Source organism: Bacillus mycoides (genome assembly GCF_018742245.1).
Taxonomy (GTDB): domain Bacteria; phylum Bacillota; class Bacilli; order Bacillales; family Bacillaceae_G; genus Bacillus_A; species Bacillus_A cereus_U.
In genome coordinates, this window is sequence record NZ_CP036132.1 from 1,458,040 (window position 1) to 2,380,785 (window position 922,746).

Sequence of the window (922,746 nt, forward strand, 5' to 3'; positions counted from 1 at the left end):
TGAAGCACTTTGGTTACGTGACGGTGAAACGAAAGAAATACCAGGAACAGATGGTCAATACTATTTGAAAAACGAAAAGTTTATCAAGGAAGTTTATGATAAGAGTAAGGATAAAGAAGTTTTTGATGAAGCAATTGATCGTGTTGGTGATAAAATGATTGCGAAAAACTTCCAAACAAATGCTGTATTATATAAAGCGGTAGGAGAAAATATAGCAGGTCAAAAACCAAAATTAGAAAAGGTAAAAGAAGCTGAAATTCGAGTGAATGAGCCACTGAAATTTGATCAATTTGCTGTTTATCAAGTGGATTACAAAGAAAGTGAATTTAAAAGCATGTCTTTCCATTTGCAAAACAAAGAAAATAATCAAAAGTGGGGACCGATTAAAGTAGATTTAGCGAATCCTACAGAAAAATATGATTTAGGAAATGGGTATTCTCTAGAACTATTAAGCTATTTTCCTGATTTTTATTTTGATGAGAATGGAAGGCCGAATACGAAAACGAAATTACCGAATAATCCTGCATTCGTCTTTAAAATGTTTACCCCGGAAACACCAGATGGTGAAGTTAGTTTCGTCGGTATTCAGCAAAACATAGAGCCTGACGGGAATAATAAATATAAAATGTCATTTGCAGGTGTGGAAATGCAAAATGCAACAGCTCTTACAGTAAGAAAAGATTTGACGCTTTGGATTCTCGGTATTGGAGGATTTATATTTATGGTTGGTGTGATTCAAGGTATGTATTGGAACCATCGCCGTATTTGGATACAACGTGTTAATGATGAATGGTGGGTTGCAGGCCATACGAATAAAAATTGGTTCGGCTTAAAGAAAGATATTGAAAGAGTACTAGAAGGAACAGCGATTCCACAACCACACGATAAAATAAATGATAAAAAAACTAGTTAAGGTGGGGAAACGATATGGTACAAATAAGCAGTAATTTTCTGTTCGCCGCGTTTATCTTATATTTAATTGCAACTTTATTTTTTGGAGGAGCAATTAAAGAAAAAGGTCATAAGTGGGCAAATATAGGTATAACTATAGCAATTTTAGGATTTATTGCGCAAATAGTATATTTTGTTACAAGATGGATTGCATCAGGACATGCACCAGTTAGTAACTTTTTTGAATTTGGTACATTTTTCGGCATGATGCTTGTGGGAGCTTTTATCATTATGTACTTTGTATACCGTGTAAGTATTATTGGTTTATTTGCTTTACCGGTAGCTCTTTTATTAATTGCTTATGCAAGTATGTTCCCGAGAGAAATTTCACCGCTTATCCCATCTTTAAAGAGTAATTGGCTACATATTCATGTAACGACAGCGGCAGCGGGACAAGCAATATTAGCAATTAGTTTTATTACAGGCGTAATGTATTTACTGAAAAATGTAGATCAATCAACAAGAAGTAAGCGTACATTTTGGTTAGAGACGGTGGTTTTCACACTTGTTTGTACAGTTGGATTTATTGGAGTAACAACTGTCTTTTCTAGTTTGAAATACGAATCGAAGTTTCAATGGATTGATAAAAATGAACAACAAGTTGAGATGAAGTATAATCTCCCTGCTTTAGTTGGACCGCATGAAGGGAAGTTAATGACAGAAAATAAATTAGAACCGGCGGTTGAAGTCCCAGCGATTGTAAATGCAAAAAAATTAAATACTGTTATTTGGTCAGTGTTAGTCGGAACACTACTTTATATTGTATTAAGACTTATTTTACGTAAGCGAGTGTCAGCGGCACTTCAGCCGTTAGTAAAGAATACGAATAGTGATTTATTAGATGAAATAGGATATCGTTCTATTGCGATAGGATTCCCAGTGTTTACATTAGGAGCGTTAATCTTTGCTATGATCTGGGCCCAAATTGCTTGGACGCGCTTTTGGGGCTGGGATCCAAAAGAAGTTTGGGCGCTTATTACTTGGCTCTTTTATGCTGCGGTATTACATTTACGCTTATCTAAAGGATGGCATGGAGAAAAATCCGCCTGGCTTGCAGTAATTGGTTTTGCAATCATTATGTTTAACTTTATTGTAGTAAACTTAATTATCGCGGGTTTACATTCATATGCATAGAGAAATAAAATAGGAGAGTGTATGTCACTTTCCTATTTTATTTTTGTCAAATTTTCTTCTTTTTTTAGAAAAACATGACAAAGTAGCGGTTGATTCTGTAAAATGATGTCGAGGACCAAATATACTGTTCAAAAAAAATACATAGTTTTGGAAAAAAAATGAACAAACTTTATTATTCTTGTGAAGCATAATATGGGAAGTGGAACGTTAAAAAATGCTTAATTAAACGAGGATAGGTGCAACATTATATTGTAGAAGGGTAGGTGTAAACCGTTGTGGTAAAAGTACGCAGCGGGTAGAAATGGAAAATGAATCAAGAATTTTAATTGTAGACGATGAGGATCGTATTCGTCGTTTATTAAAGATGTATTTAGAAAGAGAGCAATACACAATTGAAGAAGCGGATAATGGTGATACAGCTTTAGAAATGGCGTTACAAAATGATTATGATTTAATCCTATTGGATATTATGATGCCTGGTAAAGATGGTATCGAAGTGTGTAAAGGGATTCGTGAGAAGAAAGCGACGCCAATTATTATGCTGACAGCAAAAGGTGAGGAAGTAAATAGGGTACAAGGGTTTGAAGTTGGAACTGATGATTATATCGTAAAGCCGTTTAGCCCGCGTGAAGTAGTACTTCGTGTGAAAGCGGTATTACGCCGCGCTGTACCAACGACATTCTTTACACAAGATACAACGACGAAAGATGTTACTGTGTTCCCTCATTTAACAATTGATAATGATGCGCACCGTGTTACAGCGGATGGCAATGAAGTAAACTTAACACCGAAAGAATATGAATTACTATTATTCTTAGCGAAAGCTCCGGATAAAGTTTTTGACCGTGAGCAATTGTTAAAAGAAGTATGGCAATATGAGTTCTTCGGAGATTTACGTACAGTTGATACGCATGTAAAGCGTTTACGTGAAAAGTTAAGTAAACAATCACCAGATGCAGCGAAGATGATTGTTACCGTTTGGGGCGTTGGTTACAAGTTTGAGGTTGTGAACGACTGATGCTTTGGAGAAGTGTAGTAGGGAAGTTATGGATGACCATATTACTTCTCGTTTCGTTTGTTCTTGGATTTGTTGCAATTTTACTTTCGCAGTTTTTTAGAACGTATTATGTTGATATGAGTCAAGCTAGGCTTCAGAAAGTTGCAACAAGTGTCACGGAATTAATTGAAGAAGGTGCCGATGTAAAAACGATTGAGGATATTGCTTACAAATTTTCCGATCCACTTTCAAGGATTATCATTGTAGAAGATGGTAAGGAAATTTCTTCTTCGCCGAAACAAGAAGGATTAGTTACGCTTACAATGGATGATCTGAAAAATGATAAAGAATTAGCAGCTGTTTTTACAGATAAAAAGGAAATTAAGAATAATATTAGAAAAGCCTCTAATAGTAGAAAAAATAAAAACACTGAAAATGATATTATGATCGTCGGGAAACCAGTGCAGTCAAAAAATCAAAGTGCTGTGTTTGTATATGAATCTTTACAAGTTCCGATACAAGGTATGGAGAGAACGACTGATTTTATTTTCTTATCAGCCGGGATTGCGATTATTTTAACAACGTTCTTTGCATTTTTCTTATCTACTCGAATTACGGCACCACTTCGTAAAATGCGCGAGGTTGCATTTGAGGTGGCACGCGGGAAATTTGATACGAAAGCCCCTATGGTGTCGCAAGACGAAATTGGTGAGCTTGCAACTGCTTTAAATCAAATGGGGAAACAGTTGAAGTTTAATATGAATGCCCTGCAGCAAGAAAAAGAGCAGTTAGCTAGCATTTTGAGTAGTATGGCAGATGGTGTTATTACGTTAAATCAAGAAGGTGAAGTTGTTGTTATCAACCCACCGGCAGAACACTTCTTACAAGTTTGGCAAGAAGAAAAAGAAGTAGAGTTAAGTAAAAAATTGCCTTCTGAACTTGTTGAACTATTCCATCTCGTTGTAGAAAGTGAGCAACAACAAGTTGTTGAAATTAATTTGCAAAAAGGTAACTACGTAGTTCTTATGACACCGCTTTACAATCAAACAAAAATTCGCGGAGCTGTAGCAGTATTGAGAGATATGACGGAGGAGCGTCGTCTTGAGAAAATGCGTCAAGACTTTATTGCGAATGTATCACATGAACTTCGTACACCGATGGTAATGCTTCAAGGATATAGTGAAGCAATTTTAGATGATATTGTGCAAACGAAAGAAGAAATTAATGAGTTTGTTCAAATTATTTATGATGAATCTGTTCGTTTAGGTAAACTTGTAAATGAGCTATTAGATTTAGCTCGTATGGAAAGTGGGCATGTAGAGTTACATATAGGTGAAGTAGATATTCATCCATTTGTCGAAAAAATTGGCCGTAAATTCCAGGGGATTGCAAAGGATAAAGAAGTCCAATTAACAGTGGATTTCCAAAGTCCAATTGAACGATATCCGTTTGATGCAGACCGTATGGAACAGGTATTGACGAATTTAATTGATAATGCAATCCGCCATACAAATGCAGGTGGCCATGTTACACTTGTAATTAATACGAAAAATAGTGGCCTTACTTTCGAAGTGCAAGATTCAGGTGCTGGTATTCCAGAAGAAGATATTCCGTTCTTGTTCGATCGATTCTATAAAGCTGATAAAGCGAGAACGCGCGGGAAAAAAGTTGGTACAGGACTTGGGCTTGCGATTGCTAAAAATATTGTTCAAGGTCATGACGGGAAGATTTCTGTATCAAGTGTCGTTGGAGAAGGAACTATATTCTCTGTATATTTACCAAATCGTATAATTTAGATATATATGTTTTTTTAGGTAATCATGAATAAAAGCTCTACTGTTTTTTATTTTTTTGTAAGTGCAATTAAATAAAGAATGGTAGAGTTTTTTTCTTTAATAATCAGAATGAAAATAAAAAGAGAGGTGCCATAATGAAATGAAACTTTATACAAAAACAGGTGATAAAGGGGAAACGAGTGTCATAGGTGGCCGAGTGGATAAAGATCATATACGTGTAGAAGCTTATGGCACAATTGATGAGGCGAATTCTCATATTGGATATGCCATGTCTAAATTGCAAGAGGAATGTTTTCGTAACATTTATAACGAACTTGAAAATATTCAACATGAACTATTTGATTGTGGAGGGGATTTAGCAATAGTAGAGAAGAAAATCCCTTATAAAGTAACGATAGAGATGGTCGAGTATTTAGAGAGACGAATTGATTCGTATACAGAAGAAGCGCCGCCGTTAGAGCGTTTTATTTTACCAGGCGGTAGCGAGGTATCGGCTGCACTACACATTGCACGTACAGTTATAAGAAGAGCAGAACGTTGTATAGTGTCCTTGCAAAAAGAAGGAGAAACCAATGAAATTGTTCTAAAGTATGTAAATAGGTTATCTGATTATTTATTTGCGCTTGCTAGAGTAATAAATGCACGTTTACAAGTGAAAGATGTGGAATATAACCGCAGTGCACTTGTTTTTCGTAATAAAGAAGAGAAGGAAGTGGAGTAATTCACTTTCTTTTTTTGTATACTTTTTTCTGTAATATCCCACAATAGAGAAGGTATGACGGTTATTAGAAAACGGAGGATGTATATGAAAGCGTTAAAATGTGGCGTGGTGATATTGAGTATATTATTTTTATCTCAATTACATGTTTACGCGGAAGAGAATCAGTGGATATGGCCTGTTGATGGGCAGCTAAGTGATTATTTTGGGACAAGACATGGGAAACACTATGGTATTGATATAGCTGCGCCTATTGGAACGCCTGTTGCAGCTATTCAAAATGGTAAGGTGACAAAGTCTTATTTTTCAAGTAGTTATGGAAATGTTGTGTTTATTAAACATGGAGAATATGAGGCTGTTTATGCGCATTTAAATAAGAGATATGTAGTTCAAGGGGATAACATTTCAAAAGGAGAGCTAATTGGAGAGGTAGGGAATACAGGAGAATCGCGAGGAGCGCATTTACATTTAGAAGTGCATCAAGGGAGATGGACGATGGAGAAAAGGAATGCGATGAATCCGTTGCTTGTTTTAAATGAACAAAAAAATCAAGTCGTGTCATCATCACTATATGTTGTACAAAAAGGTGATACTTTAGTTGGCATTGCTCGGAAATTTAGTATGACAGTTGAAGAAATTAAAGTGAGGAATGGATTGCGACAAGAGCAAATCTATCCGAATCAACAACTATACGTTAAGTAAAGGAAACGTCCCAAAAGCATAACTTTTGAATAGCTTTATTTTCTTCTTTGTTAAGATTGCGATAGTAAATGAAATTATATCAACTTAATAACAAAATGCGGCAATAAGAGCAACCTATTCCTAACGAAAAACCGTCCCAAAAGATCTTTTGGGACGGCTTCTTTTACCAAAAAATAAAGACACATATAAATCCAGAAATAGCTAAGTAGCTATATAAGTAAAAGACTTTTGTTCTTGTTTTTTCTTTTGTCCGAAATAGTACGATAGTTGGTTCGATTAGACCAATTGTAAGACAAAGTAAACCAAGAAGCATAAAGCCAATTGAAAGAGAATACAGGGCGATTTGTGGTGCTTGAAATGGAATCATCCATTTTAATAAAAATGCAATAAGTGCAGTGTAACAAATGCTACCGATGTATTTATTCAATGGTGTATCAGAACGGAAACCAGGAAGTTTCTTGGAAAAAGGACGGGAAACAACTTCCGTTTGTAAAGATGTATGTTCTTCAATTATTTTTTGAGCTTCTTTTCCTTTTTGGAAAAGGGATAAAATCCAGTTTCGCTCACCTTGGAAAATAAATTGAGAAGTTGTTAAATAGTGATCAACTTTTACCTTATGCCAACTCTTCCATGGATGACGCTCACACAATTTTAATTTACTTTCTGTTTTTTTATCATACTGATAAATACTTATGCCATCTTGGTCAAAAGTAGCGTAGTATGTCTCTCTTGAGAATGTGCCTAGATCAATTGGACAGTAGAAAAGTAATTCTTTTTTCAAATAAAAGTATTCTTTTCTTAAGTTCTTTTTCATTGCTTCTCGAATAGAGTGTCTTTTATCTTTCTTCATGACATTTCCTCCATAACTCAGAAAATGTTCTTATCTTAACAATTCAACATCTTATCACTTTTAACGATATATGACTAGGGGATTCATAAGAGAAATACCGAATTATAAAAAATATGGGTTGTATTGTAAAATATAGTGATTGCTTCTTTAATAATATAAAATAAATAACTTATTTTTAATAAGTTACACTTTTTTTGTTCACAATACGATCATGTTGTTGTATAATGAAGTGGAAAATAGAATATCGGTCTATCTTCGGGGCAGGGTGAAAATCCCGACCGGCGGTGATGAACAGTTAATAATTTCGTTCTAAGCCCGCGAGCCGTTAAGGCAGGATTTGGTGTGATTCCAAAGCCGACAGTACAGTCTGGATGGGAGAAGATGGAGGTTCAAGCGTTCAAAAAAGATAAGTATTTGAACGTCTGTTTGATGTGCCTTAAAATTCTCCCTTTGTGTAAATCACAAAGGGTTTTTTCGTTCTATGAAAAAATAGGCATAGCAGAACCTTTCCACTTTCCATGAGAAGATCGATGGAAAAGGAGAGAGAAAGATGAAACAAAAAAACAGTGTAGTGCAGATGGTGAGTGTAGCGATGCTAAGTAGTATTGCGTATTTACTAATGATGTTGGATTTTCCATTCCCAGGGCTTCCGCCATTTTTAAAAATTGATTTTAGTGATGTGCCAGCTTTAATTGCGGCGATAATTTTTAGTCCAATTGCAGGTGTAATTGTAGAAGCGATAAAAAATATTTTGCATTACGGGATTCAAGGAAGTTTAACGGGAGTACCAGTAGGAGAAGTAGCAAACTTTATAGCGGGATGTTTATTTATTGGTCCAGCAGCATTCTTATTCCGAAAGTATCGCACAGTAAAAAGTTTAACGACAGGATTAATGCTAGGTACAATTACTATGACAGTTATTATGAGTGTGTTAAACTACTTTATTATTTTACCAGCGTACACTTGGTTTTTAAATTCACCAGCTATGTCTAGTGATATTATGCGACAAACTATTGTAACGGCGATATTACCGTTTAATGTAATTAAAGGAATTGTTGTAACAATTGTATTTGTAGCACTATTTTCACGCTTGAAAGTATGGGTATTTGCAAAAATGAAAAATGCTTAAAAATATTAAACCATTGGCAGCGTAACTGCTAATGGTTTTTTTGTTAGTGAGAATGAAAAAGAGTGCAAAAAATCCCCCTCATAAGTATGAGGGGGATTTTTTGAAGTTAATAAAAGACTATTCGAATTTTAAAGAGTCGCCATCAAATGATTCGTCAGCAACTTTAATTGAGTCAGTTGGACAACCTTCGAATGCATCCATCATATCTTCAATTAATACATCTGGAATTTCAACGATACCTTGGTTATCGTCTAATGTTACAAATGCAATGCCTTCATCATCATAGTCATAAATGTCTGGTGCAGCAGCACCACAAGCACCGCATGCAATACAAGTATCTTTGTCAACGATTGTATATTTTGCCATATTTTTTCCCTCCTGATAATATGTATGTGAAAAGTTCGCCAAAAAATTATAATCTTATTGTAAAACGGTTTTAAAAACTTTTCAACATAAAATTATAATGATAATGCTTATCAATTAGAGTGTCAACTTATTTTTGAATTATTTCATAAGATTTTCAAAATACTTAAATGTTATTTCGTTTGATACAATAGAATATATACAAGCATGTAGTGTGAATATGATAAGTTAAATGAATAGCAGTTAATGTGCAATTGTATTGAAAAAGGAATGAAGTTAGACAGAGAGGTGGAAGCGGTAATGCAGCTACAATATACTTTATTGTATTGTTTAAAACAATTGAATGGTGAAAGAACCGTTTCTTCGATTTATTATTTATTAAAAGGAAAGAGATCGTCGCAAACATTACAAGATGGGAATATGTTTCAAATTTCTTTTTTGTTTGGGATTTATAAGTCATTAAATAGAGCTGATTATGATCAAGAAGTTGCACGGTTGTTACGAACGGATTTAGTTCAAGGTATACATGATAATACATATGTGTTAACGACTGCTGGTAACATGCAATTAAACAAATGGGAAGGTGACTTTGCCTTTCCGACGTATTTAAATGGTTTACACTATGGTGAAATAGGTGAAACGTTTTGGAGGAGATTATCATTGATCGTTCAAACCATTTCGAATTTACAACAGGCGAATACGAAATTTATTCCAATTCAACAGGATACAGAAATAATGATGTGGGTGAAACGCTTCCTCACTGGAATACCATATATGAGAAGTGAATTGGCTAAAAGATTATGGAAGGAAATGCATACTCTTTTACAAAAAAATAATCCAGTAGAGGCGACAATCGTAACATATCGGTTAACTGGGTATGAACGTATTGGGTGTACTTTACAACAATTAGCGGAAATTACGAAACAAGATATATTTCGAGTTTATTTTTTATTTTGGGGTACAATTCATTTCCTTATTCAAGAAGTTCGCAATAAAGAAAATGAGTTTCCATTATTAGCTGAAATTATATCTTATCCAAATGAGAAAGCTGATTTATTTAGCTTATCAACGAAAAAAACATATAATCTTTGGAAACAAGGACGCTCTTTAGAAGAAATAGCAACAATTCGGAATTTGAAGGTTGCCACGATAGAAGACCATTTTGTAGAAATTGCTTTACGAGAAAAAGAATTTTCTATTGAGATGTTTATGGAAAAAGAAAAAATAGAAAAAGTAACAAAAGTAATTGAAGTATTACAAACACGTAAATTGCGTGTGTTGAAGCAAGCGGTTGGAGAGGAAATCTCTTATTTTGAAGTCCGTCTTGTATTGGCGCGGATGGAGGGTATAAATGAAGCTTGAGGAATATTTATATAAGTGGTTTGGATATTCTGAATTTCGTCCGGGGCAAAAAGGAGTTATTACGGATTTATTGGAAGGGAAAGATGTTGTAGCAATGCTTCCGACTGGAAGGGGAAAGTCAATGTGTTATCAACTTCCGGGGCTTCTGCAAGAGGGTACGGTGCTTGTTGTATCACCATTATTATCTTTAATGGAAGACCAAGTTACGCAATTAAAGTATGTCGTGAAAAATCGAGTTATTGCATTGAATAGTTTCCGGACGCTAAGTGAAAAAAGAGAAGCAATGAAAAAGCTATCTTTTTATAAATTTGTTTTCGTATCACCAGAGATGTTACAGTCGGAACTTCTAATAAGAGAATTGAAAAAAATTCATATTTCATTATTTGTCGTAGATGAAGCGCATTGTATTTCACAATGGGGCTATGATTTTCGGCCAGATTATAAAAAATTAGATAAAGTAATTGAGAGTATCGGATCTCCGAAAGTACTAGCATTAACAGCAACTGCGACAAAGGATGTACTGCGAGATATAGCGGAAAGTTTAAATCTGAAAAATATCGCTGAGCATGTGTACTCAATTGATCGTCCAAATATTGCGATGGAAGTGCAATTTGTGGAAACAATAGAAGAAAAAAAAGAGGCGCTTTTTGAGCATGTAATGTATTTGCAAGGGCCTGGTATTGTTTATTGTTCAAGTAGGGCCTGGACAGAGCGTTTAACCGAGTATTTAAGAGGAAAAGGAATTACAGGTGTAGCTTTTTATCATGGTGGTATGGAACATGAAGAGCGTATGTTAATTCAACAACAGTTTATGAATGACCAGTTGCAAATTGTAATATGTACAAGTGCTTTTGGGATGGGGGTAAATAAGGCGAATACAAGATATATTATTCATTTTCAATATCCGACAAATGTAGCTTCCTATTTACAAGAAATTGGAAGAGGGGGAAGAGATGGAGAATTGAGTATAGCCATTTTATTATGTAGTCCATTGGATCACGATTTGCCAATTTCAATCATTGAAGATGAATTACCAAGTAAATCGCAAATACAATTTTTATTTTCGTTACTACAAGAAAGAATGTTTCAAACGAAAGTATTACCATTAGAAGATGTAGAAGAAATTTGTTATAATGCAGCAAGATTTAATGAACAGTATTGGCGTTTTACACGTTATCATCTCGAACATCTTGGAATCATACAACAGCGAAATCTCATGCTAGAGAGCTTGTCAGATGAAATAATGCACAGATTAATAGCGGAAGTGGAAGTGAGACTGCGTAATAAATATAGTGAGCTAGAAAATATGAAGTCATGGATACAAGTTCAAGGATGTAGACGTGAATATTTATTACAACAATTCGGTTATAGAAAAGAAAAAGAGATAGAAAACTGTTGTGATTACTGTGGTATTACAAAAGCGGATTATAAAAAAAGACGAGCGCAACAGTTAGTTTTCGACTATAATTGGGAAACAGAGTTACAAAAGCTTTTCGGCCTAGGGAAGATGGAGGAATGATGAACATTCAAAGGCATAATGTTGAAGATATGAGTCCGAGAGAAATAAGACTGAATCTCTACATAACACAACTAATCATTCTTGGTATCGGTTGTTTACTAGCATATATATTATTTCAAGATAAAAGAGAAGTTTATAGTTTGTGGAAATGGGAACCGGTTTCTATACTTGTAATAGGTAGCTTGTTAGCGATCTGTATTGTGTTATTAGATTATGTTGCAATGCGAGTGTTTCCAGAATCTTGGTTTGATGATGGTGGCATTAACGATAGAATGTTTCAAGGAATTTCTGTCATGCATTTACTCTTTATCACGTTTATTATTGGCTTTGCGGAAGAGTTTTTATTTAGAGGTGTAGTGCAGACTCATTTCGGAATTGTAATAGCGAGTTTAATTTTTGCTGTGTTACATATTCGGTATATAACGAAGCCTTTTTTGTTTTGTTTCGTCTGCTTTATTAGTTTTGTTTTTGGTTATGTATTCGAGTGGACAGGAAATTTGTTTATAACAATCTTTGCACACTTTCTTGTTGATTTTATAATGGGGCTCCAATTAAGAAAATAAATGGAAGGTGGTGGTGAACAACATGAGAAAACGAATTCCTGATTTTGAAGAGGAGTTAGAAGTTGAGCAAGTGGAAGAAGATGAAGGTTTACCGCCGCGTAGTGAAATTCATAGAAATAAAGAGAAAAAACCAAAGTTTAAAATGAACCACATTTTCGTCCGAGTGTTAACATTTTTGTTCATATTGTTACCTATTAGTATCTTATGGTATACGGATAAGTATATACAGGTGAAAAGTGATAGTAATAATGCTGAGAAAAGTGCGTTTGAAGTGATTTTCTTTGATTCAGCTCAGACTGAATCAAAGAAGCAGTCTGAGAAAGTAGCAACTCATGTTGTGAAAGATGGAGAAACTTTAGAAAGTATAGCGAAGCAATATTTCTCAGATGAAAATGGGATAGAGATAATAAAAAAGTATAATGATTTACAAGAAGATGAAGTGAAAGTAGGACAAGAATTGAAAATTCCTATAAAAGATAAGTCCACGAAGTATGAGAGCTAGCTAAATGAGTGATATAGCTTCACATAAAATTAAGGACTATACTTTACGAGGAGGGAGAGTAAAAAATATATGTCATGGATTATATTATTATGTACTCTCATATGCATTGGTTTTGTATGTCTTCTTGGAATGTATAAAGAAGCGATGCGTAATACAGTGTTGGAACATACTTTAGTATTCGAAGAATTTCCGGAAAGTTTTCAAAAAGTTAAAGTTTTTTTTATTTCGGATATTCATAGAAGGATCGTTTCTAGCTCGCTAATTGAACGAGTGAAAGGAAAAGTAGATATCGTAATTATTGGCGGCGATTTAGCTGAAAAAGGAGTACCGTTATCGCAAATCTCTTTAAATATTCAAAAGTTAAGAGAAATAGCCCCTGTATATTTTGTATGGGGAAATAATGATTATGAAATTGAATATCACGAATTAGATGCTTTATTAATAGAAAATAATGTGAAGGTATTAGATAATACAAGAGTGGTATTTGAGTCTGAATTAGGAGAGAAAATTTGCTTACTCGGTATCGATGATGTTGGATTAGAACGAGATCGTTTAGATTTAGCGTTGTCTGATTGTAAAGAAGAAGGTTTTCGCATTTTAATTAGTCACAACCCCGATATAATAAAGAAAATGTCTGGTAAAGAACAAATTTCGCTCGTATTAAGTGGACATACACATGGAGGTCAGATTCGGTTGTTTCCATCTGAAAAGCATTTAAAGGGTGGTGTATATAAGCATTCTAATACGACTCTCTTTATTAGTAATGGGTATGGAACAACATTACTCCCTCTTCGTTTTCGGGCACCTTCCCAAACACATATCATTACGTTATGCGGAGGGAAATAATGCCGACTTTAAATGGGACATATAATATAAAAGCTGTTTCGAATATACTCGGAATTCAACCGAGTACACTTCGCGCATGGGAAAGACGCTATCATATTATTGCCCCAAAGAGAAATCGTGCGGGGCATCGTTTATATACAGAAGAGCATATTCATATTTTGAAATGGTTAATGAATAAAGTTTCTGAGGGGATGATGATTGGACAAGCAGTTCAGTTATTAGAAGGGAATCGGTTGCAGAACAACATTCAAAAAGAAAAAATTACAGATACAGAAGTTGTTTTAGTGGACGATATACTACAAGCTTTGTTAAAATTTGATGAAATTACAACTTCTGCATTATTAAACGAGGTTTTTAGTATATATTCAACAGAAAAGGTTGTTACAAGCATCATCCTTCAAGTGGCAAACAAGTTGTTATCTTTAAAAAATAATAATGAGATTACAATGTCACAATTCAAATATGTTGTATCATTCTTACAAACACGTCTAGGAATGATATATCATAATGCGTCAGTGTATTCTTCCGTTAACAAAGTTTTCGTTTTAGAAAATAATATATTAAAAGGATTTATTTTCGCGACGTATTTACGACTAAAAGGATATCAAGCAATGTATATGGGGACAAGTTTAGATGAAGAAGGTATTTTACTAGCTATTGAACAATTACAACCTAAATATTTGTTTATATCTTTTGATGATGAACGAGAACTTGAAGAGGCAGTAGAATTTATTGACTTATTGCAAGAAAAAAATGAAAACCTCTCGGGTGGTTTTATAGGAAGAAAAGGCACTGGAGATCAATTAAATCTTCAAAATATCCTAATTGGTAACACGAAAGAAGAATGGGATGGATGGTTAAAAATGTCAGAATAGTCGTTCGAAAAGAACCATCTATTTTCTATTTCATATAATAAAAATTAGATGCAATGGTTACGTAGGGAGGGTATGAGATGAGACTGGAACGTTTAAATTATAATAAGATTAAAATTTTCCTAACATTTGATGATTTATCTGAACGAGGATTAACGAAAGAAGATTTGTGGAGAAATGCACCGAAAGTACAGCAACTATTCCGTGATATGATGCAAGAAGCGAATAAAGAATTAGGGTTTGAAGCGGATGGACCGATTGCTGTTGAAGTATTTTCTCTACAAGCTCAAGGTATGGTTGTAATTGTAACAAAAGAAAATCACGAAGTAGATACAGAAGATGAGTTCCGTGACGAGTTTATTGAAATGCAAGTGACTCTTGATGAAAGTGAACATATACTTTACGAGTTTGCTACATTAGATGATGTAATCAATTTGTCAAATCGCTTATATAACCTTGGTGTAACTGATGGGAAGTTGTATACGTGGGATGATCGTTTCTATCTTTGGATAGAAGAAGAAGATCAATTTCAATTATTGAAGGCGGATTTTATAGCTATTTTAGCGGAATACGGTAATCCGTCAACAGCAACAATTTACCGCATAATGGAATATGGTAAAGAATTAATGGATTCTCAAGCAATTGAACAAATATACAATTACTTTGTAAAAAAACAAAACCTCAGCTAATGTAACGTAGCTTGAGGTTTTATTTTTATTCAGCTGAAGATTGGAAAATCTAAAATCTATAAAGTGAAGTGTAGGAAACAAGACTAGCCGATCTATATTTAAAAATATAACCAGTATTTTTTGATGAAATAATTGTTTTATCGAACGTATTTTGATGGAAATAAAAAATATTTAAATATTTAAGTATTTTACTTTTCTAAAAGCAATAAAAGGACTATAATAATAGTGAAAACGCTTGCAATGCAAAATAGTTTGTATATATTTGTTAGCGTTTTCTATTGCATTCCAAATTTAACGGTGTATACTAGGCAATGAAGGTTTACTAAACAAGTGAAATTACAGGGGGTTTACTTACTATGGTAGCCGAAAAGGGAACTCAAACGAAAACACAACAACAAGGGGAACAACATTTTGAATTGTTAAATTCAACACAAATTGTAATTAATGAAGCATTAGAAAAATTGGGTTATCCAAACGAAGTATATGAATTATTGAAAGAACCAATTCGTATGATGACAGTGAAAATTCCAGTTCGTATGGATGACGGGACTGTTAAAATATTTACAGGATATCGTGCGCAACATAATGATGCTGTTGGTCCAACGAAAGGTGGAATTCGCTTCCATCCAAACGTAACAGAAAATGAAGTGAAAGCACTTTCTATTTGGATGAGTTTAAAATGTGGTATTGTTGATTTACCATATGGTGGAGGTAAAGGTGGAATCATTTGTGACCCACGTGAGATGTCTTTCCGTGAATTAGAAAGATTAAGCCGCGGTTATGTACGAGCAATTAGCCAAATTGTTGGTCCGACAAAAGATATTCCAGCTCCAGATGTATTTACAAACTCACAAATTATGGCATGGATGATGGATGAGTATAGCCGTATCGATGAATATAATTCACCAGGATTTATTACAGGTAAACCACTTGTATTAGGTGGATCACACGGACGTGAAACAGCGACTGCAAAAGGTGTAACAATTTGTATTCGTGAAGCTGCGAAAAAACGTGACATTGATATTAAAGGTGCACGCGTTGTTGTTCAAGGATTTGGGAATGCGGGTAGCTTCTTAGCTAAATTTATGCATGATGCAGGCGCGAAAGTAATTGCAATTTCGGATGCGTACGGTGCACTACATGATCCGAATGGATTAGATATTGACTACTTACTAGATCGTCGCGATAGCTTCGGTACTGTAACAAAACTATTTAATAATACAATTTCAAACACAGAATTGTTAGAACTTGATTGCGATATTTTAGTTCCAGCTGCAATTGAGAACCAAATTACAGAAGAAAATGCTGATAAGATTAAAGCGAAAATTGTAGTTGAAGCTGCAAATGGTCCAACTACATTAGAAGCAACAAAAATCTTAACAGATCGTGGTATCTTACTTGTTCCAGACGTATTAGCAAGTGCTGGTGGCGTTACGGTATCTTACTTTGAGTGGGTACAAAATAACCAAGGTTACTACTGGACTGAGGAAGAAGTAGAACAACGTTTAGAAAAAGTAATGGTAAAATCATTCGATTCAATCTATGAAACATCACAAGTTCGTAAAGTAAACATGCGCTTAGCTGCATACATGATTGGTGTTCGTAAAATGGCTGAGGCTAGTCGCTTCAGAGGTTGGGTATAATATATAATGTTTTGAGAAAACGTGATTTCCTTTTGAGGGAATCGCGTTTTTTGTTGAAGTTACTAGTTAGAGGTGTTGGATATGAATAATGAAATGATGAATCGAGTAGATTGATTAGAAGAAAGGGTAAACCAACTAGAAAGTAAAATAGCAAGGATTAAAAATACTCAGAAAACAAGTATTTTTAGAATGTTTGGAGAGGGTTTATTGCATCTGGTTGTTGGGGGCTGATTATCGCAGTAGTAATTGGAATTATTACGTAGCTTGGTGAAAAATAAAATAAAAACAAAAAGAACGCTTGTTCTACACGAACAAACGTGCTATACTTTCCTTAGATAAGCAAAACGGAAACGATTTTAAGGAGAGATAAATGATGAAAATGACAGTAGACCAAAGATTTATGATGCCAGCAGATGTTGTGGAACGAGTGGAAGTTTTACGAAATAATCATAGTAAGCGTGGATCATTATTACAATCAGTAAATAAGTTTTTCGGTTTAGATACGAAAGAAGATTGTGTTTGGTTTTACGGTTTTTACGGAGTGGCTGTAAGTATTGTATTATTTATGGTATTCACATCAAATATTTTCGATTTTCTCTTCGCATAAGAAATAATGCCATAAGGACATTGCCACCGAATACATATATAAGGAAGTAAGGTAATTTTTTAGAGCGGGAGTTGGTAGTAATGGCGATGTTCCCTATTGAGCGTAATTATATTGGGCATGGAAATTCACGACCAGGAATTCCTCTTTCAAAAGTAAGATTTATTGTAAGTCATGACACGGGGAACCCTGGTAGCAATGCGATAGGAAATCGGGATTACTTTAATGAAATACAACCGAAAGCTTCAGCGCATACATTTATTGATGATAAAACAATATTAGAAATTGTCCCTATAAATGAAGTTGCGTACCATGTTCGATACAATGTGCCAACGGATAATGATTTATTCGGTTATGATGCGAATAAGGCTGCAATTGGGGTTGAACTTTGCTATGGTGGCGACGTAAACTTTTGGGAGGCGTATACTCGTTTTACGTGGTATCACGCTTATTTATGTCAAAATTTCGGTTTAAATCCTAAAAAGGCTATTGTGTCACACAAAACGTTGGATCCTACTCGGAAAATCGATCCTGAAAATGTATTAGGGCAACAAGGAATTAAATTTCAGCAGTTTTTAGCAGATGTCTATCGGATGTATGTTTCGTTTAGATGACAAATATATGAAAAATGAATACAATAAAGATAGGTGCCTACTGCTGTAAGTAGGTTTTTTCTTGTTTATATAAATAAAGCAGAGGTAGAAGACTAGGAGTGAACCGAGTATGCAAAAAGAAACAGTTATTATTATCGGAGGCGGTCCATGCGGATTAGCAGCGGGGATTTCGTTGCAAAAAGTGGGGTTAAATCCGTTAGTGATCGAAAAAGGGAATATTGTAAATGCGATTTATAATTATCCAACTCATCAAACATTTTTCTCCTCTAGTGAAAAATTAGAAATTGGTGAAGTTGCTTTTATTACAGAAAATCGTAAGCCATTTCGTAATCAAGCGCTCGCGTATTATCGTGAAGTAGTAAAGCGTAAATCTATACGTGTAAACGCATTTGAACGAGTAGAACAAGTTCAAAAAGATGGTGATGTTTTTAAAGTTGAAACGACGAAGCGTGACGGAAACAAAGAAATATATGTGGCGAAATACATTGTTGTTGCAACTGGATATTATGATAATCCGAATTATATGAATGTACCTGGTGAGAAACTTGAGAAAGTAGCTCATTATTTCAAAGAAGGACATCCTTATTTTGATCGAGATGTCGTTGTAATAGGTGGTAAAAATTCAAGTATAGATGCGGCGTTAGAGCTTGTTAAATCGGGTGCACGTGTAACAGTTCTATACCGTGGTGGGGAATACTCGCCAAGTATTAAGCCGTGGATTTTGCCGGAATTTGAGGCGTTAGTACGAAATGGGACAGTTCAAATGCATTTCGGGGCTCATGTGAAAGAAATTACTGAACATACATTAACATATACGGTTGATGGTGAATCATTTACAATCAAAAATGATTTTGTATTTGCGATGACTGGTTACCATCCTGATCATAGCTTCTTAACGAAGATGGGTGTTCGGATTGATGAAGAAACAGGGCGTCCGATTTATACAGAGGATAGAATGGAAACAAACGCTGAAAATATTTTCATTGCAGGTGTAATTGCTGCTGGGAATAACGCAAATGAAATATTTATCGAGAACGGTAGATTCCATGGAGATGCGATTGCGCAAACCATTGCATCAAGAGAAGAATAAAAAGAAGCTGTCGAAATTCGACAGCTTCTTTTTTAATCGTGCATATACATATTTTGGATTGCTTCATGAGAATTTGTATTCTCTAATGCGACTAATAATTTAATACGCGCCTTTTGAGCATTTAAACCGTATGTGAATATAACGCCCATATCTTTTAATTGCTTGCCGCCACCTTCATACGAATATACATCTTGAACGATACCGTTGAAACAGCGAGACACTAATACGACAGGAATTCCTTTGCCTATTAATCGTTCTAGACTTGGAAGTGTTCTTGGAGGTAGATTACCTTGTCCAAGTGCTTCGATAACAATTCCGTCTACTGGTAGTGTTTCGATTGCTGATAATAATGTATCATCCATACCTGCGTATGCTTTTAGAACGACAACGTTTTTAGAAATCTGTCGTACTGTGCATGTTTCGTGATGCACTAAAGCATGATGGAAAACAACACCACGTTTTGTTACCATGCCAATTGGTCCGTACTGTGGACTTTGGAATGTCGCGACATTACTTGTGTGCGTTTTTGTTACATTTGTAGCACAATGTATTTCGTCGTTTAATACGACTAGGACGCCTTTTTCAGCAGCTTCATTACTACTAGCAACTTTTACAGCTGATAAGAAATTATATAGACCATCAGCACCTAATTCATTACTAGAACGCATTGCTCCTGTCACAACGATTGGGATCGTTGCTTGAACTGTTAAATCAAGAAAATAAGCTGTCTCTTCTAATGTATCGGTACCATGCGTAATGACTACGCCGTGAATATCGTCTTGTTTTACTCTTTCGTCAATGATGACTTGTAATTGTAGCATTTCGCTAGGAGTCATGTGAGGAGATGGAAGATGGAACACATCTTCGACAATTAAATCAACATCGCCTTCTAAATCAGGAATAAATTTTAAAAGAGGATTCTTTTCACCTGGTTGTACGACCCCAGTTTCTTTATCTTCCTCCATTGCAATTGTTCCACCTGTGTGTAAAACTAGGATTCTTTTCAATGCTTATACCCCTTTCAAGTTGAAAAATACATTTAGAACATAACATGTTTTGAGTAAATTCGACAATGAAAATGTATAAAAGTATGGTTAGAAAATGACAATAAAATAAATTACTTTAAGTGTGCTTCGGTAAGTGGTTATTAGGTTAGGTTTTGTTTATGGAAATTTATGAGAGGAGATGTGTAAGTGTAGAGAGGGAAGGAGTGAGTTTTTTGAAAAAAGTGGAGAAAATTATAATTCGTATATTACTGATTCAATTTATTTGTCTTTCTTTCGTCCAACTGCTTTTTATACATAAATCTTCAGTGAAATATTTATCGAAAATTGTTTATTACGAAGGTGTCGTCACGCAAAATAAGGCGGAAATCTTACAGGTGAATAAGTAGTTTTCATTTTCTTCTATGATGGATTATGCTACAATAATTGAGGATTTAATGACGTGAGGCAAATGAGAAGAAGCAGGGGGAGAATACCTGCTTTTCGTTTTGTTTTTATAAGTGAAAAATGAGGTGTTACAATGGATAAACGAATTTCGATTGCTATAGATGGTCCAGCGGCTGCTGGGAAAAGTACAGTTGCAAAAGTTGTTGCGAAAAAACTTTCATATGTTTACATTGATACAGGCGCAATGTACCGTGCTATTACATATGCAGCCCTTGAACAAAAAGTGGATATTGAAAATGAAGAAAAGTTAATGGAAGTTGTAAAAAATGTAAATATTGAATTTCAGCAAGGGGAAAATACACAACTTGTATTTTTAAATGGACAAGATGTTTCCGAAGTGATTCGTACGCCAGATGTGACGAATCGCGTATCTATTGTAGCAAAGCATCGCCTTGTTCGTGAAGAAATGGTACGTCGTCAACAAGAATTAGCTGAAAAAGGCGGCGTAGTAATGGATGGCCGTGATATTGGTACACATGTACTACCAGATGCTGAAGTGAAAATCTTTATGCTTGCTTCTGTAGAAGAAAGAGCAGAAAGAAGATATTTAGAAAATATGAATAAAGGTTTCGATTCTAATTTAGAGCAGTTAAAAGAAGACATTGCTAGGCGTGATAAATTAGATTCAGAGCGCGAAGTTTCTCCTTTGAAAAAAGCTGATGATGCATTGGAATTAGATACAACTTCTTTATCAATTGAAGAAGTTGTCCAAAAAATTATGGGTATTGTTTCAGGAGTATTTGCGAAATAAAGAAAGAGGACTATCCTCTTTCTTTTTTTTTTTTTTTTTTTGAAATGTAAAGGATAAGTGAATTATAAGTCTCTTTTCTTGACAAATGGGCTAATTTGTAAGAAGTTAGTTACAGAGGGGAAAAACTGTCAGAATATATTCGCTATTATATTTCAAATCATACTTTCTTCAAGATGATTTTGCTGTATACTATTTATATAGGTTTAATATAGTTTCTTGTGAACTGTATTGAACCAGAATATGTGATGATAAATTCTTAAACATGCAAATGAAAACATTTTTTTTCATTTCGTATATACATAAAAATGCTTTGTCAATTCTGTAGGGAGGTATTTCCATGGTAGAGAAAATGAATGAAGAAGTTATGAATTCAAAAGAATTACAAGTTGGTGACGTTGTTACAGGTTCTGTAACGAAAGTTGAAGAGAAACAAGTGCTTGTAAATGTTGGATACAAAACAGATGGCGTAATTCCGATTAGTGAGTTAGCTAACGTTCATATTGAAAAAGCAAGCGATGTTGTAGAATTAGATCAAACACTTGAATTGAAAATTATTAAATTAGAAGAAGATGATCTTGTTTTATCTAAGAGAGCTGTTGACGCAGAAAAAGCGTGGGTAGAATTACAAGAGAAATTTAATTCTGGTCATGTATTTGATGTTACTGTAAAAGATATCGTGAATGGTGGGTTAGTTGTGGACCTTGGTGTTCGTGGTTTTATCCCAGCTTCACTTGTAGAGGTACATTATGTAGAAGATTTTGCTGACTATAAAGGAAAAACATTAGCAGTGAAAATTGTTGAATTAGACCGTGAAAAAAATCGTGTTATTCTTTCACATAAAGCGGTAGTAGAACTAGAACTAGATTCTAAGAAAAAAGAAGCAATCTCTTCGTTAAAAGAAGGGGATATTGTTGAAGGAACAGTACAACGATTAACGGATTTTGGTGCTTTCGTTAACGTTGGTGGTGTGGACGGTTTAGTTCACATTTCACAAATTTCACACGAGCGTGTAGAGCAACCTTCTGAGGTATTAGAGCAAGGTCAAAAGGTAAAGGTAAAAGTGTTATCTGTTGATGCTGATACGCAACGTATTTCTTTATCAATTAAAGCAGCTCAGCCGGGACCTTGGGAAAATGTTGCTGGCGAAATAAAGGCTGGAGATATTCGTGAGGGCGTAGTAAAACGCCTTGTTACATTCGGTGCATTTGTTGAAATTTTACCTGGTGTTGAAGGGCTTGTGCATGTATCTCAAATTGCAAATCGTCACGTGAAAAATCCAAATGAAGTATTGGAAATGGGACAAGAAGTAAAAGTGAAAGTACTTGAAGTCCATGTAGCGGAAAAACGTATTTCTTTAAGCATAAAAGAAACGCTTGAAGAAAATAATGTAACAGAAGATTATAGCCAATATGAGCCGAATGCTGATTCTGCTACTTTCCAGTTAAGTGATATTATTGGTGAACAACTGAAAAAATTAAAGAAATAAAGAGGGGTACAAGTGGTAAGGGCAAAACGTAAATTAGATCATATTGAATATGCTCTTTCTACTGGTCAGTCTCGTACGCATGGCTTTCATGATATTGATTTTGTGCATCAAAGCTTGCCAAATTCAAGTTATGATACTGTAACATGTGAAACAAAAATCGGCGAACTTTCACTAAGTTCGCCGATTTTTATCAATGCGATGACTGGTGGTGGAGGAGAGCAAACATTACATATTAATGAGCAATTAGCATATGTAGCGAAACATCATAACCTTGCTATGGCTGTAGGATCGCAAATGGCAGCTTTAAAAAATGAAGGCGAGGCGGCTTCTTATAAGATCGTCAGAAAGGTAAACCCAAATGGTATTTTCTTTGCTAATTTGGGGAGTGAGGCAACTGTCGAACAGGCAGAGCGTGCCGTTGATATGATTGAAGCGAATGCACTGCAAATTCATTTAAATGTCATACAAGAGTTAACGATGCCAGAAGGAGACCGTGATTTTACTGGTGTACTTCGGCGAATTGAACAAATTGTTTTAAACAGTAAAGTTCCTGTCATTGTAAAAGAAGTGGGATTTGGAATGAGTAAGGAAACAGTACAACAGTTAGCGAGTATAGGTATAACAGCAATTGATATTGGCGGCCAAGGTGGTACGAATTTTGCTGCTGTTGAAAATGAAAGAAGACAGCGAATGCTTTCTTATTTTAATAACTGGGGCATACAAACAGCTACCTCGATTATTGAAGCAACCTCTACAAATAATAACCTCTCTTTTATTGCATCTGGGGGTATACAAACAGCAATTGACGTGGCGAAGGCAATCGCATTAGGGGCGAATACAACTGCGTTTGCTGGATACTTTTTACGTATTTTAATGCAAGATGGTGTTGAGAAATTAGTGGATGAAATCGATCTTTTACATACAGATTTAAAATTTATTATGACAGCTCTTGGGGTGAAGACGATAGAAGAGTTACAATCTGTACCTCTTGTTGTAAAAGGCGAAACGTATCATTGGTTAGCGCAGCGAGGGATTGATACTGCACATTATAGTAGGCGATAAAAAATCAAACGTCCGGTTGATTTTTTTCAGAGTGTCGAGAAACCCTTTAGGGTTTCCAACACTCTGATATCTTTTAAATTTTATTAAATGAAAACAATAATAAATGATAGAAACTAAGAAAATAGCCCTTCACCTGACCCTTTTGGGTCAGGTGAAGGGCTATTTTTTCATGTTGACACAGAACGGAAAAAGAGGTTAAGACACAGTCTGTAAAAAATCAACGGTCCGGGTGGGAAGTTATCATTATATATAATTCTATAAATGGAAAAAAAGAGGGAGTTTATATTACGATATATATAGGGATATTATACGAAAAAGCTATGATTGAAAAAGTGGTTATAAAAATGAAGAAATGAAGAAAATGTGCTGCTGAATTATTGGAGGGTTCTTACTTTTGCCATGTTTGTGGAGAGAAACATGGCAAAAGTAAGAAAGTATGCCTCTCTATATAGCTGGTTAGCGATAAAACAAGATAAGAGATTGTTATTTAAGAATCAAAATAGACAAGAAAAAATTCACGATAATTTAGGGGATGAGGATGTTAATAAAAAAGGAGATAATGTATCTTAAAATAGTAAAAATCCGATAGGACGCATTACATATAATAGTGAAGATGTTAATATCCATGCACGAAATATAAGAGAAGATACAGCGATTTCTGGATATAATAAAAAGATTGAAATTTCATTAACTTCAAATGTAAGAGAAGGGGGTTCTAGTTCAACAACAGTACAATCAACAATTAAAACGGCGAATATTGCAATCGCGGTCGGGAAAAAATTGTATAGGAATCCAATGGTGAATGCAGGAAGTGGAATAGAAGCACTAATTTTGCCAAGGGAATTAGGAGAAGACAAAAATCCATCGGAAGATTCGTATGTGAATTACTATTTTAATATATCAAATGAAGTGGGTTTAAGTAATGCTGAAGTAGTATTGCTTTCTGATCAAGGAAATACCATTGTGAGTAGGGAAATTAAAGAGGAAAAAGAAGATATTGTAGGCGTGAAAAAAGAGGTTGAACGAAAGTTAAATGAAATAGGAGAGACGGATTATGTACGTGTTGAGGTAAAGAGTAAAAATCCTTCTCTTCATACGTCTTATGTTATTACATATTCTAAAAAACCAACAGGCATAGTTACGATTGATGCCTCATCAAGTGATAGGGTTTATAGTGCGAAAACCAAAGAATTATATTACGAGTAGAAATAAAATAATTGTGTAAAAAGACGGTTTCGTACATTATCGAAACCGTCTTTTTGTATTGCCCGTAAAAGCCCGATTGGTGTGAGCTAATAATGAGTGGGATGGATTCTACTCACTGAAGTTTCACTTTATTTAATGCTGATTCTGTTTTCGAGCTTGCTCCGGTGTATCAAGACTTGTTGCACCGGGATATTGAAGTGATTGGTCGCGATCAGATTCAACGCGGCGTGATTCTCTTAGTTTTCGTTCTTGGCGATCTTTACCCATTGTGAGTTACACCTCCTTATTAAAAGTTTTGCTGTTATGAGAAAAACTATGCACAAAGAAAAGGGGGATTAACTTTCATAAAAAGTTCCCATAATGGAAAACATAGGAGGTGAAGTGATGGATGGGAGTACTTTTTATTTTGTTGCTTGGATAGGGTGGATTGTCGTGACCTTTTTTATGAAAAAAGAATCTATTCGTTGGAAGATAAGTACTTGTATATTAATTTTTATTATTTGTTCTCCGTTAAATGTGACGATTGCGTCTTTCACGATATCGGTAAATGCCCTTTTTCTTTGTATTATTTCTTTTGTAGGCATCACGTTATATTCTATTTGGAAAAAATTATATACCTTACTTTCGGCACTTATTATTGCAATGTTATATACAAGCTTTCATTTGTTAGAAGTATATGATCCAATTTGGATTGTGGTTGATAGGTTGTTGCTGTTAAGTGGTGCACTTGTGTATGCATCGGTTTTATTGCACGGGGATCGCATATTACGATTATGCTCCTTATATATAGGGATGTTACAAGGTGAATTGTTGGTGACGCTTATTTTTCGTAAATTACATTTTCCTTATGAATACGGCAGTTTAGCTTTTTTAGATGTTGCTGCTGTTTCCACTTTATTTATGGCGATTTTACTTTGGATTACGAAAGCATCAGTATATATGGAACAATTTAAGAGGAAAACACGTAAAAGAAAGGCGAGGGTAATGCATGACTGAATATACACCGGCTATTTTATGTGGCGTAATTGCAGGTACAATAACTAGGGTGTTAATGCTTCGTACTGATACGAGGCAATATCCGACGAGGCTCCACGGAAAAATTATTCATATCGCGATGGGATTAATTGCGGCTGCCTTAGGAGCAATTGCGATTCCGTCTGTTTTGAAAAAAGATTTCTCTGCAATTACATTTCTTACGTTAGCAGCGACGCAATTTCGTGATGTGCGCAATATGGAAAGAAATACGCTTCAACAATTAGATGGATATGAGCTCGTACCACGTGGTAATACATACATTGAAGGAATTGCATTAGTATTTGAAAGTCGTAACTACTTGGCGATGTTAACGTCGTTTGTAACAACGTTTGCGTATATAGGATTCCATTCATGGATTGCCGGGGTAATTACTGGTACAGTAAGTTTTTTCATTGCGAAAAAATTAATGTCAGGTAAAAGACTTCATGACCTTGTAGAAATAGAACACGTTCCACTTCATTTTGAAGGAGCGGGACTTTATATTGATAATATTTACATTATGAATATTGGATTGCCAGCAAGGCAAGAAGAAATTATGAAATATGGAATGGGATTTATTTTAAAACCGAAATCGATAGATGCGATGGTTACAATCTCAAACTTAGGACAACGTCAAGCTATTTTACATGATGTTTCGGTTGCTTTAGGAATATATAGAGATTCTGGAACGCCGGCACTTGTACCGTTAGCGAAGCGTGATTTAGAGGATGGGAGAGTTGGGATTTTTGTTCTGCCGCAAGATCAAGATGCAGAAAAAGCGATAGGGGTAATTGGAAATGTACCAACATTAGAGAGTGCTGTTCATATGTCATCAGAAGCTCCGAAAGGAAGGGGAGATAAGAGATGATGTTAGAAAGTGTTATTCTCGCAGTCATTACAACAACGCCAGAGAAATTTGCAGGTGGTGCCCCTTTATTTATTTGCGAGTCGACAGAGGAACTGGAATTTGTTGCAAATAATTTAGAGGCTATTTTAGATGGGATTGCACATCGCTTACAAGATAATGTATATATTATTGTGAAACATTAGTAACGTGTGGTATAATGTGAGGTGTTTTGATACGTTGAGAAATATTCTGGAATGCAAATCCCTTCTTGCACAAAGAAGGGTTTTTTACATAATAAACAGAAGCAAGTTGAAAGGATGAAAGTATATGCCGAAACCAGTAATAGCAATAGTAGGCCGCCCGAACGTAGGAAAATCTACTATTTTCAATAGAATTGTTGGAGAAAGAGTTTCAATCGTAGAAGATATACCAGGTATAACGCGAGACCGTATTTATAGTGCGGGAGAATGGTTAAATCATGAGTTTAACATTATTGATACAGGTGGAATTGATATTGGAGACGAGCCGTTCTTGACACAAATTCGTCAACAGGCGGAAGTAGCGATTGATGAAGCAGATGTTATCATTTTTATGACGAATGGTCGCGATGGTGTAACTGCAGCAGATGAAGAAGTTGCTAAAATTTTATACCGTTCTAAAAAACCAATTGTACTTGCGGTAAATAAGGTTGATAATCCAGACATGCGTAGTGATATTTATGATTTTTATGCATTAGGATTTGGCGAGCCATTCCCGATTTCAGGTACACACGGTTTAGGACTTGGTGATTTGTTAGATGAAGCTGCAAATCATTTTCCAAAGATTGAAGAAGAAGCGTATGACGATGAAACAATCCGTTTCTCTTTAATTGGACGTCCAAACGTAGGGAAATCATCACTTGTAAATGCACTTCTTGGTCAAGAACGTGTAATTGTAAGTAATATAGCGGGAACGACACGTGATGCTGTTGATACACCATATAGTAAAGATGATCAAGATTATGTAATCATCGATACAGCTGGTATGCGTAAAAAAGGGAAAGTATACGAAAGTACAGAAAAGTATAGTGTACTTCGTGCACTTAGAGCGATTGAACGTTCTGACGTTGTTTTAGTCGTTTTAGACGGAGAAGAAGGAATTATTGAGCAAGATAAAAAAATCGCTGGATATGCTCATGATTCAGGACGAGCTGTTATTATCGTTGTAAACAAATGGGATGCAGTGAAAAAAGATGAAAAAACAATGAAAGCATTTGAAGAAAACATCCGTGCTCATTTCCAATTTTTAGAGTATGCACCGATTGTATTCTTATCTGCGAAAACGAAAAAGCGTACACAAACGTTATTACCGGTTATTAATGAGGTAAATGAAAGCCATAGCATTCGTGTACAAACGAATGTATTAAATGATGTAATTATGGATGCGGTAGCGATGAATCCAACGCCGACACATAATGGTAGCCGTCTGAAAATCTTCTATGCGACACAGGTTGCGGTAAAACCACCAACATTTGTTATATTTGTAAACGATACAGAATTAATGCACTTTTCATATGAGCGCTTCTTAAAGAATCGTTTACGTGAAGCATTCGGTTTTGTAGGAACGCCGATTCACATTATCGCTAGAGCAAGAGACTAATGGAGAGGATGTGATTTTATGACAAAAATCACAGTAATAGGAGCAGGTAGCTGGGGAACAGCGTTAGCGATGGTATTAGCTGACAATGGGCATGATGTACGTATTTGGGGAAATCGTTCTGAACTTATGGATGAGATTAATACGAAGCGTGAGAACAGTAGATATCTTCCAGGGATTACATTGCCAAGCACAATCGTAGCCTACTCTTCTTTAGAAGAAGCATTAGTAGATGTAAATACAGTACTGCTAGTAGTACCGACGAAAGCGTACCGAGACGTATTGCAAGAGATGAAAGAAATTGTTACAGAGCCAATTACTTGGATTCATGCAAGTAAAGGAATAGAACCAGGTACGTCAAAACGTATTTCGGAAGTGATTGAGGAAGAAATTCCAGAGAGCTTGATTAAGGATGTTGTTGTACTATCTGGGCCGAGTCATGCTGAAGAAGTAGGTTTGCGCCAAGCGACGACTGTTACGTCTGCAGCAAAACGTATGGAAGCGGCTGAGGAAGTACAGGATCTGTTTATGAATAGCTATTTCCGTGTATATACAAACCCAGATATCGTTGGAGTTGAACTAGGTGGTGCTTTAAAAAATATTATTGCACTAGCTGCGGGAATAACTGACGGACTTGGATTAGGTGATAATGCGAAAGCCGCATTAATGACACGTGGTTTAACGGAAATTGCTCGTTTAGGAAGAAAGATGGGCGGAAATCCACTGACATTTGCTGGTCTAACTGGTATGGGGGACTTAATTGTAACTTGTACAAGTGTGCATAGTCGAAATTGGCGTGCGGGAAATATGCTTGGAAAAGGACATTCTTTAGAAGAAGTATTAGAAAGTATGGGTATGGTTGTTGAAGGTGTACGAACAACGAAAGCTGCTCATGAATTGGCAGAGAAAATGGAAGTTGAGATGCCGATTACAGCCGCTTTATATGACGTGTTGTTCAATGGGAAAAATGTAAAAGATACAGTAGGCTCATTGATGGGGCGTGTTCGAAAACATGAAGTTGAAACGATACCTGATTTATTATAAAAAAGCGGTAGAAGTACATTTTGTGCTTCTACCGTTTTTTTGTTTTCTGGGTCTTTTCACCAATTTTTCATTTGTGCATAGGATGAAGAGTAACTTGAGGAGAGGGTGAAAAGAATGGATAACAACATTTTTAGTAACATTGAAAAGGAAGCGAAAGTGAATAAAGAAGATATTTTTAAATTAGCATCATCTGTTCAAAATGCGAACTTACGTGATGAGAAAGTGCTTCGCCAATTGATTCATCAAGTTGCTTTAATGGCAGGACGTGAAGTGCCGAAAGAGCAAGAGGATCAAATTGTAAAAGCGATTATTAACAATAATATGCCGGCGGATTTTGGTTCGTTAAGTAAAATGTTTAAAAAATAAATTATGAGAAACAAAGAGTTTAGAGAATGCATATGATAGTTATGAAAGAATGGGAATAGAGCTGTTAAGGGCATATTTGGTCAACCGAAGCGCATCATTTCGTGCTTCGGTTTTATTATTTTAAATAAAAATCATCAATTCACGGAAAAATGATGATTTTTATTTGTTTAAAGATTTTAATTTGTTAAAATAGTATAAAAATAGATTGAAAGTAAAGGGGTGTATATATGTCGGAAGGGCTTATGAAAATGTGGTTTGCTTTAGGGGCAATTGGATTTATGTTTCTTGCAGTAAGTTTTATTTTATTAAGTAGGCATAAAATGAAGAATAAATTTTTGAAAGGGATTACAGCTTTAGTAGCGTACACCCTCATGATTGTATCGGGAATTGTTATTTTCCTTGTTGTATTTAGTGGCCCTATTGAGCAATAAAGGATGTGTAGTCGGTAAATGTTACAAAGGGAACAGTCCATATTAGCATGAAAAGGTGATTGTCAGTGAAAAAAATCCATATTATTTTAATATTTTGTTGCATGAGCATTTTAACAGGGTGTATGTATCCAAGAGAAAATATGAAACAAAGTGCTATTCCTTATGAAGACCAGTTGCAAGTTGTACAAAAAGCCATTAATACATATAAGGAGCAAACGGATGGTTTATTACCAATTAAGACGCGTGATATGAGTACGCCGATTTATCAGAAGTATCCAATTGATTTTCAAAAAATTGCTCCAAGGTACATACAAGAGGCACCAGGGAATGCGTATGAAAGTGGTGGAGTATATCAATATGTATTAATAGATGTTGAAAAAAATCCGACAGTAAAGTTAATTGATGTGAGAATGGCGGAACAAATTCAAGAAGTGGCATTGAAGCTAAGGATGTATCGGGATGAACATCAATATCCACCTTTTAAAAAAGTGATTACAGATGGTGTTTATGAATTAGACTTCAAAAAACTAGGATATAAAGATGTACCACAAGTGACAAGTCCGTACTCAGGAAAAGGTCTCCCTCTTGTAATCAATGAAAAAGGAGAATTGTTTGTTGATTATAGAATCGACTTATATGAAGCGTTGAAAAAAAATGAAGGGCAATTTAAAGAAGGGGAAGATATCCGGGGGATATTATCGGAGGATTCCCCGTTTGTTCCTGCATATTCTTTGCCGTACACAGTAAAAAATGGAGAACCAATTTTTTTAAAATCATAAGTCATGAACCTTTCTTTTAGTGAATAAGTTCTAGAAGAAAGGTTTTTTATGTTATACAACTTGCGATGCAAACAAAAGGTATTTTTAAATAGTCATATGAAATTGGACAAAATTATATGATATATTGTCCGAACTTCTAGAATACCATTATATTATATCAGATATTATAGGCAACGTTAGAGAAGGTATTAGTTGACTATAAACGTGGAATTATTCCCAAAAATATTGAGGGAGGGAATCACTTGGAAAAGGTAGATATTTTTAAAGATATTGCGGAACGCACAGGCGGTGATATTTATTTTGGAGTTGTAGGAGCTGTTCGAACAGGGAAATCAACATTTATTAAAAAATTTATGGAACTTGTTGTTATTCCCAATATTGAAAATGAGTCAGACCGTCAAAGAGCGCAGGATGAACTGCCTCAAAGTGCTGCTGGTCGTACAATAATGACGACGGAACCGAAGTTTGTTCCAAACCAAGCGGTTTCTATCGAAGTAGATGAAGGTCTTGAAGTGAATATTCGATTAGTAGATTGTGTTGGATATACGGTTCCAGGAGCAAAAGGCTATGAAGATGAGAATGGTCCGCGCATGATTAATACTCCTTGGTATGAAGAGCCTATTCCATTCCATGAAGCTGCAGAAATCGGAACACGTAAAGTAATTCAAGAGCATTCAACAATAGGTGTCGTTATTACAACAGATGGAACAATTGGTGAAATTCCAAGAAGAGATTATATAGAGGCAGAAGAACGCGTTGTAAATGAGTTAAAAGAAGTAGGAAAGCCTTTCATTATGATTATCAATACTGTACAGCCATATCATCCAGATACGGAGCAGTTACGTCAAAGTTTATCAGAAGAATATGATATCCCAGTAATTGCGATGAGTGTAGAGAGTTTAAGAGAAACAGATGTGTATAACGTACTTCGAGAAGCGTTATTCGAGTTCCCGGTTTTAGAAGTGAATGTAAACCTTCCGAGCTGGGTAATGGTGCTAAATGAAGGACATTGGTTACGCCAAAGTTATCAGGAAGCGGTTCAAGAGACTGTAAAGGATATAAAACGTCTTCGTGATGTGGACCGTGTCGTTTGGCAGTTTAGTCAATATGAATTTATTGATCGAGCAAGTCTAGCTGGCATTGATATGGGGCAAGGTGTGGCAGAGATTGATTTATATGCGCCAGATGAATTGTATGATCAAATTTTAAAAGAAGTAGTAGGAGTAGAGATTCGAGGGAAAGATCATTTATTGAAGCTTATGCTCGATTTATCTCATGCGAAAACAGAGTATGACCAAGTGGCGGATGCCCTGCGGATGGTAAAACAAACCGGATATGGAGTAGCAGCGCCTGCATTAGCTGATATGAGCTTAGATGAACCGGAAATTATTCGTCACGGTTCAAGGTTCGGTGTTAAATTAAAAGCGGTTGCGCCGTCTATTCATATGATTAAAGTGGATGTAGAATCAACATTTGAACCGATTATCGGTACTGAAAAACAAAGTGAAGAACTAGTTCGTTACTTGATGCAAGATTTTGAAGATGACCCGCTATCAATTTGGAATTCTGATATATTTGGGCGCTCTCTTAGCTCTATTGTTAGAGAAGGAATTCAAGCGAAGTTATCACTAATGCCAGAAAACGCTCGTTATAAGTTAAAAGAAACGCTAGAAAGAATTATTAATGAAGGATCTGGCGGATTAATTGCGATTATATTATAAGAAAAAAATCCCTCTAATTGCAGAGGGATTTTTTTCTTTTTGAGTTCGTAATAGAAAAATAAACAGTCATTATCTAATATTTTGTTGTAAATTGTCAAGTTTCATCAGAAATTCACATTTTAAGAGTAACAATTTCCTTAAAAATATTGAATTATAAAGGAGAATCGTATAATATAGGCGTTGATAATGATTTATCTACATCTTTGTAGTATAGAATTTGCAAAAATTGCCTACAAATGAAAGTAAGACTCATTTTATGATCATTATACAGTCTTATCTTTGGGAGGAGGTGAATGGCATGAACAAGACAGATTTAATCAATGCTGTTGCAGAAGCAAGTTCCCTTTCTAAAAAGGACGCAACAAAAGCAGTGGACGCTGTTTTTGATTCTATCTTAGAAGCTTTAAAACAAGGTGATAAAGTACAACTAATCGGATTCGGTAACTTCGAAGTTCGTGAGCGTGCGGCTCGTAAAGGTCGTAACCCACAAACAGGTGAGGAGATTGAAATCGCTGCAAGTAAAGTACCTGCATTCAAACCTGGTAAAGCGTTAAAAGATGCGGTTAAATAATCCTTACATATTAACAGGGAAGAAGAGTTTCCTTTTTGGAAACTCTTCTTTTTGCTTTTAAAAACATAAATATGCTAGAATGTGTTCGTATCACTTTTAGGTTTTTCGGGAGGGCTAGCGGATGGCAAAAGTTAATTTAGAACAAATTGAACATGCAGTACGTCTTATTTTAGAGGCAATCGGAGATGACCCAAATCGCGAGGGAGTACTTGATACACCGAAACGTGTTGCGAAAATGTACGCAGAAGTATTCTCAGGGATGCATGAGGATCCGAAAGAGCATTTACACAAAGTATTTGGAGAAGACCACGAAGAGCTTGTATTAGTAAAAGATATACCATTCTATTCGATGTGTGAGCATCATCTTGTTCCGTTTTATGGAGTTGCTCACGTTGCATATATTCCGCAAGGTGGAAAAGTAACAGGGCTAAGTAAATTAGCCCGTACTGTAGACACAATTGCGCGTCGTCCGCAACTACAGGAACGAATTACATCAACAGTAGCTAACTCTATTATGGAAGTACTAGAGCCGCATGGTGTAATGGTAGTAGTAGAAGCAGAGCATATGTGTATGACGATGCGTGGTGTGAAAAAGCCTGGTGCGAAAACAATAACGACTGCGGTGCGCGGCGTGTTAGAAAATGATGCAGCAGCACGTAGTGAAATTTTATCGTTTATTAAGACGAAGTAAAGAAAAGCGGGAAACTGCTTTTCTTTTTTTTATATACAAAAAAATGATATAGTTTTAGTGTTAAAGAGCAAGAATATAAAGGGTGAAAATTACTTCTGCCTTTTGTGGAAATGAATGTTTGTAGTTGTTAGAGACGAAGATAACTCGTATGAATGAAAGGTGAGGCTTTATTCGGGGGCAGTTTGGCAGAAGTAGCCAAGTTTTGATTATAGAAAATAGAATGTATGTGTTATAATAAATTTTATGAATTAGAAAACAAGGGTGATTTTTTGTGTGTGACATCTACGGAGGGTATGCGGGTATTAAAGAGAAATTGATGGAGAAATTACGCCATCCTTATTTTATAAACTATATTGAAGAACCATTTATTGATGAAGAAAAAATAGCGCTGTTATACGGTGCATTAAAAAGTGCAAATATACATAAAGAACAAATTGATCATTATGTAGTAACGATTATGCTTGTACAAATTGCTCTTGATACACATGAAAAAGTATCAAATAAAGCAAACGAAGAGACGAGTGGATTCCATAAGCGTCGTCAATTGACAGTTCTTGCAGGGGATTATTATAGTGGTCTATACTATTACTTATTGTCAATGAATTGTGATATTATCTTAATTCGTGCACTTGCTGAAGGAATTAAGGAGATTAATGAACATAAAATTATGCTATATCAAAAAGCACATGTGGCGATTCAAGACATAATGGAAAGTGTAGTAATAATTGAATCTGCGCTTTTGCAAAAAACATGTGATCATTTTCATTTATCTAATTGGAAACCATATATAACTTATGTGTTAGGAAAAAATCGTCTTCAAAAAGAGTGTCAATTGTATGCGGATAAACAAAATTCACCTGTTTTTCAAGCGGTCCAAAAAATCTCATTGGATGACGATAAAAATCTAGAAACAGTTATTAATGAATGGCTTATGGAAATGAGAAAGCAGGAAGAAAATTTTTTAGAGAATCATACAGAAGTTAATGAGATAATTTCTATGTTAAGAGATAAATCAAGGACATAAGCAACTTTACATTGGAAGAAGGTACGAGCATGCAACAATCAAAAGAAGAAAGAGTACATGACGTATTTGAGAAAATTTCTGATAAATACGATGTGATGAATTCTGTAATTAGTTTTCAAAGGCATAAGGCATGGCGTAAAGAAACGATGCGAATTATGGATGTGAAACCTGGGAGTAAGGCACTTGATGTATGCTGCGGGACGGCAGATTGGACAATTGCACTAGCGGGAGCTGTAGGGGAAGATGGGAAGGTTTACGGTTTAGACTTTAGCGAAAATATGCTAGCTGTCGGTAAACAAAAGGTAGAAGCTTTAGAATTAAAGCAAGTAGAACTTATGCATGGAAATGCAATGGAACTTCCTTATGAAGATAATACATTTGATTATGTAACGATTGGTTTTGGGTTACGTAACGTTCCGGATTACATGCAAGTATTAAAAGAAATGACGCGTGTAGTAAAGCCTGGTGGAAAAGTAATTTGCCTGGAAACATCCCAACCAACGATGATAGGTTTTCGTCAAGGATATGTCTTATACTTTAAATATATCATGCCGTTATTTGGAAAGATGTTTGCGAAAAGTTATAAAGAATATTCATGGCTTCAGGAATCTGCTAGTACATTCCCAGGGATGAAAGAGTTAGCAAATATGTTTGAAGAAGCTGGGCTTAAGAATGTGCAAGTGAAACCATTTACTTTTGGTGTAGCAGCTATGCATTTAGGTATTAAACCAGAATCAAAATAGAAAAAAGAAAAAAGACGTTTTAGGTTAAGGTGAACAATATGAAGTTACAACTTATGTACTCTTTTTTACGATCGGATATTAATGTTATAGAAAAAGAATTGAAGAAGACAGTTGCTTCTGAGCAGCCGTTAGTAGAAGAAGCGGCATTACAGCTTATTGAAGCAGGTGGGAAGCGGATTCGCCCTGTTTTTGTTTTGCTTGCAGGGAAATTTGGGGATTATAAGTTAGATGCAATTAAGCATGTTGCGGTTGCATTAGAACTTATTCATATGGCTTCGCTTGTTCACGATGATGTCATTGATGCTGCGTTTTTACGACGCGGTAGCGCAACAGTGAATGCGAAATGGGGAGATCGTATTGCAATGTATACAGGAGACTACTTGTTTGCGAAGTCTCTTGAATGTATAACAAATATAGAAATTCCAGATGCGCATCAAGCGTTGTCTCATACAATTTTAGAAGTTTGTAAAGGTGAAATCGAACAAATTAAAGATAAGTATAACTATGATCAAAATTTAAGAACGTATTTAAGAAGGATAAAACGAAAAACAGCATTGTTAATCGCCGCGAGTTGTCAGTTGGGAGCGATTGCTGCTGGTGCTAATCGTGATACTGTAAATCGTCTATTTTGGTATGGATATTTTGTTGGTATGTCTTATCAAATTATTGATGATATTTTAGATTTCGTATCGACAGAAGAGAAGCTTGGAAAGCCTGCTGGTGGTGATTTATTACAAGGTAACATTACATTACCTGTTTTGTATGCCATGGAAGATCCAGTTCTTCGTCAGAAAATTACATCTGTGCATGAAAATACAACAGCAAGTGAAATGAAAGAAATTATTGATGATATTAAAGTGAGCGAAGCTATTGATAAAGCATTTTCGTTTAGTGAACGTTATTTACATAAAGCATTAGAAATAATAAAACCACTCCCTCGTGGACAGGCGAAGTATGCGTTGCAAAATGTTGCAAAGTATATTGGAAAACGAAAATTTTAGTGATTTTTCTAAAAAATAAAATAATCTCTCTATTTCAAAACTATTGCACAATTGTGATAAGGGTGTTACTATGTGTGTGGGGATATACAATTACATACATAATTCAGAAGTGGAGAGATTTTTTATGGAAAAAACATTTCTAATGGTAAAACCAGACGGTGTACAACGTGCCTTCATTGGGGAAATCGTAGCTCGTTTTGAGAAAAAGGGCTTTCAATTAGTTGGTGCAAAATTAATGCAAGTTACTCCGGAAATTGCTGAACAACACTACGGTGAGCATAAAGAAAGACCTTTCTTTGGTGAATTAGTAGACTTTATTACATCTGGCCCTGTATTCGCAATGGTATGGCAAGGTGAAAATGTAGTAGATACAGCACGCAATATGATGGGTAAAACACGCCCGCATGAAGCTGATATGGGAACAATTCGCGGAGATTTCGGTGTAACTGTTGCGAAAAACATTATCCACGGTTCGGATTCTTTAGAAAGTGCAGAGCGCGAGATTGCTATTTTCTTTAAGGAAGAAGAATTAGTAGACTACTCAAAATTAATGAATCAATGGATTTACTAATTATTTTGAAATAATTTGTAAACGCTTTAATAACTGTGATAATAGTAAAAAGTGCAAGAAGAATAGGGGTATTCTTCTTGCACTTTTTTTATTTCGATCAGTTACGAAGTTAGGACTGTTATGATATATTGGTATGTAAAGTAAAAGGTCTATTATTATGAAAATAATAGAATAATTACAAGTAGGGAAAGCAAATACTCGATTTACTATATAATTTCTTTGTATTTTAAAGAGTGATGGAAGATAATATAGTTACTTTATGTAGCGGGATAAATACATATGCGAAAAGAGGAATAACTTATGCGATATATTACAGCTGGTGAATCCCACGGTCCGCAACTTACGACAATTTTAGAAGGTGTTCCGGCAGGATTATCTTTAGTAGCGAATGATATAAATGAAGAATTAGCTAGAAGACAAAAAGGATATGGACGCGGTAGACGCATGCAAATTGAGAAAGACCAAGTGCAAATTGTAAGTGGTGTTAGGCATGGGAAGACGATGGGGTCCCCGATTGCACTTGTTGTTGAAAATCGTGATTTTACACATTGGACAAAGGTTATGGGTGCAGAGCCGTTAACTGAGCAGGAAGAGAAAGAAATGAAAAGGCAAGTTACGAAACCTAGACCTGGACACGCAGATTTAAATGGTGCGATTAAATATGGTCATAGAGATATGAGGAATGTATTAGAGCGTTCTTCCGCACGTGAAACGACAGTTCGTGTTGCAGCTGGTGCAGTTGCAAAAAAAATATTAGCGGAATTAGGTATACAAGTAGCGGGACATGTTGTCGAGATTGGTGGTGTCCAGGTAGAAAATATTAAATATAACTCTATTGCGGAATTACAAAGTACTACAGAAGCATCTCCTGTACGTTGTTTAGATGAAAAGGCCGGTAAAAAGATGATGCAAGCAATTGATGATGCGAAGGCAAATGGTGATTCTATCGGCGGTATTGTTGAAGTAGTTGTAGAAGGAATGCCAATCGGAGTAGGTAGCTATGTACATTATGATAGAAAATTAGATGCAAAATTAGCAGCGGCAATTATGAGTATTAACGCTTTTAAAGGTGTTGAAATTGGAATTGGTTTTGAAGCAGCACATAGACCCGGAAGTGAAGTACATGATGAAATCCTTTGGGATGAAGTGCAAGGGTATAGAAGAAAAACGAACAATGCAGGTGGATTAGAAGGTGGCATGACAACTGGTATGCCGGTTGTTGTGCGCGGTGTTATGAAACCGATACCGACATTGTATAAACCGCTTCAAAGTATTGATATTGGTACGAAAGAACCTTTTACAGCGAGTATTGAACGTTCAGATAGTTGTGCAGTACCGGCAGCTAGCGTTGTGGCTGAAGCTGTTGTCGCTTGGGAGCTCGCGACAGTTTTAATTGAACAATTTGGATTGGATCGTATCGATCTTATACGTGAAAATATTGAGAAACATAATGAATATGCGAGGGGATTTTAATGGAGAACATACATATTCAAACGAAATCAAAAGAATATGATGTACATGTTGGAAGGGAGGCGTTGTTACATTTAACAACGCTTATTCAAAAAATGAATCCTGCTGTATCTAACATAATGATTATTTCTGATGAAGCTGTTGCATCACTGCATTTACAGACAGTTGTTGATGCATTGCAAGTAGAGCAAAAAGTATTTTCGTTTGTTGTACCGAGTGGCGAAAAAGAGAAGTCTTTTGAAAATTTCTATGAGGCTCACACTTCGGCTCTTGAAAATAAATTAGATAGAAATTCTTTAATCATCGCACTTGGAGGCGGAATGATTGGAGATTTGGCTGGATTTGTTGCGGCGTCGTTTATGCGTGGTATTCGCTTTGTCCAAGTTCCAACGACTTTATTAGCTCACGATAGCGCAGTAGGCGGGAAAGTAGCAATTAACCATCCACTAGGAAAAAATATGATTGGAGCGTTTCATCAGCCAGAAGCTGTTGTATATCATACGCCATTTTTACATTCACTTCCTGAAAAAGAGTGGCGATCAGGTTATGCAGAAGTGATAAAGCATGCTCTTATTGGTGATGTAGAGCTATATCATTGGTTAAAAGAAGAAGTGCAAACGTTAACGGATCTTCGTGATGAAAAGTTAATTCATATATTAACGAAGGCGATTCCTGTGAAAGCGAATATTGTGTCGCAAGACGAAACAGAAAAAGGTGTACGTGCCCATTTAAATTTTGGGCATACGTTAGGACATGCTCTTGAAAAAGAGTTAGGATATGGAAATATTACTCACGGTGATGGAGTAGCGGTTGGTATGCTATTTGCCATGTTTTTAAGTGAGCAAGTGTACAAAATTGATCTTTCTTATGAAGAAATGAAGCAGTGGTTCTTGAAATACGGTTATCCAAAAATGCCAAGTGACTTGAATGTAGAACGTCTCGTTCAGTTGATGAAACAAGATAAAAAAGCAAATGCTGGAACAATTCATATGGTGCTTATGCAGGAATATGGGGGAGTGAATGTCGTATCTATTTCAGATGAGACTGTTCATATTGCGTTAGAAGCATTTCAAAAGGATATGGTCTAAAAAAGTTGGTAGAACAGGTATGAAATGCATATTTAAAGGTATTCTCGTAATGGTGACGGTTATGATGAAAGATGACAGTAAGGAATTATAAATCATATCAATGACTGGGGGAATAAAAGTGAGAGTAAAAGAGCAATTGTTAACTTTGAGAGCATATGTACCTGGGAAAAATATTGAAGAAGTAAAAAGAGAATATGGATTGTCAAAAATTGTGAAGTTAGCATCGAATGAAAATCCGTTTGGCTGCTCTGCGCGCGTGACAGAAGCATTAACTTCGTTAGCCAATCAATATGCACTCTACCCGGACGGGGCGGCTTTTGAGCTTCGTGAGAAAGTAGCAGAGCATTTAAGTGTAAAAGCGGAACAACTTTTATTTGGTAGCGGGTTAGATGAAGTCATTCAAATGATTAGTCGCGCTTTGCTACATAACGGAACAAATGTTGTAATGGCGAATCCTACGTTCTCACAATATTATCATCATGCTGTTATTGAAGGAGCGGAAGTTCGGGAAGTACCACTTGAAAATGGTATTCACAATTTAGATGCAATGTTACAGCAAGTAGATGAGAAAACGAAGATTGTATGGATTTGTAATCCAAATAATCCGACAGGTACATATGTAGAAAAACAAAAATTACTTTCATTTTTAGAATCAGTTCCAAAGTCAGCGCTCGTTATTATGGACGAAGCATATTATGAATATGCTGGGGCAGAAGATTATCCGCAAACATTACCCCTTCTTGAAAAGTACGAAAATCTTATGGTGCTACGCACATTCTCAAAAGCATATGGATTAGCTGCTTTTCGTATTGGATATGCGATTGGGGATGCAAAGCTTATTGGGCAGCTAGAGGTAGCAAGACTACCATTTAACACATCAACTATCGCCCAAGCGGTAGCATTAGCGGCAATAGAGGATCAACAGTTTTTACAAGAGTGTGTGAAGAAAAATGCCGAAGGATTAAATCAATATTATGCATTTTGTAAGGAATATAACGTATTCTACTATCCATCTCAAACGAATTTCATTTTCTTGAAACTCGGTATACCTGGTAATGAAGCTTTCGAACGATTAATGAAAAAAGGATATATCGTTCGTTCTGGTGCAGCATTTGGTATGCATGATGGTATTCGTATTACTGTTGGATTAAAAGAAGAAAATGATGAGATTATTGAATTACTTACGGAACTTGTAAAAGAACAAGTGAAGAAAGAAGAAACGTATTCTTAAGAAATGGTGAAGGCTCCTGTAACAGGAGCCTTTTTCATTTGAACTGCAATAAGGGGAGTTGTTTGCACGTTCAAGAAAGAAAACGTTACAATAGAAGTAGACGTATAAGAAGAACTATTGTACATATAAACTATTTAAAATGTGAGGAGGATACAGTTTGAAACTAGTAGGACGAAAAAATAGTTTGAATGGGAAAATTGTTGTTCCAGGAGATAAATCTATTTCACATCGCTCTGTTATGTTTGGAGCGATAGCGGAAGGGACGACGAAAGTATCAAATTTTTTATTAGGAGAAGATTGTTTAAGTACAATTGCATGTTTTCAAAAACTAGGTGTCCAGATTGAACAGAGTGGGAACGATGTCACGATTTATGGTAAAGGATTAGCAAATTTGCAAGAACCGAAAGAAGTATTGGATGTGGGAAATTCAGGGACGACTATTCGTCTGATGCTTGGAATTTTAGCAAATACGCCGTTCCATAGTACGATAATTGGGGATGCATCAATTGGAAAACGTCCTATGAAACGTGTTACAGACCCGCTTAGTAAGATGAATGCTCAAATTGATGGTAGAGAAAACGGACAATATACACCTTTATCTATTCGCGGTGGTAAGGTAAAAGGTATGCATTATCATTCACCAGTAGCGAGTGCACAAGTGAAGTCAGCAGTTTTACTTGCGGGTTTGCAAGGGGAAGGCGTAACTACAGTAACAGAGCCTATGCAATCTCGTGATCATACGGAAAGAATGTTACGTGCATTTGGTTGTACCGTAGATGTTAATGGACGTACCGTTTCATTACAAGGCGGACAACAACTTAAAGGTGCAGACATAGAAGTTCCAGGAGATGTTTCTTCGGCCGCATTTTTCTTAGTAGCTGGTGCAATTGTCCAAAATAGTAAGCTTGTATTGGAAAACGTTGGTTTAAATCCGACGAGAACAGGGATTTTAGATGTATTAACAAAGATGGGTGCACTTATTTCTATCAATCATATTAGAAATGAAGAGTTTGAGCCGTGCGGAGATATTACGATTGAAACATCTAAACTAAAAGGAATAGAAATTGGTGGAACTCTTATTCCAAGATTAATTGATGAAATTCCTGTAATTGCTTTATTGGCAACGCAGGCAGAAGGAATTACTGTTATTAAAAACGCTGAGGAGTTAAAAGTAAAAGAAACAAACCGTATCGATACGGTTGTAGATGAATTAGGCAAATTAGGCGCGAAGATTGAATCTACACCAGATGGTATGATTATATATGGTAAACAAAGTTTAAAAGGAAATACTGTTAATAGTCACGGCGATCATCGTATTGGGATGATGCTTGCAATCGCATCGTGTATTATAGATGGAGAAGTGAAAATAGAGAATAGTGATGCGGTCGCTGTATCGTATCCGAAATTTTTCGAACAATTAGCTGCGCTATAAGAGCAAATATAGGAAGAGGTAGTTCACTCAAAAGGTTGCGTTCTTACACCTAGTTGCTTATGATAAATGAACAGAAGAGAATATTTTTTGAATTAAAGGAGACGTTTATGCAAAAGTTTGAACAAGCTGTTTCTTATATTGAAAACGGTGAAGCAGAAAAAGGATTACAATTATTAAAAGAACAACTACGAGTTGCTAATGATGAAGAGAAGTATGATATCGCTCGTTACTATCATACACTTGGGTTTATGGATGAGGCGTTAGCAATTATTGATGATTTACGCTTGTTATATCCAGAAGAAAGTGAATTTACATTATTTTTAGCAGAATTATATATTGATTTAGATAAAGAAGATGAAGCGATTGAAGTGCTTCATGATATTCCAGAAAATGATGATCTATATGTTCAATCGCTATTACTTGTTGCAGATTTATTCCAAATGCAAGGTTTTGATGATGTAGCAGAACAAAAACTATTAAAGGCAAAAGAAATGATGCCAGACGAACCTGTTATTACGTTTGGATTAGCAGAATTATATAGTAGTAAAGGTGAAGAGAAAAAGGCGATCACTTATTATGAATCGTTACTAGCAGAACATAAAGTTATGGGCGGTGTTGTCATTGCGCTTCGTCTAGCAGAAACTTTAAGTGCTATTGGAAACTGGGAAGAGGCAATCTCTTACTATGAGGCGGGGTTAGAAGAGCAAAAAGATATTCACTCACTATTTGGATATGCCTTCACATTATACCAAGGGGAAGAATATCAAAGAGCAATTGGTGCTTGGCAAGAATTAAAAGAATTAGATCCTGAGTACGCATCGTTATACATGTATTTAGCGAAAAGCTATGAAAAAGAAGGCATGCTTCAAGAAAGCTATGAAACACTTCAAGAAGGAATTAAAGTAGATGAGCTTTCTGTTCCTTTCTATGTAGAATTAGCGAATATTGCGGCGAAATTAGGTAAAATAGCGGAGGCAGAAGAAGTGCTTCAAAAAGCGCTGGAGCTAGATCCGGGACATTTAGGTGCGACATTAAAATATGCGTATATCTTAAAAGAACAAGAGAAATACGAAGAGCTAATTGCAGTTGTAGAGCGTACAATTGACAGTGGAGAACCAGATACACAACTACTTTGGGATCTTGCATTTGCAAAAAAACAATTAGAAATGTATTCGGATGCATTAAAACACTATGAAAGTGCATATACTTCTTTTAAGAATCATCCAGATTTCTTGGAAGAGTACGGTTATTTCTTATTAGAAGAAGGAATGCGAAAAGAGGCGAAAGAAGTATTTACGCAGTTAATACAACTAGACCCGACACAAATTCATATTGAAGAATTGTTATATAATTTAGAGGATTTTTCGTAAGTTGGAAGGAAACTGAATGCCGCTTCTTGAATCTAAAAAGAAAAGAGCAAGACAGAGGAGGGACTTAATCGCTATGAATACCCCTGTTTCTGTAAACGAGAAGAAGGATTTTGTAAAATGGTTTTTGAATAATTACCAACTGAAACAGCGTGAATGTGTATGGATTTTGAATTATTTAATGAGTCACGATCAATTAATGCATAAAGTCCACTTCGTAGAACATGCAAAATATTGTCCGCGTGGCTTAGTAATGTCAGCGAATTGTGTGAAAGACACACCGTTTCACTTTTTTAAACAAAATGTAATGACAACAGATGCAGAAAAGTCGTTTCATGATATTCGTTTGAATCGAGATGAGGATATTTATATTCAGCTTAATTTTAAATCATCGTTCCAAAATGCAAACTATGTAGCTGTATTAGAAGAAAATCCATATTTGCCAAAGCATATTGAAGTGAATGAAAAAGATCGATTGCTTGCAGAACGATTTTTAGAAGAAAGTGTATTCTCATTTAGAAGAGAGCGTCTTTTGAAACAAATTGATGAAGCTTTGGATAAGCAAGATAAGGAAGCATTTCATAGGTTAACAGCAGAGTTGAAAATTTTATAGAATTCATTTTGATTATGTAATCTTTACGAATTTCAGACTTTTTAAGAAAAACTACTTAATAATAGGTAGTTTTTCTTTTTTTACCTCTTTTAGTATGGTTTAATATATATAAAGTGAAAGTTCTGTCATTTATGGTGAAGGAGGGGAGAAAAGGTGAAATGGATTGTAAAAGATGTGGAACAGTTTGAGCAAGCGAGGGAGTATGTAGATACAGGGATTATCCCCCTTTTGTCTATTTCGGCAGCAAAAGAAATGAAAATGGTTGTAGAGCAAGGTGAATTTATTGAGGCTTTGAGTATGGAGTTGGAAAGGGAGTATAAAGGAAGAGTGCTTTTACTGCCCGCATTTACGTATTTGGTAGAGAGCCAAAAGAATGAAAAAGACCGTTTGCAAGAATGGACAGATCATTTGCAAAGGCAAGGTTTTAAGCATATTGCCTATGTGACAAGTGATTTTTCATGGAAAGAAGATATGCAAGAGTTGCAGGGTGATTTATTTTGGTTTCCATCGTTATCATTAGAGCAATTTAGTGATCAAGCGAAAAGGGAAGTTATTCGTGCTCACATAAAAAATATTATGGTAATGTTGGAAGAAAGATGGATAAGGTAATAATAAACAGAAAGTTCTTATTATTATGAGTAGTATGATATTGACCTATACAAGAGGGTATTATATCATGATAGTGTCCTAGTATTTATTTTTTATATAATTTTTTCACGAGGGGACAATTTCTGATAGAGGGGGGAAATTTTCGTGAGCGAGAAAGAACATCGTGTGTCAAGAAGACAGTTTTTAAATTACACACTTACAGGGGTAGGAGGCTTTATGGCGGCGGGTATTTTAATGCCGATGACGCGGTTTGCGCTTGATCCGGTGTTAAGAAAAGAAGCGGGAACAGATATGGTTGCTGTTGGACAAGTAAAGGATATTACAACAGAGCCGAAGCGCTTCGATTTTAAGGTGAAGCAGGTTGACGGATGGTACAAGTCTGAAGAGCCAAAATCTGCTTGGGTGCATAAAGATGAAAGCGGAGACATTGTTGCGTTTTCTCCAGTGTGTAAACATTTAGGTTGTACAGTGAACTGGAATTCGGACAAAGCACATCCTAATCAATTCTTTTGCCCGTGTCACGGGGGACGTTACACAAAAGATGGGATGAACATTAAAGGCACACCGCCTCTTGCTCCACTTGACGTATACGAATCCAAAGTAAAAGATGGAACACTTTATTTAGGAAAAGCGAAGCCAAAAGGGGGTGCAAAGTAGATGCTAAATAAAATTTATGATTGGGTGGACGAACGTTTAGATATTACACCGATATGGCGTGATATCGCTGATCATGAAGTACCTGAGCATGTTAACCCGGCGCATCACTTTTCTGCATTCGTCTACTGCTTCGGAGGACTTACCTTTTTCGTTACTGTAATTCAAATTTTGTCTGGAATGTTTTTAACGATGTATTATGTGCCTGATATTAAAAATGCTTGGGAGTCGGTTTACTATTTACAAAATGAAGTTGCGTATGGACAAATTGTTCGTGGTATGCACCACTGGGGTGCCAGTCTCGTAATTGTAATGATGTTTTTACATACACTCAGAGTTTTCTTCCAGGGTGCGTATAAAAAGCCTCGTGAGTTAAACTGGATTGTTGGTGTTCTTATTTTCTTTGTTATGTTAGGTCTTGGTTTTACCGGATATTTATTACCGTGGGATATGAAAGCTTTATTTGCTACGAAAGTAGGGATTCAAATCGCAGAGCAAACGCCGCTCATTGGTCCTTATATTAAAACATTACTCGCTGGTCATTCCGAAATTGTTGGCGCTCAAACATTAACTCGCTTCTTTGCTATTCACGTCTTCTTCTTACCAGCAGCACTTCTAGGTTTAATGGCCTTCCACTTCATCATGATTCGCAAACAAGGTATTTCCGGTCCGCTATAAGAGATTGCTAAATTAAAGGGGAAAGAACAAAAGGAGGGAGATTATGCATCGCGGCAAAGGGATGAAGTTTGTAGGAGATTCTCGGGTACCAGTAGCCCGGAAACCAAATATTCCAAAAGATTATTCTGAATATCCAGGGAAAACAGAAGCGTTTTGGCCGAATTTCTTGTTAAAAGAATGGATGGTTGGTGCAGTTTTTTTAATCGGTTATTTATGTTTAACAGTGGCGCATCCGTCACCGCTTGAGAGAATGGCGGATCCTACAGATGCAGGATATATACCACTTCCAGATTGGTATTTCTTATTCTTGTATCAGTTATTAAAGTATTCGTATGCTTCAGGCTCATTTACTGTAATTGGTGCGTTTATTATGCCGGGGATTGCGTTTGGAGCGTTACTATTAGCTCCATTTCTTGATCGAGGCCCAGAAAGACGCCCGCTGAAGCGGCCTGTGGCAACTGGATTTATGCTTTTAGCAATTGCATCGATTATCTTTTTAACTTGGGAATCTGTAGCACACCACGACTGGGAAGCTGCAAAAAAACAGGGAGCAATTGTAAAAACAGCACCAGTTGATAAAAATGATGATGGATACAAGTTAATGCAAAAAAATACTTGTTTAACATGTCATGGTGACAATTTACAGGGCGGTGCGGCAGCACCCGCTTTACAAAACTTAACTTTAAAACCAGAAGAAATCGCTAAAATTGCGAAAGATGGAAAAGGTTCAATGCCTAAAGGGGTATTTAAAGGTACAGATGAGGAACTGAAAAAGCTTTCGGAATTCGTTGCAAAGTATAATAAAAAATAATAGAAAAGCTGACTACAAAATTGAAGTGACCCCCGAAAGTTAGACAGGTCGTTTCATTAGGCAGCTTCTAGGGTATGAGCCCGGTATTGTACCGGGCTCATACCCTTTAATTTTGCCTTAATTCTTTTATGATTATAGTATTCTATATACTTTGCTAATTCTTGTTTGAAATGTGTTATACTTTCAAATTCTTTTCGATACAGAAATTCTGATTTCATGATACCAAAGAAATTTTCAATAACGGCATTGTCATAACAGTTTCCTTTGCGAGACATACTTTGAGTAATGCCACAGTTCTTAAGAGAATGACGGTATTGTTTCATTTGATAGTGCCAACCTTGATCAGAATGAATGAGGAGTTTATCCTGATCTGTTATACGTTCAAAAGCTTGATCTAACATCGTTGAAACAAGGGAATAGGTCGGTCTTGAACCAATTGTATAGGTAATAATTTCACTATTAAACAAATCCAACATTGGTGATAAGTATAACTTCTCCCCAAATAACTTAAACTCCGTAATATCTGTAACCCACTTTTCATTTGGTTTTACAGCTTGGAAGTTGCGATTTAAAATATTTGGCGCAATTTTCCCAACTGTCCCTTTGTAAGAGCGATATTTTTTCATACGAACAAGACATTTTAACCCTAATTCTTTCATAAGGCGATACACTTTTTTATGATTTACTTTGTGTCCACGATTCATAAGTTCATCACGAATACGACGATACCCATAACACCCATCGTGTTCATTATAAATAGCTTGAATCAGTTCTTTTACTTCTGCATTTGGATCAGGACGATTGAACTGTTTCATCCAGTAATAGTACGTACTACGTGGAATGTTTGCGAGTTGAAGTAACTCCTTGACAGGAAATTCATGCCTTAACTCATAGATTACTTGCGCTTTGTCTTGTTTGGTGATTTTTCCTTGTTTTGAACTAAGGCATTCAACTTTTTTAAATATGCATTTTCCATCCGTAAACGCTCATTTTCGGCTTGTAGTGCTTCTATTGAACCTTCTACTACTGGTTTTATTTTTTTATCTTTCATGGTTGGACGCCCCTTTTTCTTTGATTGTAGGGCATCCAATCCTCCTGTTTCATAGGCTATTTTCCATTTCCGAAGTGTTTCATAAGACGGAATATTGAAAAGCGCCGCTGTTTCTCTGATAGATGTCCCGTGTTCATTCATATAATAAAGTACATCTAGTTTATACTGAGCTGAGTATAATGTATAGCACTTGTCAAAGGCCCTTTCACCTGAAGATTCATATCGTCTAATCCACTCACGAATTAAAACAGGAGTAACTCCTATAGATTTAGCAATTGTTTTTCCACTCTCTGAACCATCTAAATATCGTTTCACCGCTTGGATTTTTTCTTTTGAAGAAAATTTAGCCATAAAAAATGCACCTCCAATTGTTAGACCGTGTCTAACAATTGGGGTGCACTTCAAATCTGTAGTCAGCTTTTTATTTTGATGACGGAAAGTTTGCTATATAATAGAGTAGAGTTCGATGAAAGAATTACTTTGTTTGAAAGGTGTTGGACATACAGCTTGGTTTACTTGTATGCAATGTTAAGGCAACGTTCGGTACTATTATTTTTATTGGTTGTTAACATATTAGGTACAATTTACGGATTCATATGGTATGGAAATCAATTAAAAGAAACCTCACCTATATTTTGGCCGTTTGTACCAGATAGCCCTATGGCAAGTCTCTTTTTTGTCTTTGTTTTAATTGCTTTTTTGATGAAGAAGAACTGGGGGTTAATAGAAGCGTTAGCGATAGTTACTTTAATAAAATATGGTATTTGGGCTGTTGTTGTAAATGGGGTTATGATTTATGTAAAAGGTCCTATTGGCCTTATGGGATATATGTTAATGTTATCTCATTTTGCGATGGCAGTGCAGGGGATGTTATATGCTCCGTTTTATCGGATAAAAAAATGGCACTTCACTGTAGCTGGCATATGGACATTACATAATGATGCAATTGATTATTTATTTTGGCAAATGCCGAGATACGGGATTATGCATTTGTTTGTAGAGAAAATTGGTTATTTTACGTTTTGGTTAAGTATTGTTGTACTGTGTATTACATATTATTATTGCTTACGTGAGAACCGAAAACAGTTTTCTTTATGATGATGAGGACATTTAGGGGGAGAAAATGAAGAAAAATAAGAGTGGTATAAACATATTGGATCGATTGATCACTTTAGTAGTTTCCTATAGCATAGCATTTTCTGTTTTCGCTCTCGCGGCAACGATAGTTGTATATGGAAAATGGTTGTATTATTTAGAAATTGATTTTTTAAATATTCCAGATTTAGCGGATATGACGAAAGATGAAATTAAGAGAAACTATGACGTGCTTATTACATATTTATCGCCGTTTTATGAAGGTGCATTACAATTGCCGACATTAGATATGTCCACAAATGGCCGCATTCATTTTGTGGATGTTAAAAATATTTTGGTAAAGATTCAATATATAATGTATGGAACGATTGTAATTGCTGTATTAGGAGGAGCGTATTTAATAAAAAAGAAAAAAGAAAAGTTTTTACTTCACGGAGCGATTCTTACAATTATTTTTCCAATAGCTCTTACGTTACCAATTGCTATTAATTTTGAAAAGAGTTTCGTATTATTTCACAAGCTTTTATTTAGCAATGATTATTGGATGTTTGATATTGAAACAGATCCGGTTATTTTAATGTTACCGGAAGAATTCTTTATGCATGCTGCATGTGTTATTTTATTATTGATTTTAGGCGGTAGCATACTTTGTTACGGTGTGTATAAATATTTAGTGAAAAAGAAAAGGATTTCAAAGAAAAAATTCTCTGTTTAAAGAGAATTTTTTTGTTTTCATAGAGATAATATATTTTTTGATTTTGTTCTGTTCTATTCTTGTCCAATTCCACATATTTTGTACTAGTAGTTATAGGGGGGACCGGGATGAAGAGAACATTAATTGGACTGATAGCATTTCTAATTATAATGTTTCCAGTACGTATATACGCTGAAGAGTGGAGTGAACTAACTGGATTGCTAGATGACTCTTTGCAGTTAGTGAAGAAAAAAGAAGATGATAAGGCAATACAAGTACTGCACCATTTCTCAGAGCAGTTTCTATCAAAGGAAAATGAAAATAATTCAAAAGTAACTCCGGGACAAATTAGAGTCGTTTCTTTAGCATACGATAAGGCGAAACAATCTCTCGCGGAAGATTTAGATAGGCAAGTTAAAGTTGATAATATGTTAGCGTTACAACTTGCTGTTGATGCACAAGTATCTAAATATCAGCCACTTTGGATGGAAAGAGAAAGAAAGATAATGAATGCTTTTTCTCAAGTAGAAAAAGCGATGGAAAAAGACGATGATGGACAGTTCCAACAGACGCTAAATACACTTTTAAATGAATTTAATATTATTTATCCTAGTTTAATGATTGCCCTGCCAGAAAACGAAGCACAGCGTGTAAATGCACATTTATCTTATTTGGATGAATTTCGTAACGTTATGTTAAAAACGAAAGGTGGACAAATGCAACTAGGGATTATTAAAGGTGATTTGCAAAAAATATTTCATACAGTAAAAAAAGATGAGATTGCTCCCTCTCTCATTTGGTTTATGACAATTACTGGAGGACTTATTTTGTTCACTTTAACGTATGTTGGATGGAGAAAGTATAAAGGGGAGAGAGAGAAGCGGAGAAGTAACTTGCATTCTAAAGATAGATAATGCGTATAAATAAAGATACGGATTGTAAGGTTTATTTATTGACAACGGTGGAAGAAAAAAATAGAATGAGAAGTACTATAATTAAAACTTCAATGGAGGTTTATGATGTTTTATTTAATTTACTTCGCGATCATTTTGATCATACCGTTGTATGCACAGTCCAAAGTACGTAGTGCCTATAGCAAGTATTCACAAGTTTATTCAACATCAGGTATGACAGGAGCGGAAGTGGCTCGGAAAATTTTAGATGAAAATGGATTGTACAATGTAGCTGTAGAAGAAACGCCAGGTCATTTGTCAGATCATTATGACCCGCGTGTAAAGACGGTTAGATTATCGACAGATAACTACTATGGTCATTCAGTTGCTGGTACAGCTGTAGCAGCACATGAAGTAGGACACGCAATTCAAGATGCGAAAGATTATAACTTCATGCGTGTACGCCATTCGTTAGTGCCAGTTGCTAATTTTGGTTCAAACATGTCATGGGTTTTTGTCCTAATTGGTGTATTTGCACAAATGTCTGGTTTGTTGTTACTAGGAATTATTTTAATGGCAGCAGGTGTTGTTTTCCAACTTGTTACATTACCAGTTGAGTTTGATGCATCAAAACGTGCAATGCAACAAATTGAAGCACTTGGTATCGTATCGACAGATGAGTACGGTCAAGCTCGTAAAGTATTAAATGCGGCAGCATTAACATATGTAGCAGCAGCTGCTGTAGCAGTATTTGAATTATTACGTCTCGTATTAATTTATACTGGTATGCAGCGTAGCGACGATTAAAGACTATCAATTATGATAGTCTTTTTTTGTTTTGTGGATTGAATCTTATAATATGTTACAAATGGAAATAATAGAGAGAATATGGGGTATAGAACTAATTAAAATAAAGATAAGTATGGAATGATGAAAGAAGGTGACAGACATAGAATATCCAGATCATTTAGTTAAACAAGTGAGGGAGCGAAGTGCTACATACCAATTAGAAGGTTTTTTAAGTGGACAGGGCCCTAGAAATCCGAAATTAATGCTTGTTGGAGAAGCACCTGGTGAAACAGAAATTCATAATGGGATTCCGTTTAGCGGGAGAGCAGGAAAGCATTTAATGGAGTTTTTAGAACGTATTCACGTTACAAGGGAAGAAGTATATATTACGAGTGCGGTGCGGAGTAGACCTTATAAATGGAGAGAGAAAAGGGAACGAAATGGCGAAATAATACAGAAAAGGTATAATAGAACGCCAAATCAAGGAGAAATACTTGCCCATGCACCTTTGTTAGATTATGAGTTGGAACTTATACAGCCGCCTGTTATTGTTACACTTGGTAATATTGCATTACAGCGTTTAGTTGGTAAAAATAATAAAATTACGGATGTTCATGGCGAATTGTTAAAGCAACCTGTGCAGCAATTGAAAGATAGTAGCGGTACAGAATTTATATGGACTGAAAAAGAATATGATATATTTCCAACTTTTCATCCAGCTTCAATTTTTTATAATCGTAGTTTATTGGAGCTCATTTATGAGGATTTGGAGAAACTGAAAAGATATGTAATAAAAAACTAGAAAAGCTAAAGAGCTTTTCTAGTTGAATTTAATTATGTAACGGATTTTTATTTTCATCTAATGTAAATCCTTCGCCAACAACATCGTGTACATCACTTACAGCGACAAAGGCGTGAGGGTCTACAGAAGTAATGATATTTTTTAATTTCACGATTTCGTTTTTTGCAACAACACAATATAGTACATTTCGTTCAACTTTTGTATAGGATCCAACTGCTTTTAAAAAGGTTGCTCCGCGCTCCATTTCTGATAAAATTTTTGAAGCAATTTCATCATTTTTATCAGAAATAATAGTTGCTCCTTTTGCTGAATAAGCTCCTTCTTGCATAAAATCAATAACCTTAGCCCCGATAAATACAGCAACTAACGTATACATGCCTTCACGATATGATAAATATGTAAGAATAGAGACAATGATAACGATGGCATCAAACATAAACATCGTTTTTCCCATACTCCAGCCAACATATTTGTGAGCTAGTCTTGCGATAATATCAACACCGCCAGTAGTCCCGCCGTATTTAAATATAATTCCAAGTCCTATACCGATAAATGCCCCAGCGAATAAAGCAGCCAGTGTCATATCATTTTGCAAGTTTAAATGTAAGTTGAGTACTTCGTAGCGTTGGAAAATCCATAGGAATAAAGAGACGCTAAATGTACCGATTAATGTATATAAAAATGTTGTTCGGCCGAGTAACTTCCAGCCAATAAAAAATATAGGGATATTTAAAATTAAGTTTGTATAGGAAGGGTCAAGCGAAAATAGAAAATATAATAATAGCGTAATACCGGTAAACCCACCCTCTGCAAGATGGTTTTCAATATTGATATTTACAATGCCGAAAGAAAAAATAGCGGAACCGATTAAAATGAAAATGATATTTCGAATCTTCAAGTTTGCTTTCATATAGAAATCCCCCTAGTTATGTAATGATTGGAATTGCTCCGCTTAAACGGTAAGACATAATAATAAGTTATTTCTAGTTGCTAGTAAAAATAGAGAATAGTATAAGGTCCTAATTAGTTCAGGCTGACCTTTTGCAAAAATCACGCAAAAGAAGTTTCACTTTACCCCGCTCAAACGGCTGGTAGGAGATAAAGCAGAGAAGACAGAGCAAACTAGCCGTAAGAGCCCGATTGGTTCAGGCTAATCTTTTGCAGAAAAACATTGCAAAAGAAGTTTCACTTTACCCCGTCCCAACGGCTGGTAGAGGGAAAAGCAAAGAAGAAAAGGGCGAACCAGCCGTAGGGACCCGATTGGTTCAACTAATCTTTTGCAGAAAAACATTGCAAAAGAAAGTTTCACTTTACCCCGTCCCAACGGCTGGTAGAGGGAAAAGCAAAGAAGAAAAGGGCGAACCAGCCGTAGGGACCCGATTGGTTCAACTAATCTTTTGCAGAAAAACATTGCAAAAGAAGTTTCACTTTACCCCGTCCCAACGGCTGGTAGAGGGAAAAGCAAAGAAGAAAAGGGCGAACCAGCCGTAGGGACCCGATTGGTTCAACTAATCTTTTGCAGAAAAACATTGCAAAAGAAGTTTCACTTTACCCCGTCCCAACGGCTGGTAGAGGGAAAAGCAAAGAAGAAAAGGGCGAACCAGCCGTAGGGACCCGATTGGTTCAACTAATCTTTTGCAGAAAAACATTGCAAAAGAAAGTTTCACTTTATTATAGTCTATCCAAAAAAGAGTCGTAAATAGGGATATGAGAGAATAATATTTGTCAAATCGCGATGAATTGGCTAACATGAAAGAGGAAGGAATAGAGGTGACAAGTATGGAAGCAAAAACGATGAAAGATATGCAGAAAGAAGTAGATGCATATATCGGTCAATTTAAAGAAGGTTATTTTAGTCCGCTTGCAATGATGGCCCGTTTAACTGAAGAAATGGGAGAGCTTGCAAGAGAGGTTAACCATTATTATGGTGAGAAGCCGAAGAAAACGACTGAGATAGAACGAAGTATTGAGGAAGAGCTTGGAGATGTGTTATTTGTTATGATTTGTATGGCAAATAGTTTAAATATTGATTTAGAAACAGCGCATAACATTGTAATGAATAAATTTAATACACGTGATAAAGATCGCTGGACACGTATTGATGAGGGAGAGAAAGAAGCATGAAAGAAATTAAAGTAATCATCGCTGGACCAAGAGGACGTATGGGACAGGAAGCAGTCCTTTTAATGGAAAGAACAGAACATTTCAATTTAGTAGCAGCAATTGATTATAAGCATGGCGGAGAGAAAATCGCTGATTTACCTGGAATGCCAGCGCTAGATGCACCTATTTATGCGGATTTACATACTTGTTTAGATGAAGTAGAAGCAGATGTATTGTTAGATTTAACAACACCAGAAGTTGGAAAGAAACATGTGACACTTGCAGTTGAACGTGGACTTCGATCTGTTATTGGTACAACTGGATTTACTGAAGAAGAACTAAAACAATTAACAGAAAATGCAAAAGAAAAAGAAGTAGGAACAATTATCGCTCCAAACTTTGCAATTGGTGCAGTTCTTATGATGAAATTTTCACAAATGGCAGCAAAGTACTTCCAAGATGTTGAAGTAATTGAATTACACCATGATCAAAAATTAGACGCACCATCTGGTACAGCTGTAAAAACAGTAGAATTAATCCGTCAAAATCGTGTACCAAAAGAGCAAGGACACCCTAATGAAACGGAACAATTAGAAGGGGCACGTGGTGCAAATGTGGATGGTATTCACATTCATAGCGTACGTCTACCAGGGCTTATTGCACACCAAGAAGTAATGTTCGGCGGAGATGGACAAATGTTAACAGTTCGTCATGATTCATTCAACCGTGCATCATTTATGTCAGGTGTAAAACTATCAATTGAAACAGTAATGAACCTTGATCATCTTGTGTATGGTTTAGAAAACATTATCGACTAAAGGGGAGACAACGGATGAAAATTGCCTTAATCGCACATGACAAAAAGAAAGATGATATGGTTTCGTTCGCGTACGCATATAAACCAATCTTTGAAAAACATGAACTTTTTGCAACAGGAACGACAGGACTTCGTATTATGGAGGCAACTGGTTTAGTTGTAACAAGATATCAATCTGGTCCTCTTGGTGGCGATCAAGAAATTGGTGCAATGATTGCAAAAAATGAGATGGATATGGTGATTTTTTTCCGGGATCCACTAACAGCGCAGCCGCATGAACCTGATGTCAATGCGTTACTTCGTTTATGTGATGTATACGCCATCCCACTAGCAACGAATATGGCAAGTGCTGAAATGCTAATGCATGCATTAGAGCGGGGAGATTTAGATTACCGAAAGTTAAGAAAATGAGGGGAACAATTATGAGTGGATTACATATATTAGCGTTTGGTGCTCATGCCGATGATGTGGAAATTGGCATGGCAGGTACCATTGCAAAGTATACGAAACAAGGATATGAAGTAGGCATTTGCGATTTAACAGAAGCTGATCTTTCTTCAAATGGAACGGTAGAACTGAGAAAAGAAGAAGCAAAGGCTGCAGCTCGTATTATGGGAGTAAAAACGAGAATTAATTTAGCGATGCCAGACCGTGGTTTGTATATGAAAGAAGAGTATATACGTGAAATTGTAAAGATTATTCGTACATATAAACCAACACTAATTTTCGCACCATATTACGAAGATCGTCATCCAGACCATGCTAATTGCGCGAAACTTGTGGAAGAAGCTATCTTTTCAGCGGGAATTCGTAAATATATGCCTGAACTTCCGCCGCACCGTGTAGAGTCTTTTTATAATTATATAATTAATGGTTTTCATAAACCGAATTTTTGTATAGATATTAGTGAATACCTTTCTAAAAAGGTGGAAGCGTTGGAAGCGTATGAAAGTCAGTTTTCAACAGGGAGTGATGGTGTTAAGACGCCATTAACCGAAGGATACGTTGAAACTGTAATCGCTCGGGAGAAGATGTTTGGGAAAGAAGTTGGAGTGCTGTATGCCGAAGGATTTATGAGTAAGAAGCCGGTTTTATTACATGCTGATTTAATAGGGGGATGTAAATGAAATTGAAAATAGGTATTACATGTTATCCTTCTGTAGGTGGTTCTGGGGTTGTTGGGACAGAGTTAGGAAAGCAATTGGCGGAACGCGGACATGAAATTCATTTTATTACATCGGGTGTACCATTTCGGTTGAATAAAGTGTACCCGAACATTTATTTTCACGAAGTAACAGTAAATCAATATTCTGTTTTTCAATATCCACCTTACGATTTAGCATTAGCGAGTAAAATGGCAGAGGTTGCTCAAAGAGAAAACCTTGATATTTTACATGTGCATTATGCAATCCCTCATGCTATTTGTGCATATTTAGCAAAACAAATGATTGGGGAGCGTATTAAAATTGTTACAACCTTACATGGAACGGATATTACTGTGTTAGGTTCCGACCCTTCGTTAAATAATTTAATTCGCTTTGGTATTGAACAATCTGATGTTGTTACAGCTGTGTCACATTCGTTAATTGAAGAAACGAATGAACTTGTAAAACCAGATAAAGAAATTGAGACGGTATACAATTTTGTAGACGAACGTGTTTATTTCAAGCGTGATATGTCTCAATTAAAAAAAGAATATGGTATACGAGAAAATGAAAAAGTGTTGATTCATATTTCAAATTTCCGAAAGGTTAAGCGTGTACAAGATGTTGTGCAGTCATTTGCCAAAATTGTAAAGGAAGTAGATGCGAAATTGCTTCTTGTTGGTGATGGACCAGAGTTCTGTACTATTTTACAATTGGTGAAAAGTTTACATATTGAGGAACGTGTCTTATTCCTAGGAAAGCAAGATAATGTTGCAGAGCTTCTTGCGATGAGTGATTTAATGCTACTTTTATCAGAAAAGGAAAGTTTTGGTCTCGTTATATTAGAAGCGATGGCGTGTGGTGTGCCTAGTATCGGAACGAGGGTTGGGGGCATTCCAGAGGTCATTCAACATGGTGAGACAGGATATATATGTGAAGTTGGAGATACAGATGGAATAGCTAAGCAAGCAATTCAACTACTAGAAAATGAAGAACTTCACCGTAATATGGGAGAGCGAGCGATGAAATCTGTATATGAGCAGTTTCGTTCGGAAAAAATCGTTTCACAGTATGAGGCGATTTATTATGACATACTAAGGGATGACAAGAATGGAAAGATTTAAAAAAGCTAGTTCAATTATTGAGATATTAAAACAGCACGGACATGAGGCTTACTTCGTTGGTGGAAGTGTACGCGATCTTATTATCGATAGACCGATTGGAGATATCGATATCGCAACATCTGCTTTACCAGAAGAAGTAATGGCTATTTTCCCAAGACATGTTCCGGTTGGTCTTGAGCATGGAACTGTAATTGTTGTAGAAAATGGTGAACCGTATGAGGTAACTACTTTTCGAACTGAAAGCGAATATGAAGATTTTCGGAGACCTAGTAGTGTTCAATTTGTCCGTTCATTAGAAGAGGATTTAAAACGACGTGATTTCACGATGAATGCAATTGCGATGACAGAGGAAGGCGAAATGGTTGATTTATTTGCTGGAAAAGAAGCGATTCGTCTGAAGGAAATTACAACGGTTGGAGATGCTGCAGACCGTTTTCAAGAAGATGCACTGCGAATGATGCGTGGTATTCGGTTCGTAAGTACGTTAGGTTTCTCTTTGGAAATAAAGACGAAACAAGCAATTGAAACGTATGGGCATTTGCTCGAACATATAGCGATTGAAAGAATTACAGTTGAATTTGAAAAATTGTTGACCGGTACATATTGTGTGAATGGTCTTCAAGAGTTAGTAGAAACGAAGCTATTTTCTCATCTGCCATATTTGCAAATGTCAGAAGAAAGACTCTTGAAAGCTACGCAGTATAAATGGGATTCTCTCGAAACAGACGTTGAGGCGTGGGCATTTTTCTTATATTGTATAGGAGAAGAGCATCCATCTGTCTTTTTACGTCAATGGAAGTTTTCGAATAAAAAGATTAAAGATATCGTAGCGGTTTTATTAGCAATTCGTTCTAGAAAGGAGAGGGAGTGGGATACAATCCTTCTTTATAAAACTGGAATTCGCATCGCTGAGATGGCGGAAAGAGTATATGAAGCGATAATAGAAAGTTATAATAGTGCGTCTGTTAAGCAAGTACAATCATTATTTCATGCATTGCCGATAAAAAATCGTCAAGAAATGAATGTGACTGGTAATGATTTATTAAGCTGGGCAGATAAAAAGCCAGGTCCGTGGGTTGCCGAAATGCTTCAAAATATTGAAGAAGCAATCGTACAAGGAGATTTAGTTAATAAGAAAGAGAATATAAGGGAGTGGCTACAAAGATGCAATCTACTATAAGAAAGCAGTTATTACAAGTTTTTTCTGAAGCAGATGGTGCATTTGTATCTGGTCAAACACTTAGTGACAAACTTGGCTGTTCGAGAACCGCTGTATGGAAGCATATGGAGGACCTTCGTAATGAAGGGTATGAACTAGAAGCTGTACGCCGCTTAGGGTATCGAATTGCTAGTAAACCAGATAAAGTAACTGCTAATGAGATTCAATTAGGATTACAAACAGAGCGTATCGGTAGAACGGTTTATTTTGAAGAATCGGTTGAATCTACTCAGCATATTGCAGCGAGACTTGCTTATGAAGGCGCAGAAGAGGGAACAATTGTCGTTGCTGAAGAACAAACAGCAGGTAGAGGACGTTTAAGTAGAAAATGGTATTCTCCAAAAGGAACAGGAATTTGGATGAGTATTATTTTGCGTCCATCTATTCCAGTTCATCATGCACCACAGCTTACTTTATTAGCAGCTGTTAGCGTAGCGCAAGCAATTGAAAAATGTACCGGTGTAAACGTAGGGATTAAATGGCCAAATGATATTTTAATTCAAGGTAAAAAAGCTGTCGGTATATTAACAGAGATGCAAGCTGATCCAGATAAAATTAATGCTGTTATTATGGGGATTGGCATTAATGCAAATCAGAAACAAGAACATTTTGATGAGGAAATTCAGCAAATTGCAACTTCATTAGCAATTGAATCGGATAAGCCGATTGTTCGTGCGGAACTTATGCAACAAATTTTCTTGCAACTAGAGAAATTGTATGAAGAGTATTTAAAAAATGGCTTCTCTGTTATTAAAATTCTTTGGGAAAGTTACGCAGTAAGTATCGGAAAAGAAATTACAGCTCGAACGATGAAGGAAACTATTAATGGGCTAGCAAAAGGGATTACGGAGGATGGTGTATTGTTACTTGAGGATCATCAAGGACAAGTGCACCACATTCATTCTGCTGATATAGAAATTAAGTAAAAGAAGTTCCTATTTTGGAGCTTCTTTTTGTTATTTAGATACTAATAAATTTCACATACCGTAATAGGGATAGAAAATTATTTTTTCGAAAAAATGTAGCAATTCCTTTTCAGAGTTTGCTATAATTAGTTCGAATATGGGCAGTATCAAAGTGAACTGCACCATTATTTTACGCAGTATGAAAAAATAATAATTTGGATTCTGCCTTGATCCAATAACGGACTGGGACAGAGGGATGAATAATGCCGACTAACACACAACCCTTCTGCCCTTTTATGGCCAGAGGGGTTTTTTATATGATTTCGGCCATCTCCTCTCTCCTGCATAAAGGAGGAGTAGTTTTTGAAAACAAAAACAGATTTTTTGAAAATGAAAGAGCAAGGTGAGCCGATTACAATGCTAACGGCGTATGATTATCCATCTGCTAAATTAGCAGAAGAAGCTAAAGTCGATATGATTTTAGTGGGTGATTCTCTAGGAATGGTTGTACTTGGGTATGATTCAACAGTTCCAGTAACTGTAGAGGATATGATTCATCATACGAAAGCTGTACGCCGCGGAGCGAAAGAGACGTTTATTGTAACTGATATGCCATTTATGTCTTATCATGTCTCATTGCAAGATACGATGGTTAATGCACGTCGCATTGTTCAAGAGAGCGGGGCACATGCATTAAAGGTAGAAGGTGCTGGAGAAGTTATATCAACTATTCACTACTTAACGAATGCGGGAATTCCCGTTGTGGCGCATTTAGGTTTAACTCCTCAATCTGTAGGAGTGCTAGGTGGGTATAAAGTACAAGGGAAAGATGCTGAAAGTGCAAAAAAATTAATAGAAGATGCAAAGAAATGTGAGGAAGCTGGTGCGATAGCACTTGTGTTAGAGTGTGTGCCAATGCAATTAGCAGAACTTATTTCAGAGCAGTTAACAATTCCGATAATCGGAATTGGAGCAGGACAAAAAGTAGATGGGCAAGTTCTTGTATATCATGATCTTATCTCGTACGGCGTAAATCGTGTTCCGAAATTTGTGAAGCAATATACGTCTGTTCAAGAGGAGATTGTGCGAGGGATTTCGCAATACGTTACTGAAGTAAAGACAGGGCAATTTCCTGAAGAAAAACATTCATTCACAATGAAAGAGGAAGAGTACTTAGCGTTATACGGAGGAAAACAATAATGAAAATCATAACTACAGTGCAAGAGATGCAGCAAATTACAAACGACCTTCGTACAAGTGGAAAAAGTATCGGTTTTGTTCCAACGATGGGGTATTTACACGAAGGCCATGCTACGTTACTACGTAAGGCAAGGGAAGAAAATGAAATTGTAGTGTTAAGTGTATTTGTAAATCCACTACAATTTGGACCAAATGAAGATTTAGATCGATACCCACGTGATATTGATAGAGATGAAAATGTAGCAAAAGAAAATGGTATTGATTATTTATTTTATCCGAGTGTAGAAGAGATGTATCCAGCAGAACAAACGACAACAGTAGAAGTTGTGAAGCGTACCGACGTATTATGTGGTAAACAAAGACCTGGTCATTTCGCTGGTGTTGCGACTGTACTAATGAAACTATTTAATATTACATTGCCAACGCGTGCTTATTTCGGTATGAAAGATGCACAGCAAGTAGCTGTAATTGAAGGATTCGTAACTGATTTTAATATTCCCGTTACGATCGTACCAGTTGATATTGTAAGGGAAGAAGATGGATTAGCGAAAAGTTCTCGTAATGTGTATTTATCACTAGAAGAACGCGAAGAGGCTCCTCATTTATACCGCAGTCTATGTATAGCGAAAGAACGAATTGAGGCAGGCGAACGTAATCCAGAAATCATTATGAATCTTGTGAAAGAGCATATTGAGAAGTATACGAAAGGCACTGTAGATTATGCTGATTTATATGCATATCCTTCATTAAAAGCAATAGATAAAATTGAAGGAAGAATCATTTTAGCGATTGCAGTTAAGTTTGAACATGTACGATTAATTGACAATATAACATTAATGGGGAAATAAGGGGGAGCATCTATGTTTCGCACAATGATGAGAGCGAAGTTACATCGCGCAACTGTAACAGAAGCAAATTTAAATTATGTAGGTAGTATTACAATTGATGAAGATTTAATGGATGCGGTAAATATTGTAGAAAATGAAAAAGTACAAATTGTAAATAACAACAATGGAGCTCGCTTAGAGACATATGTTATTAAAGGAGAGCGCGGTAGCGGTGTTGTGTGTTTAAATGGTGCAGCTGCAAGACTTGTACAACCGGGTGATAAAATTATTATTATTTGCTATGGTTTAGTGGCAGAAGAAAATATTCATAAACAAGAGCCGAAAATTGCAGTATTAGACGATGATAATCAAATTATTGAAATGTTAGGTGCTGAAAAAGCTGGCACGATATTATAAGTAGGAAGGCTATCTCTAATTAAGGAGATAGCTTTTTTGTGCATCTTTTCATTAAGATGAGGTAAAACGTGGTATAGTAACATTATATAATTTTTGTGTTTGATAGGTAAGAAATTGAGGTGTTACATATATGAGTAAGCGTTATGTCGTTGTTGATTTAGAGACGACAGGGAACTCCTGGAAGGATGGGAAGGATAAAATCACCCAAATTGCAGCTGTTGTAGTGGAAGATGGAGAGATATTAGAGATTTTTTCATCTTTTATTAATCCGAAGAGAGAGATTCCCCTATTTATTACAGAATTAACTGGGATTGATGAAGATCTTGTAAAGCAAGCCCCGTTATTTCGAGATGTAGCCCCGATGATTGTTGAGCTATTACAAGGTGCGGCTTTTGTTGCACATAACGTTCACTTTGATTGGAATTTTTTAAATGAAGAATTAAGGCAGGCTGGATATACAGAAGTACATTGTCCTAAAATTGATACAGTTGAATTGGCGCAAATTCTTTTGCCGACAGCTGATAGTTATAAATTACGTGATTTAGCTAAGCAGCATGAGCTAGAGCACGATCAACCACATCGTGCGGATAGTGATGCTCTTGCAACAGCGGAGTTGTTTTTACAATTTTTAAGTGAAATTGAAAAGTTACCACTTGTCACATTACAATCGCTTTATGAATTAAGTGATGTTTTCCAAAGTGATATAGCGGATGTACTTTCTGAAAATATTTTAAAGAAAATGATGCATGGTAAAGAAAGGGCAGAGGAGTATGAAGTGTATCGAAATATTGCGATTCGAAAGCGGAATTATTCTTTAGGCCTCAGTGAAACATGCGCATCTAAATTTGATGCTTTCTTACATAAGGCAATGGATAAACTTGAATTGAATATGCCAAAGTTTGAAAAAAGAGAAAGCCAACAAATTATGATGAAGGAAATATATACAGCGCTAAGAGATTCTAGGTTTTCACTGATTGAAGCAGGAACAGGTACGGGGAAGACGCTTGCGTATTTACTTCCAAGTATTTATTTCGCAAAGAAAAAAGAAGAACCTGTCATTATAAGTACACAAACTGTACAATTGCAACAACAAATACTAGAAAAAGAAATTCCGTTATTACAGAAAATAATGCCATTTTCATTTGAAGTAGCTCTTCTGAAAGGAAGAAAGCATTATCTTTGTCTACATAAATTTGAATATGCTTTGCAAGAGGAAGAAAAAAATTATGATATGGCGCTCACAAAGGCAAAAATTTTAGTATGGTTATTGCAAACGGAAACCGGCGATCGTGATGAATTAAATATTCCTGAGGGCGGAAAGTTACTTTGGAACCGTATTTGTAGTGATGCATATAGTCCGGGTGGGATGCAAAGTAACTGGTTTAGTCGTTGTTTTTATCAACGAGCGAAGAATAAAGCATTGTTTGCAGATATTGTTATTACAAATCATGCGTTATTATTTCAAGATTTTTCAAGTGAAGAACCACTGTTTGCTTCATGTGAACATATTATTTTTGATGAAGCTCATCATATCGAGGAAGCGGCGAGTAGAACATTCGGTGAACAGTTCTCATGTATGTATTTTCAATTAGCTTTATCTCGTCTTGGTACGCTAGAAACAGATGATGTGCTTTCCAAAGTATATAAAATGATGAAAAAATCAGAGCAAGCTTCTCGTTCGACTTTCCGTATGGTGAGTCATAGTTTGAAGGAACTTAAATTTGATGCAGATGAACTATTCCAAATGTTACGTGCTTTCATATTTAAACAAACAAAGCAGGAACAAGGGATGAGCAATATGCCGCTCATTTATCGATATAACACGGAAGTAGAGACAGGTAAGTTATGGGATAGCATTACCGAGTTAACAAATCGTTTTGTATATGATGTAAGAAAATTAGTGACTACACTTGAGAAGCAAGTTGATATATTGCAAAGTAAATTAGAATGGGAGATGCATGTTGTTACAGGTGAATTTATGCACTTAATTGAGTTGTTGAGAAAGATGGTACAATCTTTACAATTACTCATTTTAGAAAAAAATTCATACGTGACATGGATGGAGACTGAAACGAAGGGAACGATTCATTCAACAGTTTTATATGCGCAGCCTGTTCATATTAGTGAAAGATTTGCTGATGAATTTTTAACAGAAAAAAAGAGTGTTATTTTCACATCAGCAACGTTAACAGTTAGTGATTCATTCGACTATATAAAAGAGGAGCTAGGTTTGCATGATTTTGCGCCCAATACATTAAAGGTTCCATCACCATTTCGTTTTGAAGAACAAATGAAATTAATGGTTTCAACTGATGTGCCTTTTATTAAGCAAGCAAGTAATGAGGAATATATTGAATCTGTATCGGCACATATTGCGAAAATAGCGAAAGCTACAAAAGGTAGAATGCTTGTTTTATTTACTTCGTATGAAATGTTGAAAGAAGCGTATACGAATTTGAAAAGTGATGATTCATTAGAAGGATATTTATTATTAACACAAAGTGTGAATAATAAGAGCCGAAGTCGCCTCATTCGTAAATTTCAAGAGTTCGACAAATCGATTTTGTTAGGAACAAGTAGTTTTTGGGAAGGGATAGATATACCTGGAGATGCTCTGAGTTGCCTTGTCATTGTCCGTCTGCCCTTTACGCCTCCTAATCAGCCGATGATGGAAGCAAAAGGAGAGTGGCTAAAAAATCAAGGAGAAGACGTATTCGTTAAGTTAGCGCTCCCGCAAGCGATATTACGTTTCAAACAAGGATTTGGTCGTCTTATTAGAACAAATACAGATACGGGAACGGTATTTGTACTAGATCGCCGTTTGACAAGTTCTTCCTATGGAAAACGTTTTTTACAATCAATCCCAACCGTCCCGCTCTATGAAGGACCTTTAGAAGAATTGTTAGAGCAATTAAAGGAACGACCAAATAAATAAAATTGGAAGAAAAATACGCCTGAAGTACACTTAAACTTCAGGCGTAAAAAATGTGGGTAGGAGGAATTTTATTTTTCTTACTTCTTGTATACAAAATATATTGCTTTTCGATTTGAAACCTTTTTTTGCTGTACATGTCCTGCTATAATAGATGGGTGATGAAGCAGGGGTTGTAAAGAATGTACTCTTATTGTAACCGCATTGCGTTCTTCTATAATTAGAAATTTTTGTGTAACGGAGGAGTTTTTTCATGGATAAGAAAATCGAAGTCCTATCAACGACGCGTATTAAATATTCGTCTGACTTGTATAAAATTGTTGATAGCTTGAATCGTACGTTAAAAGAGCAGGACCTCATGTTCGGATTAGCATTAGACGAAAAAGATAAAGAAATAGCTGTATTTACGATTTACAGAACGTAGTGATACAATGAAAAAGTGGATCTTTGCAATCATTATCGTTATCGTTGCTAGCGGAATATATGGGGCGTATGTTTATAATAAAGCGATGGAAAAGAAAATTCCAAAAGAGTCAAAGTCTGTAGAAATTGCGAAAGAAAAGGCAAAGCTTACAAAGGTAAATGCTGTTGATTATTATAACGGAAAATCTTCATATACAGTCGTGCAAGGTGCAGATGAAAAAGGAGAACAAATTATTGTTTGGGTGCCTGATAAAAAAGGAAATGTCCTTGTGAAGAAAAAGAGTGAAGGTATTTCTGAAAAAGAAGCTTTGCAAAAATTGGCTGAACAGGCGACTGGAGAAGGTGCTGAACCTAAGCCGAAGCCAAAACAAATTGTAAAAGTAAAATTAGGTGCTGAAAACGATATTCCGTTGTGGGAAATTACATATATTGATCAGGAAGATCGTTATACGTATTATTATTTAGAAGTTCAAAATGGTGCATATGCTGGACACTACAGCATTGAAAAATAGATGTAGGGGGAACTACAAATGAAATTAGCAAAGCGAGTAGCTGCTTTAACACCGTCTTCAACTTTAGAAATTACAGCAAAGGCACAAGCATTAAAAGCAGAAGGTCATGATGTAATTGCGTTAGGGGCAGGGGAACCTGACTTTAATACACCAGAACATATTATGGATGCCGCGCATAAAGCGATGTTAGAAGGACATACGAAGTATACACCAACAGGTGGATTACAAGCGTTAAAACAAGAAATTGTGAAGAAATTTACTCGCGATCAAGGAATTGCGTATGATCCATCTGAAATTATTGTATGTAATGGTGCCAAGCATGCATTATATACATTATTCCAAGTGTTACTTGATGAAGGAGATGAAGTTATCATCCCAACTCCTTACTGGGTAAGTTATCCTGAACAAGTAAAACTCGCTGGTGGTAACCCAGTTTATGTAGAAGGTCTAGAAGGTAATGAGTACAAAATTACAGCAAAGCAGCTGCGTGGGGCAATTACAGAGAAAACGAAAGCAGTTATTATTAATTCACCGAGCAATCCAACAGGAATGATTTACAGCAAAGAAGAATTACAACAGCTTGGAGAAGTGTGTTTAGAACATAATATCTTAATCGTTTCAGATGAAATTTATGAAAAATTAATTTATGGTGCTGCAGAATATACTTCAATTGCCCAGCTTTCTAATGCATTAAAAGAACAAACACTTATTATTAATGGTGTATCTAAATCACATTCTATGACAGGATGGCGCATTGGATATGCAGCAGGAAATAAGCAGCTTATTAAAGCGATGACGAACTTAGCGAGTCATAGTACGTCAAACCCTACTTCAATTGCTCAATACGGTGCAATTGCTGCGTATGCAGGCTCACAAGAACCTGTAGAAACAATGCGTCAAGCGTTTGAAGAAAGATTGAACATTATTTATGATAAATTAATTCAAATCCCTGGTTTCACTTGTATCAAACCACAAGGTGCTTTTTACTTATTCCCAAATGTAAAAGAAGCCGTAGCGTTAGCTGGGTATGATACAGTTGATGAGTGGGCAAAAGCATTATTAGAAGAGGAAAAAGTAGCTCTTGTTCCTGGTACAGGATTTGGTGCACCAAATAACGTTCGATTATCGTATGCGACATCTCTTGAGCAAGTAGAGAAAGCATTAGAACGAATTCATACGTTCATGAAAAGCAAAGTACAGGCGTAATCTTCTGTCTTTTGTAGTAAATGGCAAGTAACCTCCCTATATATAGGGAGGTTTTTTTGACGAATTGTGGCAAAAAGAAATGGCTGAAGGTGTGTTATACTAGAGAACGAGGTGTTTGGTGATGAAAAAGAAAATGATGTTACAATGGTTTGAACAGGGAAGCATAGCAATTCCTAAATTGCTTATGATGCATTATAAAAAGCTAGGCTTAAATGAAACGGAATTTATGGTGGTACTTCATGTACACACATTTTTAGAATCAGGTAATTCGTTCCCGACTCCTTCAGAGATTTCAGAGCGGATGACGATAACAGAAATGAAATGTATGGAAGTGATTCAGACATTAATCCAAAAAGGTTTTTTAGCGCTAGAAGGTGGACAAAGATCTGAAGCGATGATGTGTGAAAGTTATTCTTTACAACCACTGTGGGAAAAAATATTGCACTTTTTAATGAATGAATCTATAGAGGAAGAGCAAAAAGAACAAAAACAAATTCAAGTAAATTTATATACAGTATTTGAAAAAGAATTCGGAAGACCACTTTCGCCATTTGAATGTGAAACATTAGGGATGTGGGAAGATCAAGATCAACACCATCCGAATTTAATTCAAGCGGCTCTTCGTGAAGCTGTTATGAGTGGTAAACTTAATTTCCGGTATATTGATCGTATTTTGTTTGAGTGGAAAAAGAACGGAATTAAAACGGTAGATCAAGCGCAAAATCAAGGCCAGAAATTTAGAGCGAATCAACAACGCACACAACAAACGACAAAACAAGAGACGAAATTTACTGGGAAAGTGCCTTTTTATAATTGGTTGGAGCAGTAGTGTAGGAGGAAAGATATGTTGAACAAAACGCAAATTCGTTATTGTTTAGATACAATGGCGGATATGTATCCAGAAGCGCATTGTGAATTAATTCATGATAATCCATTTGAACTGGTAATCGCAGTGGCATTATCTGCACAATGCACAGATGTGCTTGTGAATAAAGTGACGAAAAACTTATTTCAAAAATATAAAACACCAGAAGATTATTTAAGTGTGTCTTTAGAAGAATTACAACAAGATATACGTTCCATTGGATTGTTTAGAAATAAGGCGAAAAATATTCAAAAATTGTGCCAGATGTTGCTAGATGATTACAACGGGAAAGTTCCAGAAGACCGTGACGAGTTAACGAAATTACCAGGAGTAGGGAGAAAGACAGCGAATGTAGTTGTTTCGGTAGCATTTGGAATTCCAGCGATTGCTGTTGATACGCATGTAGAGAGAGTAAGTAAACGGTTAGCAATTTGTAGATGGAAAGATTCTGTGTTAGAAGTGGAAAAGACATTGATGAAGAAAATTCCAATGGATGAGTGGGGAGTTACACACCACCGTATGATTTTCTTTGGACGTTATTACTGTAAGGCGCAGCGACCACAATGTGAAGAGTGCCGATTACTAGAAATATGTCGCGAAGGAAAGAAACGAATGAAGGGGAAATAAAGGGTGGAGCGAGTTATAGAAATACCGAAAGAGTTTCGGTGCGTACCATTTTTTAAAGAGAGTGCAAATTCGATTACGTATCGCACAGACCAATCTTTTGAAGAAATAATACAAAATACTTACTTTATATTTGATATTGAAAGACAATATGAGCCATGGAATGAAATTGAAACAAGTATTCCAGCGGTGTTAAATATATGGAAAAGCAAGCATGAAGAAATTGCTACACTATTTCGAAACAGAAAAAAACAAGAAGTTGAGAGTCCAATGACTCTTTTTGCAGCTCATATGTTATCAGTCGTATATTGGTTAAATGAACAACCTGTGCCTAGTTTGCATGAGATACAAAAACATATAGATAAATTAGAAATGAAACCTGTTAATTTTATGGAACGATATTCATTTGTTATAAAGAAACCAGGACATTATCATTCTTATATTCAATTAGCACAGTTATACATCGAAGTAGAAAAGCTATATGCGAAGAAAATCATAACAAAAAAGAAGTCCATTTCTCATTAGGAGAAATGGACTTCTTTTTATTATGATTCTGTTGTAACAACATTTCCATCTGCGTGCGGAGTAGTATCTCCGCCGTGATTCTGTTGTTCTTGTTGGTGATTCTGTTGTTCCTGTTGTTTACGCTCTTCTTCAGCTTTCTTTTTAGCTTCTTCTTCAGCTTTCTTTTTAGCTTCTTCTTCAGCTTTTTTTCTAGCCTCTTCTTCAGCTTTTTTCTGAGCCTCTTCTTGCTGCTTACGCTGTTCTTCTGCAGCTTTCTTTTTAGCTTCGTCTTGTTTTAATTTATCTTCTGCAGCCTTTTTCTGAGCTTCGTCTTGTTTTAATTTATCTTCTTCAGCTTTTTTCTGAGCTTCGTCTTGTTTTAATTTATCTTCTGCAGCCTTTTTCTGAGCTTCGTCTTCAGCTTTCTTCTTAGCCTCTTCCTCAGCTTTTTTCGCGTCTGGAGTTCCTCCAGGAGCGGTAAAGGATGCACCGACTGCTGGACTTGTTCCAGTACCTTTTTTCGCTACTACAGAGAAGCTGTAAGTAACACCTGGTTTAATACCTCCAAGAGTAGCTGTCGTACCGCTTACTGATAAGCTACCACTACTACCGTCAGTAGCTTTATAGCTTGCAGCATACGCATCAACCTCTGATGGTCCAGACCAATTTAGTGTAACTGTGCTAGCGCCATCGAAAGCGACATTAAGGCCGCTTGGCGAATCTACTTTAATTTCTTTAACTGCATCTTTTTTCGCGCCTTTAATGTACAGTTCTCCATTTAATTCTTGTACAGAAGAAGGGCGCTCGAAACGAGATTTATCCGTAGCAAATTTGCTCATCATTGTTTGGAACATTTGCTGAGCAATTCTAGTAGAACGATCTCCAATGTAATTTTCTGGGCTATCTTTTTCATAACCGGTCCATACAGCCATTGTATATTGTGGTGTATATCCTGCGAACCAACTATCTCTGTTGGCATCTGCTGGAATACCGTATTTTTTAATAACAGATTCATCAAAGTTTTGTGTTCCTGTTTTACCTGCTACGTCTACTCCTGGAACATACGCTGTCGGACCTGTACCGCCAGAGCCAGGTTTTACTACGTCGCGAAGAACATCAGTAATCATGTAGGCCGTATGGTCATGCATCGCACGTTGTTCTTTCGGCTTAAAGTTTTTCTTTTTCCCATCCGGGAAGATAACTTCTTTTACGAAGTGAGGTTTATTATAAACACCGTCATTTCCGAATGCTGCATATGCACCAGCTACTTCTAATGGAGAGCTGTCATTACTACCAATTGCAGTAGATTCATATACCTTGCCCTCTTTAAATGTCATTCCTAAGCCTTGAGCAAATTCTTGTGACTTATTGAGGCCAACTGCTTGAGCTGTCTTTAAAGCAGGAATATTTAATGATTTTTTCAATGCTTCACGAAGTGAAACGTCACCTTTATAACTATTTGTTGCATTTCGTATTTTTTTACCGTTGGAATACGTATACTCTGAGTCGTTTAATTGATGATACGTAGACCATTGTAGGTTTTCTATTGCTGGACCATAGTCGAAAATTGGCTTCATTGTTGAACCTACTTGGCGTTTTAAATCGATTGCCATATTATGACCTTTGAAAGTAGATTTACTTTCTTTACGACCAGCGCCGATTGCTCGAACTTCTCCAGACTGAGTATCCATAAATACGAATGATCCTTGGAATTGATCGTTTGGATACTTGATGAGATTCCCATCCATTATTTTATCAGCATAGTCTTGAGCATCAAGATCAAGCGTCGTTTGGATTGTTAAACCGTCCGAACCGATATTTACATCAGGAATTTCTTTTTCAACTTCTTTTACAACTGCATCTAAAAATGCTTGGTATTTCATTTCAGTTACTTCTGAAGATGGAAGAAGTCCTTGTGTTACAGGGATTTTTATTGCTTCATCCATTTGTTGTTTTGTAATAAAATCATGGCGCTCCATAAATCCTAGTACAAGATTGCGACGCTTTGTTGCCCGCTCGACATTTTCTGGTTTAGTTGGATCATAAATGTTAGGACCTTGGGGTAAAGCAGCGAGCATTGCAGCTTCATGTAATTGTATGTCTTTTAAATCTTTGCCGTAATATTTTGTTGCTGCTGTTGCAATACCGTAAGAGCGATTACCTAGATTAATTTTATTTAAGTACATTTCTAAAATTTCATGTTTAGAGTACTGTTGCTCTAATTTATAAGATAAGTACCACTCTTGCACTTTTCTCTTTGCGGTTTTGTCCATTGTTAGAAAATAGTTTTTAACTACTTGCTGTGTAATCGTACTACCACCTTGTGATCCGAAACCACCAGTGACATTTTCCATAACTGCTTTTCCAGTACGTATAAAATCAATTCCATTATGATCGTAGAAGCGAGCATCCTCAGTCGCAAGGAATGCACTTTCCACTACTTTTGGAATTTGATCGTATGTAACATGGGTTCGTTTTTCAGCACCATATTCATAGAAGAAATTTCCGTTTTTATCAAGAAATTTTGTTGATAAAGGATTGACAAGTTTTGATTTGTCTAATTTCGGAGCGTCCTTTACCATAACAAAGAAAGTTGAAACGCCAGCTACGAGACCGACGATACCAAGAAGTAGACAACCTATAAGAAATCTTTTGAAAAAGGAACCTTTTTTCTTTGGTTTTTCTTCTTTATTTGTTTCTTTCGTTTGATTTTTTACATGATTTCGTTCTGTACGAGAACGATAATTATCTGACATTATACTTTCTCCTACCTTTCATTCTCTCCCCCAAAAGTCGAAAAAAGAGCCTTAGTGATGACTCTATCACGAAAAATAAACCGTGTCTAGTACGCGGATATAATCAATTCGAGGGTGATAACCGCATGATAATAAAGACCCATGCTCTTCTATTTCTTGTTTTGTAATCGATTTACGTCCACCAGTATTTTGACGATTCCAAAATGCAATAATATGTTTTGCATCTAATAAATAAAATTCATCAAAAAGTGTAAATTTAATAATAACAAATGCAATTCCATTATGAGCGACTACTTGCTTCATATGTTCAATTTGATGAAGGTGGAAGTTTTGAAGTGGAAAACTGGTTTTATTTTTAGTTTCTTTCGCTTCAAAATCGATATATTTCCCTTTGTATACACCGTTGTAATCTGTTGTAGATGGTTGTTTGAAATACGCTTCTTTTACCACTGCAGCACTTCGAGCGGGGTAATCTACTTTTACAATTTGAAGAGGTGTAGGTTTTTTATGTACGCATGCAATATTATGGGTTAAGTAATATTGATTGGTTTCATTCAATTCCTCTTCAAGGGACATACCTCTATTACTGTAAGTATGTTTTTTTATTGGTGTTTTATGAGGTTGTGAAGCTTGATCGTACCTTTTTCCATTTGGGTAACGAATGGTCATATTTTGTCCACTCCCAACTTGATAAGATTTACTTACAAAGGTGATTATATCAAAAAATGAAAAAAGATGTGACCTTTTTCAAGAAAGGTATGGTGACTTACTCATGTTTCGATGGAATGATTACGAAAAAATTAAACAGAGTCGTAATGATATTTTTTGTACAGAGGAGGAAAAAGCTATAGTTCTTAATATTAAGGAGAGAACGGATGTAGCTAACGTAGATAATATTTCACGTACACAATCTTACCAAGAATATTATTTGAGAAATAGAGAAATTAGATGGTCTTTTTTAGCAAGCATGGTTTCAAGGAATGGGGGATGGAACATGACAGACTTAGAAGGAGAATATTATTCTAATCTTTTATCTCAAACAGTTAAGAGACGATTATTTCATTTGTATGAGAAAGCCAATTGGCTCATTTTCTTAGATGCATTTCCTCAACTATTACTGTATGAGGAAAGTAAAAAGAGATGTGCGCCGCTCTTTCATTTGTTACAATTTTTCAACATATCAATTTTTATGGAAAAAGAATGGATCACGTTTTGGGGGAAAAAAGATATAAATAGGCTTATGACGGCACTTATTATTAATGAACAAAATAAAATTCAAAAACCAGTAATTGAGAATGCATATTTTCAAAAACATGTATTTGATACTGCACTATTCAAATTTCAAGAAATATTTCACGTTAGTGCAGTTATTTTTCCAATGGTGGAAGGGGGAATGTATGGATTTTCAGTTTATCAATTTGAAACGTTGCAAAAACGTATAGAACTGGGGAAGCAATTAGCTTGGTTATTATTTCATTCAAAGTATAAGGCTTCTTTTTATAAATTTGCAGTGCAAACTAGGCATACAGGATCAAGGATGGATTATGAATGTAATATAAAGGGGATTAGAAAATCATGTACGCCCGCTCTTAGGGATGTGTATTCTATTGTCATTCATGAAAAATTAATAGAAAAAGATTGGTTTAGTGAAGGATTGGAAATAGATTCTTTATTTTTACTTGAAAAACCTAAGGGGGAAATTAATATAACAGAATGGTATAGAAAGAAGAGGGAGCAAATACATACTCTTTCTATATTAAGTAGTTTTGTTAAAAGAATAGATGAGTTCATGATATAATAAAGAAGTCCCGCCTTCCTAAATGAAGGCGGGGCTTCTTTATTAAAAGTAATATGCTCTACAACAAATTACTTTCTAGTCCGCTATTTGCTTGCAGTACGACTTTAGCTTCAACACTTATCGAAAGCGAAGAGGTAAAGTTAGACTAGAAAATAGCGGGCAGTAAAACTCCCACCTCAAAATTCAGCTGGAGCAAAGAAGTTAGGTGGAAGCCCCGCTGCCCGTAAACGCCCGATTGGTGCGGGCTGATAATCAGTGGGGGATGAACAAAACCCCCGCTGATTAAAGTTTCACTTTATGTAGCGGGGAAATTTGGACCATCAAGCTTTGGATTACCAGTCTCAGGTTTGTTTTGTTGTTTGTTTTGCTTTTTCTTTTTTTCATTTTTATTTTTTGCCATCGTAATACACCTCCTTTTTGTATTGTTACCATTTCTAAAAATGGCATACTAAATGATTTCTTTGACGAATATCAACTAGTTTTGTCAGGTGAGAAGGAGTAATCAATCAATCGGCGAAATTACATGACAAAGGAAAGGCAAAGAAGGGGGCGTTTTAAATATGGCGATGGTTCAGAAGGAAGATGTTATGAAAAAAATGGATCAAATGTTAAGTTCTCTCGATTTGCTGGAAATGAATATTGGGATTAGAATGAATCATGCATTAAAGGGTAAAGGTGAAAAAATATGTAATAAGATAGAAATAACAGAAATGCATATAGAACATATGGAAAATAAATTAGTGCATCACGAAGAAAAAGGGAGCTGGGTAAAGACATTTCAAAACGTCGTAGTGAGTGCATAATAAGGTGGGAACAAAATGGGATATGAAGCATTAATCCAGTCCTCGGAGAAGTTAATGCAGTATAATGATGAAGCGAATGTGAAAAAAAGAGAAATGGCTGAATATGATTTTTATAAGGATATGAAGCCATTTGTTGATATTGTAGATGCGGAGTTAGAGATGTGGAAAGAATTAGCTTATAGGTGGATAAAGGAAGAACGACCTAAGTATATACATGTACAACAAATTGATCAAGTGTATGATAATTTACAAACTAATGTGCTACAATGTTTTGTTAATAAGGGAAAAGGTAAACGTTTCTTTGAAACTCATCAAGCTATTTCGTATACTTTGCAAAATATCGTAGATCAATGTAAGTAACAAGAGGGAAAACCCTCTTGTTTTTTTATGCCTCTGTCACTGTTGTAGGTTTTGTTGCACCGTTTATTTCTAATTCTCGTATTAATGTTCGGTAATCTGATATGCATACTTTTCCTTCAAGATAACAATGTCTCGCAAAGTCTAACAGTTCATTCGAATTTTCTGTGTAATACCCCTTTTTTTGAGAAAACGCTTGTTTTAAATCCCCTAATACCATGTTGATTCCTCCCCAATGAGAATCTTCTTCCTTATTATCATAGCATGGAAGGGTTTACTTTCTAATTTTTTTAAAAATTTAAACTTCCGACAAAAACAGACAGATACTCCGTCACACATTTTATTTTATAGGTACATATTCTATATGTAGAAACTTATGCGAAGGAGGAGAGAATGCATGTTTCAACAACCTAATGTATATCAGCAAACAAATCCATATGCACAGCAAAATATGTACCAATATAATGAGGATACATATTTACGATATAATATGTATCCTTTCGAGCCTCATTATGGAAACCAAAATTATTATCAACCATTTGAAGTGTCGTTTGGGAATCAGCAGCAAGCACATATGAATCAACCACAGCAAGCGCATATGAATCAACCACAGCAAGCGCATATGAATCAACCACAGCAAGCACATATGAATCAACCACAGCAAGCGCATATGAATCAACCACAGCAAGCACATATGAATCAATCACAGCAAGCACATATGAATCAATCGCAGCAAGCATATATGAATCAAGCACAACAAGCGCATATGAATCAATCGCAGCAAGCATATATGAATCAACCACAACAAGCGCATATGAGTCAGCCACAGCAAATGTATACGAATCAACCACAGGAAGCGTATATGAATTCACAAAACTACATGTCACCAGCTCAATATGTAAATCAACAAGCTATGTTTTATCCACCAAAACAACCATATCCAACGATGAATAAACAAAAGCAACAGCAACAGCAACCAAGTCAGTTTTCTAGTTTTGTTTCACAATTTAAATCATCAGATGGTAACTACGATGTAAATAAAATGATGAACACAGCTGGACAAATGATGAACGCGATGAATCAAGTAACAGGGATTGTTAAGCAAGTTGGGGGCTTTTTTGGTAAATAATAGTAGGGGGTTGTCTATAATAGGTATTACGTATGAAATTGGATACTAGACAAATTTCCATGAAATAAATGGGTATATATAACAAGCGGCTTTACCCCCTCGCTCATATTGTAAAGTGTAGTCAGATTTTTTTAATGAGAGAGGAGAGAAAAAACTATGCATCATTGTCATCCTTGCTTTGGAGGGCATAAGCCTGTAGGACCTATTTGTACAACTGCTCCTGTCATTCATCCGGCAAAACAGTGCGTAACACATTCTTTTTCAACAACGGTGGTGCCACACATTTTCCCAACGCATACAACACACGTACATCATCAACAAATTAAAAATCAAGGCTTCTTCCCACAAACAAACTCGAACGTAAACGTTGTAGATCCTGGTGATCCAGGATTTGTTGGTGGATTTGGCGGCGGATGTGGACCGTGTGGTCATGGTCATCATGGTCATCATGGTCATCAAATATCACCATTTGGTCCAGGACCAAATGTATCACCATTTGGACCAGGACCGAACGTATCACCATTTGGACCAAATATCGGACCAAACGTTGGTGGAATGTTTAAAAAGTAAATGATATGTTAGAACTAGCGAAATGCTAGTTCTTTTTTTGTAATTGGAGTGTTGATATGAAAGTTGTTGCTGTAACAGGATATAAGCCGTTTGAGCTTGGAATATTTAAAAATGATCATCCAGGAGTAGAATGTATAAAAAAGGCGCTGCGTCGTAAATTAACTGCTTTTGTAGAAGATGGTTTGGAATGGGTTATTATAAGCGGTCAGTTAGGAGTAGAGCTATGGGCCGCTGAAGTTGTTTTTGAAATTCAAGTAGAATATCCAGATTTAAAATTAGCGGTATTTACTCCTTTTTTAGAACAAGAAGAAAATTGGAAGGAAGATAACCGTGAATATTACGAATTTATTCTTTCGCAAGCAGATCACATTGATAGTATTACGAAACGGAAGTACGAAAGCCCAGAGCAATTTAAATTAAAGAATCAATTTTTTATTGAAAAAAGCGATGCACTTTTAGCTGTATATGATGAAGAAAAGTCTGGGAGCCCTAAATATATTGTAGAAGCAGCTAAGAAAAAAGGAGAAATAGAAAATTATCACAGTTATTTCATTCTTTTTTCTGATTTACAAGATATAATGGAAGAGGAACAGTGGAATAATGCAGAGTAATATGTAATATAGTACTTGGATATTTGATTGACAAAAGGCATTGTTTCTGAAAAAATTTAGTTAATGAAAGCTTTGGCAAAAATTTGAGGTGAAGAAAATGATTTCGGATAAAATTAAATTAACAGCGAAAGATATTTTAGAAAAAGAGTTTAAAACAGGTATGAGAGGTTATCAACAAGAAGAAGTAGACAAGTTTCTTGATACGATTATTAAAGATTATGAAGCGTTTCATAAGGAATTTGATCAATTAAAACAACAAAATGCTCGTTTGAAACGTGAATTAGAAGAGCAGAAAGTAGCGGCAACACAAGTTCCGCAACAACCGTTACAAACACCAGTTGCACAACCAGTATATAACAATACGAATACGGATATTTTAAAACGTCTATCTAATTTAGAAAAAGCTGTATTTGGAAGTAAGTTATACGAATAAATTAAGGTAACAAAAAGGTTAAAGTATTGTACATAGAAAAAAACATTGCAAAATCTTTTTGTTTCCACTATACTAATGTTTGTCATAACGTTTGGGTAATCGCTGCAACGCCAACGTTGTAGAGGAAAGTCCATGCTCGCACAGCCTGAGATGGTTGTAGTGTTCGTGCCTAGCCAAGTCATAAGCTAGGGTATTCTGGCTGTGAGGCTGGTTTAACGGCAGGGAAAAAACCTAAGTCCTTTCGGATATGGTTTGACTACCTTTAAAGTGCCACAGTGACGAAGTCCTTGAAGAAATGATAGGAGTGGAACGAGGTAAACCCCACGAGCGAGAAACCCAAATAATGGTAGGGGAATCTTTTCCAAGGAAATGAACGACGGAAAAGGACAGGTTTTCGTAACCTGTAGATAGATGATTACCACCGGAGTACGAGGCGTGGGCCGTTTGCAGTACAAAGGAACAGAACATGGCTTACAGAACGTTATGAACCAACTATGAAATAACTCAGCTCTCCTTTGTTAGAGGAGGGCTTTTTATTTGTATGAAGTTATAAGTTGTGAGTTAAAATGGTAAGTGAGAATATTCTTCGTAATATGTGATAATTAATAGGACAACATGTTATTAATTATTGTTTGATTATACATAAGAGGTGAATGAAAATGGGAAAAGTTACTTTAATTGCAACAGCGGCAATGGGTATTGAAGCGTTAGTTGCCCGAGAAGTTCGCGATCTTGGTTATGAATGTGAAGTGGAAAACGGAAAGGTAACGTTTGAAGCGGATGAAAAAGCGATTTGTCGTACGAATTTATGGTTACGTACTGCAGACCGTGTGAAAATTAAAGTCGGCGAATTTAAAGCAACAACATTCGATGAGTTATTTGAAAAAACAAAAGCGTTAAACTGGGGAGATTATATTCCAGAGAACGGTGAATTCCCTGTTATTGGGAAATCTTTGAAATCAACATTATTTAGCGTTTCAGACTGCCAACGTATTGTTAAAAAGGCTGTTGTTGAGAAATTAAAAACAACGTATAGACGCACAACTTGGTTTGAAGAAGATGGTCCGTTATTCCGTATTGAAATTGCAATGCTCAAGGATATTGCAACGTTAACAATCGATGCGAGTGGTGTAGGTCTTCATAAACGTGGATACCGTCTTGAGCAAGGTGAAGCGCCTTTAAAAGAAACATTAGCTGCGTCTTTAATTAAGTTAACAAACTGGAAGCCGGATCGTCCTTTCGTTGATCCTTTCTGTGGATCTGGTACAATTCCAATTGAAGCTGCATTAATTGGACAAAATATCGCACCAGGATTTAACCGAGGCTTTGCATCGGATGAATGGGGCTGGGTTGGTAAACAAAATTGGCGTGAAGCTCGTCAAGAAGCTGAAGATTTAGCAAATTATAATCAACCATTGCAAATCATTGGATCAGATATCGATCACCGTATGATAAGAGTTGCCCAAGATAACGCAGATGAAGTTGGATTAGGGGATCTTATATCATTTAAACAAATGCAAGTAAAAGATTTCACGACAAAAGAGGAATATGGCTATGTTGTAACGAATCCTCCATATGGAGAACGTTTAAGTGAAAGAGCGCTTGTTGAAAAATTATATAAAGAAACGGGAGAGGTATTCCGCCCATTAGATACGTGGTCAATGTATTTATTAACAAGTTATGAAGCATTTGAGAAGTGTTACGGAAAAGATGCATCGAAAAAGCGTAAACTGTTTAACGGATTTATCCGTACAGATTACTATCAATACTTCGGAAAACGTCCACCGCGTAATTCATAGTATAAAACTCCTCCAGCGCGCATATACTGGCTATTATGTAATGCGTAAAGGAGGAAGTGATATGGATAGTTTCCAATTATCAATGATTCAAAAAGCTATTCACCGTACGTATGATGAGCTCGGAAAAGAAGTGGATAGTCAAGGTGCGATTGTAGATGAAATACAAAAAGCGCAGGAAGAATATTTGTCAGCTCTTTCACATGAAACAGCGATTGATAAACGGTATTTAAAGTCATTAATATAGAAAAAAATTTTCCTTTTTCGAAAGGAAAATTTTTTTTCGTGTATTTCTATGTATTGCAACAGGGGAAAGTGGCTGCACACATGTGAGTAGCAGTTGCTATATCTTTTTATAGAAAAACTGTTTGGTTGGAGGCTAAGGATGTTTACTGAGAATAGGTTACCATTTGAAGTAGGGAAACAAGATAATTTTTATGATAAGTTGAATGAGTGGATTGGAGATGTGTTTTACGACATTCTTCCGGAAAAAGGCTTTGAAGAGCGTGATGAACAGATTTTTATGGCGTTTCAGTTAGAACGCGCTTTCCAAGAGAAGAAAGTTATGTTTGCAGAAGCAGGTGTAGGAACAGGGAAAACAATTGTATATCTTCTATATGCAATTTGTTATGCACGTTATACAGGGAAGCCAGCTATTATCGCTTGTGCAGATGAAACGTTAATTGAGCAGCTTGTGAAAGAAGAAGGAGACATTGCTAAGTTATCTGAAGCATTAGGGCTATCTGTTGATGTTAGACTTGCGAAATCAATGGATAATTATTTATGTTTGCGTAAACTTGAAGATGTTATGAGTGGACGAGCTCCAGAAGTAATTGAAGATGTATATTACGAATTACCTCAGTTCGTATTCGATCATGGTACGATGCAGAACTTTACTCACTATGGTGATCGAAAAGAATTTCCACTGTTAAATGACGAGGAATGGTCAAAGGTAAACTGGGATTACTTCCAAGATTGCTTCACTTGTGATTCTCGTCATCGTTGTGGTCAAACACTTTCTCGTGAACATTATCGTAAAGCTGCAGATTTAATTATTTGTTCTCAAGACTTCTATATGGATCATATTTGGACATATGATGCACGTAAACGTGAAGGGCAAATTCCGTTATTACCAGAAAGTAGCTGCGTTGTATTCGATGAAGGACATCTTGTAGAGTATGCAGCTCAAAAAGCTTTAACGTACCGTTTAAAACAAACGATGATGGAGCAACTTTTAACGAGATTATTACAAAACGATATTCGTGAAGAGTTCGCACATTTAGTAGAAGAAACAATTTGGCAAACTGAACAATTCTTTGGGGTACTACAAGAGAATAAAAAGGAAATTGAAGGTTCTGATCGTTTAGAAATTACTGTGACAGAAAAGGTAACTGCAGAAGCGAAAAGACTTTATGCGAAAATCGGTGAAGTCGGTGATGCATTAGTATTTGAAAGTGAAATGCATACAGTAAACACATACGATTTAAATATTGTTGATGAGCATTTAGATGTGTTAGAGCATTCACTTCGTCTTTTCATGCACGAGAAAAATGTAATTACGTGGGGTGAAGAAAGTGATGGTGCCTTCACATTAGTTATTATGCCACGTGCAGTTGAAGAAGTGTTACAAGAAAAAGTATTCTCGAAGAAAATTCCGTACATTTTCTCATCTGCAACATTATCGGATAACGATTCGTTCGCATTTACAGCAAATAGTCTAGGGGTAAAAGATTATTTATCATTCTCAGTTGCCTCACCGTTTGATTATGAAGAGCAAATGGCAGTAAACTTACTATCGCATACGAAAGAAAATGAATGGGAAAGAAAGTGTCAATATACACTTGAAAATATCCAGAAAACAAATGGACGTACGCTTGTATTATTCCGTACAATGCAAGAACTTGCAGCATTTAAAGAATATGTAAGTAAAGAGCAAATGTCAGTTCCGTTCCTATATGAAGGAGATCAAGAAATTAGTCAGCTCGTTTCTCGTTTCCAAAATGAAGAAGAGACTGTACTTTGTGCCGTTCATTTATGGGAAGGTTTAGACATTCCAGGTTCATCATTATCACATGTTATTATTTGGTCATTACCATTCCCTCCAAACGATCCTGTGTTTGAGGCGAAGCGTAAACATGTGAATGATCCATTCTGGGAAGTAGATGTGCCTTATATGATTTTACGTCTTCGCCAAGGAATTGGACGTTTAATTCGTACAAGTGAAGATAAAGGTGCTATATCATTATTCTTATCAGATAATGAAGATGAAAAAGTGATAGAAGCAGTGAAGAAAGTGCTTCCGGTAGAAGGAAAAGTACTTTAAGCGAAAAAATGTTGTAGGGAAAAGTTTGGCACTTGCCAAGCTTTTTTTTCTATTAGAAAAGGAATTTATGTTTTAATGTCGAAATAAGGTTGAGGTAGAAAAAGGAGGTTTTTTTATACTATGACAGTTGCTACATATGAAGTAGAAAAACAATTTTTAACATATGTGAAGAAGATAGAGAATTATGGAGAAGCATTAAGCTTAATGTTTTGGGATTTAAGAACAGGTGCACCAAAGCAAGGCGTAGACCAGCGTTCAGAAGTAATTGGAATGCTTTCATCCGAAGTGTTTGTGATGTCGACTTCAGATGAGATGGGGAACTATTTAACTGAACTAGAATCTTTAATTGTTGAAAATAAACTTTCTGAAACGACAAAGAAAATGGTTGAAGAGTGTCGGAAAGAATATGATAGAAATAAGAAAATTCCACAAGCGGAATATGAAGCGTATGTGAAATTAGAAGCGAAAGCGGAAAGTGTATGGGAAGAAGCTCGCGAAAAATCTGACTTCGAAATGTTCCGTCCGTATTTAGAAAAAATTGTTGAATTCAAAAAGAAGTTTATTACATATTGGGGTTACGAAACGTACAAATATAACACGCTATTAGATATGTATGAGCCGGGAATCACAGTAGAAGTGTTAGATCATGTATTTGGTCAACTGCGTGAACGTATCGTTCCGCTTGTGAAAGAAATTTCTGAGTCTAAAAAAGAATTAAAAACAAATGCTTTAGCTGAACATTTTTCAAAAGAAAAACAAAAGAATTTTACTTTAGAGTTATTAAAACAATTGAACTATAACTTTGAAGCGGGTCGTCTTGATGAAACGGTACATCCTTTTGAAATTACATTAAATAGAGGGGATGTTCGTATTACGACTCGTTACGATGAGAAAGACTTCCGTATGGCTGTTTTCGGCACGATTCATGAATGTGGTCATGCTGTATATGAGCAAAATGTTGCAGAGGAACTAGAAGGAACACCGCTTTGCAGTGGAACATCAATGGGAATTCACGAGTCACAATCGTTATTCTTTGAAAACTTCATTGGCCGTAATAAGTCGTTCTGGAAGAAAAACTATGATTTGTTAAAGCGATATAGTGACGGTCAATTTGACGGCGTATCAGTAGACGAGTTTTATGATGCGATTAATGAGTCAAAACCATCCTTTATCCGTATAGAAGCAGATGAACTTACATATCCGCTTCATGTTATGGTTCGCTATGAGCTGGAGAAAGAATTATTTGATGGCACACTGCAAGTAAAAGACTTACCAGCGGCATGGAATGATAAGATGGAAACTTATTTAGGTATTCGTCCAGAGAATGACGCACAAGGTGTATTACAAGACGTTCACTGGGCTGGCGGTTCGTTTGGATATTTCCCATCTTATGCGCTTGGTTATATGTATGCAGCGCAATTTAAACAAAGGATGCTAAAGGATATTCCAAACTTTGATGCATTATTAGAAGAAGGAAACGTGACGCCAATTCGTGAATGGTTAACAGAGAATATTCATCAATACGGCAAAACGAAAAAACCACTTGAAATTTTAAAAGATGTGACAGGTGAAGGTTTAAATGCAAACTACTTAGCTGATTATTTAGAAGCTAAATATAAAGAGATTTATGAGTTATAAAACAGGAGCTGCTTAATTGCAGCTCTTTTTTATGAGGGAGTGAGAGAAATGGGCTATATGTTTACGGTAATGTCGCAAACGGAAGCGGAAGAAATTGCATACAACTGGCATTATGAAGGGGAGTATTCTTTTTATGATATAGAGGCAGATCAAGAAGATTTAGTGGAGTTTTTAAATGCTCATATGAGAGGAAATACTACATTTGTCGTGAAAGAAAACGATAGTATAATCGGCTTCTTTAGTTTTGGTAAAATAAATAATCAAACGATTGATATAGGACTTGGAATGAGACCTGATATAACAGGAAATGGATTAGGTTTACAGTTCGTAAAAGCTGGATTAGATTTTAGTAAAGAAAAATATAAATGTGACTATATAACATTATCAGTAGCGGCATTTAATGAAAGGGCAATCAAAGTATATAAAAAAGCAGGGTTCGAAGCAGTTGGGACGTTTATTCAAAAAACGAATGGCAGTTGTTTTGAGTTTTTGAAAATGAACTATATATGTAAAAATGATTAAGAAACAGAAGGGGGCTTCTGTTTCTTTTTATTTTGATGCAGAAATAAATGATGTTTGTTTTTGTACTTGTTGTAATTAGAAGTTTTGAAATTTTGGAAGAGGATGTGTATGATTGAAGTTTAGTAGCAAATAGCAAGTTTAGTAAGGAGAGGTAGAGGTAGTATGATTACAATTAAAACGAAAAATGAAATAGATTTGATGCATGAATCGGGGAAGTTACTAGCTTCTTGTCATAGAGAAATTGCAAAAATGATGAAACCAGGTATCACTACACAAGAAATTGATACGTTTGTTGAAGCATATTTAGAAGAGCATGGTGCCAGGTCCGAACAGAAAGGGTATAACGATTATCCATACGCAATATGTGCATCTGTGAACAATGAAATGTGTCATGGGTTTCCAACAGATGTTCCTTTAAGTGAAGGAGATATTGTGACAATTGACATGGTAGTAAACTTAAATGGTGCGCTCTCAGATTCTGCATGGACGTATATAGTTGGAGATATTTCTGATGAAGCAAAAAGGTTATTGTTAGTAGCAGAGAGTGCTTTATATAAAGGGATTGAGCAAGCGATAAGTGGTAACCATGTTGGAGATATTGGATACGCAATTGAAAGTTATGTAGCTTCTGAAGGGTTTTCTGTTGCAAGAGATTTTACGGGACACGGAATTGGCAAAGAAATTCATGAGGAACCAGCAATTTTTCATTTTGGTAAGTCAGGGCAAGGACCAGAATTACAAGAAGGAATGGTAATTACAATTGAACCTATTGTAAATGCCGGTATGCGATATTCTAAAGTAGATTTAAACGGATGGACTGCACGGACGATGGATGGGAAATTATCTGCACAATATGAGCATACAATTGCGATTACGAAGGATGGTCCTATCATATTAACAACGTTGTAATATGAAATGTAAGAATTTAAAAAACTCGAACGAAAATAGTGTTTTCATAAAATTTGTACGTGTTTTTACGATAAATGCTTTTCAAAGTGAAAAAAGTGCGTTATAATCCTTCTATAAATAAATAAGTTAGCTACACTCATATAATCGCGGGGATATGGCCTGCAAGTTTCTACCGAAGTACCGTAAATACTTTGACTATGAGTGAGGACGAATATATTTGCTTGTTTAGCATTCTTTTTTGCGAAACTCCAAAAGCACGTCTCTCACTTGTAACGAGTGGTGGCGGCTTTTGGAGTTTTTTATTTGCATAAGAGGAGGAACTAACATGAAAGTATTACACGAAAAGATTTTGAACGAAGGAAAGGTTTTATCTGGTGATGTATTAAAGGTAGATGCATTTTTAAATCATCAAATTGATCCAGTACTTATGCAAGAAATCGGAAAAGAATTTGCTAAGCGTTTTAAAGAAGAGAACATTACAAAAATCGTGACGATTGAATCTTCAGGCATTGCACCAGCGGTTATGGCTGCTTTAGAGCTTGGTGTAAAAGTAGTTTTTGCAAGAAAGCGTAAATCGTTAACGTTACAAGATAATATGTATGTTGCGGAAGTATACTCATTTACAAAACAAGAAACGAATGAGATTTCATTATCTCGAAATCATATTGATGAAAATGATCATGTACTAATTATTGATGACTTCTTAGCAAATGGTCAGGCTGCTTTAGGTTTAATGAATTTAGTAGAGCAAGCCGGGGCAAGTATTGCGGGAATTGGCATTGTTATTGAAAAAGCATTTCAAGATGGAGGAAAGAAGCTGCGTGAACAGGGTGTTCGTGTTGAATCACTAGCAGAAATTGCATCACTTGATAACGGCACAGTTACATTTGTACAGCAAGAAACTGCGGAGGTGAACTAACGATGAAGCAGCACCCATTTAAAATTGCATCGCTTGGCATTCAGCACATGCTTGCCATGTACGCTGGCGCAATTATTGTTCCGCTTATTGTTGGCGGGGGACTTGGTTTAAATCAACAAGAATTAACGTATTTAGTATCGATCGACTTATTGATGTGCGGCGTAGCAACGATTTTACAAGCATTATCAAATCGCTTTTTCGGTATTGGGCTTCCGGTTGTACTTGGTTGTACATTCACAGCGGTTGGACCGATGATTGCAATTGGTAAACAATATGGCGTGTCCTCTATATATGGAGCAATTATTGCTGCGGGATTATTTGTTGTTATTTTCGCGAAATTATTTGGGAAACTTGTAAAACTGTTTCCTCCTGTTGTAACAGGATCTGTCGTTACAGTCATTGGGGTTACACTTGTTCCAGCAGCTATTAATGATATGGCTGGAGGAGTTGGAAGCAAAGATTTCGGAAGTCTAGAAAATTTAGCTTTAGCATTTGGTGTTCTATTATTTATCATTATTATGTATCGTTTCTTTGACGGATTTATCCGTTCAATCTCTATATTACTTGGTCTTTTGTTCGGTACAATCGTTGCAGCATTTATGGGGAAAGTAAGCTTGCAAGCGGTTGGAGAGGCAGATTGGTTCCACGGTATTCAGCCGTTTTACTTCGGTACACCAACATTTGAATTAACGCCAATTATTACGATGATTCTCGTTGCTTGCGTAGGGATTGTGGAAGCAACAGGTGTATATTTTGCATTATCTGATATTTGTAATAAAAAGATTGGTGAAAAAGAATTAACAAAAGGTTATCGCGCAGAAGGATTAGCAATGGTTCTAGGTGGTATTTTTAACGCATTTCCATACACAACATATTCTCAAAACGTAGGCCTTGTTCAATTAACTGGAGTAAGAAATCGCGTTATTATCTATACTTGTGGTGGCATGTTAATTGCTCTTGGGTTTATTCCTAAAATCGCAGCCATTACAACAATTATTCCGAAATCAGTACTTGGCGGTGCGATGTTAGCAATGTTCGGCATGGTAATGGCGTATGGTATTAAAATGTTAAGCAGTGTTGATTTTGGAAAACAAGAGAATTTATTAATCGTTGCATGTTCTGTCGGAATCGGACTTGGTGTTACAGTCGTTCCGACGTTATTCTCACAGCTTCCGGAAAATATTCGTATTTTAACTGATAACGGAATTGTACTTGGAAGTGCATCAGCAGTACTTTTAAATATTGTATTTAATATGGTGCCGCAGCGTAAAGTGAAAGTAAAAGAAGAGCCAGTTTCGATGCAAAGTGCAGTAAGAGAAGCATAGAAAAGCAAGGTCTCATTAGGAGACCTTGCTTTTCTTTTTAAGTGGCATCATCTTACCGTACGTACCAAGGCGCCATATATATTCAAGTGGTCCGTATTGATAACGAGAAAGCCACCAGCGGCTAATGAAAATTTGTAACGTGTAGAAACCGATGCAAAATAGTGGTCCGACCCATAATGGAGTGGGATAATAATTTTTGAAAAATAGACCGAATACAAGTAACGTAACAATTGTATGCGTGATGTAATTTGTTAACGCCATTCGTCCGACATATTGGAATGGTCGTAATAATTTTTGCCATCTTTCTTTTTGTAATAAGCGCATGAGTGTAAAAATGTAGAAGATGAATAATGTTTTTCCACTAAACATTGTAAAGGCGCTCATATAAATCGGATCATAAGGTTGTTTTGACAAGAAATAACGAACCATAAAGAACCACATTGGTAATGTTAAAACGAACATAATAATTTGCCATTTTTTTAGTTTTGGATCTAATTCTTTTGAGCGGCGGAAAATATCTTTTTTGCCAGCATATAAACCAAGCAAAAATAATCCAACTGTTTCTGGAAGCATGAATGCACTTAGCCCAATTGCTTCAGAATAAAACGCATGGAAACGATTTTGTATTTGTAACATCCAGTCTTCTAATGGGATGATTGGTAAGGAGAGTCCTAGCTCATCTCTTGGCATTAAGGCAATTCCAATGCTAGTAATTAGCATTAAAAATTGAAAAATGCTTAGTAAAACTAATGCCCAAATCAAAATAGTACGAGGTTCTCTCTTATAAAATAACAATAAGAAAAATCCAGCGATTGCATAACTATGTAAGATGTCCCCGTCCCATAAAAGAACGTAATGCAAGAACCCAAATAATAATAAAATGAGCAAGCGGCGAACAAATAAAGTCTTCGGACGATCTGTTTTCGCCTCAGCACGATTCATAAAGATATAAAAACCTAATCCGAATAAAAACGAAAAAATAGTATAAAATTTCGTTTGAATAAACATATCGTAAAATAGGCGGATGTAGCTGTCTACTCCTTCGTAAATTCCTGAAATTTCACTTGAGTCAACTCCGGCAATAACTGGCCAGTTAACAAGAAAAATACCTAGTACAGCTATTCCTCTAATGATATCAATTGAGTGTATCCTCTCGCCTTGTGGAATATTTCGTGTCATTATTTTCCTCCTTATTAAGTAAATCCCTTTTATTATACAAAATGTAAGGTGAAGGGTATAGAGGAGATTTCCAATTTTTAAAACTGTTAAGATGTGCATTATGAGATATAATAAGAGTGCACAGCAAGTTTTAAACTTCTTTAAAACAGGCAGTAAAGCTCCTTTTCCCGAAGGAGCTTTCTTTTTTAGAAAATTGTTGATAATGATTCTCTTTAATGGTAAAATGTATTTAAAATTGATAATCATTATCAAAAAAGGTTGGTGTGTTAATATGGTGTATGCACTTGTTGCAGGAACGATTGCTATATATGTTGGTGTTACAAAGTATGTATTAAATGGAGTAGGAACAACAAAATGAATAATATTACATAAAATCCCTTTCATTTGTAAAAAGAATGAAAGGGATTTTTTATTTTTGATGTGAATATGCTGAAAATTTAGTATGATAATAAAGTGAAACTTTAATCAGCGGGGAGGTCTATCCCTTACTGATTATTATCCCGCACGAAACGGGCTTTTACTGCCCACAAATAGCGGGATAAAGTATATACATCTTGGATAAAGGGGAACAAGGGGATGACAAACATAGTACAGACAAACGGTATGAAAAAACTTGTTTGTTTTTATGAAGAGTGGCAAAAAAACGGTGATGCAGAGAATAGTTTGAAGTTGTTTGAAGTGATTCAAAAATATAAACAAGAGCAGCTTATGCTAGCTTTTTGTGGTCATTTTTCTGCGGGGAAATCGACAATGATGAATCACCTATATAAAGCACAATTATTACCGACAAGTCCGATTCCAACGAGTGCTAACGTTGTTAAAATTGAAAGAGGATCTAATCGCGTTGTTGTAACGATTAAGTCTGGAGAACAGTATGAATATGACGGCGCATATTCAGCAGAAGAGTTAAAACAAATATGTAAAGACGGTGATGAAGTAATTGGTGTTCATATTTATCGAAATGATGCGCCAATTCCTGAAGGGGTTATGTTAGTTGATACGCCCGGAATTGATTCTACGGATGATGCCCACCAATTAGCGACAGAATCAACGCTGCATCTAGCAGATGTTATTTTCTATATGATGGATTATAACCATGTTCAATCAGAGGTTAACTTACAATTTGTTAAAGAATTGAAACAACGTAATAAAACGGTTTATCTCGTTGTAAACCAAATAGATAAACATAAAGCAAATGAGTTATCGTTTGAAGAGTATAGAGATAGTGTAAAACAGTCTTTTTCTAACTGGGATATTGAAGTAGATGGTATTTTTTATACATCATTGCGAATGATGAATCATCCATACAATGAAATTCAAAGTTTAGAAGCATTAATTTTTTCTATCATGAAAGAAAAAGAGCAGTATGTAAGAAAGGGAATGGAGCGAGAGACAGAATATTTACTGCAAGAACATTGTTCGTTTATTCTTTCTGAAAATGAAAAACATCTCATGAAATATGAAGAAGAATTAGCATCACCACTGTCACTTTCAGAGATAGTTGAAAAAAAGGAAGAGTTAACTGAAAATAAAAATCGCGCGGCTAGTAAAGAATCTGATGTGAGAAATGAATTTATAAAAGGTTTACAAGCCATATTAGATAACGCGTATTTAATGCCATTTGAAATGAGAGAATTGGCAAATGAATATTTAGAAACGAAATTAACGAAGTTTAAAGTTGGTTTGTTATTTGCGAAAGGAAAGACGGAGCAAGAAAAACAGAGACGTGTAGATGCTTTTTATTCTGCTCTTCAAAAGACTGTTGAAACGCAACTTGATTTTCATGTGAAAGAATTTATTGTAGCCTTCTTAAAAGAAGAAGGGTTATTTACAGAAGAAATAGGGAAAGACATATATGCGTTAGAGATTGCTTTCGGACCGGAAGTGTTGGCTGAAACAATTAAACAAGGGGCTGGATTTACCGGTGATTACTTACTTCTTTATACTGCTGACGTTGCAAATGAGTTAAAGAAAAGATACTTTATGAAATCTCAGCAAATTTTCGGGAAAAGTACGGGTATATTGCAGAAGAAAATGAAGATAGAGATTGCTCGTATTGAAGAAGAAATTGAAAAACACACGATGTTACAAACAGCAAAAGAAACGAAATTACAATACATTAAGAAGTATGAGGAATATGAGATCTATTTAGGAGATATTTGGAATGAACATGTTTCTATACCAGATGGATTGCAAATAGACGAAATATTACAAAGTAAAAAACAAGTTGTTAGTGAGAAGTTTACACTACAAGAGCAAGACATTGTAAATGACAACGTAGCGGCTAGTGAAGAAGAGATTAAAGGAACGAAAGCTTTAAATATTCAGCGTATATTAGAAAAAGTGAAGAAAGCTGAAACGATATTAGATCCATTGCCTACACTGAAACATTTACAGCAAGAAGTAGTTGGAAAAAGACAGCGTGTAGAAACGAAGCAATTTACAGTAGCATTATTTGGAGCTTTTAGTGCTGGGAAATCATCATTTGCTAACGCATTGCTCGGTGAAAAGGTACTTCCTGTATCGCCAAACCCAACGACAGCAACAATAAATCAAATTTTGCCAGTTACAGAAGAGAAACCACATGGAACGGTAATTGTTCAGTTTAAGTCAGAGCAAGCGCTGTTAGAAGATATGAAAGCTGTTTATAAAATGTTTCACTATGAAATTGCTACATTGGAAGAAGCATTAATGCAAATTGATAAAATTATGAAATATCCTTCACCAAGCGGGAAGCAAAAAACAACATTTAGCTTTTTACGAGCAGTACAAAAAGGATATGAGGCAGTTGCTAATCACTTTGGGGAACAAGTACAAGTTACGTTAGAGGAGTTCTCTGATTATGTAGCTAATGAAGAAAAATCATGCTTTGTTGAGCATATGGAGCTTTATTATGATTGTGCTTTAACAAGGCAAGGAGTAGCTCTTGTAGATACACCAGGGGCGGATTCTATTAACGCTCGCCATACGGATGTTGCATTCCAGTATATTAAAAACGCAGATGCTATTTTATTCGTAACATACTATAATCATGTTTTCTCTCGCGCAGATCGTGAGTTTTTAATTCAGCTCGGTCGTGTAAAGGATACATTTGCACTTGATAAAATGTTCTTCTTAATAAATGCTGCCGATTTAGCACAATCTGAAGAAGAACTTGAAATGGTAAAAGGTTATATTGCGGATCAGCTCTTACAATACGGTATTAGAAATCCACGTTTATTTGCAATTTCAAGTTTATGTGCACTTGAAGAAAAGCAAGGGAAAAGTATTGATAAAGAAAAGTATGGTATTTTACAAAACTCTGGGATTGCTAAGTTTGAAGAATCATTTACGTCCTTTATGATGAGGGATTTAATGCTTGTATCTGTGCACGCTTTATATAGTGCATTGCAAGGAGCAAATCAGCTTCTTGTAAATATGATAAATGGCGCGAAGCAGGGAAATGATGAGAAAGAGAAGCAAACAAAAAAATATGAAGCAGAGCGTGATCAGCTACTTCATATTATTTCATCATATAGTGTACTTGCTGAAGAGCAAGCAATGCAAAATGAAGTGAAAGAATTGCTTTATTATGTACACCAACGTCTATTTTTACGCTATAACGATGTGTTTACTGAATTTATTAATCCGGCGTCGTTACGAACAGACGGGAATGTGAAAATGCAGTTGCAACAATGTGTAATGGAATTAGTTTCATTTATTCAACATGATTTATTACAAGAAATGCGTGCGACATCATTACGTCTTGAAAAATGGATAGATGAAGCGATGAAGCGTGCAAAGGATGAAATTGTTGTGAATTGCAAAGTGGAAAATGAATCGATTTCTATGGGTGGAACAGTGGATTATGAATATAAAGTTATTACACATAAAGAGCCGTTTCCTTCAATAGAAATAAAAGATTTTAAAAAGGCACTGGCACATTTTAAAAATGAGAAAAGCTTTTTTGAAAAAAATGATAAAGCTTTTATGCAAGAAGACGCTAAAGGAGTGTTAGAACCTTTCGTATCAAACTATGTAGCTGATGAAGAAGATTTATTCGTTCATCATTATAAGCAAGAGTGGGATGCAAAATGGAACCTATTCCAAAAAGTGATGCAGCAAGATGTTGAGAATTATTATGAAAGTATATTATTCGCTTTAGCTGAAACAATTGATGTATCACTATATGAACAAAGTAAAGAAGAGCTACAAAAGCAGTTAGTAGAAATTGAAAAAGAAATTTATATTAAATAGCCGTTATGAAAAAAAGATTCGTTCAATTTTCTTTTGTAGTACAGTATCTAAAGATTTTACAAACCCTGCAAACTCATCAGTAGAAATCATATGGGTAAGAACTAAGCGTCTGCCGTCTGGTGTTTCACCGCATAAGACGAATGAAGAAAACTCATACGTTTTGTTTTCTACTACTAATTTTGGATAGGAATATGTGTCGCTCTTCTTTTTCTTTCCATCAATAGAGATGACGTTGCATTTTTTCTCATTGTTGTCCATGGTGAATCCCTCCTTTCTATTATCTATGGTAGACAAGGGGGGTTTAGAACAATAGGGAAGGGGGAATTTTTATGTCTGTTGTAATAGAGCGTATTTCGAAAGAAGCTATACCGAAATCTTTATTGCTCCTTGCTGATCCAAGTGAACGCCAAATTGATGCATATGTACAGAGAGGGTTTACGTATATAGCTAAACAAGAAGAAAGCATTATCGGTGTATATGTGCTTTTGGAAACAAGACCAAAGACAATGGAAATTATGAATATTGCGGTTGTAGAACATATGCAAGGAAAAGGTATTGGTAAGGGGTTATTGTTGCATGCAATAGAAAAAGCTAAAGAATATAATATGTACAAACTTGAAGTTGGTACAGGTAATTCTAGCATTTCACAACTTGCGTTATATCAAAAATGTGGATTTCGTATTTTTTCTATTGATTTTGATTACTTTTCAAAGCATTATGAAGAAGAGATTATTGAAAATGGAATTGTATGTCGTGATATGATTCGGCTTGCAATGAAATTAAACAAATAAGTATAAATTATTAGGGGGAAGAGAAGATGGAAGTACATAAAGCAATTACAGCACATTCTCGTAAACAAAATGAGATTGTAAAAATATTTTTACAATTAGATGCGCAACGCGAAGCAGCGATTGAGGCTGCGATTGCACTTGCATCAAATGGAAAACATTTCTCAGTTGATGCAATTAATATGGTAACAAAGCAAATTAATGACCTTGCAAAACACGGCGTTGCGCCGCAGCGTAAACTTGTTACAACAGATATGGTTATGGAGTATGTAGGTCGCGTGAACGAGAAAGAAGGGCGTTAAGGATGATTGTTACAGTCGAATGGTTGCGTGAGCATTTAGAAGATGAACATGTCCGTATAGTCGATTGTCGTTTTGATTTAGCGAATCCAAATTGGGGTAAAGAGAAGTATGAGGAAGAACATATTCCCCATGCGTTATATTTTGATTTAAATTTAGATTTATCAAGTTCTGTAATAGAGCATGGTGGTCGCCATCCATTACCAAATATAGAGCAGTTTGCAGACAAGCTTTCACAGGCTGGGATTGATGAACATACGACAGTAATTGCGTATGATAGTCAAGCTGGTGCAATGGCTTCTCGTTTATGGTGGTTATTAAACTATGTAGGACATGAGAAAGTGTATATATTAGACGGTGGATTTCCAGCTTGGAAAGAGAATGGATTACACACAACGCCGAATATCCCAGTTATTGCACGAAAACCTTTTATACCGGAAATACAAGAAAATATGCTTGTAACGATGGAAACGGTCAGAGAGAATATTCATGCAGGTATAGATATTACGTTAATTGATTCTAGAGAGCCGAAACGTTATGCAGGTGCGGAAGAGCTCGTTGATCCGAAGGCAGGGCATATTCCGACGGCAGTAAACTATTTTTGGAAAGATGGAATTTTAGAATCGGGACACTTTAAAAACGAAGAGGAACAGCAAGGGCGTTTCCAAAATCTTGATAAAGAGAAGGAAACAATCGTATATTGTGGTTCTGGTGTTACAGCGTGTCCGAACATAGTTGCATTAAAATTAGCTGGTTTTCAAAATGTTAAATTGTATACAGGTAGCTGGAGTGATTGGATTTCTTATCCAGAAAATCAAATTGCAAAAGAAGAAGATTAATCACTTGCATGCAAAAATAATTTGTATTAAAATAAGGTCACAAGCAAGAGATTGCTTCAAAAATATTATATTTTACACATTGGAAACAATGTGATAATATAACGACAAGTAAATAATACATCCTGCGGTGTGCGTAACTTATTTATGTCTAAAACCGATGTTAGTTTTACGGAAGCTCAATATTTAGTGACCATCATCAAGCCTTCCTTGTGGAGGAAGATGTACGGTAACTGTGAGGGCATCCACCTGCGAGTAGCGGGTTTTTGGACATTTACGAGGAACGGCACTTGCGGGGGTCTTATTTCAACTAACATTATATAAAATTCCTACGGTGTACGTAGCTTGTGTATGTCTTAAACCAATAAGTATAATATGGAAGTTCAATATTTAAATGTAGATAGCAGGCCATCTTTTTAAGAAGGAAGTTACAAACATTTGTGAGAACATCCACCTGTGAGAGCAGGTTTATGGACATCTATAGATAACGGCATATGTGGGACTATATAAAAAACCTTACGTTTTATACGTAAGGTTTTTTTGTTGAATAAATATGCTCATGTTATCTCGATTTACCTGTAAAGTTTCCATAATAAATATAGCACTTGCGGTCTTCATCAATTTCTCTTGAATCTAGGGTGAATTCCAAATGTATTCCATCCCGTTGAATATATATAATATCTGAATGGAGAGAGGGTAAGATGTCCTCGTAATTCCACACATCTTTACTTTCTATTATAATTGAGCTTGCTTCCTTTAGTTCTCGAATTTCAAAACCTATGTGCGAGTATGTAGGATCTGAAGGGTCGTTGAAAAAAACTTCTTTTTGTATATATAACACTGCTGTCCCGTCTGGATCTACTGAAGTTGCAGTAACGACATATGTATTTCCATCTTTTGTAAAATATTCACAAGTCATGCGCGCGACAATTTCAGAATTAGAAATATTTGCGTAGTTCCATAAAGCCGGATACCCGTTAGTTTCATCATTGAGCCGATATTCCAATCGCATTTTATCCCTCTTCTTCCTTTTTCTTCTACTTTATCATGACATCTTATATAATAGAAATATAATTTAAAAAGGGGAGTGCAAAGGTGACAAAAACGAAATGGCTAGTAGGTGGTGTTCTGACATCTTTAATGACGGGCACTTTATTTGGCTGTGCGCAAGATATTCCCCCCGAACCGAATGATAATAGTTGTTCTGATTGGGATTGGGATGATGAGCTTGGTGTTTGGCAGTGTGATGATAGTAGTTCAGGTTATCGTGGACATTACTTTTATGGTGGTAAATACTATCAAAATAAATCCACCTTCAAAAATTCATCAGCGTTTAAAACTTATCAATCTTCGGCCGAATTTAAAGGTGGAATTGGAAGCGGTTCAAAAGGTGGATTTGGAGGTTAAAATATGTCGCAATACATAAAGAAACGAAAAGGATTTTATTCGAATTATCCGCATTTCTGGTCGGATTTATATGAATGTGAGTATAGTTTGTTTCATGTTTTTCCAATAACAGAGCAAACGATGAAACAATTACAATTAGCAACTGAACGAATGGGGAAAATATTTTTTAAGACTGCTAGACTTCTTCGGGATTTATCTAATGAACAGCTTCTTGAACTTGGTTTTCCAGATGCAAGCTTGCCTTTTATTAGACTGAAAGGAATGTATCCTGAATCTGTTATTTCACGATTTGATTTTGCTTTAACAGATGATAATCGTATTAAAATGCTTGAGTTTAATAGTGACACTCCAACTTTTATTGTGGAATGTTTTCAAATGAATGGAAAAGTTTGTGAAAAATTAGGCTATGATGATCCAAATGCAAATCAAGAGCGCTTACTTTCTTCCGGTATTACAAAAGCCGTAATGGAGTTTACAAAAGGAATGGAAGATCCAAATGTTGTTTTCACAGCTCATCATGAACATATAGAAGATTGGAATACGACTATGTATTTGAGTGGGCTATGTCATGTTGAAAATAAAGTGATGCCAATGACAGAACTTAGAATTACAGATGATGCTTTAGTAGATAGAGATGGTGTACCAATTGATGTTTTGTATCGCCAAACATATCCAATTGAAGACTTAATTGAAGATCAAGATCCCGAAACGGGGGATTTGGTGGGAGTAGAACTTTTGCAACTTGTAAAAGAAGGAAAGCTTTTTATTATAAATCCTTTGTCGGCCTTTTTAATTCAGCCGAAATCAATTCAATGTCTTATTTGGGGATTAGCAGAAGAAGGTGCTTTTTACACAAGTGAGGAACAAAAGTGGATTAAAGAATATATGCTTCCTACATATTTTGAGCCAGATTTATTTTTGGGGAAAAGTCCTTTCGTTCAAAAACCTTCGTTCGGTAGGGAAGGTGACACGATTACGATTCGTGATAAGGATACAAATATTATGATTCGAAATGCACATGAAACGTATAAATCGTCACTTCCTATATTTCAGAAATATACAGAGCTTCCAGTTGTATTTTTGGAAACTGAAAAAGGAATTGAGAAGCTGTCGTACGTGTTTGGGGCTTTTTTAATTGCTGGAAAAGCGAGCAGCATCGGTATACGTGCCGGAGAAAAAATTACGGGAAATGAATCGTATTATTTACCGGTAGGTATTAAGAAGGAGGAAAATAAATGATTAATTTTTTACTATATTTAGCAGTATCACTTGCACTTTTATGTATCGGTCTTTTTCTTATGGAAGTGACAACGAAAGTTAAGGAATTTAAGTTAATGGCTCAAGGGAATAAAGCGGTAAGCTATGTACTTGGAGGAAGATTACTTGGTCTTGCTATCGTTTTATATTCAACGGCTGCTAATTCTATTTCAATTCTTGATATGGTTTCATGGGGAGCTGTTGGGATATTAGCTCAAATTATTGTCTTTTATTTAGCAGAATGGCTTACACCACGTTTTAATATTAATAAAAGCCTTGAAGAAGATAATCAAGCAGTTGGTCTTTTCCTTATGTTTTTATCACTTTCCATCGGAATTGTAATTGCTGGTTGTGTAACATATTAAAACCCTTACATTTTAACGTAAGGGTTTTATTTTTCATGTGCTAATTTTTTGCAATATGTGCTTAATTAATTTATCCCGCTATTTGAGGGCAGTAAAACTTCCACCTCAAAATTCAGCTGGAGCAAAGCAGTTAGTTGGGAGATTAACTGCCCGTAAAAGCCCGATTGGTGAAGGCTAATAATCAGTGGGGGATGAACAAAACCCCCACTGATTAAAGTTTCACTTTATGTAGCCGAACGCTGAGAAGGATGCGTATTAGTGTACTGAACTCGAGATAGTTGTTGTAATAAGGAAAAGTTTCCATACAAAGTGTTGACATCTATTTTAAATAGGAGTAACATTTTCTATGTAATTAAAATAAGTCTCTGTTAGGTGAGGCTCCTGTATAGAGAAATGCTACTGCCCAAAAATGTCGAGAGACGCCAATGGGTCAACAGGAATGATCGAATTAAGGTTTTTCTTAACGTAGCTGGTAATGAACCTATGCTATACAGTGCTAAAACTCGGCGAGGGAGAGGTCCGTAGATTTCTAATTATATTGGGAATCGCTTATTTGTGTATGCAATGACCTTTGCTCTCTTATGAGTAAGGGTCTTTTTTGTTACCAAGCTATGAGTAATTTCATAGTATAGATTATAACTAAAAAATTAAAGAGGAGGTGAGGAGCATGTCAAATTCTGACTCGGTTCCGTTACCCATATACTTCAAATCAAAAATATATGATGTAGGCAGGAAACGACTTGTTCCTCCCTTTATATTTATCATAATGTAGCGTTTATTCGAGTATTTAAGCGCTAGACACTTTCACGGTGAAGTGGATAAATTGAGAAACAAAGCGTTTCTTCCTATGTTGTAAAGGAGGAGACGATAATATGTTATATGTAAATAAAAGTGTGGGTAACACTCCGTATAAATTAAGTAAAAAAGCAATGAAAGAACAAACAATGCTTCAAAAAAATAAAGATTTATTAATTGAAATCGCAACAAGAGATGTAAAATCTGTATTTGCGTATTTTAAAACAACAAGAGACGGACTATCTATGAAAGAGGCACAAAAGCGTATTCAAGTATACGGTCGAAATGAATTAACTTCAAAAAGAGCGCGTATTGCAGAAGTAATGATGAAGCTAAGTGGAATAATCCCGGGTCTTTCAAAACAAAATATGCGTGATGAATTACAATGTGAAACAGTTACTGTTTCTAGAGTAGCTGGCTGTAGCGTAACAGGACTAAACAGTGAACTAAAAATGATAAAATTACCAGTACAAGAGCTTGTACCTGGAGATATGATTTTTCTTGCAGAGGGCGATACAGTGCCAGCAGATGTACGTATTATTTATGCAAATGATTTATTAGTAAATGAATCTATGCTGACAGGAAACGATGCTAGTATTGAGAAATTTGAAAGTTGCTATCATCTTGAACGTAAACGATTTATTCCATTAAAACGGATGAAAGACTATAATCCACTTGAACTTGAAAATGTATGTTTCAAAGGTACGTATATTGTTGACGGAAATGCAAAGGCTGTAGTTGTTTTGACAGGTAAAAATACGTATTCAGGAATACTTCATACTTGTTGCGGTAGAATGTCTTAATGTGTTAATGATGCTAAATATACAAAAACAATGTATAATAGACAAAGTTGAACAAAAACGTAGAATGGTAATCTATATATAACCTTACGTGATAACGTGAGGTTATTATTTTTTGTTAGTAGGAGAGGAATTATGAAAAAAGTATTATTAGTTGATGGTATGGCACTATTATTTCGTGCTTTTTACGCAACAAGTGTATATGGACAATTTATGAAACGACAAGACGGTACCCCAACGAATGGGATTCATGGTTATATGAAGCATTTATTAACAGCAACACAAGCAATCGAACCAACGCACATTGTAACGTGCTGGGATATGGGAAGTACGACATTTAGAACGGAATCTTTCTCGAATTATAAAGCAAACCGTGCAGCACCGCCGGAAGAATTAATTCCGCAATTTGATTTAGTACAAGAAATGACCGCGAAATTATCTATGCCTGTAATCGGTATGAAAGGTTATGAAGCGGATGATTGCATCGGTACGCTTGCAAAACAATATTGCAATGAAGCGGAAGTTTATATTTTGACAGGTGATACAGATTTACTTCAACTTGTTGATACGAATGTTACAGTTATGCTTCTTCGTAAAGGAATTGGAAATTACGAGTATTACACACCGGAAAAAATCATGGAAGAGAAAGGTGTAGAACCTTGGCAAATCGTGCATGCGAAAGCTTTCATGGGAGATACAAGTGATAATTATCCAGGTGTAAAAGGTATTGGTGAAAAAACAGCGTATAAGCTTATTCAAGAATACGGCACAGTATCGGCAGTACTAGAAAATATAGCATCATTAACGAAAGCGCAGCGCACAAAAATTGAAAGTGATTTAGAGAATTTAAATATCTCTTTACAATTAGCGCAAATTCATTGTGAAGTTCCAATTTCATGTTCGTTAGAAGAAGGGTTACACACAATGAACGAAGAAAAACTACGATTCGTTTGCGGCGAAATGAATTGGGGAAGACCTGAAATATTGATTAATATGCTTTAAAGGGTATGGAAAGGTAGATCAAACATAATTTTGATCTACCTTTCTTTTTTTGTTCACAAAGTTGTCAGAATATAAACTTAGTTTTCATATGAAGTTCAAATGGATTTCACAACAATCAATTATTATAAGTCTACACAGATAATTACTTATCTTTTAAATAAACCATCCTTTGATAAGTTATTTGTAATCGTTAAGGAGGAAACTAACAATGAGAAAAAAAGTGAGAAAATCTTTCAAACAATTATTAATAGAAAATAAACAATCACTATTAAGTAATAAAGAAAATATGAAAGAAATTGAAGAACGGATTGAGAAACGACATGTAGCATATAATGGTGCTAATAATTAAATAAAGTAAAAAAAGTTTAACTTTTTTTAAATTGAAAATTTTCAAATCACAATATATTTGAAAGTAGAATGTGTAGATGATATTAATGCAACTTGTTGGATTAATGTAAATGTATTTCAATCTATTTTTATTGATGGTTGCTAGTATGGAATAGAAATCGATGGAAATAGGGATTTACCAAATGAAAGTTCAGGAAATACATTTCATGATATTCAAGTGCAATGTAGACAACAAACGAAAAAAGCGTAGCCTATGGCATGAAAAAGAGATTGTAGTTTGGTTTAAATCAAACTACAATCTCTTTTATTTATTTGAATTAATTCCACCAAATCCAAGGCCCGAAATATTTTCGTATGTTCCGAGGAGTAATTCGTATAAAGCGTTCACCGTCAAAGAAGCAACTTAAGTTTGGTAAAACACGCTCTATATTTGGTGGGAGGAAAGAGACGATGTTTTCGTTACTTACAATTGTTATTGTTATAGGTGGTTCGGCAGGAGATGTTTGAAGTTGTAAGGAAATATTAGCGATGTTTATAAATTTATTGTTTACTGGCTGATCCATTACTTGTACTGTGAATGACACAATAATTACTTCATTTGGTTCAAAGTTAGTTGCAACTAGGAATCCGAAATTTGGATCAGCTAAAGGAAGTGATATGCCGTCAACTATAACGGATCTGCCAATAAATCGTAAACCTGCAGGAATGGTGTCTTGTAAAGAAATGTTTGTAATTGAAAATTCCGAGGTATTCGTAATATGCACCGTATAATCAAAATATTGGTTTAAATAAGCTGAGCTAACGGAAGCGTTTTTAAGCACAGTTGCAGTTATAAATTGAACTGGTATGCGAACAATGTTCGAATTAACGATGAAAGTAATAATCGGATCCTGTGGCGTCAGTTGGAAAGCAGCTGTAACTGTTGCAGAATTGATAATTGTACTGTTTGAAGGGATAGAAGTTACGAGAACTTTAAATGTTATAGTTGCTACTCCATCTGCAGGTAAAGCTCCGATATTAATACCAGTGTCTGGACGGATATTTGAGATTTGGGTACCGTTAATGGTTACACTATTTTCTATAAATGTTGTACCAGCTGGAATCATATCTAAAACGGAAGTATTTACTGTAGGAATTGGGGAATGATTAAATATCTCTAATGTGAATGTAATAATATCTCCTATAACGACAATAGATTTGTCAGCGTTTTTCTCAATGCGCACCATTGGATCGATGAGTGTTGTTGTAACGGTATTTGTTTGCTTTGTAATTGTAATAGGTGGTTCATTCGGATCAATGGTAACAGTATAGGAAACAGAAGCATCGTTATTGATTGCAGATTGAAGAGTCGAAGAAGATATTGTTATTTGGAACGTAATGATAACAGATTCATTAGGAGCAAGATTTCCTAATGTAATACCATTTTCGGGATTTGCATTAGGCTGATTGATTCCGTTAATTGTAACACTGCTAGTAACGAAGGTTGTATCTACTGGTACGGTGTCTATGGCAAGAAGATCTTCAATCGTCACATTACCGCTATTAGAAATTGTAATTGTATACGTTAAAGTTTGACTAGGTAATGCATTCGTGGCATTAACAGATTTTATGGCAACAACATTATCATTTTGGACAGTTGTTGTGACAGTATTTGTTGTAGTCGTATTTGTAACAGGTAAGTTATTTGGGTTGACTATATATTTAAAAGTAGTAATTGCTTGGTTGTTGAGTTCATTTGGTGTTGGAATAGAAGTCACAGTTACTTGGAATGAAGCGATAGCACTTTCGCCTACAATTATAGTACCAATTGGTATGCCGCTTATTGGATTAACTCCCGGAAGAGTTTCTCCGTTTACAATGATGCTATTTTCTATAAACGTAGTACCTTGAGGAATAATATCTTGAATGATTACATCATTTGCTGAAACATTACCAGTTTGATTTAGTGTAATCGTATACGTTAACGTATCACCGACCGTTGCAAATGCAAGGTCAACAGTTTTGTTACTAGTCAAATTTGCGTGATTAATTTCTGTTACGGCAGCTGCTGAAATAATAGTTTCGGTAATAGGCGGTCGATTCGGTAACGTGTATTCATATTCAATTGTACTCGTGTTAGAGATTGGATTTATTTGCGGAATCGAAGTAACCCGTACTTGGAATAGAATAGTTGCTGTCGTATTAGGCGGAATGTTATCAATTTGTATACCGCTAAGTGGGTTGTCATTTGGACGAGCGTTGCCATTCACAATAACACTATTCTCTATAAAGCTCGTATTTGCTGGAATGATATCTGTAACAATAATGTTTTCCACTTGTATATTTCCGTTATTTATGATGGAAATTGTATAAGGGATGATAGTTTGTAGGTCAGCGTATTGGATTGGCGTTGTTTTTGTCGCAATTACATTAGCAGAAATAACTTCAGTGAAGGTAATATTACTAGTCGATATTTTTTCTTCACCATTTATTGTATAACGAGAAGTTGATTGGTTTTGAATGTGACCGCTAGCTGGAAGAGCTACCACGGTAACAGAAAATGTGACTGGGATAGAAATGTCAGGAGCAATCGTTCCTACAAGTATACCGGCACTTGGATTGGCGTTAAGCTGAGGAATATTATTTACTAAAACGCTACCGTCTATAAAGGTTGTTCCATCAGGAATATTGTCTGTAAATACAACAGCAGTAGCATCTGTATTCCCTGTATTTGTTAAAGTTGTTGTATAAGTTAAAATGTCACCAATTGTTACAGAAGTCAAATCAACAGTTTTAAGTGAAACGATATCAGCATCATTAATTTGAACGAAAGTAGTATTGGAAGTAGTAGATTTTTGAATTGGTGCAAAGTCAGGGTTGAAAATAAAGTCGTAGACGATGTTTGCAGTATTAGGTGTTGGATTTACAGTTGGCAAATTCGTAACGGAAACTTGGAATGTTATTGTAGTCGATTGCCCTGACGCGATGTTAGGAATGGAAAAGCCGATATTTGGATCTGCTGCAGGAAGTACCGTATTGTTAACTATTACACTTCCTGGAATAAATATTGTTCCATCCTCTATAGTATCTGTAAAAAAGATGGAGTTAGTTGTAGTGGATCCGTTATTTTGAATTAATACTGTATATTCAATAGTTTCATCAATATTAGCTAATACTTTATTAGCGGATTTTGTAGCGATAAGAATAGCATCAATAAATTGTATATTTGTACTATTGGAAGAAATCGTTTCTGAAATTGGTGGTGCGCTTGGTTCCGGTTGATATTCATAGTGAATGACAGCGATATTATTAATATTATTTTGTGAAGGTATAGAGACTACATTTACTTGGAACGTAACAATAATCGTATTATTTGGAAGAATTATATCAAGGGCGATTCCGGTAATTGGATTTTCGTCAGGTCTTGGTATGCCATCCACAAGGATGCTATTTGGAACGAATGTGGTCCCAGCTGCAATTGCGTCAATTAGGAGAGTATTTGTAATAGGTACTGTACCAGAGTTTGTAACTGCGACTGTATATGTGATGATTTGACCGATGCGTGTAATGGATCTATTGGCGGATTTAATTGCACTAATATTTGCCGTCCGCACTTCAGTGTTTACTGCATTTGATAACGATCTACGCTGAATAATTGGAGAACTAGGGTCAATTTGGTATTCATACGAAGTGTCTGAAATATTAATGACTGTATTGCCGGACGGTATACTTGTAAGTTGTACTTGGAATGAAATAGTGACTGTTTCATTTGGTTGTATCGTGGCGAGAGTTACTCCGTTTTCAGGATTCGCGCCAGGCTGAATCACATTATTTATTGATAAGCTATCTTCAATGAATATAGTACCTTCTGGAATGTTATCAATGAACACAGTATTGTTAGCTGGAACGGTTCCTATATTTTGTAGTGTATTTGTATAGGTAATATTTTGCCCGATTGATATGAAAGTTACATCAGCACTTTTAACAGAAATAATATTTGCGTTTTGAAGCGATGTTGTAACAACGTTAGAATTTGCAGAGCGATTCACTGGTGGGGCTGTAGAGATACTTACATATTGGTAATTTGCAGATGATTGATTTACAATTTCGGTTTCAGTAGGTGGATTATTTGTTTGCACTTGAAATAGTATCGTTTTGGAACTGTTTGATGGAATCGTTCCAATCGGTATTCCGTTTTCTGGATTGACACCTGGCTGAAGGACACCGTTAATTGTGACACTATCGGGAACGAATGTAGTCCCAGCTGGAATAGAATCTGTGAAAATAATATTTATTGCGTCAACATTGCCGATATTTTTCACTTCAGAAATATAAAGTATAGTTCCACCAATATCTACAGTTATTGGATTGGATGTTTTTGTAATTGTCAATTGTGCTTGCACGAAATTTGTAATGACGATATTACTTGTAGATGTTTCAGTAATAGGCGGTTGCCCTGGGTCTGGTTGAATTGTATATGTTGTATTGGATTGATTTGTAATCGATTCTTGCGAGAATGGATCGTTAATAAGAATTTGGAACGAAACAAGGTGAGTAGCGTTTGCTGCTAGGTTAGGCAAAGTAACACCTACATTTGGATTGGCACCAGGTATAGCTGTTCCGTTAAGTGTAAAACTATTTTCTACGAATGTAGTACCATCTGGAGTAGAATCTAAAAATGAGAGATTAGTTGCTGAGATATTTCCGTTATTTTCTAATGTGATCGTGTAGGTCAAAATATCGCCCGTTGTTGCTTGTTGTACATTGACTGCTTTTAAAGAAAGGATAGTCGCATCTGAAATTTGTGTGAAAGCTGGATTAGACATAATTGTTCGAGAGATGATTGGAGTAGTTGGATCGGCGATAAAAGTATAGTCAATACGGGCTGTATTAGAAATTGGATTCACACTTGGAATGAATTGAACGATAACTTGGAATGTGACGGTGACGATTTCTGACGGCGCGATGGCGTTTAATGGTATCCCTACGTTTGGATCGGCACCTGGAACGGAAACGCTATTAATGGTCACGCTATTAGGAATAAATGCAGTTCCTTCTGGGACCAAATCTGTTAAAATAACTGTATTTGTAGTTGTATTTCCGTTATTTCGAACGACTACTGTGTAAGTGATTGTACCGTTTGTAGATTGTACGAGAGAATCTGTATTTTTAGTTGCGGATAATGATGCATCAACGACAGCTGTATTAACGGTATTAGAGGATGATGTTGCTGTAACTGGGGGTTGACTTGGATCGACAATATACGTGTAATTTGTAATGGCTTGATTTATAATCGTTCCTTGCGGTGGAATAGAACTAGCAAGAAATTGGAACGTAATAGAAGCAGAATCACCTGGTGCGATAATACCAACTGGAATACCGAGAGTTGGACTTGCATCTGGAAGCGGAATTCCATTTAACGTAACACTATTTGGAACGAATACTGCACCTACAGGAACTCCATTAATGAGTAATACAGAATTTGCAGGGAAGTTTCCAGTATTCGTTAATGTTGCTGTATACGTAATTACATCTCCGATAGATACAATTGTTCGATTTGCTTCTAAAACAGTTGTAACAGTAGCGTTATTAATTTGTGTTGAAGCGCTATTAGAACTTATTGTGCCTGTAACAGGAGGAGCAGTCGGATTAACAATAAATGCGTATTGAATAGATGCAACGTTTGAAATTGGATTTGAAGGTGGAGTAGATGTGACTATGACTTGGAAAGTAACAGTTAAGGAACTATTCGTACTAACGGTTCCGATATTAACTCCGTTATTTGGATTTGCCCCTGGAATGGTACTTCCATTTACAGAAAAACTATTTTCAACAAAGGTCGTTCCAGCTGGAATAAGATCTGAGAAATTTAGATTCGCAGCGTTTGTATTGCCGCTGTTTTGAATCAAAACTGTATAAGTGATTGTGTCTCCGATATTCGCAAAGGCTGTATTAGCAGTTTTTACAGCTGAAAGTATCGCTGAATTAATAGAAGTAACGAAGACGTTCGTTTCCACATTACCAGGCTGGGCTTGTAATGAATTGCCTACGTTATATTGGAAGTTAACAAATCCTAAGTTTTGGAGTTCAGGTGTGAAAGTTGTTGGGTTGCTTACAATTTGAACTTGGAATACGATTGTTACGATTTGATTTGGAGTTATTGTATTTATGCCAACACCGTCAATAATAGAAGCGGATGGTAATGGAGTACCATCAACAATAACTGATCCTGCAACAAATTGTGTCCATGTCGGTAAAGGGTCTGAGAAAATAACGTTGTTAGCAGGAATATTTCCTGTATTCGTAATAGTCGTTGTATACGTAATTGTATCACCAATAGTTGTAAATGCTTTATCTCCTATTTTAATAGTGTTTAAAATAGCACTTTCAATTTTTGTTGAAACGCTATTAGAAGTAATGTTTTTTGAAACTGGAGGATTAGCTGGATTAACGATATGTTGAAAACTAACGCTAGCTTGATTGGTAATTGGATTTATAGGTGGAATTCCATTTGCATTAATATGAAATGCTACGATGACAGATTGGTTTGGCGCGATATCACCAATTGGAACACCTGTAATTATGTTTGCATTTGGGATGCTAGTTCCGTTAAGTGTAAAACTATTCGGTTCAAAGGAAGTTCCGTCTGGAATAAGGTCGGTAAAAATAACGTTAGTTGCACTAACATTTCCGCTATTTGTAATTGTAACGGTGTAGACAATATCCTGCCCGATATCTACCGTTGACACATTTGAATTTTTTTGTGCAGTAAGGATGGCGCTATTAATTTGTGTTGTCGTTGTATTAGATTGATTGGAAGTTGTAATAGGTGGCTGGTTAGGATCAACGACATAATGATATGTGATAGAAGCAGAATTAGAAATTGGGTTAAGTGTTGGAAGTGTAGTAACAGTTGCTTGGAATGTAACGATTGCCGCATTACCACCACTAATTGAACCAATATTTACACCAGTAGATAAATTAGTGTTTGGAATGGTTTGCCCATTAACTGTGAAACTATTTGGAACGAAAGTTAAATTGCTATCAAGAATATCGATAACAGTTACATCCGTTGCAGTTGTATTTCCTGTATTAGGAAGGTTAAGGGTAAATGTTATTATATTACCAACGTCCGCGAAAGTAAGATTTGCTGTTTTTGTACTTATAATAGCTGCGTTGTTTATTTGAAGAAGCGTAGTGTTAGAATTAGCTGTACTTGAAACAGGAGGATTATTTGGATCAACAGTAAACTCATAATTTGTGGATGCTGTATTTGGTGCTGGATTAATAGGTGGGATGCTGTTAACCGTAACTTGAAAGACGATACTATATATTTCATTTGGCGGAAGTGCTGCAAGTAATACACCTGTATTCGGATTCGCATCAGGTTGTAAAATGCCATCGACAGTTAATGTGCTCGGGATAAATGTAAGCCCAGATGGTAATACATCTGTGAATACAATGTTAGTAGCATCGGTATTACCCAAATTCGCAATAGAAGTAGTGTAAAAAGCAGTTTGCCCGATATCTGCATAGGATACACTTTCATTTTTCGTCATAGATAATATTGCTTCTTTAATTTGAGTTGAAACAGGATTACTAATTGAAATTTCCGCATCAGGTGGTGAGACTAATTGGTACGATGTCGATGAGAAGTTTACAATTGGGTTTTCAGTTGGTAATGAGGTTATGGTCACTTGGAATGAAACAGTTACTGTAGTCCCAGCTGTTATAAGTCCGATATCTACACCATTCGCAGGATTTGCTCCCATTTGAGGAACACCGTTAATAGAAAATGTATTTGCAATAAAAGTAGTTCCATTTGGTGGAGTGTCTGTGAATATAACATTTTGTGCAGATGAATTTCCGTTATTTGTTAAATTTACAGTGTAAGTGAGTGTGTCTCCGATGCGGCTAAAGGATTTATCGACTTGTTTCGATGAAAGAATGGTAGCTGTATTAATTGTAGTAAACACTGTGTTTGAAGTAACATTTCTTGAAACAATAGGTGCATTTGGATCAGCGATAAATGTGTAAGAAGCAGTAGCAGAGTTAGCAATAGGATTTTGAACTGGTGTAGAGGTAGCGGTAACTTGGAATGATATAGATATAGAACTGTTAGGAGCGATAGTTCCAATTGTTACGCCTGTATTTGGAGTGAGACCAAGTTGTGTGATGCCATTTATTATGACACTATCAGGAACGAACGTTGTGCCGTTTGGTATTAGGTCAGTAAAGGTGATATTTGTCGCGTTTGTATTACCCTTATTCGTTAAAATTGTCGTATAGGTAATTGTATCACCTAGTGTTACGAGCGTTTGATCAACTGATTTTACCATCGTAATCATAGCGTCAAGTACAGGGTTTGTAACGATATTAGTTGAAGTAGAAGTTGTAACAGGAGTTCCGTTTGGATCAACAGTATAAGAATATAAAATTGTGTCATTACCCATAATCGAATTTGAAGGAGGAACAGAAATAACATTTACTTGAAAAGTAACAGTTACTGTTTCGCCAGGTGCGATATTTGGTATATTTACTCCAAGTGCTGGTTGTGCGCCGGGTTGCTGGATACCATTTATTGTGAACGAATTGGGTATAAATGTAGTGCTAGCCGGAATAGCGCTTGTAAATGTTACATTTGTAGCTGGTGTATTTCCTGTATTCGTAATAGTAGTTGTATACGTAACTGTATCACCAACAGAAATAATAGATTTATCAACACTTTTTGTTGTAGTTAATATTGCGCTATTTATTGTCGTAGTAACGGTATTAGATGAAGCTGTTTGTGTTATAGCGGGTTGACTTGGATCGACAATATGCTGAAATTGTATAGAACTAGAATTAGAGATTGGATTTATACTTGGAATGTTTGTCACAAGTACGTTTATCGTAATAGTAACCGTACCACCTGGATTTATATTTCCAATCTGAATCCCGCTCGCTGGGTTGCCTATTTGCTGTGTACCAGAATCACTTGTAAGAGTTCCGGATATAAATGTCGTTCCGTCAGGTAAAGTATCCGTGAAAATTATATTTTGTGAAGTGACATTTCCTGGATTACTTAATGTAATTGTATAGGAAAGTGTATCGCCGATCGTTGCAAAATTTTCATTTACAGATTTAACTGTTACAATTTCCCCAGAATTTATTTGTGTCGAAACAGAATTGGATGTTGTACTTCGTGAAACAAGTGGTAAATTAGGTCCTGTCATAAATTGATAATTAATAGAAGCACCGTTTACAACCGGTGAGTTTGGTCCCCCAGGCCCGATTGTGAAAATTGGATTTGGAATGCTAACTACTTGCACGCGGAATGTGACGTTTATAAAATCTCCTGCAATAATATCCCCAATTGGTATTCCATTCGCTGGATTTACCCCAGGTAATAAAACTCCACCTACTCGAACACTATCTTCTATAAATACTGTATTATTTGGAATCGGATCTGTAAAAATGATATTAGTAGCAGTCGTGTTCCCTATATTGTCTAATAAAACTGTATACGTTAAAAATGAATTTCCAGGTGCTACGTCAGAAAATAGACGATCCACACTTTTTGTTGCTTGAATAATTGCTTCGTTAATTTGAACTAAGACCGGATTACTAGTAGCCGTTTCTGTAATAGGTGGCTCGGTAGGGTCAACGATGATAGAGTATGCTGTGCTTGATTGGTTCAATGTAGGGTTTGAAGATGGTATTGAACCGACAATAGCTTGGAAGCTAATGGTTGTCAATCCTCCAACTGGAATTGGGTCTAAAGGAACCCCGCTATCTGGTCTAAATCCAAATTGTGGGATGGTGTTAATTTGTACGCTATCAGGAACGAATGAAAGTTCAGGTGGTAATATATCTATAAAAACAGGTGTATTTGCAGTTGTATTTCCGCTATTGGTAAGGGTGGTTGTATACGTAATTGTATCTCCAACAGCAGCAAATGCACTGCTCGCAGTTTTTGTTGCGATAACGGAAGCAGTATTTACTTGTGTAAAAGTTTTATTGGATTGAACTGTTCGTGAAACAGGTGGTTCATTTATATCTACAATAAAACTATATTGAAGCGATGATTTGTTAGGAATTGGATTAGGGTTTGGAATCGTTGTAATGTTTACTTGAAAACTGAGTGTAACCGATGCATTTGAATTCATGTTACCAATATTGATACCGTTTTGTGGATTTGCATTCGGGACGGTTACACCATTTATCTTAAAGCTATTTGGGACAAAGGCAGTACCATTTGGAATCGAATCTGTAAAAACAATGTTGTTCGCAGTTGTATTTCCTGTGTTTGTAACAGATGAGGTGAATGTAATCGTATCACCAATCGTAGCGAAAGTTGTACTCGCATTTTTATTTAAAACTAAAGTAGCATCAACAATCGGAGTAGCGGTCGTGTTTGTTACAGTGCTACCAACAGCAGGTGACTGGTTTGGATTAACTGTATACTCATAATTTACAAGGGCATTATTCGTTAAAGCACCACTAGGGGGAATTGCGAGTATTTTTACTTGGAATGTAATGAATATAGTATTTGCTGGTGGAATATCGTTTAACGGAATTCCTAGTGAAGGATCTAACCCAGGTTGTGAAACGTTATTTATTGTAACGGAATCCGGGATGAAGGATGCCCCTGGTCCAAGTCCATCTGTTAAAACGGTAGCGCTAGCAGGGATATTTCCTGTATTTGTAACTGCAATCGTATAGGTGACGATATCTCCAATTGCAGCTGTCGGTGTATTCACTGACTTAGTAGCGATGATCGTAGCATTGTTAATTTGCGTTGTTATTAAGTTGCTTAACGCATTGGCGGATGCTGGAGGTAAGTTAGGATTTACGATATATTGGTACGTTGTATTACTTTGGTTCGGAATTGGATTTGGATTAGGGATGGAATTCACTTTTATTTGAAACGAGATTATAGTATTTGCATTCGGATTGATTGGATCAATTGCAATTCCGTTTGCTGGATTTACATTAGGGAGTGTATTCCCATTTACTGTTACACTATTAGGAATAAACGATGTCCCGTTTGGAATTACATCTGTAAATATTACAGTTGATGCAAGTGTGTTCCCACTATTCGTTAAGGTAGTCGTGTACGTAATAATATCATTTACGTTAGCAAACTGTTTATCTGCAGATTTTGTAGCGGAAATTGAGGCGTTATTAATAGTTGTCTGTACCGTGTTAGAAGTCACCATCTGCATTACAGCTGGTTTGGATGGATCGTACGTGTATTGGAATGTAGTGCCTGATTGATTAGTAATGGGATTAATGGATGGAATAGCTGGTACATTCACTTGAAAGGAAACAGTACGTGAGGAGTTTGCTCCAATTGTACCGATGGAGATGCCGTTTGCGGGATTAACATTAGCTACAGGCACATTATCAATTGCTACACTATCTGGAATGAAAAGTGTACCACTTGGAATGACATCCGTAAAAATAACATTAGTAGCCGGAATATTTCCGTTATTTGTTAGTACAGTTGTATACGTAATGCTATCACCGACATCAGCAAAGTTTGTACTTGTTAATTTATTCGCTATGATAGTAGCAGTATTAATTTGTGTAGTTACTATATTGCTAGTAGCGTTTCTAACAAGAGCAGGTAAACTTGGATCAGCGATAAAGCTATATTGAAGTGAAGCGTTATTTTGAATTGGATTTGGTGAAGGTATCCCATTTGCACTAATTTGGAAGACAATTGTTGTAATTCCGCCTGCTGGAATTGTACCAACTTGAAGACCGGCACTTGGATCTGCTCCTAGCTGTAAAGCACCACCTATAAAAATACTATTTGGTACGAGAGTAGTTCCAGGAGGCAGTATGTCGGTAACAACAACAGTATTTGCTGTAGTATTGCCAAGATTAGCTAAGGAAATTGTATATGTGATTGGTTGCCCGACATCGGCGATAGTTAAATCTACCTCTTTGACAATAACTACATTTGCTAAGTTAATTTGTGTACTTACAGTGTTACTTAAAGATGTTTCTATAGTTGGTGGATCGCCCGGATTTAGAATAAAGCTATACTGTGTACTAGATGAATTTATTGTTGGGTTTTGTGTTGGTAAAGAGGTGACAGTTACTTGATAAGAGACGGTAAGTGAGCCGTTAGCAGGAATGGAAGGTAACGGAACACCGATATTTGGATCTGCGTTATTTTGGAGTACACTATTAATAAGGAAAGTGTTTGGGATAAAGATAGTGCCATCGGGATTTGTATCTACGAAAGTTGGACTATCAGCAGAAACACTTCCTGCATTCGTTAAAATAACGGTATAAGTTAATATATCCCCAACGGTAGCGAACGCTCGATCCACTGTTTTTGCCGAAATGACATTTGCATCATTTACTTGAGTAAATGTAGTGGTTGAAGTTGTGTTTGCACTTACAGGGGAAGCGTTTGGATCAACGATAAAGTTATAGGAAATGGAAGCGCTATTTGAAATAGGGTTAGGATTTGGAATACTAGTTATTAATACTTGGAATGAAGCTGTAATGGTAGTGCCAGCGTTGATACTGCCAATATTGATGCTAGCTGGTGTAACGCCTGGCTGAGTAACACTGTTAATCGTAACACTGTTTGGCACAAAGGAAGTACCATTCGCAATGGAATCCGATAGTAATACATTGTTCGCTGCAACGTTTCCGTCGTTTGTAACAGCAAAGGTGTAAGTTAATACATCTCCAACTTCCGCAAATGTTTTATCTACAGATTTAATAGCATGAAGATTTGCTAGTCTAATTGTTGATGTAACAGAATTAGAATTTGTTGTTTTTGAAGTTGGTGGCAGGCTTGGATTTACAGTGTAAATATAAGAGGCGAAAGCGTTATTAATGATAGGGTTTTGTGCAGTAATGTTAATGACTGTTACTTGGAAGGATAAGGTGAAAGTAGCTCCGCCAGGAATTGTACCGATAGGTAAGGCAACGAGAGAATCTACATTTTGCAAGACACCGTTTAGCGTTACAGTACCTAGAGTCAATATCGTTCCGTTTGGAAGTGGATCTGTTAGTTGAACGTTATTAGCCGCCGTATTTCCGCTGTTTGTAATAAGGATTGTATAACTTATAGTTTCGCCAATTGTGGCAAATTGTTTGTTTGTAGATTTTGTTAATGTTAAATTCGCATTGTTAATTTGAGTGGAAACGAGATTGGAAGAAATGTTTTTTGTAACGGGTGATTGGCTAGGGTTGACGGTGTATTGATAAGAAGCGCTTGATCCGTTAGATACGACATTTGACGCGGGTATTGTGTTAACCACTACTTGAAATGAAACGTTTTTCGTCGTGCCAGTTGGGATGGATCCTATGTTAACGCCATTAGCAGGATTTGCTCCAACTTGTGTCGTGCCATCTATTGTTAAACTGTTTAAGACAAAAGTAGTGCCAGTGGGAATGATATCCGTAAAAATAACATTGTTAGCAGTCGTATTACCTGTACCTACAAAGGAAACTGTATAGGTCAGTGTATCGCCAATATCAGCAAAGTTTTTATCCACTGCTTTCGCCATAGTTACAGTAGCATTATTGACTTGAGTAGATACGGTATTGGTCGTATCAGATCCATTTACTACTGGTTGGTTTGGGATAGGAACGTATTGGTAAGTTGTCGTACCACTATTTAATATTGGGTTTGTTTGAGGAATAGTCGGGACAGTTACTTGAAATGCAATAGTAGCGGTAGAATTTGCAGCGATGGTTCCAACTGATATGCCGTTTGCGGGATTCACTCCAGCTTGAGTAACGCCGTTAACAGTGACACTCCCTGGAATAAAAGTAGTCCCGCTTGGAATCGGATCCGTATATATAACGTTCGTTGCCGCAATATTTCCTACATTAGCTAGGGAAATACTGTAAGTTAACGTTTCGCCAATATCGGTAAAGAGTTTGTTAACTGATTTTGTTCCATTAATATCTGCGAGGTTAATTTGTGTTCCGGCAGAGTTGCTTGTTGCAATACCGTTAAAAGTCGTTCCCCCAGCAATTGGTGTATATTGAAATGTAATAGTAGCGGTGTTAGAGATAGGGTTTTGGCTTGGAAGAGAAACGACAGTCGCTTGGAAAGTTATTGTACGAGAAGAGCTATTATTAATTGTCCCAAGAGATATACCGGCGGACGGATTTGCATTTGTTTGTGGTACGTTATCTATCGTTACGCTGCCAGGTATAAAGGAAGTGCCATTAGGAAGAATGTCTGTAAAAGTAACGTTATTTGCAGGAAGCAGACCGGTGTTAGGAACAGTAACTGTATAAGTGAGAATATCTCCAATTGCAGCAACACTTTTATTCACGCTTTTCGTTGCTTGTATATTAGGTGAATTTATATTAATTTGTAAGCCAACTGTATTCAACATATATGCATCGCCGTTAGTTGTTAAACGGATTGCAGCGGAGACTTGGGAATTTGTTAAATAAGGAGAGATATCAATAGAAGTAATGTCCCAGCCTTGTCTACCAGCGGAGATGTTTGTACTTGTAGAAGCACTTTGATTTCGTGTTCCAAATGTACCTGTTGTATCTAAGTTTCCTGCAGCATTATTAATTTGAGAACCAAAGAAATTATTTACAGCGTTATTTGGCCCGGATAAAGCATTTAATGAACTGAAATTTGGTCCAAATAATGCTTGATCCCCAGTTAAATCAGCATCCCCTTCAGTAGAACTTATAAATAATCTCCCGCTTACAGGTCCCCCGGCAGGTGTTAAAAACCCTGAGACAGATACATCTGCACTACCAGTTTCTACAGAAACACGGTTACCAGCTACGTAAATTGTTAAATTTCTTGCGGGTAAGGAACCGTTTTGATAAGCGACAATGAGCGTCCATCCAGAAGAATTGATAGCCCCGTTAGAAGCATCTAAAGGATCAACAAGTCCAGGGACAGAACCTGTTGTATAAGATCCAGATCCAGCAGCTTGAACGAGTGAGGTTACATCTGCTGATCGTGTATAAAATCCAAATGTGACAGATCCAGAAACGAAAGTTTGATTTGAAGCTGTAACAGCTGAAGGGGTAATCGAGTATGTTGACACAGGTGTTGTAAAAGAAACTGGGTTTCCTAATACACTCGTAATGTTTTGATCACGAGATAAATAGTTCCCACCCCAAACGAGTTCGGCGTAAAGAATAGTGCTCCCAGCAGGGATATTTAAAATAGCAGTAGAACTATTTTGTGTATAGTTTAACGTTGTACCTGCAGGAAAAGTAGTTACTTGTAAAGCAGTATTCGTAGTTACGAATGCACCAATTGCCCCGATTGTACCAGCACGGTTTTGATTACTAATTTTACTTAAGCCGAGTGTGTTTCCTGTAATAGCGAGTGCGCCGTTAGTGGTGGTAGAAAATCGATTCGTAATGGGCATGTTGTCACCTCATTTATATTATAGTCTTGGTCAAAATAGGATATGTGTGTGACAGATAAAGGGAAACATGTACAAGTTGATTTGGTAATAATGATTTAAATGTCTAGATAAGGAGAGGGAGAATGATTGAATTGGAAATTAGGGTGGAGCGTCTTAGGAAAGAAAAAATAGAGGATATTGTTGCATTATCTTCTTATATTGGATGGGATTATAACAGGGAAGAAATTGAGACGATTTTGAATACGGGTATAGTATATGGTGTGGTAAATGCGAAGGAAGAGCTTATTGCTAGCGCGGCAATTATATTATACGGGGAGACATTAGCGTCTATCGGAATGGTAATTGTACATCCAGATTATAAAGGGAGAGGGATTGGAAAGATAATAACGGATTCATGCGTTAAAAGCGTATCAACTCAAACTCCAATTATGCTTATTGCTACGGATGAGGGGAAGTCCTTATATGAAAAACTAGGGTTCAGAGCTGTTAGTTATGTTTCTAAATACATATGTAACTCGTACAATGCGAATTATCATTGTGTAGGAAATGAAGAGCATATTGTGAATTATGAAGAATGTGATTTAGAAGAAATAATACAAATAGACGAAGATGCATTTGGAACAAATAGAGAAGAGTTTTTAAAGTATCGAATTATACAAAGTGAACAATGTGTCGTTATAAAGGATACAAAACAAAATGTATTAGGATATGGTATAAGTATACAAACGCCAGAAAATAAAATAATAGGACCAGTTGTTGGTAAAAATGATGCGATGGCAATGAGAATGGTACATTATTTAGCAAAAGGGCATAATGGTAAATTAAGAATGGATGTACCAGAGGGAAAGAAAGATTTCGTGAAAGAATTAGAGATTAATGGTTTTCAAAAGGTTAATAAACCACCAATTATGATGAAAAATAGTGATCTATTATTAATAAGGAATAGTGAACTATATAGCATTGCAGCACAAATTTTTGGATAAAAAAGAATCCCTTCGTGAAAAGGATTCTTTTTTATCATTAATTTAGTCGCGATATTGGTCATGAATTGGTTGAAAGATATCTTCCTCGACATCTCTAACAACGGAAAAATGATCAACATTATAATGACCGTGTAAAGTTTTATTATGATGTTCGATAATTTGCTGTGCAGTTAATACGTTAGAATCAGTTGTGGAATGACCATTTTTAATTAATGTAACGTCAAAGCCTTGTACAGTTGCTGTTCTAACGGCAGTGTCAATACAATGTTCTGTTTTACATCCACCTATAACGAGATGATTTATTTTTTCTTCTTTTAAAAGTTCAAGTAAAGAAGTGCCATAGAATGAATTCGTTGCCGCTTTATTAATAAGGATTGCAGACTGAGGTACTTGAATTTGATTATGTACCTCAAAGCCCACGCCGCTACCAGAAGCAACATCAGTATCTCTTACGAAAACAATAAGGGCTTTTGAATCTATTGCTTGCTGTACAGCTGTATTTAGTGTAGCTAATAGCTCAGTTTTACGAAAAACTTCATTTTCTTGTTCATTTCCATCAATAAGTTCTTGCTGAGCATCGATAATTAATAGTGCTTGTTTCATCGTGTCTCCCCTTTAATATAAAATAAGTGCCACTGTACATATTCCTTCATGTTGTAAGGAAATCCTCCATTGTTAACGAAGTAGACGATTGCTTTACAAAGTTGTCAAAGAAATTTCATTCTCATAGAGTATAAAAACATGTATGATAGGAAGTGGAGAATTTTTGAGTAGGTGGGAATATCATGCAAACAGTAGAAGATTATCTTTCATTCTTACATACGAAAGGATTTAAATTATCAGAGGAAGCACAAGGATTTATTATGTTTGGACAAGGATATACTGGTGCATCTGATGGGATTGTGAACGTAGCAATAGAAGCGACGATTAAACATCAGTTACAGTTTGATGGTAGTTATTTTGTTGCGTTATTAGAACGATTGAAAGAAGAAGAGATTACAGATAAAAAAAGCGCTAAGGCTTTTATGCGGAAGTTACAAGCGTAACTTCACGCAGCCCGCGCTTCTTTTTTTGTTTTTGAAGGTAATTCAACAAAAATCATACCTAGGAAAATACATAGACACCCAATAATAGCAGAAATAGAAAGCTGTTCATTTACTACTAGAACGCCTGTTAATGCTGCAAAAACAGGCTCCATTGCGAAAATAATGGCTACTCTCGTTGGAGAAGTGTGTTTTTGTGCAGATGTTTGAATGAAAAAGGCAATTGATGTCGCAAACAGGGAAGTTAGAAATAGAGCGAATAAAAAGGAATGATTTGTCCATAGTGATACTGAAAATAATTTTTCCCAATCTTCAAATAAAAAAGCGCAAATAGAAGAAAATATACCGACAGCTAATACTTGAGAAGTGCTTAGTAATAAAGGTGATATTTTCTTAGAAAAGAAACCGTTAACAAGAATATGGGCAGCGAAAGCGACTGCGCAACCGAGAACGAGTATATCTCCAATGTTTAATTGAAAAGAATCACCAGCGGTTAATAAATATAAACCTGCTGTTGCTACAGCAATACCAAGTACGATGAAAATTGTAGCCCGCTGTTTTAAAAAGATAAAAGACAAGATTGGGACCATAATGATACTAAGTCCTGTTAAGAAACCGGCTTTTGAAGAGGTTGTATAGAGTAAACCGAATGTCTGTAATAAATACCCAACACATAAGAAAAAACCAACAATTAGCCCAGCAAGACTGCTATGTTTTATATCTTGTTTTGAAGTTTTTTGAGAGAAAATAATTTGAACGAATAATAAAATAATTCCAGCGAATAAAAAGCGAATAGCATTAAAAGTAAATGGTCCAACAAAAGACATAGCATTTTGAACGACAACAAACGTAGCTCCCCAAATAAAAGAGACAAATAATAATGCGAGAGGAGCAATCCAACCTTTTTTCACACTCATACCCCCGTTAATTTTGTGAAATAGCTTTTCTAGCTAATTCATCAGCGACTTTATTTTGACTACTTGGAATCCATTTAATAAAAAAGAGATCGAAATTTTTTATGTACTGTAGTGCTTCTTCTAGAAGCGGTGCAAACATTTTATTTTTTGCGTATTCTTTTTCAACAGCCCGCTCAACAAGTTGGGAATCTGTACGAAAAGATACAATGCTATAATTATGCGCTGCGCAATACTTTAATGCTGCAAGTAAAGCGTGGTATTCTGCTTCATGGTTTGACATTGTCCCAAGTGGTAATGACAATTGTACAGGTGGCTGTACCCCTTTAATAAAAACCCCGGCACCAGAAGGTCCAGGATTTCCTTTTGATGCACCATCGATATATACTTCAATCAAAATGAGAAACCTCCAGTTATAAGGTTATCCCCTACTTGAAAATTTTTTTAGAAGTAGGGGATAGAGTACTTACTGCCCGTAAACGCCCAATTGGTGTGGGCTAATAATCAGTGGGGGATGAACACCCCCCACTGATTAAAGTTTCACTTTATCCAATTGTAATGCTATAACGACATGTAAATGTTTCATTCGCTTGTAACGATTGAATTCCTTTTTTTTCTTTAAAATCTTTTACTTGTTTTACTTCATCAGCAATTCCGTACCAAGGTTCAATACATAAGAAAGGTGCGTTATCTCCTGGTGTCCATACGCCGACAAATGGGAACCCATCAAATGCTACTTTTACAAATTTATTATGTTTATGTGAGCGAATAGAAATTTCATTCGTATTCATATTTTCAAAAATAAGCGCGTCATTTTTGAATAAATCATATGTAAGTGGCAATTTTTTCGTATTTTCAGCGATTAGTTGCTTTTTATTTGAAAGAAAAGGACCTTCTAATATGCTAGTTTCTAAACGTTCAGATCCGTTAAATGATAGATGATAATCTGCAAATGATTCGCCGTCTAATAAAGGACAGTTGAATCCAGGGTGTGCTCCGATTGAGAAGAACATCTCCTTTGAAGAAGGATTGTTTACTTCATATGTAACATGTATATTTTGTTCGTCTACTTCATAAGAAATGAGTAATTCAAATTTATATGGATATTTTTGTAATGTTTCTTCATTACTAGTAACGACATAAGTGATTTTTGTGTCGCTTTGTTCTTTAACAGAGAACGAAAGGTCACGAGCAAAACCATGCTGTGTTAATGAATAAGGTTTACCTTCTACGTAGTATGTATTATCTACTAATCGACCGACGATTGGAAACAAGATTGGTGCACGACGTCCCCAATAAGTAGAATCACCTTGCCATAAATATTCTGTGTTGTCTTCTTTTAAGCGAACGCTTTGTAATTCTGCACCTTTGTCAGAGATGGAAACGATCACTTTTTCATTTTGAATTGTTGCTGTCATGAAGTGAAACCTCCTAAATCTTTCATATGTTTTATTATACGTTGTCCGAAAGAAAAAAGGTAGTAAATGATAGGAATCTATTGACGAAAGAGTACCTATTGCGTAGAATATAATCTTGTTGCTTAAAAACGAATAACGTGGTTCGAAACCATCCCACGTAAAAAAACTAAGGAGATTTTGTCATGAATATAAGAACATTAGTCGGTAATGGTATTTTAGCGGCATTATATATTGCTGTTTCTATGCTTATTCAGCCATTTGGCTTTACGAATGTACAGTTTCGTATTTCAGAGATGTTTAATCATCTCGTTGTATTCAATAAGAAAGCAATTTACGGGATTGTATTAGGTGTATTTTTAACGAATCTCTTTTTCTCACCTATGATCGCTTATGATTTAGTATTTGGAGTAGGGCAATCAATTCTTGCACTACTTGCAACTATTATTTCTATGCGCTTCATTAAAGGTGTTTGGGCTCGTATGATTTTTAATACAGTTATCTTTACAATTACAATGTTTATGATAGCAATTGAACTTCATCTTGCATTTGATCTGCCATTTTTATTGACATGGCTAACTTGTGCAGTTGGTGAATTTGTTGTAATGGCGATCGGTATGCCTGTAATGTACTGGATTAATAAGCGAGTGCAATTTGAAAGATTTATGCAATAGAAGAAAGAGCTGTCCTTATATAGGATGGCTCTTTTTGTATGTGATTATATTGAATATAATACTGTGACTCTTGATAAAATATAATAAAATAAATATAAGAAGTCTTATAAAAGGGGAATCTAGTATGAAATATAAAATACATTGGTTGTATAAAACGAAGCGTGGTTTACAAACTGAATTAACAACAGATTATATGAACATAGAAGAAGTGCTTCAATTTGCGGAGGATTTTGAGAAAACAGGAAGGGCGAAAGAACTGCTATTTTTCGATGAAATGGACACGGAATGGTCATTAAAAGAAATGAAAAAACTGAGTAAGCAAGTGGAGGAAGAGCCTCAAGAAATTCAAGTTTATTTTGATGGTGGTTATGATGTACAGACGAAAGAAGCTGGGGTTGGTATATGTGTATACTATAAAAAAGGAAATACAAATTACCGAATTCGTCGCAATGCATACATAGAAGGCATATATGATAATAACGAAGCGGAGTATGCAGCATTATTATACGGGATGAATACACTCGAGGAATTAGGAATTAAATATGAAGCCGTTACACTTCGTGGAGATTCTCAAGTTGTACTGCAGCAATTAGCTGGTGAATGGCCTTGCTATGATGAACATTTAAATCATTACTTAGATCAAATAGAACAAAAAGCGAAGCAAATGAAATTAAAGCTTGTTTGTGAACCGATATCTAGAAAACAAAATAAAGAGGCACATCAATTAGCAGCGCAAGCATTAGAAGGGACAGCAATTGACAGTCATAAAGAAATAACCGAATAGAGAGGTGCAAAGGTGAATAAAAAGCAACTCATTACAGAGGTAAATGACTTATTAGAGACGTATTGCGAAGGATGTTTCTTACAGAATCATAATCGGAAAAATCATAGTAAATACTATGCTCATTCTTTTTGTATAAGGCAATGTACGGTTGGAGAGAAGTTGAAAAAGTATGGGGAGCAATTGTCATAAAAAAACATCCAGAGAATTTTCTCTGGATGTTTTTTTAGTGCTTCGCTTCGTGTAATTGATGCTCGCATTTGCTTAATTTTTTTTCTTCATTCATTAGAAATGGCTCATCTAAATCCGTCGCAACGGATTTCATGATTTCAAGCTGAGAACGAGCCGATTCTACTGCAGTAGTGGCATGCTCTAATGTGTCTGGATCCATTGAAATTGTTGCAGAACCTACCATTTTTTGTGCAGTTTCTACACGGAATTTTACTTCTTCAAAATCATTTACATGTGACCCCATTGTTATTGCCTCCTTTGTATTTTGCGCATTTCACATAGTTTTTGCTCTGTAAAACGGAAATATACAAAGGAATAACAAAGGAGGTTACCAAGTAAGGTAACCTCCTGTCATATGTGGGATTAAAGTTTTGCTACGTTAGCAGCTTGAGGTCCACGGTTTCCTTCAGTAATGTCGAAAGATACTTCTTGACCTTCCTCTAAAGCTTTGTAGCCGTCGCTTTGAATAGCAGAGAAATGTACGAATACATCTTCAGAGCCTTCCATTTCGATAAATCCAAAACCTTTTTCATTGTTAAACCATTTTACTTTTCCTTGCATGTCACAATTCCTCCTAAAAACGATTCCTTTTTTCATTTAGTGAAATTCATTTTAAAAAATAATATAAATAAAAAATGCTATTTTCTCGAATATTCTGCTAAATGATTAATTTAAATATACACGAATTGGTAGAATTTAGTCAAGTAAGCGCTTTTAAGTTTTTGTATTTTTCAATAATTTTTCTCGAATTTTTAAAAAGGTATAGGACAAGCCGAGTATGTAATATTCTTAAGTGAATGCTGTACATAATGAGGTGAAAGAATGGATGAGTCTTATTTATTAGATAATGAAGGAATGGAAAATAGAGTCGACATACCGAAGTGGGTTGCAAAAGAATTTCATAATTTTTCGAGTGTCGTGTTAGAACCAACTTTTCCGTGTTATTTCGGTTTAACAGCTTTGAAAAAGAATGAACTTCGTTATTCATTTCTCTCTCATAATGATTGGGGGCATTTACCCAATACAATGTTATCTTTTTTAGATTTAATGAGAGAGCGGCCGATTGTAAGAAGAGGATTTTTTCTTTTTGTGGAACCGGAATGTGAAGAAAAATCAATCGAATATTATCGAGAGTATTTTTGGAAAGTACTACAGTATTTGCATGAACAAGATAATCAATTATGGCCAAAGCAAATCCCGAAAAATCCAGAGCATTATTTATGGGAATTTTCATTTGGTGGTGAACCAATATTTGCATTTGGGAATGCGCCAGCTTATAAACAGCGAAAGACTAGGCATTTAGGAAATTCTCTCGTTATTGGATTCCAGCCACGAACTATTTTCGATGGATTAGAAGGAGATCGTCCTAAAGGATCGTATTCAAGACAAATGGTCCGTGAACGAGTTGAAAAGTGGGATCAGTTGCCGAAGCACCCTAACATTAGTCACTACGGCGATCCTAATCATCGTGAATGGAAACAATATTTCATAGGGGATGATATTGAGCCGATTAAAGGTAAATGTCCTTTTCAACATAGAGTAGAGAAATAAGAGCCATCAACAGGATGGCTCTTTTGTATATTTTGGATAAAAAAGGGTATTGTATTAGTGAATAATTTTTATGAAAGCTAGTCTATTTTCTATATTTACATCATTACTTAATAGTAAAAGAAGTAGAAAGGATAGAGCGATGTTTGGAGCAATTATACAACAAATAGTATTAGGTATTTCATTAGCTGCGCCTGTAGGTCCGATTAATATTGAAATGTTAAAAAGGGGAATTGAACGTGGATTTTGGCATGCTTGGATTGTTGGAATCGGAGGAATGACTGCTGACATTTTGTTTATGCTTCTTATTTATTTCGGTTTATCTTCTGTGTTTATGTATACATATGTACAAGCTTTTATGTATTGCGCTGGGTTTTTCTTGTTGTTTTATTTAGGGTTTCAAAGTGTAAAACAAGGAATTTCTCACTCTAATATGGAATATAAACAAGAAGAGATAGGTGGACTTAAACAATCTTTTATGGCAGGATTTTTTATCGCGATATCCAATCCATTAAATCTCGTTTTTTGGTTTGGTATATACGGAAGTACACTTAGCTCTTTGCTTACAAAGGTAACGAAACAAGAAGCTTTTTTGTACAGTCTTTGCATTATTGTTGGTATTATTTTGTGGAACTTAAATATTGCTTTTTCTGTACATTTCGGAAGAACTTTATTAAAGCAAAAAGCACTGGGCTATATTACAGCCGGAGCAGGTATTATTTTAGTAGGATATTCTATCCATTTTGCATACAAAGCTTTACAGTTGTTCATATAAGATTGAAGGGGAGATTTTTATGTATCGAACCACTATTGACGGAAAAGAAATTATCATCACTTTAGCACCAAAAATCCGAAAAGAAATTACTGATAGGAATCCACTATATGAAGCGGTATTTAAAAATGCAGCAAGGTTGCTGCAAACGAAACAACCAACGTTTGCGGTAAACCATGAAGTATTTGGGCTTATTATTGGAGAAGTACAAAGGGGTGAAGTAACAGTGTTTGCAGTAGAACACATTATCCCAAAGCAAAATATATTTGGTCCGAACACCTTTTTCTCGACAATAGAACAGCAGGCAAATTTGTAAAGTGAATAGAATAAGAATAAAATAGAAAAGAAATAGTCGTAACGATATGTTGCGGCTGTTTTTGTGGAGAAGGGGGAAGAAAGATGAAGAGAGTGGTAAAGGAGTTCTTTTTGCAACATGATATTGTTATTATGTATAGTGTTCTATTAATTTTTATCCTTATTTTAAAAATGCAATTTTTTACATGGATCGGTATGTTAGCGTGTGTGTTGGGGATTGTTTTTTATACGCTTAACGAATATATGACACATCGTTTTTTATTCCATTTAAAGCCGCCTAAAAACGCACTTTTATTAAAAATGTTAAGAAGATTACATTATGATCATCACGTCTATCCAGATGATTTGAAACTTTTATTTTTGCCTATATGGTTTAGTATACCTAGCTTTACTATATATTTACTTATATCATATGGTATTACAAAAAGTGTTACTGTTACACTTTCATTTGGAGTCGGAATGATTATCATGCTCCTCGTTTATGAATGGAAACATTATATTGCACATAAGCCGATTCGTCCCTTCACTAAGTTTGGAAGATGGCTAAAAAAACAGCATATATTACACCATTATAAAAATGAAAAGTTTTGGTTTGGTGTTTCAAATCCAGTATTCGATTTTATATTTGGAACGCTTAAAGATGGAAAAGACGTTGAATTAAGCGAAACAGCTCGTAATTTAGAAAAGGAGACAAAGACAGAAGTAGTGCGATAAGCACTACTTTTTTTATCCCGCTATTTGCGAGCAGTAAGACTCCCATCCCAAAATTCGGCGAATACGAAGAAGTTAGGTGGGAGTCGTGCTGCCCGTAACCCCCCACGCTGATTAAAGTTTCACTTTATTCTGTTTTAACGGGAATAAGAGTTTAATCGAATCAATCAAATTTTATGTTGAAAAAGTATATTGAAATTTTAGGAGAAAATGACGAAAAATGTCTATCGAAAAATCTTTGCAGGAATGTACGGATTGTCTAAAATGAAAATAAGTTTCTGAATATTTATAAAATTTAGTCTTTAGGTATGCAAGGAGAAATTGTATTTTAAGTTAAGAGAGGGGACCAGAGAATGAAACGAGATGATACGTCAGCACGTAAGTTACAAAATGAGGTGAATTATACAGAAGTTGTTCAGTCGGAAGAGTTTCAATTGTTATTAAATACGAAAAAGAAGTTTATCATTCCGATGAGTATTTTCTTTTTAAGTTTTTTTATTACATTACCTATTTTAACATCGTATTCAAAGGTGCTTAATACACCGGTGTTTGGTGATGTTACATGGGCGTGGGTATTTGCTTTTGCGCAATTTATAATGACATGGGCATTATGTATGATTTATAGCAAAAAAGCAGAATCCTTTGATGAAATCTCGCGAAAAATTCTGCAAGATATGCAACAAGGGAGGGGCTGACTTTGAATACAACCGCCTTTGCGCTATTTTTAATTATCGTCCTTGGTACACTTGTTATAACTTATTTCGCATCGAAAAAAACGAAAAATGCGAGTGAATTTTATACGGCTGGAGGGGGATTAACTGGTTGGCAAAATGGCCTGGCGATTGCCGGGGATTACATGTCTGCTGCGTCATTTCTTGGCATCGCCGGAGCGATAGCTTTAACAGGATTTGATGGGTTCTTTTATAGTATAGGTTTCTTAGTTGCTTACTTAGTTGTATTATACCTAGTTGCAGAACCGCTTAGAAATTTAGGGAAGTATACGTTAGCGGATATGATTGCGGCGCGTTTTGATGCGAAAAAGGTTCGTGGTATTGCAGCACTTAATACGATGACGATTTCGATTTTTTATATGATTGCACAATTAGTTGGTGCGGGTGCACTTATTAAATTATTATTAGGAATTGAATATACGACATCTGTTTTAATCGTTGGTACACTAATGACAGTTTACGTTATTTTTGGAGGTATGACTGCTACAAGTTGGGTACAAATTGTAAAGGCTGTACTACTTATGGCAGGTACATTTATTATTTCTGTTATCGTTTTCTCCAAATTTAATTTCAGTGTGACAGAAATGTTCGCTCAAATGAAAACAGCTACTCCATTGAAGGAATCGTTTTTAAATCCAGGAGTAAAGTATAAAGATGGTCTGGATACACTTTCTTTAAATTTAGGACTAGTTCTTGGTACGGCAGGATTACCGCATATTCTTGTCCGCTTTTTCACAGTACGTGATGCAAAAACTGCACGTCAATCAGTTGTGTACGCTACGTGGTTAATTGGTGCATTTTATATTATGACGATTTTCTTAGGATTTGGTGCGGCGGCGTTTGTAGGGAATGAGGCAATTATTCAAGCAAATCCAGCCGGTAATATGGCAGCACCTTTATTAGCTAAAGCATTAGGTGGAGATTTCTTATTCGCATTCGTATCGGCGATTGCTTTTGCAACAATTTTAGCTGTAGTAGCAGGTCTTGTATTAACAGCGGCTTCCGCATTTGCTCATGATTTTTATAACGAGATTATTCGCAAAGGAAAATCAACGGAAAAAGAGCAAGTTTCAATGGCTCGTTATGCGTCTATTGGAGTAGCGATAGTATCTATTATACTTGCTTTATTTGCGCAAACATTAAACGTAGCATTTTTAGTATCACTAGCATTTGCAGTTGCAGCGAGTGCAAATTTACCAGTTATATTATTTACAATATATTGGAAGCGTTTTAATACAACGGGTGCAATTTGTGGTATGATTGTTGGTCTTGTATCAGCAATTGTTCTTGTTGGGTTAAGTCCAAACGTTTGGAATCCTGTGGTAGGGAAAGCTATATTTGTTGGAGAGGCGATATTCCCATATACGACACCTGGAATTGTTTCTATTCCGCTTGGATTCCTTGCAGCATATTTAGGAACTGTTTTCTCTAGTAAGAAAGAAGATGCAGCAAAGTTTGATGAAATTCTTGTGAAATCTAATACTGGTCATGGTATTAGTGATGCTTCTTCACATTAAAAAAAGAGGAGCTTTTCGAAATATAAGAAAAGCTTCTCTTTCTTTTGGCATTTTCTTATAAAGTGAAACTTTAATCAGTGTGGGAGATTGTTCATCCCCCACACTGATTATTAGCCCTCACCAATCGGGCGTTTATGGGCAGTTAATCTCCCACCTAACTTCTTTGCTCCAGCTGAATTTTGGGGTGGGAGTTTTACTGCCCACAAATAGCGAGATAAATATTACTTTATTTTTGGTAGGATTTGTCTTGTGTTTGTGGAATGAAAATAGGCAGGGAGAAATTTAACTCATCATGGCACCAGCGCAGCTTTGTGAAAAATAAGTTGTTATGGAAGGTGGAAGAAATGATGAAGACAAAACAAACCGATGAATTATTAGCAAAAGATGAGCAATATGTTTGGCACGGAATGCGTCCTTTTAGCCCAAGTAGTACAATGGTAGGGGCAAAAGCAGAAGGGTGCTGGGTTGAAGATATACAAGGAAAAAGATACTTAGACGGTATGAGTGGTCTTTGGTGTGTGAATAGTGGATACGGAAGAAAAGAGCTCGCAGAGGCAGCTTATAAGCAATTGCAAACATTATCATACTTTCCGATGTCACAATCACATGAGCCAGCAATTAAGCTCGCTGAAAAGTTAAACGAGTGGCTTGGTGGAGAGTATGTTATATTCTTCTCTAATAGTGGATCAGAAGCGAATGAAACAGCTTTTAAAATAGCAAGACAATATTATGCTCAAAAAGGTGAACCGCATCGTTATAAATTTATGTCACGTTATCGTGGTTATCACGGAAACACAATGGCAACGATGGCAGCGACTGGACAAGCACAGCGTAGATACCAATATGAGCCATTTGCGTCAGGGTTTTTACATGTAACGCCTCCAGATTGTTACCGCATGCCAGAAATGGAATCGCAAAATATTTATGATGTAGAATGCGTAAAAGAAGTAGATCGTGTTATGACATGGGAATTAAGCGAAACAATAGCGGGATTTATTATGGAGCCAATTATTACAGGCGGAGGTATTTTAATGCCGCCACAAGACTATATGAAAGCTGTTCATGAAACGTGTCAAAAACACGGTTCGTTACTTATTAGCGATGAAGTTATTTGTGGTTTCGGGCGTACAGGAAAAGCATTTGGATTTATGAATTATGACGTTAAGCCTGATATCGTTACGATGGCAAAAGGTATTACGAGCGCATACTTACCATTATCAGCAACAGCTGTGAAAAAAGAAATTTATGAGGCATTTAAAGGAACAGGGGAATATGAATTCTTCCGTCATATTAATACATTTGGTGGAAATCCAGCGGCTTGTGCATTAGCGCTTAAAAACTTAGAGATTATGGAAAATGAAAATTTAATTGAGCGCTCTGCCCAAATGGGTTCACTTTTATTAAATCAATTAAAAGAAGAAATTGGGGAACATCCGCTTGTTGGTAATATTAGAGGGAAAGGGTTATTAGTTGGAATCGAACTAGTAAATGATAAAGCGACGAAAGAACCAATTGATAACGACAAAATTGCAAGTGTTGTAAATGCTTGTAAAGAAAAAGGACTTATTATTGGGCGTAACGGTATGACAACAGCGGGGTATAATAACGTTTTAACATTAGCACCGCCACTTGTTATTTCAAGTGAAGAAATTGCTTTTGTTGTTGGAACGTTGAAGACAGCGATGGAACGTATTTAATAAATAGGAGAGGAGCGAGCTGTAATATAAGGCTCACTTTTGTTTACTAGGAGGAGCTTTTAATGGAGAAATATGATCCTAACAAACATTATCACATCGGATATTATGAAGACGGATATGATTTAGAAGTGACAGCGTACAAAAGAATAAATGAGCCAGTTTGGGATGCTTATATTCCAAAATATGAGGCAGACGATTTTTATAAAAAGGTGGAGGAAATGAAACTTGGGGAATATATAGATGACTATGGCATAAAAGTATATTCATTTCGTGATGATATCGATGATGAAGAAGCACGAACTATTTTTGAAAAATGGTTAAAGACGAATGAGATTGTTTAAAGGTGAAACGAAAAAGGAGATTGCTATCTTATAAGATAGCAATCTCCTTTTATTATAGTAAACTTATTTACTTGCTTTCATTGCTTTATCTTTTGCACCAAAAGTGTATTTTAACATTGGTGGTGTAATCATCGTAGTTAAAATAACGACGATAACGATTGCTGTAAAGTAATCTTGTGCTAATAGGCCAGAAGAAAGTCCTGTTCCTGCGATGATAAGTGCAACTTCACCACGAGAAACCATACCAGCACCGATAATTGCAGAAGACTTTGCATCAAATCCAGTCATTCGTGCACCGAATCCACAACCGATTAGTTTTGTGAATACAGCGATTACTGTTAATGCTAAAATGAACCAAATTTGATCACCAATACCGTCAAATGTAATATTCATACCGATGCTAACGAAGAATACTGGTACGAACATAGCATAAGCGATTGGTTCTACTTTCTTTTCTACTTCATGTTTGTAGTTCGTTTGAGAAATAGCGATACCAGCTGCGAAAGCACCGATAATACCAGCAATTCCTAATAGTTCGCCGAAATATGCGAATGAGAAACAGATGATAAGTGCTGCGCTAACGATAGACTCAGATACGCGTAGTGGTGATAACCAACGCATAATCGCTGGAACACCTTTCCATCCGATTAAAATAATAGAAGCAAAGAATACTACTTTCTTCAAGATAACCATTGTTAAATTCACATCATCTGTACCTAAGAAGCTCATTGCGAATGCTAATAAAATAACAACAAGAATGTCATCAAATACAGCTGCTCCAAGCATTGTTGTACTTTCACGTGTTTTCATCTTACCTAAATCGCGAAGTGTTTGAACGGAAATACTAACACTTGTCGCACATAGAAGTAATCCTAAAAAGACAGCGTTCCCTTGTTCCATGCCCATAACAAGACCGGCAACGTAACCACCTACAAATGGAAGAACGATACCTCCAATTGCGACTGCTAAAGAAGAATTACGGTTTTCATTTAATTCTTTTAAGTCTGTTTCAAGTCCAGCCATAAACATTAAAAGAATAACCCCGACATTACTTAATTGCGTTAGAAGTTCTGAATTCTCAATCCAACCTAATAAAGCTGGACCGATAACGATACCGACAATTAATTTACCCAGTACAGAAGGTTGACCTAATCTAACACTAAGGTCACCAGCGAGCTTTGTACTTAATAAAATAAGTGCAATTTGAAAGAAAAATTCGAATTCCATCTGATCCTCTCCTCATCATTTTTAGTTTTATCATACGATTTCTCGGAATTTGCCTAATGAAAATATGTAAAAAACCATTAAACAAAGGGTCTGATTACAAGTTCTTTTGAACTCGTAATTTGAACCTGTAATTAATATATAATAAAATTTACTAAAAATCAATGAAAAAATAGCAGATTTTCATGATAGGATTCGATTTAGGTATGGAGGGAATCACTATATAATAAGAAGAAATAAGGCTACATTTTTAATGAATTGGAGAAGGGCATATGTTATTAAATAAACGTTTTACAATTGGGGAAATGGCAAAAATGCATAATATAGCGGAATCTACATTACGCTACTATGATGAAAAAGGAATTTTTCATCCGTCCATTGTGGACCCGCAAACGAATTATCGCTATTACACAATTGATCAGTTTTCACTATTAGACACGATTAAATTTTTACGCCAATTGAATATCCCGTTAAAGGAAATAAAGAAGTATATTGATGAACGAAATCCGTCTTATGCACTGAATTTACTTGAAAAACAACAAGAAATGATGCTGAAAAAGCAAAGAGAAATCGAGTATGCTTTGGCAAAAATGGAACATAAAATCCATTTAATGAAGAAAGCGACGGAATCAGAAGCGAATCAAATTATTTATAAAACTATACCGAAGCGAAAAATAACAGCGATTGCAGTTGCACCTAATACAACAGATGATATGTTTGAATATTATATCCATTCGCTACAAAAAAATATGAAGCAAATTGATAATAGTTTATTTTCAGGAGATATCGGTGTAACAGTTTCAAAAAAAGCATTACTTCAAAATGAGTTTCAAGCATATAACAGTGTGTTTATTTTATTGGATTACATGCCTTTTCAATTGCATACTTCAGATGAAATAAAAGAAGGGATATTTGCTTGTTCTTATCACCATGGACCATATGAAGAAACAGATGCAACGTATACGAAATTATTAAATCACATTGATAACGAAGGATACGAAGTATGCGGAGATGCGCTTGAGCTTGCGTTAATTGATTGGTCTGTAACAGAAAATCCGAAGGAGCAAGTAACGGAAATTCAAATACCTGTTGTTAAAAAATAGGCGTATATATTTTTCGATTCTCTATTGACCTTCAAGTAACTTGAAGGTTTAAACTGTGAACAGAGCATTGAAAAAGGAGCATTTATATGATGGAAACAACAGAAAAATTAAGAGAAAAACCTATTAAAAGTTTATTTATCACTTATTTAATACCAGCTGTTCTTGGGATGGTGTTAATGTCGGTTAATATTGTGATTGATGCGGTCATGATTAGTAGAGGAGTTGGAGCGAACGGTTTGGCTGGAGTAAACGTAGCTATTCCAGCGTTTTCAATTTTCTTTTCTATTTCATTATGGATTGGAATGGGCGGAGCAACGTTATATTCCATTGCACTAGGGGAAAATAAACTGGAAAGAGCAAGGTCTATTTTTACTCAATCTATGACAGTGGCAGTTATTATCGTAGGTGTTTTAGCGGCTATTTGCTTATGGAGAATAGAAGATATAGCATATCTATTCGGTGCAAATGAAGTGATTTTGCCATATGCGTTAGACTATTTACAAGTGTTATTAACATTTGGAATGATATACGTTTTAGAAAATATTTTAAGCACATTTATACGTAACGATGGAAATCCTAATTTAGCAATGGCAGGCCTTGTCGTAACGGCTGTATTGAACATAGTGTTTGACTATATCTTTATTTTCATCTTTGGATGGGGCGTAACAGGTGCTGCCTCAGCAACTATTCTTTCGGCGGCAATTGGTTTCCTTGTATTATTAACTCACTTCTTTAGAAAAAGTAGTGTTTTAAAGTGGACGAAATTCCATTTTGAATGGGATACGGTTAAACAAATTATGGTGATTGGTTTCCCAAGTTTTACAACTGAGATTACAGTAGCGATTGTAACGGTTGGTTTTAATATCGCTTTTGTTCAATATGCAGGAGAAGTAGGTGTCGCTTCTTATGCGATGGTCAATAGTATTCATGCAATGACATTATTATTGTTCTTCGGTGTTGGAGCCGCATTACAACCTATTGCTAGTTTCCACTATGGTGCAAATTTACCAGAAAGACTGCGTGAAGGATTACGGTTAGCTGTAAAAACTGCAGTTGTACTCGGAGGCGTAGCAATTGTTGTCGGTTTATTCTTCGGGAAATATATAATTGGTTTGTTTGATGTTCAATCCCCAGAACTATTGGAGTTAACGTTAACAGGTATTAGTTTATTCTTTATACAATATGTATTTTTAGGCTATAACATTGTGTATGGAGAGTATTTCCAATCAGTGCGACAAACGACAAAATCAGTTCTTATTATTTTGAGCCGTGGTTTACTATTTATTATTCCATTGTTATGGATTATGCCAAAAGTATTTGGTATAACCGGAATTTGGCTCGTTATGCCAGTAGCGGAAGTATTGACAGCAATTATCGTATTTACGATGAATCGTATGAAACATCCTGTTCCGTTAAACATGGCGAGAGAGAAAGAAGCAATATAGTGAAGAAAATCCCCTTGAACAAGTAAGGGGATTTTTTCATTCTTTTAAACTAATCGCAAAAGATCCATCTGTCTCCTGCACAGAAGCGAAAGCAACGTTTTTAATATTTGTAACGCCTTTCTCTTTTAACTCTGCATGTAACCACTTTTCGTTTTTATGGATTAACTTTAAGTTATCGTATTGAATTTGTGAATCAACGATAAGAGCAATTGGTAACCCTGCATACTTAACATCTATATTCATATCTTTTGGAGTCAATGGTACAAGTTCTCGCTTTGGTAAAATGCTAATGGCTCCATTCGCTTCTAAAATAGCGTATTCAATTTCATGAACACTTGGATATCCGGCGACGCGAAGATTAGAAAGCAATTCAGGGATCGGATATCTACTTTTTTGTAAGTTCTCAAAAATAATATCACCATGTTTAATTAAAATAATGGGGTGTCCGAGAATGAAACGATTTAGTTTATTGAGTAAGCTTAATTTGGTAAGAAGTAAATGCAAACATGTAATAACGACCATACCGAGAAATGCTTGTAAAGCACCAGCGACTGGTATGGCTTGAAAAGCTAAATAAGATAAAAAAATAATAGCCCCAAAATCATGAGGGGTTAGTTGTGCTAATGCAGATTTACCAAGTAGCTTAAGTGATAGTAAAAATAAGATGAAAAAGAATGATACATTAAATAAAAAGAGAAGCAAGAGGGACACTCCTTCGTGTGAAGTTGTACTTACTATTCCCGAAAGTAATATAAATATTACCTTTTATAGGATGAATTAGGGTGAATTGGAATTTGGCTGTATACAAACAAATAAATGGATATTATGATGAAGGAAGTAAAGGGAATAGGAGTATATGGATATGAGAAAGAAGAAAATAATTAAGTACATTTTAGTTGTTATAATGATCTTCGCCGTGTATGCGGGGTTTTTACAATATAACATCTATAAGCATGGGCATATGAATGCAATTGACGATGCGGATTATATAATTGTACTAGGATCGAAAGTAAATGGAACAAAACCTTCTTATTCATTGCAATATCGTATTGATAAAGCAGCTGAGTATTTAAAATCACATGATAAAACAATTGCTATCGTATCTGGAGGCCAAGGAAAAGGTGAAGATATTACAGAAGCATTAGCGATGAAACAAGGATTAATGGAACAAAATATTGCAGAAGACCGCATTATAATGGAAGACCGTTCGACGAGCACAGATGAAAATATTAAATTTTCAAAACCTCTTATCCCGGAACATATGAAAAAAGGGATGATTGTAACGAACGATTTCCATATGTTCCGAGCAAAAAAGATTGCAGAAAAACAAGGGTTGACATTAGAAGGTCTTCCGGCGAAAACACCGAAGCCAATTATTATTCAATCGAATGTACGAGAATATTTAGCGATTACGCAATATTGGTTTATGAATCGAATATAGTGAAACTCAAACTAAAATCCACCTGGAATCAGGTGGGTTTTAGTTTGAGAAAAATCTTACAAAGATGTCATGTTCATGAAAGGTAAAGCGATAGTTTCTAAAGTGGTTTCCTGACATAATGAAGGTAACAAAAAACTTTAGAGGTGAATCGGATGAAAGGAAATAATATTTTATCTTCGCTATGTTACTTTAGTATCTTTTTTGCACCATTTTTACTGCCAATTATCGTGTACTTCGTTGCGGAAGATGAAGTGAAATATCACGCAAAAAAAGCATTTTGGTCACATATTTTCCCGTACGCAATCTTATTTGGCGGATTAGCTTTATCAGGGGTATACGGTTTAAGTTTCAATCAATCTGAGAGCGTTGGAATTGGAATGGTTATAACGTATGCAGTGTTTATTCTTGTAGGAATTTATTACTTCATTTGGAATATTGTTAAAGGAATTAAAGTTTTGAAAGCAGCTTAAAAACAATTGCATAATAGCATATAAATCTTTCGTTATTTGTTGATAAGTCGATATCCTTTGTCGAAACGACCGATATAATTTCATATACCGTATTAATAGACATTAAAAAAGAGTAATTCGAAAAGAATTGCTCTTTTTGTGCTTATAAGTTGTGAATAATGAAAAAGATATGTTAATTTTTCATTATGAAGAGAAAGAAGGAGTGATTTTCATGAATGAGATGATACATAAAATGGAGCAACACGTTTCAGTTCGTAAATATAAAGAAGAACCAATTTCAAAAGAGATAGTAGAAAGAATGGTGCAAGCAGCACAACATGCGGCTTCCTCACATTTTGTACAGGCGTATTCTCTTATATATGTAACAGATCAGGAACTAAAGGCTAAACTAGCTGAATTATCCGGGAATCGTCACGTGAAAGACTGCGCAGCATTCTTTGTATGCTGTGCGGATTTAAAACGTTTAGAAACTGCATGTGAGAAACATGGAACAGAAATTAAACATGAGGGAGTAGAGGACTTTATTGTAGCAACAGTAGATGCCTCATTATTTGCACAAAACTTTGCACTTGCAGCTGAATCATTAGGATACGGCATTTGTTATATTGGTGGAATTCGTAATAACCCGAAAGAAGTGAGTGAATTGCTTCATTTACCGGATAAAGTATATCCGGTATTCGGAATGACAGTCGGCGTACCAGATGAAGATCATGGAGTAAAACCACGATTACCAGTAGCAGCAATTCTTCATGAAAATGGATACGATGAAAAGAAATATGATGAATTATTAAACGAATATGATGAAACGATGAGTGCGTATTACAAAGAAAGATCGTCAAATCAAAAAAACGTAACATGGACGGAATCAATGAGCACATTTATGTCAAAAGAGAAGAGAATGCATATGAAAGAGTTTTTGGGTGAGAAAGGATTAAATAAAAAATGAGTAAAAGACAAACCTGAGATGCGGGTTTGTCTTTTTTTGAGGAGAAATGTATTTTGTTTGCTATCATATATATAGAAATAAAAATTAATAAATTTTTACAAAAGTGATAGAAAATGAGAAATCATTGCCAAATGGTGAAATTATCACATATACAATTGCTTCAAGACCAGCATACTCTCTTGTTTCAACGATGTTAGATCAATCTTTTGAACGTTTAACAGATAAAAATACATTTCTGATTCATTCCGATCAAGGATGGCACTATCAAATGAAACAATACCGCCATTCTCTTATTAAGCATGATGTTACACAAAGTATGTCCCGCAAAGGAAACTGTTACGATAACGCAGTGATTGAAAATTTCTTTGGGATCATGAAGTCTGAATTTCTATACCGAAAAGAATTTGAGAATATAGAACATTTTAAGCAAGAACTAGCAAAGTACATAGCTTACTATAATCATAAAAGAATTAAGGCAAAACTAAAAGGCATGAGCCCGGTACAATACCGGATCCATGCCCAAGAAGCTGCCTAATGAAATAACGTGTCTAACTTTCTGGGTTCACTTCAGAATAGTCGGCTTTTCTTAATTTCCACACTGTTTTTTGCTTATCTTAACCCAAAAGTTTTACGATTCTTTTTAAATTAACGGTGAATATGGCCATTGCTCCTTGTAATTCCATACCAATTAGATCCGAGGATGAAGCCACATCGTACCCGTGTTACCCTCAAAACTCATTATTTTTATCAACTCCTTTGATGGCACTCGCTACCCCAATAGCAATGAGATTAATGCAATTACAGTTGAAGAGGCTGAATGTTTCTTCAGTAAATTTTTATTTTAGTTTACTGAATTAATTGATTTATTCACTGGGCTTTTTTCGTTCTTTATATCGTAATGGAAAATGAGTGAATGTTAATAGTTATTAAAATCTTCGGATCCTTGAATCTCAATATGGGTGAATAGTGGTGAAAAATTAAATTGAAAATTATGAAAATTAATATTGTGCTCGCTTTCCGCCTCTGATATATTATATTTAAGTGAAAATTCACTAAATTATTACTTTTATTTACTAAAAATAGAAAAAGAGGTAATCATATTGGTAACATTAAATGAAATTGCCAAAAAGGCACAGATATCAAAAACGACTGTATCAAGAGTGTTAAATGAGGATCAAACTTTATCCGTTACAGAAGAGACTCGGAAAAAAATCCTTAAGGCTGCAGAAGAGCTAGATTACATACCTAAAAAACAACGAAATATAGAAAAAAAAATTACCAATCCTAAGCAGTACGGAAAAATTGGGCTTTTGATGTATCTTTCTCAGGAATCGGAATTTGATGATCCATATTTTTTGGCCATTCGTAATGGAATTGAAAAGAGGATGATTGAATTGGGAATTGAACTATCGAAAATGTTGAGACCTCCTTTCAATAAAAAGGATCTAGAAGGATTGGATGGATTAATAGTAGTAGGAGTCATAGGTCAAGAAGAGGTGGAAAATCAAGTAAAGCAAGTACAACATTTAGTGTTTGTCGATGTATCTCCTGACGAACAACTATATGATTCAGTGGTGATAGATTCTGAAAAAGCTACTGAAAAGGTTATTCAATACTTATTGGATTTAGGACACAAAAAAATAGGCTATATTGGTGGTCAATCATATACCATTGGTGGATTATCTGGAAAATTAGAGATTCATGATGTACGAAAAAGAACATATGAAAAAATGCTAACGGAACAGGGATTATATAACCCGGAATATACTTATATTGGAAAATGGACAACGAAAGATGGCTTAACGCTAATGGAGGAAGCGGTCCATTCAGGGAATCTCCCTACCGCCTTTTTCATTGGAAGTGACCCTATGGCCATTGGTGCTTTGAAAGCTTTAACGGATTCAGGATTAAAAGTTCCTGATGATATCGCAATCTTTGGATTTGATGGGATTGAATTATGCGAATTTGTTACTCCTCCATTATCCACTGTAAAAGTTCATACCGAGGAGATGGGGAAAGTAGCAGTAAATCTTCTAGTTGAACGCATTGGTGGGAGAACACTGCCATTAAAAGTGGTGGTTCCGACTAGTTTGATTATTAGAAAAAGTTGTGGAGGTGAGGGAATTTAAAAAAATTTTAAGAAGAATGAAAGCGCATTCTTAAAGTTAGGTCTAAAGATTGTTTTACAAAAGACAAAATTGATCTTCAAAAAATGATAGGGGGATTTATGTTGAAAAAAAGAATATCGTTATTATTAATTTTAGCTATTTCTTTTGCAATGCTGCTTTCTGCTTGCGGGAACAGTGAGAAATCTTCTAGTCAAGGTAAAAGTGGGGAGAAGGTATTACGGTTTGCTACATGGGATACTGGAGAGAGTCTCAAATACCAACAAGATATTGCGAAAAAGTTTGAAAAGGCGAATCCAGGAGTGAAAGTGCAAGTTGAAGCATATGCTGACGGGTTTGAGGATAAGCTGGCTGCTTCTTTCGGAGCAAAAAATCCCCCTGATGTCATGTATATGTGGAATTATCCAGATTACTATAAATCTCTGGAGCCACTTGATGACTACGTAAATAAAGACAGTAGTTTTAAAACAACTTTTGATGATTTTTATACGAATATTCTAAACTATCATAAATTTAAAAATACTACCTATGGATTTCCAATTGGTTTTACTACTCGCGTCATTTATTACAATAAAAAACTTTTCCAAGAAGCAGGGGTACCTCTTCCGACTTCTGGTTGGACTTGGGAGCAGTTCAGTGATGCAGCGAAAAAGTTATCCAATCCTGAAAAGAAACAATATGGGTTTGTTCTCTCTTCCAAAAAAAATTCATATGCATTCCAAGAATATGTATGGAGTAATGGGAGTAGTTTCATTAGTCCTGATGGCAAAAAGGTAGATGGATATATGAATAGTTCAAAAACACAAGAAATCCTTAATGGCTTTCAACATATGATTGATGAAAATAGTGCTATTGTGTCTGATAAAGTCACTGAAAGTTTCAAATCAGGGAAAATCGCTATGATCGAGAACGGCATTTGGCCTTTAGAAGATTTTAAAAAGGCTGGCATGGATTTTGGAACTGCAGAAATTCCATCCTTTCATGGACAACCTTCAAAGGGTGTTATCCATTCTGCAGGAATTGCAATGGCCAAAGACTCTAAAGAAAAAGATCTAGCCTGGAAATTTATCAAATACTTTGTATCAGCAGAAGCAGCAAAAATGAGAAAGACTGATATGCCAGTACTTAAGAGTGTGGTTTCCGAACAAAGTCATAAAAATGATCAGTTATTAAGTACATTCTATACTATGCTTGAAAGATCATCAGATACTCCGGGCTTTTTACTTACAAACAAATGGACAGAAGTTGACAAAAAACTAGATTATGCAATTAGCAGTGTATTATTAGGGCAAAATTCAGCAGATAAAGCCTTGAATGAAGCGGTTAAATTAACAGAGCCTGCACTAAAAAAATAGTTTAAGAGAAAGAAGGGGATCATTTCATGATTATAAAAACTGAAAATAAAATAACTCAAACGGTTCCCGAACGACCCATATCCATTCTATCAAAGATTAGATGGGGAGACCTTACTCCCTATCTATTCATTTCTCCTTGGATCATTGGTTTCATCTGTTTTACGTTCGGACCCTTGATTTTTTCTCTTATCATAAGCTTTTTTGATTGGCCTACTGTTGGAACCCCAACGTTTATTGGTTTCAAAAATTATGTTGATATGTTTACAAATGATCCAGTGTTTTGGCAATCTTTAGGAGTTACCTTTAAGTTTGCTGCTATTTTAGTACCGTTAAACATCGGTATTGCTCTCTTGCTAGCTATATTATTAAATCAAAAAGTAAAATGGCTTTCAGGCTATAGAACGATATTCTATCTTCCTACGGTTGTTTCGGGAGTAGCCCTTTCAATGATTTGGTCATGGATGTACGACGGAGAATACGGTTTACTAAACTATCTACTATCATTAATAGGCATTAATGGACCAAACTGGCTAAATGATCCAACCTGGTCACTTTTTGCCATCGTGTTTGCAGGTATTTGGGGGCAAGGGACTATGATGCTGATATTCTTAGCCGGTTTAAAAAATATACCGAAAGACCTATATGAAGCTGCAGATATAGATGGTGCAAGTAAATGGCACAAGTTCAGTAAAATAACACTTCCGATGCTGAGTCCAACCATTCTGTTTAATGTCATTACTGCTATCATTTCAGCATTTCAACAGTTAACACTCGCGCTTGTTCTAACAGGTGGAGGGCCTTTAAGAAAGACGTATTTCTATGCGATGTATGTTTATGAAAATGCTTTCAAGTATTTTAAAATGGGTTATGCATCCGCAAATGCTTGGTTTATGTTCTTAATTATTTTGGCTCTGACATTACTGGTTTTCAAATCGTCTAATACTTTGGTTTACTATGAAAATGAGATGAAAAAGAAACAAAAATAGGAAAGGAGGAATATGATGATTACGAGAAGTATAACAACGAAGGTTATTGTACATACAATACTGATTATTTTTTGTTTATTTTTTATCGCACCATTTCTTTGGATGTTCATTACAGCTGTAAAAACCCCTGCTGAGACATTTGTTTTTCCTCCGAAACTAATTCCGTCTCAGTTTGAATTTAGTAATTTTTATAAAGCCTGGACTGTTTTACCTTTTACAACATTTCTGAAAAATTCTTTGATTGTTACAGGATTAGGCATCATTGGACAACTATTATCATCTTCTTTAGTAGCTTATGGATTTGCCAGATTCAATTTTAAAGGAAGGGACATTCTTTTTCTAATTTTACTAGCAGGAATGATGATTCCCTGGGATGTAACTGCAATTCCCTTATATATGGAATTTAATCAGTTGGGCTGGATTAATACTTTAAAACCACTGATTGTTCCTAACTTTTTTGGATCACCCTATTTCATTTTTTTACTTCGCCAATTTTTATTAGGAGTTCCGAAAGAAATGGAAGAAGCAGCGCTCATAGACGGGGCGAACCATTTTCAAATTTTTTATCGGATATTCATTCCGTTAATGGCTCCAGTATTGGTGGTTGTCGGTGTGTTTCAAATGTTAGGCTCATGGAATGATTATTTAGGACCATTAATTTTTCTGAACGATCAAAGTAAATACACCTTAACGTTGGGACTCATGCAATTCAAAGGGATGTTTGGAGTTGATATGACTTCTATCATGGCTTCGACTCTATTAATTTGTATTCCTCCCATTATAGTATTTTTTATAGCACAGCGCTTTATCCTGGATGGCGTTCAAAATACAGGTATCAAATAATGTTTATTTCCTACCTGATCAAGGAAGACAGAAAGGAGGAAGTGGGCCGTGATCGCAAGGATTTATCATTTATTAGAATGGATTATGAAATTGTTATGTCTTAATTTGTTGTGGATTGGATTTACATTGATTGGTTTTGGGGTGTTTGGATTATTCCCATCGACTGTTGCTATGTTCCAATTAATAATGGATTTGATCAATAAAAAGGATACAAAAATGGTAACAACTTTTTGGAATTCCTATCAATCTAATTTTAAAAAATCGAACAAAATGGGTTTTGTCATCGTTTTAATAGGATCGATACTTATGACGGATCTTTATTTTTTTCAAATGTATGACACCTTGGTAAGTAGGGTTCTTTCCCTTATGAGTTTGTCAATGCTTTTATTTTATGTAGTGAATTTACTCTATATTATTCAGACATTTAATCATTTTGAAGTAAAAACATTTCATTATTTTAAATATGCCACATTAATAGGTATAGCAAATCCGATAAAAACGATCATGATCATCATCACTCTCATTCTGATGTCACTTCTTTTTTTAATATATCCAGGTCTATTATTCATGTTTGGTGGTAGTGGTATTGCACTAGTCATCGTATTGTTTACAAAAAATATTTTTGCTCGCTTAAAAGGTGTAGCTCTATAATTCAATATTCTAAAAAAGAAAAAGAGGAGGAGAGGCTATGATCACACAAAAGGTAAACATTGAGGCCATTCATGAAGAGAGTGTCAAAGTCAAAATTGACCAAAGAGAAGAAAATGGAGTTTTATTTGTTCATATTCATATAGGGTCAGAACAACCCATTCAATTCCCAAAAGTTAATTTAGTTTGGCATCACCCAATTGTTGATATTCAATCATATTGGCATCCAGGATCCTCCCGTAGTAAAAGTTTCGGTGTGGATTGGGATGGAGGTTTTTCTTCTAAAGCAACAGTATTAGCCCCGGTTGGCTGTTTCTATAATCAAGAAGGACAAAACAGGCTGGCTGTAGCATATTCCAATGCGATGGATACTGTTAATTTTAATTTGGGCGTCCACGAAGAAACTGGAACGATGAAAGCGCAAATCACATTATTTACAGAGCCATCCAAAGTTCAATCATCCTATGATGGAGTGATTCGAGTCGATATGAGGGATATTCCTTATTATCAAGCAATCCAAGATATTTCCGTGTGGTATGAGGAAATGGATGGATATGGGCCATCCTTTGTTCCAGAAACTGCGAAGCTTCCTATGTATTCGACATGGTATAGCTTCCATCAGGACATATCTGATGATGAAATCGAGAAACAATGTGAGATTGCGAAACAGTTAGGTTGTGGGGCTGTTATCGTTGACGATGGCTGGCAGACAGAAGATGATCATCGTGGTTATGCTTATTGTGGAGATTGGGAAGTGTCTCCTAAAAGAATTGTGGGCATGAGGGAACATGTTGAGAGGGTACATGATTTGGGGATGAAATATTTATTGTGGTATAGTGTACCATTTGTGGGAATCTATTCAAAGACATGGGAGCGATTCCGAAGTAAAATTTTATATTTCAGTGATAATCTCCAAGCAGGAGTTTTGGATCCACGTTACCCAGAAGTCAGGGAATATTTGATATCCACTTACGAAAAAGCTCTGAAAGAGTGGAATCTAGACGGATTTAAATTTGATTTTATTGATTTATTTGATTTAAATCGAGCGAAGGGACAAGCAATTCAATTTGATCCAGAACGGGATTATGAATCCGTACAGGAAGCGGTGGATCGTCTATTTACTGATATTATGGAAAGTTTAAAATTAATTAAGCCATCCATTATGGTTGAATTCAGACAAAGATATATCGGACCTTATATGAGGAAATATGGAAATATTTTCAGGGTAGGAGATTGCCCGAATGATGCAATTACAAACCGTGTTGGTATTATGGATCTACGCTTGCTATCAGGAAACACTGCTGTTCATTCCGATATGATTATGTGGAGTCCAGAAGATACGACTGAAAATGCGGCACTGCAATTAATCAATGTTATTTTTGGTGTACCGCAATTTTCCATGCGTTTTGAAAAATTAAATAAAGATCATTTTGAAATGGCAAAGTTTTGGCTAAGGTTTTCGAAAAAATACCAAGACGTATTATTAAATGGTGATTTAAAGCCTACTGCACCAGAATTACTTTATCCGATAGTAGAAACTGTGAATGACTCAACCAGACTAATCGCCATTTACGCAGATGTTTGTATTAAGACTGGTACCAATATTCCCGAGGAATTTATTATTGTAAATGGCACTTTAAACGAGGAGTTCATCCTAGATTTAGAAACAGATCTTTTCAATATAACAATTGAGACATACAGCTGCACTGGCAAATTAATCCGAAAACATAAAACCGATCTATCCAAAGGGTTACATAGGATGGAGACAGAGAAATCTGGAGTTCTAATTTTTAGAAAAGCCTAAATCGGATTATGGCTTCATGTTAATGAATGCTGGTATTCAACTAGAACAAACTGTTTTTAGGAACACTGCAATGGGACGATTTTTTCCACGAATTTTTATTCTAAAAAGCCGATCCTAGTTGCTATAGATAATAAATAAAAATGGTTCATAAGGAGGATAAAAATGTCAAAGATTACTTTTATAGGTGCAGGTAGCACGGTATTTGCGAAAAATGTTCTTGGTGATTGTATGCTTGTTCCAGCGTTAGAGGGATTTGAATTCGCACTATATGACATTGATTTGCAAAGGTTAAAAGATTCCGAGAATATGTTGACCAACTTGAAAGAAAGCTTGAATAAAAATATTCAAATTAAAGCCTATTTAGATCGAAAGGAAGCGCTTAAGGACGCAAAATACGTCATTAATGCCATTCAAGTGGGTGGTTATAAGCCAAGCACAGTGATTGATTTTGAAATTCCTAAGAAATATGGTTTACGGCAGACGATTGCTGACACGGTAGGGATAGGCGGTATCTTTCGTAATCTCCGAACCATTCCTGTGCTGCTAGATTTTGCAAAGGACATGGAAGAGGTTTGTCCTAATGCCCTCTTTCTAAATTACACCAATCCTATGGCGGTATTAACAGGCGTGATGAATCGTTTTACATCAATTAAAACAGTGGGTCTATGTCACAGCGTTCAAAGTTGTACAAGCGAACTATTCAAATCATTGGGCATGGATTCTGAAGGTGTTCAAGAAAAGATTGCAGGAATTAACCATATGGCATGGCTATTGGAAGTAACAAGAAATGGTGAGAATCTCTATCCAGAAATTAAAAGAAGGGCAAGAGAAAAGCAAAAAATAAAACATCATGACATGGTGAGATTTGAATTGATGGATAAGTTTGGATATTATGTGACCGAATCATCTGAGCATAACGCCGAGTATCATCCGTACTTTATCAAATCTAGATATCCGGAGTTAATCGAAAAATACAATATTCCCCTTGATGAATATCCACGCCGTTGTGAACAGCAAATCAAGAGGTGGGAAACCATGCGGGAGGAATTAGTCAATAATAAGGCATTAGACCATGTACGCTCAAAAGAATATGGTTCAGGTATCATTGAAGCCATTGAAACGAATATCCCATTTAAATTTAATGGAAATATACTAAATACCGGAAGATTGATTAGCAACTTACCTGAAAAAGCCTGTGTGGAAGTTACGTGTATAGCAGATCGAAGTGGCATAACTCCAACGTATGTTGGAGATCTCCCTGAGCAGCTTGCTGCATTAAACCGTACCAATATTAATACGCAGCTGCTAACCATTGAAGCCGCCATTACACGTAAACGAGAATATATTTACCAGGCGGCGATGCTAGATCCCCACACGGCCGCAGAATTGTCATTGGATGATATTGTTTCCCTTTGTGATGATTTAATAGAGGCACATGGAGAGTGGCTTCCAGAATTTAAGAAAAAAGAGGAGATTGCCTTCAACTTGTAGGATTTTATTTTAATCAAGTAAAACAACGTACAAAGCTATATCAATCATAAATGATTTTTCCTGCTATCAGCAGTTACGATCTCGAAACTACTAAAAGTAGTTTCTATTTTGGTGAATCACTAAGTCTTATGCATTTATGCCGCGAAAGTCCCTTGACGATGAGGGTGTAGAGGCTCGTGGTCAAGGGAACCGTGGAATAAAAAGCGTAGGACAGATTCTAGCATAGGACAAAAAGAAAATTAGAGATTCTGTAACTCAATTCGATCTAATTCTTTTTGTCTATTTCTTTTAAAACGTTCTCTGTCTGAATTCCATATACTTAAAAGCCCGCATAAACCGGCTATTATCATTAGCCATGTAGAGAAATAATCACCATTAGCTATTAGTTTATTAAAAAAGAAGCTAATAAAACCTATGTATGCTACAGGAAGAATTCCACCTAAATAAGGGGTTTTTCGAGGTGATAAAAAGCTTTGAGTAACTATAATAATAATAACAACTATTATTCCAACTACAGGACTCATAATTAAACATTCCTTTCTTTTTTATATTTTTCTATGATGATTTTAGCGACGTCTAGACTAATTCGTTCATCAATAACAAAGCCCTTAATCATATTTACAAACTCTACATCATCTTCCTTACTATCTACTTCAATCTTTTGTATTAACCTATCTAATTTGGTACGTACTGTTGGATAAGAAACATCATACAGGTTAGACATGTTTTTTTAAAGAGCCATAATTCAATATAAACTTTCGAATAAATTTTAAGGATTCCTTAAAGGACTATAAAAAAGAGAAAACTTCCGTATCGTAATTGTTGCCGAGACAAGCTACGAGAGGAGTTTTCGAAGGTTATCAAAATGATTACGGACTTGGGTTAATTCGTTCTTTCACGGCTTCGTTTCGCTTTGAAATTGCACGTCGTTGTCACGGTCGTGCCTTGCCAGATGTGGTACGAGAATACGACATTCCTTATACCACGTTAGAAACATGTATAGAAAAAATTAGATACTGCTATTAGAAGTTACTTAAAATACGATATTGTGTCTAGAAATAATGATGAACTATTACAAGTGAGCCTGTGAATACTGAGCTGATTTTCTTATTTAAAATGAATGCAAGAGAGAGGTTTATACTTATGGAAAAGAAACGTGAACTAGCTTTAAAATTTGCTGAGGTATTTGGACCTCAAGAAACAACTCAATATTTTTCTCCAGGACGTATCAACTTAATCGGAGAACATACAGACTATAATGGTGGCTATGTATTCCCCGCTTCGATTACTTATGGAACATACGGAGTAGCTAGACGTCGTGAGGATGATAGAGTATTAGTTTACTCAACGAATTTTAAAGAAATTGGAGTAATTAGCTTCACGTTGAATGAACTGGATTACGATAAAAATGCGAATTGGGCAAATTATGTAAAAGGAGTTATCTTAACACTGAAAGAATCAGGTCATAAAATAGACTGTGGTTTTGAGTTGTTAGTTGAAGGGACGATTCCAAACGGAGCGGGACTTTCAAGTAGTGCTTCACTTGAATTACTTGTAGGGGTAGTATTAGAAGACTTGTACAACTTAGACGTAACGCGACTTGAATTAGTGAAAATGGGTAAAAAAGTTGAAAATGAATTCATTGGTGTAAATTCTGGTATCATGGATCAATTTTCCATTGGATTTGGCGAGAAAGACAAAGCGATTCTCCTTGATACCAATACGTTAGAGTATGAAATGGTTCCAGTGGTTTTGGACGACTATGCTATTGTGATTATGAATACTAATAAACGTCGTGAACTAGCAGATTCAAAATATAATGAGCGACGTGCTGAATGTGAAGAAGCACTCGCACGTCTCCAAACGAAGTTAGAGATTCATGCACTTGGAGAACTAAGCGAAGCAGAATTTGATGGAAATCAAAATCTTATTGGAGATGAAGTCCTAATTAAACGCGCGAAGCATGCAGTTTACGAAAATGAACGCACAAAAAAAGCCAAAGCAGCTCTTACTGCAGGTGATTTAGAAGAATTTGGAAAGCTATTGAATGCTTCTCATACATCTTTAAGAGATGATTATGAAGTAACCGGGATTGAATTAGATACATTGGTGGCCACTGCGCAAAAACAAGAGGGTGTGCTTGGAGCCCGTATGACTGGAGCAGGATTTGGGGGATGCGCCATCGCATTAGTAAAAGAAAGTGAAACCCACACTTTTAAAAACAATGTTTATGATGAATATATCAAAGTTGTAGGATATGCGCCTGTCTTTTATGTGGCACACATTGGTAGTGGAACTAAAGTGATTGGATGATGAATGGGGTGGAAACGATGAACACATGTCAAGCAATTTATGATTTTATTACAATTGCAATTGAAAATGGAACCATTGAAGAAAATGACCGAATTTATATGCACAATCAACTATTACGTTTGCTTGGTGAATCGGAAATGGAGGAGATTACTAGTGTAGTCGAAACGGACCCACATGTGCTGTTAGATACGCTTTTGGATAAAGCGAGGGAAAATCTTACTATTTCTAAAAACCAGGCCAATCGTGATATGTTCGAAGCACTTTTAATGAGTGTGATTACACCACTTCCATCCAAGGTCAATGCGAATTTTCAGGAGAGATATCGCAAAAGTCCTGAACAAGCAACGGATTATTTCTTTGAACTAAGTAAACGCAATGATTATATAAAGACCCGTGCGATTGCAAAAAATATTCATTATTTAGCAGAATCAAAATATGGTGAACTTGAGATTACTATTAATTTATCCAAACCAGAGAAAAATCCAAAAGAGATCTTAGCTGCAAGAAATACACCGAAGGGTAATTATCCAAAATGTTTACTTTGTATTGAAAATGAAGGGTATTTCGGTCGCTGGAACCATCCAGGTAGAAGCAGTCACCGAATCATTAACATCGAGCTAGATGGAGAAGAATGGGGTTTTCAATATTCACCATATGCATACTTTAATGAACACTCCATCGTATTATCTAAGAAGCATCGACCAATGAAAATTTCTCGTGAGGCATTCTCCCGTTTATTTAGTTTTGTAGAAATCATGCCACATTATTTCATTGGTTCAAATGCGGATTTACCGATTGTAGGAGGATCTATCTTAAGTCATGATCACTATCAAGCTGGGCGCCATAACTTTCCAATGGCAAAGGCTAAGGTTCTTAAAACATTTAAACTATCTGACTACTCAAATATTTCTTGCGGTATTGTCAACTGGCCAATGAGTGTGATTCGCCTCTCTTCTTTAAATAAAGAAGAACTAATTAATGCCAGCACCTACATCCATGAAAGTTGGAAGAACTATTCAGATGAATTCTTACAAATTCGTGCGCAATCAAAAGATGGTACAAAACATCACACGATCACACCAATTGTGCGGCGTTCCGAAGGAAAGTATGAAATTGATCTTGTACTGCGTGATAATAATGTGAGTGAAGAATACCCTGATGGAATTTTCCACTCACATCCAGATGTACAGCATATTAAGAAAGAAAATATCGGGCTTATTGAAGTCATGGGCCTTGCAATTCTCCCTCCACGTTTGATTGAGGAACTTCATGAAGTTGAGCTGCACTTGTTAGATAAGGAAGCCAATGTTCCTGAAATCCATCAAAAATGGGCAGATGAATTAAAAGCCCAGGGTGGCTATACGGAAGAGACCATTCAAAGCTTTCTTCAAACTGAAGTTGCAAAAAAATTTGAACGCGTCTTAGAAGATGCTGGTGTTTATAAGATGAATAAAGATGGTAGAACAGGGTTTGATCGCTTTATCAAAGAATTACAAAGCGCAAATCGAGAGGTGATGACGAAATGACAGTTTTAGTTTTAGGTGGTGCAGGCTATATCGGTTCACATGCCGTCAATCAATTAATCACAAATGGCTATGATGTAGCGGTAATCGATAATCTATTGACCGGGCATATCGAGTCGTTGCATGAAAAAACGCGCTTTTACAAGGGAGATATACGTGATAAGAAATTCATGTGCGAAGTCTTCTCTCAAGAAAAGAATATTGAAGGTGTGATGCATTTTGCAGCATTTTCACTTGTTGGTGAATCAATGGGAGAGCCGTTGAAATATTTCAATAACAATGTTTACGGCACGCAGATTACCTTAGAAGTTATGAGAGAATTCAGCGTGAAATACATTGTCTTTTCTTCAACTGCTGCAACGTTCGGAATTCCAGAAGAGATGCCAATTAAGGAGACAACTCCAACAAAGCCAATCAACCCATACGGTCAAAGTAAGTTGATGATGGAACAAATGATGAAATGGCAAAGTGAGGCAAGCGACATGAATTATGTGGCGCTTCGTTATTTTAATGTTGCAGGTGCAAAAGAAGATGGCTCAATTGGAGAAGCCCATAATCATGAAACACATTTAATTCCGACTATTTTACAGGTAGCACTTGGTCAGCGTGATGAGCTCATGATTTATGGGGACGACTATAATACGCCAGATGGAACGAACATCCGTGACTATATCCATGTAGTCGATTTAATAGATGCGCATATCAAAGCGCTAGAATATTTAAAATCTGGCGGGAAATCGGACGTATTTAATCTTGGCTCAGCAGAAGGCTATTCAAATAAAGAAATACTTAAAGCTGCTCGTGAGATCACAGAACATCCAATTCCAGCAAAAATCGGGCCGCGTCGCCCAGGTGATCCAGATGTGTTAATTGCATCAAGTGTGAAAGCGAAGGAAGTTCTTAGTTGGGAACCAAAATATACTTCTATTAAGGATATTATCGCTACAGCATGGAAATGGCATCAAAGTCATCCAGAAGGGTATTAAAACATTTGAAAAAGAACTGCACTAAAGGAGGTGAAACTTCTAGTGCAGTTTTATCTTTTATAAATAATACTCAAATATTTTTGCAACTTTTTCCTTCATTTTTTCTTTTATAGATAATTGATTGACGTCAAAGGATGTTACTCGCTTTGAATTTTGTAAGTCTGCATTAATGACAGGCTTTATTTTTGAAATATAGACCGGGTCATGGATATAACAGTTTATTTCTTCATTTGACATTAATACAAACACAAACTACAATGCTGACGCCGAAGCAGTTGTTGGAAAATACGGTATGCTAGAGATTGCGAAGTTTCTTGGTAGTGAATTAGAGAAAATATAATAGATAGGGAGAAAGCTGCTGATGAAGCAGCTTTTTTTGTAAGTTCAATTTGAGTAAAAATTGTTAATTTTGTATTTAAAACCAAATAAAGGAAGTGTCATGCATGCCCATCAACTTAAGACGTGGATATGAAATAAATTCACGATGTTTATAAGAAAGATGCGATGCTATATCTTTTCAATTAAAGAATTCTAAATGTGTTTTAATCAAACTTTTTTATAAAAATTCAACATCCAGTCACAAAGACAGACTCTATTTTGATCAATCTTTTTTCAAAATGGAGTCTTTTTGTGTAACACAGAATGTGGATTTGTAAGAGGTTTTTAATCAAACTTTATAAACAGTATGTTTTTTATCTTAAATCAATTATATCCATAAATTTAAGAAAAATTCTGTTATAAGATGCATCAGTACAAGTTATTAAATTTTTTATCGGATTTATGTCAGTTACAGTCATATATCTAGTAAGCAAATGATCATCTCTATAATAAGTAATCAATTTCTTCTCTTCAGAAAGAAATGAACATAATAACATGTTTTCAATACGTTCTTGTTCGTCTTGGGTTAATGTAGGGCGCTCCACTTTTGTCTGCTTTTTAACAATCTTACCAATACGTTTAAATCTAAAGCACCTTTTATGTTGAAAAACTTATTTATAACAAATTCAAACTTTCAATAAGGAGATAAATACCTGTGCAACTCAAAAGGATATATGTAAATATTTTAAAAATCCGTTGATTAAGCCATTTAAAAATAATTTGGCCTATAAACAAACCTAGAAATATGATTGGAATTGCATAAAAACTTGATTCCCAAATTGTTCTGTTCGTTCCAGTAAAGAGTATTTGAGTTATGAGACTAATGAAATATATAAACAGATAAAAAGCCAAAGTAGTTGCTCTTAACTTCCCTTTTTCAGTATCAGTTCCTGTAAAGTATAGTAACAATGGAGGTCCTGGCATGCCGATACTTGTCGTTAAAAGGCCTGATAAGCCACCAACTACGAAATCCCTAGATTGCGTTGATTTAATCTTAAAGTTACATATCAGCATCAATGTTAAGATTAAGAGCAGGATGCTGATTGCTAATTTAAAAGCGTTTATGTTAATAGAAGTGAAGATTAAAATACCAAAAGGTACACCAACTATACTTCCAAAAGTTAATCTTTTCAGTAGAATAAAGTCAATGTCCATTCTTATTTTCCAAATGAGTGATATTGAAATAATTAATGATAAAATAATGTTTATTTGTATAGCTTCTTGTGGTAAGAATAACATTAGTAAGAAAGGTGTTGCCATTATGGAAAAGCCAAAACCTGTACTTGTTTGCAAAACAGAAGCCACTAATATAATACATATGAAAATTAATGTAGTCTCCAAAATAACCCCCTATTTAATCAAATTTAATAAATATTTTTTCACTATGAAAATCGAATTTAACTGATTCGAGCCTATAGATTAAGTGTAATACTTCACAATCTCACTTTTATTTTAACATAAATATTTAGTTTCTTCTCAAATGGTAGCACTTACATTTTTAAACAATTTTATTGTTACTCAGCACTAATGAATGGTATCAACTAAAAATTAGCAATGCTTGTACTTGTTTTTTCCATTCGCTTAAATACATTTTTTCTGCCTTGAGTAGTTCAACAGGTAATTTTGCAATAAATTCTAAACTGTTTCCATCAGGATCATTAAAATATATAGAGGCGTGTGCTAGCTCGGGAAAAACGATTGGCTCAATTGGCTCCATTCCAAAGTCTTTTCGCACTGGAATTCCTTTCTGTTTGAGCCAGTGTATCGCGTTTTCTAAATCGTGTAAGCTTACTTGGAAAGCGATATGTCGTAAGGATGGATGATAATTAACTTTGTATTCTTTTCCTTCCCAAAGACCAATCCAACTTTCATTTTCTACAATCCAAAAGAAGGCGATATCTTTGTCTCTTTTATATAATTTGAGCCCCAGTGATTCATAAAAAGGTATCGAAATTTCTAAATTACAGACAGGTAAATGTGCTTCATAAAGACCTTTAATCATTATAATCCTCCTTAGTAAAAATGTTTCTTATTTTATATTAAACGATGCTTTGTTTATTGAAATCACTTAAAAGAAGGGTATTAATTCATACGAAAGTATGAAAAAACAGCTCAAGTATGAAAAAACAGCTCGAGTATGAGCTGTTTTCGTATAGTTTTTAGTTAACATATTTTATTCATTTAGGGTTTAGCGAAAAGGATACGTATTATATTTAAAACCCTCCGCCGCCACCCCAACAGCTACATCCGATAATGATTAGAAGGATGAATAGCACGATGAGTAAAGCAAATCCACCGCCGAAACCAGCGCAACTACCACCAAAGCTCATGTTTTTTCCTCCTTTTTTATTAAATTAATCTATATAACCAATGGATTACTTTATAAGATATGTTTTTATTTGGAAAAGGAGCAAGTCTTACTTTTAATTAGACAAGAGCCTGGGAGCTAATTTAGATATGATATTTACTTAGTTTCATAGCGCTTTTTTGAAAATGGTAAAACAATATGGAAGTGTATACTAGGTGAATGTATTGTAAATGAAAGGGGTATGTAACTTACAATCACATTAAAATTTCTTTTCATAAATATAAAATTTGTAAAAAAAACCATTTTTTATTTTTTTATGAGTAAAAATGTACTATAATTTTACAAGTAATATTATGGGAAAAGGGAGTTTTTGTATAGAGATGGAGATGGGACAATTACACAATAAAATAGAACACAAAAAGAAAGAGTTAATTCAACTTGTTGCTAGGCATGGATTAGATCATGATAAAGTTTTGTTATTTAGTCGAGATTTAGATATACTAATTAACAAGTTTATGAATGTAAAAGAAATAGTATATAAGTGATTAATTTTTAATTTTTTATATTAGGATTATTTATTTGTAAAGGAGAGAAAAGTTATGGAACACTTACAAGAAGAGTTGTATAAACAAATAAAAGAAGAAAAAGGTGCAGTTACTATATTCTTAAAGAGCGGAGTAAGAATAGTAGGGGAAGTAGTTGGAGTAGATAGATTTACAGTATTAATATTAGTAGATGGAAAACAACAACTTATTTATAAGCAGGCAATATCAACAATTATGAAATAAGACACTCAAAATGAGTGTCTTATTTCATAATTAAATGGTTACTGTTTGCATGCTTCAACATCAATGCCGGCAGCGATTAATTTTTTTTCTCCGTCTTGTTCAATGATTTTTTGTAATTTAGACAAGAAAGAGTCAAAATCTGTATGTTTACCAACTTGGAAAGTCATTTTATGCTCAATTGGTAGCCAAGTATCAATATCAGCTTCGTTATGTTGAATTTTCACTTCAAGTTTATCGAGCGCGTTAGCAACTTTTGCTTCATACGTTTCTTTCGCTTCGAACTCCATCCATAAATCGTATAATTCTTCGCCAAGAGAACCTTCTAGTGTATGTTTAATATTTAAAATAGCCTTTTGCTCATTTTTTTGTTTTTGTAATTGTAATTCATGGCTATTCATTGTATCAAAGGCAGGAATATCACCAGCTTCTGCTTCAACAAGATCGTGAATTATGACCATTTTAAGTAATTTTTCTATGTTTACTTTTTGATCCAAATAAGGCTCAACTAAGATAGCCATTAAGGACATACGCCAAGTATGTTCAGCAACACTTTCTTGACGTCCGTTAGAAAGCCAACTATGTCGCATTTCATATTTTAGTTTTTCTGCTAATGCAATGACTTGCAAAATGTTATGTTCCATCGTGATCCTCCTCATATTTCCATACTATAATTCTAATATGGAAATGAAATGTGTCAATTTTATGAGTATATTGCGATAAATAGATGATAAGCGTATAATGAATGTTATATGTGAAAACGCATTATTAAAATAAAAAAATGTTTTATAAAAATGAAAAGGAAGGGCAGGAATATGGGAGACGAAAATCAAGTATTAGTTAGGCCACAAAGGAAAAAGAGAAAGTTTGATATTTCTAGCCCATTTGGCATTGTAATAGGTTTCGTCATTGTAATTGCGGCGATCATGCTTGGCGGTGGTGGAATAAAAGCTTTTAAAAATTTCTTAGATGTTCCATCTATTTTAATTGTTATAGGGGGAACAACAGCGACAATTATTGTGGCATATAGATTTGGAGAAATAAAAAAATATACGAAAAGTATTTTTACTGTTTTACATAGAAGAGAGGAAAATCTAGAACAGTTAACGGATTTGTTCGTTGATTTTTCAAAGAAGTCTAAAAAACATGGTTTACTCTCGTTAGAAGTTGATGGAGAGCAAGTAGACAACCCTTTTATTCAAAAGGGAATTCGTTTAATGTTAAGCGGCTATGATGAAGCGGAATTAAAAGAAGTGTTAATGAAAGATGTTGAAACAGAAGTGTATGAGTTAAGAAAAGGAGCGACATTATTAGATAAGATTGGTGATTTCGCTCCAGCGTGGGGCATGATAGGAACGTTAATCGGTCTTATTATTATGTTACAAAACCTACAAGATACTTCACAAATTGGTACAGGGATGGCTGTTGCGATGTTGACGACATTGTATGGATCTGTGATTGCAAATATGATTGCAATACCGTTATCTGAAAAAGTGTATCGCGGTATTGAAGATTTGTATACAGAGAAGAAGTTTGTAATTGAAGCAATTTCAGAGCTGTACCGAGGACAAATCCCTTCTAAGTTAAAGTTGAAACTTAGTACATACGTATATGAAACGAAGATAAAAAAAGAAAAACGAGCAGCCTAGTAGTTTGAGGAGTGGTATGATGAGCAAGCGACCGCAAAGAGGATCGCCTCGTTGGATGACGACTTTTACTGATTTAACGATGTTATTGCTAACTTTCTTTGTATTACTAGTTGCGACTTCAAAGCAAGATACAGTAAAATTATCAAAGATGCTTGAAAAGTTCAGTGACGCGGAGCAAGTAGGTGCAAAAGTAACGGAAAATACAATACCAGATATTTCACATGAAAAAAATGATGAAAAAGCAGTTTCAAAAAAGCGCATGGATGAATTGTATAAAAAGTTAAAAGCATATGTGGATAATAATGGTGTTAGTCAAGTGAATGTATATCGAGAAGATACAGGTGTTAGCATCGTTATAGTAGACAATTTAATATTCGATACAGGTGATGCGAATGTTAAGCCGGAAGCGAAAGAAGTAATTAGTCAATTAGTAGGATTCTTCCAATCAGTACCAAATCCAATTGTTGTAGAAGGACATACAGATAGCAGACCGATTCATAATGAGAAATTTCCTTCCAATTGGGAATTATCTTCAGCGCGTGCAGCTAATATGATTCATCATTTAATTGAAGTGTATAATGTGGATGATAAAAGGTTAGCAGCGGTAGGATATGCAGACACAAAACCAGTAGCACCAAATGATTCACCACAAAATTGGGAGAAGAACCGTCGCGTTGTAATATATATTAAGGAATAATATATTTCTATTTTAGTAATAAAATAATAAAAATACAGAAATTCTTTTAAAAAAATATTAAATTTTATCGTTTTATTTTGTATAATGAGTGAGAATGATAAGGTGAAATATTAAGATATTTTTATACATAGTAAGGAGAGAACCGAAAAGAATGGCACATAAAATTTTAGTTGTAGATGATGCGATGTTCATGCGAACAATGATTAAAAACTTGTTAAAAAGTAATTCTGAATTTGAAGTTATCGGTGAAGCAGAGAATGGGGTAGAAGCGATTCAAAAGTATAAAGAGCTTCAACCTGATATTGTAACACTAGATATTACGATGCCTGAAATGGACGGACTTGAAGCATTAAAAGAAATTATGAAAATTGATTCGAGTGCAAAGGTTGTCATTTGTTCCGCAATGGGACAACAAGGTATGGTGTTAGATGCAATTAAAGGCGGGGCAAAAGACTTTATTGTAAAGCCATTCCAAGCGGATCGTGTTATTGAAGCTTTAACAAAAGTAGCAAACAGCTAATATAAGGGGTGCCACAAGGAATCAAAACAATGATAGTAGATAGATATGTGGCCCCCTTTTTTCTTGTTTTAAAACACTAAATTGTTATACATAAATGAAAGGTTTGTTAGACAGGTAGGGGATTAAAATGCAAACAGATCTATTAAATATATTTTTTGAAGAAGCAGAAGAACATTTACAGTCGCTAAATGAAAATGTGCTAAATTTAGAACGGAATCCTGCCGATATGGGTGTTGTAGGAGAAATATTCCGCTCAGCTCATACATTTAAAGGTATGTCTGCGAGTATGGAATTTACAGAAATGGCGGATTTAACGCATAAGATGGAAAGTGTTTTAGACGAAATCCGTCATGGAAATATGATGGTGAATGCTAATATTATTGATGTTATTTTTGAATGCATTGATAATTTAGAAAAGATGGTTGCAGATGTGCAGCAAGGCGGAATGGGTAATATAGATGTTGTATCAACGAAATTTAAATTAGAAGCATTATTGAACGGCAATGTAGAAGCTTCTATGGAAAATGCAGAGCAAAGTAATATAAATAATGATGATACAGTTTCGCATGAAGTATATATAACTGTTGAACAACAAGCTATTTTAAAAGCAGTACGTGCCATTATGTGTATTGAAGCATTACAAAATTTAGGTAATATACAAAAAACGGTTCCAAGCATTGAAGAAATTGAAGCGGATGCTTTTGGATTTGAGTTTACAGTATATATGAATACCGATCATAGTGTTGAAGAATTGAAACGAGTAGTGCTTCATATTTCTGAAATTGAGAAAGTAGAAGTGAAGCAAGGTAGTCATAAAGTACAAGAAGGCGTACAGGTGGAAGAAACGATTCAACAGGTTGAAACGAGACAGTTGGAGTCATCTTTAGAACTGCCAATTCAACCGGTGAGCAATACGTCAACTAAACGTACTACAAAAACGAAAAATGCTAAAGTGGAGAATCGTTCTATTCGTGTTCAGTTAGAAAAAATCGAAACATTAATGAATATGTTTGAAGAAAGTGTAATTGAGCGTGGACGAATTGATGAATTAGCAGAAACGATTCAAAATAAGGAGTTAATCGAGCATTTAAATCGATTAGGGGATATTTCAAAAGATATTCAAAATGTACTATTAAATATGCGTATGGTACCAATTGAAACAGTTTTCAATCGTTTCCCGCGTATGGTACGCATGTTAGCGAAAGATTTAGGGAAAAAAATCGATTTACAAATTACAGGTGAAGATACTGAAGTTGATAAAATAGTTATTGATGAAATTGGTGATCCACTCGTTCATTTAATTCGTAATGCAATTGATCATGGGATTGAGACTGTTGAAAAACGCCGTGATGCCGGCAAAAATGAAACAGGTACTATTAAATTAGAAGCGTTCCATAGCGGAAATCATGTCGTAATTCAAATTACTGATGATGGAAACGGTATTTATAAAGAGAAAGTATTAGAAAAAGCGATTAAAAATGGTGTTATAACAGAAACAGAGGCAAATAAATTAACGGATCGTGAAGTGTATGATCTTATTTTCCAACCAGGATTTAGTACAGCTGAAGTTGTGTCTGACCTTTCTGGACGTGGTGTTGGATTAGATGTTGTTAAACATACGATTCATAGTTTAGGTGGGCATTTAATTATTGATTCTGGGGAAGGAAAAGGAAGTACATTCAGAATTGAACTTCCGTTAACATTGTCTATTATTCAATCAATGCTTGTTCAAACAAACGATACGCGTTATGCGTTGCCTCTCGGTAATATAGTCGAAGCGATTCGAATTCAAAAGGAAGATATTCAATCGTTACAAGGAAAAGACGTTTTAAATTATCGCAATCAAATTATTGAAGTAAAACATTTAAACACTGTATTTGGTGAAAAAACAGTAGATGATGCGTTTGAATCATATGATAGTCAAATGGTTCCTGTATTAATTGTTCGTAATTCACATCGTAGCTATGGACTTATTGTCAACACAATTATCGGTCAAAGAGAAATAGTCTTAAAGTCATTAGGCGACTTCTTTGCAGAGAGCTCTAACTATTTCTCTGGTGCGACAATTCTCGGTGATGGACGAGTGGTCCTCATTTTAAACCCAGAAGGTTTATAATAGGAATGAAGGAAGCTCCCCACTTGTATACAATTGGGGAGCTTTTTGGTTAGAACTATTCATTGAGTGTGTAACAATAGTCGTTTACAAATATTGTGGGAATAATACGTTTGATAAATATAACGAGTGTAATAGAAAGTTTATATCGTTGAAAGAAAAACAGAAATGAGGAGGCAGGGAAAATGCCTGAGCAACACACAAAAGGGGATACGAGCACGATTGTGCTAGAAAAAGAAAATGAGCATTTAACGCCTCAAGAATGCGATATTCTTGGCGAGATTGCAAATATATCATTTGGTTCAGCCTCGACTGTATTATCAACAATCTTAAATAGGCAAGTAAGTATTACTGCTCCTCATATTGAATTGGTGGATTTATATGATACAAGTGATGTTGAAATTCCGCATGTTGTATTAAATATCCATTTCACAAAAGGATTAGATATGGAAAATCTACTTGTCTTAAAGCAAGACGTCGCTTTATCTATTGCGGATTTAATGATGATGGGAACAGGGGTAGTTGAAGAAGGAAAAGAGCTCAGTGAATTGGAGCTAAGTGCAGTACAAGAAGCGATGAATCAAATGATGGGTTTCGCAGCAACGTCTATGTCGGAATTCTTCCAGGATACGGTGGATATGTCCCCACCTACAATTAAAATTGTGAAACTTAAGGAAGAGATGGAGAAAATCTCTAGTATTAATGGAAGTAATGTAATTGTTAAAGTATCGTTTGAATTAAAAATAGATAATCTTATAGACTCTAAACTTGTACAAATTGTTTCAGTTGAACATGCGAAACAAATGATAAATAAATTATTACAATTATCTGGTGGTGTGGAAGAAGGAATAGAAGAGCAGACGGAAGTGGTGGAAACTGAGGTTGTAGAAGAACACGTTGAGACAGAGCAGTTAACACAAGAAGAGAAAGATGTACTTGGTGAAATTGCGAATATTTCAATTGGTTCGGCTTCAACCGTACTATCGATGCTTTTAAATCAACCTGTTTCTATTAGTACACCAAATGTAGAGGCAATTAATGTTCGTCATTATGACGGAGTGCCAGTCCCATTTGTTATATTAAATGTCGATTTTGTTGAAGGATTAAAGAATGAGAACGTATTCGTATTTACGAAAGATGTTGCTTTAACAATGGTAGATTTAATGATGATGGGAACGGGTGAGATCGATCCGGATAAAGAACTAAGTGAATTAGAGTTAAGCGGTATTAAAGAAATCATGAACCAAATGATGGGGCATGCTGCAACAGCAATGTCAGAAATATTTAAAGAAAAAATGGATATGACACCACCAGATGTTAAATTTGTTTCGTTAAAAGAAGAAATGGAATATTTGGGAGAAGCGATGGACGTGGACGAGCTCGTTCAAATTACGTTTAACATTGAAATTGGTGACCTTCTTCAGTCAAAGATGTATCAAATACTACCAATATCAGAAGCAAAAGAAATGGTTAGACGACTTCTTTATCCGATGATGGAAGGGCAAGAAGTAATAGTTGAAGAAGTTATTGAAGAGGAAGAAATTCCTGCACCAGTCATACAGCCGATTGAATATCAAGAAGTTAAACAGGTAGAGCCAGTGTATATGGATGCATCTATTCTACAAAATGTAGAAATGAATGTTAAATTTGTATTTGGAAGTACAGTGAGGACAATTCAAGATATTTTAAGTTTACAAGAAAATGAAGCGGTCGTACTGGATGAAGATATTGATGAACCAATTCAAATTTATGTGAACGATGTATTGGTTGCTTATGGAGAGCTTGTAAATGTAGATGGATTTTTCGGAGTAAAAGTGACGAAATCGCTATAGGAGTTTGAACAAATAGATGAAAAACGTAAAGTTTTTTCTAGTGAGTTTGCTATTTTTACATATATGTACTTTCTTCCCGTTGCAGGGGCAAGCGGAAGAAATAAGTGTACAAGAGCAAAATGTAAGTGAAGTGAATGAGCAAGAAGAGCAAAAAGAGCAAAATATAAAAGATCGGGAACAGTCGGAACGAACGGAAATACCCCCGGTTGAAGATGAAAAAAAAGTAGTAGAGAATGAGCAGGAGAAAGAACAACGAGAAGAAAGAAAGATAGAAACAGACCGAGGAATTATTACAGTTAATAAGCAGGAATTACAGGTTGGCGAAGAATTGCGAATTGCTGTAGAGCCAAATGAAAAAAATACTCAAAGTGTAAAAGGTGTATTGCAATTACAAAAAAATGGTGAGCAGTACAGACAGGAAAGAGTATTATCTTTCGAGTTTGAAGAAGAAACGAAACGATGGGTCGCTAATTACACAGTCGGAATATATGATTTGCAAGGTGATTGGAACCTTCAGCTCGTTGAAAGCTATAAAGAAGATGAGAAGGAAGAAGTAGTAGAGAATGAATTAAATATTCCGCTCATTCGAATTAATAACAAAATACCCACTATAGATAAAGAATTGCCGAAGTTAGAGAAGGTTACTATTGATGAGGCGAAAGAGAACTTTATTGAACGGAAAAAGGGAGAATTTGTTTATATACGAGTAAAAGCGGTAGATATAGAATCAGTTGTTAATGAAGTGCGAGTTATATTAAAAGGAAAAGAAGAAGATAACGATATTACTTTTTTATTAGATTATAATAAACACGACCTGGATTGGCAGAAACAAATTGAAATAACAGAAACGTTACCTGTTGGTCCGCACCAACTTATTGTGGAAGTAACAGATGCGGCAGGTAACAAGCTTGTGACAGAGAGTGAATATATCATTTCTATTATCGAACAAAAAGTGAAAGATGATGAAAAGATAGAAGAACATGGGAATCAAAATAAACTAGAAGATAAGAAAGAAGCTGAGAAGCAGAAAGATTCGAAAATGGAGACTCCGCTTCCGGAAGAAAAACTTCCAGTTGTTCAAATCCCAAAGCAAGACGAGAAAGTAAACTATTTTGTAAAAGAGCCGTTGAAAGAGAAAGAGGAAATCAACTACGTTATAAAAGAGCCATCGACAGACAATAAGGAAGTAAATAATGTGAAGGCTCCTAAAGAGAAAAAAAGTAAAAATGATGATCAAGTTGTTTCTAAAAAGAAAGAAAAAATAGAAGAACAACAAGAGAAGAAAGAAGAAAAAAGTGAACAGGGAGTACAAGCCTCTAATGTGTTTGCTATTATGTCAGGATTATTTGTACTGTTTTTAGTTTTAAAGAGTAATAAAGAGTGGGGCTAATAATTTGATAGTAGTGGAGGCGCTTAAGTGGAAATTAAACGTACGACAATTGAAAATAAGACGCTACACCCATTAAAACAGCCTGCAGCTATTTTAGAACATGAAATCCAGAAAGAACGAAAACGGAGTAATCTTGTGTTTACGGGGCAGTCCCAAATCATTTCGAAAAATAATGAAATAGGGATTTTACTTGCGAGTTTAGGTGATGGAAAGATTGTAAAAGAAATGCTTTCTAAGGAAATGGATACAGTGTTGCAGTTGTTTTCAAAGCTACATATGTTGTCCGAGGAAGGAAAGCAATCGGAAAAAATATATGAACAAATTGTTAGAAGTTTGCAGGGGCTTATTAAACAAGCGCATATAAAGGGAGTTCCGTTATTAGACGGAACGTATGATTTTGCTGAAGTGCAGCTTTCGTTTGGAAGAAAAGTGCATATTCCGTTACTTGATGTAAGTGCGCTCATTTCTAGAGTGGAACAAGATACATCAGAAGGAAATACGAATTTAATGATCACAGTTATTACAGCTTACATGACAAAATTGTCTAACGAAACAATTTTAATTAGTGGTACGGATCGTATTTCTAAAGAACGTGATGCAAGTGTGTGGAGAGCACTTGCAGAAATGAATATGGCTCAATTATCGCATGCGTTGAAACATACGATTCAAGAGCATAAATGGTCTGTTACAGCTCTATTTCTCTTTATATGGGTTATAGGTATTATATTGATTCGTATTATATAATAAAAAAAGGTCGTCATTTCAATTATGACGACCTTTTTCTATATTTTTTCGTAGAAGAATGTATCAAAACGCTGAAGGTTGTAGCGTTCGGGTGTTAAAATTTGTTCTGTGCTACCAACGAATAGTACGCCGCCTTTTCGTAAAGAACGACTAAATTTTTCATAGAGCTTTATTCTTGCTTCTTCTGTAAAGTAAATCATTACATTTCGACAAATGATTAAATCGTAGTTCGTATCAAATGTCTGCATTAATAAATCATGTTGTTTGAATGTAACTTGCTGTTTAATATTTTGATGCAATATATATGTATCATCTTCTTTTGTAAAATGACGTTGTTTTAAATCATTAGGTAATTCTTTCAAAGAGCGTTCTGTATATTGACCACGCTTCGCAGTTTCTAAAACATGAAAATCAAGATCTGTTGCTTGAATATCATAACGAAATGGAGCTAGATGCTTCGATAAGATTAAAGAAAGTGTATATGGTTCTTCACCGGCAGCGCAAGCAGCACTCCAAATTTTTAATTTACCGTTATTTTGTTCAAGTAGCTTTGGTAGAGCTTTTGTCTCTAACGTTTGCCAGCGTTCTTTATTTCTGAAAAACTCTGAAACGTTAATCGTAATGTAGTCAATAAAACTTAAAAATAATGTTTGATCGGTGCGTAAACTGTTTAAAAAGTTTGTATAATTGTCAAAACCTTTTCTTGAAATGAAAGCATCGATTCTTCTGCGCATTCTATCTTGCTTATAGGAAGCGATATCCATATTAAATAGCTGTTTAAAACTCGTAATAAAATGATCATAATCTTGTTCAGTTTTCATATTTACAATAGGCACAATAACGATATTGTGCCTCCCCCTTTACATCATACGAATTTTTTGTTCAAAGCTTTTTTTCATCTGCTTTTCATGTAAGCCTGGTAAATCATAAATAACGGCGTCAACTCCTGCTTCTTTTGCAATGTCAATAGGAATGACAGACGTATGTTTATCCCCATTATAAAAACAGAGAACTAAATCAGTATCTTCGACAATTTGCTTTACAAAAAACATATAATCTGATCGATAAATGGAGTCGGAAGGATGATCAAAAGCAATATATTCAGCCCCGTGTTTTTTTAAATAATCAACGACTTCTTGAAATTCGTCTGTTAATACATGTAACGGTTGTAGCGTATAAAGGCATAAATTTTGAGCGAGTCTTTCGTTTTCAATGAAAAAACGAAGAACTTCATTTTCAATAGCTTTATAGCATAATATGTAAATTTTATGTTTGTGAGCATAGTCAATTAAAAATTTTTTTATTTCTTCTTGATCTAATGCTGTTAATTGATTTGAACCACAAAGAAAAATATTCATAGATTTGTGCCACCTCATGCTAAATTGTAACATATCTTCTATAAAAAATAACTGCAAAATATGAGTGTTCAGAGTATAATTATAAATAACTGGATTTTACGATTAAGTTTTGAAAGAAATAAAAAAATAAATAGGTGATATATATGCTACGTTCTATCTCGCATAATCCAATTTTATCGCATATACCGCCTGCTACTCAAATGCCGAAAGAAGCAAATGTCAGGACAGGACTTGCATTTTCGGATAATTTGCATGCAGATCCGAAAAAAGATAAATTGTTAGAACAAATGGAAGCGCTAGTTGATAACATTGGGGAAATTAAAGAGAAAATTGAATTAGAGTTAACGCTTGATAATGTTATGGAATACAAAAATACTGTGAAATCATTTTTGAATTTTTACGTTGATAACTTACTGCAATATAAAGACGTTATGTCTCGTCATCCGCGTTATGGATATTCGCAGAAAATGACAATTGTAAAACAAGCTGAAGTGGGATTAAATGAAATGGAAGATGTTATGAATTTAATTAATACGAAAACAGGGCATTTAGAAATGTTAAATCAAATTGGAGAAATTCATGGTTTAATTGTAAATTTAGTCTTGTAAAAGGGAAGGAAGCTATATGTACATACAATTATATGAAAAGCTTGTTATCATTCAAAAAGCATATGAAAATATTCAAACGCTTGGAGAACAAATATATGAGAATTTAAAACATAAAAATGTAAATGCAGTTCAAAAGCTGCAAGTGGAACAATTACAGTACATAGAAGGTGTAAAAGGATTATCTCGCTCTTTTGAGGAGATGGTTGTTCAGTTTTGTGAAGAAAAGAAAGTCGAACCATTGCGTATGCGTTCGCTATTTTCGTATTTTTCACCGGAAGAAATTGAAAAAATGGAAGAATTACAAAAAAGTTTAAATAAATTAGAAGAAAATGTAAAAATGATTCTTTTGAAAAATCAATATTACTTAAACGTACTATTAAAAACTACAGAGAGTATTGTAGATTCCGTTTCTGAATACAATTTGGAGAAAAACAATAATTCGCAAATCTTTATGAATGAACTATTGTAAAGGAGAAGTGAAGCATTATGAGGTTATCTGATTATAATACACCGCTATCTGGTATGCTAGCGGCCCAAATGGGATTACAAACGACGAAACAAAACTTATCTAACATTCATACACCTGGCTATGTACGTCAAGCCGTGAATTTAGGGTCTGTAGGAGCAAGTAACGGTCATACGCCAGAACAGAGAATTGGTTCAGGTGTACAAACATTAGGTGTTGACCGAATTACTGATGAAGTGAAAACGAAGCAATTTAATGATCAGTTGTCACAGTTCTCTTACTACGCATATATGAATTCTACTTTATCACGAGTAGAGTCTATGGTAGGAACTACAGGAAAGAATTCATTATCTAGTTTAATGGATGGTTTTTTTAATGCTTTTCGTGAAGTTGCAAAAAATCCGGAACAATCGAACTACTACGATACATTAGTTGCTGAAACTGGAAAGTTCACAAGTCAAATAAATCGTCTTGCGAAAAACTTAGATACAGCGGAAGTACAGACGACAGAAGATATTGAAGCGCATGTCAATGAATTTAATCGTCTTGGTGCTAGTTTAGCAGAAGCGAATAAAAAAATTGGACAAGCAGGGACACAAGTACCTAATCAACTATTAGATGAACGTGATCGCATTATTACAGAGATGTCTAAATATGCCAATATAGAAGTGTCTTATGAATCTATGAATCCTAATATCACAAGTGTTAGAATGAATGGCGTTTTAACAGTAAATGGACAAGACACATATCCACTTCAATTAAATAAGGGGAACGAACCGATGACTGTTGCGATTTATGGATCGGATATTCCTTTAACAGGTGGAGCCATTCAATCAGCAATAGATACGAAAGGGAAGATTGCTAGTTATAAGAAAAATATTGAAGACTTAATGAGTTCTGTGAAAAATAAAGTGAATACAGTGATGGGAAAAGATTTCTTCGTTGGAGATCATGCGAAAGATATTCAGTTAAATCCTGAATTCGCAAAAGATGTTTCAAAAATGAAAATTTCTGCTGAAACAGCAAATAAACTGGCAGGAATTACAGATGGAGATTATAAAGAAGGTCTTTCTTATAAACAAGCGTTAGACCAATTTATAGTTGGTGTAGCTTCTGATAAAAGTGCAGTGAATGCTTATCAAAATATTCATAAAGACTTATTAGAAGGTATTCAGCAAGAAAAGATGAGTATAGAAGGCGTCAATATGGAAGAGGAAATGGTTAATTTAATGGCCTTTCAGAAATACTTCGTGGCAAACTCTAAGGCCATTACAACGATGAATGAAGTATTTGACAGTCTGTTTTCGATTATTAGATAACGCGAGGTAGAAACGAAGCCCCTTTTTTTATGTGTAGAGAGAGGGTCCTGCATAGGGTGGAAGCGGATAGAGCCTTTTAGTGGACCAAGCCGTGTAAGATCAGAGATATGAAATGATTGGATGGTAGGGAAGAAAATAGCCGTACAGTTGTGGTTGCTTCCCCGCGCCAAGTCAAATATAGATAAAGGAGAAGATGATGGATGAGAGTATCTACATTTCAAAATGCAAACTGGGCAAAGAATCAGATGATGGACTTGAATGTGCAGCAGCAATACCACCGAAATCAAGTAACTTCAGGGAAGAAAAACCTTCTTATGAGTGAAGATCCACTTGCGGCAAGCAAATCATTTGCGATTCAGCATTCTTTAGCAAATATTGAACAAATGCAAAAAGATTTAGCGGATTCGAAAAATGTATTAACACAAACTGAAAATACTTTACAAGGTGTTTTTAAATCTTTAACAAGAGCGGATCAATTAACAGTGCAAGCGTTAAATGGAACGAATAGCGAAAAAGAATTGAAGGCAATCGGTGCAGAGATTGATCAAATTTTAAAACAAGTTGTATATTTAGCGAATACGAAAGAGCAAGGCCGTTATATTTTCGGTGGTGATAGTGCTGAGCAAGTTCCATTCACAGAAGATGGTACGTATCAAGGTGGAAAAAATGATGTAAACTGGCAACTAAATGATGGCTATGAATTAAAAGCATTTCGTAACGGAGAAGAACTATTATCACCGGTTATAAAAACGTTAAAACAGATGAGTGAAGCGCTGAATAACGGTGATCAAAAAGCTTTGCAACCACTATTAGGAGAAAATAAGAAAAACTTAGATAGCATCATTAACCGTACAACTGAAGTTGGTTCAACTATGAATACAATGGAGACTTTTAAAACGATTTTAAGCGAGCAAAATTTAGCACTTCAAGAAAACCGTAAAGAAATTGAAGATGTCGATTTGGCGGTAGCAATTTCTGACCTAGCATATATCAATGCAACGTATGAAGCGACGCTTAAAGCGGTTAGTACGATGAGTAAAACGAGTATTTTGGACTACATGTAAACAATAAGGAGTGAGACAACATGGCAGGAACATTAACAGGTATTGGCGGTAGACAACAGATCTGGAACCTCGGAAATAATATGATCGATACATCTAACTTTGTAGAATTAGAAATGCAAGCGTTAGATATGAGAAAAACACCGTATGCTAATGAAAAGAACCAACTTTCACAAGATAAACTATTATACACAAGTTTAAAATCAGAATTTAGTTCTTTCACACAAACATTTAAAAACTTAGCGGCTTTTAAAGGGAATGAGAAAAAAGTTACAACAACACAAGATGGTTATATTAATGTAAAAGCTGATGGTGGAGCGATTGCAGGAACTTTTAATATGACGATTACACAGCTCGCACAGCGTCATCAAATAGCTTCTAATTCTATTGATAATATAAATGAGAAGCTTCCAAGAAATGAAACAATAAAACTAGGCGATAAAGAACTAAAAGTAACAACTGATATGACATATAAAGATTTAATTAATAAAATTAATGATGGGGATTATGGGGTATCAGCATATACACTTGGTAATAAAATTTTTATGTCCTCTACGAAAGAAGGAGAGGCAAACGCTATTAAATTAGCAAGTACACCACCTAACGTACTTACTGAACTATTTTATTCAGAGGTGAAAATTAAAGGGACAGGCACAAATCAAGACAGTGAAACTAAGACGGAAATGAAATTAAATACTATTAATGAAGCGAAAAATGCTATATATAGTATTAACGGTATCGAGGACAAAAGTCCTACGAATACAATTGAAGCTCTTCCTGGCGTGAAAATTGAATTGTTAAAAGTAACGGAGCCAAAAGTAGACGAAAAACCAGGTGAAGAAAAACCAGATGCAGGTACAACAACAGATTCAAAAGTAAAAGGTATTGATCTGAAGTTTACAGTAAGTGATTCAAATGTAACAGACGCATCAAATATTATTAAAAAAATGGTAGCTGATTATAATAAAGCTGTTTCTACAATAGATATTTTTGCTGGAAAAGGTGGAGCCTTCCAAGGTCAAGCCATTATGCAAAGTGTACGTCAAGCGATGAATAACATCGTAACATTTTCTCAAGACGGTAATTATTTGTTTTCATTTGGAATTCAATTAAAGCAAGACGGGACGATGGAAGTTAATGATGAAAAATTAACACAAGCGTTAAAAGACAAGCCGGATGCAGCGAAGCAATTTTTCTTTGGTTCTAACGGTTTAGGGAAGATGATGGAAGAACCACTTGATAAACTATTTGGTGATAAAGGTGTAGTCGGAGAGCGTGTAAAAAACATCGATTCACGTGTAAGTGATTTAGATAAAAAGATTAAAGATATTGAAACACAAAATCTGCAAAAACAAGATGAGATTGTGAAGAAGTATCAAAAGCTAGAAAGTACATTAGCGGCGCTAGATAGCCAACTAAAAACAATTAAAGCAATGACAAAACAAAAAAGTGATGATTAATGAAAGTTGAGGAAGTGATCGTATGCAAGCATGGCAACGTTATATGCAAAATGATATTATGACGAGTAATCCAATTAAAAATACAATTTTTATTTATGAAAGATGTATCGTTGAGTTTCGTAATTTAGAAGAGCTTTTAAATACTTTTAAACTACAAGAAGGAGATGCACTTCTTGAAAAATTAGAACGTATTTTTGAAGAGTTAAAGCTTCAATTAAATCCTGAGATTACTAAAGATTTATATGATAGCCTATTCGGTTTATACGATTGGATTAGCATTCAAATTCAGACGATGAAAGTAACACGTGAAGCAAAAGACATGGATGCGATTGTGCAAGTGTTACAAGATTTAATAGACGGTTACCGCGGAGCACTTGAAAATGAACAATGATATTTATCGAGCGTTTGTCGGCTGTTTTAATGAAATCGGTGAATTGCAAGTGTCAGATGAAGAATTTGCTGAGAAAAGTGCTATGTTAAATCGCTGGATGATGACTTTGGATGAAAAGACGCGAGCAGATGTTGCAGCGGAAGTGAGTCCATTAATAATAAAGGCAGCTCAACATATTCGAGATAAGCAAAAGATTTTGGAAGAAATGATTATGACAAATGATGGACGAATGAAAGCTAATTCGTTTTACGGTAAATATTAATTGTAAAGTATGGAAACGGATTTCTCCTTATTATAAGGGGAATCCATTCCGTTGTTTGAATAAAAGCGTTCCGCTGATTGAGGTTTCACTTTATGACTGTAATGAAAGAACAGAAATAATCTAAAAAATAAAAAAATGAACTTTATTTTATTGTTCTTATATCGAAATGTTATATAGATTACTAAGTGAATGCAGTTTTTTATATTCTTTTATATATTTTTGTATTTTTCTAAAGACAACAATGGGAAAATGGAATAAAATATGAAAGGGTATGTAATAGATAATATTTTAATAAATAAATACATATAAGGAAATGAATAATAAAGTGAAACTTCCATCAGTGGATGATCATGCCGTAAGCGAGCATGATGGAAAAAAGAAGGGTGTGGAATATGCCGGACTTAGTTAGTGATGTTAGTCATTATATGAATTATTTAGTAACGAAGCGAAATACTGTTTCTAGTAATATTGCAAATGCGAATACACCGGGGTTTAAAGCACAAGATGTAACATTTGCTGAACAAATGAATATGAATAATCCACTATTCAAAAAAAATGCTGCGGATTTAAAGAGTAATTCAGACTTATATCAAACGAATGAAATGCACTTACCGACAGCAAATGCGAAAAATACATATGCAAAGATTCAAACGAAATCAATGCAAACGAATAAAGATGGAAATAGTGTGGATGTAACGACAGAAATGCTAGATTTAATGAAAACAAACCAATTATATGGTATCTCAATTAATGCGATTAATACGCAATACGCAATTAACCAAGCAGCGCGTGGACGTTAAGAGTAGAAGGAGAGACAACGATGTTCCAAGCAATTAATGCAAGTGGCTCAGGACTAACTACAGCGAGAAAATGGATGGAAGTTACTTCTAACAATATCGTAAATGCGAATACGACGGGAGCGCCAGACGCAGAGCCGTATCACCGCCGAAGTGTGGTGCTAGAATCAAATAATAATTTTGCAAATATGCTAGAGGGAGCTCCTGCTAACGGAGTGAAAATAAAAAGTATTGAAACAGACCGAAACGAAAATCTAGTATATGATCCAACGCATCCACATGCAAATGAAGAAGGATATGTACGTTATCCGAACATCGATGTGACAGCTGAGATGACGAATGTAATGGTTGCTCAAAAAATGTATGAAGCAAATACAAGTGTATTAAATGCGAACAAAAAAATGCTCGATAAAGATTTAGAAATCGGCCGAGGATAAGAGGGAAGAGGGGAAATATGAAAATCCAACCAATGTTAAATACCCAGCCATTTGAAGCGATTCAACCAATTGGTGCACCGAAAACTTCACAAACATCTGTAGTTGAAGGTAAAAAGTTTATTGATTTATTGGAAGATATGAATCAAACACAAAATAATGCACAAACTGCGGTATATGATTTATTGACAAAAGGGGTAGGAGAAACACATGACGTTTTAATTCAGCAGAAGAAAGCTGAATCACAAATGAAAACGGCTGCTCTTGTACGAGATAATCTTATTGAGAATTATAAGTCACTAATTAATATGCAAATTTAGGAAAATGGACGGGTGTGTTTAAATGGAAAAGATAAAAAATGTTTTCCAATCGTTGAAAACGTGGCATAAGTTAGTAATTGGTGCTGCGCTCTTAGCGATTGTAACAGGAGCACTTTTATACTTCACCTTGCCAGATAAATATGTTGTTGTATATCAAAATTTAAACGATACAGATAAGCAAGAGATTACAGCAGAATTATCGAAGCTAGGTGTTGATTACCAATTAGCAGCCGATGGTTCGATTCGAGTGCAAAAGAACGATGCTCCATGGGTTCGAAAAGAAATGAATGGAATGGGCTTACCGTTTAATTCAAAAAGCGGTGAGGAAATTTTATTAGAAAGCTCGCTCGGTTCAAGTGAGCAAGATAAGAAAATGAAGCAGATTGTCGGTACGAAAAAGCAATTGGAGCAAGATATTGTACGAAACTTTGCGACAATTGAAACGGCAAATGTGCAAATTACATTACCTGAAAAAGAAACCATTTTTGATGAAGAAAAGGCAAAGGGAACAGCAGCAATTACTATTGGTGTGAAACGTGGACAACTATTAACAGCTGATCAAGTTGCGGGTATACAGCAAATGATTAGTGCAGCCGTTCCAGGTGTGAAAGCAGAAGAAGTAAGTGTTATTGATAGCAAAAAAGGTGTTATCTCAAAAGGAGCAGATGCAGCGCAATCTACTAGTTCCTCTTCTTATGAAAAAGAAGTTGAGATGCAACAACAAATTGAAGGTAAATTAAAGCAAGATATTGATGCGACGTTAATGACGATGTTTAAGCCAAATGAATATAAAGTGAATACGAAAGTGTCTGTAAATTATGATGAAGTTACACGCCAGTCAGAAAAATATGGTGATAAAGGTGTACTTCGCAGTAAACAAGAGCAAGAGGAAAGCTCTACTGCGCAAGAAGGAGCGGATGCGAAGCCAAGTGCTGGTATTACAGCGAATGGTGAAGTGCCAAACTACGGTACGAACAATAATCAAAATGGTAAAATCGTCTACGATAATAAAAATGGTAACAAAATTGAAAACTATGAAATAGATAAAACAGTTGAAACGATTAAGAAACATCCAGAATTAACGAAAACAAATGTTGTTGTATGGGTAGATAATGATACGTTAGTAAAACGAAGAATTGATATGACAACGTTTAAAGAAGCAATTGGTACAGCAGCTGGACTTCAAGCTGATCCGAACGGAAACTTTATAAATGGTCAAGTTAACGTTGTAACTGTTCAGTTTGATCAACCGAAAGTAGAGAAAGAGAAAGAACCAGAAAAAATCGGCATTAACTGGTGGTTATTCGGTGGAATTACAGGTGGATTGTTAGCGCTTGGTGGCCTATTATGGTTCTTCTTAGCAAGACGTAAGAAAAAGAAAGAAGAAGAGGAATATGATGAATACTTAGCAGAAGAGGAAGTTGCTGCTAGTAGTGAAAGCATTATGGAAATTCCTGAAGAGAAAATAGTACCAGAGCCAAGACAAGAACCAGTAGAACCGACAGAACCTACATTAGATGACCAAGTGCAGGAAGCTACGAGAGAGCATGTAGAAGGTACTGCAAAAGTTATTAAAAAATGGCTAAACGGATAGTAAGGGAGGAAAAACAATGTTAGATGAAATCTCCTCCAAAGAAAAAGCTGCCATCCTCATTCGTACATTAGACGAAGAGGTGGCAGCAAAAGTCATTGAATATATGACGGCTGAGGAAAAAGAAGTGTTACTTCGTGAAATTGCGAAGTTTCGTATATATAAACCAGAAACGTTAGAAAATGTACTAGGGGAGTTTCTGTATGAACTAAATGTAAAAGAATTGAATTTAGTGACTCCAGATAAAGAATACATTCGTCGTATATTTAAAAATATGCCAGAAGACGAATTGGAAAAATTATTGGAAGACCTTTGGTACAACAAAGATAATCCATTTGAATTCTTAAATTCACTTACAGATTTAGAACCACTTCTTACAGTGCTTAATGATGAATCGCCACAAACGATAGCAATTATTGCTTCTTATATTAAGCCACAACTTGCTTCTCAATTAATTGAGAGATTACCAGATCATAAACGTGTAGAAACGGTAATGGGCATTGCGAAGCTAGAGCAAGTAGACGGTGAATTAATTAATCAAATTGGTGAGTTGTTAAAAGCAAAATTAAATAATATGGCATTTAGTGCTATTAATAAAACAGATGGTTTAAAAACGATTGTGAACATTTTAAATAACGTTTCACGAGGCGTTGAAAAAACAGTCTTTCAAAAGCTCGATGAAGTCGATTATGAGTTATCTGAGAAAATTAAAGAAAATATGTTTGTCTTTGAAGACTTACTCGGTCTTGAAGATCTTGCGCTTCGCCGCGTATTAGAGGAAATTACAGATAACGGTGTTATTGCAAAAGCAATTAAAATTGCAAAAGAAGAAATTAAAGAGAAATTATTTACATGTATGTCTTCAAACCGTAAAGAGATGATTCTAGAAGAGTTAGATGGCTTAGGACCGCTTAAGATGACGGATGCTGAAAAAGCGCAGCAAACGATTACAGGTACAGTGAAAAAGCTAGAGAAAGAAGGAAGAATTATCATTCAAAGAGGTGAAGATGATGTCCTTATTTAAAAACAGAATTCCGAAGAATTCTGTTTCTTTTTCTGAAGAAACGTATGAATTACAGTTTCCAAAACCAATACCAGTTCACGCTGAAGGAAAAATACAAGTAGATCATGCAGAACTTCTTGCGCAGCAAGATGCATTACATATGGAAATGAATCAGCTAAGGCAGCATCAGCAAACGTTAGAACGAGAGCATCAGCAGTTGTTGCAGGCTAAAGAAGAGTTTCAAATGCATATTCATGAACAAATGGAGCAGGTGGAAGCAGCGCGTATACTGTTTCAAAAGGAGCAACAAGAAACGGCATACGAATGGACTGAGTTATTATGGAATCAATCTTTTCAATTAGCAGAAAAAATTGTGAATCAAGCGGTAGATTCACGATTATTAGATGTTCTGCCAATATTAACAGGTATCGTCCAAACATTGCCTACTTCATTTGAAAAGTTAATTATAACGGTTCATCCAGAAACATTTGAGCGTATACAAGAAGAGAAAGAAAATACGAAAGAGTATTGGTTACTACAATTAGTAGAATGGAAGTATGATTTTTCTTTACAGTTTGGCGAATTTGTTTTGGAAGAAGAGAAAGAGTTCTTTGAATTTAAATTTGCACCTATATTTGCGAAACTTCGTCATAAATGGGAAGAAGAAAAGTTGTTTGAGGAGCAAAACGTATGAACAACAAGCTCATGAACGAACATAATAAATGGAATACGTTTATTGAAACGCCGTTTTATACGAAAGTTGGCAAAGTTCATAGTGTACAAGAGCAGTTTTTTGTAGCGAAAGGTCCGAAAGCGAAGATTGGAGATGTTTGTCTCGTTGGAGAACATAGCGTCTTATGTGAAGTTATTGCAATTGAAAAAGAAAATAATATGTTACTCCCATTTGAACAGACAGAAAAAGTGTGTTACGGAGATTCAGTTACATTAATTGTAGAAGATGTCGTTGTGCCCCGTGGTAATCATTTGCTTGGCAAAGTGTTAAGTGCAAATGGCAAAGTATTAAACGAAGAGGCTGAAAATATTCCAGTGCAAAAAATAAAATTAGATGCACCGCCGATTCATGCATTTGAGCGTGAAGAAATTACAGATGTATTTGAAACGGGAATTAAATCGATTGATTCTATGTTAACGATTGGAATCGGTCAAAAGATTGGTATTTTCGCTGGATCGGGTGTTGGGAAATCTACATTACTTGGAATGATTGCGAAAAATGCAAAAGCTGATATTAACGTTATTAGTTTAGTAGGTGAGCGTGGCCGGGAAGTAAAAGACTTTATTCGAAAAGAATTAGGTGAAGAAGGTATGAAAAAAAGCGTCGTTGTTGTAGCGACGTCAGATGAAAGTCACCTTATGCAACTTCGTGCGGCAAAGCTTGCAACGTCTATTGCTGAATTTTTCCGTGATCAAGGAAATAATGTATTACTTATGATGGATTCAGTTACTCGTTTTGCCGACGCTCGCCGAAGTGTTGACATTGCAGTCAAAGAATTACCAATCGGTGGTAAAACACTCTTAATGGAAAGTTATATGAAAAAGTTATTAGAGCGATCCGGAAAAACACAAAAAGGGGCAATAACAGGTATTTATACAGTGCTAGTTGATGGTGACGATTTAAATGGTCCTGTACCAGATTTGGCTCGTGGTATTTTAGATGGACATATTGTATTAAAACGTGAGCTCGCAACTCTTAGTCATTACCCTGCCATTTCTGTACTAGATTCGGTAAGTAGGATTATGGAAGAAATCGTATCGCCGAATCATTGGCAACTTGCAAATGAAATGAGAAAAATTTTATCTATTTATAAAGAAAATGAATTGTATTTTAAACTAGGAACAATTCAAGAAAATGAAGAAAATGCTTATATTTTTGAATGTAAAAATAAAGTAGAAGCTATAAATATGTTTTTAAAACAAGGTCGAACGGATAGTTTTCATTTTGAAGATGTTGTCCAAGCGATGCACCATATTGTATAAGATCTCGCCCTTTGAGGTCTTATTTTTTTGTTTTTAATATTTCACAGATTTTTTTGTAAAAAAACTATATAATAGAAAAAGGGAACGTTATAATAGGAAGGGGCTATGAAAACGGGTGGATAAGCAGCAGTACGACACGATAAAATTGCAGATTAATCAAGAGAAAGAACAAATCTTGAAAGAAGTGTACGAACTAACAGCTGAAAAAAGAAAAATAGAACAAAAAAAAGAATATGATCTGTATGTTGTGAAATCACGTAGTAAAGTCGTACAAACTGGGCAACGTATTATGGCTGGTATGCTGTCTTCACATACATTTTCACCTGAAAGAATAGAAGAATGGAATCGAAAAATTAAAAAAACAGAAGGTTTTATTCAAAAAAATGAAAGCCTTTTAGAGAAAATAAAAGAAAAAGAACGTGTCATTGATGAAATGTATCAAGAAGATTGTAAGAAGCTTGCGAAAGTAAAAGAAAAGTTAGAAGAAAAAATGCTTCTTGATTTAAAAATGTGTATGAACGGATGAGGTGGATGTAGTGATACAATTTGTATTACCGGTGCAACAGAGTTTACCTCCGCAAAAAGAAAAAGGGCTAGAAATACAATCGAAAAATGAAAATTCTTCATTTGATAATACAATGAGAATTGAAAATAAAAAACAGCCGAAAACGGAGAAACCGAAACGAGAAGAAGCACCAGAAGAAGAGAAGAAAGAATATCTTCTCGCAAAAAAAACGGTAACGAAAGACGAACCGAGTGTAAAGAAAGAAGAAAAAAAAGAGACAGAACAATTATTACTAGCTGTATCTGAGCAAATGATTGCAATTGAGCAATTACGTGTGCAGCCAGAATTGTTATATCAATACATACAAAAAATACAAGAATTATATAAAGAATACGGAAATATTAAACTGAACGAATTACCTGCAGCTGAATTACAGCAATTACAAGAATTGCTTTCAAACATGAACATTAAGAATGCCATATGTTTAGAAGATACAATGCAAATGGCGTTAGACAAGATGACAATGCCAGAGCAGACGTTGCAAGTATTAAAAGTCGTAGAATCAGAAACTTGTAATATTGCAAAGAAACAAGAGGAGTCTAAGGAAGTAGAACTCCCGAAAGCAGAGAGCGATGATGTGAAGGTAGAGTTACCAAAAGTCGATCAGTTAAATGACTCAAGTTCGGCCGGAGCGGAGTTATTAAATAAAGCAACGGGTACTGACCAAATAGGAAAACAAAATAGTGGAGCTGAGAAGGTTACATTACCTGACTTAGGCAAGAAGATGGAAGCACAAGTAGAAGCTCTGCAAAAATTTGTAGTGAAACAAGAACGTGTTTTATTCCAGCTAAATCCAGAGAAACTTGGTACATTAACGGTATTTATGAAAAAGCATGGAGATCAAATTGATGTCCATGTAGAAATGGAAAAACACGATGCGAAAAAACGTGTTGAAATGATTTTTGACGAATTGAAGCTAAAGTTAAAAGAAAAAGAAATTAATATTCAAATTAGTTATTCAGAAAAAGATGAACATCGTAAAGAACAGCGAGAGCAAGAGCAAAGGCAAAAACAAAAATTAGCAAATACGAAACATGAGAAACAACAATCAAAAGAATTTGCGGGATTATTGGAGGAATAAAGCGTGCCAACAGTTGGATTAAATACAACGAGTACAAATCATATTCCGTTACAAGCAGGAGCGCAAAAAAGTAATGTACCTGTTAACGGTGTACAATCGCCAGTTCAACAAACAAATGGAGTTTCAGCAGGAGAGCAAAAAACTCCTGGGGTAATGGGAAAAGATGATTTCCTAAAATTGTTTTTATCGAGTTTCCAACATCAAGATCCATTCAATGCGATGGATATGAATCAAATGATGAACCAAACAGCGCAGTTATCTCTTATGGAACAAGTACAAAATATGACAAAAGCAGTTGACTCTTTAAGAACGACGATGCATTCGACAGCGCTTGATGGTGGAATGAAGTTTTTAGGAAAGTATGTAAGAGGTATTGACGGTGAAGGGAACAAAGTAACTGGTCAAGTAGAAACAGTTCGCCTTGCAGAAAATAACGAAGTACAGCTCGTTATTGATAATAAAGTAGTGTCTCTTCGTTTCGTGGAAAGAGTGTCTGATAAACCAATTGGAGAAACGAATCCAGAAGATGCAAAGAAAGACGATCAAAAAGTAGCTGAAGAAGTAAAAACAACAAATTCATAAGGGAGTGTCCATACGTTATGATTAAAGCGTTATATACAAGTATTACAGGAATGAATGCAACACAAAATGCATTAAGTGTAACTTCAAATAATATTGCCAACGCACAAACAGTAGGTTATAAAAAACAAAAAGCAATGTTTGATGATTTACTATATAACAATTCAATTGGTTCAAAAGGCGACGATAAATACGCAGGGACGAACCCTAAAAGTATCGGTAACGGTGTGAAAATGAGCGGAACAGTTACGGATTATAGCGATGGTACAATTACGCTAACGGGTGGTAAAACACAAGCAGCGATGGAAGGTAATGGTTTCTTCGTAGTGGGTGATTCAAAAGGCGGTAACATGGAATTTACGCGTAAAGGTACGTTCGGAATATCTTCAGATTACTATATTACGAATACAGAAGGACAATACGTGTTTGCATATCCTGCAAATGAAGCGACTGGTGAAGTTGATTTATCTGGTATTCCAGGACCGTTGCAAATCCCAATGGGAACGGCAATTGGAGGTATTCGAACATCGAAAGGTACAATTAAAGGGAATATTCCAACTGATGCAACAAAAATCACGCAAGATTTGCCTGTATACGATGATGCCGGTAATACATGGACAATGCGTGTAGAGTTTACACGAACGAGCGAACATAATTATTCATATAGAGTACAGATGCGTAACGATTCGAAAAAAGCAACAACGTTTGAAGATGTTCCAAATGCAAATGGTCAAATGACGTTTGATGCAGTAGGAAATCCAAACCAGACAAACCCTGGAGCAGCTATTCCGTTTAATGGCGGAACAATAAATTTAGATTTTAGTAAACTAACAAATCATCCGACAGATAAAACATTATCAGTAACAGAAGTAGATGGTAGAGCAGCGGCAACGGTTAAAGATTGCTTTATTGCTGACGGTGGATATGTGATGGTAAAATATTCAGATGGAAGTATGAAATCTGCTGGTCAGTTAGCTGTTGCAATGTTCCCAAATGAGGGCGGTTTAATGAAAAACGGAAATGGTAACTATACAGCGACGAATACAACTGGTATTTTAGCACTGGGCGCATCTGGTCAAAACGGTGCAGGAAAAGTACGTGGTGGCGCACAAGAAGGTGCAAACGTAGATTTATCTGTAGAATTTGTTGATTTAATGTTATACCAACGCGGATTCCAAGGAAATGCGAAAGTAATTAAAATTTCAGATGAAGTATTAAATGAAGTTGTGAACTTAATTCGATAATATATTGTAAAGAAAAATTGTAACGTAGTAGAAAGGGTTTTATATTCGTATGACAAGACAAGAACGAATTTTACAATTGCCTTTTTTCGAAAATAAACGTGAGCTTGCTGAGCAAGTGTTAAAAATAGAACGAGAAGAGCATGTATATTTACCAGACCAATTTGAAATCAAACAAGTGCCTCCATATTCGTTTGGTGAAAAACAAGCAATCATTGGCCGTATACACGAGTTTTATTTCGTAAGTATTGGTAGTAATGGTGTTTGGCAGTATCAATTGTTTAAAGATGAGATGAAGTGCCGTGAGTTTTTCGTTATGTTGCCGGATATTACGGATCAGCAGCTTGCTTTTTGGTTCAATAACATTGAGCTGTTGAAAGGGGCTTAAAAGCTTTCTTTTTAGGTTTTGAGAGAGGACCCAGCGATGAGTAGTAGCGGTGTCAGTGCCTATGTGTGGTTCGTGCATTGTGAGACCAGAGATATGGAGTGGCTGGAAGCCAAGAGTATTTAGGTGATGCCTCTTTACTTTTGGGAGAGAGGATTTCTCTGATTCTAGGAGCAGTGATTTGAAATAGATTTAGATTAATTTAAGATAGCTGTGTTATATTGTACAATTAGACTAAGTTTATATAAAAGGAGAGGTGAGGAGGATGGCGCAGAATAAGTATCGCGTTACATTCATTTCGCCAAGTGAGGTTGAGCAACGTACTGTAATGACGGCGAGTAGTTTGCCTAATTTAATACGTCAAGTAGAGAGTATTATTGCAGATCCGAACGGTTATTTTGTAAATGATAAAAAGAATAATTGCTATTTTAAAGTGATTAAAGAAAATGTTACGTTTATTCAATATGAGTTACTATTTTCGGATAAGGAAATTCACATTGAAAAGTTAAAACATATAGCACCGGCGGTATTGAAACAAGTATTTAAAAAAATAAACGATCCGGAATTATATGCACTTGCACTCCTTGATGTTGATATAGCTACAAAGGAATATGTGCTAGGAGAAATGAATCCAGAGCTTAGAGTGAGAGTGGAAACAGAGCTTTCGAAAAAATGGGAAGCGATGCCGACAGAAATTGTAGGAGCGCAAGAAGTGTTACTAGAAGCACTTGCTTCCTTTATACAAGATTAAGCTTTACCACTGTTTTTATTATTTTAAAACTGTAAGGCTCAGTCAACTATCTATATTTTTCATATAGGTAGTTGACTTTTGAATGTTATTAAAGCTTAATAATTAGATATACGGAATTAATGGAAGGGGAGCGACACCTTTATGTCACAAGCACAAAGTATTTTATTAGAAAGTGGAACAAACGAATTAGAAATCGTAACTTATACTGTTGGTGAAAATTTATTTAGCATCAATGTAATGAAAGTGCGTGAAATTATTAATCCATTCCCTGTTACAACTGTGCCGGAATCTCATCATGCAGTTGAAGGTGTTGTTCAAGTACGCGGTGAAATCTTACCTGTTATTAACTTAGCGACAGCTCTTAATTTAAAATCTATAAAGCCACTTGATCAAACGAAATTTATCATCTCGGAATTAAACCAAATGAAAGTTATTTTCCGTGTTGATGAAGTGCATCGTATTCAACGCATTTCTTGGGAACAAATTGATGAGCCAGCTTCATTATCTATGGGACTAGAAGAAACGACGTCTGGAATTGTAAAACTAGATGGGAAAATTATCTTATTGTTAGATTATGAAAAAATTGTTTGCGAAATTAGTAACACTGGTTATGACAATAAAACACTTTCAGGATTAGAGCAAAAAACAGATCGAGCTGAAAAAGTTATTTATATTGCGGAAGATTCAGCGATGCTTCGCCAAATACTAGAAGAAACATTATCAACAGCTGGATATACGAAAATGAATTTCTTCAGCAATGGTGCAGAAGCGTTAGCACAAATTGAAAAACTAGCAAAAGAGCAAGATGAAAAAATGTTTGAACATATTCATCTACTTATTACAGATATTGAAATGCCAAAAATGGATGGACACCATTTAACGAAAGTAATTAAAGATAGTGAAGTAATGAAGCAATTACCAGTTATTATTTTCTCTTCTTTAATTACGAATGAGTTGTTCCATAAAGGTGAGGCAGTTGGAGCGAATGCTCAAGTGAGTAAGCCTGATATTCAAGAGTTAATTGGTTTAGTTGATAAGTTAGTGCTTTAAAAGCTTCTTTTTAGTTGGAAGAGAGGAACTAGCCATGTATAGTACTGGTTAGTTCCTTTTTAGTATTCTGCAGGCAGAGAAATCAAACGTTCCTGGAGTGTTTATGACTGTATGTATTAATAGTCTCTTTCGTGAATTTAGCTGTTTGTATTTAGGGGTTATTGATTGGTTTAATTAATAAGTAATAGGTTTTTTTCATTTGAAAATATAAGAGAATATATCTCTGGATTGTGTTAGTAATATTTCGTGATAGCGCAAAATTTTTCGGTGAAATTACATTAAGAATACCATATAATATAATTAAACACATTTTATTGGTATAGCATCGTGTTAGATTTTTTTTATTATTTTCTTAAAAAATCTTTTCTATTATTTACATACTTTTTATACTTTTTTATATGTTAATTATTTGACAGATAATTTCGAAATGTTATAATATGGATATGTGGAAATTTCTATTTTCTTAAAAGACATGGGAGTCAGATGAGAATTGTGAAAGGATGAGGGGGAGTGACACATATTATGTATCACCACACAGCAATCAATGTATTAAGTCTTTTACAAAACATGTCAAATAATAAAACGAACGATATGAAATTAGAGGCGGAATTTAAAAAAATAGAGAAACAATTCCGAATAAAGTATGAAGAGCTTATCGATTTATATAATAGAATGGTATTATTTCAAATAGATATAGAAAAAAATGGCGGTATGCGAGTATATGAAAAATCAGAGATTACATGGTTGAAGTCTGAACTAGAACTATTGTATGAAGTATATCAATTTTGTCAGCGTCAAGGCTTAAACATCGCAAACATTTCAAAATATGTTAGTAAAAATGAACTGAATTTATTTCCGAAAACAGAAAGTCAATTACAGAACACGTATTATAAATTAAAAAAACAAGAAATCCCGTTTGAAAATATCGAAAAACAAAAACCGGGGCGAAAACGTAAATATGCACCTGTAAAAGAGACAATTGCTGAGATAAAACAAGAAAGCAAGCAGGAAGTAAATGAAGACGTTCGAAATGAAGAAGATGAAAAAAGCCTCGTAACAGTTATATCTGGCATCGTGGATAACTTTGAAACAATTAGTCAATGTAGTGAAAAGAAAGAACACGAATTGCATCAGTTCATGGCGGGGATTTATAAGCTTTCTAGCATGGCTGCAGGGCGCTCGAAAGAAGAGAAGAACGCTCGGGGTCTTGAAGGTGAAGTGCATTCATTACGTGCTGAAAATGAAAGGTTAAAACGAGAGAAGGAAGACCTTGTACATGATATTAAAGAAATAACGCATCATTTAATTCATTTCATTACGAGCTCTGATATCGATCAAATTCGTACGTTGCCTTTCTTCGTAAAAGAGTGTAAACAAGATTTACATAAGCTGGGATTATATAACGCTCAAGACGGAAAAATGAAAATTCTGGTTGATAGTAGTGGTCAGGTTATGACTGTATCATAATAAAACTGGGTACAAAATAAAAGGGAAATACATATACACTATGTATTTCCCTTTTATTTTGTATGAAAATGTTCAAAAAAAGAAATATGTATTTTGTAAAAACATTGGTAGTGAAACTGAAATTAATAATGTGTGATTAACGATAAATCAAATGTCGATGTGGCTTGGAAAAAGAGGCCATGTCATTCGTTTACGGTTTTGATACGGATGAAAAGCACAATCTAAACCTGTTTTTTTGTAGAAATTCTAAAAAATAGAGGACAGAAAATTGACTGTCTAAATGTTTTAGTCGTAAGTTTTAGCATTTAATTTGGCTTAATAGGAAATTCTATTGATAGCAAAGTCTTTACCTCATTTTTGTTTTAGAAAGGAGAGAAGTGGATGGATTCAATATGGCTAGAGTATGCTTGGGCATTATTAATTTTAATTGGATTAGAAGGATTGTTATCGGCGGACAATGCCCTTGTATTAGCAGTTATAGCCAAACATTTACCCGAAGAACAGAAGAAAAAAGCTATAAATTACGGAATCATTATGGCCTTTGTTTTTCGATTTGCAGCCCTGTTTGCGATTTCATTTATTGCAAATGTTTGGCAAATACAAGCAATAGGAGCAGCCTATCTTCTTTATTTAGGACTGAAACATGTCATTCAGGCGCAATTCGGAAAAGACAATCAAAATATTCATGAGGACGATGAAAAGGAAGCGGCAGGTAAAAGCTACTGGTTCACAGTAGGTAAGATTGCATTAGCTGACCTTGCTTTCGCGATTGATTCAATATTAGCCGCAGTTGCTCTTGCTCTGGGGCTTCCGGATTCACCGCTTGATGATTTCGGAGGTATGGATGGAGGACAGTTCATTGTTGTACTTCTTGGAGGAATTGCTGGACTTATTTTAATTAAATTTGCGGCAACTTGGTTTGTTGGGCTTCTTGAGAAACGTCCAGCATTGGAAACAACGGCATATGCGATTGTTGCTTGGGTTGGTGTCAAATTAGCTGTAATTACACTGGCTCATGAGGATATTGGTATTTTAGACCATGATTTTCCGCACAGTACAACTTGGACTTTGATCTTCTATGGAGTATTAGTTGCGATCGCACTAATTGGTTGGTTTGCACCGGGAAATAAGTCAGCCAAAAATAATCCCGAAAGGTAATAAAAGGGTCAGAGCATTATGTGCTTTGTCCTTTTTAATGATAATTATATTGTGTATTTTTCGATTTAACGCTATAATTATAGTGTTAAAGATGGAATCGTGATATGACCTGTTATGAATCTATCATTTTATTTATGAATAAATGGATTGGTATTTTAGCAAGATGTGCTAATAAACTACTCCACCATGATGATAACGTGCCAAAAATGTGGTGCGTATATTTTCGTGGTGGAGTTTTTTTATTCTCAAAAAGGGGGAGTAACCATGAACGACAGCATGGTTCATATTACAATTGACGGCAAAGAATATAGTGCTGAGCCTGGTTCAACGGTACTAGGCATCATTAATGAGAACGGAATTGAACATCCACAAATTTGTTACGTGCCGGAAGTGGATCCTATTCAAACGTGTGATACTTGTATTGTAGAAGTTAACGGAAAGCTTGTGCGATCCTGTTCTACAGTAGTGACGAGCGGTATGAATATTGAGTTGTCCTCTACTAGTGCGAAGGCAGCACAACATGAGGCGATGGACCGCTTACTAGAAAATCATTTACTTTACTGTACGGTTTGTGACAACAATAACGGGAATTGTAAACTGCATAATACGGCAGAATTAATGGAAATTGAGCATCAAAAATATCCTTATGAGCCAAAAGTTGATGTAAGTGAAGTTGATATGTCTCATCCATTTTATCGCTATGATCCGAATCAATGTATCGCGTGCGGTCAATGTGTAGAGGTATGTCAAAACTTGCAAGTAAATGAAACGTTATCTATTGATTGGGAGGCAGAGCGCCCACGTGTTATTTGGGACGAAGGAGTAGATATTAACGATTCTTCATGTGTAAGCTGCGGTCAATGTGTAACAATTTGTCCTTGTAATGCATTAATGGAGAAATCGATGCTCGGTGAAGCTGGATTTATGACAGGGTTAAAACCTGATATTATGGGGCCAATGGTTGATCTTATTAAAGAGGTTGAACCTGGATATAGCGGTATTTTTGCTGTGTCAGAAGTAGAAGCTGCGATGCGCGACACTCGTACGAAGAAGACGAAAACAGTTTGTACGTTTTGTGGTGTAGGTTGTTCGTTTGAAGTATGGACGAAAGGGCGCAAAATTTTAAAGGTGCAACCAACTTCTGAGGCACCAGTTAATGCAATTTCTACTTGTGTAAAAGGAAAATTCGGTTGGGATTTCGTTAATTCTGAAAAACGACTTACGAAACCTTTAATTCGTAAAAATGGAGTGTTCGTTGAATCAACTTGGGAAGAAGCGCTTCATGTAGTGGCGAATAAATTGGGCTCTATTAAAGAAGAGTACGGTAAAGATTCTATCGGCTTTATTTCTTCTTCTAAAATTACGAATGAAGATAATTATGTTATTCAAAAATTAGCGCGTCAAGTGTTCGAAACGAATAACGTTGATAACTGCTCACGTTATTGTCAATCACCAGCGACAGATGGATTGTTCCGTACCATTGGTATGGGCGGAGATGCAGGGACGATTAAAGATATCGCACAATCGGGTCTTGTTATTATCGTCGGTTGTAATCCAACAGAAGGTCACCCGGTATTAGCGACTCGTGTGAAACGTGCGCATAAACTTCACGGTCAAAAACTAATTGTTGCAGATCTTCGTAAAACTGAAATGGCAGAGCGTTCAGATATCTTTATTAGTCCAAAGCAAGGAACAGACCAAGTATGGTTAATGGCCATTACGAAATATATGATTGATCAAGGTTGGCACGATCAGCAGTTCATCGATGAGAATGTAAACTTCTTTGATGATTTCAAAGATAGTCTCGCGGAATATACGCTTGAATACGCAGAAGAGATTACAGGCATTTCAAAAGAAACGCTCGTTCAAATGGCAGAAATGATTCGCGATGCAGATGGTACGTGTATTCTTTGGGGAATGGGTGTAACGCAAAATACTGGTGGTTCAGATACTTCCGCTGCGATTTCAAACTTACTTCTTGCAACAGGAAATTATCGTCGTCCAGCTGCTGGTGCATATCCGCTTCGAGGTCATAATAACGTACAAGGTGCTTGTGATATGGGAACACTTCCAGGCTGGCTTCCAGGATATCAGCACGTTACTGACGATGTAGAACGTGCGAAATTTGAAATAGCTTACGGAGTGAAAATTGATAACAAACCAGGTCTTAATAACATTGAAATGCTTCACGCAATTGATGAAGGGAAAATGAAAGCTATGTATCTTGTTGGAGAAGATATGGCCCTTGTAGACTCTAACGCAAATCATGTACATGAAGTGTTATCAAGTCTTGAGTTCTTTGTCGTTCAAGATGTGTTCCTTTCTAAAACAGCTCAATACGCTGATGTAGTATTACCAGCAGCGCCATCTCTTGAGAAAGAAGGTACTTTTACAAATACAGAACGTCGTGTACAAAGATTATATCAAGTGCTTCCGGCGCTAGAAGATGCGAAACCAGACTGGTGGATTGTACAGGCAATTGCTAATAAGTTAGGTGCAAACTGGAACTATAATCATCCAAGTGAAATCTTTGCTGAAATGGCGAGTTTATCACCACTATTCGCACACGCAAACTATGAAGTGCTTGAAGGGTGGAACAGTTTCCACTGGGGAAGTTTTGATGGAACGAATACGCCGCTTCTATTCAAAGATGGATTTAACTTCCCGGACAAAAAGGCTCGTTTTGCGATAGCTGATTGGGTACGTCCTGCTGAATTCCCAGCAGAATACGATCTTCACATTAATAACGGTCGTATGCTTGAACATTTCCATGAAGGGAACATGACAAATAAATCAAATGGTATTCAATCGAAAGTACCAGGTGTTTTCGTCGAAGTTTCTCCAGAATTGGCAAGGGAACGTGGAGTGAAAACTGGTTCGTTAGTACGCCTTGTTTCCCCATTTGGAGCACTTAAATTACGTGCACTTGTAACGGATCGTGTAAAAGCGAATGAACTGTATTTACCGATGAACTCGACGGATAAAGATTCGGCAATTAATTTCTTAACAGGTCCTGCTGTTGACTTACGTACAAACACGCCTGCATATAAACAAACGAAAGTACGTATGGAAGTGTTAGAAGTTGATGGCGAAAATCCGATGCCAAAAACGAACCCACGTAATAAAAAGCGTCATCCTCAAAATGGTATTGAGGTAAATCGTAAGTGGGCTCGCCCAGGATACGTACACTTAACGGATAAATAGAGAGGAGAAAAGAATATGGCAGCACCGATTCAAGCAATCCAGAAGCAGGAGCTAACTGAGGAAGAACTCAAACAACAAAAACTCGAAGATTTAAAAGAACTGCTAGCTAATAATGAAGATGCTTTAAATCAAATGTTTAATATAGTAGGTGAACTAAATGACATCGGGATGCTGGAAGCTGCAAATTCTATGCTGAAAGCGAAAGAACCAATCACAAAAATTGTTCTAGGCCAAGTCACTCGTGAACCAGTTACAAATTTAATTAATAATATGATGGGCGTTGCAGGAGCTTTAACAGAACTTAATCCGGAACTTACGAAAAAGCTTGTAGGTAGTTTATTGACAGGTATGGATGAAGGAAATCAGCATTTGCAAAGCAATAAAAAAGTAGGAATATTAGACCTTATGAAAGTACTGAAGGATCCAGATATTAATCGTGCTATCGGATTTGGTCTTCATTTCTTAAAAGGTATGGGTAAAGGGTTAAAAGAAGAATAGATAAGCAACAATAATAGTATTTCATATGTTGTTTGAGTACTTGAGATAATTGTAAAAGATGATCCATTTCGTCTCATTATTAAATAGTTTAGACGAAATGGTCATTTTGTTAAAATAGTTGTGATGGAATAATATTTGAGAAGATAGTAAGGAATAGCTGGGAAGGAATGAGAGTATGTCAAAAATGGTACATGAATTTAATGATATGATCCGAAAGCTTCGAAAAGAGTTGTTCGGGAAAGGGCCGGAACGAATTCATACTGTATTTACCGAAAATATGGCGATTGCTACATTATATGGAAATTTGACACCTACAGAGAAATTCATTTCGGGAACTACGGATGGGTCAGAAATGGTTCATATGGCTCGAACGAAAATGATTCAAGAAGTGTATGTGGCTAATCCTCATGAACATTTAGAAGAACTGGTTGGTGCGAAGTTAGTTCATCTGTTTTCTGATATGAAAGTAGATGAGGATATTGCAGTTTCAGTGTTTGTCTTTGATAAAAATATAACGTGAGAGAAGGATGCTCATCGTGAAATCGATTCAGGTGGAACGGAAAATTTTCAAATATGAGCAAGGGGAATTTAAACATATAGAGGACAGCATTGTAACAGAGTTTCCTGTTACGGTTAAAATTAACGGCCAGGAATTTGTTACAATGGTTAGTACTCCAGAGTATATTGAAGATATGGTAATCGGCTTTTTAGCCTCGGAGGGTATTATCCGAAAGTATGAAGATATTGATGAAATATGGGTGCAAGAAAAAGAAGGCTATGTACATGTAAAAACGACGAAAATCAATCCTTATTATCGTGACATGCAAAACAAACGCTATATTACTTCGTGTTGTGGAATGAGTAGACAAGGATTTGTTTTTGCAAACGATGCGCTGACCGCGAAAGAAATGAATGATATTCGCGTAAAGATCTCTGCTGAGGATTGTTTTCGGTTAATGAATGATATGCAGGAATCTGCGTCTACGTTTCAACATACAGGCGGCGTTCATAATGCAGCTTTATGTGATGTGAGTGGAATTGTTTTAAGCCGCATGGATATAGGAAGACATAACGCTTTAGATAAAATTTACGGCTATTGCTTAAAAAATAACATTTCGATTGGTGATAAAATTATTGTTTTCAGCGGACGTATCTCTTCTGAAATTCTATTAAAAGTTGCGAAAATTGGCTGTGAAGTAATATTGTCAAAATCAGCTCCAACTGAGTTAGCATTAGAGCTAGCGGAGCAGTTAGGGATTACTACAATAGGCTTCATTCGTAATGAATCTTTAAATGTATATACGCATCCAGAGCGGATTATAAATATAAAATAAGTAGAAACGAGGCAATAATCATGAAATCTGTTACATTAGACAAATTAGATCGTCCTTTAAAGGATTTACGTATTTCTGTTACTGATCGCTGTAATTTTCGCTGTCGATATTGTATGCCAGAAGAAATATTTGGTCGTGATTATTCTTTTTTGTCTAATGATAAAATTTTATCTTTTGATGAAATTGAAAGGATTACACGTATTTTCGTTTCTTTAGGTGTAAGAAAGTTACGCATTACTGGGGGAGAGCCTTTACTTCGAAAAGAGCTACCTGAACTCATACAGCGGTTAAACGAAATTGACGGGGTAGAGGATATTGGTTTAACGACAAATGGATCATTACTTAAAAAGTTTGCTCCTGATTTATATAAGGCGGGTTTATCTCGTGTGACAGTTAGTTTAGATTCTTTAAATGAAGAGCGATTCTCTTATTTAAATGGGAATAGAAGTAAAGTAAAAACGGTTCTTGCAGGAATACAGGCTGCAGCGGAAGCCGGAATGAAAATTAAAATGAACATGGTTGTCCAAAAAGGGAAAAATGAACAAGACATCGTTCAGATGGCAGAGTACTTTAAAGAGAATAAGCATATCCTTCGGTTCATTGAATATATGGATGTCGGAAATTTTAATGGCTGGGAATTAGGCGAAGTAGTTTCTAAGCAAGAAATAGTAGAGATGATTCATAAAGTTATGCCACTTGAACGTATTGAAGCGAACTATCCGGGTGAAGTTGCGACACGTTATCGGTATATCGGTAGTGATGAGGAAATAGGAATTATTTCATCTGTAACAGATTCGTTCTGTTCATCATGTACAAGAGCGCGTATTTCAGCAGAAGGAAAATTGTATACATGTTTGTTTGCTTCTAAAGGAAACGATTTAAAAGAATTACTTCGTTCTGGGTGTACGGATGAGGAGATTATTAATGTTATTCGTGATATTTGGAATAATCGTTCAGACCGTTATTCAGATGAACGACTAAGCGATATAAATAAAAAAACAATGCCGAAAATTGAAATGTCGCATATCGGCGGCTGAGAAACTATTATGAATGTAGAATCTCTTTGTTAACGTAAATAGTGGGAAATGTGCAAGTTTTGTACACTTTCTATAAGTATAGTAAAAATGATGATTGATATTTCTGTAAGAGATAAGCAGAGAGATTAAGCAGCATTCAAAAATCCTTACGATGTTAAGGGTTTTTGGTGCTGCTTTTTTTAGATGAGAAAAATGGAGGAATCGATTATGGCATTTCATAAACCGGAACAAATTGCTGCGCTTGTGATTGAATCCGGTGTTCAAAAGGTAAGGCAACCGCTATCCGCGATGCTTATCCTTGGTTTTTTAGGAGGAGCATTCATTTCGTTAGGATTTTTACTTAATATTCGTGTGCTAGGTAATGTACCGGAGCAATGGGGGAGTTTAGTCAATTTTATAGGAGGAGCGGTTTTTCCTATCGGACTGATGCTCGTTGTGTTAGCGGGAGGAGAATTAATTACGGGAAATATGATGTCGATGTCCATGGCACTTTATGCACGTAAAATCTCATTGAAACATGTGTTAAACAATTGGGCTTGGATTACTTTAACTAATTTCGTAGGTGCGCTTTTCGTCGCGTATTGTTTCGGGCATCTTGGCGGGCTTACAGAGGGAGCGTATTTAAATAAGACGATAGCGATAGCTCAAGATAAGTTACATGAATCTTTCGGAAGAACGTTAATTTTAGCAATTGGTTGTAACTGGCTCGTTTGCCTAGCAATTTGGTTAGCATACGGAACGAACGATTTAATTGGGAAGATTGTTGGAATTTGGATTCCAATTATGGCGTTTGTCGTAATTGGATTTCAGCAAGTAGTAGCAAATATGTTTGTCATTTCAGCAGTTATTTTTGCGGGGCACCTTACGTGGATGGATCTTGCTAAAAACTTTGTTCCTGTCTTTATCGGAAATGTAATTGGCGGAGCTGGATTTGTTGGATTCGCTTATTTTTCTTGTTACCAGAAACAAAGTGCTACCGAAGAAGATGTATTGAAAAAATAACAGTATATGAAGCTGATTTTTACATGAAAGGAAGGCTATCTCATGATAGAGCGATATTCACGTCAACAGCTGTTCAACCCTATTGGGAGTGAAGGACAAGAAAAAATTAGAAATAAGCATGTGTTGATAGTCGGGACAGGTGCATTAGGAAGTGCAAGTGCTGAAAGCTTCGTACGCGCAGGTATCGGAAAATTAACGATTATTGATCGTGATTACGTAGAATGGAGTAATTTACAGCGGCAACAACTTTATGCTGAACAAGATGCGATAGAAAAGTTACCAAAAGTAATAGCGGCACAGAATCGTCTCAAACAAATTAATTCAGACGTGCAAATTCAAGCTCTTGTAATGGATGCAAGAGTAGATAATATGGAAGCTTTATTGGACGGTGTCGATGTCATTATTGATGCAACAGATAATTTTGATATTCGCTTTGTAATCAATGACTTAGCACAAAAATATAATATTCCTTGGATTTACGGTTCTTGTGTCGGATCGTATGGCATGAGCTATACAATTATTCCAAAGAAAACGCCGTGCTTACATTGTGTGTTGAAAAGTGTTCCTGTTACAGGAGCGACGTGTGACACAGTTGGAATTATTAGTCCTGCCGTTCAAATCGTCGCAGCGTATCAAGTGGCGGAAGCTTTCAAAATTTTAGTAGGAGATTACGAAGCAATTAGAAAAACTTTTTTAATGTTCGATATATGGAGTAATCAACATCACTCAATCAAACTAGGAAAAATAAAAATGGAAAACTGTCCTTCGTGCGGAACAAATAGAACTTATCCTTATTTATCTTACGAAAACCAAACGAAGACAGCTGTGTTATGCGGAAGAAATACAGTTCAAATTAGACCAGCGCATAATAGTCATTACAACTTTGATGAGTTAGAAAAAGTATTAAAAAACCACGGGAAAGTAGATCGGAATCCGTATTTGCTCTCTTGCCAATTAGAAGATTATCGCATCGTCATTTTTCAAGATGGGCGTGTATTTATTCATGGAACGAATGAAATTCAAAAAGCGAAACAACTATACTATCGGTTATTAGGCTAATAGAAAGGGATTGGTAATGATGGAAAGAAGAGTGCCGATTACAGTTGAAGAGGCTGTCCGTAAAGTAATGGGATTTACTAATTGTGGTGTAAAAGAACTAGTACCACTGGAATTAGCATACGGACGTACGTTAGCAGACAATTTAGTAGCGGATCACGATGTGCCTTCTTTCGACCGCTCACCATATGATGGATTTGCTATTAGGGCAGAAGATACGTCGCGGGCAAGTCGTGAAAATCCAATTGTATTTGAAGTAATTGGTGAAATTGGAGCAGGTTCCGTATTCCATAAAGAAGTCGGAGCGTTTCAAGCAGTTCGAATTATGACAGGGGCACAAATTCCGAAAGGATGTAACGCGGTCGTCATGCTAGAACTGACTCGTCATCGTCAATATGAGAATATCGGAAAAAGCTATATGGAAGTGAGGCGCTCATTTAAAGAAGGGGACAACATATCCTTTCAAGGTGAAGATGCACGTAAAGGAACCGTTCTCGCAAAAAGAGGTTGTTACATTAATCCAGGTATTTCAGCTCTTCTTGCTACATTTGGTTATAGTGAAGTGCCAGTAGCGAAAAAGCCAGTCATTGGACTAATAGCGACTGGGAGTGAGCTTCTCGATGTCAATGAAGAACTACAACCTGGGAAAATTCGAAATAGTAATACGTATATGATATCTTCTCAAATTCGAAGAGCTGGTGGAAGAGTAAAACACTTTGGGAAGTTTAGTGACGATTTTAATACGTGCTACGAAGCAGTGAAAAAAGCGTTAAGTGAAGTTGATATGTTAATTACAACTGGTGGTGTTTCAGTAGGCGACTATGACTATTTGCCAGCTATATACGAAAAATTAGGCGCGTCAGTCCTTTTTAATAAAGTAGCCATGCGGCCGGGAAGTGTCACGACTGTAGCACAATTAAATGGAAAATTACTATTCGGATTATCAGGAAATCCTTCTGCTTGTTACGTAGGCTTTGAATTATTCGTGAAACCTAGCATTCGTACGTATATGTTTAGCGAAAAACCACATGTAAAACGAGAAAAAGCAATGCTCGGAGAAGATTTTCTAAAACCGAACCCATTTACAAGATTTGTACGAGGTAAGCTGAAGTATAACGAAGGACAACTAATCGCTTATCCATCAGGATTTGATAAATCTAGTTCCGTTTCTTCATTAGCTGAATCAAACATTTTTATCGTACTACCAGGCGGAACGAGAGGATATAAGAAAGGGATGTTTGTAGACATTCTCTTATTAGAAGATAACGAAGGTAGTGAATGGCCTTGGACATTCCGTAAAGTAGGGAGAGAGTCTGATGGGACAAGCACCATTTGAAATTGTAGATAGTCCGATTGTAGTTGAAGAAGTAACGAATAAAGTAGCAAGAAGAGAAGCAGGAGCCATTACAACTTTTATTGGAACGGTTAGAGAATTAACGAAAGGAAAACGAACGTTACATCTTGAGTATGAAGCATATAAACCGATGGCAGTAAAAAAGCTTACTGAAATTGGAGAAGAAATTAAGAAACAGTGGCCGGATGCAAAAATAGCAATCACACACCGAGTAGGACGATTAGAAATAATGGATATTGCCGTTGTTATTGCAGTATCGTCTCCGCATCGTAAAGTGGCGTATGAAGCGAATGAATACGCAATTGAACGTATAAAGAGAATCGTCCCAATTTGGAAAAAAGAATTTTGGGAAGATGGAACGGAGTGGATTGGAGATCAACTCGAAAATACTCCATATCCAGAAGGAAAACCAAAGAAAGAAGAATGAGAGAATGATTACAATTTTACTGTTCGCAAATTTACGAGAAGAAGTCGGTTCAGAGAGATTAGCAATAATAGAAAAACGAGAGATGAATGTTCATCAATTGAAAAAATGGCTGAAAGATCACTATCAATTACAGACGCTAGATAAAGTTATGGTGGCGATTAATGAAGAATTTGTAACGGACGAAGGTATTGTAAAACCCGGAGATATCGTCGCGTTTATCCCGCCTGTAAGTGGGGGTTAATTCTTTTTATTTGAATACCGCATCTTTTATACATTAAGGAGGATCATTATGAGTGAATTTTCGCACTGGAATGAAGAGGGAAGAGCTAAAATGGTTGATATCTCTCAAAAGGATAGTTCAACACGCACAGCTGTTGCGGAAAGTACAATTTCTTTATCAAATGAACTATTTGAAGCAATTCAAAGTGGTGGGTTGAAAAAAGGAGACCCGCTTCAAGTAGCACAAGTTGCTGGCATAATGGGTGCTAAAAAAACAGCGGATATAATCCCGATGTGTCACCCGATATTAATCCAAGGAACAGACTTTACGTTCCATTATGAAAAGAAAACCGATGGCTATGAATTAATCATACGAGCGACAGTAAAATGTAGTGGGAAAACAGGGGTAGAAATGGAAGCATTAACTGCCGTATCAATCGCCGCCCTTACCTTTTACGATATGTGTAAAGCAGTTGATAAAACGATGGTCATGAAAGAAACATATTTAGTTCAAAAAACGGGTGGGAAAAGCGGAGACTTTTTTCATCAAGTAAAATAATTACAATGGAAGGAATGTGTATGATGATTACTCACGAACAGATTATGAACGCTTTAAGCCATGTAGAAGATCCAGAGTTACACAAAAGTATTGTGGAATTAAACATGGTAAGAAATATACAAATTGATGGTACGGAAGTTGGGCTAGCAGTAGTTTTAACAATTCAAGGTTGTCCGTTGAAAGCAAAAATTCAACAAGATATTGAAGAATCTCTTCGAAACATTGGGGCATCAAAAGTTTCTTTAACATTCGGATCGATGACACCGGAAGAAAGAGCAGCATTAACAGCGTCTTTAAAGAAAGAAGCTAGAACAGAAACGGGAATGCCTAGTATGCTTCGACCTGATTCAGGAGTACGTTTTATTACTGTAACGAGCGGAAAAGGAGGAGTTGGTAAATCAACTGTGACGATTAACCTTGCTACTGCGTTAGCACGTATGGGCAAAAAGGTTGGAATTTTAGATGCAGATATATACGGGTTCAGTATCCCTGCAATGATGGAAACGAATGAAAAGCCAACGATGATCGATCAAACAGCAATTCCGGTCGTTAGTCATGGTGTTAAAATTATGTCGATGGGATTCTTCACAGAAGGGAATAATCCCGTTATGTGGCGCGGACCGATGTTAAACAAATGGATTCAAAACTTCCTTGCGAACACGCACTGGGGAGAATTAGACTATCTTCTTCTAGATTTACCACCTGGAACAGGAGACGTTGCGATAGATGTTGCAGCAATGATCCCACAAGCGAAGGAAATTATCGTTACGACGCCTCATAACGTAGCTTCATTTGTCGCGTCTAGAGTAGGAGTAATGGCAAAACATACGAAACACGATATTTTAGGTATCGTTGAAAACATGGCATATTACGAAGAACAAGATGGCTCAAGAAACTATCTCTTCGGAAAAGGTGGCGGTGAAATGTTAGCAGAACAACTGCAAACAGAAGTAATCGCTCAAATACCGTTTGCGAAGCGTGAAGAGAATAAAGGGTCGTGTGTATATGACGAAGACTCGCTTGTTGGGGAGATTTTTACTTCTTTAGCTGAGGATCTTATTTATAACGAATAGGTTGGTATAAAAGGGAGATACATAGCGTATATGTATCTCCCTTTTATTTTTATATGGAGTTCTTTCAATAGTTTTAAAGGTTATATTTAAAACTGCAATAACTGCGAAACCATTTGTGGAATTTGATTTGTTTGAAACCATAGTAAGTGCAACATGCATACGTCTTTCGTGCGCCTCGATGCTTAAAACATTCGTGCCAATACGCATAATAGACACTTCATATAGATTTATATAGTCGGTGTTCTAGAGCTAATAAACGGCTATGAAGAGAAAAAAGGTCCTATGCTCACTTTATCTTTTTGTTTTAATAAATGGGACGAGGAAAAAATAAGCCCTGACCGCTTCTAAGTATGGCCAGAGCTTCTCTTTAAGCTAAAAAGAAAGCTTTTAATCTATCTATACAGAAAAAACAAACCTCTCCGCAAGCAGAGAGGTTTGTTCATGAAGCTAACTCAAATGGCTTATTGTAATAATTTAGAAACCATTTGTGGAGTTTGGTTTGCTTGAGAAAGCATGCTGATACCAGCTTCGTTCAAGATCTTGAACTTAGTCATTTCAGACATTTCTTTCGCCATGTCAGCGTCTTCGATTTGAGAAGCAGCTGAAGCCATACTTGATGCTTGGCTCTTAAGGTTGTTTACGTTAAAGTCTAGACGGTTTAATGTAGCACCTAGAGTTGCACGGTTAGATGCAATTGTTTCAAGAGCGGAGTCAATTGATTTAATTGCAGCTGAAGCGTTTGGACCTGTTTTTTGAATGTCACCAGCTGCAATCATAGTAGTAGGATTAAGTTCTTTGCCAATGTTTTGGGCTGTATCAAGGTCCTTAGCACTATTGTATGCTGTGAATTTTGCCTCGATTTTTCCGATGTTTTCATCGCTCATTAAGCCTTTAACTTTATCGAAAGCTTGCTTGAAGTTATCAACAGCTGCTTGAATGTCTTCATCTTTAGCTTTAGGAATAACAGTAGTACCGTCTGCTTCTTTCCCAGTACCATCAGGTAATTCAGCTAATTTTTTTTGAGCAGCTTTTAAAGCTTTAATATCTTCAGCGGCATTTGTTAGGTCTGCATCTGTAATTTTAATAGTTTGTGTTCCAGTACCACTAATTGATAATTTATCAAGTTTTAATGTTTCAGTAGATACATTTGATAAATTAATATTAATTTGTTTGCTAGTATCAGCATTGTCTAAAGTTTGAATTGCGATAGAATCTTTAGAGCCATCTAGTAATTTTTGATCGTTGAATTCAGTGTTTTTAGAGATGTAATCAATTTGATCTTTTAATGCACCAAACTCTTTGTTTAGTGCATCTTGGTTTTCTTTTGTATTTGTACCATTCGCAGATTGGTTGGAAATGTCACGCATACGAAGTAAAATATTAGATACTGAGTTCATTGCTGAGTCAGCTGTACGGATTAAAGACATACCGTCTTGTGTGTTGTTAGCTGCTACTCCTAAACCGTTTTCACGAGCACGCATACGAGTTGCGATTGCAAGACCTGCTGCATCGTCAGAAGCGTTGTTGATACGTTTACCGCTTGATAAACGGTCCATAGCGTTACTCATTTTAGCTTGGTTTTGACGCATGTATTCTTGCGTACGCATGCTATTAATGTTTGTATTAATTCTCATAATAAGAACCCCCATTTTTTTATATTGACTTTTCTGTTAATTACAAAACGGTAATATACAAAAAAAACAATTTCGAATTTATTGTAATCCTTGCTATAACGGGTGTCAACTTAAAATTTGAATTAATAAATATAAAAAAATAACAGTTTAACAATGTAGTCATTTTTTTATTGCAAAGGATTATTGCAAACTTTTTTAAAAAACTCTAATATTAGATTATCTTTGTTTATCGAAAAGGTGATATTATGGTAGTTGGAAATATAGTAAAAGAAATTCTTGCATATAAAAAAGGACAAATTCAGCAAAAGTTAAGTAGTCCGCAGGCGTTCGTTAGTAGTCGTTTTCAAGATCAATTGCAGAGTGAACCTGCGAAGGAGACGAAGGTTACTCCGCAAACGGCAAAAGTAGAAGATATGAGTCAGCCGGTACAATCTACGAAAATAGAAACGGTTGTTAATAAACTGGTAGAGCCTATAAAAGTAGAGGAAACGAGTAAGCTTGAGGAGACGGAGAAAGCTGAAACGAAGAAAGTGGATGAAGTGCAAGTCGCGCAAAAAGAGTTTGAGCGACGTTTCCCAGAAACGAAAAATGAGACTGCTGATACGTGGGGATTAACGAATAAGTATAATATTCAGAAAATACGTTCTTCAAATGAAGGTAAGTATGAGGATATTATTGATCGCGCTAGTCGTACATATGGAATTCCGAAAACGTTAATTCAAAAAATGATTGAAGTAGAGTCTAATTTTAATCCGAAAACGGTGTCACATGCAGGGGCGATGGGGCTTATGCAGCTTATGCCAGCGAATGTGAAAGAGATGGGTGTAAAAAATCCATTTTCACCAGCTGAAAGTATTGAGGGTGGTGTGAAAGAGTTAAGCGGTTATTTAAAGAAAAATAACGGTGATCTCGTATTAGCGCTTGCTTCTTATAATGCTGGTCCTGGTAATGTAAGAAAGTACGGAGGCGTACCACCATTTAAAGAAACGCAAGGATATATTAAAAAAATATTAAATATCGACGTTTCGAAATAAGAAATTTCATTTATATATAAAGAGAATATGGAATTTTCGTGAACATGATATGGGAGTTGGCTAGATTGAAATTACAAGATGATATTCCGTTAACAATTTATTTTGAAATCGGAAATACAAAAAAGAAAATTGAAGATCTGCTTCATATTACGAAAGGTACATTGTATCGTCTTGAAAATTCAACGAAAAATACGGTGCGTCTTATGCTTGAGAATGAAGAGATTGGAACCGGAAAGATTTTGACGAAGAATGGGAAAATGTACGTTGAAATCGTTGAATTGAAAGGGTAGGGAAGGGGATTTTCATGAGTGGCGATAAATTAAGCCAAGAGCAAATTGATGCCCTGCTGAAGGCGGTAAATGAAGGCGAGGAAATGCCAGCTTTCGCACAAGAAGCAGGGAAGCAAGATAAATTTCAAGAGTATGATTTTAATAGACCAGAGAAGTTCGGTGTTGAGCATTTACGTAGTTTGCAAGCGATTGCGTCGACTTTTGGAAAACAAACGTCACAGGCGTTGTCAGCGCGTATGCGTATTCCGATTGAACTAGAGCCTTCGACCGTTGAGCAAGTTCCGTTTACGAGTGAGTATGTGGAGAAAATGCCGAAAGATTACTATTTATATTGCGTTATTGATCTGGGCCTTCCAGAGCTTGGAGAAATCGTAATTGAAATTGATTTAGCGTTCGTTATTTATATTCATGAATGCTGGCTTGGCGGAGATAGTAAGCGTAACTTTATGATGCGTAGACCGCTAACGGCGTTTGAGTTTTTAACGCTTGATAATATATTTGCTCTTCTTTGTAAAAATTTACAACAATCATTTGAAAGCGTTATTGCGATTGAACCGAAATTTGTAACGACGGAGACAGATCCGAATGCGCTGAAGATTACGACAGCGAGCGATATTATTTCACTATTAAACGTAAATATGAAAACAGATTTTTGGAATACGACAGTTCGTATCGGTATTCCGTTCTTATCTGTTGAAGAAATTATGGATAAGTTGACGTCTGAAAATATTGTCGAACATTCTTCAGATAAGCGTAAAAAGTATACGTCTGAAGTAGAAGTGAAAGTAAATCAAGTGTACAAGCCTGTTCACGTTGCGATTGGTGAGCAAAAAATGACAATGGGCGAGATTGAGCAAATTGAAGTAGGCGATATTATTCCGCTTCATACGAAAGTAACAGACCAACTACGTGGTTATGTAGATGGAAAACATAAATTTAATTGTTTTATCGGGAAAGATGGAACGCGTAAGGCGCTCCTATTTAAAAGTTTTATAGAGTAGGAGGATCCATATGAAGCATGAAGTATCTCCTGTGTCATTAATGGGATTAGAAGAATTTGCCGGGAAGCGAAATGAAGCGGGGAAGGCACATATTGATACCGTTTCAGATATTTCAATTGAACTTGGAGTAAAGCTTGGGAAGTCATCTATTATGCTTGGTGATGTGAAGCAATTAAAAGTTGGCGACGTTCTTGAAGTAGAGAAAAATTTAGGACATAAAGTAGATGTATATTTAAGTGATATGAAAGTCGGTATTGGTGAAGCGATAGTAATGGATGAGAAGTTCGGTATTATTATTTCTGAAATTGAAGCTGATAAGAAACATACAGCGCTTATGAAGGCACAAAATCAAATGCAGGATAAAGAGTAGAGGAGGAGTCATATGTCGTATATGACGACCTTATTTCAAGTCGTTTTACTGTTTGGTGCGCTCGGCTATGGTGCATATTATATGACGAAAAAGACGCGCAAACAGCAGTTTTTTAAGCAAGGTGAAAACGGACACATTCAAGTGAAAGACGGCGTGTATTTAAATCATCAAACGAGCGCCTTTTTGTTTGAAGTGGACGGAAAGCAAGTGTTCACTGTTATTAGTAATAACGGTGTACAATCTGTGCAGTTAACAGGGACAGGAAATCAGTTTCAACAAGCGCTAGAAGACGCGGTGAAGAGTGAAACGAAAAAAGTAGAGGATCCATCATGAGAATAAAGAAACAGTTATCGTTATTTGCCGTTATTTTCGCATTTTCTATTATTTTTTCATTTGTTTTTGTAAATCCAGCGTATGCAGCCCCGAACGGCTTTATTAATTTCGAAAATGGAAAAGAGTTTACGAGTAATTCAAGTGTACAACTATTCGCACTCGTTACCCTGCTATCATTATCTTCTTCTATCGTTCTTTTATTTACGCATTTTACGTATTTCATGATTGTTCTTGGGATTACTCGTCAAGGACTTGGGGTTATGAATTTACCACCAAACCAAGTGCTTGTTGGACTCGCATTATTTTTATCGCTGTTTACAATGCAGCCAGTGCTTGGTCAATTAAAGAGTGATGTGTGGGACCCGATGACGAAAGAAAAAATAACAGTAAGTCAAGCTGCGGAGACGACAGCTCCGATTATGAAAGATTATATGTCGAAGCATACGTATAAGCATGATTTGAAAATGATGCTGAAAGTGCGCGGAGAAGAGTTGCCGAAAGATTTAAAGGATCTTTCATTGTTTACGCTTGTGCCATCCTTTACGTTAACGCAAATTCAAAAAGGTTTACTTACAGGGATGTTCATTTATTTAGCGTTTGTCTTTATTGATTTAATTATTAGTACACTTTTAATGTACCTTGGGATGATGATGGTACCGCCGATGATTTTAAGTTTACCATTTAAAATACTCGTTTTCGTATATTTAGGTGGATATACAAAAATCGTCGATATTATGTTTAAGACGGTCGCCTGAAGCGTTTGATGCTATGTGATAGGAGTCATATAAATGAATACATCACCAATTATAGATATTTTCCAAACCTTTTTTTATAAAGGGGTTATGATTTTAATGCCGATTGCCGTTGTAAGTATGATTGTCGTTATTATTATCGCGGTTATTATGGCGATGATGCAAATTCAAGAGCAAACGCTGACGTTTTTACCGAAAATGGCGAGTATTGTGCTCGTTATTATCATTTTAGGTCCGTGGATGTTTCAAGAGTTAACGATGCTTATTTTAGATTTATTTGATAAAATCCCATCGCTATTGCGTTCGTACTAAGATAGGTGAACTGAAATGAATATGGAATTATGGGCGGCGACGTTTTTTGCGTTTTGTCGCATTACTTCATTTTTATATTTTCTACCGTTTTTCTCAGGCCGATCAATTCCGGCGATGGCAAAGGTTACATTTGGACTCGCTCTTTCGATTACAGTGGCAGATCAAGTGGATGTCTCTCACATAAAGACAGTTTGGGATGTAGCAGCTTATGCAGGAACGCAAATTGTAATTGGATTATCACTTTCAAAAATTGTAGAGATGCTGTGGAACATTCCGAAAATGGCAGGGCATATTTTAGACTTTGATATCGGTTTATCACAGGCGAGTTTATTTGATGTAAATGCAGGGTCACAGTCCACTTTGCTATCAACAATTTTTGATATATTTTTTCTTATTATTTTTATTTCACTGGGCGGCATTAACTATTTCGTTGCCACGATTTTAAAGTCGTTTCAATATACAGAGGCGATTTCAAAATTGTTGACGACTAGTTTTTTAGATAGTCTACTTGCAACGTTATTATTTGCGATTACATCAGCGGTCGAAATTGCGTTGCCGCTTATGGGCAGTTTATTCATCATTAACTTCGTTCTTATTTTAATCGCAAAAAACGCACCGCAATTAAACGTTTTTATGAATGCGTACGTGATTAAAATTACGTGTGGTATTTTGTTTATCGCGATGAGCGTACCGATGCTCGGTTATGTGTTTAAAAATATGACAGACGTATTACTAGAAGAGTATACGAAACTATTTAACTTTTTCTTAACGAAGTAGGGGGACGCGCATGGCAAAGGATAATAAAACAGAAAAGGCCACCCCGCAGAAGCGTAAAAAATCGCGTGAAGAAGGGAATATCGCCCGGAGTAAAGATTTAAATAATTTATTTTCCATTCTCGTATTAGCAGTTGTCGTTTACTTTTTCGGAGATTGGCTCGGCTATGAGATTGCACATTCCGTAGCGGTGCTGTTTGATCAAATTGGAAAAAATACAGATTCGACCGAGTATTTTTATTTAATGGGGATATTACTTCTGAAAGTATCGGCTCCTATATTAATACTCGTATACGCTTTTCATTTGTTCAATTATATGATTCAAGTCGGTTTCTTATTTTCTTCTAAAGTAATTAAGCCGAAAGCGTCACGTATTAATCCGAAAAATTATTTTACGAGATTGTTTAGCCGTAAAAGTTTAGTAGATATTTTGAAATCACTGTTTTATATGGGATTAATCGGTTATGTTTCGTACGTTCTCTTTAAAAAGAATTTAGAGAAGATTGTTAGTATGATTGGATTTAACTGGACAGCGTCACTTACTGAAATTATTAGCCAAATTAAATTTATCTTTCTAGCCATTTTAATTATTTTAATCGTTCTTTCTATTATTGATTTCATTTATCAAAAATGGGAGTACGAACAAGATATTAAAATGAAAAAAGAAGAAGTGAAACAAGAGCATAAAGATAATGAAGGGGACCCGCAAGTAAAGGGGAAACGAAAAAACTTTATGCATGCCATCTTGCAAGGGACAATTGCGAAGAAGATGGATGGTGCAACGTTTATTGTGAACAACCCGACGCATATTTCAGTGGTACTTCGTTACAATAAACAAGTTGATGCGGCGCCTATTGTCGTTGCAAAAGGGGAAGATGAGCTCGCATTATATATACGAACGCTTGCCCGTGAACAAGAAATACCAATGGTGGAAAACCGTCCGCTTGCTCGTTCTTTATATTACCAAGTTGAGGAAGACGAGACGATTCCAGAAGATTTATACGTAGCTGTAATTGAAGTTATGCGCTATTTAATTCAAACGAACGAACTTGAAGTATAATAGCGCGTTTGGAGGGTATCTCTTTGTTTAAGATGGATTCTGCAAGAACCTATTTTTCTATCTTTTTAGCAGCGTCATTCGTTGTGGCGCTCTTAATTCCACTTCCACCATTTATACTTGATATCGTTATCGTTTTTCTACTAAGTATGTCAGTGCTTATTTATATGCGAGCTACAAGTATTAACGAGTGGGATGAATTAAAGTCATTTCCGACGATGTTGTTATTAATCGGGATTTTCCGCGTATCGATTAACGTTTCGACGACGCGAGCGATTTTAACAGACGGAAATGCGGGTCATGTTATTGAAGAGTTCGGTCAGTTCGTAATTGGCGGGAACTTATTAATTGGTATCGTTATTTTTATAGTTTTAATCATATTCCAGTTTATCGTTGCAAACGGTGCGTCTCGTACAGCTGAAGTAGCAGCTCGTTTTACACTTGATTCTTTACCAGGGAAACAAATGTCTATCGATGCTGACTTGAATCAGCGTCTTATTACAGAAAAAGATGCACAGGTAAAACGAAAAAAATTAAATATGGAGACAGAGTTTTACGGAGCGATGGATGGTGCCGGAAAGTTCATTAAAGGGGACGTTATTTTCGGGATTGTCATTTTATTTGTAAACATTATTTTCGGTTTAATTGTTGGTATGATGCAGCAAGGAATGAGCTTTGCAGATGCGGCTATTCACTATACACAGTTAACTGTCGGTGACGGAATTGTAAACCAAATCGGTTCGTTAATGCTTGCGATTTCAACAGGTATTATCGTAACGCGAGTATTTGACGGTTCATCTGATACAGTAACTGAAGGAATCTTTAAAGAGTTATTAGCGCATGAAGTTGTTGTATATGCGCTTGGTGGTTTATTTATCGCAATGGGTGTTTTTACACCGTTACCATTTCTACCATTTGCTCTCGTTGGAGGCACGATTGTTTTCTTAGGAGTTCGTAATAAAAAGCGAATAAAGAAAGAAAAAGAAGACGAGCTTCAAAAAGAATTAGAAATGATTCAAGGCGATGAAGAGCAACTGCAACAAGTGGAAGATTCATTCGGCGTCTTTACAGATAAATATCCAATTATTGTAGAGCTCGGTTTAGATTTAGCGGCACTTGTAAAGCAGAAGATAAACGGGGAAACAGCCCGTGATAAAGTTGTTCTTATGAGGAAGTCGATTATTACCGACCTTGGTATTAACGTTCCTGGAATTAACTTTAAAGATAATACGAGCTTTAGACCACGCGGACGTTACATTATTCGTATTAAAGGTGCGAAGGCGGCTGAAGGTGTTTTAAAATCAGGTTATTTATTAGCACTGAAAACACCGAACGTAATGGCTGATTTAGATGCAGAGCCAGCGAAAGATCCAATTTTCGGCGAAGATGGATATTGGATTTTGGAGCATATGGTACAAGATGCACAAATGAAAGGCTATCAAGTGTTAGAGCCGCTTAGCATATTAATTACACATTTAGATGTTGTCGTTAGACGTAACCTTCATGAGTTAATTCAGCGTCAACATGTGAAAGATTTAATTCAATCGCTGGAAACTGATAATGGCGTTTTATTAGAAGAAATTAAGAAGAAAGAAATCGATTTATCACTTGTTCAAAATGTTATTAAACAACTGCTGAAAGAAGGAATTTCAATCCGTGATTTACCAACGATTATTGAAGGTATTATTGACGGGAAAGAAATTTATCAAAACCATGTTGATGGTGTAACGGCGTTTGTTCGTGAATGTATTTCAAAAGTTATTTGTGAGAGTGCGAAAAATCCGGATGGAAAAATTTATGCAGCGCTTTTCGCTGATTCAATCGAGTTAGATGCGGATGTTGTTAATAATTCATACCAAGGTTATTTATTAAACTGGGATTTAGATTTAGAAACGCGAGTAGTAGAGCAAGTACAGCGCGTTTTTAAACAAGCTCGTTTAATGGGAAGAGAGCCAGTATTATTAACACGCAGAAAAGATTTCAGATTTGCGATTGTGAGACTTCTTGAACGTTATCAAATAGAAGCTAAAGTATTATGTATTAGTGAATTAGCACCAGAAATTGTTGTAGATCAAATTGCTTATATTGAATAGTAGGGGGTGAAGTAATGGAAAGTACAGAAAAAAAAGAAGCGTTAATGCGAATAAAAGCAGCTTCGAAAAATGAATTGTATCGAAAGTTATTTGACCAATATGGTACAGATTATTACTACGTTGTCGATGAAAGTGTAAAACGAAACATCCCGTTTTTCTGGAAGAAGAATTATGAAATGTTAGTCGCTTTTCCTGAAGATAAACAGGAAGAAAGTAACGAAGGCATAGCTCAGTTTCATGACCAATTAATGGATGTTGTAAATGAACCTTCAGAAGAAATTGTGAAGGCAAATGGAATTCAATCGGTATTGCACAATTTAGAAAACGTAACGACTTCTATGCCGTACGCAGCGATGCAAACAGGAAATAGTGAAGAATGGGCAAGAAAAAAAGAGAAACTATTACAACTGTTTGAAAAAGGGATTGTCGTTGTGAAACGTACGGAAGAGGCGAAAGCAACGAAAAAACGGCCTGCTGTGAAACCAGCTATTCCTGTCAAGAAAGAAGAGGTAGTTGTTAAAAAAGAAAAGCAGGAATCTGTGCCCTTTATTATTCAAAAAGTAATTCGGATGTTAGAACAAAACGATGTGGAACAATATTTCATTCATGCATATGCTGAAAAGTTAAAAGTGAAGTTTGAGAATGCAACGATGATTACAGAAGAGGAAGTCATCGGATACATATTGGAAGATATGAGATCTCATTTCAATACTGAAAACGTATTTGAAAAAGAAGTACAAACGATTGCATTAATCGGTCCAATTGGCGTTGGAAAAACGACGACACTTGCGAAAATGGCATGGCAGTTTCACGCTAAGAGAAAAACAGTTGGTTTTATTACGACAGACCACTCTCGCATTGGAACAGTGCAGCAATTACAAGATTACGTAAAAACAATTGGGTCAGAAGTAATCGCTGTGCGAGATGAAGCAGCAATGACAAGGGCGCTCACTTATTTTAAAGAAGAAGCACGCGTCGATTATATATTAATAGATACAGCCGGGAAGAATTATCGTACGTCAGAAACGGTTGAAGAAATGATTGAAACGATGGGACAAGTAGAGCCAGATTATATTTGCTTAACATTATCAGCTTCTATGAAAAGTAAAGACATGATTGAAATCATTACGAACTTTAAAGATATTCATATTGATGGTATCGTGTTTACGAAATTTGATGAAACAGCGAGCAGTGGTGAATTGTTGAAAATTCCAGCTGTATCATCAGCTCCAATTGTATTAATGACAGATGGACAAGACGTGAAGCAACATATACATATCGCTACAGCTGAACATTTAGCAAAACAAATGTTACAAACATCGTAAGAAGAGAGGTGAAGAATAAGGCGCCTGCCTTATTCAAACGAGTATGAATGGTCTTTATATAGGTTCTATGGGTATGATGAATTACATGCAGCGTTTAAATGTACACTCTAATAACGTCGCAAATGCCCAAACGACAGGATTTAAAGCAGAAAACATGACTTCTAAAGTATTTGATGTGCAAGACGCATATCGCCGCGGAGATGGATTGGCGACAAATATCGGTTCGGCCGATTACGCTGTCGTACCAGCTGCGACACATGTGAATTTAGCGCAAGGAAATGTACAAATTACAAATAGTGCTACAGATTTCTTTTTAGACGACGGTGTGGCTGGCATATCATCATTTTTCGTTACATCTAAAAATGATGAAACACTTTTAACGAGAGACGGTAGTTTCACAGTAAATAGTGATCGTTATTTACAAACATCTTCAGGTGCTTTTGTATTGGGTGAGAATAATGAACGTATTCGTATTCCAGAAGGAGCAAAGGTGGCTGTACAAGCAGATGGTACATTGTACGATGAAGTAACACAAAATAATATTGCCCGCTTGCAAACGAAAACAGTAGACGCAGAAGCAAACGCTCGCCTCGTGCAACGTGAAAATAAAAGTTTTACACTAGCAGAAGGAAACGTTGCCGATTTACCGAACGGAACAGGGGCAGTACGTAATCATACGCTAGAAAATTCAAATGTGGATATGACGAAAGAAATGGCTGATCTTATGACGAATCAAAAAATGATTCAAGCATCGCAGCGCATCATGACTTCGTTTGATAAAATTTATGAAAAAGAAGCGAATGAAATATTGAGATAAAGGACTTCCCATTAATGGGAGTCTTTTTTTGTTGCTTTTCTTTCAGTTACACCATAAAATGATAATGATTATCAATATCGATGTGATTTAAAAAGAATGGAAGTTGGATTGTATCAGTATTTGCTTAACTAGGTGAATTAAAGATAAGGGGAAGGTGTGTACATATGTCTACCAAAAAACAGCTTTGCATTGGGTTATGTTTGATTTCTAGAAAGAAAGAAGAAGAGAATAAGTTTGATTCAGGAATCGGTGAACAAGTAGAGTTAGCACAACTGGCAGAGAAGGCTAAGTTAGATTTTGTTTTTAAAGCGGATTATTTAGTGGCACATCCAGATTTAATTGCACGTAATAAGGGGAATGTAATTTTAGATCCAACATTACTTTTTACTGCTATTGCGTATGCGACAGAAAAAATTGGAGTCGTTACGACCGCTTCAACATCATTTTATCCACCATATATACTAGCGAGGCAACTACAATCTTTAAATTGGATTAGTAACGGCCGAGTAGGATGGAACATTGTCACATCAATTGATGGTGCTGAAAACTTTGGTGAGGCAGGGATGCCACCATCTGAGGAACGATACGCGAAAGCGGCAGAATGTACAGAGTTAGTCAGAAAACTTTGGAGGAGTCATCCTTATGAAGTTTTGAAAGAAGACAACGCAGATGTAATTAGAGAGATGGTACAGCCAATTGAGCATCGTGGTGAGCATTTTGAGGTGAAAGGTCCACTTAATATCCCTCAGCATATTTCTGGGGAAATGCCTTTATTTCAAGCGGGTGCTTCAGAGCCTGGCCGGAATTTCGCTGCTTCTGTTGCGGATGCGATTTTTGCCGCAATGCCAGATGTAGAATCAGGAATCGAACTTCGTCAAGATTTAAGAAGAAGAGCAGAAAAGCATGGCCGAAAGCAAGATGATATACGTGTATTGCCTGGTTTATATTTCTTTATTGGTGATTCATATGAAGAAGCACTAGAAATGCACAAGCAAGCTCATCAACATCTTACAAAAGAGAAGAGGTACGCTTTACTCGAAATGGTTCTCGGATTAGATGTTAGAGGGATGCCATTAGAAAGTAAGGTTACTGAACATATGCTACCAAGTAGGAATCAAACTGTACGTAGTAAAACACATGCCGAATTATTACGGAATTTCATCATTAAAAATGAACCAACTGTTGAGCAAATACTAGAACGACCAGAAGTTGTTGGATCTGCTCATTGGGTCGCTATTGGCACACCACAAGACGTTTTCAAGCAAATTATGGAAAGATTTGAAGCAGGGGCACTAGATGGATTCATTGCAATTCCAGGCGGACCTCCTAAATCATTGGATTTATTCTTTAGTGAAGTGATTCCTTTATTCGTGAAAGCAGGTGTATTTAGAGAAGAGTATACAGGTTCAACTTTACGTGAGCATTTGGAGGGTAATATATCAAATTGTTTGCAGTTAAAATAATAGGAACATTATGTACAAAAAGCCTTTTAAAAGAAGGCTTTTTCATTTGTGTTTTAAAATTCAGAATCATCAGTTGACTATGAGAGACTTCTTTTCTATATTAGTAGGTATAACAATAACTACTATCAGAAAATGGAATTAGAGCGATATAGATTGTGAGGGATTACTGATGGATGAAATAATAAAGAAATTGGGTTCTCCCAGTATGAATGTAAAGCTTATATAGGTTTATTAAAACATTACCCAGCAACTGGTTATGAAGTGAGTAATCAAACAGGCGGACCTCGTTCCATGATTTACGAGGTGCTCGGCAAGTTGATGGATAAAGGTGCAGTGCATTTAGTTCCTTCTGAACCAGTGAAATATGGACCTGTAGCAGCAACTGAATTAATGGATCGAATGCGAAAAGATTTTGAAAGGTCCTTTGAATTGTTAGACCGAAAATTAAATTATTTAGAACAGGAGCGACAAATGGATGTAATTATAAATCTAGTTCATGTCCTAACAGGAAAACGTAGTATGGAAGAAATGGAGGGAGAGAAAGGTGAATAAAGCTCAGGCACATATGACATTGCAGAGCGAGGATACATTTCAACAAGGTGTAAAGGATTGTTTACCAACTGTATTTGGATATTTGAGCATTGGTATAGCGGCTGGTGTAATTGCGAAAACAGCTGGTTTCTCCATCATTGAAATTGCTTTTATGTCCACTTTAATTTATGCAGGTTCTGCTCAATTTATATTAGCAGGTATGTATGCTGCCGGTGCTCCTGCCTCGGCAATTATTTTTACCGTATTTTTTGTTAATCTACGGCACCTTTTAATGAGCGCTGCGCTTGCGCCCTACTTCACGAAAATTCCTCTATTTAAAAACTTAATAATTGGTTCGCAAATTACAGATGAAACTTTCGGCGTTGCAGTGCAGCAAGCAGCGCAAAAAGGTTATTTAGGTGAAAAGTGGATGCTAGGATTAAACGTAACAGCATATTTAAATTGGATTATCGCTACAATTATTGGCGGACTCTTTGGTGAATGGATACCAGATCCTCATACGTACGGGATGGATTATGCCTTGCCAGCAATGTTTATTGGATTATTTGTTCTCCAGCTTATAAGTAGTAAACCGAAACTAGCAATTCATCTTACTGTTGCGGTTGTAGCTATTGTTATTGCATACGTTTCACACATTTTTATGCCAGATAGCATAGCAGTTATTATCGCAACGCTGTTAGCTGCGACGATTGGAGTGGTGATTGAGAAATGGAAATGAGATTAGACGTATTATTACTTTTATTAGCAGCAGGAGCAGTTACACTTGTGCCTCGTATATTACCTCTTCTCGTATTTAGCAAACTGCAAATCCCAGATTGGGGCTTAAGATGGTTAAATTACATACCGATTGCGATATTAGCAGCACTTTTAGCGCAAGTATTATTTATGCACGAGACAGTGCAGTGGGATTATCTTATCGCAGCAATCCCAACATTTCTTGTCGCAATATATACGCGTAGTTTATTAGGAACAGTATTAACTGGAGTGATTGTGATTATTTTGTTACGTTTATTTTTCTAAAAAGGATTCAGCTCATATAATAGCGAAAGGTGTAATAACATGAAATATATAGGGGTGGTGTTATGATACTTTTAACGATAGGCGCTATTTTATTAACGGTATTCATTTTCTTTATTATCGTTTTTATTACGTTTATGATGGTTGTTGATAAGGCGACACCTCAAATTTACTATACACCTTGTGAATCAGTAACAGTGAAATCTAAAGGTAAACATAGAAGGAAGAAAAGTTGAGTGTTGGCTTTTCTTCTTTCTGTTTTTACATCCCCGAAAGAACTAACAACAATAATCCAAATAGAAAACTAATAAAAGAAAGGAAACCGATAGATATGGAAAAAATACGATTGTTCTTCCATTCGCGTGCGAAAACGATAAAGCCTAAAACGCAAAGGAAAAACCAAATAGGTAGAAATATAAATCGACTAACTTTCTCAGGTAGTAATGAATAAAAATTTGTTAAATATAATATCCAATTCGCAAAAAATAGAGCACATACGATGAATGATTGTAAGTATGGTCGGTTTAGAAAAGTTCCTTTTTTAACCGTCATAAAAATGAGAGCTAACGCTGAAATGAAGGGAATTATTATGAATATGAGTAAAAGTAATGTAAGTGACATGTAAAACTCCTTTATCATATTGTTTGCGTAAGAAACGAATCTATTAGGTTGTATGCTTGCTTTGTAGAGTGCTCGTTATATTTTTCAGTGTACGGATTTAAAAATCCATGTTCACCGTGTAGTTGATTTATTTCTAATAAAGGGTTATTTTGTTGCTGCAATGTTTGCATTAAGGAGGATACTGAAAAACTAGCTTCTTGTTCAGGGAAAATAAGTAAGGTAGCACATGTAGGTTTAATATGAACATAGTCACGTATACGGGAACCGTAACACCCAATAATAAAATCTATTTTTGAATTGTTACTACAGAGCCAAGCGATTGTTGCCCCAACGCTAAAACCGAGAAGTCCTATATGTGTATAACTACTAGAAAGGCTAGTAATGAGTTCTTCAATTTGCTCTTTTCCATCATCAAATCCAATGTGATTCATAAAATGCTGATATGCTTTTTCTTCATCACTATAATGAAATGCATGTTGTGATTGTAGAAGGTTAGGACAAAATACATTTATATGAGATGAAGTGAAGCGGTCTATAACGTGCTGCATATGATCGTTTACACCGTATATTTCATGAATAGCAACGAGAGCTAATTTTTTCTTCATGGTTACAATGTACCTCTATGAAACTTATATTCTTTTTCAACAAGGCAGATACGCAGATGGAAGTTTTCATACCATTGCTCACGGCCTCTTTTTTTCGCTTCTTTATGTAAGGCGTTCCTTTTCCAATTTTCAATTGCTTCAAGTGACTCCCAATAAGAAATGGTAATTCCGAGTCCCGAATTACCACGTGCGCTTTCGACACCTAAAAATCCAGGTTGCTGTTTCGCAAGGTCCTCCATTTTTCCGGCAACGGTACTATAGTCTGTTGTATCATTGGATAGATTTGAAGTGAATATAACTGCATAATAATGATTCGTTTTTTGTGGAGCATTTTCCATATGAATTCCCCCTTTAATAAGTATTTTAGCATGTAATAAAAAGAAAAGAAGCATGGGCTTCTTTTCTTTTTAGGTTGTAAATTTTAATCCAACACACTTGTGCTTCCTTCTGTTGATTATTACATTCACTCATTGTTATTTGTATATTTTTGTCAACTGGTTCTTCTTGCGGAAGAATCAGTATAAGGATTGGATAATGTTATCAATGTGTAAACGGTATATGTTGAGTAAATAGCCTTTGCTAGATTATACAGAGTGGATAAATGAAGGAAAGGTATAATGACAGAATAAAAAATGAATGAATTATCTGAAAAACAAAAATAACAAGACGACTATAAAAATCTCCCAATTATGTTAATATAGTATATGAATAGAGTGTTTTTAAAATTGAGTGTAAGGAGGTGGAGGCGTTGAGTCACAATAGGGTAAAAAATAAAAAAATAATAAAATTAATTGTAGTATGGATGAGTATATTTTTAATACTATCGCCATTGCATTTTTTTAGTACACCAGAGAATGTAAAAGCAGAGATTACTGAAGATGAAGGCTTTAATGAGCCAACCTATCAATCTATACATAAAGGTGATATGTATTCTACCGGTAATGTGAATTTAGGTATTAAAGCCACTGAAGCTCAGAAGAAAACGGCATTGTATTCGGATATAACTTATACTTCGGGTACAGCACCTAATGGCTATACACGTGAACTAATTGATGTAGATGACGATCCAACGACTACAAATTCATCTAAAGCATATATCCCTGTTCCAGAGGGGGCTGAAGTTGAATGGGCAGGATTATATTGGAGTTCGACGCGTTATGAATTAACGCTCCCGCAATATATAGAACCAGTTAAGTTTACTACTCCGTCAGGAATAAGTTTTCCAGTATCACTAAGTTATACGTATTACGGAAGTGGTTTACTTTATGGCTTCGGTATTAATGGCACGTATTATTCTAACTATGCAGATGTTACTGAGCTTTTGAAGTCTTCTAATTCAAAAGGAGGAAGCTATACTGTAGCAAATATTCCTTACCCGAATACTAATCTTGCATATAGTTCTGGATATTATTCTTTTGCTGGATGGTACATGTTAGTAATCACGAAAGATAAATCAAAAACAAGAAAAGCATTTACTGTTTATGATGGTGGATTGAAAAGAGCTACTGGATCTGGTGAAAAAGAGTTTACCGTGAAAAACTTTATTGCATCAAAAGCTGGAGATTTAGATCCGAAAGTTTCTATTTTTGCTGTACAAGGAGATAGATATTGGCAGGGTGATAAACTTTCTGTATATGTTGATAAAGCATGGAAAGAAATTACTGATAAATTGAACCCGGTTGGTAATATATTCAATTCGACTATTTCTGAATATGAGGAACATATGCGAGATAAGTATCCAGGTACTTTTGCTCCGGATTATAAAAATAATTTAGGAATTGATGCAGATTTAATTAAGCTACCAGCAGGATATATTAAACCAGAACAAAAAGAAATACGATTAAAGGCTGCTACATCAGGAGATGATTACGTATTAAATACACTGGCTTTCGCAGTAAACGCCACGGCACCTGAGCTTGTCATTAATAAGGAAGTATTAAATCCGAAAGAAAAGTACGAACCGGATGATGAGGTCATATATCGCTTACGTGTGAAAAATGTTGAGCCAAATTCAACTTCAGTTGATACAAAAATTGAAGATGTTTTAGACCGTCGTTTACAGTTTATACCTGGATCAGTGAAGGTTATTTCTGGCCCGAACGCGGGGGATCAAACAGATTTAGCGATGGATGATCAAGTTGATTATGATGTAAAGACAAGAAAATTAACAATAAGAATTGGTGAAGGTGCTAATGCCACGAAAGGCGGAATTTATACTGATAAAACACCTGAAACAATTGTTGAATTTAAGGCGAAATTAAAAGGAAGAAAGATAGAAAGTGAAATTCCTAATACCGCTGTTGTTCAAGGGATTGATGAGCTAACAGGGAGTCGTATTGAAGCGAATGATTCTAATAAAGTAGTCGTGAAGGTCAAACCAGAACGAAAACCTGATATAGAACAAAAAGGCAAATTGGAAGTAGAAAAATTAGCTAGAGATATAAATGGTGGAACTCTTAAAGTAGGAGAGAAACTAGAGTATACTGTTAAAGCTAAAAACAATGTGCAAAATTCTATCTTAAAATCTGTGAAAATTACAGATAAACTTCCTGAAGGTGTAGAATATGTTCCGAATACGATAAAGATAGACGGAAAGGAACAAACGGATGTAGAAGATGATGATCAGGCACATATAAAAGATGGAACGATAGTTGCTCATTTCGGTGACCTTAAAGGTGAAGAAGAGAAGGCTATTACGTTTGAAGTAGTTATAAAACAGGAAATGGCAAATAAGAAAATAAAAAATATAGCAGTAGTAGAGTCTATTAGTGTACCAGATTCAGAGAAACCAGAAGTAGAAACGTCAGTTGATCCGTTGTATGGACAACTAGATTCGAAGAAAGAAGTAACTGGTGGAGTAGATGGAAAAGTACACGTAGATGATGAGCTTGAGTATAAAATTAAACTTCAAAATAAAGTTGAAAATGGACTCATAAAAGATGTTCGCATTGTTGATAAGCTTCCTAGCGGAGTGGAGTATATAGCAGGTAGTTTGAAAATGAACGGTAATTCATTGACTGATGATGTGGATGAAGATGCAGGATCATATGAGGACAATACAGTTAAAGTAAACTTTGGTGATGTACTTGATACAGAAGAAAGAATTGTAACTTTCAAGGTGAAAGTTACAAAGGAATCGCTAAAAACAAAAGAAATAGAAAATATAGCGATTGTGGAAGGGAAAACACCAGATGGTGAAGATTTCCCCCCAGAAAAGCCGAATGTAAAAACGAAAGTGGAAGCGAAGGAACCAAAGGTTATAAAGACAGTTTCTGATGCAGATGAAACAGAGGTAGAAAAGGCAACATTGCAAAGTGAGAATGAAGAGTTTACATGGCATGTAAACTATAATTTTGGAAATGACGTAGCAAATGTTGAAAAAATAGTATTACAAGATGATTTAGAAGATATTTTAAATGTGGTACAAGTAAGACTTGTAAATGCAAATGGTGAAGAGATACAAGTTATACCAGAAATCGATGAGCAGTCGAAAAAGGTGAAAATTGAATTGCCAAAGCGAGAAGGTAGTTACGAGTATCTAGTTGATCAAGCATATACGATGCACATTAAATCAAAGTTGGATGTAAGTAAAGGTGTGGAAGCTTTAGAAGCTTATACTGCAAAGGGTGGTATACGAAATAAAGCGGAGTTACTATTTGATCAAAAGAAAATTGTATCGAATGAAGCGTTTATCATACCACCATCTTTTGGGAAAGTTGAGATTGAGAAAGTAGATGCGAAGGATGAAAATCTCAAATTAGAAGGTGCAGTATTTCAAATGATTGATAAAGATGGAAAAGTAGTTTCTGAATTAACAACAGATAAAAATGGCGTAGCGATTTCTAATCCGTTGTTAGTAGGGAAATATACGCTGAAAGAAGTACAAGCACCAAACGGGTACATGCTTTTGAAAGAGCCAATTGAAATTAATGTGACCAACGATGTATCTACACAAAAGATAAGAATAGAAAATAATAAAAATGAGTGGATTATCCCGGAAACGGGTGGCATAGGAACAATTGTCTTTTATGTAATTGGTGGAATATTGATGTTCATTACATCTTTCTTCTTCTTTAGAAAAAGAAAGATTATGAAATAGATTAGTAGTTTGCAAAAAAAGGTAGACACAATAGGGGAGTGGAATTTGATGAAAAAGATTTTTAGCACATTTTTAATATGTATTTTAGCTTTTTCAACATTATTTAATATGACGGTTAGTGCAGAATCAAAAAGTACAGGTACTTTAGCGATTCATAAATATGAGCAAGGTAAAGATGGGAAAAAAGGTGAAGTTGGAAATGGTAAAGACGGACAAAGCGTGCCGGAAGGGGTAAAACCTTTAGCTGGTGTAACGTTTGAAATTAAACGTATCGCATCATTTGAACAAACTTCTGATGGAAAAGTGATAAAAGAAAATATTAGTAAAGTAACGGATAGTACTATTACAAAAGTAACAGACGCAAATGGAATGGCAGTCTTTAATAATCTTCCATTAGGACGTTATGAAGTAAAAGCTGTTAAAGGTCCAGACCATATTGAATTGGATACGAGTACTTTTATTGTTGATATTCCAATGACAAGTGCAGACGGTAAAGATTTAAACTACGATGTTCATATTTATCCAAAGAATGAAACGAAACATGGTTCAGTAGAATTAATAAAAAAAGGTGAAGAGGACAGGGTGTTACCAGATGCGGAATTCCATTTATTCAAAAAAAATGAAGATGGCACAAACACACAAGTAAAAACACCACATCCACTAGTGACAGGATTAGATGGTAAAATTCGTGTAGATTCTTTAGAGTATGGAAACTATTATTTTATAGAGGAAAAGGCTCCAAAAGGTTATTTAACAAGTAAAGAAGAATATCCTTTTTCTATTAAAGAAACTGGTAAACTAGTTAAGTTAGAAAAAGATGTAAAGAACTATAAAGAGCCTACAATTGAAAAAACGATTAACGACAGTTCAAAGAACGCGGGAATAAATCTTGAAACAGAGTATACGTATGACATTAAAACATTGCTTCCTGAGGATATTCAAATGTATAAAAATTATGTTGTTACCGATGTTTTAGATGACCGTTTAGAGGTTGTTGGGACACCGATTGTAAAGATTGATGGTAAAAAGATTGATGAGAGTATTGTAAACGTAATTGTAGCTGGACAAAAGGTTATTGCTTCAATAGAAGATTTTTCGAAAGTAACAGGTAAAGAATTACATTTGCAAATTACTGCAAAGATTAAAGGCGATGTTCAATCTGGAGTGAAAATTCCGAACAAAGCAGTACTTGATTTTGTAAACAAAGACGATGTTTCATCAGAAAAAGATGGAAAACCATCTAATGAAGTAGTGGTTACACCAACAATGGGGAATATTAAAATTGAAAAAGTCGATGGTAAGGATAACAACCTGAAGTTAAAAGGTGCAAGGTTTGAATTACGAGATAGTAAAGGTAAAGTTGTAACAGTAAAAGAGAAAAAAATGGATGATAAGACTGATGCAGATGGTATTATTACATGGAATGAAATTCCGTACGGTGAATATCAAATTGTTGAAACAGAAGCACCGAAGTATATAGATGAAGACGGTGCAGTAGAACAATATCAAAAGTTAAGAGATCCGATTGATATTAAAATTGATAAAGATCATAAAGTAATTGAGCTAAAAGTTGAGAACAATAAGAGCGGATGGATTATTCCAGCAACAGGCGGTATAGGAACAATTTTCTTCACAGTAGTTGGTCTGTTATTAATGGTGACAGCAGCGTTTATTTTCTTTAGAAAGAAACCTGTGAAGAATTCCTAATTTGATATTTTTATAATAATTGAGTTTTGAAAAGAGGAAAGGCATATTGCTTTCCTCTTTTCCACATTTTATCCGTAGTGAAAGAGGATGTTATGAGACGAAATATTATTTTTGGCAGTATATTTTTGTTAGGCTTAAGTATATTTTTATATCCGATGGTAAGTAATTGGTTTGCAACGAGAACGCACTATTCGGAAGTAAGCACGTACGATGCAGCAGTAAGCAATTTACAAAAAGAAGAAATTGAACGTAAGGAAAAAGAAGCGCGGGAATATAATGAAAAAGTTCAAAGTAAGATGCAAACATTTTCGGACCCATTTCGTGAAAATAGCGATGAGAACAAGAGTTCTTATGTAGATATGTTAAATATCGGTGATGTTATGGGATATGTAGAAATCCCTAAAATTGATGTGAATCTTCCAATTTATCAAGGAACGACTGAAGATGTGCTGAGCCGCGGGATTGGACAACTGAACGAATCTTCATTACCAGTAGGGGGAAAAAATACGCATACAGTTTTAACGGGGCATCGTGGCTTACCGTCAGCACTAATGTTTACTCATTTAGATAAAGTTGAAAAGAACGATATATTTTATATTCATTCATTAGATAAAGTACTTGCCTATAAGGTAGATCAAATAAAAGTTGTATTACCAAATGAAACAGAAGATTTATTAGTTGTACAAGGTCAAGATTATGCAACATTAATTACATGTACCCCTTATGGAGTGAACACGCACAGGTTACTAGTGAGAGGACACCGGGTTCCATATGATGCTGGAGAAAAAGAAATGATTACAAAACCTTTCATTTTAGAAGATTGGATGATTGTTTTTCCTATTGTTATCATTTGTATCGTCCTTCTAATGATTTATTTGAAAAAACGAAAATAGTATGTATTGAGTGGTGAGTATGTGAGAAGGGGATTTATAAGTTTAGTATTGTTCCTTGCAGGTTTATCTCTATTTCTATATCCATTGGTGGCTAATTATATAAATAATTATGTATATAAAACAGGAGTAATACGTTATGAAAAAATGGTTGATGATTTAAAAGTAGAAGATGTGAATGAGAAGTTTCGGAAGATGGAAACATATAATAATTCGTTAGGAAAAACTACTTTCAAAATGAGTGACCCATTTGTTAGGGATGCTGAAGTAAATAAGGAACCGTTAAATTTCATAAACAAAGATGAGATATTTGGCACGATTTCTATTCCAAAAATAAATGAGGAGTTGCCAATTTACTTAGGTGCAAGTCAAGAAAACTTAAGTAGAGGGGTAGGACAAATTGAAGGGATTTCTTTACCAATTGGTGGGAAAGATACACATACTGTATTGGCAGGACATCGTGGGTATCACGGAGCGACGATGTTTCGCCACCTTGATCGATTAAGTGATGGTGACATATTTTACGTAAATGTGCTTGGAAAGCAGCAAGTGTATAAAGTAATTGGCCGTGAGATTATTAATCCAAATCAAGTAGATAAATTAAATGTAATAAAAGGAAAAGACAAAGTTACATTGCTTACATGTGAACCATATACATCAAGTAAATATCGTTTGTTAATATATGGAGAGCGAGTAGAAACGGAGCGAAATGTAATTGAACGACAAAATAAAAGTATAGGAGACGTTAGACGTCATGAAACAAGAGAATTATTCAAAAAACTGGCATTTGTCGCAGTGGGTCTCATTGTAATTTTCATTGGTTTGTATGGCTTATTAAAAAGGGGAAACTAGATATAAAAAAAGAAAAATGCCACTTCAGAAGGTTGAAGTGGCATTGCTTATATTTCCTCTAAGCTATTAACTGGAACTGTTAATTCGCGTCTTGGATTTGTTACTTCATATATGCGGGCGGTTTCGTTGTTTTCGTCAACGTGTTGAATCATAACAGGCATGCCTTGAAAACTGACATTGGCTTCTTCTGATGACTCTGAAAGCTCTTTTGCGCGTTGTATATTCATTTATATTCCTCCCATTATTATTATCTTTGCTAAAAAGGAGGAATAATATACCATTTCGAGACATTCTTAAAGTTTTTGTATTATTTGTAATGTTTCTTTAATAAAAGAAGAAAAGATGGAATCCGGATAAGGTTGTATCTTTTGAGCTGCTTCTGTTGCTTCTTCAAGAGCTCTTTGCTTATCGTTAAGTTTTACATAACAAAGGGCACGATATGCACCTGCCGTTGTAAGCCATGCTTGATCAAGTGGATGCATCATATAATCTGGTATTTTAGCATGTTGAAAAGCTTTCAGAGCTTCCTCGTATTTTTTTAATCCGTACAAAGCTTTTCCGGTTTCAAGGTAATACAATCCATCCTCTTGGAAAATCGGTTCGTCTTTTAGTTTTTCTCGAAATTGTTCTACATGTTCTAATGCAATTGTATATTCTTTAGTAATCGTGTTGTAGTAATACGCTTTTAATATATCTACGATCGCAACGGATAAAGTGTCTTCAGTAAAAATGGCGAATTGCTCAGATTTCTTAATGTAATGTAAATACTGTTCTTTATCAGCCGTCATGACTTTTTGATAAGATAATATGCGATAAAATTCATCTGTTTTATAATACACTTGATGTTTTTTTGAAAATGCTAATGCTTCTAATATGATTTTTTCACATTCCTCATATTTGCCACATGCGAGTAAAATAATGGCTTCTTTTAAGCACAATCTGATATGTATAATAAGATCCATTTCTAAATGGTTCGCTTCATAATCATCTCGAATACGAGCAATAAGTTGCAAACATTCCTCATACTTTTTACGTGAGAATAACGTATAAGAGAATGTTAATTTTGTTTCAGTGCTGTCTCTGTATAAAGTATATTTTTCAAAAATAGAAGTTGCTTTTTCAACGAAAGATTCAATGTTGCAATCTTTCATTATAGCTGCTCCAGTAATAAATTGTTTATATAATCGGGCAGTATTTAAAGTGAGAGGGAGTTCCTTTTGAACGATAGGAAGTAAAGTTTCATACACCTTATCACATTTATTAGCTTTTATAAGTTGCTCCATTTTTTGAATGAGTTCTACAATTTCTCCATCATCTTCTTCTAATAAAAAACTCGTTTCACATTCAAGTTTTTCGGCAATATATTGTAATGTTTTCATAGAAGGTGTAGCTTTTCCATTTTCAATTTGACTAAGCATACTTTTTGTCAGTTCCGAACCTGCTAGTTCGGTTTGCGTAAGCTTTTTTTCTTTTCGTAACGCCTTAATTTTTTCGCCGAGAGTTGCCATAACATTGCTCCTTTATAATTGAAAAGTTAAATATAATTTAACTTTTTGTTGTAAAAATTGGAAAGTTGATTATATAATAAGTTTAACACAATTTAACTTTTAAGGGGAGAGTGTCATAATGGAAGATGTAAGTATAGGTCAAAATGATTGGAAAATGAAGATTGCAACGAGGAATATTATTTTAATGATGATTGGAAAGATGACGTCCTTGCTAGGAGCAGGTATTTATACGTTCGCAATGGGGTTATACGTATTAAAGACAACTGGTTCAGGAATGGGGTTTGCAACTACGCTTATTTGCGGATCACTTCCAAGGATGATCTGTGGCCCGATTGCAGGTGCTGTAGCTGACCGTGTTAATCGAAAATGGCTTGTCATTGGCACTGATTTATTAAGTAGCTTAACGATGCTTATTATGTTTATTCTTACAATAATGCTTGGACCATCACTTCTTTTTATTTATGTATCAGCAGCATTATTATCAATTTGCGCAAGTTTTTATTCTGTTGCGTTTACTTCATCTATTCCTAATTTAGTTGATGAAGGGCGTATTCAAAAAGCGAGTGCTTTGAACCAGACGGCAGCTTCTTTATCAAATATTTTAGCGCCGATTATTGGCGGAGTTGTATTTGGTTTCTTTTCAATTAAGTCGTTCTTTCTGTTAAATAGCATTACATTCTTTTTAGCAGTTATTGTGCAATTATTTATCGTATTTGATTTATATAAAAAAGAAGTGGCTGAGAGTAAAGAGCATTTCTTGACGAGTATAAAAGAAGGTTTTTCATATATAAAACGACAGCATGAAATATATGGTTTAATGAAAATTGCGCTATGGGTAAACTTTTTTGCGTGTGGGCTAACCGTTGCACTTCCATACATTATCGTCCAAACATTGCATTTATCTTCAAAGCAACTCGGTACTGTAGAGGGAATGCTAGCAGTCGGGATGTTAATTGGTGCGATTGCTTTATCAGTGCGTAAAGAAGTGAATAATCCGTTTCGTTCTATTTATATTGGGCTGTTTTTATTTGCGGGTTTGAGTTTATGTACAGTCTTCCCGTTGTTAGTTACCATTCCGAAAGTAGCAAGTTTTATTTACTATATGGTTTTTATGATGTTAACTGGTATGTCAATGATGATCGTAAATATCCCGATGCAAGTACATATGCAAAAGACGACAGATCCAAGCTATTTAGGGCGTGTATTCGGCCTACTTGAAACTATTGCTACTGCAATCGCGCCGCTCGGTATGATTGTATATGGATTATTATTAGATATGTTGCCGACTAGCATTGTTATGATGACATTAGGTGGAGGATTATTGTTAGTTGTATTAGTTGGAGTAAAGCAGCATATGGCGAAAAAACAAGTGGATGTATTGGCTTAAAAGAAAATTTTAACAATATAAAAATGACCAAATTAGTATTTTAGTTTTTGAAACTCCTTTTCATGTATGTTACAGTAAAGTGAGCAGGCAAAGAAAAGGAGAAAACATCATGAAAAAATTAAGTTTTGTTATGCTTTTTCTGTTAGTCGTAATGACTGGATGTAGTAATTATGACACGTATATTGAAACAGGTATGCAATCATTGAAAAATGAAAAATATAGTGATGCGATTATGTGGTTTGAAAAAGCGGAAAAAGAAAAATCAGGAAATGAAGCGAAGGCATATAAAGAAGTCGCTCAGTTACTAGATCACGGTGCGACAGCATTAAAAGACGGTAAGTATTCAGAAACGAAAGATATTGCAAATGAAGTGTTACAAAAGAAAAAAGATGATGCACTTGAAAAGGCTGTGAAATCAAATGCAGAAAATATGCTTCAAAAAGCAAAAGACGTTGAAGAGAAAGTAAATGAAAGAGTAGCGAAACGAAAAAAAGTAAATGAAGAAGGAATCGATAAACTAATTAAAGCTGTCGATAGTATAGATGAAGTAAAAGAAAAAGAGAAAAAAGTGTCAGAAGCATTAGATAAGGCTGAAGAGGCACAAGTGAAAATTGAGGAAAAGAAAAATAAATAGAGATATAGTTTAAAAGGCTGTCGTGTATAACGACAGCCTTTTAATTTTTTGCTGCAAAAGAAGTGATACTTTGTAGTAAAAAGGAAATTATTTTTGAATTCCACCTGTCCTCATGATGAATGGTATAAATATTACGCTGAAATTCAAATCCTGGGATCGGTATACAGCATAGCTCATTTCGTTGTACTTCTTGATCAATAGCAAGTTTAGAAATAAAGGCAACCCCATTACCATACTTTAAAATTTGTTTCATCGTTTCTAATGAATCTAGTTCAATTTCAGATTGGAAAGTAATGTTATGTGATAACATCCATTGTGTAAGTAAATCTCTCGTTGTAGATGGATTACGATGCAATAATATACGTTCTTTTTCGATATCTTGTAAGGATACACTTTCTTTTTTTGAAAAATGATGTTCTTTGGAAAAAGCAAGAACAAGTGTATCAGGTATTATTTTTGTTTGTTTTAAAAGTGGTTCATCAAACGGCGCCGCAGAAATTACCCCGAGATCAATTTCATGATTTTGTAGCATCGTTCGAATTTCAGGCGCAGTTTTTACCATGAGTGTTATTTTTATATTTGGAAATTCGCACTGAAATTGGTGAACAACTTCTGGTAAAAGGTAAGTTGCTGGTACATAACTAGCGCCAATTGTTATAGCTCCTTTATTAAAATCTTTAAATTCTTGTGTCACCCGTCTAGCTTCTTTCATAAGTGCATCTATTTTGCAAGCATAATGATGCAACGCCTCGCCAGCCTCTGTTAAGAAATATCTTCCGGAACGTAATTCAAATAAAGACACACCGAGTTCCTCTTCTAAGCTTTTTATATGAAATGTAATAGTAGGTTGTTTAACACCAAGTTTTTCTGCAACAATCGTAAGCTTTTTGTATTTCTTAATAAGCACTACAATTTCTAATTTTAAGAGATTCATTATGAGTTACCCTCCTTTTTTATTTTAACTATAGAAAAAATCTATAGAAATAAATAGTTTATTAGAAGTTTTTTAATTTAATCTTTACAGTACATTAACATTCAGTATAAATCTTCCATATAGAATGAAAGCAGGTTAAGAATGAGGGGAGAGAGGTGAAACGATGGATATTAAAATTCATGGATTAGAAAAGACATTTGGAGAAATGCAGGCGTTAAAACCGTTACAAATTGTAATGAAAAAAGGAGAGTTTACCACACTTTTAGGACCTTCGGGATGCGGGAAAACGACTTTGCTTAGAATGATTGCAGGACTTGAAGAACCGGATAAAGGAGAAATATATTTTGGAGATAAGTGTATGTATTCGTCTACAAAAAAGGTAAAAACATCTCCTCATGAACGGAATATCGGTATGGTATTTCAAGATTTTGCTTTATGGCCGCATATGACTGTTTTTGAAAATGTTGCATTTGGTTTAAGGGCTACAAAGCAAACGAATCATTTACGCGAAAAGGTAGAAGATGCGATAAAGCGAGTTCGCTTGCAAGGTATGGAGAAAAGATATCCACACGAACTTTCTGGCGGACAGCAGCAACGTGTCGCATTTGCTAGAGCAATCGTAACAAAGCCTCATTTTATTTTGTTTGATGAACCGTTAAGTGCACTCGATGCAATTTTACGAGAAGAAATGCGCTTAGAGCTTATGGATATCGTTCATTCCATTGGTTTAACGGCATTGTATGTAACACACGATCAAACAGAAGCTATGTCAATGTCAGACCAAATTATTGTAATGAAACAAGGGGAAGTATTACAAAAAGGAACACCAGAAAATATTTATGTGAAACCGTCTCATGAATTTGTTGCAAAGTTTGTTGGTAAAGCAAATTGGCTTGTAGAGAATAAACAAATGATTCGCCCAGAGCACGTGAGCTGGACAAAAAATGACGTGTGCGACATGTATACAGGTGAAATTCAGCACGTTACATATGTAGGAGAACGTTATGAAGTGAAAGTAAATATGGGGACACTCGGTGTATGGACAGCTTATAACAATAGTAAGCTAAGCATCGGTAAACCGGTATCGTTATATGTACCAAAAAAATGTATTCATCATATAGGGGGAGAATCGTATGAAGAAATTCAGTTCGCTTAAGTCTTTATTTGTATGTACTTTACTATTTTCTGCTGTAGTAACAGGTTGTAGCTCAAAGACAGGTAATGTAGATGCAAAAAATAAAAATTCTAATGAAAAGAAAATTGTTGTATATAGTGCAGGACCAAAAGGATTAGCAGAAAAAATTCAAAAGGACTTTGAAAAGAAAACCGGTATAAAAGTGGAAATGTTTCAAGGAACAACAGGTAAGATTTTAGCGAGAATGGAAGCTGAAAAGAAAAATCCAGTCGTTGACGTTGTCGTACTCGCTTCTTTACCAGCTATGGAAGGATTAAAGAAAGATGGTCAAACGTTAGCTTATGAAGAAGCGAAACAAGCTGATAAGCTTCGTTCTGAATGGTCGGATGATAAAGGACATTATTTTGGATATAGTGCTTCAGCATTAGGAATTGTGTACAACACAAAAAATGTGAAGACAGCGCCTGAAGACTGGAGCGATATAACAAAAGGAGAATGGAAAGGGAAAGTGAATCTTCCGGATCCAGCGCTTTCAGGTTCGGCTTTAGACTTTGTAACAGGATACGTGAAAAAGAATGGACAAGATGGATGGAAGTTATTTGAACAGCTTAAGAAAAATGAAGTTACAGTAGCGGGGGCAAACCAAGAAGCGTTAGATCCAGTTGTAACAGGTGCGAAAGATATGGTAATTGCTGGTGTTGATTATATGACGTACAGTGCAAAAGCAAAGGGTGAACCAGTTGATATCGTATATCCAAAAAGCGGAACAGTCATTAGTCCACGGGCAGCAGGCATTATGAAGGATAGTAAAAATGTAGAAGGTGCAAAAGAGTTTATTGATTATTTATTATCAGATGATGTGCAAAAACAAATTTCTAAAGCGTATTTATTGCCTGGTAGAAAAGATATAAAAGCTGAAAATAGACCAAATGTAGAAGAGATCCCAGTATTAAATATTGATTGGAAAACAGTTGAGAAAGAACAAGATGAAATAGGAAAACAATTTAAGAAAGTATTTCAATAAGATGGTGATTACATGGTAAATCGATTCGTATCAGTAAGACAAGTTGGAATGACAGTAGCATTGTTACTTGTGGTGATGTTAATCGTCATTCCGCTTTTTCTCATTTTATTTTCTAGTGTATATGAAAATAGCAGTTGGAATTTTTTAAAGCCTTTTGAAGTCATGCAGAGTGGTGGATTAGCTGGGATTTTTCTGAATTCAATGTTGCTAGGTGTACTCGTTGTACTAGGAGCTACAATATTAGCATTTCCATTAGCGTTCATTATGAGCAAAACAGATGTTGGAAAGCATAGTAAATTGGACATTGTTTTTATGATCCCATTTATGACGCCGCCGTATATTGGATCGATGGGCTGGATTTTGTTTATGCAACCTAACGGCTATTTTGAACAATTTTTTCCGATGCTAAAGACGATTTCATCTTCGTTTTTTAGTTTAGGAGGTATGGTTCTAATTATGAGTCTGCATTTATTCCCATTCCTTTATTTCATGTTAAAGAACACGTTACTTCAGATTGGGAGTAGTAAAGAAGAAGCCGCAGCAGTTCATGGTGGTGGATTCTTCTATCGTTTAAGAAAGATAATATTACCGTTATTATTATCAAGTTATGTAATGGGTGCTTTACTTATTTTCGTAAAGACGATTGCAGAATTTGGAACACCAGCTACATTTGGACGTAGAATTGGTTTCCATGTGTTAACATCTGAGATTCATAAATTTATTTCGAGTTGGCCGATTGATTTTAGTAGTGCAACAGCATTATCTTCTTTATTACTTAGTGCGTGTATGCTCATTTGGTATATGCAAAATGTATTGAATCGAAAGTACTCATATGCAATGGTTAGTGGAAAAGGTGTGAAATCTAAAAGGTATACTTTGTCTACACTTACACGTTTTATAGCATGGGTTTATGTAATTGCTTTACTAATAGTAGCAATTGGAATCCCATACTTTTCTATACTTATTGCTTCTTTGTCAAAATTAAGAGGCGGTGGCTTACATTTAAATAACTTTACAACAAGCCATTATGAAGCATTGTTTACAATAGGTTCTCCAGGATTAGAAGCTTTATGGAACAGTTTTATGTTTTCACTCGTAACAGCGATTGTTGCTGTAATTGTTGGGGTCTTTTTGGCACTTATGATTCGAAAGGGGAAAAAGTCCTCTGAAAAATGGCTTGATATGTGCGGTATATTACCGAATATGGTACCAGGAATAGTGATGGTTGTAGGGCTTATTTTATTTTGGAATTCACCATATATGCCTATATCAATTTACAATACGCCTGTCATGGTTATAGTAACGTATGTTGTTCTTTTTTTACCTTATACGGTGCAGTATGTAAAAGCATCGCTCGGACAAATTGATGATTCTCTTGTACAGGCAGGGAGTATTTTTTCTGGAAATTATATTTATATTTTTAGAAAAATAATATTGCCTCTTATTATCCCAGGCATTCTTGCTGGATGGGCGATGACATTTACGATTTCGATAAGAGAGTTAGTAGCATCGCTTCTCGTACTACCTCCATCAGTAGAAACGTCAGCAACGTTTATTTTTGCTCAATTTGAACAAGGGGAAGTATCTATAGGAATGGCGATGGCCGTTGTTTCTGTTGGGCTTACAACAATGTGCTTATTATTTCTGCAACATATGGAGCAAAAACGAAAAGGGGTAGCATGATGAGGATGGAAGTATGGGGAGGAGCGGGAGAATACGGTCGTTCCTGCTATTTTGTAAAAAATAAAGAGATGAAAATAGTATTTGATTGTGGTATTAATCGATCCTATGAGGAGAGTTATCCAAAAATAGAAAGAGAAATAGTTACATTTTTGGATGCGGTATTTTTATCACATATTCATGAAGATCATACGATGGGATTACCTTTATTGACGAAGTATGGATATAAGAAAAAAATTTGGACGACTCGTTATACGAAGGAGCAACTGCCAGCTTATTTTGAAAAATGGAGAAACTACAATCTTTCAAAAGGGTGGGATTTACCTTATAACGACCAAAATATTAAAGATTTAAATTATGTATGTATTGATGAGATTAGTAATCCAAATGAATGGATACAGATTACACCAACGTTGCGGTTTCAATGGGGGTATAGTGGGCATGTATTAGGAGCTGTTTGGTTTTTAGTGGATATGTGTAATACATACGTATTTTATTCTGGTGATTATTCAGCAGAATCTAATATACTACGAGCTAATTTACCTAAAAATTTGCGAAGCGATATAAAAATTGCAATTGTAGATGCCGCTTACCACACTGATGATGTTTCGCAAAATGAAAGATTAGACGATCTATGTACAGAAATTGAACGAGTTATGCAAAATAAAGGAATAGCATTACTACCGCTGCCGCAACTTGGTAGGGCGCAAGATATAGTATTGTATTTATATGAACGATATAAAGAATTTCCGCTTATAGTAGATAAAGAAATTTTGGCTGGATTTGAAGAGATGTTCATATATAAAGATTGGATAAAAAATAATGAAGAACTTCAATGGATTATGGAGAGTTTGAAAAGAAACATAATAGTTATGGATAATGACATTAGTATGCAAAATAGTTACGGAATAGTTGTAATGAGTGATGCGAATATGCAAACGAAAAGAGCACAGTTATACTATGAACAACTTCGGCATGAAGAACGGAATTCCATTATTTTTACAGGACATATTGCTAAAGGGAGTTTTGCAGAAAAAGTTATGAAAGAGCATGTAAGGAATACATGTAAGGTGAATCGAGTTCCGTATAAAGTTCATCAAAGTATAAGTGATGTTAAGGAAATGTTAAATACATTATTACCAGAACATACGGTGTTAGTGCACGCTCTTAAAGAGGATACGGATCGATTACAACAAAAGCTAAGTACAGCAGGATATGAAAATATATATTCACTTGCAATGGAACGTATAGAAGTAATTTAAAATGTAAAGGGGATAGGTATATGAAAAAAGTATTTGTATTCGTAAGCATTTTCTTTTGTTGTTTCCTTTATAACGTTAAGGAAGGGTTTGCTGCTAGTCCAATGAAACCTAGTTTTGAAGTGAAGTTATTATTAAAGCCAGAACAAGTATTAGGTTATAACAAAGAGATGAAGCAAGAGGTACTAGAACATTTCCAGGCTGGTACAAATTATGAAAGAATACAAGTGCAATTTTTAGATACGGTGAATAAAAGTTTAAGTAACGAAGGGTGGTTTGCGAGAATTCGAAAGAAAGAATTTAGTAAAGATTTTGAGCTAACATATAAAAAAAGATATCCTATTCAAAATGGTGTAATTCAAGATGCACTAGAAGTAGCTAAAAAAGATGGATTTGATAGTAAAACTGATAGTTATGAGGCGGAAATAGATTGGGGATTTGGGAAGAAAACGTTAAGTATTTCAAATAAGAAAAGTTACAGTGCTAAAGGATATGGGGTACTTGATTTACCAAATGAACAAGCTGCTCAAAATATGTTAATAGAAAAGTTACCAGGGAAAATGAACAAATGGTTGTATACGAATTGGGGAGAAGAGATGCTCAAGGATTCTCACATTTACGGTCCTGTATTAATGAAACGGTATACAGGTGAATTTGAAAATATAAAAACGAATATTGAAATTTGGCCATTAAGTAATACCGGGAAGATAGAAGATGACTTCGTAATAGAAGTGTCGTTTAAAACAAATGAGGAAAGTATCGCGACAAAACAAAGAGAATTATTAATGGCGAGTATAGAGAAAAAAGGATGGTTGTTACCGAAAGATAGTTTGAAGACAGAGCTTATTTTTCAGTAAATAGGAAAGAAGGAATCCATATGTCATGGATTCCTTCTTCTCATATATGAGCATTAAGCTAAATCAGCTGACACGAACATATCACTATTTTGTAGGTTTTTAGAGCGTAAACTATAAGCAACTACTTTCTTTTTATGTTGTTTTACAACATCAACATGTTCTTCATGACTATAAATATAAAATGTAAAATCCTTTTTACCACGTTTTGCATTGATAATTAAAGGAGTTCCCTCATTTTGTGGTGGTGCATAATAACGATCTAAAAATAGACCTTCGTTAAAATCAGTAATAATTTGAGATTTCTTATCGCCTTCTAAGCTATTTCCATTGATCGTTACAGTAACATTCTCTTCATCAAGTTGCGGATGTGTTTCATATCGGCTAATAATTGATTCAATAACGGAGTTTGGAAGACTAGAAACGATAATTTTAAATGCCCCAAATACAACTAACAGTACAATAAACCAAGTCGTCATATTGTATCATCCCCTTTACACTATTAAATAATATAACCCATATGGTAATAGTACATATGGTGAAGTTTTGTATATTTTGTGAAAAATTTTCCTTTTTCGAACGTTTTTTAACAAATGGAGATGTTTAAAGAATATAAGGTGATATTTGGTATGATAAAAATATAAAGTTTTTTTATTTATTTGTTAGAAAAATCAATTTTGTTACAAAAAGTTGAAATCGAAGTATTTTAAAAGAAAAAGGTTTATAATAAAAACATAACTAATTACAAGGAAGTGTAACTATGAGTACTGTAGCTATCGTGTATGGTATTATTCTTTCCACAATTATTATTTTATTTTTCGTTGGGGTTTCACGTTATATTCATAAATGGAAAGAAGGCGTTGCGAAATTAAATCACATTGAAGAAGAACTCAGTGATTTAATGTTACATCATGGTAAGTAAAAAGTTTATTTTTTAACTAAATAATGTGAAAAAAATCACAAAACATGCTCTCATAATGAAAGCATGTTTTTTTGTTGTTTAAGAAAAGAAACGTTTTTGTATAAATACTCTAATTCTTACTTAAAAAGGGAAATTTATTTAGTATAATATATAATATGTTTATTTTAGGGGGAGTATTATGAGAGGGTTAAAAGTTGTTGGAATTATAGCTGGAATTACTATAGTAGGTTGTATAGCTTTCTTTTCAGTGAAGGAATATGTCAATTCAAAAGAAGATCCTAGTTATGTGCTAAATTATATAAAAGAACATAAGGATGATAAAACAGCTTCTTTAATCGTTAAAAGAAATGGTGAGATATTAACATCACTAAATGAAAATGAAAAATTACCACTAGCAAGTATGTCGAAAATCGTTATAGCAATTGAATATGCTAAGCAAGTGGCCGAAGGAAAGGTAAGAAAAGACGAGCAGATTTCATTGAAAGAATTAGAAAAATACTACGTGAAGAATACTGATGGTGGTGCACACCCTGTATGGCTAGATGATGTAAAAGCTAGAGGGTTAGTGAACAATGGGCAAACTTCTTTAGAGGAAGTAGTTAAAGGAATGATTCAATATAGTTCGAATGCGAACGCATCATATTTATTGGACAAGCTTGGAACAGCACGTGTGAATGAAAGTTTGAAAGAGTTAGGCTTAAATAGTCACGAGGAATTTTATCCGGCGTATACAGCGGCATTGTATATGAGGGGGTATGTTGAAAAAGAAATGCATATTCCTCAAAATAAAGCATTGGACAAGCTACGTAATATGTCTAATGATGAATATGTTAAGCATGTATGGCAAATACATGAATGGATGAAAGACGAGAAAGAATGGGGAAAACGGGAGATATCGTTAAAAGCCGATATGGACTCCCAACGTATTTGGTCAGATCGATTAGTGAGTGCAAATGCTAAAGATTATATGAGTTTAATGGAGAAGATAAATAGTAGGGGATATTTCCCAAAGTCAATGCAAGATGAAATTGATAATGTTTTTAAAGGAACAGTTGAAAATAATAAGTTGGAATATGCTGGTCAAAAAGGTGGTTCTACCGCATTCGTATTGACAAAAAGCTTGTATAGTACGGATAAGAAGGGAAATAAGGTTGAGGTTGTAATAATGTTTAATGATATAGATAATCAAATTACATACCAAAAGCTTAGAAATAATATAGATTACTTCATTCAAGAGGTTATAACAGATGAAGAATCCAAAATAAAGTTATAATGAAATAATTTTATTATGTAAACAAAGGGCGCTTATTAGAAAGCGTCCTTTTCTTTTAATGATACAGGATTTCCTAATTACTTCATTGAATATAGATTGAAAATAAGAAAGGAAGTTGAATAATGACTACAATATATTTCGTTCGCCATGCCCACTCTACATATACAAAAGAAGAACGGGAACGCCCCTTATCTGAGAAGGGTTGGTTAGATGCACAAAACATAACAAGCTTGTTAAAAGATGAGAAGATTGATGTTGTTATTTCTAGTCCATACGAAAGAGCGATTCAGACCGTTGAAGGAATTGCGAATGCAAATAAACTATCAATACAATTGGAAGAAGATTTACGGGAAAGGTTATTAAGTAAAGAACCAGTACAGGATTTTAATGATGCTATTCAGAATGTGTGGGAAGATTGGACTTTTGCATACGAAGGCGGAGAATCGAATGATGTAGCGCAAAGACGTGCTGTATTATGTATGCAAAATATATTAAAAAAATATAAGGGGAAGAATATTGTAATAGGTACTCATGGGAATATTATGGTTTTACTTATGAATTATTTTGATTCGAAATATGATTTTCAGTTTTGGAAAACACTTCATATGCCCGATGTGTACAAATTAACTTTTAACAGTGATAGGCTAGTTTCTGCTGAAAGAATAGAGAATATTGGTCATCAGATAAATAATTTGTAAAAGTTTATCAAAAAAAGAGGAAAGAGAGAAGGTATTGTAGAAGTATGACTTTGTAACATAAAAAATATTGGTTAAAGGAGGCTGTTTACATGTTTGAGAGAGAGAAAGAAGGGCTTATTGAAGTTCACAACGTATATGAAATCGCACCAGCAGATGGAGCAATTATAGGTATGGCAACGGAAGAAGAAATGGAGATTGCTGCTGAACTAGAGTTACAGTACTATGCCCATTCTCGTTTATTAGAAGCAAATATTCAGTTAGACGGTTCCTCCTATAAAGAGTTACTTCAGGAGTTCCAGGAGTACGAAAGAAAATCAATGAATTTTTGGAGAGCAATACATAAACGTTTAGCTGTGCCATGGGCATGGGTACTACGTATTGATGTTGCGAATGGTCCTATATATGTAAGCAATGGGAGTTCGTATTATGAAGAAGTTGATGATGACGAAGAAGACTATGAATAGATAAGTAAGGAAGCAGCTTTAGTTGCTTCCTTTTTTTGTGTGTAAAGATTGAATGACTTGAATGATAATATCTGGTCGATCATTTTCTATTCCGTGACCAGCATGTTCGGCAAGAATATATTTGCTGTTTATTGAGAGGTGTAATTGTTCACGAATAAGTTCTTGCCACATATCTTCAAGTTGTGTAGCTTCTTCTTTTGGCATACCGCCCTCAATCAATTGAGCAATAGAATATTGAGGATCTCTACCGATAACGATTAATGGTATTTCTAATGTTTTATGTTGTTTTTTTATTGAGCGAGCACAATATTTCCACTCGGACAGTTCAGAAGCTGTCGCTTTATATAATGAAGGAGATGTAGAAAATTTGATATGCTGTTTTGTTGTATTGACGAGCATAGGTTTTAGTTCAGTATAAAGCGCGTCTGCATCGATGTTGGAGTAAGTATGATATTTTTGTAGCCAAGTATCGTCAGAATCAGTTTGATCAGAAATCGGTAAATGAAGCTCATCTAATCGGTGTAAGTTCATGGAAGTAGAATCAACTAAAATAAGTGCTTTAATTTGATCCTCATGTAATATCGCAAAATGTTGTGCGCATAAACCTCCATAGGAATGACCAATTAAAATGATTGGCTCGTAAATAGCTAGTTCATGTAGCAGCATATGTAGTTCCTTTGCAGCTTGTATTGTTGTACGTGGATTAGTTCCTAGCTCACTTTCTCCGTAACCTGGGCGATGATATGAAATGACTGTAAAGTTTTGTGAAAGCTTTTCTATAATAGGAAGCCAATCATAAAATGAGCATCCCATTCCTGTTTGAATGACTACAGTTTGTTTACTACTACCTCTCATATATACTTCTACATTTTGTCCAAATATCTTTACTGATCTATTAATAGTAATTCCCCCTAAGCTTGAAATACTTTTTGGCAAGTAAAGACGATACACCAGGCACATATGCCAAAGAGTATAGATGTACTAAGTGAAAAGGAGTTCTTTAAACCGATATAAACAATAAATAATAGTAGTGCAGATGCAGGAAATCCATATAATACGCCTAAAGCGAATTGACTTAACTCTTGTTTACTCCCACCTTCGAAAGAAATCCAAAATAAACTAAGTAAACTAATAAGAGGAAGAGCTGCGATAAAGCCACCAAGTGTACTATAGTATTTAGCAAATTCGGTTACACCCCCAATAATGAGGGCGGAGACGATGACCTTAACGAGGAAATGCATATTTTGCCTCCTTAGCTAATAACGAAAAGGCTTTTTCTATTAGTTGTTGCTCTTCTTTTGATAACTGTGATTCTAATATTTGTATCTTTTCTTTATCTAGCAAAGTATGCTTTTCTAATGCTTCAATTCCTTCTGCCGTTAATGTAAGGTTCACAACTCTTTCATCTTGTTTATTTCTTTCTTTAATGATAAATCCTTTTTGAATAAGGCGTTTCACGTGTTCAGACGCTGTGTTATGAGATAAACCGAGTTCAGAAGCAACTTTTCCAATTGTTATGTCATTCTCACGAGAAATGATTTGTAAAATGCGAATTGCTTGGTGAGAAAGATTGTCTTCATACTCATATCGTAAGTGGTAGTAAATTGTCTCCCAATGTGGATTAATATCTTTCATATTATAAATCCCCCTAACTTTTATATCGTATTATAAGATATATTCGCTTGGTAAGAATTAAAATCCTGTTATTTTCATAATAAATGTTGAAAAAGTTTATTTTTATTGAAATATAAGGTAATCTATGTGTAAAGGTATACATTTAGCAAGAGAGAGGATGATAGCTGTGAATACATTTAAATGGATTAGTCATGAAAAGATGTATGTAGATCAAATACATGTTGAAAAATGTGGTCCTCTTTCAGTCGGCGTATATGGAGGAAATCAAGAGAGTGATGCATATGAAAGAGGAGATGCAGTGCTAGCTTGGTGGGATCCGAAATTAGAATTTGAATTTGTTATGATTTTTGATACACATCATAAAACGAAAAATATACATTATATAATAGAAGCGATTTCAGAAAGAGAAGGACAACTAAAAGAATTATTTTCATATCCAATCCATTTAGCTTTTCATCATACCCATATGTATTTATTAGCGTTATTTACAGATGAGCTATTTATCGAGAAATGTGACCAAGATGATGAGGAACTTGCATGTTTAATTTGTTTACGAAAAGGCGAGTTCTTATATTGGCTATCAGTTGGTGATTGCTTCGCGTATTTATTCCATTCAGAGCAAACGGAAAATGGAAAAGGTAGGCTAAATAAGCGTAAGAACTATGAATATATAGGAAGAAAAAATGTTTTTGCAGCGAATACCCCTTGTTTTACATCAGGGATAAGGGGATTAGAAAAAGGTCAGAATCACATTGTAATGGCAACAGATGGTATTTTAGAATGTGATAAACGAAAGTTTGATGATGATCAATCTTTAGTAGAAATATTACACGACGGAACTTGTTTACAGATTGAGCCTGTATTAACAAATGTACTTCAGTGGAAAGGTAGAGATTGTGCCACTATTATTGGATGGTCCATCGATACTGAAGATAGACAATGTGCCAATTAATAAATGAAAGGGAGTTCAAGGGTTTTTGTCCTTGAACTCTTTTTTGTTAAGCGATATGAATATGATACGTTTTTAACCATTCATTTACTTGTAGCATATACTCCATAGCACTTCTTGCTTCAAAATTGTTAACCACTTTATTACTTTGATCAGCAATTGCAAGTAATATGGAATGGTTAATAAGTGAGAAAACAGGATTGTTTTTATTGCTGCACATATCAAGTGTTAAATTACGGATTGTTTGTAAATAATGTGGATCTTGTGAAGTAGGATAAGCGCTTTTTCTTCTATTTCGCACATCATCAGGTAAAGCAGGTTTCAGTGCTCTACGTAAAATACCTTTTTCAATATTATCAATACTTTTTATGTTGAAAGGAACGTTCCATAAATATTCAACTAATCTAAAATCGCAAAATGGTACACGAACTTCAAACCCTACAGCCATACTCATACGGTCTTTACGGTCAAGTAAGAACGGGAGAAATCTCGTTAAAAATAAATAAAACATTTGGCGTTGTTTCGCGGATTTTTTACTTTCTCCTTCAAGAGTAGGTACTTCAAGAACAGCTTCATGGAATCGTTTATTAATATAATGCTCAGGATTACATTGAGTTGTTACGTCGCTTAATAATAGAGAAGATGTGTTTTTCCAGTTTGTTAACCACGGAAACTTATCTACATATAATAGTTCTTCTTGATGAAACCAAGGATATCCCCCGAATACTTCATCAGCAGATTCTCCAGATAAAGCTACGGTTGCATCTTTTTTCATTTCGCAAAATAGTAAATATAGTGAAGTTTCCATTTCGCCAGCACTTGGTAAATCTTTTGCACGGAGGGGAACGAATAAGTGATTTGCTAATTCTTCAGCATTCACAATAATATCATGATGCGATGTCCCTACATGTTCAGAAACACGTTTTACCCAAGGAGCGTCTAAACCAGTGCGAGCAAATGTCAGCTCGAAATCTTTTGCGCTATTTACAAAGTCAACGGAATACGTATGAAGAGTTTTATTTTCCGTTGCAAATTCTTTCCCCGCTAGTGCAGTAATACCGCTAGAATCTAATCCGCCTGATAACATACACACAAGAGGAACATCGGCAATTAATTGTCTTTTTACTGTATCTTGTAAGATAGATAAAATATGTGAAGATGTGTCTCTGGTAGATTCTTTATGGACCTTACTTTCTAAATTCCAATACTTCTTAACTACCTTTTTATCACGTGTAAAAGATATAAAATGTCCAGCACGTACTTCTTGAATATGTTTAAAGACGCCACATCCTGGAGTTCGAAATAATCCTAATCCAAATATTTCATTTATGCCATCCGCATCAATTTCAGCAGGAACAGATGGGTGAGCTAATAATGCTTTTATTTCAGAGCCGAAAATAATACTGTCATTTCTTTCTGTATAAAAAAGTGGTTTTACCCCTAAATGATCTCGTGCTAAAAACAATTGTTGCTTCTGATCATCCCATATTGCGAAAGCGAAAATTCCATTTAAACGTTGCACGCAGTCTTCTTTCCATTCTAAATAAGCGTGTAGTAACACTTCTGTATCCGAGTGAGTTTCAAAGGCATGCCCACATTTTTGAAGTTGTTCTCTCAGTTCACGAAAATTATAAATTTCTCCATTATAAGTAAGAGCATACGTGTAATCTCCGGCACGAAATGTTTTTGGCTGCGTTCCGCCTTCTGGGTCAATAACAATTAAACGTCGGTGTGCAAAGGCCGCACGAGGAGAAAACCAAAATCCTTCAGCATCAGGACCACGATGCTGAATACTATTTGCCATCTTTTCTAAAATAACATGTTGATTTGAAAGATCTTTCTTCCAATCTATCCAGCCTGTAATTCCACACATACAAATCTCATCTCCTAATTTTAAATAGTAGATTAACAAAATAAAATGTACACCAAGTTAAAGAATGGTTATGTAAATAGTGTACTACGTTAATTAAATTGTAGACTTGAGAAAATTTTCTTCAAATTCAAAGTTATATGAGACAACAGGTAAGGAAAAGTATTCCATTACATACAAAAAATAATAAAAAAGATGAGAGAAAACTTTTTTCTGGACGTTATATAGAGTGTAAAAGCTTTTACAAAAAATAAGGGGAATCACTATATGAAATCAAATGAGAAAAATTTTATAAAAAGATTACAGCGACAAAAAGAAGATGCGCTAGAATTTGTTGTTGATACATACTTACCACTCATAAAGGGGATTACGCATAAAGTTCTTCTTCCAGTTCAAAATGATGGACTCATAGAGGAATGTGTAAATGATATATTTCTTTCCATTTGGAATAACGCAAATAAGTTTCATGGAGAGCCGAGTGATTTTAAAAAATGGATTGCAGCGATTGCAAAGTTTAAAGCAATTGATTATTACCGGAAAGCAACTAAAAAAGTAGAAATCATTTCAGATGAGTTTCATATAAGTACGGAAAAATCGGCAGAAGACGAATTAATCGTTATGGAAGATAGGGAAGAATTATTGAAGCTTATTAATCAATTAGAACCGTTAGATCAAAAAGTGTTCATTATGAAATATCTACTCGGTATGAAGACAGAAGAAATAGGTGACAAGTTAGGACTAACTCGAGCGGCGATAGATAATCGTGTGTATCGCGGGAAAAAGAAGCTACAACAAAATGCTACGAATATTAGTTTTGGAGGTAGTGTAATATGAAAGATATTTATGAACTATTAAATGATATTGATATAGATGAAAAAGAACTTGAGGAAATTGAGGCTTCTGAAATTGAAAAAGAAAAAGTGAAGCGTAATTTAAAACAATCTATACGTACGAAGAAAAAGGTGAAAACTTGGAAAAAAGGTGTCGCTGCTGCATCTATTTTAGTAGGATTATCAGTTGCAACGCTCGGTATCGGATTTCCTACATATGCTGGGGGATTGCCAATTGTAGGTGACATATTCCGCTTTTTAGATAACGGTAGAACAGGATTATATGAAAATTATAAAGAGTTTTCGACTGAATTGAATATGACGAGAGAGAGTAATGGGGTTAAGGTTACAATTAATGATGCTGTTTTTGATGGGAGAACAATTACAATCACATATTCTATTGAGAGTGAAAAAGATTTAGGAGAGAAACCGTTCCTATTTGGAAGTCCGCAAGTTATGGGCTTTAATGGCGGGGGAGGTAGTTCGAACGTTACAAAAGTTGGAGAGGGAAAATATGTAGGTATGACCACTATGAGTGGTATCGATAATGATAATGAAAGGCTAGATGTTGCAAATGTTTGGTGGGATATAGAAGCAGTTGAGTTGGATTATGAAGGTAATGTAATAAAGGGGAACTGGAATTTCGCACTTAGTTTAAAAGCAATGGATAGTAAGGAAGCAAAGGTTAATGGGGTTTCTGAAAATGAATTAATAAAAGTAAATATAGACAAAATGGAAGTAACCCCGATGTCCTTTATCGTTTTTTACAATCAAGAAGAATCTAAGGCATTAAGAAGTATATGGGATAGCGCTGATGTGGAATTAGAAATAAAAGATGATATAGGAAATAAATATGCAGGTAAAGGAAATGGTGGAAGCAGTAAAGTAGCAGAACCGCATAAAAGTAGTTGGAGTGCTACATTCCAAAAATTAAACGAAAATGCTACAAAGCTTATTGTCACACCTCACGTGAACTTGCGAGTTCATACACCTGAAAATCATGGTGGAGTAGAGTTTGTTGATGGGAAAGAGAAGAAAATTGAAGTGCCGAAAAAAGAGGCGAAAAAGAAAGATATTGTGTTAGATGATATTGTGATTGATTTAAAGAAATAACAAAGAGAGACTGCCTGAAATGAATACATAGGCAGTCTCTTTTTTGTTAAGAATTAGTAACGAGTAACGCATGAGGATGCTGAGTTTTATATTCCTCTTTCCATGGAATGTTTAATTGTTCCCAAGTTTCTCCGCTGTTAACGGATTGAAACAAGCCATTATTATTTAAAGTGTAAAATGTATGCGGTTCTGCTGGGTTTGTAGCAAACATTGAAATGACTGTACCGATTGCAGAAGGTAGTCCTTGCTGTACTTGCTCGAAAGGAGTATCTTTCGTTTTTCGATAAATATAAGATTCATAAGGAATACGGTGATGAGCGAGATCAGCACTCGGTGCGGCAGAAACGAGAATTGTATTACAATCAGCTGGATCGATAGCCATGCTGTATAAATAATGATGTTCAAGTCCTTCACTACATGAAATCCAGCTGTTTCCACTGTTATAACTTTCAAGATAGGCACGATCAGGTCCGCCCATAAACCCATCACCACATGATGCATAAAGGCGATTTGGGGCTTCAGGGTGCATGAGTAATTGATGAGCATCGATAGGGGCACCGAATTTTTTATCAATCCATGTATGCCCTTTATCGTTACTTTGAATAACAGCACCAGCTTCGATTGAAACGTGGATTGCACGTTGATCGTTTGGATCAATTGTAATCCAGCGTACGTGATGGGTAAAAGGTCTAGGCGGGAAAGCCCACGTATAAGAAGATAATAATGATTTCATATTTTTAAGTTCAGTCCACGTTACACCGCCATTTTCTGAACGAAATAAAGCACTAGGTTCTGTACCTACATAAACGACTCCATATCCGTTAACTTGTTCATTAGGGCTTATCGTAATGGAAGTGATTGAAGAATGTAAAATACCGTCTTCTTTCGGAAAGTCAAAGTAACGATAAGAATCTCCAATTGGTCTCCATGAATCCCCACCATCATCGCTTAACCATAGACCTCGTCCAAATGTTCCACAATATACACGATTCTTTTGAAATGGATCAACTGCAATACAAGTAGGCTGCATATTTTGTAAGTGGTAAGTCGTTTCGTAGTTACCATCTTGTTCTTTTATTACAACAAGTTCACGCTCCATACAGAGAAATAAACGTTTCATTTAAGTAACCTCCTTAAAAATTCTTTCATTAGTAAACAATATGAAAATAAAAAAGAAGTAGTCTTGTTTTTATTTGAGAAAAAGGACTTGTTTGAAAAGTAGCGAAGTGTGTATACAGAAGGAATCGGGATAAAGTGAAACTTTAATCAGTGGGGGTTTTGTTCATCCCCACTGATTATTAGCCTTCACCAATCGGACGTTAATGCGGGATAAAGGGAGTGAGTTTGTTTCATACTAACATACAGATATTGCACTTAAAGGAGCATTTGTATGGGAAACTCACATGATCACGGTCATTCAAAAAATAAAAAGGCGTTACTAATTGCCTTCCTATTAACGACCAGCTTTATGATTGCTGAAGTTATTGGTGGGTTTGTAACGAATAGTTTAGCACTATTATCTGACGCGGGGCATATGTTAAGTGATGCAGTATCTCTCGCTTTAAGCTTACTTGCCTTCAAGCTTGGAGAGAAGACAGCAACGACTGCAAAAACATACGGGTATAAGCGTGTCGAAATGTTAGCGGCATTATGTAACGGTGTCGTTCTTATTGTCATTTCAGTATATATTTTTATTGAAGCAATTCGTCGTTTTAAAGAGCCAGTGGAGATTGCTAGTAATGGAATGCTCATTATTGCTGTACTTGGTTTGCTTATTAATATTTTATCAGCTTGGATATTAATGAGAGCCGGAGATGTGAAAGGGAATTTGAATTTAAGAAGTGCTTTCTTACACGTACTAGGCGATTTATTAGGTTCAGTCGGAGCAATTATTGCTGCGTTGCTTATTAAATTTTTTGATTGGAATGCCGCAGATGCGGTTGCTAGTATTCTTGTGTCAATTTTAGTTATTATAAGTGGATGGCGTGTAACACGTGATACAGTTCATATATTAATGGAAGGCGCACCACAGCACATAGATGCTGAAGAGGTGAAAAATACATTATTAAATATTACTATTGTAAAAGAAGTTCATGATTTACATATATGGTCCGTAACATCAGATTTTCAAGTACTAACTTGCCATCTTATTATTAAAGGTAATGAAACGCAAAGTGTATTGAAAGAAGCAACGGATGTATTAAAGGAAAAATTTCATGTAGAACATGTCACCATTCAAGTTGAAATTGAGGGTGAATTTAACCATAGTGAGACAACTTGCAAAGTATGAAAGAAAAAGGATATGAAAAAGTGTCATAACATTTTTCGCGTGGCATACATATATATAATGTGGCCACAAATACTTTGTAAGGTAAATATTTCATAAGATTACTTTACTTATTAAGAATCATCTTTTATAATCAAAAGTGGTAATTGATAAAGATTATCATTTTCAATGATCGTGGAAAGGAGTTTTTTAAAAGATGAGTAGTCAACTCCGTTTTGCTGTTGAAAATCGTAAGAGGCATTTAATTGATGAGTTAATTGGAGCAGGTGTGTTTAAGATTCGCGAACGACAATTATACGAGCTGTCTTTAGAGGAATTGGAAAAAGAGTACGAGTATATTGAAGAATTTGCAGACATTCAGGCATAGCCATATAGAGTAGTAAAGAAAGAGCATGTTACATAAAAGTGTAACATGCTCTTTTTTGATTATGGAAAAATATTGTAGATCGGTTGGTGTTAAAATGCTAGCAAGATTTTTGATTTGATTTTTTTCAGCTGCAGGTAATGCCGCAATCCATCCACCAGCCCCTTGTATTGTAATAAATGATGTGTGTTCTTTTGGGTAAGGGGAAATATAGTAGTACATATGAACTGAGAACAGCAGTGGAAATCTTTGTTGTGGCAAATATTAAAAAAGTTATTATTAGATAGTTTTTTCGAAAGAAATAAAAATACAACATTTTTTATATTTTTCATTGCGAAAAGCGCAATCTACTTTTACAATAGAAAGGGTTGTGAATATATTATACTGAAAAAATAAATCGAAATAATATGAAAATTTTGTTTTGTCTTCGCTAATTGTATACTACATACACGTAAGACGACATACATCATGTTATCGACTTGTAAGGAGAGAAAAAAATGAAAAGTGTAAGATTACCCTCGATGCTAGAAATCATCATTCTTTTATTCCTATTTCTTGCTGTCGTCTTTTCCTTCCAAACGATTTTTGATCTCCCAATTCAATTAGCGCTATTTATTTCATGGTTTTTAGTTATTGCGCTTGGATTAAGGTTAGGATTTCGTTATCAAGAATTGCAAGATGCAATTACGAAAGGGATTTCTAATGGATTAGAAGCAATTCTTATTTTAGTTGCAGTTGGATCTTTAATTGGAACATGGATTGCTGGTGGGGTTGTACCTACATTAATTTATTATGGATTAGAATTCATTCACCCTAGCATATTCTTATTGGCAACTTTAATTATTTGTTCAATAACTTCTATCGCGACAGGAACATCATGGGGAACAGTTGGAACAGCTGGTATTGCTATGATGGCGATTGGGGAAGGGCTTGGATTACCACTTCCGCTTGTTGCAGGTGCAGTTCTTTCAGGAGCTTATTTTGGAGACAAATTATCACCACTTTCTGATAGCACAGTTCTTGCAGCTTCTATGGCAAAAGTAGATGTTATTGCTCACGTTCGAGCTATGCTCGTATTAGACGTTCCAGCTTTTATTATTACCAGCATTATGTTTACTGTTGCTGGATGGATGTATGGCGGGGATAATGTAGATTTAAATAGAGTAGAGTTTTTAAAAGAAGCTTTATTAAAGCAATTTGATATTAAAATATGGATGCTTGTTCCGGCTGTAATCGTTATTGTGCTATTGGCGCTGAAGAAACCTTCTATGCCAACAATTGCTATGGGAGCTTTAATTGGTGCAATTTGGGCAACTCTTTTCCAAGGGATGCACTTTGGAGAGGCAATTGGAACAGCATATAACGGATTCTCAATTCAATCTGGTGTCGAATTTGTCGATAAGTTATTAAACCGTGGTGGAATTAACGGTATGCTTAGTTCAGTAGCCGTTATTATTTTCGGCTTAGGTTTTGGTGGACTACTTGAAAAGCTAGGTGTTTTAAAAGTAATCGTATCAAAATTTGAGAAGAAATTAAATTCTGCAGGTAATGTAACATTGTCTACATTAATCGTGGCATTCTTAGCTAATATATTTGGTTGTGCGATGTATGTATCACTTATTTTAACACCGAAAATTATGGAAGATAGCTATGATAAATTAAAAATAGATCGCCGTGTATTAGCACGTAACTCAGAAGTAGGTGGAACGTTAACTTCTGGTATGGTTCCGTGGTCGGATAATGGTATTTTTATGGCTGGTATTTTAGGTGTGGCAACGTTCTCATACGTTCCGTTTATGTGGTTAAGCTTCGTTTCATTAATTTTGGCAGTTATTTACGGATATACAGGAAAATTCATTTGGTATGTAGATGACGCTGAAAAAGGAAAACAAGCATCATAAAAAAATACCTTCTGCGGTGGCAGAAGGTATTTTTTTTATACATACGAGTGAGAATTCTTATCATTTGAATGAAAGTCTGTTAAAATGAGAAATGTAGGTATTTTATTTTCAAGGGGATGAAAAAATGGAGTACAGAATTGAAAGAGATACATTAGGAGAAATGAAAGTTCCAGCTGATAAATTATGGGCAGCACAAACACAGCGTAGTAAGGAAAATTTTCCGATTGGAACAGAGCATATGCCGCTTGAAATTGTAAAAGCATTTGCGATTTTAAAGAAGAGTGCAGCGATTAGCAATCAAAAATTAGGGAAGTTATCAGAAGAAAAAGCACAAGCAATTGTGGAAGCTGCTGATGAAGTTATCGCAGAAAAATGGAATGAACATTTTCCACTTGTCGTATGGCAAACAGGTAGTGGTACACAATCGAATATGAATGTAAATGAAGTAATTGCAAACCGCGGTAATCAAATTTTGAAAGAAAAGGGATCTGACGTACATATTCATCCGAATGATGACGTGAACATGTCTCAAAGTTCAAATGATACGTTCCCAACAGCACTTCATGTAGCGTGTGTAATTGCGGTAGAAAATCATGTATTGCCAGCTATTACGAAATTAAAAGAAACATTAGCAGAAAAAGTAACTGCATTTGAACATATTATTAAAATCGGTCGTACACATTTACAAGATGCAACACCGTTAACGTTAGGACAAGAAATTAGCGGATGGCACCGTATGCTTGAAAAAACAGAGCGTATGATTGCAGATAGCAATACATATATGAAAGAATTAGCAATTGGTGGTACTGCGGTTGGAACTGGAATTAATGCGCACCCTAAATTTGGTGAGATGGTAGCAGAAGAAATTAGTCTGTTTACAGGTAAACAATTTGTTTCTGCACCAAATAAATTCCATGCGTTAACGAGCCATGATGAAGTTGTATTTGCACACGGAGCATTAAAAGCATTAGCTGCGGATTTAATGAAGATAGCTAACGATGTGCGCTGGCTTGCAAGTGGTCCGCGTAGTGGTCTTGGAGAAATTATTATTCCTGCAAATGAACCAGGAAGCTCTATTATGCCAGGGAAAGTAAATCCAACGCAAAGCGAAGCACTAACAATGGTTGTAGCACAAGTTATGGGGAATGACACAACAATCGGATTTGCTGCGAGCCAAGGTAATTTTGAGCTAAACGTATTCAAACCAGTTATTGCTTACAACTTCCTGCAATCTGCTCACTTATTAGCTGATGCAACCGTTTCATTTAATGATAAATGTGCAGTTGGTATTGAAGCAGATGAAGAAGTAATTAATGAAAATGTAAATCGTTCATTAATGCTTGTAACAGCGCTAAACCCACATATCGGGTATGAAAATGCCGCGAAAATTGCGAAGCATGCCCATAAAGAAGGGTTAACTTTAAAAGAAGCAGCATTGCAATCGGGATTACTAACAGAAGAGCAATTTGATGAAATTGTAGACCCGAAAAAAATGATTGCTCCGAAAGAATAATAGAAGAGGCCAAGGTTCTTACTTTAGAATCTTGGCTTTTTTATTGCATATTAATTTTTAATTCCTTGTGGAAAAGTAAATACGCATAAAGGGTCATATTTTTTACTAATTTTTCTTAATTTGTTCGCGTGTGTTCCGTAATAAGCGTTCATATAATCTTTCAAATCGCTGTATGGGAAATTGACGAATGAGCCTTCTGTTATGGATTCTATATAGTCAAATCGTTGTTCTAACCATTGGGAGTTATCCTTTTTAAAGATTGGATCTTCCCATATAGATTGAATGCCGATAATATAATGTGCATCACGGTAATAAAAAGCGGTCGCATCTTTATCTACATCCTGAACTTTTCCTCCAAGTGGATAGAGGCTTAAAGCTGCAAAAATACTGCCGGAAGCTCTATCTTCAATAAGACTAATAATTTTTTCGACTTCTTCCTCGTTATATTGTTTATGAACGAATCGACCTGTAGATTTAAATTGTTCATACGGTGGATATGAAGATTGTACAATGTCCATTGCTTCAAGAAAGCTGAGATATTGTAAATTCACCTTCACCCCGTTTATATTGACTAAATCTTGTAAAATGAATGCTGCATCTTCAGGGGTACCATAATATAAACCTCGTCCATATATTGCAAGTCCTTCCGCAGCAGAGTTGTATATGCTCGCACCAATTGTCATTTTACTATTTAAATTTACTAGCCAGCTTTGCCATGTGTGAAGAAATTCCTTTTGGATGTCTACTGAAGCGTTAGGCCAATATAGTTCAACGAAAGTAACTTTATCAACTATTGGAGGGAGCTTAAAAGTTAACGAAACAACGATGCCAAAATTTCCGCCACCTGCCCCGCGACAAGCCCAAAATAAGTCTTTATGGTAAGTTTCATTAGCTGTAATTACTTTACCTTTATAGTCGATTAATTCTAACTCTATTAAATTGTCACAACCAAGGCCGAAATACCTACTAGAATAGCCCCAACCTCCGCCTAAAGTGTATCCACTTACTCCAACAGTTGGACAAGTTCCGCCTGGAAATGGATAACCTTTTGAAGAGATAAAGTCATAGATTTGTTTATTTTGAACACCACCTTGAATGACTAATGTATTTTTATGTTCATTAAGCTGCATACAGTTCATTTTACTTATATCAATTACGAGGACGTTGTTTCCGGCAGAATACCCTTCATAATGGTGTCCACCAGAACGAATGCGAATAGAAATTTCATTTTTTCTCGCCCAAATAATCGCATTACTAACATCCCATTTCGTAAAACAATAAATGATAGCTAAAGGAAACTTTTGAATAGCTCGATTCCATTCTTGTCTAGCTTCTTCATACTCACAATCATATCTTGTAATAATTTCACCTGTTAACCCTTCATAACTTAACTCATGCATAATAAGCACCTTTCATTCATTTTGTGTAGAAGTTTACTTTTTTAGAAATAGTGTATGTTCGTATCGTTTGTTTGTGATGGAGGGGTAGTATCTTTATGTAATAAAAAATAGACTAACTATTGGGTAGTTAGCCTGAGGGGAGAATAAATATGTAAACGGCGGTTTTGCTTGGGGAGGATATTCAATTCTTATATAGTTATCCTAAAAGCATAGAACTGTCTCAAACAAAACTATTCATTTGAGGTGCTATTGATTATTTTCACATTTGGCCAGTTTTCTTTTAAGAGTGAAATGAATTTCTCCTCTTTTTGTGGTACGAAAGATGTTACTGAGTCGAATAAATTATAATGAATTTCTATTTGCTGTCTTGTCCAATTTTCTGAACGAAGCTTTTTACCAGAGTATTTAATGTGGCGTATATCTTCAAATGGAATTTCAGTACGGAGTATGAAACCATGTTTAACAACAAGGGCAGATTCCGTTATTTTGTAATGAGAAAAATAGAAAGAAGAGAGATTCACGATATTTAAGAGCATCATGAGAGTGAAAAAAATAGAATTATCATTTTGAAAGAATAGGGAAATGAAAAAAACAACTAAAAACAATGAGATTAAAATGATATGAAATGGATTTTTTTTCGCTTTAAATTTCAAGTGAATCACCTCGGTATACCAGTTATTAAAATAATTAAATCACAATATTGTAATGAAACGTAAAAATATGCAACATTACATATTTTTACGTTTCATTATTCGTGTAAACTTTTTTTGATGGGGTAAATTTAAATGAAGTTTTACAAAAGTGGAGTTGCATACAATGATTTGCAGAAAAAGCATTAAAGTAATAGTCATAATTTGTTGTATGATGATGATTAGTGGTTGTTCAAATAGATTCGTTGAGGATGGAAATCGAAAACATGTATTTGTACAAGCAAGTAAAGTTTTAGTAGAGGTTGTTTATAAAATATATAAAAGGTAAAAGGTGTTTCCATATACGGAAACACCTTTTTGGTAGTTAAAATTGAATGCTGGAAGGGTCTTGAATAGTAGTCATGTTTTGTTTCACATCCCATAATAATTAGTTTGTTAAAATACATTCGTTTTTCGGTGTGATAAGTCCTATTTATCATAGTTAGATAAACATTTTTATAAAAGTTTGTAAAATAGGTAAACGAAACATTGAAATGTTTACTTTTTATATGTTAAGATGATGAAGTGATAATAAACGTTATTGTAATTTGTTTGTTTTTAAATAAACATTTTGAAGGAGTGTTTAGTATGAGTGATATATCAGAGAAGTTTTGGGATGCGTCGGTAGAGGAATTGAAGAAAGGGTATGTATTTGACGAGGTAGCAGAGGAGTATATTTGTTTAGCTTGTGGAGAAACGTTTATTAAAGGGGTTATTTATCAAGAAAATCAAGTTTTGTATGAAGCAGAGAAGTTTGTACAGTTGCATATTCAAAATGAGCATACGTCTATGTTTGAATATTTATTAAATCTTGATAAGAAGTTTACAGGTTTAACTGATTTGCAAAAGAAAATGGTTCAGTTTTTCCATATGGGACTTAACGATAAAGAGATTGTAAAAGAAATGGACGGCGGGAGCACGTCGACGATTCGCAATCATCGATTTACATTGCGAGAGAAAATGAAGCAAGCGAAAGTATTTTTAGCGTTAATGGAATTGTCAGAAGAAAAATCAAAAGTTCAAACTAAATTTGTACCGATTCATAGAACAGCTACGATGGTGGATGATCGATACAATATTACAGAGGAAGAAAATGCTGAAGTTTTAACAACGCATTTTACAGAAGGTTTGGATGGACCGCTTTCTAAATTTCCGAAAAAGCAAAAGCGTAAATTAATTATATTACGTCATTTAGCGAAGAAATTCGATAGTAATAAAAAGTATACTGAAAAAGAAGTAAATACAGTTTTAGAAAATATATATCCGGATTTTGTAACTTTGAGAAGATATTTAATTGAATATGGTTTTTTAGATAGAACAGCTGATGGAAGCCAATATTGGGTGAAGTTATAAGAATGAAGAGAAGAAAATGAATAGAAGCACATCATAAAAACAACTATACAAAGAGATAGAGGATTACAGATACGAAAAATATGTTAAAGTTCTATGATGAATTTGAAAATAGTGAGTGGAAGAAGAATTTACTTTAACGAGCAAACAGTATAGAAATGGTTGGAGTAATTACAACTATTTGAGCACGGATATAACCGTGCAGAAATTAATAAAAGGAGAAATGAAATTTGAAACCACCTACAGATAACAATAAAGAAGGTGTAGAGTCACAGCAGTCAGAAACGGAACATAAGCCGATATGGAAATCGATGTCCATGTTTTTAGTACCGTTACTTTTAAGTAATGTATTACAGTCAGTTGGACAGTTATTTGGAATGGTAGTAGTAGGAAGATGGCTTGGCGTAAATGATCTAGCAGCTATATCGGCATTCTTCCCGTTATTTTTCCTGCTCGTTTCATTTGTAATTGGAATTGGTTCTGGTAGTTCAATTTTAATTGGTCAGGCATTTGGTGCTAAAAATGAAGAACGTTTAAAAGCTATCGTTGGTACGACGCTTACGTTTACTTTTATTATCGGAGTCGTGTTGGCGATAATAGGTAGTATTTTTGCGATGGATATTATGCGCCTTATGGGAACACCAGAAAATATTATTGGAATAAGTGTGCATTACGCAAGAATTTTATTTATATCTATGCCAGTATTATTTTTATATTTTGCATACACAACATTTATGAGAGGTACAGGAGATTCTAAAACGCCATTTTACTTTTTAATCGTTAGTACAGCGCTAAATATGATCTTATTACCAATTCTTATTTTTGGCTGGTTAGGAGCTCCGAAATTAGATGTTTACGGAGCAGCCTATGCTTCAGTTATATCTACAGTTATTACGTTTATTGTCATGCTATTGTATTTAAAGAAGAAAAATCATCCACTACAATTAGACGGGACAGTAAGAAAATATCTTCGTATGGACTGGGAGTTATTAAAGTTATTGTTACGACTTGGTATTCCAGCGAGTATTAATATGATATTAGTTTCATTATCAGAAATTGCAGTAATTGCATTTGTGAATCGCTATGGATCAGATGCAACAGCGGCGTATGGTGTTGTGAACCAAGTTGCAAGTTATGTACAAATGCCGGCAGTTAGTCTCGGCATTACCGTATCAATTTTTGCGGCGCAATCAATTGGTGCGAACCAATTTGATCGATTACAGAAAGTTGTTAAGGCCGGAATCATCATGAATTATATTATTGGTGGTGTATTAATATCTCTTATTTACTTGTTCTCAAGAGATATTTTAGCACTATTTTTGACAAGTCAAAATACAATTGACATTGCTCATAGTCTAATCATGATTACATTATGGAGCTACTTAATTTTCGGTCATGCACAAATTATTAGTGCGACAATGCGAGCAAGTGGTACTGTACTATGGCCAACTGTAATCAGTGTTGTATCAATTTGGCTTGTTGAAGTACCTGTAGCGTATTATCTTTCTTACCATACGAGTCTTGGTATAGAAGGAATTTGGATTGGATACCCAGCGGCATTCATCGTCAGTTTAATATTACAGTATGCATATTATAAGCTTTCATGGCAGAAGAAACGAATTACACGATTAGTGAGTTAAAAGATGAAAATGTCCCTAAGTCATTATACTTAGGGACATTTTTCGTTAATGAATGCTTATAAATAACTTTTTAAAGTTATATCAAAATGTTGTCTAATGAGTTTTCCATTATTCATATAAAACTCCCAAGCTGTATCTGGCTCACCGATAATTTCAAATGAACCTTCGGTAATATATAAAGCGCAATTATCTTCTAATGCAATGCCCTCTATATTACCTTGGTGAGTTTGTAAAAACGTATGGAAGGCATTCATTCTATTTAATTGATTGTAATGGGGGCAAAATCTTTTATTAACAATACTCCAGCCACTACTTTCTATATAACCGGAACCTTCATAATCTGAACGAATGCTAGATGTGAACCAGCACATCGCACCGGCACTATATCCTGCAATAAGTGTTCCGCGTTTTAAAGCAAATAGTAACTTTTCATCTAGTTTATGTTCTTTCCATTGTTCAAGCATATGAACGTAATTCCCACCGCCAAGATAAATTAAATCGGCAGAATGAATCATCTCATCTATTTCATATTTAGTAGGTGTTTCGGTTATAAATCGTAAAATTTGAACCTCACAATGTAATCGCTTTTCAAACGTTTCTAAAAATAACTTTATATATCCTTCATCATCACGACTAGCTGTTGGAATGAATAATACTTTTGGGTATTGTTTATTTGTTAATTCTATAAGTCGTTCATTAATATGCAAGTGATTTGGATCGTGTAAATCACCGCCACCAATGACAGCTAATTTCATAGTAAAGCACCACCTAATAATATTTGTTATGTAAAAATTCGATAGCGGGGAGTTACATTCCTTCTGTGATTTAATGAATAAGGGGAAATAAAGTGAACAATATATTGAAATAGCATAAGGAGTTGATAGCTGTGGATAGAAAGGAATTAGAAGTAGTTTATCCCGCTATTTGCGGGCAGTAAGACTCCTGCTTCAAAATTCGGCTGGAGCAAAGCAGTTAGGTGGAAGCCCTGCTGCCCGTAAACGCCCGATTGGTGTGGGCTAATAATCAGTGGGGGATGAACAAAACCCCCACTGATTAAAGTTTCACTTTATTGATATATAATACTGGATAATATTGTTTCAAAGTATGGAAACAATATGTTTAAATGAATATAACGACGTACTAATTAATATTGAAAGAGTGTTTATATTTAAAAAGTACGGGGAATACCAGAGGTTTTACAAAAGTGGTTTTTACTTTTTATAGGGAATTACTTCATAATATGGTAAAATTATATTAATATATTTATTAGCGTAGAATGAAAAGAGGGAGCGTGAAAGAGTGGATTTTCGATTTGAGTTTGCAGCGAAGGTGAAAGAATATTTAGATGATGAAAAAGATGAAAAAATAATAAAAGATGGACACAGAGATATAATTTTTAAATATTTATATCCGTTAGAGAGTGAAATTGGCATTTTTAAAAATCCTAACTTTACTTTTTTTGCATCAGGAAGACGTTCACATATAGTATTAGAAAATATTGAATTTAAAACAGAAGTAAACGTAGAAAGTAATATAATTGAAATTACAAAAATAGTGGATAATGTGGTAATTCCATTAGATACTATCGTAGCAAAAGATCGGGAATTATTTGCACTCGGGCGTAATGAGAAATTTAGTGCGCAAATATTAGAATATTATCTCTATGATACATTTGGAGAGAAGTTAGGTTTACAATGAATCGAACGCGGTACAGATAACTAATTAGTGGAGATTAGGATCCATTTAAGTATCAGTTAATATCATTCATGTTTGACCTTCTATATATTTTATACTACAATCTGTAGTGTGAAAGGGGCCATACGATGTTTACTCAAAACTACAAGTTAAATGAGCAAGGGTTAAATCACTTTTTCGGACCGCTTGAAGCGAAAATAATGGAAATTGTTTGGGCTACTGAGGGTATTACCATTAAAGATGTGCAACAGAAATTAAGTGAAGAATCCCCGGTGAATTTTAATACTGTAATGACAGTTATGAACAGATTAGTAGAGAAAGCACATTTAGAAAAGCATATCGTGAAAAGAAGTGGTATGTATCGTACTACACAAACGAAAGAAGAATTTTTATCTAATCAAACGAAGAAAATGACACAAGAATTAATGGGTGAATTTGGAAATCTTGTTGTGAACCATATGATAGATGAATTAGAACAAGCTGATCCATCTTTAATAAAAAAATTAGAAGAGAAATTAAGTCAGCTAAAAAAAGAGGACAGATAAAATGAAGTGGCAAATGCGTAAAATCGTTTTGTTAGCAGTGACTACTAGTGTTCTTTTTTTTAGTATGTTAATGTACTACGTTACATACCCATTTCTTTTTCAAAATAAAGCATTTTTCCTTTCACAATTTTGTTTATTTGAATTACAAAAGCATATGAGGGAACTATCAATACTTCGTATAATGATAGCCGGATTACTGTTATTTACTGTAATCATTATAAGTAAAAGAATTTGGAAGCAGTTTTTTTATAGTAAAAAATTGAAAAAAAGTCTCGTGTCTATTACTAGAAAAGGAAAGCAAGTGTACGTATTATCAACGTTACAGATTACGGCATTTACAATTGGGTTATTTCGACCGAAAATTGTTATTTCAGAAGGAATGTTTCAGGCGTTTTCAGAGGAAGAAATTGATGCGATTGTATTACATGAGGAATATCATCAAAAAAATCGAGATCCATTAAAGTTATTTTTCTTTACATTGTTAGCTGAAGGAATGATGTACATTCCTATATTAAAAGGAATGCTGCAGCGTTATCATGTCTATCAGGAGCTATCAGCTGATAAATATGCGATGCAAAAAATGAAATCTTCATTTGAGCTAGGTAGTGCATTATTAAAGTTAATTAAAATAAAGACGATGGAAAATCAATGTATTACAGCTTCGTTTGCGAAAACTGCAATTAATTTACGAATTGAGCAAGTGTTGAATGAGAAAGTTATTAAGTTGAATATACCATTACATACGAATTCAGTATATGTAACGTTAGGGCTATTTTGTATGTCGATTGTACTTATTGTCGGAGAGTGCATATAGCCTCTTTTTTTTAACAGTTAACACTACGTTTCGTAGTGTATTTAGGGGGAATAAAATGAATGCGGCGGATTTAACAATTTGGCTAGTAGTAGGGGCTGGGGTGCTTTCATTTATATCACCATGTTCTTTACCGCTATATCCATCTTATTTATCATATATTACAGGTGTTTCTATTCAAGATTTAAAAGAAAATCGTGGAATTATGCAAAAGTCAGCGATTATACATACAGTATTTTTTATGATCGGTTTCTCGGTTATTTTTTATGCATTAGGTTTATCAGTAAGCTGGATTGGGATCACTTTTTCATCTAATCAAAAGCTGATTCAGCAAATTGGTGGAATATTTATTATTTTGATGGGGCTATTTATGACTGGAGTGATTCAGCCTAAGTGGCTTATGGCAGAGAAAAAAGTACAATATAGAAGTAAATCGACAGGATATATTCGCTCGATTTTGGTGGGTATGACATATGCAGCAGGATGGACACCGTGTGTTGGGCCAATATTTTCTGCGGTACTTATGCTCGGTGCGACCAATCCTGAAAGTGCGCTTCTGTATATTACAGCGTACACCCTTGGATTTGCAGTTCCGTTTTTCGTGATGGCATTTTTTATCGGAAAGGTAAAATGGATTGTTACATATGCCAATGTCATGATGAAAATTGGCGGTGGAATGATGATACTAACAGGGGTTTTATTATATACAAATCAAATGACGAAAATTACAGCATTCTTTATTCGTATATTTGGTGGATTTACAGGATTTTAGAAATGAGGAGGAAGAAAAGTGAAGAAACTAATTGCTATTATACTGGCCGGGGCACTAATTTGGGCAGGGGTTAATTTTTATAATACAAAGAAAGAAGAAAAAGAAAGAAAAGCGAAACAAGCGGAGTTACAAGAAAAAGAAGTATTGCCACAAGTGGGATTTAAAGCACCAAACATAACATTAAAAGGATTGGACGGGAAGCTGTATTCGTTAAATGATGCAAAGGGAAAACCATATGTTATTAATTTTTGGGCATCGTGGTGTGGCCCATGTGAAATGGAGGCTCCTGACTTAGTTCGTTTGTATGATAAGTATAAAAAGGATGTTGAAATCTTTGCGGTAAATGCAACAATCGGGGATCCAGTACAAGAAGCGAGCGCATTCGCAGATCGCCACGGATTTAAATTTCCAGTTCTATTAGATATGGACGGAGTAGCTGGATTAGATTATAAAGTATTCTCTTTACCAACGACATTTTTTGTTAATAAAGATGGAATTATTGTAGATCAGGCACGAGGTGTATTACCTCCAGATCAATTAGAAGAGAAGTTTAAGAAAATAATTGAGAATTAAGAGGGGATTTCATAGTGATGGAGTGGATGGTGAGGTTACAACCCGTTTCTCTTATAATAGGAAGTCTATTTGGATTTACTCTGATGAAACTAAGGATGAAAAAGCAAAATATTCAATATGAAAAAATGATGGATGCAGTAACGAATGGTCTTCTCATCATTGTATTAGTATGGAAATTCGCACCGGCAATTTTAAATCCAGTATGGGCCATTGGGGCGCCGGTGCAAGCATTATTAGCTGTAGGAAGTATTCAACATATTATAGTAGGTTTTATTATGGCTAGTATATACATTGTTTGGAAAAGTAAAAAAGAGCAATTTTCTCTTCGAATTTTACTTGATACATTGCCCTTCGGATTGTGTGTGAGTATTATCTTTTATTTTCTATTCCATCAAGAAGTAGGTATACAAACGACACTCCCATGGGGGATGAAAATATATGAATCAAAATTTTTGTATCATCCTATTTTCATGTATGAGATTATACTCGCACTCGGTATAATTGGCTCGTTATGGATTAAAAATGAAAGAGTAGGGAATGGAAAGAATATAAGCTTTTTTCTAATTTGCGAGGGAATTGCTCATATCATTATTTCGCTTATTAGTGAACAAAATTCAGTTCTATTTGGTCTTTCAATACAGCAAATACTCAGTTTTTTTGTTATTAGTTTAGGGATTTTATTAGTACCAAAAAAATAAAAATAGCCATGTACGGAGAGCATCCATGCATGGCTATTTTTTTATCATCACATGAATTAAAAAATCGGCGGAGTAACAGAGAATAAAACAATCGCATTTTTCTCGAATTGATTTACCCATTTATGTTTTAAATAAGCTGGTATTTTTACGCTATCACCAGTTTCTAATGTGTATTCTTCTTCATTTAAGTGCAATGTGATTTTCCCATCTAATACAAATGCTAATTCTTCTCCTTTATGTTCTAGAACATTTTCTGATGAAGCAGTATTCGGTGGGATAGTCATAATTGCTGTTGCTAAATTTCCTGTGAAATCAGGTGATAACAATTCATATGATAAATTATCGATAATCATTTTTTTTCTTTTATTAGAACGTACGATTAAATCGTCTGTATTAGTTTCTTCAAGTAAAAAACTAAATGTTGGAACATCAAGAGCTTTTGCGAGTACCTTTAATGTTTGAATGGAAGGGTTAGCAGAACCATGTTCAATTTGACTAAGCATTGATGGTGTGATTTCGGCCATCTTTGCTAGTTCTTTACTAGTTAATCCTTTTTCTTTTCTTTGTTTTTCAATTTTTTTACCGATATCTATATTTTCCATAATAAATGCTCCTTAATAATTATTAAATTATATTTAAATAAATTAAATTAAAATTAACTGAAACTGAATTTTATGTTAAACTATATTAAAATTAATTTAATTATAATTTATTATATGGCTAGCTACAAGAATATGAGGAGGAAGAGAAATGAAGGGGATAGAGGCATTAAAAGAGCGATACCCACTATTAAACAACCTTATTGCAACGGAAGAAGTATTTTGGATGAATCCGAATACAGAAAAGTATGAAACGGCAATAAAAGGTTCGCCGCTTAATGAAGAAAATGTAAAAGATGCGGAAGAGAGATTAAAGCGCTTCGCACCATATATTGCGAAAGTTTTTCCTGAAACGAAAGAAACGAGCGGAATTATAGAATCTCCTTTAGTAAAAATACCTTCTATGAAACAATCTTTAGAGAAAAATTACGAGCAACCTATATGGGGAGAATTATTATTAAAGTGTGATAGTCATCTTCCGATATCAGGATCAATAAAGGCAAGAGGCGGAATATACGAAGTGTTGAAACATGCAGAGCAATTAGCATGGCAGCATGGAATGTTAACAGAGAAAGATGATTATTCAATTTTAGATAGTGATAGATTTAGAGGTTTTTTCGCGAAGTATTCAATTGCAGTAGGTTCGACAGGAAACTTAGGACTGAGCATTGGGATTATGAGTGCAAAGCTAGGATTTAATGTAACTGTTCATATGTCAGCAGATGCGAAACAATGGAAAAAAGATTTATTAAGAAGTAAAGGTGTAAATGTTATTGAATATGAAGCGGATTATAGTAAAGCAGTAGAAGAAGGAAGACTGCAAGCAGATGCAGATCCTAGCTGCTATTTTGTTGATGATGAAAACTCACATGATTTATTTTTAGGATACGCAGTAGCAGCGTCGCGTTTACAAAAACAATTAGAAGAGTTAGAGATTGCAGTAGATGAAGAACACCCTTTATTCGTTTATCTTCCGTGCGGAGTGGGCGGGGGACCTGGCGGAGTAGCATTCGGCTTAAAGTTATTGTATAAAGACAATGTGCATTGTTTTTTTGCTGAGCCTACGCACTCTCCGTGTATGCTACTCGGCTTAATGACTGGACTTCATGATAAAATTGCCGTTCAAGATATCGGGATTGATAATGTAACAGATGCGGATGGACTTGCGGTAGGAAGGCCCTCCGGATTTGTCGGTAAAACGATGGAACCATTTTTGAGTGGAAATTACACAGTAAGTGATGAAGAGTTATATAGATTATTAAAAGAACTGGCTGATACTGAAAATGTTTATTTAGAGCCTTCTGCGTTAGCAGGTATGGTAGGGCCATTGAATGTATGTAAAGCTGAAAATGAGTATTTACAAAAATATAGGTTAACAGAAAAGGTGAAGAATGGTACTCATATTGTGTGGGGAACTGGCGGTAGTATGGTTCCAGAAGACGTGATGAGTGGTTATTATAAAAAAGGTTCGGAATTAACGAAAGCAGAGTAAGGAAGAATGAGGCGATTTAAAGCCTCATTTTTTCATGTACATAAAAATCTTTGTTATTTTCACATTAGTTCTTTATAGTATAGTTATAAAGGATTATTCATATCGATTAAATATAATAAAAAAGCGTTATTTTACATAATAAGAGGATGTGTGTATACGATGTCATTACAGACAAAATATATAGCGAGTATTTCGCTTGGGGTTATGGGCGTAGGTTTTGCGGCTTCGATCCCTTTTCAAGGAACGGTAGCTGGGGAGATTATTCAAGGGGGATTTGAAGCGGGGTTAGTTGGTGGACTTGCGGATTGGTTTGCGGTTACAGCTTTATTCCGTCATCCGTTGGGAATCCCAATTCCGCATACAGCATTATTACCTAAAAATCGTAAGCGGGTAACAAAGGGGCTCGTTTCTACGTTAGAAAATGAATGGCTGACGAAAGAAAGTATTACAAGTAAAGTAAAAGAAATGCAGCTAGCACAAATGGTACTGGAAATTGCTGAAAAAGAGTTACAGTCTGACGCTGTGAAAAAAGGAATTGTAACAATTGCTGAGAAAGCGATTCTTCAAATAGATACGGAAAAATTAGCAGTTATTATTGAAAAAGAATTAAAAACGTATTTGCATACAATTAACACAAGCAACATATTACAAGTTCTCGTGGATCAATTAGTTGTGCAAGAATATGATGAAAAAACACTTGATTACATATTAGTAAAAGTGAAAGATTGGACAGCTCAAGATGAAGCACGTTATCAGCTAGGAAGCTTAGGTATGAAGGCGATGGAAAACATAAAAGTAGATGGATTTTTACAGTTTACTTTGAAATCATTTATGAATATTGTAGATGAAGATAAAATTGGAGGCATTTTGCAAAAGTTTATTATTAGCAATATTAACAGCTTGCAAGATGCTGATAATAGCACAAGACAACTTATATTAGCGAAGATTCGTCAAGAAATTATAAATGTAAAAGAAAATGAATCTTTATTACAGGAATTAGAGAATTGGAAAGAAAAATGGATTACCAATTGGGATGCTACTGACAAAATAAAAGAGATGCTTGAGCAAGTACAACAAAGGGCAGTTACCTTTGTGAAGAATGAAGAATTTGCCGATAAATATGTTGTTCCATTCTTACAAACACAAATGAATAAAATAAAAGAAGATGAACTGACTGTTCAAAAAATAGAAGATTGGTTACAAAAACAAGTTGTTACTATTGTTGAAAAAAATCATTCGAAAATTGGAAAGCTTGTGCAAGAAAACCTTGATAAGTTAGATGATAAAACATTAATCGAAATGATTGAAAATAATGTCGGGAAAGATTTGCAGTGGATTCGTGTGAACGGGGCTGTTTGTGGCTTTATGATTGGATTAGTTTTAGAAGGAATAAAAGCGATTATATGAGAGAAACCTTCCACAATTGTGGAAGGTTTCTTATTTTTCGATAATACTCATATTTATATTATAAGCTTTCTCGATATTTAATTTGTACGTCCCATTTCCTGTTTTTATCGAGTTTTTATACCAATGTTCTTGCGCATTTAACTCTGGATTTTCTTCTGAAGAATTATTTTCTTTTTTCGTTAAATCTTCTACTTGTTCCCAAGGTGTGTTTCCGTGAGTTTCTTTTTTGTTTGTTATGGCGATTAAAGATACATCACTTTCTTTTGCTAAATGAACAGATACATTTGAACTTTCTTGTACAAACCAATTATTTTGTAATTGACCTGGATAAAGTGATAGTTCGTTATTTGAAGCGCGAATCTCTACATTTTTATTTTGCGGAAGAACGAGTGTTTGTTTCACCTGTGGTGCTGAGTTAAATAACGTATGCTGAACAGGTAATGATTTTAAAGTTATATACATCGTTTCTCCAGCTGTTTGAACTGAAAGGAAATCCTCTCGTTTTAAATTGAGTTTTTCATTTGCTTTCGTCGTCATTTCATATGTCCCAAGAAGATGAATTTGATTTGTATTATTTCCCTCTATCGTTAGAGGGTGATGCCCCGCATCCACTACGATTTTTTTGATAGATTCAGGTATATCAAGTTGTCCATCCGGAATATTACTCGTTTGCCTAGTTGTGTTAATAGAATGACGAACTTCTTCTAGTAATCCAGTTGATAATAAACAGTAAAAAGCAATTCCAACGCTTCCTAAAACTCCGATAAAGAAAATACTAAAAATATCATATTTAATAAATGAATGTTCCTTCTTAGAAAATAGAAGGTATAGTAAAATTTCAGCGCCAAGTATGATAAGTAAAACAGGCCACCAGGCTGTTAATGTATCTAATGCTTGAACTCCTTTTACGACTGAAAATAGTAAAAAGCAACCTAATAAAATAATGGAAATCCCCATTGAGATGGTTCCAACACGCCATGTTCTCATCCTTTTGTACCACCTTTTCTTTCTTTATTTCCAAGTAACAATTTAAAGCCGCCGCCAATTAAAAGGAGGGCAACGATAGATGTTTGGAAATAGCGATAATATAACTCTGTAAGATGAATATTAAATATAGTAGAAACATACCTGTCTAAAATAGGGAGGAGTGTTTGATCTAATAAATAATAACCACCGAGTGTAATTAACCCAATGCCGATCCATCTTTGATGATTTATGAAATAATCGATGATAGGTTCGTCATTTACGCGTTCTTTTCCGTATTTTGCAGTTTGTTGTAACGTATCAAAAAAGCTATAAAACCAAATGATTGGTACTAAAAATAAAAACGCAGAAAGTCTTAATAAATCAAGTAAATAAATAGATAGTAAAAAGGCTGCCATAAGCTGAAGACCGCGGCGTTGTAAGCCTAAATACATATGTCCTGCTCCAGGGAACATTGCTAAAATAGAAGCGAATGTTTTACTTTTCTTTCCTTGTTCACGGTGCTCTTCAAATTCTTCAAAAATAGTACGATCAACTAGTTGCTCACCACGTTCTTTCTTTTGGAGTTGTTGAACAACATCGAAAAAATTATAAATCCATAAAACAGGTAACGTAACGAGAAAGATAAGAAAACTTCCTTGAGATGTTAAGAGTGCAACGAATATAATCATGCTTCCTATCCCTGTACAAGCTACTAAAAATGTAAGGCCTCGCTGCATAAGTCCTAATTGGAAATGTCCAAGTCCAGGAATGATTGATAAGAGAATGATATAAAATCGTTCGCTCTCTTTAGAGGACTCTGTAAATTGTCCAGTTGATTGTTTTTTTGATTGATTAATAATAGTGATAACTAAATCTAATAAATTGATCACCCATAACACGACTAGTAAAAATAGAGAAAGAAAAGCAATGTCACGCGCTCCTAATGCTATTGTACAAAATGCTGCAAAGGTAAATAGAAATAAAGCCCCTCCGCTATATAAAATAAACCGTCCTATCTTTTTTAAATATAGATGTCCAAGCCCAGGGATTAGCCCTAATACAAGTGCTAAAAAGGGGTTTTTATTCATGCTTTAAACCTCCGTCCTTTTTCGATGTGTCTACTGCTTTGTTTACAAGTTGCTGTGAGATAGAAGTCTCATTATGTTTCGAAGATTTTTCGAAATTAGATGTCGCTGTGAAAATATATTGGAATAAACCACTTACCATAAAAATGATTGTAGCCGCAGTTGCAATTATGTAGTGAATAATCGTGCGCTTTAGTGAGTTTGTTTTTATATTTTCATTAGATTGTAGTGTTTCAAAATTAATTTGCGTCATAACTTCGTTCGTAAATGAATCATCATTTATCATTGGAAGGTTTTCATGTTGTTCATCAATACTTTCCATATAAAGTGCTAAACAATGATCACATTCATAAAGGTGTTCTTCCATAGATTCACGTTCATTGCTTGCTATAAAATCTAAAGTATAATTGCGCCAATCTTCTTTTGAATAATGCATCATAGAAACTCTTCCTCCTTCCAATGTTTTTTAATCCATTTTCTTGCCCGATACAGTTTCATTTCGACTGTTTTCACTTCGATATTTTCCTGAAAAGCAATTTCTTGATAACTTTTTTCCTCTAAATAATGTGCGAGAACGACGTCACGGTAATTTTCGGGTAGTTCTCTTAGCTTTTGAGCAATGAGTAATTTTTGCTCTTTCGTCAATAATAAAGCCTCAATATTATGAGAGGATTTTATATTTTCTTCAGTTTCTTTACATAAGGAGAGTTCTTCGTTTTCTCTAGCTTTTTTCCTCTTATAATCAATAGCGTGATTGGTAGCAATACGTGCCATCCACGTTTTTAATCCGCGAAATTGATAATTAGGGAGAGAGGTGTGAATTTTTACGAATACTTCTTGTGTAACATCTTTAGCATCTTCTTCATGTCTTAAAATAGAAAAGATAACTTGGAAAATATAATGACGATATGTTTGTACAAGGATACGAAAAGCATGTTCACTTCCTTGTTGTGCTTTTTCAATTAATTGTTTTTCCTCAATCGCTTTCTCCCTCCTTTTTGACGCATTCTATTATATAGACGTAAGAAACGATAAGTCACCCTACACATGTTGTAAAAAAAGAATAATATATTTTTTGCAGGAGGGCTATATGAAAAAGGTGTGAAAAAATGGTAAAGAGAAGTATATAATGAGCAAGAAGGAAATGTTACACAGAGAAAGGATGTGAATGTTAGTAGGGGAAGGGCCATACTAACAAACATGAAAATTAAAATATTAATAGCCGATGATAATTCTTTTATTAGAGAAGGCATGAAAATTATTTTAAATACATACGAAGAATTCGAAGTGTTAGATACTGTAAATGATGGAAAAGAGGCTGTAGCGTATTGTAAAAAGCATGAAGTTGATATTGCCCTTTTAGATGTTCGTATGCCAAACATGAACGGGGTAGAGGCGACGAAGTTAATTTGTGAAGAGACGAAAACGAAACCGCTTATTTTAACGACATTTGATGATGATGAATATATTTTGGACGCAGTAAAAAACGGAGCGAAAGGTTATTTATTAAAAAATAATGATCCGGAGCGTATTCGTGATGCAATAAAAGGCGTATATAACGGCCAAACTGTCATGCAAGATGTAGTGCTTGATAAAATTAAGTCTAATTTAATGGAAAGTAAAGAGGAAGAATCTAAAATTGATAAGAGTCTTTTTACAGAAAGAGAGCTTAGTATTATCGCATTAATTGCGAAAGGTTTCTCAAATAAAGAAATTTCGAAGCAACTTTTCATATCTGAAGGAACGATTGCAAATTATATTACATCAGTTTTAGGGAAAACTGGACTAGAACATCGCACGCAAATTGCGATTTATTACTTAACAGGGAAAGTAGATTAATGTTATGGAATTTTGGTTAACTGTAAGTAAATTAATTGTATTTATATATATTGTGTTTAGTTACATTCACTCAAATGTTGCAAACTTACCATGGTTTATATTTACGCTACTTATATATCTTTCTGTAAACGTAATGATCTCTATATTAAAAAACGATACGTATAAAAGGGTTTTAATTTGCGTGTCAATTGGCGTAATTATGTTATTTACATGGAAGGTTCATCCGTTTTTTATTTTGTTTTTACCGTTGAACTTATACGAAATTACATCAAATTATATCGAGAGGAAATGGCAGCTCTTTTTCATTATGATGCTTCCTATTATTTTTACAAATGAAAGTATTCAAATGACATATGGATTAATTGTTGCATTTTCTTTTCTCATTTTAACTATGGCAGATCGCTACATCGCTCGTGTATTAAAGCTTGAATCACAAAATGATAAGATGCGAAAAGATATGCAGCGACTGACGAAAAGCTTACATGAAAATAAAGAGTACATAAGGCAATCGGAGTACACATTTAAGTTAGAAGAGAGAAATCGGTTATCACAAGAAATTCATGATAAAATTGGTCACTCGATGACGGGTGCACTTATTCAAATGGAAGCAGCGAAGAGACTGATGGAAATAGATAAAGTAAAATCTGCGGAGTTATTACAAAATGCAATTCATATTTCGAAAGATGGAATTGAAAGCATTCGGATTACATTAAAAAATATGAAGCCACCAACAGAGCAAATTGGCATTCACCGCATGAAATTATTCATAGAGGAATTTGCCGGTAAGCATGATGTGAACATTCCTTTCGTATATAAAGGTAACTTAGATATGATCTCTCCAATTCAGTGGAAGATTATCGGTGAAAATGTTACGGAGGCACTAACAAATACGATGAAATACGCTGATGCGACAGTCATTTCAATAGATATTCATGTACTTAATAAGATGATCAAAGTACAAGTGAAGGATAATGGAAAAGGTGCAGCTCTTGTTAAAAAAGGCCTCGGCATTATGGGGATGGAGGAGAGAACAGCGTCTGTAAACGGGAAAATTATTGTAAATGGTACAAGTGGTTTTTCAGTAACAATGTTGTTGCCGATATAGTAAGGCATGATGAGGATGAATCATCTCATATGAAAAAAGTGAATATTCTCATGTGAAAAGAATGAACTTCTGCACTGAGCAGGTTCATTCTTTTTGTTTATAATAAAGTGAAACTTCAATCAGTGGGGGTTTTGTTTTTCCACGCTGATTGTTAGTTGAACCAATCGGGCATTTACGGGCAGCCCGACTCCCGCCTAACTTCTTTGCACCAGCTGAATTTTGAGGTGGGAGTCTTACTGACCGCAAATAGCGGGATAACAGCAGAGAAACCGAAATAGGGGTGAAATGATGAATACATTGGAAATTAAAAATTTAACGAAAAAATTTGGTGACTTCATCGCGGTAGATAATATGTCTTTATCTATTAAAGAAGGAGAAATATTTGGCTTTTTAGGGTCAAATGGTGCTGGTAAGAGTACAACGATAAATATGATTGCTGGGTTATTAAGAAGTAATGAAGGCGAAATCAGCATATTAGGAAAAAATATAAAGAAACATAATCGATTTGCGAAGATGAACATCGGTATTGTTCCGCAAGATATTGCGATTTATGAAGAGTTAACTGCCTATGAAAATGTGAAATTCTTTGCCGGATTGTACGGATTAAGAGGTGCTGAACTAAAAGCGAGAGTAGAGGAAGCACTTCAATTTGTGGGGCTTAGTGATAAACATAAAAGTTACCCGAAAAACTTTTCTGGCGGTATGAAAAGAAGGCTGAATATCGCTTGTGCAATTGCACATAGACCGAAGTTAATTATTATGGATGAACCGACAGTTGGAATTGATCCGCAGTCAAGGAACTACATTCTTCAGTCTGTCCGAAAATTAAATGAAATGGGAAGTACGATTATTTATACAAGTCACTACATGGAAGAAGTAGAAGAGATTTGTACGAAAATAGCAATTGTAGATCACGGTAAAGTAATTGCAGAAGGAACGAAAGAACAGTTAAAAGCGATTATTACTGACACGAAAGATATTTGGATCGAAGTGAAGTCCGTAGAAAATTTAGACGTAGAAAAATTAAAAGAGATAAGCGGTGTGAAAGCTGTTCAAATTGAAGAGAACGTAATTAAAGTAAACTCTGATGCAGGATTAAACAATTTAAATAAAATTATTCAACACTTTATTAATCACGACATTGAAATTCGCTCGTTAGAAGAGCAGGCTCCGAATTTAGAAACTGTATTCCTTACGTTGACTGGAAGAAACTTACGAGATAAATAAAAGGTAAATGAAGAAAAGGTAAAGGGAGGTTCATCAATTGAACATCTTTAATATTGCAGTGATGCACATTAAAAGAGATTTCAGGGACGTAAGAACTTTAGTTTTTATGTTAGCATTTCCGATTGTGCTTATGCTTGTATTAGGAACAGCGTTAAGTAACGCATTTAATAGCGATAGTCATTCGATTAAAGATATACAAGTGCTATACAAAGATGAAGCGGGAAGCACGTTTTCTCAATCATTTGAAGCATTTACGAAAGAGGTCGATAAATCGGGTATCCATTTTAAAAAAGCTTCCGAAGGTATAGATGGGAAAGAAGAAGTGAAGCAAAATAAATATGCTGCATATGTAGAATTGAATAAAGATGGTGCGAAATTTTATGGAAGCGACAGAAGTAGTATTGAAGGAAGTATTGTTGAAGGAATGCTTACGACATTTGTTGATAAGTACAATGTAGCGGCAGAAGTTGCAAAAGTAGATCCAAGTAAGGTTAGCACAGTTATTTTAAATGGAAATCATAATGATTATATTAAAGAAACATCTTTACAAGCTGCTAAAAAACCAGGTTCTATGGATTACTATGCGGTTGTAATGACAACGATGATAGCACTGTATGCTGCAATGGGGGCGAGTTTTTTAATTCGAGGAGAACGAATACGTAAAACAGGAGATCGTCTCATTGCGGCACCTATAAGTAAAGCTGAAATTTTCATTGGGAAAGTGCTCGGAAGTCTTGTAGCGAATGCACTTTGTCTATTACTAGTCGTTTTATTTAGTAAATTTGTTTTTCAAGCAAATTGGGGCGACCATCTTGGAATCATATTTATTATTTTACTAACAGAAGTCTTTCTAGCAATTAGCTTCGGTTTAGGAATCGGATATATTACAAAAACAGGTGAGGCATCTAGAGCAATTATTATGGTTGTTGTGCAATTAGCTTCTATTTTTGGCGGTGCTTATTTCGTGGTGGAAGAAAATGTCGTTACGAATTTATCGCCATTAACGTGGGCCAATACAGCCATTATGAAAATTATTTATGCAAATGACATAGGAGCAGCACTGCCGGTTATTTCTTTAAATCTTGGAATTTCAGCAATCTTTTTATTAATTGCGATTATCGCATTACGTAGACGGGAGGGGCTGTAATATGAAAGATATTTTATGGCTCATACGAAAAACATTAGCTGCGCTTTTAAAAAATAAAAAAGGATTATTACTTATTGTAAGTTTGCCGATAATAGGAACACTCATTTCTTTTTCAATATATGGGAATGTAGGGCAAGGAACGTTAAATATTGGGGTTATAAATAAAGAAAATCAGCCTATCGCAAATGATACAGTGAAATTTTTAGAAGGACTCAATCATGTAAATGTTAGTAAAATTAAGGAATCTGAAGTAGAAGATAAACTCACTTCAAAAAAACTTGATGGTGTTGTTACATTACAGTCTGGTTTTTCCGAAAGTGTTCGAGCAGGGAAACCGAGTCATATTGAAGTTTCATCGATTAAAGGTGATCAAGTAACAGTATTTATAAAATCATATTTATATAACTATGTTGATAATATCACTGCGATTAGTAAAGTGGCAGGGGCGGATCAAAGTACGTTTGATAGTATGTACGCTGGTTATCAAAAAGGTTCATTTAAAGTAAAAGCAGAGACACTTGAAGATACTTCGAAAAATAAGGATATGACAAATCAAACGATTGGTTATCTTATCATGTTTATGCTATTTTCGGCAGCGAATTTATCTGGAATTATTTTAAAAGAAAAAGAGAACAGAACGTATTTTAGATTATTATCGACACCGATAGATGGAAAGAAATTTATATTATCTAATGTCGCGGTGAATATGATTATACTAACAGTGCAAATTGTAATTGCCGTATTATTTATGAAGTATGTTTTTCATACAAATATAAATATGCCTTTCACAGTGATGATTGGTGTACTCATGATATTTGCTTTAATCGCAATTGGTTTGTCTTTAGTAATTGTGTCTTTTGCGAAAAATTCAACTGCTTCAAATGCGATGCAAAATGTCGTCATTGTACCGACATGTTTATTAGCGGGATGCTATTTCCCATATGATATCATGCCGAAAACGGTACAAAAAATAGCTAATTTTTTACCGCAACGCTGGCTAATGGACACGATTACGAAATTACAGCAAGGAATTCCGTTTGCAGATTTGTATTTAAATATTTTAATCTTATTCGCCTTTGCGATAGCATTCTTCTTAATTGCTATTTATAAGTTTGGAAGAAATAATGATGCGAGGAATTTTGTTTAATGAAAAAAGGTGTGGCGTAATGCCACACCTTTTTTTGTACTCGCAATTTAAAGTATCCTTTGTAATATAGGTAAACTTTTGTATAAAACCTCATTATGTGAAGCACACACAACATATTTATTGCCAACTAAAAGAAAAACGCTATGCACAACAGCGTTACCATCACCATGTTTTGTTAGTATATCACCGACGACGTTTCCATCTGCCCATTCCAGTTTTGAATGTGAAGGGACGACTTGTAAATATTGAATTGTTTCCACTCCATCTCCTGCAATGAGTGTAGTTTCAATATTTCTTTTCTCTATAACAAATCTATTTTCATTTAATGTATCGAGGAAGGGGTTTTTCGTTTGCATCTTACTATAAGGAAGAAATGTAATAGAAGAGCCGGATCTTATAAATAAATAATTTCCGTAATCTTTACAAGGAATAACATCTTGTAATCCTGGAAAGTAAAGGTGGATCGCTTCGACTGGATTCATTTTATACAAGGTACTTAAGTAGTGTACGTACTGTTCCATATAGGAATGAACGATATTTATTTTAGAAGAGGCATGGACAGGGAGACTACCTCCAGTCCAATAACTATAATTGGGAGGAGATCCAGCGCTTGGTGTACAGAGTATAATAAGCTGCTCCACATCATTTTCATATTCTTCACTTTGAACGTAAGAACGTGCAAGAAGTCCGCCCAAACTATGACAAACTAAATTTAGTTTATCGCAACCTGTAAATTCTTTAACATAAGCAATCGTTTTTAATAAGTATTTTTGAGTAGAAAAAACAATACGCTGACGCCAGTCATAAAAACAGATAAACAAGTTTTGATTTCGTTTATATCCCATACTTTCTAACATCATGATGAATGGCTCATAAACAAACGCAGAAAGCCCAAAGTTCCAATTACCGGTACCAGGAATAATAATATTACTCATTGAACCGAAAAGACCTGGGATAAAAATAATAGGAGTTTTTCCTCTTTTCATATGCTTCTCTCCTTTAACTTTTTAACAGCTCATAAAAAGTAAGAAAGACATTTCGTATGAAAAAAAAAATTAATGAAACACTACGAAATAGTAAGTAATATGAGCGGAAGGAAATCAAAATGATTAAAAAAATATTGCGAGTTACTTCTATTATTATTGCTATTTTCGTTTTTATTTTAATTTGGATGCATATCGATGTTACCCTCGGCAGGAAAATGGAAGTTGGGAAAAATATGCCGACAGAGTATGCGCCTCATTATAGTGACTTTCAATTATATGTAGAAGGGAAGTCGTTTTATAAACAGTTATTTACTGATATAAGAGAAGCGAAGCAATTTATTTACACTTATTTTTATATTTTATCGGATGATAAAAGTAGCCATACTTTTTTAAACTTATTAAAAGAGAAGGCGAAAGAAGGAGTAAACGTATACTTATCGGTGGATTTAATTAATGATTTATCTTTTGAAAGAAAGATGAAAAATGAATTGCGGGAAAGTGGTGTACATTTTACATATAGTAGAAAACCTGAATTACCATTCGGATTTTATTCTCTTCATCATCGGAATCATCGCCGTATTACAACGATTGATGGGGGAATTGGTTATACGGGTGGATTTAATATGGGAGATGAATATTTAGGGAAAGATAAACGATTTGGATATTGGCGTGATTACCATGTACGGATAAGAGGAGAAGGAGCGAAAGATTTAGAAGAGCAGTTTGCTTTAGATTGGAAACGAGATACGAAAGAAGATATAAAAAGGAGTACGAATAAGGCTAGCAAAGGAAATACGCTACATACTATGACAAGTTATAACGGGCATTATGTTGCTCAAAAATATATAGCGTTAATAAAACAAGCGAAGCATTCGGTTGTCATTACAACGCCTTATTTTATAGCGAAAAATAAAGCATTAATGAATGCTTTAATTGGAGCGCAAAAGCGTGGTGTTACAGTAAAAATACTTTGGTCATATAAACCGGATATTCCTCTTATTAAAGAGGCAGCATATCCTTATATACGTGAAGCTGTTAAAAACGGGATTACTGTGTATGGCTATAAAAAAGGGATGTTTCATGGAAAGTTAATGCTGATTGATAATGAATTAACTGTTATCGGTACAACGAACATAACTGCTCGTAGCTTCTACATAAATGATGAGATGAATTTGTATATTCATGGTGGATCTATCGTATCGGAAGTGAATGAGGCGTTAACACAAGATTTTCATGATTCGAAAGAAATGACGAAAGAGTTTTTTGAGAAGTTATCTTTTTGGGAGCGTTGTAAGGAGAAAGTGGCGGGATTGGTTGATTTTTATTTGTGATAACTTAACTGAAATACCTGAAATTTAAAATATAGTGTGTGCAAAGAAGCACGTGAATATAGTAAATAGGAAGCTGTATTGTTTATTTAACAAGTAGAGAAGTAAGAAAGAACCTTCAAAAAACAGAAGGTTCTTTTTTGTTTTATAATTCATTATTGGTAGTTAAAAAATAATCTGGTCTAGCGGGTGCTCCTCCGCCTTCACCTATATTCACAGCTTGATTTTTAAATGAATCATTAACGCCAAGTGCTAAGATACTAATAAGTGACATACCAATAACAGCTAGATAAAATTTCTTCATTATTTTAACGCTCCTTTTTCAGATTCTTTTTGTTGAGCTGTATTACTAATATAAAAATATTGACTTGCTTTAACGTGATTTTTCTCTGCGTAAAATTTTAAAGCTAAAATATCAGCGTATTCTTTAACGCATTCCCATAATTTTTCTTTTTCAAAGTATGTAATTCCTTCAGATATGAATTTTTCTAAAGTTAGTGCAGGAACTTTAGCATTTAGTGCTTTTAGTATCATAAATCGATGTTGAAATTCTTTGTTTTTTATCTCATCACTTACTTTTAGGCCCTTTTCAATTAATTGAGCTGCATAGTTATTATTATCTAATTTATAGTATTCGAGTGCTTCCAAATAAAATGCTTTGTAGTGTGAAGGGTGATTTCTTGTTATTTCAGATATATGTCGGATTGCAAGTTTTGATAAATTTTGATTTGAATACAACCAAGCTAAGTTATGTCTTACCATAAGAATAGATTTTATATGATTATGCTTTTGGAATGTGTTTAGCGCATTATTTAAACTTTCTTCAGCTAATTCATAATGTTTCAAGTCAATACAACATAACCCTATAAAATTATCACATAATGCTATGTTTACCTCATAACCTTCATGCTTCGAAAATTCTTCTTTCGCAGCTTTAATATAATCTAAGGCTAAAACTTGTTTGTAGCTTTGATAATAAAAATACCCCATTCTATAATTAAACTCAGCGTGTTCCGCTGGCTCTGGGATATACTTTAGGAGTTCTTTTGCTTTTTCAAAGTGTTCAAATGCGTCAGTATAATTTGCGGTTAAAGTAAAATGAAAACCTTTGAAGAAATGGTAATAATAAGCTAAGAAGTCATCTGCAGGGGTTGTGAATGCGTTCATTTTATCAAAGCTATTCTGATTAATGCTTACCCAATCCATAAGAGCTTCGTATCGAAATTCTAGTAGGGAGTAGTATAAAGATAAATTTTGATCATCTTCTACATTTTTCATTTTACTATCTATTTGCATTTTTAATTCTTTTGCTTTATGCAGTTGTTGCTTTAACATGGTTTGGTACCAGTCATTTAATAATTCCATTATTTGATCATTCTCTAATTGAACATCCATAAAATCCTCCCCATCTTATATATATAGCGATTGATAATATTCATTCTACAGCTAAGGAGTTTGAAAGAATGGATAATGAACTACAAAAGACATTTAGCTAATGTGACAACCTACGGTAAAGGGAGAAGATGTACATTTAAAAGATGTCAAAGTTGAGGATATTACTTATTCTAAGAGAACTAGAGAAGAAGCTGCACAACTTCGGAGGGAATTTGATAGAAGCGTGAGAAAAGAGTTTCTTAAAACCTTAGTTAATGACCCTGATAAGATTATTGAACTCAAGAATGCTGGTATAGCAGATGCAGATATCGAATTAATGAAAAGAGGAAAACCTCCAATAGGATGGCAAGTGCATCATGATCTTCCCTTAGATGATGGTGGAACAAATACATTTGAAAATTTAACTTTGATACAAAATCATCCATATCATAAGGTTATAACTAATACACAACGTACGCTAACCAAAGGATTACAACCAGGTGACAGTGTAGACATAAGTTGGCCTATCCCAAAACACAACATCTATCCTAAAGGGGAATAAATAAATTTAGAAAGAGGTTTTTATATGTGGAAAGATCTAATTTTAGAAATCAAAGATATACTGGAAAGTGTTAATTATAAGCTGAATACACCTGCAACGGATACTGAAGTTCAGAGATTAAGAGAACATGCAAAAGAAAAATTAAATGTTGATTTACCAAGTGAATACGTGGAGTTTCTTAAAACTGTAAATAGTTTGGATTTTGATGGATTGGTCCTTTACGGAGTTGATTCTTTTTTACTAGAAACAGAAAAGGGTGAACAAATTTGTGGATTCATAGAAACGAATGAGATTTGGTATGAAAATGAATTTCAAAAAGAGTATCTTTTCTTTGGAGATTCAAATATTGCATGGTTCTGTAAAAATTTATCTGAAGGTACTTATCATGAACTGGATAAACCGTCTGGTACAGTGATGAACACGTATGATGATTTTAAAACAATGCTTGAGGAAGCATTAAAAATAACACTTCTCTAATACATGGATGAAAATTAACATAAGGAATTTATGTAGTATTCACTCATCTGAAAAGTACCTATGTAAAATGAACGATTATGTGACTACTGAAACGCTAAATATAGGTAAGCATAGTCCAGAGTATGTTATAGAAGTATACAGAGTGTTAAGTGGAGTTAAACGCTTTGGTGGGTACTTAAGCAGATTCAGTTGCTGCCTTGCCTAATATAAGAGAAAAGTTATTGGACGGAAATTAACTTAAATAATCTTAGATGCTTACTAGTTAAATTCTAAAGGAGTAAAAAGGCATGAAAATTTGGCAATTAAAAAGCTCGACTGATGATTATGAAACCTTTCAATTATTGAACTATGAAGAGGATAAAAAATATTTTAAAACTAGTTTTCATTCTACGGTGAGTTTTTCAGATTCATGGACGCCTAAGTTTATTGAGGTAACAGATGAAGGAAAGTCTGGTGTACAAATAATTAGTGAAAAATCCAAGAATGTTTTAGAATCTATAGTAGGAGATAATGTTGAATTTTTACCATTAATTCATAAACAAACAAACAAACAAACAAACAAACAAACAAACAAACAAACAAACAATACTATGCTATGCATGTTTTAAGGGTGTTGGAAGCACTTGATACTAATAAAACAATCTTTGATAAGTTAAGTTCAGGTTTAATAATAGGATGTAAAAAATTTGTATTTATTCCTTATGTTGTCCAGGACGAACCAATTTTTAAATTGAATATAAATGGAAAGGTACATCCTAACTATCTTTTAGTATCAGATCAATTCAAAAATGTAATTTTAGAGAGTGAATTAAAAGGTTTTCAATTTACTGAAGTGTGGGATTCAGAAGAGGGTGCGTAAAGAAATCTAATTTAATTAGATTATTAATGGGAATCCATATCTAAGAGAGTAAAAAATAAAAAGCTTATGCACTTGTATAAGCTTTTTATTATGAATAAGTATAGAAAGGGATGGTAATTCATATTCAAGATATATTTTAGAATCACAAAGTAAATAGTAGTAAACGATTTTTTGTTACGTAACATTCTAGTTTACTTTAGAAGATAAAAGAATAGTTAAGGGGAATAAGCATGAAAATATGGGTATTAAAGAGCGTGTTAGATAACTTTGAATCTTTCCAGTTGTTAAATTTTGAGGGGGACCATAAAAAATATATTGATGGAAAAATAAATTCAATAACTCATTTAGCAAATTCATGGGGCAATATATTGATAGAGTGTGTAGAAGGAGGTAATTATAGTGATTTCCCTAAATTTTGGGGAGGAATTGGTGCACCAATGATTAGTGAAAAAGCCAAGAGAGTACTTGAACCTTTAATAGGTGAAAATGTTGAATTCTTACCACTTTTACGCAATTCAACTAGTGAGGTATATTATTTGGTCCACGTGTTGAATGTACTAGATGCAATTGATGGAGATAAAGCAATCTTTAAAAAAATGATTACAGGCCTTATAGTAGGTTGTGAAAAGTTCGCATTTGATTTTAATATAGTTCAAAATGAAGTGATTTTTAAGGTTTATATAAATGGGAAAATTCATCCTACGGCTGTATTTATTTCGGATGAGTTGAAGATTCTTATTGAACAAAGTGATTTAAAAGGTTTTGAATTTATTGAAGTGTGGGATTCAGAAGAGCTCTCATAAAGAAATTCTAAAATTATAAATGGCCCTGATAAGTTTACGATAAAAACTTAAGTCCCCTTGTTATACAAAGTAGGGGACTATTTATCCTGCATTAACGAGCGGTAAGATTCCCACCTCAAAATTCGGCTAAAGTAAAGAAGTTAGGTGGCAAATGCTCGTAAAAGCCCGATTGGAGAAGGCTAATAATCAGTGGGGATGGACAAAACCTCCACTGATTAAAGTTTCACTTTGTTTAAGTTTGTTCTATCAACATTATGGTCACTTAAAGCACTTCACTAAAGAAGATGATCTGTAAAAGCTCCCTTTGTGTTGAAAATAATTATTATTCATGCACAAGCATCGAAACATCATCATTAATCAACGTTCCCACATGTTCTCCTAAACATATTTTCTTCATCACTCCAGGCTCATCAAAGTTAAATACATGTGCCGGCAAATTGTAGTCCCGAGCAAGTAATAAAGCCGCTTGGTCCATTACTTGTATGTTTTGCCTAACAATATCGTTATAGTTCAGTTTTTTATACATTTTCGCTGATTTATTATGTTTTGGATCACTTGTAAAGACACCGTCTACCCCTTGTTTTGCGACTAAAATGGCGTCACTATTCATTTCAATTGCTCTCTGTACACTTGGATAATCTGTGGTAACGAATGGTTGCCCGTTACCACCACCGAATATGACAACATAACCGTTATCTAAATGATGTACTGCTCTGAGGCGAATATAAGGTTCGGCTACTGCATTAAACGGGATGGATGTCATAACGCGTACTTCTTTATTTGTTTTACTTGTTAAAACGCCGCGTAGCATTAAGCTGTTAATTATTGTACCTAAAGTACCAATATTATCAGCTTCTACACGGTCAATTCCCCATTCCTCAGCTAGATGGCCTCTAAAAATGTTACCGCCGCCAATGACGATGGAGACCTCGATACCTAAATCAACAATCGATAAAATTTCATTTGCAATATGTTCTAATCGTTTGGAGTTAAAGCTATTTCCCGATTGATCGGCAAGTGCTCCGCCGCTTAATTTAATTAACACACGTTTATATGGCTTCATAACAATTCCCCCTATATAGATTGCAATAAAAAAGGAACAAAGGCGAATGCCTTTGTTCCTTCGTAAGAAAATGAAATAGAAAAGAAATAGATATGATGAACTTCTTCACGTGATTTTTCATAACATCCACTCCTTTTCATCTCCATTTATTTTGAATACGTATATCTTTTAGATTATACGAAATAATCTGATGTTTTATCAAGGTTATTTTATTTCTTTTTTATAAAAAGTGTCAATGAATATTATAAGAAAAAAATTCGAATTTTTTGTGACAAACTTGTAGGTTTTTGTATGATTTTGTAGGTTCGCCTATATGATGTGTGAGTAAGCTTTTATAAATACGAAATGAAAGCGTTCGCATAAAGGGGATGAACATAAATGAAAAAATTCGGATTGGCAACACAAATTTTTGTCGCACTTGTTTTAGGGATTGTAGTAGGGGCAATCTTTTATGGCAATAAAACGGCGATTTCTTATATCACACCAGTTGGGGATATATTTATTCACTTAATTAAGATGATTGTAGTACCTATTGTTATTTCAGCATTAATTGTTGCGGTAGCTGGTGTAGGAGATATGAAAAAGCTTGGGAAACTGGGCGGTAAGACAATTCTTTATTTCGAGATCATTACGACGATTGCTATTTTAATGGGATTACTTGCAGCGAATATATTCCAACCAGGTACTGGCGTTGATATGAATAATTTACAGCAAAGTGATATTTCTTCTTATAAACAAACAGCAGATGCTACAGAGAAGAAAGGTTTTGCTGAAACGATTGTTCATATTGTACCGAAAAATATATTTGAGTCTATTACACAAGGTGACTTATTACCGATTATATTCTTCTCAGTACTATTCGGTTTAGGAGTTGCGGCAATTGGAGAAAAAGGAAAGCCTGTTTTTAACTTTTTTGAAGGTGTACTCGAAGCGATGTTTTGGGTTACAAATCAAGTTATGAAATTTGCACCATTTGGTGTATTCGCATTAATTGCTGTTACGGTTGCAAAATTTGGTGTGTCCACACTACTTCCTTTAGGAAAACTAGTGCTAGCTGTATACGTAACTGTTATACTATTCGTTGTGATTGTATTAGGTATTAATGCACGAATGGTTGGAGTAAACATTTTTACATTAATGAAAATTTTAAAAGAAGAACTTATTCTTTCATTTACGACAGCAAGTTCAGAAGCTGTTTTACCTAATATAATGAGAAAGATGGAAGAGTTCGGTTGTCCAAAGGCAGTTGCCTCTTTCGTAATTCCGACAGGTTATACATTTAACTTGACTGGGTCAGCTATTTATCAAGCGTTAGCGGCATTGTTTGTTGCACAAATGTACGGTATACACATGTCACTGACAGAGCAAATAACGTTATTATTCGTTCTCATGTTAACATCCAAAGGTATGGCGGGAGTTCCGGGGGCATCATTCGTTGTTGTATTAGCGACGTTAGGATCAATGGGCTTACCGCTAGAAGGTATCGCATTAATTGCGGGAATTGACCGTATTTTAGATATGATTCGCTCAGCTGTCAATGTATTAGGAAATGCATTAGCTGCCATTGTTATGTCGAAGTGGGAAGGCGAATTCGATGATGAGAAAGCAAAACAATATGTAGAAACAGTCAAACAAACAAAAGCAGCATAAGAAATCGTTAAGGAGTGAAAAGTCATGGCAACATTAACTGAAGTTAAAAATGGAGTGCGAATTGAAAAAGATTTTTTAGGTGAAAAAGAAGTGCCAAATTATGCGTACTACGGTGTACAAACAATGCGTGCAGTAGAGAATTTCCCAATTACAGGATACAAAGTCCATGAAGGTTTAATTAAAGCGTTAGCAATTGTAAAAAAAGCGGCAGCACTTGCTAATGCAGATGTAGGAAGATTGGAATTGAAAAAGGGTGGTGCTATCGCAGAAGCATCACAAGAAATCCTTGAGGGGAAATGGCATGATCATTTCATCGTTGATCCAATTCAAGGCGGTGCAGGAACTTCAATGAATATGAACGCAAATGAAGTCATTGCCAATCGTGCCCTTGAATTATTAGGAATGGAAAAGGGAGACTATGATTATATTAGTCCGAACAGTCATGTAAATATGGCACAATCAACAAACGATGCATTCCCAACAGCGATTCATATTGCAACATTAAATGCATTAGAAGGCTTATTACAAACGATGGGTTATATGCATGATGTATTTGAATTAAAAGCAGAACAGTTCGATCATGTTATTAAAATGGGTCGTACACATTTACAAGATGCTGTGCCAATTCGTCTTGGACAAGAATTTAAAGCATACTCTCGCGTACTTGAACGTGATATGAAACGTATCAAGCAATCACGCCAACATCTATATGAAGTAAATATGGGAGCAACTGCAGTTGGTACAGGCTTAAATGCGGATCCAGAATATATTGAAGCAGTTGTAAAACATTTAGCTACAATTAGCGAACTACCACTTGTTGGTGCAGAAGATTTAGTAGATGCAACTCAAAATACGGATGCGTACACTGAAGTATCTGCAGCACTTAAAGTATGTATGATGAACATGTCTAAAATTGCGAACGACCTTCGTCTAATGGCATCAGGTCCACGCGTTGGATTAGCGGAAATTATGCTACCAGCTCGTCAACCAGGTTCATCTATTATGCCAGGGAAAGTAAACCCTGTTATGCCAGAAGTAATTAATCAAATTGCGTTCCAAGTAATTGGTAACGACCATACAATTTGCCTTGCTTCAGAAGCAGGACAATTAGAATTAAATGTTATGGAACCAGTACTTGTTTTCAACTTACTTCAATCTATTAGCATTATGAATAACGGTTTCCGTGCCTTTACAGATAATTGCTTAAAAGGAATTGAAGCGAATGAAGATCGCTTAAAAGAGTACGTTGAGAAGAGTGTAGGAATTATTACAGCCGTGAACCCTCATATCGGTTATGAAGCAGCAGCTCGCGTTGCGAAAGAAGCAATTGCGACAGGGCAATCCGTTCGAGAACTATGTGTAAAAAATGGTGTATTGTCACAAGCAGAATTAGAGTTAATTCTAGATCCATTCGAAATGACACACCCAGGGATTGCAGGAGCAACTCTTTTAAAGAAAAATTAAAAGAAGAGGGGGACAATCCCCTCTTTTTTGTTTACAATATAGAAATGTTATATATGAATAGAGGTAGGGATGTTATGAGTAAGTTTACAGTGGCTTCTAATGGTTCGTTAGAAACGACATTAAGAGGAGTAGAAGTATTATCAACACCACTTTTAAATAAAGGGGTAGCTTTCACGCAAGAAGAAAGAGAAGAATTAGGTTTAAAAGGGTTATTACCACCAGCAGTTTTAACGCTAGATGAACAAGCGCGTAGAGCGTATGAGCAATTTTGTTCTCAGCCGGATGATTTATTAAAGAATGTATACTTAACAGCGTTACATGATCGAAATGAAGTATTATTTTATCGTATTTTAACAGAGCATTTACGTGAAATGTTACCAATCGTATATACACCTACTGTTGGTGTAGCAATTCAAAGATATAGCCATGAATATCGTAAACCACGCGGTATTTATTTATCAGTTAACGATCCTTCGGGTATTGAAGAAGCGTTCTCAAATATCGGTGCAACAGCTGAAAATATTGACTTAGTCGTTGTAACAGATGGAGAAGGCATATTAGGAATTGGTGACTGGGGTGTTGGTGGTATTAACATTGCGATTGGAAAGCTAGCTGTTTATACGGCTGCAGTTGGAATCGATCCTAGTCGCGTGTTACCTGTAATTTTAGATGTAGGTACAAACCGTGAGGATCTATTAAACAATCCGTTTTATATTGGAAATCGCCATCCACGTGTAACTGGTGAAGCTTATGATGAATTTATTGATACATTTGTACAAGCTGTAGGCAATAAGTTCCCGAAAGCACTTTTACATTGGGAGGATTTCAGTTCTCGTAATGCACGAAAAATTTTAGACAAATACCGTCATGATGTATGTACGTTTAATGATGACATTCAAGGTACAGGTGCAGTTTCACTTGCTGCAGTATTATCGGCAGTGAAAGCTTCTGGTGTACCTTTAAATGAACACCGAGTAGTTGTGTTTGGTGCGGGTACAGCTGGAATCGGTATCGCAGATCAAGTGAGAGATGCGCTGGTTCGCGTAGGATTATCAGAGCAAGAAGCACATGAGCGTTTCTGGTGTATTGACCGTAACGGGTTAATTACAGATAATATGGAAGATCTTCTTGATTTCCAAGCTCCATATGCAAGAAAAGAAGCTGAAGTGAAGGATTGGAAACAAAGTGATGCTATCGGACTTGCTGAAGTTGTGAAATATGTAAAACCGACAATTTTAATCGGTACATCAACTGTTGCTGGTGCATTCAAAGAAGAGATTATTAAAGAAATGGCTTCTCATGTAGAAAGACCAATTATTTTACCAATGTCGAATCCAACGCCACTTGCTGAAGCGAAACCAGTAGATTTAATCGAGTGGACAGAAGGAAGAGCGTTAGTTGCAACAGGAAGTCCATTTGATCCAGTTACATACAATGGTGTAACGTATGTTATAGGGCAATCAAATAACGCACTTATTTTCCCAGGGTTAGGTCTTGGTACAATTGTTGTGCGTGCAAGCGTAATGACAGACGGTATGTTTGCGGCGGCAGCAGAAGCGGTTGCAAGTATGGTAGATACAAGTCAGCCGGGTGCACCAATCTTACCAGAAGTGGAAGAGTTACGTAATATCTCTGAAATGGTTGCAATTGAAGTAGCGAAAGTTGCAGTTGCAGAAGGTGTTGCTAGAGAGAACTTAAGTGATAACGATATCAAAATTGCAGTGAAAGAATCAATATGGAAGCCTGAGTACCGTCAAATAAAAGCGGTAGAAAAGGTTAGAATATAGAAAAAAAGCCCGTTTATTATAATAAGCGGGCTTTCCGTTTACATTTTTGAAAAAATACATAGGAAGTGGCATCTTTGAATTGGAATCAATTATGGAAGAAAGATATATCTCTTTTAATTATTTTAATGATTGTTGTCCCAATTGCTGGAGAGCTAAATTTTCATCCTTTCAACGATACGTTTCGCGTTAGCTTTGGGACACCGCTTTTCTTCTTTTTATTACTATTTTTAAGAAGAATACCAGCGGCGGTTGCAGGTATTCTTGTTGGTATATCTGTAGTCTTATTCCGTGTATGTCTTGACTGGGTGTTGCAAGGGTCTTTTTATATGACAGAATCATTTTATTTGCGCTATCCTGTGTTCTTTTATTATTTTATTTATGGAAGTCTTTTTTCGCTTTGTAGGGTGAATAAGTTCCATCAGAAGCCAATTATAATTGGCTACCTTGGGATTACAATTGAAATTATTGCAAGTATGTCAGAACTTGCAATTTATCATATGGTAGTACTTGGTACCACGATAACAATTTCTGAAGTGAATAAGCTAATCATTATTGCTATTTTCCGTAGTTTCTTTGCGCTTGGTTTTTTAAATATGATGAATTTATATGAAACGAAATTAAAAGAATCACAAGTTCGAAAAGAAAATGAAAATATGTTGATGCATCTTTCTAACTTATATGTGGAATCTGTTCATTTGAAAAAAACGTTACAAAATGCGGAGTTAATTACACAAGAAGCGTATCAATTATATCGGAATTTACAAGCGAACGATGATTCAAGTAGTAAAACAGCATTGAAAATAGCGGGAGAAGTGCACGAAATAAAAAAGGATAATCAAAGGATTTTTGCGGGATTATCTAAACTGTTATTAGATAAAAATGTAGCTGAGTATGTAGAAGGACATGAGCTTGCGGAAATGATTGTGAGAATAAATGAGAAGTACGCTGAAATGTTGGAAAAAGAAATACGTTTTTCTAAACATATTGAAGGTGAGCATGCAGAATATCATGTGTATACGGTCTTATCAATTTTTAATAATTTAGTTGCAAATGCCGTTGAAGCAATTGAGGGTAGTGGTGCTATCATTATTAAGTTATATAAACTTGATAAACGTATATTGTTTGAAGTAATTGACGATGGGCCTGGTATTGCGCAAAAATATAAAAAACTAGTATTTAAGCCAGGATTTACTTCAAAGTATGATCAAACGGGAACACCATCAACAGGAATTGGACTTTCTTACATAAACGAAATGGTAACAGAGCTCGGAGGAGAAGTAAGATTGGAAGACCTGGAAACTGGTGAAGGGTGTAAGTTTGTCGTTTGTTTACCGGAGTGCAGTTTAAAGCAGGAAGGGGAATGAAGTTGTTTTATTATATCGTAGATGATGATGAAGTTTTCCGATCCATGCTTTCACAAATCATTGAAGATGGCGATCTTGGGGAAGTAATTGGAGAATCGGAAGACGGAGCTTTTATTGAAGCAGATCAACTAAATTTTAAAAAAGTAGATATTTTATTTATTGATTTATTAATGCCCATGCGAGATGGGATTGAAACAGTTCGCCATATTGCATCCTCTTTTTCAGGGAAAATCATTATGATCTCTCAAGTGGAATCGAAACAGCTTATTGGTGAGGCGTATACACTTGGTGTTGAATATTATATTACAAAACCATTGAATAAAATTGAGGTTATATCTGTTGTACGTAAAGTAATGGAACGTATTCGTTTAGAGCGCTCTATACATGATATTCAAAAATCATTGAATAACGTTTTTAAGTGGGAACAGCCGCAAGTTCGAAATGAGCCAATGCAAGAAGGAAAAAGAATAGCAGATTCAGGACGCTATTTATTATCAGAACTCGGTATTGCGGGAGAGAATGGAAGTAAAGATTTACTTAGTATGCTGGAATATTTATATGGACAAGAAAAAGCACAAACATTTGAATTTGGATTTCCTGCTTTAAAAGATATCTTTCACCATATAACTATAAGGAAATTAGAGAATATAGCTTCAGATACACATATAGATAAGGAGAGAAAAGCATCTGAACAAAGAGTACGTAGAGCGATTTATCAATCGTTAAATCACTTAGCTTCCCTTGGATTAACAGACTTTTCAAATCCGAAATTTGAAAGTTATGCTCCGAAATTTTTTGATTTCACTGTAGTTAGAAAACGAATGACAGAAATGACAAAGGAAGAAGTAGCAACTTCTGGACATACGCGAATTAATACGAAAAAATTTATTCAAGTGTTGTATTTTGAGGCGAAACGGTTGATGGAGATAGAGTGAGAAAAGGTGCTTATAAATGAGCATCTTTTTTTATTAAATCTACATTTTATATTTTCTCGTAGAGCATGTAAAATGTTAGTTAAGAGAAACTGGTTTTAAATTAAGGAAGTGTCAAAACAATGGGTTTTACATTAAACAAATCGATTATTAAAGAAGTATGCGGAGAGACCTCATATAAAAGAGGCGAAGCTTATTATAAATCAAATAAAGTAATAATAAATCATTATGATGAAAATAAAGAAATTTGCGAGGCGACGGTAAAAGGGAACGAAGATTTTCATGTTACAGTAGAAAAAGCTAAAAAAGGTGATGTTGTTGCGAAATGTAGTTGTCCTTCATTAGCGTCTTTTCAAACTTACTGTCAACATGTTGCCGCAGTATTGATACAAATAAATTATAATCAGCAAACCGGTGGAATGCTGCCTATTAGTAGCGGAAACATGAGCGGAAATGAACAATTAACAAGCGGGATGTTTCAGTTGTTTGCAGAACAACCACTGAGGCCAAAAAGTAAACAACACCGTTTTGATACACGTGAAATACTTGATATTGAGTTTAATTGTACACCAGTAGTTACGAAAAATGGTGGGGCACTTCTTGGGGTTCAGTTGAAAATCGCCAAAACGTATTTCGTAAATCATATTAGAGAATTTCTTTCTAAAGTGGAGAAAAGAGAGGCTTTTAATTGTTCCAATGAATTTACATACACACCAGATGTACATAGCTTCAAGCAAGAAACGGATGCGATTATTCAGCAACTTATTAAAATGTATCATAATGAAAAAATGTATGAAGATACACTAGAAGTACACGCAAAACAAGATGATAGCATGATTTTAATACCGCCAGCTTCGTGGATGGATATGCTTTCTTTACTTTCTAAAACTGAGTGTGTGAGGCTTAATCAAGATGGACAATCTTTTCACGGTTTACAAATTTCAAAAGGACTACTGCCTTTACATTTTGAGTTTAATAAAGGGAGTAACGGTGGGTTTACACTTTATATTGACGGCTTACAACAAGTAGAAGTAATGGATACGTATAGTTATGCTCTATTTGGAGGGAAACTGCATCAGTTGAATGCTGAGGATTGTAAGCGGCTTATCGAATTACAAAAAATGATGAATCGTTCTAGTAGTAACCAGTTGTATATTCCAGCAGATAAGATGGAACACTTTGTAGCAAAAGTTGTACCAGGATTAATGAAGCTTGGTACTGTGCGAATTGATGAAGTAATATCAAATCGTGTTGAAACGCCTTCGCTAAAAGCAAAATTATATTTAGATCGAGTGAAAAATCGCTTGTTAGCAGGTCTCGAATTTCATTATGGAAACGTCGTGATTAATCCGTTAGAAGAGGATGGACAGCCATCTGTTTTTAATCGTGATGAGAAAAAGGAAAAAGAGATTTTAGACATTATGAGTGAAAGTGCCTTTGCAAAGACAGAAGGCGGTTATTTTATGCATAATGAAGAAGCTGAGTATAACTTTTTATATTACGTTGTTCCAACGTTAAAAGGTTTAGTTGATATTTATGCGACGACAGCAATCAAATTACGAATTCATAAAGGAGACACAGCTCCTCTTATACGAGTTAGAAGGAAAGAGAGAATTGATTGGTTATCATTCCGCTTTGATATAAAAGGTATTCCAGAGGCAGAAATTAAAGGGGTATTAGTCGCTCTTGAGGAGAAGCGCAAATATTATCGTTTAGCAAGTGGTGCTTTACTATCACTTGAGAGTAAAGAGTTTAATGACATTAATCAGTTTATAAAAGAATCTAGTATTCGAAAAGAATTTTTAAAGGGCGAAGAAATAGATGTCCCTCTTATTCGTAGTGTGAAATGGATGAATTCATTGCAAGAAGGAAACGTATTAAGTTTAGATGAGTCTGTTCAAGAATTGGTAGAGAACATTCAAAACCCTAAAAAGCTGAAGTTTACGGTGCCAAGTGGCTTAGATGCGATAATGAGAGAGTATCAAATATACGGATTCCAGTGGATGAAAACACTTGCCTATTATCGTTTTGGTGGCATTTTAGCTGATGATATGGGACTTGGGAAAACGTTGCAAAGTATTGCTTTTATAGACTCTGTTTTGCCGGAAATTCGAGAGAAGAAACTGCCTATATTAGTTGTTTCTCCGTCTTCCCTTGTTTACAACTGGCTTAGCGAGTTAAAAAAATTCGCTCCACATATTAGAGCTGTTATTGCAGATGGAAATCAAGAAGAGCGCCGAAAAGTTTTAAAAGATGTAACGAAATTTGATGTAGTAATTACGTCCTATCCTTTACTAAGAAGAGATATAAGATTATATGCAATGCCATTTCATACGCTATTTCTTGATGAAGCACAAGCATTTAAAAATCATACGACGCAAACTGCAAGAGCAGTAAAAACAGTTCAGGCGGAGTACCGTTTTGGACTAACAGGAACGCCTGTAGAAAATTCATTAGAAGAGCTATGGTCTATCCTCCACGTCGTCTTCCCAGAATTATTACCAGGAAGAAAAGAGTTCGGTGATTTAAGACGTGAAGATATTGCGAAGCGGGTAAAACCTTTCGTGTTAAGAAGGTTAAAGGAAGATGTATTACAGGAGCTACCAGAAAAAATTGAGCACTTACAATCATCAGAACTTTTACCAGATCAAAAGAGGCTTTACGCAGCTTATTTAGCAAAGTTAAGAGAAGAAACGTTAAAACATTTGGATAAAGATACGTTACGTAAAAATAAAATTCGGGTTTTAGCTGGTTTAACGAGACTACGGCAAATTTGTTGTCATCCTGCTTTGTTTGTTGATGATTATAAAGGCAGTTCAGCCAAATTTGAACAACTTTTAGAGATTTTAGAGGAATGTAGAAGTACAGGGAAGCGAATTTTAATTTTTTCTCAATTTACGAAGATGCTTTCAATAATCGGACGAGAATTAAACCGTCAAGCAGTTCCATACTTTTATTTAGACGGGAGTACACCAGCGCAAGAACGTGTAGAGCTATGCAATCGTTTTAACGAAGGTGAAGGGGATTTATTTCTTATCTCGTTAAAAGCTGGTGGTACCGGTTTGAATTTAACAGGTGCAGATACGGTTATATTGTATGATTTATGGTGGAATCCAGCTGTTGAACAACAAGCAGCGGATAGAGCGTATCGAATGGGACAAAAAAATACAGTGCAAGTGATTAAGTTAGTAGCACATGGAACAATTGAAGAAAAAATGCACGAGTTACAAGAGAGTAAGAAAAATTTAATCGCTGAAATTATCGAGCCAGGAGAAGAGAAGTTATCTTCTATTACGGAGGAAGAAATCCGTGATATTCTTATGATTTAATATGGAAAAAGCTATGCTTTCACAGAGATGAAAGCATAGCTTTTTTGTTGTAATAATTATATTTTGTTTTGTACAAAGTAAAGAGATAAAGTGAAACTTTAAATAGTGGGAGTTGTTCATCTCCCACTATTTATTTTATTTCTTTGTACCTTTACTTTTGTATGGTTTTGCAGCTTTCTTTTTCGCACTTGATTGCCAACGGTTCCATCCTTTACTTCCTGTACCTTGTCCTACACCTTTTTTCGGTTTTGCTTTCGTTTTACTCATATGATCACTCCGTTATATAAAAAATCTTATTTGATAATAGCCAATGTTTTAGAAAAATACTATCGATAAATGACTATGCTTGCTTTAAGTAAAAACAAACTGCTTGAATGCTATAGTATATCATGAAATTGCGAGTAAACTGAAAGGAATTACAAATAAAATGAAAATAATAAGAAATACTGCGGATTCTATTTTTCGAACGATCACATTACTGGTTGTGTATATGTTAGTTTCAATTAGTGAAATGTTTTTTGGATTGAAGAGACAAAGGAAATAAAAATGTTATATTAAGAACAGTCGGTAAAGGCATAAAATAAAGAATTGAAAAATATTTTAAAACTTTTTGTTGACTTTATCTATTTTTTGTATAGAATAATCATTAATAAAATGTTTCAGAGATGTGACAACAAAACGACTATGAAAGGACGAGTAGTAGTAGGATGTAGTTTAAGCGAGTCAGGGACGGTGTGAGCCTGGTACGAAGCCTATTATGAAGAACCTCCTGGAGTCGCTAACCGAAATCCTTTATAGGAAAGTAGACTTAGCCGGGAACTTCGCCGTTACAAGAAGAACAGTATCGAGATTTTTTCATCTCCGTACTGTATAAGTGAGCAACCTCTGTTGCTAATTTGGGTGGTACCGCGGAACCAAAGTCTTTCGTCCCAGTTTTTTGGGAAAGAAGGGCTTTTTTTGTTGGCTTTTTTCCACAACATCCAAACATTTTAGGAGGAAACCATCATGTATCAATCATTAATGACAGTAAGAGAGACTCAAATCGCAATTAAGGAAGTTAAAACATTTTTCGAGGATCAATTAGCAAAACGCCTTGAACTATTCCGCGTATCTGCACCATTATTCGTAACGAAAAAATCAGGATTAAATGATCACTTAAACGGTGTAGAACGTCCAATTGAGTTTGATATGTTACATTCAGGAGAAGAATTAGAAATTGTGCATTCACTAGCGAAGTGGAAAAGATTCGCATTACATGAATACGGATATGAAGCTGGTGAAGGTTTATATACAAACATGAACGCGATTCGTCGTGATGAAGAACTTGATGCAACACATTCCATTTATGTTGACCAATGGGATTGGGAAAAAATCGTTCAAAAAGAATGGCGTACTGTCGATTACTTACAAAAAACAGTACAAACAATTTATGGAATATTCAAAGAACTAGAAGATCACTTATTTGAAAAATATCCGTTCCTTGGAAAGTATTTACCAGAAGAAATGGTTTTCATTACTTCTCAAGAACTGGAAGATAAATATCCAGAATTAACACCGAAAGATCGTGAACACGCAATTGCGAAAGAACACGGTGCAGTCTTTATTATGGGAATTGGTGATGCACTCCGTTCAGGTGAAAAGCACGATGGACGCGCATCCGATTATGATGATTGGAAATTAAACGGTGACATTTTATTCTGGCACCCAGTACTACAAGCTTCATTCGAATTATCATCAATGGGAATTCGTGTTGATAGTAAAGCACTTGATGAGCAATTAACGAAAACTGGTGAAGACTTCAAACGTGAGTATGATTTCCATAAAGGTATTTTAGAAGACGTACTACCATTAACAATTGGTGGTGGTATCGGCCAATCAAGAATGTGTATGTACTTCTTACGTAAAGCACATATCGGTGAAGTTCAATCTTCTGTATGGCCTGACGATTTACGTGAAGCTTGCAAAAAAGAAAACATTCATTTGTTTTAATATAAGTGAGAGGGAGAGTAGCTGTGGAATAAGAGCTACTCTCCCTTTTTTACTTTGACGTGAAAAAAGTTATTTTGAATGAATATAGATCGTTTTTTCAAGGGAAAGAGCGAAAGGGTATATGTGATAAGAAATAAGAAGAGTCATTTATATTTCCTAGGAAAGGGTATAAAGAATAATCTAATTGTTTTATAATGATCTTCGGATATCGATAACAAGATAAAAAGCTGTCTGCATAGATTTTTAAAATTCTATGTGGACAGCTTTCTATTTATATAGGAAGGAAATAGATTAATGTAATTTGTTGTAAGTTTTACTGGCGGAAATTAAATCATTTGCACTAAAGGCTCAATTTTCGCCATAAATGATTGATGGAGTGCTTCAACACCATCTACTAAGTGAATACGGTCAATGACAACTGATACTTTAATTTCAGATGTACTTACCATTTTAATATGAATACCGCCTTCTTTTAAAGTAGTGAACATATTCGCAGCAACTCCCGGGTTAGATACCATACCAGATCCTACAATTGATACTTTCGCTAAATGATTTTCATGTTCTACAGATTCATAGTGAAGTGCCTCTTGATTTTGTTCTAACACTTCTAATGTTTCTCTTAAATCATTAGAATGAATCGAGAAGGAGAGGTGAACAGTTCCTTCATTTGTAATACTTTGAATAATAATATCTACATTAATATGTGCCGCTGCTAATGTAGAGAAAACTGTTGAAAGTGCACCTTGTTCTAATCCTTTAATTGTGACGCGTGTAATATTATCCTCAAATGCGATACCTTTAACGATTGATTGTTGTTCCATGTTACATTCTCCCCTTACAATTGTTCCGTTTTCTTGTTCCATGCTTGATCTTACTTCTAAAACGACATTATGATTTTTAGCAAATTCAACAGCGCGTGGGTGTAATACGCCAGCACCGAGATTTGCAAGCTCTAACATTTCGTCATAAGAAATTTCATCTAATTTATAAGCACCTTGTACAACTCGTGGATCAGTCGTATATACGCCTGACACATCCGTATAAATATCACATTTTTTTGCTTTTAGTGCCGCAGCTAATGCGACAGCAGTCGTATCGGAGCCACCGCGGCCAAGTGTGGTAATTTCATGTTCTTCACTTACTCCTTGGAAACCAGCTACTATAACAATCGTGCCATCAGCAAGATAGGATTGAATACGACCAGTATTAATGTCAGTAATCCGTGCACTGCTATGTACAGATTCTGTTGTAATACCAGCCTGCCATCCTGTTAATGAAATTGCGTTATAACCTTTTGTTTGTAGTGCCATTGTTAATAATGAAATGGTTACTTGTTCTCCTGTAGATAGGAGCATATCCATTTCACGTTTACTTGGATTTTCAGTAATAGCGTTAGCAAGTGCTACAAGTTTATCCGTACTTTTTCCCATCGCTGAAACGACAGAGACAATACTATGTCCTCGTTCATATTCTTCAATAATTAAATTTGCTACATGTTGAATGCGTTCGACGCTTCCGACAGAAGTACCGCCAAATTTTTGTACAATCGTTTCCATTACGAATTCCTTCTTTCGTCCATTTTTAAGAATAGGTTAGGACATATACAAATCCCAATATTCCTGTAGTTACCAGAGAGAAAAACAAAAAACACCATCTCAAATAAGTGAGGATGGTGCTGTTACAGGAAAAGGGAAACAGAAAACGGAGCTAATAAAAAAAACCGCCAAAAAAGGAATATCATAAAAATGATATCTCTTTTTTGTAGATAGCTCTTCATACGTACACGTCTGTACATATGACAGTTCTGTTTCTATTCGAAAACAGCCCCAATTGATAAATGCAGAGAAATTTATCAATTTCGGCAACACTTCCTTTCCTCTAAGATCATAGACATCTCTGTGTCTCCTTTAGAATACTTATAAGCGTTGCAACCTCTATCTCACGTTTTAGGCGAGAGTGTATGATTTATGAAGTTGTTGGTAACATTTGTTTTATAATAATTTAAATTTTTCAGGGAATCAAGTGTTTTTTGTATTTTTTTGAAATTCTATCTTTTTATTAAATTAGTTTGTGAAAAACGTAGCAAAATAAATTCGTTGCATGTACATTAAAAATATAGAGCATGGGAGGTGGAAGGATGGGGAAGAAAAAGCCTATTTATGTAGCGACAGAAATGAACACAACAATGGAGAAACTATGGGCATATACACAAGAGCCTGATATACATACAGAGTGGGATGCCCGTTTTACGGAAATTTCGTATTTAGAGAAAAAAGAAGGGGAGCCACAAAAGTTTTTATATAAAACAAAGATCGGATTCGGGCTTGAAATAGCCGGAGAAGGGGAATCGATAGGTGAAATAAGAAAAGAAACTGGAGAGCGCATTTCCTCTTTGAAATTTTGGACAGACAATAAGCTATCACTTATACAAATAGGACGAGGTTATTGGAAGTATACCCCGAATGGAGAACATATTCATTTTGAAACGCAATATGATTATGATACAAGGTTTGGTCGTATAGGGAATGTGATAGATTCATATATTTTTCGTCCGCTATTAGGTTGGGCAACTGCATGGAGTTTTGATGCTTTAAAATTATGGTTAGAAAAGGGACTTCATCCTAAGTTGCTAATTAGAAGAACGATGACGTATTGGCTCGTTTGCTTTTTAGTTGCTTTCGTATGGTTATATCAAGGGATTGTACCGAAATTGATGTTTACTCATTCAGAAGAAGTAAAGATGCTTTCTGCGCTAATCGGATCGAATGATAGTAGTATTTTTATACTTAAAATAGTTGGATTTTTAGAAATAATATGGGGTGTTATGTGGCTATTGCCCTTTCAAAAACGAAAGTTGTTTATATTGCATATTGTTATGTTAATAGGCTTAACTATAGTGGCAGGAGTTACGAATATCACAAGTTTTACAGAGCCGTTTAATCCGATTACATTAAATTTTCTTCTAATAGGGTTATCGATTGTCGGTTATATGAATAGCACTAATTTGCCGAGTGCAAAAAATTGTAAGAGGACGAGAAAGGGATAAGTATATGGTTAATATTTATGAAAGATTATTAGGGGATTCTTATAAAAGGCTTCATCCAAAATTGCAGGAACGATATGCGATAACAAAGGGAAAAAGCTTTATTGGGGAAGGGGAAATGGATGAAATTTATGGAGGATCTTTTTTCGTTAAATTAATATTAAAAATTACATCGAAGTTCCGTATGTTTTTCTCTGAGCGAGGGCAAAAAGTTCCGTTTGTGATACATAATACCGCTGAGCGAGATGGACAGGGGAAAGAATTTGTACGGTGGAATCGTACTTTTTATTTTCATAATAAGAAAAGATATTTTAACGCTGTTATGAAGTTGGATGAAGAGAATAATGAAATTGTAGATTATTTTGGCGAACCGCATATACTCGTTTCTACGTTGAATTTTTATATTGATGAAAAAGGCGGGATGCATATTTCTTCAAAGAAACAATGGTTTTTTATGTTTGGAAGAAAAATACCGTTACCTAGATTTTTATACGGAGAGGCAAAAATTGTAGAAAGTTATGATGAGACACTACAATGTTTTCGAATTCATGTACAAGTACGAAATCCGTTAATTGGTTCGTTATTTTCATATAAGGGAACATTTGTGGAAAGGGAATAAACGATATGAAAAATATACTATTTGGGCTTGTTTGTTATATTATATTTCTAATATACGAGTGGTCGAATATAAATCCTGTTGAAGCAATTATATTGTTATCTATCTTATTATTTATACCGATGTCATTTTGTATTATTGACAAAGAAACAAGAAATGGAACGTATTTATTATTTTATAAATTTGTATCGTTTTTATATCCAATTGCAGCAATCAGTGCAATGCTAGCTTTCGTAACAAATCACTATTTCTTTGCGCTACTTTGGTTTGCATATACAGGAATCGTTGCATTATTTGGTATAAGTAGATTGCTAGAAAGAGGATGGAAGCCCTTAGAGGAAGCAGCTATAGATAGTGCTTTTATTTATTTGTTTTTAGGTGGTTTTTGGTTTTTTGCTTCTGTAGCAAAATTCCCCATTATGCATTTTAGTTCTGACATAGTTTTACTCACAGCTGCACACTTTCATTATTCGGCATTTCTATTGCCGTTATCAGCTGGTTTACTTGGAAGGAAAAGAGAACAGGGAAGTAAGTTATATGACGCTATTATGTTTATCATCGTCATTTCTCCAATGACAGTTGCGATAGGAATTACGTATTCGAGGGTGTTTGAATTTTTTGCAGTGTTCATATATTTATGTGCCATATACGGATATGGAGTTTACGTGTGGAGAACGAAATTTAATGCTATAAGTGCAAAGATTCTCCTTACTCTTTCATCCAGTACACTTATGGTAACGATAATGTTTTCACTCATATATTCATACGGGAATTTCAAACAAGCAATGACGATTACAATTGCACAAATGGTTTGGATCCATGGTGTTGTCAATGGAATTGGAGTGGCGTTACCAGCATTTGTCGGCTGGATGATTGAAAAGAGTGCTCCGAAGTATAAGTATTATGGGAAAATAATGAGCAGGTTAAGAGGAAATGCGACAGTTGGTGAAGCATTTTTACATAACAGAAATTTAATAGATAACAAGGAATACAAAGGTTTAGTTGATAAAATGAATGATTTTCATAGTGAGGTATTTGACATGGCGAAGATTCCTTTAAGTATTATTCGTTTTTATGAAAATACAAAAGAGTATGAGTTACAATCGCATATTAAATGGACTCGTTGGTTTCGCCCGCTTGCATTTTGTTATGAGAAAATGAGTAAGCGTGTAGGACAAATACATTTAGGAATGGGCGGCAAGTGGGAAACTATGCATGGCTCTATCATTGGGGTAATAGATGAGAAGGATGGAAGAGAGAATGTAAGGGCTTGGCTAAGAAAAAATGAAGCAGGAGAATCTATTTTTGTAGCTCTTTACTCAAAACATACCCATGAGGATGAGAAATACATGAATATCGGATTACCTTTACCATATTCGAATATGACGGGGATTTTGAAATTATGTAATAAGAATAAAGATTTAATCATTACTAGTAAGTTGAGAAGAAATGGTAAGGGAGATGAGGGGATTTATTTACATACTCGTTTCTTTACAATACGTTTACCATTAGCAGAGACTTTTATTATTAAAGAGAGCACGGATCAAATATTAGAAGCTAATCATAGAATGTGGATATTTGGAGTTAAGTTTTTAGAAATTGATTATGAGATTAAGAAAATAGAGGAGAAGTAAGAAAAGCTTGGAGAGATTCCAAGCTTTTTTACGTATGCGTAATTGTCATCGCAACTTGTTTATCCAAGTCTCGGTCCCAAACACGTTGAATTTCAAACGTACCTTTTTCAAAAAATAATGGGAATCTCTCTTTAAACCAATCTTGCATAGGAAGATTTAGTGCTTCATCAATTGGTACCCATAATAATTCGCCTTCAGGAGGATTCAAAAGGAGTTCACCTTCAAATGAATCTGTCCAATAGTTAAATACCATATATCGAACATTTTCCTTAGGATTTACATATTCGTCTAACCCCTTGAAAATTAAATTAGAAACGTGGAGTCCGGTCTCCTCTTTCGATTCTCGTATAGCAGCTTGTAATATGCTTTCTGGGAAATCTACTTTTCCACCAGGAGCTATGTAGCCAGGAAAACCTCGATGGTCGGGGCGTTTTATAAGTAAAGCGTCATTATTTCGCTGGATTATACACATTGTATAGATGCGGTGCTCGATGTTATGAGAATTTTGAGGCATAATAATGTATTCTCCTTTATCTTTTCTTGATAATTTTACCATAACATAATAGTTTCTTATATAATTAAAAATAGAATATTATTAATTTTCGGTTATTAATTATAAAGTCTATAATCATTTGAAAAGAGGAGAGAGATATGCAAGGAGAAATACCAACAGAGAAAAATTTAAGTTATGTCGGTAAATTGTTATTGCCAGTTAAAGTGTCACTACACTTTAAGTTTTTATGGATTGGGCAACTACTTTCAACTTTAGGTAGTTCGATCACGATGGTCATTCTCCCAGTCGTTGTGTATTCATTAACTGGTTCAACAGTTGTAATGGGAATGACTATGGCAATGTACATGCTTCCTAATATTCTTGCGTTACCGTTTGCTGGATTGGTCGTGGATCGAATTAACCGGGTGAAATTGATGTTATTTACAGATATAATCCGCTGCATATTAATGCTATTACTTGCAACACTTATATTTATGGACGTTTTAACGATTCCACTTTTATATGTACTTGTTGCATTATATGGACTTATGGAAGGTATATTTCAGCCGGCATATTCAGCTGTAAGAGCGAAGGTATTTGTACCGGAAATTCGAAATGCAGCTAACGCATTAACGCAAATGAGTAATCAGGGTATACGATTAATTGGACCGGCTCTTGGAGGGTTGATTGTTTCAGTTACATCCGCCGGAATTGGGTTTGGATTGGATGCAGTAACGTACTTGCTATCATTTGTATGTTTATTATTTTTAAAAGAAATAAAGTTTAATAAAGTACAGAAATTTGAAAGAAATAAAGTTAATTATAAACAAGATTTTATGGAAGGGATTCTTGTTCTAAAAAGCCATCCGTGGTTGTGGATTACTATTCTAGTCTTTTCTTTCGTTAATATTTGTTATGCAGGTATTATCGTTGTATTAATTCCATGGTTGTTTAATGTTCATCATCATTTTGAAGCTTACGTATATGGATTGGGTATGGCTGCTTCTGGTGCTGGAGCTGTAATTGCAGCGCTAATTTTTGGTGGGAGGCAGCAGTGGCATAAGAGAGGATTACTTGCATATGGCGGTGTGTTAATAAGTGGAATGGCACTGTTAATTATGCCTTTCGTTTCTTGGGCACCTGCCTTAATTGGATTAATGGCAATTGAAGGATTCGGTATTATGATATTTGGGCTCATTTGGGAAACAAGTTTACAAGAGCTTGTACCAGAAGAAGCATTTGGAAGAGTGGCAAGCCTTGATATGTTAGGTTCATTTGCTTTATTGCCATTAGGATATGTGGTTGTAGGCTGGTTAGCTACTGTAATAGGTGGAGAGATAACAATTATAACGCTAGCTATTTTAGTACTCATAACAATTGGAATGGCATTGTCTGTACCAAGTATTCGGCGGTTCGATTGATCATGTAGGCTAAAAGGGGGATATGGTATATGACTATAGAAAACCTAAACGATTTAGTAGTAGCAGAGTTGGGATGTAAATACGTTTTGGAAGAAAAGGTATTTGAAGCAAAGAATTTTACGGTGTATATTGCGACTTCTATAGAAAATAAAATGACATATAATCGATTCATCTTAATTAAGCATTTGTCTAATGAAGTGCCTTCCGTACATGTTTGGGACAAAAAAATTTGTGTAGACGATACAAAAATAGATATTGCAACAGAAGTGACAGAAGCAATTCAATCTGGTTTTGTAAATAAAGAGTAAGCCCTAATCAAATTAGGACTTACTCTTCATTAAACACAAATGTTTGTTTCATTTTTTTACTCTCATGTACTGGATGGCCGTTGTAAGAGAAATTCTTTTCTTCCCAAGTAATGACGATTTTAAAATTATGGCTATTAAAGTCTAATGGGAATACCATGTAGTCAAAGCTTGTATGACTTTTTGAAACGTTGTTATTTGATGTAGTAGGATTAAAGGTAGTTTTAGATGTAGGTGTGTTATCAAGTATTTCTACGGATACATTTGATACATCATTACCAATATTTTTTAAGAGTAAACTATATGTATCATATACACCTTGTTTTGGCTGCACCGCTTGCTTGTTTGAGTTATGAGATTTGTCAATTTCGATATACCACTGTTTAGACTTTGACGCAATTGGTAGTGATTGAAATGTGTATGCACTAGCTTGTGTTGGTAGTGCTAAGCATATAAGGACGAAAAGAGATATTATTTTTCGTTTCATTTTGAAAAACCCCCATTCTTTAACAAAGTTATTTGTTATTATTCGCTCTGCTTGAGAAAATATACCATATAATGTAAGGGGGCAGGGGTATGAGTCTCGGCTTAGGAATCATTATAGTATTCGCTACGGTTATACTTGGCACGTTTGCTTAATAGCTGGTATATACGCGATCCATATGCTGGCTGCTACACACCAAATCCAGTCAGAGTGAATTGTAAGGGAGAACATTATATTGAAAGTACTAGTAAGCACGGGGAGTAGTATTTTTCTACAATTTTTATTTTTCTATATATTTATTTCGGGTATTTTACTGGAAGTTAACCTTTGGTATGCGGTAGTTTTATATACAAGCATTGTGATGCTAAGTCTATTTCTTGCGATATTTTCAATTATTAGCTCTATAAGGAAGAGTTCGACTGCTATCTTTCTTACAATACTGGTTGGAGTTGAAACGTCGTTATTTGCAATATTAATTATCGGCTTTACAGTGTTTGCTTATTTTTTACCGGAAGCAGGTATTCCACCGGTAATTAGTTTGTAGTATAAGTGGATGTGTCAAAAGATAAATGCCATTAAAGTGATATATTAAGGGGAATTAGATAAGGAAGCTGTGTAGAGATTTTTCTACACAGCATTTTTTGTGTCTAGCGTTCAATTACATATGTTTGTTGGTATGTAATTGAACGCCTTTGTATCAATTTATTAAACTGAAGATGGAGAGTCCCACGTATGAATCAAAAGAATGTTAATATGAAAAAATTACCAATAAATATGTTAAAATAACATTGTCATATAACAAGGGGGATTCGTTTGATGGAAAAAGAGCATCTTGCTAAAGTAGATTTAACGAAAAGAATTGATTCGAAATCTAAGTACAATAAGAAACTTGAAAAATATCAAATGCGCTTATTGGCACTACAGCAAATTTTAAAAGAAGAAAAAATAGCTGTTATGCTTGTTATGGAAGGTTGGGATGCAGCAGGTAAAGGCGGAGCGATTAAGCGAGTGACTGAACATCTTGATCCGCGTGGATTCCAAGTAAATCCAATTGGTGCGCCTGCTCCTCATGAAAAACGGTATCATTATTTGCAACGTTTTTGGCGGAAACTTCCTCAATATGGGCAAATTACTATATTCGACCGTTCATGGTATGGGCGTGTATTAGTTGAACGTGTTGAAGGGTTCGCCACAAAGGAAGAGTGGACGAGGGCGTATGGTGAAATTAATGATTTCGAGAAGCTATTAACAGATGATCATTACATAATAGGAAAGTTTTTCTATCATATTAGTAAAGACGAACAGTTAAAGAGATTTACAGAAAGAGAGAACAACCCTCTTAAAAGGTGGAAGATTACAGACGAAGACTGGCGTAATCGTGAAAAATGGGATGAGTATGTCGAAGCAATGGAAGACATGTTTGAAAACACAAATAAGCCGAATGCGAAATGGCATATTATTGCGAGTAATGATAAATTATACGCTCGTTTGAAAACATTGAAAGTAATTATTTCATTAATTGAGGATTATTTCTTAGAACATAATATAGAATTACCTTCGTATTATTATGAAATAAAAGAAGGTAAGAAAAAGGAAACTGAATCTATGCAAGATGTAGGAGTTAAATAGTAAAAAGTTTTGTATAGGAAATATGAAGAGAAGCTGTCCTGTAATTTGGTTTTTCCAAATTACAGGACAGCTTTTTTAGTTAGAAACATTTTACAATTTACAGAATAAGATATATAATCAATAATCATATTAACATTGTTAATATGATTATTGATTATATAATATGTGGGGGTCTTATTTTGAAGGGAAGAGATGTTGTTTTAGGTTTATTAATGGAAAAAGAATTGTCTGGTTATGATATTAAAATTTTGTTTGAAGATGTATTTACTCATTTTTTTGATGGAAGCTTTGGAATGATTTACCCAACTTTAAGACAATTAGAAAAAGAGGGGAAAATAAAAAAAGAGGTTGTTATGCAAGAAGGGAAACCGAATAAGAAAATGTACTTTATTACAGATGAAGGGCGTGAAGAGTTTTATCAATACATGCAAACGGATGTAGAGAAAGACGTTTTACGTTCAGATTTTTTAATGAGGATGTATTTTGGCAATTATAGTGATGATAAGGCGATAAAAAAATGGATTGAAGACGAAATTGAAAGGAAAGAAGCGTACATTGCAGATCTTCGTTTGAAATATGAACAATGGAGAGAAGGTATTACTTTCGTTGAAGAAATTTCGCTCGATGTAGGTATTGCATCATATAGTGCACAAGTAGAGACGTTGAAGAGGAAGTTAGAGCAGTTAGAAGCGAAAGAAAATAATAAAACAGAAGAATGAAAAATGTGTTCAAAATAAATAAAGGGGTAGATGAACATGGAGCAATCAAAGGGACTGAAAATTGTCTTTTTAATGTGCTTAGGTATTTTTCTTTGTATGATTGATACAACGATTATGAATATAGCTTTACCAGCTATACAAACAAGTGTGAATACTTCATTAGAAAAGATGTCATGGGTATTAAATGTATATACAATGACTATTGCGGTACTCGCAATTCCGCTAGGACGGATAGCTGATATTTTTGGAAAAGCAAAGATGTATATTCTTGGTTTGGTGATTTTCGGTGGTGGGTCAGTACTTTGTGCTTTTGCTAATACAGGTGACTTCCTCATTTTTTCTCGTTTTATACAAAGTGTTGGAGCAGCAATTTTATTTCCGACAAGTATGGTAATTGGTGTATCAGCTATGCCGTTAGCAAAGAGGCATGTTGCACTTGCTATTTTAGGAGTAACGCAAGGATTGTCAGCTGCACTTGGTCCAGTAATAGGCGGAATTATTACGCAAAATGTAGGATGGAGATGGGTGTTCTTCGTCAATGTTCCGATTTGTATTCTGGGAATCATTTTATGCTGTATTATGTTACAAGTAAAAAATGAAGAACGTATTATTTCAAAAATTGATTGGATTGGACTTATATTAAGTAGTTTAGCGATTTTTTCTTTTACTCTCGTATTAGTGAAAGGCAATACGTGGGGATGGCAAAGTAATATCGCTTGGTCTTGTTATGCCATTAGCACTATTTCTCTTATTCTATTTGTTTTAGTGGAACGAAAGATTCATAATCCGATGGTGAATTTAAAATTATTTAAAGATCGAATGTTTGTAGGAGCGTCTATCGTTGTTGTATTAAGTAATTTATTTTTAATCGGAGTAACTGTGTTGCTTCCAACTTTCCTGACAAAAATACAACACCGAACGGAAATTGAAGCTGCTTTTTTAGTGACACCTATTTCAGCTATGATATTTTTCATCTCACCTGTTGCAGCAACTTTAATTAAAAAACTTGGAAAAGTAACTATTATTTTGTCAGGGTTTCTTGTTATGGGCCTATCCTACTATTGGTTGCAAATGATTGACGTTAACTCAACAAATATAGAAATTATTATTCCATGTATGATATTAGGTGTTGGATATGGTTTAGTAGTGGGGCCAATTACAGTTTTAAGTGCATCTTCGTTTGAAGGGGAATTATTAACTGCTTCTCAAACTGTCGTATCGATGTTACGTCAAGTAGGTATTGTATTAGCAGTAGCGATATTTGTATCTAACTTAACACACAACTTATCTGTAAATAAAGAGAATGTATATCGTTATGCAGAAGAAAAAGTGCGTAATATTCATGTGGATAGTGCTCAGCAAACTGAAATATTAAAAGTAACAAAAGAAAAGATAGAGAAACAAAGTATAGAAACAAATGTAGAAAAGAAACAAAACGGAACATTTGTAGGGCTAAATAAAGAGAAAAAAGAAGAATTAATTCACAAAAAGGTGGATGAAGTATTAAGCGGAGTTCCAGTAGAATATAGAGAGATAAAAAGAGAAGAAGTTACGAATCGAGTAACAAAAGAAGTTGAAAAACAAGAAGAGAATATAAAGAAAGAAATACTCGTATTTTCAAATGACGTGAATCATTATGCTCAAAATCAGATGGCTACGAGTTTTACAGATTTATATAAAGCGAGTGTTCCAATTATTTTAGTTTGTGCTTTAGTAAGTTTGTTATTTTGGGAAGGCAAGGCTTTGAGTAAAAAGAGAAGGGAAAGAGTGGTAGAGGAAGTGTAAAGAAAAACAGGCTAATAGCAGCCTGTTTTTCTTTACGCTAGTATGAAAAATCTGGGTTTAATTCGTTAAACTTATGACTGTAATGCCTCTTATTATTAAAACCAACAAAATCTATGCCGATGCAAGGTTCTAAATTATCATCTACAACTTTAGAATCCACGAAGCTTAAATGTTTTAACTTTGGTAGCTCTTTAATGAATTGTAGATTTTGTATGTTACCACAATTTGATAAGATGAGCGTTTCTAACTCTGTTAAATAACGAAAATAGTCGTGATTTTTAATTTTACTGCAATGATCGAATTCGACGTATTTTAAAGTTGAAGCATTGTTTTCAATTTCATCAATATGTTCTAAATTTCTTAAATAATTGAGTTCTAAATGTTTTAATTTAGGAAATGCTCTACATCCTTCTAATGAGTTAATGTTCCCTTGTGTAATTCTTAGTTTTTCAAGGTTTTGTAAAGACATTAATTCTTCAAGATTTTTTTGTTTCGGTTTGTATTTCCAAATGTATAGTTCTTTTAAGTTAGGACAAGATTCGAACCCTGTAATGTTTTTATTCCACTGTATGTAAAGTTCCTCTATATTTTTAAAGCTTTCTAGTGCTGTTAAGTTTAGAGCGACTTTTGGTTCTTCTAGTGATAAAGATTTTAAGTTTTTTAATTTATATAAAGCTGAATAATCGGTAATGTATGTACTATTAATTTGTAACGCTTCTATTTTGGGACAGCGTTCTAGAAAATTAATTTGGTCGATACTATACCTAAGGTCATTAATGTAAACATTTGTATAGTTGTTTGTATTAATGAAGTCTACGTATTCATCCAGTCTATTTTCATGAATTTGTACTACGTCATCTATAACTAAAAACTCTTTCGGTTTCTTCTTAATAGATATTTGTAAAGGGTTCATATATTGAAATATTTCCGTTTTGTTTTCTAAAATAGTTTCAACACTTTTTTTGACATTAGAAACACTGTCTTTTTCTTTGTAAGCTATTAAAATAGGTTCTATTTCTGATGGATCTGTTAATAAAACTTTGGGATTCATTTCATGTATTAGATCTTCATTTGAAGGTATACAGCTAACCATTGCTTCCAGTGCTATTAAACTTAATGGTTGTCCTTTTGTTAGCCAAGATTTAATCCGTTTCCAAGTTAGTTGTGATACTGCAGCTAATCGTCCCCAATCGTTATGAAATGATACTGCATTTTCCTCTATCCAATCTAACATTGCTGAGGATTGAAAAGAATGTAAACAAATGAAGGAAGTGATCGGAAGCTCACATTCTAATACTGATTTTAGCTTTTCTATTACTAAAGGAAATGCTTCTTCAAATGATAAACAGTGAGCGGCAGCGTGTGAAAGAGGTGCAATTAAATCTTCATCAAATTCCTTCCACAGTTTTCTTATCCAATCTGAGGCATTTTCTCCTAATACACATATAACAACCTCGAGTAATCGAGTTTTAATTACACTATTTATCGTGTTAGAAAAGCGGTTCATAACAGCATCCAATACTTCGCTTTTATCGTACATATTAAGAGCTTCAATTTCTTCTTCTTGAAGAAACCATCGAGTCATTGTGTAATCAAGTAAGTTTTTAAAGTTTGAGCGAACTTCTTCTAAAGTAGGCGCGGGTGTAAGTTTGTGCTCATCCATCTCTAATTCTGGTTGCGTCGCTTCACCATCTCCTTCATAAAAATCGTCGTGCAAATAATACTTATAAGGTGAATGAACGATTGCAAGATTGTACCATTCATTTGGATGTAGAGATAACGAGATAAGACGTTCATGACATTGGCTACATAATTTATAAGGTTGATTTGCTTCATCAGATTCTTCTATTTGCTGTACTGGATTATGTTTGCAAGCTTCGCATAATTCTAGTGTTTTTTTCATTGTTTTCTCCTTGTATATTGTGAATAGTAGTATTTTTAATATAGCATGAGATAAGTAAAGTATAGTTAGAGATTTTTTAATAATTAAAGCGACGGATGAAAAATGACATTGAATATGTAACGTTAAACATAGTACATTAACAAGAGTAATGAATTTTATTAAGTGGGTGAGAAAATGCTAGATAAGGCGGATGCTTCAATAAGTAATCATATGTATACAGAAGAAGAGCAACAAAAATTATACAAACGAACGTTAATAATCGTAAGTATTTCACAAATGTTTGGCGGGGCGGGATTAGCTGCTGGAATTACAGTAGGTGCACTTCTTGCACAGCAAATGCTTGGAACAGATGCATATGCAGGATTACCGGCTGCTATGTTTACAATGGGATCCGCTGTAGCGGCTTTCTTTGTTGGGAAGTTATCGCAAAAATATGGTCGCCGAATAGGACTTGCAACAGGGTTTATAGTAGGGGGACTAGGGGCTATTGGAGTTGTATTGGCTGCTTTAACAAATAATATTATTCTATTACTAGTCTCTTTACTCATATATGGTTCAGGTACAGCTACAAATTTACAAGCTCGTTATGCTGGTACCGATTTAGCGGATAAGAAGCAGCGAGCAACCGCTATTAGTATTACTATGGTAATGACGACTTTTGGTGCGGTTGCAGGACCGAATTTAGTAGGCGTAATGGGAGAGTTTGCGCATTCAATTGGAATTCCTAACCTTGCGGGTCCGTTTATATTATCAGCAGCGGCATTTATACTTGCGGGTCTTGTCCTTTTCGTTATGCTTCGTCCAGATCCGTTAATTATTGCTAACATAATAGAAAGATATAAACAGGAACATACATATAAAGGACAATCGGTAACTAATGAAACGTTAGAAAATAAAAGGGGCATTACCGTCGGAGCAATCGTTATGATACTTACTCAAATAGTGATGGTTGCGATTATGACGATGACTCCAGTTCATATGGGACACCACGGTCATGGTTTAAGTGCAGTAGGCCTTGTGATCGGTTTTCATGTAGGTGCAATGTATCTTCCATCTCTCGTTACGGGAATGTTAATTGATAAAATTGGCCGAACTACGATGAGTATAGCTGGTGGGGTGATTTTACTTGCAGCGGGTGTAATAGCTGCGATAGCACCAAGTGATTCTTTACTATTATTAATTGTTGCTCTTTCTTTACTTGGATTAGGGTGGAATCTCGGATTGATTAGTGGTACAGCACAAATTGTTGATTCCACAACTCCTTCTACACGTGCTAAAACACAAGGGAAAATAGATGTTTTTATTGCGTTAGCCGGAGCTTCAGGTGGAGCAATGTCAGGAATGGTAGTAGCTAATTCAAGTTATGCGGCATTATCATTAGCAGGAGGGGCTGTAGCCTTACTGCTTGTTCCAGTTGTGATATGGTCTCGGACAGGTAAATAAAATTTAGATAAAAGAAGCGGCGTTCAAAGGGAGGTAACCAATCTTTGAATGCCGCTTTTTTGTGATTAACTAATAGTTTAACTGGAATCGTTGATATATTATGAGTTGTGATAGATATATTCGAAAAAACATTAATATGATTTCATTTACCGTAATGTTAGTTGTATAAAAGGAAATTTTAGTTTAAATCCCACTCCACGATAAGCCCTAAATGCGTAAGTCCACCGCCAAAACCGTACAGTAAAAGTGTATCTCCATTATTTAAATTTCCTTCTTTTCTAAATCGTTATTAGACAATATTTAATCTGGAATATAAGTACCAATTGGCAATACGAGATTTAGAATTCATAGGAACATCTCCTAACTTATTTTTATAACCTGATATTGATATCAGGTTATAAAAATGTCGATAAAGACTTTTATTGTATTGAAACGATAATGTTTAATTCACTATGGAGGAATTTGGCGAATGACGTAAAAATAATATACGAAAAGTTTCTAAAATTGATAATGTGAAGGGGTCTGAGATTCTTGAAAAGAATCGTTTATTTATTGCCTTTTGTCTTAATTTGTAGCTTTACTTTTTTTATTTCGTCAGAGAAATCTTATGCTTGTGATTGTACTAAAGCATCACCAGAAGAGAGGTTACAAAAAAATGATGTAGTGTTTGAAGGTAAGGTATTAGAAGTTCAAGAGAAAGATGGAGAAATGAAAACATTATTTGAAGTGAAGAAAATTTGGAAAGGGACAAGTTCTTCGCAAATTATCATTTATACAAGTTTTGGTAGCTGTACATTTCGTTTTGCAGAGGGGGGAGAGTATCTAGTCTTTTCTTCTTATACAGGGGAGAAAAAGTTAGGGACATCTATCTGCAGTGGAACGAAGCGATTAGATGATGCAAAGATGGAGAAACAGACTTTAAGTCATATTGCAAAAGAGTCAACTCCAACGAAGAAAGTGGATTTAAAAGGTGAGATAGTGAGCGGTTTAAGTTGGTGGCAAGTTGCTATCATTTCTATAAGTGTGTTACTGATAATTGCTGTTGTTATTTTTATTGTGAGAAGAACTCGCAAAAAATGACGATTAAAGTAAGAATATAAAGATTTTCTTTAGAGTGATATAGTCTGTTAAATCTTGTGAAAGCGAATTACTTATGCTACACTTTATATAACTTGAAATGAACGGAGGGGCTTCCTTTGATCTTAATCAGATTACGTCTCAACACTTTGTGCCAATAATTGAATAGCGCTCAAAGGCTCTGTCTGTGTACAGAGTGAACGGGATTGGTCTGCCTATTTTAAAGGAACCCTTTATTAAGCTTATATGTGAAAAAGAGGGAGGGACGAATACGCCCTCTTTTTGTTTTGCCTTTAAAAATAGAATGGGATAGTATAGGTGAACACTTGGTGTGAATACGTATATTATCTTAGGACTTTTTGACCATGTTATAGGACGAAAGCACTGCTTTCTTCTATTTCTTTGGTGAACCCTTATCCGTTTACGAAAGCACAGGCAGTGACCTGTGCTTTTTATTTACGTAATCGAAATGGAGGAATAAATATATGGAAGAATTATTACAAAGAGCAATATTAGTTGGAGTAAATTTAGGTAAGGAAGCTGATTTTGCATATTCGATGGAAGAGTTAGCGAATCTTACGGAAGCTTGTGATGTGGAAGTAATCGGTCAAGTGACGCAAAATTTACAACGAGTAAATCCGTCGCATTATATTGGAAAAGGGAAGATTGAAGAAGTAGCAGCGTATGTGAAAGAAGTAGATGCAAATATGGTCATCTTTAATGACGAATTATCTCCTTCACAAATTCGAAATTTAGAAGAGGATTTAGATTGTAAAGTAATTGATCGTACCATTTTAATTTTAGATATCTTTGCGCAACGTGCGAAAACGAAAGAAGCGCAGTTGCAAGTAGAAGTGGCCCATCTTCAGTACATGATGCCTCGTTTAATTGGTCTTCGTGAATCTTTAGGAAGACAAAGCGGGGGAGTTGGCACGAAAAATAAAGGTGTCGGTGAGAAGAAGTTGGAATTAGATCGTCGTAAAATTGAAGAACAAATTGCAGCTCTAAATAAAGAATTAGAAGCACTTGTTGCACAGCGCCAAACGCAGCGTAAACAACGTAAGAAAAATGAAATTCCAGTTGTGTCATTAGTAGGATATACGAATGCAGGTAAATCAACGATAATGAATACGATGCTTGAAATTTTTAATGGTACTGTAGAGAAACAAGTATTTGAAAAAGATATGTTATTTGCGACGTTAGAGACATCTGTACGAAATATTGATTTACCAGATAATAAATCATTTTTATTAACAGATACAGTTGGATTTGTAAGTAAATTACCGCATCATCTTGTCAAAGCATTCCGTTCAACGCTAGAGGAAGTGGCGGAAGCAGATTTACTCATTCACGTCGTAGATTACTCAAATCCCAATTATGAGCAATTGATTGATATTACAAATGAAACGTTAAAGAAAATTGGCGTGGAAAATATCCCGACGATTTATGCATACAACAAATCAGATTTGGTAGATGTTGAAATTCCGAAAGTGCAAGAAGATCGCGTTTATCTATCTGCGAAGAAACATGTTGGAATTGAAGAGCTTGTAGAAGTGGTTCGTTCACACATTTATAAAGAGTATACGAAGTGTGAAATGTTAATTCCATATGATCAAGGACAGGTAGTTTCGTATTTCAACAATCATGCACACGTTTTATCTACGAGTTATGAAAACGAAGGTACGAAAATGGCACTAGAATGTAAGACAAGTGATTATGAGAAGTATAAGCGTTTTGCTATTTAATAGAAAAGGCGATCCTAATATGTTTTAGGGTCGTCTTTTTCTTCATAGTTGCAAGCCTTCCTTTCGTCCTGTTCCAGTATAAAAGAAAACACAGAGAGTTCATATAAATAAATCCGACAAAGCATATAGAAAAAATATATTTTTTTAGAAGTTGAATTTCTGGAAATAGAAACGAAACCAGTATAGAATAGAAATGTTTCAAAACTCAGAATTTATTACACTTACTGTAATAAATATATATTTTGTACAGGAAGGAGAGATTCGTATATGCAGGCAGTTTCACAAAAAAGTGCAGTGGAAACACCGACGATATATCGAATATTATTTGCGATTAGTTTCGGACATTTTTTAAATGATTCGATGCAAGCAGTTGTGCCAGCGTTGTTTCCTATTTTGGAAAAAACGATGAATTTATCCTACATGCAAGTAGGGTGGATAGCGTTCGCGTTAAATATGACGTCATCGATTATGCAGCCGGTTTTTGGTATGTATTCAGATAAGAAGCCGTCACCATTTTTATTACCACTCGGTATGTTTTCGAGCATGCTTGGAATGATTGGGCTCGCGTTTGCCCCGAATTTTATTATTGTTATTATTTCTGTTTTATTTATTGGATTAGGTTCCGCAGTCTTTCATCCAGAAGGTGCCCGGGTTGCTTATATGGCAGCAGGTGCCAAACGTGGTTTAGCACAAGCGATTTATCAAGTGGGAGGAAATACAGGGAATTCGCTAGCACCTATTTTTACAGCGCTCATTTTCGTTCCACTAGGTCAAATTGGTTCTCTAGGTTTTACTGCTTTCGCAGCGGTAGGGATTGTGTTGTTACTTTTTGTTTCAAATTGGTATAAAAATGAATTAGCGACTGGTGCTGTAAGAAGGAAAAAGAGGGCTGCACTTGAGGCTGAAAATGCGATTGTAAGTACGCACATTAAATTTGTTATTATACTTCTTGTTTTTCTAACATTCGTGCGTTCTTGGTACGGTGCTGGTATCGGGAATTTCTATCAATTTTATTTAATAGAGCATTACGGTTTATCGATAAAAAATGCACAGTATTTCGTCTTTGCTTTTATGATTGCTGGTGTATTAGGTACTTTCTTTGGTGGTCCGCTAGCGGATCGATTCGGTAAGAAAAAGATCATTGTCTTTTCGATGCTCGGTTCAGCACCGCTTGCACTATTGTTACCGCACGTTTCTCTTATGTGGGTTGTACCGTTGTTTTTATGCATCGGATTTATTAGTTCTAGTAGTTTTAGTGTAATCGTTGTATATGCACAAGAACTTGTTCCAGGTAAAGTTGGAATGGTATCTGGATTAATTGTCGGCCTTGCGTTTGGCCTTGGAGCATTAGGTGCTGTAGTTCTTGGGAAATTGGCTGATATGTATAGTCTTCAGTTTATTATGCTATTATGTAGTTGTTTACCATTAATTGGACTAACTTCATGGTTACTGCCAAATGATAAGAAAACGATAGAATAGGAGATGCGCTATGAAAGTATGTGAAAACGTTACAGAATTAATAGGAGATACACCTGTCGTTCGATTATCTAAATTTATTCCAGAAGACGCGGCGGATGTGTATGTAAAACTGGAAATGTTTAATCCGTCACGCAGTGTGAAAGATCGTGCTGCTTTTAATTTAATTCATATTGCGGAGGAACACGGTCTCATTAAGCCAGGTGATACAATTATTGAACCGACAAGTGGAAATACAGGAATTGGTTTAGCGATGAATGCAGCAGCCAAAGGATATAAAGCAATTTTAATTATGCCAGACAATATGTCCAAAGAGCGTATTAATTTATTGAAGGCATACGGCGCAGAAGTAGTTTTAACACCGGCAGAACAAAGAATGCCAGGAGCAATTGCGAAGGCGGTAGAGTTACAAAAAGAAATTCCAAATAGTTTTATTCCGCAGCAATTTGAAAACCCAGCAAATCCGGATGTTCATCGTTATACGACTGCACTTGAAATTTATGAACAAATGGATGGAGAGCTTGATGCATTTGTAGCAACCGCAGGAACAGGTGGAACAATTACAGGGACCGGTGAAACATTAAAAGAGAAACTACCAAACTTATATATTGCAGTAGTAGAACCGAAAGGATCACCAGTGTTATCTGGTGGTGTTCCAGGCCCTCATAAACTAGTCGGAACAAGTCCTGGTTTTATTCCAAAAAACTTAAATACAGAAGTGTATAACGAAATTATTCAAATTGCAGATGAAGAGGCATTAACTACAATGAGGAACTTAGCAGGACAAGAAGGATTACTAGTAGGGCCATCTTCAGGAGCTTCTGTTTACGCCGCAATTATGATAGCGAAGCGTCTAGGTGCTGGTAAAAAGGTTTTATGTATTGCACCTGATACAGGGGAACGTTATTTAAGTATGGGGCTATTTGAATAAAAATGATGAAAACACCTTAATAGTAAGGATGAAAATCCTCTATTAAGGTGTTTCTTTTAGAAAAATAGAGAATGGATGAGTGGGGAGAATGACAATGAAACTATTAAAACTGACATACGAATATCGCGAACAAATTATGGAGTATAGGCAGGCATTTTTAAATTCAGGAGAACAACCACACGGTAGTAGTTCTTTACAAAATTTTGCTTCTCTTGATGAATGGTTTGAAAAAGTGAGTATACAAGAAGTAGGAGAAAACTTACCATCTAATCGAGTACCATCTAGTCAATTTTTAAGTTTTGAAAAAGGAGAACTTATAGGTTTTGTGAATATTAGACATCGATTAAATCCAGAATTATTGCTGGAAAGCGGTCATATCGGTTATAGTGTGCATCCTAATAAACGTCGCCAAGGATATGCTACTAAACAACTTCAACTTTCATTGGCTGAAGCGCAAAAATTAGGATTGAAGAAAGTGTTAATAACTTGTGATAAATCTAATATTGGTTCTGCTAAAACGATTCAAAAGGTTGGCGGTGTGTTAGAAAATGAAGTAGTTTCTACTCATACTGGCGAAATTGTTCAGCGTTATTGGGTAGAAATATAATTTAGTAGGAATTTGAAAAGGTAATGTAATGCGGAATATTGAAATAGATAAATGAAAAGTAAGGGGAGTACTGCAGTTTTAGGGGGAAATGAAATGGGATTAAAAGAGAAAGCGATAAAAATGTCGGAGATTTATAGGCAAAACCCGAAAGTCGAAGCTATTATTTTAGCAGGATCTGTAGCTAGAAAGTTAGAAGATGAACATTCAGATATTGAATTACATATTTTATGGTCAGCACCGCCAGAGGATGAGGATCGTCAAGGACCTATTAACAATATTGGTGGAACGATTTTGTCATATCATCCTTACGAGGAAGAAGAATGGTCGGAAACATATTTGACGAAAGAAGGAATTAAACTAGAGATTAGTAATTTTTTAACAGTGACAGTAGAAAAGGTTATTTCAGAAGTTATAGAGCAGCATGATATAAATTATGAGAAACAATGTATTGTATCATCGGTTCATGATGGTGTGAGTTTGTATGGAGAAGTGAAAGTACATGCTCTAAAAGATAGAGTTGAAGCATATCCAGAAGAACTGGCGAAAAGGATGATTTCAGAAAACCTTTGGTTAAGCAATCGTTGGCATAATCGAGAGGCTCTTTTGAAACGAAAAGATTGGCTTATGCTTTATGATGTTATTTGTGAAGTACAAAGAAATATATTTGGGGTCTTGTTTGGAATGAACCGAATGTACGTGCATCATCCTGCATTTAAATGGATGCCAGATAATGTGGAACGAATGAGTATTAAACCTGAAAATCTATATGAGCGTATGGCAAATACGCTGATAGGGGAACCGGAGTATAGTGTACAGGAGTTAGAAGTGTTAATCGAAGAGGTATTACATTTAGTAGAACAATATGCTCCAAAATTAAATATTGCTGAACAACAAAAGCATATTCAATATGCGAAGTAAAAAGAAGAGATGTAACAACAAGTTACATCTCTTCTTTTTTATTTAACTAATTTCCCTAGTACAGGTAAACGTTGAATACGATCACCGAGAATATGCGAAGCAAGTCCACTTGTTAATACGAATAAAAGATAAACAAGTCCTCCTGCTGATGCGCATATAAACACAATAATCAGTGATTCTATATAAGATTGGCCAGGAATAATCCAGCCTATAAATGCTCTTAATGCGATTACAACAGCAGACATTGCCGCGGAGTAAATCGTAATAAGAAATACTGTTTTTGCTGTTTCGCCAATTTTAAATTTCGCAAACTTAACGATGCAGTACAACATAATAATATTTGAAACGAGATATCCAAGAATTGTTCCAAGTACAGCACCATGTCCACCGAATAAGTGTAAAAGTGGTGTGTTCAGCACAATTTTAACGAGAATACCGACTGAAAATGCAATCATTGTTTTTCTTTGATAATCAATTCCTTGTAATATGGCTGCTGAAACTGTGAAAATCGCACTTAATATAGCAGACGGTGCAAATGAAATTAAATATTGTGATCCACCAAGTGCAATTTCAGGATTTACATAAACCATGCGGAATGCATCGTAAGCGATACTAGCTAAACCGAATGCTGCTGGGATAGTGAAGAATAGCAATACTTGAAATATCTTTGAAATTTGTCCTTGTAATTCATCTAGCTTCCCGCTTGTATAAGATTTCGTAATAGCTGGAATTATCGTTAATGAGAATCCAGTTGCAAGTGAAGCCGGAATCATAATTAACTTTTGTGCATAGTTCGTTATATAAGCGAAAACGGCATTCGCGGTTTCTAAAGGCTCTCCCATCGCTCTAAGGACATCAGCAACGGTATATTGATCTACTAACGTATAGAGTGGAATTGCAATACCAACAAATACAATTGGGATTGCATATCGAAGTAATTCCATATAAATATTTTTTAATGGAATATCGGATGCCCTTGACTTCAATTCACCTTCAGGAGGCTTTAATCCGTTATACTTTTTCCAGTACAGCATTAAAATAGAGACGCTGGCAAGTGCCCCGATAACAGCGCCAAACGTAGCAACTGCAACAGAAGAAGCTACTGAACCTCCTAATATTTTGGAGACGATGAAGCTACCAACTAAAATGAAAACAACGCGCGCAATTTGTTCCACAACTTGAGAAACAGCACTTGGTTTCATATGTTGAAAGCCTTGGAAATAACCACGTGTAACACTCATAGCTGGTACGATAATAAGCGCGAAACTTAATGCTCGCATTGTAAGTGTTACGTCGGCGATAAATTGTGGATCTGGTGTTTTCGAGCGAATAATAAATTGTGATATGTACGGTGCTCCAATAAATAAAGTTAAAAATCCTAAAAAGCCCATAAACAACATCAATTTTACGCTCGAGTTATACAATTTTTTACTTGTACTATAATCACCAAGCGCATTATGTTTTGCAACAAATTTTGAGACGGCAATTGGAATACCAGCTGTTGAAAAGCTTAATAAAATACCGTACCAAGAGTATGCATATCCGTATAAAGCGACCCCTTGCGTTCCAACTAATAATTGAAAGGGGAAAAAGTATATAAAACCTAAAATTCGTGAAATCATTGTTGCACCGCTTAATAAAGCAGTACCCTTTAAAACTTTTGAAGTAGACAAAATTCTTTCCTCCTACTCGTGCTGCCTTGCATTTATCGTATACTACTATAAACCTGTTAGAGAAGTTAATACAGTATAAACCATAAATGTTCTAATACTATTCATTTAAAAGTCATATTTTGAATTTTAAAATAGAATGTAATGCATAAAATTTCAAAATATAAGTTGACACTATTTTTAATGTATGATAAAAATGATAGTAATCAATTCGGAAAATAATATTTGAGCAATGAAAGGGTATAGTAGTGAAAATCTCCCTATTTCAGAGAGCTGATGGTTGGTGTGAATCAGTATATAGATTATTCATGAAGTTCGTCCTGGAGCATCTTTCATAAATCTCACATTGTGAGGAAATGAAAGACGGTAGTGCATACCGTTATCAAATAAAGTGGTGAAGATTTTTTTCACAACTAGGGTGGTACCGCGATATATATCGTCCCTACGTATTTACGTAGGGACGTTTTTTATTTAGGTCTTAACTTTGTTGTGTCTTCATAACTAGGGTGGTACCGCGATATTTTATCGTCCCTACGTATTTGCGTAGGGGCGTTTTTATTTAGGGCTTACTTTTGTTGTATCTTCATAACTAGGGTGGTACCGCGATATTTTTTGTCGTCCCTACGTATTTACGTAGGGGCGTTTTTTATTAGGGAGGAAGTGAGTGTATTAGAAAAGAGTATTGATAGAACAATATAAATACTGAATTGTAAAATAAAAATAGAAAAAGAGAGGAGATAAAAAGATGAATTCACAGCAATGGACATCGAAATTAGGTTTCGTATTAGCTGCAGCAGGTTCAGCAATTGGTCTTGGGGCGATTTGGAAATTCCCGTATATGGCCGGAATCGGAGGAGGCGGAGCGTTCTTCCTTATTTTCATCGGTTTCACATTATTAATTGGTTTACCGCTATTATTAGCTGAATTCGTTATTGGAAGAAGTACACAAAAAGAGGCTGTTGATGCGTATAGAGAGATTGCTCCTAAAACGTTATGGCCGTGGTTAGGTAAATTAGGGATTGTAACATGTTTCATATTACTTTCTTTCTACAGTGTTGTAGGGGGCTGGATTTTATTATACTTATGGAATGCAATTACAGGTAGACTATGGGAAGGGAATGGAGCATACGAAGCTACGTTTGGTGAAATCATTTCCAATCCGTATTTAGCAGTTGGATCACAGCTATTATTCATCCTTATTACTATTTTTATCGTAAGTAAAGGTGTACAAAATGGTGTTGAAAAAGTAAATAAATATTTCATGCCAGCGCTATTCGTTTTATTCTTTATATTAATTGTTCGTGCACTTACGTTAGACGGTGCTGGAGAAGGAGTTCGATTCTTCTTACAACCTGATTTCTCAAACGTAACATCAGAAATCATTTTATATGCAATGGGGCAATCGTTCTTCTCGCTATCTGTCGGTGTAGCCGTTATGGTAACGTATAGCTCATACTTACCGAAAGAAGAAAGTTTACCGCGTTCAGCATTTTCTATCGTAGCTTTAACACTTGTTATTACATTACTTGCAGGACTTGCAATTTTCCCAGTTGTGTTCGCATTTGGAATGGAACCATCTCAAGGACCAGGACTATTATTTATCGTATTGCCAGCTATTTTCAGTAAAATGGCGTTTGGAAAATTATTCTTCATCGTTTTCTTATTACTATTCTTCTTTGCTACTATTACATCAGCAATTTCGATGTTAGAAATTAGCGTTGCATCTTTAACAACAAAAGGTAAAAGCAAAGGAAAACGTGAAAAAATGGCTTTAATTGTTGGGTTGTTAATCTTTGTTGTTGGGGTACCATCAGCATTATCATTCGGTTTGTTAAGTGATGTGAAACCATTTGGGAAAACAATTTTTGATTTAGCAGACTATGCGGTTAGTAACATACTAATGCCACTTGGTGTTTTATTAGTTTCCATCTTTGTTCCGTTGAAAATGAAGAAAGATGTATTAATGAAAGAGCTTGGTGTAAGTAAAAATAAAGGCTATAAACTATTCGTATTATGGTTATTCTTACTTCGCTATATTGCACCAATTGCGATTATTATCGTATTCCTAAATGTACTTGGAATTATATAAAAAGAAAGGTAGCGTATCTTGGTATGATACGCTACCTTTTTATTTTTCTCTTTTTTGCAGTTCATTTACTGTTACGAATTGATACCCCTTTTTAGATAAAGAGTCTAAAATACCTTCAATGGTCTGCAGATTTTCATTAGATTTATCGTACATAGAGTGCAATAAAATGATAGAACCAGGTTTTATATTCTTGTTGACGTAGTCAATTTTGTCAGTTGCAGATTTATAAAAAGTATCAGGTTCAAGATTCCATGTGATAGTTTCAATATTATTTTTGTTTAAATAGTATGGTAGTCCTATTAGTTTCTTACCGTTGGGTGGCCTAAAATCAATTTCGTCGGTAAATCCTGTTTGGCGAATTAATGAATTTGTGTTTTCTATTTCTTCTTTAATGAAAGAAGGTGATTTAAAAACCATTCTGTTATGAGAATATGTATGATTTCCAAGTTGGTGTCCAGATTGAACAATCGCTTTACCTAATGGTAAATTGTTTTCTAATTCGTTTCCGATAACAAAGAAAGTAGCTTTAGCATTGTACTTATCTAGCAGTGGTAGTATTTGTTTTACATTGTTAGTAGGGCCATCATCAAAAGTTAAAGCAATCACTTTTTCATTCGTTTTAATGCGATTTGTTAAGTCTCCAAATAATTGAAAGCTTCTTGCGTTCATTAATTTGTATGTTCCGAATAAAGCTGTAGTAATAATGAATATTGTAACTATTGTAATGATTATTCTCTTCTTCATAACGCAACCTCACTATACTTTTTGATTCGATTAAAAAGTATTATATCAAACTGTGTAACTTGTTGCTTCAAAAATTGTGAAGATGCAAGGAGAGGGAATTTATCATATAATAAAATGCAAAAGGTATATTAGGAGGTGCTTATATGGCGATTACAATTCAATTGCCAGACACTGCAGCGTCTCATGCAAAGCCAAGTATGGAAATGGCGATACTTTGCGTGAGGTAGACAAGTAATATACAATCAATCGCCAAAATGAGCTCGTATCATTTTTTATATTTGGCTTTGCACCTTATTGAAATGAACCATAAAAAATAAGGGGCGAGCAGAAATGAAATACGTAAAGGCTAAGGCCGTTTTACCGGAAAGTTTAATTGCTGAAATTCAAAAGTATATACAAGGTGAAACAATTTACATTCCAAAACAAGAAACAAAACATTATAAATGGGGTACACGATCTGGCGGAAGAAAACAACTGGATGAAAGAAATAAAGCAATTAAAGACGCTTTTAAAAGTGGAATTGCAATTCATCAATTAGCAGAAGAATATTTTCTTTCCGGAGAAACGATTAAAAAGATTGTGTATTCTAAATAAACAAAAGTAAAAGAGTCTGATTCGAATATTATTTTGAATCAGACTCTTTTTACTTTGTATGTATTGAATATGGATGGGCATGATAATATCAAAAATGCAACGTCTATGTATTAAACAGAATACATAGAGTGCGGGTTAAAGCAGAAAGGTGAATAACTATGAATCATCTTGGACAAATAACGATAGAGCTTTTAGTTGGTTTTTTTGTTCTATTAATTGCTACAAAAATATTAGGGAAAACACAAATATCTCAGCTAACGCCTTTTGATTTTATTTCTGCTATCGTTCTTGGTGAGCTTGTTGGAAATTCAATATATGATCCTAAAATTAAAGTGTGGTCTATTTTATATTCAGTATTTGTTTGGGTCATATTAATTTACACAATAGAAGTGATAACGCAAAAAATAAGAGGAACAAGAAGGTTTTTTGAAGGATACCCTTCTATTATCATTCGTAATGGGCATATTGACCGAGAGCAATTAAGTGCAAATCATTTGGACATCAACCAATTACAGCAAATGCTAAGACAACAAAAAGATATTTTTTCAATCCGAGAAGTTGAATATATGATATTGGAACCTAACGGAAACATAAGCGTTCTGAAAAAAAGTAAATATGAAACTCCCAATATAAATGATTTAAGTTTAAAACATAAGCCAGTATACTTACCCATTTCATTAATTAGTGACGGAAAAGTAGTTAAGGATAATTTGAGGGAAGCAGGTTTTGATGAGGGATGGCTTTATAAGCAAATTAAGCAAAAAGGGATTACTAAATTTGAGGATGTATTATATGCGGAATGGAAAACAGATGATGGATTTTTTTGTCAGGAGATGAAAAGATTAAAATAGTAATAAAAAAACAATTTCTAGAGGCATGTCTATGCAATGTTCATTTCTAAATTATCTTTTACATATCAAAAAACTGAATCATTGTATACAATAAAACTAGATCAACAATTTGTATGGAGTGATAAAGATGGAAGCTTTTATTAGAAGTGATCAATATAATTTTATAAAGTCACAAGCTTATATTTTAGCAAATGGACATGCGACGGCAAATGATAGAGGAGTAATTCAAGCGTTAAAATCACTTGCAATTGAAAAGATAATACATGTATTTGAGAATTTAACGGATGAACAGAAAGAGTTAATTGATACGGTATTAACAGTTGAAAATAGAGAAGATGCAGAATCGTTTTTACTGAAAATAAATCCGTATGTAATACCATTTCAGGAAGTTACAGCACAAACGTTAAAAAAATTATTTCCTAAGGCGAAAAAATTAAAACTTCCTGATATGGAAGAAATTAATATGAAAGAAACGTCTTATTTAAGCTGGATTGATAAAGGAACAAGCAGGAAATTTATAATTGCAAAAAACAATAATAAGTTCGTTGGTCTACAAGGAACGTTCCAAAGCATAAATAAAAAAAGTATTTGTTCATTATGTCATGGGCATGAAGAAGTAGGGATGTTTTTAGTTGAAATAAAAGGAAAAATCCCAGGAACGTTTGTTAAAAAGGGCAATTATATTTGCAAAGATGGTGTTGCTTGTAACCATAACATGAAATCGCTTGATAAATTACAGGATTTTATTGAGAGATTGAAGAAATAAATAGAAGACCTCTAGTACTTAAACTGGAGGTTTTTATTTTTTGAAGAAGTAGTAATAGATTTCCTTTGTAGATGTAGATTAAAAATAAAGTTTGATAAAAATATCTATTTCAATACAGTTGCTTATTTTGAAGGAGGTAAAACATGGATTACATTTCACCGAAAGATGAGGTGTTAAAGGTGAAACGGTGGCCTAAAGATACGATAGCGGCCGGTCGTGGTCATACCGTTGCTCTTAAATCGGATGGCACGGCGGTAGCAGTGGGGCGAAATAAAGAAGGTGAATGCAATGTAAGCGGCTGGCGTGATATTGAAGCGGTCGTGGTGGGGAATGTTCATATGGCGACGAACACAGGTAATACTCATACAATCGGTCTTACAACTGACAGTACTGTGGTAGCAGTGGGGTGGAATAAGCATAACCAATGCGATGTAAACGACTGGAATAATATTGTAACAGTGGCGGCGGGTTGGCGGCTTACCATTGGTCTTAAATCGGATGGTACGGTGGTAGCAGTGGGGCGAAATAAAGAAGGTGAATGCAATGTAAGCGGCTGGCGTGATATTGTGGTGGTCGCAGCAGGCGACTGGCATACTATCGGCCTTAAATTGGACGGTACGGTGACGGCTATGGGTAATAATCGGTATGACCAATGCAATGTCAGTGGCTGGAGGGATATTGTGGCGATAGCGGCAGGCTATCTTCATACCGTTGGTCTTAAATCAGACGGTATGGTGACGGCTGTGGGTAATAATAAACATGGTCAACGTGATGTAAGTGATTGGCACGATATTGTGGCGATAGCGGCAGGGAGTAATCATACAATTGGTCTTACATCTGACGGCATAGTGACGGCTGTGGGTAATAATAAACATGGTCAATGTGATGTAAGTGATTGGCGCGATATTGTAGCGATAGCGGCGGGTTGTGCCCATACAGTCGGTCTTAAATCAGACGGCACGGTGGTAGTAGTGGGTGATAACGAATATGGCCAATGCGATGTAGACAGCTGGCACGGTATCCGACTGCCCAGCAATTAGTTTTTAATAACAACAAGCCAGAGAATCACTGAACGAGTTAATGGGTATTGTTCTAGAAATAAGTTTATTCAATTAAGTGGTGCTTGTACCGCTTTGTCCATTTATCTGAACATCAATCTATTAATTACAAGATTTTTTCAGGATGGCGGCATTAGTTTAGAGTCATTTGAAAAATTAATACGTTCCGAACGTGCAATGAGAAGTGAATGGACGATACAACCATTTTGTCAGTCTAAATATTTGTTGATGAGGAATAACAATATTTACTTTACAACAAATCACCAGTAATATTATTCTATTTCAGGAGTAATTATGGAATAAGATATGTAGAAAATAATCAAGCTTAAATCTACTGAATAAGAATCCTTTTTCAAAAGGGGTTCTTATTTTTTTCATAAAATGAGAGTTCACATGGTATTTTTGAACAAACTTTATTCAAAGCTACAGTAGAAGATATAATTTACAAATAAAGCATAGGAGAGGTGAAGAAATGTTTAAAAAGTTTTTACTTTCTTTACCAGATTTTTCACTTGTATGTATCGTTCTCTACATAACGTACACAACTTCTCTTAGTTTTGGAACGATGTTATTAATCGCGATTGCAATCGGAATAATTGGTGGTCTTGCTATAAGAATATGTACGGATTTATTCACATTCATCAAGTGGACAATCAAACAAAGGAAACCTTGAATATGTTTAATAGCTATAAGGAGGGAATGAAATGACGAAGAAAAAGAATAGAGTGAAAAACGAGATAGTACTTTGGACATTAACAGCGATTGGTCTTTTAATTGTATGGTACTTTTCTCAAAGATAAAAACGCATCGTACTTTTAAAAGAAAGCACGATGCGTTTTTATTATTTTTTTTGCCAATTTTCTTTTATGAAATCTTCACGACCAGATTCTTTACGCTCGGTAGCATATTTCTCTGGATTCTTTTTATAGAAATGTTGGTGGTATTCCTCTGCTTCATAAAAAGGTGCAGCTGAGCGAATTTCAGTCACAATAGGATTTTTAAACATACCGCTTTCTGCTAGAGTTTGCTTCGATTTTTCTGCAAGTTCTTTTTGTGTTTCATTATGATAAAAAATTGCTGTGCGGTAAGAGGGACCACGATCGAAAAATTGTCCGCCGTCATCAGTTGGATCAATTTGTGGCCAATATAAATCTAGTAATTTTTGATACGGGAAAATAGAGGGATCAAATGTAATTTGAACGACTTCTAAATGTCCCGATGTCCCTGATTTTACTTGTTCGTATGTTGGGTTTTCTATATGACCACCCGCATAACCAGAAATGATTTTTTGAATGCCAGGAAGCTCGTCAAATGGCTTTACCATGCACCAAAAACAACCGCCTGCGAAGGTTGCGAGTTCGTATGTTTTTTCGGACATTGCTGTAATCCTCCTAAATGTATATGTTTTATACAGTATTATATAAATTGTTTTATTGCGCAATAAAAAAGATTTGAAAATATATGTTTTTTATAAACAAGATCCTCCGCTCACATCGATCAATTGTCCAGTAACCCAGCGGCTATCAGGAGAAGCGAGAAATGCAGCGGTATCGGCAATGTCTTCTACTTCACCTAATCGATTGAAAGCTGAAATGTTAGTAGCGTACTGTTTCATCATTGGATCGATCAAGAGTTCCGCATTCATATCTGTTTTAATGAAGCCTGGAAGTATTGCATTTACAGTAATACCTCGTGCGCCAAGTTGTTTTGCTAGAGTGAAAGTCATTGTGTTAATTGCACCTTTCGTCATACTATATGCAACGAAATCAGGTAAAGAAATGCGAGTTGCGGCTGATGAGATATTAACAATCCGGCTATTGTCACGTAAACGCGGTAGAGCTTGTTGGATGATGAAGAATGGTGCTTTTGCATTTACTGAAACGATTCTATCAAAAAAATGTTCAGTCGTTTCTTCAATAAAAGCACCAGGTCCAATTCCAGCGTTGTTTATTAAAATATCAAATTCCGTTCCACCAGTTCGATTTTGCAATTCAGTATCTAAAGAGTTATATAGATTTTCTACACCGTGTAAAGATTCAAGATTTGCACCGATAGAAAAAGCTGATCCGCCATTTGATTGAATTTCATGAACAGTTTCTTCAGCATCTTCTTTTCGGTTACCATAATGAACAGCAACTAATGCACCGTCGTTTGCTAAACGCTTTGCGATAGCACGTCCAATTCCTCGGCTTGCTCCAGTAACTAATGCTATTTTACCTTTTAACATAGTTCTCTCATCTCCTCATAAATTTTTTATATGTTTTTAAGTTGTTTTTCTTTATGTAGAAAAGCAAACATACTTAAGTAATATATGAGTACGTGTAAGGAGGTCATTCCAATTTTGTTTTGAGAAAAAATAAATAACTTTTTAGTATATGAATTGAGATTGAAAAATAAATTTTCAAAAAATATATTGACAATGAAAAGAAGAAAGTCCTATAATACGTTTAATAAATAAAAGTTAATTGAGAATTTTCTGACTTTATATCTTGTATATGCAAAGAAGAGGAAAGTAGATGATTATGATCGTTTCAGAGAGCTACTCCAAGGCTGCGAGAGTAGTAACCATCGAATCATTGAATATCACCTCGGAGCATCGCTTGCGAAAGGGAAACTGAGTAGAGGGCGGCGGCATCGTCTCCGGTAAAAGGACGGGGGTCTGATTGGACCTACAGAGCTTATATTTCGTGAGAAGTGTAAGGAAGCTGAGTGGTAACGCGAAACTCTCGCCTCAGCAATCAAAGCTACTATTAAGTAGTAGTTGATTGCTGAGGTGAGAGTTTTTATTTTAAAAAATAGATTAAGTAAGAGAAAAAATGTGTAAGAAGGGATTTGACAAGATGAGAAGTGACATGATTAAAAAAGGTTTTGATAAAGCTCCGCATCGTAGTTTATTAAAAGCAACTGGTTTAAAAGATGAAGATTTTGATAAACCGTTTATAGCAATTTGTAATTCTTTTATTGAAATTATTCCAGGTCATAAGCACTTAAATGAGTTTGGGAAACTTGTTAAAGAAGCAGTGCGTGCAGCAGGCATGGTTCCATTTGAATTTAATACAATTGGAGTAGATGATGGGATTGCGATGGGCCATATCGGTATGCGTTATTCGCTTCCGAGTCGTGAAATTATTGCAGATTCAGTAGAAACGGTTGTAAATGCACACTGGTTTGACGGAATGATTTGTATTCCGAACTGTGACAAAATTACACCAGGTATGATGATGGCTGCACTTCGCATAAACATTCCAACTGTTTTTGTTTCAGGTGGACCGATGGCAGCTGGGAAAACATCTAAAGGGGAAGTTGTCGATTTAAGTTCTGTTTTTGAAGGGGTAGGAGCCTACCAATCTGGGAAAATTTCAGAAGAAGAATTAAAGGATATTGAAGATCATGGCTGTCCATCTTGTGGTTCTTGTTCCGGTATGTTTACAGCGAACTCTATGAACTGTTTATGTGAAGTGTTAGGCTTAGCTCTTCCTGGTAACGGGAGTATTTTAGCAATTGATCCAAGACGTGAGGAGTTAATTAAACAAGCAGCAGAAAAATTGAAAATTTTAATTGAAAGAGATATTAAACCACGCGACATTGTAACAGAAGAAGCAATTGATGATGCGTTTGCACTTGATATGGCGATGGGTGGATCAACGAATACAGTATTACACACGTTAGCACTCGCGCAAGAGGCGGGGTTAGATTACGATATGAACCGCATTGATGCAGTTTCAAGGCGTGTACCGCATTTATGTAAAGTAAGTCCAGCTTCTAATTGGCATATGGAAGATATCGATCGAGCAGGCGGGATTAGTGCAATTTTGAAAGAGATGAGCCGAAAAGAAGGGGTACTTCACCTTGATCGTATAACTGCTACTGGGCAAACGTTACGAGAAAATATCGCTCATGCAGAGATTCAAGATAAGGAAGTGATTCATTCTCTCGAAAATCCTCATAGTGAAGAAGGGGGATTACGTATATTAAAAGGAAACCTTGCGAAAGATGGAGCGGTTATTAAAAGCGGAGCAACCGAAGTAAAACGATTTGAAGGACCTTGCGTTATTTTTAATTCACAAGATGAGGCGCTTGCCGGCATTATGCTTGGGAAAGTTAAGAAAGGAGACGTAGTTGTCATTCGCTATGAGGGGCCAAGAGGCGGACCTGGTATGCCGGAAATGTTAGCACCAACATCAGCAATTGCTGGTATGGGATTAGGAGCTGATGTTGCACTTTTAACTGATGGTCGCTTCTCTGGTGCTTCACGTGGTATTTCAGTAGGGCACATTTCACCAGAAGCAGCTGCGGGAGGAACGATTGCACTTCTTGAAAAAGGAGATATTGTATGTATTGATGTTGAGGAACGCTTGTTAGAAGTAAGAGTTAGTGATGAAGAATTAGATAAACGTAAAAAAGAATGGAAACGACCGGAACCAAAAGTGAAAACTGGCTGGCTTGGACGTTATGCGCAGATGGTAACATCGGCGAATACAGGTGCAGTTCTAAAAATCCCAAATTTTGATTGAGCCAATTTAAAAGAGATAAGGATGATACGGAATGGTGCAAAAGGTAAAGGAGAGAGTGAAAATTGAAGATATCTTAATGGCTCATAATTGCATGAAAGATATCGTTATTAAAACACCGTTACAACGAGATTCAGTTTTATCTGAGAAATATGAATGTGATGTATACGTTAAGCGAGAAGATTTACAAGTTATTCGTTCTTTCAAAATTCGTGGTGCGTATAATTTAATTCAAAGTTTACCGAAAGAAAAGTTACAAAATGGTGTTGTTTGTGCAAGTGCTGGTAATCATGCACAAGGAGTGGCTTATACATGTAATTTATTGAAGATTTCGTCAAAGATTTTCATGCCGACAACGACACCTAAGCAAAAAGTATCACAAGTTGAATTTTTCGGTGGTGATTTCGCAGAAATTGTATTAGTTGGTGATACATTTGATAGTGCTTTCCAAGAGGCGCAGCGCTATTGTGTGGAAAATAGGATGACATTTGTTCATCCGTTCGATGATCCGTATGTCGTTGCTGGTCAAGGAACAGTCGCTGTTGAAATTATGCATGATATGGAGAAACCAGTTGATTATATATTTACAGCAATTGGCGGTGGTGGATTAGCATCTGGTATTGGTACATATGTAAAGGGGGTTAGTCCTACTACAAAGGTAATCGGTGTAGAACCGATGGGAGCTGCATCTATGAAAGAAGCTTTTCTTCAAAATGAAAATGTTGCATTAGAAAAGATTGATAGTTTTGTTGATGGAGCAGCAGTTAAGAAAGTAGGAAAGTTAACTTTTGAAACTTGTAAAGATGTAATTGATGACATTGTTTTAGTACCAGAGGGAAAGGTTTGTACAACGATTTTAGAATTGTATAAGAAAAATGCGATTGTAGCTGAACCGGCTGGTGCGCTTTCTATTGCAGCACTTGATCTATACAGAGATGAAATAAAGGGGAAAACAGTTGTATGTACGTTAAGTGGTGGGAATAATGATATTGATAGAATGCAAGAAATGAAAGAACGATCCCTTATTCATGAAGGATTAAAGCACTATTTCATCATTGAATTTCCTCAACGTTCAGGAGCACTGCGAGAGTTTCTTGATAAAGGATTAGGACCGGAAGATGATATTACTCGCTTTGAGTATATTAAGAAACATAATAAAGAAAATGGTCCAGCTTTAGTGGGGGTAGAATTAAAACATAGGGAAGACTATGAAGCTTTAATTACTCGTTTTCAAAAAAATAACATTCAATTTGTGGAGCTTAATAAAAATCCTGTGCTGTTTGATTTACTTATTTAATAAAAGAAAAGAGTTAACATACAATTATACTTGAAATAAAAAAGATAGATACAAGCGGCGGGAAATATTGCTTGTTCTATCTTTTTTATTCTTTGAAAGTTAAACGAAATACGTTCCATATTTAAGAAGGATAAAGCTAGTTAACCAAAAAAGTATTGCAATACGAATGATTATGTACATTGTAAATTCAAAGGGAGAAAGTTTTCTCTCTCGCTTTATTTTTCTTAGAAGTCTAACCGAAAAAACGGAACATAAAAGCAGGATCGCTATAGATAGTTCATACACTTTTTCTAGCAGACTTATATTTTCTAACAAGTTTTTCAGCATATACATCACCTTTTTGTAATGTATATCACAGAGAAATGGATCTCATGCTGTTTAGTTGCGTTTGTTTATTATTTTCCCAGTATCATCAATTTCTACATCAGTTGAAACCGTTTGTAAATATTGTAGAGCTTTTTTCTTTTCTTCTTCATTTACAGGGGAAACTTGGTTGTTGCGAATGATGTAAGGATTGAATGACATTTGGACATCTTTTCCTTTAAAGGTTAAAGTTAATACGCCAGTTTCGGCGCTTTTTCCATTCACATAACTTGGGAATAAAAAGTTTCCTAATGAGTAAGCGATAGGCACTTTATTATAATACTCAAACCCTTGTAACCAATGCGGGTGACTTCCAACAATCGCATCAGCACCCGCCTCTACCATTTTCGGAACATATTGTTTCTGGTATTCTATCGGGCGATTTGATTTTTCGACGCCCCAATGCATATAGACGATTACATAATCAGCATCTTTCTTTTGCTCGTGAATTGTTTTTGTTACAAGATCTAGATCATATCCGTTTGCAACGCCGGGTTTATTGTCACCAGCTACCCAATTAAAGTTAGGCATAAAGCGTACAAAGGAAAGAAATTTAAACTTTTTTCCTTTTACAGTTAGTTCACGAGCTGTATAGGCATCTTCAACATTTTTTCCGGCTCCAGTGTAAGGTAGTTTTAACTTTTCGACGTGAGAAATGGTGTCTAGTAGTCCATCTTGTCCATAATCAAGCGTATGGTTATTGCCAATGTTTACGATGTCATATCCGGTGTTTTTAATGGCTTGTAGTGTGGATGGATCACTTTTAATCCAAAATTGTTGCCCAGGTACTTTTTTTTCTCTCGTTGTAAATGCTGACTCTAAATTAACAAAAGAAATATCAGCTTTCGTTATTTCTTCTTTTACATGTTGAAACGGATAATCAGCCCCATTTTTTTCAATTACGGGACGTAATTGCCAATCGAACATTGTATCACCAGAGAAGGTGAGCGTGATTTCTGGGTCTTCTATTTTCTTTTCACTTTTTGAGGCCGTTTTACTAGAATTGTTTTGCATATCGGGTTTGTCTTTCGCTTTTGAAATAAAAGTGTAATTGATTAATAAAACAATTGGTGTAATGAAAAAGGCTATTAAAATAAGTCGTTTTAATAAAGTTTTCATAGCTACCGTCCCTTTTGGTTTTGTCCCGCTTTGTTCAACTGATAAAAATCTATCACTGACTAAAGGTTCCCTGTATACCGTAATCGTGAACTTCCATAATGAGTGTAGTGGAAATAACGTATAGATAGATTCATAGATGCTAAAAAAGCGGGTTGTTAGTAATGGAAATCACTTGTTAATATTCTCAATATTAAGTTAACATATAGGTAACCTTTAAAGCAATGTGTAATCCAGAATATAGTAATAAAGAATGCAGAGGATGGAGAATGTAATATGGTTATATTAGGAGCAGTTGTAAATGGAGTCTGCATTATAATTGGAACTTTGTTTGGTAAATTATTTAGTAATATTCCAGAAAGTATGAGAGGGACGATTATGCATGCAATTGGTTTAACGGTTGCTGCACTTGGACTTCAAATGGCATTGAAGAGTGAAAATTTTCTCGTTGTGATTTTAAGTTTAGTTATTGGGGCGGTAATTGGAGAATGGCTACAATTAGAAGAAAGATTAACACATTTAGGAGAATGGCTAGAAAATAAAGTTGGATCGAAAGGTAAAGGAAGTATATCAGAAGGTTTTGTAACAGCTACGCTTATTTTTGCAATCGGCGCAATGGGGGTACTTGGAGCATTAGACAGTGGGATTCGCGGAAATCATGATATTTTATTCACAAAGGCGATTATAGATGGATTCATTTCTATTATATTAACGACAACTCTAGGAATTGGCGTAGTATTTTCAGCGATTCCAGTGATTTTATATGAGGGAGGTATTGCAGTTTTTGCAACGCAAATTAATAGTTTTGTTCCAAAAGAATTAATGAATCAATTTATAGTGGAAATGACGGCTACGGGCGGTATTATGATATTCGCCATCGGATTAAATTTACTTGGATTTATTAAAATTAAAGTGGCAAATTTACTTCCAGGCATATTAATGGTTGGAGTGATTGTTTCTATTATATATGGTTATGGTTTGATAATAAGTCATTAGGGGAAGGGATATAGATGGTGGAATTCCAATTTACAAAACGTGCATATAAAATATTGGAGATTGCAGCAGGGGAGGCTGAGTGTAATAAAGGAATTATTCATCCAGTTCATCTATTTATAGGAGCTTGTAAGGAAGGTACTGGAGTTTGTGCGGAGTTACATATGTATTTATTTCACACGGTGGGTATGGATTTTTTAGCAAAAATATCGTTACTCCAACAATATTATGCAAATGAAATAGAATACATAAATGTTGGGGAGTTTAAAGTTTCAAATAAGACGATAGAAGTTTTAAGAATAGCGAAGAAACGGAAGGAACGTTTTCAGCAAGTATTAATAAATGAAGGACATGTTTTATATGCGATTTTTCAAGGGGATACAGTTATTGAAAAGGTTTTAAGTAAAAATGTGCAAAAAGATGTATTGCAAATTACATCTGAGCCAAGAGACTTAACCGTTGCTTTAAAAAGATTTAATCCTATTTATAATAATTTAAGCTGTAATATTAGAAGAGCGATCTTTTCTGATTTTGAAAAGTTAGCACGTTTTGTTAAGGATGAATTTGGTGAGCGTTGGTTAAAATCTTTAGATTATGGATTTCGGACATATAAAGAAGAGTTACCTATTTTTATTGCGGAGGAAGGAGGAGAAATTATTGGTTTCGCTTGTTACGATGTTGTGAGAGGAAAGAAAGGGTTGTTTGGCCCTATGGGTACAGCGAAACATAATCGTGTGAACGGTGTTGGGAAGGAATTGTTACATCATTGTTTATATAGTATGAAGCAAGATAGATATGAATATGCAATTATTGGACAAGCAGGTCCGATTGAGTTTTACGAGAGAAGTTGTAATGCGAGTTTAATACAGATAGAGAATAATTAACCAACTTCATATAGGGGAGTTGGTTTTATTATGAAAACGTTGTAGGAATGTAGTGATTCTTACTAGAAAATAGCGGGTTTTATAGTAAATCTTACATGTAAAGCAAATTACTAAACTTTTTCTAGAAAACGGTGTAGAATGGGGAGCGAAAGAAAGAAGGTGTGAAAATGGCCAGCTGGAAACGAAATTTAATGATTTGTTGGCTAGGTTGTTTTACCACTGCAGCCGGTATGAGTTTAGTAATTCCTTTTTTATCTTTTTATATTGAGGAATTAGGGGTGACCGGCACTTCTAGTATTGCACAGTGGTCGGGACTTGCATTTGGTGTAACATTTTTAATGGGTGCGATTGTATCACCGATATGGGGAAAACTCGGTGATATACATGGACGGAAATTGATGCTTATACGTGCTAGCCTTGGTATGGCGATAATTATGACGCTTATGGGGTTTGTGACGGACGTGTATCAACTAGTCGCACTTCGGTTTTTAATGGGAGCGGTATCTGGTTTCCTTTCTACAGCGATGACATTTATTGCTGCAGAAACTCCGCAAGAACATTCAGGTTGGGCAATTTCTACAATCTCAACTGGAGGCGTGAGCGGTTCATTACTTGGGCCGATACTCGGAGGTTATTTGTCAGAGTTAATCGGAATGCGCCATGTTTTTCTAGTTACAGGAGCTTTCTTATTCCTTTCCTTTCTTATCGTCTTTTTCTTCTTACATGAAGAGAAACATTCTGCTAAAGCAAAAAAGGCACAGCCGAAAAAAGTATGGACGATGGTCCCTGCAAAACATTTAATAATAAGTTTATTTGTAGCAACGTTTATTATTCAGCTTGCAAATATGTCGATTCAACCTATTATTACGTTGTACGTAAAGCATTTGGCAGGACCAGGAACAGATCATATTGAAATGATTGCAGGTGCAGTCATGTCTGCGACAGGATTAGCAGTTATTTTAGCAGCTCCTAAGCTAGGAAGATTATCAGATCATATTGGACCTCAAAAAACGTTAGTTGTAGCGTTGTTTGCTGCAGGAATTATTTTTATCCCGCAAGCATTTGTAACCTCAGCTTGGCAACTATTAATTCTTCGCTTTTTATTAGGTATTGCACAAGCAGGACTATTACCTTCCGTACAAACTCTACTAAAACAACATACGCCAACCCATGTAACGGGACGAATATTTGGATATAATCAATCGTTTCAGTTTTTAGGAAATATGATTGGACCAGTACTTGGCGGACAAATTGCAGCTCATGCGGGATTCCAATATGTTTTCTTCTCTACATCATCATTATTATTTATTGCATGTATTTGGGTTTATTTTCATAGTAAGAACGCAGAGGTATCAGAGAAACAACATTTGGAAGTTAGTTAATTAGGTGAATAAACAGTAAAAAGGATGAAGCAATATTTGCTCCATCCTTTTTCATTAAAACTGAAGACAAAGATAACTTAGCGTACCAAGCTCGTAGCTACGGTGAATGACTTTACCGTCGTTCTCACCACTACCCATCGCGATAAATAGAGGAACAAAATGCTCTGCTCTTGGTACTGCTAATTGTGCATGAGGCGCATTTTTCTCCCAATTAAACAATGTATTTTTATCATTAGTCTGCATATGGTTAATAATCCAATCATCAAATTCAATTGCCCATTTTTCAGGTGTGGTTTGATTCCATTTCAATACCCGTAAATTATGAACAGTAACACCGCTACCGATTACTAAAATATCTTCTTGTCCAAGTCCTTTTAGTGCCTCTCCAATTTCAAATTGTTCTTTTGCAGGAAGGAATGGATTTACTGATATTTGTACGACAGGAATATTTGCTTCTGGATACATGCGATGCAGGAGTGTCCATGAACCATGATCTAAACCTCTCGTCATATTATGATGGACTGGAATGCCTTTGTTTTTAAATTTTGTTTCTAGCATAGACGCAATGCTAGAAGAGCCTTTCGCACGATATTTAATTTCGTATAACTCAGGAGGAAAACCTCCAAAGTCATAAATTGTTTCATATTCTTCATCTGAAGAGGAAATCGTTAATACTTCACTTTCCCAGTGAGCGGTAAAAATAACAATAGCTTTCGGTTTATATGTTTTCCCAAGTGTCTTTAAAAAGCGTGTATAGTCTGTATCTTGAATAGCAAGCATAGGTGATCCGTGTGCTAAAAATAATGATGGCATCATAATTGAAACCTCCTAAAAATATTATAATTACTTTATGTAAGTAACTATACAATTTTATTTATTGTTCGTCAACATAATAGTTTGAGAGCTAATCGGAAAAGTGCGGCATTTGTCATAATGAAAGCAATTGCATATAATACATAATAAGAATAATGAATGCATATTCATTATTTTAGAGATACATAATAGATTTGGAGGCTGTCGGAATGAGCATACAGGAAAATTTCGTTACGGCATTGGATAAATCGGAAATTTACTTGCGTAAATGGTTACCAGAAGGAAATCCGCGGGGGATTGTTCAAATTGCACATGGTATGACAGAACATGCAGGTGTTTATACAGAATGCATTGATGCTTTATTAGAAGCAGGATATGGTGTTTATGCTCATGATCATAAAGGGCATGGGAAAACAGTAAAAAGAGAAGAGGACTATGGTCATTTCGAGCCGGATATAGGCTGGAATCAGGCTGTGTCTGATGTTATCTTTGTTTCGGAAATGATAAAAGAAGAGCAGGCATGTCCATTATTTTTACTTGGGCATAGTATGGGCTCTTTTTTATCAAGACGAGCTGTGCAACTTCGAGGTGAATTATATGATGGATTTCTTATTTCAGGAACTGGGGGAAATCCAGGGGTTTTAGGCAGCATTGGCCATAAAGTAGCAACAATCGAAATGAAACTACGCGGAGCGAAAACGAAAAGTCCGATGTTAAACTTTTTATCTTTTGGTAATTTCAACTCAAAGTTTAAGCCGAATCGTACAAAATTTGATTGGTTATCTTCAGATAACAGCCAAGTAGATAAATATATTAAAGACCCGTTATGTGGCTTTATTTGCACAACAAGTTTTTATCGAGAATTATTTCATGGTGTATTAGAAGTAAATAAATTAGAAGAATACAAGAAAACGCCAAAAAGTCTTCCTATACATATATTCTCTGGAAATCGTGATCCTGTTGGGGATATGGGGAAAGGTGTAAAAGAAGTATACGAAAACTATAAAAAATGTGGTGTGAAAGATGTAACACTTCGTTTATATGAAAATGGTAGACATGAAATGTTCCATGAAGTGAATAGAGATGAAGTGTTTAAAGATTTGATTTCTTGGTTAGATGGACATATTGTATGAGAAGAAACCTCACTTTTTCTGAAGTGAGGTTTCTTTGAGGAAATGGAGGAATGGTTATGAGTGGATTTGTAAATAAAGAATATATAGAAATAGATTTTAAATATGATTTGATTAAAGAAGAGGAATTGAAAAATTGTACCTTCATAAAATGCCGTTTTAGAGGGATAGATGCATCAGAAGTTTTTACTAAAAACTGTAATTTCATAGAATGTGATTTTACTGGTGCTCTTTTTAATGCTTCTATCCATCAAGGAACTACATTTGCTAATTGTAAGTTTTTTGGTGCGAATTTATTTGTATCCAAATTTGAAGAATGTAAAATGACTGGTTCTGATTTTGAAGAGGCGAATTTAGACGGAATAACAATTATTTCCGGCGATTGGTCATATACGAATCTAAGGTTTGCGAATTTAAGTAAACAAATGTTAAAGGGGATTCGTTTAATTGAAGCTGACTTATATGAATGTAATTTAGAAAAAGCAGATTTACGTGAAGCAGATTTAACAGGTGCACAATTAGGTAAGGCAAAACTTAGCGGTGCAGATTTAAAAGGAGCTGTAGTTGATAGAATCGACTTTAAAAGTTTTGATTTGAAAAATGTGAAATTGGATATAGCGCAGGCAGTTGCAGTTGCGAGATGTTATGGTGCGAAGGTGAATTAAATCAGTTGTAACACGGTTCAATATATTGAACCGTGTTACAACTATTAATAATTTTAATAGTTATTCTCTATATAAGAAGCTATGTCATTAGCAAGAGTCGATGTTAATAGTGTAGATACATTACTTAAAATGATGATTGTAGCCTCTTTGTCAATCAACCGTAAATAAGAGGATGTAAAGCCGTTAATGCCGCCGTGATGGAATACAAGTTTACTATTTTCGCCTGCCATAGCGATGTTCCAGCCGTAACCATTTCCATAAGATCCTGCAGTAAACATGCGAGACGTCATACTATTTGAAAGCAAACGATTTTCTTTTATCGCTTGATCAAATATATATAAATCTTCGGCTGTAGAAAATAATCCACCAGCTGAATACGAGTTTGACATATGAATAAATGATGTGTTCTGTAAATCATGAATTGGATGTAACTCATACCCAGTTGCTTTATGTTTTTGAATGGTGTGATTCAGATCAACATCTGTGTTCATCATAGAGAGTGGATGTAAAATCTTCATTTTAAGAAATTCTTCATAAGAAATCCCACTTATAACTTCAATGATGTGACCTAATATAATATAACCTGAATTCGAATAATTGAATTTTTCACCAGGGTTAGATTCAAAGGGACATGTAATAATCCATTGTATTAATTCATCCGGTGTTCGAGGCTGGTAAGACTGTATTAAAAAGTTGTGTTGAGCAGTAATATTCCCAACACCAGCAGTATGACTTAATAGATGCTCAATCATAATTTGATTTCCTTTTGGGAAAGTTGGAATGAATTGATCCAATGTATCATGTAGCTGTAATTTTTTCTCTTCCACAAGCATTAAAATAGCCACTGCAGTGAAGATTTTAGTTATTGATCCGATACGAAACTTCGTTGTAGCTGTATTAGGTATGTCCCAATCGTAATTAGCTTTTCCAAATGACTGTTTATAAAGAGTTTGTTCTTTATGGGCTACTAAAATTGTACCATTGAATTTTTCGGTATTTTTATATAAGAATGAATTGATATATGAGTTTAGCAAATTTCAGGCACTCCTTCAAATTTTGGAATATTAGTTACCTGAAATGTAATCCAACGGCATAAGCAATTCCCCCTAAATGAAATATTTTTTGGAATACTTTTCTATATTATAATGCAAGTTATAAAAGAAGCAAGTGGATTTCTAATCTATGAAAATTAAAGATTTTTTGAATTACTTTCCGAATCGCTTTAGTAGTTTACATATCGAAGGTGAGGAGAAAGAATCATGAAGGTAAGAGAAGCAGTAGTAAGTGAAGCGAATGAACTAAGTCAACTGGCACTACATTCAAAAGCTACTTGGGGTTATAGTGAAGAATTTATTTTAGCTTGTAAGGAAGAATTAACGATCTCAGAGGATTACATAAAAAATAACTTTTGTATATGTTTTAGAAAATGATGATGCGAAGATTGGATTTTTCTCATTTTTACATAATGAAAATGCTCTCGATTTCCTATACATTTATCCTAGTTATAAAGGAAAAGGATACGGGAAAATACTTTGGAGGTTTGTAGTAGAGCAAGCAAATGAACTAGGATTGAAAAGTTTTACGATTGATAGTGATCCAAATGCGAAAGGATTTTACGTGAAAATGGGGGCAAAACTAATCGGTGAGACACCATCAACGGTTTTTAAAAATCGCCTTTTACCTCTTTTACAATATGATGTGTAAAACTACCAATGTCAGGGGAAGCTGAGAATGGATAATAAAAAGACAAAACCAATATATGAAGCGTTAATAAAATCTTGGTCAATAGAAACGAGTTCTAAGTGGACGAGCGAAAACCCGGCAAAGGGACAATGTGGTGTAACGGCCCTTATTATTCAAGAATTATGCGGGGGAGAGATAAAAAAGACGAAAGTAGGAGAAGTGTGGCATTTTTACAATACAGTGGATGGGAAAAGGCATGATTTTGCTTGGACTCAATTTCATGAAAAATTAAACTATATGGACGTGAAGTCGAGCCGTGAAGAAGCATTTGCAGATACAAATGACAAACAATATGACATTTTGAAGGAAAAGATAATGAAAGAATTAAAATTATCTTTTGACTCTTAATCTTTAATAAGTTACTATAATGGTGGTAACTTATTAAAGGGAACTTCATAGAGTTGAAAGGGGAAATACTTTTGAAAACAACTTATGTAAACGCTACAATTGTAACGATGAATGAACAAAATGAAGTGATAGAAAATGGATATATCATTGTAGAAAATGATCAAATTATAGATGTAAATAGCGGAGAATTCGCTAACGATTTTGAAGTGGATGAAGTAATTGACATGAAAGGAAAGTGGCTTTTACCTGGGCTTGTAAATACACATACACATGTTGTAATGAGTCTTTTGAGAGGTATTGGCGATGATATGTTATTACAGCCGTGGCTTGAGACGAGAATTTGGCCACTTGAAAGCCAGTTTACTCCAGAGCTTGCGGTTGCTAGTACGGAATTAGGATTACTTGAAATGGTGAAAAGTGGTACAACATCATTCTCTGATATGTTTAATCCAATTGGAGTAGATCAAGATGCAATTATGGAAACGGTGTCAAAAAGCGGAATGCGAGCTGCTGTTTCAAGAACTTTATTTAGCTTCGGAACGAAAGAAGATGAAAAGAAAGCAATTGAAGAAGCGGAGAAATATGTAAAGCGATATTATAAGGAAAGTGGTATGTTAACTACGATGGTTGCACCGCATAGTCCATACACATGTTCCACAGAACTGTTAGAAGAGTGCGCACGTATTGCCGTAGAAAATCAAACTATGGTTCATATCCACCTTTCTGAAACAGATCGTGAAGTACGTGATATTGAAGCACAGTACGGAAAACGTCCAGTAGAATATGCGGCAAGTTGCGGATTGTTTAAACGTCCAACAGTTATTGCACATGGTGTGGTATTAAATGAAAATGAGCGTGCTTTCTTGGCAGAACATGATGTTCGGGTAGCTCATAATCCGAATAGTAATTTAAAACTAGGTTCTGGTATAGCGAATGTAAAAGCGATGCTAGAAGCAGGAATGAAAGTAGGGATTGCAACAGATAGTGTTGCGTCTAACAATAATTTAGATATGTTTGAAGAAATGCGTATTGCAACTTTATTACAAAAAGGTATTCATCAAGATGCAACAGCATTACCGGTTGAAACGGCCCTTTCTCTTGCGACAAAAGGAGCTGCAGAAGTAATTGGCATGAAACAAACGGGATCGCTTGAGGTTGGAAAGTGTGCTGATTTTATTACAATTGATCCGTCTAATAAACCACATTTACAACCAGCAGATGAAGTGTTATCACATCTTGTGTATGCTGCTAGTGGGAAAGATATAAGCGATGTAATTATTAACGGCAAACGTGTTGTTTGGAATGGTGAATGTAAAACGTTAGATGAAGAGCGTATTATATTCGAAGCAAGTCGTTATAAACGAGGTTTACAAAGATAGGTATTTATATACCAGTTGAGAAAGCTATCCTTTCTAGGAAATAGAATAGGGTAGCTTTTTTTATTGAACGAATAAATATTCAAAAGAATGTCGCATCTTTCTATTGGTATTTCTGCTGCAATATTTGCTGTATTAGGAGATAGTATGACATCACTAAATTATGCAGACACTCCTTATTGGAAAGTGATTAGTAATGCTAATAATATAATTCCTTACAACTATGTTATTTCGGGGTCTCGTATAGCAGTGTGGGAAGGACACGACCAGTCAATGTGTACAAGATATGTAAACATGACCGATGCCGCAGATATCATTACTGTTTTCGGAGGTACAAATGATTACGGGAATACGGTTACACTTGGAACAATAAACAGTGTAGATACAGGTACTTTTTACGGAGCATTGAACGTCCTGTGTGCAGGTTAAAAAGTAAAGTTGGCTTCAAAGGCATCGCCAAAAAGGTGGTGCTTTTTCTTTTGATTGGAGTGGCAACCCAATTAGATACAGCACTTGGAAGTAATAGTGCTATTCGTGAAGAGACAATTTTTTTATCGGAAATGAGTTGCTTTCAATTTTAGAAAACGCTGGTTGTATGGGAATTCCACTACCTTCAGAACTAACGAATGCAGTTGAAATTTTAGGTGGCAAGAGCAATAAGACAAGTTCTGAATATGATAATAAGAAAGGAGATGTTGAATAATGACACGTTATAGTTTACACGGAGGGCACAACAGTATTGTACAAGGGGCTAATTCCGGAAATCGAAAAGAGCATATTATGGATCGTCAGGTGAAAGATGCGGTGGCAGCTAAGTTAAGAGCTTTAGGACACACAGTCTATGATGATACAGACGAAGTAGGAAGTACTCAAGCGCAAAATTTAAATAATATCGTTCGTAATAGCAATTCCCATAATGTGGATTTGGTTGTTTCTTTTCATCTTAATGCAAGTGATGGGAATGGACAGGGTGTGGAAGTTCTGTATTATGATCAGAAAGACCTGGCGGCTAAAATTTCAGCTCAACTAGCAAAAGATATTGGATGGCGTGATCGTGGCGCGAAACAACGTACAGATTTAGCTGTATTGAATGGAACTAAAGCACCAGCTATTCTTATCGAATTAGGATTCATCGATAACGAATCCGACATGGCTAAATGGAATGTTGATAAAATCGCAAATTCTATTGTATATGCTCTAACGGGACAAACTGTTGGGGATGGTGGAGGAAACGGCGGTTCTAATGGTGGATATCAATATGTTAAGTCTGGTGAATTCGGTATAAACTATCTAAATGAAGCGATTCAAGCTATGGTTGAACGAGGAACAAAGGGAAAAGTTGTTGTTAATCCATTAACAGGTCTTGCTTATATCCAAACTGAAGTATTGCCTAATTCAGAACTAGATAAAATCACTTGGTGGATGGATACTCGACCAGGTGGTAAGTGGTGGTATGAATATATTAAAGTGAATTAATAATTGTGTAACAAAAGAATAGTTTGGTGACAAAAAATAAAAGCCGTTAATTACGGCTTTTATTTATATTTTTGAGGATGAGCTATCTCCATTCTCTTTTATTCTTTTTTCGTGTTCTTTCTTTATTTCATCTGGAATGATGATTTCAATGTTACCCTGTATTTTTTTATATTCCTGATGTGAAATTTCGTGACGAAGAAGGGATACTTCATGCAGTCGAAGTAGATTGGTCACAGAAAATGAAAGTAAATGAAGAGAAGGTAAAAAAGTATGAAGAGTTCACTCAAATATATAAGCAGAAATATAACAGGAAGATACCAGTCATTCATTTCTTTACAGTCACCAAATACAGAGGAAAAAAACTGGAAGGGTTAGCAGCTAGGTATGATGTGTTTGTGAAAGTGTATGTAATAGAAGAAATATAAAAAGTGCAAACAAGTTTGCAAACTAACTTGCTAACATCTATACGAAAGAGACATAAAATATCGCTGATATGTCGCTTGATAAAACGATAATAATTAAACACTTATAATGAATAATGGTTTATTATAAATGAAGTCACAAAATATAACGTTTTATAATATTTTATATTTAAGGAGCGCAATTCATGAAGCGAAAAAAGAGCCGTTTAATGGTAATGGCACTTGTTACATCTTTATTTTTAACAGCTTGTAATAATAAAGCTAATAAAGGTGATGCAGAAGCTAAAAAACAAGTGTTAAATGTAACAGTATCAGAAGAAATTCCTTCTCTTGATACTACGAAAACGATGGATGGTACATCAGCACACGTAATGCAAAACATATTTGAAGGATTGTATGTGCTAGATGAACAGGATCATCCTATTCCAGCAGTAGCAAAGTCGTTTGAAAGAAGTGAAGATGGTAAAAAATATACATTTGATTTGCGTAAAGATGCAAAGTGGTCAAATGGAGACTCAGTAACAGCAAATGATTTTATGTTTGCGTGGAGACGGGCGGTAAGTCATGAAACAGCGTTTCAATATGCATACATGCTGTTTTATATAAAAAATGCGAAAGAAATAAACAAGGGAACAATTCCTCTCAATGAACTTGGCGTAAAAGTAATAGATGATTATAAGCTAGAAGTTGAACTAGAGCAGCCAATTCCGTATTTTTTACAGTTGTTAGCACTACCTATATACTTACCACAGCACGAATCATTTTTAAAAGAACAAGGAAAGAATTATGGATTGGAACCTAGTAATCTCATATATAACGGCCCATTTGTATTAGAAAAATGGAAGCATGAACAAGAGTTTCAATTAAAGAAGAATGCTACATATTGGGATCAAAAGAAAGTGAAATTAGACGAAATAAACTTTCATATCGTAAAGGATACAATGACGGCTGTAAATTTATATGAGGCTGACGATTTGGATCGAGTACCTATTAATTCTCAAGTTGTAGACAAGTATAAAGGGAATAAGGAATTACATATGTCAAGTGATCCTGGGATCGCTATGCTACGTTTTAATGAGAAAAATAACGCGTTAGCAAATAAGAAAGTACGTCAATCTATCTCATTGGCATTAAATAAAGATGATTTCGTCGCTCACTTTATAAATAACGGGGCAAAACCTGCAAGTGGACTTGTACCAGCTGGTCATATAACTGAAGAGACTGGCAAAGATTTTAGAAAAGAAAACGGAGATCTTTCTCCATATAATTTACAAAATGCGAAAAAGGTTTGGGAAGAAGCGAAAAAAGAACTTGGAGTAGCACAAGTAAAACTCGAGTTTTTAACGTTTGAACAAGATAACGCAAAACGTATGGCGGAATATATAAAAGGTGATTTAGAAAAGCATTTGCAAGGATTAACGATACAAATTAAACAACAGCCATTTAAGCAAAAATTACAATTAGAACAAACAGGTGATTACGATATATCTATGGCAAATTGGGGACCTGACTATAAAGACCCAATTAGTTATTTAGAGTTATTTACGACGGGTAATCCGAATAATAAAATGAATTATTCTAACCTTCACTACGATGAACTAATAAAAAAAGCTAAAAGCGACCTAGTACTAGATCAGAAGAAAAGGTGGGAAACTCTGCAAGAGGCGGAGCGTATTCTATTAGAGGACGCTGCGGTAGCACCGCTTTACCATATTGGTTCAGCTTATGTACAAAAGGATTATGTAAAAGGAATTGAAAAGCATCAATTTGGTGGCGTTTATACTTATAAGAATGCTTATATTGATAATAAGTAAAATTATTTATATAAAAAAAGAAACCTTACTTTTAAGAGTGAGGTTTCTTTTTTATATAATTTTTATTAAACCGATTTTAATAAAGAATAAAAATTCGTATCATATGGAATATCATCTTGATACATATAATTTTTCAGAACACCTTCTTTTTCAAATCCTAATTTTAATAGCACTTTATTTGAAGCTTCGTTTTCAAGAAATACAATTGCCCCGATACGTTTTAAATGAAGCGTATGGAAGCCATAAGATATAATTTCAGAAACTGCCTCAGTAGCATATCCATTTCCCCAGTGTTCAGGGAAAAAGGCATAACTTATATTTGCTCGTTTATGTTCAGAAGACCAATCATGAAAACCAATTGTTCCAATGAGCCCTTTCTTGTCTTTTAATTCGATTCCCCATTTAATGCCGCTTCTTGCGTTGTAACCCAACTTAAAATTATTAAGGATTTGTTTTACTTGATCCAAATTTTGCAATGGCTTTTGGCCATAATGGCGCAGGACATCGGTATTAGAAAAGCAATGTAATATACTCGGTGCATCTTCTTCGGTAAGTTCTCTTAATACAAGTCGCTCAGTTTTTAATATAGGAAACATGTCTTCACTCCTGTTCATATGAAACTAGAATGTATTTGTTATTATATAATTTAATCTGAAAATAAAGATTATTCAAGGGGTAATAAGGGTAAGTTTGATTTATGTTAAAATTGAATGTGGAATATATTTCAAAAAAGAGGTTTAGAAATGGAGAAAAACTCAATTTTAATCGTAGACGATGATCAAGATATTATTCAATTTATTAACGTGAATTTAATACAAGAAGGTTTTATTGTTTTTAGTGCTGATAACGGAGAAGAGGCATTAGAGATAATAAATCATAACAGTATTCAACTTGCTATCCTTGATATTATGATGCCTCAAATGGATGGTATAGAACTGTGTAGAAGGATTAGAGAGAAACATAGTTTACCAATTATGTTTTTAAGCGCGAAATCATCGGATGTAGATAAAGTAATTGGATTTAGTACTGGGGCGGATGATTATATTGTGAAGCCGTTTAGTACAATTGAATTTATTGCAAGAGTGAAAGCTCAATTAAGAAGATATACATATTTCAATCAAAATGTTGTCCAAGTAATTGAAAAGAAAATAAACATTAGAGGTTTAGAAATAGATGAAATTTCAAGAACAGTAATGCTGTATGGACAAACAATTAATCTTACAAAAACCGAATATGATATTTTGCACCTACTGGCAGCTGCAATGAACCGAATTTTCACTATTGAAGAAATATATGAAAGTGTTTGGAATGAAAGAGCTCATGAGAGTAACAATACGGTAATGGTTCATATTGCGAGATTAAGAAATAAAATAGAGGGAAATCCAAAAGAGCCGAAGTTTATACAAAATGTTTGGGGAGTCGGATATAAAATTGAAGATTAAATCTTTACAAGGCATTAGAGCGAAGTTTTTTCTAGCATTCATATGTAGCATTTTGTTAGCAACCGTAAGTATAATAGCGTTTCAAATTTTGATTGGAAATATATATATTCATGCTAGTGCGTTAGAAGAAAAGTATTCATTTTTATATTTTATAGTTTTTTTGATTTTTACTACAATATATTTTGCATTCATGACAAAAACAACAATGAAGAGATTGGATAAAATTAACGAGAGTGTAAAGGAAATAAGCAATGGTAATTTGGAAATACATATACCTATCTCTAAAAGCGATGAAATTGGGGAATTAGCGAAGAATATTAATAGAATGGTTAAAAGTTTAAATGAGTCCATTGAGAATGAAAGAACATCACAAGAAATGAAAAATGAAATGATTAGTAATATTTCTCATGATTTGAGAACACCAATCACATCGTTAATAGGCTATGCAGACTTATTAAGTAATAATCTGCATTTAAATGTAGAAGAATGTGACCAATATGTAAATGTACTAAAGCGAAAAAGTTATGAATTAAAAAGCCAGATAGATGATTTACTAGATTATTGTCAAATAACATATAAAGAGATTGACTTACATAAAAATGTAATAGATATGAAAGCCTTAATTGAACAAATAATGATTGATTTTGTACCGCAATTAGATGGTGCAAATATGAATTTTCAAATTCTAGGTGAACAGAAGCTGCATGTAGAAGTTGATATAGAACTTATAGTAAGATTACTGGAAAATATAATTAATAATAGCATTACGTACGGGAGCGCAGGCAAGGAAATTTTTAATTTCTATTTCAAAAAGAAAAAGTAATGTTGAAATAGAAATTAAAAATTTTGGACACCACATTCCAAAAGAGAATTTGCCTTACGTTTTTGAAAAGTTTTATCGCGGGGAAAAATCACGAAGTGCTTATACTGGTGGAAAAGGTATGGGACTTGCAATTGCGAGAAGTATAGCACAGCTCCATAAAGGAGATATCACTGTGCATAGTAACGATAAAGAAACAGTTTTCACTGTAATTTTACCGCAGTATTAATAAACGTAAGAAAGTCGTAAGTATTTCTTCCATATGTCGTAATTTTTATTTTGTATCATGGGAAACAAAGATATGTGAGTAGGGATACAGCATGTGGAAGAAATGTTTGTTAGTAATTTTAGTTGCTTTTTTAATTACAAGTTGGAGTGTAGTTTATTTAGCTAATGGTGTTATATCAGTCATTGTTTGGTGGAGTATACAAGCTTTTAGCTTAGTTTCAATTGTTATTTTGATAGGATCAGTATTACTATTTATTTGGAAAGGCATTTTTAGAAAGCAGATAGATAGAACGCTACTCTTAATAGTTCTTTTCTCAATAATTGGAGCGTGGCCCGTAGGATGGTTCGCTAACGTGGGTGGACTTGCGTACCCAGCAGATGTACAGTCTATGAGTCCTAAAATAATCGTTCGTTTCCCCTTGAATGAACGAGCGCTAGTTGGTTGGGGTGGTGATCGATTAGAAACGAACTATCATGTTATAAAACCAAATGAAAGATGGGCGTATGATATTCTTATTCCACCCGCTGAAGTGAAAAGTAGTAAGTTAGAGGATTATGGAATATATGGAGCGAAAGTAATGGCACCAGCTTCTGGAACAGTTGTATCAGTTAATAATGATGAAAAAGATTTAGTTCCGGGATCAGATGATTTTCAGTCAATGGCCGGGAATCATATTTATTTACGGTTAGATGAAACAGGAACATTTTTATTTCTCGCCCACTTAAAGAAAGGGTCAATTAAAGTTAAAGAAGGACAACACGTAAATGAAGGGGAGGCTCTTGCTCAAGTCGGTAACTCAGGAAGTTCCAGTGAACCACATTTACACATCCATCATCAGAGACAGGATCCATCCAATACGAGTATGTTTCTTACGGAAGGATTGCCACTTTACTTTCGAACGGAAGAAGATGTGATGATGCCGGAAAGAGGTACATACATAAGTGGTAATTAGAAGAAATTTATTTCGCTGAAAAAGGGTATTCCAAATTAAAATTGGAATACCCTTTTTCATTAACCAACAAATGTTTGATACAGTAAGAAAATATTTAAAACGATAACGAGTGCAGCGATTAACCATGCGATGAATGTTGTTATACGGTGGTTAACGAGTGCGCCCATAATCTTTTTATTACTTGTAAACATAATAAGTGGTACTAATGCAAACGCAATACCGAATGATAATACAACTTGGCTCATTACAAGAGCGTAAGTTGGGTTTACGCCCAAAGCGATAATAACGAGAGGCGGAATCATCGTTATAAATCGGCGTAAATATAACGGAATATGCATGCGAATGAATCCTTGCATAATAATATCACCGGACATTGTACCGACAGAAGAGCTAGATAATCCGGCTGATAAGAGTCCAATTCCAAATAAAGCAGCGGATACAGGACCGACTAAATTACTAAATTGATTGAAAGCAACATCAAGATCTTCAACATGTAGACCATTTTTAAAGAATAGTGCAGCAGCAACAATTAGCATACTTGCGTTAATAGCTCCAGCGATAACCATCGCAATAATAATGTCAATGAATTCGAAGCGGAAAATCTTTTTCTTTTGTTCATCATTTGTTCCGACTACGCGGCGCTGCGTTAAGGCCGAATGTAAATAAATTGCGTGCGGCATTACTGTCGCGCCTAAAATTCCAGCTGCTAAAAGAATACTATCCACACCTTGAAATTTTGGAGTAAATAGTCCTGAAAGAAGAGGGCTTAATTCCGGTTTTGCGTAAAAGACTTGGATACCAAAAGCGATAACAACGATAAAAATCATCCCTGTAATAATAGCTTCTAATGGACGAAAGCCTCTGCGTTGAAATTCAAGAATAATAAATGATCCAACCGCTGTAATTAAAGCAGCTGGTAACATCGGAATTCCAAATAGTAAGTATAAGCCGAGTGCTGCCCCGATAAATTCAGCTAAATCTGTAGCCATAATAACGAGTTCCCCTTGTATCCATAAACCGATGGAAACTGGTTTGGGGAAGTTTTCGCGAGCTACTTCAGGAAGGTTTCTTCCAGTAGCGATTCCTAATTTAGCTGATAAAGTTTGGATTAATACAGCCATTAAATTAGAAGCGAGTATTACCCAAAGTAATAAATACCCATATTGGGATCCAGCAGCAATATTCGTTGCGAAATTCCCAGGGTCAATATAAGCAACTGATGCGATAAAAGCAGGGCCTAAGAATGGTAACAGTCTTTTAAATCCTTTTGTTTGTCCACTTAACGCTAAATGAGCTGATTGAACTGTTGTACTTTGAGAAGGGACTTGTTCATCTTTTGATATATTTTTATTCATAGTAGTGTTCACCTTATTCTTACTCATTATTTCAATACATTCAGATGTATTATGTGACAATTTCATTTGAACATAAAAGTTTCCTTAATGCAAATTATATGACTGTGTACAATGAATGGTGTGACGATGAGAAAATGTTTTGGGAGTTTATGGTTGCTGAATAAGGGGGAAGATAATAAATTATAGGGCTGTTTTTGAAATTTTTGTGAACATACAGCCTATAATACAGCATATTAATTGATGGAAATGAAATTGTATGATATATAATATATTGGGATTACAACCTAACCGTAGTGTTTTGTTCTGTAATCTTGTTTTTATTTTTGTTAACTTTTAGAAAAAATTGTAAATAGAAGAAAATAGGCTAAGTACAATTTTGTATATATTTTCTTATTATATATGTTTTGATATGAACGTTAACTTATACATGATTTTAAAATTTAGATAGGTGGTAGAACTACATTGGCAACTACAAAACCATATAGAGTATTACTATATTACATGTACACAACAATTGAAAATCCAGAAGAATTTGCTGAACAGCATTTAGAATTTTGTAATTCACTTGAGTTAAAAGGAAGAATTCTTGTAGCAACAGAAGGAATTAACGGAACTTGTTCTGGAACTGTTGAGCAAACAGAGAAATACGTGGAAGCAATGAATAATGATCCACGTTTTGCTGGAATCGTTTTTAAAATTGATGAGGCAGATGAACATGCATTTAAGAAAATGCACGTACGCCCTCGTCCAGAGTTAGTTACACTTCGTCTAGAAGATGACATTAACCCGAAAGAAATAACTGGTAAATATTTAGAACCAAAAGAGTTCTATGCGGCAATGAAACAAGAAGATACAGTTATTATTGATGCACGAAATGATTATGAGTTTGATTTAGGACATTTCAAAGGTGCGATCAAACCAAATATTGAATCGTTCCGTGAATTACCAGATTGGATTAGAGAAAATAAAGAAACACTTGAAGGCAAAAAGATTTTAACGTACTGTACAGGTGGAATTCGTTGTGAGAAGTTTTCTGGTTGGTTAGTTCGTGAAGGTTATGAAGATGTAGGTCAGCTTCATGGCGGAATTGTAACGTACGGAAAAGACCCAGAAGTACAAGGTGAACTTTGGGATGGTCAATGTTACGTATTCGATGAGCGTATCGCTGTACCAGTAAACCAAAAAGAACATGTTATCGTTGGTAAAGATCATTTTACAGGTGAACCTTGTGAGCGCTATGTAAACTGTGCAAATCCAGAATGTAACAAGAAAATTTTATGTTCTGAAGAAAGTGAAGCGAAACATTTACGTGCATGTTCTCATGAATGTCGTGTACACCCACGTAATCGTTATATCGTGCAACATGAATTAACAGAAGAGCAAGTAGCTGCTACATTAGAAAAAATCGAAGCAGGTAAGTAAGCAGAATTAGCTTAATAAAAAAACAGATGGTAGCATCGTGCTGCCATCTGTTTTTTATTTACTTTGTATCTTTTTTCTCTTTAACAGCAGATAATACAGTTTGTTTTACCCATGCTTTTCTTTTTTTATGCTGTATAGCCCATTGGTATAAACCTTGTGCACCTAAAATGAGGGAAATGACTATACCGCTAATCGCTATTAAAAGAGCAAAATATTCAAGGGGTGAAGATATGTGATTTGAATCAGTATTTTTTAAAAGGTCAATCATAGTAAACCCTAACATTTGGCCTACTACAGAGTAGAGCGTTAAAATTAATAATAAAAGGCTATCTTTTTTAGAAGCAACATTTTCTTGATATTTAAACAAACTATCAAGATTTTGTTTCGCGTTCGTATATAGTATTTCAATGTTGAAAAGTTTTCTTAAGCGAAAGAAAATATCTTCACTTTGTGATTGAGATACTAATTCTAAAGAAAAATAATTAGCTGTAAACGAATTGATAGAGTAGATTAGCTTCTCTATTTCATTTGTATCTTGTTCAATATTTAGTTCAGCATAAGCGTTTGCCATTTTTAATAAAACAATTTTATGAAATAGGTTTAATAATAAAGCGTAATAAAACTCCCCATACATTTGACTAGCGAGTTTAGCTACTTTACCGTCATCTTCGTTCGTAATACATGTGAAAATATGTTCTTCCATTATGAAATAACGATTAGGAGCCCACCTTTGATAAGAATGTTTTGTTAAATAATCGTGAATATAAGGAACATTATTTGCGCTAATATACGGCTTACCATCGTCTGTTAATCCGGAAAGACTGGAAGCTCGATATACATCAACTACATGAAGGTCTGACTCTTTGTTTATGGATAATAAAGTTTGTACATACATTCGTTGATCTTCAAAGAATGGAAATGTTTGAAAGTAAGAACTCCGCAATCTCTTTTTCTCAAAGAAGTCTGTTAAGCCATGAAATAAATCGCCGAATATAAGTTTTTCTACTTGTGAATATTTTTTTTCATCACATTCAATACAAATAGTCTCAGTTGTATCATTTCTAGTTTCAAGTACACGGAATCGAGAAGCGAATTCGATTGCTTCTGATAATGTCATGTTTGGAGCGGTTTTGACTTCTGTTCGAATTGTTAAGAAGCCAAGCTCATAAGGACAAAGTGTTACATCAATAGAATGTATCTTGAATGGAACGGAAATAAGATTTGTTGTTAAATGTCCATTTAAATTAAGGTCTTTAGAATAGCGCTGTAATCCTTTTTGATGTTCTGAATGAGGAAAGAGAATTTTATTTGTAAATGAAAGATAATATGCTTCCATATTTCGATGTGAAACTTGAAACTTCCCGTAATATGTATTTTCATCTTCAAGGTGATCGAGTCGAAAAGGACGGAAATTATTTTTTTGTAAGAAAGGGAACATATTTTGTTCATATTCAGTTTTAAACGAAAACGGGAATATAAATTGAAATATAGCTGTTGTTATATCTTTTTCTTCGATTGTTTGTATTGCCTCCATCTACATTGTTTCCTTTCCATATAAGCTATAGAAACAACATGCCCAATTTTCCTATTAAATAACCTCTCGTTTTCACTAGTTTAAGAATGAAAATTCAGCTTATTTAATAGGAGACATGTATAATATTATGTATACTAAAACTAGTGTGATTGTTTTATGAAAAGGGGGATGTAGTATGCGCATTTTAGTATTAGGAGCTGGTGGCGTCGGCGGATTTTTTGGTGGCCGATTAGTAGAAAAGGGAGAAGATGTTACATTTCTCGTTCGCAGCAAAAGAAAACAGCAATTAGAGGAAAAAGGACTTGTTATTCGTAGTGTTAATGGAGATTTTTCATTTCAACCGAAATTGATAACGAAAGAAGATAGAACTTCTCCATTTGATGTGATTTTATTTTCAACAAAGGCGTATCATTTAAATGAGGCGATCATAGATTTGAAGCCTTTCGTAGGAGAAAATACTGTAATAATCCCGCTGTTAAATGGTATCTCTCATTTATCACTATTACAAAAGGAATTCGGCGTGGAAAAAGTAATGGGTGGTTTATGCTTTATTGAGACGACGTTAAACGATCAAGGAGAAATTGTACAAACTAGTGCTGCAAACAGACTTGTATTTGGGGAAATTAAACCTCAAGATTCAGAGAGAATAAAGCGTATTTCTAAAGCATTTGCAGATACGAAAGCTAGTTTTGTTTTAAGTGAAAATATTACGCAAGATATGTGGCATAAATATTTATTTATTACTGTAATGTCAGGTGTGACAACATTAATGCGTGCACCGATAGGACCGATTCGTGAAAGTGATGGAGGACGAGAATTTATCCGGAATTTATTTGCAGAATCTGTGCAAATCATGAAAGCCATGGAGGCTCCAGTTAAGGATAATATTATCGAGGAACATATGAAAACGATTGATAAAATTTCGTATGACATGAAGTCATCGATGCAGCGTGATATGGAAAAAGGTTCATTTATTGAAGGGAAGCACTTACAAGGATACTTACTGAATTTAGCAGAGCAATTTTTAATAGAAGCACCATTACTAGGAGCGGTATATCAAAATTTGAAGGTGTATGAAGAAATGACATTTAACAAATCCGTAATAGAATTAGATGTATGAAATAATAAAAAAGATAGCAATATATAAGTGTATTGCTATCTTTTTTATTTGAGTATGACAAATTATTTGTTTCTTTTAATTCTTTCTGTCAAATTTATTTCCTGTTCACGTTTACCATATAGCTGATTAATTTCATTTGCTACTGCATCTAAATATGAGTCGGAAAAAAGTGGCTGCTTCTTTTTAGACATACGGGTCTCCTTTAAGGGGTTTTTTAGTATTCATTATGTATATTTATCGGCGGATTATGCGCAATCATTTTGAATTTTTTATTTTTAAAAATTTTTGTTTACATTTTGAAAATAAAGGAGTATTATAATCCACAGTTTCAATTTTCTAAATCGCTTAAACCGCATGGTGCGGGGGACCCGTTTTAATGAATTAGTGCATAATTCAATGGGGTGAATCCTTGAAAAAGGTAGGGCTACTCATAGGCCCGAATCCGACAGCTAACCTCGTAAGCGTTATATTGAGAAGGAAGGTGGAGCTTGTGCGACAAAAAATATAATGTCTACAAGTCTATTTCTTGACGGCTTGTAGACATTTTTTGTTTTCTAAAAAAGTTTATGGGCTGAAACAAGCAGAAAAGTTCGTACAAAATTATTGGAGAGTGGACAGCAGTGGTTTCATCTATTAAAAGATTTTTAATTGGAAGACCGTTAAAATCAACTGAGTTAGGCGAACAAAAGCTCAATAAAACGAAGGCACTAGCAATTTTATCTTCTGACGCATTGTCATCGGTTGCATATGGTCCAGAACAAATATTAATTGCTTTAGCAGGACTTGGAGCAATAGCTTATTGGTATTCCATTCCGATAGCTGTTGGGGTATTAGTATTATTGACAGCTCTTATTTTATCTTATCGTCAAATTATTTTTGCTTACCCTCATGGTGGGGGCGCATATGTTGTATCAAAAGAAAACTTAGGGATGAATCCAGGCTTAATAGCTGGTGGATCTTTATTAGTCGATTATATTTTAACTGTTGCAGTAAGTGTATCTGCAGGTACAGATGCGCTCACATCTGCTTTTCCTAGCTTACATGCACATAATGTAATCATTGCGATTATATTTGTCATATTGATTACTATCTTAAATTTAAGGGGCGTAACGGAATCAGCTTCCGTTTTAGCATATCCGGTTTATTTATTCGTTTTAGCATTATTTATATTAATTGGTGTAGGAATATATAATATTTTAACTGGGCACGTTTCACCTACTTTACATGCGCCAATTGGAACACCAGTTGCGGGAATTAGTTTGTTTTTACTGTTAAGAGCATTCGCATCAGGTAGTTCTGCATTAACAGGTGTTGAAGCAATTTCTAATGCAATTCCAAACTTTAAAGATCCTGCCCCAAACAATGCAGCAAAAACATTGCTTGCGATGGGTGCGTTACTTGCGGTTTTATTCACAGGAATTGTCTTTTTAGCATATTATTACGGAGTTACACCGAGTAAGGAAGTAACAGTCGTATCTCAAATAGCTGAACAAACATTTGGACGTAATTTCATGTACTATTTCATACAAGGTACAACAGCTTTAATATTAATTCTTGCTGCTAACACAGGTTATTCTGCATTTCCATTATTAGCAGTTAATCTTGCAAAAGATAAGTTTATACCGAGAATGTTTACAATTAGAGGAGACCGTCTAGGTTATTCAAACGGTATTATTATACTTGGGATTTCTTCGATTATTTTAATTGTAGCTTTTCAGGGGAAAACAGAACACTTGATTCCGCTATATGCAGTAGGCGTATTTATTCCGTTTACACTTTCTCAAACTGGAATGGTACTAAAATGGCTTCGTGAAAAGCCTGAAGGATGGATTTTACGTTTAACGATTAATTTAATTGGTGCAGTTATTAGTTTTATCGTAATGAGTATGTTCTTTTTAACTAAATTTGCACAAGTTTGGTCGATCCTTATTTTCTTACCTGCTATTATCTTCTTGTTCCATCGAATTAAGAAACATTATGATGCAGTGGGCGATCAATTAAGTTTAAAAACTTGTGAACGGATTGTTCCGATAGAGGGGAATGTAATTGTCGTTCCTGTAGCTGGTATGACTCATGTAGTAGAAAATTCATTGAACTATGCTAAAGCTCTTTCAGCAGATCAAGTTATCGCTGTATATGTTGCTTTTGACAGAGAAGAGGAAAAGAAATTTGAAGAGAAATGGGAGAAGTGGCAACCTGAAGTAAGGCTTGTTACATTACATTCTCATTATAGAAGTATTATTCAGCCGCTAACAAAGTTTATTGATACAGTGCAATATAAAGCGAGTGAATCAAATTACCGAGTTACGGTCGTTATACCACAGTTTATTCCGAAAAAAGGTTGGCATAACATTCTTCATAATCAGTCTAGTTTACTCATTCGTGCGTATTTACTCTATAAAAGAAATGTTGTTATTACGACAGTACCGTATCATTTGAAAAAGTAAGGAAATTTTTTAAGGATAACTTCACGAAAGTGAAGTTATCCTTTTTTGTGCATATACTATGCATAATTGCATACGGGTTAAAAAGATATATCAATATAACATTATCGGTTATGAGTAAGCAGTGTTTTTTGTTGTGATATATGGATATTTTAATTGAGAAAGTTAATCGGATTTTATTTTGGAATAAAGACAGGAGTTCTTGAAAATAAAGGGAATGAAAATACTTCTTTACGATGGATTAATAGCTGTGTTTAAATGACCTTACAGTACAAAACTTACATGAAAACAAAACGAAATTTCATACTTTCGTACGTTAATTAGTTTAAAATGAATAATATTTTTATGTAATATATTCACTGTATGAATGTGGAAATTGCGATAAAATAGAACGCTTATACAATATTATTCATACTAAGCACATATGAAAAGTTATGGAATGTTTTATAACAATAAGTAAGTACTGTAGCAATAAAAGTTGGGAGAGATGGTTCGTACATGAACCAGGGTGAGAATGTTCTCTATTCTAACCATCTCAAATCATTTGCAAGAAAATAGAATACTAAAATGCGATAGTAATAGTTGCTAATACATAGGAGGAGTTAAAGTGAAAAAGACTTTAATTACAGGGTTATTGGTTACAGCAGTATCTACGAGTTGCTTCGTTCCTGTAAGCGCTTACGCTAAGGAGGGGCAAACAGAAGTGAAAACAGTATATGCGCAAAATGTAATTGCTCCAAATACATTATCTAATTCAATTAGAATGTTAGGATCACAGTCACCGCTTATACAAGCATACGGATTAGTTATTTTGCAACAGCCAGACATTAAGGTAAATGCGATGAGTAGTTTGACGAATCATCAAAAATTTGCAAAGGCGAATGTACGAGAGTGGATTGATGAGTATAATCCGAAGCTAATCGACTTAAATCAAGAGATGATGAGATATAGTACTAGATTTAATAGCTATTATAGTAAGCTCTATGAACTTGCAGGAAAAGTAAATGAAGATGAACAGGCAAAAGCAGATTTTACAAGCGCATATGGAAAATTACAATTGCAAGTACAAAGCATCCAAGAGAGTATGGAGCAAGATTTGTTAGAACTAAATCGATTTAAAACGGTATTAGATAAAGATAGTAACAATTTATCTATTAAAGCTGATGAGGCAATAAAAACACTTCAAGGATCAAGTGGAGATATTGTGAAATTAAGAGAAGATATTAAAAGAATTCAAGGGGAAATTCAAGCTGAACTAACTATTATTTTGAATAGACCTCAAGAAATTATTAAAGGTTCTATTAATATCGGTAAACAAGTATTTACAATCACAAATCAAACTGCACAAACGAAAACAATCGATTTTGTTTCTATTGGTACTTTAAGTAATGAAATTGTAAATGCTGCAGATAGTCAAACGAGGGAAGCAGCTCTTCGTATTCAGCAAAAGCAAAAAGAGCTACTACCACTTATTCAAAAGTTATCACAAACTGAATCAGAGGCGACTCAAATCACATTCGTTGAAGATCAAGTAAGTAGTTTTACAGAACTAATTGACCGCCAAATTACAACTTTAGAAACGTTATTAACAGATTGGAAAGTTTTAAACAATAATATGATCCAAATTCAAACAAATATTGAATCTGGCACGTATACAGACAGTAGTTTACTTCAAAAACATTTCAATCAGCTCAAAAAAATAAGTGATGAAATGAATAAGCAAACGAATCAATTTGAAGATTACGTTACAAACGTTGAAGTACATTAAAAAGAAAATCATTAATAATTCATGATATAGGGAGAGAAGAAAAATGACAAAAAAACCTTATAAAGTAATGGCTCTATCAGCACTTATGGCAGTATTTGTAGCAGGGAATATTATGCCGGCCCATACTTATGCAGCTGAAAGTACAGTGAAACAAGCTCCAGTTCATGCGGTAGCAAAAGCTTATAATGACTATGAAGAATATTCATTAGGACCAGAAGGCCTGAAAGATGCAATGGAAAGAACAGGTTCAAACGCTTTAGTAATGGATCTGTACGCTTTAACAATTATTAAACAAGGTAATGTTAACTTTGGTAATGTATCGTCAGTTGATGCAGCTTTAAAAGGAAAAGTGATTCAGCATCAAGATACAGCTAGAGGAAATGCGAAACAATGGTTAGATGTAATGAAGCCACAGCTTATTTCAACGAATCAAAATATCATTAACTACAATACGAAGTTCCAAAACTATTATGATACTTTAGTTGCTGCGGTAGATACAAAGGATAAAGCAACTCTTACGAAAGGTCTAACTAGATTATCAAGTAGTATTAATGAAAATAAAGCGCAAGTAGATCAGTTAGTAGAAGACTTGAAGAAATTCCGAAATAAAATGACTACAGATACCCAAAATTTCAAGGGAGATGCAAATCAAATTACATCTATCTTAGCTAGTCAAGATGCTGGAATTCCGCTGCTGCAAAATCAAATTACAACGTATAATGAAGCAATTAGTAAATATAATGCAATTATTATCGGCTCATCTGTTGCGACAGCTTTAGGACCAATTGCAATTATAGGTGGTGCAGTTGTTATTGCTACGGGAGCAGGAACGCCGCTAGGAATCGCACTAATTGCAGGTGGTGCAGCAGCTGTAGGTGGTGGAACAGCTGGAATCGTATTAGCGAAGAAAGAGCTTGATAATGCACAAGCTGAAATTCAAAAAATAACTGGACAAGTCACAACTGCCCAATTAGAAGTGGCGGGGTTAACAAATATTAAAACACAAACTGAGTATTTAACAAATACAATTGATACAGCAATTACAGCGTTGCAAAACATTTCAAATCAATGGTATACAATGGGATCAAAATACAATTCTTTACTTCAAAATGTAGATTCTATTAGTCCAAACGATCTTGTTTTCATTAAAGAAGATTTAAACATTGCGAAAGATAGCTGGAAAAACATTAAAGACTATGCAGAAAAGATTTATGCTGAGGATATTAAAGTAGTAGATACGAAAAAAGCATAATAACAATTAAACTGTTATAGCATTACGTATAGATAAAATATTTATTAAATAATAGAGAGCTCCTGTTCAGTAGTGAGCAGGAGCTTTTTTTACCTCTAACGTTTCATATCCTCATAAAAAGAATAGGTGATAAGTATGCGTAATAATTTCTATAAAAAATGTCTTTTAACGATAATGATTGCTGGAGTCGCAACGAGTAATGCGTTTCCTTTACATCCTCTTGCAGCAGAACAAAACGTAAAAACATTACAAGAAAATGCAAAAAATTATTCTCTCGGACCAGCAGGGTTCCAAGATGTAATGGCGCAAACGACATCGAGCATATTCGCAATGGATTCATATGCAAAATTAATTCAAAATCAGCAAGAGACTGATTTGAGTAAAATAAGTTCAATTAATGGTGAGTTTAAAGGGAATATGGTTCAGCATCAAAGAGATGCAAAAATTAACGCGGCTTATTGGTTAAATAATATGAAACCTCAAATTATGAAAACGGATCAAAATATTATTGATTATAATAATACTTTTCAAACGTACTATAATGACATGCTAGTAGCGATTGATCAAAAGGATAGCGGTAAACTAAAAGCGGATTTAGAAAAGTTGTATGCGGATATTTTAAAGAATCAAAATGAGGTAGATGTATTATTAGGAGATTTAAAAGCTTTTCGCGATAGAATGGCGAAAGATACAAATAGTTTTAAAGAGGATACAAATCAATTAACCTCGATTTTGGCGAGTACGAATGCTGGTATTCCAGCTCTAGAGCAACAAATAAATACATATAATGATTCAATCAAAAAGAGTAATGATATGGTCATTGCTGGTGGTGTACTTTGCGTAGCGCTAATAACATGTCTTGCTGGCGGGCCGATGATTGCGATTGCGAAAAAAGATATTGCAAATGCCGAAAGAGAAATAGCCAATTTAAAGGATAGAATTTCAGGAGCGCAAGCAGAAGTGGCAATTTTAACAGATGTGAAAAATAAAACAACAAATATGACAGAGACGATTGATGCAGCAATTACTGCACTGCAAAATATATCAAATCAATGGTATACGGTAGGTGCGAAATATAATAATTTACTACAAAACGTAAAAGGAATCAGTCCAGAAGAATTTACGTTTATAAAAGAAGATTTAAATACAGCGAAAGATAGCTGGAAGGGTGTAAAAGATTATACAGAAAAATTACATGAAGGTGTGACGAAATAAACAGTGGACTAGTTCTGCTGTTTATTTTTTCATCCCGTTTTTTGTGGAGAGCCGAGCTTGTAATTTTACCCATAAGTTTGCCGTGTGTTTTATCAATGTAGCTTTGGGATAATGTTTGGTCAAATTGATACTAATAACCTCGATAAACTCCTGATCACGCTTTTTATATTTAATGTTTTAAGGGAAAAAGCTATACTATAAGCAAAACTAAAAATTGGAAAGGAACTACTAAAACATGGAAAATTATTTATTATTTATCCTTACAGCAATCCTAATCATAATAATGCCTGGTCCCGGTTTTGCCTTAGTTACAAAAAACACTATCTCGCATGGTAGAAATGGTGGGATAAGGACCGTCTTAGGAACGGTATCTGGAATGATGATTCATACAATAATGGCTACACTAGGACTCTCTGCTATCCTAATGAAATTTGCTATGCTATTTACATTAATAAAATATGCCGGGGCTTTTTATTTAATTTACTTAGCTGTAAAGTCAATTAAAAGTGCCTTTTCTAAAAAAGAAGATATGTCAGGTTCAGTGGAAATGAACTCTAAGGATATTGGAACGATTAAAAGTTTTAGACAAGGATTTACCACGGCAATCTTAAACCCAAAAACTGCTGTGTTTTTCCTAAGTTTTCTACCACAATTTATTGTGAGCAATCAAAGTCATCTCTTCCAATTTCTTTTATTAGGACTCACATTTACGACTTTGACAGCAACATGGTATTTACTTTATATCTCACTAATACGTCAATTAAGAACTTTTTTAAGAAAAGAAAAAGTGAACCGTACAATAGAGGGTATTACTGGCACAGTATTATTAGTATTTGGAGTTAGGTTATTTTTCCAAAAATAAATATGTATATGAAAAGAGAAATAATCAATGGTGGTTATTTCTCTTATTCACTTATTCTAAAACTACCATTATAGATTTCTAGAGGTGAGATGATTTTTTGTTGGGTATTTATGTTACTATCACTGTAAAAATTGTGAAGAAATGTACTTAAACTAACGGGGCAGGATAGTTGAATAAGAATAAAAATATTTTTATAAGTTAAATTTATTGAATATCATAAAATATTTATAATTAAACTTTTTTCTAAATCAACACTCGATGGCGATGTGGTGTTACCTCAAATATAATTATTTTATTTGAAGGTCTCATTTTAATTTTTCAAATCTTTTCATAGGTTGATATACAAAGACGTGTAGTGATAAGCCTATAACTGCAGTAATGTTTAAAATAATACTTATAATCATTAAAGACCATTCTATAACTGGAGAAAAGTATCCGTCCGTACTTAATGTAGAAGAACTTACAGCCATTCCGAACGAGAAAGCCCATCGCCTTTAGGCATGGGATAGCACACCATGCCTATGAACTTAAGAACAGAAACTTACGCTTGAACATAATATCAAATTTAGATGAGCAAAGCTATTTCAAGTGAATAGAATCCACTCTTTAAGAATACATAAAATATATACATACAAGCTTAGTCTGATCACTACATCATTAGTGAAAGTAGGATTCTATAGATTTTGGAGGAAGAGATATGAAAAAAAAGGTTCTCCTGTTTACAGATTTGGGGATTGATGATGCGTTTGCTATACTGTACACCTTTTTTCGTAAAGACATTCAACTTGTAGGAATTGTAGCCGATTATGGAAATGTATCCAGAGAAAATGCAATAAGAAATATTAACTATTTGAAGTACATTGCGGGAAGAGAAGAGATACCCGTATTCCTTGGTGCTTCTGTACCGTTGACAGGTATATTGATTCAGTATTTCCCTGAGGTACATGGAAAAGTCGGATTAGGACCTATCATTCCCCCTGAAATTTCATATCCAGTTTATCCTTTAAATGATATTTATCAAATTATAGAATCAAATTTAGAAGATCTTACAATTATCAATTTAGGAAGACTTTCTTCGCTAGCTACGACTTTTGTGTTGAATTTAGAAACAATGCGAAACGTAAGAGAATGCATTTGCATGGGGGGAGCTTTTTTCTATCCAGGTAACGTAACTGCTGTGGCTGAAGCTAACTTTTACTCAGACCCTTATGCAGCAAACTTAATTCTGCAGCATGCAAAGAACTTGACAATTATTCCTTTAAATGTGACTCAACATGCGATTGTTACACCCGAAATGGTCCAGCAAATTGATGCATTTCATCGGAATACACAGGACCTTGCAGGACTCATCATCAAACCTATGTTAGACTATTATTATAAATTCTACTCCAAGTCTAATCCTGGTATAAGTGGAAGCCCTATGCATGATTTTGTAACAGTGTGGTATTTGCTGAATCAAGAGGCTGTTGGCCTTTCAAGAGTACCCATTAAAGTAATTCCTGATCAAGGAGAAGGATTTGGTCAAAGTATTGCAGACTTTCGTTTTGCTACTAATCCAGGCTATAAAGCGCATAATGTAGCTTTTCAGCTTGATTATGAAAGATTCAAGAAGGATATTATGGAAACGTTTTTAAAGAAGAGAGTGTAACAGACTTTATTAACTTCAGATAATAGGGATTATTTGAATGAAATGCCACTTCACTTAACGTACAGGAATTCGACTTTTTTAGGTTGAAATTCGCTTAGCATATAAAACTTCCAAAATGTTGGCTGTATCCCATCACCATCAAGCTAACAAAACAAAATCCCCCTAAAATGAAAAAATCCGCTGACTTCTCAAAGTAATTAACTATAGTGAAAGAAAATTTTTATTTTGGGGTACATTAAAACTTTAGCTTGATGGCCATGGGGTCTCGCCATCAAAACGTGAATTTCGCACGCTAAGGAATTTCTATGTTAAAAAACTTGGTTTTACCGTACGTTAAGGAAGTTCCATAAATAATATTCAATGTTTGTTATTGAAGGGTTTTGTTATCGTTACTACAGAAAGAACAAAAAGAATGAATTGAATATGAATCGATTTATCCCGTAAAAGCCCGATTGGTGAGGGCTAATAATCAGTGGGGGATGGACAACCCCCCACTGATTAAAGTTTCACTTTATCTGCTTCAAGATCATCTGTATTGAGTTTATGAAGCTACACAATAAAGTTTCATTGTATATACATAAGTGGAATAGAAGTTTAGGTGGATAAAATTCGGTAGTCGAAATTTCTTGCATAAAGCTGTATAATGCTTGTAACGAAAGGGAAATACAGGAAAGGGTTTGTAATAAGTTACTATGGAAAAAGATAAACAACAGTTAAGCGTTGAAGTTGCAAGATTATATTATCAATCAGATTATAGTCAGCAAGAAATTGCTAACAAATTAAATATTTCAAGACCGACGATCTCTAGATTATTAAAGTACGCAAAAGAAAAAGGATTTGTTCAAATTAGCATAGCCGATCCGTTTGCTGATTTAGATAACGTTGGGAATTTACTTAAAGAAAAGTACAACCTGTTAGAAGCGCATGTCGTATTTTCTCCAGTACCAGAATATGCAACGATTACGGAGTATATTAGTAAGTATGCTGCTGAGTATATGGAAAAGACAGTGAAAACTGGTGATATCGTTGGTGTAAGCTGGGGAATGACGATGTATGAAATCGCTAGAAAAATCGTGCCGCAACATGTGAAAGGTGTAGAGGTTGTCCAATTAAAAGGTGGCATTAGTCACTCAAGTGTAAATACATATGCGAATGAGACGATTGCTTTATTTGCAGATGCTTTTCAAACGACGCCAAGAAATCTACCCCTTCCAGTTATATTTGATAATGCAGTGACAAAAGAATTAGTGGAGCAAGATAGACATATTCATCACATTATCGAAATGGGAAAACAAGCGAATATTGCAGTTTTCACTGTTGGAACAGTGCGAGACGAAGCGCTATTATTCCGATTAGGATATTTCGATAAGGATGAAACGAACATTTTGAAAAAACAATCGGTCGGTGACATTTGTTCACGTTTCTTTGATGGAGACGGAAATATTAGTAGCGAAGAAATTAATAAGCGTACAATTGGAATTGAGTTAGAGGAACTTAAATTAAAGAAACGTTCTATTTTAGTTGCAGGTGGTAATAGAAAAGTAAAAGCAATTGATGGTGCGTTACGTGGCGGGTATGCAAATGTATTAATTATCGATCAGCATACGGCGAAGGAATTGTTACATTATCAAAAAGGTTAGAAATAAAAGGCTTTCTCAAAATATTAATTTTGAGAAAGCCTTTTATTTTGTTATGTATAAATGATAGGAGTCCTTCTTGGAACACAAACTTCCTTTTTAAAAATAATTATGGATATTGAGATACATACTACCAGTGTTAACATAAAAGTTTTGATTTCAACTTGTGATGTATATGAATTGTTTCTCAGCTAGAATGCACCGTATCTACTACAAGAAATTCCCTTTTGCAAAAGAGTGAACAAAATTTCAAAAGTGTATTTACATTTGTTCAACTAAGAGTTAGAATGAAGTTGTTAAAAGATATGAGGAGTGAAGATAATGAACATTGCAAAGTTAATTGACCATACAATTTTAAAACCAAATTCTACTAAAGAAGATGTTATGAAAGTAATCGAAGAGGCAAAGCAATACAAATTTGCTTCAGTTTGTATTAATCCTACATGGGTAAAGCTAGCTGCTGAAGAATTAGCTGGACATGATGTAGACGTTTGTACTGTAATCGGTTTCCCATTAGGAGCAAGCACTACTGAAACAAAAGCATTCGAAACAAAAGATGCTATCGCAAAAGGTGCAACTGAAGTTGATATGGTAATCAACGTAGGTGCTTTAAAAGATGGCGACAATGAGTTCGTTGAGAAAGACATTTATGAAGTAGTACAAGCAGCAAAAGGAAAAGCTCTTGTAAAAGTAATCATTGAAACTTGCCTTCTAACAGATGAAGAAAAAGTTCGTGCTTGTGAATTATCAGTAAAAGCTGGTGCTGATTTCGTAAAAACTTCAACTGGATTCTCAACTGGCGGAGCAACTGCAGAAGATATCGCATTAATGCGTAAAACAGTTGGACCAAACGTTGGTGTAAAAGCATCTGGCGGCGTTCGTACACGTGAAGATGCAGACAAAATGGTAGAGGCTGGAGCTTCTCGCGTTGGAGCAAGTGCTAGTGTTGCAATCGTATTAAATGATGCAAAAGGTGCTACAGATAACTACTAATCAATAATGAAGTAAAGGGCAATAGATACACATTTAAAGTAAAGTGTATCTATTGCTTTAACAATTGAAAAAGATGTAAGCGGATACGAATGGGAGGAGACGGCTTATGAAATACTTAATCGGTGTTTTAGGCCTCGTATTGATTTTAGGTATCGCTTGGCTTGCTAGTAATGATAGAAAGAAAGTCAAATATCGCCCAATCATAACGATGGTTATATTACAATTCATTTTGGGGTTTTTATTATTAAATACAAGTGTAGGGAATATATTAATTAGCGGAATAGCAGATGGTTTTGGAGAATTATTAAAATATGCCGCTGATGGTGTGAATTTCGTATTTGGTGGATTAGTAAATCAAAAAGAGTTTTCGTTCTTTTTAAGTGTATTAATGCCAATCGTATTTATATCAGCTTTAATAGGTATTTTGCAACACATTAAAGTATTACCTATTATTGTGAAATCTATCGGTCTAGTATTAAGTAAAGTAAATGGAATGGGGAAATTAGAATCATATAACGCTGTTGCTTCTGCGATTTTAGGGCAATCTGAGGTGTTTATTTCAGTTAAGAAACAACTAGGATTATTGCCAGAAAAGAGAATGTATACATTATGTGCATCTGCAATGTCTACCGTTTCTATGTCTATCGTTGGATCGTACATGGTGTTATTAAAACCACAATATGTTGTAACCGCTTTAGTACTTAACTTATTTGGTGGTTTTATTATCGCTTCTATTATTAATCCGTATGAGGTTACTGAAGAAGAAGATATGTTAGAAGTACAAGAAGAAGAGAAAAAGACCTTTTTTGAAGTATTAGGGGAATATATTATAGATGGATTTAAAGTTGCGATTACAGTAGCAGCTATGTTAATCGGTTTCGTTGCTCTTATCGCCTTTATTAATGCAGTATTTAAAGGTGTAATCGGTATCTCATTCCAAGAAATTCTTGGATATGTATTTGCACCATTTGCATTTATTATGGGTGTTCCATGGCATGAAGCAGTTAACGCAGGTAATATTATGGCGACAAAACTTGTATCAAATGAATTTGTTGCGATGACAGATTTAGCACAAGGAAACTTTAATTTCTCAGATAGAACGACAGCGATTATATCTGTCTTCTTAGTTTCATTTGCAAACTTCTCTTCAATTGGAATTATCGCTGGGGCAGTTAAGAGCTTAAATGAAAAACAAGGGAATGTAGTCGCAAGATTTGGTTTGAAATTACTTTTCGGTGCAACGTTAGTAAGTTTCTTATCAGCAACAATCGTTGGCTTATTATTTTAACAGATTCATATAATATAAAAAGGAATGGTGATTACAATGAGAATGGTAGATATTATTGCGAAAAAACGTGATGGAAAAGAATTAACGACTGAAGAAATTAACTTCTTTATTAAAGGGTATACAGATGGAAGTATTCCTGATTATCAAGCGAGTGCACTTGCAATGGCAATCTTCTTTAAAGATATGACAGATCGTGAACGTGCAGACTTAACAATGGCAATGGTTGAATCTGGAGAGACAATCGACTTATCAGCAATTGAGGGCATTAAAGTAGATAAACATTCAACTGGTGGTGTTGGTGATACAACAACATTAGTATTAGGACCATTAGTTGCTGCTTTAGATGTACCAGTAGCAAAAATGTCTGGTCGTGGTTTAGGACATACGGGCGGGACAATTGATAAATTAGAAGCAGTGGAAGGATTCCACGTTGAAATTACGAAAGAGCAATTCATTGATATTGTAAACCGTGATAAAGTGGCTGTTATCGGACAAACAGGAAACTTAACACCTGCTGATAAAAAAATCTATGCACTTCGTGATGTAACAGGAACAGTAAACTCGATTCCTCTAATTGCAAGTTCAATTATGAGTAAAAAAATTGCAGCTGGTGCTGATGCGATCGTACTTGATGTAAAAACAGGTGCTGGTGCATTTATGAAAACAGAAGAAGATGCAAAAGAATTAGCTCATGCAATGGTACGTATCGGAAATAATGTTGGACGTCAAACGATGGCAGTAATTTCAGATATGTCACAACCTCTTGGTTTTGCAATTGGTAACGCTCTAGAAGTGAAGGAAGCAATTGATACTTTAAAAGGTGAAGGTCCAGAAGATTTAACAGAATTAGTACTTGTATTAGGTAGCCAAATGGTTGTACTTGCGAAAAAAGCAAATACATTAGAAGAAGCTCGTGAAATGCTAATTGAAGTTATGAAAAACGGAAAAGCAACTGAGAAATTTAAAGAGTTCTTAAGCAATCAAGGCGGAGACAGCTCGATTGTAGACAATCCAGAAAAAATGCCACAAGCGAAGTATGTAATTGATGTACCAGCTAAAACTTCAGGTGTTATTTCTAACATTGTTGCGGATGAAATTGGTATCGCTGCCATGCTACTAGGTGCAGGTCGTGCAACGAAGGAAGATGAAATTGATTTAGCTGTAGGTTTAATGTTACGTAAAAAAGTCGGCGATGCAGTAAAAGAAGGCGAGCCATTCGTAACGATTTACGCAAATCGTGAAAATGTAGAAGATGTAAAAGCAAAAATTTATGAAAATATTTCTATCTCTGAAACAGCAGTGGCTCCTAAATTGGTTCATACAGTTATTACTGACTAATCATAATTACATTTACTTTGAGGAGGAAATAATATGGATAAGAAAAAATATATTGAAGAAGCAAATAAGATGTTATCAAAAGCGTATATTCCGTATTCAAAATTTCCTGTTGGTGCAGCGTTAGTTACAAAAGAAGGTAAAATCTATACTGGTTGTAATATAGAAAATGCTTCTTACGGTTTATGTAACTGTGCAGAAAGAACGGCAATCTTTAAAGCAGTATCAGAAGGTGAGCGTGACTTTAGTTACTTAGTCATTACAGGCGAAACGGACGGGCCGATTTCACCATGTGGTGCATGTAGACAAGTTATTGCTGAATTTTGTAATCCGAAAATGCCAGTTTTACTAACGAATGTAAAAGGCGATGAAAAAGAAGTGACTGTAGAGCAGTTATTGCCTGGTGCCTTCTCAATTGAAGATTTAAAATAAGTTAGAAGGCCATTCCACAATTAATAGTTGTGGAATGGCCTTGTTATTTTCAAGAAATAAAAAACCAAACTAACAATGTAATACTCTGTTCATATTCCGTTCATAAACTTTGCGTAAAATGATTGCAGTGAATATGGAAAGTGACGATATTAATTGTCGTTCTACAGCAGGAGGAATATAATGAAGAAATTATATAATGCAGCATTCATTTACTTAATTATTGGTTTATTATCAGGTGTATTTGCTAGAGAGTATACAAAAGCGCAAGGAATTAAAGGATCCACTATGTTGCAATTAGTGCATACACACGTATTAGTGCTCGGCTTCGTATTCTTTTTGGTCGCTTTGGCTCTATTTAAAGTATTTAATGTCCGTGAAACAAAAAGTTTTCGTGCATGGTTTGTTGTGTATAACATAGGATTAATTTTTACAATCGCTACAATGGTATTTAGAGGTATTTTACAAGTAAACGGAACAGACTTTAACGGTTTAAGCCATATGGCTGGATTAGCTCATGTCATTATAAGTGTCGGGCTTGTTTGGTTTATGATTTTGCTCAAAAAGTCTTTTAAATAGATAGGGGTGGAGAGTATGAGTTTAGCACTTTTATCAAGTATCGTAGCAGTTTGTATGGCCGTTGGAGTAATGTTTCTTCGATTTAAGTCAGCGAAAAAACCGGTAACGAAAAAGAAAATTATATTACCGCCAATCTTTATGAGTACTGGCGCATCGATGTACTTCTTACCAGAGTTTCGGTTAACATCGTTAGAAATAGTAGAGGCAATTAGTATAGGACTTATTTTCTCTATATTTCTTATTAAAACATCTAAGTTCGAAATAAAAGGTGAAGACATATATATGAAACCGTCAAAAGCGTTCATATTTATTTTAGTTGGATTATTAGCTGTACGAGTAGGACTTAAATCATATTTAAGTCAATCGATTGATTTAGCACAATTAAGCGGGATGTTTTTCTTACTTGCCTTTGCGATGATCGTATCGTGGAGAATTGCTATGTATCGCTCGTATACTAAATTAGAAAAGACAATAAAAAGAGCTGGAATTTCTATATAGGAAATCCAGCTTTTTTTATGTTTTTTGAAATGTGGTCTTATGCGCGGAACTCATTTACTAAATTTCAAACGTTCTTTAGCATCTTGTAATGCAACTGGTGTAACATTGATACCATTTGGATCAACAATTTTTGTGTTTAATAAAATGGAATCTAGGCTTCCGCGAAATGTTTTTGTATAATTTTGACGCAACATTTGTTGCTCTTGTTTTTCATCAACTGTTAATCCAGATGTTCTTTCTTTTTTTGCTAATTCGTTAATGCGGAATAAAATGTTTTGCATTTGTTTTCACCTCTATTTAATTTTAATTAGTTACTTACTAATTTATAGTTATTTTAACGCGTAATTTTTATTATGTCAACATCATCTAAAAAGGTTAATAATTGACGAAAAATTATAACAATAATAAAATGAATAACAGAGGATAATTAGTTTGAAAAACATACATAGAACGCTAGGGGGATTATTATGAAGTCAACATTTTTTGCTCAAAATAGAGAAAGATTAGTGAAAACATTACCAGATGAATCAATTGCTATTTTATTTGCTGGACAGGCACCTCATATGTCAGCTGATGCACATTATAAATTTGTGCCGAATCGTAATTTTTACTACTTAACGGGAATCGATGAGCCGAATGTTATTTTCATGTTAAAAAAGTTTGGAAATAGTGTAGAAGAGACTCTTTTCATTGAAAAATCAGATCCAGTACTTGAAAAGTGGGTTGGAAAAACAGTTTCTAAAGAAGAAGCAGAGAAATTATCAGGTATAAAGAAAGTGGTGTATTTAGATAGCTTTGAAAAGACGATGACGAATACACTTTTCGCAGAAAATGTGAAACACGTGAATTTAGACTTGGAACTTCGTGAGTGGAACGGTACTGAGACGAAAACATTAGCGTTTGCTAAACATGTAAGAGAACAGTACCCGCACATAACAATTGGGAATGTATACCCAAACATTTGTGAATTACGAGTGTTTAAAACAGAGGAAGAAATTGAAATCATTAAAGAAGCGATAGCTGTTACTAAAGAGGGCATTTATAACGTGCTGAAGCATGCAAAAGCAGATGTGATGGAATATGAATTAGAAGCTCATTTTGATTTTACGCTTAAATCATCTGGAATTAAACATCATGCGTTTAATACAATTTTGGCGAGCGGTAAAAATGCTACAGTCCTTCATTATGAAGATAATGATGCACAAATTCAAAATGGTGATTTAGTACTGCTCGATTTAGGTGCTCAAAAAGATTACTACAACGCTGATATTAGTTACACATTCCCAGCTAGTGGAACATTCTCTAGTCGCCAAAAACAAATATATAATATCGTGTTAAAAGCATTGAAAGAAACAACTGAACTTATTAAGCCAGGATTAAAGTTTGCTGCATTAAATGAGCATACAAAAAAAGTACTGGCAGAAGAGTGTAAAGCTATTGGTTTAATTCAAGAAGATGAGGAACTATCTAAATATTATTATCACGGCGTGAGTCATTTCCTAGGTTTAGATACTCACGATGTAGGAACATACAAAGAGAGAGTATTAGAAGAAGGTATGGTTATTACGATTGAACCAGGTTTATATATTGAAGAAGAATCAATTGGGATTCGTATTGAAGATGATATTCTTGTAACAAAAGATGGGTTTGAAAACTTGTCAAAAGATATCGTTAGATCAGTTGAAGAGATTGAAGAGTTTATGAGTGAAAATAATGTAAATGTAAAAGAAGATGAAGTTGTTACGAAATAATAATTAGAAGAGGCGCTCAATTTTGGGCGCCTTTTTATTTTGCTCATTTTATATCTCCATATTTTCTTGAAAATTGTCTTCTATAATAATCTTGAAAAAGAAAAAGGAGGGATTTACCATGAAGAGATTTGTATTAACAGCAGTTACAGTCTCCGTAATATCTTTAATTGCTGCATGTTCTGCGACCACAAATACAACAAATGATCATAAAAATATGAACGACAAAACAACAACACAGACTGAAACGGCTACAAAACCATTGAAAGTTGTAAAAGGGCCAGCAGTTACTTTAGTAGCGAAAGAAGAAAAACAAAAGCTAAGTAGCGGTGTTATTGTTCCAGTCTGGACATTTAATGGTTCATCTCCTGGTCCAGAAATCAGGGTGAAAAAAGGTGAAAAGGTTAAAGTGACATTAAAAAATGAATTATCTGCACCAGTATCTATTCATTGGCATGGATATCCTGTCCCAAATAACATGGATGGAATTCCGGGTGTGACACAAGATGCGGTTGAATCTGGAAAAAGTTTCACCTATGAATTTGAAGCGAACGTACCAGGAACGTATTGGTATCATTCACATCAAGATTCTGTAAATCAACTAGATAGAGGTTTGTATGGTGCTCTTATTGTAGAGGATACAAATGAAAAGTATGATAAAGATTACACATTAATGTTAGATGAATGGGTAACAGATAAAGAAGAAATTAATAAGCAGTTAAAAGAAATGACAAAAGGGCAAACAGAAAAAGTAGATGGTAATAAATCTAAGGATAATGAAAATACGAAAAAGAATGATGATATGAAAGGCATGGATCATGGAAATATGAAGATGGAAGGTCATGATATGAGTATGTATGACTTATTCACAATCAATGGTAAAAGCGGAGATTTAGTAGAGACATTAAAAGTGGATAAGGGCGATAAAGTTCGTCTTCGATTCGTTAATGCTGGTTATCTATCACATGATATACACGTTCACGGTCATGATATAAAAGTAATTGCGACAGATGGCCAACCAATAAATGATCCAAAAGTTATAAAGGATAAAGTAATTTCAATAGCACCGGGTGAACGGTATGATATTGAATTTACTGCTAATAATCCTGGGAAATGGTATGTTGAAGACCATTCAGAAAATAAAGGTGCAAAAGGAATGAAAGCTGTTATTGAATATGATGGTAGCAAAGAGATGAAAGATAAAGCAGATGAAAAAGAAAATTTACCGAAATTAGATATGACGAAATATGGTGCTAAAAAATTAGGTAGTTTCACGTCAAATCAACAGTATACTGCCACATATAATATGGACTTGAATACGCAAATGAATGGAAATGAAATGGTATATACAATTAACGGAAAGGTATTCCCAGATATTGACCCAATTCCAGTGAAAAAGGGTGACTTAGTAAAAGTAAAATTAGTAAATCGCTCTAAAGCGGACGATCATCCGATGCATTTACACGGCCATTTCTTCCAAGTGTTAAGTAAAGATGGAAAACCGATAGAAGGTTCTCCAATTGTTAAAGACACTTTGAACTTAAAACCAGGAGAAGAATATGAAGTAGCCTTTGTAGCAGACAATCCGGGTGAATGGATGTTCCACTGTCATGATTTACACCATGCTTCAGCAGGAATGGTAACAGAAGTGAAATATACAGATTACAAATCTGATTATGTTCCAAACCCTAACATTCCTAATCAGCCAGAATAATATGAAGCAGTTATCCTATGGATAGCTGCTTATTCATTTTCGTTGCAAGTGTTAATGCATATGTTGATCGTGCCCGGATGAAGATGGGGGAGTATGATCTGGAAATGTCACGAATACAGTAAGAACAATTACTACGCTAATGGAAAGTACTAATAAAAACCGGCGGTGGATATAAGTAGAAAAGGTTTCTGATAAAAGCTGAATCATACATGACATAGTTATCGTTATAGTAAGTAAAAGACTAATAAACAGAATACTATGTGCTTGTTGAGCGTTTAACATTTCTGTAATCATAGCTCCCATCATACTTGCCATTAAACTAGAGAACATTCCTTCTAAGGCAGTGTACAGGTGAAAACGTAGACCGACTAAAAAACCGATACAACCACTAATCAAAATAGCAAGCAAAGTAGAATATAGTAATTCTCCTTTAAAGAGAATACCTAAATAAAAACCGATACTTAAACCGATACTCATACTAAAAGACATAATAAATACCATATACTCCATTAGGGTACCCTTACGTTTAGAAATATATGATGTGATAATAATCGAGATACAACAAAGTGTTAAGGCAGTTAACGTATAAGCAAACATCATGATACCTCCCTGTCCTATCATTCACTTCATCATATGTTCAAATGGAGAGTACTTATGCTAATATATATCTGCAAATTATCTGCACAATTTAAAAAAGGTAAGTTCAATATAATTTTTAAATAATGATGGTTATCTTAGTAGACGATGCTTCATAAGGAATTGTTGTATTTTAAATTTTATAGAATATATGAAAGCAAATAGTGGTGAATGGAAAGGACGCTCGATGTTGGGGTGTTTTTTTTTGTTTGTGAGCATGGGAAAGAAAGTGTTATATAATGAGTTTCTATTGTGAACACATAAAGAATAAGCGTATAATATTATAGGTCTCCCATTTGTGAGACAAACCGCGAATGATAAATAAGATTGTTGTATTATCATCGCTTCTAAACATATAGACAATGAAAGTAACACTGGAATACAGATAGGGAGTTATAAAATGAAATTAATTATTGCCGAGAAACCAGATCAAGGTTTGGCTCTTGTTTCACAGTTTAAATATCGCCGGAAAGATGGGTATTTAGAAGTAGAAGCAAATGAGTTATTTCCAAATGGAGCGTACTGTACATGGGCAATTGGTCATTTGACGCAGTTATGTAATCCAGAACATTATCACGCAGAGTGGAAAAAATGGTCATTAAATACATTACCGATGATTCCAGAGCGTTTTCAGTTTGAGGTAACAAAGTCAAAGTATAAGCAATTTAACGTTGTGAAACAGCTGTTACATAATCCTCAGGTAACAGAAATTATTCACGCGGGCGATGCTGGGCGTGAAGGGGAACTGATCGTACGAAACATTATTAATCTTTGCAACGTGCAAAAGCCAATGAAGCGTCTTTGGATTTCATCTTTGACGAAACAAGCTATTTATCAAGGATTTAAAAACTTACTAGATGAAGCAGATACGATTAATACGTATTACGAAGCATATACAAGATCTTGCGCTGACTGGGTCGTTGGTATGAATGCATCGCGTGTCTTTAGCATTTTGCTAAAGAAAAAGGGAATGAACGATGTATTTTCCGCTGGTCGTGTACAAACGCCAACATTAGCACTCATTGTAAAGCGTGAAAAAGAAATAGAGAACTTTAAGTCAGAGCCGTTTTGGGAAGTGTTCGCAACCTTTAATATAGAAGGAAAGAAGTATGAGGGGAAATGGGAGAAAGATAATGAGTCCCGCTTAAATGATCCTGATTTGGCAAATAAAATTGCAGCGTTTTGTCAAAACAAACCGGCTGTAGTAAAAGAAATGAAAACGGAGCGTAAAGAGTTTCAGCCGCCGTTTTTATTTAATTTATCAGCGCTGCAAGCGACAGCGAATAAAGCCTTTAAATTTTCACCAAAAAAGACACTTGATATAACACAAGCACTATATCAAAAAGGGATTGTCTCTTACCCTCGTTCGGATTCTAACTATGTTACACAAGGAGAGGCAGCGACGTTCCCTGATATTTTACAGAAATTAAGTCAGTTTGATGAATATAAAGGTTTATTACCAGCACCAATTGAATCGATTATGAACAATAAGCGTTATGTGAATGAAAAGAAAGTTACAGATCACTATGCAATTATACCGACAGAGCAAGTTACAAATCCAAGCAAACTATCAGGTGATGAGAAGAAAATTTACGATATGATCGTAAGAAGACTTATTGCGGCGCATTATGAAGTAGCAATCTTTGATTACACAACGATTACAACTCTTGTAGACGAACGTGCTGAGTTCATTTCGAAAGGAAAACAGCAAATTCAAGAAGGTTGGCGTAAAGTTATTTTCCAAGACGATAAAGATGACGAAACGATTCTTCCAATTGTAGCTGAAGGTGAACAAGGAAAAGTTGTAAAGGTGAAAGTGAAAGAAGGAAAAACACAGCCACCGAAGCGTTATACAGAAGGACAACTTATTACGTTAATGAAAACGGCCGGTAAGTATTTAGAGAATGAAGAGCTTGAGAAAGTATTGAAGAAAACAGAAGGTTTAGGCACAGAGGCAACTCGTGCTGGTATTATTACAATGCTGAAAGACCGTAAATATATAGATGTACAGAAAAACCAAGTGTATGCGACCGATAAGGGAAAAGTATTAATTACAGCAATCGGCGACAAAATACTAGCTTCACCGGAAATGACTGCAAAATGGGAGCAGCGTCTTGCAGAAATCGGAGAAGGTACAGCTTCACCAGCTACATTTATGGAACAAACGAAAAAGCTATCAGCTAAAATTATTGAAGATGCAGTGGAAATGTCGGAGAAATGGGATTTCACTGGATTACATGTTGAATCGATTGAGCGAAAAGGATCGAAATTTACAACAGGTAAAAAGGTCGGGAACTGTAAAAAATGCGATGGCGATGTTATTGATAAGTCGACGTTTTACGGTTGTTCTAACTACAATACAACACAATGTGACTTTACCATCTCGAAGAAGATTTTAAGCAAAGCTATTTCGCAAAAAAACATGACGAAACTATTAAAAGGTGAAAAGACCGATTTAATTAAAGGCTTTAAAAAAGGCGAGAAAACGTTTGATGCGAAGTTAGAGTGGAAAGATAATAAGATTAATTTTGTGTTTGAGAATTAAGTGGTTTTAACATATAAAAAAGCTCTTTCACGAGTAAAAGTTTCTGTAACAGGTTAGGTTTGAAAAAATTATTGATAGAAAAGAAAAAGCATGACAATTTTAAGTCATGCTTTTTTTATTTTATAATTACAGAGTTTTGTATACTAGCACTAAAATTTATTTAAATTAATTGTTTGAAAAGATGGTATGAAATAGGGTTAAGTAGCAATAAAGTTATTTAATTTACAATAAAGTCTTTTAAAATATAAAAAAGGTGTTTAAAGATCCTGCTTTAACTAAACGGCAGGTTAGTTTTAATACAATGTTTGTTTTATCATTTAACCAAAGTGATAGAAGGTCAAAGAAAAGGCAGTAATAAAGAAATGCCATTCCTAATGTGGACTGGCACTTGGTAAGATGCAAAATTCATTATTTGATTTCGGCTGAGGAATTTGATTCATCTATTTTTCCTGTACTTTATTATGATTCCTTAGGCAGCCTTCTCTGTTTTAAATACCCATTGTTGGAGAGTTGGTTGATAATACGGTATCATCCACCCTAAAATTTTGCCGATAAAATAGGCGGCAATTAGTGTGCCGATTCCGATTGAGCCTAATGATTGAATGAAAACTATACAGATTGCACCAGCCACACAAATGTTTATTAAATCGCTCAAAATTTTTGCTTTACCGAATTTTAAATTGAATTTTTCACTAATTGCATAAGTTAACGCATCATACGGCATTAATGGCAGTTTCGCTGTTGTATAGCCCATTAAACCGACCGCTATAACAAATAAACTAACAATCAAATATACACTTCGAGCAAGGAGAGTTTCAGGTGCAGGGAAAAGTTGTACAAGGAAGAGTGTTGCATCCATGAAAAACCCAAATAAAAACGAAATAATGAATTGACTCACAAATTCATTTAACTCCATGCGTTTACTTAATATCACTTGAATAATAATGTATAAAACATTTGCAAGCGCCATTGTCACACCAACCGATAAACCAATCGTTAGCGTACTTGCATATGCTAATGATGACACAGGCGATACACCAAATCCTGCTTGAATCGACATGCTAATGCCAATCGACATAAAAAATAACCCGAGCACGTATAAGATGATGCGCTTCAAGGTTCTGTTCCAATGATTCATAGTATCTCTCACTTTCTAGTTAATATTATCAATATAAAGACTATAGCTATAGAATTAAATATAACGTCAAATTCGACATATGAAAAATATATATATGATAAACTAATCATATCAAAAAACATATGACGGAGAGATACAATGGATTTCAGGCAATTATATTACTTTAAAGAAATTGTGAAACAAGGAAGCATTTCTAAAGCAGCAGAAGTGCTCCATATCGCGCAGCCCCCACTTAGCCAATTATTAAAAAAGCTTGAAACTGATCTTGGCACAACTTTAATTCATCGATATCGTCAAAAATGGGAGCTTACAGCAACAGGTGAAATACTATACCAATATGCCAATCAAATGTTAATACAAATTCAAGATGTAAAGCAGCAAATTCAAGAAATTGAACAAGGTATAGGAGGAACAGTAAGTATCGGTGTATCATCTGCATGTTCGAATATGCTCATTGACTATGTTAGTACGTTTAGAACACAATACCCTAATGTTAAAATAAACATAGTAACGGGAAATTCAGAAGAATTATTAAAAAGACTAGAACAAAGAGAAATTGATGTTGCCTTACTTTTAAGATTGGGCAATAGTGAACAATATGAGATGAAAATATTAAAAAAACAACCAACCGCTGTGATTATTCCATCAAGTTGGGCAACATCGTTTTCATCACAGCATGTGACGATTGAACAGATTGCCCAGTTCCCATTCATTATGCTAGGAGCAATGGAAGGACTCTCCTTCAATGAAGACCTTTTCAAAGTGTTTGATGAACATCAAGTCAAGCCAAATATCATTATCGAGTGTAAAGATATAAGGATGGTTGTAGCACTTGTTAGTAGAGGACTAGGATTATCCGTTATTCCAAGAATGGATTACACATCATCATTTTTAGAACATACAACGCTTTTTGAATTGAAACAATTTGATTTTCATTTAGAGCCTGTAATAGTAAAGTTAAAAGACCAAAGAATTTCCAAAGTAGCATCTCAATTTTGGGAAATGGTTGATTAGGAGATATGAACAAAGCAAAAATAGCCTTCAATCAAGTAATATAGACATCTTACGAAAAATTGAGCCGGGATAAAAAAATTCTTTACTTGAGGAAATTTCAAAACTGACTGTAGCTATATAAATAAAAGATAAAAAAGTTCTTTACTAATTTGAAAAACGCAGTAATTATACTACTTATTAGTAAAGAACTTTTTATACAAGGACATAAGTGGTTTCAACATATAAAAAAGCTCTTTCCCGAGTGAAATGTTCTGTATTAGGTTTGAAAATATAGATAGAAAAAAGCATGACAATTTTAAGTCATGCTTTTTTATTTTATAATTACAGAGTTTTGTATACTGGCACTAAAATTTATTTGAAATAATTGTTTGAAAAGATGCTATTAAATTGGACGTTTATATCATTTTGATCATTTCTTTTATATAAAGGAAAAATAAGAAATTAGAAAATGGAAACAAGCAATGAAGAGAACAACTGAAAGTAGCTTACACAGATGTTTATAAAAAGTTATAGAGCATTTCTTTGAATGAGGAATGCTTTTTGTTTTTGCTTGGAACGAAAATATACAACAAAAATATTATCTAAAATAATAATAATTTATTGCAAAACGATAAAATTTATATTAAAATCAAAATCAGAATAAATAAGTGTGGTTCTTTTTATGGAAAAGGTAACAACGTTATTTTTAAAATTAGAGGAGGTATAAATATGGACATTAACAATTTGATTATTGAAAATATGGATAACCCTCATGAGTTGGAGAGAATGTATAGAAAAGACCCGAAAGCTTTTAAAAAGTCATTCTCACAAGCATGGGCCCAAAACCCTGATTCCCAGGTGCTAGATGCTTGGTATGAAAGGTTGCATTTCAAGGAGACGGCAAATACAGAAAAACCTTCATTGTTTCAAAAAGGTTTCTTATTCATGGGCATTTTAGCTATTCTGGCAGGGCTAAGCACCAGGATAATCTTCCATTTTGTCGAACAGGAAGCAATTGCTCCGATTAACTTGGCTTTTGGTGTAACTCCCTTTATTGCTGCTTATTTTATTTACAATAATACTCCGAAAAAAAGTATTATTTATTTCCTTGCAGCGTTGTTCCTAATTTCCGGGTTTTATCTTAATACGCTGCCATTAAATTATAAAGACAGTATTATCCTTGCTTATTTACACTTTCCCATATTCTTATGGGTATTGGTAGGGCTTGCATTTACAGGGAATGAATATTCAAAAGGCAGTACAAGATTAGCCTATATTAAATTTAATTTGGAGTATTGTATTCTCTACGCCAGCATGGCAGTTAGCGGAATGGTACTAGCAGCATTAACCATGCAGTTATTTAGGTTTGTTGACTTGAATATAGAAGACTTCTATTTTAGTAATGTTGTTTTATTTGGTGCTGCCGCTCTTGCTATTGTGGCTGCATACCTGGTATCAATGAATCTGAAACTTGCTAAGAATATTACACCATATATAGCTAAAATTTTTAGTCCTCTTGTCCTGATCACATTGTTGCTCTATCTAATAACGGTTATATGGGTCGGGAAAAATCCATTCTTGGACCGCAATTTCCTGATAGTCTTCAACGGAATACTCCTTGGTGTATTGGCCGTTACCATATTTTCCATTATCGAGAGCGACTCAGACGAGAAAAAGAACATTTCAGATTATATAAATTTTGCCTTAATTGTTCTTGCACTTATCATTGACAGTGTGGCTTTGTCAGCAATCGTGTTCAGACTTTCTTCTTATGGGATTACGCCTAATAGACTTGCTGCTTTAGGAGTAAACATACTTATCTGGGCAAATCTAATTTGGATTATGCTCTCCTATATGCGTTTTCTACAAAACAAGTCCGGACCTTCAACTATCCAAGATGCCGTTACGAAGTATTTGCCAATCTATGGATTTTGGGCAGCTTTCGTTATATTTGCTTTTCCTATAATGTTTAATTAGAAAGGCTCTTTTAATGTAACGAAAAGTTAATCTTCTATTATATCATTTTTATTAATGAGTAAGAGACGATAATTATTGTTAATTCTATAATTTCTCGACAATAAAAAAACGTCCCGCAGTGGGACGTTTTTTATTATGTGTATTGCTGTTTTTTCTTAATCAGCAGCAACACTTGCGAAATGCTAGCAAGCACAGGTAATTCAATTAACGGCCCAATGACCAAGGCAAGTGCAATAAGAGGTTCGTCTGGAAAAGCAGTCACAGCAATTGCGAGTGCAACAGGCGAATTTCTCGCTAATGTTGTTAAGCTTAGGCTTACAGTGTCTTCATAGGATAAATGCATGATACGTCCTACAAACTGTCCTAGTATAAAGTTAATCATGAAGAACAGTAATACTGGTATAAGTAACAATAAAACAACATTCATATTTTGTAATAAATACTTACCTTGTGAGGCAAACATCGCTAATATTGCTAAACTTAAAAATACAATTTGAGCAGAGCTGAAAAACGGAATGAGTTTATTCTCAAGTGTTTCAGCTTTTTTCATTTTATGCATAATGAATTTTGTAGCGTGTGCAAGTAAAAATGGTAAAACAAGTACAATAACAATACTTTCTACTAAAATAGAAATTTCTACTGCTTTCATTACACCAGCAAATAAAAACAAATAAATTGGTAGCAATAATACTTGTAAAATTAAATTTACCGGTAGAATTGATGTAGATAATGCGACGTTACCTTTTGCGATCTCTGTGAAAATTAAATACCAATCTGTACACGGAGTAACCATTAACATAATAAAGCCAACCCAAAGTGCTGGGTGATCTGAAAGAAATAACGCGCCTAATCCCCAAGCGAGAAAAGGTGTCCATATAAAATTAATACCTAGGCTTGTTCCAGCGAATTTTAAGTTGCGGAATCCATTTTTTATATCCTTTAAGGGGATGCTGAGGAATAATCCATAAAGCATTAAAAATAAGAAGGGGACAATAAATTTTTCTGAATACATATGTATCATCTTAAATTGTCCTAATATAACCCCAAATATAACAGCTGCAAGAATGATAAAGGTTTGAATCTTTTCTAAAGTACTCATTAATAAATCCTCTCTATAGATGAATTTCCCTTTCTAGTTGTATTATACAAGGTATTTATGTGTTTTTGAATTTATCACTTTGACTGAGGAAATATCTTTATTTAATATTTTTAACCCGAGATATTTTTATTTTTTAAAAGTTACTTGACTAAAGTAAGTGAGTGTACTATACTCACTTACATAAGGTAATTAAATAAATAAAAGTTAAAACTTCGGTTTAGATAATGTATTTAAATGAGATAGTTTCAGCAGGACATGATGAAACCTTTTCTTAGAATAAGATTTTTAATGCTGATGAATAATGAATATGATAAGAAAGTTTAGGTGAAGAGAATGGGATTATTTAGCTCATTATTTGGTAAAAAAGAAGAAAATACAAAAGTAGAGGAGAATAAAACTATGTCAAAAGTATTATTTGTAAAAGCGAACGATCGTCCAGCGGAGCAAGCAATTAGTTCAAAAATGTATGAAACATTTGTAAGTGCTTATAAGGAAGCAAATCCGAATACAGAAATTACGGAGTTAGATTTATTTGCATTAGATCTTCCGTATTACGGAAATATCGCTATTTCGGGTGGATATAAACGTAGTCAAGGAATGGAGATAACAGCTGAAGAAGAGAAGGCAGTTGCTACAGTAGATAAATATTTAAATCAATTTTTAGAGGCTGAAAAGGTTGTATTTGCGTTCCCATTATGGAACTTTACAGTACCAGCACCATTAATTACGTATATTTCATATCTTTCTCAAGCTGGAAAAACGTTTAAATATACAGCGAACGGTCCAGAAGGTTTAGCTGGTGATAAGAAAGTAGTTGTTTTAGGCGCTCGTGGTTCAGATTACTCTTCTGAACAAATGGCTCCTATGGAAATGGCTGTTAATTACGTTACAAACGTACTTGGGTTCTGGGGAATTACCAATCCAGAGACAGTTGTAATTGAAGGACACAATCAATATCCAGATCGCTCACAGCAAATTGTTGAAGAAGGTTTAGAGAACGTTAAGAAAGTAGCGGTGAAATTTTAAATAATGATAGTAAATGTAAAAACCAATATGGATGACCATATTGGTTTTTTAGTCTATTCCCTATGTTAAAAAATGTATATTTATAAAATAAAAGAAAAGTTTGAAAATAGTATTGCAAAATATTATATATCAAACTATAATGAGTTCAAGAATAGTTGATACTTAAATTAAATATTCAGAAAATTCAATTAGTTAAAATTGGAAAATGAGATAAGGAAATTTGAATGGGGGTTATATTATGGCGAATAAAGTACCATTTTCGTTTATAGTAGTTATCGGATTAATGTTATTTGCACTATTTTTTGGAGCGGGAAATTTAATATTCCCAGCGATGCTTGGTCAATCGGCAGGTGAGAATGTATGGATTGCTAACGCTGGATTTTTAGTAACAGGAGTAGGTTTACCATTACTAGGTGTATTAGCATTTGGTTTTTCAGGTAAAGATGATTTACAGTCATTAGCAAGTCGTGCTCACCCAGTGTTTGGGATTGTGTTTACAACAGTTTTATACTTAGCAATCGGTCCGTTATTTGCAATACCAAGAACAGGAAATGTTTCTTATGAAATTGGTCTTAAGCCGTTTATGCCAGAGGGATTAGGTTCTACACCGTTAATTCTTTTCACAATTATATTCTTTAGCATCACTTGTTTTTTTTCGCTAAATCCTGCGAAAATTGTCGATATTGTTGGGAAAATATTAACGCCAATTAAATTGACATTCATCGGTATTTTAGTAATCGTTGCTTTTATTCATCCGATTGGAGAAATGCAAGCACCAGTTGAAGGGTATACATCACATGCATTTTTCAAAGGATTCCAAGAAGGATACTTAACGATGGACACGCTTGCATCATTCGTATTCGGAATCATCATCATTAATGCAATTAAAGAAAAAGGTGCGAAAACGAAAACACAAATTATGGTTGTTTGTGCAAAAGCAACACTGATCGCTGCATCTATTTTAGCAATTATTTATACAGCTCTTTCTTATATGGGAGCTTCAAGCGTTGCGAAGCTTGGACATTTAGAAAACGGCGGAGAAGTATTAGCAAAAGTTTCTAACTACTATTTCGGATCATATGGCGGAGTATTATTAGGGTTAATGATTACAGTTGCTTGTTTAACAACAAGTGTGGGACTTGTATCAGCATGCTCTTCATTCTTCCATAAGTTATTTCCAAATGTTCCTTACAAAGCAATTGCAATTACGTTATGTGTGTTTAGTGCTATTGTTGCAAATGTTGGATTAACGCAATTAATCGCAGTTTCTGTTCCAGTATTAACAGCAATTTATCCACTAGCAATCGTGTTGATTTTCTTAACATTCTTCCACTCATTATTCAAAGGAAGAGCTGAAGTTTATCAAGTGAGTTTAATCGTAACGTTTATCATCAGCTTATTTGATGGATTAAGTGCAGCTGGAGTTAACATTGAAGTAGTAAGCCGTGTGTTCACTAAATTCCTTCCGATGCAGGAAGTAGGATTAGGCTGGATCTTCCCAGCGATTATCGGTGGATTTATCGGCTATGGTATTAGCGTTGTAAAAACGAAAAATGGAGTGCAACCAGCAGCTGATGCAAATAAGAAAATAAGTTAAACAAAAAAAGTTATAGAATTTGATTCTATAACTTTTTTTGTTACTATTGATAAGAATAGAAAAAATAAAGTAGTAGGGGAAATAAAATGAAAAAAACAATTGACCATATCGGGATCGCAGTTCGTGATATAGATAGTACGATACAGTTTTATGAAAAGGTTTTATCAGGGACTTTAATAGATCGATACGTAAGTGAAGCACCCGGTGTTGAAAGCGAAGTAGCCATTCTTGAAGTTGATGGTGATAGAATCGAATTACTTGCGCCGACGAATAACACAACTTCTCCAATAGCACGATTTATAAAGCAAAAAGGGAAAGGTGTCCATCATGTTGCGTATCGTGTAGATGATTTAGATGTAGCTTTAGAAGAATTAAAGGAACAAGGCATTCGAACGTTAGAGCATACCCTTCGAATTAATAAACATGGTAGACGATTAATTTATCTTAACCCAGCGGATACAGAGGGAACAATCATTGAGTATTGTGATTATCCGGAAGAGAAGTAAAGGAAGTTTATCCTTGAGAAAAGGTGTTACGTAATAACGTAACACCTTTTTAATTTGTGTATTTCTCTTTATATGGGAGTTTATTTCACATTTTTTTCACAAATGATTCACGATAACTTTTCTTCTTTAGAAACTTACATAAATATATTTTATGCTATAATGATAATCAACTTTAAAAATATTAGTAATATCTATGAAGGTAGCTACTATTATATTGGAAGTATAGAGGTGAGGAATAAATAGAGAGTGATACTAAATAGATCCTTATACTTAATCAGGTTAATATTTTATCAAGAAATAAAACTTGGGAAGTAAAAAGTAATGAAAGTGTAGTGACGAAAAAGAAAGAAGTGAAATGATTGTGAAAGTAATGCGAAGGTTAGGGGCATGGCTATTAATAGCGTGCGTGTTTATCATATTGATACCAAAAAGCACATCTGCTCATGCGTATGTTGTGAAATCAAACCCTACTGAAAATGAAACGTTGAAGAAAGCACCATCTATTGTGAAAATTGAATTCGATGAGGACATACAAGTTTCAAGTTTTAATACATTGTTCGTAAGAGATACCTCAGGTAAAAGAGTAGATTTAAAAGATGCTCGTATTGATAAGAAAAACAAAAAATTATTAGAAGCTGGGTTAAAAGAGAATCTCAAAAATGGTCTTTACTCTATTCAGTGGAAAGCCATTTCAGCTGACGGGCATCCGATTCAAGGAGTTATTCCATTCCGGATTGGATTAGCAGAAGCGGGAACAGACGATATACAAGTAGAAGAGATGGGCTATGTTCCGCAAATCGATATGATCATGGAACGTGGGGTTCTATATACAAGTTTCTCACTATTTTTAGGAGTTCTATTCTTTAATCTTATTATGTATAAAGGGAATGCAACCCCAGTTCAATCAAGGAGTAAGAGAATAATATGGATATCATTATTTGGGATATTTATTAGTTTACTATTCAATCTACCATTGCAGGCGAAAATAAATGCTGATGTTTCATGGTTAGAAGCATTCGATCCTATATTATTAAAAGAAACATTACAGCTATCTGTTTTTGGTTATGTATGGATAACTCAAATGGCTCTTATTAGTACGCTTATGATTGTTACATATTTTGCGGTGAAGCGTGAGAAGCTTTCGTCGTTTAAAGTATGGAGCATTCCAATTGTATTATTTATTGGGTTACTTGTTATGAAAGCCTTCAATAGTCATGCATATGGACTAAAGTTTAAAGAAATTGCTGTCGTTATGGACTTTCTACATTTATTCGCAGCTTCGTTATGGATTGGGGGGCTATCATCGATTGTTCTTCTTTTACGTAAAGCGGATGACAAGTGGACTATGTATTGGGATGCGATTAAGCGTTTTTCACCGTGGGCAACAGGTGCTGTCATAGTGATTTTATTAACGGGTCTTTTTAACAGTACATTTTTTACTCCCACGATCCATTCCCTATTTGATACGAAGTATGGATTGGCCTTATTAGCAAAGATACTTTTATTCGTGTGTATGGGGATATTGGGAATTATTCATTATGTGAAAGGGAGAATGCGAGCGCAGCAAAGGTTAGGAGCTACGGTGAAAGTAGAGTTTATCATTGGAATTATCGTTTTTGTAATCGTAGCGTTTATGACAAATGTACAAACGCCGCCGATGCCTCCTACGGGACCTTTTACAGAGAGTAAACAATTAGATAATGGATATGAACTTACTTTACATGTAAGTCCTAATAAGGTAGGACAGAATGCATTTCATATTACTTTGAAGGATGAGAATGGACAGCCTGTTACTGATATGGAACAAATTGTATTGACGACTCAATCTTTAGATATGAATATGGGCAAAGGTTCATTTAAAGTTTCGGCAGTGTCACCGGGAGAATATGAAGCGGAAGGAATGTATATTAACATGACAGGAAACTGGAATATACATGTTCATGGGTTAACAAAATTCCTTGATAGTTTCGATATAGATTATAAATTTATTGTAGGTGGCAGATAAAGAAAAGTTACAGAGGAAAAGGAGTTATAAGAAAATGAAACGTATAAAAAAATTAGGAACAACAATGATAGTGACAATAATTGCAATGGGAATTTTTTCGTTACCTGTAAGTGCTCATGTGACTGTAAAACCAGCAACGTCTGACGTTAGCTCTTGGGAGACGTATACAATAAAGGTACCTGTTGAAAAGAATATGGCAACAACAAAAGTCACACTAAAAATACCATCTGGAGTTGAGTTTCAACAGTACGAGCCAGTGCCAGGGTGGAAAGTGGAAGAACAAAAAGATGCAGCTGGAAAAGTTAAAACTGTAATATGGGAAGCAACAGGAGAAGGGATTTTACCTGGCCAGTTCCAACGATTTACTTTCGTTGCTAAAAATCCAGATAAAGAGCAACAAATAGCTTGGAATGCATATCAACAATATAAAGATGGAGAAATTGTTGAATGGACAGGCGATGAGAAAGCTGAGAAGCCGCATTCACTTACTACGATTGCAAAAGGTACATCATTAACAGGAGAACATGGTGAAGTATCTAGTGTGGAAAAAAATGAAGGTACAAGTAATATGCAAACAATAGCAATTGTCTTATCTATTTTGGCGATTGTATCGTCGGTATGTACGTGTATTTTTGTAGTCCGTCGTAAAAAGTAAAGGAAAAGAAAGAGCCTACAAACGGTAGGCTCTTTCTCATATTTATTTCACTTCAACTTGCTGCCCTACAGCAAGTGCTTTCGGCTTTATATTTACAAAACAAATGCTTACGATAATAAATAAAAGTCCGATGAATAAGCTAATTGTAATGGCCTCATGTAAGAAAATAGAGCTTACAATAATAGCGATAAGAGGGATAAGGAACGTATAAGTCCCCACTTTACTTGCCTCACCAGCTCCTACAAGTGTAAAGTAAGCGAGCCATCCCATTGCAATAACAAAGACTGAGATGAATAGTAGTACACTTACAAATGGTATACTCCAAGCGATGTTAGACCAGCTTTCAAATTCTGAACCAAATCCGATTAAGCAAAGTCCGCCAATAATAAGCTGAAGTGTTACCATCCAAATGGCATTAACGCGGTGTCCAGTTTTCTTAATAAATACTGTGCCGAGTGCCCAGCCGATAGCACAGCCTAAAGCAAGTAGAACACCGATAATAGAAATATGTCCAGTTAAACTACTAGAACTAATAACCCCTACACCAATAAATCCAAGAATAAGTCCGAAAATTTTCAAGCCATACATTGCCTCTTCAAGCCAAATCCATGAGAAAATGCCAAGTAAGACGGGTTGGAGAAATACGATTGCGGAGAATAGTCCGGCGGGCATGTATTGAAGTCCGACAGTTTGTAATCCGTAAAATAAAATAATATTGAGTAAAGATGAAATAAAGTATAGATGCCAAGTTTCCTTTAAATTTAACTGTCTGTATTTCGGTAATGCGAAAATAAGTAGGATAAATCCTCCTATTAATGTTCTAATCCCTGCAAAAAGTACGGGTGGTGTGTAATGCAAAGCGAATTTTGATAACGGCCAATTAATTCCCCACATAATAACGAGAAAGGTAAGAATTATTGTCGCTTTAGTTCGAGAAAGCTGTGTCACTGCAAGACCTCCTTGTTGTTATTCATTTCACTATGATATGATATCGACTATGATAAATAAAATGAATCTTTTTTATAAGGAGTATAAGTGATTAGTTATGACCATTACACAACTGCAAATATTAATAAAAACTGTTGAGTTAGGTAGTTTTACGAAGGCTGCTAGGGTGTTAAATATGACACAGCCAGCTGTAAGTCATGCGATTTCAAGTATTGAGTCAGAGTTAGGAGTTACCATTCTTATACGCGATAAACGAAAAGGGCTAATTGTTACGGATGTTGGAAATAGAATTCTTGTACATATTAGAGAAATCTTAAACGGCGTTGAGAAGATTGAACAAGAAGTGGCGATGGAGAAAGGGCATGAAGTTGGAACAATTCGAATCGGGAGTTTTCCGAGTGCCTCGGCATATTTTTTACCCAAAATGATTAATATCTTTCGTGAAAAGTATCCGAATTTAGAATTAGTTCTTTGCGAGGGTACACTTAAAGAAGTAGAAGATTGGCTAGTATCACGAGTAATTGATATCGGAATTGTTATTTTACCTAATAAAGATATGGAAATCGTGCCCTTAACGAAGGGGAAAATGGTTGTTGTCTTAAGAGAGGATCACCCTCTTTGTAAGAAAGATTCTATTACAATAGATGATTTAGAGAATGAACCAATCATATTATGTAAGGGTGGGTACGAACCACCCATTATCGATATGTTTAAACAAGCGAACGTACCACTTCGGGCCGAATATATAATTTCAACAGTTACAACAGCTTTAAATATGATTCAAGAAGGATTAGGACTCGCAATTTTGGCTGAGTTATCTTTGACGAGTTTACCAAAGAATATACAAACGAGAGAATTGGAACCGCAAGTATGGAGAGAAATCGCTTTAGCTGTTCCTTCATTAAAGGATTCTTCACTTGCTGTACAGCTATTTATTGAAGAATTCCAAGAGTTGTTTGCAGAATAAGAAGGGATGTCTCATATAATGTAATGAGACACCTTTTTTATTTGCTTTAAAAAATCTGTAAAAAAGATTGACTTATCTTTTTGTTGTAACTATAATAATTACAACGAGGTGGTGATCACGATGAAAATTAGTAGCCGCTTTTCTATAGCTGTTCATATGTTATCTATTTTAAAAAACAATCCATCTTCACTTTGCACTTCAGACTATATGGCCGAAAGTGTAAATACAAATCCGGTAGTAATTCGTAAAATAATGTCTTACTTGAAACAAGCTGGATTTGTTTACGTAAATCGTGGGCCAGGTGGTGCGGGATTATTAAAGGATTTACATGAAATCACATTGTTAGATGTGTATCATGCAGTGAATGTAGTAGAAGAAGACAAACTATTTAACATTCATGAACAACCAAATCCAGATTGTCCAATTGGAGCAAATATTCAAGCTGTGTTAGAAGTTATTTTAATTCAAGCTCAATCTGCGATGGAAGAAGTTTTGAGAAATATTACGATGGGGCAGTTATTTGAATCTTTGCAAGAGAAAATGAATGTGTAAAATAATATCTATATTTTTTTGTTATTAATGTAACTATTTTGATTACAACTATAAAGGTAAGGTGTAAAAGTATGACTGTAAAAATGAAAGTATACTCAGATTTTATATGTCCGTTTTGTTTTTTAGCAAAAGGCCCATTAGATGAAGTAGCGAAAGAGAAAGATGTGGAAATCGAATGGATGCCATTTGAATTGCGTCCAAGTCCATATTCTAAAATAGATCCTTGGAACGAACCGGATAAGTTAGGTTCATGGGATGCTTTCATTCTTCCTACTGCAAAAAAATTAGGAATTGAAATGCGCTTACCACGTGTTTCACCGCATCCATACACACATTTAGCTTTCGAAGGATGTCAATTTGCGAAAGAACATGGACTTGGAAATGAGTATCATCACAGAGTATTTACAGCGTTTTTCCAAGAAGAACAAAACATTGAGGATATTGATGTTTTAACAAAACTGGCGGTAGAAGTAGGACTTCCTGAAGCTGAATTTAAAGATGCTTTAGTAACTCGTAAATATAAAGAAAAGCATCAAGAAGCAATTCAGCATGCATATGATGAAGCGAATATTATGGCGGTACCAACTGTCATGATTGGTGATGAAGTCATTCAAGGGCTTGCTAGTAAAGAAACGTTACAAAGAGTAATTGATAAGGAAATTGAAAAAGATAAAACAAACTCATTTGAGGGAATGAAATGTAATACGGATGGATATTGTTAATTCGTCTTGCATGAAAGAATCATATTGATTTGTTTAAATAAAAAAAACATACATTTGGAGGAATTACTATGTCAGCAACTACAACAAACTTAAAAGAAGCAATTGTGAACCGTCGTTCAATTCGTAAAGTAACAAAGAGCGATGCAATTACGAAAGAAAGAATTGAAGAAGTTTTAAAAACAGCTTTACATGCACCGACTTCTTTCAATATGCAAAGTGGCCGTATGGTTGTATTAATGGATGGAGAGCATGAAAAGTTTTGGGATATCGTAAAAGAAACACTTAGATCACGCGTGCCAGCAGAAAACTTTGAAGCGACTGTAGAAAGACTAAAAGGCTTCCATGCAGGTGTAGGAACAGTACTATTCTTTGAAGATCAAGCAACGGTAGAAAAAATGCAAGAAAATGCACCATTATATAAAGATCAGTTCCCATTCTGGTCTCATCAAGGAAATGCAATGTTACAACATACTGTATGGATGCTATTATCTGCTGAAGGAATTGGAGCGTCATTACAACATTACAATCCAATCGTAGATGCTGAAGTGAAAGCAACTTGGAACATACCAGCAGAGTGGAGCTTAGTAGGACAAATGCCATTTGGTGAGCCAAATGAACAACCAGGGGAAAGAACATTCTTACCTACTGAAGATGTAGTGAAATTTTATTAAGAAATACAATTCAAGATCAAAATTAAAAAAAGTTAGATAAATTAAAGGACAGTATATATACTATGTACTGTCCTTTCTTATTTAATATTCACACCCAATCGTGGAAGATCTTATTTAAGATAAGCATCCTTTTAGCTTAATAATAAAAGGATTACTGCGAGAACAATTTCTTTAATATTGATGACGTATAATTAAAAATCTATTATGTTTATTTTTTTGAAATGACAGTAAACATTCCCGTCATGTTTGGTGAGTAATCTTTAAAATCATATTTTTCATAGAAAGATTCTTTACCTTGTGATGCAAACAAACCGACAAACGCCTTATCAGGGCATTCTGATTTAAGTATTCAACCAAGATATGCATTATTTTTTTCCAAATACCATTTTTCTGATAATCTGGATGAACCACTATATCTTGAATATAGAAATAGATAGCCCCATCACCAACAATTCTCCCCATGCCCACAATTTGTTCATTATCCTTGACTGTGATGCAGTGGATAGAATTCTTTAGTGATGTTTCCACCACTTCAAAATTCATATAATTAGTCCATCCAACAGACTCGCACAAATATTTGTACTCTTCCAATGTTGGAATGTTATTTTTAAACTCATATTTCTTCAAAATGTATCCTCCAAGTCCTTAATTTCAACAAATAAATAAATTCGACATTTTTTTATCTATTCCTCTTATGCAACTAAACGCCCTTTAGCTATTTAATTTAGTACAGCTTATTTGTGTTAATTTATAAGAGTTTAGGGAAGAAATATAAGAAATGATCTGGTGAAAAAGGAAGTGGAAATATGAGTGATGAGAAAAAATATACAGTGGTAGGTACTGATGTCGAGGAAGTAAAGCGTTTAAACAAAAATTCAGGTTTAACGTATAACCAAGTGAAGGAATTGTTAGCGAAGCAAATGCAAAAAAGAAATGATTAGATTGAAATAATTAAGCTTTTCATTTAGCATTTTTCTAGAGAGAGTTAAGTAATAGATAACTCTCTTTTTTCAATATGAAAAATCTACTAAGGAGCAACAGTCTAAAAATAGACGTTCTCCTAAAATATAGAGTTGAAAAATAGTTTTTAGAAAAGTATTAGATGAAAAATCCGACATTAGAAAAGAAAAAAGGATTCTTCCTAATTAGTAAGAAAGATTGTCTATAGAAGTTCATAAAATGTAATATATTCAATTTCCATCCATTGAAGGGGGAGGTTAATTTTTAATGAATGAAGTGAAAAATTTCTTTCGAAGTAGAGGGTTTCAACGGTTTCTCGTTTTAATAATATTAGTGCTTGTATTGTATGGATTAAAAAGTATGATTAATTTAATATTAATTACGTTTATTCTCACGTTTTTGATGGATCGATTTCAAAAGTTTATTTCAAAAAAATTGAAAGTAAATAGGAAAGTGGTTATTGCTGGTTTATATATTGTATTAGTGACGTTTATTATAACTACACTATATAAATATTTGCCTGTACTAACGATACAAATTTCACAATTAATTTATCAATTTAAATTGTTTTTTCAGAACCCACCTGATAACGAAATAATTAAATATGCACTTTCGACAATTAATGGAATGGAAGTATCGAAATATATCGAACAAGGTGTAGATGTCATATATCAATCGATAGCAAACATAGGAAAGGTCAGTTTACAAATACTACTTTCTCTTATTTTAAGCTTATTTTTCTTATTAGAAAAAGAACGTATTATAGCATTTACTTCGAAATTTAAAGATAGTAAGCTGAAAATTTTTTATGAGGAGATTGCATATTTCGGTGAAAGATTTGCAAGATCGTTCGGAAAAGTAATTGAAGCACAGTTTTTAATTGCGGTTGTCAATTGTGTGCTCACTGTAATTGCACTTGTCATTTTAGGATTTCCGCAGCTTCTTGTATTGGCTGTCATGGTCTTTCTACTCGGTTTGATTCCAGTTGCTGGTGTTATCATTTCATTGTTTCCACTTTGTATCATTGCCTATAACGTCGGCGGGGTTATGTATGTTGTTTACATACTAGTGTTCATTACAGTAATCCACGCTCTTGAAAGTTATTTATTAAATCCAAAATTTATGTCTGCAAAAACGAATTTACCTGTTTTTTATACATTTATGATTCTTATTTTCTCCGAACATTTCCTTGGAATATGGGGGCTTATTATTGGGATTCCAATCTTTATCTTTTTATTAGATGTACTTGATGTAAATAATGATGAACCGATTAATGATACTAAGTGATAGAAAATGACCGATGTTTTCTCTTGATGAAAACATCGGTCATTTGTTATTTTTTCTTTGGAGGAGGTAGTTTAACGAAGGTATTTGCAATTAAAGCTATAATAACAGCAGCAAAAATAAAGACTGCGATTACACCAACTCCCATACCTGCCCATCCTCCTATAAGGAAGATACTTATCGGTATTGCTAACAAGCTTAAAATAAGCAGAATCAATCCGAGATTCTTATCATATTTTTTAGTTGGAAATAGCGTTCTGATGATTAAGAAGAGAAAAAGTATTAAGGATGCTACAGCTAGCAAGAGGATTACAATCGTCCAAGAATCATTCATGAAATCACTCCTTTTTATAGATAATATTACCGTTTAAATTGAGGGGGAACTATAAAAATATAAAAAAGCAATCCAATATAAATCGGATTGCTTTTTTGATTGAAAAATATGATTAAAGAACAGGAGCCATTGTTTCTTTCAATACTTGAACAGAGTGATCGAATTTTAATTCTTCCTCTTCACTTAGTTCAACTTCTAAAATTTCACGAACACCGCCGCGGTTTAAAACAGCAGGTACGCCGATATAAACATCTTGTTGGCCGTATTGACCTTCAAGATATGCTGATACAGTTAATACGCTGTTTTCATTGCTTAAGATTGCTTTCGTAACACGTAAAAGTGACATGCCGATGCCGTAGTATGTAGCACCTTTTCGTTCAATAATGTGATAAGCTGCATCACGAACGTTTACGAAAATATCATCTAAATCTTTTTGGTTATATGTGTTGTCTTTTTCAAGAAGCGTTTGTAGTTTTTGAATACCAATTGATACGTGACTCCACACCGGAAGTTCTGTATCACCGTGCTCTCCGATAATATAAGCGTGAATGTTATGAGGTCCAATATTGAAGTACTCACCTAACATATAGCGGAAACGAGCAGAATCAAGAGTTGTACCAGAACCGATTACGCGTTCTTTCGGTAATCCAGATTCTTTCCAAGTTACGTAAGTCAAAATATCTACAGGGTTTGTTGCAATTAAGAAGATACCGTCAAAGCCGCTATCCATAATGCTCCGAACAATTTGCTTGAAAATTTTAGCGTTTTTCTCAACTAAATCTAAGCGTGTTTCACCTGGCTTTTGTGGTAATCCAGCTGTAATTACAACAAGATCTGCGTCTTTACAATCTTCATAACTACCTTTCCAAACCTTTGTTGGAGCTGGTGCGAAAGGAACGGCATGGCTTAAGTCCATTGCTTCTCCTTCAGCTTTTGCTTCATTTACATCAACTAAAACAAATTCTTCAGCTACAGCTTGGTTAATCATACAGTAAGCATAACTACATCCAACTGCTCCTGTTCCTACTAATACAACACGGTTAATACCTTTTTTCATTTCAAAATTCCTCGCTATTTCATAAATTTTATTATGTAAGATAATACGTCTTACTTCTATAGTTTCATATCTATTTTATTACATTTTATAAAAGATATTCAAGTGATTGAAAATGTATCCACTCAATTACTTGAATGAAACATAGGAATCCTGTTAAACGAATATAATTCAGTAAAATCCTTCGTAAAAGGGGAATTGGCATGGGGAATCCATTATCGATGGAACAAATGCTTCAAATTGTTCATGAAGGGCTTGCCAAAACGAATAACCCCAAACGGATTACAGTTGCCGGTGCAGGGATATCTGGATTAGTTGCAGCATCTTTATTAAAAGAGGCTGGGCATGAGGTAACGATTATAGAAGCAAATAACAGAATAGGTGGCAGGGTGTATACGATTCGTGAACCATTTAGTGCAGGATTATATTTTAACGCAGGTCCTATGCGTATTCCAGATACTCATGATTTAACTTTAGCCTACATTCGTAAATTTAAACTACCGTTAAACCTTTTTATTAATAAAACTTCTTCAGATATAATTTATACGAATAACAAAAGAACGAGATTGGATGTGTTTGAAAAGGATCCAAGTGTACTTGGATATCCAGTTTTAGATAAAGAAAGAGGGAAAACGGCAGAAGGGTTAATGTTAGAGGTATTGGAACCGATACTTAATTATATTAAGAAAGATCCTGATAAAAACTGGATTATTGTTGAAAAAAAGTATAAAACATATTCGCTCGCTTCATTTTTAACTGAGTATTATTCAGATGGAGCAATAGATATGATCGGAGTACTTCTTGATATGGAAGCATACATGGGAATGTCATTAATTGAAGTATTACGCGAAATGATCTTTTTCACTTCAACGACGAAATATTATGAGATAACGGGCGGGATGGATAAATTACCAAATTCATTTTTACCAGAACTAAAGGATAATATTTTTATGTCGTATAAAGTAGACAAAATTATACAGGAAGATAATAAAGTAATGCTGCAAGTAACCCATGAACAAACGTTAAATTCATTTATAGTAACTGGTGACATCGCTATTGTCACAATTCCATTTTCAGCTTTGCGATTTGTAGAAGTCCAGCCATATCATTTATTCTCTTATCATAAAAGGCGGGCAATTCGTGAATTAAATTATATTGCTTCAACTAAAATTGCGATAGAGTTTAAAAGTAGGTTTTGGGAAAGAGCAGGACAATATGGTGGTAAGTCCATTACAGATTTACCTATCCGCTTTACATATTATCCGAGCTACGGCATTCATGCATCAGGATCAGCGATTATTTTAGCCAGTTATACCTGGGCAGATGAGGCATTAACATGGGATAGTCTCTCGCATAGAGAACGTATTCGTTATGCGTTGAAAAATTTAGCGCAAATATATGGAAACGTGGTTTATAGTGAGTATGTTGCAGGAGAATCTTTTAGCTGGAGTCAAAATCCGTATTCTTGCGGAGCATTTACAGCTTTTGAACCAGGGCAAGAGCTTGAAGTATTTCCATATATTACGCCGCCAGCTGGCAGGGTGCACTTTGCAGGAGAACATACGACGTTAACACATGGATGGATGCAAGGAGCGATTGAGTCTGGAATTAGAGTTGCTCATGAAGTGAATGAAAATGAAACGATAATATAGCAGTTTTGTTTACAAATAGTTTTTCTTTTAATAAAATGATAAATATAAATCGTAATTATTACGCTTTGAATACGTTTAGAATAAAGAAATGGATGGTCGATCGAATGAATAAAGTAGAAATTCATATATTAGGTGGCTTTTTAGGTAGTGGAAAATCAACATTATTACAAAATTTATTGTTAGCAGAGAAAAAGAAGAATAGAAAAGTTGCAGTATTAATGAATGAAATTGGTGAATACTCGGTAGATACAGATATTATTGGAAAAGAGAATGTTTTAAGAGAACTTCTTAAAGGATGTATTTGTTGTACGTTAAAAGAAGAGCTTGAAATACAATTGCATTCATTATATCAGCAAGAAAGACCAGATGTAATTTATATAGAAACGACAGGTGTTGCGCATCCAATTGAAGTGTTAGATGCATGTGTATCACCAATTTTAGCACCTTTCCTTGAAGTGAAGTCCATAGTAGTCGTATTAGATGCAGTAAGATGGTTAAACCGAAGTATATTAAGTGCAAATGTACAACAGCTATTACATGAGCAAATGAAATATGGAAGTCATATTCTTATTAATAAATCAGATTTACTAACAGATTCGGATAAAAATAAAGTATTTGAAGATGTAAAAGCAATAAATAATCATGCGAAATTGTTTGAAACAAAGTATTGTAATATATCTTTAAATGATATAGAAGAAGCTGAATTTGTGAGTGATGGAGAACGCGAGACACTTCATGTTAAACAACATTTACATATACAAACAATGACGTATCAATTTACGAAATCGATTGATCAAGAGAAATTGTATGAATGGCTTTCGAATTTACCAGATAGTATTTATCGTGTGAAAGGTTTTGTGAAATTCCATGGAGATAAATACCCTCACTTATTCCAATATTCGTTTGGGGTACCAACTTTACTGGAACAAGACTTCGGTTTCCCGACAAACTTGGTGGTAATAGGGGAAGGGTTAGATAAGAGACAATTGGCTGAAGGGTTAGAGAAAGTGGAACTTAGCTCTAATTAAGATTAAAAGACTAACTTAAAGATAAGTTAGTCTTTTTTGTATGTAGAAAAATACTTGGCGGATTTTGTCTAATGAAAATAATTGTAAAATTCAAAAATAAATTTATAATCAAATCTAAGAGGTGATTCAGGTGTCAGAAAAAATAATAATGGATGTAAAAAATCTAACAACAAAAGGACTGGAAACGAGAGAGAAATTATTGTGTGCTGCAGAAGAGGTGTTTGGTAGTAAAGGATATTATGAGGCTTCTATCGTGAATATTACGCAAGCAGCAAAGGTAGCGCACGGAACTTTCTATAATTACTTTCCAGCTAAAAAAGATATATTTGATGAATTGATTCGTAGATTGAACCGTGAGTTACGCTTAATTATTAAAGAAGAAATGAAGGGGATATCAAGTTATGAAGAGGCGCAAAGAAGAGGTTTTCAGGCATTTTTTCGATGGGTAAAAGATCGTCCTAATCTATATAACATTGTACAACAGGCGGTAGTTGTTGATGATGATTTATATAGATGGTACTATGCAAAGCTCGCAAATGGATTTTTAAAAAGTTTGTCGGCTGGTATGGAAGCGGGAGAGTTTAAAAAACTTGATAAAGAAACAATTGCGTATTGTCTTATGTCAATTGGTCAATTTCTAGGAATGCGCTGGGGGTATTGGGAAGAGAAGGATGTTCCGGAGAAGGTATTTGAGGCAGCGATGTCATTAATATTTGAAGGGTTGAGAAAAAGATAAGGGAGTGGTAAATATGGAAGGCATTGCTTATTGGATTGAAAAACGAGCATATTTACATCCAGATCGCATTGCCGTTATTACGGAAGAAGAGGAAATAACATATAAACAGTTACATGAGTATGTGAGTAAAGTAGCAGCATATTTAATTTGCGATTTAAATATGAAAAAAGGAGAAAGGGTAGCTATTTTATCACAAAACAGCTTGGAATATATTGTCCTTTTATTTGCTATAGCGAAAGTAGAATGCATTGCTGTTCCACTGAATATAAGGTTAACAGAAAATGAACTTATATTTCAGTTGAAAGATAGTGGAACCACAGTTTTATTTGTAGAGGAAACATTTCAAAATATAGCACTTTCAATGGAGAAGGAATCATATGTACAAAGAGTTCTTTCGATAAAAAATTTAAAGCGAATAGAAAATAGAAGCAACCACTATTTTGAGGATATAAATGAAAACGCATCCTTTATTATATGTTACACTTCGGGAACAACAGGAACACCGAAAGGAGCTGTACTTACACAAAAAAATATGTTTTGGAATGCGCTCAATAATACATTTGCGATTGACCTAACTATTCATGATCGCTCCATTGTATTATTGCCTTTATTTCATATTGGTGGGATTGGTTTATTCGCATTCCCAACTTTATTTGCAGGTGGAATAATCATTATTCCAAGAAAATTTGAGCCAATCACAGCGCTTTCCATGATAGAAAAACATAAAGTGACTGTAGTGATGGGAGTGCCTACAATTCATCAAGCATTAATTAATTGTTCAAAGTTTGAAAGTACGAATTTACAATCAGTACGTTGGTTTTATAATGGCGGTGCTCCGTGTCCAGAAGAGTTGATAAGAGAATTTATAGATAGAGGATTTTTATTCGGTCAAGGTTTTGGTATGACTGAAACATCACCAACAGTATTCATGCTTTCAGAAGAAGATGCAAGACGTAAAGTAGGCTCAATTGGAAAACCTGTTCTATTTTGTGATTATGTACTTATCGATGGAAATAAAAATAAAGTTGAAGTTGGTGAAGTTGGAGAGTTAATTATAAGAGGGCCAAATGTAATGAAAGAGTATTGGAATCGGCCAGATGCAACAGAAGAAACTATTCAAGGTGGTTGGTTACATACTGGTGATTTAGCTAAAGTTGATGAAGATGGTTTTGTATACATTGTCGGTAGAAAAAAAGAAATGATAATTTCAGGTGGTGAAAATATTTATCCACTTGAAGTAGAACAAGTCATTAATAGGCTTTCGGATGTATGTGAGGTAGCGGTCGTTGGTACACAACATTTACAGTGGGGAGAGATACCAATCGCTTTTGTTGTGAAAAAGAGTAGCAGTGTATTAACTGAAAAAGAAGTAATTGAACATTGTCTTCTATTTCTAGCAAAATATAAAATTCCAAAAGAAATTGTATTTCTAGAGGAATTACCTAAAAATGCAACTGGTAAAATTCAAAAAGTACAGTTAGCTAATCAATTGAAAAGTAGGTGAAGGGATGACCAAATATAGCGCTGGGCAACAAGCATCTTGTAGTAAAACAATAACAGAAACAGATTTTGTACTATTTGCAGGTTTAAGTGGGGATTTTAACCCAATCCATATTGATCATGAGTATGCGAAACAAACTAGATTTAATCAAAGAATAGCACATGGCTTATTAACTTCTAGTCTATTATCACAATTGTTAGGAGTACATTTGCCAGGAAAGGGTTCTGTTTATATGGAACAAACTATTAAATTTACAACACCAGTTTTTATAGGAGATACGATTACAGCTACGGCTACAGTACAAGAGTTTATTATCGAAAAGAGAGTAATAAAATTGTTAACAGAGTGTCACAATCAAAAAGGAGATTTAGTTTTAACAGGTGTAGCTACTATGATGGTGCCAAAAGAAGGAGGAGTAGTCTAATGAATATCGGGATTGAAACGACAGGAGTATTCTTCCCAAAAGGCGTAGAGACAGCTGCAGACCTATCTAAAAAAACAGGTATCCCTGAGAATATTATTATAGAAAAATTTGGGCTATATGAAAAGCATGTCGCAGACGAAACGATGCATGCATCAGATTTAGCTATTGCTGCTGCAAAGCCAATATTACTACAAGTTAATCCTCAATCTATTGATGTAGTCATTTATTTTGGCAGTCCACATAAAGATTACCACGTATGGTCTAGTGCCCCAAAAATTCAGCATGAACTTGGATTGAAGAATGCTTATGCTTTTGAAATTATGAACGTTAGTTCTTGCTTTCCAATTGCTCTCAAAGTCGCAAAAGATATGCTCTACTCTGATAAATCAATTGAAAACATATTATTAGTAGGTGGATGTAAAGAATCTCAAATTGTAGATTATGATAATCCACGCTCACGTTTCATGTTTAATTTCGCTGATGGCGGAAGTGCAGCCTTAGTAAAAAAAGGCGCTAGCAACGGTGAAATATTAGGAAGTGCTATTATAACGGATGGTTCATTTCATGAAGATGTACGTATTCCAGCAGGTGGATCGAAACAAATTGCTAGCTATGATACGGTTGAGAATCGACAACATTATATCGATGTAATAGATCCTATTAGTATGAAAGAACGTTTAGATCTGGTTTCAATTCCTAATTTTGAAAAGGTTATTCGGGAGGCGTTAAGAAAAAGTGGATTAACTCCCAAAGATATTAAAGTATTATTACCACTGCATACAAAACGTTCTATGTTAATAGAATTGTTACAAGGATTGGGATTAGTAGAAGAACAAGTTGTATATTTAGATCATCATGGGCATATGTCAGCGCTTGATCCGTGTATCGGTCTTCACATTGCAAATGAACAAGGGAAATTACAGCCTGGAGATATTGCAGTAGCGGTTAGTGCAGGTACTGGGTATACTTGGGCAGCTACTGTGATTAGGTGGTAGTAAGCATGGATTTTATAAAAAAAATTATATGTTGTTTTTTCATTGTTACTGTGAGTCTAGGAATGTTTACTTCTGTAGGAAGTGCCTCAGCTGTAAAATATGTGAATTCATGGGGGAGTGAGCTAGATACTTCTAAGTTATTAAGGACGCCTGTGGCAATGGCAAGGGATGCAAAAGGATTCTTGTATGTTGTTGATATGGGAAATAATAGGGTTGTGAAAATAGATAAGAATGGAGAAGTTGTTGACGCTATAGGAACTTTAGGTGAAGGTCCGGGGCAGTTTAATATGCCATTTGGTATTGCTGTTGATAAAGAAGGTAATATTTTAGTTGCGGATACAGCGAATTATCGTATTCAAAAATTTAATGAGCAGTTTCAATTTATTAAAAGTTGGGGCACGAAAGGTCAAGGAAATGAGCAGTTCTCGTTTCCTAGGGAAATTGCAGTAGATAGCGATAACAATTACTATATTACGGATGAATACAATCATCGTATTCAAAAATATAGCCCGGATGGGCAGTATATTCAAACAATCGGGAATTATGGAAAGGCGAATGGAGAATTGGCTTTACCACAAGGAATCGCGATAAATAAACAAGATGAGATTTATATTGCAGACACATATAACAATCGTATTCAAGTGTTTGATAAAAACGGGGAGTTTCAGCGAGTAATCGGAAATGGAATTGCAGGTTTAGGCCCATATCAATTCTATCATCCAAGAGGAATAAATTTCGATTCAATATCTGGATCGCTATATGTAGCAGATACATATAACAATCGGATAATGAAATTTACAAATAAAGATCAATTTTTATATACAGTAGGTAACTTTTTTCAGTTTGTTTATCCCAATCAAGTTCTTCCGGATGGTCAAGGAAATATCTATATTACGGATACGGGAAATAATCGTGTACTTTTATATAATGAGGTAGGTTTAACAGCGATAATGAAGAAAATCATAGGTAATGAAAGGAGTGGAACTACACAATATTCAGGACCTTATGATGTTGAAAGAGACACGAATGGGAATGTTTTTGTATCTGATTCCTTTAATCATCGAATTTTAAAATATGATATATCTGGGAAGATTGTTGGGAAGTGGGGAAGTTTATTTGGTGCTGGTGGACCACTTGGATTCGGAAGTCTTCCAGGACAGTTTTTTGTTCCAAGACAAATTGCAATGGATCGTTACAATAATGTGTATGTATCTGATTCTGTAAATCATCGTATCCAAAAGTTTACTAATTCAGGGATAGTGCTTGCTTCATATGGTTCATTTGGAGTATTACCAGGATTTTTTCAATTTCCATCTGGAATAGCTATTGATAGTAAAGGAAACATATTTATAGCTGATTCAGAAAATAATCGGATTCAAAAATTTAATCCATTCTTTGTATATATGAAAGAATGGGGGAGAAAGGGAAGTGGAGAGGGAGAGTTTTCTCAACCTATGCAATTAGCAATTGATTCAAAAGATAATGTTTATGTTGTTGATCGGATCAATAATAGGATTCAAAAATTTGATAACGATGGTAAATTTCTTACTAAATGGGGTACAAATCATGGGGCAGGAAGCTTAGATCCACTAGAAAATTGGAGAGAGGGTCCAGGAGATCTCTTTTTGCCAATAGGAATTGAAATTGATATAAATAATACGGTTTATGTCACAGATACTTCTAATAATCGTGTGAATATTTATAATGAAAATGGAATCTTTTTAGAGTCTTTTGGAAGTTTTAATGGTATGTCAGGGCAGTTTTTCTCACCACAAGGAATAGATGTAGATAGCCAAGGAAATATAATAATTACAGATGGTTTACTCCAAAGAATTCAATTTTTTAAGAAAGCAAATTAATACTGGAGACTCAAAATACTTGTTAGAAAGGATAGAAGTTTAATAGTGTGGGAATGCTTGTATATATAGGAATTAAATATTTATATCAAATTGTAAAGGTATTGAATGGAAATCGGAGAAAATACATTAATATTAACAACCTGGTTTATTTTTGTTTAAAGAAAAAGTCATAATTACAGATGGGGTACTTTGGCGTGTTTGATTCTATCAGAAAGTAAAGTATGGGGAGGATCACAATGTCGATGAAAAAACGTAAATGGCTAAGAACGGTGGTTACTGGTTGTGTTTTAGGGTCGTTATTAGTAACAGCAGCTTGTTCAGGAAAGAAGACAAGTACAGAAGATGAAAAAACGATTAAGGTAGGGGTTCTTGCTTCGTTAACAGGTCCACTAGAATCGTATGGAAAACAAACGGTAAATGGATTTGAATTAGGGTTAGACTATGCAACTGGTGGAACAGGAAAAGTAGAAGGAAAGAAGATTAAGTTTGTTGTAGAAGATACGGAAACAAAAGCAGATGTAGCGGTTAAGAAGGCTACGAAATTATTAGAAGAAGAGAAAGTTGACTTTTTAGTCGGATCATCTAGTTCAAGTGATACATTAGCAGTTTTACCACTAGCTGAAGAGTATAAAAAGATTATGGTTGTAGAACCGGCAGTTGCTGATAGTATTACCGGGAAGAACTGGAATAAATATATTTTTAGGACTGGTAGAAATTCATCTCAAGATGCAATCGCTGGTGCTGCGGCAATTGCTAAAAAAGATGTGAAAATAGCAACGCTAGCACAAGATAATGCTTACGGTCGTGAGGGGATTGCTGCATTTAAAGCTGGAGCGAAGAAAATAGGTGCAAATATTGTAAACGAGCAATACGCGGATACGAATGCAACTGATTTCACTGCGAATATTCAAAATATTATTAGCTCAAAACCAGATTATCTATTTATCGTTTGGGCAGGTGCGAATTCACCATGGAAACAGTTGAAAGATATGAATGTAGAAGCGCAAGGTATTAAAATTTCTACTGGTGCACCTGATATACCAGCATTAAAAACGATGGATGCGCTAATAGGGATGCAAGGGTTTTCCGTTTATTATCACTCACTTCCAAAGAATAAGGTGAACGATTGGCTAGTAGAAGAACATAAAAAACGTTTTAATGGTGCTGTTCCAGATCTGTTTACAGCAGGAGGAATGTCAGCAGCAATTTCTATCGTCGAAGCTGTAAAGAAAACGAAGGGCGATACAGATGTAGATACACTTATTAAGAAAATGGAAGGGATGGAATTTGAGACACCGAAAGGAAAGATGAAATTTAGAGAGAAGGATCATCAAGCATTACAAACTCTTTATTCTATAACGCTGAAAAAGCAAGAGGGTGTTGATTACCCAGTACCAGTGTTAGAACGAGAATTAACAATGAAAGAAACAGAACCGTCTGTTCAAAATAAATAGACTGAATTTTCTGTTGTTTCTGTATAAAGAGGGGATACCCTCTTTATACTTATTTCTTTCATAACATGGCTTTCAGTGGGAGGGATTTCATGACACATTTGTTAGAGACGAAAAATCTTTGTGTATCTTTTGGGGATCATCATGTTATTAAGGATGTTAATTTAACGGTACAAAAAGGAAAGCTCATTTCAATTATTGGACCGAATGGTGCTGGAAAGACAACACTATTCAATTTACTAAGTGGGCAAATTTCTCCGACGAAAGGTGAAGTTTATTTTAAAGGACAGGATATTACAAAATTATCAATTTCAGATCGAACGCGCTTGGGCATTGGTCGTTCTTTTCAGTTGACAAATATTTTTCCAGAGCTAACAGTACTTGAAAATGTGCGTCTAAGTGTTCAATCGTTTGTTCAGGATTATTACAGTTTCTTTCCGAATGCAGCCAAGTTAAAGCAGCAAACTGGAGAGGCGAGACGCCTTTTAAAAACAGTACTACTTCACGAGAAAGAGGGTGTATTAGCAAAAGATTTAGCTCACGGAGAAAAAAGAAAGTTAGAGCTTGCTATGTTGTTAGCATTAAAGACAGATGTATTACTACTAGATGAGCCGACAGCAGGTATTTCAGTTGAGGAAGTTCCGGCTATATTACAAGTAATCGAAAATATTAAAAAGAATCCAGAGAGCACAATTGTACTTATTGAACACAAAATGGATATGGTACTCGATTTATCAGATCATCTTATCGTTTTATTTCATGGCGAGTTATTGGCTGAAGGATTGCCGGAAGAAATGATGAAAGACGAGCGAGTACAAAGTGCTTATTTAGGGGGATTATATAGTGGCACTACTACAAGTGAATAATATAGAGACGTATTTAGATCAGTTTCATATTTTACAAGGAGTGTCCCTTTCGGTTGAGAAGGGAACGATTACAGTATTGTTTGGAAGAAATGGTGCTGGAAAAACAACAACATTGCGCTCAGTTATGGGATTTCACCGGATAGCAAATGGAGAAGTTTATTATGATAACACAAAAGTAAATGGATTATCTACACATTTAATTTCAAGAAAAGGTATAGGTTATGTACCAGAAAATCAAGGTATTTTTCATGATTTAACAGTAGAAGAGACATTCGCACTTGCTAGGGGGAAAAATGGGGAAGAAGCTGAAGAGAAGATAGAATGGATGCTCGAACTATTTCCAGATTTAAAGCAATTTTGGTATAAAAAAAGTGGGCTATTAAGTGGGGGACAAAAACAAATGCTGGCAATTTCAAGAGCATTTATTAATAGTGATGGACTATTGCTTATTGATGAGCCGAGTAAAGGGCTGTCTCCAATTATGATAGAAAAATTAATGGTAGCTATTTTGAAAATGAAGGAAAAAACGACTGTTTTACTTGTTGAACAAAATTTTATGATGGCTAGTCAAATCGGTGATTATTTTTACATTATGGATAATGGGCGTATTGTGCATAACGGTTTTATGGAGGAACTGCGAGAGGATAAGGAAACATGTCATAAATATTTAGGCATTTCTTAACATTGATACGGGGGGATAGAACGTGGATGTGCTAATTAACTTATTTGTAAACGGCGTTTCGACAGGGATGCTTATTTTTTTATTAGCGTCGGGTCTATCACTTATTTTCGGTTTAATGAGCGTACTAAATTTTGCGCATGGCGGTTTATTTGCATGGGGAGCATTTACAGGCGTTTGGTTATTTAATATGACAGATAGTTATTTATTAGCGCTAATTGGCGCAGTCGCTATGGGTATGTTTCTCGGTTTCATTTTAGAAAGATTTCTTATTAGACCAGTGTATGGAAACCATGTTCGGCAGCTTCTCGTTACACTCGGAGGAATGCTCGTTCTTAGCGAGTGCATCAAAATATTTTGGGGTCCTAATCCAATTGCTGCAAAATTACCGTTATGGCTTCAAGGAAGTTTTACATTTGGAGGAGTTATCTTAATAAAATATCGCCTATTCGTTATTTTAGTTGGGATACTAATTTACATCGCTTTACTATTGCTGCTGAAAAAAACAAAGGTAGGACTTATGATTCGCGCTGGTGTAATGGATAAAGAGATGGTTCAAGCTCTCGGAATTAATGTAAAAGCGATATTCTCGTTTGTTTTTTTATTAGGAGCAGGGATGGCGGCGTTAGGTGGTTTTCTACTAGCACCATATTCAGGAGTTATTTTCGCTGAGATGGGCATGCAGTATGCAATTTTAGCTTTTATAGTAGTGATTATTGGCGGATTAGGTAGTGTACAAGGTTCAGCGCTAGCATCTTTAATTGTCGGATTAGCCGGTGCTTTTACAGCGTATTATATGCCAGATTTATCGCTTGCAATCAATATGTTAATGTTACTATTTTTCTTAATAGTGAAGCCAACGGGACTCGTTGGTGAAAAGGGGTGACATGGTGAACAGCATATCGGGTCGAATTAAAGTATACTTCGGAGTTTTTATGATCATTTGTTTAAGTGTATTTCCATTCGTAAATGATTCACGGAGCTTGTTAATTTTGTTCACTCAAATCTTCATCTTTGCTATTTTCGCTATGAGTTTTGATGTTCTCCTTGGATATACGGGTATTGTTTCATTCGGTCATTGTATGTTCTTTGGAATAGGGGCGTATGGTGTGGCACTCTTATTTGATCGGCAAGGGGTGTCTATAATGAACTTTTTTATAGGAATAGCAGCCGCTGTTATTATATCAGCTATCGTTAGTTATATAATCGGTATGCTTTCATTACGCTTGAAAAGTCATTTTTATGCAATGTTAACGCTCGCTATTTCTCAGCTGTTTTTTGTACTTGCTGAAAAATGGCGTTCGCTGACTCACGGAGGAGATGGATTTACATTTCGTGTACCAGATATATTCCGTGATCGTTTTACGTATTATTACGTAACACTTATATGTTTAATCAGCATCTTCATTTTGTTACGTCTTTTCACAAAGTCTTCTATTGGAAAAGTATTAAATGCAATTTCACAAAATGAACAACGTGTTGAAGCGCTTGGATATAAAGTTCTCCATTATAAAATTATCGCAAGTGTAGTGGCAGGAGTAGTAGCGGCAATTAGCGGTGGTTTATTCGTTATCACATTGCGTTTTGTAAATACGACGGTATTTTCAATTGAAATGACGCTAAACGCATTATTGATGACAATGATTGGAGGAGTTGGAACGTTAATCGGAGCTATTGCTGGAGCTGGGATTATTGAATCACTAAAATATTATTTATCAGAACTAGCGACAGAGTATCCGATTTTTGAAAGATGGACGATTATTCTTGGTTTATTATACATTATCGTGCTACTAGTTTTTCCAAAAGGATTAGTTGGAACGATTAAGAAGTTGAAGAATTTTAAAAGGGGTAAGAAGGAGAAGAGTACAGGGGTGGAGCAGAACGTGTGAAATGTATGAATCATGAGGGAAGTCTTCAAGATGAAAAGGGATGTTCTAGTAGTTGAACATTTTAACTAGGTAACATCCCTTTTTATTTTATTAAGCTAAGCTGTACGATAGTATATGAAGTTATATTAGCGATTCGAAAAGGGCTATCTATTTATCAGTAAAATACGACAAGTGTAGCCTCTTTATTAATTAAATAGTTCACCTGGAATCGCTTTTTCCAAGTCTCGAGTTGTAAAGAAGTTAATTGATAGTTTTTCTATTGGCACACCTTCAATCGGTGCTAATTTATCATTTTTCATTGGTAAAAAAGCTATTCCATTTCCGTCACTAATAAACTCTTCGATAAGCGAATAAGAATCTAACTGTTGAAGTTGATGCTGAGATAGATTGTTTTCTTTTAGAAATTGTATTGTCATATTTCTAAAAGGGCACTTTTTGTCGTTACTAACAAAGAAAAGTTCTTTTGAAAAGTCAATGGTACACTGTTCCTTCGTTTTTAATAAGCCTACAGAAATTGAAGTGGTGAATACTTTTTTAAACGCTGCGTCAGGATAATCCTCATAAGTTATGACCATATCAACTTTTTGCTTTTGTAGCAGTTTTTGCAAATGACTACTACTTTCTATGTATATTTGATAATTCCTGAAATTTTCTTTAATACGCGTACTCAAATAATTAGTTAAAATAGATTGTGACGTCGCTATTCGATAAGATGTACAACTCATTTTAATTTCATTTTTTGCTTCTTCTAATAAAGTTAATATTTTGCTAGTGTAATCTAATAAAATTTCACCTGAAGGTAACAGTGAAACCCCTTTGTTATCTCTATGTAGTAAAGCTGTTTCTAATTCTTGTTCTAATTTTTTGATTCGCTCAGTTACATTTGGTTGAACATAACCTAACTCTTTAGCAGCTTTACTAATAGAGCCCTCATTCGCTACAGTTTTAAATATGATAAGATCATTTATTTCCATTCATTTCAGCCCCTTATACGGTATCATTATAAATGATAGCAAGCATAATTTATACCTATTTTACACCGATCCAACATCGATTTATCATTATGTATATAATATCGAAAGTGAGTGATAAACATGATTGGAATGCAATATAAGGTCATATTGCCAAAGGATTATGACATGGAGATTATTAGGCAAAGGGTAAAGGCTAATGGGTATAAAACAGATGGTTTTCAAGAACTGAATTTTAAAGCCTATTTAATTGCTGAGGCGGGTAAGAATGGGAATTCCTATAATTGTTATGCACCTTTATATATTTGGAATAGTCATGAAGGGATGAATAAATTTATCTTTGAAGGATATTACGATAATATTTTACAATCATTTGGATGGCAACAAATAAATATAGGTGTTCCTTTAGTTGTTAATCTAAGTGATGATTTTAAGAAAAGTAGATATGTTGTTGAATGTGAAGGAAGTATCTCTCAAAGTAAATCATTGATTGGTACTCAATTAAATACAATGAACGAAAATGTACAAAATACAGAAAAGTGTTTAGGTAATGTAATAGTTTATAATCCAGATAAATGGGGTTATAGTCAATTCAATTTTTATAATGAGAAGCCTGAAATAGATGTAATGGACAATGTTACAATATATGAGATTTTACACATTTCACAATAAAATCTTCTTGAATGCCAAAATAAGAAAAAGGAATGAGAATATATGCCTTTTGTAAACGTTTATTATCCTGAAAATATATTAAATAAAGAAACGTTGAAAAAGATAAGTGAATGTATTCATCTGTCATTAATTGATCATTTTAACATCCCTGAAAATGATTATTTTCAAATGTTTTTACCTTATCGACTAAACGAATTTTTTTATAATCCATATTATTTGTTAGAGCAAGAAGAAAAGAGAACAGAGAACATAATGCATGTTTCTATTACATGTGGACCAGGAAGAACGATAAAGCAGAAAAGAGAGTTATATCAATCGATATCACATAAAGTATCTGAATATTCAATTATCGGTAGCGCTGATATTTTTATTACACTAAATGAGACAGCTGCTGAAAACTGGTCATTTGGTCAAGGGGTGGCACAACTAGTGAAGAGGAAGGGGGAGTAAAATGATGAATGAACCAATTGAATTTTATATTCAAAAGAAAATGAGAGAAATGGCACCTGCATTTGCTCATTATAGTGAAGAGATATTGTTTGAAGAAGTGTGGCGGGATGCCACTTTAACATTAAGAGAAAGAAGCTTATGTACATTGTCGGCACTAATCAGTCTTGGTAATACAGAACAATTACCATTTCATCTGAAGCTAGCTAAACAAAATGGGATGATGGAGAATGAATTAGTTGCATTAATAACACATATGGCTTTTTACGTTGGTTGGCCAAAAGCTGTGGCAGCTTTAAATATAGCAATGAATGAAATGGAAAGTTAAGAATAATGATTTTGGGAGGTATTTTCAACATATTTCTACTTGCATTACTATCACTTGAGTGGTAAAGTGATAGTGAGATCAACGCTAGGAAGTGATGAAACATGCGTGAAAATACGATAGGATCGTTAATATGGTTACGCCTAATACGATTTACGAACCAAAGTAATCAGATGTCAAATGAGTTTTTGAAACGTTTTGATTTGACGACAGCTCAATTTGATGTACTTATGCAAATACGGATTTATCAGCCCCTTACACAAATGGAGTTAGCCGAAAAAGTTACTGTGACGCAAGGTGGTATTTCTAGAATGTTAACACGCCTTGAAAAAGAAGAGTATATAGTACGTAAACAAGATTGGAAAACGAAAATGATTAGCCTTACTGAAAAGGGTCAAGCAGTGTTAGAAAGAGCATTGCCAGAGCAACTTGCATTTCAATCATCTTTTTTTGATGATGTATTAGATGAGGAAGAACAGAAAATACTATACGCGTTAATGACAAAAGTTCATAAGTATAGTGAAAAAAAAGAATTACCAGCTGAGTAATTTTTTTTACACCATCAATTGACTAATCAAGTGATAATTAGAGGAGGAAATATTATGTATACAATTCCAGGGCATCACCACATTTCTATGGTGACAAAAAATGCGAAAACAAATAATGATTTTTATCAAAAAGTATTAGGATTACGCCGAGTGAAAAAGACAGTCAATCAAGATAATCCATTTATGTATCATTTGTTTTATGGCGATTTAACAGGGAGTGCTGGAACTGAATTATCATTTTTTGAAATGCCGAATGTAGGAAGAACAATCCGTGGTACAAATGCAATAACACAAATAGGCTTGCTCGTACCTTCAATAGAAAGTCTTACATTTTGGAAGAGACGTTTTGAGTCGCTCCAGGTGGCGCATGGGGAAATTACAACTTACGCCGGAAGAGACGCACTGCACTTTGAAGATCCAGATGGCCTACGGTTAGTGCTGTTAAATAATAACGGTGAAGAGGTGCCTGAATATTGGACTGCATGGGATGAATCTTCTGTAGAGCAGAATCATCGTATTTTAGGTATGGGAACAGTTGAAATGACAGTGCGCAGTTTAAATAAATTATCAAAAACATTAACAGGCTTGTTTAGTTATAAAGAAGTATCTCGTTTAGACGATGAGGGGATTTATCAATCTATTGCTGGTCAATCTTTTGGAGAAATTTTGGTGAAACAGCAAGAAGGAGAGAGTGAACGACCTGGAAAAGGAAGTATTCATCATTTAGCTATTCGTGTGAAAAATGATGAAGAACTGAGTTATTGGAATGAAGCGGTGAAAGATAAAGGGTTCCAATCAACAGGCATTATCGATCGCTTTTATTTTAAAAGTTTATATTTCCGTGAATCAAATGGCATTTTATTTGAGATTGCGACGGATGGACCAGGATTTACAGTGGATTCAGCAATTGAAAAATTAGGAAAAGAGCTGGATTTACCACCATTTTTAGAAGAGAGAAGAAAAGAGATTGAAGAGAAATTAATACCACTTGATTAAAAGGGAGAGAGCAACTATGGAAAAATACCGTATTGATACAAGTAAAGGAATTGAATTTGGATTATATTCAATTGGAGATCATATTTTAAATCCACATAATGGTTCGAAAATAAGTGCAGAAAAAAGAATTCATGAACTAATTGAAACAGCTAAGTTAGCAGATGAAGCTGGAATTGATGTGTTTGCTGTTGGTGAAAGTCATCAAGCGCATTTTACAACGCAAGCTCATACAGTTATTTTAGGAGCTATTGCACAAGCTACGAAAAATATTAAAATCGCGAGTTCTGCAACAGTATTAAGCACGTCAGATCCGGTTCGTGTATACGAGGACTTTGCCACAATCGATTTAATTTCTAATGGTCGTGCTGAAATCGTTGCTGGTCGTGGATCTCGTATTGGGGGATATAGTTTACTTGGTTACGATGTAAATTATTATGAAGAACTATTTGAAGAGAAGATGGATCTTTTATTAAAAATAAATAAAGAAGAAAGTGTAACATGGAAAGGGCAGTTTAGAACACCACTTGAACATGCGGCAATTATACCGAGAGCTAAAAATAACAATATGCCAATTTGGCGTGCTGTTGGAGGGCCACCTGCTAGTGCGATTAAGGCAGGACACGCAGGTGTACCAATGATGCTTACGACACTTGGTGGCCCAGCTGTTAATTTTAAAGTTTCGGTTGATGCATATCGTGAAGCTGCTGAGCAAAGTGGTTTTGATCCAGCAACATTACCAATTGCGACAACAAGTTTATTTTATACAGCAGAAAATTCACAAGATGCACTTAGTGAATATTATCCTCATATTAATGCTGGTATGCTTGCGCTACGCGGTGGTGGGTATCCAAAACAACAATTTACTAACGCAGTAGATCACCGTGATGCGTTAATGATTGGTAGCCCGCAACAAATTATTGAAAAAATGCTTTACCAATATGAATTATTTGGACAGCAACGTTTTATGGCACAAATTGATTTTGGTGGTGTACCATTTGATAAGATTGAGAAAAACATTGAATTAATTGCTACTGAAATTATGCCGGCTGTTAGAAAATATACAACGAAATAAATAAAAAAGTACCGGGAATATAATCTATTCTCGGTACTTTTTTATTTAGTCAGTTTAGAAAAATGACGAAAAAATGAATTTTTAGTCTAAAAAAAGGAAAGGATTTTTCTATTTGTGAATAACAATATTGTTGATTTGAATTTTGGAAATACATTTTTCTCTTGACAAAAATCTAGCATATTTTCAGATTTGATTTGAGGACATTTTTTAAGGGGAAAGTCAAGCGTATGAAGAGAAAAACATAATAACAATTGATATAAGAGTGTGTTGTATGTTTGAAAAGTACGTTTTTAAAATGTGAGAAATCTAATTCAAAAAAATTACAAAAGACATATTTCAGACAAAATCCTGTCAATAATACGTCAAAAATCACCTGAATTTATTATGTAAGTATATTATACAATTCGATTAGCGAATAAAACACTACTGAAATAGTGAAAAGGTAAATCGTATGAAGAAAGTTCTTTTGTAATTATCTAAAAAACTGACAATCTATATTTTCAGAAAGTACATAAACGAATTTATCTTTTTGTATTTCCAAATGATTGAATTGTTCGTTATGAAGTGAATTCATACAATTCAATCGATATTACGATATGAAAAATTATGAAGGAAGTGACTTTAGCATGGAAACGCTCGAATTGGCACGAATACAATTTGCATCTACAACGATTTTTCATTACTTTTTCGTTCCGCTATCTATTGGTTTAGCTTTTATCATTGCGTTAATGCAAACGTTGTATGTGGTAAAGGGACAAGAAGTTTATAAGAAAATGACAAAGTTTTGGACACAAATATTCCTTGTTAACTTTGCAGTAGGTGTTGTAACAGGTATTTTACAAGAATTTCAGTTTGGTATGAACTGGTCAACATATTCACGTTTTGTTGGTGATGTTTTCGGACCGTCACTGGCAATTGAAGGTTTATTAGCATTTTTCATTGAGTCTACATTCCTAGGTTTATGGGTATTCGGTGAGGATAAACTTCCGAAGCGAGTTCACCTTTTATGTATTTGGCTCCTCTCAATAGGAACAATGTTATCAGCATTTTGGATTCTAACTGCAAGTGCATTTATGCAATCCCCAGTAGGATATGAAATGGCTGCAGATGGACGTGCACAGATGAATGATTTCTTGGCGATTATTCAAAATCCACAACTATGGGTGCAATTCCCACATACAATTACAGCGGCACTTGCAACAGGCGCATTCTTTATTGCTGGTGTTAGTGCATGGAAAATCGCAAAACAACAAGAGACAGAGGTGTTTAAGAAGTCTTTCCGAGTTTCTATCGTTGTTGGAACAATTTCAACAGCATTGGTATTATTTTTCGGTCATGCACAAGCGCAAAATTTAATTAAGACACATCCGATGAAAATGGCAGCAGCTGAAGCATTATGGAATACGAGTGAGGATCCAGCGCCATTTACAGTATTTGCAAAAATTGATACAGAGAAGAAAGAAAATTCGTTTGAAATTCAAATCCCTTATATGCTAAGTCTATTGTCATACGATAAATTTAGCGGTCAAGTAGAAGGAATGAATCAAATTCAAAAACAATATGAAGAAAAATATGGACCTGGAGATTATATTCCGCCAGTACATACTATGTTCTGGAGTTTTAGAGCGATGGTAATGAGTGGAACATTCATGCTTCTTCTAGGAGTGTACGGCTGGTTCTTATCAAGAAAAGATCGTTTAGCTGAAAAAACTTGGTATTTAAAATTAATGGTATATGCAATTGCACTACCGTTTATCGGAAATACAGTAGGTTGGATTATGACTGAAATGGGACGTCAGCCTTGGGTTGTCTTCGGTGTTATGAAAACAGAAGATGCAGTATCTCCAAATGTTTCATTTGGAGAAGTATTATTCTCTCTTGTTTCATTCACATCACTATATATAATTATTGGAGGCATTACTGTTTACTTATTCGTTCGTATCATTAAAGGACATGCGAATAAGAAAACGAAAAAGGATTATCAGAGCCATGATCCATTTGATAAGGAGGAAGAGTATGTTATCTCTTAATGAGTTGTGGTTTCTAATTATCTCAACCTTATTCGTTGGCTTCTTTGTACTTGAAGGTTTCGATTTTGGTGTAGGAATCGTTTCAAGGTTTTTAGGAAAGAATGATTTGGAAAAGCGTATATATTTAAATACAATTGGACCGTTTTGGCACGCTAATGAAGTATGGCTTGTTTGTGCTGGTGGCGCTATGTTTGCGGCATTTCCGCATTGGTATGCAACTTTATTTAGTGGGTTCTATATTCCGTTTGTGTTTATGCTTCTTGCATTAATTATAAGAGGTGTTTCCTTTAAATTCCGTGCGAAAATAGAAAACCATAAGTGGAAAAGTTTCTGGGATTGGGGCATGTTTATTGGAAGCATGCTACCTCCTATACTTTGGGGAGTTGCAATTGCAAACTTTATGACAGGTGTACCAATCGATGAAAGTAAAAATATGGTAGGCGGATTTATGAAATTACTTCACCCATTTGCATTACTTGGAGGAGTTATGTTTCTTCTTCTATGTATTGTTCATGGTTTGCAATTTCTTACTATACGTACAACAGGAAAATTACGAGAACGGGCACGTATTGCCGCAACAAAGATTGCACCTTTTGCATTAATAACACTTCTTGTTTTTGCAGCTGTAGGGTTATGGAAAACAGATATTTTCACTGCACATGGTTCAGAGTGGCTAATGGTTCCGATTGGAGCTTTTGTAGCACTATTTGTTTCTACTTTATTAAATAAAAGAAGAAGAGATGGTTGGGCCTTCTTTATGACGAGCTTAACAATCATTTTGCTCAGTGCAAGTGTGTTCATCGGTATGTTCCCGCGTGTCATGATTAGCTCATTAGGAGCGGTAAATGATTTGACAATTTATAATGCGGCATCAGGACCTTATGCATTAAAACTGATGAGCTATTTTTCTCTTGCTATTTTACCATTTGTTATCGGTAGTCAAATATGGAGTTTCTATGTATTTAGACAACCTGTTAAGTCAGACAAAGATTTGGAGTACTAATGAAAAGAAAAAGAGGACTTCCGTCGTATCCTGGTAGCCGAGTTTTATATGTAACTTTAAGTCTTATTAGCATTTTAGAGGCGTGTAGTATTATTGCACAGACAGTGTTTTTAGCACGAGCAATCACATTTTTATTTCATGGAGAAACAGTGCAAGCTGTGCTAAATGAAACTGTTTATTTTGGGATTACGTTTGCAGCACGCCAAATGTTGGTGCGAACATCGCAAATATTGGTTGAGCGTTTCGCTGAAAAAACAGGATTTGCATTACGTAAACAGTTAATAGAAGCATATTTTACGTTAGGGCCGAGATTTGTCCAAACAAATGGGACTGGTCATCTGGTTACTTTATCGATAGAAGGTATTGAGAAATTTAAAACGTATATTGAATTGACAATTCCTAAAATGATTAGAAGTAGTATCGTACCAGGAATAATCGTTCTATATGTTTTTACACTGGACATTGAGTCGGGAATCATTTTAGTTGTAACAATTCCAATTGTGATCATATTTATGATCCTTCTAGGATTAGCAGCGCAGAAAATGGCGGATAGCCAATATGAGACATATCGTGTACTTTCTAATCATTTTGTAGATACGTTAAAAGGATTAGAAACATTAAAGTATTTAGGGAAAAGTAAACAGCACGAAGGAAAGATTGAAAAAGTAAGTAAACGATATAGAAAAGCAACGATGCGTACTTTGCGAGTTGCTTTTCTTTCTTCTTTTGCATTAGATTTCTTTACGAGTTTATCAATTGCATTTGTAGCAGTCGGATTAGGGATACGGTTAATAGATGGAACGATAATACTATTGCCAGCTCTTACGATTTTAATTTTAGCGCCGGAATATTTTCTGCCGATAAAACAAGTTGGAGCGAATTATCATGCTACATTAGATGGACAACTTGCAATAGAGCAAATAGAAGAAATTTTACAGAAACAAAAAGAAATAGAAAAGAAAGATTCAAATGTAGATATAGTATGGAATTCTTCTAGTAGTTTGAAATTACAAGATGTAAAAGTAAATAATGATGAATCTGAAAAGGCTATATTAGAGGGAATTGATTTTACTTGGCAAGGTAACGGTGCTATAGGCATTATTGGTGAAAGTGGGGCAGGGAAATCAACGTTAATCGATGTGTTAGCAGGATTTCTACCTCCTTCGGGTGGGAAGATGTTAGTAAATGGTGTGGAAATTGGTGAATCTACTCGAGAAGATTGGCAAAAAAATATTGCTTATATTCCGCAGCAACCTTATATTTTTCCACTTTCATTAAAAGATAATATTTGTTTCTATGAAACGAATACAACTGATGAAGAAGTTGAGAGAGTTATTAATGAAGTTGGTCTTCGTTCGCTCGTTGCATTATTACCACATGGGATGTACGAAAGAATTGGAGAAGGTGGACGTATGCTTAGTGGCGGACAAGAACAACGTGTCGCTATGGCACGTGCACTTTTAAGTAAAAAGCCAATCATTTTATTAGATGAACCTACAGCACATCTTGATATTGAAACTGAATTTGAAATAAAGCAATCGATGTTACGTCTGTTTGAAGGTAAGCTAGTATTTCTTGCAACGCATCGTCTCCATTGGATGAAGCAAATGGATCATATTCTTATTTTAAATAAAGGGGAAATTAAAGAAAGTGGAACATATGAAGAGCTTTTAAAGAATGAGATATTACATTTTCATAGGGAAGAGAGGGGAGAGCGATGAGTAACTGGATTAAACCTCATATACAGCAAAATAAAGGTAGAATGACGTTGACTATTTTCCTCGGGCTTCTTGGAGTTAGTTCAGGTGCGATGTTACTTTTTATTTCAGGTTATTTAATTTCTAAATCTGCTCTCAGACCAGAAAATGTAATGGTTGTATATGTTCCTATAGTTGCAACACGTGCGTTTAGTATAGGGCAAGCTGTCTTTCATTATTTAGAGCGTTTAGTAGGGCATGACGTCGTTCTACGAATTTTAGAAAAAATGAGGACAAAACTATATAGAATTGTAGAACCACAGGCGTTATTTTTGCGCTCAAGATTTCAAACTGGTGATGTACTAGGTGTATTGTCTGATGATATAGAACATTTACAGAATCTATATTTACGTACAATATTCCCTAGTATATTAGCATTAGTTGTATATAGCATTTTCGTACTTGTTATCGGTGCATTTGACTTAGTATTTGCACTTATCGCAGCTTGTATGTTAGCTGTTATTGTTTTTCTTCTTCCATTCGTATCACTACTTTTGATGAAACGACATCATATTGCTTTGAAGCGAGGAAGAAATCGTTTGTATCAACAATTGACAGATGCTGTATTTGGGTTATCTGATTGGCAGGCGAGTGGTAGAAAAGATGAATTTATTAATGCGTATGTAGAACAAAATGTCCAGCTGTTAAAGACAGAAAAGAGAGTGAAACGCTGGTACCATATTCGGGATAGTATCATTCATTTAATAGTAGGTATTGTAGTTATTTCGATGATTTTGTGGACTGGCAATCAAGCGGCAAGTGAACAAATTGCACCTACAGTTATCGCAGCATTCGTATTAATGACATTATCTGTGACGAATGTGCTTATTCCTGTATCAGATGCTATTGATCGAATTCCATCTTATGTAGAATCTGTTCATCGGCTTAATGGCGTAGAAAGTGATAGCTCTTTAGATGATGGTAAGGAGTTACCTGGAGATAAAGAATACGTTGTACCAAAACATGTAGATGTTGAACTGAGTAATGTGTCGTATAATTACCCGAATAGTAATGAATCCGTATTAAAAGATGTATCATTGCAAATAAAGGCAGGAAAGAAAATTGCTATTTTAGGTAGAAGTGGAACAGGAAAATCTACTTTACTAAAATTGTTAACTGGGGCACTATGTCCGGTGAATGGCCAAGTTATATTGAATGGTGAACAAGCTCATACGGATTTTTTGTCAAAATATATTTCTGTATTAAACCAAAAACCACATTTATTCGATACGACAATTGGAAATAATGTGCGAATTGGTAAACCAGAGGCTAATGATGAAGAGATATGGAAGGCTTTAGAGAAAGCACAGCTAGCACCGCACATTGCTTCTCTTCCAGATGGATTACAAACGAAAATGCATGAAATGGGAAAGAGGTTTTCTGGCGGAGAAAGGCAAAGGGTAGCATTTGCAAGAACTCTTATGCAAGAAGCACCGGTCATTGTACTTGATGAACCGACTATCGGTTTAGACCCTAAAACAGAATTAGCCTTAATAGAAACAATGTTTTCTGCAACAGAAGAAAAGACTGTTATTTGGATTACACATCATCTTGTAGGGATTGAACATGTAGATGAAGTGATTTTCCTTGATAGTGGTCAAATCGCTATGCAAGGTAGTCACGAACAGCTACTGAAAGAAAATGAGAAATATCGTAGATTATACGAGCTTGATAAAGGTATATAAGAATGAAATGCAAAAAAACACAAATTCTTGGTAGTTCAAGGTTTGTGTTTTTTGTATTTGTGGTGAAATCATATAAGCCGTATAAGCTATTTGATCATGAAATGGTGATATATTGTTAGAAAGGGTGTTTAAAACCTATCCTTTCAAGGCAATACTTGAGCCATAGTGAATGGATTGTTGGAAGGCGTGATTATATGTTTGAAGAGGATGGCATTGTTTTAATTCTGGAACCTGCTGATGAACGGGATATGAGGAAATTTATTTTTACAATACCGAAGTCAGTTTATGAAAAAAAAGAGATTGTATTACATTACGGAACAGCTTTAGGTCAAGGATATACGGACATTATAGAAGATATTATTAGTGTACATATAGACATAGATATTATAACGGTAATAGGGCACGTAAGAGGATAGAGTGAAGCTTTAATTAGTGGGAATCATACTGACCTTGAAAACAGACGTACTGAAAGTAAGTATGTCTGTTTTTATATTTAAATGAAGATAGTTTCGAGGTACATGTTGAACAGGATAATAATGATTTCTCTAGAATGTATAAGAGGAAGATTAAAAAGTAAGATATGATGTGATAAGGTATATAAGAAGAAAACAAAGTGTTTATAAATGAATAAAAGTATGACAATTATTTAGGAGGTCAAAATGAAGTTTACAAAAACAATGTTACTTTCAATTGTAGTTTCAATTGGTTTGATGGGATGTTCGCTAGTGGAGGAAGGGAAGAACTCCATAGATTACGCTCAAAAAGCGACAGACTATGTAAATGAAATAAGTGCATTTGCAAATGAAGCGCCAGCATTAGCTGAAAAGGCTGTTAATGATGGAGAAGCTCGAAAAGAACTAGAAACGAAACTTACTGAAATTAAACAAGATATACCAGCTTTTAATGAATTAACACCACCGGATGTAGCGAAGGATCTTCACCAGCAAATCGTCGGATATAATGAAAAGTTAAATACATTAATTGATACATCTATGACAAAGATAGAGGAAGGAAAAATGAATGTAGAGCAGTTTAAAAACTCTGAGCTTATGCAGACGATAGAACAAGTTCGTGATTTGAAAGATAAGGTTCAAAACTTAGGGCAATAGTAAAAAGATCCGTTTATCATAAACGGATCTTTTTATTATTGTATACAATAGACGATCACACCAATGACAATAATAATGTTGCCAATGATTTTTCGTTTCGTTATTTTTTCACCTAGGAAGTACCAACTGAAAATTAATATAATAATATAACTTAATGATTCTAATGCAGATGCTTGCTTTAATGCCAAGCCTTTTAAGGCAATCACATTTAATCCGGCATTAATTACAAATAAAAAGTAGCCGATGATAACATAAGGATTTACATATTCTTTTATTCTAGAATCGTATTGTTGTAAAGTAGCCTTTTTTAATAATATTTGTGAGTAATTGGCTAAAATTATCCCGAAAATCAATAATAACATATAACTATTCATCTTTTGTCACCACCACAATTCCGACGATAATAATAGCTGCGCCAAGTATGTGATTCCACTGTATCGTATCTCCAAATAGGAATACTGACCAAAGCATTGACCATAGTATTATAATCCCACGGTGTGAATATGCTCTAGAAATTTCAAAATTCTTAATGACTTGTTGCCATAGAATTGCATATCCGAATAAAAGTACAACAAGTCCGAAGTAAGCAATAAAAAATGAAATTGATGCAATAGGGAATTGAGATGCCCATTTCATGTAAACCATAATGATAGAATATATCAAGAAGGCCACATGTAAAAATACATAGTTTTTAATAGTTGGTTTCATATATTCACTCTCTTTTACATTTATATACATGTATGTAAACTCGATGTATATAATCAATAGCTTCTTATTATATATAAAAGGCATATTGAAATGATTTTTGTTTATTCCTTCACATTCCAAAATATATAGTATCATGTCTTCTAATGTAAAACAATAGAAGGCCCTACGTAGCTATAGAGTTGAAATAGGGGTAGTAGAGTTAGATTTTCCACTGTTCTATAATTTGTATTGTTTTATTTGTTGCATCCATCGCTACTTGAATACCTATTGGCAAAGTAATCATTGGATGAGTATGACAACAATCAAAATCGGCTAGAAAAGGAAGTTTTTGATTTTGTAATACTTCTAATAGTATTTCGTAAGGTTTTCGATTTGTACCACAATCATCAAATTGCTCATGTTTTCCAAGGATGATACCTGAAACTTTATCAAAAACGCCGTTAATTTTAAGTAATGAAAAACTTCTTTCGAGAGTAGCTGCATTTTTTGAGCTATCTTCAATAAAGAGAATGTCACCTTCTTGAATATGTGGCATATAGAGGCTACCCCAAATACCTTGTATAGTGTTTAAATTCCCACCAATAATACGTCCAGCAGCTTTTCCACCAATTACTGAAATCCAATTGTTCGGTAGAAGATCTTTTTCTTTTGTTTTTTCTTCCCAATTAATAAATTCATCTGACCAAAATAACGGCTGGTTTATGTTGTAAGGAAGGTGTTGATCAGTTAATAAAGTATCCGCAAAATATTTGTACGTGCAATCTACGAAAGGTTCAAATTCACCAAAAGAAGGAACGAGTGCTGGACCATAAAATGTAGGAATTCCTGTTTTTGCATAAATTCCTAGTAATAACGCTGTTGCGTCGGAATAGCCAATCATTATTTTAGGTTTTTTTTGAAAAGAAGCATAATCAATATAAGGTAATAATGAATTTGAATTCATTCCCCCAATTGTCGACATGATACAAGAAACGTTAGGGTTTCTAATCAAGTCATTTAGTTCCTCAGCACGATCTTTAATGCTCCCTGAACGATAATAATCATATTGACCTGTTAGTGAACCTTCTAATATATGAAATCCTTTCTTTTGTAGGTATAATTTTGCTCGCTCAAATCTTTTTGGAGAAGTATAGGTTACTGGTGAAGAGGGAGAGTAGATGCCAATTGTATCGCCATATTTTAATGCTTTTGGAAGTGCCATTTGTATAAATCCTTTCTATTATATAGTGTTTTTCTATTTGGGTTTTATTGAATATTATTATATTTCGTTGTTTTTAGTGTAACATACATGAAAAGAGAAAGAGGTTGAAATTATAATTGTTGTAGATGAATAAATATGCTTTTTACCTTGACGATATAAAGTAATTGTTGTTATGGTTAAACATGAGTGTATAAAAGGTTTGCTAAAGGAGTTTTAGAATGAAGTGGTTAAAATGGGGAAGATTAACAATCCTATTAGTAGTGATTCTGGGTATATGTTGGTTCTTTTTCCAAGGAGTTCAAAAGAGTGAAACAAATGTAGATACTCAGCCTTTACAAGTGGCAGAGCTACCTAAAACAGGGCTATCTGAAAAAGTAGTTCCACAAAAATATATACCACCAGAAATTGATGCAAAAGCAGCTATTATTATCGATGCGAGTAATGGAGATGTTATTTATCAAAATAATGAAAATGAAGCTGTTGCCCCTGCTAGTATGTCAAAAATGATGACAGCATATCTCGTTTTAGAGAGTATACATAATGGGAAAGTCCGCTGGGAAGATCCAGTGAAAATAAGTGCGAAATCGGCACAAACAGAGGGTGCAAAAATCCCAATGCAAGTAAATGATACATTAACTGTTAAAGACTTATATCATGCGTTAATGATTGAATCGGCTAATAATTCGGCTGTCGCTTTAGCAGAACATGTAGCTAAGACAGAAAAAAACTTTGTTCAACTTATGAATGAAAAAGCCCAGCAGTTAGAAATGTCAGATAAAGCTAAATTCGCGAATGCTTCCGGATTACAGGAGCCCGACGGAAGTGAAACAAAAATGACAGCAGCTGACGTAGCAAAGTTAGCGTATCATCTTATAAAAGACTACCCAGAGATATTAGAAGTGACTCACTTACGTCAAAGTCAGTTAGCATTTAATAATATTAATGTTACAAACACAAATGAGATGTTAAACAAAAATAATAAAGCTTTATATATAGAAGGAATAGACGGATTAAAAACAGGATTTACAGATAGCGCAGGGTATTGTTTTACAGGTACTGCAAAACAAGGCGATAATCGAATTATTACAGTTGTTATGGGGACAAAAAGTAAAACAAAACGTTTTACAGAAACAAATAAATTAATGTCCTATGCATTTCAATTGCTTAATTAGGTGAAGAAGTAAGTTAATTGCTATAAAAAAAGACAGACAGTTTATTTGAACCTTGATGTTGGTGCTAATAAGCTGTTTTTAAATTTTTGAGAGTATGGGGAGTAAAAACTCAAGTGATATCATTTGAGTTTGTTTTTGTTTGTTGATATTATAAAGTTAAGAACTTATTATTAATAAGTTTAAGAGGCGTTATATGCTTCGTACATATGATATTGCCTCAAATGAAAAATTGGAGGGAATTGTGATGGCAAAAGATTTTTACTCAGCAATTGAAGACAGAAGATCTATTTACGCGATTAGTAAAGAGCAAGTAGTTTCTGATGAAAGAATTCAAGAAGTGATTTATCATGCTGTGAAACATACACCTTCGGCTTTTAATTCTCAAAGTGCAAGAGTTGTTGTATTACTAGGTGAACAACACGACAAATTATGGAATGTTACGAAAGAAACGTTACGAAAAATTGTACCTGAAAATAATTTTGCACCTACTGAAGAGAAAATGAATGCATTTAAAAGTGGCTATGGAACAGTTTTGTATTTCGAAGATAGTAAAGTAGTAGAAAGTTTGCAAGAGAACTTTGCACTATACAAAGATAATTTTCCTACATGGTCTCAGCAATCTTCTGGAATGTTGCAATTTGCGATTTGGACAGCATTAGAGATTGAAGGTTTTGGTGCTACACTACAGCATTATAATCCGTTGATTGATGAAGAAGTAAGGAAAGAATGGGATGTACCTGGAAACTGGAAGTTAACTGCGCAAATGCCATTTGGTAAACCAGTAGTTTCTGCAGGAGATAAAGAATATCAGCCATTAGAAACTCGTGTGAAAATTTACAAATAAAATAAAAAATAAAAGGTGAACAGAGATATAATCTGTTCACCTTTTATAAGTAGTAAGGATTTTTTTTGTAGGAATTTTTCATCTGATTTTTTAATTTGTTTTTACGTGTTTCAATAGTTGATACTTTTTGTAATGTTATAATTGAAACGAATTGAAAAAAAGCATAGTACAGTTCTATATTTTTATGTATAGGATCATCTATTATGTTTTTCATAAATATATCTCCTTTTTTTATCTCACTATTTGCGGGCAGTAAGGCTTCCATATCAAAATTCAATGATACGTATAGAATACCGACCTGTAAAAGTTCGATTGGTTTCAGTGTGGGGTGAATAAAATTTGTATGGATTAAAATCCTACTTTATATATGATAATATAAATATCCTGAAAATTCCATAGATAGTGAAAAATAGATAGTGGAATGTGCATTTTCGTCAAATTAGAACAGGATTTTTGGAGTTAAATCTTACAAATCGTCAAACCTTTTAAAAACGATGGATAATATCAAAAATAGTTTTCTAAAAATATTATACTATTGATAAAAAAAGCATTTTTTGTCATGAGAAGAGTATGCTTCATGGAAGGGACTTTACTAGAAAATACATTCTTTGCATTGTATTAGATTAATAGAGTTTTTTAAAGTGGATAGCAAAAGAAAAATATATATTAAGATAATGAATGAAATGTCGAATTTTCAATGAAATACATAAGAAATTTGAAAAAAGCATTGCAAAAACACACTGTTTAATGATAAAGTTCACATGAAGTTCACACTAAATTCACTTCAATCGTTTAAAATAAACGATGTGTGAAAAATAAAACTCTTGCTAAAAAATGGAACTGGATGAATATTTTACTTTGATAATATTGTAAAGTACTAAGTTTATAGTTTTCTCAAGAGGATAGTAGGGAAAGGAAGTAAAGACAACTTATGAAAAAAGTAATCGCAGGTTTAGCAGCAGCATCTGTAGTAGGTGTAGCAGTTCCTGGAATGGATTCTGCTCATGCACAAGTTTCAAATGATGCGCTAAAAGAAATTAATGGACAAACTCAAACTCAAACTCAAACGACTGTAACTGAAACAAAAACGGTAGAAACAACTTCTGAATTAAAATACACAGTAACAGCTGATGTATTAAATGTACGTTCAGGTGCTGGTACAGGACATAACGTTATTTCTAAAGTGAAATCAGGTCAAGTACTTCAAGTAATTGGACAAGAAAACGGTTGGTTCAAAGTTAGTGTAAATGGTCAAACAGGTTATGTAAGTGGGGACTTCGTAACAACTGGTGGCAATAAAGGAACTACTACTACTGTTCAGCAAGGAACAGGTACTTACACAGTAAACGTTTCTTCATTAAACGTACGTACAGGCCCAAGTGCATCTCATACTGTTTTAGGTTCTGTAAATAAAGGAAAAACAGTTCAAGTTGTAGGTGAAGTTCAAGATTGGTTTAAAATTAACTTCAATGGTGGAACTGGATACGTAAGCAAAGACTTCGTAACAAAAGGTGGTTCAGCTGTATCTAACGAAACTCAGCAACCAACTACAAACAACAACAACAACAATACTACTACAGTTCAAACTGGTGGATCATATGTTGTTAACACAGGTGCTTTAAAAGTACGTACAGGTCCAGCTACATATAACCCTGTAATTGGTGGGGTAACAAACGGTACAGTATTAAACGTTACTGGCGCTGAAAATGGTTGGTATAAAATTAACCATAATGGCCGCACTGGTTACGTAAGTGCAGACTTTGTTAAGTTTGTAAAAGGCGGAGTGAACAATGTAGTTACTGGTGGTAACCAAGGTACGAACCAAGTACAAAAACCAACAGCACCAACAGGTGGAGATACATCTTCAATCGCTGGATTCGCTAGATCTTTAAATGGTTCACCATACAGAACTGCTGGTACAACACCTGCTGGTTTTGACTGCAGTGGATTCATTCACTACGTATTAAATCAAACTGGTCATAACGGCGCTCGTCAAACAGTTGCTGGATACTGGAGCTCTAAAACAAAAACTAGCAATCCACAACCAGGTGATTTAGTATACTTCCAAAATACTTATAAATCAGGTCCTTCTCACATGGGCGTTTACTTAGGTAATGGACAGTTCATCAGTGCAGAAACTGACACAACTGGTGTACGCATTAGCTCTGTAAGCAACTCTTACTGGAGTAAGCACCTATTAGGTTACACAAAAGCATACTAAGAAAAAGTATTTTATATACTTTTCGTATAGAGAAAAGGCTTTCCAGGGAAACTTGGGAAGCCTTTTTCATAGTTGGATAAACTGTCAGTATAGTAGTATTTATCCCGTTATTTGCGGGATAATAATCAGCGGGGGAGGAACAACCTCCGCTGATTAAAGTTTCACTTTATGTCAATTTCCCATGCAAAAACTTAGCATATAAATCATGAAAATAGTTTGGACGGAATAAGTTTGCTGCATGACCTGCTAATGGAATTTCTTTATATAAAACGTTCGGAAGAATGGACTTCAAATCAAAGAGACAAGATTTATAGAGATGATCATGTTCTCCCATCACCCATAATATAGGATGGGGAAGTGCTTTTAATTTAGATTTCAAGTCGAATTCTAAGCGATGTCGTAATGACTCAGCAATAATGGACGAGTGTAATTGTAATCCGAAACGGTAATAAATATTTCGTGAAATAACAGCGAACGGATTTGCCCTTAGTATTCCACTTGGAAAAATAGTACTAGCATACTGAGAAAGCCAAGATGAATATTCATCACCACGTTTTTCCCAAAATTTCTGAAAAACATTATATAAACGGGAAGGGTTATTATAATGTCCACCAATATGACAAATGCTCAATACTTTTTCTGGATGCATTTGTGCAAATGTCGTAGAGATATAACAGCCATAGCTTAGAGCACAAATATGAGCCTTTTTAATTCCCTCTTTTTCATACAAGTTCAATAATTGATCTACGAGGCGCTGTATTGAAAAGTCGATAGCTTCTCCTTTATCGTCGCCGTGACCTAATAAATCATAAGTTATAATGTTGTAGGATGCAGAAAATCGTTTATGCTCTTTTTTGAAGGCGCGGCGATTTCCAACTAATCCATGAATAAAAATGATTGTTTCCTTTTCGGAATGTGTATTTGTTTGCAAAAAGGATACTCCTTTCAATAACTGGAGATTTATATAGTATTTTAAATTAGTTATCTATAATTCACATAGAATAATAATAAGTACCAGGTAATAATATCAGATGTTTACACTTGTTGTAAAGATGAGTTTATATGTATATTTTGTAAAAATAGAAAAAGTGTGTTTACATTCAGTTTACATTTATAGCGTATTCTAGTTTTAGAGATAATAGTTTTGTTTATAACGAGGAGATGAACGACAATGGAAGTTAGGAATATAGAAAAGAAAAAAGGGAATTGGAGGCAGTTTTTACGTCTCATTAAAGATACAAATCCACCGAAAGGCATTCTTATTTTTGCATTACTAATGAGCTTACTTTCTACTGGAGCGAGTTTGTTTATTCCAATGCTAACAAAAGGTTTAGTTGATAATTTTTCGCTTTCCTCAATTAGTACGGGACAAATTGTTGGATTAATTGCATTCTTTATTATTCAAACAATTGCTGCAGGATTGTCTATTTATTTACTGAATTATATTGGACAAAAAATTGTGGCTGGACTTAGGGAACGATTGTGGAAAAAGGTACTTATTTTACCAGTGTCTTATTATGATCAAAACAGAACGGGAGATACAATTAGTCGTATGACAAATGATACAGGTGTTGTTAAAACATTAATTTCTGAGCATTTGTCAAACTTATTAACAGGCGGTATCTCAATTATTGGATCATTAATTGTATTATTTGTTTTAGACTGGAAAATGACAATTTTACTTTTAACGGTTATTCCGTTATCGGTACTAATTTTAGTTCCACTTGGACGAAAAATGTATAAGATTTCAAAAGCACTTCAAGATGAAACGGCTTCGTTTACAAGTGTGTTAACACAAGTGTTATCAGAGGTTCGTTTAGTGAAATCTTCAAATACGGAAAAAAAAGAATATGAGACAGGTAATGCAGGTATCCAAAAATTATTGCAATTTGGTTTGAAAGAAGGAAAAGTGCAAGCATTAATTTCACCAGTTATGTCGTTTGTTTTAATGGCATTGCTTGTTATTATCGTAGGGTATGGTGGAATGCGAGTTTCTAGCGGTGCATTAACAACAGGTGAACTTGTAGCATTTATTTTGTATTTAGTTCAAATTATTATGCCAATGAGTCAGTTATCAATGTTCTTTACTCAGTTCCAAAAAGCAATTGGTGCAACCGAAAGAATTAATACGATTTTAGAATATGAAGTAGAAGATCATGAAACAGGTATGAATGTTACAAATGCGAAGCAGCCGATCGTTATTGAAAATGTACATTTTGAGTATAACGAAGAAGAGAAAATCTTGAAAAATATCGACTTCACGATTGAATCTGGAAAAGTAACGGCGATTGTAGGACCAAGTGGTAGCGGAAAAACAACTTTATTCTCGCTGTTAGAACGTTTTTATGAGCCAACTAGTGGTTTCATAAAATTAGGGAAAGAACCAATTACAGCATATTCATTACAATCATGGCGACGTCAAATTGGTTACGTTTCACAAGATAGTCCGTTAATTGATGGAACGATTCGCGATAATATTTGCTACGGTGTTGAGGGCGAAGTGACTGACGAAGAAATTGAAAAAGTAGCAGCGATGGCGTATGTTGATGCGTTTATTCATGATTTACCAAGTGGATATGCAACAGAAGTTGGAGAGCGTGGTGTGAAGCTTTCTGGAGGGCAAAGACAGCGAATTGCGATTGCTCGAGCGTTACTACGAAATCCGCAAATCTTGATGTTAGATGAAGCGACTTCAAGTCTTGATAGTAAATCGGAATCAGTTGTTCAGAAGGCGTTAAATAACTTAATGAAAGGTAGAACAACTTTAGTTATTGCGCATAGACTTTCTACTGTTGTCGATGCAGATAAAATTATCTTTATTGAAAAAGGGAATCTTACAGGAAGTGGCTCACATGATGAGTTATTACGGACACATGACATGTACCGTGAATTTGCAATGCAGCAGTTGAAAATTAAAGAAGGAGCATTATAGAATGAAAACAATCAGTGAGGGGGCACTTCACTGATTGTTGATTTTAGAGTGCTAAAAAGTATGTTAAGCAGAAAGGATATGATTCCTTGATACCTAAAATATTAATTGTAGATGATGATCCGCACATTAGAGAACTTGTTTCTGTATTTTTGGAACGAGAAGGTTTTCAAACATATGAGGCCGTTGATGGATTAGATGCTCTTCGAAAAATAGAAGAAGTGAAAGTCGATATGGCGATTCTTGATATTATGATGCCAAATATGGATGGGTTTGATTTGTGTTTTGAATTAAGAAAATACTATGATATTCCGATTTTGATGCTAACTGCTAAAGGAGAAACATCTCAAAAGATAAAAGGGTTTCACCTCGGAACAGATGATTATCTTGTGAAACCATTTGATCCTCTAGAATTAGTTGTGAGAGTGAAGGCATTATTGAAACGTTACCAAATTACAGTATCGCAATCTATTCAAGTTGGGAATGTACTGTTAAATCGTAAAACATTTGAAGTTAACGCCGGAGAACAAACGGTCACGTTGCCGCTAAAAGAATTTGAGTTACTCTTTACATTAGGATCTAAAGCGGGAAGAACTTGTTCAAGAGAGCAATTAATTGAAGACGTATGGGGATATGATTTTGAAGGGAATGAACGCACACTAGACGTTCATATTAATCGGTTGCGTGAAAGGTTTCAAGAAGAGCAATCGAAGTTTAGTATAAAGACGATAAGGGGTTTAGGGTATCGCTTAGAGGTAAGTAAATGAGACAAAGAAAACGAATGAGTAAGATGAAGATGTTAAAAGTAATGGGGGCGATAATAGCGCTCTTTACTTTTCTTACTATAATTTGGTCTATAGCCTTTTTTGTATCGTCTAGTGTAATGAAAGCTCTGGAAATAAACGTATCGCCTTTTGTTACGTTTCTCATTAGTGATATGGTCGGTTTTGTATTTATTGTTCTTATTTGGGTATTGATCGGAATATTAATGAGACCGAAGCGAGAGGCGATGATTTGGACGATCATTGAACCGATACAAAAAATTGCAAAAGGGGACTTCTCTGTAAAAATACGGAATGAAGAAAAGTATGATGGCGAAATTGGTGTACTCGTAAAGAGTATAAATGATATGACAGATGAACTGAATGCGATGGAGAAACTGCGCCAGGAATTTGTATCGAATGTTTCTCATGAAATACAGTCACCATTAACTTCTATAAAAGGATTTGCTAGAGCGCTACAAGATAATAATCTTTCTGAGGAAAAAAGAAAGCATTACCTTACTATTATTGAAACTGAAACGACGAGATTATCTAAACTGAGCCAAAATTTACTGAAGCTCACCCTTTTAGAGTCGGAAGAGTATACACCAGAAAAAGTGAACTATCGATTAGATCAACAATTAAAGCAAATTGTGCTAAATAGTGAACCGCTTTGGGATGAAAAAGAAATTGAATTAGACCTTGATTTAGAAAAAGTGCATATAATTGCCGATCAAGAAAGTATGAATCAAGTGTGGATTAATTTAATTCATAATAGTATTAAATTTACTCCAAGTGGTGGCACGATTACAATCCAGTTAAAAGAAAACGAGACATTAGTGGAAGTACGTATTCGTGATTCGGGAATTGGTATATCCGAAGAACAGAAACAACATATTTTTGAACGTTTTTATAAAGCGGATTCTTCACGAAATCGTACTTATGGGGGAAGTGGCTTAGGTTTGGCCATCGTAAAAAAAGTACTCGACCTTCATCAAGGAGAAATAAAAGTCGAGAGTGAGGAAGGGAATGGTGCAGAATTTATTGTGCGTATTCCGAATCATGAAGAAAAATAGTGTTAGAAGGTTTCCCTCCTAACACTATTTTTCTTTAAAAATGCATTTACCATTACTGCAATTATATTGATAAGCTTTTCCTTCGCTATTCATACGATATGAGTAATCTGATTCTTTATCTTTCTTAAAGTCAACATATGCTTCTGCACCATTTCTATCACTATCTATATCAATAAAATGAACGTGTCGTATAGAATAATCCTTCTTTTCACTTAAACCTCTTTCTTGCAAGTTTTTATGAATACCATCTACTAACTGGTCAAACAAAGACCAGTTTAAATTAAGATTTTCAAATAATTCAGTATGTCTTCCTAAAATACCGTTGTCTTGTATTATTTTATTATTATTATTATTATTATTATTATCGTATGTATAAGAGTATGTAAAATAGGGTTCGTCTTTATATACTACCTCTGCATAATAGCCGATATTATAAATGGGAGTATATTTTCCGGTTATGCTTTGTATTTCTTCTTGCTTATAGTTTTTTATAGTATGGAGATAATTTCTAGTATCTTTTTCTATTACTTTATAATTTAGTGGATTACCAAATATAAAGTACATCGCAAAAAATATGATACATAGTCCGACTGCAGTTAGTGACAAGAACCATTTTTTTCTTTTCATACACATACACTCCCCTATGCTGGATTTATTTTTATTTTACATGAATTATGGCAAAAACATGAGACTTATAAAGTGAAACTTTAATCAGTGGGGGTTTTGTTCATCCCCCCACTGATTATTAGTTGAACCAATCGGGCTTTTACGGGCAGTTGATCCCCCACCTAACTTCTTTGCTTCCACTGAATTTTGAGGTGGGGTTCTTACTGCTCGTTAATGCGGGATAAATAAAAACTTTCTATAGTTACCTACAAGTAACCTACGCACATGAAAGTGCATCATTGCCTTTTTACATAAACATAGATACACTTTTAATATAATAAACAACTGAGATGATTAAGGAGTGTTATACTTGGCAGAATTATTACAAGGTAAAAATGCTTTAATTACAGGAGCAGGTAGAGGGATTGGTCGTGCTGTAGCGATCGCATTAGCGAAAGAGGGCGTAAATGTAGGTCTTTTAGCTCGTTCAGAAGAAAACTTAAAAGCTGTAGCGAAAGAAGTAGAAGCAGAAGGCGTAAAAGCTGTTATCGCGACTGCTGACGTATCTTCATATGAAGAGGTGACTACTGCAATTGAAACGTTAAAAAATGGTTTAGGATCTATCGATATTTTAATTAATAACGCTGGCATTTCTAAGTTCGGTAAGTTTTTAGAACTAGAAGTTGCTGATTGGGAAAAAATCATTCAAGTAAACTTAATGGGTGTATACTATGCAACCCGCGCCGCTTTACCAAGCATGATTGAACAACAATCTGGTGATATTATTAATATTTCATCTACAGCAGGACAAAAAGGTGCACCTGTAACAAGTGCATATAGTGCTTCTAAATTTGGTGTTCTTGGTTTAACAGAATCGTTAGCAATGGAAGTTCGTAAACATAACATTCGTGTAACAGCGTTAACTCCAAGTACAGTAGCAACTGACATGGCTGTAGATTTAGGATTAACTGATGGAAATCCAGATAAAGTAATGCAAGCAGAAGATATTGCAGAATTTATCGTAGCACAGCTGAAATTAAATAAACGTACATTTATTAAATCAGCAGGACTTTGGTCTACTAATCCGTAAGGGCTACATTTATCAACAAAGAAGGGACATCTATTCTGTAATGGAGTGGGTGTTCCTTTTTTATTTTTTTGTTTAAAACAGAATTTTCGGTATAATTAAATGCACATGGTAGAAAAGTATTAAAAAGGGATAGGCCGTTTCTATGAATTAATAGCTATTGATTCACGTGTGTAAGTGCTATAGCATTTCAGTACGATGTTTTTTTGTAATGGTAGTCGTAAAAGAGCGATGTAAGGAGGTAAAAGGGATGAAAAAGAAGTTTCAAAAATTATAATATGTAACGCATTTAGCTCGTGGACCTCCAATATACATAGCGCTATATTATATATTAAAAATTGGAGGATATAAGTAGATGAGAACTGAAAAAGAGATGCTAGACTTAATTATAAATACAGCAAAAGAGGATGAAAGAATTCGAGCTGTCATCATGAATGGATCACGTGTGAATCCGAATGTGAAAAAAGATTGTTTTCAAGACTATGATATTATTTATGTTGTAAAAGAAGTACAACCTTTTACATCTAATCATAATTGGATTCATAGATTTGGAGAAATAATGATTGTTCAAATGCCGGAAGAAATGTCGTTAGTTCCAGCAGATGAAGACGGGAAATTTCCGTATTTAATGCAGTTTATGGATGGAAACCGGATGGATTTAATGCTAGTTCCAGTGGATTTAATAAATAAATTTATTGGACAGGATAGTTTAAGTAAATTACTACTGGATAAAGACAATTGTATTGGAGAATTTCCGCCAGCAAGTGATAAAGATTACGTTATAAAAAAGCCTACAGAAAAAGAGTTTTTCGATTGCTGTAATGAATTTTGGTGGTGCAGCACAAATGTAGGGAAAGGGTTATGGCGCGAGGAACTTTCTTATGCGAAAGGAATGCTTGAAGGCCCAATGCGAGATATGTTAATCGTAATGATAGAATGGCATATTGGCATGAAAACAAATTTTACAGTGAATACCGGAAAGTTTGGTAAGCATTTCGAGCAATATGTTGAAAAAGATACGTGGGAGCAATTTAGAAAGACATTTTCAAATGCAGAATATGAAAATATATGGGAGTCATTCTTTGTAATGGGTGATTTATTTAGGGAAGTTGCGAACGAAATTGCTAACACATATGGATATCAATATCCGCAAGATGATGATGACAAAGTGACGAGTTATTTAAAACATGTGAAAGCTTTGCCGAAAGATAGTACATCGATTTATTAATAATATAAAGAAGTAAGACTGTCCTAATTATGGACAGTCTTATTTTTGTTCATGAATAAGAATTTCTCTAACAAAGTGCAGCTGAATCACATATGAAATTTTAGGGAGGTTTTTATCATGTATTATTTTTATTCACCAGAGATGTTCGTTCCATTTCAATGGGGATTAGAGCGAAATGTTTCGTATGCTTATATGCCATATAACTCATTTTATTATGGAGACTATATAAGTTCATTGCCATACGCTTTACATGTTCCTCAAAATTATGAAGTTCAAATAAAAGAAGATCGTGGATCATGGACACCATTTTCGTGGGTCGAAAAATATGCGTATGCATTTTCAGGACCATACAATAAAGCGGAAGTAGCTCTTACATTTGATGATGGACCAGATTTAGTATTTACGCCAAAAATTTTAGATAGGTTAAAACAACATAATGTGAAAGCTACTTTCTTCCTGCTTGGTGAAAATGCTGAAAAGTATCCGAACGTAGTAAAGCGTATTGCGAATGAAGGGCATGTAATTGGTAATCATACGTATAGTCATCCGAATTTAGCGAAAGTAAATGAGACAGAGTACCGGAATCAAATAATAAAAACAGAAGAAATATTAAAGCGTTTAGCTGGCTATGCTCCTAAATTTATACGTCCGCCTTATGGTGAAATACTTGAAAATCAATTGAATTGGGCGACTGAGCAAAATTTTATGATTGTACAGTGGAGTGTTGATACAGTTGATTGGAAAGGTGTAAGTGCTGATACGATTACAAATAATGTGTTAGGGAATTCATTTCCTGGTAGTGTCATACTGCAACATTCAACTCCAGGTGGGCATTTACAAGGATCTGTAGATGCACTAGACAAAATCATTCCGCAGTTAAAAACGAAAGGAGCACGTTTTGTAACACTTCCAAGTATGTTTCAGACATCTAAAGAGAGAAAATAAAAATGTTAATAATTGGGATGTTTAAAGTTGTATAGTATAATGAAAGTGTAAGTTAGGAGGTGGATATAATTGATAGATGTACTAGTAAACATAGGAATGAGCATATTAATTGGTGTTATATTTATACTTGCTGCACTTATTCTTCAAAAAAATCCACCAACGGATATTAACGCAGCATATGGTTACCGTACGAAACGATCTATGAAAAATAAAGAATTATGGGATGCGGGTAACAGGTATAGTGCAGAAGTGATGAAACAAAATGGATTCATTATGATGTTAATTGGAAGTGTTATTAGTATACTGTTTAGATATACACATACAATGATAGCGATTATGATTGTTATGCTATTGTTAATCATACGTTTATTTATACGAGTAGAGAAAAGGTTAAAGATACTTGAGAAATAATGAAAAAATATGACTCCCGAGTAATTTAAGTTGGGAGTCATATATTATTTACAAACTATTATTTTTTAGCAATTCTTTTCCTTGTTCTACAACAAATTCATAGTATTCAAGGTCATATGGATAAATATCTTCAAATGTTATCGTTATCGGTTTACTGTTTAGAGCAGAAATAGTCGTTAAAGATGAAATATCTCTTTTTAATAGTTGTAGAAAAGATGTTGCATGTACTTTCATCACATCGTCTACTTCTTCACCTGGTGCAAATGAAAGTGGTTTTATTACATTGTGAAAATACATATGACAAAACTCACGATCAATAAGGTTTGAAATTTCATAATCTATTTTAAAGATTCCTTTGTATGCTAAATCAGTAGTTTGAAAGGAAAGCCCCAATTCTTCTTCAATTTCACGTAGGCCACCAATTTGTACATCTTCATCATGCATAATATGTCCAGCTGAAGTAATATCCCATATACCCGGAGCTTCTTTTTTATTTTTAGAGCGCAATTGGAAATATAAGAACATATCTTCATCATCTTTTTCTATAAACCAGCAATGAAATGTTTCGTGCCAATCGCCATCGCGATGCACTTCATCACGTAATTTTTTTCCAAGTGTATTTCCTTCAGTATCAAATATCGTTAACCACTCTGTCATTTTAATTCCCCTTTCTGCAAATTTTATTATACAATATTCGTATTGAATTTTGGGGAAATAAAGAAAAAGGAGCGGGTATAAGTGGGGATAGAAAGTAAGGAAATAAAATCAATTATTTCAACAGAGGAAGAATTACGACAAATATTGGGGCAACCAAGTGAACGGGCTTTGAAAAAAGTTATTTCATCACTTGATCATCATTGTGTAGATTTTCTGTCTAAATCTCCTTTTTTAGTGTTATCTACTGCAAATAAATTAGGAGAGTGTGATGCTTCGCCGAGAGGAGATGCACCTGGATTTGTATATGTATTAAATCAAAATAAAATTATCATCCCTGAAAGACCGGGTAATCGTCGCATAGACTCTATTTTAAATATTATTTCGAATCCGCACGTAGGATTAATCTTTTTTATTCCTGGTCTTGGGGAAACACTCCGAATAAACGGTAAAGCATATATTACAAACGATGAAGAAATTTTGAAAGAAATGCAGGCTAATGGACGTAATCCGTTACTTGGAATCGTTGTTGAAATAGAAGAATGCTATATTCATTGCGCAAAAGCTTTTATTCGCTCTAAGATGTGGGATCCAGAATCTTGGTTAAATAAAAGAGAGTTACCTTCAGCAGCAAAAATGTTAATGGAACATGCGAAAGTGAATGCGTCAGAAGAGGAAGTTGCACGTTCTTTAGAAGAAAGTTATACGAAAAGATTGTATTGAAAATATTTTATAAATATAGTTTTAGGGAGTGGGAGGCTTCTCGTTTTAGAACAATTTATTTATATGTAAATGGCTGATTTATAGGTTGAAAATTTACAATATAGGTAATAAGAGGAACATTTGTATAATGTTATTGTGAAATATAATAAAAAATTACCTTGAAAATAGTTAATAAAAATAGGCTTGCTTTTTAAAAAGTTGATAACTATAATAAGTTAACAAATAGACATGAACGAAAAAGTAATGACAAGGACACGAAATCATTTTTACGGTTTACAGAGAAGGAAGCCAAGGCTGTGAGCTTCCTAACACGAAAAGTGATTTTACCACCTTTGAACTTCAATAGTGAACGAGTAATCTAGTAATTATTGACGGTATCAGCCGTTATCTGAGCTTGAGCAATCTAGAAGAAAATAAGTCTAGATTGGAACAAGGGTGGAACCACGAAAACACATTCGTCCCTTTCCTAGGGATGAGTGTGTTTTTTTATAGTTTTTAGATTGAAAATTAAAAATAATTAAAAAATAGTATTGATTTTGTTTTTTATGCGAGTATAATGAGTTAACAAATAAACATGAACGAAAAAGTAACGATAAGGACATGAAATCATTTTTACGGTTTACAGAGAGGGAGGCCAAGGCTGTGAGCTTCCTAACACGAGAAATGATCTTACCACCTTTGAACTTCAATAGTGAACGAGTAATCTAGTAATTATTGACGGTATCAGCCGTTATCTGAACTTGAGCAATCTAGAAGAAAATAAGTCTAGGTTGGAACAAGGGTGGAACCACGAAAACACATTCGTCCCTTTCCTAGGGATGAGTGTGTTTTTTTATTACTTTGAAAGGAGGTGCGGTAATATGAAACGATTAGTACGTACGGAAATAACCACCACCTGCATGGAAAAATGGCAGAGCAAGGTGATTGATAGAGATAAACAATAAAATTTTAGGAGGAGATTAGAAGATGAATAATGTTATTAATGTTGGGGTATTAGGGTTAGGTACTGTCGGAAGTGGTGTTGTCCATATTTTGAAAGAACATTATCAAAAGATTGCTCTTGATACAGGATATGCAGTAAAGGTAAAGGCAGTCGTTGTACGTGATTTGGAAAAAGAACGTGATGTTTGCATTGATGGAATCGTAGTAACAAGTAATGTCGATGAAGTTCTAAATGATTCAAATATTGATATTGTAGTAGAGGTAATGGGCGGAATTGAAGAAGCGAAACAACATATTATGAAGGCTTTGCAAAGTAAGAAACATGTCGTAACAGCAAATAAAGATTTAATGGCCGTATACGGTGCGGAGCTTTTGCAATTGGCAAATAAAAATGAATGTGATTTATGTTATGAAGCAAGTGTAGCGGGTGGGATTCCAATATTAAGAGGATTAACAGACGGGTTAGCGTCGGATCAAATTGAAAAAATAATGGGAATTGTAAATGGAACAACAAATTACATGTTAACAAAGATGAGTCAAAATGGATGGTCGTATGAAGAGGCTTTACAGGAAGCACAAAAATTAGGATTCGCAGAATCAGATCCGACAGCAGATGTAGATGGACTAGATGCGGCGAGAAAAGTAGCAATCCTTGCGAACTTAGGGTTTTCGATGAATGTTTCTTTAGATGATGTGCAAGTAAGAGGGATTCGAAAGATCGAAAAAGAAGATTTACAAATGGCTGAAAAGTTAGGGTTTACTATGAAATTAATTGGTAAGGCGGAGAAACACGGATCAGCCATTCATTTAAGTGTGGAACCGACTTTATTACCAAGTCATCATCCGTTATCGAATGTAAATAATGAGTTCAATGCGGTGTATGTTCATGGCCAAGCAGTAGGAGAAGTGATGTTTTACGGGCCTGGAGCAGGGAAGTTACCGACTGGCTCTGCTGTAGTAAGTGATATTATTTCAATCGTTAAAAATATGAATCAAGTTCCGAAAAATAAAAGTGCGTTAAAAGAACCAGTGCCTTACGAATTACAAGGAGATGAAGAAGTTGTTTCGAAATATTTCTTACGTATTTCATTACGAGATGAGCCAGGGATGTTGCAACAAGTAACAGAATGTTTCGTTAATTATTCTGTAAGTTTAAAAGAAGTTATTCAATTACCTTTAAATAGGGAACTTGCAGAAGTCGTTGTTGTGACACATCAAACTTCAAAGTATCAATTTGAACGAGTTTTAGGAGCGATAGAAGCTGTCGCAAGTGAAATAAACAGTTACTATATTATTGAGGAGGAAAAACAATATGTATAAAGGATTATTAAAACAATATGCTTCTTATTTACCAGTGAATGAAAACACACCTGACGTAAGCTTAATGGAAGGGAATACACCCCTTATTCCATTATTAAATATATCAAAACAATTAGGGATTCAGTTATACGGGAAGTATGAAGGAGCGAATCCGACAGGCTCGTTTAAAGATCGTGGTATGGTAATGGCAGTTGCTAAGGCGAAAGAAGAAGGTTCGGAGGCAATCATTTGTGCATCAACAGGTAATACGTCAGCATCAGCTGCAGCATACGCGGCCCGCCTCGGAATGAAATGTATTATCGTAATCCCGGAAGGAAAGATTGCGCATGGGAAATTAGCACAAGCGGTCGCTTATGGAGCGGAAATTATTTCAATAGAAGGGAACTTCGATGATGCACTTAAGGCTGTAAGAAATATTGCTGCAGAGGAGCAAATTACATTAGTTAACTCGGTAAATCCTTACCGAATTGAAGGGCAAAAAACAGCAGCATTTGAAATTTGTGACCAGTTGAAAAATGCACCAGATGTTTTAGCTATCCCAGTTGGGAATGCGGGTAATATTACAGCATACTGGAAAGGTTTCTGTGAATATGAGAAAGAAAAAGGCTATAAGAAGCCAAGAATTCACGGTTTTGAAGCGGAAGGAGCAGCAGCAATTGTAAAAGGACATGTCATTGAGGCACCTGAAACAATCGCAACAGCGATTCGCATCGGTAATCCGGCAAGTTGGTCGTATGCAGTAGAGGCTGCCGAACAGTCTAATGGTGAAATAGATATGGTGTCAGATGAAGAAATATTACATGCGTATAGATTGTTAGCAAAAACGGAAGGGGTTTTTGCAGAGCCAGGATCGAATGCTTCATTAGCGGGCGTAATTAAACATGTTCAATCTGGGAAAATCAAAAAAGGCGAAACAGTTGTTGCAGTTTTAACTGGAAATGGTTTAAAAGATCCTGATATCGCAATTTCTTCTAATAAATTTGATATTGCAAGTGTGTCAAATGATATAGAACAAATTAAAGATCATATTAAAGGGGTGATTATGTCGTGATACCACTAAGAGTTCGTGTTCCTGCTAGTACAGCGAATGTTGGACCAGGATTTGATTCTGTTGGAATAGCTTTGTCATTATATTTAGAAGTAAGTGTAAAGGGAGAAGCTGATAAGTGGCAAGTGATACATTCTTTTGACGATTCAATTCCAAAAGACGATAAAAATTTAATTGTTAGCACGGCATGTAAAGTATGTCCTTCTTTATCACCCCATATAATAGAAGTTACTAGTAATATTCCGCTGACAAGAGGGCTAGGAAGTAGCGCATCAGCGATTGTAGCAGGAATAGAGCTTGCGAATCAACTTGGAAATTTACACTTAACAACTGATCAAAAAGTTCAAATTGCTACAAATTTTGAAGGGCATCCAGATAATGTTGCTGCTTCTATATTAGGTGGAACTGTAATCGGAGCACTTGATGGAAAGAATGTTTCGGTTGTAAGAATTGAAAGTAAGGAATTAGGCGTAATTTCTCTTATTCCAAATGAAGAGCTAAATACAGATGAAAGCCGATCTGTATTACCAGAAATGTTTCCGTTTCATGAAGCAGTTAAAGCTAGTGCGATAAGCAACGTATTAGTAGCTGCGTTTTGTCAAAAGAAGTGGGAAGTTGTAGGTGAAATGATGGAAAGAGATCATTTTCACGAGCCGTATCGATTAGAACTCGTACCGCTATTACCATCTATTCGTAAATGTGCAAAAGAATTTGGTGCATATGGAACGGCGCTTAGCGGTGCGGGGCCATCCATTTTCATATTAACGCCGTATGAGAAGCGTCAAGAAATCGCTGAGCAATTAGCGAAAGTATTTACAGCTATGAAAGTATGTGAGCTTGAGATCGATCATAAGGGGATTACTGTAAATAAGGAAGAACATATTGGATTATAAAAAGAGCTAGCATCGCTAGCTTTTTTATGTTGTAAATATATTTTAAATCAGCATATAAAATGAAAATGAGTATTGTATAATTCAGTAAAGAGCGTATTAATTTTGGAGGTGATTATATGAGTTCAAAAGAGTCACCAGAAGAAAAAAGAGAACACATAAGACAAAGTGAGTTAAAAAATAACCCTACCGGTTCTTTGAATGATGGGCTCAATAGAGCGGAATCAGGTAGCCCTGTTGATATAACAGGGGGCATGAATTGGAAAGGTACAGGGATATTAATTTTAGTGCTAGTTTTAGGATATATTATATACACTTACTTTTTCAGTTAAGGAAAGCCTAGTGAAACTTTAATTTGTTTAATCACATTATTTGTGAGAGTAAAAAACAAGGATTAAAGTCCCGCTGTATTACATATTAAAAAATAAATTATAGTTATTTGAGAATTTTTTATACTCATAATAGAGCTAGCGTTATGCTAGCTCTATTATTTTTTGCCACATTCCTGTAACAAAGCACCTGTATATTCAGTGGTGGAGGTGCAGAAGATGAAAAAAATGATAGCGATATGTCTTCTTACAACTATATCATTTTCGACTTTAGTCGGGTGTGATGTAAAAGGTAATAATGCTGTACAAGAGTCTAAAATAAAGAAAGCGACGTATAAAGATTTTACTTACGATGTAAATCCAGAGACTTTTACGTTAACTGTAGAACATGATGGTGTAAAGGAACAGGCATCACAACCGTTACCAAAAATGAAGGTATCGAATTTAAAAAAAGACAAGGATCATACATCGTGGGAATATCCAGATCAAAAAGTAAAAGTAAACTTAGAAAAGAAAAAAGATCACTTAAATATCGAAGTGGAATCGACTGGTGCAGAAAGCTTTACATGGCCGAAAGTACAAGCTGAAAATTATACACTTCCATTATGGGAAGGTAAGCAAATTCCAAGTAATGATGAGAATTGGAAGAAGTTTTTAAAGGATGATTCGTATTCATTTGCTGAATCATTTTCTATGAAGTTTTTTGCATTAAATGGTTCTAAATATTCGATCGTATATATTGCGAATAATATGTTTAATAATGAATTGAAATTTCATTCAGATCCGAAAATAGGGTTTGATTTTACACATGAATTCCCGAGTATAAATAAAAATAAAACATATGGCTTTCAATTATATGTGACAAATAATGATGCAGTAAGTATCGCAAAACTATACAAGGACAATATTATTGAAAAAGGTGAATTTAAAACATTACAAGAAAAGGCAAGAAAAAATAAAGAAATTGAAAAACTTTACGGTGCAGGTCATTTTTATTTTTGGAATCAAAATGGTTTATCAGAAAGTAATGTAAATTGGCCAAAGCTAAGGGAGCAAATAAATAGTCCGCTGTTTAGCCATATAAAAGAGCTTATTCAAAAGAATAGTTCAGAGCCTGGGGAACTGAATGTATTTGAACAAGTAAGTAAACAAGATTTCATTGATAAGTATCAAAAAAATGTTATTTTGCGTTATGTAAACGAAGCATTATCAATGAAGGAATTGTATAAAGAGGATATTTTCCCGAAAGTTGATCAGGAAGCTAGTGTGTTATTAAAGAAAGGTGTAGATCACTTATCGAAGACAGAGCTGTATAGCTTAAATAAACATTTACTAAAGTCAGTACTCGGTGATGCGGTTGAAGAAGTAAGTAAATGGGGTAATGCAGATGGAACGGATATACTAAAGGAAATGAAAGAGGCCGGGATAGAAAAGGCATGGATTGGTCTACCGAACTGGGAACAAGGATATATGCAACCTAATTTTGTTACAGAAGCTAAGAAAATGGGATATTTAGTTGGTCCGTATGATTCTTATCATTCCATTCATGAAAAAGGTGATAAAAATTGGAACACAGCTTCCTTTAATGATCCATCGTTATATGAAGAAGCAACTGTAACGAAGAAAAATGGAGAGAAAGTGCAAGGGTTTTTAGGGAGAGGCCGAAAATTAAATCCGACATTATCACTTCCTAGTGTAAAAGAACGAATGAACGATATATTACAAAATGGCCCTAAATATAATTCATGGTTTATTGATTGTGACGCGACGGGCGAAATTTATGATGATTATTCAACAAAACATTTAACGACACAAGAACAAGATTTAAAAGCACGATTAAAACGAATGGATTATATTGCACAAGAAAAAGGTATGGTAGTTGGCTCAGAGGGCGGAAATGATTTTGCGAGTAGTACGATTGCATTTGCTCATGGAATTGAAACGCCAGTTATTAAATGGGACGATGAAGATATGAGAAAAAACAAAACAAGCCCGTATTATGTAGGTGGATATTGGTCACCAAATCAAAATGTTCCCGAAAAATATGCAAAACAAGTACCGTTGAAAGAAGAATATAAGCAAGTATATTTAAATCCAGTATATTCGGTACCATTATATAAATTAGTATACAACGATTCCGTTATTACAACGCACCATTGGGAATGGGGAAGTTTGAAGGTGAAAGATGAAGTTGGAAATCGTATGTTATATGAGTTATTGTATAATGTTCCTCCGTTGTACCATTTAGATGAAGTAGAGTGGAATAAGCATAAAAAAGAAATTACACAGCATCTGAAAGTTTGGAATGAAGTTCATGAAAAAGCAGTAAAAGAAGAAATGACGAACTTTGCATATCTGTCAGAAGATAAGCTAGTACAATCTGCTTCATATGGAAAAGATATTAAAATTATTGTGAATTTCTCAAATAAAGATGTAGAAATAGAAAAAACGAAAGTACAAGCAAAATCAGCTTTAATTAATAATAATGGGAAGCAAATGATATACACACCAAATGAGAAATAATAAAGTGAAACTTTAATCAGAGGGGGTGTTCATCTCCCACTGATTATTAGCCTTCACCAATCAAAATTTCACGGCACAAACTTGACTCTTTATTCCTGCTAAATTGTGAGGTGAAAATCTTACTACCTGCAAATAACAGAATGATAAATCTGCAAATTAGAATGTTTAGAAGTGTTAAATTTTTGAAGTTGATAAACAGTGACTTGCCAAAAATGAGTACGAGAGTATAATGTGAAATGGAATACATATTGGATTCATGATGTAACCTTACAAAAATGTAAGGTGATTGAAAGGAAATTCAATATGAAGATTACTAGACATACATTATACTAGGAAAAGAGAAAGAGAGGAGAATGAACATGAGCTCTGAATTAGAACAAAACACGAGAAGCAATAAAAAACGTTCTAAAAGAAAATCAATAAAATGGTTCATTTTAATTCCATTTTTCCTACTTGTTTTTGGAGGAGTAGGATATGGATCGTTTATATATAACAAAGCAAAAGCTGTTGTAAGTGATGCATATGCAAAAATTGATAAGTCATCAAAAAGGGACAAAGAAGTGGAACCCTTAAAGGATAATATTTCGATTTTAATCATGGGTGTCGACGGAAGCGAAATGAGAAAAAGCCAATATGGCGAAGCAGTTCGAACAGATGCACTTTTATTAGCGACAATTAATAAAGATGATAAATCCGTTAAATTAGTAAGTATTCCTCGTGATTCACGTGTTTATATTCCATCTAGAAAGAAATTAGATAAAATTACACACGCACACGTATTTGGCGGTGTTGAAAGTACAAGAGATACAGTGGAACGATTTTTAAATGTTCCAGTTGATTATTATGTGAAGTTTAACTTTGAGTCATTTGTACAAATTGTAGATTCAATTGGTGGTATTGATATTGATGTACCGGTTACTTTCACAGAACAAGATAGTAAAGACCAAGCAGGTATGATCCATTTAGAAAAAGGTTACCAACATTTAAATGGTGAACAAGCCCTTGCACTTGCTAGAACGCGTAAAATTGACAGTGATGCAATGCGTGGTCAAAGACAACAACTTGTAATTGAAGCAATTGCGAAAAAAGCAATGTCTGTTCAATCTATTAGTAAAATGGGCTCTCTACTTGATGCAGTTGATAAAAATATGAAAACAAACTTAACGTTTGATGATATGCTTGCTATTACGAAAAATATGGCTGGATCTGACCTGCAAATGGAAAAAATGCAAATAGAAGGAACGGATAAACGTATTGGTGGTATTTATTATTACATTCCAAACGAAAAAAATGTGAAAGATATTTCGAATAAGTTAAATGAGCATTTAGGTGTTACACCAAAACCAACTCGAAATGAATAAGTATAAAAAAAGGTTGGCCTCAGCCAATCTTTTTTTATGGAAATGGATTGCTTTATTTGTTTTTTTAGTAGAAAAGCTACTAGGTTTTTCAAGTCTACATTCAAATCATTTAAATTTATATAAACAAAAGGTGTAATTGTACGATATACTAGAGGAGAATAATTGGTAATTAACTCCTAAAGTAGAGAAAATAGATTCATCTCATTACAAATTGAAAGCGAATTGAATTGATGGAAGATCAAACAGGTTAAAACAAATCTTCTTGAAAGTTGTACATAGTGCAATCAAGAATTGGTATGAAAAGAATAAAGAGTTTGTTGAGGCAGGAACAATAATTTTGATAAAACTCCCACTATAATTCATATATTGTTTGTTTATATAGTGTAATAAAATAAATAGATGTATAATTATATTGGGTGATTTATATATAAGATTAATAGGGAGAGGGAATCGATAGAATGGAAAAAGCTTTTAATATTAAACGAGTAGTAGTCGTTTTAATAGCGATTGCAGCAGTAGCTATTGGGTATTTCATGTTTCAATCTATTACTTCACCAGCAAAAGCTGTTGCGAAACAAGAAAATGTAATACAGCTTGCAAGTGAACAACCGAAAGTTGAAATGAATAAAACGGCACCAAGTCGTTTTAATGGACAGGAAAGAAAAGTTGCTTACCTTACATTTGATGATGGGCCAGGAAAATATACGGCTGAATTATTGAATATGTTAAAACAGCATGATGCGAAGGCGACATTCTTTTTAATTGGTGCGAATGTGAAACAGTTTCCTGATTTAGTAAAACGTGAAAATGCAGAAGGACATTATGTTGGAATGCATAGTATGACACACAATTTTGCGAAGTTATATAAAAATGGCGAGTATGTTAATGAAATGAAAGAAGATCAAGGCTTAATCGCAAATATTATTGGGAAAGCCCCTAAATTAACACGTCCTCCATACGGATCGATGCCTGGTTTAAATGAAGGTCTCCGAAATAAAGTAGTTGAGGATGGTTTAAAAGTGTGGGACTGGACAATTGACTCTTTAGACTGGAAATACAATAAAGTACCAGTGGATGCAGCGGCAGCGCAAATCGCTCAAAATGTATTAGCTGGTGCAACAAAACCGCAAGAAGTCATTTTAATGCACGACATTCACCCGCAATCAGTTGCTGCTGTGCCAGCAATTTTAAAGGGTCTAAAAGAAAAAGGTTATGAATTTGAGGCATACCATGAAGAGAATCACTTCCCAGTGAATTTCTGGCACGATAACCGTATGTAATTGGAGGAATTGAAGTTGAAGTATGGAAAAGTAGCAGTAGTTGGAGCATTAGCAGTAGGATTATTATCAGGTTGTTTCGGTGAAAAACCAGAAGAAAATTTATATACGGCTTTTGAAACAGCAGCGACACAAGAAAAATCGTTAGCTGATGATACGAAAAAGTTAGAGCAATTAGAAAAGCAAGGGCAAGAACTATATTCTCAAATTTTACAAGAAGGTAAAGAACATAATGAAGCAGTCACGAAGAAGATAGAGGAAGCTACTGCAAATGTAAATGAGCGTGAGAAAGTATTGAAAAACGAGAAAGAACTGTTAGAGAAAGCTCAGAAGGAGACGAAATCAGTTCAAAGCAATATAGAGAAGCTTGAAGATAAGAAATTACAAAAACAAGCTAAAGCAGTAGAAGAGTCGTATAAAAACCGTTATGATGCATTCCAAAAAATGAATGAGGATTACACGAAGGCGTTAGCGAATGAAAAAGAGCTGTATGAAAAATTAAAAGTAAAAGAAACGAAGTTAAAAGAAATTGGTGAAAAAGTTAAAACTGTTAATGAGTTAAATGTGGAAGCTCAAAAGGCGAAAGAACAATTTAATAAACACACAAAAGAGTATAATGACAGTAAATTAGCATTTTACAAAGATGCACAGATTAAGACTAAAGAACAAAAATAAAGAATGATCTTAATCCTAATAAAAAAGCTATAGAAAAAGCCGGAGAAACATTGCAAAAAGTGTTTTTTCGGCTTTTGTCGTTAAATGAATAGAAAAGACTGGAATTGATATCATAAAAGAGTTATAGTGTATTATTCGAAGGAAAACATTGTAAAGTAAGGAGAATGAAATATGTCATATGAATTTTTATTCAAATTAGGTTTAGCACTCTTTTTAGGATTATTCATCGGGATAGATAGGCAGCTAAAGAATAAACCGCTTGGTGTGAAAACAAGTATGGTTATTTCTGTAGCAAGTTGTTTAATTACAATGGTTTCAATTGAATCTGTAAATGTATATTCTGTACCGGGTCATACGAATATGGATCCAATGCGATTAGCTGCCCAAATTGTTAGTGGTATTGGTTTTCTTGGAGCGGGGGTAATTTTACGAAGAAGTAATGACGTTATTTCTGGATTAACGACAGCTTCAATGGTATGGGCTGCTTCAGCTTTAGGTATTGCGATTGGAGCAGGATTTTATATACAAGCGACGGTTGCTATGGTTTTAATTATATTAGCAATCAATGTACTTCCTCACCTTGTGAAAATTGCAGGCCCATATTCATTGAGACAAAAGGACTTGTCTATCAAAATTACTGTAAATGAGCATCGAGAGTTAGACGGGATTTTTAAGCAAATTAAAAATTTAAATATGCAAGTGAAGCGAGTGAAAATTAAAGATATTGATAATGGAGCATCTCAGCAATTAGAAATGGTAATTTTAGCTCCAGAAGATTTATATACAACTGAGTTATATAGTTCTCTAAAAGAAATCGATCATGTCGTATCTGTTGAAGTTGAAAGTAGATAAAAAAGATTGAAAAGGGTGATGAAAATTCACTCTTTTTTTAATGAAAAAAACATTTTGCTATAATTAATTACAAAGGGGGATACAAGTGATGGAGATACATGTTCGAAGGGCAACGAAAAATGATATTGCAAGTATAGCAAAAGTGCATGTGGAGAGCTGGAAAACCACATATAAAGGGATATTCGCTAACGAAATTTTAGAAAATGTAACATTCGAACAAAGAAAAAAGCAATGGGAAAACATTTTTCAAAAAGAAGACAATCTAGAATATAGATTTATAGCAGAGACGTTAACTGGAGAAATTATTGGATTTATCGATGGTGGAACTGAAAGAATGGGTACATATAATTGTGATATGGAATTATATGCGATTTACATTTTACAAGAGTATCAAGGGTTGAAAGTAGGGAAAATATTATTTCAAGCTTTACTGTCAGAATGTATAAATAATAATATGGAATCTCTTTTAGTTTGGGTAGTTTCTAATAATCCTTCTAAAAAGTTTTATGAAAAATATAATCCGGAAAAAATTGACACGAAACTTTTAGAAAGACTAAATGTAGAAGAAATAGCATATGCTTGGCGAGATATGGATTGTTTATACAAATCACTATCAATTTAGAAGAAGATAATATTATTATGTAAACTTAATTTACAAGAATGAAAAAATACATCAATTATTATATTGGTGTATTTTTTGTTGATGGATTAAACGTTTTGAAAAGGTGAAAAGTTTAGTTAGATAAAAAAATTCTGAAATATACCTTGAAATGATTATCATTATCAATTAGAATCATAGTTGATAATAAAATTCAACTGTCGGAAGTTTTACAAAAAAATGATAGTGTTCGTCTAAAAGAGGAGGAGCAGTATGCAGCATGCGAAACAAATCGCGGAACATGCAACAATACAAAGCTTTTTAAATTGTTATTTAAGAGAAACAGGAAGTGGAGAATGGATTACGGAGGATAAAAGGATAGAGGATATTTTCTGCCATTCATTTCAAAGAGATACTATCCCCACTTATTTATGCTGCCCTTTATCGGCACAAAACGTTACTTTGTATGGGGAAGTTATATATAAATCATCAACGGACCGTCATCTATTTGGAGAACAATTTTATTACCAAATTGGCGAAAATAAAAATGTTATTAAAGCAGATTATATTACGGTTATTATGTTTTTAATAAAGGAAATGTCTATTAACTATGGAGAAGGTACGAATCCTGATGAACTTATGCTTCGAGTTATTCGTAGTTGTCAAAATATTGAGAAGTTTATACAAAGAAGGGAGCAGGATACAGCTGAATTATATGGTTTCCATACGACTTTTATAGAGGCGGAGCAATCTTTATTATTTGGACATTTAACTCATCCTACACCAAAGAGTAGACAAGGTATATTGGATTGGAAAAGTTCAATGTATTCTCCTGAATTAAAAGGGGAGTGTCAACTTCACTATTTTCGGGCACATAAAAGTATAGTAAATGAAAAGTCATTGTTACAAGATTCCACAACGGCGATGATAAAAAAGGAATTAAAGTACGATGAAAAGGTTAATCAAGAATTTATTGAAAAGTACTGTCAAGAAGATGAATATTCATTAATTCCAATCCATCCGCTACAAGCAGAATGGCTATTACATCAATCTTATGTGCAAAATTGGATGAATCAAGGCGATCTTGAATATATCGGTCCAGTAGGTAAGTGTTATATGGCGACATCATCACTTAGGACGTTATATCATCCTCATTCCAAGTACATGCTTAAATTTTCATTCCCTGTAAAGGTGACGAATTCAATGCGTATTAATAAATTGAAGGAACTTGAGAGTGGTCCTGAAGGGAAGGAAATGTTAAATACTAAAATTGGTGAAGTGTTAGAAAAGTTTCCGGGGTTTGATTTTATATGTGATCCCGCCTTCATTACAATAAATTATGGTATGCAAGAGTCCGGATTTGAAGTAATTATTCGGGAGAATCCTTTTTATAGTGAAAATGCGAATGACGCAACGCTTATCGCTGGATTAGTACAAGATGCAATTCCGGGTGAAAGAACTCGTTTAGCAAATATTATCCATCGCTTAGCGGATTTAGAAGGTAGAAGCTGTGAAGAGGTAAGTTTAGAGTGGTTTAGACGATATATGAATATCTCTTTAAAGCCAATGGTATGGATGTATTTACGTTATGGCGTGGCATTAGAAGCGCATCAACAAAATAGTGTTGTTCAATTGAAAGATGGTTATCCAGTTAAGTTTTACTTCCGTGATAATCAAGGTTTTTATTTCTGCAATTCAATGAAGTCAGTGCTAGATAATGAACTAGCCGGTATTGGCGAACGTACTGGAAATTTATATGACGATTATATTGTAGATGAAAGGTTTCGTTACTATTTAATTTTTAATCATATGTTTGGACTTATTAACGGTTTTGGTACAGCAGGATTAATTAAGGAGGAAATTCTTCTCTCTGAATTAAGGTCTGTACTTGAATCATTCCTTCCATATAACCGTGAACCTTCTACATTTTTAAGAGAATTGTTGGAAGAGGATAAGTTGGCATGCAAAGCAAACTTGCTAACGAGATTTTTCGATGTTGATGAACTGACAAATCCTTTAGAGCAAGCAATTTATGTACAAGTAGATAATCCACTCGTTAGAGAAGTGGCTGTTCGTTCATAAGTAGTGCTAAAATTTCACGTAATACAAATAATGGAATTCAATATTCCGTATTATAGCGGAGGGATTTATGAAAGAAGAAGTTTATCACATAAAAATATTGAAGGCACTCCAATCAAAAGAGTACATTTCAGTAAGAAGAAGAGTATTCCGGCAATTAGTAGAATCGTTAATTTATGAAGAAATCATTACGCCGATTCGTATACAAAAGGGAGAGCAAATCCTTTTTATTATACAAGGTCTTGATGAAAAGGATCAAAATGTAATGTACCAATGCTATGGACAAGAACGTATGACATTTGGGCGTATTTGTTTGCATGACTCATTAATAATGAGAGTTCAAGATGAGGAAGAAGAAATACAATCAGTTTCACAATTTTTACAGGAGATTTTTCGAATTGTTCAAGTGGATCGAACGAAATTGGATTCTTTTATTCAAGAATTAGAACAAACAATCTTTAAAGATACGATTGCACAATATGAGAGAAGTTGTGAAGAAGACTATCTTGCGAAATCGTATGATGAGCTTGAAAGTCATTTAATAGATGGACACCCGTATCATCCTAGTTATAAAGCACGCATTGGATTTCAATATCGTGACAATTTTCAATATGGATTTGAATTTATGCAACCAATGAAAATTATATGGATTGCAGTTCATGAGAAATATACGACTGTAGGATATGAAAGTGAAGAGAGTTATAACTGTACCTTTAAAGAAGAAATTGGTGAAAAGAAAATCGAAGAGTATATGGATCGTATTCGAAAAATGGACTGTGATTCGAAGAAGTATATGTTTATACCTGTTCATCCTTGGCAGTGGGAGAACTTTATTATTCCGAATTATACTGATCATATACAGGATAAATATATTATTTATTTAGGGAAATCAGAAGATGATTATTGCGCGCAGCAGTCGATGCGGACATTAAGAAATGTTACGAATCCAAAGAAACCATATGTAAAGTTATCAATGAATTTACTCAATACTTCAACTATCCGTACATTAAAACCACATTCGGTTGTGAGTGCACCTGCTATATCGAATTGGTTAAAAGATATAGTAGATCATGATCCTTATTTAAGGGATGAATCGTGTTTAATTTTGTTAAATGAATTTTCGAGTGTTACGTACGATGCGAATAAAAAAGCTACATATGGCTCATTGGGATGTATTTGGCGCGAAAGCGTTCACAAATATTTAAATAAGAAAGAAGAGGCAATCCCATTTAACGGTTTATATGCTAAGGGAAAAGATGGGACACCAATTATTGATTTGTGGTTAAAGAGATATGGAGTAGAAAGCTGGCTACAATTGCTTATTCGAAAGGCAATTATCCCAGTTGTACACCTCGTTGTAGAGCATGGAATCGCATTAGAATCACATGGACAAAACATGATTTTAGTTCATGAAGAAGGAATACCAGTCCGTATTGCACTAAAAGATTTTCATGAAGGACTGGAGTTTTATCGTCCATTTTTGAAAGAAATCGAAAAATGTCCTGACTTTACTAAAATGCATAAAACATATGCGAATGGTCAAATGAATGATTTCTTTGAAATGGACCGTATTGGATGTTTGCAAGAAATGGTTTTAGATGCGCTTTTCCTATTCAATCTAGGTGAACTGGCTTTCGTGCTGGCAGATGAGTATCAGTTGAAAGAGGAACAATTTTGGATCATTCTTGTTGGAGAAGTAGAAGATCATTTTGAAAGATTTTCACATTTGAAAGAACGTTTTGAAGCATTACAATTATATGCACCTACATTTCATGCAGAGCAATTAACGAAGCGGCGTTTATATATGGATGTGGAATCGCTTGTTCATGAAGTTCCAAATCCATTGTATAGAGCAAGGCAACTTACAATACAAAAATCAGTTGTTACAGGGGGAAATCATGCTAATCGTTAATAAACAAGAATTTAGCAAAAATGATTTTGAATTGAGATTACAAGGTTACGAGGGAATGGAACAATTTCAAGAAGCAGAAGGAAATAGATTTGCACTTTGTCTGAAAGATCCATTCGATATTATTACGCTTGTGTTTTTCCTAAAAGAAAAAAGAGCATCTGTACTACTTATTCATGAAGATACGCCAAAGGATACAGCTATTGAAATGGCAAAGCGTGCAAAGTGTACTGCACTTTTATACGGAGAAAGTAACGACTTTACAAAATTAGAAGTTCCAAATCTATTACAAGAAGAACCGTCTTTATTACAATATAGTTCAGGCACAACAGGAGAGCCAAAACTGATTCGTAGAGCATGGACGGAAATTGAAACAGAAATTGCTGCTTATAATGAAGCTTTAAAATGTGAAGAAGACGAAGTACCAATTGTAATGGCTCCAGTTTCACATTCATACGGATTAATTTGTGGCACGTTATCTGCAATTACGAGGGGTAGCAAGCCTATAATCATTACGAATAAAAACCCTAAATTCGCATTAAATATAGTTCGTAATACAGAAAAATATATCATATATACAGTACCACTTATGCTACATATTATGGGGAGTTTTCCACAAGGGACTTTTCAGTTTCATAAAATTATGACATCAGGATCACCATTGCCAGAACCGCTATTTTATAAGTTAAAAGGCATGACGAAATATATGATGCAGCAGTACGGCTGTTCTGAAGCTGGCTGCATTAGTATATGTCATGATATGAAGACACATTTAGACTTAGGGAAGCCACTTTCTCATGTAAGTATTAACATAGGTTCAAATGAAGATGAACCTGAAGAAATCGTAGTGAAAATTGCTGGAAAGGATATTTATACGAAAGATTTAGGGTATAAATCTGAGCAAGGCCTTCATTTCATGGGGCGAATAGATGATGTTATTAATGTGTCCGGTCTAAAGGTCTTTCCTATAGAAGTGGAAGAAACGATGCTTCGATTAGAAGGTATTCAGGAGGCGATTGTATACCGTGGTAAGCATCCTGTGATGGGGGAAATTGTAAAAGCGAAAGTAGTCTCTCGTATTGAACCAGTACAAATAAGAGAATGGTGCATACAGCATTTACCGTTTTATAAAGTACCGCATGAAATTGAAAATGTAGCAGAAATTCCGAAAAATAAAACAGGGAAAGTAAGTCGTAAGTTATTAGAGATGGGAGAGATAACAACATGAGGCGTGAAATGTTAAAAGAAGCAGTTTTAAGCATTATGAGAGAAAAAATGGAACTGAAAAATGTAACGCATTTAGAAGAAACGATGCGTTTAAATCAAGATTTATATATAGATTCGGTAATGCTGTTACAGCTCATAGTATACATAGAAATGGATTTAAAGCTATGCGTTCCAGAGGATGAGATAGACCCAAAGGCGTTTCTTACTGTAGGATCTTTGCTTGACTTTATGGAAGAGTTGCAGCCGTTACACGAAGTAAATGTGAATAACTAACCTTTTAGGAAAGTGGATGAGAGTATGACTTCAATTAAAGTTCACTGTTTAGTGAGTTGTTTTTGTGAAATTATAAAAAGGCGTAGCGATATAGATTTCCGTCCATTTTATTTCGGATTATGGGATGGAGATTTTGATATAACAGAAGGCGGGGTTATTTCTTATCATTCCGAAAACATTAACCATGATAACTACTTACTCTGGTATGAAAAATTGTATGGTATTAAAGTGAACGAATGGTACGATCATTCAAAAGATAAAAGTAGCAATCTAGAAACATTTTTAGAATTAGTAGAAAATAAGCCTGAAAATCGTTACGTAATTGTAATGGTTGACATGTCTTTATTGCCTGAGAGAGAAAATAAGTTTCATCAAAAACCGTTTCCGCATTACTTAATGATATCGAAGACAGAGAAAGAAGAGGAATGGTTCATGCTTGATCCTGATTTTCGCTGGGAAGGGAATATGGAAAGAGAAAAAGTGCTCCATTCTGTTAAAGACAATCCATTTGGTGGAGGTTATTTCATTGATATAGAAGGAATTCAGGAGCCAACACAAGAGATGGTAGAAAGTTATTTCATGGAAACATTCAAAAAAGATGATAATGAATTAACAATGAAATTAAAAGAATTAATAATAAAAATGGTAAATGAAGAGGATGGGTATTCACTTTCCGGGCTCGTAACGGCAGTAAAGCAAATACCCGTATTGGCAATACGTAAATATAGCTATGAACATGCCTTTGCATACTTCCGTGAAACTCTACAATATTCGGAGCGAGAATTTGATTATTGGTGTGATCGAGTGGAAGACATTGTACAAGGATTTACAAATGTACAGTACCGCGCAATCAAAATGGTAATGACAAACGATAAAGATATGTTAATCCCAATTGTTGAGAAGCTTAATGAAATGAATACAATTGAACTGCAGATTAAGGATGAATTAGAGAAACAGTTTCTGTCATGGAAAGACATGATAACAAGTCAGTCTGTCTTAACTAATACAAGTTCATTGAATTTAAGATAAGGGAGTTCAAACCAATGAAATATTCGCTATGTACAATTTCATTTCGCCATCAACTAATTTCATTTACTGATATTGTTCAATTTGCATACGAAAACGATTTTGAAGGAATTGAGTTGTGGGGGACCCATGCACAAAATTTATATATACAAGAGCGTGAAACAACAGAACGAGAAATAGATTATTTAAAGGATAAAAATTTAGAAGTTACGATGATAAGTGATTACTTGGACATATCATTATTAGCAGATTTTCAAAAAACGATGGAAAAATGTGAACAGCTGGTAACACTAGCTAATTGGTTTAATACAAATAAAATTCGTACGTTTGCCGGGCAAAAAGGTAGTGAGGATTTCTTGGAACAAGAGAGAAAAGAGTATGTGAAGCGAATTCGCATGATTTGTGATTTATTTGCTCAGCACAATATGTATATACTATTAGAAACACATCCAAATACGTTAACGGATACTTTACCGTCTACTTTGAAATTGTTAGAAGAAGTAAATCATCCATATTTAAAAATAAACCTTGATTTTCTTCATATATGGGAGTCTGGTGCAGACCCGATAGATAGTTTCCAGCGACTAAAGCCGTGGATACAACATTACCATTTTAAGAATATATCATCAGCGGAGTATTTACACGTGTTTGAACCAAATAATGTATATGCTGCTGCTGGAAGTCGTATAGGAATGGTCCCATTATTTGAAGGTATAGTAAATTATGATGAAATCATCCGGGAAGTGAGAGATACTAATCATTTTGCTTCGCTTGAATGGTTTGGGCATAATGCGAAAGATATATTGAAAGAAGAAATGAGAGCATTAACAAATAGAAAATTAGAAGTAGTAACCTCATAAGATGAAATGATGTAAGAGTCTCGTTTAAGAGGCTCCTTTTTTTTACAGAATAAATAACCAAAAATTACCATGTATTTAATTTCGGATTTGATACAATTTAATATATATAAGGAGGTGATCGGTAATGGCTAGAAATCGTAACGCTAATCAATTAGCATCACATGGAGCACAAGCAGCTCTAGATCAAATGAAATATGAAATTGCACAAGAGTTTGGTGTACAGCTTGGAGCTGATACTTCTTCACGTGCAAACGGTTCTGTAGGCGGTGAAATTACAAAACGCCTTGTAGCGATGGCAGAACAACAGCTTGGTGGCGGATATACTCGCTAAATGTAGAAGGTTATAGGAGAAAGGAAGGATTCTTCCTTTCTTTTTTATTTTCAATTAATTGGTATGGATATATTGTGAACAGGATTCAAAGAATAGGAGTAATGCTATATTTTACCCAATTTCTTTTGTTGTAAATGGAAAGTAGTAAAGATGAAATAGCCCTGGTGGAATGTGAGAATAATTTCCAACAGGGCTATTATATGGTAAGAAATATATGATGAAAGGTTCCGAAATCAACATGTTAAAAAAAGAAAACTGTTGTTTAATTGCACTTGCATCAGTTCCACTTGTTATGACGCTAGGTAATTCAATGCTTATTCCAATCCTGCCAACCATTGAAAAGAAATTACATATTTCATCTTTCCAAGTATCCATGATTATTACAATTTATTCTATCATTGCAATTATACTTATACCGATTGCTGGTTATTTATCAGATAGATGGGGACGAAAGATGGTAATGGTTCCAAGTTTATTAATTGCAGCTATTGGAGGAGCGATAACGGGCTGGGTATCATGGAAAGTTGATAACCCTTATGTTTGGATTCTTATCGGAAGAGCAATTCAAGGGATAGGTGCTGCTGGTGCTATGCCAGTTGTCATACCATGTGTAGGTGATTTATACAAAGATGAAAAACAGGTTAGTGCAGGTTTAGGAATCATTGAGACGTCAAATACATTTGGAAAAGTATTGAGTCCCATATTAGGATCAGCTCTTGCAGCTATTGTATGGTTCTTACCATTTTGGGCGATTCCAGTTTTATGTGTAATATCGATTGTTTTACTACTGGTGCTAGTAAAGGCGAAAAAACAAGAAGAAGAAGAAGTCCCACCACTTAAAGAATTTATTCAATCTATTATCTCTACGTTTCGAGAAAAGGGAAGATGGTTAATTGCCATTTTTATACTAGGTGCAATTATTATGCTTATTTTATTCGGAATACTTTTTTATCTGTCAACTATATTGGAGTCGAAGTACGATATTCATGGTATATGGAAAGGGTGTGTACTCGCTATTCCTTTACTTGTACTATCACTTAGCTCATATATGGCTGGTAAAAAAATTGGAGATAAACAAGATATTATGAAAAAGTGTATCTATATTGGATTTTTACTGGCTGCTGCATCTGTCTGCTTACCTTTATTTCTAAAAGGAATCTATTTGCTACTTCTTTGTCTCGTTATTATGGGGGGAGGAATTGGTATGGCGTTACCGTGTCTAGATGCTCTTATTACACAAGGGATTGAAAAAGAGCAGAGGGGGACAGTTACGTCATTTTATAGTTCAATGCGATTTATCGGTGTAGCAGCTGGACCACCCCTGTATTCTTTTTTTATGAAAGGGGCGGACCATGAAGTATTTTATTTAACAAGCATCTTCGCTGCTATTGGTGCGGTCATAGCAATTATTTGGATTAAACCAGCAAAAGATACAATGATGGTAAAACAGAAGCCGGAACCAACGTCATAATCCGAAAGAGAATTGCATGTTAATTACACAACATGCAATTCTCTTTAATTAGTTAGGAAAAATAACTTGTTTTAACATATAAAGTGCGACTCCCCATATGATTAGCCCTGAAAATTTATTTAATACTGTAATCGTTTTTCCTGTCGAGTCTAATCCTTTTAGAAATTTTCCAGCAAAAGCTAAACTAATAAACCAAATCCAAGAAACTATAATTGTTGCAAAAGTGAAAGCCCATTTCTCACTTCCTATGTACTGTATAGAGTTTGTTCCGATTACACCAATCGTATCTAAAATTGCGTGTGGATTTAGTAATGAAACCGATGCGGCGAAAATAATTTGATTTTTTAAAGGCATGCTTTTTTCTTGCTTTACATCATTTGAAGGATCGCTTCTCCAAATAACCCAGCCCATATACATAAGAAAGAAAAATCCAATCATATACAGAGTAGTTGTTAACCAAGAAAAAGTAAGGAGTACAAGGGATACACCTTGTACAGCAATTAATATTAATAATGTATCACATATAGATGCAGTCAAGACTACAGGAGCAGCTCGCCAAATATTTGATTGACTAGCGCCTTGATTAAAAACGAAAACATTTTGGACACCTAATGGAATGATAAGACCAAATGCAAGGATGATACCGTGAATAATTGCTTCACTCATCATATTACCTCCTACTTAATGTGATTAGTTATGATAGTGTATATTGTATAGAAGAAATGAAAATTTGTATCCATCCATATGGTTGGATAGGTTACCAACCATAAAGTATGTGAGGTGATATAGTGGAAAGGCTCGTTTGGAAACCTAATATGTCTTCGTCTATTCCTTTATATAAACAAATAGAATCTTATATAAAAGAAAGAATTGTTAATGGGGAATGGACAGTTGGAACTAAATTACCTTCACAAAGAAGTTTGGCGCATACGTTTGAAGTGAATCGAAGTACAATTGTAATGGCTTTCGATGAATTAGTAGCAAAAGGGTATATTGAGGGGAATGGCCGGAAGGGAACAATTGTTATAAATAATAGTGAGAGTACTTCTACATATGCCCCGCCTCCAAACTGGCAGTCTTATGTAGAAACAGGACTTCATTATCCGAATCTTCCTGCTGTACAAGAGATTAATCAAGCTGAATTTACTCCCAATGTAATTCGATTAGGAACAGGTGAACTTTCACCGAGTCTCTTGCCTGAGAAAAAGATGAAGGGTATTATTAGCGAAATTTTACAATCAAATGTTGCACTTGGGTATGAGGAACCGAAAGGAAATCTCCATTTAAGAAAAAAAATTGCGGAATATTTAAAAGGGCATGGGGTATATGTATCTCCTGACTCTATTTTAATTGTTTCGGGGGCAATTCAAGCACTGCAACTTATTTCTATGGGTCTTCTTCCGAAAGGAGCGTCAATTTTATTAGAAAAACCATCATATTTATATTCGCTTAATGTATTTCAATCAGCAGGAATGCGCTTGATTGGAATACCAATGAATGAGAATGGTATAAATACTTCATATATTACAAAATATAAGAAACAATTTAACGCATCTATTTTATATACAATCCCATCTTTTCATAATCCGACCAATTTTAGTATGAACGCTAAGAAGAGGGAAGAAGTGATGGAGATCTGTAATGAAATTGGATTGCCTATTATTGAGGACGCGGCATATCAAGATTTATGGTTCGATGCACCAGTTTCAAAGCCTTTAAAGGCATATGATAAACATGGTATCGTGCTACATATTGGAAGTATGTCCAAAGTCATTAGTCCTGGTTTAAGAATTGGATGGGTTGTTGGATCAGAATCCGTTATTCAAAGATTAGCAGATATAAAAATGCAAACTGATTATGGTTCAAGTTCTATATCCCAGCAGATTGCAGCGGAGTGGTTTGAAAATGGATTGTATGATGAACATTTACAGTTTGTAAGAAGTGAATTGAAAAAACGTAGAGATTTTATGATAAGTATGTTAGAAAAGTATTGTAGTGGCATTGCAACTTGGCATGAGCCAGCAGGAAGCTTTTACATTTGGCTACATATAAATCTACCAATTTCGAATCGTAGTTTATTTGACAAAGCTTTGCAAGAAAAGGTGTTATTAAACCCAGGCACTTTGTATGATAGAAGTGCTAACCAATTTTTACGTCTTTCTTATTCCTATGCAACTATAGAAGAAATTGAAGTTGGAATAAAAAAGATCGCGCAATTAATTAAAGGGTAAAAGGAGAAAACCATGAAACAATATGTGATTTGCCAAATGATTGATGGAGATAAATATTTAGCTGCTTATGCGGAAACAAAACAGGATGCAATTGAAAAAGCAGAATTATTAGGGTTAAGAACTGGAAATCGTTACATAGTAATTACCGCAGAAGAAGCAGAAGGGCTAACTTATCCTTAAGCAATGTGTGCGGTACGTAGGAGATAAATAAGCCTAGTAATATATGAAATTACTAGGCTTATTTACTATTAAAGTGTGATAGGGAAAATAATATAATTATGAGTCAAGTTGACGGAAATACCGATTTGTTTTTCGATCCTGATTTCCGTCTCTATATTCATCAACATATTGCCTGAAGTTCCAAGATTGTAAAAACTTATTAGCGGCATTATAACCAGAGTTATAGAGCCATTCTTTCTCTTCTTTAGTTAATTGGAAATTAGTACTTGTAATCGTCCCTGTAGGAATTGTAATTGTTCTTGCTTTTGATTCTTTATCTAAATGCCGTAAATCATGAGCTTGCATCATTGTTTTAAATAGTCCTTTGAACATGGAAATAGGTTCTTTATAATGGGCAGGATCAGCTTGGATTTCATCTTTTACAAAATGAAATCCAAAAGTCGGCCAGCGAGGAGAGGTAGGGGAGTCGAAAATCCAAATGGGATAATTGCTTAAAATCCCGCCATCAACCATATAACAAGGCTGCTTCCATTTTGGTGTTCTCCATTTTACTGGCTCAAAGAAGAAAGGGATTGTACTACTCATTCTTACTGCTTTAGCGATTGAGAAGCGATAATTTAAAAATCCGTAGCTTGGTAAGTCATCGGGGAAGACAACCATTTTACCGTTGCTTATATCAGAAGCGATAATTTTGAGTTTGTTTAAATCAGGTAAATCTGTAAATAAGTGAACGCCCTTTTTTCGCAGTAATTCTTCAAGCCATTCTTCTATAAATACATTGGAATAAATACCTAGAGTAGACCATGCACTTATTCCTTTACCAATAAAGGGGATTCTATCAAGACAAGTTTTCTTCATAAATTTATTATAATCAATGTCGGTTATTATTGTTTTTAATTCGGAACAAGAATATCCAGCTGCTAAAAGCGCTGCGGTAATTGAACCAGCTGATGTTCCAGCTACGCGCTCCCATTCATATCCTTTTTCGGCTAACGCGCAAATTGCCCCCACATGCGCAATTCCGCGTACACCGCCTCCTTCAAAAACACCATCAATTTTCATTGAACATACTTCCTTTCTAAAAAATGAAAATGGAAAAAAAGCACGTATTGTACGTGCTTTTTTACAATAGTTTTTAAGTTTACTAGCAGCCTACAAAGCCGCCCCAACAGCTAGCGCCGATGATGATTAGAAGGATAAATAAAACGATTAATAAAGCGAAACCTCCATAACCACATCCACCACAACTACCGCCGTAACCGTAACCGCCGCCGTAACCACCGCCGTAACCACCGCAACTATATCCGTAACCCATGTGGAATTCCTCCTTAAATTAAAAATAAAAATGAACGAGGGGAAAATGTACTGGAAGAAATAAAGAACTATCGTGTTTGTAGGAACAATGTATACTATGCTTTTTTAAACTTGTTCGCGTACGAGGGATAAGCCCGTTTTTTTGGAAGGCTTGTCGATTTTACAATGAATGGAGTATAATCTTTGTGCTATGATACAAATAAGTATGTAAATGTAAGGAGAATTTATGAGACAGCAAATTGAAGTGTTAATTGATAAATATGGACTGACACATTTAAAAGAGGAACTTGTTAATACTATATTCCCTTGTGTAAAAGTTGTGCCCGAGCAGCAAGAAACGGTTGCGATAGGTAGTTCGAAAATGGGGGGAGTTCCTGATTTACCGGATACATTTGAATATCCAACATACAAAGAGAATCCGTTACGTTTTATCGCACAGTTTAATTTAAGTGATTTACAAAACGTTGGTATGGATCACAATCTTCCTAAGACAGGGATGTTATATTTCTTTAGTATTGAAAATTACTTTGAAGAAGATGTAAATCCAAACGAAGCGGGACGTGTACTTTATTATGATATCCCTGTAGAGCAATTACGTAGAGCAGATGAAGTTCAGAGGGAATTTAATCAATGTGCAATTTCATTTGAACTGACGTATAAATTACCTGAGCTTTTCATTGAAGATGAGGCGGATTCAGATCGTTTCTTGCAATTACTTGAAGAGCTAATCCCAGACAACTATGATAATCATCAAATGTTTGGAGAACCATTCTCTGTACAAGATGAGGTATTGTATGAGACTGGACAATATATGGGAATAGATCCACAGCATATGACGCTCTTATTCCAAATTGATTCAGATACTAAAAATTGTAATATGATGTGGGGAGATTTAGGAATGCTTTATTTCTGTATTGGAAATGAAGACTTGAAAAATCGCCATTTTGAAAATGCATGCTGTGTGTTACAAACTTGCTAATGAAGAAGGTTGTTCTTGTAAAAAGAACAACCTTTTTACAATGTTAAATATGCATAATCTCATATGACCTATTTTGAAAAGTATTGTATACTCTGAAACTATACGATACTTTTTCGTATAGTTATAGAATGTAAGGAGTGACAAGATGAGAAAGCCAAATAAGTATGTGACAGTTGCCCTGCTTTGTTCAACAATTGTAATGGGTGGCTTACACGCGTCGTCTGTATCTTACGCAGCTACGAAATCGACTGTAGTTACTACACAATCAGATGCTAAATTATTAAATGATTTTCGAAAAGAATTAAAAAAACATATTGATAATCGAGATGAAAATATTACAATCGCATATAAAACAAAAGATAGAAATGCTAGAGATGTTATGGACCAATTATACAAAGAATATAATAAAATTGTAGATGCTGATGAGTATGTAAAATATAATGTAGCGTCTACTAAATATTCTATAAAAGGGATGACTGGGAATTATACATTTACATTACAAGTGAAGTATCGTGAATCAAAAGAGCAAACACAGTATGTAAAGTCTCAGGCGAAAGCAATTGTAAATTCTATCATTAAACAAGGCATGGATGAACATGAAAAAGTGAAAGCTATTCATGATTATGTTGTGAAACAAGTATCATATGATACGTCTTATCAAGCATATACAGCGTATGAAGCGTTAGCGAATCGTTCTGCCGTTTGCCAAGGATATACATTGTTAACATATCAATTACTAAAAGAAGCGGGTATTCAAAATCATGTTGTAACAGGTACAGGGAATGGACAGGCTCATGCATGGAATTTAGTGAACATTGATAACAAGTGGTACCACCTTGATACTACATTCGATGATCCGGTGCCAGATAAAGCTGGGCGCGTAACATATTCATATTTTAATATGTCTGATGACCAATTAAGCAAAGACCATGAATGGGATCGTAGTAAATATCCAGCGGCAACTACAAGTTACTTTGGTGAATTAACAAGCAAAATAAAAGCCGGTAGTTCAAAAACTGCTGTATATGAACAAATGTTAAAAGAAACAAATTTAAAGTATTTATCTGCACAATATGGAGCGGAAAATTACAATGAGTTTAAGAAAAAATTGCAGCAACAATTTGCTTCCAAGCCAGAAAAAGTAGAAGTACGATATAAGCAGTCAATGGATGGAACAATGCAAGATATAAAGAAAGTATTAAATGAAATAACTTGGCCAAAAGGTGCAAAGCGTGTATCTTATCAAGTTGCGCCATATAGTGCAATGACAGGTTATTCGTTAGCGACAATTACATTTACGTATTAATGAAAAAGAGCATCTTTAAAAGGTGCTCTTTTTGCGTTTTATAATCATTGTATTGACTGTTTTGAATTGTGTGATAAAATAATTGAAAATAGAGGATGTGAAAGCTGAATGAATTTGTTCGAAAATAATATATTCACATTGATATATACTTGTTTAGTAATCGGGCTTATCGTTTTGTTTTTTGTATCATTTACTCTGTTCATTAAAAGATTATTGCAAAACAACACTATGAAAAAACAACACGTGATCAATATGAATCAGAAGTTAGATCGGATTATTGAATTGCTTGAAAAAGATAAAAAAGAATGATGGAAGATGGATAAAAAGGAGAAGCAGATGGCGAATTATATAAAGGAATTACGTGAAAAAATAGGGCATGATTATGTTATTTTGAATTTTGCAGGTGGTTGTGTATTTAATGAATTTGGTGAAGTGCTTCTGCAAAAAAGAGGAGACTTTAATGCTTGGGGATTTCCGGGCGGTGCAATGGAAATTGGGGAGTCTGCTGCAGAAACTGCGATCCGAGAAATTAAAGAAGAAACAGGATATGATGTGGAAATTGATGAGCTCATTGGTGTGTATACGAAATATTTTCAAACATATCCGAATGGAGATCAGGCACAGGCAATTGTAATATTCTTTAGGTTTTCAATCGTTGGAGGGAACAAAAAAATAGACGGTGATGAAACATTAGATCTGAAGTTTTTCCCGTTAGACAAAATGCCGCCATTGTTTAATAAACAACATGAAGATTGTTTGCAGGATTTATTAGAGAAAAGAGTAGGGGTATTTCGTTAATATATAGAAAAAGAAGCTAATTTCCATTTAGCTTCTTTTTCTATATAATTTACTTCCACCAATCATCAAACATAGATGCTGGGACTTGCCTTTTATGTTCACTCACTTTGTAACGCTTCTCGATCTTTTCAGCAACGTCAGCTGGAACGGATTTACCTTCTAAATAGTCATCTAATTGATCGTAAGTAATACCTAATTCTGTTTCATCAGCTTGACCTGGTTTTTCATCTAATAAATCAGCTGTTGGCATTTTTAAGTAAAGTCGCTCGTCTGCACCTAACTCTTGTAATAAAGCACGTCCTTGGCGCTTCGTTAAACCTGTTAATGGTAATAAATCTGCACCGCCATCTCCGAATTTTGTAAAGAACCCTGTTACAGCTTCAGCCGCGTGATCAGTTCCGATAACAAGTAATCCTTGTTGTCCGCCGATTGCATATTGTGTAACCATGCGAATACGTGCTTTTACGTTTCCTTTATTGAAATCTGTTAATGATTCACCTAATAAGTTTTCATATTGATTTGAGAAGGAATCAACAGTTGAAGCGATATCAAAAGCAACAGATTGATCAGCTTGAATAAATTGTAATGCTAATTGTGCATCATCTTCATCTTTTTGTACTTTGTACGGAAGACGTACGGAGATAAATGTTGCGTTACCACCTTCATTACGAACTTCTTCGACTGCAAGCTGCGCTAAACGTCCTGCAAGTGTAGAGTCTTGTCCGCCGCTAATTCCAAGTACAAATCCTTTAGCACCTGTTTTTCTTACATAATCCTTTAAGAAATCAATTCGTTTACGAATTTCTACTTTCGGATCAATTACAGGTTGAACATGTAATGCTTTCATAATTTGTTCTTGTAATGTCATTATGTTTTCCTCCTATTCATATTAAAGCGGTAAATAAGTTTATATGTATATTGGAACATACTTCTATCCTTTATTATTTCGCAAAACTAACGAATATACAATAGAATGCGTGTATGAATATGAATGAAGTTATTATAAATAAATTGTTTTGTATAAGCAATTTTTTTAAACCTTTCAATAATGTAAGGTTTTTGTCATTTGAATCGATGGAAGGTATTTCCGTACTTTACTAATATAAGAGTATAGTTAGTAGAAGGGCGGAGAAGTAGTATGAACATTAGAGAACTCGCATTTCGAAATGTAACGCGAAATAGACGAACATACTCAGCTTATTTTTTGAGTAGTGCATTTGCCATTATGGCCTTTTTTGTGTATTCATTTTTTGCGTTCCATCCGGCATTAAGTGCGGGAGAATTAGGACAGTACGTATTCGTAAGTATGTCTTTTGCACAGTCTATTATTTACTTATTTACATTCTTCTTTATTTTATATTCAATGGGAATGTTTTTAAAAACGAGAAAGCGTGAACTAGGAATTTTAATGATGCTAGGTATGACGAAATATCAATTAAAGCGTCTTATCTTCTTTGAAAATATTATGATTGGAATAGGGGCAATAATTTTTGGGATTCTTTCAGGTATGTTATTTTCAGGAATATTAATATTTGTAGCCCCGATGATTTTAAAATTAGATATTTCTTTATCCTATTACATACCGATGAAAGCGATTGTTGTAACGAGTATTATGTTTTTCGTATTATTTATGATTATTTCATTGTTCAGTGCAGGAATGGTTCGTAAAAATAAAATTATGAAATTGTTTAGAGGATCAGCAGAGGCGAAGCCAGAACCGAAAGCATCAATTATTTCTTCTATATTAGCAGTAGTATTGCTTAGTGCTGGTTATGCAGGCGCTCTTATGTCACATGGTGCAATGGTATTTATTATGATGATTCCTGTTACAACGGTAGTCACTATCGGTACGTATTTGCTGTACAAGCAGTTGAGCGTCTTTATTATTCGATTATGTAAAAAAAGTAAACGTTTCTATTGGACACAGACAAATATTATTACTTTGTCAGATTTAGCATACCGTATGAGAGATAATGCAAGGATGTTCTTTATTGTAACAATTATTTCAACAGTAGCATTTTCAGCAATAGGTACATTGGTTGGGTTTGCTTCGATGACGAAAGAAATTATGGACAGACCAATTGCGTTTCACTATCATTCTAAGCAAGGTAATAGCAATGAGTCACAGCATCTGAAGATTATTGACGAAGGATTAAAGAAACATAATATAGCAGCTTCAAAAATAAATATTTCATCGAAGACAACGGAGGAGCAGTCGTTAAGAAACGCCAGTTTTATAAAAGAATCAGATTATAAGGAGTATGCGAAGTTAACGGGGGAACCGTTCAATACTTTATCAGACAAAGAAGCCTTATTTCTATCAGTAGAAATACCAGGGCCACCGATAAAGGAAAGAAAAGAAATTTCTTTCCAAAATGCCAATGAGCCCTTAAATGTGAAAAAAGTTAATGATTCTTCACTAAGTAAAATACTTATGGGTAATGTGTATGTAATCTCTAAAAATCAATATGATTCATTACAAGATGGATTTAAAGAAGAAAAAGATTATATGTATAAAACAAAAGGAACGAAAGATGAAATTGAGGTTGGTAAAGAGCTTACGAATCAGATTAAGCCTTATCAAGAACATGCAACGTTTAGTGCAGAAGAGTACGATCAAAATCAAAGTTTACAAATCGCAGGACCCATTTTATTTGTAGGTTTCTTTATTGGTATTGTATTTTTCGTTTGTGCAGGAAGCTTCCTTTACTTCCGCTTATTTTCTGATTTGGAGGACGATACTCGTTTATTTGAAATGATTCGAAAAGTTGGATTGACGAGAGGCGAATTATCGAAAGTAGTCACAATCCGCTTAGCGCTTTTATTCTTCGTTCCAGTTGGAGTTGCAACATTACACGGGGCAGTAGCATTAACTGCGTTAGGACAGATGTTTGAGTACTCACTGTTTAAAGAAAATACAATTGTATTAAGTATTTTTGTAAGTATTCAAGTTGTATACTTCTTAATTATACGATCTCGTTATTTAAAACAATTGAAAGAAAGATTGAATATTCGTTAAATGTGTTTTTTTAACTTTTGTACTATATTTTCTAAAAAGAGTAAGCCATTACCAAATATATAGTGATAAAATGAAAATAGCGAGGTGAAAAAAATTAATAGAGAGTAAGGGGGGAGTAACATGAAAGCAACAGGAATTATTCGAAAAGTAGATGAATTGGGACGGATAGTTATTCCTAAAGAATTACGAGATGTATTAGGAATACAAATTAAATCACCACTTGAAATTTTTGTAGAAGAAGACAAAGTCATTTTACAAAAATATCAACCTTACAATGCTTGTCAAATAACAGGTGATGTTTCAGACCAAAATATTTCATTAGCAAATGGAAGCATTACTGTTAGTATAGAAGGCGCAAAACATGTAATAAAAGAAATTGAGCAGTTTTTGAACAAGAGTGAGATTTAGTCTTAATTTATTATTCTTTTGAAAAACTGAAAAAGAAAAGGACCATAATCGGTCCTTTTCTTTTGTTTATTGAGAAATATTTGAGAGGAAGGGAAATGGAACGAATAAAACGAATGTTAAATCTAAACGTATTCAATAGTGGTCTGAAATGAAAATAATACATTTTCAGGAGGGATTACGATGAATAGTAGTACAGCGAATAAACAAAAAGGCATTAAATTAATTCCGTTTACTGTAAATAAAGTGGTTGAGCAAGTAAATGAAATTCCACCAGGTGTACAACTGATTCATGCTCCGCAAGTATGGGAAAAGAGTGCGAAAGGGAAAGATATTGTCGTTGCCGTTTTAGATACAGGTTGTGATATAAATCATGTAGATTTAAAAGATCGTATTATTGGTGGGAGAAATTTCACGAAAGATTATGAAGGTGATTCGAAAATTTATCTTGATAATAATGGCCATGGTACTCATGTAGCAGGGACAATCGCAGCAACCGAAAACGGAGTGGGTGTATTAGGTGTAGCACCACTTGCTAAAATGTTAGTTTTAAAAGTATTAGCTGGAGATGGTTCTGGAAGCTATGAGCAAATTATCGAGGCCATTCATTATGCTGTAAATTGGAGAGGACCGAATAAAGAGAAAGTGAGAATTATTTCAATGTCACTTGGTGGCCCGCAAGATGTACCAGAGTTACATGAAGCTATTCAAAATGCGGTAAAACAAGACGTACTTGTCGTATGCGCTGCTGGAAATGATGGAGATTGTAACGATGATACTTCAGAATTAGATTTTCCAGGTGCTTATTCTGAAGTAATTGAAGTAGGTGCTGTTAATTTAGAGCGGAAAATTTCATGCTTTAGTAATTCAAATCAAGAAATTGATTTAGTAGCGCCGGGTGATGAAATACTGTCTACGTATCCAGAGGGGAAATATGCAGTATTAAGTGGTACTTCAATGGCGACGCCGCATGTCGCTGGGGCGCTAGCACTTCTCATAAAGCAGTGTGAGAGAGAGTACGGTAGAAAATTATCAGAGCCGGAAATATACGCGCAACTTATAAAAAGGACTGTACCTTTAGGGTATGAACGTACATCTGAAGGGAATGGATTAATAGATTTATTAAAAGAATAGTAATACTAAAAACCATCTCATATTTATATGAGATGGTTTTTAGTATGGCTCAGTTGCGTTTAGTAGCCAGGGGTCTTCTTCACGAAATGTTTTGACACAGATACTTCTATTCTTTCTGAAGTAAAAGCTATGCATAGGATTAAAAAAGAAGAGATTGATTTACGGGACCAGTCTGTCCAAAATTAGAAAGAATTCATCCATCAATTATTACGTATACGTTGTTCAGTAGCGATATCGAAAAAGTGCGCTTTAGTTAAACTAAAAGCTAATGGAAGTTTATCAGTAGCTTTAATTTCGGAACGAGCGTTGATTCGCGCAACAAAGTTTTGACTCGAAAGTTTTCCATGAATCATCGTTTCAGCACCTAATAATTCAGCAACTTCTACTGTAATTTCGACGGTGGATTCAGGAGAAGATTGAAGAACGATTGGTTCATCATGAATGTCTTCGGGACGAATGCCGAGTATGATTTCTTGTCCGTTATACCCTTTTTTCTTTAATGTTTTTAGTTGGCCATCTGGTACTTTGAAGCGAATATTCTCTATATAGAAATAGTTATCTTGTAATGTTCCGGTAAAGAAATTCATAGCTGGAGAACCAATGAATCCGCCAACAAAAATGTTTTCAGGAGTATCATATACTTCTTTTGGAGTACCCACTTGCTGTATGAGCCCATCCTTCATAACAACAAGGCGTGATGCCATTGTCATTGCTTCTGTTTGATCGTGTGTCACATATATAGTGGTCGTATTTAAACGGCGATGAAGTTTAGAGATTTCTGAACGCATACTTACACGTAATTTTGCGTCTAAATTGGATAGGGGCTCGTCCATTAAAAATACTTTTGCGTCACGGACGATAGCTCTTCCTAGTGCAACCCGTTGGCGTTGTCCACCTGATAATGCCTTTGGTTTTCGTTTTAAATAATCTTCAAGCCCTAAGGTTTTCGCCGCCTCTGTTACTCGGCGATTAATTTCATCTTTTGGAAGTTTGCGTAGTTTCAAGCCAAACGCGATATTATCATAAACAGACATATGTGGGTATAGTGCGTAATTTTGAAATACCATCGCAATGTTGCGATCTTTTGGAGCGACATCATTCATACGCTCTCCATCAATATAAAATGAACCATTGGAAATATCTTCTAGACCCGCAATCATACGTAGAGTTGTTGATTTTCCACATCCAGAAGGACCGACAAATACGATAAACTCTTTATCTTCAATATGTAAATTAAAATCAGAAACAGCAGTCGTTTTATTATCATAAACTTTAAAAATATGATCTAATACAAGTTCTGCCATGATTACTCACTCCTTTTCGTTAATTGATTGAATTATAAGTTTATTTCGGGCGTAGGTAAATTGGCAGAGTGCACAAAAGAATGAGAGGTTTTTATGCAAGTTTACAAATTTACGATACGAGAAAGCACCTGTAGGACTTAAGTCCACCTTTAGGTATGGAATGAAAGTATCACTTTTGCGTAGAAAAACATGTTAAAAGGGATTCAAAGTCATGCAAAAGACTCTAAAACAATGGTGTTCTCAGAAAAATGAATATTGTATGAGGTTGCATGGATCAATTTCATTTCTTACGTAAAACAATATATATCGTCAAGTACAAGAACCTAAAACATAATGAAAATCCAACACTCTATAAGGTAATAGTACCGTAGCTTATGAACCTATATGGCCTTTCATGGGAGTGTCAAGAGATATCTAGAGAAAGAAAGGCCATATAAACTGCTACTGCACCTTCAAAAGTTTTTATATTAATTCCCGTTTTTTCAATGAATTTATCAATTCGATACTGCAAAGTATTACGATGTAAATATAATTGTTTAGCTGCAAGAGATACATTTAAGTTACATTGGAAAAATACTTTAACACTATCTATTAGTTCTTTGTCATTTGAAATATGTGCCAATAATTGATTCGTGTACTTTTTTCTTTCTTCTTTTGGTAATGAGATCATTAATTGATAAGGGAGCAGTTGTTCAATGTTTGTAATTTTTTGAGATAAATAGGGAGAAAGAATAGAAAATAATTTTCGCTCCCATTGATACAGGCGAGCAATTTCAGTTGTTTGCGTATAGTGTCTTCCAATAAAGAAGGATAGAGATATAAAAAAATCTGTTTCTAGTGTATCCAAGGCTGTTTGCAATACAGATTTCGGTATATTTTCTTCTAAGATGAGGACACCTGCTTGCGAAGTTTCCCATATTACTGTAGTGGTAAAAGGAAACATAGATTGTAAAGCATCTTGAAATTCTTCTCTCTCTACTATAGGTCGTGTTGTGAAGAAGTGTAAAAAACGAACCGACATTATAGGGATATTATTATTTTTATATAATGCTTCATGCCACGATTTTGCTTTTTCTGTTTCATAAAATGTATCAGTATGAATGGGCGTTAAGATGGATGAAAGCAATAGATGTTCCCTTTTATGTAATCGAATTTTTCGAATTCCGACTTTGTTTCCTTCAACTAAAAACCAGCTATAATCTTCAGACAACACGGCTTCATTAATTTTTATATCTGTACCATAATATGTTTTTAATTGTTGAATCATAAGAACACTCCTCTTTCTAGAATAATAGTAAAAACATATCCAAGAATTATAAATTCATTGCAATTATTCTTAAGTTTTTGCACCAGAATCTGGTTTGTTTTTGTTAGAGTTTATAGCGTTTCTGTATTGTGAAGGAGGTAGATTCGTTTCTCGTTTAAATGATTGTGCAAAGAATGATTGGGAAGAAAAACCGGTAATGGTTGAAATATTGGAAATCGAATAGTTGGTAGTTTCCAACAATATTTTACTTTCTCTAATACGGATTTGAATTAAGTATTCAATAGGTGAAACACCGACAAATTTCCTAAAGGAATGTGATAGATAATATTTATTGATATGACTGACTTTTGCTAAGGTATCCAGGCTGATATTTTCGCGAAAATGCTGCTTAATATAATTTTTAACAAATTCAATATCTTTATTGACTTTTTGAGTAGAGGTTTTCTCCACATTAAAAGCTTTTTTTCTCATCATTTTAAGCAACAAAATTTCTAAAATGTCTTGCATAATCAACTCATAATCTTCCTGCTGATTTTCCGCTTCTTCAAGCAATTGCTGAAGGTAAAAGAGACAGGTATTTTTCTCCTGTTTATAATTGTAAATAGTGATCTGACCCGGATTTTCTGTAGATGAAAAGGAGAGACCTTGAATACCAAGCGCAATATATTCGAGTGGGTGATTGGTATCAGACTTTTCCGTGTGCTCGACATTCGGGTTGATGATAATCAAATCATGCTCTTTGACGGGGATTTCTTCTTTGTAAAAGATAAAAGTTCCTTTGCCCTTGGTAATATACAATAGCTCTGTAAAGTGATGAGCATGATTGGTGCTATGCCAGTATTTATTGTATTTTGATTTTGTTACATAAAGAAGTTTCACTGGAAGATGGTTTCGTTGAAATTGTGGAATCTCATACACTTCATTGGACAAATGAATCTCTCCTTCGTAGACTTTTTATCTATATTATAAAGATTTTAGTGGGATATTCAGTAAAAAGCAAGATATCTAAAAAACAGAACAAGATGTTTATTGTGAAAGCGTTATCTATTTTGTATTCTTTAATTATGAAAGGAAGATTAGGAGATGGGGGTAAGATAAAGATGAAAAAAAAGTTTTTGTTATCTGGAATAACAGCTTTGTTATCTCTTAGTTTAATAGCATGCCAGAGTAATACTACAAAAGTTGATAACCCTAAGGGGGGGAAAGGCTCCAGTGAAAAACAAACCCTTCATGTGGCAACACTTGAATCGGCTTATGGTAAAGAAATGTGGACCAAAGTGATTGACGCATATGAAGCTGCTAATCCAAAAGTTGATGTTAAATTGACGGTGGACAAAAATCTCGAGGATGTCATAGGCTCGAATATGAAAGCAGGAAACTATCCGGATGTTGTGTTGTTGGCAACCGGGAGAAAACAGGCACTGACAGAAACATTGATTAAAGATAAAGCTTTAGAAGACATTACCGATGTTTTTGATAGGAATGTTTATGGCGAAGATGTTAAAGTCAAAGATAAGTTAGTACAAGGGCTTACTGGTACATCTGCGACTAATCCTTATAATGATGGCAAAATTTATATGGCACCGATGTTCTATAGTCCAACTGGATTATTCTATAATGCTAGCTTATTCAAGGAAAAAGGTTGGGAAGTGCCGAAGACTTGGGACGAGATGTGGGCTTTGGGAGATAAAGCGAAAACAGAAGGGATTTCTTTATTTACTTATCCTACCACTGGCTACTTTGATACATTCTTCTACTCTTTACTATTAGGGGTGGGTGGGCCTGAGTTATACAATAAAGCTATGAAATATGGAGATGGTGTATGGGAAACTTCTGAAGCAACAAAATCCTTTGAAATTATCGGAAAATTAGGAAAATATACAGAATCAACAACTGTTGCTAATGCAAATGATAAAGACTACAAGAAAAATCAACAATTGATTCTCGATAACAAAGCATTGTTTATGCCAAATGGTACGTGGGTAGTTGGTGAAATGAAAGAAGCCCCTCGATCTAAAGGGTTTGAATGGGGCATGATGGCTTTACCAACAATTGATGCTAGTAGCGACCGTTATGCATTTACTTTCTTTGAACAAATGTGGATTCCTTCGGCAGCTAAAAATAAACAACTTGCTAAAGATTTCATGACGTTTGTTTATTCGGATAAGGCAGCTGAAATTTTTGCGGAATCAAGTGCGATTCAGCCTATCAAAGGCCTTTCTAATAAACTGACAGGTGAAAATAAATCATTCTATAGTATCTATGATAATGGAGTGAAAGTGGGGATAGGTGGATTTGCTGCAACGAAAGCCGTTGAAGGTGTAAGTATGCCAGATACATTATTTAGAACAATTGACAGTGTTATTTCTGGTGATAAAAAGGTGAAAGATTGGCAAAGTTCTGTTGAAAAAGTGAGTGACCAATTACGGTCTGCATTAAAATAAATTAGTTTTTTAGTTTTCACTACGTACAATGGTGAGTCGCTAGTCTCACCGTTGTACTTATTAACTGAGGTGATGGCATGAATAAGACAACAGAAAAAAGAATTTTTATTTTTGTTTGTACTGCACCCGCACTAATTCTGTTAGCTATTTTTATGATTGTTCCTACGATTGAGGTATTCAGGATGTCCTTATATAAGTGGGGAGGATTTTCTAATAATAAGGTATTTGTTGGGCTCGATAACTTCAAGATTTTATGGAATGATATGAACTTCTTTCGATCTCTCCAAAACAGTATTGTATTAATTGTTATCGTCACACTTATCACGATGGTGCTGGCAATCTTGTTTGCCACTTTGTTAACAAGAGAAAAAATAAAGGGTAAAAGCTTCTTTCGAATTATTTTTTATATCCCTAATATCTTATCCGTTGTAGTTATCGCGGGAATATTTTCTGCAGTTTATGACCCAACTACAGGGTTGTTAAATAATATACTTGCTTTATTTAACCTTGAAAACCTTCAAAAGATGTGGCTCGGTAATCAAAAGATTGCTATTTACAGCATTGGCGGGGCACTCATTTGGCAAGCAATTGGTTACTATATGGTCATGTATATGGCGGCAATGGCAAGTATCCCAGAAAGTTTTTACGAAGCATCTGCTTTGGAAGGTGCTGGACGGGTCAGACAATTTTTCAGTATTACTTTACCGTTAATTTGGAATAACATTCGGACGACGTTAACTTTCTTCGTTATTAGTACGATTAATTTAAGTTTTCTTCTCGTTCAAGCAATGACTGGCGGCGGACCTGACGGATCGACGGAAGTGTTTTTAAGCTATATGTATAAGCAGGCTTACACCAATTCTTCTTACGGTTACGGTATGGCTATTGGGGTGGTCATTTTCCTATTCTCATTCGCATTATCTGCAATTATTAGTGGTGTCACTAAAAGGGAAGTGTTGGAGTATTAAGGAGGTCCAAAAACGATGGAAACACAAAAAAGAATGACTACAGAAACAGCTTATCAAGATCCAAAAACGATGGAAACCGAAAAAGAAATGATTGTAGAAACAGCTTATCAAGCCCCAAAAACAGTGAAGACCCAAAAAGGAATGACTACAGAAGCAATATATCGCTGTTTTATATATGTAGCACTGATTACGTTAGCAATTTCTATTATTATTCCTGTTGCATGGGTTTTCTTAGCCTCAGTGAAGAAAAACTCGGAGTTTTATGGAAGTCCTTGGACCATGCCGAAAAGTTTCTATTTTCAAAATTTTATCGATGCTTTCCAAAAGGCAAACATGGGTACCTATATGTTGAATTCAGTCATGGTAACTGCGTTGGCTCTGCTTATTTTATTGATTGTGGCCTTACCAGCAGCCTATGTGTTGGCAAGATATACCTTTAGAGGAAGCAAATTAATAAATACTTTTTTTAAAGCTGGATTATTCATCAATGTGAACTACATTGTTGTTCCAATTTTCTTGATGTTATTGGACGGAGATACCTTTTTACGAGGCCAACTGGGTGATGGATTGCTACTAGACAATTTATTTGTTTTAGCAGTCGTTTATGCGGCGACAGCGCTACCATTTACCATTTACTTGCTGTCTAGTTTTTTTCAATCACTTCCATCCACGTATGAGGAAGCGGCGTTGGTCGATGGTGCCGGATATTTCAAAACAATGATTTCAGTCATGATTCCTATAGCTCGTCCAAGTATTATTGCCGTCATTTTATTTAATTTTCTTGCCTTTTGGAACGAATACATTATTGCCTTAACATTAATTCCAGGACCGAATAAAACGTTACCTGTTGGATTAATGAGCTTAATGGCAGCTCAAAAATCTGCTGCGAACTATGGCCAAATGTATGCAGGAATGGTTCTTGTCATGCTGCCAACTTTGATTTTATACATCATTGTTCAAAAAAAATTAACACAAGGAATGACCCTTGGTGGTTTAAAGGATTAGAGGAGGATTTACATGAAAAAGAAAAAAGGCCGTGTTACTTTACCGAGTGAAGAAAATTTTCTCAAGGAAACAAAAGAATTGATGGAACGATGGGGTGCAGATGCGATTCGCGATAGTGATGGAACGAAACTAGATGATGATATTAAACAATTGGATGCGAAAATTTATACGACTTATTTTGTTGCTCGAGCTCACAATGAGTTCGCAGAGAAGCATATGGATGAATGCCAGCAACTTTATTTAATGAGCTTGTTCAATACTGCGCTTACTGACACCCTTGAAATTGATTTTATGAAAGGATACTTTGAGGAACAATTAAAGCCGGATTACGTTCACAGTCCTAAAAAATACTGGGAGGTTATTGATCGGACAACAGGAGAAGTTGTTGACGTTAATGAGTGGGAAGTAAACGAAGAGCAAAATCGTGTCTTGATTACGAAGGCGATTCCTTGGCATGAATATACGGTTTCATTCCTAGTCTATGCGATTTGGGATCCAACCCAAATGTATAATCATATTACTAATAATTGGGGAGATAAGCCACATGATATTCCTTTTGATGTCAGACAGCCACATTCCAATGAATTTATGAAAACCTATTTAAAACAATGGCTGACAGAAAATCCGGATACAGATGTGGTCAGGTTTACAACGTTTTTCTATCATTTTACCCTTGTGTTCAATAACCTTGGGAAAGAGAAATTTGTCGATTGGTTCGGATATGGTGCTAGTGTTTCAGTTGCTGCTTTGGATGCCTTTCAAAAAGAAAAGGGCTATCGCTTAAGACCAGAGGACATTGTTGATCAAGGTTATTACAATACTTCGTTTCGAATTCCAACTCCTGCTTTTTTAGATTATATAGATTTTGTTCATAAGTTCGTTGCTGAAGAAGCAAAGAAACTTGTAGATATTGTCCATGAAAGTGGAAAAGAAGTAATGATGTTCCTTGGTGATAATTGGATTGGTACAGAACCATATGGGAAATACTTTGAAAATATAGGATTGGACGCAGTAGTAGGCAGTGTGGGCGGCGGAGCCACACTACGTATGATTGCAGATATACCACATGTACGTTACACAGAAGGACGATTCTTACCTTATTTCTTCCCAGATACTTTTTACGAAGGTAACAACCCGACGATTGAAGCGAATGAAAACTGGTTAACGGCGCGCAGAGCTTTACTGCGGAATCCTGTTGATCGTATCGGTTATGGCGGTTATTTAAGTCTAGCCTATCAATTTCCGGAATTTATCTCCTATATTGAAAAAGTTACTGAGGAATTTCGTGAAATTCATGACACGATCAAAGGTGTGAAACCATACAGCGGTCTTAAAGTTGCAATTTTGAATTCTTGGGGCAAGTTGAGAACTTGGCAAACACATATGGTTGCTCATGCACTATGGTATAAACAAATTTATTCTTATTTAGGTGTTTTAGAATCCTTGAGCGGAGCTGCCGTGGAAGTTACGTTCATTAGTTTTGATGATGTCATTAACGATGGGATACCTGAGGATATTGACGTCATTATTAATGCCGGCGATGTGGGCACAGCTTTTTCAGGCGGGACTAATTGGATTAATGAAAAGTTAGTCACAACAATTAGGGCCTGGATGTATAATGGCGGAGGTTTCATAGGCATTGGCGAACCTACAGCCTATCAGCATGAAGGACATTATTTTCAATTGGCAAACGTCTTAGGTGTTGACAAAGAACTAGGGTTCAGCTTATCAACAGATAAATATTTTATTAATCCTGTTGAAAATCATTTTATTTCTGATGACAGCGCCCAATTTGATTTTGGTGAAGGAATGAAAAACATTTATGCGTTATCAGAGGAAACCGAAATAATTGAATATTCGAACGGAGAAATTCGTCTTTCTAGTCATCAGTTTGGAGAAGGGAGATCCGTCTATATAGCAGGGCTGCCATACAGCGAAGAAAATACACGTCTGCTGATGCGTGCGTTATACTATGCTGCCCATAAAGAAGAAGAATTTCACAAGTATCATGCGAGCAACATTTATTGTGAAGTTCATGCATATCCATCTATTCAAAAAATGGCAATTGTTAACAACTCGATGGTCGAACAAATGACGGGTGTCTACGACGGAAAAGGAAACAGGAAAGAAGTGACGTTGGCACCTAGTGAAATCAGGTGGGAGGATTTTTCAAATGAAGGCTAATATTTTATTCATTATTAAAATTGTTGTGTTTATCGCATGCCTGTCTTTGATTATCATCTATCAAAAGACAGCTGGTAAATTCGAACTGGGTATGATGTTGATTGGATTAGCTGGTCTCTTAGGGCTACTTTATAACTACAATCGGAAATACGTATAAACCAACCAGGGCAAGTGGATTGTTCAAGGAATCGCAGATATATGTTTAACGATAACAATTATAAAAAATTACTCAATACTTCAAATACAAACCTAGGGGTGCGGACAAATGAAAAAGGCAGTCGGCATTGATATTGGGGGAACGAAAATTGCAGCGGGAGTCATTTCGGATACAGGCGAACTGCTTGAACGTGCGGAAGTAAAAAGTGATCCTTCAGACCGGGAAAAAATGTTTGGTAGAGTCGTAGAAGCTGTGGAACAAGTTCTCAGAAAATCATCGATTTCAATCGCTGATATCGAGGGTATTGGCGTTGGGGTACCGGGAAAAGTGAATTGCGAGAAGGGAATTGCTGTTTTTCAAAACAATTTACCTTGGAGACAGTTTCCTATTTCGGTCCGTTTGCAGGAGCAATTTGGTATCCAGCGAATCACGATTGACAATGATGTCTATATGGCGGCTTATGCCGAATGGAGAGCAGCGCATGTAAAAAGAAATGAAACCTTTGTCTACGTGACTATAAGTACGGGAATATCCTGTTCTATCATTCATAAAGGTTCATTTTTTAGGGGGGCAGGATTTGCCGGAGAACTTGGTTTGATTCCTGTCCACTCGAAGGGGGTCAATGAACGATTAGAAAAAATCGCTGCTGGGCCAGGGATCCAGAGGATAGCCGAAAAAGAATTACAGGTAGATACTATTTCAACGAAGGATGTTTTTGCTCGTTATATAAATGGGGTACCGGAATATCAGTCCATCATCAATGAGGTAACTGATTATTTAGCTCAAGGTCTTTATACAATTTCCTGTTTATTGGATCCGCACAAAATGGTTTTTGGTGGCAGTGTCATTGTGAAAAATCCATTTCTACTGGAGTTGATTAAAGAGAAGCTGAAAATGTATCAACTGCCTGAGCAACAACATCTTTTGGAGCAGATGAGCATCAGTACGTTGGCACAAAATAATGGAGTTGCTGGTGCAGGATTACGAGTATTTGAAGGTATGTAATGAGGCGGCGCCGATCTTCTTTTATGGAGAGAATGATGGCAAATAGGTAGAGGAGTGGACGAATATGTTTACATTAAGTCAAGAAAACTTAGTTTCGTTAGGTGCATCGATAACAACAGCGGAAATAAAACGGCAGCCTGATTTATGGGCCGAAACCTTTGCTTTGTATATGGAAAAAAGCGAGGGAATTGAAGAGTTTTTGCAAAAATTATTAATGAAACACAGCCGGGTTCGAGTTATTTTTACAGGCGCAGGAACGTCTGCATATGTCGGGGATACAGTCACCCCTTATTTAATAGAAAAAGTCGATGAAAAACAGTGGGAAGTACTAAGTATTCCGACAACCACGTTAGTTTCAAATCCTTATCAATTCTTCAAAAAGGATTTTCCAACCTTACTCGTTTCATTTGCTAGAAGTGGGAACAGCCCGGAAAGTGTTGCTGCCGTACAATTAGCGGAGCAAATAGTAACCGATTTGTATCAAATAACGATTACTTGTGCTAAAGATGGTAAATTAGCCAAACGGGCCCTGAATAATGAAAAAAATTTATTGCTATTGATGCCTGAAAAATCAAATGATCAAGGATTTGCAATGACAGGAAGTTATACTTGCATGGCGTTAATGTCATTACTCGTTTTTGATTCTATATCGACTGAAGAAAAATCGAAGATAGTGAAAAAAATTCATCAAATGGGTGAAAGTGTCATTCAAAGGGAAAACGTCATCCAAGAGATAGTAGATTTTGATTTTGACCGAATTATTTACTTAGGTTCTGGTAGTTTAGAAGGCTTAGCGAAAGAATCACAATTAAAAATATTAGAGCTGACAGCTGGAAAAATTGTCACCGCATTTGATTCACCACTCGGATTCCGACACGGTCCAAAATCATTTGTAAACGAAAGATCATTAGTTTTTGTGTTTGTTTCTAACCATCCGTATACACGTCAATATGATTTAGATATGTTAAAAGAAATGCAGCAGGACAATATTGCCAGTTATATCTGTGCCATCGAGGTTGATGGAGAAACTAATTATGCTGGGAACAGGTTTGTATTCGGCAGCGAGACTCAGTCTGTACCAGATGCTTACTTAGCATTACCTTTTGTCATGATTGGGCAAACAGTCTCACTGTTAGCTTCCGTGAAAGTAGGCAATACACCGGATACACCTTCACTGACAGGAACAGTGAACCGTGTCGTTAAAGGTGTTACCATCTACGAATATGAGTAACTAGGATAGGGGAAAATACATGTCTATTTTTATCTTTGCAGATAAGTTTTTTCTAGAGGAGATGGCCGTAGGGCCTGGATTTTTGGAAATAAAAGATGGGAAATTCGGTGGGTTTTCAGAAAACAGGCCAGAGGAAATGGCCGAAATTATTGAGTGTACAGGACATTGGATTGCTCCTGGTCTAGTAGACACACATATTCATGGATTTAGAAATCATGACATTATGGATAATGATTTTGGAGGACTGAACCAAATTTCGGTAGGACTCCTTTCTTGCGGAGTTACATCTTTTTTACCGACAACTTTAACCTCTTCGGTAGAATTATTGAATAACGTCGTTGAAATGATTGGTGCCAATTACACGAGAGTGCAAGGCGCCAAAATTAAAGGAATCTTTTTAGAAGGGCCGTTTTTTACTGAAAAGCATAAAGGAGCACAAAACACAAAATATTTTTGTGACCCATCGGTTGATATGTTGAAAGCTTGGCAGAAATTATCAAATGATTCTATTAAAAAAATTGCGATTGCGCCTGAAAGGAAAGGGGCAGTGGAATTTATTGAATATGCTGTGGGAGAAGAGATTGCAGTGGCGTTGGCCCACAGTGACGCAACTTATGAAGAAGCAAAGCAAGCGATTGAAAAAGGGGCTTCCATTTTTGTTCATACTTTCAATGGAATGAGTCCGCTGCACCACCGTGAGCCGGGGATGGTCGGAGCGGCCATGAATCTAAAAGATGTTTTTGCCGAAATCATATGTGATGGACATCATGTTCATCCCGTTGCCACAAATATTTTAATGAATGTCCGTGGCAGAGAAAAGATTGTTATGGTGTCCGATTGTATGATGGCTGGAGGTATGCCTGAAGGAACTTATCAACTGGGAGAATTTCCTGTGGAAGTAAAAGATGGAATGGCTCGTTTGGAAAGTGGAAGTTTAGCAGGTAGCATTTTGCAATTAAAAGATGCTGTCAAAAATGTCGTCGAGTGGGGAATTGCCACACCTGAGGAAGCGATTTACATGGCGAGTACTGCACCAGCAAAAAGTATTCAGCTCGATGGCGAATGCGGGAAGATTGCCGAGGGATATGATGCTGACTTTATTGTGATGACGCCAACGATGGATGTAACTGCTACTTATCTTGATGGTATATGTCGTTTTCAAGCTTAAACAATTTTCTGAAAGAGGGATTACTAATGATTTTATCTGTCACCATGAATCCATCGGTCGATATTTCCTATTCGATTCATGAATTAAAGTTAGATGTTGTTAACCGTGTGGAAACGGTTCATAAAAATGCTGGTGGAAAAGGCTTGAATGTTGCGCGAGTGATCGCTCAAATGGATGAATTTGTCCTAGCGACAGGTGTGCTTGGTGGTACGATTGGGGAATACATTATTCAAGAATTAAATAAAGTCAATATTCCAAATGACTTTTTGAAAATCAAAAAAGAATCAAGAAATTGTATTGCCATTCTTCATGAAGGGATGCAAACAGAGATTTTAGAATCTGGTCCAACATTATCCAAAGAAGAAGGGATTAGTTTTTTAGAGAAATTCGAATTTTTACTTACAACAGTTTCACTTGTGACAATTTCAGGCAGTTTGCCGAAAGGGTTACCGACTAACTTTTATTATCAAATGCTAGAAATCTGTCATAAAAATGAAATTCCAGTAATTATGGATTCGTCAGGAGAATCTTTGAAAAACGCTTTGGTGAATAAAGAAAAACCATTTGCCATCAAACCAAATACAGCGGAATTATCTCAGCTGCTGGGCATTAACATGGAAGCGGGAATCATTGATCTGAAGCAAGCATTAAACCATGAACTATTTACTGGGATTGAGTGGGTTATCGTGTCAATGGGGAGTGAAGGTGCATTTGTTAGGCACGGAGAGAACTATTACAGAGTTACGATTCCAAAAATAGAAGTGGTCAATCCTGTAGGGTCTGGTGATGCGACAGTTGCAGGGTTAGCTGTGGCATTACATCAACATCAAATGGTCGAGACTGTTCTTAAAATGGCGATGACTACAGGAATGTTAAATACGATGGAAGCTGGAACTGGTTATATTAATGTGAATAAGTTTAAACAATACTTTGATCTCGTTAAAGTTGAAAAAATAGATTGATAGAGGAGAATGTTGATGTTAGAACTAACCAAAAATAAATTGGAAGCTCTAAAACGGTTATCTGCTGAAAATGGCATAATTGGAGCATTGGCTATTGATCAACGTGGTTCATTGAAAAAAATGATTGCGTCTGGCGGTGCAAGTCATGTTGGAGATGAGGGCATTATCCGTTTCAAAGAATTAGTTTCTGAGGAACTAACACCATTTGCTACAGCGATTCTTTTGGACCCGGAATATGGTCTGCCAGCGGCTAAGGTCCGCGATAAAGAATCAGGATTAATCGTAGCGTATGAAAAAACTGGATACGATGCGTCAGAAGTAGGACGGTTGCCGGATTTATTATCAGAATGGTCAGTGAAACGATTAAAGGAAGCAGGTGCCGATGCTATTAAATTCTTACTCTACTATGATGTCAATGAAGATGAAAAAATTAATAACTATAAACATGTCTATATGGAACGTATCGGATCCGAATGTGTAGCTGAAGACATACCATTTTTCTTGGAGATTGTTACTTATGATGCTGAAAGTGATGATGTGAAAAGTAAAGCATATGCAAAAATAAAACCGTATAAAGTGATTGAGGCCATGAAGGAGTTCTCGAAACCACAATATAAAGTAGATGTATTAAAAGTAGAAGTTCCAGTAGATATGAACTTTGTGGAAGGATATACAGAAGGTGAATTTGTTTACAGTAAAGAAAAAGCAGCTTCCTATTTCAAAGAACAAAGTGAAGCAACCGAGCTTCCGTTTATTTTCCTGAGTGCAGGAGTAAGCGCAAAATTATTTCAAGAAACATTAAAATTTGCTAAAGACTCCGGTTCTACCTTTAACGGAGTGTTATGTGGTCGGGCAACTTGGAAAGACGGTGTCATACCGTTTGCTATAGGCGGTGAAGAAGCAGGTCGTGATTGGTTAAAAAATATTGGTAAACGGAATACTGAAGAACTGAATATCGTATTGAAAGAGACAGCTAACTCATGGTTTGCTAAAGTAAAAGTAACAGCTGAGCTTCAAAGTTAGTACAATATCTTTTCTTCCATATGTCCTTCATTTCTTGAAAAAAGATTTGTACCAGAACCGCTTTTTAAATGGAATGAAGAAAAATGAGCAGACATTCGGCTGCTCATTTTTTAGTGCGTCCAGCATAGTCGCAAACCCTAGGTTGAAAGTCCAGAACAGTTAGGGGAGTAGTAACCATGACTAATGCTAGGTGGTATGAAATTTATATATAAATAAAACAATAATTGTTAATTGACGTGTAAAATCAAAACGATTGAATTTTGTAAGATTCAACAAAAAACATACCTGAAAAGGTAACAACATCCTTATTTTGTAAGCGCTTTAAAAAGACAATATATCTAAAAAAAGAAACAATATCTTTATTGAGTGGGCACTTAAAAAAAACTATTCTAAACTTAAGTGAAAGCGGTACCTTTCAGATTTTGATATATTTTAAAAATTAATGTGCAGGTATTGTTTTTAACTAAAATTAAAAATTCAAAGGAGGAGAAAATTTGGAGAGTAAGCATTTCAAGAGAGCTTTTAATACCCTTCTTGCACTTGTGCTGATTGTGCCAACATTTTTAGTGAGTATGATTGTGCCATTACATGTAGGAGCAAATGTGTCTAATCCATGGGTTACAATTTCATCTGGAGGAAACGAAATCAATGCAATAATAGAACAAAATGGGAAGTCCTATGCAAGGCTTGGAACAGGTGCCGGAAATGATAATGGGGCTAAAGCTGCAATTTTTCAAGAACAAAATAAAGTCGCTAAAGAATCGGGAACGATGGAGTATACCTTTACTCCAGAAACCAGTGGTGAAGATACTAGATTTGGTTTCTATCCTCACTATATTGACAATAATAACTTCGTTTTTGTAGGCTACGACTCACTTGGATGGTTCTATGAATACAAATATCAAGGAAAAGGTGATTGGTTAAAAACGAGACCGAATGTTCCACTTCCAGAGGCTGGGACCTCACATTCCATAAAAATTGATTATAACGCAACCACTTTGAATATTACATTAGATGGAAAAGATTTATTTGGACCAGTTAATTTACCTAATGATGTAAATAACCTCCTTACAGGTAAGGAAGCGGTTAAACTCGGTGCTTTTGGAGATAAAAAAAGTCAAGTACTCATTGAATTAGGAAATGTACCTGGGGATGGAGGCACGGATCCAGGAGATGAAAAACTTGTCGACATTACGGATAATAAATTAGAAGAAGGCGACTTTAAAATTATCTCAGGAGACGGAAAAGTTACTTATAATGAAGATGGTTCAGCAACTTTCGGTGTTACATCTACCCAAAAGAATCGAATTGTCTATAACCAAATGAAAGCGATTAAAAATGGTGTTTTTGAAGCGGATGTTACTACTAATACTGATAAGATGAATCGCTTTGGATTAATCTATCGTGTTCAAAATGCATCTACATACACATATGTAGGAACAGGGGATACGAACGATCAGTATTTTGGTGAAACATTTGGACCTATAAACAATTGGACTTCGATGACTTCAAACGTGCCGTTAAAAGCAAAACAAACATACCATTTACGTTTAGTATTCATGGACGATGTTGCGACGTTATACATTGATGGTAAAAAGGTAGATTCTTGGACTTTAACAGGTGGTGTAGATCAAGCGGGGGGACTTGGGTTTGAAAAAAGCCGAGGAGCTGCCGATATTACGATTTCTAATATCAAAATCAAGGAATATAGTGCGCCAAAACCTCCAGATACCACGCCAGTAGAAGATACATTAAAGTCAAAGTATATGGATGTCATTATTGACCAAGTATTCCCGCGGGTTGTGAAATACAAAGTTGGCGATAAAGTAATGAATGGACAAGAATCACCTGTTTACGGATTGAAAGTAAATGGTGGACTATACTATCCTAAAGTAAGCTTTGAAAAGTTAAGCGATAGTGAAGTGCTATATACATTAAAAGTTGTGGATGAAATTAAAAATCTTGATGCTGTATTTAAAGTATCTTTGAAAGTAAATGATAATAAAGTTATTTATAGTTTCGATGAAATTAAAAATAATGGTAGTGCAAAAATTGAAACAGTTGAGTTTGCTGATATGAACGTTATCTCAGTAAATTCGGAGCAAAAAGGTGCAAAAGCTAAATTAACGAATATTAGTACTGATGTTAGGAAATCAGGAGATGTGGATGTAAGCGTAGATTCTTCTATGGAGGAAATAGGTACATCTACTAAAAATTATACTGCATTTTTGTCAAATGACGAATTGAGTGCGGGTGTATGGTCCAGTTCAGAAGTGGATGGCTATAAAAACTTAGTTGCTAATCGATATGTAAATAAAAATGGTGCGAAAGCAATGGGAATAGGTTCTAGTGCACTCTATTACCAAAGAGATTTTATGTCAGAACCACAAAAAAATAAACCAACTATAAAAATAGCTATCGCTAAAGATTTGAATACTGATAATAAGACAGATTGGCAAGATGCGGCGATTGCATATCGTGATATTATGCAAGACATTAAAGGATATCAAGATGTAAACAATAATGTTGGAATGCGTATTGCAATGAATTTCGGATCACAAGTACAACAACCATTCTTAAAAACAGCAGATAATGTTAAAAAGGTTGCTCTTGCTACAGATGAATTGGGGCAAGCTGTAATATTAAAAGGATATGCAAACGAAGGGCATGACAGTGGTCATCCAGATTATGGTGATGTGGGTGAACGTATGGGCGGTGCTAAAGATTTAAATACGCTTATTAAAGAGGGACGTAAGTATAATACCCAATTTGGTGTCCATATCAATGCGCAAGAAACTTATCCTGAAGCGAAAGCTTTCAATAATGATTTTATTGATCGTTCAAGTTCTTTAGGATGGGGATGGTTAGATCAATCTTATACAATTAATAAATTAAAAGATTTATATTCTGGAGCGCGTGCGAAAAGACTAGATGAATTGAAAACTGCTGTCCCTGATCTTGACTTTATCTATTTGGATGTATGGTATCAAAATCAATGGGAATCAAATAGAATAGCAGATCAATTTAAAGATAGGGGCTGGAGACTAACAACGGAATTTGGTGGTTCTATGGCCAATTATTCAACGTGGCAACACTGGGCTACCGATAAAAACTACGGTGGACCGGAAAGCAAAGGTATCAACTCAGAAGTACTACGCTTTATTAGCAATCACCAAAGAGATTCTTGGGTTTTGAATTGGCCTGAAGTAGGCGGAACTGCTGATCATCCATTGCTTGGTGGATTTGAATTAGCTGGTTTCGAAGGGTGGCAATCTGATAAGAATTTTGATAATTTTATTCGCATGACATTTGATACGAATCTACCTACTAAATTCTTACAAAAATATTATGTAACGAATTGGACAGCTGTAGAAGGGGATAAAAGCAAGACAAACTTAGAAAAGGAAATAAAATTGAAAGACCCAAGTAATGGGGATGTTGTCGATGTAACTAGAAAAGACAATTCTAGGGAACGTGTTATTACACTAAATGGAAACGTTGTACTTGATGGACACACTTATTTAATTCCTTGGGTGAAACAAGACTTTAAAAACCCAACTTCTAATTCTGAAAAACTATATCACTGGAATTTGGAAGGTGGTACAACTACTTGGACACTTCCAGATGAATATAAAGATGCATCTAGTGTTTATGTATACAAACTGACAGATCGCGGTAGAGCAGATATGAAAGAAGTCAAGGTCGTAAATAATAAGGTAACTTTGACAGCTAGTGCGGCAACTCCTTATGTTGTTGTACCAAAAAGAGATAAAGGTTTGGAAATCCTTGACTATGATTGGAGCAAGGGTGCTCATATATATGACGCAGGATTCAATACAGGAAAAGTAAGTGCATATACAACTATTCAAGGTGATAACAAAGCTGTAAGCGCCGTTAGAACGAATCAAACTGGAAGCAACCGTAATGTAAGTAGTGGAGATTACTACTTGAATATTGATAGTCCGTCAAAAGATACAACTGTTTCACGTGTCCTTACTGGTTTGGAACCAGGTAAAGATTATGTAGCAGAGGTATATGTTGAAAATAATAGTGATGTAAAGGCCGGAATTACAGTAACAGGTGGGAAAGAAGACGTAAACAATTACACACTTCGCAGCCTGCAAAAGAACTATGTTAAGGCAGATTCACATGCCTCAAATGATGGATACAATAGCAAAATGCAAATCATGCAAGTAAGCTTTACAGCTGTAACTAATAAAGCTAAATTAACTCTCAGCCGTGATTCCGGAAAAGGAAACACAAAATTTGATGATATTCGGATCGTTCAAAAGTCCTTGAAAAATCATGTCTCACCAATGGAATTTAAACAAGATTTTGAAACGGTAGTACAAGGTATTTACCCATTCGTTATTGGTAACACAGAAGGGGTAGAAGATAACAGAATTCATCTGTCTGAACTGCATGCCCCATATACGCAAAAAGGCTGGGCAGGTAAAAAATTAGTCGATGATGTATTAGGTGGGAATTGGTCCGTAAAAGTGAACACTGGAAATAAAGGTTTGCTGTACCGTACTATTCCTCAAAATTATCGTTTTGAACCTGGTGTAACTTATAAAGTATCATTTGACTATCAAACAACAGCAAATGCATTCCGCTTTATTTCAGGGGATCAAGAAATTGATGTTCGAGACATTGCGAGTGCAAAGGGATTGAGTGTGAATAACACTCTTACTGCATCTACTGACACAAAAACAGCAGAGTTTACTGTGACAGGTTCTGAGAACGGTCAAACTTATGTTGGAATTTTCAGTGATGGAACGAATTTAAACGGGGATACTGGAGCAGGTACGTTTATTTTAGATAATTTACGTATTGAAAAGGTGACTTCAGGGGGAGAGACACAGAGATAAAAACCTCGAATTAAGATAAAGGTAGTTTTATAGTTCGTGTAATATCGGAAATTAGAGGCCTATCTCAGAGGAGATAGGCCTCATTGTGTTCATTGAATCATGGGAAACTGATTTTTAAAAAATGTTCCTTTGTATGTTTTTAGTGAGTTGTTAAAAGTGAAAAGCAAGATGTCTAAAAAATACGACAAGATGTTGATTGTAGAAGTGTTTTTACATACGTATAATGTAACAAAATAGCATACTAAACGGGCGATTCAAGTATGCTAATAGCTTCTTCGGAGAAAGCAAAACGTATATTAGAATGGTGGTTATCCCATACGTCTGTTCATAAAATTATAAAAGGTACATAGAACTTGCATCGTAACAACGAAAACCGCTATAAGGTTAGAGGAGGTATATACTGATGATATATCAAGCTATCCAGCAGTTAATTGATTGTGCTATTGAAGTTCAATTGATTGAAAAAGAAGATGAAATATATACAAGGAATCAAATCCTTTCCTTACTTCGTTTAGATGACTTTGTAGTGGAAGCGTCAGCGCCCGCAAAGAAAGCAATTTCGGAGTTATTGGAAGAGTTAATTGAATATGCTTGTATGCATAAAGTCATTGAGGCAGTAATGAACGAGAAGGAGATTTTAGCAAGTGCAATTATGGATGTTTTTATGTCCAAACCGTCCGTTATCAATTCTCTATTTTATGAAAAATACGAACAAAATCCGAAGGCTGCGACAAATTACTTCTATGAGTTAAGTAAAAACAGCAACTATATCCAAATGAAGCAAATTTCCAAAAATATAAATTATAAAGTAAATACGGAATATGGACCCATTGATATAACGATTAATTTATCAAAACCGGAAAAAGACCCGAAACAAATTGCTAGAGAGAGAGTATTGGAAAGTACAAATTATCCAAAATGTTTACTCTGTATTGAGAATGAAGGATATAGAGGGAGAATTGGACATCCAGCACGCTCGAATCATCGTATGATTCGTATGAATCTTACAGATGAAAGCTGGTTTCTACAGTATTCTCCGTATATATATTTCAATGAACACTGTATTGTATTGTCTTCAGAACACCGTGATATGAAAATTGACCGTCAAACATTTTTACGTTTGTTAAAATTTGTAGAAAAATTCCCACATTATTTCCTTGGTTCTAATGCAGATTTGCCAATTGTAGGAGGATCTATTCTAACACATGACCACTATCAAGGTGGAAGTTATGAATTTGCTATGGCTAATGCATCAAACGACCTAATTTTTGAAATAACCAACTTTCCAGAAATGCAATGTTCTATTATTAAATGGCCTATGTCAGTTATTCGCTTAAGAAGTAACGATATAGAACAAGTAGTAAATGCAGGGGAGTACATATTAGAGAGGTGGAAGGGATATAGTGACCCTTCTGTTAATATATTGGCATTTACGAATGAAATTCCACATAATACGATTACGCCGATTGCACGCCACCGGGATGGTATGTACGAATTGGATCTTGTTTTGCGAAACAATTGCACAAGTGAAGAACATCCGCTGGGTATTTTCCACCCTCATGGGGAAGTACAGCATATTAAAAAGGAAAATATCGGCCTGATTGAAGTAATGGGGTTAGCTGTACTTCCTGCTCGTTTAAAAACAGAGCTTCAGGAAGTGGAAAAATTCTTACTTGATATTCCAAGTGATATTCCATCGTATCATATACGGTGGGCAGAACAATTAAAAACCAAATATAGCAATCAGATAAATGAACAAAATGTACAGGATATTGTAAGAGAAGAAGTGGGACGGAAATTTGTACAGGCGCTTGAAGATGCTGGTGTTTTTAAAAGAGACGAAGCAGGGATATCGGCGTTTAAACGTTTTATTCAGACTTTAAATTAGGAATGGCCAGAGGGAAATAGAGAATGGTAAAAGGAAATATTTGAAGCAGAAAAGGAAGGGACCTGGTAGTTTTACGGTGATTACAAAATTATCTATTTATATGATAAGGGAGGTAATAATGTGGGGAAGTGTGAGCATAAGCAACTACAGGAATTGAAACAGGTGGGTGGCCCTATATTAATGATGTGTATAAAATGTAATCAAATCCTTAAAGTGTCAAAAGGGTCCAGTACAAAAATAAAGTAAAAAAGAATTAAGCGCATGTATTCCTGATTGGTGAAACAGCAATTGGCGGGATCATAAATCTTTTTGTGTAAATGGTTTTGCTAATTTATAGCACCCGGCTGTATATAGTAAAGTAAGATTGCAGGAAATAGATGATTTAGCAGTGGAGCAATTGGATTTAATAATGCCGAGTGGTGAGAATTCAATTAGTGCTTTACTAAAGCATTTAGCGTTAGCATGGTTATTAAATAAAGAAGGAATTGATACTGTTATTCCTGGCGGGAAGCGAGCAGCGCAAATAAGAGAAAGTGTAAGAGCGGTGGATGTTTTATTGAATGAACAAGATATGAAACAAATTGAATCTATATTAGAAGATTAGAAGGGAAGAGGTGAGTGTTTTAACGCTGAGCTTCTTTTCTACAACAAAATAAAAAATCCCTACAGAGATAGGGATTTATATATCGGCATATAGTTCCTTGGAAAAGGATATACTTAGCTTACCATACTGGAGTACGTATATTTGTGAAATAGATGTGAAAGTAATGTGAAAATGCCGTAATAAAAAGCACTGTTTTAGCTAAAACAGTGCTTTTCTCTTTGATTGCACAGTTGCTGCATTTTCATCATGTATGCCTGCTTCTTCAGTAATTCGTTTTTTTACTTTATTTAATAGATGGTCTACTGCTTCACCAAAAAAGTTAGCTTCGCTTTTTGTGCGGGCTTCTCGTAAACATTTATAGTTTTCTAGCAGTTCCTCTTTTTCGGAGTTTGTTAAGAAATCTTCTATTTTCTTTTTTGTCATACGAAACACCCTTTCTTCTGACAAACGACGCAATAGAAAATATTTATTTTTCATTATAACAATAATTTTTAAAGAAAGTATAGATTAACGTCGTAATAATTTGTCAATTTCTTGAATTTTCTCATCAGCTTTCCCGATTTGCGTATTTTTAGCCTGTTCACCACCTAAAGCTTGATGAAGTAAAAATGTTTGACCTGAAATGGCAGTTACAATTGATACTTTTATAATTTCTTTTACTGTGGTGACATCGAATAAAACGAGTCCAAGAAGTGCAGCTAGGCTACCGGTAAATATATCGGTTAAAAAACCAAAGTGGAAAAACGTTTTTAAACGGCGTGGAAGCAATAACTTACCTTGGTTATTGATCAGATGGGAAACGAAGCCAGTAACGCCACCAACAAGAACAGCAGTTAGCCATTGATACATTTCCATCGAATCCACTCCTTTTAGTGAATAAGATTCGTTTATTAAATATATATTCCTTTTTTAATTTTATATCAGCATATTGAGAAAATTTGTTCTGGCTATTTGCTTGTTTAATTTAATTATAACAGAAAAATCTGATATATTTCAGTCTATTATATGAAGCATTTTTTCACTAATATGAATTCAGAAAGGGGTGCGTGAAATGTATATAGATTATCGAATAAGAAGTGTAGATGGTTATACAAAAAATATAGGTGAACTTGTAAGTATGATGGAGCATACCCGGGCAGTAACATTACAGGAAATAGATGATTTAGCAGTGGAGCAATTGGATTTAATAATGCCGAGTGGTGAGAATTCAATTGGTGCTTTACTGAAGCATATAGCGGCTATAGAAAAAGTCCATCAGCTTATTTCTTTTCAAAATCGTGATTTTACAAAAGAAGAATTAGAAGTATGGGAAGATGCACTGTATTTAGGGGAAGCGGGGAGATCTATCCGTGGTTATGAAATACAGTATTATGTACAACTTTTACAGAAAGTTCGAGAAGAAACATTAGAGTATTTGAGACAACGGGATGATGAATGGCTAATGTCAGAAAGAAAGTGGCCTAATGGTGTAGCATATAATCAGCACTACCTTTGGTTTCACGTGCTAGAAGATGAAATTAGTCATCGCGGACAAATTAAAATGCTGAAAAATAAGTTATTTGAAAATTACGTTAAATAAAGTAGCTTTTTAACGGGATATTCCATATAATGAGAGTAATTAAAATTAGAACGGGGTGATGTATTATGGCGAAATTAACTTATATGAATAATAAACCAAATACAAAGGTGGATGGAAAGGGCGATACTATATAAGTGAGCGCACTATCCTTCCACTTAGATTATAAACTAGGGAGGATATCAATTTGAATCAAAATATTTTAGAATCGTTCGGCTGGGATTCTTTTTTTGAAGAACAAGCTGTTGAGAACTATGAAGTAGGACGTATTTTACTTGAACATAAGCATATATATCGCATTATTTGTAATGATGGTGAATATATGGCAGAACTGTCTGGGAAGTTTCGGCATGAAGCGGTAACGAAAGGAGATTACCCAGCGGTTGGTGATTGGGTGTATATAAAGAAAATAGAAAATGAGCAAAAGGCAATCATTCATCGTATTTTTTCGAGAAGAAGTTCTTTTTCAAGACAAGAAGCTGGTAATAGAACTGAAGAACAAATTATTGCAGCAAATGTAGATTATTTATTTTTAGTGAATGCACTTAACCATGATTTTAACGTAAGAAGGCTGGAGCGTTATTTACTATTAGCGTATGAAAGTGGTGCAATGCCTGTTATTGTTTTAACAAAAAGTAGTTTATGTGAAGATGTGGAACAAAAAATCGTAGAAACGGAAGCTGTTGCAATTGGTGTTCCGATCTTCGTCGTCGATAGTTTAGAGCATACAGGTATTGACTCGTTACAACAATTTGTTGCTTCAGGAAAAACAATTGCTTTAGTCGGCTCATCGGGGGTTGGAAAATCTACTTTGTTAAATGCACTCGTAGGAATTGAGATAGCGAAAACGGGAGATATACGTGAGGAAGATAGTAAAGGGCGGCATACGACAACTCATCGTGAGCTGTTCCAACTACCGAGTGGGGGCTTAGTCATTGATACTCCTGGCATGAGGGAGTTGCAGCTTTGGGAAGGAAGCAATGCAATTCAAACAACATTTTCTGATATTGAAGAACTTGCAAAAACATGCCGCTTCCGAGATTGTAAACATGAGAATGAACCAGGATGCGCAGTGCATAAAGCAATTGATAACGGGCTAATGACGATAAATCGTTTGCAAAGTTATAAAAAATTGCAAAGAGAATTGGCGTATTTTATGAGAAAACAAGATGCTATTCTCGCAAGAGCTGAGCGTGATAAGTGGAAGAAGATTTCTAAGCAACATAAAAAAATGTAAAAAACCAAAGGACTATTCCTTTGGTTTTTTGTATTTGTAAATTTTATAATAATATTATTCATATATATAGACAAAGGGGAAATATTTGTTTAAACTTTACAAGGTGTTTATCAAAAACGAATTGTAAAAATAGAGGATAGGGAATGGGATATATTCATAATTGGTTATTTATCTTTAAAACTTAATATTTAAATGTAGGAGGTTTATAATGAGTAAACTGTTAAGGTGGTTTCGAGATATAAAAGTAGCAAAAAAGCTATTAATTTCATTTTTGATAATTTTAATTGCAGCTGTCTCTATTATTGGAGGCATGTCTTATCAAACGGCTAAAAAGAATTTTGAATCACAAATTACGAGTAGTGCTCACGATAATATAAAAATATTAGATAATTTAATCAATCAAATGATTGAGGCGAAATTTAACGAAGTAAATAACTTTGCACGAGTGATTCATAGTGATATGTATCAAGGAGATAATCAAGATGAATTAAGAAAGCTGTTATCTCAATATATTAATTTGAATAAAGATATTGAACAAGTATATGTTGCCGGCAATGATAAGAAGTTTGTGCAAGAACCAAATATACAAATGGCAGCAGATTATGATCCAACAACCCGCTCTTGGTATAAAGATGCAGTGAGTAAACAAGGTGGAATCGTGGTCACTGAACCGTATAAGGCGAAAGGAAATGGACATATTGTCGTAACGATTGCGAAACAAACAGAAGATAAAAATGGTGTTGTTGCGGTAGATTTAAGTTTAGAGAATTTATTGAAAACAACAAAGTTAATCAATATTGGTAAAAAAGGCTATGCTTTCATTTTAGATGGAAAACAAAAAATAATTGCTCACCCTCAAGAAAAATCAGGTGACAAGGCAGCTGATTCTTGGGCAAAGAAAATTTACGAAGATAATCAGGGCACTTTTTCATACACGTATGACGGTAGTGAAAAGAAAATGGTATTTGCTACAAACTTAAAAACAGGATGGAAAATCGGTGGAACGATGTACTCAAATGAAGTAATTGAAGCTGCTCAGCCTGTATTTTATAATATGTTAATTGTAATGTTTATTTCATTAGTTGTAGGCGGAGCGCTTATTTATTTCGTGACACTTTCTATTACCAAACCTTTAAAACAATTAGTTGTCACTTCTAAAGAAATAAGCGAAGGGGATTTAACGCAAACAATTGAAATTCATTCAAACGATGAAATTGGTCAACTTGCAAAAGGTTTTAATGAGATGACAGATTCACTACGAACGTTAATTGGAAGAATTAATGATTCAGCCGGGCATGTTGCAGCGGCATCAGAAGAGCTAACTGCGAGTGTAAGACAAGCGAGTGAAGCAACGGAACAAATTACAATGGCAATGGATGAAATATCAAGTGGGGCAACGACGCAAACAACAAGTGTAGAAAATGGTGCGATGTTACTGTTTGATGTAACAGAAGGAATTCAGCATGTAGCAAATAGTTCATCATCTATTAATACGGCTTCTACTCATACTCGTGAAAAAGCAGAAGATGGTGGAAAGCTAGTAGGGAAAACAGTAAATCAAATGCAGTCTATTGCAGAATCTGTTTCACAATCTGATGCAGTTATACAGTTATTAAATAATAAATCAAAGCAAATTGGTGACATATTAGAAGTAATCCAAAATATTGCAGATCAAACAAATCTTCTTGCTTTAAATGCTGCAATTGAAGCTGCAAGAGCTGGTGAGCACGGAAGAGGATTTGCGATCGTTGCAGATGAAGTACGTAAATTGGCAGAGCAATCTAGCGTATCTTCCAGTGAAATTAGTAAATTAATATGTGAAATACAAGATGATATGAGTAAGACAGTAAAATCTATGGGTCATGTAAATGAAGAAGTTCAATCTGGACTAGTTATTGCAAATGAAACGAAGCAAAACTTTGCTGAGATTTTACAATCTACAAATGAAATTGCTAATCAAATTAAAACGATGGTTGAAACGGCTAATGGGATGTCAAAAGGTGCCAATGAAGTATCTATTTCAGTAGGGCAAATTGCAATGACAGCACAAAATAATGCGACGAGTACACAAAGTGTCGCGGCGTCTGCTGAAGAACAATTAGCTTCGATGGAGGAAATTGGTTCCGCAGCTGGTACATTATCTCAAATGGCTGAAGAGTTACAAGGATTAATTGAAAGATTTAAAGTATAAAAAGGGGAGGCTGTCTCAAAATAGCATTAGTGCTATTAGAGACAGTCTTTTTAGCTGATAAACGGATTAGAGGTTCAATGTATTTAATATTTGTCGAAAAATAGAGGAATTTGTTAAGTGGGTGTATAATGAATATAGTATAGATTACATATAAAGGAGATCAGTATGGGAGTGTATTGGGGAACGAAAAGAAATTCTTGGCTTAGCTATGTCTCGTTTTGGTTAAGTATTTTATTCTTTGTTGTTTTTTTAATTGAAGTGTTTGTATTTAAAACACTTTCAAATAGTTCATTACAAATTGTTAAATATCTTTATTTGATATTTGTCCCATTAAATATCATTCTTAGTTTAAGGTTATTATCTAAGAAGAATGAAAAGAAAATATTACCGATTTTTAGTTTAATTGTATCACTATTATTTGCCAGTTTAATTATAGTGTTAGCATTAGTAGCTACAGGAAAAGTCTTATGAGGAGAGTGATATAAATTACTCTTCTTTTTTGTGTTTTTTTAAGATGTATAAGTAGTGTGTAGGAAATAAGGAAAGTGATAAGTTATCAGTAAGAGGACGTACTAGTGAATAGTGAGTGAACTGAAAATACTATATGTTTTGTATGTGTATATAAAGCAAATGAGTGCGGTAAGATTCGTGATATATGGTACAATAAACATGGATAGTGATAGAGATAAAGGGTATATAAAATACTCATCGTTTTTTAGTAAGAGAGGGGTTATCTTATGCTATACGAGGATTTGATGACATTATTCCAAGCAGCTCCGATAGAATTGGATAGAGGCGGCTGGAAATATATAATCCAGGAACAAAATGATAATTATGAAATTGTTGATGAAATGTTAAAAAAGCAAATGAATGTTGAATTGTATTTTAATGAGTATGATGAGGTGAAAATCACTTTATATAAAGATGGAAGCCCTATTACTACTATGCAAAGAATTGCTATTTCAAAAGTTGAGTTGGATGAAGAGGAAGACGGCATTCAATTCGTATTAGAACGCATGCCAAGTCGAATGATTCGTTTGCAATTAAAGCCATACCTTGCAGTAGAAATGGGGCCGTACTGGGAAGTATGTGAAGACTGTGAATGAACATGAAAAAACATCCGTATACACGGATGTTTTTTCATGTTTTTTGAAGTTGTTTAAAGGCAATAATCGGTAGTAAGATGATGCTCACCCAACCGATAATAGGGTATAGAATATGAAGTAATTCACTATATCCGATGAAACTAAAGCAATAACTAATTAGTAATATGAAGTAAATAATGTTATTACTTTTCCATCCGGTAATGGATTGCATTTGTTTTGTCATTCCGAATATATTCCCAACTAATGTTGTGAATACTTCACCAAAAATGATAAGAACAAAGAAAAAATGGAAAGTTGCATTAAACCTTCTTACAACTTCAGCCATTGGGATGTTATATTGATAAAATTGATCAACTGATAATATTGCTAAATGGCTACATAATAAAATAAAGCAAAGTCCCGCGCCTCCTAAAATACCACCCCATAAAATAGCTTTTCGATCTTTTACTTCACTGGCCAATGGGACAAGAACACTTTGGGCGAGAGAAAGATTTAATGCGACATATGTAATAGGGCTAGTAATCCATTTCATATTCCAACTTTCTGTAGGAACGGTGTCAATAATAGGAGTTGTACCATGAATAAAGGTTGTAATAGCAAGTCCGATAATAAAAATCATCATAATAGGTACGACAAGTGTATTCACTTCAAAAACACCTTGTAATCCCCGGCTCCCAATAATGAGGCAGGCGATGACTGTGATGAAAATACCAAGTTGCCTCGGGAGACGGAGTTGTTCTTCAAATACTGCCCCGGCTCCTGATAACATAACGCTAGTTACGCCAAATAATACGAGTAATAATAAAGTATTTACAACATTTCCAAATACATCCCCAAATAAATATTTGTTAAATTCTTGCGCTGAAAATGCCCCGATCTGTGATGAAAGTAACATCATCTTTGTACCGAGCCAAATAAAAAAAAATCCACTTATACATATGCCAATGGTCCCGTACAATCCGTTAACTGTAAAAAATTCAACAATTTCTCGTCCAGTAGCAAATCCAGCTCCAACGACAGTTCCGATATAAGTAGCAGCGACTTTCTTTGCTACTTGCCATTGTTGATTGTCCATGTTATCCCTCTTTCTTCTATGATGAGCTTGACTTACTATTATGCATATGTGTGAGCTTGGACAATTAGACATATGAAGTAGTTGAAAGAATACATGAATTATATGAGAGTAGGGAAATATTAAAGGTGTTAAAACTTTGTTACATGTAAGCTGTTTATTCGGAAAAATAGGGAATGTATGGTAAAATGACGTTAGGTTATTAAAAGATAGTAACATGATAAGAGGAGTGGATTGTATGAGTACGAAAACAAATGTTGTTGAAGTATTAAACAAGCAGGTAGCAAACTGGAATGTATTATATGTGAAACTGCATAATTATCATTGGTATGTGACAGGACCACACTTCTTTACATTACATGAGAAATTTGAAGAGTTTTATAATGAAGCAGGAACGTACATTGATGAGTTAGCAGAGCGTATTTTAGCGTTAGAAGGAAAACCGTTAGCGACAATGAAAGAGTACTTAGCAACTTCAACTGTAATCGAAGGGACAAGCAAAGAGTCTGCAGAAGAAATGGTACAAACTTTAGTAAACGATTTTTCTGCACTTATTCAAGAATTAAAAGAAGGTATGGAAGTAGCTGGTGAAGCTGGTGATGAAACGTCAGCTGATATGCTATTAGCAATTCATACGACATTAGAACAACATGTATGGATGTTAAGTGCATTCTTAAAATAAACATAAATTGATTACAGAAAAACTCTATCGAAAAATTCTTTCAATAGAGTTTTTTATAATTTTTCAGTTTTCTTTTATGCTATAATATAGTAAAAAGGAGGCGATACGATGTTTCGCTTTTTCAGAACTGGAAAAGAAGATAGGGAAATTACGAAAGATGAATTAGAACAAGCGATGGCTAAGTTTCTAGAAACGAATGCTAATATCGTTTATACAGTCTTAGTAAATGATGATTACACAGTAAATTATGATTTGTTAAAGCCTTATTTACCTGCATTTCCAACAAATTTTTTTCTGATAACGAAGGAAACGCTTGAAGTATTTGAACATACAGAAGAAAATTTAAACCTAGTTAAAGAAATTGATATCGTACAAAAGGCCGTAGATCAATATGTAACAGAAAAAGAAATGTTCCCAATTGTTGAAGATAGCGAAGATCGCCTCATATGCGGAGTGAAATTAGGACCATATTTAAATCGTATATTAAAAAGAAACTTATATATTTCAGAAAAGCATTATTTAGTTTCAAGTAAACCAGATAAGAAAAAAAGAATAGTGGGTAAGATGTTATGAGAACAACAATAATATATTGTTGTCTTTTTTTTTTGAAATATTGATTTTTCAGTTTATTTAGTTTTATACTACAACTAGTGGATAGGAAGGAGTGGTGTATTATGCGTATACATACATTAATTATTAAATATCATTCTGAGAAGCAGGTATTGTTAAGTTGAATTGTAGAATTCACCTACTTATACCGTGACCCTAGAATGATAGGAAGATTGGAGAAACAATTATTATAAAAAGTTACGGGGGAATTTCTATATGAAAAATAGTATGACTTATATTAAGTTATTAAATGAAACGTTAGATTGTTATGCAAATAAAGGAAGTTTTGAGGCGTATTCTTACATAATGAAAAACGCTAAAGATGTAATGGGTAATGAAGCACAAATATATAATTTTAAATATGCGTTAGCAAGTGCTGCAGGACTTGAAGAAGAAGCGATGTATTTAATGAAGGAAGCCATTATAGAGAATGGATTTTGGTACGGAAGTGAGTATTTAATTTCCGATGATGATTTAAAACCACTACATAAATTTGAAGAGTTTCATAGAATGGTTCAATTATGTAAAGAAAGAGAAGAATTAGCAAAGAAATCGGAACAAGCAGACCTGAAATATAAATACAGCAAACAAAATGAAAATCTACTAATAACACTGCATGGGGATCAAGAAAATATACAAATAATAGAACCATATTGGAACTCTGTAATGGAACAAGGTTTTATGCTGGCATTGCCTCAATCTTCCCAAATTCAATTTTCAGATGGATATGTTTGGGATAATATCGAAAGAGGAAGAGAAGAGTTAAAAGGACATTACAATAAGATTAAAGTGAATAAAACATTTGGAAATATTATTATTGGTGGCTTTTCTGCTGGGGCAAGAGTAGCGTTACATTCCATGTTGCAAGGTGAAATAGAAGTGAACGGTTTTATTTTTGTGGCACCGTGGCTCCCGGAAATGGAAGAATGGGAAGAAATGATTGGAATATTACATGATAAAAGCATAAAAGGATATATAATATGTGGGGATCAAGATGAAGATTGTTTCGAATGTACACAGCAATTTGTAAAGTTATTAAAGGATAAAGATATAGAACATAAGTATAAAGTTGTGCCTAACTTAAAACATGATTATCCTCATAATTTTGATGAGTTATTAAAAGAGGCTATTGAATATATAGGAAGCAAAAACAATTGATTGGTAGTAAGAAAGGGAGATGCATCATATGTGATGTATCTCCCTTTCGCTATTATAAATTAAAAGCGTCTGCCAATAGGCGATAAGAGTTTAATTTATCTTCAAATTGATGAGTGATTGTGACAATCATAAACTCTTCAGTATTGTAGGCTTTGCTTAAGTTTAATATTTTTTCTTTCACAGAAGACGGATCACCGACAATCATACGTTGGCGATTTTCCTTAATGCGGAATAAATCATAAGCACTATACGAATAGTTTCGAGCGGTTTCGATAGATGGAGTACCAGTAGTCCGTTTGCCTTGCTCTAATAGTAAAATCGATAAATCAAGGCTTGATGCTATCTTCTCCGCTTCTTCGTTTGTTTCTCCGCAAATAACAAAAATAGATACGATTGATTTTGGTTTATCGCCTAAATAGGAAGATTGGAATTGTTCTTGATAAGCTCTCATTACTTCAGGGCCACCGTATCCGTTAATGAATTGTGCAAATGCAAAAGAAGCGCCTTGCTTTGCAGCAATCATTGCACTTTCCCCGCTAGAACCGAGCATCCACATTTCAGGAGATGTTGGGATAACTGGAGTAGCTTTTAAATTTGCATAATGATGGTTTTCTGGTACTTGATCATGTAAGTACATAGCAACATCTGCAATTTGTTCTGGATATTGATCAAGTGAGACCATTTTACCTTCTTGAAGTGCGCGAGTTGCTATCGGCATACCACCAGGTGCTCTCCCGACACCAAGGTCGATACGGTTTGGATAAAGTGCTTCTAGAACGCGGAAATTCTCGGCAACTTTATATGGACTATAATGTGGCAGCATAACGCCACCAGAACCAACTCTAATACAATCAGTTTTCGCTGCAATATGTGAAATAAGTATTTCTGGACTTGAACCAGCTAAGCTAACTGAATTATGGTGCTCGGATACCCAAAAACGTGTAAATCCTAGTTTTTCAACTTCTTGCGCAAGTGTTACTGTATGTGAAAAAGCTTCAGCTGCTGTGCTGCCATCAGAAATAGGTGATTGGTCTAATACACTTAATTTGATCATAGAATATACCTCTCAATCTTAATGTACATTCTATTATATATTTACTTACGAAAAATGCGTAGTGAAATGCTCACACAAAAAAGAGGGTGATATTATCTCCGCTTTTAACGAGAAAATCCTCGTTCATAATGATTCATTTCGACTAAGTTTAATATATATTCGTAGTTATCAATTTCAAGTTTTATTTGTTCACGTTCTTCTTTAGATAAGTTCATATTACTAAGTTTTTTGCATAGGTGTTGTTTCTTTAATTCCAAATGCTTTTTTGTAGCGTGGTAATCATAAGTATGTTTCATTTTCAACCACTCCTTCTTTGTAGTTGCTATATTATATGAAGCATGAAGAGATGTGAGAGCTTCACCTTATGTATTTTTAGTGAATATTCCAATTGTCTATGGTGTTATGTTTGGGGGGATTAATGAATAAAATGCACTAAACCACTAATGTCCATTTTATGAAGTAAGGGGTGGAATTGTGCAGAAAGATATAATGTATAACACTGAGATGGATGAAACGTTAAAAGTTATAAATAAGGGATTGAAGAAGACGACACGTCCGAAACAAATCATTGTAGTAGGGGCTGGTATGGCCGGATTAGTTTCGGCATCTTTATTAAAAGCAGCAGGGCATGAAGTGAAGATTTTTGAAGCGAACAACCGTGTAGGTGGCCGCATAGAGACGGTTAGGATGGAAGATACCGGATTATATTTAGATGTTGGAGCGATGAGAATTCCGTATTCGCACAAATTAACGATGGCATATATAAGAAAGTTTGGGCTACAGGTGAGCCCTTTTATTAATAGGAATGAGACTGATATTATATACGTAAATGGTCGGAAAACAACGTTGAAACAATATGAAAAGGACCCAAGTATTTTAAAGTATCCGGTGGAAATGAACGAAGAGGGGAAAACGTCGGAGGACCTATTATTATTAGCGGTACAGCCAATTATAAATTTTATTAAAAAAAATCCAGAAAAAAATTGGGATATTGTAGTAAAGGATTTTGGGAGATACTCTACAGGTCAATTTTTAAAGTATCATCCTTATCAATATAATACGTATTTTTCACCGGTAACGATCGAGATGATTGGTGTTCTATTAGATTTAGAAGGTTTTTTGGAAAGGTCATTCGTTGAGACGTTACGATTTTTATACATTATGCAAGAGGAAAGTGGATTTTGCGAAATAATAGGTGGGAATGATAGATTACCAAAGTCTTTTTTACCACAATTAGAAGAAAATATTATATATAATCAAAAATTAATGAAGCTTCATCAACAAGCCAATAGTGTAACAGCCTATTACCGAAATGAGGAAACTTTTGAGTATAGTAGTATAACTGGCGATTTAGTTATTGTTACAATTCCTTTTTCAACAATGCGCTTTGTAGAAGTAGATCCATTTGATTCGATATCTCATGCGAAATGGAAAACAATTCGCGAATTGCATTATATGCCAGCTACAAAAATAGGAATTCAATTTAAAAGTCGTTTTTGGGAGGAACAAGGGCAATTAGGTGGGAGAATTATAACAGATCTTCCTATACGTTATGCTTATTATCCAAGCCATGGAATCGGTTCAAAGGGACCAGCTATTATGCTTGGGAGTTATACGTGGTCGTATGATGCGTTACTATGGGATGGTTTATCAAAAGGGGATCGTATCTATTACACACTACAAAATTTAGCAACAATATTAGGTGGTCAAGTATATGATGAGTTCATGTCTGGAATATCAAAAAGTTGGACATTAGATCCATATGCACTTGGAGGATTTGCTCTTTTTCAAGCAGGTCAAGAATCTGAATTACAGCCAGTCATTGTGAAACCTGAGGGGAGAATATACTTTGCTGGAGATCATACAACGCTGTATCACGGATGGATTCAAGGTGCGATTGAATCCGGAGTTCGTGTGGCAGTAGAGGTGAATGAGTAAAAAGTGTAAAATTCAGAAAAAACTTTACTATATATCTTGAGATGGATATTATTAAATATAAAAGAATTATGGGGAGTGTTTACTTTGAATCCATTGTTATTCGATTTTCCTTCTGAATTTTATACTGAAAGGCTTTTAATTAGAATGCCAAAACCAGGTGATGGTAAGGTTGTATATGAAGCGATTCAAGCTTCAATGAAAGAATTAAAGCCTTGGATGGTCTTTGCGCAAAAAGAGCAAACAGAGGAAGAAATAGAAGAGAGTATAAGAAAATCGCATATTCAATTTTTGCAGCGAGAAGATTTGAGGTTACTAGTGTTTTCGAAAGAAACCGGCGAATTTATTGCATCTGCCGGATTACATCGTATTAATTGGGATATACCTCAATTTGAAATCGGGTATTGGATTGATTCAAGGTGGAGTGGAAAGGGCTATATGGTAGAGGCGGCAAAAGGTATAACGGAGTATGCTTTCACTGAACTGAAAGCAAACCGGGTAGAAATTCGTTGTGATTCTCTAAATAAGAAGAGTAGAGCGATACCTGAGAAATTAGGTTTTAAATTAGAGGGGATTTTAGAAAGTGCGAGTGTTGCGGTAGATGAAAATGGATTAAGAGATATGTGTGTATTTGCAATGACGAGAAATACATATGAAAAAGAAGAGCTGTAAAGTAACGGCTCTTCTTTTTGTACATTATGGGACAGGATGTCCGTTAGAGCTTTCGAAAATTGTAAACCATTGTTGACGGTCTAAGTTAACTTTTGTTGCCATTGCAGCCGTTTTTACTCGATCTAATTTGCCAGAGCCAACGATTGGCATCATTTTAGCTGGATGAGCAAGTAACCATGCATACATAACAGTATCAATGCTATCAACGCCTAGCTCAGTAGCGATTTTTTGTAAAGTTTCACGTAAACGTACAGCACGTTCAGTTTGGCCAGTAAAGATTTCTCCACCAGCAAGAGGTGACCAAATCATTGGATTGATTCGTTTTTCTTGGCATAAATCAATCGTACCTTTTTCAAAATGCTCAAGCTGCATCGCAGATACTTCAATTTGATTTGTAATGAGCGGGAAATCTAAATATGAACTTAACATATTAAATTGAGAAGGTAAAAAGTTAGAAACACCGAAGTGACGAACTTTTCCTTCTTGCTTTAAGCGTGAGAACGCTTCTGCCACTTCATTTGGGTCCGTGAATGGATCAGGGCGATGAATGAGCAATACATCAATATAATCTGTATGTAAGTTTTGTAATGAATCCTCCGCGCTCTTTATGATATGTTCAGCACTCGTATTGTAGTGAGCAACATATCGCTCTGGAAATTTCGGTGATGGGGGAGCGATTCCACATTTTGTGATAATTTGCATGTTTTCGCGTAAGGAAGGCTTTAATTGTAACGCTTCTCCAAACAATCCTTCACATGTATATCCGCCATAAATGTCAGCGTGATCAAAAGTAGTAACTCCCATATCCATACAAGATTCAATAAAAGAAAGTAATTCTTGTTTCGTCATATTCCATTCTGCTAAACGCCAAAACCCTTGAATAATACGAGAAAATTCTAGTGTTTCGGCCATTTGAACTCGTTCCATTATAAGTACCCCCTTGATGAATGATAATGTTTTTGAAAAGGCTTTCTTGCTACATATTATTATATAGTTACAGGGTCGTACATACAATAAATATGTTTTGCTACAAAAACGATTTTTTCTATATGCTATAATGTAGAAACATAGAGCTATAAGGAGAGGTAAGAAATGATTCCAGTAACAATATTAACGGGTTTTCTTGGATCAGGGAAAACGACATTATTAAATCGAATTTTATCAGAGGATCACGGTAAGAAATTAGCGGTGATTGTAAATGAAATAGGGCAAATTGGTATCGATAATCAATTAATTATGAACGTTGAAGAAGAAATTATGGAAATGACAAACGGTTGTCTATGCTGTACTGTGCGTGAAGATTTACTCGTTGCTTTAAAACAATTACTGGACGTAAAAGCAGAAGGGAAAATGGACTTTGATGGTTTAGTAATTGAAACAACGGGTCTTGCAAACCCAGGTCCGATTATTCAAACTTTCTTTTTAGATCCAGTTATTCAATCAGCGTACCAAATAAACGGTGTTGTAACAGTTGTAGATAGCTACCATATACATAAACATTTTGAAAAGGGACTAGAAGCAAAAGAACAAATTGCATTTGCTGATGTTGTGTTAGTTAATAAATTAGATTTAATTGAAGAAAATGAGAAAGAAAATCTCTTGCATGAACTTCAAGGAATTAACCCGACTGCAAAGTTAATCGAGGCGACTAACTGTGAGGTAGATATTCCATCATTACTACAAATTCAAACGTTTAAAACGAAAGATACGTTACAAATTTACCCTCATACAGAACATAACCATCTAGAAGGTGTAAAATCGTTTGTACTACGTGAAGAACGTCCGTTAGATTTACAAAAATTGAATGAATGGATGTCAGCTGTCGTGCAAGAGCTAGGGGAGTATTTATATCGTTACAAAGGGATATTATCTATTGACGGAGTAGATAAAAGAATTGTTTTCCAAGGTGTACATACACTGTTTGCTGCTTCGTACGATAGAGAGTGGCAAGAGGGCGAAGAGCGAGTGAGTGAAGTAGTTTTCATCGGAAAAGATATTAATAAAGAATGGTTCCAAGAACATTTTGAAGAATGTGTGAAATAAGTCTGCGTAAATCGCAGGCTTATTTTTTATGAGCATTTCAATGAGATAATACTAGATTGCAAAAATGAAGTATATAAGGGGAAGAAACTAAAAATAGAAAATATAACATTGATAAACGTATAAATACAAGCCTGTTTTCACAGGCTTGTATTTTCATCTATTAGTAATTCCATTACAACACCTACAACTGGGCCCTCATCATCAATATCCCCATTTAAGCGGAATCCAAATGACTCATATAGTCCCATTGCGTGTTTGTTGTCTGGATGTAAACTTAAATAAATTATTTTACATTCAAATTTTTGTTGTAAATATTGGATTAGTAAACGAAGGAAACGTTTTGCATATCCTTTTCCTTGAAAATGCTGATCAATCATAAAACGATCTAACCATACGCTTTCATGCTTTTGGGAATACCAACCGTACATTGCATATCCAACAAGTGTTTCTTCATCATATAAGCCTACTGACGTTCCGTTTTCTTCATATAATGATTCTGCTAAAGAAAACGCATTACTTTCAATAAATTGCTGCTGTTCTTTTGTTACGTTTAAAGCAGCTACTGAACGCCAATTATTTGCTGTTACTTCACAAATGTGAAGATTCATAGTTCCAACTCACCTTCTAAATTATTATAGCCTAAAAGCTAATATGGATAATTTTACTTGTTATTTCGGTCAAGTCAAGGGTGAATACATAAAAAGGCAGCTGAATGACATATTCAGCTGCCTAGAAAATATAGTTGATTAGCTTGTTGCTTCTTTTAAAGTGTTTACGTTTTCTTCCATTAATGTGAAATAATCTTTATTTTTCTTAGCATCATCCTCAGAAATAGTAGCAAGGTGATTTAAGCGTAAAATTTTTGTACCTGTTTCTTTTTGAATAACTGATGCTACTTTTGGAGTAGAGAATGTTTCAAATAAAATATATTTTAGACCGTGCTCTTTTACTGTGTTTGTAATGTCAGCAAGCTGTTTTTGGGATGGTTCATCAGATGCTGAAATTCCAGCGATTGGAATTTGTTTTAAACCGTATCGTTGTTCCCAGTAGCCATAAGCTGCATGTGAAACTAATATTTCTTTCGTTTTTGCATTTGCAACAACAGCTTTAAATTGATCATCTAAATCAGTAAATTTTGTTTGTAGTGCTGCAAAGTTTTTTTCGAACTCTTTTTTATGTTCAGGCTGTAATTCTACAAGTGCATTTTTAATTTTTTCTGCTTGTTTCATCGCAAGAGTAGGATCTATCCAAACGTGTGGGTCTTTATCGTGATGATGTTCATCTTCTTTATGACCGTCTCCATGATCGTGCTGCTCTTCTTCAGATGAAGCACGAAGTTCGATATCTTTAGATGCATTTACAATTTTTACGTTTTCTTTTTTTAATGATTTTTCCATTTTTTCGGCAAATGGTTCTAATTCTGCGCCGTTATAAACAAATAAATCGGCTTTCGCAACTTGTACAGTCTGCTTTTGACTTGGTTCAAATGTATGAGAATCCGCACCAGGTGGGTAAATTGTTTCTACATTTACATAATCACCACCGATTTTTTTTGCAAAGTCAGCGAGTGGGAAAATGGTTGTATAAACAGAAAGTTTCCCATCTTTTTTCGCTGCACCATCTTTGTTGTTAGAACATCCAGCAAAGATGAGTGTGAAAATAAGTATAAATGAAAATAGAGCTAATTTTTTAGGCATATAATTCTCCTCTTTTCTTTTTTACAATTATATTTTCTCCAAATATAAGAAGAAAATATCGTCTTAATACAAAACGGAATAATTACGTTTTAGTTTGCGAACCTAGTATAATACATCTTTATGAAAGTTGCAATAAATAATAATCATTACGATTTGTTTTTGTTATAAATTTGTCAAAAAGAACGGTATTAATTTGTATGATTGGTGCATATGTGACAATGTTACTTTCATATATTGGGAGGGAGCGGAAAAAAAGGGGATGAGTGCTTGGGTTACTTTATGGAGGCTATCTTATTAATACTTGCCGTAGTATTGCCATTATCTTTTGTTTTAATTTTTTTAAGGAGATTAATAAGTAATTTAGGAGATGCTACAACAATTACGAAATTGCCAGCGGAAGAAAAAGAAAAGAAAAAAGAGTAAGTAAAGCACTATGCATACGCATAGTGCTTTACTTATGGTAAAATGGGGGAACGGAAACTCCTGTTAGCGACGATTAGCTATAGGAGAGAAAAGTAAATAAAGAGGTATGCATATATATGAATGAACGAACAGCGTTAGTACTTGGTGCAAGTGGATTAGTTGGACAAGAAATAACGCGTCTATTACTTGACTCAGATTACTACGATTCGGTTACTATTTTTGTAAGAGAACCATTACAATTACAGCATGAGAAATTGCAGCAGAAACAGGTGGATTTTTCAGTATTAGAGGAATATAAAGAATTTTTTGCAGTAGATGATGTTTTTAGTTGTTTAGGAACAACGATAAAAAAAGCGAAGTCGAAGGCGAATTTTAAAAAAGTAGATTATGAATATACATTGCGAGCTGCCTGCTTAGCTGAAAAACAAGGCGTGCAAAATTTTCTTGTTATTTCATCAATGGGAGCAAATCCTAAATCACTTTTCTTTTACTCGCAAGTGAAGGGGAAAATGGAAGAGGAGCTGAAAAAGCTAGTTATTGGAGGCATACATATTTTCAGGCCGTCATTATTAGTAGGAAATCGACAAGAATATCGTTTTGGGGAAAGAATGGCCGAGAAATTATCTCGTATTCTTCCGTTTATATTTAAAGGGGCTTTTAAAAAGTATAAACCAATTTCAGCTAAAGATGTGGCGAAAGGAATGTATATAACAGCGCTGCGTGAAGAATCTGGTATTCATATTTATAGTTCAAACGATATTATAGAGATAAAATAAATAGAACCGAGAAGAATAACTTCTCGGTTTTATTTATTAGTTTTAATGTGTCGGTACTGATATGGTTCTTTTGATTCAAAGCCAAGTTCATTGGCTGCTATTCTTGGGAAGTAACTCGCGTCCGATAAAAATTTGCTCTGCTTGTGATCCGGTTGTAATTAATCCTACCGTACCCATTGCGATGTTAACATGCTCATTGATTGAATTTTCTTGCATTGTATCATTCTCTTTTTTGTTTCTCTAATAAAACGCTTATACGAAAAATTTCGTCTATTCGTGTTACAATAAATAATATGTAATGAATTGGAGGATGACATATGTACCAGGCTTATTATGATAGTGAATTAGGTTTGTTAGAAATTACAGCGAACGAAGAAGGAATTACGTCTGTTATATTTGTTGATGAACGACAAGAAGAAAATAAAAATGGAATGATAGATCAATGTATAAATGAGCTGGATGAATATTTTAAAGGAAAAAGAAAAGAGTTTACTGTACCACTGTCTGCTGAAGGAACGCCATTCCAAAAGAATGTATGGGATGCACTTTACACCGTACCATATGGCGTAAGTGCTTCATATTTAGATATTGCAGATAAGGTTGGGAATACGAAAGCTGTACGAGCGATAGGAGGGGCAAATAGCCGGAATCCAATTTCAATTATTGTTCCATGTCATCGTGTAATAGGAAAGAGTGGAAAACTTGTTGGGTATGCAGGTGGTTTATGGAGGAAAGAGTGGTTATTGAAGCATGAAGGCATATTAAAATGAAGTATGGATGGAAAGAGGGATTGTTTTGAAATGTATAAATTGTGGGCGACCTTGTATTAATGATCAGTTGAATTGTGCAAATTGTCAACGGAACTTGCATAATGAACAAGGTGAAGAAAGCTCGCTAATAGACAAAGAATTAGAAGTATATGTAGGGAGACAATATCCATATTACAAAAGAAAATGGGAGCTTGAGAATAAGCGAATTGCTAGGTGGAGCTGGAATGGTCTGGCTTCTATTTTCAATGTAGGTTGGCTTGGATATCGTAAGTATTATTTACCTGCTGCTTTATTTATACTGTTATTAGTAGCATGTGATGCATTTTCTTATTATATGGGGTTCAACGTAGCGTTGCCAATCATTAATATGGTGCCTCTTACGTTTTTATTACTCATTTTCATTCTATTTGGGATGGGGATTTTTGCAAATGGATTATATTATCAATTTGCAGAAAGGCGTATATATCGAATAAAAGCACGGGGAATTAAAGATGAATCGGTTGAAAATTATCTGATCCGTGATAGTGGTGGAACGAGTAAAATGGGAGCAACAATCGTTACTATTTTAGCAGTTGCTAGTATTTTTTTCAGTCATTTCTTTTTTCCGACTGATCGAGATATTATACAAAAAGTACGTACAAGTTCGCTTTATGAATATCCGTTCTTTTCGATTGGTGAATCGTTTGAAAGCTATTTTCAAAATTCAGGGTGGATATATTATCGTGGTTCGGAAGGTATGGAATTAGTAGAATTTCAAGGATACAGCCCAGGGATGCCAAGACAAAAAGTTACAATTCAATTTATTGTTGATTATAAATTGAGTGAAATTGAGCCATATTCCCTTACGATTAATGGTGAATCTAAAAATGAAGAAGAGTTTTTGAAGATGATGGAAGAAATATTCAAGGTTCAAAATCCGTTTGAAATAGAGGATGGATTGCAAGTAAATGCTATTCAACAAAGCGGAGGGAAAGCAATTTCTGACCGCTTTTTTTCTTTTTATGAAAATAAATATTTAAAATAATCAGAATTTTTTGTATAATAAAATATATTATACAAGTTTTAACTTATACATATAGATTGGGGGAAGGAAGAATGAAGAGAAAGACAACAACAATTGCTGCACTTGCGTTATCGACTAGTGTACTGGTTGCGGGATGTGGGAATGGGGAGAAGGCTTCGACAACGAAGAAAGAATCAAGTAAGGGAATGGCAGATAAACAAGTTTTAAATTTGCTAGAAACAGCTGAAATTCCTTCAATGGATACATCTAAATCAACAGATTCTGTATCTTTCCGTGTATTTGTAAATGCAATGGAGGGATTATATCGTCTAGATAAAGATAATAAACCAACTCCAGGTATGGCCAAAGACGTGAAGATTAGTGAAGATAAAAAGACATATACATTTGAATTACGTGATGCAAAATGGTCAAATGGTGATCCAGTTCGAGCACAAGATTTTGTATATGCATGGCAACGTACATTAGATAAAGCAATAGCAGCAGAATATGCATTTATTTTATTTGATGTGAAAAATGCACAGAAAGTAAATAAAGGAGAAGTACCGTCGGATCAATTAGGTGTTAAAGCGAAGGATGATAAAACGTTAGTAGTAGAATTAGAACAACCAGCACCTTATTTCCTTGAGCTTACTTCGTTCCCTACATTCTTCCCATTAAATGAAAAGTATGTAAAAGAACAAGGGGATAAATACGGATTAGAAGCAAATAAATTATTGTACAATGGACCATTTACAATGAGTGAATGGAAGCATGAACAAAGTTACCAGTTAAAGAAAAACCCAAATTATTGGGATAAAGATGCTGTAAAATTAAAAGAAATTAATGTGGGTATAGTAAAAGAGACAAGTACTGGGGTAAATTTATATGATAGTGATCAAGCAGACCGTGTCATTTTAAGTTCTGAGTTTGTAGACAAATATAAAAAGAATAAACCAGATGAATTTAAAACGAAGCTAGACCCACGTATGTATTTCCTACGTTTTAATCAAAAAAATGCAACGTTTAAAAATCAAAAGGTTCGTGAGGCGATTGATTTAGCGTACGATAAAAAAGGAATTGCGGATGTAATTTTGAATGATGGATCATTGCCAGCTTATTTCTTAGTACCTGAAAAGTTTACGACAGGACCAGATGGAAAAGACTTCCGTACTGTAAATAAAAATTTCCGTGACAGTAAAGATAATGCTGCGAAAGCAAAAAAACTGTGGGAAGAAGCGAAGAAAGAACTTGGCCAAGATACAATTACAGTAGAATTACTAAATGATGATAACGGTAGTCGTAAAAAAGTGGGCGACTTTATTAAAGAAGAATTAGAGAAAAACTTACCTGGCATTAAAGTGAATTTGAAGCAACAACCATATAAGCAGAAGTTAGATTTAGAAAAGAAATTTGAATATGAATTCTCATTATCTGCATGGAGTCCAGATTATCCAGACCCAATGACATATATTGATATGTTCGTTACTGGAAGCTCATTTAATGAAATGGATTATTCAAATCCGAAGTACGATGATTTAGTAGCAAAATCAAAAGGAGAACTACTAAAAGATGACGCAGCACGCTGGAAAGCACTTGCAGAAGCTGAAAAAATCTTAATTGGTCAAGATGCTGCAATCTCTCCTACGTACCAACAAAGTACAGCTTACTTAGAGAAGACGTATGTAAATGGTATTGCTAACCATACGTTCGGTGGCGACTTTAGTTATAAATGGGCATATATTACAAAGAAATAGTATAATAAAAGATGAGCGAATTTTCGCTCATCTTTTATTTGTTTAGGGAGGAACGTGGAGTGTTGAAAGGAATCAATCATCTTTGTTTTTCAGTATCAAATTTAGAAAACGCTATTATGTTTTATGAAAGAGTGCTAGAAGGAGAACTATTAGTTAAAGGGAGAAAACTTGCATATTTCAATATATGTGGAGTATGGATAGCACTGAACGAAGAGGCACATATTCCAAGAAAGGAGATTCATCAATCTTATACGCACCTCGCATTTTCTGTTGAACAAGAAGACTTTGAACGCTTACTGCAGCGATTAGAAGAAAATAAAGTTCATATTTTACAAGGAAGAGAACGAGATATGAGAGATTGTGAATCTATATATTTTCAAGATCCAGATGGTCATAAATTTGAGTTTCATTCAGGGACATTGCAAGATCGTCTAAATTATTATAGGGAAGAGAAACCTCATATGACATTTTACTAAGGAGGACGAGTATTTGCATGTACTTGTAATTGGTGGAACAGGGATGTTAAAGAAAGTGTCTATGTGGCTTTGTGAGCAAGGGTTTCACGTTTCTATTATTGGACGAGATAGTGCGAAATTGGAAAATGTTAAGCAAGGGAGTTCTGTACCGGGAAATATTACGTGCCTTTCTGTAGATTATCAAAATGACGATGATGTAAAGCAATCTATTAAAAGTACAATTGAACAAAATGGTCCAATTACATTAGTTGTCGCATGGGTACATTCGAGTGCTAAGCATGCATTACGACTCATTTGTAATGAGGTAGAATTGTCGTCGGAAAAGTACAGTTTATTTCATATATTAGGTAGTAGTGCATCACGTACGAAGTCACAAAAAATAGGCGGGGCATTATGTAGTTATTATAGAATTATATTAGGGTTTATTTTAGAAGATACATATGCAAGGTGGCTTACTCATGAAGAGATAGCTGACGGAGTTATAAAAGGAATAGAAAGTAAATGCACAGAATGGATTGTAGGGAGAGTACAGCCATGGGAATTGCGGCCAAAATGGTAAGGGGGAATGATAAATGAAGACAACGGTATATGTAACAAGGCACGGTGAGACAGAATGGAATGTAGCAAAGCGGATGCAAGGGCGAAAAAATTCAGCATTAACTGAGAATGGTATGATACAAGCGAAACAATTAGGGGAGCGTATGAAGGATTTACCGCTCCATGCCATATATAGTAGTCCAAGTGAAAGAACGCTTCATACTGCTGAATTGATTAAAGGAGAACGCAATATTCCAATTATAGCAGATGAACGTTTCTATGAAATAAATATGGGTACATGGGAAGGGCAAACAATTGCTGATTTGGAAATGCAATATCCAGAAGAAGTACATTTATTTTGGAATGAACCACATCTTTTTCAATCAACATCAGGGGAAAACTTTGCGGCCGTTCATAAAAGAGTAATTGAAGGGATACACTTTCTTTTAGAAAAGCATAAAGGTGAAAGTATTTTAATTGTCTCTCATGCTGCAGCAGCGAAATTACTTGTAGGGCATTTTGCAGGTGTTGAAATTGAACATGTATGGGGAGAGCCATTTATGCATAGTGCGAGTCTTAGTGTGATTGAATTTGATGAAAATTTTGGTAAAGTAAAACAATTTGCAGATACAAGTCATTTTCAGGAAAAGTAAAAAAAGGCCGCAAAACGGCCTTTTTTTGTGGGAATAAAAAACTAGCAATTACGTTTTTTATACCAGAAGTGATCGAATTTCTTGTTTTTGCAAGAAGAGGACTTATGTCTGCAATCTTTGCAATCGTCCCATTTGTGCCCGTCATCGTGACAGTCCTTACCATGATCCCACGAATCATCACAAGAACCATGATGGCTATGAGGGAAAAATACACATTTTTTACAGAAACATCGTTTTGTCCAGAAACATTTCTTTTCAAAGCGAACGCATTTTGTAACGAAAGTACATTTTTTCACGCGAGTACGTTTTGTAACTATAACGCATTCTTTTCTACGAGTAACCTTCGTAACGAATGTCCATTTTTGAACGCGTACACGAGTACATTTTGTAACAAATGTCCATTTTTTTACATGAGTACATTTTGTAACGAAAGTACAATGTTTTACGCGAGTACATCTTGTTCTTGGACATTTACGCCCTGTTGTACATTTACGTCCTGTTGTACATTTACGTCCTGTTGTACATTTACACCCTGTTGTACATCTATGATGAGAGAATTTATCATCATCGCACTCAAAAGTACTTGGATCTTGGTGTAAGAAATCCTCCATCCCTGCACTTTTGATTTCTTCAACAGCTTTTCTGATATCACGTTTCATAGAAATCCTCCTTATCGTGTATTAAATTGAAAAGGTATTCTTTTTCCTTAACATGATATGAGATACGGTTTCTTTCTGAACAGGACAAGAGTGTAATTTTATATAAATGGATGATAGCGGATGTATGGACAAGGCGTGGTGCATACATTGAATGAAGAGAACTGAGAAGGGATGAGAAAACATGCTACCTTCATATGAATTTTTTATTCATCCAATGTACTTAGTGGAATTGAAAAAAGATATTTGGTCAGATAGTCCAGTGCCAGCAAAGTTAACATATGGAAAAAAGAAGTATGATATTGATATTGTTTATCGAGGTGCTCATATTCGGGAGTTTGAGAAAAAGTCTTATCACGTTAAGTTTTATAAGCCGAAAAAATTTCAAGGGGTAAAGGAGTTTCATTTAAACTCTGAATTTATGGATCCATCTCTTATTCGAAATAAATTATCGCTCGATTTTTTCAATGATATCGGGGTACTTTCACCGAAGTCACAGCATGTATTTATAAAGATTAATGGTCAAATTCAAGGCGTATATTTACAGTTAGAATCGGTTGATGAAAACTTTTTAAAAAGTAGAGGGTTGCCGAGTGGTTCTATTTATTATGCGATAGATGATGACGCGAATTTTTCTTTAATGAGCGAGAGAGATAAAGATGTTAAAAATGAGCTTTTTGCAGGGTATGAATTTAAATGTTCGAATAAAAATAGTGAAGAGCAACTGAGTGAATTCGTTTTTCAAGCAAATACACTATCGAGGGATGATTATGAAAAAGAAATTGGGAAATACCTTCATGTTGATAAATATTTACGCTGGTTAGCTGGCGTTATTTTGACTCAAAACTTTGATGGTTTTGTTCATAACTATGCACTGTATCATAACGATGAAACAAATTTATTTGAGGTCATCCCGTGGGATTACGATGCGACTTGGGGGCGTGATGTACAAGGGAGACCGCTTAATCATGAGTACATTCGCATTAAAGGATATAATACGTTAAGTGCAAGATTGTTAGATATACCTGTTTTTAGAAAGCAATATCGAAATATATTAGAAGAAATTTTAGAATTACAATTTACAGAATCCTTTATAAAACCAAAAGTAGAAGGCATGTGCGAATCCATTCATCCATATTTACTTCAGGATCCATATATGAAAGAAAAAATAGAAGTTTTTAATCAAGAGGCTGAGATGATTTTTCAATATATAAATAAAAGAAGCAACTATATACAAGAACATCTTCATGAATTGGGATGATTTTGAAGGAGATTGAAACATTATCAATCTCTTTTTTTGTATACTAAAGATGGAGAAATAAAAAAGCGAAATAATATTTAGTAGAATGAAGTTGATTAAGAATGGAGTTGTGTAGATATGACGGTTAAATGGATTGATTGGGTAAAACAAATACAATCAATAGCACAAGCAGGTTTAACGTACTCCAAAGATGTGTATGATCTAGAGCGTTTCCAACAATTACGAGACATTTCAATTGCGATGATGTCACATTACACAAAAACAGATTGGGAAGTAGTAGAGAATTTATTTGCAAGTGAGACAGGCTATCAAACACCTAAAGTTGATATACGGGCAGTTATTTTTCAGAATGAAAAATTATTATTTGTGAAAGAAAAAAGTGATGGAAAATGGGCATTGCCAGGTGGATGGGCCGATATTGGTTATACGCCAACAGAAGTCGCAGTAAAAGAAGTGTTAGAAGAGACAGGTTATAAAGTAGATCATTTTAGGCTACTAGCAATATTCGATAAAGAAAAACATCAACCATCTCCATCAGCAACCCATATATATAAGGTTTTTATAGGTTGCGAGATTGTTGGTGGAGAAAAGAAACTAAGTATTGAAACAGAGGATATAGATTTTTTTAGTGAAAATGAAATACCTGATTTATCAATCGCTAGAAATACAGAATGGCAGATTAAAGAAATGTTTGCGTTTATGAAGGATCGAAATAAGGAAAAGATACTTGATTAATTAAATGAATCAAGTATCTTTTTAGGGTATATTGATGAAGGGTTGTACATGTTCTTGTAACAAAAAAGAGTATAGTGTAGTCCTCTTTAAAGTCTATGAGTTAGGTGAAGAGATTCACATGATTATATTGGCAGATGGCAATCTTTATGTGATAATGGAATGGTATGTGAAGAAAAAAGGAGATAGAAAAGAATATGTTAGCGAATATAATAGATCAGTTATTACAATTCTTTGCAAGTCTAGGATACTTCGGAGTAGCGCTAGGTTTAATGATTGAAATTATCCCAAGTGAGATTGTACTTTCGTATGCTGGATTTTTAGTGGAAGAAGGAAAAATTAGTTTTGTCGGAGCTGTTATTGCCGGAACAATCGGTGGTACTTTAGCGCAAATCTTTTTATACTGGCTTGGATACTACGGAGGGCGTCCGGTTGTTGAAAAATACGGGAAATATCTGCTTATTAATAAGCATCATCTAGATATTGCAGAAAATTGGTTTAAAAGATACGGGGCGGGTGTAATATTCTCTGCACGCTTTATTCCTGTTGTACGTCATGCTATCTCTATTCCTGCAGGACTAGCTAAGATGCCGTTAAAGCTCTTTACACTGTATACAGTAGTAGCGATTATTCCATGGTCAATTCTTTTTATATACTTAGGAGAAAAGCTTGGTGGAAATTGGCGACATATTAAAGAGTATGCATCTGATTACACACATTACATAATTATAGGTGCGGTTTTCTTTATTGCTCTTTACTTCGGTTTAAAGCTTTTGAAAAAGAGAAAAACAACGCATTAAAGTCAATGATTTTTCATTGGCTTTTTTTAATTGTTTTGGTTCTAAAAAAAAGGAGTTGTCCATAATGTGTAATAATAAAGCGTAGCGGGGGAATGTGATGAAAGGATCACCGTTTTTACGTGGAACGATATTTTTAACGATGGCAACGATGATATCTAAAATGTTAGGGTTCATATATGTTATACCATTTACAGCAATGGTAGGTACGAGTGGGTACGTATTATATACGTATGCATACCGTCCTTATACAATTATGCTTAGTATTGCAACGATGGGATTGCCACTTGCCGTTTCGAAAATGGTATCAAAATATGATCAACTCAATGATTATCATACGGTTAAAAGAGTATTAAAGAGTGGTATCGTTTTTATGTTTATAATGGGAGTTATTTCATGTTTTACACTATATATATTAGCTCCACATTTAGCTAAACTTGTAATTGATGGAAATGATCAAACCGGGAATAGTATAACGGAGGTCACTAATAACATTCGAATTGTAAGTTTTGCGCTAATACTTGTACCAGTAATGAGTTTATTAAGGGGCTTCTTTCAAGGATTTCAATCGATGGGACCTTCTGCACTAAGTGTAGTTGTGGAGCAATTTTTTCGGGTCTTAACCATTTTAATAGGAAGTTTTGTCGTTTTATATGTTTTAAAAGAGTCTATTTCGCTAGCGGTCGGTATTTCAACGTTTGGTGCATTTATGGGAGCTATAGGTGGATTAACGGTTTTAAGTGCGTATTATGTAAAGAGGAGAAGGCACTTAAAGAAAAAAGAGATGGCAAGTATACCACAAACAACGAAATCTTTTTTCTCGTTATATAAGGAGCTCTTTACATATTCAATACCGTTTGTTGTGGTTGGTTTAGCAATTCCGTTGTATCAGACAATTGATACATTTACAATTAATAAACTACTTATACAAATAGGATATATGCAAGGAGAAGCTGAAAAGATTAATGCGATAATTGGTCTTGTTCAGATGGTTGTACTTATCCCGGTTTCTGTTGCAACGGCTTTTAGTATGTCCCTTGTACCTGAAATGACGAAAGCTTATACAGCGGGAAATGAGAAGCTACTGTATAAACACTTTACAAGGACAAATTTATTAGTGGTAGGAATTACCGTACCGGCGGCGATTGGAATGATGGTTTTAGCAAAACCAGTGTATACTCTTTTATTTGGTGCGGGAAATGATCCAGAGATGGGCAGTATTATTTTGCAGTATTATGCTCCTGCTTGTATACTATTCTCACTATTTACAGTAACCGCTGCCATGTTACAAGGAATTAATCAACAACAGAAAACAGTGCTAGGATTAGTAATCGGAATAACTGTGAAGATAGTTTTAAATATTGTATTGCTACCGTATTTTGATTATGTAAGTTTTATCATTTCAACATACGCTGGCTATACGATTTCAGTCGGCTTTAACTTGTGGATGCTTTCTAAATATGTTATAAAGGCAACATAAGCTTTTTTAAAGGCAGAGAACACTCTGTCTTTTTCTATGTTTACAAGATTTTTCTTAAAAAAACGTTTTCAAAATAATTTTTCTATTGAAATTTAATCGTTTGTTTCATATGCTGAAAATAGCGGTTCAAAAACTGTTGTTTAAGTGAGGTAGATTCCCACATGTAAAAAGAATCGGGGTGATAGTATGTTAAATATTTATTTAACAGACCGAAACGGAAAACTACAAGAGATTGAGGAAATGCAAAAGGGCTGCTGGATTAATGTACTTCATCCAACAGAAGAAGAAATTCAGTATCTAGTACAAACTTTAAATGTAGACTTAGATTTCATTAAAGACCCTTTGGATGATGAAGAACGCTCTCGTATTGAAAAGGAAGACAATAATACTTTAATTATCGTGGATATTCCGACAGTCAGACATGATGAAGAAGGAAATTCAATTTATGACACGATTCCAATAGGTATGATTGTAATGCCAGATTGTTTTGTTACTATTTGCTTAGAAGAAAATCCAATTTTTGAACGCTTTATTAATCAACGTATTAAAGAATTTTATACGTTTAAAAAGACGCGCTTCGCACTTCAGCTCTTATATACAATTTCTACTTATTATTTAAGGTACTTAAAGCAAATTAATCGAAAAACAATCGATTTAGAGCACCAATTAAATAAGTCGATGAAAAATAAAGAAATTTTCACATTGCTCGGCCTTGAAAAAAGTTTAGTTTATTTTACAACATCATTAAAGGCAAATAAAATTGTAATTCAAAAATTAATGCGAAACAGTACATTTTTGAAAATGTATGAAGACGATCAAGATTTACTAGAAGATGTATTAATTGAGAATAAGCAGGCTATTGAAATGGCGGAAATATATAGTCACATCTTAAGTGGAATGATGAATACATTTAGTTCGGTTATTTCTAACAATTTAAATAGTGTTATGAAACTGTTGACTTCTATTACAATCATTTTATCATTACCAACGATGGTTTCTAGTTTCTTTGGAATGAATGTAAAGGTTCCATTTGAAGGGGAAGCATATGGTTTTGTAATTGTACTTATAATATGTGTAACATTATCTTTCACTTTAGCATTTGTTTTTTGGAAGAAACGTTACTTTTAATGATAAGAAAGCTGCTCTAGCATAGTTATAAAACTGCGCTAGAGCAGCTTTTTTTGCTATAAAATCTCAATTTTGGAACAGAATATAACTTGTGAAATGTAATTTGTATGAAGGTTATGAATTCCATATAACTCTTGTTCAAATAATAAAATGGAGTTAAAATTACATATTGTTAATGAAAAGTTGGAGGAAATACATCATGGAATTGTTTCAATTACCGAAAGCATTCCTGCAAATGAATACAATCTTTATCTCAATATTAATCGAAGCACTTCCTTTTGTGCTAATTGGTGTATTTATTTCTGGATTCATTCAAATGTTTGTGACAGAAGATATGGTGGCAAAATGGATGCCTAAAAACCGATTTCTGTCTGTTTTATTAGCTACTTTTTTAGGTATGATGTTTCCTGGGTGTGAATGTGGAATTGTTCCGATTGTAAGACGATTAATCGGAAAAGGGGTTCCACCCTATGCAGGAATTGCATTTATGTTAACTGGACCGATTATTAATCCAGTTGTATTATTTGCAACATATGTTGCTTTTGGAAGTAGTATGCACATGGTATGGTATCGTTCTATTGTGGCGATTATCGTAGCAATTATCGTTGGAATTATATTATCATTTATGTTTAAAGAACATCAATTAAGAGATGATCACTTCCCAGAAGTGAATCATAAGCGTCCGTTACGTAAAAAAATGTGGGATGTATGTACACATGCTGTTGAGGAATTCTTCTCAATGGGAAAATACTTAGTGTTAGGAGCGTTAATTGCTGCTGCAGTTCAAACGTTTGTACAAACTTCAACATTGCTTGCTATTGGACAAGGTCCGTTTTCTTCATCAGCTGTAATGATGGGACTTGCTTTTATTTTATCACTTTGTTCAGAGGCAGATGCATTTATTGCTTCTTCGTTCCAAAGTACATTTTCAACAGCGTCACTAGTCGCGTTCCTCGTATATGGACCGATGGTGGATATTAAAAATATGTTTATGATGCTTGCGACATTTAAAACAAAATTTGTAATTGTTGTGACGGTTACAGTTACACTTGTTGTTTATGCAAGCTCACTACTCATTTATGCGATGGGGTGGTAGGTTATGTTTCGAGCATATATATTACTAGGTTTCACAATTTTAATTGGTCAGCTTCATATTTCCGGTAACATTACGAAGTATATAAATATGAAGTATGCCTATTTATCAAAAACTGCAGCTATTATTTTAGGTTTCTTAACGATTATACAAATTATTATCGTTTTCCAGAAAGAGCATCAAAAGGAAAAAGAGAAACATGATTGCAGTTGTGATCATAGCCATTGTGGGCATGATCATTCGAAAGATGAAAATACATGGTGGAAACGAACGTTTTCTTATACTCTGTTCTGTTTTCCGATTATTTCAGGATTATTTTTCCCAATTGCAACATTAGATTCGGACATTGTTAAGGCGAAGGGGTTTCACTTTCCTGTTGCACAAGCGGAAAGTAAAGATCCATTTATGACAAGACAATTCTTAAGACCGGATACGAGTATTTATTACGGGAAAGAAGGATATCGTGGTGTAATGGAAAAAGGGAAGAAAGAGTTTGTTACGAAAGACAATATCACTTTAAAAGATGAAGATTTCTTAAAGGGTATGGAGACAATTTATAATTATCCTGGTGAATTTACTGGTAAAACCCTGTCTTATAAAGGATTTGTTTTCCGAGATGATTCTTCTAAAAAGGAACAATATTTCTTATTCCGTTTCGGTATTATACATTGTGTTGCGGATTCGGGTGTATATGGTATGTTAGTTAAAAAACCAGAAGGTGTAGAGTGGAAAAATGATGATTGGATTCAGGTGGAAGGAGAAATTTCAACTGAATTTTATCAGCCATTCCATGCAAATATTCCAGTGTTAGAAGTAACGAAATGGAATAAAGTTGAACAGCCGAAAGAACAATATGTATTTAGAGGAGCCGATTGATAAAATCGGTTCTTTTTTGTGGACTAAAAGTTCTAAAAATTGTTAATATTAAACGTGTAGTTCATGAGATGTAGTAAATGTTTGGATATTAGAGATATATAATTAAAGGGGTGATAACAATGACTGAAGTAAAGGGTAAAACAGCTAATGAATCAAGAGTTTTTAAAACAAGTCGAGTATTTCCAACGGATTTAAATGATCATAACACGCTATTTGGTGGAAAGATATTGGCGGAGATGGATATGGTTGCTTCAATTTCAGCAACGAGACACTCGAGAATGGAATGTGTCACAGCGTCTATGGATTGGGTAGATTTCTTATACCCAGTACGTTCTTCAGATTGTGTTAGTTATGAATCTTTCGTAATTTGGACGGGAAGAACTTCTATGGAGATATTTGTGAAAGTAGTAGCAGAAGATTTAATTTCAGGTGAAAAACGTGTAGCAGCAACTTCATTCGTTACTTTTGTTGCGCTTAGCAAGGAGAATAATCCAGTCCCTGTACCTCGTGTTATCCCTGAGACAGAAGAGGAGAAAGAATTGCATCGAATTGCTGTGTTACGTGCAGAACAGCGTCATATTCGTAAGGCGGAGAGTAAGAAGGTAGCTACACTGCTAACTTTTTGATGTAAAGTACTTTCCTAGTGGTACTATTTTTGTAATGGGCTAGGGGATTTTATGAAATGAAAAGCGGACACCTAAAAATAGGTGTCCGCTTTTATAGTTTTTTCATCCCCATATCGTATTACAATAACTGCTTAGCAGAAGCAAGCAGCACCGACGATAATTAAGAGGATAAATAATACGACTAGTAGCGCAAATCCATTACCATGTGCGAAGCCCATTGTTATTTCCTCCTTTTATTTTAAGATACAACATACAATATGCAGATGAGCTCTTGTTTGATATGGACGTATATCATGCAATGACATATTTTTTTGTATGATAATGTTTAAAAAAAGGAAAGATATAGGAATAACAGTAGTTAGAGAAAGGAACGTATCCATGAAGCACTTTTTAATTGTAATAATTTGTTTTATAGGTGTATTCATATGGATGAACGTTGATGTGGAAATGGGGAAGAAAATGGCTAGTGGATATGAATTAGAAAAAATTCGATCAGGGGATTTTCAATTATATACGAACGGTGATGAGTTATATAGAAGTTTATTTGAGAATATAAATCGTGCAGAAAAGAATGTGTATATTCATTTTTATATTGTAGGTAAAGATGAGGTAAGTAAAGAATTCTTACAATTATTAGAGAAAAAAGCATCTAGCGGAGTAGATGTAAAATTGTCAGTAGACCGCATTGGCGGATATAAGCTTAAGAAAAAGATAATTAATCAATTAAAAGAAAAAGGCGTGAAGTTTACATTTAGTAAAAAACTTAAATTAAAAAACTTATTTTATTCTTTGCATCAACGTAATCATAGACGCATTGTTACTATAGATGGGAAAGTTTCGTACATTGGTGGCTTCAATATCGGAAAGGAATATCTTGGGCAGGATCCTAAATTTGGTCCGTGGCGTGATTATCATGTACGCATCGAAGGGAATGGAGCTACTGATATGGAACGGAAATTTGCGGAAGATTGGCAGGAAGATACGGGAGAAAAGGTCCCTATACGTCAAGAGTTACCTGTACAAGGAAATATAAAATATCAATATGTATTTTCGAATGGGAAAGGTTTATGGCAGGAGTATGGAGCGCTTTTAAAGAAGGCAAAACATTCCTTAATTATCGCTACACCATATTTTGTACCGAGTAAAGAGATGGTAAAAGGACTGAAAGATGCATTAAATCGTGGTGTTCATGTGAAAATACTCGTTCCATTTAAAAGTGATGCCGTATTGTTAAAACAGGCTGCCTATCCTTATTTGAAAGACATGTTAGATGCTGGAGCGGAGATTTATCAATATCGAAATGGATTTTTTCATGGGAAAGTAACAATCATTGATGAGGACATCGTTGATATCGGTACAGCGAATTTTGATAATAGAAGCTTTTATTTAAATAACGAATCTAACTGTTTCATATATGACAAGAAAGTCGTTGCTGACGTATGGAGTCGATTAAAAGAAGACTTTCATAAATCAAAACGATTTTCTGAAGAAGATTTTGAGAAAATTAGTAGCTGGGATTGGTTTCTAGCAAGAATAGCGAATGGTATCGCATCATATTTATAGTATATAGATGAAAAATAGGAAGGGAGGAGCTTTAATGGATTGTATGAAAGAATTGATGACATATAGTTACACACTTATATATAAAGTTGGAGAGTACACGGGCAAGGTTAGAGATGAAGAATTAAAGGATATTTTACAGCATCATTTGCCGTATATGTTACAAGCATATAATGAACAAGTGAATTTTCAAGAAGGAGAAAATGTACAGCATATAACTTGTAAACAAATGTGGCCGGAATTTACAGAAATGGATAGGGAAACAGATAATGAATATACAGGGGATATGGGGATTGCTATTTGTTATATTACACATTTGAAACGATTGGCATTAAAGTTTGCTCAAGTGGCAGTAGAAGTTGCGAACCCGGAGTTTCGTTCTTTTCTGGAAAATTGTTTTGTGAAAATGAATCGTTACGCATATAATGTTTGGCAATATGTTGTGAAGAAGGAATATAAGATTAAACATGTATATGAAAATGAAAAATTCGCGTGAAAAGCTAAGGTGGAATGAAAGGCGCCTTAGTTTTTTTATGTCTAATTAGAGGGGGGATTAAAGATTGGTTATGTTATCCGAAAATTTACAAAAGTTTACTGTATCTTTACTGTTTTTAAATCTTTCCTTTAAAAATAAAGAGTAATATGGGATTGTACATATTCTATCAAAGGGAGGAAACGCAAATGAACAAATGGGTTAAGTCATTAACTGCTATGGCACTTGCAAGTTCTTTATTAATGGTAGGTTGTAGTAAAGATGAGGATAAAAAGAAAGAGGATGACACAACAACAAAGCAAGATGAAAAGAAAGATAAAGAAACAAGCGGAACAGATAAGTCTTCAGATTCGAAAGAAAAGAAATAAATGGATAATAGAGCTTCCTCACATATATGAGGGAGCTTTTTTGTTGCGTATTTGTAAGTTTTGCGGAAAAATAGAGAGAAAGAATTGAAAAGGAGAAAGTAAATGAAAGTATGTATATTAGGAGCGACAGGTAGAGTAGGGTCACACATTATGAAATTGACATTACATGATTCATATGAAGTGACGGTATTAGTTCGTGATTTGAGTAAAGTAGAAATAGAGCATGAAAGGTTACATATTATAGAGGGAAATGTGTTAAACGGAAATGATATAAAGGAAGTGATTAAAGGATGTGATATTGTAATTAGTGCTCTTGGAACTGATCGGAATGGGACGTTAGAGAAGAGTTTACCGATTATTATAAAGCAAATGGAAGAAGAGGGCATAAAGAAAATTGTTACAATAGGAACTGCTGGTATTTTACAAGCGCGAACAAATCCAAATATATATCGTTTCCAATCAAAGGAATCGAAAAGAAAAACAACAACAGCTGCGGAAGATCACTTAGCTGCTTATAAAGCACTACATAACAGTAATTTATGTTGGACTGTTGTTTGTCCGACGCATTTAATAGATGGTGATGTAACAGGTGTATATCGAACTGAAAAAGATATGTTGCCAACAGATGGATCGAAAATCACAGTTGGTGATACAGCTCATTTTGCATGGAGTTTACGTAATAAAAGCTTATACGAGAAAAGCCGAGTAGGTATTTCATATTAAAAAACCATCCCAAAATAGGGATGGCTAAAAAATGATATAGCATACAAAGATGATAATCATAATGATTTGGAGAATGGCTTTGGCTACTGTACTACTTAAAAAACCGACTACAGTTGCAATTCCGACTAAAAGGGCGTCTTTTGGCGCCTTTTTATGCATTAGTTCCGTAATAAATACAGATAAGAACGGTATGATAATAAGCCCGAATGGTGGGAAGAAGAACGATCCGACAATGATAGAAACCATACCAACACGTTCGCCCGATTTTGTACTTCCGTATTTTTTTAGGAAGTATCCATTTGCAATAAAGTCAGCAACGAAAATGAAGAGTGTAAAAATGACTTGAATAATCCAAAAAGATGTCGTTAACTCTCCGCCATTTATTCCAAAATGATAAATGAAATAGCCAGCCCATACGGCAAGGATGCCAGGAATAATGGGGTAAATAAAGGCAAGAAATGAAACAATGAAACAAGCAATGATACAAATTGTTAGTAAAACAGTCACTTTATAACTCCTTTGTAGTATCTAATTTATGTACAGCGATCTTTTTAATTTGATGCCCATCAAGTTCTAATGCTTTAAATTGAAAACCATCATATTCAACTGAATAGCCAGCCTCAATATTTAAATCAATTGATTGAGAGAGAAGCCAACCACCAATTGTATCTAAATCACTTTCATCGATATGTAGGCCAAACATATCATTTACTTCAGAAATGAGTACTTTCCCATCTAAAACAGTAAGCTTAGGAGTACGCTTTTCAATCATTGGTGATTCGTCTGCGTCAAATTCATCTTGAATTTCTCCGATAATTTCTTCAAGAATATCCTCCATCGTTAAAAGGCCAGCAGTTCCACCGTATTCATCCATAACAATCGCCATTTGTACGCGGTTCTTTTGGAGGTGTATTAACGTTTTACGAATGGGAACTGTTTCAAATACAGTTAAAACAGGATGTATGTAAGCATCAAGTGGTTTGTAAATGCCTTTTGTTTGATTATGAAAAATCTCTTTCGTATTTATCATTCCGATAATATCATCTTTATCCTTTTCAATAATAGGATAACGTGTATACTTTTCAGTTGCAACGATTTTCATATTTTCTTCTAACGTATTTTCAGTAGATAAACAAACCATTTCAGTTCTAGGTACCATAATTTCTTTAGCAACACGATCATCAAATTCAAAAATATTATTTACATATTTATATTCGGTTTGATTAATTTCGCCGCTTTTATAGCTTTCACCTAAAATGAGTCGTAGTTCTTCTTCGGAATGAGCAAGTTCATTTTCTTTTGCAGGTTCTAAACCTAATAATTTAGTGAAAAATACAGCTGAACTATTCAGTAACCAAATGAATGGATACATAATTTTATCAAACAAAATAAGCGGTTTTGCAAATTTTAATGTGATTGCTTCAGCTTTTTGGATTGCGAAAGACTTAGGAACTAACTCGCCTAATACAACATGGAAAAAAGTAATCACACTAAAAGCAATAATAAAGGATAGCGTGTTAGCCATTGTTCCAGTAATATTGATTCTTTCAAATAGTGGTCGTAATAAATGCTCTACAGTTGGTTCACCAAGCCAACCAAGTCCTAAAGAAGTGATAGTAATACCGAGCTGACAAGCAGATAAATAAACATCTAAATTAGATAAGACGCTTCTTGCAGCTAATGCTTGTTTATTACCTTCATTAGCAAGCTGGTCAATTCGACTTTTTCGTACTTTTACGACAGCGAATTCTGAAGCAACGAAAAAACCAGAAATAAGGATAAGTATAAAGATGAGAAAAATATTTAATATGTCCAAGTGTGTTCTTTATTCCTACTTTGGAATAAAGATGTCACCTCCTGCAATTATGTTATACTTTTATAATAAATCCAAATGAAAAGATTAGTCAAAGAAAATGGGTAAATAATGGTAGGTTTTAATAGTAGTTTTTTAATTTGCTGTTATTTTGTCCTCTATATAATAGGAATAACCGTCTACTTTTAATTTAGGTAGACGGTTATTCTATGTTATGGTTTCGAAATACTTCTAGTTAAAGTATACGTGTTCTGTTTAGCGTAGTTTGTTGTCCATAAAGCTTGGAGAAACGATAAGATGCTATATGGAATATAAAGTAGTAATAAACCAATTGTGACAACTATAGGTGCATTTTTGCCAAATTGGACGATAAATTGTAATAGTCCATTTGTATGAAAAATACATTCCATAAAAACGAATGAAAGAATAATGGAACTCAAAATAGATTTATGATTGGAAGTAAGCGCAATAAATAACGTATCAACAAGGAAAGATGAATTTTTTATTTCGTATTCATTAGTAGTATTTAAGAACGGTAGCCATTTTTTAATTGCTTGCATAACGATTATCATAGAAGTGCTACATATGATGATAAAAGAGGAGAAGAAAGGAAACTTTATGAATTTCGCGATGTAGAGAAGTGATAATAGGACTAAACATTGTAATATCACAGTGCCAAAAGAATACGGTATCCAGCGAAATAAAGAACTACACTTTTTTAATGAGTTTGGTGCTTTTAAAAATAGATGGCCAATCCCTAGACTTATAAAGAAACCGATTACAAGAGTGAATGTGAAACGAACGATTGATAAAAAATATATTTCCCATATGTAGGGGAACAGTGGTGACGAATGGTTAGAGGTATGTAGTATATTTTGTGTATGTATAAGCTGATTTGCTGAGAAAAGGATAGGTTCATGCATCCAATCAATTGTTGGAATTGAAATGGAAGAAGACTGCATTAGATTATGGAAAATACTTACAAATCCAGTTAAGTAGGAATAATTATGTGTAATGAATAATGCTGGAAGAGGACTTATGACAAAAATAATCAAAACACCGGCTATAAATTTACATATATGTGAGCGCAATAAGGACATTCAATCACCTACTCTTTGAATATTCAGAAAATTCTTGTTCTTATTTTAGCTTTTTTCGGATAAAGTTACAACACATTTTTCTCGAAGTAAGTTAGAGAGAATATACTATACTGAGATTATCCCACTTTAACGAGCAGTAGACTCCACCTCAAAATTCGGCGAATGCGTAGAAGTTAGGTGGGGAGATCAACTGCCTATAAAAGCCCGATTGGTGAAGGCTAATAATAAATGGGGTGGAAAAATCCCCACTTATTAAAGTTTCACTTTAAACAAGTGTAGGATTAATGAATAAATTATGACGGAAAAATGAATAATTTTCAGAAAAATAAAATAATATATTTATTTTTTTCTGAAAATATAATATAGTTATGGCACAGAAAGTATTTTAGCATAAGGAGGCTTTTTTATGAGGATTAAAGGGAATTATGTGCCAAAGAGGGAAGTTTTGTTTTGCTCAAGTTCAATTACGATAGGGGAAACGCTGGAGCATTTAAATAAAACGGGGTATCGTTGTGTACCAGTTTTAGATGAAAAAAAAGAGAAGTTTTTAGGGAATGTATACAAAGTAGATATTTTAGAATATAAAGGTTCACTTGAAGATAATGTATTACAATTATTGAACGATAAAAATGGGTACGTGAGAGAAGACTCTTCCTTCTTTAAAGTATTTTTTACAATTAAAAAACTACCGTATTTATCAGTAGTTGATGAAAAAGGGGTCTTCCTTGGTATTTTAACTCATAAAAAAGTTTTTGAACTATTAGAAGATGCATGGGGAGTCCATTCTAGTAAATATTCTGTCATGATTGGAACACAAGATTATAATGGGGCCATTCAAAAATTATCGACAGTGCTAAAGAAATACACTGGTATTCAAAGCTTAATGACTTTTGATAATGATGCTTTATTAGTACGTAGAATTATGTTTACATTGGGAGAAGAGTTTGAAGATAGTGAATTAGAAACATTGCTGAAGGATTTAGAAGATCATGGATTTAGAGTTGTGTATGTTGAAGAGATGAAGAATCCACGTGAAGTTGAAACGATAGAGTAACAAGTAAAAGCCATCTTATTTTTTGATGGCTTTCACTTTCTTTCACATAAAAATATTCAAATATAATAAAATATAAAAATCGTAAATCTCTAAAAAAATTTGTGTAATAGAATAAATAAAGGAGGTATGTGTGGATAATTTTGATTTTCGAAAAATTCTATTTAAAAATATGTTTTTATTTTTCAGCCAAATATGTTACTATATGTGTGATAAAAACAAAGAGGTCTGACAACTGAACTCCACGTTATAACACTCTAATGACTTAAATATTCAAAAAAATCAAAATCTATAATTTGGAGTAATTAAAAGGGGAATGGAGAAATTATGGAGAAAGACATTGCTTTGTAAGGGGCATATTTTATGATTATGAACAGAGAGGAGGATGCATAGCATATTGTGAGAATAGAGAAAAACAATGAAAAAGTGCTATGCAAATGAAAGAATGAAGGGACGATTAAGGCCAGGTGATACGCTAGCAATCGGTTTAATGTTATTTGCATTATTTTTAGGAGCAGGAAATTTAATTTTTCCACCAGTTTTAGGTCAACAAGCAGGAGAAAATGTTTGGATTGCTACAATTGGATTCCTTGTAACGGGAGTCGGACTTCCCCTATTAGCTGTCACAGCTGTCGCGTTTGTAGAGGGGGACTTGAAAGCGCTATCTTCTAGAGTTCACCCTATATTTGCGTTTGTTTTTCCACTGGTTAGTTATTTAGCAATTGGACCATTCTTTGCGATCCCGCGTACTGGAGCTGTTTCATTTGAAATGGGAATGAAGCCGTTTTTATCAGAAGCAATGGTTTCAGAATGGTACATGCTATTCCTTTACACTATAGTTTTCTTCGGAATAACGTGGTATTTATCATTAAATCCATCTAAATTAGTTGATTGGTTTGGAAAGTTTCTCACACCGTTGTTAGTATTAATTGTTGCTGTTATTGTCGGAAAGGCAATTATTGATCCGATTGGAACACCTGCTGCACCACTCGCTGCTTATAAAGAAAATGCTTTCTTTGGTGGGTTTATTCAAGGGTATTTAACGATGGATGCAATTAGTGCTCTTGTATTTGGAATTGTTGTTGTACAAGTTATTCGCTCAAAAGGAATAAAAGAGAGCGGACAAATCGCAAAAATAACAGTCGTATCAGGAGTAATTGCTGTAATAGGTTTAACGTTAATATATTTATCACTTGCTTATCTAGGTTCAACGAGTACATCACTTGGTGTTTCAGAGAACGGTGGTCTTATTTTAACGAATGTTGTAAATGAGTTGTATGGAACGAGTGGGAAAATTTTATTAGGACTTGTTATTACACTTGCTTGTTTAACGACTTCGGTTGGATTAGCATCTGCCTGTGCAGGGTTCTTTTCAAACTTATTCCCGAAATTTTCACATAAAACGATTGTAACAATAGTATGTGTATTTAGTTTAATTGTATCTAACTTAGGATTGACACAATTAATCGCAGTAACTTTACCAGTGTTAATGATCATTTATCCAGTTGCAATTGTATTAATTGTACTTTCGTATTTCCATAAATGGATTGGAAAGCGTAATACAATTTATATTGGTGCAATATTAGGTGCATTGTCGATTAGTTTATTTAATGGCTTAGAAAGTGCGAACATAAAAATTGACGCAATTTCAAATGTACTACAAATGTTACCATTATATAAAGAAGGAATAGGATGGTTAATCCCAGCATGTATTGGCGGGGTTCTCGGTTTCTTCTTCTATAAATCAAATGAATCAAGTGAGTTACAAAAGAAAGGTGCCTAGGCGCCTTTCTTTTTTTGAAGGGGATTTTTATGTTTTGTCTAAGTAATAATTGGGAGGATTGATAAAATGGCTAGTTTTGAAGATTTTTTAACTTTGGATTTGCGTATTGGGACGGTAAGAAAGGCGGAGGAATTTAAAGAAGCAAGGATTCCTGCAATTAAGTTAGAGATTGATTTTGGAGAGTTAGGGGTTAAGCAATCAAGTGCTCAAATTACGAAAAGATACAATCCAGAAGATTTAATCGGTCAACAAGTCGTTGCTATAGTGAATTTCCCGCCAAAGCGTGTGGCAGGATTTAAATCGGAAGTACTTGTACTTGGCGGAGTTCCTGAAGCTGACGATGTTGTTTTACTTCAGCCTAATATGGAACTACCGAATGGAACGAAAATTAGTTAGTGTGAAGGTAGGTGTTAATTTGGATATCGGACGAGAATATTTAAAATGTGCAATTTCGAATTTTAAAGCAACACAAAACCAAGGAGAACGAGTACTTTCTCAATTATCTTATGAACAGATAATGTGGTCTTCTCATGAGGAGGCAAATAGTATTGCGATTATTATTAAGCATTTACATGGTAATATGCGTTCAAGATGGACAGATTTTTTAACGTCTGATGGTGAAAAAATAAATCGTAACCGAGATGGTGAATTTGAAGGCGGCTACAATTCAAAACAAGAAGCTCTTGCTGCGTGGCAAGAAGGGTGGGATTATGTTTTTCGAGCTTTGGATAATGTAACGCCAGAGAAGGTTTTGCAGAAAGTATACATTCGCGGAGAAGAGCACACTGTAATGCAAGCGATCGAAAGGCAAATTTCTCATTATGCTTTACATATTGGACAGATCATTTACATTGGTAAAATGTTAAAAGAAAATGATTGGGAATGTTTAAGTATTCCTAGAAGTCAGTCTACTAGTTATTTACAGAAAAAACGTTCAACGTAATAATATGAAAGAAACCGATATAAAATAGGAAGCAAAAAAATAAGCCAAACGATAGATGGCTCGGTGAACATTAGAATGCTACCCGCAATAAGCCCATATATAATAAGAAAGAAACCAAAGAGTGTATTTATAGGAATAAAACGTGAGACAAATAATTGCTGATTTTTGAAACAAGTGTTGTGAAATAAATAAAAGCGGAAATGCCATGTAGAGGTAATAAGATCTTTCTTTCTCGCTATTCTTTTTTTACATTTATGACAGATAAATGGTGGCTGCATTTCGTTACACTCCATTTTTGGAATTCATTAGTTTCATAACAATTTGAGACAAAATTAAGTACAAAGTGTATACCCCTATATACGCTCCTGCAAGTAGAAAAAATGGATTTAGTAAAATTCCATGAATGCTTGTCATGAAAACTAAATTTTGTATTAAAACATCATATATATTAATAGAAATAATTGTCCCGAGTACATACAGTGCTAAGTATGCGAAAATATGTAGCGTAATACGAATTTTAGGATGTAAAGCAAACAAATAAAAAATAAATGATAAGACGATTGGTAATGTTCCTATTAGTAGCTTCAATTCATTTCACCTCATTAACAATATAGCCGGAATTTAAGCGGTCTATTCTCTAGAGCTTGTACATAACTTGAAATAGAGAGGGTGATAGTATGAATCGAGGCTTTTTTTACGTGAAATTAACAAGTGTACGCAAGTTAATTATATTTGTTATTACTACGGTATTAGCGACTTTCTTTCTTATTAGTATAATGGTAACTTCCATGAAAGAGACAAAGTCAACGTATTTATATAATTGGTTAAATGAGTTATCAATGAATGGTTACATGTACGTTATTGGGAAAGAGAATCATTATTTTACACAGGAGTACCGGAATTTGAATCAAGACTTTTCTATTTCTTCATTCCTCTTTTCGATGGCTACGAATATTCGTTTTGATGATGTACGTAGTTTTGTCGGAAAGGAGCTTCCGGGATTTGGAAAGTATGATACAGAAATCGTTATAGCAGGTGAAGGAACAAATTACTCCAACTTACCGATAGAGTCGAGTGTCCCTCTTGAAGAAGTAGTGAAGGAACGGACTGGAGAAGCTGGACAAGTTCCTAAGCCTGATCCGAATAAAGAGAAGAAACAACCATCTCAAACGACGGGAAAAAGGCAAGTTGCATTTATTTATCATTCACATAGCTGGGAATCTTATTTGCCGCTACTCAACTTAACGAATGATCCAAATCCAAATAAAGCAACGAGTTCTGTCACGAATATTTCAATAGTTGGCGATCGATTGCGTGAACAGTTAGAAAGTGAAGGGATCGGTGCTACTAACGATAAAACGGATGTTGGTCAAAAATTAATAAGTAAAGGATTAAACAGTAATAGTTCTTATAAACTATCACGAGAAATTGTACAAGAAGCGATGGCTGGTAATAAAGAACTCCAATATTTTTTCGATTTGCACCGTGATAGTGCACGGAAAAATGTCACGACAAAAACAATTGGAGATAAATCATATGCAAAGCTTGCTTTTGTAATTGGGAAAGGAAATAAAAATTATGAAAAGAACTTACAATTAGCAACAGCTCTTCATGAGGAAATTAATAAGAAATATCCAGGAGTGAGCCGTGGTGTAATTCAAAAAGGGTTTCAAACAGGAAATGGAGTCTATAATCAAGACTTATCGGGACAAGCGATTTTAATTGAAGTTGGTGGTGTAGATAATACAGATGAAGAATTAAATAGATCGATTGATGTTCTTGCTAAAGCATTTGGAGGGTATTTTTGGCAAGCGGAAAAAGTGAATGGATAAAGTGGGAATTTAATTAGCTCTCATCAATCGGGATACCTGTTAATACGGGAAACACGTAAGCGAGAAGCTTACGTGTTTTTTATTCATAATCTATAGGTAGAAAGACATGTCACAGTATAGACATAATTACCTATTATTATAGTAATATCGAAATTTGTCTATTTATAGTAAGAAATTTAGAAAGGAATTTTCAGAATAGTGGAGAAAATGTTTTTACAAGGAAAATTTTAAACTAACAGAATGGATAGGGGATCAAGATGATACGAGAGATTAGAGTAGAAGATGCAGCATCATTTTTACAATTAAGTAAGCAATTAGACGAAGAAACGAAATTTATGTTATACGAACCAGGAGAACGAAAAACTACAGTAGAGCAACAAGAAAAGATGGTCCACCGTTTTATAGAAAATGAATATGCGACAATATTTGTAGCAGTTGAAGATGATAGAGTAATTGGATTTATTTTAGCTAATGGTAATGATGTTCAAAGAAAGAGACATGTGGCAGGCATTGTAATTGGTATTTTGCAAGAGTATAGTGGCCGAGGTATTGGAACGAGTTTGTTTAAAGAAGTAGAGAAGTGGGCAAGATTACATGATGTATGGCGTTTAGAATTAACGGTAATGGCCCACAATACAAGAGCTCAGGCACTATATAGCAAAATCGGATTTGCACAAGAAGGTGTCAAAAAATCTGCTCTTATCATCGATGGAAAAGGTATCGATGAGTATGAAATGGCCAAATTATTAAAATAAGAGGTCGTTATATGAAAAAAAGATGGGCACTACTTGGTACCGTAGCAATGATACTGATCATTGGAGTAGCAGGAATAAATTATAAGATGTACAAGGAGCAAGAGGCGCGGGAAGTAAATGTAAACAATATATTTCCGAAAGCTAAAGAAACGATTGCTAATATGGATGGGGATATCGCAGTCATTAGTAATCCAAATTCGATGCTTGTACTTGTGAATAAAAATAGGCGTTTACCAGATGGATATAGACCGCCAGATTTAGTTGTTCCGAAAGTACGTTATTCTAGTGAAGGTGATCAGGAGAAGAAAAAGATGAGGAAAGAGGCAGCGGTGGCACTTGAGGAAATGATTCAGCAAGCCGATAATGAGCGGATTTTCCTTTTTGCAGTCTCTGGATTTAGATCTTTTGATCGACAAAAAGCATTAAATACAATGTATAAAAAACAAGATGGAGAAGCAAAGACAGCGATGTCTAGTGCAGTCCCTGGTACGAGTGAACATCAAACAGGACTAGCTATGGATATTACATCTCAATCTGCTAAATTTCAGTTAGAAACTGTTTTTGGGGAGACGAAAGAAGGAAAGTGGCTTTCTGAAAATGCCCATAAGTTTGGTTTTGTTATTCGATATACGAAAGAGAAAGAAGGGATTACCGGCTATCGTTATGAACCGTGGCATGTACGGTATGTTGGGAATCCGCAAGCTACATATTTATATGAAAACCAACTGACGCTTGAAGAAGTAACGCAGTAATGAATTGAGGGGAGAGGGCTAAGATGACAATGTTATATAAGAAAAAGGTACATGCATATATTACGAGAGAAAAAGAAGGGGTTATGCAACTACTCGTTTTTAAACATCGTGATATACGAGAGGCTGGTATCCAAGTGCCAGGTGGGACAGTAGATGAAGGGGAAACGTTAGAGGCAGCAATTTTACGTGAAGTGCAAGAAGAGTCAGGACTACGCCATTTTTGTATCGAGCGCTTCCTATCTGATTACATTATTTATATGAAAGAAAAAAAAGAATATCAAAAACGTCATTTTTTCCACATTTCATTATTAACAGATGTGAAAGATACGTGGGAACATATAGTAAGTGCTGGTGAGGAAGACAAAGGTTTGGTATTTTGTTATGAGTGGATTGATATTAACAAATGCCCTGAATTAGCAGGTAAACAAGGAGAGTTTTTATATTTGCTAGAAGAGGTATATGTAAAATAATAAAAAGGGTTTGAGGCGATATTGAATTCGTGTCAGACTCTTTTTATTTCTCTGGAAATTAAAGGTTTGTAAATAGGTGAGTTGAATTCCTGTATAGGGATAGTAGTTGTTAATGCGAGGAGCGGAAAAAATGAAAAAGTAATAGATATACGTCATATATATAAGGGCTTATAAAAGGAGAATGAAAATGGAAATTCAGTTCAATACATTATTGCAAAAAGAATTAACAATTCATGATATACAAACTGCAATGGAAGAAGGAAAATTAACGTCGAAAGAATTAGTCATGTATTATCTTCATAGAATCGCAAAATATGACCAAGATGGTCCGAAACTCAATTCTATTTTAGAAATCAACCCAGATGCTATCTTTATTGCAGAAGCGCTAGAACATGAAAGAAAGACAAAAGGTATAAGAGGTCCATTGCACGGTATCCCTGTATTACTGAAGGACAATATTGAAACAAGTGATTCTATGCATACAAGTGCAGGGACAATTGCTCTTGAGCATAATGTTAGTAATCAAGATGCATTTCTTGTTAAAAAACTGCGTGCAGCAGGAGCAGTGATAATAGGAAAAGCAAATATGACAGAGTTAGCAAATGGAATGTCTTTTGAAATGTGGGCTGGATATAGTGCTAGAGGCGGTCAAACGATAAATCCTTACGGCACAGGAAAGGATGATATGTTTGTTGGTGGATCGAGTACAGGGTCTGCCGTTGCAGTTGCTGCTAACTTTACAGTATTATCCGTTGGTACAGAAACAGATGCTTCTATTTTAAGCCCAGCTGTTCAAAACTCTGTTGTAGGTATTAAACCGACTGTTGGTTTAATTAGCCGTAGAGGCATTATTCCGTTCACATATTCGCAAGATACAGCCGGTCCGTTTGCTAGAACGGTAACAGATGCTGCTATTTTACTAGGGAGTTTAACTGGAGTGGATGAAAAAGATGTAGCTACTTATAAAAGTGAAGGCATGGCATATCAAGATTATACATCTTATCTTGATGCTAATGGTTTAAAGGGAGCGAAGATCGGTGTTTATAGCAATGCTTCAAAAGATTATTACGAAAATGGTGAGTACGATGAAAAATTGTTTGAGGAAACGATCCAAGTATTACGTAGTGAGGGAGCGACAGTAGTAGAAGATATTGATATTCCGTCTTTTCATAGGGAATGGAGTTGGGGAGTTCCACTTTATGAGCTGAAGCACAGCTTGGATAACTATCTTTCTAAATTACCTTCTACTATTCCAGTGCATTCTATTTCGGAGTTAATGGAGTTTAATAAAAACATAGCAGAAAGAGCTTTGAAATATGGACAAACTAAGTTAGAAAGAAGAAAAGATTTTCCTAATACGTTAAGAAATCCAGAATATTTAAACGCAAGATTAGAAGATATATATTTTTCGCAAAAACAAGGTATTGATTTTGCGTTGGAAAAATATAATCTTGATGCGATACTGTTCCCTTTCTATATAGGCTCTACTATATGTGCGAAAGCAGGTTATCCATCTATAGCAATACCAGCAGGATATATGAAAAACGGAAGACCTTTTGGGATTACACTTGCAAGTACTGCTTTTAGTGAAGGGACATTAATTAAACTAGCATACGCTTTTGAACAAGCGACAAAACATAGAAAAATACCAAACTTATCGTAAATAGAAACGAGAGAAGGTTGCCTGAAATGGATTTATGGAGGCCAGCCTTCTCTTATTAATAGCTAAAAGTATTGTCGATTTCTGTTGATGAATCGATATCTCATATCGAATCGTTGATATATTGTAAGTTGTGATAGATATAATTGAAAAATCGTTGATATAAATTCATTGGACTATGTAGTTGGAAGTCTTATATAAGAAATAAATCACTTAGATACAATATGTTAAATAGCAATCTCTTTCTTTTGCAATCTCTGATGCTTTAATAAACGAAAAGACAAACAAGCAGAACATAAAATAAGAAAAGAAGCGATGATATAAATAGTACGAACACCGAAAATATCGGTAATTGTAGCTGATCTAGTTGTGATATAGATGTGAGTTGTAATAATTATTATGTATACAATGTCAGCGAGGGTAATACACATTTTGGAGCCTAAATAGTAAGCTAGTGAACGTTTCGGCAATAAGAATTTCACCTTCAAATCAATAATATTTTTAAAATTATAATCTGAAAAAAATATTTTTGAAACAATTAAATTTTTTGTCATTTTTTGAAAGGAATTTTCATGTATAATGAAGAATATATTAATATAGTATTTTATTAATGCTTGTTGTAACAGCGAATATATATAATAGCTTGTAGCAAACGCCCCTCTATGAGAAAGGGCGGATAAACCATTCTTTTCTTCATATACATATAGAAAATGAGAAAGAAAGTGAGGGTTGCATATGGCTGGATGGGTGATTTGGTTTATAATAGCGGGTATTTTATTTATTGCAGAAATGTTGTCGATTACTTTTTACATGCTTTGGCTTGGAATTGGAGCTGTTGTCGGAGGTCTTATTGCTTTGTTTGCTCCTGATGCACTATTCTTACAAGTTGTTGTTGGGGCGATTGTAAGTTTAACATTGACTTTCTTTACGAAAAGAATTTCAAAAAACTTTCGAGAAGCAAAAGGTTTTACTGATACAGTAGATAAACTGGTTGGTAAAAATGGAATTGTTATGCAAGCGATTACAAGTGAAGTGAACGGTATTGTGAAAGTGGATGGAGATACTTGGACAGCTATTTCGGATACTCCTATTGATGCTGGAGAAAAAGTCGTTGTTATAAAGAGGCATAGTACTATTTTACAAGTGAAAAAGGAGAGTGAATAAATATGGCAGTAGCATTAACGTTAACGATTATTTTCGCATTGATTGTCGTTGTATTTATTGCATTGACGATTAAAATTATTTCGCAGCAAAAAGTTGGGGTTGTTGAAAGGTTTGGTAAATTTCAACGGATTATGCACCCAGGATTAAATATTTTAATCCCAATTGTAGATCGTGTTCGTGTATATCATGATTTGCGTATTCAACAAACGAATGTACCACCACAAAAGGTAATTACGAAAGATAATGTACAAGTAGAAATTGATACAATTATTTTCTATCAAATTGTTGAACCAGAGCTTGCGACATATGGTATTTCAAACTATGAATATGGTGTTCGTAATATTACATCTGCAACAATGCGACAAATTATTGGTAAAATGGAGCTTGATGAAACATTATCAGGTCGTGAAAAAATTTCAACAGAAATTCGTTTAGCACTTGATGAAGCGACAGAAAAATGGGGCGTTCGTATTGAGCGTGTCGAAATAGTCGATATTAACCCACCAAAAGATGTGCAAGTATCAATGGAAAAACAAATGAAAGCAGAACGTAATAAACGTGCGATCATTTTAGAAGCTGAAGCAGCAAAACAAGACAAAGTCCTTCGTGCTGAAGGAGAAAAACAAAGTAAAATTTTAATGGCTGAAGGGGATAAAGAAGCGCGTATTCGTGAAGCGGAAGGTATACGAGAAGCGAAAGAATTAGAAGCGCAAGGGGAAGCAAGAGCGATTGAGGAAATTGCAAAAGCAGAACAAAATCGAATTGAATTACTTCGCGCAGCAGATTTAGATGAGCGCGTACTTGCTTATAAATCATTTGAATCATTGATTGAGGTTGCAAAAGGACCAGCAAATAAAGTCTTTATTCCGTCTAATGCAATTGAAACACTTGGTACTCTTGGTGCTATTGGGGAAATTTTTAAAGAGAAACAAGCGAAGAAATTACCTTCGTCAGATACAGAAAAATAACTATAAGAGTGAGGAAGAGAAATGGGATGCCATTTCTCTTTTTTGTGCGTATATTACGAAAGGCTTGTACATATCCATGTATAAAGAAGGTGATACAGTGAAAAAGTATGCAACTCGTATACATGGGAAAAAACTAGTTTCGTTACTCTTTTTATATGCACTAATAGTAATTATTATTGCGTCGATTTTGACGTCACTTTTACATACAATGAAATCGAATTATGCGAATCAATGGTTTGGAAAAGTATCTATGCAAGGTTTTATTCAAATGATAGAAAGTGAGAATCGCTATTATGGATTTGATTATTTTAAGCAAAATAAACGAGAATCAGTTGGGAATTTAATGTTCTCTATTGCGACAGATTTGAAAATAAAAGATTTAAGAACATTTGTCGGGAAAGAAGTACCTGGTATGTCAAAGTATTACTCGAATATTATCGTAGCTGGGGAAGGGACAAACTTTACGAATATTCCAAATGAATCTAGTGTACCGATTGAAGAAGTAACGAAAGAGCGAGAAGTAGCAAAAGATAAAGTTACAGAAGCAGAAAAGAAAAATCCAGTGCAGAAAAAGAACGGAACGAAAAAAGGAGAAAGCGCAGTATACATTTATCATACACATAGCTGGGAATCCTTCTTTCCGTTATTACCAGGGGCTACCGATCCATCAAGTCCGGATGTAAATGTGTCCTTACTAGGGAAACGTATGAAAGAACAACTTGAAGGACAAGGAATTCCGGTAATTCATGATAAAACGAATATGGGGGATTTATTAGCGAGTAAAAAATGGAAATGGCCGCAATCATATAAAGCGTCTCATGGATATGTAAAAGAAACATTAGCACAAAATAATAAAATTGCGTTTCCGATTGATATACACCGTGATGATCAGCGGAAGAAGGTAACAACAAAAGTAATTAACGGGAAATCGTATGCAAGATTATATTTTATAATTGGGATGGAAAATGAAGGGCGTGCTGAAAATGAAAAAATTGCAAGGGCAATCAATAGTTATTTAGATGAAAACTATTACGGATTAAGTAGAGGGATTTTTCCGAAGTATAAAAAAGATGGAAATGGCGTTTATAATCAAGACTTATCTAAAAACGCAATGTTAATTGAAGTTGGTGGTGTTGATAATACGTTAGATGAATTATATAACACAATTGATGTGTTAACGGAAGCGTTTAGTAAGTATTATTGGAATGATGCAGAGAAAGTGAATGGGTGAGGAACGGGGAACCGTTCCTTTTTTATTTTTGAAATCCTAAAATATGATATAATAGAATTTTGTGAACATTAAACGAGGAGTGGGATAAACATGCAAATACTACTAATACGCCACGGTGAATCAGAAGCTGATATTTTAAATGTACATGAAGGTCGAGCTGACTTTGAATTAACAGAAAAGGGAAGACAGCAAGTACAAAGACTTGTACAGAAAGTGAAAGCGGACTTTCCACCAGATTTCATTTGGGCAAGCACATTAAAACGTGCCCGAGAAACGGCTGAAACATTAGCTGAAGCGATTCAGTGCCCAATTCAATTAGAAGAGGAATTAATGGAGTTTAATAATGGAGTGCAAGCAGGTTTATCATTTGAGGAAGCAAAAAAATATCCAGAGCCAAAGTTTCTTCATGACCGGTTTGAAAACGGGGAATCATTTATTGAATTTAGAATGAGAATAGAAGGAATCTTTTCTAAAATCGTGACAGAAAATACATATGATCGGATTGCAATTGTTGCACACGGTGGTGTAATAAATAGTATTTTACGAGCATTTTTCCAAATGCCAATTAGTATGGACTATTATTTTAAACTGGGAGATACGGGTATTAGTTTGATTGAACTTACGGATAAACAGAAAACTGTGCATTTTATAAATGATACAAATCATTTGGATGGATTGTAAGAGGATATGTACAAAGTTGTATTTTTCGATGTTGACGGTACTCTTTTAAGTGAGATTGATAGAAGTATGCACGAAAGTACAAAAGAAGCGATACAAAGGTTAATAGATAAAGGAATTCACGTCGTTGTTACAACTGGGAGACCATATAGTTTATGCTCACAATTTAAAGAACTGGGCATAAATACGTTTATTTCTGCAAATGGTGCACATATAAAATGTGCTGATGAAGTTATACATAAATCGGTACTTTCAATTGAAATTGTTCATGATATTTCAAATTTCGCTGAATTACATGGTCACAGTGTTTCTTATTTTACAGAAGAATTTGTAATGAATGGTATTGCCTCAAAAGACGAACGTGTAATACGAGCATTAAATGAAACGTTAAATTTAGAGCGGTATCCTGACAAAGTTAGAAACTTGTCAGAAGAGATTTATTGTGTATGTCTGTATGCTGATGAAACAGAAGCTCAAAAATTCTTTGAAAGATATCCAGCACTTACGTTTGAACGTTTTCATGGTTACGTTATGAATGTGTTGGAAGATAATAAAGTATCGAAGCTAACTGCAATTCAAAAGGTATTGGAACATCTGGGAATTTGTAAATCAGAAGCAATTGCTTTTGGTGACGGTGGAAATGATGTTGAGATGTTACAGTATGTAGGACTGGGAATTGCGATGGGGAATGGCGGAGAAGAGTTAAAAACAAGAGCAGATTTCGTTACAAAGAAATCAAGTGAAGGTGGTATTTCTTTTGCTTTAAAAGAGTTTGGGATTATTTAAAAAGATATCTTTATTCGAATAAAGATATCTTAGGATCTTTAATATGCTCAACTAATAAAATATGAATTTGCCCGCGATGATGATAAAAATGTGCAACGATTTCAAGCAACCATTCGAATCGAGAGTAAGAAATACCCCAATAAGTAGTCATAATTTCAGCTAATTCTTCATTGGAATAGGATAAAAAAGTTTTAGAAAGTAAATCGTACCCTTGTATCATCGTTTGTTGCATTTGAGTAATTGTTTCTGGTGTTTGTTCTATATAAAAGGTATGTAATTCTTTTTCCGTAATACCATTTAATATGAGTAAATCAGCATGGCAAATAAGGGAAAGATGTGTACACATTTCAAATAATGACCGCTTTGATTCAATCGGTTTTATTTTTAAATCATTTTCAGTATATTGGTTCAGTATTTGAATGGAAGTATCGATAGCAATTTTAACTTGATTCAATGCAGATGGAACAAACATTGTAATTATTCTCGCCTCCGTATATAATAATTTCTTAAGGGTATTATATCATACTCAAAATTCCGAAAATTCTAGTAGTTTGACTAGCATAGTGAAAAGTATTATATTGTAAAAGGTCATATGAAACATGAAATAGAATGGAATGTAATTATTGAGTTAGGAGTTAGACCAATGAGCTTGAAATATGGAAGAGATACAATTGTTGAAGTTGACTTAAATGCTGTAAAACATAATGTAAAAGAATTTAAAAAACGTGTGAATGATGAAAATATTGCAATGATGGCTGCTGTAAAAGCAAATGGGTATGGTCATGGGGCAGTTGAAGTTGCGAAATCGGCTATTGAAGCAGGAATAAACCAACTTGCAGTTGCATTTGTAGACGAAGCAATTGAATTAAGAGAAGCTGGAATCACTGTACCTATTTTAATTTTAGGATATACACCAGTAGCAGCTGTAGAAGATGTAATTCAATATGACGTTATGATGACTGTTTATAGAGTAGAAGATTTACATGGTATAGATGAAGTTGCAAACCATCTTCAAAAGAAAGTGCGAATTCATGTGAAAATTGATACAGGAATGAGCCGTATTGGTTTACAGGAAGAAGAAGTTAAACCGTTTTTTGAAGAGTTAAAACGTATGCGATATGTAGAAGTAGTAGGGATGTTTACACATTACTCTACCGCTGATGAAATAGATAAAACTTATACAAATATGCAAACAAGTTTGTTTGAGAAAGCTGTAAATACAGCGGAAGAATTAGGAATTCATTTTCCATATATTCATAGTTCAAACAGTGCAGGATCAATGGAACTTAGTAACACATTTCAAAATATGGTTCGTGTCGGTATTGGAATTTACGGTATGTATCCTTCAAGAGAAGTGGATCATACAGTTGCTTCCTTACAGCCAGCGTTGTCTTTAAAATCAAAAGTAGCACATGTTAAACATGCGAAGAAAAATCGTGGTGTTAGCTATGGGAATACGTATGTAACAACGGGTGAAGAATGGATTGCAACTGTACCAATTGGTTATGCTGATGGTTATAATCGTCAGTTATCTAATAAAGGGCATGCATTAATTAATGGAGTTAGAGTACCTGTTATTGGTCGTGTTTGTATGGATCAGCTTATGCTAGATGTTACAAATGCAATGCCAGTACAAGTAGGAGACGAAGTTGTATTCTACGGCAAACAAGGTGAAGAAGAGATTGCGGTGGAAGAAATAGCAGATATGTTAGGTACAATTAACTATGAAGTTACATGTATGTTGGACAGAAGAATTCCACGTGTCTATAAAGAAAATGATGAAACGACTGCGGTTGTAAATATATTAAGAAAAAATAAAAAAGCTGAATCGTTATGATTCAGCTTTTTTGCTTTTGGCAAATGAAAAATGTTCTATTTGCACCGTGTAGTTGTATATTGTTAAATCCTACAGATTTTAAAGAGGCAATAATTTCGTCTCTAAAATAACATGATTCCTCGATAGAAAAATCACTCCTATTCCAACAATCCATAATAATCATACTTTGTCATAATTTCAAAACCACATTGCGTATATAGTTTTAAAGCATTGTTATTTTTCGTTTCGACGTCTAGTTCAATTGTTGAAACTCCTTCTGTAATAAGTGTATGTACCATATATCTAAGAATATTTTTACCATATCCTTTACCTTGATAAGAAGGATGAACTGCGAATCCTGATAGTGTAGTAGATTGCTCTTGCTCAGTAACAGTAATGGTTCCAATTACTTTTTCATTAATAAGAGCAATGTAAACTTGATGAGAAGGTGAAGTCATCATCTTTTGTAGCCATGTAGACGTATTTGCTGCCGAATCTTCAAAAGCTTCACTAGCGATTTCTATAAGATCAGGAAGTAATTCAGAAGATGCAACGGTAAGATTAATATTATTTTTCATTGTTTTTTGTACTTCGTTTGTTTTGAACTCCATACCGTACTCGCTATATAAATAAGGCAAGTTCATTTGTTTTGCAAATGATTTCCCTGAAATAGAGTCACCATTAATTATAAGAAGGGCTTCATCTGCTTCTCTTTTTTGTATTTCTTTGATGGCAGTTTGTAAAAGAGTAGTGCCTATATGTTGCTTCCTGTAGTTCGGATGAACAAACCCTATTAACTCGAGCTTAGTCGGTCTTTCAAAGTCATACATACTTAATGCACCGATTAATTGAGTATCATCATAAAATAGAAAATCATTTACCCCTTCTTTATTACGAGCAGTTAAAAAGTTTACATGTAAATCTGACGAGTAATCAATTTGATCGTGTTGCCCGCAAACATGAGCTAAGTCTTTCATCTGTTGTATTTCATTTTCAACTAAAAAGTTCTTTTTCTGAATATCCATTTCATAATCCCTCTCAATCATATTTAAAAATAGGATGGGTGACATAACCACTTTTCTAATTCCACACTACCTTGAACAGATAATAAGCGATATAAATATCGGTAGGGTTGTCTACATTCTTCAAGACAAGGAATGGGCATAATGGTCTCATAACCTTGTTTAAAAGCACGAGCCTCTTTTTCTGTAAGTACATATTCTAATCCAATAAAATCGAACTCTCGTGGAGCAATTGCATAAGCTTCTGTATCTACTAAACCAGTAATAGATTGACCATCTGATAAAAACTGAGTAGGATCCATATCAATTAAAATGAGTGTAGATTCCTTCGGTGATGGCAAGGAAGAGAGTTGTGATTCAAAAGTATGAAATGCGTTATGTATGCTCGCATTATCGGAATAAAACATATTTACAAGATTCTTGCTTACTTTTAAAATATGAGACTTAAATTCTTCTAGTGGAACTTGGAAAGCACCAGAAGGGTTTCCTATGATATTAGCTTTAAATGAATGAATCTCTGCTAGTCCTTTTCCAAGGCTGAATAAAATAGAATCAGGTTGACCGATAAATGATTGCAGTGTACTTCCGGTTAGTTTTTCGACGATAATATACTCTCGTCCATTTAAAACATGTTTTTGCAAAATAGTCGGGATGGGTAAGGTAGTATGCTTTTTCAATAATGCATGTATTGTTTCTAAATGATGTACATTTCTTGGATCAATTCCAAAAAGGTTTTTGCATCCCCACCAAAAATCATTGCTTGGCTCTTCAGTCATTTTTGAGGAACGAACAATAACTTTTTCAGCTTCTGTTTTAACAAGAAACACGTCGCTTGCATGGTCTTCATAGCCCGGATGTAGTGCTTGAACAGATAGGATAGGCGAAGTGAAGAGTTGTTGTAGCATGAAAGGGCTCCTTTTTCTGTAAATTCTATAAATTGATTATATACCATAATTTAATTAAGAGGTAAAAATTAGGAGGGTTATTATTTCTATATATAGTGTATTAAAGTTTGAAATTCTACATAAGAATTAACAAAAAGGTGAAGGATGTGTGTATATAAAGCAATTTCTTTGTATTTGCGAAAAAAATTAGTTATGATAATACTAAGAAAATATATATGTTTTGGGGGTAATGAATGAAAAAATTATTCGAATACGTATTATTAACAATTGGATCTATTATTGTAGCTGGTTCACTAGAGCTTATTTTAGCGCCTAATGGATTAGTAGATGGCGGAGTAACTGCGATTGCTATTATGGCAAATAAGGTTGCAGGGCTACCACTTTACGGAGTATTTTTAGGACTTAATATTCCTATTTTATTATTTACTGCAAAAGTAATGGGGAAGAAATTTTTCATCCGTACATCCTATGCAAATGTTGTGACAACACTCGGATTGATTTATTTAAAACCATTTCCAGCAATTACGACTTCGGAATTATTAATTGTACTTTACGGAGGGGTTCTATTTGGTGTTGGTGTTGGGATTGTTGTAAAAATGGGCGGAGCAATTGACGGATCAGAAATGTTAGCTGTTTGGATGAATAAGCATTTTAAAGTACCAATTAGTACATTTTTACTTGCTGTAAATGCAGTGATCTTTGTATTTGTTGCTATTTTATTTTCAATTGAGCAAGCGATGTTCTCATTAGCAATTTTCTATATTGTTACGAAGATGATTGATTTCATATTAGACGGTATTAATCAAGGAAAGAGCGTCATGATTATTTCGAATAAAAATAAAGAAATTGGCGAACTGCTTATGAAAGAATTACAACTGTCTGTTACGTATCTACATGGAGAAGGTGGTTTTTTAGGAGAGCACCAGAGAATTATTTATTGTATTACAAATCGTTTCATTTATCCAAAAATGAAAGATCTCGTTCTCTCTGTAGATCCAAGTGCTATAATTGAAGCTTCTTATTCAACAGAAACAACTGGTGTAAAGCGTCCAGGAAGGACAGCGAGATCAGGGCAAGTATCAAAAAATAGTGAATGAAAATAACTCCACGTAAGTATAACTTGCGTGGAGTTATTTTCAGTTAGGGAACCAGACTCTTTTCAGTAATTTGACAACAGTTTCGATACAATCTTCTGGAATACTACCAAAACCGAGTAATACAAACGACGCCTCTCTTAAATTATGAACAGAATCGTATGTTGAGAGAGGGTACAACTTAATGCGTTGTTTCGCAGCGGCATGAATAAGTTCTTGTTCGTTCATCCCATTATGAACGTGAAGTACGATATGAAGTCCTGATTGTTCACCGAGTATATGAACGTGAGCTCCCATTTCGTCCGTGACAGATTTAACTAATGAAATGTGCTTTCTTTTATATAACGTACGAATTCGATTTATATGACGTTCCCAATCACCTTTTTGAATAAAGGTGGCAAAAGCGAGTTGCTGCAGGGTAGAAACCGTTTGTTTAAACATGCCACCAAGTTCTTTATAGGCTCTTAAAAGATGAGGTGGTAAGACGATATATCCCATTCGCAAAGAAGGTAAAAAGGATTTCGAGAAAGTTCCCATATAAATAACACGTTCCTTTGAATCCAGTCCTTGTAAAGAAGGAATAGGTTTGCCTACATAACGGAATTCCCCATCGTAATCATCTTCAATAATATATCCCCCGCAATCATTCGCCCATTTTAATAGTTCGAGTCTTCTAGATAAAGGCATAATTATTCCAAGAGGAAATTGGTGTGATGGAGTGACGTATGCTACATTAGCACCTGATTCACGTAAAGCTGAAATATGAATCCCTTTATCATCTAAAGGGATAGGATGAATAGGAAAATCAGCACTTTGAATCATAGCAGTTATACGGTGAAATCCAGGGTTTTCGATTCCGTATTCTTTTCTTGAACCAAGCAGTTGAAGTAGCAGCCAAAGAAGAGGCTGCGTACCGGCTCCGATAATAATTTGATCAGGTGAAGAATGTACCCCGCGGGCATGATATAAATATTTTGAAATATGCTCTCGTAGAACAAACTCACCTTGAGGATCTTCTTTAGCAAATAATTCATTTTCATACTGGAATAAAGTTTCGTTTAATGCTCTTTTCCAGTTTGTAATTGGAAAAGCTTTTTGATCAATCAGCCCTTGGCTACAATCATAGTCATATTGTTCTTTTTTTATATTGTTAGCGCTGTTTGACACAACTTGTTGTTTAGTTTGAATGACATCAATATCAACTTCTGCAACAAAAATCCCACGTTTCGGTTTACTTTCTACATAACCTTCAGCTAGTAATTGTTGATAAGCAGATTCAACAGTAATACGGCTAACATTAAGTTGTACCGCTAAACTTCTGTGAGAAGGAAGGCGTGTACCAGCAGGTAGTAATCCCTGAGAGATTTCTCGTTTCATATATTCGTAAATTTGTAAGTAAATTGGTGTTTTACTTTCTAATTGCAATGGGATAGTAAGATCCATTTTATGAATTCTCCTTTAAAAACTGGCCATATAAAAAATAATCGAACTGTCACTTAAGTTAGGGGCAGTTACTTTTTATAATAATGATATAACATTTAGAAAATTTTATAAATAGTAAGGAGAGAATCATAATGAATATTAGAGAAGTAGTAACAGAAGCTGATTTACATGATGTATTCCCCGTATTACAGCAATTACGAACGAAACTTTCAAGAGAAGAAGCAAGTTCTTTATTTCAAAAAATGAAAGAAGAAAATTACAAACTACTCTTGTTACAGAATGAAGATGATGAAGTTGTTTGTCTCGCTGGTGTAGCGATTTGTACGAACTTTTATAATGAGAAACATGTTTTTGTATATGATCTTGTAACTGCGAAAGCTCACAGATCAAAAGGGTATGGTAAGGTTCTGCTGTCATATGTAGAAAAATGGGGGGGAGAAAAAGGGTGCAGTTCTATCGTTCTTACATCAGCGTTTCCAAGAGTTGATGCCCATCGTTTTTATGAAAGAGAAGGCTATGATAAGGTAAGTTATTCTTTTTATAAAGAGTTATAATATTAAGTAGGTTCTATGTGAGGTAACATATAGAACCTACTTTTATTTAGAAGTATAAGATGAAGAGGGTTAATTGCTTATTTTGTCGAATAGTTTCTTTATAATTGAGACGATAATATTGAATGTAAAGAAAGTTAGGGGAGTTTATACTTGGAAAAAATTCAGAAACTATTAATCCCAAAAGGTGTAAGAGTTATCGTAATATCTGATATTCATGGGGAATTAAATCTTTTAAAAGAATTATTACATAAAGTTAATTTTAAAGATGATGATTATTTAATTATAAATGGCGACCTTTGTGAGAAGGGGAGCGATAGCATTGGCGTCGTAGACTATGTGATGGATCTAGTAATTAGCAAGTCAAATGTTTATGTTGTTGAAGGGAATTGTGAAGTTGTAGTTGAAGCGCTTGTAAATGAAAATCCTGCGCTAATAAATTATTTATGTACGCGAAAAAATACAATTTTTAATGAATGGCTAAAGCAATTAAACGTTACCGTTCATGAAGAGAGTGATATTCGTGAACTGAAAAACATATTAATGAGCCATTTTTCAGAAGAAATAAAGTGGCTAATAGAATTGCCAACTGCTATTGAAACTGAGGAGTATATCTTTGTACATGCTGGCCTTGAAGATAGAGAGGATTGGAAACAAACAGATAGGAAAAATGCAATTGTAATGCCAGAGTTTTTTAATAAGTCACACCGAGCGGATAAGTACGTAATTGTTGGACATTGGCCTGTTGTGAACTATTCTGAAGAAGCGCCGTCTAATAATCCAGTTATTGATAAGGAGAAAAAAATTATTGCGATTGATGGTGGTAATGCGATTAAAGAAGCAGGGCAATTAAATGCATTTATTATTCATCGAGATATTTTAAATGATACATTTTCCTATACATATGTAGATCATTTTCCGCAGTATGAAGTATTGGCCGATTTTAATGCGAATTCAGTAATGCAGGGCGGGGTTACATATCCGCATTATTACATAGAGCCTGTGGAGAGAATGAAAGATTTTACTGTATGTAAACAAATAGGAACAAATGAACTACTTTATGTGAAAAACGAGTATATAAAGCAACTTGAATCAGGTGAGTATACAGTGAAAACGGATATTTCTTGTGCGCAAATAGGCGTTAGAAAAGGGGATATCGTTTCTCTCATTGATGGTAGCTGCATGGGATATGATTTAATTAAAAAAGATGGAGTAGAAGGCTGGATAGAGAAAGGGATTCTACTTGAGATAGAAAAGAAGGGAAATAAAATATTTAGCTAAAATAGGAGGGATATAACCTCCTATTTTTTGTGAAATATGTTATGAGTTCGTACCTCATCTAATTTTTTCTGAAGTTCCGTTTCTAAATTAAACTCGAAAAAATTAGCGAACTTACATAAATAATTCGTATCTTATAACAAAATTATACAATATAGCGTAGAGTTTTGTTTTGATTTTTCAGAAAAAACATTATAATTATATATGAAATAAAGAGAGATGTAGGAGGAAATTATGCAAAACGTTATATTAAAGGGGAACAAAGTTACAATTCGTACAATTGAGGAATCAGATATAAAAACATTATGGAGTATTGTATATAAAGAAGAAAATCCAGAGTGGAAAAAATGGAATGCCCCGTACTTCCCGTTCTCAATGCAAGGATACTCATCCTATAAAGAAAAGATGCAAACTTGTTTAAAAGAAGAACCGTTATCAAATCTTATTGTGGAAAATAATGGTCAAATTATTGGGACAGTAAGTTTTTATTGGGAACATAAACCGACGCGTTGGTTAGAGATGGGAATCGTTATTTATGACCCAGCATACTGGAATGGTGGCTACGGTACAGAAGCATTAACACTATATAGAGATTTACTATTTGAAAATATGGAGATTGGTAGAGTAGGGCTCACAACTTGGTCTGGAAATGAACGAATGATGAAAGTAGCGGAAAAAATAGGAATGCGATTAGAAGGTAGAATGCGAAATTGTCGATATTATAACGGGACATACTATGATTCTATTCGAATGGGAATGATTCGTGAAGAATGGGAAGAGCTTTGTGTAACGAAGGGGTGAGGAAGCGTGTACGCTATTATTGCTACATTTGATAGAGTGTTTACTTATAAAATTAGAGAATTGCAAAGTGAATTAACGAATATAATCGGAACAAACCAACTAGCTGAAGTAGAACCCCATATTACATTGGCTGATTATAATGAGTTAGATGTTAATTTATATACGGAGAAATTAAAGGAGTTTGTAGCTTTTCAAGAGAACATTGCTGCTGTAACTTTTCCTTCTGTTGGAACTTTTCCTACTAACGGAACGATCTTTCTAGCACCGACCATTACCAATGAATTATTAAGATTTCATCATTCTTATCATGATTATTTCAAAACTTTTCATGATAATCCAAACTCATATTACGTACCAGAAAAATGGGTTCCGCATTGCACGATTGCTAATGGGTTAAATTCAAATCAGTTTTTAAGTGTAATGGAGTATATATATGAAAAATTTGATGTTACAACAGCTTCGATTGAGAAGTTGAAATTAATTAAAGTAAATTATGAAAATGGTTCTGCCGTTTCTTCTAGTATTTTAGCAGAGTGTAATTTAAAGAGAATGGAGACATCGAGATGACATATGTAATTAGAGAAATGAAGCAAGAAGATATTCATGCTGTACAAAACGTAGCGAAAATAGCTTGGCATGATACTTACGAAGGAATTATTCCGAGAGCGATTCAAGACAACTTTTTAAATGAAGCGTATTCCGATGAAAAAATGAAATATCGCCTTGAAAATACACATTTATTTGTTGCGGAAGAAGAGGGAGAAGTAATTGGATTTGCGAATTTTTCACCAATTAGACTGCAAAATGAAGCAGAATTAGGTGCGATTTATTTGTTGCCAGATCAGCAAGGGAAAGGGATAGGGACAGCTTTGTTACAAAAAGGGATCACGACGTTAAAAGGGATTCGAAAAATGTACATTCATGTAGAAGCGGAAAATGAAAAAGGAAAACGATTTTATGAAGCAAAAGGTTTTGCGGCTTTAGAGCAATTTGAAGAAGATTTCGAAGGGCATATGCTGCAAACAGTGAGAATGGTTTTATACATATAAGGAGGATCAGGAATGAAAATTTTTGATTTCAGTGAAAAAGTGGGAAAGCATATATCAGCATTTCAATCTAACTTTATAATGTCAAAAATATTAAAACATCAAGGGAATGTACATATCGGTTCTATGCATCTACAACCGAATGGAGTTATTGGATATCATGAAGCAGTTGTATCTCAACTGCTTCTAATTGTACAAGGAGAAGGATTTGTTTGCGGATCAGATAAAGAAAAAGTGAAGATAGGAGCTGGACAAGCTGCATTTTGGGCGAAGGGCGAGTTACATGAAACGAGTACGGAAAAAGGATTGATGGCAATTGTCATTGAGTCAGACGGTCTTGAAAATGGTATTTCAATGATGATTAGAGGGCAGGAGGGAGAAAGGAATGATTACAAAAGCGAATGAGGAAGAAACGAAACAAATATTAAATTATGCAGCTCAATCTCTTTTCGAAGGAACAAAGGGGAATTGTCAGGTAAGTACAGAAAAAGCGATTGAAATTACAAAACCTTTAGTAGAAAAAGGGGCGTATTATATAGTTACAAAGGAAGAAAATAAAGTAGTAGGATGGATACTAATAGGAGGAAATGTGGACTATTTCTCTCGTGAAAAACTTGGTTTTATTTATGAATTGTATGTTTTTTCAGAGTATCGCGGGAGAGGATTATCACGAAAACTAATGAAAGCTGGGATCAAGGAACTACAAGAAAAGTATTCAGAAATTCGCTTGAATGTATTTGCAGGGAACTTTGCAAAAGAAATGTACGAAGATTTTGGCTTCGTTGAAAGACAAGTAATCATGACTTTGAAGTGAGAAAACGATTTTAAGTGGGCGAAGAAACAAGAAAAAGAAAATGAGTATGTAATTTGTAAAGGTTATATTCTGAATTTTGGGTAAAAAAAGGTTTTCTTTTTATTATTAAATAGAGGTAGAAACGCTTAGCAGTCCTTTAAAAAAAACAATAAATTTATATTATATAATATAATGTTATTATAGTAAAAGAGAAATTTTGGGAAAATATCATTTTTTTATTTAGAAATTTTTAAATTATTGATATAATCAATTTGTAGAATTGATTTTGGGTTAATTTTACTATTTTTAAATTTTAAGGGGGATTTAATAATGGCAGGACAAATTCGTATGTCACCAGAGGAGCTTAAATCGAAAGCGACTCGATATGGACAAGGTGCAAATCAAATTGAGGACATTTTACGTCAGTTACAAAACTTACAAAATGAATTAAGAGGAGAATGGGAAGGTCGTGCTTTCGAAGGTTTTGATCAACAGTTCAATCAATTAAAACCAAAAGTACAAAACTTCGCAGAGCTATTACAAGAAATTAATATGCAGCTTAATAAAACTGCAGAGGCTGTTGCTAGACACGACGAAGATCTTTCTCGTAATTTCGGTCTACAATAAAAACGGGTAAAAAGAAACATGTAATTTAGCCATGCAACTTTCGTTGTATGGCTAAATTACTTTAAAACTAGAGTAAGATAAGGAGTCCTTAACTTAATAGACTCGCAGCCGCAGGAGTGATAAGTAGTGAAAAAGTTTAAGTGGAGCATCTTGTTGTTTATTATTTTAGCTCTTGTGCTATCAACAGGAGTTTCCTATTTAGCATTAAATCAAAATGTTAAGAAAGCTAATGAGAATAGCACGCCAAAAATGACAGTTGCATTAGTAAATGAAGATCAAGGAACTGTATTTGAAGGGAATAAAATAGCGTTTGGAGATCAATTTGTTAAAAATGTAAATAAAAATACGAAACAAGAATGGTACGTAGTTAGTCGCGGAGTAGCAGAAAATGGTTTGAAAAATAATAATTACAATATGATGATTGTTATACCAAATGATTTTTCTAGGAAAGCAGTTGCGATTGATTCAGAACTACCAGAGAAATTAACTTTAAACTACAAAGTAAATGCAACTGGGAATAAAGATTTGAAAGCTGAGGCTGAAAATACGGCGTCTACAATTTTAGAGGATTTCAATAAGCAAATCATCGACGTTTATTTTGCAAGTATTATCGGTAAGTTGCAAGGTGCACAAGATAATATAGGTAAAATAATTGAAAAAGGAAACGTTCAAACAACTATGTACAAAAAAGATGTACACAGTCCTTTGGCAAATTACACAAATCAATTTAAAATAGTGCAAGATTATACTGGGGTTTCTGTTAATAGTTTTAAAGGATTTCAGGATGTATTAAAAGGGTTTGGTCAAACTTTAGATGAAGGAAATAAATCTAATAATACTTATTTGGAAGGTTTTAATAACTTTCAAAAAATGCAATCTGATAATAATTTGTTAGCTAATAATTTTTCGAGTCAATTTAATCAATCTATGAGTGAGATGGGTGCAGGTGATGCTTTAAAGCAGTTAAGCTCACTGGAATCGGCAAATAAAATTATTGCAAATCAATTTACGCTTTCAGAGAAAGAACCAAATATTTTAGCTGATGCTTCAGCAATTCAAAAATATTTAACAGATGTAAAAAAACAAGTGTCAGAATATGATACAGAACTTGCAGGAAAGTTAGAAAGTGATATTCAAGAGACGATAATTAAAAAGTTAAAGCAATCTATGTCGAACGATGGAAAGCAAGAAATCTTTATAAATACATTAATGAAACAACCAGATGTTCGAATAAAGAAACAAATCGAAAATTTAATTGCAAAATTACCTAGTTTAAACATGGAAGAAATCGTTCAAAGTGATTTGCCAGATGCAACGAAATTACAACTGCAAAATGTAATTCAATTTACAAATAAATATAATAAAGAAAATAATTTTTATTATGACCCTGTAAATAAAATATCTTTAGGAAACGCCATTAAAGAAGTAAAGGATAGACTTTATAAAGAGGGAATTACATTTAGTGATACAGCGAAAGTAATTAAAATGGAATCTTCACAAACTTTGAAGATAAATATTCCAGAAGAGTTTGAACTATATGGAAGTACCGAAGCTTTGTATATTGATGATGTGGATTACACAAGTATGTTTCTGGAGAAAAACGGAGAAATCATTATACCACCTCGTAATGAAGGGGATATAAAGATTAACCTGCATGTGAAGTTAAAAGATCCAAACATCAATATAGATGTTTTCTCTCCTGTAATGTGGGACTGGAGATTAAATGGAAATGACGAAAAAGAAACTAGTTCTGGAAAAGAAGAACCTAAAAAAGAGAATGAAGGAACACAATCCGAAAATAGCAAGGTGGAAAATGTAGTTAATAAAACGCGATATGGAATAATGCCACTAGCACATACTACTAAAAAACCTATCATTCAAAAAACAGAACAAGGTAACAATGATAATGGAGGAACCTCTGAAGGCGGAACGGGAACAGATCCAGGAGGAAACCCAGGAGGCGGAACGGGAACAGATCCAGGAGGAAACCCAGGAGGCGGAACGGGAACAGATCCAGGAGGAAACCCAGGAGGCGGAACGGGAACAGATCCAGGAGGAAACCCAGGAGGCGGAACGGGAACAGATCCAGGAGGAAACCCAGGAGGCGGAACAGGAACAGATCCAACAGGGAACAGATCCAGGAGGAGGCGGAACGGGAACAGATCCAGGAACGGAACAGGAACAGATCCAGGAGGAAATCCAGGAGGAAACCCAGGAGGCGGAACGGGAACAGATCCAGGAGGAAATCCAGGAGGCGGAACAGGAACAGATCCAGGAGGTGGAACAGGAACAGATAACGGTGGAAAATCAAAAGTTATTGAACGAACGACGAATCAAGTTGTACATCAAAAATCAGAAGAATTAACAAAAAATATATCTAGTGTATTAATAAAAGAAGCAGTAGATACAGTTGAAAGTTATCAAAGTTTAATTAGTCTGTACGAAATGTATTATGGGATTGATTTAAGAACGAAAGATGTAGGTCCTAAGCTAGAAGAGGGAAGTTTAGATGCAATTGCAACTGAACAATCTTTGTACTACGTATTAAATAAACAAAGCTTAATTGATTTAATTTCAAACCTTGTTTCATCTAGTATTACGACAGAAGTTAAGCAAGATATGACAGGTTTAAAACAAAAAATAGACTCTTATCAACAATTCATTACTAGTGCGGATCAAAATTCAATGCTACTAGCGGAGAAATTAAATGTAACGACGCAGCAGGCAACTAGTATGAATGAAAATTTAGGAGAATATTTAAAAGGTTTAGCGAAATGGCGTGAAAGTAGCTTAAAGCTAGTTGAAGAACAGCAAGTGCTAACAACAAATAATACTGGTGAGCAAACAGCTGTTTTATCGTTAGATTCTGGTATTAAATCATTAATGATGCAAAGTCAGTCATTGGTCGAGAGTTCGAAGCATAGTTTAACAACATCAGACGATGTATATAAAACATTTGATCAAATTAATGGACAAGCAAAAGAAATTCAAGACAGCGGAACGACAATTGTTTCAAAGGCTGATTCATTATTAAATGACTTTACAAAGAAAATGGAAGATGATAAATCATTCTCCAAAAACTTTACTGAAATTTTGGCTAATAGCCGAATTGGTGATCGCCAAAATGAAATGTTATACCAATTTTTATCTAGTCCAGTACAGAAACAAAATGATGGAGTAATTGTAGCTGGTAATGCTTTTACACCATATTTAATCGTATTAACTTGTTTTATTGTTGCATTATTTACAGCATACGCAATTGCGAATCAAGAAAAGAAACGAACGCAATCAGATCATTTTGAAGAGAAGTTCTCATTAATTGATATGAATGTACCAACTACAGTAGTGGCATTCGGTATATCAATTGTGGAAGGAATTAGTATAGGTATCATTTCTGGACGTCTTTTACAGTTCGGTCAAGATCAAAGTTTACTATGGATTGCGTTTATCACAATCATTATGATGGCGTTTGTATTGGTCTCAACATACTTATTACGACAAATAAAAATGGTAGGGATGTTTATACTATTAGTATTTTTAAGTATGTACCTATTTTTAACTGAAGCAGTTGGAAGTAAAGTAGATCAAATGTCGTCTGTTGGAAAGGTACGTCAATTCTCACCGCTTCAGTATATAGAAAGTTTTCTAAATGATTTTATTAGCGGTAAAGATACTGGAAAAGTTATTTTCATCGTGTTGTTTGTAATTGCCATTATAGGATTAGTTAGTAATCTGTTTGTATGGCATAAGAAATGGGAGGAAAAAGAAGTAAATGATCAAACAATGGAGCATAGTGGCTAAGTTATCATTTCTCTCTATCCTTTTACTGTTTGTCGCGCTACCGATAAGGAGCGCGGCTGACAGTTATCTTGGTGATGATGGGAAGATTAAGTTTAAAGTGGATCGACTTGAAGAAAGCGACCAAGAAAAAAATAAAAAGGAACATAAGGAAACGGAATTAGATAAAGCATCAATTGAGTTATTTAACAAAGAAGTAGAAGAAGAAATTCAGAAAAAGAAAAAGAAAGAACAAAAAGATATGGAAGCTTTACGAGATTCTCTTTTTATAAAACAAAAAGAAATAAATAGTGTTAAAGATACGAAAAATAGTTTGTTTAGCAGTGAATACGTTGTGAGAAAAAGTGCAGATGAAGTAGCGAGTAATGAAACAATGAATGAAAAGCCAATTAGTACAACAATAATAATATTATTTGGCGGTGGCATTGTACTTATTTGCATCGGTATTTATACAGTTCTTCGCAAAAGTTGGAGGTAAAGTAATGGCAATACAAACACATATTAATGTAACGGTAGATTTTAGTAAATGGAATGGAAATACATATGATTTGCGTATTCCAAATCATCAATCTATTAAATATTTATTGAAAAATTTATTAGATACGCTAAAGATTGATAATCATGAAGGTTCACATTTTGTAATTAAAGTGAAAAATAAGTCAATTGTTTTAACGGATAATGATCGTTTAATTGATCACCAAATAACAGATGGAGATATTTTACAAGTTTTATAAAGAATATTTTTTACTTTTAGTTATTTGAAAATAAGTTATTACGGGTTATAAAGAAAAGGAGAAGAGGATAAAAATGACGGAAAAAACAATTCAAATTGATGCAATGAACTATCAATTTCAAATAGAAAAAGAAAATTGGAAATTGGAGATGACCAAATCTCAAACACGTATAAAAGACTTCCGTCAATTCGATATAATTACGGGCGCATCATCTGAGTTTGTACCATTAACGATAGAAGAAACGGATGATATGTTTACTTTTATATTTCAAGTGGATAAAAAATTATATAAGTGGGACGATCTTAGCCGTTTTGGAAGAAATGAGAAATTAAGACTGCTTCGAAATGTTGCGCAGTTTCGTAAATATTTAAATAAACGAATCACGTTCTTTTTACATCCGGACAATATAGTTTTTAATGCTAATTTAATACCAAGTATTATACATAGAGGAATTAGAGATATTGTTCCACCAACCCCGTTGTTAGAAGAGCAATTTTTAACACAATATAAGTGTCTAATTATTGCTTTATTCTCCCAAAAGCACAATTTTGATGATTTGTATGCTGGGTTACTAAAAGATGCAAAAGAAACAACATTTGAACAAACCGTTGCTCAAATGGAAAGTTTAGATGCATTACTGCAGTTTCTGGATGACAGCTTTGAGAAGGAACAAACAAAAACAGAAAAAAATATGCAGTTAGTACATAAAAAGAGCTACAAATCATTTAAATATTTAGCTTTTTCCTTCATAGCGGCGACAGTTGTTTTAGTTGCTCCTTTAATATATTTCACTTTTATAAAATTTCCTTATCAAAATAAATTATTAGAAGCAAATGCGAATTTCATAGCAACTGATTATGACAAAGTAATTACTCAATTAAATGAAGAGGAATTTGAATCATTACCGGTTGCGTCTAAATATGAGTTAGCATTTGCATACATTACAGCTGAAAAACTAGGTGAAAATCAAAAGAAAGCAATTATGAAAAATATTAGTTTGAAAAGTGATGAAAAGTATTTACTTTATTGGATGTATAACGGAAAAGGTGATTTTGATAAATCATTAGATTTAGCTAAAACACTTGATGATCCGCAGCTTATTATGTACGGCCTTGTTAAACAAATTGAATCGCTGAAAAATAATCCGGACTTGTCAGGAGAAGAGCGTGATCAAAAGTTAAAAACATATGAACAACAATTAGATGAGTATAAAAAGAAATATGGCAATTCATCAAGCGATAAAGACTTGTCGGACACAGAGAAAAAAGAGTAAGCAAGCACTTGATGAGACAGTTGAAAAGGAGCAGTGAACACGGATGGAGCAACTATTAGTATTGACTTATGGAGACAAAATATATAAGTGCACATTACATCCAAATGAGCAATCAATAGTGTCGATTGGAAAAGAGTGGACAAATGATATTACGAATCCAAGTTTAGAACAAGAAGTAGAATTAAAGTGGAATAATGAAGTGAACGCTTGGATGGTAGAAGATCAATTAATAGAATTCAATAAGGAATTTGAGATTGGAAAAACGAAAGACGTGAGCTTGAAAATCTTTATATCTATTATTGGCACAACTAAAGTGTTTGATATAGGAACGAAACATTCTCTTACAATTAGTCAAAATAGTTATGATGATATCGCTATTACAGGAAGTAGCGTAGATTTAATGTTATCTCGTGAAACGTTGTACGATTCATTTAAAGTGAACGTATATGACGGGGATGTATTTCATAATTATACGAAGCTACAAGATAGCGTTATGTTAGAAGCAGGAGACCAATTATATTTTGATGGTGTCTTAGTGGAGATTGGCAGTGAAGATATTCAAGTATTGTCTTCAGAAGATAATGTGAAATCTGCATTACCTATTTTAGTAGAATCAGAAACCTTTTATCAAAGTGGTTATCCAGACTATCATCGTTCACCACGTATTATTTATCGTGAACCAGAAGAGAAAATGACAGTTGCGAAACCATCAAGTAAGCCGGCAAAACCAACTGAGCATTTAGCAAGAATAATCGCACCTTCTCTTGTCATGATTGTTGTAACAGTATTACTTGCTATTTTTATGAAATATGGTCTATTTATATTAGCATCAGTTGCAATGACTGTAGTAACGATAGTTGTTTCTGTCACATCATATATAAAAAATTTAAAGCAATATAAAATCGACATTATTGAACGTGACAAAAGTTATAGAGATTATATAAAACAAAAAACGAAAGATTTACATGCAGAAAGTGAAAAACAACGCCATGCATTACAGTATCATTATCCAAATGTTGAAGAAATACGTAATATGGCTGTTCAAGTAAATCCACGTATTTATGAAAAAACAATGCAACATCATGATTTCTTAACATTTAGCGTGGGAACGGGACAAGCTAATACGAGTTTTGAAATTCAATTTAATGAAGAAGAGTTTAGTCAAACGAAAGATGAATTAATTGATATAGCGCGTGAACTAAGGCAGCGTTATCTTTTATTAGAAGATGTACCAGTCGTAACAGATTTAATGAATGGACCAGTAGGCTACATTGGACAGCGATCTTTAGTGCTAGAACAATTACAATTATTAGTCGTACAAACCGCTTTATTCCATAGCTATTATGACTTGCAGTTTATTACTATTTTTCCTGAAGAAGAAAAAGAGAAATGGGATTGGATGCGCTGGTTACCTCATGGAAGTGTTCGCGATATAAATGTACGTGGATTTGTATACCATGATCGTAGCCGAGATCAAGTGTTAAATAGTTTATATCAAATATTAAAAGAGAGAAAACAAAAAGTAGATGAAAAAAGTTCAACAAATGAAAAACTGTATTTCGCACCACACTATATTGTACTCATTACAGATGAAAAACTAATTTTAGATCATGTTGTTATGGAATTTTTCAATGACGACCCGAGTCAATTAGGTGTATCACTTGTATTTGTTCAAGATGTTATGCAAAGTTTACCAGAGCACGTGAAAACGGTAATTGATATAAGAGATGCAAAGCAAGGGAACATCATCTTAGAACAAGGAGAGCTTGTTAACCGTCAATTTAAATTGAATCATGTACCGAAAGGGTTCAATTTAGAAGATGTTTCACGAGCACTAGCACCGTTAAATCATTTGCAAAACTTAAAAAATAGTATTCCAGAAAGCGTAACATTCCTAGAAATGTACGGTGTTGAAAAAATAAAAGAGTTAAATATCAAAAGTCGCTGGCAGAAAAATGCAGCACATAAATCTTTAGCTGTACCGCTCGGATTACGCGGTAAAGAAGACATCGTAAACTTAAATTTACACGAAAAAGCACATGGACCACACGGATTAATAGCTGGTACAACTGGTTCAGGTAAGTCGGAAATTATACAATCGTATATTTTATCTCTAGCTGTCAATTTCCATCCTTACGAAGTTGCCTTTCTACTAATTGACTATAAAGGCGGCGGTATGGCGAATTTATTCAAAAACTTACCGCATTTATTAGGAACAATTACGAACTTAGATGGAGCACAAAGTATGAGAGCGCTCGCATCAATTAAAGCCGAATTACAAAAAAGGCAACGATTATTTGGAGAAAATGATGTGAATCATATTAACCAATATCAAAAGCTGTATAAAGATGGTTTAGTAAGTGAGCCAATGCCACATCTATTTTTAATTAGTGATGAATTCGCAGAATTGAAGTCAGAACAACCAGAATTCATGAAAGAGTTAGTTTCAACTGCACGTATTGGGCGTTCACTCGGAATCCATTTAATATTAGCTACGCAAAAACCGAGTGGTGTTGTAGATGATCAAATTTGGAGTAACTCGAAATTCAAACTAGCACTAAAAGTTCAAAATACGTCAGATAGTAATGAGATTTTAAAAACACCAGATGCTGCTGAAATTACATTACCAGGACGTGCTTACTTACAAGTTGGGAATAATGAAATTTATGAACTATTCCAATCAGCTTGGAGCGGGGCGGATTATGTAGAAAATAAAGAGGATAAAGAACATTTAGACGCAACAATATATGCAATAAATGATCTAGGACAATATGAAATATTAAGTGAAGACTTAAGTGGACTTGGTAGCAGTAAAGAAGTAATAAGCGTACCATCTGAACTTGATGCTGTTATTGACTACATTCACGATTACGCAGAAGTAAATGAAATTGAAGCATTAGCAAGACCATGGTTACCACCACTTCCAGAAAGCGTATATTTACAAGACTTACACGCTATTCAATTCAAAGAAGCATGGACGAAAGAAAAGAAACCATTAAAAGCAACAGTTGGTCTACTAGATCAGCCTGAATTACAATCACAGACGCCGTTAACATTAGATATTAGTAAAGACGGGCACGTGGCAGTCTTCTCAAGTCCAGGTTACGGAAAATCAACATTCTTACAATCAGTCATTATGGATGTAGCTCGTCAGCATAGTCCGGAGCATTTGCATGTGTATTTATTGGACTTCGGAACAAATGGTTTAATGCCATTAAAATCTTTACCGCATGTGGCAGACATCATTACACTAGACCAAGTTGAAAAATGTGAGAAGTTTCTTCGTCGTATAGAAGACCTATTAAAAGATAGAAAGCAATTGCTAAGTAAATATGGCGTTGCAAGTCTTGAAATGTATGAGAGAGCTAGTAAAGAAGTATTACCAACAGTATTAATTACGTTAGATAACTATGATGCTGTTAGAGAAGCTGGATTTGTCGAAGACTTTGAACGCATTGTTGCACAAATTGTACGTGAAGGGGCAGCGGTAGGAATTCATTTAATGCTTACGGCTACACGTCAAAATGCATTGAGAGTACAAGTAAATACAAATATTAAACTACAAATTGCTCTATATATGATAGATGAGGCAGAATCTAGAGCTATTGTAGGAAGAACAGAGTTAAAAATTGAAGAATTAGCAGGCCGTGGTTTAGTTAAAATTGACGAACCAACAATATTCCAAACAGCTTTACCGACAGATGGAGAAGATGTACTTACTCGAATTGAAAATATACAAGCTGAAGGAAAAGAGATGGATTCCTTCTGGGATGGAGAAAGACCGAAAGCAATTCCTATGGTACCTGAAGTTCTGGAATACAAAGAATTTATTGCATGGCCAGAAACAAGGAAAATTATTGAAGCAGGCAAACTAACATTTGGTGTAGAAACAGAAAGCGTTACACCTCTCGAATTAGATTTAACGGAAGCGTCTAATATTGTTGTAGGGGGAATTAAGAAAGATGAAGTTGAAAATGTAGTTCATCAATTCCTTCAACAATTAGCAGACAGTGGACACTTTGATCTAGGTTTAATTGATACAAGAACACGCAATTTCTCAAACTATAGAGAGAGCGCTGCTTTATATGTAGCTGAAAAAACAGGAATTGAGAAAACGATTAAACAAGTTACAAATGCTTATAAATCGAGAGAAGCGGCGTTTAAAGAGGAGCAGGAAGCATCAAGTGAAACAGTGAACCCAGCTGAATTTATTAAGAAATTTAAGCCGATTGTAATCGTAATTGCAGATGTAAATGATATTTTAAGTAATTTAGAAGATAGTGATATATATAGTTTAGCGGAATTAATAACAAATGGTGCATTTATGGGCATCCACTTCGTAATTGGCTGTGATGTTGATTCAATTGACAGTCGATACGATTTAGTTTCAAAAACAATAAAAACGCAATCTCATGTTATTTTACTTAGAAAATCATCAGGCCAAATGGTCTTTGATGTATCTAATAAAGATTTAAGTAGTACAAAATTAAATCCATTTGAAGGGTATTTTGTTGAAAATCGTTTTGCTACTAGAATTAAAGTGCCAACTATTTAAGGGGGGATTTGCATGGGGATAGAGGAATTAAATAGTCAAAAATCTGGTTTATTAAGTAGTATAAGTCATCAACAAGGGCAATTGGCTGAATTACAAATGAAACTAAGAAGGCTAATAACTGCTAAGGGGAAATTTGTAAATAATCTTGAAGCAATTAAACAAAATCAAGAGCAGTTTAAGTCTTTAGAAATAAACGAGAGTAGTTGGAAAGGGCAAAGAGCAACTACTTTTAAAGAAACGTATGAACAACAAGTTATTTCTAATTTAGGGAAGTTTATTGGAGAACTAGGGAGAGTGCAAGAAGACATCGATCAAGCCATACGGCGGCTTGAAAGAGAAATCGCTGCATGTGAGTCTAGTATTCTTTCATTAAGTCGAAGTGTTTCAATGGTTGACGCTAGTATTCAAGTAGAAGTACAGAAGGCGGGGAAATGATAAATGGGGGAAATTAAATTAAATAAAGGGGTATTTGATGCGAAAGTAAGTGAATTGAAAAGTGGCGCTAGTGATTTAGGTAAGACTAAATTTAATGGTATGCAGTTACATCGTACGAATTTAAGTAAACTGAAAAAATATTGTGAAGCGATCGAAAAGTTATCGAAAAAAGTGCAGCAATATGAACAAATACTCCAAAAAGATATTAGTAGAATTCAGCAAACAGGACAAGAAATGGTTCAGCAAGATGAAAAGCTTGGAAAAGATTTGAAAGACAGTTCAGCTCACCGTGCTATGTAAAGGGATAGGAGGGAGAAAATATGAGCAAAATCATAGAGTTACAAGAAGTAAAAGAACTGCAAGAGCGCTTTAATTCAAGTGCCGAAGAGTTAAATCAACATTTGGAAACATTGCAGCAAAAAATAGAGGACTTTACACAAATTAACTCTTTTCAAGGGAAAGCTGCTGATACTATTAAGAATCATTTATCTACAGTTCATGGAGCTGTTATCACTGGATTTACAGTTACAACGGAAATGTTAAAAAGTCAATTTCAAAAAGCAATAGAGGAGTTTAACAGTGAGGTTGACAGTGATGCAGATGCGAAAATTCATGGAAGTTATTTGGATGATGTAAAGAAAAAAGTTAATGGATATAGTGAGGGATTCAGCCACTCTAATGAAGAGGCAAAAAAAACAGTAGGTACGATTAGTGACATCGTCGCAATTCAATATCCATCATCATCAAGCATCACTGAAGGCGCTGTAAAAAGCCAAAAAGAAATCAGTGATACATTAGAAAAATTAGAGACTTATAACAGTAAGCAAAGTGACCTGCAAGAGTTTGATGAATTAATGCGTAAAATAGATGAGGGAATGAAACAAATAAAAGTGAATAATGGGAATTTGTCTAGCGCCTCAATAGGGAAGTTATTAGCTGACACATCAATTGGAAATATCATTAAGGGATTGGCAGATGCCATGACTAAGTTTGATATTGGGAATAAGGGAGCTAAGGCTACTTTAAATGCTTACATACGCATGCATTATGTTACAAAGAAATTGGGTTTGGAAGTTCTTTTCGATCCTAAAGGCCGAAAAGGTAAAGGGGCATATACATTATCGACTTCTAAGAAAGAAGATATGGTTTTAGCAGAAAGAATACTTAAAATGGATAATAAAGATGACGTGTTATTCAAATATTTAAAGGATAAATTAGAATTTAAATTCGAGGGTTTGAAAACAACAAAGGAACAAATAAAAAAGGCACGCAGAAATATTTATAAATTACCAGAGTTTCAAAATTACGCAGATTTTCAAATGGATCGGGAGAACAAAGGATTGCCTACCGCTATTGGGAAAAAAGGACTGAGTTCATTTAAAGCTGCTTGGGCAGACGGCTTAAAGGATATTAATCCTATGAAATGGAAAGAAGCGTTTAAAGGCCTAGGTAAAGCAGGAGGAATATTGAAAGGAGCAGGTATTTTTGGAGCGGTTGTGTCAGTTGGAGGTAATGTTGTTGATGCTAAAGAAGGTGGTTGGCAGTTAAAAGATGTAGTGGATATAGCAACAGATTCAGCTGTAGATATTGGAGCAAATGCTGGAGCGATGGCAGCTGGTGCTGTAGCAGGATCGTTTTTCCTTCCGCCGCTTGGTACTGTGGTAGGAGCTGGTGTTGCAGTTGGTATTACAGCGGTAGCAAATATAAAATGGAAAAAATTCGGTGGGGACAGTGCGATTGATCTTGCTAAAAAAGGAGTCAAAAATGTAACTGAAAAGATAGAAGAAAAATTTAAAATAGGGGAGAAACTTAAATCTATATTTTGGTAATTAGACTACACGAAAGGTGCAGATAGATGATGTGGGATATAAAAGAAGAAGATTTAGATGAATTTCGAGTAACATGTAGCAGGCGTTTAAGCCCTGAAGGTGCTATGGTTTTCTTTATTGGAGGGATAGTTTATACTTCAGTATTTATGTTTTTTATTTTTATGGGGGGATTGGAGTATTATAATACTTTCTTTGACAAAACAATTGTTAAAATTGAAATTGGGTTATATAGCTTACAAATAATGTTTTTAATTCTATATTCATTTCCAAAAGTGTGTTTTAAATTACAAAAACTACAAACGTTTGTAATATTATTATATGCATTTCAATTAGGTACTATAACATTCACAGCGTTGATTCTTCCTGGGATTTCTGATGATTCAATTGACAGAATTAAATTAATATATGTAGGTATGTTATTTCTAGGAGCAGTCATTGTTCACATTGTGACAACTATCGATACGTTTAAACAAGCGAGTGAAGGTGCGTTCAGTAAGGATGAAAGATCCACCTCATTTTTTAGTAAAACAAAAGGGAATGTGATGAAGTGGGCTACACTATATGCACTAACCCTTCTTGTTTTGATTTATTTTCATACTAATTATGCGTTCGATGTCTTAGTCCTTTATGTGGTAGGTACTGTATTAATGTATACAATTGCTGTCGGTGCAGCTGAATTTCAGCTATTAATGTATTGTAGATTTAAATTCCCTTCATTTAACATATCGTGGGAGCAACATAAAAGAGAGACTCCAAGATATCAAAAGAAAAATAAAAAAGGTAAATCAAAACGTAAGGCGTAAAGGAAATGAGTATAGTAGGTTTAAATGTTCGCCATTTATTATAATGTGGAAGGAATATGAAAGAGAGCGTAAGTGACATTTGAAGAAACAAAAGAATATATAGCCAAGAGAAAGAATAGTAAAAGGAGTAGGTATTATGAAAATTCAATATAAAGCATTATCACTTTTAAATTTAATTAGTATTACTCAAATTGTAAAAAAAGAAGATTGGTTATTACCTGCTATCGCACTGAGAAATCAAGTTGTTCATAATGGAATATATGCTGTAGGTCCTGTTCTTTTTAAATATCAGCCATTGGACAATGAACCAGAGTACGGCGAATATACGTATTCTGTTCCAGTAAATGAACGTGTTAAATTAGGGGAGAATTCTGCATATGAATACGTTGATGGATTAATTATTGAAGAGGCATTAAGTGTTCGATTTACTGATGAAGATGGTGATATTGAGGAGGCTTATAATTTAATACATGAGTTTGCAGAACAGCATCATATTAAATTAGATAATGGTTTTTATCACGTATGTTTAGACGTATACGGTGACATGTGGCTAGATATTTATGCTCCTATTATAGAAGTAGGTGAAACAATAAAATGATAATTGAAGGACAAAGTATTGCATATACAAATGTTGTTTCGAAAGAGTACTATTTTCATTACGAAGATATGGAAGAAGCAATTGAACATTTTATGTCAGAAATTGCAACAGCGAATTTAACAGTAAAAGGTCCGATGTTTTATGCTTTGAAAAATATACCATCTGATGAAAATATGTACGTTGAATTATTCATGCCAGTAAATGAGGATAAAATTCCAGCATCAGAAACACTTCAATTTAGGAGCTATTATTATGTTGATGAGATGCTCATGAAACGATATACGGGAGATTATGAAAAATTAACAGAGCAGGTATATGGTGAAATGCTTCTGTATATGGAGGATAATAATCTGAATTTAGCCTCGCCAATTTATCATGTGTTTAGCGGTGATGAGTCTTTACAGTATGTTGAAGTGAAAATCGCGGTATATAGTGAAGTATAATATTTGAAGCTTGAGATTTTTAAAATGTGGAAGCATCATGAAATATCTTAAAAGAGATAGTTTTGTATAGAATATGGGGATGTGACATAAATAAAACCTTCTCTTCTCTTTAGAATGAGGAGGTTTTTTATTCTAAAATCTATATGTAATTGATTGAACAATTCGACATAAGATTTTTCAATTGGATCAATCTGTATTGGTAGTAGTTACGTTCTGCAGTTCGCTTTGTTTTTATTTTGAAAGGGAAAATTTATTCGAAAGTCAATTTGTAAAGAGGGGAAGGTGTTATTTTGAATAAGGATCGGAATGTTTCGGAAACAGAGAAAAGTTTTTTTGAAAGGACAATAGTATCTATATATAAAGCGTTAGAATTTATAATGAAGTATACAATGATTATAATAATAATAATGTCAATATTTGTGATAATTGCTGCTGTTTATTTTAAAATATATGAGGGGATAGGGGCGGGTGTATTTCTCTTAATCTCGTCATTATTTGCATATTTGGTATTTTTTAAGAAAAGTAAAAATGCCTAAATTAATAGCGAAAATAAAATTTCAAAGATTAAAAACTATAATACATTATTTGAAGAGGGAAAGTTTTGAATATGGCATGAATGTATAACAGCAAGAAAACCTTCTCTTTTCGTTAAAATGAGAAGGTTTTTATTTTTAATCTACATGATTTAAGTAAAGGTAGTTAAAGGTGGGAAACTTGGATGTGGAATATAAAAGAAAAAGATTTAGATGAATTTAAAATAACATGTAGAAATCGTTTAAGTCCTGAGGCTGCTGTAGGTTTTATGTTAGGTTCAATCATATACACCTCATTAATAATGTTAGGTGTAATTTATGGTTTGGTGAAATTTGGTTGGTCCGTATATCCTAGTTTACTAGAGGAAACAATTATTAAAATAGAGTTATTTTTGTATAGCTTACAAATCATTTTTCTTATTGTATATTTATTTCCCAAATCCCGTTTTAAATTTCAAAAGTTACAAGCTATAGTTATATTGTTATTTGCACTTCAACTTGTGACTATAGGATTTGTAACAGTAGTTGTTTCGAGTATTTTCGGTTATTCAAATGATCGTGTTACATTGACTTATGTAGCCTTATTATTGTTAGGAGCTTTTATTATTCATATTTTTACAACAATTAATACCTTTAAGCAAGCTAGCGAAGGCGCATTTAGTAAGTGGGAAAATTCAGTTTCATTTTTTAGTAAGACAAAAGATTTTTTTATGATCGCTTCTATATTATATGTATTAACTCTCCTAATCTTAATTTATATTAATAATGATTATACGATGGGGCAAATAGGGTGGTATTCTGTATTGACCCTTATACTATACACGGTAGCCATAGGTGCAGCAGAGTTCCAATTACTAGCCTATTGTAGATTTAAATTTCTATCATTTTATATTTCGTGGGAGGAACATGAAAGAGAACGCCAGGAATTCTTAAAGCGTTATAAAGAGAGAGAAGAAAAGAAAGAAAAAGAAATAAAATAAGTTTTGCATCGAAATGAGGAAAGATGAATGCTTAAAATAAAGGAAGAAGATTTAGGTTTTTTCAAAATTACAAATAAAAACCGATTAAGTCCTGATGGTGTAATGGCCTTTTTAGTTGGAGTTTTTGTATACGCTTCATTACCGATGTTTTTTATTGTTTTGGGGTTTTTACAACTTGGTTGGGAGGCTTATCCAAAATCTTTTGAACGAATATTTGTTTGTGTAGAGTTAGTATTATATATTCTGCAAATCCTTTTTTTGATTATCTATTCATTTCCGAAATTAAGATTTAAATTACAAAAGTTACAAGCCATTGTAATTGTGTTTAACTCGTTTCAGGTTGCAACGGTAGGGTATGCTTATGTATTAATTGAAGCGATATTTGGATATACTTGTAAAAAATTAACCGTATGTTATATAGGTCTATTATTATTAGGAGCGATTACTACTCATATTGTAATTACAATCCATACTTTTAAAAAAGCAAAATATGGAGGCTATAAGTTGGAAGGGGAATCAGTCTCATTTTTTACTAATACAAAACTCTGGATGTTAATTGGAATGGTAATTTATATAGTTGTCCTATTGATATTAATCTTTGCAAGTATTCGTTTTGCGCTAAAGCCGATGGTGTTTTATTTTTTACAAACAATTATATTATATGTATTTGCCGTTGCATCAGCAGAATTCGTCCTATTAGTGTATTGTCGCTTTAAATTCCCATCATTTAATATTACGTGGGAACAACATGAAAAGGATCGCCAAGAATTTATAGCAAATAGAAAAAGAATAAGAGAGAAAGAACAAAAGCAAAATAAAAACTGAAATGATAATTGTAAATAATAGTAATAGATTATTTTTTTATGGTGGAAGAATCTATTTGTGAAGAATTAAAACATTGTATAAGGGGTAGTGATTATGAAAGTTCACTATAAAGCATTATAGCTTTTTAATTTAATAAGCATCACTCAAATTGTAAAAAAGGATGATTGGTTGTTGTCAGCTATCTCACTTAGAAATTAAGTAATTCATAGTGATATATACCCAAAAAGTAGCTAGAGGTGTGTAACTAGATGTGGGATGTAAAAGAAGAAAATTTAGAAAAGTTTAGGATGATATGTAGAAGGCGTTTAAGTCCAGAAGGTGCTTTAGGTTTTATGATAGGAACAATAGTGTATGTTTCAGTTATGATGTTTTTTCTTATTGGTACTTTAGTAACGTTTGGTTGGGACTATTATACTACTTTCTTTGAGAAAACAATCGTTAGAATGGAACTTGTGCTATATAGCTTGCAAATAATTTTTTTAATTCTATATTCATTTCCAAAAGCTCGATTTAAATTTCAAAAGTTACAAACGATTGTCGTGTTATTATATGCATTTCAATTAGGTACGATATTATTCACGGCTTTAATTCTTCCTGGAATGTCTGATTATACAATTGACGGAATTACATTAGTATATGTAGGTTTCTTATTTATAGGAGCAGTGATTGTTCATATTGTGACAACGATTGATACGTTTAAACAGGCAAGTGAAGGTGCATTTAGTATGAATGAAAGATCCGCTTCCTTTTTTAGTAAAACAAAAGGAACTATGATGAAAGTAACTTCAATATACGTATTAATCCTACTTATTTTGATTTATTTTCATAATGATTATGCGATTGATACTTTTATTGGATATGTAATAGGTACTGTTTTACTGTACACAGTAGCCGTTGGTTCAGCAGAATTCCAGCTATTGGTGTACTGTAGATTCAAATTTAAATCATTTAATATGACTTGGGAAGAAAATGAGAGAATGCGTGGGAGAACTCGAAAACAAAATGAAAAATTCAAAACGAAAAGTAAATAATGGTGAAATAGAATTTAAGTGTATGAGAATTATTTAAACTATATAGAAGGTGAAAAGGCTGAATGTGGAATATAAGAGAAGAAGATTTGGGCTTTTTTGAAATTGCAAATAGAAACAGATTAAGTCCGGATTATATAAGAATCTTTTATGGGGGAGTCTTTGCATATACTTCTATACCCATGCTTATTATGTTTTTAATTTTTTTGCTAAATGGTGATAAAATTTCTTTAACTCCTTTTGAGAAGATAGTTGTACAAACTGAAGTGAAATTGTATGTTTTGGAGTTCATTTTTTTAATGTTATTGATGTCTAAAAAGATCGCTTTTAAATTACAGAAACTCCAAACCATTGTGACTGTATTTTATTCTTTTCAGTTAGCAACATTACCATTTATGGCTATGGTGGTTGAAGAAATCTTTGATTTTCCATGTGATAATAAAACACTGTTTTATGTTGGTTTAATACTTTTAGGTGCAATCTGTACGCACATTGTAGCAACGATTGATGTTTTTAGAAAAGCAAAGCATGGAGGATATAAATTGGAAGGAAAGGCTGTCTCGTTTTTTACTAACACTAAATTATATTTATTGATTGGAATGACAATCATTGTAATCGTTCTACTTATATTCATTTTTTTAAACCTTAATTATGCATTTGATGAAATGGCAATTTATGTGATACAAACAATAATAGTATATACATTTGCAGTAGTATCAGCAGAATTCGTCCTATTAGTGTATTGTCGCCTTAAATTCCCATCATTTAATATTACGTGGGAAAAACATGAAAAGAAACGCCAAGAATTTATAGCAAATAGAAAAAGAATAAGAGAGAAAGAACAAAAGCGAAACAAAAACTGAAATGAAAGTTATAAATGATACTCGTAAACTTATATAGAATAAATGCATTATTCATAAGTTAACTAGTAAAGGGAGGGATGTAATATCTTGAATAAAGATCCCAAAACTGTAAAAACAGAAAAAGGTTTATTTGAAAGTGTAATAGCACCTATTATTGTCGGGATCATGTTTATCTTTTTAATTCTATATAAAGTAGCAGAGTTTCTGGGGAAGTGGATTGTTATCTTTGGAATAATATTTTTTATTGGTAGTATATTTCTTTGCATATATCTAGAAGAATATGGAGGGGGATTGGGCGGTGAGATAGGGTTAATATCGATGTTATTGTTATATTTTATGTTTATTAGAAAAAGTAAAAAAGCTAGTTTAATATGAAATACTAAAAACATTTATTTACTTTCAGTTTATCTACAAAAATAGAGTTATTACATGATTTTAGAAAAGATGGTGTAATTATATGTGGAATATAAAAGAAGAAGATTTAAATGAATTTAAAAGTACTTGCAAGAATCGCTTAAGTCCCGATTGGGCGACAGGGTTTATGTTTGGAACGATGTTTTTTATTTCATTAATAATGTTTTTTCTTATTGGAGGGTTAATAAGGTTTGGTTGGAGTTATTACCCGACTCTCTTTGATAAAATAATTGTTAGCCTTGAGTTAGTGTTTTATAGTCTTCAAGTAATTTTTTTAATTATTTATCTGTTTCCTAAGATGCCATTTAAATTACAGAAACTACAAACACTTGTGGTACTATTATATGCATTTCAGCTAGGCACTATAACATTTACAATGTTGATAATCCCAGGGATGTCGAATTATTCAATTGATCAAGTTACATTAATGTATGTCGGGTTATTATTTTTAGGTGCAGTCATTTTACATATTTTAGCGACTATTGATACTTTTAGACAGGCAAGTAAAGGGGCATTTAATACGGGAGAAGAATCCTCTTCATTTTTTAGTAAAACAAAGAGGATTGCAATTAAGTGTGCTCTAATTTATGTGTTAACTCTTCTCATTTTAATTTATGTGCATAATAATTATACACTAAATATTTTAGGATTGTATGCGGGAGGAACTCTAATCATGTACGCGGTAGCCATAGGTGCAGCAGAGTTCCAATTATTAGCCTATTGTAGATTTAAATTTCCGTCATTTTATATTTCGTGGGAGGAACATGAAAGGGAACGTCAGGAATTCTTAAAGCGTTATAAAGAGAGAGAGGAAAAGAAAGCGAAAGAAATAAAATAAGTTTTGGTTTCTGAAAATTCGAATAGAATATATAAGCAATTAAGAATTGTATATAAATCGATGCTATTAAAAATTAAAGAATATTCAATATAATCTGTATGAGTAAATAAATACCAGTAAGTAAAGGTGAAGTGTATTACTTTCCAAAAGGGAACATAATGAACCTAAAAATGCCTAGAGTAACTAACGGGGTGTCAGTATGAAGTTAAAGAAGAAAGCTAAGATGATAATAGTTCTGTCAATAGTAGCAAGTTTATTAAGTGGATGTGGTTTTGGGGAGACGAAGATAGAGTATGAGAGATTAGTAAAGGCGTTGGATGAAGGTGAAAAGAAGATGGTTATACTTAAGTGCAAGAGAGAAGAGTATTTGGAACTTTTGAGGAGAAAGGATACTATTTGAACTATCAAAAAGCAATCTGATTATATGATTATCGTAATTAATGTGGTAATGGTATACCTAAAAAATCATCTGAATTTAGTTGTACAAAGATCTATGTACTTAAAAATATTAAGAATGTAATAGAATTTTAGTGAATGAAAATTATTTAAACTGTATAGAAGGTGAAATGTCAGGGTGTGGAATATAAAAGAAGAAGATTTAGATAAGTTTCGAATGACATGTCAAGGGCGTTTAAGTCCTGAAGGTGCTGCGGGTTTTATGCTCGGAACGATATTTTATACTTCATTATTTATGGTTATTATTTTTGTGGGAGGAATGGATTATTATACTACCTTGTTTGATAAGGTAATTGTTAGGATTGAATTAGTGTTATATGGTTTGCAAGTAATGTTTTTAATACTATATTTATTCCCTAAAGCTCGTTATAAATTTCAAAAATTACAAACGCTCGTGATATTATTATATGCATTTCAACTTGGAACTATCGGATGCACGTTATTTGTTCTTTCTGGGATGATAGAGCATTCAATTGATCTCAATACACGTGTTTATGTAGGTCTATTAGTATTAGGTGGAATTATTGTTCATATTGTGACAACAGTTGATACATTTAAACAAGCAAGCGAAGGTGCATTTAGTAGTGGGGACAAATCAGATTCGTTTTTTAGTAAAACAAAGGGACATGTTATACAAGGTGCTGTAATTTATGTGTTAATTCTTCTTGTTTTGATTTATATAAATAATAATTACTCATTAAACACAATGTTTGGTTATGTTATGTGTAATGTTGTTATGTATGCAGTAGCCATTGGAGCGGCAGAATTTCAACTATTGGTGTATTGTAGATTTAAATTCAAGTCATTTAATATGACATGGGAAGAGAATGAGAGAATGCGTGGGAGAATTCGAAAGCGAAATAAGAAATTCAAAACGAAAAATAAATAATATATTAATAGAATTTTAGTGCTCGAAAAATAATTGAAACGTATAGAAGGTGAAAAACTGAATGTGGAATATAAAAGAAGGAGATTTAGATGAGTTTAGGATGACATGTAATAATCGTTTAAGTCCTGAGGGTGCTACAGGATTTATGTTTGGAGGAATACTTTACAGTTCAATAGCCGTTTTTTCTATTATTGTATCAGGTGATTGGGATTACTGTATGGTTCTCCTTAATATAGGAATTGTTAAGCTGGAAGTGTTGTTATATGCTCTGCAAGTAATTTTTTTCATTCTATATTTATTTCCAAAAGCTCAATTTAAATTTCAAAAGCTACAAACAATTGTTGTATTATTAAATGCATTTCAAATGGCAACAATATTACTCGTAGTTTTGATTGGTACTAAAATGGCTAATAATTCAATTGATCAGATTACATTACTGTATGCAGGATTATTATTTTTAGGAGCAGTAATTTTTCATATTTTGACAACAATTGATACGTTTAAACAGGCAAGTGAAGGTGCATTTAGTATGGATGAAAGATCCGCTTCCTTTTTTAGTAAAGCAAAAGGAAAGATGATGAAGTGGGCTACATTATACGCAGTAACTATTCTTATTTTTCTATATTTTCATAACGATTATGGATTTGATACTTTAGGTATGTATGTAGTAGGGACCTTTTTAATGTATACGATAGCTATCGGAGCAGCTGAATTTCAGCTATTAACATATTGCAGGTTTAAATTTTCGTCATTTAATAAAACATGGGAGCAACATAGAAGAGAGACTCCGAGATATCAAAAGAAAAATAAAAAAGGTAAATCAAAACGTAAGGTGTAAAGGGAATTGGCAGAATAAATTTAAATGTCCGCCATTTAATATAACGTGGGAAGAGAATGAGAGAATGCGTGGGAGATTTCGAAAGCGAAATACAAAATCCCAATCGAAAAGTAAATAAGAGTGAAATAGAATTGAAGTGAATGAAAATTATTTAAACTGTATAGAGGGTGAAGAGTCAGGATGTGGGATATAAAAGAAGAAGATTTAGATAAGTTTAGGATGACATGTGAATATCGTTTAAGTCCTGAAGGTGCTACAGGATTTATGTTTGGAGGAATACTATTTAGTTCAATAACCATTTTTTCTATTGTTTTATCAGCTGGGTGGGATTACTGTATGCTTCTCTTTAATATAGGAATTGTTAAGTTAGAAGTGTTATTATATAGCCTACAAATAATTCTATTAATTATTTATTCATTCCCGAAAGCTCAATTTAAATTTCAAAAGTTACAAACAATTGTTGTATTATTATATTCATTCCAAATGGCAACAATAGCGCCTACTGCTTTGACTGTTACTAAAATGGCTAATAATTCAATTGACTGGATTACACTAATGTATGCAGGTGTATTGCTTTTGGGAGCAGTTGTTGTTCATATCGTGACAACAATTGATACGTTTAAACAAGCGAGTGAAGGTGCGTTTAGTATGGATGAGAGGTCTGCTTCTTTCTTTAGTAAAACAAAAGGAAAGATGATGAAGTGGGCTACACTATACGCAGTAACTATTCTTATTTTGATATATTTTCATAACGATTATGGATTTGATGATTTATTTATGTATGTAGTAGGGACCTTTTTAATGTATACGATAGCAATCGGAGCAGCTGAATTTCAGCTATTAGCATATTGCAGGTTTAAATTTCCGTCATTTAATATTTCATGGGAGCAACATAAAAGAGAGACTCCAAGATATCGAAAGAAAAATAAAAAAGGTAAATCGAAACGTAAGGCATAAAGAAAGTGTGTATTGTAAGTTTTGATGGTGAAAAAGTGATAATTTATAGGAGAGTATTTGAACTACAAAAAGAAAATTTACTTATGTAAGGTGATTAAAGTGATTAGAAGATAATCTGATCGAAAATATAGAGAGTGTAGTGTGATGATGAAATGAACACAAAAAAGGTTTCTAAAATGATTACTATCATAATAGCGACATAAGTGTGATGAATGTTTCATAAATATTTCTATTTGTAGTGGAAAGAATTTGAGAATAAACATGTAGCCCCAATTGCTGGAGTAGATCCAATAGTTGGGGCGTTTATCTGTCTAAATTTAGTTTGAATGCATAACAGTTTTTAGTTAGAGTCCTCGCTCCTCAAGTAGTTTCTTCATCTTCATAATAACGGTGTGAAGTTTTTGTATAATCGGCTTTTATTGCAAAGTTACAACTATTTCCGCTTTTAGAGTACCCCTTATTATCGATACATCGTCCACATTCCAATATCTTTAAATCCTAACCGCTTATAAATTCGTCCAGCAGCTGGATTGTTATAAAATAAACAAAGTGTTCGGCCTTCTTTCGTAAAGTCTTGAATCATTTTTTGTAATATGAGCGAAGCATATCCATTCCCGCGATAATTCGGGTGTGTACATACACCAACTACCATTGCGGATAATGAATTTTCAGCGGAAGTAGAGGCGGATGCGATGATTGCGCCGTTTTTTTCAATATAATATGTACGTCCTGTAGTTGTTTCGATAGCTTGCCTTAACATTTTTTCTGATTCATTAGCAGCTGGGAATTCAGAGATGTTACTTCGTAATTGCATAATTCGTTCTATATCATCTAGTGAGGCAAGTTTAATTGTTTCATGAATTGGTGTGTTAGGTAAGTTATTGTCATCTAGACATTCACAAAAATACATTTCATTTTTGGCCCCCAGTTGTATACTTGGAGCAGTTTCAAATCTTTCTACAATAGTTGACTTACCAGAGAGTTTAAGCGGCTTATATGCTGAAAGAAGTGCCTCATAGTCAGTAACCACAAACTCTTCTTTACTATAAGGTATAAACGCATCATGAAAGCGAAGTAAAATAGATTTTAATGTTCCGCTTTCTTCAAATGCTCCCCATAACTCTTGAAAGTCTGTTTCGTAACCAAAAGCCTCAATATCTCCAATAATAAACAAGTTAAGGGCTACTTCTTCTTTTAGAAAAGAAAATACTTGTTCATGATCTTTCTTTGTTAATTTTCGTATCATAACAAACTACCTCTTTTTTGTTTTTTCTAAATATTATAACTTTATATTTTTGAAATCAATATAAAATTTTATGTTTAGTTCACAAACTTTCGGAAAAACTAGGAAAGATATGACAAAGGAGGTTATGAACGGTGGATCATCCAATTCAAGGGTTAATGAAAGCAGCGATGGAAAATTTAAAGGAAATGGTCGATGTAAATACGATTGTTGGGGAGCCTGTTCAAACGGCTGACGGTGGTGTAGTGTTAACAGTTTCTAAAGTAGCGTTCGGTTTTGGAGCAGGAGGTTCTGATTTCCAGACGAATGATGGACAAAGAGCGAATGGTAACCCTGCATTTGGTGGCGGTAGTGCGGGTGGTGTGTCAATTACACCAGTAGCATTTCTAGTCGTGAATAAAGATGGGGTAAATATTCTTCATTTACAAAATGCGACACATTTAGCAGAAAAAATAATTGAATTAGCTCCACAAACAATCGATAAAATTCAATCGATGTTCCAAAAAGATGAAAAAAAAGAGGGGAATCATCACCCTCAAAATCCAGATGATATCCTTTAAAAACGCCTGCTTATGAGCAGGCGTTTTTTCTTGTAATCAGTATGTAATAAAACACATGAAATTGTAAATAGTTTTTGAAGTTTTTTCTATGTTTCTAAAATTTTTCATGTTAAAATATGCTATAGAATTGAAACATATAAAACGAAGGTGGCTAGGTGCTTTGTCTGGAGGATCTGACCAAGTAAACAATATGATATATATTAATGGTAATCGTCGGGGTCATTGTTTTATTACATCTGGAATTACGTTTAAAGAGTTTGCAAGTAACATCCCTTCACCGCTTCATCAAGTATTGCTTTTAAAGCATAATTTTGAGTGGACAGATTTTCATTATCATACTTTATTTGAATATGTTGAGGAAGAAAACATACATAAACTCATTCAAGCAGAGATTGATGAATTTGATGAATTTTGTTGGGTAGATTTCGATGATGCAAGCGATTTAGATGAGTTAGAGCCAAAAGAAATTGCAGAATTATTATATTTGGCTCACAAAAAAGAACCACTTGGAAGAACGTTCTTCCCATTGTTGAAGAATAGATTCGTTTATTTTTCACATGATGACGGTTGGTACAACAAAGTGTATTACCGTAGAATCGGTGATTTTGTAGGAATGCTAAGTAAAGTGATTCCATATAAACTCGGTTCGTTTGGAAAGAAACGTTTTACTTTCTTCCAAAAATCAAAAATTTTCCCAGCAATTTCAAAGGAAGTTATCCTTGGGCTTATGCCGTTAATGGAAGATGGGTTATACATTGATTTAGCGGGGAAAATTGAGTCGAGAAGAGGTCTTGAAATTCCGGTATATGTAGTAGGATCATTCGAAAGTACGGATGAGGTACTAGATAATATCGATGAATTGAAAGCGGAAGCAACAGAAACGGGTTGGCTCATTTTTGATAAGAAAGAACAAGAGTGGCAATGGGTTGTGGACTAAGAAAACTTGGCGCATGAAGTCAAGTTTTCTTGTCTTTTGAAAGGAGAACAAATGAAGAAATATTATACAATTGTGGGTATTGTAAGTATTATTCTCGTGGCGATATTACTTATAACTTGTCCGAAAGAATCAGATTTTAAATTGTATTTAGAGGATAAGTATGCATTGAAATGTGACGAGAGTAGCTTTGAATGCACGCAAAATGTAGATGAAAAAAAAGAGAAATTACAGTTTGAAAGTATTGATGCACGAAATGGTGTTTTCTTTATGACTGTAAAGCAAACGTATAAAACAGAAGCTGGTGTTACGAAAGAATATAGCGGAGTAGGTATATTCGGTACATTTCTTTTTGTTTCAGAGAAGACTTTCTAGTAATAGAAGGTCTTTTTTTTATGCTTATGTTCATATAGATGAAGTAAGACAAGCATAGGAGGGGTATTGATGAAGAAGGGATGTATCGTTTGTGGTGGTGAGGAGTTTTTTTCTTCAACATTATATGCACGTACGAAACAAGATTGGGCATATGCGCCAAACATGTACCGATTTGAAAAGGTGTTTATTGAGCATAGAGATGAAGAAAATTATCCGGTTTTTCAAGAAATTACAGCGAAGCATTGTTGTGGATGCGGTCATATCATGTTGTATCATGAATGAACACACCAAGTATAACTTGGTGTGTTTTTTTTAAAACGCTGATAAAGCAAGCGGATATAGTAGAGTGAATAAAACAGAAAAACTGCCAAAACCAATTGCGGTATATCCAAGTGTTCTCGCTCCAAAATTGACAGCTAATAAACCAACTAAAATAGCTAGGGAGCCGAGTGTAACAGGATAAAAAGCAATGGAGAATAACGAAAGAAATAATGCGACATAGCCGATCATTGCACCGGTATTTGTACCTTCTATTTCATTTGCAATTTCTTTGCGCTCATGTCTAATCGGAATACCAGCTGGAGATATTTCAGCTGCATACTCTTCGTTTTTTTCACCACTTTTAAAATGATGATTTCTCTTTCTTCGCATGTACATCCCTCTCTTTCAATTGGGTGTATCTATAGTATCTTTCATAAGGAACAGAACATGAGTATGAGTTAAACCCAAGTAAAGCAAAAATTGGAGAAAATAGATTTCGTTGTTATCCTGTTCATCTCCTTATTAAGATAAAATGAAACTTTAATCAGTGGGGGTTTTGTCCATCCCCACTGATTATTAGCCCTCACCAAGCGGGCTTTTACGGGCAGTTATCTCCCACCTAACTTCCTCGCATTCGCCGAATTCTACTGCCCGTTAATGCGGGATAAACAGGAATTTTGGAAAATGATGTAGAATGAAATGAATGATAATACGTGAAGGTAGGGGAATGTATGACGAAGTTTAATTGGCATGAATCGGCAGAGAAAAAATGGGATAACAATGCAGAGTTTTGGAATCAAAATAGTCAAGAAATGTGGGATAGCGGGAGCAGGAGTACAATCATTCCATTTTTTGAGCAGTACGTGGAAAAGGAAGTACAAGTGTTAGATGTTGGCTGTGGTGATGGGTATGGTACATATAAATTAAGTCTTACTGGGTACAAAGCGGTTGGGGTGGACTTATCGGAAGTTATGATTCAAAAGGGTAAGGAACGCGGAGAAGGCCCAAGCTTATCTTTTATAAAAGGTGATCTTTCTTCATTACCATTTGAAAATGAGCAATTTGAAGCAATTATGGCAATTAATTCTTTAGAATGGACCGAGGAGCCATTGCGAGCATTAAATGAAATAAAGCGTGTTTTAAAGAAAGAGGGATACGCATGTGTTGCAATTTTAGGACCGACAGCAAAACCGAGAGAGAATAGTTATCCTCGCCTATACGGCAAAGATGTTGTTTGCAATACGATGATGCCTTGGGAATTTGAACAGTTAGCAAAAGAACAAGGATTTGAAGTTGTAGATGGCACCGGCGTATATAAGCGCGGAGTAAATGAGAAGATGTTAGGTCAACTACCTACAGAGTTACAACAATCGTTAACGTTCTTATGGGTATTTATGTTAAAAAACGTATAACGAAATCAAAAAATTTTTAGGAGGTAAAAAAGTGCAGAAAATACAAAAAACTGATACAATATCATCAGAACCAATTAAAGGGGGACTAGGGTATATGACAACTACTACAACAGTTAAATCCGATATTGAAATCGCACAAGAAGCAAGTATGAAGAAGATTCAAGAAATTGCAGCTAATTTAAATATTTTAGAAGAAGAACTAGAGCCATATGGACATTATAAAGGCAAGTTATCTCTTGATATTTTTAAGCGTTTACAAGATGAGAAAGACGGTAAAGTTGTTTTAGTAACAGCGATTAACCCAACTCCAGCAGGAGAAGGTAAATCAACAGTAACAGTTGGTTTAGGTCAAGCTTTTAATAAAATTGGTAAGAAAACAGTAATTGCACTTCGCGAACCATCTCTTGGACCAACAATGGGATTAAAAGGCGGAGCAGCAGGTGGCGGTTATTCTCAAGTAGTACCAATGGAAGATATTAACCTTCACTTTACTGGAGATATTCATGCGATTACAACTGCCAATAACGCATTAGCGGCGTTCATTGATAATCATATCCAACAAGGAAACACACTTGGAATTGATACGCGTAAAATCGTTTGGAAACGCTGTGTTGACTTAAATGATCGTGCCCTTCGTAACGTAGTAATTGGCCTTGGTGGACCGGTTCAAGGTGTGCCACGTGAAGACGGTTTTGATATTACAGTAGCATCTGAAATTATGGCCGTATTCTGCCTTGCAACAGATATTCAAGATTTAAAAGCTCGTCTATCTCGCATTGTTGTCGCTTATAATTTTTCAAATCAACCTGTAACAGTTAAAGATTTAGGCGTAGAAGGTGCGTTAACACTGCTATTAAAAGATGCATTAAAACCGAACTTAGTACAAACATTAGAAAATACACCAGCTATCATTCATGGCGGACCATTTGCGAATATCGCTCACGGTTGTAACAGTGTTATCGCTACGACGATGGCAGCAAAATTAGGTGATTATGTTATTACAGAAGCTGGATTCGGTGCAGATTTAGGTGCTGAGAAGTTTTTAGACATTAAAGCACGTGCAGCTGGTATTAAACCAGAAGCGGTAGTTATTGTTGCGACTATTCGTGCGCTTAAAATGCACGGTGGCGTGGCGAAAGATCAATTAAAAGAAGAAAATGTAGATGCGTTAGCAAAAGGAATGGAAAACTTACAGAAGCATGTTGAAACAATTCAAAGCTTCGGTGTTCCATTCGTAATTGCCATTAACAAATTCATTACTGATACAGATGCAGAAGTTACATACTTACAAGAATGGTGCAATGAGCGTGGCTATGCAGTATCCTTAACAGAAGTTTGGGAGAAAGGTGGCCAAGGCGGAGTTGACCTTGCTGAGAAAGTGTTAAAAGAAATTGAAAAAGGTGAAAACAACTACGCACCACTTTATGAATTAGAATTACCATTAGAAGAAAAGATTCGTACAATTGCTCAAAAAGTGTACGGCGCAAAAGATATTGAATTTGCTCCGAAAGCACGTAAGCAACTAGCTCAATATGAAGGAGAAGGTTGGAGTAACCTACCAATTTGTATGGCGAAAACACAATACTCTCTTTCTGATGATGCAACAAAATTAGGTCGCCCATCTGACTTTATCGTTACAATTCGTGAATTGAAACCATCTATCGGTGCAGGGTTTATCGTTGCGTTAACAGGAACAATGTTAACAATGCCTGGTCTTCCTAAACAGCCAGCTGCGCTTCAAATGGATGTAAATGAAGATGGAAAAGCAGTAGGTTTATTCTAAAAGGTTGTAATTCATCTCGTTTATCTGTAAACTATATATACATCAAGTGGCGCCTTTCCATAGAAAGGCGCCTGTTTTTTGGAGGAAATTATGTTTGATCCAACTGCTTTTGAAAATTTAAAGGTAATTGTGGAAGGAGCTGTCTATGATTTCGATTTACACGGTGATATTCTCGTAACAGATCGAAAAGATGTGATGGATCTTGCTTCATTAAGTCGTATGTATAGTATTTCATTTCAACTAACAGAAACATTTAAAACGCTGGTAGAGGCGACATTTTCACTATCTGTTGATGCGAAGAATTTATCAGGTGAAATATTAGAAGTACCTCAGTTTATACCAGGTTGTGAAATGAAGTTAGCGTTCTCGTTCGAAATGGAACAGCCAGAGATAGGATGTCAAGAAATTGAAGCTTTATTGCAATCTATTTGGGGAAAAGAGCGAATGATTACACAGAAAATTTCATACGAATATAATAAGCAAGCGATTTCATATCATAATAAGGTAGAGGTTCTATTTCAAAAAGCGATTACAGAAGACCATGTTGATGATTTAATAGCTGTTATTTCACACATGATAGAAACGGTGCGAACAATACAACATTTTCTTCAAAAATAGAGATAAAGGAGAAAAACAAATGATAAAAGATATGCAACCATTTTTACAACAAGCTTGGGAAAAGGCTGGTTTTAAAGAGTTTACTGAAATTCAAAAACAAGCGATTCCAACTATTTTAGAAGGACAAGACGTTATAGCTGAATCTCCAACTGGAACAGGAAAAACATTAGCGTACTTATTACCACTTTTACATAAAATTAATCCTGAAATTAAACAACCTCAAGTTGTAATTTTAGCGCCAACTCGTGAACTTGTTATGCAAATTCATGAAGAGGTTCAAAAGTTTACAGCAGGAACTGATATTTCAGGTGCGTCTTTAATTGGTGGTGCGGATATTAAGCGCCAAGTTGAAAAATTAAAGAAACATCCGAGAGTTATTGTCGGTTCACCAGGACGTATTTTAGAATTGATTCGTATGAAAAAATTAAAGATGCATGAAGTGAAAACGATTGTATTTGATGAGTTTGATCAAATTGTAAAACAAAAGATGATGGGTGCTGTACTTGATGTAATTAAATCAACGATGCGTGATCGTCAATTAGTATTCTGCTCGGCGACAATAACAAAAGCTGCAGAAGATGCGGCACGTGATTTGACAGTTGAACCACAATTAGTACGTGTAACACGCTCAGAGGCACAGAGCCTAGTTGAACATACGTATATCGTTTGTGAACGTCGTGAAAAAAATGATTATATTAGAAGAGTTATGCATATGGGAAATGTAAAAGCAGTTGCCTTCTTAAATGATCCATTCCGTTTAGATGAAATTACTCAGAAACTAAAATTCCGTAAAATGAAAGCAGCAGCACTTCATGCAGAGGCAAGCAAACAAGAGCGTGAAGTAACGATGCGCGCTTTCCGCAGCGGGAAATTAGAGATTCTACTTGCTACTGATATTGCAGCACGTGGATTAGATATCGATGATTTAACACACGTAATCCACTTAGAGTTACCAGACACAGTAGACCAATATATTCACCGCTCAGGACGTACTGGACGTATGGGCAAAGAAGGAACAGTCGTTTCGCTTGTAACAGAACAAGAAGAGCGTAAATTACTTCAATTTGCGAAAAAATTAGGTATCGTGTTTACGAAACAAGAAATGTTCAAAGGAACATTTGTAGAATCGAAACCACCAGCACCAAAGAAAAAGAAACCAGCTTTTACTGGTAAGAAAAAACCTAGATAAATGAATGGAAAGACGTAACTATGCGTAGTTACGTCTTTTTTGTTTATAAGTTATTAAATAGTAATTTCAAATATATGAACGATTCTATAGGGAATATCGATTTATCGACAAAACACGGCAATAGTGTTAGTTTCTAATTTTGTATGTGCATTGAATGAAATGAGTCAGTCGATAAATTTCGTGAAGAGATACATATAAAATAAAAGGGTTAATAAGAGCACCTATAGAAAGCTACATAGAATATAAAAACCATTAGGGGGAAATGAAATGATTCATAAAGTCGGACAAATTATGTTATATGTAAATAATCAAGATGAGGCAGTAAATTTTTGGACAGAAAAAGTAGGGTTTCATGTAATCGCAGAGGAAGATAACAATCAAGGAATGAGATGGATTGAAATCGCTCCAACTAATGATGCTGAGACGAGTATCATATTACATAATAAAGAGGTTATCTCCAAAATGAGCCCAGAATTGAATCTTGGTACACCATCGTTAATGTTTTTCTCGGAAAGTCTTGAACAACTATACAAAGATTTAACAAATAAAAATGTTACAGTTGGCGAAATGGTAACTATGCCTACTGGTAAAGTGTTTAACTTTGCTGATAGTGAAGGGAATTATTTTGCGGTAATGGAAAAAAAATAATTATATAGTTATGTAAAAATCCCCCTCGTATGTAATGAGGGGGATTAAATATTTGAAGTGAATTTTTCATTAGAGCGTTGCTCAATATAAAAAGCTCCTTTTTCAATAGCTGTCTCAATATAACCAACGATTTGATCAAATGAAAACACTTGTAAGTTTTCGTGCAAGTGTTGCTCAGGGTATAGCATATCTTCAAAAATATATTGCCGAAAAGCTAAAACATTCTCTCTAGAAATCTCCTTGATATTCACAATGTTAGCCTCTTGATTAAGTAGGGCGAAGAGCTGTTGTTCTTTATCGTAATGATGCAACAATTGTGCGTTCAATAATTTAAAATCGTTATAGTACATAGGCACGATAGTTTCGTCGTTCTCAATTCTGTTTTTTAGCCAAGGTAGAAAAAATCCACTTAGCCAATTATCATCGGCAATGAGGTGGGTATAATAACCTAAAATATAAGAGGAATCCATATGATCTTCATATTTATGAATAAATGAATCATAATCTATTCTTCTCGTATAGTTTTTCGTTGTACCAGCGTAAAAATGTGAAGTTCCTTTTTCTTCTTTTGAATGAACAGCATCAGGAGCCACACCACCAAGTAAGAAAGAGGTTTTATCTTGAATAGAAAGTTTCTCAGCAATACCGTTAGCGATAATGATATGCATAATTCGTGATCCCATGAATAACACCTCTATTTCATGTATTCATTTTAGGGAGCTGTTTGAACGTGTAGTATTACTTTCCCTGTACTTTGTCTACTTTCGACCAATTCATGTGCTTTCCCTGCATCTTGAAGAGGAAAAGATTTCGTAGTTTTAATTTGTAAACTTCCATCGCGTAAATAACGGAAAACTTGATTCGCAGTTTCTTGAAGCAATTCAGGACGTTTTTTTCGTGTAGTGCCAAAGCTGAAGCCGAGTATAGAACGGCAACTTGCGTGTAAATCTTTCGTTTGAAAACTACCAACTTCTCCGCTAGCATTGCCGAAATGGACGAGACGACCGTAATAAGCAAGGCAGTCTAAACTTCTTTCGGACACAGTACCAGAAATAGAATCTAAAACAATATTAACGCCTTCTCCGTTTGTAAGCTGATCTACCCTCTCTACAAAATCTTCATCTTGATGACAAATAACATAATCAGCGCCAGCATCTAAAGCAATTTTTCTTTTTGCTTCACTTCCGACAGTCCCGATTACTTTTTTAGCCCCTAATAATTTTGCGAGTTGAATCGCAGTAGTACCAATTCCTCCAGCAGCGGCATGAATTAGAACAGATTCACCTTGCTGAAGTCTTGCAACATTTGCAAGTAAATTGTAGCTTGTAAAAGATACGATAGGGCAGGCAGCTGCAGTTCGGAAATCAACTTCATCAGGTAATACAAAAGTAAGATTTTCGTTCGCGACAACATAATCAGCGTAAGAGCCATTTTGAGGAAAAGTAATGACACGCTGGCCAGGATAAATATTTTTCACATGAGAACCTACGTGTTCTACAATACCAGCTGCATCTATCCCTGGAATAAAAGGTAAGGTTTTGTTTCCTTTTTTGCCATAACGTGATTTAATATCGGCGAAATTAACACTAGTAGCAACAACGCGAATTAAAACTTGATTATCTGAAATTGTAGGAATATCCATGTCCGTATATTTCAACACTTCAGGACCACCGAATGAAGTTACAACGATAGCTTTCATATACATCCTCCTAAATTTGAATATATATATTATTTTAAATCTTCATTAGGAATTGGAAAATTATATAATTGTTATGCAGGGTTATAAGTGAAGCTTATGAAGCCATTGCATCCTTATATTAATTTATTTGAAAAATCTTTGAAAGAAATCGAACGAAATATCGTTTGCTTGCCAATATATAGTGTAGGACAAAGGAGGGATGGTATATGAAGGATGAAACAGTATACACAGAACTAATCCAATTAACTTTATCAGGAAATAAAGAAGCGTATAGTGAGTTGTATGATAAAACGATTCAAGAAGTATATAAGACAGCACATTTTTTAATAGAGGATAAAGCAGATATAGATGATGTCGTTCAGGAAATATACATACAGCTATATGAATCGCTTCGTAAATATGATAGTGAGAAGCCATTTCGTCCATGGTTAATTGGACTTGCGATTAAACAAATTCATTCTTATAGAAGAAAGAGGTGGATGCGACTGCGAATTGTAAAAAAAGCAGAAGAGCAAAGAAAACCAGTACAAATTGATTTTTCTAGCGATGTTGTAAGTAAAATATCAAACCAAAAATTAATTGAACTCATTCATAAATTACCATATAAATTGAAACAAGTTATTATCTTAAGATACTTACATGATTACTCACAAGAAGAAGTAGCACATATATTACATACTCCAATCGGTACCGTGAAGTCCAGAATTCATGCAGCACTAAAGAAACTACGTCAAAAAGAGCAAGTAGAAGAAATCTTTTTAGGAGAGGTAGGGAATGTGAAATGAGTTTAGATTGTAGAGTTAGGGAATCAATACAAGAAGAAGCGAAAGGGATTATAGCCCCGCCAGAGTTAAAAGAAAAAGTAATCGTTCAAATTAAAATGAAGCGCGGTGGAAGTAAAAGGAAGAAGCGCCTTATCGCAGGAGTGCTTGCAGCCGCATTTTTAATTCCGACAACTGGTTTTGCTTATCAATCTATTATGGCAGATGGTATATACGGGTCGTTTGAAAATTTAAAGAAGCATGCCGGAGCTATAACATTAGAAGGATACATGCGTTTTAATGCAAAGTTATCTCAAGCGAAAGATGAAATGGGTGCAAAAGAATATGAAGAGTTTACAAAAGAACTAAAGAAATTAACGAATGCAAAGCTTGAGTACGGGGATTCGAATGGTAATATTGATTATGATCAATTATCGCCAGCTAAAAAAGTGGAATTGAAAAAGGTAGAAATGGAGCTTCAGCCGTATTTTGATAAATTAAACGGCCATAAATCTAGTAAAGAAGTATTAACTCCTGAAGAGTATGAACAATATATGGAAGCATTAATGGCATATCAAACCGTATTAGTAAAAACGAAATCGAGTGGCGGAATAACAGCAGACGAAGTACCTGAGGCGTACAAAGAAAAATTTATTAAAGCGGAGCAGTTTATGGAATATGTAGATGAAAAGGTGAGATAAATAAAAAGCTCATAGCTTTAGCTTTGAGCTTTTCTTATTGAAATGTAAATATATTAACCACTTATTCCTTTTGCTATCAATAGGAAATATACAACAAAATAGAGTGTTTAATTATATTTTTTCATGTTTGCATTGTCTTTTTGTATAAAACAATCTAAAAACGAGTAACCAGCTATTAAACTAATAATAGTAACAAAAGTTGTATTTATAAGAATAATATTAGTTAAATAAGGTAGGTATCCACCAACTGGTGAAAAGAGTAGAGCTGGAGAAAAGGAAATGATTAGTGTAGGCAACGTAATAGCGATAAATTTATCCAGCTGAAAGTTCCAATTTTGTTTACTCGTTTCGTGATTAATGGATTGTAGGAATCGTAATAAAATGCCGACTAAAAGAGGGAAGAGTGTAAAGTAGAATAACCTTGGATAAACGTTAAAGTTCACTTGCGCGTCTGTATCTAAATAAAATTGAATTTTAACACCTACAACTAATAATAAGATGATAAATAATGTAAAGCAGAGGTATAGTATCACTTTTTGCATTCCATTCCACCATCCTTTATTAAAAAATATATTCAAGGAGCGAAGATATATACGATAATGGCGTTGTATATATCTTCGTTTTCTATTAGTTAATTGTGGATTTTGTTTGCTTCGTTAAGTAATCAATAATTCCCATCGCGCTAATTTCTAAATCAAGATATAAAATATTATAAACAGAATGATTTGATGGAATGTTTAGCTTTGTAAGATGAGTAGAGACTTTCTCCATTAGTAAAGATTGTAATGCCTTAGTAGCCTCATCAAAATTAGTATGTTTTTGAAAAACTTCATTTCCAGTATTAACGAAAATAGGTAACCAATGTTCAAGTTGGCTATATACTTCTGTAACATTGGCAGATGCGCCGTAATGACCGAAATAAATAGTATCTACATTCATACTTTGAATGTGATTTTTAGAGGCAATCATCGCATCTGGCTGGAATTGTGAAGGGGACGTTGATGGTAGATATAATTCTACACCAAGATCAGCTAGTTCCCTATAATAAATTCCAATCGTATCACCAGTGAAAATGCCGTTTGTTTTTGAATCGTGAATGCTAATATGGTGTTTCGCATGTCCCGGTGTATCATAAAATGTAAGTGTACGGTCTTCTGCAATTTTTAATGTATCACCATTTTGTACAATGTGAACACGTTCTTCTTCAATTGGAAGAATTGGATCAAAAAGTTTATCAAAATCTTCTTTGTACACAGCTTTTGCGCCAAGAATTAGTTTTGTTGGATCAATCATATGACGAGCCCCGCGCGGATGGACAAATAGAGTAGCATTTGGGCACTTTTCCATCATTAACCCTGCTGCGCCTGCGTGATCTAAATGAACATGTGTAACGATAATGTTTTTTACATCATTTAAATTAATATGTAATTGCTGTAAGCCGTCTAAAATATAGGGAAGAGAAGGGGCTGCACAAGTTTCAATTAAAGTAATATCGTCACCTAATAAAACGTATGTACCTGTGCGTTCATCATGTTGTAAGTCATAATCATCAATAAGATATAGATGAGAAGATAGTTGTTCTACTTTTTTCATACTTACCACTCCTTATATATTTGCATGTTTTTTATTATACGCTAAAAAAGAAAAAGGCAGAAAACGAAAATTTCGTCTTCTGCCTTTATGTAATGTTGTTATTTAGTTTGTTCTTTATTGATAAACATAACGAACAGTCCAACAATACCGCCAACTAACGGAAGAATAATCTCTCCTGCTAAATTAAAGTAGGAACTTAGGAATAAGCCATTTACATCAATTACCCAACCAGTAACATACAATAACATCATATATAGTACGAAATAAAACTCACGATTTGAAATCATTTCACGTTGTGCAGTTTTCATAATCAACACCATCCTTTTCTTTTATAATGGAATTGAAAATGTCACAATTTATAATGCAAACTGTCACATTTTGTTCACAATTCAATTGTAAAACTTTCCATCATTAAAGTCTAGTAGTTTGTGTCGAATTTTTGAACAAGAATAAAGCGCTATCATTTTAATGTGTAAGTATTGTAATAAGAGCCGTATATTCACTAATGTAGTATAGTATAAACATAGAATGATAGTGAAGAGAGGGGTAGGAACAATGACAGTTTATGATTTTTCAGCTAAAACAATAACAGGAGAAGAAAAATCGTTAAAAGATTACGAAGGCAAAACACTTCTTATTGTAAATGTAGCTAGTAAATGTGGATTTACACCACAGTATAAAGGATTACAAGAAGTATATGATAAATATAAAGAACAAGGACTAGAGATACTCGGTTTCCCTTGTAATCAATTCGGGGGACAAGAACCTGGTACAGAAACGGATATTACAAGTTTTTGTGAATTGAACTACGGTGTAAACTTCCCGATGTTTGCAAAGATTGATGTGAAAGGTGATAAGGCTCATCCCCTTTATACATACATGACAGAACAAGCACCAGGTTTACTTGGTATGAAAGCTGTGAAATGGAACTTTACTAAGTTTTTAATTGGAAAAGACGGGAAAGTAGTAGGGCGTTTTGCACCGCAGACGAAGCCGGTGGATTTAGAGGTTGAGATTGAGAAGGTGCTTGGGGAATAATTAGGAGTTAGCTATCTTTTATTATGTTTATTAAATAACACCTCAAAGAACAAAGTAGTTCTTTGAGGTGTTTTCTTTAAACTCACATTATCAAGATTAAATCACTGGATCGAAGTCATTTGATTTAGGCAGAGAAGCTGCTTTTTTCATAAGCACTTCCCATAAGTGTACGGATTTCTTCCATTCGGCTGCGGCCTGTCCCTTTTGATACATAGCGTTCTCATAACTGAAAGTAAGTTGCTGCATATCGGCCGAGTTGTAAAGTGTATCGATGCGGAGAGCGTATTCTCGGAATGTTTGACTTTCACCCCGTGGTATGCCGATTCTCGCAAATTGTTTTAAAAGTGCACCGTAAGCTTTTCTATAAACAGCATCATCTTTTCGATATTTATAGAAAAGAATAATAAAAAATGTAATCCATTTCATTCTAGTGGTGAAGAGAATGTATCCTATAATACTAATCGGTATCGTAGAGAGGAATACGTACCACCAAGAAAATCCATTTTTAGAATTTGTGATCTTTTTAGTAGGAGCTTCTTCTGTATTTTCTATTAAACTTTTGAGCCTTGCTTCATTGTTTCGTTGGTGTATTTGCTCGTTTTTAGAATTATTTTCTTCACTATTTTGTGAAGTAGAAGCAGGAGTATTATTTGTAAAATTATAGGGATTGGTAAATCCTTTTGTTGGTTCGAATGGAATCCATCCGTATTCTGGAAAATATACTTCGACCCAAGAGTGTGCGTTATTATTCGCGATTTTATAAACATTCTCACCTTCTGCATTAGCAAGTGTATTCTCAAGAGTTCCTTCTGTATAGCCTTTTACCCAGCGAGCAGGAATCCCGGCAGAACGAAGTAACACGATCATAGACGTCGAAAAATTATTACAGTAGCCGCTTTTTGTATCGAAAAGGAATTGATCTACATAATCTTGGTTTTTGGCAGGAAATAAGACATTCATTGTTTCGTATACAAAAGAATTGTCGGTGAAGTAATTTTCAATAGCTAATACTTTATCATATCGATTGTCTTTATCATTTGTAAGATTGATAGCCAAGTCTTTTACTCGCTGCGGTAATGATTCGGGAAGTTGTGTGTACTTTGTCATGAAATAAGAACTTGTTTCATGACCTTCATTCGTTTTTACAGCTTTCAAGTTTTCTATGGAAAACTCCGGGAGCTCATATGTTACTTTATATGAATTTAAAGTAGTAGAAGAGTCTCCGTGCATCGTATAGATTTTTTCTGAAAATGGGTCAACGCTGTATGATACATCAGAAGAAGCCTCAACTGATACTAATCCTGCTGGATAGGTAAGGTGAGGATAACTTTTTTGCATGGTGATTGTTGCCTCCGTTGCCTCCGTCTTTGTATTTTGTTCGTACCAGCTCACGACGTCGTTTTTATTTTTAAAAGAAACCTTTTTTTGATTTTCAGAAACTTCCCAGCCTTTTCCTGTATAAAAATCTTTTGTTTCTACTCTCCAATATTGTTTGTTTTGTGTTTGTGCTGTGAAAACAATTGTAGGATCCGCCTTAAAAGGACCGCCTAATCGGGAGTCATCTAAACCATACCCAATTTTAGAAACTTCTTGTTCTTTACTGGCTTCGGATGTATTGAATTTTAAAAAATGCATTGGGTTTGGCCATTGAGGACCAAATTTTGGAGCAAAGTATGCGATGATTGCTGACAATACAATAAATATTGTAAGAGGTCTAAGTAATTTTGAGATTACTCTAGCATAATTTTGTAAGTGTTCCATCTCTTTTATTCGTTCTATGTGAAGAAGACTAAGCATAAAAAAGCCGATGACAACAGTACGAATAATAGCGTAGTTTGCATTGTATAAATGTAAGTTATGAAAAGTTGTGATATAAATAATAGTCAATACAAGAAATAACAATCCACGTTTTTTATGAATCATCCAAAAAGAGATGAAAGCACTCAAAAACCAAAATGATAAAAAAAATAAAAGTGTTGGAAAAACTGGAGAAATATCTAGCAAATTCCCCTGGAAAAACAGGGAGGAATTTCGAGACATATCAGTAAAAAATTTCGTTAGCCAAGATGGATTTATAAAAGCATTTTTATAATACAGGAAATGAATGATGAATAAAATCGTGACGATCTTTATTGGAACCTGCCACCTTGTTTGAAAAAAAGAAAGAGTGAAGCAAATTCCTATAAATATTACAAAAATATCTAATCTACCTACGTTTGTAATACCTATAAGGGGTCTTAGCCATTCTAGTAAAAGTAAAAATGCACATACATGCAGGAAGAATCTGCTCATATCCCATTGGTATTTTGTTTGTAATGTTATCATTTGCTCACCTCAAAAAACACGTTTGTATACCGGTTTTCATAAACCGCGTTTACAAATATTTTTCGTTTTTGTAGAGTTTCTAGTATACTGAGTTCTCGCTGTGAGAGTTGATTTGCTTTTTCTTTCACGACAAACACCATTAATTTTCTATTTTTTATAGCAGCACAGTCAGCCGCCTTTTGAATATCGGGAGAAAGATCGCTTGTCACGAGTATAATCGTTACGGGCTCATAAATTTTTCTTAATTCCATTTCTACACTTTGAGAGAGCGGGAATACACTGTCTGCTTGTACTTTCGCTAAATGACAAAAGATTTGTTGCAACTGAGTACCTCCATTGTCTAAAGGGAAAATAGTTTGTTCTTTTCCGACAGACACGAATGACGCTGGTGAATTTTGCTTCAAGACAGCCCTAACAATAGAGGCAGTAAACGTTACGACTGATTCGAATAGAGGGGACTCAGTTCTGTCCATGAATATCATGATATTATGGCTGCGCTGTTGTTCAAACTCTTTCGTCATAATATTGTTTGTTCGAGCAGTTGCTTTCCAATCAATCCATGAAAAGCGATCACCAGGTTTATAGTCTCTGACACCGACAGAGACTGTAGAGTCTTTTGCTAAATTTATATTTGCTGAAAGCGCTCCTTGTTCGAAATGATTTTCCAATTGTCGATACGTTATATCTACGTACTGGGGATAGATTAAAAATGTATCTGGAACTGAAAAAGTTACTTCTTTCTCCATCATACCGAATAGATCGCCAGTTTTGACACGTACGCTTGAAAAAGTGTGCTCTCCTCTAGGGAGTGTGTCAATCACATATTGAAACGAAATATTTCGTTTTAATCCTGGAAAGAGTATTACCTTATTCATCTTTGTTTGTATACAACTTGTAAATTGTGATGGCAGTTCATCTTCTATAACTAAATAAAGTAAGGGAAAAGGAAATTTTCTTTTTATTGTAATAGTGCTTAAAAATTGTTCTCCTGCTACATATTCGTTTTGGTTTGTTATTCGTTTTACTTCAGCATCCCGTAAAGCGTAGAAGGGGAGTAGTAGTGAATAAAGACCAATAGGAATCGTACTGTAAAACAAAAACCAACTTACAAATCCTCCTTGAAGCATAGCGTACACAAATGTTAAGACTAGGCATAAAGGGATTAGCAATAACTTTATAACGTGATATAGTGCTCGTAGTAGTCGTTTCATCAAAGGTTCATCGTCCTTTGAGTTGGCACGGTAGTTCGTGCAACGATTTTGGCGATAACTTGTTCCCCTGTTATTCCTTCAAATCTTGCTTCCATTTTTAGAATGAGTCTGTGAGCTAAAACGTAAGGAGCTAAAAATTTAACATCGTCTGGAATAATATAATTTCTACCATGGATGAATGCATAAGCCTGTGAAGCTTTCATTAAAGCAATTGAGCCGCGTGGACTTGCACCTAGCTGTATAGAACTATAAGTACGAGTCTGAGTAACAAGCTTTACAATGTAATGTTTGATTGCTTTGTCCATGCTTACTTCCCGTACGCTTTGTTGTAAATAAAGTAATTCTTTTATTGTAGTAATAGCTTGTAAATGGGAGAGTGGATTTGTTTTTTCCATACGGTTTAAAATTTCAAATTCTTCTTCTGGTGTAGGATATCCCATTCTTAGCTTCAACAAGAAACGATCGAGCTGAGCTTCTGGTAAAGGGTATGTTCCCTCATATTCGACCGGATTTTGTGTAGCCATTACAAAGAACGGTTTTGGTAACGGTCTTGTAATGCCATCTATTGTGATAGTGCCTTCTTCCATACTTTCAAGTAAGGCAGATTGCGTCTTTGGAGATGTACGATTAATTTCATCAGCAAGTACAAAATTCCCCATAATCGGTCCAGGCTTAAACTCAAATTGGAGCTCTTTTGGATTGTAAATAGAAACACCTGTTACATCTGACGGCAGTAAATCAGGTGTGAATTGAATGCGCTTGTAATCGGCATCAATTGATTTAGAAAGAGCACGTACTAGCATTGTTTTCCCGACACCGGGAACATCTTCTAATAGTACATGACCTTCAGCTAAGAGAGCTGTCAAGGCTAAAATCGTTTCTTTTCGTTTTCCGACCATTAATTTTTCAATATTGGTGATTATTTTTTCTACAATGGGATGTAATGAATCAAGCTGGGGCATCGTAATCCTCCTAGTTTTATTATCGTTTTCTAATTCATTTAGTGAAAAATAGAATTTAGGTTAAAGAAAAGGAGTTCCTTCATTTTATTGCAGTATGATAGTAATCTAAGAGGTAATTCGTAATGGTATTATATAAGTTCATATTGAGAACTTGTATAAATAGGAAGAAACTTACATGTTAAAAAATCATGGTGAGATACTTTACAATTTCTATGCCCTCAAAGGAAAGCCTACTCTTAATTCTGAGAATATTCAGATTATTAATTCGGATTATATCTAGTATAATTGTTTCCGTAACCAAGGGCAATATAGTAAATAATGATTTCTAGTTTAATGTAAAATATGTCTTAATATAAAATAGTATCGCTGAAAAAATAAATTCCTTACATACAATTTATAATCGTTTCCTTATAGCATTTTTGAAATAATATCAAAACTTTTTTAAGATATTTATAAAGAAAAACGTAGGAATGTCTCCTACGTTTTTTCTTTTGCAAAATAGTCGATACCTCAAAATACTATTCTCCTAATAATCACTGTTGACCTTAAAACTTCACAACGGAGCAAAGAAACCTTTATTTACGAATACTTTCTCTCAAACTTATTTTTTTATGAATTTTTGACAATCTCTTGAACTGTGCGAAATGTCACATCTGTATTTTACAACCTCTCTTATAGTAAGGGTATGTAAGAGAGACGTATTAAAGGAGTGAACACTATGAAGAAGAAACCTTCAGCACTAATGAGACGTGTGAACTACCCCCCACTTAGTATCTCTTACGAGCTTACTTGAAGTGGGGGGCTTCTCGGTTCATCGTTACTTTTGATAGCTAACGAATTTGTCCTAGGACAGCCGAACTAACTCCCTTGTTCCAAAGGTTATTTCTTACGATTTATATCAATGCTAATAACCGCATGGCTTCCTTTTTAATATTGATAGCTGCGTTATAGTCACGACTTATTGTGAGTCCACACGAACACGCATACGTGCGTTCACATAATGGCATTTCTTTTTTATTTCCACAACGACTACACATCTTTGTAGAAGGAAACCATTTATCTATTTTTACAAGCTGTTTACCTTGTTCTTGTAGCTTGTATGCTAAAAATGTCGTGAACATCCGCCAACCGTTGTCCGCTACACTTTTACCAAAGCGAAGCGCTTGTGACATTCCTTTCATATGTAAGTCTTCGATTGCTACAACGTCAAAATGAGTAGCCAATTCTTTAGACTTATGATGAAGGAAATTTTTACGTTGATTTGCGACCTTTTCATGCAACTTCGCTACACGAATGCGTTGTTGATTCCAGCGCGCTGAATCTTTCACACGTCTTGCTAATACTCGTTGTGCCTTTGCTAATTTGTCTAACATCTGACGATAAAAGCGAGGATAATTGGCTTTCTCATCTTCGCTACTCACGTACAATTCAGCCATTGCGAAGTCTAATCCAACTACACGTTCTACTTCTTTTTGAGCGATTTCTTTTTCATATTCGGTCAAAATAGACACGTAATACTGACCAGTTGGTGTCATCGAAATCGTGCACGATTTGATGGTATGGTTTTGTGGTATCTCTCTATGTTGCTTCAATTTCACCATTTTCAATTTCGGTAATTTGATATAACCATGAAATAACATAATATTTCCGTTTACTCGATTCGTTGTATAAGATTTTCTACTTTTTCTACTTTTGAATGTAGGAAACTCACTTTGACCACTAAAAAAATTCTTATACGCAGTTTGCAAGTTTAATTGAGCGTTGGCTAATGCTAATGAATCGACTTCTTTCAACCATTCATACTCTGCTTTGTATTTCGCAGGCGTAGGGAACTTTTGTTTCTTTAGTTCTTCCTTGTTCTCTTTGTATGTTTCGTATAGTTCTTTCCGCTCAGCCAGCATTTTATTATACACAAAGCGTACACATCCGAACGTTTTACGTATGAGATGTGCTTGTTCTTCTGTTGGATACAGCCGAAATTTGTACGCCTTATTATGCTTTGTCATATCAATTCACCTCACTTTTCGCTTCATTTCCCATAAGCTATGACGGTGATTACACAACCTGAACACTACATGATTATTATCTACTTTCATTGTTATACCAAACTGTACCTCTTATAAGACTGATTATATCAGAGGCGAAATAAATAGAAAAATCAAATTTTTGGCTACGCCAAACCGAAATTCATCTCCCACCTACCGCTAGACTATCGTCTTTCACACGCTTGAGGAAGGAGACTTCTTTCGGATAATGCGTTAAAATATTTTTCACCAATAGATCGTTATAACGATAATCATACACAAGAAACATATGAAGATCGCGAATGGGAAAATGTGTACAGAAAGCGTAGGCAACATGATAAAGTAATTCGTTCTACACACGGTGTGAACTGTACTGGTTCTTGTAGTTGGAATATTTATACTCATGTCCTGCACTTTATTTATGCTTTCGTAATGGCACGTGGAAATAAAATGTTATTTTCTAAATGAATATGTTCAAACAAGTCAGATTCAAGAGCTTCAAGGCGCTGGTAAACAAGGCGATAAGTGCCGCAAGCTCCTTCTGGCGGAGTAAAGTCATTTGTCACCTTACGAAGTTCTTTAATAATATTGCCAGCGTGGCTATGTTCATTCTCCAACTCATCTACTACTTTACGTAACTTTGCATAGTTTTCATCAGTTGGATTTTGCTCGAATTCTAAAATTAATGGGAAATCTTCGGTTTCTTCTTTAATTAAATGCTGTTCTAATTCAATTTTAAGTTCATGAAATAGCTTATGAATTTGAGCTAAATGAGGCTGACTAGCCCCATGAACGCGTAATACTTTCGTCACATATGGGCTTAACTGTGGCAATTCTTCATTTAAATAGCGATGATGCTTATTTATAACATAATCAATCAATTCTTGATAAGAAGCATTTTTCCAATCAATTTCAGATTCGTTTAATAGTTTCGTTTTATGATAAAGCGTATTTAACTCTGTGATTACCTCTGATGCTGATAAATTTCTTTCATTAATTGCATCAATAAGTGGTCTATTTCCACCACAACAAAAATCTATTCTATATGATTTAAAAAGATCACTAGCTTTCGGAAATTGTGTTACAATCTCACCGATAATTGAAGTTTCAGTAAATGTATGTTCCATATGAAGACCTCCATAAAGTTTAAATGTAATATCTAAATCAAGAATAGCGATAAATTAAAATCAATGTGGTGATTTAAATCACTTATTATGTGTCATTTTTGAGAATAATAAAAGGAGTTTTATTTAAGTAAGAGGAAGCGTAATTCGTCGCAATACTTTACGATAATAAAAAAAGAAGCTTAGTAGAAGCTTCTTTTTTATTACTATCTTTCACACGCAACTCCATCGCCATCACGATCAAGTTTAGAGCTATATCCTGGTTGGTCTCTATATAATGGGGCTTTCCCAGCATTTTTAACTTCAGTACAATTTTTGAAATATGTATTACTATTGCTTCCAGCAGCCGGTTGTGTTCGAGTTTGCTGTGCTTTTTGTTGTTCCTGTTGTACGCGAGCTTGTTCAGCAGCTTGACGTTGTTGTTCTTCTTGTTTGCGAGCTTGTTCAGCAGCTTGACGTTGTTGCTCTTCTTGTTGTTTGCGAGCTTGCTCAGCAGCTTGACGTTGTTGCTCTTCTTGTTGTTTGCGGGCCTGTTCTTCAGCTTGACGTTGTTGCTCTTCTTGTTGTTTACGGGCCTGTTCTTCAGCTTGACGCTGTTGCTCTTCTTGTTGTTTACGAGCTAGTTCTTCAGCTTGACGTTTCTCATCTTCTTGCTTACGAGCTAGTTCCTCAGCTTGACGTTTCTCATCCTCTTGCTTACGAGCTAGTTCCTCAGCTTGACGTTTCTCATCTTCTTGCTTACGAGTTTTTTCGTCCGCTTCTTTATTTTCTAATTCCTTTTTCTTTGCGTCATCTTTTTTCTCTTCACTATTAGAAGCGACTTGTTTATTAGTTGCTTTCGTTTTTTCAGAAGAAGGACTTGAAATACCTGATAGCGCAACAAAGATGACAAATAAAACAGCTGTAATTATAAATTGTTTTTTTGCTACACCTGTTTTCTTAATAACAGATAATATTGCAAGAACAAGGAAAAATATAAATAGAATGAAACTTAAAGTAGAAAAAAATTCGACGACTGGGTGTTCAGATTTTGTTGTGCCGGTCATTATTAACATAATTGAAATCATAAAAAGAATAACAGTTGGACGACCATATTGTTTTGCTTTTCCATTTTTCTTAAAGAATGAAATGATACATAAGATTAAAAGAATGATAGCAATCAAAAATAAAGCTACACCAATATTACTCAAAATAGTCATTTTCATACCTCCATTTGTAAGATTTTCTTTATTGATTATATAAGAATTCATTGGAAATTACAGGGTTTTTAATAAAATAAAAAGATTTATATTATTTTTAATAGATAAATAAACATTTGTTTTATATATAAGGAAAAATAGATTTAATTCCTATTACATTTTGAAAAGATTTTCATAGATTATAGTATCTCATTTGAAAGGAGGAGATTTGAATGGAATTTCAATTATTAGTGAATTGCGTGTTACAAGAAGGGAATGCTTACTTTTTAGTAACAAAAGTAGATGATGTTATTACGTTGAAGGTGCCAATTACAGCAGGAGTAGCGGGTTTATTTTTAGCTTTAGGTGTACCAAGGTGTTCTTAATTTAGATTTCTATAGTAAAAGGATGAGGGACAAGCCTTACCCTTTTACTATTACATAATTTTTTTATGTAAACTAAATGAGGTTTTTTCAGTTTTTTAATATTATTTTTGCCATAGCACGTTTAAAATGGACATGCATATACTATAATGTTTCATTGGCCTTTGATGATGAACGATAGTTTTAAAAAGTGTATCGAAAGTAGAAGTGGTACTCTTTTTATTAATGAAAATAGAAGAGGTGCTAGTATATATGAAAAGACGAACGTATGAAATTCCAATCGCGTTGCGAAGAGAATGGTTTTTAATAGAGTTAGCGCATTTAACAAAAAAATATGGAATCGAAATTGCAACTAGTAAAATAGAAGATGCACCATTCCTTAGAGATCAAGTTACAGAATTGAGAATAGGAGCTGGTTTGCAATACGATAAATATGATGATGAGTATATCATCGGATTTTAAACAAAGAAGCTGCGTATAAAAGGTTATTAAAGAGACCTTTTATACGCAGTTTTTTTGTGAAGAGAAAGCTTTATTGAGAAATATTCAAAACGCTTATTGTAAAAAGGAATGAATGAATGTTGAGAGAATAACGTTTGATAAGAAAGGAATGCGCTATTAATTACTTATTATATTGTATCGTAAAAGTAATTGATTAAATGGAATTTAAAACAATTGGTGTCCAACGGAATGGTAGCGTTTTCTTTCTGGCGGAAAAGGGGGATGTTAATGGGAATTATGAAAAGGAGTATCGCATTATTTATTGTACTTTGTTTTATGAGTCCGCTGGTTTTTAGTACAAATGTACACGCGGAGGTTGTAACAGAGCTTAAGACTGGTTTTCCAGACAAAGAAGTATTTACTCCTGGAGAATGGTTTTTAGGTCAGAAACCTGCTAATTATGATGAGAATAAACCACCAATTCTCTTTGTGCAAGGAAGAAATGGTAATGCGGATAGTTGGTATGGAAAGACAGTATATCATGATATGAATGATATGTACGACTACGCCTTGAAAGCAGGCTATCAAACTGTATTTATTCAATTATACGATGCTGCGGGGAAAGGATCAGCTAGCCAATGGGACAATGGAAAATTGTTAGCACAAAAGCTTGAAGAAATTTATAATCATTTTGGTAAAAAAGTAAATGTTGTAGCTCATAGTAAAGGTGGTATCGATACACAAGCTGCGTTAGTTGGATATGGAGCGAATCGATTTGTTGGAAATGTTATTACACTTGCCACTCCGCATTACGGATCAAATTTAGCGGACTTATCATATAGTTGGTGGGCAGGATGGCTCGCCTCTATATTAGGTCAAAAAGATGATGGAACATATTCATTGCAAATAGGTGAAATGGCAAAGTTTCGTTCTACAATAGATAATAATCCTGCAGCTAAATTAAACCGTTACTATACGGCTACTGGGACAAGCTGGGGACCTGTTTTTTCAGCATTATCTATGGGCGGATTGTACTTGTCATCATACGGTTCTAATGATGGATTAGTGAACGAATGGAGTGCTAAGTTACCATATGGAACACATTTATTTACGGATGCACGATTTGATCATGATAATATACGAAAAGGTTCAGCTGTTTTCGCACGAATTGAGCCATATTTACGGACAGCAAATTTACCAGTACCGGCTTTATTAGCCCCGAGTAATAGTTCAGAGGAAAAGGTAGAACAATTAAACACAACTTCTAATCAAGCTATTTTAGGAGGAGAGTTGTCACAAAATCAGTGGGTAGGGAAAATTGTCGCAGTTGATAAAAAAGCAGAAGGGGTAGTTTCTGTTTTAACAGCTTCTTCGGATGTAGAAATACAACTAATATCTCCAAAAGGAAAAGTTTATACAAATAAAGATAGTGCTGTATCTACTGGTGAAGGTGAATCTCTCTTTAAAGGAGCGACTATAAGAACATTTAAATTTGATAAAATGGAAGCAGGAGAATGGCAAGTTAAAATGATGGCAAAGCAGCCAAAAGATGCATATTTAATCGTAACCGATTACAAAAAAGATGCTCCGTTCGTCCTTCAAATGCCAGCAAAAGTTAAAGTAAATAAAGCAGAGTATAAACTCAAAAAATCACCTGCAGCTCCAGAAATGAAAGGCAATCTTTCAGTAACAGTAAGAGTAATTAATAAAGATGGAAAATTAGTTTCTGAATCAAATGAATCGCAAAATATTAATACAACTACATTCACAGGTGCTTTGAAAAATATAGAACAGCCAGGTGTATATAACGTTACAATTGATATGAAAGGGATGAATAAGGAAGGACAACCTTATAATCGTACGATAGTTAAATCGGTTTATGTAGAGAAGTAGGAAAGAAGGAATCTGTTTTAATAAAAAAAGTGCCGAATTCTTGTGGTAGAAGGATTTCGGCACTTTTCATGTTTATTAGATGAATAGAAAAGTGAAATGGGAGTTTATGTTTTATAAGAGGACGATAGGAATCAAAAAAACGTTATGCAATAAAAAAAGATGCGGAATTAGCATCTGAATGTGAGGGAATAGTATTAACTTAGTTTTGTAACTGTTAATTCAACTGAATTTATACCATTATCACAAGTTATAATACTTTGATGATTGAAACCACTATTATTTCTAAGTTGAAGTGTTGAATTAGCTGGAACCGTAACAATAGTTTCGCCAACTAGTTGAAGGCATTCGTTATTTGATGAAGTATTCATTTGAAAAGCGAAATCACCTTGACTATTAGCAAGTGGATTGTTATTTAAAAATATAGTTATGACTGGAATATGGGGAAATACAGGATTTAAAGTAGTGTTAATGCTTGAAATGAATGAGATTCGATAATCACCTGCTTGACTAAATTGTATAGTAGTAGGATTTAGTAAAGAAACTCCTCCCGCCAAAGGGCCAACGTGATTAAATGGAAAAGAATCGCCAAAAGGGACAGTTATAAACTCAGTTTGCCAAAAAGTTCCGTAAGCTGAGCAGGATGGTTTATGTGAATGGTCGCATGAACATTTTTTATACGAGCTAGAAGATTGATGGCACGAACACTTTTTATATGAACTAGAAGAAGAGTGGCATGAACATTTTTTATATGAGCTTGAAGAATGATAGTATGAACCCAATATAGTACCTCCTATTATTAATAAATGTATAATATATAGTAGTTTATGTAATTGAAAAGTAATTGGCGTGTATACTTGTCCATATATAAGGTGATAGATTTGGGATAAAAAGCTGGCATAATATAAAGTGCTCTAATGAGGAGATACAGTTTTCAAAAGAATAGAACTAGAATATTATATGTAATGACTTTTGAAGACGAAAAAGGCTGAAAATTTAGCAGATAACTCTATCCGAGGTTTTAAAATGTTGAAGTATTTAAACTTTAAGATAGTATATCGCCAAAGTAAACAAGAGAAGTATTTAAAGGAAAGCATCTTAGTGAAACAGAGAAATGGATAAAGCGATGATTAAGTTTCCAGCTTAGTCATCGCTTTTTATTTATGCAATTGAGCAGGAAGAAGACAAAAGATATCGAATGAATGTAATTATACAGAATTGTTTGCTTTTGGTATGAATAGTAGTTAAAGATACGTTAGTTATATTGCAAACCGTAAGAAAAGAGAGATTAAATAATAGAGGGAGCAACGTACATGGAAAATATATTAAAGGTATCCTCAAAATCAAGTCCAAATTCAGTGGCAGGTGCAATAGCCGGTGTACTAAGAGCAAGTGGCAAGGTAGAAATTCAAGTAATTGGAGCGGGTTCTTTAAATCAAGCGATTAAAGCAATTGCGATTGCAAGAGGTTTTGTCGCTCCAAGTGGAATTGATTTGGTTCTTGTTCCAGCGTTTCAAGAGGTTACTATCGATAATCAAGAAAGAACAGCAATCAAATTAATTGTAGGTCCTAGAAGGAAAAGATCGTAATAGCGAACAATAATATAAGGGGATTTGAAAAGGCCAATAGACTCCAAAAAGTTAGACACGTTATTTCATTTGGCAGTTCCTTGGGCGTGGACACAGTATTGTACCGGATTCATGACTTTTAATTTCCTCTTATATTTAGCGGGTTTTTCTAGAACCTTAAAAATGCCAAATCCTTTGTGACATAAGGGATTTGGCATTTTTGAGGTTTTTATGTTTTTTAAAATCAACAATTCTAAAACTGCTCATTCTTCTCCCAAGATTCAACGATATAGCATGAGAAACCTTATTATATCAAGGTTTGTAAGTGGTGATTTAACTCGATGCTCACATTTTGCTCACATTAGAATTTTTCGGCTTTTATTTGATGTTTTCATAAGATTTTATTACATTCTCAAAATTTTCTGCGGCCTGTTGCTGCATGTTTTGTGTGATATGGCTATACTTGTCTAATGTCATTTGAATAGAAGAGTGTCCTAAGCGATCCTGTACAATTTTAGGATGCTCACCAGCTTGGAGCATAAGTGTTGCATGTGTGTGCCTTAAGTCGTGAATACGAATTCGTGGAACACCAGCTTTTTTATAATGGTCTTTCAAAAAACGATGAGGAGCATCTATATGTAAGGGACAATGAATCGTATTGCCAGCGAAAATATAGGCCTCCTCATTCAAGGAGATACCCCAGCGGAAAAACTCTTTCTTTTTATAAAGGTAGTATGCTTGTAACTCTATTACAACAAAGGAAGAGATACTAATACTTCTATTAGAAGATTTAGTTTTAGTAGCAGCTTTAAATAGTCCTTCTTCAGTTTTTACAAGTGATTTATTAACTAGGATACGTTTATTATCAAAGTCAATATCCTTCCATGTTAGTGCAAGTAACTCTCCACGTCTCATACCAGTATAGATTGCGAGTAAAAAGAACATATAGTACTTTTTATTTTTTCTTTTAAATAATGAAGGAATCGATTACATTCCTCACTGGACCATGTTTTCATCTCACCTTGCTCTTCACGTGGTTTTTTAACCTTATTCATTATATTATCATGTATGATTTCCCATTCTACAGCGTGTTTGAAAATGCACCTTAGGCAGCGATGGATATTGCTGATTGTACCATTTGATAGTCCTTTTTCCTTAAGTTCAGCATAGTAGCTTTGAATCATTACGGGCTTAATACTTTTAATTTTTTTATAACTAAATGGGGGAAGGATATAGAGCCTAACTAAGCTCATGTCTTTTTCAAAAGATGTAATTTTTAACTCAGCTTTACGAAGAGGCTTTAACTTTTCCCATACATCTAAAACAGTTAATTGTTTGTCATTATGGTATTGTGATTCCAAACGAATCCGAAGAAACAGGTGTAGGCTTATAAGGAATGCTTTCACAATTAACAAAAGCTTTTCAAGAACATGTGACAAGAACTGATGCTAGGTTGAAAGAATTAGAGCCTATAAAACCTAAAGGGAATATAAAACATAGGAACAGAGTAAAACGTCATAGAAGACCGTCTAGACATACGAAAAGGAATTGTCAGAAAGGGGTGTAATTATGCGAAATGAGGAAATTATTATAGACTTAGCAGATCCTGTGTTTACAAAGACAATTCGTTCCCGTCAAAATGATAAAAATGGATTGAAAATTACTGTAAATGTAAGAGAACTGGGGAATAGTGTTGATTTAACTGGATATGCAGTCAAATATGAAGCGACAAATCATACAGGGGCATTCATTCGTGATGATGCTCAAATAATTGATGCGAAAAATGGTGTGTTTTCATATACTTTTACATCTCAAGCAGTTTCAACTTCGGCCGATTGGACTGCTTATTTTGTTATGGAAAAAAACGCTGAACGAACGAGTACCCCTGATATCCGAATTGTGCTTAAGCGAGATGTAAAAGAAGGAAATATGAAAATAGAAAACTATATTTCTGATTTTGAAAAAGCTATAGAACAAGTGGCAGGATATCGAAAAGAAATTGATGATACAAATAAGAGAATTATAGATACAAACAACAAATTTGTAGAGTTAACAACATTAATTAATGCGAAAGGTGTTCAAGTACCAAAGATCACAACAGAATCAGGTGGGCAAACTATTTCTGTTAGTGATATCACAAAGAACATTCTCGACGAAATAGCTGCAAAAGGTGCTGGGATGAATACAATTTATTGTGCTACAGGTGTGCAAAATACAATTCCATCGAGCAAACCTTGGAGGGGAATTTCTTATTTTAATCAGAATAATATTGGCTTTGTAATCGCTAAAGATAGTGTAGGTGGATTTTATACAAATTATCTAAACGGAAATAACGGGTGGACAGGGTGGACAAATCATGTCACAAGAGAGGATTTTGTAGGGTGGGATTTTACTGTACAAGGATTTAAACGATCTACCGATACATATTGGACTCAGATGTCAATCACTAACGCTTCAAACGTTGAAGGAAGACAAGTTACTAGAGCGAAACGAAGTGGCGACCAAGTTTCCGTTATAGGCTCTTTAAAGAATATAAAAGAAGGGCAAGTTGTATTCAATGTTCCAACTGGATTGCGACCTGCTCAACAAATAACAGATGTTGTTATTATTGCTGGTCCACCTTATTCTATATGTGAATTTAACGTAGAAACTGGCGGTAATGTAAAAATATACAACATCACTACTGACAAAACTATTCATTTTTCAATCAATTATTTAGTATGAAAAAGGAGGCAAACAAGTGGAACGTATCGACGTATTCATAAAAACGTTTATAGCTACCTTGGGTGGCTTCTGTGGATATTTCTTAGGAGGATGGGATGCAACATTGAAAATCTTAGTGACGATGGCAGTTATTGATTATTTAACTGGAATGATTGCAGCAGGATACAACGGAGAGTTAAAAAGTAAAGTAGGTTTCAAAGGCATCGCCAAAAAGGTGGTGCTTTTTCTTTTGGTTGGAGTGGCAGCGCAATTAGATACAGTGTTTGGAAGCAACAGCGCTATCCGTGAAGCGACAATCTTTTTCTTCATGGGTAATGAATTGTTATCACTTTTAGAAAACGCTGGACGTATGGGAATCCCACTTCCACAAGCTTTGACAAACGCGGTTGAAATTTTAGGTGGTAAACAAAAACAAGAAGATAAAAAGGGAGATGTTCAATAATGAAAAAACATATTATCGATATTTCAAAATGGAATGACAGTATTAATTGGGATGTATTAGCTCCTCAAGTTACTTTAGCAATTTGCCGTGTTCAATATGGATCAGATACAGTAGATGGATTATATAAACAACATGTAGCGCAATTAGAGAAACGTGGCATTCCACATGCTGCCTATGCGTATGGATGCTATGTTTCTGTTAATGATGCAATTGTGGAAGCGAACGATTTTATGAAAAGAACAAATTCAAATGCTAAATTCTTAGTGCTAGATTGTGAGGATGATACATTAAAAAGTTGTGGCCCCGACAATGTAGCAGCTGCTTCTCAAGCTTTTATTGATACATGTAAAGCGGCAGGTTGGAAAGTCGGATTTTATGTATCACATCATATGTACAATCAATATGGTTTAAATAAGGTGAAAGCAGACTTTTTATGGATTCCTCGTTATGGAAGTAATAAACCTGCCTATGCGTGTGATCTATGGCAATATGCAGACGGAGAAACAGGCGGTTGGCTTGATGGTGTAGGAAAAGTTGACTTAAATGTTCTAAATGGAGACAAGCCATTATCTTGGTTTATTGGTGGCAATGAACTAAATCCAATTGATCCAATTCAGCCTATTCAAAAAGAGGGAATTGGACATGCAACATCGAAATACGATGATGGTTATGGTGTGAATCTATATGAAAATCCTGCTGATCCTATTTTTGCTGGACGTATCACACAAAAAATCCCATACTTAATCCATAAAGGATACTGGGGTGGTGGAGAAAAAAATATGATCTGCCTTGGAAATGAAAAACAGTGGGCTTACCTAAAACATTTTGATATTCAATGGTTCTATGCATACACTAAATATTGGCCAGGGTATCAAATCCGAATTTACGATGGACCGAACGGCAATGACATTGGTTTTGTGGATGGAAGTGAGCCGTATCAATTATTTAATAGACAAGATGGGCATATTGATATCGGTGGAAATCGTTGGATTCGTGAGGAACATGTAATTATTAAATAATAGGTGGTTTCAAAAGTACACAACAACAAAGGTAAAACATACTATGTAACTGCTAGCGAGGCATATGTATTTATGAAGTGAAAATCCGGCTCTTGTGAGTCGGATTTTCTTTTTTTATATTTAAGATAAGATTGCCTTTCTTAAATATAAAATTATGAATAGATAGGAATTAATTCTTGTTTAAAATCTTCATACATACCTAAAGCAATTTTTAAAATTTTTTCTAAGCTGTCATAATCGCTAAATAGTACTGGCTTAATTCTAGTATCTGGAGAAATTAAAAGTCTTGAATATAGACTCCATGGACTACCTAATCTTAGTTCATCATTATGATAAACTACCCAAGTAAAATCCAGAACGTTTACTTTAATACCAATATTAAAATAAAATAAATTTTCTTTTTTATCACCTAGTTCTCCAACTTTTAAAAACTTTTCTTTTTTATCATAAACTGATTTATAACCTAGCTTTTCAAGTATTTGTTGAATGTCTTCAATATTGGGATTAGGAATGATTTCTTCGGCATCATAATTTTCTCTCGAAAAAGAAGAAAGTTCTGTGTATCTATTAACAAAGTCAATTTTTTTTAGTGCTGTTTCTATTTCAGGTTTTAATTTTAAGCTCATAATTATTCCTCCCTAAATCTTAATGTTACACCGTATTCTTCAGCTATTTCTTTATACTTTTCTATATTTTTAATGTTTTTAATGTTTTTATTAGATGCTGGCACCTCTAAAATATAGTCTCCATTAAGTTTTAGGCCATCTAACTTAGGATACTGATTTGATCTTATTATCATTATTCCCTACCCAAAAACTCCCATGATTTTCCCCTTTCTTTTTAAATTATTATGTATATCTTTATTTATGTAGGTACCTTAACATATTATCATTTTCATTGGAATGAATATTCTGAAAGTTATTTATCAACCACACTCGAAGAAGGAATTTTATTGTTATTTTGTGGAATTATGATAATCATAGATAGAAACGAGGAGGATGGGGTAGCTATGAGCACACCTGTAGTAACTAAAGAACAAATTAAAAATTCGTTAGATATTTGGTTTCAATTTATGTTAAACCAAGATTTTGTGCAATCAAAAACATTAAAAGAAGAAATCGAATCGAAAATAAGTCATATCGAAGAAGATCAACAAATATTATTTTATTATTCATTATTAGATTTTAGATATAAAGTATTAAGCGATAGTATGAATATTTCACATGATGAATTTGTTAAAATTGACTCAATTGTTTCGTTAAGATTGTAAAGAAGTGTACTTAAGCCAACGTGGCAGTTTAGTTGAAAAAAATATTATAATATTATTAAAATTTAAGAAATGAATGAATTTACTTTTAGCAAAGTTTTGCAGTTAGCTATATAAAAAGCCACAAGAGCACTAAATTCTTGTGGCTTCACTTTTACTATTCATGTTAAAAGTCTAAATCTTTTTCATTACCATCATAATCTACTAGTAATGATCCTTCGTCTAAGGTATCCATTAACCATTCCGCCAAGCCATTCCATGATCTAGAAACGCTGTGAATCTCCCTATCCCATTGTATTACAGTTGCATCGTATCCATTGCTTGATTCTAAGTCTATACAAATCGAGTCACCATAGTTTAAATCTGCGATGATTAAATACGTGTCTGGCATCTTTGTCGGTCTTCGTTCTTTTTTAAACGAATCATTTAGATAGGAGCCACCACGCTGTTTTTGGCCCCGAGCAGCTGTATGAATTTCTGACAGGACCGTTCCAGGTATAAATAATTCTCCACCATTACACACTTGGAGAAAATCTTTATATATATCAGGAATTTGAATGTTAAGTTCATTTTGAAGGCTTGTTATATTTTCTACGTTAATTCCATTGTTTAGGGTGTGAATGCCATCTACATATTTATTAACTTCCTCAAAAAATGGTTGTAAATGATTGTTTTTTGAATAATATTTTCTTAGCATAAAACCATCTCCCTCTATTCATGTTTCCAAGGCACAACGTCTCCAAAGTCAGTCATACTATCATTCTTAGGAGTATAGTAGCCATTTGTAGGATTGTGATAATTTCCACGATGGGCGTCAAAGTGTTCGTTTACATCCATATTCCTTCCCTTTAAAAATTGAATGTTATCTGGTTCACCAGCAAAATCAGGATATTCATTAGCAGATTTCATATGCTGTCCCTCGTAGCCTTTCACTTTTCCTGTTTGTAATAACTCTAGTTTTTCTGCAGGGGTCCAATCTCTTGTTCCTTTTCCAGTTTTTTTAATCAATTCCTTCTCTTGTCTCCATGCGTGGCGAACAGCTTTCTGACGAAGAGCTGAAAATTGTTTATCTGTTACCCATTTTCCGTTTACATTATATTGTTTTTTTCCATCAACAATCCGTATTTTTTCTGTATTCTTAACACTATTACCAACCTCGCTAGAAGACTGGGATTTTTGAAGGTTGTTAGCATCGGCTTTCTCCTTTATTCTACCACTAGTCCCATTAGAAGAAGACTGGAACTTTTGAAGAGTATCCTTACCATTTTGAACTGCATTACGCCCAACAAATACACCATGTCCAGCAAGACTAAGCCCAGCCGCTGTAGCAGCTGCATCTAATGGAAGAACAATTGGTGATGCTAACCCACCACTTCCTACTTCTGCGACGAAGGTTAAGAAATTAGCCCCGCCTATGACGGTAAGACCTTCTAGAATTTCTATAATGGATGCCGCTCCTGCTACAACATTTCCGGCAAATCTTCCCGATTGATAAGTTAACTTGCTTTCTAATTCATCATTATCAGGTGATTCTAGTCCAATAACGCTTTCGAAAGCCGCACTACCAGCGCCTTGAAAAAATTCTTTCATAAATTCCCAAGTACTGGTAGCTGTTTTTTCATACCATGGTCTATTGGCTTCTTGTTCTCGTAAAGCAATTGCTTTTGCAATTTGTGCTTCACGAGCTTTACTTTCTGTAATTGCTTGAATAGGCCCCGTCCACTCCATATTCAATTCTTGTATGCTAAATGTTCCACTTGCGGGGCTGAAACCTTTCCCACTTTGCACTCCCGCAAGACCTTGCGCGATACTCGCAGCTAATTGAAGTGCAGTATCATAATTACTACTAGAAGTATAATTGAATTCATGTAAGTGTTCTAGTTTTTCTTGCAGTTTCTTCCTCATGACAGTAAAAAGATTCGCCATAGCGTCCATACCCGGGATTGGCATAGCTTGACTGATGGCTTCCATACTTGTTTTCATTCGGTCAATTTCGCGAATTTGTTCTAATAACTCTTGTTCAATGACATCAGTTGAAGCTACCTGTGATTGAAATTGACTTGGAAAGGCATCATTTTGACGGATTAATTCTTCACATAAGTAAATGATTCCTTGTGCTAAAGGACGAAAGGTTTGTACAAAAAATGATTTTGCGCTGCTATAAGTTTGTCCTTGTAGAACAGTATCAATTGCAAAAGCGTCGATCGACTGAATGACTTGTTCCATACCTTGAATCGTAGCCGTACATACAGCGTTCATGCTTTTTGTTTGCGTATGTACTTCCCCTAGATACATATTCAAACTCATGAATTGACCTCCTTTGCTAGATTCTGTTTTTGATAGTAAAGGTCATTTTCTAAGTCACTAAGATTTCGTTTTTCCTTAAGCAATGTTTCTTTTTGATTTTCCAATTCGAAAGTAAGTTTTCGCTCAATATATTGTGCATCTTGACTCATATTCAAAAAAAACAATGACATTTCTCTATCTCTATGCCAAGTTCCTAAAATACGGTCAAACAAACGATGGTTTTGATTTTTCCATACATGAAAATCTTCTTCTACTTGTTCCTGTGTTTGAATCGCAGATTGATTCCGATTCTGTTCTTCAAATACACTTCGTAATTTTTGATTTAATTGATTCATTTGTTTTTCAATATCTTGACTCATCTTTTTCCTCCTACCGTTTTACTTTACGTAGGTTATCACATTAGCGAAAAGTATTTTGAAGTTCGTTATCCATCCTCTCAAACTCGTTAGCTACCGAATGAATATTATCAACCGCTTGTTGAAAGGCGACAGAAAATTGTTTCGTCAAATCTAAAACTTGTTGGTTCGCTTCCTGTGCTTTGGAGTTAACAGATAGTGTTGTACGCGTCGCCTTTGTTATAGAACGACTTGTTGCACTTTGAATCCTGTCAGAAGCTGATCCCATTTTCGTAGCAATTTGTGTTGTTGTTTGTAAATTACTTTGGAATTGTCCCATCGTATAAACCCTTTCTATATTTCTATGAACGTATTAAAGAAGGGGAGTGCCTAGTATGTATGTCCATTATCCTATTGTTCCTTATAGGAACTCTCCTGGGAAAATATTGCAGATATAATTATAACAATAAATGGTTAAAGTTTCCTCAAAAAAAATGTATTTTACAACATATGTGTTTGTTATAGTTCTCAAAAGGTAATGTAGTATAACATAGAGGTAAAACACGAATGGGAAAGTAATAAATTGATGCTAATGATTTATATTATGCTGTATGGGCTGAAAAGGGTGGTTGGTTAAATCTTGGCGGTGAACAATGGATTAAGAACAATCCATCTTATGTGAAGTTTAGTAAGAAAAGCACAGTAGATTCCTCTATTGTAGGGAAGCGTGTTGTTACTAAAGTGGACAACCTACGTTTCTATGAATCTCCATCTTGGCATGATAAAGACGTGGCTGATACTTTAGATGCAGGACTAGGGTTTACAATCGATGAAAAAGTAACTGTCAATGGATCACCACAATACAAAGTACAAAATTCGAAAGGGAATACGTACTACATTACAGCTAGTGATGCATACGTAAACGTACGTTAACATAAAAGAAACCGGCTCTTAATTGAGTCGGCTTTTTTACTATGTATTAAACTTTAGCATTCATAAGTAACTCTTTTAATTCTTATGTAGATAATTTGCTTTCTAACGCTTTACTTAAGTCAAGTATAGAAGTTTTATAATCTACTACTACTTGTAAACTATCAGTCTTCTTTTTCTTCTGCAACGTCTTTACTAGAACAACCTACTCCTGACAATAACATGACTGGAACAACTAAAGATAACAGTATTATTTGTTTTGAGTTTCAAATTTTAGAGATTCCCTATAAATAGGGGTTCCGTGATTATTTTGATTTGTTATTAGGGTGTGAAGCTTGATTAGAACACAAGTTCAACAATGGGAATGGTAATACCTATTTATCAAGGTGATTGTAATACAAGATTTAATGCAGAAATTTACGTTAAATGAATTGTTATTAAAATAAAAATCGGTCTAATACAGTTTAATTAAAAGGCTATTATTTGCTCACATTTTGCTCACAAATAATATAAAAATACGTGAAAAAATATGAAATTCCCATTTGGAATAGAATATAATATAACAAATAAAAAGTGTCCCAAATGCTTGTATAACAGGCATTTGGGACACTTTTATAGTTTGGTATAAAACAAAATGAACAACCCTAAAACTGCTCATTCTTCTCCCAAGATTCTACAATATAATGAGCAATCGTTGGGTTGAATCCTTTACCAACTAAGAACATAATCGCAGCAACTTCTGTTAAAGCATGTTTGTGTGATGTATGTTTCGCTTCATTTAAACCGTAATCTACCCAAGGTTTTACGAAATCAAGTACAGGTTTTTTTAAAGGTAAAAACTGTGTACCGACAACTTGTTGGATTTGTTGTTGCGTTGGTTCTGTAATAGGTCCTGGTGGTAAAATTTGTGGCTGCGTAATATCGAGTGTTGGCCCAGGCGGTAAAATTTGTGGCTGTGTAATATCGAGTGTTGGCCCAGGCGGTAAAATTTGCGGTTGCGTAGGATCGATAGTTTGCGGTGCTGGCGGTGAGACACGTGGGTCATAGTTTGGCTGATACATTTGTTGTTGGTATTGCGGTTGTTGTGGCTGAGTTGTGTATGGATTTTGTTGATATTGTTGTTCTTGAGTGTACTGAGTTGTGTATGGATTTTGCTGATATTGTTGTTCTTGAGTTGGTGGTGCTGCATATGGATTTTGAGGATATTCATAATTTGGACGTGTGTCATATGGATTTTGTTGATATTCAGTTTCTTGAGTTTGCGGTGTTGCGTATGGATTTTGTTCGTATTGAGGCTCTTGATGTTGTGTCTCTTCCTCCCCATACTGTTCAGCATATCTTTGTTCCTGATGTTGAGGGGAAAAAGGTTGTTGTGGGTAAGGCGGTTGATTATTATAGAACATGTTTATTCCTCCTTCATAATGATGCCTACCACCTAGTGTATGGGCAGACAAGAAAATATGTGATGAAAAAATGCGGGCGTGTTACAATAAGTAACTGGGTGAAGATAAAATGATAAAACAAGAAAAAATTCAAAAAACAATAACTTTCGTAAAGCATATTTTAGAAAAAGATGCGAGTGGGCATGATTGGTATCATATTGAACGCGTACATAAATTGGCGATTTCTTTATCTGAGCAAGAAGGGGGAAATCGTTTTATAATTGAAATGGCAGCATTACTTCACGATGTAGCAGATGAGAAGTTAAATGAGAGTGAAGAAGCAGGAATGAAAAAAGTTTCTGATTGGTTAGAAGAGTTACGTGTTGAAGAAGAGGAAAGTAAACATGTTCTTCATATCATCGCCAATATGTCTTATAAGGGTGGTCATGGTGGCACAGTTGAGTCACTTGAAGGTAGAATTGTTCAAGATGCAGATCGTTTAGATGCTCTTGGTGCAATTGGAATAGCTCGTACATTTGCATACGGAGGAGCGAAAGGGAGATTAATGTATGATCCAACTATCCCTCCTCGAGAAGTGATGACGAAAGATGAATATAGAAAAAGTAATGATCCATCTTTAAATCATTTTTATGAAAAACTTTTAAAACTAAAAGATTTAATGAACACGAACGCAGCAAAACAAGAGGCTGAAGTTCGTCATCGTTATATGGAAGAGTTTATTGAACAATTTATGAAAGAGTGGAATGCACAAATATGAAAATGTTAACTGTGGAGAACTTATCGAAATCATACGGAGAAAAACCGTTATTTGATGGATTATCATGTAGTATTACAGAAGGACAACGTGTCGGAATTATTGGTGTAAACGGTACTGGTAAATCGACATTATTAAAAATTATTGCAGGATTAGAAACTCCTGATACAGGTGATATGACGCATTCACGCGGATATACAATTAGTTATTTATCACAGCAACCAGAGTTTGATGAAAAACTAACAGTATTAGAGCAAGTGTTCCATGGTGATACACCTTTAATTCGTCTTCTTCGTGATTATGAACAATCGTTATTAAATATCGAAAAAGATCCAAGTAATGAAAAAGTACAGGAACAATTATTTGCCGTACAGCAACGTATGGATGCAATGAGTGCATGGGAAGCAAATGCAAATGCGAAATCTCTTTTAACGAAATTAGGAATTACAGATTTTACTGCAATTGTTGGAAACCTATCTGGTGGACAGAAAAAACGTATCGCAATGGCACAATGTTTTATTGAAACACCTGATCTATTAATTTTAGACGAGCCTACGAACCATCTTGACCATGAGACAGTTGAATGGTTAGAAGAATATTTAGCAAGATATACAGGTGCGGTATTACTTGTAACCCATGATCGTTATTTCTTAGATCGTGTGACAAACCGTATTTTTGAATTAGATAACGGTAAACTATATAGCTACGAAGGAAACTATAGTACATTTTTAGAAGCGAAAGCACTTCGTGAAGAGCAAGAATCGGCACAAGAATCCAAACGCCAAAATTTATATCGTCGTGAACTTGCTTGGATTCGCCGTGGTGCAAAAGCCCGTTCTACGAAACAAAAGGCGCGTATTCAGCGTTTTGATGAGCTGAAGGGACAAGAAGGACCAGCAGCGAAGCAATCAGTTGATATTGCACTAAGTGGAAGTCGTCTAGGAAAGAAAGTACTTGAGTTAAAAGATGTAACGAAAAAATTTGGTGATAAGACGGTACTACATAATTTTAATCATATTGTGAAACCAGGCGATCGTATCGGAATTATTGGGGCGAATGGAAGCGGGAAATCTTCGCTATTAAATATGCTTGCAGGCAAGTTATCTCCTGATAGTGGTGAAGTTGAAGTAGGACAAACTGTAAAAGTTGCTTATTATACGCAAGAAAATGAAGAGATGAATTTAAATCAGCGTATGATTGAATACATTAAAGAGATTGCAGAAGTTATTCATACGACAGACGGAAAAGTAATTGGTGCATCTCAAATGTTAGAACGTTTCTTATTCCCGACGCATTCACATGGTACACCGCTTGGTAAACTATCTGGTGGTGAAAGAAGACGTTTATATTTATTACGTATTTTAATGGGAGAACCAAACGTACTATTACTTGATGAACCTACGAATGATCTAGATACACAAACATTAACAGTACTAGAAGATTATTTAGAAGATTTCCCAGGTGTCGTTTTAACTGTATCGCATGACCGTTACTTCTTAGATAAAGTAGTAGATGAATTGTTCATCTTTAGTGGCGAGGGCGAAGTGCGTGAATTCCTAGGTAGTTATACGGACTATTTAGAAATGGAAAAGACGAAAGAACTTATTGAGAAGGCGGAAGTTCAAAAAGAGAAAAAAGTAGTAGAAGAAGCTCCAAAACAACAACGTAAACGTAAACTTTCATACAATGAGCAGCGTGAATGGGAAACAATTGAAGATACAATTGCCGAACTAGAAGAGAAAATTGAGTCAATTGGAGAAGAACTTGCGAAAGTTGGATCTGACTTCACAAAGGCACAAGAATTATCTGAAGCACAGCAGAAAACAGAAGAAGAGCTAGAAAAAACGATGGAAAGATGGAGCGAACTATCAGACATTGTTGAAGGATTAAAATAAAAACAAGCTGCATATATTGAAAAGTAAAGAGAAAAACTTTACACTATTGGTAGAACCTATTTTAGGAGGGGAAAAAATGAGAACATCTAATCCAATGTTGAAAAAAGACGCATTTCGTAAAGAGGGAGCAAGTACTTCTGCGATGACTATTGGTGGAACAGTAGGCAAAACGTTTATCATGCTTATCTTGCTTCTTGCAACGTCTGTCTATTCATACATACAGATGACAAATAATACGATGAAAATGCCAGTATTAATTGGTGCTTTAGTTATTGCGGCAATCGTCGCATTTGCATCTATCTTCTTCCCACGTATATCACCAATTGGTGCACCGATTTATGCAGCGGTAGAAGGGATTGTATTAGGAAGTATTTCAGCGATTTATACAATGAAATTTGGCGATACTATCGTTTTAAACGCTGTCTTACTAACAATTTCAATTCTATTTGCAATGCTAGTGTTGTATGCAACGCGCGTAGTAAAAGTAACTGATAAATTCCGTACAGGTGTAATTGCGGCGACAATGGGAATTGCGGTAATGTATTTAATCGTATTCGTACTAAACATGTTCGGTGTAACTGTTCCGTATATTCACCAAGGTGGTACAATTGGTATTATCATTAGTGCAGTTGTTATCGTAGTTGCTGCATTAAATCTATTACTAGATTTCGATTTAATCGAAAGCGGTGCACGTAGCCAAGCTCCAAAATATATGGAGTGGTACGGTGCAATGGGTCTAATGATGACTCTAGTATGGCTATACTTAGAAATTCTTCGTTTTGTTTCTTACTTTACGAAAAATGACTAATAAAAAAATCCTGCATGAAATGTGCAGGATTTTTTTGTTTTCAAAGATAAATTGAAAATATGGATGTTGGCGACTTAAATTGAAGGGGGATGGAATATGATGAAAGAGAAAAAAGGATTATGAAAAAACTATTTTCTAAAAGTTTTTTCATAGAACTAGATGACGCTTTAACATATCCATCAGCAGAAGTCATTCGTTCAGCTATTGAAGGATATGCGGCTGAATGTAATGGGGAATTAAAATTTGAGAGTAAAGTTAAACCGATTATTTTTAACTTGGAAAATGTAATGTACTGCGCTGAAATAAAGATGGATCGAGGAGGATATTACATATCTTGCAGTGAAGTATAATATTTTTGGAAACCTTACATGTTTAAACTATGTAGGGTTTCTTTTTTAGTTTTGTAAGATATAAAGTAATATTTTTTATTTACAAACATGCCGTTTTGTACTTTTTACCCTTCCAACATTTTTCTTTACAATGAAGAAAAATATGTGAGGTGGTATAACTTATGATGAATCGAGTTGTATTAATCGGTAGATTGACAAAGGAGCCAGAATTATACTACACAAAACAAGGAGTCGCTTATGCACGAATATGTGTTGCGGTGAATAGAGGTTTTCGAAATAGTTTAGGTGAACAACAAGTCGATTTTATAAATTGTGTCGTATGGCGAAAATCGGCTGAAAATGTAACAGAATATTGTACGAAGGGGTCACTTGTTGGGATTACCGGGCGTATTCATACGAGTAATTACGATGATGAGCAAGGAAAGAGAGTATATAAAACTGAAGTTGTGATTGAGAGTATTACATTTTTAGAGAGAAGGCGGGAGGGGGCATCGGGGGAAAACGTAAAAGAGCATTAAAAATTAAGAGGGCTATGTAGCATAGCCCTCTATTATTTTTGATTAATACCTTCCCAAATAACATCTAACTGTTGATTAAGTATATTTTTCGCATTTGTTTCATTAGCATGTAATAAAGAATGGGACATTAGTGTATAGAAATAAGTACTCATAATAGTAGAAGTGATGATATTTGTATCCCATGGACTGTGTAATTTTCCTGTCTCTTTCGCTTCTGTAATAATAGAAGACAAACTTTCTTGTAGCTGTTGTATACTTTTTAATTCATTTTCTACTAAGTAGTTAGATTTAATAATTTCAAAGACAGCATGATTCATTAATTCGCCATGTCCAGTAAATCGGTCCAGTAAATCTCCTAAAACAAGTTTGATTCGCTCTTTCGGATGTTCCACATTTTCATACGTTTTTAAACTTTCATTCCATAGTTCAATTTGAGAATCACCTAAAAATAATAATATGTTTTCTTTTTTCGGAAAGTAGTTGAAGAAAGTTCCTTTTGCAATCCCGCATGCAGTAGTAATATCTTGAACCGTTACATTTTCGTACCCACGTTCTTGAAAGAGCTGTACTGCTTTTAGGAATATAAGTTCTTTTAATTCCTTTTTTCTCGTTTCTCTAAGCATATAATCTACCCCTAACACAAACAATTATATCTGTTTATTAGATTATCTCAAATAAAATCTTATTTCATGCTTAGGTTTACGGTTTAATAAAGTTCACTACATCTGTTGTTTTTAATGTGAGTTTTGAGTCTTCTTTATTTGAGGCGGAAGAAGTGCATCCAAGTAAATTAATAAATAATACAGTTGAAAGAAGGATAGAGAGAATTCTGTTCATACTTTTCGTTGTAGTTTCGTGTTATAAATGAAAACTGTATAGTTCATGAGCTTGCTTTTCAGAAATCCATTTCGGGATACGTTTCATTACTTGGTTTCTTAGTATAATTAAAGGTTTACTTTCCATTTGTGCCATTTTTCCAATGTTCCATGCAGTGTTTGAGATTTTTTTAATCCTATTTCGTCTTTTTTGTTCGTATTCTATAAATGCTTGACGATAGTGGGCGTTATTTTTGATACATTCAGCAAGAATAATAGCATCTTCAATTGCCTGACAAGCCCCTTGACCTAAATTAGGTGTAAGTGCATGGGCAGCATCTCCAATAAATACGATGCGTTTGTCAAAAAAATGTTTCATTGGAGTGATGTCTACAATATCACGATGAATCATATTAACGTCAGATGCGTTTTTTAAAATAGCTGGAATAGGATTATGATAATTTTTGAAATGACTATATAAATCAGCTGTTGTATAAGCTTTGTATTTTGGATCTCTAGCTTTAGCGTTTATGAGTGCATACCAGTATACGTCGTTGTTGGGAAGAGGAACGATACCGAATCTACCGTTTGCTCCCCAAGTTTCAATAAAATCGTTTGTTAAAGATAGATTATGAGTTGGAGTTACGCCGCGCCAACACGTATATCCGGCATAACGATAACCATCGCGTTGTGTTGCTTGTTTTCGGACGATAGAATGAATACCATCAGCAGCAATGAGTATATTGCCGAATGCTTCACTACCATCTTGAAATAATATTTTCAAGGCGTTTTCTTCATTTTGTTCTATTTCTACGCATTCTTTTCCCCATTCGACAGTACCTTCTCGTAGTTCAGAAAGAAGCAATTGATGTAAATCTTTTCTATGGATGGAGTACATTTTTGGATAGCAAGCTGGAATAATCAATTGATTGAAAATATCTCCTTTTTCGGATATGAGGTTAAAGCCATCACTTTCGTTGCCGAATTTTTTTATCTTCTTAGAAATTCCGTATGGTTCAAGTGCTTGCATCGCATTTGGGGCAATGATAATACCAGCACCAGCAACAGTAGGTTCAATATTTTTGTCATATACTTTTACATCTACTCCTATTTTTTGTAAGGAGATTGCTGCGCAAAGACCAGCAATACCGCCACCAATAATTATGACATTATTCATTTATTATCCCTCCATCATAAAGTGACTTTGATCATAAAATGACTGTGGTCATTTTATGAGTTAAGGTTAATCCCTTTTTATGTTATTGTCAATTATACTTTTAACTATAGTTTCGGGATCAGTAGGTGCAAATAAGAATAATTAAACTTCTAAGAAATGTAGAAAAGGAATTAGTAAAATTAAGCATCCGAGTAGGAGTATAGAGTGATAACATGTTACAATACAGCTAAGAACACGCAATAAAGGAGAGTTTTTTACGTGAAGATTAAAGCAATTGAACCGACGCCAAGTCCAAATACAATGAAAGTTATTTTGAATGAAGTATTACCATCAGGAGCGCGAAATAATTATACAAATGAAAATAAAGAACAAGCACCAATGCAAGTGCAAGAAATTTTGAAAATTGAAGGTATTAAAGGTGTGTACCATGTTGCAGACTTTTTAGCAGTAGAGCGTAATGCGAAATATGACTGGAAAGTTTTATTACAACAAGTTCGTGCCGTTTTTGGTGAAGAAATAGTGGAAGAAAGCGAAGAACAACAACTTTCTCATTTTGGAGAAGTGAAAGTGTTTGTTCAAATGTTCTTTACTATTCCGATGCAAGTGAAGTTAACAGATGGAACGACAGAAGAGCGTGTAGGCTTACCTGATCGTTTTAAAGAATCCATTATGAAAGTGCAAATGTCTGCACCTAACGTTGTGAAAGAGCGCAAATGGGTAGAGCAAAGTACACGTTACGGTAATTTTGAAGAAATCGGGAAAGAAGTAGTAGAAGAAATTGTTGCTGCTTATTCAGAAGATCGTGTAAATGAAACGGTTAAAGAATTATTAGATCAAGCAGGTGCTGTTGAAGTAACGATTCAAAAGCGTGAGCCATATAAAGTAACAGAAGAGATGATGAAAGATTCCGACTGGAAAAACCGTTTTGCAGCTTTAGAACAAATGGATCCTACTGAAGAAGATATGCCAGTATTGAAAATGGCGTTAGATGATGAGAAAGTATCTATCCGCCGCCTAGCAACAGCTTATTTAGGTATGGTAAAAGGTGAAGGCGTATTGCCGTTATTATATAAAGCATTATTAGATCGTTCTGTAAGTGTTCGCCGTACAGCAGGAGATTGCTTATCAGACGTAGGTGACCCAGCAGCGATGTTCGTTATGATTAAATCTCTGAAAGATTCAAGTAAATTAGTACGCTGGCGTGCAGCAATGTTCTTATTTGAACTTGGTGATGAAAGTGCAATTCCGGCATTAAAAGTAGCTGAAGATGATCCAGAGTTTGAAGTAGCAATGCAAGCACGTTTAGCTTTAGAACGTATTGAAGGCGGCGAAGAAGCAAAAGGATCAGTATGGAAGCAAATGACGGAGTCTCGTAAAGGGGAATAGTTTATGATTGTTTTCTATGATAGTTGGTGTCCGATGTGTACAGCAGTTGCAGAGCGTACGGAAAAATTAGATAAAAAGGGTACGATGAAATTTGTTTCATTTCGAGATGAAGATGTAGTTGAGAAGTATGAACTTTCTCAAGAATTACAAAGTAAGATGGAACAGAGATTGTATATTTTAAAAAATAATAAGTGGTATGACGGAATTCATAGCATTAACGTATTAGCAAAGGCCGTTCCATCTTATTGGTTTGCAGTGCCGTTTATAAAATTATCTATCGTACTTGGATTTGGAAGTAAAGTATACGATTATATTGCCAACAATAGAAAACTTGTCCCAGTTGGACACTGCCGTGAAGGGGTTTGTGAAATCCCTACAAAAAAATGAAATCATCACTATCTTTCTTTTGCACCTATTAAAAGCGCGTGATATGATGAAGTTGGAATGAAAGTTGAAGGAGAGATTACAAGATGTCAAATGCATATGAAGAATACATGCGCCAAATGGTAATTCCAATGCGCCAAGAATTAGTGCGTTCTGGATTTGAAGAGTTAACTACAGAAGAAGCTGTAACAGAATTTATGGAGAATGCATCAGGTACAACTTTAGTAGTTGTAAACTCTGTTTGTGGTTGTGCAGCTGGTTTAGCACGCCCATCAGCAGGTCAAGCGGTTGTACGTGCTGAAAAACAACCTGATCATCTTGTAACTGTATTTGCAGGTCAAGATAAAGATGCTACTGCGAAAATGCGTGAATACTTCGGAGAAATCCCTCCATCTTCACCATCTATGGCATTACTAAAAGGAAAAGAAGTTGTTCACTTCATTCACCGTCATGAAATTGAAGGCGCAACAATGGACGAAATTATTACAAACTTAGAACAAGCTTTCGAAAAGAATTGCTAAAGTAGGGGGAGAGTAAATCTCCCTCTTTTCTTTATATAGAGGTGAAAAAATGATAGTAACAACAGCAGGAAGAACAAATAAAGAAATGACAGCTTATGCAAATAAGGTAGCAGAAGAATTAAATTGTTCTTTCGTTTTACGTAATGATATACCTGTGCACAAACTGCATGAGCAGTATGAACAAGATGTGCTGATTGTAGGGAAAAACCGATTAGCTATTTATCCAAAGGGTACGGAAGAGTCGTTTTTCTTTCATCCAAACTCAGCAATGTTTCGTGTGAAAAGGTTAATGCGCGGAGAACACGATCCCTTTGTACAAGCTGCTAAACTAGAGAGCGGAATGACAGTATTAGATTGTACGCTCGGTATGGCATCAGATAGTATTGTTGCTAGCTATATTGTTGGTGAAGATGGAAAAGTAACAGGGCTTGAAGGAAACGAATATATGGCGTACATCATGGGAAAAGGCTTGAAAACATGGTCTTCATCCGTTTCTGAAATCGATGAAGCAATGCAAAGAATCGATGTAAAACAAACGGAGCATTTCGCATTTTTAACGCAATGTGAAGATAATAGTTATGACGTCGTATACCTTGATCCGATGTTTGAAGAAACTGTCATCGAATCAGATGGAATAAAAGGGTTAAAACATTTCGCTTTGTATCATGATATTACTGACGAAACAATTGCGGAAGCGAAGCGTGTGGCGAGAAAACGTGTCGTTCTGAAAGATCATTTCCGTAGTTCTAGATTTGAAAAGTACAATTTTCACGTATACAAAAGAAAAAGTGCAAAATTTCATTTTGGTGTAATTGACCCTTGCTAATTGTTTGAAAAGATGTATAATAAGCAATAATTAATTAAATACACTGTCTGTGATGAAGAGAGTAGTCTTTTTCAGAAGGAAAGCGAGCTAGGGATGGTGTGAGCCTAGTGCAGAAGAAAAAGATGAAGCGCACTTCGGAGACGCTTCTTGAACGAATAGTAGAGTAAGCCGAGGCCCCCTGTCCTCGTTATAAACGGGAAAGTGGTTCGGAATGAACAACAAGGGTGGTACCACGGGTTAAAACTCGTCTCTTTTTTAGAGACGAGTTTTTTGTGTTTAAAAAATAAGGAGGTTGTAGTATGGATTATAAAACGCAGTTTGCGAAAAGTTTATCGAATATTTTTACGAATGAATTAACGCAAAATCAAATTTTAGATTTAATCGAAACACCAAAACAAGATGAATTCGGAGATGCAGCGTTCCCATGTTTTTCACTAGCGAAGCAATATAAAAAATCACCAGCTGCTATCGCAAAGGAAGTTGTGGAGAAATTAAATGACCCATTTTTTATGAAAATAGAGGCTGTTGGCCCGTATGTAAACGTCTTTTTTAATCGTCAAACAGTAAGTGATGAAGTATTAAAAACAATTTTAGTGGAGAAAGAAGAGTACGGTCAAAATCATTTTGGATGTGAAAAAACAGTAGTTATCGATTATTCCTCTCCTAATATCGCGAAACCTTTTTCAATGGGGCATTTACGTTCTACAATGATCGGTAATTCGCTGAAACATATCGCCGAAAAATGTGGATATGAAGTTGTCGGAATTAATTATATTGGGGATTGGGGAACACAGTTTGGAAAGTTAATTACCGCATATAAAAAATGGGGAAATGAAGAAGTAGTTAAAGAGGATCCAATTCGTGAGTTATTTAAGTTATATGTTCAGTTTCATGAAGAAGTAAAAGAGAACAAAGAACTAGAAGAAGAAGGGCGATCATGGTTTAAAAAACTAGAAGAAGGAAATGAAGAAGCAGTCGAACTTTGGAATTGGTTCCGTCATGAGTCTTTAAAAGAATTTTCTCGTATTTATGAACTTCTCGGTGTGGAATTTACAAACTTTCAAGGAGAAGCTTTCTATAACGATAAAATGGAAGACTTTATTGGGATTTTAGAAGAGCACGACTTACTGGAAGAATCAGAAGGGGCATTAGTCGTTAATTTAGAAGAAGAAGGTATGCCGCCATGTTTAATTAGAAAATCAGATGGTGCTACCATTTACGCAACACGTGATTTAACAGCCGCATTGTATCGTCAAAACACATACGAATTTGATAAGGCTTTATATGTAGTAGGACCCGAACAAAGCTTGCATTTTAATCAATTTTTCACTGTATTAAAAAAGCTTGGGTATAACTGGGTTGATGGGATGGAACATGTACCGTTCGGGTTCATATTAAAAGATGGTAAGAAAATGTCGACACGTAAGGGTAGAATTATTTTATTAGAAGAAGTGCTAGAAGAAGCTGTTGCACTTGCGGAACAAAATATTGAAGAGAAAAATCCGAATTTAAAACAAAAAGAAGAAGTGGCAAAACAAGTCGGTGTTGGAGCAGTTATCTTCCACGATTTAAAAAATGAGCGTATGCATAATATCGAATTCTCATTAGAAAATATGCTGAAATTTGAAGGAGAAACAGGACCATATGTGCAGTACACACATGCGCGTGCTTGTTCAATTTTAAGAAAAGAAAGTGTAGAATTTGAAACTTGTACGTTTGCATTAAAAGATGATTATAGCTGGAGTGTCGTAAAATTACTTAATAAATTCCCGCAAGTAATTGAAGCGGCCTTCAACAAAAATGAGCCATCTACTATTTCAAAATACGTATTAGATGTAGCACAAGCGTTCAATAAATATTATGGAAATGTTCGTATTTTAGAAGAGAGCGAAGAGAAAGAGAGTAGACTCGCATTAGCTTACGCTGTGACGGTTGTATTAAAAGAGGGATTACGTTTACTTGGGGTGGGGGCACCTGAGGAGATGTAAAATAAAAATTTTGTAACAAAAAAGCAAATCAGGCGGTCATTAACCTGATTTGTCTTTTTGTATTTTCTTAAATAAATTCTTATTTATAAAGGTTATACGCTACGAAGTGTAAGAATTCTATAATTTTGTTACGAAATCAATTAAAATATTTGTAGAGAGGATGGTCCGTATTGATTCGAAGTTTCATTTTAAATATTCCTTGTCATAGACTACCGGAAAGGAGTTTTCTTAAACTACAAAAATACTTACCTTTATGTGCACGATGCACAGGTATGTTTATTGGTTTCTGTATGTTTCCAATTTACTTTTTAATAACACCTTCGTTTACTCTCTCATTAATGCTATCCTTTTTTGCTCAAATGCTATTATTAATTGATGGACTCACCCAAAAGTGGAAATGGCGAAGCAGCACAAATTTGCTAAGAGTAACTACTGGCTTATTAAGCGGTAATGGTATGGGACTATTTATTGCATCTAGTATTATATGGATTACATCTTAAACCACATATCAACGGAGGTAGCTACTTACATGTTTTGGATTTACATAATTCTAATTTTTATAGCAGGTGGAAGTGGAATTGGTTTTATCATGCATGAAAAATATATAGAAGCAACAATAGCTTTTGTTATTTGCCTATTATTTATGGTGCTACTATATTTTTATTTAAAAAGAAGCAAAAAAAAGAGAAATTTAGATTGTGACGTAATAGATTGTACCGATTGCTCAGATTGTGATTGTACTATCTAAACTTCTATGTATTTCTTTTTTATGAAAAGGATTATATATCGTTTCAGGTATGTAATCCTTTTTATTTGTTTTAAAAATTAGTTTGTCAAATAGGTGGAGAGTAAAGAACATGTACGATTTAACGCAATAATTAGAACTAAACATCTCTAAAAATATTAGAAACATAGGAATACGTTTATTGAATGGAGAACTTTAGTTTTGTATATAAAAGGAGGTGTTGGACTTGGAAGAGTATGATTGGAATAGTAAGCTAGAGTATTTAAGAAATACGAGAGATTTATATTATAACGATGATTATTTAAGTTTTTTAGTAAATACAGTTTGGAAGATTTCTGAGCCAGTACATATTGTTGATTACGGTTGTGGGTATGGCTACTTAGGTTTAATTTTGTTGCCGTTACTTCCAAATGGATCAAAGTATACAGGTATTGATAGCGGGGGAGCATTAATAGCTGAAGCGAGAGAGTTGTTTCGTTCGCTTCCATATGAAACAGAATTTATCGAAGGAGATGCTACAGAAATTGAATTGGAAAATAAATATGATATAGCTGTCAGTCATGCTTTCTTATTACATATGAATTCGCCCAAAACGATGTTGCAAAAAATGATAAATTCAATTAAGGAGGGGGGAAAGATAATATGTTTTGAGCCGAATTGGATTTCTAATGTGTCCTCATACACGCTAGACGGATTAATTCAATCGGAAATTATCCAGCTTGGTGTTTTGCAGAAGTTATTTGAAGAAGATGCACACAGAAGTGGTAAAGATGGCAATATTGGCATGAAAATACCAATGTATTTAAGTGAATTAGGTGTTAAAAATATTGAATGTAGAGTAAGTGATAAAGTGAATTTTTTAGATTCTAATTTAAATCAAAATGATAAGCAAGGATTATATAATTCTCTAAAAGAAGAGGGGATTGCTAGTAATCCAGGTGAAAAACAACAATTTATAGACCGTTTAATGAGTCGGGGCTTAACATTTGCTGATGCACTCGCTCAATATGAAGCAGAACTACGGTTTTTTAAAGCATTTCATATGCATTCATCTTTAGTATATGCTCCGAATATGAAAATTACATTTGGTGAAATAAAGAAGTAAATATCATATTAGAAAAGTAAGGGAGAAGGAGAATTGCTATATTTCTAATATGGATAGGTTATCATTATTATCAAGATTTTTCGGTAAATCGATATATCTTATCAAATCGTTAATATAATTTCATCAACTGAATGAAGGCTCAAAAAAGAAGATAAAACCCATCTTCGAATAATACATGTTATTTCATCAAATTAAACAAAATAACGAGAAAAAGTATCGTTTTTAAGATATTTAGTTATAAACTTGAATAATATTAAATAATATCGTTCATTATATGAGGTTTTAGTTGAATGCATACTATATGATGTGTAAAATCTAAGCAAGTAGGTTAGAATACTGCTTGCAAATGGCAGTATAAATAATTATTTGAGGTGAATACATGCTAGATTTTAAACAATTAGAAATTTGTTTGAAAGAAAAGAGATTTGTAGATGGATTACATGAGATAAATAATGAAATTGCACATATAAAAGAAACGAATAAGTTATCATACGTGAAGAACTGGCTTTCTAACGTCTCGTCACCCAAGGAGTTTGATACATTAATTCGTCTTGCTGATGAAGGTTTGATGCATCAATATAGCTCCTTTTTAATTCGGTATACGTATAAAAAATTCCCAAATATGAGAACGCTCTCTTTATATTGTGATGAGTTAATTGATGAGCGTAAAATTCTTGATGCTGAACAATTGTTAAAAGATTCTTTGGAAGAGGTAAATGAAGAGGAAACTGATGCGGATGTTTTAACGAAAGCATATTTTACGTTAGTTAGATGTTTGTTAGATATGAAGCGAAATGAAGAGGCCTATGCCTATATGCAAAAGGCGGAAAAGTATAGTACACGTGCAGTTTTTGATAAATGGGGTTACTTATATATACAGACTGGTGAGTGGGAGAAGGCAGAGGAACAACTTTTATCCGGTCAGCAGCATAAAGATTGTGAAGAGTTAGCTACGTACTTATTGGCACAATTATATGCATATAAAGGTGAACAGCAGCGAGCATTACAACTCATTAATGATGCGATTGCAAAGTTCCCTCAAGTACCATATTTCTATTTTGAAAAAGTAAAATATTTATTAGATTTAGAGCGCTATGAAGAAATGTTAGCGGTAATAGATAAAATTAATCATATGCTTCCGCATCATGCATATACAACTTATTTTATACATTTACGTGCAGAAGCATTTTATAAAACGAATAGTATTCACGATTTGCAAGCACTATTGAAAAGTGAAAAGAGTTTGAAGAATTCTCTATATCATCATATAGAAAAAAATCCTGATGGAAAAAAGGTTCGTTTACCGATAGTTCCGGTTGTACAAAAGGATAACTATTGCGTTCCGACAAGTTTGGAAATGATGTTAGGGGTATGGGGAGAAAAACGTACGCAAGATGAAATTGCACAATATATTTTTGATGTAACAGGTTCTAAGTTTTCAGATACAGTTACATATATAGAAGAGCAAGGTTACGAATATCGTTATTTTCAAGGGAATGAGGAAAATTATAAGAGATTACTCAATCAAGGTATTCCCGTTTTATTAAGTATAGATATTGAGCACGCTTCCCATGTACAAGTGCTTTCTGGTTATGACGATGTACTGCAAGCTTTTTATATTCAAGATCCGAATTTCTTGGAACCGATTCTTGTGGAATATGATAAGTTGCAAGAAAAATATCGTTATACAGATTGTTTAGCTATTACGTTTATACCGAAAGATAGAATAGAACAACTTTCATTTTTAAATGAGGAAGAACACACTTATTATAAAACAATCTTTTCTCTTACAGATCATTTAGCTGAGCAAGATAAAGAGGGGATTGAAAAGTTAGTACTATTTTTAAAAGAAACAAGTGAAAATCCAAACACTTGGCTATATACGATTAAACATTTAGATGCTGAAGTAGATAAAGATTTTATTCAGTTTTGTATAGAAAAATTAATGGAAAAGTTTCCGAGCTCTGACTTTGTGAAATTGCATAGTGCACAGTGTTTTATTCGTCTGCAAGATATGGAAAAAGCAGGACATATGATTCAAAGTGTGGAGAAGAAAAATAATCAAGCGTTGTATCATCTTATAAATGGACGTTATTCTTTTGAGCAAGATAATTATGCAGAAGCGATTGCTAGTTTTCGTTCATCATTACAATTGGATGCAGATCAACCAGTTGCGTGGAGTTTCTTAGCATTATCATACATGTATATGGATCAATCCGAAAAGGGGCTAGAGTATTCTCTAACAGCTATAGAACGTAGCCCAGAAAGGTTTACACTTGTAAATCACGGTTTGATTTTAATAGATTTAGAACGATATGAAGAAGCATATGGATTCTTTAATGATTTATTAAAAGAATATAAGTATGAAGCGCACATATGGTATGAACGTGCAAGATGTGCTCAGCATTTAGGAAAAGTGTATTTGGCGGTAAAAGGACTTAAAGTAGCAATTCAATTAGATAAAACAGCAGCGTATTTATATACGAAGCTTTCGGAAATCTATGAATCAGATTTGGATGATGGGAATAATGCGAAGGAAATTTTATTACAAGGAATTCAAAATTGTGAAGATCAGGCATCTTTATATGTTCGTTTAGGAGATGTGCATTTTCAAAATGATGAACTTGAAGAAGCGGAAACTATATATAAGCGTTCTTTAGAAGAAAATAATGAAGATGTATATGCCCATTTCGGTTTAACTCAAGTTTATATGGCAAAGGAACAATATGAGGATGCAAAAAACTATATTGTTAGTATTAATAAGCAATTTGAAGACAATCAAGATTTCCTTATGAATGCTGGCATGGTGCTATGGGATGCTGAAATTGCATTAGGTGGGGATGAAAAAGAGTTAAAACTTGCACTTTCTAAATTAGAGAGCGGTATACGAAGCGTATACGCTAATATAGCGAGCGTGTTGGATGAGTATGTAAATCGAATAAAAGACACAGCTTTTGTGCAACGAGGCATAGCGTTTTTAAGAACGTTAGAAAAAGAGAAAACGGAAGTAATTGAATACGGTTGTTACGCTGGTGTTTTATATGAATCTATTGGACAGTATGATCAAGCAATAAAACGGTATAATGATGCACTTAAGAAAAAACAGGATTCATTGCCGTATTTCCGAATCGGTGAAACATTCATGGCGTTAGGGCAATTTCAAGAAGCGAAGCATGCGTATGAAACATGTTTAGAAATGGATAAGAATTTCACAGGTGTACATGTGCAACTAGCAGAAATATATGAAAAAGAAGAAAATAGTTCTAAAGAACAAAGTCATATGGTCCAGGCAATGAAAGAAGAGCCTTTGCATATTAATATGGAATATTTGGCACAGCTTTCAGTAGATTTGAATCTTCATGAAGAATTGCTAGTTGAACTAGAACAATTAGCAGAAGAGGTACCAGAAATATGGCGTCTAGATGCAATTGCATACGTATATGGTGCGATGAATGAGGTAAATAAAGAAAAAGAATATATTGAATGCGCAATGAAAATAGATGAAGCGCATGTGGAAGTACTATATCATTATGCGAAAGTACTAGTTAAAAAGCAGAGTGCAGAAGCAATCGAAGTTGCGCTGAAAGTAATGCATAAAGATTTAGAAAGTGAACGTATATTTGGTGTGTACGTAAAAGCAATGGAGCAACATAAAAAATTATCTCAAATAAGAGACGCACTTCATACGTTAAAGGTCAGAAAAGCAGAAAGAAGTAGAGCGTTTGTGTATGCAGCTACTGCGGTTGCTGAAAGATTAGTAGAAAGGCAGCAAAATGAGCAACCGAAAAAATCTTTATTTACAAGAGCATTTTATCGCATGAAAAATCGTGCGAAGGAAATTTCAATGATTACAGTTATTATTGATTTATTTGAAATCTCCTTAAAGTTAAATCCAAAAAATAGTATGGCAGCGCAGCGTTTGGCACTATTTTACGAGAATGCAGCGATGAATAAAGAAGCGATAGAGGTATTACAAACATCGTTAGAAAATAAGTGGGATTATGATGTAGCGAAGCAACTTGTAAATCTTTTCATTGAGTGTGAGGAAGAAGCTATGTTACGAGATGCTTTGGAATTAACGAAACAAATGGTTCGAGAGCTACCGGATGATTATGATACTCTTCTTTTACAAGCGAATGTATTATGTAAGCTAGGCGAAGAAAGAAAAGCCGAAAAAATTCACTTGCAATTAATTGAGAAAACGCCATTTGTAAGTAGAGGATTCCTTGCTTTAGCAGAAGTATATCAAAGTCAAGAGAGGTATGAGGATGCGATTTATTTATTAGAAGATGCTTCTGTACATCATCCAAATGAAACGGCAATTCTTCTTGCTTTAGCATCTTCGTATCATAAAGCTGGGCAAACGACAAAGGCAGAAAAAATAACAAGTGAAATATTAGCAATTGATGCTACTGACTTGTTAGCAAGATACGATCATGCTTGTTATTTAACATTATTAAACAGAAATGAAGAGGCAAGAGATCAACTTGAAATTGTGCTTCGTGAAGATAAAACAGGATTTTTCGCTGAACTTGCAGAGGAAGATGAAGATTTAGCAGGATTGCGAGAATTTGAAAAGTAATTGTATAAGAATAGAGGAAAAGGGTATAAATAAAAATATATTTTGAATTAGTTGACAATTAATTGCCCAATGGCATAAAATAACTTTTAATAAAGTATACAAATCTGAAGACGAGAAAGAGTAAAATATTGAGCTGTTCCCCAGAGAGCCGGTGTATTGCTGAAATCCGGTGTGCAGACGTTATTTGAAAATCATCTCCGAGGAGCCGTGGCTGAATAAAGTAAGCTCGGACGGATGTCTACCGTTACAAAGAACGCGTATGTTAGTACGTTGCTAAGTGCTATTAGTGAAAAGCTAATAGAATTAGGGTGGTAACGCGGGTAAACCCGTCCCTACTTCATAGGGACGGGTTTTTTGTGTGCTTTTAAAAAATTCAAAGGAGTGATTGTACATGAAAAAAGTAGATGTAAAAGAGTCAGCTGTAGGGAGAGAAACACGTATTCGTAAGCAGTGGAACGAACAAAGTATTTTCGAGCAATCAATTCAGAATCGAGAAGGCGCACAATCTTTTGTGTTTTATGAAGGGCCACCAACTGCGAACGGATTACCACACGTCGGCCATGCACTTGGGCGGGCGATTAAAGATTTAGTAGCGAGATATAAAACGATGGCTGGATATAAAGTTTTAAGAAAAGCCGGATGGGATACACATGGATTACCTGTAGAATTAGGTGTTGAAAAACAACTTGGTATTTCAGGTAAACATGAAATCGAAGAGTACGGAATTGAACCATTTATTCAAAAGTGTAAAGAAAGTGTATTCACATATGAGAAGCAGTGGCGTGAATTTACGGAGAGTATTGGATATTGGGTGGATATGGATGATCCGTACGTTACTTTAGAGAATCCATATATCGAAAGTGTATGGAATATTTTAGGGACGATTCATGAAAAAGGCTTGTTATATAAAGGGCATAGAGTTTCACCATACTGCCCAAGCTGTCAAACATCTCTTAGTTCACATGAAGTTGCACAAGGATATAAAACAGTGAAAGATTTAAGCGCGACAGTTAAGTTTAAAGTGAAAGATAGTGAAAATGAATATTTCCTTGGATGGACGACAACACCGTGGACACTCCCAGCGAATGTTGCACTTGCCGTACATCCGAATATGGAATACGTTAAAGTGAAACAAGAAGGGTATGTGTACATTGTTGCGAAAGAACGTGTACAAGAAGTACTAAAAGAAAACTATGAAGTACTATCTGTTCATAAAGGTGAAGAATTATTAAATACATCGTACACAGCACCGTTTCCGATGAAGGAAGTTACAAATGGATACCGTGTTATTGCGGCAGATTTTGTTACTGCAGATAGTGGTACAGGACTCGTTCATATCGCTCCGGCATATGGAGAGGACGATTATAAAGTCGTTCAAAGTGAAGGGTTATCGTTCTTACATGTTGTAGATGAAAAAGGTGAGTATACAGAAGCGGTACCATTTCTTGAAGGTAAGTTTGTAAAAGAATGTGACGTTGATATCGTTCGTTATTTAGCGAAGGAAGGTTTACTATATCATAAAGAAAAATATGAGCATAGCTATCCACATTGTTGGCGCTGTGATTCACCATTACTTTATTATGCAGGAGAAAGTTGGTTAATCCGAACAACTGAGATTAAAGAAACATTTTTACAAAATAATGATACTGTCACGTGGTATCCAGATCATATGAAACATGGACGCTTTGGTAAGTTTTTAGAAAATATGGTGGACTGGAATATTAGCCGAAATAGATATTGGGGAACACCGTTAAACGTATGGGAATGTGAAAGCTGTGATCATCAATTCGCACCAAAAAGTATTGCTGAATTAAGAAAGCATAGTACAAAAGAAACGCCTGAAGATTTAGAATTGCATAAGCCATATGTAGATGAAGTACAAGTGTGCTGTGAAAAATGCGGAAGTACAATGAACCGTACACCAGAAGTAATTGATGTTTGGTTTGATAGTGGTTCCATGCCTTTTGCGCAATATCATTACCCGTTTGAAAATAAAGAGTTATTTGAAGAACAGTTTCCAGCAGATGTAATTGCAGAGGGAATTGATCAAACACGCGGCTGGTTTTATAGTTTATTAGCGGTATCGGCACTATATACAGGGAAAGTACCATATAAACGAGTATTATCACTTGGGCATGTTCTAGATGAAGAAGGACAGAAAATGTCTAAAAGTAAAGGTAACGCACTAGATCCTGTTGATTTAGTAGAGAAGTTTGGTGCCGACGCTCTAAGGTGGGCTCTACTCGTTGATAGTGCACCGTGGAATGCGAAACGATTTTCTGAAAGAACAGTACAAGAAGCGAAATCTAAATTTGTAGATACGTTAGTCAATGTGTATAGCTTCTATGTGTTATATGCGAGTTTAGATGAATATAATCCGAAAGAAAAGTATGAAGTTAAGCGTACGAAATTAGATGAATGGGTGTTATCAAGATTGCATAGCACAACAAGAAAGGTAAGAACTGCACTTGATGATTATCAATTCACAAATGCAGCTCGTGAAATTGCTGCTCTTGTAGATGAAGTGAGTAACTGGTATGTAAGACGTTCACGCAATCGTTTTTGGGAATCTGGTATGAATCCTGAAAAAGCAGCTGCGTATGAAACACTTCATGAAGTGCTTGTAACAATTAGTAAATTAATCGCACCATTTACACCGTTTGTAGCTGAGGATATTCATCTGAATTTAGAAGGAAGCAGCGTTCATTTAGCAGATTATCCGGTTGTAAACGAATCACTTATCCAGCCTCAGTTAGAAGCGGAAATGGATGCTGTTTTACAAGTTGTTGAACTTGGAAGAAGTAATCGTAATCAACATTCATTAAAAGTAAAACAGCCGTTGGCAGAGCTTGTATTACTTGAGCATAGCGAAAATGATATGGATTGGGAATCTTACCGTGATATCGTAATGGATGAGCTAAATGTTAAAGCATTCCATGTGGAAATGGATGAATCAAAATACACATCATATCAATTAAAGCTGAATTTTAAAACAGCTGGACCGAAGTTTGGTAAAAATGTGAATGCAGTAAACGGGTGGCTAAAACAATTATCACAGGAAGAAGTACAAAATTTTGTATCAACAGAAAAAGCAGTATATGAAGCAACAGCAGAGGAAGAAGTAATTGTCACGGTTGAAGATGTATTAGTAGAGAAAGTTGCGAAATCAGGATTTTCAAATACAACTAACGGTCAATATACGGTAATGTTAGATACGAATGTAACGGAAGAATTGTTACAAGAAGGAGTAGCACGTGAATTTATTCGTGCAGTTCAAGAATATCGTAAGCAGTTGAATTTACCAGTTAATTTACGAGTGGATGTAATTCTTGATACAGAAGAAGAACTACAGCAAACGTTAACGAGTCATAAAGATTTATTAGAAGAAAACTTACTCGTCAAGCAATTTACATTTGGTCACTTAACAAATGAGGACGATGAACTTTCTTTAGGTGAGACAAAAGTCCGAATTAAATTAAACGCGGCTAATTAAAGAAAAAGGAAGTTGGAATCATTCCAACTTCCTTTTTTGTATGAAGATAAATTAATCAGTTATTTTCCGCATAATCCATTCGATAGGTCCTCTAGAAAAGTTCCTTCGCCATAATACGCTAAATAAAATACTGAAAATGAAAAATGCAGTAGCAAATAATAAAACGAAAAGTAATGTTTGGTGTTCCATACGATTTAATACAATCAATGAGCCAATACCGATAAATACATGACTTACATAATGCGTTAATGTTAATTGTCCTGTTTGTACAATGGATGTAATAAACCAATTCTTTTCATATTTTTCAGCAATGTAGAGGCAAATTATTAATATAGCAATAGCGGATCCAGTAGCAGATAAAATATATAATATATTTGGTAATATCGGTCCTGTATTAAACAAAAATGTAGCTGCTTCCTCACCAATGTATGGGATAAAAAGGTGAGTTAACGCTTTGGACAATAGCTCTATAATTATCGTTACTGTTATACCGAGTAAGAGCAATCTATGTCTAATTTTTCTATTATGAAGATCTAATCTGCCAATTATCATACCGATTAAGAAGAAAGAAAACCATGGGAAAATAGGGTGATAGCCATTAAAAAATAAGTTACGAAGAAAACCTTTTAAGGTCCAAAAGTCTATATAGTTTATAAATGGGATTGTGCCTCCCCATCCTTCGAAGGCGTTGAAAGTAAGTTGGAGATATTGTGCAGCAAGTAAAATAATGATAGAAAGCCATATTAGTATAGTTCTTCGTACAGTAATTAGTAATGCAGCGATGAAAAGGTAAACGCCGTAGTAGTGTAAAATATCTCCCGTCCATTCCATTACATACAATAATAATCCTAAAATAAATAAGAATAGTGATCGTTTCCAAATCAATATTCGGCTGGTATTGATTTTTATTTTCTCTGGGCTAGCAACAGATGATTTAGTCATTAAAGTTATGCCAATCCCAGCAAGTATAACAAACAAGGCAGAAGCTCTACCTTCAAAAAGTGTCATAAAGGTTTTTAACAGAGGAGGCCCATTTCCTTCCGCCCCTGTTATCACCATGAAATTAACTAGTAACATTCCAAACATTGCCCACGCTCTAGCAAAATCTAAGCCGATAATTCGTTTTTTAGTTTTCATATGAATCACTTCTTTTGAATATGCTGTGGACAGCTTCAATCCATATTTGTTTATAATTCATATTTACATCAAACATCATGAAGTTTCCGATATTATCAAGTACTAATGCCAACATATGAGCTTTTGAAACTAGATTTTTATTTTGAATGAGTTGAAGTTCATTTGCTTTTGTTAGGAGTGATTCAAATCCGTTTAAATATTCTGTTTGTACAGTTAGTAATCGATCTTTGTACATATCGTTTCTTGAAGATAGTAATACATATTCTTGTAATACACGATTAAAATAAGGATCTTTCTGTTGTTCGTCTATCATTTTAAAGCCAATTTCAACACATTTCTCAATGAAATTCTCTTTCGTAAATTCTTCTGTATGAAAGAATGAGGAGAACTGCATCGCTGCACATAATTCATTAAAAATACTTTCAATTAATGCATCTTTAGATTTAAAGTAATAATAAATAGATGGCTTGGCAATACCAACTTCTTCAGCAATCATTGTATAGGTCGTTTTGGCAATGCCGTGACCGGCAAATAGTCGATAACTTGCTTCGACTATGGAAGAGCGTGTTTCTTCACTTTTACTCATAATAAATCCTCCCGATAATAAAAGGTTAATTAAAGAGTATCATTCATTAAGGTATTTTTCAACCTACCGTTAGGTAAAAAAATATATTTTTCAATACATTATTTTGGTGAAATATAGTTAATCAAAGCGGGAAAGAAATATATTTCTAAAGTATTCTTCTCATTTTATACATAATTATTGAGAAAATTTCACTCACCCTAAATGTGAAGGTAATAGAATTGCTCGTATAGAATTACTCGTAGATTCAATTTATCTCGTTACTTGTGGACAGTAATAGCCTTAAAGGAATGGGGTAAAGGATTCAATTTATTAGGGGGAGTGGTTTTATGTTAAACAAAAAAATGGTGGCAATGGCAATGACTGTGCCATTAGTAATGGGGACGATTTCTACGGTTTCGGCATTGGAAAAACAACAGCAAGTAAAGTTAGAAGCTTATTCACCACAGAAAAAAGCAATTGAATATTTAAAGGGACATGCTACGGAATATGGATTGAAGGCGGACCTTTCAGACTTACAATATATTTCTACAACAGAAACATCAGTAGCTTCATATGTTAGGTTCCAACAAGTAGTTAATGGTGCTCCTGTATTTTCAAAACAAATTACAGTTACTCTTAACGGTGAGGGAAAAGGATTACTTGCCGTTTCTGATTATCAGCCTGTTACAGGTGTGAAGGAAGTTACGAAAAAAATTAGTGAAAAAGATGCAGAACAAAAATCGATGGCGTATGTTGGAGGAGAAAGTGAGCAAAATCTATGGGCTCCTACAGAAAAAGAATTCGGATATATTGTTGAAGAAGGTGTCGCTCTTCCAGTATATAAAGTGGTAGTCCATTCTAACAATCCATTCGGTGCATGGGAAACATTCATTGATGCAGAAAATGGAAAGTTAATTAAAAAGGTTGATATAAACCGAAAAGCAGAAGGAACAGGAAAAGTATTTTTACCTAATCCTGTCGTATCTAGTGGTAGTAAAACAGGATTAAAAGATAGTAATGATGCAGATTCAACAGCACTAACGAATCAACTGAAAACTGTTACGTTAAAAGGTTTAGATGGTACAGGATTTTTAATTGGTGAGTATGTTACAATTTCTTCAAAAGCGAAGACGAAATCTACAAACTTACAATTTAACTATACACGTGCAAATGATAGCTTTGAAGATGTTATGTCGTATTATCATATCGATACATTGCAGCGTTACATTCAAGGATTGGGCATTAACAATATTAATAATCGTTCTATTAAAGTGAATGTAAATGGTACAACTGATGATAACTCATTTTATTCACCATCAACGAAAGCCTTAACTTTCGGTACTGGCGGAGTAGATGATGCAGAAGATGCGGGCATTATCGCGCATGAATATGGACATTCTATTCAAGATAATCAAGTACCAGGCTTCGGAAGTTCACCAGAAGGTGGAGCGATGGGAGAAGGGTTTGGAGACTTCTTAGGTGCTACTTATGAAGATGCAGTATCGACAACAGGTTACGGTAAAGCATGTATTGGAGAATGGGATGCGACCGCTTATTCTAGTTCAGATCCGACGTGCTTACGCCGATTAGATACGAATAAAGTATACCCGAAAGATATAACGAATGAAGTGCATAATGATGGAGAAATTTGGGCTCAAGGTCAATACGAAATGGCACAGGCCTTTGGCCGTGATGTAGCAACAAAAATTATTTTACAATCACATTGGTCATTAACGCCAAATGCGAAATTCCGTGATGGAGCGAAAGCAATTAAGCAAGCGGATGCTCTTTTATACGGCGGACAACACGCGGCTGAAATTGATCGCATTTGGGCAGCGAGAGGGATTAGTACGAATTAATTAAAAACGTCGTGGCATTTATAAGCCACGACGTTTTTAATTTGCTTAAGAACTGGTACTGGAAAATTTATTGGTATCGGTAATAATGTACATATACCGATAAATTTACTTTACTGCTTCTTTAAAAACAAAATGCTCTTTAAATTTTCTAGATTCAAATTTTTGACCGTTTCTCATGGAGAGGAAAGGATGTTCTTGCCACGTAATGATCACGTCAATCTTATCTGCTTTTGTAGGAACTGGAAAATTAGCGTGTTCAAATCCAGTTTTTCCGCCCGCTAGACGACTTTCTTTTAGGGAAAAGAGTTCATATTTTGTTTTCGTATGTGGTTCATTCCGAAAAACTTCAACTTGTACATTATACACTTCACTTTTTCCAAGATTTTTTACAGAGAAATGATATGTTTGAAATACACCTTTTTTTGGTTGTAACAATTTTTCACTCGTTCTTTTTACTTCATCAATATTCACTTGCCATTGATCAGAGTTTTGAGAGATTGGTAAAGACTTTGGCGAATAGGCATATGTTTCATTTACAACAATAAGGCAAAACAAAAGGAGAAAGAAACTAATTGCTTTTTTCATATGTACACCTCCGATAAAACTTTAATAATAATATGCGTGGGAAACGTGTAATTCATGTAATAAAATGGAAAAATAAGTGCGATTGAAAGAATTTGAGAAGGATAAAATATTTCTAAGCTGTCAAATGATAATTGTATAGAGTTCAATGTTCATATTACATACCTTTAGAAGGGGGCTGTTTAGTGAGAAATCGCAATATTTTCCTAAAAAGGCTTGTGTTTTATAAATTAAAGAGATAGAATACTCTGTAAATATAAAAAGTGATGATCAGGAAAAGTACATGATGCAAGGGTCTACAGAGAGCAATCGGTTGCTGGGAAGATTGCGATACCGCATGATGGAAAGACACCTGTGAGTGTTGCTTTGAACGTGATAATTAGTAAAAGCAAACGGTACCTACCGTTATCAGGGCTAAGATGGTCATTATGACAATTTGGGTGGTACCGCGGAAAAATCCGTCCCTATTTATAGGGGCGGATTTTTGTATTCTTTGAAAGGAGGTGAGTGACCGTGGATGATGATGACGACAACAATAAAGTAAATAAAAATAAAATTAATGGAGGGAAATATAATGGATCAAATAATGAAGCGCTCACTCACACGAGAATGTACGGAGCATAGCGGGAAGGTTGTATTACTACAAGGGTGGGTAAAAAAGATTCGTCATCTAGGAAATGTTAGCTTTTTATTATTAAGGGACCGAACGGGAGTTATTCAATGTGTATTAGAAAACGAGTTAGCCGGATACAAAGTTGATGTTGAAAGTGTCGTCCAAATAATTGGAGAAATAGTAGAGACACCGAAAACAGAATTAGGTATTGAAGTACTTGCACGTAAAGTGAAAGTATTAAATGGTGCAGAGCCACTTCCATTTGAGATAAATAAAAAGAAGCTACAAGTTGGCTTAGATCAACTGTTGAATGAGCGGGTATTATCATTAAGGCATGAGCGAATCGCGGCGGTTTTTAAAGTGAAATCTACACTCGTTCAAAGTTTTAGTGAATTCCTAATAGAGAACGATTTCACACGTATATTTACTCCGAAAATTGTCTCGCAAGGGGCAGAAGGAGGAGCGAATGTTTTTAAGCTTCCATATTTCCAAAAAGAAGCGTATTTAGCTCAATCACCACAGTTTTATAAACAAATGATGGTAGCGGGAGGACTCGAATGTGTTTTTGAAATTGCTCCTGTGTACCGGGCTGAACATCATAACTCGTCACGACATTTAAATGAATATATATCGTTAGACGTAGAACTTGGATTTATTCATGATTTTTATGAAGTGATGCAATTAGAAACAGATGTTTTACGATATATGTTTCAACAAGTAGGAGAAAAATGTGAAAGAGAACTACAACTATTACAAGTAACAGTACCTGTTATTGCGGAAATTCCTAAAATCACATTATCAGAAGCACAAGAAGTTTTAAAAAGTAAGTATCGAAAAGAATCTCCCATAGGGGATTTAGATACAGAAGGTGAAAAGTTACTAGGGAAATATGTGAAAGAAACGTATAATAGTGAATTTGTATTCATTACACATTATCCGAAAGAAGCGCGACCGATGTATACGATACCGAATAAAGAAAATCCAACTATTACTGATTCATTCGATTTATTATATAAAGGGTTAGAAATTACATCAGGTGCACAGCGAATTCATAACTATGACATGTTACTTGCTTCTTTTAAAGAAAAAGGATTACATCCAGAGAAATTTCAATCTTATTTAAATACATTCCGATACGGTTGTCCACCACATGGTGGTTTTGGGATAGGATTAGAAAGGGTTGTATATAAACTTTTAGAGTTAACAAATGTCCGAGAGGCGAGTGCTTTTCCGAGAGATTGTACTCGTCTTATACCGTAAAAAAGAATCTTCGCGATTATCGCGAAGATTCTTTTTTAATGTTCTTTATATTTCATTTGTAAATATTTTCTATATAAGTCTATAAAAATCCTTTTCGACAAAAAATTAATATATATCTTGACAGTTATAAATATAACCGATATACTTCATATTAATTTCAAAAGAAGATATATTCAGAATATTAAAGTGCGTTGAATAGGAGTAGTAAGGTCATGTATTTGTACAGAGAGCTATGGGTTGGTGTGACATAGTCAAATGACATCCTGAACTCGCCTAGGAGCAGTAAGGTGGAACGGAATCACATTCTTAGTAAATCTTAACGGTTAACCTTCGATATTAGGTTTGTAATCAAACGATTACTACTAAGGTGGATTCATAATGGAATCAATAAGGGTGGTACCGCGTTAAGCAAATGGCTTAGCGTCTCTTTATATAAAGAGATGCTGGGCCATTTTTTATTTTATAGAAAAAGAAATGGAGGGTTTATTTGGATAGGTTTATAAAATTCGTTTATTTATATAAAAAGATTTAATTAGGAGGAAAATAAGATGAAACAGACGGAGCAATGGACTTCGAAATTAGGTTTTATAATGGCAGCGGCAGGATCAGCAATTGGACTTGGCGCAATATGGAAGTTTCCTTATATCGCTGGAAAGAGCGGGGGAGGAGCATTCTTTTTAATCTTTATATTATTTACTGTATTAATTGGACTACCACTACTTATTGCTGAATTTATGATTGGACGCAGTACACAGAAACAAGCAGTTGGAGCATTTAAAAGTATCGCACCAAATACAGGATGGCACTGGATTGGCCGTCTTGGCGTTGGAACTTGTTTTATATTACTATCATTTTATAGTGTTGTAGGTGGATGGGTATTAATTTATTTATTCAGAGGAGTGACAGGACAGCTTATTACTCCAGGACAAAATTATAGTGCATTATTCACAGAGACAATTGGAAATCCGACTTGGGCCATTATCGGTCATTTTGCATTTATGTTCATTACGATATGGGTTGTATCAAAAGGTGTACAAAATGGGATTGAAAAAGCAAGTAAATATATGTTACCAGCGTTGTTCGTATTATTTTTCGCTCTTATTATTCGTTCATTAACACTTGATGATGCGATGCAAGGCGTGAAGTTTTTCTTACAGCCGGATTTCTCAAAAATTACTTCAGAAAGTATTTTGTTCGCAATGGGGCAATCATTCTTTGCGATTAGTATAGGAATTTCGATTATGGTTACGTATAGCTCGTATTTAAATAAAAAAGAAAGTTTACCAAAATCAGCAGTTACGATTGTTGGATTGAATTTATTCGTTTCTTTATTTGCAGGTCTTGCTATATTTCCAGCAGTATTTTCATTAGGAATGGAGCCAACAGAAGGACCTGGATTACTATTTATCGTATTGCCATCTGTATTTAGTCAAATTCCATTCGGTGGACTATTCTTAACAGTATTTCTTGCGTTATTTACATTTGCGACATTAACATCGGCATTTTCACTACTAGAGACGGTCGTTTCAGCATTAGCAAATGGCGAGCAAGAAAGAAGAAATAAACTATCATGGATCATCGGTTTCTGCATTTTCCTAGTAGGTATACCATCTGCGTTATCATTTGGAGTATGGAGTGATATTACGATTTTTGGGAAGAATATTTTTGATGCGATAGACTTCTTATCTAGTAATATATTAATGCCACTCGGAGCATTATTTATTAGTATTTTCGTATCATTCAAAATGGAAAAGAAAGTGTTAGAAGCTGAATTTTTTATAGGTGGAAATTACGGAAAGAAAGTATTTACTACCTGGGTATTTTTACTTCGATTTATAGCTCCACTTGCAATAATTATCGTCTTTTTAAATGTAATAGGGATTATTTAAGATGAAATGTTATAATATTCAGTAAAAAAAGAAGGTGATGATAATAAAAACGAATTTGATTGAAGTTGGGAAATACATAAACATTAGAGGGAAAAAGCTATATGTTGAAACACATGGAAGTCCTAAAAATAAACCAGTATTATATTTGTACGGTGGACCAGGAGAGAGCTGTTATGATTTTTCATTTCATCAAGCGGAACGATTAAAAGAATCATTGTATGTAATTATGTTAGACCAACGAGGAGTTTGTCGTTCGGAAGTAATTACTGAGGAAGAACCTTTTGGACTAGGTGATTTAATTCAAGATTGTGAAGAACTAAGAAAAGTATTACAAATTGATAAATGGTCTGTAATAGGACATTCTTTCGGTGGGTATTTAGCATTGTTATATGTAGCGATGTATCCAAATTCAATAGAGAAAATAATATTTGAAGGTCCGACTTTCGATTTTTCATTAACAAGTAGAGCTTTGTTACAAAAAACAGGGGATTTATTAATAAAGTATGGAAAAGAAGCAGCGGCAGAAGAGTGCCTGAATTATTCATCTAATAATGCTAGTTCAGAAGAGTTGCTAGAAGCTTATATAAGATTAAGCTCTGAATTAGAAGAGAAGAGAATGGAGATTTACAATTATAAGGAAGATGAGACGGACGATAGTTTATATAGTGACGAAGAGTGGGAACAATTTTCAAATCGTTCAAAAACCCATTTTGATAGATTAAAATCAGAGGGAGCATGTCATACGTCATTATTATCAAAAATAAAAGATGTACAGAATCCAATGTTATTAATTGTAGGAAAATATGATGTAGTAACATGTGAAAAGCAAATTGAAATATTCAATCGAGATTCTCTAAATGGAAAGCATATCATATTCGAAGAAAGTGGTCATACACCACATTATGAGGAAGCAGATCGATTTGCTGAAACAATTATTCATTTTTTGAAATAAAAAAGAAAGGGTGCTTCTAATAATGAGAAGCACCTTTTTTAAATTTCTGGATAAGTGATTGTAATGTTAGGCCATTTGCTTTGCCAATTCTTTTTATTAACCCTATTTTTATACATATGTATTCGTTCTTTCGTTTCAAGAAAATGAGGTGTAGGTTTCACTTGTAATGAAAGTGCATCTTCTATTCCGCATGGGGATGTTAATATGACTTTGTTTTGTTCGTCCAAAGAAACACCAAGGGCGGTTGCTGTTTCAGGAAATTTAGAAATAGCATCAATAGAAGAAGAGTATGGTGGCATTCCATTCACTACATGCATGCGAGTTTGATTTTTTACTGACCAAGGGATGGAGGCATCCATATTCATTAGTTTCTGTTCTAATGATTGTTCGTACACCTCATCTTTATGTAATGGATCATAATAAATGACATCGACATCTGGCGTAGCCGTTCTTACTTCGTAGTTATGTAAGGTATCCCAAATTTTAGAACGGACAAACCCAGCGCAAATCCACCAATCAGGTAGCTCTAGTGATTTTGCCATTTGTAATACATTCATCATCCACGGATCATTTTGGATCAATTGAATAATATCTTGTTCGGTTTTAATAGTCATTTGATAGTACACCTACTTTTTTTAGAGAGTGAATTAATTCATAAGCTTAATAATCCATGTAATCCAGTAAGCACCTGGTATGAATAATAGTTGCGCTAATAATGTACCGAGAAGTCTAGAAATCATGAGCCAACCATACATCTTACTCATTGCTTCAGCACCTTCTTCTGATTGAAGAGCCCGTTCTGTTAAAAGAGCGATACGTGGATCTAGTAAAACTGTTAATAAAATAGTAGCAAAACCATTAACAAGGCCAGAAGCTGTAGTAGCCTTTGTTGCATAAGTCGGATTTAAAAAAGAAGCATATAGTGCGGAAAGAACACCAGCTGTATAAATGGCAGTGGCAAACATATTAATAAGCATAATTCGCTTCGGAATTCCGCCAATACGCATTCGATGAATCATCTCAAACTTTGGAAAGCGTACATATTTTTTTGTGTACTTTAATTTTTGAATGTTATTCGTCTTCATCATTCGAATGAATGAACCATCTGTTTCAAAGTTTTGAATTACGTATCCAAATAGCTTTGTCAAAGTTGGATAGAGTATAATCGCGAGCAATGTACCGACAGAAGCAGATAATAGAACGAGCCGTATAATATGCTCTAAATCAATAGAAGAATCTAGCTTTGCTTCATCGACAATACCACCAATTAAAAAAGCTTGTAGTAAGTTAGATGTTCTTGAAATAAGTAGTACCATTCCTACGATGGATAAGGCAACGACAATCTTTTTTAAACGTACACCAGCTAATCGAATACTATAAGAGCTAGTTTCAACCGCGTGGATAACAATTGTGAAAGCCATTATAAAAATTAACGTAATTGACATTTGATTCACCAGTTTCTATTAAATTAATTATAACTTTTTCACTTTATCATATCTTTTGTGATTTTGTAACTGAAAGTATAAGGGGTAGAAAAAGTAATTTTCTGAAAAGTTGAATGGTGATAGTATAGTAAAGGTGTAAGTAGGAGAATGGCCTTAATGGGGTACATATAAAATCAGTGGGGGAATGAAATATGTATACAACATTTCTATTTGATTTAGATGGAACATTAACTGATCCGAAAGAAGGGATTATAAATTCTGTTCTATACGCGTTAGAAAAAATCGGGATCGAAGAAGTAAATATAAGCGAGTTAGATTCATTTATCGGCCCACCAATACAACAATCTTTTGTAGATAGATATAATATGAATGAAATAGAGGTAGAACGAGCAGTGTTTTATTTTCGGGAATATTTAAAGCAAAGTGGTTTATTAGAGAATAAAGTATACGATGGAATTGGAGCCCTATTGCAAGAATTAAAGGATGATGGCAATCGTTTGTTTGTAGCAACTTCAAAGCCTACTGTATTTGCGGAACAAGTAATAGAGCACTTTCAGTTAACATCTTTTTTTGAAGAGATTGTAGGGAGTAATTTAGATGGGACAAGAATAAAAAAGGAAGAAATAATTGCTCATATTTTACAAACAAATGAAGAACTTCAAAAAGAAGAAATGGTGATGATTGGTGATAGAAAGCATGACGTAATCGGTGCGAACAGTAACGGAATTGCTTCAATAGGTGTATTGTATGGATATGGTAATGAGAATGAATTGAGTGATGCTGGGGCGATTCATATAGTGAAAGATGTCGAAGAGTTACAAAGTTTTTGTATAGAGAATAGTACGATAAAACTATAGAAATAGAACCTAGAAATCCCTTTATAACATATGACGATGAAATCGTTTTTGTTTAAAGGGATTTTACATATGTAATCGAATACTATAATTAGACAATTTTAGCATGAAAAATTTGTAATAAAGTAAAACTTTAATTAGTGGAAGTTTTGTCCATCCGGCACTGATTATCAGCCCTCACCAATCGGGCTTTTACGAGCAGTTGATATCCCGCCTAGCTTCTGCACATTTGCTGAATTTTAAGGTGGGAGTCTTACTGCCCGCAAATAGCGGGATAAAAAGAGGAGGAATGTCATGAAATAAAAGGGTTCGAAATACGAGTAAAAGTTCGTCGTTAAAAGATTGAATTTTCAGTTTAAAAGGAGGGTTATAATTGGAGCTAGTTATTATTTTATTAGCACTTAGTTTACTCATGTTTGTAGCATATAAAGGATTTTCTGTAATATTATTCGCACCGATTTTTGCATTATTTGCGGTATTTTTGACAGAGCCTAGTTTTGTATTACCTTTCTTTTCAAATATTTTTATGGAGAAAATGGTAGGGTTTATTAAATTATATTTCCCTGTGTTTTTACTTGGAGCAATATTTGGGAAAGTAGTAGAAATGTCAGGAATCGCTGATTCCATCGCAAAGACGATTGTAGAGTTAGTTGGAGAAAAACGTACAATTTTAGCGATTGTTTTAATGGGAGCTATTTTAACGTATAGCGGTGTTAGTGTGTATGTAGTGGTATTCGCTATATTTCCGTTTGCGGCTAAGTTGTTTCGACAAGCGGATATCCCAAAGCGTTTAATCCCTGGCACAATCGTTCTTGGAGCAGCAACATTTACAATGGATGCGCTTCCTGGATCACCACAAATTCAAAATGTAATACCTACAACTTTTTTTAAAACTGATATTTATGCAGCACCGATACTTGGTATTTTAGGCGCAATTTTTGTTTTAACGTTAGGTTTACTTTATTTAGAGAGTAGGCGTAAGAAGGCAAAAGCAGCAGGAGAAGGGTATTTTGGTTTTAACGATGGAAAGTCTGAAATGGCAGCATCTTTACAATTAGAACAAAAAGATATACCGATACTAAGCAGTATTGAAATCACAAGAGTACAGCAAGTAATTGCGTTTGTACCACTTATTTTAGTAGGTGTAATGAATAAAGTTTTCACAATCATGATACCAAAGTGGTATCCAAATGGTTTTGATTTCTCAGCTATTGGTATGAAAGCATTTGGAAAAGTAGAATTAAGTGCGGTAGTTGGAATTTGGTCTGTAGAATTGGCACTTATTATAGGGATTTTATCAACGCTTTTATTATATTGGAAACGAGTAGTAACTGGATTTCAAGCTGGATTGAATACAAGTATTGGTGGAGCGCTACTTGCAACAATGAATACAGGAGCTGAATTTGGGTTTGGCGGTGTTATTGCAGCACTTCCAGGTTTTGCAATTATGAGAGATAGCATCTCTGCAACTTTCACGAATCCATTAGTAAATGGGGCAGTAACAACGAATATTTTGGCTGGTATTACTGGATCAGCATCAGGAGGAATGGGGATTGTTTTAAGTGCGATGGGAGATAAATTTATTGCAGCGGCCAATCAATATGATATTCCATTAGAAGTTATGCACCGCATTGTATCAATGGCATCAGGCGGAATGGATACATTACCACATAATGGTGCAATTATTACTATTCTAACGGTAACAGGATTAACACATAAACAGTCATATAAAGATATATTTGCTATTACAGTTTTGAAAACGGTCGCAGTATTTGCAGTCATCGCGTTCTATACTTTAACAGGAATCTATTAATACTAGTTAATATACGAAAAGAAAATATTTATCAGATTGATATTTTACATAATAAAATATTTATTGTAACTACTCAGTCACTCTATGAAAAATCGGCAGAAAAATTTTTTAAGTTGGTCGAGAGAGGACCTGGCTATGTATAGGAGCGGTCAGGGCCTTTCCTGCCACGCGCAAAGTTTTAAAACAAAGAAAGGTAGCAAGGTGTAGGTCCATTTTTATCTTCATGGCAGCAATCTATATGCTGAAAAATGAAAACAACTTTCTATAGTTAATAAGGGGGCTTATTTTAACTGGAATAATACACTTTATCAAACTTCTGAATGAAATGCATGGCTGAGTAGTTGCAAATATTTATTATAGATAGAAGGGGTGGAGTACTTGCAAGAAGTTGCTGAGTTTCGTATGCCGAAGTCTGTATTATATGGGAGAAATTCGTTTGAAAAACTAGGGGATCAATCAAGAAAGTTAGGGAAAAGGGCTTTTATTGTAAGTGATACAATTATGGAGAAGTTGGGTTATGTTGAAAGATGTATGGATCACTTAAATGCGAAAGGGATTACTGTTATTACGTACAATGAAGTAAATACTGAGCCTACAAATTTATACGTATTAGAAGCGTTATCTATTTGTAAAAAAGGAAAATGCGATTTTATCATAGGTATTGGCGGAGGAAGTTGTATTGATGTTGCGAAAGCAGTAGCAGTGTTATATACAAATGGTGGAGAAATTGAAGATTACGTCCAAAAGGATATAGAAATAGAATACAATCCACTACCGCTAATCGCAATCCCAACGACTTCTGGTACTGGATCGGAAGTAACAAGTGTAGCAGTAATTACGAATAAAAAAACAGATGTGAAAATGATGATAAAACATCCAAGCTTTATCCCTCATGTTGCGATAATAGACCCGATTTTTACAAGTTCGGTACCACCTCATATTACTGCAGCAACGGGAGTAGATGCATTATGCCATGCAATTGAAGCTTATATTTCTAAAGTTTCACAACCTCTTACAGATGTTCTTGCTCTTTCAGCTATTGAAAGCATTATGAAATATTTACGTATCGCATATGAAGATGGAGATAATATGGAAGCAAGGGAAGCAATGATGATTGCTTCATTACAAGCTGGGATTGCTTTTTCAAATGCATCTGTTACATTAGTGCATGGTATGTCTCGTCCAGTGGGGGCATTATTTCATGTGCCACATGGAATATCGAATGCAATACTATTACCTGCAGTTTTAGAGTTTACAAAAATGAGTGCAATAAAAAGGTTAGCGGAAGTAGGACGTAGCTTAAACAAAGATTTGTATTCTCATTCTAATGAAGAAGTAGCGAACTACACGATTGCTGAAATTAAGAAACTTTGTTTTGATCTTCGTATTCCTAATTTAAGAGAATACGGAATTGATGAAGTAGAATTTGAAAATGCTATTTCTAAAATGGCGAAAGATGCTATCGAAAGTGGGAGTCCAAGTAACAATCCACGAGTTCCATCTTATGATGAAATAAAAGAGCTCTATCGAAAATGCTTTGACTATAAATATGAGTCTACTACAAAAGTTATTTTCTGAATATTCTTTAATTATTTCCGTGGAAATGAAAAATAACTTTAAATCATGTAGAGGGTTTATGTGATAAAGAAAATGTTTTCATTGCTATAAAACGATATTCATTATGTATAAATTACAGTATTAGTGTTGACTAAAACAATATTATCTTAAAGATGAATATATGAAATTAATAGGTCTTATTGGTGGAATGAGCTGGGAATCATCTACTGAGTATTACAAAATAATAAATGAAGAAATAAAAATAAGATATAATTTTATTATGTAAACAAAATCGTATGTGTGGAAAACATTCAGAAAATATCTTATAATGTAAGTGGTTACATTTGAGGGGGAATGCGGATGTTTTCAGTTCAACCAATCGCATTTGTACATAATGAAAGAAAGGAAATAAAAGATGATGAGTGGGGAGATGTAAGATCCTGTATTACTTTAACTGATATGTATACAGAGGAAAGTATACAAGGGATCGAAGAGTTTTCTCATATTGAAGTTATTTTCTATTTTCATAAAGTAACAGATGAACAAATTCAACATTCTGCTAGACACCCTAGAAATAATAGTAAGTATCCAAAAGTAGGGATTTTTGCACAGCGTGGAAAAAATCGTCCGAATCGACTAGGAGCGACAATTGTTAAAGTGATAAAAAGGGATGGAAATGCAATTGTGGTTGAAGGATTAGATGCAATCGATGGTACACCGATATTGGATATTAAGCCTGTTATGAAAGAATTTATACCGAGGGAAGAAATAAAGCAGCCTAAATGGGCAACAGATATTATGAAACAGTATTGGAAGGGGAACGGAGTAAAATGAGAATATATGAAGCAACAATTGCAGATTTAGATGGACTAGCATCTGTTTTTAATAACTATCGAGTATTTTATCGACAAGATTCTGATATTGAAGGAGCAAAAGTGTTTTTACGAAATCGAATCGAGAGAAAAGAATCCATTATTTTCGTCGCAGTTGAAGACGGTGAATATATTGGATTCACGCAACTATATCCTTCGTTTTCTTCCATTTCGATGAAAGAATTATGGATTTTAAATGATCTGTTTGTACAAGAGGCAAAGCGCGGAGCCGGAACAGGTAAAAAATTATTAGAAGCTGCTAAAGAATTCGCCTTAGAAAATGGCGCAAAAGGTGTAAAATTACAAACAGAGATTGATAATTTATCAGCTCAGCGATTATACGCTGAAAATGGATATTTGAGAGATAATCGTTATTTCCATTATGAATTAACTTTTTGAAATATATATAGTTAAATGAGACGTTTTCAAAGTGAAGACGTCTCATTTAATTTTTTTATTGATGATTTAAAATCCAATTTGTAGCGTCTTCAAAGTTTTCTGCAATGTAATTCGGTTCAATATGTGCCCATTTGTCTCGGAACGTATGTAAAGCATCATATCCAGCACCAGTTCGAACTAATATTGTTGTTGCATTTACTTTTGCACCAGCAACAATATCAGTCCAGCGATCACCGATTACAGCGCATTTTGTTAAATCAAGCCTATGTTTTTCTGCTGCTTGCAGGAGCATACCTGTGCTCGGTTTGCGGCATTCACATCCGCCACCATGTTTATGAGGACAAAGGTAAATATCATCAAAACCAAACTCTTTTAATTCTTGAACAAAATCATTCGCAGTTGCTTTTCCATCCGCGATACCTGGTTGATTCGTAAAAGAGAATAGTTTAATATTTTGAGCTTTTAACTTTTGTAAAGATTCCTTTGTAAAAGAAAATAATGTGAAAGAACCTGGATAATGTATTGTAGTATCACCGCCAATTGTTCCGTCACGATCAATGAAAATAGCTTCAATGTTTTTCATAGTTACAGTCCTTTCAATTTAAAACTACAAACATTAAATATTCTCTTGAAATATGTTTTTTCCTGCTACCGAAACAAATATATCAGAAGTGATATAATACTAAATTAAGAGGGATATGTTATCATTTTCCTTGATTGTAATGTAAATGGAAAGAAGGTAAGTATTATGCTAGAGGTGAATATCCGCTCAGCCGGATATGAAATTGGTGAAAAGACAGTTCATGATATTGCCTTTGCAATTGAAAAAGGCGAGTTAGTTGCTCTTATTGGTGCGAATGGCGCAGGAAAGAGTACGACAATTAAATCGATACTCGGTTTGCTTGTGAATACGGATGGTGAAATCTCGTTTGGTGAAAAGAAAAATCCATGTGCATATGTACCGGAACATCCCACTTATTATGATTATTTAACTTTGTGGGAGCATATTGAATTGTTAATGGCTGCCCGTGGAAATGAAGAGGGAAATTGGGAGGACAAAGCAAGGGAATTATTACATACGTTTCGAATGGAAAAACATATACACGAATACATATCAAATTTTTCAAAAGGTATGAAACAAAAATCGATGCTAATATTAGCATTTTTAACAGAGCCAGATTTCTATATTATCGATGAGCCTTTTATCGGTTTAGATCCAGTAGCCACGAAAGACTTTTTGAATTACTTATATAAAGAAAAAGAGCGAGGAGCAGGTATATTACTTTGTACGCACGTGCTGGATACAGCTGAAAGAATTTGTGAAAGATTTTTACTCATTTCGCAAGGTACATTAGTAGCAGATGGGCATTTAGAGGCGATCCAATCGTTAGCAGAAATGCCAGGAAGTACACTGTTAGATTGTTTCGATGCAATTGTAAGGCGGGAACAAAATGATTAAACAACAGTTTAATAAAAGGTTACGTCATGAATTGCAAAGAAAATGGAAAGCGATTCGTTCTGTAACAGATTGGACAGTAGCATTATATATTGTTATTCCCGCACTTATATTTATTGTAATGTATTATCGTTCATTATGGATAAAAGAACTATCAATGGAAGAGACCGTTTATTTTGGATTAGGTTTACTTGCATTTTACTTTGTTACATTTTCAAGAGGAGTTCGCTCATTTTTTGAACAAGCAGATAGCTTATTTTTAATTTCGTACCCAAATCATATGCGAAGATTAATGAAGCTTGGCATGATATATACGTTAATTCGGATTGCAATAACGAACGCAATTGTAGTATTCATTATGCTGCCTATATTGATGAAAAGTATGGGAGCGACAATTATACAAATCGTACTGTTCTGGATTTTCTTTACTGTTTTTCGATTTATGCTATCGTTGTTGACGAGATTCATAAATGTACGTGTGGGGAAACGATGGGTGTTATTGATTATAAAAGATGTTATATTTTCTTTTAGTTTGATTTTTTTTGGAATCAGTGTATTTTTTATTTATAAAAATCCATTGTATTCCATATTATTTATCGGTCTAGCAGCTTTATTTACTATAGTCTTGGTAAAAGAAAAGATGAATTATAAAAATTTCTTTTTTAAAGAAGTTGAGAAAGAGAAAGAAGAAAGTATGCGTTGGACGGTAGGGATTATGCAAGTTGGTGGCCATGCTGTGAAGCCAAGTAGTTCGAATAAAAAACCGTGGATGTTCCCTCGTTCTAAAAAGATATTAGGAAAAAAATCTGATTCGCGTATTGTAGAAGCGTTTTTAAAAGAATTTTTGCGTACAAGTAGTGCTTTAATGTTTTATGTTCAAATTGTATGTATAAGTACTGTAAGTATTATCGTGACTCCGCAGTGGATAACAGTTATTATTCTTGTATTTGCTATAGTTGCTATTTCTCGCTATGCGCGTGATTATTGGAATGAATTTACGAAGAAAATGTTTCTACATTTATATTGTGATGAAGGAGAATTACTATTATTAAGGTGGAAGGCGGATCGTTATTTGCTCCTTCCAGTCGTATTTATGTACGGAACAGTCATCCTCTCACAGTTTTATTTATTGCCAGCAGTAATTATTGGAGTTATTTTTATAGTATTCATTGGTTGGATTGTATTTTTACCATAGAAAAAGAGCCGGAAATGGCTCTTTTTCTAGTCTGTAACACACTGATAAATAAAATATACTAAAACGAGTATGCTTGCGGCGGAATATATGACATCTAAAGTCATTTGATCGCCTCCTCATTGTTGTTGTATTTCTAGTGTATGAAATCTTACAATTTCATATTCAAGTGAAAAATATGTGAACGTTAACAAATTTGTAAAGTGCAAAAATTACAATCATTTTGTATAATAGAAGAAACAACCGTTAAATAAAATATAATGAGTGAAAGGGGAGGGAACATAAATGCCAAATTGGTTTAGAAAAACCTTAGTCGCATTAATTACCGTATTTACGTTTGGTTTAGTGACGCCTCCTTCCATATTACTTGATAATGCCAAAGCTGCGGACAAGCCTACGAGCACAGCTGGGCAACAAAATTTGGAGAGTACGTCCTATACATATGAAGAAACGAATGATAGGTTAACCACCGATACTTTTGTTAACTATGCGATGCAAGAAGCAGAGAAGCAATCTATGCAAAAATTCGGATCTAAAATTGGGCCTGTAATTGAAGATGAATTTAAAGATGTTGTATTACCTAAAATTGAAGAGGCAATCGCGGAACTTGCAAATGATGTGCCAGAAGAATCGTTACAATCATTAGCAATTTCTCAAAGACCAGCTGGCGGAAATAATGAAAAGATTTTTCATGTTTATGACACGAAATCCGGAAATGACTTACTGCGATTTCATGTAAGGAGAGATCATCCACCGCAAGATGGATATTATTTTAATTTCCACTATCATCGTTTTGATGATGGATACTCAGGACACCATGAGTTAGGAAATATTTATTGGAATACGAATGTACCGCCGAAATGGTTGTCTTAATGAAGAACAAGAGAAAATCTTGTTCTTTTTTATGTGTATGAAAGGGTAAGACATTTATGCTGTTGAATAACATAGGTTTAGGAAGAAAAACAAAGGGAGTATGGGAATGCAAAAATACATTGTTTTTGACTTTGATGGCACGTTAGTAGATTCACAAAATATATTTGTACCAATTTATAATCAACTTGCTGAAAAGCATGGATATAAGATAGTTAGTGAGGAAGAGATCGAGCCTTTACGAAAACTGACTATTGCTGAAAGATGTAAAAAACTCGATGTGCCACTGTATAAACTTCCTATATTGGCGCTAGAGTTTTATAAATTATATCAACCTGCTATAAAAGATCTCGTTTTATTTCATGGGATGAAGGATGTATTAGATGAATTACATAAAAAAGGCTACGGGATTGCGGTTATATCTTCGAACTCAGAAGAGCATATTAGGGCATTTTTACATAATAATGGAATAGAAAACATTCAAGAAGTGTATTGTTCTAAAAATTTGTTTGGTAAAGATAAAATGATAAAAAGATTTTTAAAGTCGAAAAAGCTAACAGAACAAGATATGTTGTATGTCGGTGATGAACAACGTGATATTGCAGCTTGTAAAAAAGCTGGTGTGAATGTGATTTGGGTTTCGTGGGGGTATGACGTAATTGAGACGGTAAAAGGAGACGCGCCAGATTATATGGTTAATACGCCAGGGGAAATTGTGCAAGTAGTACAGGCGGCACATTCTTAATATAAATAAACTTCGAGCAGGTATTCATCATATTGAATTTTGGGTAGCAAAGTTTCTTGCGGGTAATAAGGTGAAGGTTATACGTGGTCCTATTGAAATGAATCATTATTCGGATGGTTAGACAATAGACTTTTATGACCCGAATGGCTTTATTGTAGAGGTTGCGTATACACCGAATACAGAAATGTAAGGAGAATAGACATGAAGATAATTACAACGTGGAAAAACAGTATACAAATAGTGAAAAATGCCGCAAACATTGAAGAAATCTCTAAAGGTTTCTCTCCTGATAAAAAAATATATTATTACGACTACTGATGATGAAAAATATTTATTACGGGCAGGCAATATAAAAGAGTATGAAAGAAAGAAAATAGAGTTTCAAATTTTAAAAGAAATGCAAAAACGAAACGTACAAGCACAAAGACCGATTGAACTCGGTATGTTGGAAGAAGTAGGTTTATGCTATAGTGTTTTTTCATATTTAGAAGGGGAAGATGCGAAGAATCTGTTACCTACATATACGCCAAGAGAACAATATAATATTGGTATAGAAGCAGGAAAAGACTTAGCAACAATGCATACACATGAAGCTCCTAAGGATATACTCCCATGGTATGAAAGAGCAATGAAAAAACATAGAAAATATTTAGATGCGTATAAAACATGCGGAATTAAAATTGAAAATGATGATAGAATCATTAAGTTTATAGATGAAAATGAAATGTATGTAAAGAATCGTCCAAATCGATTTCAACACGATGATTTTCATTTAGAAAATATAATCATACGGGATAAAAAATATGTAGGTGTTGTTGATTTTAACGGCTATGATTGGGGCGATCCACTTCATGATTTCGTGAAAATTGCATTATTTGCAAGAGACATTAGTATCCCGTACTCAATTGGCCAAGTTGAAGGCTATTTCAATGGGAGCATTCCAGAGGATTTTTGGAGATTATATGCAGTATATGTAGGTATGACTGTTTTTTCATCGGTTGTTTGGTGTTTACGAGCAGCGCCGCATATGTTAGATGATACGTTAGAGCGTCTTCATATTGTATTAGAAGACCATAAAAATTTTGAATTATCAAAGCCAATCTGGTTTGATAGTGAAATGATGAATAGAAAATAAGGATAGCAGGTGGGAAATCTCACACCTGCTATTTGTAAATAACTCATGAGACGGTCTCTTTACATACTATATATGTAGTTTTTTTATGAAGGAATGAAAACCTTGACGTCTACTTTATAATATAAAAAGGGGGTGGACTATTGAAAATCAGGCAAGGCAAATATGAAGAAATAAAATTACGCGATAGAATTCCAGGAATGGTTGAATATATAGAGGACACAATGTTACCTACTGGTTTTCACTATTATATTCCTCCTCACTGGCATAGAAGTATTGAAATTAGCCTAGTCGTATATGGAGAGGTTTTCTTGTATGTGAATGGGCAAAAAAAGAAAGTATCCGCTGGCGAATTTATTTTTGTGAATAGTGGCGATGTTCATGAATTCGAAAAAGTTGAAAATACAAGTTGTGCAGTAATGATGTTGATTATTTCTTATGAATTTCTTAAAGAGGTAAATGGAGATTTTGATAAATATAGATTTAATATAAAAGAATCAGTTGTTCAGAAAACTAACCTCCAGCAAATATTTTATGAATTAAAGGAGTTAGTCGCAAATTCTGATGATTTAAGTTACATAAAAATTAATAGTCTAATTTATGAAATTGTTTATATTCTATTGCGATATTGCAAAGATGGAGAGAATATAGACAATAATTATCAACTTGGAAATAGACAGAAAGAAATGATTACATATATTTATAAACATTATGATGAAGAACTTAAACTGAAAGATGTGGCCAAACATTTTTTTGTAAGTGAAGAACATTTTTCACGTATGTTCAAAAAATCGTTCGGATCAAATTTCACCACTTTTTTAACGAGATATAGGCTCTATAAAGCGTATGAAGATATTATTAGAAGTACAAATTCTATACAAGATATAGCAGTAAAACACGGATTTCCAAATGTAAAATCATTTATTTCACAGTTTAAAGAGAAATATGGATATACACCATTACAGTATAGAAAAAATATCATATCAAAAAATGCCTATAATTGTATCAAATATAAACAACAATAAAAAAACGTTCCATGTTACATTTTGTACATGGAACGTTTTTTTATTTAGTAATAGTAAATGAAGTGAGATTCAATAGAGATTTATCTAATCCGAATAAATGAAAACGTTTAAAAAATGGAGGATGAATACTAGATGACTAGAAAATATGACTTAAATCTATTAGAAAAAATTCAAGAAAAACAAGAAAACATCAATGTACAGGGGGCAAAAGTCTTAGTAAAAAACATACCAGATTGTGATGAAAAAGGAGCGATGGATCCACGTCTTTATAAGGATACGAAGGTTCAAATGAATATCATGAGGTTTATGCCTAAAAATATGATGAAAATGGACGCTTCTGAAAAATCGGTAAGGAATATGCGAAAACAATTTAATGGAATTAAAAGTGTTCCAATTGTCACTAAAGACATTAATATTACACATAAAACAGTGAAAGCGGAAGATGGATATGATATTCCGATAAGAATTTATAACAGTGTTTCTAAACAGGAGAATGCGCCAGTTTTATACTTTATTCACGGTGGTGGATTCATGGCAGGATCACCAGATGTAGTAGAAGAACTTGTGAAATTGATAGTAGAAAAAACAGATATACTAGCCGTTTCTGTGGATTATCGATTAGCTCCGGAAAATCCTTTTCCAACTGGGCATACAGATTGCTACACTACTTTAAAGTGGATTTATGAAAATGCTGATACATTAGGCGGGGATAAGAATAATATCTTTGTGGCAGGTGATAGTGCAGGAGGGAACTTAACACAGTATTGTACAACTAAAGATATGGAAGATAGTAGGAAGTACGTGAAGGGACAGTTGCTTCTGTATCCTACAATTAATATGTGTGATTATGAAGATGAATTTTATTCTTGGAGTATAGATAAATATGAAATTGCTCCTAAGTATAAAAAAGGATTAGAAAAAATGCTTAATATTATGCATTCAATGGTTGGAGGTATGTCAGAAGTACTTGGTACGAAAGAAATTCATTCGAAGTATTTAAGTCCATATGTTGATGTATCCCCAGACTATCCAAGTACATTTATTACGGTAGGAGAGCATGATTTTTTAATGATTGAATGTTTAGCGTATGCAGCTAAATTAACTAAAAAAGGAGTTGATACTGAAACAGTTCTTTATCGAGGGTTGGGGCACGCTTATGGAGATAACGTAGGTGTCTATCCTCAAAGTGAAGATTTAGCAATTGAGATGGGGAATTTTATATTAAAACATAGTGGAAAGTAGGGGGAATGATGAAAAATAGAAAGGTGATATTAATTGCCTGCTTCGCTATTTTACTATGTATCTTTGCATTTACAGACTTACAAATATCCAATGGTCTATATGAACCAACTAATAAGGTCGCTCTTTTTTTACAAGCTATAGGAGAAATTCCAGCGATGCTTATTGCCTTATTTTCTAGTATGTATTTATTTAAAGCTAGAAAGAATAAAGGTTCAAGAGGATATTATCTATCTGGAATTGGCTATGGAGCAATCATTCTTTTGTTCGCTTTTGCAGCTGCATTTATGCTAGTACATTATTTAACCATTTCCAAATATTTAATTCCAATTTTTATGCTTTGCTTTATTGTAGTTTGCTATATGATTTCTAAATCATGGAGTAAATATGATGATGCAAGATTGAGGGATATTGCATTAATCGGATTATTAAGTGTAGTTATTGTATTAATTACATTTAATCTAATAAAGCTAGGATGGGGTAGAGAACGCTATCGTCATATGATTTCTATTGGATCTTTTGAAGGATTTTCAAAATGGTTTATACCTCAAGGGATTGCTAAAAGTGATGAGTTTATGTCATTTCCTTCAGGCCATAGTGCTAATGCAGCGTTAGTCATTTGGTTTAGTTTATTACCAGAATATTTCGCTTCGTTAAAAAGAAAAAAAATAGGTGTTTGGATTCTCATTCTTTTATGGATGATAATAGTACCAATGAGTCGTATTGTGGTAGGAGCCCATTTTGCTTCAGATGTTACAGTTGGAGTCGCTATTTCAGTTACTGTGTTTATGTGTTTGAAAAAATTCATATGGAGAGATAAGAAAAATAAACGCACCAATAATAATGATGTTCTTCCACATTCATTGAATCGGTAATAAGAAAGTCTTTTCCTTTGAGGGAATATATAATAATTAATGCATGGCTTGTTCATTAAGCTGTTTTGATAAATAAGTTAGTATTTGGGTTATCCTCATTTTATTTATTAAATTCAATAATAGGATTATAGGTTGCAGGGTGAATTTCTAATTCCAAAATAATAGAGGGAAGAGTAATCTTCCCTCTATTTAATTTGTTATTTAATTTTCGTAAATGTAAGAGGCTGAGTACTTAAAGTTGCAGGTACGTGTAATTGAAGAGCCGGGAATTCACCATTTACATTCATATCATAAGCGAATAAAAGCCCCATTTTCATTTGGAACAAACTAATTGATGCTGAGAAGATGTCGTAATGATGGTGCTGTAGTTTAATTTCCGTATCCATGAATTGTACATGTAAGAAATCATCTTGTTTGTATACTTTCAGTGCCCCATAAGCAGGATGCTCAAAAGTTCCAGTGTAGTCATCTAATGTATGAGAAGGGATAGTCCCATTTATTGCTTCAGGAAGTGATTCAGTTGCCTCTTTCATCATCTCTTTCATTTTTTCGCTATCTTCTACAGCACGTTCATGCCAGTCGATATATTCTAGTCCGAGGAGTTCGTCGTAAATATGTTTTGTAATATAAGTAGGGAGTAAAGTTTGTCCGGAATTTGTTAGTACGATAATACCGATATTTTCGTTTGGCATAAATGACGCAAGTGCAGAAAACCCATCAATATTACCGCCGTGATGAATCATTTTATAACCGCGGTAAGCACTAATAAACCAACCGAGTCCGTAGCTATTTAATGGTGATTCACTCGTTGATAACATTGGCTGATCCGGTATTGGAGTATGCGGTGTATACATTTCTTGGAGTAGTTCAGTAGAAATCAAATCATGATTTTCTGTTTTTCCTTCGTTTAAATGAAGCAGAACCCAGTTTGCCATATCTTCAATTGTAGAATTAATACACCCAGCAGCGCCAACTGTATCGATGTTACGGAATGGAACTTCTTTTATTTCACCGTCATTTTCAATGTAAGGTAAAGCATAATCATCTGTATTTTGTGAGTCTGTAACAGAGAAGTTTGTATGTCTCATATTTAAAGGGTCTAAAATATGTTCTGTAACGTATTGCTCCCACGTTTGATTCGTAATGTTTTCCACAATATAACTAATTGTCGCATACATTAAGTTGTTATAAAGAAATGCTGTGCGGAACGGTGCATCAAGTGATAAATGTTTTATTTTTTCAACAAAATCTTTTCGAGTTAAGGAAGAACTGTACCAAAGAGCATCGTGACGACTTACCCCAGTACGATGAGAAGCTAAATCTCGTCCTGTAACTTGCGAGTTAGCGAGCATATCGGATAAAGAGAAGTTAGGTACGTAAGTTTGGACAGGAGTATCCCAATTAAACTTTTTTTGCTGTGCTAATAAGCTTAATGAAAGTGTACCGAATGCTTTCGTCGCAGAACCGATGGCGAATCGTGTCTGCGGAGTAACAGCCTCTTTTTTCTCTATGTTACGATAGCCGAAACCTTCTGAAATAATGACCTCCCCATCTTTTATAACCGCTATAGCAGCGCCAGGAACGTGTAAAGCTTTCATCATCTCTTCAACCTGATGTTGTAACGTACTTAAAACAGGAGTTTTGATTTTAGACATGCTTCCAACCTCCAAATATAAATTTTATGTTCCGCACTATACTTTCTGTAATAGAAAAGTGAAAACCTTTTTTAATATTGAAAGTTAATAATTTTGTAAGAAATATTGAAAGAATTTTTATTAATTTGGATTATTAAATTCGCTGTTTTTCATGTTATGATAAATCTCATATAAGATTGAAAGAAGGTTTTCTTACATATGAAACATGCTGAATATGAATACTTAAATTTATGCCGTCATGTAATGGAGCACGGTACGAAGAAAGAAGATCGTACAGGGACAGGTACTGTATCTGTATTTGGATATCAAATGCGTTTCGATCTAAGTAAAGGATTTCCTTTATTAACGACAAAGAGAGTCCCATTTCGCCTTGTAGCAAGTGAACTACTTTGGTTTATGAAAGGTGATACAAATATTCGTTATTTATTACAACATAATAATAATATTTGGAATGAATGGGCGTTTAAGAGCTGGGTAGAAAGTGACGAGTATAATGGCCCTGATATGACAGATTTCGGTCTTCGCTCTCAACAAGATGAGGAATTTAAGAAGCAATACGATGAGCAAATGGAATTGTTTAAAAAGAACGTTCTAGAAGATGATGATTTTTCGAATAAATATGGTTATTTAGGAGATGTATACGGAAAGCAGTGGCGAGCTTGGAAAACGACAGCTGGTGAGACGCTTGATCAGCTAAAAGATGTAATTGATATGATTAAGAAAACGCCAGATTCACGTCGCCTAATTATTTCTGCTTGGAATCCTGAAGATGTACCGAGTATGGCTTTACCGCCTTGTCATACGCTATTCCAGTTTTATGTAGCAGATGGAAAGCTTTCTTGTCAGTTATATCAAAGAAGCGGTGATATTTTCCTTGGCATTCCATTTAACATTGCAAGCTATTCACTTTTAACACATTTAATTGCACATGAATGTGGTCTCGAAGTAGGAGAGTTTGTTCATACAATTGGTGATGCACATATTTATACAAATCATTTTGAACAAGTAGAAAAGCAGTTGGCACGTGAACCACGTCCGTTCCCTAAACTTACATTAAATCCAGATGTGAAATCTGTGTTTGATTTTGAAATGGACGATTTAACTATTGAAGGATATGATCCACATCCAGCAATTAAAGCACCAGTTGCAGTGTAATTGTAGAGGAGATGAAAAGATGATTATTTCATTTATGGTCGCAATGGACGAAAATAGAGTAATTGGTAAAGATAATAAATTGCCTTGGCATTTGCCAAGTGAATTACAGTATGTGAAGAACACGACAATGGGTCACCCGCTTATTATGGGAAGAAAGAACTACGAAGCGATTGGTAGACCACTGCCAGGAAGACGTAATATTATCGTAACTCGCAATGGAGAGTATCATGTTGAAGGTTGTGAAGTTGCTCATTCTGCGGAAGAAGTGTTTGAGCTATGCAAAGATGAAGAAGAAATCTTTATTTTTGGAGGAGCGCAAATTTATGATTTATTCTTACCGTATGTGGAGAAATTGTATATAACAAAGATTCATCATGCGTTTGATGGAGATACATTCTTCCCGGAAATAGATATGACTGATTGGAAAGAAGTTTTTGTGGAGAAGGGCTTAACGGATGAAAAAAATCCGTACACGTACTATTATCATATTTATGAAAAGCAACAATAAAAAAAGATTGATGTGAGCATTCACATCAATCTTTTTATTTATATTATCAAATGTATCTTTATAGAGGGGATTCGATAGTGCTATAATGAGAGTTAGCATGTATAGAATGCTATAAATCTTTAGAAGTACGCTATGTAATAAAAGGAGGAGAATCGGTTGAGAAAAATATGGGGGATTCTTTTTCTTTGCTTTGCATTAATGCTAGTCGGATGCGGCAAAGAAGAAAAACCACAAGAAGCGTTTGATACATATGTAAAAGCATGGAATAAACAAAAATTTGCAGATATGTATAATCAATTATCAGAAAATGCAAAAAAAGATATTTCACAGAAAGAGTTTACTGAGAAATATGAAAAGATTTATTCTGGTATTGAAGTGAAAGACTTAAAGGTAGAAACAGGGGAAGTAAAAGAAGATAAAAAAGATGAAGGCCCTGTTCCTTTTAAAGTAAGCATGGATACAGTTGGTGGTAAAATCACTTTTGGCCATGAAGCAAAAATGGTGAAAGAAAAAGATGGGGATAAAGAGTCTTGGAAAATAGATTGGACTCCTGATTTCATTTTCCCTGGCATGACAAAAGATAGTAAAGTGCGTATGCAGACAACACAACCAAAACGTGGTGAAGTTTACGATCGTAATGGAAAAGGTCTTGCGACGAATGGTAAAGCTTCTGAAATCGGAATGATTCCTGAAAAGTTAGGGGATGCTGCTCCGCAAACGAAAGAAACGGTAGCGAAGTTGTTAAATATGTCTGTAGAAGAGATTGATCAAAAACTAGCTGCGAAATGGGTAAAACCAGGGTATCTCGTACCAATTGGAATTTTGCCTGAGGGGGCAACGCAAAATACGTACATCGATTTACCAGGTGTTGCAACAAAACCTGTAAATGTTCGTACATATCCGTTAGGGGAAGCAGCAGCGCATCTTACTGGTTATATCGGAAAAGTAAATGCTGAAGATTTAAAAACGCTTCAAAAGAAAGGCTATCAAGCCGATGAACCAGTTGGTAAGGCTGGATTAGAGCAAGTATTGGAAGAACAGCTACGCGGGAAAAAAGGTGGCCGTGTCTTCATGGAAGATGCACAAGGAAAAGAAATTAAAAATTTAGCGAAAACAGATGCTGTTGATGGGGAAAATGTAACTTTAACTATTGATAGTGCTACTCAAGAAAAAATTTATAATGAAATGAAAGGAGAGGCTGGATCTAGTGCTGCAATTAATCCGAAAAGCGGGGAAACGATTGCACTTGTAAGTAGTCCAGCATACGATCCTAATCTTATTGCAAGAGGGACATCGAAGGCACAACGCGAAACTTGGAATAATGACCCGAAAAAACCGATGACGAATCGATTTACACAATTATCGGTTCCGGGTTCTGTATTTAAGCCAATTACAGGTGCAATTGGACTTGAAACAAAAACAATTGATCCGAAAGAAGAATTGAAAATTGAAGGATTGAAATGGACGAAAGATTCTTCTTGGGGCAATTATTACGTAACACGTGTAAAAGATGCAAATCCGATTGATTTTGATAAGGCAATGAAATACTCGGATAATATTTACTTTGCACAAGAAGCTTTGAAAATTGGAAAAGATAAATTTATGGCTGAGGCGAAAAAATTCGGATTTGATGAGAAATTACCAATTGAATACGGATTCCCGGTTTCTAAAATCGCAAGTGATGGCATAAAAAATGATATTCAAATGGCAGATACAGGATATGGACAAGGACAAGTCTTAATGACCCCTCTTCATTTAGCTTTAACGTATGCACCGATTGTAAATGATGGAACGATTCCGTCGCCATATCTTATTAAAACAGATAAACAACCAAAGGCCTGGAAAGAAAATGTGATTTCTAAAGGAACTCAAGATATATTGAAAACGGCTTTAACAAAAGTAATTAACGATCCAGATGGTACTGGGAAAATTGCGAAAATTGATGGTATGACCCTTGCTGGTAAAACAGGAACAGCAGAATTAAAAGTATCAAAAGAGGCAGAAGGAAAAGAACTAGGTTGGTTCGCTGCGTTTGATTTAAATTCACCTGATATGGTCATTACAATGATGATTGAAGATGTAAAAGGTAGAGGTGGAAGTAATATTCCGGCTGAAAAAGTGAAACATGTTTTTCAAAAGTAGTAATTGATGAAGACTATCTCCATGAAATATGGAGGTAGTTTTTTTATTTGATTAAAACCTTAATATTTATATACAAAAACTAACTGAAATAATATATCTTATTAACTTACGAAAAAAAAGTAGCTATTTTTATTGACAGACATTAAAACTTTTTGTATTATACTTACATAAGGTAAGTTATTTACTATAAAATAATAAATCTCAAATTAAAGATAAATTTGAAAAAGGGAGATAATACAATGACAAAAGTACTATTTATTACAGCAAATCCAAATTCAGCAGAAGGTTCTTTCAGTATGGCAGTAGGGGAAGCTTTCATCGAAGCATATAAAAACGAACATCCACAAGACGAAGTTGTAACAATTGATTTATTCAATACAACTGTACCAGCAATCGATGCAGACGTATTCGCTGCTTGGGGTAAATTTGCAGCAGGCGAAGGATTCGAAACTTTAAGTGAAAATCAGCAACAAAAAATTGCAGCAATGAACAATAACTTAGAAACATTTATGCATGCAGACCGTTATGTATTCGTGACTCCAATGTGGAACTTCAGCTACCCAGCAGTAGTGAAAGCATACTTAGATAACTTATCAATTGCAGGCAAAACATTCAAATATACTGAAAATGGTCCAGTTGGCTTACTAGAAGGCAAAAAAGCACTTCATATTCAAGCTACAGGCGGCGTTTACTCTGAAGGAGCATACGCATCTATGGACTTCGGTCGCAATCACTTAAATGCAGTATTAGGATTCATGGGTGTATCAGACACTGAATATATTGCAGTTGAAGGAATGAATGCAAATCCTGAAAAAGCACAAGACATTAAGGAAGAAGCAATTGTAAATGCACGCGAATTAGCAAAACGTTTCTAATATAGAAAACTTCAAAATGTCCAAACACTTGTTGTTTGGACATTTTTTCTTCTTTTTCCTTCGTTTGTCTAGTATAATGAAGGTCGGAATGATAATAGGTGGGGGTTCTGTATGATTCAAACGTTTTTTAAAATCTTTTATTTAATTTTAATCGTAATTGCGATTACACCAAGATTGTGGCGTATAAAAAGAAAAGCAAATGCGATGTCACCGCAAGAAAAAGATAGTGTTGTGTATAAAACCACAAACTGGTTTGGTAAGAAAATGGTGGGTGTAACTGGATCGACTGTAGAAGTAAAGGGACTTGAAAATGTTCCGAAAGACAAGCCAGTGCTAGTTGTAAGTAATCATCAAAGTAATATGGATATTCCTGTTTTACTAGGTTACTTAAATAAGCCAATTGGATTCGTTTCAAAAGCGGAAATTAAAAAGTTTCCGGTTGTACCAACATGGATGGAACTAATGAATTGTGTGTTTATGGACCGCAGCGATCGCCGTCAATCTCTTAAGGCAATTAAAGATGGAATTGAACTGTTAAAGAACGGGCATTCTATCGTAATTTTTCCAGAGGGAACGAGAAGTAAGGGTGGCGAAATCGGTGAGTTTAAAGCAGGGAGTTTTCACCTTGCTGTAAAATCTGGCGTATCTATATTACCAGTAACTTTAGATGGTACATATAAGATGTTTGAGGCTAATGGAAATCGTATGAAACCAGCTCATGCAACATTAACAATTTCTAAGCCAATTACACCTGAAGAATATGCAAGTATGGATGCTAAAGAGTTAACCCAGCATACAAAAGATATTATTGCATCTCAATTACATAAGTAATAAAAAAAGTTTCAGCTTAAACAAGCTGAAACTTTTTTATGCTGCGGGTAAGACATAAAACAGTACGCAGAAAAACATCATTGTACTACCGCCTAGTACGAAGAGATGCCAAATGGCATGATTGAACGGAAGCTTTTCCCAAAGGAAGAATATAGCTCCGACAGAATACAAAATGCCGCCTATTAATAGTAGTGAGAAGCCGTGACCGGTTAAATTTTCATAAAGGGGTTTAATGGCAACGATGATGAGCCAACCCATAATGATATAACATAATGTTGATGTTTTAATAAAGCGACGAACAAAGAAGATTTTGAAAATAATTCCACCAATCGCAAGGGTCCAAATAATTGCGAGTAAAGTCCAACCGAGCGGGCCACGCAGTGTAATGAGTAGAAATGGTGTATACGTGCCGGCAATTAATAAATATATGGCGGAGTGATCTAAAATGGTAAATAATTTTTCTACTTTTGGATGATGGATACTATGTAGCAGTGTAGAAAATAAGTATAGCAAGAACATGCTTACGCCATAAACGGTAAAACCAGCAACAGCGGATGCTGTACCATGTTTGGAAGCATGAATAATTAATATGATTAAGGCAGGGATGCTTAAAATGGCACCGATACCATGGGTAATTGCATTCGCAATTTCTTCTTTTACAAATTGGGTCATTCTTGTAATTTTTTGCGTCATAATGTTAATCCCTTTCACTGTATTGAGATAAGTTATATTTTCCTTAACCATATCATATACAAAAGGAATAGAAAATGATATTTGTATAATTGATTTTATTTTTGAATTTTTTTGACAAAAGACAACGGATACATTGACGTTTACAAAATTTTTTGACAAAATGAACTTATGGAATAGTAGGACAAGAATCTACTTATGAAGGGGATGGGGAAATGTTTTCAAATATTGGCTTTCCAGGGTTAATTTTAATTTTAGTAGCAGTGTTAATTTTATTCGGCCCAAAGAAGTTACCGGAAATTGGGAAAGCTTTAGGGGAAACGTTAAAAGAATTTAAAAAATCAACAAAAGAATTGACTGATGAGGCATTTCAAGAGAAGGAAAAAAATAAATAAAAGAATATGATGAAGTTTTTCTCGGAATGGATAAATAAAGTGTGGTGAACGAGATGGAAAATCGGGAAATGAGCGTAGTAGAACATATTGTTGAGCTTCGCAAACGAGTAATATATACAGTATTATCCTTTGTATTATTTTTAATTATTGGATTTACTTTTACGAAGGATATTTATTTTTGGCTTGTAAAAGATTTACCAATGAAATTAACTGTTCTCGGTCCAAGTGATGTGTTATGGATTTTTTTCTCGATTGCTACAGTATTTGCTATCGTTTGTACAATTCCTTTTGCTGCGATACAAATTTGGTTATTTGTAAAACCAGGTTTACATCCCAATGAACAAAAAATGACATTAATGTATATACCGGTATTGTCTATATTATTTATAGCAGGCCTATCTTTCGGTTATTTTATCGTTATGCCATTTTTATTTCATTTCCTAACTACAATTGGTAATGAGATGTTTAATACAATGTTTACAACGGAAAAATATTTTCATTTCGTATTAAATTTAACAGTTCCGTTTGCTGTTATATTTGAATTACCTGTAGTTGTTATGTTTTTAACGAGTATAGGTCTTCTGACGGCAGAGTTTCTTCAGAAAATAAGAAGATATGCTTATGTCGTGTTGATTATAATTGCATCGTGTATATCGCCGCCAGATTTTTTATCACATAGTTTAGTAGCGGTACCGCTTATTTGTATTTATGAAATTAGTATCGCTTTATCAAAGATAGTTAGTAAACGAAAACAGAAAAGAGAAGAAGAAACACAGTCGAAAAGTGCCTCGTTATAAAGGCACTTTTTAATTTATCCCGCTATTTGTGGGCAGTAAGACTCCCACCTCAAAATTCGGCGAATGCGAGGAAGTTAGGTGGGAGATAACTACCCGTAAAAGTCCGATTGGTGAAGGCTAATAATCAGTGGGGGTGGACAAAACCCCCAACTGATTAAAGTTTCACTTTATTTGTTATACTCTAGCTATAATTGTATAGAATATATAGAAGAAAAAAATTATAGAATCTCCAAAATTTAGACAAACTTTTCATTTTTATAAGTTTATACTGAGGTTATCAAGCTATATATGGGTAATAAGACTCCCGTCTTAAAGTATATATAGGACAGGGTTCGAATTAGGTGGATATAAATGAAGTATTAACTTCTAAACGGGGGCAGTTTAAGGATATTTTAGTATTCATAGGAAACCTACACTAAAAAACGTGTTAAAGAATAAAGTGGAGGAAGTTCAAAAATCCAACGAAAAAGAGGATTGATATTGTGATTACGAAAAGTTTTTATTTCACTCATGCAACAGGGAATTGTATTAAAATATTTGAAATCCCTGTCCTACAAACACAGCATCCATTAGCGTTTCTAATTCAGTCTCGTCTTCAATTGTTTATTGCAAAAATTCAAAAACATAAAAACCCAAGAGTCTCGTACTCTTTCCGTGAATATTTACAAAGTTGTTTGAAGTGGAATGATTATTCAAATGTATATAAAACAAATACTCTTGAAAAGAATGCATAATACACAGCAGGGACAGAGTTAGGTAGGCTCTGTCTTTTTTATTTTAGGTATAAAAATATAATTAATTTGGTGAAATTTATTCGAAATTGTTGAAAGCATCAGGAATGCTAGTATAATAACAGGGAGAGCGTATTCGAAAGGGAAGAATATAATATGCAAAAAATTAAAATTGTAACAGATTCAACGGCAGATTTAACTCAAGAAGTGATTGAGAAGTATGATATTCATGTTTTACCATTATCTATTTCTGTAAATGGACAAACATACTTAGATCGCGTTGATTTACAACCAGATGAATTTATTGAAGAAATGGCGAAATCAGGAGAATTACCAAAAACATCACAACCAGCTATGGGTACATTTGTAGAAATGTATGAAAAGTTAGGGGAAGATGGAAGTGAAGTACTTTCCATTCATATGACAGGTGGAATGAGTGGCACAGTTGCAACAGCAAATAGTGCTGCATCAATGACAGATACGAAAGTAACAGTTGTTGACTCTCAATTCATTAGCCATGCATTAGCATATCAAGTAATTGAGGCTGCTAAAATGGCAAGAGAAGGAAGCTCATTAGAAGCTATTTTAAAACGTATTGATGAAGTGAGAAAAAATACTCGTTTATACGTAATCGTAGATACATTAGAAAACTTAGTAAAAGGTGGGCGCATTGGTAAAGGTAAAGCACTTATTGGTTCTTTACTTAATATTAAACCAATCGCAAGTTTAGAGGGCGGCGTATATAATCCGGTAACGAAAGTACGTAGCCAAGGGCAGATTGTAAAAACATTGGCTAAAATATTCGAGGAAGATACTGCTGGAAAAGTGGTGAAGGCTGTTGCGATTCCACATGCTAAAGCAATTCCTTTAGCAGAAAGTGTAAAAGCTGCTGTTGAAAAAGTGAATGGATTCACTCAATCAGAGATTTTCTATACAACACCAGTTATCAGTACTCATACAGGACCAGGAGCAATTGGTTTTATGTATTTAGCAGAGTAATAAAAAAGCTACTTGAAATGAATTTTCAAGTAGCTTTTTTATGTGTATATGAAATAAGAAATGAGAAGGGCAATACAGGCGCTTCCGCTAATGATATAGCGATTCTGTAAATAATCTTTCATGGAAAACACCCTTTTCGATTTTTTAAAATATATGATAAATTACTCGGAAAAATTAGTTCTATTATACAGGAGAGGTTTCTGTAATTTTTACGGGTTCTTTATCTGAGACAATAGGGCTATAAGTGAAAGTTTGGCCTAAAAAGAGAACATGTAGTTGTTCCCACGGTAGCATACGTAAATTCCAGTTATTTCGTAGTCGTGTTACTGCTTCCCTTGGTGTTTCATCTGCTAAAGCAAAAGTACCGTAGTGCATTGGAATGAAATGTGTAGCTTTTATATCTAGATAGGCTTGAACAGCTTCTTCTGGTGAAACGTGAGACACTTTCATAAACCATTCTGGTTCATAGGCACCAATTGGCATAAGTGCAATATCGATTGAAAAACGTTTGCCGATTTCTTTAAATCCTTGGAAATAACCACTATCACCACAAAAATAAATGGTTTCTGAAGAAGTCATATTATCAATGATCCATCCTCCCCAGTGAGAGGTGTTCATATCAAATAATGTTCTTCTCGTCCAGTGCTGGGCAGGTACGAAGTGAAAAGAGACTTCATCAATTGTTGTACTTTCCCACCAATTGTATTCTTCTACATTGGTGAATTTTTTACGAGTAAATAATTTTTTTAGCCCAATAGGAACTAGGTATAAAGTATCATCGCTTAGTTGACGAAGAGATGAAAAATCTACATGATCGTAATGACCGTGTGAAATAAGAACGATATCGATTTTAGGTAGTTCTTTTATAGTGAGCCCAGGCTCAGTAAGTCGTGGAACTAACTTTAATTTATTAGCCCATACTGGATCTGTTAAAATATTTAAGCCGTTCGTTTGAATGAGAAAAGTTGAATGACCAATCCATGTGACAGTCGTTTTTTCAAAGTTATTTAGCAGAAATTTACTTTGTTTAACAGGTGATTGTTCTACTAGGAAAGAAAAGTCTTTTTTGTTTTGCTTTCTCTCTTTACGCCAGCGTAAGAAGGAACGAATTGATTTTTTTGTACTTACATTATCCATATTTTCATAGCGCTTTGCCATGAACATCACCTCATTTAAAATCGTTGTAGTTGTATTGTACCGAAATGTTGTTAAGGAATACAGTGTTTAACATGGATTAATGTTTAATTAATTGTAAAAAAATAGGGAGATTTATTTACAAATTTAACAATGAACTTTGTTTCGCAAATAATGGTTAGAGAAATAATAGTAGTAAAATATATTTTGTCTAGTAATTAGCTTGAAATAAAGAAGTAACATACGTAAATTCGTACGATTTCGTGAACAAATGAAGTAAACAATTTTCTCATAGTATTTACTTTTGTTATGATATACATAACTTACATAAATTAAGGATAGAGAAAAGAGGTTTAATAATGAAGCGTTATCAAAAATTAATTGGTCTTATGGTTGTATTTTGTCTCTTTGTACTTGCCGGTTGTAGCAGCTCAGGGTCAAAATTACGTAAACCGTTAAACTGGGATTTAGAAACTTTCCAATTTACAAATCAAGAAGGAAAGCCGTTTGGTACAAAAGATTTAAAAGGGAAAGTTTGGGTAGCTGATTTCATGTTTACAAACTGTCAAACAGTGTGTCCCCCAATGACTGCTAATATGGCTAAATTACAAAAAATGGCTAAGGAAGAGAAATTGGATGTTCAGTTTGTTTCGTTTAGTGTAGATCCTGACCTTGATAAACCAGAAAATTTGAAAGCTTTCATTCAAAAGTTTACAGAAGATACAAGTAACTGGAACTTGTTAACAGGTTATTCACTGGAGGATATTACAAAGTTTTCAAAAGATAACTTCCAATCGCTTGTAGATAAACCAGAGAATGGGCAAGTGATGCACGGTACATCATTTTATTTAATTGATCAAAATGGAAAAGTAATGAAAAAATATAGTGGTATTAGTAATACACCATACGAAGATATTATACGTGATATGAAGCGATTAGCTGATTAAAAAGAAGGGTGCTAAGCACCCTTCTTTTTTGTCTTTTAGTCTATGGATAAAATGTCATGCTGTTGTGGCAATTTCGGTGCACGAATTTCTAATACACCGTTTTGATAAGAAGCTTTCGCTGTTTTTTTATTAATTAAATATGGTAACTTAATAATTCTTGACGCTTCTGAAATGGAACGTTCTCGGCGATAATAATTGTGAGAAGACTCTTCTTCTGTCTCTTCAAGTATATCTTCTTTTACAGAGACTTTTAAGTATTCGCTTTGTATTTCAATTTGAATTTGTTCTTTTTGTATACCTGGTAGTTCGGCTGTAACGACGAGTTCGTCATCAACTTCGTATAAATCTACTGGGAATGTTAATAAACGGTTTCCTTTTTGGAAAAAATGATTTAAATCAGCAATTACGCCACGAAGAGGTGTTTGTTCGAAAAAATCATCAATTTGCTTTAAATAATTACGAACCGGTGGGCGAGAAGAATCTTTTTTTTCTTCACTCATGGTATTCCCTCCTAGAAATCAATTTGCAATATCATATGACAAAAGCGGAGAAAGGTGAGTGCCTAGTTTTCATGTTTTCATAAAAAAATGTTAAAAATGTGAAATGGAGTGAGTTTTTTTATAGTTTTTGGTCGCCATATTCAGTTGGTTATGCTAGTATAAATAGGGTTGATATAGTAGTATTGAGACAGAATGAAAACTGAAAGAGGGTAAGAAGTATGTGTGGTTTTGTAGGATGTTTATGTGAAAACCCTAGAGGGTTTTCAGAAACAGAAAAACATCAATTTGAAAATATGAACACGATGATTTTCCACCGCGGTCCAGATGACGAAGGATATTTTCGTGATGAACATGTACAATTTGGCTTCCGCCGTTTAAGTATCATTGACTTAGAGGCAGGACATCAGCCGCTAACTTATGAAAATGATCGATATGTAATTATTTTTAATGGTGAAATTTACAATTATGTAGAACTACGTGAAATGTTACTTGAAAAAGGTGCAACTTTTGCTACACAATCTGATACAGAAGTTATTATTGCATTGTATGCACATATGAAAGAAAAATGTGTAGACTACCTTCGTGGTATGTTCGCATTTATGATTTGGGATCGTGAAGAAAAGAAACTTTTCGGTGCACGTGACCACTTCGGTATTAAGCCTTTATACATCGCACAACAAGGTGATACTACATTCTTCGCATCTGAGAAGAAAAGTATTATGCATGTAATGGAAGACAAAGGGGTAAACCCAAAGTCACTACAACACTACTTTACGTACCAATATGGTCCAGAGCCAGAAACATTAACAATTGATGTTAACAAAATTGAGCCTGGTCATTACTTCGTAAAAGAAATCGGTAAAGAGATGGAAATCCATCGCTACTGGAATCCTTATTTCAACGCTTCAAGCGCAACGAAAGAGGAGCATATCCAAGCAATTCGTGATGTATTATACGATTCTGTAAAAGTACATATGCGTAGTGATGTACCAGTAGGTTCTTTCTTATCTGGTGGTATCGATTCATCTATTATTGCTTCTATCGCAAGAGAAATGAATCCAAATCTATTAACATTCTCTATTGGTTTCGAACAACGCGGTTTCAGTGAAGTTGATGTTGCGAAAGAAACTGCTGAGAAATTAGGAGTTAAAAACCATAACGTATTCATTACAGCACAAGAATTTATGGATGAGTTCCCAAAAATTATTTGGCATATGGATGATCCTTTAGCGGATCCAGCAGCTGTACCATTGTATTTCGTTGCGAAAGAAGCGCGTAAACATGTAACGGTTGTTCTTTCTGGTGAAGGTGCAGACGAGCTATTTGGTGGATATAACATTTATCGTGAGCCAAACTCTTTAAAAATGTTCTCTTACATTCCTAGCCCAGGAAAGAGTGTTCTAAAAGCATTAAGTGGTGCTCTTAAAGAAGGGTTTAAAGGAAAAAGCTTCTTAGAGCGTGGATGTACGCCAATCGAAGAGCGTTACTATGGAAATGCGAAAATCTTCCGTGAAGAAGAGAAAGCTGAATTAATGAAGTATTACGATGAAAGTGTTAACTATATGGATATCACGAAACCATTGTATAACGAAATTAAAGATTATGATGATGTAAGTAAAATGCAGTACATTGATATGTTCACATGGTTACGCGGCGATATTTTATTAAAAGCTGATAAAATGACGATGGCAAATTCATTAGAACTTCGTGTACCGTTCTTAGATAAAGAAGTATTTGACGTTGCATCTAAAATTCCGACAGAATTTAAAATTGCAAACGGAACAACGAAAGCTATATTACGTGAAGCTGCCCGTGGAATTGTTCCGGATCACGTGTTAGATCGTAAAAAGCTTGGATTCCCAGTACCAATTCGTCACTGGTTAAAAGATGAAATGCACGATTGGGCTGTAAATATTATTAAAGAAAGCAAAACTGAGCATTTAATCGAAAAACAGTATGTATTAAACTTACTGGAAGCACATTGTGCAGATAAAGGCGATTATAGCCGTAAAATTTGGACTGTACTTGCGTTTATGGTATGGCATCAAATTTATGTTGAGCATAAATACGATACGAATAAGTTCCACGAAGAAACAAAGCGTGCGTATAGCTTAGTTTAATAAAAAACCTTAAGGTCGCATTCGATCTTAAGGTTTTTTTCATAAATTGCATTTATTATTGATACAATAATAGTAAAAGGATGGACAACATATGATTACGTTTGAGAAAGTAAATATAGAAAATGAAAGCGCTGTAAAAGAAATGTTTCACTCACACAGCTTAGATGAGAAAAAGGTTCAGTATTGTGTAAAAGTTGATGATACATATATTGGTGTAATAGATTATAGCGTTCAAGAAGAGAGTGCTATTTTGTCACAGTTAATTATTCATTTTGATTATCAAGGTTATGGATACGGGACAAATACGTATTTTACATTTGAAGAAATGATGAAACAGAGAAATGTGAAAGAAATAAAAGTATTGCATGAGGTATTTACGGAACAAGCTAAATCTTTCATAGAGGGATCTGGTTTTATTGAGGAAAATGGAATATATGTAAAGAAAATATAGTGAATATTGATTGCTTGATGAAATGAATATGGGGTAGGTGAACGTATGACAATGACTGCTGGTCTTGCATTAGTTGGAAGTTGCTTTATTGTAGCAGAATTATGCCAAATTTTCATTCGAAAAAGAATGTATAAGAAGAGAAGACCATATGAATTACAATATATACCTGTGTTTGTAATTTTGTTTTGCATGTTATTTGTATTACAAAACGCATCTCATTTCCCGCCTCTTTTGAACATCTTTTTGAAGTTTGGTTTGCTATATAGTGGCGTTGGAATATTTCTTTTATTTCTTTTATTTTGCGTACGCTACATCCACTATCAATCATACATATTCATTTTAAATTGGTTAAAAAAAAGTGATAGAACCCCCCTTACATAAGGGGGGTTTTTATTTGTACTTGTAACGAAACTTGTACAATTAACATAAAATAGGACGAGTAGAAATGAAAGCTTATTACAATAAAGAAAGGAACGAAAAAGATATATGAAACTTGTTATAGACGCAGGGCATGGTGGATATGATTCGGGTGCTGTTGGTAATGGGTTAGTGGAAAAAGAGTTAACACTTCAAATTGCTAGACGTGTGCGAGATATTTTATCTGCAAATTACCCAATCAATATTAAAATGACACGTGATAGTGATGTGTTTATCTCTTTATCAGAACGTGCTAATATTGCTAATTCATTTGGTGCAGATTATTTTATCTCATTTCACATTAATAGTGGCGGTGGAACTGGATTTGAAAGTTATATTTACAACGCGCTATCTAATAGTAGTTCCGCATATGAAAAGCAACAAAAAATGCATGCAGCAGTAAATCCTGTATTAACAAAATACGGCCTTCGTGACCGAGGAGCCAAAAAAGCAAATTATGCGGTACTAAGAGAGACTGCAATGGATGCAATATTAACAGAGACTGCCTTTATTGATACTACATTTGATGCTAATTTATTGAAAAATCCACAATTTATTGAAGATCTAAGTCAAGCGTATGCAAACGGAATAGCAGCTATTTTTGGAGTAGCTCCAAATCCGAATCCTCCAAATCCACAACCTCCAAACCCGCAGCCAACACCACAAACGAAGGGGATTGCTTATATCCTTGGAAAAAATGTGAATTTAAGAAGTGGTCCATCAACGTCTTCTTCAGTTATTCGTCAACTAAACTCCCCAGAATCGTATGTCGTATATCAGGAAAGTAACGGATGGTTAGACTTAGGAAATGGACAATGGGTGTATAATGACCCTTCGTACATTAATTTTGTAAAGACGAGCAATAGTGATGGAAGCGCAATTGGTGTCGCATATATTCAAGGAACGAATGTGAATTTAAGAAATGGTCCATCAACATCTTCTTTAGTTATTCGTAAATTAAATAAACCAGAATCTTATTTAGTATTTATTAATCAAAACGGTTGGTTGAACCTTGGTGGAAATCAGTGGGTGTATAATGATCCATCATATATTAAATATAATCAATATTGAAAAATATAATTGAACATGTCTCCATCTTATTGCTGAAATGATAAGATGGAGACATGTTTTTGTATTACTTATGTTATTTGTTGACTGGAATAATAATTACTTTCTTATGATCATTGATTTTTCAAATGTTTCGAATGAAAAAATGAGGGTTAAAGACGGATATATATGTATTTCGAATGGGGAAGAGTGTCTAAATTATATATATTTAAAAAGTTTTCTGATATATGTATTGACAATATGTAAGATATACATTACTCTTTTAAATGTTATTGATAATCACTTTCAACTAGGAGGACATATGATACGAACTAAAAATATGCTTATACTTTGTATTATGTTACTAATGGTCATAATCGCAGGGTGTGGTAAAGAAGAGAAGAAAGAAAACGATACATCGGTAAAGGCAAAAGATTCATATAGTATCAAGCATGCAATGGGCGAAACGACAGTAAATGGGACACCGAAAAAAGTTGTTGTTTTAACAAATGAAGGTGCGGAGGCACTTTTAGCTGTCGGAGTAACGCCAGTTGGAACTACAAAACCACGTGCTGGTGATGAATGGTATCCTCATTTAGCGAAAGAGTTAAAAGATACGAAAGTTGTAGGAACTGAGCGTGATATTAATTTAGAGGCAGTTATGAAGCTTAAGCCGGATTTAATTATCGGGAATAAAATGCGTCATGAAAAAATATATGAGCAATTGAACGAAATAGCGCCAACTGTATATGCTGAAACGTTGCGCGGGGATTGGAAGGAAAACTTTACGCTCTATACAAAAGCTGTAAATAAAGAAAAAGAAGGCCAAAAGGCTCTTGAAGATTATAAAAAACGTATTAAAGGAATACAAGAGAAGTTAGGAGATAAATTGAATTCTAAAGTTTCTATTATTCGCTTCGTACCAGGTGATGTTCGGATTTATCAGAAAAACTCATTCTCAGGTGTTGTTTTAAATGATATTGGATTTAAGCGACCACCACTACAAGATAAAGATGAATTTGCGATAAAAGGAATTACAAAAGAGCAAATTCCGAATATGGATGGGGACTACTTATTTTACTTCACATCTGATAAAGATGCAGATAAGAATAACGAAGGAACCACGTTAGCAAAAGAATGGACAGAAGACCCACTCTTTAAGCAGCTACAGGCTTCTAAAGACAATAAAGTATTCCAAGTGGATGAAGTAATTTGGAATACAGCAGGCGGTATTAAAGCTGCAAACTTAATGCTAGATGATATTGAAAAATATTTTTTGAAATAAATGAATGGTTGAGTGCATCACTTTAAATAGGTGATGTACTTTTTTGTTGAGTTAAATACAGAAAATTCCTTCTTTTAAGTGTGGATAAGTTGTACAATAAAACCAATCATGGAATAAAGGAGTGGGAAGGAATGAAAGCTACTCATAAAGATTGGATTTTGTTTAACGGGAGACTTATAAATACGAAAGAAGAACAGCCAATGGTTGCGTTAGAAGAGCGAGGACTCCAATTTGGTGATGGCATATATGAAGTATTTAGGCTATACGATGGGAAGCCTCATTTATTAGACTTACATTTGGAACGCTTTTTTAAATCTATGAGGGAAATAAATATTGTTCCGCCGTTTACAAAGGAAGAGTTAGTTGAAGAACTTCATCAAATGATTGAAAGAAATCAATTTCAAGAGGATGGGAATGTGTATCTTCAAATATCACGTGGAGCTCAAGCTCGAAATCATGTGTATGAAAAAGATTTACAGCCAACATATTTTGCGAATATTGTTTCGTTTCCAAGACCTACTACTACTATGGAACAAGGAATAAAGGTTACTGTAGAAGAGGATATACGCTGGAAGTTCTGTCATATAAAATCTTTAAACCTGCTACCTAATATCATGATTAAAAATAAAATAAACGAGCAAGGGTATCAAGAAGCGATATTAGTACGAGATGGAGTTGTAACAGAAGGGTGTCATTCGAATTTCTTTATGGTGAAAAATAATAAATTAGTTACACATCCGGCCGATAATTTCATTCTACACGGCATTACTCGCCACTACGTTATTACATTAGCAAAAGTTTTACATATTGAAGTAGAAGAGCGTGAATTCTCATTGCAAGAAGTATACGAGGCTGACGAATGTTTCTTTACAGCGACACCACTTGAAATATTCCCTGTTGTTCAAATTGGTGATGAGAAGTTTGGAAGCAGCGAAAGAGGACCAATTACGAAAAAACTACAAGTTGCATATGAAGAAAGTATTAGTTTGTTTAAAGTGACAAATTAATAATGAGGGAAAAAGCTGGTATTCCCCCAGCTTTTTTTCATGATATAATTCAACCATAGGACAAATTTTGAAAACGCTGTAAAAAAGGGGATTTAATGTATGAATTATGAAGATTTTAAAGAAGTAATTCACGGTAGACGAAGTGTTAGAAAGTTTACAGAACAAGAAGTATCCACTAGTGATATAAAAGAAATTATTGATTGTGCTCGTTATGCACCGAGTGATACGAACTCACAAACGTGGGAGTTCTTGGTCATTATGAATCGAGAAAAAATTAAAGAAATTGAACAAATGACATGGGATGCATTACATAAACTTGCGGCAAAGGCAGCAGAAAATGGAGAAGAGAAAGCAGGGAAATTACTTACACGTTCTTTCGGTCCATATGCGACAGCTTTCTCTGAGGCGCCAGTATTAATCGTATGTTTGGCAACACCATATGAATCAAAGTTTCGTGAAAAGATATTTGATCCAATTGCCTTCGTTCCTGATTCAGTGTGGGAAGAGGAAGGAATTAAGAGTAGCTGTCTAGCAGCACAAAACTTAATGTTGGCTGCACATGCGAGAGGACTTGGCACTTGTCCAATGACAGGACCTGTATTGTTAGCTCAAGATGAACTGCGACAATATTTACAAATTGAGCCTCAAAAACAAATTAATATGGTAATTTCACTTGGGTTTCCGAAAGATAAGCCGAAGAAACTTTCTCGAAAAGAAGTTGATGAGATTACAACATTTATTTTCTAAATGTTATGTAGAAAAGACATTGAAATGCCAATGTCTTTTTATTTTGAATGAATATTTCTTTAGTGAATTGGGCTAAAATGATGAATAAGGTGGAATTACTATTTATTTCTTAAAAAAAGTTAATGTTCTTAAAATGAAAGTATGGTACAGTAATCGTGAGCAAGCTAATATTTGTTCATGAAAGTGTTAAAAACTAGTTTTAAAATTAAGAAGTTATTTTTGTATAATAAATTATAATGAAATAACAGGGGGGATGAATTTTGAAGAAATTCATAATCACTGGATTGTCTGTATTGTTATTAGTAGGCTGTGGTGCTCCAAAGGAAAAAGAAGATGCACAGTCAAATCAGGAAGAACAAGTTGTAAATGCAAGTGATGAGAATATGGTCGTATTTCCTGAAGGAGCGGTGCCAATCGGGGAAGGGAAAGTAAAAGTAACTACGCCAGATGGTACTTCTGAAAATGGCAATATACCAACTGTATTCATAAAAAAGGATACTTTAATTCAGCAAGTCGAATTAGAACTTTCCAATTTTCAAAATGATAAAGAAACATTTGTATTTGTAGATCAAATACTTGCAGATAAACATCAAGTAACTAGTACAACACAGACAACAGTACAATTAAAAGAAAAGACGCTTGAGACAGGTAGTCATACGATTACCGCAGTTCAGTTTGAAAACAATGACCCGAAAGGAAAAGTCATTAGCTTTAATCAAGCGACGTTTGAAACGAAGCCTGCGTCTTAATATGAAAAAAGTACATTACTCAAAAGTAGTGTACTTTTTAGTTTGGATTGAATTATGTCATTGAGAATAATTTGTTTCACTTTCTAGTACGAATGAATAGGAAGAACTTATTCTTTACTATCATGTAAGAGGAAGGGATTGAAAGTTTGAAACGAGTTATTCGTATTTTCTTATTTATTATAATGTTTTCGGTCATTTGTTTTACTTTACAAGAGGCGGTTGAAGTTACGCTCAATTATCACATTCATGACTTGTTAATTGGAGCTGTATGTTTTGTTATTGTGTATCGGTTTTATCCCGCTTTAACGGGCAGTAAGAACCTCACCTCATAATTCGGCACATGCGAGGAAGTTAGGTGGGAGTCGGGCTTCCCATAAAAGCCCGATTGGTGAGGGCTAATAATCAGAGGAGAATGGACAAAAACCCCTCTGATTAAAGTTTCACTTTATGATAAACTCGGATTAAGGTAAGTATTGAGAGGGAAATGTAGGTATTTCATTTGTAATGTCGAATAGTACATACGGTGTCGTAATAACAAATTTTCTATTGTTTACTGTGAAACAGAAGAAGGAGAGATTGTAGTTATGAAAAGAGCTCTTATAAATATTGATTATACATATGATTTTGTAGCTGAAAAAGGTGCTTTAACTTGCGGGAAACCAGGTCAAGAAATTGAGAAGGAACTTGTAAATGTAACGAAACAATTTATTGAAAAAGGTGATTACGTAGTATTTGCGATCGATAAACATGAAGACAATGATGTATATCATCCTGAAGCGAAATTGTTTCCACCTCATAATATAGCAGGTACAAATGGAAGAGACTTGTTTGGTGAATTACAAGATGTATACGAAAAATATAAAAATACTGAGAATGTATACTATATGGACAAAACACGTTACAGTGCTTTTGCAGGAACGGATTTAGAAATGAAGCTAAGAGAAAGAGGAATAGAGGAAGTACATCTTGTAGGTGTATGTACAGATATTTGTGTCCTTCATACAGCAGTAGATGCTTATAACAAAGGGTTTCAAATTGTGGTTTATGAAAAAGCAGTAGCATCTTTTAATGCGCAAGGACATGAATATGCACTTGGACATTTTAAATCTTGTTTAAATGCAGAAGTGAAGTGAAAAAAAGAGGCCTTCAAAAAGGTCTCTTTTTCACATTTAAATAGAGACGATTTGCTGTTGAATTAACTTTTTAATGAACGGGCTAATCTTTTCTGGTAGCCCATTTAAATCAAAAAATTGTACATGTAATGATTCAACTCCGTCTGCTTTTAACGAGCCGCTTTTAATGTCTCGGCAAAGGTATACGATTGTAATAGGATAAAATTCATCTCCATTTGGTAATTGTACAAAAAATTCTTTACCTGAAAATACACTTACTAACTGAAGTGTACCAATTTCAATACCTGTTTCTTCAAGCACTTCTCGTCTTCCAGCTTCTTCTGTGGATTCACCAAGTTCCACAACACCTCCAGGAACACCCCAAATGCCATTTCGTCTTTGTTGGAGTAATATTTGTCCTTGTTCATTAAAAACAGCTACAGCAACTCCTGCTAGATTAAGTGGTCGTGATCCAACAAGCTCCCTTAGTTCTTCAATATATCCCATTGTTTGTAACCTCCGTGAGAAAAAAAGTATCAAATGAAATATTCGGTGTTATGTGAATATTTTCCTTGTAACGAGGTGAGTATTGCGGACTTAAAAGAAAGTCGTTTATAAAAAATTCTATTGTAATATCCCTTTAGGGGATTAAAAAGGGTTATAGTAAATAGAAAAGGACATCTGAAGTTGAAAGATTGATTAAAGGGTTATATTGTTGAAGATGAACAATGAATACAAATACATAGTTAAGAAAGTACGATTTAAGATCAGGATAAAAGATGTTTCGAAAACAAGTGTTGAGATGATAAATACGTATTTAAAATAAAGTAGCTCTGTATGAAATTTTCATTAGTAAGGAAGTGGATGGATGAGTTTATTAACGTATACTGAAGAGTTTTTTAATTATGTAAGGGAATTTTTACTTTTAAGGTTTTTACTATTTGCTTTAGTTCTTATCATTATTTCTTTTGTTATAAATCGCATTATTGATTGGTTTTTTAGAAAATCAAGCTTTTTTGATGAAGAGGTAGAGCAGACGATTCAAAGTGTAATTCGATCTATTTTTAGATATATCATTATCATCAGTCTGATCATATATTTAATTAGTCAATTTGTAGATATAAAAAGTATTATTGCAGGTGCAGGGATAGCGGGTGTTGTCATTGGTTTTGCTGCACAACAGATGCTAAAAGATGTCATATTAGGCTTTGCAAGATTAGCGGACAAAGAGTTTCGTGTTGGCGATTTTGTTACTTTTAACGGAACAAATTCAGGAACTATTGAGGAAATTAGTATTCGTTTTATGCAAATTCGTGAATGGTCAGGAAAACTCCTTACCATACCACACGGAGAGATTAGAACGATACAAAATTTTAATAAAGGATGGATGCGAGTTATTGAACGCATCACGGTAAGTTATCAGGAAGATCCTACAAGAGTTAAGGAATTGTTAGAAGAGGTCTGTGTTATGTGTAATGAACAATTGGATCAAAGTCTTTATAGAGTAGAGGATGAGGTTGTTGAACCATTTAAATATGTTGGTGTTACAGACTTAAATCCTAACCTTAAGTATGTTGGATATGAATTTTGTATTACAGGTTTGATTAAACCGGAAGATTATTTTGAAACTTCTAGACAAGTAAGATTTGAATTAATGTCTATGTTCCATAAAAATCAAGTACAAATGCCAGCAGCGAATATGTTCGTTACTACTGAAAGTTTACAAAATATCCATGTGGGACAATCTTTATCAGACAGTTAATGAAAACTAGCTAATTTCTGTTTTGGTTTAGAATTTAGATTTGCAAATCAGCAGATTTGAATGAACTATATGGGATATCTCCTAAAAAAGAGCTGAAGGAATTCAGTTCTTTTTGTTTGTAGTATTTAGAAATTTCTTAATGTTATAATGGTAGTTGGTGATGAGAATGAACATAGATGAAAAAGAGATGCATCGTTTAGAAGCATTAAAAGAAATTGCTGAGTTACTAAATGAAGCAACAAACTTACAGGAAATGTTAGGAAAAGTGTTACATACATTATTACAAGTTATGAATTTACAAACAGGGTGGATATTCTTTATTGATGAAAGTGGAAAGCATCGTATGCTTGTAGACGAAAACTTACCCCTAGCTCTTACGTGGAAGGAAAAGAAGCCGATGTGTGAAGGAGATTGTTGGTGTGTAGAACGTTTTGTGAATGGAAGATTGGAAAAAGCGACAAATATTATTGAATGTAAACGAATAGAGGATGCGATTGAATGTAATTGGGGAGAGACCGAAGATGTTACACATCATGCGACAATCCCGCTAAGATCTGGATCAGAGAAATTTGGTTTATTAAATGTAGCCTCGCCCCATAAAACACATTTTTCTGAGGAAGAGTTAGCGTTATTAGAAGCGATTGCATTTCAAATTGGAACGACAATACAACGTATTCAATTAGTTGAGAAAGAACGAAAATATGTAGTAGTAGCTGAAAGAAATCGACTTGCACGTGACCTACATGATTCCGTTAAACAATTGTTATTTTCAATTATGCTAACAGCGAAAGGGACTCTAAATATGACGAAGGATAGAGACTTGCAAGAGATGTTAAGTTATATTGGAGAATTATCACAGGAAGCATTGCAGGAGATGACACTTTTGATTTGGCAATTAAGGCCTGAAGGATTAGAGAAAGGTTTAGCAGAAGCGATTCAAAATTACGGAAAACTGTTAGGGATTCAAGTGGAAGTTCGAATTGATGGAATGGTTTTAATTGAAGATGAAATAGAAGAAGTTTTATGGCGTATAAGCCAAGAGGCATTACATAATTGTAAAAAGCATGCTTCGTGTGAAAAAGTATGTGTTCATTTAAGGATTGAAGATAATAAGCTGCACTTTTACATAGAGGATAACGGAATAGGATTTATACAGGATCAAGTAAGAGAGTCAGCACTTGGTTTGAAAAGTATGAAAGAACGAATTGAATTAATGAGGGGAATTTTTCGAATAAAAACAGAACCGGAAAAGGGGACAAAGATAGAAATTCAATTACCGGTTTGAGAGGGAGAACGTCAGTGAAAATTAAATTATTACTTGTAGAAGATCATCATATCGTTCGAAGGGGACTCGTATTCTTTTTGAAGACGAGAGAAGAATTTGAAATTATTGGGGAAGCAGAAAATGGTGAAGAAGCATTAACATTCGTCCAAACAGAAAGGCCAGATGTAGTATTAATGGATTTATCAATGCCGAAAATGGATGGTATTGAAGCGACAAAACGCATAAAACAATACGATGAGACAATAAAAATACTTATGCTCAGTAGTTTTTCAGAACAAGATTACGTTTTACCAGCATTAAAAGCTGGGGCAGATGGTTATCAATTAAAAGAGGTGCAGCCAGATCAACTCGTTGCGTCAATTGTTGCGGTATATCAAGGGAATGCGAATTTTCACCCGAAAATAACACCTGCACTATTAGGACGGTCAGCAGTCAAGAAAGAAAAAGAGAATCCTTTTTCCATGTTAACGAAAAGGGAGCAAGAAGTACTTCGTGAAATTGCGAAAGGAAGAAGCAATAAGGAGATTGCAGCGGCGCTTCATATTACAGAACAAACGGTTAAAACACATGTTTCCAACGTATTGGCTAAATTGGAAGTAGATGACCGCACACAAGCTGCATTATACGCAGTAAAGCATGGGGAAAACTAAAAATAAGTATGAATAATTGTGTCATATGTTACGGTAGAATACATAGGAGAAATTAAAATGTATAGAGATGCCGAATAAAGGTTTTTCTTCTTTCGATAATTAGGTACAATAAAGTGAAACTTTAATCAGTGGGGGGCCATCCCCACTGATTATTAGTTGAACCAATCGGGTTTTTACGGGCAGTTGATCTCCCACCTAACTCCCTTGCATTCATCGGATTTTGAGGTGGGAGTCTTACTGCCCGTTAATACGGGATAAAGCTACTATGGAAGGGGAAGATACACTATGCCTGGTACAAAAAGTGGGATTGGAAAGATTCAGGCTTCGTTAAATGGTTTATCACCGAAATTACGAAGTATTGCCGAACATATTTTGAAACATCCACAAGATGTTGTACATAAATCGATTACGGAATTAGCGGAAGTTACGAATAGTTCCGAAGCAACGATATTCCGCTTATGTAAACACTTAGGTTTTCAAGGGTTCCAAGACTTGAAAATTACATTAGCTCGTGAGATTGTACATACCCCGATGCAAAATATTCATGAGGAAGTATCGGTAGAAGATAATATGGTCACTGTTGCTAAAAAAGTTTTTCATTCACATATTACAGGACTGCAAGATACATTACATTTGTTAAACGATAACGCGTTGGAACAGGCAGTAAGTGCGCTGAATGAAGCGAAACGAATTGAGTTTTATGGAAATGGTGGGTCGGGTATTATTGCGATGGATGCTTATCATAAGTTTATGAGAACGGGTATTTCTTGTATTGCTCATACGGATTCTCATTTTCAAATTATGGGAGCTGGCTTGCTGACAAAAGAAGCAGTGGTCATTGCAATTTCTCATTCGGGTAGTAATAAAGGATTACTTGAAGCATTAGAAGTAGCAAAAGCAAGAGGAGCTCGCATTATTGCGATTACGAGCTATCAAAAATCGGCATTAAGCCAACTTGCTCATATAACGCTATATACTTCGACGCGTGAGACTGAATTTCGTACAGAAGCAAGTTCATCACGATTAGCGCAGCTTAGTTTATTAGATACTTTGTATGTGGGTTTGTCGTTGCAACGACAGGAGGAAACACTGCAAAATTTACAAAGCATACGTGAAACAATTTCAATGAAGCGAATATAAAAAGCTCTTCAAATGAAGAGCTTTTTAGTTTGTTGATGTATCCTCAAGATCTACTTGTCCGTAGAAATACGCAACATGTTCATCTTTAGCCTTTTAATTAGTTTTATCCCGCTATTTGTGGGCAGTAAGACTCCCGCCTCAAAATTAGGCACAGGCGAGGAAGTTAGGTAGGAGATTAACTGCCCGTAAAAGCCAAATCGGTGATATCCCATCACAATCAAGCTAAGAAAAGTAAATACCCCAAGATGAACTACAAAAAAATTGTTTGAAACGTTTTACTTATAGTCATAATCTCCCATCTTTACAACCATTCATTTTTTCAACCTCTATACTCTTTATATTTTTTCATCATATTACTTCACATTTAAAATCAAAAGAATAGCTTGATAAATTCAAATGTAGATATAATAAAGTTTCAGATTTTCCTTTTAAATACATCAAAAAGCCTTTATGTAATAATTCAAATATTGTTCAATATTTCGCGATTTGTTTATAAAATTCCATGTTATGATGAACCTGTAATGATGATTGAACACTTAAATTTGGTACAATAATTAGCCAAAATAGTGAGGACAGTAGTTGTGAGATAAACTCATTAAAACTCTAAAACACTAAAGGGGAGATCACATATGAAAGCAGTAGTAGTTAATAAAAACAGCAAAGCAAATATTGAAGTTATTGAAAAAGAATTACGTCCGTTACACTCGGGTGAAGCGCTAGTAGATGTAGAGTATTGTGGAGTTTGCCACACTGATTTACACGTTGCGAATCATGATTTTGGAAACACCGATGGCCGCATCCTTGGTCATGAGGGTGTAGGTATTGTTACTAAAATTGCTGATGATGTTACTTCACTAAAGATAGGTGACCGTGTAAGTATTGCATGGATGTTCCAATCTTGTGGACGTTGTGAATATTGCGTAACGGGGAGAGAAACATTCTGCCGTGAAGTGAAAAATGCTGGTTATTCAGTAGATGGTGGTATGGCTGAACAATGTATTGTTACAGCTGATTATGCGGTGAAGGTACCAGAAGGATTAGATCCTGCTCAAGCATCATCAATCACATGTGCGGGCGTAACTACATATAAAGCTATAAAAGTATCAGACATTAAACCTGGTCAACCTATCGTAATCTATGGTTGTGGTGGATTAGGTAACCTAGCTATTCAATATGCTAAAAACGTATTTGGTGCAAAGGTAATTGCAGTAGATATCAATGACGACAAATTAGCCTTAGCAAAAGAAGTTGGTGCTGATATGACTATCAATCCGATTTCTCAAGGTCCTGCTGATAAAATTGTTCAAGAGGAGTTTGGTGGTGCTTATGCTGCTGTAGTAACAGCAGTTTCTAAAGTAGCCTTCAACTCAGCAGTTGATGCAGTACGTGCTTGCGGTAAAGTAGTTGCGGTAGGTTTACCAGTAGAAACTATGGATTTAAACATTCCACGACTTGTATTAGACGGGATTGAAGTAGTTGGTTCTCTAGTTGGTACTCGTAAGGATCTGGAGGAGGCATTTATGTTCGGCGCAGAAGGAAAAGTAGTGCCAGTTGTTCAAACGTGTTCTCTAGATAAAGTACAAAATGTATTCGAAGAAATGGAACAAGGTAGAATTCAAGGACGTATGGTAATCGATTTTAAACAGCATAATTGTGATTGCAAATAATTCACTTTAAATATAAAAAGCATGAGTCTAGCAAAGGACATTAAAAAAAGTTAGACGGCATAAAAAAGATGATCCCTCGTATTCAATAGGGATCATCTTTTTTATATTCTACTAATATCAATGCCAATTAATACTTGATTGATGAGACATGATTAAAAGTTCACTTTATTTGCAAACGAAAAAGAATCTTTATTTTCAACAAATTTTTTATGATCTGGAACGGTTTGAATTGCTACAACTTGCGAATCTCTTGCTTTCAGTGCATCTTGAATCCCGATTGTCATAAGCTTAATAAAAAGAATCGTAATAAAGAATGAAATGAGAGTATAAAAAATAATCCACCATGAAAGATTCATTTCATAACGATTTAATCCAATAAGACCTGCCCAATCATTAGATAGAGAAACAGGTTTGGGCACTCCGTCATAGAGTTCCCGCATTTGTATCCCGCCAATTACAATGTTAAGCAACGCTAAATGGATAACGAGTATGAGTGTTTGGACGATATGTTCCATAAATAACACAAATAAGCGATCAAGTAATAAGACTCGTAAGTGTTTTTTGATAATATGAAAACGGCTAGCACCCAGTAATTGTGAACTTAAAATGTAATCTCGTTTCATAAATTCATCAACCTCTGAGGAGATATATAAAGAAAGTGTAGGTAGAGCGACGAAAATAAGTACGAGAACTTGATAAAACGTAAATGAAATATTTGGATCTAATCTATCAGCATTTGATGTAATTACAATATTAACGGGCGTGATGAGTATGAATGCGATAAATAGAGTTGGGATATAATAAAAAACTTCTGAGCATGCCTGGAAAAATCTCTTGAATTTTGGAGCGTATAAACTTAAGAGGATTCCTATACATGTTCCGCATAAAATTCGAAAGAAGCTAATTGCCACGGCTAATAAAATGGTGAACTTTGCTCCTTCTACAATTTGTAAGAAAACAGAATCTCCAAAACGATCAGATCCAAAAGGCGGCATTAACGATGGCGAAAAGGGGGCCTTTCCAAGTAATTCGTTATTGTCATTGTAAAGTAACTGAGGAGGTTTTGGGATGTTATCTTTAAAGAACCAACTATAAATAAAACTAGCTGAAACAAGTATGAATAGATAAGTAAACCCGATTAAAAATCGTTTTGATTTCCAAATAGATTTCATAATGCTGCTCCTTTCAATTGCTTTTGCCATCTATTCATCATGAATGAGATTATTTGAAAAATGGCATAAAACGGTAAAATAATCATAACAAGTATGATAAATGCAGCTGGAGGTGAAATAAACGCCTTCTTAAATAAAAATTGAATAATGCCTTCCATATTAAAAACAAATTCTAAAATGAATAAGTTAGAAAGTAAGAAAACAAAAATCGTTTTTAAATGGTGAAAGAAGTGGATAGATATATTTTTGAATAAATGAATGCATAGTATATAACTTGATGAAAGTCCTTTTCCATATGCAACCTCTACGTAATGTTTTTCATGTTCTTCTTTTATGTATAACACCATCATCCGAAACATTTGTAATGTAGGTAAGACTGCTAAAGATAAAATAGGGAGTAAATAAGCTCGATTTTCATTAAAAGAAATAATGGTGACAGGAGATTCCCCGAATTTCTGAAGTACCCATATGAAAAATATTTGCAAACAAATCATCATCATCATATCAGGGACAGCTTCTAATATGAATACAATTCGGTTTATCCATTTTTTTATATAATCTTTTGCTAAAAAATAAAAAAATGCCATACTAGATGATAGAAAGAGTGCAAGCAAAAAGGCTATAAATAATACAGTAAATGAATAGAGGTAAGGTTCTAAAACAGTTGGAAATAATGGTGTCTTTTTGAAATGACCAAATTTCGGGTCTGATCCTATAACCACTAATGATTCAGGTGAGAAAACCTGTTTTAACATAGTAACGATCTGATTAAAAAAATGAATTGGTTGAAAAGTGAATCCCTGTTGAGTGATAAATAAATAAGGTAAATTTAGTAATAGTAAGAGTGATAAAAGAATTGATGAAAGTTTTATTGTGAATTGAGATATTTTATTTAACATTAAATCCCTCCGACATCTTTTTACAACATTATACAATAAAGTTTATATTTTGTTTTGATTTTTCTGAAAAATATAAATGCTATTAGATTTTATAGTATGGAACATATATTTACAAGGTAAAAAAGTGATAGTAGGGAGCCGTGCTCTATGTCCATCAAGATAAAAGGACTAGTGAACCTAAAGCAATAAAAAGAGCAAAATGCACAAAATTTACGTATTGGTGGTAATTGCTTTTTAACTCCTTTTTCATGCAAATGAGTAGAAAGTATGGAAGGACTATGTATGTGTTGTTAATGAGAGGAAAAGAGTGTGTTGCAAAACGAATATAATGCAACTTTACCGCACGGAAAAGCTAATTTTAGTATGTAAATGAAATGGAATGAAGGGGTTTATTTTTTTATTATGAAAAAAATTTTCTTTCTAAAACTTGATTTATGAAAAAATATTTTATATACTAATTCATGTAAACGGTTTACTAGATCGCATTTTGCTAGAAACGAAGGGAAGATTCGCATGGAAACAAGGGGGAGAGTAATCGGGATTGACATCGGTACCACTAGTACGAAGACGGTTGTATTCACTGAAAAGGGAAAAGTCGTTGCTTCACATGCAATTGATTATCCAATCATTCAACCGAACGTCGGATGGGCGGAGCAAGATCCTGATGTAATATGTGCTGCTGTATACAAAACTGTAAGCGTTGCCATCGAGAAGGGTAATGTGTTACCGGAAGATATTTCTTCTATCGGGATTAGTACAGCAATGCATGCCTTAATTGCAGTAGATGAAAACGGTGCGCCGTTAACGCGCTCTATCATTTGGGCAGATAATCGAAGCACAAAACAATCAGAAAAACTATTACAACAAATGAATGGTCATGACATTTATAGAAGAACTGGTACACCAATTCATCCGATGTCACCACTTTCTAAGTTACTGTGGATGAAAGAAGAAGAATCGGATTTATTCAGAACTGCTCATAAATTTATTTCTATTAAAGAGTATGTCATTTATCAATTGTTCTCACGCTATGTAGTTGATTATTCTATCGCATCTGCTACTGGGTTATTTAATTTAGAAACATTAAACTGGGATGAAGATGTTTTAACTATGTTAAATATGTCACCAGAACAATTATCAACACCTGTACCGACTACATATATTTTATCGGGAATGAAGCCGGAATTAGCACAAAAGATGGGGATTAGTGAGGATACTCCAGTTGTTATTGGTGCAAGTGATGGTGTTCTTGCAAATGTAGGTGTCGGTGCAATATCACCTGGCTCAGCTGCAATTACGATTGGAACAAGTGGAGCAGTTCGAACAATTTCATCAAGTGTTAATACAGATGAAAAAGGAAGAACTTTTTGTTACGCATTAACAGATGAGCACTGGGTAATCGGTGGACCGACGAATAATGGCGGGATTTTATTAAGATGGCTACGTGATGAATTCGGTAGTCCAGAGCAAGAAGTTGCAAGGAAGCTTGGGATTGATCCTTATGATTTATTAATTAAGTATGCAGAAAGTGTACCAGCTGGAGCAGAGGGATTGCTATTTTTACCGTTTTTATCTGGAGAACGTGCACCCTACTGGAATGCAAATGCTCGTGGTACATTCTTCGGTATAAACCTTCAGCATAAACGTGAACATTTCATACGAGCTGTCATGGAAGGAGTTTGTATGAGTGTGTATTCAGTTGCACTTGCCATTCGTGATTGTACGGGGCCACTTTCTGAAATACGTGTTTCAGGAGGCTTTGCAAAGTCTGCATTTTGGAGACAAATGTTATCTGACATGATGGGGAAAGAATTGCTTGTTCCAGAAAGTCATGAAGCATCTGCGCTTGGGGCAGCGGCACTTGCTTTGTATGCAATTGGGAAAATTGATTCGCTTGAAGAGGTGAAGGATTGGATTGATATTGTCCATCACCATGTACCGAATAAAGAAAATACGGCTTTATATTTAGAGATGTTTTATATGTATGAACGACTTTACAATCGTTTGAAAGAAGAATTTGATTGTATAGCTGCTTTCCAACGTAAACAATAGGGGGATTGGGAGAAATGGTAGTTGGGATCATACTAGCGGCTGTTGTCATATTACTTTTACTAATTACGGTAGTAAAATGGCATCCATTTGTCGCGTTAATTTTAACAGCAATCGGTGTAGGGCTAGCAATGGGGATGCCCTTAATTGGAACTTCACCACAACATCCAGGGATTATCGATTCTATTAAATTAGGTCTTGGTAATACGTTAGGATTTTTGGCGATTGTTTTAGCTTTAGGAACAATGCTTGGAAAAATGATGGCTGAGTCTGGCGGTGCTGAACGAATTGCTAACACATTAATTGGACGTTTTGGGAAAAAGCGTGTTCACTGGGCAATGATGTTCGTTGCATTTATAGTAGGGATTCCGGTATTTTTCCAAGTTGGATTTGTACTATTAATTCCGTTAGTATTTACAATTGCGTTAGAAACAGGGGTATCACTTATTACAATCGGTATTCCGCTAGTAGCAGGTCTTTCGGTTGTACACGGACTTGTTCCACCGCATCCAGCAGCTATGGCAGCGGTAGGTATATTTAAAGCAGATGTGGGGAAGACAATTTTATATGCATTAATTGTCGGACTTCCAACTGCAATAATTGCAGGTCCGCTTTACGGGAAATGGATCGGTGCTCGTATACATAAAGAAGTACCATTAGATATAGCGGAGCAATTTATTGAAAGAGATAAGAAGAAGGAACTTCCTAGCTTCGGAAATACATTGTTTACTATTTTACTTCCAGTATTTCTTATGCTAGGTGCATCGATAGCGGAAGTAGCATTAAATAAAACAAGCCAACTTGCACAAGTATTACACTTTATTGGAGATCCAATAGTCGCATTATTAATTGCAACGATATATTCTTTCTTTAGTCTTGGCTATGCAAAAGGGTTTTCTAAAGACAAAGTTTTACAAGTCACAAATGATTGTTTAGGCCCAATTGCAAACATACTGTTAGTTATCGGTGCAGGTGGCGCCTTTAATAAAGTGTTATTAGATTCTGGAATTGGAACTACAATTGCGGAGATGGCGAAAGAATCACATATTTCACCAATATTATTAGGGTGGGGAATTGCTGCACTTATTCGAATCGCGACTGGCTCTGCTACTGTTTCCATGATGACAGCAGCAGGAATAGTGGCACCGATTGCGGCAAGTACACCGGGAGTGAATGTAGAGTTACTGGCACTTGCAACAGGAGCAGGGTCATTAATATTATCACATGTGAACGATTCTGGATTTTGGATGATTAAAGAGTATTTCGGAATGACTGTGAAAGAAACATTATTAACATGGACTGCAATGGAGACAATACTATCTGTTGTAGCACTTGGACTAATTTCGTTATTAAATATATTTGTATAGAATGGGAGATTGATTAATATGAAACTAGGTTTAATTGGATTAGGAAAAATGGGATTCCCGTTAGCTGAACACTTACATGAAGACAAGCATGAAGTAGTTGTATACGATGTAAATAATGAGCTTGTTGAAAAGGCAGGAAAACTAGGGATTACTGCACGTCATACATTAAAAGAAATGATCGCTGAACTAGAAGCACCTCGTACAATTTGGGTAATGGTACCTGCAGGAGAAGTTGTTGAGTCAGTACTAAAAGATGTATATCCATTATTAGAGGAAGGTGATATCGTTATTGAAGGTGGAAATTCATTCTATAAGGATACGTTGCGCCGTGCTGAAGAAGCGAAAAGCTTTGGCTTACATTACGTAGATATCGGTACATCAGGTGGTGTAGAAGGAGCTAGATACGGTGCGTGCTTAATGGTTGGTGGAGAAAAAGAAATCTATGATCAATTAGAACCGTTATTTAAAGACTTAGCAGTAGAAAACGGTTATTCTTATGCAGGCCGCGTTGGAAGTGGTCATTTCTTAAAAATGGTTCATAACGGTATTGAATATGGAATGATGCAAGCAATCGCTGAAGGATTTGAAGTGTTAGATAAAAGTGATTTTGATTTCAATTATGAAGATGTTGCAAAAGTATGGGCAAATGGATCGGTTATCCGTGGTTGGTTAATGGACTTAACTGAAAAGGCATTTGCAGATGATCCAAAACTTGATGGTATTAAAGGGGTAATGAACTCTTCAGGAGAAGGGAAATGGACTGTTGAAACTGCGCTTGAATTACAAGCAGCGGCACCAGTTATCGCAATGTCATTATTTATGCGCTACCGTTCTCAAGAAGATGATACATTCCATGGGAAAGTTGTCTCAGCTCTTCGTAATCAATTCGGTGGACATGAGGTTGTGAAAAATTAGTTTTGTGAAACTCATACGAAAGTATGAGTTCTTTTTTTATTTCTCATACTATTTTATGAAGGCTTTTACCTCTTTTTACTGTATTTTGTATAGAAATTTCTGATAATATAAAGGTAGAATTTGAAAACAAAGGGGAGAAATGATTATGAAACTAGTCGTAATTAATGGTACACCAAGAAAGTTTGGAAGAACTCGCGTTGTGGCAAAATATATTGCAGAGCAATTTGAAGGGGAGTTATACGATTTAGCAGTAGCGGAATTGCCTTTATATAATGGAGAAGAATCACAACGTGAATTAGAGGCAGTAAAAAAATTAAAAGCTTTAGTGAAAGCTGCAGACGGTGTAGTACTATGTACACCAGAATATCATAATGCGATGAGCGGAGCGCTGAAAAATTCGTTAGATTACTTAAGTAGCAGTGAATTCATCCATAAGCCTGTCGCATTGCTAGCAGTTGCTGGAGGAGGTAAAGGGGGAATTAACGCATTAAATAGTATGCGCATTGTTGCTAGAGGCGTTTACGCAAACGCAATTCCAAAACAAGTCGTGCTTGATGGATTACATGTGCAAGATGGTGAACTTGGAGAAGATGCAAAACCATTAATTCATGATTTAGTTAAAGAATTAAAAGCATATATGAGTGTATATAAAGAGGTGAAAAAACAATTAGGAGTTGAGTGATATGTCCTCTCTTTATCATGATTCTCGCTTGTATTACATTCTAGGAGCCAATAGTTTATCCGCTATTGGTTCCGGGATTGTTATGATAACGATTCCGTGGTTGTTAATTAAGGAAAGTGGAGGAGATACAACGTTTGGTTATGTTTCTATCGTTGCGACTCTCATAATGTTTTTATTAACGCCATTTATTGGGCAAAGTATAGATCGTTTTTCAAGAAAATCGTTGTTGTTATGTAACGAAGGTATTGGGATAGCGATTATAGGAATGATGGCTATTTGGGGATTTGCTGGGCAATCATATAATTCTATTCATTACATCATTATTTATATAGCAGGTTCTTTCTATTATCTATTATTCTATCCTACAATTTTTGCATTCAACCAAGAAATATTTCAATCTGAACATTATAAAAGTTTAAGTGGCACGATGGAAATACAAGGACAATTAACACAAGTTATTTCAGGAGCGGCTGCTAGCTTTCTAATTGAGATCGTTTCTTTGAAATGGATTTTGTTAGTAGATATGTTAACTTTTGCAGGAGCATTTTTTCTTTTCTTATGTATACCGTATGTAAAGAAAAAAGAAGTAAAACGGAAAGTAACATTTAAGAAGCAATTGTTCGAAGGTATTCATTTTATGAAAAAACGTCCTAAGTTCTTTTGGTTTTTACTTGCCACTTATATGCCGTTTATCGGTGTTATGATGGCAAATTATTTAATCCCAGTTTATATTTCAGATATACTCAAAGCTAGTGCCTCTGTATACGCGACAGAAGGTATGATGTATGGTGTAGGGGCTGTTATTGCGGGAATAAGTATTCCAATCATGATGAAATATGTCAAAATAGAAGTTTCAATCGTTATGACGATGTTTATTTATGTAATTTCAATTACCGCAATGATTATTGAGCCTTCCATTATGTTATTATATGGACTTGCGATTTTTCATGCGATTGGAAATGCTGGAACGAGAGTGGCGAGAAATGTATTGATGATGGAAGAAATCCCAAATGAATTAATGGGACGTGTGGACAGCTTATTTCGACTAATTGGTACAGGAATTCGAATTGTATTATTAATGTTGTTTACGGCAGGCGTATCTAAAGCCGGGGTAATGATCCCGTTTTACGTACTAAGCTTTATATTGATCCTATCATTAGGGATTGCTTTTTATTATGTAATTTCAAAACGTAAAATGAAAGCGAATGTGTCTAATAAATCAATTGTTTAAAAAATACTTCTGCCTCCTTTTCTTTTTCTATATAATAAAAAGAAAGGGAGTGTTAACTTATTTATGAACAAATGGATATTGCTTATAATCTTATTACTACCTCCGCTATACATCATTTATATGACGTTTCGAATGAATAAAGTTGCTCGTGAAAAATTGAGTAATCACTCTCCATACGTTCTTATATTAGGTGCAAAGTTATTTGGAGATAGGCCTTCTTTATCTCTTCAAAACCGTTTGAATGTGGCGCTAGAATATTTATATTCTCACTCTGAGGTGAAAGTAATTGTTTCAGGTGGTCAAGGGGAAGATGAAGATATACCGGAAGCTCACAGTATGCGAAACTATTTAATGGTACATGGTATAGATGAGAATCGTATTTTAATTGAAGACCGCTCTACAAATACGTATGAAAATTTAAAGTTTAGTATGGATTTATATGATGTAAAGCATGCGGTAGTTGTAAGTAATACGTATCATTTATATCGAACGAAAATAATTGCAAAGCGTTTAGGGATAAAGATGGAAGCACTAGCTGCTGAAACACCGAGTCGTTCTAAGAAAAAAGCGTATGTGCGTGAATATGCTGCAATTATGAAAACGATATTGTTCGACCGTTAGAGCTCAAATGAGAGCTCTTTTTTTGTATAATAAAGCGTATCATTTGAAATGAATTCTATATTCCATCAAAATAAAGGAAACAACATGAAAGGAGTTGTGTCTGTGATTCAATTTAATCATGTGTCAAAAGCGTATGAAGATGGCACAAAAGCAGTGGATTCATTGCATTTAGAAATTAAAAAAGGAGAATTTTTTGTTCTCATTGGTCCGAGTGGTTGCGGGAAAACAACGACAATGAAGATGATTAATCGTTTAATTGAAACGACGGAAGGATCAATTTTAATCGATGGAAAAGATATTCAAGAATATAACATAAACGAACTGCGTTGGAATATAGGGTACGTGTTGCAGCAGATTGCGCTGTTTCCACATATGACAATTGCTGAAAATATTGCAGTTGTCCCTGAAATGAGAAAGTGGAGTAAGGAGAAAATAAAAACGCGTGTTGATGAACTGTTACATATGGTTGGATTAGAACCAGATGTATATCGTGATCGTATGCCAGATGAATTGTCGGGAGGACAGAAGCAGCGCGTTGGTGTCGTTAGGGCATTAGCTGCAAATCCGAAAATCGTTCTTATGGATGAACCATTTAGTGCGTTAGATCCATTAAGCAGGGAACAACTTCAGCAGGATATAGTGCAATTGCAAAAAAAAATTCAAAAAACGATAGTATTTGTAACGCATGATATGCAAGAGGCTTTATCACTTGGTGATCGCATTTGTGTAATGAAAGAAGGGAAAGTTGTTCAATTAGATACACCAGAAGGTATTATACATAATCCGAAAAATGAGTTTGTAGAGGAGTTCATTGGAAATCGTGGACGACCTTGGTATGAGGGGAAGAGTATAGAAGCGGTATTGCCGCTAGACAATCGTATACGAGTAGAAGGGAAGGCTCTATCTTTACATTCGACTTTACAAGAAGCGCTAGTTCGCTTACAAACTGAAGAGTCAGTGCCGGTTGAAGAAAATGGTCAATATGTTGGAGCGTTAACAAGTCGTCATATTGTCAATTACATTGTTGAACAAATGAAGGAGAGAGGCTAAACAGTGACTGATTTTATTCAAACGTTTCAAGAACGAAAAGTAGAATTGCTAAGTGCATTAAGTGAACATTTACAAATATCGCTTATTTCATTATTTTTTGCAGTAATTATTGCGGTGCCTCTTGGCATTCTATTAACGAGAAAAGAACGGATGGCTGAATTTATAATAGGGACTTCTGCTGTTATGCAGACGGTGCCATCACTTGCATTACTTGGACTTTTAATTCCATTAGTAGGAATCGGAAAACTTCCAGCCATTATCGCATTAGTTGTGTATGCACTATTACCTATTTTGCGAAATACTTATACAGGAATACGGGAATTAGATGAATCACTTATAGAAGCGGCGAGAGCTATGGGAATGAATAGCTGGAGAAGATTATGGAAGGTAGAGCTTCCTCTCGCATTGCCAATTATTATGGCTGGTATTCGGACAGCGATGGTATTAATTGTTGGAACGGCTACATTAGCTGCTTTAATAGGCGCTGGTGGACTCGGTAAGCTCATACTACTCGGTATCGATCGGAATGATCATGTGCTTATCATTTTAGGGGCCGTACCAGCTGCGTTACTCGCTTTATTCTTTGATATAGTACTTCGCATGCTTGAGAGGCCCAAACGCTCATATAAGCGCGTTATATTAACGATATGTATAGTTGTCGTAATGATCGCTTCGCCATTTCTTTGGAATACACAAAAGAAAGACATAGTTATTGCTGGAAAACTTGGATCTGAACCAGAAATTTTAATTCAAATGTACAAGCAACTTATTGAACAGGATACAGATTTACAAGTAGAATTAAAACCAGGCCTTGGGAAAACAGCATTTGTATTTGAAGCGTTAAAATCAGGTGAAGTAGATATATACCCAGAATTTTCAGGAACAGCTTTATCTACTTTCGTGAAAGAAGAACTGAAAAGTACAAATCGTGATGAAGTATATGAACAAGCTCGTATGGGAATGGAAAAGAAATATAATATGGTTATGTTAAAGCCAATGGAGTATAACAATACATACGCACTAGCTATGCCGAAAAAAATAGCAGATCAAAATAACATAAATACAATTTCTGATTTAGGAAATATTGCACAGGAAGCTAAGGTAGGATTTACATTAGAATTTGCTGATCGTGAAGATGGTTATAAAGGTATGCAAAAATTATATAACTATAAGTTTTTAAATGTTAAAACGATGGAACCGAAACTACGCTATAGCGCAATTCAATCGGGGGATGTTAACGTAATCGATGCATATTCAACAGATAGTGAACTTGAGCAATATGGACTTAAAGTGCTAAAAGATGATAAAGGACTATTCCCTCCTTATCAAGGAGCGCCATTATTAAGAAAAGAGACGTTACAGAAATATCCTGAGCTTGAAAAAACATTGAATAAATTATCTGGAAAGATTACAGATGAAGAAATGCGAAAAATGAATTACGAAGTAAATGTGAATGGGAAAAGTAGTGAAGAAGTAGCAAAACAATTTTTACAAAAAGAGAATTTACTTCGTTGATTTTACAAGAAATATACAACTTTATATGTTTAAAATAACCGTTCATTACAAAATGAACGGTTATTTTGTGCATACTTATACATTTTTTCAAAAAAGTATTCCATTTTTCTTCATTTTATTTTAGAATAAGTAATGTTTTCCTGAAAAAATATAAGAGAAACGTCTATTAGAGAAAAGGTGACTTTAATAGTTGAACGAACATAACACCTAGAATGACAGATGGGGTGGTACAAATAGAAAAGAAGTTAGGCTTTTTTCCGTTAATCGCATTAGTAGTTGGAACAATGGTTGGTGGCGGTGTTTTTAGTTTACCGCATGATTTAGCAGTAGGAGCAAATAGTGGTGCAACAATAATTGGTTGGTGTATTACAGCGATGGGAATGATTCCGCTTGCGCTCGTATATCAAACGTTAGCAAGACAAAAACCGGAGCTTGAGGGCGGAATTTATAGTTATGCACGAGCTGGTTTCGGTGAATATATTGGTTTTAACAGTGCGTGGGGGTACTGGCTGGCAGGAATTTTAGGAAATGTCGCAACAATTATGTTGTTGTTTAGCACATTAGGTTATTTCTTCCCGATTTTTAAAGGAGGGAATAATATTGCGTCTATCGTTGGTGCCTCTCTTTTATTATGGACACTTCATTTTCTTATTTTATTTGGAATTCGTGAAGCGTCCATTATGAATGTTATCGCAACAATTGGGAAATTAGTTCCGATCTTATTATTTATTGTTGTGATGGTAACGGCGTTTCGCTGGGATACATTTACACATGACTTTTGGGGCGAAGGAACAATCTCAGTTTCCTCTGTACTAGGTCAAGTGAAAAATACAATGCTTGTAACTCTTTGGGTGTTCATTGGGGTTGAAGGAGCAGTTGTATTATCAGGAAGAGCTAAAAATAGCAGAGATGTTGGAAAAGCGACAGTACTTGGGTTAATTTTAGTTATGTCTATTTATATTTTAATTTCTGTTCTGTCAATGGGAGCTATGACGAGAAATGAACTTTCGGTTTTAGAAACTCCTTCAATGGGACATGTATTAGAACATGTTGTTGGACCATGGGGGGCAGTTGCGATTAACATCGGTTTAGTTGCTTCACTTGTAGGGACATTGATTGGTTGGTTTTTACTTGTTTCTGAAATTTCGCATGTAGCAGGAAAAGATGGCGTGTTTCCGAAAGTCTTTACGAAAACAAATAAGAAGCAAACGCCGCATATGGCATTATGGATTTCAAATATCGTTGCCCAAATTATATTTATAATCGTTCTGTTTTCAGAATCGACATATCAAATTATGTATTTTATTGCGTCAACATCAATTTTATTACCGTATTTATTATCAGCGCTATTTCAATTGAAATTAGTCATTACGAAAGAGCTGAAAGTTGCGAGAGTAAAAAATGGCTTATTAGCTTTAATTGCTTGTGTATATTCTGTATGGCTCATTTATGCAGCTGGTTTAAAGAATTTATTACTTGTTTCAATTGTATATGGAATCGGGATTATCGTGTACGTTTTTGCAAGAAAAGAAAAAGGGAATCGTTGTTTTGTAGGTATAGAGAGATATGTGATGTGGGCAATTGTTATTGCAGCTATCACATCACTTTATATGTTACTGACAGGAAATATAAAAATGTAAAAGTCCTTTTAATTTAAAGGGCTTTTTTCCTTGTCTAGAGAATATTTAATACATAAGATATTCAGGAGGGATGAAAATGGAAGAAAAAGAACAGTTGTCTAGAATTATGGATTTAGCTAGTGATTTAAGGAAAGTATTAGTACAAGAATCTTTTTTTAATCATCATCCTGAACTTCGAGGCGTGATTGAAAATTTAGCGAGTTCTGTAGAGAATTTGGCGAGTTTGCAACAAAATAAAGATGAAAATGCCGAAGATCGATTACGGTACGTACTTGCTAAAATGAAAATCGCTCATAATGCCATTTTACAAGAAAAAAAAGCATTTCCTTCTCATTAATATACGTTTTAATTTTGAACCTGACGGATGACGTCAGGTTTTTTATTTCTAGTTTTAGATTGTAGTTCATACACTAAGAATAGTATGAAAAAAAGAAGGTGACTACGTTGAAGTTACATAAAGCTCTTCATCCAAGTTTTATAAAGCGAATGTATTATATGAGGTTTATTGGGAAGTTTGCAAAAGCTGAGGGAGAGAAGAATGGGGAAAATTTCTTTGTACAATGTCTTTCTCCAATACCTTTAACTTTACAAGAGTTATTTCCGACTGGGAAATATTTGTTTGAAGGATTATGCAGTAATAAAAAGAATGAAAAAATCTTTACTGATTTAAAGAAGCGTAAATTAGAAAAGCAACTGGTTATGTTTCGTCTTTATTATGATCGTGGAAATTTATTACTGGAATTAATATGCACAGAAGAGCCTCGGGAAATAGCATCCTCATATAAATTGATTCCTTCACCAAAGGTCTCAAATTATAAAAAGAGAGCGTCTTTGGAACGGAAGTTAGGCAACGGTTACTTATCATTTCTTATACCTAAATTACCAAAAGACTTTGAGCCTCCAGAATTATTGTGGCATGAAGGAAGGCTATATGGAAATTTATCGTTAAAATCATCAATAAGTTCAATTTCATATTTTGAGCAAAGAAAAGAATGTAAATATATTGAAATAAACGAGTGGATGAAACATGTAGAAATAGCAGTAGATGATCATTTATATTTTGTAAGTGAAAATGTGTATGACCAACTAAATAAACGAATTGTTGAAGAAGGTAAGTTAGTTGAAGTAGAAGATATTAAAATGCAAAAGGAGGACTGGGAATGGGATGAGCGTGAATCCTCTTTTTTGCAGTATGTACAAAGTATGGTTCGTAATAAAGGGCTATATTTGGATGATACAGATATATATAATTTTCACATTAGTGTTAAAACCAATATGTTAACAATTGTTGGTGGTATACCAGGTGTTGGGAAATCACGCTTTGTGCAAGCTTATGCAGAAGCACTTGGATTACGTTATGGTGAAGAATTAATTTGGATTCCGATTTCACCATCGTATCAAGAACCACATGATATTCTCGGTTATCTTCATCCGAATGGTAATTTTATTGAAAGTGAAACGAAGTTAGTTCGGACATTGTTAAAGGCTAAAGAAAACCCAAATCAATTGTATATAATTGTGTTCGATGAAATGAACATGTCACATATTGAGCATTGGTTTACTCCGTTTTTATCCGTGCTTCAACTTGAAAAGAAAAATCGTATTTTGAGTTTGTATGAGAAAGTACAAGAAATAGAAAATCAAATTCCACCTTCAGTGGAAATTGGTGAGAATGTTATTTTCGTAGGCACTGTAAATTTTGATGAAACGACGAAAGAGCTTTCCGATCGATTATTAGATCGAACAAATTTGATTACATTACAAAAAATTCCGTTTTGCGAGATGAGTATAGAACATGAGAAAGTTGTTCAGCAACCCCCGCTGAAAGTAACAACGGGAGAATTTCGACTCAATTGGTTTAGGAATAAAGAGATGATCGAAGTGTTTACTGAAGAGGAATTAGAGTTATTGGATAAGTTACATGATGTATTATCATCGCACGATATATCAAAAGGAATTTCTTTCCGATGTGCAAGCGCAATCGCTACGTATTTGCAAAATATACCGTTCCAAAATAATCAATCCTATATGATTAGCAGGGAAGAAGGTTTTGATTTGCAAATAAAGCAACGTGTATTAACGAAATTAAGGGGGACAGAAATGACAGTGGGCTCTCTACTTTCTGAAGAAGCAAAAAGGGGAGCGACATTGGTACCACTTTTACAGTCTCCGCTTGCAAATCGTGTATCTACATTTGAACATTCTTTAGCTTATATAAGACAAAAGCGTAGAGAACTGGAGCTGTATGGCTATGCAAAATGAGGAGCGTTATGAAACAGCAATCGTCGATACGAAAGAAACGCTCCCGTTTGTATTGAAGCTAATTATTGGTACTGAGGGGAAAGGCGATTTTATCCTTTTAAACCGGCTTTGTACGTCTACTACAGCATTAGTTCAATGTATTTATAAAGTACAGGAATTAAAACCACTGAAATTGCATTTCCATTATCAAAATCCAATGGATATTACATTCATATGGAATAAAGTATATGAGGGACAAAAGAATATAAAAGAGTCACAATATGAATTAAATGAAAAAAAACAAAGAGTATTAGTGTATGAACATGGAAAAACTGAATTTTTTTATCCGTGGCGCTGTGGCTTATACCATTTTGAAGTGCATATAGAAGATAAAACTTATTATGGTGCGTTTCAAGTTGTTCCTAAAAACTTTTTTGATGACCAATTTGAAATGATTCAAGATTATGTGAAGTCAATTTTAAACGAGTTAATTTTAGATAGAGGTTATTACAAGAAAACTTTCTCAGCACTTAGCGATATTGAAGATTCTTCTTATTTGGTATTGTTAAGAAAGTTGCCACAAAAAATGAAAAGAATAAAACAAATTTTTAAGAAAGTAGAATCGAATGCGGAATTTGTACACGAATATGAATGGGAAACGAAAGAGCGGAAGACAACGAGAAAAACTGCCATTATGACGGAAAGAAAGCTTTATGCGAAATATTACAACCGTAAATTTAAGGAGAAAAAAAATAGTATTGAAAATGCATTTCTTAAATTTAAAACGATGCAATTCTATTATTATTTACTTGAAGCAGAAAGTTTTGTACGTAAAACTATTGAAATACTAGAAGGAGAAAAGAAGAAAAAGTCAGATGAATTTCAAGCTGTTAAAACAATTATGAAAACGATTGAACGAAATGGATCCGTGACGGATAGGGAAAAACAAAAATATAGAAATTTACATTTACTGAAAGAAGCAGATTTACGGAAAAGTTCTGTGAAAATACAAGAATATAAAATATTAGCTCATATCGTATATGAAAGCGTGCAATACTTTCGAAATTTATTGTATTCTCCATTTTGGAGGGAAGTTTCTGAAACAGCTACCATTAATTCGAACACTTTATCTATACCGCATCAACAATTAATCTACCATTTAGAATTGTTACCGCAACATACAGAGCAACCCCCATCTTTATTATTCGTATATAAACCAACGTTTTTAGTGTATGAGTATTACGCTTTTTTTATCGTTATTTCTATATTAGAACAAATCGGATTTGAAGATAAGAATCCTATCCGTGAACAAATACAAGAACATTTTTATTTAGACGGATTACAAGATGGAACGACAGTGATATTACATCGAGATGGTATAAAAGTGCACGTCGCGTTTAATGATTTAATTGAAACACACCCTCTTATTGCACTAAGCAAAGGAAGTAATTTTTATAACGGAGAGGACACAAAGAAGCCGGATATTCGTTTAGATTGTTATGTAAAGGAAGAAGAAAAGTATGTATATAAATCTTCTATTATTATCGAAGTGAAATACAGCCCTATGTACAATATTTTTCAGCCTGTCGGTAATACGAAAGCAACTGAGCAAATGTATAAATACTGGTCCATTAAGTATGTAGAAGAACAGAATGGCAAACGAATTTTTAAGCGAAGAGCGATTTATGAAGTGATTTGTGTATATCCAGGTAGCCATATGCATAGTAAAAAAATTGAATCTGGTTGTGGAGTGTTTTTACAACTATATCCATATAAAACGAAACAAGGAGAAGAGAAGTTGGCTGGGAAGCATGGGATGATTCAAATTTTTGAGAAATGGTTAAAAAGTAATAAAATGTAAAAGGAATCCTTTTTAATGAAGGATTTCTTTAGGTTAAGAAGAATTATATGCCATAAGGAAAGAAGTATAACGTGGGTCGAACTTGAAAGGATAAACATTTTTCATTAGAGCAATTAACTTTCTTTGTATGTATGATTGTATAAGAAAGTAAGAAATGGTACATGTGGGGGAAAAGAGTGTGAAATAGGAATTTAATTCAATTTGCAGAATATAATAAGACATAAATATTTTTAGTTGCATACGAAGATTTGTTCTTATATGATAGTAAGTGAAAGCGTTATCAAAAACAGAAAGGCGATGGGAAAGGCGGGTAAATATGTTCCAGCGTGTTCAAACAAAGGAAGAACATTTTTGGTTCGAGCAACTGTGGGGAGATTTTTGTGAAGAAAGAAACTTAATGTTTGTAGAACGTAATTTAAATCCATCACGATTTTTATTAATAGAAGATGAACATCATATTGGTACAGTAGAATGTATTAAGTTTACAGTACCTGAACAATCAAATTCTGAGTTTTTCTATCCGTTTTCTAAAAATGATTTAGTGAAAGATTTGAAAAATGTGTATGAAATAGGAAAGTTAAGTATTACGAAAACGTCTCGGGGGAGAGGACATTTCAAAAGGCTGGCAGCTATTTTATTTATGCATGCGTTAGAGACGAAAGCGGAATGGTATATTGCAGCAGTTACAAAAAGAATGTATATGTATTTACTTACACTCGGTTTTCCAATTGAACCGATAGATAGTCCATTCCAGTTTCATGATACTTTACAAGGTGTACCAGTGCGGATTCATGCTCGAAAAGGGGTTACACATCTGTATTCTTTGAAAGAATTCCGTGATATTATTCAAGGGAATGCTCATGCGCAGGTACTTATTGCAGAATACAGTAAAAATATTATGTTAACAAAATGAAAATATATGAATATGTATAGTATGAAGAAGGGTGTCATATTACAGTCATCTTTCTTCATACGAAAAAGTAGACCCTTATTTTTGTAATAAGGGTCTAAAAGGTTATAGTCCAAATATACTAAAAATCATTTTACGACGCTTCGGTTTCTTTTCTCTTTCATATGTTGGTTTTGCATCAGGAGTAATGTATATTGGTTCTTCTTTTTTTAGGGCAGTTTCTAGTTTTTGAATTCGTTCTAACATTTCCTCCATTTCGCGGCGATGTTGTAAAAGTTGGTATGTAACGACATCATTTGCTTTATCTTGCATTTGTTCTTCCATTCGATCTAGTCTTCTTGTAATTGTGGTTAATTGAGCTGTTAATTGTTTAAAATCATTCGATGATGTATTTTGAACAATTGTGTTTACTTGAGTTTTTAATTTTTCTACATCATTTGAAGATGTTTTTTGAGTAGTTTGAGAGTTTTGAGGCTGGTCCATTTGAGAACGATGGTATTCTAACATTAGATCTAAATCACCTTGTGTAAAAATAAAATGACCATATTTATTTTTTTTTATCGTAAGATTTAATTGTTGTGCAATCCGGACAACAGCCTTTGGGCTAACACCTAATTTCTTTGCGATAAATGGTGTTTTATATTCCAAAATAATCCCTCCTATATATATCCTGTTGAATGATTTCTAGTTATGTAGCAAGTTCCCTTCAGGTGTGACAAAAGAAGTGTGGAATCGGCAAAGAAAGTGTTTTTTCACGAAGTTTAGCTGTTTAGCACATACGATTTATATAAATCATTTTCAGTTATCGGAAAATTGGAATTATTATAGTTTGACGATAATAAGCTAATTAGATTATCATAATTATAAATATCTTTTTTATGTATGCATATAATATATAAAAAGGTGGTTACTAATGTAGAATTTTATTAGAGTATAAGAATGCTTACTTCACTTGAATAAATTTAAGTAGGAGGTGGCTTCCTTGCTTACACTGTAAGTAAGGAAAAGTATTTGGACATATATAGTATAAGTATAGTGATTGTTTTAATTGCCTTAACGGCATTTTTCGTGGCAGCAGAATTTGCAATTGTTAAAGTGAGGAGTTCACGAATTGACTATTTAATTGCAGAAGGAAATAATCATGCACTATCTGTCAAAACAGTCATTACAAACTTAGACGAATATTTATCGGCTTGTCAATTAGGAATAACTGTTACAGCTCTTGGGATTGGGTGGTCTGGTAAACCTGCGCTAAAGCACATGTTTGATGTGTTGTTTGCAAATTGGAACGTCCCTACTCAACTCGCAGACATTTTCGCTATAATTTTAGTATTTTTGTTTATCACATTTTTCCATGTGGTAGTAGGAGAGTTAGCTCCAAAAACATTCGCGATTCAAAAAGCAGAACAAGTGAGTTTCTTTGTTGCTAAGCCACTCATTTTGTTTTATCGTATTGCATTCCCATTCATTTGGATTTTAAATGGATCAGCTCGGTTAATTACAAAGTTTTTTGGGTTGAAACCACCAAAAGGGCATGATGAAGTGCATTCAGAAGAAGAATTGCGCTTATTAGTTTCAGAAAGTTATAAAAAAGGTGAGATTAATCAATCTGAATATAAGTATGTAAATAAAATATTTGAATTTGATGATCGTATTGCGAAAGAAATAATGGTACCACGAACAGAGATGAATATTTTAAATAAAGAAATGCCTGCTGAAGAGGCTTTACAAAAAATGTCTCATGAAAAATATACGAGGTATCCGGTTGTTGATGGTGATAAGGACCATGTAATAGGCTTTGTGAATTTTAAAGATATATTTACAGATTTTGTGAAGCATCGAGTTGTTAGTGAAAAGACAGTGGAGCAATATATTAGGCCAATTATTTTAGTTATTGAATCTATCCCAATTCATGATCTATTTTTAAAAATGCAAAGAGAAAGGACACATATCGCTATATTAATTGATGAATATGGTGGTACATCAGGTCTTGTAACTGTTGAAGATATTTTAGAAGAAATTGTAGGGGATATTCAAGATGAGTTCGATACTGATGAACAACCGGAAATCCAACAAGTTAGTGAGACGAAAACGATTTTTGAGGGGAAAGTACTTGTTAGTGAAGTGAATGCATTATTAGGTTTGACTATTGACGACGATGATGTCGATACGATCGGCGGTTGGATCCTAACAAAAAATATTGAGATTTCCGAAGGTGATACCATTGAAATTGAAAAGTATAAGTTTTGTGTGAAAGAATTAGATGGACACTATATTAAGAGATTAGAAGTAACGAAACCTTCAGAATCGATTGTTATTGTAGGAGATGAAAAAAAGATTTCGCTCCAAGAACAAATTAGTTCGTAAACTCTGCTACAAGGCAGAGTTTTTTTTGAGCAAAATGTTTTTTGGTGTATTAGGGCTATGATACAATTACATAAGTCAGACCTTTCACCAGGTGAAATAAATGTAATGTATTATTGTATACATATATTTGGAAGGAGAACCACTATGAAACAGCATTTATATATAAATGGGATATGGAAATCAGTAGGGACGTATAAACCATTGTATGCACCATATTCTGAAGAAACATTAGCGGAGATTGCGCAAGGTACAGAAGATGACGTTAAGGAAGCAGTAGTTTCGGCTAAAAATGCAATGAAAGAAATGAAAAAATTATCTGCATACGATCGCGCAACCATTTTAGAAAGGGTTGCACAAAAAATGGATGAGAGAAGAGAAGAGTTTGCAGAGATTATCGCAAAAGAAGCTGCAAAACCAATTCGTGCTGCACGGGGAGAAGTAGATCGCACTGTTCAAACATATAAGTTTGCAGCTGAAGAAGCGAAGCGAATATATGGTGAGACGTTACCATTAGATGCTGCGCCAGGAGCAGAGGGACGTATAGCGTATACAATTCGACAACCAATCGGGGTTATTGGTGCTATTACACCGTTTAATTTTCCACTTAATTTAGTAGCACATAAAGTGGGTCCAGCAATTGCGGCTGGAAATACTATTGTGCTAAAGCCAGCAGACCAAACGCCACTTTCGTCGTATGCATTGGTTGAATTATTTGAAGAAGCTGGTTTACCAAAGGGAGCTTTCAATATAATTTCTGGACCTGGATCTGTTGTAGGTGAGGCATTAGTAAAAGATGAAAACGTTGCTAGTATTACTTTTACAGGAAGTCCGAAAGTAGGTATTGGAATTAAGGAAAAAGCTGGATTGAAACGAGTGACGTTAGAATTAGGATCGAACGCTGCTGTAATTATTGATGAAGATGTTGAATTGACAGACGAAATAATTGAACGTGTAAAATGGGGCGCGTTTGTGAATAATGGACAAGTTTGTATTTCAGTACAACGTGTTTTTGTGCATGAATGCAAAATGGAGGAGTTTATTACAAAATTAACGAAAGCAATGGAAAACGTTGTAGTAGGAGACCCGCTTCATGAAGAAACAGATGTATCGGCACTTATTTCAAAAAACGATGTAGAACGTATAAATTCATGGGTGGAAGAGGCAGTTAAGGAAGGAGCAAATGTTGTATACGGTGGTAACAAACGTGATGCAAGGATTTTTGAACCAACTGTATTAACAAATGTTCCAGAGTATGTATCTGTTCAGTGCCAAGAAGTATTCGGTCCACTTATGACTGTAAATACATTTAAAGAATTTGATGAGGCTTTAGAACAAGTAAATAATTCACGTTATGGATTACAAGCAGGTGTATTTACAAACAATCTATGTAAAGCAATGCGTGCAATTGATGAATTAGAAGTCGGTGGTGTCATGATTAATGATATTCCAACGTTCAGGGTAGATCATATGCCTTATGGTGGTGTGAAAGAGAGTGGCACAGGCCGTGAAGGGATTAAATATGCAATAGAAGAAATGACAGAAATGAAATTAATATGTATTAAAAAATAAAAAGTACACTTTTTTAATCAAGTGTACTTTTTATTTTACTTCATTTCTTGTTTGAAAATATCATCCTCGGCATAAATGTGTTCTTTATCTACAGCAGTGCTATGAGATAGTACTAAACCGATTGGTGTTTCTGTGCCTTTATTTTGAACAATTGTAAAAGGAACATTTTTTTCATTTGCTAATTTAATGTATTTTGATAAATGTGGGTAAGCAATGCTACCATTTAGGAATAGTTGTAATGATTGAGAAGAACGCATGCTACCTGTTACTTCTGTATACACATTACTTTGCATTACTTGACCGATGGTTAAAGCGATTTCTACACGCTCACGTAATGTAGTTAAGTACATATTACGTTCTTCTGGTTTGTTTTGCTTTTGGCCATATATGCCTTCTTGGAGATAGTCTTCCACATTTTTATTTACCATATTTTTCACACCTTTCACTTCTTATTGTACGCAAGAATTAAAAAGGATGCAAAAAAAGTAGTTTTGAACAGGAAAATAATTTAAAAAATGAGAAGGGAAAAGGGATATATGAATACAACTTATTTAAATAAGAAAGGAAAAATAAATTTTATCAACAGAAATTAACAAAATGTGACAAAAATCTATTAACGAAATGTATTTTTTGTGTTAATATTCAAAATATAAAGGGTATTCGTCGTATGGAAATGGAGGGAATGGAGGTTTTTCCAATCGATAAGGATATTAAAGAAGTATTTTGTTCGCACTTGAAAAACAACAGGCACCAATTCGTAGAGAACTGGAAAAACAAAATGATAATTTCCGAAAAAGATCCATTTAAACAAGAAGTTGTTCAAAATGGAGAAAATTTATTAGAGTTAATTATCGGACTTATTATGGAAGATAAAGACATTAATTATCTTCAGCCATTATGTGAGAAAATGGCTATTGAGCGTGCAGGTGCAGATGCGAATATTGGAGATTTTGTTTACAATGCAAATGTGGGAAGAAATGAACTTTTTGAAGCAATGTGCGAATTGGATGTAAGCGCCCGTGAACTGAAACCGATTATGGCCAAAATACATATTTGTTTTGACAAATTAATTTATTATACCGTTTTAAAATACTCAGAAATTATATCGAGGAATTTAGAAGAAAAACAGCAATATATAAATGAAACACATAAAGAAAGGCTTACGATTCTAGGGCAAATGTCGGCTAGTTTTGTGCATGAATTTCGTAATCCGCTAACTTCGATTATGGGATTTGTCAAGCTATTGAAGACAGACCATCCTAATCTATCGTATTTAGATATTATTTCACATGAATTAGATCAATTAAATTTTAGGATTTCGCAATTTTTACTTGTATCGAAAAAAGAAATGTGGAATGAATCGGAACGTTTTTGGCTAAATGACCTATTTCAAGATATTATACAATTCTTATATCCAAGTTTAGTTAATGCAAATGTTTTGATTGAAAAGAATTTGCCGTATCCTATTCCACTCGTTGGTTACCGGAGTGAAGTGAGGCAAGTAGTTTTAAATATTTTAATGAATTCGATTGATGCTCTTGAATCGGTGAAAGAAGAGCGGAAAATTATTATTGATGCATTTGAAGAGGATCAGGCTGTTCGCATTGTTATAAAAAATAATGGGCCTATGATTCCAGCAGAAAATGTAGAGACCATTTTTGAGCCATTTGTAACTACTAAAAAGCTAGGAACCGGTATTGGATTATTTGTATGTAAACAAATTGTAGAAAAACATAACGGATCCATATTGTGTCGTTCGAATAACGATTGGACAGAATTTCAAATTACGTTTCAAAAGTAAACAGTCTACACCATACAAATGGTGTAGACTGTTTTAATTTGTAAGTATAACGGTCTCTAATTTTGGATCCTCAGTTGAATAACCTACCATTGAAATTGTGTAAATTGTATTTGGTTCAACGTTGAATTTCGGAATGGTTAATAGTACTTTTTTTGTATCCGCAAGTGAAACTTCAATATCTGCTGTACCAGGGCTAACTTGTAAAAAATCTGTTATTTGTTTAAAGAGTACATTTTCAAATAAATGATCCCCATCTTTTAAATTTACATTTACTACTGGAGTGTCTGGTGAAAAATGTGCAAACCGTATTTTTGCTTGACCAGATGGTAAATGAGTATTATCAAGAATAGGTTGTAATTGGAGATGATTATCGCTATTGACCGCTGCAAGGGTATAAGCGTGATTCCCCATTATTGGTACTAATGCTGAGAATATTGGAGTTTCGTTTCCGACAGGGACAATATCAATACGGTATTTACCTTGTACTAATGATAAATAAGGACTGAATTGTTTAAAAGAAATATTTTTAATAACCTTTTGTCCGTTTATTATAATATCAACTGCTGGTGTATGGGGAGCTGTGTGAAAAATTCTCATATGTGACGGTAAAGTTGCTTCTTGCGAATCTCTCTTTTCATATGCTTGTACAAGTTTTGTAATTGCATCATGGTATTTCATATAGAGTTCTACATATCTTTTAGGATTGCTATATTGATAGTAACGAGCGAGCTGTTCGTAACGTGCAGCTTCTTGGCCGTATTTTTCAATTTCGGATTGAGTCATGAACATTCCTCCTTTATCATCATTACAAATATATGCGAAGCTAGAAAGAGGTTATGCAAAAAACTTGCCTTTCTAGAAGGAAAAGTTAAAATGGGGATTTTTTTATTTATAGGCAAACACACATACAAATCGATAATTGTCCTACATAAATTATAAAGGAAAGGTAGTTTGACTTTGATGGAAGGAGTGGAACCCTTGGAATGTGGAAATCCCAATAGTTATTGGGAATGAAGTTATGGAGGATTTGGTGCTATAAGCTGTGGGACGAATTATGGATTTGCATTATGAGTATTTCTATTAATTTTAGTGATGCGTTGGATAAGGTAATACCGATAAAAGAGCGTCGTGCCGAACTGATTAATATGGTTAATCGGTTCTTTTTTTATTGTTCTAAACAGGTGATACTATTTGTTAAGTAATAGTTACAATAAATGTGGCGAAGTAAAGTGTCGAATTTTGTTTGAAAATATGCAATATAAAGTAGGATAATAGGAAGGAGAATAACGGGAGTTCCGTCGAAGTTTACACAATGTCAGCAATTGAGGGGAGCTGATATTATGGTAAAAAAATATTCAATTTGTTGTTATCTTAAATCAGAGAGGGGTATTTAAGCGTACAGGTAAGGGTTGGTCTTCGTTTTAAGTTCTGAATTTTCTGTTTTCAAAATAATATTTAGCACTCATTTGTATATTTTATAATAGTTTTTTGATAAATTCACTGCTTTCGCAGAGGGTTCTTTTTTATGAAAGAAACGTCAATTTTCTTCATATATATATACAAATTGGAGAAATGGGGGAGCGCTATGCGCGATTACTTAATTAAACCACTTGTTGGTCAGCCGTATCCAATGATTTCACATGGAAAAGGTGTTTATTTATATGATCAAAACGGAAATAAATATTTTGATGGTTCGTCAGGAGCGATTACGGCAGGTATTGGACATGGCGTAACAGAGATTGCGGAAGTTATTAAAAAGCAGGCAGAGGAGATTGCTTTCGTTTATAGATCACAGTTTACGAGTGAACCGGCTGAAAAATTAGCGAAGAAGTTGAGTGATTTAAGTGTAGGAGATTTGAACTGGAGCTTTTTTGTGAATAGTGGTACGGAAGCAAATGAAACAGCTATGAAAATTGCAATTCAGCATTTTCAAGAGCGTGGCATTCAAGGGAAACACAAAATTTTGTCGCGCTGGATGAGCTATCATGGTATTACGATGGGAGCTTTATCTATGTCGGGGCATCCGTTACGTAGACAACGTTTCGTATCAATTTTGGAAGATTATCCGACTATTCCAGCTCCATATTGTTTCAGATGTCCGATGCAGAAGGTATATCCAACATGTCAGCTTGCTTGTGCGACTGAACTAGAAAGAGCGATTGAACGAATTGGTGCAGAACATATTGCAGCTTTTATTGCTGAACCGATTATCGGAGCTGCTGGAGGCGCGGTTGTTCCGCCGAAAGAATACTATAAAGTAATTAAAGATATTTGTAGTCATTACGATATATTATTTATTGCGGATGAAGTAATGACTGGACTTGGTCGTACTGGTGCATGGTTTGCTATGGAGCACTGGGGTGTAGAACCGGATATTATGACGCTTGGTAAGGGGCTAGGAGCGGGTTATACACCAATGGCAGCGACAATTGTAAGTGACCGTGTTATGGAGCCGATTTTACATGGATCACGTTCTGTAATGAGTGGGCATACGCTTAGTGCAAATCCATTGTCTGCAGCAACGGCTTTAGCTGTTATTGAATATATGGAGAAACATAATTTACCTGAAAAAACAGCAGAAAAGGGAGAGTATTTATTAAAAGGTTTGCAGAAAGTTCAGCAACAATCTACAATCATTGCCGATGTGCGTGGAAAAGGATTGCTAATTGGAATAGAATTGCAACCGTTTACAAAAGCGTCGGAGCTTATTTCAGTTGCTGCTAAAAATGGACTGCTCTTATACCAAGCTGTTTCAGGGCAAGCAGGAAAAGAGGATAGTGCACTGCTTGTTGCACCACCAATGACAACTACATATTCTGAGTTAGATGAATTACTTTCAATTTTTGTACAGAGCGTGGAAGAGATGATGCAAAAAGGAGGGCATAGTATCGCATGACAACCATTACAAATACATTTGGTAAATTAAAAGAAATAGAGGAAGTAATTTCTTTGTTCCATGATGATATGACATTAATGTTTGGGGGATTTGGAGGAATAGGATCCCCTCCATCTTTAATTCAAGCTGTTTTAGATAAAGGCATTACAAATTTAAATTTAATAGGAAATGATACTGGATTTCCTGATGTAGGAATCGGTCGTCTTGTTACGAATGAAAGGGTTAAATCTTTAGTTACTTCTCATATTGGTTCAAATCCAAATGCGGGAAGACAATTAAATGAAGGAAGATTGCAAATTGAATTCTCTCCGCAAGGAACACTCGCAGAGCGTATTCGCGCTGGTGGTGTAGGGCTTGGTGGTATTTTAGTTGATGTTGGTGTTGATACGATTGTAGAAGAAGGAAAGCGTACAGTTGAAATGAATGGAAAGATATATTTAGTTGAAACAGCTTTAACGGCTGAAGTCGCAATTGTATACGCGAAAAAGGCGGATCCGTTTGGCAATCTTGTATTTGATAAAAGCGCTCGTAATATGAATCCACACGTAGCTATGGCTGGTGACATAACGATTGTAGAAGCAGAAGAAATTGTTCCACTTGGAAGTTTAGATCCAGAAGAAATTGTCGTCCCAGGTGTATTTGTAAATTATATCGTGCCATCGGAAGGAGTGAATTGGAAATGGGTATGGGCGTAGAAGTAAGAGATAAGATTGCAAGACGTGCAGCGAAAGAAATTCAAAATGGTATGCTTGTAAATTTAGGTATTGGGATTCCATCGCTTGTACCGAATCATTTGCCAGAAGATATGAATGTTATGTTTCATGCGGAAAACGGTATTGTTGGTATGGGACCAACGCCAAGTAAAGGGAATGAAGATGAGAATTTATGTAACGCAGCCGGTTTACCAACATCTCTCATTACAGGAGCAAGTTATTTTGATAGCTGCATGGCATTTGGCATGATTCGAAAAGGATTACTTGATGTTACGATACTTGGTTCGTTACAAGTAAGTGAAAATGGTGATTTAGCGAACTGGATTGTACCAGGAAAACGTGTTCCAGGTATTGGAGGAGCGATGGATTTAGCGCAAAAAGCGAAGCGGGTCGTTGTTGTGATGAATCATGTTGATAAATACGGAAATGCAAAGATTGTTTCGGAATGTACATTGCCATTAACCTCGAAAAAATGTGTAGATTTAATTATTACAGACATGGCTGTCATGGAAGTGACTCCAAGAGGACTTGTCTTACAAGAATTAATGAGTCCGTACACTGTAGAAGATGTAAAACGACATACGACAGCTGATTTTCATATAAGCTCAAATTTACTAGTAATTGAATGAGGGGAGTTGTAATATATGGAGCAATTAAAAAAACAAGTTTGTGATTATATTGAGAGTCATGAAGAAGAGAGCGTAAAATTTTTAACACGATTAATTCAAGAAAAGAGCGTATCTGGTGATGAAAGTGGTGCGCAGGCAATTGTTATTGAAAAGTTGCGTGAGTTAGGTCTAGACCTTGATATTTGGGAGCCTGCTTTTAATGAAATGAAAGATCACCCTTATTTCGTATCACCTCGTACAAGTTTTACAGATAGCCCGAACATTGTAGCGACTTTAAAAGGAAGTGGCGAAGGGAAATCTATGATTTTGAACGGGCATATTGATGTCGTGCCAGAAGGGGATGTAAATCAGTGGGATCATCATCCATACAGTGGAGAGAAAATAGGAAACCGCATATATGGACGTGGAACAACAGATATGAAAGGCGGCAATGTCTCACTTATGCTTGCGATGGAAGCGATTGTTGAATCTGGTATTGAACTAAAAGGTGATATACATTTTCAAAGTGTAATAGAAGAAGAGAGCGGTGGGGCAGGAACATTAGCCGCTATTTTACGAGGATATAAGGCAGATGGCGTTATTATTCCTGAGCCGACGAATATGAAGTTTTTCCCGAAACAACAAGGGTCAATGTGGTTTCGTCTACATATAAAAGGCAAAGCAGCACACGGTGGTACACGTTATGAAGGAGTAAGTGCAATTGAAAAAAGTATGTTTGTTGTAGATCATTTGAGAAAATTAGAAGAGAAGAGAAACGGTCGAATTACAGATCCGTTATTTAAGGGGATTCCGATTCCAATTCCAATTAACGTTGGGAAAATTGAAGGGGGAAGCTGGCCAAGTTCTGTTCCCGATTCATTAATTTTAGAAGGAAGATGTGGTATTGCGCCGAATGAGACTATAGAGGCAGCAAAAGAAGAGTTTGAAGGCTGGATTGGTGAATTAAAAGAAGTGGATAGTTGGTTTATAAAAAATCCTGTAGAAGTAGAATGGTTTGGAGCGAGATGGGTTCCTGGTGAACTAGAAGAAAATCATCCACTTATTACAACGCTTCAACATAACTTTGTTGAAATCGAAGGGAACGAACCGATTATAGAAGCTTCGCCGTGGGGAACAGATGGAGGTTTGTTCACACAAATCGCTAACGTACCAACGATAGTATTTGGTCCAGGAGAGACGAAAGTAGCACATTATCCAAACGAATATATAGAAGTTGATAAAATGATTGCTGCCGCAAAAATAATTGCATGTACATTACTAGATTGGTGTGAGGTGAAGAAATGAAATACTATGAATCTTTTAGTGAACAGACAAAGCATTACACAGTAGAAGGGGTTTTAGATTATTTTAATAAACGTGTTAGAGTTGATCACTATACAGGAAATGTTGAAAGTATTATACAAACAATCGATGAATTAGCAGAGAAACATTCTTTCACTAAATGTATTATTAAAGGAAAGGGAGAGCATGTTTCAACATGGCTCTCTTTCGGTTTCTTACTGGAAGCAACGATACCTCATTATTTTCAAGGACACGATGCGCACTTCTTCGTGAAATATCATAATGATGAAAGACGAAATAGTATTCATTGGACTGAGGAAGATACCATTTTAAGTGGTGTAAAAGCAAAAGAAGTGAAAGGAAAAATAGTCCCAGAGGAATTTGTGTTAAGAAAAGCGACAGAAGAGGATGCGGAAGAATTAGCAATTGTCTTTGGAAAAGTATTTGAAGTTTATCCGACACCTTTAAATGATGCGAGTTATGTAAAGCAGACGATGAAGGAAGACGATACAATTTACTATGTTTATGAATTCGAGGGGAAAATTATTAGTACAGCATCTGCTGAAATGAACGTGAAAGAAGGTAATGCAGAATTAACGAATTGTGCTACATTACCTGAATATCGAAAACATGGTTTCATGAAAAGTCTGTTAATTAAATTGGAGGAAGAGCTCCAAGAAAAATCTATTTTTTGTTCTTATACAATTGCTCGCTCGCTATCTTTCGGTATGAATGCAGCCTTTCATCAATTAGGCTATACATATACGGGAAGGCTTGCGAATAATTGCTACATTTTTGATAAGTTGGAAGATATGAATATATGGGTGAAAGATTTATCCAGCTATTCGAAAGCAGTAAGACTCCCGCCTCAAAATTCGGCTGTAAAGCAAAGAAGTTAGGTGAGAGTCGGGTTAATAATCAGTGGGGATGAATAAAGCCCCACTGATTAAAGTTTCATTTAACCATAAATAAGCAATAGAAATATATATAAATTTCATCAAAATAATAGAACGGAATCGTCATGCTTATAATCGCACAGAGGGATGCCAAAAATTCGGCATGCATTTGCCAGATTTTCGGCAAGAGGGGGAATGACATTGCTAGCAGTTTCGACACAAGAAGTCATTGAAGCGATTTTGGGCAGTATTGATGAGGCTATACATGCAGTGGATGAAAATGGTATTACAATTTTTTATAATACAGTTGCTGCAAAACATGATGGATCGAAAATTGAGAATGTGCTAGGAAAACATTTATTAGAAGCATTCCCTTCATTATCTAGGGAAACGAGTACACTAATGAAAGTGTTACATACGAAAAAACCGATTGTACATCAAGTTCAGCATTATCAAAATTTAAATGGGGAAGACGTTTGTACGGTAAATACGACGCTACCTATTTTTATAGATGGAAATATTGCCGGTGCTGTTGAAATTGCGAAAGATTATACTACAATTCAAACGCTTACTGACACAATCGTAGATTTACAATCGAAAATAAAACGGTCGACTAGCAAAAAAATGGTAAAAAAGCATGTTGCATTCGAGACAATTGTAACAAATGATTCCCGCTTTAAACAGACGAAAGAGTTAGCTCAAAAAGTAGCCCCAACTGATGCAAATGTTTTAATATATGGTGAAACAGGAACAGGGAAAGAGCTATTTGTGCAAGCAATTCATGAAGCTTCTAAACGGAAAAACAAGCCATTTATTGCACAAAACTGCGCAGCTTTGCCAGAGTCGCTATTAGAAAGTTTATTGTTTGGAACTACAAAAGGAAGCTATACAGGGGCAATTGAACGAGCGGGATTATTTGAACTTGTAGATGGAGGAACATTGTTTTTAGATGAACTTAATTCAATGCCACTCGATTTACAAGCGAAGATGCTACGTGTATTAGAGGATGGAGTTATTCGTCGCATTGGTGATAATAAGACGAGAAAAGTAGATGTTCGCGTTATTACTGCAATGAATCAGCCTCCAGAAGTATGTTTAAGAGAAAATAAAATTCGCACTGATTTATACTATCGATTAAATGTGTTTTCATTATATATTCCGCCGCTTCGCGAAAGAACTGAGGATGTACTGTTATTAGCGTCTTACTTTTTGAAAGAATATAATAAAAGTTATAAAAAAGGTGTACTTCAAATTGATAAAGAGGCGAAAGAAAGATTACAAGCTTATCAATGGCCTGGAAATGTTCGTGAGTTAAAACATACGATTGAACATGCTGTCATTATTACGGAAGGGAATTCGTTAACAGCAAATTGCTTACCACGAACATTTCGGAAAGAGAAACTTCCGAAGAAGAAAAGTATATTACCACTTAGGGAAGCTCTTCATCAAACGGAAAAGGAATTAATTGATCAAGCATTAATTGAAACGGAAGGGAATATTTTGCAAGCAGCAAAAATGTTAGGTATTCCGCGTCAAACGCTTCAATATAAACTGAGCAAGTACGACAAAACCGCCGAATAATCGGCGGTTTTTGTGTGTTTGCACCAATAAAAGAGCGTTTACATATATAACGAGTAATGAATATGATAGTAAATATCGTCTTAGTACAGCACTTAAAAATATTTATTCTCTTATATAATAGGGTATTTCTCGCATTTACTTATCAAGTATATGAAGTTGGCATAATTATTGCTTATATAAAGGATGAGCGTATAAAAAGGGGGAATAGCAATGTTACATGATGTATACAAACCAAATCGTCACTGGAAGGATATTGAATTATGGAAAGATGTTACAGAAGAACAATGGAATGACTGGGTTTGGCAATTAACGAATACGATCAAAACTTTAGATGATTTAAAGAAAATAATTAACTTAACACCTGAAGAAGAAGAAGGTGTTAAAATTTCAACGAAGACGATCCCGTTAAACATTACACCGTACTATGCTTGGCTAATGAATCCTGATGACCCACGCTGTCCGATTCGGATGCAATCAGTACCGATTTCGGAAGAGTTATATAAAACAAAATATGATTTAGAAGATCCTCTTCATGAAGATGAAGATTCACCAGTTCCAGGATTAACGCATCGCTATCCAGACCGCGTACTATTTTTAGTAACGAATCAATGTTCTATGTATTGTCGTTACTGTACACGTCGTCGTTTTAGTGGACAAATTGGAATGGGCGTACCGAAAAAGCAATTAGATGATGCGATTGCTTATATTAGTGAAACACCACAAGTACGTGACGTTTTAATTTCTGGCGGTGATGGACTTCTAATTAATGATAAAATTTTAGAATATGTATTAAAGAATTTACGAGCAATCCCGCATGTCGAGATTATTCGTATCGGAACGAGAGCACCAGTTGTATTCCCGCAGCGTATTACAGAAAACCTGTGTAACATTATTAAAAAATACCATCCAGTATGGTTGAATACGCATTTTAACACTTCTATTGAGATTACAGAAGAATCGAAACTAGCATGTGAAATGCTTGCGAATGCAGGTGTTCCAATTGGAAACCAAGCTGTAATTTTAGCTGGAATTAATGACAGCGTTCCAATTATGAAAAAACTTATGCATGATTTAGTGAAAATTCGTGTTCGTCCATATTATATTTATCAATGTGATTTATCAGAAGGTATCGGTCATTTCCGTGCACCAGTTTCGAAAGGTCTTGAAATTATTGAAGGCTTACGTGGACATACATCTGGTTATGCAGTACCGACATTCGTTGTTGATGCACCGGGCGGAGGCGGAAAAATTGCGCTTCAGCCAAACTATTTAATTTCACAAAGTGCGGATAAAGTTGTTCTTCGTAACTTTGAAGGGGTTATTACAACGTATCCAGAACCAGAAAACTATATCCCAGGAAGAGCAGAAGGCTACTTTAAAGAAATTTATCCGACTTATGAAGAGAAACGTTCTGATATCGGCGTTGCAGGATTGATGAGTGATAGGAAATTTAATCTTGTTCCAGATGATTTACAACGTATGAATCGCCGTAAAGATTATGAAGTCAATGAAACGCATGCTTCTTTAAAAGATAAACGTGATAAGCGTGATCAATTAAAAGATAAAAAATATCAAGCACAAATGGCAAAGTTAGATGACGACAAAAAAAATGAGGGTGACGTAGTATGAATTGTATGTGGTGTGACAGTACAGAAGCGAAAGAAAGCTTGAATACTGTATATTGGGAATTACCAGATGGTACGAAAGCCATTGAAATCCAAGAGACACCATGTATTACTTGTTCCTCATGTGGAATGGACTATCAAGCAGACCATACTGTAAAAGAAATTGAAGATCAGTTGTTTTTAATTTATACGAAAGATTTGCCAAAACAACTAACATTCGAAGAGTTGATGGGAAGACCACGTTTATTAAAAAGGAATTATTTCGACTTTTAACCAGCTTTTATGCTGGTTTTTTTCTTTTTTGCCTTGTATAATGTACCCAAGTTAGAAAGGTAGGGAATATTTTTGAAAAAGACATTTTACCATTATATGATGAAGCACCGTGCAGCTTTATTTAAAAATGAAATATCAGATTTAGCAGAGGCGATGTATGATGATTTAAGTTTTCCGAAGCAATCTGAAGACTATGATGTAATTAGTTCATACTTAGAGTTAAGTGGAATGCTAGAAAGTATGTCTATATTTGATGATGCATGGGATTTATATATACAAGAGAGATAACGATATGAAGTTTTAGGAAAATGAAAACATAATGAATACATTACTTTGAAAGAAGTGAAGTATTCATTATGTTTTTTTATTTACAATACGTCTTGCTGTTAGAACATAAATGAAAAGTGCAAGCTAGTTTAAATACTAGTTTTTTTGAGTTATATACAAATTCTACTTTTTTATTGAAAAAATTTATGAATATAAGCTTCTGTGATAAGCGTTTTTATGTAGGTTGCATATACTGTTATCAAAATCACGACGTTTAAAAAAGGAGAGATATAGATGGCAAGGAAAAAACAACCTAAATATAACGTAGGGGACATAGTCGTGATTACGCTATATGGAACCGTTGGGAAAATTACAAATATGAAGATTTTAGATGGAGTTTACGTATACGAAGTAAATAATCACGATGGATTTTATGTAGAACAAACTTTGCAGCATGTTACAGAGCAAGAAATGAAAAAGGGCGACACAGAGTGGATTGAATTAAATTATAACTTTACGTTTGGTGATCTCGTGCAAGTAACTGGATATGATAAAGACGTTTTTCGTATTGTTGGTTTTCGTACAGAAGTATGGAGATATAAAAATGATGCATGGGAAGATACTATATATGAATTGTCACGAATTACTGATGGTGAATGGTTAGAAGCTGATGAATCTGATTTAACATTACTTGCCAATGCACAAACGGCAAATGCAATTTTGAAGAAAATGAAACAAGATAAAGCTGGTATGAATAAATTGGATTTAGGAAAATTGAAGTCAATTAACAATTCGAAAAAAGTAAGTGTGAAGACGAATCGCCAAGAAATTATTGATGGGTTATTAGATATTTATAATGATTATCATTTATTATTCGATACATTTAAAGATGAAGAATATAAAATTGTTATGGATGTTGTTCAAAATTATTTAGTTAAATTGACAGAGAAAAAATAGTTAACTAGAAAGAGAGAATAAATTGAACAACAACATATGCAGTATAAGGTATGCCTACAATTATTAAAAAAATAAAAAGCCATTTAATAAGAGAGTCTGCCCATTGATCTTCATGCATGAACTCTTCTTTTGTTTGCTCTACTTCGTATTGGTATTCCATTATTATTTTCCCCCTTTGGATAGCTTGTACTAACATCGTATGCCCTTTGTCTACATGATATGACTTATAAAAAAGAAAAAACTATTTTTCTAATCTCATATACATAATTTTGAGATTTTTTCATAAAACAGAAATAAAGGAGTGATGCTCATGAAGGAAATTGAAGTCGTAATTGACACGGAAGAGATTGCGGAGTTTTTTTATGAGCGACTAATTGAAAGAGGGTACGTTCCAAAAAGAGAAGAAATTGAGGACCTGGCAGATATTACATTTGAGTATTTATTAGAGAAATGCATGATTGATGAAGTTTTTGATGAAGAAGAAGATTGAAAGTAACGGCGGGCTTAACTCGTCGTTTTTTACTCTTTACAAACTTGTCACAAATATAGACAAGAATCGTTGGTATAATTAAAAGAAAATTTTATACAAGAGGTGAAGGGATGTTCAAAAAAATTATTGATTCTTTATTAGGAAAGAAAAAACATCGTTCGTATTCAAGTAGTGATTATCGTCATAGAGGGCGCTCGTATTCAAGTAGCGATAATAAACGACGTTCATCTGGTTATGGGCATCAGCATTATAAAAGAAAACGTAAAAGCCGTAGCTTCTTTTCAAGTAGCTGATGAAATGGCGTCGTATACTAGCTTTATTTGATAGACCACTGCGAAAAAATACAATCGTTGCAGAGCGTTATAAGATTGAATCAGTAATTGGAATGGGCAGTTATGGGGTTACATATGTCGTTAATGATTTACAAATAAATAAATATAAAGTCTTAAAACAATTAAGGCAAAGTAAACAAAGATATGAGTCTGGTAGAAAATCATTTGAGCAAGAGAAAGTGATTTTACAAACATTAAATCATGCGTCAATTCCTAATCTACATGATCATTTCATATGGGAGAAAAAGAACTTTTTTGTGATGGAGTATATGCCGGGGGAAAATTTCGAAGATCATATTTTCTTAGATGGGCAAGTATATGATGAACGTGAAGTTTTTGAAATTTTATATGAAGTACTAGGAATTGTTTCGTATTTTCATAGTAAAGGTATCATTCACCGAGATTTACGTATTCCAAACATATTAATGAAAGAAAATCAGATTAGTATTATTGATTTTGGATTGGCTAAATTGAAAGGTGAGGGTGATGAGCGAGCTATAACTTATGAAGGTGAACAAGCTTTGATGCGAGAAGATCATTTTCGTAGCGACTTTTATGCGCTCGGTCATTTCGTATTATTTTTATTGTATGCTGGTTATGAATCGACTGAAAAAAAGGAAAAACCTTGGTATGAAGAGTTAGTGCTGGAAGAATATAATCGCGACATGCTAATGCGAATGTTACAAATGAAAGCGCCATACTATGAAAATGTACAAGATTTGAAAAAAGATGTAGCTTACGCTTTAGAAAGGATGGAGACCCCATGTTTCAAAAGTTTTTAGCAAGCGTTGGAATTGGAAGTGCAAAAGTAGATACTGTTCTTGAAAGAGATGAGTATACAGTTGGAGAAGAGATAGTAGGGAAGGTTCATATAACTGGAGGTTCAGTTAGCCAAGAAATTGAAAGCATTTACTTAACGTTGTCGACGTCATATGTAAGAGAAGTGGATGATAAAAAAGTAACTGCATCGTATGATTTAGAGCGAGTTCGTTTAACAGATCCATTTTCTGTAGAGCCAAATGAAAAAGTGGAAATTCCATTTTCGTTTTTAATGCCAATTGAAGCACCACTAACACTTGGAATGAAAACGGTTTGGGTTCATACAGGTCTTGATATTAAACGTAGTATTGATCCAAGTGACCGTGATTATATTCAAGTATTGCCGAATGCGCTATTGAACAGTGTATTAAATAGTGTAAATCAATTAGGTTTTAAAGCGCGTCATATAGAATGCGAAGAATTACCGTATCGATTACGTAAGCAAGTTCCATTCGCGCAAGAATTTGAGTTTATTCCAGTTTCCGGAGAGTATTATGGGAAATTAGATGAATTAGAATTATTAATTTTGCCAAGTGCCCACGACCGATTAGAAATCATTATGGAAGTAGATAGAAAATCACGTGGATTGGCTGGTTTATTCGCAGAAGCGCTTGATCTTGATGAGAAGGTTATTCGCTTTACAGTAACAAACGAAGATATTCCAAGGATGCAGCAAAAAATTAACAATAATATTTTTTAATAAACTATGCATAAAAAAGAAATGGAGAGGAAAACTAAAACAACCGCTCCATTTTTTTGCATAGTGAGGTTATGTATGTGAAACGATACCGACATTTATACTTGTTAAGTTGTACACTACTCATTTGTTTTGTCGCACTATCACTTTCGTATCATACCGCTTGTATTGAAAAATTTGATAATGTAGTCGCACACTTTATTCAAAGTTTCCGAAACGATTATTTGACAACCTATTTTACTTGGGTATCCTTTATCGGTTCAAAAAGAATATATTTCCCGTTACTCATTATACTTGTAATGTATTTTCTTCTTAGAAAAAAAATATTAAGTGCATTACTTCTAACAATTAATTATTACGGATCACGTTATTTGAACAGTATGCTCAAACTATGGTACGAACGAGCAAGACCTGATGTGACGCAGCTTGTTACAGCAACTGGATATAGCTTTCCGAGCGGTCATACGATGAACGCTACTGCTTTTTTAGGATTTATTGCATACGTCACAATTACAGAAGATCGTATTTCATTGCATAAAAAGTTGCTGATTATTTTTATAGCAAGCTTCGTTGTATTATCTATTTCAGTTAGCCGAATTTATCTTGGCGTGCACTATCCATCTGACATATTAGCTGGATGGGCAGCTGGCGGTAGCTGGCTCGTTTTATGTGTTATATTTCATAAGGCGTTCATTAAAAAAGAACCTATGTCATAATAGGTTCTTTTTGCATGGGCTCCACATGAATATGAGCATGGTAAATTCCGAATTTCTTTCGAAGCATATCTTCAATATTGTCAGTAATACAATGGCTTTCGCTAACATCCATTCGAGCATCTACTTCAATTGTAATATCTACATACGTTTGATTCCCATACATACGAGCGCGAATATCTACAATATGTTCTACACCTGAAATATGCTCGATAGCATCAGCATATTCATCCATTTTCTCAGGATCGATTCCATCCGTTAGCATATGAGAAGCTTCTACGAAAATTTCCCATGCAGTCTTACAAATAATAAGACCGACAATTAAAGCAGCAATAGGGTCTAAAATAGGCATTTTGAACTGTGATCCGACAATACCTATTACTGTACCAATACTTACGAGAGCATCTGATAAATTATCTTTTGCAGCGGCTTCTAACGACTTACTCTTTGTTTGAATCGCAATCTTTTTCGTATACTTATATACGAAATACATTACGACGGCAGAAAATAAAGCAACCCACGCAGCGAGTACATTAGGCGCTGCTTGTTTCGGACTTAAAAACGATTGAATTGCACTAATCACAACTTCTAATCCGACTGTTGCCATAATAAAGGAAGCAACAAGTGATGCGATTTGTTCTGCGCGCGAATGCCCATATGGATGATCTGGGTCACGAGGCTTACGAGAAATTTTTAGGCCAATTAATATTGCTAAAGAAGCACCAATATCCGTTAAGTTATTCAAACCATCAGCACGTAATGCGCTAGAGAGGGTAATATAACTGATGATGATTTTCAAAGAGGATAAAAATATGTAGGCTATAATGCTGACAATAGCACCTTTATCAGCTTCTTTATGAGAAAGAGAATCCATTTTAATCACTCGCCTTTCTACAGGGAATTTCTTTCTATACATAGAGTATCAAACGAAACTCGTGTGGGTCTATACAAACATTGTTGACGTTTTATAGCTTTTTAAGAAGGGGATAACAAAGTTTCGTTAAGGAAAAATATGTTGAAAAGTACAAAGTGGAAATTTATTAAACAATTAATGATGATTATGGCAAATGGAAAGAGGGCGAGAATAATGATTCTCAAAATTTTTTTCATATATATTTTTCACAAAATGACTCTTTGTAATTCCTCGTGTGAGTAATATATAAGAAATGATAACAAAATTCTTCAATAAGAAGAGGAGAAAGCATTATAATATTCACTTTCCGGAAAGAGACAAAGGCAAAGACCAATTTGAAAACGAAAAAAACCTCTGATGATTTTTCAGAGGTTTTTCGTTTCTTAGTATGCTTCTAAAAACTCAGTAACTTGCTCTTCCGTTTTTGCATTTGCACTATGTAAGTGACCTAACTTTTCGCCATTTTGATATACAAGTAGGCTTGGAATACCCATTACTTGATACTCTTCAGCAATACTTGGGAACTCATCTTTATTAATAGAATACCATTCAAACTTATTGAACTCTTCCATTACATCTCCGATAAAGTTGTCCATACGCACGCAATCTGGGCACCATGTAGTAAAGAACTTAACAACTACTGGCTCCTCGCTTGCGATGATGTCTTTGAATTCCTTGTCAGACTTGATTTCTCTCATGTTTTGTTGCTCCTTTTTCACTTATAATATTTGGGGTTATTTAGGCGGTGTTTTTGCCTGAAAACGAAAACTTCTAACGAAAGTTTTTCTTTCCGAATAATTCGTTTGCAAATTGATCCACCGCAGTTTCCTGAAGTCCTGGTACAACATGTGAGTAGGTTCCAGTGTGATACCTACTCTTTTATGTCCTAATCGTTCACTTACAATCTTCGGATGTACGCCTTAGATCCTGGAAACGAATATTAGGAACTTCACTTTTCTTTATAAGCTTTTTCATGAGCTGTGTCAAACTTCTGAAACGGCAGACCAAATCGCAGTCATTATAGCCTTCACCATATCGCTCTTTTTCCTCAGAGATTTTTTGCAGATGGTCATTTAGTGCCATTAAAGTAATGTCAGGCAAAATCAGCAATCTCTTTCCTGAAGAGGCTTTTAGTTCATGGAATCCCTTTGTAATGTGAGAGAGGGAACGGTTAACAGATAACGTTCGTCTCTCAAAATCAATATCTTTCCATTGTAGACCTAAGATTTCACCTTTACGCATTCCACATGTAATAGCAAGAAGATAAGCGATATAATAACGGTTTTCTTTTGCATGTTCTAAAAAACAAAGAACTTCTTCATCAATTAAAAAACTAGGGGGTTAACGCTGATTTAGTGGAAAGAGCTCATTATATCACTCTTTCGGAGGAGGTGAGTTAGGATGCGGAAATGGTTAAAGAAACTATTTTCGAAAAAAAACGCCCACCCTGCATTGTTTGTGAGGAACAAGAAGGTGAGCTTCAATTAAACGAAACTGATTGGATTTGTGAAAATTGTGCCCAAATTATGCATGAACAAGGTATTGAAAGAGATGAATAGTACCCTTTACATCTTATTCCATATATAACAAAGCTGGTTAGCTTCTGATTCAAGTGCTATTAAATGATCATTATGAATAGAGTTATTCGTATACATTCGGTTCTTTTGGATGTTAAGAACCGTATAATTCACATCGTTATGTTCACTTGAAAATGTTGATTCGTTTAATAATGTCAGCGTTGAGTTGATGTTGTATTTATCAATTCGCTCTTTTTTTCCTTTGAAAAACAGTTTGATAAGATGCGGCTCATCATTAATGAGCAAACCGAGTTCAGGTGATGAGCGGACGATTAAACCATCTGATATCCAATGTGATTTACCTGGATCGAACCAAGAGACGTCTTTGTTTTTAATAAATTTTTTGTACTGCTTTATAACATCAATGTAGTTTTGCTTTTTCTTCTGATCAACCGTTTGTACTAATGTTTCAAAACATTCAAAAGGTAGTTCGTTTTGATGAAATTTAATAACAGTCTCTCGTAATTGTTTCCAGTAATCAAAGACTGGTTGGTATTCAGGTTGAGATTTTAGATTTTTTACAAAGTTTGTTTTAGCTGCACTACTTTTCAGTGTGAAGTCTAGAAATTGTGTAAGTCCTACTTTAATTTCTGCCATATTACACCCCCTTTTCAAACATTACTAATTCGATAATGGAAAGGAAAATCCTGCATTTTTCAAGGAGGTGAGCTAGATGCTAGAAAACCAGATGTCCATGCACAATGGCTATGGTAAAGCTGATCCACAGGAGCAAGAAGGTATCATGACAACGTCTATCGATGCCGAAAAGTTACAAGATGCCATCAGTCGAGCGGTAATGATTTCACAGGAATATCCAGAAGGCGCGGAACCTGAGGGTGTGAATGGGAGCATTAATGAAGCGTTGGAATTGTTACAAAAGTATTTGGGGCAATAAAAAGGACTCACGGCAATGAGTCCTCATAAAAAAATATATGTTGGTATCAGTATAATATGGAAGGTGAGTGAATAGAACATGCAAGTAAAAGTATTGGTTAACACACTAAACATGGACCACGCTCAGTGGTTGCAAGCTATTGGTGGCTCAGATGTTTCTGCAATCGCAGGTTTAAATTAATGAAAATCAGCAGTTCAAGTATTCTTTGAAAAAACACAAGCGATTGAAAAGGAAGATTTACAAAGTGAATCGGCATATTTCGGAAACGTTTTGGAAGAGGTAGTTGCAAAAGAATTTTCCAAGCGTACGAATTTAAAGGTACAACGCAGAAATGCAATCCTGCAGCATCCTGAATACCCGTGGATGATTGCAAATGTAGACCGATTGATTGTCGGTGAGAAGATTGGCCTTGAATGCAAATCACCGTCTGAATATTTTGAAAAAAGCGAGGATCAAAAGAAGGAAGGTGAGCAAAAACGCTATTTGAATAAAAGCTAGTGAACTAGTTTTTAACACTCACTGAAATTAAGAATCATAACATACTTTGTAATAACTTATATGGAAGTGAGTTGAATAATAATGTTTTATTCATATTTTGATACCCGAGATAGAATGCGTCCGTATGGTACGGCGGGTATTACGTATAGCGGAGCACAAAGTACAATTCAAGCTGTTCAACAAGCGTTACAAGCACAGCAGCAAATGCAACAAATACAGCAAGGAATACAACCGTACTATTCATCTATGGAGTATTATTACCCAATGCATCATATTACACCATACGGAATTTCTGTTTCAACAATTCCATATGGAACTGTATACAATTTATAAAAATATATGGGGGAATAAATTTGAGTATTTATTATATTAGGGCGCAAGTACAGAGCGTCCTTATAAGAAATGATTCGTATCTAGGGAACAATTATAAAATTTTAGATATTGGAATGAGAATGTTACAACCTCATGAGTTATATGCAGTGTAAGGATTCCCAAGCAACTACATTATTGATCATGATTTTTACGGGAAGCCTTATCCGAAAACAGAACAAGTTGCCAGATGCGGAAACGCGGTACCCCCACCATTTGCTGAACAATTAGTCAGAGAAAACTTACCAGAAATGAGCGTAGCGGAGGGGGGATAATAAATTCAAGAGGGCAGCAGTAATGTAGGGTGTTATAAAACGAGAACATCCTAGGCCAGGGAATGCATCATTAAAGATACTACTTTAGTAATATAATTGGTGACGCATTCCTAACATTAAGCCTTGTTACACTTGCTATTCTATCTGCCCACCATGGATTCCTGAGAAAGTGCCAAGGCACCTAGGATTGTAGCTAAATGGAATAGCATAAGCATCATCTCCGTTACAAGTTTTTTCTTAACTAAGAAGTTAAGTACTTCAGAAATGGAGCAGGAAAGTGTGCCGCATACAAGATGCCAACAAACCATCCTTTACTACCCAGCCACACTGGTAAGTCGGTCAGGAATGATTGAATCGAACAATCAACAGTTAAAACCAATAGTTTATTAGATTTGAATACACGTGTCAAATTAATCCATTGTATAGCCCGAACGGAGGATTTTTTTCTGAAAATCCGAGTTGATGAAACTAGATAATTTGTATTACTCATATAACCGGAATATTATATGAGTGCTTTCTTTTTAAAAGTTATACTTTCTCTTCGCTTTGCCTTATGGTGGAGCATTTTTATTTTTTGTAATAGCAACAACTTGTCCAATTTTTTCAAGTTTAGCATACATAGTATGCAGTAATAGAGTAGAAAGGAGCGCTATATATGTCTTGTTATTACTACTGTAAGAATTGTGAGAGTTACCAAAAGAAAAATCATGATTGCTGTAAAAAAAGAAGTGAGTATTATAATAAGTGCGGTAAAAGATGTGATGACTGTTCTTGCGATCATAAGGAGAATAACCTTGTAAGAGCATCTGCCTTTAGAGCTGTAAATACAGTTAATCAAAACCTTTCAGCCAATACTTTTGTTAAAGTATTATTTCAAAATGAACAATTTGATTTATCGAACGAATATAACCCAGCAACATCAGATTTTACTCCGAAGACTAGAGGCGTTTATTCCGTAATTGGAACGATTGGTTTCTTTCCAAACGATACAAATTTAAACTATAGAGCACGTGTAGAGGTTCGAGTGAATGGAAATGCGGCAATTGCTATTGATAACGACTTTTTTGGTCCAATAAATTTCGGTAATGTTGTAAGTGTTTCAACAATACTTCAATTACATGCAGGTGATATTGTCGAGATTTTTGCGCAAAGTAGTATAGATGGGGTTATTAGTAGTACAGAAGATGGTTCTCATTTTGAGGCTGCAAGATTCCCATCTCCAATTGTATAAATATTAAAAAGGAAAAAATTTTATTAACTCTGCTTTTCGGTGGAGTTTTTTTAATTTCATAATAGCAATAGCTCGTCCAAACTTTTTAAATTTATTTTGCATAGTATACAACAATAGATTTAGAAAGGGGATGTAAATATGTCTTATTATTATTGTAAGCATTGCAATGGCTATAAAAAGACACAGCATACTTGTTGTAAGAAGTGCACAGATTATTACGATAAGTGTTGTGATAATGAGAAAGATAAGCTTGTAAGGGCATCTGCTTTTAGAGCTGTTAGTACAGTAGATCAAAATGTCACTGCAAATACTTTTGTTAAAGTATTATTCCCAAATGAACAGTTTGATTTAGCGAATGAATATAATCCAGTAACATCAGAGTTTATTCCGAAGACTAGAGGAGTTTATTCTATTATTGGTACAATCAGCTTTGCACCTAATGATAGTAATACGAATTATAGAGCGCGTGTAGAAATTCGGGTAAATGATAATCCAGCTATAGCGATAGATAATGATTTTTTTGGTCCACCCAATTTTGCAAATGTCGTAGCTGTTTCAACAATACTTCAATTACATGCAGGAGATGTAGTTGAAATTTTTGCTGAGAGTGATGTAGATGGACTGATTATACAAAATGATCCAGGATTTATTAGTACGCATTTTGAAGCTGCAAGATTCCCATCTCCAATAAAATAAAAGACATGTTTGTGATTTATGGACTATTTTTAAAAAAAGGCTCTACCTTATGGTAGGGCCTTTTAGTTTAAGTTATTTAGACGGTAATATATTAAAATAAGTTCATAAATACTTGATAAGCAACACCTAGAGTTAATACGATAGCTAACAGTTTTGCTACCCATCTCGGTGCATTTAAATTTAGTAAAAGGGAATGACATATACTAAATGTAATGCAGAGTGTTAAAAGAATTGCGATAAGATATAAAATTAATAGGAAAAAAGGTTGCTCTATGGAGCCGAAGTCAATTTTGGATGGATTCATGTAATATGTCCCTCGTTTTTTATTGATATATTAATATAATAATGAAAAATACAAGAAATTGGAAGAGTAATGTAATAAATACTATAAAAGTAAATTTAAAGTTATGGATGGAGTAGATCAAATAATCTTTGAAAAGACTATTCAAAGCCATCATTTGTTTAAGGTTGATATACAAGAACGAATGTTCTTGATATACTGAAAAATAAAAAAGGTGCGTTTACATGACAAATTTTAGTAATATAATTGAAAAAATAGATGAAATGATTTACAAACCTAATAATCTATTAATTACTAAACGAAAAGAAGAAAAGCAAAATTCAGAATATGCAGGAGGGGTATTCCAGCTAAATGATAGAAGCATCCGATTTAGGGTATCAAAAATTACGCCTAATAAGATTGGACAATTTGTTTCTTTTTGGGAGAAGAATGCCTCCATGAGCAATCAGGCATTTTCTTATGATTCGGCTCCTAACCTTTTAGTTATCACTTGTATAGCGGATAATAAACTAGGACAATTTATTTTTCCAAAAGAGATTCTTCTAAAAGAAAAAATATTAAAAACTCAAAACCAAAAAGGGAAAATGGCTATGAGGGTTTACCCTATTTGGGATAAACCTGTTAGTAAGCAAGCTAAGAAGAGTCAACTGTGGCAACTTCATTATTTTGTCGATTTAAGTGATACTGAAAATGTAGCTACAGATAAATTATTAAACTTATATTCATAGTGCATAATAAGAAAAAATTTGAAATATTCAATGTTTATTTAGGTGGATATTTGGAAATGTTAACAAGATAATCCGTTAAGTAAAGAATAAAAAAAGAGCATACAAATAAAGTATGCTCAAAAAAAGATAGGTTTTATGAGTGGAGAATCTCCATACGATAATATATGCTCATTTCATTAATATGTGTAAAATATCAACAAAATATCAATAGAATATCAATTAATGAGTTATTTTAGTTTTTTAATGAAGTCATGTTTTTGTGAAATGAAAAAGAGCCGTTTCTTTTGAAAGATGCGGCTCTTTTTACTATTTTGTTATCGTACTGTTCGAAATGATAAACCATAAAATTATACGATTAACAATTTGATAATGATCGGACTTCAGTTATATATTTCTTAAAGTCTGGATATTGAGATACAGTTTGGCAGGTAGGGGTGAGTAGTTGATTAATTAAAGATACATTTGTAATTACTTCGTTACAAGGACCGTAGAATGTAACTTTTAGCTTTGAATTCGGGGGAACTTTGAATACGATAGGGATTTTTCTCATTAAATAAACTCCTTACATAACAGGGGTTATATGTTTATTTCCTTTTAATTAGGAAGACATATTAATATAATATGTAATTTTTATTGTAGTTGATTATTACATATACTGTATGAGTTGATGTGATTTCTAGTACGTATCAAAATAGTGTTGTAAAAAAATATATATCATGTTTATAAAAAGCTTAAAAACAGACTAATCCGAGGGAATAAGCGGTAAGTAACTTGTCTCTATATAATAAATTGTAAAAAGGCAGCTTTTTTTAGCTGCCTTTTTACAGGGAGATTGAAAAAATCTTGGAGGTCATTCATGAGTATAAGCAAAAATTGCTTATATATAGTATGTACATTATTTGTGATTTTATCCCAATATTTAGTGTGAAATAAACGTAAGTCTATCGTTTACAAATGTAAAAAAGAAGAACTTGTTTATTATGGATAAAAAGAAATTATTTAGTTTTAAAAAATGATGAAAATATATTTATTTGTCTTATAGAAGCTTGCTATTAGGCATATGGGTCTAGCAATAATACAAGCTTTGAATAAGATAATAAAAAGGAGTTGATTAGTAATGGGCTATATTGTAGATATTTCGAAATGGAATGGAAATATTAATTGGGATATTGCAGCGTCTCAGCTAGATTTAGTTATTGCTAGAGTTCAAGATGGTTCAAATACGGTCGATTTTATGTATCAAAGTTATGTAAAAGAAATGAAGAAACGTAGTATTCCATTTGGGAATTATGCATTTTGCCGTTTTATATCTATTTCAGATGCAAAAAAAGAAGCGCAAGATTTTTGGAATCGTGGTGATAAAACCGCTAAATTTTGGGTGGCAGATGTAGAAGTTCAAACAATGGTAGATATGGAAGGCGGGACTCAAGCATTTATTGATGAATTACGCCGATTAGGTGCAAAAAAAATTGGTTTATACGTAGGACATCACACGTATGTATCATTTGGAGCGCGCAATATTGATGCTGATTTTATTTGGATTCCTCGTTACGGTGGGAATAAACCAGCATATCCTTGTGACATTTGGCAATATACTGATTCAGGAAATGTTTCTGGTATTGGAAAATGTGATTTGAATCAATTGATTGGGAATAAAGATCTTTCTTGGTTTATAGGTTCAAATCAAACAAATCAATCTAGTATTGGAGATAGTAAGCAACCAAATGGAATTGGTATTGCAGTTTCAAGATATAATGATGGATACGGCATTAATTTATATGAAAATCCTGCGAACCCACAGTTTACAGGAAGGATTACGAAAAAAATCCCATATTTAATCTATAAAGGTTATTGGGGAGGTGGCGAAAAAGATATGATTTGTTTAGGTAGTGAACAACAATGGGCTAAGTTAGAGCATTTTAATGTGCAATGGTTTTATGCATATTCAAAATACACACCTGGATATGAAATTAGAACGCATGATGGACCAAACGGGAATGATACAGGTGCGGTTGATGGGAAGGTCCCTTATCGTATTTGGAATCGTCAAGATGGCTATGTAGATATAGGTGGGAACAAATGGATCAAAGAAGAACATGTACAGATTAAATGATGTTAAAAAGTCGGCTTCATGCCGGCTTTTGTATTTAATAAAGCTTGTCTCTGACATGAAGAGAAATACTTGCGGAAAACACATTAATTTCACAATAGCGCTGTATAGTTCCTAATATACATTTATCAAAGTGAGGTATTTGAATTGAAAAAGAAAAAACTATTTATGGGAACTATTATTACATGTGTGGCGCTAACATTGTCTGCGTGTGGTTCCTCAGAAAATGTTGCAACATCAAAAGTAGGAAACGTGACAGAGAAAGAGTTAAGTAAAGAATTAAGGCAAACATATGGAAAAAGTACTTTATCTCAAATGATGTTAAATAAGGCATTGCTAGATAAATATGAAGTTTCAGATGAAGAAGCTAAAAAACAAGTAGAAGCAGCGAAGGAACAAATGGGTGACAAGTTTAAAGTTGCTTTAGAGCAAGTAGGATTAAAAAATGAAGATGAATTAAAAGAGAGAATGAAGCCAGAAATTGCACTTGAGAAAGCGATTAGAGCGACTGTCACAGATAAAGATGTGAAAGATAACCATAAACCAGAAATGAAGGTAAGTCACATTTTAGTGAAAGATGAAAAAACTGCGAAAGAAGTAAAGGAGAAAATAAATAATGGTGAAGATTTTACTGCTTTAGCGAAACAATATTCGGAAGATACTGGTTCAAAGGAACAGGGCGGAGAAATAGCTGGTTTTGCTCCTGGTCAAACTGTGAAAGAATTTGAGGAAGCTGCGTATAAATTAGATGCAGGACAAGTAAGTGAGCCAATAAAAACATCTTTTGGTTATCATATTATAAAAGTGACGGATAAAAAAGAATTGAAACCATTTGATGAAGTGAAAGATTCGATTCGAAAAGATTTAGAACAACAAAGACTACAAGATGCGACAGGTAAATGGAAACAACAAGTAATCAATGATCTATTGAAAGAAGCGGATATTAAAGTAACAGATAATGAATTTAAAGATACATTTAAATTCTTAGATGAGAAGTAAAGTTTAGAAGAAAAACAGAGATTTAGCATAGTGCTATATTTCTGTTTTTTAATTTTCAATAGAAAAGGGAACTCATATAGAGTTCCCTTTTCTCGTTAGTGTGTGAGTTATAAATAGATAGTAAGACAATACAATATTACATTTAAATATTAAGAATTACAATAGAAAATTTTGGTGTAAATAAAAAGGAATAAGTAATTACTTTGCAAAATGTTGAAATGATAATGTTTTAGTTAATTAAGTTTGTTAAATATAAACTAAATATATTTTCTTAGAAATTGAATAGAGGACATAATTTAAAGCATGGTACATATCATATTTATTGGAGTATAAACTAACTTTATAGGAAGTGAAATGTTGAACATTTATTACAAAAGGATGTTCTTAATGATGATATGAATTATTTATTAAAATAGGATGAATATTTTTATATTTACTAGATTATTAAATTAACTTGGGGGAGAATATATGAAAGTTATTTTTAAGAGAGAAGGCGGAGGGAAAATTTTTGAATCATCTAATGAAAATATAAGCGTTCTATTAGCTGTATTAAAGGAAACAAAAGGGATAAAGATTGGGATGGTTGAGTATGAAGTATTAGAATATAAACTGGAATACTATCGAAATCCGAAAAAAACAGAAACAGAGAGAGAATTACATATTATTATGCAACCTAAACTTATTCAATAAAGAAAGTGAAATATTAATCAATTTGAGTTTTGTTCGTTTTCACTGATTATTAGCCCGCAAATAGCGGGATAAATGGTAGTAATTGTCGATATGTATGAAACTTATGAGGAATGAATGGTTTTACATCATAAGTTTCTAAAGATTTGTGCGTTCGTTCATAATCAAAGTATATGCTTTTGTTGAAGGATGGTTAATGAATTGAAAAACTAAAAACTTCTTTTATCTATGCAGGAAATGAATGTATAAATGAATAAATGTATTTATGAAGTGCTTTGTTGAATAATATTGGAGGAGTTAAAAATGAGTTTAGCAAGTTATATAGGTTGTAATATAGAAGTTCCGCTAACCCCTGAAGATTCCGATGCGCTAATAATAATTGGACCGTGTTTTTCAGATGAAAGTTTACTTGAAATCGTAAAAGAGTATCAATTTCAAACGAATTACATTTATGAAGTATCATCAGGATGGGGAATTGAACTAGTTGAGTGGCAAAGCTTAAAAGAGAAGGAAGAAGCTCAAAATAAACTTTTAACTTTATGCTCAATTATGGAAGGGTATTTAAAAGAAGGGGAATACTTTGAATTATTTAGTTGTTGGATTGGTGATGAAGATCAGGAAAAAGTTGGGGAATTAAACTTGAAAATAAATCAATTTGATATAGCTGAAATTTGTATTCCAGAAAGAACGTTAGTTAGGATAGAAAAGTATAATTAGTTCAATAAAAGCGATTTCACATTAGGTGGAGTCGCTTTTATTGTTGCTACACGTATTCTATGATGCGATAGGAAGTGCAAAGAAAGTTCATTAATTAAAAGGAGTAATCAATCAGTATGAATAAACTTCATAGATTTAGGTTGCATTTTGTTTGGAAAATTTACATGTTGTACTTCCGAAAGAACATTCGTTCGTGTATAATTAGAACTAACGTTCTTTTTGGGTGGAGAGTCCTACAAATTCCTAAATAGTTTTGAATTGGAAAGCTACGCTACATATTAAATAAGAGATGGATAAAGTGTATTTAGAAGTGAAATTTATGAATGGATAGATATAGAAAATTGAGGAGTAAAGAAAATGAATTATGTAAAGATACAGGAAAAAGGAAGAGAGTGGGTTCCGTTTACAGTAATGTCGGAACAATTATTAAGTATGAAAAAAATTATTGGAGAGAAATTAAAAGTCCAAAGACCGCTAATAACGAATGAAGCGAAAGAAAGCATTTCAGATAAATTATTAACTTCATTATTGTCTGAAGAAGAGATATTAGTGACATATTTTGAAGAAGGATACATACTTACGAGTTATATGACAGTGGTTCATATAAATCCAATTCAACAAATTGTAAAATGTACAGATGCATTTTATAAAACATATATATTTTCTGCAAGGGACATAATTGATGTAACCTAAAAGAAGCTGAATTTTGAAGTTTAGCTTCTTTAATTTATCCAGCTATTTACGGACAGACAGATTCACACCTCAAAATTCGGCTGTGAGTCAGGCTACCTGTAAAAACCTAATTTTTTGAAGAGGTGAAGAACTAAATGAAAAAGCAGCTAGATGCAAGCTAGCTGCTTAGTCCCAGGGAAAGGGAGAAAAAGATTGGCACTCAAAAAATCGACGATAGCTGTGTATCAGCCTGAGTATAGTATAGACAAATTTTAAAATGTTATACAAAGATGATTACCGATCTGGTTAGGCCGTACCAACTTGGTTTTGATCTGCTAGATCAGAATCAAATGTATTAGTCGCGCTAACCCCACTAAAAGTGTTCACTACGAAACCAACGTTAGATGCGCCAGATCCGTTATAAGCTTTCGTATTCTCTTTTGGAGAGACGTTGTAGAAATCACCTAAGTTGAAAGATCCGTTACTATTTTGTACAACTAAATTCCCCACAACTGAGGGCATAATTTTCACCTACTTTATAAGTAATTGTTTGCACTACTATATGAAGGTATAGTCTAATTGGTTCATTTGACAAATATTTCGGAATAGAAAAATGTTTGAAGCTTTGTTTAATCAATCAAGCAAAAAGTATGTTAAAATTAACGAAGAGTTGAATTTTAACAAGAATAAATTTGCATAATTAATATATACGGAATTAAAGGAGGCAAAATGTAATGGATAATGTTATAAAAACAGTGGATTTAACAGATGCAGAATCAAGTAAACTTGTTGCTTTTATTTATAGTAATGATGTTACTTTGATCGAAAAAGCATTTTGTCCTAATGAAATAAAATTAAAGTTTAATGAAATAGCAATTTTATCGGCAATTAAAACCGCATATATTATGAAAGTATCTATAAGGAAAGAACTTGAAGCGATTTTTCACGATACAGGCGTTTTATTAGTGAAGCAAAATGTTGAAAGGAATAGTATTCAATCTATAACAATGCATTTTGAGCAATTTAAAAAGTTGCAAAATGAGATTGAGAATTTAAATAAAAGTATGTTATAAGACTAGGTGGAAATTTATTGATAGAGGTGGGCTCTGTTAAGTTGAAAAAGTGGATTGAAAAGTATTTGGATAAATCGAACCGTAAACATAAATATACTTTCATTAAGATGTAGCCTATATTTATCGATGAGAGAAATGTAGGAGAGAAAAGGTACAATTTAAAAATAATAACGATACAAACAAAAGAGTAACTATTATGGTTACTCTTTTTGTTTGTTAATATGTAATATCAAAAATACTTCTAAAGTATGAAATGAATTGATACTTAAGTGAGAAGTTGAATAAGAATAAAAAGAGTAATATTAATTGAAAGGAGGGGATGCAGTTGGAGCGAAACGACATTGGGAAACTTGTAATTATTACTGGAGTAACGCAAGGGTTAGGACGTGCAATGGTTGATAGGTTTCATGAATTGGGATGGAAAATAGCAGGGTGTGGACGCTCAAAAAATAAAATTGAAGAGCTTAATAAATATTACGGTGCTTCACATGATTTTCAAATAATTGATGTTTCAAATCATCACCAAGTTAGTGAATGGGCAAGTCGTATTCTTAATAGGTATAGGGCTCCCGATATGTTAATAAATAATGCATCGATTGTTAATCAAAATGCACCGCTATGGAAAGTTACCGCTCAAGAATTTGAAAGTGTAATGAGTGTAAATGTGAACGGGGTAGTAAATGTTATTAGGGCGTTCGTCCCGGCGATGATAGCTAGGAAAGAAGGAATTATTATTAATATGAGCTCTAGTTGGGGAAGAGAAGGCGAGGCTGAACTTGCGCCATATTGTGCTTCGAAGTTTGCTATTGAAGGTATCACGCAGTCTATGGCAATGGAACTGCCAAATGGCATGGCCGTAGTTGCTTTAGATCCAGGTGGAAGTATTAGCACTCCAATGCTTCATTTATGTGCACCTCAATATGTAAAAGAATCTCCTACACCTGAAATGTGGTCACATAAAGCAATTCATTATATATTAAATATATCAATAGATAAAAACGGAGATTCATTGACATGTCCGGTATGCATTTAATCTGCAGATAGGTATTAAATGTTATATTCACAGATTTGAAGGACAAGCATATATTGAAGTATGTAGGAAGCATTTGCAAATTATACATTCATCGAGAAACTCCTTGTCAAAAAGAGCGCCTGAAAGGTGCTCTTTTTTATTATTAGTACATTATGTGATGCACAAAATTACATATGAAAAATAAAATAATGAATTAAAGGTGATATTTGTTTATTTCGAATGTACTAGAAAATTTTAATATAGGTGATGGGAAATGAACCTACGCGATTTAGAATTGACAGGGGCATGGTTTCAAGTAGGAGGAAATCTTATAGCAGCTATTGGAACAACTAGAGGGTTTGCAGGAGAAGAAAAGATTGAGTCGGATCTTGTTATTGTAGGGAGTTCATTACAAGCCCTAGGATATATATTACAAATTATAGCAACTATTGATGTGAAAGATGAAGATAAATGTGAGAAGCAAGATGTAACTATAGATAATAAAAATAAAGCGCTAGCGAAAACGGGGATTGAGTTATTAGCTTTAGGTAATATTTCTAATGTAATAGGAACGTATTTTAATCTAAATGAACAAATAAAAGAAAATGATTTCCTTATAATTACTGGAAATAGTTTGCAATCAATTGGAGCTTTTTTAGGAGTAGAAGTAGCATTGAATGAGATAAGTGGAATACAGTGGATTATTGTATTAGGGAATTCAATGCAAAGTTTAGGTGCAGGATTACAAGCATATGAAGGTATTCACAATATATCAAAAGAAGAAAAGGGAAATGAAGACAGTAATATAGATAAAGAAAATCAACGTATAATAGGGCTAATAGGTATTTGGATACAGGCAATAGGTACTGTAATTTCAGCAATTGGATTAACTGAAATAGTAGAGGAACAACGATTGGAATCTAAGAAAAGGCAATGAAATACTCATTTAAATGAAGTTTGGAGTATTTCAATTTTAGAAATAGGACAAGATTGATGTGATAATTCTTTTTGTAGGCTGTTTCATATAGGTGTAGAATATACATATAAACGAACAGGTGAAAATAGCTTGTTAACGTTAGTGAGAGGCTCCTCATTTAGTTATACTATTATATGTGATTTTTGTAATGATGAGTTCTTACATACGCTTTTAGAAATAACATGATTTCATAGGTTTGATAGTGTAGGAGATGGATGGGTAAGAATTGAAAAATAAACAGTAAGGAGTTTTTCAGACATGATGTACTTATTAGCAATTCTACTTCCGCCGGTAGCTGTTTTATTTTGCGGAAAGCCGTTTCAAGCGATTATTAATTTCATTTTAACCTTAATTTTTTGGGTTCCAGGAGCGATACACGCAGTTCTTGTCGTACATGATAAAAAAGCCGACAGGCGACTTAAAAGACAAGTTCAGGCGTACGATGAAATTAATAAAAGAAATAGAAGGTAAATTGCGAGTGGAAACATACAAAAAAGAAAGGGGATTTGATTCGCCTTTCTTTTTTGTATGCCAATCAAGTTTAAATTTTAGTATAGCGGTAAGAATTTTTAATATAAGTATTATGATAATAACTTTTAGAGTGTGCGTTTAATAAACCGGTGTAAATGCTTTCTGGCACGTTAAAGAAATCATACAAACCATTCTTTAGTTGAATACGTAAAATCATAGAAAAAGGATTATAGCCAACAGCAACTATATTTTTTGAGATAACGGGAGATAGCTTCATCATTACGCAACTCCTTACTTTTTATTTTAGATGGTTTCTTGTAGATAAGGGGATTGTTGTGTTGAAATCCTAATAATTAAAGAGGTATTATATTTATATGCGATATATCAAATGTTCTTTATACGTAATTATAAGGAAGTTCACACGAAGTACATATCGTTGTGCTATTTTTATTTCACCTTTGATTTATAAATAAGAAAATATTGACCATTTGAAAAAAAGGTATATTATTTATACGAGGTATTAAAAATTCACTTCTTACATTCTATGCTTTAAGGGGCAGCATTATTAGAAAAAATAGAAGTGAAAATAGTTTGTATAAGAATTATTCTAAAATTTATAATCTGTGAATTGGGAAAATATTGAATGCTCCAGGTCAATATACTTTCTTGACTAAATGTATTTGTGAAAGTGACCTCAATATTTTTAAGTAAATCAACGGGAGAATTGAAAGGCAGGAGAAAGTAACATGTCAGAAAATTATCGTTCTCGAGAGGAGCGAAGACAAGTTCAAAAGAAAAAACAGCCAGCTTCTAAAAAAACAAAACCAAAAGGTAAAACATCGTTTTTTCGTAAATTTTTAATTAGTTGTTTACTACTTGGTATTGTAGGTTTAGTGGCAGGGGTGGCTACCTTTTTCGTTATGATAAAGGACGCGCCGAAACTTGAGAAAACAAAACTTGTTAATCCGTTATCCTCAAAAATTTATGATAAAGACGGGAATTTGGTATATGAATATGGGAAAGAAAAGCGGACGAATGTTACGTATGATCAAATTCCTAAATTGGTAGAAAATGCATTTTTAGCAACAGAAGATGCACGTTTTTATGAGCATAGCGGAGTAGACTTCAAAGGGACTACACGTGCAGTTTTAGTTAGTCTTAAAGGAGATTATGGCTCTCAAGGTGGAAGTACGATAACGCAGCAAGTTATTAAAAACTACTTCTTATCGATGGAAAAAACGTCAAAGCGTAAAGTTCAGGAAATATATTTAGCGTATAAGCTAGAACAACAGTATTCAAAACATGAAATATTAGAGATGTATTTAAATAAAATTAATTTAGGTAACCGTTCATATGGAATCGCAACAGCAGCACAAAACTACTACGGTAAGGAATTAAAAGATTTAACTTTACCAGAAGTTGCGATGCTTGCCGGTTTACCGAAAGCGCCGAATAACTATGATCCAACGAAAAAAGAAAATGTTCAAAGGGCAACAGAAAGAAGAAATACTGTACTAGGGTTAATGAATCGACATGGCTATATAACAAAACAAGAAATGGAAGAAGCATCAAAAGTTGACGTAACAAAGGGTCTTAAGCCTGCAACAGAACTACAAACAATGCCATATCCTGCATTTATGGATGCGGTTGTGAAAGAAGTAGAAAAAGAACTACCAGATGCTAATATTGGTTCTGACGGTTTAGAAATTTATACAACATTGGATCCGAAAGCACAGAAATTGGCTGATAATATTTTAAATACAAATATTATTGATTATCCAAATGATAATTTCCAAGGTGCTTTCACATTTATGGATACAAAAACAGGGGAAGTTCGCGCTATAGGTAGTGGACGCGGCGAAAATAAAGCAGTATTTAAAGGACATAATATGGCGATTGAATTAGATCGTGCAGCTGGCTCGACAATGAAGCCAATCTTTGATTACGCTCCAGCTATTGAATATTTAAAATGGGCTACTTATCATCAAATTGATGACTCTCCGTTTAAGTACTCAGATGGTCAAGAAGTTAGAAATGCAGACAGAAGTCATTTAGGACCAGTTACAATGCGTGATGCATTAAAAATGTCACGTAACATCCCGGCTATTAAAACAGCGAAAGAAGTAGGGATTAGTAAATCAAAAGAATTCTCAGAGAAATTAGGTATTACATTTAATGTAGCACCGACTGAATCAACAGCTATTGGTACAAATGAAGTGTCACCAACTGAAATTGCAGGTGCTTATGCGGCATTTGGTAATGATGGTAAGTATACGAAACCACATTTTGTTAAGAAAGTAGTTTATCCAGACGGCAAGTCACAAAGTTTTGGACAAAAACCAAAACAAGTTATGGCCGATTCTACAGCATATATGATTACTGATATGATGCGTTCTGTTGTTTCATCTGGAACAGGTACTGCCGCTAATATAGGTTCTTTAGATTTAGCAGGTAAAACAGGTACAACAAACTATTCTTCAAAACAAATAGCGCAATATAAACTACCAGAAAGTGCAACTCGTGATAGTTGGTTTGCAGGATATACACCGCAATATACGATGGCAGTATGGACTGGATATATGAAAGATGGTAAAGACGAGTATATTAGTAGTAAAAATACGAAAATTGCACAGTTGATCTTTAAAGAAATGATGAGCGAGATGGCTACAGATAAATCACGCTTTAAAATGCCAAGTAGTGTTATTCAAGAAGGTAGTGAGTTACGTATAAAAGGTGAAAAACGTGATTCATCTCCAAATACGAGCGTACCTAATACAACTGAGCAACCAAAACAAGACCAACAGCAAAAAACTGAAGAAGAGAAAAAGCAAGAAGAATTAAAGAAACAGGAAGAGCAAAAGAAACAAGAAGAGCAAAAGAAACAAGATGAACTTAAGAAACAAGAAGAGCAAAAGAAACAAGATGAACAGAATAAGCAAAATGAACAAAACAATGGAAATGGTCAAGGAACTCCAAATCCACCGAACAATGGAAATGGTCAAGGAACTCCAACACCACCAACTACAGGAGGTGGCCAAGGAACTCCAAATCCACCAACCACTGGAGGTGGTCAAGGAACTCCAACACCACCAACTACAGGAGGTGGTCAAGGAACTCCAACACCACCAACTACAGGAGGTGGCCAAGGAACTCCAACACCACCAACTACAGGAGGTGGTCAAGGGGATTCAACGCCACCAACTACTGGTGGGAACACAGGAGAGGCTCCTTCCAATAATGGACAATAAATAATGCATTTAAAAAGCACCAAGGGTACCGGGAAAAACGGTTTCTTTGGTGCTTTTTGTATTATAAAGAGTAATATTATTTTTAAATGTTAAAAGTACCATAGAAATTTTGAAAGTAAATTGACGGGAAATGATAAAAAATTTGAGTTGGAGGTATTGGATAACTAGGGCTATAAAAAGTAGCGCTACTAGGATGTGTACCATGATGCCAAAATGAAGGGGTGACTTGGTCAGTCGATTGATATTGTTGCCAAGCGGCAGGAAGTTCGATACCAACATCAGAACTAGCTGTATGAACGGCAGGAACATGTATTGAGGGAACTGATGGGACAACGGCAGTTATTCTTGGTGATACCCACATGAAGACGATCACTCCTAAGTTACAATGATAAAGTAGTATATTCTTTTAATACGTATAAAGATACATATAGATAGGACTTTCGGTTGAAACATACGTACAAAGTCGTAAGACCAATGTGAATTGATGGTGGACCATTTATTACGAAAAGATACGTCTAATAGCGGAGGGAAAAGGAATATGAAACATATACAATTGATGTGTTGATTGCAATATTTTACGTGTTTATGGAGGAACTTTAATGGAACGATTATGGACGAAATCATTTATTCAAATGACTATCGCGATGTTATTTTTATTTACAGGGTTTTATTTACTAGTTCCAACGCTACCGCTCTTTATTAAAGAGATTGGTGGAAATGAATCACAAGTTGGACTGATGATGGGAATGTTTACAATAGCGGCAGTTGTAATACGACCGATTATTGGAGGAATGTTAGATCAATATGGTAGAAGATCTTTTATTATTTTCGGACTCATATTTTTTGGGATAACGATGTATTCGTATAATTTAGCATCGACTATTGTCCTTTTATCTGTTTTACGCGTTATTCACGGAGTGACATGGGCCGTTTCTACAACAGCAGTTGGAACAGCTATAACTGATATTATTCCAGATTCACGTCGCGGAGAAGGAATGGGCTGGTATGGGATGGCGATGACAATTGCAATGGCAATCGGCCCGATGATTGGATTATGGGTTGTACAAAATTATTCATTTCATGGTCTATTCTTGTTAGCAACTCTTTTATCCTTTATGGCAGTCGTATTATCGTTAATAACGAAAATGCCATTCACGCCACAAAAAGAAAAAGGGAAAATTCAGCTATTTGAAAAATCTGTTTTATCAATTACAATTGTCATTTTCTTTTTATCGTTTGCATACGGAGGCATAACAACATTTTTACCGTTGTTTGCGTCATCAATTGATGTGAATCCTGGGACGTTCTTTCTTGTATATGCAATTGCTTTAACAATTGTACGTCCGATTTCAGGAAAACTATTAGATAAGTACGGGGAAGTATTTATCATACTCCCGGCACTATGTATTACCATTTTAGCTATAGTTGTATTAACTATTTCAAATAGTTTAATGGGTATAATTATCGCAGCGGTATTATACGGTGTCGGATTCGGTTCAGCACAGCCCGCTTTACAAGCAGCGATGCTTACAATTGTTGATCCTAGTAAAAGAGGAGTTGCTAACGCTTCATTCTTTACCGCATTTGATTTAGGTATTGGATTAGGTGCGATTTTACTTGGAGTTGTTTCACAAATGTTTGGTTACCGTATTTTATTTGCTGGTAGTGCAATTTCTGGATTAATAGCTTTAATTCTTTTCGTTGTTTTTGTAAAACAACGATTAGGTAAAAAAGATTTTGCGTAAACAGGAAGAGAAAAGATGAAAATTTCAATTGAACATGATGCTCTACGATGGTTTAAGGAAGAATTGCGTATAAGGTATGATGAATCGATTTGATTTATCCCGCTATTTGTGGGCAGAAAGACTCCCACCTCAAAATTCGGCTGGAGCAAAGAAGTTAGGTAGGAGCCCCGCTGCCCGTAAACGCCCGATTGGTGAGGGCTAATAATCAGTGGGGGATGAAAACCCCCCGACTGATTAAAGTTTCACTTTATTGTAAGGTACGGAGGAAATAGCGCAATTCATCCAGGATATTCTTTAGGAATTGTTTCTGAGAAACCATTTCGGGAAATAGTGTCAGTTGAGAAAGACGGTATTGTATTTTTATAGATTTTGATAGTCTTTGGTACTTTCAAAACTATGATTTAGTTGTAAGCTATCGTAAAGGAACGGAAGAAATTTAATTTAATTATGTAAAATAATAATTTTATTAAAAGTAAATAAATTTTATATAAGAATTATATTTATGGGAATATAAAATAAATATTATAAAAAAACGAGCTGTGCATGAATGCAGCTCGTTTTTTTATATTTGTTAAAGAAAAAGAGATTAAAGGTGTATTTAGTGGGATTATATGGATAATTGTTATATTTCGTTTTTAACAATTGTAAAAGGATGTCTGTCCTTTCTTTATAAAAGATGAAAGTTATTTTTGAAAAATTGTATTATTACATCGGTAAAAGTATAGGAAACTTATCATTATAAAATAAATTGAAATCTTCTAAAAACTCTGATACATTGAAATAGAAATGTAGTTTCACAGTATTGTAAAGGCTTACAGTTATGTGCACGAAGATCTATTAGGATTGGAGGAAATAATGATGAAAGCTGAAGAAAAATTTTCCCCGGGATTAGATGGTGTTGTAGCAGCGGAGACGAAAATTTCGTTTCTTGACACAGTAAAAGGTGAAATTGTAATTCAAGGGTATGATTTAATCGAACTCTCAAAAACAAAAGAGTATTTAGACATTGTGCATCTTTTATTAGAAGAACAGCTACCGAATGAGGATGAAAAAGAAACAATTGAAAAGAAATTAAAAGAAGAATATGCAGTGCCAGAAGGTGTATTTAATGTGCTAAAGGCATTGCCTAAAGAAACGCATCCTATGGACGGGTTACGTACAGGTGTGTCTGCATTAGCTGGTTACGATAGTGATATCGAAAACCGCTCGTTAGAAGTGAATAAAAGTCGAGGATACAAGCTTTTAAGTAAAGTGCCAAATATCGTAGCGAATAGCTATCATATTTTAAATAACGAGGAGCCAATTCAGCCCCTTCAAGAATTGTCATATAGTGCGAATTTCTTCTATATGTTAACTGGTAAAAAACCAACTGAACTTGAGGAAAAGATCTTTGATCGTTCCCTTGTTTTATATAGTGAACATGAAATGCCAAACTCTACATTTACAGCTCGCGTAATTGCATCAACACAATCGGATTTATACGGCGCTCTAACAGGTGCAGTTGCATCTTTAAAAGGAAGTTTACATGGTGGTGCAAATGAAGCGGTTATGTACATGCTTTTAGAAGCTGGCAATGTTGAGAAATTTGAAGAACTATTACAGAAGAAACTTTATAACAAAGAAAAAATCATGGGCTTTGGACATCGCGTATATATGAAGAAGATAGATCCAAGAGCACTTATGATGAAGGAAGCTTTAAAACAGCTTTGTGATGTAAAAGGCGATTATACACTATATGAAATGTGTGAAGCTGGAGAGAAGATTATGGAGAAGGAAAAAGGCATTTATCCGAATCTTGATTACTATGCTGCTCCAGTATATTGGATGCTTGGTATTCCAATTCAACTTTACACACCAATCTTCTTTAGTTCTAGAACAGTAGGGTTATGTGCACACGTAATTGAGCAACATGCGAACAATCGTTTGTTCCGTCCACGTGTAAATTATATTGGCGAGCGACATGCATTTAGTAAATAAAAACAACTGGGGAGTTGTTAGCGCCGCCCGCCAGATGGGTGTTTGACCGACACCCATCATTAATAATAACGAATTTTCGACAGAAAGGGAAGAATAGTATGATTAAAACAAATGAAATTAAACAAAAAGATGCATTATTAGAAGAAATTACGGATTATGTATTAAATAAAGAGGTTACAAGTGCAGAAGCATTCAGCACTGCTCGCTACGTATTACTTGATACACTTGGATGCGGAATTTTAGCGCTACAATATCCAGAGTGTACAAAATTATTAGGACCAGTTGTACCAGGAACAATCGTGCCAAATGGTACACGCGTACCAGGTACGTCATATGTACTTGATCCAGTAAAAGGCGCATTTAATATCGGATGTATGATCCGTTGGTTAGACTATAACGATACTTGGCTTGCCGCAGAATGGGGACATCCATCTGATAACTTAGGCGGAATTTTAGCAGTAGCAGATTATATTAGCCGTGTTCGTATTTCAGAAGGAAAAGAACCATTAAAAGTACGTGAAGTGCTAGAAATGATGATTAAAGCACATGAAATTCAAGGTGTACTTGCTTTAGAAAACAGCTTAAACCGTGTTGGTCTTGACCATGTATTATACGTAAAAGTAGCAACAACTGCGGTAGTTGCGAAAATGCTTGGCGGAACGCGTGAAGAAATCTTTAATGCATTATCACATGCGTGGATTGATAATTCTAGTCTTCGTACATATCGTCATGCTCCAAATACTGGTTCACGTAAATCATGGGCAGCAGGAGATGCGACGAGCCGCGGTGTTCATCTTGCAATGACTGCTTTAAAAGGTGAAATGGGTTACCCAACAGCATTATCTGCGCCAGGATGGGGATTCCAAGATGTATTATTTAATAAGCAGGAATTAAAATTAGCAAGACCACTAGAATCTTATGTAATGGAAAATGTATTATTCAAAGTGTCATTCCCAGCAGAGTTCCATGCACAAACAGCTGCAGAATGTGCTGTGAAATTATATCCTGAAATTAAAGAAAGATTAGAAGAAATTGATCGTATTACAATTACAACTCATGAATCAGCAATTCGTATTATCGATAAAGAGGGACCATTAAATAACCCAGCTGATCGCGATCATTGCTTACAATACATTACGGCAATTGGTTTATTAAAAGGAGATATCGTTGCGGATGATTATGAGGATGTAGCAGCGAATGATCCACGTGTAGATGAATTACGTAATAAGATGGTTGTTGTTGAAAACAAACAGTACAGTTTAGATTACCTTGATCCGAACAAGCGCTCAATCGCCAACGCTGTTCAAGTTCATTTTAAAGATGGTACTGTAACAGAAAATGTGGAATGTGAATACCCACTTGGCCACCGTTTCCGTAGAGACGAAGCGATTCCAAAAGTTGTTCAAAAATTCACTGCAAATATGGCAGGTCATTATTCTAGTAAGCAACAAGAAAAAATTCATGAAGTTTGTCTAAATGAAGAAAAACTAGAAAATATGAATGTAAACGAATTTGTAGATCTATTCTTAATTTAATAATAGGGGGAATTTAGAATGGCTTGGGTTGTGAATAAACAGTCAACACAAGAGGAGCTTGCGAATCGCTTCCGAGCTTTAGTGGAAGCAAATGAAATTTTACAAATTCCAGGTGCTCATGATGCAATGGCGGCTCTTGTTGCGAAAAATACAGGTTTTTCAGCTCTTTATTTATCGGGAGCTGCTTATACTGCAAGTAAAGGGCTACCAGATTTAGGAATCGTGACGTCTACTGAAGTAGCAGAGAGAGCAAGGGATCTAGTAAGAGCTACAGATTTACCAGTTCTTGTTGACATTGATACAGGATTTGGTGGAGTACTAAACGTAGCGAGAACAGCTGTAGAAATGGTGGAAGCGAAAGTTGCGGCTGTTCAGATTGAAGATCAACAATTACCAAAGAAATGTGGACATTTAAATGGTAAGAAACTTGTTACTACAGAAGAATTAGTTCAAAAAATTAAAGCGATTAAAGAAGTTGAGCCAAGTTTATATATTGTAGCACGCACAGATGCTCGCGGCGTGGAAGGATTAGATGCAGCGATTGAAAGAGCGAACGCATATGTAAAAGCAGGGGCAGATGCAATATTCCCAGAAGCGCTTCAATCGGAAGAAGAATTCCGTTTATTTACTAGCAAAGTGAATGCACCTTTACTAGCAAATATGACTGAGTTCGGGAAAACACCATATTATAGTGCAGAGGAATTTGCGAATATGGGCTTCCAAATGGTAATTTATCCTGTAACTTCACTTCGTGTTGCTGCAAAAGCATATGAGAATGTGTTTACGCTAATTAAAGAGACAGGTTCTCAAAAAGATGCACTTTCTAATATGCAAACGAGAAGTGAGTTATATGAAACAATTTCATATCATGACTTTGAAGACTTAGATACTGGAATTGCAAAAACAGTATTATCTGAAGATCAATAGGTAGAAGGACTTAGGCGATGAGAATACATCTTTGGCAACACGAACTGCTTGATGTGAAAAATCATCGCCTTCTGTTTTCAATAGTAAGATATTCCACTCATCGTAGACGAGCATATGCAAAAAGCAATGAAGGCCGAAATGATAGGGGGATTCAGATGGAGAAAACGAAGTTACCATGGGATGAATTTTTTTCACTCAATAAAGATGTGAATAATACTTTTTTTACACCAGAAGATTTTTCAGGGGATGAAGATTTAATTGCAAAAACGACAGAACAATTCGTTAAACAAGAAATTGTCCCACAAATGGAGAATATTGAACAACATAACTATAAAGTTTCTCGTCAATTATTTGAGAAAGCTGGGGAACTTGGATTATTAGGCATTGAGGTACCAGAAGATTATGGTGGATTCGAGTTAGGAAAGGCTGTCTCAGGTCTTGTAGCAGAGAAAATGGGTTACGCTGGTGCATTTAGCGTTTCTTTTAATATACACGCCGGTGTAGGTACATTGCCTTACATATATTACGGAACGAAAGAACAGAAAGAAAAATATTTACCGAAAATCGCATCGGGAGAATGGATTGGGGCTTATGCTTTAACTGAGCCAAATGCTGGTTCTGATGCATTAAGTGCAAAAACGAGTGCAGTATTGAATGAAGAGGGTACTGCTTGGAAGTTGAATGGTGAGAAGCAGTGGATTACAAATGCTCATATGGCAGATGTATACGTTGTTTTTGCGAAGACAAATAAAGGAATGACAGCGTTTATTGTCGAAAGAACATGTGAAGGTGTATCAATAGGATTAGAAGAAAAGAAGATGGGGATTAAAGGTTCTTCAACAGCGACGCTTATTTTAGAAGATGTTGTCATCCCCGCTGAAAATGTTTTAGGGGAAGTTGGGAAAGGGCATCACGTAGCTCTTAATATTCTTAACTTCGCGAGACTAAAACTTGCTTTTGGAAATATTGGAACAGCAAAACAAGCAATTGGTTTGTCAGTTCAATATGGAAAGGAACGAAAGCAGTTCCAAACAGAATTAGTAGATTTTACGATGATTCAAGAGAAAATTGCAAATATGATTATTTCTACATATGGAGCAGAAAGTGCAGCTTACCGTACAGCGGGTGTAATTGATGAAGCAATTCATGAGAGTGATGAAGATCTTATGAAAAAAATGTCCCAATTTGCAATTGAATGTGCACTTAATAAAGTAAATGCTTCTGAAACACTTGGCAATATTGTAGATGAGGCTGTACAAATTCATGGTGGATACGGTTATATGCAAGAATACGAAGTAGAACGTTTATATCGTGATGCTAGAATTAGCCGTATTTTTGAAGGAACGAACGAAATTAATAGATTAACAGTTGCTAAAATGTTAATGAAACAATTTGAGCAAATTGAAGATCATGTAGTAGAAAGTGATATATCAAATGTAGAAAGAAACCATTGTTACATTTTATTATCGAAAAAATTGTTGAAACAATCTTTGAAAACGCTCTCTAAAACTCCGGACTTAAAAATTGATCAGGAGCAAGAATATTCACGTGTACTATCAAATATGTTGACGGACGTGTACGTCATGGAATCAGCATTTTTACGTACGAGGAAAGCAGTTAGTAAAAATGGTGAGGAAAAAGAGCGTACGAAGCAAATGATAACAGATGTTATTTGTGAAGAAGGATATCGTAAAGTAGAAGAAGCTTCGATTTCCATTCTTTCAGCAGCTGTCACAGAAGAACAAAATAGACAAGAAATATTAGCTGAAATCCGTCAATTATTAGTGCCTTTATACTCGAACTTATTTACGAAAAAGAGAGACATTGCGAAAGTTATTATAAATCGCGGGAAATATATTGTGTAAATAGGAGGAAAGCGATATGAAAAAGATTGGTTTTATCGGTTTAGGTAACATGGGTCTTCCAATGTCTAAAAATTTAGTCAAATCGGGCTACACAGTATATGGAGTGGACTTGAATAAAGAGGCTGAAGCTTCCTTTGAAAAAGAAGGAGGAATTATCGGCTTATCAATCTCAAAACTAGCAGAGACATGCGATGTGATTTTTACAAGTTTACCTTCACCTCGTGCTGTGGAAGCGGTATATTTTGGGGAAGAAGGATTATTTGAAAATAGCCACTCGAATGTAGCTTTAATTGATACAAGTACAGTATCTCCACAATTAAACAAACAATTAGAGGAATCGGCGAAGGAAAAGAAAGTAGACTTTTTAGCAGCACCTGTTAGTGGCGGGGTAATTGGTGCAGAAAACCGTACATTAACGTTTATGGTTGGTGGATCGAAAGAAGTATATGAAAAAACTGAATCTGTCATGGAAGTACTTGGAGCGAATGTTTTCCATGTTAGTGAGCAGATTGATAGCGGTACAACTGTTAAATTAATTAACAATCTATTAATTGGTTTTTATACAGCTGGTGTGAGTGAAGCTTTAACATTAGCGAAAAAGAACAATATGGATTTAGATAAAATGTTTGATATTTTAAATGTAAGTTACGGTCAAAGTAGAATTTATGAGCGTAATTATAAAAGTTTTATTGCATCAGAAAATTATGAGCCGGGCTTTACTGTAAATTTATTAAAGAAAGATTTAGGATTTGCGGTAGATTTAGCTAAAGAAAGTGAACTTCACTTACCAGTAAGTGAGATGCTATTAAACGTATATGAAGAAGCGAGTGAGGCAGGATATGGTGAAAACGATATGGCTGCTTTATATAAGAAAGTTAGCGAACAATTAATTTCTAATCAAAAATAGTGCACTTATAAAAATCATGATAAAAAAGGAGAGAATATAATGATTACAACTGAAATTAAACGCGTGAAAAATCATATTAATGGCGAATGGGTAGAATCTACTGGTACTGAAGTAGAAGCGGTTCCGAATCCGGCAACTGGAAAAATCATCGCTTACGTTCCACTTTCTCCAAAAGAAGATGTTGAAAAAGCTGTTGAAGCGGCAAAAGCGGCATACGAAACATGGTCTAAAGTGCCAGTTCCAAATCGTTCAAGACAACTATACAAATATCTACAACTGTTACAAGAAAATAAAGATGAGCTTGCAAAAATCATTACGCTAGAAAACGGTAAAACGCTAACGGATGCAACTGGTGAAGTACAGCGTGGTATTGAAGCGGTAGAACTTGCAACATCAGCACCAAATTTAATGATGGGACAAGCTCTTCCGAATATTGCTAGTGGAATTGATGGATCGATTTGGCGCTACCCAATCGGAGTTGTTGCTGGTATTACACCGTTTAACTTCCCGATGATGATTCCGTTATGGATGTTCCCACTTGCAATTGCTTGCGGTAATACATTCATATTAAAAACATCTGAAAGAACACCACTTTTAGCTGAGCGACTTGTAGAGTTATTCTATGAAGCTGGTTTTCCAAAAGGGGTATTAAATTTAGTACAAGGCGGAAAAGATGTTGTAAATAGTATTTTAGAAAATAAAGATATTCAAGCAGTTTCGTTTGTTGGCTCTGAGCCAGTGGCACGCTACGTATATGAAACTGGTACAAAAAATGGTAAACGTGTACAAGCGTTAGCAGGTGCGAAAAACCATGCGGTTGTTATGCCAGATTGCAACCTTGAGAAAACAGTACAAGGTGTAATTGGGTCTGCGTTTGCAAGTAGTGGAGAGCGCTGCATGGCATGTTCAGTAGTAGCAGTAGTTGATGAAATTGCTGATGAATTCATTGATGTATTAGTAGCAGAAACGAAGAAGTTAAAAGTAGGTGACGGTTTCAACGAAGATAATTATGTTGGACCATTAATCCGTGAATCTCATAAAGAACGTGTTTTAGGCTATATTAATAGTGGTGTAGCAGATGGAGCAACTTTACTAGTAGATGGCCGTAAAATCAATGAAGAAGTTGGAGAAGGTTACTTTGTTGGTGCAACAATCTTCGATGGCGTAAATCAAGAGATGAAAATTTGGCAAGATGAAATTTTCGCTCCGGTATTAAGTATTGTAAGAGTTAAAGATTTAGAAGAAGGTATCAAACTGACAAATCAATCTAAATTTGCAAATGGTGCGGTTATTTATACATCAAATGGTAAGCATGCACAAACATTCCGTGATAACATCGATGCTGGTATGATCGGTGTAAACGTAAACGTTCCAGCACCAATGGCATTCTTCGCATTTGCAGGAAACAAAGCTTCATTCTTTGGGGATCTTGGTACAAATGGTACGGATGGCGTTCAATTTTATACACGCAAAAAAGTTGTAACTGAGCGCTGGTTTTAATAAAGTGAAATGATAATGAGTGGGGTGCATTCCCACTCATTATAAAAATAATACAAACGAAAATACACTACCCATAATGGAGTAGTGTATTTTCGTTTGTATTGTGTTAACTATTTCTTTCAAAGGCCAATTTAATACCAAACCCAATTAAGACGATTCCTGTAATTCCTTGAATATAACGCTGTGTCTTCGGTTTTTTCATAAAAGCACTAATTTTATCAATTAAAAATATATAAAAAGCAAACCAAATGACTGTTAAAATGAGATAAGTAAGTCCCATAACGAGAAGTTGTATAAATGTATTATGATTTGGATTTAAAAACTGTGGTAAAAAAGTTAAAAAGAAGACTGCAATCTTAGGGTTTAGTAAATTTGTAAGAAACCCTTGGCGAAAGCAAGAAGTATGTTTATTGTCATTATTTATTGGAACGTCATTTGTATTTAAGTCTCCGGTGTTTCTTACTGCTAAAAGGGCTTTAATACCAATATAGACTAAATATACAGCACCAACATATTTAAAAATAGAAAATAAAAGAGCAGACTTTACAATAAGTGCCGAAAGACCAATTACAGCAGCTAAAGTGTGAATTAAAAGTGCAACACAAGTACCAAAAACAGTTTTTACGCCGCCAATTTTGCCAGCAACCAATGTGTTTTTCGTAGCCATTGCTGTATCAGGACCGGGTAGAATAATAAGACATATAGACATAATAATAAACAGAAAAAAATTTTCCATAATGTTATCCGCCTTCCTTTGTTGTTTTTAGAAAATTCGATTAACGTTAGTTTAACATACATTTTAGTTAAATAAAATTAAATTATATTTAAAATTATTTAACTAAAAAGAAGAGGCCATATAGAGTAGCTGAGAGTGAGCTACAATATATGACCTCTTTGTTTAGGCGTTAAGTAAGTTAAAGAATCGATTTACATCTTCTTCTGAAACATCACTTAATTGTTTATATTTATAATTTGGATTTTGGTCTTTATCAACTACAACGGAGCGTACTCCTTCAAAGAAATCTTCATGTCGCATGAAATTTTTAGCGAGTATAAGATCTGTCGCAAAACATTCTTCAACTGACTTTTCTTGGCCATCGATAAACTGTTTTAATGTTACCTTTAATGAAACAGGGGATTTTGATAATAACTGTTCTTTCGTTGTTTGGGCAAATGGACTTTGATTTTTCTCTAAAGATTGAATGATTCCTTCAATTGTATCGAATGCAAAATGCGAATTAATTTCTTCTAATAAAGAAGAAAGATTGCCATCTAAGTTTGGAGCGGTTGCAAATGTACGAATAACTTCTTTTAAATGAGTATGTACATCTTCTTTTTGCCAATTTACATTTTCAAGTGCGGTAAGGAAATTTGGTAATGAATCTGATGTCATAAAGTAATCAGCAGCGTTAATGTATAATACATCAGGAGCTTTTAAAATGGATGCTGTTAAAGCAACATATCGGCCAGTATATCCAGGCGCTTTATTTAAGAAATAAGCAGCACCGACATCAGGGAAGAAACCGATGTTCATTTCAGGCATTGCCCACTTCGTACGCTCTGTTACAATTCGATACGTAGCTCCATTTGTCAGACCGACACCACCGCCCATTACGATTCCATCTAAACAAGCGATAATTGGTTTTTTGTATTGATAAATAAATGTATCAATTTCATATTCTTCTTCAAAAAACTGCTCTGCATGTTGTAATGCAACTTCGTTAGAACGTGCTTCGTATAGCGTTTTAATATCACCACCTGCACAAAAACCTTTCGTCCCAGCTCCTTTTAAAACGATGAGTTCAATACGCTCATCTTGCTCCCATTCTTTAAGTTTTTGCCCAATTGGCTGTAACATGTCATAGGATAAAGAATTGAGTGCTTTTGGACGGTTTAAAGTAATTGATGCAACGCCGTTTTCGCTAACAGAAAATAAAACGTGTTCAGTCATTAAAAATCCTCCCTTATTTATCTTCTTATTCTTATTTCTTGATACATGCTGAAATGTCCTCTATAATTTTTGTCTAAATTAGGTGCTTAATGTTATTATTTATTGCATATTTTGACGAGTTATATTTGCAGGATTTCAGAGGATGAAGAGGAATATTACAACATTACTGTAAGTGCTATTATTTGAAAACGTCGTGTTGAAGGCGCTATTATATGTATAACTTAAATTGAGTTAGTATACGTGGCGTAATAATACATTAAAGAGTGGATGTAGAAAAGGTTAAAAGGCCGAATTATCTAACTTTTAAAGAGCATGGGGTTTGTATATAATTAGAAATAGAGAAAGGAGAGATCGGAATGCCAGGACCTTTACTATTGTCGGTTATTATTTTGTCATCTCTTATGGTAGGAATTACACAGTATTTTCATCATACAGATACGACAGAAGAAGTGAAGGATAAGGTACGTCTCGTGTTTCCGATTTTTATAATATCTATTTCCATATGTTTGTTATTAAATAAAGATGGGTATGTTGTGGCCGTATTCGCGTTTTTTGTAGCGATTGTCTTAATAACTGTATTGTACTACGTTATGAAAGAGTACTTACAAAAATAAGGATGCCTGAAAGGGCATTTTTATTTTTGTAGATTGATAATTTCACATACCGTATTTTATACAAAAAAACATAAAATATTTATAATTAAAAAAGTATGTACATCGTGGTGTATTTACTTGTCAATCTTGCATGACCACTATACTATTAAAATGTAGAGATTAGAAAAAAGGGGTTGTATCGAGCATGAAATTTGAGATGCACACAAAAATTATTTCAAATGAAAAAGAAGTAAGATTACATATAGAAGATAATTTATTTCAATTAATTTTAGATGGTTATCATCTATTTACTATTCAAGAAATATTACCTTTATATAAATCAAACGAAGAAAGAATCGGTAGTGCAATTGTCCAAAAGTTAGAATGGGAGAACGGAAAAACTACACTAAACTATCAGCTTGTTTCACTACAATCAGTAAACTAAAAGGAGAAGGGTAATATGAAGTTTTTTCATACAGCGGATTGGCATTTAGGTAAGCTTGTTCATGGTGTATATATGACTGAAGATCAAAAAATTGTGTTAGATCAGTTTGTACAAGCTGTTGAAGAGGAAAAACCGGATGCTGTAATTATTGCAGGAGATTTATATGACCGAGCAATTCCACCTACAGAAGCAGTAGACTTATTAAATGATGTATTACAAAAGATAGTTATTGATTTACAAACACCAGTAATCGCAGTTGCAGGAAACCACGATAGTCCGGACCGCATACATTTTGGTAGTAATTTAATGAAAAAACAAGGATTACATATTGTTGGACAATTCCAGTTTCCATACAATCCTGTTGTTTTAAATGATGAATACGGAGAGGTTCATTTCCATCTCGTTCCGTATGCAGATCCAAGTATTGTTAGACATATATTGAAAAATGAAGATGTTCGTTCTCATGATGATGCGATGCGTATTTTTATGAACGAACTCTCTGAAACGATGGATAAAGAAGCGAGACACATATTTGTAGGACATGCATTTATAACTTCTTCAGGAGAGGCAGAGGAAAATACGAGTGATGCGGAACGACCGCTTTCAATTGGTGGTGCTGAATATGTAAATAGCCATTATTTTGATAAGTTTCATTACACTGCGCTTGGCCATTTACATCAAGCGCATTTTGTACGTAATGAGACAATTCGTTATTCAGGTTCGCCACTTGCATATTCTATTTCTGAAGAAAAGCATAAAAAAGGATATTATATTGTGGAACTGGATGAAAAAGGTGAAACAACAATTGAAAAACGTTTACTTACACCGCGTCGTAAAATGCGTACAGTAGAAGCCAAAATAGACGATTTATTGCTTCATCCAGTAAATGAAGATTATGTATTTGTGAAATTATTAGATGAAAATCCTGTCTTGCAGCCAATGGAAAAAATACGTTCTGTATACCCAAATGCAATGCATGTTGAAAGATCTATTCAAAGACGAGAGTTCACAGATGAAAATGAAGTAACTGTTTCAAGACATAAAACGGATGATTTATCTCTTTTAAAAGCATTTTATAAAGAAATGAAAGGGCTAGATTTATCAGAAGAGAAAGAACGTCTATTTTTAGATGTTTTGCAAACAGTGCAAGAACGGGAAGGTGAACGAGGATGAGACCGATTCAGCTTATAATGACCGCATTTGGTCCATATAAACAGAAAGAAGTAATCGATTTTAAAGATCTTGGTGAGCATCGTATTTTCGCTATTTCTGGAAATACAGGAGCCGGAAAGACAACGATTTTTGATGCGATTTGTTATGTATTATATGGAGAGGCTAGTGGAGAAGAGCGCAGTGATACAAACATGCTTCGTAGCCAATTTGCTGATGATAATGTTTATACAAGTGTGGAATTAACTTTTCAATTAAAAGGGAAAAGTTATGAAATAAAACGACAACTGGGCCATAAAAAACAAGGGAATAAAACAATTACAGGACATGCAGTCGAATTATATGAAGTAATTGATGAGGAAAAAGTTCCATGCGTCGATCGTTTTCATGTAACAGATGTAAATAAAAAAGTTGAAGATTTAATTGGATTAAGTAAACATCAATTTAGCCAAATTGTCATGTTACCGCAAGGAGAGTTTCGAAAATTATTAACATCTGAAACGGAAAATAAAGAAGAAATACTACGCCGCATTTTTAAAACAGATCGTTATAAATTAATGCGTGAGTTATTAGATCAAAAGCGTAAACAATGGAAAGACGTCTTACAAGAAAAACAAAAAGAACGTGAGCTATATTTCCGTAATGTATTTAAATTACCAATACGTGATGGAGCATTATTAGAGACATTAGTGGAGCAAGAGCATGTAAATACACATCAAGTAGCAGAGGCATTAGAACAAGAAAAAATTTGGTACAATGCAGAGGTTGAGCAATTACACGTAGAACAAAATGACAAAACGAAACAATTAAAAGAAGAAGAGGCACGTTTTCATGCAGCAAAAGCTGTAAATGAGAAATTCAAAGATTTAGAGCAAAAGAATGAGAAATACAGTACTTTACAAGAAAACCGTGCCGTAATCGAAATGAAAGAAAAATCTTTTAAACATGCGGAACAGGCGAAGCGATTATTACCATTTGAGCAATGGTATGAGGAAGCGATGCAATATGAACAGCAGTCTGAAAGTTTGTTAAAACAGATAATCGCAAAAAAAGAACATATAATGAACAGTTTTGAACTTGCTCAGGAGAAATTTGAAGCATTAAAGAATAAGGCACCTGAGCGAGAAAATGCTAAAAAACAAGTTCAAAGACTAGAAGAGTTACAACCAATTATTGCATCATTAGCTGAGAAAAAGTTGAATTTGCAAAATGCTGAAATTCAAATAGGGAAATTAAAAGAAGGTATGCAAAAGTTAGATAAACAACTAGAAGCGCATACAAATGAAAAACAAAGAATGTTTGGTGAATTACAGAAATTAGAAGTAGCGCTTGAACAATATGTAGCTAAAGTAGAAGAACTAACGAATATGCGAGAAGATGCAAAAGTATTAAAGCAGGCATATGATGTATGGCAAGAAAAACAAAAATACGAGCAAGAAAAAGAAATTGCATTTCATAAGATGCAACTGGCAGTTAGTGCGTATGAAGATATGGAACGCCGCTGGTTAAGTGAGCAAGCTGGTATATTAGCTCTTCATTTACATGATGGTGAATCTTGTCCAGTATGTGGTAGTATGGATCACCCGAAAAAAGCTACAGAGCAAAGTAATGCCATTGATGAAAAAGAGTTAAATGGGCTAAGAGAAAAGAAAAACGTTGCGGAAAAATCACATGTTCAATTAGAAGAAAAGTGGAATTTCTATCGAGTTCAATATGAACAAGTGATAGAAGAAGTGCTAAATCGAGGGTATCGCGCAGAAGAATTAGTAGAAACATATAGGGCGCTCGTTCAAAAAGGAAAGCAATTAGCAGCAGATGTTAATGCGTTAAAAGCAAGTGAAGAAACGCGTAAGCAAATTGCTGTGAATATAAAAAGCGTAGAAGAAAAAGTAGAAGAACTCCAGAAACAAAAGCGTGAAGTAGAAACAATGCAGCACCGTACTGAAATGGAGTGTATGCAGCTTCGTACGTCATATGAACATGATAAGCAAAATATTCCGGAAAGCTTGCAAACGGTACAAGCTTGGAAAGTACAGTTTGACCAAGCTCTGCAAGAACTCAGGTTCATGGAAGATGAATGGGAGAAAGTACAAGAAGCGTATCAACATTGGCAAAATGAAAATATACGTATTCAAGCAGAACATGATAGTGCTTCTAATCAATTTAATGGTGCAAAAGAGAAGAAAGAAGAGACTTTCACACGCTTTATGAAAGAGCTAGAACAAAGCGGATTTACAGATCAATTAACATATACAGAATCCAAATTAAATGATGCTGAGATGGATAAGTTACAACAAGAAATCCGAAGTTATTACTCATCTCTAGAAGTACTTACAAAACAAATTGAAGAATTAAAGGCAGAATTAAAAGATAAAGAGTATATGGACATCTCTTCATTAGATGAGCAAGTGAAAGAATTGGAAATTCACCTTGATATTATTAAAGAAAAACGACAACGTGCTCAAAATGCCGTATCATATATTACGGATTTACATGAAAATATTAAACGAATTGATGAACAAATTCATGAGGAAGAAAAAGCATTCCAAGAACTTGTTGATTTATATGAAGTAATGAAAGGGGATAACGATAGTCGTATATCCTTTGAACGTTACATTTTAATTGAGTATTTAGAACAAATTGTTCAAATTGCGAACGAACGACTACGTAAATTATCAAATGGACAATTTTATTTAAAACGAAGCGAACGAGTTGAAAAGAGGAATCGACAAAGTGGATTAGGCTTAGATGTATACGATGCATATACAGGTCAAACCCGAGATGTAAAAACATTATCTGGCGGTGAAAAATTTAACGCATCACTTTGCTTAGCGCTTGGAATGGCAGATGTAATTCAAGCGTATGAGGGTGGTATTTCCATCGAAACGATGTTTATCGATGAAGGATTCGGCTCATTAGATGAAGAGTCATTAACGAAAGCAGTTGACGCCCTAATCGACTTGCAAAAATCAGGCCGATTTATCGGCGTAATTTCACACGTTCAAGAACTGAAAAACGCAATGCCAGCTGTATTAGAAGTAACGAAGCAGAAGGATGGGTGTAGTCAGACGCGGTTTGTGGTGAAATAGGATTGTCAAATTGAAGGGATCTATCATTACTTTGAGCATCGTACCAAATCGGTACAACGTTTTTCAATAAAGTTCAAATGAATTTAATAATGTTTTTATATAAAGCCGTCTCTATAGTAGAGGCGGCATTTGTATTATATAAAGGAATGAACGATGCAATTATGAATCATTTGAAGAAGGTGGCGTATTTGCCAAACGGTTATAACTTTTAAAGGCTGCAATTGCAGATATAACACCACCTGTTAAAAATAAAGCTGAACCACCAACTAAAATAATACGACTGACGTACGTTTCACGAGCTTCTTCAACTTGTTCTTGTGACGGTGTGGGCATATAAATTCCCCCTCAATAATAATGTGTTTTGCAATAGTATATACAAATGCCTAACATGTGTTAAAAAAGCTGGATAGTTATAGGTAGAATCATCTAGTTGTTTTTAGTTTTGTAATAAAAAGTTATAGAAAGTTAAATGAATTCTATAGTATCCAAAAGCGTTTCAATTATTTGAAAAATCTTCATCCTAAATTTACGCTAACTTCACATGCAGCACAAATTGAAATTGTATTATGTATATGTACCAAATAAATAAAATTGTATAGCATTGCTGTTTTTAAATAATTAAAATCCTATTATTTCTATATAAGGGTCTTAATTGTATGTTAGAGATTACATTTTATTTAGAAGCAGATTTTAATAAAAAGGAATTCAAACAAAAGGGGAATGTCTTATGACAACATATACGAGCGAGATAAAAAAAAGTTTAGTTACTGAAGAAGATGTGGACATTTTAAAAATAATGGCGCATCCAATACGATTACAAATTGTAAATGAATTAAGTGTACGCAAAACTTGTAATGTAACGCAATTAACAGAAATATTAAATATTCCTCAATCGACTGTTTCGCAGCATTTATCAAAAATGAAAGGTAAGGTGCTAAGAGCTGAAAGAAGAGGATTGGAAATTTATTATTACATTAATAATTTAAAAGCAAGCAAGATTGTTAGTGTTTTAGGATATGTAAATTAATGAAGTGTTATTATACAAAATAGCCTCCGCTGTTAAGCGGGGGCTATTTTGTATTGTTTTATTTATTTGCATTTAAAATTTTATAGTTTTTATGATTTACAATTGTTCGGTCAAATTCAAAAGTACCACCGCTTACATCTGTAACTTCAACTAAGACCGATTCAGTGTATAGTTTTAGTACAGATGCTGTGATCTTTAAGTTATTTCGTTGAAATAGTATAGTATCGCCTACGTTTGCTTTCATAGTACCTCCTTATAAAAGTCAGAAATGTTTGTTTATTATATATATTAAACCACGTATAGATATATTAGTGAATGTTTAGTTTTTATTTATCAATAAAATATTTGTTGTTTAATAAAAATTAAAGTGCAACATTATGTAAATGAATTATATATTTTTTATTTTTATGTAGAAAATTGTAAAAAAACGTTGTAATTCTGTATGTTTCGTTAGGAAAACAAGATATACGGAAGTGGAAATGTATAAATGATGGAATTTTTGATTACAAGCATTGTAATGAGAAGCCAGATTACAAGACTATTAAATGATTTGTATCAAGAAATACAGACGCAACATGTTATAAACGTTGGAGAGTTAAATAAGAATAGGATAAGCAAAATATTGAAGTCCAGCCATGGTATAATTCGATAATTTTTTTGTAAAAGAAGATGTAAAAGCTTCCGTAGGTCGTACTGATGCAAAACATTATAAAAGCTGCTACGTATTTAACAAGTAGTTTTTTGTATTTCATCCTTCGTTTTATGTAACTGGTTCCATATATTTGACGCTCCGTCTTGTAAGTGCTTACATAACGGGTAATATCCTATACAATGAAGTTGTTAAATCGAATGAGGTGGCGAAAATGAAAATGAAAAAAGCATATTTAGCGAATAGCATTGAAATAGAAAGAGGAGGCGGAATGATATGAAAAAATCAACTGTTAATCCATGGCTTGTTGTCCTTGGAACAGTCATAGTACAAATGGGGCTTGGAACGATATATACATGGAGTTTATTCAATCAGCCCTTAGTGAGTAAATACGGTTGGAGTCTTAACGCTGTTGCTATAACTTTCTCAATTACTAGCCTTTCTTTAGCGTTTTCAACTTTGTTTGCGAGTAAATTGCAAGAAAAATGGGGACTTCGTAAACTTATTATGATAGCTGGACTAGCATTAGGAATGGGATTAGTGCTTAGTTCACAAGCTTCCTCATTAATATTGCTTTATGTATTAGCAGGAGTTGTTGTAGGTTACGCAGATGGTACAGCATATATCACTTCACTATCCAATTTAATAAAGTGGTTTCCAGAGCGTAAAGGTTTAATCGCCGGTATATCTGTCTCTGCATATGGTACAGGTAGCCTAATATTTAAATACATAAACGCAATGTTGATTGATTCAGTTGGTGTATCGCAAGCGTTTATATACTGGGGTTTAATTGTTACAGCTATGATCGTGATTGGCGCTTGTTTAATCCATCAAGCTGCTGATCAAGGTGCAGTTCAGGAAACAAAAACTAAAGAATATACAACAAAAGAAATGTTAGGCACAAAACAAGTATACTTATTATTTATTATGTTATTTACATCATGTATGAGTGGCTTATACTTAATTGGCATGGTAAAAGATATCGGTGTTCAACTTGTAGGGCTTAGCGCAGCAACAGCAGCTAATGCGGTGGCTATGGTTGCAATCTTCAATACATTGGGTCGTATCATTCTAGGACCGTTATCAGATAAAATCGGCCGTTTAAAAATCGTTACTGGTACTTTTGTTGCTATGGCGACTTCAGTCTTGGTTCTAAGTTTCGTAGATTTAAATTATGGTATCTACTTCGTCTGTGTAGCAAGTGTAGCGTTTTGCTTTGGTGGAAATATCACTATTTTCCCAGCTATTGTTGGTGATTTCTTCGGTATGAAAAACCATAGTAAGAACTACGGAATTGTGTATCAAGGATTTGGATTTGGAGCGCTTGCAGGTTCCTTTATCGGTGCACTTCTAGGTGGATTCAAACCAACCTTTATGGTGATCGGCGTATTATGTGTCGTGTCATTCATTATCTCAATTTTAATTCAAGCACCTAATCAGAAAAAAGAAAAAGAAGAAGAGTATCGCAGCGTAGCGTAAATATTTAAATTATCTATAACACTATGATAACTAAAAAGTCCCCTATTAAAATGAAGTGACCCCCGAAAGTTAGACAGGTCGTTTCATTAGGCAGCTTCTAGGGTATGAGCCCGGTATTGTACCGGGCTCATACCCTTTAATTTTGCCTTAATTCTTTTATGATTATAGTATTCTATATACTTTGCTAATTCTTGTTTGAAATGTGTTATACTTTCAAATTCTTTTCGATACAGAAATTCTGATTTCATGATACCAAAGAAATTTTCAATAACGGCATTGTCATAACAGTTTCCTTTGCGAGACATACTTTGAGTAATGCCACAGTTCTTAAGAGAATGACGGTATTGTTTCATTTGATAGTGCCAACCTTGATCAGAATGAATGAGGAGTTTATCCTGATCTGTTATACGTTCAAAAGCTTGATCTAACATCGTTGAAACAAGGGAATAGGTCGGTCTTGAACCAATTGTATAGGTAATAATTTCACTATTAAACAAATCCAACATTGGTGATAAGTATAACTTCTCCCCAAATAACTTAAACTCCGTAATATCTGTAACCCACTTTTCATTTGGTTTTACAGCTTGGAAGTTGCGATTTAAAATATTTGGCGCAATTTTCCCAACTGTCCCTTTGTAAGAGCGATATTTTTTCATACGAACAAGACATTTTAACCCTAATTCTTTCATAAGGCGATACACTTTTTTATGATTTACTTTGTGTCCACGATTCATAAGTTCATCACGAATACGACGATACCCATAACACCCATCGTGTTCATTATAAATAGCTTGAATCAGTTCTTTTACTTCTGCATTTGGATCAGGACGATTGAACTGTTTCATCCAGTAATAGTACGTACTACGTGGAATGTTTGCGAGTTGAAGTAACTCCTTGACAGGAAATTCATGCCTTAACTCATAGATTACTTGCGCTTTGTCTTGTTTGGTGATTTTTCCTTGTTTTGAACTAAGGCATTCAACTTTTTTAAATATGCATTTTCCATCCGTAAACGCTCATTTTCGGCTTGTAGTGCTTCTATTGAACCTTCTACTACTGGTTTTATTTTTTTATCTTTCATGGTTGGACGCCCCTTTTTCTTTGATTGTAGGGCATCCAATCCTCCTGTTTCATAGGCTATTTTCCATTTCCGAAGTGTTTCATAAGACGGAATATTGAAAAGCGCCGCTGTTTCTCTGATAGATGTCCCGTGTTCATTCATATAATAAAGTACATCTAGTTTATACTGAGCTGAGTATAATGTATAGCACTTGTCAAAGGCCCTTTCACCTGAAGATTCATATCGTCTAATCCACTCACGAATTAAAACAGGAGTAACTCCTATAGATTTAGCAATTGTTTTTCCACTCTCTGAACCATCTAAATATCGTTTCACCGCTTGGATTTTTTCTTTTGAAGAAAATTTAGCCATAAAAAATGCACCTCCAATTGTTAGACCGTGTCTAACAATTGGGGTGCACTTCAAAATAGGGGACTTTTTTCTGATACATAATAAAATTAGGAAAGGAAAGTGGATAACGAACCACTTTCTTTTTTTCTTCATGAACTATTTTTAATTGTTTTTCTCTACTCAGCCTTTATGATTTACATAATTTTACTAATGGGAGGGCCAGTGAAGCACCTAATTGGATTATATTGGAATACTATTGAGTGATGCATAATATATGAGAATCTTTGATTATATATAGGATATTCATTGAGAAATGCAAGATGAAAAATAAAATATTTTCAGAAAAATGTTGAGAAAAGAAAAACTTAAATTTTTGATAAAGTATTGTAGATGAAGAAATCTACAGGTTCTCTTTTGGAATTTCAAAAAAGATGATAAGAAATTATAGATTAAATTTTTATTTAAAGTACCATGTAATGCTTAAAGATGAAGCATTACATGGAAACGTAAAAAAAATTTATCTGAAAAATAAAAAAAGATTGACAAGTATATTGAGAAACATTATCATTTCGATGTAGATACAGAAAATGAAAATCATTATCAATAGATTGGTTTTGTTTCCTTTTCTATAATTAAGTAATAGAAAACACACTTGACCAATTAGTTTAGTAAGTGTATTATTTTTTACAACATAATTGATAATGAAAATCATTATCGTTTATGTTGTTTAATGAGATTAATTTTTATATGAGAGGATAGAGGAAATGAACTTAGGGGAATTTGATGGAAAAACCGTTTTAGTAACAGGTGCCGCTCAAGGTATAGGTAGTGTTGTAGCAAAAATGTTTTTAGAAAGAGGAGCTACAGTTATTGCGGTTGATCAAAATGCAGAAGGGCTTAATATGTTTTTAAATCATTATGCATCAAATGAAAGTCGTATTAAGACGTTTCATTTAGATGTGAGTGATAGTGTCGCTGTTGAAGAGGTAGTAGAACGAATTGAAAATGATATAGCGCCAATAGATATTTTAGTAAATGTTGCAGGGGTTCTACGTATGGGAGCGATTCACTCTTTAAGTGACGAAGAATGGAATAAAACATTCTCTGTAAATACTACAGGAGTTTTCTATATGTCCCGAGCAGTAAGTAAACATATGATGTTAAGGAAGTCAGGGGCAATTGTTACAGTTGGTTCAAATGCGGCAAATACTCCGAGAATGGAGATGGCTGCGTATGCTGCATCAAAAGCTGCAACGACGATGTTCATGAAGTGTTTAGGATTAGAACTTGCAGCATACAATATTCGTTGTAACTTAGTTTCTCCGGGTTCTACTGAAACTGAAATGCAAAGATTACTATGGGCTGATGAGAATGGAGCTAAAAATATAATTGCTGGTTCTCAAAATACATATAGACTCGGAATTCCTTTACAAAAAATTGCACAACCTTCAGAAATTGCTGAAGCAGTATTGTTTTTAGCTTCAGATAAAGCAAGTCATATTACAATGCACAATTTATGTGTAGATGGCGGAGCTACATTAGGAGCTTAATAAAAAATTCAGGAGGTTATTATACTATGAATGAACTTACAGCCGTAAAGGAACTGTCAGAAAAACTTTTAGAAGATTATAAGACTGAATCTTCATTCTTTTTCGCTTCACCAAATCGAACGATATTGGCAGAAGGAGAGTTTACTACAGTAAAACATAGTGAAATCGAAAGTTTTCCAGAGCTTGTAAAGGCGGTATTAAGTAATGCCAAACAGGATGGAAATCCAAATCCTATCGTTGTAGGAGCTTTGCCATTTGATCGTAGAAAAGAAGTTCAACTTATTGTACCAGAATATTGCAGAATTACTGAGCGTTTACAGTTAGAAAAAACAAATGAGATAAAACAAAATGAGAAACTGGCATTTGAAATGACACCAGTTCCAGGGCCTGAAGTTTACATGAATGGTGTGAAGCAAGGAATAGCAAAAATTCAGGACGGAGATTTAAAGAAAATCGTGCTATCTAGATCGTTGGATGTTAAATCTTCAGAGGTAATTGATAAACAAAAGCTTCTTCGTGAATTAGCAGAACATAATAAGCACGGCTACACATTTGCTGTTAATTTACCGAAAGATGAAAACGAGAAAAGTAAGGTGTTAATTGGAGCAAGCCCTGAATTACTTGTTTCACGTCATGGTATGCAAGTAATTTCTAATCCGTTAGCTGGTTCAAGACCACGTAGTGATGATCCAGCAGAAGATAAAAGAAGAGCAGAAGAATTACTTTCTTCTCCAAAAGATTTACATGAACATGCGGTAGTAGTTGAAGCGGTTGCTGCTGCGCTTCGTCCGTACTGTCATACATTACATGTGCCAGAAAAACCATCAGTTATTCATAGTGAAGCAATGTGGCATTTGTCTACAGAAGTGAAAGGTGAACTTAAGGATCCAAATACTACTTCTTTAGAATTAGCAATTGCTCTTCATCCTACGCCAGCAGTTTGCGGAACTCCAATGGAAGAAGCAAGAGAAGCTATTCAAAAAATTGAGCCATTTGACCGTGAATTCTTTACAGGAATGTTAGGGTGGAGCGATTTAAATGGAGATGGTGAATGGATTGTTACAATTCGATGTGCTGAAGTGCAAGAAAATACACTTCGCTTATATGCAGGCGCTGGAGTTGTTGCTGAGTCAAACCCAGAAGATGAGTTAGCAGAAACATCAGCTAAATTCCAAACAATGTTGAAAGCTTTAGGGTTAAGTGATAGTTCAGTGAATGAAAAGTAGGGGGAAGAAAGAATGTTAGCAGGTTATACGGAATGGCCCAAAGAATTTGCAAATCGTTATCGAGAAGAAGGATGTTGGCTTGGAGAAACATTTGGTTCGATGTTAAGAGAACGCGCTGAAAAACATGGAGATCAAATTGCAATTGTAAGTAGTAAGACACAAATAACCTATAGTGAACTCAATAAAAAGGTATATCGCTTAGCTGCAGGTTTACTGAATTTAGGAATAAAGAAAGAGGATCGAGTTGTAATTCAGTTACCTAACATTATAGAGTTTTTCGAAATATGTTTTGCACTATTTCGAATTGGAGCACTTCCTGTTTTTGCACTACCTTCTCATCGCAGTAGTGAAATTAGTTATTTTTGCGAGTTTGGTGAGGCGAGTGCTTACGTTATTTCAGATAAGGCTCTCGGTTTTGATTACCGAAAACTAGCAAGAGAAGTGAAAGAGAAAGTTCCCGCTTTACAACATGTAATCGTAGTGGGGGAAGAAGAAGAATTTGTGAACATAAATAATCTTTATATGGATCCGGTTCCATTACCAGAAGTTCAGCCAAGTGATGTGGCGTTTCTCCAATTATCAGGAGGGACAACAGGGCTTTCTAAATTAATTCCTAGAACACATGATGACTATATTTATAGTTTACGTGTTAGCGCTGAAATTTGTAATTTGAATGCAGAAAGTGTCTATATGGCAGTTCTTCCAGTAGCACACAATTACCCAATGAGTTCTCCAGGGACATTTGGAACTTTTTATGCGGGTGGAAAAGTAGTGTTGGCAACTGGAGGGAGTCCAGATGAGGCATTTGCTCTTATAGAAAAAGAAAAAGTGACGATTACCGCTCTCGTTCCGCCATTAGCAATGATTTGGCTTGATGCTGCATCTTCCCGTAACAACGATTTATCGAGCCTGCAAGTTATTCAAGTAGGAGGTGCGAAATTTAGTGCCGAAGTTGCGAAGCGTATTCGCCCTACATTTGGATGTACGTTACAGCAAGTGTTCGGTATGGCGGAAGGATTAGTAAATTATACAAGATTAGATGATCCTGAAGAAATTATTATTCATACGCAAGGTAGACCGATGTCTACGTTCGATGAAGTAAGAGTTGTTGATGAAAATGATAACGATGTAAAGCTTGGTGAAGTAGGTAGTTTATTAACACGAGGGCCATATACAATTCGTGGCTATTATAAAGCGGAAGAGCATAATGCACGATCGTTTACAGAAGATGGATTTTATCGTACAGGTGATCTGGTGAAAATAAATGAACAAGGTTACATCATTGTAGAAGGAAGAGATAAAGATCAAATTAACCGTGGTGGTGAGAAGGTTGCTGCGGAGGAAGTTGAAAATCATCTTTTAGCACACGAGGCAGTACATGATGTAGCAATTGTATCTATGCCTGACGATTATTTAGGAGAACGTACTTGCGCTTTTGTCATAGCTCGCGGACAAACTCCAACTGTAAGTGAATTAAAAATGTTTTTAAGAGAACGTGGTATAGCAGCTTATAAGATTCCAGATCGAATTGAATTTATTGAATCATTCCCGCAAACAGGTGTTGGAAAAGTAAGCAAAAAAGAATTACGTAAAGTCATTGCTGAAAAACTTATTACAGTAAAACGTTAAAAAACTATTAGAATCGGAAGGAAGTGATTAGATGGCTATCCCATCTATTTCAGTATATAAAATGCCAATTGAATCAGAACTACCAAAAAATAAAGTGAATTGGACGCCAAATCCGAAACGTGCAGTTCTTCTAATTCACGACATGCAAGAATATTTTCTTGATGCATATAGCGATAAAGAATCGCCAAAAGTAGAACTAATTTCAAATATTAAGGTGATAAGAGAAGGATGTAAGGAACTAGGTATACCAGTTGTTTATACAGCACAACCTGGTGGACAAACGTTAGAACAACGGGGGTTATTACAAGACTTTTGGGGTGACGGTATTCCTGCTGGACCAGATAAAAAGAAAATTGTCGATGAACTTACTCCTGATGAGGATGATATATTCCTAACAAAATGGAGATATAGTGCATTTAAAAAGACGAATCTATTAGAAATTTTAAATGAACAAGGAAGAGATCAACTTATTATTTGCGGTATTTATGCGCATATTGGCTGCCTTTTAACAGCTTGTGAAGCTTTTATGGATGGTATCCAGCCATTTTTTGTAGCAGATGCAGTTGCTGATTTTTCACTAGAGCATCATAAACAAGCATTGGAGTATGCATCTAATAGGTGTGCAGTAACGACATCAACAAACTTACTATTAAAAGATTTACAAAGTGTAAAAGGCGATGAAAGTGAAGGAATCACTTTACAGGAAGTGCATGAACTAGTTGCACAACTACTCCGAGAGCCAGTAGGGAGTATTGAAGTTGATGAAGACTTATTAAATAGAGGACTTGATTCGGTTAGAATTATGAGTTTAGTAGAGAAGTGGCGCCGCGAAGGGAAAGAAATCACTTTTGCAGATTTAGCAGAACGTCCAACTGTTGATGATTGGTACCGTTTACTATCTTCACAAGCAGCACAAGTGCTGTAACAAATAGACTACATAATAAAGGGGTAGTAAAGAATGCCTAATAGTCAAAAGATTCGTCATTCGTTATCATCTGCGCAGTCTGGTATGTGGTTTGCGCAACAATTAGATCCGCTTAATCCGATTTATAATACTGGGGAATATATAGAAATAAACGGAAATATTAATCATGAAATTTTCGAGTTAGCTGTACGTAAAGTGGTAAAAGAAGCAGAAGCACTTCATGTTCGTTTCGAAGAGGATGAAATTGGCCCATGGCAAGTTATTGAGGGATCGTCAACGTTTCATATGCATTTTATTGACGTTCGTAAAGAAGAAAATCCTGAAGAAGCTGCTAAAGTATGGATGAAAAATGATTTATCTGTACCGATAGATTTAAAAGAAGATAAATTATTTACTGAAGCACTTATTCAAGTTGAAAATAATCGTTTCTTTTGGTATCAGCGCATCCATCACATTGTGATGGATGGCTATGGATTTTCACTTCTTAGCCAAAAGGTAGCGAATGAGTATACATCACTTATAGAAGAAACAAATAAGAATGAAAAGCCATTTGGTTCTCTTGCAAAAATTGTACAAGAAGATAATGAGTATCGTGAATCTAAACAATTTCAGGAAGATCGTACTTTTTGGCTAGAAAAGTTTGCAGATGAACCGGAAGTTATAAGTTTAGCAGAACGAGCGCCGAGAACATCAAATGGATTTTTACGAGAAACTGCTTATCTATCAAATGCTAGTACAAAAACTTTACTAGAAGATATTAATATTTCGTTAACGAGTTGGCCCGAATTTGTTGTAGCCGTAACGAGTATTTACATGCATAAATTAACAGGTGCAAATGATATTGTTTTAGGTTTACCGATGATGGGGCGTCTTGGTTCTGTATCTATTCATACACCAAGCATGGTAATGAATTTAGTTCCACTTCGTCTAAAGTTAACTCCAAATATAACTTTTGCAGAATTAATACAGCAAGTTTCTAAAGAAATTCGAGACGTACGTCGTCATCATAAATATCGTCATGAGGAATTAAGAAGAGACTTAAAGTTACTAGGTGAAAATCAAAGGTTGTTTGGGCCGTTAGTGAATGTTATGCCTTTTGATTATGGGCTTAACTTTGCTGGGAATCGTGGTATTACACATAATTTATCAGCAGGACCTGTTGATGATTTATCGATAAATGTATATAAACGTTTCGATGAAAATGAGTTAATGATTCATTTTGATGCGAATCCGGAAGTATATAACGGCGCGGAACTAGCATTGCATAAAGAAAGATTTATGAGTCTATTAGAATTAGTGATAAATAATTATCATAAAGACGAGCCGATTGGAAAAATAAACATTACTCTTCCTGAAGAAAATCATAAAGTTTTATTGGAATGGAATGAAACGAAGAAAGCTGAAGAGCTAATTAATCTACCTATATTATTTGAAAAACAAGTACAAAAAAATCCAAATAAAATAGCAGTTACTTGTAACGGGATAAAACTTACGTATAAAGAGCTAAATGAACGAGCGAATGAACTAGCACACTATTTATTAGAAGAAGGAATAGAAGTAAATCAGTTTGTAGCCTTAGTATTTCCAAGATCAATAGAAATGGTAGTTAGTATGCTAGCAGTTCTAAAGGCTGGTGCAGCGTATTTACCGATAGATCCAGAATACCCAGCCGAGCGAATTCATTATATAGTAAATGATGCAAATCCAGTTTGTATCATAACACATTCATCTGTTTCATCTACTTTAGTTATAGAAAATGATATTAAAGAAATCATATTAGATAGCGAAGAAACGAAAATAGCGTTAAAAACATATTCTCATATGAATCTACCATTTAAAAATGATGAATCACTTTTAAACCAAGCTTATACAATTTACACTTCAGGATCAACCGGAAATCCAAAAGGTGTAATTGTTACTATGAAAGGTTTAAGTAACTTCTTATTAGCTATGAAAGATATGTTTTCATTAAATGAAAACGATCATTTATTAGCAGTTACAACGTTTGCGTTTGATATTTCTGCTCTAGAAATTTATTTACCTCTTATTAGTGGTGCAAGTTTAACAATTGCACAAAAAGAGGTAATCCAAGAGCCTTCTGCATTAACGACATTGTTACAAGAAGAAAGAGCGACAATTATGCAAGCTACACCGACGCTCTGGCAGGCGTTAATAACTGAATATCCAGAGAGGTTACAAAGGCTAAACGTACTCGTTGGCGGTGAAGCTCTTCCGGCACATTTAGCAAATAAATTAAAAGAATTAGGTTGCTCTATAACTAACTTATATGGACCAACTGAAACGACTATTTGGTCTACTTTCATGAATATTGATGACAGTGAAAATGGTATACCTCCTATTGGAAGACCAATTTGGAATACAGAAGTGTACGTTTTGGATGCAGGGTTACAGCCTGTTCCACCTGGAGTTATCGGTGAATTATATATTGCAGGAGAAGGACTTGCGAACGGATATTTAGGAAAACCTGAGTTAACAGCTGAACGGTTTGTTGCAAACCCTTATGGAAAAGCTGGAGCACGTATGTACCGCACAGGTGATCTTGTGAAATGGCGTAAGGATGGTGTGTTAGAGTACATTAGTCGCGCAGATCATCAAATTAAAATTCGCGGTTTCCGAATTGAATTAGCTGAAATTGAAACGGTATTACAACGACATGAAAATATACAACAAGCAGTGGTAATGGTACGAGAAGATCGTCCAAATGATAAACGAATTATTGCGTATATCGTTGCCGAAGAGAAGGAAATGATTCATCTTTCAGAAATTCGCTCTTATGTTTCAGAAAGTTTAGCGAATTATATGGTACCATCAGCATTTGTTGTGCTAGAAGAATTACCATTAACACCAAATGGTAAAGTTGATAGAAAGAAATTACCTGCTCCTGATTTTAATGGAATGAACAATGAGAGAGTTGCTAGAAATCCGAAAGAAGAAATACTATGTGATTTATTTGCAGAAGTACTTGGTGTTTCGCGAATTAGTATAGATGATAATTTCTTTGAAATGGGTGGCCATTCGCTTCTTGCATCTCGTTTAATGGCAAGAATTCGTGAAACGTTAAGTGTAGAATTAGGAATCGGAAAGCTATTTGAATCACCAACTGTTGCTGAATTAGCGAACCAGTTGGATCGTGCAAAAAGCGCAAGACCAGCTATTAAGAAAGTAAGTAGGCCAAATGAAGTTCCACTTTCATTTGCACAGCGCAGGTTATGGTTCTTAAATTGTTTAGAAGGTCCAAGTCCTACTTATAATATTCCGTTAGTCATTCGTATGTCTGGAAAATTGAATGAGGAAGCACTGCAAGGTGCCTTTTATGATGTAGTTGAGAAACATGAAACACTTAGAACGATTTTCCCGAATTCACTTGGCAGTTCATATCAAAGAATTCTAGAAATGGATAAATTGAATTTAAAAATGATTATAACAAATACATGTAAGGATGAATTAGAAAGTACACTGTCTGAAGCTGTAAGATATAGCTTTAATCTTGATATCGAACCAGCAATTCGTTTGCAACTTTTTAAAGTGAGTGAAAACGAACATGTTTTACTAATTCTTTTGCATCATATTGTAGGAGATGGATGGTCATTACAAGCGTTAACGAGAGACTTTACAGCGGCTTATAAAGCACGATGTCAAGGTGATAGTGTTCAACTAGAAACCCTTCCAGTTCAATACGCAGATTATTCACTATGGCAACAACAGCTATTAGGTGATGAAACAAAACCAGACAGTATTATTTCAACACAATTAGATTTTTGGAAAGAAGAGTTAAAAGGTTTACCAGATCAAATGGAGTTACCTACAGATTATCAGCGCCCAATTGAAACTAGTTATCGCGGGGAAACAATTCATTTTCATTTAGATGAAGGTATGCATAGTAGGTTAGTGGAGCTCGCTCGTAAAAATGGAGTTAGTTTGTTTATGGTGTTGCAAGCAGGACTAAGTGCCTTATTTACAAGATTAGGTGCTGGAACTGATATACCATTAGGTAGTCCGATTGCTGGAAGAAACGACGATGTACTCACGGATATAGTTGGTTTATTTGTAAATACATTAGTGTTACGCACAAATACATCAGGAGATCCAAGTTTTAAAGAATTATTAAATAGAGTGAAACAGGTAAACCTTGCAGCTTATGAAAATCAAGATGTTCCATTTGAACGACTTGTTGAAGTGTTAAACCCAGTACGAACTCGAAATAGTCATCCGCTGTTTCAAGTTATGTTAGCTTTCCAAAATACGCCAGAAGCAACGTTTAATGTACCGGATTTAGAAGCGAGCCTTGAAATTCAAAGTGTTGGTTCTGCAAAATTTGATTTAACATTTGAAATTAGCGAGAGTAACAGAGTTGATGGTAATCCAAACGGCTTACACGGATTGTTAGAGTTTAGTACCGATATATATAAACGTGAAACGGTTCAAAAACTAATAGAACGATTCATTCTATTATTAGATGATGCAGAGAAACATCCGGATCAATCAATTGGTAGATTAGAAATATTAACTTTAGCAGAGCGAAATACAGTTTTAGAAAAGTGGAATGGTGGTTTTCAAATTGTACCTGAAATGACATTGCCACAATTATTTGAAAAGCAGGCTCATGTAAATCAAAATTCTATTGCTATCGTCTTTGAAGATGAAAAGCTAACTTATGAAGAGTTAAATAGAAAAGCGAATAAAATAGCTCGTTTGTTAATAGCGAAAGGAATCGGTCCTGATCAACTTGTTGCTTTAGCGATGCCGAGATCTTTAAATATGGTTGTAAGCTTACTTGCTGTTCTTAAAGCTGGTGCGGGATACCTTCCGTTAGATCCGGATTATCCGTCAGATCGTATTTCGTTTATGTTACACGATGCGAAACCATCATGTGTTTTAACAAATTCAGATGTGGAAATTGAATGTGATGAGGCACTAAAGATTTTAGTTGATGATGTGAACGTAATAGAAGAAATTGAGAAATATAGTGAAGACAATATAGATGAAATGGAGCGCATGAAGCCGTTATCTCCTTCACATATTGCTTACGTTATTTATACGTCAGGCTCAACAGGTAGACCGAAAGGGGTTATGATACCTCATCAAAATGTAGTAAGACTTTTAGGAGCAACTGATCATTGGTTCCAATTTGACGCAGACGATGTGTGGACGATGTTCCATTCATACGCTTTTGATTTCTCGGTTTGGGAAATTTGGGGACCTTTATTATATGGAGGACGTTTAGTTGTAGTACCACATACTGTAAGTCGCTCGCCGAAAGAATTTTTACAGCTTCTTGTTAAGGAAAAGGTTACTGTTTTAAACCAAACTCCATCAGCGTTCTATCAATTGATGCAAGCAGATCGTGAAAATGAAGAGGTTGGTCAAAAATTATCTTTACGATATGTTGTTTTTGGCGGAGAAGCACTTGAACTAAGTCGATTAGAAGATTGGTATAGTCGTCATCCTTATAACGCACCGAAGCTTATTAATATGTACGGAATAACGGAGACGACGGTACATGTTAGTTATATTGAATTAGATGAAAGTATCGTATCTTTACGAGCAAATAGTTTAATCGGGTGCAGTATACCGGATCTTAAAGTATACGTATTAGATAACTATTTACAACCGATGCCACCTGGAGTAGTTGGAGAAATATATGTTGCAGGTGCAGGGCTCGCTCGTGGATATTTAGGAAGAGCAGGATTAACTGCTGAACGTTTTATCGCAGATCCATTTGGTAAGCCAGGTACAAGAATGTATCGTACAGGAGACCTAGCGCGCTGGCGTCAAGGTGGGACGTTAGATTATATAGGACGTGCAGATCATCAAATTAAAATTCGTGGATTCCGAATTGAATTAGGGGAAATAGAAGCGGTAATAATGAAACATCCTAAAGTGGAACAAGTAGCTGTTATTGTACGGGAAGATCAACCAGGGGATAAACGATTAGTTTCTTATATCGTCGCATCAAATAATGAAACGATCGATACGAATGAAATGCGTCAGTATGCTGGAGGTAGTTTGCCAGATTATATGGTTCCATACGCTTTTGTAGTAGTAAATGAGTTACCTTTAACTCCAAACGGTAAATTAGATAGAAAGGCATTGCCAGCTCCAGAATTTATTGCATCATCTTCTAGCCGCGGACCGAGAACACCGCAAGAAGAAATGTTATGTGACTTGTTTACAGAAGTTTTAAGTGTGTCTCAAATTGGAATTGATGATGGATTCTTTGATCTTGGTGGTCATTCACTTCTTGCAGTGCAGCTGATGAGTCGCATTAAAGAGGCACTTGGAGTTGAACTAAATATCGGAACTTTATTTGCAGCACCTACTGTTGCAGGGCTTGCTGAAAGACTTGAAATGGGGAATGGTCAAAGTGCACTTGATGTGTTGCTTCCATTACGAGCAAGCGGAGATCAATTACCACTATTTTGTGTACATCCAGCAGGTGGATTAAGTTGGTGCTATGCAGGACTTATGAAATCTTTAGGAACAGATTATCCAATCTATGGTGTACAAGCACGTGGTATCGCTGAAAATGAAGAACTTCCAAAAAGCTTAGAGGAGATGGCGGCGGATTATTTAAAACACGTTCGTGAAATACAGCCTCACGGACCATATCGTTTACTCGGATGGTCGCTTGGAGGAAATGTTGTTCATGCTATGGCGGCGCAACTTCAAAATGAAGGGGAAGAAGTAGAATTACTCGTTATGCTGGATTCGTATCCTGGTCACTTCTTACCGAATACGGAAGCACCTACTGAAGAAGAAGCGTTAATCGCATTACTTGCTTTAGGTGGATATGATCCAGATAACATGGATGGTAAACCACTTACTATGGAAAGTGCGGTTGCAATACTTCGCAAAGATGGAAGTGCATTAGCAAGTCTTGAGGAAGAGACTATTTTAAACTTGAAAGAAACATATGTAAATTCAGTAGGGTTGTTAGGGAAATACGTGCCAAAAGTTTATAACGGGGATATTTTATTCTTTAGATCTATTGTTATACCAGACTGGTTTGATCCTATTTCTCCAAATACGTGGCTAAATTATTTAGACGGGGAAATCGTGCAGCATGACATTGATTGTAGACATAAAGATTTATGTCAGCCAGGTCCACTTACAGAAATTGGACAAGTGCTAGCGAAATATTTGCAGAATAAGAAAGGGGTAAGTAAAGTATGACGAATCCATTTGAAAATGATAATTACACATATAAAGTATTAATGAATGAGGAGGGCCAGTATTCTCTCTGGCCTGCCTTTCTCGATGTACCAATTGGATGGAATGTCGTACATGAAGAAGCTAGCAGACAAGTTTGCTTAGAATACGTTGAAGTTAACTGGAATGATTTAGAGCCGAAAAAAAATCAAATTAGCGAAAAAATATTAGTAGGAAAACAATAATGAAAGTAAAAATAAATCCAAAAGTAGTTGTAAGCATCGTTTATATAACAGCGATGTTTATGGCTGCGATGGATGCAACGATTGTGAATGTAGCACTGCAAACGATAAGCAAAGAACTGCAAGTGCCCCCATCTGCAATGGGGACTGTAAATGTTGGGTATTTAGTTAGCTTAGCTATTTTCCTTCCGATTTCTGGTTGGTTAGGAGATCGCTTTGGTACGAAAAAAGTATTTTTAACTGCCCTTTTCGTTTTTACAATTGCATCTGCACTATGTGGAATTGCTAATGATATTACTTCATTAAACATTTTTCGTATCATTCAAGGTGCTGGTGGCGGACTTTTAACACCAGTCGGGATGGCGATGTTATTCCGAACATTTTCACCAGAGGAAAGACCAAAAATTTCTCGATTTATTGTACTTCCAATTGCTGTAGCACCAGCGATCGGACCAATTATTGGTGGTTTCTTTGTAGATCAAATGTCTTGGCGCTGGGCATTTTATATTAATCTGCCGTTTGGTATCATTGCGTTGCTATTTGGACTTCTATTTTTAGCAGAGCATATTGAAAAATCGGCTGGTCGTTTTGATTCTCTCGGTTTTGTTCTTTCAGCACCAGGTTTTGCGATGCTCATCTATGCACTCAGTCAAGGCCCGTCAAAAGGTTGGGTTTCTCCAGAAATAATTAGTATTGGGATAGCTGGGATTGTATTACTTACATTGTTTATTATTGTAGAACTTAAAGTAAAGCAACCGATGTTAGATTTACGCTTATTAAAAGAACCGGTCTTTAGAAAAATGAGTCTTATTTCGTTGTTTTCATCAGCTGGTTTACTAGGAATGTTATTTGTTTTTCCGCTTATGTATCAAAATGTAATAGGAGTTTCCGCGCTGGAGTCGGGTCTTACTACATTCCCAGAGGCGATTGGATTAATGATTTCTTCGCAGATTGTACCATGGTCATATAAGAAATTAGGAGCTCGAAAGGTAATCTCTATTGGATTAGTAAGTACGGCGGTTATCTTTATTTTATTAAGTTTTGTAAATCATGATACGAATCCATGGCAAATTCGGGCACTATTGTTTGGCATTGGTATTTTCTTAGGTCAATCTGTCGGTGCGGTTCAATTTTCTGCTTTTAACAATATTGCACCACCTTCTATGGGGAGAGCAACTACTATATTCAATGTGCAAAACCGATTAGGATCTGCAATAGGAGTTGCTGTTTTAGCTAGTATACTATCTGGTTTTGGAAGTAATAACGTACAGAATAATGTACAGTCAGATTTCTTACCATATCAAGCAGCATTAATTGGATCAGCAATATTTTTACTCATAGCATTACTATTTTCTTTACGTATTTCTGATAAAGAGGTAATGTCAAAGAAGAATAAAAGGCCGTTATCTGTATTACCAAAAGAGAAAGAAGTTGTAAATGAATGAGTTGCAGCATGCTAATACTCTTTTAAAATAAAGTGATATTGGCATTTAAAAGGAGAGAGTTTACATGATAGAGAGTAAAGTTGTAGATTCTGTACTAACTCTTAATGAGAATAGTTGTCAAATATGGTGGGCAAGAATTTCAGATTTACAATCATGGCATTACAATTTACTAAATGATGTAGAGCGAGAGAAAGCAAATTCATATCATCATTCGGCAGACCGTGCGCGTTTTATAATAGGTTGTGTAATTAGTAGATTAGTACTTGGAAAGGTACTTTCTATGTCGCCAGTTCAAGTGCCAATTGATCGAATGTGCCCAGTATGTAAATTACAACATGGCAGACCACAGTTACCAGAAGGTATGCCGCAAATATCAGTCTCACATTCGGGTGAGTGGGTTGTTGTTGCATTTACTAAATCTGCACCTGTGGGTGTTGATGTTGAGCAAATGAATCCAAATGTAGATGTTATGAAAATGGCAGAGGGCGTATTAACAGACATTGAAATAGCACAAGTTATGAAGTTACCTGATGAGCAGCGACTAGAAGGATTTTTAACATATTGGACTCGAAAAGAAGCAGTGCTGAAAGCGACAGGTGAAGGACTATTGATCCCACCAGTAGAAATTACAGTATCAGCTCCAAATGACCCTCCAAAATTGTTGATTTTTAAAGATAGACAAGAGTTAGCAGAAAATACAATGATGGAAGATGTAAGACCTAGTTTAGATTATATGGCTTCCATTGCAATATTTAGTAAAGAAGTAACTGAAATTACGCAGTTAGACGCGGTATCGCTATTAAATTATAAATCAATTTAATAAAATATTTTATAGAAGAGGTGTTCCTCATGTTAGTGGCGGAAAATAGAAAAAGCGAATTAACTTATAATGTACAAGCAATTAAAAATATTTTATTTTCTGGAGATACATCATCTATTCTTGCTTTAGAAAAGCTTTTGAATGATACAGTTCAATTTGATGTTCTAGAACAAGAGGTAATTGATAGACAGTACATTCCGAAAGAAGCAAAAAATTTCTTTGATAAAAACGGAACATTTCTTTACCGCGTATCTAATATTAGTTATAAAGATAAGGTGTTATCTGAAAATCTAATTTTTGCAGACACTTCGTTTTTACCCCATACTATAAAGCAAGAATTAGAGGATGGAAATATTCCAGTTGAAAAACTTATAGAAAAGATGGAAGTAAGAAGAAACGTATTATATGAAGGATATCAGCCATCTGGAAATATTATTGAATTGTTTGATGGATGTTCTGTTTCAGCGAATGTTTATCCAACTAGAAAATATCAAATTGTAAGGAACTGCAAATGTATATTTTATATTTGTGAAGTGTATCATGCAGAGAATATACAGGAACTGCTTAAATAAGAAATAAACAAGAAACCAGCCTATAAAATGGCTGGTTTCTTATTTATTTTACAGCTTCTTTTAATTCTTTACCTGCTTTAAATGCTGGAACTTTACCAGCAGCAATCTGAATTTCTTCTCCAGTTTGCGGATTACGCCCTGTACGAGCAGATCTTTCACGCACTTCAAAAGTTCCAAAACCGATCAGTTGCACTTTATCGCCAGATTGTAATGCATTAGCAATTGTGTCAAATACGGATTGTACAGCTGCAGAAGCTTCCTTTTGAGAAATATCAGCTGATTGTGCTACATTTTTAACTAATTCTGTTTTGTTCATGTTTTCACCTCATAAAAAAATTTTTAGAATGAATGTTTTAGTATAATGGTTAGTAAAGATAAAGCTATCTTCGTGATTAGAAAGAATGCTGTATAGTTATGTTAATTTCGTTGAAAGAAACTGAATCCCTGCAATTATAAGGGAATTTATTATGAATTGATGTATACAAAAGCTGTAAAATGAAGATGAGGGGGAGTATACGGATGATCTTTCGTGAAAAGAATGAGAAAGAGAGTATATTAATTCGTCAACATGATCATGGTTTTTTAGCTGGAGAAATTGCAAGCCATATAAAAGAAGATTTTTTTGAAGATAAAACATACTTAAAAGAGACAATTGATGCAATATATGAGCATGATAGAGGATGGATAGAACTTGATAAAGTACCAATTTTGAATGATACTAAAAATATTCCATATACATTTATGGATTGTCCAAGTTCATTACGCTTTGTTTTTTATACAATTGGTTTGAATGAAATTGAAGATTCTAATCCATATGGGGCGTTACTTTGTAGTAAACATTTTTTATCGTTTCCATTAAATGAGGAAGACGAAGAGATGATGTCATTTTATACAGGGGAATTGGAACGACAAAAAAGAATATTGAAAACGTTAACAAAAGAACAATTTGCGATGTTCGATAAACATTATAGATTATTAAAGTTTTGTGATGAACTTTCTTTATATGTATGCATGAATAAGCCTGGTGTAAAAAAGAAAAATGAAATTGATTTGTTTAAAGATGGTTTTGAAGGAACAGAAATGTTTAATAGTAAGGAGGAGAAACTTATTCAAGCTGAGTGGGTGGATGAAGAAACAATTCGAATTATACCGTTTCCATTTAAAACAGAATTTCATGCGTATGTAAAATATAAAACTATAAATAAACATGAAATTAATGAAAAAGGGATTGTAAAAGCTGATAGAGAATCGGAAATGAAGAAACAAAACATTCGTTTCATACAATAAGGAGGCGATGTAAATTGAAAGATTACATGTTAAAACAGTTTGATTATCATGTATGGGCTAATACACGCTTATTCAATCGATTAAAAGAGCTACCAAATTATGAGATAATCTTCAACGAAAAGGTACAGAGTGTATTTCCATCAATTAAGGATACTTTTGCACATATTTATATTACTGATTACGTATGGTTACACATATTACATGGTAAAAGTATGAGTGAGGCAATACAAGATCGTGAAAAACTACAAAAACAAGTCGAAGCAAAGTCGTTACATGAATTAGAAAAAATGTTTATAAATATGGCCAATCAGTATAAAGAATTTCTAAGTACACTAAAAGAAGTAAATGCTGTATTTGTTATTGAGAACCCTTATGTAGGGAAATTAGAAACTTCAATTTTAGAGCTAGTACAACACGTCGTAAATCATGGTACATATCATAGAGGGAATATAACAGCGATGATTCGTCAACTTGGTCATTCCTCGACTATGATGGATTTTGTACTTTATTTACATATGGTTCAGAAGGATAGGGAATAATATAGTTTGAAAAAGGAATGCTGATTATATATGAGTCATTCTTTTTTTGATAGATTAACTGTGGCTTTAAAATAAAGTTATACTGTTTAAAGAAAGCGTTATTTATGTTAGTCATGAAGGCATATTCTTAAACTAATAGTTGTGTTTGTTTAAGTGGATAATAATTAAAACCCACATATTTTGAACAATCATGTTTCAAAATGTGTGAGTTTATTCTATATACAATCGATATTTGTAATGAAATTTGAACTGACTTTATTTCAAGCAAACATTAACTTGCCTGTTTTTTATTGCTTTTTTTAAATTTCTCTGCTTGTAAAAACCGATTTGTTTCAGCGACAACTACACCACTTAATCCAATTAGACCAATTAAGTTTGGTATCGCCATAAGTCCATTCGCAATATCGGCAAATGTCCATACAACACCTAATTTTAAATTAGCGCCAATAGCAATCATAACGATAAAGATTGCTTTATAATATCGTACAGCACCTTGTCCAAATAAATAAGCAACACACTTCTCTCCGTAATACGACCAACCTAAAATAGTAGAGTAGGCGAATAATATAATGGCGATACCGAGAATCATACTACCAGCAGTACCGAATACGGATTGGAATGCTAATGTTGTAGCTTCAACACCAGTTTTACCTGATTTCCATGCGCCTGTAGTAATTAATACTAGCCCCGTAATTGTACATACAATAAATGTATCTAGAAAAGTACCAGTCATAGAAACTAAAGCTTGTTTTGCAGGTGAATCTGTTTTGGCCGCAGCCGCAGCAATAGGAGCACTCCCTAAACCAGCCTCGTTAGCAAATACACCACGCGCCATTCCGATTTGAATTGCAGATGCAACTGTTGCTCCGATAAAACCACCAGCAGCTGCAGTACCTTGAAATGCACCAGAAAAAATAAGTGAAAACGCTTCTGGAATTTGATCAAAGTGATAGAAGATAATAATAAGGCCAGCGATTACATAAAAGAAAGCTTTAATAGGAACGATAAATCCCGTCACTTTCCCGATTTTTTTTACACCGCCTAAAATGACAATAGCGATTAAAAAGGACATTAATATACCAGTTAAAGCAGGGGGTAAAGAGAAATTAATTCGCATTGCCTCTGCAACTGAGTTAGATTGCACCATATTACCGATACCGAAAGAAGCAGTTGCACCGAATATAGCGAATAAAACAGCAAGCCATTTCTTACCTAAGCCACGCTCTAAATAATACATTGGTCCACCTGAGTATTCACCATTTTCATTACTAACACGGTATTTCACTGCAAGGATTGCTTCGGCATACTTTGTTGCCATTCCGAATAAAGCAGTAATCCACATCCAAAAGATTGCGCCGGGTCCACCGATTGTCACAGCAGTTGCGACACCTGCTATATTTCCCATACCAATCGTTGCAGCCATAGCTGTCATCAGTGCTTGGAAGTGACTAATATCTCCAGAAGATGATGTATCCTCTGATTTTTTAAAAGCTAGTTTGTGAGCGTATATTAGTTTACTAAACTGTAAACCTTTTAAGCGCACTGTGAGAATGATACCAGTTCCAACGAGTAGCAACAAAGTTGGTAACCCCCACACATACTGATTAATTTGTTCTAATACTTTACTTACTGTTTCCATCTGTATTCTCCTTTTTTAGAAAAAATAAAAACCACTTCAAGGAAATGAAATGGTCTCTGGAGAAACAAGGGATAGAAAAATAAACCGATACAAATCGGCATTTTCTTTCGCTTGTCTCTGTCCTTTTACCTGAGAGATTATCCGCTAGATTAGCGGATTTGCTCCTTCGGTGCTCGTTTTCCTCCGCGCTATACAAAAGCGAGAGGGAGTCTCTCCAGAGATTCGTCCCCATGCAGTTCTACTTGTAAACAAGACCTGAGAGTTTCAAAGTTGGTTCAGCAACTTTTTGCCCCGTCGGTAGATCAATAGACCTTCTCCTGAATGGTTCATCCGAATTATAAAATTAAAAACGTAAACGCATTGATTGTGTATAGAATCAATAAAAATATTATAGATATACAATTAGTGAAATGCAATCATTTTTTATTTTGAAATAGTAAATAAACTTATTTTTTTGATATTCCTAATTTATCTTCTATTTCATGATCCCGGGGAGATTATTTATTATATATTTGAAAAACGAATGGTGATAAAAGAGATGGGACGTAAATGACACCGTAGGATTCTTTACGTCCTACTCTCAAAATTTCAACTCTGAATTGTTTGAATTATAATTGTTGTATGTGTGGAATAAACCAATATTTTATAGGGAAATGAGTTGATAAATTGCCAAGAATAAAAAAAATAGGGCGTTTTTGTCCTGTGGATGATAAAGGATTTATTATAAACGATGCACATTTTAATAAAATTCAGCCTGTGTTTTTGGAGGTAATACAAGAAATAAAGGATACTTGTTGTCAATTTTTGCGGGATGATTTGCACAGTGTTTATATAAGGGGTTCTATTCCAAGAGGGATTGGGATAGAAGGGATTGCAGATGTAGATATGATTATATTAGTTCGAAAGGATCCTCAAGTAATAGACTTAAGCTGGAGAAAGAAGCTAGAAGTCCAAATTACACAGCAGTTTAATTGTATATCAGGAGTGGAGTTAAGTTTTTATAGTGAAAAAGAAGTAATAAACTCAGAAGATTTTTCTTTTATAGGATTTATGATTCAGACACATAGTGTATGTATATTAGGGGAAGACGTAAAATTATATTTACCTAAATATAAAGTAAGTCAGGAGATAGTGTATGAACATCTCATTCATTTGCGGAAACAAATTGAACAAACACACGAAGAGTTAATTCATAATAAGGACGTGGATGATATAGAGGATTGTTGTCGTTGGATCATGAAGATAGTAGTCAGGGCAGGTCTAGCATTAACAATTGATAGAGAAGGGCTTTATTCCAGGGACTTATATCCAGCATATGAGTTATTTAGTAAGCATTTTCCCGAACAAGAAAAAAATATGAGGAAAGCACTACAATATGTAATTGAGCCGATAAAAGATATAGAAGAAATATTATCATTTTTAGATACGTTTGGTGATTGGTTAATAGAAAAAGCAGAGGATTCTTTGAAAAATACACAATTTCAATAAACTATAATTTAATTATGTAAACAGATTATATTGAAGCAAAGAAGAGAGGCGAGATATTTGGATTTTTACATTGTGGATATATTTTCGCAAGGTAAGTATTCAGGTAATCAACTTGCAGTGTTTATGGCAAATCAGGAATTTTCTAGTTAGGAAATCAATAATCTAAATGCCCGTGATTTTGCAGATTATTATGGAATCCCAGAGGATGCGGCAACAGGAAGCTCAAATGGATTTTTAGCGGCGTATCTTATAAAATATCGTTATTTTGGAACTGAAAAGATAAATATTCGTGTTGAACAAGGTTATGAGATAAATCGCCATTCTCTAATACATATACAAGCGGAGGTGATTGAGAGTAAAATTAATGTTTGCGTTGGTGGAAAAGTAGAAAGTATTGCAAGTGGGAAATGAACCGTATCATAAGGGGGATTAGAAATGCTATTAAAAACAATATTTTGCAAGGTGGAAGAAGAGAAAAGGGAATTGTTTTCTGATGCACAAGAAAAATGGCGTGATTTACAGTATTTAGACGGATTCCATGGACAATTTGGTGGGTGGAATGAAGAAGAAGCGTGTGTATATACTTTATGGGAAGATAGAAATGCATATCAATCATTCATGAATGATGCTCATGATACAATTTTTTTAAATAGTAATCAAGAAGGCACATATATTTCCTGTAATATTGAAATGTTTCAAACGTTGTATGATATAACAGAAACTCCTTTGAAAGACGTAATTGCACAAGGGTCATTTGTAAGAGTTGCAATTTGCGATGTGAAAGAAGGAAAAGAAAAGAATTTTTTACATACGCAAGAAACAATTTGGAATAAAGGAATGGAAAATGCAAAAGGGATATTAGGTGGAGTTGTAGGGAAGTCTTTAAAGAATGAAAATCGTTACATAGTATTAACTTATTGGCAAGATGAAATAGTACATGAACGTTATATGAAAGAAATTTTTCCTGAGTTATATCAGTTAGCAAATGTAAATGAGTATGTTGAAAATATAAATGGAAAGAAAGTTATTAGGAAGGAAGAATGGTCTGTTGCCGCTTCGAAATAAAGTTAGAACTTGTTAAAGTAGCTGGTTTAGATAAAGTTGAAATGGAACGTTTGTTCTTGTATAATTGTTTTGTACAAGAACAAGAGGGGGTATTTAAATGAGTAAAGTTTTAAGATTTGAATTGCAAGTTCCAAACCCTGAAGAAGCTATTCAATTTTATACAAATAGTTTTGGATGGAAGTTTGAAAAAATGCCTGGGCCACATGACTATTGGTTCATAATTACAGGTGAGAGTGATAGACCTGGTATCGATGGTGGATTAATGAAATCACCTGATGGTGCTACTAGGACGACTAATTCGATTGAAGTACCTTCAGTTGATGAGTACATAAAGAAAGTTACTGAAAATGGTGGACAAGTAGTTGTACCTAAAACTGCTATTCCTAATATGGGTTACTTTGCTTATTGTATAGATAATCAAGGGCTTCTTTTTGGAGTATGTGAAGAAAATATTGAAGCATAAAAAATTAGGGGCTTTTGAGATTACTTTGTTTGTTGAACGATATTGAATGATGTTTTCAATTAAAGGTTATAATTATTAAAAACCCTTTTGTATAAAAACTAGTATTATTTTAGCTGAAGAAGGATCCATTTTGATTATTTTCAAAAGGATTCTTTTTTGTTTTTCACATATTGTGAGTTATTTAGGCATTATTAATCAAACTTATATCGGTATATTATCTATGAAAAAAGTAAATAAATGATGTTATATTCAAGGGTTAATCTATTGACTGCTAAACAGTTTGAGGTGAAAAGGAAAAGAGGACCAATTATTTTCGTGTAAACATGTAATTAAGTGAAGACGTCATATACCCTTTCATGTTAATATATTTAAGTTATAATAGGAGGCTTACCCTTTTGTATTGTACGGTAGAAGCAGTGTGAGCTTGAAATTTTTTATGAAAAGGATGTGCCTAACTTGCGTATCAATAAATTTATTAGTGAAGCTGGAAAAGCGTCTCGACGTGGAGCAGATAAGTTAATTAACGAGAGAAAAGTAATTATTAACGGTAAGGTTGCAAAAATTGGTGACCAAGTAAATCCAGGTGATGACGTACGAGTAAATGGAGAGCAACTTCGTATTGCTCGAGACCATGTGTATATCGCTTTAAATAAACCAGTAGGTATTACATGTACAAGTGAAAAAGCAGTAAAAGGTAATATTATCGATTTAGTGAATCATCCTTTACGAATCAATCACATTGGACGTCTCGATAAAGACTCAGACGGTTTAATTTTGTTAACGAATGATGGCGATATCGTTAATGAGATTTTACGTGCTGAAAACAAACATGAGAAAGAATATATCGTTTCAGTAGATAAGCCGATTACACCGGAGTTTTTAGAGAAAATGGCAGCAGGTGTTAAAATTTTAGATACAAAAACTCTTCCTTGTGAGATTACACAGTTATCAAAATATGAGTTCCAAATTATTTTAACGCAAGGATTGAATCGTCAAATTCGCCGTATGTGTGAAGCTTTAGGTTATCAAGTATACACGTTAAAACGTACGAGAATTATGAATATTGAGTTGAATAATTTACCAGTTGGACAGTGGAGAGATTTATCGAAAAAAGAGAAAAAACGACTATTTTCAGATTTGAATTACGAACCACAAGATTGGTAAAAAAGAGAAGGGGAAATCAAAAAATGTTTTTGGTTTCTTTTTTTATTGAATAAAAAATGTATTTTTAACACTTGTAAAAATGGATTGAATAGGATATATTAAATAACAATAAATGGATTTGTTACAAAAGCAAAGAAAAGGACACGAGTTATTTTAAACGGTTATACAGAGAGGGAAGAAAAGCTGAGAACTTCCTAACGCAGAAAAATAACTTACCACCTTAGAGCTGCACTGGGGAAATCAAGTATCTAGTGCCGTGTAAGCGACGTTATCGCAAAAGAAGCCATTATGTTTTTTGTGATGGGAATCTGGGTGGAACCACGAATATAAGCATATTCGTCCCTATTTACTAGGGATGAATATGCTTTTTTATATTTTATTTCATAATAAGCGAAGAAAAGGACATGAGTTATTTTAACCGGTTATACAGAGAAGGAAGGAAAGCTGAGAACTTCCTAACGCAGAAAAATAACTTACCACCTTAGAGCTGCACTGGGGAAATCAAGTATCTAGTGCCGTGTAAACGACGTTACCGTAAAAGAAGCCATTACATTTTTGTGATGGGAATCTGGGTGGAACCACGGGTAAAAGCACACTCGTCCCTATTTTAGGGATGAGTGTGCTTTTTATTATGAAATGGAGAGATGAAAAATGAAAGAACAGATGATCGAAATTAAATTTCCAGATGGTAGCGTTAAAGAATTTGTGAAAGGTATTACTTTAGAAGAAATCGCTGGTTCGATTAGTAGCAGCTTGAAAAAGAAAGCAGTCGCAGGAAAAGTTAATGAGCAGTCTTTTGATTTACGACGAAACATTGAAGAGAATGCAGAAGTAGAAATTATTACTATTGACTCAAATGAAGGTGTAGAAATTGCAAGACACTCTGCGGCACATATATTAGCGCAAGCTGTGAAAAGAATTTATGGTGATGTGAAGCTTGGAGTAGGGCCAGTTATTGAGAATGGATTTTATTATGATATGGATCTTCAAAGTAGTGTAAACGTAGAAGATTTACCGAAAATAGAAAAAGAAATGAAAAATATTATAAATGAAAATGTAAAGATAGAACGAGTTGAAATCTCTCGAGAAGAAGCAAAAAAACTGTTTCAAGAAATGAATGATAGTTTGAAATTAGAGCTTTTAGAAGCAATTCCTAATGAGGAAAGTGTAACACTTTATAAACAAGGTGAATTTGTAGATTTATGTAGAGGACCACATTTGCCATCTACTGGTTATCTGAAAGCATTTCAATTAACTCATGTTTCTGGTGCATATTGGCGAGGTGATAGTAACAATCAAGTGCTTCAGCGTATATACGGTGTGGCATTTGCTTCACAAAAAGAATTAGAAAATTATTTGCATTTTGTTGAAGAGGCTGCGAAGAGAAATCATCGGAAATTAGGTAGTGAACTTGAATTGTTTATGTTTTCGGAAGAGGCTCCGGGAATGCCGTTTTACTTGCCAAAAGGACAGATTATTCGCAATGAATTAGAAGCATTTTTAAGAAAAATTCAAAATGAGTACAATTATCAAGAAGTGCGCACTCCATTTATGATGAATCAAGAATTATGGGAGAAGTCAGGACACTGGGGACATTACAAAGACAATATGTATTTCTCAGAAGTGGATCATAAAAGTTTTGCATTAAAACCGATGAACTGCCCAGGCCATATGCTTATGTTTAAAAATAAATTACATTCTTATCGTGAATTACCGATTCGTATGTGTGAGTTCGGTCAAGTGCATCGACATGAATTTAGTGGCGCTTTAAACGGATTATTAAGAGTTCGTACTTTCTGCCAAGATGATGCTCATTTATTTGTAACACCAGAACAAATTGAAGATGAAATCAAATCAGTAATGGCGCAAATTGATTACGTATATAAAACTTTTGGATTTGAGTATGAAGTAGAGCTTTCTACTCGTCCAGAAGATTCAATGGGTGATGATAAATTATGGGAGCAAGCAGAAGCAGCATTAGCAAATGTATTACAATCATTAAATTATAAATATAGATTAAATGAAGGTGATGGTGCATTTTACGGACCGAAAATTGATTTCCATATTAAAGATGCTTTAAATAGAAGTCATCAGTGCGGAACAATCCAGCTTGATTTCCAAATGCCAGAGAAATTTGATTTAAATTATATAGATGAGAATAATGAAAAGAGAAGACCAGTTGTCATTCACCGAGCAGTTTTAGGATCTTTAGATCGTTTCTTAGCAATATTAATTGAGCACTTTGGAGGCGCGTTCCCAGCGTGGGTGGCACCGGTTCAAGTGAAAGTAATTCCAGTTTCAAATGCAGTACATGAACAGTATGCAAAAGAAATTGAAGATAAACTAAAACAAGCGGGTATTCGTGTTGAACGGGATATTCGAAGTGAAAAATTAGGATATAAAATAAGAGAAGCGCAAATGCAGAAAGTTCCATATGTCCTTGTTATTGGTGATAAAGAAATGGAAAGCAAAGCTGTAAATGTACGAAAATATGGGGAAGAGAAGTCGGAAGTTGTTGAACTAGATGCGTTTGTGGAAAGTATGAAAGAGGAAATAAAAAATAGGAAATAGAGATTGATAATAAAACACACCATTAATTCTGTAATACTGAATTTAAAGTAATTAAAGATATATTAAATAACAATAATAAACGCAGAGAAGGGATAGCTTAATTGCTATCCCTTCATTTTAATTTCACTATTTAATCCCATTGGTTGAAGAAAGTTGTTGTCTGTATTTATTGAGTGAATTCGTCGCTTTTGTACTCCAAAATATCACCTGGTTGACAACCTGAATTCTTACATATCGCTTCTAATGTTGAAAAACGAACCGCTTTTGCTTTCCCATTTTTCAGAATGGAAAGATTCGCCATCGTAATCCCAACCCTCTCCGAAAGCTCCATTATGCTCATTTTTCGTTTTGCTACATCACATCAATATTAATAATAATTTCCATATCCTCCACCTCAGACAGTTAAATCATTTTCTGATTTTATATTAATAGCTTCTTGTAAAAGCCTTTGGAGAACAGCAGCAAAAACGGCGATCGCCATAGAGGCGAAAATGATGGTCAATCCGATTGGTATGAAACTTGGAGGATCAATTTTTTTCGCCATGAGATAGTAGAGTGGCATACCTAGCAAGTACAAGGTACTGATCGTGATGGCACAGTATTTTATATTCTTTAAAGCCTTTACTGATAATTCCGAGAACTCTTGGTTCTTATCAATATAGCTTAAAAGTTTAAAAGCTTGATACAGAGCAAAGTAAAAAGGTATCGCTGCCGCGTACATATCGATTAAAATGAGAGATTTCATATAAGCAATATCCGGATACAATTCTCCAGCAAAATTCCCGATCTTAGGCACCAAAAATATGCACAATGCAAGAACTGGGATTCCTATAAAAATAATAGCTAGCTTTAAAAAGAGTGTCGTAACTTGTTTCATAAAAAGCACCTCGCTTATGCAATAACAACATGATTTTACTATGAAATTTATCGTTTTGCAATAAAATTGTATTGTTTTTTATTTTATTATTATTGTTATTGAAATATCTTTTTAATTTTGATGAAAATAAAAAGCATTTCTCATTCCAAAGAAATGCTCTTATGAAGTGGTATGTTTTATTTTACCTTACAAAAATGTAAGGTAAATGTAAGGGAAATCGAATGAAAGGATTTTAGAAAAATGAGAATATTAAGCAGAGAAATCGTTTGTATTTCTTATGTATCTCAATCTGCATTTGGAAAATTTAAAAATTCTTAAGAATTTTTATGAGAAAAATATAAGAAATATATGGGAAATTTATACTATACAAAAGGGATGGAGTGAAAGAGATGTCAACAAATGTAGTTACTGTAGAAAGTGTAGAAAAAACGTATGGGAAAAGAAATGAGAATCAGTCAAAAGCATTAAGGGGTGTTTCATTAAGTATTAAAGAAGGGGAGTTTGTAGGGATTATGGGTCCTTCTGGATCTGGTAAAACTACATTGCTAAATGTGATTAGTACACTTGATCAAGCGACAGGTGGCAGTGTAACAATAGCTGGCACAAATATTACTTCTATGAAGGGGAATGCATTATCAGATTTTCGTTCTCAAAAATTAGGATTTATTTTTCAAGACTTTAATCTACTAGAAAATTTATCAATTTATGAAAATATCGCTTTACCACTTTCCCTGCAAGGCGTACCGTCAAGTGAGATTACTGGAAAAGTAAATGAAGTAGCAAAGAAATTAGGGATTACTGAAATTTTAACAAAATATCCGACTGCTGTTTCTGGTGGACAAAAACAAAGAACAGCGGCAGCACGAGCTTTAGTACATAATCCGGCAATCGTATTAGCAGATGAACCGACAGGAGCACTTGATAGTAAAAATGCAAAAAGTTTATTAGAAGCGATGCAAGATTTACATGAAAATCACAATGTCAGTATTTTGATGGTAACACACGATGCATTTAGTGCGAGTTACTGTGAGCGTATTTTATTTATTCAAGATGGTCTACTTTATAAAGAGTTAAATCGTCAAGGAACACGAGAAAATTTCTATCAAGACATTTTAGGTGTGCTTGCCCAAATGGGCTCAGCAGCTGAGCCTAAGTAAGGGGGCGAGACTATGTTATTCAAATTATCACGTCATAGTATGAAAAAAATGTTAAAGGATTATATGGTTTTACTTATTGGTCTAGTCATTAGTATTAGTATTTTTTACATGTTCCAAACGATGGCGATGAATAGTGAATTTACAAAAGATAATAGTCTCATTAGTAGTATTAGGCTCGTCTTCTGGGTTGGTGCAATATTGCTCTCATTCATTACAGTTTTTTACATCATTTATGCCAATTCTTTTTTACTTACATTAAGAAGAAAAGAACTCGGTATGTACATGATGCTTGGAGCGAAAAAGAAAAAAGTAGCGCAATTATTATTTATTGAGACTTTTGGTATGGGTATTGTCAGTATTATTATCGGTATTTTAGTAGGAATCATACTAGCTAGTATCGCAGGAAATTTTTTAATGAATGGAATGGAAATTTCAGCAAAAGGTAATTACGCATCTGTATACACACCAGCTATATTAGTTACATCTATTTTCTTCTTAATATTATTTTTCATTACTGGTGTAATGAATAGTTTCCGATTATTACGTAAAACAGAATTAGAGTTAATACGTGAAGACGAAACGCAAGATGAAGTGAAGAAAAGTAAAGCTCGCACAGTTATTATGACAGTACTAGGTGTATTGCTAGTAAGTACAGGATACTATTTTATGGTAAATATAAAAATGTTTGCTGAACTAGGATTTATAATAGCGACAATTGTTACGACATTAGGAACGTATTTCATTTTCAGCTCGTTACTCCCACTTTTTGTAATGAAAATTAAGGGGAATAAAAAACGAAATGAAACGGGATTAAATAGTTTTACTTATGCACAGTTACGTTTTCGAGTAACTAGTTTATCGAGAGTACTAGGCACTGTAGCGATGTTAATTGCATTAGGTGCAGGTGCCATGACAGCAGGTATGGCGTTTCAAAAGAATGTAGGTATTATGACAGACTTCTCACGTGTATATGATGTCGTAATTCATGATCCAAATGAACAAGATAAAGCAGCATTAAAAGAAATGGAAATTGTTGAAGAAAGCAAGTATAAGTATAAAGTAGATGGAGAAGCGGTTTATTATTTACGTAACGACTTAACTGAAAAACCACCACTTATTTCAGATCATTTTGATACAAAAACTTTAAAAGAACCTGCTCGTAAACGTGTAAATGAGCCTTTGGCAGAGCCTTTATATACATCTATGGAAGCTCAAAAAAATGAGAATAAATTGCCTAACATGCCGAAAGATTGGGAGGATGCAATTGCAAGCGAACTGCAAATTACATTTAATCAATTTAACGGAAAACCTGTAAGGATTGCTGATGAGGAAAACTATAAAGCGGTTCAAGGAACGGAACATAGTGTAACTTTAGTAAGAGTAGACGATATGAAAAAATATAAACCACTGTTGATCGAAATAGATAAGAGACAAGAAGAAGTAATTGAAAAAACAACAGGTACAAAAGTAGACTTATATACGAAAATGACAATTTATCAGTTCATGAATAGTTTCATGAGCGGAACAATGTTTATGGGATTTTTCCTTGGAATTGCATTTTTAGCGATGATGGCGAGTTCTCTTATGTTTAAAATATTAACAGGAGCTTCTCGTGATGTACGCCGTTATGAAATGCTACGAAAAATCGGTGTGAGGCGTAGTATGTTAACAAAAAGTATATATAAAGAAATCTCATATTTATTTATCTTCCCAGCAATTATTGGGATTTCCCACGTTTTAGTAGGGCTTAACTTATTCAGCTTCATATTAGTTGACCCATTTGTAAAAGTGTGGATGCCAATAGGAATCTTCATAGTAATTTATTTCATTTATTATTGGATTACTGTCCAACTTTATAAAGGTATGGTAATGCCGAAAGAAGAGGTGGTGAAATAGTTTAACGAAAGAGTCCTTGTTATGAAAACAAGGGCTTTTTTCTATGTGTGTTATACATAGGTACGTGTACGCAAGATGTTGTCAAGAATCAATACTTTAAATTCGTAAGGGGATATTGAAAGTTTAGAAAATATTAAGAATTAATGTAGTAGAAAGTTAAGAAGTGTATGGGAAATTAATAATGCACAAAAAGATTGGGATGAAATAGAAAAGTGTAATTGTTTTATATGCTTATTTTTAGTGGTGATTTTATGTAGTTTTACAGAATTAAATTGATATGTAAATAAATTTAACAGAAAGGAATTGACTTATGAAAAAATCAATAAAAATTATTGGAGTCATTACTATACTATTACTAATCATAGCTCTATTATTCCCCACATGGACTTCGCAAATAAAGGGTAATAACAGTATAAGTACATTAGAACAAGTCGAGATAAATGGAAGTGATCATGAAATTATGATACGTGGCAAAGATAAGAGTAATCCAGTTATTATCTTTGTTCATGGTGGACCAGGTTCTTCAGAAATACCGTATGCTCAAAAATATCAAGACTTACTGGAAGATAAATTTACGATTGTTAATTATGATCAAAGAGCAAGTGGAAAATCGTATCATTTCTTTGAAGACTATTCAAATCTTTCATCAAATCTACTCGTGGAGGATTTATTAGCTATGACGGATTACGTTTCAAAACGTCTAGGCAAAGAAAAAGTAATTTTAATAGGCCATTCTTATGGTACATATATTGGAATACAGGCTGCCAACAAAGCTCCTGAAAAATATGGAGCATATATTGGTATTGGACAGATGAGTGATACAGTAGAAAGTGAGATGGATAGTTTAAACTATGTTATTGAACAGGCACAAAATGCTGGGAATGCGGATGAGGTTTCACATTTAAAAGGGTTAACTGAACAAATTAAAAATGGCGATACATATACCCCGCGAAATTATGTTGCGAAATACGGTGGAACTTCAAGACTTATTGAAAATCCAGATGGTGATAACATAGGGATGTTATTCAGTAATGAATATAACTTGTTTGACGTAATTCGTTATAACTATGGATTATCCTATTCTCAAACAGTTTTATTAGAAAAAGATTTAAAGAATCCATTACCTACTAAAGTAACTAAGCTGAATCTACCGTTTTATTTTCTTATGGGAAAATACGATTATAATACTTCATTTCTTGCAGCAAGAAAATATTTTGATATGATTGAAGCGGATAAAAAAGAATTTATTACTTTTGAGAAATCAGCTCATTATCCGCAATTTGAAGAGAAGGAAAAGTTTTATAAATGGATGTGCGAAACATTCGTCAAGTAAATCAAATGTATCCGAACTTTAGGAAATTAAAAAAATTGAGAGATTAAGTAGGTATTAGCGAGAATTTTAAAGATTTTAGATAAATATCCACGACAAATTCGTGAAGCAAAGAAAAATGTAAAGACTCTTGTATGTATGAACAAGGGTCTTTTTTTTAGCTTGTTTTTTATAAAGAAGGAAAAGATTGGATAATGGTCGAAAAATATAACAAGACTTCCGATAAATGACTGAAATAATAATATTTTGTCGAGAGAAAGGATATTGAGTATGAAAGAAATGCTACAGTTATTTTGAAAGAAAGTGTATGCACGCTTTTTTCTAGCAAATATTTTAGAGCGACTCGGTTCTATGATTGCCGGAATTTCTTTAATGTTTTACTTGTCAGATCAATACGGTGTAGCAACAGGTATTAATCCAAATGGTAAATAGTTTGTATGCTCTATTTGGTTTATTATTATCTGTTACGTGCCTTTATCAAGCTATATTACCTAGTGGGCAAAAGAGAGTGCAGGGTATAGCTGAAGAGATGTAATATGTCTAACTTTTTATTTCTGAATATTCTATTAAAAAGTAAGGGGAATAGTTATGTTGATGCGAACTGCTAAGTGGTGTGGAATTACTTGTTTACAATTATTTGCTGCAATCTTATGTATAATCTGTCTAGGTGCGCTCCCACGGTTATTTAAGGGATTGCAAATTGATTTAATCGGTTTTTGGAATGCAATCATAAATGTAGGAGAGAAATTACTTCATCCAACTGAAATTACATATGGGTTTCAGGTACCGAAAAAATTGTTTCCGCAAATTTGGATTCATTATATTGAAACGATGATAGTATTTCTTTCAGCTTTTTTACTTTCTTTATGTATAGCATATGTACTTGTTGTTTTTGTGCTGCAGCGTTCTCATATGAAACAAAGAATTTGGAATGGGATTTTTCTAACCCTTGAGAGCATACCAGATATTTTACTTATTTTATTATCGCAACTTCTTGTCATACTTATTTTTCAAAAAACAGGATTTATGCCAATCAAACTTGCTGGATTAGGGGAAGAAAGAGTACGTTTGTTACCGATTATATGTCTTACAATACCGACAACGTTATTGTTTATTAAACTTTTGTTATTAAGGTTCAGAGAAGAATTAGAGAAAGATTATAGTATGTTTGCCAAGAGTAAAGGGTTAAGCTTACGGCATATTTTGACACATCATATTTCAAGAAATGTTTTATTGACGACAGTTTATTATGCGAAAACAAATATTTTATTTATGCTATCCAATTTATATATTATTGAATGGATTTTTAACACATATGGAATGTTTGTATTTGTAAAAGAACATTCGAACATAGAAATTTTCACAGTAAGTTTAATTTTATTATACGTACCGCTTTTTGTAGTATTTCGTTTATTACATACGTTCTTACAAAATGTTATAAAGGAGCGGGTATAGTATGTGGCAAGTTGTAAAAAGGGATATAAGATTTTGGTTTGGTGTTACTTTTTTAAGTGTACTTATGATTGTTAGTATTGGGAATACGTTGTTTTTTGATGGGAATATTCGCGAACTAACGATGATGTATAACGAAAAAGGAGAATTGGAGGCTGCTCCATTTTCACCATCAAGTGAATTTTGGTTTGGAAGTGATGCGAAAGGCCGCGATCTTTTTCAACTAATAATAGAGGGAGCAAAATGGACAGTTGGAGCAAGTATAGTTATTGCAATTTTACGTATAGTGATTGGGGGAGGGATAGGTTTATTACTTGGTATGTACAGTAAACGCTCATTCCCAGTTATCTCATCCTTTTTTGATCCATTCAGTATTGTACCAATGGTTATGATTTCCTATTTTATTTTAAAGGAAGTTTTAATGTTTGACAGTGGAGAGGCAGCTGCTCCGTTTCATTTGCGAGTTGCGTTTCAAATTATAGTTCTTGCATGTCTTGCAGTACCGACAGTTATGTTGTATGTAGCGCAAGAAGTCAAGCGTATTAAGAAAGAAGAATTTATGTTGGCGGCAACAGTGCTTGGAGGAAGTAAGTGGCAAAGACTGAAGCGTCATGTATGGCCGCATATGTTACCATCATTTCTTTTATTAGTAGCCCAGCAATTTGTTAGCACTTTATTACTTCTCTTACATCTGGGTTTGTTGCGATTATTTTTTGGCGGAACAATAATCTTTGGCGGTATAGATGCAGATAGTGTAACAAAAGAATGGACAGGGTTAATTGGTCAAAACTTCCGTCACTTAACTACTCATACATGGATTGTACTTATTCCGATTGCTTTCTATAGTATGACAATCTTGTCAGGAAATCTTATTAGTAATAGTATGCAGGATGCAATTAAATTAGGGAATGTTAGAAGAGCGAAACGGAAGGATAAAGAAGTGAAAGTAGAGAAACAAATACAGCCTACCGTGAATGATTTTTCATTTCATAGAGAGGTATCAAAATAGGGAAAGGTAGCTGGAGACAAAAAGTTTTCAGCTACCTTTTTTATATTTTAAAGTGGAGGTAGATCAATCTTACCTTCTTCAAATAATTCTTTTATCATATGTTTCGTATAACCAGCTGCTTGACCAAATGTGATTTTTGCTGGCATTGGTGCTTCATTTACATCTACAACTACATCAATAATGCACGGTTTATTTTGTTTAACTGCATTTTCAAAGGCGGGAAGTAAGTCATCTAAATGTTCTACTCGGTATCCAATACCACCGCACGCCTCAGCATATTTTGCGAAATCAGGATTCGTTAAGTCTGTACCAAATTCAATATTTCCCATAACTTCTTGTTCAAATTTAATCATAGCAATTTTATTATTGTTTAATACAACGACAACAATTGGTAGTTTATATTTAACAGCTGTTACGAAGTCATTCATTGTCATTCCAAACCCGCCGTCACCACAAACTGCAAACACTTGTTTATCCGGGAAAGCAATTTGTCCAGCAAGTGCACCAGGTAAACCGCAGCCAAGTGTTGCAAGCCAACTAGAAATGATAAATTTCTGGTTTGTCATACGGAAGTGCCTTGCAGTCCATACTGTTACATTTCCGACATCGACTGAAAGAATTGCGTCATCTTCTGCTACTTTCTGCAGTGCATGCATAACTCGCTGTGGTTTAATTGGAGTCGAAGAATCTTCTTCTTGATTGTGTAATTTTTCTTCCCACTTTTTCATCATTTCTTGATGATGCTCTAAGAAGGAATGGTCCTCGTGTTTTTCTACATTTTCAATTAACCATTTTAATGTTTTATCAGCATCACCAGCTAAGCCGATATCTGTCGTATAACGTTTCCCGATTTGTGCGGGGTCTGTATCAATATGAAGTGTTTTTGCTTTTTCGGGTAAGAAACCAGTGAACGGATAAGAAGTGCCCACCATAATTAAAGTATCTGCATGTTTCATTGCTTCATAAGAAGGTTTCGTTCCGATTAATCCTAATCCACCGATACAAAGAGGGTGTTCATCAGGAACAATCCCTTTAGCTGGTAATGTAAGTACGATTGGAGCACCGATATGTTCTGCAAATGCAAGCAAAGACTCTCTTGCATGTTTAGCTCCTTTCCCGGCTAAAATAACAGGTTTTTTAGCTTCATTAAGTGCGAGTTTTGCTATAGCTAAATCTTCTTCTTGCGGAAATATTTCAGGTAATGTAAAGGAAGAGTTTGTAATACGTGCACCATTTTTCACTTCGAATTTCGGAACATCATCTGGAATTGTAAGAACTGATACACCTTTTTTTGTATATGCCATTCGAATAGCTTGATTCACTACAGCAGGTAACTGTTCAGCTGACATTATTCGTTGGTTATAAACGGCAACATCATCAAACATTCTTTCTAAGTTTACTTCTTGGAAAAAATCCGTTCCGAGTAAATCGGTTTCTACTTGTCCTGAAATTGCTAGTACGGGAGCTTGATCGAGTTTGGCATCGTATAAACCGTTTAATAAATGAATAGCCCCAGGTCCTGCAATAGCCATACAAACACCAAGTTTTCCTGTTAATTTTGCATAGGCTGCCGCTGCTAACGCGCCAGCTTCTTCATGGCGAACTTGAATAAATTTAATTTTATCTTGTTTTTTTCTTAAAGCTTCAATTATAGAATTGATGGAATCTCCTGGCATACCATATATGTGTTCTACACCCCAGTCAATTAAAAGATCCACTAATGCTTCACCGGCTGTTTTACTAAACATAATCGTTCCTCCTTATAATAGGTAGATACTATTATGTTTTGGAGAAAAAGGAAAAATATACAAGTAATATAACTTATTTGTTTTAGTGATGTCCAGTGAAAAGAGTGAAGACTGTTATTAGTAAAAATCCACTAATAGACCACGATAGAAACGGAAGGAAAGGTAGCTGTTTTTTTGCTTTCCAAAGCATTTCGTGAATTGTGACATAGCCAAGAGAACCAATTGCGCTTCCCATAATAAGTCCTTGTAAATGGAGAGCTTTCCCGTCCATCATAATGCCAAAAACAGTACCGGTCCCTAGGATAAGAGAAAGTAATAAAGTTGTTAATAAAAATGAAATGTATTTATGTTTTGTAAAGAGAAATGGAATAATTAAAGCTAACCCTTCTGGAATATGGTGAATGACAATCGCAAGTAAGAAAGGAATGGCAGAGTCATTATGATTTATAAACGCTGTTCCTAACGCAAATCCACTCGGCATATTATGAATGAATATAGCGAAAGAAAGAAAAAGGAAGGTTTGCCATGCTTGTTGATCTTTCTTATGTATAATCGGATGATGGCAATAGTTATCTAATAAGCTCATAACTAAAATACCGATAGCTATACCGAGCATAGGCCCAATTATTTCATAGCTTGAAAATGTTTCAGGAATAATTTCAAGTGATAATAATCCAAGTAAAATCCCACCACATAATGCGTATAAACGATGCATCTTTTCTTCAATTAGTTGGCGTGTTACTACTCCAACAGCACCTCCTAATAGTAATCCACCGAACGAAAAAAACGTAACGATTATTGGAATCCATAGACGTTCCATATTATCACACTCCGATTCTATACCCTTAATTTCAGCTTACTAATGGGGGAGGGAGATTAGTCCAAATAATTATGTTTGATTATAGAGAAAAATCTATCAACTCGTTATAATCTATATATCGAATTTAACAGAAGATGCGAAATGGGGAATAAGATTGCAAACAAAATGGAGTTTATCCCGCTTTAACGGGCAATAAGACTCCCATCTCAAAAGTCAGGGAATGCGAGGCAGTTAGACGGGAGGTCAACTGCCCGTAAAAGCCCGATTGGTTCAACTAATAATCAGTGGGGGATGGACACTCCCCACTGATTAAAGTTTCACTTTATCCGAATGTGAGAATCCAGAACGGTATGATGTAGAAAATAAAAGTTTGTCAGATTTTCCGTTCTTACTATCATGGGTGCAAAAACTAAATATACAAAATGAATGGATTCTAGATATAGCCTGTGGAACAGGGAGAGTTACAATTCCATTCATAGAAAACGGATATCAAATGATTGGTGTAGATATACATGAAGGCATGCTTACTGAAGCGAAGAGAAAATCAACAAGTTATACGAAAGGGAAATGGTTACAGCAAGACTGCTTGCAATTGAGCGTCGAAGAAACAATTCCGTTAGCATATATGGTTGGCCATGGATTCCAGCATTTTCTTACGAATATACATCAAAATCAGTTGTTAACATCTATTCATAATGCATTAGCTGAGAATGGTATATTTATATTAGATACACGTTTTCCTTCAAAAGAAGAATTAATGCAACCATCTACAGAAGAATATTGGACAACTATTACAGATGAAAAGGGAAGAAGATGTGATTTATATACTGAGCTGAATTATGATTCAATTCAGCAAATACAGCACTACATAACAACAAGAAGGTTTTATGAGGATAATACGCTAGTAGAGGAATTGAAAACAACGATTGATCTTCGCTATACGTATCCGCAGGAGTTAGAAAGATTGCTAGTAGAGAATGGATTTGAATTGTTACATATATACAATGATTGGGATGGGAATGAGTTGCAGGAGGATTGTTATTCTATGGTGGTAGTTTGCTGGAAGAAAAGATAGGGATGCTGAGTATTAGTTGATAAGTGACATAAAGAAGTGCTCCTAAGAATATAAGAAAAGACGCGTTTATATAGAAACGCGTCTTTTCTTATATAGTAAGTTATTAGAAAAAATGATCAAACTGTATTTCACATTAACAATAGACTATGTGTCTTTGTTTTTATTGTAAGGAAGAATAAGAGGAGCTGCAGTGGGGTGTTACGGTGGGGACTGTGAAAATACAATTATAGAGAAAATGAAGGATAGCGTCATAATCAAATGTTGTTTACTGTGCTATTAGAGTTTTATATAATATACAAATAAACAAAACTGGATATTTGCCATTTTAGAGGGACATAAAAAAATGTCCTGGTATTTAGATAATATTTATGAGTTAAATAAAGAAAAACGAATGTAATAAAAATTTACTATACTAACTTTATGGAGAGTAATGTTATGAAAGCAGAAAAAATACTTGAAACACTAGATAGGTACGCGGGGGAGTTTGATTTTCCAGTACTTGATAACTATAATTTTGACTTAGCACAATCCAGAATATCTGTTTTTCGAGAGGAAGACAAGTGGTTCATTGTATTTGAGGTTGTGGGCGTTGATGCAAACCTTGAGATATCGAATAACTTCTATGTGTATAGTAATAGCATGAGACAGCAAGGGTTTTTTTCATGTTTTGATGAAATCTTAACGCTGGTAAATGAAGAGTATTGGTACGATGATGAAGATCGTTTCCTTGTAGATCCTTTTCATATGGAGCTACTGTTGAAAGGAGAACATATTACCTTAACACCGACGGTAGAAGAGTATAAGCGTTTAGGAATTGAAACGGATTCATTTCATCCTACCAAACTTATTCGTTATTTAACTTCTGTATATAAGGAGAAATTCTGGATAAAGCCCTCGGACATGTTAGATGAAATCAATGCAGAATTTAAACCAAATCTATTTTATCAAACAGAAGAATGGGAACATCCTGATGTTAGTGATGATCAAAAACCGAGTGAGAGCATATTCTTTCAAAGTTTAGCTAAAGCGATTGAATTAAATAATGTGAATTTGATAACTGTAGGGAAAGTAAATAATGATTGGACCAATTGGACATGGAGTGATTTTGAAAAACAAGAAGAGGATGATCTTTAAATCAGAAGATGAGGAAAAGATAGAATGTGTTGGCATAGGTTCATAGTAAATCAGCTGTTCTCGCAGTAACGCTTATTTTTGTAAACGTCCACTAAATGATAACATTTCTACATCCTAATTCAATTTGTATATAAGATAAGGAGCTACTCAGTAGCTCCTTATCTTATTATTTGTTCCGTAATAAACGCATACTGTTAAGGATTACAATAAGTGCAGCGCCTGTATCACTTAGGACAGCCATCCAAAGAGTAAGCCAACCTGGGAAGATAAAGGCAAGGGCGATAAATTTAATAATCAATGAGAACCAAATATTTTGTTTTATGATGTGCAATGCTTTCCGACTTAGTTTCATTGTATAAGGAAGTTTTTCAAGATTATCTGCCATTAATACAATATCTGCCGTTTCCATTGCGGTATCAGTTCCTGCACCGCCCATTGCAATCCCTAGGTTTGCAGTAGCGAGGGCAGGGGCATCATTTATGCCGTCCCCAATCATAGCCACTGTTTTTCCTTCAGATTGAAGTTGTTTGACAGAATGAACCTTATCTTCTGGAAGTAAGTTAGCAAAATAGCGATCTACTTTTGCTTTCTGTGCAATGTGTTCTGCGGTTCCTTCATTGTCTCCTGTTAACATAACAGTTTCCCGAATACCTGATTGTTTTAATTCTTGAATTGTTCCATAAGTAGTAGAACGAATGGAATCTGCTACTGAAATCATTCCTAAAATGACTTTGTTCGTTCCAACAAGTATCACGGTTTGACCAATTCTTTGCATCTCCTGAATCGGTTCGTTCCACATTTGAAGTGAAACTCCAAAACCTTCATATAATGCTTTATTTCCAGCGTAGTATGTTTCGCCATCTATCGTTACTTGCGCACCTTTTCCTACAATGGTGCGGAAGTCTGTTCCGCTTTGGATAGAAGTTTGATGCTCTTTCGCATATGCTGTAATTGCTTTGGCAATGGGATGATTAGAGTATTCTTCAATTGTTGCTGCGATGGATAATAACGCATCTTCAGTACAATCTACGCTGCGTACATGCATTACTTTTGGTTTTCCTTCAGTCAATGTTCCTGTTTTATCAAACGCAATAGCATTTAATGAACCTGCGATTTCTAGAGCAGTACCACCTTTAATGAGTACACCGTTTCTTGCTGCATTTCCAATTGCAGATACAATAGCAACAGGAGTTGAGATAACTAAAGCACAAGGACACGCAACAACAAGAAGTTCTAATCCTTTATAAAACCATTCCATCCATTCGCCCATACCAAGAAGGGGAGGGATAATTATGACACCAATTGCTAATACAAAAACGATAGGTGTATAGATTTTTGCAAAACGATCAACAAATGCTTCTGTCGGTGCTTTATTTTCCTGTGCTTCCTCTACAAGGTGAATAATTCGAGATAACGTAGTATCCTCAACAAGTTTAGTGACTGTAATCTCAAGAGAACCTTCATCATTAATCGTTCCTGCATATACGGAATCACCAATTTGTTTATCAATTGGGATAGATTCACCAGTTATCGGCGCTTGGTTTACAGTAGAATTGCCTCCTATAACTGTGCCGTCTAATGGGATTTTTTCACCTGGCTTTACAACAATCGTTGTATTTACTGCAATATCATCAACGGATTTTTTTATAAGTTCAGTTCCAATTTTTATCCAAGCTTCTGATGGTGCTAAATCAATTAATCCACGAATAGATTCTCGTGTACGTTCAATTGATTTATTTTGTAGCGTTGCCCCTAATGCAAATAACCAAACAACTGTTGCGCCTTCTAGCCATTGTCCAATTAATGCAGCACCAATAGCGGCTGATATCATGAGAACGTTCATATCGAGCGATTTACTTCTAATTGCATAAAAGGCACTTTTAGCAGGTTTATAACCACTAATACCAATGCTCATAGCATAGAGAAGTGTAATAAGAAGAGGGGATATGATTGTAAAACTTCCTCCAAATCCTAAAGCTAAAAATAAACCTGAGAGAATCAAAGTTGTATTTTTTGATTTTGAAACAGGTGTTGCCCTTCTACGAGCTCCAGCTAGAGACGCTTCAAATCCTGCGTTAGACACTTCTTTTATAATGTCATCCACATTCCGGTCATGACGAATATGCATTTTTCCAGTAGCGAAGTTTACTCGAACTTCTTCCACGCCAGAAACGTTGTGTAGATGCTTTTCGATTGTTAAAGCACATGCCCCGCAATCCATACCTTCTACAAGATAAGTTTGTACGCCATCTCCTGATATTTTTTGAGTATTAAGAAGAGGTGATGGGTCACTACAGCAAGAAGATTTTGATGTCACTGGTTCTTTGGGTAGGTCTAATTCAGATGAACAACAGGTTTCAGTTTTAATAGAATTGTTACTACTACAGCAAGAGATTTCCTTAGTAATAGGGATAATTGGAATCTCTTTTTTTGAAGAGCAACACGATGAAGCTTCCGTTGCTAATTCTTCTTTTGTGGGTGCTATGGAAGAATCTTGACAGCAATTCGCTTGTTTTCTGCTCATCTTTTTATCTGTCATGTCAGTTCTCTCCTTTTTGAGATAAACAACCATCGTTTTTGTCACATGATGCTACTTCATTTTGTACCTCATGAAAGACAACATCGAACATTGTAAGTAACTGTTCAATTTGTGTACTGCGTAAGGAATAGTAGACATATTTTCCTTCTTGTCTACCTAGGATGATGCCGCATCCCTTTAAACAGTTCAGATGTTGTGAGATATTTGACTGATTTCCTTTAGTGATTTCTACAATTTGGGATACCGTTTTTTCACCATCTAACATACATTGAAGAATCTGAAGTCTTGTTTTATCAGCAAAGCTTCGAATAAATTTGGCTTTAATATCTAAGTCATTTGAGTTGCACAATCGTATTCACTCCAATCGTATTAGTCATTACTAATATGTTTATTCTTCATTCATATTAGCATTGGCTAATATGTGTGTCAAAGTGTTTTCGAAAAGTCTGATAAAAATTACTGCGCTTTACTTTTTACTGTGAGAAGGAATGTAAATAATGAACAAAAAATAATATAGTTAGTGGAAGCGAAGGGTATGGTATAGTGTTTGGTGCACGCATTAAGAGATTTTATGTAACAGGGAAGAGAAGCTTTTTGTTTAAATTTCAGGGTATACAAAATGTAAACGTTGACTGGGATTTATTTCTCATGCTAACATATAGATAATTTAATCAAGGCGGTGGAAATGTATTGGACTCAGATGTTGACTCGGATAGGTGGCTAAATGACCTCGATTTTCTCAAAGTACCCCTCATCATTTTGAGAATGTAGATTGTATACAATCTCATGTTAATGTGTATGAAATTATAGGTATGGAAAGAGAAAATATATCAGGAGGTGAATCCTTTAGTTTCAAGAAAGCTAAGGGAATTAGTTGGACATATTTAATTTAATCATGGTAGCGGTTTTAATCGCATGTACTGCATTTTTCGTGGCAATTGAGTTTGCTATTGTAAAAGTAAGAGGTTCAAAGATTGATCAATTTGTATTAGAAGGAAAGAAGGGTGCGCTGGCAGCTAAGAAAGTGACATCAAACTTGGATGAATATTTGTCAGCTTGTCAATTAGGGATTACAGTTACAGCAATGGGACTTGGAGCACTAGGTGAACCAACGATTGAGAGACTTTTACATCCTTTATTTGATAAGTGGAACATCAATCCTTCCATTGCAGGTGTATTATCTTTAGGAATTGCTTTTACTATAATGACGTACTTACATGTTGTAGTTGGTGAATTAGCACCAAAAACATTGGCGATTCAAAAGGCTGAGAAGGTTACTTTATTACTTTCGGCTCCGCTTATCTGGTTCTACAAAATCATGTATCCGTTTATTCGCTTGTTAAATGGCTCTGCAAGGATGATAACCGGAATGTTCGGCTTAAAACCTGCATCAGAGCATGATGTAGCACATACAGAAGAAGAATTACGATTGATTCTTTCTGAAAGTTATGAACGTGGAGAAATTAATCAAGCTGAATACAAATATGTAAATAATATTTTTGAATTTGATAATCGTATTGCGAAAGAAATCATGGTCCCTCGTACAGAAATTATAGGGCTACATGTAGATAATTCTTTAGCAGACCATATGAAAATAATCCGTGATGAAAAGTACACACGCTACCCAGTATTTGGGGAAGATAAAGATGAAATCATTGGCATGGTGAATGTGAAAGATTTCTTTATTCGTTATATAAATAAGGAAACAAAAGAATTCAGTTCTATTCAATCGTATACGCGTCCAGTAATTGAAGTAATTGAGACCATACCAATACATAATCTTTTACTACAAATGCAAAAGAAACGTATTCCGTTGGCTGTCTTATATGATGAATACGGCGGTACGGCTGGTATTGTAACCATTGAGGATATTCTGGAAGAGATTGTAGGAGAAATACGTGATGAATACGATGAAGATGAGCGTCCACCCATCCAGCAAATGAATGAAGGTCATGTTGTCGTAGAAGGTAAAGTATTAATTAGCGAATTAAATGATTTACTAGGATTACATATGAATGATAGTGATGTTGACACAATTGGTGGTTGGATTCTGATGCAGAATTATGATATCCAAGAAGGGCAAACAGTAAATAGCGAAGGATATGCATTTAAAATTCTTTCTAAAGACCCTCACCAAATCAAACGTGTTGAAATACAAAAAGAAATGTTGGAAGCAGCAACTGTATAGTTGCTGCTTTTTATTCAGCTGATAACATGGTAGCCCTCTTTATTAAATTCATTGATCAACTTTTTACCTGTTAACACATTACCGAAATAGGGCATGATTGTTTCCTTTGTATTCCAGGTTCAACACCCCTTCGATATTGTAAAATGTATCTCATTTATACAAATTGTAATATAATTTAAATGTAAATTCGTAGCGTAAAATAGATTGAAAGTAACAAATGTTGAGAAAGGATTCCCTTGTTGAAATTAGTATTTGTATTTCATTAGATAATAAAAAATGTAGAATGATTTCATTTCTGACATTGTTATTTACTAGTAATCAAAATACAAAATAAAGAATTTTCTCGGCTGGAAATTGTTACACAGTCATAAAATGGAGGCAATAGTTATGCAGCAAATTAAAAAAATAGGAAATTCATTTTGGTATATGACACCTGTTTCAGAGACAGATAGACCTATTTTAGGAATGGTAGTTGGAAAAGAAAAGACTTTGATGATAGATGCAGGTAATTCAGAAGCACATGCACAATTGTTTTTAGAAATGCTAAAAGAGCAAAATATCTCAAATCCTGATTTTGTAGCATTAACGCATTGGCACTGGGATCATATTTTTGGATTACCTGTATTACAAAATGCATTATCTATCGCACATCTTGAAACAAAAGAAGAGATGAGTACACTTGTTTCTTATGAATGGACAGATGAAGCGTTGGACGCACGTGTAAAAGAGGGTACTGAAATTGAATTTTGTGCAGATTGTATCAAAAAAGAGTTTAGTGAACAAGCGAGAAATATTAAAATTATTCCTCCAACTTTAACATTCCAGAATCAACTTGAATTAGACCTTGGTGAAGTGACATGTGTGTTAAAACATGTGGGCGGAGATCATTCACATGACTCTGTTGTCATTTATATTAAAGAAGAAAAGATATTGTTTTTAGGAGACTGTATATATGCAGACATTTTTTCTTCGAAGTGGAACTATACGACGAAACGAACGTTTACATTAATAGAAGAATTAGAGAAATTTGATGCTGAGACCTATATTCTTTCTCATGGGACAGCAATAAATCGAAATGAATTTTTGCAAGAGGTTCATTTGCTAAAAACAGTAGGAACTTATACGGAAACTCATAAAGGCGATGAAGAGAAGATAAAGGCAGCGTATAAACGAGACATGGATAGAGAATTAAATGAAGATGAGATAGAAACAATAACGTACTTTGTAAATGGTTATGAAATGGTTAATCTGTAAAACCTAACTCTAATTAAATTGATGCTTATTCTGATCAAATGCAATTTAACTGCACAAAAAGAGTATTGAAAATTAATTCAATACTCTTTTTAATAATTAAATATTTAGTCCCAACCAATTTCTAAATTTTTTTGCTGGCTCATCACCTGGGTTTATACGGCTTTCAACACTGGTTGTGATTAGCAGCTTTTTTAGCTAATTCAGTAATATATTCAAAGAATGCATCACGTTTCACATCATAAACGACATTTACTGGTCTTCCGTTAGCAATTTCCACTGTACGTCCTTGGCTGGGTCCGTATGTATGAACGATACTAGTAATCGTTTTTGTTTTTGCAAGATCAGCTCTCCCAACAAAAGCAGCAGTTAATACATCCCACAAATAGTAGGTAGAGTTAGTTGAAAAGTGAACGAGAGGGGGGACCATTGCATAACATTGACCAAGGAAATCGACACCAATATATTTACGGTCTTTTGCCCAGCGTTCACGTACGTCTAAGGTTAGCGGAACTTGGTTTGTACTTTCTAGTGTTACTAAATCAATTTTTATATTAGTGCCCCATACATGAGCGACTGCTTCGGGATCCCAAAACGAATTCCACTCGGCTGTTCCATCATGCCCAGGTTCATGTACGTTGCCCGCAGTACGAAATGTACCGCCGATCCAAACGAGGCTTTCAATTTTTTCTTTGATTACAGGCGCTTCATATAGTGCACGGGCAAGATCGGTAAGAGGACCTGTAAATAATAAAGTTGTTTTCTCCTCAGTTTGTAGAAGAGTTTCTATTAAATGGTGATGCGCAGGTTTGGCCGCTACGGGTGTTACAACTTTCCCAGACTCATTTAAAATTGGTAAAGCATCTACATAAAATGCATGCATCCGCCAGTCTTTTGGAAATGGATTTTTCCCACGAGAGTTTGACGCTGCTACTTCAATATTACCTTTTCCGAAGCGATCGATAATTTTACGACTTGCAGATAGCGCTGGTTCTAAATAGCAATCTGCTGGGATAATAGAAATACCTGTGAGGTCAATATTGTCCATCTGAAGTAATAGGAACAATGAAATTAAATCATCTACACCACCATCATGATTGAAGTACACTTTTTTCATCATTGTAATCTCCATCCTATAATATTTAGTCAGGAATTAAATATGAATTTGGGAAAAATCATCAATAATTTCTACCACTTCAATTCTCCCATTAATTAGTAGCTCAGGAAGTTCATTTCTAACGTTTCCTTTCCAATACTCTCTAGCCTGTTCAATTTTTTGAGCGAAAGGAATACCATCTTCTTTCGGTAAAAGATTTCCGTCACCTTCAAATGACCTTCCGATTACTCGTAGTTTAACAAGTTGCAAAACTTCTCGGTTGTAAGAATCAAATAACGCTTTCCATTTCAAAGCATCTTCATAGCTTTTGGAAGCATATAAGCAAGACAACCTTGAAGGGTATTCAGGATATTCTTGCAGCCTAACCATTTCGACAATCGTTTCTCTAACCGCTCTAATTGTTTGATCTATATAATTTATAACTACTTTAGCATTTTCATTATTTATATGTAATTCCTCATTAGTATAATGACTTTTTAAAATTTGAATGGAGTCTTCACCATTAGAATTTAATTGTTCTCTTTCAAAAAAGAAGTGATATAGGGTATTATTTTGATTTTTATCAAAGTGGATTGTTTGTCCAAGTTTCATTTTATTTTTTGTAACGATGTGATACGAGTAAAATTCAGATTCATTCATGTTATTAAACCTCCTATGGATAAGTATCATTAATTTTAATGGATGTTAAATTTATTAATTCAACATTTAAATATATAAAACCTTTTAGTGTATGTTGTTAAAAAGCTGTACCTTTTTTGTATAAGGGTACAGCTTTCGTTGTACTATTTGTTTGGACTTTATATGGAAAAATGTAGCGTTTATTCGCCCGTTGAAAAATTAATATCAATTTAAAGGGGAGAGCTAAGTATGTAAAGAAAAAATATAAGTGAATGTGATCTCGATTTGTGGTGGGATAAAATTCATTTTGGAGTAGGACTTAGTCGGAAGGAAAACTCATACATTTAGTAGTTAGTTAAAAATGAAAGTCTAATAGTAAGGGTATTATACATAAGGGAGAGACGAAAAGTGACTAATTATATGTTAAAAGATCGTGAACTTTATTTAGATGTCTCCGGTATTAATCATTGGTGTAAAGTTGCAGGGGCAGCTCATAATACAGTTCCTCTCATTATTGTACATGGAGGTCCAGGCGGTAATCATTATGTATTTGAGAGAACTCTGGGAATGAAATTAGAAGAATATTTAACTGTAGTTTATTATGAACAAAGAGGATGTGGGCGTAGCGAGGCACCTCAAGATGACAATGACTATTCTATAAATACTTTAGCAGAAGATTTGGAGGAATTAAGAAAGCGATTAAATATAAACAAGGTAAATTTGTTAGGATATTCTTTTGGTGGACAACTTTGTTTAGAGTATGCTTTAAAATACCCAGAAGCAGTTGAGAAAATGGTATTACAGGCACCATTATTAGACGATTATGATGAAGTGTATAATGTGCAGATAGAAGGGTTCCTAAAAGTAACGGAAGGGAAAATGAAAGAACAAATATCTATAATTAGTAAGTCGGAAATCTCCTTGAAAGAAAAAAATAATCAAGTTTGGAACATTGTTGATACTGAAGTTGTTGATCGGCTATTGTTTAAAAATCAAGAATTTGCAAAGTTAAATCGTAGTCTTTGGGAAGAAAGTCATTTAAGTAATACAGGGAAGATGAGTAAAGTTATTTTTGAAACGAAATCAATTGTACCGCTTATTGAGCGCATTAATGATTTGGAACAAGATACATGTGTCATTGTTGGAGCGCATGACTATAATACTGGTGTGGAAATGAGCAAAAGGATAACGAGTCATATGAAAAATAGTAAACTTGTTATATTTGAAAATAGTGCACATTTTCCAGATATCGAAGAAACAGATAATGTATGTGAAACGATTATAGAGTTTTTAGAAATATAGTATAAAAACACGGATAGGATTAATTGTTTGAATATTGAATTATACAATGTGTGAATTGTTTATTTATAATTTGGGAGGATGCAATATGATTGAATATAGAAAAGCAAGAGTGGAATGGTTGGTTTGTTGCAAGTGATAATGGAGAAATACTCGGTGCTGGTGGTTTCACTGGTAAAGCGACAGCAGAGTTATTTGTAATATATTTAAATCCAAATAGAAAAAGAGAAGGTATCGGTACAGAATTACTTTCTATAATTACAAATGATCAAATTGAACGTGGTGCAAAAGAACAATGGGTTTCAGTTGCAAAAGATAATGCTATGGGGATTCCATTTTATGAAGCAGTTGGATTTAAATACCAAGATGAAAGACCAGCTTATGGACTACCTGTAGGTGAAGGTTTCACATCTATTCGATACAAACGTGAGTTAGCAATTAGCTTAGTTGAAAGATAAGTAAAAAAGACCTCGTCCGAATTATATTTAGGTTATAGTTGTTGAAGTCAATAAAAGTAAAGGCAAGGACCTATTTGATATGTATAATATGTTTTTGCTTTTATATTATAGTTAGTTTTGAAAAAAGTTTGATAAAAAGGTCTATTTTGTAGGGTAATTACCTATTCATAAAATAACACTAATTTTTTGTACACTGTTGCTATAAATTCTCGCGAGAGTTGGAAAATAGCCGGGTTTCCAACCTGATGTGGTGATGAGGTGCGAAGCTATTATGAGTGCAGTGACATAACTAGGAGGTTTCCACTATGACAACTTTATTTAAAGCTATGGAGTTCCAGCTGAAAACTGAACGACTTGATTTGAGTATGTGGGAGGAATCTGATTCAGCCTGGATGAGAGAATTAATTGGCGAACGTGGTGTGGATATGCCAACCCTTGACGCCGTTCGTAGCATGCTTATCGAGATGCGTAAGAAAGCAAGTGAAAATGGTATTTCCCTTCTCACTATTCGAAGGCGAGACGAAGGTGATTTCATCGGATACTGTGGCTTGATTATCGGTCGTTCCACACTGGAAGAGCCGGAGATCGCATACGAGTTGTTCCGCAGTGCTCATCGTAAAGGCTATGCGACTGAGGCAGCATCCGTTGTGCTGGACGCTGCGATTGCTACCGGGCGCCGCAGACTTTGGTCGACTGTAGGCGCTTGGAATGTTGCGTCTTTCCGGGTGTTAGAGAAGATAGGATTTGAGAGGCATCACAGTACGTGGGACGAGCGTGGTGAGATTGTTTGGAACGTACGCGACCTTTAGAAATCCCGGACCTAACTCGAAACTATTGAAAAGGAGAACAGCCCATTAGTTTTGGGGGAAATCCAGATAAAGATAAAATGACTGATTTATAACCCAAATAGTGACAAATTATAACTGAAGCATGTCCTCCTTCCGAATTCAGTAAAGGGTAAGCCTTTCTATTAACAATGGGTATTTCTTGAGCTCTCATTAAAATACTCTCCCGTCCTTTGTTTATCTTTAGGCTACCTCTAATCAAATTAGGATTGTTTATTTAATGTCCTCGAAAGTGGAGTGCTGCCTTCGCACCGAGGCTTTGTCCTCTTCCCAAAACCAAACGAACGTTTCAAGGTATATATCTATATTATACTGATTAAACTGAATGTTTATTTTTTTGCTTATTTCATTCATTATGTAAATAAAAAAGGATAATTAGCCCTCATAATGGACTAACTATCCTATTATTATATGAATTTAATAAAATCGAGGTCTTTTTTGTATACGATATAATATATAAGCTATAGATTAATCATTTTTCAAACCGTATATGAACGAACTTCAACATCTTTATTAAATTTACAATCCGCATCATGATTCGTGTACTTCCATCCCAATCTTTATTTGTAGGTATATGTTTAAAGAAAGGGGAACAGCTTAATATTTTTATGTTAGAAGACCATCTTTCTATTGATTTTGGATTGTTTACATAAAAATACATCATAGCACCGTTATTACCAGATTTTTTTACAGTAGCATTCGAAAGCGTCAGTGCGAACTTTGATTCAGCGTCAAAATATAATTCTCCTCCAGGAAAACGTTTTGCCATAGCGACAATTATCTCCTTCAGTTCCTCTTCTTTAAAGTAATAAAACACACCTGCTGATATAAAAAGAATACCGTCTTTTGGATCATATTTTATATCGTTGAACCAAGAAGTGTCAAAAAATGATTTGGCAATGTTTATATTTCGTGGTGTATCTTCAATTAATGTTTTGCGGAAAGCGATCGCATCAGGCAAATCAAGGTTATACCACTGTATAGTACCGTTATCAATTCTTGAAAAAGTAGTGTCTAGTCCAGAACCGATATTTACTATAGTAGCATTCGGATTCTTTGTAATAAATTGTTTTATAGTATCATCAATTTTTCGTGCACGGGTAATGTAAGTGATACATCCGTATTCGCCAAATGTATCTGCTATTTTAGAGAAATCAAAGTCGCATTCTTTAATAATCCGAATAGCTTCCGTATCATCTAAAATATCCTTGTTTTTCTCACTACCATACGCTCGTCCCCATAGTGGAATAAGCATAGTACCTTGAACTGATTGTAAATCTATTTCTTTAACCATGAAACGTCCTCCGTTTAATAATAAAAAATATTATATATATATATATGATTAGTCGTTATTTAGCATTTTTGATAGCATTTTATTTGTTTTATACAGTCCGTAAGTTAAATCATGTTGATCTTCTTCATTGAGTTTTTCAAGATTACTAGTGAAATTATTATAAATTTGTTTCCATCTTTCATAATGTGCTTTTTTAGCTTTATCTGTTAAGGAAATTAAAACAGCTCGTTTATCTACTGTATCTTGTTTTTTTATAATGTATCCGTTTTGCTCTAAATTACGAACGGTTACACTTAATTGTTGTTTAGGTATGTTTAAATAACTAGCAATCATTTTTAAATTTACAGCGACCTTTTTCTGGGCAATATACTCAACTATGTGTTGCTCTAAATGTGTAAATTCAGTGGATTTCTCTGATAATAATTTGAAAGTACCTGACATATTTAATAATAAATTCATGTATTCGTTTAATAATTCGTTTTGGGGCATTATTTTCGCTTCCTTTATGTATTTAGTAATTATTTTATTACTATTTTAATGATTAATCAAATTGTTTAATTGATTATAGTAAACAAATATTTACTATATTATTATTTTTGGAACTATACAAACAGAGGTAGAAGAGTATAAGAGGTGTTTTTGGGGTAGGAGAATATGATAGAAAATAAAATATTACTAAATACATATAACTAATGCATGTAATGTCTTTTTCAGTTATTATGCTATAAATAATTTTATGGTAAAATCTTTAACATAATTAAATAAAGGGGTAGTATTCTATGGGTTATTTCTCAAATAGTTTATTAGTTTTGTTTGTTCTTATCGTCTGTAGCTGTATGATTTTTGGTTGATAATATAATGATAGATTTATATAAAAGAAGTTAACTTAGGTGAGGTTAACTTCTTTTTATTTTATGTTGAGAAGGAATTATATTTTTCTTATTGAAGTTTGTTTAAGTTAATTTCATATTAAGGGTAATTTTATGAAATACAAACAAACGAGAGAATAAGGAGTATTCACATGAATAATAGTATAAATTACACAATTGAACATCCAACGGATTTCAATGGATTATTAGCCTTATATGAATCTTTAGGATGGAATTCTCTTAAATTAACGGTTAATGAATTGGAACAAATGTGTAAACAAAGTTGGCATGTAATTTATGTTTTTGATGATAAGAAGTTAGTAGGGATGGGGCGTGTTATATCAGATGGAGTAATAACAGGCATTATTTGTGGAGTAGGTGTATTGCCAAAGTATCAGTCTAGTGGCATTGGGAAAGAAATAGTGAAACGATTAATACAGCATTGTGAACACAATAAGGTTATTCCGCAACTTATGTGTGTAGAAAATTTGCAATCTTACTATGAATCTATTGGGTTTGAGGCATTCTCAATTGGGATGAAAAAACATATTATAAGATAGCGTGGCTTTATATTTTCGGTGTACTTGTACATATGTTCAAACTTTATCATAAAGGAGCATAAAGTTATGGAGATTGCTAAAGGAGTAGAGATGTTACATCTTGAATTCCAAGGGTATATTATTCACCCAATTCTTTTATGGGATGATGAAATGGCAGTTTTAATAGATACTGGATTTCCTGGACAAATTGAAGATATACAAGTAGAAATGGATAAGGTTGGAGTATCGTTTGGTAAACTAAAAGTCGTGATTTTGACGCATCAGGATATAGATCATATAGGTAGTCTTCCTGAACTATTACAAAACTGTGGAAGTAATATAACAGTCTATGCTCACGAGCTAGACAAGCCATATATCGAGGGGGAGTTACCCTTATTGAAGGATGCACAAGTACAGAATCCTCCGAAAGGAAAAGTGGATGATACTTTGATTGACGGTCAAGAACTTTCCTATTGCGGTGGTATTCTTATTATTCATACCCCAGGGCACACTCCTGGTCATATTAGTTTATATTTGAGACAAAGTAAAACTCTTATCGCTGGGGATTCAATGTATAGCGTAAACGGAATTTTAGGGGGAATTCATGCCCCGACTACTTTGGATGTAAAGGAAGCACACCAGTCTTTGAAAAAGTATTTAGATTTAGATATAGAATCCGTAGTTTGTTATCACGGTGGATTAAGTAAGGGGGAAATTAATGAGCAAATTCAAAGATTATAGAGAATAAAAATAACAAATTATCATTTTTTATGGAGTTATTATAAATAATGATCAACCTTTGATATGAAGAAAATTTATAATTAAAATAAATAAGAGCATGTTTTGATCATTTTTCAACAACATGCTCTTTATATTTGTTCTTTTATAAAGGTTAATAATATCAAATTAATGCAACCATATTTGAAAGGTATAGCTGTTATTCAATTAAGTAAATCTCATATTATATTCAATATTAATGACTTAACCCATTCCAATAAAACGAAACGATTTGTTTTGCTAATTCATCTATATTTGCAAGAGTAGGATTGTGATTCTCATCTTTAAAATTCCCGATTGATAATAAAGTTACGAAAGCATGGGCAGCAAATTTAGGATCTCCTTTAGGTATTTCTCCAAGGGCCGTCGCATTATCGAGTGCTTTTTCCAATACATCATACATGTTATCCTCGGCATTTTTTAATTCCTTCAATTGCTCTTCAGATAAGGATAGTTTTGCATCTTTCATAAAGTTCTTCATATCAATATCCATCGTTGCGTGTAAGTATACTGTAGCAAAGTCCAATAATCTTTCTTCCAAAGCCTTATTTGTAGAGAGGATTTGATCCATATTTTCTCTTATTCGTACCATCATTTGAATCATAGTAGCGGTAAATAAATCCGCTTTTGTTGAATAGTAATAGTAGACGGTTGCTTTTGTAACACCACATTCTTTCGCGACCTCATCCATCGAAACAACTTGATAATTTTGAGTGAGAAATAATCTAGTTGCAACTTCTAAAATGATTGCTTTTGTAGATTTTGTATTTTTATTTTGACGAGGCCTTCCGAGAGGACGTTGTTTTTGATCCAAATACATTCGCTCCTGACATTTATGATTGAGATAATTATAACATAATTTTTTAATCATTCTTGATTAATTAACCGACCAGTATATATAATTAATATTGGTGGGGAAAAGGAAGGTGGGTTTTTATGAAAAAGCACCCGTTAAATATGTTAGGGAAGCTTGTAGCAGGGAAGAATACGCAATGGATAACTTTATCGGTTTGGATTCTTATTACATTGGTACTTTCATTTACGTTGCCACAAGTAAACAGTATGAAAGAACCGAATCCGAAAAATTTACCTGAAACAGCTATGTCACAGCAAGCTGAAGCACTTATGAAAAAAGAATTTCCTAATAATGCAGGAAATCCGTTGTTAGTAGTATGGCATCGAGATGGTGGATTACAGTCAAAGGATTATAAACTCATACAAGACGTTTATAAAGAATTAAAGGCCAGTCCTTTAAAAGAACAATCAACATTACCACCATTTGATACAATTCCAGAGCAAGTATTATCAAAAAGTGCATCAAAAGATGGTACATCATTTGTCACACCAATATTTTTTAATAAATCTGCTGGAACGGATATATTAAAAGGTAATTTAGAAGAGTTACGAAAAATAGTGAATAGTAAAGTGGATGAAGATCCGTTCAAACAAAAAATTACCGACTCTGGTTTACATGTTCGATTATCTGGACCGGTAGGTATTCAAACGGATGCGGTAAGTTTATTTAGTCAAGCTGATGTGAAATTATTAGTCGCTACTGTATTACTTGTATTGGTTTTATTAATTTTATTGTATCGCTCTCCAATTTTAGCAATTTTACCTTTACTTGTTGTTGGCTTTGCATATGGAATTATCAGTCCGACACTGGGCTTTTTAGCAGACAATGGATGGATTAAAGTAGATGCACAGGCTATATCAATTATGACTGTCTTACTGTTTGGAGCAGGAACGGATTACTGTTTATTTTTAATTTCAAGGTATAGGGAGTATCTGTTAGAAGAAGAAAGTAAATATAAGGCACTGCAACTTGCGATAAAAGCTTCAGGTGGTGCAATTATAATGAGTGCACTAACTGTAGTATTAGGATTAGGAACATTATTGCTTGCACATTATGGAGCCTTTCATCGATTTGCAGTACCATTTAGTGTTGCTGTTTTCATAATGGGAATCGCTGCATTAACAATTCTTCCGGCATTATTATTAATTTTTGGTAGAGTTGCATTCTTCCCATTCATACCGAGAACAACTGCAATGAATGAAGAGTTTGCGAAAAAGAAAGTTTTAAAAGTAAAAACTACAAAGGGGGCCTTTAGTAAAAAGATTGGTGATATTGTTGTACGTAAACCGTGGACAATTATTATGCTAACTGTATTTTTATTAGGAGGATTGGCTTCATTTGTACCACGTATTCAATACACGTACGATTTATTAGAATCATTCCCGAAAGATATGCCATCACGTGAAGGATTTACATTAATCACGGATCATTTTTCAGCTGGAGAATTAGCACCAGTAAAGATTGTAGTTGATTCAAAAGGAAAAGATTTACCTATTAAACAAGAAATAGAGAAATTATCCTTTGTTAATAAAGTGAAAGAACCAATGAAGGGAAAAGAAAATAATCAATTGCAAATGTATGAAGTTTCTTTAGTGGAAAACCCATACTCAATTGAAGCATTAGATCAAATCCCTGAATTGAAAAATAGTGTAAAAAAAGTATTAAAAGACACAGGGATTAGTAATGCAGAAAATCAATTGTGGATTGGCGGGGAAACAGCTTCCTTATATGATACAAAACAAATAACAGAACGTGATGAAGCGGTTATTATTCCTGTGATGATTAGTATTATCGCTTTATTATTGCTTGTTTACTTACGTTCTATCGTCGCGATGATCTATTTAATTGTAACTGTCGTTTTATCATTCTTCTCAGCGCTAGGAGCAGGATGGATAGTACTTCACTTTGGTATGGGAGCTCCCGCAATACAAGGCGCGATACCGTTATATGCATTCGTATTTTTAGTTGCCTTAGGAGAAGATTATAATATCTTTATGGTCTCAGAAATATGGAAAAATAGAAAGAAACAAAATCATGTAGATGCAGTAAAAAATGGTGTTATACAAACAGGAAGTGTAATTACATCAGCTGGTTTAATTTTAGCAGGAACTTTTGCAGTATTAGGTACGTTGCCAATCCAAGTTCTTGTTCAATTTGGTATTGTGACTGCAATCGGTGTATTACTAGATACGTTTATTGTGAGACCATTATTAGTACCAGCAATTACAGTTGTATTAGGACGTTTCGCTTTTTGGCCAGGAAAGCTTTGGAAAGAAGAAAAGCAATTACAAAAAGAAGATACTTTATAAAAGAAGGTTGCCGATAAAGTCAGTAAAACTGATTTTTAGGCAACCTTCTTTTTTGTTGGGATGATAAAGAATGGTCATTTTGAACAGGCTTCGAAAAATATAGAGTAAATGTATGACGAAGTTTTAAGTGCATCAAAATTTTTCTTAACAGACATAATAATTCATAAGAAATTCCAATTTAGTGAGGAATTTCTAAAAATATGTATTGTTATAGGATGGTTAAAATGTGGGACACGATTGTTTCGTATGTACCTGAGTGGAAAGTTTTTATACAAGCCTTTATCGTACTTTTCATTCCATATATAATTTCAAGATTTTTTAGTTGGATTCGTACATTAGAAAAAGAGTAATATAACGAACTACGTTCAAGTGAAAATAAATATTGATATGTAAGAGAAGTATAAGAAGATTTTTGGGAGAAAGAGTGATGAAGATGAAAGCACAGGATTCAATGGGTAATCAAAACCAAGGACAGGGTAATACATATGAGGATAAAACTACTAAAGTTTCTGAAGACTACTTTACAGGTGATTTCAACTTAGATTTAGAGGTCATAAAAAAAGAAGCTCTTGATAACTCGGACGTTTATTGTCGAGAGTTTAATATCGGCGGGACTAGCATCCGCGCAGTTCTTGTTTTTGTAGAAGGGCTGTCAGATAAAGATCTTATTGATATGCACATTTTGAAATCATTAATGTGTAATTTTCCTGATGAGTATAAAGATGAATCATCTAATGTGAAAGATAGTGTTTCAAAAGAGTTTATTAAAAACCGAGTTCTTCCTATTAGTGGAGTGGAAGAAGTACAATCTGTGCAAAAAATGATGTCAAAGGTGTTAATGGGTTCAACGGCATTATTAATTGATGGATTATCAGATGTATTCATACTTAATACAAAAAAAGGAAAAACACGTAATATTGAAGAGCCAATATCAGAGGGATCGGTTAGGGGGCCACGGGTAGGTTTCACAGAAGTTTTATCGGACAATACTGCTTTGTTACGGTTACACGGTGAAAATGAAGGATTATCATTAGTGAAATTTCATGTAGGAGAACGGGCTAAGAAAGACTTGGTTGTTGCCTTTATGAAAGAGATTGCTGATCCAGAATTAGTAGAAGAAGTTAAGAAGAGAATTGAGAAAATTAATATTGATAATGTGCCAGAATCAGGTTATATAGAACAACTTATTGAAGATAATTATCTTAGTCCTTTCCCGCAAGTACAGAGTACGGAACGTCCTGATAAAGTTATCGCTGCATTAATGGAAGGAAGGGTTGCAATTTTATTAGATGGAACACCTTTTGTATTAATTGTTCCGGTTACATTTAGTATGATGATGCAATCACCCGAAGATTATTATGAACGCTGGATACCAGGTACGCTGATTCGGTTATTGCGCTTTGGAACGGCTATTATTTCTCTATTTGCTCCCGCTCTGTACATTTCATTTATTTCATTCCATCCTGGATTGATTCCAACTAAGTTAGCCATTTCAATTATAGGAGGGCGAGAAGGCGTCCCGTTTCCTGCAATTATAGAAGGATTATTTATGGAAATTGCAATTGAAATTTTACGAGAAGCAGGGCTACGACTACCTAAGCCTATTGGTTCAGCGATGGGAATTGTAGGAGGATTAATCATTGGGCAATCAGCTGTATCAGCTGGAATTGTGAGTCCCATAATGGTAATTGTTGTGGCGGCCACAGCTATTTCTTCTTTTGCACTTTCTCATTATAGTACAGCAATTCCATTACGTATTCTTCGCTTTGTAGCTATGTTTTTCGCTGCTATATTCGGATTATATGGAGTTATTCTATTTTTCTTATTTATATGCAGTCATATTTCAAGGCTTAAAAGTTTTGGTGTACCTTATGCTAGCCCGGCTGTCTTATATCAATTTACCGATTGGAAGGATTTTATTGTTCGTATGCCAATTCAGATGATGAAGCGACGTCCAAAAATGTTGAATTTAAAAGACTATGTACGGAAAGGTAGTGAAGAGGAATGATTACGAACTCAAAGGACAAAATTCCCACTTCACAAGCAGCTGTTATTCTTATCAATTATATACTTGCTATCGGAATTCTCACTTTACCTAGAACAGCAGCTGAGAAAGTACAAACTCCTGATGTTTGGATAACGGTTATTTTAGGGGGATTAATTGCGATAGTTGCAGGCATAATTATCGTGAAGTTAAGTCAACAATTTCCTGAAAAAACATTTTATCAATATAGCCAAGAACTTGTAGGGAAATGGCTTGGAGTGTTAATTAGTTTGTTGATTATCGGTTACTTTTTAACACTTTCTTCCTTTGAACTTAGAACGTTGGAAGGTATAACAAGTTTCTTTCTATTAGAAGGTACGCCTGACTGGGCTATTCTTATACCATTCATGTGGATAAGTCTGTATTTAAATCTAGGCGGAATAAATGCGATAGCACGCTTATTTGAAATTATTTTTCCAATTACAGTTTTTATTTTTTTAGTGACATCTTTTATGAGTATAGGAATATTTGAACTCGATAATCTTCGTCCTGTATTAGGATTAGGGATTGTTCCGGCATTAAAAGGCCTAAAAACAACAACTATGGCATATTCGGGTGCTGAAATTATGTTATTACTTTTAGCCTTTATGAAGAAGCCGTCTCAAGGTGTAAGGGTTGTAATAATTGGCACTATGATTCCTTTACTTTTTTATGTCATTACAGTTGTAATGGTTATAGGAGCATTTTCTATCGATGGTGTATTGGTGAGAACATGGCCTACAATTGACCTTATGAGAAGTTTTGAAATTCAAGGCTTAATTTTTGAACGGTTTGAATCTTTGTTATTAGTGATATGGATTATGCAAATCTTTGCAACATATACAATTTGTTATTATGCAGCTGCTTTAGGGTTAGCGCAGCTCTTTAATAAAAATATTCATTCCTTTTTGTATGGATTACTTCCGGTAATATATATCGTTGCTGAAGTTCCAAAAAACATAAATGAGTTATTTGAATTTGGAAATATGATTAGTAACGCAGCAATAATTTTATTTGGTATTCTTCCGTTTCTTCTTCTTATGATTTCGAAGGGGAGGAAAAAAAAGGCATGAACCAAAATGTTAAAGGTAGAAAAATTATTATAAGCATAGCGTCAATAGTTTTTCTCTTAATACTTACAGGATGCTGGAGTAGTCATGAAATTGAGGAGTTAGGTTTCGCCGTAGGTTTAGCAATAGATAAGGAAAAAGAAACAAAGATTGAAAAAGAAATTGAAGAAAAGGGCGGTGGATATAAAAAGAAGAATTTAATAACAACCACCTACCAATTTGTTAAAGCACAATCATCATCAGACGGAGGAAAAGGTGGAGTATCACAACAAAAAGCTTATATGAATGTTGCAGAAACAGGAGATTCTCTTCATCAATCAATACGTGAAGTTGCATTAAGAAGGCAAAGGCCTATCATTTTTCATCATACGAAAGTAATAGTTGTTAGTGAAAGTATCGCCCGAACATATAATTTAACGCAGTTATTGGACATCTACGTTCGTGATAATGAGATGAGACCTAGTTGCTTTATTATGGTCAGTAAAGGGATAGCTAGTGATGCGTTAAAATCAAAAGAACCTGGGGAAATTCCAGCATTTCGCTTGATTGAAATCGAGGATAATCAATATAGATCCTCACGAATCTTATCGCCGATGCCACTTGCAAAACTACCAGGAAAGGTGAAATCTGGGGCGAGTTTTCTTTTACCGAATGTGATTTCCATAAACGGAGAAGTAAAATATGTAGGTGCTGCTGTAATTAAGGGGAGCACAAAAAAACTCCGTGGCTTTTTGAATGAGAATGAATTAGAAGGCTTAATGTGGATAACCGCAAAAGGGAAAAGTGGCTTAGTGAAAAGTTATGATAAAAAGACAAAAAAATTAGTTATGTATGAAGTGAAAGCTATAAAAAGTAAAATTACGCCCCATGTTAAAGGGGATAAAATCTCTTTCGATGTCAATGTGCAGTCTGTGGGAAGGTTATCCGAAAACTGGTCTGAGTCAGAGGAGGCTTTTAAAAATACATTTCTCAAAAGGGCGGAACAATCTGCGGAGCAAGAAGTGAGGCGATTAGTGAAACAGACATTACAAAAAATTCAAAAGGAATATAAAACTGATGTTGCTGGCTTTAATACTAGTTTGAAAATCCAGTATCCAAAAGTATGGAAGAAAGTTGAAAAGGATTGGGATAAAGTGTTTAGTAAGACACCAATTAAATATAATGTAAAGCTAACCATTGAAGACTATGGCACGGAAGGTGCATAACGAAGAAACAACAAAAAATATACAAAAGCTCTGAAGAATGAATTTTTTTATAAAAATGCTCCAGAGCTTTTTATTGTACTTAGTAAATGAATAAGAAGATACATATTCCGTTTTAATATTCTTTATTTTATAATTATTTATAAGTGCTAGTAAATATAATCACTAAAAATAGGAGTGATGAAATGACAATATTACCTATACGAAAAGATGAGGCCATAATTATTAATATGGCAAAACTATATTGTAAAGTGTTTGATAAAAGAAATTTTGATGAAATGGTAGAACGAATTACAAGACATATGGGATATACAGATTTTAAAGGAGTAGTAGCAATAAATGATGAAAATGAAGTTATTGGTTTTACTTATGGTTATCGTTCTTTGGAAGGACAGTACTATAATCAATTAATGAGAAAATCATTAAATTCGGAACAAGTAGACCAATGGTTAGAAAATTGTTTTGAATTTGTAGAGTTAGCAGTTCACCCGAAATATCGAAATGAGGGTCTTGGAACGAAATTACATAATGAATTATTAGAAGGGATTCCAAATAGAACAAGTGTTTTAACCACGCAAATAAACAATGAAAAAGCGCGTTCTTTATATGGAAAATTAGATTGGATAAATGTATTGGAATCATTTCATCCAAGTAAAGATGATGTTCCATATGTAATAATGGGAAAAGTATTAAAAACAAAAGTGAATTAATAACTTTGTTGTACATATAAGTTATTGGTTTATAACATTTAAGGGGAAAACAAAATGACGATAATATCTATTGAAAAAGCTACAATCTTAGATGCTGAAAAGTTAACAGAAATAATGAAAAGGACATTCGATGAAGAAGCAAAACAATGGTTGCCTGATCAAGAGAAAATTGTAGATTATAACATTCAACCACCAGGATATTCTTCAGTTGAGATGACTATATATTCGATTGAAGAATTGGATTATTGTAAAGTTATACTGGATGAAGAAATTGTCGGTGGAATTATAGTTACGATTTCTGGTAAGTCTTACGGTAGAATAGATCGTATATTTGTAGATCCTATTCATCAAGGGAAAGGAATTGGGTCACAAGTTATCGATTTAATAGAAGAAGAGTTTCCAAGCGTAAGGATTTGGGATCTTGAGACGTCTAGTAGACAAATTAATAATCACCATTTTTATAAAAAAATGGGTTTTGAAACAATTTATGAAACAGAAGATGAGTATTGTTATGTGAAGAGAATAAAGACAGCTTCAAGCGAAGAGAACTTAGTTAATAATAATGATATGAAAACTGGGCGATATGAAAACTGTAATTTGGCAAATTCAGAGTATTATCAAGTGAATTTAAAAGATAGTTCATTTGTTTATAGCAATGTAATGAATATTAATATGAGTAATTGTAATTTAAGTCAATCAAAGTTTAAAAATATAAATTTAAGGAACTCCTCATATGCAGATTTGAATCTTTCGGGCAGTAAATTTAATTTGGTGACTTTAGGTGGAGTTCAATTCAAGAATACAAATCTTGGAGCGGAAAAGGAACCTATTTTATTTGATAGATGTGATTTGGAAGGATGTACAATAAGTAATAGTAATCTTAAAAACGTTGAGATAGAAAATTGTAATATAACTGGTATGAAAATAAACGGTATTCCAGTAGAAGAACTGCTGGAGTTGTATAATCGGATGAAAAATTAAACAAAAAATCACTTAGCATCTTCTAAGTAATTTTTTTATTTTGAACGAGAGAATAGAAAGAATATAAGAGATGATGTTCAAAAAATAAATTTTATATCGAAATAATTATATAAAAATAACACAAAGAAATAAGGGTAGGCAGGATTTTAATATTGGATATTAGAATATGATAATTGAATGGAGGGGAGAAAGATGGGGATTAACGTTAGAGCAGTAGAAACACAGGATGCTAGAGCAATTCATCGTATATGCATTCAAGATGATGTTTTACCATATATGGTTTTCCTACCTAGTATGCGTGTAGATGCAATGGAGAATAGAATTCGAAATTTAGCACAGAATCAATTTGAATTTGTAGCAGAATATGATGGAGAAGTTGTTGGATTTGTCGGTTTAACCCAAAGTCCAGGACGAAGATCTCACTCGGGTGATTTATTCATCGGAGTAGATAGTGAATATCACAATAAGGGAATTGGAAAAGCACTTCTTACAAAAATGCTTGATTTAGCTGATAATTGGCTAATGTTAGAGCGAGTGGAGCTTGGTGTATTAGAAACGAATCCTAGAGCCAAAGTATTATATGAAAAATTTGGATTTATCGAAGAGGGTGTAAAGGTTGGGAATTTGAAGGCTCATGGGAAATTTGTTAACGAAATCATGATGAGTCGTTTTAGACCAAATGGTTTGATTGTACATAATAAATAGAGGTGTAAATTGAACGGAAATATCGATTTGTTTTGAAAAAAGTATGGCAAAAGGACGCCATGCTTTTTTAGTTTGTTAAAAATAAAGAGCAATTTTTATTTAACGGATGTTTTAACGGGTGAAGCATTAGGAATCATCTTGATCCGGAAAGCATATGACTTAATAGAATCTATTTCTATGTGCAAGGGGAATGCATATGTGGAAAATTCAAAAACCTTGAAAAAACCATCGCATAAGTATATTTAAATTTTATTTATTTTCATACATAGCATAATTGCGCATTCAAGGAACAAGGAGTGATTGTAATGTCGACAGACCAACCTATTCCTGGACATTTTATTATGGACCCACAGCGGGCTATGCTGTTGCCACCGGAATTGAAAGCAGCTCCACCTGAATCATTAACAGAACAATTATTTATTGAACGATCTATAACTGAAAATAGATTTTGGTTACGTATTATGAAAGAGCATGCTTTGTTTCTTGGTGAGGGATTTAACCGTAACGATAAAAATTTAATTCAGCAGGTAGAACAATTTTATAATCAGTTTGATAGGCAGCTGCAAAAAGCATTTACTATTCCGCAAACTGTTCAAGCAGTTAGGCAATTAAATGAAGAGAGCATTCAGTTAGTGTATGCTTTTCGTAATTATAAAAGAAATTTACTAATTTTAATCATCAATTGTAAAGTGAAAGGGTTTAATTTCCCACTTTTAGTGGATCATGTTGCACGAGAAGCAGAATATTTTATGCGGACACTTCAAAAGTTTAACGAAGGGAAAATGGATCCTATTCAAGATGCGATTATTAGTGAGAATGTTTTCTGGCTGCGTATTATGATGGAACACTCACGTTTTATTGGATCATTATTGGATCAATCAGAAAGAAATCTTGTTCATACAGCGTTGAAATTCGGTGATGATTTCGAAATTCTGCTTAACCAAGCTAGAGATGTTGAATCAATGTTATATCAAAAAGAACCGACATATCCAATTATAGGGAAAATGAATAAAGATAGTGAAAACGCCACTGTTGAGCTAAGGAATTTCAAAAAAGCAGGATTAGAGTTAATTCAAACATGCCAAATTCGAAGTGTTATTAATCCATTGCTTGCTGATCATGTTACAAGAGAGGCAGAGCATTTCCTCTTCATGATTCATGTATTGGAGCAAAGGCTAAAGCAAAAGCAAGTGGAACAATCTCCGCAATAATAAATAAACAAGAAAAGCATGACAAACTAATGTCATGCTTTTCTTGTTTATCCCGCTATTTGTGGGTAGTAAAACTCCCACCTCAAAATTCGGTTGGAGCAAAGAAGTTAGGTGGGAGATAAACTGCCCGTAAACGCCAGCTTGGTGAAGGCTAATAATCAGCGGGGGATGAACAAAACCCCCACTGATTAAAGTTTCACTTTATAAATTGTGATTTGATTGTTTCGGTTGTAATAAAAATGATGCTAATCCAATGAAAATAAGTAGAATTCCTAGTCCTTGCTGTAAAGAAATTGTTTCATCTAAAATGAAATAGGCTAGCATACAAGTTCCAATTGTTTCTCCCAAAATACTCATCGAGATAACCGTAGCACTCATCCATTTTAATAACCAATTGAAAATTGTTTGTCCTAAAATCGTTGCAATGAATGCAAGACCTATAAAGGACCACCATGTTTGTGCAGTGTAATTGAAGAAAGATGACTGCTGTGTGTAAGCAAATATACCGAGAAAGAGTGAACTACTACCATAACTAATTACCGAGTACGGTATTAGGGATAGGTCTTTACGAACATGTTGACTAATGAAAAAGTAAGCTGTTATGACGCCAGCAGCAATAAAAGCTAAAATATCGCCGTATAAAGCCTCGCCACTAATTTGAAAATCTTGCCACCCAATCACGATACTTCCTGAAATTGCAATAAGGCAGCCTATAATCGCACCTTTCGTAAACCGTTCCTTAAATAAAAAATAACCACCGACCATTGAAAATAAAGGTTGCAACGTTACGATAACTGTAGAACTTGCTACAGAAGTATACTGTAATGATTCAAACCATAGGACATAATGAGCTGCTAGAAATAATCCAGATAAGAGTCCAAATCCCCATTGCTTTTTTGATAATGAGCGAAGTTCGCTTCGATTGTTTGTATTAAATATTAGAAACGGTAAAAGAATTACCGTAGCAAACAATAATCGATAAAAAGCAGTGATTGCTGCAGGGGCATCTGCTATTTTTACGAAGATTGCTGAAGTTGATAAGGCGAACACGCCGAAAAATAAGATGAAATATGAAAGAATAGGTGATTTCAAAGTTTGTCCCTCCGTTTTGTTGTTTATTATAATGAACTGTATATAATATAATGTACAAAAGTTAGTATATAAGCCTAAGCTGAAATAAGGAAGGATTAATTGCCACTGTTTAGTATGTCAGCACAAAAGGGATGAAAGATGTATTATGATGGACGAAAGGAAGTTTTAAAAATGATTCATTATCGACTAGGTCAAACTGTTTTAAGTTATCGTAAGAAAAATAATATGACAATTCGTGAATTTGCTGATTATGCAGGAATCAGTACTTCACTTATTAGTCAAATTGAAAGAGGACATGCCAATCCTTCTTTAAATGTATTGGAATTAATAGCGAAAGCATTAAATGTACCGCTATTTACTCTTTTTATTAATGATATTGATACAGACTCGCTTATTTCTAAGAAGAAAGATCGGAAAAAAGTATATCGAGAAAATAATGATCATATTGTTTATGATGTATTAACACCAGATTTTATGAAAGCTCGTATTGAAATGTTAATGATGGATTTAAATGGATATGCAAATACAACAGAAAGTCACTATTCCCACGAAGATAAGGAAGAAATTGCAGTTGTAATGAAAGGGGAAGTGTATGTGGAATTGGAAGGGAATGAATATTTTTTAGAAGAAGGAGATGTTGTCCGTATTCCACCGAACGTGAAGCATAGATTTTTGAATAAGAGTGATGAGATGAATCATATCTTATTTGTGTTAACACCTTCCTTAAGCTAAGGTAGAAATGTTTCGAGAGTTTTCACCTGGCTTTTTGGCAACTTTGTAGATGCTAAAAAGCCATTTTTATTAGGATTTAGAGGGGATAATAGAGATGGAAAATATAAATGTATTAAAAGATGGGCTTTCAATTATATCTCAGTGTAAAAAAGAAACAAATGATATTTGGCATGCACATTTTGGAGCAGCTGCAATTGCTAGTTATTTTTTTACTAAAAACAATAACATTGATGAAAAAACTGCCTGTAACATTTATTCTCAAGCGAAAATGATGGTCCATAAGCAAAGGTTAGGCGAAACAATTGATAATAAACAAGGTGTCAATTATCAAAGTGCTGAAGAAACGATAATCAAATCTTTGGAACAAACGATTGATGAACTCCATTGGGTTGGTCATAATGTAATTTACGCTTCTTTAAGTTTACTAGCCATTAAGGAGTTAAGTCATTGGGGGAGTGAGCAAGATATTAATAATATAGCAAACCTTATATTATCGTTTCAAAAAACAATTCCCGGTAGGTCTTGGATTGGTTTTACAACTAAAGAAGTAAAGCAATTAAGTATAAGTAATGATGAGATTCAAAGTGAAATTAAAAACCCAAAGCAATTATCAAAATTTATTTTAAATGAGTTATCAAAATTTCATGTTATATATAAGGCGGAATCACATCACGATTTAATTGGCCATATGCTTACCTTTTCACATGCGATTAATGTATTATATGACTTAGGGCATATAGAATTATTTCAACGAGGAATAAAACCACTATTAAAGCTAGTTTATGTACTTAGAAAAAGTCGCAATTTAATGCCGAATGCCCAAATAATATTGAATTCTCCTGTAGATCGTTTACCTCTCACAAAAGCAAAACAAGTTGATACACTTCCGCTAGATAATGCATTCTGGCTTAAAGACTACAGTGAATTTAATTGGGATTTTGGGCACATATTTAAATTTTCATATAGTTATTTTGATCACTTAACAAGAGTTCCAGAATATAAAGATAAAACATTTGAGAAATTTTGTTGTATATTAATGAGTAAAAGTCTCTAACTAATAGTAATTGGCACGTATTCATAAGCTTCAGTAACATATTTATAAAAATACGAAAGTTTTTTGTAATAACTTATAATATTTTACGTGAGAGGATGTAGAATATGTTTATTTCTGTTACTAGAATGCGTCTAAAAGGAAAAAGGATGTTACCGTTCTTTTTTATATATACAACGAGAGCTGGATTACAGGCGAATAAAGCGAATGGCTTAATACATTCTTCATTTGCAAAAGAAGGATGGCATACGTTTTGGACGTTAACGGTTTGGGAGAATAAGGAATGTATGAAAGAGTATCGCAGTAATGGAAGCCATTTACAAGCCATGAAAATAGCAAAAAAGATAGCGAATGAATTAGAATTTACAAATTGGGAAAGTGATACGATTCCAAAGTGGGCTGATTGTAAGGACGTGTTACATAATAAATATGGTAGAAAATTATAATGATCTGTAATAAGGGACTTAGTTTAAGTCTCTTTTTTTGTTAGTAATATATTATTTTTTCAAATATGTAAGATTTTACATTAGTATGAGACTTTTACTTATTATGTAAGTAGGCTATACTAAAGTACATATATTTTAAAATTGGAGCGAATAAAGACGACATGGAGTTAGTAAAGTTAGAAAAAATAATTGAATTGAAAAAAGAAGAATTATTGAATCTAGTCTCAAATTATGGATTTCAACATGAAAAAGTAATAGCACTCAGCCAAGAAATTGACAAATTAATAAACTGGTTTATGTTTTTAAAATAGAAAGAACTATGACGTGAGTTGAATATGTTATAGTTCTTTTTTATTCATATATATTGTCTAATTTCTTACAGAATGCGCAAGCTGCTAGTCGAATATGAGGAATTTTGGGTATAATATAATAGGATTTATTAAATGTATCGGTTAGGAGCGCAGCAAATATGAAAACAGTCGTTGTCATCGGTGGAGGTATTACTGGACTTTCTACTATGTTTTACTTAGAAAAATTAAAGAAGGATTATAATATAGATTTAAGTTTAATCCTTATTGAGAAAGAAGAGTATTTAGGTGGTAAAATCCACAGTGTGGAAGAAAATGATTTTATTATGGAATCTGGAGCGGATTCTATCGTAGCTCGTAATGAACATGTTTTGCCGCTTGTAAAAGATTTAAATTTAGAAAATGAAATGGTATATAACGAAACAGGCATTTCTTACATATACTCTGATAATATATTACAACCAATTCCTGCTGACACTATATTTGGGATTCCTATGAGTGTTGAATCATTATTTAGCAGTACGCTAGTCTCAAAAAAAGGGAAAATCGTTGCTTTAAAAGATTTTATTACGAAAAATAAAGAGTTTACAAAGGATACATCACTTGCTGTATTTTTAGAAAGCTTTTTAGGGAAAGAGTTAGTGGAAAGACAAATTGCGCCTGTGCTTTCAGGTGTATATTCCGGTAAATTGAATGAGCTTACAATGGCATCTACGTTACCATATTTACTTGAGTATAAAAATAAATACGGAAGTATTATTAAAGGTTTTGAAGAGAATAAAAAACAATTTCAATCAGAAGGAAATAAAAAATTTGTATCATTTAAAAGTGGACTATCTACGATTATTAATCGCTTAGAAGAAGTGCTGACGGAGACTGTAATTAAAAAAGGTGCTGTAACAACATCGATAAGTAAAAAAGGGGATCGGTATGAGGTTTCTTTTGCAAATCATGAGACAATACAAGCTGACTATGTCGTTTTAGCAGCTCCACATGATATCGCACAAGCTTTATTACAGTCTAATGAGTTAAATGAGCAGTTTAATAAGTTTAAAAACTCATCTCTTATTAGTATTTACTTAGGTTTTGACATACTAGATGAACAACTACCGGCTGACGGCACAGGTTTTATCGTAACGGAAAACAGTGATTTACATTGTGATGCTTGCACATGGACAAGCAGGAAGTGGAAACATACATCGGGTAAACAAAAGTTATTAGTAAGAATGTTTTATAAGAGCACTAATCCAGTATATGAAACGATCAAAAGTTATAGTGAAGAGGAATTAGTACGAGTAGCTTTATATGATATTGAAAAGAGTCTTGGAATTCAAGGTGAACCAGAAGTAATTGAAGTTACAAATTGGAAAGATTTAATGCCGAAATATCATTTAGAACATAATCAAGCTGTTCAATCATTACAAGAAAAATTGGCCGCTCTTTATCCTAATGTATACTTAGCTGGAGCTTCATATTACGGTGTAGGAATTGGTGCTTGTATTGGAAACGGAAAGAATTCTGCCAATGAAATAATTACGACATTGAATGAACAGTCAAAATACTAATATTAAATACATATGTAAATAAAATGTCCCTCCATTATGTTGGAGGGACATTTTATTTGTAATTATTTCACATTAATTGCAATCTTTTTATGAGATGTTTTATTTTCTTTAATAGTTAATATTATTTTTCCAGATTCTTCAAAGGAATACGGTGAGAGTTGATAAAGTTCTTTAATATTATGTTCTTCTTGTAATTTATTTGTAGGTATTATTGTTATATTAGGCTTCCATGTTTTCTGTTTGCCTGAAGGGTAGTCTACTATTATTTCTGGATTATTTAATTGTATTGTTTCCCAAGAGACAAAATACAGTTCAACTTCTGCATCTTTTTTTAGTAATTCTTCTGAGAAATAACCAAACTCACCAACATTACCGAAAACAGTAAAATTTTGATTTTGTAATTTAACATCTAAATATCTAGGTTGATATGTTGCAGCGTGATACATTCCGTATGAAAGAGAGAGTGTGGCAGCGATTAATATACCAACTGAAAATGTCGTAAAGCTATTTCCTTTAAAACTAGTCATCATGAATGAGTTTGGTGTGAATTTTTTTGCGAATAAAAAAATGAGTAGAATGAGCAAGAGGGATAAGCCGATGAAAATATACATAGGAATTTTACACCTCCATAATAAAAAAACTTATTTTCTATATTTTAACATGAATGTATGAATTAGGTTGTCGTTTTAGAAGGGAAAGGAGGATATGGTATCGAAATTATAAAATGGCTTAGTACGAGCGGAGTGATAGAAATGAAAAGAATAAAATGTATTTTTAAGTGAAGATGAGAAAAGAGTAACAGGAGGGGTGTAATTGTTACAGTCCTTTCCGAACGAGAAAGCCCATTGCCTTCAGGCATGGGATGAAAGTGAGGTTGGATACGGAGTACCACTAAAAATCGCAAGGTTCGTAGTACTTTAAGTATCCAAAGTATAGGTAGTTTCTCTAGGTCTTTTTGTTGTGATTTTCTGAGAATAAAAGATATATTGTAACGAGAATAAATGATTATAGAAGAACGGTTCAAAGTGTTTGAGAGAAAAATCTTCTCGTCTCATGCAGTTGCAAAGTTTATGGACACGTTCTCATTTTGTTTCTATTGCAGAAATGTATTAAATGAATGATGTTGAAAATCAAAAAACAAGGGGATGAAACGTATGTCACAGACCCTAACAGTGAAAGTGAAATTGATTCCAACAAAAGAACAAATCCGTTTATTAGAACAAAGTAGTCACGAATATATCAAAGTTATAAATACACTTGTATCGGAAATGGTTAAAGCAAAGAAAAGTACGAAAAAAAGCACAAAAGATATTGAAGCAAATATCCCAAGTGCGGTGAAGAATCAAGCGATTAAAGACGCAAAAAGTTTGTTTGCTATAAAAGTAAAGAAAAGCCATTATAAAATCATTCCGATTCTAAAGAGACCTGTTTGTGTATGGAACAATCAGAATTATTCATTTGACTCTACTCATATTTCAATCCCGTTTAAGAGAAATGGAAAATCGACTCGTGTAAAAATCCGAGCTTTATTAAGCGATAAAAACAATCGCAATCTGAATCTGTTAAAACATAAATTAGGTACACTTCGCATCACAATGAAATCGAATAAGTGGATGGCCCAAATATCTGTCACGCTTCCTACAAATGAAAGGGTAGGAACGAAAATTTTAGGAGTAGACTTAGGTCTCAAGGTCCCCGCGGTAGCAATCACAGATGATGATAAGATTCGTTTTTTTGGAAATGGTAGGCAAAACAAATGTAAGAAGCGTAAGTTTCGGTGTATTCGTAAGAAATTAGGAAAAGCCAAAAAAGTGAATGCGATTCGGCGATTGGATGATAAAGAACAAAGATGGATGCAAGATAAAGATCATAAAATAAGTCGTGAAATCATTAATTTTGCGATTGCAAATCATATTTCTGTCATTCGATTAGAACAATTAACGAATATAAGACAGACGGCAAGAACAAGCCGTAAAAACGAAAAAAACCTACACACTTGGTCATTCTATCGTTTGTCAAAATTTATTGAATATAAAGCGATATTAGCTGATATTCAGGTTGAATATGTGAATCCAGCTTATACAAGTCAAAGCTGTCCGAAATGCGCTGAAAAGAACAGGGCACAAGACAGAAAGTACAAGTGTCCATGTGGGTTTGAGACACACCGTGATATCGTTGGGGCGATGAATATTCGCTACGCAACTGTGATTGATGGTAACAGTCAATCAGCCTAAGCACCTATATGGTCTGGTTTAGGAGGGGCAATGAGATGCCCTCATCTTGAAGGCTGTTCAAAACAGAAATGGACTGCGAACGCTTAGTCATTCAAGAATCCCACCCGTAATTCCGTAAGGATTCGGGCTTGCGACTTTAGTCGTGGGAGTCTCAAGTACTCTTGAAGCGAAAGAAATGATTCAATTAAATAAGAGGCAAAAGATTATTGATATTGGAATTGGAACGGGTGCATTTGCTTCATTAGTAAGTGAAAATGAGGAAAAGCGTCGCTAGAAATGTTTGATTTGTGGGACATTGAGGACTTTCCTAATTATAAATACTTTTTCTGCTATAATAAATTAGTAGAGAGAAAGGAGTGATCCTATGGTTATGGCATTTCCTATATTAGAAACGGAACGCTTGCGCTTAGTTGAAATAGAACAATCTTATTGTCAAAAAATATATGAAATATTCTCATTGGATGAGGTAACGTGTTATTACGGTATGAATTCTTTTACTGAGTTTGGACAAGCTTCACGTATGATTGAATCTTTTTCGAAAAATTACTTTGAGAAAAAGGCAATGCGTTGGGGGATTGTATTAAAAGACACAAATACTTTAGTAGGAACAATTGGATTAAATAATTTACAACTTTGGAGTAAACGCTCAGAGATTGGATATGATTTGCATCCTCGTTATTGGGGGAATGGTTATGCTTCTGAAGCTGCTCGAGAAATTATTACGTATGGATTTCGAGATTTAGGTTTATTTAGAATTGGAGCTATTACATATCCTGAAAATATAACTTCGTGTAATATGTTATCTAAATTAGGTTTTCAACAAGAAGGGCTGTTACGCGGATACATTCATCAAGGAAATAAACAACACGATGCATTAATGTATTCTATTGTACGAACAGATGTAGAGGATATTCATTATTAATAAAAAAGCCCCTCTTATTTTAAATAAGAGGGGCTTGTAAAAATTAACCTATTTTAGGTAATAAACGTTCTCCGCTTTTCATACTACTTTTACATAAAGGGCATTTAGGCTCTTCTTCAAATGAAAAGTTCTTTCTCATCCATCCTAAACAATCCTCTGATTCACATTCCCAAACAGGGGTTTGTTCTGGTGGTACTTCTGCTACATCGTTCTTTCGATTGCGATACATGTAACCACTCCTTGTATGTAAAAATTTTTAGTTATATATTAAAAAGGTTGTTAACCGAGCTGGTAACAACCTTTTTATTGATTGAATTATAGCTTTACAACGTTTTTAGCTTGAGGTCCACGGTTACCGTCTTCAACTTCGAAGCTAACTTCTTGACCTTCGTCAAGAGATTTGAAGCCGTCGCCAGTGATAGCTGAGAAGTGAACGAATACGTCGCTACCGTCTGCAACTTCGATGAAACCGAAACCTTTTTCGCTGTTAAACCATTTTACTTTACCTGTTAATGTCATGGTAATGCCTCCTAAAATTTAAAAAGATTACAATATGATCGGCCTTATTCGATTGAAAATAAAAGTTCACATATTATCAAAAATCCATAAGGAGTACAAAACATTCCTGATTGATACTTGATAATATGCAAAGAAAGTATAGTGTTAAATTGACCTTAATTACTATCTTACAACAAATGGTGGGAAATAGCAAGTGCTGGTAATACCAGTAAGGAATAGGATGGAAAATGGGAAAAGACACAAAGTCATCTCTTTTATTTATATATTATTCCTAATTTTGGTTTATGCTAAACTAAGAACATTTTTATTAAAAATTTGTATGAGGGAAACGATATATATTTAAGAATAGTGGTGACGTATTTGTTAAGGAGGAGAGAATATTGCAATCTACTCAATTTAAAGTAATTGAAGTAGCAAAAGAAGGAAGAAGAAAAGTTCATCCTATATTCGCTGTTATACTTGCAATTGTATTTTTAACGTTAGGTGAATTGTTTATGTTATTTATGCTGTTTTTACCGAAAGCAGAAACAACCTTTATAAAGGCGATTTATAGTAATATTGAGATGATACTAACGTTTGGCGGTGCTATATTTTTTGTTTTTTTATGGATTAGATTTGTAGAGAAAAGATCATTTTCATCAATTGGTTTTTGGAAAGATCAATGGATAAGAAAATATTTGAGAGGTGCATCTATAGGGTTTATTTTCATTTCAATACCAGTAATGATACTTTTATTAACAGGAATTGTAAAACTACAAATGCAACAAATTACGCTAACCGCGATATTTGGTATTGTAGGATCTTTAGTTGCATTTTTAATACAAGGTGCAACGGAAGAAATTATTGTACGAGGCTGGTTATTTCCAGTTATTTCTGTTAGAAGTCGTATATGGGTTGGGATTATAGTGACGTCCTTTTTATTTGGTTTTCTGCATTTACTTAATCCTGGTATTACAATTCTTTCAATATCGAATATAATATTAGTTGGTGTATTTGCAGCTTTTTACGTATTAAAAGACAGTAGTCTTTGGGGGATATGCGCGTGGCATTCTATTTGGAATTGGGCGCAATATAACATCTACGGTTTTGCAGTTAGTGGTATGACGATATATTCAACGCCACTATTTAAGCCTGTAACAAATGGATCAGAAGTGCTTCACGGAGGCACATTCGGAATTGAAGGTAGTATTATTACAACAATAATGCTTTCAATTGCTTCAATCGTTTTATGGAAACAGTTATGGGGGCGAAAAGCGAAACAACGAGTTATTAGCTAATGAAAGAGGGAGAAAATATGGGGATTATAGCGTTTGAGGGAGCGAGTGCTGTTGGTAAGAGTACAACATGCCGTGAACTAGAAAAAAATTACGGTGCATTTATTATTCCTGAAGTTAACTTTTTATTTGAAAGACCAAAAAAGGCACATAGAACATGGTATTTTGAAAAACAAGTAGAGCGCTGGAATATAGCAGTGCAGAAGTCGCAGCAATATGAGTTAGTAATACTTGATGGTGATATTTATCAGCCACTTAGTTATAATTGGTGTTTCCATTTTGATATATTTAATCAGCCGTTATCTTTAATAGAAAACTTTTATAAAGAAAAGATAATTAACGAAGAAATTGGTTTTCCAGATCAATATTTTTATTTATATACAAGTGAGGAAGAGCTTAGAAAACGGAAAGAGTCTGATGGGACGAGAAAAAGAAGAAACTTTGAAAAACATTTACATATAGCTAAACCGTTCCAACGTTATTATGAAAACTTAAATAATGTTACAAAAGGGTACTGCAAGTTAATCGGGGCGAAAAATGTAAAGACGAATGAAATGGAGATTATGAAAAGTTTAAAGGATTTGAAAGTGAATGAAGAAATACGGTTTGATGTTTCAAGGTTAGATGCTATAACGTGGTGGTTACAAGAGAATCGTGCATATTAAAAAGAAACGGGTGTCATATAAGGCGCTCGTTTTTTTATTTAAGAGCAATATTTTTTCATCTACTTTATAAGTGGAAATAGTATAAAGTTTCGTAGTTTTAAATGAAATGCTTAGTATATGTAATAAAGATTAGAGAAGAAATTTTATAACGTGACAGAATAATCTTTTAATTTATCTGAAAAAGAAATACAATATAAGGAAATGTATGAAAAGTTTTGCTATATAGTTTAAGGAGGAATAGGTGCATCAAAAGTAATGAAAGTATTGATAAATTTATTAAAATAATTCTATTAATGTAAATAATGATAATTTATGAGAGGAGACTTAATTTAAGCATGAAGAAAGTTATTATTTCGGATCTAGATGGGACTCTATTAAGAAGTGATAAAACAATTTCAGAGAAATCTATTAATATTTTGAGGGAATGTAAAAATAAAGGGGATAAATTGATTTTTGCTACGGCAAGACCTCCAAGAGATATAAATCGGTATATTCCCAATGCGTTAAAGAATGACATTATCATTTGTTATAACGGAGCAATTGTTCTTAAAGGTAATGATATTTTATATAAAAAGGAGATTTTTAAGAATAATATTTTAGAAATCATAGAAAAAGCAAAAAAATATAACCTTAATCATATTTGTATTGAAATAAATGATAAGCTGTACTCAAATTTTGATGTTACTGATTATTTTGGTAATGTGCCGTGTGAAGTCATGGATATAAGAGAGTTAAACTTTGAAAAAGCTTCTAAAGTAATTGTTTGTACTAATGGCTCAATAAATAAGGAGTTCACTAAGGAATTGCCTGATGAGTGCAAGGCAGTCATTACAGATAACGGAACATTGTGTCAAATCATGCATGCGGATGTTTCAAAATGGAATAGTATTCAGCATGTTCTACAGCACTTAAATCGAGACGTATCTGAAGTAATTGCATTTGGAGATGACTACAATGATATGGAAATGATAGAGAAGTGTGGGATTGGTGTAGCGATGAGCAATGCTGTTGAGGAATTAAAATCCGTCGCTAAATTTATTGCCAAAAGTAATGATGAGGATGGAGTTGCTACATTTCTGGAAAGTAATAGTTATATTTATGTTAATTAGTATAAAAAAATGAATTGCAGTAAGTTGCGAAAAAAGAGAAGCTATATCTGTTTTTAATAGATAGAAATTATGAAAAGGGCTATGTGGGAGGAAATAGGCGAGATGAAAACATTATTTAAAATAATAGGAATTATAGCTGGTATGGCGGTAATCGGGGTAGGTGTAACGTATGGTATGCTGTATTATCTGAATAATAGTAAACCAGCTGCGAAAAAGGCATCACCAGCCGCTCCGGCAGTAGAAGTGCTAGCTGATAGTAATGTAAAAGCCGAAGATGCAAAGTTGTTAGAAAATGGAAATCACTCATTGCCGAATAGTGGTTTTAATAAAAATTTCAAATGGACAGATGAGAACATACAGACAGCATTACATGAAATGGCACATCAAAAAACGAAAGCTGATCAAAAATGGGGTTATATTTTTATTACACAAGAACGTATTGAAAGTTTACTTGAAATTATAAATAGTAATGATGTTGCACAAAAAAGTACATATGTGGATATTTTAGAACGATGGAAACAAGGAAAATATGAAAAGGTTGATGTGGACCACAACAAGATTTGGAAATTGCAAAGTGGGAATTTAGGAGAAGGGAAAGGAGTAATGTCAGAAAAGGAGCAAAAAGAATTAATTAATCAAGTTTTTATACAAAAAGGTACATATTCAGGTAGTAAATTAATTGCAGGTGAGGTACAAGCTAATAAATAATATACATATTGATTTTGAAACACCTTTACTGTTATGAACACAAATGTTTTAACAAAAATGAGTAACTGCTTTTTAGAGCAGTTACTCATTTTTGTTATTACTCGCTTACTTTTCTATTCTCTCTAATAATGTAAGAAACGATTGTAAAACTGGTGATATCCATCTAGATTTATGATAGATTACGTGGCTTTGAATGACGGCTGGAGTTTCGATGGGCTGAAAACAGAGTTGTTCTTTTTGATAACTTTCTTGTACAACGATGTAAGGGAGAATAGAAATTCCTAACTCACACATAACGGATTGTTTAATGACTTCAACATTGGAAGTCTCAAATGTTTTATTAGGATTTCTTCCGCTTTGACGTAAAAAACGATCTACCATTGGTCTATAGCCACAGCTTTGTTCTGTAAATATAAATTGAGTATCTTGTAATAAAAGGAGTGGATCAGTGTTGGAAGGGAAATGAGCAGGGAAAATCCATCCAAATGTTTCATTACATAAATTGCACGTAATAAAATCATTATGCTCTATACTTTCTCCAAGTATGAAGATAACATCGGTTTCTCCTTCATGTAGTTTTTTCAATGCTTGCTCATTGGTATTTGTCTCAAGTACGATATTTACTTTCGAATTTTCCTGTTTGTAAGTACGTAATAATTGTGGTAACCGATACACTGCCAATGATTCATTAGATGTAATAGTCAATGTTCCTTCTAAATGGTCACTGTTTTGAGGGATTTCTTGCGCTTTATCATAAATAGTAAGTAATTCTAATGCGTACGGATGAAATTGATGACCTGCTTTTGTAAGAAGTATTTTTTTTCCTAATCGATCGAATAGAGGAATGTTTAAATCGTTCTCTAATGCTTTAATATGGGCTGTCACAGTAGATTGCGCATAACCTAATGCATGAGCAGCTTTAGAAAAGCTGCCATATTTAACAATGGCACAAAATGTTTTAACATGTCTCATTTCCATAAATGATACCTCTTTTATTATCATGATTTGTGAATGATTATATCATGTATTTCAATTTTTCAAATCATTAAATTTCTTTTAAAATTAAGTTGTGGAGAAATTCATTCAAGTGAAATTGGAGGAGAAAAAATGAGTGAAAAGAGCTATCATGTAGCTGTAGTTGGGGCTACAGGCGCAGTAGGGCAAAAAATCATTGCATTGTTAGAGAGAGTAACGAAATTTAATATAGAAGAAATTACATTACTCTCGTCAAAACGATCTGCTGGTAAGATAGTACAATTTAAAGGACGAGAGATTAAAATACAAGAGGCAAAATCAACTAGTTTTGAAGGTGTAGACATTGCATTTTTTAGTGCTGGAGGAGAAGTTTCTAGACAATATGTAAATCATGCAGTTTCTAGTGGTGCAATCGTAATTGACAACACAAGTGAATACCGAATGGCACACGATGTACCACTCGTCGTTCCAGAAGTAAATGCACATACTTTAAGGGAACATAAAGGGATCATTGCAGTTCCGAATTGCTCAGCACTACAGATGGTAACAGCTCTTCAGCCAATTCGAAAATCATTTGGTTTAGAACGAATTATTGTTTCAACGTATCAAGCCGTATCAGGCTCAGGAATTCATGCGATTCATGAATTAAAAGAACAAGCTAAGTCAATGCTTACAGGTGAAGAAGTGAAGAGTACTATATTACCAGCGAAAAAAGATAAAAAACATTATCCAATTGCATTTAATGTATTGCCGCAAGTGGATATATTTACAGACAATGATTTCACATTCGAAGAAGTAAAGATGATTCAAGAGACGAAGAAAATTTTAGAAGATCCAAATCTAAAAATGGCAGCTACTTGCGTCAGAGTTCCAGTTGTATCGGGGCATTCTGAATCAGTTTATATTGAACTTGAAAAAGAAGCGACCGTTGCAGAAATTAAAGAAGTACTACTGAATGCACCAGGTGTTATTTTACAAGATAATCCTAGTGAACAAATTTATCCAACGCCATTATGTGCAGAGGGTAAAAGAGATACATTTGTAGGTAGAATACGTAAAGATCCTGATACACCAAAAGGATTCCATCTTTGGATCGTTTCTGATAATTTATTAAAAGGTGCGGCTTGGAACTCAGTTCAAATCGCAGAGACATTGGTGGAAAAGGGGATTATTTAGTATAAAGTTATATAAATATTGAATATAGAAGGATATTTGGGAAACCGTTAATTATAATGGTTTCCCATTTTTTACTTAATGAGTATTTTACTAACTTCAATTAGAATTTAATTTAAGTTAGTTTTTATAGTGTTTTTATAAATATCAATTTTATCTGCAGAGAATTTTAAAGCTCTAGGTACTCCATTAATTGTGAGATTAATATTAATTGATAAAGGCATTTCGACTTTTTTCACTACATCTTCTATCGCAATATACTCATCTTCTTTTTCGTTATAAAAAACAACGGAACTAATTAATACCTCATTATTTTCAATATCAATACTACACATCATAGGGAATTTCTCATCATTATGTATTATTAATTCGCCCAGTACTATTGAACCGTTTAACTCTTCTGTAAAATTTATTGTTTCCACTGGTTTTACCCACGTTTCATCGCACTCTTCGTTTTCCTCTTCAGCTATTGCCCATTCCCATATTGGGTTTTGTTTCAAGTCTTCAATAGTTAATTCGTCAACTGGTTTGCTATTACTCATATACAATTACTCCCTTTATCATAATGAATGGATGATTAAAAAATATTCTTTCTTTAACTGAACAATATGGCCATTTGCATCCCTTTGAAATACAACTTTTCGCATTTTCATAATCAGTTGGACGCCAATAAACAGGTTCAATGTAGAGTTTATTCCATTTGATATTATTTTAACTAGTTTCGAAATACTTTACTCATCCTGATAACCTCTCGAATACTTGTTCTTACAGTAATTTTAACAATGTTTTGAGTAGGTATCAAATAGTTATTAACTGACCTGATTGAAAAGAAAAAAGGATTGTTAATGTATGTGGAAAAGAGTGGAAAACATCAAGGGTGAACAAAAGGATTTTGGTATGATATGGATATATTCAATGTGAGGGGGAATTTAAGGTGTATCAAATAAAGGGGTATTTTTCGTCACTAAAAGGAAATCATTATGAAATTGGTAAGCAACAAGGGGAATTCGTAAAGAAACACCCGTATCTCATTCCACAATTTATACAGCAAGAAAATTTAATATCGGATAACCATTGGACAGAATCTAGAAATGTACTAAAACAATATTGTCCAGGAATTAATGAAGAAATTGAAGGTTTTTGCGAAGTATTGAAAATTTCTTCAAGGAATATGATGTATTATTATCAGACACTATTAAAAGCAGGTTGTAGTCATTGTGCAGTATTACCTAAAAAAACTGATTTAAAGCATACATATGTATTAAGAAATTTTGATTTATCACCCAAAATAGATGATATGCGTTTTTGTTCGACGCATGTTGAAGGTGCATATGCACATAGTGGCTTTTCTACTCAATATTTTGGCCGAACAGAAGGAGTTAATGAGCATGGGTTATCTATTACATTTTCAGCATGTGGTCAACCTGTAGGGAATATTGAAGGTTTAAGAAAACCGATGGTAAATGGTTTGCAATGTTTTGCTGTAATTCGAGTAATATTGGAGAAATGTAGAAATACGCAGGAAGCTACATCATTAATAAAAGAAATGCCTATAGCAAGTAATATTAATATAATTGTAGCGGATTCTTTAAACGCAGCACATATTGAAATATTTGACGGGCATAAATCAATAACAACAATTAATGAGGAAAGCCAAGCTTTTATCGTATCAACAAACCATGCAGTCAGTTCACCTATTCAGAAATTAAATAATAGGAAATTAGAACAATCTACAAAAAGATATCACATTTTACATGAGCATTTAAATCGAAATGAACAGGTGAGCATGGAATCTTTAAAAGGATTGGTAGAAGAAGAATATCCTATCGGGGTGACGGTGCATAATTATGAAGAGTGGTTTGGGACTTTGCATTCTGTATTATTTGATTTACAGGATCGTACATTGAATATTTGCTTCGGATCGCCACTTTTAAACGAGTGGTACTCATTGAAAGTTGGAGAAATCCTTCCGTTTACCGAAGTGAATGTGAACTTTAAAAATAAAACTTATGCTGACTTTTGGAGAGAAGAGAAAAATGAAATGACTCCTAAAGATTAAAAAGGAATAAGATGGTAAAATGAAGGGGTGGGAATAGACAGGAGGGATTGCCATTGCTACAAGCTATGTTACCAATTGTTCTAATCCTTTTTCTAGTCGCTTCGATGTATATAACTTATCAAAAAAGAAAAAAAGCGGGGATAAAAGGATTAAAAAGTGCATTAGCTTCTATTTGTTGCTTTTTAATTGCAATTTTAAATTTGTCTGCATATTGGCTTCATTTTGGCGGTATTTTTACTTGGCTAGTCTCAATCATATTGTTGCTAGTGGGGGCGTATTTTACAAAATATATTCCAATCTCAAAAAAGGTGCACTAAAATTATATGAGTTTATATGTAATGTTTTATTTCAATGTGCTATAGATGCCTTTAAATCAATGCTTTTGAGCATTTCGATATGTGTTTGCAAACATTTTGCAAACACATATCAAAATATACTCTTCGCGAATGTTTTCACTGCATCTTCTTGCATATTGGGTAAGACATGAGAATATACCCTTAAAGTTAAAGAGATATCAAATGCTAATGACAGAATTCATGAAGTTTGTCAAGTGCGAGAACGAAGGTGTTTTTGACATCAAGCAGATGTACAGCGCGGAAAAAGCTTTCAAGAAAATGCAGAACCACCGAAATCTACATTTTGCTTACATGGGTATGCGAGTAAATGTAGCTGGCAAGTGGGGTACGATCGTTGGAAACTAGAAAACTAATTTGTTCGTTTTGTTCGATGGGGAAATAGAAGTGTACAACTGCCACCCTTATTGGGAAATTGCTTAATTCGATGAAGAGGGCAATGTGGTTCATAGCTGTCAAAAGGGAGAGTATGCGATATAAGTAAAAAAGGACGAGCAGTCGTACCTACTGTCCTTTATAGGAGAAAAATTATTCTGGACTAGAACTACGAATAACCAGAAAGCGCGCTTTTAACCAGTGTTGTCAAAGATGTAATAATCTATGCAACAAAAAAGCTTAGTCGGAATTCAAAACACCAAAATGGCTTGCATTGGTAAACAGGCTCAAAAGTAGTATATGCAAAATGGAAAATTCCATACAAAAAGCAGACAACAATTTTGGTTGTCTGCCAGTGAGTCGAATGAGTTAGCTAATTGTGATAAATTGATTCCCCATTACAAGAAGAGTGAAGCTGCTAGTTCAAACAGCTTGTAGGTAGTCTTTTCGATATTTTAAAAAATATACAGAGAAAGCAGATAAGTGACGAATCTACCTGCTTCTGCTGTAACAAAAGAAAGAAGTATTAGCCGTGGATACGGCGGCTTGAAAATAGTATGTATTGGTTTTGAAAAAATATTCAAGGAGTGAAGGGAAATGGGATCGGGACAAATTTGAGGGCTATTCACTCGAACAGCTTCGTACCCGTCACAGTCGTTATCCTATTGTGACGGGTATCTGACTTATATTATTGAGGGAACGGGACGGAAGGATGCCACGGTATTGTTGCAGGAATCCAGACGAACCTGCGCGCTTACCCCAGCATTCGCGAGCTGCGTCACGGCATTCAAGATAGCAGATTTTCTGCCAGATTTGACGGCTACGTTATAGTTCACGACTAGGGGACGAACTGGGTCCTGAGGGGGAAATCGATTGAGAATCGCTTGATGATAGGTTGTTCTTAACGTGACGTTCGCTGTCAGCGTGATACCTTCTATAGTAATGCCAGTCAGCGTTGTCTCGTTAAATGAGGTGAGTTTGACTGTAAGCATGTAACGGTTTTGCATATTTATTTTTCCTTTATTATTAGACTTAATTTATTTTATGCTTGTCTAACAATTTAGTGTAGACACTTGCATCATAATAAGTAGAAAGATATATAAGATTATATTTTGATAAGGCGTGGAGATTAAAAAAAGGCAGTTGAACAAAAACGTTATTTGAATAAAAGCTAGTGGACTAGTTTTTAACACTCACTGAAATTAAGAATCATAACATACTTTGTAATAACTTATATGGAAGTGAGTTGAATAATAATGTTTTATTCATATTTTGATACCCGAGATAGAATGCGTCCGTATGGTACAGCGGGTATTACGTATAGCGGAGCACAAAGTACAATTCAAGCTGTTCAACAAGCGTTACAAGCACAGCAGCAAATGCAACAAATACAGCAAGGCATACAACCGTACTATTCATCTATGGAGTATTATTATCCAATGCATCATATTACACCATACGGAATTTCTGTTTCAACAATTCCATATGGAACTGTATACAACTTATAAAAATATGCGGGGAATAAATTTGAATATTTATATAACGGCGCAAGTACAGAGCGCCCTTATAAAAAATGATTTGTATCTGATGAATTAATATTCAATTAAATGTGTAATTAAGGTTAATATAAAATTTTATTTTGTATGTATTTGAAACAAGAAAAGAGCACTTAATAAAGTGCTCTCATGACGAGATCATTCACTCAAAAGAAAGGAATACACCATATCATACGAAAATCTTTTGAAATGCTCTTGGGTAAATTAATTATTATTTGTAAAAAAAGCAGTTAGCAAAAGCTGATTGCTCATCTCCAAGGGGAATTCGGAGTTTGGTATTTAAATGACGGAATTTTAGATTTTATTCAGAGGGGAAAATAAAAGCTAGGATTTCTCCTAGCACTCAAACATAAGTCATAGGGAAGGGTTTAATGTAGAACGTATGTCGCACTTTTAATATATAACAACTTCGGGATATTTTGAACAACAACGCTAATTTAAACAAAAAAGAACACTGTTTAACAGTGTTCAGTTACTGATATAAATTGTTATATGATACGTGTAATCCATCTTACTCGCTCTGCCTTGTGGTAGGGCTTTTTTATATAATAATATAAATTAAGTAGTTAAAGAGGTGTGTTTAAATGAGCTGGGAAGAATTATATAGAAGAGAGCAACCATGTCCATGTGGTAAGGGAAAATATATTGAAATTCTGAAGGTGTATGCAATAGAAGAAATATAAAAAAGTGCTAACACGTACGCGGAATAGACATAAAACATCGCTGATTTGCCATTCATAAAAATAGACTTTTCTTAGCAGAAATCACTAATTATAAATACTTATAAAATTAGCTCTGATACAGCAGATATTGAAGCGAAGAAAAATAAAGATGGGAGTGCATATTGGAAATACGAAGATGACCAAACAAAGTTATGGAATATACGACTATAAAGCTAGAAAATGATGACATAAATCTAGATGTTATTGTTTAAATTTATATTTTATAATTTCCATTTATCCCGCATTAACTGCCCGGAAACGCCAGATTGGTTCAACTAATAATCAGTGGGAAATGAACAAAACCCCTACTGATTAAAGTTTCACTTTATGAAAATATAGTAAAAACAACCTAAAAATAGGCATATGAACAAGGTACATCATCTAGTGATAGGTCATATTTTGTTGGTGTACGTATTGAACTTAGTTTATCCCGCTATTTGCGGGCAGTAAAACTCCCACCTCAAAATTCGACTGGAGCAAAGAAGTTAGGTGGGAGCCCTGCTGCCCGTAGACGCCCGATTGGTGCGGGCTAATAATCAGTGGGGGATGAACAAAACCCCTACGGATTAAAGTTTCACTTTATAGCGCTATTTCTACTTAGATTTAACGAACAGAAATATAGGAAAGTATCGATGGGATTGTAGTTTATAAACGGAGGTCATGAAGATGAATAATTTTCAACAAGAACTACAAGCGTTAAGCCTTAATGATTATCAGCCTGGAAATATTGTGTATTGGGACCAGCAAAACCAATATCCATATTACTATATTGAAGATGCTGCTCGTCGCTGTGGTGGTTGTGGTCGCTGTGGTGGTTGTGGTCGCTGTGGTGGTTGTGGCGGTGGTGGTCGTTGTGGTGGATTCCGTTGTTTTGGTTGCTTCGGTTGCTTTAGTTGTTTTGGTTGTGGTGGTTGCTCTAATTGCTCTAATTGTTTTGATGGTTTTAATGGTACTACTGTAACATTTGAATATTGATAAGAGACAAAAGGAATCCATTTTGAAAAAAGATTGATCAAAACGGATTCCTACTTTGTGAAGCATTATACAATTTTTATAAAAAAGTGCTAACAAGTTTTCAAACGAACTTGCTAACACCTATACGAAATAGATATAAAATATCGCTGATATGTCGCTTGATAAAACGATAATAATTAAGCACTTATAATGAATACTAGGTTTTTAGAAAAGAAACCACAAAATGTAATGTTTTATTTCATTATGAAAAGAAATTATTCTAATAGGTCGTTGTGCATCGGCTTCATAGGATAATCTCTTTTATGTTTATTTTTGTCGAGAATGTACTGTTAACTTTAGTTGTTCAATAAATTCTCGGGTAGCAGCGCACATGTATTTATCTTTTCTATAAATAAGTCCTATATCTATTGTTGGAGTGGGGTTTTCAATTTTAATAGATTGAATGTGTTCGCTTTGCAAAAAGTCTATATAAGGTTTTGGTAATACTGTAATTCCCATACCTTTTGAGACCATTTGAATTAAAGATTCCATTGTACTAATCTCTAAAATTGGCTTTGGTTTAAAGTTAAAGTTTTGGCAATGAGATGTAATTAGTTCTGTTAAATGGAAATTTTTAGGGAGAAGAATTAAAGGATAGTCCTGTAATTCTTCAATAGATACATACTTACGTTCAGTTAAAGAATGGCTGGTTGGTACAACTAATGTAAGTTCACTTTTATATAGTGGGATAGAAACAATCTCTTTATCTTGCACTGGGAGAAATGTAATGCCAATATCTAATTCGTTTTGTAATAATTTTTCACGAATTTCTCCTGTACGAAGACCTAATACAGAAAGCTCAATATTAGGATATAAATTATTGAAATTTAAAATGGCTGGTGGTAGTAAATAATTTACGACGGTTAACAATGAGCCGATTGTTAAGGATCCATGCTGTAATCCGTTTAAATCTTGAATGGCAGAACGGGCTTGTTCGACTTCATGAAAGATTGTTTTACTGTGCGATAATAAAACTCTTCCTGCTTCAGTTAAAGATATTTTTTTACCAATTCGATCGAAAAGTGGCATGCCTACGTCATGTTCTAATGCACGTATTTGTTGACTTAGTGAAGGTTGTGAAATGTTTAATTTCTCAGCTGCTTTTGTAAAATGTAACTCTTTCGAAACAGCTAAAAAGTATTCTAGTTGTCGTAATTCGATTGGAATCACCTCAAATTTAATCATAGGATATACCTATCATTATTATATAAATAATTGAATTGAACAATGGTTTTATGAGATTTATAATCACTTTATCAGAAATGGATTGATTATAAAAATTAGATGAGGTGAAGCAGAATTGTTGAAATCGAACGTATTACCAGGAAATTATTCACAAGTACTTCAAAAAAGGTATGAGGCGGCTGTACCGACAGGAATATATCATTTAACGCCTTTATATGTAAAAGAAGCAAGAGGAGCGATAATTACAGATGTAGATGGAAATCAGTTTATTGATTTTGCTGGTGGAATTGGAATGCAAAATGTTGGTCATTGTCATCCGAAAGTTGTAAGAGCGGTACAAAAACAAGCGGAATCATTTATTCACCCATGTTTTCATGTAACTCCATATGAAAATTACATTACTTTAGCAGAGAAAATTAATGAAAAAGTGCCAGGAACAAGTGAGAAAAAAACGATGTTTGCAAATAGTGGTGCGGAAGCGATTGAAAATGCTGTGAAGATCGCACGTAAAGTCACAGGGAGAAGTAAAGTAATCTCGTTTGAACGAGGATTTCATGGGAGAACATTAATGACGATGTCTTTATCGACCAAAGAAAATCCATATAAAGCAGGATTTGGTCCGTTCGTTTCAGACATGCATATATTGCCGTATCCGTACTACTACAGAGCTGAAGAAGGGGCTTCTCCTGAAGAAGTGGATTCTCAAGTCATCTATCAGTTTGACAAGTTTTTAGAAGAAGTATCACCTGAAAAAGTAGCGGCAATCGTAATGGAACCAGTACAAGGAGAAGCTGGATTTATTGTTCCTTCTATTTTATTTGTAAAACGAATCCGGGAGATTTGTGATCAATATGGTATTTTAATGATAATGGATGAGGTGCAAACTGGATTTGGTCGAACTGGGAAATGGTTTGCAACGGAACATTTTCAAATAGAGCCTGACATTATTACATTATCAAAATCAATAGCTGGAGGCTTACCATTAAGTGCAATTGTTGGCCGTGCGGAGTTGATGGATATTCCTGGGAGAGGGCAAATCGGTGGGACCTTTGCGGGAAGTCCATTATCATGTGCAGCCGGTCTTGCTGTATTTGAAATTATGGAAGAAGAAGATCTAGTTGAAAGAGCTCAGCAAGTTGGAAATAGAATAATATCACATTTACATGAAATGCAATTGAAATACGAGGTCATAGGTGATGTTCGCGGAATTGGTGCAATGATTGCAATGGAACTTGTAACGGATCGTATAACAAAAGAACCAGCAAAAGAACTAACATTAAAATTAATTGATGAATTCTGGAAGAATGGGCTTATAAGTATTGGAGCGGGGATATTTGATAATGTACTACGCTTTTTACCACCTCTAGTTATCTCAAACGAAGAAATAGATAGAGGGTTTGAAATAATAAATGAGTCTTTTGAAAAGTTGTGCCGCAAGTAAGAGGAGGGATTTGAATGACTAAAGTATATGAAATCCTATCTTTAAATATAGGATTGCCAAAAGAGGTTATGTATGGTGGGAAGTTAATTCAAACAGGGATAAATAAAAAGCAAGTAAAGGAACCTGTTTTTTTATCATTTTTAAAGTTTAATGGAGATGGACAGGCGGATTTAGTTCATCATGGAGGGGTAGATAAAGCGGTTTGTGTTTATACTAGTGACCACTATCCGTACTGGGAAAAAGAATTGAATCAGGAACTTGTATATGGGGCTTTCGGTGAAAATATAACAGTAAGCGGAATGCGTGAAGAAGATGTTTGTATTGGTGACACGTTTCAACTCGGAGAAGCGATTGTACAAGTAACGCAGCCAAGACAACCTTGTTTTAAATTAGCGAAGAAATATAATATTCCAAAGCTACCATTATATTTTCAAGATACAGGATACACAGGTTTTTATTTTCGAGTATTAAAAGAAGGGTGGATATTACCGGTAGATACTTTGAAATTGTTGAGGCCTGATCCAAAAGGTGTGTCAATTTCGTTTGCGAATGGCATAATGCATAAAGAAAAACAAAACTCTGAAGGATTAAAAAGGATTTTAGAAGTAAATGCACTGTCTACTAGTTGGAGAAAGACGTTTGAAAAGCGTATTAGGGGTGAAGAAATAAGTACGAAGGAGCGACTTGAAGGAACAAAATAATAAGTGAATAATATTTTTATAAATGGTGCATTTCTATTAGTAATAAGTTAATTAGAAAGCACCATTTGTATATAATAAACTTATTAATATTCAAAAATCTTTATATGAGTTTATTTGACTTATTTTTAAATAGTCAAAACAAAAAATAAATTAGACTATTTTTTTTTGTTTTATGATAATATATTGATTTGAAAGGCCTATTATTCTAGGATTATAGGTCATATAAATATATCTAATTTAATGGAATCGACGTATGGAGGGACAATATGGAGAATGTTGATAATTTTGCAAATATTCTATTAGAAGAACCGAAAAGAGGGCAGTTATTTCCTTTATTTGAAGAAGTGTTTGGGATTACAAGTCAAACATTGCATGATTTTTCAGCGAAAGGATATTGGGATTATACATATAAAGCATTATCATTTTTACAAGATGATAAAGCGATTGCAAATGTTGCGGCATTTTCACTTCCGCTTTTAATTAATGGTGAAAAAATAAATGCAGCGGGTATTCAATCAGTAATGACACATCCGAATTATCGTAGACGAGGATTAATGAAACAATTGTTTAGTAAGATGATAGAGGAAATTGATGAGCAATGCGAGTGTGCGGTCTTGTTTACTGAAAATCCGGAACTATATAAACCATTTGGTTTTCAAATTGTGCAAGAATATTTGATGACAGTATCATACGAAAACAAGAGTGATAAAGATTCTCAACTTAAAAAGTTAGATTTTTATAATGAAGAGGATAGACAATTAATACATGAGATTATTGAAAATGGCCAAAGGCTTTCTAATAAATTTTCAACGTTAAATTACCGCTCTTCGTTTTATTTAAATATGTATGATTCAACATGGAATGAAAACCTTTATTATTCAGAGAAATTAGATGCGCTGATTGTTTTTACAGTAGAAAATCAAAAACTAAAATTATTTGGAGTATTTGCGCCGGTAATTCCGATTTTAGATGAATTATGTGAGGAAATCTCTGGGGAATTTACGGAGATTGAATTTTATTTCTACCCAGATCAATTAGGAATTGATGATGTACAATATACAGAATTACAGACTAGTAAGTATTTAATGGTTCGAAGTAATAAAGAATTAGATTTTAAAGGTTATAAATTCCCGGTATTAACTGAGTTTTAAATATGAATTTAAATGCTTTTTTATGGAGGAATTATGAAAACATCATATATACCAAATCATATTGAGCAACTTACTGTAATGAACGCACCTAAATTTTACAAACTTGAAGACAATGATACATTCATTGTCCATTCGAAAGAAGAAACAGATTTTTGGCTGAAAACCCATTATGGTTTTGAAGTAATGAATGGCCATGTATTTTATGATGAGATAATGACAGATTTTCAGGCTGAAGTTCAATTGCGCATGAATCCAAATGCGACATACGATCAAGCGGGTTTATTTGTTATGATTTCTGAGAAGTGTTGGTTAAAAACATCTTTAGAATATATTCCTGAGGGCCCATCACATTTAGGTGCTGTCGTAACGAATAATGGCTATTCTGATTGGTCAACGCAAGACTATCCAAATGAGTTTGCTAAGCAACAATTAAATTTTCGAATTATTCGAAAATTTAGCGATTATACAATATATGTGAAAACGAGTCAGCGATGGGAACAAATAAGAATCGCTCATTTGATGGAGGACATAGGTAATGAGCCTGTTAAAATTGGTTTTTATACGTGTAGTCCTTCTGAAAATAATGGATTCGAGACCGAGGTTTTCGATTTTAAAATTGAACAAATATAGATGGGAAAACCGCATTCTTACTAAATGAGAATGCGGTTTTTATTAAGTTAAAGAGTATTCACATCAACTGGCAGTGAAAATGCCTGGTAGATTAAAGTTCCATTTTATTGACTAAAAATGATTTAAAACTTATCATTTAATAATGTTAAATATTAATTTACATAATATAATAGGACTAATGAAGAAATTAAAGACTATATCACTTAAATAAGGAGGAATATGAATTATTCAATGGTAATTTCATGAAAAAAGGAGATTATGTATGAAATCATTTCGCAAGTTGTTACAGTATTTAAAACCATACATGTTCTTCGCTATTATTGGGCCGTTATTTATGGTACTTGAGGTTGCGATGGACTTAATTCAACCGACAATAATGCAACATATTATTGATGTTGGAATTGCAAACCGGGATTTGAATTATGTAATAAAAATGGGGCTTCTTATGATAGGGGCAGCAGCGATCGGTTTAGTTGGAGGACTTGGTTGTATGATGTATTCTACAAAAGCTGCTGTTAATTTCGCTACAGACATACGAAAAGATGTGTTTGCTAAAATAGAAACATTTTCCAGCAAAAATCGTGATTCATTTGGAACAGGTAAATTATTAACAATCGTGACAAATGATATTACATCTATTCAAGCGGCAATGACGATGACGTTACGTGTACTTGTCCGTGGACCGTTATTATTTATTGGAAGTATCATTATAGTCTTTGTAACAGCGAGAGAACTATTTCCAATTTTACTTGTTGTGGTACCTGTTTTATTAGTTGCAATTGTATGGATTGCAGGTCAAGCGAGCGGTTCATTTAAACGAGTACAAGAAGCATTAGATAAAGTAAATACAAAGCTACAAGAAAATTTATCCGGTGTACGTGTTATAAAAGCATATGTAAGACAAAAATATGAAATCTCACAGTTTGAGAAAGTTAATACAAGTTTAACTGAAATAAATATTCGTGCTATACAAATTATTTCATTGATGATGCCAATTATTATGCTAGTTGTAAATGGCGGGATTGTAGCAACTTTATGGATTGGTGGCGAGAAAGTTTTTAACGGTACACTCCAAGTAGGGGCCATTTTAGCTTTTATTAACTATTTAAATATCATTTTAATGTCACTTATGTCTATTAGTATGGTATTTATTCAAATTGCCCGTGCTTTTCCATCAGCTGATCGTGTGCAACAAGTCTTACATACTGAAGTTGATATTACAACTGAAGGCGACGTATATGAACCAAAACAAGTGGGTGGTAATGTAGAGTTTAAAAATGTTAGCTATAGTTATACGAAAAATAATGAATATGTTTTAAAAGATATTTCATTTACTGTACGTAAAGGTGAAAAAATAGGGATTATTGGATCTACTGGGAGTGGTAAATCTACATTAGCAAAACTATTGCCACGACTTTACGATGTTGATCAAGGTGAAGTATGTATAGACGATGTCAATGTGAAAGCATACGATTTACAAAAACTTCGTGCTTCAATTGGCTTCGTTCCACAAAAGGCACTTCTCTTTTCAGGCAGTATAGAAGAGAATTTACGTTATGGTAAAGAAGATGCCACTTATGATGAATTGGAATTAGCATCTTCATCTGCTTGTGCGACTGAGTTTGTCAATAAGCTGGAAGACTCTTATCAATATAACTTAACACAAGGTGCAACCAATCTATCTGGCGGTCAAAAACAACGTATATCTATTGCAAGAGCCCTAGTGAGAAAGCCATCTATTCTTGTATTAGACGATTCTACATCGGCAGTTGATGCGAAGTCAGAAGCTGTAATACAAGAAGCATTAAGGACAAGGTATAGTGGCACAACGACATTTTTAATTGCATCAAAAATATCTTCTATTATAGATGCTGATAAAATCCTCGTTTTGAATAACGGTGAATTAGTTGGAAATGGTACGCATGAGGCTTTATTGGCAACTTGTGAAGTGTATCAGGAAATTTATCTTTCCCAAGGTGGTAGCCTGCAGCAAGAAGGAGGGGAAGAGCATGCGTAATTTTCAAGGACAATTTGGAAATAAAGGTGGACGTAACAATCCGAAAACGGGAAAAACAAAGAATACTAAAGGAACTATAATGCGAGTATGGAACTACATGGGGTATCAAAAAGCATCTCTTATGTTCGTTATTATTCTTGTATTTATCACGACATTACTAGGTTTACTTGGGCCATATTATATGGGGGTCATCATTGATGAATACATTGTACCGAAGGATTTAAGCGGGACAGCGAGAATGTGCATGCTGCTCATTGCAATATATGGGATAACCGTATTGTTAACATGGTTACAAACATTTGTAATGATTAATGTTGCATTAAAGACTATACAAAAAATAAGACAAGATATTTTTGAGAAAATCCAAACACTTTCTCTACGATTCTTTGATGTACGTTCTCAAGGTGATTTAATGAGCCGTGTGACAAATGATATTGATAACTTAAATCAAGCTTTGACACAAAGTGTTGTACAAATTATTTCATCAGCGTTAACATTTATAGGTGTAACAATTGCGATGTTTTCATTAGATTGGATTTTAGCAATTGTAACTTTAATTACAGTACCTATTATGTTTTTCGTTACAAAAAAACTAGTTGCTTATAGTGGCAAAAACTTTGCGAAGCGTCAAAAGGATTTAGGGGAATTAAATGGATTTATCGAGGAAGCTATTACAGGTGCAGACGTAACTACGTTATACGGAAAAGAAAAAGAAACCGTACATAACTTTAATGAAATTAACGAACAGCTAAGAATTTCAGCAACGAAGGCTGAAACGTTTTCAGCATTTATTTTTCCAAGTATGAACTTTATTAATAACTTAGGAATGGGGCTTGTAATTGGAACTGGATCGGTAATGGTATTAAACGGAATGACAACAGTAGGTGTCATTGCAGCTTTTATTAATTATTCTAGACAATTTTCAAGACCACTTAGTCAATTTGCAACTTTAATGAATACGATTCAAGCGGCAGTTGCTGGAGGAGAACGTGTTTTTGAAATTATGGATGAAGTACCAGAAATTCAAAATAAAAAAGATGCAGTACTTGTACAAAACTTACAAGGACATGTTAGGCTTGAGAAAGTTTCATTTGGATACGCACAGGACAACATGATTTTAAAAGATGTGAGTCTTGAGACGAATCCTGGGGAGACAATCGCTTTAGTCGGTCCAACTGGATCAGGAAAAACAACAATTATTAATTTGTTAACTCGCTTTTATGACATTCAAAAAGGGAAAATTAGCATTGATGAAAAAGATATAAAGGATTATGATATTAATTCTTTGCGGAGTAAAATAGGGGTTGTTTTACAGGATACGTATTTATTTGCTGGGACGATTATGGATAATATTCGTTATGGGCGTTTGGATGCAAGTGACGAAGAAGTAATGGCCGCTTCTAAAGCTGCATCAGCACATTCTTTTATTAAGCATTTACCGAATCAATATGAAACGGAAATTGCTTCGGAAGGATCGAATTTAAGTCAGGGACAAAAACAACTTCTTGCGATTGCACGAGCAATTTTAGCAGATGCAGATATATTAATTCTCGACGAAGCTACATCTAATATCGATACGAGAACAGAATTACAAATTCAAGCTGGATTAAATAATTTAATGAGAGGGCGAACGAGCTTTGTAATTGCTCATCGGCTGAAAACGATTGAAAAAGCAGATCAAATACTTGTAATAAAAGATGGAAGTATTTTAGAGAGAGGAAATCATGAAACTCTTATGGAAGATGGAGGGTTTTACTTTGATTTGTATACGAGTCAGTTTAAAATTTAACAAAAACATGGATGTGGTGAGGTTTCTCTAGAAAAGAGAAACCTCATTTTTTATATTTGCAAACATTACCATCCGAATAGTCTTTCACTAAATGTTTTAACAGCGTCCTTTTGCAGACCAGGTGAAAAATGTGAATAGCGATTTAAGGTTATGAAAACGTCCTTATGACCCAATCGTTCACTTGCAATGTTTGGATGTACTCCTTGTTTTAAAAGAAGCGTTGCATGTGTATGGCGTAAATCATGAAATCTAATGTTTTTTAATTCGGATTTTTTCAAATAGGCTTTAAATGTATCATGAAAGCCACTTTTGTCTTCTTTTTCCTGTCTCTGGATCAGCTCCGATATTGACAATAATATATCATTTTGTTCCTCTTTTTCGAATACGTCCTTTCACTTAAAACATTCCTTCATTGATTTTTGAATCATGTTGTATAAGTCTAGTTGTAATTTTGCTGCTATGAAAATTACATGTTTGGACATATTAGCGATGGATATATTTTACCATATATAAATTAAATCATTTTGGAGTCGTCTATTTAGTAAATAAATTAAAATTATAAGAAATATGATTTTTAGTATATTTTTATCTGTTGGTGTATATATGTTATTTTTATTATTTTTGGATTTCAAAAGAAATTTCTTTAGCCGCTTCTAAAGCTATTTTTTTTGCTTCTGTTTTAAAATAGGACGCTGCTAAAACGTATCCATATCGATGTCCCATTGATGTAGGTGGTTTTAGAAAAGTTCCTTTTTTAGGTTTTATATAAACTTTCTCTACACCAGGATATCTAGAACTACGATTTTTCCCTGTAACTCGAATTAGCTTTCCTTTAAATTTAACTGTTAGGTAATGAGCATACACATATTTATAATGTTTTTTATTTAGTGAAGGTTTATTTCCTAACATTAATTGAATAGTTTCTTGTACTAAGTTGATTCCATGTCCAATTTCAATTATGTCATTCATTGCTCCACCTGATATTCTGGGGTTTATCTCAATTAATTTCCAAACATCATTTATTCTCCGGAGTTCTAGATGACAAGCTCCATTTTTCATATTAAAAGCCTGAATAACAGAATTAACTGCATTGAAAAGACTATTATATAGTCTTTTGTCTACCTGTCCTAGTAAAGAATAACCAGTAACAATAAAGCGTTCAAAAAGTGTAATTTCTTGTTCAATTACTGCTATAATATGGACTTTTCCATTTTGAACTAAAACTTCGACTAAGTACTGAGGTCCATCTATATATTCTTCAAGTAGAATTTCTTCATTAGGTAGTTTTTTTAAAAGACTTTTCATAGATAAAATTAATTGATCTTTATTTTTTATTAATAATACATCTTTTGAACCTGTGGATTTGGGGGATTTTACAATAAGAGGGAAATTCATATTTTTAGTTTTTTTAAGGAAAGATGATAATGATTCTGTTGGTTTATAAGTTAAATATTTGAGTGAGATTGGTAAATCTTTAAGTACATTACGAGTTAATATTTTGTTTTCCATATGATAGATTGCTTTAGTAGATACAATATTTGAACAGAAATTTTCTGATAAACGTGCAGCTACATAAACAAAAGGATCAATAAAACTAAAGATTCCTTTTATGTTTTTCCCTGATTTTATTATTTTTTCGATTATTGTAATTATATTTTCATAGTCGTTTATATCAGTAAGAATCATTTGATGTACATCGGGGAATATATTTCGTTCTTCAATAAATTTTGTTTTGTTAGTTAACAAAACAGTAAAGAAATTAAGTTTTTCGGCTGCTTTGATTGCTTCCCTACTTGATCCAGATTTATTTGTTTCAATGAAAACGATAGTATCCATTTTAAGTCACCTTAACCTTAATCATTTTTTAAAACCTTAGGTTTATTATTTCTATAGGTAGAATATTAAAATGAGGTTAAGCTTGTTCTGGATTTTTCGAAAAATGGTTGAATGAGGGAGAACATGAATATACATATAATGAATTTGATATTTGTTTTGAAAAAGATCTTTAGAAAGAAGGGAAGAAGAACTAACATGACTATAATTGGTATGCTTCATCATCGGAAAGACCCGAATGACGTAAAGAAAGCATATACTTACGCTGCTGTAGCTAAAGCTGAAGGTGTGGACTTTTTTTATTTTACTTTAGGGAAGGTAAATATAGAAACGGAGAAGATTTTAGGTAAAACTTATGAAAATGGTAAGTGGGTTGAACAAGAATTTTCTTTTCCAGATGTTATTTATAATGCAAGTGTTCATATTAGTGATAAAAATCAGCAAATCTATGATCATCTATATGAAAAAGTTCCGTTTACAAGCCATTCAATTGGAAATAAATTAAGTGTATATAACAGAATAAATAGAGCAAAAAAATTTAAGCAATATCTTATTCCTTTTTATGAATTAAATGATGTTAATAAGTTTTTTGACATGATTAATCGTTATGAAAAACTTATTATTAAACCAATTTCTGGACATCAAGGTAGTGGTATTGTTTTCATTGAAAAAAACGGGATGAATTATAGTATGAATGAGTCAGAACAAATTTCATCTATGAATAAAAAACAATTACGGAGCTTTATATCTGATAAGATTCAAGAGCAAGGTTACATAGTTCAACAGTTTATTTCATGTCAAATGAAATCTGGTCATGTTTATGATTTTCGATTGCATGTTCAAAGAAATGGGGAAGGCAGGTGGGTTGTTACTTCTATATTCCCGAGAATAGGTCCATTAGGAAGTGTTGTATCAAATATGGCTAAGGGTGGTTACAGTACTTATTTAGATGTTTTTTTAAAAGCGGAATTTGATAACGATTGGTATAATATTAAAAGGTATTTAGAACGATTTGCAGTAACTTTTGCTAACCATTTTAATTCTTTATTTAAGGATGTAGTATTTGATGAGTTAGGAATTGATGTAGGGATTGATAAAGATCAAAAATTGTGGTTATTTGAGGTGAATTGGAGACCAGGGGTACCTAATATATTTAATCTTGAATTAGATGTAGCTAGAAATTTAATTCACTATGCTAGATACTTGGCTGATAAATCTAAATAAGAAAAGGAAAATATAATCAAACCTAGAAACCTTTATATACCAATGTTTCTACTAATCTCTCTTTCTATATCTCCTATAAGGCTTTTCTCCATGCATTCCAAAATTCGGCGGATGCTGGACTGTCGTCAAGTCGACGTACCTAATACGAGCAAAATACCGGAACCTGATAATACACCCTTCATTGTGGGCGGGGGCACATATTTATAAAAAAAATACGCTTGTCCAATCCATTATCATTCTCCAGTCATTTAATACTACAAAGGGGGGAGAACATGGAAAACAATGAAAAAATCACGTTTCGATTTGTAAAAAAAGATGGAGAAGAAATTAATTTGGGAAATCTTGCTGATAAACGAAAAATTGTCATTGTCATTAATAATCAGATTACATTTGCACCGAATACAACACAAATTGCCAGTGGAGCCGGACAAAATAGTGCAGCAGGAAGTAATGCAGCAATTGATTCATCGAATACCAGACAGCAACAAACGGTGGGCGCTGGAGGCGAAGCCATAAATAAGGGAATTAGTGGGGACCAGATTGAGCCGCATAAAATGAAAAAAGAGACTTCGGATGAAGAGGCAGAATTTGTACTTATCATCAATAATCAAATTAATAAAACCCGTAAGGAACAGGCTGGTGCTACTCAAGTGGCAAGTGGTGGCGGAGAAGACAGTGCAGCGGGAACCAACGCTGCCATCGAAAGTTCTAATACCAAACAGCAACATGCAGTGGGAGGCGGAACGGATAGTTCGGCAGAAAATGCAGGTGAAGAAGGCGACCAAATAGAAAAATGCGATTAAAGAAAAGAGGCTGTAATTATTTCGCAGCCTCTTTTTCTTATTATGGATTAATTGGTCTATTACTTACCCAACCAAATTAGGAATATATTAAATATCTTGATGGATCATATACTGTCCATAATCCTATCCGTTGAGAAGTATTTGGATTTATATATATCGCGATTGTTCCATAAGATTTTCTATGACTAGCTAAAGTATTGTCAATATATACTGCAAGGTCATAAGGCTGAAGCTGTATTTAATAAAAAGTTGTAGCTTCCGATTTTGATGATGCGAAAAATCAAATTCGTCAACTCGAATTGTCTTTTGCCATAGAAGCATGTGCTTCTATTTTTGAAGAGCTATTAGTATTTGTACGGTTTCTAGTAATAAGTTTTGGATTATACATTCAAAAATAGAAAAAATATATCCAGCTTTATTTAGCAATGAAGCTTAGTAAGAAGCGTGTGGATGTAAAAATCGTTATTGAATAAAAAATCAAAAGAGCACGCCTATAAACGTACTCTTAGAAAGGTAAGAATCTTATGAGTGGAGGGGATCTCCATATAATAACATATGCTTGTCTAGTTTAAATGTGTAAAATTTATAAACAAAAATGCTATTTTATTAAGAAACGAGAAATGATAGATAAGTAAATACATAAACTAACAATCATAATCATTGTCGTATTCATGGTTACATTCATCGCAAGGGTTGTTCTGGTCATCACAGCAAATACAAAATGTTTTATTAATAAATATATCAATAAAATCAAATGTATCGGAATTATTTGTGAGAGTAAGGCTTTGGAAATCTTCCACTTGAAAGATCCTTGTTTCATTAGGAACTAAAGTTGCATTAATTGGTATGTTAGAACTTCTTGCTTGAACTGTTACTTCAATGGGACCGGAATCGTTAGGAACAGATACTTGAAGTAATGTTTTGTTGTGATTAATAGTAAGATCTTCAAATACTGTTCTTGAGGTATTAGGGGGTACGATAATATCGAGAGGTACATTTCCAGCTAAGGTAGTTCCCGAACCGGCTATGGTATGAGTCTCAATAAAACAGTTACTCTTTTGGTTAAGAGAATGTGATTGTTCTGCATAATAATCATTTTGGTCATCACAGCAGATGCAAAACGTTTTTTGGATATAAACACCAATGTCGCTACTTGTATTATTATTATTTGTGAGAGTGAGGCTTTCAAAATTTTCTACTTGAAGAATTCTTGTTTCACCTGAAGCTATTGTAGCTGTAATCGGTCTACGAGAATTTCTTGTACGAATAGTTACAACAATTGGTGCAGAAGTACCAGGAACATGAAACTGCAGTAATGTTTTATTGTGATTATTAGTAGCATCTTCAAAAACTATTCTTGAAGTGTTAGCTGGTACAATAATATCTAACGGTATATTTGAGCCAGCAATCGTATGCGTTTTAGTGAAACAGTTCTCTTTTTTATTTTGAGAATATGAATAGTTTTTATAGTACTTTTTACTATGTTTATAAAAATAATCAGCCATTCTTTAATCTCCTATCTTTTATTTGTCTATATATTATATTTAATGAGGATAAGAACTGCTTGTACAAGGTAGAAAAAAGTTCTATTTAGGAGAATAGTAGAAAAAGCTTAAGAAATACGAACTGTAGCGTTTGGTTCAGTTAAACAAAATATAAGAATTAGAATGAGTATAGAACTAGTTAATAATAATTGAAATGGCGCTAAACACTAATAAAACTGCCATAATAATGTTAAACATTCGGTTATGTTTTAATAAAAGTTTTTGAAACATCGATCCGAATAGACACCAACTAAACGTACTCATTAAACCGACTATGCCTAAAAATAATGAAAAGAAAAGGTAACTAGAATATGAATGGTAGTAAGGGAGAATAAAAGTTGATACTACCGTCAGTCCGAATAAAATTCCCTTCGGGTTAACAAATTGAAGCATAATTCCTACTAAAAATAAGTTTTTATTACTTTTTTCATTTGTATCTGTATTACCTTTACTAGTGAGTATTTTAAAAGCTAAATACAGCATATAAGCTACACCTAAAATTTTAAAAGGGAATTCAATTGTTGGCAGTATGTTTATAAGTACAATATTAAAGAAACTACATAATGAAGTGATAATAAAAAAACCGAAAGCTACACCTAAGCAAAATGTAATGCTTCTTTTTAATCCATATTGCTGGGCATATGTCATAGCTAAAAAATTGTTAGGTCCTGGTGTGAAGCTACTAATAAAGACGAATAATACAAAAGAAAATATAGGCATTTCAAAAACCTCCTCTGATTCGTGTGTTATAATGACCGAAAAGAACAATATAACGTGTGCTTTTTATTATACATAATGGTCGTTATATTGTATAGGAGTGTTTTTTATGGAGGAAATTCAAATTATCCTTGCAAAAAATTTAAAAGCTATTCGTAAGAAAGAAAAACTGAGTTTGGAAAAGGTTTCACAATTAACAGGTGTGAGTAAAACAATGATTGGACAAATTGAAAGAGGGGAATCTAGTCCTACGATTACAACAATTTGGAAAATCGCTAATGGACTAAAGGTTTCCTTTACTTCTTTAATAAATAATCCACAACCAGATACGACTATAGTTTTACGGAATGATATCCAAATATTGTCTGAGGATAATGGGAGGTATAGAGTATTTCCTTCATTTTCGTTCCAAGAAAATAGACAGTTTGAAATTTATATGATTGAAATTGAAGAAAAGGGAAGTTTGAGTGCGGAAGCTCATAAAGAAGGAACGGAAGAATTTATAACAGTGTTTGATGGAGAATTAACAATTGAAGTAAATGGGTGTAAATATAATTTAAAAAGTGGTGATTCCATTAGATTTAAGGCGGATAGACCACATGTTTATTACAATTTAGGAGAAACATTAACAAGAGTGAGTATGACAATATATTATCCTGTTTCTTAATATATTATGAAAAAGCTATCTATAATTAGATAGCTTTTTTCGTATAAAAAAGACACATAGTTGAGTGTCAAAGCAGTATTGCATATAGGATTGGAAAATGATTACCTTACGTATTGTGATGGAATAGCAAGGGGGGATTTTCTGTAAATTTAGATTAATGTTGATCCTGTAAGTTATGGAGTTGTTATATTAATTTGATAAGAAATATAATAACGTTCATTAACAGGAGTTGTAAATGTAAATTCGTTTTTTAACATTTAAAAGAAATATACATTTAATAATTATTAAGTGAAAGGGGGTGGTAAATTGAAGAACTATAATGAAACATCAATTTTTGAAAATATTGGACCTACATTTCCACCACTTCCAGTTATTCGAATTCCAACCGGAGCAACAGGTGTAACCGGAACAACAGGTGTAACCGGAATAACCGGAGCAACAGGTGCAACCGGAGCAACGGGGGTAACCGGAGCAACAGGTGTAACCGGAACAACCGGAGCAACCGGAACAACCGGAACAACCGGAGCAACAGGTGTAACCGGAGCAATCGGAACAACCGGAGTAACAGGAACAACTGGAACAAGGGGAGAAACCGGAACAACCGGAGCAACAGGTGTAACGGGTCCTATTGGTAATATACAAACATCAAATATACTATATTTTACTTTTTCAGATGGAGAAAAGCTTATTTATACAAATGCTGATGGATTACCTGAATATGGTACAACACAAATTCTCTCTCCAGATGACGTTTCATATATTAATTTGTTTATAAATGGAATTCTTCAGCCACAACCTTTTTACAAAGTTACTTCCGGTCAGTTGATTTTAATAGATTCTGAACCGCCTTTACAAGGTTCATCAATTATTTTACAATTTATTACTATTCATTAAAAAAGACAGATTCTCATATTTGAGTGATCTGTCTGAATGAAAAAATAGATATTAAGTGATGATAAATTCAACTGTGATTGGAATTCCAGGATCTAATGCATCTCCACCTGGAATGGTAATTGCACCAGTAGGTCCTGTAGTGACAGTTGAGTTTACACTAGGTTGAATGACTCCATTGACATAAAAATTGTAGTATGTGTAAGTGGGAAATGCTGTTGCGGTAGTACCAGAGTCGTTTAAGCATGCTGTAGCGGCAATTGCGAAAGCCGCGCCAGTACCAGTACCAGCACCTAAAGTGGACGTGAATCTTCTAGATGCCATAAAAGGTTGAATGATGGGCATGTAATATTTCACCTCTATTTTGAATTTATGGGGCTAGTTAAGATGAAGCTTGTCCCATGTTTTATTTTATGATTTTTTTTTATTAGGGACGCGGCTACATACCCATATAACCAATATGATTTTTTGTATTTATTATGTCACATTTGAATTGATTATTTTTGAGAATGAGATTATGTATTAAAAATAGAAATGTGGGATTTTAAAATGTGTTACTGAGTTTAGGTATATAATCTAATCATTAAGTTTTTAGGGACATATAATTAATATGAGAGTCGTGAAGATAATTAAAACAGCGTTCTTTATTGTTTAATTATTAGTAGCGCTTTCTTTTCTAAGAGGAAATTATTACTCAAAGCTAATAAAATATAACTATATATTCAATAACTCTTAGAATAGAAAGGTACTCGGAAAATAAATAAGTAAGGAGGAAAAATATGAAACATAATGATTGTTCTGATAATAATCACTGTGATTCAATTATTATTACAGGTGGTTGTTGTGAGCCGAAGGTAGTTTGTCCTAGCAATTCACAATTAAATGAATTGATTAGTTTACTAAATGCTTTAATAATAGCTATACCAACGTTTTTTGCTACTCCAAATGCTGCAAATAAATTGATACTAATCAACTTGTTTAACCAACTCTTAGATTTACTAAATTTATTACTACCAACTACAGAAGGAGATTATTTAAAACAGTTAGTTCAAAGTATTTTAAATGAATTACAATCTCCTAATACAGACTTGGGGCAATTGTCTGTACTATTACAACAATTTTACAGTGCTCTTGCAGATTTCTTCTTCTCTATACAGACTTGTTTTGCTCCATCAACTTTCCGACTTTTATTTAATCTATTAACACAACTAATTAGTCTTACTCCAATTCCGCCAGGAGCAACAGGAGCAACAGGAGCAACAGGTGGCGGAGCTATTATTCCATATGCTTCAGGTACAACACCAGCTGTGTTAGTTAACCTGGTAGCAGGAACTATTGGTACAGGAACTCTCCTTGGATTTGGTTTTAGTCAGCCTGGCATATCTTTATTGGGTGGAGGCGATATCCTATTAGCGGCAGGTATAGGTGATTATGCATTTGTAGCACCACGCGCAGGGACTATTACGTCATTAGCAGGTTTCTTTAGTGTATTAGCGGGAGTTTCATTAGGAACTACTCAAGTTCAAATGCAAATATTAATTGCATCTGCAGCAAGTAATACGTTTTCACCAGTGGGAGCACCTCTATTATTATTACCAACATTTGTCGGAATAGTGGTTGGTGCTACAGCATCAGGAATCGAACCTCTTAATATTCCAGTAGCCGCTGGGGATAAAATACTAGTATATGTTTCATTGACAGGAGCTAGTCCAATAGCTACAATTGATGGATTTGCAAGTGCAGGTATTAATATCGTTTAATTCGTTACAATGTTTAGTGGGAAATTAAACTGGTATTTGTATATAGTCCCTTCCTAATAATATTAGGGAGGGCTATATTTTTTGTGGGAAATAAGTATTAAATCCATTTGAAAAATATGCTAAGTTAAGCTCGTATGAAAGAATGAATACTATAATCTGCACTTTATATTTTAAGGAACAATTTTTTTATATAAAAAATTCTATCAGTATATCAAAAAAAGATAAATCCAATTAATACTTGGATTCATCTTTTAAATTTACTATATGGTAGGATATCATTGCTTTACGGATGCGCTGAAATAGAATTGTTAATATTAGTAATTTATTATTTATTTTTATTGCAGTTACAACCTTTTTTCTTTACATAGCCTTGTTGAGCTAAATCTTTTTGCGATTGAGAATTGGAAGATTGAGAAGAAGTTGAAGAACTACTATTTTTGTTATTAGAATAGTTTTTTCGATAGTTGCTATAATTACTCATGGTATCATCACCTCCAATTAAATATATAATTATTATATGTACTAACTCTATTAATCGTTACGATAAAGAATAGGAAATTAAGATGCTGATATTAAAAAAATCTCCAAGGGTTTTCCAAGGAGATGAATTATATTTTTCTAATAGAAATGAATTAAATCAGTAGCCCCAATATGGAGGGAAATAGTATGAATCTTGATAATATAGATTTTGTTGTTGAATAGAGGTTTGAGTTGGTTCGTTTATCGTTCCACGGTTTTGATTACAGTTTGCTGGTGGGCCAATTACTGTAGTAGATTGAATTGGAGAAATGGCTTGTTTCCATTGTTGTTCATCGAGACAGTAAGTATGGGCCATAATGTTTGATGGAGTTAACCTTAAAATATCAGATCCAAAAATAACTTCAGGAGTTGGGGCATCAAAAATGGCTAATAAATGTGTATTATCTGTTGTGGCGATTTCATAATGCCACCAAGCTTGTGGAATATTAGCAACTTGCCCTGGTTTAATTGGTAAGTTTAATATTTGATTCGTAAATGGATTAAGTAAAGAAACAACGGCAGATCCTGAAATACAGTAAACGAGTTCAGCTGCATTTTGATGGATATGTGGTTCTACAACATTACTTGAGCTTAAATATATATCTAATAAAGAAGTGTTTTTTATTGTGTTTAATTGTTTGATGCCAAGTACGTTTATATAATTTTGGGCATCTTTCTTAAAAAAATTACTTTTACTTAAATCATGAGTGAAATTGGTAGAGGGGGATGTGTAGTCGATATTGGAAGTCAATTGTATTACCCGCCTTTCTTATGGTGTATTGCAATCTGAAATTAGGGTATGAGTCTAGTTATTGAAATGTGAAGGGCTGATGGTTTTAGTTTTTTTAAAATAAAAACGTTAGTATGTATGCAGTCTGATTGGATTACGATGAAATAGTATAAAGTTAGTTTGGTTGCGAAAAAAAGTGCTATTAATTACAATTAATGTGATTGATAGCGCTTTTTTTATTATGGAATACAAGGGGAGTGTGGGGAATGAATAAAACTATTTTAAAAGAGTTAGAAGTTGAATTGAAAAATCACTTTAAACCGTTTTTGAATGCACCTGCAACAATAGAAGAAATTAAATATGTCGAAAGTGAAATGGGAATTTCGTTTCCAGATGAATTACGTATGCTTTATCTCGCGCATAACGGTGAGGTTAAATCTGGACCAGGATTATTTTTTGGTTTGCCATTTCTCTCGTTAGATGAAGTTTTAGATGAGTGGAGAATATGGAAAAAGGTTGAAGATGGAGAACCATTTGATTTTGATGCATATTCTATACCAAAAAATTATATTAAAGAAAAATATGCAAATGGAAAATGGATACCAATTAGTAATGACGCTGGTGGGAATAATATTGCAATAGACGTTGATCCGGATAAAAAGGGGAAAATAGGACAAGTTATTAATTTTGGACGAGATGAAGAAGTGAAATATGTAATTGCAAATCGAATTTCAGATTTTTTACTATTTATTTTACAAACGCTAAAAGATAAAAATTTCACAATCCACCGAGAGGAAGATTATTTATATTGGAGTTATGGTACAAATGATAATATACATTTTTTAGACGCATTATTTAATATTGAATTACCTGTCTTACATCCTAATTTTATATTTCAGTCTGAAAATAATGTTAAAGATTGGTATGATAGTTTAAATGAAAAATGGAAAAACATCGTGGGATCTCATGAACGTGCGAGTAAATTTATAAGAGAAAAGAGATTATATTTAGGCGGAAATGAGTTAGTAGATATTAGTCCATTACAGATGTGTACTGAAGTAAGGGCGCTAATTTTAACTGGAAATGAAATTAAAGATATTAATGGATTAGAACGGATGACTGCTTTAAAAAAGTTATATTTAGTTAATAATCCAGTTCAAGATTTAAAGCCAATAGTACATTTGCAGCACTTAGAAGAAATGAATATTAAGAAGACGAGTGTAAATGATCTATCGGCACTTGTAGAAATGCCATCATTAAAAAAATTGGATATTTCAAATACTGATATTAAAGATTTTTCGTTACTACCGCAGTTTCGGAAGTTAGAATCGCTTTCTGTACATATTTCAAATCGTGAGCAGCTCATTGCAATTTCAAAAATAAATACTTTAAAGCATTTACGTATTTTAGGTTTAGAAAATGTCAATGAAGTAGAGTTACTCGTTTTACAAAACTTAAATAAATTAATAACAATTGAATTTGAAAATAGTATTGTTGATAACTTTAATTGTTTTAAAGATAATACAGCACTACAAAATATAAAGTTAAAAGATACAAATGTAAAAAATGGAAATGTATTAGGGCGATTGAAAGGATTAAAGGAGTTAGAATTAGATGGGGCAACAATTGAAAATCTTGAAGCGGTTTGTAGTTCTGACTCATTAGAAATATTTACAGGGTCGTTTGCTCAATTTAATATGCTAAAAGACTCTTTTGATAGAAAAATAGATTTCTCAAAAATAATAGGAGAAATGAGTGAGGAAGAACGTGAAATTTGGTACCAGTATGTAAATGAGTAAAGAAAAAATATTATATGGTAACGAATCGTTCAATTATGTGCTTTCATTTGCATTTGAGAATGAGAAAATTTCAAGCATTTATATGATGGTTAATCTTGAAAAACTTATGCATTTAAATGTAAAAATATAAAATAAAGACGCATTTCAATAGAAATACGTCTTTATTTTATTACTTTTCTAACATTTCAAGAGGTACATCTTTTTCACCAGCTACCTCGAATTTAATTTCCCCGTCTTCTTCATAAATACGTTTAATAATCGGTATAGTAATCATTAATTTTTTATGCTGTTTTCGCTTTCTAGCAGCGTCTAAGCTAATCACGTTCATTTGTAAGCATCCTTTCTTCTAGAAATATATAAACAAAAGAAAATGCGTCCGAAAAGGGCACTTAATTGAATTTGAAATACCGATTCATTTAAATGGGGTTTATATTATTTTATAATTTAAAACTGGTTGTAAAATAATGTGAATGGAATAATTGCACGTAGAAATTAACTTTACCAAAAAACGAAACAATATGCTATAAAAAAAATTAAAACTTTGTCATATAACGAGAAAAAGGTTTTCGTTTCGCATATAATGAAAAGTAGACGGGCAGCAAGAGCTTTTTCATCATATTGCTTTGGAAAGGCGATGAAAAGAATGGATACTTTAGATTCATTATTATCTCAACTTGAACAATATGGAGAAGAGCATGATCGACATAAAAAAACGCGGGAAGAAAAATTACGGAATATTTCTCGTGAGATGGGACAATTTTTATCAATTTTAGTAAAAGGATGTAATGTAAAAAAAATTTTAGAAATTGGAACTTCAAATGGTTATTCTACATTGTGGCTAGCAAATGCGGTAGAAGAAACAAATGGAAATGTTACAACGGTAGAACTTTCTTCAGAACGGGTGGGAGAGGCACTTGGGAATTTTAGGAAGGTGAATTTCACACAGCGAATCGATATTCACAATCAAGAAGCTGGAGCATTTTTAGATTCGCAATTAGATCATTCATTTGATTTTATTTTCCTAGATTCAGAACGAACGCAATATATGTGGTGGTGGGAACATATAAAACGTATTTTAGAGCCAAAAGGTTTTCTTGTTATTGATAATGCAACTTCTCATGCGGAGGAACTAGCAGAATTTATAAAGATGATTGAAGAAGATGATACGTTTGAAACGGTGTTATTAGCTTTTCAAAAGGGAGCATTTGTTGCGCGGAAGAATAATTAGAAGTGGGCTTAATGTAATTATCACATTGAAAGATAGCATATGTCAAAAGATAGAACATTATATAAATTTAAGAGGATAACTAAATGGAACTTCAATTTAATATTCAGTGGTGATTATTGACACTCCCCCCCTAAAGGGGCTAGCTGACTAACGTCAGTGGGATTCTTGCTACCAAAGGCGAAGTCCATTTCTGGTATCGCTGACGTGCAAGATTGCGGTGTGCCATCACCACTCCCACAACAGACCATATAGGTTCGTGGGCTACGGTACTGTGACCATACCGTACAGATTGTTCGTTCTCAAATGTTTTTACGTCTTTTGCATGACGACTTAATACATTTTACGGAGTAGAAGAATTTGCTACCCCAACCTCATATGTATTCTGTTTTCAGAGAACAGTCGTTTTAGAGTCTTTTGCATGACTATGAATAAAGTATACCATGTTTTGCTATGCAAAAACGATACTTTCATCCCACGTCTAAAGACGGACTAAAGTCCTGCGTGGGCTTTCCCGTATCGTAAATTCTGTAAGGTAATTCGTAAAGAATCCGCCTTCAGTATGTTACTCTCTAGGTCTTAAGTCTGAGGAAAATAATGAAGAGAACAGGTATACTTATACTATGAAACAGGGAATGACTGCATAAGCAGGTATTTCTTGAAAAATCGATTTCAAGCAAGCAAAATGTATATGAAATACGATATATTAGATGAAATATAGTGCACATAAATTCGCACATATAAATAAAGGAGCGATTTTGTTGACTGAACTCGAGAAAAAAGAACCTGTATCGATTGTGAAAGATAATAATGTAGAAGTAGTAGTGGATACAGTAATAAAAGATGCAGAACTTGAAGAACTGAATAAAGAAGCAGATCTTTATGTACAAAAGTTAAATAGCGAGCAAAATACAGATTTATCAAAAGTATTGTCGCAGCTTGGAGACTTAGGGGATAAAGAGCAGCAAGCGGCAGGACAAACGCTATCAGCTTTAAAACGTCCTGTGACAGCGATGATGAATGGAAAGAATGAAGAAATTCCAAATACATTGTTAGAATTACGAAAAGTGGTATCAGAACTTGATCCAAACTCATTAAAAGCAACTGGTATGAAGAAACTTATGTTTAAAGTGTTTAAGAAAAATCCGCTTGAAAATTACGTGCATAAATATCAATCTATAGATAAGCAAATCGAGGAGATTATAAGATCACTTCTCATTGGCCGTGATAACTTGCAAGAGGATACGGTTGGTCTTGAAATGTTAAAAGAGCAATCACACGATAAAATTCACGCTCTTGATAAACAAGTATACTTAGGAAGAAAACTTGCTGGTATGCTTGAAGCTGAGAAACAAAATCCAGAACGTCAAAGGGATATTCCGTTAATAAATGATGCATTAGAAAAGATACTTGTGCGTACTCGTAATATGCAACAAGCAAAAAGTGTATTATTACAATCTATCGCGTCTGTAGATATTATTAAGAAAAATAATGAAAAGCTAGCAGAAGCAATTCGCAATGCAATTACGATGACACAAAACGTTGTAACGGTTTCAGCTGCAATTCAGCTCGCATTAACAAATCAACGTAAAACAATTGATGCAGTTAATGCGACAAATGAAGCGATTGAATCAATGGTATTAAGCAATTCTCAAGCATTAAAACAAAATACAGAAGAAACAACAAAACTCCTAGAAAATCCTGCAATTAGCATGGATAAATTACGTGAATCATTCCAAAATGTATTCGCTGCTATTGAAGCATCTGAGAAATCGTCAGAGCGTATTATTGAGTCTAGTAAGAAGTTTGTAATTGAACTTGACACATTTAATGATGAGATGAAGCAGAAACTCATTCAGCGTCCAAGGAAATAACAGATCATTAGAGGAGGTGAAAAAATGAGTTTCATTCAAGGAGTATTATTACTATTAGGGTCATTACTTTTAATCGCATTTACTGTCGTTGTTTTAGTTGTATACTTCGGACGTAAACTTTATTTTTCATGGACGAAACCATATAAGAGAGCGCAAGATTCTATTGGAAAATTATCGAACAAATCAACACCGTTTTTACAAGAATTTACGCAGCACCCACTCTTTTATCGCTGGATTCGTACAGAAGGGAAAAAAGAACAAAATACATTAAATACACTTTTCTGTTCATCGGGCCAACGTACGAGAGAGCAAGTTTTCTCAATGTTACCGAAAGAAAAGCAGAAAAAAGTGCATGTGATGGCAAAAACAACAAAAAAGCTTACGAATGAAGATATTGATATCGCAACAATGAAAGTGAAAGATTTCTTGAGACAAGAATCACAGCAAACTGTAAAACCGACAGACTTATCGTTTTATAAATTGTATTTCTATGATCGATATCCAGATGCATTAAATACAATTCAAGCATATAAACGCTCGATTAATCCTTCACTACAAAGAACGGTTGATGACATTACAATTTCAGTATTAAATGCACTTCCGTACTATCAAGAACAACGCATGTTTGAACAACAACATAAACTTGAAACGTTCTTAATGAAAGATTTAACAGCGATGCTATCATTAGTGGTACAATTACCACCATCACAACGTCCTGAAAAAGAAGAAGAACTAAAAATATACTTGCAAAATTTCCAAAAAGAAATGGAAGTAGTAGAGCGAGACATTCGTGATTCCATTGATCACGATTTGAATGTGAAGATGAGAGCAGCGACTGAGAAGTTTAAGAATAAATAGAAAAAACCGCCTTAAAAGTTGAATGTTTCGGCTTTTAGGCGGTTTTTTGTGAATTTGAGGAAGTTGATAATTTTAAAAATTGTATGGGAGAAGTTACATTTGTATCACAATCAGAAATGGCAGCGAAAAGAACATATTATTTGATGAAGGAAATATACATTAAAGTACAAATAGCTGAATGAGATTTTTTGTATGATTTGTAAAAATATGATGTTAAAATATATAAAGGGATGTAGAGTCAGAAAAGTACAATGTGCATAATAATTGAATAGTGTATAAGTATTCCCATGTAGAAAGTGAATGATTACATGATTAATAGTATGCAACTGTTGTATGTAGTGGCTTCTTATTTATTTGGAAACATATTGACCGCTTATATAGTAACAAAATGGAGACATAACGTTGATATTCGTGATGAAGGAAGCGGAAATCCTGGTGCAAGAAATATGGGGCGAGTATATGGAAAAGGGTATTTTGTCGCTACATTTATAGGTGATGCGATCAAAGGTGCAATTGTAGTTTATATAGCAAAATACCTTTTTGAAGATGCTACATTCGTAATGCTGGCATTATTGGCCGTTATCATTGGACATATTTATCCAATTTTGTTTAAAGGTAAGGGTGGAAAAGGAATTTCAACATTTATTGGAGGGTTAATAGCATTTGATTATTTGATAGCGCTTACTCTAATAGGCATTTTTATTGTATTTTATTTAATATTTAAAGGATTTACTAAGCCAGGGTTAATTACAATCGCTTGTTTACCAATTTGCATGATTTTTTATTCTTACTCTATTGGTACGACTATTTTAAGTGCATTTATTATTGTGCTTATTTTATATGTAAATCGAGAATAAAGTGAATCTTTTATAAGTGGGGGAATCTCCACTTATAATTTTTATTAATTTGATAGTGAGCGGTAAGTAGAGATAAAGGAGGTAAGAAATGGGGTTAATTTATAAGGTTGCTGATCAAGCTTGGGAATTTGAAAGTATACATAAATTGAACTATAAAACATTTGTAGAAGAGATTCCGCAGCATGAGGAAACGAAAGAACGTTTTCGTATAGATCGATTTCATGAAGAAAATACATATTTAATTTGTTTAGATGGTGAGAAATTAGTAGGCATGGTCGCGGTGCGGGGAAAACGACCATTCTCGTTAGATTATAAAATTTCAAATTTAGATTTTTATTTACAAGAGCATGGAGAAAAAGTATATGAAATTCGTTTACTCTCAGTAGAAAGTGAATATCGAAATGGAAGAGCACTGTTAGGGTTAATTCGCTTTTTACATCGTTATTTACTTCTAAATGGATATGAATTAGCACTCATTTCAGCCACAACACGTGAGCTTCCTTTATATGAGCAAATGGGGTTTAAACCTTTCCATACGCTAGTTGGAACAGAAGAAGCAGCTTTCCAGCCAATGTATGTTACACCCACTAAGTTTGAAGAGTCGAGTGTTGGGGGGATTATGACGAAAGAATATACGTTTTTACCTGGCCCAGTAGACATCGAAGAGAATGTCCAAAAGGCATTTTCTACTAAGCCTATTTCCCATCGCTCCAAGTCATTTCAAGTGACGATGGGAAATGTAAAAAAACGATTACTTCAAATAACGAAAGCAAAACGTGTACAAGTTATGTTAGGAACAGGGACGTTAGCGAATGATGCAATTGCTTTACAGTTACGTTCATTAAAAGGTAAAGGACTAGTTTTAGCGAACGGGGAGTTCGGTAATAGATTAATTGAGCAGGCAAAACGTGCACATTTAAATTTTGATACGTATAAAAAAGAAATGGCAGAGCCGTTTATTTATACAGAATTAGAAAAAATAATGGCAATTGGAAATTATGAATGGCTTTGGTTTGTTCACCATGAAACATCAACTGGAATGTTAAATAATTTAGAAGAACTAGACATTCTTTGTAAAAAGTATCAAATGAAACTATGTGTAGATTGTATAAGCTCAATTGGAGCAATACGAATAAATTTGAAGGATGTATATTTTGCAAGTGGTGTAAGCGGAAAAGCGATTAAATCATTTACAGGATTATCTTTCGTTTTTCATAATCACATTGTAGAGAAAAACGAAGCAATACCTGTGTATATGGATATTGGTATGTATGAAATGGATGATAGTATTCCATACTCCCATTCATGGAATTTAATTTATGCATTGCAAGAAGCATTGAAGCGATTCGAAGATGAAGAGGCATTTGAAAAAATAAAAGAGGCGTATGCTTATATTGAACAAGCTATTACTACTATGGGTTTAAAGCTTGTTTCACCTAAAGATCATGCCGCTCAAATTGTTCTTACCATTCAATTAAACGAAGGGCAGTCTTCTAAGGCAGTAGGCGATGCATTAGCATTACAAGGATATATTGTTCATTATGAATCAGCATATTTACAAAAGAATAACTGGATTCAAATAGCATGTCTGAATCACTATAAAGAACGTGATATGAAGAGGATGTTAAATTGTTTGCAGATGTGTGTCTTAAAGAAGGGCGTACAGGTATGACAAATGTTTTCTTAACATAGTTGGTTGCGTATAAAGGAGTTATTATTTACGAAAACTGAGGAATGACAATAGAGTAGATCATAAATCATTGGAAGAGGTGTTAGTATGATAACTAGTAAACTACCATTACATATAGCAGACATTAAAAAGGCTCAAAAAATTCTTGATAGAAACGTTCGTAAAACACCATTAGTAAAATCTTTTTATTTGACTAGTAAAACTGGTGGAGAAATTCATTTGAAGTTAGAAAATATGCAATTAACGGGTTCTTTTAAATTCCGTGGTGCATTTAATAAAATGTCGCAGCTTACAGAGCAAGAAAAAGAGAAAGGCGTTATTGCATGTTCGGCAGGTAATCATGCACAAGGTGTTGCTTTATCTGCTCATTTACTTGGTATTAAGAGTAAAATCGTAATGCCAATTTCTGCACCTCTAGCGAAAGTCGAGGCTACCAGAGGATATGGATCAGAAGTTGTTTTATACGGTGAAACTTTTGATGATGCGAAGGCAAAATGTGAGGAGATTATAAGAGAAACAGGTGAAACATACTTACATCCATATGACGATGTAGAGGTAATGGCTGGTCAAGGCACAATTGGCTTAGATATTCTTGATGATATGTGGGATGTTGATACGGTTATTGTGCCAATTGGCGGAGGCGGAATTATTTCTGGTATTGCTGTTGCATTAAAATCTTTTAATCCATCAATCAATATAATTGGTGTACAAGCAGAAAATGTTCATGGGATGAAGGCATCTTATGATAAAGGGACAATCGTAGAACATTACGAGGCACCTACTATAGCAGATGGTTGCGCAGTTAAAATACCAGGAAATTTAACGTTTGAAGTTGTAAAAGAATTAGTAGATGATATTGTAACAGTATCAGAAGGTGAATTAGAGGTAGCAATGAAAGACTTATTACAACGTGGAAAGGCTGTAGTAGAAGGTGCGGGTGCACTAGCTACTGCTGCTCTGCTTGCAGGGAAAGTTGATCAATATATTAAAGGGAAAAAAGTAGTAGCGGTTATATCTGGTGGAAACGTAGATTTGCAACGTATTTCAAGTGTATGTGAGCACTTTTTTGTAGCTAATGAAGTAAAATAGTATTTTGAAAAATAGTTTTATGAAAGAGGAGCTAAGAGAAATTATATTAGCTCCTCTTTCATTATGCTTGTGCTGAAGTAAATAATGACTCCATTTTTATTTTACTCTTTTCTCGAATTTCAGCGTCTGCATGTCGCATAACATATTTATGCGCTACAGCGATTGCTAAAACATCATCTAATAAGCCAATCCCGATAATAGCAGCTATATCTGGAATGAAATCGATTGTTAATACGTAATAGGATAAGGCGGCTAATATAATGAGTTTCGCTTTAGTAGGTAACTTTTTCTTTTTCATTGTGTAGAATAAAATAATACTTTCATATACGCTGGATTTTCCGAGGTTTACTGAGCTTTTTTTGAATTTTTTCCAAAGGGTCTGTTTCTCCATATAAACACTCCTTTTACAAAAACATAGATTTTTTAAAAGGATGGACAAAGAAGCGAAAGAATAATCAATTTTATTATTTATTCTTATTGTATATTTCCATAAGAAATAGGAAAGTACCTGTTCGAAAAAATAAAATGTGTACTTTATAATTACTGTATAAAATAATAAAAAGCCTATCTTTCCTATATCGGAAAGATAGGCTTTTCAATTCATAGATTCTGCAATTTGAATCAAATCCTGAGCATTGTATTTTCTTTTTATATGTAGTTTGTTACCAATGGCGATTTTATATTGAAAACCATCCTTCTGAAAGATAAGTTCATATGCTAAATCAAAATGAGGATTATATACTGCCTTTATATTATGTTTTAAAATGTAAAACTTAGTTCCCTTATGTACATATTGACCTAATTTATGTTGAACTGGTGAAACAGTGATTTTTAAAATCCCATTAATATCTTCATTGTAGTATCGTAGTTCTAAGTAATCGTTATAGATGAACCCTTGAAATTCGTGAATTTCGAACGGGAATTTTGTAGGAGTAAGTATATGTTCCTTACACTTCATTTCATATTCTTTTACAATAGTAGCTTCTTTCATAAGAGGATTAGTTCCATCATAAATTTGATTAATTTGAGATATTTTATTATTTTTTGTTACTATTTCTAAAATGTAACCGATAGTAAATCCATCATCAGTGTCTTTGAAATAAGAAATAAGAATTGTAGTATCTTCTTTTGGAGACGGTACTATTTTAATTTCATGAATATGTTTATCTGTATGGAAAGTAGGCAATTCAATCCCTTCTGTTACATATGACTGCATTAATTTTTTATCATTTTTGAGTAATGCATGTTTGAATTCACTTATTACATCTGTTTGAGATTTCGCCATAATAATTGAGGTCGATTGAAAATATAGTAAGAAAAATATACAAAATATCTTTATGAATGTAGTGGTCAATTTTATCACCCTGTAACTATATTTCCGTAACATTGAAATATATATGTATAGGAGAACATATGTAATTTAAAAGTTGCTTTAGGAGGGGAGAAGATGGGTTTATTATTTGATGTAATAGCAGATATAATTTTATTTTATCCTCGAAATGATATGAAATTAAAACATCATATTGCGAAATTAAGCGGATTTGAGTGGTTTCGAAGGTTACATGAAGATACGAAGTATACAAGTTTAATTTGGAGTAACAAAAAAATTAAGAAGTAAATTTTGTCTTCCGGCAATATGGAAGGACTTTTAAAATCTGAAAGAAAACAAACCGAATTCGTTCAACTTGTATATAGTGAATATAAAAAGAGAAGGTAAGAATTTTTTTATTTTTCATATTTGGCGAAACAAATGGTACAATGAAAGCTAATGTGAAAAATAAGGAAAAGAAGTGGTCAATATGAAAAACTTTTTAGAATTAGGAATTAGTGAAACTTTTAATCATACATTACGTGAAAATGGAATCACAGAAGCAACACCAATTCAAGAGAAAGCAATTCCTGTTATTATGTCAGGAAAAGATATTATTGGACAGGCGAAAACAGGAACGGGTAAAACGTTAGCGTTCGTTTTACCTATTTTAGAAAAAACCAATCCAGAGTCTAGTGATGTTCAGGCTTTAATTGTTGCGCCAACAAGGGAACTGGCACTACAAATTACAGCTGAAATTAAAAAGATGCTTGTTCATAGAGAAGATATTAATGTGCTTGCGATTTATGGCGGGCAAGATGTTGCACAGCAATTGAGAAAACTAAAAGGTAATACACATATTGTTGTAGCAACACCAGGGCGATTATTAGATCATATACGACGCGAAACAATTGATTTAAGTAATCTTTCAACGATTGTACTAGATGAAGCGGATCAAATGCTTTATTTCGGTTTCTTATATGATATTGAAGATATTTTAGATGAGACACCTGACAGTAAACAAACGATGTTATTCTCAGCAACGATGCCAAAAGATATTAAAAAACTAGCGAAGCGTTATATGGAAGAGCCGCAAATGATTCAAATACAAAGTGAAGAAGTAACGGTAGATACAATTGAGCAGCGTGTCATTGAGACGACAGATCGTGCAAAGCCAGATGCACTTCGTTTTGTTATGGATCGTGATCAGCCATTTTTAGCAGTTATTTTCTGTCGTACAAAGGTTAGAGCAAGTAAGCTTTATGATGATTTAAAGGGATTTGGTTATAATTGTGCTGAACTTCATGGTGATATACCTCAAGCGAAACGTGAAAGAGTCATGAAGAGTTTCCGCGAAGCTAAAATTCAGTACTTAATTGCGACTGATGTAGCAGCTCGTGGACTGGATGTAGATGGTGTCACTCACGTATTTAACTATGATATTCCTGAAGATGTAGAAAGCTATATTCACCGTATTGGCCGAACAGGACGTGCAGGTGGATCAGGTCTTGCAATTACGTTTGTTGCAGCGAAAGATGAAAGATATTTAGAAGAAATTGAAAAAACGCTTGGTGCACCACTGCAAAGAGAAATAATTGAACAACCGAAGATAAAACATGTAGATGAAAATGGAAAACCGGTACAAAAGCCGGCTCCAAAGAAATCAGGTCAATATCGTCAAAGAGATAGCCGTGAAGGTTCAAGAAGTGGTTCAAAAGGTGGACCAAGAAACGATTCAAGAAATAGTTCGAGAAATGATAACAATCGATCATTTAATAAGCCAAGTAATAAGAACAATAGTGCAAAGCAAGGTCAGCAAAGACGTGGCCGTTAAATCTTAAAATAGTAATCGGGATAAAGAGGGTTGTTATTATTTGTCGATAAGTTGATAAATAATAACAATCACCGATAAAATTTCAGATATGATTGTAAATCATTTTATTTATTAGATAGAAAAAAAAGAGTCGCGAAAAAATTGCGGCTCTTTTTTGTTCTTTATTTTGAAATTAGTATATACACGATAAGTTCGATTTATGAAGCAATATAATTTCATTTACCGTAATAAAAGTAATTTTAAACATTTATTAAGAAAATAAAAAATGTTTGCGGAGCTCCTTTATTAATGGGGAGCTTTTCTTTTTTTTAAACTCTCTCGTGTGTTATTATGGGATTATTCTGAATTTATGACAGGAGGCCTTTTGATGAAAAATGAAACGTTACATACACAAGAAGATATCTTGAAGATGATGGATTCTTTATTAAGAACCGCAGTACCATTTTGGAATGAATTTTACACGAATAGAGAAAAGGATGTTCCTTTTTTTGCAAATGTTCCAGATGAGAATTTAGTTTCATATATACAAAAAGAATGGATTTCAAAAGGGAAAGTGTTAGAGCTTGGATGTGGTCCAGGAAGAAATGCAATTTATTTAGCGAAACAGGGGTTTGATGTAACAGCCGTAGATTTGTCTATAGAAGGAATTAATTGGGCCAAAGAGAGGGCGTTAGAAAACGGAATAGAAATACAATTTGTTTGTGAATCGATTTTTAATTTGGATTTTCAAGATGAATATGATTTTGTATATGATTCCGGTTGCTTGCATCACATTCCACCACATAGAAGAATGAATTATGTTGATCTAGTTAAAAACTCATTAAAATCAGGTGGTTATTTCGGATTAACATGTTTTGCAGCAGGTGATTTGAATGAGCGAAATGGATCGGAAATAACGGACTGGGATGTGTATAGAGGATGGAGTTTGCAAGGTGGTCTTGCATATTCAGAAGAAAAGTTAAGAGAGATATTTAAAGAATTTGAAGTAATTGAAATTAGAAAAATGAAGCAAATTGAACAACCAAATAATATGTTTGGGGAATCATTTCTTTGGACAGCATTATTTAAGAAGAAATAAGAAAGTAGATAATTGACAAACTCATCGTTTTTATAGACAATATATTTACGGGAATATACGTTCGGTTTTGTTGGTCGATGTATGTTTTGCATAAATATATAACAAGGGGATGTCTCTAAATGAGTAACACAAATCAAAAAATCACTACGTTTTTAATGTTTGAGGGAAAAGCTGAAGAAGCGATGAATTTTTATACGTCGTTATTTGATCAATCAGAAATTGTAAACATCTCTCGATACGATGAAAAGGGACCTGGTGAAGAGGGCACTGTAATTCATGCAACATTCACGTTAAATGGCCAAGAGTTCATGTGTATCGATAGTTTTGTAAAGCATGATTTTACATTCACTCCAGCTATGTCTCTTTATGTAACTTGTGAAACGGAAGAAGAAATTAAAACTGTTTTTAATAAGTTAGCACAAGACGGAGCAATTCTTATGCCTTTAGGTTCATATCCGTTTAGTAAAAAATTTGGCTGGTTAAATGATAAGTATGGCGTATCTTGGCAGTTAACTCTTGCTGGAGATGAATAATTAAAATAATATGGTGACAGTAACGTCATAACAAAAGGGATGATTCAAGATTAATATGTATCATCCCTTTTATTTTTTGTTTTACAAACGTCACTGGTTTTTAAAGAACGTTTCATTATTATAACTAAAGAAGAAAGATCATCGTTATTCAATAAGATTAAAATAGATTTAGCTACCCGTTGTATTTATAACAACTTTAGGTTTTTATATAATATAAAACTGCTAAATTAATTTTTTAGCTTATCTAGTAATGGAATTCATTAACTGGAAGAAGTATTCAGGTTTATAAGTCTTATTTAGGTTATACCATGAATGTAACGTATCTGGTGCAAATACATCAATTTTTTTCAATACTTCCATTGCAAATTCCAAAGGAGCTACTCCTGATGCAGTAATCAAATTTTTATCACATACTGCAGGTTCCATCTTATAAAGTTGTTCTCCTTTATAATTAGGACAAACCATTTTAATATACTCTAAGTCATTGCTTGTATGCTGTCTAGAATCTAGGTATCCGAAATTAGCTAGTCCCTCAGTTGCACCACAAATGGCAGCAACAATAGTGCCGAGTTTTAACGCTTCACCAATTTTTTTTAAGATAGGGTGATGAATGCTTTCTCCCCAAGTAGTCCCTCCAGGTAAAACTAAAAGATCGTTACTCTCAAGAGTACATTCATCAAGGGAAATATCTGGCTTTATGCTCAGTCCTCCCATCGTAGTAATAATTTCATTATTAGCTCCTACTGTAACTACCTTTAAAGGGGCTAACTCTTTTTTGAAATATCTTCCTGAGTTTAGTTCTGCAATTAAATGTCCATATTCCCAGTCTGACATCGTATTAAATACATAAAGATAAACTTTTTTTGTTTGCATACAATAACACTCCAATCACAATTGAGTTTTTCAAAAAAATATTAATAAATAAATTTTACAATATTTATCATTTGAATTTAACCTATTTCTTTAAGAATTTTGGATACTTTATTTGAAGGTATGGTTTAAGAATTAAACAGCCTTCAAAAAATATAATAGTTGAAATTTGTTGGTTTTAGAATGAAGAAATTAGGCTCAATATACCAACTTAATTATTCATAATTGAGTTGTGGTATAATTTACATACAGGGGGAAAGTAGATGACACAACATAAAGAAGAGCAAATGAATGAGGCATTAGCATTATTTTACTTTGCATATAAAACTTTTACAGAAAAACCAGATGAAATAATAAAAGAGTATAGTATACAGCGTGTACATCATAGAATTCTGTTTTTTATCGCTCGTTTTCCAGGGCTTAGTGTAAATGAGCTGCTATCACTTTTAGAAATAAGTAAACAAGCTCTTCATGGACCGTTGCGCCAACTGTTAGATAAAGGACTTATTGAGAGTAATGAAGCTGAACATGATCGTCGTGTGAAACAGCTGTCTTTAACAGAAGAAGGAACAGACTTAGAGAAAAAACTGAGCGATGTTCAAAGAGAACAAATGGGAGCTATTTTTGAACAGTTTGGCGAATCATGTGAAGAAAATTGGCATCAAGTTATGAATGAAATGGCAAATAGCCGTTCAGGATTTGATGCATGGACGGCTAAGCGTGAAATACCAGTAAAATAAAAGATAGAAATAGTATCTTGTTTTGTAGTTTGAAAAATCATAAATTTTCACCTGTATATTTGGCAACTATGGATAAAAAATTCACATTACCAAAAACTTTATATGTGTACGTATTGAAATTTTAAAATTCATATTTCCGAGAGGGGAATTATAATGATAAAACTTGTACTCATTCGTCACGGACAAAGTTTGTGGAATCTTGAAAATCGATTTACAGGATGGACAGATGTAGATTTATCAAAGAATGGATTAAGTGAAGCGAGAGAAGCAGGAACAATATTAAAAAAGAATGGATATACGTTTGATATTGCCTATACATCAGTATTAAAACGAGCAATTCGGACATTATGGATTGTACTTCATGAAATGGATCTTACTTGGGTTCCTATACATAACTCATGGAAGTTGAATGAACGCCATTATGGTGCACTACAAGGATTGAATAAAGACGAAACTGCAAAAAAATATGGAGATGAAAAAGTTCATATTTGGAGAAGAAGTATAGATGTGAGACCGCCTGCACTTACTGAAGATGATCCCCGATATGAAGCGAATAATCCGAGATACAAAACGTTAAAAAAAGGCGAGTTCCCATTAACTGAATGTTTAGAGGATACGGAGAAAAGAGTAGTTGATTATTGGCATGAAAAAATCGCACCGGCATTAAAAAATGGTGAAAAAGTAATTATTTCATCACACGGCAATACGATTCGTTCACTTGTGAAATACTTAGACAATCTCTCAAATGATGGTGTAGTAACATTAAATATACCGACTAGCATTCCGCTTGTTTATGAATTGGACGAAAATTTACATCCGATTCGTCATTATTACTTAAGTATGGACGGGGAAGTACCTGAAGGGGAAATTCCGAAACATATTTCTTTTTAACGTGAAAATTTGAAACGGATGCTTGTCTACATATACAATGTAGATTCATGATAAAAGACGTGGCCTGCTTCTAATGTATATGCGATGTAGCTAACTTTAGAAGGTTGTCCACGTCTTTTGTCATAAAGAGAGCTCTTTGCGCATGTAATGGTATCGTGAGTAGTTTTGGAATGGAGGGTGATGTGATTGACGATCTCTAACATTCGAATCGGCTTATTTATTTTAGCAATCGTCTTTATTGTTCTTGTTTTCTTTTATTGGAAAAATGAAGAATTGTATGAGGAGAAGAAACAGCGAATTCGAAAAACGTGGTACGGTTTGTTCATAACATCAGTCACAGTTTATTTCACGATAAAAGGAATAGATTTAACCCTCTGGAAAAATCTTTTAATGTTTACTGCGATGGTAATTTTCGTTGATATTGCATTCATTTTGACACCTAACATTTCAGAAATATGGGGTGCAAAATTCAGTGATATCGGAAAGACGGTCCAATCAATTAAACGGTCATTAATTGCTTCAAAAGCAAGAGGAGAAATATATACGACAATTATTCAAAATGTAAATCCAGCAGCATTTGGGACAATGGAATGGCACACGGAAGAAGAATATACAAAAAGTTTAAACGCATTTCTTGATTCGTATGGTGAAAAAGTAGGTGCGAAAATTGTTGTATTTGAAGCAGTGAACGAATTAAATACGAATTTCCGTGGTATTCGCTCTCAATTTAGTATTACAGTACCTCTAGAACATATAGAGCAATTGAATGGCCAGCAAGCGGTTCAAGTAGAAAATGTCGGAATTATACCAGCAAAAATAGTGAATGATGTTTTTATTGTTATTGATGGGAAGAAGAATAACCTTCAAGATCGAGATTTTGAAAATGTATATAATTTAACAATACATCATAGTTATTTTAGTAAATAAGGACAGAATCTTTTTCTGTCCTTTTCACCTATACATAAAGGGAGAACAAATTCAGACAAGCTTGTATAAAATCGGACAATCATTCCTACACTAGCACGTAGAGGTGATTGTAGTGATAAAAGATTATGACAATGATTTTTTTAAAGAAGATAATGAAGATACAACAGATTTTTCTTTAATAAAAGGAGATACTTTGCAGCAAGTGGAAGAGTTAGAAGAAGAATTAAAAAGAAAATGATACGTGTACACTCTGTTTGCATTTGCTATATAATATAAATAAAAGGTTGTATCTTTTTGAAAAGGGGGAGAAGAGATGGCTGAAATAAATGTACAAAATTCTTCGTTTTTTAAAGAAAAAAAAGAAGAAGTAAATACAGATTTCTCTCTTGTGAAGGGTGCATTAACGGAAAATATAAATCGTTTAGAAAAGCTTATGAATAGTAATAGTTCGAAATATATACAGGTAAAAAAAATAAAAGAAAATGCATAGAGCATTTTCTTTTATTTTTTTCGTTATTTGTGGATTAATAAGTAGTAGAGTATGAAAAGCCTTATTAATTAAAATAACAAATTTTTAAAATGTTAAAAGAAAGGTAAAATAATGAATCGTGGTATAATGATAAAGGACTTACATATTATTTCGTCATTTTGAGAGGAGCTTGAAAAATGTATTCTACTTTAGAACAATTAACAAAGCACCCTGTATTTTATCATTTTGCAGAAATTTCAAAGATTCCTAGAGGATCAGGTAATGAAAAAGAAATTAGTGATTACTTAGTGAGTTTCGCAAAGGAACGTAATTTAGAAGTTATTCAAGACGAAGCGTTAAATGTCATTATAAAAAAAGAAGCTACTTCTGGTTATGAGAATGTTCCAGCTATTATCATTCAGGGGCACTCTGATATGGTGTGTGAAAAAAACCAAGCGACAGTTCATGATTTTGAGAAGGATCCAATTGAATTAAGAATTATTGGAGATATGTTATATGCGAACGAAACTACTTTAGGTGCTGATAATGGTATTGCCGTTGCATATGCATTAGCATTATTAGATTCAACAGACATTCCGCATCCAGCTTTAGAAGTTGTTATTACAACTGAAGAAGAAACGACAATGGGCGGTGCATTCGCTGTCGATTCAAATCATTTTGACGGAAAAATATTTATTAATATTGATTCTGAAGAAGATCATAAATTACTAGTGAGTAGCGCAGGTGGTGCGAAAGCAGTTGAAACAATTCCAGTAATTTGGGATGAGGCACCAGTTGATATGGATACATACCGTCTATATGTTGGTGGACTTAAGGGCGGACATTCTGGTATGGAAATTGATAAACAACGTGGGAATGCGAACAAAGTACTAGGACGAGTTTTACGTGATTTATCAATAAATATTCAATTTGATATAAGTGATGCTCACGGCGGATTAAAAACGAATGCAATTCCACGTGAAAGTGTAGCTACAATTTTATTACGTCAAGAAGATGTAGAGCAAGTTGAAGAAAAGTTAAAATCATGGACACGAGTATTACAAGAAGAAATGCGTGCTGTTGATCCGGATGTTCATGTTACACTTACAAAATTAGATGAGAAAGTAGAAAAAGTATTTGCTAAAGAAACACAAAAACAGCTTATTTCTTCATTATTCTTAATTCCGAACGGCATTCAAAGTATGAGCATGGATATTAAAGGTCTAGTAGAAAGCTCAACAAATTTAGGCGTTATTGAAACGTTGCAAGATGAAATTAAATTACGTAACGAAGTGAGAAGTTCTGTAAGTAGTTTAAAACAACATGTTGCAGATGAAATTAAATGTATTGCCGAATTAGTTGGTGCAACATTTGAAATAGAGTCAGAGTATCCAGAATGGCCATACAATCCGAATTCACAGATTCGTAATTTGTTTGAAAAAGTGCATCAAGAAAAATACAATAAAGATGTTGAAATCTTTGCTGTACATGCAGGAATTGAGTGCAGTGTATTTGTTCAAAAAATGCCTGAATTAGATGCAATTTCATTTGGGCCAGATATATTCAACGTCCACACTCCAGATGAGCATATTAGTATTTCTTCTGTTGTGAACAACTGGGGATTCTTCGTTGACGTAATGCAGGGAACGAAAGAATTAGCTAAGTAATAACGATAAAATGAAAAGTAGCCTATAAAAATTTATAGGCTACTTTTTTGTGTTGGAATTTATTAGAAGTTATTTTCCGCTAGTATGTAATATTAAGCTTGAACAATTAATAAGGATGAATTGTTGATGTTTTTTAGTACTTATGAAGGGAAGAAAGCAATTTATTGTTTGTATGCTGTTATTGTTCTTCACATTTAGTTTTATTGGAGTTCACAAAATAATAGCAGAAGAAGTTGGATTTTCAGGAACAACTGCTCCATTGAATGTAAATGTTAGAGAAGAAAAAAGTTTGAATGCAAATATTGTAGATGTGATTCCCGGAAATACAAAAGTATCCTTTAAAGGATGGGAGTATGGTGAAGCGGTTAAAGATTACTGGACAGGAAATTTAGATAATCGTTGGTTTTATTATTTTAAAGATGGGAAAAAAGTATATGGAACGTCAGCTTATATTAATGGGAATCCTCCAAATATATCAACAAATCGTAAATTATCTGTTCCTAACATATTACAAGAAAGATCAAATTGGTGTTGGGCGGGCACTTTGGTTTCAGTTTTAAATTATTTTGGGAAAACTCCTTCACAAGATCAGTATGTTAGGTATGTCAAAGGTGGATCATATAATAATCCTGCAACTTCACGTGAAATACAATATGGATTATCGGGATATGGTGTTAGCTCAGCTATAAGTTCTGGAGCAAAATCGTATGATTGGTTCAAAAATCAAATTAATAGTAATCAACCGATGATTGCACTCATTATGTGGCAAAATGGAGCTAACATCGGACACTTTCTAGTACTTGATGGATTCTATAAAGGTACAAATGGAACAGACTATATAACATACATGGACCCTTGGTATGGTGATCATTATAATCATAATTTCAGTACGTTCTATAACAATAATAATTTTTGGTGGAATGAAACGGTTTATAATATCCATGCGAACTAATAATATTAAAAGTGTGGGGGTTCATTAATGGGAAAACTACTTAAGCTTGTGCTACCATGCATTTGTTTAATGACTGTTATTATTTTCGCTAGTAAAGTTACCAATCTATGAAACGATTCCAGCACAGCAAATTTTAAATAGCTCTGAATTTAAGCATATACTATTACCAACAAATGAAAAGTTGTGGTTTATTATGAAGGGTGAGCAACCAGAAGGACTAATTGTTGCGAATGATACTGAACCGATTCGAATGGGCGGAGAAAATAGAAGCAAAGATTTATATGGGTTATATAAAGCAATAAAAAATAATACAAATGATACAAAAAATATTAGTTATTTTGAATTTGAAGGGCAAGGAATATTGGTAGTAAATCAAAATAATGACCAAGAAATATACCTTAGTAAGGGTGCCGCTTCTATATTAAAACTTCCTGCTGATCAAAAAGTATTGAGCAGTGAAGTAATACAGAAAATGAAAGAGAGAATCGTAACTGCTTTTGAATAGTTAATTATAAACTGAATAAATATATACGTATGTAATATAAAATTTCATGTACTGTATTAATTTTAGAAATGAATACATTCATAAAAAATACAATAGAAGAAGCAGAAAAGATAACAAGTGAAAAAAGCGCGGGATGTTATAGGAATAAATAGTGATTATAGTAGCGATTTCGTATACTCTTCACGTTAGGATTAATGGCAGTATTAGGGTACCTCATCTATACTGTTATAAACCTTTTATATGAATTCCAGAATTTTTTTAAAAGGTTCGATTTAAATCGTGCTTCATATGTAATGATTTAATTAAAAAAGCTTGACCTTAACACTATGTAAAGGTTTACAGTAAGGCAGAAAAGGAGGTTAAGAAATGCAAAAAATAACGAAATTGTGTATGAGTGCTGTACTAACCACATCTATTATTAGTGGTTATGCTCAAGTTAAGGGAATTGAGAAAGTTCAGGCGAAGGAAATTGAAAAAACGCAGAGAGAAGATATGAAGAAAGTAGAGGTGCAAAAAAAAGTAGGAAAGTATACAATGCCAGATGAAAAAAGCAAACATGAAGGAACATGGCTACAATGGCCTCATGAATTTACATACGGGCCAAAATATCAGCAAGAAGTAGAACCGATTTGGATTCAAATGACAGAATCTTTAAGCAAAGGCGAAAAAGTTCATATTGTTGCATATGATCAAGAAGAGAAAGAAAGAATTATTGAAGTTTTAACGGATCAAGGAGTGAATATGGAGAAAATTGATTTCTTTATCGCACCTACTGACGATGTATGGGCTAGAGATACTGGTCCAATTTTTGTTTACGATAATGACAAAAATCTAAAGATATTAGATCCAGGATTTAACGGATGGGGAAAGAAAACGCCATATAAGAAAGATGCTCGTCTTCGTGAGAATCTTAGCAAACAGTTAGGCATTGAAAGAATTAATTGGAATAAATTTGTTCTTGAAGGCGGCGCATTTGAATTAGATGGTAATGGAACTGCTTTATTAACTAGAAGTGCTGTGACGAATAAAAATAGGAACGCTAAATTGTCAGAAAAGGATATTGAAAAATATATTAGTGAACTTGGGGTAACAAATTTTATTTGGTTAGATGGAGCACCTAACTTAGATATTACTGATTTTCATATTGATGGATTCGCCAAATTCCACGATAAATCTACTATTATAACGTTAAAAGAAAAAGATTTAGCTGAATGGGGAGCGTCTGACAAAGATATTAACAAGTTGCTGCAGGCAAAAGATGCTACAGGTAATAAGTACAAGTATGTATATCTACCGCTAAGCAAGAATAATGTTACATTAAAAAATGGGAAGCAGCTTGATTATAAAGGTTCCTATATTAATTATTATATAGCGAATCAAGTTATCTTAGTTCCTAACTATAATGATCCTAATGATAAAATAGCAAATGAGATGATTCAAAAACTTTATCCTGATCGTAAAGTGGTGGGGATTGATGTAAGAGAGCTTTATAAAAATGGTGGTATGATTCATTGTATTACTCAACAACAACCAATTAATTTAAAATAATATATTTATAGTTCTTTGGGAAGTTGTCTATTTCTTATGAGAACCTGTTTATCCATAAAATAGGTAAAGATGCCATGGCATTTTTACCTATTTTATTGTATTTTTTATGAGTTAATTATTACTTTCCTATAAACTGAAGAAACCCACCCTTTTTGAAAAAAAGCTTAATCAAAATGGATGGATTTTCTAAATTAAAAGCTATACTTGCTGTTGCGAAAAATGGAGAATATGAAAAAAGTATAGGCATATTAAAGAAATGTTTAAGTAATTTTAATAGGATGGAATTTCCTAGAAATAAAGAAATTAATTAAGAATTATTTATACCTTAACAAAATGTTTACATCTTACATATGAACATGTAGAAGCAATAAAGTACAGTAGGTATCAAATTAGCCATTAATATAAATAGTTTATACTTATTAGGGGAACTAAATTTCGAAAAAGGTTCAAATTTATTAGAACTTCAGCAATCTAGTGAAGATGGTTTTAATTATATTAATAAGGCTTTATTTATTATTGTTTTAATGTTCTTATTGCATTATTACGCAGTTTAAGTTGTGTTCGAAATTACACAATTTGACTTGTGTAATTTATTGCGTTATGCTTTTTTTAGTATAAAAGAAAGGCTTGAAGATAATGATTCGTCGTTTGAAAAAATTTAAAAATGTAGCTGTCGTATTAAGCTTCTAAGTAAATTGCAAAAATCTACCATACTTAGAAGCGAGGAATATAGTTATGAAGCATCCATTATATAATCATTGGTCTGAAACGAAGTATTTAAAAGACATAGTAACAAATCCACTTATTGAAGTAGGAGAGTACTCCTATTATTCAGGTTATTATGGTCATCAAAATTTTGAAGATGGCTGTGTAAGATATTTATGGGGCGATGCTAAGTCTCGAGTACTTTTCAATCCAACTGAACAGATGGGTTGGCAACTTGATAAACTCATTATTGGAAATTATGTTTGTATTGCAAGTGGAGTTGTCATTTTAATGGGTGGGAATCATAATCATCACCCTGAATGGATTACAGTTTATCCATTCGTTGAGCAAATAGAGCAATCATATGAACCGAAGGGTGATACAGTCATTAAAAGCGATGCCTGGATTGGTATGAATGCTATTATAATGCCTGGCGTTACTATTGGTGAAGGTGCAATTATTGCAGCTGAATCTGTCGTATGTAAAGATGTTCCGCCGTATACAATAGTAGGTGGTAATCCTGCTAAAGAAATAAAGAAACGGTTCACTAATATAGAAATTAATATGCTAATGGAAATGCGTTGGTTTGATTGGGATAGAGAATTGATTAAGAAGGCAATTCCTCTTTTATCTAGTCCAGCCATTGAACCATTATTTGCTTTTTATAAAAATGAAGTGAAAAATAAATAAATCAGCTAGAAAAACTACATTCAATATAGGATGTAGTTTTTTTATTACAAAAAACTGTTACCAGTGTGTTTCGATATTTAATCGGGGCACACTGGTTTTATTTTTTTGTAAATGTGGAACAAATGTATTACTTAGATTGTCTATTAAGTGTAATCCTAAAAAATATGAAAGTACGGATCATTTTGAAAAATACAAGGGTATTAAAAATAGGGATGTGTGTGGGAATACGAAGTGTCAGTGTGCCTAAAAGGGTGTGATGAGATCGTCTATATGAAAGCGATCCTAATGTCTTATATGTATATAGAATTTGATAACACTGTCTATTTTTTGGGGAATTATGTTAGAATAACGTTTTTTGAGTACAAAGATATTGGAGGTAACAGAAGTGAAAGGTATGTTTTGCAAGAGATTTATTACAATAGTAACAGTGCTTACACTATTTTGTAGCATAGTTGTTACATCTGGGAGTGCATCAGCGGAAACAGTCCCTGCTTTAGACGTAGAAGCAGGATCAGCAATTTTAGTAGAAGCAAATTCCGGAAAAATTTTATATCAAAAAAATGCAGATGAATTATTAGCAATTGCTAGTATGACAAAAATGATGAGTGAATACTTAGTCTATGAAGCGGTGGATAAAGGAAAACTTAAATGGGATCAAAAAGTTAAAATTTCTGAATATGCATATAAGATTTCACAAGATCGCTCATTATCAAACGTTCCATTAGAAAATGGTGGCTCTTATACGGTCAAAGAGTTATATGAGGCAATGGTAATTTATTCTGCAAACGGTGCAACAATTGCTTTAGCTGAAGAGATTGCTGGAAAAGAAGTTAATTTCGTAAAAATGATGAACGATAAGTCAAAAGAGTTTGGAATGAAAAATTTTAAATTTGTAAACTCTACAGGTTTAACAAACCAAGATTTAAAAGGACATCACCCAGAAGGGACAACTCCAGACGAGAAAAATAAAATGTCTGCAAGAGATTGTGCAATTTTAGCACAACGTCTTATTCAAGATTTCCCGAAAATATTAGATATAGCAAAAATCCCTAAAAAAACATTCCAAAAGGGTGGAAAGTATCCGATTGATATGACGAACTTTAACTGGATGTTAAAAGGTTTAATTAAGCAATACGAAGGTGTAGATGGCTTGAAAACAGGAACTACTCCAGAAGCCGGAGATTGTTTTACTGGTACAGTAGAAAGAAACGGTATGCGTCTAATCTCTGTAGTGATAAAAGCAAACTCTCATACAGCACGTTTTGATGAAACAAAGAAATTATATGATTATGGATTTGCGAATTTTGAAGTGAAGAAGGTCTATGGAAAAGATTCAGTAGTAAAAGGTCATGAAACAGTGCGAGTAGCAAATGCAAAGGACAAAGATGTAGTTGTTCAAACGAAGCAAGCTGTTTCACTTCCAATGCCAAAGGGCAACAATGACGTTTATAAAAAAGAATTTAAAGTATCGAATAAAGAACAAGAAGCGCCTATTAAAAAAGGTGTAACAATTAGTCAAATGATTATATCACCTAAAGATATTACAGATCCTGGATTTTTATCAGATAAATCATTACAAGTAGACCTTGTAACAAAATCTGATGTAGAACAAGCAAATTGGTTTACACGTTTTATGCGCGAAATCGGATCATTCTTTAGCTGTATGTGGGATAGTGCGGTTGATATAGTAAAAAGCTAACTTTATAGGATAAAACTAAATATTAATCTGAAACAAAAAGTTTCAAAGTACTATAGATTCTTATGTGGATAGCTTGGAATGGAAGATTGCATTAATTCTCAAATTTGGTTCTTCGGAACTTTTCGTATTGCTATCAAGCTAAACTAAATTTGTACCTATATAATCAAAAAACGCTATTCTTTTTGTAGAAATATACAGAAAGGATGGCGTTTATTATGAATATTTCGATTCAAAGGGTTCTGGTGCAAGGTTAGTTTAATAAAGTTACATGATGAAAAAACATATATTATTCCATCAAGTGACAATAAAAATTGATATCTGGTACTTATTTCTGTTATTAAATTTTATAAAAATTTAATAAAATCTTTTCTTTCTATTAAATATTTTATTTTAAATTAATTATATAAAGAAATGGAGGCCAGAAAATGAATTTTTAAATAAATTTAAGTATCTTTTTATAGTGTTTATCCGTATGTATATAGTTATTCTTTAATTTCAATCGAATAACAAACAAAGTATTCGAGAAAAAAGTACGATTTTTATGGATGGTACAAACTTTCTCTCTTACAAAAAATGTACCGAAATTAATAAGAGTGAATGTTACATGGAGAGAACCCCTAATAATTTCACCTAAAAATCGGTAATTAATGAAACAAAGAATAATAAAATGATACACGATTACGAGTTGATCTCCCAAAAACATATGATTACTAGTGAAAATCTTTAATACTGACAAGTGAGGTGACGTTGGTGAGAGGGATATTAATAAAAATCGGAGTATTTATTTTGGTTTTTACAGTAGGGCTATATCTTACAAAATACGCATATGACCATCATATTAACCGAGCTAAAGTAAGGGACACAATTCAACAAATATCAATAGAGCACGGTATGCCACCATGGATTCCTTTATCTATTGCATTCCATGAAAGTAAGTTTGATCAAAATGCAGTCGGAGATCAGGGCACATCATTTGGACTGTTTCAGCTCCATCGAGGTGGACTAGCACCTAAAGATTTAATGAACGAAGATTTGAAAAATGCAGAAACCAATACTCGAATAGCAATATCTAATATGATAAATGCATATAACCGTGGTTTACAACAAAATTTAAAAGGGCCAGAGCTATTAAAACATGTTGCAAATACCTCAGGGTGGCCTGGCAATAAGGGTGTTCAGTGGACAGATAAACAGACAGACTATAACAAGGGTTTAGAAAACAGTTTTAAAATGTTTTCTAAACGACAATACGATTTTATAGAATGAGATTTCTTTTTTCTTTCTATTATTATATAACTTATGCCTAAATATGAAAGTTCCCTAAAACAGATACATAGATTGACTTTGTACTGCTTATATTAGGAATTTAAAGAAACAATATGTACAATTCTCCCACTACACTAGTATAGTGGCCTTTATTAACAGCAAAATCTACAATTTACAAGGAGAACATTTTATGAGTAAGAGAATAAAAGAATTAGATTCCATACGAGGGTTAGCGGCACTTACAGTGGTATTTGGACATTTTTGTTTAATGCTACCATCGTTGCCTAATTCTATTAAATTTTCCCCGCTTAGGTTTTTATGGGCGGGTGGAGAAGCTGTAATCGTTTTTTATGTACTAAGTGGTTTTGTGTTATCTATGGCACTTTATCATTCAAAAACAAATTATTGGGGATATTTAATTAAGAGATTTGTACGAATCTATATTCCTTATTATTTTTGGATAATCATTACTTTTGCTTTATTTATTTTGTTTTCACCGTATGAAGTGGCAGGACTACGGGATTGGTTCTATGATAGGTGGCAAGGGTCGATAACAACATTAGATATTATAAACCACTTTGTGCTTCTTAATAACTTTTTTACGGAAAATTATAATCCAGTTATCTGGTCATTGGCTCAAGAAATGCGTATATCTATTGTGTTTCCTTTGTTATTCCTTCTTTTTTATAAACTGAGTTGGAAGAAAACGATACTATTTGCTTTGAGCTTTTCTTTAATTAGTGTTTTCCTTAATATGTTGCATATTGGGAAAGCAGAGGGATTTTATAATGGTTATGCCGATACACTGCATTTCACATCTATGTTTATGGTTGGAATGTTACTTTTTAAGTATCAAGAAAAACTTATTTACTTATATCAAAATATGAAAAAATTTAAAAAAGGATTTCTTATTGCATTAGGGATAATTCTATATTTATATTCCATTTTAATTTATGGTTTTTCCCGTAATGATACTACTTTCTTATTAAAAGATTGGGGTGTCGTAATTGGTGTTAGTATATTTATTATCATGGCGATGAGTAACCTAAAAGTAAAAGCATTTTTAAATAAGAGTGTATTTGTATACGTAGGGGAAATTTCATATAGTATCTATTTGTGTCATTTTCCAATCATGATGGTACTATTTAAACTTTTGTATACAAAGATACCTATCTTCTTACTTCTTACTTTATGTATTACAATGACACTACTTTTTTCTATAATATCGTATCATTTAATTGAAAAGAAATGTATCAACTGGGCAAAACAAAGAACAACTAATTTTCGAAAAAAAGTGTAATGCTTGAAGGAATCTTCTTTCTTTAGTAAATATACCTATATTACCGGTTCCTAAGTGTATTAGGAATCGGTCAATTATAGATTCTATATAAACATACTAAAATTGAATAAATTTTTAATTTTATATATAACTTCAAAAATCCTCTTACTAAAGAGAATCTTCGTAACGTTTATCCAAACATAGCCGAAAATACAATTAGTAAAACGCTAGTTTCCTTGTAGCGGCTTGGTCATATAAAGCTAGTTTCAAGAGTATAGGTTTAATTCTATATTAATAATTATTAGGGATAACAACACATTGCTATCTATATCTAGAATGTTATATAAAACTATTGAATATTTTATTCGTAAAAACAGAGGTGTAAAATGAATTTTATTTCCGAACTACTTGTTACCGTTGTAATTCCTACAATACAACTCACATTCTTGTTACTACTCATTTTTGTTTTTAGCTACTTTGTAGTATACAAAAAGGTATGTAAAGGAGGAAAAAAATTTACGGTACAACAAATTATATTGTTTATATTAATAATAGGATATTATTCCCTTGCATTATCAGCTACTTCATTTGGTCGTCCAGATGATATAACTTTTGCAAGAACAATTGACCTTGATGTACTTAGTGTTTATAAAAAAGCATGGAATACCTTTTCATTTTCTTCTTTTTTCCATATCTTTGTGAATATAGGTATGCTTTTTCCGTTAGGAATTTTATTACCTTTATTTAGTAATGTTTTTCAAAAAACAAAATGGATGTTAATCAGCTCAATTTTAGCAAGTTTATTAATTGAAATCCTTGAATTTACAATGCAACGTGGAAGTATGGAACTAGCCGATTTACTTCATAATACTTTAGGAATGATGCTAGGATATTCTATGTTAAATATAGTTCTGATATTGTTGAAGAAAAAAGAAACGGATACACAAATGATCAAATATTTATTTCTTCCGATTACAGTAAGTTTTGTTGCACTTGGAATAATGATTTCGTATCAAATGAAGGAATTTGGGAATACGCCTTTAGATCCCATTACAAAAATGGACATGACTGATGTCACTATAAAAACATCAATAGAGTTAAAAGACGAAGGTAAAAAAATGCCTGTTTACAAAGAGAAAATTCCAAACATGCCTGATGACAATGAGCTAGTTACAAAAAAATTACATATTCGAGATGTTGAAATTCTGTCTCCCAAAGAAGCATTTCAAAAACTAAAACAAGGAGACTTTGATCCTATAATATCTTTCAAAGCAGGTGATACATTAGTCATTACAGATTATAATATAGATTACTACGCTGATACAAAAGGCTTTTCTCAACCTATATATGTTTTTCAAGTACGCTTAAATGATAATGACAAAGATAGTTGGTCTCAACCTATTTCTGCGAGAAAATAACGTAGCTTTTCATGTTTTTGTTCATGTGAAATAGTTTAATCTAGTTGTCTTGCTCATGTGAAAAATCTCCTATGGAATTTAATTGAAATTGAAAAACATTTAAGAAGAACAATTACGCTGTGGGCTATTGTATAGTGTAGATATGAATAATAAAAAAGGGGGACTAGATATGTGGAAGCGATTTGTAGCGATTGGTGATAGTTTTACAGAGGGAATAGGGGATGAAGTTGAGGGAATAGCATTAAAAAGCTGGGTAGATCATTTTGTTCAACTGTGTGTAAACGATTTAAAGTATGCTAATTTTGCAAAGCGTGGGTTAGTAACTAAAGAAATTCGCTCGCAGCAATTGGGAAAAGCATTAACTTTTAATCCAGATTTGGTTAGTCTAATTGCAGGTGCAAACGATGTTTTAAAAGGACGTTGGAATCATGAAGCATATAAGAACGATATGGAATTTATGATCGATACATTAAGTAAAACAGGTGCTGATATTATGATAGCAAACCTTCCAGATTTTACAGTTAGGCTTCCTTTTTCTTCTGAAAAAAAACAAGTATTAAAAGAACAACTATTAGAGGCAAATGAAGTTATACTTTCACTGAGCAGAGAGTATAAGCTTCATCATGTTGACTTTTGGAATCATCATTTAGTTAATGACAATACACTTTGGTCTACAGATTTAGTTCATCCAAACTCAAAAGGATATGTAAAAGTTGCTGAATTGATTTTTAGTAGTTTGCCTGTACAGAAGTTAGAATAATAGTTCACGATTTAACGAATATGATATAATTTGTATTAAGAGATGTTTTTTAAGGAATTCCATCAAGTTCTATATTGGTATCTTTTAGACAAGAAATCGAAAAAACCCTCAAGTATATAATTCATGCTTGAGGGTTTTTATAATAAACAAGAAAAGACACCTAGGGTGCCTTCCTCTGACTTGAACCATCTTAATTTTAATAATATTGTTCATTGAGAAATATTATTAAAATCTATATTTTGTTGTAATCCAAAGTAGACTTCTGAATCTTAAGCATCATTGCTACGTCTTTGCCAATTTATATGGATTGAGAGCTGTCGGTTTTATATGTCATAACATGATTTTTTGATTTCAGTAAACTCTTGTATTCCCACCTTTTTTGGGTAGTTGTCTAGAATCTATATTATAAAATTGAGCACATTAATTAAGGATTGTAAAAAAAAGAGGTCATCCATCCTATGCCTAAATTGCGGTTAATACCTTCTGATTTGAAACATATTTCTAGAAGAGAACATGAAATCCCTGAAGGTGTAAAAATGATTAAGGCGCCAAATATTTGGGAGCACGGGAGTGAAGTTAGAGCAAATTTGAACTTTGTACAAAGGTGGGAAAGAAGAATCTCACTAATTGATGTTAAAAGAGAAGATCTAAATGGCATATAAAAACGGGCCATAACTTAGATTTATCATCCATAAAATGTCCCGTTTAACTGTTTGTCCAAATAGTTAGTTAAGAATTAAGGTTCTGGTGCAAAGATAAAATAATAGAGAATATAGCGCATATATTTCGAGCGGAATTGTATTTTATGCTGTTAGTCCAAACACTTGAATAGGTTTTGCTTTTCCATACTGATCACGTCCTTTTTTAGAGTACTAGTATCAGTATGTCCAAGTTTCAGAGATTAGTTACAAATGAATAGCATAGTTAAAACACTCTAGTACAAAAAAGGTTGAGGAATATTGGATATAAAATATGATAAATACGAGTTATTAGAAATATTCGAGGATGAACCCGAAGATTATTATATTCCAGGTGCGAGTGCGTATAGATATAGCAAAATCGATAAACTTGGATTTGAATTGGTAATGATTATGTTCTATTATGATGCAACTGTTGAATTAAAAATGCTTTATGAAGACAAACGTATCATTGAAACCAAGATGGAGTCGGTGAAACAAATTTATACGCGTAATGACTCGCTATACATTCAAGGGGCAGAAGCAAAAAAAAAGAATCGAAGTGAAATTCAAGCCACATTTTACAGTTGAAATAGAAGAATTCTAAAAGCTGAAATATAAGAAAACGATTAAATGATGATACCAAGATTAAACTTGATAAGTGGATAGAGAAACAAGAGGTAGTGAATTTATTATAAATTTACTACCTCTTGTAACATCATATATTTTCACCGTATCTTGATATAATTACATGAGAAAGAAATATACTTTTGTTATGTTAACAAGGAATACTAATAGAAAAGTGTGTTCCTTTTCCTTCTTTACTCTCTATGTCTATATCTCCGTTTAATTCTTTAATAGTACTGTAGGCAATCATGGTACCAAGTCCAGTGCCTTTTTCAGTTGTCGAATAGAATGGTAAGGCAATTCGTTTTAGTTGTTCAGAGGACATTCCAATTCCTGAATCAATAATATCAATAACAACATTCCCTTTAATTTTTTGTATATTAATTTGCAATACTCCACCATCTATCATAGCCTCGATACCGTTTTGTATGATGTTAGTTAAACACAGTTTTAATTTTTCAGGATCAGCATTTATAAAAAGGGAGTCTGTAATATTCAGTTTTAATTTAACATTGTACGATAGAGCGATTGGTGAAATAGCATCTTTCACCTGATTTAAAATGTGATTAATATCTAGTTTCTCTTTTATAATGTTTTGTGGTTTGGTTAAAGATAAATAGTTATTTATAGTAGATTGTATTTGCTGCATTTCAAGTAACATAATTTCTAAGTACTTATCTTGAGACATCTTAGTGTTCTCATTTTCATTTAATAATTGAGTGAATCCGTGTACCGTGGTCAGTGGATTATGAATTTCATGCGCAATAGATGCAGCTAGTTCACTAGCTATATAAAATTTTTCTGCTCTTTGCATTCTTTCTTTCATTTTAAATTTTTCAATCATTCCCTCTATTAAATAAACGGATAATAATACTGTAAAAATATTAATGACTATATAATTTAATAAAAATTCAATGAGAGTAGAGCCAATTTTACCACCTGTGTTTATTTGAGTTATAATACCGAAGATAGAAAGTGAAGTTGTACATATCAAAACAAGTAGTATGCTTAATAATATCTTTTTTTCCTTGAAATAAATGGGTAACAAGTAACGAAACATTATTGTAATACCAGTAATAATAGTAAAGATAATAAATGATGGGAAAACTCCGCTTCCGCCTAAGTAAAATCTATAAGAAAGATATAAAATTCCTATAGAAATAATGCTCTTTGTATTTCCATATAGAAAAACTAATATTATTGGAATAAAACGTAAATCATAAATAAACCCAGCATGTAAATGAAAAGGAAAAGTCATACAAAAAATAATTGCAATGGAGGAAAGAACAGAAATTAATATATTATTACATGCTATTTTTTCTTTATGTTCTAGCCAAAATACTTGATAGCTAAGGATACAAATAATAATAATAAAGGTATTTAATAATAGTGTAGAAATTCCCATAGTTTATGCCTCTCTGTTAGTTTGTATGTAGTATTATGAATGAATTTAATTTAGATTTTTGGTTTTATTAGATTTTCTATCTTTAAAAAGAAAGGGAAGGGTATTTGAAAAGTGATCTTTTACTATATATATTAGAACCGATGAGGAAAATAGAAAAATTATCTATTAAAAAAGCTATTTTTAGTTATGTGCATTACAAATTGAAAGTAGCCTTTGTATAGGTAACAGATGATGCAAATTTTAGAATAATTACGCTTTTGAAGGAGTGAATATTCCGAAAAATAAGTATGGATGGCGACAGATATTTCATAGCCTTCGCTATATTAACATGAAATTTATCGAATTACAAATTGAAAATTAAAAATTTTTATTAGTTTATTTTATTTGAAAACGAAAAAGTATTCAACAGAATGTCACGATTTCATTGTAATATTGCTTTCTTACTTTAATTTCCATGACTATGATCAGTGCTATGACTTACATAAAAGGAAATGAATAACAGCTGATGAAAATCCCTTAAGGAAGTTCATATTTTTTCAAAATGTATTATTCTACAAGACATATTAGTTTTTTGTTTTTGTGAAAGAATTGGATCCGTTATATTAGAAAGTTGTAGTATGCAAGATTGTATGAGAAAGATGGTTGATATTTTATTAACAAAACTTGGAGAGTCACTACGTCCAATTATCCTATCAGTGAAGGAATGGGCGACTAATAATATGGAGAAGGTTTTGGAAAACAGAAATAACACTAAATAATATTTTAAACCTGTAATTGTTCATTACAAACAGCTTAAAAAGAAAAAACGATTGCCTCTTAGGATCCAAGCAATCGTTTTTTTATTTTTTTCGGAGATGAAAGTTGTGTTTTTGTACTCTCTCTCCATCAAGTTAAAAAAATGTTTGTTCCCCAGTAATGAAAAAAATGAATTTAATTCTCATAAATAACTGTAAAGTGGTAAAAATTTCGTTTTGGGGGTAATTCAAAATCTTAAGTTAATGGGCATGGGTCGGAACCCTTTCTTTGTTTAGACCGGATATCCGCCTGTTGGCGGTGGCCAAGCACTAAATAATCTGCGAATCAGCACAATTTCTCCTAAATGGTAGGAGTTGTGAGATGCAATATTGCGTAGAACACCGCCCGGGGTTTCACCAGGCCATTCCTCCAATGTTTTGTCCAATTGAACGGTTTGGGCAATCGCGCATGCCTGTTCAATCCCCTGAAGAAAATACTGAATAATCTGTTGCCACTCTTCCTCACTGCCAGGACATTTTTCTTCAGGCCAGCTCTCTTTTACATGGGCAGGCAATGCAGGCTTCTTCCCCTGAGCGGATAATAAGAGAAAATCTTGCCAGTAGGTCATGTGTTTCACTAATTGATAAATAGAATAAGGCAGTTCCTCTCTGCGTTTTCCCGCAAGCGCCACGTCTATATCCGACAAAGCATTCTTGATGGGAAGATGTCCTCGTTCTCCTCTTAATGATTTTACTAATGCCTCGCTAAACGCTTTATTTGATTGTTCCATAATAACTGACTCCCATCCTGTTTTATTTTCTAATTTGCTGATTTTATGGTTCCGTCTCTTTTATATGCACTAAATATATTATAGAAGATTTACGACTATTAAGAGAAAACAAAATAAGGAAAAAATAACAAGAATTACTGACTTCTTAACGTACAATTGTAGTAACAGATAAATCGAAAGTTCGAATAACAACATCCAGGTCTGCGTTAATGTCAGCCACTTTTGATTTTAGCTTTTCCGGTCCCTCCTGAATTTTATCCAATTGATTTTATCGTGAATGAACTATGAGTCGATTATAATGGTTAGAGTGAACTCTAAGTCAAGAAAAAAATAATAAAAGGATAGTTAGTCCATTATGAGGGCTAACTATCCTTTTCATTTACTAAAGTAAACCTTGATGAATGAAATAAATCTCGATGTAAACTATTAAATATCAGTTCACATTTGAAACCTTTATATTATTGAATTTATCGCAATTTACCCATTTTCTTCGAAAGCTTAAATTGTACCGCAGGTACCATCTTAATGATAACGTTCGCTAAATATATTCGCTTCTTTCGTTTGTAAGAATCTTAAAATCTTCCCTTTTTGAATGCAGCTTAACCATAAATTTAATTTTTTTTGTAAATGTGGAACTATTTCATTACTTACACTGTCTATTAAGCGTTAAAACATTTTTTATTTAATATATTTAGAAAGGAATAATCATTTTTAACTAAGGGAGAAGATTGAATTGAAAAAAATATGGATGCTGCTTTTCTTTTGTTTTGGAGTTATGTTGGTAGGATGCAATAAAAATGAGCCGCCAAAACAAGCATTTGAAGAATATATCAATTTATGGAATGATAAAAAATTTACAAATATGTATGATCATTTATCAGAACATGCAAAAAAAACGATTTCTAAAAAGGAGTTCACAGAGAAATATCAAAAAATTTATGAGGGTATTGGAGTTAAGAATTTAAAAGTTAAAACGAATGGAGAGAATACTAAAGATAAAGAACTTTTTCTTTTTGAAGTTAATATGGATACGGATGGAGGAACAGTTTCATTCATCCATGAAGCAAAACTCGTGAAAGATAAGGAATCTTGGAAAATAGATTGGACACCAGACTTCATTTTCCCAGGTATGAAAAAAGATTACAAAGTACGTATGCAAATTGAGCAAGGAAAACGTGGAGAAATATATGATCGAAATGGAAAAGGGCTTGCAACGAATGGTAAAGCGACTGAGGTTGGAATTATTCCAGAGAAACTAGGCGAAACGGCAGCGCAAACAAAAGAAATAGTAGCACAATTACTTGATATGTCTACAGAAGAGGTCGATCAGAAGCTCGCAGCGAAATGGATAAAACCAGATTCCCTTGTACCAATTGGTATTTTAAAAGAGGGAACCAGACAGAATGATTATATTGAATTAGAAGGAGTTTCATCTCGCCCAGTAAATATTCGTACGTATCCATTAGGAGAAGCAGCGGCACACTTAACGGGATATATAGGAAAGGTGAATGCAGAGGAGTTAAAATCGCTTCAAAGAAAAGGTTATCAAGCAGATGATTTAGTAGGTAAGACAGGTTTAGAGAAAGTACTAGAGAATAAATTGCGTGGTGAAAAGGGTGGACGCGTATTTATAGAAGATGAGAACGGGAAAGAGATTAAAAACTTAGCAAAAAAAGAAGCAAAAGAAGGGGAAAATGTTACGTTAACAATTGATGCTGCAATTCAAGAAAAAATCTTTAATGAGATGAAAAATGAAGCAGGATCTAGTGCAGCGGTCAATCCTAAAACGGGTGAAACAATTGCACTTGTAAGTAGCCCTGCTTATAATCCAAATACGATAGTTAGAGGGGCATCAAAAGCCCAACGAGAAGCATGGAATAACGACGCGAAACTGCCAATGACGAATCGTTTCACACAAGCATTTGTACCAGGTTCTGTATTTAAAACGATTACAGGTGCAATTGGTTTGGAAACGAAAACAATAAATCCTAAAGAAGAATTTAAAATTCAAGGATTAAAATGGACAAAAGATTCATCGTGGGGAAATTATTATGTAACACGTGTGAAGGAAGCTAGTCCAATTGATTTTGATAAGGCAATGAAGTACTCTGATAATATTTATTTTGCTCAACAAGCTTTGAAAATGGGGAAAGATCAGTATTTAAATGAATTTAAGAAATACGGATTTCATGAAAAACTACCAATCGAATACGAATTTCCTATTTCAACAATTGCAAAAGATGGGATAAAAAACGATATTCAACTAGCAGATACGGGATATGGACAAGGACAAGTATTAATGACACCACTTCATTTAGCATTAACATATGCACCGATTGTCAATGAAGGGAATATTCCGTCGCCTCATCTGTTAAAAGAAGCAAAAGTAGCGGGAAATTGGAAAGAAAACGTGGTTTCTAAAAAGAATCAAGAGATATTAAAGAGTGCATTAATAAAAGTCATTAATGACCCTGATGGCGCTGGGAGAATGGCTAAGGTTGATGGTGTAACTCTTGCTGGTAAAACCGGTACAGCAGAGCTGAAAGAGTCGAAAGAAGCAGATGGAAAAGAACTTGGATGGTTTGCAGCTTTTGATGCAAATGCGCCAGACATGATTGTTACCATGATGATTGAAGATGTAAAAGGAAGAGGGGGGAGTAATGTTCCCGGCGAAAAAGTAAAACATATTTTTCAGAAATAACACTTAAGTATAAGGTAAAATCTTTTACTAAATTTATTATATGTATGCTTAACTCAATGGTATAAATTGGGCAAAACAAAGAATAATTAAGTTTTAAAAAAAGCATTCTCCCTAATTGAGAATGCTTTTTCTATGTTATTGTGGCTCTAGAAAGTTGATATGGCATCATTTTCATTATTTGCAAGTACGGGCTGAATATAGAGTCTGTCATCGAAGAGGATGTAAAGGTGATTATGTAATGAAATGTATTGCATACCTTTACATTTTTCAGGAGGATTCTTTTATCAAAAAAAAGATAAACAATGGAACAAACGAAACTTGTATCATGTCTATATATTGAAACCATATTAAAAGTGAGGGCAGTTTTATGTTTATTCAAATAAGTTTGAGGTGTGGAAATGGAACAGAAGTTTATTGAAAAATGTAATCATGATGAGCTTGACTATGTTATAAAAGACTATTGGCAAGATGTATGGAATTATTCATTTATTATTACGAAAGATCCACACTTATCAGATGACATCACGCAAGATGTATTTATAAAGGTTTTTAAACATTGGCATTCATTTCGAAAAGAGTCATCTATTAAAACGTGGATATTAAAAATTACAAGAAATACGGCAATAAACTATTTGAAATCCTCTTATTTTAAAAGGATATCTTTAGTGGGATTTTTTAGTGATGATAAGCAATCTCCATCGGCAGAACAAGAATTTTTTAATCAAGAGGAAATGAATGATGTGTGGGAGGTTGTATTAAAACTACCTAAAAAACACCGCGAAATACTAATATTGGACGCGAAATATGAATTATCTTATGAAGAAATGGCTGAAACATTAGGTGTATCAATTGGAACAGTCAAATCTAGATTAAGCCGAGCGAGAAGTAAGGTTTCAAAACTAATAGGGGAGGGTAGAAATGATGAACAGTAAAAAAAACCCTGACTGGTATAGGAAATTAAAAAACGGCCCGATGGAGCATCGTAAAGATGAAGAGGAATTTATTTATAAAATAAAGCAATCGATATACCAAAATAGTGAAGTAGATTCTGTAACACACAAGAGACCATTTCGTAAAAAAGTATTGCCTATTGTAGTTGTTTTTGTTTGTACAATGTTATTTTTTATTGTTCAACAACCTTGGCTTGATGATAATAAATCACCGGTACAAAGTAGTACTCAAATTAAGCCGAAAACAAAAGATGAGTCTGCTCAAGATCCATCATTAAAACAATTTATGAATGATTTATATCGAAGTACAAATTCAAAAAATGAAAATGACCTGTATAGAGTGTTAAATGATGAAGTTCTATTTAAAGGGAAGACTTATAAGAAGGATGAATTGAAGTTTGATGAAGATATTTTTCATGAGTTGCAAGTTGCTCTTACAATGGGGGGGGAATTTGTGAATGATACGAAGAAAGTCTACAAAGTGCCAAGTGGATCGACAGAAAGTAATCAATCAAAGCAAGAACATTTTATATATGTAACTGTTACTGGAAATAAAACGAAAATTTTAGCTGAACCAAAACGAGAATCACAAGTTTTATATGAAGTATCTAATGAAATGGTAAAAGCTTGGATCCCGGAAAAAGTGCAAAATGATGGATATATAAAAATATCGACTATTAACGGTAATACTACTGGATATGTACAAAAAAAGTATGTTTTAACTGATATTAAATATTCTTTCATGTTCGAAAAGAATCATGAAGGTATATGGAAAATAACGAATATAGATTCTATATGGTAAAAGAGGAAGGTTCACTTTAATGAACCTTCCTCTTTGTTTTTATTTTCTTTTTGAAGAGTATTCCAGGACTCTAAAATTTCTGATGTAACGAGAGCTGCAATATTTTTTTCTGAATTACTACCAGGAATAACGACAGAAATAGCAATTTGTGGATCTTCGGTAGGAGCATATGCAATGAAAAGAGAATGATTTATCATTCTTTCTTGCTCGTTTGGAGAGCCTGTTATACCTGTTTTACCTGCGACATGAAAGGGCAAGTTTTTAATTTCTTGTATATTTTGACTCATCCCACCTTGCACGACACTCCAGAATTTCATAGGATAACGATTTGAACTTTCTAAGATTGGTTTAAAGTTTTTTGTTTCCTTACCGTCCTGACCAATAATAGTACTTACGATTTGAGGTTTATATTTATCACCTTTACTTGCCAAAATTGCTGTATATTGAGCGAGTTGAAGAGGAGTATGCACTTCATTTCCTCCCCAAGAGGCATTTAATAAAGCGGAGATACCATTTTCAAACTTATTAGATGGATGAAATTCATATTGTCCGTCTTCTTCAAAGGGTAAATCAATCCCAGTTTTAGAACGAAGGCCGAATTGCATTAAATAATCTGTCCATATATTTGCCACCTTTTCTATATTCCCATTATTTTGGTTGAATAAGGGAAGAGCTACTTTTGCTGTCATAAATGTATTAGATGAATTAATGATAGCCTGACTCGGTGTAATTTCACCTGTTGGCGTTCCAGGTGCATTAGTAATGTTATTTTGATTATCATACTGAAAAGTACCTTTATCTAAATAAGTATCTTCGGGTTGAAAAAGCTTTTCGTTTAATCCAATTAAAATAGTAAGTGGCTTTATAGTAGAGGCCATATTTACATAAGACTCACCATACTTTAATTTTTGAATTGCTTTATTTTGCGAAAGTGATTTAATGTTTTCTTTTTTAGATGATACATGTGTATTTAATATATTTGGATCAAAAACTGCCGAATTGGCCATAGTTAAAATTGCACCAGTTTTCACATCGGTTACTACAACATAACCAGCATGAGCATCACGTATTTTCTTAATTTGAGATCTTAATGCTTCCTCTGTTTTTTGCTGCAACTTAGAGTCTAAAGCTAGCCTGACATCTTTTCCTTTTTGTACTTTTTGAATGTTCCATAAGAACTTTTTATTATTCATTTTAAAAATAAGAGTTTTTCCTGGTTTTCCTTTTAAATCATTTTCATATTGAAGCTCAATCCCACTTTTCCCAACAGGTCCATACTTAGAATTAAGGTCATTTTCTACATACCCAATTACCTGGGAACCAATTTCGTGTTTAGGATAATATCGAATCAATTCATCTTTAATTATTACATTATTGGGTCTGTTCTTGTTTATGAATGTAAGTTCATTCTCATTTATGTCAGAGTATAACGGTATATCATTCATAGTCTGCTTTTTACAAGATTGTTGTAATTGCGATTTTATGTCCTCCGCAGAAATGTCATGTTGAAACTCGCTTGAAAATTGATTGAAAAAAGCTAATGTGTTTGATGTATCTTGATTCGATAGCTTTTCATCATTAGAAGTGCAATATAGAGATTTAACTTTCTTATTTGTAGCTAGTATTACACCATTTTGATCAAAAATTTTTCCTCTTTCAGCTGAAGAAGTTGCGATAGTAATTGAAATGAAGTTGATTTTTAATAAAATTAGTAAAATCAAACCTACAATAGAAAGAACCGCAAAAAATCTCCATCTTTTCGTATGTAACATATAACCCTCCCTTATGTAGCCTATTTCATCTTATAGTTAATTATTTTTTTTGTAAATGTGGAACAACTTTATTACTTAGGTTGTCTATTAAGTATTACAGCATGAAGAAAGGAATAATTAGTATGAAAAGTTACTAGCAAGTCTATGTGTAAGTTTAATATGAATCATTATACAGTTCAGCATTTTTAATGCAAGCGACAAAAAATAGAGAGAAAAACAGGAAGGGAGATTTATCAATTACGCGGCTAAACCAAAAGGAATTGGTGCTTACAAGGATTTAGAAAAAAAGATAAGACACTATTTATAACTGAATGGTGGTTTCTAATATATAGGGAACGTATTTAGTATATTTCTTTACTAAGTATTAGTGAGGAGTTCCGGAAGAATTATATGGAGGATTTATGAAAAAACAAAAAGGAAAGAAGCAGAAGACATATATATCTATTCGATTAAATATAATGTTCCTTTGCATATTTTTACTATTTTCAGCAATTATTATTCAACTAGGAAAAGTACAAATCGTTGAGGGAGAGGCTTATAAAAATCAAGTGGAAAGTGGTCAAAATGCAACAACCAGTATTCCAGTTCCACGTGGACAAATTTTAGATCGAGAAGGGAAAATGGTTGTTAATAATCGATCTCTTCGTACGATTACGTATACAAGGGTGAAGGGGATAACGGGTGAAGCTATTTTAAAAACAGCAAAAGACTTGGCGAAAGTACTTGAAATGCCTGAGCAAGATATAAATAAGTTAACCGATATCGATAAAAAAGATTTCTGGATGCAATTGAATACGAAACGTGCGGAATCAAAGATTACTAAAAAAGACATAGGAAAGTTTAAAGAAAAGGGAATAGAGGGAAAAGAGCTAGACAAAAAAATTGAAGACTTAAGACGAAGTCGCGTTACAGAAGTGGAATTGGCAGAACTAACAGCACAAGATTTAAAGGTGTTAGCTATTAAAAGTAGAATGAGTGCCGGTTATCAACTAACACCACAAATTATTAAAAAAGATGTAACAGATCAAGAGTATGCGCGGATAAGTGAAAACCTTGCGGAGTTTCCAGGAATAGATGCAACAGTTGATTGGGAACGTAATTATGTAAATGGTAATTTATTTCGCTCAGTGCTAGGTAATATTACAAGTAGTGAAGAAGGATTACCAAAAGAACACTTAGATTCCTATTTGGTACGTGGATATAATCGTAATGATCGTGTGGGGAAAAGTTATATTGAACAACGATATGAAGATGCGTTACACGGCACAAAAGAAGAAGTAAAAAACGTTACTGACAAATCTGGAAACATTATAAACACAGAAATCATCTCTAAAGGAAAAAGTGGTAATAGTTTAACATTAACGATTGATATGGAATTACAAAAGAAAGTGGAAGAAAGTATAGAGAAAAATTTGAGAGCTTTTAAGAGTTCAGAGCTACTGTTGGACCGAGCGTTTGTCGTCATGACAAATCCAAATAACGGACAGATTTTATCTATGGCAGGGAAAAAGATTGTAGAAAAAGAAGGGAAAATAGAGATTGAGGATTTGGCATTAGGTAACATGACAACTTCGTATGAGCTAGGGTCAGCTGTAAAAGGCGCAACGTTATTAACTGGATATGAGACAGGGGCAATACAGCCAGGAGATCAATTTTATGATGCACCGATGAAATTTAAAGGTACACAAGCCAAGAAATCATGGAATGTATCCGGATTTGGTAATATTAATGATTTACGAGCTTTACAAGTATCTTCGAATGTATACATGTTCCAGACAGCTTTAAAAATTGCGGGAGTTAATTACGTACCGAATGGTTCATTGGATATTAAACAAGAAGCATTTGATAAGATGCGTTATTATTTTAAACAATTTGGTTTAGGGGTACCAACAGGTATTGATTTACCGAATGAAATAACTGGACAAACGCGAAAAGTAGATAGTCAACCTGGGTTTTTACTAGATTTTTCTATCGGTCAGTATGATACTTATACGCCATTGCAACTGGCACAATATATTTCAACTATTGCAAACGGTGGATATCGAATGCAACCCCAAATTGTACAAGAAATAGGAGAACAATCAATAAAAGAAGAGGAAGTTGGCAAAGTTATACAATCTATAGAGCCTGTCGTATTAAATCGAGTTGATATGAAGAAAGAACATATTGATCGGATAAAAGAAGGATTTAGATGGGTATTCCAAGAAGGTGATGGAACTGGCGTGAAGTATTTCAAAAATGCGCCATATAAACCAGCAGGAAAGACAGGGACAGCTCAAACTGTATATGGTGGAGATGATCCAATTGGTAGAAATGCAAAAGGAGAACGTATGGAATGTTACAACTTAACACTAGTTGGATATGCTCCATATGATAATCCAGAAGTAGCATTTTCTGTAGTAGTCCCATGGCTTCATGATGATAAAAATGGAATTAATTCTATAATTGGAAAGGAAATTTTAGATGTATACTTTGATTTAAAAAAGCAACGTATACATGGTGAAGCTGCTAGTACAGATAGTTCGAATCAAAATTAGTAAAATTTGTGCACTTTTCTCAGGGGAAGAGACCCTGTTTATATAAAAGCCTTTATAAGTTAAAGAAAAAGGAAGATTTGAAATAAGAGATAGCAGCTATCATAGTTGCTATCTCTTACTTTTGTTAATACCTCTGCTACTAGTTAAAAAGGTTTTAAATTTATGGAACAAACTTGTCTCTTAGATGGTCTATTATGTGTACGCATAAAAACAGGTGTTCAAATAGGATACAGTGTATTGAATTTACTACTTGTTTTCAGTATTGAAAATTTGAAAGGAATGATGATTTTGAAAAACAAGAGGATGCTAAAAATAGGTATATGCGTTGGTATATTAGGTTTAAGTCTTACAAGTCTAGAAGCTTTTACAGGAGGGGCATTGCAAGTTGAAGCGAAAGAAAAGACCGGACCAGTTAAACATAAAAATCATGCGACGTATAAAGAATTCTCTCAACTTGAGAAAAAATTTGATGCTCGATTAGGTGTGTATGCTATTGATACTGGTACAAATCGAACAATTGCTTATCGACCTAACGAAAGATTTGCCTTTGCATCAACCTACAAGGCATTAGCGGCAGGAGTATTGCTACAGCAAAACTCAATTGAGAAATTAAATGAAGTTATCACTTATACGAAAGGCGACTTAGTGGAATATTCACCTGTTACTGAGAAACATGTAGATACCGGAATGGCACTAGGAGAAATTGCTGAGGCTGCTGTTCGTTCCAGTGATAATACTGCAGGGAACATTTTATTTCATAAAATAGGCGGACCTAAGGGATATGAAAAAGCGCTTAGACAGATGGGTGATCGGGTTACTATGGCTGATCGTTTTGAGACAGAGTTAAACGAGGCTATTCCAGGAGACATTCGTGATACTAGTACAGCAAAAGCAATTGCTACCAATCTTAAGGCTTTTACGGTCGGAAATGCACTTCCAGCTGATAAACGTAAAATTCTTACAGAGTGGATGAAAGGAAATGCTACAGGAGACAAACTTATTCGTGCAGGCGTACCAACTGACTGGGTAGTTGGAGATAAATCAGGAGCTGGAAGTTATGGGACACGAAATGATATTGCTATCGTTTGGCCGCCGAATAGAGCACCCATTATCATCGCAATTTTATCTAGTAAAGATGAGAAAGAGGCTACCTATGATAATCAACTAATTGCAGAGGCTGCTGAAGTTATAGTTAATGCTCTTAGGTGATAATCTCACAATTCTTTATTTAATGTAATTAAAAATATGAACTTGGAAAGCGATTCTTTTTAATGTGAAAAGAATCGCTTTTTGTATTCCTATAATGAATAGTAAGTATATAAGCAAAAATTATTATTTCATGGACAATTTATGCCTTAAAGTGCATGAGGGGAGTTTTCTCCTGTGGTGTTCGTAGCAACAATATTATTATGTATACGATAATAATATTTTGGCGTATTTAAGCTAGTTACTCCTATATGGATATGTAATTTTACATATCCATATAAAAGACACAAATGCGTCAATCACTATTAAATTATATTAAAATCATTTTTAGATGAGGGATTCATATAGGTTTAAGGGAATCAAAAAAAATTTAAATTCTTAAAACCTAACTTGAATGCAGCGAAAGATAGTTGGAAAACATTAAGAGCAGATGCGTTTACATTAAACGAAGGGATAAAAACATTAAAAATGGATCCTGTTTCTTCAAAAAAATAGGGGAATACGGGTTTTGTTGCAAGGGCATTTATACAGTCATAAAATGATTTTTTATTCTTTATAAATTGAAAAGACCGAGGTGTAATAAAAGTAAATCAAATAAACAAAGACCCTGTAAAATACAGGGTTAAGGGAACACATAGTTTCTTAAAACCATAATAGCATATATTTTTTGTATAGTTATATGAGAGGTTTGACAAATTTAAGAACAAGATTAAAGATCTTTAAGAAAACAAATATAGTGCTAGAAAATTGATTTGTAATTTAAATGTTAATATATTGATATAGACGAAAACCCTTGGTAGCTCAATCAAATTAAACGATCAAGTTATGCAGAAATATGTTGATGTGTACCTATTCTATCAAGGTACATAGAACTAAAACTAAGATATTCTTACGAACTCAAAAAGCCGAAATTCCTTAACTTAGGAATTTCGGCTTTGATGTTTTATCTTGGGGTTGCTATTGGAATGAAGTTTGGCACGTCTACTGCACCAGAATTATAAGTTCTCCGTTTCCTTAAATTAGAAACTTATACTGGATTACTGCAGTTAAATTGTTGTCATTTTAAAAGAACTGTTAGATAAAAAAGAAAAATCTATTGCTTTGTATTTAACTTGAAAATTTTTCTTTGAGTTAGCATCTTTTACATAATAATTATTGAGGAGGGAAAAATTTACTGAGAAATGCTATCAAATACAAGAATAGGCTAGTCTAATTTCTAATGGTCCCAGTATCTTTTATTTTGACGTGTGTCTTTACATTTATTTTAGCCTCTGCTAACGCTTGCAACCAATTTCCTTTTAGTTTTTTCCACTCTTTATATTGAAAAGCTCTAGCATATAGGGATAATCCGATTGGATCAATTTTATTCTGCTGTATTTCATCCAAAATATCTTGTAACTTCTTATTAATTTCTTTTTGAATAGCACTCTTTAAATTATTTATGTTTTTTTTATTATCATAATGTCCCTTAATTAAATTCGCATTGGTTTTTTCTATTAAAGCTACATTTGCATTTATATCGAGATTAAATACAAACTTTCCGTTTTGAAAATTAACATCTACCTTCCTTGTCGCATTCTGTACCAAGATAGAAGTGTTTGGTTTTTTGTTGGATTTTTTAGGAGGAAGCACAAGGTGTAGTATCATCCGGCCTTTATTTTTGGGCTTATTTATAAGATTGAAGAATTTAACATCTTTTTTAGGGATACGAGTTAAAAATTTTCCTTGTCGATCTAAAAGTGCAATTCCTATCGTGTCAATTTCATTTTTTGTTTTTTTGATAACTGGAACAGCTTGTGTCATTCCTTCTTCATTTTGTTCTCTCATTAATTGTTGAATAGTGGAAGAAACGGATTGATTATTTTGAATGGAGGATTCGATTACACTACTTATATAAGATGGTAGTGATGGTTTATCGGGCTTATTAATTGTGAAAATTTCTTCTACAGGTCCATCAACAAGTACTACTTTAGCATTAATGGTAGCGTAAGGATCACGGTAAGAAGAATCAAGCTCCTGCATCCAATTTGCTTCTTGGGCCAATTTTTTCCCAATTAAAATGATTTCAGCTTTGGAGGCTGTCATATAGCCCGTTAACTTCGTATCTATCTTACTGAATCCATTATATACAGTTGATGCCTGAGTCCAGTTCTCTATAGTACTTTTTTGCTGTCTATGATGAAAGAGTGGTATGCTTGTGCCCACCTTTACGTCTCCATTAGAGTTTCTATCCAAGGCAATTAAAAGGATTAATGAAACCTTCTCAAGAGGAATTCTCTGACTACAACCAATTAAACATACACAACAGATTACAATCCATATCCATTTTCGAATCAAAGCTGTTTCCTCCTAGTAAACCAAGTAAAAAGAATGCTGTAAGCGAAAAAAAAGATTGGTAATAGAATAAAGAAAATGATATTTAAGATATCCATAAGAGAATATATAAATAAATATTGATCCACATCGGGATTTAGAAAAACGAATAAGCTGACTATTAATAGCATAAAACCAACTAGCACCCAATTGCGAACGGTTTTTTGAAATAAAATGGTTACAGATTCGAAACTGAAAAATAAATACGGATATATTGTAGTGGAAAATACAATCAAATAGTAAGCGATATATATAATTTCTAATCGTTCTACGAAAGAAAAACGAACCCCTTTTAACAGATGAAATACTGGCCAAATTACGTCTTTTATCCCCTCCGGACTAAAGTATATATAAGAAAGAATAGTCACATATATATAGAAAAACATGGTTCCAGTATTCGCTATTAGTATTCCTTTTATGGCTTTTTGTTTTTTTTGTAAGAACGGATAAATAAAATATGCAATTTCTAAGCCTGCATAAGGAGTAATGGTTTCTTTTGTTGCCTTTACAATAGGGTATATGCCATCTTTAAAAATAGGTAGTAGATGTAAAGGATTGTAGTTACTTTTTAATGAAAAAAGAAGAAATAGTGGCATCCAAGTAGTGAAGAAGAAAACAAGCATAGAATAACTAGTAAGAGCCCTTAACCCACTCAGGGCTAAAATGATAAAAGGCAATAGTAATAATATGGCGATTTGATAAGCAGGAGTGGAAGGGAATATCCACACTTTTACAATATCAGTTGCCTTTAATAAAGTATTAAAACCAGCAAAAAATAGATAAAAGGCATATAAAAGAAGAAAAATTGTCCCTAGCCATTTACCAAAGTATGTATTTAAGATCTGAGAGAAATTTTTGTTAGGATTTTTTTGTAACATTAATATAATAATTACGCCAATTATAGAAGTAATTATCCATCCCAGAATGATAGAAATCCAGCCATCTGTACCAGCGGTAGTGGCAAGAGGGCTTGGCATAATTAACATACCTGATGCAAGTTGCAGTGAATGAATGAAAACAATATATTCGAATAGGGTTATGCTTTGGAATTTAAGATTTCCCATGCGAACCACCTTCTTTTTTCTTTCTTTGTTTCGGCTGTCCTGTACTCGAGCGGGTGGTGATCATAGAAATAGGAAATCTTACAAAAGAATCTTTTAACTCTTGGAGACGAAATGGTGCAATTGGCAATCCATATGGTGAACCATAGGAAGTTAGTGAAACAAAATGAGCAAATAAGAGCATTAATCCACTAACAATACCTACAATCCCATAAAAATAGGCCAATAACATCATTGGAAAACGAATAAGCCGAATACAACTTGATAAATCATAATTAGAAACAATAAATGATGCAATGGCGGTAATAGATACGATAATAACCATAACGTTACTCACAAGACCAGCTTGAACAGCCGCCTGCCCAATTACAATCCCTCCAACAATTCCAATTGTTTGTCCAATTGGTTGTGGTAAGCGAATACCAGCTTCACGTAGCATTTCTAGTGTGATTTCCATTATAAAAGCTTCCAATAAAGGAGAGAAAGGGACTTTAACTCTTGACGTTGCAATAGAAGTGTATAGATCTAAAGGAATGATTTCAAAGTGAAAAGAGACTATAGCAATATAAATTGCGGGTAAAAAAATAGCTATAATAAATCCTGCAAATCGTAATAAGCGAAAAAATGATGCAATGAGCCAATGTATATTATAATCATCTGGAGTCTGAAAAAATCCAATTAAATTCATTGGGACAATCATCGCACCAGGAGATCTATCAATTAACACTGCTACTTTTCCATCAAGTATATGATTAGAAATGGCATCTGGGCGTTCACTTAAATAAGCCTGTGGAAAAGGAGTCCAATTTTGATCCTTTGTAAAATTAGATAGTTCTCCAATGCTCAATACCGCATCCGTTTTAATTTTACAGATTCTAGTTTCTATTTCTTGGACCACATCTTCGTTTGCTACATCCCCTAAGTAAATTAAATAGACTAAAGAAGTGGCGCGTTCTCCAATTGTCAATTTTTTAATTTTCAATTCAGTAGAAGGAATATATCGACGAATTAAGCCTATGTTTTTTGTGGCATTCTCAATAAACCCATCATGTGAGCCTTTAATAGTAACTTCTGAAATGGGTTCTTGAATCGCTCTCTCTGCCCAACCTTTTGTATTTATTAGAAGGGACCTCTTTTCTCCTTCCATAAACAGTACACATTGTCCCTCAAGTAATCCTTCTTTAATTTCATTCCACGTATATACTATTTTGGTATGAGTAGCAATAATATTAGAATTAAATATTTGACTGTCTTCATTCACTGCTTGTAATAATGGTGTAACAACATTTCCTTTTAATGCAACACCATCTGTAAGGCCTTCAAAATAATATAGTAAAATATTCGTGTTTGTTTTTAATTGCAAAGGATGTTCAATCAAATCTGCACTAATATCAAAGATATTATCTAATGTGTTTTTAAGTTCATTTAAGTTACTTGTTTGGATTTTTTCAATGGTTATATCTGTCTTAGTTTCTAAGGTCTCTTCATTTAAGGACAAAATTGACACCTCTTTAATATATAACGATTAGTTGTATTTATTATTATTATATGATTGAATTTTATTCACTGATTTAAACTGATTTGGATCAAGAATAACTAGGTTTGATGTGCTATATTATAAATTCAATAATTGAGAGCAAAAAAGTAGATTTAGTTTTATCGGGTCATGCACATGGGGGACAAGTTCGGTTACTGTTTATCGGGGGATTAGTTGCTCCTAATCAAGGAATACTGCCTAAATATACAGCGGGTTTATATGAAAAACAAAATACGTCTATGATAGTTAGTAGAGGATTAGGCAATAGTATCATTCCGCAAAGAGTTTGTAATAGACCTGAGATCGTAGTCGTGCAGTTAAATTAATCTGTACGGCTTTTTTGTTCAGGGGAATAATTTAAAGGGAGTTTTTCTTCAGTACAAGTTTCCATTACAATTTTGTTAAAATTTTTCAACGTTACATAAAGTAACAAAATTTGACCTATTGAATTTGTTATAGTGTAAATAATCAAAAAACTTAAAAATTAGTCGAGTTAAAATAGTTATTATTAAACGATATTAAAAATATAAAGGGGTGTACAAATGCATAAAGAATTTGAAATTGAAGAATATACGGCGATCGAGGAGCAAATTCATTATTATAGTACGTCTTTATTAGTAAGTCATCCTGAGCAAATTGTAAAGTATTTAGAAAAACGGTTGGAAAAGTATGCAGAAACGTTACAATATGCACATTTATATCCGGAAACGGTTATATTACCAATACAGCAAATAGTTATCGAATATTCATTAGATGTTGCTAGAATTAGAAGGTATTTAAATTTAAAAACATAACAAAAATCGAATAATTTACAATGAAACAGAGTCGACTTTAAGAAAAGATATTCTAATGTCGACTCTGTTTCATTGCTTTATTAAATAACAGAAAAAAAATTTTTTTGAAAAGTTTGACATATAATAACTCGAGAGTAAAATAAAAGTGAGTACTCACTCATTTTAAAGAAAAGGGGGATTTTTAGTGCAGCAACCTTCAATTATTTTACGAGATGTATCAAAAAGTTTTGGGAAAAAAGAAGTTTTGCATAACCTTTCGCTGCAAGTAGAAAAAGCAGAAATTTTTGGCTTGGTTGGACCTTCCGGATCAGGGAAAACAACACTCATTAAAATGATTGCAGGTATTAATGAGTCAACTACAGGGGATGTAATTGTTTTTAATACAAACATGCCTAATCTAAATGAAATGAAAAGAATTGGTTATATGGCTCAGGCTGATGCATTATACGAAGAACTATCGGCATATGAAAATGCAGATTTTATTGCAACGATGTATGGGTTAAAAGGTAAGCGTAAGAAAGAGAGAATCGTAGAAGTTTTTGAACTTGTGCAATTATCAGAGCATATGAAAAAGCAAGTACAGCATTTTTCAGGTGGAATGAAAAAACGTTTATCATTGGCGATAGCACTCCTTCATGAACCAGAAATATTAATTTTAGATGAGCCAACAGTTGGGATAGATCCTCTACTTCGAAAATCGATTTGGGAGAAGTTTTATGACCTTAAAAAGAAAGGAACAACTATTATTGTAACAACGCACATTATGGATGAAGCTGAGTTTTGCGAACGTCTAGGGCTAATTAGAGAAGGGAATTTAGTTGCGATTGGCACACCGGAGGAATTGAAAAAACAAACATCTTCTGGACGAATTGAAGATGTCTTTATGTTAGAAGGAGTGATTGAATCATGAGAGTTAATGGTGTAGTCATCCGTATCATTCGTCAATTTTTTCGAGATAAGCGTTCTTTAGCAATGATGTTTGGGGCACCAATGTTATTACTTTGGTTATTGTCGCTAGTATTTACACAAAAAGACTATATACCGCATATTGCTGTAGTCGATGTGCCTGCTCCTATAGTAAAAGCAATGAAAAATCAAGAAGCATCAATTTATGAATATAGTAAAGACAAAGCAGTTTCGGAGTTAGAAAAGCAAAAGGTAGATGCAGTAATTCATTTAGAGAATGGAAAAATGAATCTTCTATTAGAAGGCAGTGATTCATCAAAAAATCGTGCGGTACTTCAAGTATTGCAAAAGAGTACAGAGAAGAGTGATGTATCAATGATGAAGCCTGAAGTGAATTATTTACATGGCTCTAAAGACATTACGATGTTTGATGGGCTTGGTCCCGTATTAATTGGTTTCTTTACATTTTTCTTTGTATTTATATTATCCGGAGTTTCTTTCGTAAGAGAACGTTTAAGTGGTACATTAGAGAGATTATTGTCCACACCAGTGAGAAGATGGGAAATAGTTGTAGGATATATTATTGGTTTTGGAATCTTTGCATTTATACAATCTATTATAATTGTAAGTTTTTCAGTTTATATTTTAGATTTATATGTAGCTGGCTCAATATGGCTAACGCTACTTATAACATGTATGCTTTCTTTAACTGCACTAACATTAGGCACATTTTTATCGGCATACGCAAATAATGAATTTCAAATGATTCAGTTTATACCGCTTGTTATCGTGCCACAAGTTTTCTTTTCTGGGTTGTTTCCAATGGAATCCATGAATACATGGTTACAAATGTTAGGTAAATTATTTCCACTCACATATGGTGCTGACGCAATGAGACAAGTAATGATTCGGAATCAAGGGTTTGCAGAAATTGCTGTAGATCTTACTGTTTTATTTCTTTTTTCACTATTATTTGCAGTAGGAAATATATTTGCTTTAAAGAAACATCGCAAAATATAATGACGATAAAAAGGAGCTTTATAAATGAAGAAGGATTGGCTGGAAGAATTAGTTGCCGCAACGAATACTGATAAACGTAATGAACGTCAAATGCGTATATTAGAGGCAGCTGTTGATATGTTTGGAGAAAAAGGGTACGCCTCAACTTCAACAAGTGAGATTGCAAAAAGAGCTGGTGTAGCGGAAGGAACAATCTTCCGCTACTATAAAACGAAAAAAGATTTATTGTTTGCAGTCGTGATGCCGACCTTAACAAAGTTTGCTGCACCATTTTTCGTACAAGCCTTTGCAAAAGAAATATTTAAAACAGATTATGAATCGTATGAAGTGCTTTTAAGAGTAATAATTCAAAATAGATTTGAATTTGCTAAAAAGCACTTTCCAATGATAAAAATATTAATTCAAGAAGTACCATTTCAGCCTGAACTAAAAAGTGAAATACAACAATTAATAGAAACAGAACTGCTTGTACATTTTAAAAAGTTGATTGCAAAGTTTCAAGAAGAAGGGACAATTATTGAAATACCACCATCTTCTGTATTACGACTTACGTTATCAGCTGTATTAGGATTACTCTTAACGAGGTTCTTATTATTGCCTGAAGAGAAATGGGACGATGAAGTGGAAATTGAAAATACGATTCAATTTATATTGTATGGACTAACGCCACGGAGGTAATGAAATAAATTATGCGAAATTCGCCGGTTGTTCAAGTTGCATAAAGGAACGAATTGCTGTTGAGACTGGCTAAATACCTATCGTTAATTCTGATAGAAAATCTGAATTCAAACGCTGATATAACGATAACGACTCTTTAGCCATCTGATCACGCTGGAGTAGTGGTGAATCTAGTTGTTTAATACAGACTTTTAATAAGACATTATAATATGTATAAGAACTACAAAAGATACACGAAATTCAAAGCAATCGATATAAAATCGATTGCTTTTTTTTATTTCAGAAGAGAAGCGTAACATAATATTGGCTAAGTTAAACGAGCTAAGACAAAAAACAACAATAGGCCACAGGATGAATTAACGTAAGAACTCGATGTGAATCGGACAACGCTTTGGAGTGACGTGAAAAGTAGTGGACTTTATGGACTTCCAAAACGAAATCATTGATAGTTTGCTAGCAGAAAAGCAGGAGTAAGTATACGCATAGTTTATGAATTTAATTGGATTGATTTTAAGATAATAGTCGAATGGATAAAGGTACTTTTACACGACGTGAAATGAAATCGAAAAAAATCGATTAAATTAAACGTTAAAATTAGGTGATTTAGAAAGTGGATTGTCGAATTTTATTATTAGGGAACATTTCTTTAAAAGTTCTTTAACAATCGCACATTTTAAAACGTTACAAATTAATTGAAATATGAATGCCATTTAAATTTATAACTTGATTAAAGATTTTTATTTAGGGCATATAGCCAGGTGAAGGATAAAAAATTAGGATGTAATGTTACCAACGCGAAAGGTAGTATTTGGAAATCGCGAGAAGATCTTTTATTAGTTATTAATGCATACGCCGCTCTATTTATCAAATTGAAGTGTATGTGGGCATATTTTCAGGTATTATAAAACACAGTTTAAAAATAGCATGAGCATTGGCTGAGGTATTTCATAAATATGCAGGGAAGAGAAAAACACTTAGCGGTTTGATTACTATTTTAAAATCGTGGGCAATTTGATTTGATGAAAAGTATTATTAAAAACATATTTTGAACCATCCCCAGAAACGATAGTGATAATTTCAGATTCGGAAAAAGATAGAGATTATAAAACAAAAAAATACATATTTCGACACAAAGTACCCTATGTTGTTGTAGAACAATGTAGGAATTTTTTTGTGCATTGGTACAGAATCTGTTTTAAAATTAAGTTATGACAGAATTGTAGCAATTGTCTAACTAATATTTGTGTCTTTTAAGAAGTAATGTTTGTAGTAGAAACTCGTACGCTGTCGAAACTCAATATTCGATAAGGGGTGTGTAGCGGAATGGAATTTACTCTAACTCGCGAAAAACAAATGATTAAAGAAATGGTACGTGACTTTGCTGAAAAGGAAATCGCACCGAAAGCTGTGTATTATGACAAAACTGCAGAGTTTCCATATGAAACATTTCAAAAAATGGGCGAACTAGGATTGTTAGGCATCCCATTCCCAGAAGAGTATGGAGGTTCAGGTGGCGATACAGTATCGTACGCGTTAGCAGTTGAAGAAATTGGTCGTGCTTGTGGTGGTACTGGTTTAAGCTATGCTGCAACAATTTCATTAGGTGCGTCTCCAATTTATTATTTCGGTACAGAAGAACAAAAACAAAAATATTTAGTTCCAATGGCGTCAGGGAAAACATTAGGTGCTTTCGGATTAACAGAGCCAAACGCTGGATCTGATGCAGGGGGCACACAAACGAAAGCAATATTAGATGGCGATGAATATGTTATTAGTGGCGAAAAGTGTTGGATCACAAATGCAGAGTATGCAAATACAATTATTGTAACCGCTATCAACGGTGTTGAAGACAATGGTAGAAAACGTATTTCTGCATTTATCGTACCGACTACTAGTGAAGGATTAAC

The 922,746-nt window shown here is 34.4% G+C and carries 886 protein-coding genes, 3 other RNA genes, 50 pseudogenes, 7 riboswitches and 11 other annotated features (2 of these 957 cut by a window edge); of the genes and pseudogenes, 725 read left to right on the forward strand and 214 right to left on the reverse strand.

What is annotated here, in order from left to right; all coding sequences use genetic code 11:
* From resB to EXW56_RS07450, 6 genes are all read left to right on the forward strand, one after another.
* Window positions 1-913 carry the 3' portion of a cytochrome c biogenesis ResB family protein gene (resB, locus tag EXW56_RS07425; RefSeq protein WP_215558218.1) on the forward strand. It extends 710 nt beyond the left edge of the window, so 913 of the gene's 1,623 nt are visible here — the last part of the coding sequence; the start codon falls outside the window, past its left edge; its stop codon occupies window positions 911-913.
* Window positions 914-927: 14 nt separating this feature from the next.
* Window positions 928-2,085 carry a cytochrome c biogenesis protein ResC gene (resC, locus tag EXW56_RS07430; RefSeq protein WP_002201158.1) on the forward strand — a complete coding sequence of 386 codons (1,158 nt, stop codon included), beginning with the start codon at window positions 928-930 and terminating at the stop codon, window positions 2,083-2,085.
* Between the two features lie 301 nt (window positions 2,086-2,386).
* Window positions 2,387-3,103 (forward strand): DNA-binding response regulator ResD, encoded by a 717-nt coding sequence (gene resD / locus EXW56_RS07435; protein WP_002158614.1) that lies wholly within the window; start codon window positions 2,387-2,389, stop codon window positions 3,101-3,103.
* Window positions 3,103-4,878 carry an ATP-binding protein gene (gene resE / locus EXW56_RS07440; RefSeq protein ID WP_215558219.1) on the forward strand — a complete coding sequence of 592 codons (1,776 nt, stop codon included), beginning with the start codon at window positions 3,103-3,105 and terminating at the stop codon, window positions 4,876-4,878. The genes resD and resE overlap by 1 nt, the downstream gene beginning before the upstream one ends.
* Before the next feature lie 139 nt (window positions 4,879-5,017).
* Window positions 5,018-5,599 carry a cob(I)yrinic acid a,c-diamide adenosyltransferase gene (locus EXW56_RS07445; RefSeq protein WP_002149412.1) on the forward strand — a complete coding sequence of 194 codons (582 nt, stop codon included), beginning with the start codon at window positions 5,018-5,020 and terminating at the stop codon, window positions 5,597-5,599.
* Between the two features lie 84 nt (window positions 5,600-5,683).
* Window positions 5,684-6,298, forward strand: a complete 615-nt coding sequence (locus EXW56_RS07450; protein ID WP_002202624.1) for a peptidoglycan DD-metalloendopeptidase family protein — start codon at window positions 5,684-5,686, stop codon at window positions 6,296-6,298.
* 163 nt (window positions 6,299-6,461) lie between these two features.
* Here EXW56_RS07450 and EXW56_RS07455 read toward each other — a convergent pair whose 3' ends face one another.
* Window positions 6,462-7,148: a hypothetical protein gene (locus tag EXW56_RS07455; RefSeq protein ID WP_002202623.1), complete on the reverse strand. Its 687-nt coding sequence runs from the start codon at window positions 7,146-7,148 to the stop codon at window positions 6,462-6,464.
* A 247-nt stretch (window positions 7,149-7,395) separates the two neighbouring features.
* Window positions 7,396-7,535, forward strand: a riboswitch (FMN riboswitch).
* 163 nt (window positions 7,536-7,698) lie between these two features.
* Between EXW56_RS07455 and EXW56_RS07460 the strand changes: the two genes are divergently transcribed.
* Window positions 7,699-8,277: an ECF transporter S component gene (locus tag EXW56_RS07460; protein WP_002011769.1), complete on the forward strand. Its 579-nt coding sequence runs from the start codon at window positions 7,699-7,701 to the stop codon at window positions 8,275-8,277.
* 117 nt (window positions 8,278-8,394) lie between these two features.
* Here the strand turns inward: EXW56_RS07460 and EXW56_RS07465 are convergent, their stop codons facing one another.
* Entirely contained in the window at window positions 8,395-8,643 is a 249-nt protein-coding gene (locus EXW56_RS07465) for a ferredoxin (protein WP_001151994.1), read from the reverse strand.
* A gap of 297 nt (window positions 8,644-8,940) precedes the next feature.
* Here EXW56_RS07465 and EXW56_RS07470 point away from each other — a divergent pair, with 297 nt between their 5' ends.
* From EXW56_RS07470 to EXW56_RS07520, 11 genes are all read left to right on the forward strand, one after another.
* Window positions 8,941-10,002 (forward strand): YpbB family protein, encoded by a 1,062-nt coding sequence (locus EXW56_RS07470; RefSeq protein ID WP_002201155.1) that lies wholly within the window; start codon window positions 8,941-8,943, stop codon window positions 10,000-10,002.
* Window positions 9,992-11,521 (forward strand): RecQ family ATP-dependent DNA helicase, encoded by a 1,530-nt coding sequence (locus tag EXW56_RS07475; RefSeq protein WP_002201154.1) that lies wholly within the window; start codon window positions 9,992-9,994, stop codon window positions 11,519-11,521. Before EXW56_RS07470 ends, EXW56_RS07475 begins: the two co-directional genes overlap by 11 nt.
* A complete protein-coding gene (locus tag EXW56_RS07480; protein ID WP_002201153.1) occupies window positions 11,521-12,084 on the forward strand; it encodes a CPBP family intramembrane glutamic endopeptidase in 564 nt (187 codons plus the stop codon). The genes EXW56_RS07475 and EXW56_RS07480 overlap by 1 nt, the downstream gene beginning before the upstream one ends.
* Window positions 12,085-12,106: 22 nt before the next feature.
* On the forward strand, window positions 12,107-12,586 hold the full coding sequence (locus tag EXW56_RS07485; protein ID WP_002201152.1) for a LysM peptidoglycan-binding domain-containing protein: 480 nt from the start codon (window positions 12,107-12,109) through the stop codon (window positions 12,584-12,586).
* Window positions 12,587-12,655: 69 nt separating this feature from the next.
* A complete protein-coding gene (locus EXW56_RS07490; protein ID WP_002201151.1) occupies window positions 12,656-13,432 on the forward strand; it encodes a metallophosphoesterase in 777 nt (258 codons plus the stop codon).
* Window positions 13,432-14,307, forward strand: coding sequence for a MerR family transcriptional regulator (locus tag EXW56_RS07495; protein WP_002201150.1), 876 nt, complete (start codon window positions 13,432-13,434; stop codon window positions 14,305-14,307). Before EXW56_RS07490 ends, EXW56_RS07495 begins: the two co-directional genes overlap by 1 nt.
* Before the next feature lie 77 nt (window positions 14,308-14,384).
* Window positions 14,385-14,993, forward strand: coding sequence for a genetic competence negative regulator (locus EXW56_RS07500; protein WP_002201149.1), 609 nt, complete (start codon window positions 14,385-14,387; stop codon window positions 14,991-14,993).
* A gap of 356 nt (window positions 14,994-15,349) precedes the next feature.
* Window positions 15,350-16,636, forward strand: a complete 1,287-nt coding sequence (gudB, locus tag EXW56_RS07505; protein WP_002201148.1) for an NAD-specific glutamate dehydrogenase — start codon at window positions 15,350-15,352, stop codon at window positions 16,634-16,636.
* A 370-nt stretch (window positions 16,637-17,006) separates the two neighbouring features.
* A complete protein-coding gene (locus tag EXW56_RS07510; protein WP_002149379.1) occupies window positions 17,007-17,243 on the forward strand; it encodes a DUF3961 domain-containing protein in 237 nt (78 codons plus the stop codon).
* 80 nt (window positions 17,244-17,323) lie between these two features.
* Window positions 17,324-17,854, forward strand: a complete 531-nt coding sequence (locus EXW56_RS07515; protein WP_002201147.1) for a peptidoglycan recognition protein family protein — start codon at window positions 17,324-17,326, stop codon at window positions 17,852-17,854.
* 109 nt (window positions 17,855-17,963) lie between these two features.
* Window positions 17,964-18,944, forward strand: coding sequence for a YpdA family putative bacillithiol disulfide reductase (locus EXW56_RS07520; RefSeq protein ID WP_002201146.1), 981 nt, complete (start codon window positions 17,964-17,966; stop codon window positions 18,942-18,944).
* A gap of 32 nt (window positions 18,945-18,976) precedes the next feature.
* On the opposite strand, the gene ansA is transcribed toward EXW56_RS07520, so the two are convergent.
* On the reverse strand, window positions 18,977-19,951 hold the full coding sequence (gene ansA / locus EXW56_RS07525; protein ID WP_078182170.1) for an asparaginase: 975 nt from the start codon (window positions 19,949-19,951) through the stop codon (window positions 18,977-18,979).
* 212 nt (window positions 19,952-20,163) lie between these two features.
* Here ansA and EXW56_RS07530 point away from each other — a divergent pair, with 212 nt between their 5' ends.
* From EXW56_RS07530 to EXW56_RS07555, 6 genes are all read left to right on the forward strand, one after another.
* Window positions 20,164-20,337 (forward strand): DUF5359 family protein, encoded by a 174-nt coding sequence (locus EXW56_RS07530; protein WP_171902551.1) that lies wholly within the window; start codon window positions 20,164-20,166, stop codon window positions 20,335-20,337.
* A gap of 131 nt (window positions 20,338-20,468) precedes the next feature.
* A complete protein-coding gene (gene cmk / locus EXW56_RS07535; protein WP_002158601.1) occupies window positions 20,469-21,146 on the forward strand; it encodes a (d)CMP kinase in 678 nt (225 codons plus the stop codon).
* A gap of 337 nt (window positions 21,147-21,483) precedes the next feature.
* Window positions 21,484-22,632, forward strand: a complete 1,149-nt coding sequence (rpsA, locus tag EXW56_RS07540; RefSeq protein ID WP_002201144.1) for a 30S ribosomal protein S1 — start codon at window positions 21,484-21,486, stop codon at window positions 22,630-22,632.
* 12 nt (window positions 22,633-22,644) lie between these two features.
* Window positions 22,645-23,694: a type 2 isopentenyl-diphosphate Delta-isomerase gene (gene fni, locus EXW56_RS07545; RefSeq protein WP_070128149.1), complete on the forward strand. Its 1,050-nt coding sequence runs from the start codon at window positions 22,645-22,647 to the stop codon at window positions 23,692-23,694.
* A 417-nt stretch (window positions 23,695-24,111) separates the two neighbouring features.
* Window positions 24,112-24,264: a hypothetical protein gene (locus EXW56_RS07550; RefSeq protein WP_002201142.1), complete on the forward strand. Its 153-nt coding sequence runs from the start codon at window positions 24,112-24,114 to the stop codon at window positions 24,262-24,264.
* A 225-nt stretch (window positions 24,265-24,489) separates the two neighbouring features.
* A complete protein-coding gene (locus tag EXW56_RS07555; protein ID WP_215558220.1) occupies window positions 24,490-24,900 on the forward strand; it encodes a hypothetical protein in 411 nt (136 codons plus the stop codon).
* 132 nt (window positions 24,901-25,032) lie between these two features.
* Here the strand turns inward: EXW56_RS07555 and EXW56_RS07560 are convergent, their stop codons facing one another.
* Window positions 25,033-25,167 carry a YpzI family protein gene (locus tag EXW56_RS07560; RefSeq protein ID WP_000513901.1) on the reverse strand — a complete coding sequence of 45 codons (135 nt, stop codon included), beginning with the start codon at window positions 25,165-25,167 and terminating at the stop codon, window positions 25,033-25,035.
* A 117-nt stretch (window positions 25,168-25,284) separates the two neighbouring features.
* Here EXW56_RS07560 and EXW56_RS07565 point away from each other — a divergent pair, with 117 nt between their 5' ends.
* The 25 genes from EXW56_RS07565 (at window position 25,285) to qcrC (ending at window position 47,291) form a co-directional block, all read left to right on the forward strand.
* Window positions 25,285-25,896: a YphA family membrane protein gene (locus EXW56_RS07565; protein WP_002201140.1), complete on the forward strand. Its 612-nt coding sequence runs from the start codon at window positions 25,285-25,287 to the stop codon at window positions 25,894-25,896.
* Window positions 25,889-26,782 (forward strand): YIEGIA family protein, encoded by an 894-nt coding sequence (locus EXW56_RS07570; RefSeq protein WP_215597338.1) that lies wholly within the window; start codon window positions 25,889-25,891, stop codon window positions 26,780-26,782. The genes EXW56_RS07565 and EXW56_RS07570 overlap by 8 nt, the downstream gene beginning before the upstream one ends.
* Window positions 26,779-26,964, forward strand: coding sequence for a capping complex subunit for YIEGIA (locus EXW56_RS07575; protein WP_002086624.1), 186 nt, complete (start codon window positions 26,779-26,781; stop codon window positions 26,962-26,964). Before EXW56_RS07570 ends, EXW56_RS07575 begins: the two co-directional genes overlap by 4 nt.
* Window positions 26,965-27,088: 124 nt before the next feature.
* Complete coding sequence (gene der / locus EXW56_RS07580; protein ID WP_002011811.1) at window positions 27,089-28,399, forward strand: ribosome biogenesis GTPase Der; 1,311 nt, start codon at window positions 27,089-27,091, stop codon at window positions 28,397-28,399.
* Window positions 28,400-28,417: 18 nt separating this feature from the next.
* The gene (locus EXW56_RS07585) at window positions 28,418-29,440 is read left to right on the forward strand and encodes an NAD(P)H-dependent glycerol-3-phosphate dehydrogenase (protein WP_002201139.1); all 1,023 of its coding nucleotides are present in this window, start codon (window positions 28,418-28,420) and stop codon (window positions 29,438-29,440) included.
* 114 nt (window positions 29,441-29,554) lie between these two features.
* Window positions 29,555-29,806: a stage VI sporulation protein F gene (locus EXW56_RS07590; RefSeq protein WP_002158593.1), complete on the forward strand. Its 252-nt coding sequence runs from the start codon at window positions 29,555-29,557 to the stop codon at window positions 29,804-29,806.
* 227 nt (window positions 29,807-30,033) lie between these two features.
* Window positions 30,034-30,237 carry a DUF2768 domain-containing protein gene (locus EXW56_RS07595; protein WP_002011815.1) on the forward strand — a complete coding sequence of 68 codons (204 nt, stop codon included), beginning with the start codon at window positions 30,034-30,036 and terminating at the stop codon, window positions 30,235-30,237.
* Between the two features lie 65 nt (window positions 30,238-30,302).
* The gene (locus tag EXW56_RS07600) at window positions 30,303-31,016 is read left to right on the forward strand and encodes a hypothetical protein (protein WP_002202614.1); all 714 of its coding nucleotides are present in this window, start codon (window positions 30,303-30,305) and stop codon (window positions 31,014-31,016) included.
* A gap of 242 nt (window positions 31,017-31,258) precedes the next feature.
* Window positions 31,259-32,737, forward strand: coding sequence for a stage IV sporulation protein A (spoIVA, locus tag EXW56_RS07605; protein WP_000416521.1), 1,479 nt, complete (start codon window positions 31,259-31,261; stop codon window positions 32,735-32,737).
* Window positions 32,738-33,035: 298 nt separating this feature from the next.
* Window positions 33,036-33,308: an HU family DNA-binding protein gene (locus tag EXW56_RS07610; protein WP_001043860.1), complete on the forward strand. Its 273-nt coding sequence runs from the start codon at window positions 33,036-33,038 to the stop codon at window positions 33,306-33,308.
* Between the two features lie 121 nt (window positions 33,309-33,429).
* A complete protein-coding gene (gene folE / locus EXW56_RS07615; RefSeq protein ID WP_001151479.1) occupies window positions 33,430-33,999 on the forward strand; it encodes a GTP cyclohydrolase I FolE in 570 nt (189 codons plus the stop codon).
* 271 nt (window positions 34,000-34,270) lie between these two features.
* Window positions 34,271-35,023, forward strand: coding sequence for a heptaprenyl diphosphate synthase component 1 (locus EXW56_RS07620; protein WP_002117667.1), 753 nt, complete (start codon window positions 34,271-34,273; stop codon window positions 35,021-35,023).
* Window positions 35,024-35,052: 29 nt separating this feature from the next.
* Window positions 35,053-35,766, forward strand: a complete 714-nt coding sequence (gene menG / locus EXW56_RS07625) for a 2-heptaprenyl-1,4-naphthoquinone methyltransferase (RefSeq protein ID WP_002158591.1) — start codon at window positions 35,053-35,055, stop codon at window positions 35,764-35,766.
* Between the two features lie 38 nt (window positions 35,767-35,804).
* On the forward strand, window positions 35,805-36,767 hold the full coding sequence (hepT, locus tag EXW56_RS07630; protein ID WP_002201136.1) for a heptaprenyl diphosphate synthase component II: 963 nt from the start codon (window positions 35,805-35,807) through the stop codon (window positions 36,765-36,767).
* A gap of 124 nt (window positions 36,768-36,891) precedes the next feature.
* The gene (ndk, locus tag EXW56_RS07635) at window positions 36,892-37,338 is read left to right on the forward strand and encodes a nucleoside-diphosphate kinase (protein WP_002064527.1); all 447 of its coding nucleotides are present in this window, start codon (window positions 36,892-36,894) and stop codon (window positions 37,336-37,338) included.
* A 300-nt stretch (window positions 37,339-37,638) separates the two neighbouring features.
* Entirely contained in the window at window positions 37,639-38,811 is a 1,173-nt protein-coding gene (gene aroC / locus EXW56_RS07640) for a chorismate synthase (RefSeq protein ID WP_215597339.1), read from the forward strand.
* Window positions 38,811-39,896, forward strand: coding sequence for a 3-dehydroquinate synthase (aroB, locus tag EXW56_RS07645; protein WP_002158589.1), 1,086 nt, complete (start codon window positions 38,811-38,813; stop codon window positions 39,894-39,896). The genes aroC and aroB overlap by 1 nt, the downstream gene beginning before the upstream one ends.
* A 118-nt stretch (window positions 39,897-40,014) precedes the next feature.
* A complete protein-coding gene (hisC, locus tag EXW56_RS07650) occupies window positions 40,015-41,127 on the forward strand; it encodes a histidinol-phosphate transaminase (protein ID WP_002201133.1) in 1,113 nt (370 codons plus the stop codon).
* A 157-nt stretch (window positions 41,128-41,284) separates the two neighbouring features.
* A complete protein-coding gene (gene aroA / locus EXW56_RS07655; protein WP_002201132.1) occupies window positions 41,285-42,559 on the forward strand; it encodes a 3-phosphoshikimate 1-carboxyvinyltransferase in 1,275 nt (424 codons plus the stop codon).
* A 107-nt stretch (window positions 42,560-42,666) separates the two neighbouring features.
* The gene (locus tag EXW56_RS07660) at window positions 42,667-43,929 is read left to right on the forward strand and encodes a tetratricopeptide repeat protein (protein ID WP_002202607.1); all 1,263 of its coding nucleotides are present in this window, start codon (window positions 42,667-42,669) and stop codon (window positions 43,927-43,929) included.
* A gap of 73 nt (window positions 43,930-44,002) precedes the next feature.
* Window positions 44,003-44,539, forward strand: coding sequence for a ReoY family proteolytic degradation factor (locus EXW56_RS07665; RefSeq protein WP_002086615.1), 537 nt, complete (start codon window positions 44,003-44,005; stop codon window positions 44,537-44,539).
* Window positions 44,540-44,692: 153 nt separating this feature from the next.
* Window positions 44,693-45,148, forward strand: coding sequence for a YpiF family protein (locus EXW56_RS07670; protein WP_002158585.1), 456 nt, complete (start codon window positions 44,693-44,695; stop codon window positions 45,146-45,148).
* 144 nt (window positions 45,149-45,292) lie between these two features.
* Window positions 45,293-45,805 (forward strand): menaquinol-cytochrome c reductase iron-sulfur subunit, encoded by a 513-nt coding sequence (qcrA, locus tag EXW56_RS07675; RefSeq protein WP_002158584.1) that lies wholly within the window; start codon window positions 45,293-45,295, stop codon window positions 45,803-45,805.
* Window positions 45,806-46,480, forward strand: coding sequence for a menaquinol-cytochrome c reductase cytochrome b subunit (gene qcrB, locus EXW56_RS07680; protein WP_000932700.1), 675 nt, complete (start codon window positions 45,806-45,808; stop codon window positions 46,478-46,480).
* A 43-nt stretch (window positions 46,481-46,523) separates the two neighbouring features.
* Window positions 46,524-47,291, forward strand: coding sequence for a menaquinol-cytochrome c reductase cytochrome b/c subunit (qcrC, locus tag EXW56_RS07685; RefSeq protein ID WP_000554601.1), 768 nt, complete (start codon window positions 46,524-46,526; stop codon window positions 47,289-47,291).
* A gap of 56 nt (window positions 47,292-47,347) precedes the next feature.
* Here the strand turns inward: qcrC and EXW56_RS07690 are convergent.
* A protein-coding gene (locus EXW56_RS07690; RefSeq protein ID WP_215596794.1) for an IS3 family transposase occupies window positions 47,348-48,693 on the reverse strand; the annotation gives its coding sequence in 2 pieces (ribosomal slippage) (window positions 47,348-48,252 and window positions 48,252-48,693; 1,347 coding nt in all).
* Window positions 48,694-48,849: 156 nt separating this feature from the next.
* Between EXW56_RS07690 and EXW56_RS07695 the strand changes: the two genes are divergently transcribed.
* The 5 genes from EXW56_RS07695 (at window position 48,850) to EXW56_RS07715 (ending at window position 52,615) form a co-directional block, all read left to right on the forward strand.
* Window positions 48,850-49,440 carry a lipoprotein heptaprenylglyceryl N-acetyltransferase LhaT gene (locus EXW56_RS07695; RefSeq protein WP_033716753.1) on the forward strand — a complete coding sequence of 197 codons (591 nt, stop codon included), beginning with the start codon at window positions 48,850-48,852 and terminating at the stop codon, window positions 49,438-49,440.
* Window positions 49,441-49,465: 25 nt separating this feature from the next.
* Complete coding sequence (locus tag EXW56_RS07700) at window positions 49,466-50,152, forward strand: lipoprotein intramolecular transacylase Lit (RefSeq protein WP_215558225.1); 687 nt, start codon at window positions 49,466-49,468, stop codon at window positions 50,150-50,152.
* A gap of 107 nt (window positions 50,153-50,259) precedes the next feature.
* Window positions 50,260-51,045 (forward strand): sporulation protein YpjB, encoded by a 786-nt coding sequence (ypjB, locus tag EXW56_RS07705; RefSeq protein ID WP_002158579.1) that lies wholly within the window; start codon window positions 50,260-50,262, stop codon window positions 51,043-51,045.
* A gap of 105 nt (window positions 51,046-51,150) precedes the next feature.
* Window positions 51,151-51,831 (forward strand): zinc metallopeptidase, encoded by a 681-nt coding sequence (locus tag EXW56_RS07710; protein ID WP_002149330.1) that lies wholly within the window; start codon window positions 51,151-51,153, stop codon window positions 51,829-51,831.
* 133 nt (window positions 51,832-51,964) lie between these two features.
* On the forward strand, window positions 51,965-52,615 hold the full coding sequence (locus EXW56_RS07715; protein WP_215597340.1) for a uracil-DNA glycosylase: 651 nt from the start codon (window positions 51,965-51,967) through the stop codon (window positions 52,613-52,615).
* A 28-nt stretch (window positions 52,616-52,643) separates the two neighbouring features.
* Here the strand turns inward: EXW56_RS07715 and EXW56_RS07720 are convergent, their stop codons facing one another.
* The gene (locus tag EXW56_RS07720; RefSeq protein WP_199660018.1) at window positions 52,644-53,525 is read right to left on the reverse strand and encodes a YitT family protein; all 882 of its coding nucleotides are present in this window, start codon (window positions 53,523-53,525) and stop codon (window positions 52,644-52,646) included.
* Window positions 53,526-54,394: 869 nt separating this feature from the next.
* On the opposite strand from EXW56_RS07720, the gene EXW56_RS07725 reads away from it, so the two are divergent.
* The 17 genes from EXW56_RS07725 to EXW56_RS07805 all read left to right on the forward strand — a co-directional run bounded on the left by EXW56_RS07725 (window position 54,395) and on the right by EXW56_RS07805 (window position 69,459).
* Window positions 54,395-54,739 carry a nucleotide pyrophosphohydrolase gene (locus EXW56_RS07725; RefSeq protein ID WP_002158575.1) on the forward strand — a complete coding sequence of 115 codons (345 nt, stop codon included), beginning with the start codon at window positions 54,395-54,397 and terminating at the stop codon, window positions 54,737-54,739.
* Window positions 54,736-55,536 carry a dihydrodipicolinate reductase gene (gene dapB, locus EXW56_RS07730; RefSeq protein ID WP_002158574.1) on the forward strand — a complete coding sequence of 267 codons (801 nt, stop codon included), beginning with the start codon at window positions 54,736-54,738 and terminating at the stop codon, window positions 55,534-55,536. Before EXW56_RS07725 ends, dapB begins: the two co-directional genes overlap by 4 nt.
* A 14-nt stretch (window positions 55,537-55,550) precedes the next feature.
* Window positions 55,551-55,946: a methylglyoxal synthase gene (gene mgsA, locus EXW56_RS07735; protein ID WP_000684753.1), complete on the forward strand. Its 396-nt coding sequence runs from the start codon at window positions 55,551-55,553 to the stop codon at window positions 55,944-55,946.
* Between the two features lie 11 nt (window positions 55,947-55,957).
* Window positions 55,958-56,662 (forward strand): bacillithiol biosynthesis deacetylase BshB1, encoded by a 705-nt coding sequence (gene bshB1 / locus EXW56_RS07740; RefSeq protein WP_002202604.1) that lies wholly within the window; start codon window positions 55,958-55,960, stop codon window positions 56,660-56,662.
* Window positions 56,659-57,804 (forward strand): N-acetyl-alpha-D-glucosaminyl L-malate synthase BshA, encoded by a 1,146-nt coding sequence (bshA, locus tag EXW56_RS07745; protein ID WP_002086596.1) that lies wholly within the window; start codon window positions 56,659-56,661, stop codon window positions 57,802-57,804. Before bshB1 ends, bshA begins: the two co-directional genes overlap by 4 nt.
* Window positions 57,791-58,984 (forward strand): CCA tRNA nucleotidyltransferase, encoded by a 1,194-nt coding sequence (locus EXW56_RS07750; RefSeq protein ID WP_215597341.1) that lies wholly within the window; start codon window positions 57,791-57,793, stop codon window positions 58,982-58,984. Before bshA ends, EXW56_RS07750 begins: the two co-directional genes overlap by 14 nt.
* Window positions 58,969-59,949, forward strand: coding sequence for a biotin--[acetyl-CoA-carboxylase] ligase (locus EXW56_RS07755; RefSeq protein WP_002201125.1), 981 nt, complete (start codon window positions 58,969-58,971; stop codon window positions 59,947-59,949). Before EXW56_RS07750 ends, EXW56_RS07755 begins: the two co-directional genes overlap by 16 nt.
* Before the next feature lie 342 nt (window positions 59,950-60,291).
* Window positions 60,292-61,128 (forward strand): 3-methyl-2-oxobutanoate hydroxymethyltransferase, encoded by an 837-nt coding sequence (gene panB / locus EXW56_RS07760; RefSeq protein WP_199709233.1) that lies wholly within the window; start codon window positions 60,292-60,294, stop codon window positions 61,126-61,128.
* Entirely contained in the window at window positions 61,128-61,976 is an 849-nt protein-coding gene (gene panC, locus EXW56_RS07765; RefSeq protein WP_002201123.1) for a pantoate--beta-alanine ligase, read from the forward strand. The genes panB and panC overlap by 1 nt, the downstream gene beginning before the upstream one ends.
* Before the next feature lie 12 nt (window positions 61,977-61,988).
* Window positions 61,989-62,372, forward strand: a complete 384-nt coding sequence (gene panD, locus EXW56_RS07770) for an aspartate 1-decarboxylase (RefSeq protein WP_002201122.1) — start codon at window positions 61,989-61,991, stop codon at window positions 62,370-62,372.
* A gap of 130 nt (window positions 62,373-62,502) precedes the next feature.
* Window positions 62,503-65,307, forward strand: coding sequence for an ATP-dependent DNA helicase DinG (gene dinG, locus EXW56_RS07775; RefSeq protein WP_002201121.1), 2,805 nt, complete (start codon window positions 62,503-62,505; stop codon window positions 65,305-65,307).
* Window positions 65,308-65,557: 250 nt separating this feature from the next.
* Window positions 65,558-65,728, forward strand: a complete 171-nt coding sequence (locus tag EXW56_RS07780) for a YpmA family protein (RefSeq protein WP_000358351.1) — start codon at window positions 65,558-65,560, stop codon at window positions 65,726-65,728.
* A gap of 7 nt (window positions 65,729-65,735) precedes the next feature.
* A complete protein-coding gene (locus EXW56_RS07785) occupies window positions 65,736-66,239 on the forward strand; it encodes a cell wall elongation regulator TseB-like domain-containing protein (RefSeq protein WP_002158566.1) in 504 nt (167 codons plus the stop codon).
* Between the two features lie 18 nt (window positions 66,240-66,257).
* Entirely contained in the window at window positions 66,258-67,445 is a 1,188-nt protein-coding gene (gene aspB, locus EXW56_RS07790) for an aspartate transaminase AspB (RefSeq protein ID WP_002149304.1), read from the forward strand.
* Window positions 67,446-67,566: 121 nt separating this feature from the next.
* Window positions 67,567-68,274 carry a DNA replication protein DnaD gene (dnaD, locus tag EXW56_RS07795; protein ID WP_000728545.1) on the forward strand — a complete coding sequence of 236 codons (708 nt, stop codon included), beginning with the start codon at window positions 67,567-67,569 and terminating at the stop codon, window positions 68,272-68,274.
* A gap of 15 nt (window positions 68,275-68,289) precedes the next feature.
* On the forward strand, window positions 68,290-68,937 hold the full coding sequence (gene nth, locus EXW56_RS07800) for an endonuclease III (protein ID WP_002201120.1): 648 nt from the start codon (window positions 68,290-68,292) through the stop codon (window positions 68,935-68,937).
* 3 nt (window positions 68,938-68,940) lie between these two features.
* On the forward strand, window positions 68,941-69,459 hold the full coding sequence (locus EXW56_RS07805; RefSeq protein WP_002201119.1) for a YpoC family protein: 519 nt from the start codon (window positions 68,941-68,943) through the stop codon (window positions 69,457-69,459).
* Window positions 69,460-69,479: 20 nt separating this feature from the next.
* On the opposite strand, the gene EXW56_RS07810 is transcribed toward EXW56_RS07805, so the two are convergent.
* Both EXW56_RS07810 and recU read right to left on the reverse strand, forming a co-directional pair.
* Window positions 69,480-72,194, reverse strand: a complete 2,715-nt coding sequence (locus EXW56_RS07810) for a PBP1A family penicillin-binding protein (protein WP_215597342.1) — start codon at window positions 72,192-72,194, stop codon at window positions 69,480-69,482.
* A gap of 66 nt (window positions 72,195-72,260) precedes the next feature.
* Entirely contained in the window at window positions 72,261-72,863 is a 603-nt protein-coding gene (gene recU, locus EXW56_RS07815) for a Holliday junction resolvase RecU (protein WP_000155584.1), read from the reverse strand.
* Between the two features lie 103 nt (window positions 72,864-72,966).
* Here recU and EXW56_RS07820 point away from each other — a divergent pair, with 103 nt between their 5' ends.
* A complete protein-coding gene (locus EXW56_RS07820; protein ID WP_002201117.1) occupies window positions 72,967-73,992 on the forward strand; it encodes a DUF2515 domain-containing protein in 1,026 nt (341 codons plus the stop codon).
* A gap of 295 nt (window positions 73,993-74,287) precedes the next feature.
* Here the strand turns inward: EXW56_RS07820 and EXW56_RS27935 are convergent, their stop codons facing one another.
* Window positions 74,288-74,434, reverse strand: coding sequence for a phage portal protein (locus EXW56_RS27935; protein WP_306475192.1), 147 nt, complete (start codon window positions 74,432-74,434; stop codon window positions 74,288-74,290).
* Window positions 74,435-74,552: 118 nt separating this feature from the next.
* On the opposite strand from EXW56_RS27935, the gene EXW56_RS07825 reads away from it, so the two are divergent.
* Both EXW56_RS07825 and EXW56_RS07830 read left to right on the forward strand, forming a co-directional pair.
* On the forward strand, window positions 74,553-74,795 hold the full coding sequence (locus EXW56_RS07825) for a hypothetical protein (RefSeq protein ID WP_002158558.1): 243 nt from the start codon (window positions 74,553-74,555) through the stop codon (window positions 74,793-74,795).
* Between the two features lie 15 nt (window positions 74,796-74,810).
* The gene (locus EXW56_RS07830) at window positions 74,811-75,155 is read left to right on the forward strand and encodes a YppE family protein (protein ID WP_002158556.1); all 345 of its coding nucleotides are present in this window, start codon (window positions 74,811-74,813) and stop codon (window positions 75,153-75,155) included.
* Window positions 75,156-75,180: 25 nt separating this feature from the next.
* Here the strand turns inward: EXW56_RS07830 and EXW56_RS07835 are convergent, their stop codons facing one another.
* Window positions 75,181-75,372, reverse strand: coding sequence for a YppF family protein (locus EXW56_RS07835; RefSeq protein WP_002030817.1), 192 nt, complete (start codon window positions 75,370-75,372; stop codon window positions 75,181-75,183).
* A 177-nt stretch (window positions 75,373-75,549) separates the two neighbouring features.
* Here EXW56_RS07835 and EXW56_RS07840 point away from each other — a divergent pair, with 177 nt between their 5' ends.
* The 13 genes from EXW56_RS07840 (at window position 75,550) to pbuX (ending at window position 87,327) form a co-directional block, all read left to right on the forward strand.
* Window positions 75,550-76,281 (forward strand): YppG family protein, encoded by a 732-nt coding sequence (locus EXW56_RS07840; protein ID WP_215597343.1) that lies wholly within the window; start codon window positions 75,550-75,552, stop codon window positions 76,279-76,281.
* Window positions 76,282-76,437: 156 nt separating this feature from the next.
* Complete coding sequence (locus tag EXW56_RS07845; protein ID WP_002201114.1) at window positions 76,438-76,851, forward strand: CotD family spore coat protein; 414 nt, start codon at window positions 76,438-76,440, stop codon at window positions 76,849-76,851.
* A gap of 56 nt (window positions 76,852-76,907) precedes the next feature.
* The gene (locus EXW56_RS07850; protein WP_002158553.1) at window positions 76,908-77,462 is read left to right on the forward strand and encodes an SLOG family protein; all 555 of its coding nucleotides are present in this window, start codon (window positions 76,908-76,910) and stop codon (window positions 77,460-77,462) included.
* A gap of 97 nt (window positions 77,463-77,559) precedes the next feature.
* A complete protein-coding gene (gene gpsB / locus EXW56_RS07855) occupies window positions 77,560-77,895 on the forward strand; it encodes a cell division regulator GpsB (protein ID WP_002201113.1) in 336 nt (111 codons plus the stop codon).
* An 87-nt stretch (window positions 77,896-77,982) separates the two neighbouring features.
* Window positions 77,983-78,374, forward strand: an RNA gene (gene rnpB / locus EXW56_RS07860) — RNase P RNA component class B.
* Window positions 78,375-78,554: 180 nt separating this feature from the next.
* Entirely contained in the window at window positions 78,555-79,694 is a 1,140-nt protein-coding gene (locus tag EXW56_RS07865; protein WP_002149278.1) for a THUMP domain-containing class I SAM-dependent RNA methyltransferase, read from the forward strand.
* Window positions 79,695-79,755: 61 nt separating this feature from the next.
* Window positions 79,756-79,938: a DUF3921 domain-containing protein gene (locus EXW56_RS07870; RefSeq protein ID WP_000376895.1), complete on the forward strand. Its 183-nt coding sequence runs from the start codon at window positions 79,756-79,758 to the stop codon at window positions 79,936-79,938.
* A gap of 138 nt (window positions 79,939-80,076) precedes the next feature.
* Complete coding sequence (locus EXW56_RS07875) at window positions 80,077-82,014, forward strand: ATP-dependent DNA helicase (protein ID WP_002201112.1); 1,938 nt, start codon at window positions 80,077-80,079, stop codon at window positions 82,012-82,014.
* A 120-nt stretch (window positions 82,015-82,134) separates the two neighbouring features.
* Window positions 82,135-83,652: a carboxypeptidase gene (gene ypwA / locus EXW56_RS07880; protein ID WP_002158551.1), complete on the forward strand. Its 1,518-nt coding sequence runs from the start codon at window positions 82,135-82,137 to the stop codon at window positions 83,650-83,652.
* A gap of 48 nt (window positions 83,653-83,700) precedes the next feature.
* The gene (locus EXW56_RS07885; RefSeq protein ID WP_002201111.1) at window positions 83,701-84,174 is read left to right on the forward strand and encodes a GNAT family N-acetyltransferase; all 474 of its coding nucleotides are present in this window, start codon (window positions 83,701-83,703) and stop codon (window positions 84,172-84,174) included.
* Between the two features lie 162 nt (window positions 84,175-84,336).
* On the forward strand, window positions 84,337-85,083 hold the full coding sequence (locus EXW56_RS07890) for a type I methionyl aminopeptidase (RefSeq protein ID WP_002201110.1): 747 nt from the start codon (window positions 84,337-84,339) through the stop codon (window positions 85,081-85,083).
* Between the two features lie 116 nt (window positions 85,084-85,199).
* Window positions 85,200-85,301, forward strand: a riboswitch (purine riboswitch).
* Window positions 85,302-85,408: 107 nt separating this feature from the next.
* Window positions 85,409-86,002 (forward strand): xanthine phosphoribosyltransferase, encoded by a 594-nt coding sequence (locus tag EXW56_RS07895; protein WP_002158546.1) that lies wholly within the window; start codon window positions 85,409-85,411, stop codon window positions 86,000-86,002.
* A 2-nt stretch (window positions 86,003-86,004) separates the two neighbouring features.
* A complete protein-coding gene (gene pbuX, locus EXW56_RS07900; protein WP_002158545.1) occupies window positions 86,005-87,327 on the forward strand; it encodes a xanthine permease PbuX in 1,323 nt (440 codons plus the stop codon).
* A 15-nt stretch (window positions 87,328-87,342) separates the two neighbouring features.
* On the opposite strand, the gene EXW56_RS07905 is transcribed toward pbuX, so the two are convergent.
* On the reverse strand, window positions 87,343-88,506 hold the full coding sequence (locus EXW56_RS07905; protein ID WP_002201109.1) for a DUF418 domain-containing protein: 1,164 nt from the start codon (window positions 88,504-88,506) through the stop codon (window positions 87,343-87,345).
* A gap of 100 nt (window positions 88,507-88,606) precedes the next feature.
* On the opposite strand from EXW56_RS07905, the gene EXW56_RS07910 reads away from it, so the two are divergent.
* Both EXW56_RS07910 and EXW56_RS07915 read left to right on the forward strand, forming a co-directional pair.
* Window positions 88,607-88,864 (forward strand): hypothetical protein, encoded by a 258-nt coding sequence (locus EXW56_RS07910; protein WP_002158543.1) that lies wholly within the window; start codon window positions 88,607-88,609, stop codon window positions 88,862-88,864.
* A gap of 218 nt (window positions 88,865-89,082) precedes the next feature.
* Window positions 89,083-92,742: a dynamin family protein gene (locus tag EXW56_RS07915; RefSeq protein ID WP_002201108.1), complete on the forward strand. Its 3,660-nt coding sequence runs from the start codon at window positions 89,083-89,085 to the stop codon at window positions 92,740-92,742.
* Window positions 92,743-92,745: 3 nt separating this feature from the next.
* Here the strand turns inward: EXW56_RS07915 and EXW56_RS07920 are convergent, their stop codons facing one another.
* Window positions 92,746-93,000, reverse strand: a complete 255-nt coding sequence (locus tag EXW56_RS07920; RefSeq protein ID WP_000369740.1) for a DUF3931 domain-containing protein — start codon at window positions 92,998-93,000, stop codon at window positions 92,746-92,748.
* A gap of 71 nt (window positions 93,001-93,071) precedes the next feature.
* Between EXW56_RS07920 and EXW56_RS07925 the strand changes: the two genes are divergently transcribed.
* The 5 genes from EXW56_RS07925 to ssrS (EXW56_RS07945) all read left to right on the forward strand — a co-directional run bounded on the left by EXW56_RS07925 (window position 93,072) and on the right by ssrS (EXW56_RS07945) (window position 95,172).
* Window positions 93,072-93,533 carry a GNAT family N-acetyltransferase gene (locus tag EXW56_RS07925; RefSeq protein WP_002158541.1) on the forward strand — a complete coding sequence of 154 codons (462 nt, stop codon included), beginning with the start codon at window positions 93,072-93,074 and terminating at the stop codon, window positions 93,531-93,533.
* A 26-nt stretch (window positions 93,534-93,559) separates the two neighbouring features.
* On the forward strand, window positions 93,560-93,832 hold the full coding sequence (locus EXW56_RS07930) for a DUF2533 family protein (protein ID WP_002201107.1): 273 nt from the start codon (window positions 93,560-93,562) through the stop codon (window positions 93,830-93,832).
* A 2-nt stretch (window positions 93,833-93,834) separates the two neighbouring features.
* On the forward strand, window positions 93,835-94,668 hold the full coding sequence (locus tag EXW56_RS07935) for a sulfurtransferase (RefSeq protein ID WP_002201106.1): 834 nt from the start codon (window positions 93,835-93,837) through the stop codon (window positions 94,666-94,668).
* A 116-nt stretch (window positions 94,669-94,784) separates the two neighbouring features.
* Window positions 94,785-94,967: non-coding RNA, 6S RNA (gene ssrS / locus EXW56_RS07940), on the forward strand.
* 21 nt (window positions 94,968-94,988) lie between these two features.
* A non-coding RNA gene (gene ssrS / locus EXW56_RS07945) (6S RNA) lies at window positions 94,989-95,172 on the forward strand.
* A gap of 55 nt (window positions 95,173-95,227) precedes the next feature.
* On the opposite strand, the gene EXW56_RS07950 is transcribed toward ssrS (EXW56_RS07945), so the two are convergent.
* Window positions 95,228-95,677: a hypothetical protein gene (locus EXW56_RS07950; RefSeq protein WP_002201105.1), complete on the reverse strand. Its 450-nt coding sequence runs from the start codon at window positions 95,675-95,677 to the stop codon at window positions 95,228-95,230.
* 83 nt (window positions 95,678-95,760) lie between these two features.
* Between EXW56_RS07950 and EXW56_RS07955 the strand changes: the two genes are divergently transcribed.
* The 7 genes and pseudogenes from EXW56_RS07955 to EXW56_RS07985 all read left to right on the forward strand — a co-directional run.
* Window positions 95,761-96,072 (forward strand): hypothetical protein, encoded by a 312-nt coding sequence (locus EXW56_RS07955; protein WP_002158538.1) that lies wholly within the window; start codon window positions 95,761-95,763, stop codon window positions 96,070-96,072.
* A 3-nt stretch (window positions 96,073-96,075) separates the two neighbouring features.
* Window positions 96,076-97,311 (forward strand): glutathionylspermidine synthase family protein, encoded by a 1,236-nt coding sequence (locus EXW56_RS07960; RefSeq protein ID WP_002201104.1) that lies wholly within the window; start codon window positions 96,076-96,078, stop codon window positions 97,309-97,311.
* Entirely contained in the window at window positions 97,308-97,694 is a 387-nt protein-coding gene (locus tag EXW56_RS07965) for a DUF350 domain-containing protein (RefSeq protein ID WP_002117799.1), read from the forward strand. Before EXW56_RS07960 ends, EXW56_RS07965 begins: the two co-directional genes overlap by 4 nt.
* A gap of 357 nt (window positions 97,695-98,051) precedes the next feature.
* Window positions 98,052-98,217, forward strand: a riboswitch (M-box (ykoK) riboswitch).
* A 349-nt stretch (window positions 98,218-98,566) separates the two neighbouring features.
* Window positions 98,567-99,292 carry a P-type ATPase actuator domain-containing protein gene (locus EXW56_RS07970; RefSeq protein WP_215597344.1) on the forward strand — a complete coding sequence of 242 codons (726 nt, stop codon included), beginning with the start codon at window positions 98,567-98,569 and terminating at the stop codon, window positions 99,290-99,292.
* A gap of 132 nt (window positions 99,293-99,424) precedes the next feature.
* Window positions 99,425-100,291, forward strand: coding sequence for a 5'-3' exonuclease (locus EXW56_RS07975; protein WP_002201102.1), 867 nt, complete (start codon window positions 99,425-99,427; stop codon window positions 100,289-100,291).
* Window positions 100,292-100,499: 208 nt separating this feature from the next.
* Window positions 100,500-100,640, forward strand: coding sequence for an FbpB family small basic protein (locus tag EXW56_RS07980; RefSeq protein WP_002201101.1), 141 nt, complete (start codon window positions 100,500-100,502; stop codon window positions 100,638-100,640).
* Window positions 100,641-100,670: 30 nt separating this feature from the next.
* A pseudogene (locus tag EXW56_RS07985) lies at window positions 100,671-100,886 on the forward strand (hypothetical protein); the annotation flags it as partial.
* 70 nt (window positions 100,887-100,956) lie between these two features.
* Here EXW56_RS07985 and EXW56_RS07990 read toward each other — a convergent pair.
* Window positions 100,957-115,989, reverse strand: a complete 15,033-nt coding sequence (locus tag EXW56_RS07990; RefSeq protein WP_215597345.1) for a DUF11 domain-containing protein — start codon at window positions 115,987-115,989, stop codon at window positions 100,957-100,959.
* A 122-nt stretch (window positions 115,990-116,111) separates the two neighbouring features.
* On the opposite strand from EXW56_RS07990, the gene EXW56_RS07995 reads away from it, so the two are divergent.
* Window positions 116,112-116,972 (forward strand): GNAT family N-acetyltransferase, encoded by an 861-nt coding sequence (locus EXW56_RS07995; RefSeq protein ID WP_002201099.1) that lies wholly within the window; start codon window positions 116,112-116,114, stop codon window positions 116,970-116,972.
* A 42-nt stretch (window positions 116,973-117,014) separates the two neighbouring features.
* On the opposite strand, the gene EXW56_RS08000 is transcribed toward EXW56_RS07995, so the two are convergent.
* Window positions 117,015-117,575, reverse strand: coding sequence for an isochorismatase family protein (locus EXW56_RS08000; protein ID WP_002201098.1), 561 nt, complete (start codon window positions 117,573-117,575; stop codon window positions 117,015-117,017).
* A 182-nt stretch (window positions 117,576-117,757) separates the two neighbouring features.
* On the opposite strand from EXW56_RS08000, the gene EXW56_RS08005 reads away from it, so the two are divergent.
* The gene (locus EXW56_RS08005; RefSeq protein ID WP_001195213.1) at window positions 117,758-118,018 is read left to right on the forward strand and encodes a DUF6123 family protein; all 261 of its coding nucleotides are present in this window, start codon (window positions 117,758-117,760) and stop codon (window positions 118,016-118,018) included.
* Window positions 118,019-118,020: 2 nt separating this feature from the next.
* Here the strand turns inward: EXW56_RS08005 and EXW56_RS08010 are convergent, their stop codons facing one another.
* The 3 genes from EXW56_RS08010 to EXW56_RS08020 form a co-directional block, all read right to left on the reverse strand.
* Window positions 118,021-118,926 carry a DMT family transporter gene (locus tag EXW56_RS08010; RefSeq protein WP_002201097.1) on the reverse strand — a complete coding sequence of 302 codons (906 nt, stop codon included), beginning with the start codon at window positions 118,924-118,926 and terminating at the stop codon, window positions 118,021-118,023.
* A gap of 13 nt (window positions 118,927-118,939) precedes the next feature.
* Window positions 118,940-119,326 (reverse strand): reverse transcriptase-like protein, encoded by a 387-nt coding sequence (locus EXW56_RS08015; protein ID WP_002149250.1) that lies wholly within the window; start codon window positions 119,324-119,326, stop codon window positions 118,940-118,942.
* A gap of 148 nt (window positions 119,327-119,474) precedes the next feature.
* Window positions 119,475-120,347 carry an aldose 1-epimerase family protein gene (locus EXW56_RS08020; RefSeq protein WP_002201096.1) on the reverse strand — a complete coding sequence of 291 codons (873 nt, stop codon included), beginning with the start codon at window positions 120,345-120,347 and terminating at the stop codon, window positions 119,475-119,477.
* 131 nt (window positions 120,348-120,478) lie between these two features.
* A riboswitch (PreQ1 riboswitch) is annotated at window positions 120,479-120,523 on the forward strand.
* A gap of 6 nt (window positions 120,524-120,529) precedes the next feature.
* Between EXW56_RS08020 and EXW56_RS08025 the strand changes: the two genes are divergently transcribed.
* From EXW56_RS08025 to EXW56_RS08035, 3 genes are all read left to right on the forward strand, one after another.
* Complete coding sequence (locus EXW56_RS08025) at window positions 120,530-121,018, forward strand: QueT transporter family protein (protein ID WP_002158523.1); 489 nt, start codon at window positions 120,530-120,532, stop codon at window positions 121,016-121,018.
* A 124-nt stretch (window positions 121,019-121,142) separates the two neighbouring features.
* Window positions 121,143-121,802 carry a ribonuclease H family protein gene (locus EXW56_RS08030; RefSeq protein ID WP_002201095.1) on the forward strand — a complete coding sequence of 220 codons (660 nt, stop codon included), beginning with the start codon at window positions 121,143-121,145 and terminating at the stop codon, window positions 121,800-121,802.
* Between the two features lie 12 nt (window positions 121,803-121,814).
* On the forward strand, window positions 121,815-121,991 hold the full coding sequence (locus tag EXW56_RS08035) for a zinc-finger domain-containing protein (RefSeq protein ID WP_033711748.1): 177 nt from the start codon (window positions 121,815-121,817) through the stop codon (window positions 121,989-121,991).
* A gap of 34 nt (window positions 121,992-122,025) precedes the next feature.
* Here EXW56_RS08035 and EXW56_RS08040 read toward each other — a convergent pair whose 3' ends face one another.
* Both EXW56_RS08040 and cspB read right to left on the reverse strand, forming a co-directional pair.
* Window positions 122,026-122,274, reverse strand: a complete 249-nt coding sequence (locus tag EXW56_RS08040; RefSeq protein WP_002011905.1) for a DUF2564 family protein — start codon at window positions 122,272-122,274, stop codon at window positions 122,026-122,028.
* A gap of 119 nt (window positions 122,275-122,393) precedes the next feature.
* Window positions 122,394-122,591: a cold shock-like protein CspB gene (gene cspB, locus EXW56_RS08045; protein ID WP_002011904.1), complete on the reverse strand. Its 198-nt coding sequence runs from the start codon at window positions 122,589-122,591 to the stop codon at window positions 122,394-122,396.
* A 261-nt stretch (window positions 122,592-122,852) separates the two neighbouring features.
* Here cspB and EXW56_RS08050 point away from each other — a divergent pair, with 261 nt between their 5' ends.
* The 8 genes from EXW56_RS08050 to EXW56_RS08085 all read left to right on the forward strand — a co-directional run bounded on the left by EXW56_RS08050 (window position 122,853) and on the right by EXW56_RS08085 (window position 129,662).
* Window positions 122,853-123,581 (forward strand): YqcI/YcgG family protein, encoded by a 729-nt coding sequence (locus EXW56_RS08050; RefSeq protein ID WP_002201094.1) that lies wholly within the window; start codon window positions 122,853-122,855, stop codon window positions 123,579-123,581.
* A gap of 139 nt (window positions 123,582-123,720) precedes the next feature.
* Window positions 123,721-124,353 carry a LysE family transporter gene (locus EXW56_RS08055; protein WP_002201093.1) on the forward strand — a complete coding sequence of 211 codons (633 nt, stop codon included), beginning with the start codon at window positions 123,721-123,723 and terminating at the stop codon, window positions 124,351-124,353.
* Window positions 124,354-124,372: 19 nt separating this feature from the next.
* A complete protein-coding gene (locus EXW56_RS08060; RefSeq protein WP_002011898.1) occupies window positions 124,373-124,666 on the forward strand; it encodes a hypothetical protein in 294 nt (97 codons plus the stop codon).
* An 83-nt stretch (window positions 124,667-124,749) separates the two neighbouring features.
* Window positions 124,750-125,379 carry a sterol desaturase family protein gene (locus EXW56_RS08065; protein WP_002201092.1) on the forward strand — a complete coding sequence of 210 codons (630 nt, stop codon included), beginning with the start codon at window positions 124,750-124,752 and terminating at the stop codon, window positions 125,377-125,379.
* 350 nt (window positions 125,380-125,729) lie between these two features.
* Window positions 125,730-126,071, forward strand: a complete 342-nt coding sequence (locus tag EXW56_RS08070; protein ID WP_002158517.1) for a DUF485 domain-containing protein — start codon at window positions 125,730-125,732, stop codon at window positions 126,069-126,071.
* 2 nt (window positions 126,072-126,073) lie between these two features.
* A complete protein-coding gene (locus EXW56_RS08075) occupies window positions 126,074-127,624 on the forward strand; it encodes a solute symporter family protein (RefSeq protein ID WP_002201091.1) in 1,551 nt (516 codons plus the stop codon).
* 347 nt (window positions 127,625-127,971) lie between these two features.
* Window positions 127,972-129,321, forward strand: a complete 1,350-nt coding sequence (locus EXW56_RS08080; protein ID WP_002158515.1) for an aspartate aminotransferase family protein — start codon at window positions 127,972-127,974, stop codon at window positions 129,319-129,321.
* Between the two features lie 62 nt (window positions 129,322-129,383).
* A complete protein-coding gene (locus EXW56_RS08085; protein WP_002201090.1) occupies window positions 129,384-129,662 on the forward strand; it encodes a DUF3986 family protein in 279 nt (92 codons plus the stop codon).
* A gap of 63 nt (window positions 129,663-129,725) precedes the next feature.
* Here the strand turns inward: EXW56_RS08085 and EXW56_RS08090 are convergent, their stop codons facing one another.
* Window positions 129,726-130,889: a cation:proton antiporter gene (locus tag EXW56_RS08090; protein ID WP_002201089.1), complete on the reverse strand. Its 1,164-nt coding sequence runs from the start codon at window positions 130,887-130,889 to the stop codon at window positions 129,726-129,728.
* Between the two features lie 269 nt (window positions 130,890-131,158).
* On the opposite strand from EXW56_RS08090, the gene EXW56_RS08095 reads away from it, so the two are divergent.
* Window positions 131,159-131,989, forward strand: coding sequence for a MerR family transcriptional regulator (locus EXW56_RS08095; protein WP_002201088.1), 831 nt, complete (start codon window positions 131,159-131,161; stop codon window positions 131,987-131,989).
* A gap of 86 nt (window positions 131,990-132,075) precedes the next feature.
* On the forward strand, window positions 132,076-133,434 hold the full coding sequence (locus EXW56_RS08100) for an MATE family efflux transporter (RefSeq protein WP_002201087.1): 1,359 nt from the start codon (window positions 132,076-132,078) through the stop codon (window positions 133,432-133,434).
* A gap of 36 nt (window positions 133,435-133,470) precedes the next feature.
* On the opposite strand, the gene EXW56_RS08105 is transcribed toward EXW56_RS08100, so the two are convergent.
* Window positions 133,471-134,136 (reverse strand): DUF421 domain-containing protein, encoded by a 666-nt coding sequence (locus EXW56_RS08105; protein WP_002201086.1) that lies wholly within the window; start codon window positions 134,134-134,136, stop codon window positions 133,471-133,473.
* A 160-nt stretch (window positions 134,137-134,296) separates the two neighbouring features.
* On the opposite strand from EXW56_RS08105, the gene EXW56_RS08110 reads away from it, so the two are divergent.
* From EXW56_RS08110 to EXW56_RS08160, 11 genes and pseudogenes are all read left to right on the forward strand, one after another.
* On the forward strand, window positions 134,297-134,875 hold the full coding sequence (locus EXW56_RS08110) for a YdcF family protein (RefSeq protein WP_002201085.1): 579 nt from the start codon (window positions 134,297-134,299) through the stop codon (window positions 134,873-134,875).
* 152 nt (window positions 134,876-135,027) lie between these two features.
* Complete coding sequence (locus EXW56_RS08115) at window positions 135,028-135,345, forward strand: magnetosome magnetite crystal formation protein family (protein WP_002158508.1); 318 nt, start codon at window positions 135,028-135,030, stop codon at window positions 135,343-135,345.
* A 211-nt stretch (window positions 135,346-135,556) separates the two neighbouring features.
* The gene (gene nfsA, locus EXW56_RS08120; protein WP_002201084.1) at window positions 135,557-136,291 is read left to right on the forward strand and encodes an oxygen-insensitive NADPH nitroreductase; all 735 of its coding nucleotides are present in this window, start codon (window positions 135,557-135,559) and stop codon (window positions 136,289-136,291) included.
* A gap of 124 nt (window positions 136,292-136,415) precedes the next feature.
* Window positions 136,416-136,826, forward strand: a pseudogene (locus tag EXW56_RS08125) (IS3 family transposase); the annotation flags it as partial.
* Between the two features lie 565 nt (window positions 136,827-137,391).
* Window positions 137,392-138,420, forward strand: coding sequence for a LacI family DNA-binding transcriptional regulator (locus EXW56_RS08130; protein WP_002201082.1), 1,029 nt, complete (start codon window positions 137,392-137,394; stop codon window positions 138,418-138,420).
* A gap of 101 nt (window positions 138,421-138,521) precedes the next feature.
* Window positions 138,522-139,772, forward strand: a complete 1,251-nt coding sequence (locus EXW56_RS08135) for an ABC transporter substrate-binding protein (protein ID WP_215597346.1) — start codon at window positions 138,522-138,524, stop codon at window positions 139,770-139,772.
* A 26-nt stretch (window positions 139,773-139,798) separates the two neighbouring features.
* Window positions 139,799-140,758, forward strand: a complete 960-nt coding sequence (locus tag EXW56_RS08140) for a carbohydrate ABC transporter permease (protein ID WP_215597347.1) — start codon at window positions 139,799-139,801, stop codon at window positions 140,756-140,758.
* 15 nt (window positions 140,759-140,773) lie between these two features.
* Entirely contained in the window at window positions 140,774-141,601 is an 828-nt protein-coding gene (locus EXW56_RS08145; RefSeq protein ID WP_002201079.1) for a carbohydrate ABC transporter permease, read from the forward strand.
* 48 nt (window positions 141,602-141,649) lie between these two features.
* Window positions 141,650-142,252 (forward strand): YesL family protein, encoded by a 603-nt coding sequence (locus EXW56_RS08150; RefSeq protein WP_002201078.1) that lies wholly within the window; start codon window positions 141,650-141,652, stop codon window positions 142,250-142,252.
* A 37-nt stretch (window positions 142,253-142,289) separates the two neighbouring features.
* Window positions 142,290-144,053 carry a glycoside hydrolase family 36 protein gene (locus tag EXW56_RS08155; RefSeq protein WP_215558234.1) on the forward strand — a complete coding sequence of 588 codons (1,764 nt, stop codon included), beginning with the start codon at window positions 142,290-142,292 and terminating at the stop codon, window positions 144,051-144,053.
* 162 nt (window positions 144,054-144,215) lie between these two features.
* The gene (locus tag EXW56_RS08160; protein ID WP_215597348.1) at window positions 144,216-145,544 is read left to right on the forward strand and encodes an alpha-glucosidase/alpha-galactosidase; all 1,329 of its coding nucleotides are present in this window, start codon (window positions 144,216-144,218) and stop codon (window positions 145,542-145,544) included.
* A gap of 239 nt (window positions 145,545-145,783) precedes the next feature.
* Here the strand turns inward: EXW56_RS08160 and EXW56_RS08165 are convergent, their stop codons facing one another.
* Both EXW56_RS08165 and EXW56_RS27545 read right to left on the reverse strand, forming a co-directional pair.
* A complete protein-coding gene (locus EXW56_RS08165) occupies window positions 145,784-146,068 on the reverse strand; it encodes a hypothetical protein (RefSeq protein WP_215597349.1) in 285 nt (94 codons plus the stop codon).
* Window positions 146,069-146,070: 2 nt separating this feature from the next.
* Window positions 146,071-146,308 (reverse strand): annotated as a pseudogene (locus EXW56_RS27545) (DUF2089 family protein).
* Between the two features lie 379 nt (window positions 146,309-146,687).
* Here EXW56_RS27545 and EXW56_RS08170 point away from each other — a divergent pair.
* The 3 genes from EXW56_RS08170 to galE are packed head-to-tail and all read left to right on the forward strand — an operon-like array spanning window position 146,688 to window position 150,366.
* The gene (locus tag EXW56_RS08170) at window positions 146,688-147,857 is read left to right on the forward strand and encodes a galactokinase (protein ID WP_131231687.1); all 1,170 of its coding nucleotides are present in this window, start codon (window positions 146,688-146,690) and stop codon (window positions 147,855-147,857) included.
* Window positions 147,854-149,383, forward strand: a complete 1,530-nt coding sequence (gene galT / locus EXW56_RS08175; protein ID WP_215597350.1) for a UDP-glucose--hexose-1-phosphate uridylyltransferase — start codon at window positions 147,854-147,856, stop codon at window positions 149,381-149,383. The genes EXW56_RS08170 and galT (EXW56_RS08175) overlap by 4 nt, the downstream gene beginning before the upstream one ends.
* On the forward strand, window positions 149,380-150,366 hold the full coding sequence (gene galE / locus EXW56_RS08180) for a UDP-glucose 4-epimerase GalE (protein WP_215597351.1): 987 nt from the start codon (window positions 149,380-149,382) through the stop codon (window positions 150,364-150,366). The genes galT (EXW56_RS08175) and galE overlap by 4 nt, the downstream gene beginning before the upstream one ends.
* 57 nt (window positions 150,367-150,423) lie before the next feature.
* Here the strand turns inward: galE and EXW56_RS08185 are convergent.
* Window positions 150,424-150,597, reverse strand: a pseudogene (locus EXW56_RS08185) (cardiolipin synthase); the annotation flags it as partial.
* On the opposite strand from EXW56_RS08185, the pseudogene EXW56_RS27550 reads away from it, so the two are divergent.
* A pseudogene (locus tag EXW56_RS27550) lies at window positions 150,587-150,706 on the forward strand (alpha-L-glutamate ligase); the annotation flags it as partial. The pseudogenes EXW56_RS08185 and EXW56_RS27550 overlap by 11 nt on opposite strands.
* Before the next feature lie 352 nt (window positions 150,707-151,058).
* On the opposite strand, the gene EXW56_RS08190 reads toward EXW56_RS27550, so the two are convergent.
* From EXW56_RS08190 to EXW56_RS08205, 4 genes are all read right to left on the reverse strand, one after another.
* Window positions 151,059-151,319: a YolD-like family protein gene (locus EXW56_RS08190; RefSeq protein ID WP_080013731.1), complete on the reverse strand. Its 261-nt coding sequence runs from the start codon at window positions 151,317-151,319 to the stop codon at window positions 151,059-151,061.
* Window positions 151,320-151,359: 40 nt separating this feature from the next.
* Window positions 151,360-152,085 carry a sulfite exporter TauE/SafE family protein gene (locus tag EXW56_RS08195; RefSeq protein ID WP_002201070.1) on the reverse strand — a complete coding sequence of 242 codons (726 nt, stop codon included), beginning with the start codon at window positions 152,083-152,085 and terminating at the stop codon, window positions 151,360-151,362.
* A gap of 196 nt (window positions 152,086-152,281) precedes the next feature.
* Window positions 152,282-152,746: a VOC family protein gene (locus EXW56_RS08200; RefSeq protein WP_002201069.1), complete on the reverse strand. Its 465-nt coding sequence runs from the start codon at window positions 152,744-152,746 to the stop codon at window positions 152,282-152,284.
* Window positions 152,747-152,957: 211 nt separating this feature from the next.
* Entirely contained in the window at window positions 152,958-153,074 is a 117-nt protein-coding gene (locus tag EXW56_RS08205; protein ID WP_000007805.1) for a YjcZ family sporulation protein, read from the reverse strand.
* Window positions 153,075-153,378: 304 nt separating this feature from the next.
* Here EXW56_RS08205 and EXW56_RS08210 point away from each other — a divergent pair, with 304 nt between their 5' ends.
* Together EXW56_RS08210 and hfq are read left to right on the forward strand one after the other, a co-directional pair.
* Window positions 153,379-153,597, forward strand: a complete 219-nt coding sequence (locus EXW56_RS08210; protein ID WP_002201068.1) for an aspartyl-phosphate phosphatase Spo0E family protein — start codon at window positions 153,379-153,381, stop codon at window positions 153,595-153,597.
* A 54-nt stretch (window positions 153,598-153,651) separates the two neighbouring features.
* Complete coding sequence (hfq, locus tag EXW56_RS08215) at window positions 153,652-153,840, forward strand: RNA chaperone Hfq (RefSeq protein ID WP_002012071.1); 189 nt, start codon at window positions 153,652-153,654, stop codon at window positions 153,838-153,840.
* Between the two features lie 38 nt (window positions 153,841-153,878).
* Here hfq and EXW56_RS08220 read toward each other — a convergent pair whose 3' ends face one another.
* The gene (locus EXW56_RS08220; RefSeq protein ID WP_002201067.1) at window positions 153,879-154,481 is read right to left on the reverse strand and encodes an HD domain-containing protein; all 603 of its coding nucleotides are present in this window, start codon (window positions 154,479-154,481) and stop codon (window positions 153,879-153,881) included.
* Between the two features lie 171 nt (window positions 154,482-154,652).
* Here EXW56_RS08220 and EXW56_RS08225 point away from each other — a divergent pair, with 171 nt between their 5' ends.
* The 7 genes from EXW56_RS08225 (at window position 154,653) to EXW56_RS08255 (ending at window position 162,782) form a co-directional block, all read left to right on the forward strand.
* Window positions 154,653-155,486 (forward strand): flagellar motor protein MotP, encoded by an 834-nt coding sequence (locus EXW56_RS08225; RefSeq protein ID WP_002201066.1) that lies wholly within the window; start codon window positions 154,653-154,655, stop codon window positions 155,484-155,486.
* 19 nt (window positions 155,487-155,505) lie between these two features.
* Window positions 155,506-156,183, forward strand: a complete 678-nt coding sequence (locus EXW56_RS08230; RefSeq protein WP_002201065.1) for an OmpA family protein — start codon at window positions 155,506-155,508, stop codon at window positions 156,181-156,183.
* Between the two features lie 151 nt (window positions 156,184-156,334).
* The gene (locus EXW56_RS08235) at window positions 156,335-156,703 is read left to right on the forward strand and encodes a response regulator (RefSeq protein ID WP_000940577.1); all 369 of its coding nucleotides are present in this window, start codon (window positions 156,335-156,337) and stop codon (window positions 156,701-156,703) included.
* 127 nt (window positions 156,704-156,830) lie between these two features.
* Window positions 156,831-158,819: a chemotaxis protein CheA gene (locus tag EXW56_RS08240; RefSeq protein WP_002201064.1), complete on the forward strand. Its 1,989-nt coding sequence runs from the start codon at window positions 156,831-156,833 to the stop codon at window positions 158,817-158,819.
* Between the two features lie 182 nt (window positions 158,820-159,001).
* A complete protein-coding gene (locus EXW56_RS08245) occupies window positions 159,002-160,648 on the forward strand; it encodes a flagellar motor switch protein (protein ID WP_215597352.1) in 1,647 nt (548 codons plus the stop codon).
* A 16-nt stretch (window positions 160,649-160,664) separates the two neighbouring features.
* Window positions 160,665-162,038: a transglycosylase gene (locus tag EXW56_RS08250; protein ID WP_215597353.1), complete on the forward strand. Its 1,374-nt coding sequence runs from the start codon at window positions 160,665-160,667 to the stop codon at window positions 162,036-162,038.
* A gap of 27 nt (window positions 162,039-162,065) precedes the next feature.
* Entirely contained in the window at window positions 162,066-162,782 is a 717-nt protein-coding gene (locus tag EXW56_RS08255) for a hypothetical protein (protein ID WP_215597354.1), read from the forward strand.
* Between the two features lie 38 nt (window positions 162,783-162,820).
* Here EXW56_RS08255 and EXW56_RS08260 read toward each other — a convergent pair whose 3' ends face one another.
* Together EXW56_RS08260 and EXW56_RS08265 are read right to left on the reverse strand one after the other, a co-directional pair.
* A complete protein-coding gene (locus tag EXW56_RS08260; protein ID WP_070139045.1) occupies window positions 162,821-163,603 on the reverse strand; it encodes a CheR family methyltransferase in 783 nt (260 codons plus the stop codon).
* A gap of 39 nt (window positions 163,604-163,642) precedes the next feature.
* Window positions 163,643-164,140 carry a flagellar motor switch protein FliG gene (locus EXW56_RS08265; RefSeq protein ID WP_002201059.1) on the reverse strand — a complete coding sequence of 166 codons (498 nt, stop codon included), beginning with the start codon at window positions 164,138-164,140 and terminating at the stop codon, window positions 163,643-163,645.
* A gap of 143 nt (window positions 164,141-164,283) precedes the next feature.
* On the opposite strand from EXW56_RS08265, the gene EXW56_RS08270 reads away from it, so the two are divergent.
* The 36 genes from EXW56_RS08270 (at window position 164,284) to EXW56_RS08445 (ending at window position 195,887) form a co-directional block, all read left to right on the forward strand.
* Window positions 164,284-164,748, forward strand: a complete 465-nt coding sequence (locus EXW56_RS08270) for a YaaR family protein (protein WP_002149161.1) — start codon at window positions 164,284-164,286, stop codon at window positions 164,746-164,748.
* A gap of 16 nt (window positions 164,749-164,764) precedes the next feature.
* A complete protein-coding gene (locus EXW56_RS08275; protein WP_002201058.1) occupies window positions 164,765-165,217 on the forward strand; it encodes a hypothetical protein in 453 nt (150 codons plus the stop codon).
* Between the two features lie 17 nt (window positions 165,218-165,234).
* Window positions 165,235-166,533 (forward strand): flagellar hook-associated protein FlgK, encoded by a 1,299-nt coding sequence (gene flgK / locus EXW56_RS08280; protein ID WP_002202551.1) that lies wholly within the window; start codon window positions 165,235-165,237, stop codon window positions 166,531-166,533.
* Between the two features lie 200 nt (window positions 166,534-166,733).
* Entirely contained in the window at window positions 166,734-167,597 is an 864-nt protein-coding gene (locus EXW56_RS08285) for a flagellar hook-associated protein 3 (RefSeq protein ID WP_002149158.1), read from the forward strand.
* A gap of 20 nt (window positions 167,598-167,617) precedes the next feature.
* A complete protein-coding gene (locus EXW56_RS08290; RefSeq protein WP_215597355.1) occupies window positions 167,618-169,054 on the forward strand; it encodes a flagellar hook-associated protein 2 in 1,437 nt (478 codons plus the stop codon).
* 22 nt (window positions 169,055-169,076) lie between these two features.
* On the forward strand, window positions 169,077-169,445 hold the full coding sequence (gene fliS / locus EXW56_RS08295) for a flagellar export chaperone FliS (protein ID WP_002012050.1): 369 nt from the start codon (window positions 169,077-169,079) through the stop codon (window positions 169,443-169,445).
* Window positions 169,435-169,707, forward strand: coding sequence for a hypothetical protein (locus tag EXW56_RS08300; RefSeq protein ID WP_002201054.1), 273 nt, complete (start codon window positions 169,435-169,437; stop codon window positions 169,705-169,707). Before fliS ends, EXW56_RS08300 begins: the two co-directional genes overlap by 11 nt.
* 392 nt (window positions 169,708-170,099) lie before the next feature.
* A complete protein-coding gene (gene flgB / locus EXW56_RS08305) occupies window positions 170,100-170,507 on the forward strand; it encodes a flagellar basal body rod protein FlgB (protein WP_002201053.1) in 408 nt (135 codons plus the stop codon).
* A gap of 20 nt (window positions 170,508-170,527) precedes the next feature.
* Window positions 170,528-170,941: a flagellar basal body rod protein FlgC gene (gene flgC / locus EXW56_RS08310; protein ID WP_002201052.1), complete on the forward strand. Its 414-nt coding sequence runs from the start codon at window positions 170,528-170,530 to the stop codon at window positions 170,939-170,941.
* 17 nt (window positions 170,942-170,958) lie between these two features.
* Complete coding sequence (gene fliE, locus EXW56_RS08315) at window positions 170,959-171,258, forward strand: flagellar hook-basal body complex protein FliE (protein ID WP_002201051.1); 300 nt, start codon at window positions 170,959-170,961, stop codon at window positions 171,256-171,258.
* A gap of 22 nt (window positions 171,259-171,280) precedes the next feature.
* The gene (gene fliF, locus EXW56_RS08320) at window positions 171,281-172,852 is read left to right on the forward strand and encodes a flagellar basal-body MS-ring/collar protein FliF (RefSeq protein WP_215597356.1); all 1,572 of its coding nucleotides are present in this window, start codon (window positions 171,281-171,283) and stop codon (window positions 172,850-172,852) included.
* 16 nt (window positions 172,853-172,868) lie between these two features.
* Entirely contained in the window at window positions 172,869-173,873 is a 1,005-nt protein-coding gene (gene fliG, locus EXW56_RS08325) for a flagellar motor switch protein FliG (protein WP_002201049.1), read from the forward strand.
* Window positions 173,860-174,546, forward strand: coding sequence for a FliH/SctL family protein (locus tag EXW56_RS08330; RefSeq protein WP_033714185.1), 687 nt, complete (start codon window positions 173,860-173,862; stop codon window positions 174,544-174,546). The genes fliG and EXW56_RS08330 overlap by 14 nt, the downstream gene beginning before the upstream one ends.
* Window positions 174,543-175,847: a flagellar protein export ATPase FliI gene (locus EXW56_RS08335; protein WP_002201047.1), complete on the forward strand. Its 1,305-nt coding sequence runs from the start codon at window positions 174,543-174,545 to the stop codon at window positions 175,845-175,847. Before EXW56_RS08330 ends, EXW56_RS08335 begins: the two co-directional genes overlap by 4 nt.
* A gap of 115 nt (window positions 175,848-175,962) precedes the next feature.
* Window positions 175,963-176,373, forward strand: coding sequence for a hypothetical protein (locus EXW56_RS08340; protein ID WP_002201046.1), 411 nt, complete (start codon window positions 175,963-175,965; stop codon window positions 176,371-176,373).
* Window positions 176,374-176,383: 10 nt separating this feature from the next.
* Complete coding sequence (locus tag EXW56_RS08345) at window positions 176,384-177,493, forward strand: flagellar hook-length control protein FliK (RefSeq protein WP_215597357.1); 1,110 nt, start codon at window positions 176,384-176,386, stop codon at window positions 177,491-177,493.
* Window positions 177,494-177,496: 3 nt separating this feature from the next.
* Complete coding sequence (locus EXW56_RS08350; protein WP_002201044.1) at window positions 177,497-178,075, forward strand: flagellar hook assembly protein FlgD; 579 nt, start codon at window positions 177,497-177,499, stop codon at window positions 178,073-178,075.
* A gap of 17 nt (window positions 178,076-178,092) precedes the next feature.
* The gene (locus EXW56_RS08355; protein WP_002201043.1) at window positions 178,093-179,316 is read left to right on the forward strand and encodes a flagellar hook protein FlgE; all 1,224 of its coding nucleotides are present in this window, start codon (window positions 178,093-178,095) and stop codon (window positions 179,314-179,316) included.
* 49 nt (window positions 179,317-179,365) lie between these two features.
* Window positions 179,366-179,701 carry a DUF3964 family protein gene (locus EXW56_RS08360; protein WP_002201042.1) on the forward strand — a complete coding sequence of 112 codons (336 nt, stop codon included), beginning with the start codon at window positions 179,366-179,368 and terminating at the stop codon, window positions 179,699-179,701.
* Window positions 179,702-179,963: 262 nt separating this feature from the next.
* Window positions 179,964-180,449: a hypothetical protein gene (locus EXW56_RS08365; protein ID WP_002201041.1), complete on the forward strand. Its 486-nt coding sequence runs from the start codon at window positions 179,964-179,966 to the stop codon at window positions 180,447-180,449.
* A 141-nt stretch (window positions 180,450-180,590) separates the two neighbouring features.
* Window positions 180,591-181,499 carry a chemotaxis protein gene (locus tag EXW56_RS08370; protein ID WP_002201040.1) on the forward strand — a complete coding sequence of 303 codons (909 nt, stop codon included), beginning with the start codon at window positions 180,591-180,593 and terminating at the stop codon, window positions 181,497-181,499.
* 522 nt (window positions 181,500-182,021) lie between these two features.
* On the forward strand, window positions 182,022-182,966 hold the full coding sequence (locus tag EXW56_RS08375; RefSeq protein WP_002201039.1) for a DNA-binding domain-containing protein: 945 nt from the start codon (window positions 182,022-182,024) through the stop codon (window positions 182,964-182,966).
* Window positions 182,967-183,347: 381 nt separating this feature from the next.
* The gene (locus EXW56_RS08380) at window positions 183,348-184,124 is read left to right on the forward strand and encodes a TerC family protein (protein WP_204207912.1); all 777 of its coding nucleotides are present in this window, start codon (window positions 183,348-183,350) and stop codon (window positions 184,122-184,124) included.
* A gap of 104 nt (window positions 184,125-184,228) precedes the next feature.
* The gene (locus EXW56_RS08385; protein ID WP_002158491.1) at window positions 184,229-184,420 is read left to right on the forward strand and encodes a hypothetical protein; all 192 of its coding nucleotides are present in this window, start codon (window positions 184,229-184,231) and stop codon (window positions 184,418-184,420) included.
* On the forward strand, window positions 184,389-187,328 hold the full coding sequence (gene fdhF, locus EXW56_RS08390; RefSeq protein WP_215597358.1) for a formate dehydrogenase subunit alpha: 2,940 nt from the start codon (window positions 184,389-184,391) through the stop codon (window positions 187,326-187,328). Before EXW56_RS08385 ends, fdhF begins: the two co-directional genes overlap by 32 nt.
* 15 nt (window positions 187,329-187,343) lie before the next feature.
* Window positions 187,344-187,826, forward strand: coding sequence for a helical membrane plugin domain-containing protein (locus EXW56_RS08395; protein ID WP_002201036.1), 483 nt, complete (start codon window positions 187,344-187,346; stop codon window positions 187,824-187,826).
* 175 nt (window positions 187,827-188,001) lie between these two features.
* Entirely contained in the window at window positions 188,002-188,346 is a 345-nt protein-coding gene (locus EXW56_RS08400) for a Na-translocating system protein MpsC family protein (protein WP_002201035.1), read from the forward strand.
* Window positions 188,347-188,362: 16 nt separating this feature from the next.
* Window positions 188,363-189,160, forward strand: a complete 798-nt coding sequence (gene fdhD / locus EXW56_RS08405) for a formate dehydrogenase accessory sulfurtransferase FdhD (protein WP_002201034.1) — start codon at window positions 188,363-188,365, stop codon at window positions 189,158-189,160.
* 20 nt (window positions 189,161-189,180) lie between these two features.
* On the forward strand, window positions 189,181-190,197 hold the full coding sequence (gene moaA, locus EXW56_RS08410) for a GTP 3',8-cyclase MoaA (protein WP_002201033.1): 1,017 nt from the start codon (window positions 189,181-189,183) through the stop codon (window positions 190,195-190,197).
* A gap of 207 nt (window positions 190,198-190,404) precedes the next feature.
* Complete coding sequence (locus EXW56_RS08415; protein WP_002201032.1) at window positions 190,405-191,199, forward strand: formate channel; 795 nt, start codon at window positions 190,405-190,407, stop codon at window positions 191,197-191,199.
* A gap of 42 nt (window positions 191,200-191,241) precedes the next feature.
* On the forward strand, window positions 191,242-192,258 hold the full coding sequence (locus tag EXW56_RS08420; RefSeq protein ID WP_002201031.1) for a molybdopterin-synthase adenylyltransferase MoeB: 1,017 nt from the start codon (window positions 191,242-191,244) through the stop codon (window positions 192,256-192,258).
* Between the two features lie 19 nt (window positions 192,259-192,277).
* The gene (locus tag EXW56_RS08425) at window positions 192,278-193,591 is read left to right on the forward strand and encodes a molybdopterin molybdotransferase MoeA (RefSeq protein ID WP_002201030.1); all 1,314 of its coding nucleotides are present in this window, start codon (window positions 192,278-192,280) and stop codon (window positions 193,589-193,591) included.
* On the forward strand, window positions 193,572-194,036 hold the full coding sequence (locus EXW56_RS08430) for a molybdenum cofactor biosynthesis protein MoaE (protein ID WP_002201029.1): 465 nt from the start codon (window positions 193,572-193,574) through the stop codon (window positions 194,034-194,036). Before EXW56_RS08425 ends, EXW56_RS08430 begins: the two co-directional genes overlap by 20 nt.
* 4 nt (window positions 194,037-194,040) lie before the next feature.
* The gene (moaD, locus tag EXW56_RS08435) at window positions 194,041-194,277 is read left to right on the forward strand and encodes a molybdopterin converting factor subunit 1 (RefSeq protein WP_002201028.1); all 237 of its coding nucleotides are present in this window, start codon (window positions 194,041-194,043) and stop codon (window positions 194,275-194,277) included.
* 48 nt (window positions 194,278-194,325) lie between these two features.
* Window positions 194,326-194,814, forward strand: a complete 489-nt coding sequence (gene moaC, locus EXW56_RS08440; RefSeq protein ID WP_002201027.1) for a cyclic pyranopterin monophosphate synthase MoaC — start codon at window positions 194,326-194,328, stop codon at window positions 194,812-194,814.
* A 20-nt stretch (window positions 194,815-194,834) separates the two neighbouring features.
* Window positions 194,835-195,887, forward strand: coding sequence for a P-loop NTPase (locus tag EXW56_RS08445; protein ID WP_002201026.1), 1,053 nt, complete (start codon window positions 194,835-194,837; stop codon window positions 195,885-195,887).
* A 461-nt stretch (window positions 195,888-196,348) separates the two neighbouring features.
* Here the strand turns inward: EXW56_RS08445 and EXW56_RS08450 are convergent, their stop codons facing one another.
* Window positions 196,349-197,521 carry a flagellin N-terminal helical domain-containing protein gene (locus EXW56_RS08450; RefSeq protein WP_002201025.1) on the reverse strand — a complete coding sequence of 391 codons (1,173 nt, stop codon included), beginning with the start codon at window positions 197,519-197,521 and terminating at the stop codon, window positions 196,349-196,351.
* Window positions 197,522-197,766: 245 nt separating this feature from the next.
* Between EXW56_RS08450 and EXW56_RS08455 the strand changes: the two genes are divergently transcribed.
* From EXW56_RS08455 to EXW56_RS08535, 17 genes and pseudogenes are all read left to right on the forward strand, one after another.
* On the forward strand, window positions 197,767-198,555 hold the full coding sequence (locus EXW56_RS08455; RefSeq protein WP_215597359.1) for a lytic transglycosylase domain-containing protein: 789 nt from the start codon (window positions 197,767-197,769) through the stop codon (window positions 198,553-198,555).
* Window positions 198,556-198,620: 65 nt separating this feature from the next.
* Window positions 198,621-198,845 carry a flagellar motor switch protein FliN gene (locus EXW56_RS08460; protein WP_002202518.1) on the forward strand — a complete coding sequence of 75 codons (225 nt, stop codon included), beginning with the start codon at window positions 198,621-198,623 and terminating at the stop codon, window positions 198,843-198,845.
* A gap of 14 nt (window positions 198,846-198,859) precedes the next feature.
* A complete protein-coding gene (gene fliM, locus EXW56_RS08465; protein WP_002201022.1) occupies window positions 198,860-199,846 on the forward strand; it encodes a flagellar motor switch protein FliM in 987 nt (328 codons plus the stop codon).
* A 10-nt stretch (window positions 199,847-199,856) separates the two neighbouring features.
* Window positions 199,857-200,216: a flagellar motor switch protein FliN gene (locus EXW56_RS08470; RefSeq protein ID WP_002201021.1), complete on the forward strand. Its 360-nt coding sequence runs from the start codon at window positions 199,857-199,859 to the stop codon at window positions 200,214-200,216.
* A 12-nt stretch (window positions 200,217-200,228) separates the two neighbouring features.
* Window positions 200,229-200,549 carry a hypothetical protein gene (locus EXW56_RS08475; protein ID WP_000121176.1) on the forward strand — a complete coding sequence of 107 codons (321 nt, stop codon included), beginning with the start codon at window positions 200,229-200,231 and terminating at the stop codon, window positions 200,547-200,549.
* Window positions 200,546-201,304 carry a flagellar type III secretion system pore protein FliP gene (locus tag EXW56_RS08480; RefSeq protein WP_002126633.1) on the forward strand — a complete coding sequence of 253 codons (759 nt, stop codon included), beginning with the start codon at window positions 200,546-200,548 and terminating at the stop codon, window positions 201,302-201,304. The genes EXW56_RS08475 and EXW56_RS08480 overlap by 4 nt, the downstream gene beginning before the upstream one ends.
* A gap of 33 nt (window positions 201,305-201,337) precedes the next feature.
* Window positions 201,338-201,613: a flagellar biosynthetic protein FliQ gene (locus EXW56_RS08485; protein ID WP_002011993.1), complete on the forward strand. Its 276-nt coding sequence runs from the start codon at window positions 201,338-201,340 to the stop codon at window positions 201,611-201,613.
* Between the two features lie 15 nt (window positions 201,614-201,628).
* A complete protein-coding gene (locus EXW56_RS08490; protein ID WP_001055697.1) occupies window positions 201,629-202,390 on the forward strand; it encodes a flagellar biosynthetic protein FliR in 762 nt (253 codons plus the stop codon).
* A 10-nt stretch (window positions 202,391-202,400) separates the two neighbouring features.
* The gene (flhB, locus tag EXW56_RS08495) at window positions 202,401-203,447 is read left to right on the forward strand and encodes a flagellar type III secretion system protein FlhB (protein ID WP_002201020.1); all 1,047 of its coding nucleotides are present in this window, start codon (window positions 202,401-202,403) and stop codon (window positions 203,445-203,447) included.
* Between the two features lie 23 nt (window positions 203,448-203,470).
* The gene (flhA, locus tag EXW56_RS08500; RefSeq protein ID WP_002201019.1) at window positions 203,471-205,537 is read left to right on the forward strand and encodes a flagellar biosynthesis protein FlhA; all 2,067 of its coding nucleotides are present in this window, start codon (window positions 203,471-203,473) and stop codon (window positions 205,535-205,537) included.
* A 14-nt stretch (window positions 205,538-205,551) separates the two neighbouring features.
* Window positions 205,552-206,862 (forward strand): flagellar biosynthesis GTPase FlhF, encoded by a 1,311-nt coding sequence (gene flhF / locus EXW56_RS08505; RefSeq protein ID WP_215597360.1) that lies wholly within the window; start codon window positions 205,552-205,554, stop codon window positions 206,860-206,862.
* Window positions 206,863-206,905: 43 nt separating this feature from the next.
* The gene (locus EXW56_RS08510; protein WP_215597361.1) at window positions 206,906-207,679 is read left to right on the forward strand and encodes a flagellar basal-body rod protein FlgG; all 774 of its coding nucleotides are present in this window, start codon (window positions 206,906-206,908) and stop codon (window positions 207,677-207,679) included.
* A gap of 164 nt (window positions 207,680-207,843) precedes the next feature.
* The gene (locus EXW56_RS08515) at window positions 207,844-209,142 is read left to right on the forward strand and encodes an NtaA/DmoA family FMN-dependent monooxygenase (protein WP_215597362.1); all 1,299 of its coding nucleotides are present in this window, start codon (window positions 207,844-207,846) and stop codon (window positions 209,140-209,142) included.
* Between the two features lie 189 nt (window positions 209,143-209,331).
* Window positions 209,332-209,673, forward strand: a pseudogene (locus EXW56_RS08520) (TrmB family transcriptional regulator); the annotation flags it as partial.
* A 34-nt stretch (window positions 209,674-209,707) separates the two neighbouring features.
* The gene (locus EXW56_RS08525; RefSeq protein WP_427224258.1) at window positions 209,708-210,412 is read left to right on the forward strand and encodes an AzlC family ABC transporter permease; all 705 of its coding nucleotides are present in this window, start codon (window positions 209,708-209,710) and stop codon (window positions 210,410-210,412) included.
* Window positions 210,403-210,714 (forward strand): AzlD domain-containing protein, encoded by a 312-nt coding sequence (locus tag EXW56_RS08530; protein ID WP_033716746.1) that lies wholly within the window; start codon window positions 210,403-210,405, stop codon window positions 210,712-210,714. Before EXW56_RS08525 ends, EXW56_RS08530 begins: the two co-directional genes overlap by 10 nt.
* Window positions 210,715-210,776: 62 nt before the next feature.
* Complete coding sequence (locus EXW56_RS08535; protein ID WP_002201013.1) at window positions 210,777-210,947, forward strand: DUF3951 domain-containing protein; 171 nt, start codon at window positions 210,777-210,779, stop codon at window positions 210,945-210,947.
* A gap of 25 nt (window positions 210,948-210,972) precedes the next feature.
* On the opposite strand, the gene EXW56_RS08540 is transcribed toward EXW56_RS08535, so the two are convergent.
* The 3 genes from EXW56_RS08540 to EXW56_RS08550 are packed head-to-tail and all read right to left on the reverse strand — an operon-like array spanning window position 210,973 to window position 212,275.
* Window positions 210,973-211,332, reverse strand: a complete 360-nt coding sequence (locus EXW56_RS08540) for a hypothetical protein (protein WP_002201012.1) — start codon at window positions 211,330-211,332, stop codon at window positions 210,973-210,975.
* Window positions 211,333-211,346: 14 nt separating this feature from the next.
* Window positions 211,347-211,937 (reverse strand): dienelactone hydrolase family protein, encoded by a 591-nt coding sequence (locus EXW56_RS08545; RefSeq protein ID WP_002201011.1) that lies wholly within the window; start codon window positions 211,935-211,937, stop codon window positions 211,347-211,349.
* A gap of 2 nt (window positions 211,938-211,939) precedes the next feature.
* Window positions 211,940-212,275 carry an antibiotic biosynthesis monooxygenase family protein gene (locus EXW56_RS08550; protein WP_002201010.1) on the reverse strand — a complete coding sequence of 112 codons (336 nt, stop codon included), beginning with the start codon at window positions 212,273-212,275 and terminating at the stop codon, window positions 211,940-211,942.
* Window positions 212,276-212,739: 464 nt separating this feature from the next.
* Here EXW56_RS08550 and EXW56_RS08555 point away from each other — a divergent pair, with 464 nt between their 5' ends.
* The 4 genes from EXW56_RS08555 (at window position 212,740) to EXW56_RS08570 (ending at window position 219,485) form a co-directional block, all read left to right on the forward strand.
* A complete protein-coding gene (locus EXW56_RS08555) occupies window positions 212,740-216,036 on the forward strand; it encodes an isopeptide-forming domain-containing fimbrial protein (RefSeq protein ID WP_215597568.1) in 3,297 nt (1,098 codons plus the stop codon).
* Between the two features lie 48 nt (window positions 216,037-216,084).
* A complete protein-coding gene (locus EXW56_RS08560; RefSeq protein ID WP_215597569.1) occupies window positions 216,085-217,743 on the forward strand; it encodes a SpaH/EbpB family LPXTG-anchored major pilin in 1,659 nt (552 codons plus the stop codon).
* A 92-nt stretch (window positions 217,744-217,835) separates the two neighbouring features.
* Complete coding sequence (locus tag EXW56_RS08565) at window positions 217,836-218,636, forward strand: class C sortase (protein ID WP_002201007.1); 801 nt, start codon at window positions 217,836-217,838, stop codon at window positions 218,634-218,636.
* A 21-nt stretch (window positions 218,637-218,657) separates the two neighbouring features.
* Entirely contained in the window at window positions 218,658-219,485 is an 828-nt protein-coding gene (locus tag EXW56_RS08570) for a class C sortase (RefSeq protein ID WP_215597364.1), read from the forward strand.
* Between the two features lie 47 nt (window positions 219,486-219,532).
* On the opposite strand, the gene EXW56_RS08575 is transcribed toward EXW56_RS08570, so the two are convergent.
* Both EXW56_RS08575 and EXW56_RS08580 read right to left on the reverse strand, forming a co-directional pair.
* Window positions 219,533-219,712, reverse strand: coding sequence for an H-type small acid-soluble spore protein (locus EXW56_RS08575; protein WP_002064678.1), 180 nt, complete (start codon window positions 219,710-219,712; stop codon window positions 219,533-219,535).
* A 66-nt stretch (window positions 219,713-219,778) separates the two neighbouring features.
* The gene (locus tag EXW56_RS08580; RefSeq protein WP_002201005.1) at window positions 219,779-220,993 is read right to left on the reverse strand and encodes a transcriptional regulator; all 1,215 of its coding nucleotides are present in this window, start codon (window positions 220,991-220,993) and stop codon (window positions 219,779-219,781) included.
* Between the two features lie 118 nt (window positions 220,994-221,111).
* On the opposite strand from EXW56_RS08580, the gene EXW56_RS08585 reads away from it, so the two are divergent.
* Both EXW56_RS08585 and EXW56_RS08590 read left to right on the forward strand, forming a co-directional pair.
* On the forward strand, window positions 221,112-222,380 hold the full coding sequence (locus EXW56_RS08585; RefSeq protein ID WP_215597365.1) for an MFS transporter: 1,269 nt from the start codon (window positions 221,112-221,114) through the stop codon (window positions 222,378-222,380).
* Between the two features lie 109 nt (window positions 222,381-222,489).
* Window positions 222,490-223,014 (forward strand): COG3014 family protein, encoded by a 525-nt coding sequence (locus tag EXW56_RS08590; RefSeq protein ID WP_002201004.1) that lies wholly within the window; start codon window positions 222,490-222,492, stop codon window positions 223,012-223,014.
* A 40-nt stretch (window positions 223,015-223,054) separates the two neighbouring features.
* On the opposite strand, the gene EXW56_RS08595 is transcribed toward EXW56_RS08590, so the two are convergent.
* Window positions 223,055-223,948 (reverse strand): LysR family transcriptional regulator, encoded by an 894-nt coding sequence (locus tag EXW56_RS08595; RefSeq protein ID WP_002201003.1) that lies wholly within the window; start codon window positions 223,946-223,948, stop codon window positions 223,055-223,057.
* 163 nt (window positions 223,949-224,111) lie between these two features.
* Between EXW56_RS08595 and EXW56_RS08600 the strand changes: the two genes are divergently transcribed.
* Genes EXW56_RS08600 through EXW56_RS08620 form a run of 5 tightly spaced genes read left to right on the forward strand, consistent with a single transcriptional unit; the run spans window position 224,112 to window position 229,903 of the window.
* Entirely contained in the window at window positions 224,112-225,104 is a 993-nt protein-coding gene (locus tag EXW56_RS08600) for an ABC transporter ATP-binding protein (RefSeq protein ID WP_002149048.1), read from the forward strand.
* Window positions 225,082-226,107, forward strand: a complete 1,026-nt coding sequence (locus EXW56_RS08605) for an ABC transporter substrate-binding protein (RefSeq protein WP_002201002.1) — start codon at window positions 225,082-225,084, stop codon at window positions 226,105-226,107. The genes EXW56_RS08600 and EXW56_RS08605 overlap by 23 nt, the downstream gene beginning before the upstream one ends.
* 12 nt (window positions 226,108-226,119) lie before the next feature.
* Window positions 226,120-227,790, forward strand: a complete 1,671-nt coding sequence (locus tag EXW56_RS08610) for an ABC transporter permease (RefSeq protein WP_215558268.1) — start codon at window positions 226,120-226,122, stop codon at window positions 227,788-227,790.
* The gene (locus EXW56_RS08615) at window positions 227,787-229,049 is read left to right on the forward strand and encodes an MBL fold metallo-hydrolase (protein WP_002201000.1); all 1,263 of its coding nucleotides are present in this window, start codon (window positions 227,787-227,789) and stop codon (window positions 229,047-229,049) included. Before EXW56_RS08610 ends, EXW56_RS08615 begins: the two co-directional genes overlap by 4 nt.
* A 20-nt stretch (window positions 229,050-229,069) precedes the next feature.
* A complete protein-coding gene (locus EXW56_RS08620; RefSeq protein WP_002200999.1) occupies window positions 229,070-229,903 on the forward strand; it encodes a hypothetical protein in 834 nt (277 codons plus the stop codon).
* Between the two features lie 53 nt (window positions 229,904-229,956).
* Here the strand turns inward: EXW56_RS08620 and EXW56_RS08625 are convergent, their stop codons facing one another.
* On the reverse strand, window positions 229,957-230,379 hold the full coding sequence (locus tag EXW56_RS08625) for a YfmQ family protein (protein WP_002200998.1): 423 nt from the start codon (window positions 230,377-230,379) through the stop codon (window positions 229,957-229,959).
* 41 nt (window positions 230,380-230,420) lie between these two features.
* On the opposite strand from EXW56_RS08625, the pseudogene EXW56_RS28060 reads away from it, so the two are divergent.
* The 5 genes and pseudogenes from EXW56_RS28060 (at window position 230,421) to EXW56_RS08645 (ending at window position 233,257) form a co-directional block, all read left to right on the forward strand.
* Window positions 230,421-230,610 (forward strand): annotated as a pseudogene (locus tag EXW56_RS28060) (hypothetical protein).
* Between the two features lie 50 nt (window positions 230,611-230,660).
* The gene (locus EXW56_RS08630; protein WP_002158451.1) at window positions 230,661-230,822 is read left to right on the forward strand and encodes a hypothetical protein; all 162 of its coding nucleotides are present in this window, start codon (window positions 230,661-230,663) and stop codon (window positions 230,820-230,822) included.
* Window positions 230,823-231,000: 178 nt separating this feature from the next.
* On the forward strand, window positions 231,001-232,095 hold the full coding sequence (locus EXW56_RS08635) for a serine hydrolase (protein WP_098988070.1): 1,095 nt from the start codon (window positions 231,001-231,003) through the stop codon (window positions 232,093-232,095).
* A 122-nt stretch (window positions 232,096-232,217) separates the two neighbouring features.
* On the forward strand, window positions 232,218-232,793 hold the full coding sequence (locus EXW56_RS08640) for a histidine phosphatase family protein (RefSeq protein WP_215558269.1): 576 nt from the start codon (window positions 232,218-232,220) through the stop codon (window positions 232,791-232,793).
* Between the two features lie 89 nt (window positions 232,794-232,882).
* A complete protein-coding gene (locus tag EXW56_RS08645) occupies window positions 232,883-233,257 on the forward strand; it encodes a hypothetical protein (protein WP_002200994.1) in 375 nt (124 codons plus the stop codon).
* Between the two features lie 18 nt (window positions 233,258-233,275).
* On the opposite strand, the gene EXW56_RS08650 is transcribed toward EXW56_RS08645, so the two are convergent.
* The 3 genes from EXW56_RS08650 to EXW56_RS08660 are packed head-to-tail and all read right to left on the reverse strand — an operon-like array spanning window position 233,276 to window position 234,892.
* On the reverse strand, window positions 233,276-234,217 hold the full coding sequence (locus EXW56_RS08650) for an alpha/beta fold hydrolase (protein ID WP_098988071.1): 942 nt from the start codon (window positions 234,215-234,217) through the stop codon (window positions 233,276-233,278).
* Complete coding sequence (locus tag EXW56_RS08655; protein WP_002158445.1) at window positions 234,169-234,498, reverse strand: DUF3147 family protein; 330 nt, start codon at window positions 234,496-234,498, stop codon at window positions 234,169-234,171. The genes EXW56_RS08650 and EXW56_RS08655 overlap by 49 nt, the downstream gene beginning before the upstream one ends.
* A complete protein-coding gene (locus tag EXW56_RS08660; protein ID WP_002158444.1) occupies window positions 234,482-234,892 on the reverse strand; it encodes a MarR family winged helix-turn-helix transcriptional regulator in 411 nt (136 codons plus the stop codon). The genes EXW56_RS08655 and EXW56_RS08660 overlap by 17 nt, the downstream gene beginning before the upstream one ends.
* Before the next feature lie 124 nt (window positions 234,893-235,016).
* Here EXW56_RS08660 and EXW56_RS08665 point away from each other — a divergent pair, with 124 nt between their 5' ends.
* Complete coding sequence (locus EXW56_RS08665) at window positions 235,017-235,844, forward strand: PP2C family serine/threonine-protein phosphatase (protein WP_002200992.1); 828 nt, start codon at window positions 235,017-235,019, stop codon at window positions 235,842-235,844.
* A 46-nt stretch (window positions 235,845-235,890) separates the two neighbouring features.
* Here the strand turns inward: EXW56_RS08665 and asnB (EXW56_RS08670) are convergent, their stop codons facing one another.
* A complete protein-coding gene (gene asnB, locus EXW56_RS08670) occupies window positions 235,891-237,714 on the reverse strand; it encodes an asparagine synthase (glutamine-hydrolyzing) (RefSeq protein WP_215597366.1) in 1,824 nt (607 codons plus the stop codon).
* Window positions 237,715-237,978: 264 nt separating this feature from the next.
* Between asnB (EXW56_RS08670) and EXW56_RS08675 the strand changes: the two genes are divergently transcribed.
* The gene (locus EXW56_RS08675; RefSeq protein ID WP_002200990.1) at window positions 237,979-238,545 is read left to right on the forward strand and encodes a sigma-70 family RNA polymerase sigma factor; all 567 of its coding nucleotides are present in this window, start codon (window positions 237,979-237,981) and stop codon (window positions 238,543-238,545) included.
* Window positions 238,542-239,654, forward strand: coding sequence for a DUF4179 domain-containing protein (locus tag EXW56_RS08680; RefSeq protein ID WP_002200989.1), 1,113 nt, complete (start codon window positions 238,542-238,544; stop codon window positions 239,652-239,654). The genes EXW56_RS08675 and EXW56_RS08680 overlap by 4 nt, the downstream gene beginning before the upstream one ends.
* Before the next feature lie 46 nt (window positions 239,655-239,700).
* Here the strand turns inward: EXW56_RS08680 and EXW56_RS08685 are convergent, their stop codons facing one another.
* Window positions 239,701-240,774, reverse strand: coding sequence for a beta propeller repeat protein (locus EXW56_RS08685; protein WP_215597367.1), 1,074 nt, complete (start codon window positions 240,772-240,774; stop codon window positions 239,701-239,703).
* Window positions 240,775-241,044: 270 nt separating this feature from the next.
* Between EXW56_RS08685 and EXW56_RS08690 the strand changes: the two genes are divergently transcribed.
* The 4 genes from EXW56_RS08690 (at window position 241,045) to fumC (ending at window position 245,719) form a co-directional block, all read left to right on the forward strand.
* Window positions 241,045-241,944, forward strand: a complete 900-nt coding sequence (locus tag EXW56_RS08690) for a cation diffusion facilitator family transporter (protein ID WP_002200987.1) — start codon at window positions 241,045-241,047, stop codon at window positions 241,942-241,944.
* Between the two features lie 193 nt (window positions 241,945-242,137).
* The gene (gene fbpA, locus EXW56_RS08695; protein ID WP_002200986.1) at window positions 242,138-242,308 is read left to right on the forward strand and encodes a Fur-regulated basic protein FbpA; all 171 of its coding nucleotides are present in this window, start codon (window positions 242,138-242,140) and stop codon (window positions 242,306-242,308) included.
* A 494-nt stretch (window positions 242,309-242,802) separates the two neighbouring features.
* Window positions 242,803-244,206 (forward strand): Na+/H+ antiporter NhaC, encoded by a 1,404-nt coding sequence (gene nhaC / locus EXW56_RS08700; RefSeq protein ID WP_002200985.1) that lies wholly within the window; start codon window positions 242,803-242,805, stop codon window positions 244,204-244,206.
* Between the two features lie 124 nt (window positions 244,207-244,330).
* Complete coding sequence (fumC, locus tag EXW56_RS08705; RefSeq protein WP_002064705.1) at window positions 244,331-245,719, forward strand: class II fumarate hydratase; 1,389 nt, start codon at window positions 244,331-244,333, stop codon at window positions 245,717-245,719.
* Window positions 245,720-245,769: 50 nt separating this feature from the next.
* On the opposite strand, the gene EXW56_RS08710 is transcribed toward fumC, so the two are convergent.
* Window positions 245,770-247,119, reverse strand: coding sequence for an FAD-binding oxidoreductase (locus EXW56_RS08710; RefSeq protein WP_215597368.1), 1,350 nt, complete (start codon window positions 247,117-247,119; stop codon window positions 245,770-245,772).
* Between the two features lie 230 nt (window positions 247,120-247,349).
* Window positions 247,350-247,772 carry a PH domain-containing protein gene (locus tag EXW56_RS08715; RefSeq protein WP_002200982.1) on the reverse strand — a complete coding sequence of 141 codons (423 nt, stop codon included), beginning with the start codon at window positions 247,770-247,772 and terminating at the stop codon, window positions 247,350-247,352.
* 163 nt (window positions 247,773-247,935) lie between these two features.
* On the opposite strand from EXW56_RS08715, the gene EXW56_RS08720 reads away from it, so the two are divergent.
* The 3 genes from EXW56_RS08720 to EXW56_RS08730 all read left to right on the forward strand — a co-directional run bounded on the left by EXW56_RS08720 (window position 247,936) and on the right by EXW56_RS08730 (window position 250,798).
* On the forward strand, window positions 247,936-248,097 hold the full coding sequence (locus EXW56_RS08720) for a hypothetical protein (RefSeq protein WP_002158431.1): 162 nt from the start codon (window positions 247,936-247,938) through the stop codon (window positions 248,095-248,097).
* Between the two features lie 299 nt (window positions 248,098-248,396).
* Complete coding sequence (locus tag EXW56_RS08725) at window positions 248,397-249,161, forward strand: DUF2087 domain-containing protein (RefSeq protein ID WP_070169986.1); 765 nt, start codon at window positions 248,397-248,399, stop codon at window positions 249,159-249,161.
* 227 nt (window positions 249,162-249,388) lie between these two features.
* Window positions 249,389-250,798 (forward strand): MATE family efflux transporter, encoded by a 1,410-nt coding sequence (locus EXW56_RS08730; protein WP_215597369.1) that lies wholly within the window; start codon window positions 249,389-249,391, stop codon window positions 250,796-250,798.
* 56 nt (window positions 250,799-250,854) lie between these two features.
* On the opposite strand, the gene EXW56_RS08735 is transcribed toward EXW56_RS08730, so the two are convergent.
* Complete coding sequence (locus tag EXW56_RS08735) at window positions 250,855-251,553, reverse strand: peptidase E (RefSeq protein WP_002200980.1); 699 nt, start codon at window positions 251,551-251,553, stop codon at window positions 250,855-250,857.
* 544 nt (window positions 251,554-252,097) lie between these two features.
* Between EXW56_RS08735 and EXW56_RS08740 the strand changes: the two genes are divergently transcribed.
* From EXW56_RS08740 to EXW56_RS08765, 6 genes are all read left to right on the forward strand, one after another.
* Window positions 252,098-252,496: a DUF3942 family protein gene (locus tag EXW56_RS08740; RefSeq protein WP_002158427.1), complete on the forward strand. Its 399-nt coding sequence runs from the start codon at window positions 252,098-252,100 to the stop codon at window positions 252,494-252,496.
* 125 nt (window positions 252,497-252,621) lie between these two features.
* The gene (locus tag EXW56_RS08745; RefSeq protein ID WP_002200979.1) at window positions 252,622-253,038 is read left to right on the forward strand and encodes a BlaI/MecI/CopY family transcriptional regulator; all 417 of its coding nucleotides are present in this window, start codon (window positions 252,622-252,624) and stop codon (window positions 253,036-253,038) included.
* Window position 253,039: 1 nt separating this feature from the next.
* A complete protein-coding gene (locus EXW56_RS08750) occupies window positions 253,040-253,852 on the forward strand; it encodes a M56 family metallopeptidase (protein WP_098988074.1) in 813 nt (270 codons plus the stop codon).
* Window positions 253,853-253,907: 55 nt separating this feature from the next.
* On the forward strand, window positions 253,908-254,621 hold the full coding sequence (ccdA, locus tag EXW56_RS08755; protein ID WP_098988075.1) for a cytochrome c-type biogenesis protein CcdA: 714 nt from the start codon (window positions 253,908-253,910) through the stop codon (window positions 254,619-254,621).
* An 18-nt stretch (window positions 254,622-254,639) separates the two neighbouring features.
* On the forward strand, window positions 254,640-255,194 hold the full coding sequence (locus tag EXW56_RS08760) for a TlpA family protein disulfide reductase (protein WP_002200976.1): 555 nt from the start codon (window positions 254,640-254,642) through the stop codon (window positions 255,192-255,194).
* Window positions 255,195-255,208: 14 nt separating this feature from the next.
* A complete protein-coding gene (locus EXW56_RS08765; RefSeq protein ID WP_141558660.1) occupies window positions 255,209-255,892 on the forward strand; it encodes a prolipoprotein diacylglyceryl transferase family protein in 684 nt (227 codons plus the stop codon).
* A gap of 56 nt (window positions 255,893-255,948) precedes the next feature.
* Here EXW56_RS08765 and EXW56_RS08770 read toward each other — a convergent pair whose 3' ends face one another.
* Window positions 255,949-256,494, reverse strand: a complete 546-nt coding sequence (locus EXW56_RS08770; protein ID WP_002158420.1) for a helix-turn-helix domain-containing protein — start codon at window positions 256,492-256,494, stop codon at window positions 255,949-255,951.
* A gap of 148 nt (window positions 256,495-256,642) precedes the next feature.
* Between EXW56_RS08770 and EXW56_RS08775 the strand changes: the two genes are divergently transcribed.
* Window positions 256,643-257,983: a D-serine ammonia-lyase gene (locus EXW56_RS08775; RefSeq protein ID WP_002200974.1), complete on the forward strand. Its 1,341-nt coding sequence runs from the start codon at window positions 256,643-256,645 to the stop codon at window positions 257,981-257,983.
* A gap of 159 nt (window positions 257,984-258,142) precedes the next feature.
* Window positions 258,143-259,390: a DUF445 domain-containing protein gene (locus EXW56_RS08780; protein ID WP_215558276.1), complete on the forward strand. Its 1,248-nt coding sequence runs from the start codon at window positions 258,143-258,145 to the stop codon at window positions 259,388-259,390.
* A gap of 30 nt (window positions 259,391-259,420) precedes the next feature.
* Here EXW56_RS08780 and exsE read toward each other — a convergent pair whose 3' ends face one another.
* From exsE to EXW56_RS08800, 4 genes are read right to left on the reverse strand one after another with little or no spacing between them, the layout of a single operon-like run.
* The gene (exsE, locus tag EXW56_RS08785) at window positions 259,421-260,377 is read right to left on the reverse strand and encodes an exosporium protein ExsE (protein WP_002200972.1); all 957 of its coding nucleotides are present in this window, start codon (window positions 260,375-260,377) and stop codon (window positions 259,421-259,423) included.
* Window positions 260,374-261,444: a hypothetical protein gene (locus tag EXW56_RS08790; RefSeq protein WP_002202472.1), complete on the reverse strand. Its 1,071-nt coding sequence runs from the start codon at window positions 261,442-261,444 to the stop codon at window positions 260,374-260,376. The genes exsE and EXW56_RS08790 overlap by 4 nt, the downstream gene beginning before the upstream one ends.
* A complete protein-coding gene (locus EXW56_RS08795) occupies window positions 261,437-261,880 on the reverse strand; it encodes a hypothetical protein (protein WP_000972336.1) in 444 nt (147 codons plus the stop codon). The genes EXW56_RS08790 and EXW56_RS08795 overlap by 8 nt, the downstream gene beginning before the upstream one ends.
* Window positions 261,877-262,422, reverse strand: a complete 546-nt coding sequence (locus EXW56_RS08800; protein WP_353050854.1) for an RNA polymerase sigma factor — start codon at window positions 262,420-262,422, stop codon at window positions 261,877-261,879. The genes EXW56_RS08795 and EXW56_RS08800 overlap by 4 nt, the downstream gene beginning before the upstream one ends.
* Window positions 262,423-262,641: 219 nt before the next feature.
* On the opposite strand from EXW56_RS08800, the gene EXW56_RS08805 reads away from it, so the two are divergent.
* The 5 genes from EXW56_RS08805 to EXW56_RS08825 all read left to right on the forward strand — a co-directional run bounded on the left by EXW56_RS08805 (window position 262,642) and on the right by EXW56_RS08825 (window position 267,906).
* The gene (locus tag EXW56_RS08805) at window positions 262,642-263,280 is read left to right on the forward strand and encodes a response regulator transcription factor (RefSeq protein WP_002064723.1); all 639 of its coding nucleotides are present in this window, start codon (window positions 262,642-262,644) and stop codon (window positions 263,278-263,280) included.
* 4 nt (window positions 263,281-263,284) lie between these two features.
* On the forward strand, window positions 263,285-264,385 hold the full coding sequence (locus tag EXW56_RS08810) for a sensor histidine kinase (RefSeq protein WP_215558278.1): 1,101 nt from the start codon (window positions 263,285-263,287) through the stop codon (window positions 264,383-264,385).
* Between the two features lie 288 nt (window positions 264,386-264,673).
* On the forward strand, window positions 264,674-265,612 hold the full coding sequence (locus EXW56_RS08815; RefSeq protein WP_002200969.1) for an ABC transporter ATP-binding protein: 939 nt from the start codon (window positions 264,674-264,676) through the stop codon (window positions 265,610-265,612).
* Window positions 265,613-265,649: 37 nt separating this feature from the next.
* Window positions 265,650-266,759 carry an ABC transporter permease gene (locus tag EXW56_RS08820; RefSeq protein WP_002200968.1) on the forward strand — a complete coding sequence of 370 codons (1,110 nt, stop codon included), beginning with the start codon at window positions 265,650-265,652 and terminating at the stop codon, window positions 266,757-266,759.
* Window position 266,760: 1 nt separating this feature from the next.
* Window positions 266,761-267,906, forward strand: a complete 1,146-nt coding sequence (locus EXW56_RS08825; protein ID WP_215597370.1) for an ABC transporter permease — start codon at window positions 266,761-266,763, stop codon at window positions 267,904-267,906.
* 47 nt (window positions 267,907-267,953) lie between these two features.
* On the opposite strand, the gene EXW56_RS08830 is transcribed toward EXW56_RS08825, so the two are convergent.
* Window positions 267,954-268,892 (reverse strand): esterase/lipase family protein, encoded by a 939-nt coding sequence (locus EXW56_RS08830; RefSeq protein WP_002200966.1) that lies wholly within the window; start codon window positions 268,890-268,892, stop codon window positions 267,954-267,956.
* Between the two features lie 119 nt (window positions 268,893-269,011).
* Here EXW56_RS08830 and cls (EXW56_RS08835) point away from each other — a divergent pair, with 119 nt between their 5' ends.
* Window positions 269,012-270,223, forward strand: coding sequence for a cardiolipin synthase (cls, locus tag EXW56_RS08835; protein ID WP_002200965.1), 1,212 nt, complete (start codon window positions 269,012-269,014; stop codon window positions 270,221-270,223).
* A 142-nt stretch (window positions 270,224-270,365) separates the two neighbouring features.
* Here the strand turns inward: cls (EXW56_RS08835) and EXW56_RS08840 are convergent, their stop codons facing one another.
* The gene (locus EXW56_RS08840; RefSeq protein WP_002200964.1) at window positions 270,366-270,524 is read right to left on the reverse strand and encodes a Phr family secreted Rap phosphatase inhibitor; all 159 of its coding nucleotides are present in this window, start codon (window positions 270,522-270,524) and stop codon (window positions 270,366-270,368) included.
* Entirely contained in the window at window positions 270,524-271,615 is a 1,092-nt protein-coding gene (locus tag EXW56_RS08845; protein ID WP_002200963.1) for a response regulator aspartate phosphatase, read from the reverse strand. The genes EXW56_RS08840 and EXW56_RS08845 overlap by 1 nt, the downstream gene beginning before the upstream one ends.
* A 26-nt stretch (window positions 271,616-271,641) precedes the next feature.
* On the opposite strand from EXW56_RS08845, the pseudogene EXW56_RS08850 reads away from it, so the two are divergent.
* The 6 genes and pseudogenes from EXW56_RS08850 to EXW56_RS08870 form a co-directional block, all read left to right on the forward strand.
* Window positions 271,642-271,716, forward strand: a pseudogene (locus tag EXW56_RS08850) (TIGR04197 family type VII secretion effector); the annotation flags it as partial.
* Window positions 271,717-271,838: 122 nt separating this feature from the next.
* Window positions 271,839-272,156: an HNH endonuclease signature motif containing protein gene (locus EXW56_RS08855; protein ID WP_002200961.1), complete on the forward strand. Its 318-nt coding sequence runs from the start codon at window positions 271,839-271,841 to the stop codon at window positions 272,154-272,156.
* A 24-nt stretch (window positions 272,157-272,180) separates the two neighbouring features.
* Window positions 272,181-272,633, forward strand: coding sequence for a YrhA family protein (locus EXW56_RS08860; RefSeq protein ID WP_002200960.1), 453 nt, complete (start codon window positions 272,181-272,183; stop codon window positions 272,631-272,633).
* Window positions 272,634-272,697: 64 nt separating this feature from the next.
* Window positions 272,698-272,869 (forward strand): annotated as a pseudogene (locus EXW56_RS28065) (cytoplasmic protein); the annotation flags it as partial.
* A gap of 51 nt (window positions 272,870-272,920) precedes the next feature.
* Window positions 272,921-273,492 (forward strand): annotated as a pseudogene (locus EXW56_RS08865) (imm11 family protein).
* 230 nt (window positions 273,493-273,722) lie between these two features.
* Window positions 273,723-274,295 carry an imm11 family protein gene (locus EXW56_RS08870; RefSeq protein WP_002200958.1) on the forward strand — a complete coding sequence of 191 codons (573 nt, stop codon included), beginning with the start codon at window positions 273,723-273,725 and terminating at the stop codon, window positions 274,293-274,295.
* A gap of 322 nt (window positions 274,296-274,617) precedes the next feature.
* Here the strand turns inward: EXW56_RS08870 and pyrH are convergent, their stop codons facing one another.
* A complete protein-coding gene (pyrH, locus tag EXW56_RS08875; RefSeq protein ID WP_002200957.1) occupies window positions 274,618-275,358 on the reverse strand; it encodes a UMP kinase in 741 nt (246 codons plus the stop codon).
* 378 nt (window positions 275,359-275,736) lie between these two features.
* Here pyrH and EXW56_RS08880 point away from each other — a divergent pair, with 378 nt between their 5' ends.
* The 6 genes from EXW56_RS08880 (at window position 275,737) to EXW56_RS08905 (ending at window position 285,884) form a co-directional block, all read left to right on the forward strand.
* Window positions 275,737-277,008, forward strand: coding sequence for a cation:dicarboxylate symporter family transporter (locus tag EXW56_RS08880; protein ID WP_002158405.1), 1,272 nt, complete (start codon window positions 275,737-275,739; stop codon window positions 277,006-277,008).
* Window positions 277,009-277,032: 24 nt separating this feature from the next.
* Complete coding sequence (aspA, locus tag EXW56_RS08885) at window positions 277,033-278,472, forward strand: aspartate ammonia-lyase (protein ID WP_002200956.1); 1,440 nt, start codon at window positions 277,033-277,035, stop codon at window positions 278,470-278,472.
* 74 nt (window positions 278,473-278,546) lie between these two features.
* The gene (malS, locus tag EXW56_RS08890; RefSeq protein ID WP_215597371.1) at window positions 278,547-280,259 is read left to right on the forward strand and encodes an oxaloacetate-decarboxylating malate dehydrogenase; all 1,713 of its coding nucleotides are present in this window, start codon (window positions 278,547-278,549) and stop codon (window positions 280,257-280,259) included.
* Between the two features lie 65 nt (window positions 280,260-280,324).
* On the forward strand, window positions 280,325-281,623 hold the full coding sequence (locus tag EXW56_RS08895) for a sensor histidine kinase (protein ID WP_087952704.1): 1,299 nt from the start codon (window positions 280,325-280,327) through the stop codon (window positions 281,621-281,623).
* A 2-nt stretch (window positions 281,624-281,625) separates the two neighbouring features.
* The gene (locus EXW56_RS08900; protein ID WP_002158401.1) at window positions 281,626-282,558 is read left to right on the forward strand and encodes a response regulator; all 933 of its coding nucleotides are present in this window, start codon (window positions 281,626-281,628) and stop codon (window positions 282,556-282,558) included.
* A gap of 119 nt (window positions 282,559-282,677) precedes the next feature.
* Entirely contained in the window at window positions 282,678-285,884 is a 3,207-nt protein-coding gene (locus EXW56_RS08905; protein ID WP_215597372.1) for a DEAD/DEAH box helicase, read from the forward strand.
* A 135-nt stretch (window positions 285,885-286,019) separates the two neighbouring features.
* Here the strand turns inward: EXW56_RS08905 and EXW56_RS08910 are convergent, their stop codons facing one another.
* The gene (locus EXW56_RS08910) at window positions 286,020-286,151 is read right to left on the reverse strand and encodes a DUF3934 family protein (RefSeq protein ID WP_000047589.1); all 132 of its coding nucleotides are present in this window, start codon (window positions 286,149-286,151) and stop codon (window positions 286,020-286,022) included.
* Between the two features lie 408 nt (window positions 286,152-286,559).
* Window positions 286,560-286,819 (forward strand) — a binding site (T-box leader).
* Window positions 286,820-286,889: 70 nt separating this feature from the next.
* Between EXW56_RS08910 and asnA the strand changes: the two genes are divergently transcribed.
* Entirely contained in the window at window positions 286,890-287,873 is a 984-nt protein-coding gene (asnA, locus tag EXW56_RS08915) for an aspartate--ammonia ligase (protein ID WP_002200951.1), read from the forward strand.
* A gap of 47 nt (window positions 287,874-287,920) precedes the next feature.
* Window positions 287,921-288,010, forward strand: a pseudogene (locus tag EXW56_RS08920) (helix-turn-helix domain-containing protein); the annotation flags it as partial.
* A 189-nt stretch (window positions 288,011-288,199) separates the two neighbouring features.
* Here the strand turns inward: EXW56_RS08920 and EXW56_RS08925 are convergent.
* Window positions 288,200-289,429, reverse strand: coding sequence for an aspartate kinase (locus tag EXW56_RS08925; RefSeq protein ID WP_002200950.1), 1,230 nt, complete (start codon window positions 289,427-289,429; stop codon window positions 288,200-288,202).
* 202 nt (window positions 289,430-289,631) lie between these two features.
* A riboswitch (Lysine riboswitch) is annotated at window positions 289,632-289,818 on the reverse strand.
* 192 nt (window positions 289,819-290,010) lie between these two features.
* On the opposite strand from EXW56_RS08925, the gene EXW56_RS08930 reads away from it, so the two are divergent.
* Genes EXW56_RS08930 through EXW56_RS08940 form a run of 3 tightly spaced genes read left to right on the forward strand, consistent with a single transcriptional unit; the run spans window position 290,011 to window position 293,166 of the window.
* Complete coding sequence (locus EXW56_RS08930) at window positions 290,011-290,919, forward strand: DoxX-like family protein (RefSeq protein WP_002200949.1); 909 nt, start codon at window positions 290,011-290,013, stop codon at window positions 290,917-290,919.
* A 4-nt stretch (window positions 290,920-290,923) separates the two neighbouring features.
* A complete protein-coding gene (locus EXW56_RS08935) occupies window positions 290,924-291,535 on the forward strand; it encodes a DUF4166 domain-containing protein (RefSeq protein ID WP_071151133.1) in 612 nt (203 codons plus the stop codon).
* A 5-nt stretch (window positions 291,536-291,540) separates the two neighbouring features.
* Window positions 291,541-293,166, forward strand: a complete 1,626-nt coding sequence (locus EXW56_RS08940; RefSeq protein WP_215597373.1) for a YndJ family protein — start codon at window positions 291,541-291,543, stop codon at window positions 293,164-293,166.
* 28 nt (window positions 293,167-293,194) lie between these two features.
* On the opposite strand, the gene EXW56_RS08945 is transcribed toward EXW56_RS08940, so the two are convergent.
* A complete protein-coding gene (locus EXW56_RS08945) occupies window positions 293,195-293,680 on the reverse strand; it encodes an 8-oxo-dGTP diphosphatase (RefSeq protein WP_215597374.1) in 486 nt (161 codons plus the stop codon).
* Window positions 293,681-293,817: 137 nt separating this feature from the next.
* On the opposite strand from EXW56_RS08945, the gene EXW56_RS08950 reads away from it, so the two are divergent.
* A complete protein-coding gene (locus tag EXW56_RS08950; protein ID WP_215597375.1) occupies window positions 293,818-295,080 on the forward strand; it encodes an MFS transporter in 1,263 nt (420 codons plus the stop codon).
* Window positions 295,081-295,109: 29 nt separating this feature from the next.
* Entirely contained in the window at window positions 295,110-295,388 is a 279-nt protein-coding gene (locus tag EXW56_RS08955) for a hypothetical protein (protein ID WP_002158391.1), read from the forward strand.
* 19 nt (window positions 295,389-295,407) lie between these two features.
* On the opposite strand, the gene EXW56_RS08960 is transcribed toward EXW56_RS08955, so the two are convergent.
* Window positions 295,408-295,872, reverse strand: a complete 465-nt coding sequence (locus EXW56_RS08960) for a hypothetical protein (protein WP_002200945.1) — start codon at window positions 295,870-295,872, stop codon at window positions 295,408-295,410.
* A 232-nt stretch (window positions 295,873-296,104) separates the two neighbouring features.
* Between EXW56_RS08960 and EXW56_RS08965 the strand changes: the two genes are divergently transcribed.
* The 4 genes from EXW56_RS08965 (at window position 296,105) to EXW56_RS08980 (ending at window position 300,002) form a co-directional block, all read left to right on the forward strand.
* Window positions 296,105-296,413 (forward strand): alpha/beta hydrolase, encoded by a 309-nt coding sequence (locus EXW56_RS08965; protein WP_215597376.1) that lies wholly within the window; start codon window positions 296,105-296,107, stop codon window positions 296,411-296,413.
* Window positions 296,414-296,685: 272 nt separating this feature from the next.
* A complete protein-coding gene (locus EXW56_RS08970) occupies window positions 296,686-297,498 on the forward strand; it encodes a polyphosphate kinase 2 family protein (RefSeq protein ID WP_002200943.1) in 813 nt (270 codons plus the stop codon).
* A 179-nt stretch (window positions 297,499-297,677) separates the two neighbouring features.
* Entirely contained in the window at window positions 297,678-298,217 is a 540-nt protein-coding gene (locus EXW56_RS08975) for a PadR family transcriptional regulator (protein WP_002200942.1), read from the forward strand.
* A 36-nt stretch (window positions 298,218-298,253) separates the two neighbouring features.
* On the forward strand, window positions 298,254-300,002 hold the full coding sequence (locus EXW56_RS08980) for an MFS transporter (RefSeq protein ID WP_215597377.1): 1,749 nt from the start codon (window positions 298,254-298,256) through the stop codon (window positions 300,000-300,002).
* A 37-nt stretch (window positions 300,003-300,039) separates the two neighbouring features.
* On the opposite strand, the gene EXW56_RS08985 is transcribed toward EXW56_RS08980, so the two are convergent.
* The gene (locus EXW56_RS08985; RefSeq protein WP_002200940.1) at window positions 300,040-301,905 is read right to left on the reverse strand and encodes a leucine-rich repeat domain-containing protein; all 1,866 of its coding nucleotides are present in this window, start codon (window positions 301,903-301,905) and stop codon (window positions 300,040-300,042) included.
* Between the two features lie 174 nt (window positions 301,906-302,079).
* On the opposite strand from EXW56_RS08985, the gene EXW56_RS08990 reads away from it, so the two are divergent.
* Complete coding sequence (locus EXW56_RS08990) at window positions 302,080-303,348, forward strand: MFS transporter (protein ID WP_002200939.1); 1,269 nt, start codon at window positions 302,080-302,082, stop codon at window positions 303,346-303,348.
* Between the two features lie 178 nt (window positions 303,349-303,526).
* Here EXW56_RS08990 and EXW56_RS08995 read toward each other — a convergent pair.
* Window positions 303,527-303,628, reverse strand: a pseudogene (locus EXW56_RS08995) (3-oxoacyl-[acyl-carrier-protein] synthase III C-terminal domain-containing protein); the annotation flags it as partial.
* A gap of 251 nt (window positions 303,629-303,879) precedes the next feature.
* Between EXW56_RS08995 and EXW56_RS09000 the strand changes: the two are divergent.
* From EXW56_RS09000 to EXW56_RS09025, 6 genes are all read left to right on the forward strand, one after another.
* Complete coding sequence (locus EXW56_RS09000; RefSeq protein WP_215597378.1) at window positions 303,880-304,428, forward strand: cobalamin biosynthesis protein CbiN; 549 nt, start codon at window positions 303,880-303,882, stop codon at window positions 304,426-304,428.
* A 482-nt stretch (window positions 304,429-304,910) separates the two neighbouring features.
* Window positions 304,911-306,170, forward strand: a complete 1,260-nt coding sequence (gene hflX, locus EXW56_RS09005) for a GTPase HflX (RefSeq protein ID WP_002200937.1) — start codon at window positions 304,911-304,913, stop codon at window positions 306,168-306,170.
* Window positions 306,171-306,437: 267 nt separating this feature from the next.
* A complete protein-coding gene (locus tag EXW56_RS09010; protein ID WP_002200936.1) occupies window positions 306,438-307,649 on the forward strand; it encodes an MFS transporter in 1,212 nt (403 codons plus the stop codon).
* Between the two features lie 10 nt (window positions 307,650-307,659).
* Window positions 307,660-308,577 carry a cysteine synthase A gene (cysK, locus tag EXW56_RS09015; protein WP_002200935.1) on the forward strand — a complete coding sequence of 306 codons (918 nt, stop codon included), beginning with the start codon at window positions 307,660-307,662 and terminating at the stop codon, window positions 308,575-308,577.
* Between the two features lie 94 nt (window positions 308,578-308,671).
* Window positions 308,672-309,184 carry a GNAT family N-acetyltransferase gene (locus tag EXW56_RS09020; RefSeq protein ID WP_002200934.1) on the forward strand — a complete coding sequence of 171 codons (513 nt, stop codon included), beginning with the start codon at window positions 308,672-308,674 and terminating at the stop codon, window positions 309,182-309,184.
* A gap of 93 nt (window positions 309,185-309,277) precedes the next feature.
* Window positions 309,278-310,102, forward strand: coding sequence for a DUF4037 domain-containing protein (locus EXW56_RS09025; protein WP_016104497.1), 825 nt, complete (start codon window positions 309,278-309,280; stop codon window positions 310,100-310,102).
* A 38-nt stretch (window positions 310,103-310,140) separates the two neighbouring features.
* Here the strand turns inward: EXW56_RS09025 and EXW56_RS09030 are convergent, their stop codons facing one another.
* Window positions 310,141-311,775 carry a putative polysaccharide biosynthesis protein gene (locus EXW56_RS09030; RefSeq protein ID WP_002200932.1) on the reverse strand — a complete coding sequence of 545 codons (1,635 nt, stop codon included), beginning with the start codon at window positions 311,773-311,775 and terminating at the stop codon, window positions 310,141-310,143.
* 220 nt (window positions 311,776-311,995) lie between these two features.
* Window positions 311,996-312,219, forward strand: a binding site (T-box leader).
* A gap of 298 nt (window positions 312,220-312,517) precedes the next feature.
* Here EXW56_RS09030 and EXW56_RS09035 point away from each other — a divergent pair.
* Entirely contained in the window at window positions 312,518-313,861 is a 1,344-nt protein-coding gene (locus EXW56_RS09035; RefSeq protein WP_002158375.1) for a sodium-dependent transporter, read from the forward strand.
* A 39-nt stretch (window positions 313,862-313,900) separates the two neighbouring features.
* On the opposite strand, the gene EXW56_RS09040 is transcribed toward EXW56_RS09035, so the two are convergent.
* A complete protein-coding gene (locus EXW56_RS09040; protein ID WP_088098934.1) occupies window positions 313,901-314,605 on the reverse strand; it encodes a polysaccharide deacetylase family protein in 705 nt (234 codons plus the stop codon).
* 330 nt (window positions 314,606-314,935) lie between these two features.
* On the opposite strand from EXW56_RS09040, the gene EXW56_RS09045 reads away from it, so the two are divergent.
* The 5 genes from EXW56_RS09045 to EXW56_RS09065 all read left to right on the forward strand — a co-directional run bounded on the left by EXW56_RS09045 (window position 314,936) and on the right by EXW56_RS09065 (window position 318,547).
* On the forward strand, window positions 314,936-315,199 hold the full coding sequence (locus tag EXW56_RS09045) for a CD3324 family protein (RefSeq protein ID WP_000878314.1): 264 nt from the start codon (window positions 314,936-314,938) through the stop codon (window positions 315,197-315,199).
* Between the two features lie 158 nt (window positions 315,200-315,357).
* Window positions 315,358-316,050: a DUF421 domain-containing protein gene (locus EXW56_RS09050; protein ID WP_002158372.1), complete on the forward strand. Its 693-nt coding sequence runs from the start codon at window positions 315,358-315,360 to the stop codon at window positions 316,048-316,050.
* A gap of 127 nt (window positions 316,051-316,177) precedes the next feature.
* Entirely contained in the window at window positions 316,178-316,816 is a 639-nt protein-coding gene (locus EXW56_RS09055; RefSeq protein WP_002200929.1) for a FusB/FusC family EF-G-binding protein, read from the forward strand.
* Between the two features lie 143 nt (window positions 316,817-316,959).
* Window positions 316,960-317,856 (forward strand): RCC1 domain-containing protein, encoded by an 897-nt coding sequence (locus tag EXW56_RS09060; RefSeq protein WP_215597379.1) that lies wholly within the window; start codon window positions 316,960-316,962, stop codon window positions 317,854-317,856.
* Between the two features lie 490 nt (window positions 317,857-318,346).
* On the forward strand, window positions 318,347-318,547 hold the full coding sequence (locus EXW56_RS09065; protein WP_002200927.1) for a hypothetical protein: 201 nt from the start codon (window positions 318,347-318,349) through the stop codon (window positions 318,545-318,547).
* Window positions 318,548-318,715: 168 nt separating this feature from the next.
* Here the strand turns inward: EXW56_RS09065 and msrA are convergent, their stop codons facing one another.
* The gene (gene msrA / locus EXW56_RS09070) at window positions 318,716-319,252 is read right to left on the reverse strand and encodes a peptide-methionine (S)-S-oxide reductase MsrA (RefSeq protein ID WP_002200925.1); all 537 of its coding nucleotides are present in this window, start codon (window positions 319,250-319,252) and stop codon (window positions 318,716-318,718) included.
* Window positions 319,253-319,342: 90 nt separating this feature from the next.
* On the reverse strand, window positions 319,343-320,101 hold the full coding sequence (locus EXW56_RS09075; protein ID WP_002200924.1) for an SDR family oxidoreductase: 759 nt from the start codon (window positions 320,099-320,101) through the stop codon (window positions 319,343-319,345).
* Between the two features lie 264 nt (window positions 320,102-320,365).
* Window positions 320,366-320,611: a binding site (T-box leader), on the forward strand.
* Between the two features lie 103 nt (window positions 320,612-320,714).
* Here EXW56_RS09075 and ilvD point away from each other — a divergent pair.
* Both ilvD and ilvA read left to right on the forward strand, forming a co-directional pair.
* Window positions 320,715-322,388: a dihydroxy-acid dehydratase gene (gene ilvD, locus EXW56_RS09080; RefSeq protein ID WP_002200923.1), complete on the forward strand. Its 1,674-nt coding sequence runs from the start codon at window positions 320,715-320,717 to the stop codon at window positions 322,386-322,388.
* 31 nt (window positions 322,389-322,419) lie between these two features.
* Entirely contained in the window at window positions 322,420-323,682 is a 1,263-nt protein-coding gene (ilvA, locus tag EXW56_RS09085; protein WP_002200922.1) for a threonine ammonia-lyase IlvA, read from the forward strand.
* 99 nt (window positions 323,683-323,781) lie between these two features.
* Here the strand turns inward: ilvA and EXW56_RS27555 are convergent, their stop codons facing one another.
* Both EXW56_RS27555 and EXW56_RS09090 read right to left on the reverse strand, forming a co-directional pair.
* On the reverse strand, window positions 323,782-324,009 hold the full coding sequence (locus EXW56_RS27555) for a hypothetical protein (protein WP_080013725.1): 228 nt from the start codon (window positions 324,007-324,009) through the stop codon (window positions 323,782-323,784).
* A gap of 51 nt (window positions 324,010-324,060) precedes the next feature.
* Complete coding sequence (locus EXW56_RS09090) at window positions 324,061-325,164, reverse strand: CapA family protein (RefSeq protein WP_002200921.1); 1,104 nt, start codon at window positions 325,162-325,164, stop codon at window positions 324,061-324,063.
* A gap of 273 nt (window positions 325,165-325,437) precedes the next feature.
* Between EXW56_RS09090 and EXW56_RS09095 the strand changes: the two genes are divergently transcribed.
* The 3 genes from EXW56_RS09095 (at window position 325,438) to EXW56_RS09105 (ending at window position 328,420) form a co-directional block, all read left to right on the forward strand.
* Window positions 325,438-326,157: a DUF554 domain-containing protein gene (locus EXW56_RS09095; RefSeq protein WP_002200920.1), complete on the forward strand. Its 720-nt coding sequence runs from the start codon at window positions 325,438-325,440 to the stop codon at window positions 326,155-326,157.
* Window positions 326,158-326,171: 14 nt separating this feature from the next.
* Entirely contained in the window at window positions 326,172-327,038 is an 867-nt protein-coding gene (locus EXW56_RS09100; RefSeq protein WP_002202430.1) for a GNAT family N-acetyltransferase, read from the forward strand.
* A gap of 167 nt (window positions 327,039-327,205) precedes the next feature.
* Window positions 327,206-328,420, forward strand: coding sequence for a multidrug efflux MFS transporter (locus EXW56_RS09105; RefSeq protein WP_215558300.1), 1,215 nt, complete (start codon window positions 327,206-327,208; stop codon window positions 328,418-328,420).
* 54 nt (window positions 328,421-328,474) lie between these two features.
* On the opposite strand, the gene EXW56_RS09110 is transcribed toward EXW56_RS09105, so the two are convergent.
* Window positions 328,475-329,236: a DODA-type extradiol aromatic ring-opening family dioxygenase gene (locus EXW56_RS09110; RefSeq protein ID WP_002200917.1), complete on the reverse strand. Its 762-nt coding sequence runs from the start codon at window positions 329,234-329,236 to the stop codon at window positions 328,475-328,477.
* A gap of 206 nt (window positions 329,237-329,442) precedes the next feature.
* On the opposite strand from EXW56_RS09110, the gene EXW56_RS09115 reads away from it, so the two are divergent.
* Entirely contained in the window at window positions 329,443-330,366 is a 924-nt protein-coding gene (locus tag EXW56_RS09115; RefSeq protein ID WP_002200916.1) for an alpha/beta fold hydrolase, read from the forward strand.
* A gap of 56 nt (window positions 330,367-330,422) precedes the next feature.
* Window positions 330,423-331,028: a pentapeptide repeat-containing protein gene (locus EXW56_RS09120; protein ID WP_002148857.1), complete on the forward strand. Its 606-nt coding sequence runs from the start codon at window positions 330,423-330,425 to the stop codon at window positions 331,026-331,028.
* Between the two features lie 53 nt (window positions 331,029-331,081).
* Here the strand turns inward: EXW56_RS09120 and EXW56_RS09125 are convergent, their stop codons facing one another.
* The gene (locus tag EXW56_RS09125; protein ID WP_070128214.1) at window positions 331,082-332,062 is read right to left on the reverse strand and encodes a serine hydrolase domain-containing protein; all 981 of its coding nucleotides are present in this window, start codon (window positions 332,060-332,062) and stop codon (window positions 331,082-331,084) included.
* Between the two features lie 225 nt (window positions 332,063-332,287).
* Here EXW56_RS09125 and EXW56_RS09130 point away from each other — a divergent pair.
* The 9 genes and pseudogenes from EXW56_RS09130 (at window position 332,288) to EXW56_RS09165 (ending at window position 338,207) form a co-directional block, all read left to right on the forward strand.
* Window positions 332,288-332,732, forward strand: a pseudogene (locus EXW56_RS09130) (GNAT family N-acetyltransferase).
* A gap of 27 nt (window positions 332,733-332,759) precedes the next feature.
* Window positions 332,760-333,119, forward strand: a complete 360-nt coding sequence (locus EXW56_RS09135) for a YunG family protein (protein WP_215597380.1) — start codon at window positions 332,760-332,762, stop codon at window positions 333,117-333,119.
* A gap of 53 nt (window positions 333,120-333,172) precedes the next feature.
* The gene (locus EXW56_RS09140; protein WP_002200913.1) at window positions 333,173-334,498 is read left to right on the forward strand and encodes a bifunctional S-methyl-5'-thioadenosine deaminase/S-adenosylhomocysteine deaminase; all 1,326 of its coding nucleotides are present in this window, start codon (window positions 333,173-333,175) and stop codon (window positions 334,496-334,498) included.
* An 87-nt stretch (window positions 334,499-334,585) separates the two neighbouring features.
* Entirely contained in the window at window positions 334,586-334,924 is a 339-nt protein-coding gene (locus EXW56_RS09145; protein ID WP_198285141.1) for an SGNH/GDSL hydrolase family protein, read from the forward strand.
* Window positions 334,921-335,198: pseudogene (locus EXW56_RS09150) on the forward strand (phage holin family protein); the annotation flags it as partial. The gene EXW56_RS09145 and the pseudogene EXW56_RS09150, both read left to right, overlap by 4 nt.
* Window positions 335,198-335,707 (forward strand): annotated as a pseudogene (locus tag EXW56_RS09155) (N-acetylmuramoyl-L-alanine amidase); the annotation flags it as partial. The pseudogenes EXW56_RS09150 and EXW56_RS09155, both read left to right, overlap by 1 nt.
* Before the next feature lie 99 nt (window positions 335,708-335,806).
* Window positions 335,807-335,971, forward strand: a complete 165-nt coding sequence (locus tag EXW56_RS28070; RefSeq protein WP_369811979.1) for an N-acetylmuramoyl-L-alanine amidase C-terminal domain-containing protein — start codon at window positions 335,807-335,809, stop codon at window positions 335,969-335,971.
* A gap of 170 nt (window positions 335,972-336,141) precedes the next feature.
* A pseudogene (locus EXW56_RS09160) lies at window positions 336,142-336,396 on the forward strand (replication-relaxation family protein); the annotation flags it as partial.
* Between the two features lie 182 nt (window positions 336,397-336,578).
* Window positions 336,579-338,207 (forward strand): peptide ABC transporter substrate-binding protein, encoded by a 1,629-nt coding sequence (locus EXW56_RS09165; RefSeq protein ID WP_215597381.1) that lies wholly within the window; start codon window positions 336,579-336,581, stop codon window positions 338,205-338,207.
* Between the two features lie 65 nt (window positions 338,208-338,272).
* Here EXW56_RS09165 and EXW56_RS09170 read toward each other — a convergent pair whose 3' ends face one another.
* Entirely contained in the window at window positions 338,273-338,803 is a 531-nt protein-coding gene (locus EXW56_RS09170; protein ID WP_002200910.1) for a GNAT family N-acetyltransferase, read from the reverse strand.
* 147 nt (window positions 338,804-338,950) lie between these two features.
* Here EXW56_RS09170 and EXW56_RS09175 point away from each other — a divergent pair, with 147 nt between their 5' ends.
* From EXW56_RS09175 to EXW56_RS09185, 3 genes and pseudogenes are all read left to right on the forward strand, one after another.
* Window positions 338,951-339,649: a response regulator transcription factor gene (locus EXW56_RS09175; RefSeq protein ID WP_215597382.1), complete on the forward strand. Its 699-nt coding sequence runs from the start codon at window positions 338,951-338,953 to the stop codon at window positions 339,647-339,649.
* A pseudogene (locus EXW56_RS09180) lies at window positions 339,639-340,698 on the forward strand (sensor histidine kinase). Before EXW56_RS09175 ends, EXW56_RS09180 begins: the two are co-directional and overlap by 11 nt.
* Before the next feature lie 91 nt (window positions 340,699-340,789).
* Window positions 340,790-341,650, forward strand: coding sequence for a M23 family metallopeptidase (locus tag EXW56_RS09185; protein ID WP_215597383.1), 861 nt, complete (start codon window positions 340,790-340,792; stop codon window positions 341,648-341,650).
* A 59-nt stretch (window positions 341,651-341,709) separates the two neighbouring features.
* Here EXW56_RS09185 and EXW56_RS09190 read toward each other — a convergent pair whose 3' ends face one another.
* A complete protein-coding gene (locus EXW56_RS09190; RefSeq protein ID WP_002158339.1) occupies window positions 341,710-343,005 on the reverse strand; it encodes an Nramp family divalent metal transporter in 1,296 nt (431 codons plus the stop codon).
* 462 nt (window positions 343,006-343,467) lie between these two features.
* On the opposite strand from EXW56_RS09190, the gene EXW56_RS09195 reads away from it, so the two are divergent.
* Window positions 343,468-344,427, forward strand: a complete 960-nt coding sequence (locus tag EXW56_RS09195) for an oxygen-dependent tRNA uridine(34) hydroxylase TrhO (protein WP_098988088.1) — start codon at window positions 343,468-343,470, stop codon at window positions 344,425-344,427.
* A 58-nt stretch (window positions 344,428-344,485) separates the two neighbouring features.
* On the opposite strand, the gene EXW56_RS09200 is transcribed toward EXW56_RS09195, so the two are convergent.
* Window positions 344,486-345,961, reverse strand: a complete 1,476-nt coding sequence (locus EXW56_RS09200) for a hypothetical protein (RefSeq protein ID WP_215597384.1) — start codon at window positions 345,959-345,961, stop codon at window positions 344,486-344,488.
* Between the two features lie 175 nt (window positions 345,962-346,136).
* Between EXW56_RS09200 and panE the strand changes: the two genes are divergently transcribed.
* Entirely contained in the window at window positions 346,137-347,081 is a 945-nt protein-coding gene (gene panE, locus EXW56_RS09205) for a 2-dehydropantoate 2-reductase (RefSeq protein WP_002200905.1), read from the forward strand.
* A gap of 62 nt (window positions 347,082-347,143) precedes the next feature.
* Here the strand turns inward: panE and EXW56_RS27840 are convergent, their stop codons facing one another.
* Entirely contained in the window at window positions 347,144-347,272 is a 129-nt protein-coding gene (locus EXW56_RS27840) for a hypothetical protein (RefSeq protein WP_286675575.1), read from the reverse strand.
* 141 nt (window positions 347,273-347,413) lie between these two features.
* A riboswitch (cyclic di-AMP (ydaO/yuaA leader) is annotated at window positions 347,414-347,560 on the forward strand.
* A 141-nt stretch (window positions 347,561-347,701) separates the two neighbouring features.
* On the opposite strand from EXW56_RS27840, the gene EXW56_RS09210 reads away from it, so the two are divergent.
* The 13 genes from EXW56_RS09210 to EXW56_RS09270 all read left to right on the forward strand — a co-directional run bounded on the left by EXW56_RS09210 (window position 347,702) and on the right by EXW56_RS09270 (window position 363,029).
* Entirely contained in the window at window positions 347,702-349,528 is a 1,827-nt protein-coding gene (locus EXW56_RS09210; protein ID WP_002200904.1) for an APC family permease, read from the forward strand.
* Window positions 349,529-350,132: 604 nt separating this feature from the next.
* Entirely contained in the window at window positions 350,133-351,293 is a 1,161-nt protein-coding gene (gene nheA / locus EXW56_RS09215) for a non-hemolytic enterotoxin NHE subunit A (RefSeq protein WP_215597385.1), read from the forward strand.
* Between the two features lie 43 nt (window positions 351,294-351,336).
* Entirely contained in the window at window positions 351,337-352,545 is a 1,209-nt protein-coding gene (gene nheB, locus EXW56_RS09220) for a non-hemolytic enterotoxin NHE subunit B (protein WP_215597386.1), read from the forward strand.
* Between the two features lie 135 nt (window positions 352,546-352,680).
* Window positions 352,681-353,760 (forward strand): non-hemolytic enterotoxin subunit C, encoded by a 1,080-nt coding sequence (gene nheC, locus EXW56_RS09225; RefSeq protein ID WP_215597387.1) that lies wholly within the window; start codon window positions 352,681-352,683, stop codon window positions 353,758-353,760.
* 235 nt (window positions 353,761-353,995) lie between these two features.
* On the forward strand, window positions 353,996-354,622 hold the full coding sequence (locus EXW56_RS09230) for a LysE family translocator (protein ID WP_002200900.1): 627 nt from the start codon (window positions 353,996-353,998) through the stop codon (window positions 354,620-354,622).
* Between the two features lie 697 nt (window positions 354,623-355,319).
* Window positions 355,320-356,270 (forward strand): nucleoside hydrolase, encoded by a 951-nt coding sequence (locus EXW56_RS09235; RefSeq protein WP_002158329.1) that lies wholly within the window; start codon window positions 355,320-355,322, stop codon window positions 356,268-356,270.
* Window positions 356,271-356,962: 692 nt separating this feature from the next.
* The gene (locus EXW56_RS09240) at window positions 356,963-357,910 is read left to right on the forward strand and encodes a DNA-binding transcriptional repressor DeoR (protein WP_002202408.1); all 948 of its coding nucleotides are present in this window, start codon (window positions 356,963-356,965) and stop codon (window positions 357,908-357,910) included.
* A gap of 318 nt (window positions 357,911-358,228) precedes the next feature.
* A complete protein-coding gene (gene deoC, locus EXW56_RS09245; protein WP_002012110.1) occupies window positions 358,229-358,900 on the forward strand; it encodes a deoxyribose-phosphate aldolase in 672 nt (223 codons plus the stop codon).
* A 106-nt stretch (window positions 358,901-359,006) separates the two neighbouring features.
* On the forward strand, window positions 359,007-360,188 hold the full coding sequence (locus tag EXW56_RS09250; RefSeq protein WP_002035026.1) for a NupC/NupG family nucleoside CNT transporter: 1,182 nt from the start codon (window positions 359,007-359,009) through the stop codon (window positions 360,186-360,188).
* Between the two features lie 36 nt (window positions 360,189-360,224).
* Window positions 360,225-361,526, forward strand: coding sequence for a pyrimidine-nucleoside phosphorylase (locus EXW56_RS09255; RefSeq protein ID WP_002200891.1), 1,302 nt, complete (start codon window positions 360,225-360,227; stop codon window positions 361,524-361,526).
* Window positions 361,527-361,559: 33 nt separating this feature from the next.
* A complete protein-coding gene (locus EXW56_RS09260; RefSeq protein ID WP_002158324.1) occupies window positions 361,560-361,955 on the forward strand; it encodes a cytidine deaminase in 396 nt (131 codons plus the stop codon).
* 180 nt (window positions 361,956-362,135) lie between these two features.
* The gene (locus tag EXW56_RS09265; protein ID WP_002158323.1) at window positions 362,136-362,531 is read left to right on the forward strand and encodes a DUF2871 domain-containing protein; all 396 of its coding nucleotides are present in this window, start codon (window positions 362,136-362,138) and stop codon (window positions 362,529-362,531) included.
* Between the two features lie 15 nt (window positions 362,532-362,546).
* Complete coding sequence (locus EXW56_RS09270) at window positions 362,547-363,029, forward strand: CcdC family protein (RefSeq protein ID WP_002202406.1); 483 nt, start codon at window positions 362,547-362,549, stop codon at window positions 363,027-363,029.
* Window positions 363,030-363,079: 50 nt separating this feature from the next.
* Here the strand turns inward: EXW56_RS09270 and EXW56_RS09275 are convergent, their stop codons facing one another.
* Complete coding sequence (locus tag EXW56_RS09275) at window positions 363,080-363,310, reverse strand: DUF896 domain-containing protein (RefSeq protein ID WP_215558303.1); 231 nt, start codon at window positions 363,308-363,310, stop codon at window positions 363,080-363,082.
* Window positions 363,311-363,496: 186 nt separating this feature from the next.
* Between EXW56_RS09275 and EXW56_RS09280 the strand changes: the two genes are divergently transcribed.
* Window positions 363,497-364,780: an aminopeptidase P family protein gene (locus tag EXW56_RS09280; protein WP_215597388.1), complete on the forward strand. Its 1,284-nt coding sequence runs from the start codon at window positions 363,497-363,499 to the stop codon at window positions 364,778-364,780.
* 118 nt (window positions 364,781-364,898) lie between these two features.
* Window positions 364,899-366,491, forward strand: coding sequence for a multicopper oxidase family protein (locus EXW56_RS09285; RefSeq protein WP_215597389.1), 1,593 nt, complete (start codon window positions 364,899-364,901; stop codon window positions 366,489-366,491).
* 51 nt (window positions 366,492-366,542) lie between these two features.
* Here the strand turns inward: EXW56_RS09285 and EXW56_RS09290 are convergent, their stop codons facing one another.
* Window positions 366,543-367,088, reverse strand: a complete 546-nt coding sequence (locus EXW56_RS09290) for a hypothetical protein (RefSeq protein ID WP_215558306.1) — start codon at window positions 367,086-367,088, stop codon at window positions 366,543-366,545.
* A gap of 439 nt (window positions 367,089-367,527) precedes the next feature.
* Between EXW56_RS09290 and topB the strand changes: the two genes are divergently transcribed.
* Window positions 367,528-369,672, forward strand: coding sequence for a DNA topoisomerase III (topB, locus tag EXW56_RS09295; protein WP_002200885.1), 2,145 nt, complete (start codon window positions 367,528-367,530; stop codon window positions 369,670-369,672).
* Window positions 369,673-370,141: 469 nt separating this feature from the next.
* Here topB and EXW56_RS09300 read toward each other — a convergent pair whose 3' ends face one another.
* Entirely contained in the window at window positions 370,142-370,810 is a 669-nt protein-coding gene (locus EXW56_RS09300) for a YczE/YyaS/YitT family protein (RefSeq protein WP_002200884.1), read from the reverse strand.
* A gap of 138 nt (window positions 370,811-370,948) precedes the next feature.
* Here EXW56_RS09300 and EXW56_RS09305 point away from each other — a divergent pair, with 138 nt between their 5' ends.
* Both EXW56_RS09305 and EXW56_RS09310 read left to right on the forward strand, forming a co-directional pair.
* Window positions 370,949-371,824 (forward strand): LysR family transcriptional regulator, encoded by an 876-nt coding sequence (locus EXW56_RS09305; protein WP_002148786.1) that lies wholly within the window; start codon window positions 370,949-370,951, stop codon window positions 371,822-371,824.
* Window positions 371,825-372,532: 708 nt separating this feature from the next.
* Window positions 372,533-373,780: a DUF4153 domain-containing protein gene (locus tag EXW56_RS09310; RefSeq protein WP_215558307.1), complete on the forward strand. Its 1,248-nt coding sequence runs from the start codon at window positions 372,533-372,535 to the stop codon at window positions 373,778-373,780.
* 133 nt (window positions 373,781-373,913) lie between these two features.
* Here the strand turns inward: EXW56_RS09310 and EXW56_RS09315 are convergent, their stop codons facing one another.
* Complete coding sequence (locus EXW56_RS09315; protein ID WP_199660840.1) at window positions 373,914-374,879, reverse strand: arsenic resistance protein; 966 nt, start codon at window positions 374,877-374,879, stop codon at window positions 373,914-373,916.
* Between the two features lie 333 nt (window positions 374,880-375,212).
* Here EXW56_RS09315 and EXW56_RS09320 point away from each other — a divergent pair, with 333 nt between their 5' ends.
* From EXW56_RS09320 to EXW56_RS09340, 5 genes are all read left to right on the forward strand, one after another.
* A complete protein-coding gene (locus tag EXW56_RS09320; RefSeq protein ID WP_215597390.1) occupies window positions 375,213-375,905 on the forward strand; it encodes an FMN-dependent NADH-azoreductase in 693 nt (230 codons plus the stop codon).
* A gap of 238 nt (window positions 375,906-376,143) precedes the next feature.
* Complete coding sequence (gene brnQ, locus EXW56_RS09325; protein ID WP_002200880.1) at window positions 376,144-377,502, forward strand: branched-chain amino acid transport system II carrier protein; 1,359 nt, start codon at window positions 376,144-376,146, stop codon at window positions 377,500-377,502.
* Between the two features lie 86 nt (window positions 377,503-377,588).
* Window positions 377,589-378,008, forward strand: coding sequence for a VOC family protein (locus EXW56_RS09330; RefSeq protein ID WP_002126861.1), 420 nt, complete (start codon window positions 377,589-377,591; stop codon window positions 378,006-378,008).
* Between the two features lie 355 nt (window positions 378,009-378,363).
* Complete coding sequence (locus EXW56_RS09335) at window positions 378,364-380,013, forward strand: copper resistance CopC/CopD family protein (protein WP_215597391.1); 1,650 nt, start codon at window positions 378,364-378,366, stop codon at window positions 380,011-380,013.
* 34 nt (window positions 380,014-380,047) lie between these two features.
* Window positions 380,048-380,668 (forward strand): YcnI family copper-binding membrane protein, encoded by a 621-nt coding sequence (locus tag EXW56_RS09340; protein ID WP_002200878.1) that lies wholly within the window; start codon window positions 380,048-380,050, stop codon window positions 380,666-380,668.
* Window positions 380,669-380,710: 42 nt separating this feature from the next.
* Here EXW56_RS09340 and EXW56_RS09345 read toward each other — a convergent pair whose 3' ends face one another.
* Window positions 380,711-381,616, reverse strand: coding sequence for a DMT family transporter (locus EXW56_RS09345; RefSeq protein ID WP_215597392.1), 906 nt, complete (start codon window positions 381,614-381,616; stop codon window positions 380,711-380,713).
* 97 nt (window positions 381,617-381,713) lie between these two features.
* Between EXW56_RS09345 and EXW56_RS09350 the strand changes: the two genes are divergently transcribed.
* From EXW56_RS09350 to EXW56_RS09365, 4 genes are all read left to right on the forward strand, one after another.
* On the forward strand, window positions 381,714-382,583 hold the full coding sequence (locus EXW56_RS09350; protein ID WP_002200876.1) for a LysR family transcriptional regulator: 870 nt from the start codon (window positions 381,714-381,716) through the stop codon (window positions 382,581-382,583).
* A 120-nt stretch (window positions 382,584-382,703) separates the two neighbouring features.
* On the forward strand, window positions 382,704-383,135 hold the full coding sequence (locus EXW56_RS09355) for an Rrf2 family transcriptional regulator (RefSeq protein WP_002200875.1): 432 nt from the start codon (window positions 382,704-382,706) through the stop codon (window positions 383,133-383,135).
* 71 nt (window positions 383,136-383,206) lie between these two features.
* Window positions 383,207-383,857, forward strand: a complete 651-nt coding sequence (locus EXW56_RS09360) for a DsbA family oxidoreductase (protein ID WP_002200874.1) — start codon at window positions 383,207-383,209, stop codon at window positions 383,855-383,857.
* A 68-nt stretch (window positions 383,858-383,925) separates the two neighbouring features.
* Complete coding sequence (locus EXW56_RS09365) at window positions 383,926-384,528, forward strand: nitroreductase family protein (RefSeq protein ID WP_002064868.1); 603 nt, start codon at window positions 383,926-383,928, stop codon at window positions 384,526-384,528.
* Window positions 384,529-384,736: 208 nt separating this feature from the next.
* On the opposite strand, the pseudogene EXW56_RS09370 reads toward EXW56_RS09365, so the two are convergent.
* Window positions 384,737-385,155 (reverse strand): annotated as a pseudogene (locus tag EXW56_RS09370) (GNAT family N-acetyltransferase).
* Window positions 385,156-385,334: 179 nt separating this feature from the next.
* Between EXW56_RS09370 and EXW56_RS27845 the strand changes: the two are divergent.
* The gene (locus tag EXW56_RS27845) at window positions 385,335-385,469 is read left to right on the forward strand and encodes a hypothetical protein (protein WP_002118339.1); all 135 of its coding nucleotides are present in this window, start codon (window positions 385,335-385,337) and stop codon (window positions 385,467-385,469) included.
* A 286-nt stretch (window positions 385,470-385,755) separates the two neighbouring features.
* Window positions 385,756-386,775: an AI-2E family transporter gene (locus EXW56_RS09375; protein WP_002200873.1), complete on the forward strand. Its 1,020-nt coding sequence runs from the start codon at window positions 385,756-385,758 to the stop codon at window positions 386,773-386,775.
* A gap of 46 nt (window positions 386,776-386,821) precedes the next feature.
* Here EXW56_RS09375 and EXW56_RS09380 read toward each other — a convergent pair whose 3' ends face one another.
* Together EXW56_RS09380 and EXW56_RS09385 are read right to left on the reverse strand one after the other, a co-directional pair.
* Window positions 386,822-387,106, reverse strand: coding sequence for a YesK family protein (locus EXW56_RS09380; protein WP_002158296.1), 285 nt, complete (start codon window positions 387,104-387,106; stop codon window positions 386,822-386,824).
* Between the two features lie 112 nt (window positions 387,107-387,218).
* Entirely contained in the window at window positions 387,219-388,163 is a 945-nt protein-coding gene (locus tag EXW56_RS09385; RefSeq protein ID WP_002200872.1) for an L-lactate dehydrogenase, read from the reverse strand.
* A gap of 200 nt (window positions 388,164-388,363) precedes the next feature.
* On the opposite strand from EXW56_RS09385, the gene EXW56_RS09390 reads away from it, so the two are divergent.
* The 12 genes from EXW56_RS09390 (at window position 388,364) to EXW56_RS09445 (ending at window position 401,240) form a co-directional block, all read left to right on the forward strand.
* Window positions 388,364-389,812, forward strand: coding sequence for a flavin monoamine oxidase family protein (locus EXW56_RS09390; RefSeq protein WP_002200871.1), 1,449 nt, complete (start codon window positions 388,364-388,366; stop codon window positions 389,810-389,812).
* 104 nt (window positions 389,813-389,916) lie between these two features.
* Window positions 389,917-390,840 (forward strand): CobW family GTP-binding protein, encoded by a 924-nt coding sequence (locus tag EXW56_RS09395; RefSeq protein WP_002200870.1) that lies wholly within the window; start codon window positions 389,917-389,919, stop codon window positions 390,838-390,840.
* Between the two features lie 130 nt (window positions 390,841-390,970).
* On the forward strand, window positions 390,971-391,576 hold the full coding sequence (locus EXW56_RS09400) for a TetR/AcrR family transcriptional regulator (RefSeq protein ID WP_002200869.1): 606 nt from the start codon (window positions 390,971-390,973) through the stop codon (window positions 391,574-391,576).
* A 13-nt stretch (window positions 391,577-391,589) separates the two neighbouring features.
* Complete coding sequence (locus tag EXW56_RS09405; protein WP_002200868.1) at window positions 391,590-393,080, forward strand: o-succinylbenzoate--CoA ligase; 1,491 nt, start codon at window positions 391,590-391,592, stop codon at window positions 393,078-393,080.
* 4 nt (window positions 393,081-393,084) lie between these two features.
* Window positions 393,085-393,501, forward strand: coding sequence for a MaoC family dehydratase (locus EXW56_RS09410; protein WP_002158290.1), 417 nt, complete (start codon window positions 393,085-393,087; stop codon window positions 393,499-393,501).
* Window positions 393,501-394,496, forward strand: a complete 996-nt coding sequence (locus tag EXW56_RS09415; protein WP_002200867.1) for a 3-oxoacyl-ACP synthase — start codon at window positions 393,501-393,503, stop codon at window positions 394,494-394,496. Before EXW56_RS09410 ends, EXW56_RS09415 begins: the two co-directional genes overlap by 1 nt.
* A 62-nt stretch (window positions 394,497-394,558) precedes the next feature.
* Window positions 394,559-396,355, forward strand: a complete 1,797-nt coding sequence (locus EXW56_RS09420; protein ID WP_033716878.1) for a 6-bladed beta-propeller — start codon at window positions 394,559-394,561, stop codon at window positions 396,353-396,355.
* 236 nt (window positions 396,356-396,591) lie between these two features.
* A complete protein-coding gene (locus tag EXW56_RS09425; RefSeq protein WP_002200865.1) occupies window positions 396,592-397,809 on the forward strand; it encodes a substrate-binding domain-containing protein in 1,218 nt (405 codons plus the stop codon).
* Window positions 397,810-397,898: 89 nt separating this feature from the next.
* Complete coding sequence (locus EXW56_RS09430; RefSeq protein WP_002200864.1) at window positions 397,899-398,672, forward strand: ABC transporter ATP-binding protein; 774 nt, start codon at window positions 397,899-397,901, stop codon at window positions 398,670-398,672.
* Entirely contained in the window at window positions 398,650-399,354 is a 705-nt protein-coding gene (locus EXW56_RS09435) for a branched-chain amino acid ABC transporter ATP-binding protein (RefSeq protein ID WP_002200863.1), read from the forward strand. Before EXW56_RS09430 ends, EXW56_RS09435 begins: the two co-directional genes overlap by 23 nt.
* A 22-nt stretch (window positions 399,355-399,376) precedes the next feature.
* Window positions 399,377-400,237, forward strand: a complete 861-nt coding sequence (locus tag EXW56_RS09440) for a branched-chain amino acid ABC transporter permease (protein ID WP_002200862.1) — start codon at window positions 399,377-399,379, stop codon at window positions 400,235-400,237.
* 49 nt (window positions 400,238-400,286) lie between these two features.
* A complete protein-coding gene (locus tag EXW56_RS09445; RefSeq protein ID WP_002200861.1) occupies window positions 400,287-401,240 on the forward strand; it encodes a branched-chain amino acid ABC transporter permease in 954 nt (317 codons plus the stop codon).
* Between the two features lie 185 nt (window positions 401,241-401,425).
* Here the strand turns inward: EXW56_RS09445 and EXW56_RS09450 are convergent, their stop codons facing one another.
* Window positions 401,426-402,214, reverse strand: coding sequence for a LysR family transcriptional regulator (locus EXW56_RS09450; RefSeq protein WP_002168614.1), 789 nt, complete (start codon window positions 402,212-402,214; stop codon window positions 401,426-401,428).
* Window positions 402,215-402,334: 120 nt separating this feature from the next.
* Between EXW56_RS09450 and EXW56_RS09455 the strand changes: the two genes are divergently transcribed.
* The 12 genes from EXW56_RS09455 (at window position 402,335) to EXW56_RS09510 (ending at window position 413,855) form a co-directional block, all read left to right on the forward strand.
* Window positions 402,335-402,883: a DUF4865 family protein gene (locus tag EXW56_RS09455; protein ID WP_002200860.1), complete on the forward strand. Its 549-nt coding sequence runs from the start codon at window positions 402,335-402,337 to the stop codon at window positions 402,881-402,883.
* A 42-nt stretch (window positions 402,884-402,925) separates the two neighbouring features.
* Window positions 402,926-403,333 (forward strand): tautomerase family protein, encoded by a 408-nt coding sequence (locus tag EXW56_RS09460; protein WP_215558313.1) that lies wholly within the window; start codon window positions 402,926-402,928, stop codon window positions 403,331-403,333.
* Window position 403,334: 1 nt separating this feature from the next.
* A complete protein-coding gene (locus EXW56_RS09465) occupies window positions 403,335-403,658 on the forward strand; it encodes a carboxymuconolactone decarboxylase family protein (RefSeq protein ID WP_002200858.1) in 324 nt (107 codons plus the stop codon).
* Between the two features lie 101 nt (window positions 403,659-403,759).
* A complete protein-coding gene (locus EXW56_RS09470) occupies window positions 403,760-404,203 on the forward strand; it encodes a MarR family winged helix-turn-helix transcriptional regulator (RefSeq protein WP_002200857.1) in 444 nt (147 codons plus the stop codon).
* 54 nt (window positions 404,204-404,257) lie between these two features.
* On the forward strand, window positions 404,258-405,199 hold the full coding sequence (locus tag EXW56_RS09475; protein WP_215597393.1) for a ring-cleaving dioxygenase: 942 nt from the start codon (window positions 404,258-404,260) through the stop codon (window positions 405,197-405,199).
* 16 nt (window positions 405,200-405,215) lie between these two features.
* Entirely contained in the window at window positions 405,216-406,271 is a 1,056-nt protein-coding gene (locus tag EXW56_RS09480; protein ID WP_002158277.1) for an LLM class flavin-dependent oxidoreductase, read from the forward strand.
* 626 nt (window positions 406,272-406,897) lie between these two features.
* Window positions 406,898-408,301 carry a cytochrome ubiquinol oxidase subunit I gene (gene cydA, locus EXW56_RS09485; RefSeq protein ID WP_215597394.1) on the forward strand — a complete coding sequence of 468 codons (1,404 nt, stop codon included), beginning with the start codon at window positions 406,898-406,900 and terminating at the stop codon, window positions 408,299-408,301.
* A complete protein-coding gene (gene cydB / locus EXW56_RS09490; protein ID WP_002126907.1) occupies window positions 408,288-409,304 on the forward strand; it encodes a cytochrome d ubiquinol oxidase subunit II in 1,017 nt (338 codons plus the stop codon). Before cydA ends, cydB begins: the two co-directional genes overlap by 14 nt.
* Entirely contained in the window at window positions 409,304-411,025 is a 1,722-nt protein-coding gene (gene cydD, locus EXW56_RS09495) for a thiol reductant ABC exporter subunit CydD (protein ID WP_098988096.1), read from the forward strand. Before cydB ends, cydD begins: the two co-directional genes overlap by 1 nt.
* Window positions 411,022-412,746: a thiol reductant ABC exporter subunit CydC gene (cydC, locus tag EXW56_RS09500; RefSeq protein WP_002200853.1), complete on the forward strand. Its 1,725-nt coding sequence runs from the start codon at window positions 411,022-411,024 to the stop codon at window positions 412,744-412,746. The genes cydD and cydC overlap by 4 nt, the downstream gene beginning before the upstream one ends.
* A 194-nt stretch (window positions 412,747-412,940) precedes the next feature.
* On the forward strand, window positions 412,941-413,162 hold the full coding sequence (locus tag EXW56_RS09505; RefSeq protein WP_002200852.1) for a hypothetical protein: 222 nt from the start codon (window positions 412,941-412,943) through the stop codon (window positions 413,160-413,162).
* Between the two features lie 243 nt (window positions 413,163-413,405).
* Window positions 413,406-413,855 (forward strand): DUF6376 family protein, encoded by a 450-nt coding sequence (locus EXW56_RS09510; protein WP_002012340.1) that lies wholly within the window; start codon window positions 413,406-413,408, stop codon window positions 413,853-413,855.
* Window positions 413,856-413,890: 35 nt separating this feature from the next.
* Here EXW56_RS09510 and EXW56_RS09515 read toward each other — a convergent pair whose 3' ends face one another.
* The 3 genes from EXW56_RS09515 to EXW56_RS09525 all read right to left on the reverse strand — a co-directional run bounded on the left by EXW56_RS09515 (window position 413,891) and on the right by EXW56_RS09525 (window position 415,764).
* On the reverse strand, window positions 413,891-414,229 hold the full coding sequence (locus EXW56_RS09515; RefSeq protein WP_002200850.1) for an EamA family transporter: 339 nt from the start codon (window positions 414,227-414,229) through the stop codon (window positions 413,891-413,893).
* On the reverse strand, window positions 414,222-414,563 hold the full coding sequence (locus EXW56_RS09520; RefSeq protein WP_002086172.1) for an EamA family transporter: 342 nt from the start codon (window positions 414,561-414,563) through the stop codon (window positions 414,222-414,224). The genes EXW56_RS09515 and EXW56_RS09520 overlap by 8 nt, the downstream gene beginning before the upstream one ends.
* A 199-nt stretch (window positions 414,564-414,762) precedes the next feature.
* Window positions 414,763-415,764, reverse strand: coding sequence for a S66 family peptidase (locus EXW56_RS09525; RefSeq protein ID WP_002200849.1), 1,002 nt, complete (start codon window positions 415,762-415,764; stop codon window positions 414,763-414,765).
* A 218-nt stretch (window positions 415,765-415,982) separates the two neighbouring features.
* On the opposite strand from EXW56_RS09525, the gene EXW56_RS09530 reads away from it, so the two are divergent.
* Complete coding sequence (locus tag EXW56_RS09530) at window positions 415,983-416,936, forward strand: D-alanyl-D-alanine carboxypeptidase family protein (RefSeq protein ID WP_215558314.1); 954 nt, start codon at window positions 415,983-415,985, stop codon at window positions 416,934-416,936.
* Between the two features lie 244 nt (window positions 416,937-417,180).
* On the forward strand, window positions 417,181-417,780 hold the full coding sequence (locus EXW56_RS09535; protein ID WP_033716877.1) for a nitroreductase family protein: 600 nt from the start codon (window positions 417,181-417,183) through the stop codon (window positions 417,778-417,780).
* Window positions 417,781-417,823: 43 nt separating this feature from the next.
* Here EXW56_RS09535 and EXW56_RS09540 read toward each other — a convergent pair whose 3' ends face one another.
* Window positions 417,824-417,994, reverse strand: a complete 171-nt coding sequence (locus tag EXW56_RS09540; RefSeq protein WP_002200846.1) for a hypothetical protein — start codon at window positions 417,992-417,994, stop codon at window positions 417,824-417,826.
* A 717-nt stretch (window positions 417,995-418,711) separates the two neighbouring features.
* Between EXW56_RS09540 and entFM the strand changes: the two genes are divergently transcribed.
* Window positions 418,712-420,001 (forward strand): enterotoxin EntFM, encoded by a 1,290-nt coding sequence (gene entFM, locus EXW56_RS09545; RefSeq protein WP_215597395.1) that lies wholly within the window; start codon window positions 418,712-418,714, stop codon window positions 419,999-420,001.
* Window positions 420,002-420,167: 166 nt separating this feature from the next.
* On the opposite strand, the gene EXW56_RS09550 is transcribed toward entFM, so the two are convergent.
* Entirely contained in the window at window positions 420,168-420,932 is a 765-nt protein-coding gene (locus tag EXW56_RS09550; protein ID WP_002200844.1) for an alpha/beta fold hydrolase, read from the reverse strand.
* Window positions 420,933-421,172: 240 nt separating this feature from the next.
* Here EXW56_RS09550 and EXW56_RS09555 point away from each other — a divergent pair, with 240 nt between their 5' ends.
* The 3 genes from EXW56_RS09555 to hitS all read left to right on the forward strand — a co-directional run bounded on the left by EXW56_RS09555 (window position 421,173) and on the right by hitS (window position 424,767).
* Entirely contained in the window at window positions 421,173-422,933 is a 1,761-nt protein-coding gene (locus EXW56_RS09555) for an ABC transporter ATP-binding protein (RefSeq protein WP_002200843.1), read from the forward strand.
* 86 nt (window positions 422,934-423,019) lie between these two features.
* On the forward strand, window positions 423,020-423,697 hold the full coding sequence (hitR, locus tag EXW56_RS09560) for an envelope stress response regulator transcription factor HitR (protein ID WP_002200842.1): 678 nt from the start codon (window positions 423,020-423,022) through the stop codon (window positions 423,695-423,697).
* The gene (hitS, locus tag EXW56_RS09565; RefSeq protein WP_002200841.1) at window positions 423,694-424,767 is read left to right on the forward strand and encodes an envelope stress sensor histidine kinase HitS; all 1,074 of its coding nucleotides are present in this window, start codon (window positions 423,694-423,696) and stop codon (window positions 424,765-424,767) included. The genes hitR and hitS overlap by 4 nt, the downstream gene beginning before the upstream one ends.
* A gap of 24 nt (window positions 424,768-424,791) precedes the next feature.
* On the opposite strand, the gene EXW56_RS09570 is transcribed toward hitS, so the two are convergent.
* Entirely contained in the window at window positions 424,792-425,400 is a 609-nt protein-coding gene (locus EXW56_RS09570) for a DUF3139 domain-containing protein (protein WP_215597396.1), read from the reverse strand.
* 343 nt (window positions 425,401-425,743) lie between these two features.
* On the opposite strand from EXW56_RS09570, the gene EXW56_RS09575 reads away from it, so the two are divergent.
* From EXW56_RS09575 to EXW56_RS09590, 4 genes are all read left to right on the forward strand, one after another.
* Window positions 425,744-426,463: a 3-ketoacyl-ACP reductase gene (locus EXW56_RS09575; protein WP_002012353.1), complete on the forward strand. Its 720-nt coding sequence runs from the start codon at window positions 425,744-425,746 to the stop codon at window positions 426,461-426,463.
* A 352-nt stretch (window positions 426,464-426,815) separates the two neighbouring features.
* Window positions 426,816-427,688, forward strand: coding sequence for an aminoglycoside 6-adenylyltransferase (locus EXW56_RS09580; RefSeq protein WP_002200839.1), 873 nt, complete (start codon window positions 426,816-426,818; stop codon window positions 427,686-427,688).
* Window positions 427,689-427,805: 117 nt separating this feature from the next.
* Complete coding sequence (locus EXW56_RS09585; protein ID WP_002200838.1) at window positions 427,806-428,633, forward strand: peptidoglycan-N-acetylglucosamine deacetylase; 828 nt, start codon at window positions 427,806-427,808, stop codon at window positions 428,631-428,633.
* 72 nt (window positions 428,634-428,705) lie between these two features.
* Window positions 428,706-429,044 (forward strand): SdpI family protein, encoded by a 339-nt coding sequence (locus tag EXW56_RS09590; protein WP_070128245.1) that lies wholly within the window; start codon window positions 428,706-428,708, stop codon window positions 429,042-429,044.
* Between the two features lie 48 nt (window positions 429,045-429,092).
* Here the strand turns inward: EXW56_RS09590 and EXW56_RS09595 are convergent, their stop codons facing one another.
* Window positions 429,093-429,701: an NUDIX hydrolase gene (locus EXW56_RS09595; protein WP_002200836.1), complete on the reverse strand. Its 609-nt coding sequence runs from the start codon at window positions 429,699-429,701 to the stop codon at window positions 429,093-429,095.
* Window positions 429,702-429,782: 81 nt separating this feature from the next.
* On the opposite strand from EXW56_RS09595, the gene EXW56_RS09600 reads away from it, so the two are divergent.
* From EXW56_RS09600 to EXW56_RS09690, 19 genes are all read left to right on the forward strand, one after another.
* Window positions 429,783-430,421, forward strand: coding sequence for a pyridoxamine 5'-phosphate oxidase family protein (locus EXW56_RS09600; protein WP_002200835.1), 639 nt, complete (start codon window positions 429,783-429,785; stop codon window positions 430,419-430,421).
* 234 nt (window positions 430,422-430,655) lie between these two features.
* Window positions 430,656-430,887, forward strand: a binding site (T-box leader).
* A 114-nt stretch (window positions 430,888-431,001) separates the two neighbouring features.
* Window positions 431,002-431,233, forward strand: a binding site (T-box leader).
* A gap of 154 nt (window positions 431,234-431,387) precedes the next feature.
* A complete protein-coding gene (locus EXW56_RS09605; RefSeq protein WP_002200834.1) occupies window positions 431,388-432,683 on the forward strand; it encodes a homoserine dehydrogenase in 1,296 nt (431 codons plus the stop codon).
* Entirely contained in the window at window positions 432,676-433,734 is a 1,059-nt protein-coding gene (thrC, locus tag EXW56_RS09610; protein WP_002200833.1) for a threonine synthase, read from the forward strand. The genes EXW56_RS09605 and thrC overlap by 8 nt, the downstream gene beginning before the upstream one ends.
* Window positions 433,731-434,624 carry a homoserine kinase gene (gene thrB, locus EXW56_RS09615; RefSeq protein WP_002200832.1) on the forward strand — a complete coding sequence of 298 codons (894 nt, stop codon included), beginning with the start codon at window positions 433,731-433,733 and terminating at the stop codon, window positions 434,622-434,624. Before thrC ends, thrB begins: the two co-directional genes overlap by 4 nt.
* A gap of 116 nt (window positions 434,625-434,740) precedes the next feature.
* On the forward strand, window positions 434,741-434,953 hold the full coding sequence (locus EXW56_RS09620; protein WP_002200831.1) for a DUF6366 family protein: 213 nt from the start codon (window positions 434,741-434,743) through the stop codon (window positions 434,951-434,953).
* 216 nt (window positions 434,954-435,169) lie between these two features.
* A complete protein-coding gene (locus EXW56_RS09625; RefSeq protein ID WP_215597397.1) occupies window positions 435,170-437,473 on the forward strand; it encodes a glycoside hydrolase in 2,304 nt (767 codons plus the stop codon).
* Between the two features lie 359 nt (window positions 437,474-437,832).
* Entirely contained in the window at window positions 437,833-438,834 is a 1,002-nt protein-coding gene (locus tag EXW56_RS09630; protein WP_215558326.1) for an LCP family protein, read from the forward strand.
* Window positions 438,835-439,292: 458 nt separating this feature from the next.
* The gene (locus tag EXW56_RS09635) at window positions 439,293-440,114 is read left to right on the forward strand and encodes a peptidoglycan-N-acetylglucosamine deacetylase (protein ID WP_002158249.1); all 822 of its coding nucleotides are present in this window, start codon (window positions 439,293-439,295) and stop codon (window positions 440,112-440,114) included.
* Window positions 440,115-440,129: 15 nt separating this feature from the next.
* Window positions 440,130-440,786, forward strand: a complete 657-nt coding sequence (locus tag EXW56_RS09640) for a YkyA family protein (RefSeq protein WP_002200828.1) — start codon at window positions 440,130-440,132, stop codon at window positions 440,784-440,786.
* Between the two features lie 171 nt (window positions 440,787-440,957).
* Entirely contained in the window at window positions 440,958-441,638 is a 681-nt protein-coding gene (locus EXW56_RS09645) for an MgtC/SapB family protein (RefSeq protein WP_002200827.1), read from the forward strand.
* A gap of 85 nt (window positions 441,639-441,723) precedes the next feature.
* Complete coding sequence (locus EXW56_RS09650) at window positions 441,724-442,260, forward strand: GNAT family N-acetyltransferase (protein ID WP_215597398.1); 537 nt, start codon at window positions 441,724-441,726, stop codon at window positions 442,258-442,260.
* A 249-nt stretch (window positions 442,261-442,509) separates the two neighbouring features.
* Window positions 442,510-444,318 (forward strand): IucA/IucC family protein, encoded by a 1,809-nt coding sequence (locus EXW56_RS09655; protein WP_215597399.1) that lies wholly within the window; start codon window positions 442,510-442,512, stop codon window positions 444,316-444,318.
* A gap of 67 nt (window positions 444,319-444,385) precedes the next feature.
* A complete protein-coding gene (locus EXW56_RS09660; RefSeq protein WP_002200824.1) occupies window positions 444,386-446,227 on the forward strand; it encodes an IucA/IucC family protein in 1,842 nt (613 codons plus the stop codon).
* On the forward strand, window positions 446,214-447,452 hold the full coding sequence (locus EXW56_RS09665) for an AMP-binding protein (RefSeq protein ID WP_002200823.1): 1,239 nt from the start codon (window positions 446,214-446,216) through the stop codon (window positions 447,450-447,452). Before EXW56_RS09660 ends, EXW56_RS09665 begins: the two co-directional genes overlap by 14 nt.
* Window positions 447,449-447,724 (forward strand): petrobactin biosynthesis protein AsbD, encoded by a 276-nt coding sequence (gene asbD, locus EXW56_RS09670; protein WP_002200822.1) that lies wholly within the window; start codon window positions 447,449-447,451, stop codon window positions 447,722-447,724. The genes EXW56_RS09665 and asbD overlap by 4 nt, the downstream gene beginning before the upstream one ends.
* Before the next feature lie 24 nt (window positions 447,725-447,748).
* A complete protein-coding gene (locus tag EXW56_RS09675; RefSeq protein ID WP_002200821.1) occupies window positions 447,749-448,753 on the forward strand; it encodes a DUF6005 family protein in 1,005 nt (334 codons plus the stop codon).
* 14 nt (window positions 448,754-448,767) lie between these two features.
* Complete coding sequence (locus EXW56_RS09680; protein WP_002200820.1) at window positions 448,768-449,610, forward strand: sugar phosphate isomerase/epimerase family protein; 843 nt, start codon at window positions 448,768-448,770, stop codon at window positions 449,608-449,610.
* A gap of 124 nt (window positions 449,611-449,734) precedes the next feature.
* Window positions 449,735-449,941, forward strand: coding sequence for an alpha/beta-type small acid-soluble spore protein (locus EXW56_RS09685; RefSeq protein WP_000113539.1), 207 nt, complete (start codon window positions 449,735-449,737; stop codon window positions 449,939-449,941).
* Window positions 449,942-450,158: 217 nt separating this feature from the next.
* On the forward strand, window positions 450,159-451,412 hold the full coding sequence (locus tag EXW56_RS09690; protein ID WP_080013721.1) for a bacillibactin exporter BcbE: 1,254 nt from the start codon (window positions 450,159-450,161) through the stop codon (window positions 451,410-451,412).
* Between the two features lie 48 nt (window positions 451,413-451,460).
* On the opposite strand, the gene EXW56_RS09695 is transcribed toward EXW56_RS09690, so the two are convergent.
* Window positions 451,461-452,078, reverse strand: coding sequence for a LysE/ArgO family amino acid transporter (locus tag EXW56_RS09695; RefSeq protein ID WP_002200818.1), 618 nt, complete (start codon window positions 452,076-452,078; stop codon window positions 451,461-451,463).
* Between the two features lie 122 nt (window positions 452,079-452,200).
* Between EXW56_RS09695 and EXW56_RS09700 the strand changes: the two genes are divergently transcribed.
* Together EXW56_RS09700 and EXW56_RS09705 are read left to right on the forward strand one after the other, a co-directional pair.
* Window positions 452,201-453,643: an aminotransferase-like domain-containing protein gene (locus EXW56_RS09700; protein WP_002200817.1), complete on the forward strand. Its 1,443-nt coding sequence runs from the start codon at window positions 452,201-452,203 to the stop codon at window positions 453,641-453,643.
* Between the two features lie 12 nt (window positions 453,644-453,655).
* Complete coding sequence (locus EXW56_RS09705; protein WP_000816387.1) at window positions 453,656-453,823, forward strand: DUF3933 family protein; 168 nt, start codon at window positions 453,656-453,658, stop codon at window positions 453,821-453,823.
* Window positions 453,824-453,919: 96 nt separating this feature from the next.
* Here EXW56_RS09705 and EXW56_RS09710 read toward each other — a convergent pair whose 3' ends face one another.
* Both EXW56_RS09710 and EXW56_RS09715 read right to left on the reverse strand, forming a co-directional pair.
* Window positions 453,920-454,885: a patatin-like phospholipase family protein gene (locus EXW56_RS09710; RefSeq protein WP_215597400.1), complete on the reverse strand. Its 966-nt coding sequence runs from the start codon at window positions 454,883-454,885 to the stop codon at window positions 453,920-453,922.
* An 82-nt stretch (window positions 454,886-454,967) separates the two neighbouring features.
* A complete protein-coding gene (locus EXW56_RS09715; RefSeq protein WP_002200815.1) occupies window positions 454,968-455,138 on the reverse strand; it encodes a YjcZ family sporulation protein in 171 nt (56 codons plus the stop codon).
* A 225-nt stretch (window positions 455,139-455,363) separates the two neighbouring features.
* On the opposite strand from EXW56_RS09715, the gene EXW56_RS09720 reads away from it, so the two are divergent.
* From EXW56_RS09720 to EXW56_RS09735, 4 genes are all read left to right on the forward strand, one after another.
* Window positions 455,364-456,116 carry a YwqG family protein gene (locus EXW56_RS09720; protein ID WP_002200814.1) on the forward strand — a complete coding sequence of 251 codons (753 nt, stop codon included), beginning with the start codon at window positions 455,364-455,366 and terminating at the stop codon, window positions 456,114-456,116.
* 145 nt (window positions 456,117-456,261) lie between these two features.
* Entirely contained in the window at window positions 456,262-457,422 is a 1,161-nt protein-coding gene (locus tag EXW56_RS09725) for a transglutaminase domain-containing protein (protein WP_002200813.1), read from the forward strand.
* A 108-nt stretch (window positions 457,423-457,530) separates the two neighbouring features.
* A complete protein-coding gene (locus EXW56_RS09730; protein WP_002200812.1) occupies window positions 457,531-457,731 on the forward strand; it encodes a DUF4083 domain-containing protein in 201 nt (66 codons plus the stop codon).
* Between the two features lie 27 nt (window positions 457,732-457,758).
* Window positions 457,759-458,220, forward strand: a complete 462-nt coding sequence (locus tag EXW56_RS09735) for an NUDIX hydrolase (RefSeq protein WP_002158230.1) — start codon at window positions 457,759-457,761, stop codon at window positions 458,218-458,220.
* Window positions 458,221-458,269: 49 nt separating this feature from the next.
* Here EXW56_RS09735 and nadE read toward each other — a convergent pair whose 3' ends face one another.
* Entirely contained in the window at window positions 458,270-459,088 is an 819-nt protein-coding gene (gene nadE / locus EXW56_RS09740) for an ammonia-dependent NAD(+) synthetase (protein WP_002158229.1), read from the reverse strand.
* Window positions 459,089-459,358: 270 nt separating this feature from the next.
* Between nadE and EXW56_RS09745 the strand changes: the two genes are divergently transcribed.
* The 4 genes and pseudogenes from EXW56_RS09745 to EXW56_RS09760 form a co-directional block, all read left to right on the forward strand.
* The gene (locus EXW56_RS09745) at window positions 459,359-461,239 is read left to right on the forward strand and encodes an ABC transporter permease (protein WP_002200811.1); all 1,881 of its coding nucleotides are present in this window, start codon (window positions 459,359-459,361) and stop codon (window positions 461,237-461,239) included.
* Between the two features lie 120 nt (window positions 461,240-461,359).
* The gene (locus tag EXW56_RS09750) at window positions 461,360-461,647 is read left to right on the forward strand and encodes an AbrB/MazE/SpoVT family DNA-binding domain-containing protein (RefSeq protein WP_002148618.1); all 288 of its coding nucleotides are present in this window, start codon (window positions 461,360-461,362) and stop codon (window positions 461,645-461,647) included.
* Between the two features lie 180 nt (window positions 461,648-461,827).
* On the forward strand, window positions 461,828-462,778 hold the full coding sequence (locus EXW56_RS09755) for a serine protease (RefSeq protein WP_002158227.1): 951 nt from the start codon (window positions 461,828-461,830) through the stop codon (window positions 462,776-462,778).
* An 84-nt stretch (window positions 462,779-462,862) separates the two neighbouring features.
* Window positions 462,863-462,964, forward strand: a pseudogene (locus EXW56_RS09760) (IS6 family transposase); the annotation flags it as partial.
* Between the two features lie 14 nt (window positions 462,965-462,978).
* On the opposite strand, the gene EXW56_RS09765 reads toward EXW56_RS09760, so the two are convergent.
* The 3 genes from EXW56_RS09765 to EXW56_RS09775 all read right to left on the reverse strand — a co-directional run bounded on the left by EXW56_RS09765 (window position 462,979) and on the right by EXW56_RS09775 (window position 466,279).
* On the reverse strand, window positions 462,979-464,082 hold the full coding sequence (locus EXW56_RS09765; RefSeq protein ID WP_002200809.1) for an ABC transporter ATP-binding protein: 1,104 nt from the start codon (window positions 464,080-464,082) through the stop codon (window positions 462,979-462,981).
* A gap of 403 nt (window positions 464,083-464,485) precedes the next feature.
* On the reverse strand, window positions 464,486-465,349 hold the full coding sequence (locus tag EXW56_RS09770; protein WP_002200808.1) for a PucR family transcriptional regulator: 864 nt from the start codon (window positions 465,347-465,349) through the stop codon (window positions 464,486-464,488).
* Between the two features lie 69 nt (window positions 465,350-465,418).
* Window positions 465,419-466,279, reverse strand: a complete 861-nt coding sequence (locus EXW56_RS09775) for an AraC family transcriptional regulator (protein WP_002200807.1) — start codon at window positions 466,277-466,279, stop codon at window positions 465,419-465,421.
* Window positions 466,280-466,449: 170 nt separating this feature from the next.
* Between EXW56_RS09775 and EXW56_RS09780 the strand changes: the two genes are divergently transcribed.
* The 13 genes and pseudogenes from EXW56_RS09780 to EXW56_RS09840 all read left to right on the forward strand — a co-directional run.
* Complete coding sequence (locus tag EXW56_RS09780) at window positions 466,450-467,793, forward strand: carbohydrate ABC transporter substrate-binding protein (RefSeq protein ID WP_215597401.1); 1,344 nt, start codon at window positions 466,450-466,452, stop codon at window positions 467,791-467,793.
* A 77-nt stretch (window positions 467,794-467,870) separates the two neighbouring features.
* A complete protein-coding gene (locus EXW56_RS09785) occupies window positions 467,871-468,761 on the forward strand; it encodes a carbohydrate ABC transporter permease (RefSeq protein ID WP_002200805.1) in 891 nt (296 codons plus the stop codon).
* 15 nt (window positions 468,762-468,776) lie between these two features.
* Window positions 468,777-469,766 (forward strand): carbohydrate ABC transporter permease, encoded by a 990-nt coding sequence (locus tag EXW56_RS09790; RefSeq protein ID WP_215597402.1) that lies wholly within the window; start codon window positions 468,777-468,779, stop codon window positions 469,764-469,766.
* 12 nt (window positions 469,767-469,778) lie between these two features.
* Entirely contained in the window at window positions 469,779-471,950 is a 2,172-nt protein-coding gene (gnpA, locus tag EXW56_RS09795) for a 1,3-beta-galactosyl-N-acetylhexosamine phosphorylase (RefSeq protein WP_215597403.1), read from the forward strand.
* Window positions 471,940-472,107, forward strand: a complete 168-nt coding sequence (locus tag EXW56_RS09800) for a DUF6903 family protein (protein ID WP_002200802.1) — start codon at window positions 471,940-471,942, stop codon at window positions 472,105-472,107. The genes gnpA and EXW56_RS09800 overlap by 11 nt, the downstream gene beginning before the upstream one ends.
* A gap of 108 nt (window positions 472,108-472,215) precedes the next feature.
* Window positions 472,216-473,112 (forward strand): ROK family protein, encoded by an 897-nt coding sequence (locus tag EXW56_RS09805; RefSeq protein ID WP_002200801.1) that lies wholly within the window; start codon window positions 472,216-472,218, stop codon window positions 473,110-473,112.
* A gap of 64 nt (window positions 473,113-473,176) precedes the next feature.
* Window positions 473,177-474,343, forward strand: coding sequence for an SIS domain-containing protein (locus EXW56_RS09810; RefSeq protein ID WP_215558343.1), 1,167 nt, complete (start codon window positions 473,177-473,179; stop codon window positions 474,341-474,343).
* Window positions 474,344-474,362: 19 nt separating this feature from the next.
* A complete protein-coding gene (gene nagA, locus EXW56_RS09815; protein WP_215597404.1) occupies window positions 474,363-475,511 on the forward strand; it encodes an N-acetylglucosamine-6-phosphate deacetylase in 1,149 nt (382 codons plus the stop codon).
* 26 nt (window positions 475,512-475,537) lie between these two features.
* Window positions 475,538-476,473: a tagatose-6-phosphate kinase gene (gene lacC / locus EXW56_RS09820; RefSeq protein WP_215558345.1), complete on the forward strand. Its 936-nt coding sequence runs from the start codon at window positions 475,538-475,540 to the stop codon at window positions 476,471-476,473.
* A gap of 15 nt (window positions 476,474-476,488) precedes the next feature.
* Window positions 476,489-477,496, forward strand: coding sequence for a tagatose-bisphosphate aldolase (gene lacD / locus EXW56_RS09825; protein WP_215558346.1), 1,008 nt, complete (start codon window positions 476,489-476,491; stop codon window positions 477,494-477,496).
* A gap of 494 nt (window positions 477,497-477,990) precedes the next feature.
* Window positions 477,991-482,367, forward strand: coding sequence for an endo-alpha-N-acetylgalactosaminidase family protein (locus EXW56_RS09830; protein WP_215597405.1), 4,377 nt, complete (start codon window positions 477,991-477,993; stop codon window positions 482,365-482,367).
* A 403-nt stretch (window positions 482,368-482,770) separates the two neighbouring features.
* A complete protein-coding gene (gene galT, locus EXW56_RS09835) occupies window positions 482,771-484,255 on the forward strand; it encodes a UDP-glucose--hexose-1-phosphate uridylyltransferase (protein WP_215597406.1) in 1,485 nt (494 codons plus the stop codon).
* A 442-nt stretch (window positions 484,256-484,697) separates the two neighbouring features.
* Window positions 484,698-484,859: pseudogene (locus EXW56_RS09840) on the forward strand (aldo/keto reductase); the annotation flags it as partial.
* Between the two features lie 198 nt (window positions 484,860-485,057).
* Here the strand turns inward: EXW56_RS09840 and EXW56_RS09845 are convergent.
* Entirely contained in the window at window positions 485,058-485,282 is a 225-nt protein-coding gene (locus EXW56_RS09845) for a hypothetical protein (protein WP_002200793.1), read from the reverse strand.
* Between the two features lie 84 nt (window positions 485,283-485,366).
* The gene (locus tag EXW56_RS09850) at window positions 485,367-485,714 is read right to left on the reverse strand and encodes a DUF4257 domain-containing protein (RefSeq protein ID WP_002200792.1); all 348 of its coding nucleotides are present in this window, start codon (window positions 485,712-485,714) and stop codon (window positions 485,367-485,369) included.
* Window positions 485,715-485,910: 196 nt separating this feature from the next.
* Between EXW56_RS09850 and EXW56_RS09855 the strand changes: the two genes are divergently transcribed.
* From EXW56_RS09855 to EXW56_RS09875, 6 genes and pseudogenes are all read left to right on the forward strand, one after another.
* Complete coding sequence (locus EXW56_RS09855) at window positions 485,911-486,438, forward strand: DinB family protein (protein ID WP_199661325.1); 528 nt, start codon at window positions 485,911-485,913, stop codon at window positions 486,436-486,438.
* Window positions 486,439-486,622: 184 nt separating this feature from the next.
* Window positions 486,623-487,672, forward strand: coding sequence for a ribosome small subunit-dependent GTPase A (gene rsgA, locus EXW56_RS09860; protein ID WP_002202295.1), 1,050 nt, complete (start codon window positions 486,623-486,625; stop codon window positions 487,670-487,672).
* A 310-nt stretch (window positions 487,673-487,982) separates the two neighbouring features.
* A pseudogene (locus tag EXW56_RS28075) lies at window positions 487,983-488,921 on the forward strand (HAMP domain-containing protein); the annotation flags it as partial.
* Between the two features lie 123 nt (window positions 488,922-489,044).
* Window positions 489,045-489,863 (forward strand): methyl-accepting chemotaxis protein, encoded by an 819-nt coding sequence (locus EXW56_RS28080; RefSeq protein WP_407057248.1) that lies wholly within the window; start codon window positions 489,045-489,047, stop codon window positions 489,861-489,863.
* Between the two features lie 165 nt (window positions 489,864-490,028).
* Window positions 490,029-490,334, forward strand: coding sequence for a hypothetical protein (locus EXW56_RS09870; protein WP_002200788.1), 306 nt, complete (start codon window positions 490,029-490,031; stop codon window positions 490,332-490,334).
* Window positions 490,335-490,600: 266 nt separating this feature from the next.
* Window positions 490,601-490,969, forward strand: coding sequence for a DUF3979 family protein (locus EXW56_RS09875; protein ID WP_002086098.1), 369 nt, complete (start codon window positions 490,601-490,603; stop codon window positions 490,967-490,969).
* Between the two features lie 34 nt (window positions 490,970-491,003).
* Here the strand turns inward: EXW56_RS09875 and EXW56_RS09880 are convergent, their stop codons facing one another.
* Entirely contained in the window at window positions 491,004-492,044 is a 1,041-nt protein-coding gene (locus tag EXW56_RS09880; RefSeq protein ID WP_002200787.1) for a YkvI family membrane protein, read from the reverse strand.
* Between the two features lie 235 nt (window positions 492,045-492,279).
* On the opposite strand from EXW56_RS09880, the gene EXW56_RS09885 reads away from it, so the two are divergent.
* The 3 genes from EXW56_RS09885 to EXW56_RS09895 all read left to right on the forward strand — a co-directional run bounded on the left by EXW56_RS09885 (window position 492,280) and on the right by EXW56_RS09895 (window position 494,490).
* Window positions 492,280-492,723 carry a Dps family protein gene (locus tag EXW56_RS09885; protein ID WP_002200786.1) on the forward strand — a complete coding sequence of 148 codons (444 nt, stop codon included), beginning with the start codon at window positions 492,280-492,282 and terminating at the stop codon, window positions 492,721-492,723.
* Window positions 492,724-492,831: 108 nt separating this feature from the next.
* Window positions 492,832-493,296, forward strand: a complete 465-nt coding sequence (locus tag EXW56_RS09890) for a DUF3939 domain-containing protein (protein WP_002158214.1) — start codon at window positions 492,832-492,834, stop codon at window positions 493,294-493,296.
* Between the two features lie 252 nt (window positions 493,297-493,548).
* Entirely contained in the window at window positions 493,549-494,490 is a 942-nt protein-coding gene (locus tag EXW56_RS09895) for an alpha/beta hydrolase (RefSeq protein ID WP_002200785.1), read from the forward strand.
* Window positions 494,491-494,542: 52 nt separating this feature from the next.
* Here the strand turns inward: EXW56_RS09895 and EXW56_RS09900 are convergent, their stop codons facing one another.
* Together EXW56_RS09900 and EXW56_RS09905 are read right to left on the reverse strand one after the other, a co-directional pair.
* Window positions 494,543-495,544 (reverse strand): LLM class flavin-dependent oxidoreductase, encoded by a 1,002-nt coding sequence (locus EXW56_RS09900; protein ID WP_002200784.1) that lies wholly within the window; start codon window positions 495,542-495,544, stop codon window positions 494,543-494,545.
* A gap of 104 nt (window positions 495,545-495,648) precedes the next feature.
* On the reverse strand, window positions 495,649-495,840 hold the full coding sequence (locus tag EXW56_RS09905; protein WP_002200783.1) for a DUF3896 family protein: 192 nt from the start codon (window positions 495,838-495,840) through the stop codon (window positions 495,649-495,651).
* Window positions 495,841-496,018: 178 nt separating this feature from the next.
* On the opposite strand from EXW56_RS09905, the gene EXW56_RS09910 reads away from it, so the two are divergent.
* Complete coding sequence (locus tag EXW56_RS09910; protein ID WP_002200782.1) at window positions 496,019-497,482, forward strand: flavin monoamine oxidase family protein; 1,464 nt, start codon at window positions 496,019-496,021, stop codon at window positions 497,480-497,482.
* Between the two features lie 84 nt (window positions 497,483-497,566).
* The gene (locus EXW56_RS09915) at window positions 497,567-498,151 is read left to right on the forward strand and encodes a GNAT family N-acetyltransferase (RefSeq protein WP_002200781.1); all 585 of its coding nucleotides are present in this window, start codon (window positions 497,567-497,569) and stop codon (window positions 498,149-498,151) included.
* Between the two features lie 24 nt (window positions 498,152-498,175).
* On the opposite strand, the gene EXW56_RS09920 is transcribed toward EXW56_RS09915, so the two are convergent.
* Window positions 498,176-499,078 (reverse strand): aldo/keto reductase, encoded by a 903-nt coding sequence (locus EXW56_RS09920; protein WP_002200780.1) that lies wholly within the window; start codon window positions 499,076-499,078, stop codon window positions 498,176-498,178.
* A 165-nt stretch (window positions 499,079-499,243) separates the two neighbouring features.
* On the opposite strand from EXW56_RS09920, the gene EXW56_RS09925 reads away from it, so the two are divergent.
* Window positions 499,244-500,194, forward strand: a complete 951-nt coding sequence (locus EXW56_RS09925) for a CobW family GTP-binding protein (RefSeq protein ID WP_002158207.1) — start codon at window positions 499,244-499,246, stop codon at window positions 500,192-500,194.
* A gap of 137 nt (window positions 500,195-500,331) precedes the next feature.
* On the opposite strand, the gene EXW56_RS09930 is transcribed toward EXW56_RS09925, so the two are convergent.
* Together EXW56_RS09930 and EXW56_RS09935 are read right to left on the reverse strand one after the other, a co-directional pair.
* Window positions 500,332-500,802: a GNAT family N-acetyltransferase gene (locus tag EXW56_RS09930; RefSeq protein ID WP_002158206.1), complete on the reverse strand. Its 471-nt coding sequence runs from the start codon at window positions 500,800-500,802 to the stop codon at window positions 500,332-500,334.
* A gap of 138 nt (window positions 500,803-500,940) precedes the next feature.
* Window positions 500,941-501,891 (reverse strand): metal ABC transporter substrate-binding protein, encoded by a 951-nt coding sequence (locus EXW56_RS09935; protein WP_002200779.1) that lies wholly within the window; start codon window positions 501,889-501,891, stop codon window positions 500,941-500,943.
* A 267-nt stretch (window positions 501,892-502,158) separates the two neighbouring features.
* On the opposite strand from EXW56_RS09935, the gene EXW56_RS09940 reads away from it, so the two are divergent.
* Both EXW56_RS09940 and EXW56_RS09945 read left to right on the forward strand, forming a co-directional pair.
* Entirely contained in the window at window positions 502,159-502,314 is a 156-nt protein-coding gene (locus EXW56_RS09940) for a hypothetical protein (protein ID WP_157383767.1), read from the forward strand.
* Window positions 502,315-502,430: 116 nt separating this feature from the next.
* Window positions 502,431-503,090: an oxidoreductase gene (locus EXW56_RS09945; RefSeq protein WP_002200778.1), complete on the forward strand. Its 660-nt coding sequence runs from the start codon at window positions 502,431-502,433 to the stop codon at window positions 503,088-503,090.
* A gap of 29 nt (window positions 503,091-503,119) precedes the next feature.
* On the opposite strand, the pseudogene EXW56_RS09950 reads toward EXW56_RS09945, so the two are convergent.
* Window positions 503,120-503,291 (reverse strand): annotated as a pseudogene (locus EXW56_RS09950) (NADPH dehydrogenase); the annotation flags it as partial.
* A 116-nt stretch (window positions 503,292-503,407) separates the two neighbouring features.
* Here EXW56_RS09950 and EXW56_RS09955 point away from each other — a divergent pair.
* The 6 genes from EXW56_RS09955 (at window position 503,408) to EXW56_RS09980 (ending at window position 508,283) form a co-directional block, all read left to right on the forward strand.
* Window positions 503,408-503,860 (forward strand): methylated-DNA--[protein]-cysteine S-methyltransferase, encoded by a 453-nt coding sequence (locus EXW56_RS09955; RefSeq protein ID WP_002200776.1) that lies wholly within the window; start codon window positions 503,408-503,410, stop codon window positions 503,858-503,860.
* 25 nt (window positions 503,861-503,885) lie between these two features.
* The gene (locus EXW56_RS09960; protein WP_002200775.1) at window positions 503,886-504,884 is read left to right on the forward strand and encodes a DUF2628 domain-containing protein; all 999 of its coding nucleotides are present in this window, start codon (window positions 503,886-503,888) and stop codon (window positions 504,882-504,884) included.
* 71 nt (window positions 504,885-504,955) lie between these two features.
* Complete coding sequence (locus EXW56_RS09965; RefSeq protein ID WP_002200774.1) at window positions 504,956-506,617, forward strand: peptide ABC transporter substrate-binding protein; 1,662 nt, start codon at window positions 504,956-504,958, stop codon at window positions 506,615-506,617.
* A gap of 59 nt (window positions 506,618-506,676) precedes the next feature.
* The gene (fosB, locus tag EXW56_RS09970) at window positions 506,677-507,093 is read left to right on the forward strand and encodes a FosBx1 family fosfomycin resistance bacillithiol transferase (protein ID WP_002200773.1); all 417 of its coding nucleotides are present in this window, start codon (window positions 506,677-506,679) and stop codon (window positions 507,091-507,093) included.
* A gap of 13 nt (window positions 507,094-507,106) precedes the next feature.
* Window positions 507,107-507,652 (forward strand): short-chain dehydrogenase, encoded by a 546-nt coding sequence (locus tag EXW56_RS09975; protein ID WP_002200772.1) that lies wholly within the window; start codon window positions 507,107-507,109, stop codon window positions 507,650-507,652.
* A 13-nt stretch (window positions 507,653-507,665) separates the two neighbouring features.
* Window positions 507,666-508,283: a phosphoserine phosphatase 1 gene (locus EXW56_RS09980; RefSeq protein ID WP_002200771.1), complete on the forward strand. Its 618-nt coding sequence runs from the start codon at window positions 507,666-507,668 to the stop codon at window positions 508,281-508,283.
* A 41-nt stretch (window positions 508,284-508,324) separates the two neighbouring features.
* Here the strand turns inward: EXW56_RS09980 and exsB are convergent, their stop codons facing one another.
* The gene (gene exsB, locus EXW56_RS09985) at window positions 508,325-508,942 is read right to left on the reverse strand and encodes an exosporium protein ExsB (RefSeq protein ID WP_002200770.1); all 618 of its coding nucleotides are present in this window, start codon (window positions 508,940-508,942) and stop codon (window positions 508,325-508,327) included.
* Window positions 508,943-509,123: 181 nt separating this feature from the next.
* On the opposite strand from exsB, the gene cotH reads away from it, so the two are divergent.
* The 8 genes from cotH (at window position 509,124) to EXW56_RS10025 (ending at window position 516,932) form a co-directional block, all read left to right on the forward strand.
* The gene (gene cotH, locus EXW56_RS09990; protein WP_215558350.1) at window positions 509,124-510,200 is read left to right on the forward strand and encodes a spore coat protein CotH; all 1,077 of its coding nucleotides are present in this window, start codon (window positions 509,124-509,126) and stop codon (window positions 510,198-510,200) included.
* 117 nt (window positions 510,201-510,317) lie between these two features.
* A complete protein-coding gene (locus EXW56_RS09995; protein WP_002200768.1) occupies window positions 510,318-510,935 on the forward strand; it encodes an NUDIX hydrolase N-terminal domain-containing protein in 618 nt (205 codons plus the stop codon).
* Window positions 510,936-511,129: 194 nt separating this feature from the next.
* Window positions 511,130-511,732, forward strand: a complete 603-nt coding sequence (locus EXW56_RS10000; protein ID WP_002200767.1) for an undecaprenyl phosphate transporter UptA — start codon at window positions 511,130-511,132, stop codon at window positions 511,730-511,732.
* A gap of 97 nt (window positions 511,733-511,829) precedes the next feature.
* Entirely contained in the window at window positions 511,830-513,209 is a 1,380-nt protein-coding gene (locus EXW56_RS10005) for a putative polysaccharide biosynthesis protein (protein WP_002200766.1), read from the forward strand.
* A gap of 186 nt (window positions 513,210-513,395) precedes the next feature.
* The gene (locus EXW56_RS10010; RefSeq protein ID WP_002148556.1) at window positions 513,396-514,337 is read left to right on the forward strand and encodes a magnesium transporter CorA family protein; all 942 of its coding nucleotides are present in this window, start codon (window positions 513,396-513,398) and stop codon (window positions 514,335-514,337) included.
* Window positions 514,338-514,536: 199 nt separating this feature from the next.
* Entirely contained in the window at window positions 514,537-515,433 is an 897-nt protein-coding gene (locus EXW56_RS10015; RefSeq protein ID WP_002118586.1) for a permease, read from the forward strand.
* A 3-nt stretch (window positions 515,434-515,436) separates the two neighbouring features.
* A complete protein-coding gene (locus EXW56_RS10020; RefSeq protein ID WP_002200765.1) occupies window positions 515,437-516,306 on the forward strand; it encodes a TIGR03943 family putative permease subunit in 870 nt (289 codons plus the stop codon).
* Window positions 516,307-516,425: 119 nt separating this feature from the next.
* Window positions 516,426-516,932 (forward strand): acyl-CoA thioesterase, encoded by a 507-nt coding sequence (locus EXW56_RS10025; protein ID WP_002200764.1) that lies wholly within the window; start codon window positions 516,426-516,428, stop codon window positions 516,930-516,932.
* Window positions 516,933-517,063: 131 nt separating this feature from the next.
* Here EXW56_RS10025 and EXW56_RS10030 read toward each other — a convergent pair whose 3' ends face one another.
* Window positions 517,064-517,150 carry a YjcZ family sporulation protein gene (locus EXW56_RS10030; protein ID WP_000505094.1) on the reverse strand — a complete coding sequence of 29 codons (87 nt, stop codon included), beginning with the start codon at window positions 517,148-517,150 and terminating at the stop codon, window positions 517,064-517,066.
* Window positions 517,151-517,310: 160 nt separating this feature from the next.
* Here EXW56_RS10030 and cls (EXW56_RS10035) point away from each other — a divergent pair, with 160 nt between their 5' ends.
* From cls (EXW56_RS10035) to EXW56_RS10050, 4 genes are all read left to right on the forward strand, one after another.
* A complete protein-coding gene (gene cls, locus EXW56_RS10035) occupies window positions 517,311-518,495 on the forward strand; it encodes a cardiolipin synthase (RefSeq protein WP_002158154.1) in 1,185 nt (394 codons plus the stop codon).
* 34 nt (window positions 518,496-518,529) lie between these two features.
* A complete protein-coding gene (locus EXW56_RS10040; RefSeq protein WP_002158153.1) occupies window positions 518,530-518,988 on the forward strand; it encodes a spore coat protein in 459 nt (152 codons plus the stop codon).
* Between the two features lie 185 nt (window positions 518,989-519,173).
* Window positions 519,174-519,353, forward strand: coding sequence for a hypothetical protein (locus tag EXW56_RS10045; RefSeq protein ID WP_002148549.1), 180 nt, complete (start codon window positions 519,174-519,176; stop codon window positions 519,351-519,353).
* A 102-nt stretch (window positions 519,354-519,455) separates the two neighbouring features.
* Window positions 519,456-520,076 carry an NAD(P)-dependent oxidoreductase gene (locus tag EXW56_RS10050; RefSeq protein WP_215597407.1) on the forward strand — a complete coding sequence of 207 codons (621 nt, stop codon included), beginning with the start codon at window positions 519,456-519,458 and terminating at the stop codon, window positions 520,074-520,076.
* 24 nt (window positions 520,077-520,100) lie between these two features.
* On the opposite strand, the gene EXW56_RS10055 is transcribed toward EXW56_RS10050, so the two are convergent.
* The 3 genes from EXW56_RS10055 to EXW56_RS10065 form a co-directional block, all read right to left on the reverse strand.
* Window positions 520,101-520,583, reverse strand: coding sequence for a DUF456 domain-containing protein (locus tag EXW56_RS10055; protein ID WP_000217328.1), 483 nt, complete (start codon window positions 520,581-520,583; stop codon window positions 520,101-520,103).
* A 1-nt stretch (window position 520,584) separates the two neighbouring features.
* Entirely contained in the window at window positions 520,585-521,892 is a 1,308-nt protein-coding gene (locus EXW56_RS10060; RefSeq protein ID WP_002200762.1) for a hemolysin family protein, read from the reverse strand.
* Window positions 521,893-522,101: 209 nt separating this feature from the next.
* Window positions 522,102-522,989, reverse strand: coding sequence for a hypothetical protein (locus EXW56_RS10065; protein WP_215558351.1), 888 nt, complete (start codon window positions 522,987-522,989; stop codon window positions 522,102-522,104).
* Window positions 522,990-523,395: 406 nt separating this feature from the next.
* Between EXW56_RS10065 and cbpA the strand changes: the two genes are divergently transcribed.
* From cbpA to EXW56_RS10085, 4 genes are all read left to right on the forward strand, one after another.
* Window positions 523,396-524,043: a cyclic di-AMP binding protein CbpA gene (gene cbpA, locus EXW56_RS10070; protein WP_002200760.1), complete on the forward strand. Its 648-nt coding sequence runs from the start codon at window positions 523,396-523,398 to the stop codon at window positions 524,041-524,043.
* 442 nt (window positions 524,044-524,485) lie between these two features.
* Window positions 524,486-525,823 (forward strand): branched-chain amino acid transport system II carrier protein BrnQ4, encoded by a 1,338-nt coding sequence (gene brnQ4, locus EXW56_RS10075; RefSeq protein WP_087952844.1) that lies wholly within the window; start codon window positions 524,486-524,488, stop codon window positions 525,821-525,823.
* A gap of 66 nt (window positions 525,824-525,889) precedes the next feature.
* Complete coding sequence (csaA, locus tag EXW56_RS10080; RefSeq protein ID WP_002200758.1) at window positions 525,890-526,219, forward strand: chaperone CsaA; 330 nt, start codon at window positions 525,890-525,892, stop codon at window positions 526,217-526,219.
* Window positions 526,200-526,766, forward strand: coding sequence for a DUF1572 domain-containing protein (locus EXW56_RS10085; RefSeq protein WP_002200757.1), 567 nt, complete (start codon window positions 526,200-526,202; stop codon window positions 526,764-526,766). The genes csaA and EXW56_RS10085 overlap by 20 nt, the downstream gene beginning before the upstream one ends.
* Here the strand turns inward: EXW56_RS10085 and EXW56_RS27560 are convergent.
* Both EXW56_RS27560 and EXW56_RS10090 read right to left on the reverse strand, forming a co-directional pair.
* Window positions 526,739-527,044 (reverse strand): hypothetical protein, encoded by a 306-nt coding sequence (locus tag EXW56_RS27560; protein ID WP_002200756.1) that lies wholly within the window; start codon window positions 527,042-527,044, stop codon window positions 526,739-526,741. The two genes, EXW56_RS10085 and EXW56_RS27560, sit on opposite strands and share 28 nt — an antisense overlap.
* A 4-nt stretch (window positions 527,045-527,048) precedes the next feature.
* Window positions 527,049-527,354 (reverse strand): hypothetical protein, encoded by a 306-nt coding sequence (locus EXW56_RS10090; RefSeq protein ID WP_002200755.1) that lies wholly within the window; start codon window positions 527,352-527,354, stop codon window positions 527,049-527,051.
* A gap of 89 nt (window positions 527,355-527,443) precedes the next feature.
* Here EXW56_RS10090 and spoIIP (EXW56_RS10095) point away from each other — a divergent pair, with 89 nt between their 5' ends.
* The 5 genes from spoIIP (EXW56_RS10095) (at window position 527,444) to EXW56_RS10115 (ending at window position 532,238) form a co-directional block, all read left to right on the forward strand.
* On the forward strand, window positions 527,444-528,598 hold the full coding sequence (spoIIP, locus tag EXW56_RS10095) for a stage II sporulation protein SpoIIP (RefSeq protein ID WP_002200754.1): 1,155 nt from the start codon (window positions 527,444-527,446) through the stop codon (window positions 528,596-528,598).
* A gap of 257 nt (window positions 528,599-528,855) precedes the next feature.
* Window positions 528,856-529,353, forward strand: a complete 498-nt coding sequence (locus tag EXW56_RS10100; RefSeq protein ID WP_002202264.1) for a GNAT family N-acetyltransferase — start codon at window positions 528,856-528,858, stop codon at window positions 529,351-529,353.
* Window positions 529,354-529,364: 11 nt separating this feature from the next.
* Window positions 529,365-530,105, forward strand: a complete 741-nt coding sequence (locus EXW56_RS10105) for a M15 family metallopeptidase (protein WP_002200752.1) — start codon at window positions 529,365-529,367, stop codon at window positions 530,103-530,105.
* Between the two features lie 23 nt (window positions 530,106-530,128).
* Window positions 530,129-530,575: an NUDIX hydrolase gene (locus tag EXW56_RS10110; RefSeq protein WP_215558353.1), complete on the forward strand. Its 447-nt coding sequence runs from the start codon at window positions 530,129-530,131 to the stop codon at window positions 530,573-530,575.
* Between the two features lie 187 nt (window positions 530,576-530,762).
* A complete protein-coding gene (locus tag EXW56_RS10115; protein ID WP_215597408.1) occupies window positions 530,763-532,238 on the forward strand; it encodes an amidase family protein in 1,476 nt (491 codons plus the stop codon).
* A gap of 278 nt (window positions 532,239-532,516) precedes the next feature.
* Here the strand turns inward: EXW56_RS10115 and EXW56_RS10120 are convergent.
* Window positions 532,517-532,705 (reverse strand): annotated as a pseudogene (locus EXW56_RS10120) (MFS transporter); the annotation flags it as partial.
* A gap of 265 nt (window positions 532,706-532,970) precedes the next feature.
* On the opposite strand from EXW56_RS10120, the gene EXW56_RS10125 reads away from it, so the two are divergent.
* From EXW56_RS10125 to EXW56_RS10145, 5 genes are all read left to right on the forward strand, one after another.
* Window positions 532,971-533,399 carry an NfeD family protein gene (locus EXW56_RS10125; protein WP_002158137.1) on the forward strand — a complete coding sequence of 143 codons (429 nt, stop codon included), beginning with the start codon at window positions 532,971-532,973 and terminating at the stop codon, window positions 533,397-533,399.
* A 2-nt stretch (window positions 533,400-533,401) separates the two neighbouring features.
* Window positions 533,402-534,367: an SPFH domain-containing protein gene (locus EXW56_RS10130; protein WP_002200749.1), complete on the forward strand. Its 966-nt coding sequence runs from the start codon at window positions 533,402-533,404 to the stop codon at window positions 534,365-534,367.
* A 97-nt stretch (window positions 534,368-534,464) separates the two neighbouring features.
* Window positions 534,465-535,598, forward strand: a complete 1,134-nt coding sequence (gene spoIIP, locus EXW56_RS10135; protein ID WP_335695758.1) for a stage II sporulation protein P — start codon at window positions 534,465-534,467, stop codon at window positions 535,596-535,598.
* 90 nt (window positions 535,599-535,688) lie between these two features.
* Window positions 535,689-536,279 (forward strand): histidine phosphatase family protein, encoded by a 591-nt coding sequence (locus tag EXW56_RS10140; RefSeq protein WP_215558356.1) that lies wholly within the window; start codon window positions 535,689-535,691, stop codon window positions 536,277-536,279.
* Between the two features lie 6 nt (window positions 536,280-536,285).
* Complete coding sequence (locus EXW56_RS10145; protein ID WP_215558357.1) at window positions 536,286-537,062, forward strand: Cof-type HAD-IIB family hydrolase; 777 nt, start codon at window positions 536,286-536,288, stop codon at window positions 537,060-537,062.
* Window positions 537,063-537,072: 10 nt separating this feature from the next.
* On the opposite strand, the gene EXW56_RS10150 is transcribed toward EXW56_RS10145, so the two are convergent.
* Window positions 537,073-537,534, reverse strand: a complete 462-nt coding sequence (locus EXW56_RS10150; protein ID WP_215597409.1) for a DinB family protein — start codon at window positions 537,532-537,534, stop codon at window positions 537,073-537,075.
* 171 nt (window positions 537,535-537,705) lie between these two features.
* Between EXW56_RS10150 and alr the strand changes: the two genes are divergently transcribed.
* Window positions 537,706-538,899, forward strand: coding sequence for an alanine racemase (gene alr / locus EXW56_RS10155; RefSeq protein WP_088078402.1), 1,194 nt, complete (start codon window positions 537,706-537,708; stop codon window positions 538,897-538,899).
* Window position 538,900: 1 nt separating this feature from the next.
* On the opposite strand, the pseudogene EXW56_RS28085 reads toward alr, so the two are convergent.
* From EXW56_RS28085 to EXW56_RS10165, 3 genes and pseudogenes are all read right to left on the reverse strand, one after another.
* Window positions 538,901-539,044: pseudogene (locus EXW56_RS28085) on the reverse strand (class I SAM-dependent methyltransferase); the annotation flags it as partial.
* Window positions 539,037-539,903 carry a GNAT family N-acetyltransferase gene (locus EXW56_RS10160; protein WP_215597410.1) on the reverse strand — a complete coding sequence of 289 codons (867 nt, stop codon included), beginning with the start codon at window positions 539,901-539,903 and terminating at the stop codon, window positions 539,037-539,039. The gene EXW56_RS10160 and the pseudogene EXW56_RS28085, both read right to left, overlap by 8 nt.
* A gap of 23 nt (window positions 539,904-539,926) precedes the next feature.
* On the reverse strand, window positions 539,927-540,805 hold the full coding sequence (locus EXW56_RS10165) for an aminoglycoside phosphotransferase family protein (RefSeq protein WP_215597411.1): 879 nt from the start codon (window positions 540,803-540,805) through the stop codon (window positions 539,927-539,929).
* A 233-nt stretch (window positions 540,806-541,038) separates the two neighbouring features.
* Here EXW56_RS10165 and EXW56_RS10170 point away from each other — a divergent pair, with 233 nt between their 5' ends.
* Complete coding sequence (locus EXW56_RS10170; RefSeq protein WP_215597412.1) at window positions 541,039-541,902, forward strand: YitT family protein; 864 nt, start codon at window positions 541,039-541,041, stop codon at window positions 541,900-541,902.
* 39 nt (window positions 541,903-541,941) lie between these two features.
* On the opposite strand, the gene EXW56_RS10175 is transcribed toward EXW56_RS10170, so the two are convergent.
* Window positions 541,942-543,342, reverse strand: coding sequence for a MocR-like pyridoxine biosynthesis transcription factor PdxR (locus EXW56_RS10175; RefSeq protein ID WP_215597413.1), 1,401 nt, complete (start codon window positions 543,340-543,342; stop codon window positions 541,942-541,944).
* A 131-nt stretch (window positions 543,343-543,473) separates the two neighbouring features.
* On the opposite strand from EXW56_RS10175, the gene EXW56_RS10180 reads away from it, so the two are divergent.
* The 30 genes and pseudogenes from EXW56_RS10180 (at window position 543,474) to EXW56_RS10320 (ending at window position 571,527) form a co-directional block, all read left to right on the forward strand.
* On the forward strand, window positions 543,474-543,896 hold the full coding sequence (locus EXW56_RS10180; RefSeq protein ID WP_002202253.1) for a GNAT family N-acetyltransferase: 423 nt from the start codon (window positions 543,474-543,476) through the stop codon (window positions 543,894-543,896).
* Between the two features lie 150 nt (window positions 543,897-544,046).
* Window positions 544,047-545,174: a metallophosphoesterase gene (locus tag EXW56_RS10185; protein ID WP_215597414.1), complete on the forward strand. Its 1,128-nt coding sequence runs from the start codon at window positions 544,047-544,049 to the stop codon at window positions 545,172-545,174.
* 231 nt (window positions 545,175-545,405) lie between these two features.
* Complete coding sequence (locus EXW56_RS10190; protein WP_002200738.1) at window positions 545,406-545,972, forward strand: GNAT family N-acetyltransferase; 567 nt, start codon at window positions 545,406-545,408, stop codon at window positions 545,970-545,972.
* A 6-nt stretch (window positions 545,973-545,978) separates the two neighbouring features.
* Window positions 545,979-546,539, forward strand: a complete 561-nt coding sequence (locus tag EXW56_RS10195) for a 2'-5' RNA ligase family protein (RefSeq protein WP_215558364.1) — start codon at window positions 545,979-545,981, stop codon at window positions 546,537-546,539.
* Window positions 546,536-547,021, forward strand: a complete 486-nt coding sequence (locus tag EXW56_RS10200; RefSeq protein ID WP_002200736.1) for a GNAT family N-acetyltransferase — start codon at window positions 546,536-546,538, stop codon at window positions 547,019-547,021. The genes EXW56_RS10195 and EXW56_RS10200 overlap by 4 nt, the downstream gene beginning before the upstream one ends.
* A gap of 12 nt (window positions 547,022-547,033) precedes the next feature.
* On the forward strand, window positions 547,034-547,423 hold the full coding sequence (locus EXW56_RS10205) for a cupin domain-containing protein (protein WP_215558365.1): 390 nt from the start codon (window positions 547,034-547,036) through the stop codon (window positions 547,421-547,423).
* A complete protein-coding gene (locus EXW56_RS10210; protein ID WP_002202244.1) occupies window positions 547,404-547,832 on the forward strand; it encodes a GNAT family N-acetyltransferase in 429 nt (142 codons plus the stop codon). Before EXW56_RS10205 ends, EXW56_RS10210 begins: the two co-directional genes overlap by 20 nt.
* 309 nt (window positions 547,833-548,141) lie before the next feature.
* Window positions 548,142-548,438, forward strand: a complete 297-nt coding sequence (locus EXW56_RS10215) for a WXG100 family type VII secretion target (protein ID WP_000918598.1) — start codon at window positions 548,142-548,144, stop codon at window positions 548,436-548,438.
* A gap of 126 nt (window positions 548,439-548,564) precedes the next feature.
* On the forward strand, window positions 548,565-552,239 hold the full coding sequence (esaA, locus tag EXW56_RS10220) for a type VII secretion protein EsaA (RefSeq protein ID WP_252197284.1): 3,675 nt from the start codon (window positions 548,565-548,567) through the stop codon (window positions 552,237-552,239).
* Window positions 552,211-552,714, forward strand: a complete 504-nt coding sequence (gene essA, locus EXW56_RS10225) for a type VII secretion protein EssA (RefSeq protein ID WP_215558367.1) — start codon at window positions 552,211-552,213, stop codon at window positions 552,712-552,714. Before esaA ends, essA begins: the two co-directional genes overlap by 29 nt.
* Window positions 552,715-552,718: 4 nt before the next feature.
* Window positions 552,719-552,970: an EsaB/YukD family protein gene (locus EXW56_RS10230; protein WP_001007571.1), complete on the forward strand. Its 252-nt coding sequence runs from the start codon at window positions 552,719-552,721 to the stop codon at window positions 552,968-552,970.
* Window positions 552,971-553,043: 73 nt separating this feature from the next.
* Window positions 553,044-554,243 carry a type VII secretion protein EssB gene (gene essB, locus EXW56_RS10235; protein ID WP_002202239.1) on the forward strand — a complete coding sequence of 400 codons (1,200 nt, stop codon included), beginning with the start codon at window positions 553,044-553,046 and terminating at the stop codon, window positions 554,241-554,243.
* A 43-nt stretch (window positions 554,244-554,286) separates the two neighbouring features.
* Window positions 554,287-558,798 carry a type VII secretion protein EssC gene (gene essC / locus EXW56_RS10240; RefSeq protein WP_215597415.1) on the forward strand — a complete coding sequence of 1,504 codons (4,512 nt, stop codon included), beginning with the start codon at window positions 554,287-554,289 and terminating at the stop codon, window positions 558,796-558,798.
* A 12-nt stretch (window positions 558,799-558,810) separates the two neighbouring features.
* Window positions 558,811-559,233: a YwqH-like family protein gene (locus EXW56_RS10245; RefSeq protein WP_002200727.1), complete on the forward strand. Its 423-nt coding sequence runs from the start codon at window positions 558,811-558,813 to the stop codon at window positions 559,231-559,233.
* A 3-nt stretch (window positions 559,234-559,236) separates the two neighbouring features.
* Complete coding sequence (locus EXW56_RS10250; RefSeq protein ID WP_000503891.1) at window positions 559,237-559,533, forward strand: TIGR04197 family type VII secretion effector; 297 nt, start codon at window positions 559,237-559,239, stop codon at window positions 559,531-559,533.
* Window positions 559,534-559,553: 20 nt separating this feature from the next.
* On the forward strand, window positions 559,554-561,062 hold the full coding sequence (locus tag EXW56_RS10255) for a T7SS effector LXG polymorphic toxin (RefSeq protein ID WP_199709737.1): 1,509 nt from the start codon (window positions 559,554-559,556) through the stop codon (window positions 561,060-561,062).
* Window positions 561,063-561,091: 29 nt separating this feature from the next.
* Window positions 561,092-561,865, forward strand: a complete 774-nt coding sequence (locus EXW56_RS10260; protein WP_215597571.1) for a hypothetical protein — start codon at window positions 561,092-561,094, stop codon at window positions 561,863-561,865.
* 136 nt (window positions 561,866-562,001) lie between these two features.
* Entirely contained in the window at window positions 562,002-562,463 is a 462-nt protein-coding gene (locus EXW56_RS10265; RefSeq protein WP_085310689.1) for a DUF5085 family protein, read from the forward strand.
* The gene (locus EXW56_RS10270; RefSeq protein WP_215597416.1) at window positions 562,460-562,906 is read left to right on the forward strand and encodes a DUF5085 family protein; all 447 of its coding nucleotides are present in this window, start codon (window positions 562,460-562,462) and stop codon (window positions 562,904-562,906) included. The genes EXW56_RS10265 and EXW56_RS10270 overlap by 4 nt, the downstream gene beginning before the upstream one ends.
* A 290-nt stretch (window positions 562,907-563,196) precedes the next feature.
* On the forward strand, window positions 563,197-563,442 hold the full coding sequence (locus tag EXW56_RS27565) for a hypothetical protein (protein WP_050000264.1): 246 nt from the start codon (window positions 563,197-563,199) through the stop codon (window positions 563,440-563,442).
* A gap of 182 nt (window positions 563,443-563,624) precedes the next feature.
* On the forward strand, window positions 563,625-564,419 hold the full coding sequence (locus EXW56_RS10275; protein ID WP_050000265.1) for a hypothetical protein: 795 nt from the start codon (window positions 563,625-563,627) through the stop codon (window positions 564,417-564,419).
* Between the two features lie 27 nt (window positions 564,420-564,446).
* Entirely contained in the window at window positions 564,447-565,244 is a 798-nt protein-coding gene (locus EXW56_RS10280; protein ID WP_215597417.1) for a hypothetical protein, read from the forward strand.
* Window positions 565,245-565,492: 248 nt separating this feature from the next.
* A complete protein-coding gene (locus EXW56_RS10285) occupies window positions 565,493-566,275 on the forward strand; it encodes a polysaccharide biosynthesis protein (protein WP_215597418.1) in 783 nt (260 codons plus the stop codon).
* Window positions 566,276-566,337: 62 nt separating this feature from the next.
* Window positions 566,338-567,135 carry a hypothetical protein gene (locus EXW56_RS10290; protein WP_215597419.1) on the forward strand — a complete coding sequence of 266 codons (798 nt, stop codon included), beginning with the start codon at window positions 566,338-566,340 and terminating at the stop codon, window positions 567,133-567,135.
* 87 nt (window positions 567,136-567,222) lie between these two features.
* The gene (locus tag EXW56_RS10295; RefSeq protein WP_050000269.1) at window positions 567,223-567,510 is read left to right on the forward strand and encodes a hypothetical protein; all 288 of its coding nucleotides are present in this window, start codon (window positions 567,223-567,225) and stop codon (window positions 567,508-567,510) included.
* 82 nt (window positions 567,511-567,592) lie between these two features.
* Window positions 567,593-568,387 (forward strand): hypothetical protein, encoded by a 795-nt coding sequence (locus EXW56_RS10300; protein WP_215597420.1) that lies wholly within the window; start codon window positions 567,593-567,595, stop codon window positions 568,385-568,387.
* A gap of 199 nt (window positions 568,388-568,586) precedes the next feature.
* Window positions 568,587-568,730: pseudogene (locus EXW56_RS10305) on the forward strand (DUF3952 domain-containing protein); the annotation flags it as partial.
* A 231-nt stretch (window positions 568,731-568,961) separates the two neighbouring features.
* Window positions 568,962-569,732: a hypothetical protein gene (locus tag EXW56_RS10310; protein WP_215597421.1), complete on the forward strand. Its 771-nt coding sequence runs from the start codon at window positions 568,962-568,964 to the stop codon at window positions 569,730-569,732.
* Between the two features lie 61 nt (window positions 569,733-569,793).
* Complete coding sequence (locus EXW56_RS10315) at window positions 569,794-570,570, forward strand: hypothetical protein (protein ID WP_215597422.1); 777 nt, start codon at window positions 569,794-569,796, stop codon at window positions 570,568-570,570.
* 180 nt (window positions 570,571-570,750) lie between these two features.
* Entirely contained in the window at window positions 570,751-571,527 is a 777-nt protein-coding gene (locus EXW56_RS10320) for a hypothetical protein (RefSeq protein ID WP_215597423.1), read from the forward strand.
* A 460-nt stretch (window positions 571,528-571,987) separates the two neighbouring features.
* Here EXW56_RS10320 and EXW56_RS10325 read toward each other — a convergent pair whose 3' ends face one another.
* Complete coding sequence (locus EXW56_RS10325; RefSeq protein WP_215597424.1) at window positions 571,988-572,773, reverse strand: GNAT family N-acetyltransferase; 786 nt, start codon at window positions 572,771-572,773, stop codon at window positions 571,988-571,990.
* A gap of 131 nt (window positions 572,774-572,904) precedes the next feature.
* Here EXW56_RS10325 and ytfJ point away from each other — a divergent pair, with 131 nt between their 5' ends.
* The 4 genes from ytfJ (at window position 572,905) to EXW56_RS10345 (ending at window position 574,921) form a co-directional block, all read left to right on the forward strand.
* Window positions 572,905-573,330 carry a GerW family sporulation protein gene (ytfJ, locus tag EXW56_RS10330; RefSeq protein WP_002158105.1) on the forward strand — a complete coding sequence of 142 codons (426 nt, stop codon included), beginning with the start codon at window positions 572,905-572,907 and terminating at the stop codon, window positions 573,328-573,330.
* 160 nt (window positions 573,331-573,490) lie between these two features.
* Entirely contained in the window at window positions 573,491-574,267 is a 777-nt protein-coding gene (locus EXW56_RS10335) for a hypothetical protein (protein WP_002085994.1), read from the forward strand.
* 51 nt (window positions 574,268-574,318) lie between these two features.
* On the forward strand, window positions 574,319-574,639 hold the full coding sequence (locus EXW56_RS10340; protein ID WP_002118741.1) for a hypothetical protein: 321 nt from the start codon (window positions 574,319-574,321) through the stop codon (window positions 574,637-574,639).
* A 69-nt stretch (window positions 574,640-574,708) separates the two neighbouring features.
* A complete protein-coding gene (locus tag EXW56_RS10345) occupies window positions 574,709-574,921 on the forward strand; it encodes a hypothetical protein (RefSeq protein ID WP_002012518.1) in 213 nt (70 codons plus the stop codon).
* Between the two features lie 30 nt (window positions 574,922-574,951).
* Here the strand turns inward: EXW56_RS10345 and EXW56_RS10350 are convergent, their stop codons facing one another.
* Window positions 574,952-575,290, reverse strand: a complete 339-nt coding sequence (locus tag EXW56_RS10350; RefSeq protein WP_001253195.1) for a hypothetical protein — start codon at window positions 575,288-575,290, stop codon at window positions 574,952-574,954.
* 341 nt (window positions 575,291-575,631) lie between these two features.
* Here EXW56_RS10350 and EXW56_RS10355 point away from each other — a divergent pair, with 341 nt between their 5' ends.
* The 5 genes from EXW56_RS10355 to EXW56_RS10375 all read left to right on the forward strand — a co-directional run bounded on the left by EXW56_RS10355 (window position 575,632) and on the right by EXW56_RS10375 (window position 580,550).
* Window positions 575,632-576,312: a class I SAM-dependent methyltransferase gene (locus EXW56_RS10355; RefSeq protein ID WP_215597425.1), complete on the forward strand. Its 681-nt coding sequence runs from the start codon at window positions 575,632-575,634 to the stop codon at window positions 576,310-576,312.
* Window positions 576,313-576,406: 94 nt separating this feature from the next.
* Window positions 576,407-578,095: a formate--tetrahydrofolate ligase gene (locus EXW56_RS10360; protein ID WP_033710610.1), complete on the forward strand. Its 1,689-nt coding sequence runs from the start codon at window positions 576,407-576,409 to the stop codon at window positions 578,093-578,095.
* 90 nt (window positions 578,096-578,185) lie between these two features.
* Complete coding sequence (locus tag EXW56_RS10365; RefSeq protein WP_002158102.1) at window positions 578,186-578,713, forward strand: hypothetical protein; 528 nt, start codon at window positions 578,186-578,188, stop codon at window positions 578,711-578,713.
* Window positions 578,714-578,732: 19 nt separating this feature from the next.
* Complete coding sequence (locus EXW56_RS10370) at window positions 578,733-579,902, forward strand: DEAD/DEAH box helicase (protein ID WP_002158100.1); 1,170 nt, start codon at window positions 578,733-578,735, stop codon at window positions 579,900-579,902.
* 267 nt (window positions 579,903-580,169) lie between these two features.
* Complete coding sequence (locus EXW56_RS10375; protein WP_002200701.1) at window positions 580,170-580,550, forward strand: VOC family protein; 381 nt, start codon at window positions 580,170-580,172, stop codon at window positions 580,548-580,550.
* A gap of 44 nt (window positions 580,551-580,594) precedes the next feature.
* On the opposite strand, the gene EXW56_RS10380 is transcribed toward EXW56_RS10375, so the two are convergent.
* Both EXW56_RS10380 and EXW56_RS10385 read right to left on the reverse strand, forming a co-directional pair.
* Window positions 580,595-581,233 carry a zinc dependent phospholipase C family protein gene (locus tag EXW56_RS10380; protein WP_002200700.1) on the reverse strand — a complete coding sequence of 213 codons (639 nt, stop codon included), beginning with the start codon at window positions 581,231-581,233 and terminating at the stop codon, window positions 580,595-580,597.
* Between the two features lie 29 nt (window positions 581,234-581,262).
* Window positions 581,263-582,249, reverse strand: a complete 987-nt coding sequence (locus tag EXW56_RS10385) for a quinone oxidoreductase family protein (RefSeq protein ID WP_215597426.1) — start codon at window positions 582,247-582,249, stop codon at window positions 581,263-581,265.
* A 206-nt stretch (window positions 582,250-582,455) separates the two neighbouring features.
* Between EXW56_RS10385 and EXW56_RS10390 the strand changes: the two genes are divergently transcribed.
* Together EXW56_RS10390 and EXW56_RS10395 are read left to right on the forward strand one after the other, a co-directional pair.
* On the forward strand, window positions 582,456-583,034 hold the full coding sequence (locus EXW56_RS10390; RefSeq protein ID WP_002158094.1) for a sigma-70 family RNA polymerase sigma factor: 579 nt from the start codon (window positions 582,456-582,458) through the stop codon (window positions 583,032-583,034).
* Window positions 583,031-583,711 carry a DUF3600 domain-containing protein gene (locus EXW56_RS10395; protein ID WP_070139202.1) on the forward strand — a complete coding sequence of 227 codons (681 nt, stop codon included), beginning with the start codon at window positions 583,031-583,033 and terminating at the stop codon, window positions 583,709-583,711. Before EXW56_RS10390 ends, EXW56_RS10395 begins: the two co-directional genes overlap by 4 nt.
* Window positions 583,712-583,818: 107 nt before the next feature.
* Here the strand turns inward: EXW56_RS10395 and EXW56_RS10400 are convergent, their stop codons facing one another.
* From EXW56_RS10400 to EXW56_RS10410, 3 genes are all read right to left on the reverse strand, one after another.
* Window positions 583,819-584,253 (reverse strand): hypothetical protein, encoded by a 435-nt coding sequence (locus tag EXW56_RS10400; RefSeq protein WP_002200697.1) that lies wholly within the window; start codon window positions 584,251-584,253, stop codon window positions 583,819-583,821.
* A gap of 85 nt (window positions 584,254-584,338) precedes the next feature.
* Window positions 584,339-585,304: an MBL fold metallo-hydrolase gene (locus tag EXW56_RS10405; RefSeq protein WP_002200696.1), complete on the reverse strand. Its 966-nt coding sequence runs from the start codon at window positions 585,302-585,304 to the stop codon at window positions 584,339-584,341.
* A 98-nt stretch (window positions 585,305-585,402) separates the two neighbouring features.
* Window positions 585,403-585,612: a DUF3925 family protein gene (locus EXW56_RS10410; protein WP_070128281.1), complete on the reverse strand. Its 210-nt coding sequence runs from the start codon at window positions 585,610-585,612 to the stop codon at window positions 585,403-585,405.
* Window positions 585,613-585,859: 247 nt separating this feature from the next.
* Here EXW56_RS10410 and bsaA point away from each other — a divergent pair, with 247 nt between their 5' ends.
* Complete coding sequence (gene bsaA / locus EXW56_RS10415) at window positions 585,860-586,342, forward strand: glutathione peroxidase (RefSeq protein WP_070139204.1); 483 nt, start codon at window positions 585,860-585,862, stop codon at window positions 586,340-586,342.
* Window positions 586,343-586,438: 96 nt separating this feature from the next.
* Here bsaA and EXW56_RS10420 read toward each other — a convergent pair whose 3' ends face one another.
* The 4 genes from EXW56_RS10420 to EXW56_RS10435 all read right to left on the reverse strand — a co-directional run bounded on the left by EXW56_RS10420 (window position 586,439) and on the right by EXW56_RS10435 (window position 592,846).
* Complete coding sequence (locus EXW56_RS10420; RefSeq protein ID WP_215597427.1) at window positions 586,439-588,667, reverse strand: transglutaminase TgpA family protein; 2,229 nt, start codon at window positions 588,665-588,667, stop codon at window positions 586,439-586,441.
* Window positions 588,664-589,878: a DUF58 domain-containing protein gene (locus tag EXW56_RS10425; protein ID WP_215597428.1), complete on the reverse strand. Its 1,215-nt coding sequence runs from the start codon at window positions 589,876-589,878 to the stop codon at window positions 588,664-588,666. The genes EXW56_RS10420 and EXW56_RS10425 overlap by 4 nt, the downstream gene beginning before the upstream one ends.
* Window positions 589,878-590,840 (reverse strand): AAA family ATPase, encoded by a 963-nt coding sequence (locus EXW56_RS10430; protein WP_131231138.1) that lies wholly within the window; start codon window positions 590,838-590,840, stop codon window positions 589,878-589,880. Before EXW56_RS10430 ends, EXW56_RS10425 begins: the two co-directional genes overlap by 1 nt.
* 893 nt (window positions 590,841-591,733) lie before the next feature.
* Entirely contained in the window at window positions 591,734-592,846 is a 1,113-nt protein-coding gene (locus EXW56_RS10435) for an RNA-guided endonuclease TnpB family protein (protein ID WP_215597429.1), read from the reverse strand.
* 270 nt (window positions 592,847-593,116) lie between these two features.
* Here EXW56_RS10435 and EXW56_RS27940 point away from each other — a divergent pair.
* Window positions 593,117-593,263: pseudogene (locus EXW56_RS27940) on the forward strand (hypothetical protein); the annotation flags it as partial.
* 20 nt (window positions 593,264-593,283) lie between these two features.
* Here the strand turns inward: EXW56_RS27940 and ric are convergent.
* Together ric and EXW56_RS10450 are read right to left on the reverse strand one after the other, a co-directional pair.
* A complete protein-coding gene (gene ric, locus EXW56_RS10445; protein ID WP_215597430.1) occupies window positions 593,284-593,991 on the reverse strand; it encodes an iron-sulfur cluster repair di-iron protein in 708 nt (235 codons plus the stop codon).
* 203 nt (window positions 593,992-594,194) lie between these two features.
* The gene (locus EXW56_RS10450; protein ID WP_215597431.1) at window positions 594,195-595,187 is read right to left on the reverse strand and encodes an excalibur calcium-binding domain-containing protein; all 993 of its coding nucleotides are present in this window, start codon (window positions 595,185-595,187) and stop codon (window positions 594,195-594,197) included.
* A gap of 212 nt (window positions 595,188-595,399) precedes the next feature.
* Here EXW56_RS10450 and exsG point away from each other — a divergent pair, with 212 nt between their 5' ends.
* The 3 genes from exsG to EXW56_RS10465 all read left to right on the forward strand — a co-directional run bounded on the left by exsG (window position 595,400) and on the right by EXW56_RS10465 (window position 597,883).
* Window positions 595,400-595,552 (forward strand): exosporium protein ExsG, encoded by a 153-nt coding sequence (gene exsG, locus EXW56_RS10455; protein WP_000395676.1) that lies wholly within the window; start codon window positions 595,400-595,402, stop codon window positions 595,550-595,552.
* A gap of 249 nt (window positions 595,553-595,801) precedes the next feature.
* A complete protein-coding gene (locus EXW56_RS10460; protein ID WP_002158072.1) occupies window positions 595,802-596,011 on the forward strand; it encodes a hypothetical protein in 210 nt (69 codons plus the stop codon).
* A 261-nt stretch (window positions 596,012-596,272) separates the two neighbouring features.
* Window positions 596,273-597,883 (forward strand): lipase family alpha/beta hydrolase, encoded by a 1,611-nt coding sequence (locus EXW56_RS10465; RefSeq protein ID WP_420042233.1) that lies wholly within the window; start codon window positions 596,273-596,275, stop codon window positions 597,881-597,883.
* Window positions 597,884-598,077: 194 nt separating this feature from the next.
* On the opposite strand, the gene EXW56_RS10470 is transcribed toward EXW56_RS10465, so the two are convergent.
* Window positions 598,078-598,662: a hypothetical protein gene (locus tag EXW56_RS10470; protein ID WP_002200686.1), complete on the reverse strand. Its 585-nt coding sequence runs from the start codon at window positions 598,660-598,662 to the stop codon at window positions 598,078-598,080.
* Between the two features lie 531 nt (window positions 598,663-599,193).
* Between EXW56_RS10470 and EXW56_RS10475 the strand changes: the two genes are divergently transcribed.
* Window positions 599,194-599,469 (forward strand): stage V sporulation protein S, encoded by a 276-nt coding sequence (locus EXW56_RS10475; RefSeq protein WP_002148380.1) that lies wholly within the window; start codon window positions 599,194-599,196, stop codon window positions 599,467-599,469.
* A 357-nt stretch (window positions 599,470-599,826) separates the two neighbouring features.
* On the opposite strand, the pseudogene EXW56_RS10480 reads toward EXW56_RS10475, so the two are convergent.
* Window positions 599,827-600,797: pseudogene (locus EXW56_RS10480) on the reverse strand (tyrosine-type recombinase/integrase); the annotation flags it as partial.
* Between EXW56_RS10480 and EXW56_RS27570 the strand changes: the two are divergent.
* From EXW56_RS27570 to EXW56_RS10500, 4 genes and pseudogenes are all read left to right on the forward strand, one after another.
* Window positions 600,779-601,015 (forward strand): annotated as a pseudogene (locus tag EXW56_RS27570) (tail fiber domain-containing protein); the annotation flags it as partial. The pseudogenes EXW56_RS10480 and EXW56_RS27570 sit on opposite strands and share 19 nt — an antisense overlap.
* Window positions 601,016-601,017: 2 nt before the next feature.
* The gene (locus EXW56_RS10490) at window positions 601,018-602,172 is read left to right on the forward strand and encodes a BppU family phage baseplate upper protein (protein WP_215597432.1); all 1,155 of its coding nucleotides are present in this window, start codon (window positions 601,018-601,020) and stop codon (window positions 602,170-602,172) included.
* Between the two features lie 16 nt (window positions 602,173-602,188).
* On the forward strand, window positions 602,189-602,614 hold the full coding sequence (locus EXW56_RS10495; protein WP_215597433.1) for a phage holin family protein: 426 nt from the start codon (window positions 602,189-602,191) through the stop codon (window positions 602,612-602,614).
* Window positions 602,614-603,633, forward strand: a complete 1,020-nt coding sequence (locus EXW56_RS10500) for a GH25 family lysozyme (protein WP_215597434.1) — start codon at window positions 602,614-602,616, stop codon at window positions 603,631-603,633. Before EXW56_RS10495 ends, EXW56_RS10500 begins: the two co-directional genes overlap by 1 nt.
* A 152-nt stretch (window positions 603,634-603,785) precedes the next feature.
* Here the strand turns inward: EXW56_RS10500 and EXW56_RS10505 are convergent, their stop codons facing one another.
* Window positions 603,786-604,259, reverse strand: coding sequence for a hypothetical protein (locus tag EXW56_RS10505; RefSeq protein ID WP_016104702.1), 474 nt, complete (start codon window positions 604,257-604,259; stop codon window positions 603,786-603,788).
* Window positions 604,260-604,261: 2 nt separating this feature from the next.
* Window positions 604,262-604,432, reverse strand: coding sequence for a hypothetical protein (locus EXW56_RS10510; protein WP_215597435.1), 171 nt, complete (start codon window positions 604,430-604,432; stop codon window positions 604,262-604,264).
* Between the two features lie 210 nt (window positions 604,433-604,642).
* Between EXW56_RS10510 and EXW56_RS10515 the strand changes: the two genes are divergently transcribed.
* Window positions 604,643-604,903 carry a response regulator aspartate phosphatase gene (locus tag EXW56_RS10515; protein WP_016104703.1) on the forward strand — a complete coding sequence of 87 codons (261 nt, stop codon included), beginning with the start codon at window positions 604,643-604,645 and terminating at the stop codon, window positions 604,901-604,903.
* Between the two features lie 163 nt (window positions 604,904-605,066).
* On the opposite strand, the gene EXW56_RS10520 is transcribed toward EXW56_RS10515, so the two are convergent.
* From EXW56_RS10520 to EXW56_RS10535, 4 genes are read right to left on the reverse strand one after another with little or no spacing between them, the layout of a single operon-like run.
* Entirely contained in the window at window positions 605,067-605,597 is a 531-nt protein-coding gene (locus EXW56_RS10520; RefSeq protein WP_016104704.1) for an SMI1/KNR4 family protein, read from the reverse strand.
* Between the two features lie 14 nt (window positions 605,598-605,611).
* Window positions 605,612-607,207: a T7SS effector LXG polymorphic toxin gene (locus EXW56_RS10525; protein ID WP_215597436.1), complete on the reverse strand. Its 1,596-nt coding sequence runs from the start codon at window positions 607,205-607,207 to the stop codon at window positions 605,612-605,614.
* Complete coding sequence (locus tag EXW56_RS10530) at window positions 607,204-607,566, reverse strand: DUF3958 family protein (RefSeq protein WP_016079288.1); 363 nt, start codon at window positions 607,564-607,566, stop codon at window positions 607,204-607,206. The genes EXW56_RS10525 and EXW56_RS10530 overlap by 4 nt, the downstream gene beginning before the upstream one ends.
* A gap of 40 nt (window positions 607,567-607,606) precedes the next feature.
* On the reverse strand, window positions 607,607-607,882 hold the full coding sequence (locus EXW56_RS10535; protein WP_215597437.1) for a TIGR04197 family type VII secretion effector: 276 nt from the start codon (window positions 607,880-607,882) through the stop codon (window positions 607,607-607,609).
* A 263-nt stretch (window positions 607,883-608,145) separates the two neighbouring features.
* On the opposite strand from EXW56_RS10535, the pseudogene EXW56_RS27575 reads away from it, so the two are divergent.
* Window positions 608,146-608,475: pseudogene (locus tag EXW56_RS27575) on the forward strand (N-acetylmuramoyl-L-alanine amidase); the annotation flags it as partial.
* A gap of 641 nt (window positions 608,476-609,116) precedes the next feature.
* Here the strand turns inward: EXW56_RS27575 and EXW56_RS10545 are convergent.
* Entirely contained in the window at window positions 609,117-609,875 is a 759-nt protein-coding gene (locus EXW56_RS10545) for a hypothetical protein (protein ID WP_204208141.1), read from the reverse strand.
* 109 nt (window positions 609,876-609,984) lie between these two features.
* Between EXW56_RS10545 and EXW56_RS10550 the strand changes: the two genes are divergently transcribed.
* The 5 genes and pseudogenes from EXW56_RS10550 to EXW56_RS10570 all read left to right on the forward strand — a co-directional run bounded on the left by EXW56_RS10550 (window position 609,985) and on the right by EXW56_RS10570 (window position 614,200).
* Window positions 609,985-610,632 (forward strand): HD domain-containing protein, encoded by a 648-nt coding sequence (locus EXW56_RS10550; RefSeq protein ID WP_215597438.1) that lies wholly within the window; start codon window positions 609,985-609,987, stop codon window positions 610,630-610,632.
* Complete coding sequence (locus tag EXW56_RS10555; protein ID WP_016104710.1) at window positions 610,629-612,524, forward strand: ABC-F family ATP-binding cassette domain-containing protein; 1,896 nt, start codon at window positions 610,629-610,631, stop codon at window positions 612,522-612,524. The genes EXW56_RS10550 and EXW56_RS10555 overlap by 4 nt, the downstream gene beginning before the upstream one ends.
* Window positions 612,525-612,600: 76 nt before the next feature.
* Window positions 612,601-613,332 carry a Bax inhibitor-1/YccA family protein gene (locus tag EXW56_RS10560; RefSeq protein ID WP_088099016.1) on the forward strand — a complete coding sequence of 244 codons (732 nt, stop codon included), beginning with the start codon at window positions 612,601-612,603 and terminating at the stop codon, window positions 613,330-613,332.
* Window positions 613,333-613,428: 96 nt separating this feature from the next.
* A pseudogene (locus tag EXW56_RS10565) lies at window positions 613,429-613,682 on the forward strand (DUF4318 domain-containing protein).
* Between the two features lie 161 nt (window positions 613,683-613,843).
* On the forward strand, window positions 613,844-614,200 hold the full coding sequence (locus EXW56_RS10570) for a single-stranded DNA-binding protein (protein WP_215597439.1): 357 nt from the start codon (window positions 613,844-613,846) through the stop codon (window positions 614,198-614,200).
* A gap of 32 nt (window positions 614,201-614,232) precedes the next feature.
* On the opposite strand, the gene EXW56_RS10575 is transcribed toward EXW56_RS10570, so the two are convergent.
* Both EXW56_RS10575 and EXW56_RS10580 read right to left on the reverse strand, forming a co-directional pair.
* Entirely contained in the window at window positions 614,233-614,823 is a 591-nt protein-coding gene (locus tag EXW56_RS10575) for a TetR/AcrR family transcriptional regulator (RefSeq protein ID WP_002200680.1), read from the reverse strand.
* A gap of 235 nt (window positions 614,824-615,058) precedes the next feature.
* Window positions 615,059-616,192, reverse strand: a complete 1,134-nt coding sequence (locus tag EXW56_RS10580; RefSeq protein WP_215597440.1) for an FAD-dependent monooxygenase — start codon at window positions 616,190-616,192, stop codon at window positions 615,059-615,061.
* A 258-nt stretch (window positions 616,193-616,450) separates the two neighbouring features.
* On the opposite strand from EXW56_RS10580, the gene EXW56_RS10585 reads away from it, so the two are divergent.
* The 10 genes from EXW56_RS10585 to ileS all read left to right on the forward strand — a co-directional run bounded on the left by EXW56_RS10585 (window position 616,451) and on the right by ileS (window position 631,222).
* Window positions 616,451-617,578 carry a conserved virulence factor C family protein gene (locus tag EXW56_RS10585; RefSeq protein WP_215597441.1) on the forward strand — a complete coding sequence of 376 codons (1,128 nt, stop codon included), beginning with the start codon at window positions 616,451-616,453 and terminating at the stop codon, window positions 617,576-617,578.
* Window positions 617,579-617,581: 3 nt separating this feature from the next.
* A complete protein-coding gene (locus EXW56_RS10590) occupies window positions 617,582-617,965 on the forward strand; it encodes a thiol-disulfide oxidoreductase DCC family protein (protein WP_002158060.1) in 384 nt (127 codons plus the stop codon).
* A gap of 83 nt (window positions 617,966-618,048) precedes the next feature.
* The gene (locus EXW56_RS10595; RefSeq protein ID WP_000063703.1) at window positions 618,049-618,483 is read left to right on the forward strand and encodes a BrxA/BrxB family bacilliredoxin; all 435 of its coding nucleotides are present in this window, start codon (window positions 618,049-618,051) and stop codon (window positions 618,481-618,483) included.
* 49 nt (window positions 618,484-618,532) lie between these two features.
* The gene (locus EXW56_RS10600) at window positions 618,533-619,309 is read left to right on the forward strand and encodes a class I SAM-dependent methyltransferase (protein ID WP_215597442.1); all 777 of its coding nucleotides are present in this window, start codon (window positions 618,533-618,535) and stop codon (window positions 619,307-619,309) included.
* A gap of 40 nt (window positions 619,310-619,349) precedes the next feature.
* Window positions 619,350-619,564, forward strand: a binding site (T-box leader).
* A gap of 44 nt (window positions 619,565-619,608) precedes the next feature.
* Complete coding sequence (gene argS, locus EXW56_RS10605) at window positions 619,609-621,297, forward strand: arginine--tRNA ligase (protein ID WP_215597443.1); 1,689 nt, start codon at window positions 619,609-619,611, stop codon at window positions 621,295-621,297.
* 170 nt (window positions 621,298-621,467) lie between these two features.
* Window positions 621,468-621,797, forward strand: a complete 330-nt coding sequence (locus tag EXW56_RS10610) for a DUF2085 domain-containing protein (protein ID WP_002200676.1) — start codon at window positions 621,468-621,470, stop codon at window positions 621,795-621,797.
* A gap of 29 nt (window positions 621,798-621,826) precedes the next feature.
* Window positions 621,827-622,045, forward strand: coding sequence for a hypothetical protein (locus EXW56_RS10615; RefSeq protein WP_002200675.1), 219 nt, complete (start codon window positions 621,827-621,829; stop codon window positions 622,043-622,045).
* 223 nt (window positions 622,046-622,268) lie between these two features.
* Window positions 622,269-623,147, forward strand: a complete 879-nt coding sequence (locus EXW56_RS10620) for a class I SAM-dependent methyltransferase (protein WP_002200674.1) — start codon at window positions 622,269-622,271, stop codon at window positions 623,145-623,147.
* Between the two features lie 379 nt (window positions 623,148-623,526).
* Window positions 623,527-627,729, forward strand: a complete 4,203-nt coding sequence (locus tag EXW56_RS10625; RefSeq protein ID WP_215597444.1) for a bacteriocin-processing peptidase family protein — start codon at window positions 623,527-623,529, stop codon at window positions 627,727-627,729.
* Between the two features lie 98 nt (window positions 627,730-627,827).
* Window positions 627,828-628,066, forward strand: a binding site (T-box leader).
* Window positions 628,067-628,120: 54 nt separating this feature from the next.
* Complete coding sequence (ileS, locus tag EXW56_RS10630; protein WP_215597445.1) at window positions 628,121-631,222, forward strand: isoleucine--tRNA ligase; 3,102 nt, start codon at window positions 628,121-628,123, stop codon at window positions 631,220-631,222.
* 51 nt (window positions 631,223-631,273) lie between these two features.
* On the opposite strand, the gene EXW56_RS10635 is transcribed toward ileS, so the two are convergent.
* Together EXW56_RS10635 and EXW56_RS10640 are read right to left on the reverse strand one after the other, a co-directional pair.
* Window positions 631,274-632,359, reverse strand: coding sequence for a DUF418 domain-containing protein (locus EXW56_RS10635; protein WP_215597446.1), 1,086 nt, complete (start codon window positions 632,357-632,359; stop codon window positions 631,274-631,276).
* Window positions 632,349-632,945, reverse strand: a complete 597-nt coding sequence (locus tag EXW56_RS10640; protein ID WP_215597447.1) for a TetR/AcrR family transcriptional regulator — start codon at window positions 632,943-632,945, stop codon at window positions 632,349-632,351. Before EXW56_RS10640 ends, EXW56_RS10635 begins: the two co-directional genes overlap by 11 nt.
* A gap of 326 nt (window positions 632,946-633,271) precedes the next feature.
* On the opposite strand from EXW56_RS10640, the gene EXW56_RS10645 reads away from it, so the two are divergent.
* A complete protein-coding gene (locus tag EXW56_RS10645) occupies window positions 633,272-634,783 on the forward strand; it encodes a M36 family metallopeptidase (RefSeq protein WP_002200669.1) in 1,512 nt (503 codons plus the stop codon).
* Between the two features lie 105 nt (window positions 634,784-634,888).
* Here the strand turns inward: EXW56_RS10645 and EXW56_RS10650 are convergent, their stop codons facing one another.
* Window positions 634,889-635,368, reverse strand: coding sequence for a hypothetical protein (locus tag EXW56_RS10650; protein WP_215597448.1), 480 nt, complete (start codon window positions 635,366-635,368; stop codon window positions 634,889-634,891).
* Window positions 635,369-635,622: 254 nt separating this feature from the next.
* Window positions 635,623-635,834 (forward strand) — a binding site (T-box leader).
* A gap of 105 nt (window positions 635,835-635,939) precedes the next feature.
* Here EXW56_RS10650 and aspS point away from each other — a divergent pair.
* The 3 genes from aspS to EXW56_RS10665 all read left to right on the forward strand — a co-directional run bounded on the left by aspS (window position 635,940) and on the right by EXW56_RS10665 (window position 640,079).
* Window positions 635,940-637,238 (forward strand): aspartate--tRNA(Asn) ligase, encoded by a 1,299-nt coding sequence (aspS, locus tag EXW56_RS10655; RefSeq protein WP_215597449.1) that lies wholly within the window; start codon window positions 635,940-635,942, stop codon window positions 637,236-637,238.
* Window positions 637,239-637,420: 182 nt separating this feature from the next.
* Window positions 637,421-637,669 (forward strand) — a binding site (T-box leader).
* Between the two features lie 117 nt (window positions 637,670-637,786).
* On the forward strand, window positions 637,787-639,127 hold the full coding sequence (locus EXW56_RS10660; protein WP_215597450.1) for a sodium-dependent transporter: 1,341 nt from the start codon (window positions 637,787-637,789) through the stop codon (window positions 639,125-639,127).
* 37 nt (window positions 639,128-639,164) lie between these two features.
* Entirely contained in the window at window positions 639,165-640,079 is a 915-nt protein-coding gene (locus EXW56_RS10665) for an alpha/beta fold hydrolase (RefSeq protein ID WP_215597451.1), read from the forward strand.
* A gap of 38 nt (window positions 640,080-640,117) precedes the next feature.
* On the opposite strand, the gene EXW56_RS10670 is transcribed toward EXW56_RS10665, so the two are convergent.
* Both EXW56_RS10670 and EXW56_RS10675 read right to left on the reverse strand, forming a co-directional pair.
* Entirely contained in the window at window positions 640,118-640,693 is a 576-nt protein-coding gene (locus tag EXW56_RS10670) for a nucleotidyltransferase family protein (protein ID WP_215597452.1), read from the reverse strand.
* A gap of 33 nt (window positions 640,694-640,726) precedes the next feature.
* Window positions 640,727-641,524 carry a lipid II flippase family protein gene (locus EXW56_RS10675; RefSeq protein ID WP_002189473.1) on the reverse strand — a complete coding sequence of 266 codons (798 nt, stop codon included), beginning with the start codon at window positions 641,522-641,524 and terminating at the stop codon, window positions 640,727-640,729.
* Between the two features lie 191 nt (window positions 641,525-641,715).
* Between EXW56_RS10675 and EXW56_RS10680 the strand changes: the two genes are divergently transcribed.
* The 6 genes and pseudogenes from EXW56_RS10680 (at window position 641,716) to EXW56_RS10700 (ending at window position 647,019) form a co-directional block, all read left to right on the forward strand.
* A complete protein-coding gene (locus tag EXW56_RS10680; protein WP_215558408.1) occupies window positions 641,716-642,381 on the forward strand; it encodes an HAD family hydrolase in 666 nt (221 codons plus the stop codon).
* 370 nt (window positions 642,382-642,751) lie between these two features.
* On the forward strand, window positions 642,752-644,191 hold the full coding sequence (locus EXW56_RS10685) for a GntP family permease (protein WP_002200657.1): 1,440 nt from the start codon (window positions 642,752-642,754) through the stop codon (window positions 644,189-644,191).
* 378 nt (window positions 644,192-644,569) lie between these two features.
* The gene (locus EXW56_RS10690) at window positions 644,570-645,769 is read left to right on the forward strand and encodes an iron-containing alcohol dehydrogenase (RefSeq protein WP_215558410.1); all 1,200 of its coding nucleotides are present in this window, start codon (window positions 644,570-644,572) and stop codon (window positions 645,767-645,769) included.
* A gap of 160 nt (window positions 645,770-645,929) precedes the next feature.
* Window positions 645,930-646,016: pseudogene (locus tag EXW56_RS27580) on the forward strand (aspartate racemase); the annotation flags it as partial.
* A gap of 92 nt (window positions 646,017-646,108) precedes the next feature.
* On the forward strand, window positions 646,109-646,582 hold the full coding sequence (gene tsaA / locus EXW56_RS10695) for a tRNA (N6-threonylcarbamoyladenosine(37)-N6)-methyltransferase TrmO (protein ID WP_215558411.1): 474 nt from the start codon (window positions 646,109-646,111) through the stop codon (window positions 646,580-646,582).
* The gene (locus EXW56_RS10700) at window positions 646,579-647,019 is read left to right on the forward strand and encodes a GNAT family N-acetyltransferase (RefSeq protein WP_033710381.1); all 441 of its coding nucleotides are present in this window, start codon (window positions 646,579-646,581) and stop codon (window positions 647,017-647,019) included. The genes tsaA and EXW56_RS10700 overlap by 4 nt, the downstream gene beginning before the upstream one ends.
* A 55-nt stretch (window positions 647,020-647,074) precedes the next feature.
* Here EXW56_RS10700 and EXW56_RS10705 read toward each other — a convergent pair whose 3' ends face one another.
* The gene (locus tag EXW56_RS10705; protein ID WP_215558412.1) at window positions 647,075-647,602 is read right to left on the reverse strand and encodes an HAD-IIIA family hydrolase; all 528 of its coding nucleotides are present in this window, start codon (window positions 647,600-647,602) and stop codon (window positions 647,075-647,077) included.
* A 165-nt stretch (window positions 647,603-647,767) separates the two neighbouring features.
* Here EXW56_RS10705 and EXW56_RS10710 point away from each other — a divergent pair, with 165 nt between their 5' ends.
* The 9 genes and pseudogenes from EXW56_RS10710 to EXW56_RS10750 all read left to right on the forward strand — a co-directional run bounded on the left by EXW56_RS10710 (window position 647,768) and on the right by EXW56_RS10750 (window position 655,553).
* A complete protein-coding gene (locus EXW56_RS10710) occupies window positions 647,768-648,478 on the forward strand; it encodes an ABC transporter ATP-binding protein (RefSeq protein ID WP_215597453.1) in 711 nt (236 codons plus the stop codon).
* Window positions 648,471-649,670 (forward strand): ABC transporter permease, encoded by a 1,200-nt coding sequence (locus tag EXW56_RS10715; RefSeq protein WP_215597454.1) that lies wholly within the window; start codon window positions 648,471-648,473, stop codon window positions 649,668-649,670. The genes EXW56_RS10710 and EXW56_RS10715 overlap by 8 nt, the downstream gene beginning before the upstream one ends.
* A gap of 282 nt (window positions 649,671-649,952) precedes the next feature.
* Complete coding sequence (locus EXW56_RS10720) at window positions 649,953-650,540, forward strand: YpjP family protein (protein ID WP_002031682.1); 588 nt, start codon at window positions 649,953-649,955, stop codon at window positions 650,538-650,540.
* A 106-nt stretch (window positions 650,541-650,646) separates the two neighbouring features.
* The gene (locus EXW56_RS10725; RefSeq protein ID WP_002200649.1) at window positions 650,647-651,282 is read left to right on the forward strand and encodes an HAD family hydrolase; all 636 of its coding nucleotides are present in this window, start codon (window positions 650,647-650,649) and stop codon (window positions 651,280-651,282) included.
* Window positions 651,283-651,325: 43 nt separating this feature from the next.
* Window positions 651,326-651,472: pseudogene (locus tag EXW56_RS10730) on the forward strand (VOC family protein); the annotation flags it as partial.
* 11 nt (window positions 651,473-651,483) lie between these two features.
* A pseudogene (locus EXW56_RS10735) lies at window positions 651,484-652,417 on the forward strand (aminoglycoside phosphotransferase family protein).
* A gap of 140 nt (window positions 652,418-652,557) precedes the next feature.
* Window positions 652,558-653,439, forward strand: coding sequence for an AraC family transcriptional regulator (locus EXW56_RS10740; protein ID WP_199660272.1), 882 nt, complete (start codon window positions 652,558-652,560; stop codon window positions 653,437-653,439).
* A 132-nt stretch (window positions 653,440-653,571) separates the two neighbouring features.
* Window positions 653,572-654,681: an alpha/beta hydrolase gene (locus tag EXW56_RS10745; protein WP_002200646.1), complete on the forward strand. Its 1,110-nt coding sequence runs from the start codon at window positions 653,572-653,574 to the stop codon at window positions 654,679-654,681.
* Between the two features lie 8 nt (window positions 654,682-654,689).
* Window positions 654,690-655,553, forward strand: a complete 864-nt coding sequence (locus EXW56_RS10750) for a phosphatase PAP2 family protein (RefSeq protein WP_215597455.1) — start codon at window positions 654,690-654,692, stop codon at window positions 655,551-655,553.
* 197 nt (window positions 655,554-655,750) lie between these two features.
* Here EXW56_RS10750 and EXW56_RS10755 read toward each other — a convergent pair whose 3' ends face one another.
* Window positions 655,751-657,208, reverse strand: coding sequence for a serine hydrolase (locus EXW56_RS10755; RefSeq protein WP_002200644.1), 1,458 nt, complete (start codon window positions 657,206-657,208; stop codon window positions 655,751-655,753).
* Between the two features lie 198 nt (window positions 657,209-657,406).
* Between EXW56_RS10755 and EXW56_RS10760 the strand changes: the two genes are divergently transcribed.
* From EXW56_RS10760 to EXW56_RS10780, 5 genes are all read left to right on the forward strand, one after another.
* Window positions 657,407-658,363, forward strand: coding sequence for a thymidylate synthase (locus EXW56_RS10760; protein WP_215597456.1), 957 nt, complete (start codon window positions 657,407-657,409; stop codon window positions 658,361-658,363).
* Between the two features lie 19 nt (window positions 658,364-658,382).
* A complete protein-coding gene (locus EXW56_RS10765) occupies window positions 658,383-658,871 on the forward strand; it encodes a dihydrofolate reductase (protein ID WP_016104734.1) in 489 nt (162 codons plus the stop codon).
* Window positions 658,872-659,027: 156 nt separating this feature from the next.
* Window positions 659,028-661,013 carry a penicillin-binding protein 3 gene (gene pbpC, locus EXW56_RS10770; RefSeq protein ID WP_215597457.1) on the forward strand — a complete coding sequence of 662 codons (1,986 nt, stop codon included), beginning with the start codon at window positions 659,028-659,030 and terminating at the stop codon, window positions 661,011-661,013.
* A gap of 239 nt (window positions 661,014-661,252) precedes the next feature.
* Window positions 661,253-661,888 carry an FMN-dependent NADH-azoreductase gene (locus EXW56_RS10775; RefSeq protein WP_215597458.1) on the forward strand — a complete coding sequence of 212 codons (636 nt, stop codon included), beginning with the start codon at window positions 661,253-661,255 and terminating at the stop codon, window positions 661,886-661,888.
* A 111-nt stretch (window positions 661,889-661,999) separates the two neighbouring features.
* Entirely contained in the window at window positions 662,000-662,719 is a 720-nt protein-coding gene (locus tag EXW56_RS10780) for a lysophospholipid acyltransferase family protein (protein ID WP_002158013.1), read from the forward strand.
* A 36-nt stretch (window positions 662,720-662,755) separates the two neighbouring features.
* On the opposite strand, the gene trhA is transcribed toward EXW56_RS10780, so the two are convergent.
* Window positions 662,756-663,412 (reverse strand): PAQR family membrane homeostasis protein TrhA, encoded by a 657-nt coding sequence (gene trhA, locus EXW56_RS10785; RefSeq protein WP_215597459.1) that lies wholly within the window; start codon window positions 663,410-663,412, stop codon window positions 662,756-662,758.
* Window positions 663,413-663,624: 212 nt separating this feature from the next.
* Here trhA and EXW56_RS10790 point away from each other — a divergent pair, with 212 nt between their 5' ends.
* The 4 genes from EXW56_RS10790 to EXW56_RS10805 all read left to right on the forward strand — a co-directional run bounded on the left by EXW56_RS10790 (window position 663,625) and on the right by EXW56_RS10805 (window position 666,331).
* Window positions 663,625-663,804, forward strand: a complete 180-nt coding sequence (locus EXW56_RS10790) for a twin-arginine translocase TatA/TatE family subunit (protein ID WP_002012719.1) — start codon at window positions 663,625-663,627, stop codon at window positions 663,802-663,804.
* A gap of 53 nt (window positions 663,805-663,857) precedes the next feature.
* Window positions 663,858-664,601 (forward strand): twin-arginine translocase subunit TatC, encoded by a 744-nt coding sequence (tatC, locus tag EXW56_RS10795; RefSeq protein WP_033714159.1) that lies wholly within the window; start codon window positions 663,858-663,860, stop codon window positions 664,599-664,601.
* Window positions 664,602-665,083: 482 nt separating this feature from the next.
* On the forward strand, window positions 665,084-665,335 hold the full coding sequence (locus tag EXW56_RS10800; protein WP_002158010.1) for a DUF2535 family protein: 252 nt from the start codon (window positions 665,084-665,086) through the stop codon (window positions 665,333-665,335).
* Between the two features lie 153 nt (window positions 665,336-665,488).
* On the forward strand, window positions 665,489-666,331 hold the full coding sequence (locus EXW56_RS10805) for a DegV family protein (RefSeq protein WP_002202148.1): 843 nt from the start codon (window positions 665,489-665,491) through the stop codon (window positions 666,329-666,331).
* A gap of 183 nt (window positions 666,332-666,514) precedes the next feature.
* Here the strand turns inward: EXW56_RS10805 and EXW56_RS10810 are convergent, their stop codons facing one another.
* Window positions 666,515-667,489: an MBL fold metallo-hydrolase gene (locus tag EXW56_RS10810; RefSeq protein ID WP_070128307.1), complete on the reverse strand. Its 975-nt coding sequence runs from the start codon at window positions 667,487-667,489 to the stop codon at window positions 666,515-666,517.
* A 335-nt stretch (window positions 667,490-667,824) separates the two neighbouring features.
* Between EXW56_RS10810 and EXW56_RS10815 the strand changes: the two genes are divergently transcribed.
* The gene (locus tag EXW56_RS10815; protein WP_002085867.1) at window positions 667,825-668,412 is read left to right on the forward strand and encodes an SCO family protein; all 588 of its coding nucleotides are present in this window, start codon (window positions 667,825-667,827) and stop codon (window positions 668,410-668,412) included.
* A gap of 35 nt (window positions 668,413-668,447) precedes the next feature.
* On the opposite strand, the gene EXW56_RS10820 is transcribed toward EXW56_RS10815, so the two are convergent.
* On the reverse strand, window positions 668,448-668,912 hold the full coding sequence (locus EXW56_RS10820; RefSeq protein WP_002202145.1) for an Hsp20/alpha crystallin family protein: 465 nt from the start codon (window positions 668,910-668,912) through the stop codon (window positions 668,448-668,450).
* Window positions 668,913-669,130: 218 nt separating this feature from the next.
* Here EXW56_RS10820 and asnB (EXW56_RS10825) point away from each other — a divergent pair, with 218 nt between their 5' ends.
* The 9 genes from asnB (EXW56_RS10825) (at window position 669,131) to EXW56_RS10865 (ending at window position 677,868) form a co-directional block, all read left to right on the forward strand.
* A complete protein-coding gene (asnB, locus tag EXW56_RS10825; protein WP_002148240.1) occupies window positions 669,131-671,032 on the forward strand; it encodes an asparagine synthase (glutamine-hydrolyzing) in 1,902 nt (633 codons plus the stop codon).
* 91 nt (window positions 671,033-671,123) lie between these two features.
* Entirely contained in the window at window positions 671,124-671,483 is a 360-nt protein-coding gene (locus tag EXW56_RS10830; protein WP_002158004.1) for a GNAT family N-acetyltransferase, read from the forward strand.
* 45 nt (window positions 671,484-671,528) lie between these two features.
* Window positions 671,529-671,864 (forward strand): hypothetical protein, encoded by a 336-nt coding sequence (locus EXW56_RS10835; protein WP_002158003.1) that lies wholly within the window; start codon window positions 671,529-671,531, stop codon window positions 671,862-671,864.
* Window positions 671,865-671,969: 105 nt separating this feature from the next.
* Window positions 671,970-672,971, forward strand: a complete 1,002-nt coding sequence (locus tag EXW56_RS10840; RefSeq protein ID WP_215597460.1) for an N-acetylmuramoyl-L-alanine amidase — start codon at window positions 671,970-671,972, stop codon at window positions 672,969-672,971.
* A gap of 298 nt (window positions 672,972-673,269) precedes the next feature.
* Complete coding sequence (locus EXW56_RS10845) at window positions 673,270-674,232, forward strand: ABC transporter substrate-binding protein (protein ID WP_215597461.1); 963 nt, start codon at window positions 673,270-673,272, stop codon at window positions 674,230-674,232.
* Window positions 674,233-674,363: 131 nt separating this feature from the next.
* On the forward strand, window positions 674,364-675,239 hold the full coding sequence (gene dat, locus EXW56_RS10850) for a D-amino-acid transaminase (RefSeq protein ID WP_215597462.1): 876 nt from the start codon (window positions 674,364-674,366) through the stop codon (window positions 675,237-675,239).
* Between the two features lie 99 nt (window positions 675,240-675,338).
* Complete coding sequence (locus EXW56_RS10855; RefSeq protein WP_002012699.1) at window positions 675,339-675,986, forward strand: nitroreductase family protein; 648 nt, start codon at window positions 675,339-675,341, stop codon at window positions 675,984-675,986.
* A 260-nt stretch (window positions 675,987-676,246) separates the two neighbouring features.
* Complete coding sequence (locus tag EXW56_RS10860) at window positions 676,247-676,735, forward strand: putative periplasmic lipoprotein (protein WP_002200631.1); 489 nt, start codon at window positions 676,247-676,249, stop codon at window positions 676,733-676,735.
* A gap of 584 nt (window positions 676,736-677,319) precedes the next feature.
* On the forward strand, window positions 677,320-677,868 hold the full coding sequence (locus tag EXW56_RS10865; protein WP_215597463.1) for a cysteine hydrolase family protein: 549 nt from the start codon (window positions 677,320-677,322) through the stop codon (window positions 677,866-677,868).
* A gap of 36 nt (window positions 677,869-677,904) precedes the next feature.
* Here EXW56_RS10865 and EXW56_RS10870 read toward each other — a convergent pair whose 3' ends face one another.
* On the reverse strand, window positions 677,905-678,354 hold the full coding sequence (locus EXW56_RS10870) for an NUDIX hydrolase (RefSeq protein ID WP_002200629.1): 450 nt from the start codon (window positions 678,352-678,354) through the stop codon (window positions 677,905-677,907).
* A 361-nt stretch (window positions 678,355-678,715) separates the two neighbouring features.
* Here EXW56_RS10870 and EXW56_RS10875 point away from each other — a divergent pair, with 361 nt between their 5' ends.
* The 5 genes from EXW56_RS10875 to adhP all read left to right on the forward strand — a co-directional run bounded on the left by EXW56_RS10875 (window position 678,716) and on the right by adhP (window position 684,351).
* A complete protein-coding gene (locus EXW56_RS10875; protein WP_215597464.1) occupies window positions 678,716-679,609 on the forward strand; it encodes a mechanosensitive ion channel family protein in 894 nt (297 codons plus the stop codon).
* A 187-nt stretch (window positions 679,610-679,796) separates the two neighbouring features.
* Window positions 679,797-680,894: a GAF domain-containing sensor histidine kinase gene (locus EXW56_RS10880; protein WP_252197289.1), complete on the forward strand. Its 1,098-nt coding sequence runs from the start codon at window positions 679,797-679,799 to the stop codon at window positions 680,892-680,894.
* 14 nt (window positions 680,895-680,908) lie between these two features.
* Complete coding sequence (locus tag EXW56_RS10885) at window positions 680,909-681,544, forward strand: response regulator (protein ID WP_215597466.1); 636 nt, start codon at window positions 680,909-680,911, stop codon at window positions 681,542-681,544.
* 285 nt (window positions 681,545-681,829) lie between these two features.
* A complete protein-coding gene (locus tag EXW56_RS10890; protein ID WP_001119626.1) occupies window positions 681,830-682,684 on the forward strand; it encodes a MurR/RpiR family transcriptional regulator in 855 nt (284 codons plus the stop codon).
* A 629-nt stretch (window positions 682,685-683,313) separates the two neighbouring features.
* Window positions 683,314-684,351, forward strand: coding sequence for an alcohol dehydrogenase AdhP (gene adhP, locus EXW56_RS10895; RefSeq protein WP_002012687.1), 1,038 nt, complete (start codon window positions 683,314-683,316; stop codon window positions 684,349-684,351).
* 152 nt (window positions 684,352-684,503) lie between these two features.
* Here adhP and EXW56_RS10900 read toward each other — a convergent pair whose 3' ends face one another.
* Together EXW56_RS10900 and EXW56_RS10905 are read right to left on the reverse strand one after the other, a co-directional pair.
* A complete protein-coding gene (locus tag EXW56_RS10900; RefSeq protein ID WP_215558421.1) occupies window positions 684,504-685,523 on the reverse strand; it encodes an ABC transporter permease in 1,020 nt (339 codons plus the stop codon).
* Window positions 685,520-686,422: an ABC transporter permease subunit gene (locus tag EXW56_RS10905; protein WP_215597467.1), complete on the reverse strand. Its 903-nt coding sequence runs from the start codon at window positions 686,420-686,422 to the stop codon at window positions 685,520-685,522. Before EXW56_RS10905 ends, EXW56_RS10900 begins: the two co-directional genes overlap by 4 nt.
* Before the next feature lie 513 nt (window positions 686,423-686,935).
* Between EXW56_RS10905 and gntK the strand changes: the two genes are divergently transcribed.
* The 13 genes from gntK (at window position 686,936) to EXW56_RS10970 (ending at window position 702,507) form a co-directional block, all read left to right on the forward strand.
* Window positions 686,936-688,474 carry a gluconokinase gene (gene gntK / locus EXW56_RS10910; protein WP_002157987.1) on the forward strand — a complete coding sequence of 513 codons (1,539 nt, stop codon included), beginning with the start codon at window positions 686,936-686,938 and terminating at the stop codon, window positions 688,472-688,474.
* Window positions 688,475-688,488: 14 nt separating this feature from the next.
* Window positions 688,489-689,838 (forward strand): GntP family permease, encoded by a 1,350-nt coding sequence (locus EXW56_RS10915; protein ID WP_002157986.1) that lies wholly within the window; start codon window positions 688,489-688,491, stop codon window positions 689,836-689,838.
* Between the two features lie 18 nt (window positions 689,839-689,856).
* Window positions 689,857-690,753: a phosphogluconate dehydrogenase (NAD(+)-dependent, decarboxylating) gene (gene gnd, locus EXW56_RS10920; protein ID WP_002119040.1), complete on the forward strand. Its 897-nt coding sequence runs from the start codon at window positions 689,857-689,859 to the stop codon at window positions 690,751-690,753.
* Between the two features lie 145 nt (window positions 690,754-690,898).
* The gene (locus EXW56_RS10925; protein WP_000780366.1) at window positions 690,899-691,435 is read left to right on the forward strand and encodes an NADPH-dependent FMN reductase; all 537 of its coding nucleotides are present in this window, start codon (window positions 690,899-690,901) and stop codon (window positions 691,433-691,435) included.
* Between the two features lies 1 nt (window position 691,436).
* Complete coding sequence (locus EXW56_RS10930; RefSeq protein ID WP_215558423.1) at window positions 691,437-692,666, forward strand: MFS transporter; 1,230 nt, start codon at window positions 691,437-691,439, stop codon at window positions 692,664-692,666.
* A gap of 63 nt (window positions 692,667-692,729) precedes the next feature.
* Window positions 692,730-693,287 (forward strand): YdcF family protein, encoded by a 558-nt coding sequence (locus tag EXW56_RS10935; protein WP_215558424.1) that lies wholly within the window; start codon window positions 692,730-692,732, stop codon window positions 693,285-693,287.
* Window positions 693,288-693,389: 102 nt separating this feature from the next.
* Window positions 693,390-694,337, forward strand: a complete 948-nt coding sequence (locus EXW56_RS10940) for an ABC transporter ATP-binding protein (RefSeq protein ID WP_033711815.1) — start codon at window positions 693,390-693,392, stop codon at window positions 694,335-694,337.
* Between the two features lie 3 nt (window positions 694,338-694,340).
* On the forward strand, window positions 694,341-695,852 hold the full coding sequence (locus EXW56_RS10945) for an ABC transporter permease/substrate-binding protein (protein WP_215597468.1): 1,512 nt from the start codon (window positions 694,341-694,343) through the stop codon (window positions 695,850-695,852).
* 212 nt (window positions 695,853-696,064) lie between these two features.
* Window positions 696,065-697,492 carry a basic amino acid/polyamine antiporter gene (locus tag EXW56_RS10950; RefSeq protein WP_002119048.1) on the forward strand — a complete coding sequence of 476 codons (1,428 nt, stop codon included), beginning with the start codon at window positions 696,065-696,067 and terminating at the stop codon, window positions 697,490-697,492.
* Between the two features lie 76 nt (window positions 697,493-697,568).
* On the forward strand, window positions 697,569-697,829 hold the full coding sequence (locus EXW56_RS10955; RefSeq protein WP_002085825.1) for a hypothetical protein: 261 nt from the start codon (window positions 697,569-697,571) through the stop codon (window positions 697,827-697,829).
* Between the two features lie 107 nt (window positions 697,830-697,936).
* A complete protein-coding gene (locus tag EXW56_RS10960; RefSeq protein ID WP_002202125.1) occupies window positions 697,937-699,754 on the forward strand; it encodes an AAA family ATPase in 1,818 nt (605 codons plus the stop codon).
* Window positions 699,744-701,594: a hypothetical protein gene (locus EXW56_RS10965; protein ID WP_215597469.1), complete on the forward strand. Its 1,851-nt coding sequence runs from the start codon at window positions 699,744-699,746 to the stop codon at window positions 701,592-701,594. Before EXW56_RS10960 ends, EXW56_RS10965 begins: the two co-directional genes overlap by 11 nt.
* 316 nt (window positions 701,595-701,910) lie before the next feature.
* Window positions 701,911-702,507 carry a hypothetical protein gene (locus EXW56_RS10970; RefSeq protein ID WP_215558427.1) on the forward strand — a complete coding sequence of 199 codons (597 nt, stop codon included), beginning with the start codon at window positions 701,911-701,913 and terminating at the stop codon, window positions 702,505-702,507.
* A 102-nt stretch (window positions 702,508-702,609) separates the two neighbouring features.
* Here the strand turns inward: EXW56_RS10970 and racA are convergent, their stop codons facing one another.
* A complete protein-coding gene (gene racA / locus EXW56_RS10975; protein WP_002200614.1) occupies window positions 702,610-703,152 on the reverse strand; it encodes a chromosome-anchoring protein RacA in 543 nt (180 codons plus the stop codon).
* Window positions 703,153-703,515: 363 nt separating this feature from the next.
* Here racA and EXW56_RS10980 point away from each other — a divergent pair, with 363 nt between their 5' ends.
* Window positions 703,516-704,871, forward strand: coding sequence for a hemolysin family protein (locus EXW56_RS10980; RefSeq protein WP_070128325.1), 1,356 nt, complete (start codon window positions 703,516-703,518; stop codon window positions 704,869-704,871).
* A gap of 144 nt (window positions 704,872-705,015) precedes the next feature.
* Window positions 705,016-706,440 (forward strand): aldehyde dehydrogenase family protein, encoded by a 1,425-nt coding sequence (locus EXW56_RS10985; protein WP_215558428.1) that lies wholly within the window; start codon window positions 705,016-705,018, stop codon window positions 706,438-706,440.
* Between the two features lie 35 nt (window positions 706,441-706,475).
* On the opposite strand, the gene EXW56_RS10990 is transcribed toward EXW56_RS10985, so the two are convergent.
* Window positions 706,476-706,868, reverse strand: a complete 393-nt coding sequence (locus EXW56_RS10990; protein ID WP_002157973.1) for a YueI family protein — start codon at window positions 706,866-706,868, stop codon at window positions 706,476-706,478.
* 239 nt (window positions 706,869-707,107) lie between these two features.
* On the opposite strand from EXW56_RS10990, the gene EXW56_RS10995 reads away from it, so the two are divergent.
* A complete protein-coding gene (locus tag EXW56_RS10995; RefSeq protein WP_087952669.1) occupies window positions 707,108-708,241 on the forward strand; it encodes a BA2291 family sporulation histidine kinase in 1,134 nt (377 codons plus the stop codon).
* Window positions 708,242-708,274: 33 nt separating this feature from the next.
* Here EXW56_RS10995 and EXW56_RS11000 read toward each other — a convergent pair whose 3' ends face one another.
* Entirely contained in the window at window positions 708,275-709,024 is a 750-nt protein-coding gene (locus EXW56_RS11000) for a DUF4397 domain-containing protein (RefSeq protein WP_002148186.1), read from the reverse strand.
* 802 nt (window positions 709,025-709,826) lie between these two features.
* Here EXW56_RS11000 and EXW56_RS11005 point away from each other — a divergent pair.
* The 10 genes from EXW56_RS11005 (at window position 709,827) to EXW56_RS11050 (ending at window position 719,359) form a co-directional block, all read left to right on the forward strand.
* Window positions 709,827-711,137: an aspartate aminotransferase family protein gene (locus tag EXW56_RS11005; protein WP_002148184.1), complete on the forward strand. Its 1,311-nt coding sequence runs from the start codon at window positions 709,827-709,829 to the stop codon at window positions 711,135-711,137.
* A complete protein-coding gene (atoD, locus tag EXW56_RS11010; protein ID WP_002202119.1) occupies window positions 711,134-711,832 on the forward strand; it encodes an acetate CoA-transferase subunit alpha in 699 nt (232 codons plus the stop codon). The genes EXW56_RS11005 and atoD overlap by 4 nt, the downstream gene beginning before the upstream one ends.
* Complete coding sequence (locus EXW56_RS11015; RefSeq protein WP_002202118.1) at window positions 711,817-712,479, forward strand: CoA transferase subunit B; 663 nt, start codon at window positions 711,817-711,819, stop codon at window positions 712,477-712,479. The genes atoD and EXW56_RS11015 overlap by 16 nt, the downstream gene beginning before the upstream one ends.
* A 15-nt stretch (window positions 712,480-712,494) precedes the next feature.
* Window positions 712,495-713,763: a peptidase gene (locus tag EXW56_RS11020; protein WP_215558429.1), complete on the forward strand. Its 1,269-nt coding sequence runs from the start codon at window positions 712,495-712,497 to the stop codon at window positions 713,761-713,763.
* The gene (ablB, locus tag EXW56_RS11025; RefSeq protein WP_215597470.1) at window positions 713,760-714,659 is read left to right on the forward strand and encodes a putative beta-lysine N-acetyltransferase; all 900 of its coding nucleotides are present in this window, start codon (window positions 713,760-713,762) and stop codon (window positions 714,657-714,659) included. Before EXW56_RS11020 ends, ablB begins: the two co-directional genes overlap by 4 nt.
* A gap of 192 nt (window positions 714,660-714,851) precedes the next feature.
* Window positions 714,852-716,237 (forward strand): arginine utilization transcriptional regulator RocR, encoded by a 1,386-nt coding sequence (gene rocR / locus EXW56_RS11030; protein ID WP_215597471.1) that lies wholly within the window; start codon window positions 714,852-714,854, stop codon window positions 716,235-716,237.
* Between the two features lie 210 nt (window positions 716,238-716,447).
* Entirely contained in the window at window positions 716,448-717,866 is a 1,419-nt protein-coding gene (gene ablA, locus EXW56_RS11035; RefSeq protein ID WP_002148177.1) for a lysine 2,3-aminomutase, read from the forward strand.
* Window positions 717,863-718,135, forward strand: coding sequence for a YokU family protein (locus tag EXW56_RS11040; RefSeq protein ID WP_002202113.1), 273 nt, complete (start codon window positions 717,863-717,865; stop codon window positions 718,133-718,135). Before ablA ends, EXW56_RS11040 begins: the two co-directional genes overlap by 4 nt.
* Before the next feature lie 72 nt (window positions 718,136-718,207).
* A complete protein-coding gene (locus EXW56_RS11045; protein WP_002085796.1) occupies window positions 718,208-718,423 on the forward strand; it encodes a YozE family protein in 216 nt (71 codons plus the stop codon).
* 273 nt (window positions 718,424-718,696) lie between these two features.
* Complete coding sequence (locus tag EXW56_RS11050; protein WP_002119090.1) at window positions 718,697-719,359, forward strand: hypothetical protein; 663 nt, start codon at window positions 718,697-718,699, stop codon at window positions 719,357-719,359.
* Between the two features lie 4 nt (window positions 719,360-719,363).
* On the opposite strand, the gene EXW56_RS11055 is transcribed toward EXW56_RS11050, so the two are convergent.
* The gene (locus EXW56_RS11055) at window positions 719,364-719,519 is read right to left on the reverse strand and encodes a DUF3930 family protein (RefSeq protein WP_002018281.1); all 156 of its coding nucleotides are present in this window, start codon (window positions 719,517-719,519) and stop codon (window positions 719,364-719,366) included.
* Window positions 719,520-719,669: 150 nt separating this feature from the next.
* On the opposite strand from EXW56_RS11055, the gene EXW56_RS11060 reads away from it, so the two are divergent.
* The 5 genes from EXW56_RS11060 (at window position 719,670) to EXW56_RS11080 (ending at window position 722,413) form a co-directional block, all read left to right on the forward strand.
* On the forward strand, window positions 719,670-719,849 hold the full coding sequence (locus EXW56_RS11060) for a YozD family protein (protein WP_002012644.1): 180 nt from the start codon (window positions 719,670-719,672) through the stop codon (window positions 719,847-719,849).
* A gap of 110 nt (window positions 719,850-719,959) precedes the next feature.
* Window positions 719,960-720,142 carry a hypothetical protein gene (locus tag EXW56_RS11065; RefSeq protein WP_002141661.1) on the forward strand — a complete coding sequence of 61 codons (183 nt, stop codon included), beginning with the start codon at window positions 719,960-719,962 and terminating at the stop codon, window positions 720,140-720,142.
* Window positions 720,142-720,963 (forward strand): serine/threonine protein kinase, encoded by an 822-nt coding sequence (locus EXW56_RS11070; protein WP_215597472.1) that lies wholly within the window; start codon window positions 720,142-720,144, stop codon window positions 720,961-720,963. Before EXW56_RS11065 ends, EXW56_RS11070 begins: the two co-directional genes overlap by 1 nt.
* Window positions 720,945-721,700, forward strand: a complete 756-nt coding sequence (locus tag EXW56_RS11075; RefSeq protein WP_002200603.1) for a sporulation protein — start codon at window positions 720,945-720,947, stop codon at window positions 721,698-721,700. The genes EXW56_RS11070 and EXW56_RS11075 overlap by 19 nt, the downstream gene beginning before the upstream one ends.
* Window positions 721,701-721,777: 77 nt before the next feature.
* On the forward strand, window positions 721,778-722,413 hold the full coding sequence (locus EXW56_RS11080; RefSeq protein WP_002148169.1) for a phosphatase PAP2 family protein: 636 nt from the start codon (window positions 721,778-721,780) through the stop codon (window positions 722,411-722,413).
* On the opposite strand, the gene EXW56_RS11085 is transcribed toward EXW56_RS11080, so the two are convergent.
* From EXW56_RS11085 to EXW56_RS28090, 4 genes and pseudogenes are all read right to left on the reverse strand, one after another.
* Window positions 722,403-723,284, reverse strand: a complete 882-nt coding sequence (locus EXW56_RS11085; RefSeq protein WP_002200602.1) for a cation diffusion facilitator family transporter — start codon at window positions 723,282-723,284, stop codon at window positions 722,403-722,405. The two genes, EXW56_RS11080 and EXW56_RS11085, sit on opposite strands and share 11 nt — an antisense overlap.
* A 422-nt stretch (window positions 723,285-723,706) precedes the next feature.
* On the reverse strand, window positions 723,707-724,021 hold the full coding sequence (locus tag EXW56_RS11090; RefSeq protein ID WP_001206934.1) for a thioredoxin family protein: 315 nt from the start codon (window positions 724,019-724,021) through the stop codon (window positions 723,707-723,709).
* Window positions 724,022-724,094: 73 nt separating this feature from the next.
* Window positions 724,095-724,406, reverse strand: a pseudogene (locus tag EXW56_RS27945) (site-specific integrase).
* A gap of 111 nt (window positions 724,407-724,517) precedes the next feature.
* A pseudogene (locus EXW56_RS28090) lies at window positions 724,518-724,649 on the reverse strand (site-specific integrase); the annotation flags it as partial.
* Window positions 724,650-724,732: 83 nt separating this feature from the next.
* On the opposite strand from EXW56_RS28090, the gene EXW56_RS11100 reads away from it, so the two are divergent.
* Entirely contained in the window at window positions 724,733-724,882 is a 150-nt protein-coding gene (locus tag EXW56_RS11100) for a hypothetical protein (protein ID WP_215597593.1), read from the forward strand.
* A gap of 6 nt (window positions 724,883-724,888) precedes the next feature.
* Here the strand turns inward: EXW56_RS11100 and EXW56_RS11105 are convergent, their stop codons facing one another.
* Window positions 724,889-725,497 carry a hypothetical protein gene (locus tag EXW56_RS11105; RefSeq protein WP_215597473.1) on the reverse strand — a complete coding sequence of 203 codons (609 nt, stop codon included), beginning with the start codon at window positions 725,495-725,497 and terminating at the stop codon, window positions 724,889-724,891.
* Window positions 725,498-725,573: 76 nt separating this feature from the next.
* Between EXW56_RS11105 and EXW56_RS11110 the strand changes: the two genes are divergently transcribed.
* The 6 genes and pseudogenes from EXW56_RS11110 to EXW56_RS11130 all read left to right on the forward strand — a co-directional run bounded on the left by EXW56_RS11110 (window position 725,574) and on the right by EXW56_RS11130 (window position 728,864).
* Window positions 725,574-725,795, forward strand: a complete 222-nt coding sequence (locus EXW56_RS11110) for a hypothetical protein (protein ID WP_002148161.1) — start codon at window positions 725,574-725,576, stop codon at window positions 725,793-725,795.
* 78 nt (window positions 725,796-725,873) lie between these two features.
* Window positions 725,874-726,254: pseudogene (locus tag EXW56_RS11115) on the forward strand (lambda-exonuclease family protein); the annotation flags it as partial.
* Between the two features lie 120 nt (window positions 726,255-726,374).
* Entirely contained in the window at window positions 726,375-726,626 is a 252-nt protein-coding gene (locus tag EXW56_RS11120; RefSeq protein ID WP_002136277.1) for a DUF3947 family protein, read from the forward strand.
* Window positions 726,627-726,709: 83 nt separating this feature from the next.
* A pseudogene (locus EXW56_RS27590) lies at window positions 726,710-726,937 on the forward strand (DNA cytosine methyltransferase); the annotation flags it as partial.
* A 655-nt stretch (window positions 726,938-727,592) separates the two neighbouring features.
* A complete protein-coding gene (locus EXW56_RS11125) occupies window positions 727,593-728,168 on the forward strand; it encodes a C1q-like domain-containing protein (RefSeq protein ID WP_215597474.1) in 576 nt (191 codons plus the stop codon).
* A 138-nt stretch (window positions 728,169-728,306) separates the two neighbouring features.
* Window positions 728,307-728,864: a complement C1q domain-containing protein gene (locus EXW56_RS11130; RefSeq protein ID WP_002200597.1), complete on the forward strand. Its 558-nt coding sequence runs from the start codon at window positions 728,307-728,309 to the stop codon at window positions 728,862-728,864.
* A 91-nt stretch (window positions 728,865-728,955) separates the two neighbouring features.
* Here the strand turns inward: EXW56_RS11130 and EXW56_RS11135 are convergent, their stop codons facing one another.
* Window positions 728,956-729,168, reverse strand: coding sequence for a hypothetical protein (locus EXW56_RS11135; RefSeq protein WP_002200596.1), 213 nt, complete (start codon window positions 729,166-729,168; stop codon window positions 728,956-728,958).
* A 221-nt stretch (window positions 729,169-729,389) separates the two neighbouring features.
* On the opposite strand from EXW56_RS11135, the gene EXW56_RS11140 reads away from it, so the two are divergent.
* Window positions 729,390-729,893, forward strand: a complete 504-nt coding sequence (locus EXW56_RS11140) for a MepB family protein (protein WP_002200595.1) — start codon at window positions 729,390-729,392, stop codon at window positions 729,891-729,893.
* Window positions 729,894-730,248: 355 nt separating this feature from the next.
* Here the strand turns inward: EXW56_RS11140 and EXW56_RS11145 are convergent, their stop codons facing one another.
* The gene (locus EXW56_RS11145; RefSeq protein WP_002200594.1) at window positions 730,249-730,443 is read right to left on the reverse strand and encodes a hypothetical protein; all 195 of its coding nucleotides are present in this window, start codon (window positions 730,441-730,443) and stop codon (window positions 730,249-730,251) included.
* Window positions 730,444-731,010: 567 nt separating this feature from the next.
* Between EXW56_RS11145 and EXW56_RS11150 the strand changes: the two genes are divergently transcribed.
* The 5 genes from EXW56_RS11150 (at window position 731,011) to EXW56_RS11170 (ending at window position 735,099) form a co-directional block, all read left to right on the forward strand.
* Window positions 731,011-732,006, forward strand: coding sequence for a glycoside hydrolase family 25 protein (locus EXW56_RS11150; RefSeq protein WP_002200593.1), 996 nt, complete (start codon window positions 731,011-731,013; stop codon window positions 732,004-732,006).
* A gap of 144 nt (window positions 732,007-732,150) precedes the next feature.
* A complete protein-coding gene (locus tag EXW56_RS11155; RefSeq protein WP_002200592.1) occupies window positions 732,151-733,002 on the forward strand; it encodes a peptidylprolyl isomerase PrsA in 852 nt (283 codons plus the stop codon).
* Window positions 733,003-733,470: 468 nt separating this feature from the next.
* Window positions 733,471-733,692, forward strand: a complete 222-nt coding sequence (locus tag EXW56_RS11160; RefSeq protein WP_002157948.1) for a hypothetical protein — start codon at window positions 733,471-733,473, stop codon at window positions 733,690-733,692.
* A gap of 300 nt (window positions 733,693-733,992) precedes the next feature.
* Window positions 733,993-734,406 carry a KH domain-containing protein gene (locus tag EXW56_RS11165; protein ID WP_199660234.1) on the forward strand — a complete coding sequence of 138 codons (414 nt, stop codon included), beginning with the start codon at window positions 733,993-733,995 and terminating at the stop codon, window positions 734,404-734,406.
* A 357-nt stretch (window positions 734,407-734,763) separates the two neighbouring features.
* Window positions 734,764-735,099: a YolD-like family protein gene (locus tag EXW56_RS11170; protein WP_199660232.1), complete on the forward strand. Its 336-nt coding sequence runs from the start codon at window positions 734,764-734,766 to the stop codon at window positions 735,097-735,099.
* Window positions 735,100-735,384: 285 nt separating this feature from the next.
* Here EXW56_RS11170 and gerPF read toward each other — a convergent pair whose 3' ends face one another.
* Window positions 735,385-735,600 (reverse strand): spore germination protein GerPF, encoded by a 216-nt coding sequence (gene gerPF, locus EXW56_RS11175; protein ID WP_001141569.1) that lies wholly within the window; start codon window positions 735,598-735,600, stop codon window positions 735,385-735,387.
* A 212-nt stretch (window positions 735,601-735,812) separates the two neighbouring features.
* Here gerPF and EXW56_RS11180 point away from each other — a divergent pair, with 212 nt between their 5' ends.
* From EXW56_RS11180 to EXW56_RS11195, 4 genes are all read left to right on the forward strand, one after another.
* Window positions 735,813-736,151, forward strand: a complete 339-nt coding sequence (locus EXW56_RS11180; RefSeq protein WP_215558433.1) for a hypothetical protein — start codon at window positions 735,813-735,815, stop codon at window positions 736,149-736,151.
* A 325-nt stretch (window positions 736,152-736,476) separates the two neighbouring features.
* Window positions 736,477-737,184, forward strand: a complete 708-nt coding sequence (locus EXW56_RS11185; protein WP_002200587.1) for an SDR family oxidoreductase — start codon at window positions 736,477-736,479, stop codon at window positions 737,182-737,184.
* A gap of 253 nt (window positions 737,185-737,437) precedes the next feature.
* Window positions 737,438-738,100 (forward strand): DUF6944 family repetitive protein, encoded by a 663-nt coding sequence (locus EXW56_RS11190; protein WP_002157943.1) that lies wholly within the window; start codon window positions 737,438-737,440, stop codon window positions 738,098-738,100.
* 297 nt (window positions 738,101-738,397) lie between these two features.
* Complete coding sequence (locus EXW56_RS11195; protein ID WP_002065263.1) at window positions 738,398-738,610, forward strand: YqaE/Pmp3 family membrane protein; 213 nt, start codon at window positions 738,398-738,400, stop codon at window positions 738,608-738,610.
* Window positions 738,611-738,680: 70 nt separating this feature from the next.
* On the opposite strand, the gene EXW56_RS11200 is transcribed toward EXW56_RS11195, so the two are convergent.
* Window positions 738,681-738,890 carry a KTSC domain-containing protein gene (locus tag EXW56_RS11200; RefSeq protein WP_002200586.1) on the reverse strand — a complete coding sequence of 70 codons (210 nt, stop codon included), beginning with the start codon at window positions 738,888-738,890 and terminating at the stop codon, window positions 738,681-738,683.
* A gap of 466 nt (window positions 738,891-739,356) precedes the next feature.
* Between EXW56_RS11200 and EXW56_RS11205 the strand changes: the two genes are divergently transcribed.
* Window positions 739,357-741,858 (forward strand): transglycosylase domain-containing protein, encoded by a 2,502-nt coding sequence (locus tag EXW56_RS11205; protein WP_098988113.1) that lies wholly within the window; start codon window positions 739,357-739,359, stop codon window positions 741,856-741,858.
* An 82-nt stretch (window positions 741,859-741,940) separates the two neighbouring features.
* Here EXW56_RS11205 and EXW56_RS11210 read toward each other — a convergent pair whose 3' ends face one another.
* On the reverse strand, window positions 741,941-742,219 hold the full coding sequence (locus tag EXW56_RS11210; RefSeq protein ID WP_098988114.1) for a hypothetical protein: 279 nt from the start codon (window positions 742,217-742,219) through the stop codon (window positions 741,941-741,943).
* Between the two features lie 238 nt (window positions 742,220-742,457).
* On the opposite strand from EXW56_RS11210, the gene EXW56_RS11215 reads away from it, so the two are divergent.
* The 8 genes and pseudogenes from EXW56_RS11215 (at window position 742,458) to EXW56_RS11250 (ending at window position 752,314) form a co-directional block, all read left to right on the forward strand.
* Entirely contained in the window at window positions 742,458-743,603 is a 1,146-nt protein-coding gene (locus tag EXW56_RS11215; RefSeq protein ID WP_002200582.1) for an MFS transporter, read from the forward strand.
* A gap of 246 nt (window positions 743,604-743,849) precedes the next feature.
* Window positions 743,850-744,043, forward strand: a pseudogene (locus tag EXW56_RS11220) (HesB/YadR/YfhF family protein); the annotation flags it as partial.
* A gap of 415 nt (window positions 744,044-744,458) precedes the next feature.
* Window positions 744,459-745,580 (forward strand): citrate synthase, encoded by a 1,122-nt coding sequence (gene mmgD / locus EXW56_RS11225; RefSeq protein ID WP_002157935.1) that lies wholly within the window; start codon window positions 744,459-744,461, stop codon window positions 745,578-745,580.
* Between the two features lie 98 nt (window positions 745,581-745,678).
* Window positions 745,679-747,115 carry a 2-methylcitrate dehydratase gene (gene prpD / locus EXW56_RS11230; protein WP_002157934.1) on the forward strand — a complete coding sequence of 479 codons (1,437 nt, stop codon included), beginning with the start codon at window positions 745,679-745,681 and terminating at the stop codon, window positions 747,113-747,115.
* 18 nt (window positions 747,116-747,133) lie between these two features.
* Window positions 747,134-748,042 (forward strand): methylisocitrate lyase, encoded by a 909-nt coding sequence (gene prpB / locus EXW56_RS11235; RefSeq protein WP_002157933.1) that lies wholly within the window; start codon window positions 747,134-747,136, stop codon window positions 748,040-748,042.
* A gap of 155 nt (window positions 748,043-748,197) precedes the next feature.
* Complete coding sequence (locus EXW56_RS11240; protein ID WP_215558435.1) at window positions 748,198-749,907, forward strand: acyl-CoA dehydrogenase family protein; 1,710 nt, start codon at window positions 748,198-748,200, stop codon at window positions 749,905-749,907.
* A 16-nt stretch (window positions 749,908-749,923) separates the two neighbouring features.
* Window positions 749,924-750,814: an NAD(P)-dependent oxidoreductase gene (locus EXW56_RS11245; RefSeq protein WP_002157931.1), complete on the forward strand. Its 891-nt coding sequence runs from the start codon at window positions 749,924-749,926 to the stop codon at window positions 750,812-750,814.
* A gap of 39 nt (window positions 750,815-750,853) precedes the next feature.
* On the forward strand, window positions 750,854-752,314 hold the full coding sequence (locus EXW56_RS11250) for a CoA-acylating methylmalonate-semialdehyde dehydrogenase (RefSeq protein ID WP_215597475.1): 1,461 nt from the start codon (window positions 750,854-750,856) through the stop codon (window positions 752,312-752,314).
* Window positions 752,315-752,420: 106 nt separating this feature from the next.
* On the opposite strand, the gene EXW56_RS11255 is transcribed toward EXW56_RS11250, so the two are convergent.
* Together EXW56_RS11255 and EXW56_RS11260 are read right to left on the reverse strand one after the other, a co-directional pair.
* Window positions 752,421-753,053 (reverse strand): LysE family translocator, encoded by a 633-nt coding sequence (locus EXW56_RS11255; protein ID WP_087945885.1) that lies wholly within the window; start codon window positions 753,051-753,053, stop codon window positions 752,421-752,423.
* Between the two features lie 159 nt (window positions 753,054-753,212).
* Window positions 753,213-754,265 carry an enoyl-CoA hydratase/isomerase family protein gene (locus EXW56_RS11260; protein ID WP_002202094.1) on the reverse strand — a complete coding sequence of 351 codons (1,053 nt, stop codon included), beginning with the start codon at window positions 754,263-754,265 and terminating at the stop codon, window positions 753,213-753,215.
* 356 nt (window positions 754,266-754,621) lie between these two features.
* Between EXW56_RS11260 and EXW56_RS11265 the strand changes: the two genes are divergently transcribed.
* From EXW56_RS11265 to EXW56_RS11280, 4 genes are all read left to right on the forward strand, one after another.
* A complete protein-coding gene (locus EXW56_RS11265) occupies window positions 754,622-754,879 on the forward strand; it encodes a hypothetical protein (RefSeq protein WP_002200574.1) in 258 nt (85 codons plus the stop codon).
* A 184-nt stretch (window positions 754,880-755,063) separates the two neighbouring features.
* Window positions 755,064-755,303, forward strand: a complete 240-nt coding sequence (locus EXW56_RS11270) for a DUF2584 family protein (protein WP_002085739.1) — start codon at window positions 755,064-755,066, stop codon at window positions 755,301-755,303.
* A 15-nt stretch (window positions 755,304-755,318) separates the two neighbouring features.
* A complete protein-coding gene (locus EXW56_RS11275) occupies window positions 755,319-756,476 on the forward strand; it encodes an exonuclease SbcCD subunit D (RefSeq protein ID WP_002200573.1) in 1,158 nt (385 codons plus the stop codon).
* A complete protein-coding gene (locus EXW56_RS11280) occupies window positions 756,473-759,562 on the forward strand; it encodes an AAA family ATPase (RefSeq protein ID WP_215597476.1) in 3,090 nt (1,029 codons plus the stop codon). Before EXW56_RS11275 ends, EXW56_RS11280 begins: the two co-directional genes overlap by 4 nt.
* Window positions 759,563-759,721: 159 nt before the next feature.
* Here EXW56_RS11280 and EXW56_RS11285 read toward each other — a convergent pair whose 3' ends face one another.
* Window positions 759,722-759,895: a hypothetical protein gene (locus EXW56_RS11285; RefSeq protein ID WP_002200571.1), complete on the reverse strand. Its 174-nt coding sequence runs from the start codon at window positions 759,893-759,895 to the stop codon at window positions 759,722-759,724.
* A gap of 394 nt (window positions 759,896-760,289) precedes the next feature.
* Between EXW56_RS11285 and EXW56_RS11290 the strand changes: the two genes are divergently transcribed.
* Window positions 760,290-760,589, forward strand: coding sequence for an ArsR/SmtB family transcription factor (locus EXW56_RS11290; RefSeq protein ID WP_002200570.1), 300 nt, complete (start codon window positions 760,290-760,292; stop codon window positions 760,587-760,589).
* Window positions 760,590-760,647: 58 nt separating this feature from the next.
* Here the strand turns inward: EXW56_RS11290 and EXW56_RS11295 are convergent, their stop codons facing one another.
* Entirely contained in the window at window positions 760,648-760,833 is a 186-nt protein-coding gene (locus tag EXW56_RS11295; RefSeq protein WP_002012762.1) for a YkvS family protein, read from the reverse strand.
* 681 nt (window positions 760,834-761,514) lie between these two features.
* Between EXW56_RS11295 and EXW56_RS11300 the strand changes: the two genes are divergently transcribed.
* Window positions 761,515-762,717 carry an L-lactate MFS transporter gene (locus tag EXW56_RS11300; protein WP_215597477.1) on the forward strand — a complete coding sequence of 401 codons (1,203 nt, stop codon included), beginning with the start codon at window positions 761,515-761,517 and terminating at the stop codon, window positions 762,715-762,717.
* 86 nt (window positions 762,718-762,803) lie between these two features.
* On the opposite strand, the gene EXW56_RS11305 is transcribed toward EXW56_RS11300, so the two are convergent.
* Window positions 762,804-764,149, reverse strand: a protein-coding gene (locus EXW56_RS11305) for an IS3 family transposase (protein WP_215596794.1) whose coding sequence is annotated in 2 segments (ribosomal slippage) — window positions 762,804-763,708 and window positions 763,708-764,149 — 1,347 coding nt in all. Because the reading frame shifts where the segments join, the coding sequence is not laid out codon by codon here.
* Window positions 764,150-764,892: 743 nt separating this feature from the next.
* Here EXW56_RS11305 and dhbA point away from each other — a divergent pair.
* The 9 genes from dhbA (at window position 764,893) to EXW56_RS11350 (ending at window position 779,707) form a co-directional block, all read left to right on the forward strand.
* Window positions 764,893-765,678, forward strand: a complete 786-nt coding sequence (gene dhbA / locus EXW56_RS11310; protein WP_215558437.1) for a 2,3-dihydro-2,3-dihydroxybenzoate dehydrogenase — start codon at window positions 764,893-764,895, stop codon at window positions 765,676-765,678.
* Between the two features lie 26 nt (window positions 765,679-765,704).
* A complete protein-coding gene (gene dhbC, locus EXW56_RS11315) occupies window positions 765,705-766,904 on the forward strand; it encodes an isochorismate synthase DhbC (protein WP_215597478.1) in 1,200 nt (399 codons plus the stop codon).
* 12 nt (window positions 766,905-766,916) lie between these two features.
* Window positions 766,917-768,533, forward strand: a complete 1,617-nt coding sequence (locus tag EXW56_RS11320; protein WP_215558439.1) for a (2,3-dihydroxybenzoyl)adenylate synthase — start codon at window positions 766,917-766,919, stop codon at window positions 768,531-768,533.
* Window positions 768,534-768,564: 31 nt separating this feature from the next.
* A complete protein-coding gene (locus tag EXW56_RS11325) occupies window positions 768,565-769,458 on the forward strand; it encodes an isochorismatase family protein (RefSeq protein ID WP_215558440.1) in 894 nt (297 codons plus the stop codon).
* A 33-nt stretch (window positions 769,459-769,491) separates the two neighbouring features.
* Window positions 769,492-776,652, forward strand: coding sequence for an amino acid adenylation domain-containing protein (locus tag EXW56_RS11330; RefSeq protein ID WP_215597479.1), 7,161 nt, complete (start codon window positions 769,492-769,494; stop codon window positions 776,650-776,652).
* A complete protein-coding gene (locus tag EXW56_RS11335; RefSeq protein ID WP_000184075.1) occupies window positions 776,649-776,873 on the forward strand; it encodes an MbtH family protein in 225 nt (74 codons plus the stop codon). The genes EXW56_RS11330 and EXW56_RS11335 overlap by 4 nt, the downstream gene beginning before the upstream one ends.
* Complete coding sequence (locus EXW56_RS11340; protein WP_215597480.1) at window positions 776,873-778,315, forward strand: MDR family MFS transporter; 1,443 nt, start codon at window positions 776,873-776,875, stop codon at window positions 778,313-778,315. The genes EXW56_RS11335 and EXW56_RS11340 overlap by 1 nt, the downstream gene beginning before the upstream one ends.
* Before the next feature lie 64 nt (window positions 778,316-778,379).
* Window positions 778,380-779,135, forward strand: a complete 756-nt coding sequence (sfp, locus tag EXW56_RS11345) for a 4'-phosphopantetheinyl transferase Sfp (protein ID WP_215597481.1) — start codon at window positions 778,380-778,382, stop codon at window positions 779,133-779,135.
* 29 nt (window positions 779,136-779,164) lie between these two features.
* Entirely contained in the window at window positions 779,165-779,707 is a 543-nt protein-coding gene (locus EXW56_RS11350) for a chorismate pyruvate-lyase family protein (protein ID WP_215597482.1), read from the forward strand.
* A gap of 43 nt (window positions 779,708-779,750) precedes the next feature.
* Here the strand turns inward: EXW56_RS11350 and EXW56_RS11355 are convergent, their stop codons facing one another.
* Complete coding sequence (locus tag EXW56_RS11355; RefSeq protein WP_002200559.1) at window positions 779,751-780,023, reverse strand: HU family DNA-binding protein; 273 nt, start codon at window positions 780,021-780,023, stop codon at window positions 779,751-779,753.
* A gap of 203 nt (window positions 780,024-780,226) precedes the next feature.
* Here EXW56_RS11355 and EXW56_RS11360 point away from each other — a divergent pair, with 203 nt between their 5' ends.
* Window positions 780,227-780,994 (forward strand): DUF3891 family protein, encoded by a 768-nt coding sequence (locus EXW56_RS11360; RefSeq protein ID WP_002200558.1) that lies wholly within the window; start codon window positions 780,227-780,229, stop codon window positions 780,992-780,994.
* A gap of 14 nt (window positions 780,995-781,008) precedes the next feature.
* Window positions 781,009-781,533, forward strand: coding sequence for a DinB family protein (locus EXW56_RS11365; protein ID WP_215597483.1), 525 nt, complete (start codon window positions 781,009-781,011; stop codon window positions 781,531-781,533).
* Between the two features lie 271 nt (window positions 781,534-781,804).
* On the opposite strand, the gene EXW56_RS11370 is transcribed toward EXW56_RS11365, so the two are convergent.
* The gene (locus tag EXW56_RS11370) at window positions 781,805-783,172 is read right to left on the reverse strand and encodes an alanine/glycine:cation symporter family protein (RefSeq protein WP_215597484.1); all 1,368 of its coding nucleotides are present in this window, start codon (window positions 783,170-783,172) and stop codon (window positions 781,805-781,807) included.
* Window positions 783,173-783,279: 107 nt separating this feature from the next.
* A riboswitch (glycine riboswitch) is annotated at window positions 783,280-783,400 on the reverse strand.
* Window positions 783,401-783,838: 438 nt separating this feature from the next.
* On the opposite strand from EXW56_RS11370, the gene EXW56_RS11375 reads away from it, so the two are divergent.
* The 6 genes from EXW56_RS11375 to thrS all read left to right on the forward strand — a co-directional run bounded on the left by EXW56_RS11375 (window position 783,839) and on the right by thrS (window position 789,923).
* Window positions 783,839-784,660 carry a hypothetical protein gene (locus EXW56_RS11375; RefSeq protein WP_002200555.1) on the forward strand — a complete coding sequence of 274 codons (822 nt, stop codon included), beginning with the start codon at window positions 783,839-783,841 and terminating at the stop codon, window positions 784,658-784,660.
* Between the two features lie 153 nt (window positions 784,661-784,813).
* On the forward strand, window positions 784,814-785,071 hold the full coding sequence (locus EXW56_RS11380; RefSeq protein ID WP_080013771.1) for a PhzF family phenazine biosynthesis protein: 258 nt from the start codon (window positions 784,814-784,816) through the stop codon (window positions 785,069-785,071).
* Between the two features lie 24 nt (window positions 785,072-785,095).
* Entirely contained in the window at window positions 785,096-785,725 is a 630-nt protein-coding gene (locus tag EXW56_RS11385) for a YdbC family protein (protein WP_002200554.1), read from the forward strand.
* Window positions 785,726-785,822: 97 nt separating this feature from the next.
* Window positions 785,823-786,188: a VOC family protein gene (locus EXW56_RS11390; protein ID WP_215597485.1), complete on the forward strand. Its 366-nt coding sequence runs from the start codon at window positions 785,823-785,825 to the stop codon at window positions 786,186-786,188.
* Between the two features lie 456 nt (window positions 786,189-786,644).
* Entirely contained in the window at window positions 786,645-787,352 is a 708-nt protein-coding gene (locus tag EXW56_RS11395; protein WP_002200551.1) for a pseudouridine synthase, read from the forward strand.
* Between the two features lie 123 nt (window positions 787,353-787,475).
* Window positions 787,476-787,699: a binding site (T-box leader), on the forward strand.
* A 37-nt stretch (window positions 787,700-787,736) separates the two neighbouring features.
* Window positions 787,737-787,959 (forward strand) — a binding site (T-box leader).
* Window positions 787,960-788,003: 44 nt separating this feature from the next.
* Entirely contained in the window at window positions 788,004-789,923 is a 1,920-nt protein-coding gene (gene thrS, locus EXW56_RS11400; RefSeq protein ID WP_002200550.1) for a threonine--tRNA ligase, read from the forward strand.
* 166 nt (window positions 789,924-790,089) lie between these two features.
* Here thrS and EXW56_RS11405 read toward each other — a convergent pair.
* Window positions 790,090-790,307, reverse strand: a pseudogene (locus EXW56_RS11405) (helix-turn-helix domain-containing protein).
* 10 nt (window positions 790,308-790,317) lie between these two features.
* Complete coding sequence (locus EXW56_RS11410) at window positions 790,318-790,800, reverse strand: DUF2975 domain-containing protein (protein WP_002200548.1); 483 nt, start codon at window positions 790,798-790,800, stop codon at window positions 790,318-790,320.
* Window positions 790,801-791,180: 380 nt separating this feature from the next.
* Here EXW56_RS11410 and EXW56_RS11415 point away from each other — a divergent pair, with 380 nt between their 5' ends.
* The 6 genes and pseudogenes from EXW56_RS11415 (at window position 791,181) to EXW56_RS11440 (ending at window position 797,644) form a co-directional block, all read left to right on the forward strand.
* Window positions 791,181-791,957: an ABC transporter ATP-binding protein gene (locus EXW56_RS11415; RefSeq protein WP_080013719.1), complete on the forward strand. Its 777-nt coding sequence runs from the start codon at window positions 791,181-791,183 to the stop codon at window positions 791,955-791,957.
* Between the two features lie 12 nt (window positions 791,958-791,969).
* Complete coding sequence (locus EXW56_RS11420) at window positions 791,970-793,853, forward strand: ABC transporter permease (protein ID WP_002200546.1); 1,884 nt, start codon at window positions 791,970-791,972, stop codon at window positions 793,851-793,853.
* Between the two features lie 310 nt (window positions 793,854-794,163).
* Window positions 794,164-795,186, forward strand: coding sequence for an alpha/beta hydrolase (locus tag EXW56_RS11425; RefSeq protein ID WP_002200545.1), 1,023 nt, complete (start codon window positions 794,164-794,166; stop codon window positions 795,184-795,186).
* Window positions 795,187-795,453: 267 nt separating this feature from the next.
* Window positions 795,454-795,582: pseudogene (locus tag EXW56_RS27595) on the forward strand (MFS transporter); the annotation flags it as partial.
* A 189-nt stretch (window positions 795,583-795,771) separates the two neighbouring features.
* Window positions 795,772-796,638, forward strand: a complete 867-nt coding sequence (locus EXW56_RS11435) for an ABC transporter permease subunit (protein WP_215597486.1) — start codon at window positions 795,772-795,774, stop codon at window positions 796,636-796,638.
* A gap of 1 nt (window position 796,639) precedes the next feature.
* Window positions 796,640-797,644 (forward strand): ABC transporter permease subunit, encoded by a 1,005-nt coding sequence (locus EXW56_RS11440; protein WP_002200543.1) that lies wholly within the window; start codon window positions 796,640-796,642, stop codon window positions 797,642-797,644.
* Between the two features lie 47 nt (window positions 797,645-797,691).
* On the opposite strand, the gene EXW56_RS11445 is transcribed toward EXW56_RS11440, so the two are convergent.
* Window positions 797,692-799,392, reverse strand: coding sequence for a pyruvate oxidase (locus EXW56_RS11445; RefSeq protein ID WP_215597487.1), 1,701 nt, complete (start codon window positions 799,390-799,392; stop codon window positions 797,692-797,694).
* Between the two features lie 82 nt (window positions 799,393-799,474).
* Window positions 799,475-800,212, reverse strand: coding sequence for a ZIP family metal transporter (locus tag EXW56_RS11450; RefSeq protein WP_016120176.1), 738 nt, complete (start codon window positions 800,210-800,212; stop codon window positions 799,475-799,477).
* Window positions 800,213-800,582: 370 nt separating this feature from the next.
* On the opposite strand from EXW56_RS11450, the gene EXW56_RS11455 reads away from it, so the two are divergent.
* Both EXW56_RS11455 and EXW56_RS27600 read left to right on the forward strand, forming a co-directional pair.
* A complete protein-coding gene (locus EXW56_RS11455; RefSeq protein ID WP_215597488.1) occupies window positions 800,583-801,287 on the forward strand; it encodes a class I SAM-dependent methyltransferase in 705 nt (234 codons plus the stop codon).
* Window positions 801,288-801,722: 435 nt separating this feature from the next.
* Window positions 801,723-802,421, forward strand: coding sequence for a DUF7003 family protein (locus EXW56_RS27600; RefSeq protein WP_002200539.1), 699 nt, complete (start codon window positions 801,723-801,725; stop codon window positions 802,419-802,421).
* A gap of 166 nt (window positions 802,422-802,587) precedes the next feature.
* Here the strand turns inward: EXW56_RS27600 and EXW56_RS11465 are convergent, their stop codons facing one another.
* Window positions 802,588-804,960, reverse strand: a complete 2,373-nt coding sequence (locus EXW56_RS11465) for a heavy metal translocating P-type ATPase (RefSeq protein ID WP_215597489.1) — start codon at window positions 804,958-804,960, stop codon at window positions 802,588-802,590.
* A gap of 1 nt (window position 804,961) precedes the next feature.
* On the reverse strand, window positions 804,962-805,309 hold the full coding sequence (locus EXW56_RS11470) for an ArsR/SmtB family transcription factor (RefSeq protein WP_215597490.1): 348 nt from the start codon (window positions 805,307-805,309) through the stop codon (window positions 804,962-804,964).
* A 525-nt stretch (window positions 805,310-805,834) separates the two neighbouring features.
* On the opposite strand from EXW56_RS11470, the gene EXW56_RS11475 reads away from it, so the two are divergent.
* Window positions 805,835-807,148 (forward strand): hemolysin family protein, encoded by a 1,314-nt coding sequence (locus EXW56_RS11475; RefSeq protein ID WP_002200535.1) that lies wholly within the window; start codon window positions 805,835-805,837, stop codon window positions 807,146-807,148.
* A gap of 387 nt (window positions 807,149-807,535) precedes the next feature.
* Window positions 807,536-808,402, forward strand: a complete 867-nt coding sequence (locus tag EXW56_RS11480) for an MBL fold metallo-hydrolase (RefSeq protein WP_002200534.1) — start codon at window positions 807,536-807,538, stop codon at window positions 808,400-808,402.
* A 163-nt stretch (window positions 808,403-808,565) separates the two neighbouring features.
* On the opposite strand, the gene EXW56_RS11485 is transcribed toward EXW56_RS11480, so the two are convergent.
* Both EXW56_RS11485 and EXW56_RS11490 read right to left on the reverse strand, forming a co-directional pair.
* Window positions 808,566-809,531 carry a nucleoside hydrolase gene (locus EXW56_RS11485; protein WP_215597491.1) on the reverse strand — a complete coding sequence of 322 codons (966 nt, stop codon included), beginning with the start codon at window positions 809,529-809,531 and terminating at the stop codon, window positions 808,566-808,568.
* Window positions 809,532-809,552: 21 nt separating this feature from the next.
* Window positions 809,553-810,155, reverse strand: coding sequence for a DUF2441 domain-containing protein (locus EXW56_RS11490; RefSeq protein WP_002200532.1), 603 nt, complete (start codon window positions 810,153-810,155; stop codon window positions 809,553-809,555).
* A 399-nt stretch (window positions 810,156-810,554) separates the two neighbouring features.
* Between EXW56_RS11490 and EXW56_RS11495 the strand changes: the two genes are divergently transcribed.
* The 3 genes and pseudogenes from EXW56_RS11495 to EXW56_RS11505 all read left to right on the forward strand — a co-directional run bounded on the left by EXW56_RS11495 (window position 810,555) and on the right by EXW56_RS11505 (window position 812,700).
* Window positions 810,555-811,436: an alpha/beta fold hydrolase gene (locus EXW56_RS11495; RefSeq protein ID WP_033716866.1), complete on the forward strand. Its 882-nt coding sequence runs from the start codon at window positions 810,555-810,557 to the stop codon at window positions 811,434-811,436.
* An 89-nt stretch (window positions 811,437-811,525) separates the two neighbouring features.
* A pseudogene (locus tag EXW56_RS11500) lies at window positions 811,526-811,891 on the forward strand (GNAT family N-acetyltransferase); the annotation flags it as partial.
* 305 nt (window positions 811,892-812,196) lie between these two features.
* A complete protein-coding gene (locus EXW56_RS11505; protein ID WP_002200529.1) occupies window positions 812,197-812,700 on the forward strand; it encodes a GNAT family N-acetyltransferase in 504 nt (167 codons plus the stop codon).
* Between the two features lie 508 nt (window positions 812,701-813,208).
* On the opposite strand, the gene EXW56_RS11510 is transcribed toward EXW56_RS11505, so the two are convergent.
* Both EXW56_RS11510 and EXW56_RS11515 read right to left on the reverse strand, forming a co-directional pair.
* A complete protein-coding gene (locus EXW56_RS11510; protein ID WP_002157878.1) occupies window positions 813,209-814,030 on the reverse strand; it encodes a class I SAM-dependent methyltransferase in 822 nt (273 codons plus the stop codon).
* Between the two features lie 48 nt (window positions 814,031-814,078).
* Window positions 814,079-814,519: a MarR family winged helix-turn-helix transcriptional regulator gene (locus EXW56_RS11515; RefSeq protein WP_215597492.1), complete on the reverse strand. Its 441-nt coding sequence runs from the start codon at window positions 814,517-814,519 to the stop codon at window positions 814,079-814,081.
* Between the two features lie 532 nt (window positions 814,520-815,051).
* Between EXW56_RS11515 and EXW56_RS11520 the strand changes: the two genes are divergently transcribed.
* Together EXW56_RS11520 and EXW56_RS11525 are read left to right on the forward strand one after the other, a co-directional pair.
* Entirely contained in the window at window positions 815,052-815,459 is a 408-nt protein-coding gene (locus tag EXW56_RS11520; RefSeq protein ID WP_199661262.1) for a GNAT family N-acetyltransferase, read from the forward strand.
* Between the two features lie 66 nt (window positions 815,460-815,525).
* On the forward strand, window positions 815,526-816,179 hold the full coding sequence (locus EXW56_RS11525; RefSeq protein WP_215597493.1) for an MBL fold metallo-hydrolase: 654 nt from the start codon (window positions 815,526-815,528) through the stop codon (window positions 816,177-816,179).
* Window positions 816,180-816,411: 232 nt separating this feature from the next.
* Here the strand turns inward: EXW56_RS11525 and EXW56_RS11530 are convergent, their stop codons facing one another.
* Entirely contained in the window at window positions 816,412-817,029 is a 618-nt protein-coding gene (locus tag EXW56_RS11530; protein WP_215597494.1) for a TetR/AcrR family transcriptional regulator, read from the reverse strand.
* Between the two features lie 122 nt (window positions 817,030-817,151).
* Here EXW56_RS11530 and EXW56_RS11535 point away from each other — a divergent pair, with 122 nt between their 5' ends.
* The 8 genes from EXW56_RS11535 (at window position 817,152) to EXW56_RS11570 (ending at window position 827,282) form a co-directional block, all read left to right on the forward strand.
* Window positions 817,152-819,380, forward strand: a complete 2,229-nt coding sequence (locus EXW56_RS11535) for an MMPL family transporter (RefSeq protein ID WP_002109871.1) — start codon at window positions 817,152-817,154, stop codon at window positions 819,378-819,380.
* 427 nt (window positions 819,381-819,807) lie between these two features.
* Window positions 819,808-821,388 carry a spore germination protein gene (locus EXW56_RS11540; RefSeq protein ID WP_002200522.1) on the forward strand — a complete coding sequence of 527 codons (1,581 nt, stop codon included), beginning with the start codon at window positions 819,808-819,810 and terminating at the stop codon, window positions 821,386-821,388.
* Window positions 821,385-822,476 carry a spore germination protein gene (locus EXW56_RS11545; protein ID WP_002200521.1) on the forward strand — a complete coding sequence of 364 codons (1,092 nt, stop codon included), beginning with the start codon at window positions 821,385-821,387 and terminating at the stop codon, window positions 822,474-822,476. The genes EXW56_RS11540 and EXW56_RS11545 overlap by 4 nt, the downstream gene beginning before the upstream one ends.
* Entirely contained in the window at window positions 822,473-823,678 is a 1,206-nt protein-coding gene (locus EXW56_RS11550; protein ID WP_002200520.1) for a Ger(x)C family spore germination protein, read from the forward strand. The genes EXW56_RS11545 and EXW56_RS11550 overlap by 4 nt, the downstream gene beginning before the upstream one ends.
* Window positions 823,679-823,860: 182 nt before the next feature.
* Complete coding sequence (locus tag EXW56_RS11555) at window positions 823,861-824,385, forward strand: GNAT family N-acetyltransferase (RefSeq protein ID WP_204209247.1); 525 nt, start codon at window positions 823,861-823,863, stop codon at window positions 824,383-824,385.
* Between the two features lie 54 nt (window positions 824,386-824,439).
* Window positions 824,440-825,366, forward strand: a complete 927-nt coding sequence (locus EXW56_RS11560; protein WP_215597495.1) for a GNAT family N-acetyltransferase — start codon at window positions 824,440-824,442, stop codon at window positions 825,364-825,366.
* A 192-nt stretch (window positions 825,367-825,558) separates the two neighbouring features.
* Complete coding sequence (locus EXW56_RS11565; RefSeq protein WP_002157865.1) at window positions 825,559-826,071, forward strand: GNAT family N-acetyltransferase; 513 nt, start codon at window positions 825,559-825,561, stop codon at window positions 826,069-826,071.
* Window positions 826,072-826,376: 305 nt separating this feature from the next.
* Window positions 826,377-827,282: a DUF2935 domain-containing protein gene (locus EXW56_RS11570; protein WP_002109881.1), complete on the forward strand. Its 906-nt coding sequence runs from the start codon at window positions 826,377-826,379 to the stop codon at window positions 827,280-827,282.
* Window positions 827,283-827,483: 201 nt separating this feature from the next.
* Here EXW56_RS11570 and EXW56_RS11575 read toward each other — a convergent pair whose 3' ends face one another.
* Entirely contained in the window at window positions 827,484-828,374 is an 891-nt protein-coding gene (locus EXW56_RS11575) for a DMT family transporter (protein ID WP_070128356.1), read from the reverse strand.
* A gap of 138 nt (window positions 828,375-828,512) precedes the next feature.
* Between EXW56_RS11575 and EXW56_RS11580 the strand changes: the two genes are divergently transcribed.
* The 5 genes from EXW56_RS11580 (at window position 828,513) to EXW56_RS11600 (ending at window position 832,476) form a co-directional block, all read left to right on the forward strand.
* Window positions 828,513-829,106, forward strand: coding sequence for an XRE family transcriptional regulator (locus tag EXW56_RS11580; RefSeq protein ID WP_080013718.1), 594 nt, complete (start codon window positions 828,513-828,515; stop codon window positions 829,104-829,106).
* A gap of 94 nt (window positions 829,107-829,200) precedes the next feature.
* Window positions 829,201-830,160, forward strand: coding sequence for a hypothetical protein (locus tag EXW56_RS11585; RefSeq protein WP_215558456.1), 960 nt, complete (start codon window positions 829,201-829,203; stop codon window positions 830,158-830,160).
* A gap of 104 nt (window positions 830,161-830,264) precedes the next feature.
* Window positions 830,265-830,603, forward strand: a complete 339-nt coding sequence (locus EXW56_RS11590; protein WP_199661250.1) for a hypothetical protein — start codon at window positions 830,265-830,267, stop codon at window positions 830,601-830,603.
* 161 nt (window positions 830,604-830,764) lie between these two features.
* A complete protein-coding gene (locus EXW56_RS11595) occupies window positions 830,765-830,914 on the forward strand; it encodes an aspartyl-phosphate phosphatase Spo0E family protein (RefSeq protein WP_098779245.1) in 150 nt (49 codons plus the stop codon).
* Between the two features lie 158 nt (window positions 830,915-831,072).
* A complete protein-coding gene (locus EXW56_RS11600; RefSeq protein ID WP_215558458.1) occupies window positions 831,073-832,476 on the forward strand; it encodes a protoporphyrinogen oxidase in 1,404 nt (467 codons plus the stop codon).
* A gap of 62 nt (window positions 832,477-832,538) precedes the next feature.
* On the opposite strand, the gene EXW56_RS11605 is transcribed toward EXW56_RS11600, so the two are convergent.
* Complete coding sequence (locus EXW56_RS11605) at window positions 832,539-833,087, reverse strand: hypothetical protein (RefSeq protein WP_002200514.1); 549 nt, start codon at window positions 833,085-833,087, stop codon at window positions 832,539-832,541.
* A gap of 543 nt (window positions 833,088-833,630) precedes the next feature.
* Between EXW56_RS11605 and EXW56_RS11610 the strand changes: the two genes are divergently transcribed.
* Both EXW56_RS11610 and EXW56_RS11620 read left to right on the forward strand, forming a co-directional pair.
* Complete coding sequence (locus EXW56_RS11610; RefSeq protein ID WP_002200513.1) at window positions 833,631-834,710, forward strand: RNA-guided endonuclease InsQ/TnpB family protein; 1,080 nt, start codon at window positions 833,631-833,633, stop codon at window positions 834,708-834,710.
* A gap of 370 nt (window positions 834,711-835,080) precedes the next feature.
* Complete coding sequence (locus EXW56_RS11620) at window positions 835,081-835,632, forward strand: GNAT family N-acetyltransferase (RefSeq protein ID WP_033710605.1); 552 nt, start codon at window positions 835,081-835,083, stop codon at window positions 835,630-835,632.
* A 43-nt stretch (window positions 835,633-835,675) separates the two neighbouring features.
* On the opposite strand, the gene EXW56_RS11625 is transcribed toward EXW56_RS11620, so the two are convergent.
* Both EXW56_RS11625 and cspD read right to left on the reverse strand, forming a co-directional pair.
* The gene (locus tag EXW56_RS11625) at window positions 835,676-835,861 is read right to left on the reverse strand and encodes a cold-shock protein (protein ID WP_000286202.1); all 186 of its coding nucleotides are present in this window, start codon (window positions 835,859-835,861) and stop codon (window positions 835,676-835,678) included.
* Between the two features lie 86 nt (window positions 835,862-835,947).
* A complete protein-coding gene (cspD, locus tag EXW56_RS11630; protein ID WP_002012849.1) occupies window positions 835,948-836,151 on the reverse strand; it encodes a cold-shock protein CspD in 204 nt (67 codons plus the stop codon).
* A gap of 380 nt (window positions 836,152-836,531) precedes the next feature.
* Between cspD and EXW56_RS11635 the strand changes: the two genes are divergently transcribed.
* From EXW56_RS11635 to EXW56_RS11650, 4 genes are all read left to right on the forward strand, one after another.
* A complete protein-coding gene (locus EXW56_RS11635; protein WP_002200512.1) occupies window positions 836,532-837,428 on the forward strand; it encodes a CPBP family intramembrane glutamic endopeptidase in 897 nt (298 codons plus the stop codon).
* Entirely contained in the window at window positions 837,428-838,090 is a 663-nt protein-coding gene (locus tag EXW56_RS11640) for a nucleoside/nucleotide kinase family protein (RefSeq protein ID WP_215558459.1), read from the forward strand. The genes EXW56_RS11635 and EXW56_RS11640 overlap by 1 nt, the downstream gene beginning before the upstream one ends.
* Before the next feature lie 335 nt (window positions 838,091-838,425).
* A complete protein-coding gene (locus EXW56_RS11645; protein WP_215558460.1) occupies window positions 838,426-839,199 on the forward strand; it encodes an HAD family hydrolase in 774 nt (257 codons plus the stop codon).
* A gap of 102 nt (window positions 839,200-839,301) precedes the next feature.
* On the forward strand, window positions 839,302-839,907 hold the full coding sequence (locus tag EXW56_RS11650; RefSeq protein WP_002085644.1) for a PRK06770 family protein: 606 nt from the start codon (window positions 839,302-839,304) through the stop codon (window positions 839,905-839,907).
* Window positions 839,908-840,012: 105 nt separating this feature from the next.
* On the opposite strand, the gene EXW56_RS11655 is transcribed toward EXW56_RS11650, so the two are convergent.
* Window positions 840,013-840,885: a LysR family transcriptional regulator gene (locus EXW56_RS11655; protein WP_215558461.1), complete on the reverse strand. Its 873-nt coding sequence runs from the start codon at window positions 840,883-840,885 to the stop codon at window positions 840,013-840,015.
* A gap of 129 nt (window positions 840,886-841,014) precedes the next feature.
* Between EXW56_RS11655 and EXW56_RS11660 the strand changes: the two genes are divergently transcribed.
* On the forward strand, window positions 841,015-842,058 hold the full coding sequence (locus tag EXW56_RS11660; protein WP_215597496.1) for an aspartate-semialdehyde dehydrogenase: 1,044 nt from the start codon (window positions 841,015-841,017) through the stop codon (window positions 842,056-842,058).
* Window positions 842,059-842,165: 107 nt separating this feature from the next.
* Here the strand turns inward: EXW56_RS11660 and EXW56_RS11665 are convergent, their stop codons facing one another.
* The gene (locus EXW56_RS11665) at window positions 842,166-842,597 is read right to left on the reverse strand and encodes a hypothetical protein (protein WP_215558463.1); all 432 of its coding nucleotides are present in this window, start codon (window positions 842,595-842,597) and stop codon (window positions 842,166-842,168) included.
* 392 nt (window positions 842,598-842,989) lie between these two features.
* Here EXW56_RS11665 and EXW56_RS11670 point away from each other — a divergent pair, with 392 nt between their 5' ends.
* Window positions 842,990-844,114 carry a C45 family autoproteolytic acyltransferase/hydrolase gene (locus tag EXW56_RS11670; RefSeq protein WP_215558464.1) on the forward strand — a complete coding sequence of 375 codons (1,125 nt, stop codon included), beginning with the start codon at window positions 842,990-842,992 and terminating at the stop codon, window positions 844,112-844,114.
* A gap of 53 nt (window positions 844,115-844,167) precedes the next feature.
* The gene (locus EXW56_RS11675; RefSeq protein ID WP_215558465.1) at window positions 844,168-844,431 is read left to right on the forward strand and encodes a hypothetical protein; all 264 of its coding nucleotides are present in this window, start codon (window positions 844,168-844,170) and stop codon (window positions 844,429-844,431) included.
* A 109-nt stretch (window positions 844,432-844,540) separates the two neighbouring features.
* Here EXW56_RS11675 and EXW56_RS28095 read toward each other — a convergent pair.
* Window positions 844,541-844,630 (reverse strand): annotated as a pseudogene (locus tag EXW56_RS28095) (tyrosine-type recombinase/integrase); the annotation flags it as partial.
* A 1,468-nt stretch (window positions 844,631-846,098) separates the two neighbouring features.
* Here EXW56_RS28095 and EXW56_RS11680 point away from each other — a divergent pair.
* Window positions 846,099-846,350: a DUF3947 family protein gene (locus tag EXW56_RS11680; RefSeq protein ID WP_002136277.1), complete on the forward strand. Its 252-nt coding sequence runs from the start codon at window positions 846,099-846,101 to the stop codon at window positions 846,348-846,350.
* A gap of 1,436 nt (window positions 846,351-847,786) precedes the next feature.
* Window positions 847,787-848,095 (forward strand): heterocycloanthracin/sonorensin family bacteriocin, encoded by a 309-nt coding sequence (locus EXW56_RS11685; RefSeq protein ID WP_098988598.1) that lies wholly within the window; start codon window positions 847,787-847,789, stop codon window positions 848,093-848,095.
* 306 nt (window positions 848,096-848,401) lie between these two features.
* Here the strand turns inward: EXW56_RS11685 and EXW56_RS11690 are convergent, their stop codons facing one another.
* Window positions 848,402-849,304 carry a LysR family transcriptional regulator gene (locus EXW56_RS11690; RefSeq protein ID WP_215597574.1) on the reverse strand — a complete coding sequence of 301 codons (903 nt, stop codon included), beginning with the start codon at window positions 849,302-849,304 and terminating at the stop codon, window positions 848,402-848,404.
* 130 nt (window positions 849,305-849,434) lie between these two features.
* On the opposite strand from EXW56_RS11690, the gene gabT reads away from it, so the two are divergent.
* From gabT to EXW56_RS11720, 6 genes are all read left to right on the forward strand, one after another.
* On the forward strand, window positions 849,435-850,760 hold the full coding sequence (gabT, locus tag EXW56_RS11695; RefSeq protein WP_215597497.1) for a 4-aminobutyrate--2-oxoglutarate transaminase: 1,326 nt from the start codon (window positions 849,435-849,437) through the stop codon (window positions 850,758-850,760).
* 14 nt (window positions 850,761-850,774) lie between these two features.
* Window positions 850,775-851,461: an MOSC domain-containing protein gene (locus EXW56_RS11700; RefSeq protein ID WP_215597498.1), complete on the forward strand. Its 687-nt coding sequence runs from the start codon at window positions 850,775-850,777 to the stop codon at window positions 851,459-851,461.
* 266 nt (window positions 851,462-851,727) lie between these two features.
* Complete coding sequence (locus EXW56_RS11705) at window positions 851,728-852,612, forward strand: GNAT family N-acetyltransferase (RefSeq protein ID WP_215597499.1); 885 nt, start codon at window positions 851,728-851,730, stop codon at window positions 852,610-852,612.
* Window positions 852,613-852,645: 33 nt separating this feature from the next.
* Window positions 852,646-853,242: a DUF1349 domain-containing protein gene (locus tag EXW56_RS11710; protein ID WP_215597500.1), complete on the forward strand. Its 597-nt coding sequence runs from the start codon at window positions 852,646-852,648 to the stop codon at window positions 853,240-853,242.
* Window positions 853,243-853,504: 262 nt separating this feature from the next.
* A complete protein-coding gene (locus EXW56_RS11715) occupies window positions 853,505-855,259 on the forward strand; it encodes an ABC transporter ATP-binding protein (RefSeq protein WP_215597501.1) in 1,755 nt (584 codons plus the stop codon).
* Window positions 855,252-857,048 carry an ABC transporter ATP-binding protein gene (locus tag EXW56_RS11720; protein WP_215597502.1) on the forward strand — a complete coding sequence of 599 codons (1,797 nt, stop codon included), beginning with the start codon at window positions 855,252-855,254 and terminating at the stop codon, window positions 857,046-857,048. Before EXW56_RS11715 ends, EXW56_RS11720 begins: the two co-directional genes overlap by 8 nt.
* 65 nt (window positions 857,049-857,113) lie before the next feature.
* On the opposite strand, the gene EXW56_RS11725 is transcribed toward EXW56_RS11720, so the two are convergent.
* Window positions 857,114-857,401 (reverse strand): tyrosine-type recombinase/integrase, encoded by a 288-nt coding sequence (locus tag EXW56_RS11725; RefSeq protein ID WP_213020091.1) that lies wholly within the window; start codon window positions 857,399-857,401, stop codon window positions 857,114-857,116.
* 262 nt (window positions 857,402-857,663) lie between these two features.
* Entirely contained in the window at window positions 857,664-858,884 is a 1,221-nt protein-coding gene (locus EXW56_RS11730; RefSeq protein ID WP_131231863.1) for an ATP-grasp domain-containing protein, read from the reverse strand.
* A 123-nt stretch (window positions 858,885-859,007) separates the two neighbouring features.
* Between EXW56_RS11730 and EXW56_RS11735 the strand changes: the two genes are divergently transcribed.
* Window positions 859,008-860,105 (forward strand): YheC/YheD family endospore coat-associated protein, encoded by a 1,098-nt coding sequence (locus EXW56_RS11735; RefSeq protein WP_002200495.1) that lies wholly within the window; start codon window positions 859,008-859,010, stop codon window positions 860,103-860,105.
* Between the two features lie 272 nt (window positions 860,106-860,377).
* Window positions 860,378-860,908, forward strand: a complete 531-nt coding sequence (locus tag EXW56_RS11740) for a hypothetical protein (protein ID WP_002109913.1) — start codon at window positions 860,378-860,380, stop codon at window positions 860,906-860,908.
* Between the two features lie 644 nt (window positions 860,909-861,552).
* Here EXW56_RS11740 and EXW56_RS11745 read toward each other — a convergent pair.
* Both EXW56_RS11745 and EXW56_RS11750 read right to left on the reverse strand, forming a co-directional pair.
* On the reverse strand, window positions 861,553-862,413 hold the full coding sequence (locus EXW56_RS11745) for an exosporium protein D (RefSeq protein ID WP_215597503.1): 861 nt from the start codon (window positions 862,411-862,413) through the stop codon (window positions 861,553-861,555).
* 174 nt (window positions 862,414-862,587) lie between these two features.
* Window positions 862,588-863,172, reverse strand: coding sequence for a LysE family translocator (locus EXW56_RS11750; protein ID WP_215558469.1), 585 nt, complete (start codon window positions 863,170-863,172; stop codon window positions 862,588-862,590).
* Window positions 863,173-863,278: 106 nt separating this feature from the next.
* Between EXW56_RS11750 and EXW56_RS11755 the strand changes: the two genes are divergently transcribed.
* Both EXW56_RS11755 and EXW56_RS11760 read left to right on the forward strand, forming a co-directional pair.
* On the forward strand, window positions 863,279-863,836 hold the full coding sequence (locus tag EXW56_RS11755) for a helix-turn-helix domain-containing protein (protein WP_002109916.1): 558 nt from the start codon (window positions 863,279-863,281) through the stop codon (window positions 863,834-863,836).
* Between the two features lie 306 nt (window positions 863,837-864,142).
* Complete coding sequence (locus tag EXW56_RS11760) at window positions 864,143-864,730, forward strand: DUF4183 domain-containing protein (RefSeq protein WP_215597504.1); 588 nt, start codon at window positions 864,143-864,145, stop codon at window positions 864,728-864,730.
* Between the two features lie 51 nt (window positions 864,731-864,781).
* On the opposite strand, the gene EXW56_RS11765 is transcribed toward EXW56_RS11760, so the two are convergent.
* Entirely contained in the window at window positions 864,782-865,072 is a 291-nt protein-coding gene (locus tag EXW56_RS11765) for a DUF4183 domain-containing protein (protein WP_002200491.1), read from the reverse strand.
* Window positions 865,073-865,506: 434 nt separating this feature from the next.
* Here EXW56_RS11765 and EXW56_RS11770 point away from each other — a divergent pair, with 434 nt between their 5' ends.
* Window positions 865,507-866,487, forward strand: a complete 981-nt coding sequence (locus tag EXW56_RS11770) for an exosporium glycoprotein BclB-related protein (RefSeq protein ID WP_215597505.1) — start codon at window positions 865,507-865,509, stop codon at window positions 866,485-866,487.
* Window positions 866,488-867,124: 637 nt separating this feature from the next.
* On the opposite strand, the gene EXW56_RS11775 is transcribed toward EXW56_RS11770, so the two are convergent.
* Window positions 867,125-867,757, reverse strand: a complete 633-nt coding sequence (locus tag EXW56_RS11775) for a cupin domain-containing protein (RefSeq protein WP_215597506.1) — start codon at window positions 867,755-867,757, stop codon at window positions 867,125-867,127.
* Between the two features lie 245 nt (window positions 867,758-868,002).
* On the opposite strand from EXW56_RS11775, the gene EXW56_RS11780 reads away from it, so the two are divergent.
* Window positions 868,003-869,535, forward strand: a complete 1,533-nt coding sequence (locus tag EXW56_RS11780) for an SMI1/KNR4 family protein (protein ID WP_215597507.1) — start codon at window positions 868,003-868,005, stop codon at window positions 869,533-869,535.
* Between the two features lie 19 nt (window positions 869,536-869,554).
* Window positions 869,555-869,665 (forward strand): annotated as a pseudogene (locus tag EXW56_RS11785) (RNA polymerase sigma factor SigJ); the annotation flags it as partial.
* Between the two features lie 39 nt (window positions 869,666-869,704).
* Here the strand turns inward: EXW56_RS11785 and EXW56_RS11790 are convergent.
* Window positions 869,705-869,863: a hypothetical protein gene (locus EXW56_RS11790; protein ID WP_002157830.1), complete on the reverse strand. Its 159-nt coding sequence runs from the start codon at window positions 869,861-869,863 to the stop codon at window positions 869,705-869,707.
* A gap of 306 nt (window positions 869,864-870,169) precedes the next feature.
* On the opposite strand from EXW56_RS11790, the gene EXW56_RS11795 reads away from it, so the two are divergent.
* From EXW56_RS11795 to tdcB, 6 genes are all read left to right on the forward strand, one after another.
* On the forward strand, window positions 870,170-870,763 hold the full coding sequence (locus EXW56_RS11795) for an O-methyltransferase (protein ID WP_078181928.1): 594 nt from the start codon (window positions 870,170-870,172) through the stop codon (window positions 870,761-870,763).
* A gap of 758 nt (window positions 870,764-871,521) precedes the next feature.
* Window positions 871,522-872,634 (forward strand): toxic anion resistance protein, encoded by a 1,113-nt coding sequence (locus EXW56_RS11800; protein ID WP_002109928.1) that lies wholly within the window; start codon window positions 871,522-871,524, stop codon window positions 872,632-872,634.
* A 24-nt stretch (window positions 872,635-872,658) separates the two neighbouring features.
* Window positions 872,659-873,492 carry a DUF3974 domain-containing protein gene (locus tag EXW56_RS11805; protein WP_215597508.1) on the forward strand — a complete coding sequence of 278 codons (834 nt, stop codon included), beginning with the start codon at window positions 872,659-872,661 and terminating at the stop codon, window positions 873,490-873,492.
* A 308-nt stretch (window positions 873,493-873,800) separates the two neighbouring features.
* Window positions 873,801-874,349, forward strand: a complete 549-nt coding sequence (plsY, locus tag EXW56_RS11810; RefSeq protein WP_002109931.1) for a glycerol-3-phosphate 1-O-acyltransferase PlsY — start codon at window positions 873,801-873,803, stop codon at window positions 874,347-874,349.
* Window positions 874,350-874,437: 88 nt separating this feature from the next.
* On the forward strand, window positions 874,438-876,021 hold the full coding sequence (locus EXW56_RS11815) for an aminotransferase class V-fold PLP-dependent enzyme (RefSeq protein WP_204209224.1): 1,584 nt from the start codon (window positions 874,438-874,440) through the stop codon (window positions 876,019-876,021).
* A 105-nt stretch (window positions 876,022-876,126) separates the two neighbouring features.
* Entirely contained in the window at window positions 876,127-877,128 is a 1,002-nt protein-coding gene (gene tdcB / locus EXW56_RS11820) for a bifunctional threonine ammonia-lyase/L-serine ammonia-lyase TdcB (protein WP_002157827.1), read from the forward strand.
* Between the two features lie 61 nt (window positions 877,129-877,189).
* Here tdcB and EXW56_RS11825 read toward each other — a convergent pair whose 3' ends face one another.
* Both EXW56_RS11825 and EXW56_RS11830 read right to left on the reverse strand, forming a co-directional pair.
* A complete protein-coding gene (locus EXW56_RS11825; RefSeq protein ID WP_070128385.1) occupies window positions 877,190-877,519 on the reverse strand; it encodes a YkvA family protein in 330 nt (109 codons plus the stop codon).
* A gap of 204 nt (window positions 877,520-877,723) precedes the next feature.
* Window positions 877,724-878,515: a hypothetical protein gene (locus tag EXW56_RS11830; RefSeq protein ID WP_215597509.1), complete on the reverse strand. Its 792-nt coding sequence runs from the start codon at window positions 878,513-878,515 to the stop codon at window positions 877,724-877,726.
* Between the two features lie 60 nt (window positions 878,516-878,575).
* On the opposite strand from EXW56_RS11830, the pseudogene EXW56_RS11835 reads away from it, so the two are divergent.
* The 4 genes and pseudogenes from EXW56_RS11835 to EXW56_RS11850 all read left to right on the forward strand — a co-directional run bounded on the left by EXW56_RS11835 (window position 878,576) and on the right by EXW56_RS11850 (window position 881,882).
* Window positions 878,576-878,845: pseudogene (locus EXW56_RS11835) on the forward strand (hypothetical protein).
* A gap of 73 nt (window positions 878,846-878,918) precedes the next feature.
* Complete coding sequence (locus EXW56_RS11840) at window positions 878,919-880,271, forward strand: DEAD/DEAH box helicase (protein ID WP_215597510.1); 1,353 nt, start codon at window positions 878,919-878,921, stop codon at window positions 880,269-880,271.
* Between the two features lie 367 nt (window positions 880,272-880,638).
* Complete coding sequence (locus EXW56_RS11845) at window positions 880,639-881,349, forward strand: class I SAM-dependent methyltransferase (RefSeq protein WP_215558479.1); 711 nt, start codon at window positions 880,639-880,641, stop codon at window positions 881,347-881,349.
* Between the two features lie 119 nt (window positions 881,350-881,468).
* Window positions 881,469-881,882, forward strand: a complete 414-nt coding sequence (locus EXW56_RS11850; protein ID WP_215558480.1) for a VOC family protein — start codon at window positions 881,469-881,471, stop codon at window positions 881,880-881,882.
* Window positions 881,883-882,122: 240 nt separating this feature from the next.
* On the opposite strand, the gene EXW56_RS11855 is transcribed toward EXW56_RS11850, so the two are convergent.
* On the reverse strand, window positions 882,123-882,755 hold the full coding sequence (locus tag EXW56_RS11855) for a type 1 glutamine amidotransferase family protein (RefSeq protein WP_204209219.1): 633 nt from the start codon (window positions 882,753-882,755) through the stop codon (window positions 882,123-882,125).
* A gap of 260 nt (window positions 882,756-883,015) precedes the next feature.
* Between EXW56_RS11855 and EXW56_RS11860 the strand changes: the two genes are divergently transcribed.
* The 17 genes and pseudogenes from EXW56_RS11860 (at window position 883,016) to EXW56_RS11935 (ending at window position 899,552) form a co-directional block, all read left to right on the forward strand.
* Window positions 883,016-883,492: a MarR family winged helix-turn-helix transcriptional regulator gene (locus EXW56_RS11860; protein ID WP_204209218.1), complete on the forward strand. Its 477-nt coding sequence runs from the start codon at window positions 883,016-883,018 to the stop codon at window positions 883,490-883,492.
* Between the two features lie 153 nt (window positions 883,493-883,645).
* A complete protein-coding gene (gene gpmA / locus EXW56_RS11865; RefSeq protein ID WP_215597511.1) occupies window positions 883,646-884,383 on the forward strand; it encodes a 2,3-diphosphoglycerate-dependent phosphoglycerate mutase in 738 nt (245 codons plus the stop codon).
* 186 nt (window positions 884,384-884,569) lie between these two features.
* The gene (locus EXW56_RS11870) at window positions 884,570-885,310 is read left to right on the forward strand and encodes a type II toxin-antitoxin system SpoIISA family toxin (RefSeq protein WP_215558483.1); all 741 of its coding nucleotides are present in this window, start codon (window positions 884,570-884,572) and stop codon (window positions 885,308-885,310) included.
* Window positions 885,311-885,422: 112 nt separating this feature from the next.
* Complete coding sequence (locus EXW56_RS11875; protein ID WP_000588712.1) at window positions 885,423-885,548, forward strand: hypothetical protein; 126 nt, start codon at window positions 885,423-885,425, stop codon at window positions 885,546-885,548.
* Window positions 885,549-885,623: 75 nt separating this feature from the next.
* On the forward strand, window positions 885,624-885,800 hold the full coding sequence (spoIISB, locus tag EXW56_RS11880) for a stage II sporulation protein SB (RefSeq protein WP_002200471.1): 177 nt from the start codon (window positions 885,624-885,626) through the stop codon (window positions 885,798-885,800).
* A 176-nt stretch (window positions 885,801-885,976) separates the two neighbouring features.
* Window positions 885,977-887,446, forward strand: a complete 1,470-nt coding sequence (gene pepD, locus EXW56_RS11885) for an aminoacyl-histidine dipeptidase (protein WP_204209215.1) — start codon at window positions 885,977-885,979, stop codon at window positions 887,444-887,446.
* A gap of 142 nt (window positions 887,447-887,588) precedes the next feature.
* Window positions 887,589-888,398, forward strand: coding sequence for a C39 family peptidase (locus EXW56_RS11890; protein WP_204209214.1), 810 nt, complete (start codon window positions 887,589-887,591; stop codon window positions 888,396-888,398).
* A gap of 27 nt (window positions 888,399-888,425) precedes the next feature.
* Window positions 888,426-888,903 (forward strand): annotated as a pseudogene (locus EXW56_RS11895) (hypothetical protein).
* A gap of 366 nt (window positions 888,904-889,269) precedes the next feature.
* Complete coding sequence (locus EXW56_RS11900) at window positions 889,270-890,451, forward strand: agmatine deiminase family protein (RefSeq protein WP_002200467.1); 1,182 nt, start codon at window positions 889,270-889,272, stop codon at window positions 890,449-890,451.
* 212 nt (window positions 890,452-890,663) lie between these two features.
* Window positions 890,664-891,005: pseudogene (locus tag EXW56_RS27605) on the forward strand (XRE family transcriptional regulator); the annotation flags it as partial.
* 181 nt (window positions 891,006-891,186) lie between these two features.
* Window positions 891,187-891,846 (forward strand): CatB-related O-acetyltransferase, encoded by a 660-nt coding sequence (locus tag EXW56_RS11905; protein WP_204209212.1) that lies wholly within the window; start codon window positions 891,187-891,189, stop codon window positions 891,844-891,846.
* A 385-nt stretch (window positions 891,847-892,231) separates the two neighbouring features.
* Window positions 892,232-893,545 carry a D-alanyl-D-alanine carboxypeptidase family protein gene (locus tag EXW56_RS11910; protein ID WP_286675578.1) on the forward strand — a complete coding sequence of 438 codons (1,314 nt, stop codon included), beginning with the start codon at window positions 892,232-892,234 and terminating at the stop codon, window positions 893,543-893,545.
* A gap of 750 nt (window positions 893,546-894,295) precedes the next feature.
* Window positions 894,296-894,811 (forward strand): transglycosylase SLT domain-containing protein, encoded by a 516-nt coding sequence (locus EXW56_RS11915; protein WP_215597512.1) that lies wholly within the window; start codon window positions 894,296-894,298, stop codon window positions 894,809-894,811.
* A gap of 190 nt (window positions 894,812-895,001) precedes the next feature.
* Complete coding sequence (locus EXW56_RS11920) at window positions 895,002-896,111, forward strand: acyltransferase family protein (protein ID WP_215597513.1); 1,110 nt, start codon at window positions 895,002-895,004, stop codon at window positions 896,109-896,111.
* Between the two features lie 365 nt (window positions 896,112-896,476).
* Window positions 896,477-897,508: a VanZ family protein gene (locus EXW56_RS11925; protein ID WP_215558489.1), complete on the forward strand. Its 1,032-nt coding sequence runs from the start codon at window positions 896,477-896,479 to the stop codon at window positions 897,506-897,508.
* Window positions 897,509-897,650: 142 nt separating this feature from the next.
* Window positions 897,651-898,268, forward strand: a complete 618-nt coding sequence (locus EXW56_RS11930) for an SGNH/GDSL hydrolase family protein (RefSeq protein ID WP_215558490.1) — start codon at window positions 897,651-897,653, stop codon at window positions 898,266-898,268.
* Between the two features lie 959 nt (window positions 898,269-899,227).
* Window positions 899,228-899,552: pseudogene (locus EXW56_RS11935) on the forward strand (hypothetical protein).
* A 171-nt stretch (window positions 899,553-899,723) separates the two neighbouring features.
* Here the strand turns inward: EXW56_RS11935 and EXW56_RS11940 are convergent.
* From EXW56_RS11940 to EXW56_RS27965, 3 genes and pseudogenes are all read right to left on the reverse strand, one after another.
* A complete protein-coding gene (locus EXW56_RS11940) occupies window positions 899,724-900,977 on the reverse strand; it encodes an ATP-binding protein (RefSeq protein ID WP_215558491.1) in 1,254 nt (417 codons plus the stop codon).
* Window positions 900,978-902,004: 1,027 nt separating this feature from the next.
* Window positions 902,005-902,502: a DinB family protein gene (locus tag EXW56_RS11945; RefSeq protein ID WP_002109976.1), complete on the reverse strand. Its 498-nt coding sequence runs from the start codon at window positions 902,500-902,502 to the stop codon at window positions 902,005-902,007.
* Window positions 902,503-902,653: 151 nt separating this feature from the next.
* Window positions 902,654-902,740: pseudogene (locus EXW56_RS27965) on the reverse strand (SDR family NAD(P)-dependent oxidoreductase); the annotation flags it as partial.
* Window positions 902,741-903,235: 495 nt separating this feature from the next.
* Here EXW56_RS27965 and EXW56_RS11955 point away from each other — a divergent pair.
* From EXW56_RS11955 to EXW56_RS11965, 3 genes are all read left to right on the forward strand, one after another.
* Window positions 903,236-905,203 (forward strand): penicillin-binding transpeptidase domain-containing protein, encoded by a 1,968-nt coding sequence (locus EXW56_RS11955; protein WP_215597514.1) that lies wholly within the window; start codon window positions 903,236-903,238, stop codon window positions 905,201-905,203.
* Between the two features lie 398 nt (window positions 905,204-905,601).
* Entirely contained in the window at window positions 905,602-906,135 is a 534-nt protein-coding gene (locus tag EXW56_RS11960) for an RNA polymerase sigma factor (protein ID WP_002200457.1), read from the forward strand.
* Window positions 906,125-906,955 carry an SH3 domain-containing protein gene (locus EXW56_RS11965; protein ID WP_215558606.1) on the forward strand — a complete coding sequence of 277 codons (831 nt, stop codon included), beginning with the start codon at window positions 906,125-906,127 and terminating at the stop codon, window positions 906,953-906,955. Before EXW56_RS11960 ends, EXW56_RS11965 begins: the two co-directional genes overlap by 11 nt.
* Before the next feature lie 11 nt (window positions 906,956-906,966).
* Here EXW56_RS11965 and EXW56_RS11970 read toward each other — a convergent pair whose 3' ends face one another.
* Window positions 906,967-908,727, reverse strand: coding sequence for a peptidoglycan D,D-transpeptidase FtsI family protein (locus EXW56_RS11970; RefSeq protein ID WP_215558493.1), 1,761 nt, complete (start codon window positions 908,725-908,727; stop codon window positions 906,967-906,969).
* A gap of 401 nt (window positions 908,728-909,128) precedes the next feature.
* On the opposite strand from EXW56_RS11970, the gene EXW56_RS11975 reads away from it, so the two are divergent.
* The 3 genes and pseudogenes from EXW56_RS11975 to EXW56_RS27610 all read left to right on the forward strand — a co-directional run.
* Window positions 909,129-911,264 (forward strand): peptidoglycan D,D-transpeptidase FtsI family protein, encoded by a 2,136-nt coding sequence (locus EXW56_RS11975; protein WP_215558494.1) that lies wholly within the window; start codon window positions 909,129-909,131, stop codon window positions 911,262-911,264.
* A 282-nt stretch (window positions 911,265-911,546) separates the two neighbouring features.
* Entirely contained in the window at window positions 911,547-912,473 is a 927-nt protein-coding gene (gene bla / locus EXW56_RS11980) for a class A beta-lactamase Bla1 (RefSeq protein ID WP_435868470.1), read from the forward strand.
* A 354-nt stretch (window positions 912,474-912,827) separates the two neighbouring features.
* Window positions 912,828-912,965 (forward strand): annotated as a pseudogene (locus EXW56_RS27610) (hemolysin); the annotation flags it as partial.
* 714 nt (window positions 912,966-913,679) lie between these two features.
* Here EXW56_RS27610 and EXW56_RS11985 read toward each other — a convergent pair.
* The 3 genes from EXW56_RS11985 to EXW56_RS11995 are packed head-to-tail and all read right to left on the reverse strand — an operon-like array spanning window position 913,680 to window position 917,402.
* A complete protein-coding gene (locus tag EXW56_RS11985) occupies window positions 913,680-914,807 on the reverse strand; it encodes a Ger(x)C family spore germination protein (protein ID WP_002109989.1) in 1,128 nt (375 codons plus the stop codon).
* Window positions 914,804-915,907: a GerAB/ArcD/ProY family transporter gene (locus tag EXW56_RS11990; protein ID WP_078181598.1), complete on the reverse strand. Its 1,104-nt coding sequence runs from the start codon at window positions 915,905-915,907 to the stop codon at window positions 914,804-914,806. The genes EXW56_RS11985 and EXW56_RS11990 overlap by 4 nt, the downstream gene beginning before the upstream one ends.
* Window positions 915,894-917,402 (reverse strand): spore germination protein, encoded by a 1,509-nt coding sequence (locus EXW56_RS11995; protein ID WP_002161729.1) that lies wholly within the window; start codon window positions 917,400-917,402, stop codon window positions 915,894-915,896. Before EXW56_RS11995 ends, EXW56_RS11990 begins: the two co-directional genes overlap by 14 nt.
* Window positions 917,403-917,542: 140 nt before the next feature.
* Between EXW56_RS11995 and EXW56_RS12000 the strand changes: the two are divergent.
* The 6 genes and pseudogenes from EXW56_RS12000 to EXW56_RS12025 form a co-directional block, all read left to right on the forward strand.
* A pseudogene (locus EXW56_RS12000) lies at window positions 917,543-917,767 on the forward strand (hypothetical protein); the annotation flags it as partial.
* A 216-nt stretch (window positions 917,768-917,983) separates the two neighbouring features.
* Complete coding sequence (locus EXW56_RS12005; protein WP_002017002.1) at window positions 917,984-918,235, forward strand: hypothetical protein; 252 nt, start codon at window positions 917,984-917,986, stop codon at window positions 918,233-918,235.
* Window positions 918,236-918,419: 184 nt separating this feature from the next.
* A complete protein-coding gene (locus EXW56_RS12010; protein WP_002032219.1) occupies window positions 918,420-919,145 on the forward strand; it encodes an ABC transporter ATP-binding protein in 726 nt (241 codons plus the stop codon).
* A complete protein-coding gene (locus EXW56_RS12015; RefSeq protein WP_002200450.1) occupies window positions 919,142-920,161 on the forward strand; it encodes an ABC transporter permease in 1,020 nt (339 codons plus the stop codon). Before EXW56_RS12010 ends, EXW56_RS12015 begins: the two co-directional genes overlap by 4 nt.
* A 24-nt stretch (window positions 920,162-920,185) precedes the next feature.
* Complete coding sequence (locus EXW56_RS12020; RefSeq protein ID WP_002109999.1) at window positions 920,186-920,839, forward strand: TetR/AcrR family transcriptional regulator; 654 nt, start codon at window positions 920,186-920,188, stop codon at window positions 920,837-920,839.
* A gap of 1,323 nt (window positions 920,840-922,162) precedes the next feature.
* Window positions 922,163-922,746: the 5' portion of an acyl-CoA dehydrogenase gene (locus EXW56_RS12025; RefSeq protein WP_002110003.1), read on the forward strand. It continues 562 nt past the right edge of the window; only the first 584 of its 1,146 coding nucleotides appear in the window; its start codon is at window positions 922,163-922,165; the stop codon falls past the right edge of the window.

What these genes read in the sequence shown, in the direction of transcription:
- resC (WP_002201158.1), top strand. Translation starts at nt 928, where the DNA reads ATGGTACAAATAAGCAGTAATTTTCTGTTCGCCGCGTTTATCTTATAT.
- resD (WP_002158614.1), top strand. Translation starts at nt 2,387, where the DNA reads ATGGAAAATGAATCAAGAATTTTAATTGTAGACGATGAGGATCGTATT.
- resE (WP_215558219.1), top strand. Translation starts at nt 3,103, where the DNA reads ATGCTTTGGAGAAGTGTAGTAGGGAAGTTATGGATGACCATATTACTT.
- EXW56_RS07445 (WP_002149412.1), top strand. Translation starts at nt 5,018, where the DNA reads ATGAAACTTTATACAAAAACAGGTGATAAAGGGGAAACGAGTGTCATA.
- EXW56_RS07450 (WP_002202624.1), top strand. Translation starts at nt 5,684, where the DNA reads ATGAAAGCGTTAAAATGTGGCGTGGTGATATTGAGTATATTATTTTTA.
- EXW56_RS07455 (WP_002202623.1), bottom strand. Translation starts at nt 7,148, where the DNA reads ATGAAGAAAGATAAAAGACACTCTATTCGAGAAGCAATGAAAAAGAAC.
- EXW56_RS07460 (WP_002011769.1), top strand. Translation starts at nt 7,699, where the DNA reads ATGAAACAAAAAAACAGTGTAGTGCAGATGGTGAGTGTAGCGATGCTA.
- EXW56_RS07465 (WP_001151994.1), bottom strand. Translation starts at nt 8,643, where the DNA reads ATGGCAAAATATACAATCGTTGACAAAGATACTTGTATTGCATGCGGT.
- EXW56_RS07470 (WP_002201155.1), top strand. Translation starts at nt 8,941, where the DNA reads ATGCAGCTACAATATACTTTATTGTATTGTTTAAAACAATTGAATGGT.
- EXW56_RS07475 (WP_002201154.1), top strand. Translation starts at nt 9,992, where the DNA reads ATGAAGCTTGAGGAATATTTATATAAGTGGTTTGGATATTCTGAATTT.
- EXW56_RS07480 (WP_002201153.1), top strand. Translation starts at nt 11,521, where the DNA reads ATGAACATTCAAAGGCATAATGTTGAAGATATGAGTCCGAGAGAAATA.
- EXW56_RS07485 (WP_002201152.1), top strand. Translation starts at nt 12,107, where the DNA reads ATGAGAAAACGAATTCCTGATTTTGAAGAGGAGTTAGAAGTTGAGCAA.
- EXW56_RS07490 (WP_002201151.1), top strand. Translation starts at nt 12,656, where the DNA reads ATGTCATGGATTATATTATTATGTACTCTCATATGCATTGGTTTTGTA.
- EXW56_RS07495 (WP_002201150.1), top strand. Translation starts at nt 13,432, where the DNA reads ATGCCGACTTTAAATGGGACATATAATATAAAAGCTGTTTCGAATATA.
- EXW56_RS07500 (WP_002201149.1), top strand. Translation starts at nt 14,385, where the DNA reads ATGAGACTGGAACGTTTAAATTATAATAAGATTAAAATTTTCCTAACA.
- gudB (WP_002201148.1), top strand. Translation starts at nt 15,350, where the DNA reads ATGGTAGCCGAAAAGGGAACTCAAACGAAAACACAACAACAAGGGGAA.
- EXW56_RS07510 (WP_002149379.1), top strand. Translation starts at nt 17,007, where the DNA reads ATGATGAAAATGACAGTAGACCAAAGATTTATGATGCCAGCAGATGTT.
- EXW56_RS07515 (WP_002201147.1), top strand. Translation starts at nt 17,324, where the DNA reads ATGGCGATGTTCCCTATTGAGCGTAATTATATTGGGCATGGAAATTCA.
- EXW56_RS07520 (WP_002201146.1), top strand. Translation starts at nt 17,964, where the DNA reads ATGCAAAAAGAAACAGTTATTATTATCGGAGGCGGTCCATGCGGATTA.
- cmk (WP_002158601.1), top strand. Translation starts at nt 20,469, where the DNA reads ATGGATAAACGAATTTCGATTGCTATAGATGGTCCAGCGGCTGCTGGG.
- rpsA (WP_002201144.1), top strand. Translation starts at nt 21,484, where the DNA reads ATGGTAGAGAAAATGAATGAAGAAGTTATGAATTCAAAAGAATTACAA.
- EXW56_RS07550 (WP_002201142.1), top strand. Translation starts at nt 24,112, where the DNA reads ATGGCAAAAGTAAGAAAGTATGCCTCTCTATATAGCTGGTTAGCGATA.
- EXW56_RS07555 (WP_215558220.1), top strand. Translation starts at nt 24,490, where the DNA reads ATGGTGAATGCAGGAAGTGGAATAGAAGCACTAATTTTGCCAAGGGAA.
- EXW56_RS07560 (WP_000513901.1), bottom strand. Translation starts at nt 25,167, where the DNA reads ATGGGTAAAGATCGCCAAGAACGAAAACTAAGAGAATCACGCCGCGTT.
- EXW56_RS07565 (WP_002201140.1), top strand. Translation starts at nt 25,285, where the DNA reads ATGGATGGGAGTACTTTTTATTTTGTTGCTTGGATAGGGTGGATTGTC.
- EXW56_RS07570 (WP_215597338.1), top strand. Translation starts at nt 25,889, where the DNA reads ATGACTGAATATACACCGGCTATTTTATGTGGCGTAATTGCAGGTACA.
- EXW56_RS07575 (WP_002086624.1), top strand. Translation starts at nt 26,779, where the DNA reads ATGATGTTAGAAAGTGTTATTCTCGCAGTCATTACAACAACGCCAGAG.
- der (WP_002011811.1), top strand. Translation starts at nt 27,089, where the DNA reads ATGCCGAAACCAGTAATAGCAATAGTAGGCCGCCCGAACGTAGGAAAA.
- EXW56_RS07585 (WP_002201139.1), top strand. Translation starts at nt 28,418, where the DNA reads ATGACAAAAATCACAGTAATAGGAGCAGGTAGCTGGGGAACAGCGTTA.
- EXW56_RS07590 (WP_002158593.1), top strand. Translation starts at nt 29,555, where the DNA reads ATGGATAACAACATTTTTAGTAACATTGAAAAGGAAGCGAAAGTGAAT.
- EXW56_RS07595 (WP_002011815.1), top strand. Translation starts at nt 30,034, where the DNA reads ATGTCGGAAGGGCTTATGAAAATGTGGTTTGCTTTAGGGGCAATTGGA.
- EXW56_RS07610 (WP_001043860.1), top strand. Translation starts at nt 33,036, where the DNA reads ATGAACAAGACAGATTTAATCAATGCTGTTGCAGAAGCAAGTTCCCTT.
- folE (WP_001151479.1), top strand. Translation starts at nt 33,430, where the DNA reads ATGGCAAAAGTTAATTTAGAACAAATTGAACATGCAGTACGTCTTATT.
- menG (WP_002158591.1), top strand. Translation starts at nt 35,053, where the DNA reads ATGCAACAATCAAAAGAAGAAAGAGTACATGACGTATTTGAGAAAATT.
- hepT (WP_002201136.1), top strand. Translation starts at nt 35,805, where the DNA reads ATGAAGTTACAACTTATGTACTCTTTTTTACGATCGGATATTAATGTT.
- ndk (WP_002064527.1), top strand. Translation starts at nt 36,892, where the DNA reads ATGGAAAAAACATTTCTAATGGTAAAACCAGACGGTGTACAACGTGCC.
- aroC (WP_215597339.1), top strand. Translation starts at nt 37,639, where the DNA reads ATGCGATATATTACAGCTGGTGAATCCCACGGTCCGCAACTTACGACA.
- aroB (WP_002158589.1), top strand. Translation starts at nt 38,811, where the DNA reads ATGGAGAACATACATATTCAAACGAAATCAAAAGAATATGATGTACAT.
- EXW56_RS07660 (WP_002202607.1), top strand. Translation starts at nt 42,667, where the DNA reads ATGCAAAAGTTTGAACAAGCTGTTTCTTATATTGAAAACGGTGAAGCA.
- EXW56_RS07665 (WP_002086615.1), top strand. Translation starts at nt 44,003, where the DNA reads ATGAATACCCCTGTTTCTGTAAACGAGAAGAAGGATTTTGTAAAATGG.
- qcrB (WP_000932700.1), top strand. Translation starts at nt 45,806, where the DNA reads ATGCTAAATAAAATTTATGATTGGGTGGACGAACGTTTAGATATTACA.
- qcrC (WP_000554601.1), top strand. Translation starts at nt 46,524, where the DNA reads ATGCATCGCGGCAAAGGGATGAAGTTTGTAGGAGATTCTCGGGTACCA.
- EXW56_RS07700 (WP_215558225.1), top strand. Translation starts at nt 49,466, where the DNA reads ATGAAGAAAAATAAGAGTGGTATAAACATATTGGATCGATTGATCACT.
- ypjB (WP_002158579.1), top strand. Translation starts at nt 50,260, where the DNA reads ATGAAGAGAACATTAATTGGACTGATAGCATTTCTAATTATAATGTTT.
- EXW56_RS07710 (WP_002149330.1), top strand. Translation starts at nt 51,151, where the DNA reads ATGTTTTATTTAATTTACTTCGCGATCATTTTGATCATACCGTTGTAT.
- EXW56_RS07720 (WP_199660018.1), bottom strand. Translation starts at nt 53,525, where the DNA reads ATGAAAGCAAACTTGAAGATTCGAAATATCATTTTCATTTTAATCGGT.
- EXW56_RS07725 (WP_002158575.1), top strand. Translation starts at nt 54,395, where the DNA reads ATGGAAGCAAAAACGATGAAAGATATGCAGAAAGAAGTAGATGCATAT.
- dapB (WP_002158574.1), top strand. Translation starts at nt 54,736, where the DNA reads ATGAAAGAAATTAAAGTAATCATCGCTGGACCAAGAGGACGTATGGGA.
- mgsA (WP_000684753.1), top strand. Translation starts at nt 55,551, where the DNA reads ATGAAAATTGCCTTAATCGCACATGACAAAAAGAAAGATGATATGGTT.
- bshB1 (WP_002202604.1), top strand. Translation starts at nt 55,958, where the DNA reads ATGAGTGGATTACATATATTAGCGTTTGGTGCTCATGCCGATGATGTG.
- bshA (WP_002086596.1), top strand. Translation starts at nt 56,659, where the DNA reads ATGAAATTGAAAATAGGTATTACATGTTATCCTTCTGTAGGTGGTTCT.
- EXW56_RS07750 (WP_215597341.1), top strand. Translation starts at nt 57,791, where the DNA reads ATGGAAAGATTTAAAAAAGCTAGTTCAATTATTGAGATATTAAAACAG.
- EXW56_RS07755 (WP_002201125.1), top strand. Translation starts at nt 58,969, where the DNA reads ATGCAATCTACTATAAGAAAGCAGTTATTACAAGTTTTTTCTGAAGCA.
- panC (WP_002201123.1), top strand. Translation starts at nt 61,128, where the DNA reads ATGAAAATCATAACTACAGTGCAAGAGATGCAGCAAATTACAAACGAC.
- panD (WP_002201122.1), top strand. Translation starts at nt 61,989, where the DNA reads ATGTTTCGCACAATGATGAGAGCGAAGTTACATCGCGCAACTGTAACA.
- dinG (WP_002201121.1), top strand. Translation starts at nt 62,503, where the DNA reads ATGAGTAAGCGTTATGTCGTTGTTGATTTAGAGACGACAGGGAACTCC.
- EXW56_RS07780 (WP_000358351.1), top strand. Translation starts at nt 65,558, where the DNA reads ATGGATAAGAAAATCGAAGTCCTATCAACGACGCGTATTAAATATTCG.
- EXW56_RS07785 (WP_002158566.1), top strand. Translation starts at nt 65,736, where the DNA reads ATGAAAAAGTGGATCTTTGCAATCATTATCGTTATCGTTGCTAGCGGA.
- aspB (WP_002149304.1), top strand. Translation starts at nt 66,258, where the DNA reads ATGAAATTAGCAAAGCGAGTAGCTGCTTTAACACCGTCTTCAACTTTA.
- dnaD (WP_000728545.1), top strand. Translation starts at nt 67,567, where the DNA reads ATGAAAAAGAAAATGATGTTACAATGGTTTGAACAGGGAAGCATAGCA.
- nth (WP_002201120.1), top strand. Translation starts at nt 68,290, where the DNA reads ATGTTGAACAAAACGCAAATTCGTTATTGTTTAGATACAATGGCGGAT.
- EXW56_RS07810 (WP_215597342.1), bottom strand. Translation starts at nt 72,194, where the DNA reads ATGTCAGATAATTATCGTTCTCGTACAGAACGAAATCATGTAAAAAAT.
- recU (WP_000155584.1), bottom strand. Translation starts at nt 72,863, where the DNA reads ATGACCATTCGTTACCCAAATGGAAAAAGGTACGATCAAGCTTCACAA.
- EXW56_RS07820 (WP_002201117.1), top strand. Translation starts at nt 72,967, where the DNA reads ATGTTTCGATGGAATGATTACGAAAAAATTAAACAGAGTCGTAATGAT.
- EXW56_RS07825 (WP_002158558.1), top strand. Translation starts at nt 74,553, where the DNA reads ATGGCGATGGTTCAGAAGGAAGATGTTATGAAAAAAATGGATCAAATG.
- EXW56_RS07830 (WP_002158556.1), top strand. Translation starts at nt 74,811, where the DNA reads ATGGGATATGAAGCATTAATCCAGTCCTCGGAGAAGTTAATGCAGTAT.
- EXW56_RS07835 (WP_002030817.1), bottom strand. Translation starts at nt 75,372, where the DNA reads ATGGTATTAGGGGATTTAAAACAAGCGTTTTCTCAAAAAAAGGGGTAT.
- EXW56_RS07840 (WP_215597343.1), top strand. Translation starts at nt 75,550, where the DNA reads ATGTTTCAACAACCTAATGTATATCAGCAAACAAATCCATATGCACAG.
- EXW56_RS07845 (WP_002201114.1), top strand. Translation starts at nt 76,438, where the DNA reads ATGCATCATTGTCATCCTTGCTTTGGAGGGCATAAGCCTGTAGGACCT.
- EXW56_RS07850 (WP_002158553.1), top strand. Translation starts at nt 76,908, where the DNA reads ATGAAAGTTGTTGCTGTAACAGGATATAAGCCGTTTGAGCTTGGAATA.
- gpsB (WP_002201113.1), top strand. Translation starts at nt 77,560, where the DNA reads ATGATTTCGGATAAAATTAAATTAACAGCGAAAGATATTTTAGAAAAA.
- EXW56_RS07865 (WP_002149278.1), top strand. Translation starts at nt 78,555, where the DNA reads ATGGGAAAAGTTACTTTAATTGCAACAGCGGCAATGGGTATTGAAGCG.
- EXW56_RS07870 (WP_000376895.1), top strand. Translation starts at nt 79,756, where the DNA reads ATGGATAGTTTCCAATTATCAATGATTCAAAAAGCTATTCACCGTACG.
- EXW56_RS07875 (WP_002201112.1), top strand. Translation starts at nt 80,077, where the DNA reads ATGTTTACTGAGAATAGGTTACCATTTGAAGTAGGGAAACAAGATAAT.
- ypwA (WP_002158551.1), top strand. Translation starts at nt 82,135, where the DNA reads ATGACAGTTGCTACATATGAAGTAGAAAAACAATTTTTAACATATGTG.
- EXW56_RS07885 (WP_002201111.1), top strand. Translation starts at nt 83,701, where the DNA reads ATGGGCTATATGTTTACGGTAATGTCGCAAACGGAAGCGGAAGAAATT.
- EXW56_RS07890 (WP_002201110.1), top strand. Translation starts at nt 84,337, where the DNA reads ATGATTACAATTAAAACGAAAAATGAAATAGATTTGATGCATGAATCG.
- EXW56_RS07895 (WP_002158546.1), top strand. Translation starts at nt 85,409, where the DNA reads ATGAAAGTATTACACGAAAAGATTTTGAACGAAGGAAAGGTTTTATCT.
- pbuX (WP_002158545.1), top strand. Translation starts at nt 86,005, where the DNA reads ATGAAGCAGCACCCATTTAAAATTGCATCGCTTGGCATTCAGCACATG.
- EXW56_RS07905 (WP_002201109.1), bottom strand. Translation starts at nt 88,506, where the DNA reads ATGACACGAAATATTCCACAAGGCGAGAGGATACACTCAATTGATATC.
- EXW56_RS07910 (WP_002158543.1), top strand. Translation starts at nt 88,607, where the DNA reads ATGAGATATAATAAGAGTGCACAGCAAGTTTTAAACTTCTTTAAAACA.
- EXW56_RS07915 (WP_002201108.1), top strand. Translation starts at nt 89,083, where the DNA reads ATGACAAACATAGTACAGACAAACGGTATGAAAAAACTTGTTTGTTTT.
- EXW56_RS07920 (WP_000369740.1), bottom strand. Translation starts at nt 93,000, where the DNA reads ATGGACAACAATGAGAAAAAATGCAACGTCATCTCTATTGATGGAAAG.
- EXW56_RS07925 (WP_002158541.1), top strand. Translation starts at nt 93,072, where the DNA reads ATGTCTGTTGTAATAGAGCGTATTTCGAAAGAAGCTATACCGAAATCT.
- EXW56_RS07930 (WP_002201107.1), top strand. Translation starts at nt 93,560, where the DNA reads ATGGAAGTACATAAAGCAATTACAGCACATTCTCGTAAACAAAATGAG.
- EXW56_RS07935 (WP_002201106.1), top strand. Translation starts at nt 93,835, where the DNA reads ATGATTGTTACAGTCGAATGGTTGCGTGAGCATTTAGAAGATGAACAT.
- EXW56_RS07950 (WP_002201105.1), bottom strand. Translation starts at nt 95,677, where the DNA reads ATGCGATTGGAATATCGGCTCAATGATGAAACTAACGGGTATCCGGCT.
- EXW56_RS07960 (WP_002201104.1), top strand. Translation starts at nt 96,076, where the DNA reads ATGTCGCAATACATAAAGAAACGAAAAGGATTTTATTCGAATTATCCG.
- EXW56_RS07965 (WP_002117799.1), top strand. Translation starts at nt 97,308, where the DNA reads ATGATTAATTTTTTACTATATTTAGCAGTATCACTTGCACTTTTATGT.
- EXW56_RS07970 (WP_215597344.1), top strand. Translation starts at nt 98,567, where the DNA reads ATGTTATATGTAAATAAAAGTGTGGGTAACACTCCGTATAAATTAAGT.
- EXW56_RS07975 (WP_002201102.1), top strand. Translation starts at nt 99,425, where the DNA reads ATGAAAAAAGTATTATTAGTTGATGGTATGGCACTATTATTTCGTGCT.
- EXW56_RS07980 (WP_002201101.1), top strand. Translation starts at nt 100,500, where the DNA reads ATGAGAAAAAAAGTGAGAAAATCTTTCAAACAATTATTAATAGAAAAT.
- EXW56_RS07990 (WP_215597345.1), bottom strand. Translation starts at nt 115,989, where the DNA reads ATGCCCATTACGAATCGATTTTCTACCACCACTAACGGCGCACTCGCT.
- EXW56_RS07995 (WP_002201099.1), top strand. Translation starts at nt 116,112, where the DNA reads ATGATTGAATTGGAAATTAGGGTGGAGCGTCTTAGGAAAGAAAAAATA.
- EXW56_RS08000 (WP_002201098.1), bottom strand. Translation starts at nt 117,575, where the DNA reads ATGAAACAAGCACTATTAATTATCGATGCTCAGCAAGAACTTATTGAT.
- EXW56_RS08005 (WP_001195213.1), top strand. Translation starts at nt 117,758, where the DNA reads ATGCAAACAGTAGAAGATTATCTTTCATTCTTACATACGAAAGGATTT.
- EXW56_RS08020 (WP_002201096.1), bottom strand. Translation starts at nt 120,347, where the DNA reads ATGACAGCAACAATTCAAAATGAAAAAGTGATCGTTTCCATCTCTGAC.
- EXW56_RS08025 (WP_002158523.1), top strand. Translation starts at nt 120,530, where the DNA reads ATGAATATAAGAACATTAGTCGGTAATGGTATTTTAGCGGCATTATAT.
- EXW56_RS08030 (WP_002201095.1), top strand. Translation starts at nt 121,143, where the DNA reads ATGAAATATAAAATACATTGGTTGTATAAAACGAAGCGTGGTTTACAA.
- EXW56_RS08040 (WP_002011905.1), bottom strand. Translation starts at nt 122,274, where the DNA reads ATGGGGTCACATGTAAATGATTTTGAAGAAGTAAAATTCCGTGTAGAA.
- cspB (WP_002011904.1), bottom strand. Translation starts at nt 122,591, where the DNA reads ATGCAAGGAAAAGTAAAATGGTTTAACAATGAAAAAGGTTTTGGATTT.
- EXW56_RS08050 (WP_002201094.1), top strand. Translation starts at nt 122,853, where the DNA reads ATGGATGAGTCTTATTTATTAGATAATGAAGGAATGGAAAATAGAGTC.
- EXW56_RS08055 (WP_002201093.1), top strand. Translation starts at nt 123,721, where the DNA reads ATGTTTGGAGCAATTATACAACAAATAGTATTAGGTATTTCATTAGCT.
- EXW56_RS08060 (WP_002011898.1), top strand. Translation starts at nt 124,373, where the DNA reads ATGTATCGAACCACTATTGACGGAAAAGAAATTATCATCACTTTAGCA.
- EXW56_RS08065 (WP_002201092.1), top strand. Translation starts at nt 124,750, where the DNA reads ATGAAGAGAGTGGTAAAGGAGTTCTTTTTGCAACATGATATTGTTATT.
- EXW56_RS08070 (WP_002158517.1), top strand. Translation starts at nt 125,730, where the DNA reads ATGAAACGAGATGATACGTCAGCACGTAAGTTACAAAATGAGGTGAAT.
- EXW56_RS08080 (WP_002158515.1), top strand. Translation starts at nt 127,972, where the DNA reads ATGAAGACAAAACAAACCGATGAATTATTAGCAAAAGATGAGCAATAT.
- EXW56_RS08085 (WP_002201090.1), top strand. Translation starts at nt 129,384, where the DNA reads ATGGAGAAATATGATCCTAACAAACATTATCACATCGGATATTATGAA.
- EXW56_RS08090 (WP_002201089.1), bottom strand. Translation starts at nt 130,889, where the DNA reads ATGGAATTCGAATTTTTCTTTCAAATTGCACTTATTTTATTAAGTACA.
- EXW56_RS08095 (WP_002201088.1), top strand. Translation starts at nt 131,159, where the DNA reads ATGTTATTAAATAAACGTTTTACAATTGGGGAAATGGCAAAAATGCAT.
- EXW56_RS08100 (WP_002201087.1), top strand. Translation starts at nt 132,076, where the DNA reads ATGATGGAAACAACAGAAAAATTAAGAGAAAAACCTATTAAAAGTTTA.
- EXW56_RS08110 (WP_002201085.1), top strand. Translation starts at nt 134,297, where the DNA reads ATGAGAAAGAAGAAAATAATTAAGTACATTTTAGTTGTTATAATGATC.
- EXW56_RS08115 (WP_002158508.1), top strand. Translation starts at nt 135,028, where the DNA reads ATGAAAGGAAATAATATTTTATCTTCGCTATGTTACTTTAGTATCTTT.
- nfsA (WP_002201084.1), top strand. Translation starts at nt 135,557, where the DNA reads ATGAATGAGATGATACATAAAATGGAGCAACACGTTTCAGTTCGTAAA.
- EXW56_RS08140 (WP_215597347.1), top strand. Translation starts at nt 139,799, where the DNA reads ATGATTATAAAAACTGAAAATAAAATAACTCAAACGGTTCCCGAACGA.
- EXW56_RS08145 (WP_002201079.1), top strand. Translation starts at nt 140,774, where the DNA reads ATGATTACGAGAAGTATAACAACGAAGGTTATTGTACATACAATACTG.
- EXW56_RS08155 (WP_215558234.1), top strand. Translation starts at nt 142,290, where the DNA reads ATGATCACACAAAAGGTAAACATTGAGGCCATTCATGAAGAGAGTGTC.
- EXW56_RS08160 (WP_215597348.1), top strand. Translation starts at nt 144,216, where the DNA reads ATGTCAAAGATTACTTTTATAGGTGCAGGTAGCACGGTATTTGCGAAA.
- EXW56_RS08165 (WP_215597349.1), bottom strand. Translation starts at nt 146,068, where the DNA reads ATGAGTCCTGTAGTTGGAATAATAGTTGTTATTATTATTATAGTTACT.
- EXW56_RS08170 (WP_131231687.1), top strand. Translation starts at nt 146,688, where the DNA reads ATGGAAAAGAAACGTGAACTAGCTTTAAAATTTGCTGAGGTATTTGGA.
- galT (WP_215597350.1), top strand. Translation starts at nt 147,854, where the DNA reads ATGATGAATGGGGTGGAAACGATGAACACATGTCAAGCAATTTATGAT.
- galE (WP_215597351.1), top strand. Translation starts at nt 149,380, where the DNA reads ATGACAGTTTTAGTTTTAGGTGGTGCAGGCTATATCGGTTCACATGCC.
- EXW56_RS08200 (WP_002201069.1), bottom strand. Translation starts at nt 152,746, where the DNA reads ATGATTAAAGGTCTTTATGAAGCACATTTACCTGTCTGTAATTTAGAA.
- EXW56_RS08205 (WP_000007805.1), bottom strand. Translation starts at nt 153,074, where the DNA reads ATGAGCTTTGGTGGTAGTTGCGCTGGTTTCGGCGGTGGATTTGCTTTA.
- EXW56_RS08210 (WP_002201068.1), top strand. Translation starts at nt 153,379, where the DNA reads ATGTACTATAATTTTACAAGTAATATTATGGGAAAAGGGAGTTTTTGT.
- hfq (WP_002012071.1), top strand. Translation starts at nt 153,652, where the DNA reads ATGGAACACTTACAAGAAGAGTTGTATAAACAAATAAAAGAAGAAAAA.
- EXW56_RS08220 (WP_002201067.1), bottom strand. Translation starts at nt 154,481, where the DNA reads ATGGAACATAACATTTTGCAAGTCATTGCATTAGCAGAAAAACTAAAA.
- EXW56_RS08225 (WP_002201066.1), top strand. Translation starts at nt 154,653, where the DNA reads ATGGGAGACGAAAATCAAGTATTAGTTAGGCCACAAAGGAAAAAGAGA.
- EXW56_RS08230 (WP_002201065.1), top strand. Translation starts at nt 155,506, where the DNA reads ATGAGCAAGCGACCGCAAAGAGGATCGCCTCGTTGGATGACGACTTTT.
- EXW56_RS08235 (WP_000940577.1), top strand. Translation starts at nt 156,335, where the DNA reads ATGGCACATAAAATTTTAGTTGTAGATGATGCGATGTTCATGCGAACA.
- EXW56_RS08240 (WP_002201064.1), top strand. Translation starts at nt 156,831, where the DNA reads ATGCAAACAGATCTATTAAATATATTTTTTGAAGAAGCAGAAGAACAT.
- EXW56_RS08245 (WP_215597352.1), top strand. Translation starts at nt 159,002, where the DNA reads ATGCCTGAGCAACACACAAAAGGGGATACGAGCACGATTGTGCTAGAA.
- EXW56_RS08250 (WP_215597353.1), top strand. Translation starts at nt 160,665, where the DNA reads ATGAAAAACGTAAAGTTTTTTCTAGTGAGTTTGCTATTTTTACATATA.
- EXW56_RS08260 (WP_070139045.1), bottom strand. Translation starts at nt 163,603, where the DNA reads ATGAAAACTGAACAAGATTATGATCATTTTATTACGAGTTTTAAACAG.
- EXW56_RS08265 (WP_002201059.1), bottom strand. Translation starts at nt 164,140, where the DNA reads ATGAATATTTTTCTTTGTGGTTCAAATCAATTAACAGCATTAGATCAA.
- EXW56_RS08270 (WP_002149161.1), top strand. Translation starts at nt 164,284, where the DNA reads ATGCTACGTTCTATCTCGCATAATCCAATTTTATCGCATATACCGCCT.
- EXW56_RS08275 (WP_002201058.1), top strand. Translation starts at nt 164,765, where the DNA reads ATGTACATACAATTATATGAAAAGCTTGTTATCATTCAAAAAGCATAT.
- flgK (WP_002202551.1), top strand. Translation starts at nt 165,235, where the DNA reads ATGAGGTTATCTGATTATAATACACCGCTATCTGGTATGCTAGCGGCC.
- EXW56_RS08285 (WP_002149158.1), top strand. Translation starts at nt 166,734, where the DNA reads ATGAGAGTATCTACATTTCAAAATGCAAACTGGGCAAAGAATCAGATG.
- EXW56_RS08290 (WP_215597355.1), top strand. Translation starts at nt 167,618, where the DNA reads ATGGCAGGAACATTAACAGGTATTGGCGGTAGACAACAGATCTGGAAC.
- fliS (WP_002012050.1), top strand. Translation starts at nt 169,077, where the DNA reads ATGCAAGCATGGCAACGTTATATGCAAAATGATATTATGACGAGTAAT.
- EXW56_RS08300 (WP_002201054.1), top strand. Translation starts at nt 169,435, where the DNA reads ATGAACAATGATATTTATCGAGCGTTTGTCGGCTGTTTTAATGAAATC.
- flgB (WP_002201053.1), top strand. Translation starts at nt 170,100, where the DNA reads ATGCCGGACTTAGTTAGTGATGTTAGTCATTATATGAATTATTTAGTA.
- flgC (WP_002201052.1), top strand. Translation starts at nt 170,528, where the DNA reads ATGTTCCAAGCAATTAATGCAAGTGGCTCAGGACTAACTACAGCGAGA.
- fliE (WP_002201051.1), top strand. Translation starts at nt 170,959, where the DNA reads ATGAAAATCCAACCAATGTTAAATACCCAGCCATTTGAAGCGATTCAA.
- fliF (WP_215597356.1), top strand. Translation starts at nt 171,281, where the DNA reads ATGGAAAAGATAAAAAATGTTTTCCAATCGTTGAAAACGTGGCATAAG.
- fliG (WP_002201049.1), top strand. Translation starts at nt 172,869, where the DNA reads ATGTTAGATGAAATCTCCTCCAAAGAAAAAGCTGCCATCCTCATTCGT.
- EXW56_RS08330 (WP_033714185.1), top strand. Translation starts at nt 173,860, where the DNA reads ATGTCCTTATTTAAAAACAGAATTCCGAAGAATTCTGTTTCTTTTTCT.
- EXW56_RS08335 (WP_002201047.1), top strand. Translation starts at nt 174,543, where the DNA reads ATGAACAACAAGCTCATGAACGAACATAATAAATGGAATACGTTTATT.
- EXW56_RS08355 (WP_002201043.1), top strand. Translation starts at nt 178,093, where the DNA reads ATGATTAAAGCGTTATATACAAGTATTACAGGAATGAATGCAACACAA.
- EXW56_RS08360 (WP_002201042.1), top strand. Translation starts at nt 179,366, where the DNA reads ATGACAAGACAAGAACGAATTTTACAATTGCCTTTTTTCGAAAATAAA.
- EXW56_RS08365 (WP_002201041.1), top strand. Translation starts at nt 179,964, where the DNA reads ATGGCGCAGAATAAGTATCGCGTTACATTCATTTCGCCAAGTGAGGTT.
- EXW56_RS08370 (WP_002201040.1), top strand. Translation starts at nt 180,591, where the DNA reads ATGTCACAAGCACAAAGTATTTTATTAGAAAGTGGAACAAACGAATTA.
- EXW56_RS08375 (WP_002201039.1), top strand. Translation starts at nt 182,022, where the DNA reads ATGTATCACCACACAGCAATCAATGTATTAAGTCTTTTACAAAACATG.
- EXW56_RS08380 (WP_204207912.1), top strand. Translation starts at nt 183,348, where the DNA reads ATGGATTCAATATGGCTAGAGTATGCTTGGGCATTATTAATTTTAATT.
- EXW56_RS08385 (WP_002158491.1), top strand. Translation starts at nt 184,229, where the DNA reads ATGACCTGTTATGAATCTATCATTTTATTTATGAATAAATGGATTGGT.
- fdhF (WP_215597358.1), top strand. Translation starts at nt 184,389, where the DNA reads ATGAACGACAGCATGGTTCATATTACAATTGACGGCAAAGAATATAGT.
- EXW56_RS08395 (WP_002201036.1), top strand. Translation starts at nt 187,344, where the DNA reads ATGGCAGCACCGATTCAAGCAATCCAGAAGCAGGAGCTAACTGAGGAA.
- EXW56_RS08400 (WP_002201035.1), top strand. Translation starts at nt 188,002, where the DNA reads ATGTCAAAAATGGTACATGAATTTAATGATATGATCCGAAAGCTTCGA.
- moaA (WP_002201033.1), top strand. Translation starts at nt 189,181, where the DNA reads ATGAAATCTGTTACATTAGACAAATTAGATCGTCCTTTAAAGGATTTA.
- EXW56_RS08415 (WP_002201032.1), top strand. Translation starts at nt 190,405, where the DNA reads ATGGCATTTCATAAACCGGAACAAATTGCTGCGCTTGTGATTGAATCC.
- EXW56_RS08420 (WP_002201031.1), top strand. Translation starts at nt 191,242, where the DNA reads ATGATAGAGCGATATTCACGTCAACAGCTGTTCAACCCTATTGGGAGT.
- EXW56_RS08425 (WP_002201030.1), top strand. Translation starts at nt 192,278, where the DNA reads ATGGAAAGAAGAGTGCCGATTACAGTTGAAGAGGCTGTCCGTAAAGTA.
- EXW56_RS08430 (WP_002201029.1), top strand. Translation starts at nt 193,572, where the DNA reads ATGGGACAAGCACCATTTGAAATTGTAGATAGTCCGATTGTAGTTGAA.
- moaD (WP_002201028.1), top strand. Translation starts at nt 194,041, where the DNA reads ATGATTACAATTTTACTGTTCGCAAATTTACGAGAAGAAGTCGGTTCA.
- moaC (WP_002201027.1), top strand. Translation starts at nt 194,326, where the DNA reads ATGAGTGAATTTTCGCACTGGAATGAAGAGGGAAGAGCTAAAATGGTT.
- EXW56_RS08445 (WP_002201026.1), top strand. Translation starts at nt 194,835, where the DNA reads ATGATGATTACTCACGAACAGATTATGAACGCTTTAAGCCATGTAGAA.
- EXW56_RS08450 (WP_002201025.1), bottom strand. Translation starts at nt 197,521, where the DNA reads ATGAGAATTAATACAAACATTAATAGCATGCGTACGCAAGAATACATG.
- EXW56_RS08455 (WP_215597359.1), top strand. Translation starts at nt 197,767, where the DNA reads ATGGTAGTTGGAAATATAGTAAAAGAAATTCTTGCATATAAAAAAGGA.
- fliM (WP_002201022.1), top strand. Translation starts at nt 198,860, where the DNA reads ATGAGTGGCGATAAATTAAGCCAAGAGCAAATTGATGCCCTGCTGAAG.
- EXW56_RS08470 (WP_002201021.1), top strand. Translation starts at nt 199,857, where the DNA reads ATGAAGCATGAAGTATCTCCTGTGTCATTAATGGGATTAGAAGAATTT.
- EXW56_RS08475 (WP_000121176.1), top strand. Translation starts at nt 200,229, where the DNA reads ATGTCGTATATGACGACCTTATTTCAAGTCGTTTTACTGTTTGGTGCG.
- EXW56_RS08480 (WP_002126633.1), top strand. Translation starts at nt 200,546, where the DNA reads ATGAGAATAAAGAAACAGTTATCGTTATTTGCCGTTATTTTCGCATTT.
- EXW56_RS08485 (WP_002011993.1), top strand. Translation starts at nt 201,338, where the DNA reads ATGAATACATCACCAATTATAGATATTTTCCAAACCTTTTTTTATAAA.
- EXW56_RS08490 (WP_001055697.1), top strand. Translation starts at nt 201,629, where the DNA reads ATGAATATGGAATTATGGGCGGCGACGTTTTTTGCGTTTTGTCGCATT.
- flhB (WP_002201020.1), top strand. Translation starts at nt 202,401, where the DNA reads ATGGCAAAGGATAATAAAACAGAAAAGGCCACCCCGCAGAAGCGTAAA.
- flhF (WP_215597360.1), top strand. Translation starts at nt 205,552, where the DNA reads ATGGAAAGTACAGAAAAAAAAGAAGCGTTAATGCGAATAAAAGCAGCT.
- EXW56_RS08510 (WP_215597361.1), top strand. Translation starts at nt 206,906, where the DNA reads ATGAATGGTCTTTATATAGGTTCTATGGGTATGATGAATTACATGCAG.
- EXW56_RS08515 (WP_215597362.1), top strand. Translation starts at nt 207,844, where the DNA reads ATGTCTACCAAAAAACAGCTTTGCATTGGGTTATGTTTGATTTCTAGA.
- EXW56_RS08525 (WP_427224258.1), top strand. Translation starts at nt 209,708, where the DNA reads ATGACATTGCAGAGCGAGGATACATTTCAACAAGGTGTAAAGGATTGT.
- EXW56_RS08530 (WP_033716746.1), top strand. Translation starts at nt 210,403, where the DNA reads ATGGAAATGAGATTAGACGTATTATTACTTTTATTAGCAGCAGGAGCA.
- EXW56_RS08535 (WP_002201013.1), top strand. Translation starts at nt 210,777, where the DNA reads ATGATACTTTTAACGATAGGCGCTATTTTATTAACGGTATTCATTTTC.
- EXW56_RS08540 (WP_002201012.1), bottom strand. Translation starts at nt 211,332, where the DNA reads ATGTCACTTACATTACTTTTACTCATATTCATAATAATTCCCTTCATT.
- EXW56_RS08545 (WP_002201011.1), bottom strand. Translation starts at nt 211,937, where the DNA reads ATGAAGAAAAAATTAGCTCTCGTTGCTATTCATGAAATATACGGTGTA.
- EXW56_RS08550 (WP_002201010.1), bottom strand. Translation starts at nt 212,275, where the DNA reads ATGGAAAATGCTCCACAAAAAACGAATCATTATTATGCAGTTATATTC.
- EXW56_RS08555 (WP_215597568.1), top strand. Translation starts at nt 212,740, where the DNA reads ATGAGTATATTTTTAATACTATCGCCATTGCATTTTTTTAGTACACCA.
- EXW56_RS08560 (WP_215597569.1), top strand. Translation starts at nt 216,085, where the DNA reads ATGAAAAAGATTTTTAGCACATTTTTAATATGTATTTTAGCTTTTTCA.
- EXW56_RS08565 (WP_002201007.1), top strand. Translation starts at nt 217,836, where the DNA reads ATGAGACGAAATATTATTTTTGGCAGTATATTTTTGTTAGGCTTAAGT.
- EXW56_RS08575 (WP_002064678.1), bottom strand. Translation starts at nt 219,712, where the DNA reads ATGAATATACAACGCGCAAAAGAGCTTTCAGAGTCATCAGAAGAAGCC.
- EXW56_RS08580 (WP_002201005.1), bottom strand. Translation starts at nt 220,993, where the DNA reads ATGGCAACTCTCGGCGAAAAAATTAAGGCGTTACGAAAAGAAAAAAAG.
- EXW56_RS08585 (WP_215597365.1), top strand. Translation starts at nt 221,112, where the DNA reads ATGGAAGATGTAAGTATAGGTCAAAATGATTGGAAAATGAAGATTGCA.
- EXW56_RS08590 (WP_002201004.1), top strand. Translation starts at nt 222,490, where the DNA reads ATGAAAAAATTAAGTTTTGTTATGCTTTTTCTGTTAGTCGTAATGACT.
- EXW56_RS08595 (WP_002201003.1), bottom strand. Translation starts at nt 223,948, where the DNA reads ATGAATCTCTTAAAATTAGAAATTGTAGTGCTTATTAAGAAATACAAA.
- EXW56_RS08600 (WP_002149048.1), top strand. Translation starts at nt 224,112, where the DNA reads ATGGATATTAAAATTCATGGATTAGAAAAGACATTTGGAGAAATGCAG.
- EXW56_RS08605 (WP_002201002.1), top strand. Translation starts at nt 225,082, where the DNA reads ATGAAGAAATTCAGTTCGCTTAAGTCTTTATTTGTATGTACTTTACTA.
- EXW56_RS08610 (WP_215558268.1), top strand. Translation starts at nt 226,120, where the DNA reads ATGGTAAATCGATTCGTATCAGTAAGACAAGTTGGAATGACAGTAGCA.
- EXW56_RS08615 (WP_002201000.1), top strand. Translation starts at nt 227,787, where the DNA reads ATGATGAGGATGGAAGTATGGGGAGGAGCGGGAGAATACGGTCGTTCC.
- EXW56_RS08620 (WP_002200999.1), top strand. Translation starts at nt 229,070, where the DNA reads ATGAAAAAAGTATTTGTATTCGTAAGCATTTTCTTTTGTTGTTTCCTT.
- EXW56_RS08625 (WP_002200998.1), bottom strand. Translation starts at nt 230,379, where the DNA reads ATGACGACTTGGTTTATTGTACTGTTAGTTGTATTTGGGGCATTTAAA.
- EXW56_RS08630 (WP_002158451.1), top strand. Translation starts at nt 230,661, where the DNA reads ATGAGTACTGTAGCTATCGTGTATGGTATTATTCTTTCCACAATTATT.
- EXW56_RS08635 (WP_098988070.1), top strand. Translation starts at nt 231,001, where the DNA reads ATGAGAGGGTTAAAAGTTGTTGGAATTATAGCTGGAATTACTATAGTA.
- EXW56_RS08640 (WP_215558269.1), top strand. Translation starts at nt 232,218, where the DNA reads ATGACTACAATATATTTCGTTCGCCATGCCCACTCTACATATACAAAA.
- EXW56_RS08645 (WP_002200994.1), top strand. Translation starts at nt 232,883, where the DNA reads ATGTTTGAGAGAGAGAAAGAAGGGCTTATTGAAGTTCACAACGTATAT.
- EXW56_RS08650 (WP_098988071.1), bottom strand. Translation starts at nt 234,217, where the DNA reads ATGTGCCTGGTGTATCGTCTTTACTTGCCAAAAAGTATTTCAAGCTTA.
- EXW56_RS08655 (WP_002158445.1), bottom strand. Translation starts at nt 234,498, where the DNA reads ATGCATTTCCTCGTTAAGGTCATCGTCTCCGCCCTCATTATTGGGGGT.
- EXW56_RS08660 (WP_002158444.1), bottom strand. Translation starts at nt 234,892, where the DNA reads ATGAAAGATATTAATCCACATTGGGAGACAATTTACTACCACTTACGA.
- EXW56_RS08665 (WP_002200992.1), top strand. Translation starts at nt 235,017, where the DNA reads ATGTGTAAAGGTATACATTTAGCAAGAGAGAGGATGATAGCTGTGAAT.
- asnB (WP_215597366.1), bottom strand. Translation starts at nt 237,714, where the DNA reads ATGTGTGGAATTACAGGCTGGATAGATTGGAAGAAAGATCTTTCAAAT.
- EXW56_RS08675 (WP_002200990.1), top strand. Translation starts at nt 237,979, where the DNA reads ATGAAATCAAATGAGAAAAATTTTATAAAAAGATTACAGCGACAAAAA.
- EXW56_RS08680 (WP_002200989.1), top strand. Translation starts at nt 238,542, where the DNA reads ATGAAAGATATTTATGAACTATTAAATGATATTGATATAGATGAAAAA.
- EXW56_RS08685 (WP_215597367.1), bottom strand. Translation starts at nt 240,774, where the DNA reads ATGAAACGTTTATTTCTCTGTATGGAGCGTGAACTTGTTGTAATAAAA.
- EXW56_RS08690 (WP_002200987.1), top strand. Translation starts at nt 241,045, where the DNA reads ATGGGAAACTCACATGATCACGGTCATTCAAAAAATAAAAAGGCGTTA.
- fbpA (WP_002200986.1), top strand. Translation starts at nt 242,138, where the DNA reads ATGAGTAGTCAACTCCGTTTTGCTGTTGAAAATCGTAAGAGGCATTTA.
- nhaC (WP_002200985.1), top strand. Translation starts at nt 242,803, where the DNA reads ATGAAAAGTGTAAGATTACCCTCGATGCTAGAAATCATCATTCTTTTA.
- fumC (WP_002064705.1), top strand. Translation starts at nt 244,331, where the DNA reads ATGGAGTACAGAATTGAAAGAGATACATTAGGAGAAATGAAAGTTCCA.
- EXW56_RS08710 (WP_215597368.1), bottom strand. Translation starts at nt 247,119, where the DNA reads ATGCATGAGTTAAGTTATGAAGGGTTAACAGGTGAAATTATTACAAGA.
- EXW56_RS08720 (WP_002158431.1), top strand. Translation starts at nt 247,936, where the DNA reads ATGATTTGCAGAAAAAGCATTAAAGTAATAGTCATAATTTGTTGTATG.
- EXW56_RS08725 (WP_070169986.1), top strand. Translation starts at nt 248,397, where the DNA reads ATGAGTGATATATCAGAGAAGTTTTGGGATGCGTCGGTAGAGGAATTG.
- EXW56_RS08735 (WP_002200980.1), bottom strand. Translation starts at nt 251,553, where the DNA reads ATGAAATTAGCTGTCATTGGTGGCGGTGATTTACACGATCCAAATCAC.
- EXW56_RS08745 (WP_002200979.1), top strand. Translation starts at nt 252,622, where the DNA reads ATGTTTACTCAAAACTACAAGTTAAATGAGCAAGGGTTAAATCACTTT.
- EXW56_RS08750 (WP_098988074.1), top strand. Translation starts at nt 253,040, where the DNA reads ATGAAGTGGCAAATGCGTAAAATCGTTTTGTTAGCAGTGACTACTAGT.
- ccdA (WP_098988075.1), top strand. Translation starts at nt 253,908, where the DNA reads ATGAATGCGGCGGATTTAACAATTTGGCTAGTAGTAGGGGCTGGGGTG.
- EXW56_RS08770 (WP_002158420.1), bottom strand. Translation starts at nt 256,494, where the DNA reads ATGGAAAATATAGATATCGGTAAAAAAATTGAAAAACAAAGAAAAGAA.
- EXW56_RS08775 (WP_002200974.1), top strand. Translation starts at nt 256,643, where the DNA reads ATGAAGGGGATAGAGGCATTAAAAGAGCGATACCCACTATTAAACAAC.
- EXW56_RS08780 (WP_215558276.1), top strand. Translation starts at nt 258,143, where the DNA reads ATGTCATTACAGACAAAATATATAGCGAGTATTTCGCTTGGGGTTATG.
- exsE (WP_002200972.1), bottom strand. Translation starts at nt 260,377, where the DNA reads ATGAGAACATGGCGTGTTGGAACCATCTCAATGGGGATTTCCATTATT.
- EXW56_RS08790 (WP_002202472.1), bottom strand. Translation starts at nt 261,444, where the DNA reads ATGAATAAAAACCCCTTTTTAGCACTTGTATTAGGGCTAATCCCTGGG.
- EXW56_RS08795 (WP_000972336.1), bottom strand. Translation starts at nt 261,880, where the DNA reads ATGATGCATTATTCAAAAGAAGATTGGCGCAATTATACTTTAGATTTT.
- EXW56_RS08805 (WP_002064723.1), top strand. Translation starts at nt 262,642, where the DNA reads ATGAAAATTAAAATATTAATAGCCGATGATAATTCTTTTATTAGAGAA.
- EXW56_RS08810 (WP_215558278.1), top strand. Translation starts at nt 263,285, where the DNA reads ATGGAATTTTGGTTAACTGTAAGTAAATTAATTGTATTTATATATATT.
- EXW56_RS08815 (WP_002200969.1), top strand. Translation starts at nt 264,674, where the DNA reads ATGAATACATTGGAAATTAAAAATTTAACGAAAAAATTTGGTGACTTC.
- EXW56_RS08825 (WP_215597370.1), top strand. Translation starts at nt 266,761, where the DNA reads ATGAAAGATATTTTATGGCTCATACGAAAAACATTAGCTGCGCTTTTA.
- EXW56_RS08830 (WP_002200966.1), bottom strand. Translation starts at nt 268,892, where the DNA reads ATGAAAAGAGGAAAAACTCCTATTATTTTTATCCCAGGTCTTTTCGGT.
- cls (WP_002200965.1), top strand. Translation starts at nt 269,012, where the DNA reads ATGATTAAAAAAATATTGCGAGTTACTTCTATTATTATTGCTATTTTC.
- EXW56_RS08840 (WP_002200964.1), bottom strand. Translation starts at nt 270,524, where the DNA reads ATGAAGAAATTTTATCTAGCTGTTATTGGTATGTCACTTATTAGTATC.
- EXW56_RS08845 (WP_002200963.1), bottom strand. Translation starts at nt 271,615, where the DNA reads ATGGATGTTCAATTAGAGAATGATCAAATAATGGAATTATTAAATGAC.
- EXW56_RS08860 (WP_002200960.1), top strand. Translation starts at nt 272,181, where the DNA reads ATGTGGAAAGATCTAATTTTAGAAATCAAAGATATACTGGAAAGTGTT.
- EXW56_RS08870 (WP_002200958.1), top strand. Translation starts at nt 273,723, where the DNA reads ATGAAAATATGGGTATTAAAGAGCGTGTTAGATAACTTTGAATCTTTC.
- pyrH (WP_002200957.1), bottom strand. Translation starts at nt 275,358, where the DNA reads ATGAAGCCATATAAACGTGTGTTAATTAAATTAAGCGGCGGAGCACTT.
- EXW56_RS08880 (WP_002158405.1), top strand. Translation starts at nt 275,737, where the DNA reads ATGAAAAAATTCGGATTGGCAACACAAATTTTTGTCGCACTTGTTTTA.
- aspA (WP_002200956.1), top strand. Translation starts at nt 277,033, where the DNA reads ATGGCAACATTAACTGAAGTTAAAAATGGAGTGCGAATTGAAAAAGAT.
- malS (WP_215597371.1), top strand. Translation starts at nt 278,547, where the DNA reads ATGAGTAAGTTTACAGTGGCTTCTAATGGTTCGTTAGAAACGACATTA.
- EXW56_RS08905 (WP_215597372.1), top strand. Translation starts at nt 282,678, where the DNA reads ATGGGTTTTACATTAAACAAATCGATTATTAAAGAAGTATGCGGAGAG.
- EXW56_RS08910 (WP_000047589.1), bottom strand. Translation starts at nt 286,151, where the DNA reads ATGAGTAAAACGAAAGCAAAACCGAAAAAAGGTGTAGGACAAGGTACA.
- asnA (WP_002200951.1), top strand. Translation starts at nt 286,890, where the DNA reads ATGTATCAATCATTAATGACAGTAAGAGAGACTCAAATCGCAATTAAG.
- EXW56_RS08925 (WP_002200950.1), bottom strand. Translation starts at nt 289,429, where the DNA reads ATGGAAACGATTGTACAAAAATTTGGCGGTACTTCTGTCGGAAGCGTC.
- EXW56_RS08930 (WP_002200949.1), top strand. Translation starts at nt 290,011, where the DNA reads ATGGGGAAGAAAAAGCCTATTTATGTAGCGACAGAAATGAACACAACA.
- EXW56_RS08935 (WP_071151133.1), top strand. Translation starts at nt 290,924, where the DNA reads ATGGTTAATATTTATGAAAGATTATTAGGGGATTCTTATAAAAGGCTT.
- EXW56_RS08940 (WP_215597373.1), top strand. Translation starts at nt 291,541, where the DNA reads ATGAAAAATATACTATTTGGGCTTGTTTGTTATATTATATTTCTAATA.
- EXW56_RS08945 (WP_215597374.1), bottom strand. Translation starts at nt 293,680, where the DNA reads ATGCCTCAAAATTCTCATAACATCGAGCACCGCATCTATACAATGTGT.
- EXW56_RS08950 (WP_215597375.1), top strand. Translation starts at nt 293,818, where the DNA reads ATGCAAGGAGAAATACCAACAGAGAAAAATTTAAGTTATGTCGGTAAA.
- EXW56_RS08955 (WP_002158391.1), top strand. Translation starts at nt 295,110, where the DNA reads ATGACTATAGAAAACCTAAACGATTTAGTAGTAGCAGAGTTGGGATGT.
- EXW56_RS08960 (WP_002200945.1), bottom strand. Translation starts at nt 295,872, where the DNA reads ATGAAACGAAAAATAATATCTCTTTTCGTCCTTATATGCTTAGCACTA.
- EXW56_RS08970 (WP_002200943.1), top strand. Translation starts at nt 296,686, where the DNA reads ATGGAAAAAGAGCATCTTGCTAAAGTAGATTTAACGAAAAGAATTGAT.
- EXW56_RS08980 (WP_215597377.1), top strand. Translation starts at nt 298,254, where the DNA reads ATGGAGCAATCAAAGGGACTGAAAATTGTCTTTTTAATGTGCTTAGGT.
- EXW56_RS08985 (WP_002200940.1), bottom strand. Translation starts at nt 301,905, where the DNA reads ATGAAAAAAACACTAGAATTATGCGAAGCTTGCAAACATAATCCAGTA.
- EXW56_RS08990 (WP_002200939.1), top strand. Translation starts at nt 302,080, where the DNA reads ATGCTAGATAAGGCGGATGCTTCAATAAGTAATCATATGTATACAGAA.
- hflX (WP_002200937.1), top strand. Translation starts at nt 304,911, where the DNA reads ATGGAAGAATTATTACAAAGAGCAATATTAGTTGGAGTAAATTTAGGT.
- EXW56_RS09010 (WP_002200936.1), top strand. Translation starts at nt 306,438, where the DNA reads ATGCAGGCAGTTTCACAAAAAAGTGCAGTGGAAACACCGACGATATAT.
- cysK (WP_002200935.1), top strand. Translation starts at nt 307,660, where the DNA reads ATGAAAGTATGTGAAAACGTTACAGAATTAATAGGAGATACACCTGTC.
- EXW56_RS09020 (WP_002200934.1), top strand. Translation starts at nt 308,672, where the DNA reads ATGAAACTATTAAAACTGACATACGAATATCGCGAACAAATTATGGAG.
- EXW56_RS09025 (WP_016104497.1), top strand. Translation starts at nt 309,278, where the DNA reads ATGGGATTAAAAGAGAAAGCGATAAAAATGTCGGAGATTTATAGGCAA.
- EXW56_RS09035 (WP_002158375.1), top strand. Translation starts at nt 312,518, where the DNA reads ATGAATTCACAGCAATGGACATCGAAATTAGGTTTCGTATTAGCTGCA.
- EXW56_RS09040 (WP_088098934.1), bottom strand. Translation starts at nt 314,605, where the DNA reads ATGAAGAAGAGAATAATCATTACAATAGTTACAATATTCATTATTACT.
- EXW56_RS09045 (WP_000878314.1), top strand. Translation starts at nt 314,936, where the DNA reads ATGAAATACGTAAAGGCTAAGGCCGTTTTACCGGAAAGTTTAATTGCT.
- EXW56_RS09050 (WP_002158372.1), top strand. Translation starts at nt 315,358, where the DNA reads ATGAATCATCTTGGACAAATAACGATAGAGCTTTTAGTTGGTTTTTTT.
- EXW56_RS09055 (WP_002200929.1), top strand. Translation starts at nt 316,178, where the DNA reads ATGGAAGCTTTTATTAGAAGTGATCAATATAATTTTATAAAGTCACAA.
- EXW56_RS09060 (WP_215597379.1), top strand. Translation starts at nt 316,960, where the DNA reads ATGGATTACATTTCACCGAAAGATGAGGTGTTAAAGGTGAAACGGTGG.
- EXW56_RS09065 (WP_002200927.1), top strand. Translation starts at nt 318,347, where the DNA reads ATGTTTAAAAAGTTTTTACTTTCTTTACCAGATTTTTCACTTGTATGT.
- msrA (WP_002200925.1), bottom strand. Translation starts at nt 319,252, where the DNA reads ATGTCCGAAAAAACATACGAACTCGCAACCTTCGCAGGCGGTTGTTTT.
- EXW56_RS09075 (WP_002200924.1), bottom strand. Translation starts at nt 320,101, where the DNA reads ATGTTAAAAGGTAAAATAGCATTAGTTACTGGAGCAAGCCGAGGAATT.
- ilvD (WP_002200923.1), top strand. Translation starts at nt 320,715, where the DNA reads ATGAGAAGTGACATGATTAAAAAAGGTTTTGATAAAGCTCCGCATCGT.
- ilvA (WP_002200922.1), top strand. Translation starts at nt 322,420, where the DNA reads ATGGTGCAAAAGGTAAAGGAGAGAGTGAAAATTGAAGATATCTTAATG.
- EXW56_RS27555 (WP_080013725.1), bottom strand. Translation starts at nt 324,009, where the DNA reads ATGCTGAAAAACTTGTTAGAAAATATAAGTCTGCTAGAAAAAGTGTAT.
- EXW56_RS09090 (WP_002200921.1), bottom strand. Translation starts at nt 325,164, where the DNA reads ATGAAAACTTTATTAAAACGACTTATTTTAATAGCCTTTTTCATTACA.
- EXW56_RS09095 (WP_002200920.1), top strand. Translation starts at nt 325,438, where the DNA reads ATGGTTATATTAGGAGCAGTTGTAAATGGAGTCTGCATTATAATTGGA.
- EXW56_RS09100 (WP_002202430.1), top strand. Translation starts at nt 326,172, where the DNA reads ATGGTGGAATTCCAATTTACAAAACGTGCATATAAAATATTGGAGATT.
- EXW56_RS09105 (WP_215558300.1), top strand. Translation starts at nt 327,206, where the DNA reads ATGGCCAGCTGGAAACGAAATTTAATGATTTGTTGGCTAGGTTGTTTT.
- EXW56_RS09110 (WP_002200917.1), bottom strand. Translation starts at nt 329,236, where the DNA reads ATGATGCCATCATTATTTTTAGCACACGGATCACCTATGCTTGCTATT.
- EXW56_RS09115 (WP_002200916.1), top strand. Translation starts at nt 329,443, where the DNA reads ATGAGCATACAGGAAAATTTCGTTACGGCATTGGATAAATCGGAAATT.
- EXW56_RS09120 (WP_002148857.1), top strand. Translation starts at nt 330,423, where the DNA reads ATGAGTGGATTTGTAAATAAAGAATATATAGAAATAGATTTTAAATAT.
- EXW56_RS09135 (WP_215597380.1), top strand. Translation starts at nt 332,760, where the DNA reads ATGGATAATAAAAAGACAAAACCAATATATGAAGCGTTAATAAAATCT.
- EXW56_RS09145 (WP_198285141.1), top strand. Translation starts at nt 334,586, where the DNA reads ATGTCGCATCTTTCTATTGGTATTTCTGCTGCAATATTTGCTGTATTA.
- EXW56_RS28070 (WP_369811979.1), top strand. Translation starts at nt 335,807, where the DNA reads ATGGTTGAACGAGGAACAAAGGGAAAAGTTGTTGTTAATCCATTAACA.
- EXW56_RS09165 (WP_215597381.1), top strand. Translation starts at nt 336,579, where the DNA reads ATGAAGCGAAAAAAGAGCCGTTTAATGGTAATGGCACTTGTTACATCT.
- EXW56_RS09170 (WP_002200910.1), bottom strand. Translation starts at nt 338,803, where the DNA reads ATGTTTCCTATATTAAAAACTGAGCGACTTGTATTAAGAGAACTTACC.
- EXW56_RS09175 (WP_215597382.1), top strand. Translation starts at nt 338,951, where the DNA reads ATGGAGAAAAACTCAATTTTAATCGTAGACGATGATCAAGATATTATT.
- EXW56_RS09185 (WP_215597383.1), top strand. Translation starts at nt 340,790, where the DNA reads ATGTGGAAGAAATGTTTGTTAGTAATTTTAGTTGCTTTTTTAATTACA.
- EXW56_RS09190 (WP_002158339.1), bottom strand. Translation starts at nt 343,005, where the DNA reads ATGAATAAAAATATATCAAAAGATGAACAAGTCCCTTCTCAAAGTACA.
- EXW56_RS09200 (WP_215597384.1), bottom strand. Translation starts at nt 345,961, where the DNA reads ATGGAGGCAATACAAACAATCGAAGAAAAAGATATAACAACAGCTATA.
- panE (WP_002200905.1), top strand. Translation starts at nt 346,137, where the DNA reads ATGCGCATTTTAGTATTAGGAGCTGGTGGCGTCGGCGGATTTTTTGGT.
- EXW56_RS27840 (WP_286675575.1), bottom strand. Translation starts at nt 347,272, where the DNA reads ATGTCTAAAAAGAAGCAGCCACTTTTTTCCGACTCATATTTAGATGCA.
- nheB (WP_215597386.1), top strand. Translation starts at nt 351,337, where the DNA reads ATGACAAAAAAACCTTATAAAGTAATGGCTCTATCAGCACTTATGGCA.
- nheC (WP_215597387.1), top strand. Translation starts at nt 352,681, where the DNA reads ATGCGTAATAATTTCTATAAAAAATGTCTTTTAACGATAATGATTGCT.
- EXW56_RS09230 (WP_002200900.1), top strand. Translation starts at nt 353,996, where the DNA reads ATGGAAAATTATTTATTATTTATCCTTACAGCAATCCTAATCATAATA.
- EXW56_RS09235 (WP_002158329.1), top strand. Translation starts at nt 355,320, where the DNA reads ATGAAAAAAAAGGTTCTCCTGTTTACAGATTTGGGGATTGATGATGCG.
- EXW56_RS09240 (WP_002202408.1), top strand. Translation starts at nt 356,963, where the DNA reads ATGGAAAAAGATAAACAACAGTTAAGCGTTGAAGTTGCAAGATTATAT.
- deoC (WP_002012110.1), top strand. Translation starts at nt 358,229, where the DNA reads ATGAACATTGCAAAGTTAATTGACCATACAATTTTAAAACCAAATTCT.
- EXW56_RS09250 (WP_002035026.1), top strand. Translation starts at nt 359,007, where the DNA reads ATGAAATACTTAATCGGTGTTTTAGGCCTCGTATTGATTTTAGGTATC.
- EXW56_RS09255 (WP_002200891.1), top strand. Translation starts at nt 360,225, where the DNA reads ATGAGAATGGTAGATATTATTGCGAAAAAACGTGATGGAAAAGAATTA.
- EXW56_RS09260 (WP_002158324.1), top strand. Translation starts at nt 361,560, where the DNA reads ATGGATAAGAAAAAATATATTGAAGAAGCAAATAAGATGTTATCAAAA.
- EXW56_RS09265 (WP_002158323.1), top strand. Translation starts at nt 362,136, where the DNA reads ATGAAGAAATTATATAATGCAGCATTCATTTACTTAATTATTGGTTTA.
- EXW56_RS09270 (WP_002202406.1), top strand. Translation starts at nt 362,547, where the DNA reads ATGAGTTTAGCACTTTTATCAAGTATCGTAGCAGTTTGTATGGCCGTT.
- EXW56_RS09275 (WP_215558303.1), bottom strand. Translation starts at nt 363,310, where the DNA reads ATGCAAAACATTTTATTCCGCATTAACGAATTAGCAAAAAAAGAAAGA.
- EXW56_RS09280 (WP_215597388.1), top strand. Translation starts at nt 363,497, where the DNA reads ATGAAGTCAACATTTTTTGCTCAAAATAGAGAAAGATTAGTGAAAACA.
- EXW56_RS09285 (WP_215597389.1), top strand. Translation starts at nt 364,899, where the DNA reads ATGAAGAGATTTGTATTAACAGCAGTTACAGTCTCCGTAATATCTTTA.
- EXW56_RS09290 (WP_215558306.1), bottom strand. Translation starts at nt 367,088, where the DNA reads ATGTTTGCTTATACGTTAACTGCCTTAACACTTTGTTGTATCTCGATT.
- topB (WP_002200885.1), top strand. Translation starts at nt 367,528, where the DNA reads ATGAAATTAATTATTGCCGAGAAACCAGATCAAGGTTTGGCTCTTGTT.
- EXW56_RS09300 (WP_002200884.1), bottom strand. Translation starts at nt 370,810, where the DNA reads ATGAATCATTGGAACAGAACCTTGAAGCGCATCATCTTATACGTGCTC.
- EXW56_RS09305 (WP_002148786.1), top strand. Translation starts at nt 370,949, where the DNA reads ATGGATTTCAGGCAATTATATTACTTTAAAGAAATTGTGAAACAAGGA.
- EXW56_RS09310 (WP_215558307.1), top strand. Translation starts at nt 372,533, where the DNA reads ATGGACATTAACAATTTGATTATTGAAAATATGGATAACCCTCATGAG.
- EXW56_RS09315 (WP_199660840.1), bottom strand. Translation starts at nt 374,879, where the DNA reads ATGAGTACTTTAGAAAAGATTCAAACCTTTATCATTCTTGCAGCTGTT.
- EXW56_RS09320 (WP_215597390.1), top strand. Translation starts at nt 375,213, where the DNA reads ATGGGATTATTTAGCTCATTATTTGGTAAAAAAGAAGAAAATACAAAA.
- brnQ (WP_002200880.1), top strand. Translation starts at nt 376,144, where the DNA reads ATGGCGAATAAAGTACCATTTTCGTTTATAGTAGTTATCGGATTAATG.
- EXW56_RS09330 (WP_002126861.1), top strand. Translation starts at nt 377,589, where the DNA reads ATGAAAAAAACAATTGACCATATCGGGATCGCAGTTCGTGATATAGAT.
- EXW56_RS09335 (WP_215597391.1), top strand. Translation starts at nt 378,364, where the DNA reads ATGATTGTGAAAGTAATGCGAAGGTTAGGGGCATGGCTATTAATAGCG.
- EXW56_RS09340 (WP_002200878.1), top strand. Translation starts at nt 380,048, where the DNA reads ATGAAACGTATAAAAAAATTAGGAACAACAATGATAGTGACAATAATT.
- EXW56_RS09350 (WP_002200876.1), top strand. Translation starts at nt 381,714, where the DNA reads ATGACCATTACACAACTGCAAATATTAATAAAAACTGTTGAGTTAGGT.
- EXW56_RS09355 (WP_002200875.1), top strand. Translation starts at nt 382,704, where the DNA reads ATGAAAATTAGTAGCCGCTTTTCTATAGCTGTTCATATGTTATCTATT.
- EXW56_RS09360 (WP_002200874.1), top strand. Translation starts at nt 383,207, where the DNA reads ATGACTGTAAAAATGAAAGTATACTCAGATTTTATATGTCCGTTTTGT.
- EXW56_RS09365 (WP_002064868.1), top strand. Translation starts at nt 383,926, where the DNA reads ATGTCAGCAACTACAACAAACTTAAAAGAAGCAATTGTGAACCGTCGT.
- EXW56_RS27845 (WP_002118339.1), top strand. Translation starts at nt 385,335, where the DNA reads ATGAGTGATGAGAAAAAATATACAGTGGTAGGTACTGATGTCGAGGAA.
- EXW56_RS09375 (WP_002200873.1), top strand. Translation starts at nt 385,756, where the DNA reads ATGAATGAAGTGAAAAATTTCTTTCGAAGTAGAGGGTTTCAACGGTTT.
- EXW56_RS09380 (WP_002158296.1), bottom strand. Translation starts at nt 387,106, where the DNA reads ATGAATGATTCTTGGACGATTGTAATCCTCTTGCTAGCTGTAGCATCC.
- EXW56_RS09385 (WP_002200872.1), bottom strand. Translation starts at nt 388,163, where the DNA reads ATGAAAAAAGGTATTAACCGTGTTGTATTAGTAGGAACAGGAGCAGTT.
- EXW56_RS09390 (WP_002200871.1), top strand. Translation starts at nt 388,364, where the DNA reads ATGGGGAATCCATTATCGATGGAACAAATGCTTCAAATTGTTCATGAA.
- EXW56_RS09395 (WP_002200870.1), top strand. Translation starts at nt 389,917, where the DNA reads ATGAATAAAGTAGAAATTCATATATTAGGTGGCTTTTTAGGTAGTGGA.
- EXW56_RS09405 (WP_002200868.1), top strand. Translation starts at nt 391,590, where the DNA reads ATGGAAGGCATTGCTTATTGGATTGAAAAACGAGCATATTTACATCCA.
- EXW56_RS09410 (WP_002158290.1), top strand. Translation starts at nt 393,085, where the DNA reads ATGACCAAATATAGCGCTGGGCAACAAGCATCTTGTAGTAAAACAATA.
- EXW56_RS09415 (WP_002200867.1), top strand. Translation starts at nt 393,501, where the DNA reads ATGAATATCGGGATTGAAACGACAGGAGTATTCTTCCCAAAAGGCGTA.
- EXW56_RS09420 (WP_033716878.1), top strand. Translation starts at nt 394,559, where the DNA reads ATGTTTACTTCTGTAGGAAGTGCCTCAGCTGTAAAATATGTGAATTCA.
- EXW56_RS09425 (WP_002200865.1), top strand. Translation starts at nt 396,592, where the DNA reads ATGTCGATGAAAAAACGTAAATGGCTAAGAACGGTGGTTACTGGTTGT.
- EXW56_RS09430 (WP_002200864.1), top strand. Translation starts at nt 397,899, where the DNA reads ATGACACATTTGTTAGAGACGAAAAATCTTTGTGTATCTTTTGGGGAT.
- EXW56_RS09445 (WP_002200861.1), top strand. Translation starts at nt 400,287, where the DNA reads ATGATCATTTGTTTAAGTGTATTTCCATTCGTAAATGATTCACGGAGC.
- EXW56_RS09450 (WP_002168614.1), bottom strand. Translation starts at nt 402,214, where the DNA reads ATGGAAATAAATGATCTTATCATATTTAAAACTGTAGCGAATGAGGGC.
- EXW56_RS09455 (WP_002200860.1), top strand. Translation starts at nt 402,335, where the DNA reads ATGATTGGAATGCAATATAAGGTCATATTGCCAAAGGATTATGACATG.
- EXW56_RS09460 (WP_215558313.1), top strand. Translation starts at nt 402,926, where the DNA reads ATGCCTTTTGTAAACGTTTATTATCCTGAAAATATATTAAATAAAGAA.
- EXW56_RS09465 (WP_002200858.1), top strand. Translation starts at nt 403,335, where the DNA reads ATGATGAATGAACCAATTGAATTTTATATTCAAAAGAAAATGAGAGAA.
- EXW56_RS09470 (WP_002200857.1), top strand. Translation starts at nt 403,760, where the DNA reads ATGCGTGAAAATACGATAGGATCGTTAATATGGTTACGCCTAATACGA.
- EXW56_RS09475 (WP_215597393.1), top strand. Translation starts at nt 404,258, where the DNA reads ATGTATACAATTCCAGGGCATCACCACATTTCTATGGTGACAAAAAAT.
- EXW56_RS09480 (WP_002158277.1), top strand. Translation starts at nt 405,216, where the DNA reads ATGGAAAAATACCGTATTGATACAAGTAAAGGAATTGAATTTGGATTA.
- cydA (WP_215597394.1), top strand. Translation starts at nt 406,898, where the DNA reads ATGGAAACGCTCGAATTGGCACGAATACAATTTGCATCTACAACGATT.
- cydB (WP_002126907.1), top strand. Translation starts at nt 408,288, where the DNA reads ATGTTATCTCTTAATGAGTTGTGGTTTCTAATTATCTCAACCTTATTC.
- cydD (WP_098988096.1), top strand. Translation starts at nt 409,304, where the DNA reads ATGAAAAGAAAAAGAGGACTTCCGTCGTATCCTGGTAGCCGAGTTTTA.
- cydC (WP_002200853.1), top strand. Translation starts at nt 411,022, where the DNA reads ATGAGTAACTGGATTAAACCTCATATACAGCAAAATAAAGGTAGAATG.
- EXW56_RS09505 (WP_002200852.1), top strand. Translation starts at nt 412,941, where the DNA reads ATGTTTGAAGAGGATGGCATTGTTTTAATTCTGGAACCTGCTGATGAA.
- EXW56_RS09510 (WP_002012340.1), top strand. Translation starts at nt 413,406, where the DNA reads ATGAAGTTTACAAAAACAATGTTACTTTCAATTGTAGTTTCAATTGGT.
- EXW56_RS09515 (WP_002200850.1), bottom strand. Translation starts at nt 414,229, where the DNA reads ATGAATAGTTATATGTTATTATTGATTTTCGGGATAATTTTAGCCAAT.
- EXW56_RS09520 (WP_002086172.1), bottom strand. Translation starts at nt 414,563, where the DNA reads ATGAAACCAACTATTAAAAACTATGTATTTTTACATGTGGCCTTCTTG.
- EXW56_RS09525 (WP_002200849.1), bottom strand. Translation starts at nt 415,764, where the DNA reads ATGGCACTTCCAAAAGCATTAAAATATGGCGATACAATTGGCATCTAC.
- EXW56_RS09530 (WP_215558314.1), top strand. Translation starts at nt 415,983, where the DNA reads ATGAAGTGGTTAAAATGGGGAAGATTAACAATCCTATTAGTAGTGATT.
- EXW56_RS09535 (WP_033716877.1), top strand. Translation starts at nt 417,181, where the DNA reads ATGGCAAAAGATTTTTACTCAGCAATTGAAGACAGAAGATCTATTTAC.
- EXW56_RS09540 (WP_002200846.1), bottom strand. Translation starts at nt 417,994, where the DNA reads ATGAAAAACATAATAGATGATCCTATACATAAAAATATAGAACTGTAC.
- entFM (WP_215597395.1), top strand. Translation starts at nt 418,712, where the DNA reads ATGAAAAAAGTAATCGCAGGTTTAGCAGCAGCATCTGTAGTAGGTGTA.
- EXW56_RS09555 (WP_002200843.1), top strand. Translation starts at nt 421,173, where the DNA reads ATGGAAGTTAGGAATATAGAAAAGAAAAAAGGGAATTGGAGGCAGTTT.
- hitS (WP_002200841.1), top strand. Translation starts at nt 423,694, where the DNA reads ATGAGACAAAGAAAACGAATGAGTAAGATGAAGATGTTAAAAGTAATG.
- EXW56_RS09570 (WP_215597396.1), bottom strand. Translation starts at nt 425,400, where the DNA reads ATGTGTATGAAAAGAAAAAAATGGTTCTTGTCACTAACTGCAGTCGGA.
- EXW56_RS09580 (WP_002200839.1), top strand. Translation starts at nt 426,816, where the DNA reads ATGAGAACTGAAAAAGAGATGCTAGACTTAATTATAAATACAGCAAAA.
- EXW56_RS09585 (WP_002200838.1), top strand. Translation starts at nt 427,806, where the DNA reads ATGTATTATTTTTATTCACCAGAGATGTTCGTTCCATTTCAATGGGGA.
- EXW56_RS09595 (WP_002200836.1), bottom strand. Translation starts at nt 429,701, where the DNA reads ATGACAGAGTGGTTAACGATATTTGATACTGAAGGAAATACACTTGGA.
- EXW56_RS09605 (WP_002200834.1), top strand. Translation starts at nt 431,388, where the DNA reads ATGAATAATGTTATTAATGTTGGGGTATTAGGGTTAGGTACTGTCGGA.
- thrC (WP_002200833.1), top strand. Translation starts at nt 432,676, where the DNA reads ATGTATAAAGGATTATTAAAACAATATGCTTCTTATTTACCAGTGAAT.
- EXW56_RS09620 (WP_002200831.1), top strand. Translation starts at nt 434,741, where the DNA reads ATGAGTTCAAAAGAGTCACCAGAAGAAAAAAGAGAACACATAAGACAA.
- EXW56_RS09625 (WP_215597397.1), top strand. Translation starts at nt 435,170, where the DNA reads ATGAAAAAAATGATAGCGATATGTCTTCTTACAACTATATCATTTTCG.
- EXW56_RS09630 (WP_215558326.1), top strand. Translation starts at nt 437,833, where the DNA reads ATGAGCTCTGAATTAGAACAAAACACGAGAAGCAATAAAAAACGTTCT.
- EXW56_RS09635 (WP_002158249.1), top strand. Translation starts at nt 439,293, where the DNA reads ATGGAAAAAGCTTTTAATATTAAACGAGTAGTAGTCGTTTTAATAGCG.
- EXW56_RS09645 (WP_002200827.1), top strand. Translation starts at nt 440,958, where the DNA reads ATGTCATATGAATTTTTATTCAAATTAGGTTTAGCACTCTTTTTAGGA.
- EXW56_RS09655 (WP_215597399.1), top strand. Translation starts at nt 442,510, where the DNA reads ATGCAGCATGCGAAACAAATCGCGGAACATGCAACAATACAAAGCTTT.
- EXW56_RS09660 (WP_002200824.1), top strand. Translation starts at nt 444,386, where the DNA reads ATGAAAGAAGAAGTTTATCACATAAAAATATTGAAGGCACTCCAATCA.
- EXW56_RS09665 (WP_002200823.1), top strand. Translation starts at nt 446,214, where the DNA reads ATGCTAATCGTTAATAAACAAGAATTTAGCAAAAATGATTTTGAATTG.
- asbD (WP_002200822.1), top strand. Translation starts at nt 447,449, where the DNA reads ATGAGGCGTGAAATGTTAAAAGAAGCAGTTTTAAGCATTATGAGAGAA.
- EXW56_RS09675 (WP_002200821.1), top strand. Translation starts at nt 447,749, where the DNA reads ATGACTTCAATTAAAGTTCACTGTTTAGTGAGTTGTTTTTGTGAAATT.
- EXW56_RS09680 (WP_002200820.1), top strand. Translation starts at nt 448,768, where the DNA reads ATGAAATATTCGCTATGTACAATTTCATTTCGCCATCAACTAATTTCA.
- EXW56_RS09685 (WP_000113539.1), top strand. Translation starts at nt 449,735, where the DNA reads ATGGCTAGAAATCGTAACGCTAATCAATTAGCATCACATGGAGCACAA.
- EXW56_RS09690 (WP_080013721.1), top strand. Translation starts at nt 450,159, where the DNA reads ATGAAAGGTTCCGAAATCAACATGTTAAAAAAAGAAAACTGTTGTTTA.
- EXW56_RS09695 (WP_002200818.1), bottom strand. Translation starts at nt 452,078, where the DNA reads ATGAGTGAAGCAATTATTCACGGTATCATCCTTGCATTTGGTCTTATC.
- EXW56_RS09705 (WP_000816387.1), top strand. Translation starts at nt 453,656, where the DNA reads ATGAAACAATATGTGATTTGCCAAATGATTGATGGAGATAAATATTTA.
- EXW56_RS09710 (WP_215597400.1), bottom strand. Translation starts at nt 454,885, where the DNA reads ATGAAAATTGATGGTGTTTTTGAAGGAGGCGGTGTACGCGGAATTGCG.
- EXW56_RS09715 (WP_002200815.1), bottom strand. Translation starts at nt 455,138, where the DNA reads ATGGGTTACGGATATAGTTGCGGTGGTTACGGCGGTGGTTACGGCGGC.
- EXW56_RS09720 (WP_002200814.1), top strand. Translation starts at nt 455,364, where the DNA reads ATGAGACAGCAAATTGAAGTGTTAATTGATAAATATGGACTGACACAT.
- EXW56_RS09725 (WP_002200813.1), top strand. Translation starts at nt 456,262, where the DNA reads ATGAGAAAGCCAAATAAGTATGTGACAGTTGCCCTGCTTTGTTCAACA.
- EXW56_RS09730 (WP_002200812.1), top strand. Translation starts at nt 457,531, where the DNA reads ATGAATTTGTTCGAAAATAATATATTCACATTGATATATACTTGTTTA.
- EXW56_RS09735 (WP_002158230.1), top strand. Translation starts at nt 457,759, where the DNA reads ATGGCGAATTATATAAAGGAATTACGTGAAAAAATAGGGCATGATTAT.
- nadE (WP_002158229.1), bottom strand. Translation starts at nt 459,088, where the DNA reads ATGACATTACAAGAACAAATTATGAAAGCATTACATGTTCAACCTGTA.
- EXW56_RS09745 (WP_002200811.1), top strand. Translation starts at nt 459,359, where the DNA reads ATGAACATTAGAGAACTCGCATTTCGAAATGTAACGCGAAATAGACGA.
- EXW56_RS09750 (WP_002148618.1), top strand. Translation starts at nt 461,360, where the DNA reads ATGAAAGCAACAGGAATTATTCGAAAAGTAGATGAATTGGGACGGATA.
- EXW56_RS09755 (WP_002158227.1), top strand. Translation starts at nt 461,828, where the DNA reads ATGAATAGTAGTACAGCGAATAAACAAAAAGGCATTAAATTAATTCCG.
- EXW56_RS09765 (WP_002200809.1), bottom strand. Translation starts at nt 464,082, where the DNA reads ATGGCAGAACTTGTATTAGATCATATTTTTAAAGTTTATGATAATAAA.
- EXW56_RS09770 (WP_002200808.1), bottom strand. Translation starts at nt 465,349, where the DNA reads ATGATTCAACAATTAAAAACATATTATGGTACAGATATAAAAATTAAT.
- EXW56_RS09780 (WP_215597401.1), top strand. Translation starts at nt 466,450, where the DNA reads ATGAAAAAAAAGTTTTTGTTATCTGGAATAACAGCTTTGTTATCTCTT.
- EXW56_RS09785 (WP_002200805.1), top strand. Translation starts at nt 467,871, where the DNA reads ATGAATAAGACAACAGAAAAAAGAATTTTTATTTTTGTTTGTACTGCA.
- EXW56_RS09790 (WP_215597402.1), top strand. Translation starts at nt 468,777, where the DNA reads ATGGAAACACAAAAAAGAATGACTACAGAAACAGCTTATCAAGATCCA.
- gnpA (WP_215597403.1), top strand. Translation starts at nt 469,779, where the DNA reads ATGAAAAAGAAAAAAGGCCGTGTTACTTTACCGAGTGAAGAAAATTTT.
- EXW56_RS09800 (WP_002200802.1), top strand. Translation starts at nt 471,940, where the DNA reads ATGAAGGCTAATATTTTATTCATTATTAAAATTGTTGTGTTTATCGCA.
- EXW56_RS09805 (WP_002200801.1), top strand. Translation starts at nt 472,216, where the DNA reads ATGAAAAAGGCAGTCGGCATTGATATTGGGGGAACGAAAATTGCAGCG.
- EXW56_RS09810 (WP_215558343.1), top strand. Translation starts at nt 473,177, where the DNA reads ATGTTTACATTAAGTCAAGAAAACTTAGTTTCGTTAGGTGCATCGATA.
- nagA (WP_215597404.1), top strand. Translation starts at nt 474,363, where the DNA reads ATGTCTATTTTTATCTTTGCAGATAAGTTTTTTCTAGAGGAGATGGCC.
- lacC (WP_215558345.1), top strand. Translation starts at nt 475,538, where the DNA reads ATGATTTTATCTGTCACCATGAATCCATCGGTCGATATTTCCTATTCG.
- lacD (WP_215558346.1), top strand. Translation starts at nt 476,489, where the DNA reads ATGTTAGAACTAACCAAAAATAAATTGGAAGCTCTAAAACGGTTATCT.
- galT (WP_215597406.1), top strand. Translation starts at nt 482,771, where the DNA reads ATGATATATCAAGCTATCCAGCAGTTAATTGATTGTGCTATTGAAGTT.
- EXW56_RS09845 (WP_002200793.1), bottom strand. Translation starts at nt 485,282, where the DNA reads ATGACAAAAAAGAAAATAGAAGATTTCTTAACAAACTCCGAAAAAGAG.
- EXW56_RS09850 (WP_002200792.1), bottom strand. Translation starts at nt 485,714, where the DNA reads ATGGAAATGTATCAATGGCTAACTGCTGTTCTTGTTGGTGGCGTTACT.
- EXW56_RS09855 (WP_199661325.1), top strand. Translation starts at nt 485,911, where the DNA reads ATGTATATAGATTATCGAATAAGAAGTGTAGATGGTTATACAAAAAAT.
- EXW56_RS28080 (WP_407057248.1), top strand. Translation starts at nt 489,045, where the DNA reads ATGGATGAAATATCAAGTGGGGCAACGACGCAAACAACAAGTGTAGAA.
- EXW56_RS09870 (WP_002200788.1), top strand. Translation starts at nt 490,029, where the DNA reads ATGGGAGTGTATTGGGGAACGAAAAGAAATTCTTGGCTTAGCTATGTC.
- EXW56_RS09875 (WP_002086098.1), top strand. Translation starts at nt 490,601, where the DNA reads ATGCTATACGAGGATTTGATGACATTATTCCAAGCAGCTCCGATAGAA.
- EXW56_RS09880 (WP_002200787.1), bottom strand. Translation starts at nt 492,044, where the DNA reads ATGGACAATCAACAATGGCAAGTAGCAAAGAAAGTCGCTGCTACTTAT.
- EXW56_RS09885 (WP_002200786.1), top strand. Translation starts at nt 492,280, where the DNA reads ATGAGTACGAAAACAAATGTTGTTGAAGTATTAAACAAGCAGGTAGCA.
- EXW56_RS09890 (WP_002158214.1), top strand. Translation starts at nt 492,832, where the DNA reads ATGTTTCGCTTTTTCAGAACTGGAAAAGAAGATAGGGAAATTACGAAA.
- EXW56_RS09895 (WP_002200785.1), top strand. Translation starts at nt 493,549, where the DNA reads ATGAAAAATAGTATGACTTATATTAAGTTATTAAATGAAACGTTAGAT.
- EXW56_RS09900 (WP_002200784.1), bottom strand. Translation starts at nt 495,544, where the DNA reads ATGATCAAATTAAGTGTATTAGACCAATCACCTATTTCTGATGGCAGC.
- EXW56_RS09905 (WP_002200783.1), bottom strand. Translation starts at nt 495,840, where the DNA reads ATGAAACATACTTATGATTACCACGCTACAAAAAAGCATTTGGAATTA.
- EXW56_RS09920 (WP_002200780.1), bottom strand. Translation starts at nt 499,078, where the DNA reads ATGGAACGAGTTCAAATGGCCGAAACACTAGAATTTTCTCGTATTATT.
- EXW56_RS09925 (WP_002158207.1), top strand. Translation starts at nt 499,244, where the DNA reads ATGATTCCAGTAACAATATTAACGGGTTTTCTTGGATCAGGGAAAACG.
- EXW56_RS09930 (WP_002158206.1), bottom strand. Translation starts at nt 500,802, where the DNA reads ATGAATCTTCACATTTGTGAAGTAACAGCAAATAATTGGCGTTCAGTA.
- EXW56_RS09935 (WP_002200779.1), bottom strand. Translation starts at nt 501,891, where the DNA reads ATGCCTAAAAAATTAGCTCTATTTTCATTTATACTTATTTTCACACTC.
- EXW56_RS09945 (WP_002200778.1), top strand. Translation starts at nt 502,431, where the DNA reads ATGAATGAACGAACAGCGTTAGTACTTGGTGCAAGTGGATTAGTTGGA.
- EXW56_RS09955 (WP_002200776.1), top strand. Translation starts at nt 503,408, where the DNA reads ATGTACCAGGCTTATTATGATAGTGAATTAGGTTTGTTAGAAATTACA.
- EXW56_RS09965 (WP_002200774.1), top strand. Translation starts at nt 504,956, where the DNA reads ATGAAGAGAAAGACAACAACAATTGCTGCACTTGCGTTATCGACTAGT.
- EXW56_RS09980 (WP_002200771.1), top strand. Translation starts at nt 507,666, where the DNA reads ATGAAGACAACGGTATATGTAACAAGGCACGGTGAGACAGAATGGAAT.
- exsB (WP_002200770.1), bottom strand. Translation starts at nt 508,942, where the DNA reads ATGAAACGTGATATCAGAAAAGCTGTTGAAGAAATCAAAAGTGCAGGG.
- cotH (WP_215558350.1), top strand. Translation starts at nt 509,124, where the DNA reads ATGCTACCTTCATATGAATTTTTTATTCATCCAATGTACTTAGTGGAA.
- EXW56_RS09995 (WP_002200768.1), top strand. Translation starts at nt 510,318, where the DNA reads ATGACGGTTAAATGGATTGATTGGGTAAAACAAATACAATCAATAGCA.
- EXW56_RS10000 (WP_002200767.1), top strand. Translation starts at nt 511,130, where the DNA reads ATGTTAGCGAATATAATAGATCAGTTATTACAATTCTTTGCAAGTCTA.
- EXW56_RS10005 (WP_002200766.1), top strand. Translation starts at nt 511,830, where the DNA reads ATGAAAGGATCACCGTTTTTACGTGGAACGATATTTTTAACGATGGCA.
- EXW56_RS10010 (WP_002148556.1), top strand. Translation starts at nt 513,396, where the DNA reads ATGTTAAATATTTATTTAACAGACCGAAACGGAAAACTACAAGAGATT.
- EXW56_RS10015 (WP_002118586.1), top strand. Translation starts at nt 514,537, where the DNA reads ATGGAATTGTTTCAATTACCGAAAGCATTCCTGCAAATGAATACAATC.
- EXW56_RS10020 (WP_002200765.1), top strand. Translation starts at nt 515,437, where the DNA reads ATGTTTCGAGCATATATATTACTAGGTTTCACAATTTTAATTGGTCAG.
- EXW56_RS10025 (WP_002200764.1), top strand. Translation starts at nt 516,426, where the DNA reads ATGACTGAAGTAAAGGGTAAAACAGCTAATGAATCAAGAGTTTTTAAA.
- EXW56_RS10030 (WP_000505094.1), bottom strand. Translation starts at nt 517,150, where the DNA reads ATGGGCTTCGCACATGGTAATGGATTTGCGCTACTAGTCGTATTATTT.
- cls (WP_002158154.1), top strand. Translation starts at nt 517,311, where the DNA reads ATGAAGCACTTTTTAATTGTAATAATTTGTTTTATAGGTGTATTCATA.
- EXW56_RS10040 (WP_002158153.1), top strand. Translation starts at nt 518,530, where the DNA reads ATGGATTGTATGAAAGAATTGATGACATATAGTTACACACTTATATAT.
- EXW56_RS10045 (WP_002148549.1), top strand. Translation starts at nt 519,174, where the DNA reads ATGAACAAATGGGTTAAGTCATTAACTGCTATGGCACTTGCAAGTTCT.
- EXW56_RS10050 (WP_215597407.1), top strand. Translation starts at nt 519,456, where the DNA reads ATGAAAGTATGTATATTAGGAGCGACAGGTAGAGTAGGGTCACACATT.
- EXW56_RS10065 (WP_215558351.1), bottom strand. Translation starts at nt 522,989, where the DNA reads ATGTCCTTATTGCGCTCACATATATGTAAATTTATAGCCGGTGTTTTG.
- cbpA (WP_002200760.1), top strand. Translation starts at nt 523,396, where the DNA reads ATGAGGATTAAAGGGAATTATGTGCCAAAGAGGGAAGTTTTGTTTTGC.
- brnQ4 (WP_087952844.1), top strand. Translation starts at nt 524,486, where the DNA reads ATGAAGGGACGATTAAGGCCAGGTGATACGCTAGCAATCGGTTTAATG.
- csaA (WP_002200758.1), top strand. Translation starts at nt 525,890, where the DNA reads ATGGCTAGTTTTGAAGATTTTTTAACTTTGGATTTGCGTATTGGGACG.
- EXW56_RS10085 (WP_002200757.1), top strand. Translation starts at nt 526,200, where the DNA reads ATGGAACGAAAATTAGTTAGTGTGAAGGTAGGTGTTAATTTGGATATC.
- EXW56_RS27560 (WP_002200756.1), bottom strand. Translation starts at nt 527,044, where the DNA reads ATGCAGCCACCATTTATCTGTCATAAATGTAAAAAAAGAATAGCGAGA.
- spoIIP (WP_002200754.1), top strand. Translation starts at nt 527,444, where the DNA reads ATGAATCGAGGCTTTTTTTACGTGAAATTAACAAGTGTACGCAAGTTA.
- EXW56_RS10100 (WP_002202264.1), top strand. Translation starts at nt 528,856, where the DNA reads ATGATACGAGAGATTAGAGTAGAAGATGCAGCATCATTTTTACAATTA.
- EXW56_RS10105 (WP_002200752.1), top strand. Translation starts at nt 529,365, where the DNA reads ATGAAAAAAAGATGGGCACTACTTGGTACCGTAGCAATGATACTGATC.
- EXW56_RS10110 (WP_215558353.1), top strand. Translation starts at nt 530,129, where the DNA reads ATGACAATGTTATATAAGAAAAAGGTACATGCATATATTACGAGAGAA.
- EXW56_RS10115 (WP_215597408.1), top strand. Translation starts at nt 530,763, where the DNA reads ATGGAAATTCAGTTCAATACATTATTGCAAAAAGAATTAACAATTCAT.
- EXW56_RS10125 (WP_002158137.1), top strand. Translation starts at nt 532,971, where the DNA reads ATGGCTGGATGGGTGATTTGGTTTATAATAGCGGGTATTTTATTTATT.
- EXW56_RS10130 (WP_002200749.1), top strand. Translation starts at nt 533,402, where the DNA reads ATGGCAGTAGCATTAACGTTAACGATTATTTTCGCATTGATTGTCGTT.
- EXW56_RS10140 (WP_215558356.1), top strand. Translation starts at nt 535,689, where the DNA reads ATGCAAATACTACTAATACGCCACGGTGAATCAGAAGCTGATATTTTA.
- EXW56_RS10145 (WP_215558357.1), top strand. Translation starts at nt 536,286, where the DNA reads ATGTACAAAGTTGTATTTTTCGATGTTGACGGTACTCTTTTAAGTGAG.
- EXW56_RS10150 (WP_215597409.1), bottom strand. Translation starts at nt 537,534, where the DNA reads ATGTTTGTTCCATCTGCATTGAATCAAGTTAAAATTGCTATCGATACT.
- alr (WP_088078402.1), top strand. Translation starts at nt 537,706, where the DNA reads ATGAGCTTGAAATATGGAAGAGATACAATTGTTGAAGTTGACTTAAAT.
- EXW56_RS10160 (WP_215597410.1), bottom strand. Translation starts at nt 539,903, where the DNA reads ATGGATATTCAGAAAAAGAACTTTTTAGTTGAAAATGAAATACAACAG.
- EXW56_RS10165 (WP_215597411.1), bottom strand. Translation starts at nt 540,805, where the DNA reads ATGCTACAACAACTCTTCACTTCGCCTATCCTATCTGTTCAAGCACTA.
- EXW56_RS10170 (WP_215597412.1), top strand. Translation starts at nt 541,039, where the DNA reads ATGAAAAAATTATTCGAATACGTATTATTAACAATTGGATCTATTATT.
- EXW56_RS10175 (WP_215597413.1), bottom strand. Translation starts at nt 543,342, where the DNA reads ATGGATCTTACTATCCCATTGCAATTAGAAAGTAAAACACCAATTTAC.
- EXW56_RS10180 (WP_002202253.1), top strand. Translation starts at nt 543,474, where the DNA reads ATGAATATTAGAGAAGTAGTAACAGAAGCTGATTTACATGATGTATTC.
- EXW56_RS10190 (WP_002200738.1), top strand. Translation starts at nt 545,406, where the DNA reads ATGCAAAACGTTATATTAAAGGGGAACAAAGTTACAATTCGTACAATT.
- EXW56_RS10200 (WP_002200736.1), top strand. Translation starts at nt 546,536, where the DNA reads ATGACATATGTAATTAGAGAAATGAAGCAAGAAGATATTCATGCTGTA.
- EXW56_RS10205 (WP_215558365.1), top strand. Translation starts at nt 547,034, where the DNA reads ATGAAAATTTTTGATTTCAGTGAAAAAGTGGGAAAGCATATATCAGCA.
- EXW56_RS10210 (WP_002202244.1), top strand. Translation starts at nt 547,404, where the DNA reads ATGATTACAAAAGCGAATGAGGAAGAAACGAAACAAATATTAAATTAT.
- EXW56_RS10215 (WP_000918598.1), top strand. Translation starts at nt 548,142, where the DNA reads ATGGCAGGACAAATTCGTATGTCACCAGAGGAGCTTAAATCGAAAGCG.
- essA (WP_215558367.1), top strand. Translation starts at nt 552,211, where the DNA reads ATGATCAAACAATGGAGCATAGTGGCTAAGTTATCATTTCTCTCTATC.
- EXW56_RS10230 (WP_001007571.1), top strand. Translation starts at nt 552,719, where the DNA reads ATGGCAATACAAACACATATTAATGTAACGGTAGATTTTAGTAAATGG.
- essB (WP_002202239.1), top strand. Translation starts at nt 553,044, where the DNA reads ATGACGGAAAAAACAATTCAAATTGATGCAATGAACTATCAATTTCAA.
- essC (WP_215597415.1), top strand. Translation starts at nt 554,287, where the DNA reads ATGGAGCAACTATTAGTATTGACTTATGGAGACAAAATATATAAGTGC.
- EXW56_RS10245 (WP_002200727.1), top strand. Translation starts at nt 558,811, where the DNA reads ATGGGGATAGAGGAATTAAATAGTCAAAAATCTGGTTTATTAAGTAGT.
- EXW56_RS10250 (WP_000503891.1), top strand. Translation starts at nt 559,237, where the DNA reads ATGGGGGAAATTAAATTAAATAAAGGGGTATTTGATGCGAAAGTAAGT.
- EXW56_RS10255 (WP_199709737.1), top strand. Translation starts at nt 559,554, where the DNA reads ATGAGCAAAATCATAGAGTTACAAGAAGTAAAAGAACTGCAAGAGCGC.
- EXW56_RS10260 (WP_215597571.1), top strand. Translation starts at nt 561,092, where the DNA reads ATGTGGGATATAAAAGAAGAAGATTTAGATGAATTTCGAGTAACATGT.
- EXW56_RS10265 (WP_085310689.1), top strand. Translation starts at nt 562,002, where the DNA reads ATGAAAATTCAATATAAAGCATTATCACTTTTAAATTTAATTAGTATT.
- EXW56_RS10270 (WP_215597416.1), top strand. Translation starts at nt 562,460, where the DNA reads ATGATAATTGAAGGACAAAGTATTGCATATACAAATGTTGTTTCGAAA.
- EXW56_RS10275 (WP_050000265.1), top strand. Translation starts at nt 563,625, where the DNA reads ATGTGGAATATAAAAGAAAAAGATTTAGATGAATTTAAAATAACATGT.
- EXW56_RS10280 (WP_215597417.1), top strand. Translation starts at nt 564,447, where the DNA reads ATGCTTAAAATAAAGGAAGAAGATTTAGGTTTTTTCAAAATTACAAAT.
- EXW56_RS10285 (WP_215597418.1), top strand. Translation starts at nt 565,493, where the DNA reads ATGTGGGATGTAAAAGAAGAAAATTTAGAAAAGTTTAGGATGATATGT.
- EXW56_RS10290 (WP_215597419.1), top strand. Translation starts at nt 566,338, where the DNA reads ATGTGGAATATAAGAGAAGAAGATTTGGGCTTTTTTGAAATTGCAAAT.
- EXW56_RS10300 (WP_215597420.1), top strand. Translation starts at nt 567,593, where the DNA reads ATGTGGAATATAAAAGAAGAAGATTTAAATGAATTTAAAAGTACTTGC.
- EXW56_RS10315 (WP_215597422.1), top strand. Translation starts at nt 569,794, where the DNA reads ATGTGGAATATAAAAGAAGGAGATTTAGATGAGTTTAGGATGACATGT.
- EXW56_RS10320 (WP_215597423.1), top strand. Translation starts at nt 570,751, where the DNA reads ATGTGGGATATAAAAGAAGAAGATTTAGATAAGTTTAGGATGACATGT.
- EXW56_RS10325 (WP_215597424.1), bottom strand. Translation starts at nt 572,773, where the DNA reads ATGATACGAAAATTAACAAAGAAAGATCATGAACAAGTATTTTCTTTT.
- EXW56_RS10340 (WP_002118741.1), top strand. Translation starts at nt 574,319, where the DNA reads ATGAAGAAATATTATACAATTGTGGGTATTGTAAGTATTATTCTCGTG.
- EXW56_RS10345 (WP_002012518.1), top strand. Translation starts at nt 574,709, where the DNA reads ATGAAGAAGGGATGTATCGTTTGTGGTGGTGAGGAGTTTTTTTCTTCA.
- EXW56_RS10350 (WP_001253195.1), bottom strand. Translation starts at nt 575,290, where the DNA reads ATGCGAAGAAAGAGAAATCATCATTTTAAAAGTGGTGAAAAAAACGAA.
- EXW56_RS10355 (WP_215597425.1), top strand. Translation starts at nt 575,632, where the DNA reads ATGACGAAGTTTAATTGGCATGAATCGGCAGAGAAAAAATGGGATAAC.
- EXW56_RS10360 (WP_033710610.1), top strand. Translation starts at nt 576,407, where the DNA reads ATGACAACTACTACAACAGTTAAATCCGATATTGAAATCGCACAAGAA.
- EXW56_RS10365 (WP_002158102.1), top strand. Translation starts at nt 578,186, where the DNA reads ATGTTTGATCCAACTGCTTTTGAAAATTTAAAGGTAATTGTGGAAGGA.
- EXW56_RS10370 (WP_002158100.1), top strand. Translation starts at nt 578,733, where the DNA reads ATGATAAAAGATATGCAACCATTTTTACAACAAGCTTGGGAAAAGGCT.
- EXW56_RS10375 (WP_002200701.1), top strand. Translation starts at nt 580,170, where the DNA reads ATGATTCATAAAGTCGGACAAATTATGTTATATGTAAATAATCAAGAT.
- EXW56_RS10380 (WP_002200700.1), bottom strand. Translation starts at nt 581,233, where the DNA reads ATGGGATCACGAATTATGCATATCATTATCGCTAACGGTATTGCTGAG.
- EXW56_RS10385 (WP_215597426.1), bottom strand. Translation starts at nt 582,249, where the DNA reads ATGAAAGCTATCGTTGTAACTTCATTCGGTGGTCCTGAAGTGTTGAAA.
- EXW56_RS10390 (WP_002158094.1), top strand. Translation starts at nt 582,456, where the DNA reads ATGAAGGATGAAACAGTATACACAGAACTAATCCAATTAACTTTATCA.
- EXW56_RS10395 (WP_070139202.1), top strand. Translation starts at nt 583,031, where the DNA reads ATGAGTTTAGATTGTAGAGTTAGGGAATCAATACAAGAAGAAGCGAAA.
- EXW56_RS10400 (WP_002200697.1), bottom strand. Translation starts at nt 584,253, where the DNA reads ATGCAAAAAGTGATACTATACCTCTGCTTTACATTATTTATCATCTTA.
- EXW56_RS10405 (WP_002200696.1), bottom strand. Translation starts at nt 585,304, where the DNA reads ATGAAAAAAGTAGAACAACTATCTTCTCATCTATATCTTATTGATGAT.
- EXW56_RS10410 (WP_070128281.1), bottom strand. Translation starts at nt 585,612, where the DNA reads ATGAAAACTGCACAACGTGAAATGATTTCAAATCGTGAGTTTTATTTC.
- bsaA (WP_070139204.1), top strand. Translation starts at nt 585,860, where the DNA reads ATGACAGTTTATGATTTTTCAGCTAAAACAATAACAGGAGAAGAAAAA.
- EXW56_RS10420 (WP_215597427.1), bottom strand. Translation starts at nt 588,667, where the DNA reads ATGATAACATTACAAACAAAATACCAATGGGATATGAGCAGATTCTTC.
- EXW56_RS10425 (WP_215597428.1), bottom strand. Translation starts at nt 589,878, where the DNA reads ATGAAACGACTACTACGAGCACTATATCACGTTATAAAGTTATTGCTA.
- EXW56_RS10430 (WP_131231138.1), bottom strand. Translation starts at nt 590,840, where the DNA reads ATGCCCCAGCTTGATTCATTACATCCCATTGTAGAAAAAATAATCACC.
- EXW56_RS10435 (WP_215597429.1), bottom strand. Translation starts at nt 592,846, where the DNA reads ATGACAAAGCATAATAAGGCGTACAAATTTCGGCTGTATCCAACAGAA.
- ric (WP_215597430.1), bottom strand. Translation starts at nt 593,991, where the DNA reads ATGGAACATACATTTACTGAAACTTCAATTATCGGTGAGATTGTAACA.
- EXW56_RS10450 (WP_215597431.1), bottom strand. Translation starts at nt 595,187, where the DNA reads ATGACTATTTTGAGTAATATTGGTGTAGCTTTATTTTTGATTGCTATC.
- exsG (WP_000395676.1), top strand. Translation starts at nt 595,400, where the DNA reads ATGGAATTTCAATTATTAGTGAATTGCGTGTTACAAGAAGGGAATGCT.
- EXW56_RS10460 (WP_002158072.1), top strand. Translation starts at nt 595,802, where the DNA reads ATGAAAAGACGAACGTATGAAATTCCAATCGCGTTGCGAAGAGAATGG.
- EXW56_RS10465 (WP_420042233.1), top strand. Translation starts at nt 596,273, where the DNA reads ATGTTAATGGGAATTATGAAAAGGAGTATCGCATTATTTATTGTACTT.
- EXW56_RS10475 (WP_002148380.1), top strand. Translation starts at nt 599,194, where the DNA reads ATGGAAAATATATTAAAGGTATCCTCAAAATCAAGTCCAAATTCAGTG.
- EXW56_RS10490 (WP_215597432.1), top strand. Translation starts at nt 601,018, where the DNA reads ATGCGAAATGAGGAAATTATTATAGACTTAGCAGATCCTGTGTTTACA.
- EXW56_RS10500 (WP_215597434.1), top strand. Translation starts at nt 602,614, where the DNA reads ATGAAAAAACATATTATCGATATTTCAAAATGGAATGACAGTATTAAT.
- EXW56_RS10505 (WP_016104702.1), bottom strand. Translation starts at nt 604,259, where the DNA reads ATGAGCTTAAAATTAAAACCTGAAATAGAAACAGCACTAAAAAAAATT.
- EXW56_RS10510 (WP_215597435.1), bottom strand. Translation starts at nt 604,432, where the DNA reads ATGATAATAAGATCAAATCAGTATCCTAAGTTAGATGGCCTAAAACTT.
- EXW56_RS10515 (WP_016104703.1), top strand. Translation starts at nt 604,643, where the DNA reads ATGAGCACACCTGTAGTAACTAAAGAACAAATTAAAAATTCGTTAGAT.
- EXW56_RS10520 (WP_016104704.1), bottom strand. Translation starts at nt 605,597, where the DNA reads ATGCTAAGAAAATATTATTCAAAAAACAATCATTTACAACCATTTTTT.
- EXW56_RS10525 (WP_215597436.1), bottom strand. Translation starts at nt 607,207, where the DNA reads ATGAGTTTGAATATGTATCTAGGGGAAGTACATACGCAAACAAAAAGC.
- EXW56_RS10530 (WP_016079288.1), bottom strand. Translation starts at nt 607,566, where the DNA reads ATGAGTCAAGATATTGAAAAACAAATGAATCAATTAAATCAAAAATTA.
- EXW56_RS10535 (WP_215597437.1), bottom strand. Translation starts at nt 607,882, where the DNA reads ATGGGACAATTCCAAAGTAATTTACAAACAACAACACAAATTGCTACG.
- EXW56_RS10545 (WP_204208141.1), bottom strand. Translation starts at nt 609,875, where the DNA reads ATGTTCTATAATAATCAACCGCCTTACCCACAACAACCTTTTTCCCCT.
- EXW56_RS10550 (WP_215597438.1), top strand. Translation starts at nt 609,985, where the DNA reads ATGATAAAACAAGAAAAAATTCAAAAAACAATAACTTTCGTAAAGCAT.
- EXW56_RS10555 (WP_016104710.1), top strand. Translation starts at nt 610,629, where the DNA reads ATGAAAATGTTAACTGTGGAGAACTTATCGAAATCATACGGAGAAAAA.
- EXW56_RS10560 (WP_088099016.1), top strand. Translation starts at nt 612,601, where the DNA reads ATGAGAACATCTAATCCAATGTTGAAAAAAGACGCATTTCGTAAAGAG.
- EXW56_RS10570 (WP_215597439.1), top strand. Translation starts at nt 613,844, where the DNA reads ATGATGAATCGAGTTGTATTAATCGGTAGATTGACAAAGGAGCCAGAA.
- EXW56_RS10575 (WP_002200680.1), bottom strand. Translation starts at nt 614,823, where the DNA reads ATGCTTAGAGAAACGAGAAAAAAGGAATTAAAAGAACTTATATTCCTA.
- EXW56_RS10580 (WP_215597440.1), bottom strand. Translation starts at nt 616,192, where the DNA reads ATGAATAATGTCATAATTATTGGTGGCGGTATTGCTGGTCTTTGCGCA.
- EXW56_RS10590 (WP_002158060.1), top strand. Translation starts at nt 617,582, where the DNA reads ATGATTGTTTTCTATGATAGTTGGTGTCCGATGTGTACAGCAGTTGCA.
- EXW56_RS10595 (WP_000063703.1), top strand. Translation starts at nt 618,049, where the DNA reads ATGTCAAATGCATATGAAGAATACATGCGCCAAATGGTAATTCCAATG.
- EXW56_RS10600 (WP_215597442.1), top strand. Translation starts at nt 618,533, where the DNA reads ATGATAGTAACAACAGCAGGAAGAACAAATAAAGAAATGACAGCTTAT.
- argS (WP_215597443.1), top strand. Translation starts at nt 619,609, where the DNA reads ATGGATTATAAAACGCAGTTTGCGAAAAGTTTATCGAATATTTTTACG.
- EXW56_RS10615 (WP_002200675.1), top strand. Translation starts at nt 621,827, where the DNA reads ATGTTTTGGATTTACATAATTCTAATTTTTATAGCAGGTGGAAGTGGA.
- EXW56_RS10625 (WP_215597444.1), top strand. Translation starts at nt 623,527, where the DNA reads ATGCTAGATTTTAAACAATTAGAAATTTGTTTGAAAGAAAAGAGATTT.
- ileS (WP_215597445.1), top strand. Translation starts at nt 628,121, where the DNA reads ATGAAAAAAGTAGATGTAAAAGAGTCAGCTGTAGGGAGAGAAACACGT.
- EXW56_RS10635 (WP_215597446.1), bottom strand. Translation starts at nt 632,359, where the DNA reads ATGAAAACTAAAAAACGAATTATCGGCTTAGATTTTGCTAGAGCGTGG.
- EXW56_RS10640 (WP_215597447.1), bottom strand. Translation starts at nt 632,945, where the DNA reads ATGAGTAAAAGTGAAGAAACACGCTCTTCCATAGTCGAAGCAAGTTAT.
- EXW56_RS10645 (WP_002200669.1), top strand. Translation starts at nt 633,272, where the DNA reads ATGTTAAACAAAAAAATGGTGGCAATGGCAATGACTGTGCCATTAGTA.
- EXW56_RS10650 (WP_215597448.1), bottom strand. Translation starts at nt 635,368, where the DNA reads ATGAAAAAAGCAATTAGTTTCTTTCTCCTTTTGTTTTGCCTTATTGTT.
- aspS (WP_215597449.1), top strand. Translation starts at nt 635,940, where the DNA reads ATGGATCAAATAATGAAGCGCTCACTCACACGAGAATGTACGGAGCAT.
- EXW56_RS10660 (WP_215597450.1), top strand. Translation starts at nt 637,787, where the DNA reads ATGAAACAGACGGAGCAATGGACTTCGAAATTAGGTTTTATAATGGCA.
- EXW56_RS10665 (WP_215597451.1), top strand. Translation starts at nt 639,165, where the DNA reads ATGATAATAAAAACGAATTTGATTGAAGTTGGGAAATACATAAACATT.
- EXW56_RS10670 (WP_215597452.1), bottom strand. Translation starts at nt 640,693, where the DNA reads ATGACTATTAAAACCGAACAAGATATTATTCAATTGATCCAAAATGAT.
- EXW56_RS10675 (WP_002189473.1), bottom strand. Translation starts at nt 641,524, where the DNA reads ATGTCAATTACGTTAATTTTTATAATGGCTTTCACAATTGTTATCCAC.
- EXW56_RS10680 (WP_215558408.1), top strand. Translation starts at nt 641,716, where the DNA reads ATGTATACAACATTTCTATTTGATTTAGATGGAACATTAACTGATCCG.
- tsaA (WP_215558411.1), top strand. Translation starts at nt 646,109, where the DNA reads ATGTTTTCAGTTCAACCAATCGCATTTGTACATAATGAAAGAAAGGAA.
- EXW56_RS10700 (WP_033710381.1), top strand. Translation starts at nt 646,579, where the DNA reads ATGAGAATATATGAAGCAACAATTGCAGATTTAGATGGACTAGCATCT.
- EXW56_RS10705 (WP_215558412.1), bottom strand. Translation starts at nt 647,602, where the DNA reads ATGAAAAACATTGAAGCTATTTTCATTGATCGTGACGGAACAATTGGC.
- EXW56_RS10710 (WP_215597453.1), top strand. Translation starts at nt 647,768, where the DNA reads ATGCTAGAGGTGAATATCCGCTCAGCCGGATATGAAATTGGTGAAAAG.
- EXW56_RS10715 (WP_215597454.1), top strand. Translation starts at nt 648,471, where the DNA reads ATGATTAAACAACAGTTTAATAAAAGGTTACGTCATGAATTGCAAAGA.
- EXW56_RS10720 (WP_002031682.1), top strand. Translation starts at nt 649,953, where the DNA reads ATGCCAAATTGGTTTAGAAAAACCTTAGTCGCATTAATTACCGTATTT.
- EXW56_RS10725 (WP_002200649.1), top strand. Translation starts at nt 650,647, where the DNA reads ATGCAAAAATACATTGTTTTTGACTTTGATGGCACGTTAGTAGATTCA.
- EXW56_RS10745 (WP_002200646.1), top strand. Translation starts at nt 653,572, where the DNA reads ATGACTAGAAAATATGACTTAAATCTATTAGAAAAAATTCAAGAAAAA.
- EXW56_RS10750 (WP_215597455.1), top strand. Translation starts at nt 654,690, where the DNA reads ATGAAAAATAGAAAGGTGATATTAATTGCCTGCTTCGCTATTTTACTA.
- EXW56_RS10755 (WP_002200644.1), bottom strand. Translation starts at nt 657,208, where the DNA reads ATGTCTAAAATCAAAACTCCTGTTTTAAGTACGTTACAACATCAGGTT.
- EXW56_RS10760 (WP_215597456.1), top strand. Translation starts at nt 657,407, where the DNA reads ATGAAACATGCTGAATATGAATACTTAAATTTATGCCGTCATGTAATG.
- EXW56_RS10765 (WP_016104734.1), top strand. Translation starts at nt 658,383, where the DNA reads ATGATTATTTCATTTATGGTCGCAATGGACGAAAATAGAGTAATTGGT.
- EXW56_RS10775 (WP_215597458.1), top strand. Translation starts at nt 661,253, where the DNA reads ATGACAAAAGTACTATTTATTACAGCAAATCCAAATTCAGCAGAAGGT.
- EXW56_RS10780 (WP_002158013.1), top strand. Translation starts at nt 662,000, where the DNA reads ATGATTCAAACGTTTTTTAAAATCTTTTATTTAATTTTAATCGTAATT.
- trhA (WP_215597459.1), bottom strand. Translation starts at nt 663,412, where the DNA reads ATGACGCAAAAAATTACAAGAATGACCCAATTTGTAAAAGAAGAAATT.
- EXW56_RS10790 (WP_002012719.1), top strand. Translation starts at nt 663,625, where the DNA reads ATGTTTTCAAATATTGGCTTTCCAGGGTTAATTTTAATTTTAGTAGCA.
- tatC (WP_033714159.1), top strand. Translation starts at nt 663,858, where the DNA reads ATGGAAAATCGGGAAATGAGCGTAGTAGAACATATTGTTGAGCTTCGC.
- EXW56_RS10805 (WP_002202148.1), top strand. Translation starts at nt 665,489, where the DNA reads ATGCAAAAAATTAAAATTGTAACAGATTCAACGGCAGATTTAACTCAA.
- EXW56_RS10810 (WP_070128307.1), bottom strand. Translation starts at nt 667,489, where the DNA reads ATGGCAAAGCGCTATGAAAATATGGATAATGTAAGTACAAAAAAATCA.
- EXW56_RS10815 (WP_002085867.1), top strand. Translation starts at nt 667,825, where the DNA reads ATGAAGCGTTATCAAAAATTAATTGGTCTTATGGTTGTATTTTGTCTC.
- EXW56_RS10820 (WP_002202145.1), bottom strand. Translation starts at nt 668,912, where the DNA reads ATGAGTGAAGAAAAAAAAGATTCTTCTCGCCCACCGGTTCGTAATTAT.
- asnB (WP_002148240.1), top strand. Translation starts at nt 669,131, where the DNA reads ATGTGTGGTTTTGTAGGATGTTTATGTGAAAACCCTAGAGGGTTTTCA.
- EXW56_RS10830 (WP_002158004.1), top strand. Translation starts at nt 671,124, where the DNA reads ATGATTACGTTTGAGAAAGTAAATATAGAAAATGAAAGCGCTGTAAAA.
- EXW56_RS10835 (WP_002158003.1), top strand. Translation starts at nt 671,529, where the DNA reads ATGACAATGACTGCTGGTCTTGCATTAGTTGGAAGTTGCTTTATTGTA.
- EXW56_RS10840 (WP_215597460.1), top strand. Translation starts at nt 671,970, where the DNA reads ATGAAACTTGTTATAGACGCAGGGCATGGTGGATATGATTCGGGTGCT.
- EXW56_RS10845 (WP_215597461.1), top strand. Translation starts at nt 673,270, where the DNA reads ATGATACGAACTAAAAATATGCTTATACTTTGTATTATGTTACTAATG.
- dat (WP_215597462.1), top strand. Translation starts at nt 674,364, where the DNA reads ATGAAAGCTACTCATAAAGATTGGATTTTGTTTAACGGGAGACTTATA.
- EXW56_RS10855 (WP_002012699.1), top strand. Translation starts at nt 675,339, where the DNA reads ATGAATTATGAAGATTTTAAAGAAGTAATTCACGGTAGACGAAGTGTT.
- EXW56_RS10865 (WP_215597463.1), top strand. Translation starts at nt 677,320, where the DNA reads ATGAAAAGAGCTCTTATAAATATTGATTATACATATGATTTTGTAGCT.
- EXW56_RS10870 (WP_002200629.1), bottom strand. Translation starts at nt 678,354, where the DNA reads ATGGGATATATTGAAGAACTAAGGGAGCTTGTTGGATCACGACCACTT.
- EXW56_RS10875 (WP_215597464.1), top strand. Translation starts at nt 678,716, where the DNA reads ATGAGTTTATTAACGTATACTGAAGAGTTTTTTAATTATGTAAGGGAA.
- EXW56_RS10880 (WP_252197289.1), top strand. Translation starts at nt 679,797, where the DNA reads ATGCATCGTTTAGAAGCATTAAAAGAAATTGCTGAGTTACTAAATGAA.
- EXW56_RS10890 (WP_001119626.1), top strand. Translation starts at nt 681,830, where the DNA reads ATGCCTGGTACAAAAAGTGGGATTGGAAAGATTCAGGCTTCGTTAAAT.
- adhP (WP_002012687.1), top strand. Translation starts at nt 683,314, where the DNA reads ATGAAAGCAGTAGTAGTTAATAAAAACAGCAAAGCAAATATTGAAGTT.
- EXW56_RS10900 (WP_215558421.1), bottom strand. Translation starts at nt 685,523, where the DNA reads ATGAAATCTATTTGGAAATCAAAACGATTTTTAATCGGGTTTACTTAT.
- EXW56_RS10905 (WP_215597467.1), bottom strand. Translation starts at nt 686,422, where the DNA reads ATGTTAAATAAAATATCTCAATTCACAATAAAACTTTCATCAATTCTT.
- gntK (WP_002157987.1), top strand. Translation starts at nt 686,936, where the DNA reads ATGGAAACAAGGGGGAGAGTAATCGGGATTGACATCGGTACCACTAGT.
- EXW56_RS10915 (WP_002157986.1), top strand. Translation starts at nt 688,489, where the DNA reads ATGGTAGTTGGGATCATACTAGCGGCTGTTGTCATATTACTTTTACTA.
- gnd (WP_002119040.1), top strand. Translation starts at nt 689,857, where the DNA reads ATGAAACTAGGTTTAATTGGATTAGGAAAAATGGGATTCCCGTTAGCT.
- EXW56_RS10925 (WP_000780366.1), top strand. Translation starts at nt 690,899, where the DNA reads ATGAAACTAGTCGTAATTAATGGTACACCAAGAAAGTTTGGAAGAACT.
- EXW56_RS10930 (WP_215558423.1), top strand. Translation starts at nt 691,437, where the DNA reads ATGTCCTCTCTTTATCATGATTCTCGCTTGTATTACATTCTAGGAGCC.
- EXW56_RS10935 (WP_215558424.1), top strand. Translation starts at nt 692,730, where the DNA reads ATGAACAAATGGATATTGCTTATAATCTTATTACTACCTCCGCTATAC.
- EXW56_RS10950 (WP_002119048.1), top strand. Translation starts at nt 696,065, where the DNA reads ATGACAGATGGGGTGGTACAAATAGAAAAGAAGTTAGGCTTTTTTCCG.
- EXW56_RS10955 (WP_002085825.1), top strand. Translation starts at nt 697,569, where the DNA reads ATGGAAGAAAAAGAACAGTTGTCTAGAATTATGGATTTAGCTAGTGAT.
- EXW56_RS10965 (WP_215597469.1), top strand. Translation starts at nt 699,744, where the DNA reads ATGCAAAATGAGGAGCGTTATGAAACAGCAATCGTCGATACGAAAGAA.
- EXW56_RS10970 (WP_215558427.1), top strand. Translation starts at nt 701,911, where the DNA reads ATGTTCCAGCGTGTTCAAACAAAGGAAGAACATTTTTGGTTCGAGCAA.
- EXW56_RS10985 (WP_215558428.1), top strand. Translation starts at nt 705,016, where the DNA reads ATGAAACAGCATTTATATATAAATGGGATATGGAAATCAGTAGGGACG.
- EXW56_RS10990 (WP_002157973.1), bottom strand. Translation starts at nt 706,868, where the DNA reads ATGGTAAATAAAAATGTGGAAGACTATCTCCAAGAAGGCATATATGGC.
- EXW56_RS10995 (WP_087952669.1), top strand. Translation starts at nt 707,108, where the DNA reads ATGGAAATGGAGGGAATGGAGGTTTTTCCAATCGATAAGGATATTAAA.
- EXW56_RS11000 (WP_002148186.1), bottom strand. Translation starts at nt 709,024, where the DNA reads ATGACTCAATCCGAAATTGAAAAATACGGCCAAGAAGCTGCACGTTAC.
- EXW56_RS11005 (WP_002148184.1), top strand. Translation starts at nt 709,827, where the DNA reads ATGCGCGATTACTTAATTAAACCACTTGTTGGTCAGCCGTATCCAATG.
- atoD (WP_002202119.1), top strand. Translation starts at nt 711,134, where the DNA reads ATGACAACCATTACAAATACATTTGGTAAATTAAAAGAAATAGAGGAA.
- EXW56_RS11015 (WP_002202118.1), top strand. Translation starts at nt 711,817, where the DNA reads ATGGGTATGGGCGTAGAAGTAAGAGATAAGATTGCAAGACGTGCAGCG.
- EXW56_RS11020 (WP_215558429.1), top strand. Translation starts at nt 712,495, where the DNA reads ATGGAGCAATTAAAAAAACAAGTTTGTGATTATATTGAGAGTCATGAA.
- ablB (WP_215597470.1), top strand. Translation starts at nt 713,760, where the DNA reads ATGAAATACTATGAATCTTTTAGTGAACAGACAAAGCATTACACAGTA.
- rocR (WP_215597471.1), top strand. Translation starts at nt 714,852, where the DNA reads ATGACATTGCTAGCAGTTTCGACACAAGAAGTCATTGAAGCGATTTTG.
- ablA (WP_002148177.1), top strand. Translation starts at nt 716,448, where the DNA reads ATGTTACATGATGTATACAAACCAAATCGTCACTGGAAGGATATTGAA.
- EXW56_RS11040 (WP_002202113.1), top strand. Translation starts at nt 717,863, where the DNA reads ATGAATTGTATGTGGTGTGACAGTACAGAAGCGAAAGAAAGCTTGAAT.
- EXW56_RS11050 (WP_002119090.1), top strand. Translation starts at nt 718,697, where the DNA reads ATGGCAAGGAAAAAACAACCTAAATATAACGTAGGGGACATAGTCGTG.
- EXW56_RS11055 (WP_002018281.1), bottom strand. Translation starts at nt 719,519, where the DNA reads ATGGAATACCAATACGAAGTAGAGCAAACAAAAGAAGAGTTCATGCAT.
- EXW56_RS11060 (WP_002012644.1), top strand. Translation starts at nt 719,670, where the DNA reads ATGAAGGAAATTGAAGTCGTAATTGACACGGAAGAGATTGCGGAGTTT.
- EXW56_RS11065 (WP_002141661.1), top strand. Translation starts at nt 719,960, where the DNA reads ATGTTCAAAAAAATTATTGATTCTTTATTAGGAAAGAAAAAACATCGT.
- EXW56_RS11070 (WP_215597472.1), top strand. Translation starts at nt 720,142, where the DNA reads ATGAAATGGCGTCGTATACTAGCTTTATTTGATAGACCACTGCGAAAA.
- EXW56_RS11075 (WP_002200603.1), top strand. Translation starts at nt 720,945, where the DNA reads ATGTTTCAAAAGTTTTTAGCAAGCGTTGGAATTGGAAGTGCAAAAGTA.
- EXW56_RS11085 (WP_002200602.1), bottom strand. Translation starts at nt 723,284, where the DNA reads ATGGATTCTCTTTCTCATAAAGAAGCTGATAAAGGTGCTATTGTCAGC.
- EXW56_RS11090 (WP_001206934.1), bottom strand. Translation starts at nt 724,021, where the DNA reads ATGAGAGAAATCAAGTCTGACAAGGAATTCAAAGACATCATCGCAAGC.
- EXW56_RS11100 (WP_215597593.1), top strand. Translation starts at nt 724,733, where the DNA reads ATGGTTAAAGAAACTATTTTCGAAAAAAAACGCCCACCCTGCATTGTT.
- EXW56_RS11105 (WP_215597473.1), bottom strand. Translation starts at nt 725,497, where the DNA reads ATGGCAGAAATTAAAGTAGGACTTACACAATTTCTAGACTTCACACTG.
- EXW56_RS11110 (WP_002148161.1), top strand. Translation starts at nt 725,574, where the DNA reads ATGCTAGAAAACCAGATGTCCATGCACAATGGCTATGGTAAAGCTGAT.
- EXW56_RS11120 (WP_002136277.1), top strand. Translation starts at nt 726,375, where the DNA reads ATGTTTTATTCATATTTTGATACCCGAGATAGAATGCGTCCGTATGGT.
- EXW56_RS11125 (WP_215597474.1), top strand. Translation starts at nt 727,593, where the DNA reads ATGTCTTGTTATTACTACTGTAAGAATTGTGAGAGTTACCAAAAGAAA.
- EXW56_RS11130 (WP_002200597.1), top strand. Translation starts at nt 728,307, where the DNA reads ATGTCTTATTATTATTGTAAGCATTGCAATGGCTATAAAAAGACACAG.
- EXW56_RS11135 (WP_002200596.1), bottom strand. Translation starts at nt 729,168, where the DNA reads ATGAATCCATCCAAAATTGACTTCGGCTCCATAGAGCAACCTTTTTTC.
- EXW56_RS11140 (WP_002200595.1), top strand. Translation starts at nt 729,390, where the DNA reads ATGACAAATTTTAGTAATATAATTGAAAAAATAGATGAAATGATTTAC.
- EXW56_RS11145 (WP_002200594.1), bottom strand. Translation starts at nt 730,443, where the DNA reads ATGAGAAAAATCCCTATCGTATTCAAAGTTCCCCCGAATTCAAAGCTA.
- EXW56_RS11150 (WP_002200593.1), top strand. Translation starts at nt 731,011, where the DNA reads ATGGGCTATATTGTAGATATTTCGAAATGGAATGGAAATATTAATTGG.
- EXW56_RS11160 (WP_002157948.1), top strand. Translation starts at nt 733,471, where the DNA reads ATGAAAGTTATTTTTAAGAGAGAAGGCGGAGGGAAAATTTTTGAATCA.
- EXW56_RS11165 (WP_199660234.1), top strand. Translation starts at nt 733,993, where the DNA reads ATGAGTTTAGCAAGTTATATAGGTTGTAATATAGAAGTTCCGCTAACC.
- EXW56_RS11170 (WP_199660232.1), top strand. Translation starts at nt 734,764, where the DNA reads ATGAATTATGTAAAGATACAGGAAAAAGGAAGAGAGTGGGTTCCGTTT.
- gerPF (WP_001141569.1), bottom strand. Translation starts at nt 735,600, where the DNA reads ATGCCCTCAGTTGTGGGGAATTTAGTTGTACAAAATAGTAACGGATCT.
- EXW56_RS11180 (WP_215558433.1), top strand. Translation starts at nt 735,813, where the DNA reads ATGGATAATGTTATAAAAACAGTGGATTTAACAGATGCAGAATCAAGT.
- EXW56_RS11190 (WP_002157943.1), top strand. Translation starts at nt 737,438, where the DNA reads ATGAACCTACGCGATTTAGAATTGACAGGGGCATGGTTTCAAGTAGGA.
- EXW56_RS11195 (WP_002065263.1), top strand. Translation starts at nt 738,398, where the DNA reads ATGATGTACTTATTAGCAATTCTACTTCCGCCGGTAGCTGTTTTATTT.
- EXW56_RS11200 (WP_002200586.1), bottom strand. Translation starts at nt 738,890, where the DNA reads ATGATGAAGCTATCTCCCGTTATCTCAAAAAATATAGTTGCTGTTGGC.
- EXW56_RS11205 (WP_098988113.1), top strand. Translation starts at nt 739,357, where the DNA reads ATGTCAGAAAATTATCGTTCTCGAGAGGAGCGAAGACAAGTTCAAAAG.
- EXW56_RS11210 (WP_098988114.1), bottom strand. Translation starts at nt 742,219, where the DNA reads ATGTGGGTATCACCAAGAATAACTGCCGTTGTCCCATCAGTTCCCTCA.
- EXW56_RS11215 (WP_002200582.1), top strand. Translation starts at nt 742,458, where the DNA reads ATGGAACGATTATGGACGAAATCATTTATTCAAATGACTATCGCGATG.
- mmgD (WP_002157935.1), top strand. Translation starts at nt 744,459, where the DNA reads ATGATGAAAGCTGAAGAAAAATTTTCCCCGGGATTAGATGGTGTTGTA.
- prpD (WP_002157934.1), top strand. Translation starts at nt 745,679, where the DNA reads ATGATTAAAACAAATGAAATTAAACAAAAAGATGCATTATTAGAAGAA.
- prpB (WP_002157933.1), top strand. Translation starts at nt 747,134, where the DNA reads ATGGCTTGGGTTGTGAATAAACAGTCAACACAAGAGGAGCTTGCGAAT.
- EXW56_RS11240 (WP_215558435.1), top strand. Translation starts at nt 748,198, where the DNA reads ATGGAGAAAACGAAGTTACCATGGGATGAATTTTTTTCACTCAATAAA.
- EXW56_RS11245 (WP_002157931.1), top strand. Translation starts at nt 749,924, where the DNA reads ATGAAAAAGATTGGTTTTATCGGTTTAGGTAACATGGGTCTTCCAATG.
- EXW56_RS11250 (WP_215597475.1), top strand. Translation starts at nt 750,854, where the DNA reads ATGATTACAACTGAAATTAAACGCGTGAAAAATCATATTAATGGCGAA.
- EXW56_RS11260 (WP_002202094.1), bottom strand. Translation starts at nt 754,265, where the DNA reads ATGACTGAACACGTTTTATTTTCTGTTAGCGAAAACGGCGTTGCATCA.
- EXW56_RS11265 (WP_002200574.1), top strand. Translation starts at nt 754,622, where the DNA reads ATGCCAGGACCTTTACTATTGTCGGTTATTATTTTGTCATCTCTTATG.
- EXW56_RS11270 (WP_002085739.1), top strand. Translation starts at nt 755,064, where the DNA reads ATGAAATTTGAGATGCACACAAAAATTATTTCAAATGAAAAAGAAGTA.
- EXW56_RS11275 (WP_002200573.1), top strand. Translation starts at nt 755,319, where the DNA reads ATGAAGTTTTTTCATACAGCGGATTGGCATTTAGGTAAGCTTGTTCAT.
- EXW56_RS11280 (WP_215597476.1), top strand. Translation starts at nt 756,473, where the DNA reads ATGAGACCGATTCAGCTTATAATGACCGCATTTGGTCCATATAAACAG.
- EXW56_RS11285 (WP_002200571.1), bottom strand. Translation starts at nt 759,895, where the DNA reads ATGCCCACACCGTCACAAGAACAAGTTGAAGAAGCTCGTGAAACGTAC.
- EXW56_RS11290 (WP_002200570.1), top strand. Translation starts at nt 760,290, where the DNA reads ATGACAACATATACGAGCGAGATAAAAAAAAGTTTAGTTACTGAAGAA.
- EXW56_RS11295 (WP_002012762.1), bottom strand. Translation starts at nt 760,833, where the DNA reads ATGAAAGCAAACGTAGGCGATACTATACTATTTCAACGAAATAACTTA.
- EXW56_RS11300 (WP_215597477.1), top strand. Translation starts at nt 761,515, where the DNA reads ATGAAAAAATCAACTGTTAATCCATGGCTTGTTGTCCTTGGAACAGTC.
- dhbA (WP_215558437.1), top strand. Translation starts at nt 764,893, where the DNA reads ATGAACTTAGGGGAATTTGATGGAAAAACCGTTTTAGTAACAGGTGCC.
- dhbC (WP_215597478.1), top strand. Translation starts at nt 765,705, where the DNA reads ATGAATGAACTTACAGCCGTAAAGGAACTGTCAGAAAAACTTTTAGAA.
- EXW56_RS11320 (WP_215558439.1), top strand. Translation starts at nt 766,917, where the DNA reads ATGTTAGCAGGTTATACGGAATGGCCCAAAGAATTTGCAAATCGTTAT.
- EXW56_RS11325 (WP_215558440.1), top strand. Translation starts at nt 768,565, where the DNA reads ATGGCTATCCCATCTATTTCAGTATATAAAATGCCAATTGAATCAGAA.
- EXW56_RS11330 (WP_215597479.1), top strand. Translation starts at nt 769,492, where the DNA reads ATGCCTAATAGTCAAAAGATTCGTCATTCGTTATCATCTGCGCAGTCT.
- EXW56_RS11335 (WP_000184075.1), top strand. Translation starts at nt 776,649, where the DNA reads ATGACGAATCCATTTGAAAATGATAATTACACATATAAAGTATTAATG.
- EXW56_RS11340 (WP_215597480.1), top strand. Translation starts at nt 776,873, where the DNA reads ATGAAAGTAAAAATAAATCCAAAAGTAGTTGTAAGCATCGTTTATATA.
- sfp (WP_215597481.1), top strand. Translation starts at nt 778,380, where the DNA reads ATGATAGAGAGTAAAGTTGTAGATTCTGTACTAACTCTTAATGAGAAT.
- EXW56_RS11350 (WP_215597482.1), top strand. Translation starts at nt 779,165, where the DNA reads ATGTTAGTGGCGGAAAATAGAAAAAGCGAATTAACTTATAATGTACAA.
- EXW56_RS11355 (WP_002200559.1), bottom strand. Translation starts at nt 780,023, where the DNA reads ATGAACAAAACAGAATTAGTTAAAAATGTAGCACAATCAGCTGATATT.
- EXW56_RS11360 (WP_002200558.1), top strand. Translation starts at nt 780,227, where the DNA reads ATGATCTTTCGTGAAAAGAATGAGAAAGAGAGTATATTAATTCGTCAA.
- EXW56_RS11370 (WP_215597484.1), bottom strand. Translation starts at nt 783,172, where the DNA reads ATGGAAACAGTAAGTAAAGTATTAGAACAAATTAATCAGTATGTGTGG.
- EXW56_RS11385 (WP_002200554.1), top strand. Translation starts at nt 785,096, where the DNA reads ATGCTATTAAAAACAATATTTTGCAAGGTGGAAGAAGAGAAAAGGGAA.
- EXW56_RS11390 (WP_215597485.1), top strand. Translation starts at nt 785,823, where the DNA reads ATGAGTAAAGTTTTAAGATTTGAATTGCAAGTTCCAAACCCTGAAGAA.
- thrS (WP_002200550.1), top strand. Translation starts at nt 788,004, where the DNA reads ATGAAAGAACAGATGATCGAAATTAAATTTCCAGATGGTAGCGTTAAA.
- EXW56_RS11410 (WP_002200548.1), bottom strand. Translation starts at nt 790,800, where the DNA reads ATGAAACAAGTTACGACACTCTTTTTAAAGCTAGCTATTATTTTTATA.
- EXW56_RS11420 (WP_002200546.1), top strand. Translation starts at nt 791,970, where the DNA reads ATGTTATTCAAATTATCACGTCATAGTATGAAAAAAATGTTAAAGGAT.
- EXW56_RS11425 (WP_002200545.1), top strand. Translation starts at nt 794,164, where the DNA reads ATGAAAAAATCAATAAAAATTATTGGAGTCATTACTATACTATTACTA.
- EXW56_RS11435 (WP_215597486.1), top strand. Translation starts at nt 795,772, where the DNA reads ATGTTGATGCGAACTGCTAAGTGGTGTGGAATTACTTGTTTACAATTA.
- EXW56_RS11440 (WP_002200543.1), top strand. Translation starts at nt 796,640, where the DNA reads ATGTGGCAAGTTGTAAAAAGGGATATAAGATTTTGGTTTGGTGTTACT.
- EXW56_RS11445 (WP_215597487.1), bottom strand. Translation starts at nt 799,392, where the DNA reads ATGTTTAGTAAAACAGCCGGTGAAGCATTAGTGGATCTTTTAATTGAC.
- EXW56_RS11450 (WP_016120176.1), bottom strand. Translation starts at nt 800,212, where the DNA reads ATGGAACGTCTATGGATTCCAATAATCGTTACGTTTTTTTCGTTCGGT.
- EXW56_RS27600 (WP_002200539.1), top strand. Translation starts at nt 801,723, where the DNA reads ATGAAAGCAGAAAAAATACTTGAAACACTAGATAGGTACGCGGGGGAG.
- EXW56_RS11465 (WP_215597489.1), bottom strand. Translation starts at nt 804,960, where the DNA reads ATGACAGATAAAAAGATGAGCAGAAAACAAGCGAATTGCTGTCAAGAT.
- EXW56_RS11480 (WP_002200534.1), top strand. Translation starts at nt 807,536, where the DNA reads ATGCAGCAAATTAAAAAAATAGGAAATTCATTTTGGTATATGACACCT.
- EXW56_RS11485 (WP_215597491.1), bottom strand. Translation starts at nt 809,531, where the DNA reads ATGGAGATTACAATGATGAAAAAAGTGTACTTCAATCATGATGGTGGT.
- EXW56_RS11490 (WP_002200532.1), bottom strand. Translation starts at nt 810,155, where the DNA reads ATGAATGAATCTGAATTTTACTCGTATCACATCGTTACAAAAAATAAA.
- EXW56_RS11495 (WP_033716866.1), top strand. Translation starts at nt 810,555, where the DNA reads ATGTTAAAAGATCGTGAACTTTATTTAGATGTCTCCGGTATTAATCAT.
- EXW56_RS11505 (WP_002200529.1), top strand. Translation starts at nt 812,197, where the DNA reads ATGACAACTTTATTTAAAGCTATGGAGTTCCAGCTGAAAACTGAACGA.
- EXW56_RS11510 (WP_002157878.1), bottom strand. Translation starts at nt 814,030, where the DNA reads ATGGTTAAAGAAATAGATTTACAATCAGTTCAAGGTACTATGCTTATT.
- EXW56_RS11515 (WP_215597492.1), bottom strand. Translation starts at nt 814,519, where the DNA reads ATGCCCCAAAACGAATTATTAAACGAATACATGAATTTATTATTAAAT.
- EXW56_RS11520 (WP_199661262.1), top strand. Translation starts at nt 815,052, where the DNA reads ATGAATAATAGTATAAATTACACAATTGAACATCCAACGGATTTCAAT.
- EXW56_RS11525 (WP_215597493.1), top strand. Translation starts at nt 815,526, where the DNA reads ATGGAGATTGCTAAAGGAGTAGAGATGTTACATCTTGAATTCCAAGGG.
- EXW56_RS11535 (WP_002109871.1), top strand. Translation starts at nt 817,152, where the DNA reads ATGAAAAAGCACCCGTTAAATATGTTAGGGAAGCTTGTAGCAGGGAAG.
- EXW56_RS11540 (WP_002200522.1), top strand. Translation starts at nt 819,808, where the DNA reads ATGAAGATGAAAGCACAGGATTCAATGGGTAATCAAAACCAAGGACAG.
- EXW56_RS11545 (WP_002200521.1), top strand. Translation starts at nt 821,385, where the DNA reads ATGATTACGAACTCAAAGGACAAAATTCCCACTTCACAAGCAGCTGTT.
- EXW56_RS11550 (WP_002200520.1), top strand. Translation starts at nt 822,473, where the DNA reads ATGAACCAAAATGTTAAAGGTAGAAAAATTATTATAAGCATAGCGTCA.
- EXW56_RS11555 (WP_204209247.1), top strand. Translation starts at nt 823,861, where the DNA reads ATGACAATATTACCTATACGAAAAGATGAGGCCATAATTATTAATATG.
- EXW56_RS11560 (WP_215597495.1), top strand. Translation starts at nt 824,440, where the DNA reads ATGACGATAATATCTATTGAAAAAGCTACAATCTTAGATGCTGAAAAG.
- EXW56_RS11565 (WP_002157865.1), top strand. Translation starts at nt 825,559, where the DNA reads ATGGGGATTAACGTTAGAGCAGTAGAAACACAGGATGCTAGAGCAATT.
- EXW56_RS11570 (WP_002109881.1), top strand. Translation starts at nt 826,377, where the DNA reads ATGTCGACAGACCAACCTATTCCTGGACATTTTATTATGGACCCACAG.
- EXW56_RS11580 (WP_080013718.1), top strand. Translation starts at nt 828,513, where the DNA reads ATGTATTATGATGGACGAAAGGAAGTTTTAAAAATGATTCATTATCGA.
- EXW56_RS11585 (WP_215558456.1), top strand. Translation starts at nt 829,201, where the DNA reads ATGGAAAATATAAATGTATTAAAAGATGGGCTTTCAATTATATCTCAG.
- EXW56_RS11590 (WP_199661250.1), top strand. Translation starts at nt 830,265, where the DNA reads ATGTTTATTTCTGTTACTAGAATGCGTCTAAAAGGAAAAAGGATGTTA.
- EXW56_RS11595 (WP_098779245.1), top strand. Translation starts at nt 830,765, where the DNA reads ATGGAGTTAGTAAAGTTAGAAAAAATAATTGAATTGAAAAAAGAAGAA.
- EXW56_RS11600 (WP_215558458.1), top strand. Translation starts at nt 831,073, where the DNA reads ATGAAAACAGTCGTTGTCATCGGTGGAGGTATTACTGGACTTTCTACT.
- EXW56_RS11605 (WP_002200514.1), bottom strand. Translation starts at nt 833,087, where the DNA reads ATGTATATTTTCATCGGCTTATCCCTCTTGCTCATTCTACTCATTTTT.
- EXW56_RS11610 (WP_002200513.1), top strand. Translation starts at nt 833,631, where the DNA reads ATGTCACAGACCCTAACAGTGAAAGTGAAATTGATTCCAACAAAAGAA.
- EXW56_RS11620 (WP_033710605.1), top strand. Translation starts at nt 835,081, where the DNA reads ATGGCATTTCCTATATTAGAAACGGAACGCTTGCGCTTAGTTGAAATA.
- EXW56_RS11625 (WP_000286202.1), bottom strand. Translation starts at nt 835,861, where the DNA reads ATGTATCGCAATCGAAAGAACGATGTAGCAGAAGTACCACCAGAACAA.
- cspD (WP_002012849.1), bottom strand. Translation starts at nt 836,151, where the DNA reads ATGACATTAACAGGTAAAGTAAAATGGTTTAACAGCGAAAAAGGTTTC.
- EXW56_RS11640 (WP_215558459.1), top strand. Translation starts at nt 837,428, where the DNA reads ATGAAAGAGGGAGAAAATATGGGGATTATAGCGTTTGAGGGAGCGAGT.
- EXW56_RS11645 (WP_215558460.1), top strand. Translation starts at nt 838,426, where the DNA reads ATGAAGAAAGTTATTATTTCGGATCTAGATGGGACTCTATTAAGAAGT.
- EXW56_RS11650 (WP_002085644.1), top strand. Translation starts at nt 839,302, where the DNA reads ATGAAAACATTATTTAAAATAATAGGAATTATAGCTGGTATGGCGGTA.
- EXW56_RS11655 (WP_215558461.1), bottom strand. Translation starts at nt 840,885, where the DNA reads ATGGAAATGAGACATGTTAAAACATTTTGTGCCATTGTTAAATATGGC.
- EXW56_RS11660 (WP_215597496.1), top strand. Translation starts at nt 841,015, where the DNA reads ATGAGTGAAAAGAGCTATCATGTAGCTGTAGTTGGGGCTACAGGCGCA.
- EXW56_RS11665 (WP_215558463.1), bottom strand. Translation starts at nt 842,597, where the DNA reads ATGAGTAATAGCAAACCAGTTGACGAATTAACTATTGAAGACTTGAAA.
- EXW56_RS11680 (WP_002136277.1), top strand. Translation starts at nt 846,099, where the DNA reads ATGTTTTATTCATATTTTGATACCCGAGATAGAATGCGTCCGTATGGT.
- EXW56_RS11685 (WP_098988598.1), top strand. Translation starts at nt 847,787, where the DNA reads ATGAATAATTTTCAACAAGAACTACAAGCGTTAAGCCTTAATGATTAT.
- EXW56_RS11700 (WP_215597498.1), top strand. Translation starts at nt 850,775, where the DNA reads ATGACTAAAGTATATGAAATCCTATCTTTAAATATAGGATTGCCAAAA.
- EXW56_RS11705 (WP_215597499.1), top strand. Translation starts at nt 851,728, where the DNA reads ATGGAGAATGTTGATAATTTTGCAAATATTCTATTAGAAGAACCGAAA.
- EXW56_RS11710 (WP_215597500.1), top strand. Translation starts at nt 852,646, where the DNA reads ATGAAAACATCATATATACCAAATCATATTGAGCAACTTACTGTAATG.
- EXW56_RS11715 (WP_215597501.1), top strand. Translation starts at nt 853,505, where the DNA reads ATGAAATCATTTCGCAAGTTGTTACAGTATTTAAAACCATACATGTTC.
- EXW56_RS11720 (WP_215597502.1), top strand. Translation starts at nt 855,252, where the DNA reads ATGCGTAATTTTCAAGGACAATTTGGAAATAAAGGTGGACGTAACAAT.
- EXW56_RS11730 (WP_131231863.1), bottom strand. Translation starts at nt 858,884, where the DNA reads ATGGATACTATCGTTTTCATTGAAACAAATAAATCTGGATCAAGTAGG.
- EXW56_RS11735 (WP_002200495.1), top strand. Translation starts at nt 859,008, where the DNA reads ATGAATATACATATAATGAATTTGATATTTGTTTTGAAAAAGATCTTT.
- EXW56_RS11740 (WP_002109913.1), top strand. Translation starts at nt 860,378, where the DNA reads ATGGAAAACAATGAAAAAATCACGTTTCGATTTGTAAAAAAAGATGGA.
- EXW56_RS11745 (WP_215597503.1), bottom strand. Translation starts at nt 862,413, where the DNA reads ATGGCTGATTATTTTTATAAACATAGTAAAAAGTACTATAAAAACTAT.
- EXW56_RS11750 (WP_215558469.1), bottom strand. Translation starts at nt 863,172, where the DNA reads ATGCCTATATTTTCTTTTGTATTATTCGTCTTTATTAGTAGCTTCACA.
- EXW56_RS11755 (WP_002109916.1), top strand. Translation starts at nt 863,279, where the DNA reads ATGGAGGAAATTCAAATTATCCTTGCAAAAAATTTAAAAGCTATTCGT.
- EXW56_RS11765 (WP_002200491.1), bottom strand. Translation starts at nt 865,072, where the DNA reads ATGCCCATCATTCAACCTTTTATGGCATCTAGAAGATTCACGTCCACT.
- EXW56_RS11770 (WP_215597505.1), top strand. Translation starts at nt 865,507, where the DNA reads ATGAAACATAATGATTGTTCTGATAATAATCACTGTGATTCAATTATT.
- EXW56_RS11780 (WP_215597507.1), top strand. Translation starts at nt 868,003, where the DNA reads ATGAATAAAACTATTTTAAAAGAGTTAGAAGTTGAATTGAAAAATCAC.
- EXW56_RS11790 (WP_002157830.1), bottom strand. Translation starts at nt 869,863, where the DNA reads ATGAACGTGATTAGCTTAGACGCTGCTAGAAAGCGAAAACAGCATAAA.
- EXW56_RS11795 (WP_078181928.1), top strand. Translation starts at nt 870,170, where the DNA reads ATGAAAAGAATGGATACTTTAGATTCATTATTATCTCAACTTGAACAA.
- EXW56_RS11805 (WP_215597508.1), top strand. Translation starts at nt 872,659, where the DNA reads ATGAGTTTCATTCAAGGAGTATTATTACTATTAGGGTCATTACTTTTA.
- plsY (WP_002109931.1), top strand. Translation starts at nt 873,801, where the DNA reads ATGATTAATAGTATGCAACTGTTGTATGTAGTGGCTTCTTATTTATTT.
- EXW56_RS11815 (WP_204209224.1), top strand. Translation starts at nt 874,438, where the DNA reads ATGGGGTTAATTTATAAGGTTGCTGATCAAGCTTGGGAATTTGAAAGT.
- tdcB (WP_002157827.1), top strand. Translation starts at nt 876,127, where the DNA reads ATGATAACTAGTAAACTACCATTACATATAGCAGACATTAAAAAGGCT.
- EXW56_RS11825 (WP_070128385.1), bottom strand. Translation starts at nt 877,519, where the DNA reads ATGGAGAAACAGACCCTTTGGAAAAAATTCAAAAAAAGCTCAGTAAAC.
- EXW56_RS11830 (WP_215597509.1), bottom strand. Translation starts at nt 878,515, where the DNA reads ATGTTACGGAAATATAGTTACAGGGTGATAAAATTGACCACTACATTC.
- EXW56_RS11845 (WP_215558479.1), top strand. Translation starts at nt 880,639, where the DNA reads ATGAAAAATGAAACGTTACATACACAAGAAGATATCTTGAAGATGATG.
- EXW56_RS11850 (WP_215558480.1), top strand. Translation starts at nt 881,469, where the DNA reads ATGAGTAACACAAATCAAAAAATCACTACGTTTTTAATGTTTGAGGGA.
- EXW56_RS11855 (WP_204209219.1), bottom strand. Translation starts at nt 882,755, where the DNA reads ATGCAAACAAAAAAAGTTTATCTTTATGTATTTAATACGATGTCAGAC.
- EXW56_RS11860 (WP_204209218.1), top strand. Translation starts at nt 883,016, where the DNA reads ATGACACAACATAAAGAAGAGCAAATGAATGAGGCATTAGCATTATTT.
- gpmA (WP_215597511.1), top strand. Translation starts at nt 883,646, where the DNA reads ATGATAAAACTTGTACTCATTCGTCACGGACAAAGTTTGTGGAATCTT.
- spoIISB (WP_002200471.1), top strand. Translation starts at nt 885,624, where the DNA reads ATGGCTGAAATAAATGTACAAAATTCTTCGTTTTTTAAAGAAAAAAAA.
- pepD (WP_204209215.1), top strand. Translation starts at nt 885,977, where the DNA reads ATGTATTCTACTTTAGAACAATTAACAAAGCACCCTGTATTTTATCAT.
- EXW56_RS11890 (WP_204209214.1), top strand. Translation starts at nt 887,589, where the DNA reads ATGAAGGGAAGAAAGCAATTTATTGTTTGTATGCTGTTATTGTTCTTC.
- EXW56_RS11900 (WP_002200467.1), top strand. Translation starts at nt 889,270, where the DNA reads ATGCAAAAAATAACGAAATTGTGTATGAGTGCTGTACTAACCACATCT.
- EXW56_RS11905 (WP_204209212.1), top strand. Translation starts at nt 891,187, where the DNA reads ATGAAGCATCCATTATATAATCATTGGTCTGAAACGAAGTATTTAAAA.
- EXW56_RS11920 (WP_215597513.1), top strand. Translation starts at nt 895,002, where the DNA reads ATGAGTAAGAGAATAAAAGAATTAGATTCCATACGAGGGTTAGCGGCA.
- EXW56_RS11925 (WP_215558489.1), top strand. Translation starts at nt 896,477, where the DNA reads ATGAATTTTATTTCCGAACTACTTGTTACCGTTGTAATTCCTACAATA.
- EXW56_RS11930 (WP_215558490.1), top strand. Translation starts at nt 897,651, where the DNA reads ATGAATAATAAAAAAGGGGGACTAGATATGTGGAAGCGATTTGTAGCG.
- EXW56_RS11940 (WP_215558491.1), bottom strand. Translation starts at nt 900,977, where the DNA reads ATGGGAATTTCTACACTATTATTAAATACCTTTATTATTATTATTTGT.
- EXW56_RS11945 (WP_002109976.1), bottom strand. Translation starts at nt 902,502, where the DNA reads ATGGAACAATCAAATAAAGCGTTTAGCGAGGCATTAGTAAAATCATTA.
- EXW56_RS11960 (WP_002200457.1), top strand. Translation starts at nt 905,602, where the DNA reads ATGGAACAGAAGTTTATTGAAAAATGTAATCATGATGAGCTTGACTAT.
- EXW56_RS11965 (WP_215558606.1), top strand. Translation starts at nt 906,125, where the DNA reads ATGAACAGTAAAAAAAACCCTGACTGGTATAGGAAATTAAAAAACGGC.
- EXW56_RS11970 (WP_215558493.1), bottom strand. Translation starts at nt 908,727, where the DNA reads ATGTTACATACGAAAAGATGGAGATTTTTTGCGGTTCTTTCTATTGTA.
- EXW56_RS11975 (WP_215558494.1), top strand. Translation starts at nt 909,129, where the DNA reads ATGAAAAAACAAAAAGGAAAGAAGCAGAAGACATATATATCTATTCGA.
- bla (WP_435868470.1), top strand. Translation starts at nt 911,547, where the DNA reads ATGATTTTGAAAAACAAGAGGATGCTAAAAATAGGTATATGCGTTGGT.
- EXW56_RS11990 (WP_078181598.1), bottom strand. Translation starts at nt 915,907, where the DNA reads ATGGGAAATCTTAAATTCCAAAGCATAACCCTATTCGAATATATTGTT.
- EXW56_RS12005 (WP_002017002.1), top strand. Translation starts at nt 917,984, where the DNA reads ATGCATAAAGAATTTGAAATTGAAGAATATACGGCGATCGAGGAGCAA.
- EXW56_RS12015 (WP_002200450.1), top strand. Translation starts at nt 919,142, where the DNA reads ATGAGAGTTAATGGTGTAGTCATCCGTATCATTCGTCAATTTTTTCGA.
- EXW56_RS12020 (WP_002109999.1), top strand. Translation starts at nt 920,186, where the DNA reads ATGAAGAAGGATTGGCTGGAAGAATTAGTTGCCGCAACGAATACTGAT.